Source organism: Mycolicibacterium baixiangningiae (genome assembly GCF_016313185.1).
In the GTDB taxonomy this organism is placed as follows: Bacteria; Actinomycetota; Actinomycetes; order Mycobacteriales; family Mycobacteriaceae; genus Mycobacterium; species Mycobacterium baixiangningiae.
On record NZ_CP066218.1, the window covers coordinates 1,316,597 to 2,239,342 of the forward strand.

The 922,746-nt window shown below is 67.9% G+C and carries 857 protein-coding genes, 10 tRNA genes, 3 rRNA genes and 11 pseudogenes (2 of these 881 only partly in view); 533 read left to right on the forward strand and 348 right to left on the reverse strand.

Going from position 1 to position 922,746, the window contains the following annotated elements; translation table 11 throughout:
* The 3 genes in view from I7X18_RS06200 to purH are tightly spaced (at most 10 nt apart) and all read left to right on the forward strand, a layout consistent with a single transcriptional unit that may run on beyond the window.
* On the forward strand, positions 1-996 hold the 3' portion of the coding sequence (locus tag I7X18_RS06200; RefSeq protein ID WP_193044072.1) for a cell division protein PerM. Its footprint begins 411 nt before the window's first position; only the last 996 of its 1,407 coding nucleotides appear in the window; the start codon falls outside the window, past its left edge; it ends in the stop codon at positions 994-996.
* 10 nt (positions 997-1,006) lie between these two features.
* On the forward strand, positions 1,007-1,636 hold the full coding sequence (gene purN, locus I7X18_RS06205) for a phosphoribosylglycinamide formyltransferase (protein WP_193044071.1): 630 nt from the start codon (positions 1,007-1,009) through the stop codon (positions 1,634-1,636).
* Positions 1,633-3,216, forward strand: a complete 1,584-nt coding sequence (gene purH, locus I7X18_RS06210) for a bifunctional phosphoribosylaminoimidazolecarboxamide formyltransferase/IMP cyclohydrolase (RefSeq protein ID WP_193044070.1) — start codon at positions 1,633-1,635, stop codon at positions 3,214-3,216. Before purN ends, purH begins: the two co-directional genes overlap by 4 nt.
* 4 nt (positions 3,217-3,220) lie before the next feature.
* Here purH and I7X18_RS06215 read toward each other — a convergent pair whose 3' ends face one another.
* The 4 genes from I7X18_RS06215 to I7X18_RS06230 all read right to left on the reverse strand — a co-directional run bounded on the left by I7X18_RS06215 (position 3,221) and on the right by I7X18_RS06230 (position 7,608).
* Entirely contained in the window at positions 3,221-4,339 is a 1,119-nt protein-coding gene (locus tag I7X18_RS06215; protein ID WP_193044069.1) for a GGDEF domain-containing protein, read from the reverse strand.
* Between the two features lie 100 nt (positions 4,340-4,439).
* Positions 4,440-6,188 carry an LpqN/LpqT family lipoprotein gene (locus I7X18_RS06220; protein ID WP_193044068.1) on the reverse strand — a complete coding sequence of 583 codons (1,749 nt, stop codon included), beginning with the start codon at positions 6,186-6,188 and terminating at the stop codon, positions 4,440-4,442.
* Positions 6,189-6,259: 71 nt separating this feature from the next.
* The gene (locus I7X18_RS06225; RefSeq protein WP_193044067.1) at positions 6,260-6,940 is read right to left on the reverse strand and encodes a FadR/GntR family transcriptional regulator; all 681 of its coding nucleotides are present in this window, start codon (positions 6,938-6,940) and stop codon (positions 6,260-6,262) included.
* Entirely contained in the window at positions 6,937-7,608 is a 672-nt protein-coding gene (locus I7X18_RS06230) for a FadR/GntR family transcriptional regulator (RefSeq protein WP_193044066.1), read from the reverse strand. The genes I7X18_RS06225 and I7X18_RS06230 overlap by 4 nt, the downstream gene beginning before the upstream one ends.
* A 203-nt stretch (positions 7,609-7,811) precedes the next feature.
* Between I7X18_RS06230 and I7X18_RS06235 the strand changes: the two genes are divergently transcribed.
* From I7X18_RS06235 to I7X18_RS06300, 14 genes are all read left to right on the forward strand, one after another.
* The gene (locus I7X18_RS06235) at positions 7,812-8,510 is read left to right on the forward strand and encodes a transposase domain-containing protein (RefSeq protein ID WP_193044065.1); all 699 of its coding nucleotides are present in this window, start codon (positions 7,812-7,814) and stop codon (positions 8,508-8,510) included.
* 137 nt (positions 8,511-8,647) lie between these two features.
* On the forward strand, positions 8,648-9,955 hold the full coding sequence (locus tag I7X18_RS06240) for an ABC transporter substrate-binding protein (protein WP_193044064.1): 1,308 nt from the start codon (positions 8,648-8,650) through the stop codon (positions 9,953-9,955).
* 4 nt (positions 9,956-9,959) lie between these two features.
* A complete protein-coding gene (locus I7X18_RS06245; protein ID WP_193044063.1) occupies positions 9,960-10,847 on the forward strand; it encodes a branched-chain amino acid ABC transporter permease in 888 nt (295 codons plus the stop codon).
* Positions 10,844-11,890, forward strand: a complete 1,047-nt coding sequence (locus tag I7X18_RS06250; protein ID WP_193044062.1) for a branched-chain amino acid ABC transporter permease — start codon at positions 10,844-10,846, stop codon at positions 11,888-11,890. Before I7X18_RS06245 ends, I7X18_RS06250 begins: the two co-directional genes overlap by 4 nt.
* Entirely contained in the window at positions 11,890-12,657 is a 768-nt protein-coding gene (locus I7X18_RS06255) for an ABC transporter ATP-binding protein (protein ID WP_193044061.1), read from the forward strand. Before I7X18_RS06250 ends, I7X18_RS06255 begins: the two co-directional genes overlap by 1 nt.
* On the forward strand, positions 12,644-13,456 hold the full coding sequence (locus tag I7X18_RS06260) for an ABC transporter ATP-binding protein (protein ID WP_193044060.1): 813 nt from the start codon (positions 12,644-12,646) through the stop codon (positions 13,454-13,456). Before I7X18_RS06255 ends, I7X18_RS06260 begins: the two co-directional genes overlap by 14 nt.
* Positions 13,447-14,292 (forward strand): fumarylacetoacetate hydrolase family protein, encoded by an 846-nt coding sequence (locus tag I7X18_RS06265; RefSeq protein ID WP_193044059.1) that lies wholly within the window; start codon positions 13,447-13,449, stop codon positions 14,290-14,292. Before I7X18_RS06260 ends, I7X18_RS06265 begins: the two co-directional genes overlap by 10 nt.
* Position 14,293: 1 nt before the next feature.
* Entirely contained in the window at positions 14,294-15,256 is a 963-nt protein-coding gene (locus I7X18_RS06270; RefSeq protein ID WP_193044058.1) for a DODA-type extradiol aromatic ring-opening family dioxygenase, read from the forward strand.
* 36 nt (positions 15,257-15,292) lie between these two features.
* On the forward strand, positions 15,293-15,700 hold the full coding sequence (locus I7X18_RS06275) for a RidA family protein (protein ID WP_193044057.1): 408 nt from the start codon (positions 15,293-15,295) through the stop codon (positions 15,698-15,700).
* Entirely contained in the window at positions 15,697-16,584 is an 888-nt protein-coding gene (locus I7X18_RS06280) for an alpha/beta fold hydrolase (RefSeq protein ID WP_193044056.1), read from the forward strand. The genes I7X18_RS06275 and I7X18_RS06280 overlap by 4 nt, the downstream gene beginning before the upstream one ends.
* A gap of 25 nt (positions 16,585-16,609) precedes the next feature.
* Positions 16,610-18,040 (forward strand): amidohydrolase family protein, encoded by a 1,431-nt coding sequence (locus I7X18_RS06285; RefSeq protein WP_193044055.1) that lies wholly within the window; start codon positions 16,610-16,612, stop codon positions 18,038-18,040.
* A gap of 89 nt (positions 18,041-18,129) precedes the next feature.
* Positions 18,130-19,512, forward strand: coding sequence for a sigma 54-interacting transcriptional regulator (locus I7X18_RS06290; protein ID WP_193044054.1), 1,383 nt, complete (start codon positions 18,130-18,132; stop codon positions 19,510-19,512).
* The gene (locus tag I7X18_RS06295) at positions 19,505-21,532 is read left to right on the forward strand and encodes a VWA domain-containing protein (RefSeq protein ID WP_193044053.1); all 2,028 of its coding nucleotides are present in this window, start codon (positions 19,505-19,507) and stop codon (positions 21,530-21,532) included. The genes I7X18_RS06290 and I7X18_RS06295 overlap by 8 nt, the downstream gene beginning before the upstream one ends.
* Before the next feature lie 117 nt (positions 21,533-21,649).
* Positions 21,650-22,981 (forward strand): PE-PPE domain-containing protein, encoded by a 1,332-nt coding sequence (locus I7X18_RS06300; protein ID WP_193044052.1) that lies wholly within the window; start codon positions 21,650-21,652, stop codon positions 22,979-22,981.
* Here I7X18_RS06300 and I7X18_RS06305 read toward each other — a convergent pair.
* The 7 genes from I7X18_RS06305 to I7X18_RS06335 all read right to left on the reverse strand — a co-directional run bounded on the left by I7X18_RS06305 (position 22,978) and on the right by I7X18_RS06335 (position 32,207).
* The gene (locus tag I7X18_RS06305; RefSeq protein ID WP_193044051.1) at positions 22,978-23,565 is read right to left on the reverse strand and encodes a DUF1707 SHOCT-like domain-containing protein; all 588 of its coding nucleotides are present in this window, start codon (positions 23,563-23,565) and stop codon (positions 22,978-22,980) included. The genes I7X18_RS06300 and I7X18_RS06305 overlap by 4 nt on opposite strands.
* Positions 23,566-23,820: 255 nt before the next feature.
* A complete protein-coding gene (locus tag I7X18_RS06310; RefSeq protein ID WP_193044050.1) occupies positions 23,821-24,588 on the reverse strand; it encodes an enoyl-CoA hydratase family protein in 768 nt (255 codons plus the stop codon).
* Between the two features lie 13 nt (positions 24,589-24,601).
* The gene (locus I7X18_RS06315) at positions 24,602-25,762 is read right to left on the reverse strand and encodes an acyl-CoA dehydrogenase family protein (RefSeq protein ID WP_193044049.1); all 1,161 of its coding nucleotides are present in this window, start codon (positions 25,760-25,762) and stop codon (positions 24,602-24,604) included.
* Positions 25,759-27,750, reverse strand: coding sequence for an acetyl/propionyl/methylcrotonyl-CoA carboxylase subunit alpha (locus tag I7X18_RS06320; RefSeq protein ID WP_193044048.1), 1,992 nt, complete (start codon positions 27,748-27,750; stop codon positions 25,759-25,761). Before I7X18_RS06320 ends, I7X18_RS06315 begins: the two co-directional genes overlap by 4 nt.
* Before the next feature lie 82 nt (positions 27,751-27,832).
* Positions 27,833-29,425: an acyl-CoA carboxylase subunit beta gene (locus I7X18_RS06325; protein WP_226862897.1), complete on the reverse strand. Its 1,593-nt coding sequence runs from the start codon at positions 29,423-29,425 to the stop codon at positions 27,833-27,835.
* Positions 29,422-30,570 (reverse strand): acyl-CoA dehydrogenase family protein, encoded by a 1,149-nt coding sequence (locus I7X18_RS06330; RefSeq protein WP_193044047.1) that lies wholly within the window; start codon positions 30,568-30,570, stop codon positions 29,422-29,424. The genes I7X18_RS06325 and I7X18_RS06330 overlap by 4 nt, the downstream gene beginning before the upstream one ends.
* The gene (locus tag I7X18_RS06335; RefSeq protein ID WP_232375486.1) at positions 30,567-32,207 is read right to left on the reverse strand and encodes an acyclic terpene utilization AtuA family protein; all 1,641 of its coding nucleotides are present in this window, start codon (positions 32,205-32,207) and stop codon (positions 30,567-30,569) included. Before I7X18_RS06335 ends, I7X18_RS06330 begins: the two co-directional genes overlap by 4 nt.
* Positions 32,208-32,401: 194 nt before the next feature.
* Here I7X18_RS06335 and I7X18_RS06340 point away from each other — a divergent pair, with 194 nt between their 5' ends.
* The 9 genes from I7X18_RS06340 (at position 32,402) to I7X18_RS06380 (ending at position 40,843) form a co-directional block, all read left to right on the forward strand.
* Positions 32,402-32,821, forward strand: a complete 420-nt coding sequence (locus tag I7X18_RS06340) for a hypothetical protein (RefSeq protein WP_193044045.1) — start codon at positions 32,402-32,404, stop codon at positions 32,819-32,821.
* Positions 32,822-32,937: 116 nt separating this feature from the next.
* Entirely contained in the window at positions 32,938-33,111 is a 174-nt protein-coding gene (gene rpmF / locus I7X18_RS06345) for a 50S ribosomal protein L32 (protein ID WP_193044044.1), read from the forward strand.
* A 68-nt stretch (positions 33,112-33,179) separates the two neighbouring features.
* Entirely contained in the window at positions 33,180-33,866 is a 687-nt protein-coding gene (locus I7X18_RS06350; RefSeq protein ID WP_193044043.1) for a response regulator transcription factor, read from the forward strand.
* Between the two features lie 125 nt (positions 33,867-33,991).
* Entirely contained in the window at positions 33,992-35,407 is a 1,416-nt protein-coding gene (locus tag I7X18_RS06355) for a HAMP domain-containing sensor histidine kinase (protein ID WP_226862979.1), read from the forward strand.
* Positions 35,408-35,550: 143 nt separating this feature from the next.
* Positions 35,551-36,885: a S1C family serine protease gene (locus I7X18_RS06360; RefSeq protein WP_193044041.1), complete on the forward strand. Its 1,335-nt coding sequence runs from the start codon at positions 35,551-35,553 to the stop codon at positions 36,883-36,885.
* A 20-nt stretch (positions 36,886-36,905) separates the two neighbouring features.
* A complete protein-coding gene (locus I7X18_RS06365; protein WP_193044948.1) occupies positions 36,906-37,451 on the forward strand; it encodes a MogA/MoaB family molybdenum cofactor biosynthesis protein in 546 nt (181 codons plus the stop codon).
* Positions 37,452-38,166: 715 nt separating this feature from the next.
* A complete protein-coding gene (locus I7X18_RS06370; protein ID WP_198730530.1) occupies positions 38,167-38,817 on the forward strand; it encodes a porin MspA in 651 nt (216 codons plus the stop codon).
* 297 nt (positions 38,818-39,114) lie between these two features.
* A complete protein-coding gene (locus tag I7X18_RS06375; protein ID WP_193044040.1) occupies positions 39,115-39,765 on the forward strand; it encodes a porin MspA in 651 nt (216 codons plus the stop codon).
* A 439-nt stretch (positions 39,766-40,204) separates the two neighbouring features.
* Positions 40,205-40,843: a porin MspA gene (locus tag I7X18_RS06380; protein ID WP_193047902.1), complete on the forward strand. Its 639-nt coding sequence runs from the start codon at positions 40,205-40,207 to the stop codon at positions 40,841-40,843.
* A gap of 53 nt (positions 40,844-40,896) precedes the next feature.
* On the opposite strand, the gene mscL is transcribed toward I7X18_RS06380, so the two are convergent.
* From mscL to I7X18_RS06400, 4 genes are all read right to left on the reverse strand, one after another.
* Positions 40,897-41,352, reverse strand: coding sequence for a large-conductance mechanosensitive channel protein MscL (gene mscL, locus I7X18_RS06385; RefSeq protein WP_193047901.1), 456 nt, complete (start codon positions 41,350-41,352; stop codon positions 40,897-40,899).
* Between the two features lie 61 nt (positions 41,353-41,413).
* Positions 41,414-42,064 (reverse strand): SAF domain-containing protein, encoded by a 651-nt coding sequence (locus tag I7X18_RS06390; protein WP_193047900.1) that lies wholly within the window; start codon positions 42,062-42,064, stop codon positions 41,414-41,416.
* 68 nt (positions 42,065-42,132) lie between these two features.
* Complete coding sequence (locus tag I7X18_RS06395; RefSeq protein ID WP_193047899.1) at positions 42,133-42,465, reverse strand: FmdB family zinc ribbon protein; 333 nt, start codon at positions 42,463-42,465, stop codon at positions 42,133-42,135.
* A gap of 72 nt (positions 42,466-42,537) precedes the next feature.
* Positions 42,538-43,125, reverse strand: coding sequence for a 5-formyltetrahydrofolate cyclo-ligase (locus tag I7X18_RS06400; protein ID WP_232375416.1), 588 nt, complete (start codon positions 43,123-43,125; stop codon positions 42,538-42,540).
* An 85-nt stretch (positions 43,126-43,210) separates the two neighbouring features.
* On the opposite strand from I7X18_RS06400, the gene I7X18_RS06405 reads away from it, so the two are divergent.
* From I7X18_RS06405 to I7X18_RS06455, 11 genes are all read left to right on the forward strand, one after another.
* The gene (locus I7X18_RS06405; RefSeq protein ID WP_193047897.1) at positions 43,211-44,122 is read left to right on the forward strand and encodes a UTP--glucose-1-phosphate uridylyltransferase; all 912 of its coding nucleotides are present in this window, start codon (positions 43,211-43,213) and stop codon (positions 44,120-44,122) included.
* Positions 44,123-44,161: 39 nt separating this feature from the next.
* The gene (gene glp / locus I7X18_RS06410) at positions 44,162-45,421 is read left to right on the forward strand and encodes a molybdotransferase-like divisome protein Glp (RefSeq protein ID WP_193047896.1); all 1,260 of its coding nucleotides are present in this window, start codon (positions 44,162-44,164) and stop codon (positions 45,419-45,421) included.
* A gap of 11 nt (positions 45,422-45,432) precedes the next feature.
* Entirely contained in the window at positions 45,433-46,086 is a 654-nt protein-coding gene (locus I7X18_RS06415) for a GNAT family N-acetyltransferase (RefSeq protein ID WP_193047895.1), read from the forward strand.
* Positions 46,087-46,221: 135 nt separating this feature from the next.
* A complete protein-coding gene (gene sepX, locus I7X18_RS06420) occupies positions 46,222-47,298 on the forward strand; it encodes a divisome protein SepX/GlpR (protein ID WP_193047894.1) in 1,077 nt (358 codons plus the stop codon).
* Positions 47,299-47,348: 50 nt separating this feature from the next.
* Positions 47,349-47,421: transfer RNA gene (locus I7X18_RS06425), tRNA-Ala, on the forward strand.
* Positions 47,422-47,598: 177 nt separating this feature from the next.
* Entirely contained in the window at positions 47,599-47,976 is a 378-nt protein-coding gene (locus I7X18_RS06430) for a hypothetical protein (protein ID WP_193047893.1), read from the forward strand.
* 146 nt (positions 47,977-48,122) lie between these two features.
* Positions 48,123-49,121 (forward strand): acetyltransferase Pat, encoded by a 999-nt coding sequence (locus tag I7X18_RS06435; RefSeq protein WP_193047892.1) that lies wholly within the window; start codon positions 48,123-48,125, stop codon positions 49,119-49,121.
* Positions 49,121-49,948: a shikimate 5-dehydrogenase gene (locus tag I7X18_RS06440; RefSeq protein ID WP_193047891.1), complete on the forward strand. Its 828-nt coding sequence runs from the start codon at positions 49,121-49,123 to the stop codon at positions 49,946-49,948. The genes I7X18_RS06435 and I7X18_RS06440 overlap by 1 nt, the downstream gene beginning before the upstream one ends.
* A 295-nt stretch (positions 49,949-50,243) precedes the next feature.
* Positions 50,244-51,731, forward strand: a complete 1,488-nt coding sequence (locus I7X18_RS06445) for a PE-PPE domain-containing protein (protein WP_193047890.1) — start codon at positions 50,244-50,246, stop codon at positions 51,729-51,731.
* Positions 51,732-51,766: 35 nt separating this feature from the next.
* Positions 51,767-52,420: a DUF5642 family protein gene (locus I7X18_RS06450; RefSeq protein WP_193047889.1), complete on the forward strand. Its 654-nt coding sequence runs from the start codon at positions 51,767-51,769 to the stop codon at positions 52,418-52,420.
* 64 nt (positions 52,421-52,484) lie between these two features.
* The gene (locus I7X18_RS06455; protein WP_404822847.1) at positions 52,485-53,132 is read left to right on the forward strand and encodes a DUF5642 family protein; all 648 of its coding nucleotides are present in this window, start codon (positions 52,485-52,487) and stop codon (positions 53,130-53,132) included.
* Positions 53,133-53,138: 6 nt separating this feature from the next.
* Here I7X18_RS06455 and I7X18_RS06460 read toward each other — a convergent pair whose 3' ends face one another.
* A complete protein-coding gene (locus tag I7X18_RS06460) occupies positions 53,139-53,735 on the reverse strand; it encodes an alpha-ketoglutarate-dependent dioxygenase AlkB (RefSeq protein ID WP_193047887.1) in 597 nt (198 codons plus the stop codon).
* A 33-nt stretch (positions 53,736-53,768) separates the two neighbouring features.
* Positions 53,769-54,200, reverse strand: coding sequence for a redox-sensitive transcriptional activator SoxR (gene soxR, locus I7X18_RS06465; protein WP_193047886.1), 432 nt, complete (start codon positions 54,198-54,200; stop codon positions 53,769-53,771).
* A gap of 56 nt (positions 54,201-54,256) precedes the next feature.
* Here soxR and arcA point away from each other — a divergent pair, with 56 nt between their 5' ends.
* The gene (gene arcA, locus I7X18_RS06470) at positions 54,257-55,456 is read left to right on the forward strand and encodes an arginine deiminase (RefSeq protein WP_193047885.1); all 1,200 of its coding nucleotides are present in this window, start codon (positions 54,257-54,259) and stop codon (positions 55,454-55,456) included.
* A 34-nt stretch (positions 55,457-55,490) separates the two neighbouring features.
* Here arcA and I7X18_RS06475 read toward each other — a convergent pair whose 3' ends face one another.
* Positions 55,491-56,360 (reverse strand): putative endonuclease domain-containing protein, encoded by an 870-nt coding sequence (locus tag I7X18_RS06475; RefSeq protein ID WP_193047884.1) that lies wholly within the window; start codon positions 56,358-56,360, stop codon positions 55,491-55,493.
* Positions 56,361-56,477: 117 nt separating this feature from the next.
* A complete protein-coding gene (locus I7X18_RS06480; RefSeq protein ID WP_193047883.1) occupies positions 56,478-58,019 on the reverse strand; it encodes a dolichyl-phosphate-mannose--protein mannosyltransferase in 1,542 nt (513 codons plus the stop codon).
* Between the two features lie 24 nt (positions 58,020-58,043).
* On the opposite strand from I7X18_RS06480, the gene rsmI reads away from it, so the two are divergent.
* Positions 58,044-58,880, forward strand: a complete 837-nt coding sequence (gene rsmI, locus I7X18_RS06485) for a 16S rRNA (cytidine(1402)-2'-O)-methyltransferase (protein ID WP_193047882.1) — start codon at positions 58,044-58,046, stop codon at positions 58,878-58,880.
* Here the strand turns inward: rsmI and I7X18_RS06490 are convergent.
* From I7X18_RS06490 to metG, 6 genes are all read right to left on the reverse strand, one after another.
* Entirely contained in the window at positions 58,877-59,263 is a 387-nt protein-coding gene (locus I7X18_RS06490; protein WP_193047881.1) for a DUF1330 domain-containing protein, read from the reverse strand. The genes rsmI and I7X18_RS06490 overlap by 4 nt on opposite strands.
* Positions 59,260-60,528 carry an aminodeoxychorismate synthase component I gene (locus I7X18_RS06495; RefSeq protein ID WP_193047880.1) on the reverse strand — a complete coding sequence of 423 codons (1,269 nt, stop codon included), beginning with the start codon at positions 60,526-60,528 and terminating at the stop codon, positions 59,260-59,262. Before I7X18_RS06495 ends, I7X18_RS06490 begins: the two co-directional genes overlap by 4 nt.
* Before the next feature lie 19 nt (positions 60,529-60,547).
* Positions 60,548-61,432 (reverse strand): RNA polymerase sigma-70 factor, encoded by an 885-nt coding sequence (locus I7X18_RS06500; protein ID WP_193047879.1) that lies wholly within the window; start codon positions 61,430-61,432, stop codon positions 60,548-60,550.
* Complete coding sequence (locus tag I7X18_RS06505; protein ID WP_193047878.1) at positions 61,429-62,628, reverse strand: NAD(P)/FAD-dependent oxidoreductase; 1,200 nt, start codon at positions 62,626-62,628, stop codon at positions 61,429-61,431. The genes I7X18_RS06500 and I7X18_RS06505 overlap by 4 nt, the downstream gene beginning before the upstream one ends.
* Positions 62,629-62,758: 130 nt before the next feature.
* Complete coding sequence (gene gdhA, locus I7X18_RS06510; protein WP_193047877.1) at positions 62,759-64,105, reverse strand: NADP-specific glutamate dehydrogenase; 1,347 nt, start codon at positions 64,103-64,105, stop codon at positions 62,759-62,761.
* Positions 64,102-65,691, reverse strand: coding sequence for a methionine--tRNA ligase (gene metG / locus I7X18_RS06515; RefSeq protein WP_193047876.1), 1,590 nt, complete (start codon positions 65,689-65,691; stop codon positions 64,102-64,104). Before metG ends, gdhA begins: the two co-directional genes overlap by 4 nt.
* Positions 65,692-65,704: 13 nt before the next feature.
* Here metG and I7X18_RS06520 point away from each other — a divergent pair, with 13 nt between their 5' ends.
* The 3 genes from I7X18_RS06520 (at position 65,705) to rsmA (ending at position 68,659) form a co-directional block, all read left to right on the forward strand.
* Positions 65,705-66,556, forward strand: coding sequence for a TatD family hydrolase (locus tag I7X18_RS06520; RefSeq protein WP_193047875.1), 852 nt, complete (start codon positions 65,705-65,707; stop codon positions 66,554-66,556).
* A 94-nt stretch (positions 66,557-66,650) separates the two neighbouring features.
* The gene (locus tag I7X18_RS06525; RefSeq protein WP_198730531.1) at positions 66,651-67,778 is read left to right on the forward strand and encodes a resuscitation-promoting factor; all 1,128 of its coding nucleotides are present in this window, start codon (positions 66,651-66,653) and stop codon (positions 67,776-67,778) included.
* Complete coding sequence (gene rsmA, locus I7X18_RS06530) at positions 67,775-68,659, forward strand: 16S rRNA (adenine(1518)-N(6)/adenine(1519)-N(6))-dimethyltransferase RsmA (protein WP_193047874.1); 885 nt, start codon at positions 67,775-67,777, stop codon at positions 68,657-68,659. Before I7X18_RS06525 ends, rsmA begins: the two co-directional genes overlap by 4 nt.
* 24 nt (positions 68,660-68,683) lie before the next feature.
* On the opposite strand, the gene I7X18_RS06535 is transcribed toward rsmA, so the two are convergent.
* Positions 68,684-70,174: an amino acid permease gene (locus I7X18_RS06535; RefSeq protein WP_193047873.1), complete on the reverse strand. Its 1,491-nt coding sequence runs from the start codon at positions 70,172-70,174 to the stop codon at positions 68,684-68,686.
* An 86-nt stretch (positions 70,175-70,260) separates the two neighbouring features.
* Positions 70,261-71,058: a serine/threonine-protein kinase gene (locus tag I7X18_RS06540; protein WP_193047872.1), complete on the reverse strand. Its 798-nt coding sequence runs from the start codon at positions 71,056-71,058 to the stop codon at positions 70,261-70,263.
* Between the two features lie 50 nt (positions 71,059-71,108).
* Between I7X18_RS06540 and I7X18_RS06545 the strand changes: the two genes are divergently transcribed.
* The 8 genes from I7X18_RS06545 to I7X18_RS06580 all read left to right on the forward strand — a co-directional run bounded on the left by I7X18_RS06545 (position 71,109) and on the right by I7X18_RS06580 (position 81,350).
* On the forward strand, positions 71,109-72,077 hold the full coding sequence (locus tag I7X18_RS06545) for a 4-(cytidine 5'-diphospho)-2-C-methyl-D-erythritol kinase (protein WP_193047871.1): 969 nt from the start codon (positions 71,109-71,111) through the stop codon (positions 72,075-72,077).
* Positions 72,078-72,403: 326 nt separating this feature from the next.
* Positions 72,404-74,038 (forward strand): fatty acyl-AMP ligase, encoded by a 1,635-nt coding sequence (locus I7X18_RS06550; protein ID WP_193047870.1) that lies wholly within the window; start codon positions 72,404-72,406, stop codon positions 74,036-74,038.
* Between the two features lie 134 nt (positions 74,039-74,172).
* A complete protein-coding gene (locus I7X18_RS06555; RefSeq protein ID WP_193047869.1) occupies positions 74,173-75,510 on the forward strand; it encodes a sugar ABC transporter substrate-binding protein in 1,338 nt (445 codons plus the stop codon).
* Positions 75,507-77,069 (forward strand): sugar ABC transporter ATP-binding protein, encoded by a 1,563-nt coding sequence (locus I7X18_RS06560; RefSeq protein WP_193047868.1) that lies wholly within the window; start codon positions 75,507-75,509, stop codon positions 77,067-77,069. The genes I7X18_RS06555 and I7X18_RS06560 overlap by 4 nt, the downstream gene beginning before the upstream one ends.
* A gap of 7 nt (positions 77,070-77,076) precedes the next feature.
* A complete protein-coding gene (locus I7X18_RS06565) occupies positions 77,077-78,114 on the forward strand; it encodes an ABC transporter permease (RefSeq protein ID WP_193047867.1) in 1,038 nt (345 codons plus the stop codon).
* Between the two features lie 5 nt (positions 78,115-78,119).
* Positions 78,120-79,499: an LLM class flavin-dependent oxidoreductase gene (locus tag I7X18_RS06570; protein ID WP_193047866.1), complete on the forward strand. Its 1,380-nt coding sequence runs from the start codon at positions 78,120-78,122 to the stop codon at positions 79,497-79,499.
* A gap of 52 nt (positions 79,500-79,551) precedes the next feature.
* Positions 79,552-80,505 (forward strand): efflux ABC transporter ATPase subunit, DrrA-related, encoded by a 954-nt coding sequence (locus tag I7X18_RS06575; protein ID WP_193047865.1) that lies wholly within the window; start codon positions 79,552-79,554, stop codon positions 80,503-80,505.
* Positions 80,502-81,350: an ABC transporter permease gene (locus tag I7X18_RS06580; protein ID WP_193047864.1), complete on the forward strand. Its 849-nt coding sequence runs from the start codon at positions 80,502-80,504 to the stop codon at positions 81,348-81,350. The genes I7X18_RS06575 and I7X18_RS06580 overlap by 4 nt, the downstream gene beginning before the upstream one ends.
* A gap of 44 nt (positions 81,351-81,394) precedes the next feature.
* On the opposite strand, the gene pth is transcribed toward I7X18_RS06580, so the two are convergent.
* From pth to I7X18_RS06615, 8 genes are all read right to left on the reverse strand, one after another.
* Positions 81,395-81,973, reverse strand: a complete 579-nt coding sequence (pth, locus tag I7X18_RS06585) for an aminoacyl-tRNA hydrolase (protein ID WP_193047863.1) — start codon at positions 81,971-81,973, stop codon at positions 81,395-81,397.
* Between the two features lie 6 nt (positions 81,974-81,979).
* A complete protein-coding gene (locus tag I7X18_RS06590; RefSeq protein ID WP_193047862.1) occupies positions 81,980-82,645 on the reverse strand; it encodes a 50S ribosomal protein L25/general stress protein Ctc in 666 nt (221 codons plus the stop codon).
* A 159-nt stretch (positions 82,646-82,804) separates the two neighbouring features.
* The gene (locus tag I7X18_RS29815; RefSeq protein ID WP_264296016.1) at positions 82,805-82,936 is read right to left on the reverse strand and encodes a hypothetical protein; all 132 of its coding nucleotides are present in this window, start codon (positions 82,934-82,936) and stop codon (positions 82,805-82,807) included.
* Between the two features lie 18 nt (positions 82,937-82,954).
* Positions 82,955-83,611 carry an LpqN/LpqT family lipoprotein gene (locus I7X18_RS06595; protein ID WP_193047861.1) on the reverse strand — a complete coding sequence of 219 codons (657 nt, stop codon included), beginning with the start codon at positions 83,609-83,611 and terminating at the stop codon, positions 82,955-82,957.
* Entirely contained in the window at positions 83,608-83,946 is a 339-nt protein-coding gene (gene arsC, locus I7X18_RS06600; protein WP_193047860.1) for an arsenate reductase (glutaredoxin), read from the reverse strand. The genes I7X18_RS06595 and arsC overlap by 4 nt, the downstream gene beginning before the upstream one ends.
* Positions 83,947-84,927, reverse strand: a complete 981-nt coding sequence (locus I7X18_RS06605) for a ribose-phosphate diphosphokinase (protein ID WP_193047859.1) — start codon at positions 84,925-84,927, stop codon at positions 83,947-83,949.
* Between the two features lie 100 nt (positions 84,928-85,027).
* Positions 85,028-86,494: a bifunctional UDP-N-acetylglucosamine diphosphorylase/glucosamine-1-phosphate N-acetyltransferase GlmU gene (glmU, locus tag I7X18_RS06610; RefSeq protein WP_193047858.1), complete on the reverse strand. Its 1,467-nt coding sequence runs from the start codon at positions 86,492-86,494 to the stop codon at positions 85,028-85,030.
* A gap of 4 nt (positions 86,495-86,498) precedes the next feature.
* A tRNA-Gln gene (locus tag I7X18_RS06615) sits at positions 86,499-86,570 on the reverse strand.
* 42 nt (positions 86,571-86,612) lie between these two features.
* Between I7X18_RS06615 and I7X18_RS06620 the strand changes: the two genes are divergently transcribed.
* The 3 genes from I7X18_RS06620 to I7X18_RS06630 are packed head-to-tail and all read left to right on the forward strand — an operon-like array spanning position 86,613 to position 91,882.
* Positions 86,613-87,251, forward strand: coding sequence for a TetR/AcrR family transcriptional regulator (locus I7X18_RS06620; RefSeq protein ID WP_193047857.1), 639 nt, complete (start codon positions 86,613-86,615; stop codon positions 87,249-87,251).
* Between the two features lie 54 nt (positions 87,252-87,305).
* A complete protein-coding gene (gene mfd, locus I7X18_RS06625) occupies positions 87,306-90,932 on the forward strand; it encodes a transcription-repair coupling factor (protein WP_193047856.1) in 3,627 nt (1,208 codons plus the stop codon).
* Entirely contained in the window at positions 90,932-91,882 is a 951-nt protein-coding gene (locus I7X18_RS06630) for a nucleoside triphosphate pyrophosphohydrolase (RefSeq protein ID WP_193047855.1), read from the forward strand. Before mfd ends, I7X18_RS06630 begins: the two co-directional genes overlap by 1 nt.
* Positions 91,883-91,895: 13 nt before the next feature.
* On the opposite strand, the gene efeB is transcribed toward I7X18_RS06630, so the two are convergent.
* Genes efeB through efeU form a run of 3 tightly spaced genes read right to left on the reverse strand, consistent with a single transcriptional unit; the run spans position 91,896 to position 95,279 of the window.
* A complete protein-coding gene (gene efeB, locus I7X18_RS06635) occupies positions 91,896-93,224 on the reverse strand; it encodes an iron uptake transporter deferrochelatase/peroxidase subunit (protein WP_193047854.1) in 1,329 nt (442 codons plus the stop codon).
* Positions 93,205-94,368, reverse strand: coding sequence for an iron uptake system protein EfeO (gene efeO / locus I7X18_RS06640; RefSeq protein WP_193047853.1), 1,164 nt, complete (start codon positions 94,366-94,368; stop codon positions 93,205-93,207). Before efeO ends, efeB begins: the two co-directional genes overlap by 20 nt.
* Positions 94,365-95,279, reverse strand: a complete 915-nt coding sequence (gene efeU / locus I7X18_RS06645) for an iron uptake transporter permease EfeU (protein WP_193047852.1) — start codon at positions 95,277-95,279, stop codon at positions 94,365-94,367. The genes efeO and efeU overlap by 4 nt, the downstream gene beginning before the upstream one ends.
* 175 nt (positions 95,280-95,454) lie before the next feature.
* Here efeU and I7X18_RS06650 point away from each other — a divergent pair, with 175 nt between their 5' ends.
* The 5 genes from I7X18_RS06650 (at position 95,455) to I7X18_RS06670 (ending at position 99,718) form a co-directional block, all read left to right on the forward strand.
* Positions 95,455-96,186 carry a lytic transglycosylase domain-containing protein gene (locus I7X18_RS06650; RefSeq protein WP_193047851.1) on the forward strand — a complete coding sequence of 244 codons (732 nt, stop codon included), beginning with the start codon at positions 95,455-95,457 and terminating at the stop codon, positions 96,184-96,186.
* Between the two features lie 125 nt (positions 96,187-96,311).
* Entirely contained in the window at positions 96,312-97,601 is a 1,290-nt protein-coding gene (eno, locus tag I7X18_RS06655) for a phosphopyruvate hydratase (RefSeq protein WP_193047850.1), read from the forward strand.
* A gap of 3 nt (positions 97,602-97,604) precedes the next feature.
* A complete protein-coding gene (locus tag I7X18_RS06660; RefSeq protein WP_193047849.1) occupies positions 97,605-98,282 on the forward strand; it encodes an FtsB family cell division protein in 678 nt (225 codons plus the stop codon).
* Complete coding sequence (locus I7X18_RS06665) at positions 98,275-98,775, forward strand: DUF501 domain-containing protein (RefSeq protein WP_193047848.1); 501 nt, start codon at positions 98,275-98,277, stop codon at positions 98,773-98,775. Before I7X18_RS06660 ends, I7X18_RS06665 begins: the two co-directional genes overlap by 8 nt.
* Positions 98,768-99,718 carry a Ppx/GppA phosphatase family protein gene (locus tag I7X18_RS06670; protein WP_193047847.1) on the forward strand — a complete coding sequence of 317 codons (951 nt, stop codon included), beginning with the start codon at positions 98,768-98,770 and terminating at the stop codon, positions 99,716-99,718. Before I7X18_RS06665 ends, I7X18_RS06670 begins: the two co-directional genes overlap by 8 nt.
* Positions 99,719-99,808: 90 nt before the next feature.
* On the opposite strand, the gene I7X18_RS06675 is transcribed toward I7X18_RS06670, so the two are convergent.
* The 6 genes from I7X18_RS06675 to I7X18_RS06700 form a co-directional block, all read right to left on the reverse strand.
* Positions 99,809-100,300: a DUF4383 domain-containing protein gene (locus tag I7X18_RS06675; RefSeq protein ID WP_193047846.1), complete on the reverse strand. Its 492-nt coding sequence runs from the start codon at positions 100,298-100,300 to the stop codon at positions 99,809-99,811.
* An 83-nt stretch (positions 100,301-100,383) separates the two neighbouring features.
* On the reverse strand, positions 100,384-100,875 hold the full coding sequence (locus tag I7X18_RS06680) for a DUF4383 domain-containing protein (RefSeq protein WP_404822846.1): 492 nt from the start codon (positions 100,873-100,875) through the stop codon (positions 100,384-100,386).
* A gap of 103 nt (positions 100,876-100,978) precedes the next feature.
* On the reverse strand, positions 100,979-102,322 hold the full coding sequence (locus tag I7X18_RS06685; RefSeq protein ID WP_193047845.1) for an HNH endonuclease signature motif containing protein: 1,344 nt from the start codon (positions 102,320-102,322) through the stop codon (positions 100,979-100,981).
* A gap of 48 nt (positions 102,323-102,370) precedes the next feature.
* Complete coding sequence (locus I7X18_RS06690) at positions 102,371-104,248, reverse strand: propionyl-CoA synthetase (protein WP_193047844.1); 1,878 nt, start codon at positions 104,246-104,248, stop codon at positions 102,371-102,373.
* A 93-nt stretch (positions 104,249-104,341) separates the two neighbouring features.
* Complete coding sequence (locus I7X18_RS06695; RefSeq protein ID WP_193047843.1) at positions 104,342-105,022, reverse strand: response regulator; 681 nt, start codon at positions 105,020-105,022, stop codon at positions 104,342-104,344.
* Positions 105,019-107,529 (reverse strand): DUF4118 domain-containing protein, encoded by a 2,511-nt coding sequence (locus tag I7X18_RS06700; RefSeq protein ID WP_193047935.1) that lies wholly within the window; start codon positions 107,527-107,529, stop codon positions 105,019-105,021. The genes I7X18_RS06695 and I7X18_RS06700 overlap by 4 nt, the downstream gene beginning before the upstream one ends.
* A gap of 90 nt (positions 107,530-107,619) precedes the next feature.
* Between I7X18_RS06700 and I7X18_RS06705 the strand changes: the two genes are divergently transcribed.
* A complete protein-coding gene (locus I7X18_RS06705) occupies positions 107,620-108,294 on the forward strand; it encodes a type III PLP-dependent enzyme domain-containing protein (RefSeq protein WP_193047842.1) in 675 nt (224 codons plus the stop codon).
* 267 nt (positions 108,295-108,561) lie between these two features.
* Here I7X18_RS06705 and I7X18_RS06715 read toward each other — a convergent pair whose 3' ends face one another.
* Positions 108,562-109,884: an MFS transporter gene (locus I7X18_RS06715; protein ID WP_193047841.1), complete on the reverse strand. Its 1,323-nt coding sequence runs from the start codon at positions 109,882-109,884 to the stop codon at positions 108,562-108,564.
* A gap of 294 nt (positions 109,885-110,178) precedes the next feature.
* Between I7X18_RS06715 and I7X18_RS06720 the strand changes: the two genes are divergently transcribed.
* Together I7X18_RS06720 and I7X18_RS06725 are read left to right on the forward strand one after the other, a co-directional pair.
* A complete protein-coding gene (locus tag I7X18_RS06720) occupies positions 110,179-110,730 on the forward strand; it encodes a transcriptional regulator DarR (protein ID WP_232375487.1) in 552 nt (183 codons plus the stop codon).
* Between the two features lie 176 nt (positions 110,731-110,906).
* Positions 110,907-111,854, forward strand: a complete 948-nt coding sequence (locus I7X18_RS06725) for a GlxA family transcriptional regulator (RefSeq protein ID WP_193047840.1) — start codon at positions 110,907-110,909, stop codon at positions 111,852-111,854.
* A 7-nt stretch (positions 111,855-111,861) separates the two neighbouring features.
* Here the strand turns inward: I7X18_RS06725 and I7X18_RS06730 are convergent, their stop codons facing one another.
* Positions 111,862-112,869 carry a zinc-dependent alcohol dehydrogenase family protein gene (locus I7X18_RS06730; RefSeq protein WP_193047839.1) on the reverse strand — a complete coding sequence of 336 codons (1,008 nt, stop codon included), beginning with the start codon at positions 112,867-112,869 and terminating at the stop codon, positions 111,862-111,864.
* A 768-nt stretch (positions 112,870-113,637) separates the two neighbouring features.
* Between I7X18_RS06730 and I7X18_RS06735 the strand changes: the two genes are divergently transcribed.
* From I7X18_RS06735 to I7X18_RS06750, 4 genes are all read left to right on the forward strand, one after another.
* Positions 113,638-114,285: a hydrolase gene (locus I7X18_RS06735; protein WP_193047838.1), complete on the forward strand. Its 648-nt coding sequence runs from the start codon at positions 113,638-113,640 to the stop codon at positions 114,283-114,285.
* Position 114,286: 1 nt separating this feature from the next.
* The gene (locus tag I7X18_RS06740; RefSeq protein WP_193047837.1) at positions 114,287-115,492 is read left to right on the forward strand and encodes an amino acid ABC transporter substrate-binding protein; all 1,206 of its coding nucleotides are present in this window, start codon (positions 114,287-114,289) and stop codon (positions 115,490-115,492) included.
* A gap of 7 nt (positions 115,493-115,499) precedes the next feature.
* Positions 115,500-116,432, forward strand: a complete 933-nt coding sequence (locus tag I7X18_RS06745; protein WP_193047836.1) for a DUF5996 family protein — start codon at positions 115,500-115,502, stop codon at positions 116,430-116,432.
* Positions 116,433-116,642: 210 nt separating this feature from the next.
* Positions 116,643-117,617 (forward strand): extracellular catalytic domain type 1 short-chain-length polyhydroxyalkanoate depolymerase, encoded by a 975-nt coding sequence (locus I7X18_RS06750; protein ID WP_198730532.1) that lies wholly within the window; start codon positions 116,643-116,645, stop codon positions 117,615-117,617.
* A gap of 170 nt (positions 117,618-117,787) precedes the next feature.
* Here I7X18_RS06750 and I7X18_RS06755 read toward each other — a convergent pair whose 3' ends face one another.
* Positions 117,788-118,390, reverse strand: coding sequence for a response regulator transcription factor (locus tag I7X18_RS06755; RefSeq protein ID WP_193047834.1), 603 nt, complete (start codon positions 118,388-118,390; stop codon positions 117,788-117,790).
* Positions 118,387-119,454 (reverse strand): sensor histidine kinase, encoded by a 1,068-nt coding sequence (locus I7X18_RS06760; RefSeq protein ID WP_232375417.1) that lies wholly within the window; start codon positions 119,452-119,454, stop codon positions 118,387-118,389. Before I7X18_RS06760 ends, I7X18_RS06755 begins: the two co-directional genes overlap by 4 nt.
* A gap of 305 nt (positions 119,455-119,759) precedes the next feature.
* Between I7X18_RS06760 and I7X18_RS06765 the strand changes: the two genes are divergently transcribed.
* Both I7X18_RS06765 and I7X18_RS06770 read left to right on the forward strand, forming a co-directional pair.
* Complete coding sequence (locus I7X18_RS06765; protein WP_232375418.1) at positions 119,760-120,641, forward strand: ABC transporter ATP-binding protein; 882 nt, start codon at positions 119,760-119,762, stop codon at positions 120,639-120,641.
* Between the two features lie 16 nt (positions 120,642-120,657).
* A complete protein-coding gene (locus tag I7X18_RS06770; RefSeq protein ID WP_193047832.1) occupies positions 120,658-121,377 on the forward strand; it encodes an ABC transporter permease in 720 nt (239 codons plus the stop codon).
* A 78-nt stretch (positions 121,378-121,455) separates the two neighbouring features.
* Here I7X18_RS06770 and I7X18_RS06775 read toward each other — a convergent pair whose 3' ends face one another.
* From I7X18_RS06775 to I7X18_RS06815, 9 genes and pseudogenes are all read right to left on the reverse strand, one after another.
* A complete protein-coding gene (locus I7X18_RS06775) occupies positions 121,456-122,361 on the reverse strand; it encodes an LLM class flavin-dependent oxidoreductase (RefSeq protein WP_193047831.1) in 906 nt (301 codons plus the stop codon).
* Between the two features lie 146 nt (positions 122,362-122,507).
* Positions 122,508-122,724, reverse strand: a pseudogene (locus tag I7X18_RS06780) (LLM class flavin-dependent oxidoreductase); the annotation flags it as partial.
* Positions 122,725-122,767: 43 nt separating this feature from the next.
* A complete protein-coding gene (locus I7X18_RS06785; RefSeq protein WP_193047830.1) occupies positions 122,768-123,322 on the reverse strand; it encodes a nuclear transport factor 2 family protein in 555 nt (184 codons plus the stop codon).
* A 62-nt stretch (positions 123,323-123,384) separates the two neighbouring features.
* A complete protein-coding gene (locus I7X18_RS06790) occupies positions 123,385-124,302 on the reverse strand; it encodes an NADP-dependent oxidoreductase (protein ID WP_193047829.1) in 918 nt (305 codons plus the stop codon).
* A 66-nt stretch (positions 124,303-124,368) separates the two neighbouring features.
* Positions 124,369-125,337, reverse strand: a complete 969-nt coding sequence (locus I7X18_RS06795) for a pirin family protein (protein ID WP_193047828.1) — start codon at positions 125,335-125,337, stop codon at positions 124,369-124,371.
* A gap of 95 nt (positions 125,338-125,432) precedes the next feature.
* Positions 125,433-126,143: a cutinase family protein gene (locus I7X18_RS06800; protein ID WP_232375419.1), complete on the reverse strand. Its 711-nt coding sequence runs from the start codon at positions 126,141-126,143 to the stop codon at positions 125,433-125,435.
* Between the two features lie 86 nt (positions 126,144-126,229).
* The gene (locus I7X18_RS06805; RefSeq protein WP_193047827.1) at positions 126,230-126,877 is read right to left on the reverse strand and encodes a sigma-70 family RNA polymerase sigma factor; all 648 of its coding nucleotides are present in this window, start codon (positions 126,875-126,877) and stop codon (positions 126,230-126,232) included.
* 9 nt (positions 126,878-126,886) lie between these two features.
* The gene (locus I7X18_RS06810; protein WP_193047826.1) at positions 126,887-127,264 is read right to left on the reverse strand and encodes a hypothetical protein; all 378 of its coding nucleotides are present in this window, start codon (positions 127,262-127,264) and stop codon (positions 126,887-126,889) included.
* Positions 127,265-127,460: 196 nt separating this feature from the next.
* The gene (locus I7X18_RS06815; RefSeq protein WP_193047825.1) at positions 127,461-128,021 is read right to left on the reverse strand and encodes a TetR/AcrR family transcriptional regulator; all 561 of its coding nucleotides are present in this window, start codon (positions 128,019-128,021) and stop codon (positions 127,461-127,463) included.
* A gap of 240 nt (positions 128,022-128,261) precedes the next feature.
* On the opposite strand from I7X18_RS06815, the gene I7X18_RS06820 reads away from it, so the two are divergent.
* The 3 genes and pseudogenes from I7X18_RS06820 to I7X18_RS06830 form a co-directional block, all read left to right on the forward strand.
* The gene (locus I7X18_RS06820; RefSeq protein WP_232375420.1) at positions 128,262-131,069 is read left to right on the forward strand and encodes an ATP-binding protein; all 2,808 of its coding nucleotides are present in this window, start codon (positions 128,262-128,264) and stop codon (positions 131,067-131,069) included.
* 80 nt (positions 131,070-131,149) lie between these two features.
* Positions 131,150-131,656: a GNAT family N-acetyltransferase gene (locus tag I7X18_RS06825; RefSeq protein ID WP_193047824.1), complete on the forward strand. Its 507-nt coding sequence runs from the start codon at positions 131,150-131,152 to the stop codon at positions 131,654-131,656.
* A gap of 35 nt (positions 131,657-131,691) precedes the next feature.
* Positions 131,692-132,306: pseudogene (locus tag I7X18_RS06830) on the forward strand (SDR family NAD(P)-dependent oxidoreductase); the annotation flags it as partial.
* A 143-nt stretch (positions 132,307-132,449) separates the two neighbouring features.
* Here I7X18_RS06830 and I7X18_RS06835 read toward each other — a convergent pair.
* The gene (locus I7X18_RS06835) at positions 132,450-133,280 is read right to left on the reverse strand and encodes a fumarylacetoacetate hydrolase family protein (RefSeq protein WP_193047823.1); all 831 of its coding nucleotides are present in this window, start codon (positions 133,278-133,280) and stop codon (positions 132,450-132,452) included.
* A gap of 367 nt (positions 133,281-133,647) precedes the next feature.
* On the opposite strand from I7X18_RS06835, the gene I7X18_RS06840 reads away from it, so the two are divergent.
* The 3 genes and pseudogenes from I7X18_RS06840 (at position 133,648) to I7X18_RS06845 (ending at position 136,090) form a co-directional block, all read left to right on the forward strand.
* Entirely contained in the window at positions 133,648-134,520 is an 873-nt protein-coding gene (locus I7X18_RS06840; protein WP_193047822.1) for a FadR/GntR family transcriptional regulator, read from the forward strand.
* A gap of 113 nt (positions 134,521-134,633) precedes the next feature.
* Positions 134,634-134,878 (forward strand): annotated as a pseudogene (locus I7X18_RS29510) (site-specific integrase); the annotation flags it as partial.
* 47 nt (positions 134,879-134,925) lie between these two features.
* Positions 134,926-136,090 (forward strand): annotated as a pseudogene (locus I7X18_RS06845) (IS3 family transposase).
* Here I7X18_RS06845 and I7X18_RS06850 read toward each other — a convergent pair.
* Together I7X18_RS06850 and I7X18_RS06855 are read right to left on the reverse strand one after the other, a co-directional pair.
* Complete coding sequence (locus I7X18_RS06850) at positions 136,059-136,556, reverse strand: hypothetical protein (RefSeq protein ID WP_226864235.1); 498 nt, start codon at positions 136,554-136,556, stop codon at positions 136,059-136,061. The pseudogene I7X18_RS06845 and the gene I7X18_RS06850 overlap by 32 nt on opposite strands.
* Before the next feature lie 134 nt (positions 136,557-136,690).
* Positions 136,691-136,888, reverse strand: a complete 198-nt coding sequence (locus tag I7X18_RS06855) for a helix-turn-helix transcriptional regulator (protein WP_193047821.1) — start codon at positions 136,886-136,888, stop codon at positions 136,691-136,693.
* Positions 136,889-137,169: 281 nt separating this feature from the next.
* Between I7X18_RS06855 and I7X18_RS06860 the strand changes: the two genes are divergently transcribed.
* The 5 genes from I7X18_RS06860 to I7X18_RS06880 all read left to right on the forward strand — a co-directional run bounded on the left by I7X18_RS06860 (position 137,170) and on the right by I7X18_RS06880 (position 141,073).
* Positions 137,170-137,445, forward strand: a complete 276-nt coding sequence (locus I7X18_RS06860; RefSeq protein WP_193047820.1) for a hypothetical protein — start codon at positions 137,170-137,172, stop codon at positions 137,443-137,445.
* Positions 137,442-139,418 (forward strand): hypothetical protein, encoded by a 1,977-nt coding sequence (locus I7X18_RS06865; protein WP_232375421.1) that lies wholly within the window; start codon positions 137,442-137,444, stop codon positions 139,416-139,418. The genes I7X18_RS06860 and I7X18_RS06865 overlap by 4 nt, the downstream gene beginning before the upstream one ends.
* 4 nt (positions 139,419-139,422) lie before the next feature.
* Complete coding sequence (locus tag I7X18_RS06870) at positions 139,423-139,668, forward strand: hypothetical protein (protein ID WP_193047819.1); 246 nt, start codon at positions 139,423-139,425, stop codon at positions 139,666-139,668.
* Positions 139,669-140,125: 457 nt separating this feature from the next.
* On the forward strand, positions 140,126-140,926 hold the full coding sequence (locus tag I7X18_RS06875) for a tyrosine-type recombinase/integrase (RefSeq protein WP_232375422.1): 801 nt from the start codon (positions 140,126-140,128) through the stop codon (positions 140,924-140,926).
* 73 nt (positions 140,927-140,999) lie between these two features.
* Positions 141,000-141,073 (forward strand) — tRNA-Leu (locus I7X18_RS06880).
* A gap of 368 nt (positions 141,074-141,441) precedes the next feature.
* Here the strand turns inward: I7X18_RS06880 and I7X18_RS06885 are convergent.
* Both I7X18_RS06885 and I7X18_RS06890 read right to left on the reverse strand, forming a co-directional pair.
* On the reverse strand, positions 141,442-141,729 hold the full coding sequence (locus tag I7X18_RS06885) for a site-specific integrase (protein WP_193047818.1): 288 nt from the start codon (positions 141,727-141,729) through the stop codon (positions 141,442-141,444).
* Between the two features lie 70 nt (positions 141,730-141,799).
* Complete coding sequence (locus tag I7X18_RS06890; RefSeq protein WP_193047817.1) at positions 141,800-142,426, reverse strand: TetR/AcrR family transcriptional regulator; 627 nt, start codon at positions 142,424-142,426, stop codon at positions 141,800-141,802.
* A gap of 287 nt (positions 142,427-142,713) precedes the next feature.
* Between I7X18_RS06890 and I7X18_RS06895 the strand changes: the two genes are divergently transcribed.
* The 3 genes from I7X18_RS06895 to I7X18_RS06905 are packed head-to-tail and all read left to right on the forward strand — an operon-like array spanning position 142,714 to position 146,404.
* A complete protein-coding gene (locus I7X18_RS06895) occupies positions 142,714-143,826 on the forward strand; it encodes a spirocyclase AveC family protein (RefSeq protein WP_193047816.1) in 1,113 nt (370 codons plus the stop codon).
* Entirely contained in the window at positions 143,823-145,532 is a 1,710-nt protein-coding gene (locus tag I7X18_RS06900; RefSeq protein WP_232375423.1) for a nitric oxide reductase activation protein NorD, read from the forward strand. Before I7X18_RS06895 ends, I7X18_RS06900 begins: the two co-directional genes overlap by 4 nt.
* 47 nt (positions 145,533-145,579) lie before the next feature.
* Positions 145,580-146,404, forward strand: a complete 825-nt coding sequence (locus tag I7X18_RS06905; protein ID WP_193047815.1) for a CbbQ/NirQ/NorQ/GpvN family protein — start codon at positions 145,580-145,582, stop codon at positions 146,402-146,404.
* A 101-nt stretch (positions 146,405-146,505) separates the two neighbouring features.
* Here the strand turns inward: I7X18_RS06905 and I7X18_RS06910 are convergent, their stop codons facing one another.
* The 3 genes and pseudogenes from I7X18_RS06910 to I7X18_RS30070 form a co-directional block, all read right to left on the reverse strand.
* A complete protein-coding gene (locus I7X18_RS06910) occupies positions 146,506-147,996 on the reverse strand; it encodes a mannitol dehydrogenase family protein (protein WP_193047814.1) in 1,491 nt (496 codons plus the stop codon).
* A gap of 24 nt (positions 147,997-148,020) precedes the next feature.
* Entirely contained in the window at positions 148,021-148,293 is a 273-nt protein-coding gene (locus tag I7X18_RS06915) for a putative quinol monooxygenase (RefSeq protein WP_198730533.1), read from the reverse strand.
* Positions 148,294-148,593: 300 nt separating this feature from the next.
* A pseudogene (locus tag I7X18_RS30070) lies at positions 148,594-148,674 on the reverse strand (hypothetical protein); the annotation flags it as partial.
* A 183-nt stretch (positions 148,675-148,857) separates the two neighbouring features.
* On the opposite strand from I7X18_RS30070, the gene I7X18_RS06920 reads away from it, so the two are divergent.
* On the forward strand, positions 148,858-149,649 hold the full coding sequence (locus I7X18_RS06920; protein ID WP_193047813.1) for an SDR family NAD(P)-dependent oxidoreductase: 792 nt from the start codon (positions 148,858-148,860) through the stop codon (positions 149,647-149,649).
* 4 nt (positions 149,650-149,653) lie between these two features.
* Here I7X18_RS06920 and I7X18_RS06925 read toward each other — a convergent pair whose 3' ends face one another.
* Positions 149,654-150,508 (reverse strand): oxygenase MpaB family protein, encoded by an 855-nt coding sequence (locus I7X18_RS06925; RefSeq protein ID WP_193047812.1) that lies wholly within the window; start codon positions 150,506-150,508, stop codon positions 149,654-149,656.
* A gap of 121 nt (positions 150,509-150,629) precedes the next feature.
* On the opposite strand from I7X18_RS06925, the gene I7X18_RS06930 reads away from it, so the two are divergent.
* Positions 150,630-151,880, forward strand: coding sequence for an MFS transporter (locus I7X18_RS06930; RefSeq protein ID WP_193047811.1), 1,251 nt, complete (start codon positions 150,630-150,632; stop codon positions 151,878-151,880).
* Between the two features lies 1 nt (position 151,881).
* Positions 151,882-153,093, forward strand: a complete 1,212-nt coding sequence (locus I7X18_RS06935; RefSeq protein WP_198730534.1) for a 4-hydroxybenzoate 3-monooxygenase — start codon at positions 151,882-151,884, stop codon at positions 153,091-153,093.
* Between the two features lie 67 nt (positions 153,094-153,160).
* Here I7X18_RS06935 and I7X18_RS06940 read toward each other — a convergent pair whose 3' ends face one another.
* Complete coding sequence (locus tag I7X18_RS06940; protein ID WP_193047810.1) at positions 153,161-153,589, reverse strand: hypothetical protein; 429 nt, start codon at positions 153,587-153,589, stop codon at positions 153,161-153,163.
* 316 nt (positions 153,590-153,905) lie between these two features.
* Positions 153,906-154,853 (reverse strand): amidohydrolase family protein, encoded by a 948-nt coding sequence (locus I7X18_RS06945; RefSeq protein WP_193047809.1) that lies wholly within the window; start codon positions 154,851-154,853, stop codon positions 153,906-153,908.
* Positions 154,854-154,997: 144 nt separating this feature from the next.
* On the opposite strand from I7X18_RS06945, the gene I7X18_RS06950 reads away from it, so the two are divergent.
* The 5 genes from I7X18_RS06950 to I7X18_RS06970 all read left to right on the forward strand — a co-directional run bounded on the left by I7X18_RS06950 (position 154,998) and on the right by I7X18_RS06970 (position 160,569).
* Positions 154,998-156,644 (forward strand): ABC transporter substrate-binding protein, encoded by a 1,647-nt coding sequence (locus I7X18_RS06950; protein WP_193047808.1) that lies wholly within the window; start codon positions 154,998-155,000, stop codon positions 156,642-156,644.
* On the forward strand, positions 156,644-157,624 hold the full coding sequence (locus I7X18_RS06955; protein WP_193047807.1) for an ABC transporter permease: 981 nt from the start codon (positions 156,644-156,646) through the stop codon (positions 157,622-157,624). The genes I7X18_RS06950 and I7X18_RS06955 overlap by 1 nt, the downstream gene beginning before the upstream one ends.
* On the forward strand, positions 157,621-159,300 hold the full coding sequence (locus I7X18_RS06960; protein WP_232375424.1) for a dipeptide/oligopeptide/nickel ABC transporter permease/ATP-binding protein: 1,680 nt from the start codon (positions 157,621-157,623) through the stop codon (positions 159,298-159,300). Before I7X18_RS06955 ends, I7X18_RS06960 begins: the two co-directional genes overlap by 4 nt.
* Positions 159,297-160,052 carry an ABC transporter ATP-binding protein gene (locus tag I7X18_RS06965; protein WP_193047806.1) on the forward strand — a complete coding sequence of 252 codons (756 nt, stop codon included), beginning with the start codon at positions 159,297-159,299 and terminating at the stop codon, positions 160,050-160,052. The genes I7X18_RS06960 and I7X18_RS06965 overlap by 4 nt, the downstream gene beginning before the upstream one ends.
* Positions 160,053-160,125: 73 nt before the next feature.
* Positions 160,126-160,569 (forward strand): hypothetical protein, encoded by a 444-nt coding sequence (locus I7X18_RS06970; RefSeq protein WP_198730555.1) that lies wholly within the window; start codon positions 160,126-160,128, stop codon positions 160,567-160,569.
* A 13-nt stretch (positions 160,570-160,582) separates the two neighbouring features.
* Here the strand turns inward: I7X18_RS06970 and I7X18_RS06975 are convergent, their stop codons facing one another.
* A complete protein-coding gene (locus I7X18_RS06975; RefSeq protein ID WP_193047804.1) occupies positions 160,583-161,257 on the reverse strand; it encodes a hypothetical protein in 675 nt (224 codons plus the stop codon).
* A complete protein-coding gene (locus I7X18_RS06980) occupies positions 161,254-161,874 on the reverse strand; it encodes a hypothetical protein (RefSeq protein WP_226864234.1) in 621 nt (206 codons plus the stop codon). The genes I7X18_RS06975 and I7X18_RS06980 overlap by 4 nt, the downstream gene beginning before the upstream one ends.
* Positions 161,875-162,193: 319 nt before the next feature.
* Between I7X18_RS06980 and I7X18_RS29515 the strand changes: the two genes are divergently transcribed.
* Positions 162,194-162,349 carry a hypothetical protein gene (locus I7X18_RS29515; RefSeq protein WP_226864233.1) on the forward strand — a complete coding sequence of 52 codons (156 nt, stop codon included), beginning with the start codon at positions 162,194-162,196 and terminating at the stop codon, positions 162,347-162,349.
* Between the two features lie 162 nt (positions 162,350-162,511).
* On the opposite strand, the gene I7X18_RS29940 is transcribed toward I7X18_RS29515, so the two are convergent.
* The 7 genes and pseudogenes from I7X18_RS29940 to I7X18_RS07010 all read right to left on the reverse strand — a co-directional run bounded on the left by I7X18_RS29940 (position 162,512) and on the right by I7X18_RS07010 (position 170,293).
* Positions 162,512-162,721, reverse strand: coding sequence for a hypothetical protein (locus tag I7X18_RS29940; protein ID WP_332522613.1), 210 nt, complete (start codon positions 162,719-162,721; stop codon positions 162,512-162,514).
* A gap of 55 nt (positions 162,722-162,776) precedes the next feature.
* Positions 162,777-162,944 (reverse strand): annotated as a pseudogene (locus I7X18_RS29945) (patatin-like phospholipase family protein); the annotation flags it as partial.
* 28 nt (positions 162,945-162,972) lie between these two features.
* Entirely contained in the window at positions 162,973-165,843 is a 2,871-nt protein-coding gene (locus tag I7X18_RS06990; protein WP_193047802.1) for a cation-translocating P-type ATPase, read from the reverse strand.
* Positions 165,800-166,228, reverse strand: a complete 429-nt coding sequence (locus tag I7X18_RS06995) for a hypothetical protein (RefSeq protein ID WP_193047801.1) — start codon at positions 166,226-166,228, stop codon at positions 165,800-165,802. Before I7X18_RS06995 ends, I7X18_RS06990 begins: the two co-directional genes overlap by 44 nt.
* Positions 166,229-166,524: 296 nt before the next feature.
* Positions 166,525-167,793 (reverse strand): ABC transporter substrate-binding protein, encoded by a 1,269-nt coding sequence (locus tag I7X18_RS07000; protein WP_193047800.1) that lies wholly within the window; start codon positions 167,791-167,793, stop codon positions 166,525-166,527.
* Positions 167,790-169,112, reverse strand: coding sequence for an L-fucose:H+ symporter permease (gene fucP / locus I7X18_RS07005; RefSeq protein ID WP_193047799.1), 1,323 nt, complete (start codon positions 169,110-169,112; stop codon positions 167,790-167,792). The genes I7X18_RS07000 and fucP overlap by 4 nt, the downstream gene beginning before the upstream one ends.
* Before the next feature lie 101 nt (positions 169,113-169,213).
* Positions 169,214-170,293 (reverse strand): substrate-binding domain-containing protein, encoded by a 1,080-nt coding sequence (locus I7X18_RS07010; RefSeq protein ID WP_193047798.1) that lies wholly within the window; start codon positions 170,291-170,293, stop codon positions 169,214-169,216.
* A 101-nt stretch (positions 170,294-170,394) separates the two neighbouring features.
* Between I7X18_RS07010 and I7X18_RS07015 the strand changes: the two genes are divergently transcribed.
* The 13 genes from I7X18_RS07015 (at position 170,395) to I7X18_RS07075 (ending at position 184,359) form a co-directional block, all read left to right on the forward strand.
* Entirely contained in the window at positions 170,395-170,817 is a 423-nt protein-coding gene (locus tag I7X18_RS07015; RefSeq protein ID WP_193047797.1) for a MarR family winged helix-turn-helix transcriptional regulator, read from the forward strand.
* Positions 170,818-170,915: 98 nt separating this feature from the next.
* Positions 170,916-171,200 (forward strand): FmdB family zinc ribbon protein, encoded by a 285-nt coding sequence (locus I7X18_RS07020; RefSeq protein ID WP_193047796.1) that lies wholly within the window; start codon positions 170,916-170,918, stop codon positions 171,198-171,200.
* A gap of 4 nt (positions 171,201-171,204) precedes the next feature.
* Complete coding sequence (locus I7X18_RS07025) at positions 171,205-171,843, forward strand: AmiS/UreI family transporter (RefSeq protein WP_193047795.1); 639 nt, start codon at positions 171,205-171,207, stop codon at positions 171,841-171,843.
* A gap of 18 nt (positions 171,844-171,861) precedes the next feature.
* Positions 171,862-173,109, forward strand: coding sequence for a formamidase (fmdA, locus tag I7X18_RS07030; RefSeq protein ID WP_193047794.1), 1,248 nt, complete (start codon positions 171,862-171,864; stop codon positions 173,107-173,109).
* A 345-nt stretch (positions 173,110-173,454) separates the two neighbouring features.
* The gene (locus tag I7X18_RS07035; protein WP_193047793.1) at positions 173,455-175,209 is read left to right on the forward strand and encodes an alpha/beta hydrolase; all 1,755 of its coding nucleotides are present in this window, start codon (positions 173,455-173,457) and stop codon (positions 175,207-175,209) included.
* A gap of 338 nt (positions 175,210-175,547) precedes the next feature.
* The gene (locus I7X18_RS07040; protein ID WP_193047792.1) at positions 175,548-176,801 is read left to right on the forward strand and encodes a CaiB/BaiF CoA transferase family protein; all 1,254 of its coding nucleotides are present in this window, start codon (positions 175,548-175,550) and stop codon (positions 176,799-176,801) included.
* Positions 176,798-178,147, forward strand: a complete 1,350-nt coding sequence (locus I7X18_RS07045; protein ID WP_193047791.1) for an MFS transporter — start codon at positions 176,798-176,800, stop codon at positions 178,145-178,147. The genes I7X18_RS07040 and I7X18_RS07045 overlap by 4 nt, the downstream gene beginning before the upstream one ends.
* Positions 178,144-179,274, forward strand: a complete 1,131-nt coding sequence (locus I7X18_RS07050) for a zinc-binding dehydrogenase (protein ID WP_193047790.1) — start codon at positions 178,144-178,146, stop codon at positions 179,272-179,274. The genes I7X18_RS07045 and I7X18_RS07050 overlap by 4 nt, the downstream gene beginning before the upstream one ends.
* Positions 179,271-180,806, forward strand: coding sequence for an aldehyde dehydrogenase (locus I7X18_RS07055; RefSeq protein ID WP_193047789.1), 1,536 nt, complete (start codon positions 179,271-179,273; stop codon positions 180,804-180,806). The genes I7X18_RS07050 and I7X18_RS07055 overlap by 4 nt, the downstream gene beginning before the upstream one ends.
* On the forward strand, positions 180,806-181,825 hold the full coding sequence (locus I7X18_RS07060) for a glycerate kinase family protein (protein WP_193047788.1): 1,020 nt from the start codon (positions 180,806-180,808) through the stop codon (positions 181,823-181,825). The genes I7X18_RS07055 and I7X18_RS07060 overlap by 1 nt, the downstream gene beginning before the upstream one ends.
* Complete coding sequence (locus tag I7X18_RS07065) at positions 181,822-182,706, forward strand: HpcH/HpaI aldolase/citrate lyase family protein (protein WP_193047787.1); 885 nt, start codon at positions 181,822-181,824, stop codon at positions 182,704-182,706. The genes I7X18_RS07060 and I7X18_RS07065 overlap by 4 nt, the downstream gene beginning before the upstream one ends.
* Positions 182,703-183,656, forward strand: a complete 954-nt coding sequence (locus tag I7X18_RS07070; protein ID WP_193047786.1) for a 2-hydroxyacid dehydrogenase — start codon at positions 182,703-182,705, stop codon at positions 183,654-183,656. Before I7X18_RS07065 ends, I7X18_RS07070 begins: the two co-directional genes overlap by 4 nt.
* Positions 183,657-183,684: 28 nt before the next feature.
* Positions 183,685-184,359 carry a GntR family transcriptional regulator gene (locus I7X18_RS07075; RefSeq protein WP_193047785.1) on the forward strand — a complete coding sequence of 225 codons (675 nt, stop codon included), beginning with the start codon at positions 183,685-183,687 and terminating at the stop codon, positions 184,357-184,359.
* 34 nt (positions 184,360-184,393) lie between these two features.
* Here I7X18_RS07075 and I7X18_RS07080 read toward each other — a convergent pair whose 3' ends face one another.
* Both I7X18_RS07080 and I7X18_RS07085 read right to left on the reverse strand, forming a co-directional pair.
* The gene (locus I7X18_RS07080; protein ID WP_226864232.1) at positions 184,394-185,194 is read right to left on the reverse strand and encodes a M15 family metallopeptidase; all 801 of its coding nucleotides are present in this window, start codon (positions 185,192-185,194) and stop codon (positions 184,394-184,396) included.
* 31 nt (positions 185,195-185,225) lie between these two features.
* Positions 185,226-186,758 (reverse strand): helix-turn-helix domain-containing protein, encoded by a 1,533-nt coding sequence (locus I7X18_RS07085; protein WP_193047784.1) that lies wholly within the window; start codon positions 186,756-186,758, stop codon positions 185,226-185,228.
* A 141-nt stretch (positions 186,759-186,899) separates the two neighbouring features.
* Here I7X18_RS07085 and I7X18_RS07090 point away from each other — a divergent pair, with 141 nt between their 5' ends.
* From I7X18_RS07090 to I7X18_RS07120, 7 genes are all read left to right on the forward strand, one after another.
* On the forward strand, positions 186,900-188,324 hold the full coding sequence (locus tag I7X18_RS07090; protein ID WP_193047783.1) for a cytosine permease: 1,425 nt from the start codon (positions 186,900-186,902) through the stop codon (positions 188,322-188,324).
* Positions 188,321-189,847, forward strand: coding sequence for an amidohydrolase family protein (locus I7X18_RS07095; RefSeq protein ID WP_193047782.1), 1,527 nt, complete (start codon positions 188,321-188,323; stop codon positions 189,845-189,847). The genes I7X18_RS07090 and I7X18_RS07095 overlap by 4 nt, the downstream gene beginning before the upstream one ends.
* 47 nt (positions 189,848-189,894) lie before the next feature.
* Positions 189,895-191,250 carry a hypothetical protein gene (locus I7X18_RS07100; protein WP_193047781.1) on the forward strand — a complete coding sequence of 452 codons (1,356 nt, stop codon included), beginning with the start codon at positions 189,895-189,897 and terminating at the stop codon, positions 191,248-191,250.
* 91 nt (positions 191,251-191,341) lie between these two features.
* Entirely contained in the window at positions 191,342-192,391 is a 1,050-nt protein-coding gene (locus tag I7X18_RS07105) for an esterase family protein (protein ID WP_193047780.1), read from the forward strand.
* 19 nt (positions 192,392-192,410) lie between these two features.
* On the forward strand, positions 192,411-192,866 hold the full coding sequence (locus I7X18_RS07110; protein ID WP_193047779.1) for a cupin domain-containing protein: 456 nt from the start codon (positions 192,411-192,413) through the stop codon (positions 192,864-192,866).
* Positions 192,854-193,597, forward strand: a complete 744-nt coding sequence (locus tag I7X18_RS07115; RefSeq protein WP_193047778.1) for a peptidoglycan recognition protein family protein — start codon at positions 192,854-192,856, stop codon at positions 193,595-193,597. The genes I7X18_RS07110 and I7X18_RS07115 overlap by 13 nt, the downstream gene beginning before the upstream one ends.
* Positions 193,598-194,074: 477 nt before the next feature.
* On the forward strand, positions 194,075-195,139 hold the full coding sequence (locus tag I7X18_RS07120; protein WP_193047777.1) for an MmpL3/TtfA transport complex stabilizer: 1,065 nt from the start codon (positions 194,075-194,077) through the stop codon (positions 195,137-195,139).
* Between the two features lie 3 nt (positions 195,140-195,142).
* On the opposite strand, the gene I7X18_RS07125 is transcribed toward I7X18_RS07120, so the two are convergent.
* Complete coding sequence (locus I7X18_RS07125) at positions 195,143-195,844, reverse strand: response regulator (RefSeq protein WP_193047776.1); 702 nt, start codon at positions 195,842-195,844, stop codon at positions 195,143-195,145.
* Complete coding sequence (locus I7X18_RS07130; RefSeq protein ID WP_193047775.1) at positions 195,841-197,391, reverse strand: sensor histidine kinase; 1,551 nt, start codon at positions 197,389-197,391, stop codon at positions 195,841-195,843. The genes I7X18_RS07125 and I7X18_RS07130 overlap by 4 nt, the downstream gene beginning before the upstream one ends.
* A 98-nt stretch (positions 197,392-197,489) precedes the next feature.
* Here I7X18_RS07130 and I7X18_RS07135 point away from each other — a divergent pair, with 98 nt between their 5' ends.
* Positions 197,490-198,869, forward strand: coding sequence for a cation:dicarboxylate symporter family transporter (locus I7X18_RS07135; RefSeq protein ID WP_193047774.1), 1,380 nt, complete (start codon positions 197,490-197,492; stop codon positions 198,867-198,869).
* 53 nt (positions 198,870-198,922) lie between these two features.
* On the opposite strand, the gene I7X18_RS07140 is transcribed toward I7X18_RS07135, so the two are convergent.
* Both I7X18_RS07140 and I7X18_RS07145 read right to left on the reverse strand, forming a co-directional pair.
* The gene (locus I7X18_RS07140) at positions 198,923-199,243 is read right to left on the reverse strand and encodes a hypothetical protein (protein ID WP_193047773.1); all 321 of its coding nucleotides are present in this window, start codon (positions 199,241-199,243) and stop codon (positions 198,923-198,925) included.
* A gap of 137 nt (positions 199,244-199,380) precedes the next feature.
* Positions 199,381-200,607, reverse strand: coding sequence for a lipid-transfer protein (locus I7X18_RS07145; RefSeq protein WP_193047772.1), 1,227 nt, complete (start codon positions 200,605-200,607; stop codon positions 199,381-199,383).
* A gap of 80 nt (positions 200,608-200,687) precedes the next feature.
* Between I7X18_RS07145 and I7X18_RS07150 the strand changes: the two genes are divergently transcribed.
* Entirely contained in the window at positions 200,688-201,743 is a 1,056-nt protein-coding gene (locus I7X18_RS07150) for an NAD(P)H-dependent amine dehydrogenase family protein (RefSeq protein WP_193047771.1), read from the forward strand.
* 2 nt (positions 201,744-201,745) lie between these two features.
* Here I7X18_RS07150 and I7X18_RS07155 read toward each other — a convergent pair whose 3' ends face one another.
* Positions 201,746-202,396: an MOSC domain-containing protein gene (locus tag I7X18_RS07155; protein ID WP_232375426.1), complete on the reverse strand. Its 651-nt coding sequence runs from the start codon at positions 202,394-202,396 to the stop codon at positions 201,746-201,748.
* Between the two features lie 184 nt (positions 202,397-202,580).
* Here I7X18_RS07155 and I7X18_RS07160 point away from each other — a divergent pair, with 184 nt between their 5' ends.
* From I7X18_RS07160 to I7X18_RS07175, 4 genes are all read left to right on the forward strand, one after another.
* Positions 202,581-202,733, forward strand: coding sequence for a hypothetical protein (locus I7X18_RS07160; RefSeq protein ID WP_193047770.1), 153 nt, complete (start codon positions 202,581-202,583; stop codon positions 202,731-202,733).
* Between the two features lie 174 nt (positions 202,734-202,907).
* A complete protein-coding gene (locus tag I7X18_RS07165; protein ID WP_193047923.1) occupies positions 202,908-203,993 on the forward strand; it encodes an esterase-like activity of phytase family protein in 1,086 nt (361 codons plus the stop codon).
* Positions 203,994-204,103: 110 nt separating this feature from the next.
* Positions 204,104-205,513, forward strand: a complete 1,410-nt coding sequence (locus I7X18_RS07170) for an ATP-binding protein (protein ID WP_193047769.1) — start codon at positions 204,104-204,106, stop codon at positions 205,511-205,513.
* 34 nt (positions 205,514-205,547) lie between these two features.
* On the forward strand, positions 205,548-206,423 hold the full coding sequence (locus tag I7X18_RS07175) for a patatin-like phospholipase family protein (RefSeq protein ID WP_232375428.1): 876 nt from the start codon (positions 205,548-205,550) through the stop codon (positions 206,421-206,423).
* Here I7X18_RS07175 and I7X18_RS07180 read toward each other — a convergent pair.
* Both I7X18_RS07180 and I7X18_RS07185 read right to left on the reverse strand, forming a co-directional pair.
* Positions 206,409-207,449 carry a patatin-like phospholipase family protein gene (locus I7X18_RS07180; RefSeq protein WP_193047768.1) on the reverse strand — a complete coding sequence of 347 codons (1,041 nt, stop codon included), beginning with the start codon at positions 207,447-207,449 and terminating at the stop codon, positions 206,409-206,411. The genes I7X18_RS07175 and I7X18_RS07180 overlap by 15 nt on opposite strands.
* Before the next feature lie 42 nt (positions 207,450-207,491).
* Positions 207,492-207,941 carry a lipoprotein LpqV gene (locus I7X18_RS07185; protein ID WP_193047767.1) on the reverse strand — a complete coding sequence of 150 codons (450 nt, stop codon included), beginning with the start codon at positions 207,939-207,941 and terminating at the stop codon, positions 207,492-207,494.
* A gap of 111 nt (positions 207,942-208,052) precedes the next feature.
* Here I7X18_RS07185 and I7X18_RS07190 point away from each other — a divergent pair, with 111 nt between their 5' ends.
* Positions 208,053-208,607, forward strand: a complete 555-nt coding sequence (locus I7X18_RS07190; protein WP_193047766.1) for a cysteine dioxygenase — start codon at positions 208,053-208,055, stop codon at positions 208,605-208,607.
* 58 nt (positions 208,608-208,665) lie between these two features.
* A complete protein-coding gene (locus tag I7X18_RS07195) occupies positions 208,666-208,986 on the forward strand; it encodes a rhodanese-like domain-containing protein (protein WP_193047921.1) in 321 nt (106 codons plus the stop codon).
* On the opposite strand, the gene I7X18_RS07200 is transcribed toward I7X18_RS07195, so the two are convergent.
* Genes I7X18_RS07200 through I7X18_RS07210 form a run of 3 tightly spaced genes read right to left on the reverse strand, consistent with a single transcriptional unit; the run spans position 208,983 to position 212,504 of the window.
* Positions 208,983-210,674 carry an alpha/beta hydrolase gene (locus I7X18_RS07200; RefSeq protein WP_193047765.1) on the reverse strand — a complete coding sequence of 564 codons (1,692 nt, stop codon included), beginning with the start codon at positions 210,672-210,674 and terminating at the stop codon, positions 208,983-208,985. The two genes, I7X18_RS07195 and I7X18_RS07200, sit on opposite strands and share 4 nt — an antisense overlap.
* A 9-nt stretch (positions 210,675-210,683) precedes the next feature.
* Complete coding sequence (locus I7X18_RS07205; RefSeq protein ID WP_193047764.1) at positions 210,684-211,457, reverse strand: enoyl-CoA hydratase; 774 nt, start codon at positions 211,455-211,457, stop codon at positions 210,684-210,686.
* A gap of 9 nt (positions 211,458-211,466) precedes the next feature.
* Entirely contained in the window at positions 211,467-212,504 is a 1,038-nt protein-coding gene (locus tag I7X18_RS07210; RefSeq protein ID WP_193047763.1) for an enoyl-CoA hydratase/isomerase family protein, read from the reverse strand.
* A 170-nt stretch (positions 212,505-212,674) separates the two neighbouring features.
* Between I7X18_RS07210 and I7X18_RS07215 the strand changes: the two genes are divergently transcribed.
* Both I7X18_RS07215 and I7X18_RS07220 read left to right on the forward strand, forming a co-directional pair.
* Positions 212,675-213,523: a Bax inhibitor-1/YccA family protein gene (locus tag I7X18_RS07215; RefSeq protein WP_193047762.1), complete on the forward strand. Its 849-nt coding sequence runs from the start codon at positions 212,675-212,677 to the stop codon at positions 213,521-213,523.
* 189 nt (positions 213,524-213,712) lie between these two features.
* Entirely contained in the window at positions 213,713-214,558 is an 846-nt protein-coding gene (locus I7X18_RS07220; protein WP_193047761.1) for a DUF559 domain-containing protein, read from the forward strand.
* Between the two features lie 52 nt (positions 214,559-214,610).
* Here I7X18_RS07220 and I7X18_RS07225 read toward each other — a convergent pair whose 3' ends face one another.
* Together I7X18_RS07225 and I7X18_RS07230 are read right to left on the reverse strand one after the other, a co-directional pair.
* Complete coding sequence (locus tag I7X18_RS07225; protein ID WP_193047760.1) at positions 214,611-215,828, reverse strand: acetyl-CoA C-acetyltransferase; 1,218 nt, start codon at positions 215,826-215,828, stop codon at positions 214,611-214,613.
* Positions 215,829-215,859: 31 nt separating this feature from the next.
* Complete coding sequence (locus tag I7X18_RS07230) at positions 215,860-216,810, reverse strand: SGNH/GDSL hydrolase family protein (RefSeq protein WP_193047759.1); 951 nt, start codon at positions 216,808-216,810, stop codon at positions 215,860-215,862.
* Positions 216,811-216,990: 180 nt separating this feature from the next.
* On the opposite strand from I7X18_RS07230, the gene I7X18_RS07235 reads away from it, so the two are divergent.
* The 3 genes from I7X18_RS07235 (at position 216,991) to I7X18_RS07245 (ending at position 220,332) form a co-directional block, all read left to right on the forward strand.
* Positions 216,991-218,043 carry an alpha/beta hydrolase gene (locus I7X18_RS07235; RefSeq protein WP_198730535.1) on the forward strand — a complete coding sequence of 351 codons (1,053 nt, stop codon included), beginning with the start codon at positions 216,991-216,993 and terminating at the stop codon, positions 218,041-218,043.
* Positions 218,044-218,072: 29 nt separating this feature from the next.
* A complete protein-coding gene (locus I7X18_RS07240) occupies positions 218,073-219,470 on the forward strand; it encodes a cystathionine beta-synthase (RefSeq protein WP_193047758.1) in 1,398 nt (465 codons plus the stop codon).
* A gap of 151 nt (positions 219,471-219,621) precedes the next feature.
* A complete protein-coding gene (locus I7X18_RS07245) occupies positions 219,622-220,332 on the forward strand; it encodes an Rv1078 family RDD domain-containing protein (RefSeq protein WP_226864231.1) in 711 nt (236 codons plus the stop codon).
* 7 nt (positions 220,333-220,339) lie between these two features.
* Here the strand turns inward: I7X18_RS07245 and I7X18_RS07250 are convergent, their stop codons facing one another.
* Positions 220,340-221,509 (reverse strand): acyl-CoA dehydrogenase family protein, encoded by a 1,170-nt coding sequence (locus tag I7X18_RS07250; RefSeq protein WP_193047756.1) that lies wholly within the window; start codon positions 221,507-221,509, stop codon positions 220,340-220,342.
* A gap of 42 nt (positions 221,510-221,551) precedes the next feature.
* On the opposite strand from I7X18_RS07250, the gene I7X18_RS07255 reads away from it, so the two are divergent.
* Positions 221,552-222,721: a cystathionine gamma-synthase gene (locus tag I7X18_RS07255; protein ID WP_193047755.1), complete on the forward strand. Its 1,170-nt coding sequence runs from the start codon at positions 221,552-221,554 to the stop codon at positions 222,719-222,721.
* Here the strand turns inward: I7X18_RS07255 and I7X18_RS07260 are convergent.
* From I7X18_RS07260 to I7X18_RS07270, 3 genes are all read right to left on the reverse strand, one after another.
* Complete coding sequence (locus tag I7X18_RS07260) at positions 222,710-223,363, reverse strand: GOLPH3/VPS74 family protein (RefSeq protein WP_193047754.1); 654 nt, start codon at positions 223,361-223,363, stop codon at positions 222,710-222,712. The two genes, I7X18_RS07255 and I7X18_RS07260, sit on opposite strands and share 12 nt — an antisense overlap.
* A gap of 6 nt (positions 223,364-223,369) precedes the next feature.
* Positions 223,370-223,864, reverse strand: coding sequence for a transcription elongation factor GreA (gene greA, locus I7X18_RS07265; protein ID WP_193047753.1), 495 nt, complete (start codon positions 223,862-223,864; stop codon positions 223,370-223,372).
* 241 nt (positions 223,865-224,105) lie between these two features.
* Positions 224,106-224,528: a DUF4307 domain-containing protein gene (locus tag I7X18_RS07270; protein WP_193047752.1), complete on the reverse strand. Its 423-nt coding sequence runs from the start codon at positions 224,526-224,528 to the stop codon at positions 224,106-224,108.
* A gap of 139 nt (positions 224,529-224,667) precedes the next feature.
* On the opposite strand from I7X18_RS07270, the gene mca reads away from it, so the two are divergent.
* The 4 genes from mca to I7X18_RS07290 are packed head-to-tail and all read left to right on the forward strand — an operon-like array spanning position 224,668 to position 228,211.
* On the forward strand, positions 224,668-225,540 hold the full coding sequence (mca, locus tag I7X18_RS07275) for a mycothiol conjugate amidase Mca (protein ID WP_193047751.1): 873 nt from the start codon (positions 224,668-224,670) through the stop codon (positions 225,538-225,540).
* Complete coding sequence (locus I7X18_RS07280) at positions 225,540-225,848, forward strand: hypothetical protein (protein WP_193047750.1); 309 nt, start codon at positions 225,540-225,542, stop codon at positions 225,846-225,848. Before mca ends, I7X18_RS07280 begins: the two co-directional genes overlap by 1 nt.
* Complete coding sequence (locus tag I7X18_RS07285) at positions 225,832-227,832, forward strand: thioredoxin domain-containing protein (protein ID WP_193047749.1); 2,001 nt, start codon at positions 225,832-225,834, stop codon at positions 227,830-227,832. The genes I7X18_RS07280 and I7X18_RS07285 overlap by 17 nt, the downstream gene beginning before the upstream one ends.
* A gap of 10 nt (positions 227,833-227,842) precedes the next feature.
* A complete protein-coding gene (locus tag I7X18_RS07290; RefSeq protein ID WP_193047748.1) occupies positions 227,843-228,211 on the forward strand; it encodes a nuclear transport factor 2 family protein in 369 nt (122 codons plus the stop codon).
* Positions 228,212-228,260: 49 nt separating this feature from the next.
* Here I7X18_RS07290 and trhA read toward each other — a convergent pair whose 3' ends face one another.
* Positions 228,261-229,004, reverse strand: a complete 744-nt coding sequence (gene trhA / locus I7X18_RS07295; protein ID WP_193047747.1) for a PAQR family membrane homeostasis protein TrhA — start codon at positions 229,002-229,004, stop codon at positions 228,261-228,263.
* A gap of 56 nt (positions 229,005-229,060) precedes the next feature.
* On the opposite strand from trhA, the gene I7X18_RS07300 reads away from it, so the two are divergent.
* From I7X18_RS07300 to I7X18_RS07315, 4 genes are all read left to right on the forward strand, one after another.
* Positions 229,061-229,858, forward strand: coding sequence for a (2Z,6E)-farnesyl diphosphate synthase (locus I7X18_RS07300; protein ID WP_193047746.1), 798 nt, complete (start codon positions 229,061-229,063; stop codon positions 229,856-229,858).
* Positions 229,859-229,879: 21 nt separating this feature from the next.
* Positions 229,880-231,232: a phosphatidylglycerol lysyltransferase domain-containing protein gene (locus I7X18_RS07305; RefSeq protein WP_193047745.1), complete on the forward strand. Its 1,353-nt coding sequence runs from the start codon at positions 229,880-229,882 to the stop codon at positions 231,230-231,232.
* A gap of 125 nt (positions 231,233-231,357) precedes the next feature.
* A complete protein-coding gene (locus I7X18_RS07310) occupies positions 231,358-231,765 on the forward strand; it encodes a hypothetical protein (protein ID WP_193047919.1) in 408 nt (135 codons plus the stop codon).
* A 103-nt stretch (positions 231,766-231,868) separates the two neighbouring features.
* A complete protein-coding gene (locus tag I7X18_RS07315; protein ID WP_193047744.1) occupies positions 231,869-232,264 on the forward strand; it encodes a hypothetical protein in 396 nt (131 codons plus the stop codon).
* A gap of 67 nt (positions 232,265-232,331) precedes the next feature.
* Here I7X18_RS07315 and coaA read toward each other — a convergent pair whose 3' ends face one another.
* Positions 232,332-233,270 (reverse strand): type I pantothenate kinase, encoded by a 939-nt coding sequence (coaA, locus tag I7X18_RS07320; protein WP_193047743.1) that lies wholly within the window; start codon positions 233,268-233,270, stop codon positions 232,332-232,334.
* Positions 233,271-233,335: 65 nt separating this feature from the next.
* Here coaA and I7X18_RS07325 point away from each other — a divergent pair, with 65 nt between their 5' ends.
* From I7X18_RS07325 to I7X18_RS07345, 5 genes are all read left to right on the forward strand, one after another.
* Positions 233,336-234,547, forward strand: a complete 1,212-nt coding sequence (locus I7X18_RS07325; protein ID WP_193047742.1) for a DUF885 domain-containing protein — start codon at positions 233,336-233,338, stop codon at positions 234,545-234,547.
* A gap of 120 nt (positions 234,548-234,667) precedes the next feature.
* Positions 234,668-236,143 (forward strand): glycine hydroxymethyltransferase, encoded by a 1,476-nt coding sequence (locus I7X18_RS07330; protein WP_193047741.1) that lies wholly within the window; start codon positions 234,668-234,670, stop codon positions 236,141-236,143.
* Positions 236,144-236,193: 50 nt separating this feature from the next.
* Positions 236,194-237,021 (forward strand): acyl-ACP desaturase, encoded by an 828-nt coding sequence (locus tag I7X18_RS07335; protein ID WP_193047740.1) that lies wholly within the window; start codon positions 236,194-236,196, stop codon positions 237,019-237,021.
* 200 nt (positions 237,022-237,221) lie between these two features.
* Positions 237,222-238,535, forward strand: coding sequence for an RNA 5'-3' helicase PhoH2 (locus I7X18_RS07340; protein ID WP_193047739.1), 1,314 nt, complete (start codon positions 237,222-237,224; stop codon positions 238,533-238,535).
* Between the two features lie 95 nt (positions 238,536-238,630).
* Positions 238,631-239,707, forward strand: a complete 1,077-nt coding sequence (locus I7X18_RS07345) for an NAD-dependent epimerase/dehydratase family protein (RefSeq protein ID WP_193047738.1) — start codon at positions 238,631-238,633, stop codon at positions 239,705-239,707.
* 59 nt (positions 239,708-239,766) lie between these two features.
* Here I7X18_RS07345 and I7X18_RS07350 read toward each other — a convergent pair whose 3' ends face one another.
* Both I7X18_RS07350 and glpX read right to left on the reverse strand, forming a co-directional pair.
* Positions 239,767-241,173 (reverse strand): class II fumarate hydratase, encoded by a 1,407-nt coding sequence (locus tag I7X18_RS07350; protein WP_193047737.1) that lies wholly within the window; start codon positions 241,171-241,173, stop codon positions 239,767-239,769.
* Between the two features lie 28 nt (positions 241,174-241,201).
* Positions 241,202-242,230 (reverse strand): class II fructose-bisphosphatase, encoded by a 1,029-nt coding sequence (glpX, locus tag I7X18_RS07355; protein ID WP_193047736.1) that lies wholly within the window; start codon positions 242,228-242,230, stop codon positions 241,202-241,204.
* A gap of 53 nt (positions 242,231-242,283) precedes the next feature.
* On the opposite strand from glpX, the gene I7X18_RS07360 reads away from it, so the two are divergent.
* The 5 genes from I7X18_RS07360 (at position 242,284) to I7X18_RS07380 (ending at position 245,850) form a co-directional block, all read left to right on the forward strand.
* The gene (locus I7X18_RS07360) at positions 242,284-242,943 is read left to right on the forward strand and encodes a DUF4245 domain-containing protein (RefSeq protein WP_193047735.1); all 660 of its coding nucleotides are present in this window, start codon (positions 242,284-242,286) and stop codon (positions 242,941-242,943) included.
* 21 nt (positions 242,944-242,964) lie between these two features.
* On the forward strand, positions 242,965-243,780 hold the full coding sequence (locus tag I7X18_RS07365; RefSeq protein WP_193047734.1) for a dienelactone hydrolase family protein: 816 nt from the start codon (positions 242,965-242,967) through the stop codon (positions 243,778-243,780).
* A 145-nt stretch (positions 243,781-243,925) separates the two neighbouring features.
* On the forward strand, positions 243,926-244,204 hold the full coding sequence (locus tag I7X18_RS07370; protein ID WP_193047733.1) for a hypothetical protein: 279 nt from the start codon (positions 243,926-243,928) through the stop codon (positions 244,202-244,204).
* Positions 244,205-244,219: 15 nt separating this feature from the next.
* Positions 244,220-245,083, forward strand: a complete 864-nt coding sequence (locus I7X18_RS07375) for an SDR family oxidoreductase (RefSeq protein WP_193047732.1) — start codon at positions 244,220-244,222, stop codon at positions 245,081-245,083.
* Positions 245,084-245,157: 74 nt separating this feature from the next.
* Positions 245,158-245,850 (forward strand): TetR/AcrR family transcriptional regulator, encoded by a 693-nt coding sequence (locus tag I7X18_RS07380; protein ID WP_193047731.1) that lies wholly within the window; start codon positions 245,158-245,160, stop codon positions 245,848-245,850.
* A gap of 9 nt (positions 245,851-245,859) precedes the next feature.
* On the opposite strand, the gene I7X18_RS07385 is transcribed toward I7X18_RS07380, so the two are convergent.
* The 6 genes from I7X18_RS07385 to I7X18_RS07410 are packed head-to-tail and all read right to left on the reverse strand — an operon-like array spanning position 245,860 to position 252,029.
* Positions 245,860-247,020: an AI-2E family transporter gene (locus I7X18_RS07385; protein WP_193047918.1), complete on the reverse strand. Its 1,161-nt coding sequence runs from the start codon at positions 247,018-247,020 to the stop codon at positions 245,860-245,862.
* Positions 247,021-247,060: 40 nt separating this feature from the next.
* A complete protein-coding gene (locus I7X18_RS07390) occupies positions 247,061-247,879 on the reverse strand; it encodes an SDR family NAD(P)-dependent oxidoreductase (RefSeq protein WP_193047730.1) in 819 nt (272 codons plus the stop codon).
* Between the two features lie 32 nt (positions 247,880-247,911).
* Positions 247,912-248,676 carry an SDR family NAD(P)-dependent oxidoreductase gene (locus tag I7X18_RS07395; RefSeq protein ID WP_193047729.1) on the reverse strand — a complete coding sequence of 255 codons (765 nt, stop codon included), beginning with the start codon at positions 248,674-248,676 and terminating at the stop codon, positions 247,912-247,914.
* A gap of 52 nt (positions 248,677-248,728) precedes the next feature.
* Positions 248,729-249,601, reverse strand: a complete 873-nt coding sequence (locus I7X18_RS07400; RefSeq protein WP_193047728.1) for a formylglycine-generating enzyme family protein — start codon at positions 249,599-249,601, stop codon at positions 248,729-248,731.
* Entirely contained in the window at positions 249,594-250,478 is an 885-nt protein-coding gene (locus tag I7X18_RS07405) for an HAD family hydrolase (RefSeq protein WP_193047727.1), read from the reverse strand. Before I7X18_RS07405 ends, I7X18_RS07400 begins: the two co-directional genes overlap by 8 nt.
* Complete coding sequence (locus I7X18_RS07410; RefSeq protein WP_193047726.1) at positions 250,479-252,029, reverse strand: arylsulfatase; 1,551 nt, start codon at positions 252,027-252,029, stop codon at positions 250,479-250,481.
* Positions 252,030-252,249: 220 nt separating this feature from the next.
* Between I7X18_RS07410 and I7X18_RS30075 the strand changes: the two are divergent.
* Positions 252,250-252,372: pseudogene (locus I7X18_RS30075) on the forward strand (MgtC/SapB family protein); the annotation flags it as partial.
* 419 nt (positions 252,373-252,791) lie between these two features.
* Here I7X18_RS30075 and I7X18_RS07420 read toward each other — a convergent pair.
* Positions 252,792-254,207 carry a carboxylesterase/lipase family protein gene (locus tag I7X18_RS07420; protein ID WP_193047725.1) on the reverse strand — a complete coding sequence of 472 codons (1,416 nt, stop codon included), beginning with the start codon at positions 254,205-254,207 and terminating at the stop codon, positions 252,792-252,794.
* The gene (locus I7X18_RS07425) at positions 254,200-255,108 is read right to left on the reverse strand and encodes an MBL fold metallo-hydrolase (protein ID WP_193047724.1); all 909 of its coding nucleotides are present in this window, start codon (positions 255,106-255,108) and stop codon (positions 254,200-254,202) included. Before I7X18_RS07425 ends, I7X18_RS07420 begins: the two co-directional genes overlap by 8 nt.
* Before the next feature lie 100 nt (positions 255,109-255,208).
* Here I7X18_RS07425 and I7X18_RS07430 point away from each other — a divergent pair, with 100 nt between their 5' ends.
* Together I7X18_RS07430 and I7X18_RS07435 are read left to right on the forward strand one after the other, a co-directional pair.
* Complete coding sequence (locus I7X18_RS07430) at positions 255,209-256,111, forward strand: helix-turn-helix transcriptional regulator (RefSeq protein ID WP_198730536.1); 903 nt, start codon at positions 255,209-255,211, stop codon at positions 256,109-256,111.
* A 154-nt stretch (positions 256,112-256,265) separates the two neighbouring features.
* On the forward strand, positions 256,266-256,514 hold the full coding sequence (locus tag I7X18_RS07435) for a hypothetical protein (RefSeq protein WP_193047917.1): 249 nt from the start codon (positions 256,266-256,268) through the stop codon (positions 256,512-256,514).
* Positions 256,515-256,519: 5 nt separating this feature from the next.
* On the opposite strand, the gene I7X18_RS07440 is transcribed toward I7X18_RS07435, so the two are convergent.
* The 4 genes from I7X18_RS07440 to I7X18_RS07455 all read right to left on the reverse strand — a co-directional run bounded on the left by I7X18_RS07440 (position 256,520) and on the right by I7X18_RS07455 (position 259,666).
* Positions 256,520-257,620, reverse strand: a complete 1,101-nt coding sequence (locus I7X18_RS07440; protein ID WP_226864230.1) for a 3-beta-hydroxysteroid dehydrogenase — start codon at positions 257,618-257,620, stop codon at positions 256,520-256,522.
* Between the two features lie 63 nt (positions 257,621-257,683).
* The gene (locus I7X18_RS07445; RefSeq protein ID WP_193047722.1) at positions 257,684-257,896 is read right to left on the reverse strand and encodes an exodeoxyribonuclease VII small subunit; all 213 of its coding nucleotides are present in this window, start codon (positions 257,894-257,896) and stop codon (positions 257,684-257,686) included.
* On the reverse strand, positions 257,883-259,112 hold the full coding sequence (gene xseA, locus I7X18_RS07450; protein ID WP_193047721.1) for an exodeoxyribonuclease VII large subunit: 1,230 nt from the start codon (positions 259,110-259,112) through the stop codon (positions 257,883-257,885). The genes I7X18_RS07445 and xseA overlap by 14 nt, the downstream gene beginning before the upstream one ends.
* Positions 259,109-259,666 (reverse strand): lipid droplet-associated protein, encoded by a 558-nt coding sequence (locus tag I7X18_RS07455; RefSeq protein ID WP_193047720.1) that lies wholly within the window; start codon positions 259,664-259,666, stop codon positions 259,109-259,111. The genes xseA and I7X18_RS07455 overlap by 4 nt, the downstream gene beginning before the upstream one ends.
* A gap of 53 nt (positions 259,667-259,719) precedes the next feature.
* Between I7X18_RS07455 and I7X18_RS07460 the strand changes: the two genes are divergently transcribed.
* On the forward strand, positions 259,720-260,721 hold the full coding sequence (locus I7X18_RS07460) for a 4-hydroxy-3-methylbut-2-enyl diphosphate reductase (RefSeq protein ID WP_193047719.1): 1,002 nt from the start codon (positions 259,720-259,722) through the stop codon (positions 260,719-260,721).
* Between the two features lie 33 nt (positions 260,722-260,754).
* On the forward strand, positions 260,755-260,961 hold the full coding sequence (locus I7X18_RS07465; RefSeq protein WP_193047718.1) for a zinc-ribbon domain-containing protein: 207 nt from the start codon (positions 260,755-260,757) through the stop codon (positions 260,959-260,961).
* Positions 260,962-260,964: 3 nt separating this feature from the next.
* Here I7X18_RS07465 and I7X18_RS07470 read toward each other — a convergent pair whose 3' ends face one another.
* On the reverse strand, positions 260,965-262,095 hold the full coding sequence (locus I7X18_RS07470; RefSeq protein ID WP_193047717.1) for a DUF6542 domain-containing protein: 1,131 nt from the start codon (positions 262,093-262,095) through the stop codon (positions 260,965-260,967).
* An 84-nt stretch (positions 262,096-262,179) separates the two neighbouring features.
* On the opposite strand from I7X18_RS07470, the gene ychF reads away from it, so the two are divergent.
* The 8 genes and pseudogenes from ychF (at position 262,180) to I7X18_RS07505 (ending at position 265,170) form a co-directional block, all read left to right on the forward strand.
* Positions 262,180-263,253 (forward strand): redox-regulated ATPase YchF, encoded by a 1,074-nt coding sequence (gene ychF / locus I7X18_RS07475; protein ID WP_193047716.1) that lies wholly within the window; start codon positions 262,180-262,182, stop codon positions 263,251-263,253.
* 31 nt (positions 263,254-263,284) lie between these two features.
* Positions 263,285-263,560, forward strand: coding sequence for a type II toxin-antitoxin system Phd/YefM family antitoxin (locus I7X18_RS07480; RefSeq protein WP_193047715.1), 276 nt, complete (start codon positions 263,285-263,287; stop codon positions 263,558-263,560).
* Between the two features lie 38 nt (positions 263,561-263,598).
* Positions 263,599-263,820 carry a type II toxin-antitoxin system RelE family toxin gene (locus I7X18_RS07485; protein WP_408632901.1) on the forward strand — a complete coding sequence of 74 codons (222 nt, stop codon included), beginning with the start codon at positions 263,599-263,601 and terminating at the stop codon, positions 263,818-263,820.
* 123 nt (positions 263,821-263,943) lie between these two features.
* Entirely contained in the window at positions 263,944-264,150 is a 207-nt protein-coding gene (locus I7X18_RS07490; protein ID WP_193047713.1) for a type II toxin-antitoxin system VapB family antitoxin, read from the forward strand.
* Between the two features lie 40 nt (positions 264,151-264,190).
* A pseudogene (locus I7X18_RS29950) lies at positions 264,191-264,319 on the forward strand (VapC toxin family PIN domain ribonuclease); the annotation flags it as partial.
* Positions 264,320-264,372: 53 nt separating this feature from the next.
* Positions 264,373-264,723: a DUF1801 domain-containing protein gene (locus I7X18_RS07495; protein ID WP_193047712.1), complete on the forward strand. Its 351-nt coding sequence runs from the start codon at positions 264,373-264,375 to the stop codon at positions 264,721-264,723.
* A 100-nt stretch (positions 264,724-264,823) separates the two neighbouring features.
* Positions 264,824-264,925 (forward strand): ester cyclase, encoded by a 102-nt coding sequence (locus tag I7X18_RS29520; RefSeq protein ID WP_232375429.1) that lies wholly within the window; start codon positions 264,824-264,826, stop codon positions 264,923-264,925.
* 65 nt (positions 264,926-264,990) lie between these two features.
* Positions 264,991-265,170 (forward strand): hypothetical protein, encoded by a 180-nt coding sequence (locus tag I7X18_RS07505; protein ID WP_193047710.1) that lies wholly within the window; start codon positions 264,991-264,993, stop codon positions 265,168-265,170.
* On the opposite strand, the gene I7X18_RS07510 is transcribed toward I7X18_RS07505, so the two are convergent.
* Positions 265,167-265,841 (reverse strand): guanylate cyclase, encoded by a 675-nt coding sequence (locus I7X18_RS07510; RefSeq protein ID WP_193047915.1) that lies wholly within the window; start codon positions 265,839-265,841, stop codon positions 265,167-265,169. The two genes, I7X18_RS07505 and I7X18_RS07510, sit on opposite strands and share 4 nt — an antisense overlap.
* Before the next feature lie 41 nt (positions 265,842-265,882).
* On the opposite strand from I7X18_RS07510, the gene I7X18_RS07515 reads away from it, so the two are divergent.
* The gene (locus tag I7X18_RS07515; protein WP_193047709.1) at positions 265,883-266,044 is read left to right on the forward strand and encodes a hypothetical protein; all 162 of its coding nucleotides are present in this window, start codon (positions 265,883-265,885) and stop codon (positions 266,042-266,044) included.
* Here the strand turns inward: I7X18_RS07515 and I7X18_RS07520 are convergent.
* The 3 genes from I7X18_RS07520 to I7X18_RS07530 are packed head-to-tail and all read right to left on the reverse strand — an operon-like array spanning position 266,011 to position 270,621.
* Positions 266,011-266,826: an adenylate/guanylate cyclase domain-containing protein gene (locus tag I7X18_RS07520; protein ID WP_193047708.1), complete on the reverse strand. Its 816-nt coding sequence runs from the start codon at positions 266,824-266,826 to the stop codon at positions 266,011-266,013. The genes I7X18_RS07515 and I7X18_RS07520 overlap by 34 nt on opposite strands.
* Positions 266,827-266,830: 4 nt before the next feature.
* A complete protein-coding gene (locus I7X18_RS07525; RefSeq protein WP_193047707.1) occupies positions 266,831-269,773 on the reverse strand; it encodes an aminotransferase in 2,943 nt (980 codons plus the stop codon).
* Positions 269,770-270,621, reverse strand: coding sequence for an alpha/beta fold hydrolase (locus tag I7X18_RS07530; protein ID WP_193047706.1), 852 nt, complete (start codon positions 270,619-270,621; stop codon positions 269,770-269,772). The genes I7X18_RS07525 and I7X18_RS07530 overlap by 4 nt, the downstream gene beginning before the upstream one ends.
* 98 nt (positions 270,622-270,719) lie before the next feature.
* Here I7X18_RS07530 and I7X18_RS07535 point away from each other — a divergent pair, with 98 nt between their 5' ends.
* The 7 genes from I7X18_RS07535 (at position 270,720) to I7X18_RS30080 (ending at position 275,666) form a co-directional block, all read left to right on the forward strand.
* Complete coding sequence (locus tag I7X18_RS07535) at positions 270,720-271,193, forward strand: VOC family protein (protein WP_193047705.1); 474 nt, start codon at positions 270,720-270,722, stop codon at positions 271,191-271,193.
* 99 nt (positions 271,194-271,292) lie between these two features.
* Positions 271,293-271,877: an Rv1363c family protein gene (locus I7X18_RS07540; RefSeq protein ID WP_193047704.1), complete on the forward strand. Its 585-nt coding sequence runs from the start codon at positions 271,293-271,295 to the stop codon at positions 271,875-271,877.
* Positions 271,874-272,467, forward strand: coding sequence for a hypothetical protein (locus I7X18_RS07545; RefSeq protein ID WP_193047703.1), 594 nt, complete (start codon positions 271,874-271,876; stop codon positions 272,465-272,467). The genes I7X18_RS07540 and I7X18_RS07545 overlap by 4 nt, the downstream gene beginning before the upstream one ends.
* Positions 272,467-273,369, forward strand: a complete 903-nt coding sequence (locus tag I7X18_RS07550; protein ID WP_404822844.1) for an alpha/beta fold hydrolase — start codon at positions 272,467-272,469, stop codon at positions 273,367-273,369. The genes I7X18_RS07545 and I7X18_RS07550 overlap by 1 nt, the downstream gene beginning before the upstream one ends.
* An 82-nt stretch (positions 273,370-273,451) precedes the next feature.
* A complete protein-coding gene (locus I7X18_RS07555) occupies positions 273,452-273,802 on the forward strand; it encodes a DUF2694 domain-containing protein (RefSeq protein ID WP_226864228.1) in 351 nt (116 codons plus the stop codon).
* A 773-nt stretch (positions 273,803-274,575) separates the two neighbouring features.
* A complete protein-coding gene (locus tag I7X18_RS07560; RefSeq protein ID WP_193047702.1) occupies positions 274,576-275,295 on the forward strand; it encodes a sigma-70 family RNA polymerase sigma factor in 720 nt (239 codons plus the stop codon).
* A gap of 170 nt (positions 275,296-275,465) precedes the next feature.
* Positions 275,466-275,666 (forward strand): hypothetical protein, encoded by a 201-nt coding sequence (locus I7X18_RS30080; RefSeq protein ID WP_408632903.1) that lies wholly within the window; start codon positions 275,466-275,468, stop codon positions 275,664-275,666.
* Positions 275,667-275,824: 158 nt separating this feature from the next.
* Here I7X18_RS30080 and I7X18_RS07570 read toward each other — a convergent pair whose 3' ends face one another.
* The 5 genes from I7X18_RS07570 to eccCa form a co-directional block, all read right to left on the reverse strand.
* On the reverse strand, positions 275,825-277,231 hold the full coding sequence (locus I7X18_RS07570; protein ID WP_226864227.1) for an amino acid permease: 1,407 nt from the start codon (positions 277,229-277,231) through the stop codon (positions 275,825-275,827).
* A 179-nt stretch (positions 277,232-277,410) separates the two neighbouring features.
* Positions 277,411-279,075, reverse strand: coding sequence for a MinD/ParA family ATP-binding protein (locus I7X18_RS29530; protein WP_232375431.1), 1,665 nt, complete (start codon positions 279,073-279,075; stop codon positions 277,411-277,413).
* Between the two features lie 40 nt (positions 279,076-279,115).
* Positions 279,116-280,480, reverse strand: a complete 1,365-nt coding sequence (mycP, locus tag I7X18_RS07580; protein WP_404822843.1) for a type VII secretion-associated serine protease mycosin — start codon at positions 280,478-280,480, stop codon at positions 279,116-279,118.
* Complete coding sequence (eccD, locus tag I7X18_RS07585) at positions 280,477-281,901, reverse strand: type VII secretion integral membrane protein EccD (RefSeq protein ID WP_193047700.1); 1,425 nt, start codon at positions 281,899-281,901, stop codon at positions 280,477-280,479. The genes mycP and eccD (I7X18_RS07585) overlap by 4 nt, the downstream gene beginning before the upstream one ends.
* Positions 281,898-285,923 (reverse strand): type VII secretion protein EccCa, encoded by a 4,026-nt coding sequence (eccCa, locus tag I7X18_RS07590; RefSeq protein ID WP_193047699.1) that lies wholly within the window; start codon positions 285,921-285,923, stop codon positions 281,898-281,900. Before eccCa ends, eccD (I7X18_RS07585) begins: the two co-directional genes overlap by 4 nt.
* A gap of 116 nt (positions 285,924-286,039) precedes the next feature.
* Here eccCa and eccD (I7X18_RS07595) point away from each other — a divergent pair, with 116 nt between their 5' ends.
* The gene (gene eccD / locus I7X18_RS07595) at positions 286,040-287,533 is read left to right on the forward strand and encodes a type VII secretion integral membrane protein EccD (protein WP_193047698.1); all 1,494 of its coding nucleotides are present in this window, start codon (positions 286,040-286,042) and stop codon (positions 287,531-287,533) included.
* A gap of 10 nt (positions 287,534-287,543) precedes the next feature.
* Here eccD (I7X18_RS07595) and eccB read toward each other — a convergent pair whose 3' ends face one another.
* Positions 287,544-289,052, reverse strand: coding sequence for a type VII secretion protein EccB (gene eccB / locus I7X18_RS07600; protein WP_193047697.1), 1,509 nt, complete (start codon positions 289,050-289,052; stop codon positions 287,544-287,546).
* 178 nt (positions 289,053-289,230) lie between these two features.
* On the opposite strand from eccB, the gene eccE reads away from it, so the two are divergent.
* Both eccE and I7X18_RS07610 read left to right on the forward strand, forming a co-directional pair.
* Positions 289,231-291,018, forward strand: a complete 1,788-nt coding sequence (gene eccE, locus I7X18_RS07605; protein ID WP_232375432.1) for a type VII secretion protein EccE — start codon at positions 289,231-289,233, stop codon at positions 291,016-291,018.
* Positions 291,015-291,812 carry a DUF5336 domain-containing protein gene (locus I7X18_RS07610; RefSeq protein ID WP_193047696.1) on the forward strand — a complete coding sequence of 266 codons (798 nt, stop codon included), beginning with the start codon at positions 291,015-291,017 and terminating at the stop codon, positions 291,810-291,812. Before eccE ends, I7X18_RS07610 begins: the two co-directional genes overlap by 4 nt.
* Before the next feature lie 31 nt (positions 291,813-291,843).
* Here I7X18_RS07610 and I7X18_RS07615 read toward each other — a convergent pair whose 3' ends face one another.
* Together I7X18_RS07615 and eccA are read right to left on the reverse strand one after the other, a co-directional pair.
* Positions 291,844-292,944 carry a MinD/ParA family ATP-binding protein gene (locus I7X18_RS07615; protein WP_193047695.1) on the reverse strand — a complete coding sequence of 367 codons (1,101 nt, stop codon included), beginning with the start codon at positions 292,942-292,944 and terminating at the stop codon, positions 291,844-291,846.
* 45 nt (positions 292,945-292,989) lie between these two features.
* Positions 292,990-294,801, reverse strand: coding sequence for a type VII secretion AAA-ATPase EccA (eccA, locus tag I7X18_RS07620; protein WP_193047694.1), 1,812 nt, complete (start codon positions 294,799-294,801; stop codon positions 292,990-292,992).
* A gap of 230 nt (positions 294,802-295,031) precedes the next feature.
* Between eccA and I7X18_RS07625 the strand changes: the two genes are divergently transcribed.
* From I7X18_RS07625 to I7X18_RS07685, 13 genes are all read left to right on the forward strand, one after another.
* The gene (locus tag I7X18_RS07625; RefSeq protein ID WP_193047693.1) at positions 295,032-295,310 is read left to right on the forward strand and encodes a hypothetical protein; all 279 of its coding nucleotides are present in this window, start codon (positions 295,032-295,034) and stop codon (positions 295,308-295,310) included.
* 11 nt (positions 295,311-295,321) lie between these two features.
* On the forward strand, positions 295,322-296,665 hold the full coding sequence (locus tag I7X18_RS07630; protein ID WP_193047692.1) for a hypothetical protein: 1,344 nt from the start codon (positions 295,322-295,324) through the stop codon (positions 296,663-296,665).
* Between the two features lie 12 nt (positions 296,666-296,677).
* Entirely contained in the window at positions 296,678-296,974 is a 297-nt protein-coding gene (locus I7X18_RS07635; RefSeq protein ID WP_226864226.1) for a PE domain-containing protein, read from the forward strand.
* A 75-nt stretch (positions 296,975-297,049) separates the two neighbouring features.
* On the forward strand, positions 297,050-298,156 hold the full coding sequence (locus tag I7X18_RS07640) for a PPE domain-containing protein (RefSeq protein WP_193047691.1): 1,107 nt from the start codon (positions 297,050-297,052) through the stop codon (positions 298,154-298,156).
* Complete coding sequence (locus I7X18_RS07645) at positions 298,153-298,965, forward strand: ESX secretion-associated protein EspG (RefSeq protein ID WP_193047690.1); 813 nt, start codon at positions 298,153-298,155, stop codon at positions 298,963-298,965. Before I7X18_RS07640 ends, I7X18_RS07645 begins: the two co-directional genes overlap by 4 nt.
* Before the next feature lie 69 nt (positions 298,966-299,034).
* Positions 299,035-299,304 (forward strand): WXG100 family type VII secretion target, encoded by a 270-nt coding sequence (locus tag I7X18_RS07650; protein WP_193047689.1) that lies wholly within the window; start codon positions 299,035-299,037, stop codon positions 299,302-299,304.
* An 18-nt stretch (positions 299,305-299,322) separates the two neighbouring features.
* Complete coding sequence (locus I7X18_RS07655) at positions 299,323-299,610, forward strand: hypothetical protein (RefSeq protein ID WP_193047688.1); 288 nt, start codon at positions 299,323-299,325, stop codon at positions 299,608-299,610.
* An 86-nt stretch (positions 299,611-299,696) separates the two neighbouring features.
* Positions 299,697-300,023 (forward strand): hypothetical protein, encoded by a 327-nt coding sequence (locus I7X18_RS07660; RefSeq protein WP_193047687.1) that lies wholly within the window; start codon positions 299,697-299,699, stop codon positions 300,021-300,023.
* 156 nt (positions 300,024-300,179) lie between these two features.
* Complete coding sequence (locus I7X18_RS07665; protein ID WP_193047686.1) at positions 300,180-302,546, forward strand: hypothetical protein; 2,367 nt, start codon at positions 300,180-300,182, stop codon at positions 302,544-302,546.
* A 58-nt stretch (positions 302,547-302,604) separates the two neighbouring features.
* On the forward strand, positions 302,605-303,429 hold the full coding sequence (locus I7X18_RS07670) for an ESX secretion-associated protein EspG (RefSeq protein ID WP_193047685.1): 825 nt from the start codon (positions 302,605-302,607) through the stop codon (positions 303,427-303,429).
* Between the two features lie 148 nt (positions 303,430-303,577).
* The gene (locus tag I7X18_RS07675) at positions 303,578-304,045 is read left to right on the forward strand and encodes a YbaB/EbfC family nucleoid-associated protein (RefSeq protein WP_193047684.1); all 468 of its coding nucleotides are present in this window, start codon (positions 303,578-303,580) and stop codon (positions 304,043-304,045) included.
* Positions 304,046-304,108: 63 nt separating this feature from the next.
* Entirely contained in the window at positions 304,109-304,348 is a 240-nt protein-coding gene (locus I7X18_RS07680; RefSeq protein WP_226864225.1) for a hypothetical protein, read from the forward strand.
* Positions 304,349-304,397: 49 nt separating this feature from the next.
* Positions 304,398-320,615 (forward strand): DUF3626 domain-containing protein, encoded by a 16,218-nt coding sequence (locus I7X18_RS07685; RefSeq protein ID WP_193047682.1) that lies wholly within the window; start codon positions 304,398-304,400, stop codon positions 320,613-320,615.
* 68 nt (positions 320,616-320,683) lie between these two features.
* On the opposite strand, the gene I7X18_RS07690 is transcribed toward I7X18_RS07685, so the two are convergent.
* The gene (locus I7X18_RS07690) at positions 320,684-321,487 is read right to left on the reverse strand and encodes an SDR family NAD(P)-dependent oxidoreductase (RefSeq protein WP_193047681.1); all 804 of its coding nucleotides are present in this window, start codon (positions 321,485-321,487) and stop codon (positions 320,684-320,686) included.
* A gap of 25 nt (positions 321,488-321,512) precedes the next feature.
* Here I7X18_RS07690 and I7X18_RS07695 point away from each other — a divergent pair, with 25 nt between their 5' ends.
* From I7X18_RS07695 to I7X18_RS07705, 3 genes are all read left to right on the forward strand, one after another.
* Entirely contained in the window at positions 321,513-322,775 is a 1,263-nt protein-coding gene (locus I7X18_RS07695; RefSeq protein WP_193047680.1) for a WS/DGAT/MGAT family O-acyltransferase, read from the forward strand.
* A gap of 47 nt (positions 322,776-322,822) precedes the next feature.
* Complete coding sequence (locus I7X18_RS07700) at positions 322,823-323,341, forward strand: DoxX family protein (protein WP_193047679.1); 519 nt, start codon at positions 322,823-322,825, stop codon at positions 323,339-323,341.
* A gap of 125 nt (positions 323,342-323,466) precedes the next feature.
* Complete coding sequence (locus tag I7X18_RS07705) at positions 323,467-325,245, forward strand: DUF3556 domain-containing protein (protein ID WP_193047678.1); 1,779 nt, start codon at positions 323,467-323,469, stop codon at positions 325,243-325,245.
* A gap of 31 nt (positions 325,246-325,276) precedes the next feature.
* Here the strand turns inward: I7X18_RS07705 and I7X18_RS07710 are convergent, their stop codons facing one another.
* Positions 325,277-326,062: a FadR/GntR family transcriptional regulator gene (locus I7X18_RS07710; RefSeq protein WP_193047677.1), complete on the reverse strand. Its 786-nt coding sequence runs from the start codon at positions 326,060-326,062 to the stop codon at positions 325,277-325,279.
* A 177-nt stretch (positions 326,063-326,239) separates the two neighbouring features.
* Here I7X18_RS07710 and I7X18_RS07715 point away from each other — a divergent pair, with 177 nt between their 5' ends.
* The 3 genes from I7X18_RS07715 to I7X18_RS07725 are packed head-to-tail and all read left to right on the forward strand — an operon-like array spanning position 326,240 to position 329,328.
* Positions 326,240-327,385, forward strand: coding sequence for a thiolase family protein (locus I7X18_RS07715; protein ID WP_193047676.1), 1,146 nt, complete (start codon positions 326,240-326,242; stop codon positions 327,383-327,385).
* Entirely contained in the window at positions 327,382-328,179 is a 798-nt protein-coding gene (locus I7X18_RS07720; RefSeq protein WP_193047675.1) for a crotonase/enoyl-CoA hydratase family protein, read from the forward strand. The genes I7X18_RS07715 and I7X18_RS07720 overlap by 4 nt, the downstream gene beginning before the upstream one ends.
* 6 nt (positions 328,180-328,185) lie before the next feature.
* Positions 328,186-329,328: an acyl-CoA dehydrogenase family protein gene (locus I7X18_RS07725; protein ID WP_193047674.1), complete on the forward strand. Its 1,143-nt coding sequence runs from the start codon at positions 328,186-328,188 to the stop codon at positions 329,326-329,328.
* Positions 329,329-329,425: 97 nt separating this feature from the next.
* On the opposite strand, the gene I7X18_RS07730 is transcribed toward I7X18_RS07725, so the two are convergent.
* On the reverse strand, positions 329,426-330,169 hold the full coding sequence (locus I7X18_RS07730) for a fasciclin domain-containing protein (protein WP_193047673.1): 744 nt from the start codon (positions 330,167-330,169) through the stop codon (positions 329,426-329,428).
* Positions 330,170-330,378: 209 nt separating this feature from the next.
* Here I7X18_RS07730 and I7X18_RS07735 point away from each other — a divergent pair, with 209 nt between their 5' ends.
* The 3 genes from I7X18_RS07735 (at position 330,379) to I7X18_RS07745 (ending at position 332,869) form a co-directional block, all read left to right on the forward strand.
* Positions 330,379-330,891, forward strand: a complete 513-nt coding sequence (locus I7X18_RS07735; RefSeq protein WP_193047672.1) for a gamma carbonic anhydrase family protein — start codon at positions 330,379-330,381, stop codon at positions 330,889-330,891.
* Between the two features lie 71 nt (positions 330,892-330,962).
* On the forward strand, positions 330,963-332,105 hold the full coding sequence (locus tag I7X18_RS07740) for an NAD(P)H-binding protein (RefSeq protein WP_193047671.1): 1,143 nt from the start codon (positions 330,963-330,965) through the stop codon (positions 332,103-332,105).
* Positions 332,106-332,107: 2 nt separating this feature from the next.
* Complete coding sequence (locus I7X18_RS07745) at positions 332,108-332,869, forward strand: CPBP family intramembrane glutamic endopeptidase (RefSeq protein WP_193047670.1); 762 nt, start codon at positions 332,108-332,110, stop codon at positions 332,867-332,869.
* Here the strand turns inward: I7X18_RS07745 and tet(V) are convergent.
* Both tet(V) and I7X18_RS07755 read right to left on the reverse strand, forming a co-directional pair.
* Complete coding sequence (gene tet(V) / locus I7X18_RS07750; protein WP_193047669.1) at positions 332,866-334,143, reverse strand: tetracycline efflux MFS transporter Tet(V); 1,278 nt, start codon at positions 334,141-334,143, stop codon at positions 332,866-332,868. The genes I7X18_RS07745 and tet(V) overlap by 4 nt on opposite strands.
* A 65-nt stretch (positions 334,144-334,208) precedes the next feature.
* Positions 334,209-334,994, reverse strand: coding sequence for an enoyl-CoA hydratase (locus I7X18_RS07755; RefSeq protein WP_193047668.1), 786 nt, complete (start codon positions 334,992-334,994; stop codon positions 334,209-334,211).
* Between the two features lie 98 nt (positions 334,995-335,092).
* On the opposite strand from I7X18_RS07755, the gene I7X18_RS07760 reads away from it, so the two are divergent.
* Genes I7X18_RS07760 through I7X18_RS07770 form a run of 3 tightly spaced genes read left to right on the forward strand, consistent with a single transcriptional unit; the run spans position 335,093 to position 338,020 of the window.
* Complete coding sequence (locus I7X18_RS07760) at positions 335,093-336,184, forward strand: CaiB/BaiF CoA transferase family protein (RefSeq protein WP_193047667.1); 1,092 nt, start codon at positions 335,093-335,095, stop codon at positions 336,182-336,184.
* 53 nt (positions 336,185-336,237) lie between these two features.
* Positions 336,238-336,990, forward strand: coding sequence for a 3-hydroxyacyl-CoA dehydrogenase (locus tag I7X18_RS07765; protein WP_193047666.1), 753 nt, complete (start codon positions 336,238-336,240; stop codon positions 336,988-336,990).
* 31 nt (positions 336,991-337,021) lie between these two features.
* Positions 337,022-338,020 carry an NAD(P)H-dependent flavin oxidoreductase gene (locus tag I7X18_RS07770; protein ID WP_193047665.1) on the forward strand — a complete coding sequence of 333 codons (999 nt, stop codon included), beginning with the start codon at positions 337,022-337,024 and terminating at the stop codon, positions 338,018-338,020.
* Positions 338,021-338,095: 75 nt separating this feature from the next.
* Here the strand turns inward: I7X18_RS07770 and I7X18_RS29820 are convergent, their stop codons facing one another.
* Both I7X18_RS29820 and I7X18_RS07775 read right to left on the reverse strand, forming a co-directional pair.
* A complete protein-coding gene (locus I7X18_RS29820) occupies positions 338,096-338,227 on the reverse strand; it encodes a hypothetical protein (RefSeq protein WP_264296018.1) in 132 nt (43 codons plus the stop codon).
* Between the two features lie 83 nt (positions 338,228-338,310).
* Positions 338,311-338,853 carry a DoxX family protein gene (locus I7X18_RS07775; protein ID WP_193047664.1) on the reverse strand — a complete coding sequence of 181 codons (543 nt, stop codon included), beginning with the start codon at positions 338,851-338,853 and terminating at the stop codon, positions 338,311-338,313.
* Between the two features lie 165 nt (positions 338,854-339,018).
* On the opposite strand from I7X18_RS07775, the gene I7X18_RS07780 reads away from it, so the two are divergent.
* On the forward strand, positions 339,019-341,268 hold the full coding sequence (locus tag I7X18_RS07780; protein WP_193047663.1) for an MMPL family transporter: 2,250 nt from the start codon (positions 339,019-339,021) through the stop codon (positions 341,266-341,268).
* A gap of 29 nt (positions 341,269-341,297) precedes the next feature.
* Positions 341,298-341,927, forward strand: coding sequence for a class I SAM-dependent methyltransferase (locus I7X18_RS07785; protein WP_193047662.1), 630 nt, complete (start codon positions 341,298-341,300; stop codon positions 341,925-341,927).
* Positions 341,928-341,930: 3 nt separating this feature from the next.
* On the opposite strand, the gene I7X18_RS07790 is transcribed toward I7X18_RS07785, so the two are convergent.
* Positions 341,931-342,644 carry an NAD-dependent deacylase gene (locus tag I7X18_RS07790; protein ID WP_193047661.1) on the reverse strand — a complete coding sequence of 238 codons (714 nt, stop codon included), beginning with the start codon at positions 342,642-342,644 and terminating at the stop codon, positions 341,931-341,933.
* Between the two features lie 36 nt (positions 342,645-342,680).
* Here I7X18_RS07790 and I7X18_RS07795 point away from each other — a divergent pair, with 36 nt between their 5' ends.
* Entirely contained in the window at positions 342,681-343,046 is a 366-nt protein-coding gene (locus I7X18_RS07795) for an Rv1152 family transcriptional regulator (protein WP_193047660.1), read from the forward strand.
* Positions 343,047-343,056: 10 nt separating this feature from the next.
* On the opposite strand, the gene I7X18_RS07800 is transcribed toward I7X18_RS07795, so the two are convergent.
* The 3 genes from I7X18_RS07800 to I7X18_RS07810 are packed head-to-tail and all read right to left on the reverse strand — an operon-like array spanning position 343,057 to position 345,253.
* The gene (locus tag I7X18_RS07800; RefSeq protein ID WP_193047659.1) at positions 343,057-343,896 is read right to left on the reverse strand and encodes a class I SAM-dependent methyltransferase; all 840 of its coding nucleotides are present in this window, start codon (positions 343,894-343,896) and stop codon (positions 343,057-343,059) included.
* Positions 343,893-344,432, reverse strand: coding sequence for a DUF1697 domain-containing protein (locus I7X18_RS07805; protein ID WP_193047658.1), 540 nt, complete (start codon positions 344,430-344,432; stop codon positions 343,893-343,895). The genes I7X18_RS07800 and I7X18_RS07805 overlap by 4 nt, the downstream gene beginning before the upstream one ends.
* Positions 344,429-345,253: a class I SAM-dependent methyltransferase gene (locus I7X18_RS07810; protein ID WP_193047657.1), complete on the reverse strand. Its 825-nt coding sequence runs from the start codon at positions 345,251-345,253 to the stop codon at positions 344,429-344,431. Before I7X18_RS07810 ends, I7X18_RS07805 begins: the two co-directional genes overlap by 4 nt.
* Before the next feature lie 44 nt (positions 345,254-345,297).
* Between I7X18_RS07810 and I7X18_RS07815 the strand changes: the two genes are divergently transcribed.
* Both I7X18_RS07815 and I7X18_RS07820 read left to right on the forward strand, forming a co-directional pair.
* Positions 345,298-345,741, forward strand: coding sequence for a PPOX class F420-dependent oxidoreductase (locus I7X18_RS07815; protein WP_193047656.1), 444 nt, complete (start codon positions 345,298-345,300; stop codon positions 345,739-345,741).
* Positions 345,742-345,781: 40 nt separating this feature from the next.
* Positions 345,782-345,949 carry a DUF5302 domain-containing protein gene (locus tag I7X18_RS07820; RefSeq protein WP_193047655.1) on the forward strand — a complete coding sequence of 56 codons (168 nt, stop codon included), beginning with the start codon at positions 345,782-345,784 and terminating at the stop codon, positions 345,947-345,949.
* Here I7X18_RS07820 and I7X18_RS07825 read toward each other — a convergent pair.
* The 7 genes from I7X18_RS07825 to I7X18_RS07855 form a co-directional block, all read right to left on the reverse strand.
* Positions 345,946-347,178 (reverse strand): MFS transporter, encoded by a 1,233-nt coding sequence (locus I7X18_RS07825; protein WP_193047654.1) that lies wholly within the window; start codon positions 347,176-347,178, stop codon positions 345,946-345,948. The two genes, I7X18_RS07820 and I7X18_RS07825, sit on opposite strands and share 4 nt — an antisense overlap.
* Before the next feature lie 59 nt (positions 347,179-347,237).
* On the reverse strand, positions 347,238-348,818 hold the full coding sequence (locus I7X18_RS07830) for a monocarboxylic acid transporter (RefSeq protein ID WP_193047906.1): 1,581 nt from the start codon (positions 348,816-348,818) through the stop codon (positions 347,238-347,240).
* Positions 348,819-348,859: 41 nt separating this feature from the next.
* Positions 348,860-349,213, reverse strand: coding sequence for a DUF485 domain-containing protein (locus tag I7X18_RS07835; RefSeq protein WP_404822842.1), 354 nt, complete (start codon positions 349,211-349,213; stop codon positions 348,860-348,862).
* A 161-nt stretch (positions 349,214-349,374) separates the two neighbouring features.
* Positions 349,375-351,111 (reverse strand): sodium/solute symporter, encoded by a 1,737-nt coding sequence (locus I7X18_RS07840; protein ID WP_193047653.1) that lies wholly within the window; start codon positions 351,109-351,111, stop codon positions 349,375-349,377.
* The gene (locus I7X18_RS07845) at positions 351,108-351,482 is read right to left on the reverse strand and encodes a hypothetical protein (RefSeq protein ID WP_193047652.1); all 375 of its coding nucleotides are present in this window, start codon (positions 351,480-351,482) and stop codon (positions 351,108-351,110) included. The genes I7X18_RS07840 and I7X18_RS07845 overlap by 4 nt, the downstream gene beginning before the upstream one ends.
* Positions 351,475-352,257, reverse strand: coding sequence for a LytR/AlgR family response regulator transcription factor (locus I7X18_RS07850; RefSeq protein WP_193047651.1), 783 nt, complete (start codon positions 352,255-352,257; stop codon positions 351,475-351,477). The genes I7X18_RS07845 and I7X18_RS07850 overlap by 8 nt, the downstream gene beginning before the upstream one ends.
* Positions 352,254-353,459 (reverse strand): sensor histidine kinase, encoded by a 1,206-nt coding sequence (locus tag I7X18_RS07855; protein WP_193047650.1) that lies wholly within the window; start codon positions 353,457-353,459, stop codon positions 352,254-352,256. Before I7X18_RS07855 ends, I7X18_RS07850 begins: the two co-directional genes overlap by 4 nt.
* 295 nt (positions 353,460-353,754) lie before the next feature.
* Here I7X18_RS07855 and I7X18_RS07860 point away from each other — a divergent pair, with 295 nt between their 5' ends.
* Together I7X18_RS07860 and I7X18_RS07865 are read left to right on the forward strand one after the other, a co-directional pair.
* Positions 353,755-354,345 carry an HhH-GPD-type base excision DNA repair protein gene (locus tag I7X18_RS07860; protein ID WP_193047649.1) on the forward strand — a complete coding sequence of 197 codons (591 nt, stop codon included), beginning with the start codon at positions 353,755-353,757 and terminating at the stop codon, positions 354,343-354,345.
* A gap of 48 nt (positions 354,346-354,393) precedes the next feature.
* Positions 354,394-354,540 (forward strand): DUF1059 domain-containing protein, encoded by a 147-nt coding sequence (locus I7X18_RS07865; RefSeq protein ID WP_193047648.1) that lies wholly within the window; start codon positions 354,394-354,396, stop codon positions 354,538-354,540.
* 126 nt (positions 354,541-354,666) lie between these two features.
* Here I7X18_RS07865 and I7X18_RS07870 read toward each other — a convergent pair whose 3' ends face one another.
* Together I7X18_RS07870 and I7X18_RS07875 are read right to left on the reverse strand one after the other, a co-directional pair.
* Entirely contained in the window at positions 354,667-355,665 is a 999-nt protein-coding gene (locus I7X18_RS07870) for an Rv1157c family protein (protein WP_193047647.1), read from the reverse strand.
* A 48-nt stretch (positions 355,666-355,713) separates the two neighbouring features.
* On the reverse strand, positions 355,714-356,211 hold the full coding sequence (locus I7X18_RS07875) for a hypothetical protein (protein ID WP_193047646.1): 498 nt from the start codon (positions 356,209-356,211) through the stop codon (positions 355,714-355,716).
* 99 nt (positions 356,212-356,310) lie between these two features.
* Between I7X18_RS07875 and I7X18_RS07880 the strand changes: the two genes are divergently transcribed.
* Positions 356,311-357,591 carry a mannosyltransferase gene (locus I7X18_RS07880; RefSeq protein ID WP_232375433.1) on the forward strand — a complete coding sequence of 427 codons (1,281 nt, stop codon included), beginning with the start codon at positions 356,311-356,313 and terminating at the stop codon, positions 357,589-357,591.
* On the opposite strand, the gene I7X18_RS07885 is transcribed toward I7X18_RS07880, so the two are convergent.
* The gene (locus tag I7X18_RS07885; RefSeq protein ID WP_193047645.1) at positions 357,530-357,820 is read right to left on the reverse strand and encodes a 4a-hydroxytetrahydrobiopterin dehydratase; all 291 of its coding nucleotides are present in this window, start codon (positions 357,818-357,820) and stop codon (positions 357,530-357,532) included. The genes I7X18_RS07880 and I7X18_RS07885 overlap by 62 nt on opposite strands.
* A gap of 27 nt (positions 357,821-357,847) precedes the next feature.
* Between I7X18_RS07885 and I7X18_RS07890 the strand changes: the two genes are divergently transcribed.
* The gene (locus I7X18_RS07890; RefSeq protein WP_193047644.1) at positions 357,848-358,234 is read left to right on the forward strand and encodes a (deoxy)nucleoside triphosphate pyrophosphohydrolase; all 387 of its coding nucleotides are present in this window, start codon (positions 357,848-357,850) and stop codon (positions 358,232-358,234) included.
* Positions 358,235-358,241: 7 nt separating this feature from the next.
* Here the strand turns inward: I7X18_RS07890 and I7X18_RS07895 are convergent, their stop codons facing one another.
* Entirely contained in the window at positions 358,242-358,514 is a 273-nt protein-coding gene (locus tag I7X18_RS07895) for a hypothetical protein (RefSeq protein ID WP_193047643.1), read from the reverse strand.
* Between the two features lie 90 nt (positions 358,515-358,604).
* Positions 358,605-358,772 (reverse strand): hypothetical protein, encoded by a 168-nt coding sequence (locus I7X18_RS07900; protein WP_193047642.1) that lies wholly within the window; start codon positions 358,770-358,772, stop codon positions 358,605-358,607.
* Positions 358,773-358,918: 146 nt separating this feature from the next.
* Here I7X18_RS07900 and typA point away from each other — a divergent pair, with 146 nt between their 5' ends.
* Positions 358,919-360,808, forward strand: coding sequence for a translational GTPase TypA (typA, locus tag I7X18_RS07905; RefSeq protein ID WP_193047641.1), 1,890 nt, complete (start codon positions 358,919-358,921; stop codon positions 360,806-360,808).
* 20 nt (positions 360,809-360,828) lie between these two features.
* Complete coding sequence (locus I7X18_RS07910) at positions 360,829-362,700, forward strand: ABC transporter family substrate-binding protein (RefSeq protein WP_193047640.1); 1,872 nt, start codon at positions 360,829-360,831, stop codon at positions 362,698-362,700.
* Between the two features lie 169 nt (positions 362,701-362,869).
* Here the strand turns inward: I7X18_RS07910 and I7X18_RS07915 are convergent, their stop codons facing one another.
* The 3 genes from I7X18_RS07915 to I7X18_RS07925 all read right to left on the reverse strand — a co-directional run bounded on the left by I7X18_RS07915 (position 362,870) and on the right by I7X18_RS07925 (position 369,777).
* Positions 362,870-366,856, reverse strand: coding sequence for a hypothetical protein (locus I7X18_RS07915; RefSeq protein WP_226864223.1), 3,987 nt, complete (start codon positions 366,854-366,856; stop codon positions 362,870-362,872).
* A 1,075-nt stretch (positions 366,857-367,931) separates the two neighbouring features.
* On the reverse strand, positions 367,932-369,110 hold the full coding sequence (locus I7X18_RS07920) for a hypothetical protein (RefSeq protein WP_226864222.1): 1,179 nt from the start codon (positions 369,108-369,110) through the stop codon (positions 367,932-367,934).
* A 499-nt stretch (positions 369,111-369,609) separates the two neighbouring features.
* Positions 369,610-369,777 (reverse strand): hypothetical protein, encoded by a 168-nt coding sequence (locus I7X18_RS07925; protein WP_193047639.1) that lies wholly within the window; start codon positions 369,775-369,777, stop codon positions 369,610-369,612.
* 516 nt (positions 369,778-370,293) lie between these two features.
* Between I7X18_RS07925 and mshB the strand changes: the two genes are divergently transcribed.
* The 7 genes from mshB to I7X18_RS07960 all read left to right on the forward strand — a co-directional run bounded on the left by mshB (position 370,294) and on the right by I7X18_RS07960 (position 378,583).
* On the forward strand, positions 370,294-371,151 hold the full coding sequence (mshB, locus tag I7X18_RS07930; RefSeq protein ID WP_193047638.1) for an N-acetyl-1-D-myo-inositol-2-amino-2-deoxy-alpha-D-glucopyranoside deacetylase: 858 nt from the start codon (positions 370,294-370,296) through the stop codon (positions 371,149-371,151).
* A gap of 112 nt (positions 371,152-371,263) precedes the next feature.
* On the forward strand, positions 371,264-371,674 hold the full coding sequence (locus tag I7X18_RS07935; protein WP_193047637.1) for a hypothetical protein: 411 nt from the start codon (positions 371,264-371,266) through the stop codon (positions 371,672-371,674).
* Between the two features lie 96 nt (positions 371,675-371,770).
* Positions 371,771-374,350, forward strand: coding sequence for a bifunctional FO biosynthesis protein CofGH (locus I7X18_RS07940; protein WP_193047636.1), 2,580 nt, complete (start codon positions 371,771-371,773; stop codon positions 374,348-374,350).
* A gap of 156 nt (positions 374,351-374,506) precedes the next feature.
* Positions 374,507-375,055 (forward strand): YceI family protein, encoded by a 549-nt coding sequence (locus tag I7X18_RS07945; protein WP_193047635.1) that lies wholly within the window; start codon positions 374,507-374,509, stop codon positions 375,053-375,055.
* A 306-nt stretch (positions 375,056-375,361) separates the two neighbouring features.
* Positions 375,362-375,685 carry a ferredoxin gene (gene fdxA, locus I7X18_RS07950; protein ID WP_193047634.1) on the forward strand — a complete coding sequence of 108 codons (324 nt, stop codon included), beginning with the start codon at positions 375,362-375,364 and terminating at the stop codon, positions 375,683-375,685.
* A gap of 46 nt (positions 375,686-375,731) precedes the next feature.
* Positions 375,732-376,814 carry a succinyldiaminopimelate transaminase gene (gene dapC / locus I7X18_RS07955; RefSeq protein WP_193047904.1) on the forward strand — a complete coding sequence of 361 codons (1,083 nt, stop codon included), beginning with the start codon at positions 375,732-375,734 and terminating at the stop codon, positions 376,812-376,814.
* Positions 376,811-378,583 (forward strand): acyl-CoA dehydrogenase family protein, encoded by a 1,773-nt coding sequence (locus tag I7X18_RS07960; RefSeq protein WP_193047633.1) that lies wholly within the window; start codon positions 376,811-376,813, stop codon positions 378,581-378,583. Before dapC ends, I7X18_RS07960 begins: the two co-directional genes overlap by 4 nt.
* Here I7X18_RS07960 and I7X18_RS07965 read toward each other — a convergent pair.
* Positions 378,484-380,154 (reverse strand): PucR family transcriptional regulator, encoded by a 1,671-nt coding sequence (locus tag I7X18_RS07965; protein ID WP_193047632.1) that lies wholly within the window; start codon positions 380,152-380,154, stop codon positions 378,484-378,486. The two genes, I7X18_RS07960 and I7X18_RS07965, sit on opposite strands and share 100 nt — an antisense overlap.
* Before the next feature lie 83 nt (positions 380,155-380,237).
* On the opposite strand from I7X18_RS07965, the gene pruA reads away from it, so the two are divergent.
* Positions 380,238-381,866 carry an L-glutamate gamma-semialdehyde dehydrogenase gene (gene pruA / locus I7X18_RS07970; RefSeq protein WP_193047631.1) on the forward strand — a complete coding sequence of 543 codons (1,629 nt, stop codon included), beginning with the start codon at positions 380,238-380,240 and terminating at the stop codon, positions 381,864-381,866.
* Positions 381,867-381,869: 3 nt separating this feature from the next.
* Complete coding sequence (locus I7X18_RS07975) at positions 381,870-382,826, forward strand: proline dehydrogenase family protein (RefSeq protein WP_193047630.1); 957 nt, start codon at positions 381,870-381,872, stop codon at positions 382,824-382,826.
* 102 nt (positions 382,827-382,928) lie between these two features.
* Here the strand turns inward: I7X18_RS07975 and I7X18_RS07980 are convergent, their stop codons facing one another.
* Both I7X18_RS07980 and I7X18_RS07985 read right to left on the reverse strand, forming a co-directional pair.
* Positions 382,929-383,453: an Rv2253 family sensor-like surface protein gene (locus tag I7X18_RS07980; protein WP_193047629.1), complete on the reverse strand. Its 525-nt coding sequence runs from the start codon at positions 383,451-383,453 to the stop codon at positions 382,929-382,931.
* 100 nt (positions 383,454-383,553) lie between these two features.
* Entirely contained in the window at positions 383,554-383,949 is a 396-nt protein-coding gene (locus I7X18_RS07985; RefSeq protein WP_193047628.1) for a YybH family protein, read from the reverse strand.
* A 115-nt stretch (positions 383,950-384,064) separates the two neighbouring features.
* On the opposite strand from I7X18_RS07985, the gene I7X18_RS07990 reads away from it, so the two are divergent.
* On the forward strand, positions 384,065-384,220 hold the full coding sequence (locus tag I7X18_RS07990) for a hypothetical protein (RefSeq protein WP_193047627.1): 156 nt from the start codon (positions 384,065-384,067) through the stop codon (positions 384,218-384,220).
* 18 nt (positions 384,221-384,238) lie between these two features.
* On the opposite strand, the gene I7X18_RS07995 is transcribed toward I7X18_RS07990, so the two are convergent.
* Positions 384,239-385,963 carry an HNH endonuclease signature motif containing protein gene (locus I7X18_RS07995; protein ID WP_198730537.1) on the reverse strand — a complete coding sequence of 575 codons (1,725 nt, stop codon included), beginning with the start codon at positions 385,961-385,963 and terminating at the stop codon, positions 384,239-384,241.
* 89 nt (positions 385,964-386,052) lie between these two features.
* Positions 386,053-386,598: an NUDIX domain-containing protein gene (locus tag I7X18_RS08000; RefSeq protein ID WP_193048179.1), complete on the reverse strand. Its 546-nt coding sequence runs from the start codon at positions 386,596-386,598 to the stop codon at positions 386,053-386,055.
* A 43-nt stretch (positions 386,599-386,641) separates the two neighbouring features.
* On the opposite strand from I7X18_RS08000, the gene I7X18_RS08005 reads away from it, so the two are divergent.
* Together I7X18_RS08005 and I7X18_RS08010 are read left to right on the forward strand one after the other, a co-directional pair.
* Entirely contained in the window at positions 386,642-388,045 is a 1,404-nt protein-coding gene (locus I7X18_RS08005; protein ID WP_193048311.1) for an acyl-CoA synthetase, read from the forward strand.
* On the forward strand, positions 388,036-388,383 hold the full coding sequence (locus I7X18_RS08010) for a VOC family protein (protein ID WP_193048180.1): 348 nt from the start codon (positions 388,036-388,038) through the stop codon (positions 388,381-388,383). The genes I7X18_RS08005 and I7X18_RS08010 overlap by 10 nt, the downstream gene beginning before the upstream one ends.
* Before the next feature lies 1 nt (position 388,384).
* On the opposite strand, the gene I7X18_RS08015 is transcribed toward I7X18_RS08010, so the two are convergent.
* Together I7X18_RS08015 and I7X18_RS08020 are read right to left on the reverse strand one after the other, a co-directional pair.
* Positions 388,385-388,780 (reverse strand): DUF302 domain-containing protein, encoded by a 396-nt coding sequence (locus I7X18_RS08015; RefSeq protein WP_193048181.1) that lies wholly within the window; start codon positions 388,778-388,780, stop codon positions 388,385-388,387.
* A gap of 21 nt (positions 388,781-388,801) precedes the next feature.
* On the reverse strand, positions 388,802-389,071 hold the full coding sequence (locus I7X18_RS08020; RefSeq protein WP_193048182.1) for a metal-sensitive transcriptional regulator: 270 nt from the start codon (positions 389,069-389,071) through the stop codon (positions 388,802-388,804).
* 209 nt (positions 389,072-389,280) lie between these two features.
* On the opposite strand from I7X18_RS08020, the gene I7X18_RS08025 reads away from it, so the two are divergent.
* Together I7X18_RS08025 and I7X18_RS08030 are read left to right on the forward strand one after the other, a co-directional pair.
* Positions 389,281-390,660, forward strand: coding sequence for an MBL fold metallo-hydrolase (locus I7X18_RS08025; RefSeq protein ID WP_193048183.1), 1,380 nt, complete (start codon positions 389,281-389,283; stop codon positions 390,658-390,660).
* Positions 390,657-391,438: pseudogene (locus I7X18_RS08030) on the forward strand (sulfite exporter TauE/SafE family protein). The gene I7X18_RS08025 and the pseudogene I7X18_RS08030 overlap by 4 nt, the downstream one beginning before the upstream one ends.
* On the opposite strand, the gene dapD reads toward I7X18_RS08030, so the two are convergent.
* The gene (dapD, locus tag I7X18_RS08035; protein WP_193048184.1) at positions 391,439-392,386 is read right to left on the reverse strand and encodes a 2,3,4,5-tetrahydropyridine-2,6-dicarboxylate N-succinyltransferase; all 948 of its coding nucleotides are present in this window, start codon (positions 392,384-392,386) and stop codon (positions 391,439-391,441) included. It lies immediately after the preceding pseudogene.
* A gap of 24 nt (positions 392,387-392,410) precedes the next feature.
* On the opposite strand from dapD, the gene dapE reads away from it, so the two are divergent.
* Both dapE and I7X18_RS08045 read left to right on the forward strand, forming a co-directional pair.
* Positions 392,411-393,511, forward strand: coding sequence for a succinyl-diaminopimelate desuccinylase (gene dapE / locus I7X18_RS08040; RefSeq protein ID WP_193048185.1), 1,101 nt, complete (start codon positions 392,411-392,413; stop codon positions 393,509-393,511).
* 102 nt (positions 393,512-393,613) lie between these two features.
* Complete coding sequence (locus I7X18_RS08045; RefSeq protein WP_193048186.1) at positions 393,614-395,233, forward strand: ABC-F family ATP-binding cassette domain-containing protein; 1,620 nt, start codon at positions 393,614-393,616, stop codon at positions 395,231-395,233.
* 3 nt (positions 395,234-395,236) lie between these two features.
* On the opposite strand, the gene I7X18_RS08050 is transcribed toward I7X18_RS08045, so the two are convergent.
* A complete protein-coding gene (locus tag I7X18_RS08050; RefSeq protein WP_226864378.1) occupies positions 395,237-395,962 on the reverse strand; it encodes an ESX-1 secretion-associated protein in 726 nt (241 codons plus the stop codon).
* Positions 395,963-395,971: 9 nt separating this feature from the next.
* The gene (locus tag I7X18_RS08055) at positions 395,972-398,080 is read right to left on the reverse strand and encodes an ATP-binding protein (protein WP_193048187.1); all 2,109 of its coding nucleotides are present in this window, start codon (positions 398,078-398,080) and stop codon (positions 395,972-395,974) included.
* A gap of 32 nt (positions 398,081-398,112) precedes the next feature.
* Between I7X18_RS08055 and I7X18_RS08060 the strand changes: the two genes are divergently transcribed.
* On the forward strand, positions 398,113-398,673 hold the full coding sequence (locus I7X18_RS08060) for a cytokinin riboside 5'-monophosphate phosphoribohydrolase (RefSeq protein WP_193048188.1): 561 nt from the start codon (positions 398,113-398,115) through the stop codon (positions 398,671-398,673).
* 53 nt (positions 398,674-398,726) lie between these two features.
* On the forward strand, positions 398,727-400,538 hold the full coding sequence (gene fadD6 / locus I7X18_RS08065; protein ID WP_193048189.1) for a long-chain-acyl-CoA synthetase FadD6: 1,812 nt from the start codon (positions 398,727-398,729) through the stop codon (positions 400,536-400,538).
* Here the strand turns inward: fadD6 and I7X18_RS08070 are convergent.
* Positions 400,535-401,605 carry an NAD(P)-dependent alcohol dehydrogenase gene (locus I7X18_RS08070; RefSeq protein WP_193048190.1) on the reverse strand — a complete coding sequence of 357 codons (1,071 nt, stop codon included), beginning with the start codon at positions 401,603-401,605 and terminating at the stop codon, positions 400,535-400,537. The genes fadD6 and I7X18_RS08070 overlap by 4 nt on opposite strands.
* A gap of 106 nt (positions 401,606-401,711) precedes the next feature.
* Between I7X18_RS08070 and folP the strand changes: the two genes are divergently transcribed.
* The 14 genes from folP (at position 401,712) to I7X18_RS08140 (ending at position 411,565) form a co-directional block, all read left to right on the forward strand.
* The gene (gene folP, locus I7X18_RS08075) at positions 401,712-402,587 is read left to right on the forward strand and encodes a dihydropteroate synthase (RefSeq protein WP_193048191.1); all 876 of its coding nucleotides are present in this window, start codon (positions 401,712-401,714) and stop codon (positions 402,585-402,587) included.
* The gene (locus tag I7X18_RS08080) at positions 402,584-403,549 is read left to right on the forward strand and encodes a glucosyl-3-phosphoglycerate synthase (protein ID WP_226864379.1); all 966 of its coding nucleotides are present in this window, start codon (positions 402,584-402,586) and stop codon (positions 403,547-403,549) included. The genes folP and I7X18_RS08080 overlap by 4 nt, the downstream gene beginning before the upstream one ends.
* A gap of 63 nt (positions 403,550-403,612) precedes the next feature.
* Positions 403,613-405,001, forward strand: a complete 1,389-nt coding sequence (locus tag I7X18_RS08085) for a recombinase family protein (RefSeq protein ID WP_193048192.1) — start codon at positions 403,613-403,615, stop codon at positions 404,999-405,001.
* A gap of 3 nt (positions 405,002-405,004) precedes the next feature.
* Positions 405,005-405,385, forward strand: coding sequence for a hypothetical protein (locus I7X18_RS08090; protein ID WP_193048193.1), 381 nt, complete (start codon positions 405,005-405,007; stop codon positions 405,383-405,385).
* A 106-nt stretch (positions 405,386-405,491) separates the two neighbouring features.
* Entirely contained in the window at positions 405,492-405,719 is a 228-nt protein-coding gene (locus I7X18_RS08095) for a hypothetical protein (protein WP_193048194.1), read from the forward strand.
* Positions 405,716-406,129 carry a DUF2742 domain-containing protein gene (locus tag I7X18_RS08100; RefSeq protein ID WP_193048195.1) on the forward strand — a complete coding sequence of 138 codons (414 nt, stop codon included), beginning with the start codon at positions 405,716-405,718 and terminating at the stop codon, positions 406,127-406,129. Before I7X18_RS08095 ends, I7X18_RS08100 begins: the two co-directional genes overlap by 4 nt.
* The gene (locus tag I7X18_RS08105; protein WP_193048196.1) at positions 406,126-407,343 is read left to right on the forward strand and encodes an AAA family ATPase; all 1,218 of its coding nucleotides are present in this window, start codon (positions 406,126-406,128) and stop codon (positions 407,341-407,343) included. The genes I7X18_RS08100 and I7X18_RS08105 overlap by 4 nt, the downstream gene beginning before the upstream one ends.
* 168 nt (positions 407,344-407,511) lie before the next feature.
* Positions 407,512-407,895 (forward strand): hypothetical protein, encoded by a 384-nt coding sequence (locus I7X18_RS08110; protein WP_193048197.1) that lies wholly within the window; start codon positions 407,512-407,514, stop codon positions 407,893-407,895.
* On the forward strand, positions 407,892-408,305 hold the full coding sequence (locus I7X18_RS08115; RefSeq protein WP_193048198.1) for a hypothetical protein: 414 nt from the start codon (positions 407,892-407,894) through the stop codon (positions 408,303-408,305). Before I7X18_RS08110 ends, I7X18_RS08115 begins: the two co-directional genes overlap by 4 nt.
* Positions 408,305-408,883: a hypothetical protein gene (locus I7X18_RS08120; RefSeq protein WP_193048199.1), complete on the forward strand. Its 579-nt coding sequence runs from the start codon at positions 408,305-408,307 to the stop codon at positions 408,881-408,883. Before I7X18_RS08115 ends, I7X18_RS08120 begins: the two co-directional genes overlap by 1 nt.
* 2 nt (positions 408,884-408,885) lie before the next feature.
* Positions 408,886-409,773, forward strand: coding sequence for a major capsid protein (locus I7X18_RS08125; protein WP_193048200.1), 888 nt, complete (start codon positions 408,886-408,888; stop codon positions 409,771-409,773).
* 34 nt (positions 409,774-409,807) lie between these two features.
* Positions 409,808-410,287 carry a phage protease gene (locus I7X18_RS08130; protein WP_193048201.1) on the forward strand — a complete coding sequence of 160 codons (480 nt, stop codon included), beginning with the start codon at positions 409,808-409,810 and terminating at the stop codon, positions 410,285-410,287.
* A 379-nt stretch (positions 410,288-410,666) separates the two neighbouring features.
* Entirely contained in the window at positions 410,667-410,855 is a 189-nt protein-coding gene (locus I7X18_RS08135; protein ID WP_193048202.1) for a hypothetical protein, read from the forward strand.
* An 8-nt stretch (positions 410,856-410,863) separates the two neighbouring features.
* On the forward strand, positions 410,864-411,565 hold the full coding sequence (locus I7X18_RS08140; RefSeq protein ID WP_226864380.1) for a hypothetical protein: 702 nt from the start codon (positions 410,864-410,866) through the stop codon (positions 411,563-411,565).
* A gap of 3 nt (positions 411,566-411,568) precedes the next feature.
* Here the strand turns inward: I7X18_RS08140 and I7X18_RS08145 are convergent, their stop codons facing one another.
* Positions 411,569-412,579: a tyrosine-type recombinase/integrase gene (locus I7X18_RS08145; RefSeq protein WP_232375434.1), complete on the reverse strand. Its 1,011-nt coding sequence runs from the start codon at positions 412,577-412,579 to the stop codon at positions 411,569-411,571.
* A 20-nt stretch (positions 412,580-412,599) separates the two neighbouring features.
* On the reverse strand, positions 412,600-412,908 hold the full coding sequence (locus tag I7X18_RS29535) for a hypothetical protein (protein WP_226864381.1): 309 nt from the start codon (positions 412,906-412,908) through the stop codon (positions 412,600-412,602).
* A gap of 221 nt (positions 412,909-413,129) precedes the next feature.
* Here I7X18_RS29535 and I7X18_RS08150 point away from each other — a divergent pair, with 221 nt between their 5' ends.
* The 3 genes from I7X18_RS08150 to I7X18_RS08160 all read left to right on the forward strand — a co-directional run bounded on the left by I7X18_RS08150 (position 413,130) and on the right by I7X18_RS08160 (position 414,343).
* Entirely contained in the window at positions 413,130-413,441 is a 312-nt protein-coding gene (locus I7X18_RS08150; protein WP_193048204.1) for a DivIVA domain-containing protein, read from the forward strand.
* Positions 413,438-414,061 (forward strand): DNA-3-methyladenine glycosylase I, encoded by a 624-nt coding sequence (locus tag I7X18_RS08155; protein ID WP_193048205.1) that lies wholly within the window; start codon positions 413,438-413,440, stop codon positions 414,059-414,061. Before I7X18_RS08150 ends, I7X18_RS08155 begins: the two co-directional genes overlap by 4 nt.
* A gap of 114 nt (positions 414,062-414,175) precedes the next feature.
* Positions 414,176-414,343, forward strand: coding sequence for a DUF3117 domain-containing protein (locus tag I7X18_RS08160; protein ID WP_005059648.1), 168 nt, complete (start codon positions 414,176-414,178; stop codon positions 414,341-414,343).
* Positions 414,344-414,410: 67 nt separating this feature from the next.
* Here I7X18_RS08160 and glgA read toward each other — a convergent pair whose 3' ends face one another.
* Complete coding sequence (gene glgA / locus I7X18_RS08165) at positions 414,411-415,574, reverse strand: glycogen synthase (protein WP_193048206.1); 1,164 nt, start codon at positions 415,572-415,574, stop codon at positions 414,411-414,413.
* A gap of 173 nt (positions 415,575-415,747) precedes the next feature.
* Here glgA and glgC point away from each other — a divergent pair, with 173 nt between their 5' ends.
* Positions 415,748-416,962, forward strand: a complete 1,215-nt coding sequence (glgC, locus tag I7X18_RS08170; RefSeq protein WP_193048207.1) for a glucose-1-phosphate adenylyltransferase — start codon at positions 415,748-415,750, stop codon at positions 416,960-416,962.
* Positions 416,963-416,971: 9 nt separating this feature from the next.
* On the opposite strand, the gene I7X18_RS08175 is transcribed toward glgC, so the two are convergent.
* The 4 genes from I7X18_RS08175 to I7X18_RS08190 form a co-directional block, all read right to left on the reverse strand.
* The gene (locus I7X18_RS08175) at positions 416,972-418,579 is read right to left on the reverse strand and encodes an ABC transporter permease (RefSeq protein WP_193048208.1); all 1,608 of its coding nucleotides are present in this window, start codon (positions 418,577-418,579) and stop codon (positions 416,972-416,974) included.
* On the reverse strand, positions 418,576-419,517 hold the full coding sequence (locus I7X18_RS08180; protein ID WP_193048209.1) for an ABC transporter ATP-binding protein: 942 nt from the start codon (positions 419,515-419,517) through the stop codon (positions 418,576-418,578). The genes I7X18_RS08175 and I7X18_RS08180 overlap by 4 nt, the downstream gene beginning before the upstream one ends.
* Positions 419,480-420,175 carry a TetR/AcrR family transcriptional regulator gene (locus I7X18_RS08185; RefSeq protein WP_193048210.1) on the reverse strand — a complete coding sequence of 232 codons (696 nt, stop codon included), beginning with the start codon at positions 420,173-420,175 and terminating at the stop codon, positions 419,480-419,482. The genes I7X18_RS08180 and I7X18_RS08185 overlap by 38 nt, the downstream gene beginning before the upstream one ends.
* 71 nt (positions 420,176-420,246) lie before the next feature.
* Complete coding sequence (locus I7X18_RS08190) at positions 420,247-420,936, reverse strand: O-methyltransferase (protein ID WP_226864382.1); 690 nt, start codon at positions 420,934-420,936, stop codon at positions 420,247-420,249.
* Positions 420,937-421,113: 177 nt separating this feature from the next.
* Between I7X18_RS08190 and sigE the strand changes: the two genes are divergently transcribed.
* The 4 genes from sigE (at position 421,114) to tatB (ending at position 424,262) form a co-directional block, all read left to right on the forward strand.
* Entirely contained in the window at positions 421,114-421,875 is a 762-nt protein-coding gene (sigE, locus tag I7X18_RS08195; protein WP_193048211.1) for an RNA polymerase sigma factor SigE, read from the forward strand.
* An 87-nt stretch (positions 421,876-421,962) separates the two neighbouring features.
* A complete protein-coding gene (gene rseA / locus I7X18_RS08200; RefSeq protein ID WP_193048315.1) occupies positions 421,963-422,361 on the forward strand; it encodes an anti-sigma E factor RseA in 399 nt (132 codons plus the stop codon).
* Positions 422,362-422,370: 9 nt separating this feature from the next.
* Positions 422,371-423,861 carry a serine protease HtrA gene (htrA, locus tag I7X18_RS08205; RefSeq protein WP_193048212.1) on the forward strand — a complete coding sequence of 497 codons (1,491 nt, stop codon included), beginning with the start codon at positions 422,371-422,373 and terminating at the stop codon, positions 423,859-423,861.
* Entirely contained in the window at positions 423,861-424,262 is a 402-nt protein-coding gene (tatB, locus tag I7X18_RS08210; RefSeq protein ID WP_193048213.1) for a Sec-independent protein translocase protein TatB, read from the forward strand. The genes htrA and tatB overlap by 1 nt, the downstream gene beginning before the upstream one ends.
* On the opposite strand, the gene I7X18_RS08215 is transcribed toward tatB, so the two are convergent.
* The 4 genes from I7X18_RS08215 to I7X18_RS08230 form a co-directional block, all read right to left on the reverse strand.
* Entirely contained in the window at positions 424,259-425,401 is a 1,143-nt protein-coding gene (locus I7X18_RS08215) for an Mrp/NBP35 family ATP-binding protein (protein ID WP_193048214.1), read from the reverse strand. The two genes, tatB and I7X18_RS08215, sit on opposite strands and share 4 nt — an antisense overlap.
* Before the next feature lie 58 nt (positions 425,402-425,459).
* Complete coding sequence (locus tag I7X18_RS08220; protein WP_232375435.1) at positions 425,460-426,731, reverse strand: lytic transglycosylase domain-containing protein; 1,272 nt, start codon at positions 426,729-426,731, stop codon at positions 425,460-425,462.
* 125 nt (positions 426,732-426,856) lie between these two features.
* A complete protein-coding gene (locus tag I7X18_RS08225; RefSeq protein ID WP_193048216.1) occupies positions 426,857-427,405 on the reverse strand; it encodes a DUF1003 domain-containing protein in 549 nt (182 codons plus the stop codon).
* Positions 427,402-428,697 (reverse strand): magnesium transporter MgtE N-terminal domain-containing protein, encoded by a 1,296-nt coding sequence (locus I7X18_RS08230; RefSeq protein WP_193048217.1) that lies wholly within the window; start codon positions 428,695-428,697, stop codon positions 427,402-427,404. Before I7X18_RS08230 ends, I7X18_RS08225 begins: the two co-directional genes overlap by 4 nt.
* A 112-nt stretch (positions 428,698-428,809) precedes the next feature.
* On the opposite strand from I7X18_RS08230, the gene I7X18_RS08235 reads away from it, so the two are divergent.
* Positions 428,810-429,706, forward strand: a complete 897-nt coding sequence (locus I7X18_RS08235; RefSeq protein ID WP_408632904.1) for an HpcH/HpaI aldolase/citrate lyase family protein — start codon at positions 428,810-428,812, stop codon at positions 429,704-429,706.
* A 4-nt stretch (positions 429,707-429,710) separates the two neighbouring features.
* On the opposite strand, the gene I7X18_RS08240 is transcribed toward I7X18_RS08235, so the two are convergent.
* Positions 429,711-430,310 (reverse strand): DUF4190 domain-containing protein, encoded by a 600-nt coding sequence (locus I7X18_RS08240; protein ID WP_193048219.1) that lies wholly within the window; start codon positions 430,308-430,310, stop codon positions 429,711-429,713.
* A 128-nt stretch (positions 430,311-430,438) separates the two neighbouring features.
* Here I7X18_RS08240 and I7X18_RS08245 point away from each other — a divergent pair, with 128 nt between their 5' ends.
* The 6 genes from I7X18_RS08245 (at position 430,439) to I7X18_RS08270 (ending at position 436,224) form a co-directional block, all read left to right on the forward strand.
* Positions 430,439-430,969: a YflT domain-containing protein gene (locus I7X18_RS08245; protein ID WP_193048220.1), complete on the forward strand. Its 531-nt coding sequence runs from the start codon at positions 430,439-430,441 to the stop codon at positions 430,967-430,969.
* Between the two features lie 178 nt (positions 430,970-431,147).
* The gene (locus tag I7X18_RS08250; protein WP_269751306.1) at positions 431,148-432,545 is read left to right on the forward strand and encodes an ABC transporter substrate-binding protein; all 1,398 of its coding nucleotides are present in this window, start codon (positions 431,148-431,150) and stop codon (positions 432,543-432,545) included.
* Positions 432,542-433,483 carry a carbohydrate ABC transporter permease gene (locus tag I7X18_RS08255; protein WP_193048221.1) on the forward strand — a complete coding sequence of 314 codons (942 nt, stop codon included), beginning with the start codon at positions 432,542-432,544 and terminating at the stop codon, positions 433,481-433,483. Before I7X18_RS08250 ends, I7X18_RS08255 begins: the two co-directional genes overlap by 4 nt.
* A gap of 104 nt (positions 433,484-433,587) precedes the next feature.
* The gene (locus I7X18_RS08260; protein WP_193048317.1) at positions 433,588-434,412 is read left to right on the forward strand and encodes a carbohydrate ABC transporter permease; all 825 of its coding nucleotides are present in this window, start codon (positions 433,588-433,590) and stop codon (positions 434,410-434,412) included.
* Positions 434,413-434,416: 4 nt separating this feature from the next.
* On the forward strand, positions 434,417-435,634 hold the full coding sequence (locus tag I7X18_RS08265; RefSeq protein WP_193048222.1) for an ABC transporter ATP-binding protein: 1,218 nt from the start codon (positions 434,417-434,419) through the stop codon (positions 435,632-435,634).
* Positions 435,631-436,224, forward strand: a complete 594-nt coding sequence (locus tag I7X18_RS08270; protein ID WP_193048223.1) for a suppressor of fused domain protein — start codon at positions 435,631-435,633, stop codon at positions 436,222-436,224. The genes I7X18_RS08265 and I7X18_RS08270 overlap by 4 nt, the downstream gene beginning before the upstream one ends.
* Here I7X18_RS08270 and corA read toward each other — a convergent pair.
* Positions 436,221-437,252, reverse strand: coding sequence for a magnesium/cobalt transporter CorA (corA, locus tag I7X18_RS08275; protein ID WP_193048224.1), 1,032 nt, complete (start codon positions 437,250-437,252; stop codon positions 436,221-436,223). The genes I7X18_RS08270 and corA overlap by 4 nt on opposite strands.
* 99 nt (positions 437,253-437,351) lie before the next feature.
* Between corA and I7X18_RS08280 the strand changes: the two genes are divergently transcribed.
* Both I7X18_RS08280 and I7X18_RS08285 read left to right on the forward strand, forming a co-directional pair.
* Positions 437,352-438,527: an NAD(P)-dependent malic enzyme gene (locus tag I7X18_RS08280; RefSeq protein WP_193048318.1), complete on the forward strand. Its 1,176-nt coding sequence runs from the start codon at positions 437,352-437,354 to the stop codon at positions 438,525-438,527.
* A gap of 8 nt (positions 438,528-438,535) precedes the next feature.
* Entirely contained in the window at positions 438,536-439,372 is an 837-nt protein-coding gene (locus I7X18_RS08285; RefSeq protein WP_193048225.1) for a glycine betaine ABC transporter substrate-binding protein, read from the forward strand.
* 3 nt (positions 439,373-439,375) lie between these two features.
* Here the strand turns inward: I7X18_RS08285 and I7X18_RS08290 are convergent, their stop codons facing one another.
* Positions 439,376-440,206, reverse strand: coding sequence for an SDR family NAD(P)-dependent oxidoreductase (locus I7X18_RS08290; RefSeq protein ID WP_193048226.1), 831 nt, complete (start codon positions 440,204-440,206; stop codon positions 439,376-439,378).
* Positions 440,207-440,307: 101 nt separating this feature from the next.
* Here I7X18_RS08290 and I7X18_RS08295 point away from each other — a divergent pair, with 101 nt between their 5' ends.
* Positions 440,308-440,676 carry a DUF732 domain-containing protein gene (locus tag I7X18_RS08295; protein ID WP_193048227.1) on the forward strand — a complete coding sequence of 123 codons (369 nt, stop codon included), beginning with the start codon at positions 440,308-440,310 and terminating at the stop codon, positions 440,674-440,676.
* A gap of 9 nt (positions 440,677-440,685) precedes the next feature.
* Here the strand turns inward: I7X18_RS08295 and I7X18_RS08300 are convergent, their stop codons facing one another.
* Both I7X18_RS08300 and I7X18_RS08305 read right to left on the reverse strand, forming a co-directional pair.
* The gene (locus I7X18_RS08300) at positions 440,686-444,501 is read right to left on the reverse strand and encodes a multifunctional oxoglutarate decarboxylase/oxoglutarate dehydrogenase thiamine pyrophosphate-binding subunit/dihydrolipoyllysine-residue succinyltransferase subunit (protein ID WP_193048228.1); all 3,816 of its coding nucleotides are present in this window, start codon (positions 444,499-444,501) and stop codon (positions 440,686-440,688) included.
* A gap of 164 nt (positions 444,502-444,665) precedes the next feature.
* Positions 444,666-445,424, reverse strand: a complete 759-nt coding sequence (locus I7X18_RS08305) for a hypothetical protein (protein WP_193048229.1) — start codon at positions 445,422-445,424, stop codon at positions 444,666-444,668.
* A 174-nt stretch (positions 445,425-445,598) separates the two neighbouring features.
* On the opposite strand from I7X18_RS08305, the gene I7X18_RS08310 reads away from it, so the two are divergent.
* Positions 445,599-446,900 carry a multidrug effflux MFS transporter gene (locus I7X18_RS08310; protein WP_193048230.1) on the forward strand — a complete coding sequence of 434 codons (1,302 nt, stop codon included), beginning with the start codon at positions 445,599-445,601 and terminating at the stop codon, positions 446,898-446,900.
* A gap of 85 nt (positions 446,901-446,985) precedes the next feature.
* On the forward strand, positions 446,986-448,872 hold the full coding sequence (locus tag I7X18_RS08315; RefSeq protein WP_193048231.1) for an MFS transporter: 1,887 nt from the start codon (positions 446,986-446,988) through the stop codon (positions 448,870-448,872).
* A 33-nt stretch (positions 448,873-448,905) separates the two neighbouring features.
* Here I7X18_RS08315 and I7X18_RS08320 read toward each other — a convergent pair whose 3' ends face one another.
* From I7X18_RS08320 to I7X18_RS08330, 3 genes are all read right to left on the reverse strand, one after another.
* On the reverse strand, positions 448,906-450,630 hold the full coding sequence (locus I7X18_RS08320; protein ID WP_198730538.1) for an HNH endonuclease signature motif containing protein: 1,725 nt from the start codon (positions 450,628-450,630) through the stop codon (positions 448,906-448,908).
* Between the two features lie 89 nt (positions 450,631-450,719).
* The gene (locus tag I7X18_RS08325) at positions 450,720-454,163 is read right to left on the reverse strand and encodes a TM0106 family RecB-like putative nuclease (RefSeq protein WP_193048233.1); all 3,444 of its coding nucleotides are present in this window, start codon (positions 454,161-454,163) and stop codon (positions 450,720-450,722) included.
* A gap of 30 nt (positions 454,164-454,193) precedes the next feature.
* Positions 454,194-454,748 carry an LppP/LprE family lipoprotein gene (locus I7X18_RS08330; RefSeq protein ID WP_232375436.1) on the reverse strand — a complete coding sequence of 185 codons (555 nt, stop codon included), beginning with the start codon at positions 454,746-454,748 and terminating at the stop codon, positions 454,194-454,196.
* Positions 454,749-454,836: 88 nt separating this feature from the next.
* Between I7X18_RS08330 and I7X18_RS08335 the strand changes: the two genes are divergently transcribed.
* The 3 genes from I7X18_RS08335 to I7X18_RS08345 all read left to right on the forward strand — a co-directional run bounded on the left by I7X18_RS08335 (position 454,837) and on the right by I7X18_RS08345 (position 458,531).
* The gene (locus I7X18_RS08335) at positions 454,837-456,510 is read left to right on the forward strand and encodes a DEAD/DEAH box helicase (RefSeq protein ID WP_193048234.1); all 1,674 of its coding nucleotides are present in this window, start codon (positions 454,837-454,839) and stop codon (positions 456,508-456,510) included.
* Positions 456,507-457,667 (forward strand): acyltransferase family protein, encoded by a 1,161-nt coding sequence (locus tag I7X18_RS08340; protein WP_193048235.1) that lies wholly within the window; start codon positions 456,507-456,509, stop codon positions 457,665-457,667. The genes I7X18_RS08335 and I7X18_RS08340 overlap by 4 nt, the downstream gene beginning before the upstream one ends.
* Positions 457,668-457,814: 147 nt before the next feature.
* A complete protein-coding gene (locus I7X18_RS08345; RefSeq protein ID WP_193048236.1) occupies positions 457,815-458,531 on the forward strand; it encodes a siderophore-interacting protein in 717 nt (238 codons plus the stop codon).
* Here I7X18_RS08345 and I7X18_RS08350 read toward each other — a convergent pair.
* The 6 genes from I7X18_RS08350 to I7X18_RS08375 form a co-directional block, all read right to left on the reverse strand.
* Positions 458,503-459,108, reverse strand: a complete 606-nt coding sequence (locus I7X18_RS08350) for a TetR/AcrR family transcriptional regulator (protein ID WP_193048237.1) — start codon at positions 459,106-459,108, stop codon at positions 458,503-458,505. The genes I7X18_RS08345 and I7X18_RS08350 overlap by 29 nt on opposite strands.
* Entirely contained in the window at positions 459,108-460,304 is a 1,197-nt protein-coding gene (locus I7X18_RS08355; RefSeq protein WP_193048238.1) for a cytochrome P450, read from the reverse strand. Before I7X18_RS08355 ends, I7X18_RS08350 begins: the two co-directional genes overlap by 1 nt.
* Positions 460,305-460,357: 53 nt before the next feature.
* A complete protein-coding gene (locus I7X18_RS08360; RefSeq protein WP_193048320.1) occupies positions 460,358-461,719 on the reverse strand; it encodes an FAD-binding oxidoreductase in 1,362 nt (453 codons plus the stop codon).
* Positions 461,720-461,739: 20 nt separating this feature from the next.
* Positions 461,740-463,440 carry an L-lactate permease gene (locus tag I7X18_RS08365; RefSeq protein WP_193048239.1) on the reverse strand — a complete coding sequence of 567 codons (1,701 nt, stop codon included), beginning with the start codon at positions 463,438-463,440 and terminating at the stop codon, positions 461,740-461,742.
* Positions 463,441-463,507: 67 nt separating this feature from the next.
* Positions 463,508-463,885 (reverse strand): nuclear transport factor 2 family protein, encoded by a 378-nt coding sequence (locus I7X18_RS08370; protein ID WP_193048240.1) that lies wholly within the window; start codon positions 463,883-463,885, stop codon positions 463,508-463,510.
* A complete protein-coding gene (locus I7X18_RS08375) occupies positions 463,882-464,361 on the reverse strand; it encodes a DUF3237 domain-containing protein (RefSeq protein ID WP_193048241.1) in 480 nt (159 codons plus the stop codon). Before I7X18_RS08375 ends, I7X18_RS08370 begins: the two co-directional genes overlap by 4 nt.
* Positions 464,362-464,497: 136 nt before the next feature.
* Here I7X18_RS08375 and I7X18_RS08380 point away from each other — a divergent pair, with 136 nt between their 5' ends.
* Positions 464,498-465,148, forward strand: a complete 651-nt coding sequence (locus I7X18_RS08380) for a winged helix-turn-helix transcriptional regulator (RefSeq protein ID WP_193048242.1) — start codon at positions 464,498-464,500, stop codon at positions 465,146-465,148.
* Here I7X18_RS08380 and I7X18_RS08385 read toward each other — a convergent pair.
* The gene (locus I7X18_RS08385) at positions 465,145-466,383 is read right to left on the reverse strand and encodes a multidrug efflux MFS transporter Tap (RefSeq protein ID WP_193048243.1); all 1,239 of its coding nucleotides are present in this window, start codon (positions 466,381-466,383) and stop codon (positions 465,145-465,147) included. The two genes, I7X18_RS08380 and I7X18_RS08385, sit on opposite strands and share 4 nt — an antisense overlap.
* Before the next feature lie 75 nt (positions 466,384-466,458).
* Here I7X18_RS08385 and I7X18_RS08390 point away from each other — a divergent pair, with 75 nt between their 5' ends.
* Both I7X18_RS08390 and I7X18_RS08395 read left to right on the forward strand, forming a co-directional pair.
* On the forward strand, positions 466,459-467,280 hold the full coding sequence (locus tag I7X18_RS08390; protein ID WP_193048244.1) for a uracil-DNA glycosylase: 822 nt from the start codon (positions 466,459-466,461) through the stop codon (positions 467,278-467,280).
* Positions 467,281-467,329: 49 nt separating this feature from the next.
* Positions 467,330-468,379: an LLM class flavin-dependent oxidoreductase gene (locus I7X18_RS08395; protein ID WP_193048245.1), complete on the forward strand. Its 1,050-nt coding sequence runs from the start codon at positions 467,330-467,332 to the stop codon at positions 468,377-468,379.
* Here I7X18_RS08395 and I7X18_RS08400 read toward each other — a convergent pair.
* From I7X18_RS08400 to I7X18_RS08420, 5 genes are all read right to left on the reverse strand, one after another.
* Complete coding sequence (locus I7X18_RS08400; protein ID WP_193048246.1) at positions 468,376-468,819, reverse strand: nitroreductase family deazaflavin-dependent oxidoreductase; 444 nt, start codon at positions 468,817-468,819, stop codon at positions 468,376-468,378. The two genes, I7X18_RS08395 and I7X18_RS08400, sit on opposite strands and share 4 nt — an antisense overlap.
* A 39-nt stretch (positions 468,820-468,858) precedes the next feature.
* Positions 468,859-469,290 (reverse strand): HIT family protein, encoded by a 432-nt coding sequence (locus I7X18_RS08405; RefSeq protein WP_193048247.1) that lies wholly within the window; start codon positions 469,288-469,290, stop codon positions 468,859-468,861.
* 96 nt (positions 469,291-469,386) lie between these two features.
* Positions 469,387-469,635 carry a hypothetical protein gene (locus I7X18_RS08410; protein WP_193048248.1) on the reverse strand — a complete coding sequence of 83 codons (249 nt, stop codon included), beginning with the start codon at positions 469,633-469,635 and terminating at the stop codon, positions 469,387-469,389.
* A 168-nt stretch (positions 469,636-469,803) separates the two neighbouring features.
* Positions 469,804-472,980 carry an ATP-binding protein gene (locus I7X18_RS08415; RefSeq protein WP_193048249.1) on the reverse strand — a complete coding sequence of 1,059 codons (3,177 nt, stop codon included), beginning with the start codon at positions 472,978-472,980 and terminating at the stop codon, positions 469,804-469,806.
* 100 nt (positions 472,981-473,080) lie between these two features.
* Positions 473,081-473,614: a DNA-deoxyinosine glycosylase gene (locus I7X18_RS08420; protein WP_193048250.1), complete on the reverse strand. Its 534-nt coding sequence runs from the start codon at positions 473,612-473,614 to the stop codon at positions 473,081-473,083.
* A 45-nt stretch (positions 473,615-473,659) separates the two neighbouring features.
* On the opposite strand from I7X18_RS08420, the gene I7X18_RS08425 reads away from it, so the two are divergent.
* Complete coding sequence (locus I7X18_RS08425; protein ID WP_193048251.1) at positions 473,660-474,778, forward strand: adenylate/guanylate cyclase domain-containing protein; 1,119 nt, start codon at positions 473,660-473,662, stop codon at positions 474,776-474,778.
* Positions 474,779-474,781: 3 nt separating this feature from the next.
* Here I7X18_RS08425 and I7X18_RS08430 read toward each other — a convergent pair whose 3' ends face one another.
* From I7X18_RS08430 to I7X18_RS08445, 4 genes are read right to left on the reverse strand one after another with little or no spacing between them, the layout of a single operon-like run.
* Positions 474,782-476,995 (reverse strand): heavy metal translocating P-type ATPase, encoded by a 2,214-nt coding sequence (locus I7X18_RS08430; protein WP_193048252.1) that lies wholly within the window; start codon positions 476,993-476,995, stop codon positions 474,782-474,784.
* Positions 476,992-477,195, reverse strand: coding sequence for a cation transporter (locus I7X18_RS08435; RefSeq protein ID WP_193048253.1), 204 nt, complete (start codon positions 477,193-477,195; stop codon positions 476,992-476,994). The genes I7X18_RS08430 and I7X18_RS08435 overlap by 4 nt, the downstream gene beginning before the upstream one ends.
* 46 nt (positions 477,196-477,241) lie before the next feature.
* The gene (locus tag I7X18_RS08440; RefSeq protein ID WP_193048254.1) at positions 477,242-478,810 is read right to left on the reverse strand and encodes a class I adenylate-forming enzyme family protein; all 1,569 of its coding nucleotides are present in this window, start codon (positions 478,808-478,810) and stop codon (positions 477,242-477,244) included.
* Positions 478,807-479,628, reverse strand: a complete 822-nt coding sequence (locus I7X18_RS08445; RefSeq protein WP_193048255.1) for an AIM24 family protein — start codon at positions 479,626-479,628, stop codon at positions 478,807-478,809. Before I7X18_RS08445 ends, I7X18_RS08440 begins: the two co-directional genes overlap by 4 nt.
* A 147-nt stretch (positions 479,629-479,775) precedes the next feature.
* On the opposite strand from I7X18_RS08445, the gene I7X18_RS08450 reads away from it, so the two are divergent.
* Positions 479,776-480,339, forward strand: coding sequence for an ATP-binding transcription factor AbmR (locus I7X18_RS08450; RefSeq protein WP_193048256.1), 564 nt, complete (start codon positions 479,776-479,778; stop codon positions 480,337-480,339).
* Positions 480,340-480,416: 77 nt separating this feature from the next.
* Here I7X18_RS08450 and I7X18_RS08455 read toward each other — a convergent pair whose 3' ends face one another.
* Genes I7X18_RS08455 through I7X18_RS08465 form a run of 3 tightly spaced genes read right to left on the reverse strand, consistent with a single transcriptional unit; the run spans position 480,417 to position 486,280 of the window.
* A complete protein-coding gene (locus I7X18_RS08455) occupies positions 480,417-482,585 on the reverse strand; it encodes a molybdopterin-containing oxidoreductase family protein (RefSeq protein ID WP_193048257.1) in 2,169 nt (722 codons plus the stop codon).
* Positions 482,586-482,645: 60 nt separating this feature from the next.
* Positions 482,646-484,529, reverse strand: coding sequence for an ABC transporter ATP-binding protein (locus I7X18_RS08460; RefSeq protein ID WP_193048321.1), 1,884 nt, complete (start codon positions 484,527-484,529; stop codon positions 482,646-482,648).
* 8 nt (positions 484,530-484,537) lie between these two features.
* On the reverse strand, positions 484,538-486,280 hold the full coding sequence (locus tag I7X18_RS08465; RefSeq protein WP_193048258.1) for an ABC transporter ATP-binding protein: 1,743 nt from the start codon (positions 486,278-486,280) through the stop codon (positions 484,538-484,540).
* 77 nt (positions 486,281-486,357) lie between these two features.
* On the opposite strand from I7X18_RS08465, the gene I7X18_RS08470 reads away from it, so the two are divergent.
* Both I7X18_RS08470 and I7X18_RS08475 read left to right on the forward strand, forming a co-directional pair.
* Entirely contained in the window at positions 486,358-486,936 is a 579-nt protein-coding gene (locus I7X18_RS08470) for a DUF3558 domain-containing protein (protein WP_193048259.1), read from the forward strand.
* Positions 486,933-487,484, forward strand: a complete 552-nt coding sequence (locus tag I7X18_RS08475) for a DUF3558 domain-containing protein (protein WP_193048260.1) — start codon at positions 486,933-486,935, stop codon at positions 487,482-487,484. Before I7X18_RS08470 ends, I7X18_RS08475 begins: the two co-directional genes overlap by 4 nt.
* A 58-nt stretch (positions 487,485-487,542) precedes the next feature.
* Here I7X18_RS08475 and I7X18_RS08480 read toward each other — a convergent pair whose 3' ends face one another.
* Positions 487,543-488,061: a SixA phosphatase family protein gene (locus I7X18_RS08480; RefSeq protein ID WP_232375437.1), complete on the reverse strand. Its 519-nt coding sequence runs from the start codon at positions 488,059-488,061 to the stop codon at positions 487,543-487,545.
* A gap of 123 nt (positions 488,062-488,184) precedes the next feature.
* On the opposite strand from I7X18_RS08480, the gene I7X18_RS08485 reads away from it, so the two are divergent.
* From I7X18_RS08485 to I7X18_RS08495, 3 genes are all read left to right on the forward strand, one after another.
* Positions 488,185-489,336, forward strand: coding sequence for a metallophosphoesterase family protein (locus I7X18_RS08485; protein ID WP_193048262.1), 1,152 nt, complete (start codon positions 488,185-488,187; stop codon positions 489,334-489,336).
* Complete coding sequence (locus tag I7X18_RS08490) at positions 489,333-491,966, forward strand: AAA family ATPase (protein WP_193048263.1); 2,634 nt, start codon at positions 489,333-489,335, stop codon at positions 491,964-491,966. The genes I7X18_RS08485 and I7X18_RS08490 overlap by 4 nt, the downstream gene beginning before the upstream one ends.
* Positions 491,967-492,069: 103 nt before the next feature.
* The gene (locus I7X18_RS08495; RefSeq protein ID WP_232375438.1) at positions 492,070-492,804 is read left to right on the forward strand and encodes a hypothetical protein; all 735 of its coding nucleotides are present in this window, start codon (positions 492,070-492,072) and stop codon (positions 492,802-492,804) included.
* A gap of 13 nt (positions 492,805-492,817) precedes the next feature.
* Here the strand turns inward: I7X18_RS08495 and I7X18_RS08500 are convergent, their stop codons facing one another.
* The 6 genes from I7X18_RS08500 to I7X18_RS08525 all read right to left on the reverse strand — a co-directional run bounded on the left by I7X18_RS08500 (position 492,818) and on the right by I7X18_RS08525 (position 499,776).
* Positions 492,818-494,029 carry an acyl-CoA dehydrogenase family protein gene (locus I7X18_RS08500; protein WP_193048264.1) on the reverse strand — a complete coding sequence of 404 codons (1,212 nt, stop codon included), beginning with the start codon at positions 494,027-494,029 and terminating at the stop codon, positions 492,818-492,820.
* A gap of 67 nt (positions 494,030-494,096) precedes the next feature.
* On the reverse strand, positions 494,097-495,758 hold the full coding sequence (locus I7X18_RS08505; RefSeq protein WP_193048265.1) for an oligopeptide ABC transporter substrate-binding protein OppA: 1,662 nt from the start codon (positions 495,756-495,758) through the stop codon (positions 494,097-494,099).
* Between the two features lie 11 nt (positions 495,759-495,769).
* Positions 495,770-497,605 carry an oligopeptide ABC transporter ATP-binding protein OppD gene (locus I7X18_RS08510; RefSeq protein WP_193048266.1) on the reverse strand — a complete coding sequence of 612 codons (1,836 nt, stop codon included), beginning with the start codon at positions 497,603-497,605 and terminating at the stop codon, positions 495,770-495,772.
* Positions 497,602-498,522, reverse strand: coding sequence for an oligopeptide ABC transporter permease OppC (locus tag I7X18_RS08515; RefSeq protein WP_193048267.1), 921 nt, complete (start codon positions 498,520-498,522; stop codon positions 497,602-497,604). The genes I7X18_RS08510 and I7X18_RS08515 overlap by 4 nt, the downstream gene beginning before the upstream one ends.
* A complete protein-coding gene (locus I7X18_RS08520; RefSeq protein WP_193048268.1) occupies positions 498,519-499,499 on the reverse strand; it encodes an oligopeptide ABC transporter permease OppB in 981 nt (326 codons plus the stop codon). Before I7X18_RS08520 ends, I7X18_RS08515 begins: the two co-directional genes overlap by 4 nt.
* Before the next feature lie 64 nt (positions 499,500-499,563).
* On the reverse strand, positions 499,564-499,776 hold the full coding sequence (locus I7X18_RS08525; RefSeq protein ID WP_193048269.1) for a hypothetical protein: 213 nt from the start codon (positions 499,774-499,776) through the stop codon (positions 499,564-499,566).
* Between the two features lie 159 nt (positions 499,777-499,935).
* Between I7X18_RS08525 and I7X18_RS08530 the strand changes: the two genes are divergently transcribed.
* The 11 genes from I7X18_RS08530 (at position 499,936) to I7X18_RS08580 (ending at position 513,829) form a co-directional block, all read left to right on the forward strand.
* Complete coding sequence (locus I7X18_RS08530; RefSeq protein ID WP_193048323.1) at positions 499,936-500,640, forward strand: response regulator transcription factor; 705 nt, start codon at positions 499,936-499,938, stop codon at positions 500,638-500,640.
* On the forward strand, positions 500,615-502,213 hold the full coding sequence (locus I7X18_RS08535; protein WP_193048270.1) for a sensor histidine kinase: 1,599 nt from the start codon (positions 500,615-500,617) through the stop codon (positions 502,211-502,213). The genes I7X18_RS08530 and I7X18_RS08535 overlap by 26 nt, the downstream gene beginning before the upstream one ends.
* 14 nt (positions 502,214-502,227) lie before the next feature.
* On the forward strand, positions 502,228-504,093 hold the full coding sequence (locus tag I7X18_RS08540; RefSeq protein WP_193048271.1) for a glycosyltransferase family 39 protein: 1,866 nt from the start codon (positions 502,228-502,230) through the stop codon (positions 504,091-504,093).
* Between the two features lie 54 nt (positions 504,094-504,147).
* Complete coding sequence (locus tag I7X18_RS08545) at positions 504,148-505,422, forward strand: bifunctional glycosyltransferase family 2/GtrA family protein (RefSeq protein ID WP_193048272.1); 1,275 nt, start codon at positions 504,148-504,150, stop codon at positions 505,420-505,422.
* Positions 505,423-505,449: 27 nt separating this feature from the next.
* On the forward strand, positions 505,450-507,357 hold the full coding sequence (locus I7X18_RS08550; RefSeq protein ID WP_193048273.1) for an ArnT family glycosyltransferase: 1,908 nt from the start codon (positions 505,450-505,452) through the stop codon (positions 507,355-507,357).
* Positions 507,358-507,540: 183 nt separating this feature from the next.
* Positions 507,541-508,470, forward strand: coding sequence for a sulfate adenylyltransferase subunit CysD (gene cysD, locus I7X18_RS08555; RefSeq protein WP_193048274.1), 930 nt, complete (start codon positions 507,541-507,543; stop codon positions 508,468-508,470).
* A gap of 31 nt (positions 508,471-508,501) precedes the next feature.
* On the forward strand, positions 508,502-510,358 hold the full coding sequence (cysN, locus tag I7X18_RS08560; RefSeq protein WP_404822851.1) for a sulfate adenylyltransferase subunit CysN: 1,857 nt from the start codon (positions 508,502-508,504) through the stop codon (positions 510,356-510,358).
* Positions 510,355-511,092, forward strand: a complete 738-nt coding sequence (locus I7X18_RS08565) for a 3'(2'),5'-bisphosphate nucleotidase CysQ (RefSeq protein WP_193048276.1) — start codon at positions 510,355-510,357, stop codon at positions 511,090-511,092. Before cysN ends, I7X18_RS08565 begins: the two co-directional genes overlap by 4 nt.
* A 14-nt stretch (positions 511,093-511,106) precedes the next feature.
* A complete protein-coding gene (locus tag I7X18_RS08570) occupies positions 511,107-511,706 on the forward strand; it encodes a cysteine hydrolase family protein (protein ID WP_193048277.1) in 600 nt (199 codons plus the stop codon).
* A gap of 69 nt (positions 511,707-511,775) precedes the next feature.
* A complete protein-coding gene (locus I7X18_RS08575; protein WP_193048278.1) occupies positions 511,776-512,264 on the forward strand; it encodes an Rrf2 family transcriptional regulator in 489 nt (162 codons plus the stop codon).
* A complete protein-coding gene (locus I7X18_RS08580) occupies positions 512,261-513,829 on the forward strand; it encodes a threonine/serine exporter family protein (RefSeq protein ID WP_193048279.1) in 1,569 nt (522 codons plus the stop codon). Before I7X18_RS08575 ends, I7X18_RS08580 begins: the two co-directional genes overlap by 4 nt.
* Positions 513,830-513,854: 25 nt before the next feature.
* On the opposite strand, the gene I7X18_RS29955 is transcribed toward I7X18_RS08580, so the two are convergent.
* The 7 genes from I7X18_RS29955 to I7X18_RS08615 all read right to left on the reverse strand — a co-directional run bounded on the left by I7X18_RS29955 (position 513,855) and on the right by I7X18_RS08615 (position 519,354).
* A complete protein-coding gene (locus I7X18_RS29955; RefSeq protein WP_193048280.1) occupies positions 513,855-514,067 on the reverse strand; it encodes a hypothetical protein in 213 nt (70 codons plus the stop codon).
* Positions 514,064-514,453: a VOC family protein gene (locus I7X18_RS08590; protein ID WP_193048324.1), complete on the reverse strand. Its 390-nt coding sequence runs from the start codon at positions 514,451-514,453 to the stop codon at positions 514,064-514,066. The genes I7X18_RS29955 and I7X18_RS08590 overlap by 4 nt, the downstream gene beginning before the upstream one ends.
* A 73-nt stretch (positions 514,454-514,526) precedes the next feature.
* Positions 514,527-516,017, reverse strand: a complete 1,491-nt coding sequence (locus tag I7X18_RS08595) for an HNH endonuclease signature motif containing protein (protein WP_193048281.1) — start codon at positions 516,015-516,017, stop codon at positions 514,527-514,529.
* A gap of 86 nt (positions 516,018-516,103) precedes the next feature.
* Positions 516,104-516,352: a hypothetical protein gene (locus I7X18_RS08600; protein ID WP_193048282.1), complete on the reverse strand. Its 249-nt coding sequence runs from the start codon at positions 516,350-516,352 to the stop codon at positions 516,104-516,106.
* 148 nt (positions 516,353-516,500) lie between these two features.
* Positions 516,501-517,394 (reverse strand): DUF4097 family beta strand repeat-containing protein, encoded by an 894-nt coding sequence (locus tag I7X18_RS08605; RefSeq protein ID WP_193048283.1) that lies wholly within the window; start codon positions 517,392-517,394, stop codon positions 516,501-516,503.
* Positions 517,395-517,414: 20 nt separating this feature from the next.
* On the reverse strand, positions 517,415-518,059 hold the full coding sequence (locus I7X18_RS08610; RefSeq protein WP_193048284.1) for a response regulator transcription factor: 645 nt from the start codon (positions 518,057-518,059) through the stop codon (positions 517,415-517,417).
* The gene (locus tag I7X18_RS08615; protein WP_193048285.1) at positions 518,047-519,354 is read right to left on the reverse strand and encodes a sensor histidine kinase; all 1,308 of its coding nucleotides are present in this window, start codon (positions 519,352-519,354) and stop codon (positions 518,047-518,049) included. Before I7X18_RS08615 ends, I7X18_RS08610 begins: the two co-directional genes overlap by 13 nt.
* A gap of 103 nt (positions 519,355-519,457) precedes the next feature.
* Between I7X18_RS08615 and I7X18_RS08620 the strand changes: the two genes are divergently transcribed.
* Both I7X18_RS08620 and I7X18_RS08625 read left to right on the forward strand, forming a co-directional pair.
* On the forward strand, positions 519,458-520,345 hold the full coding sequence (locus I7X18_RS08620) for an LLM class flavin-dependent oxidoreductase (RefSeq protein ID WP_193048325.1): 888 nt from the start codon (positions 519,458-519,460) through the stop codon (positions 520,343-520,345).
* Entirely contained in the window at positions 520,342-521,013 is a 672-nt protein-coding gene (locus I7X18_RS08625) for a DUF899 domain-containing protein (RefSeq protein ID WP_193048286.1), read from the forward strand. Before I7X18_RS08620 ends, I7X18_RS08625 begins: the two co-directional genes overlap by 4 nt.
* A 74-nt stretch (positions 521,014-521,087) precedes the next feature.
* Here the strand turns inward: I7X18_RS08625 and I7X18_RS08630 are convergent, their stop codons facing one another.
* Both I7X18_RS08630 and I7X18_RS08635 read right to left on the reverse strand, forming a co-directional pair.
* The gene (locus I7X18_RS08630; protein ID WP_193048287.1) at positions 521,088-521,576 is read right to left on the reverse strand and encodes a hypothetical protein; all 489 of its coding nucleotides are present in this window, start codon (positions 521,574-521,576) and stop codon (positions 521,088-521,090) included.
* Positions 521,577-521,942: 366 nt separating this feature from the next.
* A tRNA-Arg gene (locus I7X18_RS08635) sits at positions 521,943-522,015 on the reverse strand.
* A gap of 103 nt (positions 522,016-522,118) precedes the next feature.
* Here I7X18_RS08635 and argS point away from each other — a divergent pair.
* The 6 genes from argS (at position 522,119) to rho (ending at position 530,901) form a co-directional block, all read left to right on the forward strand.
* Entirely contained in the window at positions 522,119-523,771 is a 1,653-nt protein-coding gene (argS, locus tag I7X18_RS08640; RefSeq protein ID WP_193048288.1) for an arginine--tRNA ligase, read from the forward strand.
* Positions 523,768-525,195, forward strand: a complete 1,428-nt coding sequence (gene lysA / locus I7X18_RS08645; RefSeq protein ID WP_193048289.1) for a diaminopimelate decarboxylase — start codon at positions 523,768-523,770, stop codon at positions 525,193-525,195. Before argS ends, lysA begins: the two co-directional genes overlap by 4 nt.
* Positions 525,188-526,510, forward strand: a complete 1,323-nt coding sequence (locus I7X18_RS08650) for a homoserine dehydrogenase (protein WP_193048290.1) — start codon at positions 525,188-525,190, stop codon at positions 526,508-526,510. Before lysA ends, I7X18_RS08650 begins: the two co-directional genes overlap by 8 nt.
* Complete coding sequence (gene thrC, locus I7X18_RS08655) at positions 526,507-527,589, forward strand: threonine synthase (RefSeq protein ID WP_193048291.1); 1,083 nt, start codon at positions 526,507-526,509, stop codon at positions 527,587-527,589. Before I7X18_RS08650 ends, thrC begins: the two co-directional genes overlap by 4 nt.
* 13 nt (positions 527,590-527,602) lie before the next feature.
* A complete protein-coding gene (gene thrB / locus I7X18_RS08660) occupies positions 527,603-528,547 on the forward strand; it encodes a homoserine kinase (RefSeq protein WP_193048292.1) in 945 nt (314 codons plus the stop codon).
* Between the two features lie 290 nt (positions 528,548-528,837).
* Positions 528,838-530,901, forward strand: coding sequence for a transcription termination factor Rho (gene rho, locus I7X18_RS08665; RefSeq protein WP_193048293.1), 2,064 nt, complete (start codon positions 528,838-528,840; stop codon positions 530,899-530,901).
* A gap of 86 nt (positions 530,902-530,987) precedes the next feature.
* On the opposite strand, the gene I7X18_RS08670 is transcribed toward rho, so the two are convergent.
* Entirely contained in the window at positions 530,988-531,593 is a 606-nt protein-coding gene (locus I7X18_RS08670; RefSeq protein WP_193048294.1) for a TetR/AcrR family transcriptional regulator, read from the reverse strand.
* A 143-nt stretch (positions 531,594-531,736) separates the two neighbouring features.
* Here I7X18_RS08670 and fadD1 point away from each other — a divergent pair, with 143 nt between their 5' ends.
* Positions 531,737-533,332, forward strand: a complete 1,596-nt coding sequence (gene fadD1 / locus I7X18_RS08675; RefSeq protein ID WP_193048295.1) for a fatty-acid--CoA ligase FadD1 — start codon at positions 531,737-531,739, stop codon at positions 533,330-533,332.
* Here fadD1 and I7X18_RS08680 read toward each other — a convergent pair.
* Positions 533,313-533,717 (reverse strand): MarR family winged helix-turn-helix transcriptional regulator, encoded by a 405-nt coding sequence (locus I7X18_RS08680; protein ID WP_193048326.1) that lies wholly within the window; start codon positions 533,715-533,717, stop codon positions 533,313-533,315. The two genes, fadD1 and I7X18_RS08680, sit on opposite strands and share 20 nt — an antisense overlap.
* A gap of 109 nt (positions 533,718-533,826) precedes the next feature.
* Here I7X18_RS08680 and I7X18_RS08685 point away from each other — a divergent pair, with 109 nt between their 5' ends.
* The 16 genes from I7X18_RS08685 (at position 533,827) to I7X18_RS08760 (ending at position 547,289) form a co-directional block, all read left to right on the forward strand.
* Positions 533,827-534,417, forward strand: coding sequence for a maleylpyruvate isomerase family mycothiol-dependent enzyme (locus I7X18_RS08685; RefSeq protein WP_193048296.1), 591 nt, complete (start codon positions 533,827-533,829; stop codon positions 534,415-534,417).
* Between the two features lie 118 nt (positions 534,418-534,535).
* A complete protein-coding gene (gene rpmE / locus I7X18_RS08690; RefSeq protein ID WP_193048297.1) occupies positions 534,536-534,769 on the forward strand; it encodes a 50S ribosomal protein L31 in 234 nt (77 codons plus the stop codon).
* 75 nt (positions 534,770-534,844) lie between these two features.
* Positions 534,845-535,915, forward strand: a complete 1,071-nt coding sequence (prfA, locus tag I7X18_RS08695) for a peptide chain release factor 1 (protein WP_193048298.1) — start codon at positions 534,845-534,847, stop codon at positions 535,913-535,915.
* The gene (gene prmC, locus I7X18_RS08700) at positions 535,912-536,760 is read left to right on the forward strand and encodes a peptide chain release factor N(5)-glutamine methyltransferase (RefSeq protein ID WP_193048299.1); all 849 of its coding nucleotides are present in this window, start codon (positions 535,912-535,914) and stop codon (positions 536,758-536,760) included. Before prfA ends, prmC begins: the two co-directional genes overlap by 4 nt.
* The gene (locus tag I7X18_RS08705) at positions 536,757-537,413 is read left to right on the forward strand and encodes an L-threonylcarbamoyladenylate synthase (RefSeq protein ID WP_193048300.1); all 657 of its coding nucleotides are present in this window, start codon (positions 536,757-536,759) and stop codon (positions 537,411-537,413) included. The genes prmC and I7X18_RS08705 overlap by 4 nt, the downstream gene beginning before the upstream one ends.
* Positions 537,414-537,444: 31 nt before the next feature.
* Positions 537,445-538,623, forward strand: coding sequence for a glycosyltransferase family 4 protein (locus tag I7X18_RS08710; RefSeq protein WP_193048327.1), 1,179 nt, complete (start codon positions 537,445-537,447; stop codon positions 538,621-538,623).
* 237 nt (positions 538,624-538,860) lie between these two features.
* Entirely contained in the window at positions 538,861-539,307 is a 447-nt protein-coding gene (locus I7X18_RS08715) for an ATP synthase subunit I (RefSeq protein WP_193048301.1), read from the forward strand.
* Positions 539,304-540,059, forward strand: coding sequence for a F0F1 ATP synthase subunit A (gene atpB / locus I7X18_RS08720; protein ID WP_193048302.1), 756 nt, complete (start codon positions 539,304-539,306; stop codon positions 540,057-540,059). Before I7X18_RS08715 ends, atpB begins: the two co-directional genes overlap by 4 nt.
* A 74-nt stretch (positions 540,060-540,133) precedes the next feature.
* On the forward strand, positions 540,134-540,379 hold the full coding sequence (locus tag I7X18_RS08725) for a F0F1 ATP synthase subunit C (RefSeq protein WP_011561261.1): 246 nt from the start codon (positions 540,134-540,136) through the stop codon (positions 540,377-540,379).
* A 20-nt stretch (positions 540,380-540,399) separates the two neighbouring features.
* Positions 540,400-540,909 carry a F0F1 ATP synthase subunit B gene (locus I7X18_RS08730; RefSeq protein ID WP_193048303.1) on the forward strand — a complete coding sequence of 170 codons (510 nt, stop codon included), beginning with the start codon at positions 540,400-540,402 and terminating at the stop codon, positions 540,907-540,909.
* A 2-nt stretch (positions 540,910-540,911) separates the two neighbouring features.
* Positions 540,912-542,243, forward strand: a complete 1,332-nt coding sequence (locus tag I7X18_RS08735) for a F0F1 ATP synthase subunit B/delta (protein WP_193048304.1) — start codon at positions 540,912-540,914, stop codon at positions 542,241-542,243.
* Positions 542,244-542,286: 43 nt separating this feature from the next.
* Entirely contained in the window at positions 542,287-543,933 is a 1,647-nt protein-coding gene (gene atpA / locus I7X18_RS08740) for a F0F1 ATP synthase subunit alpha (RefSeq protein ID WP_193048305.1), read from the forward strand.
* Between the two features lie 14 nt (positions 543,934-543,947).
* Positions 543,948-544,877, forward strand: a complete 930-nt coding sequence (locus I7X18_RS08745; RefSeq protein WP_193048306.1) for a F0F1 ATP synthase subunit gamma — start codon at positions 543,948-543,950, stop codon at positions 544,875-544,877.
* 43 nt (positions 544,878-544,920) lie between these two features.
* Positions 544,921-546,465: a F0F1 ATP synthase subunit beta gene (atpD, locus tag I7X18_RS08750; RefSeq protein ID WP_193048307.1), complete on the forward strand. Its 1,545-nt coding sequence runs from the start codon at positions 544,921-544,923 to the stop codon at positions 546,463-546,465.
* A 2-nt stretch (positions 546,466-546,467) separates the two neighbouring features.
* Complete coding sequence (locus tag I7X18_RS08755; protein WP_134060864.1) at positions 546,468-546,833, forward strand: F0F1 ATP synthase subunit epsilon; 366 nt, start codon at positions 546,468-546,470, stop codon at positions 546,831-546,833.
* A 9-nt stretch (positions 546,834-546,842) separates the two neighbouring features.
* Positions 546,843-547,289 carry a DUF2550 domain-containing protein gene (locus tag I7X18_RS08760; protein WP_193048308.1) on the forward strand — a complete coding sequence of 149 codons (447 nt, stop codon included), beginning with the start codon at positions 546,843-546,845 and terminating at the stop codon, positions 547,287-547,289.
* 71 nt (positions 547,290-547,360) lie between these two features.
* On the opposite strand, the gene I7X18_RS08765 is transcribed toward I7X18_RS08760, so the two are convergent.
* Positions 547,361-547,927, reverse strand: a complete 567-nt coding sequence (locus tag I7X18_RS08765) for a cob(I)yrinic acid a,c-diamide adenosyltransferase (protein ID WP_193048309.1) — start codon at positions 547,925-547,927, stop codon at positions 547,361-547,363.
* Between the two features lie 83 nt (positions 547,928-548,010).
* Between I7X18_RS08765 and murA the strand changes: the two genes are divergently transcribed.
* The 4 genes from murA to rrf all read left to right on the forward strand — a co-directional run bounded on the left by murA (position 548,011) and on the right by rrf (position 554,967).
* The gene (gene murA, locus I7X18_RS08770; RefSeq protein WP_193048310.1) at positions 548,011-549,264 is read left to right on the forward strand and encodes a UDP-N-acetylglucosamine 1-carboxyvinyltransferase; all 1,254 of its coding nucleotides are present in this window, start codon (positions 548,011-548,013) and stop codon (positions 549,262-549,264) included.
* Between the two features lie 351 nt (positions 549,265-549,615).
* Positions 549,616-551,134 (forward strand): 16S ribosomal RNA (locus I7X18_RS08775).
* A gap of 465 nt (positions 551,135-551,599) precedes the next feature.
* Positions 551,600-554,721, forward strand: a 23S ribosomal RNA gene (locus tag I7X18_RS08780).
* Between the two features lie 131 nt (positions 554,722-554,852).
* Positions 554,853-554,967: ribosomal RNA gene (rrf, locus tag I7X18_RS08785) — 5S ribosomal RNA — on the forward strand.
* The 16S, 23S and 5S rRNA genes sit together here, the layout of an rRNA operon.
* A 75-nt stretch (positions 554,968-555,042) precedes the next feature.
* On the opposite strand, the gene I7X18_RS08790 is transcribed toward rrf, so the two are convergent.
* A complete protein-coding gene (locus I7X18_RS08790; protein WP_232375439.1) occupies positions 555,043-555,543 on the reverse strand; it encodes a methylated-DNA--[protein]-cysteine S-methyltransferase in 501 nt (166 codons plus the stop codon).
* Positions 555,540-557,030, reverse strand: coding sequence for a DNA-3-methyladenine glycosylase 2 family protein (locus I7X18_RS08795; protein WP_193046898.1), 1,491 nt, complete (start codon positions 557,028-557,030; stop codon positions 555,540-555,542). Before I7X18_RS08795 ends, I7X18_RS08790 begins: the two co-directional genes overlap by 4 nt.
* A gap of 141 nt (positions 557,031-557,171) precedes the next feature.
* On the opposite strand from I7X18_RS08795, the gene I7X18_RS08800 reads away from it, so the two are divergent.
* From I7X18_RS08800 to I7X18_RS08815, 4 genes are read left to right on the forward strand one after another with little or no spacing between them, the layout of a single operon-like run.
* Positions 557,172-558,308 (forward strand): cellulase family glycosylhydrolase, encoded by a 1,137-nt coding sequence (locus tag I7X18_RS08800; protein WP_198730539.1) that lies wholly within the window; start codon positions 557,172-557,174, stop codon positions 558,306-558,308.
* A gap of 41 nt (positions 558,309-558,349) precedes the next feature.
* On the forward strand, positions 558,350-558,691 hold the full coding sequence (locus I7X18_RS08805; protein ID WP_193046900.1) for an ArsR/SmtB family transcription factor: 342 nt from the start codon (positions 558,350-558,352) through the stop codon (positions 558,689-558,691).
* A 2-nt stretch (positions 558,692-558,693) separates the two neighbouring features.
* On the forward strand, positions 558,694-559,179 hold the full coding sequence (locus I7X18_RS08810) for an SRPBCC family protein (RefSeq protein WP_193046901.1): 486 nt from the start codon (positions 558,694-558,696) through the stop codon (positions 559,177-559,179).
* A 31-nt stretch (positions 559,180-559,210) separates the two neighbouring features.
* Positions 559,211-561,043 carry a fatty acyl-AMP ligase gene (locus tag I7X18_RS08815; protein ID WP_193046902.1) on the forward strand — a complete coding sequence of 611 codons (1,833 nt, stop codon included), beginning with the start codon at positions 559,211-559,213 and terminating at the stop codon, positions 561,041-561,043.
* Between the two features lie 3 nt (positions 561,044-561,046).
* On the opposite strand, the gene I7X18_RS08820 is transcribed toward I7X18_RS08815, so the two are convergent.
* On the reverse strand, positions 561,047-562,663 hold the full coding sequence (locus I7X18_RS08820; protein ID WP_193046903.1) for an adenylate/guanylate cyclase domain-containing protein: 1,617 nt from the start codon (positions 562,661-562,663) through the stop codon (positions 561,047-561,049).
* A 50-nt stretch (positions 562,664-562,713) separates the two neighbouring features.
* Here I7X18_RS08820 and nucS point away from each other — a divergent pair, with 50 nt between their 5' ends.
* Positions 562,714-563,385 carry an endonuclease NucS gene (gene nucS, locus I7X18_RS08825; RefSeq protein ID WP_193047269.1) on the forward strand — a complete coding sequence of 224 codons (672 nt, stop codon included), beginning with the start codon at positions 562,714-562,716 and terminating at the stop codon, positions 563,383-563,385.
* 15 nt (positions 563,386-563,400) lie between these two features.
* Entirely contained in the window at positions 563,401-563,697 is a 297-nt protein-coding gene (locus I7X18_RS29545) for an Rv1322 family protein (RefSeq protein ID WP_226863872.1), read from the forward strand.
* Here the strand turns inward: I7X18_RS29545 and mce are convergent.
* Positions 563,694-564,167 (reverse strand): methylmalonyl-CoA epimerase, encoded by a 474-nt coding sequence (gene mce / locus I7X18_RS08830; protein ID WP_193046904.1) that lies wholly within the window; start codon positions 564,165-564,167, stop codon positions 563,694-563,696. The two genes, I7X18_RS29545 and mce, sit on opposite strands and share 4 nt — an antisense overlap.
* A 93-nt stretch (positions 564,168-564,260) precedes the next feature.
* On the opposite strand from mce, the gene I7X18_RS08835 reads away from it, so the two are divergent.
* From I7X18_RS08835 to I7X18_RS08850, 4 genes are all read left to right on the forward strand, one after another.
* Positions 564,261-565,442 carry an acetyl-CoA C-acetyltransferase gene (locus tag I7X18_RS08835; protein WP_193046905.1) on the forward strand — a complete coding sequence of 394 codons (1,182 nt, stop codon included), beginning with the start codon at positions 564,261-564,263 and terminating at the stop codon, positions 565,440-565,442.
* Between the two features lie 49 nt (positions 565,443-565,491).
* Positions 565,492-565,875, forward strand: a complete 384-nt coding sequence (locus I7X18_RS08840; RefSeq protein WP_193046906.1) for a DUF3817 domain-containing protein — start codon at positions 565,492-565,494, stop codon at positions 565,873-565,875.
* Between the two features lie 13 nt (positions 565,876-565,888).
* Entirely contained in the window at positions 565,889-566,785 is an 897-nt protein-coding gene (locus I7X18_RS08845; protein WP_193046907.1) for a tetratricopeptide repeat protein, read from the forward strand.
* A 325-nt stretch (positions 566,786-567,110) separates the two neighbouring features.
* On the forward strand, positions 567,111-568,874 hold the full coding sequence (locus tag I7X18_RS08850) for an Ig-like domain-containing protein (RefSeq protein ID WP_193046908.1): 1,764 nt from the start codon (positions 567,111-567,113) through the stop codon (positions 568,872-568,874).
* Between the two features lie 131 nt (positions 568,875-569,005).
* On the opposite strand, the gene glgB is transcribed toward I7X18_RS08850, so the two are convergent.
* The gene (glgB, locus tag I7X18_RS08855; protein ID WP_193046909.1) at positions 569,006-571,285 is read right to left on the reverse strand and encodes a 1,4-alpha-glucan branching protein GlgB; all 2,280 of its coding nucleotides are present in this window, start codon (positions 571,283-571,285) and stop codon (positions 569,006-569,008) included.
* Positions 571,286-571,292: 7 nt separating this feature from the next.
* Positions 571,293-573,380 (reverse strand): alpha-1,4-glucan--maltose-1-phosphate maltosyltransferase, encoded by a 2,088-nt coding sequence (locus I7X18_RS08860; RefSeq protein ID WP_193046910.1) that lies wholly within the window; start codon positions 573,378-573,380, stop codon positions 571,293-571,295.
* Positions 573,381-573,569: 189 nt separating this feature from the next.
* Here I7X18_RS08860 and I7X18_RS08865 point away from each other — a divergent pair, with 189 nt between their 5' ends.
* Entirely contained in the window at positions 573,570-576,152 is a 2,583-nt protein-coding gene (locus I7X18_RS08865; RefSeq protein ID WP_193046911.1) for a glycosyltransferase family 1 protein, read from the forward strand.
* Complete coding sequence (locus tag I7X18_RS08870; RefSeq protein WP_193046912.1) at positions 576,149-576,991, forward strand: Vgb family protein; 843 nt, start codon at positions 576,149-576,151, stop codon at positions 576,989-576,991. The genes I7X18_RS08865 and I7X18_RS08870 overlap by 4 nt, the downstream gene beginning before the upstream one ends.
* A 4-nt stretch (positions 576,992-576,995) precedes the next feature.
* Here the strand turns inward: I7X18_RS08870 and I7X18_RS08875 are convergent, their stop codons facing one another.
* The 3 genes from I7X18_RS08875 to I7X18_RS08885 are packed head-to-tail and all read right to left on the reverse strand — an operon-like array spanning position 576,996 to position 581,755.
* A complete protein-coding gene (locus tag I7X18_RS08875) occupies positions 576,996-578,441 on the reverse strand; it encodes a neutral zinc metallopeptidase (RefSeq protein ID WP_193046913.1) in 1,446 nt (481 codons plus the stop codon).
* A 39-nt stretch (positions 578,442-578,480) separates the two neighbouring features.
* Complete coding sequence (locus tag I7X18_RS08880) at positions 578,481-580,478, reverse strand: ATP-dependent DNA helicase (protein WP_193046914.1); 1,998 nt, start codon at positions 580,476-580,478, stop codon at positions 578,481-578,483.
* A 2-nt stretch (positions 580,479-580,480) separates the two neighbouring features.
* Complete coding sequence (locus I7X18_RS08885) at positions 580,481-581,755, reverse strand: nicotinate phosphoribosyltransferase (protein ID WP_232375489.1); 1,275 nt, start codon at positions 581,753-581,755, stop codon at positions 580,481-580,483.
* An 87-nt stretch (positions 581,756-581,842) separates the two neighbouring features.
* Between I7X18_RS08885 and clpS the strand changes: the two genes are divergently transcribed.
* The 12 genes from clpS (at position 581,843) to I7X18_RS08945 (ending at position 591,265) form a co-directional block, all read left to right on the forward strand.
* Entirely contained in the window at positions 581,843-582,154 is a 312-nt protein-coding gene (gene clpS / locus I7X18_RS08890; protein WP_193046916.1) for an ATP-dependent Clp protease adapter ClpS, read from the forward strand.
* A 14-nt stretch (positions 582,155-582,168) separates the two neighbouring features.
* Positions 582,169-582,756 carry an oxidative stress transcriptional regulator AosR gene (aosR, locus tag I7X18_RS08895; RefSeq protein ID WP_193046917.1) on the forward strand — a complete coding sequence of 196 codons (588 nt, stop codon included), beginning with the start codon at positions 582,169-582,171 and terminating at the stop codon, positions 582,754-582,756.
* Entirely contained in the window at positions 582,753-583,793 is a 1,041-nt protein-coding gene (locus tag I7X18_RS08900) for a P1 family peptidase (RefSeq protein ID WP_193046918.1), read from the forward strand. Before aosR ends, I7X18_RS08900 begins: the two co-directional genes overlap by 4 nt.
* Before the next feature lie 10 nt (positions 583,794-583,803).
* The gene (locus I7X18_RS08905) at positions 583,804-584,217 is read left to right on the forward strand and encodes a M67 family metallopeptidase (protein ID WP_193046919.1); all 414 of its coding nucleotides are present in this window, start codon (positions 583,804-583,806) and stop codon (positions 584,215-584,217) included.
* 13 nt (positions 584,218-584,230) lie between these two features.
* On the forward strand, positions 584,231-584,512 hold the full coding sequence (locus I7X18_RS08910; protein WP_193046920.1) for a MoaD/ThiS family protein: 282 nt from the start codon (positions 584,231-584,233) through the stop codon (positions 584,510-584,512).
* A 2-nt stretch (positions 584,513-584,514) separates the two neighbouring features.
* Entirely contained in the window at positions 584,515-585,486 is a 972-nt protein-coding gene (locus I7X18_RS08915) for a PLP-dependent cysteine synthase family protein (RefSeq protein WP_193046921.1), read from the forward strand.
* Entirely contained in the window at positions 585,477-586,163 is a 687-nt protein-coding gene (locus tag I7X18_RS08920; RefSeq protein WP_193046922.1) for a rhomboid family protein, read from the forward strand. The genes I7X18_RS08915 and I7X18_RS08920 overlap by 10 nt, the downstream gene beginning before the upstream one ends.
* A gap of 8 nt (positions 586,164-586,171) precedes the next feature.
* A complete protein-coding gene (gene murI / locus I7X18_RS08925; RefSeq protein WP_193047270.1) occupies positions 586,172-587,002 on the forward strand; it encodes a glutamate racemase in 831 nt (276 codons plus the stop codon).
* A gap of 75 nt (positions 587,003-587,077) precedes the next feature.
* A complete protein-coding gene (locus I7X18_RS08930) occupies positions 587,078-587,851 on the forward strand; it encodes a cyclic nucleotide-degrading phosphodiesterase (RefSeq protein ID WP_193046923.1) in 774 nt (257 codons plus the stop codon).
* A gap of 35 nt (positions 587,852-587,886) precedes the next feature.
* Positions 587,887-588,669 (forward strand): ribonuclease PH, encoded by a 783-nt coding sequence (rph, locus tag I7X18_RS08935; RefSeq protein WP_193046924.1) that lies wholly within the window; start codon positions 587,887-587,889, stop codon positions 588,667-588,669.
* A 5-nt stretch (positions 588,670-588,674) separates the two neighbouring features.
* Positions 588,675-589,289 (forward strand): RdgB/HAM1 family non-canonical purine NTP pyrophosphatase, encoded by a 615-nt coding sequence (gene rdgB, locus I7X18_RS08940; protein WP_193046925.1) that lies wholly within the window; start codon positions 588,675-588,677, stop codon positions 589,287-589,289.
* A 35-nt stretch (positions 589,290-589,324) separates the two neighbouring features.
* Positions 589,325-591,265: an MFS transporter gene (locus I7X18_RS08945; RefSeq protein ID WP_226863874.1), complete on the forward strand. Its 1,941-nt coding sequence runs from the start codon at positions 589,325-589,327 to the stop codon at positions 591,263-591,265.
* On the opposite strand, the gene I7X18_RS08950 is transcribed toward I7X18_RS08945, so the two are convergent.
* Both I7X18_RS08950 and I7X18_RS08955 read right to left on the reverse strand, forming a co-directional pair.
* Positions 591,243-591,602 carry a DUF3817 domain-containing protein gene (locus I7X18_RS08950; protein ID WP_193046926.1) on the reverse strand — a complete coding sequence of 120 codons (360 nt, stop codon included), beginning with the start codon at positions 591,600-591,602 and terminating at the stop codon, positions 591,243-591,245. The genes I7X18_RS08945 and I7X18_RS08950 overlap by 23 nt on opposite strands.
* On the reverse strand, positions 591,599-591,991 hold the full coding sequence (locus tag I7X18_RS08955) for a hypothetical protein (protein WP_193046927.1): 393 nt from the start codon (positions 591,989-591,991) through the stop codon (positions 591,599-591,601). Before I7X18_RS08955 ends, I7X18_RS08950 begins: the two co-directional genes overlap by 4 nt.
* Positions 591,992-592,064: 73 nt before the next feature.
* Between I7X18_RS08955 and I7X18_RS08960 the strand changes: the two genes are divergently transcribed.
* From I7X18_RS08960 to I7X18_RS08990, 7 genes are all read left to right on the forward strand, one after another.
* Positions 592,065-592,147: transfer RNA gene (locus I7X18_RS08960), tRNA-Leu, on the forward strand.
* A 32-nt stretch (positions 592,148-592,179) separates the two neighbouring features.
* Positions 592,180-592,608 carry a DoxX family protein gene (locus tag I7X18_RS08965; protein WP_193046928.1) on the forward strand — a complete coding sequence of 143 codons (429 nt, stop codon included), beginning with the start codon at positions 592,180-592,182 and terminating at the stop codon, positions 592,606-592,608.
* Positions 592,595-593,065, forward strand: a complete 471-nt coding sequence (locus I7X18_RS08970; RefSeq protein WP_193046929.1) for a DUF309 domain-containing protein — start codon at positions 592,595-592,597, stop codon at positions 593,063-593,065. The genes I7X18_RS08965 and I7X18_RS08970 overlap by 14 nt, the downstream gene beginning before the upstream one ends.
* Before the next feature lie 45 nt (positions 593,066-593,110).
* Positions 593,111-594,436 carry an MFS transporter gene (locus tag I7X18_RS08975; RefSeq protein ID WP_193046930.1) on the forward strand — a complete coding sequence of 442 codons (1,326 nt, stop codon included), beginning with the start codon at positions 593,111-593,113 and terminating at the stop codon, positions 594,434-594,436.
* A gap of 4 nt (positions 594,437-594,440) precedes the next feature.
* On the forward strand, positions 594,441-595,430 hold the full coding sequence (locus tag I7X18_RS08980) for a LacI family DNA-binding transcriptional regulator (protein ID WP_193046931.1): 990 nt from the start codon (positions 594,441-594,443) through the stop codon (positions 595,428-595,430).
* An 83-nt stretch (positions 595,431-595,513) separates the two neighbouring features.
* A complete protein-coding gene (locus I7X18_RS08985) occupies positions 595,514-596,716 on the forward strand; it encodes a cytochrome P450 (RefSeq protein ID WP_193046932.1) in 1,203 nt (400 codons plus the stop codon).
* Positions 596,713-597,798 (forward strand): phosphotransferase, encoded by a 1,086-nt coding sequence (locus I7X18_RS08990; protein ID WP_193046933.1) that lies wholly within the window; start codon positions 596,713-596,715, stop codon positions 597,796-597,798. The genes I7X18_RS08985 and I7X18_RS08990 overlap by 4 nt, the downstream gene beginning before the upstream one ends.
* A 1-nt stretch (position 597,799) precedes the next feature.
* Here the strand turns inward: I7X18_RS08990 and I7X18_RS08995 are convergent, their stop codons facing one another.
* The 5 genes from I7X18_RS08995 to I7X18_RS09015 form a co-directional block, all read right to left on the reverse strand.
* Positions 597,800-599,089 (reverse strand): MFS transporter, encoded by a 1,290-nt coding sequence (locus I7X18_RS08995; protein ID WP_193046934.1) that lies wholly within the window; start codon positions 599,087-599,089, stop codon positions 597,800-597,802.
* A 52-nt stretch (positions 599,090-599,141) separates the two neighbouring features.
* Positions 599,142-600,452: an MFS transporter gene (locus tag I7X18_RS09000; protein ID WP_193046935.1), complete on the reverse strand. Its 1,311-nt coding sequence runs from the start codon at positions 600,450-600,452 to the stop codon at positions 599,142-599,144.
* An 88-nt stretch (positions 600,453-600,540) separates the two neighbouring features.
* Positions 600,541-600,843, reverse strand: a complete 303-nt coding sequence (locus I7X18_RS09005; RefSeq protein ID WP_193046936.1) for a hypothetical protein — start codon at positions 600,841-600,843, stop codon at positions 600,541-600,543.
* On the reverse strand, positions 600,840-602,354 hold the full coding sequence (locus I7X18_RS09010) for a class I adenylate-forming enzyme family protein (RefSeq protein WP_193046937.1): 1,515 nt from the start codon (positions 602,352-602,354) through the stop codon (positions 600,840-600,842). Before I7X18_RS09010 ends, I7X18_RS09005 begins: the two co-directional genes overlap by 4 nt.
* Complete coding sequence (locus I7X18_RS09015) at positions 602,351-603,238, reverse strand: SDR family oxidoreductase (protein ID WP_193046938.1); 888 nt, start codon at positions 603,236-603,238, stop codon at positions 602,351-602,353. The genes I7X18_RS09010 and I7X18_RS09015 overlap by 4 nt, the downstream gene beginning before the upstream one ends.
* Before the next feature lie 214 nt (positions 603,239-603,452).
* On the opposite strand from I7X18_RS09015, the gene I7X18_RS09020 reads away from it, so the two are divergent.
* From I7X18_RS09020 to I7X18_RS09035, 4 genes are all read left to right on the forward strand, one after another.
* Positions 603,453-605,030 (forward strand): methylmalonyl-CoA mutase family protein, encoded by a 1,578-nt coding sequence (locus I7X18_RS09020; RefSeq protein WP_193046939.1) that lies wholly within the window; start codon positions 603,453-603,455, stop codon positions 605,028-605,030.
* 16 nt (positions 605,031-605,046) lie between these two features.
* Positions 605,047-605,445: a cobalamin B12-binding domain-containing protein gene (locus I7X18_RS09025; protein ID WP_193046940.1), complete on the forward strand. Its 399-nt coding sequence runs from the start codon at positions 605,047-605,049 to the stop codon at positions 605,443-605,445.
* 84 nt (positions 605,446-605,529) lie between these two features.
* The gene (locus I7X18_RS09030) at positions 605,530-606,486 is read left to right on the forward strand and encodes an LLM class F420-dependent oxidoreductase (RefSeq protein WP_193046941.1); all 957 of its coding nucleotides are present in this window, start codon (positions 605,530-605,532) and stop codon (positions 606,484-606,486) included.
* A 73-nt stretch (positions 606,487-606,559) separates the two neighbouring features.
* The gene (locus I7X18_RS09035; protein WP_232375490.1) at positions 606,560-607,555 is read left to right on the forward strand and encodes a CaiB/BaiF CoA transferase family protein; all 996 of its coding nucleotides are present in this window, start codon (positions 606,560-606,562) and stop codon (positions 607,553-607,555) included.
* On the opposite strand, the gene I7X18_RS09040 is transcribed toward I7X18_RS09035, so the two are convergent.
* Positions 607,543-607,860: a 2Fe-2S iron-sulfur cluster-binding protein gene (locus I7X18_RS09040; RefSeq protein WP_193046943.1), complete on the reverse strand. Its 318-nt coding sequence runs from the start codon at positions 607,858-607,860 to the stop codon at positions 607,543-607,545. The genes I7X18_RS09035 and I7X18_RS09040 overlap by 13 nt on opposite strands.
* 77 nt (positions 607,861-607,937) lie before the next feature.
* Between I7X18_RS09040 and I7X18_RS09045 the strand changes: the two genes are divergently transcribed.
* Genes I7X18_RS09045 through I7X18_RS09060 form a run of 4 tightly spaced genes read left to right on the forward strand, consistent with a single transcriptional unit; the run spans position 607,938 to position 612,025 of the window.
* Entirely contained in the window at positions 607,938-609,389 is a 1,452-nt protein-coding gene (locus I7X18_RS09045; protein ID WP_193046944.1) for a class I adenylate-forming enzyme family protein, read from the forward strand.
* Entirely contained in the window at positions 609,367-610,182 is an 816-nt protein-coding gene (locus tag I7X18_RS09050; protein ID WP_193046945.1) for an acyl-CoA dehydrogenase family protein, read from the forward strand. Before I7X18_RS09045 ends, I7X18_RS09050 begins: the two co-directional genes overlap by 23 nt.
* A complete protein-coding gene (locus I7X18_RS09055; protein ID WP_193046946.1) occupies positions 610,169-611,257 on the forward strand; it encodes an acyl-CoA dehydrogenase family protein in 1,089 nt (362 codons plus the stop codon). The genes I7X18_RS09050 and I7X18_RS09055 overlap by 14 nt, the downstream gene beginning before the upstream one ends.
* Entirely contained in the window at positions 611,258-612,025 is a 768-nt protein-coding gene (locus I7X18_RS09060; protein WP_193046947.1) for an enoyl-CoA hydratase/isomerase family protein, read from the forward strand.
* A gap of 63 nt (positions 612,026-612,088) precedes the next feature.
* Here I7X18_RS09060 and I7X18_RS09065 read toward each other — a convergent pair whose 3' ends face one another.
* Positions 612,089-612,829: an SDR family NAD(P)-dependent oxidoreductase gene (locus I7X18_RS09065; protein WP_193046948.1), complete on the reverse strand. Its 741-nt coding sequence runs from the start codon at positions 612,827-612,829 to the stop codon at positions 612,089-612,091.
* Positions 612,826-613,590, reverse strand: a complete 765-nt coding sequence (locus tag I7X18_RS09070; protein ID WP_193046949.1) for an SDR family NAD(P)-dependent oxidoreductase — start codon at positions 613,588-613,590, stop codon at positions 612,826-612,828. Before I7X18_RS09070 ends, I7X18_RS09065 begins: the two co-directional genes overlap by 4 nt.
* Positions 613,591-613,668: 78 nt before the next feature.
* On the opposite strand from I7X18_RS09070, the gene I7X18_RS09075 reads away from it, so the two are divergent.
* Entirely contained in the window at positions 613,669-614,820 is a 1,152-nt protein-coding gene (locus tag I7X18_RS09075; protein ID WP_193046950.1) for a thiolase family protein, read from the forward strand.
* A 26-nt stretch (positions 614,821-614,846) separates the two neighbouring features.
* Positions 614,847-615,737 carry a methylmalonyl Co-A mutase-associated GTPase MeaB gene (meaB, locus tag I7X18_RS09080; protein WP_193046951.1) on the forward strand — a complete coding sequence of 297 codons (891 nt, stop codon included), beginning with the start codon at positions 614,847-614,849 and terminating at the stop codon, positions 615,735-615,737.
* Here meaB and I7X18_RS09085 read toward each other — a convergent pair.
* The 3 genes from I7X18_RS09085 to I7X18_RS09095 all read right to left on the reverse strand — a co-directional run bounded on the left by I7X18_RS09085 (position 615,700) and on the right by I7X18_RS09095 (position 619,794).
* Positions 615,700-617,214, reverse strand: a complete 1,515-nt coding sequence (locus tag I7X18_RS09085) for a sugar transferase (RefSeq protein ID WP_193046952.1) — start codon at positions 617,212-617,214, stop codon at positions 615,700-615,702. The genes meaB and I7X18_RS09085 overlap by 38 nt on opposite strands.
* A 132-nt stretch (positions 617,215-617,346) precedes the next feature.
* Positions 617,347-618,960, reverse strand: a complete 1,614-nt coding sequence (locus I7X18_RS09090; protein ID WP_193046953.1) for an FAD-dependent oxidoreductase — start codon at positions 618,958-618,960, stop codon at positions 617,347-617,349.
* Between the two features lie 30 nt (positions 618,961-618,990).
* The gene (locus I7X18_RS09095) at positions 618,991-619,794 is read right to left on the reverse strand and encodes an IclR family transcriptional regulator (protein ID WP_193046954.1); all 804 of its coding nucleotides are present in this window, start codon (positions 619,792-619,794) and stop codon (positions 618,991-618,993) included.
* Between the two features lie 57 nt (positions 619,795-619,851).
* Here I7X18_RS09095 and I7X18_RS09100 point away from each other — a divergent pair, with 57 nt between their 5' ends.
* Genes I7X18_RS09100 through I7X18_RS09135 form a run of 8 tightly spaced genes read left to right on the forward strand, consistent with a single transcriptional unit; the run spans position 619,852 to position 628,796 of the window.
* The gene (locus I7X18_RS09100) at positions 619,852-620,715 is read left to right on the forward strand and encodes an alpha/beta fold hydrolase (protein ID WP_193046955.1); all 864 of its coding nucleotides are present in this window, start codon (positions 619,852-619,854) and stop codon (positions 620,713-620,715) included.
* Complete coding sequence (locus I7X18_RS09105; RefSeq protein WP_193046956.1) at positions 620,715-622,430, forward strand: bifunctional 3-(3-hydroxy-phenyl)propionate/3-hydroxycinnamic acid hydroxylase; 1,716 nt, start codon at positions 620,715-620,717, stop codon at positions 622,428-622,430. The genes I7X18_RS09100 and I7X18_RS09105 overlap by 1 nt, the downstream gene beginning before the upstream one ends.
* Entirely contained in the window at positions 622,378-623,295 is a 918-nt protein-coding gene (locus I7X18_RS09110) for a 3-carboxyethylcatechol 2,3-dioxygenase (RefSeq protein WP_456299289.1), read from the forward strand. The genes I7X18_RS09105 and I7X18_RS09110 overlap by 53 nt, the downstream gene beginning before the upstream one ends.
* A gap of 50 nt (positions 623,296-623,345) precedes the next feature.
* Complete coding sequence (locus tag I7X18_RS09115; protein ID WP_232375491.1) at positions 623,346-625,052, forward strand: FAD-binding protein; 1,707 nt, start codon at positions 623,346-623,348, stop codon at positions 625,050-625,052.
* A complete protein-coding gene (locus I7X18_RS09120) occupies positions 625,049-626,368 on the forward strand; it encodes an LLM class flavin-dependent oxidoreductase (protein ID WP_193046958.1) in 1,320 nt (439 codons plus the stop codon). Before I7X18_RS09115 ends, I7X18_RS09120 begins: the two co-directional genes overlap by 4 nt.
* Before the next feature lie 10 nt (positions 626,369-626,378).
* Positions 626,379-627,197 carry a coniferyl-alcohol dehydrogenase gene (locus tag I7X18_RS09125; RefSeq protein WP_193046959.1) on the forward strand — a complete coding sequence of 273 codons (819 nt, stop codon included), beginning with the start codon at positions 626,379-626,381 and terminating at the stop codon, positions 627,195-627,197.
* A gap of 16 nt (positions 627,198-627,213) precedes the next feature.
* Complete coding sequence (locus tag I7X18_RS09130; RefSeq protein ID WP_193046960.1) at positions 627,214-628,203, forward strand: cyclase family protein; 990 nt, start codon at positions 627,214-627,216, stop codon at positions 628,201-628,203.
* A gap of 11 nt (positions 628,204-628,214) precedes the next feature.
* Entirely contained in the window at positions 628,215-628,796 is a 582-nt protein-coding gene (locus I7X18_RS09135; protein ID WP_193046961.1) for an NADPH-dependent FMN reductase, read from the forward strand.
* Between the two features lie 50 nt (positions 628,797-628,846).
* Here the strand turns inward: I7X18_RS09135 and I7X18_RS09140 are convergent, their stop codons facing one another.
* Entirely contained in the window at positions 628,847-630,127 is a 1,281-nt protein-coding gene (locus I7X18_RS09140) for an HNH endonuclease signature motif containing protein (protein WP_193046962.1), read from the reverse strand.
* Positions 630,128-630,267: 140 nt separating this feature from the next.
* Between I7X18_RS09140 and I7X18_RS09145 the strand changes: the two genes are divergently transcribed.
* From I7X18_RS09145 to I7X18_RS09195, 11 genes are read left to right on the forward strand one after another with little or no spacing between them, the layout of a single operon-like run.
* Positions 630,268-631,110: an alpha/beta fold hydrolase gene (locus I7X18_RS09145; protein WP_193046963.1), complete on the forward strand. Its 843-nt coding sequence runs from the start codon at positions 630,268-630,270 to the stop codon at positions 631,108-631,110.
* On the forward strand, positions 631,110-631,946 hold the full coding sequence (locus I7X18_RS09150) for an SDR family NAD(P)-dependent oxidoreductase (RefSeq protein ID WP_193046964.1): 837 nt from the start codon (positions 631,110-631,112) through the stop codon (positions 631,944-631,946). Before I7X18_RS09145 ends, I7X18_RS09150 begins: the two co-directional genes overlap by 1 nt.
* Complete coding sequence (locus I7X18_RS09155; protein WP_193046965.1) at positions 631,943-632,650, forward strand: TetR/AcrR family transcriptional regulator; 708 nt, start codon at positions 631,943-631,945, stop codon at positions 632,648-632,650. The genes I7X18_RS09150 and I7X18_RS09155 overlap by 4 nt, the downstream gene beginning before the upstream one ends.
* Positions 632,650-632,844: a ferredoxin gene (locus I7X18_RS09160; protein ID WP_193046966.1), complete on the forward strand. Its 195-nt coding sequence runs from the start codon at positions 632,650-632,652 to the stop codon at positions 632,842-632,844. Before I7X18_RS09155 ends, I7X18_RS09160 begins: the two co-directional genes overlap by 1 nt.
* Position 632,845: 1 nt before the next feature.
* Positions 632,846-634,084 (forward strand): cytochrome P450, encoded by a 1,239-nt coding sequence (locus I7X18_RS09165; RefSeq protein ID WP_193046967.1) that lies wholly within the window; start codon positions 632,846-632,848, stop codon positions 634,082-634,084.
* 34 nt (positions 634,085-634,118) lie between these two features.
* The gene (locus I7X18_RS09170) at positions 634,119-635,288 is read left to right on the forward strand and encodes an amidohydrolase family protein (protein ID WP_404822829.1); all 1,170 of its coding nucleotides are present in this window, start codon (positions 634,119-634,121) and stop codon (positions 635,286-635,288) included.
* A complete protein-coding gene (locus I7X18_RS09175) occupies positions 635,285-636,553 on the forward strand; it encodes a M24 family metallopeptidase (RefSeq protein ID WP_193046968.1) in 1,269 nt (422 codons plus the stop codon). The genes I7X18_RS09170 and I7X18_RS09175 overlap by 4 nt, the downstream gene beginning before the upstream one ends.
* Complete coding sequence (locus I7X18_RS09180) at positions 636,543-637,676, forward strand: M24 family metallopeptidase (RefSeq protein ID WP_193046969.1); 1,134 nt, start codon at positions 636,543-636,545, stop codon at positions 637,674-637,676. The genes I7X18_RS09175 and I7X18_RS09180 overlap by 11 nt, the downstream gene beginning before the upstream one ends.
* Entirely contained in the window at positions 637,669-638,628 is a 960-nt protein-coding gene (locus tag I7X18_RS09185; protein WP_193046970.1) for an enoyl-CoA hydratase/isomerase family protein, read from the forward strand. Before I7X18_RS09180 ends, I7X18_RS09185 begins: the two co-directional genes overlap by 8 nt.
* 2 nt (positions 638,629-638,630) lie before the next feature.
* Entirely contained in the window at positions 638,631-641,018 is a 2,388-nt protein-coding gene (locus I7X18_RS09190; RefSeq protein WP_193046971.1) for a CaiB/BaiF CoA transferase family protein, read from the forward strand.
* Positions 641,019-641,034: 16 nt separating this feature from the next.
* The gene (locus tag I7X18_RS09195; RefSeq protein WP_193047274.1) at positions 641,035-641,745 is read left to right on the forward strand and encodes an SDR family NAD(P)-dependent oxidoreductase; all 711 of its coding nucleotides are present in this window, start codon (positions 641,035-641,037) and stop codon (positions 641,743-641,745) included.
* On the opposite strand, the gene I7X18_RS09200 is transcribed toward I7X18_RS09195, so the two are convergent.
* Complete coding sequence (locus I7X18_RS09200) at positions 641,742-642,809, reverse strand: NAD-dependent epimerase/dehydratase family protein (protein ID WP_193046972.1); 1,068 nt, start codon at positions 642,807-642,809, stop codon at positions 641,742-641,744. The genes I7X18_RS09195 and I7X18_RS09200 overlap by 4 nt on opposite strands.
* A 111-nt stretch (positions 642,810-642,920) precedes the next feature.
* On the opposite strand from I7X18_RS09200, the gene I7X18_RS09205 reads away from it, so the two are divergent.
* Positions 642,921-643,751, forward strand: coding sequence for a lysophospholipid acyltransferase family protein (locus I7X18_RS09205; RefSeq protein WP_193046973.1), 831 nt, complete (start codon positions 642,921-642,923; stop codon positions 643,749-643,751).
* Positions 643,752-643,801: 50 nt separating this feature from the next.
* Complete coding sequence (fadD12, locus tag I7X18_RS09210) at positions 643,802-645,391, forward strand: acyl-CoA ligase FadD12 (RefSeq protein ID WP_226863933.1); 1,590 nt, start codon at positions 643,802-643,804, stop codon at positions 645,389-645,391.
* Here the strand turns inward: fadD12 and I7X18_RS09215 are convergent.
* From I7X18_RS09215 to I7X18_RS09225, 3 genes are all read right to left on the reverse strand, one after another.
* Entirely contained in the window at positions 645,388-646,839 is a 1,452-nt protein-coding gene (locus I7X18_RS09215) for a WS/DGAT/MGAT family O-acyltransferase (RefSeq protein WP_193046975.1), read from the reverse strand. The two genes, fadD12 and I7X18_RS09215, sit on opposite strands and share 4 nt — an antisense overlap.
* 171 nt (positions 646,840-647,010) lie before the next feature.
* Positions 647,011-647,847: a mycofactocin-coupled SDR family oxidoreductase gene (locus tag I7X18_RS09220; RefSeq protein WP_193046976.1), complete on the reverse strand. Its 837-nt coding sequence runs from the start codon at positions 647,845-647,847 to the stop codon at positions 647,011-647,013.
* Positions 647,848-648,075: 228 nt separating this feature from the next.
* The gene (locus tag I7X18_RS09225; protein WP_193046977.1) at positions 648,076-648,795 is read right to left on the reverse strand and encodes a TetR/AcrR family transcriptional regulator; all 720 of its coding nucleotides are present in this window, start codon (positions 648,793-648,795) and stop codon (positions 648,076-648,078) included.
* 121 nt (positions 648,796-648,916) lie between these two features.
* Between I7X18_RS09225 and I7X18_RS09230 the strand changes: the two genes are divergently transcribed.
* Together I7X18_RS09230 and I7X18_RS09235 are read left to right on the forward strand one after the other, a co-directional pair.
* Entirely contained in the window at positions 648,917-650,098 is a 1,182-nt protein-coding gene (locus tag I7X18_RS09230; RefSeq protein ID WP_193046978.1) for an acyl-CoA dehydrogenase family protein, read from the forward strand.
* 9 nt (positions 650,099-650,107) lie between these two features.
* Positions 650,108-650,890: an enoyl-CoA hydratase gene (locus tag I7X18_RS09235; protein ID WP_193046979.1), complete on the forward strand. Its 783-nt coding sequence runs from the start codon at positions 650,108-650,110 to the stop codon at positions 650,888-650,890.
* Positions 650,891-650,919: 29 nt separating this feature from the next.
* Here I7X18_RS09235 and I7X18_RS09240 read toward each other — a convergent pair whose 3' ends face one another.
* The 7 genes from I7X18_RS09240 to I7X18_RS09270 form a co-directional block, all read right to left on the reverse strand.
* On the reverse strand, positions 650,920-651,723 hold the full coding sequence (locus I7X18_RS09240; protein ID WP_226863878.1) for an acyl-CoA dehydrogenase family protein: 804 nt from the start codon (positions 651,721-651,723) through the stop codon (positions 650,920-650,922).
* Between the two features lie 2 nt (positions 651,724-651,725).
* Positions 651,726-652,865, reverse strand: a complete 1,140-nt coding sequence (locus tag I7X18_RS09245; protein ID WP_193046980.1) for an acyl-CoA dehydrogenase family protein — start codon at positions 652,863-652,865, stop codon at positions 651,726-651,728.
* Positions 652,862-653,308, reverse strand: coding sequence for a nuclear transport factor 2 family protein (locus I7X18_RS09250; protein WP_193046981.1), 447 nt, complete (start codon positions 653,306-653,308; stop codon positions 652,862-652,864). The genes I7X18_RS09245 and I7X18_RS09250 overlap by 4 nt, the downstream gene beginning before the upstream one ends.
* The gene (locus tag I7X18_RS09255) at positions 653,292-654,518 is read right to left on the reverse strand and encodes a metal-dependent hydrolase family protein (protein WP_193046982.1); all 1,227 of its coding nucleotides are present in this window, start codon (positions 654,516-654,518) and stop codon (positions 653,292-653,294) included. Before I7X18_RS09255 ends, I7X18_RS09250 begins: the two co-directional genes overlap by 17 nt.
* Before the next feature lie 82 nt (positions 654,519-654,600).
* Entirely contained in the window at positions 654,601-654,930 is a 330-nt protein-coding gene (locus tag I7X18_RS09260) for a hypothetical protein (protein WP_193046983.1), read from the reverse strand.
* A complete protein-coding gene (locus I7X18_RS09265) occupies positions 654,923-656,260 on the reverse strand; it encodes an aromatic ring-hydroxylating oxygenase subunit alpha (RefSeq protein WP_193046984.1) in 1,338 nt (445 codons plus the stop codon). The genes I7X18_RS09260 and I7X18_RS09265 overlap by 8 nt, the downstream gene beginning before the upstream one ends.
* 6 nt (positions 656,261-656,266) lie before the next feature.
* Positions 656,267-656,797 carry a carboxymuconolactone decarboxylase family protein gene (locus I7X18_RS09270; RefSeq protein WP_193046985.1) on the reverse strand — a complete coding sequence of 177 codons (531 nt, stop codon included), beginning with the start codon at positions 656,795-656,797 and terminating at the stop codon, positions 656,267-656,269.
* A 237-nt stretch (positions 656,798-657,034) separates the two neighbouring features.
* Between I7X18_RS09270 and I7X18_RS09275 the strand changes: the two genes are divergently transcribed.
* From I7X18_RS09275 to I7X18_RS09310, 8 genes are all read left to right on the forward strand, one after another.
* Positions 657,035-658,333: an amidohydrolase family protein gene (locus I7X18_RS09275; RefSeq protein ID WP_193046986.1), complete on the forward strand. Its 1,299-nt coding sequence runs from the start codon at positions 657,035-657,037 to the stop codon at positions 658,331-658,333.
* Positions 658,334-658,435: 102 nt separating this feature from the next.
* Complete coding sequence (locus tag I7X18_RS09280; RefSeq protein ID WP_193047276.1) at positions 658,436-659,602, forward strand: acyl-CoA dehydrogenase family protein; 1,167 nt, start codon at positions 658,436-658,438, stop codon at positions 659,600-659,602.
* A gap of 1 nt (position 659,603) precedes the next feature.
* Positions 659,604-660,371 carry an SDR family NAD(P)-dependent oxidoreductase gene (locus I7X18_RS09285; protein ID WP_193046987.1) on the forward strand — a complete coding sequence of 256 codons (768 nt, stop codon included), beginning with the start codon at positions 659,604-659,606 and terminating at the stop codon, positions 660,369-660,371.
* The gene (locus I7X18_RS09290; RefSeq protein ID WP_193046988.1) at positions 660,371-661,588 is read left to right on the forward strand and encodes a CaiB/BaiF CoA transferase family protein; all 1,218 of its coding nucleotides are present in this window, start codon (positions 660,371-660,373) and stop codon (positions 661,586-661,588) included. The genes I7X18_RS09285 and I7X18_RS09290 overlap by 1 nt, the downstream gene beginning before the upstream one ends.
* 45 nt (positions 661,589-661,633) lie before the next feature.
* A complete protein-coding gene (locus I7X18_RS09295; protein ID WP_193046989.1) occupies positions 661,634-662,782 on the forward strand; it encodes a thiolase family protein in 1,149 nt (382 codons plus the stop codon).
* A gap of 28 nt (positions 662,783-662,810) precedes the next feature.
* Positions 662,811-663,971, forward strand: a complete 1,161-nt coding sequence (locus I7X18_RS09300; RefSeq protein ID WP_193046990.1) for an acyl-CoA dehydrogenase family protein — start codon at positions 662,811-662,813, stop codon at positions 663,969-663,971.
* A 135-nt stretch (positions 663,972-664,106) separates the two neighbouring features.
* Positions 664,107-664,733, forward strand: coding sequence for a TetR/AcrR family transcriptional regulator (locus I7X18_RS09305; protein ID WP_193047277.1), 627 nt, complete (start codon positions 664,107-664,109; stop codon positions 664,731-664,733).
* Between the two features lie 14 nt (positions 664,734-664,747).
* Positions 664,748-665,260 (forward strand): hypothetical protein, encoded by a 513-nt coding sequence (locus I7X18_RS09310; protein ID WP_193047278.1) that lies wholly within the window; start codon positions 664,748-664,750, stop codon positions 665,258-665,260.
* On the opposite strand, the gene I7X18_RS09315 is transcribed toward I7X18_RS09310, so the two are convergent.
* Positions 665,257-666,105 carry a helix-turn-helix domain-containing protein gene (locus tag I7X18_RS09315; RefSeq protein ID WP_193046991.1) on the reverse strand — a complete coding sequence of 283 codons (849 nt, stop codon included), beginning with the start codon at positions 666,103-666,105 and terminating at the stop codon, positions 665,257-665,259. The genes I7X18_RS09310 and I7X18_RS09315 overlap by 4 nt on opposite strands.
* A gap of 174 nt (positions 666,106-666,279) precedes the next feature.
* Between I7X18_RS09315 and I7X18_RS09320 the strand changes: the two genes are divergently transcribed.
* Positions 666,280-667,131 carry an SDR family NAD(P)-dependent oxidoreductase gene (locus I7X18_RS09320; RefSeq protein WP_193046992.1) on the forward strand — a complete coding sequence of 284 codons (852 nt, stop codon included), beginning with the start codon at positions 666,280-666,282 and terminating at the stop codon, positions 667,129-667,131.
* A gap of 10 nt (positions 667,132-667,141) precedes the next feature.
* On the opposite strand, the gene I7X18_RS09325 is transcribed toward I7X18_RS09320, so the two are convergent.
* Genes I7X18_RS09325 through I7X18_RS09340 form a run of 4 tightly spaced genes read right to left on the reverse strand, consistent with a single transcriptional unit; the run spans position 667,142 to position 671,120 of the window.
* Positions 667,142-668,110, reverse strand: coding sequence for an NADPH:quinone oxidoreductase family protein (locus I7X18_RS09325; protein ID WP_193046993.1), 969 nt, complete (start codon positions 668,108-668,110; stop codon positions 667,142-667,144).
* Positions 668,107-669,126 carry a phosphotransferase family protein gene (locus I7X18_RS09330; protein ID WP_193046994.1) on the reverse strand — a complete coding sequence of 340 codons (1,020 nt, stop codon included), beginning with the start codon at positions 669,124-669,126 and terminating at the stop codon, positions 668,107-668,109. The genes I7X18_RS09325 and I7X18_RS09330 overlap by 4 nt, the downstream gene beginning before the upstream one ends.
* The gene (locus tag I7X18_RS09335) at positions 669,123-670,436 is read right to left on the reverse strand and encodes an acyl-CoA dehydrogenase family protein (RefSeq protein WP_193046995.1); all 1,314 of its coding nucleotides are present in this window, start codon (positions 670,434-670,436) and stop codon (positions 669,123-669,125) included. Before I7X18_RS09335 ends, I7X18_RS09330 begins: the two co-directional genes overlap by 4 nt.
* 18 nt (positions 670,437-670,454) lie before the next feature.
* Entirely contained in the window at positions 670,455-671,120 is a 666-nt protein-coding gene (locus I7X18_RS09340) for a TetR/AcrR family transcriptional regulator (RefSeq protein ID WP_193046996.1), read from the reverse strand.
* Positions 671,121-671,195: 75 nt separating this feature from the next.
* Between I7X18_RS09340 and I7X18_RS09345 the strand changes: the two genes are divergently transcribed.
* Positions 671,196-671,732, forward strand: a complete 537-nt coding sequence (locus tag I7X18_RS09345; protein ID WP_193046997.1) for a VOC family protein — start codon at positions 671,196-671,198, stop codon at positions 671,730-671,732.
* Positions 671,729-672,481 (forward strand): SDR family NAD(P)-dependent oxidoreductase, encoded by a 753-nt coding sequence (locus tag I7X18_RS09350; RefSeq protein ID WP_193046998.1) that lies wholly within the window; start codon positions 671,729-671,731, stop codon positions 672,479-672,481. Before I7X18_RS09345 ends, I7X18_RS09350 begins: the two co-directional genes overlap by 4 nt.
* Before the next feature lie 4 nt (positions 672,482-672,485).
* On the opposite strand, the gene I7X18_RS09355 is transcribed toward I7X18_RS09350, so the two are convergent.
* Both I7X18_RS09355 and I7X18_RS09360 read right to left on the reverse strand, forming a co-directional pair.
* Positions 672,486-673,229 carry a hypothetical protein gene (locus tag I7X18_RS09355; protein WP_193046999.1) on the reverse strand — a complete coding sequence of 248 codons (744 nt, stop codon included), beginning with the start codon at positions 673,227-673,229 and terminating at the stop codon, positions 672,486-672,488.
* Positions 673,230-673,239: 10 nt separating this feature from the next.
* The gene (locus I7X18_RS09360; protein ID WP_193047000.1) at positions 673,240-674,160 is read right to left on the reverse strand and encodes an NAD-dependent epimerase/dehydratase family protein; all 921 of its coding nucleotides are present in this window, start codon (positions 674,158-674,160) and stop codon (positions 673,240-673,242) included.
* A gap of 140 nt (positions 674,161-674,300) precedes the next feature.
* Between I7X18_RS09360 and I7X18_RS09365 the strand changes: the two genes are divergently transcribed.
* Positions 674,301-675,050, forward strand: a complete 750-nt coding sequence (locus I7X18_RS09365; RefSeq protein ID WP_193047001.1) for an alpha/beta fold hydrolase — start codon at positions 674,301-674,303, stop codon at positions 675,048-675,050.
* A gap of 18 nt (positions 675,051-675,068) precedes the next feature.
* On the opposite strand, the gene I7X18_RS09370 is transcribed toward I7X18_RS09365, so the two are convergent.
* The 3 genes from I7X18_RS09370 to I7X18_RS09380 form a co-directional block, all read right to left on the reverse strand.
* Positions 675,069-676,700: a nitric oxide reductase activation protein NorD gene (locus I7X18_RS09370; RefSeq protein WP_193047279.1), complete on the reverse strand. Its 1,632-nt coding sequence runs from the start codon at positions 676,698-676,700 to the stop codon at positions 675,069-675,071.
* A gap of 68 nt (positions 676,701-676,768) precedes the next feature.
* Complete coding sequence (locus tag I7X18_RS09375) at positions 676,769-677,587, reverse strand: CbbQ/NirQ/NorQ/GpvN family protein (RefSeq protein ID WP_193047002.1); 819 nt, start codon at positions 677,585-677,587, stop codon at positions 676,769-676,771.
* Positions 677,588-678,751 carry a spirocyclase AveC family protein gene (locus tag I7X18_RS09380; protein ID WP_193047003.1) on the reverse strand — a complete coding sequence of 388 codons (1,164 nt, stop codon included), beginning with the start codon at positions 678,749-678,751 and terminating at the stop codon, positions 677,588-677,590.
* Positions 678,752-678,887: 136 nt separating this feature from the next.
* Between I7X18_RS09380 and I7X18_RS09385 the strand changes: the two genes are divergently transcribed.
* Positions 678,888-679,490: a TetR/AcrR family transcriptional regulator gene (locus I7X18_RS09385; protein ID WP_193047004.1), complete on the forward strand. Its 603-nt coding sequence runs from the start codon at positions 678,888-678,890 to the stop codon at positions 679,488-679,490.
* A 4-nt stretch (positions 679,491-679,494) separates the two neighbouring features.
* Here the strand turns inward: I7X18_RS09385 and I7X18_RS09390 are convergent, their stop codons facing one another.
* Positions 679,495-680,661: a spirocyclase AveC family protein gene (locus tag I7X18_RS09390; RefSeq protein ID WP_193047005.1), complete on the reverse strand. Its 1,167-nt coding sequence runs from the start codon at positions 680,659-680,661 to the stop codon at positions 679,495-679,497.
* A 104-nt stretch (positions 680,662-680,765) separates the two neighbouring features.
* Between I7X18_RS09390 and I7X18_RS09395 the strand changes: the two genes are divergently transcribed.
* Positions 680,766-681,368 (forward strand): TetR/AcrR family transcriptional regulator, encoded by a 603-nt coding sequence (locus I7X18_RS09395; protein ID WP_193047006.1) that lies wholly within the window; start codon positions 680,766-680,768, stop codon positions 681,366-681,368.
* A 267-nt stretch (positions 681,369-681,635) separates the two neighbouring features.
* On the opposite strand, the gene I7X18_RS09400 is transcribed toward I7X18_RS09395, so the two are convergent.
* Positions 681,636-682,274 (reverse strand): TetR/AcrR family transcriptional regulator, encoded by a 639-nt coding sequence (locus I7X18_RS09400; protein ID WP_193047007.1) that lies wholly within the window; start codon positions 682,272-682,274, stop codon positions 681,636-681,638.
* 192 nt (positions 682,275-682,466) lie between these two features.
* Between I7X18_RS09400 and I7X18_RS09405 the strand changes: the two genes are divergently transcribed.
* Genes I7X18_RS09405 through I7X18_RS09415 form a run of 3 tightly spaced genes read left to right on the forward strand, consistent with a single transcriptional unit; the run spans position 682,467 to position 685,075 of the window.
* Entirely contained in the window at positions 682,467-682,991 is a 525-nt protein-coding gene (locus I7X18_RS09405; RefSeq protein WP_193047008.1) for a hypothetical protein, read from the forward strand.
* A gap of 8 nt (positions 682,992-682,999) precedes the next feature.
* Positions 683,000-684,202 (forward strand): cytochrome P450, encoded by a 1,203-nt coding sequence (locus I7X18_RS09410; RefSeq protein ID WP_193047009.1) that lies wholly within the window; start codon positions 683,000-683,002, stop codon positions 684,200-684,202.
* Positions 684,203-684,238: 36 nt separating this feature from the next.
* Positions 684,239-685,075: a mycofactocin-coupled SDR family oxidoreductase gene (locus tag I7X18_RS09415; protein ID WP_193047010.1), complete on the forward strand. Its 837-nt coding sequence runs from the start codon at positions 684,239-684,241 to the stop codon at positions 685,073-685,075.
* Positions 685,076-685,081: 6 nt separating this feature from the next.
* Here the strand turns inward: I7X18_RS09415 and I7X18_RS09420 are convergent, their stop codons facing one another.
* Positions 685,082-685,873 carry an emopamil-binding protein gene (locus I7X18_RS09420; RefSeq protein ID WP_193047011.1) on the reverse strand — a complete coding sequence of 264 codons (792 nt, stop codon included), beginning with the start codon at positions 685,871-685,873 and terminating at the stop codon, positions 685,082-685,084.
* Positions 685,874-685,879: 6 nt separating this feature from the next.
* Entirely contained in the window at positions 685,880-687,316 is a 1,437-nt protein-coding gene (locus I7X18_RS09425; RefSeq protein WP_404822833.1) for an aldehyde dehydrogenase, read from the reverse strand.
* A 223-nt stretch (positions 687,317-687,539) separates the two neighbouring features.
* Here I7X18_RS09425 and I7X18_RS09430 point away from each other — a divergent pair, with 223 nt between their 5' ends.
* The 18 genes and pseudogenes from I7X18_RS09430 to I7X18_RS09505 all read left to right on the forward strand — a co-directional run bounded on the left by I7X18_RS09430 (position 687,540) and on the right by I7X18_RS09505 (position 701,288).
* Positions 687,540-688,808, forward strand: coding sequence for an aromatic ring-hydroxylating oxygenase subunit alpha (locus tag I7X18_RS09430; RefSeq protein WP_193047013.1), 1,269 nt, complete (start codon positions 687,540-687,542; stop codon positions 688,806-688,808).
* A gap of 11 nt (positions 688,809-688,819) precedes the next feature.
* Complete coding sequence (locus tag I7X18_RS09435; protein WP_232375445.1) at positions 688,820-689,179, forward strand: hypothetical protein; 360 nt, start codon at positions 688,820-688,822, stop codon at positions 689,177-689,179.
* Positions 689,176-690,447 carry a metal-dependent hydrolase family protein gene (locus I7X18_RS09440; RefSeq protein WP_193047015.1) on the forward strand — a complete coding sequence of 424 codons (1,272 nt, stop codon included), beginning with the start codon at positions 689,176-689,178 and terminating at the stop codon, positions 690,445-690,447. Before I7X18_RS09435 ends, I7X18_RS09440 begins: the two co-directional genes overlap by 4 nt.
* A 26-nt stretch (positions 690,448-690,473) precedes the next feature.
* Entirely contained in the window at positions 690,474-690,926 is a 453-nt protein-coding gene (locus I7X18_RS09445) for a MarR family winged helix-turn-helix transcriptional regulator (protein ID WP_193047280.1), read from the forward strand.
* Positions 690,927-690,988: 62 nt separating this feature from the next.
* On the forward strand, positions 690,989-692,026 hold the full coding sequence (locus I7X18_RS09450; RefSeq protein WP_193047016.1) for a ferredoxin--NADP reductase: 1,038 nt from the start codon (positions 690,989-690,991) through the stop codon (positions 692,024-692,026).
* 27 nt (positions 692,027-692,053) lie between these two features.
* Positions 692,054-692,797: an SDR family NAD(P)-dependent oxidoreductase gene (locus I7X18_RS09455; RefSeq protein WP_193047017.1), complete on the forward strand. Its 744-nt coding sequence runs from the start codon at positions 692,054-692,056 to the stop codon at positions 692,795-692,797.
* Positions 692,798-692,836: 39 nt separating this feature from the next.
* Positions 692,837-694,108, forward strand: a complete 1,272-nt coding sequence (locus I7X18_RS09460; protein ID WP_193047018.1) for an aromatic ring-hydroxylating oxygenase subunit alpha — start codon at positions 692,837-692,839, stop codon at positions 694,106-694,108.
* Between the two features lie 2 nt (positions 694,109-694,110).
* A complete protein-coding gene (locus I7X18_RS09465; protein WP_193047019.1) occupies positions 694,111-694,446 on the forward strand; it encodes a hypothetical protein in 336 nt (111 codons plus the stop codon).
* Between the two features lie 34 nt (positions 694,447-694,480).
* Entirely contained in the window at positions 694,481-695,326 is an 846-nt protein-coding gene (locus I7X18_RS09470) for a TauD/TfdA dioxygenase family protein (RefSeq protein ID WP_193047020.1), read from the forward strand.
* The gene (locus I7X18_RS09475; RefSeq protein ID WP_193047021.1) at positions 695,323-695,853 is read left to right on the forward strand and encodes a carboxymuconolactone decarboxylase family protein; all 531 of its coding nucleotides are present in this window, start codon (positions 695,323-695,325) and stop codon (positions 695,851-695,853) included. Before I7X18_RS09470 ends, I7X18_RS09475 begins: the two co-directional genes overlap by 4 nt.
* Positions 695,854-695,948: 95 nt before the next feature.
* Positions 695,949-697,244, forward strand: coding sequence for a cytochrome P450 (locus I7X18_RS09480; RefSeq protein ID WP_193047022.1), 1,296 nt, complete (start codon positions 695,949-695,951; stop codon positions 697,242-697,244).
* Complete coding sequence (locus tag I7X18_RS09485) at positions 697,241-697,432, forward strand: ferredoxin (RefSeq protein ID WP_193047023.1); 192 nt, start codon at positions 697,241-697,243, stop codon at positions 697,430-697,432. Before I7X18_RS09480 ends, I7X18_RS09485 begins: the two co-directional genes overlap by 4 nt.
* Before the next feature lie 16 nt (positions 697,433-697,448).
* Positions 697,449-697,736: a DUF1330 domain-containing protein gene (locus I7X18_RS09490; protein ID WP_193047024.1), complete on the forward strand. Its 288-nt coding sequence runs from the start codon at positions 697,449-697,451 to the stop codon at positions 697,734-697,736.
* 331 nt (positions 697,737-698,067) lie between these two features.
* Positions 698,068-699,435, forward strand: coding sequence for an aromatic ring-hydroxylating oxygenase subunit alpha (locus I7X18_RS09495; protein WP_193047025.1), 1,368 nt, complete (start codon positions 698,068-698,070; stop codon positions 699,433-699,435).
* A gap of 31 nt (positions 699,436-699,466) precedes the next feature.
* On the forward strand, positions 699,467-699,592 hold the full coding sequence (locus tag I7X18_RS29825; protein WP_264296003.1) for a hypothetical protein: 126 nt from the start codon (positions 699,467-699,469) through the stop codon (positions 699,590-699,592).
* On the forward strand, positions 699,589-700,053 hold the full coding sequence (locus I7X18_RS09500) for a hypothetical protein (RefSeq protein ID WP_193047026.1): 465 nt from the start codon (positions 699,589-699,591) through the stop codon (positions 700,051-700,053). Before I7X18_RS29825 ends, I7X18_RS09500 begins: the two co-directional genes overlap by 4 nt.
* 149 nt (positions 700,054-700,202) lie before the next feature.
* Positions 700,203-700,374: pseudogene (locus tag I7X18_RS29550) on the forward strand (nuclear transport factor 2 family protein); the annotation flags it as partial.
* Positions 700,375-700,397: 23 nt separating this feature from the next.
* Entirely contained in the window at positions 700,398-701,288 is an 891-nt protein-coding gene (locus I7X18_RS09505) for a TIGR03619 family F420-dependent LLM class oxidoreductase (RefSeq protein ID WP_193047027.1), read from the forward strand.
* Between the two features lie 245 nt (positions 701,289-701,533).
* Here the strand turns inward: I7X18_RS09505 and I7X18_RS09510 are convergent, their stop codons facing one another.
* The 9 genes from I7X18_RS09510 to I7X18_RS09550 form a co-directional block, all read right to left on the reverse strand.
* Positions 701,534-702,739, reverse strand: a complete 1,206-nt coding sequence (locus I7X18_RS09510; RefSeq protein WP_193047028.1) for a cytochrome P450 — start codon at positions 702,737-702,739, stop codon at positions 701,534-701,536.
* A 19-nt stretch (positions 702,740-702,758) separates the two neighbouring features.
* Entirely contained in the window at positions 702,759-702,959 is a 201-nt protein-coding gene (locus I7X18_RS09515; protein WP_193047029.1) for a ferredoxin, read from the reverse strand.
* A complete protein-coding gene (locus tag I7X18_RS09520) occupies positions 702,956-704,158 on the reverse strand; it encodes a cytochrome P450 (protein ID WP_193047030.1) in 1,203 nt (400 codons plus the stop codon). Before I7X18_RS09520 ends, I7X18_RS09515 begins: the two co-directional genes overlap by 4 nt.
* A 124-nt stretch (positions 704,159-704,282) precedes the next feature.
* A complete protein-coding gene (locus tag I7X18_RS09525; RefSeq protein ID WP_193047031.1) occupies positions 704,283-705,080 on the reverse strand; it encodes an NAD(P)-dependent oxidoreductase in 798 nt (265 codons plus the stop codon).
* Entirely contained in the window at positions 705,077-705,895 is an 819-nt protein-coding gene (locus I7X18_RS09530; protein ID WP_193047032.1) for an NAD(P)-dependent oxidoreductase, read from the reverse strand. The genes I7X18_RS09525 and I7X18_RS09530 overlap by 4 nt, the downstream gene beginning before the upstream one ends.
* Positions 705,896-706,789 (reverse strand): alpha/beta hydrolase, encoded by an 894-nt coding sequence (locus tag I7X18_RS09535; RefSeq protein ID WP_193047033.1) that lies wholly within the window; start codon positions 706,787-706,789, stop codon positions 705,896-705,898.
* A complete protein-coding gene (locus I7X18_RS09540) occupies positions 706,786-708,438 on the reverse strand; it encodes a thiolase C-terminal domain-containing protein (RefSeq protein ID WP_193047034.1) in 1,653 nt (550 codons plus the stop codon). Before I7X18_RS09540 ends, I7X18_RS09535 begins: the two co-directional genes overlap by 4 nt.
* A gap of 2 nt (positions 708,439-708,440) precedes the next feature.
* A complete protein-coding gene (locus I7X18_RS09545) occupies positions 708,441-708,731 on the reverse strand; it encodes a ferredoxin (RefSeq protein ID WP_232375492.1) in 291 nt (96 codons plus the stop codon).
* 20 nt (positions 708,732-708,751) lie between these two features.
* Positions 708,752-710,053, reverse strand: a complete 1,302-nt coding sequence (locus tag I7X18_RS09550) for an NADH-ubiquinone oxidoreductase-F iron-sulfur binding region domain-containing protein (protein ID WP_193047036.1) — start codon at positions 710,051-710,053, stop codon at positions 708,752-708,754.
* A gap of 37 nt (positions 710,054-710,090) precedes the next feature.
* Here I7X18_RS09550 and I7X18_RS09555 point away from each other — a divergent pair, with 37 nt between their 5' ends.
* Positions 710,091-710,564 carry a hypothetical protein gene (locus I7X18_RS09555; RefSeq protein ID WP_193047037.1) on the forward strand — a complete coding sequence of 158 codons (474 nt, stop codon included), beginning with the start codon at positions 710,091-710,093 and terminating at the stop codon, positions 710,562-710,564.
* A gap of 5 nt (positions 710,565-710,569) precedes the next feature.
* On the opposite strand, the gene I7X18_RS09560 is transcribed toward I7X18_RS09555, so the two are convergent.
* The 4 genes from I7X18_RS09560 to I7X18_RS09575 are packed head-to-tail and all read right to left on the reverse strand — an operon-like array spanning position 710,570 to position 714,202.
* Positions 710,570-711,490 carry an alpha/beta fold hydrolase gene (locus tag I7X18_RS09560; protein WP_193047038.1) on the reverse strand — a complete coding sequence of 307 codons (921 nt, stop codon included), beginning with the start codon at positions 711,488-711,490 and terminating at the stop codon, positions 710,570-710,572.
* A complete protein-coding gene (locus I7X18_RS09565; RefSeq protein ID WP_193047039.1) occupies positions 711,487-711,894 on the reverse strand; it encodes a Rieske (2Fe-2S) protein in 408 nt (135 codons plus the stop codon). The genes I7X18_RS09560 and I7X18_RS09565 overlap by 4 nt, the downstream gene beginning before the upstream one ends.
* Before the next feature lie 5 nt (positions 711,895-711,899).
* Positions 711,900-713,057, reverse strand: coding sequence for an amidohydrolase family protein (locus I7X18_RS09570; protein WP_193047040.1), 1,158 nt, complete (start codon positions 713,055-713,057; stop codon positions 711,900-711,902).
* 32 nt (positions 713,058-713,089) lie between these two features.
* A complete protein-coding gene (locus I7X18_RS09575; RefSeq protein WP_193047041.1) occupies positions 713,090-714,202 on the reverse strand; it encodes an amidohydrolase family protein in 1,113 nt (370 codons plus the stop codon).
* 284 nt (positions 714,203-714,486) lie between these two features.
* Between I7X18_RS09575 and I7X18_RS09580 the strand changes: the two genes are divergently transcribed.
* Both I7X18_RS09580 and I7X18_RS09585 read left to right on the forward strand, forming a co-directional pair.
* Positions 714,487-715,494 (forward strand): acyl-CoA dehydrogenase family protein, encoded by a 1,008-nt coding sequence (locus tag I7X18_RS09580; RefSeq protein ID WP_193047042.1) that lies wholly within the window; start codon positions 714,487-714,489, stop codon positions 715,492-715,494.
* Entirely contained in the window at positions 715,478-716,665 is a 1,188-nt protein-coding gene (locus I7X18_RS09585; RefSeq protein WP_193047043.1) for an acyl-CoA dehydrogenase family protein, read from the forward strand. Before I7X18_RS09580 ends, I7X18_RS09585 begins: the two co-directional genes overlap by 17 nt.
* 22 nt (positions 716,666-716,687) lie before the next feature.
* Here the strand turns inward: I7X18_RS09585 and I7X18_RS09590 are convergent, their stop codons facing one another.
* The 6 genes from I7X18_RS09590 to I7X18_RS09615 all read right to left on the reverse strand — a co-directional run bounded on the left by I7X18_RS09590 (position 716,688) and on the right by I7X18_RS09615 (position 720,942).
* The gene (locus tag I7X18_RS09590; RefSeq protein WP_193047044.1) at positions 716,688-717,026 is read right to left on the reverse strand and encodes a hemophore-related protein; all 339 of its coding nucleotides are present in this window, start codon (positions 717,024-717,026) and stop codon (positions 716,688-716,690) included.
* A 145-nt stretch (positions 717,027-717,171) separates the two neighbouring features.
* Positions 717,172-717,609: a hypothetical protein gene (locus tag I7X18_RS09595; protein ID WP_193047045.1), complete on the reverse strand. Its 438-nt coding sequence runs from the start codon at positions 717,607-717,609 to the stop codon at positions 717,172-717,174.
* Between the two features lie 79 nt (positions 717,610-717,688).
* Positions 717,689-719,083 (reverse strand): cytochrome P450, encoded by a 1,395-nt coding sequence (locus tag I7X18_RS09600; RefSeq protein ID WP_193047046.1) that lies wholly within the window; start codon positions 719,081-719,083, stop codon positions 717,689-717,691.
* A 13-nt stretch (positions 719,084-719,096) separates the two neighbouring features.
* Entirely contained in the window at positions 719,097-719,291 is a 195-nt protein-coding gene (locus tag I7X18_RS09605; RefSeq protein WP_193047047.1) for a ferredoxin, read from the reverse strand.
* Positions 719,292-719,330: 39 nt separating this feature from the next.
* Complete coding sequence (locus tag I7X18_RS09610; protein ID WP_193047048.1) at positions 719,331-720,191, reverse strand: mycofactocin-coupled SDR family oxidoreductase; 861 nt, start codon at positions 720,189-720,191, stop codon at positions 719,331-719,333.
* Positions 720,192-720,240: 49 nt separating this feature from the next.
* Positions 720,241-720,942 carry an SDR family NAD(P)-dependent oxidoreductase gene (locus I7X18_RS09615; RefSeq protein ID WP_193047049.1) on the reverse strand — a complete coding sequence of 234 codons (702 nt, stop codon included), beginning with the start codon at positions 720,940-720,942 and terminating at the stop codon, positions 720,241-720,243.
* A gap of 258 nt (positions 720,943-721,200) precedes the next feature.
* Between I7X18_RS09615 and I7X18_RS09620 the strand changes: the two genes are divergently transcribed.
* From I7X18_RS09620 to I7X18_RS09675, 12 genes are read left to right on the forward strand one after another with little or no spacing between them, the layout of a single operon-like run.
* Positions 721,201-722,718, forward strand: coding sequence for an aldehyde dehydrogenase family protein (locus I7X18_RS09620; RefSeq protein WP_193047050.1), 1,518 nt, complete (start codon positions 721,201-721,203; stop codon positions 722,716-722,718).
* Positions 722,715-723,923: a CaiB/BaiF CoA transferase family protein gene (locus tag I7X18_RS09625; protein ID WP_193047051.1), complete on the forward strand. Its 1,209-nt coding sequence runs from the start codon at positions 722,715-722,717 to the stop codon at positions 723,921-723,923. Before I7X18_RS09620 ends, I7X18_RS09625 begins: the two co-directional genes overlap by 4 nt.
* A 14-nt stretch (positions 723,924-723,937) precedes the next feature.
* Positions 723,938-725,107, forward strand: coding sequence for an OB-fold domain-containing protein (locus I7X18_RS09630; protein ID WP_193047052.1), 1,170 nt, complete (start codon positions 723,938-723,940; stop codon positions 725,105-725,107).
* A 22-nt stretch (positions 725,108-725,129) separates the two neighbouring features.
* On the forward strand, positions 725,130-726,296 hold the full coding sequence (locus I7X18_RS09635; RefSeq protein ID WP_193047053.1) for a thiolase C-terminal domain-containing protein: 1,167 nt from the start codon (positions 725,130-725,132) through the stop codon (positions 726,294-726,296).
* Positions 726,289-727,086 (forward strand): MlaE family ABC transporter permease, encoded by a 798-nt coding sequence (locus I7X18_RS09640; RefSeq protein ID WP_193047054.1) that lies wholly within the window; start codon positions 726,289-726,291, stop codon positions 727,084-727,086. The genes I7X18_RS09635 and I7X18_RS09640 overlap by 8 nt, the downstream gene beginning before the upstream one ends.
* 3 nt (positions 727,087-727,089) lie before the next feature.
* On the forward strand, positions 727,090-727,947 hold the full coding sequence (locus tag I7X18_RS09645; protein ID WP_193047055.1) for an MlaE family ABC transporter permease: 858 nt from the start codon (positions 727,090-727,092) through the stop codon (positions 727,945-727,947).
* Between the two features lie 8 nt (positions 727,948-727,955).
* On the forward strand, positions 727,956-729,152 hold the full coding sequence (locus I7X18_RS09650; RefSeq protein ID WP_193047056.1) for an MCE family protein: 1,197 nt from the start codon (positions 727,956-727,958) through the stop codon (positions 729,150-729,152).
* Positions 729,149-730,174 (forward strand): MCE family protein, encoded by a 1,026-nt coding sequence (locus I7X18_RS09655; protein ID WP_193047057.1) that lies wholly within the window; start codon positions 729,149-729,151, stop codon positions 730,172-730,174. Before I7X18_RS09650 ends, I7X18_RS09655 begins: the two co-directional genes overlap by 4 nt.
* Positions 730,175-731,278, forward strand: coding sequence for an MCE family protein (locus I7X18_RS09660; RefSeq protein ID WP_193047058.1), 1,104 nt, complete (start codon positions 730,175-730,177; stop codon positions 731,276-731,278). It abuts the gene before it with no gap.
* Positions 731,262-732,764, forward strand: a complete 1,503-nt coding sequence (locus tag I7X18_RS09665) for an MCE family protein (protein WP_193047059.1) — start codon at positions 731,262-731,264, stop codon at positions 732,762-732,764. Before I7X18_RS09660 ends, I7X18_RS09665 begins: the two co-directional genes overlap by 17 nt.
* Positions 732,761-734,131: an MCE family protein gene (locus tag I7X18_RS09670; protein ID WP_193047060.1), complete on the forward strand. Its 1,371-nt coding sequence runs from the start codon at positions 732,761-732,763 to the stop codon at positions 734,129-734,131. The genes I7X18_RS09665 and I7X18_RS09670 overlap by 4 nt, the downstream gene beginning before the upstream one ends.
* Positions 734,131-735,801 (forward strand): MCE family protein, encoded by a 1,671-nt coding sequence (locus tag I7X18_RS09675; protein WP_193047061.1) that lies wholly within the window; start codon positions 734,131-734,133, stop codon positions 735,799-735,801. Before I7X18_RS09670 ends, I7X18_RS09675 begins: the two co-directional genes overlap by 1 nt.
* 21 nt (positions 735,802-735,822) lie before the next feature.
* Here the strand turns inward: I7X18_RS09675 and I7X18_RS09680 are convergent, their stop codons facing one another.
* The gene (locus I7X18_RS09680; protein WP_226863882.1) at positions 735,823-736,431 is read right to left on the reverse strand and encodes an Rv2253/PknI dimerization domain-containing protein; all 609 of its coding nucleotides are present in this window, start codon (positions 736,429-736,431) and stop codon (positions 735,823-735,825) included.
* On the opposite strand from I7X18_RS09680, the gene I7X18_RS09685 reads away from it, so the two are divergent.
* Positions 736,421-736,831 (forward strand): hypothetical protein, encoded by a 411-nt coding sequence (locus I7X18_RS09685; RefSeq protein WP_193047062.1) that lies wholly within the window; start codon positions 736,421-736,423, stop codon positions 736,829-736,831. The genes I7X18_RS09680 and I7X18_RS09685 overlap by 11 nt on opposite strands.
* An 81-nt stretch (positions 736,832-736,912) precedes the next feature.
* Here I7X18_RS09685 and I7X18_RS09690 read toward each other — a convergent pair whose 3' ends face one another.
* On the reverse strand, positions 736,913-738,193 hold the full coding sequence (locus I7X18_RS09690; protein WP_193047063.1) for a cytochrome P450: 1,281 nt from the start codon (positions 738,191-738,193) through the stop codon (positions 736,913-736,915).
* A gap of 193 nt (positions 738,194-738,386) precedes the next feature.
* Between I7X18_RS09690 and I7X18_RS09695 the strand changes: the two genes are divergently transcribed.
* Positions 738,387-739,085 carry a TetR family transcriptional regulator gene (locus I7X18_RS09695; protein ID WP_193047064.1) on the forward strand — a complete coding sequence of 233 codons (699 nt, stop codon included), beginning with the start codon at positions 738,387-738,389 and terminating at the stop codon, positions 739,083-739,085.
* Here I7X18_RS09695 and I7X18_RS09700 read toward each other — a convergent pair.
* From I7X18_RS09700 to I7X18_RS09735, 8 genes are all read right to left on the reverse strand, one after another.
* A complete protein-coding gene (locus I7X18_RS09700) occupies positions 739,001-739,375 on the reverse strand; it encodes an Rv2576c family protein (protein ID WP_193047282.1) in 375 nt (124 codons plus the stop codon). The genes I7X18_RS09695 and I7X18_RS09700 overlap by 85 nt on opposite strands.
* Positions 739,376-739,495: 120 nt before the next feature.
* The gene (locus tag I7X18_RS09705; protein WP_193047065.1) at positions 739,496-739,789 is read right to left on the reverse strand and encodes a cytochrome C oxidase subunit IV family protein; all 294 of its coding nucleotides are present in this window, start codon (positions 739,787-739,789) and stop codon (positions 739,496-739,498) included.
* Positions 739,790-739,792: 3 nt separating this feature from the next.
* Positions 739,793-740,380: a cytochrome c oxidase subunit 3 gene (locus tag I7X18_RS09710; protein ID WP_193047066.1), complete on the reverse strand. Its 588-nt coding sequence runs from the start codon at positions 740,378-740,380 to the stop codon at positions 739,793-739,795.
* A gap of 5 nt (positions 740,381-740,385) precedes the next feature.
* The gene (locus I7X18_RS09715) at positions 740,386-741,132 is read right to left on the reverse strand and encodes a hypothetical protein (RefSeq protein WP_193047067.1); all 747 of its coding nucleotides are present in this window, start codon (positions 741,130-741,132) and stop codon (positions 740,386-740,388) included.
* Positions 741,129-741,866, reverse strand: a complete 738-nt coding sequence (locus tag I7X18_RS09720) for a hypothetical protein (protein ID WP_193047068.1) — start codon at positions 741,864-741,866, stop codon at positions 741,129-741,131. Before I7X18_RS09720 ends, I7X18_RS09715 begins: the two co-directional genes overlap by 4 nt.
* 8 nt (positions 741,867-741,874) lie before the next feature.
* Positions 741,875-743,017, reverse strand: coding sequence for a thiolase family protein (locus I7X18_RS09725; protein ID WP_193047069.1), 1,143 nt, complete (start codon positions 743,015-743,017; stop codon positions 741,875-741,877).
* Positions 743,018-743,045: 28 nt separating this feature from the next.
* Positions 743,046-743,459 (reverse strand): Zn-ribbon domain-containing OB-fold protein, encoded by a 414-nt coding sequence (locus tag I7X18_RS09730; RefSeq protein WP_193047070.1) that lies wholly within the window; start codon positions 743,457-743,459, stop codon positions 743,046-743,048.
* Between the two features lie 108 nt (positions 743,460-743,567).
* Positions 743,568-744,284, reverse strand: coding sequence for an enoyl-CoA hydratase/isomerase family protein (locus I7X18_RS09735; RefSeq protein ID WP_193047071.1), 717 nt, complete (start codon positions 744,282-744,284; stop codon positions 743,568-743,570).
* A gap of 116 nt (positions 744,285-744,400) precedes the next feature.
* On the opposite strand from I7X18_RS09735, the gene I7X18_RS09740 reads away from it, so the two are divergent.
* The 7 genes from I7X18_RS09740 to I7X18_RS09770 all read left to right on the forward strand — a co-directional run bounded on the left by I7X18_RS09740 (position 744,401) and on the right by I7X18_RS09770 (position 752,091).
* Positions 744,401-745,975 (forward strand): AMP-binding protein, encoded by a 1,575-nt coding sequence (locus I7X18_RS09740; RefSeq protein ID WP_193047072.1) that lies wholly within the window; start codon positions 744,401-744,403, stop codon positions 745,973-745,975.
* A 35-nt stretch (positions 745,976-746,010) separates the two neighbouring features.
* Positions 746,011-747,201, forward strand: coding sequence for an amidohydrolase family protein (locus I7X18_RS09745; RefSeq protein ID WP_193047073.1), 1,191 nt, complete (start codon positions 746,011-746,013; stop codon positions 747,199-747,201).
* A 32-nt stretch (positions 747,202-747,233) separates the two neighbouring features.
* Entirely contained in the window at positions 747,234-748,664 is a 1,431-nt protein-coding gene (locus I7X18_RS09750; RefSeq protein ID WP_226863963.1) for a FadD3 family acyl-CoA ligase, read from the forward strand.
* A gap of 139 nt (positions 748,665-748,803) precedes the next feature.
* Positions 748,804-749,658 (forward strand): Rv1363c family protein, encoded by an 855-nt coding sequence (locus I7X18_RS09755; protein WP_193047075.1) that lies wholly within the window; start codon positions 748,804-748,806, stop codon positions 749,656-749,658.
* Entirely contained in the window at positions 749,655-750,275 is a 621-nt protein-coding gene (locus I7X18_RS09760) for a twin-arginine translocation pathway signal (RefSeq protein ID WP_193047076.1), read from the forward strand. Before I7X18_RS09755 ends, I7X18_RS09760 begins: the two co-directional genes overlap by 4 nt.
* A gap of 118 nt (positions 750,276-750,393) precedes the next feature.
* Positions 750,394-751,596, forward strand: coding sequence for a low temperature requirement protein A (locus I7X18_RS09765; RefSeq protein ID WP_193047283.1), 1,203 nt, complete (start codon positions 750,394-750,396; stop codon positions 751,594-751,596).
* Between the two features lie 75 nt (positions 751,597-751,671).
* Positions 751,672-752,091 carry a ChaB family protein gene (locus tag I7X18_RS09770; protein WP_193047077.1) on the forward strand — a complete coding sequence of 140 codons (420 nt, stop codon included), beginning with the start codon at positions 751,672-751,674 and terminating at the stop codon, positions 752,089-752,091.
* On the opposite strand, the gene I7X18_RS09775 is transcribed toward I7X18_RS09770, so the two are convergent.
* A complete protein-coding gene (locus I7X18_RS09775; protein ID WP_193047078.1) occupies positions 752,088-753,368 on the reverse strand; it encodes an MFS transporter in 1,281 nt (426 codons plus the stop codon). The genes I7X18_RS09770 and I7X18_RS09775 overlap by 4 nt on opposite strands.
* 317 nt (positions 753,369-753,685) lie before the next feature.
* Between I7X18_RS09775 and I7X18_RS09780 the strand changes: the two genes are divergently transcribed.
* From I7X18_RS09780 to erm(46), 7 genes are all read left to right on the forward strand, one after another.
* A complete protein-coding gene (locus I7X18_RS09780; RefSeq protein ID WP_232375447.1) occupies positions 753,686-754,435 on the forward strand; it encodes a MerR family transcriptional regulator in 750 nt (249 codons plus the stop codon).
* A 60-nt stretch (positions 754,436-754,495) separates the two neighbouring features.
* Complete coding sequence (locus tag I7X18_RS09785) at positions 754,496-755,221, forward strand: DUF1906 domain-containing protein (RefSeq protein WP_193047079.1); 726 nt, start codon at positions 754,496-754,498, stop codon at positions 755,219-755,221.
* A gap of 523 nt (positions 755,222-755,744) precedes the next feature.
* Positions 755,745-764,999 (forward strand): type I polyketide synthase, encoded by a 9,255-nt coding sequence (locus tag I7X18_RS09790; protein WP_193047080.1) that lies wholly within the window; start codon positions 755,745-755,747, stop codon positions 764,997-764,999.
* Positions 765,000-765,008: 9 nt separating this feature from the next.
* Complete coding sequence (gene acpS / locus I7X18_RS09795) at positions 765,009-765,401, forward strand: holo-ACP synthase AcpS (RefSeq protein WP_011561029.1); 393 nt, start codon at positions 765,009-765,011, stop codon at positions 765,399-765,401.
* A gap of 73 nt (positions 765,402-765,474) precedes the next feature.
* Positions 765,475-766,299, forward strand: coding sequence for a formate/nitrite transporter family protein (locus I7X18_RS09800; protein ID WP_193047081.1), 825 nt, complete (start codon positions 765,475-765,477; stop codon positions 766,297-766,299).
* Positions 766,300-766,399: 100 nt separating this feature from the next.
* On the forward strand, positions 766,400-767,746 hold the full coding sequence (locus tag I7X18_RS09805; protein ID WP_193047082.1) for a dipeptidase: 1,347 nt from the start codon (positions 766,400-766,402) through the stop codon (positions 767,744-767,746).
* 209 nt (positions 767,747-767,955) lie between these two features.
* Positions 767,956-768,732 (forward strand): 23S rRNA (adenine(2058)-N(6))-methyltransferase Erm(46), encoded by a 777-nt coding sequence (gene erm(46) / locus I7X18_RS09810; RefSeq protein WP_193047083.1) that lies wholly within the window; start codon positions 767,956-767,958, stop codon positions 768,730-768,732.
* On the opposite strand, the gene bcp is transcribed toward erm(46), so the two are convergent.
* On the reverse strand, positions 768,729-769,202 hold the full coding sequence (bcp, locus tag I7X18_RS09815; RefSeq protein ID WP_193047084.1) for a thioredoxin-dependent thiol peroxidase: 474 nt from the start codon (positions 769,200-769,202) through the stop codon (positions 768,729-768,731). The two genes, erm(46) and bcp, sit on opposite strands and share 4 nt — an antisense overlap.
* Positions 769,203-769,317: 115 nt before the next feature.
* Between bcp and I7X18_RS09820 the strand changes: the two genes are divergently transcribed.
* Positions 769,318-769,542: a DUF3618 domain-containing protein gene (locus I7X18_RS09820; RefSeq protein WP_193047085.1), complete on the forward strand. Its 225-nt coding sequence runs from the start codon at positions 769,318-769,320 to the stop codon at positions 769,540-769,542.
* A 1,335-nt stretch (positions 769,543-770,877) separates the two neighbouring features.
* Here I7X18_RS09820 and I7X18_RS09825 read toward each other — a convergent pair.
* On the reverse strand, positions 770,878-771,207 hold the full coding sequence (locus I7X18_RS09825; RefSeq protein ID WP_193047086.1) for a hypothetical protein: 330 nt from the start codon (positions 771,205-771,207) through the stop codon (positions 770,878-770,880).
* 328 nt (positions 771,208-771,535) lie between these two features.
* A tRNA-Lys gene (locus I7X18_RS09830) sits at positions 771,536-771,611 on the reverse strand.
* 160 nt (positions 771,612-771,771) lie between these two features.
* On the opposite strand from I7X18_RS09830, the gene I7X18_RS09835 reads away from it, so the two are divergent.
* Positions 771,772-772,992, forward strand: coding sequence for a L,D-transpeptidase (locus I7X18_RS09835; protein ID WP_193047087.1), 1,221 nt, complete (start codon positions 771,772-771,774; stop codon positions 772,990-772,992).
* Positions 772,993-773,056: 64 nt separating this feature from the next.
* Here I7X18_RS09835 and I7X18_RS09840 read toward each other — a convergent pair.
* The 3 genes from I7X18_RS09840 to cmrA all read right to left on the reverse strand — a co-directional run bounded on the left by I7X18_RS09840 (position 773,057) and on the right by cmrA (position 774,754).
* Positions 773,057-773,129: transfer RNA gene (locus tag I7X18_RS09840), tRNA-His, on the reverse strand.
* A gap of 58 nt (positions 773,130-773,187) precedes the next feature.
* A complete protein-coding gene (gene orn, locus I7X18_RS09845; RefSeq protein ID WP_193047088.1) occupies positions 773,188-773,817 on the reverse strand; it encodes an oligoribonuclease in 630 nt (209 codons plus the stop codon).
* Between the two features lie 127 nt (positions 773,818-773,944).
* Entirely contained in the window at positions 773,945-774,754 is an 810-nt protein-coding gene (cmrA, locus tag I7X18_RS09850) for a mycolate reductase (RefSeq protein WP_193047089.1), read from the reverse strand.
* A 25-nt stretch (positions 774,755-774,779) separates the two neighbouring features.
* Between cmrA and I7X18_RS09855 the strand changes: the two genes are divergently transcribed.
* Positions 774,780-776,138, forward strand: coding sequence for an MFS transporter (locus tag I7X18_RS09855; protein WP_232375448.1), 1,359 nt, complete (start codon positions 774,780-774,782; stop codon positions 776,136-776,138).
* On the opposite strand, the gene I7X18_RS09860 is transcribed toward I7X18_RS09855, so the two are convergent.
* Positions 776,106-776,876 carry an MmpS family transport accessory protein gene (locus I7X18_RS09860; protein WP_193047091.1) on the reverse strand — a complete coding sequence of 257 codons (771 nt, stop codon included), beginning with the start codon at positions 776,874-776,876 and terminating at the stop codon, positions 776,106-776,108. The two genes, I7X18_RS09855 and I7X18_RS09860, sit on opposite strands and share 33 nt — an antisense overlap.
* A gap of 123 nt (positions 776,877-776,999) precedes the next feature.
* Here I7X18_RS09860 and I7X18_RS09865 point away from each other — a divergent pair, with 123 nt between their 5' ends.
* The 3 genes from I7X18_RS09865 (at position 777,000) to I7X18_RS09875 (ending at position 779,387) form a co-directional block, all read left to right on the forward strand.
* Positions 777,000-778,892 carry an alpha/beta hydrolase family protein gene (locus I7X18_RS09865; protein ID WP_226863970.1) on the forward strand — a complete coding sequence of 631 codons (1,893 nt, stop codon included), beginning with the start codon at positions 777,000-777,002 and terminating at the stop codon, positions 778,890-778,892.
* A gap of 91 nt (positions 778,893-778,983) precedes the next feature.
* Positions 778,984-779,193: a hypothetical protein gene (locus I7X18_RS09870; protein ID WP_193047093.1), complete on the forward strand. Its 210-nt coding sequence runs from the start codon at positions 778,984-778,986 to the stop codon at positions 779,191-779,193.
* Positions 779,194-779,231: 38 nt separating this feature from the next.
* Complete coding sequence (locus I7X18_RS09875; RefSeq protein ID WP_193047094.1) at positions 779,232-779,387, forward strand: DUF6131 family protein; 156 nt, start codon at positions 779,232-779,234, stop codon at positions 779,385-779,387.
* Between the two features lie 6 nt (positions 779,388-779,393).
* Here the strand turns inward: I7X18_RS09875 and I7X18_RS09880 are convergent, their stop codons facing one another.
* Entirely contained in the window at positions 779,394-780,017 is a 624-nt protein-coding gene (locus I7X18_RS09880) for an SACE_7040 family transcriptional regulator (RefSeq protein WP_193047095.1), read from the reverse strand.
* Between the two features lie 94 nt (positions 780,018-780,111).
* Here I7X18_RS09880 and I7X18_RS09885 point away from each other — a divergent pair, with 94 nt between their 5' ends.
* The 8 genes from I7X18_RS09885 to I7X18_RS09920 all read left to right on the forward strand — a co-directional run bounded on the left by I7X18_RS09885 (position 780,112) and on the right by I7X18_RS09920 (position 789,498).
* Positions 780,112-781,662, forward strand: coding sequence for a carboxyl transferase domain-containing protein (locus I7X18_RS09885; RefSeq protein WP_193047096.1), 1,551 nt, complete (start codon positions 780,112-780,114; stop codon positions 781,660-781,662).
* 4 nt (positions 781,663-781,666) lie between these two features.
* Positions 781,667-783,664, forward strand: a complete 1,998-nt coding sequence (locus tag I7X18_RS09890) for an acetyl/propionyl/methylcrotonyl-CoA carboxylase subunit alpha (protein WP_193047097.1) — start codon at positions 781,667-781,669, stop codon at positions 783,662-783,664.
* The gene (locus tag I7X18_RS09895; protein ID WP_193047098.1) at positions 783,661-784,821 is read left to right on the forward strand and encodes an acyl-CoA dehydrogenase family protein; all 1,161 of its coding nucleotides are present in this window, start codon (positions 783,661-783,663) and stop codon (positions 784,819-784,821) included. Before I7X18_RS09890 ends, I7X18_RS09895 begins: the two co-directional genes overlap by 4 nt.
* A complete protein-coding gene (locus I7X18_RS09900; protein WP_193047099.1) occupies positions 784,818-785,309 on the forward strand; it encodes a MaoC family dehydratase in 492 nt (163 codons plus the stop codon). The genes I7X18_RS09895 and I7X18_RS09900 overlap by 4 nt, the downstream gene beginning before the upstream one ends.
* Complete coding sequence (locus I7X18_RS09905) at positions 785,309-786,124, forward strand: HpcH/HpaI aldolase/citrate lyase family protein (RefSeq protein ID WP_269751307.1); 816 nt, start codon at positions 785,309-785,311, stop codon at positions 786,122-786,124. The genes I7X18_RS09900 and I7X18_RS09905 overlap by 1 nt, the downstream gene beginning before the upstream one ends.
* A 104-nt stretch (positions 786,125-786,228) precedes the next feature.
* Positions 786,229-787,302 (forward strand): pyruvate dehydrogenase (acetyl-transferring) E1 component subunit alpha, encoded by a 1,074-nt coding sequence (gene pdhA / locus I7X18_RS09910; RefSeq protein WP_193047100.1) that lies wholly within the window; start codon positions 786,229-786,231, stop codon positions 787,300-787,302.
* Position 787,303: 1 nt separating this feature from the next.
* A complete protein-coding gene (locus tag I7X18_RS09915; protein ID WP_193047101.1) occupies positions 787,304-788,356 on the forward strand; it encodes an alpha-ketoacid dehydrogenase subunit beta in 1,053 nt (350 codons plus the stop codon).
* On the forward strand, positions 788,353-789,498 hold the full coding sequence (locus I7X18_RS09920) for a dihydrolipoamide acetyltransferase family protein (protein ID WP_193047102.1): 1,146 nt from the start codon (positions 788,353-788,355) through the stop codon (positions 789,496-789,498). Before I7X18_RS09915 ends, I7X18_RS09920 begins: the two co-directional genes overlap by 4 nt.
* A gap of 61 nt (positions 789,499-789,559) precedes the next feature.
* Here I7X18_RS09920 and I7X18_RS09925 read toward each other — a convergent pair whose 3' ends face one another.
* The 4 genes from I7X18_RS09925 to I7X18_RS09940 all read right to left on the reverse strand — a co-directional run bounded on the left by I7X18_RS09925 (position 789,560) and on the right by I7X18_RS09940 (position 792,756).
* A complete protein-coding gene (locus I7X18_RS09925) occupies positions 789,560-790,912 on the reverse strand; it encodes an HNH endonuclease signature motif containing protein (protein WP_193047103.1) in 1,353 nt (450 codons plus the stop codon).
* Between the two features lie 129 nt (positions 790,913-791,041).
* Positions 791,042-791,743 (reverse strand): pyrimidine reductase family protein, encoded by a 702-nt coding sequence (locus I7X18_RS09930; protein ID WP_319017991.1) that lies wholly within the window; start codon positions 791,741-791,743, stop codon positions 791,042-791,044.
* Positions 791,744-791,745: 2 nt separating this feature from the next.
* The gene (locus tag I7X18_RS09935) at positions 791,746-792,243 is read right to left on the reverse strand and encodes a flavin reductase family protein (protein ID WP_193047104.1); all 498 of its coding nucleotides are present in this window, start codon (positions 792,241-792,243) and stop codon (positions 791,746-791,748) included.
* Positions 792,244-792,318: 75 nt separating this feature from the next.
* Positions 792,319-792,756: a pyridoxamine 5'-phosphate oxidase family protein gene (locus tag I7X18_RS09940; RefSeq protein ID WP_193047105.1), complete on the reverse strand. Its 438-nt coding sequence runs from the start codon at positions 792,754-792,756 to the stop codon at positions 792,319-792,321.
* Positions 792,757-792,996: 240 nt separating this feature from the next.
* Between I7X18_RS09940 and I7X18_RS09945 the strand changes: the two genes are divergently transcribed.
* Positions 792,997-793,878 (forward strand): universal stress protein, encoded by an 882-nt coding sequence (locus I7X18_RS09945; RefSeq protein WP_404822830.1) that lies wholly within the window; start codon positions 792,997-792,999, stop codon positions 793,876-793,878.
* Between the two features lie 152 nt (positions 793,879-794,030).
* Here I7X18_RS09945 and I7X18_RS09950 read toward each other — a convergent pair.
* A pseudogene (locus tag I7X18_RS09950) lies at positions 794,031-794,261 on the reverse strand (integrase core domain-containing protein); the annotation flags it as partial.
* 37 nt (positions 794,262-794,298) lie between these two features.
* Positions 794,299-794,374, reverse strand: a tRNA-Arg gene (locus tag I7X18_RS09955).
* A gap of 66 nt (positions 794,375-794,440) precedes the next feature.
* Between I7X18_RS09955 and I7X18_RS09960 the strand changes: the two genes are divergently transcribed.
* The 10 genes from I7X18_RS09960 (at position 794,441) to I7X18_RS10005 (ending at position 810,931) form a co-directional block, all read left to right on the forward strand.
* Positions 794,441-794,869 carry a group I intron-associated PD-(D/E)XK endonuclease gene (locus I7X18_RS09960; RefSeq protein WP_193047107.1) on the forward strand — a complete coding sequence of 143 codons (429 nt, stop codon included), beginning with the start codon at positions 794,441-794,443 and terminating at the stop codon, positions 794,867-794,869.
* A 90-nt stretch (positions 794,870-794,959) separates the two neighbouring features.
* Entirely contained in the window at positions 794,960-796,441 is a 1,482-nt protein-coding gene (locus tag I7X18_RS09965; protein WP_193047108.1) for a wax ester/triacylglycerol synthase family O-acyltransferase, read from the forward strand.
* The gene (locus I7X18_RS09970) at positions 796,438-798,138 is read left to right on the forward strand and encodes an HAD-IB family hydrolase/lysophospholipid acyltransferase family protein (RefSeq protein WP_193047109.1); all 1,701 of its coding nucleotides are present in this window, start codon (positions 796,438-796,440) and stop codon (positions 798,136-798,138) included. Before I7X18_RS09965 ends, I7X18_RS09970 begins: the two co-directional genes overlap by 4 nt.
* Positions 798,135-800,480 (forward strand): glycerol-3-phosphate 1-O-acyltransferase, encoded by a 2,346-nt coding sequence (locus I7X18_RS09975; RefSeq protein WP_193047110.1) that lies wholly within the window; start codon positions 798,135-798,137, stop codon positions 800,478-800,480. The genes I7X18_RS09970 and I7X18_RS09975 overlap by 4 nt, the downstream gene beginning before the upstream one ends.
* A gap of 43 nt (positions 800,481-800,523) precedes the next feature.
* Positions 800,524-802,533 (forward strand): bifunctional copper resistance protein CopD/cytochrome c oxidase assembly protein, encoded by a 2,010-nt coding sequence (locus I7X18_RS09980; protein WP_193047111.1) that lies wholly within the window; start codon positions 800,524-800,526, stop codon positions 802,531-802,533.
* A 144-nt stretch (positions 802,534-802,677) separates the two neighbouring features.
* Entirely contained in the window at positions 802,678-803,163 is a 486-nt protein-coding gene (locus tag I7X18_RS09985; RefSeq protein WP_193047112.1) for a single-stranded DNA-binding protein, read from the forward strand.
* Between the two features lie 72 nt (positions 803,164-803,235).
* On the forward strand, positions 803,236-804,909 hold the full coding sequence (ettA, locus tag I7X18_RS09990) for an energy-dependent translational throttle protein EttA (protein ID WP_193047113.1): 1,674 nt from the start codon (positions 803,236-803,238) through the stop codon (positions 804,907-804,909).
* 60 nt (positions 804,910-804,969) lie between these two features.
* Positions 804,970-809,865, forward strand: a complete 4,896-nt coding sequence (locus tag I7X18_RS09995) for an NAD-glutamate dehydrogenase (RefSeq protein WP_193047114.1) — start codon at positions 804,970-804,972, stop codon at positions 809,863-809,865.
* A complete protein-coding gene (locus tag I7X18_RS10000; RefSeq protein WP_193047115.1) occupies positions 809,862-810,275 on the forward strand; it encodes an acyl-CoA thioesterase in 414 nt (137 codons plus the stop codon). Before I7X18_RS09995 ends, I7X18_RS10000 begins: the two co-directional genes overlap by 4 nt.
* A complete protein-coding gene (locus tag I7X18_RS10005; protein WP_193047116.1) occupies positions 810,272-810,931 on the forward strand; it encodes a DUF8010 domain-containing protein in 660 nt (219 codons plus the stop codon). Before I7X18_RS10000 ends, I7X18_RS10005 begins: the two co-directional genes overlap by 4 nt.
* Here I7X18_RS10005 and I7X18_RS10010 read toward each other — a convergent pair.
* Both I7X18_RS10010 and I7X18_RS10015 read right to left on the reverse strand, forming a co-directional pair.
* On the reverse strand, positions 810,928-812,505 hold the full coding sequence (locus tag I7X18_RS10010; protein ID WP_404822831.1) for a glycoside hydrolase family 13 protein: 1,578 nt from the start codon (positions 812,503-812,505) through the stop codon (positions 810,928-810,930). The genes I7X18_RS10005 and I7X18_RS10010 overlap by 4 nt on opposite strands.
* 15 nt (positions 812,506-812,520) lie before the next feature.
* Complete coding sequence (locus I7X18_RS10015; protein ID WP_193047118.1) at positions 812,521-812,916, reverse strand: globin; 396 nt, start codon at positions 812,914-812,916, stop codon at positions 812,521-812,523.
* A 142-nt stretch (positions 812,917-813,058) separates the two neighbouring features.
* Between I7X18_RS10015 and I7X18_RS10020 the strand changes: the two genes are divergently transcribed.
* The 3 genes from I7X18_RS10020 to I7X18_RS10030 are packed head-to-tail and all read left to right on the forward strand — an operon-like array spanning position 813,059 to position 814,514.
* Positions 813,059-813,727 (forward strand): HNH endonuclease, encoded by a 669-nt coding sequence (locus I7X18_RS10020; RefSeq protein ID WP_193047119.1) that lies wholly within the window; start codon positions 813,059-813,061, stop codon positions 813,725-813,727.
* A gap of 42 nt (positions 813,728-813,769) precedes the next feature.
* On the forward strand, positions 813,770-814,042 hold the full coding sequence (gene ctaJ, locus I7X18_RS10025) for an aa3-type cytochrome oxidase subunit CtaJ (protein ID WP_193047286.1): 273 nt from the start codon (positions 813,770-813,772) through the stop codon (positions 814,040-814,042).
* Complete coding sequence (locus I7X18_RS10030; protein WP_193047120.1) at positions 814,029-814,514, forward strand: DUF5130 domain-containing protein; 486 nt, start codon at positions 814,029-814,031, stop codon at positions 814,512-814,514. Before ctaJ ends, I7X18_RS10030 begins: the two co-directional genes overlap by 14 nt.
* Here I7X18_RS10030 and I7X18_RS10035 read toward each other — a convergent pair.
* From I7X18_RS10035 to I7X18_RS10045, 3 genes are read right to left on the reverse strand one after another with little or no spacing between them, the layout of a single operon-like run.
* A complete protein-coding gene (locus I7X18_RS10035; RefSeq protein ID WP_226863886.1) occupies positions 814,503-814,910 on the reverse strand; it encodes an HNH endonuclease in 408 nt (135 codons plus the stop codon). The genes I7X18_RS10030 and I7X18_RS10035 overlap by 12 nt on opposite strands.
* Positions 814,911-814,962: 52 nt before the next feature.
* A complete protein-coding gene (gene pepN, locus I7X18_RS10040; protein ID WP_193047122.1) occupies positions 814,963-817,560 on the reverse strand; it encodes an aminopeptidase N in 2,598 nt (865 codons plus the stop codon).
* Positions 817,561-817,570: 10 nt separating this feature from the next.
* Complete coding sequence (locus I7X18_RS10045; protein WP_193047123.1) at positions 817,571-817,963, reverse strand: DUF732 domain-containing protein; 393 nt, start codon at positions 817,961-817,963, stop codon at positions 817,571-817,573.
* Between the two features lie 190 nt (positions 817,964-818,153).
* On the opposite strand from I7X18_RS10045, the gene I7X18_RS10050 reads away from it, so the two are divergent.
* Positions 818,154-818,774 carry a mycothiol-dependent nitroreductase Rv2466c family protein gene (locus I7X18_RS10050; RefSeq protein WP_193047124.1) on the forward strand — a complete coding sequence of 207 codons (621 nt, stop codon included), beginning with the start codon at positions 818,154-818,156 and terminating at the stop codon, positions 818,772-818,774.
* Between the two features lie 114 nt (positions 818,775-818,888).
* On the forward strand, positions 818,889-820,700 hold the full coding sequence (locus I7X18_RS10055) for an AMP-dependent synthetase/ligase (protein WP_193047125.1): 1,812 nt from the start codon (positions 818,889-818,891) through the stop codon (positions 820,698-820,700).
* On the opposite strand, the gene I7X18_RS10060 is transcribed toward I7X18_RS10055, so the two are convergent.
* On the reverse strand, positions 820,697-821,329 hold the full coding sequence (locus I7X18_RS10060) for a flavodoxin family protein (protein ID WP_193047126.1): 633 nt from the start codon (positions 821,327-821,329) through the stop codon (positions 820,697-820,699). The genes I7X18_RS10055 and I7X18_RS10060 overlap by 4 nt on opposite strands.
* A 161-nt stretch (positions 821,330-821,490) precedes the next feature.
* On the opposite strand from I7X18_RS10060, the gene I7X18_RS10065 reads away from it, so the two are divergent.
* From I7X18_RS10065 to I7X18_RS10085, 5 genes are read left to right on the forward strand one after another with little or no spacing between them, the layout of a single operon-like run.
* Positions 821,491-821,934 (forward strand): nucleoside deaminase, encoded by a 444-nt coding sequence (locus tag I7X18_RS10065; RefSeq protein WP_193047127.1) that lies wholly within the window; start codon positions 821,491-821,493, stop codon positions 821,932-821,934.
* The gene (locus I7X18_RS10070; RefSeq protein ID WP_193047128.1) at positions 821,931-822,884 is read left to right on the forward strand and encodes an isopenicillin N synthase family dioxygenase; all 954 of its coding nucleotides are present in this window, start codon (positions 821,931-821,933) and stop codon (positions 822,882-822,884) included. Before I7X18_RS10065 ends, I7X18_RS10070 begins: the two co-directional genes overlap by 4 nt.
* A gap of 19 nt (positions 822,885-822,903) precedes the next feature.
* The gene (locus I7X18_RS10075; RefSeq protein WP_193047287.1) at positions 822,904-823,383 is read left to right on the forward strand and encodes a ribose-5-phosphate isomerase; all 480 of its coding nucleotides are present in this window, start codon (positions 822,904-822,906) and stop codon (positions 823,381-823,383) included.
* Between the two features lie 3 nt (positions 823,384-823,386).
* A complete protein-coding gene (locus I7X18_RS10080; protein ID WP_193047129.1) occupies positions 823,387-824,193 on the forward strand; it encodes an Fpg/Nei family DNA glycosylase in 807 nt (268 codons plus the stop codon).
* Between the two features lie 42 nt (positions 824,194-824,235).
* Positions 824,236-825,918, forward strand: coding sequence for a cation:proton antiporter (locus I7X18_RS10085; RefSeq protein WP_193047130.1), 1,683 nt, complete (start codon positions 824,236-824,238; stop codon positions 825,916-825,918).
* Position 825,919: 1 nt separating this feature from the next.
* Here the strand turns inward: I7X18_RS10085 and I7X18_RS10090 are convergent, their stop codons facing one another.
* Entirely contained in the window at positions 825,920-826,705 is a 786-nt protein-coding gene (locus I7X18_RS10090; RefSeq protein WP_193047131.1) for a DUF1542 domain-containing protein, read from the reverse strand.
* Positions 826,706-826,900: 195 nt separating this feature from the next.
* Between I7X18_RS10090 and I7X18_RS10095 the strand changes: the two genes are divergently transcribed.
* The 5 genes from I7X18_RS10095 (at position 826,901) to I7X18_RS10115 (ending at position 833,667) form a co-directional block, all read left to right on the forward strand.
* Positions 826,901-829,057, forward strand: coding sequence for a molybdopterin-containing oxidoreductase family protein (locus tag I7X18_RS10095; protein WP_193047132.1), 2,157 nt, complete (start codon positions 826,901-826,903; stop codon positions 829,055-829,057).
* 112 nt (positions 829,058-829,169) lie between these two features.
* On the forward strand, positions 829,170-829,880 hold the full coding sequence (locus I7X18_RS10100; RefSeq protein ID WP_226863887.1) for a GAF domain-containing protein: 711 nt from the start codon (positions 829,170-829,172) through the stop codon (positions 829,878-829,880).
* Positions 829,881-830,046: 166 nt separating this feature from the next.
* Positions 830,047-831,558 (forward strand): sugar transferase, encoded by a 1,512-nt coding sequence (locus I7X18_RS10105; RefSeq protein ID WP_193047133.1) that lies wholly within the window; start codon positions 830,047-830,049, stop codon positions 831,556-831,558.
* Between the two features lie 50 nt (positions 831,559-831,608).
* A complete protein-coding gene (locus I7X18_RS10110) occupies positions 831,609-832,274 on the forward strand; it encodes an undecaprenyl diphosphate synthase family protein (RefSeq protein WP_232375450.1) in 666 nt (221 codons plus the stop codon).
* A 4-nt stretch (positions 832,275-832,278) separates the two neighbouring features.
* Complete coding sequence (locus I7X18_RS10115; protein ID WP_193047134.1) at positions 832,279-833,667, forward strand: FAD-dependent oxidoreductase; 1,389 nt, start codon at positions 832,279-832,281, stop codon at positions 833,665-833,667.
* Here the strand turns inward: I7X18_RS10115 and I7X18_RS10120 are convergent.
* Positions 833,640-836,417, reverse strand: coding sequence for a glycosyl hydrolase family 28-related protein (locus tag I7X18_RS10120; protein ID WP_232375451.1), 2,778 nt, complete (start codon positions 836,415-836,417; stop codon positions 833,640-833,642). The two genes, I7X18_RS10115 and I7X18_RS10120, sit on opposite strands and share 28 nt — an antisense overlap.
* A gap of 71 nt (positions 836,418-836,488) precedes the next feature.
* Between I7X18_RS10120 and I7X18_RS10125 the strand changes: the two genes are divergently transcribed.
* Positions 836,489-838,663, forward strand: coding sequence for a glutamine synthetase III family protein (locus I7X18_RS10125; protein WP_193047136.1), 2,175 nt, complete (start codon positions 836,489-836,491; stop codon positions 838,661-838,663).
* Between the two features lie 228 nt (positions 838,664-838,891).
* Here I7X18_RS10125 and I7X18_RS10130 read toward each other — a convergent pair.
* A tRNA-Gly gene (locus tag I7X18_RS10130) sits at positions 838,892-838,965 on the reverse strand.
* Between the two features lie 139 nt (positions 838,966-839,104).
* Here I7X18_RS10130 and I7X18_RS10135 point away from each other — a divergent pair.
* The 5 genes from I7X18_RS10135 (at position 839,105) to clpX (ending at position 843,643) form a co-directional block, all read left to right on the forward strand.
* Positions 839,105-839,178: transfer RNA gene (locus tag I7X18_RS10135), tRNA-Pro, on the forward strand.
* Positions 839,179-839,242: 64 nt separating this feature from the next.
* Positions 839,243-840,661 carry a trigger factor gene (gene tig / locus I7X18_RS10140; protein WP_193047137.1) on the forward strand — a complete coding sequence of 473 codons (1,419 nt, stop codon included), beginning with the start codon at positions 839,243-839,245 and terminating at the stop codon, positions 840,659-840,661.
* Positions 840,662-840,815: 154 nt separating this feature from the next.
* Entirely contained in the window at positions 840,816-841,403 is a 588-nt protein-coding gene (locus I7X18_RS10145; RefSeq protein ID WP_226863997.1) for an ATP-dependent Clp protease proteolytic subunit, read from the forward strand.
* Positions 841,403-842,050, forward strand: coding sequence for an ATP-dependent Clp protease proteolytic subunit (locus I7X18_RS10150; RefSeq protein ID WP_193047139.1), 648 nt, complete (start codon positions 841,403-841,405; stop codon positions 842,048-842,050). Before I7X18_RS10145 ends, I7X18_RS10150 begins: the two co-directional genes overlap by 1 nt.
* A 312-nt stretch (positions 842,051-842,362) precedes the next feature.
* Positions 842,363-843,643 carry an ATP-dependent Clp protease ATP-binding subunit ClpX gene (gene clpX / locus I7X18_RS10155; protein WP_193047140.1) on the forward strand — a complete coding sequence of 427 codons (1,281 nt, stop codon included), beginning with the start codon at positions 842,363-842,365 and terminating at the stop codon, positions 843,641-843,643.
* A 71-nt stretch (positions 843,644-843,714) separates the two neighbouring features.
* Here clpX and I7X18_RS10160 read toward each other — a convergent pair whose 3' ends face one another.
* The 4 genes from I7X18_RS10160 to I7X18_RS10175 all read right to left on the reverse strand — a co-directional run bounded on the left by I7X18_RS10160 (position 843,715) and on the right by I7X18_RS10175 (position 847,574).
* A complete protein-coding gene (locus I7X18_RS10160) occupies positions 843,715-844,815 on the reverse strand; it encodes a fatty acid desaturase family protein (RefSeq protein WP_193047141.1) in 1,101 nt (366 codons plus the stop codon).
* Between the two features lie 142 nt (positions 844,816-844,957).
* Complete coding sequence (gene fdhD / locus I7X18_RS10165) at positions 844,958-845,782, reverse strand: formate dehydrogenase accessory sulfurtransferase FdhD (protein ID WP_193047142.1); 825 nt, start codon at positions 845,780-845,782, stop codon at positions 844,958-844,960.
* Positions 845,783-845,792: 10 nt separating this feature from the next.
* Positions 845,793-846,875: a YncE family protein gene (locus tag I7X18_RS10170; protein WP_193047143.1), complete on the reverse strand. Its 1,083-nt coding sequence runs from the start codon at positions 846,873-846,875 to the stop codon at positions 845,793-845,795.
* Between the two features lie 63 nt (positions 846,876-846,938).
* Positions 846,939-847,574, reverse strand: a complete 636-nt coding sequence (locus I7X18_RS10175; protein WP_193047290.1) for a TetR/AcrR family transcriptional regulator — start codon at positions 847,572-847,574, stop codon at positions 846,939-846,941.
* Between the two features lie 45 nt (positions 847,575-847,619).
* On the opposite strand from I7X18_RS10175, the gene I7X18_RS10180 reads away from it, so the two are divergent.
* The 8 genes from I7X18_RS10180 to I7X18_RS10215 all read left to right on the forward strand — a co-directional run bounded on the left by I7X18_RS10180 (position 847,620) and on the right by I7X18_RS10215 (position 855,903).
* Positions 847,620-848,645, forward strand: coding sequence for a Rieske 2Fe-2S domain-containing protein (locus I7X18_RS10180; RefSeq protein WP_193047144.1), 1,026 nt, complete (start codon positions 847,620-847,622; stop codon positions 848,643-848,645).
* A gap of 6 nt (positions 848,646-848,651) precedes the next feature.
* Complete coding sequence (locus I7X18_RS10185) at positions 848,652-849,740, forward strand: NAD(P)H-dependent amine dehydrogenase family protein (RefSeq protein ID WP_193047145.1); 1,089 nt, start codon at positions 848,652-848,654, stop codon at positions 849,738-849,740.
* A 92-nt stretch (positions 849,741-849,832) separates the two neighbouring features.
* Positions 849,833-849,970, forward strand: coding sequence for a hypothetical protein (locus tag I7X18_RS10190; RefSeq protein WP_193047146.1), 138 nt, complete (start codon positions 849,833-849,835; stop codon positions 849,968-849,970).
* Between the two features lie 303 nt (positions 849,971-850,273).
* Entirely contained in the window at positions 850,274-852,205 is a 1,932-nt protein-coding gene (locus I7X18_RS10195; RefSeq protein ID WP_193047147.1) for a 2-oxoacid:acceptor oxidoreductase subunit alpha, read from the forward strand.
* A 28-nt stretch (positions 852,206-852,233) separates the two neighbouring features.
* On the forward strand, positions 852,234-853,310 hold the full coding sequence (locus I7X18_RS10200) for a 2-oxoacid:ferredoxin oxidoreductase subunit beta (protein ID WP_193047148.1): 1,077 nt from the start codon (positions 852,234-852,236) through the stop codon (positions 853,308-853,310).
* A gap of 10 nt (positions 853,311-853,320) precedes the next feature.
* Positions 853,321-853,896, forward strand: coding sequence for a molybdenum cofactor guanylyltransferase (gene mobA / locus I7X18_RS10205; RefSeq protein WP_232375452.1), 576 nt, complete (start codon positions 853,321-853,323; stop codon positions 853,894-853,896).
* Positions 853,897-854,863: 967 nt separating this feature from the next.
* Positions 854,864-855,190, forward strand: a complete 327-nt coding sequence (locus tag I7X18_RS10210; protein WP_226864004.1) for a transglycosylase family protein — start codon at positions 854,864-854,866, stop codon at positions 855,188-855,190.
* Between the two features lie 209 nt (positions 855,191-855,399).
* Positions 855,400-855,903 carry a transglycosylase family protein gene (locus I7X18_RS10215; RefSeq protein WP_193047151.1) on the forward strand — a complete coding sequence of 168 codons (504 nt, stop codon included), beginning with the start codon at positions 855,400-855,402 and terminating at the stop codon, positions 855,901-855,903.
* Here the strand turns inward: I7X18_RS10215 and I7X18_RS10220 are convergent.
* Together I7X18_RS10220 and I7X18_RS10225 are read right to left on the reverse strand one after the other, a co-directional pair.
* Positions 855,869-856,507: a VOC family protein gene (locus I7X18_RS10220; RefSeq protein WP_193047152.1), complete on the reverse strand. Its 639-nt coding sequence runs from the start codon at positions 856,505-856,507 to the stop codon at positions 855,869-855,871. The two genes, I7X18_RS10215 and I7X18_RS10220, sit on opposite strands and share 35 nt — an antisense overlap.
* On the reverse strand, positions 856,504-857,658 hold the full coding sequence (locus I7X18_RS10225) for an FAD-dependent oxidoreductase (protein ID WP_193047153.1): 1,155 nt from the start codon (positions 857,656-857,658) through the stop codon (positions 856,504-856,506). The genes I7X18_RS10220 and I7X18_RS10225 overlap by 4 nt, the downstream gene beginning before the upstream one ends.
* Before the next feature lie 36 nt (positions 857,659-857,694).
* Between I7X18_RS10225 and I7X18_RS10230 the strand changes: the two genes are divergently transcribed.
* The 11 genes from I7X18_RS10230 (at position 857,695) to proB (ending at position 872,655) form a co-directional block, all read left to right on the forward strand.
* Positions 857,695-859,698 carry a prolyl oligopeptidase family serine peptidase gene (locus I7X18_RS10230; protein WP_193047154.1) on the forward strand — a complete coding sequence of 668 codons (2,004 nt, stop codon included), beginning with the start codon at positions 857,695-857,697 and terminating at the stop codon, positions 859,696-859,698.
* Positions 859,699-859,708: 10 nt separating this feature from the next.
* Complete coding sequence (locus I7X18_RS10235) at positions 859,709-860,968, forward strand: saccharopine dehydrogenase family protein (RefSeq protein WP_193047155.1); 1,260 nt, start codon at positions 859,709-859,711, stop codon at positions 860,966-860,968.
* A 54-nt stretch (positions 860,969-861,022) separates the two neighbouring features.
* Entirely contained in the window at positions 861,023-863,677 is a 2,655-nt protein-coding gene (locus tag I7X18_RS10240; RefSeq protein ID WP_193047156.1) for a valine--tRNA ligase, read from the forward strand.
* Positions 863,677-865,086 carry a bifunctional tetrahydrofolate synthase/dihydrofolate synthase gene (gene folC / locus I7X18_RS10245; RefSeq protein ID WP_193047157.1) on the forward strand — a complete coding sequence of 470 codons (1,410 nt, stop codon included), beginning with the start codon at positions 863,677-863,679 and terminating at the stop codon, positions 865,084-865,086. Before I7X18_RS10240 ends, folC begins: the two co-directional genes overlap by 1 nt.
* Before the next feature lie 89 nt (positions 865,087-865,175).
* Entirely contained in the window at positions 865,176-865,514 is a 339-nt protein-coding gene (locus I7X18_RS10250) for a DUF4233 domain-containing protein (protein ID WP_193047291.1), read from the forward strand.
* A gap of 31 nt (positions 865,515-865,545) precedes the next feature.
* Positions 865,546-865,956 carry a nucleoside-diphosphate kinase gene (gene ndk, locus I7X18_RS10255; protein WP_193047158.1) on the forward strand — a complete coding sequence of 137 codons (411 nt, stop codon included), beginning with the start codon at positions 865,546-865,548 and terminating at the stop codon, positions 865,954-865,956.
* 293 nt (positions 865,957-866,249) lie between these two features.
* A complete protein-coding gene (locus I7X18_RS10260) occupies positions 866,250-869,249 on the forward strand; it encodes a ribonuclease E (protein WP_193047159.1) in 3,000 nt (999 codons plus the stop codon).
* 162 nt (positions 869,250-869,411) lie between these two features.
* On the forward strand, positions 869,412-869,723 hold the full coding sequence (rplU, locus tag I7X18_RS10265; RefSeq protein WP_193047160.1) for a 50S ribosomal protein L21: 312 nt from the start codon (positions 869,412-869,414) through the stop codon (positions 869,721-869,723).
* Between the two features lie 13 nt (positions 869,724-869,736).
* Positions 869,737-869,997, forward strand: coding sequence for a 50S ribosomal protein L27 (rpmA, locus tag I7X18_RS10270; protein WP_193047161.1), 261 nt, complete (start codon positions 869,737-869,739; stop codon positions 869,995-869,997).
* A gap of 91 nt (positions 869,998-870,088) precedes the next feature.
* A complete protein-coding gene (gene obgE, locus I7X18_RS10275) occupies positions 870,089-871,546 on the forward strand; it encodes a GTPase ObgE (protein ID WP_193047162.1) in 1,458 nt (485 codons plus the stop codon).
* Positions 871,543-872,655 (forward strand): glutamate 5-kinase, encoded by a 1,113-nt coding sequence (gene proB / locus I7X18_RS10280; RefSeq protein WP_193047163.1) that lies wholly within the window; start codon positions 871,543-871,545, stop codon positions 872,653-872,655. The genes obgE and proB overlap by 4 nt, the downstream gene beginning before the upstream one ends.
* Here proB and I7X18_RS10285 read toward each other — a convergent pair.
* Genes I7X18_RS10285 through I7X18_RS10295 form a run of 3 tightly spaced genes read right to left on the reverse strand, consistent with a single transcriptional unit; the run spans position 872,599 to position 874,610 of the window.
* A complete protein-coding gene (locus I7X18_RS10285) occupies positions 872,599-873,189 on the reverse strand; it encodes a hypothetical protein (RefSeq protein ID WP_226863891.1) in 591 nt (196 codons plus the stop codon). The genes proB and I7X18_RS10285 overlap by 57 nt on opposite strands.
* Positions 873,190-873,198: 9 nt before the next feature.
* The gene (locus tag I7X18_RS10290) at positions 873,199-874,035 is read right to left on the reverse strand and encodes an NAD-dependent protein deacetylase (RefSeq protein WP_193047165.1); all 837 of its coding nucleotides are present in this window, start codon (positions 874,033-874,035) and stop codon (positions 873,199-873,201) included.
* A 35-nt stretch (positions 874,036-874,070) separates the two neighbouring features.
* Positions 874,071-874,610: a cysteine hydrolase family protein gene (locus I7X18_RS10295; RefSeq protein ID WP_193047166.1), complete on the reverse strand. Its 540-nt coding sequence runs from the start codon at positions 874,608-874,610 to the stop codon at positions 874,071-874,073.
* Positions 874,611-874,652: 42 nt separating this feature from the next.
* Between I7X18_RS10295 and I7X18_RS10300 the strand changes: the two genes are divergently transcribed.
* A complete protein-coding gene (locus I7X18_RS10300; RefSeq protein ID WP_193047167.1) occupies positions 874,653-876,695 on the forward strand; it encodes an NAD(+) synthase in 2,043 nt (680 codons plus the stop codon).
* Positions 876,696-876,795: 100 nt separating this feature from the next.
* On the opposite strand, the gene I7X18_RS10305 is transcribed toward I7X18_RS10300, so the two are convergent.
* Both I7X18_RS10305 and I7X18_RS10310 read right to left on the reverse strand, forming a co-directional pair.
* The gene (locus I7X18_RS10305; protein ID WP_193047168.1) at positions 876,796-877,401 is read right to left on the reverse strand and encodes a cation efflux transmembrane domain-containing protein; all 606 of its coding nucleotides are present in this window, start codon (positions 877,399-877,401) and stop codon (positions 876,796-876,798) included.
* The gene (locus tag I7X18_RS10310; RefSeq protein WP_193047169.1) at positions 877,401-877,730 is read right to left on the reverse strand and encodes an ArsR/SmtB family transcription factor; all 330 of its coding nucleotides are present in this window, start codon (positions 877,728-877,730) and stop codon (positions 877,401-877,403) included. Before I7X18_RS10310 ends, I7X18_RS10305 begins: the two co-directional genes overlap by 1 nt.
* 171 nt (positions 877,731-877,901) lie before the next feature.
* On the opposite strand from I7X18_RS10310, the gene I7X18_RS10315 reads away from it, so the two are divergent.
* Positions 877,902-878,153 (forward strand): hypothetical protein, encoded by a 252-nt coding sequence (locus tag I7X18_RS10315; RefSeq protein ID WP_193047170.1) that lies wholly within the window; start codon positions 877,902-877,904, stop codon positions 878,151-878,153.
* Positions 878,154-878,167: 14 nt separating this feature from the next.
* Here I7X18_RS10315 and I7X18_RS10320 read toward each other — a convergent pair whose 3' ends face one another.
* A complete protein-coding gene (locus tag I7X18_RS10320; protein ID WP_193047171.1) occupies positions 878,168-879,028 on the reverse strand; it encodes an enoyl-CoA hydratase/isomerase family protein in 861 nt (286 codons plus the stop codon).
* Entirely contained in the window at positions 879,025-879,897 is an 873-nt protein-coding gene (locus I7X18_RS10325) for a ribokinase (protein ID WP_193047172.1), read from the reverse strand. Before I7X18_RS10325 ends, I7X18_RS10320 begins: the two co-directional genes overlap by 4 nt.
* 71 nt (positions 879,898-879,968) lie before the next feature.
* Here I7X18_RS10325 and I7X18_RS10330 point away from each other — a divergent pair, with 71 nt between their 5' ends.
* From I7X18_RS10330 to I7X18_RS10340, 3 genes are read left to right on the forward strand one after another with little or no spacing between them, the layout of a single operon-like run.
* A complete protein-coding gene (locus tag I7X18_RS10330) occupies positions 879,969-881,216 on the forward strand; it encodes a glutamate-5-semialdehyde dehydrogenase (RefSeq protein ID WP_193047173.1) in 1,248 nt (415 codons plus the stop codon).
* 16 nt (positions 881,217-881,232) lie between these two features.
* On the forward strand, positions 881,233-882,120 hold the full coding sequence (locus tag I7X18_RS10335; protein WP_193047174.1) for an AAA family ATPase: 888 nt from the start codon (positions 881,233-881,235) through the stop codon (positions 882,118-882,120).
* The gene (locus I7X18_RS10340) at positions 882,120-883,562 is read left to right on the forward strand and encodes a vWA domain-containing protein (protein WP_193047175.1); all 1,443 of its coding nucleotides are present in this window, start codon (positions 882,120-882,122) and stop codon (positions 883,560-883,562) included. The genes I7X18_RS10335 and I7X18_RS10340 overlap by 1 nt, the downstream gene beginning before the upstream one ends.
* A 9-nt stretch (positions 883,563-883,571) precedes the next feature.
* On the opposite strand, the gene I7X18_RS10345 is transcribed toward I7X18_RS10340, so the two are convergent.
* Positions 883,572-884,141, reverse strand: coding sequence for a TetR/AcrR family transcriptional regulator (locus I7X18_RS10345; protein ID WP_193047176.1), 570 nt, complete (start codon positions 884,139-884,141; stop codon positions 883,572-883,574).
* Positions 884,142-884,295: 154 nt separating this feature from the next.
* Here I7X18_RS10345 and I7X18_RS10350 point away from each other — a divergent pair, with 154 nt between their 5' ends.
* A complete protein-coding gene (locus tag I7X18_RS10350; protein WP_193047177.1) occupies positions 884,296-885,315 on the forward strand; it encodes an NAD(P)-dependent alcohol dehydrogenase in 1,020 nt (339 codons plus the stop codon).
* 81 nt (positions 885,316-885,396) lie between these two features.
* On the opposite strand, the gene I7X18_RS10355 is transcribed toward I7X18_RS10350, so the two are convergent.
* Genes I7X18_RS10355 through I7X18_RS10370 form a run of 4 tightly spaced genes read right to left on the reverse strand, consistent with a single transcriptional unit; the run spans position 885,397 to position 890,991 of the window.
* Positions 885,397-886,638 (reverse strand): NAD(P)/FAD-dependent oxidoreductase, encoded by a 1,242-nt coding sequence (locus tag I7X18_RS10355; RefSeq protein WP_193047178.1) that lies wholly within the window; start codon positions 886,636-886,638, stop codon positions 885,397-885,399.
* Positions 886,635-888,047, reverse strand: a complete 1,413-nt coding sequence (locus I7X18_RS10360; RefSeq protein ID WP_193047179.1) for an NAD(P)/FAD-dependent oxidoreductase — start codon at positions 888,045-888,047, stop codon at positions 886,635-886,637. The genes I7X18_RS10355 and I7X18_RS10360 overlap by 4 nt, the downstream gene beginning before the upstream one ends.
* Positions 888,044-889,492 (reverse strand): FGGY family carbohydrate kinase, encoded by a 1,449-nt coding sequence (locus I7X18_RS10365; protein ID WP_193047180.1) that lies wholly within the window; start codon positions 889,490-889,492, stop codon positions 888,044-888,046. Before I7X18_RS10365 ends, I7X18_RS10360 begins: the two co-directional genes overlap by 4 nt.
* Entirely contained in the window at positions 889,492-890,991 is a 1,500-nt protein-coding gene (locus I7X18_RS10370; protein WP_193047181.1) for an amino acid permease, read from the reverse strand. The genes I7X18_RS10365 and I7X18_RS10370 overlap by 1 nt, the downstream gene beginning before the upstream one ends.
* Positions 890,992-891,130: 139 nt before the next feature.
* Here I7X18_RS10370 and I7X18_RS10375 point away from each other — a divergent pair, with 139 nt between their 5' ends.
* The 6 genes from I7X18_RS10375 to I7X18_RS10400 are packed head-to-tail and all read left to right on the forward strand — an operon-like array spanning position 891,131 to position 895,273.
* Positions 891,131-891,889 carry a GntR family transcriptional regulator gene (locus I7X18_RS10375; RefSeq protein ID WP_193047182.1) on the forward strand — a complete coding sequence of 253 codons (759 nt, stop codon included), beginning with the start codon at positions 891,131-891,133 and terminating at the stop codon, positions 891,887-891,889.
* A gap of 46 nt (positions 891,890-891,935) precedes the next feature.
* Positions 891,936-892,580: a nicotinate-nucleotide adenylyltransferase gene (nadD, locus tag I7X18_RS10380; protein ID WP_193047183.1), complete on the forward strand. Its 645-nt coding sequence runs from the start codon at positions 891,936-891,938 to the stop codon at positions 892,578-892,580.
* Between the two features lie 8 nt (positions 892,581-892,588).
* Positions 892,589-893,023 carry a ribosome silencing factor gene (gene rsfS, locus I7X18_RS10385; protein WP_193047184.1) on the forward strand — a complete coding sequence of 145 codons (435 nt, stop codon included), beginning with the start codon at positions 892,589-892,591 and terminating at the stop codon, positions 893,021-893,023.
* A complete protein-coding gene (gene gpgP, locus I7X18_RS10390; RefSeq protein WP_193047185.1) occupies positions 893,020-893,697 on the forward strand; it encodes a glucosyl-3-phosphoglycerate phosphatase in 678 nt (225 codons plus the stop codon). The genes rsfS and gpgP overlap by 4 nt, the downstream gene beginning before the upstream one ends.
* Complete coding sequence (gene octT / locus I7X18_RS10395) at positions 893,684-894,433, forward strand: diglucosylglycerate octanoyltransferase (RefSeq protein WP_193047186.1); 750 nt, start codon at positions 893,684-893,686, stop codon at positions 894,431-894,433. The genes gpgP and octT overlap by 14 nt, the downstream gene beginning before the upstream one ends.
* Before the next feature lie 3 nt (positions 894,434-894,436).
* The gene (locus I7X18_RS10400; RefSeq protein WP_193047187.1) at positions 894,437-895,273 is read left to right on the forward strand and encodes a DegV family protein; all 837 of its coding nucleotides are present in this window, start codon (positions 894,437-894,439) and stop codon (positions 895,271-895,273) included.
* 81 nt (positions 895,274-895,354) lie between these two features.
* Here I7X18_RS10400 and I7X18_RS10405 read toward each other — a convergent pair whose 3' ends face one another.
* Positions 895,355-896,404, reverse strand: a complete 1,050-nt coding sequence (locus I7X18_RS10405; RefSeq protein WP_193047188.1) for an NAD(P)H-dependent amine dehydrogenase family protein — start codon at positions 896,402-896,404, stop codon at positions 895,355-895,357.
* A gap of 50 nt (positions 896,405-896,454) precedes the next feature.
* Here I7X18_RS10405 and I7X18_RS10410 point away from each other — a divergent pair, with 50 nt between their 5' ends.
* The 4 genes from I7X18_RS10410 to holA all read left to right on the forward strand — a co-directional run bounded on the left by I7X18_RS10410 (position 896,455) and on the right by holA (position 900,278).
* Positions 896,455-896,859 carry a RidA family protein gene (locus tag I7X18_RS10410; protein WP_193047189.1) on the forward strand — a complete coding sequence of 135 codons (405 nt, stop codon included), beginning with the start codon at positions 896,455-896,457 and terminating at the stop codon, positions 896,857-896,859.
* 93 nt (positions 896,860-896,952) lie between these two features.
* Entirely contained in the window at positions 896,953-897,762 is an 810-nt protein-coding gene (locus I7X18_RS10415) for a ComEA family DNA-binding protein (RefSeq protein WP_193047190.1), read from the forward strand.
* Positions 897,759-899,303 (forward strand): ComEC/Rec2 family competence protein, encoded by a 1,545-nt coding sequence (locus I7X18_RS10420; RefSeq protein WP_193047191.1) that lies wholly within the window; start codon positions 897,759-897,761, stop codon positions 899,301-899,303. Before I7X18_RS10415 ends, I7X18_RS10420 begins: the two co-directional genes overlap by 4 nt.
* Before the next feature lie 12 nt (positions 899,304-899,315).
* Positions 899,316-900,278 carry a DNA polymerase III subunit delta gene (holA, locus tag I7X18_RS10425; protein ID WP_193047192.1) on the forward strand — a complete coding sequence of 321 codons (963 nt, stop codon included), beginning with the start codon at positions 899,316-899,318 and terminating at the stop codon, positions 900,276-900,278.
* 13 nt (positions 900,279-900,291) lie between these two features.
* Here holA and rpsT read toward each other — a convergent pair whose 3' ends face one another.
* Complete coding sequence (gene rpsT, locus I7X18_RS10430) at positions 900,292-900,552, reverse strand: 30S ribosomal protein S20 (protein WP_193047193.1); 261 nt, start codon at positions 900,550-900,552, stop codon at positions 900,292-900,294.
* Positions 900,553-900,811: 259 nt separating this feature from the next.
* On the opposite strand from rpsT, the gene I7X18_RS10435 reads away from it, so the two are divergent.
* From I7X18_RS10435 to I7X18_RS10455, 5 genes are all read left to right on the forward strand, one after another.
* On the forward strand, positions 900,812-902,365 hold the full coding sequence (locus I7X18_RS10435; RefSeq protein WP_404822834.1) for a circularly permuted type 2 ATP-grasp protein: 1,554 nt from the start codon (positions 900,812-900,814) through the stop codon (positions 902,363-902,365).
* A 15-nt stretch (positions 902,366-902,380) separates the two neighbouring features.
* Positions 902,381-903,355, forward strand: coding sequence for an alpha-E domain-containing protein (locus I7X18_RS10440; RefSeq protein ID WP_193047194.1), 975 nt, complete (start codon positions 902,381-902,383; stop codon positions 903,353-903,355).
* A gap of 34 nt (positions 903,356-903,389) precedes the next feature.
* Positions 903,390-904,229, forward strand: a complete 840-nt coding sequence (locus I7X18_RS10445) for a transglutaminase family protein (RefSeq protein ID WP_193047195.1) — start codon at positions 903,390-903,392, stop codon at positions 904,227-904,229.
* 79 nt (positions 904,230-904,308) lie between these two features.
* Positions 904,309-904,737 carry a CBS domain-containing protein gene (locus I7X18_RS10450; protein ID WP_193047293.1) on the forward strand — a complete coding sequence of 143 codons (429 nt, stop codon included), beginning with the start codon at positions 904,309-904,311 and terminating at the stop codon, positions 904,735-904,737.
* A 36-nt stretch (positions 904,738-904,773) separates the two neighbouring features.
* Positions 904,774-905,388, forward strand: coding sequence for a GNAT family N-acetyltransferase (locus tag I7X18_RS10455; protein ID WP_193047196.1), 615 nt, complete (start codon positions 904,774-904,776; stop codon positions 905,386-905,388).
* Positions 905,389-905,460: 72 nt separating this feature from the next.
* On the opposite strand, the gene I7X18_RS10460 is transcribed toward I7X18_RS10455, so the two are convergent.
* A complete protein-coding gene (locus I7X18_RS10460) occupies positions 905,461-906,078 on the reverse strand; it encodes a type II toxin-antitoxin system PemK/MazF family toxin (protein WP_226863893.1) in 618 nt (205 codons plus the stop codon).
* Positions 906,079-906,185: 107 nt separating this feature from the next.
* Between I7X18_RS10460 and lepA the strand changes: the two genes are divergently transcribed.
* Genes lepA through I7X18_RS10475 form a run of 3 tightly spaced genes read left to right on the forward strand, consistent with a single transcriptional unit; the run spans position 906,186 to position 909,518 of the window.
* Positions 906,186-908,033, forward strand: coding sequence for a translation elongation factor 4 (gene lepA, locus I7X18_RS10465; protein ID WP_193047294.1), 1,848 nt, complete (start codon positions 906,186-906,188; stop codon positions 908,031-908,033).
* 43 nt (positions 908,034-908,076) lie between these two features.
* Positions 908,077-908,808, forward strand: coding sequence for a sensor domain-containing protein (locus I7X18_RS10470; RefSeq protein WP_193047198.1), 732 nt, complete (start codon positions 908,077-908,079; stop codon positions 908,806-908,808).
* Positions 908,809-908,822: 14 nt separating this feature from the next.
* Entirely contained in the window at positions 908,823-909,518 is a 696-nt protein-coding gene (locus I7X18_RS10475; RefSeq protein ID WP_193047199.1) for a sensor domain-containing protein, read from the forward strand.
* A gap of 6 nt (positions 909,519-909,524) precedes the next feature.
* On the opposite strand, the gene I7X18_RS10480 is transcribed toward I7X18_RS10475, so the two are convergent.
* Both I7X18_RS10480 and I7X18_RS10485 read right to left on the reverse strand, forming a co-directional pair.
* Entirely contained in the window at positions 909,525-909,785 is a 261-nt protein-coding gene (locus tag I7X18_RS10480; RefSeq protein WP_193047200.1) for an ANTAR domain-containing protein, read from the reverse strand.
* A 95-nt stretch (positions 909,786-909,880) separates the two neighbouring features.
* Positions 909,881-911,902, reverse strand: coding sequence for a glycoside hydrolase family 15 protein (locus I7X18_RS10485; protein WP_226863895.1), 2,022 nt, complete (start codon positions 911,900-911,902; stop codon positions 909,881-909,883).
* A gap of 124 nt (positions 911,903-912,026) precedes the next feature.
* Here I7X18_RS10485 and I7X18_RS10490 point away from each other — a divergent pair, with 124 nt between their 5' ends.
* The 6 genes from I7X18_RS10490 (at position 912,027) to I7X18_RS10510 (ending at position 916,372) form a co-directional block, all read left to right on the forward strand.
* The gene (locus I7X18_RS10490; protein WP_193047201.1) at positions 912,027-912,221 is read left to right on the forward strand and encodes a hypothetical protein; all 195 of its coding nucleotides are present in this window, start codon (positions 912,027-912,029) and stop codon (positions 912,219-912,221) included.
* A gap of 153 nt (positions 912,222-912,374) precedes the next feature.
* A complete protein-coding gene (locus tag I7X18_RS30085) occupies positions 912,375-912,467 on the forward strand; it encodes an Ms4533A family Cys-rich leader peptide (RefSeq protein WP_353612146.1) in 93 nt (30 codons plus the stop codon).
* Between the two features lie 121 nt (positions 912,468-912,588).
* Positions 912,589-913,626, forward strand: coding sequence for a sulfate ABC transporter substrate-binding protein (locus I7X18_RS10495; RefSeq protein WP_193047202.1), 1,038 nt, complete (start codon positions 912,589-912,591; stop codon positions 913,624-913,626).
* The gene (gene cysT, locus I7X18_RS10500; RefSeq protein WP_193047203.1) at positions 913,623-914,468 is read left to right on the forward strand and encodes a sulfate ABC transporter permease subunit CysT; all 846 of its coding nucleotides are present in this window, start codon (positions 913,623-913,625) and stop codon (positions 914,466-914,468) included. Before I7X18_RS10495 ends, cysT begins: the two co-directional genes overlap by 4 nt.
* Before the next feature lie 4 nt (positions 914,469-914,472).
* The gene (cysW, locus tag I7X18_RS10505) at positions 914,473-915,285 is read left to right on the forward strand and encodes a sulfate ABC transporter permease subunit CysW (protein ID WP_193047204.1); all 813 of its coding nucleotides are present in this window, start codon (positions 914,473-914,475) and stop codon (positions 915,283-915,285) included.
* Between the two features lie 43 nt (positions 915,286-915,328).
* Positions 915,329-916,372, forward strand: coding sequence for a sulfate/molybdate ABC transporter ATP-binding protein (locus tag I7X18_RS10510; protein WP_193047205.1), 1,044 nt, complete (start codon positions 915,329-915,331; stop codon positions 916,370-916,372).
* Positions 916,373-916,462: 90 nt separating this feature from the next.
* On the opposite strand, the gene I7X18_RS10515 is transcribed toward I7X18_RS10510, so the two are convergent.
* The 6 genes from I7X18_RS10515 to I7X18_RS30090 form a co-directional block, all read right to left on the reverse strand.
* Entirely contained in the window at positions 916,463-917,461 is a 999-nt protein-coding gene (locus tag I7X18_RS10515) for a hemolysin family protein (RefSeq protein WP_193047206.1), read from the reverse strand.
* Positions 917,454-918,824: a hemolysin family protein gene (locus tag I7X18_RS10520; protein WP_193047207.1), complete on the reverse strand. Its 1,371-nt coding sequence runs from the start codon at positions 918,822-918,824 to the stop codon at positions 917,454-917,456. The genes I7X18_RS10515 and I7X18_RS10520 overlap by 8 nt, the downstream gene beginning before the upstream one ends.
* Before the next feature lie 126 nt (positions 918,825-918,950).
* Complete coding sequence (locus I7X18_RS10525) at positions 918,951-919,676, reverse strand: sirohydrochlorin chelatase (RefSeq protein ID WP_193047208.1); 726 nt, start codon at positions 919,674-919,676, stop codon at positions 918,951-918,953.
* Complete coding sequence (locus tag I7X18_RS10530) at positions 919,655-920,362, reverse strand: phosphoadenylyl-sulfate reductase (protein ID WP_193047209.1); 708 nt, start codon at positions 920,360-920,362, stop codon at positions 919,655-919,657. Before I7X18_RS10530 ends, I7X18_RS10525 begins: the two co-directional genes overlap by 22 nt.
* Before the next feature lie 7 nt (positions 920,363-920,369).
* Positions 920,370-922,055, reverse strand: a complete 1,686-nt coding sequence (locus I7X18_RS10535; RefSeq protein ID WP_193047210.1) for a nitrite/sulfite reductase — start codon at positions 922,053-922,055, stop codon at positions 920,370-920,372.
* Positions 922,056-922,178: 123 nt separating this feature from the next.
* On the reverse strand, positions 922,179-922,274 hold the full coding sequence (locus tag I7X18_RS30090) for an Ms4527A family Cys-rich leader peptide (protein ID WP_372442952.1): 96 nt from the start codon (positions 922,272-922,274) through the stop codon (positions 922,179-922,181).
* A 112-nt stretch (positions 922,275-922,386) separates the two neighbouring features.
* Between I7X18_RS30090 and hemW the strand changes: the two genes are divergently transcribed.
* On the forward strand, positions 922,387-922,746 hold the start of the coding sequence (gene hemW, locus I7X18_RS10540; protein WP_193047211.1) for a radical SAM family heme chaperone HemW. 819 nt of this gene lie beyond the right edge of the window; 360 of the gene's 1,179 nt are visible here — the first part of the coding sequence; the start codon lies at positions 922,387-922,389; its stop codon lies beyond the right edge, outside the window.

Genomic DNA, 922,746 nt, shown 5'->3' on the forward strand with positions numbered 1-922,746 from the left:
TCGGCGCTGCGCGCGTTCGGCGGGGTGCTGGCCGTCCACCTGATCGGCGCCGCGATCGGCGTGGCCTCCCGGGTGGGACGGCGCACGGTGCACACCACCCCGCTGCCGAACTGGCTGCCCGAGGCGTTCCGCGCCGCCGCCGCCGGGGTGCTCGCGCTCGCCGGGCTCTGCGGCGTGGTCACCGCCGGATCGCTGGTGGTGCACTGGTCGACGATGCACGAGCTGTTCGCGATCACCGATTCGGTCTTCGGCCAGTTCAGCCTCACCGTGCTGTCGTTGCTGTACCTGCCGAATGTCGTCGTCGGCGCCGCCGCGGTCGCGGTGGGCTCCAGCGCGCACATCGGATTGGCGACGTTCAGTTCGTTCACGGTGCTCGGCGGCGACGTGCCCGCGCTGCCCATCCTGGCGGCGGTACCCACCCCGCCGCTGGGACCGGTGTGGGTGGCGTTGCTGATCATCGCCGCCGCGTCCGCGGTCGCGGTCGGGCAGCAGGTCGCCCGCCGTCCTGCACCCATTCACGTGGCGGCGGCGAAGCTGGTGGTCGCGTCGGCGCTCGCGGCGCTGACCATGGCGCTACTCGGAGCCGTCGGCGGCGGGCGCCTCGGCAACTTCGGCCAGGTCGGGGTGGACCAGACCACCTTCGGGCCGGGCGTCTTCCTGTGGTTCACGGTGATCGGCGGCCTGACCGTGGCGATGAGCGGCGGGGTCGTCCGTCGCCCCCGGCCGGTGCGCGTGACCGGACCCGAGCCGGAGCTCGAGCCGGAGCCGGATCCTGAGGTGGACGACGCCGACACCGGACCGATCCTCGACGCGGCGCCGGAAGTGCCCGAGCCCATGGCCGACGAACCCGAGCCCATGGCCGACGCACCGGAGCCGGCGGTGCCTGAGGTGGCCCAGGACCCCGAAGAGCACTTCATCGTGGACGACGACGCGACGGGGAACGCCCCCACCGGCCGTGCCCCCACCGACAGCGAACCCCGGCGCCCAGCCGACTAAGCTGCAGCGCGTGCAGCAACCGCTTCGTGTGCCACCGAGCGCACCTGCACGGCTGGTCGTGCTCGCCTCGGGCACCGGTTCGCTGCTCGGCTCACTCCTCGAATCCGCCGTCGGCGACTATCCGGCGCGGGTGGTGGCCGTCGGCACCGACCGGGACTGCGCCGCACTCGACATCGCCGCGGCCGCCGCGGTGCCCACCTACACCGTGCGGCTGGGTGAGCACCCCGACCGCGCCGCGTGGGACGCCGCGATCACGGCCGCGACCGCCGAACACGAGCCCGATCTCGTGGTGTCCGCGGGCTTCATGAAGATCCTCGGCCCCGCATTCCTCTCCCGCTTCCTCGGCCGGGTGGTCAACACCCACCCCGCCCTGCTGCCCGCCTTCCCCGGCGCCCATGCCGTCCCCGACTCCCTTGCCTACGGCGTGCGGGTCACCGGCTGCACCGTGCATCTGGTCGACGCCGGTATGGACACCGGCCCCATCCTGGCGCAGGAGGCCGTGGCGGTGCTCGACGGCGATGACGAGGCGACCCTGCACGAGCGAATCAAGGTGGTCGAACGACGACTGCTGGTGGATGTCCTGGCCGCGATGGCACAGCGCGGCGTGACCTGGACCGGACGAAAGGCGACCATAGGATGAGCAGCGACGAAGGCCGGCCGGGGGCGAAGAAGCCGATTCGGCGCGCACTGATCAGCGTCTACGACAAGACCGGCCTGACCGACCTGGCCCGCGGCCTGCACGAGGCCGGCGTCGCCATCGTGTCCACCGGTTCGACCGCGAGGACCATCGCCGGCGCCGGTGTCCCCGTCACCCCCGTCGAGGACGTGACCGGATTCCCCGAGGTGCTCGACGGTCGCGTCAAGACCCTGCACCCGAAGGTGCACGCCGGTCTGCTGGCCGACCTCCGTAAACCGGAACATGTCGCGGCGCTGAAAGAACTCGGCGTCGAGGCGTTCGACCTCGTGGTGGTCAATCTGTACCCGTTCACCGAGACCGTGGAATCCGGCGCCTCGATCGACGAGTGTGTGGAGCAGATCGACATCGGCGGTCCGTCGATGGTGCGGGCGGCGGCCAAGAACCACCCCAGCGTGGCGGTGGTGGTCGAACCGATCGGGTACGACGGTGTGCTGGCCGCGGTCCGGTCGGGCGGCTTCACCCTCGCTGAGCGAAAGATCTTGGCGTCGTTGGCTTTCCGGCACACCGCCGAATACGACGTGGCGGTCGCGACGTGGATGGGTTCGACCCTTGCGCCCGAGGAACCCGCACAGAAGCTGCCCGCATGGGCGGGCGGCACCTGGCGACGCGCCGCCGTGCTGCGCTACGGCGAGAACCCGCACCAGCAGGCCGCGCTCTACCGCGACGCCTCCGCGTGGCCCGGCCTCGCGCAGGCCGAGCAGTTGCACGGCAAGGAGATGTCGTACAACAACTACACCGACGCCGACGCGGCGTGGCGGGCGGCGTTCGACCACGAGGAGATCTGCGTCGCGATCATCAAGCACGCCAACCCGTGCGGGATCGCGATCTCGTCGGTATCGGTCGCCGACGCGCACCGCAAGGCCCACGAGTGTGACCCGCTGTCGGCGTTCGGCGGCGTGATCGCCACCAACACCGCCGTGAGCGTCGAGATGGCCGAGACCGTCGCCGACATCTTCACCGAGGTGATCATCGCCCCGGCCTACGAGCCCGGCGCCGTGGAGGTCCTGTCGCGCAAGAAGAACATTCGCATCCTGGTCGCGGCCGAACCGCCGACCGCCGGCACCGACTTCCGGCAGATCAGCGGCGGACTGCTGCTGCAGCAGCGCGATGCGCTCGACGCCGCCGGCGACGACCCCGCCAACTGGACTCTGGCGACCGGCGAACCGGCCGATCCGGCCACACTGGCAAACCTCGTATTCGCCTGGCGCACGTGCCGTGCGGTGAAGTCCAACGCCATCGTGGTCGTCGCCGACGGCGCCACCGTGGGGGTGGGAATGGGTCAGGTCAACCGGGTCGACGCGGCCCGGCTGGCCGTGCAGCGCGCCGGGGAGCGGGTGCGCGGCGCCGTCGCGGCCTCGGATGCGTTCTTCCCGTTCCCCGACGGGCTCGAGACGCTCGCCGACGCGGGGGTGAAGGCCATCGTGCACCCGGGCGGGTCGATGCGTGACGACGTCGTCACCGACGCCGCCGCCAAGGCCGGTATCGCGCTCTACCTCACGGGCGCCCGGCACTTCGCCCACTGATCGGCTACAGCGGTGGTTCGTCGTCCTCGAGGGCCCGCAGCGGCGGGCAGATGATGTGGTGCGCCTGGTTGCCACCCGCGCGGCGGGCGACGACGACGGCCGAGCGGGCGAGCTCGAGCAACTCGTCGAGGACCTGATCCGGCGGGCGCTCCGCGAGGGCCTGCATCGGGGTGGTGACCACCCCGATGCTCGCCGACGTCCGCGGCGGAGTGGTCCGGATCGCGCTGCGCACCCGTTCGACCAGCGCTGAGCTGTCGGTCGTCGGGAAGCTGTCGGCGATCAGGAATTCGGTGTCCGGCAGGTGGGCGATCACCGCGTTCTGACGGGTGGTCTCGCGCAGCGTCTGCGCGGCGGCGACGCGGGCCCGCTCGCCGGCCTGCCTGCCCTTGGCCTGGGTCAGCAGGGCGAAGTTGTCGAGGTCCACGACGACGAGCACGAAGAACCGGTCGTCGTCGCGGTTGCGCGAACTGATGTAGGCCGCCGCGGCGCGGTCGAACGCATCGCGGTTGTACAGGCCGGTCAGCGGATCGATCTCCGCGTTGAGCACGTCGATGCCCAGCAGATGGACCAGTGCGTGACACGTCGACGGTGTCGCGATGTTGATGACGGCCAGGAAGATCAGCGTCGAGATCCCCAGTGCGGCATCGCCGTCGAGCGCGACCCGGACGGCCAGCACCGACGCCGTGGCCATCGCCAGCAGGAAGTTGAACGCCATCATCCGCGGGGTGTGGAAGAACGCGATGTACCCGGCGAGGACGGCGAACGTCGCTGCGCCGAACATGCCGTTGAACGGATCGCTCTGGAACAGGGACGACGCGCTGATGCACAGCGCGGCGGCGATCACGAAGCCCGCCGACTGCCGCTGGGTGGGCCAGCCCTCGCGCCACCAGCCGACCGCCATGGCGAACAGGAACAGCGCGATGGCGACCGCGCCGGCGCGGCCCAGCGTTCCCGACGGACCGTGCGGGCTGCCCAACGACACCAGCAGGACCAGGGCGAAGCCGACGAGCGACCCCGCGACCACCCGGCAGATGCTGTGTTGTGCGCCCCGGGCCGCCAGGAATGCGGTGAGCCAGTAGTAGTGGTCGGGCTGGCGCCACCATTCGCGCACTCCGCTGGTCATGAACCCCCTTGTCGTGACGGCCGGCCTTCACCCGTTGATGACGTCGTCAATTGCAGCTTGGTACCGCGACCGCCGTGACGCAACCGCCTTCGCGCAGCGTTCAGGGTGCGATCGCCGTCTGCTGGTCGACGATCACGCCGACATCGGTGATCAACCGGCCCTCGGCGGCCGGCGCGTCGGCGTTGACCTGCAGGACGAACAGTCCGTCGGCGGCGCCGAAGACGGTGGTCTTCTGCCAGGTCGTCCGGCGTTTCCCGTCGCGGTCGTAGGAGCCGTCGACCTGCACCGAGTCAAACCCGGCGAGTCTGCCCGGACGCGCGGCGCCGGTCTGGGCCGCGGGCAGCGTCTTCAGCTCATTCGGTGCGTACTCGAGGATCTTCGCCGGGTCGACGTTGCCGGACAGTTTCGACATCAGCGAGATCACCGTTGGCGGGTCGACGTTGGCGGGCAGGCCGTCGAACACCATCGCCGAATACGCCCACGACGGAGCGCGGGTCCCCGCATCGGACCAGCCGGGCGGGATCGGCATCGTGACGACCGGCGCATCCGGAGTCTCCCGGTGGATAGGCCGCTCGACGATGCGGTTGTCGCGGATGTAGTCGGCGATGGTGTACGGCGACCGGGCAGCCGTCGGCCGAGGAGTGGTGGAGGGCCGGGCGCGCGACGTCGTCGTGGTCGGGTTCGGGGTGGTGGCGTCGTCGTCGGAGCCGGTCACCGTTACCGCCGTGACCACGCCCGCCACGAGCAGGATCACCCCGAGCAGGGCGCCGGCGACGACGAGACCCCTGCGGCGGCGTTTCGGCGGCTGTCCGGGCGTCGGACCGTATGGCGCACCGGGATGTGCTGCGCCACTGGGCATCCACGGGGACACCAGCACCGGCGGACCCTGCCCGCCGCCGGGATGTGGTGGGCCGCTCAGCGGTGCCGAGATCGGCGGCCCCGGATACGAGACGCCGGGCGGCGGGCCGAGCGGGGACTGCGGGGTGACCGGGGACCGCGGTGCGGCCGGCGCGCGGGTCGCCTCGGCCAGCGCGGCGGCGAAGTCGTGGCAGGTGTTGAAGCGCGCGGCCGGATCCTTCGCCAGGGCCCGCGCCATCGCCGCGTCGAACGCCCGCAGCTCCGGCCGGGTGTCGGAGAGCCGCGGAGGTGGCGTGTTGAGGTGGTGGCTGATGATCACGGCCGGATTGCTGTGCGGGAACGGCGGGCTGCCGGTGAACAACCGGTAGGCCGTGGCGGCGAGTGAATACTGATCGGCCCTGCCGTCGATCGGGTGGCCCATCAGCTGTTCGGGCGCGCTGTAGCTCATCGATCCGACGGCGATGTTCGACGACGTGAGGCCCGTGTTGTCCTCGGCGTGGCGGGCGATGCCGAAGTCGGCGAGCAGAATCCGTCTGCGGGCCCGGTCGGGGCCGGTGATCAGGATGTTGGCCGGTTTGACGTCGCGGTGCAGCAGTCGGCGCTGGTGGGCGTAGTCCAGCGCGTCGGCCACGGCGGTGACGATCTCGATGACGTCGGCGGCGGGCATCCCCGACGGATAGCTGTCGACGAGCAGTCGGGCGGCGTCGTGGCCGTCGACGAAATCCATCGAAATCCAGAGCCGGCCGTCGTACTCGCCGCGGTCGTGCACGCCGACGATGTGCGGATGCCACAGCGCGGCCGCCAGATCCGCTTCCCGGCTGAACCGGTGGCGGTACTCCTCGTCGGCGGAGAACGATGCCGGCAGCACCTTGAGCGCATCCTGTCGCGGCAGCCGCGGATGCTGCGCCAGGTACACCTCGCCCATGCCCCCGGTTCCCACCAACCGCACGATCGTGTAGCCCGCGAAGACCTGACCGGTTTCCAACGGCATGGCCGCAGACTACCGGCCTGGACCGTTCGCTCACGCGGCAACGGGTTACCCCGTCGGCCGAGCGAGGCCGGTCAGGGCGGACCGGCGAGCAGCTGTCGGCGGACCGTCTGCAGATGCCGGCGCATCGCCTCTCGGCTCCGGGCTGCGTCACGGTCGAGGATCGCCTCGGCGATCTCGCGGTGGTCACGCTGGCACACCGCGAAGTTCTGCGGGGTGTACGGGTGGGTGTCCAGTGCGCTGCCGGCGAGCCGGCGCCTGCCTGACTCGACCATGTCGTTGAGCGCGGCCACCACGGAGTTGTGCGTGGCCATCGCCAGTGCGCGGTGAAAGGCGATGTCCCACTCCGCGAATTGCTCGGGAGTGTGCGCGGCCTCACCCTGGTCCAGGCACCGCTGGATTTCGTCGAAGTCCTCGGTGGTGGCGGCGACGGCCACCAGGGTCATCACATTGGGCTCCCACGCGGCCCGCGCATCGATCAGGTCCAGCGGGCTGATCTTCACCGGTGCCGCCACCGGCGCGGGGGCGACCGTGCCGTCGTGGGTCAGGAAGGTACCGCGGCCCACCTCGCGGGTGATGCGTCCTTGATTCTCCAGCACGTCGAGTTGCCTGCGCACATCGTGGCGACTGCACTGGAGTAGTTCGGCCAGCGCGCGCTCGGTCGGCACCCGGTCGCCGGGTTTCACTGCGCCGGCGAGTATCTGATCGTCCAGGTACTGAGCGACCGAGGTGATCTGCGTACCGGTTTGCGTCATTGTCCGGACACCACCGAGCGCACGAAGTGCAGATGGTCGGTCATCGCGGTGGCCGCCCGGCGCCGGTCACGTTGGATCAGGGCCTCGACGATCTCCTGGTGTTCGCGTTCGATGGTGGCGCGGTTCTGCGGCGTGTAGCCGTCGCGTTTGAGCCGACCCCACACCGGGTTGTTGCGGGTGGAGTTCAGCACATCCACCATGGCGACAATCTGCGGGTTGTGCGTGGCCATGGCGAATGCGTGGTGCAGGGTGACGTCCCACTGCTCGAACGATTCGTAGTCGGTTGCCGCAGCACCTCTTGCGAGGCAGCGGCGCAACTCGGCGAAGTCCTCCTCGGTGGCAGCGAGCGCGGCCAGCGCCACCACTTCGGGTTCGAACAACAACGAAGCGGTCATGATCGCGGCCGGTGCGAACGACCCGCCGACGCCTGAAGACGGCTTGTCGCCGTCGGAAACGAGGAAGGTTCCGCGTCCGACCTCGCGGACCACCCGCCCTTCTCGTTCGAGCTGAGCCATCACGCGGCGCACCTGGGCGCGCGAGCAACCGAGTCGGTCGGCGATGTGCCGCTCTGCCGGCAACCGCCCGCTCTGCGGCAATTCGGCGGCGCCCCACTCGTCGATGAGGCGACGGATGTCGCGATCGACGAGTGGTGTGGACCCGTCGCTCATCAGTCTCCTTTCGCACGGCCAGTGCGTTTCACTGTAACCAATGCGGCCTTATTGGGCGCATCGGGCGGTCAAACCGCACATAAGTCGACCAATGTCACCCGATTGGTTCTCGTAACACGTGCGTAAACTCTGGACGGACAGGTGGGGCATTTCAGTTGATTTAAGGCGGTATCGAGGTGGTCAGTGCGCTCGACCGATTGGCCATGTCCGCACTTGTGGCCGCGGCGCCGACCACAATGGTCGACGAGGTGCTGGGAGCTGCCGGCGTAGCGGCCGAGCGGGTGCGCAGCCTGCCGCCATGGGTCACGATCTACCACGTCCTCGGCTCGGCGATGTCCCCGCTTGCCAATTACGACGAAGTCACCGATCTGCTGTGGACGACGTTGCCGGCGGCCACCGGGCGCGGGCTCTCCCGCCAGCGTCCGACCAGAGGTGCGATCACCAGGGCAAGGTCCCGTCTCGGCACGGAACCGTTGACGCTGCTGTTGCGTCAGACGCTGCGCGCAGTGTCGGAGGTCGGCGCGAAAACGGACGTTGAACTGCATCGATTCGAGCCGCCCGGCACGCCGGGTCTGTGGTGGGTCTCCGAACCGGGCACCGGTGCCCTGCGTGGCTGTGACGTGCGCGGGGCAGGTCTCGACATCGCGGAGGCGTTGCTGCGGAGCACCGCCGTGACGCACGTGACCGTGGATCTGCCCGAGGCCGCGGTCGCGGCTCTGCAACAGCGGATGGCGCCCGACGTCCATGTCGTGGCCGGCCTGCAGTCAGCGACGACCGAGACTCCCTGGCTCGGCCTGCGCGCACGTACCCGCGCCGCGTGGGAGCAGGACGCGCTCGCCCGCGCGTGCGTATGCGTGGCGTTGGAGAGGGCGCTGGCGATCGCCCGGCAGGACCCGTTCTAGGCGCTACTAAGTCAACAAGGTCGTGCGGTGGCGCCCGGGCGATATGCGTGATTGTGTTCCCGGCACAGCGCAACTCTCTTAGTCTGATTGGGCGCGGAATGGTTGCATATTGGTTGCCAACTCACGGTGGGAGTGACATGAAGAAGTCGACGAAGGTCTGGTCGACCGCAGCGGCCGCGGCCGTGTTGTTCGCGGTGCCCGCATGCTCCGGCGGGGGCGGTGAGGCCGACTCCGCCGACCCGCTGGTGGTGGGCATGCTGATGGCTTTCAGCGGTCCCACCGCGGTGGAAGGTGCCGAGGCGGTCAACGGATGTCTGCCCGCGGCTGCGGAGATCAACGAGGCCGGCGGTGTGCTCGGCCGCGACATCGAGTGCGAGGCGTTTGACACCAAGGGCACGGCCAGCGACTCGGTGCCCGCGGCGCGGCAGATGCTCAACACCACGTCCAACCTGTTCACCGTGCTCGGTCCCAGCACCGCCGAGGCCGTCGCGGCCGCCCCGGTGCTCGAGGAAGCCGGTCAGGTGATGTTCTCCCCGGCCGGCGACGGTCGCTTCGACCGCACCGAGCTCGACCACTACTACCGTCTGATCACCTCGGATTCGGTTGGCGCGCAGGCAATGGCGCTGCACTCGCAACGGCAGAACTTCGACAAGGTCGCACTGGTGTTCGTCAGCGGCGCGTCGGCGCAGGCGAACATCCCGCCGCTCGAGGAAGCCCTCGGAGGTCTGGGTGTCGGTGTCACCGAGGCCATGACGATTCAGCCCGAGCAGCCGTCCTACCGCACCGAGGTGGCCCGGATCCTGCAGAACCGGCCGGCCGCCATCCTCTTCGAAGCCGACGCGGTCACTGCGGGGACGTTCCTGACCGAGCTCAACCAGGCCGGTGGCCGGGATATCCCGATCGTCACCAACACCCTTGCCACCACCGGTGACTGGCAGAAGACGGCACTGGGCGCATACGGCGGTGACGAGGCGCTGGCCAAGTCGTTGCAGGTCGTCGTCCGGTATGCGCAGGAAGGCGGCGGCGGCACCGAGACCTTCGTCGAGACCCTCGAGTCGCTACAGGGCCAGGACGGTATCGACATCCCGTCCTTCAAGGACAGCGCATACTCCCGAGCCGCCTACGACGGCGTCATCCTGTCGGGTCTGGCCGCCACCAAGACCGATTCGGTGAAGCCCGAGGACTACAACTCGGCCATCCCTGAAATCCTGGCCCCCGGCGAAGGTAAGACCGTGGTCACGGACTACGCCGCGGGTGTCGAGGCCCTCGGTAAGGGTGAGGACGTCCAGTACGTCGGCGCCAACGGCGAGTACCGGCTCAACGAATTCCACAATGTGATCGGTGCTTTCGCCTTTCACGAATGGGATCCGTCCGCCAAGCAGTTGCGGTTGGTGAGCCAGCTGCCCGCCGAAGAACTCGAGGCCCTCGCGAGCGGACAGCGCTGACCTCGTGAACCTCCTTGTCTCCGCGACGGTGTTTGGGGTGGTGATCGCCGCGGTGCTCGCCTTGGCCGCGGTCGGTTTCACCCTGCAATACAGCGTCTCCAACGTCTTCAACCTGGCGTTCAGCGAGACGATGGTGGTGTCGGGGTTCGCGGCGCTGGGGGCCGGTCACGCCGGACTTCCGATGGCCGGTGCGGCGGTGGTCGGCGTCGCGGCAGGTGTGGTGGTCTCGTTGCTGCTGAATCGCTTTGTGTACCAACCGTTCGCGCGGCGCGGTGTGTCGGTGTTCCAGATGCTGGTGATCAGCCTGGCGGTGAGCCTGGTGCTCGCCAACGCCCTGCTGGCCCTGGTAGGACCGACGTCGTTCGGGTACGAGGTCACCCCGACGGTGGTGTTCACCATCGCCAGTGCTGCCGTCACCGATCTGCAGCTGAGCGTGATCGCGCTGGCGCTGACGACGATGATCGGAATGCATCTGCTGCTCAGGCGTTCCCGACTGGGGCTGGCCATGCGCGCGGCGTCGGTGGACGGCGGCCTGGCCCAGTCGTGCGGTATCGCCACCCAGCGGGTGGTGGCCACCGCCTGGGCGATCTCCGGAGCGCTGTGCGGCCTGGCGGGGGTGGCGTTGTTCGTCATCAGTTCGTCGTTCTCGGCGACCTCGGGGCGCACGTTCATCGTGCTGGTCATCGCCGCCGCGGTGCTCGGCGGTATCGGTGACGCCTACGGCGCGATGCTCGGCGCACTCGTCCTCGGGCTGGCGACGGAACTGACCGCCGTGTGGCTGGACCCCAGCTTCAAGATCGCCATCGCGCTGGTGGTGCTGATCGGTGTGCTGATGGCACGGCCGCAGGGCATCCGCGCGGAGTTCTCGGCAGGCAGGGCATTGCAGGTATGAGCGCAGATCTCTCCTTCTACATCGTCACGCTGGTGGTCTACGGCGCGGTCGCCGTCATCGGCTGCTGGGGCCTGGAGCTGCAGTACTCCGACACGGGTCTGCTCAACCTGAGCTACATCGTGTCGGTGGCCGTGGGCGGCTACACCGTGGCGCTGCTCTCGCTGGGGGCACCGGAAGCCGAGGGCGGCACCCTTGTCCAGGCGTACTTCTGGGGTGCGTCGCTGCCGTTCCCGTTGCCTTTCGTCGGTGCAGTGCTGGCCGGCATGCTGATCTCGCTGCCGATCGGTCTGGTCGCGCTGCGGCGGTTGCGGTCTGACTACCAGGCCGTGGCGATGCTGTCGGTGGCGCTGATCGCCGGCGCGCTCGTCGTGGCGATGCCCGGGCTGCTCGGAGGCGGCCACGGGTTGTATCTGATCCCGGCTCCGCTCAAGGAACAGCTGGGCCTGCGGTCGGACGAACACTCCTGGCTTTACGCAGGATTCGCGGTCCTGCTCACGGTTCTGGCGGCCTGGGTGGTGCTGCGGATCTCCCGGGCGCCGCTGTGGCGGGTGCTGCGGGCGGTACGGGAGAATCCGGAAGCCGCGGACGCCCTCGGTATCAACGTCACCCCGGTGCGGTTGTCGGCGTTCGCCGTCGGCAATGGCCTGGGTGCGCTCAGCGGCGCGCTCCTGGCGTCGTTCATCGGGACCTACGCACCGGCGGACTGGGCGTACCAGGAAACGCTGATCCTGATGGGCGCGGTGATCGTCGGCGGTGCAGGCAACCGGTTCGGTGTGCTGCTCGGCGCCCTGTTGCTCCCGGTGGGCCTGACCGAGGCGACGCGATACCTCCCGCAGTTCGGTGCACCAGGCACGGTCGACGCATTGCAGTTCGTGGTGGTCGGCCTGGTGATCCTCGGATTTCTGTGGTGGCGCCCGCAAGGCGTATTCCCTGAGCGTAAGCGCACATTCGGCCTCGACGGAGCGCCGGTGCCGTTCTGGGAGACGTTGCGTCCGACCCCCGAGCGCCGGGTCCGCACCGAAGCCGAGCAGGGAGTCGCGTGATGAGTGACGATCGGATCCTGGCCGTCGAGGGGCTCACAGTCGCCTACGGCAAAAACCGTGTGCTGGAGGACGTGTCGTTGAGCGTGCCCAACGCCAGGATCACCGCTGTGGTCGGCCCCAACGGCGCGGGTAAGTCCACGCTGTTACACGCACTGGCCGGGACCGCACCGGTGGAGGCCGGCTGCGTGCTGCATCGCGGACAGGACATCGCAAAGCTGCCGCCGTACGCGCGTTCTCGTCGCGGTATCGTGCGGACCTTCCAGATGCCCGCCGATTTCGGGCGCCTCACCGTGCTGGAGAACCTGCTACTGGCGGACCGCTCGGTGGGCGGCACCGGATTCCTACAGGTGTTCACCCGGCCCAGGCGTAGCTGGCTGCCCGGTCAGCGCGACGCGGTGGTCAGAGCCCGGGCGTTGCTGGCCGAGTTCGGGCTCGACACCAAGGAGAACGACTACATGGGCGACCTCTCCGGGGGTCAGCGACGCATCCTCGAGCTGCTCAGAGCGGTCACCACCGAGCCCGAGATGCTGCTGCTCGACGAACCGTTCGCCGGTGTGCACGCGAGCATCATCGAGCGCATCTCCGAGTTCCTGATGGAGTTGCGGGACCGGGGCATCAGCATCCTGATGGTCGCCCACGAGCTCGACGCGGTGGAACGCCTGACCGACGCCGTCGTGGTCATGGCCCGCGGTCGGGTGCTGTTCGAAGGATCCATGGCGGCAGCCCGCCGCGAACAGGAAGTGGTGGACGCCTATGTCGCGGGATGACGCCCAGAACCGCTCCGGCACATCGGTTCTCGGAGTTCGCGACCTCACGGTCGGTTACCACGGCGTACCGATCGTGCACAGCGTCAGCCTGGAACTGGTCGCCGGCGCCACCGCGTGTGTGGTCGGGCCCAACGGTTGCGGCAAGAGCACCCTGCTCAAGGGGTTGACAGGCTTGGTCACGCCGATGGAGGGGACGGTCACTCTGGCCGGCTGCGGGGACATCACCGACATGTCCACCGCCGAACGGGCCGCCAACGGAATGGGATACGTCCCGCAGATCGATGACGTCTTCAAACCGCTGACGGTCGAGGAGAACATCGTCATCGGCGGATACCGGTTGTCGCGGGCCAAGGTCGCGACCAACAAGGAGCGCGTGCTCGAACTGTTCCCGCGGCTGCAATCCATGCTCAAACGGCACGCCGGCGTGCTGTCCGGCGGGGAGCGCAAGATGCTGGCGATGGCGCGGGTGCTGATGCTCGAGCCGAAGGTGTTGCTTCTCGACGAACCCACCGCAGGCCTGACCGAGGAGATGGCGTCACGCCTGCTCGACGAGCAGCTGGCAGAGCTGAAGGCCAGCGGGATCGCGGTGCTGCTGGTCGAACAGCGGGCCAATCTGGCGATGGCATCGGCAGATTGGGCCTACGTACTGGCCACGGGACGGGTACGCCGGTCGGGGTCGGCGGCCGAGCTGCGGGCCGATCCCAGCTTCTCGCACATCTTCCTGGGCGGTACCGAAGAAGCCTTCCTGGCCGGTGCTGCCGAACCCACGAAAACCGAAGGAGAAGTTCGTTGCAGTTAGTTCAATTCGTCCACCAGGGCAGCACACGGTGCGGATACATCGACGGGGACGAGATCGTCGGCCTGGACTGGTCACTGCGCGACGCCCTGGTGCTGCTGACTGCCGGACAGACCGATCGCATCACCGACGCGCGGGCCGGACGCGTGCGCCGCAGTGACGTCGCGCTGCTGCCTCCGGTGGTGCCCACCAGCCGGATCTTCTGCATCGGCATCAACTACCTGGATCATCAGGAGGAATCCAAGGACGTCTTCATGGCCAAGGTGCCGGAGGCGCCGGTGGTGTTCCTCAAGGCGCTGAGCTCGATCGCGGGTCCTGACGATGTGCTGGAACTGCCGCAGTCGCTGTCGACGGAGTTCGACTGGGAGGCCGAACTCGGTGTCGTCATCGGTGCTCCGGCGCGCAACGTGTCGGAGAAGGAAGCCTGGGATGCGGTGGCCGGCTACACCGTCGTCAACGATGTGTCGGTACGGGACCGTCAGGTGCGCCACGTGCAATGGACCCTCGGCAAGAACGCCCCCGCATCAACTCCCATCGGCCCAGGTGTCGTCGACCGCGACACCATCGGCGTCGATCCCGACATCGAGATCACGCTGCGGGTCAACGGGACGGTCAAGCAGAACGCCTGGACCCGGGATCTGATCTTCGACATCCCCCGGCTGATCTCCGAGATCTCCGAGGTCACACCACTTCTGCCGGGCGACATCATCGTCACCGGAACCGCTGCCGGCGTCGGGTTCAAGCGCACGCCCCCGGAGTTCCTGCGTGACGGTGACGTCGTCGAGGTCGAGATCGCCGGTGTGGGCACGTTGTCCAACCGGGTCAGGACCGAGGGCTGAGATGCCGGTGGTTGGGGCGCTTTCGGCGTCGCACGCGCCTGGGATCCTCGGCTGGCCCGGAGATGTCACCGCAGAGGAGCACGCGGCGGTGTTCGCCGCCTATGACGAGCTCAAGAAGACCGTCGCCCAAGCCCAGGCCGATGTAATCATCGCGTTTCTGGACGACCACTTCGAGAACCACTTCCGCAACCTGATGCCGTCGGTCAGCATCGGTGTGGCCGAACAGCACACCGGGCCTGGCGAGCACCTCCTCGAACTCCTGAAGTTCGACGAGGTGCAGACCTTCGGCGGGGAAAAGGATCTCGCCGAGCACATCCTGCGCACGTTGGTGGGCTCCGGCATCGACGCGGCCCGGATGAGCTCCGCGGAGTTCGGCAACAACCTGATGGTGCCGATGAAGCTGTTGCGGCCCGAGGGCGACATCCCGATCATCCCGGTGTACATCAACGTCTTCACCCCGCCGCTGATCACCATGAAGCGCGCTTACCAGGTGGGGGCGGCAGTGCGGGCCGCCGTCGAGAACGGCGACAAGCGAATCATGTTCTGGGGCACCGGTGGTCTGTCACACTGGCCGCCGATCTGGGAGCCGAGTCGCGAACCCGACGACTTCCTGGCCAGGATGAAGACGTTCCAGAACGAAGGGCGCGGTTACCTGGAGCGCGACCCCGACCTGTGGACCGACATCGGCCCGTACGAGATCAAGATGGCCGAGGAGATGGGCGACGCCTGCGTCAACCCCGAATGGGATCAGGAATTTCTGAAGCTGCTGTCCGCCGGTGACATGCAGACCCTGTTCTCCTGGACCTACGACGACGTCGAAAAGTGCGGCGGCCACGGAGGGCACGAGATCCTCAACTGGATGGCCGTCGCCGGAGCGATGGGTGGCGCGCCGTGCGAAGTGCTCACCTACCAGCCCACACCGGCCTGGATCTGCGGTACCGGCGCGGTCCGCTACACCGTTTAGTCATCGAACAACACAGAGAAGAAAAGAGATAGATCAGTGATCACCTATCAGGACGCGGCCCTTCCCAAGTTCGGCAACTACTCCACGCTGGGGATCGGGACGCCGGGTGAGATCGTCGTGGTGGCCGGGCAGATGGGCGCGGACGCCGACGGCAAGTTCCCCACCTCCGACGGTGCCGAGCAGGTGAAGGCCACGTACGACAATCTCGGTGTCGCGCTGGCCGCTGCCGGCCTCGGCTTCGAGAACGTCATCGGGTTCCGCACCTATGTCGTTGGGCGGGAGATGATCCCGGAGTTCATGAAGGGCCGGCTGGCGAAGTTCCCGGAGATCTACCCGTCCGGCGTCTACCCGCCGAACACCCTGCTCATCATCGGTGGCCTGGTCGAGGAGGCGGCCCGCGTCGAGATCGAGGCACTCGCGGTGCGCCCCGCTGAAGCGTCGTGACGGTGCAGGAGGTGGCGGCCGGGCCCGCCGCGGAACCTCGGCGTTACCCGTTCCACTACGGGCGCGACACCGTGATCGCCTATCCGGTGACCGGGGCCGGCGTCACCACCAGGGTCGTCGAATCCGGTTCCGGTGACAACGTCCTGGTGTGCCTGCACGGCGCCGGGTCCCGGGCGGACCGGTTCGTCCCGGTCATGCCGGGCCTGGTGGCCGCCGGCTTCCGGGTGCTCGCCATCGATTTCCCGGGCCACGGTTTCGCAGAGAAGCGTACCGACATCGATTACAGTGCAGCTGGTTTCGCCGATGTGATCGCGGGTGTGCTCGATTCTCTCGGACTGTCGAAGGTGACCCTCGCCGGCACATCGCTGGGCGGTCACGTCGCGGCGCACCTCGCTGTGAACCGCATGGACCTGGTGGCCGGCCTGGTGCTCATCGGGTCGGTCGGCGTCGGCGACTTCCCGCAGGAGTTCCACACCCCGCCGGAGGTGCTCTCCGACGGCAGCTCGGCCGGCGTTCGTCGCAAGCTGACGTTCCTGGTTTCGGACCCGGAGATGGTCACCGACGCGTGGGTGCGGGAGGAGTCGATGACGAACTCCTCGACCGGCGCCAAAGAGGCCCTGCTGCGTGTCTCGGAGTGGCTGGACACCGAGTGCAACGACGCCCGTCAGGACGCCGAGCTGGCGAAGCTGTTGCCCGAACTGCCCGTGCTGCTGGTCTGGGGCGCCGACGACAAGTGGACCCCGCCGTCGATGGGAGTCGAGGCTCAGAAGAACCTGCCCGGCGTGACGCTCGAACTGATGCCCGGGTGCGGCCACGCGCCGTACTTCGAAGATCCCGACGCGTTCGTCGAGATCGTGACCCGACACCGCGTCGGGCTCGCCTGAGATCCGAGCCCAAGGAGGAGTGAACATGGCCGACAGCTGGCTGCTGATCGAGAACGGCACCGTCGTCGACGGCGATGCCAACCCGCCCGTCCCCGATTGCGCTGTGCTGGTACACAATGCACGGATCGTAAAGCTCGGTGCGGTGGACCGCGAGACCGACGTCCCGCGGGGCGCGCGACTGGAGGTGATCGACGCCCGGGGCAAGACCGTGATGCCGGGACTGATCGACATCCACTGCCACATGACGTACGGGCTGGCGCGCACCGAGGAAGAGATCTCGATGTACACCCCTGCCGAGGTGCGGACGCTGATCGCCGCCGCCAACGTGGAGAAGGTGCTGGCCGCCGGCGTCACCTCCATCTCGCAACCGGGCGGGTCGTACTACATCGGCGTCGGATTGCGGGAAGGTATCAAGCGCGGCATCGTGCACGGCCCCCGGATGACCTCGGCCGGAAGGTATCTCACCACCAGCAACGGGCTGACGGACTGGTTCCCGGATGCCACCGGAAACCCGGAATCCAGCACCGGCAGACTTACCAACACTCCGGCCGAGATGATCGACGAGATCCGCCGCCAGAAGAAGGCCGGGGTGGACCTGATCAAGATCGCCGACAGCCCGTTTGGTGACTACCAGGCGTTCACCAACGACGAGCTGAAGATGTGTGCCGATCTCGCCCACCAGCTGGGTCTGCAGATCACCATCCACGCACGCGGCGACGGCGAGATGAACGCCGCGGTGGAGGCAGGGTTCGACCACATCATGCACGGCAACCACATGTCCGACGCCACCATCGAGAAGCTGGCCAAAAGCCAGATTCCATTGGCACCAACTCAGTTGCTGATGCATCACATCGTCGAGTTCGCCGAGACGCTGCGGCTGCGCCCGTCCATCTCGGAGGCCACGAAGCGGATGAACGACGCGACGATGGACAGCCTGCACCGGGCGTATGCGGCCGGGGTGAAGTTCGCGATGGGCACCGACAGCGGGTTCTCGCTCGTCCCGTACGGCCAGTGGCATGCTCGCGAACTGGAGATGCTGATGCTCTACACCGGCATGAGTTCGCTGGAGGCCATTCAGGCCGGCACCAAGCACGGCGCCAACGCGATGGGCCTGCCCGACGACCTCGGCGTGCTGGCCGAGGGCAAGCTGGCCGACATCATCGTCGTCAACGGTGACCCGGTGAAGGACATCCGCGTGCTGTACCAGCCGGGCAAGGTCGAGACCGTCGTCCTCAACGGTCAAGTGCAGTCCTTCCCGGACGACATCCGGACCCGGTTCATCCGCAACGACTACCTGCCACACGAGTACGGCTGGGATCTGTTGAGCTACGAGCGGGCTTTCGAGGGCGCCGAAACCCCGAAGACCCAGCTCGACTGGACCAGCGAGCAACGTCTCGACGTCATCAACGACGTCCGTAAGTACGAGAAGGTGGGCGGGCAACCCGCCGCGGAGTAGGTCCGATCGCGGCCGCAGACTACCGGCCTGGACCGTTCGCTCACGGGGGAAGCGATGCCGCACTTGCCGGGCAGTCGTAGCGTGGAGTGGTGACTCAACCTCATGACCTGCCCCGGACCGTCGGCGAACTACGCGCCTCCGGCCATCGCGAGCGGGGCGTCAAACAGGAAATCCAGGAGAACCTGCTGGCCGGACTGGCCGAAGGGCGCGACATGTGGCCCGGGATCCTGGGTTTCGAGGACACGGTGATCCCGCAGCTCGAGCGGGCGCTGATCGCCGGCCACGACGTCGTGCTGCTCGGTGAGCGCGGTCAGGGCAAGACGCGACTGCTCCGCGCGCTGACCGGTCTGCTCGACGAGTGGACGCCCGTCATCGAGGGTTCGGAGCTCGGCGAGCACCCCTTCACCCCGATCACCCCGGCGTCGATCCGGCGGGCGGCCGATTCCGGTGATGACCTCAAGGTGGAGTGGCGCCACCGCAGCGAGCGCTACACCGAGAAGCTCGCCACCCCCGACACCAGCGTGGCCGACCTCGTCGGCGACATCGACCCGATCAAGGTGGCCGAGGGCCGCAGTCTCGGCGACCCCGAGACCATCGCCTACGGGCTGATCCCACGCGCGCACCGCGGCATCGTCGCGATCAACGAGCTGCCCGACCTGGCCGAGCGCATCCAGGTGTCGATGCTCAACGTGATGGAAGAGCGCGACATCCAGGTCCGCGGCTACACGCTGCGCCTGCCGCTCGACGTGCTGGTCGTCGCCAGCGCGAACCCCGAGGACTACACCAACCGCGGCCGCATCATCACCCCGCTCAAGGACCGCTTCGGCGCCGAGATCCGCACCCACTACCCGCTGGCACTCGCCGCCGAGGTCGGCGTCATCACCCAGGAGGCGCAACTCGCCGCGGCGGTGCCCGACCACCTGCTGCAGATCCTGGCCCGCTTCGCCCGCAACCTGCGCGAATCGCAGTCGATCGACCAGCGCTCCGGTGTGTCTGCGCGGTTCGCGATCGCGGCTGCCGAGACCGTCGCCGCGGCCGCCCGGCACCGGTCGACGATCCTCGGCGAGCAGGAGCCCGTGGCCCGCGTGGTCGACCTCGGCACCGTCGTCGACGTCCTGCGCGGGAAGCTGGAATTCGAATCCGGTGAGGAGGGGCGCGAGCAGGCGGTGCTGGAACACCTGCTGCGCCGCGCCACCGCCGACACCGCGCAACGGTTGCTGGGCGGCCTGGACGTCGGGCCGCTGGTCGCGGCCGTCGAGGAGGGTTCCCCGGTGACGACCGGTGAGCGCGTATTGGCCAAGGACGTGCTTGCCGCGCTGCCCGACCTGCCGGTGATCGATGCGATTTCGACTCGGCTGGGGGCGCAGACCGACGGTGAGCGCGCCGCCGCCGTCGAGCTGGCTCTCGAGGCGCTGTACCTGGCGAAGCGGATCGACAAGGTCGCGGGCGAAGGCGAAACCGTCTATGGCTGATTCCGGCGGCCGGCGCCGGGCCCACGGCCGGTCGTCCCGATACTCCCGCTACACCGGCGGGCCCGATCCGCTGGCCCCGCCGGTGGATCTGCGCGAGGCGCTCGAGCAGATCGGCGAGGACGTGATGGAGGGCAGCTCGCCCCGGCGCGCCCTGTCCGAGATGCTCCGGCGAGGAACGAAGAACATGCGCGGCGCCGACCGGCTGGCCGCCGAGGCCAACCGGCGGCGGCGAGAGTTGTTGGCGCGCAACAACCTCGATGGCACCCTGCAGGAGATCAAGAAGCTTCTCGACGATGCGGTGCTCGCCGAGCGCAAGGAACTCGCCCGCGCCCTCGATGACGACGCCCGCTTCGCCGAGATGCAGATCGAGTCGCTCTCACCATCGCCTGCCAAGGCCGTCCAGGAGCTGAGCGACTACGAGTGGCGCAGCCCCGAGGCCCGCGAGAAGTACGACCAGATCAAGGATCTGCTCGGCCGCGAGATGCTCGACCAGCGGTTCGCCGGGATGAAGCAGGCGCTGGAGAACGCGACCGACGAGGACCGTCAGCGCGTCAACGAGATGCTCGACGACCTCAACGGCCTGCTGGACAAGCACGCCAAGGGACAAGATTCCCCAGAAGATTTTCAGGACTTCATGGCCAAGCACGGCGAGTTCTTCCCGGAGAATCCGCGCAACGTCGACGAACTGCTCGACTCGCTGGCCCAACGCGCCGCAGCGGCGCAGCGGTTCCGCAACAGCCTCTCACCCGATCAGCGTGCCGAGCTGGACGCGCTGGCGCAGCAGGCGTTCGGTTCACCGTCGCTGATGAACGCGCTCAACCGGCTCGACTCGCATCTGCAGGCCGCACGCCCGGGGGAGGACTGGACGGGTTCCTCGGAGTTCTCCGGCGACAATCCGCTGGGCATGGGGGAAGGTGCGCAGGCGCTGGCCGACATCGGTGAGCTCGAACAGCTCGCCGAGCAGCTCTCGCAGAGCTACGCGGGCGCCTCGATGGACGACGTCGACCTCGAGGCGCTGGCTAGGCAACTGGGCGACCAGGCCGCCGTCGACGCCAGGACGCTGGCCGAACTCGAACGCGCACTGATGAACCAGGGCTTCCTCGACCGCGGGTCCGACGGTAAGTGGCGGCTGTCGCCGAAAGCGATGCGCCAGCTGGGTCAGGCTGCGCTTCGTGATGTGGCACAACAACTCTCGGGCCGCCACGGCGAGCGGGACACGCGGCGTGCCGGCGCGGCGGGGGAGCTGACCGGCGCCACCCGGCCCTGGCAGTTCGGTGACACCGAACCGTGGAACGTCACCCGCACCCTGACGAATGCGGTGCTGCGGCAGGCCGGCGGGCAGGACCGGGGGATCAGCTCGGGTACGGGCACGCGCGAGATACCGCTGAGCATCAGCGTCGACGACGTCGAGATCTCCGAGACCGAGACCAGAACACAGGCCGCGGTCGCACTGCTCGTGGACACCTCGTTCTCGATGGTGATGGAGAACCGGTGGCTGCCGATGAAGCGGACCGCACTCGCGCTCAACCATCTGGTGAGCACCCGGTTCCGCTCGGACGCGCTGCAGATCGTCGCGTTCGGCCGGTACGCCAGGACGGTGAGCGCGGCCGAACTCACCGGCCTGGAGGGCGTCTACGAGCAGGGCACCAACCTGCACCACGCGCTGGCCCTGGCCACCCGGCACCTGCGCCGGCATCCGAACGCCCAGCCCGTCATCCTGGTGGTCACCGACGGGGAACCGACCGCCCATCTCGAGGACTTCGGCGGTGACGAGGGTTCCGCAGTGTTTTTTGATTACCCGCCGCATCCGCGGACCATCGCCCACACCGTCCGCGGGTTCGACGAGGTGGCCCGGCTGGGTGCGCAGGTCACGATCTTCCGGCTGGGCAGCGACCCTGGCCTGGCCCGGTTCATCGACCAGGTGGCCCGCCGGGTGGGAGGCCGGGTCGTCGTCCCCGATCTCGACGGCCTCGGCGCCGCGGTGGTCGGCGACTATTTGACGTCGCGAAGACGTCGGTGAGCCCGCACGTCGCCTCTATCGAACCCTGTCTCCCTGCGCTATTGTTTGCTGAATTCACAGCGTCCGGTCGGGTCGGGGGAGGCCCGAAGCGGACGGTGCACAGGTTGAGGGGAATCAATGGCGAATCACCGCGCCGGATCGTGTCGCCGGACCACTGACCGCATCCCCGCGGGGCGGCTTCGCCGCGCGGCGTTGCCGGCCGCGGTGAGCAGCGTCATCGTCGCCAGTGTCGCGGCCGCCGGTGGCGTCGCGGTGCTGCGCCCGGAGTCGGTGGCCTCCGCCATGTACGAGCTGTCGGCCCTGATCACCGAGGGCAGTTCGACCAATCCGACCGGCGCGGGAATCGAAGACTTCTACCAGGGCGCATTCGCCGAAGGACGTGACCTGGTCTCGGTCAGCTTCTTCACCGGACCCTTCGGCGTCCACGACGCGCTCGCCGCGAACGCGGACGACGACGACAACCTCGTGCTGTCGTCGGGCTGGGGCGCCGCCAACGTCAGCCTGCTGCTCACCTACCTCGAGGCCACCGGTGGTGACGATCCCGTCGCCACCAACGCCGTCTACGTCCTCGACAACAGCGTCGCCCGGCCCAACGGCGGCTTCGGCACCCGCTATCCGATCTTCGCCGTCATCGGGGTGAACCCCCTGCCGACACCGACCTCGCCCGGCGCGCAGGTGATCGACGTCGGCTACGAATACGACATCAACGGCAACACCCCGGCGTACGTGCTCAACCCGATCGCGATGGCGAATTCCCTGGCGACCTACTTCGACAACCGGCTGAACCAGAACGACGTCAACCTGCCGGTCGACGCCGACGGCGAACTCGACCTCAGCGGCTCGAACTGCGACGCCGCGTGCCAGACCGCCATCGGCGCCGGCGCGGAGCGAGAGGTCGTGCTTGGCTCCGGCGAGTCCGTCGTCATCAAGCAGGTCGGCCAGACCACCTACATCAGCTACCGCCGTAACGGCCTGCCGCTGCTGCAACCGCTGCGCACCTACGGCGGAGACCCGGGCAACCGGTTCGCGGACGCGATCGAAGACCCGCTGACCGACATCGTCAACTACGGCTATCCCGACAACGATCCGCTGGCCGACCCCGACGTCTACCGGCCGGCCGCCGTGGTTCCCACGCCCCGGGAGACCGCCACCTTCCTGCGCAACCTCGCCGACCCCGACAACAACCGCGTGACGGTCCCCGCGCGCCAGCCCGTCGAGACGGCGGCGGACCGCCAGTCGGCGTCGACCGTGAAGGACGAGGAGCCCGACGCCACGCAGCCCGCCGGTGCGCGGCGGCCGGGGCCGGTCGGCACCGTCATCAGGAACACCATCAAGCGGCTGACGAACCCGACGCCGAAGAAAGCCACCCCATCGGATGGTGACACGCCCACGGGCGACGAGGCCGGCGAGACATCCGCCCCTGCGGGCGACGATGCGGCGACGGACTAACCGACCTGCTTGCGCTTCTTGCGCTTGACGGCGACGCTGCCCCACAGCGCGAGACCGCCGATCCGCACGCACGGCGCCCCGGGGGAGCCGTGGCCGGGCAGGCGGTGGCCGAACGCTCCCATCACCGCGACTCCGTGCAGGTCGACGTTCACCTCCGGCGGCACCAGGATGGTCTGCCCCCCGAACACCGAGTACGACCGGATCTCGACCTCGGGAGCGGTGAAGTCCGCGTACCTCAGGTCGACGACGCCGCCACCGAAGACCGCGACCGTGGTGAGGCGGCGCGGCACGTTCCACCGGCCGCGGCGTTCGAATCCGCTCATGATCGCGAGCAGTACTGTCGACGGCGCCGGCCGGCAGGGCCCACTGCCGCGCGGAGTGGTCATCGCCCCCGGCAGGTCGGAGCTCAACACGGCGAGTTCGTCGTAGGTCTGCGCGGCGTACGCCTTCGTCAGGCGGTTCTCGTATTCCGTCATCTTGAGACGGCCCTGCGCCGCGGCCTCGGTGAGCAACTGGGCAACCTGAATCCGATCGGTGTCGGCAGCGCGCTTCGAACCGTTCCGCGGCGTCGCAGGTGTGCTCATCAGAGACGAGCCTACGACGAACACCGGCACATGCAAGGGTGTTGGCCAAACTGTGCCCTCGCCCGCCGTGGCGAACCCTCTAGACGGTCGAAGTTTCTTCGGTGTCACCTCGCCACCGTCGAAAAGTCATCGACGCACGCTGGGATTATCGCGCCGGTCGGCACCGAATGTGTAACGTGCGGCGGCACTCTCAGGCCTATGCGATTTCAAACACATTTCTTCGCCGGCGGCCCGCCGCATGTGCGCCCCGGGTGGTCAGTTCAGCCAGCTCGGCGGGCGTTTCTGCAGGAAAGCCAGCATGCCCTCGCGCGCCTCGTCGGAGACGAACAGTGCGGCCGATTGTTCGGTCAGCGACGCGGCGTCGCGATCGAAGGCCTCGAGGACGGCAGCCGTCGTCAGCGCCTTGGACGCCGCCAGCCCCTGGGGCGATCCGCGACCGATCTGTGCGGTCAGTTCCGCGACCGCGGTCTCGACGTCGTCGGCGGCGACGCTGATCAACCCGATCCGTTCGGCCTCCTGCGGCCCGAACTTCTCCCCGGTGACGAAGTAGCGCCCGGCCGCCCGCGGCGTCATCTTCGGCAGCAGTGTCAGCGAGATGATCGACGGCGCGACGCCGATCCGCGCCTCGGTCAGCGCGAAGGTGCTGCCGGCGCCGGCGACCACGATGTCGCACGCGGCGATCAGGCCGAGCCCGCCCGCGCGCACGTGCCCGTTCACTGCGGCGACCACCGGAACCGGCAGTTCGAGGATCGACCGCAGCGCACCGGTCAGTTCCCGCGCGCGTTCGACGGCGACGTCACCCGGTTCGCGTCCGGCGGCTTCGCGCAGATCGGCGCCGGCGCAGAACGTGCCGCCGGTGTGGCCGAGGACCACCGCCCGCACCGCTGTGTCCGAGGCGGCCTTGCGCAGGCCCTCGTGCAACTGCTCGACCAGTGCCGTCGACAGGGCGTTGCGGTTGTGCGGGGAGTCCAGCGTCAGCCGCGCGACGCTGCCGTCGACGGAGTACCGGACGAGCTCGCTCATCAGTACGACCTCATCAGTACGACCGGGGTAGGCCGAGCGAGGTCTGCGCCACGAAGTTGAGGATCATCTCGCGGCTGACGGGGGCGATGCGGGCCAGCCGCGACGCGGTCACCGCCGCCGCGACGCCGTACTCCTTCGTCAACCCGTTGCCACCCATCGACTGCACGGCCTGGTCGACCGCCCGCACCGACGCCTCACCGGCCGCATACTTCGCCATGTTCGCGGCCTCGGCGGCGCCGGCGTCGTCACCGCTGTCGTAGAGCGCCGCGGCCTTCTGCATCATCAGCCTGGCCAGCTCGATCTCGATGTGGTTCTGCGCCAACGGGTGCGAGAGACCCTGGTGCGCGCCGATCGGCGTCTTCCACACCTGGCGGGTCTTCACGTAGTCCACCGCGCGGCCGAGGGCGAAGCGGCCCATCCCGACCGCGCTGGCCGCGCCCATGATGCGCTCGGGGTTGAGGCCCGCGAACAGTTGCGCGATCGCGGCGTCCTCGGATCCGACCAGCGCGTCGGCCGGCAGGCGGACGTCATCGAGGAAGACCTGGAACTGGTTCTCCGGGCTGATGAGTTCCATGTCGATCTTCGTCCAGGTCAGCCCTGGGGTGTCGGTCGGAACGACGAACAGCGCGGGTTTCAGGTTGCCGGTCTTGGCTTCCTCCGTGCGTCCGACGACCAGCACCGCCTGCGCCTGGTCCACGCCGGAGATGTAGACCTTCTGGCCGCTCAGGATCCAGTCGCCGCCGTCGCGGCGCGCGGTGGTGGTGATCTTGTGGCTGTTGGACCCGGCGTCGGGTTCGGTGATCGCGAACGCCATCGTGATCGAACCGTCGGCGATGCCGGGCAGCCACCGCCGCTTCTGCTCGTCGGTGCCGAACTTGCTGATGATCGTGCCGTTGATCGCGGGGGAGACCACCATCATCAGCAGTGCCGAACCGGCCGCCGACATCTCCTCCATCACCAGCGACAGCTCGTACATACCGGCGCCGCCACCGCCGTACTCCTCGGGAAGGTTCACCCCGATGAAGCCGAGTTTGCCTGCTTCGGACCACAACTCGGTGGTGTGCTCCCCGGCGCGAGCCTTCTCCAGGTAGTAGTCCTGGCCGTAGTTCGCCGACATCGCGGCCACCGCCGCGCGCAGGGCCTGCTGTTCTTCGGTCTCCACGAAACCGGTCATGGGGTATCTCCTTGGGTCTGGACGGCGGCGAGTACTCGCGCCAATACGGTTCCGACCTCGACCTGTTGGCCGGGTGCGACATTGAGTTCGGCGAGCACACCGTCGCCGGGCGCGGTCAACGTGTGCTCCATCTTCATGGCCTCCAGCCACACCAGCGGCTGACCGGCGGTCACGGTGTCACCGACGGCCGCGCCGACGCGCACCACCGCCCCGGGCATCGGCGCCACCAGCGATCCCTGCGCGACGGCGGACTCCGGATCACCGAACCGTGGTAGCGCGACGAATTCGACAGGGCCGAGCGGTGAATCGACGAACACCGCCTCCCCGTAGCGGGCGACGTCGAACGGGAACTCGACACCGTCGGCGGAGAGAACCACCCGCTGCGGACTCGACGACACCACCGCCACCCCGTCGTGGTCGGCGATCTGCACACCGGTGCGGGTGAAGCGGTAGCGCACCTCGTGTTCGTCGCCCGCGGCGTCCCGGTAGCAGTTGCGCTGGTGGCCCGACGCCAGGTTGCGCCACCCGCTCGGGGCCGCCGCGAAGACGGTTGCGACGGCGCGGTTCCCGGCGGCGTCGGCGATTGCGGCGGCGATCATCGACAGCCCGGCGGCCCGGGCATCGCCGACCGGGGCGGCGAGTGCGGCGAGTCCGTGGGTGTCGAAGAACGCGGTGTCGGTCGCGCCGTCGAGGAACGCCGGATGCCGCAGCACGTTGACCAGCAGGTCACGGTTGGTGCGGACCCCGTGCAGCCGCGTGCGCACCAGCGCGTCGGCCAGGATGCCCGCGGCCTGTCTGCGCGTCGACGCATACGAGATGACCTTGGCGAGCATCGGATCGTAGAAGATCGACACCATCGAACCGTCGACCACGCCGGAGTCCACGCGCACCCCGGCTCCTGTCTGCGGGCCGAACGCCGTTGCGGCGCCGGACACCTCGAAGCGGTGCACGGTGCCTGCCTGCGGCTGCCAGTTGCGCGCGGGGTCCTCCGCGTAGACCCGCGCCTCGATCGAATGGCCGCGCGTCGGCGGTGGTTCGGGGTCCAGCCGATGGCCGTCGGCGACCAGGAGCTGCAGTTCGACGAGGTCGAGGCCGGTGGTGGCCTCGGTGACCGGATGCTCCACCTGCAGGCGGGTGTTCATCTCCAGGAAGTAGAAGTCGCCGGCGTCCGACGGATCTGATGAAGCCATGAACTCGACGGTGCCCGCGCCGGTGTAGCCGATCGCCTTCGCCGCGAGGCGGGCCGCCTCGAACAGTTCGGCGCGCATCCCCGGGGTGCGTTCCACCAGCGGCGACGGCGCCTCCTCGATGACCTTCTGGTGGCGGCGCTGGATCGAGCACTCGCGCTCGCCGACCGCCCACACGGTGCCGTGCACGTCCGCCATCACCTGCACCTCGATGTGATGGCCCGCCGTGAGGTACCGCTCGCAGAACACCGTCGGATCACCGAACGCGGACTGCGCCTCGCGTTGCGCGGCGGCCACCTCGTCGGCCAGGGCGCCGAGGTCGCGCACCACCCGCATGCCGCGGCCGCCACCACCGGCCGATGCCTTCACCAGAACGGGCAGTTGGCCGGCGGTGACCCCGGCCGGGTCGAGTTCGTCGAGGACCGGGACACCGGCCGCGGCCATGATCTTCTTGGCTTCGATCTTGCTGCCCATGGCCGTGACGGCCGCGACGGGCGGGCCGATCCACGTCAGCCCGGCGTCCTGTACCGCCGCCGCGAATTCCGCGTTCTCCGAGAGGAATCCGTATCCGGGGTGGACGGCGTCGGCGCCTGCGGCCTTCGCGGCGGCGGTCAGCTGGGCGATGTCGAGGTAACCGTCGGTGCCGTCCAGCCGTACCCGCGCATCGGCTTCGGCGACGTGCGGCGACCGGGCGTCGGGCTCGGTGTAGACCGCGACGGTGCCGAGGCCGAGGCGGCGGCACGTGGCGAACACCCGGCGGGCGATCTCGCCGCGGTTGGCGACGAGGACTCTGGTGATCACTGCGCCCCCTCCTCTGCGATTTCGGCGTGCTTAGTTGCGCTCACCGCGACCAGGCACGCCGAAATCGCAGTCATTGCGGCGCTCACATCCGGAAGACGCCGAAATTCGACGTCCCCTCGATCGGCCCGTTCGCGATGGCGGACAGGCACATCCCCAGCACGGTGCGGGTGTCGCGCGGGTCGATCACCCCGTCGTCGTAGAGCCGGCCCGAGAGGAACATCGGCAGCGACTCCGCCTCGATCTGCGCTTCGATCGCCGCCCGCAAAGAAGCATCAGTGGCGTCGTCCACTACTTGTCCGCGGGCCTCGGCCGCCGCGCGGCTGACGATGGAGATCACGCCTGCCAGCTGCGTGCCGCCCATCACCGCGGCCTTGGCGCTCGGCCACGCGAACAGGAAGCGGGGATCGTAGGCGCGCCCGCACATGCCGTAGTGCCCGGCGCCGTAGGACGCACCGATCAGCAGTGAAAGGTGTGGCACCGTCGAATTCGACACCGCGTTGATCATCATCGAACCGTGTTTGATCATCCCGCCCTCTTCGTACTGCTTACCGACCATGTACCCGGTCGTGTTGTGCAGGAACAGAAGGGGCGTGTTCGACCGGTTCGCCAGCTGGATGAACTGGGTGGCCTTCTGCGACTCCTCGCTGAAGAGCACCCCGCGGGCGTTGGCGAGGATGCCGATCGGAAAGCCGTGCAGCCTCGCCCAGCCCGTCACCAGCGACGACCCGTAGAGCGCCTTGAACTCGTCGAATTCCGAACCGTCGACGATGCGGGCGATGACCTCCCGCGGGTCGAACGGGATGCGCAGGTCCGACGGCACGACGCCCAGCAGGTGCTCGCCGTCGAACAGCGGCTCGGTCACCGGACCCGGTGCCGGCCCCTGCTTGCGCCAGTTGAGCCGCCCCACGATGCGCCGGCCGATCCGCAGCGCGTCGAGCTCATCGACGGCGAAGTAGTCGCCGAGACCCGAGGTACGGGAATGCATCTCGGCCCCGCCCAGCGATTCGTCGTCGGACTCCTCGCCGGTGGCCATCTTCACCAGCGGCGGCCCGGCCAGGAACACCTTCGAGCGCTCCTTGATCATCACCACGTGGTCGGACAGGCCGGGTACGTAGGCGCCACCGGCCGTGGAGTTGCCGAACACCAGCGCGATCGTGGGGATCCCGGCCGCCGACAGGCGGGTGAGGTCCCGGAACATCTGCCCGCCGGGGATGAAGACCTCTTTCTGCGTGGGCAGGTCGGCGCCGCCGGATTCGACGAGCGAGATCACAGGTAACCGGTTTTGCAGGGCGATCTGGTTGGCGCGCAATACCTTCCGCAGGGTCCACGGATTGCTGGTGCCGCCCTTGACCGTCGGGTCGTTGGCCACCAGGAGGCATTCCACCCCGCTGACCGCGCCGATGCCGGTGACCACACTGGCGCCGACGGCGAACTCGCTGCCCCATGCGGCCACTGGGCTCAGCTCCAGGAACGGCGAGTCGGGGTCGACGAGCAGTTCGATGCGCTCACGGGCGGTGAGTTTGCCTCGTGCGTGGTGGCGTTCGACGTACTTCGCACCGCCGCCGGCCAGTGCCTTGGCGTGTTCGGCGTCGAGTTCGGCGAGCTTGGCGGTCATCGCCTGCGCGGCCTCGGCGTATGCGACCGAGGACGGGTCGAGTGCGGATGTGATGGTCATGATCGGTATCCCAGCGTCTTGGCGGCCAGCGAGGTGAGGATTTCGGTGGTTCCGCCACCGATGCCGAGGATCCGCATGTCGCGGTACTGCCGCTCCACCTCGGATTCGGCCATGTAACCCATCCCGCCGAACAGCTGGACCGCCTGGTGGGCCACCCACTCGCCGGCCTCGACGGCGGTGTTCTTGGCGAAGCACACCTCGGTGATCAGATCGGCCTCCCCAAACAGCTGCCTTTCGACGACGTGGTGGGTGTACACGCGGGCAACGTCGATGCGCCGGGCCATCTCGGCCAGCGTGTTCTGCACCGACTGCCGCGAGATCAGCGGCCGCCCGAACGTCTCGCGGTCGCGGCACCACTGCACGGTCAGGTCGAGACAGCGCTGCGCACTCGAATATGCCTGTGCGGCAAGCCCTACCCGCTCCGAGACGAACGCGCCGGCGATCTGCAGGAAGCCGGTGTTCTCGGCGCCGACCAGGTTGGCCACCGGCACACGGACGTCGGTGTAGGACAGCTCGGCGGTGTCGCTGGACCGCCAACCCATCTTGTCGAGCTTGCGGGTGACGTGAAATCCAGGTGAGCCCTTGTCGACCACCAGCAGCGACACCCCGCCGGCGCCCGGGCCGCCGGTGCGTACCGCCGTGACGACGTAGTCCGCCCGCACCCCTGAGGTGATGTAGGTCTTCGCGCCGTTGACCACATAGGAGTCGCCGTCCCGGTCCGCGCGGGTGGTCAGGTGCCCGACGTCGGAGCCGCCGCCGGGTTCGGTGATCGCGAGGGCGCCGATGAGTTCCCCGCGCAGTGTCGGACGGACGTAGGCGTCGATCAGCCGCTCGTCGCCGGATGCGGCTATGTGCGGCGTCGCGATGCCGCAGGTGAACAGCGAGGCGAACACCCCGCCGGGGGTACCCGCGTAGTGCATCTCCTCGCAGATGATCACCGCGTCGGCGCCGTGACCGCCGCCACCGCCCACCGATTCGGGCATCCCGGCGCCCAGTAGTCCCGCCTCTCCTGCCGCGCGGTGCAACTCGCGGGGCAGTTCGCCGCTGCGTTCCCACTCGTCGACGTGCGGCAGCACCTCGCGTTCGGCAAAGGCCCGCACGGACTTTCGCAACTGTTCGCGCTCGGGGGTATGCCAGATGCTCACTGGGGCAACAACTCCTCGGGGATGTCCAGATGGCGGCTGCGCAGCCATTCGCCGAGCCCTTTGGCCTGCGGGTCGAACCGGGCCTGATAGGCGACGCCCTGGCCGAGGATGCCGTCGACGACGAAGTTGACGGCCCGCAGGTTGGGCAGCAGGTGCCGGGTAACGGGGAGCCCGGCGGTCTCGGGCAACAGTTCGCACAGGGTGTCGACGGTCAGCGTGTGCGCGAGCCAGCGCCACTGAGCGCCGGTGCGCACCCAGACGCCGATGTTCGCGCTGCCGCCCTTGTCGCCGCTGCGCGCACCGGCGATCAGCCCCAGCGGCGCCCGCCGCGTCGGACCGAGCGCACGCGGCGACGGCAGCGCGGGTTCGTCGACGGGCTGCAACTCGCGGGTGTCCGTCGCCGCCGCGATGTCGGTGCGGGTGCCGTCGGCGTGGACCGCGAGGTGCGGCACCTCGTCCGCGGCCACGTAACCGGCGGTGAACACGCCGTAGACCTGTCCGTCGGCCGGAGGGGCGGTGACATGGAACCCGGGGTAACTGGCGAGCGCGAGTTCGACGGCGGCGTTGGAGAACCGGCGCCCGACGACTGCCGGATCGGGATCGCGCACCACACAGCGCAGCAGCGCGCTGGCCGTCTCCTCGGTGTCGGCGTCGGGGTGGTCGGTGCGGGCCAGTGTCCACTCGAGTTCGGCGGGCGCGACGGTCAGCCCGGCGTCGAGCTGCCGGCGCACCAGCGCGGCCTTCGCCTCGATATCGAGACCAGTGAGCACGAACGTCATCGCGTTGCGGAACCCGCCGACACTGTTCAGTGACACCTTCAGGGTCGGGGGTGGTGGTTCGCCTACGACGCCGTCGATGCGCACCCGGTCGGGTCCGTCGTCGTGCAGTCGCAGCGAGTCAACCCGCAACGTGACGTCGGGGTTGGCATAGCGGGCGCCGGAGATCTCGTAGAGCAGCTGGGCGGTGACGGTGTCGACGGTGACGGCGCCGCCGCTTCCGGGGTGTTTGGTGATCACCGAGGAGCCGTCGGCGTGGATCTCGGCGAGCGGGAAGCCGGCGTGGACGAGGTCGGGCACGTCGGTGAAGAACGCGTAGTTGCCGCCGGTGGCCTGTACGCCGCATTCGAGGACGTGCCCCGCGGCGACCGCTCCGGCCAGCGCGTCGTAGTCGGTGCGCTGCCAGCCGAAGTGTGCGGCGGCAGGGCCGACGGTCACCGACGCGTCGGTGACCCGTCCCGTCACCACCACGTCGGCACCGGCGGTCAGGCAGTCGGCGATGCCCCACGCACCCAGGTAGGCGTTGGCCGCCAGCGGTGTGCCGAAGCCGAGTTCACCGGCCCGGCCGACGAGGTCGTCGCCTTCGACGTGCGCGACGGCGACGGTGAGTCCCAGCCGCTCGGCCAGGGCGCGGACCGCGGCGGCCAGCCCGGCGGGGTTGAGGCCGCCGGCGTTGGTCACGATCCGCACGCCCCGCTCGATCGCGAGGCCGAGGCATTCCTCGAGCTGGCTCAGGAAGGTCTTGGCGTAACCGCGGTCGGGGCTCGTGGCCCGGTCGCGGGCCAGGATCAGCATGGTGAGCTCGGCGAGGTAGTCCCCGGTGAGGAAGTCCAGCTCGCCGTCGGTGAGCATCTCGCGCATCGCGGCTCGGCGGTCCCCGTAGAAGCCCGAGCAGTTGCCGATGCGAACCGGGTCAGCCAACCCGTACTCCCATGCCGGCTCCAATCGTCGATCGCCAACCAACCGGTAGGTTAGCCGGTACTGCTGGTTCCACGTCAAGGATTCCGGGGCGATTGGTGCGCCGGGGCGGCGCGGGCCGGCCCGATACTTGACCGATGTCGTGGATCGCGCAGGCGCTGTTCGGCGTCGTGTGGACGGTGAGCGGTGTCGCCATCGGACTCGGTCCGCCCCTGAGCGAGACCGGGAGGGGTGCGTCGTCGCCAGCCGCGGGCTGGGTGCTGGTCGCGTTCGGCGTCTACCAGATCGTCGCCGGTTTTCGCCGGTCGGTGGATCCGCCGGAGGACGGGAGCCGCCGGGCGAAGCACGGCAGCGGCCGCGCACCCGACCGCCGGACGGCGATTCTGATGCCGGTGGTCTCCACCGGGTGCGCGCTCGCGGGATTCGGGGGCATCTGGTGGGGGATCGCCGCCGGCCACCCCACGATCATGTGGTTCGGCGTCGTGATGGCCAGCCTGGTCGCCGCCGGGTACCCGATGCTCCTCGAGACGCTGCGGAACCGGGTGCGGCGTCGCTGAGCGCAGTGTGTTTTGGAGGCGGTGCAGCTCACCGGCTATCCTGGAGCGCACTTGCCGGCGCCCCGCCCTGAATGGGGTTCGCGTGGCACCACACCTGTAAGAGGAGATTGTCGCTCATGGCTGTGCCCAAGCGCAGAATGTCGCGTTCGAACACTCGTAGCCGTCGCGCGCAGTGGAAGGCCAAGCCCGCCGAACTCGTGGGTGTGACGGTCGCAGGACAGCAGCACAAGGTGCCGCGTCGTCTGCTCAAGGCCGCTCGTCTCGGCCTGCTCAACCTCGACCGCCGCTGAGGCGACTTTCGGGGGCGTAGCGGCGCGCCTCTCAGCGCTCTCTCAGGCGTTGGGTTGAAACTGTGGCTGTGCGCATACTTGTCGTCGACGACGATCGTGCGGTGCGAGAGTCCCTGCGCCGGTCCCTGTCCTTCAACGGGTACTCCGTGGAGTTGGCCCAGGACGGTATGGAAGCCCTCGACCTGATCGCCAACGACCGGCCCGACGCCTTGGTGCTCGACGTGATGATGCCGCGGCTGGACGGCCTCGAGGTGTGCCGGCAGCTCCGCAGCACCGGCGACGACCTGCCGATTCTCGTGTTGACCGCCCGCGATTCGGTGTCCGAGCGTGTCGCCGGCCTCGACGCGGGAGCCGATGATTACCTGCCCAAACCGTTCGCGCTGGAGGAACTGCTCGCGCGGATGCGGGCACTGCTGCGCCGCACCTCACCCGACGACGGCCCGGATTCACCGGCCCTGGCCTTCCTCGATCTGACGCTTGACCCGGTCACCCGGGAAGTCACCCGGGGGACCCGGCAGATCAGTCTCACCCGCACCGAGTTCTCGTTGCTGGAGATGCTCATCGCCAATCCGCGCCGTGTGCTGACCCGCAGCCGCATCCTCGAAGAAGTGTGGGGCTTCGACTTCCCCACCTCGGGGAACGCACTCGAGGTGTACATCGGCTATCTGCGCCGTAAGACCGAAGCGTCCGGGGAGCCGCGACTGATCCACACCGTGCGCGGGGTGGGTTACGTGCTCCGCGAGACGCCGCCCTGATGACCCTGCCGCCATACTCGGGCGCCCCGCCATACTCGGGCGCCCCGCCGTACTCCGGCGCTCCGCCACCACCGCGTCCCAAACAGCCGCGCAACACCAGCTCCCTGTCACTGCGATGGCGCGTGATGCTGCTGGCGATGTCGATGGTGGCGATGGTCGTGGTGCTCATGTCGGTCGCCGTCTACGCCGTGGTGGCCCGGGCGCTCTACGACGACATCGACAACCAGCTGCACATCCGCGCGCGGCTGCTGATCGAGAGCGGGTCGCTGGCGGCCGACCCCGCCAAGGCGATCGAGGGCACCGCATACTCGGACATCAACGCGATGCTTGTCGACCCCGGCCGCGCGATCTTCGCCAACAACTCGCAGGGCAAACTGCCGATCGGCGAGCCGGAGAAGGACGTCATCTCCGGCGAGCTGCTGCTGTCGCTGCGCACCGCCGACCATCAGCGGGTGCTCGCCGTCCACCTGAACAACGGCAGCTCGTTGCTGATCTCGAAGAGCCTGGCGCCCACCGGCGAGGTGCTCGGCCGGCTCGGCACCGTGCTGCTCATCGTCGGCGGGGTCGGGGTGGTAGTCGCCGCGATCGCCGGCGGCATGGTCGCCCGAGCAGGGTTGCGCCCGGTCGGACGGTTGACCCAGGCCGCCGAACGCGTCGCCCGCACCGAGGATCTGCGGCCCATCCCGGTGTTCGGCAGCGACGAACTCGCCCGGCTCACCGAGGCCTTCAACATGATGCTGCGCGCACTGGCCGAATCGCGGGAGCGGCAAGCGCGACTGGTATCCGACGCCGGCCACGAATTGCGCACCCCGCTGACGTCGCTGCGCACCAACGTCGAACTGCTGATGGCCTCGCAGGAGCCGGGCGCACCGCGACTGCCCGAACAGGACCTGGCGGATCTGCGGGCTGACGTGATCGCACAGATCGAAGAGCTCTCCACGTTGGTGGGTGATCTGGTTGACCTGACCCGGGACGAGGCGGGCGGGGTGGTCTACGAGACCGTCGACCTGGCCGAGGTGGTCGACCGCAGCCTGGAACGAGTTCGGCGGCGCCGCAACGACATCGAGTTTGACGTCGACGTCGTCGGTTGGCAGGTCTACGGCGATGCCGCGGGGCTGGCTCGCGCGGTGCTCAACCTGCTCGACAACGCGGCGAAGTGGAGTCCACCGGGGGGCGAGGTAGGGGTCCGTCTGAGGCAGACCGATCCGGTCCACGCCGAACTGGTCGTATCCGACCGCGGCCCCGGCATTCCGGAGGCCGAACGGCGGTTGGTGTTCGAGCGTTTCTACCGCTCGACCGCCGCACGCGCGATGCCGGGATCCGGGCTGGGTCTGGCGATCGTCAAACAGGTCGTGCTCAAACACGGTGGGGCACTGCGCGTAGAGGACACAGTGCCGGGTGGCGATCCGCCGGGCACGTCGATCTATGTGATGCTGCCCGGCCGTCCGGTGGCCCCGTCCGGCGATGGAACCGACCGGATGCCGACGCCCCGTCCCGACGCGGAGATGCGTTCGGCCGGATCCCGAGCGGAGAAGAAGTGATCAGAGGCACCCCGGCGCGGGCGAAGTCACGGTCTGCATCGAAGGATCTCTAAGTGGATTCTCAGTCCACCTGGGCACTGTGAGGGCGAGTCCTTCGTTAAACGAACTGTCGGACCACCTACGAGGAAGAGCACCGAAGCGACATGACGAACCACCCGAGGTATTCGCCGCCGCCGCAACAGCAGCCGGGCCACCGCCCGGTTGGCCGGGACACCGGGTACCCGGGCGCCCAAGGTGCGGACCCGTATTCACCACAACAGCCCTATGACTGGCGGTACGCAGCGCAACCGCAGCAGCAGTTCCGCGCCCCGTACGACCCCTACCGGGGCGCCGTACAGCCGACTGCGGTCCTGCCGCAACCGCGCCCGGCCCAAAAGCGTTCGCGCGCAGGCATGTTGACCATCGGTGCGCTGGCAGTCGCGGTGGTGTCAGCGGGCATCGGGGGCGGTGTGGCGACGATGGTGCACCAGGACCGGCCGTCGATCGGCGGGTCGGTCTCCGGTGCGGCACCGAGCATGCCTGCCGCCGCCCTACCCGCTGGGTCGGTCGAGCAGGTGGCCGCCAAGGTGGTGCCGAGCGTGGTCAAGCTCGAGACGAATCTGGGCCGGGCGTCCGAGGAGGGTTCCGGCATCATCCTCACCTCGGACGGTCTGATTCTCACCAACAACCACGTCGTTGCCGCCGCGGCCGATCGTCCCGACGCCCCCGGTGGCGGCGCCGAGACCAAGGTGATTTTCTCCAACGGCCGCACCACGTCGTTCTCCGTCGTCGGCACCGACCCCAGCAGTGACATCGCGGTCGTCCGCGCGGAGAACGCGTCGGGTCTGACGCCGATCTCGCTGGGTTCGTCGGGCGATCTGCGCGTCGGACAGGACGTCGTCGCGATCGGTTCGCCGCTCGGACTCGAGGGGACGGTCACCACCGGGATCATCAGCGCGCTGAACCGGCCCGTCGCCGCGGGCGGGGACACACGCAACCAGAACACGGTGCTCGACGCGATACAGACCGACGCCGCGATCAACCCGGGTAACTCGGGCGGCGCGCTGGTGAACATGAACGGCGAGCTGGTCGGCGTGAACTCGGCGATCGCCACCATGGGCGGTGACTCGCCGCAGGCACAGAGCGGTTCGATCGGCCTGGGCTTCGCGATCCCGGTGGACCAGGCCAAGCGCATCGCCGACGAGCTGATCCAGAACGGCTCGGCCTCGCACGCCTCGCTGGGGGTGCAGGTCAGCAATGACACCGCCACCGACGGCGCGAAGATCGTGGAGGTGAACGCCGGTGGTGCGGCGGCCGCGGCCGGCCTACCCAGTGGTGTGGTGGTGACCAAGGTGGACGACCGGGTGATCAACAGCGCCGACGCGCTGGTGGCGGCCGTGCGGTCCAAGGCGCCGGGGGAGAAGGTGACGCTGACCTACCTCGATCCGGCGGGTGAGCCTCAGAACGTGCAGGTGACGTTGGGGAAGGCCCAGCAGTGACCACCACCAGACCGGGGACCGTGCGAGTGGCCGCGACGCTGTCCGTGCCCACCTATACGGTTGAGGTCATGGAACAGGCAGGGGAGTTGGTGGGCCGCGCGCTCGTCGTCGTCGTCGATGACCGCACCGCCCACGGCGACGAAGAGGATCACAGCGGTCCGCTGGTCACCGAGCTTCTCGGTGAGGCGGGTTTCGTCGTCGACGGGGTGGTCGCGGTGTCCGCCGACGAGGTGGAGATCCGCAATGCACTGAACACCGCTGTGATCGGCGGGGTGGACCTCGTGGTGTCGGTCGGTGGCACCGGGGTGACGCCGCGCGATGTGACTCCGGAGGCGACCCGCGACATCCTCGACCGTGAGCTCCTGGGCATCTCTGAGGCGTTGCGCGCCTCCGGGCTGTCGGCCGGGATCGTGGACGCCGGAGTGTCTCGCGGCCTCGCCGGGATCTCGGGCAGCACCCTGGTCGTGAACATCGCCGGATCGCGCGCTGCGGTCCGTGACGGGATGGCCACGCTCAATCCGTTGGCCGTGCAGATCATCGGACAGCTGTCGAGCCTGGAGATCTGACGACTCATCGTCCTGGCAAGTCATCGTCCTGGCAAGACGCCGCGCGACGCCCTCACGGCGTCGCGCGGCGTCTTTTCTGTTCGGCCACCGGCTCGGCTAACGTCTGCCGTGTTACCAGGCGGTGAATATTTATTCCATAAGTCGGGTGATGTTGATCACAGCGGAGGAAGCGTGTGAGTACGCAATCGAACCGTCCACGAGATTCAGTTAACAAAATCTTCGGCGAGACGCTGCCGGAGGTCTCGTCCGATGAACGTGATGAGCGCGCATCCGAGGATGAGGCGCAGCATGACCGCTGGCTCCGTGACAACCTTCCGCCGCATCACGATTGATCACAATTTTCCGTGGATTCTAGGAAGTTGCAGGTGAAAAGAGTGCCCGGGAGTTTTCACCCCGCCTGTTGACGGGTCACACCCCGCCCGGGGCGAACCGCCGGCCCTCGTCACGGAGGTGGGCCGCAGGACGCGGTCAGCAAACTCACAGCTAACGTTCACCCCCCTGTGACCTCGGGCTGGCCCCGAATTGACCTGCGTTGCCGCCCCGTCGCCCCCCCGATATGTTCCTCCTGTCAACGATGAGCTACGCGTAAGAGCAAGCTGTGGAGCCTCTAATTTTCTCCACATCTTGATCCTGCGGGGTGTGTGGTGGCGCGGTAGGCCGGCACCCAACAACAACCTCGGTGAGCCCCTCACCGTCCACAACAGCTAGGGAGAACATGAAGGCAATCAGTCGGGTGCTGATCGCGTTGGTTGCGGCCATCGCGGCTCTGTTCACGAGCACGGGCACTTCGCATGCAGGTCTGGACAATGAGCTCAGCCTGGTCGACGGGCAGGGCCGCACGCTCACGATTCAGCAATGGGACACCTTCCTCAATGGTGTGTTCCCGCTGGACCGCAACCGGCTGACGCGCGAGTGGTTCCACTCGGGCCGCGCGAAGTACATCGTCGCGGGCGAGGGCGCCGAGGACTTCGAGGGCTCACTCGAGCTGGGCTACCAGATCGGCTTCCCCTGGTCGCTGGGTGTCGGCATCAACTTCAGCTACACCACCCCCAACATCGCCTTCGACGGCCTCGAAGGTGCTGCCTTCTTGGACACCGAGCTGGGTAACGAGTTCACCGGCATCGTGACTCCGCCGCTGTTCCCGGGTGTCTCGATCAGCGCTGACCTGGGCAACGGCCCGGGCATCCAGGAAGTCGCGACCTTCGCGGTCGACGTCGCTGGTGCCGAAGGTGCGGTCGCGGTGTCCAACGCGCACGGCACGGTGACCGGTGCGGCCGGCGGTGTGCTGCTGCGTCCCTACGCCCGGCTGATCGCCGCCACCGGTGACAGCGTCACCACCTACGGCCAACCGTGGAACATGAACTGACTCTTATTGAACAGTCAAAGGGGCCCCGCGGGTTTTTGACCCGCGGGGCTTCTTCGCGTAACGGCCGAGGATGCCGTCGAGCCGACGGAGTTTTCGCAGCTCGCGAGGCAAAATTAGCCGGAGATGCGCCATCTGTTGAGGGTTGTGTGCCGCCCTGTTATGTTTTCCCCGTCAAATACGATGAGAGTCACATGAGGACCGCAGGTGAGGATTCTCATCACAGTCACATGTTGTTCTCACCCGGACGTGGCGCTACGCCACGGCCACACCACTATCCGCGCGACAGCTAGGGAGAACATGAAGGCAATCAGTCGGGTGCTGATCGCGTTGGTTGCGGCCATCGCGGCTCTGTTCACGAGCACGGGCACTTCGCATGCAGGTCTGGACAATGAGCTCAGCCTGGTCGACGGGCAGGGCCGCACGCTCACGATTCAGCAGTGGGACACCTTCCTCAATGGTGTGTTCCCGCTGGACCGCAACCGGCTGACGCGCGAGTGGTTCCACTCGGGCCGCGCGAAGTACATCGTCGCGGGCGAGGGCGCCGAGGACTTCGAGGGCTCACTCGAGCTGGGCTACCAGATCGGCTTCCCCTGGTCGCTGGGTGTGGGCATCAACTTCAGCTACACCACCCCCAACATCGCCTTCGACGGCCTCGAAGGTGCGGGCTTCGTCGACCCCGTGCTGGGTAACGAGTTCACCGGCATCGTGACTCCGCCGCTGTTCCCGGGTGTCTCGATCAGCGCTGACCTGGGCAACGGCCCGGGCATCCAGGAAGTCGCGACCTTCGCGGTCGACGTCGCTGGTGCCGAAGGTGCGGTCGCGGTGTCCAACGCGCACGGCACGGTGACCGGTGCGGCCGGCGGTGTGCTGCTGCGTCCCTACGCCCGGCTGATCGCCGCCACCGGTGACAGCGTCACCACCTACGGCCAGCCGTGGAACATGAACTAAGCCCCTTCTGATCGCACAAGGAGCCCCGCGGGTCACACGCCCGCGGGGCTTCTTGCTGTTCGGGACAAGCCTGACATCTATTTTCCATCGCAATCAAAGTCTTTTTGAAATCAAATAGAATGGTGTTCGCTCGCCGTGGTGGCATCTATTTGCGTTTGCAAGAGAATGGCCGAGGGTAGCGGCCCGCCAGGTTTTATTGCGTGCCGCACCGCTCGTGACGGCGGCGTTTGCCCAGCGTAGGCCGCAGAAAAGCCCGTGCATGTGCAATGTGTTGTCGGTTTTATGTCGCCCTGTTATGTTTTGCGCGTCACTGACGATGAGATTCTCATGAGGACAACACGTGAGGATTCTCATCCCAGTCACATGTTGTGCTCACGGGTGTGTGGTGAAGCGGTGACCAGGCGCCCATCAACCATCGGCGCTACAGCTAGGGAGAATCATGAAAGCAGTCAGTCGGGTGCTGATCGCGTTGGTTGCGGCCATCGCGGCTCTGTTCACGAGCACGGGCACTTCGCATGCAGGTCTGGACAACGAGGTCAGCCTGGTCGATGGGCAGGGCCGCACGCTCACGATTCAGCAATGGGACACCTTCCTCAATGGGGTGTTCCCGCTGGACCGCAACCGGCTGACGCGCGAGTGGTTCCACTCGGGTCGCGCCAAGTACATCGTCGCAGGCGCGGGTGCTGAGGAGTTCGAGGGTTCGCTGGAGCTGGGCTACCAGATCGGTTTCCCCTGGTCGCTGGGTGTGGGCATCAACTTCAGCTACACCACCCCCAACATCGCCTTCGACGGCCTGGAGGGATTCGGCATCTTCGGTGGCGAGCTCTCCGGCATCGTGACTCCTCCGCTGTTCCCGGGCGTCTCGATCAGCTCCGACCTGGGCAACGGCCCGGGCATCCAGGAAGTCGCGACCTTCGCAGTCGATGTCACCGGTGCCGAAGGTGCGGTCGCGGTGTCCAACGCGCACGGCACTGTGACCGGTGCGGCCGGTGGTGTGCTGCTGCGTCCGTACGCCCGGCTGATCGCCTCGAGCGGTGACAGCGTCACCACCTACGGCGCGCCCTGGAACATGAACTGAGCTCGCACGCTTGACCGATCGGCCCCCGGACACCGTCCGGGGGCCGATTGCATTCAGTGCTTGTCGGCGCTGGTGGTCTCCGCGGTGTCGGGGCTCGGGCCGGTGCCGGGACCGGCGGTCTGCCTGGGCGTTCCGCTGGTGTCGGCGAGGATATTGCGGATCTCGGTGAGCAGGCTCAACTCCGTGTCCTGGGCCTGTTCCACCTTGCCCCGCTCGCGAAGCTTCTTGTAGGGCAGCACGATCAGGAAGTACACGACCGCGGCCACGAGGATGAAGTTGATGATCGCCGACAGCAGCTCGTTGAGGTCGATGGCCTGACCGCCGCCGATGTCTATCCGCAGGATCCCGTAGTCCGCGTCACCGCCCGCCCCGATGCGGTTGATCAGCGGTTCGATGACGCTGTTGGTGAAGGCCGTGACCAGGCCGGTGAAGGCCGTGCCGATTACCACCGCGGTCGACAGGTCGACGATGTTGCCGCGGGCGAGGAAGTCCTTGAACCCTTTCAGCATGACGAGCCCTTCTTCGGTGAGTGGACAGCTGATAGTGCGTCACGTTAGGCGCGGCAGCCGCTCAGTGGAAGGTCAGCGTGACAGCCTGGGTCAACGATGCGCCCGCCACCTTGTTGGCCGCCTCCGCCGGAAGGGCGACCAGCACAGCGCGCTCACCCGCGGCCCCGGGTCCCTGCCGCTTCTGCGACACCAGCACCACCACCGCGCGGGTGGCGATCACCAGCGCGTCTGCGCCGATGTCCGACGCCGGTGCCGCGAGTACGTCCACCACATCGCCGGTCCGGACCAGGTCGACCAGAGCGCCGTCGGTCAGGTGAAGGGACACGAGTCGGGCGTCGGGCCCCGCGGCAGCTTCGGCGATCCGCGGCCCGAGTAACCGCACATCGGTGAGCACCTCGCCGCGCCGGGCCGGGCCGGCCACCGTGGCGCCGACCACCTCGGCCGGATCCGACGCCGCGCCGTCGGGAACGGCCGTCACCGGACGGCGTTCGATCCGCACATGGGTGTCGGCCAGCTCGGTACCCGGGGTGAGGTCACTTGCGGCGACGACGACGTCGACCTGTTTGCCGTCGGGATCGGAGCGCACCGCCGCAACGGCCGCGAGCACCACCAGGGCGCCCGCGGCGATCCGTCGCGCCAGTACCGTGCGGCTCCAGTCCGGCCGCAAACTGCTCAGGCGTGCCAGCGGCGTCGGTTCGAGAGATTCCCCCATACCGCCACGCTAGGCAGCAACCGACCCGGCCCGCTCGGGTTCACCGCGGGCCTGTGGATAACTTCAGATCAGCTGGAGGCAGCCGCTGCGGGCGCCGAGCTGGTCGAGGTGGAACTCGAGCTCGAATCGCTCGCCGCGCTGGAGGTCGACTTCTCCGACGAACTCGACGAGCTCGACGAATCCGAGGAACTCTTGGCCGAACCACCGCTCGAAGTCTTGGCGGGTTCGCGGCTGTCGGTGCGGTAGAAACCGCTGCCCTTGAACACCACTCCCACCTTGCCGAAGAGCTTGCGCAGCCGGCCACTGCACTGCGGGCATTCGGTCAGCGCATCGTCGCTGAACGCTTGCACGGCATCGAACCGATTGCCGCAGTCGGTGCACGCATAGGAATAGGTAGGCACGAAAACCTCCGAGGTCGTCAAACTTTTTAGCACTCTACCGGCTCAAGTGCTAGAACCGCCACGCGCCCACTGTCATTCCCCCAACGGGACCACTCCACGCCCCGGCGTCAGGGCGTGCGTCATCCGCACATCGTGCGGGTCTGCCGGCAACCGGTCGACCAATTCCTCGTCGCGCACCACCGCCACCAGCAGTGCCGCCGGGTCCGCCGACCGCAGCGATCGGTCGTAGAACCCGGCGCCCCTCCCCAGCCGCACACCGGTGCGGTCCACCGCCAAAGCCGGAACCAGCACGACCGCGGCGCCACCCACCGCGTCGGCCGGCAACCACGGCGGGGCCGGTTCCCGTAAGCCGTGGCGGGCGACGACGAGATTTCCCGGGCGGTACTCGCCCCACAGCAACGGCAGCGGAACGTCCTCATCGTCGTGTTGAGCCACAGGCAGCAGGACCCGCGCCCCGAGTGTCACGAGCTCGTCGAGCAGGGCGAGCGATCCGGGTTCGGAGCCGACCGGCACGTATGCGCACACTGTTCGCCCGGGCGCCGCGATTTCAGCAAGGTGGGCGGTGAGCGCGGTGGCCTGCCGCTCGCGCGCCTCATTCGTCACTTTGCGGCGTGCCCGCAGCAGTTCGGCGCGCAGCTCGGCTTTGGTCGGCGACGTCACCCATCCACGATGACATCCCCACTCAGACGAACCAGGTGCGGCCCATAACCGGTTCATCCAGCGCGCAGCGGTTAATCTGTGAGCGATGAGTCGGCCAGAAGTACCCATTCCGCGTACCGCTGTCGTGCCCGCCGCAGGCCTCGGCACGCGTTTCCTACCCGCCACCAAGACCGTTCCCAAAGAATTGCTGCCGGTGGTCGACACCCCCGGTATCGAATTGGTCGCCGCCGAGGCTGCCGAGGCGGGCGCCGAACGGCTGATCATCGTCACCTCCGAGGGCAAGGACGGCTTGGTCGCCCACTTCGTCGAGGATCTCGTGCTCGAGGGGACGCTCGAAGCCCGCGGCAAGAAGACGATGCTGGAGAAGGTCCGTCGCGCCCCCGCGTTGATCAAGGTGGAGTCGGTGCTGCAGGCCGAACCGCTGGGCCTCGGTCACGCTGTGAGCTGCGTCGAACCCTCGCTGTCAGACGACGAGGATGCGATCGCGGTGCTGCTGCCGGACGACCTCGTGCTGCCGACCGGGGTGCTCGAGACGATGTCGAAGGTCCGCGCCAAACGCGGTGGTTCGGTGTTGTGCGCGATCGAGGTGCCGCCCGAGAAGATCAGCGCCTACGGCGTTTTCGACGTCGAGGAGGTGCCGGACGCCGTCAACCCCAACGTCATGCGCGTCAAGGGGATGGTCGAGAAACCCAAGGCCGAGGACGCGCCGTCGCCGTACGCCGCCGCCGGCCGCTATGTTCTCGACCGGGCGATCTTCGATGCGCTGAAGCGCGTACAGCGCGGTGCGGGCAACGAGATCCAGCTGACCGACGCGATCGCGCTGCTGATCGACGAAGGCCATCCGGTGCACGTCGTCGTCCACCGCGGAACCCGACACGACCTGGGAAATCCCGGCGGCTACCTGAAGGCTGCGGTTGACTTTGCGTTGGAACGCGACGACTACGGCCCCGAGCTGCGGCAGTGGTTGGTCGAGCGATTGGGCCTGACCGAGAACTAGAACTGTGCGACAGGCCCGAAGACAGGAGAAAGGCGTGTTGTGCGTTCGGTTGAGGAGCAGCAAGCTCGGATAGCCGCCGCCGCGGTGGCTCCGCGACCGGTACGGGTTGCCATCGCCGAAGCCCAAGGCCTGATGTGCGCCGAAGAGGTCGTCACCGAGCGGCCGATGCCCGGATTCGACCAGGCCGCCATCGACGGTTACGCGGTGCGCAGCGTCGACGTGCTCAGTGTCGGCGGCGGCGCCGGGGCCGACGACAACGACGGCCACGAGATCAGTCTGCCGGTGATGGCGTCGATCGAGGCCGGGGCGCGGACGCCGGGCCGGCTTCAGCCCAGGCAGGCAGCGCGCGTCCAGACCGGTGCGCCGATGCCCACCCTCGCCGACGCGGTACTGCCCCTGCGGTGGACCGATGGCGGCGCGAACCGGGTGCGGGTGCTGCGCGGGGTGCGCTCCGGTGCGTACGTGCGACGCGCCGGTGACGACGTGCAGCCCGGTGATGTGGCGGTGCGGGCGGGGACGATCATCGGTGCGGCCCAGGTGGGGCTGCTGGCGGCGGTCGGACGTGAACGGGTGCTGGTCCATCCCAGGCCGCGGGTGTCGGTGATGAGTGTCGGCGGCGAGTTGGTCGACATCTCGCGCACACCGGGTAACGGCCAGGTCTACGACGTGAATTCGTACGCGCTCGCCGCCGCGGGCCGCGACGCCGGCGCGGAGGTTAACCGGGTCGGCATCGTCAACACCGACCCCGCCCAGCTGCGCGAGATCGTCGAAGGGCAACTCAACCGGGCCGAGATCGTCGTCATCGCCGGTGCGGTCGGCGGCGCCGCGGCGGAGTCGGTGCGGGCCGTGCTCTCCGAACTGGGGGAGATGGAGGTCTCGCGGATCGCGATGCACCCCGGGTCGGTTCAGGGCTTCGGCCAGCTCGGCCGCGACGGTGTGCCGGTGTTCCTGTTGCCCGCCAATCCGGTCAGCGCGCTGGTGGTGTTCGAGGTGATGGTGCGGCCGCTGATCCGGTTGTCGTTGGGCAAACGGTCGCCGATGCGCCGCATCGTCACTGCGCGCGCCCTGTCGCCGATCACCTCGGTGGCCGGACGCAAGGGCTACCTGCGCGGTCAGCTGATGCGGGACCAGGACACCGGCGAGTACCTCGTGCAGGCGCTCGGCGGCGCCCCGGGGGCGTCATCGCATCTGCTCGCCACGCTCGCCGAGGCAAACTGTCTGGTGATCGTGCCGACCGACGTCGACGAAGTGCGTACCGGGGAGGCCGTCGACGTCGCCTTCCTCGCGCAACGCGGCTGACCCGAGTCGAGGTGAGCCTGCTGCGGTCGAGTTCCCTGCACCCCGGATGGCCGATGCCGGTGGGCCCGTTGCGGGTCCCCGCCGGTGTGGTGAGACTGCGTCCGATCCGCCTGCGCGACGCCGCGCAGTGGAGCCGTACCCGGTTGGCCGACCGCGGGCACCTCGAACCGTGGGAACCGATGACCGGAGTGGATTGGCAACTGCGCCATGCTTTCTCGTCGTGGCCCGCGGTGTGCTCGACGCTGCGGTCGGAGGCGCGCAAAGGGCGGATGCTGCCGTACGTCATCGAACTCGACGGTCAGTTCGCCGGTCAGCTGACCATCGGCAACGTCACCCACGGTGCGTTGCGTTCAGCGTGGATCGGCTACTGGGTGTCGAGTGAACAGGTCGGCGGCGGGGTGGCGACGGCGGCGTTGGCGCTCGGCGTGGACCACTGCTTCGGACCGGTCATGCTGCACCGTGTCGAGGCCACCGTGCGTCCGGAGAACGCGCCGAGCCGACGAGTGCTGGCAAAGGTCGGCTTCCGCGAGGAGGGCCTGCTCAAGCGCTATCTCGAGGTCGACGGCGGCTGGCGCGACCACCTACTCGTCGCGATCACGGTCGAGGAACTCAGCGGGTCCGCGTCGGCGGCGCTGGTGCGTACGGGGCGCGCGGAGTGGGCCTGACCCGCTGTTACTGATGTGACACGTGTGACTCGTGGTGCTTGTCACATGCGAATTACAGGTGTGTAATTGTCTCGGCGCGTCGCCCCTAGGTGCGCTGGTCAACCGACCTAGCCTGTAGGGGAAAGGAGCAGGCGAATGCCAAGCATCCCCCAATCTCTGCTGTGGATCTCGCTTGTGGTGCTCTGGCTCTTCGTGCTGGTGCCCATGCTGATCTCTAAGCGAGATGCCGTGCGGCGCACCAGTGACGTCGCACTGTCGACCCGCGTGTTGAACTCCGGGCAGAGCGCTCGACTGCTCCGTCGTACCCGCCCGGCGGCCGGACATCACTCCGACCCGGACTGGCGCCCCTCCTCGGACGAGCACGACGAGCACGACGAGTTCGACGACGATCATGACGACGACCGGCACGACGAACACCTCGAGCAGGTTGACGAGCCGCAACGCGCGGTGGTCCTGGCCGCCACGCCGCGGCCGGACGCCGAGCCGGACTACCTCGACGTCGACATCGTCGAGGACGAGTCCGCCGCGCTGCCCGTCGGCGCCGCCGAGCACGAAACCGCGGAAGTCCGGCTCGACGACGAGAACGACGCCGAGGACGACATGGCCGAAGACGACATCGCCGAAGCGACAGCCGAATTCGACGTAGCCGAATTTGACTCAGCCGAATCCGACACAGCCGAACCGGCCGGCGACGGCACCGACGACGAATACGAGTACGTGCCGGACTCCTCGGGACTCGAGGCCGAACCGGAGAGCGAACAGCCCGTCGACTCGCTCAGCGCGGCGCGCAGGCGCCGTCACGAGTCGAAGACCGCCGCGGCCGTCAGCGCCCGCAAGTACCAGTTCCGCAAGCGCATGGTGACGTCGTTGGGGGTGGCGCTGCTGGCGTCGGCGCTCCTGGCGTACTTCGTGGCGCCGTGGGCGTGGTGGCTGTGTGGGGTGGTCGGCGTGGTCACCGTTCTCTACCTCGGATACCTCCGCAGGCAGACCCGGATCGAGGAGCAGGTACGGCGCCGGCGGGCGCAGCGGGTCCGTCGCTCGCGGCTGGGCGTGGAGAACACCGGCGACTCCGAGCTCGACGTGGTGCCCGCCCGGTTGCGGCGTCCCGGCGCGGCGGTGTTGGAGATCGACGACGAGGATCCGATCTTCGAGCATCTCGACGAGGTGGCCTTCGCGCGGCACTTCGACCTGCCGAGAGCCGCCGGCCAGTAGCTCGGTTTCGGCTGGTGCGTGACGGCTGGTAGCCTTTCGTACCGGTATCAGGGGCTATGGCGCAGTTGGTAGCGCGACTCGTTCGCATCGAGTAGGTCAGGGGTTCGATTCCCCTTAGCTCCACTTTCGACGGTTCGGCGGCCGTGCATCGGGTTCATTCCGATGCCGGAATACCGCCCCCGAAAATTCACAGGATCTGGTACTCCCGTGCGGGTGCGCGGGTTGATCCGCCCTGATAATCTGCTCGGGCGCGCTGACGTCAACAACCGGGATGCAATCCCGCAGAGAAAGGGGAGGCAGATGGCCGAACACGCCGAAGCCCTCGTCCGCAAGTCAAAGAAGCTGGGCATTACGGGTCTTGGTGCGCTCGCCGTCACGGGAGCCTTCCTGGCGTTCGGAGCCGGAACAGCCGGCGCTGACGTCTCGGACGTCGAGGGCGATCCCGCGGCACCGTCTGCATTCCCCGTCGCCGAAGACGGCATCCGCGTCGCCGATCCCGGCGTCGTGAACGCCGGTCCGTCCGAGGTTCGCGCGGCCGACATCAATGCGCCCCTCGCCCCGGCCGGCGGCGAGTCCAAGGATTCCCTGCGCGCCGTGCCGTCCATCACCGGCGGCATCGGGACCTACGTCGACTTCGGTCCGTTCGGCGGCCCCGGCGCGCCGATCTGGGACTGGTGACCCCGGCCCAGCCGGCCTGAACCACGAAGGGCGCCCGGTTTCCGTTTCGACGGAGTCCGGGCGCTTTTCGTTGTGCCTGACGGTGATGCGTGCCGGCGCTCGGCGTTCCTTGCCGCGCCCGTCGGCGACGCCGTAGCCTCGGGAGCGTGGCCGGTGTGACCGCCGCCCGTGCAGACGAACTCGCGGCGTTGGACTTTTTCGCCGGCTGCTCCACCGGGACGCTGGAGCCGTTGGCCGCGCAGTTGCGGCCACTGACCGCCGCGCCGGGGGCGATCCTCATGCGTCAGGGCGAACACGCGGTGTCGTTCCTCCTCCTCGCGTCCGGGCGCGTCCAGGTCTGCCACACCGGCGCGGAGGGTCTGCACGCCGTCGCCGACGTCAACCAGGGCATGATCGTCGGCGAGATCGCGCTGATGCGTGAAACCCCGCGCACCGCCACCGTCATCGCGCTCGACGACGTGGCCGGCTGGGTCGGCGCGCACGAAGCCTTCGCCACGATGCTCGAGATTCCGGGCATGATGAACAAGCTCGTCCGCATCGCCCGCCAGCGGCTCGCGGCGTTCATCGCACCGATCCCGATCACGGTGCGCGACGGGACAGTGCTCTACCTGCGGCCCGTACTCCCAGGCGACAACGAACGCACCATCAACGGTCCGGTCGAGTTCTCCAGCGAAACGCTCTACCGGCGATTCCAATCGGCCCGCAAACCCACGCCGCGACTGATGGCGTATCTCTTCGAAGTGGACTACGCCGATCATTTCGTATGGGTGCTGACCGACGGCGCCGACGGGCCGGTGGTCGCCGACGCCCGGTTCGTGCGCGACGAAGCCGATCCGTCGACCGCCGAAGTCGCGTTCGTTGTGGGGGACGACTACCAGGGCCGCGGCATCGGCACGCTGTTGATGGATGCGCTCGTGGTCGCGGCGAGCTACGACGGTGTGCGCCGCTTCACCGCCCGCGTGCTCACCGACAACTATGCGATGCGCAGGATCCTCGACCGGTTCGGGGCGCAGTGGCACCGCGAAGACCTCGGAGTGGTCACCACCGTCGTCGACGTGCCCGACCCCGCCACCTTGGCGTTCCCGCCCGAGCTCACCGCCCTGATCCGCGACGTCACCCGCCAGGTCATCCGGGCTGTCGGCTGATGGGCCGCCCGCCCCTGAGCAAGGACACCCGGCTGTGCATTTCCCTGGCCGGCCGCCCCAGCAACATCGGCACCCGCTTCCACAACCACCTCTACGAGGTGCTCGGGCTGGACTTCCTCTACAAGGCATTCACCACCACCGACATCGCCGCGGCCATCGGCGGGGTGCGGGCGCTGGGCATCCGCGGGTGCTCGGTGTCGATGCCGTTCAAACGCGACGTGATCGCCCTGGTCGACGAGGTCGAGCAGTCCGCGCGGGTGATCGACGCCGTCAACACGATCGTCAACGACGACGGACATCTCACCGCCGCCAACACCGATTACCTCGCCGTGCAGCGACTCGTCGACCAGTACGCGCTCGACCCCGGCCGGCCTGTGGTGATCCGAGGAAGCGGGGGGATGGCGTCCGCCGTCGGCGCCGCATTCCGCGACCGCGGGTTCACAGTCGGGACCGTGGCGGCGCGCAATGCGCGGACCGGGCGCGAGCTCGCCGGCCGGCTCGGCTACGGCTACGCCGCCGAGGTCGGATCGTGCGAGGCCGCCGTGCTCGTCAACGTCACGCCGATCGGGATGGCGGGTGGTCCCGAAGAACAGCAGCAGGCCTTCGACACGGACGCGATCGCGAAGGCGGACACCGTGTTCGACGTCGTCGCCACCCCTTCCGAGACGCCGCTGATCACCGCTGCGCGCACGGCGGGTGTCCGGGTGATCACCGGGGCGGAGGTCGTGGCGCTGCAGGCCGCCGAGCAGTTCGAGCGGTACACGGGTGTGCGGCCGACGCCGGAGCAGGTCGCCGAGGCGTCGGCGGTGTCGCGCAGTGCCGGCTAGGGCGTGATCGTCGACCCGCAGTGACGTCGCCATGTCAGGCGGGGTAATCGCCACGCGTTGCGGTAAGCGCCGGGGCAAACGATGGCGAAATGACTTTGAAACTCCTGGAGCATTGCCGACGCTGGTCGCGGCCAGTGCTGTCGTTGCCGGTGTAAAGAGTTGCTGGCCGTCGTCAACGCTTCCTGTGATTTTCCCAGGACCGAGTGCGAAACTCCATGTGGCACGCTGCGCAGCTCCCTCCCGGGGAAGTCAGCTGAAGGTCGGATGGCTTGCTGTCAATCCTTGGGGGAGTTCAATGGTTCGGACGTCCGCGCGTTCGCTGGCTGTCGTCGTGGGCGCCATATTCGGAATTCTGGCGATCGGATGGTCGGTAACGCTCACGTCGGCGGTGCAGTTGCTGGCGGTCACGGTGCTGGCGATGGGGGGCACGCAACATCCGCTCGTGGACGGCCAGGGCGGATGGGCCGACGACCCCGCCTTCGTCTCGGCCTACGTCGACGACGCGATCCGGGTGTACGTGGCGCCGAGTGGGGCCGTCCGCGGTGATCCCGCCGACGCGGAGTACGCCGGGGTCGCGGTTCATACGCCGGAGGAGTTCGGCCCGGTCTTCGGCACCAAGACGTTCGACGACTCGGTCGCGGCGGGGACGGACAACCTCGACAAGTGCGTCCACGGATCGGCCCAGTGTGTCTCGCACACCATGACCGGCGATCCCCAGCCAGGGGCACCCATCGTGGTGTACGGGTATTCGCAGAGCGCCGTCATCGCGACGATCGAGAAGCGCAAGCTGATCGAGCAGTACAACGAGACGGGCGAGGCGCCTGACGTCACGTTCGTGCTGCTCGCCAATCCGAACCGCCCCAACGGCGGAGTCCTGCAGCGTTTCGACGGCTTCCACATCCCGATGCTCGACGTCACCTTCAGCGGGTCGACGCCGACGGACAGCGAGTTCACGACGGTCGACATCGCCCGTCAGTACGACGGCTGGGCGGACTTCCCGGCGTACCCGGTGAACATGGCGGCCACCGCGAACGCCCTTCTCGGCATCTACTACCTGCACGGCGACTACTGGAGCGACGATGTCGGCGCCCCGCTCGAACAGGGCCAAGTCGGCGATACCACCTACTACCTGATCCCCACCGAGCGCTTGCCGCTGCTGATGCCGCTGCATCAACTCGGGGTACCGACCCCGCTCCTGACGGCGATGGACGCACCCCTGCGCGTCATCGTGGAGTTCGGCTACGACCGGGATCCCGACCATGTCGGCACGCGGACGCGGGCCGGCCTCATCCCGCTGATCAACCCGATCACCGGCGTCACCAGCCTGGTGCTCGCCATCCCGACCGGTCTCGACGACGGCCTCGCCGAAGCGAGTGCCGACCCGCAGTTCCGGCCACTTGGCACGTCGGCGGCCACCAGCCCCTACGGCGTGGGCGGAGTGGAACTGGGCGACCCGATGCCGTCGCCCGAGCCCATCACAACGACGGCGTCCAGCGAGTCCACCGAAGTGGCCCCGATCGAAACACCGGTCGCCGAGCGGAACTCGGGCACGCAACCCGTTCCCGTGCAGCCGGTCCTGGATCGGCCGCGGACGAACATCCTTCGCAACCTGGTACCGCCGCGTGGGGACACCTCCTCGGAGGCGCCGGCCGTGGAGCGTCGGCCGCTCAAGCGGTTGTTGACCCGTCTGACCGGTCCGCGCGAGGAGACGCAGGGGCCGGCCGCCGCCACCGGTGGGGGAGATCCGGAGCCCGCGGCCCACAGCGACCCGGACGCCGCCTGACCGATGCGGCGCGCGCGTTGTGATATCAACGCGACGTGCGCCGCTTCGCGGTCATCATGGCCGCCGCCCTGAGCGTGGCTTCCTGCGGTCAACCGTCGCCACCTCCTCCCGCTCCGTCGAGCACCAAGGCGGCCGGGCCGATCGACCCGTCTCGCATCAACCGGGCCCGCTACGAACTGCCGCCGGACTACGAGGTGGCGGACGTGCAGGGCCGCGTCGCACCGCTCGCGCAGTGGGGGTACGGCCCGGACTGGTCGGCCGATCCGCCCCAGTGTGGCGCGCTCGCCGACCCCGTGGTCGATCCGGCCACGGCGCGGGGCTGGTCGGCATCCGGCGCCGGCGGCATCGTCTTCGCGGTCGCGGCGGATGGCGCGGTGCCGCCCGACCCGGCACTGCTCGCGCAATGCGGTGCGTGGACCATGGCGGCCGGTCCGACGTCCGGCACCGTCCGGTTGGTCGACGCGCCATCGGTGCCCGGGGTCCTCACCTCCGGCGTGGTCGCCGACACCCTCACCGTCGTCGAGGGTGGTACCGAAACCCGTTCGCACGCGCAGACTTTTGTTGCCCACGAGGGCACGCGCCTGGTGTACGTCACCGTCGTCACCGACCCCGGTTCGCCGCACCCCGCGCTGGGCGGGGACTTCGGCGCGGATCTGTTGGCCAGGACAGTGGCCGCGTTGCGGAGTTGAGTGTCGGCCGCCGGGTACATTGGCGGCGATGTTTTACCCGAGAGCGATGTTTCACCCGAGAGCGATGACGGCTGTGGCCTGTGTCGGCGTGCTCGCCGGGTGCGGTTCCAGCCCCGCCGAATCAGATTCTCCCACCGCCGACATCTCCCGTGTCGCGCAGGTGAAGGCGATGTTCGGACCGCAGTTCCAATACCGCGACGTCGCGCCGACGGGCATCGACCCCAAACTGCTGCAACCGCAGAAGATGCCGCCGGGCTTGACCTTTCGGCCTCCGGAGTGCGCTGCGTTCGCCGAAGGTCAGCTGCCCGAGGCGGATCTGAAGGGCAACATGGCCGCGGCGACCGCCGAGGGTGAGGGCAACCGGTTCATCGCGCTGGCGGTCGAGACCAACGAACCGGTGCCGGTCCCCGATCCGGGCGAGGCCTGCAAGAAGGTCGAGTTCGGAGGCACCGGGCTGCGCGGGCTGGTCGAGGTGGTGGAGGCCCCGCAGATCGAGGGCGTGCAGACCGCCGCCACCCATCGCGTCCTGCAGACGGTCGTGGCGGGCGCGCCCCGCACCGGCGAGTTGTACAACTACACCGCCCGTTTCGGGCCGTACCTGGTGATCGTGACGGCCAATCCGCTCGTGATTCCCGGCAAACCGGTGGCGCCGGTGAACACCGAGCGGGCCCGCCGACTGCTCGTCGACGCGGTCAACGCGGTGCGGGGCTGACCACGCTCAGCGGACGTCGTGCGGCCGAAACTGGATGCTGATCCGGGGGCCGGTGGGCCTGGTGGTCTTCGGAATCGCGTGTTCCCAAGTGCGCTGGCATGATCCGCCCATCACCAGCAGGTCGCCGTGGTGGTGCTGGATGCGCAGCGACGGGCCTCCGCCGCGCGGCCGCAGCGCGAACACCCGGGTGGCGCCCAGGCCGACGATCGCGACCATCGTGTCCTCGGTGCTGCTGCGGCCGATGTTGTCGCCGTGCCAGGCGACGCTGTCGTTGCCGTCGCGGTAGAGGCACAGCCCCGCCGTCGTGAACGGTTCGCCGAGCTCGCCGCCGTAGGTGTCGTTGAGGCGGCGGCGCATCTGTTTGAGCCGCGGATGGGGTGCCTTGCCGTCGGCCAGATCGTGGAAGCTGAGCAGCCGCGGTACGTCGAGCACCCGGTCGTACATCTGCCTGCGCTCGGCACGCCAGGGGATGCCGTGGCGCAATTCGTCGAAGAGCGTGTCGGCGTCGGTCAGCCAGCCAGACCGCACGTCGAGCCATGCGCCGTTGCCCAGCATGCGGCGGTCTGCGTGCTCGAAAAGCGAGCCCTGTAGAGCCAGCTCCATGTCGCCGAGTGTATCGCACAGGCGTTCGACGGGTCAGAGGCGAACGGGCCCGGGTCCGCTGTCGGCGAGGACGTCGCCGGGGTTGGCCAGGGTGCACGTCTTGAGGCTGAGGCAGCCGCAGCCGATGCAGCCGGCGAGGTTGTCGCGCAGCCGTTGCAGGTGCAGGATCCGCTCCTCGATGTCGTCGCGCCAGCTGGCGGACAGCTTGGCCCAGTCCTTGCTCGTCGGCACCCGGTCGCCGGGAAGGGTCGCCAGGGCCGCGCGGATGCGGGCCAGCGGGATGCCGAGCCGCTGGGACATCCGGATGAATGCGACACGCCGCAGGGTCTCGCGCGCGTAGCGCCGTTGGTTGCCCGCGGTGCGCCGGCTGGTGATGAGCCCTTCGCGTTCGTAGAAGTGCAGCGCCGAGACCGCGACACCGCTGCGGGCGGACATCTCGCTCGGCGTCAGCTCGTGGCCGTCCATGACCTGAACCATACTTGAGGTCTCCGGCGGGAGGTGGGGGCGCTACGGTGCTACATGTGACATTGGGCTGCGATTCCGAGGTCGGCACGTTACGGGTGGCGATCCTGCACCGCCCCGGCGCGGAGCTGCAGCGGTTGACCCCGCGCAACAACGATGCGCTGTTGTTCGACGGATTGCCGTGGGTGTCGCGCGCCCAGGAGGAGCACGACGCGTTCGCCGAGCTGCTGCGGTCGCGAGGTGTCGAGGTGCTGCTGTTGGCCGACCTGCTGACCGAGGCGCTGTCCAGCGGGGCGGCGCGCATGCACGGGATCGCGGCGGCCGTCGACCCGCGCCGGTTGGGAATACCACTGGCACAGGAACTCTCCGCGTACCTGCGCACCCTGGAAGCCGCCCCGCTGGGACACGTGCTCGTCGCGGGCATGACGTTCAACGAGTTGCCGTTCGCCGCGAGCGACCTGTCGCTGGTGCGCCGCATGCACCACGGCGGAGATTTCGTGATCGATCCGCTGCCCAATCTGCTGTTCACCCGCGACTCGTCGTTCTGGATGGGGCCGCGGGTGGCGATCACCTCGCTGTCGCTGCCCGCCCGGTCCCGCGAGACGTCGCTGACCGACCTGATCTACGCCCACCATCCGCGGTTCCTCGGGGTGCGACGGGCCTACGAGTCGCGCTCGGCGCCGGTCGAAGGCGGTGACGTGCTGCTGCTGTCGCCGGGCGTTGTCGCCGTCGGGGTGGGGGAGCGCACGACGCCCGCGGGGGCGGAGGCATTGGCGCGCAGCCTGTTCGACGACGATCTGGCACACACCGTGCTCGCGGTGCCGATCGCCCAGGAGCGCGCGCAGATGCATCTGGACACGGTGTGCACCATGGTCGACGTCGACGCCGTCGTGATGTACCCGAACGTCGTCGACTCGTTGTCGGCGTTCACGATTCACCGCAACGGCGACGGCGGGGTGCGGATCGACGATGCCGCGCCGTTCGTGGCCGCCGCCGCCGAGGCGATGGGGATCGACCGGTTGCGCGTCATCGACACGGGGCTCGACCCGGTCACCGCCGAACGCGAGCAGTGGGACGACGGGAACAACACCCTAGCGCTCGCCCCGGGTGTGGTGGCTGCGTATGAGCGCAACACCGAAACTAATGCGCGGCTTGCGGATTCGGGCATCGAGGTGCTGGCGATCGCGGCATCGGAGCTGGGCACCGGCCGCGGCGGGCCGCGCTGCATGTCGTGTCCGGCCGCGCGCGACCCGCTCTAGGGGCGCCTTCGCCGCGAAACAGCATTCCCGGTCGTCAAGCCGAGCGGTTGGCAGCCCTGCGTTCTGTCTCGCGCTGGGCCCACGACTCGCGCACCCGCTGCACGATCTCGTAGGGCCGGTCCTCGGCGATCACCCGGACATGTAGCCAGCCACGTCGTCGCAACCTGGTCAGCCGTTTGTGATCCCACACATATCGCAGGCGGTCGTGTTGGTGCTGCTTGCCGTCGTACTCGACGGCGATCATGACGTCCTCCCAACCCATGTCGAGATAGGCGAAGGGGTCACCGTAGTCGTCCAACACGGGGATTTGGGTGGCCGGTCGCGGGAACCCGGCATCGATCAGCAACAACCGCAGCCAAGTCTCTTTCGGCGACTGGGCGCCGGCGTCCATCAGATCGACGGCCTCCCTGCACCGCTGGAGACCGCGTGCTCCCTTGTACCGATCCGCGAGTGGGAGGACGTGTTCGACCGACAAGCCCGTCGCCCTGGCGAGCGCATCGAGATGCGCGACGGCCGCCCCGCGGGGAAGGAATCGGCCGAGATCGAGAGCAGTTCGCTGAATCGAAGCGACCGCCATGCCGCTGATCTCGACGACCTCGTCGCAGGCGAAGCGGTCATTGCGCGCGATGATCCCCCGCGGCGGGCGGTTGTTGCGCCATATCAATTCGATCGGAGCGTTCTCGTCGACCCACTCGGCTCCGTGCAGCGCCGCTGCGGCTCTGCCGGTGACCACACCGCGACGTTTCGACCACAGCCACGCGCCAACGGTGTTGTGGTAGAGCGACGGCTCTGCGATCGCGGGTTGGTACACATCCGGGAAAATCGCCCGGTACGCCGTTCGTAAGCGTGCCCGTGACATCTCGCCACGAGCCAGCGCTTCGCTGCCCAAGAATACGGTCCTCATGCGCAGATGATGCTCAGCTCGTCCGACAGGTCGACGAGACAGCAGCGAGGGCTATCAACAGGCGCGCTTGACAGCCGGGAATGCTGTTTCGCGGCGCAAGCGCGCCAAGCGCGAAAGCTACCGCCAGCTGGGCAGCCAGATCTGCATGTTCCACGTCGACTGGCTGATCGGGATGCCGGTGAGAATCGGGAACAGCCACGCGAAGTTCGTGATCACCAGCGCCACATAGCCGGCGACGACCATCAGCCCCAGCGTGCGCCGCTCGGCGTTCTGCCGCGGCGCCCGCAGGATGTCCCCGAGGATCAGCGCGATCGCCATCACCAGGAACGGCGCCATCACGGCCGCGTAGAAGAAGTACATCTGCCGGTCGATGTCGGCGAACCACGGCAGGAAGCCCGCCGAATATCCGGTCAGCACCACCGCGTACCGCCAGTCGCGCTTGACGAACGCGCGCCAGATCGCCCACCCCAGCACCGGCACCGCGATGAACCACATGGCCGGCGTGCCGACGAGCATCACGGCCTTCACACACGACTGCGCACCGCAGCCCGGCACGTCCTGGTTGTCGATCGCATAGAGCACCGGCCGCAGCGACATCGGCCATGTCCACGGCTTCGACTCCCACGGGTGGTGGTTGCCGTCGGCGTTGGTCAGCCCGGAATGGAATCGGTACGCGGCGTAGGTGTAATGCCACAGCGAGCGCACGGCATCGGGGACCGGCCACGCGCTGTGCTCGCCGATGGACTGTCCGGCCTCATGCCGGTTGACCCCGGTCTCGGAGGCGAACCACGGCGTGTACGACGCCAGGTACACCGCGACGGGGATGAGCCCGAGCGCGTAGGCGGCCGGACCCGTATCGCGGCGCAGCGTGCCCACCCACGGCCGCGCCACCCGGTACTGCCGGCGCGCCGCGACGTCGAGGGCCAGCGTCATCACGCCGAAGAACACGACGAAGTAGAGCCCCGACCACTTCGTCGCGCACGCCAGGCCGAGAAGCACACCCGCACCGAATCGCCACCACCGCACGCCGAGCCGCGGCCCCCACGGCGTCTCCGCGATCCGCCCTTCGAGCAGGGCGACGTGCATCCGTTCCCGGACCTGGTCGCGGTCGACCATCAGGCAACCGAACGCCGCGACGACGAAGAAGGTGAGGAACCCGTCGAGCAGCGCAGTGCGCGACGCGACGAAGGTGACGCCGTCGGCGATCAGCAGCAGCCCGGCGATACCCCCGACGGCCGTCGAGCGGCTGATCCGCCGCGCGATCCGTGCGACGAGCAGGATCAACACCACCCCGCACACCGCTCCGGAGAACCGCCAGCCCAGCCCGTTGTAGCCGAACAGCGCCTCGCCGATCGCGATCAGCTGTTTGCCGACGGGCGGGTGCACCACCAGCCCGTAGCCGGGGTTGTCCTCGACGCCGTGGTTGTGCAGCACCTGCCAGGCCTGCGGGGCGTAGTGCTTCTCGTCGAAGATCGGCGTGCCGGCGTCGGTGGGTGAGCCGAGGTTGAGGAACCGGGTGATCGCGGCGAGTGCGGTGACGACGGCCGTCATGGCCCAGCCCTGCAGCCGGTCGACCGGTCCGAAGTCGGCGACCGGGACCAGAGGGGCCGGGCTGATGACCGGGACCGCGCGCGGAGCTTCGGTGGCGGGGGCGGTCACGTCTTCAGATCGTAGGCTGTGGGCATGACCGCCGGACGTCTGCTGCTCGGCGCAACCCCACTCGGCCAGCCCGGCGACGCCTCGAAACGGCTGGTGGCCGCCCTCGCGAACGCCGATATCGTCGCCGCCGAGGACACCCGGCGCGTGCGCCTGCTCGCCCAATCGCTGGAGGTGCAGCCCACGGGCCGGGTGCTGAGCCTGTTCGACGCGAACGAGGCGTCACGGGTGCCGACGCTGATCGAGGCGATCAAGTCGGGGGCGACGGTGCTGGTGGTCAGCGACGCCGGGATGCCGCTGATCAACGATCCGGGGTACCGGCTGGTGAGCGCCTGTGCGGACGCCGGGCTGATCGTCAGTTGCCTCCCGGGACCGTCGGCGGTGACGACGGCGCTGGCTGTCTCCGGGCTGCCGTCGGACCGGTTTTGCTTCGAGGGTTTCCCGCCGCGCAAACCGACCGCCCGACGGACGTGGCTGCGGTCCCTGGCGACCGAGCAGCGCACCTGCGTCTTCTTCGAATCACCCCGCCGGCTGCCGGACACCCTGCGCGACGCCGCCGACACGCTCGGCGGTGACCGCAGGGCCGTGGTGTGCCGGGAGCTGACGAAGACCCACGAGGAGGTCAAACGCGGCACGCTGGCCGAGCTCGCCGACTGGGCCGGCGACGGGGTGCTGGGGGAGATCACCGTCGTGCTCGCGGGTGCGGTGCCGTCCGCCGATCTGGACACCCTGGTTGCCGACGTCAACGAGCGCGTCGCGGCGGGCTCACGCGTGAAGGATGCGTGCGCCGAGGTGGTCGCCGCCAACCCCGGGGCGCCGTCGAAACGCGACCTCTACGACGCGGTCCTGCGCTCGCGCGATTAGGACTCGGTGACCGGCCACTGCGCGGTGGCGATCAGCTCCGCGCGTTCCAGCGCCTGCGCCCGGTGCACGTGGATGGCGTTGTACTCCTCGCTGGTGACCATCTCGAGGAAGGCCGACGGCGTCGGGTACCGGACCGCGAGGATGGCGTCCCACCACGGGCTGCCCTCGTCGCCGATGACGAATGCCGGCGAGGTGCCGCCGTACACGATCGACGCGCCGACCCGTTCGAGGAACGGCGCGACCGCGGCGCCGTAACGCTGGTAGCTCTCGAGCCCGTCGGGTTCGGCGAATTTGAGCAGGTTCACCATCACGACCGGCTGGTCGGACGCGAACTCGGTCAGCGCGGGCAGCGGCAGCGGGCCGATGCCGGTCGGTTCACTCATACCGGGTTGATTACCACAGTTCGGTCGCCGCGCGGAACCGGCGAGCGTGCGCCGACGATGGGCGCCGCTTTGTGCAGGCATTCGTCCCATTCGCGGTCCGGATCGGAGTCGGCGGTGATGCCGCCGCCGACACCGAGCACCGCGGACCCGTCGGCGCCGAACTCCACAGTCCTGATCGCGACGTTAAGTTCACAGCCCGCCACCGGAGACGCGAAACCTACTGAGCCGCAGTAGATTCCGCGCCGCCGCGGCTCCCATGTCCGCAGCAGGCTGCGCGCCCTGACCTTGGGTGTGCCGGTGACCGACGCGGGCGGGAACGTCGCGGCGAGCACGTCGCTCATCGGCAGGCCGGTGCCGACCTCGGCGGTGACCGTCGACACCAGGTGCCACACCCCGGGCGCCGGGCGCACGGCCAGCAGTTCGGGCACCGTCACCGTTCCGATGTCCGCGATGCGGCCGAGGTCGTTGCGCACCAGGTCGACGATCATGATGTTCTCGGCGACGTCCTTGACCGACGTCCGCAGTCCGGACGGATCCGCCCACGACGGCAGCGTGCCCTTGATCGGGCTCGACGTCACCGTGGTGCCGCGCCGGCGCAGGAACAACTCCGGCGACAGCGACGCCACCGCACCCCAGTCGCCGGCCAGGTAGGCGGCGCGGGCGGGGGTGGTGCGCATCGCGGTGTCGACGAAGAAGTCCAGCGGTGCGCCGCGCAGGCGGCCGGTGAACTGTGTGCACACACACGCCTGGTACACCTCGCCGGCGGTTATCGCGGCGAGGCAGTCCGTCACGCCCCGGTGGTGGACGTCGCGATCCGCTTGCGTCCAGTCCATCTCGTACGCCGACGGCGCCACCGGCGCGCGCACCGAGTCGACGACCCACGCGGCAGGCGTTGCGCCGCTAAGGCTTTCGTACCACCAGCACCCGTCGGCGTCACGGCGCAGTACACAGTCCGACCATCCGCCCGCCGCCTCGGGGATGCGAGGCCCCGTGCCGTCGGCGCCGGCGTCGGGGTACGACAGGTAGCCGAACCATCCTCCGCCGACGGCGTTCCCGGCGGCGGTTCCCGAGGCGGCCGCCACGTCGAACACCTCCGTCGCACCGACGGGCGCGATCGTCACCGACGGAGCGATCACGGCGCTCGATCCGAACCAGTCGCCGAGCAGTGCCGCGGGCGGCGCCAGCCCGAGCGCGGCGCCGGCCCGGCCGACGGCGGCCAGCACCGCGGGCGCATCGCCCAGGTCGCCGAGCCGCTCGATGCGCACCGGCCAAGCCTGACACAACTCAGCGGCTGATCTCCCGGGGGATGTCGACGCCGGCGAGCTTGTCGGGGTTGCGCATCGCATAGAAGTGGCTGATCTTGCCGTCGACGACCTCGACGGTGACGATGCCCTCGAAACTGTCACCGAGGTAGAGCTTCAGCGCGGGGGCGTTGTTGTACACGGCCGGTTCGACGCGTCCGCCTTCGCCTGCGACCCGCAGCAGGCCCAGGACCAGCTTGCTGACCCGTTCGGCACCGGTGACCGGACGGCGCGCCGCGCTGCGCTTGCCCGCACTGTCGGCGGTCCACACCACGTCGGGGGCCAGCATCTCCATCAGGCCCTCCACGTCGCCGGTCGACGCCGCGGCGAAGAATCGTGCGGTGATCTCCATCGAGGTCTGGGGGTCCACCGGGTCGAACCGTTTGCGCCGCGACTGGACGTGCTCGCGGGCACGGTGGGCCATCTGGCGCACCGAGGCCACGGATCTGCCGACGGCAGAAGCGATCTCGTCGTGGCTGAACCCGAACACCTCCCGTAGGACGAAGACGGCGCGCTCGTCGGGCGAGAGTGTCTCGAGGACCACGAGCATCGCCATGGACACCGATTCTGCAAGCACCACGTCCGCCGAGGCGTCGTTGCTCTCGACCAGCAGCGGTTCGGGCAGCCAGGGTCCGATGTAGTCCTCCCGCCGGCGGGACTGCGCCCGCAGCGCGTTGAGAGCCTGACGGGTGACGAGCTGGGCGAGGTAGGCCTTGGTGTCCTGCACTCCTGCCAGGTCCACCTCGGCCCAGCGCAGGTAACTCTCCTGCAGTACATCGTCGGATTCGGTTGCGCTGCCGAGAATCTCGTAGGCGATCGTGAACAGCAGCGGACGCAGCAGCGTGAACCGCTCGGCGTGGTCGTTCACGACACCGGCGCATCGTGGTCATCCAAGGCGAGCCGCTCGGCGCGCTTGCCGCCCTTGAGCCAGAAGTAGCTCCCCGGCTTGCGCGCCTCGCGGGACAGGAACGTGATCGTGCCCTTGCACACGGCCTCTTTGATCGTCGCCGCGGCGCGGCCACCGATGTACAGCGGCGTCACCCGGTCGTCCAGGTGCGCCACCTGGATGGTGCCCGCTTTGCGGCCCAGGCTGATGCACTGTCCGGTGAACGCCTGGTTGATCGGGGTGGGTTCGGTGCCGGCGATCCGGCTGAGCACGGTGTTGGCGGCCTGCGCGCCGAGCGGGATCGCTGCCTGGCAGCTCATCCGCAACGGTGAGTTCGACGGCGCGGCAGCGTCTCCCGCCGCCACGATGCGCGGGCTGTCGATGCTCGTCAGCGTCTCGTCGGTGAGCAGGCGTCCGAGGGCGTCGGTGGCGAGTCCGCTGCGGGCGGCCAGGTCGGGCACCCCGAATCCGGCGGTCCAGATGGTGAGCGTGCTGGACAGTTCGCGGCCGTCGGCCAGCACGACCGAGCGTTCGCGGACTTCGCCGACCTTGGCGTCGGGGCCGTCGACGACGGTCACGCCCAGTTTGCGCATCCGTCGCGCAACGGACTTGCGTGCGGGGGCGCTGAGGTACGGCCCGAGCACACCGCCGCAGACCAGGGTGACGGCGTGGCCTTCCTCGCCCAGCTCGGCGGCGGTCTCGATGCCGGTGGGCCCGGCGCCGACGACCGTGATCGGGTCTCCGCGACGGACGTCGGCCATGGCCGCGCGCAGCGGTTCGCCGTGCTCGAATTCGGCGATGGGATAGGCGAATTCGGCGGCGCCGGGCACGGTGAGCGACGCACCCGTGCTGCCGACCGCGTAGATCAGGTAGTCGTAGTCGAGCATGTCGCCGGAGGCCAGTTCGACCCGCTGGGCCGCCGCGTCGATCCGGTGCGCCGAATCGACCACCAGCCGGACGTCCGCTCCGAGCACGTCGCCGAACTCCACGACCGCGTCATCGGATCCGGTGACGAGTTGATGCAGCCGGATGCGCTCGACGAACCGCGGCCTGGGGTTGACCAGCGTGACGGCGATGTCACCGTTGACGCGCAGGTGGTTGGCGGCGATGACGCCGGCGTATCCGCCGCCGATCACCACGACGTTGGTCTTCGGTACGGCGTTGCTCTTCTCGGTCATCTCGATCTCCTCGGGTCACCCGGCTCGTCGTCGGCCGCGGAGCGGCCGACCCAGAAGTGCCGGTCTGTCCTCGAGACACCACGCACACCGGGAGTGTGACAGCCCAGCCGCGAATTGTGGTTCAGATCACTCAGATGAGGCCGAGCGCCAGCATCGCGTCGGCCACGCGGGTGAAACCGGCGATGTTCGCGCCGGCCACGTAGTTGCCGGGCTGACCGTATTCCTCCGCGGTCTGCACGCAGCGGTCGTGGATGCGGCCCATGATCCCGGCCAGCTTCTCCTCGGTCTCGGCGAAGGTCCACGATTCGCGGGAGGCGTTCTGCTGCATCTCCAGCGCGCTGGTCGCGACACCGCCGGCGTTGACGGCCTTACCGGGGGCGAAGACGGTGCCGGCCTCGGCGAAGAGTTTCACCGCCTCCGGTGTGCACGGCATGTTCGCGCCCTCGGCGACGATCCGGCAGCCGCCCTTGACCAGACGCGCGGCGTCGGCCCCGTTGATCTCGTTCTGCGTGGCGCTGGGCACTGCGATGTCGCAGTCGGTGTCCCACACATTGCCGCGGGCGAAGTGCGCGTTGCCGCCGCGGAGCTCTGCGTACTCCGAGATGCGGGCGCGCCGAACCTCTTTCACGTCTTTGAGGATCTTCAGGTCGATGCCGTCCTCGTCCACCACGTAACCGTCGGAATCCGAACACGCGATGACCGTGCCGCCGAGCTGCCGGATCTTGTCGATCGCGTAGATGGCCACGTTGCCCGAACCGGACACCACGACGCGCTTGCCCTCGAACGAGTCCCCGCGCGCCTTGAGGATGTCGGCGATGAAGTACACCGTGCCGTAACCGGTGGCCTCGGTGCGCACCAGCGAGCCGCCCCATGTCATGCCCTTGCCGGTCAGCACGCCGGATTCGTAGCGGTTGGTGATGCGCTTGTACTGGCCGAAGAGGTAGCCGATCTCGCGCATCCCCACGCCGATGTCACCGGCGGGCACGTCGGTGTATTCGCCGATGTGGCGGTACAGCTCGGTCATGAACGACTGGCAGAACCGCATGATCTCGCCGTCGGAGCGGCCCTTGGGATCGAAGTCCGAACCGCCCTTACCGCCGCCGATCGGCATACCGGTCAGCGAGTTCTTGAAGATCTGCTCGAAGCCGAGGAACTTGACGATGCCGAGATACACCGACGGGTGGAACCGCAGACCGCCCTTGAACGGGCCCAGTGCCGAGTTGAACTCGACGCGGAATCCGCGGTGCATCTGGATCGCGCTGCTGTCGTCGACCCACGGCACCCGGAAGAGAATCTGGCGCTCCGGCTCGCACAACCGGCGGATCACCGCGGCGTCGGCGTACTCGGGGTGTTTGGCCACCACCGGGCCGAGGCTCTGGAGCACCTCAAAGACAGCCTGGTGGAACTCGGTCTCGCCGGGGTTGCGCTGGGCCACCTCCTCGAAGATGTCCTGCAGGCTCTCGTGCAGTCCGTTCATTCTTCGTCCACCTGGTATCTCGGAAACACGCCGACGGGCTTCGGCAGAGCGGTGCCCGGGTTGAGGCGTTCCGAAACGGCGGTGAAGGTGCGCTCTTCGGCCGGTTGGCCGACCAGATCGAGCAGCGTGGCCATCGACTCCGGCATCACCGGCTGGGTCAGCAGCGCGGCGATGCGCACGGTCTCCAGCGTCGTGTACAGCACCGTCCGGAACCGGGCCTGGTCGTCGGGGGAGTCGGACTTGCGCAGTACCCACGGCTCCTGAGCCGAGAAGTACCGGTTGGCCGCCCCGAGCACCGACCAGATCGCCTCCAGCGCCAGGTGCATCGCCTGGTCGTCGAAATGGCCTCGGACTCGGTCCAGTAGCGCGTCGGCGGCCTCGAGCAGGGCGAGGTCCTCGGCGGTGAACTCGCCGGGTTCCGGGACGGCGCTGCCGAGGTTCTTGGCCACCATCGACAGCGACCGCTGCGCGAGGTTGCCGAATTCGTTGGCCAGGTCGGCGTTGATGCGGCCGATGATGGCGTCCTCGTTGTAACTGCCGTCCTGGCCGAACGGCACCTCGCGCAGGAAGAAATAGCGCACCTGGTCGAGTCCGAAGGTGTCGACGAGGTTCACCGGGTCGACGACGTTGCCGATCGACTTGCTCATCTTCTCGCCGCGGTTGAGCAGCCAGCCGTGCGCATAGATCCGGCGCGGCAGTTCCAGGCCGGCCGACATCAGGAACGCCGGCCAGTAGACCGTGTGGAACCGGATGATGTCCTTGCCGATCATGTGCAGATCGGCCGGCCAGTAGCGGGTGAACGCCTCCGAGGACGTGTCGGGGTAGCCGACGCCGGTGAGGTAGTTGGTCAGCGCGTCGACCCAGACGTACATGACGTGGTCGGGGTGGTCGGGCACGGGCACACCCCAGTCGAAGGTGGTGCGGGAGATCGACAGGTCGCGCAGCCCGCCGGAGACGAAGCTGACGACCTCGTTGCGCCGCGCGTCGGGGCCGATGAACTCCGGGTGGGCCTCGTAGTGGGCGAGCAGGCGGTCGGTGTAGGCCGACAGCCTGAAGAAGTACGTCTGCTCCTCGGTCCATGTCACCGGGGCCCCGGTCTCAGTGGCGATCCGCACACCGTCCTCGCGCAGCGTCGTCTCGTTCTCGGTGAAGAACCGTTCGTCGCGCACCGAGTACCAGCCGGAGTAGGCGTCCAGGTAGATGTCGCCTGCCGCGTTCATCCGCTGCCAGATGTCCCTGCACGCCTCGTAGTGGTCGGCATCGGAGGTCCGGATGAACCGGTCGAACGAGATGCCCAGCTTCTCCTGGAGCCGCTGGAACACATCGGAGTTGCGCTGCGCCAGTTCGGCGGCGGGGATGCCCTGCGTCGCAGCTGTCTCCGCCATCTTCTGCCCGTGGACGTCGGTGCCGGTCAGGTAGCGCACGTCGAATCCGTCGAGCCGCTTGAACCGGGCGATGGCGTCGGTGGCGATGTACTCGTAGGCGTGGCCGACGTGCGGGTCACCGTTGGGATAGGCGATCGCGGTGGTGATGTAGAACGGGGCCCCTGGACTGCGCGTCCCCGCGCCGGGGAGGGTGGTGCTCACGTGGACTGACTCTATGGTGTGGGGCGTGAGTCGCTCGAACCGTCCGGCACCGCCGCCTCCTGAGCCGTTGGCGCCGCTGATCGATGCGCACGCCCACCTCGACGCCTGCGGCGCCCGCGACGCCGACGGCGTGCGGGCGGCGCTGGACCGGGCCGGCGCGGTGGGCGTGCACGCCGTGGTGACCATCGCCGACGATCTGGCGGCGGCGCGCTGGGCCACACAGGCCGCCGAATGGGACGACCGGGTGTACGCGGCGGTGGCGCTGCACCCCACCCGTGCCGAATCGCTGACCGACGACGCCCGCATCGAACTCGAGCGCCTGGCCGCCCATCCGCGGGTGGTCGCGGTGGGGGAGACCGGGATGGACCTGTACTGGCCGGGCCGGCTCGAGGGCTGCGCCGAACCGGACGCGCAGCGCGAGGCGTTCGCCTGGCACATCGATGTGGCCAAGCGGACCGGCAAGCCGCTGATGATCCACAACCGCGACGCCGACGCGGCCGTCCTCGACGTCCTCGCCGCCGAGGGGGCGCCAGAGACCGTGATCTTCCACTGCTTCTCCTCGGACGCGCAGATGGCCCGCACGTGCATCGACGCGGGCTGGCTGCTGAGCCTGTCGGGAACGGTCAGCTTCCGTAACGCCCACGCGCTGCGGGAGGCGGCGCAGCTGATCCCCGGCGACCAGCTCCTGGTCGAGACCGACGCCCCGTTCCTCACCCCGCATCCGTACCGCGGCGCCCCCAACGAGCCGTACTGCCTGCCCTACACGGTGCGCGCGCTGGCCGAGGTCTGCGGCCGGCCGGCTGAGGACTTGGCCCACCAAACCACCGGCAACGCAATCCGCGCATACGGGCTGCGGAAGAGTTGATCTTAGTAGAGGTTTCCGTTACCGTTCTGTGACCGTAAGCACGTTTATCCGAGCTTTTTGAAACGTTTGTACCAATTCTTGGGAATCGATCGATTTGAATGCTCTGAACAGGCTGCACGAGGCGCACTCGCCCCTGCTGCGCTTCGTGGTGGGCGCACTGCTGCTGACCCTGGCCTTCGCCGGTGGTTACGCCGTCGTCGCCCACAAGACCGTGACCCTGTCGGTGGACGGCACGCAGACCACGGTGTCCACGATGAAGTCGCGGGTCATCGACGTCGTCCGGGAGAACGGCTTCGAGGTGGACGAGCGGGACGACCTCTTCCCCGCCGGCGACGCCCTGGTGCGTCCGTCCGACACGATCGTGCTGCGGCGCAGCCGGCCGCTGGACATCTCGCTCGACGGTCAGCACAACCGGCAGGTGTGGACCACGGCGTCGACGGTCGACGAGGCGCTCGCGCAGCTTCAGATGACCGACAGCGCCCCGGCTGCGGCGTCCCGCGGGAGTCGGGTGCCGCTCGGCGGTATGTCGCTTCCTGTCGTCACCCCGAAAACCGTCCAGATCGACGACGCGGGCGCGATCCGCACGGTCCGCGTTGCCGCGCCGAACGTGGCCGGCCTGCTCGAGGCCGCCGGCGCACCGCTGCAGCAGCGGGACACGGTCGTACCGGCCGCCTCGGCGCCGGTTGTCGACGGGATGCAGATCCAGATAACTCGCATCCGGATCGAGAAGTCGACCGAGCGGCTGCCGCTGCAACCGGCCAACACGCGCATCGAGGACGTCAACCTCAACATGAGCCGGCAGATCGTCGAAGATCCCGGGAATCCGGGCGTTCAGGACGTAACATTTGCTATTTCAAAGGTTAACGGTGTGGAAACCGGCAGGTTGCCAGTAGCCAATGTCATCGTTTCACCTGCAAGGAACGCCGTCTTGCGGGTCGGTGCTAAACCCGGCACAGAGGTGCCTCCGGTGCGCGCCGGAGCATCCTGGGATGCCCTCGCCCAGTGCGAAGCCGGAGGTAATTGGACCATCAATACCGGTAACGGATATTTCGGCGGGGTCCAATTTGATCAAAACACCTGGGAGCGCAACGGTGGCCTGAGGTATGCTCAACGGGCGGATCTGGCAACAAGAGAAGAACAGATCGCGATTGCTGAGGTCACTCGGGCAAGGCAAGGCTGGGGAGCCTGGCCCGTGTGCAGTGGAAGAGTGGGGGCGTCGTGACAATTCGGCTACTCGGGCGAACCGAGATACGCCGCTTGGCGAAAGACATCGACTTTCGCCCGCGCAAGTCGTTTGGGCAAAATTTCGTCCACGATGCCAACACCGTGCGCCGGATCGTTTCGGCCTCCGGTGTGCACCGGCATGACCACGTTCTCGAAGTGGGGCCGGGGCTCGGTTCGCTGACGCTGGCGCTGCTCGATCGCGGTGCTCATGTGACGGCAGTGGAGATCGATCCACTGCTCGCCCAACAGCTTCCGACGACGATCGCGGACCACTCGCACAGCGAGATCAACCGGCTGACGGTGCTCAACCAGGACATTCTGACGCTGATGCCGTCGGATCTGGAGAACCAGCCGACCGCGCTGGTCGCCAACCTGCCGTACAACGTCGCCGTGCCCGCGCTGCTGCATCTGCTCGCGGAGTTCCCGACGATCCGTTCGGTGATGGTGATGGTCCAGGCCGAGGTGGCCGAGCGGCTCGCCGCCGACCCCGGCGGCAAGGATTACGGCGTGCCGAGCGCGAAGGTGCGGTTCTACGGAAACGTCCGGCGGTACGGCATGGTCTCGCCGACGGTGTTCTGGCCCATCCCCCGGGTGTACTCGGGATTGGTCCGGATCGACCGGTACGAGACGTCGGCGTGGCCCACTGACGAAAGTTTCCGGGCCCAGGTTTTCGACCTGATCGACATCGCTTTCGCGCAGCGTCGCAAGACCTCGCGTAACGCGTTCGCCGAATGGGCCGGATCGGGCAACGAGTCGGCGCGCCGGCTGCTGGCGGCCAGCATCGATCCGTCGCGACGCGGTGAGACGCTTGCGATCGCGGATTTCGTCCGGTTGCTGCAGCGCTCGGGTGAATCCGAGGAGCAGGTCCGCGTCCTGTAGCTGCGCTGCAGCCCGACGCCGGGCCTACGGTGACGGCTTGTCGCGGTCGCTGTGCTCGTCCATCAGTCGGGTCTCGGCACGGATCGGGTAATCGCCGGTGTATCCGATTCGCTCCTGCGCCATGGCCAGCACCCGTCCGCGCACCGCGTACCAACCCGCCGCCAACGTCGGCACGATGATCAGCAGTGCGATGAGGTTCCAGTAGTTCTCGTAACACATGAGCGCGGTGACCCCGACCAGGAAGACCAGGGTGGCGTAGCTCGTGTAGGGCGTGCCGAACAGCCGGAAGCTCGGCCGCTCCAGGATGCCCTTCTTCGACCAGCGGTACAGCTGGATCTGGCAGATCACGATGGTGCCCCACGACGCGATGATGCCCAGCGCCGACAGGTCGAGTGCGATGTTGAACGCCTCCGACGGCACCACCATGTTCAGGAAGACCCCGACGACGGTGAAGGCCGCCGTCAGCGCGATACCTGCCCAGGGCACACCGCTGCCGGACATCTTCGCGGTGAACTTCGGGGCGCTGCCGTTCATCGACATCGACCGCAGTATCCGGCCGGTGGAGTAGAGCCCGGCGTTCAGACTGGACAGGGCCGCGGTGAGGACGACGAAGTTCATGATGTCGCCGGCGGCGGGCACGCCGATCTTGGAGAAGAACGTCACGAACGGGCTGGTGCCCTCCTCGTACGAGGTGTACGGCAGCAGCAGCGCCAGCAGGACCAGTGAGCCGACGTAGAACACCGCGATCCGCAGGATGACCGAGTTGATCGCCCGCGGCATCACCTTGGGCGGGTCCTCGGTCTCACCCGCGGCGGTCCCGACCAGTTCGACGGCGGCGTAGGCGAAGATGACGCCCGAGGTGATGATCACCAGTTGCAGCACACCGGTGGGCAGGAGTCCGCCGTTGGCGGCGATCACCGACGGACCCGTGGTCTGCCCCTCGATCGAGAAGCGGCCGGCCAGGAAGACGATGCCGACCACCAGGAAGATGACCAGCGCGACGACCTTGATGAGTGCCGCCCAGAACTCCATCTCCCCGAACCACTTGACCGAGATCATGTTGACGGCCAGGACGATCACCAGGGCGACGAGCGCGATGGACCACTGGGGAATGGCCTCGAAGGCACCCCAGTAGTGCATGTAGAGCGCGATCGCGGTGACATCGACGATCGACGTGCAGGCCCAGTTGAAGAAGTACATCCAGCCGGCCACGTATGCGGCCTTCTCGCCGAGGAACTCACGCGCATAGGAGACGAACGACCCCGACGACGGCCGGTGCAGCACAAGCTCTCCGAGCGCTCGCAGGATGAAGAAGACGAACACCCCGCAGATGGCATAGACGATGAACAACCCCGGCCCCGCCGAGTTGAGCCGGCCGCCTGCGCCCATGAACAGGCCGGTACCGATCGCCCCGCCGATCGCAATCATCTGCAGCTGACGGGGTTTGAGCCCTTTGTGATAGCCCTCCTCCTCGTGGGCGAGTGCGGAGTTGTCGTACGGCGCGGGCGCGGTCATAGCGCGTAGCTTGCCGTGGCCGGGTAAACGCAAACGCCACTGCGGTTAAAGCCCTGTAACGGCGGTGCGGCTCAGTACGGTGCGGCTCAGTACAAGGTGCGGCTGAGCAGCCGAATCATCTCCTCGCAGGACTGGTAACGGCTCTCAGGGTTCTTCGCGAGCGCCTTGGCCAGAATCGAGTCGAAGGCGCGCGGGATCCAGGAGAGCTTGCGCGACAGCTGCGGTGGCGGCCGCCGGAGGTGGGCGTCCATCAGTTCCATCGCGGTTTTCGTTCGGAACGGCGGGGCACCGCAGATCACCTCGACAGCGGTGCACGCCAGGGCATATTCGTCGACCGCCGCCGTCGGTGCCCGCCCGGTGAGCAGTTCGGGCGCCGAGTACGGCAGCGACGCCTCCACCCGGGTGGGCGGCTCGGTGACCTCGTCGGCTACCGAATATGCCGCGCCGAAATCGATGAGCACCGCACCGCCCGATCGAAAATCCTTGTGCGTGAGGATGTTTGTGGGCTTGACGTCGCAGTGCACGATTCCGCGGCGATGGATGTGGTCCAGCGCGTCGGCGATCTGGCCCAGCGCGGCGAGCCGTTCGCTCATGGTCACCACGTTCGTCAGCGGGCCACCGTCGAGGAAATCCATGGCCAGCCAGTCGGGACCCGCGTCGTACATCGTCACCACATGCGGATGGTCCACGCTGCGGCCGAGGTCGAACTCGCGGTGTAACCGCGCGAGATCGCTGTGACCCCGACGTCTCTCGTGGAGCACCTTGAGTGCGACGATGCGGTCGGGTTCGACCCACTCGTGTGCGCGGTAGACCAGCGCGCGCCCACCATGGCCCAGTAGACGGTCCACGACGTAACCCTCGAACCGGTCGCCGGGTACGAGCACGGCACGAGCCTAAGGTTTGCGCGGCGCTGGTGCGCGGATAGTGTCGAACGGTGCGCAACGGCAACACCGCTTCCGAGTGGGTGCCCACCGGGTCGGTCACCGTGCGGGTGCCCGGAAAGGTCAACCTGTTCCTCGGGGTCGGTGAACTGCGGGACGACGGCTATCACGACCTGACGACGGTCTTCCACGCCGTCTCGCTGCTCGACGAGGTCACGGTCTCGACGGCCGATGCGCTGTCGGTGGAGCTGTCCGGTGAGGGTGTGGAGTCGCTGCCCACCGATCGGCGCAACCTCGCGTGGCGAGCGGCCGAGCTGATGGCCGACCACGTCGGCAGGGCGCCCGACGTGGCGATCACGATCGAGAAGTCGATCCCGGTGGCAGGCGGCATGGCAGGCGGGAGCGCCGACGCCGCGGCCGTGCTGGTCGCGATGAATCACCTGTGGGAACTCGGTGTGCCCCGGCGCGATCTGCACACCATGGCCGCGCAACTCGGCAGTGACGTGCCGTTCGCACTGCACGGCGGCACCGCGCTCGGCACGGGCCGCGGTGAGGAGCTCGCGACGGTGCTGGCCCGCAGCACATTCCACTGGGTGCTCGCGTTCGCGCGCAAGGGTCTGTCGACGCCGAAGGTGTTCGGTGAGCTCGACCGGTTGCGCGCGACCGCCGGGACCAACCGGGCCGAACCCGCCCGGCTGGCGGATCCGGAACCGATGCTGGCCGCGCTGGCGTCCGGGGATGCCGACCAGCTGGCTCCGTTGCTCGGCAACGATCTGCAGGCGGCGGCGCTGAGCCTCTACCCGGAGCTGCGGCGCACGCTGAGGGCCGGCATGGAGGCCGGTGCGCTCGCGGGGATCGTCTCCGGTTCGGGGCCGACGTGCGCCTTCCTGTGTACGTCGTCGCCCGCGGCGATCGACGTCGGCGCCCGGCTGGCCGGTGCCGGGGTGTGCCGGACCGTGCGGGTGGCCAGCGGGCCGGTGCAGGGGGCGCGCGTCGTGCCCGCGCCGTCATCGTCGGTGTGATCGCCGGGTCGTTCGGGTGTGACCCACGCCTCAATCCGCGCTTTGGTTTGGCAGTTACTTAAGGGTCTCTTAAGATGGTCGACGGTGAAAGCTAGCGGTCGAGCACCGGACGCGTGTCCTTTCCCGCCGGCGTCGCCGGCGGGTGTCGAGGTGGACCCGCAGGGCCTGGTCCGGCCGGGCTCGCACCTTCCGACCGGGCACGACCGCCCATCACCGTTTCGATACCCAACTGCTCCTGAATCGTGTGCGCGTGCCTACTCGGCATCGCTCGTGGACAGGCGGAGCATGAGATGCCGGGCAGTGGCGCCGGTCCCCAGGAGGATGCCGTGAGCAGGTTCACCGAGAAGATGTACCGCAACGCGCGAACCGTGAGCACCGGCATGGTGACCGGAGAGCCGCACGAGCCAGTCCGCCACACCTGGGGTGAGGTTCACGAACGGGCGCGCCAGATCGCCGGAGGGCTCGCCGCCGCCGGTATCGGCCCCGGCGACGCCGTCGGTGTGCTGGCCGGTTTCCCGGTCGAGATCGCCCCGACCGCCCAGGGTGTCTGGATGCGCGGCGCGAGCCTGACGATGCTGCACCAGCCCACCCCGCGCACCGACCTCGCCATGTGGGCCGAGGACACCGTGACCGTCATCGGGATGATCGAGGCCAAGGCCGTGATCGTGTCCGAACCGTTCAACGTCGCGATCCCGGTGCTGGAGGAGAAGGGCCTGCTGGTGCTGACGGTGGCCGATCTGCTGGCCGCGGAGCCCATCGACCCGGTCGAGGTCGGCGAGGACGATCTGGCGCTCATGCAGCTGACCTCGGGATCCACCGGGTCACCGAAGGCCGTACAGATCACCCACCGCAACATCCACTCCAACGCCGAGGCGATGTTCATCGGCGCCGAGTACGACGTCACCAAGGACGTCATGGTCAGCTGGCTGCCCTGCTTCCACGACATGGGCATGGTCGGGTTCCTGACCATCCCGATGTACTTCGGCGCCGAACTGGTCAAGGTCACGCCGATGGACTTCCTGCGCGACACCCTGCTGTGGGCGCGGCTCATCGACAAGTACAAGGGCACGATGACGGCCGCGCCGAACTTCGCGTACGCGCTGCTGGCCAAGCGACTGCGCCGCCAGGCGACCCCGGGCGAGTTCGATCTGTCCACGCTGCGGTTCGCGCTCTCGGGCGCCGAACCGGTCGAACCGGCCGACGTCGAGGACCTCATCGACGCGGGCAAGCCGTTCAACTTGGCGCCCGAGGCGATCCTGCCGGCCTACGGCATGGCCGAGACCACGCTGGCGGTGTCGTTCTCCAAGTGCGGCGCGGGTCTGGTGGTCGACGAGGTCGACGCCGACCTGCTGGCCGCGCTGCGCCGCGCCGTGCCCGCCACCAAGGGCAACACCAAGCGGCTGGCCACCCTCGGCCCGCTGCTCGAGGGTCTCGAGGCCCGCATCATCGACGAGCAGGGCAACGTGATGCCCGCCCGCGGAGTCGGTGTCATCGAGCTGCGCGGTGAGCCGCTGACGCCCGGTTACATCACGATGGGCGGTTTCGTGCCGGCCCAGGACGAGCACGGCTGGTATGACACCGGCGACCTCGGTTACCTCACCGAGGAGGGCCACGTCGTGGTGTGCGGCCGCGTCAAGGACGTGATCATCATGGCCGGCCGCAACATCTACCCGACCGACATCGAACGGGCCGCGGGCCGTGTCGAGGGTGTGCGCCCCGGTTGCGCCGTCGCGGTGCGCCTGGACGCGGGGCATTCGCGCGAGACCTTCGCCGTCGCCGTGGAGTCCAACGCCTGGCAGGACCCCGACGAGGTGCACCGCCTCGAGCGTCAGGTCGCCCACGAGGTGGTGGCCGAGGTCGACGTGCGGCCGCGCAACGTCGTGGTGCTGGGTCCGGGCACGATCCCGAAGACGCCGTCGGGCAAGCTGCGCCGCGCCAACTCGGTCTCGCTCGTCACCTAATCCCCGCGACCGCGCGTGTCTGTACGCAGACACGCCGCGCCAAGCGGACAAAGGTGTGCGCTCGCGGTGACGGCATTGACGCAGCGTGATCGAAACCGTTCTGCGCGAAGGCGTCTCGCGCCACGATGGTCGGCATGCCTGTGCCGCCGCTGCGCCGTGAGCAGCTCGACGGAATACTCGACCGCCTCGACACCACCGGAATCGGCCGTCGAGACCTGCTGAAGGTGTTCGGCGCCGCCGGTGCGCTGGCCGCCGCAGGCGCGGTCGCGGGCGGAGTCGGCCGATTCGCCGGTGAGGCGAGCGCGTCGGTGGTGGCGCACGACAAGGTCGCCATCCTCACCAACTCCCGCGACTCTGAATACAGCATCACCTGGGAGGCAGGCGGTCTCGCGGCAGCGAAGCAACTCGGCCTGCGCGCCGTCGCGCTCGACGCGCACTGGAACGCCACCGAGCAGGTCAACCAGTTCAACCAGATCAGCGGGCAGGGTTATGGTTCGGCGATCCTGCTGTCCACTGACGGCGCCGCGGTCAAGAGCATCGCCAAACAGGCCGACCGCACCAGGACCTACATGTCCAGCGCATGGGACACCGCGCCGTGGAACACGCCGTGGGACAGCGCCGGCTACTACGCCCAGTACAGCCAGGCCGACGAGTTCACCGCCGAATCCCAGGTCGTCGAACAACTCCTGCGCAGCATCGGCGGCGAGGGCACCGTCATTCGAATCGCCGGCGCCGCAGGCAGTCTCGCCGAAGAGCAGCGCCGCACCGCCGCCGAGGAGGTGCTCGCGAAGTATCCGAAGGTCCGGCTGGCGGGCAGCCTCAACACCGACTGGAGCCCCCAGCAGTCGCAGCAGGCCACCGGTGCGCTGCTGAGCCGGTTTCCCGACACCGTGGGCGTCATCGCGGTCAACGACGACGTCGCGACCGGAGCGGTCGCCGCCATCCGCGGCATCGGCAAGGCGCCCGGAAAAGACGTCCTGGTCGTCGGGGCCAACGGCAGCAACGAGGGCATCAACCGCGTCGCCGACGGCGCCCAGCTCGCCACCACCGGAAACTCGCCCGCCTACTGCGGTTTCCAGCAGGTCACCCGGCTCTACGACATGCAACGCGGCTGGACACCCGATCCGGCCGAACGCATGCTGCAGTGGCGCGCCATCCTCATCACCCGCGACAACGTCGCCGGCTATCAGGCGCGGTTCGTCCACCAGCCGCCGGACCGACAGGTCAACGCGACACTGCTGTCGCGGGTGCAGAGCCCGCAGAACTGGGACACCCAGTTCCTCACCTATCCGATCGTCGATCTGGAGCGGCAGTTCGTCGGCCTGCCCAAACCCGCCGGGTGGACGGCCCCGCAGGCGTGGCTCGACGCAAAAACCGACGGTTCGTTCGAGCGCATCACCGCGCTTTACCGCGACCATTTCCGTTCCGACCCACTCAAATCCACACCAGACCACCAGGGACGCCAGATATGACCACCAGTCCGCATCTACGTATCACGGGGCTCTCCCAAAGTTTCGGTTCCCACCGGGCGCTGCGCGACGTCAGCCTCGACCTCGACCGCGGCCAGGTCCTCGGCCTGATCGGCGAGAACGGCGCGGGCAAGAGCACATTGCTCAACATCGTCTCCGGGGTGTTGGCACCCGACGCCGGGACGGTCGAACTGGCAGGTGAGCCCATCCGGCCGCGCAGCTACCAGGAAGCCAACCGACTGGGCATCTTCCGGGTGTTCCAGGACACCTCGCTGGTCGCTGACCTGACGATCGCCGAGAATCTGTTCTTCGGATGGGAAGCGCTGTTCCGCAACAGGTTCGGACTCATCGATCACCAACGCCGCCGCCGCGAGGCGGCCGAGGCGCTGGAGCAGGTCGGGCTCACCGACATCGACGTCCGGCGTCCGGTGAGCACTCTCGCTGTCGGCGCGCGTCAGGGTCTGGACATCGCGCGTGCCACGACACTGGCCCGCAAGCTCGAGATCGAAGCACCGGTCGTGCTTTTCGACGAACCCACCACCGCCCTCGACCAGTCACACGAGGAGAACTTCCTGCGCCTACTGAAGCGGCTCGAGGGCTGGGCGTCGGTGGTGTTCGTCTCCCACCGACTCCAGGAGATCCTCCGTTCGACGCACCGCATCGTGGTGCTCAAGGACGGGCAGGTGTCCGGCGGGCTGCCGACCGTCGACGCCGACGAGGACACGCTGCACCGCCTCATGGTCGGCCGGGTCCGCACCGCGAACTACTATCGCCAACCGGCACAACCGAATCCGAACCAGGTGGCCCGCCTGCGCGCCCACGGTATCAGTGTGCTGCCGCTCGTCGCCGGGGTCTCCCTCGAGGTGGCGGGGGGTGAGATCCTCGGCCTTGCCGGCGCCGAGGGGTCGGGCAAGCGGGTGATCGGCGAGGCCGTCGCGGGTGCGGTCGCCCGCGACGGCGGCACCGTCGAGGTCGACGGCGAGGCGATCACGCCGTCGTCGGTGAGCGCCGCCGTGGACCGCGGACTGGTATTCGTGCCCGCCGACCGAAAAGACAAGGGGCTCATCCTCTCCGCGTCGATCTCCGACAATCTGCAGTTGCCGATCCTCGACCGTCGCTACCGCACCCGCCTCGGACTGTGGGACCGGGCGGCGGCCCGCCGCGACGCCCAGCGGGTGATCGACCAGCTCGGGGTGGTCACCCGCACCATCGACACACCGGTATCGGCGCTGTCGGGCGGCAATCAGCAGAAGGTGCTGATCGCCAAATGGCTCGGCCCTGACCCCAAAGTGGTAGTGCTCGACAACCCCACCCAGGGCGTCGACACCGGTGCGCGCGAGGGAATCTACGAACTCATCCGCGGCATCGCCGCATCCGGCGCCGCCATCCTGCTGATCAGCGATGACCTGTCCGAACTGATCGGACTGTCCGACCGCATCGGCGTCGTCGTCGACGGCGCGGTGACCGAGTACGTCGACGCACCGGGCGACGCCAAACCCGACGAACACTCCATCGTGGCCAAGATGATCGCCACCCCCACCCCCGCCCTCACCGCATCCTAGGAGCGCCATGACCGCGACCGACGTCACCGACACCACCGCCCCCGCCCCGCTACCCGCTCCGGAACCGTTGGCGGACAGCCTCTCTGCGGCACACCGCAAGGCGGTGACGGCCCGCTTCGTCGACATCCTGCCGATCGCCACCCTTGCTGCGCTGGTGCTGTTCTTCAGCGTGCGCTCCGAGGCGTTCCTGTCGGCGGAGAACCTGACCCTGCTGTCCGGGCAGGCCGGTGTGCTGCTGCTCGTGGCACTCGGCGCCACCCTCGTGGTGCTCACCGGCAGCATCGACCTGTCCGTCGGCGCGGTGGTGCTGCTGACCTCCGCGGTGGTCGGCACCGTCCTGGCCGGCGGGGTCACCAGCGCCTGGCTGGCGATATTGGTGGCCCTCGGCGTCGGCGTGGTGACCGGCGGCCTCAACGGGCTGGTGTTCGCCTACGGGCGGGTGCCGTCGTTCATCACGACTCTCGGCTCGCTGTCGGTGTTCTCGGGCATCGCGCTGCTGCTGATCAACGGCAAGGCCGTCCCGTTCGCCGCGCCGAACGTCGAGCGGCTGTCCACCGGGCAGCTCATTCCCAACGTGCAGAACGCGGCGCTCATCGCGCTGCTGGCGCTGGCCGTGGTGTGGGTGCTGTCCAAGCGCACCAGCTTCGGGCTCTACGTCTACGCGATCGGGGGTAACGAGGAAGTCGTCCGGCTCGCGGGCATCAAGGTCGCCCGCGTCAAGGCCGCCACCCTGGTGCTCTCCGGTGTCACGGCCGCGTTGGCCGGCCTGCTGCTGGCAGGGCAGCTGAGCGCCGCGGGTCCCTCGCTCGGCTCGACGTCGCTACTCGACTCGGTCGCGGCCATCGCGATCGGCGGCACCGCACTGTCCGGCGGTCGCGGCGGGGTCGGCCGCACCCTGCTGGGTGTACTGCTGCTGGTGGTGTTGTCCAACGGGCTCAACCAGCTCGGTGTGCAGAGCTTCACGCAGACCGTCATCAAGGGTCTGGTCATCATCGTCGCCGTGGTGTTCACCACCGCGTCCACCCGCCGCCTCACGGTCAAGTAGGGGATATGACGAAGTCTCCTGAACCGCTGCACTTCTCGGCGTTCGTGATGAACACGACGTCGCACATCCTGCAGGGCCTGTGGCGGACGCCCGACGCCCGGCAGACTGATTTCAACGACCTCGAACACTGGGTGTCGCTGGCCAAGGTACTCGAACGGGGCCGGTTCGACTTCATCTTCTTCGCCGACGTCGTCGGGCTCTACGGCGACTACGGCGGGTCTTACGAGAAGTATGTGCAGAGCGGGCTGCAGATCCCGAGCAACGACCCGAGCGTCATCGCGTCGGCGATCGCTTACAACACCACCGATCTGGGCATCGCGATCACCAGTTCGGTGATCCAGGAGCACCCGTTCAACTTCGCCCGCAAGATGTCCACCCTCGACCACGCCTCCCATGGCCGGATCGCCTGGAACATCGTGACCAACGCCCTGGCCAACGGCGCACGCAACTTCGGGTTCGACGAACTCGAGGAGCATGACGAGCGGTACCGCTGGGCCGACGAGTACGTCGACGTCGCCTACAAGTTGTGGGAGGGGTCGTGGGACGACGGCGCCCTGCTGGCCGACCGCGAGCGGGGCCTGCACGGCGATTTCGCGAAGATCCACAAGATCCACCACGTCGGCGAGCGCTACCGGGTGGAGGGGCCGCATCTGGTCGCCCCGTCGCCGCAGCGCACGCCGGTGCTGTTCCAGGCCGGCTCGTCCGAGGCCGGGCGGGAGTTCGCAGCCCGCAACGCCGAAGCGCAGTTCATCATCACCCCCGGCCCGCGCCAGGCCCGTGCGCTCATCGACGACACCCGCCGCCGGGTGGTGCGGCACGGCCGCGGCGCACACGATCTGAAGTTCTTCCAGGGCCTGCACTTCGTCATCGGCAGCACGGAGGCCGAAGCCCGCCGCAAGGAGGCCGAACTCGACGAGGCCATCGACCTCGACGGGATGGTCGCGCACCTGTCGGGCGCGGTCGGCGTCGACTTCGGCGGCCATCCGCTCGACACCCCTCTGGGCGACATCGCCCACACCGACGGCACCCGCAGCATCGTGACGTGGGTGCAGGAGTCGGTGTCGGGCCGGGAGGCGACAGTCCGCGACCTCGGGCTGCTGCAGGGCCGAAACTCGCGGGTGGTGGGCACCCCGGAGAGCATCGCCGATCAGCTCGCGCAGTGGCGTGACGCCGGCGTGGACGGAATCAACGTCGTCAACGCCACCATCCCGGGCAGCTACGTCGACTTCGTCGACCACGTCATCCCGGTGCTGCAGGACCGCGGCCTGGCCCAGCGCGAGTACTCGCCGGGGACGACGCGGGCCAAGCTGTTCGGCTCCGACCTGCTGCCCGGCACGCATCCCGCCGCGCGCTACCGGGGCGCGTTCAGCCAGGTGGCCGTCTGACCGTCGGAATTTCGTTCGCCGGGTGTCGCACCGCCCGGCTACCGTCGTGGGCATGACACCGGCCATCGAAGCGATCGACCTGGTGAAGCGGTTCGGCGACCAGGTCGCGGTGGACGGGGTGAGTTTCACCGTCCCCGCCGGCACGGTGCTCGGGCTCCTCGGCCCCAACGGGGCGGGCAAGACCACCACCGTGCGGATGATGACGACGTTGAGCGTGCCGACGAGTGGCACCGCGCGGGTCGCCGGATTCGACGTGCGCCGCGAACCCGACCAGGTGCGCCGCAACATGGGGCTGACCGGTCAGGTGGCCACCGTCGACGAACTGCTCACCGGCCGCGAGAACATCCGCATGATCGGCGGGCTCTACGGCATCCGTCGCAAGGAACTGGCCCGGGTGGGCGACGAACTGCTCGAGCGGTTCTCGATCGGCTACGCCGCGGACCGGGTGGTGAAGTCCTACTCCGGGGGGATGCGGCGGCGCCTCGACCTCGCGGTCAGCCTGCTGGCCGCCCCGCCGGTGCTCTTCCTCGACGAGCCGACCACCGGGCTGGACCCGCGCAGCCGCAGTGAGCTGTGGGAGGTGCTGCGCGGCCTCGTCGAAGGCGGCACGACCCTGCTGCTGACCACGCAGTACCTGGAGGAGGCCGACCAGTTGGCGGACAACATCGTGGTGATCGACAAGGGCCGCATCATCGCTCAGGGGTCCCCGCTGGAACTGAAGCGTCAGGCCGGCAACGCCAGCCTGGTGGTGACGGTCGCCGACGGTGACGACCTCGCGGCGGCCCAGGCACTGCTGGCCAAGACGGGCGCGGAGGTGTTCGTCGACCGGGGCGCCCGCCGGCTGACCGCCGCCGCCGACGGGCTGACCGATATGGTCCGCGTCGCCGGCTGGCTGCGGGACAGCGATATCGACGTCGACGACATCGGCCTGTCGCGGCCCAGCCTCGACGACGTGTTCCTCTCACTGACCGGCCATCGCACCGAGGACGAGGAGGCCAGCGCATGACCGCCGTCGACTCGCGGCCCCAGGAGCAGTCCCGCCGCCCGTCGACCCATCGCACCAATCTCGCGCAGCAGTCCTGGATCATGGTCAAACGCAACATGATCCACACCAAACGGATGCCGGAGATGCTCAGCGACGTCACCGCGCAGCCGATCATGTTCGTGCTGCTGTTCGCATTCGTCTTCGGGGCGTCGATCACCAACACCGGCGGCGCCTCCTACCGGGAGTTCCTGCTGCCCGGCATCCAGGCCCAGACCATCGTGTTCTCCGCGTTCGTGGTGGCCGCAGGCATCACCGCCGATGTCGAGAAGGGGATCATCGACCGGTTCCGGTCGCTGCCGATCTCGCGGTCGTCGGTGCTGATCGGGCGCAGCATCGCCAGCGTGATCCACTCGTCGCTGGGTGTGGTCGTGATGGCGCTGACCGGCCTGGCGATCGGGTGGCGCATCCGCGGCAGCGTCGGTGAGGCAGCGCTGGCGTTCGCGCTGCTGCTGTTGTTCGGGTTCGGGATGATCTGGTTCGGCATCCTGATCGGCTCGCTGATGCGCACGGTCGAGGCGGTCAACGGCGTCATGTTCACCGCGCTGTTCCCGATGACGTTCCTGGCCAACACGTTCGTGCCGACCGAGCCGATGCCGCACTGGCTGCGGGTGATCGCCGAGTGGAATCCGGTGTCCTCACTGGCGCAGGCGATGCGGGAACTGTGGGGCAACGGCGGCCCGGCCGCGCCCGATGCGCAGTTGCCGCTGCACCATCCGGTGCTGGCGACGGTGCTGTGGTCGTTGGCGCTGACTGCCGTGTTCGCACCGTTCGCTTTGCGTGCCTACGCCAAGCGCACCGGCGGCTGACGTCCCTGCCTGAACGTCCCTGCTCGCGGGGAGAAGCGCCATGTTCAGGCCCAGGCGTGCACGAGATTCTGGGCCGGCTCCAACCCCTGGGCGATCAGCAGCTCGGTGGCGTCCGCGGCCTGCTCGCAGATCGTCGGCACCTCCGCCCGTTCGGGGGCGGTGAACGGTTCGAGCACGTACGTCGCCGCGTCCTTACGGCCGGGCGGCCGGCCGACGCCCACCCGGACACGCTGAAAATCCTTGGTGCCCAACGCCGCCGCCACCGATTTCAGGCCGTTGTGACCCGCGACACCGCCGCCGAACTTGAGCCGGATGCGGCCGAAGTCGATGTCGAGTTCGTCGTGGATCACGATGATGTCGGCGGGTGCCACGGAGTAGAACTTCGCGAGCGGGCCGACATTGCGGCCCGATTCGTTCATGTACGTCCGCGGTTTGGCGACCACGATGGCCCTGCCCGCCAGGCGGCCGGTCACGATGTCGGCGCCGGACTTCCGGTGCGCCTTGAATCCTGAACCGATCCGCCCGGCCAGCAGATCCGCAACCATGAAGCCGACGTTGTGGCGGGTCTTGGCGTAGTTGGGCCCGGGATTTCCCAGGCCCACCACCAGCAACGGCTCGGCCATATCGGGTTATTCGGCCGATTCCTCGGCGGCCTCGGCAGCTTCGGCCTCGGCGACCTCGACGGCCTGCTCCTCCAGCGAGGCGCCGCCGCCCTCGGATTCGAGTTCTTCCTCGGTCGGTGCCGCGACGACGTTGACCACCAGGAGCTCGGGATCCGAGACGAGCGTGACGCCGTCGGGCAGCTCGACCTGCGCGGCGGTCACCTGGGTGCCTGCCGCGACGCCCTCGACCGAGATGGTGAGCGACTCGGGGATCGACATCGCGTCGGACTCGATCTCGACGGTGTTGGCCTCCTGCGTCACCAGCGCGCCCGGCTCGGCGTCGCCCTCGACGAGGACGTTGACCTCGACGGTGACCTTCTCGCCGCGGCGCACCACGATGAGGTCGACGTGCTGGATGTTGCGGCGGATCGGGTGGATCACGAGCTGCTTGGGCAGCGCGAGCGCCTCGGTGCCCTCGATGTCGAGCGTCAGGACCGCGTTGGTGCCGAAGTTACGGAGCACCGCGGCCAGCTCACGCGCGGGGAGCTCGAGGTGCTGCGGGTCGGTGCCGTGGCCGTACAGGACCGCGGGCACCTTGCCCTCGCGGCGAGCGCGACGCGATGCGCCCTTGCCGGTCTCGGTGCGGACCTGGACGGCCAGGTTGTTCGGGGTGTGGGCCTTGGTCTTGGCCATGGTGTTGCTCCTGTGTGCCGGTTGTGGACACGGCGCGGGTGGCAACAGCCTGGAGAAAAAGCGTGTTCCCGTCGATAACGGTGGCCGGGCCACCCTCGCCGTGATGCGGCGTCGAGGTTACCGCAACCGGGTGCTCCGGCGGAAATCCGGAGCGGGGACCTAGACCGCGAACGCGGTGCCGGTGAGCAGCGCGGACAGCTCCCACAACGCCGTCGCGGTCTTGGGATCCCTGGCCCGGCGGCTGCGCCACACCGGACCGGACGGACCGCCGGCGGCGGTCCAGTCAGTCACGGCTGCCACTGTAGGCAGTCACTTCCTCGGTGCGACGGTGAAACCGGAGAGGATCGCCTCGATGTCCTTGCCGTACTTCTCCGCTTCGTTGGCGAAGCTCGTCACGGTCAGCTGGACGAGGTAGCGCTGGTTGGCCGGCGGCGCCCCGGTCGCGATGACGATGCGGTTGTAGCTCTGCATCCGCTGGCCGTTGAGGTCGTAGGTGCCCTCGACCATCGCCGACGGCAGCCCGCGCCAGTTGTCCTGTGAGGCGTTGAGTTCTGTGAAGTTCTCCGAGAGCCGGGCGTCGTCGTCGCCGTGTGTGACCGCCTCGGCGGGGTCGAACTGACCGGTCAGCTCGATCGCCACCAGCATCGCGATCGGGTAGGTGTCGCCCTTGGCGATCACCCGGGTGCCCGGTTCGAACTGCGTACCGGGATACGGCTGCCAGCCCGGTGGGGTCGGGATGCTCACGGTGAGATCGGGCAGCTTCTCCGGGGCGACGGTACGGCCGGTGACGCCGACTCCCTCGAGGTACTGGGCGATCGGCACCGGGGCCTCGGTGGGCGCCGACGACGTCGGGGGAGCGCTACTCGACGTGCTCCAGACCGATTGGTAGTCAGGGGTTTCCGCGCCGCACGCACTCGTGGCGAGAACCAGCAGCGCGACGGCCGCCGCGGCGCGGCGACCTGTCACAGGATCTCGCGCACCGCGTCGATCGGCCGCGCCAACCGGGTGCCCTTCTCGGTCACCACGAACGGGCGCTCGATGAGGATGGGGTGCTCGGCGAGGGCATCGAGAAGTTCGTCGTCGGTGGCGTCGGCCAGATTCAGCTCGGCGTAGAGCGATTCGCGTTTACGGACCGCGGCGCGCACCTCTATACCGGCGGCGGAGATCATCTCGGCGAGTTCGGCGCGCGACGGCGGTGTCTTGAGGTACTGCACGACCTGCGGCTCGATGCCGTTGTCGCGCAACAGGTCCAGAGTCTTGCGCGACGTCGAGCAGCGCGGGTTGTGGTAAATACGGGCCACTTACGCCGACCCGTCGAAAAGACTTGTCACCGAACCGTTGTCGAAGACCGCGCGGATGGTGTTGGCCAGCAGTGGGGCGATCGACAGCACGGTCAACTGCGGGAACTGCTTGTCCTCGCCGATGGGCAGCGTGTTGGTGACGATCACCTCGCGGGCCCCGGACTCCGCGAGCCGCTCGCGCGCCGGATCCGAGAGCACGCCGTGCGTCGCGGCGATGATCACATCACCGGCGCCGTCCTGCTTGAGCAGCTTGACCGCACCGGCGATGGTGCCACCGGTGTCGATCATGTCGTCGGTCAGCACGCAGGTCTTGCCCTTGACGTCACCGACCACGCGGTTGGACACCACCTGGTTGGGCACCAACGGATCGCGGGTCTTGTGAATGAACGCCAGCGGGACGCCGCCCAGCGCGTCGGCCCACTTCTCGGCGACGCGGACGCGGCCGGAGTCGGGGGAGACGACGACCATGTCGTGGCCGGTGTAGTTCTCGGCGATGTAGCCGGTCAGCAGCTTCTGCGCCCGCATGTGGTCCACCGGGCCGTCGAAGAAGCCCTGGATCTGATCGGTGTGCAGATCGACGGTGAGGATCCGGTTTGCGCCCGCGGTCTTGAGGAGGTCGGCGACCAGGCGGGCCGAGATCGGCTCGCGGCCGCGGTGCTTCTTGTCCTGCCGGGCATACGGATAGAACGGCAGGATCGCGGTGATCCGCTTCGCGCTGCCGCGCTTGAGCGCGTCGATCATCAACAGCTGTTCCATCAGGTGCTGGTTCAGCGGCGCCGGATGGGATTGCAGGACGAACGCGTCGCAGCCACGAACGGATTCGTCGAAGCGCACGAAGATCTCGCCGTTGGCGAAGTCACGCGCGGTCTGCGCGGTCACCGGGCTGTCGAGCTCCTTGGCGACCTGCTCCGCCAGTTCCGGGTGTGCGCGGCCCGAGAAGAGCATCAGATTCTTGCGGTTATCGGTCCACTCGGTGCCCACTGTGCGCCTCGCCGTTCGGGGATCGTGTCGGCCTCATCGTACGTAGCGATTCTGTGTGATCGTGCCCGGGTTGCCGGATCGCAGACAGAAGTGGTCGGGGTCACGACCCCTGGGAGTCCTCGCGGTGCCCGAGCGCCTTCTCCGCTGCGGCCGCTGCGGCGGCTGCCGCCGAGCCGGGGCGTTTGCGCGCCACCCAGCCCTCGATGTTGCGCTGCTGTCCGGCCGACACGGCCAGCGCGCCCGGCGGGACGTCGTCGCGGACCACCGTGCCCGCGCCGGTGTAGGCGCCGTCGCCGACGGTCACGGGCGCGACGAACATCGTGTCCGACCCGGTGCGCACGTGCGAGCCGATCGTGGTGCGGCTCTTGTTCTCCCCGTCGTAATTCACGAACACGCTCGACGCGCCGATATTGCTGTGCTCACCGATGTCGGCGTCCCCGACGTAGGTCAGGTGCGGCACCTTGGTGCCCGCGCCCAGCGTCGCGTTCTTGGTCTCGACGAACGCGCCGAGCTTGCCGCCGTCGCCGAGGACGGTGCCGGGCCGGAGGTAGCTGAACGGGCCGACGGTGGCGCCGTCGCCGATGACGGACGCCGAACCGTGGGTGCGCACCACCGAGGCGCCGTCGCCGACGGTGACGTCGGTCAGCGTGGTGTCCGGTCCGACGTCGCAGCGGCCGCCGATGCTGGTGCGGCCCAGCAGTTGGGTGCCGGGCCGGAGGACGGTGTCGCGGCCGATGGTCACGTCGACGTCGATCCAGGTGGAGTTCGGGTCGATGACCGTGACGCCGGACCGCTGGTGGGCGGTGACGAGGCGCCGGTTGAGCTCCGCGCCGAGCGCCGCGAGCTGGACGCGGTCGTTGACGCCTGCGACCAGGGCGCTGTCGTCGACGTGCGTGGCCCGCACGCTCAGCCCGTCCTGGCGGAGGATCGCGATGGCGTCGGTGAGGTACAGCTCGTGTTGGGCGTTGTCCGAACGCAGACGGCGCAGCGCCGAACGCAGCGCGGTGGTGTCGAATGCGTACACGCCGGCGTTGACCTCGCGGATGGCCTGCTGCGACGGGCTGGCGTCGGCCTGTTCGACGATGCCGGTGACCTCGTCGTCCTGGGTGCGCAGGATGCGCCCGTAGCCGGTCGGATCGTCGACGGTGGTGGTCAGCACCGTCGCCGCGGCCGACCCGTGGGTGGCCAGCAGCTCGGCCACGGTGTCGGCGTCGAGGAGCGGGGTGTCGCCCGTGGTGACCACGACGACGCCGGAGAAGTCTTCGGGTAGCGCGCCGAGCCCGCATTCGGCGGCGTGGCCGGTGCCGAGCTGCTCGTCCTGGATGGCGATCTCGATGGGCCGGCCGAGCTCGGCGGCCAGCGCGTCGACGGCGGGGGCGATGCGCTCACGGTCGTGGCCGAGCACGACGACCAGGTGCTCAGGTGCGACCTTCGCCACGGCGTGCAGGGTGTGCGCCAGCATGCTGCGGCCACCGAGGGTGTGCAGCACCTTGGGGATGTCCGAACGCATCCGCGTGCCTGCGCCTGCGGCCAGCACGAGAACAGCGGTGTCGGGGGTTCCGGTCATATTGCTCCGTCGCCAGGACTCGAACCTGAACTATCTGAACCAAAATCAGAGGTGCTGCCGATTACACCACGACGGATCGATCACCCGAGATCGTAGTCGAAGCCGATACGCTCGCCTTATGGCAGCGCCCGACAAGGAAGTGCGTGCACCCCGCGCCAGGATGACGGGCAGCGAACGCCGCCACCAGCTCATCGAGATCGCCAAGGCGCTGTTCGCCCAGCGGGGATACGACGGCACCTCGATCGAGGAGATCGCCCAGCGGGCCAACGTGTCCAAACCCGTGGTCTACGAACACTTCGGCGGCAAGGAGGGGCTCTACGCGGTGGTCGTCGACCGCGAGATGTCGGCGTTGCTCGACGGCATCACCTCGTCGCTGACCAACAACCGCTCGCGGGTGCGTCTGGAGCGGGTCGCGCTCGCACTGCTGACCTACGTCGAGGAGCGCACCGACGGCTTCCGCATCCTGATCCGGGATTCACCGGCGGCGATCACCTCGGGCACCTATTCGACGCTGCTCAACGACGCCGTCAACCAGGTGAGCTCGATCCTGGCCGGCGACTTCTCGCGCCGGGGGCTCGACCCCGAACTGGCCCCGCTCTACGCCCAGGCGCTGGTCGGTTCGGTGTCGATGACCGCGCAGTGGTGGCTCGACACCCGTGAACCCAAGAAAGAGGTCGTCGCCGCTCACCTGGTGAACCTGATGTGGAACGGGCTGACACACCTCGAGCCCGACCCCCAGCTGCAGGACGAGGACTAGCCGGTCCACCACGGCGGGCGGCGACCTCGCGCCGTTGCCTAGAATGGGGTCATCATGACCGTATCGGGGCTTCGCCATGTCCAGACCCCGATTGCGGGGCTCGTCGAGTTGGCACTGCGCGATCCGTGCCTGGCCGACCTCGCCCGTCGCGCCGCCGACAAACCCGACGAACTCGCGATGGTCGGACCCGCCAGCGCCCGGCTCCTCGTCACCGCCGCACTCGCACAGGCCGGTCCGCTGCTGGTGGTCGCGGCCACTGGCCGGGAGGCCGACGATCTGACGACCGAGCTGCGCGGGGTCATCGGCGACGCCGCGGCGCTGTTCCCGTCCTGGGAGACGCTGCCGCACGAGCGCTTGTCGCCCGGCGTCGACACCGTCGGCGCGCGGATGATGCTGCTGCGCCGCCTGGCGCATCCCGACGACGCCCGGCTGGGCCCGCCGCTGCAGGTGGTGGTCACCACAGCCCGCTCGCTGGTGCAGCCGATGGCGCCCGGCCTTCCCGATGTCGAACCGGTGACGTTGCGCGTCGGGACCGAGATCGAGTTCGACGCCGTGATCGCCCGGTTGGTCGACCTCGCCTACACCCGCTGCGACATGGTCTCCAAACGTGGGGAGTTCGCGGTCCGTGGCGGCATCCTCGACGTCTTCCCGCCGACCGCCGAACATCCGGTGCGCGTGGAGTTCTGGGGTGACGAGATCTCCGAGATGCGGATGTTCGCCGTCGCCGATCAGCGCTCCATCCCCGAGATCGAGGTCGACACCGTCATCGCGGTGGCGTGCCGCGAACTGCTGATGAACGAGGACGTCCGGCAGCGGGCCGCGGTGCTGGCCGCCGCGCATCCGACGCACGAGAACACCGTGCCGGGCAGCGTGCCCGACATGCTGGCCAAGCTGGCCGAGGGCATTCCCGTCGACGGGATGGAGGCGCTGCTGCCGCTGTTGCGCCCCACCGACCTGGCGATGCTGTCCGACCACCTGCCTGCCGGGGCGCCGATCCTCGTCTGCGACCCCGAGAAGGTGCGCACCCGGGCGGCCGATCTGATCAAGACCGGCCGTGAATTCCTCGAGGCGTCGTGGTCGACGGCGGCCGTCGGCGGCGATGCGCCGATCGACCTCGAGGCGATGGGCGCGTCGGGCTTCCTCGGGTTCAACGAGGTGCGCACCGGCGCGCGGGCCGGGGGCCACCCGTGGTGGACGTTGAGCCAGCTGTCCGACGAGAAGGCCATCGAACTCGACATCCGGTCGGCGCCGTCGGCGCGCGGGCAGTCGTCGCTGGAGGAGATCTTCGCGATGCTCCGCGCGCACGTGGCCACCGGCGGCCACGCTGCCGTCGTGACTCCCGGCGCGGGCACGGCGCACCGCGTCGTCGAGCAACTGGGCGAAAACGACACGCCCGCAACCATGCTCGAACCCGGCGAGGCGCCGACGGCCGGTGTGGTCGGGGTGCTCAAGGGTCCGCTGCACGACGGGGTGGTGCTGCCGGGCGCCTCGCTGGTGATCGTCACCGAGGCCGATCTGACCGGCAGCCGGGTCGCCGCCACCGAGGGCAAGCGGCTGGCCGCCAAACGGCGCAACGTCGTCGATCCGCTGGCGCTGACCGCGGGCGATCTGGTGGTCCACGATCAGCACGGCATCGGCCGGTTCGTCGAGATGACCGAACGCGTCGTGGGCGGGGCGCGCCGCGAATACCTGGTGCTGGAGTACTCGTCGAGCAAGCGCGGCGGCGGGTCCGACCGGCTGTACGTGCCGATGGACTCCCTCGACCAGCTGTCGCGCTACGTCGGCGGCGAGGCGCCGTCGCTGTCGAAGCTCGGCGGCAGCGACTGGGCGAATACGAAGACCAAGGCCCGCCGCGCCGTCCGGGAGATCGCCAGCGAGCTCGTCGCGCTCTACGCCAAGCGGCAGGCCGCGCCGGGTCACGCGTTCGCCCCGGACACCCCGTGGCAGAACGAGATGGAGGATGCGTTCGGCTTCACCGAGACCGTCGACCAGCTCACGGCCATCCAAGAGGTGAAGGCCGATATGGAGAAGCCGGTTCCGATGGACCGGGTGATCTGCGGCGACGTCGGCTACGGCAAGACCGAGATCGCGGTGCGCGCGGCGTTCAAGGCGGTCCAGGACGGTAAGCAGGTGGCGGTCCTGGTGCCGACGACGCTGCTGGCCGATCAGCATCTGCAGACGTTCACCGCCCGCATGTCCGGCTTCCCGGTGACGGTCAAGGGGCTGTCGCGATTCACCGATCCCGCCGAATCGCGGAAGGTGATCGAGGGGATGAAGGACGGTTCGGTCGACATCGTCATCGGCACCCACCGCCTGCTGCAGACCGGTGTGCTGTGGAAGGACCTCGGGCTCATCATCGTCGACGAGGAACAGCGGTTCGGCGTCGAACACAAGGAGCACATCAAATCGATGCGCACCCACGTCGACGTGCTGACGATGAGCGCGACGCCGATCCCGCGCACCCTGGAGATGAGCCTGGCCGGCATCCGCGAGATGTCGACGATCCTGACCCCGCCGGAGGAGCGCTATCCGGTGCTGACCTACGTCGGGCCGCAGGACGACAAGCAGGTCGCCGCCGCGCTCCGCCGCGAACTGCTGCGCGACGGGCAGGCGTTCTACATCCACAACCGGGTGCGCACCATCGATCAGGCGGCGACGAAGATCGCCGCGCTGGTGCCCGAGGCGCGGGTCGTCGTCGCGCACGGCCAGATGCCCGAGGAACTGCTCGAGCGCACCGTCGAGGGCTTCTGGAACCGCGACTACGACATCCTGGTGTGCACCACGATCGTGGAGACGGGCCTGGACATCTCGAACGCCAACACGCTGATCGTGGAGCGCGCCGACACGTTCGGCCTGTCGCAGCTGCACCAGCTGCGGGGCCGGGTGGGCCGCAGCCGTGAACGCGGGTACGCCTACTTCCTGTATCCGCCCGAGCAGCCGCTGACCGAGACGGCCTACGACCGGCTGGCCACGATCGCCCAGAACAACGAGCTCGGTGCGGGTATGGCCGTCGCGATGAAGGACCTCGAGATCCGCGGGGCGGGCAACGTGCTCGGCGCCGAGCAGTCCGGCCATGTGGCGGGCGTCGGTTTTGACCTCTACGTGCGGCTGGTCGGTGAGGCCGTCGAGGCCTACCGTGCCGCCGCCGACGGCAAAACCGTTGCCACACCGCAGGAAACGAAGGATGTGCGGATCGACCTGCCGGTCGATGCGAACATGCCGCCGGACTACATCGGCAGCGACCGGTTGCGGTTGGAGGCCTACCGCAGGCTGGCCGCGGCGTCCGACGACGCCGGTGTCGACGCGGTCATCGACGAGCTCGTCGACCGGTACGGGCCGCTGCCCGAACCGGCGCGGCGTCTGGTCGGCGTCGCCCGGCTGCGGTTGCTGTGTCGCGAGTACGGCATCACCGACATCAGCTCGGTATCGGCGTCGACGGTCAAGCTCTCGCCGATGGAGCTGCCGGACTCCGCGCAACTGCGGTTGAAGCGGATGTATCCGGGCGGTGGCTACCGGGCGACGACGGGGGCGGTGACGGTGCCGATCCCGCGGGCCACCGACAGCGTCGGCTCACCGCGCATCCGGGATGCGGAGCTGGTGGCGATGGTGGCCGGTCTGATCTTGGCGCTCAACGGGAAACCGCAGGCGGAGATCGACATGACGAAGTTCAGGGGCGCGTGATGACGGTCGTCCTGGTCGATCCGCGCCGTCCCTCGCTGGTCCCGGTCGAGGCGATCGGGTTGCTCGCCGGCGACGTGCAGTACACCGAGGAGATGCCGATCAAGGTGCCGTGGTCGCTGCCCGCGGCGCGGCCGTGGTTCTCCGATGCGTCCGAGGACGACGCCGCGGCAGTGCTGCTGTCGTCGGATCCGGGGCACCCCGCAGTGCGGGCCCGCCTCGCCGCGGGGGAGCGGGTGATCTGCGCACCGGATCCGCAACCGGGTGAACGCCTGGTCGACGCCGTGGTGATGATGGACAAGCTGCGGACCTCGGGGCCGTGGGAGAGCGAGCAGACCCACGATTCGCTGCGCCGCTACCTGCTCGAGGAGACCTACGAGCTGTTCGACGCGGTACGCAGCGGCGACGCCGACGAACTGCGTGGCGAACTCGGAGATGTGCTGCTGCAGGTGCTGTTCCACGCCCGTATCGCCGAGGACGCTCTGGAGCATCCGTTCTCCATCGATGACGTCGCCGATTCGCTGGTCCGCAAACTCGGCAACCGGGTGCCGGCTGTGCTTGCCGGAGAATCGATTTCGCTCGACGACCAGCTGGCGCAGTGGGAGGAGCGCAAGGCGCTGGAGAAGACGCGCGATTCGGTGATGGACGACGTGCCGACGGGCCAGCCTGCGTTGGCGCTCGCGCAGAAGGTGCTCGCACGCGTCGCCACGGCGGGTCTGCCCGCCGATCTGATCCCCGCCGAGCTCACCACCGTCACCGTCTCGGCGGACTTCGACGCCGAGAACGCCTTGCGCACAGCGGTTCTGGAGTTCATGGACACGGTGCGTAGCGTCGAGCACGCGGTCGCGGCCGCGCGCCGTGGTTCAGACGTGCCGGAGCAACTCGACAGCGCACCGCTGACCCGGATCACCGAGGAGGAGTGGCGGGCGCACTGGCCGGCAGAACAGCCCTAGCGTCTGGGGCGACTCACCGGAACAGTGTCGAACCCCAATACGCCGACGTGTCACCGTCACGCACTCCCGGCGGGCAGGCGAACAGCGCGCTGCCGGTGTGGGTGATGTATTCGTTGAGCAGGTCGCGGCGAGCCAGTTCGGCCTGCATCGGGATGAACTGCGTCCGTGGGTCGCGCATGAACGCGATGAAGAACAACCCGGCGTCGAGGTGTCCGAAGCCGTCCGAACCGTCGGTGAAGTTGTAACTGCGCCTGAGCAATTCGACGCCACCCAGGTGTTCGGCCGACGCCAGTCGCACGTGCGCGGCCGGATCGATCAGCGGTTCGTCGTCCTTGTCCTTCAGGGTCAGATCGAGCGGCGCGAACTCGTCGGTGAAGCCGATCGGCGCACCGCTGCCCTTTTCGCGGCCGATCACGCGCTCCTGCTCCTGCAGGGTGGTGCGGTCCCAGTTCTCGATGCGCATCCTGATCCGCCGGGTGACCAGGTAACTGCCTCCGGTCATCCAGTCCGGTCCGTCGCCCGGGTTCACCCACACGTCGCGGTCGACCTTCTCGGTCTCCTCCGCCTTGATGTTGCGCGTTCCGTCCTTGAAGCCGAACAGGTTTCGCGCGGTGGTCTGCCCCTGGGTGGTCGACGACGTGCGCCCGAACCCGAGTTGGGTCCAGCGGATGGCGACGGTGCCGAACCCGACGCGCGCGAGGTTGCGGATCGCGTGCACGGCGACCTGCGGGTCGTTGGCGCACGCCTGCACGCAGATGTCGCCGCCACACTTGGCGGGGTCCAGCGTCTCGTTCGGGAACTTGGGCAGGTTCTGCAACGGCTCGGGCCGCTGACCGGCGATGCCGAAGCGGTCCGTGCCGTCCTTCTCGAAGAACGACGGTCCGAACCCGATGGTGAGCGTCAGCTGCGACGGCGGAAGCCCCAGCGCCTCACCGGTATCCGACGGCGGTGCGTAAGGGTTGCCGCCGACGGCGCCGTCGGCGAACGCCTCCCCGCCGGTGGCCATCCGTTCGGCCATCGCGGTCCACTCCTTCAGCAGCGCGATGAGGTCGTCACGGTTGTCGGTGGTGACGTCGAACGCCGCGAAGTGCAGGCGGTCCTGCGATTCGGTGACGATGCCGGCCTGGTACTCGCCCCGGAACGGCACGGCCGTGGTCAGGTGGTCGGACGTCGCCGACGCGGCAGAAGCACGGCCGGCCAGCGCTCCCGCGCTGGCCGCACCGACTACCGCGGCGCCGACCCCCGCTGCACCGAACAGCGTCCGCCGGGAGATCCCGGTGGCGGGGGCGGCGTCCCGGTCATCAGGGTCGCTACTGGGGGTCTTATTGGGGAGCGATGACACCTTGCACCTGGCTGACTTCCTTGCTCAGCGCGTCGATCGCGCGGGACAACTCCTGGCGCTGCGGCTCGGTGACCTTGTCGTAGGACACGAACCCGTCGCCCTCGCGGTAGCGCTCGAGCAGTGCCTCGACGTCCTCGAAGCGCTGGTCCACCCGCTTGCCCAGCTCGGCGTCGCGCTCGTCGAGGATCGGCCGGACGGAGGCGACGGCGGTCTGCGAACCCTGCAGGTTGGCGTTGAAGTCCCACAGGTCGGTGTGGCTGAAGATGTCCTCTTCACCGGTGATCTTGCTGATCGAGATCTCGTCGAGCAGACCCTGTGCGCCACCGGCGATCTGGGTGGAGTCGATGGTGTAGTCGGGCGCCTTGACGCCGTCGTTGAGTTCCTTGACGTCGGCGACCAGCTGATCGGCGATCGCGTTGGTGTCGGGCTGCGGGCCGGTCACCCACAGATCCTTCTCGAGCCGGTGGAAGCCAGTCCACTTCTGACCGGGCTCCAGGTCCGCCTCACGCAGGTCGATCCGCGGGTCGAGGTCGTTGGGGAACGACTCGGCGACGGGCTCGATGCGCTCGAAGTACGTCCGCGTCGGCCCGAATTGCGCCTTGGCCGATGCGATGTCGCCGGCCTTGATCGCGGCGACGAACGCGTCGACGGCGGGCACCAGCGCCTCGGCCTGGCTGTTCACGTAGCGCTTGTAGTTGTCGGCGGCCTCTTTGAACTTGCCTTCGGTGTCGACCTGCTTGGCCTCACCGGTGACGGTGAAATCGCCGCGGATGCCGTCGCCGACCATGCCGGGACGGCAGGACGTCTGATAGGTACCGGGCTCGGAGAGCTGGACGATGAGTTTGCGCTGCAGCCCGGGGGAGATGTTCTCCACCTCGCCCATCACCCGGTCGCCCTCGCTGTAGACGTAGAACTCGGTGACCTTGCTGCCGTTGTTGGTCACCACGAAGGTGCTCGGACCGGTGCCGGCCTCGGTGCCCGACAGCTCGCAGCCGTCGTCGGTGGCGGCGACGGTGATCTCGCCCGGCGCCTCTGCGCCGCCCTCGCCACCCTGGTCCTTGGCCTGGCAGCTGGTCAGCGAGAGCCCGGTGAGCAGGGCGGCGGTGGTGGCGATACCGACCCTGGCGGCTGGGAAGACGTTCACGTGGTGGACCTTTCGGTGGCGGGACTCGGTGACGGGGTGCCGGGGCGCGCGGCGCGCGCACGGGACGGCCGGAGGAAGACGAACAGCACCACGACCAGGTAGGCCGACCACGCCACGAGTTGCAGCACGGTCGGGGTGGGCGTGATGTTGAAGATGCCCTGGATGACCTCGCCGTACCAGGACGACCAGTTGAACCAGGAGCTGATGTCGAAGGCGCGCGCGGTCAGGCCCGGCAGCCAGCCGACGGTCTGCAGCGCCCCGATGCCGTAGGAGAGGATCCCGGCGGCCACGACGATGAGGAACACGCCGGTGTATGTGAAGAACTTCCCGAGGTCGATGCGGATCGCACCGGCGTACATGCCGTAGGCGATCGCGACGGCGATCAGCACTCCCACGATCAGCCCGACCAGCGGCCATGCGGTCTCGGCCTCCGCGTAACCGACCATGAACAGCGCCGTCTCCACACCTTCGCGGCCGACGGCGAGGAACGCCAGGGCGGTCACGGCGAGCGCACCGGTCTCCAGGGCCTTGCTCATGTTGGTGCGCAGTTCGCCGGACAGGCCCGCGGCGGCCGACTTCATCCACAGCACCATCGTGGTGACGATCGCGACGGCCACCAGCGAGGCGATACCCGCGATCGCCTCCGCACCCAGGCCGGTGATCGTGTAGGCGCTGAACTGGATCGCCAGGAAGACCACGACGGTCATCGCGACCGCCGTGCCGACACCGATCCACACCCATTTGAGCGCGTCGCGGCGATCGGATTTGACCAGGAATGCGACGAGGATCGTGACGACGATCGCGGCTTCCAGGCCCTCCCTCAGGCCGATCAGGCCGCTTCCGAGAAGCTGGGAGGTGAGATTGGGTGACGCGGCATTGACGCTGGTCGACAGGGTCTCAACAGCGGTCATGGACGCATCCTCGCTCGATCTACCTCGCCAATTCAGCATTGGCTTGCCATAGCAAGGTGTGGCTCACCTTAACAGCACGGATACCCGGATTTGAGGGGTTCACCGCGGCGTGAGGTTGCCACCCCCGCGTCGGCGCATGGAACTATGGAGAGACCGAAGGGGTTTAGGGAGTCCGGTGTCGCCAGTTCGTTGGCTGCGGGGTATCGCGGTGGTAGGAGCCACGGCCCTGCTGATGGCCTCAAGTTGCTCGTGGCAGCTGGGCACACCCATCCCTGAAGGCGTTCCGCCGCCGGCCGGAGATCCCGTCCCCGCCGTCGACACCTACGCCGGCGGCCGGGCGGCCGATGCGCTGCACGAATGGGCCGCGGAGCGGGCGCCGCAACTGGGCATCCCGGTGACCGCGCTCGAGGCGTACGCCTACGCGGCGCGGGTCGCCGAAGTGGAGAACCCGGACTGCCACCTGACCTGGACGACGCTGGCCGGGATCGGGATGGTGGAAAGCCACCACGGCAACTACCGCGGCGCGATGGTCGCGGCCAACGGCGAGGTCACCCCGCCGATCCGCGGGATGCGGCTGGACGGTTCGAGCGGCAACCTCAAGATCGGCGACACCGATGCCGGTGAGCTCGACGGGGACGACGAGCTGGACCGCGCGATGGGGCCGATGCAATTCATCCCGGAGACGTGGCGGCTGTACGGCGTGGATGCCAACGGCGACGGCAAGGTCGACCCGGACAACATCGACGACGCCGCGCTGTCCTCGGCCGGCTATCTCTGCTACACCGGCAAGGATCTGTCCACCCCCCGCGGCTGGATGAACGGGTTGCGGGCCTACAACTACTCCGAGCAGTACGCCCGCACCGTGCGGGACTGGGCCACCGCCTACGCCGAGGGCCGCCGCCTGTGACTCCTGCGCCTGTAACTCCTGGTGGCGCCCCCGGCGGCCGCAGCATCTAGGCTGATGGGCGCACTCCGTAGACAATCGGAGACCAACGCCAGCCCACGCCGCCGAGCACCTTCAAGGAGACGCCAGTGCCCATCATCGAGCAGGTCGGAGCCCGCGAGATCCTCGACTCCCGTGGCAACCCGACGGTCGAGGTCGAGTTGGTACTGACCGACGGGACCTTCGCCCGCGCGGCGGTCCCCTCGGGCGCGTCGACCGGTGAACACGAGGCCGTCGAACTGCGCGACGGCGGCTCCCGGTACGGCGGCAAGGGCGTCGACAAGGCCGTGCAGAGCGTGCTCGACGAGATCGCGCCCGCGGTGATCGGGATGAGCGCCGACGATCAGCGGCTGATCGACCAGGCCCTGCTCGACCTCGACGGCACCCCCGACAAGTCCCGGCTGGGCGCCAACGCGATCCTCGGGGTGTCCCTGGCGGTGTCGAAGGCCGCGGCCGAATCGGCCGGCCTGCCGCTGTTCCGCTACCTCGGCGGCCCGAACGCCCACATCCTGCCGGTGCCGATGATGAACATCCTCAACGGCGGCGCGCACGCGGACACCGGCGTCGACGTCCAGGAGTTCATGGTCGCCCCGATCGGCGCCCCGTCGTTCAAGGAGGCGCTGCGCTGGGGCGCCGAGGTGTACCACTCGCTCAAGTCGGTGCTCAAGAAGCAGGGCCTGGCCACCGGTCTGGGCGACGAGGGCGGTTTCGCGCCGGACGTGGCGGGCACCAAGGCCGCATTGGACCTGATCTCGACGGCGATCGACGCCGCCGGCTTCACGCTGGGCACCGACGTGACGCTGGCCCTCGATGTCGCGGCCACCGAGTTCCACACCGAGGGCACCGGCTACAGCTTCGAGAAGGAGACCCGCACCGCCGAGCAGATGGCCGAGTTCTACGCGAGCCTGCTCGACGCGTACCCGCTGGTGTCGATCGAGGATCCGCTGTCCGAGGACGATTGGGACGGCTGGGTGGCGCTGACCAACCTGATCGGCGACCGGGTGCAGATCGTCGGCGACGACCTGTTCGTCACCAACCCGGAGCGGCTGGAGGAGGGCATCGAGCGGGGCGCGGCCAACGCGCTGCTGGTCAAGGTCAACCAGATCGGCACACTCACCGAGACGCTCGACGCGGTCGCGCTGGCCCACAACAGCGGCTACCGCACGATGATGAGCCACCGCAGCGGCGAGACCGAGGACACCACGATCGCCGACCTCGCCGTCGCCGTAGGCAGCGGCCAGATCAAGACCGGTGCGCCCGCCCGCAGTGAGCGTGTCGCGAAGTACAACCAGTTGCTGCGCATCGAGGAGACCCTCGGCGACGCTGCCCGCTACGCCGGTGACCTGGCCTTCCCGCGGTTCGCCCTGGAGACCAAATAGCTCGTGCCCGAATCGAAGCGGCCCGATCCCAAGCGTCGATCCCCGGCCTCCAGGCCGGGGAAGCCGGGTAAGCCCGGCGGCGCGGATCGGGGCCGCCCGAAGGGCACGTCCACCGCACGCCGTGAGCCGCGCGCCATCGAGGCCCGGCCGCAGTCCGAACAGCAGGACACCGAATCGGTCGGCCACGCGATCGTGCGGCGGGCCGAACAGCTCGCCGAGGAGCAGTCCGAGCAGCGGTTCGGTTCGGCGGCGCGCCGCGCGGCGATCCTGGCCGCGGTGGTGTGTGTGCTCACGCTGACGATCGCCGGGCCGGTGCGGACGTATTTCTCGCAGCGCACCGAGATGAAGCAACTCAAGGCCACCGAGGAGCAGTTGCGTGAGCAGATCACCGAACTCGAGCAGCAGAAGGTGAAGCTGGCCGACCCGGTGTTCGTCGCCGCGCAGGCGCGCGAGCGGCTGGGTTTCGTGATGCCCGGCGACATCCCGTTCCAGGTGCAGCTGCCGCCCGGGGCGGTGGTGCCCGGCGGCGGTCCGGCCGCCGAACAGCCGACCGCCCCGTCCGGACAGCCCTGGTACACCTCGCTGTGGCACACCATCGCCGACGAGCCCCACGGGGCCACGCCCGCCGTCCCGCCGGGGCCACCGCCTCCGCCCGCTCCGCCCCCGCCGCCCGGTGGTTGAGCGCACCGATCTGGACGCCGTCGCGCAGCAGTTGGGCCGTGAGCCGCGTGGTGTCCTGGAGATCGCCTACCGCTGTCCCAACGGTGAGCCCGGCGTCGTCAAGACCGCGCCGCGGCTGCCCGACGGCACCCCGTTCCCGACGCTGTACTACCTCACCCATCCGGCGCTGACCGCGGCGGCGAGCCGCCTGGAATCCGAAGGCCTGATGCGGGAGATGACCGAAAGGCTCTCGCAGGACACCGATTTGGCCGACGCGTACCGGCGGGCGCACGAGTCGTATCTGGCCGAACGCGATGCGATCGAACCGCTGGGCACGACGTTCACCGGTGGCGGTATGCCCGACCGGGTGAAGTGTCTGCACGTGATGATCGCCCACTCGCTCGCGAAGGGACCGGGGGTGAATCCGTTCGGTGACGAGGCGTTGGCGATCCTGGCCGCCGAACCGGGTATGCGGGGGATCGTGGACCCGAAGATATGGAGAACGCGTGGTTAGGGTGGCGGCGGTCGACTGTGGGACCAATTCGATCCGGTTGCTGATCGCCGACGAGGCCGACGGCCGGCTGACCGACGTGCACCGCGAGATGCGCATCGTGCGGCTGGGCCAAGGTGTGGACGCCACCGGTGAATTCGCGCCGGACGCTCTGGCCCGCACCCGCGCCGCGCTGGTCGACTACGCGGAGCTGATGCGGACCTTCGAGGTGGGCAGGGTCCGGATGGTGGCGACGTCGGCCGCCCGTGACGTCTCCAACCGTGACGAGTTCTTCCAGATGACCGCCGAGGTGTTGGGCGCGGTGGTCGATGGGGCGGTCGCGGAGGTCATCACCGGCACCGAGGAAGCCGAGTTGTCGTTCCGCGGCGCGGTCGGCGACCTCGATCCGGCGGCCGGACCGTTCGTGGTGGTCGATCTCGGAGGCGGGTCGACGGAGGTGGTGGTCGGTTCGGGTGCGCCCGGAGACGGTGTGCAGGCCAGCTTTTCGGCCGACATCGGCTGCGTGCGGTTGACCGAACGGTGCCTGCATTCAGATCCGCCGACCGTCGAGGAGGTCGACGCCGCACGGGCGGTCATCCGCACGGCGCTCGACGAGGCACTGAGTCACGTGCCGGTGCAGAGTGCGCACACGTGGGTCGGGGTGGCGGGCACGATGACGACGCTGGCAGCGCTGGCGCATCAGATGACGACCTACGACCCCGACGCAATCCACCTGTCGCACACAGGATTTCACGCATTGCTCGAGGTGTGTGACGATCTCATCGCGATGACCCGTCAGCAGCGTGCGGCGCTCGGGCCGATGCACGAGGGCCGCGTCGACGTGATCGGCGGAGGGGCGATCATCGTCGAGGAGTTGGCGCGCCTACTCGGTGAGCGGGCCGGCATCGACGAGCTGGTGGTCAGCGAGCACGACATCCTCGACGGTATCGCGCTGTCCATCACCTGAATAGGGTGCCCGACTCCCCTGCGCGAGCAGACGCAAAGCTGCCCCATTTCGACGAATTCTGGACAGCTTTACGTCTGCTCGCGCCAGGAATCAGGCGCCGGATTTTGCGCGCGATTTGGCGCGTGCCCTTGCGCTTGCGCGCGAACGGGGCTTCGTCGGATCATGTTGCGCGGCAAGGGTCAGGGCCAGTATGACCATCACGACACCGAGGGCGAGGTGCAGCCAGTTGTCCGCGGGGTTGAGCGGGAACAGTTCGGCGACACCGCGGTGCCCCGATGCCGCACGGTAGATCCACATGCCGAGCAGCGTGATCCCGCCGGCGAGCAGATACGCGCGCGATGCGGCATACGTGCGGGCGCAGAACATTCCGGCCGCCCCGAGCGCCAGGTGGACGAGGTTGTGCAAACCTGAGACGGCAAACACTCCGAACAGCAATGCGTCGGAGTCGTGGCCGGCCCACCGCAGCGAGTCGTAGTTGGTGGTGACGCCCGGTAGGAAGCCCAGGGCGCCGAGCAGGAGATAGCCGGTACCGACGAACAGCGCCGCACCCTGGACGGCCATCAATGTGGGCCTCTTCACCATCGCTTGCCTCCCTTGACCTGCACAGAATCAATACCCGGGCGGCCCATTGTTCAACCGGGGCGGCCCGGGTATCGCTGCGTCGGTCAGCGGGTCGCCGGAGGCGTGCGACCGGTGGCGTGGGCGGTGTCGCGACGGCTCAGTACGACGCCGAGTCCGATCATGGCGAGTGAGAGCACGAGGTGCAGCCAGTTGTCGGCGTTGTTGACCGGCACGAAGTTCGCGCTGCTGTTGTGGTCGATCAGCATGCCGTAGATGAAGAGCACCAGATAGATGACGCCGCCGCCGATGAGGTAGGTGCGCGCGCCATTCCAGGTGCGGGCCATCAGGACGCCGGCCACGCCGAACAGCAGGTGCACGAGGTTGTGCAGGATCGACACGTTGAAGATTCCGAGCAGGGCTGCCTCAGAATGGTGGCCGGCGAACGTCATGGTGTCGTAGTTCGTCGTGATCCCCGGGATGAAACCGAGGATGCCCACGAGCAGGAACACGACGCCCACTGCGGCCGCCGCCTTCTGTAGCGAGGTCGCGTATCTCCCCATCACTCCGCCGGACCGCGCAGAATCGTTGTATGCCATGGTCACTCCTTTTCCTGGATGGACGACAGCACACGTACCCGGGCAGGGTGGGTGCAAACGCGCGCTCATCCCACCGGCCCGGTGCATAGCTGGTCAGCGACGGTTATTCGGGCTCGCCGTCCTGGTCTTTGTGGTCGGTGAGGTAGCGCTGTGGGTGGAAGTAGTTATTGACTCGGGGTTGGCCGGTGTCGAGGTGTTTGGGTGGGATCCAGTGGGTGCGGCCGTTGCCGGGGCGTTCGGTGGTGTATCCGGTTTTCTCGACCATGAGGTTGCCGGGTTGGCAGGCCAGGGTGAGGTCGGGGATGTCGGTGCGCCCGCCTTTGGCGTGGTCGTGGGTGTGGTGGGCTTCGGTCCAGTAGAACGGCACGGTGCAGTGGGGGTGGGTGCATCCGCGATCCCGTGCGAACAGGGCCAATCTCTGAGCGGTGGTGGCGTTGCGGCGGGCGCGGCCGAGGTAGAGGATTTCTTCGGTGTGGTCGTCGAACACCGCCAGGTAGTGCCGGGAGCGTGCGGCCATCCGGATCAAATCCCGGATGGGGAGTTTGTTACCGCCGCCGGTGTCGGCCCACCCCGCCGCACGTTCGAGTTCGTTGACGGTGGTGGTGGCGACGATGGTGGCGGGCACCCCGGCGACCTGACCGAGGGTCCCGGATTCCACGGTGTCACGCAGGACCCGTTTCAGCGCGTCGTGGTGGCGTTGTTCGGGGGTGCGGTCATCGCGTCCGGTGTGGGTGTCGTCGTGGGGCAGGTTGACCCCGGGCGCGGCGTGTTTGGCGGCCGCCACATCCCATAGGGCGCGGGTTTCGGCGTCGATGTAGCCCTCGACGCGGCTCATCCCATCGGCTTGCTGGCGACCCATTTTCAGGCTGCGGCGCCGCTGCTGAGTTGCGTAGTCGGGTTCGGTGCCGTCCTGGTCGATGAAGTCCAGCAGGGCTTTGGCGGCCTTCTTGAGCTGGTCGGGTCGCAACTCCTTCGCGTGGCCGACGAGGGTGTGTTCGTAGTCGTCGCGGCGGGCGAAGGACACCCAGACGGGGAGTTTCTTGACGAAGTCCTGGATGACCTCGACATGCTCGCGGCTGATCTGCCCGCGCGCGACCGCGGCGGCGGTGTGGGCCAGGTCGGTGCGCACGCGTTGCCCGGTGAGGGTGACCCGCGGCCCCAGCTGGGTGGCGTCGGTGAGCCGTTGTGTGGCGTCTTTGGCGGTGATCCGCAGGTGGTTGGCCAGCACATCGCGCAGCGAGGTCCCACCCAGGTCATGCGGATTGGCTTCCTCGACCAGCCGCGCGGTCAACCGGTGCTCCACGCTGGGCACCGCCCACACCGCCTGCTTGATCCGATCCAACTCCCCGACGATCTGCGGATGGGTCAGGTCGTTGATGGAGGCGGCCTGCATCTCCGTGACGGCCGCCAACAGGCGATCGACCGCGGTGCTGAACTCCCCATCCATGCATCGAACACTAGTTCGAACCACCGACAAATAATGGCCGCGCCGAAGTCAGCCGCCCGAGCGCAACACCGGATGCAGCTTGTCGAGCACCGACGGGTCCTCGATGGTCGAGGGCAGCGGTTCGTCACGGCCTTCGGCGATACCGCGCATCGTCTTGCGCAGGATCTTGCCCGAGCGGGTCTTCGGGAGCGCCGGGACCACATCGACCCGTCTGAGCGCCGCGACCGCGCCGATGTTGTCGCGCACGGCCGCGACCAGTTGCGCTTCGATCCCCTCGGCGTCGGCGCCGGTCTTGAGGACCACGAAGCCACGCGGCACCTGCCCCTTGATCTCGTCGGCCACCCCGATCACCGCGCATTCGGCGACCGCGGGGTGTGCGGCGAGCACCGCCTCTATCGAGCCCGTCGACAAGCGGTGCCCGGCCACGTTGATCACGTCGTCGGTGCGGCCCATCACGAACAGATAGCCGTCCTCGTCGATGTAACCACCGTCGCCGGTCAGGTAGTACCCGTCGAACGCCCGCAGATAAGAGGCGACGTAGCGGTCGTCGTCACCCCAGAGCGTCGGTAGCGTGCCGGGCGGCAGCGGCAACTTCACGCAGATCGCGCCCTCTTCGTTCGGATTGCATTCCGAGCGGTCCGACCGCAGGATCCGGACGTCGTAACCGGGCATCGGCACCGTCGCGGAGCCTGGTTTGACGGGCATCTGTTCGACGCCCATCGGGTCGGCGGCGATCGCCCACCCGGTCTCGGTCTGCCACCAGTGATCGATGATCGGAATGCCGAGCCTGTCCGACGCCCACTGGTACGTGCCGGGGTCGAGCCGTTCACCGGCCTGGAAGAGGTATTCGAGCTTCGACAGGTCGTACCGGGCGAGTTCGCGGCCCTGCGGATCCTCCTTCTTGATCGCGCGGATCGCCGTCGGCGCGGTGAACAACGCTTTGACGCCGTACTCGGAGGCGACCCGCCAGAACGCGCCCGCATCGGGCGTGCCGACCGGTTTGCCTTCGTAGAGAACGGTTGTCGCACCGAGGAACAACGGCGCGTAGACGATGTAGGAGTGGCCGACCACCCAGCCGACATCCGAGGCGGCCCAGTAGACGTCGCCGGGTTGGGTGTCGTAGATGTGGCGCATGCTCCACAGCAGGGCGACCGCGTGACCGCCGTTGTCGCGGACGATGCCCTTCGGCTTACCGGTGGTGCCCGAGGTGTAGAGGACGTAGAGCGGGTCGGTGGCGGCCACCGGCACCGGGTCGACGGGATCGGCCCCCGCGACCAGTTCGGCCCAGTCGTGGTCGCGGCCCCCGGTGAGCTCGCAGCGGTGGTGGTCGCGCTGCAGGATCACGCACGCGGCGGGTGGGTGCTCGGCCATGTCGAGCGCGGCGTCGATCATCGGCTTGTATTCGACGGTGCGCGTGGGTTCGACGCCGCAGGACGCGGATACGACCACGGTCGGGCGGGCGTCGTCGATGCGGGCGGCGAGTTCGTGGGCGGCGAATCCGCCAAACACCACGGAGTGCACCGCGCCCAGCCGCGCGCACGCCAGCATCGCGATCAGCGCCTCGGGCACCATCGGCAGGTAGATGACGACGCGGTCGCCCTTCTCGACGCCCAGCCCACGCAGCGCGCCGGCGAACCGCGCGGTTTCGTCGAGCAACTCGCGGTAGGTGTAGGTGCGCTTGCTGCCGGTGACCGGGGAGTCGTAGATGAGCGCGGCCTGGTCGCCGCGACCGTCGTCGACATGGCGGTCCAGGGCGTTGGCGCAGGTGTTCAGCTCCCCGTCGGGGAACCAGCGGTAGAACGGCGGATTGGTGTCGTCGAGGATGCGGGTCGGCTCGCGGATCCAGGTGACCGCGGTGGCGGCGTCCGCCCAGAACTTCTGGGGATCTTCGATGCTGGCCGTGAACAGGTCGCGATAGCCGCTCATATCGGCACGGTATACCGACCCCGTGCGCGAGCAGACGCAAAGTCCCCCGAAATCTGTGCCAAAACGGTGATTTCGCGTCTGCTCGCTAGGGGGTCACTGCTGGAACCGGTACCCCATCCCGGCTTCGGTGAGCAGGTGCACGGGGCGCGATGGGTCGTCTTCGAGTTTGCGGCGCAGCTGAGCCAGATAGACGCGCAGATAGTGCGTTTCCTTCGCGTATGCCGGGCCCCATACCTCTTTGAGCAACTCGTCACGCCCGACGAGTTTGCCGCGGTGGCGCACCAGCATCTCGAGCATGCCCCACTCGGTCGGGGTGAGATGGACTTCCGCGCCGTGCTTGGTCACCCGCTTGGCCGCGAGGTCGACGGTGAACGAGGCGGTCTCGACGACGGGTTCGTCGCCGTCGGACGCCGCTGTGGCGCGGCGCACGGCAGCCCGCAGCCGGGCCAGGAGTTCGTCCATGCCAAAGGGTTTGGTGACGTAGTCGTCGGCGCCGGCGTCCAGTGCTTCGACCTTGTCGGCGGAGTCGGTGCGGGCGGACAGCACGATGACGGGTGCCGACAACCAGCCGCGCAGCCCGGCGAGCACCTCGATACCCGAGATGTCCGGAAGGCCGAGGTCCAGCACAATGACGTCGGGTCTGTGGTCGGCCGCGGAGCGCAGCGCCTCGGCGCCGGTGGCGGCGGTGGTGACGTCGTAGCCGCGGACCGACAGGTTGATCCGCAATGCCCGCAGGATCTGTGGTTCGTCGTCGACGACGAGCACCCGGGTCATGCGACGGCCTCCTGCGGTGCGGGGAGGTCGATCTCGACCGTCAGGCCCCCACCCGGGGTGTCGCCCGCGGTGACGGTACCGCCCATCGCCTCGACGAATCCGCGTGCGACCGACAGCCCGAGTCCGACGCCGATGGTGGTGTCTTGATCACCGAGGCGCTGGAAGGCGCCGAACACCTGGTCCTGCGCACCGGAAGGGATGCCGGGTCCCGTATCGGCGACGGCGATCAGCACCCGGTCGCCGACGCGTCCCGCGGTGACGCGCACTGGTCGGCCGGGCGCATAGCGCAGGGCGTTGTCGATCAGGTTGGCCAGAGCGCGTTCGAGCAGACCGCTGTCCGCGGCCACCACGCAACCGTCGACGTCGACGTCCACGCGGTCGATCTGATCGTGACCGGAACCCGTTGAGCCGCGGCTGATTCCGAGCAGTGCGCGCTGCACCGTCTCCTCGAGGTACACCGGGCGCAGTTGCGGGCGTACCACTCCGGCGGCCAGGCGCGAGGAGTCGAGCAGGTTGGCGACCAGAGCGGTCAGCTGGTCGACCGACTCTTCGACGGTGGCCAGCAGTTCGGCTCTGTCGTCGGCGGAGAAGGTGACCTCGTCGGTGCGCAGGCTGGACACCGCGGCCTTCGCCGCGGCCAAGGGGGTGCGCAGGTCGTGGCTGACCGCCGAGAGCAGTGACCGGCGCAGCTCGTCGGCGCGGGTGATGGCCTCTGCCCGCCCGGCCTCCTCGATGAGCTCGCGTTGCCGGACCAGCCCGGCGGCCTGCCCGGCGACCGCCGCGAGCACACGGCGGTCACGCGCGGCCAGCTTGCGGCCGGCCAGCAGCAACCAGAACTCGTCGTCCCCGACTTCGATGGCGGTGTCCGCGGTGGCGATGTCGACGCACGGATCCGCACCCACGCACGCAACGATTCCCGAATTCTCGCGCACCAGGCTGACCGCGCGCTGGGCGTAGGTTTCGCGAACCCGCTCCAGTAGCACCGTGAGATCGCCGCCGCGCAGGACCGATCCGGCGAACAGCGCGAGCAGTTCGGCCTCCCGCGAGGCGTGGCCGGCTTCGCGGCGTCGGTTGGCGGCACTGTCCACCAGGGCGGCGACCGCGACGGCGACGGCGAGCAGCACCACGATGGTCAGTGCGCTGTCGGGTTCGGAGATGGTGAACGTATGCCGCGGGCTGACGAGGAAATAGTTGAGCAGAAGACCGGACAGGACGGCGGACAGCGCCGCGGGTGCCACGCCGCCGAGCAGCGCGACGAGCAGCACGCCGACGAAGAACAGCGCGCTCTCGCCGGCCACCCCGAGCATCGGGTCGAGGAGCAGGACGGTCAGCGCGCAGATCGCGGCGGGGACGACCACCGCGGCCAGCCACGACGTCGCATGTCGGAAGCGGGGCTTCGCCGTTGAGCCTCGGTGCGCCTCGTCATGGGTGACCATGTGGACGTCGATCTTCTCCGACCGCTGGACCACCGCCGCGCCGATGCCCTCGTCGAAGATGCGGGCCCAGCGGGACCGACGCGACGTGCCGATCACCAGCTGGGTGGCGTTGCGTTCGCGCGCGAAATCGAGCAGGGCGGTAGGCACGTCGTCACCGGTGACGGTGTGCAGCGTCGCGCCGAGGCTGGCCGCGAGCTCGCGGACCCTGCCCATCTCCGGTGCCGAGACGCCGGTCAGGCCGTCGCCGCGCACCACGTGCACGACCATCAATTCGGCGCTCGACTTCGACGCGATGCGGGAAGCGCGTCGCACCAGCGTCTCGGATTCGGGTCCGCCGGTGACCGCGACGACGACGCGCTCACGGGCCTCCCAGGTGTCGGTGATCCGGTTGTCGGCGCGGTATTTGGCCAGTGCGGCGTCGACCTGGTCGGCCAGCCACAGCAGCGCGAGTTCGCGCAGTGCGGTGAGGTTTCCACGTCGGAAGTAGTTGGACAGCGCCGCGTCGATGCGTTCGGGGGCGTAGACGTTGCCGTGAGACAGCCTGCGGCGCAACGCCTCCGGTGTGATGTCGACCAGCTCCACCTGATCGGCGGAGCGGACGACTTCGTCGGGCACCGTCTCGAGCTGTTCGATCCCGGTGATCTGGGCGACGACGTCGTTGAGGCTTTCCAGGTGCTGCACATTGACCGTCGAGACCACCGTGATGCCTGCGGCCAGCATCTCTTCGACGTCCTGCCAGCGCTTGGCGTTGCGGCTGCCGGGGATGTTGGTGTGCGCCAGCTCGTCGACGAGGGCGACCTCCGGGCGGCGGGCGAGGACCGCGTCGACGTCGAGTTCGGGGAAGCGGCCGCCGCGGTAGGTGAGGTAGCGCGGGGGGATCACCTCGATGCCCGCGAGCAGTTCGGCGGTGTTGGCGCGGCCGTGGGTCTCGACGACGGCGGCCACCAGGTCGGTGCCGCGCGCCAGCCGTCGGTGTGCTTCGCCGAGCATCGCGTAGGTCTTGCCGACGCCGGGTGCCGCACCCAGGTAGATGCGCAGCTCCCCGCGTTTCGGGCCGTTGGCCACCGTCACTGGTTCATCATCCACCGGGTGTTCGCATTGGCCGGAGGGTCCCAGCGTTTGTCCAGGTTGGCGGGAGGTGGCGCCGACACCATCGGGGGCATGATTCATTTTCGCCGTTCGCAGTCCATGCCGCGCCACGCCGTGTGCCACCGGGCGTTACGGGGGACGCCGCTGCACGTCCCCGCCGAGTTGTTGACGACGGCTTCGGTGGCGGAGTGGGTGCGACGGCGGGGGCTGGGTGTGGACGTGTCGAGCGCGTCGGAGTTGCAGCTGACGCTCGACGCGGGCTTGCCGGCGTCTCGGGTGGCGGCGCAGTGCGGTGATGTCGAGACGGTCGAGGGGGCGGTGGCCGCGGGGGTGGGGCGGTTCGTGCTCGGCGGGTGGTCGGACGTGATGTTGCTGGCGGGTCGGGCGTCGTCGCACCGGGTGGTGGTGGACGTCACCGAGCGGACGGGTGAGCGGCTGGCGGCGTCGGTGATGTCGATGGGGAGGCTGGACGTGGTGGGGTTGCGGTGCAGCGTCTCTGGTGGCGAGGCCGAGGCGGGGGAGGCGGTGCGCAGGATGATTTCTCAGATGGCGCGGTTGCGCCGCATGCACGGGGTGATCCTGACGCGGGTGTGTCTGTCGGGGTACGGCCGGGGTGACGCGGATTCGGGGGAGCTGCGGCGAGGTGTCCTCGGGTTGCAGTTGGCGGCGGAGGAGGCGTGTGCGTCTCTGCGGTATCCGAGGCCGGCGCTGGTGTTGTCGCTTCACGCGGCGGCGTTGGTCGGCTAGTAGGGCGTTTCGGGCTGTTGGTTGGTCACATGCGCCCCACCCGTCTCTCGACGGAAGCGATGTGCCTTTTGCCCGGCTATTAGCGACAACATCGAGGCGCGCGACAATCGAGCGACGTTGTCGCGCATAGGCGGGCACTTCACATAGTGGCCAGCCGGAACCGCGGGGACAGCTGGGGTCAGTCGATGACAGCGGTGGCTTCCACTTCGATGAGCATGTCGGGTTCGGCGAGTGTGGCGACCCCGATTCCAGTCAGCCGCTCTTGCATCAGGCAGTGCCTGTGCTCGCGTCCTCGCGCTTGATGGCATGGCCGAGTACCGGTGCCAGCGCGACGCCGATGATCGAGGCGATGATGACGACGTAGAACCCAGCGGACGGGTTGTCTGTCGCGGTCTCGGCCAGTCCGAACAGGTATGGCCCGACGAACCCGCCGATGAGTCCGATGGTGTTGATGAACGCCAGGCTGGCCGCAGCCATCAAACCGGACATGCGCGCCATCGCGATCGACCAGAACAGCGGCAGAGTGCCGAACACGAAGATCATCGAGATCGCGATGAGCAGGATGCGGGCCAGCGCGCTGGAGGAAAGCATGAAGGCGATCGAGGTGGCCAGGGTGGCGGCGGCGAGGATGCCGACGGCGCTGGCCTCGCGCTGGTAGCGGGCGAACAGGCGGGGTACCACCAGCACGCCGATCGTCGCGCCGATTCCCGCACTTCCGGACAGGAGCCCGATGAGGAACGAGCCGCTGATGTCGAGGTCTTCGACGATCGCCGGGATGTTGAAAACGATGCCCACGTTGGTGATTTGGTTGAAGAAGTAGATCAACGCCACCACGATGACGAAGGGTCGACCGAAGGCCTTCTTGACGTTGCCACGGATCCTGGTCGCGGTGTCGTGGTGGGCGCCGACGGCGCGTTCGGTGAGGATGCGCGCCTCATCGGCGGACAACCAGTGTGCCTCGCTGGGTACTTGAGGAAGCTTGAACCAGACCAGGACGCCGACCAGAACGGTGACGGCACCTTCGATGAGGAACATCCACTGCCAGCCGTGCAGTCCGAGTGCGCTGTCGAGTTCCATCAGCGCTCCGCCCATGGGGCCGCCGACGACCAGCGCGATGGTGGGCGCCAGGTAGATGAAACCGACGACGGTGGCGCGGTAGCTCTGGGCGAACCAGACGGTGACCATGTACATCAGGGCGGGGTAGAGGCCGGCCTCGGCGGCGCCGAGCAAGAATCGCATGATGTAGAAGGACAGGTCGCCCTGTACGAACATCATCAGCGCAGACAGGGTGCCCCAGGTGACGGCGATGCGGGCGATCCACCGGCGTGGCCCGACGCGGTACATGATCAGGTTGCTCGGAATTTCGAGAAACGCGTAGCTGATGAAGAAGATGCCTGCGCCGAAACCGAACGCCGCGGCACTGATGCCGACGTCGGCTTCGAGGTGGGTCTTGGCCAGCGCGACGTTGGTGCGGTCGATGTAGGCCATGAAGTACACCGCGCACATGACGGGGAGCAGCCGCAGCACGGCCTTGCGGGTGGCGCGCTTGTGCAGTTCGTCTGCCGATGCGAGCGCAGAGTCGATGCTCATGAGGCCCCTTCTGGTTGTCGCGGCGTTGATCCAAGGACGCGCGTTGCAGAGCTGAATCGCCGTGTCGAGAGTGGCGCGAAACGTCTACACCAGGAATACTACTGAGTATTATCGTAACGAAGGTCACAAAAGGTGTCAATCGTGAGCGCTGCCGGCCGGCCCGTCCGCACGGTCACGGAGCATGCGCGATGCTGGAGGACGTACGTGACGGCAGTGGGAGTTGAGTTGAGCGCGAGCGCCGAACTGGAACCGGACGTCAAGGGCCGGATACTGGACGCCGCGGCGGACGCCTTCATGGCGCGCGGGTTCGCGAACACCACCATCGACGACATCGCCGACGAGGTGGGGGCGACGAAAGGCCTGATCTACTACCACTTCCGGTCGAAGTTCGACATCTTCCTGGCCGTGTACGAGGACGGCATGCGTCGTGTCCGCGAGCGGGTCGAACCGCATTCGACGGCACCGGGGACTGGACACCAGCGGCTCGAGGCGATGTCGATCGCGCACCTGGAGAACTTGATGACCGAGCTGGGGTACCACCACGTGGTGCATCAGGGGGTGCGACACCAGGATTCGACGGCGTTGAAGGTGCGCCAGCGGGACGCGTTGACGGCGCTGAACGAGCTCAGGCGTGACTATGAGCGGATGTTCCGCCGCGTCATCGCCGAGGGGATCGCGGACGGTTCGCTGCGCAGGGTCGACGAAGCGCTCGCGACCCGCACGCTGCTCAGCAATCTGAACGCCGTCGACGTCTGGTACCGCAAGATCGAGGGCCAGACCGGTGAGGAGATTCGCGAGCTGGCGAGCCAGGTGGTCGACATGCTGATCGGCGGGCTCGCCGACTGACCCGCTTTCCGGCGGGACCTATGGTCTAGCGTCTGACTGCGCACAAGCTGCCGACACGATAAGGGGAGTGCGTATGTCAGAGCTGCCTGTCGTAGATGCGCACGGATGGCGGTATTGCGCATACGTGTGAGGATGATGACGCGGTCGGCACGCGTCGACCGGATCGGAGTCGGGTGATGCAGCGACCGCATCAGGTGGTGGTTCTCGTACTCGACGGGGCGCTCCCGCTGGACGTCGGGATCCCGGCGGAGGTGTTCCATCCGGAGTCGGGGTTCCCCTACGAAGTGTCGGCCTGCGGGGTCACCGCCGGAACGGTGCCGTCCCACGGGGGCTTCGGCTACGCGGTCCCGCGGGGCCTGGACGCACTGGCCGACGCGGACACGATCGTCGTCCCGGGGTACGCGCCGGCGGGTCGGCCGATACCGGTGGAGGTGCACGAAGCGCTCCGGAGCGCCGCATCCCGCGGGACGCGCATCGCGTCGATCTGCTACGGCGCATTCGCCCTCGCGGACGCCGGCCTGCTCGACGGCCTGCGGGCGACGACGCACTGGGATGCGGCGGAGAAGTTCGCGGAGCGGCATCCGCAGATCACGGTCGAGCCGAACGTGCTCTTCGTCGACGAGGGATCCATCCTCACCTCGGCGGGGGCCGCGGCCGGTCTCGACCTGTGCCTGCACATCGTTCGGCGCGACCTCGGCGTGAGCGCGGCGAACGAGATCGCCAGAGGACTCGTCACCGCGCCCTACCGGGCCGGGGGCCAGGCCCAGTACCTGCCGAAGACCAACTCGGCAGCCCACGGCGAAACCCTCGCCGCGACGCGCGAATGGGCCATGACTCGTCTCGACCAGCAGCTCACGATCGCCGGACTCGCCGCACACGCGCGGATGTCGCCCCGAACGTTCCTGCGCCGCTTCACCGAAGAGACCGGCAGCACCCCGCTGCAGTGGATCCTGCGGGCGCGGGTCGACACCGCCCGCGAACTCCTGGAGAGCACGAGGCTGTCGGTCGACCGGATCGCGGAACAGGTCGGCCTGGGAACCGGATCGAACCTTCGACTGCATTTCCGCCGGCTCCTGGATGTGTCCCCCTCGGAGTACCGCGCCACCTTCTCCGGGCGGAGCTGACCTCCCGCTACGCGATGCGAGCGGGAAGCGAAACGGTTTCGCCCGCCACATCGATCGCGACCTTGCCGCGGAGTGCATACGACCGCCTGTTCTCCAAGAGCTCGTGAGCCTCGCCCATTCGAGCGAGCGGAAGAGTCGCGCCGATGACCGGCTTCACGAGACCGCGCTCGACCAGCGTGGTGAGCGCGTCCAGCTTTCCTCGGTTCTGTCGTGTGAAGACGAAGTGATAGGCGGCGTTTTTGCCCCACGCCTCGATGAGGTTCTGCGGCTGCGCGATGTCGACGATGCTGACGACGCGTCCGAAGTCGGCGAGTGTCAACGGGCTTCGTGTGAGCGCGTCGCCACCGATCGTGTCGAAGACGACATCGACGCCCTTGCCTCGCGTCATCTCGGCCACGGCATCGACGTAGTCCGTCGAAGTGAAGTCGATCGCCGCATCCGCTCCAAGAGAGCGCACGAACTCGTGGTCGCCGGCTTTCGCGGTGGTGATCACTCGTGCGCCGATCGCCTTCGCGATCTGGATCGCGATCGTGCCGACACCCCCCGCGCCTCCATGGATGAGGATCGTCTCCCCCACGGTGAGCTGAGCTCGCGTCACCAGGGCCTCCCAGACCGTTCCGCCGACGAGAGTCAGGCTCGCCGCCTCCAGGTGACTGAGGTTCTCCGGCTTCCGGCCGACGAGGTCGACGTCGGCGACGTGCTGCTCGGCGTAGGAGCCGGGGCCGCCGAAGATCCGGGGCGTGTAGTACACCGCATCTCCGGCGCGGAACTCGGTCACGTGCCATCCGACTTCCTCGATCACGCCGGAGATGTCGTGTCCGATGATCGCCGGGAGAGGGACGTAGTCTGCGTAATCTCCGCGACGGATCTGATAGTCGAGCGGGTTGACGGCGGTCGCATGGACGCGCACCCGTACCTGGCGGGGTTCGACTTGCGGTACGGAGACGTCGCGCAGTTCGAAAGCATCGGCCCCACCGAAACGGGCGAGCACAACGGCTTTCATCAGATCAGTCATGCTCGGTGTTCCTCATCGTGGTTCTGGGTGCGCGACGCGCCGGGACGGGCGGTTCTCTCTCAGTGTCGCTTGCACGATCCACACACTCCAGTGGCGGCAGCGCCAATATCCGTGAGGATCGTGACACGCCTGTCGCAGCGGTGCTCGGGCAGGGCGTCCCTCGTCATTGGACAATGCTCCTTCGGTGAGAGCCGTTGCACGCCAGTTCATCCGCCAGGCCCCGTAGCGGGAGGCAACTGCCTGAGTCGCAGGGGCTGCTTGTGTTGCTTGCATCTGAGGCACTGAACGATGAACCGTCTGCGGGGCGATCGTTCAGAACCATAGCGTGAACGGCCTAAACATCATGATGTATCTCGATATTTCTCCACCGTCGAGCAATTAGCCTCCGCAACCTGCCCGGATCGCAGACGCCCGCCCGTCGCGGCGTCTTGCAACGCCCCTTCACGTACCGATGGAGCGCGGCCTCTTCCAAGGCGCTGAAATACATCAGACTCCCTGAAGGGTTGAACAAGTTAGGCGGCAACACAGTTGGGAATCTCGACGTGGACCCCCAGCGCTCGCTCAACACCGCTACGCCACCACACCAGCATTGGCCGCTGGAGTGCGGACCATATGGTCGGCAGTGGTGATCGACAGGGTTGACAAACGACGTCATCACATGGGTAAGATCAAACACGATATTCATAATGGTGTTTAGAGCGCGGCGTTTGCCTGAAAGTTCCGAACCAATCCACAGCGCTTCGTGCGCTAACTGAAGGAGAATCTCCCATGCCCAAGACCGGTCTCGACGCACTGCTGCGTCCGCAGGACAGCGTTGTCGTGCTCATCGATCATCAGCCGTTTCAGTTCGCCAATCTGAACAGCCACGAACCCACCCAGATCGCCAACAATGTCGTGGGTCTGGCGAAAGGCGCGAAAGCCTTTGATGTGCCGACGATTCTGACCACGGTCCTCGAGGAACGCGGCGGCTACCTGATCAAGGCGCTGCAGGATGTGTTTCCCGATCAGAAGCCGATCGACCGGACGTTCATCAACACCTGGGAGGACGAGAACGTTGTCGACGTGGTGAAGGCGACCGGCCGCAAGCAGCTCATCCTGGCGGCCCTGTGGACCGAGGTGTGTTTGGCGATGCCGACGATCCAGGCCCTTGCTGAGGGATACGACGTCTTCATCGTCACCGACGCCTCCGGCGGGGTATCGGCCGAGGCACACGATATGGCGGTGCGCCGCATGGTCGCCGCTGGTGCGGTGCCGATCACCTGGTTGGCGGTGTTGTCTGAGTGGCAGCGTGATTGGGCGCGTGAGGAGACGGCGTCCGCGTTCACCGACGTCATCGTCGAGCACGCCGGCGGCAGCGGCATCGCGTTCGCTTGGGAGATGCAACTGCTCAACGGCCGGGTCGGCGCGGGAGTCTGACGTGGCCGCCACATCGGTACCTATACGCATCGGGTACTGCATGTCGTTGACCGGCCCGGTGGCAGGTAACAGCGGGTCGGCACGACTGGCCCACGACATCTGGTGTGAGGACATCAATAGCCGCGATGGGCTTCTGGGGCGGCCAGTGGAATTGGTGTGCTACGACGATGGTGCGGATGCGTCGCGAGTTCCCGGTCTCTACCGGCGGTTGTTGGACGAGGACAACGTAGATCTGGTGGTCGGTGGGTACGGCACCAACACGGTGCAGCCGGCGCTGCCGTTGATCGCCCAGAGGCAGCGCTTCTTCGTCGGATTGATGGCTCTGGGTGCCAACAACGAACTCGGCTACCCGAACTACTTCGCCATGATTCCCACTGGACCTGACCCCAATGCCGCGCTCACCGAGGGTTTCTTCGCGCTCGCCGCTGAGCAACAACGACCGCAGTCGACCACCGCGGCGCTGCTGTCTGCGGATGCCGAGTTCTCGCGTAACCCCGTTCTCGGGGCGAAGGCCAACGCGGCGAAGTACGGCATCGAGGTCGTGTATGAGGCCACCTATCCGTTGGACACCGAGGATTTTGAGCCCGTCGTCGATGCTGTTGCCGGCAGCGGGTGCGATGTGCTGTTTCTGTGTTCCTATCTGGACGACTCGGTCGGCCTGGTGCGTGCTATCAGCGCGCATCGGTTCCGTCCGAAGTTGGTGGGCGGCGCGATGATCGGCCCGCAGAACGCCACGGTGAAAACCACCCTCGGACCACTGCTCAATGGCTTCGTGAACTACGAATACTGGATACCCGTGCCGACAATGATGTTCCCCGGTGTCCAGCAGCTACTCACCACCTACCAGAGCCGGGCGGCTGAGGCCGGCGTCGATCCCCTGGGCCATTACACGGCGCCGCTGGCTTACGCTCAGATGCAGGTGGTTGCCCAAGCCATCGAAGCAACCGGCGGTGTCGATGACGCCAGTCTCTCCGAATACGCCCGGAGCGCGACTTTTCACACTGTGATGGGCGACGTCCAGTTCGGGGTCAACGGGGAGTGGACCCGCCCACGCGTCCTGCAAGTCCAGTTCCAGGGCATAGCTGGCCACGGTATCGAACAGTTCCGCAGCGCAAGCGGCCAAGTCGTGCTGTCACCAATGAGATTCGCCTCCGGCCAACTGGTTTATCCCTACGCCGAAGCCGAATCCACAAAAGAATCGGTATGAAACTCAGATGCCCAAACCCATTGCGGGCGGCGAATGGCCGTCATTGCGCGTTGACGATTGGGAGGCGACGCGCAGAACGTTGCACATGTGGACCCAGATCGTAGGCAAGGTGCGGTTGGCTTACGCGCCGCTGCTCAATCACTGGTGGCAGGCACCGCTCTACGTCTCGCCACGAGGGTTGACGACGTCGGCGATCCCGGTGGGCACGCGGCTGTTCGACATGGAGTTTGACTTCATCGACCATGCACTGTCAGTGCGGTTAAGCGATGGTGGCTCCGACCATTTGGACTTACGCGGCAGATCCGTGGCACAGTTTCACGACCAAACGATGGCAATGCTTGACCGTCTAGGTATCGACGCGCGAATCACCGAGCGGCCCAACGAAGTCGATCCCGCTGTCCCGTTCGCCCAGGATCAGCACGCAGGCTACGACCCGTCGGCCGCCAGTACATTCTGGCAACAACTGGTGCAAGCCGACCGGGTGATCGGGCAGTTCCGCTCCCGGTTCGCCGGCAAAGTGAGTCCGGTCCACTTCTTCTGGGGTTCATTCGATTTGGCATGTAGCCGATTCTCCGGTCGCCTCGCACCCCGGCATCCCGGAGGTACGCCGAACTGCGGCGACTGGGTAATGGTCGAGGCTTATTCACATGAATTGAGCAGTTGCGGATTCTGGCCCGGTGGCGGAGATGAAGGGGCGTTCTACTCCTACGCTTATCCTGAACCGGACGGGTACGCCGACTTCGCTGGCCGCCCTGATGGAGCTTTCTACGATACCGAGCTACGCCAGTACCTTCTTCCGTACGAAACTGCGCGCGCGGCGCGGGATCCGGATCAGTGCGTGTTGGACTTCCTTGAGTTCGCCTACGCTGCGGCAGCCGATCTGGCGGGATGGGACCGTAAGGCACTGGATATCGACCCGAACCGCTGGCAGCCAAGTTGAGGCTGCCCACCAGGTCTCTGTCGCAATCAGGTTGTCAGGCAGAGTGGTGCGTAGCGAGGTGGGGACGCCGCCAGCCATCGGTGCGAACGACAGGGCCGAACCATGTTCAGAGCTTCACGCTGCGCTCACGACCAGAAGCAGCCCCGCCCGGGAGCTTGCACTGCTCCACCAAAGAAGCGTCAGTGCTGGCGAACCACCTTGGTCATTGCGATGGCACTAGCCATGACGACGGCGGCCACCACAGCAGCAATTCAATTTGGCATGCCATGGGCGATGCACGCAGGCGATCGCAACCAGGTATTCAGCAGCAACGGTAATCACCAGCGCTACCAGGTTCATCTTCCGCCGCACTACGACGGGACTGCCGAGCTTCCGGTGATCATCGCGATCCACGGCTGCGGGATGACTGGATTCGGCTGGAACTCGATGAAGGCCACGACGCAGTTCAACAGCCTGGCTGACCGTGAGGGCTTCATCGTTGTCTATCCGACCCAACGACTGTTCCGCGACGCGGTCAATTGCTGGGACTCGACAGACCCGCGAGAACAGCACCGCGGCAGTGGAGAACCCGCCCTGCTCGCCGGTGTTGTCCGGCAGGTCATCGACGACTACGGAGCCGACCCCCGCCGGGTCCATGTCGTTGGTGCCTCATCGGGAGCGGGCACAGCCGTGATACTCGCTGTTACCTACCCCGACGTGTTCGCGACCGTAACGTCGGTCGCCGGCGGCGAATATGGTCTCAATCAAGTGCATCCTGAGGATCCCGACGCCACACCGCCGGAGTACACCGTGCGTCAGGCGTGGGCCCAGATGGGGGAGCGCGCCAGACATGTGCCGATGCTCGTCATTCAGGGTGACGATGACGAGGTGGTTCCAGCCTCGGTCGCAAATCGCCTTGTCGCGCAATGGACTGCGGTGAACGATCTGATCGACGACGGGATGCTCAATCACAGCCTGCGCATGGCCGACGAAACTCACGTGGTGCCATCAACCTCGGGTCGGCGCGCATACACACAAACCACGCGCACTGCTGCCGACGGCCTGTCGTTCATCGAGTCGTATCTCGTCGAGGGCATGGGACACGCCTGGCCGGGTCCTTCAGGGAGTGGACTGTTCGTCGATCATGTCGGACCCGACGCCACTGCTCTCACCTGGGATTTCGCGAGGCGATATTCGATTTCTTAGCGCGGTCCGTGGATTGACCGGATGGATGTTCGAGGGTGGACTACACGGGGACAGTCGTGGTGTGCGCACGGGTTAGATGCTGGTCTGCCCGGCCGCCATTGGTCACCAGAGCGGGAGAGCACGCCAGATGGGGGCAGGTAGGGAAGTCTGACGCAAAGGCGCCGGTAGGCCTACAGCCAGTCATGCTCGCGGGCGTAGCGAGCGGCTTCGTGCCGGGTACGAGTCTGGGTCTTCTGCATGGTGTTTGACAGGTAATTGCGCACCGTGCCGGGCGCCAGGTGTAGTTGCGCCGCGATTTCGGCGACCGAGTATCCGTGGCCAGTGGCCCGCAGCACGTCGATCTCTCGGTCGGTCAACGGGCAGTCGTCCACGATCGCCGCGGCGGAGACGTCTTGGTCGATCCATCTCCGGCCGTCGCGTAGCGCCGTGATGATCTCGGCGATATGGGCCGGTTCAGCGGACTTGCTGGCGAATCCTTGGATTCCTAGTTTCAGCGCGCTGCGCAGAACGCCCGGTCTGGCATGGCGAGTGAGCATGAGGATCACCTGTTCGGGAAGCACTCGACGGATCTCCACGACCGCTTCGAGGCCGTCGATGCCGGGCATTTCCAGGTCGATGACCAGGACGTCGGGTCGATGGGCGATCGTGGCTTCCACAGCCGCGGCTCCATTGGCGGCCTCCGCCAGCACCGCGATGTCACCTTCGAGGGGTAGCAGCGCGGCGAGCGCTTTCCTGAGCAGGACCTCGTCGTCGGCCAGCACGACGGTGGTCACCGGTGGGCTCCTTCTGCTGCTTCCCTGGCACTGATGGCCGGTGGCGGGGGAAAGGTTGCTGTAGTGCGGAATCGCTTGTCCTCGATGGCGACGATGAGCTCACCGCCCCCATCCGACACTCTGCGCGCCAGCGTGGCAAGTCCTCGTAACTCCGGCAGCACTTCATCTGCAACGCCGTCATTGAGGACACTGATGCTGTGTGCGGAGAGGTCGATGTGCACCAGCTTGGCTCGGGAATGTCGCAAGATGTTGGTCGTCGTCTCCCGGAGCACCTGGCCGAGCAGATCGTTGGCGCACACGCCCACCTCGGGGCTACGTTCAACACGAATACGAATGCCGGCCGCTTCGAGCAGGTTTCGCGCGTTCTCCAACTCTGCGGACAGGTTGAGCTTTCGTTGTCCGTACGCAAGCGCCTTGGTGTGGATGATCGTGTCGCCGATGAGTGCGTACACCTCAGCCAGTTCCTGCTCTACACGTCTGGTGTCGCTGCGAATCAACTTCTGCGCCAGCGCGATTTTGAGTTTCACCACGTGCAGGGTGTGGCCCTGTATGTCGTGCAGGTCGCTGGCGAAACGCATTCGCTCGCGGATGACGGCCAGTTCAGCCTCACTGTCCCGCGCCTCCTCCAGTTCCGCCATCACGTCGTAGAACCGCTTGTTCGGGAACATCAGGCCGACGAGTATCGCGGTGACCCCGGAGGGAATGATGACGTTGGCGATGAGGGCGACCGCACCCGACTGGGCGGTGACCATCAAGGACCACCCGCCGATCGCCGCCACGTAGGCGACCAGTCCGAACGCTGCCGGCCCTCGGTGACGGGGTAACTGTGGGATCGTCAGGCACCCGACGATGGCGATCGCGTAGTAGGCCGCTTGCGGTGAGCTGTCGTCGATTGTCAGCACGCCGAAGGGCCAGACTGCCGCCGCGACCCCCACGCATGGCACGGCGACCCGGCCGATATCACCTGCGGTCCATCGTTCGAAGGCGATCAACGCCGCCGCGAGGCCGAGTCCAAGCACACAGGCTTGTTGCCACGTCTGGGCTTGTCTGGCCACCAGGTACACCCCGACGGAAGCGAGCAGTGGCAGGAAAATCGTCAGGTTGAGCCGTCGGAACCGCTGCCGTGACCCCCGCTCGGCATCGCTTGACCGAGGCGCCGACTGAAACGTCCGGCGGGGCATCAGAATTTCCATAGGGGACTTCACTGGACGGGGGCGGGGTTGTGCATCAGTATCCGATCCGACCGATCTATTCGGTAGTGACGCTGTGTCACCAGGTTGGCTCCCGAATGTCATGTCGCTGAGGTGACATCGACCCACTAGGCGGGCCGGGTAATAAACGCTGTGATGGAAACATGTCTTCCAGTCCAGTGATCGACGTCGACAGGCTGAACCTGAGCTACGGCGACTTCCATGCGGTGAAAGATCTCTCGCTTCAAGTCGAGCGCGGAGAGATCTACGCACTTCTTGGTACCAACGGTGCGGGAAAGACCTCGACTCTGGAGATCATCGAGGGGCACCGAAAGGCGTCGTCGGGCACGGTACGGGTGTTTGGCGAGAGCCCGACAAAACGCCGCGCGGTTCGATCCAGGATGGGAATCATGCTCCAGGAGAGTGGGTTCGCCTCTGATCTCACCGTCTCGGAGTCCGTACGATTGATCGGACGACTCACCGAGCGCGCGGATACGGTCGATCGGGTATTGGGCATCGTCGACCTCATCCGGAAGGCCGACACCAGGGTGTCTCAGCTGTCCGGTGGTGAGAAGCGCCGACTCGACTTCGCCACCGCCATCTATGGACGCCCGGTGCTGATCTTCCTCGACGAGCCCACCGCCGGGTTGGACATCCAGTCCCGCGACGCACTTTGGGGCGCCGTGCAGCAGCTGCGCGAGGACGGCTCCACCATCGTGCTGACCACTCACTACCTCGAAGAGGCGCAACAGTACGCCGACCGCATCGGGCTGATGCATCGCGGCAGCTTCCTTCATCAAGGAACAGTGGCCGAGCTGACCCGGACCCTGCCGGCTTTGATTCACTTCTCCGTTCCCCCCAACGCCCCGCCACCGCCGTTGCGCTCTGCCCCGGTATCCGACGGGAAGTACCTCATCGAAACCTTTGAGCTGCAGGCGGATCTCAAGCGACTGCTCGACTGGGCAGATTCCCACGCGGTCGAGCTGCATGGATTGTCGGCCGCCCCGACCCGGCTCGACGACGTCTTCCGTGCCATCAATACCGTTCCGACTCCCTCCTGAACGAAAGACAATCTCAATGCTTGCTATCGCGCACAGCGAACTGATCCAGATCTTTCGGAACCGAGCCGTCTTGGTCACCAGCCTCATCATGCCGACGGCGGCCACGGCGTTCTTCATTTATCTCCGCGGCCTGTTCGAAAAGATCGGCAGCCTCGGCTACATCGCGGCCGTAATCGTTTTCACCATCGGCGCTTTCAGCCTGTACACCGCGACGGTGACCACCCTGGCCGCGCACCGCCAGAGCTTGTTTCTCAAGCGGCTGCGCTCCACCGCGGCCGGTGACGCATCGATTTTATGCGGCCTGCTACTCCCCATCAGTGTGATCGCCTTGGTCCAGGTGGGGCTGATCCTCAGTGTTTTCGCCGCTATCAGCGTCGCGCCGGCCGACATCGCACTTCTCGCGGTGGCAGTCGTCTCCACGCTCATCATGATGCTCGCACTAGGGGCGGCGACGGCCGGTGTGACGAATTCTCCCGAGCACGCCCAAGTCACCTCGCTGCCGCTGAGTCTGGGCGTCATTGCCGTGGCGAGCTGGGTAGGAGTCACCGGGACCGAGAGCCTTACCTGGGTGAAGCGACTGCTGCCGGGCGGGTCGGCTACGGAACTCGTCGTCAACGCCTGGAACGGCGGGGCGGATCTCTCCGACGCACTGCTCCTGCTGGGACCAATCGTCGGCTGGGTGGCAGTGGCGATTGCTCTGGCCTCGAGGCTGTTCCGGTGGGAGCCGCGTCGATGAATGTCGGTGCTGCGGTGACCATGGGCGATTCAAAGGTCAATGGCACCACAGTTTCGTCTCGACGCTTGAACAACGTTGTCATAGGGTGCGCTCGGATTCGACGAGGGCTCGGGCTTGTGGGGCGACTTCCTGACCGAAGCGGTTCAGGTCGACGGGTTCGTCGGAGGTGAGGATGAATCCCGAGACGCCGAACTGCAGGGCGAGGTCGGCGATCTGTTCGGCCCAGGTGGCAGAAGTTCCTTCGAATAGCCCACCTCCGTTGCCGCCGTCGGTGAATCGGCCGCTGATGTTGAGGGCGCGGATGATCGCGGTGGGTTCGCGGCCGGCGCCGGCGGCAGCCTCATCGATCTGATCGTTCATCGGGCCGAGCGATTTCGGCCCGTCAGGCAGGTAGCCCAGGGAAGGCAGCCATCCATCGGCGACCCGGCCCGTGAGCCGGAGCATCCGGGGCTTCAAGGCCCCGATGTGGATCGGTATCCGGTGAGCGGGCGCGGGCCCTCGCTTGGCGCCGGTCAGGCGGTGGAACTCGCCCTCGATCTTCAGCGGGGCGGACTCGTCGGTGTCCCACAGCCCCCGGATCACCCGGATGGCCTCTTCCAGCGCGCGCACGGACTGCGCGGGCTCGAGTCGTCGGCCGCCCATCGCAACGATGGCATCCCAGAATGCGCCGGCGCCGAGACCCAGTTCGACACGCCCGCGGCTGAGCCGGTCCAAGCTCGCGGTGGCTCGGGCCAGCACGGCAGGGGGGCGCAACGGAAGGCACATCACGTTGCCGCTGAGTCGGATTCGCTCGGTGCGTGCGGCGGCGTAGGTCATCAGAGTCCAGGTGTCCTGGAATGCCGGCTGGTAGGGATGGTCCTGAAAGCTGACAAGGTCGAGCCCGGCCCCCTCGGACGTCACCGCCAGCTCGACCGGCGCCTCGGGCGGGTGAGCGGCGGGCGTGATGAAGCTGCCGAACCACAGGTCGTGGCCATAGTCGGTCATGTGTTGTTTCCTCTGGGCTGGTCGGTGGTAGGTGCGGGGGCGAACGCCGGCGGCCCGATCAACATATTCATCACGATGTTTATGATGCCTCCACTCTGTCAAGGCTGGTCACTGCGCCGTCGGCGAACGCCGAACGCTCCCGCATGGGACGTCGTCGCCGCGATGGCAGCCAGCAGCGTCGTAGGGGAGGACGAGAAGAAACGGCGGGTTGTGATGCTCGCCGATCGCGAACACGTCCATACCGACCTCTTCGGTCTTCGCCGCGATCCGCAAAATCGCGTCGATCCGCTCCGCCTCGCTCGGCGTCACACCCGAGACCGGGTCGCGAGTGATGTCACTGACCGAGAAGACTCCGAATTGCATTAAGGCCCCTGACTATTAGCACGATCAGCGAGGCGGGGGTTGGTCACCATCGCCCGTAGTGAGGTCCGTCGGGGAACTCTTCGACGATTGCGTCGTCGGGAATGAAGTCGTTGTCGCGCGGACTCTTGTATTCGCGGGACATCTCGTAGGCGATTTCGCGGACGATCTTGCCGGCCTCCATTTCGAAGAGGTGGACAAGGCGCATGCTGATTCGGTCGCCCTTGGTGAAGCCGAGATTGGGCATTTCGTCACCGACGACGGTCAAATCCGCGATCTGGTCGTCGAAGACGAACGTCTCGGTGGCGTACCGCCGCAGCGTAGTGGTCTTGTTGTAGTGAACCGTCCGGAAGATCGCCATGTACGCCTCTTTGATCTCGGCGGGATCGCTGTACACCATTCCGCGAAAAGGGGCTTCCCAGACAATATTTGGGCCGTAGAGAGCGATGGCTTTGTCGACCGTTTCCGGTGTCTCGTTGTGAAAGTGGGCTCCGACCACCTTCAGGTTGTGCGCGATCAACTCATCGCTGGTCATCGTCGAGACGTCGACGTCGACGTCGACACCCACGTCCGCCGAGCTTCGCTCAGGCGTCTGAGTCATCGATTCTCCTTCGCTGAAGAAACACCGTAATCAATCTAGCGTTTCTATGCTTGCAATTGCTGTTACGGCAACACGACGATCTTGCCGCGGAGGTGCCCGGCAATGCTGGTGTGAAGGGCCGCTGCGGTCTCCTCCAGCGGGAAAGCGCGCCAGATGGGCACGTTGACCAATCCCTTCTCGATGAGCGGCACGATCTCGCGCAGTGCAGGACCCCGCTCATTGCCGGTTCCGCCGGCGAATACTTGAATTCCGGTGTCAGCGGCATCGAACGCGACCAGGGTCAGGACTCGCTGCGGGCCGCCGGCGAGTTCAATGGAGAGCGGGATCTCGCCGCGGCCGGACGCGTCCAGAACGGCGTCCACCCCGTGGGGCGCCATGCTGCGGACGCGTTCGAGCAGGCCGTCGCCATACCTGACTGGCTCAGCACCGATTGAATCCAGATAGTCGAAGTTGCGTTCGCTTGCCGTACCGATCACCCGTGCTCCCCGGGCTACTGCGAGCTGAACTGCGAACGTGCCCACCCCGCCGGCGGCGGCGTGGACGAGCAGGGCCTCACCCTTCCGAATCTGGAGACGGTTGAGTACCGACCATGCAGTGCCGCCGGCTCCGGCCACACTGGCGGCCACGTCCCAGCTGACCTCAGCGGGTTTCATGATCAGGTTGGCCGAATCTGCCAGTGCGTACGCGGAAATGGCCGGTGTCAGTGAACTACCCATGACCTCATCACCCACTTGAAATGCGGTGACGTCGGCTCCGATTTGCTCGACAACCCCGGCCATGTCCGACCCGAGCCCGGCGGGCAAGTCGAGTGGCATGACCGCACGCATGAAACCCTGCAGGATCTTCGAATCGATGGGGTTGACCCCGGCTGCCCGCACCGCCACCTGCACCTGCCCGGGCCCGGGGCTCGGCGCCGGGACGTCGACTACACGCAGCACATCGGGGCCGCCGTATTCGAAGAACTGGACTGTTCGTGCCATCTGCTCATCTCCAGTTTGGTTGGCATTTGAGTGGTTTGCGTGTTTCGTAGCGGTCCGCCATGGTCATCACCCGGTGTGGGGCGGGTGTTCGGCGGGGATGACCCCGAAGCGGCCGGCCTGGTAGTCCTCGTAGGCTTGGGCGACCTCCTCGCGGGTGTTCATCACAAAGGGCCCGGACTGAACCACGGGTTCTCGGATCGGGCGGCCGCCGAGTAGGAGGACCTCCAGGTTCGGCTCCGCGGCGGGCTGGCTCTGCTGGGCGGCAAGGGTTAGTGCGTCCCCGGGGCCGTATACGGCGAGTTGACCTTTTCGGATGGGTTGTGCCGCTTCACCAACGGTGCCGTTTCCGGCGAGCACGTAAGCCAGCGAGTTGAAGTCAGCCTGCCACGGCAGTTCCAGGCGTGCGCCGGGGCTTACAGTGGCGTGCACGACGGTGATCGGTGTGTAGGTCGTTCCCGGCCCGGTGTAGCCGGCGATGTCTCCGGCGATGACTCGTAGTAGTGCGCCGCCGTCGGCCGAGGACAGCAGCCGGGCTTGCTTGGCGCGGATGTCCTGATAGCGAGGTGCGACGAACTTGCTGGCGCGCGGCAGGTTCACCCACAGCTGGACACCGTGGAACATCCCGCCGGAGACGACCAATTGTTCCGGGGGCTTCTCGATGTGCAGAATTCCACCGCCCGCGGTCATCCACTGGGTATCGCCGTTGGTGATCGTTCCGCCGCCGCCATGGGAGTCACTGTGCTCGAACGTGCCATCGATGATGTAGGTGACGGTCTCGAAGCCCCGGTGCGGATGCCATGGGGTGCCCATGGGTTCGCCAGCGGCCCATTCGATCTCGCCCATCTGATCCATGTGGATGAACGGGTCCAAGTCGGTGTGCGGTACCCCGGCGAATGCGCGCCGCACGGGGAAGCCGTCTCCCTCGAATCCGGCTGGTGCAGTGGTGACCGATCGCACCGGCCGTTGCGTGGTGGTGGCTGGATTCGGAACAACGATGCGGGGCAAGGTAAGCGTGTCCGCGGTGATTGCTGGCATAGCTTGTTTTCCTGTCAGTTGGCCAAGTGGCTATCGATAAGGGGCGATGCGTTCGGTTGGGGTCCTCGCCCGTTCGGGGGGCGCGTTGTTTTCGGTTACCGGTTTCGCAGGCGGTCCACGACGAAATCGACAGCCTCCTCGGTCATTCCGTTGATCGCGTACGCGCTGTGGGCGCCACGGTCCAGGCCGCCCGATTCGCAGACCGGGTCCCGTGGGGCGCACAGATCGATGGTCCTGCCGGTGAAGGCGGGGCCGATCTCGACGGGAGGGGCGTCGTGGTGCAGCAGTCTCAGAATCCTCGGTGAGGGTTTTCCGAACAGGACGACCGCGGTTACTCGTTCGGCGACGTCGGGAGGTAGAGCGGTCAGGGCGTATCCGGGGGGAACGGTGTCGCTGGTGACGTAACCGCTTACGGCCGCGCCCTGGGAGTAGCCACCGACGATGATCTCGGTGGAGGGACAGTTGGCCGCAAGAGCGTTCAGGCGGTTGCTGACATCGCGGATGCCGTCGACGGCACGATCGAACTGTAAGGATGCCGGATAGTTCACGGCATGGACTGACATGGTGAGGTCGAGTGGTCGTTGGCGCAGCGCTGCTACAAAGGCCTCACCGACCTTGCCTACGCCCGGGCCTTCGAAGGTGCCGCGAGCAAAGACGACCTCGACATCGGCGCAGCCCGCGATTGAGACGGCCGTCGGCTCCCCGTTTGCCTGTCCCGGGGTGGCACCGATGAACAGGGCGGCGATCGCCGCGCCGACGGCCATCGCGTAGAGCGGTAGGCGCATCACGTGGTAGTTCGGCTGCACCGCAACTGATTTCGAAGCTGTAGGGCTTTCACGACGATTGTGTCCTCTTGTTTCGTGACGCCTGCTCGTTGCGCGTCGATGTGCTGTCATGCCGTTCCCTGATGCTGAGCCCAGAAGTACCCGCGGTCAGCGGCGAGGACAGCCAACAGGACGCGCAGCCGGGATCGGCCGCGGTGGATTCGTGACATGACGGTGCCCAGGGGCGAGCACATGATGTCGCTGATCTCCTTATAGGTGAGTCCCTCGACGTCTGCGTAATACACCGCCATCCGAAACGCGACGGGCAAGGCATCCAGTGCGTTCCTGATGTCGTCGTCGGGCAGCAACTCCAACACCTCCACCTCCGCAGAGCGCAGCGCCCTCGGCAAACGCTCGACGTCGGAGGCCACCTGCCGGTCGTAGATCGTGTCGGTGAGCACCTCGCTGGGCCGCCGCATCCGCTTGCGGTAACGATCGATGTGGATATTGGCCTGGATCCGAAAGAGCCACGCCCTGAGATTGGTTCCTTGCTGGAAGGTCCTGAAACCCGTGTAAGCCTGCATCATGGTCTCCTGCACCAGGTCTTCGGCGTCAGCGCGCTTCAGGGTCATCCGCATGGCCCCGCCGAAAAGCGTGTCCAGAAGCGGGATCACGTCGCGCTCGAAACGCGCCGCCAGTTCAGCGTCGGTGTCGTCGGGTACCGAGGAGAGGTGGCCTCTGATGTGTGGGGGTACAGCGGTTTCGAGCTCGATCATGACGATCTCCTAGTGCTCTTCGGTCAGGGTGAGCACCGGCATTGCGAGAGCGGGTGCGAGGCGATTCTGAAGTGCGACGATCGCTCGCAACGGCCGCAGGTGGATCACCAGTGAGGCGACCTTGCCCTCGGCGTTGATGCCGATCAGGTCCACGCCGTCGATCTCGGTGGTGCCGATCTTGATGTTCGTCATGACGGCGAAATGTCCTTCACCCGAGATGATTTCGGTGACGGTGAACTCATCGATGACTTCGAGGACCCGTGATACGACATTCGCGACCTGTGCGCGGCCGACGTATGGCTCAACGGCGATCGGGCCCTCGAGGATCACATACTCGGCGAGGTGAGCTGCTGCGTTGGCGGCATCGCGTGCCTGCGCACCCGCCAAGAATGCCGATAGTCCTGCTGGAATCTCATCCATAGTCGGTGACTTCCGTTGTCCGCTTTTTTCCGTGCCATCAGGTTCGCAGCGCCTGCGGCACCTTCGCGTCGGTGAAAGACCCTTAGACGGTCACCGACGGCTACCGTTTGGCGAAGACGTCACCGTCCGGGCGCAGCCCATCGGCGTGCCGAGGGGCCAGCCGTCAGCGCACTCCGTGGAACACGATCTCCAGAATGCCGTCGATGTATTCGGGTTCGAGTGACATCGAATGAAACAGCCGGTACTCGACGACGCCGTACAGCAGGTCACGCAGCGTCTGCCAGTCGGCGTCGACGCGCATCTCGCCGCGCTGCTGTGCCAGGGCGGCCCGGGCGCCGAAGTCCTCAATGTTGGGTTCGATGATCTGGTCGAAGAGAGCGCGCAGGAGGTCGGGGTCGGACTGGCCGGCGGCGATCAGACACCGATATGCCGGTCCGAACCCGGTGGTCGTGATCAATTCCAGGATCCCCGTCAATTGGGACCGGATGTCGGCGACGATGTCACCGGTGTCGGGGATTGCAACGACGGTGCCGAGGCTCTCCGTCGCGGCTTCGAGGATCACCGCACCTTTAGATGGCCACCAGCGGTAGATCGTCTGCTTGCTCACGCCTGCCTGCCTGGCGATCGCCTCGATCGAGATGTTGTCGTACCCAAGCTCGCCGATCATCGAGATGGCCGCGTCAAGGATGGCACGACGCGATTGCTCGCTGCGGCTGGCAGGCATACCGCAACCGTAAGCGAGTTGACGCGCCGAACCAATACGGTTCGTTCCGTATTGACGGGAAGCGGACCGTCTCGTATCGTTGCCGTTGGCTGGCGCGGCGCTCCCCGGCCAGGTTCGGATCGCTCTGACAGCGCGAATAGGCGCCGGAGAAAAGGAAGCCAACCCGTTGTCTGTCGAACTGATTGAACAGATCCTTGTCGGGACCGGCGAGCATCGACCCTCCGCGATGGTTGCCCTGCGGTGACCGTTCTGAACCAGCCGCTGGTAGAGGGGGACCACACACTCGGCCGAGCCCGGGTTGAGCAGAAAAACGCGGGCCTGCTGGGTCGCCGCGCAGAACGTGATGCGATCGGCCAACTCCTGGCCGAGGCGCCGGCGGGGCACAGTGGCGTGCTCGTGGTGCGCGGGGAAGCGGGCATCGGGAAGACTGCCCTGCTGCAGCACGCCCGCGACGTCGCGGTGTCATTGGGGATCCGGGTGGAATCCTCGGTCGGCGTGGAATCCGAGACGCAGTTCGCGTTTGCCGGCTTGCACCAGCTGTGTGCGCCACTGCTCGACCGCACAGAGACGCTGCCGGAACCGCAGCAGACCGCTCTCGGCGTGGCATTGGGCCGTCAGGGTGGTGCCGCAGCGGACCGGTTTCTGGTCGGGCTGGCCGTCCTCAACCTCCTCGCAGAGAAGGGGCCGATGCTGTGCCTCGTCGACGATGCACAGTGGCTGGACCAGGCGTCTGCGGAGGTTCTTGCGTTCGTGGCGCGGCGGGTGGTTGCCGAACGGCTGGTGTTGATGTTCTCGGTGCGTGACCCCTGCGAAAGCGGCGGAAACCCGTTGGTCGGGTTGCCCGAACTACGACTGGACGGACTGGGTGAGGCCGATGCTCAGGCGTTGCTGTCCACGGCTGTTCGCGCACCGCTCGACCGTGGGGTCCGTGACCGGATCGTCGCCGAGGCGCGCGGTAATCCTTTGGCGCTGCTGGAGCTGCCCAGCAGCGTGCAATTGGCGGGTGGGTTCGAACTCCCCGACGTCATGAGCGTCCCGCGCCGCATCGAGGACAACTTTCAACGGCGCTCGGGCAGCCTGCCGGCTGAGACTCAGCAGCTGATGTTGGTGGCTGCTTCCGAGCCGACCGGCGACGCGGCGTTGCTGTGGCGCGCAGCCAACCATCTGGGGATCGACCGCGAGGCAGCCGCGCCCGCGGAAACCGCAAGGCTGCTGGAGATCGACACCCGAGTTCGGTTCCGGCATCCGCTGGTGCGCTCGGCGGTCTACCGTGCCGCCACGGCACCGGAGCTCCGTCGTGCCCACCACGCGTTGGCTATCGCTACCGACCCGCAGGCCGATCCGGACCGCCGCGCTTGGCACCGCGCGCAGTCGGTACTGGGTACTGACGAAGAAGCCGCCGCGGACTTGGAGCGTTCGGCCGATCGTGCGCTGGCCCGTGGCGGGTTCGCTGCCGCGGCTGCGTTTCTTCGGCGCGCGACCGATCTGACGCCCGAGCCTGCAAACCGGGCCAGACGTGCACTGGATGCCGCCAACGCCAAGCACTGTGCCGGTGCGCCCGAAGAGGCCCTGGAACTGCTGGAGAGTGTGGACGCCGGGGGACTGGATGCGTTGCAACGCGCCCGTCTGGAGTTGCTCCGCGCCCAAATCACATTCCACCTCACCCAAGGCAGCGAGGTGCCGGGGATGCTGCTGGGCGCCGCTCGGATGCTGGCTCCCCTGGATCTCTCGCTCGCTCGTGAGACCTATTTGCAGGCCTTCGACGCGGCGACCGTCACCGGGGGTTCGGGTGGCGGCCCCGGCCTGCTGGAGATCGCCGAAGCTGTCAGGGCCGCACCGGCGCCGCCTGGGACGCCAGCGCCGGCGGATATGCTGCTCGGCGGATTGGTGGCCGTCCACACGGATGGATTCGAAGCCGGTGCGCCCGTCCTCAGGCGGGCCCTGGAGGCGTTCCGTGAGCAAGTGTTTCCGGTCGAGACCGTCCGAGCCGGCGACGCCGGCAACTGGCTGTGGCTGGCGACGCGAACCGCCATAGGACTGTTCGAGGACGAGCTGACCATTGTGTTGGCCGACCGGTACGTGCGAGTCGCGCGCGAAGCCGGTGCCCTCGCCACTCTGCCCGCTGCGCTTGTTGTTTCGGCGTGTGCGCGGGTCTACACCGGTGAGCTTTCCCTGGCCGCCGAGTTGGCGGACGAGGCTGCTGCGTTATCACAAGCGTCGGGCGCGATGCCTCTGAGTTTCGCGCACACGTACCTGGGTGCTTGGCGCGGCATTGATTTTGAGGCCACCGATCGATACGAGACCCGTGTAAGCGAGGCGACCGAACGCCAGCGGAGTATCGAAGCCACCGTGGCCATGGTTGCGATGGCGGTGCTCCACAACGGCCGCGGAAACTATCCGGCAGCGCAGAAAGCCGCCTCTCGAGCTTGTGAGGCGTACGAACCGTCGATCAGGTGGCAGGCGCTCCACGAGCTCGTCGAGGCAGCCGTCCGAGCTGGCGATCTGGAATCTGCTTCTAGCGCAATGGAAGAGCTCAGCACGAGAGCGCATGTCAGCGGTACCGATTGGGCGCTCGGAGTTGCTGCGCGCTCGCGAGCGCTGACCACCACCGGCTCTGGCGCAGAAGAGCACTACCGCGAAGCCATCGAGCGGCTGCGAAGCTGCCGAATGGTCGCCTTCCTCGCCCGCGCCCACCTCGTCTTCGGCGAGTGGCTGCGCCGCGAAGGCCGCCGCCACGACGCACGCGAACAACTCCGCACCGCGCACACGCTCCTGTCGGACATGGGCGCAGAGCCGTTCGCAGCCCGCGCCGCCCGCGAGCTACGTGCCACCGGCGAGCATGCACGGAAACGGACCACCCAACCCACCGACGCGCTCACCGCACAAGAGCTGACCATCGCACGACTCGTTTCGACGGGGGCGACCTCTCGTGAGGTCGGTGCGCAACTCTTCCTGAGCCCGCGCACGATCGAAGCCCACCTGCGAAACATTTTCCGGAAACTCGGCATCACCTCGCGCCGACAACTCAAGGAGTTGCCTCTGCCCTGACCGGAGAGTGGTACGGAAAACGCCCTCAGAGCACCTCTGAAAAAGGCTGTTGGTGCTTGTTGTCCACTGGAGGAGAATCGATGACTCAGACGCCTCGGCGAAGCTCGACGGACGTCGGTGTTGAGAACGACGCCGACGCCGGAATCTCGACAAGGACCCAGCAATTCAACGACAACAGCGGTGCACGTGTGACGGTGAGTCTCGATGAAGCACAACCGATCAGCGCCTACACCGTCAGCCTGACAGATGGATCACCCGTCGGCCGTGCAGAATTTGTCGACTCGCCTGAGGCGGACGGGGAGCGAATCGTCTTCCATACCGAGGTCGGCGAGGAGTTCAGGGGGCGGGGTCTGGCGGGTCTCCTCGTCCGCGAGGCGCTCACCGACAGCATCCGCAAGAACCTCACCATCGTTCCTCTGTGTCCGCTGTTCGCCGCCCACTTGAAGAAGCACGGCGGTGAATTCCTCGCCGATGGTGGAAGGTTCCGCCGGCCGACAGCCGCCGACATCGCGCTCGTCACCCGCGTAACACGCAGCGATGCAGCAGCACTCACGCACAAGGAGGGGCATGCGGTCGCCGATAACTGACTACCTGACCGAACGGTACAGAACTGGAGGATCGCATGTCGTCATTGGCGGGTAAGACTGCACTCGTCACCGGAGCAACGTCTGGAATCGGCCTTGCCGGAGCGCGTGCGCTCGCTCAAGACGGCGCATACGTTTTCCTGGTGGGACGCCGCGAAGACGCCCTCGAAGAGGCTGCCGCCGGCATCGGCGCCGGTCAGGCCAGCTTCATTCGAGCCGACGTGACCGAGCAGTCCGATCTCGACCGCGTCTCATCCACCATTGAGGCCACCGGACGCGGACTCGACATCGTCTTCGCCAATGCGGGTACCGCCGAGGTCGCGCCCCTCGGGGACATCACCTGGGGGCACTACGTCAACACGTTCAACACCAACGTCGGCGGAATCATCTTCACCGTGCAGGCTGCACTCCCGCTGCTCAATGAAGGCGCGTCGGTCATCCTGTGCGGTTCCGCCGGCGACGTGAAGGCGTCTCCCGGCACGAGCGTCTACGCCGCTTCCAAGACCGCAATCCGGTCATTGGCCCGCAGCTGGGCAGCAGAACTCGTCGACCGCAAGATCCGCGTCAACGTCGTCGCTCCAGGGCTCACGGAGACGCCCGGTTTGAAGGGCCTCTTCGTCGGGGCCGACGATGCACTGGCAGGGTTGACGGCCACAGTGCCGATGAAGCGCCGCGCCCAGCCGGAGGAGATCGGCAGTGTGATCACCTTTTTTGGCTTCCGACGGCAGCGCCTTCATGACCGGCTCGGAGATCTACGTCGACGGCGGCGCCAGCCAATTCTGATCTCCGCCAGGGCTCAGGTGCGCTTGACGATGGGGTTCTGGACAGAGCCCACGTTCTCGACGGTCACGAGAACCACGTCACCGTCGCCGAGCAGCACAGGTGGCTTACGGCCGGCTCCGATGCCGCCGGGGGTGCCGGTGGCAATGACATCCCCGGGTTGCAGCGTCAGGGTGTCGGTGATGTAGGCGATGATGCTCTCTACGCTGTGGATCAAATCCCGGGTGTTCCCGTCCTGCATCAGCTGACCGTTGACGTGAGTCGTCACTCGCAAACCGGGGTTCGAAACGACGTCGCCCAACTCGTCGCTGGTGATGACTGGAGAGATGGGGCCGCTGAAATCGGCATTCTTGCCGACGGTGAACTGTGGTGTGGCCAGTTGCTTCTTTCGTGCCGAAAGGTCGTTGAATGCTGCGTAACCCAGGACGTGCTTGAGCGCGGTTTGCTCGTCTGCTTGCCAGGTCGTCTCGCCGATCACGGCAGCGAGCTCGACCTCCCAGTCCAACCCCTCGTTGGGCGGCAGCGGGACGGGCGTCCCGTCGACCACGAGACTCTGCTGCCAGCGGCCGAAGATCATCGGCAGCGTGGGCTCCTCGATGCCGGCTAGCTCCTTTGATTCTCCGGCGTGGCTTCGGTAGTTGATGCCTACGCAGAAGATACGTGAGGTCTCCGGGACTGGCGGTGCCAGTTCGACGTCGTCCACCGCAAAGATCTCGCCACCATCGGCGGCCAGGCCGGCGTGGGTGTCTGCGAAGAACTGCTTGGCGGTGCCGAGATCACGTACCGTCTCACCCTCGAGTGCTCCGATGTGACGAGAACCATTGCGCGCGAATCCAACAAGCTTCATGTCTTTCTTCCTCTAGTTGTCGTCTCGTCGTGAGAAGGAGTTGGTTGGCACTGCCCGTAGGGGGCCCGTCGGGGAACTCTTCGAAACGCACGAAGTCGTTGCCGCGCTTCACTACTTCAGGTTGTGCGCGATCGGCTCGTCGCCTGGCCACCGCGCCTACATCTGCACCGACGTCTGCGTTAGTGATCTCCTCAGATAAACATCATATTGAATATGATGTCTGAATGTTACCCATGTCACCGTGATCCTTGTCAAACCCATGGGGTCGGCGACTAGTGCTGATCGGCGCAGGCCGCACCGTCGGCCGAGACGCGTCGTGGAGTCTGCCGGGGAAGTCTATGATGAATGTGCTGTTTAGCGCGGTCGCATGCGGAAGGCGATCCGTCAAGATTTGGATGGGCAACAAGAGCATCGCGTGGAATGCTCGCTACGGAAGCCGCACAAGGGGGTTCAGGCCTTGGCCACACAGAAGTCAGCTTCGTCGACCGGCGGTGCAAGGGCCAGCGGGCTCACCCTGAACCTCGCGCCACCTATCGGCCGCACCGTTGTTCCTGCGGCTTCGACGAGCATGGCCGACCAGGTGGCCAATCAAATCGCCGAGGTCATCGAAAAACTCAAACCGGGCGACCGCCTGGGAACCAAGCAAGAGTTGCGCGAACAGGCGCGGGTCTCCATCGGCACCATCAATGAGACGCTACGAGTCCTGCAATCGCGTGGGCTGATCGAGGTTCGCCGGGGCCCGCAGGGTGGCTTGTTCGTCGCCGAGCGCTCGCCGATGGCACAACTCGGGCACGCGGTCTTGCACCTCGACACCGACGTGTCCTCGATTACCGAAGCGATGGACATCAGGGACGCTCTGGACCCGCTGCTGATCGAGGATGCGGTGCGCTACAGCTCGGCGCAGCAGGTGAAGGTCATGCGCAGGTATCTCGCCCGCATGGCGGATGCGGTCGACAACGACGACGGCATCGGATTCCTGCGGGCCAACTGGAAACTTCACGAGGCCATCGCAGATGTCAGTCCGCGACCCATCTTGCAGGCCTTCTACGTCAGTCTGCTCAACCTCATCGAGGACCACACCATCACGGTGGCCGGCGCTGCGGACCAGCCATTGGCAGGCTTTCACCGCGATCGTTACGAAGTGCACAGCCGCCTGGTCGATGCGATCGCCGACCGGAACCTGCCTGAAGCGTTGGCCGTGCTCGCCGAGCACAACGCCGGCATCGCCCGCCCGTCCTAGCGGTGCAAACCCCGCACGAGGTCGATCCGCGGGTGACACGTGGATACCTGCTTGACATCCACGCGAACCGGGGTAACTCATCATGATCAATTTGCCGATAAGGACCGCGCCACCCGAGAAGCGCCAGGCACACCACGGCGTCGCTGGCGATCGGTGCGGGCGCTAACGTCAAGGCCGTGCAGAGATTCGTGGGGCACGCCACCGCCGCGATGGCGCTCGACCGTTGCGGCCACCTGCTCAACAACATTTGAATGGTGTGTCCGATGCGCTAGGTAAGGCCATTGATAGCACTGCGGCATTCACGACGTCAGAGAGGCTGAGACGGCCTGAAGTACGGGTCTGCTGCACGAATAGGTGACATCTGAGTTGGCTTGCCCCAGGAGGGTGGGCTGGAAGGATGTCCTTGTGCCTAGGCCCTATCCCCGCGAGTTCCGCGACGATGTCGTCCGGGTGGCTCGCAACCGCGACGATGGTGTGACGATCGAGCAGATCGCCACCGATTTCGGTGTCCACCCGATGACGCTGACCAAGTGGATGCGCCAAGCCGACATCGACGAGGGCACCAAGCCCGGCAAGAGCACCGGCGAGTCGGCGGAGCTGCGGGATGCGCGCCGTCGGATCAAGTTGCTGGAGCAGGAGAACGAGGTCCTGCGCCGGGCCACGGCCTATCTGTCGCAGGCTAATCTGCCGGGAAAAGGATCTACCCGCTCGTAAGTGAGCTCGCCGCTGACGGGATCCCCGTGGCGGTGACCTGCCGGGTACTCAAGCTCGCCCGCCAGCCTTACTACCGCTGGCGGGCCAATCCCATCACCGACGCCGAGCTTGTAGAGGCCTACCGTGCCAACGCCCTGTTTGACGCCCACAAGGACGATCCAGAGTTCGGGTACCGCTACCTGGTCGAAGAGGCCCGCGATGTCGGCGAGCCGATGGCCGAGCGCACCGCCTGGCGGATCTGCTCAGAGCATCGGTTGTGGAGCGTGTTCGGAAAGAAACGCGGCAAGAATGGCAAAGTCGGGCCACCGGTCCACGATGATCTTGTCGAGCGCGACTTCACCGCAGCGGCGCCAAATCAGTTGTGGCTCAGCGATATCACCGAGCATCGGACCGGTGAGGGCAAGCTCTATCACTGCGCGATCAAGGACGTGTTCTCCAACCGCATCGTCGGGTATTCGATTGACTCCCGGATGAAGTCGCGTTTGGCGACCACCGCCCTTCACAGCGCGGCGGCCCGTCGAGGCGAAGTTGCCGGGTGCATAGTCCACACCGACCGCGGATCTCAGTTCAGGTCAAGACGATTCGTTCACGCTTTAGGTCGCTATGAGATGGTTGGTTCGATGGGACGCGTCGGGGCGGCCGGCGACAATGCCACCATCGAGAGCTTCTTCAGCCTGCTATCAGAAGAACGTCCTCGACCGGCGCCGCTGGGACACCCGGGAAGAACTACCGATCGCGATCGTCACATGGATCGAACGGACCTACCATCGTCGCCGGCGCCAAGCCAGTCTCGGGCGGTTGACCGGCGATCGAATTCGAAGCAATTATGACCACACCGGCCAGTCAGGCCGCGTGACCGAAACTGTCACCTGATCGTGCAGCAGACCCGGCATCGCGGCGGTCAGCTTGGTGCGGAGAAACCGCACCGGGGCTGTTTCGATAACCGACCATGTGCCTGCGCGGATACGAACGACCTTCCCGTCGGTGCGTCCGGTGTCGATGTAGCTACTTCCTTGGTGGTCGGCGATACGGAGGTACAGCTTCTCGGGTGTCTGGCTGGCGGCAAGGCCTTCGAGGATCAGGGTGGCGTCGGTGAGGGCTTGGCCGCCGGCGACGGTGCCTGTCTCAGCGAAGTAGCGGGAGGCGAGTTCGGCGCGTAGGCCGGCCTTTCCGGCACGTAGCAACATCGACAGATGAGGGCGAGTTCGGTCTGCGCCGAAGGGCTCTCCGTCCTCGGAGACACCAAGGACGTACCGTTCTTGGGCCATGCCAACCAGACGAGCTGCGACTGACTTCTTGTCGGCTACTGCGTTGGTGCTCATTGCTTTTCCTGCCTGTGCTGCTTCTGCTGGCCGGTCTGGCGGGTTATTCTCATAGGGAACTCCCGTGTTGAGTGAGCGGGCGGTTCGAGCGGAAGACCTCGGCTAGGCCCCGAGGTCTTTCCCATAGGTTGAGGTCACGCGGCGTCGCCGCCACCCCTCCGGGTTGCATTCTCGCGCTGCGAGATCCATCGCAGAACCTCCTCCCGCCGGTACACGACTCGGCGGCCCAGCGTGAAGCTCGCCGGCCCAATGTTCGAATGCCGCCAATACCTCAGCGTGCCGACCGGAACGCCGGTCATGTCCGAGACTTCCTTCGCTCCTATCAGTTCCATCTGATTCCTCCTCAATCAAGGTCGGTTGGGTTGAGCCAACAGTGACGGTGGACGCGCCGATGTGTCCACCACGACAGCCACATTGGCTAGAAACCCGTACCTTCTCGGTGCGATGCGGAGGCCGTACTTGCTGCGAGGAACCGTGGGCGGCGTCAGTGCTGCATGTCCCGATAGGCACCTCCGCCGCACGGCCCACGGCCCACGGCCGACGGGGCGAGCCGTGGTTTGCCGCATCGGGGGTACCGAATGCTGCGGTAGCCTCAAATGGCTACGGGGGTGACATGGGAAAAGACTTGGATGTGGACGCCGGCGGGTTGACGTCGGCTGCAGCTGACAGCGTCGCTGTCGCCGCTGATGTGCTCGCTGATGGCTTTGACGGTCCGGTGAGTGATCGCCCGAGTGGTGCGGGAATCGCCGCATTTGAAGCGGCAAGTGCCACCGCACGTACGCGCGTTTCTGGTCGTATCGCAGGTCAGGCCGGTGATGTCGCTGCGGCAGGTGATCGCTATGACGCGACGGACGGGGGCAGTGCCGACGCTATCGCGGTGACCATGTGAGCCCTGCGGCCGCACCGATGGGTGTACCCAGCAGGTCGGACGTCGAGGCCTGGGACAGTTCAGACCTCGATGCTGCCGCTACCCGCTGGCGGACGGTGGCAGGTGCACTGGAATCCGCGTTCGAGCAGCACAGGCAGAACATCCTGACCCCCGGTGGCACCACATGGGAAGGTGACGCCAAAGATGCCGCTCTGGACCGAGTAACCGCGGATACTTCGGTCGTACGGCGTCATGGCGATATGCATCGTGAGGTTGCCGATATCGCCACGCGCGGCAGCGAGGACATCCGGGGTGCTCGCAGTCGAGTGCTCGAAGCGATCGCCGAAGCCGAACAGGACGACTTCACCGTAGGTGAGGACCTCTCGGTAACCGACAACCGTGCCTACGACGAGGAGACTGCTGCCGCCCGCATGACCGCTGCGACCGAGCACGCGGAATTCATCCGGTGGCGCGCTGAGCAGCTCGTCGCCACTGACGCCCTGATCGGCCAGCAGCTTGAAGCGACCGCTACTGAATTGGAAGGAATTCGGTTCGAGGGCGAACACGATGGCAACGAAACCGACCCGACGATCCGGCTCGTGGACAACAAGACTGAGGACAGGGGCTCTCAACGAGAGTCGTCAGAGCATAGGGACGCGGGTTCACTGCCGAAGGAATCTGCGGGCAGCTGGCAGGACATGCTCGTGCCCGAGGGGACCGCTGAATCTGAAAACCCCGATGCCGCCGACTCGCCGCTGGAAGCGATGCTCGGGGAAGGCAAGACCACAGAGGGGCAACAGCCCTCAAGCCTGGACGAGGCGCTGACGGAGGTTGCAGGGAAACCCGTCGAAGCACCACCCACGGCGGTGGAGCGCATCCTCAATCAGCATGCCGGAAATGGCAAGGGCGAAGATCGCCGATACACGCAACATCCCTTAGAGGCCCCCGTCGTTGGTGCCGATCCATCGGTGATTGGCGATCAGCAGGCCAGGGTGGACGCTGCACATGAGAGCGTGGCCTCTGCCCAAGCCGCGCTCGACGATGCGCTGGCTCAGTCCACGGTCGCTGGCGCGGGCGCCGGCACTTCCCGTGACCAGCTCGACGCCCTGGGGCAGGCCTTGTTCGATGCGCGTGGTGAGGTGACGAGCCAGACCGAAGTTCTGGAGAATCTCAACGCGGCGGCTGGTGAAGTCGGTCAGGGGCGGGTGCCGATCCCTTCACTTCCCGAGAATGCCGATGTACAGGCATTTCCGCAGGAGCCTTCGGCATTCGCCGAAGGTAGCCGCGCTCTGAGCGAAGGCAGTTTTGGCTTGATCCCCGATGTCGCCCACGACATCGACGTCTTTCAGAATTGGAGCGAAGCCTCAGTCGAGGATCGGGTTGGTGCCGTGCTCGACGTGGCTGGGGCGGCACCCATCCCCGGTGGCAAGTTCGTCACAGAGGGCCTCGAACACGGTGTTGACGCCTTCAATGCTGGCCGCCACGTCGATGACGTCCTGGATGCCGGCAGTGCCGGGGCGCATCATCTACCCGATGCGCCATCAACTCCGCATATCGACGTCGGGGCCAACCATGGAGTGGATGTGCCACTTGGGTCATCGCATTTCTCGGATGTCTTTGCTCCTGTCGAACTGGACATAGCCCATGCCGCACAAGACGTTTACTCATCGCCGGTGATGGATGACATTCGCCAAGCTGCGCAGAATGGATTGGCGGCGGAAGTCGAGATCAACGGGTACAAGGTTCTCTATGAACCAGATATTCCGGGAAGCGGATTCAGTTTGGCTTCCTTTGGGGAGCGTGGCTTCGCTATCGGCCCTGAGGCGATGGCGTCGGAGGCGGAACTTGCACGTACGGTCGCACATGAGCTGTACCGAGTAAACATGACCGAGATACCCGAACTGGGCATCGATGCGACGCGTGCTGCGAGCGAGACTGAGGCGGCATTTGATTTCGCTCAACGGTTCGGGAACGCGATTCAGGGTGGAGGCTGACAGCATGTCCGAATACGCAGGACTCGCGAAGAAATGGGTCGAGGTTACTAAGAGGGTCGCCGCAGGTACGTGGGATGGCATCGTTTGCCCCAAAAACGCTGATGCCGATGTGTTGATCGAGGTCCGTGAACAGGGAAGTGGCACCGACGATGCACGGTTTGAGTACTGGATCCACTGCCCGCGATGCGGTGCTGAGATCTACTTCCACAGCAAGGATCACTACAGCCCGGTTCCGCATTCAGCCGGTTGAAATTCGCCAAGTTCTAGCAGGCCTCCGAAGGTGCAGATAGCGCCGGGCTAATCCCCGAAAGTTCCGAAGGCAAGGCGGATGAATGCCACGGATTACTGCGGTTTGTTCGAGATGTGACCACTCGGAACGAGCGAGCGGGTATCGATGACCGCTGGCACAAGCGCGTCAAAGATCCGGACGGAACGATGCGCACCGAGAGATCCGCGGTGTACGGCAAGGTTCGCGCTGGCGCGTCAGGTGGGTTGACGCCACCGGAGCCGAGCGCACCAAGAGCTTCCAGCGCAAGCCGGATGCACGGGCCTACCTGAACGGACTCACTGCGGACGTTCAGCGCGGCGAGTATGTCGACCCCCGCAAGAGTGCCGAAACATTCGGCTCAGTCGCCGAGCAGTGGTTCACCACCAAACAGCATCGGAAGCCGAAAACCGTTGCAGGGTACCGATCATTACTCGACACAGTGGTGTTGCCCAAGTGGGAACACGTCCCGCTGAAACGGCTCGACTACGAGTCCTACTCGACCTGGCTGGGCGCTCTGTCTGTCGATGGTGGGCAACGAGGCGCTGGTCTGTCGGCAAGCCGGATCACCCAGGCGCATCAGCTGGTCGGCGCTGTACTCAAGTACGCGCAACGAACCGGCAAGGTCGCGAAGAACGTCGCTCTGGAGATAAAGCGGGATGAGGACCTTCCCGAACAAGCCGAGCGTGAGCGGCGGTATCTGAGTCATGCCGAGCTGTTGATGCTGGCCAAGGCTGCCGATCGGTTCGAGACGCTGACGCTGGTCCTAGGGTACTGCGGGCTGAGGTTCGGCGAAGCCGTTGCATTGCGGCGCCGGCATGTGGGTGACCGCGTGCTAACGGTGCGATCGTCCGCGACTGCTGTCACCGGTAAGGGCATCGTCGAGTCAACGACCAAGACGAAGCGGGATCGCCACGTGCCGGTACCCGAACCTGTGTGGAAGCGGCTTCACGCTGAATTGCCTACCGATGCGAATGCGCTGGTGTTCCCGAGCCGCAAAGGGGGGTTCTTGCCGCTCGGCGAGTACCGCTGGGCGTTCGACAACGCGTGCGACGTCGTCGGGATCGTCAAGCTGGTACCTCACGAACTGAGACACACCACGGCGTCGCTGGCGATCGGTGCGGGCACTAACGTCAAGGCCGTGCAGAGATTCGTGGGGCACGCCACCGCCGCGATGGCGCTCGACCGTTGCGGCCACCCTGCTCAACAACGATTTGAATGGTGTGTCCGATGCGCTGGGTAGGCCATCGATAGCACTGCGGCATTCAGGACGTCAGAGAGGCTGAGACGGTCTGAAGTACGCTCTGACCTGCAACGCCCCCATAGCCCAATTGGCAGAGGCAGCGGACTTAAAATCCGCACAGTGTCGGTTCGAGTCCGACTGGGGGCACCGAGAATGTGCTATTGAGAGCGTCTCCGGCGTGGGTTCAGAGGCTTGAGCCGGCCTGGGTATCACGACTTGTCACAACACGGTCAAAGCTGCTGGCCGCAGCCTGCAGCGCGTCGTCTTGCGAATGCGCGTAGACCGACATGGTGAACGCCCCGCTCGCGTGACAGCGTGGCGCAGGAGTGCCGCGCATCGTGCAGGCGCACCCGCCGGACGCTGAGATTGTCGAGGAGTTGCCCCACCGGAACGTCAGCAGATTCGGGTGGTACGCCCCGCCGGCCTCGGTGCTGGCTACGTACTCACCCGTGCGGTAGCCCTGGCCGTACTTCAACCGTCCTCGGTCTGACGCTTGCGGGCCACCTTGCGCGCGTTCACGCCGTCGTCGGGCAACGGCGTCGTGCGATTGCGCCACGCGGTTCTCCTCGACGCGCACCGACCGCGTCGGGAGCGGCGACTTGCGCTCGCCGAATCTGCTTGTCGGTGAGGTTGACGCTGGACCACTTCGACCCGCCGATCTCCCCGCGCCGCATCCCGTGCTGTGCCATCGCCCAAAGGTGCCGGTCGCGGCAGTCGTGGTCAAGGACAGCGAACACCTCGGCCATGGTCAGCGCGCGGAATCCGTTGGCCTCTACGGAGACTCGGTCAACCAGTGAGGCCACGTCGCACCTCGTTGCCGCGGGAGACGGGAGGAGCGCGTGAACATCAGCTTCTGCGAGAAGCCCGCTGCCCTCACACGCTGGCTACCGTGGCGTCTGGCCGGATGCTTCTGAGTGTGCTTGCCACGTATTTCGTCAACACACTTTTGCGTCCTGGCGTTGTGTCGCGGGTAGTGGTCAGCAGCGCGTAGAGGCCGAGCAAGAAGAAGACCGCGCTGTGAAAGGCATCCACCTCGGTGTGGATGTCCCCCTGGTTTCGGGCGCGCAGTATCTCGGCGGCCAGCAGCACGATGGTGGGGTGGTCTGTCCACTCGTCGCCCTCGGGTCGGGTTGGTGAGAAGTACAGCCCGATCACGTCTCGGAAGAGCGCGCCATTCCATCGAGCTTCAAGGTCGACCACCAGGCGGACGATCTCGTGGAAGACGGCGGGGAGATCGTGGGGAGTGTCGAGGAACTCGGCGAGTGCATGGGCGACGCTCGCCTCCTCCCGGCGAACTAGTTCGAGCAATACGTGTTCTTTGGTCGGAAAGTGGAAGTAGAACGTTCCCCGAGATACGCCAGCGGCCTTGACCACCGCGTTGATGTCGGCGGCGGCGGTGCCGTTCCGCTTGAACTCGACGATGGCGGCGTCCAACACCGTCTCGCGTGTCTTCCGCCGCTGGGCTTCGTGCTTGTTGGTCGTTACCGCCACGCCCGCCATTCTGCCCCAACACCCCAAAGTCTTGACATCTGTCAGTAATTGTCAGCACATGTCAACAATTCGATCGAGTTGATGCTCCGGCGCTGCGCCGCGCACGCTCCAGATCTGCCCGGTATGAGAGCGTGTTAAACGGCGTAATGATGTCATCGGTGAGCCCAGAACGACGCGATTCTGTTGCGGAATCATTGACAGTTGTCAGCAATTAGGTTAGAAAAATCCCGCACGCTATCACCGGTCGTCTGCCCGCGTTCACCGTCCAGATGCCGTTCGAGCAGAGAGTGACTCAGATGACCAAGCTGGAGACCGAAGAGCCGAGGACCCGCAGCAGCGGCGGCAGGGTGACCAAGGCCCTGTGGTGGCTGTTCGGAATCGGGATGCTGATCTTCATCGGACTGCGCGCCCAGGTTGGGGCCAGCGAGCCGCGTATCGCCAACCCGCAGATCAGCGACGAGGCACGCAAAGCGGTTGAGGGCCTGCCCAACTGGGCGGCGATGTGCAACATGTGGACGGCTGTGATGATGACCATCGGCATCGCGGCGTTCATCTACGGGTGGCGTAAGTACCCGAAGCACCCGTATCTGCTGCTCGTGCTCGCCGGGACCGCGCTCCCGTGGCTCGACCCGCAGGCCGACTGGGTTTCGTACTCCGCATTCAGCCCCGACCTATGGCACTTCCCGGTCGACTGGCCATGGGTGTCGGTGGCGCCGCTGGTCGAGCCGTTCGTATGCATCGCCTACGCCTCGGTGCTCATCGTGCCCGCATTCGTGGCCATCCCGCTGCTGCGCCGACTGCAGGCTCGTCGTCCCGTCGACACGTTCGTGTGGCGTCACCCGCTGATCACTCTCAGCCTCATCACCTTCGTCATCGGCTTCGCCCTGGACGCCGTGGTCGAAATCTTCTGTGTCAGTAAGAGGGTGTACGCCTACACGCAGGTGCCCGAGTTCGGGTCGATCTTCGTCGGGCAGTACAACCAGTTCCCCCTGCTGTGGGAGAGCGGCCTGGCCACGTCGATGATGATCGCGGCGTCGGTGATGATCTACCGCGACGACACGGGCCGCACGCAGGCCGAGAAGCTGGCCCAACGACTGCGCATCTTTCCCGCCAAGCCGGCCCTCGCCTCGTTCCTCGTCATGTTCGGCGCGCTGACCCTGGCCTACGTCGCCGTCTACGGCGGCGGCTTCCTCGTCCTGCGTGCCGCCAAGCTGTCAACGTCGGTGGCCTGCCCGTGGCCGTTCCCCGAATCCAAGGTGTACGACCCGCAGGGCTTCTACGAGAAGGCGGGCCACCCCGGCCCCTTCTTCGAGGGCAAGTGGAACACCTGGCTGTCCGGTCAGCCCGACGGACGTCCTGTCATCGAAGGCCCGATCCCTCCCGGCCCGTGCGGCCCCGGCCGCCAGTGACGGCACCGAAGGAGGAACGCACATCCGGTCGGGCGACCGCCGACGACGCGCAGCAGTTCGAACTGCTCGCTTCGGCACTGTCGGGCAGGACCGTTCGGGTGATCAGCGGGGCAGCAGGCGAACCGGTGTGGACCGACGGCATGTCGATTTTCATCGACCCGGCGGCGGGCGAGGCAGACCAGATCGCGTCCATCGTCGTCCAGGCGTCGCTGATCTCGGCGGGCAGCCTGACGCCGCAGATCGCAAAAAGTTTGAACCGCCGCACCAAGATCATCCGGCGGTACCTCGGTATCGAGGGACACCGCGCCCTCGGCGTGAATCAGTCGCTCCTACCGCCTTCCGTTCGTGCTCTGCTCGACCCCGCTCTCGCCGCCCGCACGGACTCACCGGAGGCGTCACTGGCCCTCGCGTTCTCGCGGGACCCACTACCGCACCCGCCCGAGGTGTTCGGCACCCTCCGACCCAAACGCCTGCTGACCGGAGACGCTGCCCGACAAGCCCAGCCACGAGTCGACCAACAACACGTGCCCCGCCGGCAGCACGACGCCCTGGACGAAATCGACGACGAGATCGACAACGACGACGCCGGTGCCGCAGTCGACATGTTGTCGGTCGGCGGCACGTCAGGTGCGCTCGGACGTCTGCTGAAACGACTCTTCAAGCCCATGCGTCGCGGGAAGGCCGGTGGCACACCCGGCACCGATACGCCGACCCACCTCGGACGCGGCAACGACAAACGCAACGGGACGGCGGTCATGTCCAGCGCGAGCACGGGAGCCGTCGACGACGGCGGACACCAGGCCGGCACTGGAATCCGGTACCCGGAATGGGACCTCAACAAGAAGCGCTACCGCCCGGACTGGTGCACCGTAGAGGAGATCGAAGCGCCACTGGACAGCACCGACGACACGCCTGTGCCCGACGCGCCCCGGCTCAGACGCAGCCTCGCCCGGCTCAGCCTCGGCCTGGATCAATGTCATCGCCGCCCATACGGCGACGACATCGACATCGACGCCGCAATCGACGCTCAAGTCCAGGTTCGGGCATCCACGACCCCTGACGAGAACGTCTACATCGACAGCCTGCGCCGTCGCCGCGACCTGTCGGTGTTGGTCCTGCTCGACATCTCCGGGTCCGCGGGCGAATCGGACGGCTTCGGTCGCACCGTGCACGAGCGCCAACGAGTAGCCGCCGCCGCGATCACCGCGACTCTGCACGACCTCGGAGACCGCGTCGCCCTCTACGGGTTCAACTCACGAGGCCGGTCGGCGGTACACCTGTACCCGCTCAAGCGGTTCGACGACCGCTTCAACTCCCACACCATGCGCCGCCTCCACAGCCTGACACCCGGTGCCTACTCGCGACTCGGCGCCGCCATCCGCCACGGCGCGTCGATTCTGGAGACCCAGGGCGGAACGTCGCGCCGACTGCTCGTCGTGCTGTCCGACGGACTCGCATACGACCACGGCTACGACAAGGACTACGGCGCAGCGGATGCACGGCGCGCACTCGCCGAAGCGCGCCGCCGGGGCACCGGCGGTCTGTGCCTGACCTTCGGCACCAACACCGACGCCGAGTCCCTACGGCGGGTGTTCGGAAGCACCGCCCACGCGACCGTCGCCAACCAGGAACAACTCGCCCACGCCATCGGCACCCTGGTCCGCTCGGCCCTCCAATCAGCCGACGTACGGCGACGCATCGCCTGATCCCGACATCGAACAACCACGACCGCACCAACTTCGAAGGGCAGAACATGGCCATCGCCGACGCGCAGAGCCGAACCGCGAACTCCACCGGCCGGCCGTACTACGTCACCTCGAGCAACGAGGAGCGGGTGTTCAAAGCCGCCCACCACCAGGGCCTGTCCATCATCCTCAAAGGACCCACCGGCTGCGGCAAGACGCGCTTCGTCGAAGCGATGGCTCACGACCTGCAACGGCCCCTCATCACCGTCGCCTGCCACGACGACCTCACCACCGCCGATCTCGTCGGACGATTCCTGCTGCGCGGCGGCGAGACCGAATGGGTCGACGGCCCACTGACCCGCGCCGTACGAGAGGGTGCCATCTGCTACCTCGACGAGGTCGTCGAAGCCCGGCAGGACACCACCGTGGTCCTGCATCCACTTGCCGACCACCGCCGTCAACTCCCCATCGACCGACTCGGGATCACCCTGAACGCCGCACCAGGCTTCGGACTGGTCGTCTCCTACAACCCCGGCTACCAGAGCGTGCTCAAAGACCTCAAGGACTCCACCCGCCAGCGTATGGTCGCCATCGAGTTCGAGTTCCCTGCACCAGAAATCGAGGTGCAGATCGTCGCCCGAGAAGCATCCATCCCGACAGACACCGCTGCGGTCATCGTCCAGTTCGCCCAGGGCATACGACGTTTGGAGACCCCCGGACTCCGGGAGGTCGCGTCCACGCGCGTCCTCATCGCCGCCGGACGACTGATCGCCGCAGGCCTCACCCCTCGCGAGGGCGCCCGGGCCGCAATCGCAGCACCACTCAGCGACGACCCCACCGTCCAGAACGGGTTGATGAAAATGATCGACGTCTACATCGCTGAGCCGTCGTGAACACCGTCGGCCATGCTGTCTCAGCAACGATGGGTTCCTGAACTGCACCAGTACCGCACAGTGTCGGTTCGAGTCCGACTGGGGGCACCGGAATGAGTTTGTCAGCCTGACGTGGCCTCCAGCACAGTGCTCAGCGTTGCTTTGGCACCCCGCTCCGCCAGTGCTCTGCGGTAAGACTCAAAGGTAGCGACGAAGTCGGCGTGCTCGGAGGCACCGCTGGCACGCAACGGTTCGATCCCCAGCGCTTCACGTGGATCGCCCGATATGAGTAGCTGTCGAGCACTGTCGTCGAGGCGCGGCTCGGTCACCTCGAAGTCCTTGCCGTCGTCATCGGTTTCCCGCAGAACTCGACTCCAGGCAGCGAGGACGAAGGCTGGAATGCGATGGTCTGTGCCGCGCGCGAGCACCTGCTGAATGGTGGTGGTCAGGAACACCGGCACCTTCGATGCGCTGTCCGAGGCGATGCGGGTCAGCTGATCATGCATCGCTTCGTTGGAGAAGCGTTCGAGCACCGTGTTCTCGTAGTCCACCAGGTCTACATCGCGCGGCGGCTCGAGCAACGGCAGCACTATCTTGTCCAAGAAGCGCCCCAGCAGTACGGGCACCTGTGGGTCGCGCATCGCCTCGGCCACCTCGCGGTAACCGAGCAGCAGGCCGGGATAGGTCAGGGTGAGGTGGCCGGCGTTGAGCACACGAACCTTGACTTGCTCCCACAATTTCACTTGGTCGCTGAATTGGACACCCACCTCCTCGAGTGCCGGGCGGCCGTCGGTGAAGCGATCTTCGATGACCCACTGGCTGAATTCTTCGGCAACAACGGGGATTTGGTCCGCCAGGCCGCTCGCTTGGGTGAGGCGCGCAGCGTCCTCTGCCGATACCGATGGCGTGATGCGGTCGACGAGCGAGTTCGGAAACATCACGTTGGCATCGATCCACGCGCCGAGGTCCTGGTCCATTGCGTTGGCGAAGCCGACGAAGGCGGCACGCGCCACTTCGCCGTTGTGGCGCAGGTTATCGCACGATACGACGGTGAACGGTTTGATCCCCGCTGAACGGCGCCGCGCCAGCGCCTCCGTCACGAAGCCGAACACCGTGCGTAGATCACCATTGCCGGTCAGGTCGTGCGCAACGTCGGGATGGTCTGTGGCGAACGCGCCTGATCCTGGATCCACGTGATACCCGCCCTCGGTGATGGTCAACGTCGCGATGCGGAGGGCTGGATCGGTCAATAGCGTCCGCACTTCGGCGGGCTGTTCGGGCGCGAGTAGGTAATCGAGCTGAGCGCCGATCACGCGCACACTCGTGTCTCCCTTGGCTGGGGCAACGGTGAGCGAATACAGACAATCCTGGGACCGGAATTGATCGGCCTTCTTCCGGCTCCGCTCGCCGCCGGACAGTCCGATACCCACTATGCCCCAGTCATTTTGATCCGGCAGAGCAAGACAGCGATCGATGTAGGAAGCCTGATGCGCACGGTGGAAATTGCCCACGCCGAAGTGGGCGATTCCGGGTCTGAGACGGGTTCGGTCATAGGGCGGCGCCGCGACATTGGAAGGCAACTCGGAGAGCGTGCCGTTATTGAGTTCAGTCATGTCACCTCTCCAAACGGTCTGGGCCTATTTCTCGAAGAGCAGTCGAAGCTCTGAGGGTTCGCGCAGGAGGTCTTCGAGAATCTCATTGCCCTGGGTGTTGTAGGGCTGGCGCATGTGCTCGTCCCATGCGGAGCGCGAGCGGAACATCTCGAGCATCACCCACGTGTCCGCATCGTCCTGGGGCTGGAGGAAGTGCATGAACACACAACCCGGTTCGGTCAGGGTGTTCTGGCGCATGGACTGGAGCTGAGCCTCGGCTTCGGCGAGGCGGTCGAGGCGCGGTTTGATGGTGACCACCAGGAATAGCGGTCGGTCAGAGTCGTGACGTTCACCGTCCGGCAATTGGCACCTCGATCGAGTTCTGCAGTCGTCATGATCAGTACCTCTGTCCGCTGTGAGCGCAGTCGCAGAGACTGTGATCTGGATCACGCTACTCACATCTCGTGGTCGGCGGGACGAATTTCGCATGCGTTTTGAATGGGTTTGGCCGCATTTTGGCCCGTTTGTCGGCGCCGCCCAAGACAGGGACGCCACGCCGCTCGATCGGGAGATGACGAAGCCTTGGCCGGACGGGGCTGAACACGTGATTCCCGTGGTCTCCGACAGGCAGCTGAACGGGCCATGCCGAGCCGTCTGACCGTAGGCCAGCGTCGGGGTGCCCTCTGGTGGATCGCCCATGCAACTGTCACCGGTGCAGGGGGTGATGAAGCTGTCGGCCTCCAGCGTCACCCGATGAGACTACGGCGATCGAACTCGGCGAGAGCCCATGCAAAACCTCCGTCGTCGAAGCACGACCACGCATACTGTGGTCGACGACCGGCGGCAGACTGTCGACGTATGCGATTCCGAAAAGAGTGACGAGTGAACAGGTTTGATGGCAAAGGCGTGCTGGTGACCGGAGCGGCGTCGGGAATCGGCCAGGCGACCGTGCAGCGACTACTGGATGAAGGGGCCTACGTGGTGGGCTTGGACCTCCCCGAGGCCGATCGCGTCGCCGATCGATACGCCTACCGCCGCGCCGACATCCTCGACGGAGAAGCGGTCGCCGAGGCGGTGGCCGCCGTGGTGGCCGCGGTGGGGCGACTCGACGGCGTGGTGCACTCCGCCGGGGTTGCCGGCGGCGGACCCATCCACCTGCTACCTGACGACGAATGGGACCGCGTGGTCGACGTCAACCTCAAGGGCACCTTCGTCGTCAGCCGCGCCGCGTTGACCCAGATGCTGCAGCAGGACCGCGTCGACGGCGAACGCGGCGCCATCGTGAACCTGTCCAGCATCGAGGGGCTGGAGGGCACTGCGGGCGGGAGCTCCTACAACGCGTCGAAGGGCGGTGTCGTGCTGCTGACCAAGAACGCGGCAATCGACTACGGGCCAAGCGGGATTCGGGTCAATGCCATCTGTCCCGGCTTCATCGAGACACCGCTGTTCGACTCCGTTGTGGGCATGCCGGGCATGGAGGGACCGCGCGAGGGGCTACTCCACGAGCACAAGCTGCGGCGGTTCGGCCGCGCTGCGGAGGTGGCCAGCGTCGCCGCCTTCCTCCTCTCGGCTGACGCGAGCTTCGTCAGCGGACAGGCGCTGGCGGTGGACGGCGGTTACCTGGCCGGCCGCGATCACCACGTCACCGAGCTACTCGGGCTGGGCAACCAGTAGCTCGTTAGGCGGTCATCACCCACCGGATCCCACCGACCAGCACCCGTCCGGATACCCGCACAGCCGTCGCCTCCAGGGGCGGAAAGTACGGCAGTCGCAACGGCTTACGTGCCCATCCCGGCAGCATCGCCACCGAGGTGGCGGCCAGCACCCCGTAGGGGGCACGGGCGGGCAACGGCAGCGGCGGCGTCAACAACAAGAATCGCGCGGCGTCGCGGGCCGCTGCGGTGCTGCGCAGTTCCGGTCGGTACGCCTCGATCCGCTCGCGCAGCTCGCCCTCGGTGCGAGGCGGATTCCGCACTCCGAGAGCGGTTGCGACGCGGGCGGTGTCGGCGACGTACCCGTCGCGGCCGGTCTGGTCCAGAGGCTGTGCGCCGTAGAGCTGGTGCGCAAGCAGGAAGCTGTCGATCTCGGCGATGTGCACCCATTCGAGAAGGTGGGGATCAGTGGCTTCGTAGGGTGTGCCGTCCGGCGCCACCCCGCGTACATGGCGGTGAATGCCGCGTACCTTGTCGACAGCGCGTTGCGCGTCGGCGGCCGGCCCGAACGTGGTCACGGCGAGGAATGTGCTGGTGCGCTGCAGACGTCCCCAGGGATCGCCGCGGTAGTCGGAGTGGCCGGCGACGCCGGCCATCGCGAGCGGATGCAGGGACTGCAGAAGCAGCGCACGCAATCCTCCGACGAACATCGATGCGTCGGCGTGGACGCGCCGGATGGGTCGATCCTCGGCGAACCACCGTGGGCCCGGTGTTCCGTGGATGCGGGCGCGGTTGTCCGGGCCGTCGGGTCCGGCGACCAAGCCGAACAGCGCGCGGCCCAGACCACTTCTGACCGCACCCAGTTCCCGCTCCAACACCATGACTCGACGGTACGTGGCCGGCGCGGGGGCGTGGGGGCGAGATCGCGCCGGTCAGCGGGTGTGAGATCGGGCCATTGCGGCAATCCGAGCTTCTACAACTCTTGGTGAGGGGTGGACAACGATGTCCAGGAATCTCCAGCACGCCGCGTCGACCGCCGGCACGTCCCAGGCGGCCGGCATTTGGCCCGTCCTGCTCTGCTGGGTGGCGGTCGCCCTCGACGGCTACGACCTCGTCGTCCTGGGCGTCGTCATCCCGACCCTCCTGGAGTCGGACGCCCTCGGCTTCACCGGGCCCACGATCACCACGGCCTCCACGCTGGGTCTGGTCGGCATGGGCATCGGCGCCGTCCTGATCGGGCCGCTCACCGACCGGTTCGGCCGGCGCCGGACCCTGATCGCCAGCGTCGCCCTCTTCTCGCTTCTCACCATCGCGACGGGCGTGGCGCAGAACGTCGGTCAGTTCACCACCTTCCGTTTCCTCGCCGGGCTCGGACTCGGCGGCTGCCTGCCGACGGCTCTCGCGTTCATGAGCGAGCACGCGCGGACCGGCCGAGCCAGCTCCGCGATGACGCGGATGATGACCGGCTACCACGTGGGTGCCGTGCTCTCGGCGGTGTTGGCGCTATGGATGGTCGAGGACTACGGCTGGCGGTCGATGTTCCTGGTCGGCGGCGCGCTGGGCCTAGTGACACTCCCGGTCATGTGGGCCAAGCTGCCCGAGTCCGCGGCCTATCTCCGTGTGGTCGAGCGCAATGACGGTTCCGGCGCGGGAACCCTCGCCCGGAGCGCCGAGGTGGTCAAGGGCCGCTACCTCCGGATCAGCATCGGCTTGTGCGTGGCGTCGTTCATGGGCCTGCTACTCGTCTACGGGCTCAACACCTGGTTGCCGACGATCATGCGCGACGCCGGTTATTCGATCCAGCAGGGCACCACCCTGATCCTGGTCCTCAACGTCGGTGCGGTGATCGGCCTGCTCGTCGCCGGCCACATCTCGGACACCCGCGGCAACAAGCCTGCGGTGATTGCGTGGTTCGGACTTGCCGCGATCTTCCTTGCCCTGTTGTCGATTAAGATGGAGAGCCGCCTACTCGTCTACGCGGCGGTCCTGCTGACGGGCATCTTCGTCTTCAGCGCCCAGGTACTGGTCTACGCGTTCGTCGGCCACCTCTACCCGCCCGAAATCCGTGGTACCGCACTGGGTATGGCGGCCGGGGTGGGACGAGTCGGAGCGATCATCGGCCCCTCCCTCGGCGGCCTGCTGTTGACTGCCGGGCTCGCCTACCCATGGGGCTTCTACGCTTTCACGCTGGCGGCCATCCTCGCGGCGCTCGCTCTGGCCACGGTGCCGGCGCACGCACACGGCGTCGACTGACATGGCCGCCGCGGACCTGCGGACCCAGGTGGCCATCATCGGAGCAGGCCCCGCCGGCATGCTGCTGTCGCACCTTCTCGCCGCGGACGGCGTCGAGTCCATCGTGCTGGAAACCCGCTCGCAGTCCTACGTCGCGTCCCGGATCCGCGCCGGCATCCTGGAGCAGTCGACGGTCGATCTGCTGCGGGAGTGCGGACTGGGGGAGCGGTTGCACCGCGAGGGCGACGAACACCGCGGCATCTACCTGCAGTGGCCCGACGAACGCCACCACCTCGACTTCGTCGACCTGATCGGCCGGTCGGTGTGGGTGTACGGCCAGACCGAGGTCCAGAAAGATCTGATCGACGCGCGGAACGCAGCCGGCCAGGAGATCCACTACGACGTCACCGACACCAGCCTGCACGACATCGAAACAAACTCTCCCGCAGTCACATTCACCGACGTGGACGGCCGCCCGCGCAGAGTCGACGCAGACATCGTGGTCGGCTGCGACGGGTCCTTCGGGCCCAGCCGCGAACGGGTGCCGCCGCACGTCCGCCGCGACTGGAACCGGGTCTACCCGTATTCGTGGTTCGGAGTCCTCGCCGATATCGCCCCGTCGACCGACGAGCTCATCTACGCCTGGCACGGCGACGGTTTCGCGCTGCACTCGATGCGGTCGGCGACGGTCTCGCGCTTCTATCTCCAGGTGCCGAACGGCACCGCACCCGACGACTGGTCCGACGATCGGATCTGGGAAGCGCTGGCGACTCGACTGGGCCACGGGCAGAACGGCTGGGAGCTCACCACGGGGCCGATCACCGACAAGAGCGTGTTGCCGATGCGGTCGTTCGTCCAGACCCCGATGCGTTACGGCCGGTTGTTCCTGGCCGGCGATGCCGCCCACATCGTCCCGCCCACCGGCGCCAAGGGTCTCAACCTCGCTGTCGCCGACGTCGCCCTGCTCGCTCCCGCGCTGGTCGACCTGGTGCGCAAGGATGACCACCGGCTCGCCAACGGCTACTCCGACACCGCTCTGCGGCGCGTCTGGCGGTGCACCCACTTCTCGTGGTGGATGACCGCGATGCTGCATCGCAGCGAGGATCCGTTCGACGAGCAACTGCAGCTCTCGCAGCTGCGCTGGGTCACGTCGAGCGCGGCGGGCGCAGCGGGCCTGGCAGAGAACTACGCGGGCCTGCCGATCGGCTTGACGCGCTCGAGTTCGGCGGGCTGAGCCGTCAATCGAGCGTCCAGACGGAGACGGTCGCCAAGGCGCAAAGCGCCACTCGTGCGCCGATCACTCAGGAATTGAGCGCGTCAGCGTTCTCCCGAGCGTAGGCAGCAAGGAGACATGCGGCCGCGGCTTCCTCAATTGCGCTCTCCGCGAACCAGATTGCATCCAACGCATAGGCCTCAGCGTCCTCCGCGTCCCGTTCGGCGGCTTTTGCGTTGTGTTCCTCCTTCTTCGCTTCGATGGTTGACCGCACCTTCGCGAGGTGAGCGTTCCACTTGCCGCGGAGTTCCTCCAACTGAGAGGACGCCTTATCGGAGGCACCGTCGACCTTCTCCTTGAACTGCTCCACGGCGGATGTGGCACGTTCGCGCGCTGCGGCGGCGTCCGCTTTCAACTGCCCCTTGTCGCGTCCTGCCGAGGGCTTCAGCTTGTCCGCTGATTCCTTTGCCCTCTCGGATAGTTTGTCGAACTTTTCGCTCAGACGGGTGTCGGCCATTCGATGCTCCTAGGCGATGAGTCGGCCGCGATCAACGGGCCGGTATAGATCCAGAGTGTCACTCGAGAGTCCGTACCGACAGCCCCTTGGGCAAACGGGAAGCAGACGGTCTCGAGTCCCGTATGCGGCCTCGCCCGCAACGATTGGATGCGATGTGGGAGATGGACCGAAACGCGCAGCTATCGCTAAGAATTGATCATCATCATCACTTCTCGCTAGACGAGTTGGGCGACACCGACTTCAGCGCGCATTGCCGCGATTTCCGCCGTCGAGAACTGGCCACGCAATCACGCCATAGCAAACAGCGTGGTGCACCCTAGAGCGTAAAGAGCCGCCGGGCGTTGCGGTGGGCGATCTTCTCGCGGTCCGCCGGGCTGATCGGCGCGTCCGCCAGGAACTTCGCATGAGCCGACGCGTCACCGAAGGGATAGTCGGCGGCGAACATGATGCGGTCGGCACCGAAGACCTGCAGCGCGCAGAACAACGGCGGCGTCGTGGTGTAGCCGCTTATCGTGATGTGCACGTGCGACCTGACCGCCTCCGCAACCGACGGCCCACCGGGGTTGAAGCCGGACAGCACGGCATCCGCACGCATCAGCGAGAACGGCAGGTTCTCACCCATGTGTCCCACGACGATCTGCAGCCCGGGATGCCGATCGAACGCCCCCGACGCCGCGAGCCGAAGCACGTGCAGTCCGGTTTCCGCGTGCCACCCCCAGGCCGCGGTGGCGAGAGCCGAACCGATCTCCGTCGGCAGACCGCCGAAGTAGACATCAGCGACCTGAGCCGGCGGATAGGTGGGGTGCAGATACACCGGAACGTCGAGTTCCTCGATGGCGCCGAGCATTTCGTCGAATTCGGCCGAGTCCAAGAACCGTCCCTGGGTGTGCCCGTTGATGACCACACCGCAGAGCCCCAACTCGGTGATCGCCCGCTTGGCCTCGATGATCGCGGCGGCAGGGTCCTGGGTGGGCAGGCTGGCCAGCGCGTTGAATCGGTCGGGATGAGCTGCGACGACCTCGGCGCACCGGTCGTTGAGGGCGCGGCTGAGGTCGGCGGCGCGCTCGACGGGGACCTGCTGCGAGCCCGGCGCGGTGACCGACAGGACCTGCAGGTCGATACCGGCGTCGTCCATTACCCGCAGCCGTTGTTCGCCGACCTCAGTGAGTCGGGGGAGTACCGCTCCACTGGCGGACCGCTTTGGCCAGACCTGGTCGACCAGTTCGGCGGGGATCAGGTGTTCCTCGAGCGCGATCAGGGTCACGGAGGTCTCCTCGCGTTGCAGCTATGACTCCACATTGGCCTCGGATCCTGACTGTGCGATGTGGGGACGCTGGTGATTTCCGGCCAGCTGCTCTATGGTCAGGCCACCTAAGTAAGGTAAGGCGACCCTTATTGCTATGGAGAGATGAGACCTCGATTGATCGGCAGCTTCCCCCGTTCCCGCGTCGTACCGGCGGTTCTCGCCACCGCCCTTCTGGCCACCGCCTGTGGCTCGTCGGACTCCGCGGCGGACGGACCGACCGCCGCCGACACCCTCACCGTTGCGGTGTCCAAGGACAGTGGACCGCTCAATATCTTTGCCGGACAGACGGATCAGATGACCGAGCTGATCTACGACAAGCTGCTCGCGCCGTCCCCGTACGTGGCCGAGCCGCAGCCATGGCTGGCCACCGACGTGCGCCAGGTCAACGCCACCACCTGGGACGTCGACCTGCGCGACGACGTGACATGGCACGACGGCGAGCCGTTCACCGCGGACGACGTCGCGTTCAGCTTCCATTTCATGCATGCCGCCCCCACCGGCCGCTTCACCCACCACGTCAACGACACCCCGTCGATCTCCACGATCGAGGCCACCGGCGCGACGTCGGTGCGCTTCGTCTGTGACTACGCCTGTCCCGAACTGGGCACCGTCACCCTCGCCGACCTGCCCATCCTTCCCGAGCACGTGTGGTCGAAGGTCGACCCCGCTCAGGCCAAGAAGGTCACCGACCTGCCGGTCGGCACCGGCCCGTTCAAGCTCGTCGACTACAGCCCGACCAGCGGCTACCGCTTCGAGGCCAACGCCGACTACTTCGCAGGCGCCCCCACGGTCGGCGAGCTCGTCATGCCGGTCATCCCCGATTCCTCGGCCGCGTTCACCGCCCTGCGTTCGGGCCAGGTCGACGCCGTCGACCGTGCGCTCAACCCCGAGCTCGTCGACCAGTTCAGCGCGTCCAACGACATCGGCGTCATCACCGTGTCACCACTGACCTACCCCGAGGCCAAACTCAACTACACCCGAGAACCTTTCGCGCAGCACGACTTCCGAGCGGCCATGACCCTGGCGGTCGACCGGAAGCAGATGCTGGACGTCGTCGCGCTCGGCCAGGGCCGTCCCGCCACCCAGGGCTACATCCACCCGGACGCACCCTTCGCCGATCCCGACGCCTCCACTCCCTACGACCCGGCGCGGGCCGCGGCGCTGTTCGACAAGGTCGGCTGGGTCGACGCAGACGGTGACGGCATGCGCGAGAACCCGGCCGGCGACAACGTCCTGTTCCAGTTGATCGTCGACGGCGGAGAGGCCCCGCACGTGCGGGCTGCCGAACTCCTGGTCGAGGACTTCGCCGAAGCGGGCATCGCGGTCGAGATCACACCGCTCGACAGCGGATCGCTGGCCGTCGCCTCGGCGAACATGGACTACGACCTCTACATTCGGGCGAACTCACCGCACGCGGTCGCCGATTCGACGCAGTTCATCATGTCGCATCGATCCGACAACCTCTGGCAGCACCCGGATCTCGCCTATCCGCAGTTCGAGGCCCTCTACGACAAGTGGAAGGCGACCGAGACCAACGACGAGCGCATCGTCGCCATGCAGGAGATGCAGAAGCTGTTCAACCGGCAGCCGACCGCCATCGCCCTGTACTACCCCGACGAGCACTGGGCCTACCGCGGCGACACGTTCACCGGCTGGATCGAAACCCCCGGCTACGGCATCGTGCACAAGTGGTCGTTCCTGCCGGCCGAGGTGGTCGAAAAGGCCAACGCCGAAGCGCCGCAGGACTGATGAGGCTGCTGCGTCGAGCCGGACAGTACGTCCTGGTGCTGTGGGCGGCGGTGACGCTGAACTTCGCGTTGCCGCACCTGGCACCCGGGGATCCGGTCGTCTACCTCTACGGAGGCGCCGACCAGTCGCTCGACGAGGCCTCGCTCGCCCAGATCCGCGCGAGCTACGGACTCGACCGGTCCATCCTCGAACAGTACGTCTCGTTCTGGTCGGGACTGCTGCACGGTGATCTCGGAATGTCGGTGCAGCACAACCGAACCGTCGTCGAGGTACTCGCCGACAAGCTGCCCTGGACGATCGCGCTGGTCGGCATCTCGACGCTGCTGGCCTTCGTCATCGGCACCCTGCTCGGCGCGTGGGCGGCGTGGCGCCGCGGCACCGCGAAGGAAACCGGAACCGTCGTCACCGTGCTGGCGCTCGACTCGATGCCGGGCTTCTGGATCGGCATGATCCTCATCGCGATCTTCTCGGTGGCCCTGGGCTGGTTCCCGTCCTACGGCGCGACGACGATCACCGCATCCGGCGGCGACTGGCTCGTCGAAGTCGCATCCCGCATGGTCCTTCCCGTCGCGACGCTCACCATCGCCGGGACCGGCGCCTTCTTCCTGATGACCCGCGCCTCCATGATCGGCGTCCTCGAAGAGCCCTACATTCGACTGGCGCGCGCCAAGGGGCTCGGTGAATACCGGGTTGCGGTCTCCCACGCCCTCCGCAACGCGGTGTTGCCGGTCTACACCACCCTGACCCTCACCGTCGGCGCGCTGCTGTCCGGTGCGGTCGTCGTCGAATCCGTCTTCGCCTACCCCGGCCTGGGGAAGCTCATCTACGACGCGGTGACGGCGCGGGACTATCCGCTGCTGCAGGGCGCCTTCCTGTTCGCGACGCTCGGGATCATGGCGACGAACCTGCTGGCCGACCTGACCTACCCGCTGCTGGATCCGCGGGTGCGGCGGGACAAACCACAGCGGGCGCCCGCGTGAGGATCCTCGTCGGCGACACCGGCTCCCGGCGCCTGGCGACCGTCGGAGCCGCAATCCTCGGCCTGCTGCTGGTGTGCGCCCTCGCCGCGCCGTGGCTGGCGCCCTATGACCCGGGCGAACGCGTCGCCCGGCCGTTCGCGCCACCGTCCGGGCTGCACTGGCTCGGGGCCGACGATGTCGGCCACGACCTGCTATCGATGCTCGTCCACGGCGCCAGGATCTCGCTATTCGTCGGTGTCACCGCCGCTGTCGTCGCGACCACCATCGGCACCCTCGTCGGGGTGATCGCCGGGTACGCCCGAGGTGCGGTCGACACCGTTCTCATGCGCGTCGTCGATGTGGTGCTGGCGCTTCCGGCACTGCCTCTCACCATCGTCATCGGCGTGTTCGCCGGGCCGGGTCTGCGCACACAGGTGATGGTGATCGCGGCGGTGTTGTGGGCGGGCTTGGCGCGCGAACTGCGTTCCCAGGTGTTGAGCCTGCGCGAACGCGACTACATCCAGGCCGAGCGGGCGATGGGCGCCGGATCGATCCACGTGCTGCGCCGCCACATCGTGCCCGCGGTGTTGCCGCTGGTGATCCCGCAGTTCGTGCTCACCGTCAAGACCGCGATCCTGCTGGAGGCCTCGCTGTCGTTCCTCGGCCTCGGCGACATCTCCTCGGCGAGCTGGGGATCGATGCTGTCGATGGCACACGCGCGCAGCGCATTCCTCACCGACGCCTGGCTGTGGTGGGTGCTGCCACCCGGCCTCGCGATCGCCGTCACGGTGCTGGCCTTCGCCCTGCTCGGCAACGCGATCGAAGAACGGTCGCGGCCCATTCTGCGCAGGCGCCGACGGGGCCGCCCGCGCGTCACGTCGGAGCCGGCACCGCCGGTCACGGCTGATCCGCTCATGTACGACGGACTCACCGTGGTCTACGGCGACGACGGCCGCGGCGCGTGCGACGTCAGCTTCACCGTCGCCGCAGGCGAACTCGTCGGTCTGGTGGGCGAATCCGGCAGCGGTAAGTCCACCGTCGCCGGCGCGGCGATGGGGCTGCTGCCCGCCGCGGCGCGCGTCACCGCCGGACGCGTGCTGGTGGCCGGACGCGATGCCGCGGCGATGTCGCCGGCGGAACTGCGGGGCATCCGCGGCAACCGCATCTCGCTCATCCCTCAGGAAGCGCTGAGCGCGCTGAACCCGGTTCGCACCATCGGATTTCAGGTCGACGAAGCGATCCGCGCCCACCGATCCTGCGGCCGGGACGTCGCCCGGGCGCGCACCCTCGAGCTGCTTCAGCAGGTGGGCCTGGCTGCCGAGCACGTCGACACCTACCCGCACCAGCTCTCCGGTGGGATGCGCCAGCGGGTCGTCATCGCCATGGCGCTGGCCAATGAGCCCGACGTGCTGATCGCCGACGAACCGACCAGCGGCCTGGACGTCCTGCGGGAGGCCGAAGTGCTCGAGCTGCTCGACGAGCTGCGCACCCGGCACTCGCTGGCGCTGCTGATCGTGACCCACAACCTGCCGGTCGTCGAACGGATCGCCGATCGCATCGCGGTGATGAAGGATTGTGTGCTCGTCGAGATCGGCACCGTCGCGCAGATCATCGGGGCGCCGGAGCATCCGTACACCCGCCGGCTGGTCGAATCCGCACCCCGCCTCACGCCGGCCCTTCGAGGCCCATCAGCGTGAATCCGCTACTGGAAATCGACTCGCTGACCGTCCAATTCGGCGGTGTGCCCGCGGTCGCCGACCTCACTCTGCGCATCGCCGCGGGGGAGACCGTGGCACTGGTCGGCGGGTCCGGCGCCGGTAAGTCCACCGTCGCTCTGGCGGTCGCCGGACTGGTCACCCCGGCATCCGGCGCCATCCGGTTCGAGGGGGAGGAGCTCGGTGCCGTCGGCCGGCGCCGCCGGCGCGAGTTGCGCCGTGGAATACACCTGGTGTTCCAGGATTCCTACGCCGCGTTACCGCCGAATATGCGAGTCGCCGACATCGCCGCCGAACCGATGGTCATCCACCGAGAGGGCGACCCGGCGAGCCGCCGCGCCGCCGCGGTCGCTGCGCTGGAGAGCGTGCGCCTGACGCCCACGGCGACGTACCTGGACCGGTTCGCCCACGAGCTGTCCGGCGGTCAGCGCCAGCGGGTCGCATTCGCGCGTGCCCTGGTCGCCCGGCCCCGGCTGCTTCTCGCCGACGAACCGGCCAGCGGGCTCGACGCGTCGCTGCGCCTCGAGATCGTCGACCTGATGACCGAGCTGGCGAACACTCAGGATCTCGCGGTCGTACACATCACTCACGATCTCGCCCTCGCCGCGCGCAGCTGCTCGACTATCGTGGTCATGCAGGACGGACGTGTGGTCGAAAGTGGGCCCACCGCAGATGTTCTCAGCGCGCCGGCGCACGCCTACACCGCCGCGTTGGTGGCGGCGGCGTCCGGCTGACCCAACCAAAGGAGGCGCAGTGCTCGAGGTCATCGACAGCGGCACGGTCATCGGCTTCACCTTCGACGACGTGATGAAGTATCACGGTCCAGGCTTTCCCGGTGGTGTGGCCCATGCCGTCAAGGTGCTCGAACGGGCGCTGCCCGTGCTGAGCCCCGACGCGCCGGCGGAACGCCGGGAGATCTCGGTGGCCACGGCACACCGCGGGCCCGGCGTGCGTGACACGTTCGAGGCCGTCACCCGCGCCGTCACCGAGGGACGGTTCACGGTGGACTCGGCGCTCGAGCGGCCGGACCGCGGCGTGACCCTGGAGCGTTATGCGTTCGAGCTGACCTACCGCGGGACGACGGTGCGCCTGGAGATCCGGGACGGCTTCGTCACCGACGAATTCATCACGCTGGCACGTAAATCGGGGCGTAGCCGAGCCGAGGAGGACCGCCTCACCGTGCTCAAAAAGGAGATGGCCGACCGTCTGCTCGCCGCGCCCGCCCACGACGTGTACGACATCGTGGGCTGAGCGCCCGGGCGGGTCAGGTGTTGTCGACCCAGCGCAGCAACGCGTAGAGGAACCGGGTGGCTCCGCTCATGAAGTTGCTGCCGTGGTGATGCATCGGGTCGAACGTGGTCACGATGATGCGCCCCCGTGTCGTCACGGTGTCCTCGTACAGCATCATTCCAGCGTCGTGTGGCTTGCCGTCGGCGTCGGGCTCTTCGGAAACCACCAGCGGCACAACGTCGGCCTCGGTGCGCAGCAGGCCGTGGTGATGCCAGATGACCGACTTCGTCGTCAGGTACCGCCAGGACTCATGGTCGTGGCTGCGGGTCCGAATCAGCGGGTCTTCACCGCTGACCCACCACCAGAAGTTGGTCGGCCGCTCCTCCCACTCGATCCCCGGTAACCAGGTGTGCACCCGGTTCTCGCCGAGCACCACCAAGGTGCCGCCGCGCTGGGCCACCGCGTGGAACTGCGCCGCGTGCCGGGCGAGGAGCTCGGGGTGCATTCGGTCGCCGACGATGACGGTGTCGTAACCGTCGAGCCCGCCCTCTTCGAAGTCGGGCAGATAGACGAACTCAGGCTGATAAGCAAGCACCGCAGGGTCTTTCGTCGCATACAGGTGGGCGTACGAGCCGCTGTGCACGATGGCGAGCCGGCGTCCGCGCTTGAGCGCGCGGTCGGTGCGGGAGAAGGGTTCGGTGGTGGTCATCGCTGAACCAGCCAATCGATCAGTTGTGGGGTCATCCTGGCTGCGGTGTTGGGGTCGTTCTTCCAGTTGGTGAGGTCGTTGCCGCCGTGCACCAGCACCTGCCCGTCACCGAGCGGGTAGACGTAATCGAGCGGCAACGCGTGCCGGCCGATGCGGGTGGTGACGATCGCGTCGGCGGGGATCTTGTCGGCATAACCGCGCGCGTAGAAGCCGGTGACACCCTTGCGGACGCTGAGGTCGATGGCCTCGACGCCCTCCCACACCGGGTGCGGATCGCCGAAGCTGATCGCCAGGTCCTTCGGCCCGGTGTAGGTGAGTTTGCGCCACACCCCAAGCCCTGGAAGGAAATCGGTGACGGCGTGCCCCATCACCGCGATGCGGCCACCGGAGCGGGCGAATTCGGTGATCAGGTCGCGGTTGCGCTCGAGGAAGATCTGGTCGGCGCCGGCGCCGATGATCAGCCCGCGAACGTCGGTCAGGTCTGTCTCGGGCAGGCGGTAGATGTCGACCTGCCCCAGTCGCGGATCGGCGTCGGGCGTGCCGGCCGGGTGGTGGGAACCCATCGTGACCTGCACGACGGGGGCGATCGCGGCGGACGGCGGATTCGTTGTGGACAAGATCTCTTCCTCGTTGCGGTTAGGTAAGCCTAACGTCCGCCTCGGCGCTGCAGTCGCGGGGGGAACAAGGTGCGCCGGTTGGCCGCCGGCCTGTGAGCCGAAGCTAGTAGCGCTGCCAACGGCACCGACAATCACGACCTTTTCAACGCACCCGCCGCCGGCGGCAACGGCGGTGCCCCGGGGGCGGGTAGTGGTGGCGACGGCGGCGCGGGCGACGGCAATCCGGTCAGGCCGGATGACCGCGGATCCACTCACAACAGTTTGGCCGCGGCCCTACCGGGTGACTCTGAAGCGTCCGTCCAACCCGCACGGAGGTCTCATGAGTCAGCGAAACGATCCGCCCGCCAAGCCCGTCGACGCCACCCAGGCGACCGACGAGCAGCGAGAGATGCAAGAGCAGCTTGATGATCAACATGGCGACCCGGACGGCCCGGGCGCCGAGCAGAGCCGCCACGGGATCGCCGACGAGACGTAGACGAGTGGGTTACCGCATCGTTGTCGGATGCCACTCGGCTTCGTGGACGAAACCCCGACTGGCTTGGGACGCACTGAAACGGCCGGGTGCGCCAAACTGTGCGCTGTGATCGTGCTGTGCTGTGCTGTGCCGGGCCAGAGTGCCCAGCGTCGGCAACGGCGGTTAGTCGGACTGCCGCGAAGCCATCGGGTGCGGCCGCGCGGTGGCGATGTCCATGGCGACGGCGGCAAACGGAAGCGCGAGGTCGGCGAAGGTCGTGGACTCGCCCAGGAAGTCGGCGATGAGACCGGTCATCTCGCTGTTGGGAAACAGATGGGTCTTGCGGCGCCGCAGCGCCCCGGCCTGGACGAGCAGGTTGCCCGGGGAAGACATCGTGGCCCGTCACCCGCGCCCAGGTGCGCGACAGCCGGTTGGCGGCCCCCTTCGGATCGGCGGCGGCGACGGCGCCGTTGAGCGACCCGACGGAGGTGCCGGCGACGAGATCGGGGCCGACGTCGTGTTCGCTGAGCGCTCGTAGCATGCCGACTTGGATCGCGCCGAGGCCGCCGCCCCCGAGCACGTAACCGATAGGCCGGGGCAAATCCGCCAACTGCATGGCTACCTCCGGGGCTGGGACATGGCGATCACCGCGGCGCCGTCTCGGCAGGGACTGATTCACGACGCTTCGTACGCAGCACCAGCTTGCGGAACTCGTCGAACCAGAGCACCGTCGAGGCCATCGCGATCGCCACGCCCCAATGCGCGAGATCCAGTGAGGCCGTTCCGAAAGCGGTTTGCAGGAAAGGTATGTGAACCACCGCGATCTGCAGTACGGCACCAAGCGCCACCGCCGCCCACAGCCATCCGTTGCTGAAGAGATGCCGAAACGCGCTGGTCGATTCCGAGCGAGAGTTGAACGCGTTGAAGAGCTGCGCGAAGACCAGCGTGGTGAACCCGGCGGTGCGCGCCACGTCCAACGAGTCCGACCCCTCGACCACACCGCCCGGCAGAAAGATGTCCATTGTCAGCAGCGTGGCGATTGCGGTCACCACGCCGATGAAAAGAATGCCCCGCCACATCTCGCCGTCGATGAGCCGATCGGTTCGCCGCCGCGGTGGCCGGGCCATCACATCGTCGATCTCCGGGTCCACGCCCATCGCCAGCGCGGGACCGGAGTCGGTCACCAGATTGATCCAGAGGATTTGGGTGGCCAGCAACGGGACCACGATGCCGTCTCCCGAGGAGCCGGTGATCCCGATGAAACCGGCGAAGAACACGCCGAAAAACACCGTGAAGACCTCACCCATGTTCGACGACAGTAGATAGCGAAGGAACTTCTTGATGTCGTCGAAGATGACCCGGCCCTGGCGTACCGCCGCGACGATGGTGGCGAAGTTGTCGTCGACGAGGATCACTTTCGCGGCTTCCTTGGTCACCTGTGTCCCGGTGACCCCCATCGCCACACCGATATCGGCCGACTTCAGTGCGGGAGCATCGTTGACCCCGTCGCCGGTCATCGCCACGACCTCGCCCTGGGCCTGTAACGCGTCGACGATCTGGAGCTTGTTTCGCGGGGCGACGCGGGCGTAGACCGATGTCATGGCGGTCACCTCGCGAAGCTGGTCCGGGGAGCACGAGTCGAGTTGGATCCCGGTCACTGCGACGGACCCGGGCCCGACGATGCCGAGGTCCTCGGCGATGCGGGCCGCGGTGGTGGGGTGATCGCCGGTGATCATCATGGTCCGCACGCCGGCCCCGCGGGCCACGGCGACGGCCTCTGCCACCTCGGGGCGCGGCGGGTCGATGATCCCGACCACGCCCACGTACACGAGGTCGCGTTCGTCGCCTTCTTCGAGTCGATCAGACGTCTCCGCCTCATGGACCCAGCGGTAGGCCACGGACAGGGTGCGGAAGGCCTGCGCGGACAGCGCTTCGACGGTGGCCAACGCGGTTGCGCGCTGGTCGTCATCGAGCGGCACGACGTGCTCGCCGACCTGCAGCGCGACGCAGCGCTGCAGCAGGACGTCGGGTGCACCCTTGGCCACCACGGCAGCGACCTCGTCGCCACCGGCGACCAGGGCGGACATCATCTTTCGATCGGACGTGAACGGCACCTCGCCGCGTCTCTCGAACTGACGCGCACGGGCGACGGTGCCCTCGAGCTTGTGAGCGGCCACCAGGAAGGCCGCCTCGGTCGGATCTCCCTGGATCTGCCACTCACCGTCGCGGAATGTCAACTGCGCGTCGTTGGCCAGGCAGCCACCGGTGATCACCATGCGCGCCTCGCGCGACAGCGCAGGATCAGCCAAGTTCCGGCCGTCGGCAAGGGCGGTGCCTTCGGGCTGATAACCGACTCCGGTCAGTTCGACCTCGCCGGAGGCGGTGCAGATGCGCTGAATCGTCATCTCGTTCTTCGTCAGCGTGCCGGTCTTGTCCGAGGCGATGACGGTGGCCGAACCGAGAGTCTCCACCGAGTGCAGTTTCTTGACGATCGCCTTGCGTCGGGCCATCTGCTGCACCCCGATGGCCAGTACGACGGACAGGATGGCGGGCAGCCCCTCCGGAACCGCCGCCACCGCGAGGGACACGCCCAAGAACAAGACGGTGACGAACTCGCTCAGCGTGGAGACGTGGTTGGTCAGCGCGGTGACGACCATGACCACCACGGCGATCACGATGACCGTGAGGCCGAGCATCTTGCTGACGCCCGCGATCTCCTTCTGCAGAGGGCTCGGTTCCTCCTTGGTGGTCTCGAGCATCTCGGCGATCGAACCCATCTCGGTGTCCATGCCCGTCGCCGTCACGACCGCACGGCCGACCCCCTGGGCCACCGCGGTGCCCCGGAACACCATGTTCCTGCGGTCGCCGAGCGGCACCTGCTCTGCCAGCGCGGTGACGTTCTTCGTCACCGATTCGCTTTCGCCGGTGAGTGAGGCCTCCGAGACCCGCAGTGCGGTCGCCGAGAGGAGTCGTGCATCGGCTCCGATTGCGTCGCCCTCGCTGAGTGCGACGATGTCGCCACGCACCAACTCCCTCGACGGCACCGTGCGCAGTTCGCCATCACGAAGCACCGTGGACGTCGCCTCGGTCATCGACTGCAGCGCCGCGACAGCCGTTTCGGCATTGCTCTCCTGGACGAAACCGAGGATGCCATTGAGCGCGACGATCGCGGCGATGACCAGCGCGTCGATGGGTGCGCCGGATGCCCCCTCGGCCAGCCATGCCGCCACCGAGATCGCGACCGCCACCAGCAACAGATAGATCAGCGGATCCTGGAATTGCGTCAGCACTCTTCGCCACAGCGCCAATGGCGGCGCGGCCCGAAGCTCGTTGGGACCGTCGCGCTGCAGGCGGCGTTCGGCCTCCACCGACGTGAGGCCCGTCGAGGGGTCTACAGCGAAAGTGCGGGCGACGTCGGATCCGTCCCGTAGCGACGGATCCGGTGACGCAGTGACGGATGTGCCCACGCGCTCAGGTATTGAGGGCGTCAGCGTTCGCTCGCGCGTAGGCAGCATCGAGGCATGCGGCCGCGGCTTCCTCAATTGCGCTCTCTGCGAACCAGATTGCATCCAGGGCGTAGGCCTCAGCGTCCTCGGCGTCGCGTTCAGCGGCCTTCGCTTCGTGCTCTTCCTTTTTTGCCTCGATGGTTGACCGCACCTTGGCGAGGTGGGCCTCCCACTTGGCGCGGAGTTCCTCCAACTGAGAGGACGCCTTATCGGAGGCGCCGTCGACCTTCTCCTTGAACTGCTCCACCGTGGATGTGGCACGTTCGCGCGCTGTGGCGGCGTCCGCTTTCAACTGTTCCTTCTCGTGTCCTGCCGAGGCCTTCAGCTTGTCCGCTGAATCCTTTGCCTTCTCGGAAAGTTCGTCGAACTTCTCACTCAGACGGTTATCGGCCATGGAATGCTCCCGATCCATAAGTCGGCCCCGATCAGCGGCGCCGGTATGGATCCAGGGTGTCACTCGCAAGGCCCTACCGACAGACCCCGCGGCAAACCGAAAAGTGACGGTGTCGAATGCAGCGCGCGGGCCCACCCCGCGCCATAAGACGCACTGGGGTCGATGAACCGGAACCCGTCGATATGGCAATCATTGATCATGTCCACTGCTCACTCACGTGTGCGACGCCAACGACTTCCGTGTGTATGCCACAGCACACCGACCCCGAGGTGCACCGGCACCGGAGAGTTGAGGCGTCACCGTCCGGAGATGGGCACCACGACCGAGTTCTGCAGCGTATCGACGAACGCGTCCTGGTTCTTGCTCTGAACGAACGTCGCGACCGCGTCGTACAGGCCCTGCTGGAAACCGGTGGGCAGCAACTCGCCGTGGGTGATCGACAGCAGGATCTTGTCTTCCCACAACGACTTCGACGCCTGCTGCTGGTAGGCGGGAAGCGATGCCACGTCGACGTCATTGAACACCGGCACCGAACCCTTGACCTTGTTGAACGCCAGTGACGTCTCCGGATCGGCGACGGTCTCGAGGAACTCCATCGCATTCACGCCGTCCGGGGCGTCGGAGGAGACGACGAACGTGTCGACGATCGCGAGGTAGGCACCCGACGTTCCGGGGTACGGCACATACCCGAAGTCCTTGCCCTCGACGGCCTTGTTCGCCTCGAGTTCGCCGTAAACCGAATCGTTCATCGACAGGAACGCGCACCCCCCGGTCGCCAACTTCTTCGCCGCCGCATCCCACGTCAGCCCACCGGCACTGGGATCGGCTTGCGAGACGATCTGCCCGTACTGGGTCAGAGCCTCTTTGAGTTGCGTTCCACGCCAATCGAATTTGTCGTCGGCCACATTGTCGAATCCGTCGGTTCCGATCACCCCGAGCAGCGTGTTCTCGAACAACTCGGTCGCGGTGAACCGGTCCTTGCCGCCTAGACACAACGGCGTCCGGCCTTTGGCGGACACCTTCGCCAGATCGCCGATGAACGCCTCTGTGGTGTAGTCGGGCCCGGGAACCGCGACACCCGTCTCCCGAAGCACGTTCATGTTGAACCACAGCACGTTTCCACGGTGCGAACCCGTGGGGACGCCCCATTGCTTGTCGTTGTAGGTCGCGGCTTCGAGCAGCGTCGGCGGCAACGTCGACCTGAGATCGTCGTCGGTGTACACATCGGATGCGTCGGCGACCTCGCCTGCGTCCACCCACGCTCGAAGTGAACTGCCCAGGAAGGTCTGCCACACGTCGGGTGGATTACCCGCCCGCAGCCGCTCGGCAAGTGCCACTTGGACGTTGCTTCCGCCGCCACCGGCGATCGACCCGTCGATCACGTCGATATCCGGGTTGTCCTCTTTGAACGTGTTCAATAGGACTTCGAAAGCCGGGTGTTCCGAGGGGGATACCCACCACGACACGACCTCGAGCCGGTCGGTCGGCTCGGAGAAGTTGGCCTGCTGACCGCCACCACAGGCCGTGAGGACCACGGCCGCCGCGACCACCCACACGTGTTTCATACTCGTTCTCCCACTGTGTTGGGTGCGGCTCTCAGGTCGAAGACGGCGAAGGCGGTGACCACCGCGAAGCACACCGCGGGGACGACGAACGAGATCGCGGGCGTGGTCGCATCGAGGATGGCGCCCTGGATCAGCGGCATGATCGCCCCGCCGACGATCGCCATGACCAGACCTGCGGCCCCGAACTTGGTGGCCGGCCCCAGCCCGGTGAGCGCGACGCCGTAGATCGTCGGGAACATCAGCGACAGGCAGAACGACAGGGCGACGACGGCCGCCACTCCGGCGACGTTCGGCGAGACCATCGCGAAGATGCAGAGCAGTACCGCCAGCACGCCGAGCACCATGAGCACCTTCGTCGCGCGGACCTTCCCGATCACCCAGGTCATGATGAACCGCGAGATCAAGAACACGATCAGGCTGACTTGCAACAGGTAGCCACCCAGCTGAAGCGACCCGTTGAGCGCCTGCTGCGAATACTGGATCAGGTAGGTCCAGGTGCATACCTGCGCTGCCACGTTGAAGAACTGGGCCACGACGCCGAACACATACCGCCGGTTCGACAGCAGGATCTTGATCGGACTCTGGTCGCCGAGATCACCCGACTCGAATTCCTCGACGATCGGTGGTGACTTCTTGATGGCGATGACCAATCCGATGGCGATCAACACGAATCCGAGCCCGAGATACGGGCCCATCACCGCGCCCAGTTGGCCGGCGCGGATCGTGTGTTCCTGGGCGGGATCGACGTTGGCCAGGTTCACGGGCTCGTCCAGCTTGGGCAGAATCAGGGTGGCCGCCAGGAACACGCCGATGTTGGTGCCGACGGGGTTGAACGCCTGCGCGAAGTTCAATCGCCGTGTCGCCGTCGCTTCCGGACCGAGCGACATCACGTAAGGGTTGGCGGACGTCTCGAGAATGGAGCAGCCGGCCGCGATGGCGAAGAGGGCGACCAGGAATGCCTCGTAGGTCATGATCTTGCTCGCCGGATAGAAGGCCATCGCGCCTACCGCCGCGAGCAGCACCCCGCTGAGAAGCCCTGCCTTGTAACCGAATTTCTGATTGATGAGGGCGGCGGGGATGGCCAACAGGAAGTAGGCCCCGAAGTACGCCAGCTGGACGAGCGAGGCCTGGAACGTGTTCATCTCGAAGATGCGCTTGAACCCCGCCACCATGGGGGTGGTGAGGTCAGCGGCCACACCCCATGCCGTGAAGCAGCAGATGAGGACACCAAAGAGAATCCACATCTTCGGATAGACCAGCGGTGGTTTGGACGAACCCGGGGTGGCGGCCGGTTGTTCGGCGTGTTCGGTCGTCGTCATGTTCGCTGCCTCTCACCATTGAGGAGGGGTCCGGCTGCGGCGTCACGGTGTGACCGGAGTCACAATTATCAACCCTACGCCGATGCAGCCTGGACATAGGGCTAATCGCAGAGGCCGACCGGCTTCAACGAATCCAGAATCTCGAAGTCATAGCCTGCGGCAGCGGCGATGTACACCTGTTGATCGAGGTGGTTGTCGCGCATGTTCATCGGCCCGCGCGGGCTGTCGAAGCCGACATTCTGAGCGGAAACCATCAGGTCGCCGATCGCCGCGGTGCGGGCCCGCTCGAAGAGCGCCTCCAGGGTGAGCAGCCCTTCGTAGCAGGATTCGGCCATCGCGTTCAGCGGCGGTGCGTCCGCGCCATAGGAGGCGACGTAGCGGCCCATCAGATCCATGGCGCCGGCGGTGGCCAGTGAATTGAAGTATGCGGCTGCGACATACAGGTTCTCGGTGGAACCGGCACCGCTGGCGAGGAGCATGTTCTCCTCCATCAGCGGGCTGAACCGGGCCATCCGATCGTGGCCGCCGCGCAGGGCGAACTCGCGGTTGAACAGCACCGCGTCGTGGCCGACCAGCAGCATCAAGACCGCCTGAGCCCCGGTGTCGATCACTTGCTGCACCGGACCCCGAAAATCGTCGGATCCGAACGGGACGTAGATCTCCTGCTTGAGGTCGAGCCGCAGCTCCCGGCAGTACGCCCGGGCCGCCGCTGCCGAACCGCGCGGCCAGACGTAGTCGTCGCCGACCAGGCACCACGACCGGATGCCGAAATGATCGCGGAGCCAAGCCAATGCGGGCGCAATCTGGATCCGCGGCGTCTCGCCGGTGCAGAACACCCCAGGGGTGTGCTCGCCGCCCTCGTACAACGACGTGTACACGTACGGAATCTCGTTTCTGACCACCGGCGACAACACGTTGCGCACCGCCGAGATATGCCATCCGGTCACCGCGTCCAAACCTCGCCCGCGCAGCCGATCGGCGACGGTTCGGGCGACCGCTGCACCGGACGCCCCGCCATCGAGCACCTCGATCGTGACCTCACGCCCATGCAGTCCACCGCGATCGTTGACATCCTTCGTCGCGAGCTCGGCGACCGCCTCGCATGAGGGCGCGAAGATGCCGGCTGGCCCTTGAAGCGGAATCACCAGCCCGACGCGGAACTCAACTTCGTGGTTCTGCACCCCAGATCACCATCGATCCCGTGTACTCTGCGCGTGGATGCTTTCTATCAGAAATACTCCATTCTGAACAGACCCAGCACTGACGCGAGGAGATCCGCACCATGGCCGCCGGACAGCAGCCCCGCACCAATCTTCTGCTGCCCCTCGCGCGCCTGACCCAGCACGCGGAGTCCGCCATCACCCGCGTGTTGGCCGACTCGACACTCAAGCTCGAGGACTGGCGTGTGCTCGACGAATTGGCCGCACGCCGTACCGTCCCCATGACCGATCTGGCGCAGGCGACCCTGATCACCGGTCCGACTCTCACCCGGACTGTGGATCGTCTTGTCTCGCAGGGTCTTATGTACCGAACAGCTGATGTCCAAGACCGGCGCCGCGTCCTGGTCGCCCTGACTGCCCGCGGGCGGACGCTGCGCAGTCGGCTGGCTGGAGCCGTCGCCGACGCCGAGCGGGCCGCCTTCGAGTCCTGGGGGCTCGACATCGACCAACTGCGCGATCTCGTCGACAAGACCGCACGCGCCTGACTCTCTGACGTCCGGTCGGCGGTGCGACGCCCCGGGCAGCGTGACCATTGACATTTACTTTCATCTGGATATATTTCAGCTAGATGAAAAGAGGTGGCATGCCGACCTACTCCTTCCACTGTTCTGACTGTGGCCCCTTCGACCTCACCTGTCCCATCACCGACGTCGTGGCGACACCGCCGTGCCCGGCCTGCAGTACCCCGGCGCGGCGGGTGTTCGCTTCGCCGCCGCTGACCACGTTCAGCGCCGGTCAGCACCGCCTCGCCGACCTGGCGTCGGCCAGCGCGGAACAACCCGCCGTCACCACGACGATTCCCGCCGCGCTGGGGCGGCCCCGTTCAACTCGCCGCGATCCGCGGCTTCCCGCGCTACCCCGGATGTAGTCCGATGGGCGGCGTCGGGCTGTTGTACGTCGGAGCCGTGCTGATCATCGACGGCCTGATGCTGCTCGGTCGCATAACCCCGCAGGGGGCGACGCCGCTGAACTTCTTCGTCGGCGGGCTGCAGGTGTTGACGCCCACCGTGTTGATCGTTCAGTCCGGCGGTGATCCGGACGTCATCTTCGGCGCCTCAGGCCTCTACCTGTTCGGGTTCACGTATCTGTGGGTGGCCGTCAACAACACCACGGGGTGGAGCGGTGAAGGCCTCGGCTGGTTCTCCCTGTTCGTCGCGCTCGCGGCCATCGGCTACGCATGGCATGCGTTCGCGGTCGAAGCCGACCCGGCTTTCGGCGCGATCTGGCTGCTGTGGGCCGTGCTGTGGTTCATGTTGTTCGTGCTCCTCGGTCTGGGCCGTGTCGCGCTGAGGCCGGCGGTCGGCGTCGTCGCCGTGGTCGACGGTGTGGTGACCGCCGCCGTCCCGGCTTTCCTGATCGTGTCCGGCCAATGGGTCACCGGCACAGTTCCCGCCGTGGTCATCGCCGTCATCGGTGTTGCCGCCGTTGTCCTCGCCGTTCCGATTGGCCGCCGGCTCGGCGCGCCGACACCCGATGCCCCGACGCCGGCCGCGCCTGCGGCCACGACCTAACCGAAAGAGAGTCATCGCATGCCCGAAGTCGTGTTCAGCGTTGATCAGTCCACATCGATGCGAGACCAGGCCGTCCCCGGCCACAACCGTTGGCACCCCGACGTCCCAGCGGCCGTGACGGTCAAGCCCGGCGCCGAATTCCGGATCGAGTGCAAGGAGTGGACTGACGGCCAGATTGGCAACAACGACTCGGCCAACGACGTGCGCGATGTCGACCTCGCGCCGTGTCACATGTTGTCGGGGCCGATCGCCGTCGAGGGCGCCCAACCCGGTGACCTTCTGGTCGTCGACATCTTGGATCTGGGGCCGGTCCCGCAGACCAACGGTCCGAACTGTGGTGAGGGCTGGGGCTATTCCGGCATCTTCGCCAAGGTGAACGGCGGCGGTTTTCTCACCGACTACTACCCCGACGCGTACAAGGCGATCTGGGACTTCCATGGCCAGCAGTGCACGTCGCGGCACGTGCCCGGTGTCCGCTACACCGGCATCACGCACCCCGGTCTGTTCGGCACTGCGCCGTCACCGGACTTGCTGGCCAAGTGGAACGAGCGCGAACGGGCGCTGATCTCCACCGATCCCGATCGGGTTCCGCCGCTGGCCCTGCCGCCGCTGACCACCGGGACCCTCGGCGGCACCGCCTCCGGCGACGTGCTGCAGGCGATCGCCGCCGACGGCGCCCGAACCGTGCCCGCCAGGGAGAACGGCGGCAACCACGACATCAAGAACTTCACCCGGGGCAGCCGAATCTTCTACCCAGTCTTTGTCGACGGCGCGATGCTCTCCGGTGGCGACCTGCACTTCTCTCAGGGCGACGGCGAGATCAACTTCTGCGGAGCGATCGAGATGGGCGGCTTCATCGACATGCACGTAGAGCTGATCAAGGGCGGGATGGAGACGTACGGCATCACCACCAACCCGGTGTTCATGCCGGGTCGGGTCGAGCCGCTCTACTCCGAATGGCTGACCTTCATCGGCGTGTCGGTGGATCATGCCGAGAACCGCAACGCCTACATGGACGCCACACTCGCCTACCGCAACGCCTGCCTGAATGCGATTGCCTACCTCGACAAGTGGGGCTACACCGGGGAGCAGGCGTACTTGATCCTGGGCACCTCACCGATCGAGGGCCGGATAGGAGGCGTGGTCGACATCCCGAACGCGTGCTGCTCGGTGTTCCTGCCGACCGAGATCTTCGACTTCGACATCCGGCCCGGCGGCAACGGACCCCAGAAGGCGGACCGCGGTCAGGTTGCCGTCACGTCCTGACCCACGCGCGGCCGTATGGCGTCGATTCGCCACTTCCGCAGTGTCGATCGGTCCACTCAGAACCGGCCGTCGTCGCTCAGTTCGCCATTGGCAACGAGTTGGCGCTCAGTGTCTTCCATGTGTCGGGCTGGGGGTTCCACCGACGCGGCACCCGGGGTGGTGGGATCCGGCGTGGTCTCCACCTCGAAGAGGTCGTCCCAACTGCCGGCGGCGTGGACGGGGCCCGCAACGGCGTTTCACTGAAACCGCGGGGTCCGATTCGCCGAATCGTCGGCCAAACCGTCCTCTGGCGCTGGGTGAATGTGCAAACATCCGTTTCGGCGCAGCGGAGGGACGGGGTTCACGATGGAACGCATTCCGATGTGGTTGGGGATCGGTGCGGTCACCGCCGGCGTCTCGGCGGCCGCGCTCGCCGGTGCCGGCGCCGCCGGCGCGGAGACCGAGGACGGCTCCGGTCCACCCGCCGCCTCCAGTTCCGAACAGTCGACCGCCGGGGCCGAGGCCCAAGCCCCGGACGTGACGGAAGAACCGGTTGACGAAGAGCCCGTCGGCGAAGAACCGGTTGACGAAGAGCCCGTCGGCGAAGAACCGGTTGACGAAGAGCCCGTCGGCGAAGAACCGGTTGACGAAGAGCCCGTCGGCGAAGAGCCGGTCGACGAAGAGCCCGTCGGCGAAGAGCCGGTCGACGAAGAGCCCGTCGACGACACCGTCGCCGACGATGCGCCGATGTCCGATGGTGACGACCTCGACGACACGACGGCGCGGGGCGACGAAGAAGAGCCCGCGCCGCCGAACGTCCCAGCCGACGACACAGTGGTGGTCGAGGAACCCGCCCCGCCCCTCGTCGAGACCGAGGACGGGCCCGGCACCACCACGGCGGTGATGAGCCGACAGTTAGACGAACCCGGCCCCGTCGCACGCGAATTCACCTTGCCGCCGGTGTCTTTCCCCGCACCTGGGACGCCCCTGCCGTCACCGTTCCCGTTCCTGGACCAGCTCCCGCCGTTGGCCAAGGCGATCGGTTCGGTCGCCTTCGACGTCATTGGCGCCTTGGTGAAGATCTTCACCGGCCCACCGCAACTTCCCCCTGGCAGCACCGTGTCCGTGCGCACGTCGACCCTCGAGATCGCCGACGGCCGCCGCGTCACCGCCGACTGGTACTTCCCCGAAAAGGACACACCCCCTGAGCGGATGATCTACCTGCAGCACGGCTTCCTCGCCATCGGCCCCATGTACAGCTACACCGCCGCCTACCTGGCCGAACACACCAACAGCGTGGTCGTCGCGCCCACGCTGACCTCGAATCCGTTTGCCGCCGAAGGTGTTTGGCTCGGCGGTGATCCCATGTACCGCACTGTCGCTCAACTCTTCACCGGTGACCGCGAGGCGCTCAATGCCAGCGCGGTGGCCAGCGGCTACACCGAGCGGTACGGCGCCACCGCAGTGCTGCCAGAGGAATTCGTGCTGGTGGGCCACTCCCTCGGCGGCGGCTTCGTCGCCGGTGTGGCCGGCCACTACGCGCGGGCCGTCACCGTCGACGGCGAAGCCAACCACCTGGTGGGCGTCATCTCGCTCGACGGTGTGCCGCCGCGCGACGACATCGTCGGCGACTCGCTGGAGGCGCTCGACGACTCCGGCACCTACGTGCCGTTCATCGAGTTGCATGCCCCGACCAGCTTCTTCAACTCGACCAGCAACATCACCGAGGCGCTGGCCGCCGGCCGCGACGGCAAATTCCACGGCGTCGAACTCAACGGCGGCGTGCACATGGACTCGATGCTGGGCGGCAACCCGATCATCCAGCTCGCCGCCTACGTCGTCGCCGGGTTCCCGCAACCCCGGAATCCGCCTGCCGCACAACAACTCATGGCCGGCTGGATCAACGACATGTTCGACGACCGGATCAACGCGGCCACCGGAGCCTGCGCCGGTGCTGCGTGCACCGGAACCTACGGTCCCGCCGGGTCCACCGTCGAGATCCCGACCGGCAAGGGCCGCGCCACGGCCACCGTCCTCGGCACCCCGCCCGCGACGTTGCGCAGCTTCGTCCCGGCGTCGCTGTGGCGGCCGACCCGAACGGTGCTGCTGCCCGTCGCCTGACGGACAGCAGCTGGGAGCGGCAGCCGTGAGGGACGCCTCAGGGCTGCCGGCGGTAGATGGGCGCCGGGCGCTGACCGCGTTGACCTGGATGCTCTGGGGGAGCCGCTCGCGGGCGAGCGTACGGGTCATCGATCGCAGCGTGGCTTTGCGGCCAGTAGGCGGCTGATCAGGGCCCCCCCATCTCGTCGACGATGGAGGCGGGTCAGCACGATTACGCCGCCGGTGTTCAGCAGGGCGTCGGTGTCGAGACCCGTCATGCACGCCGTCATGCCGCCCACATGACGCAACACAGCGGCTACGGACTTGTGCGCGGCATCACAGCGCGCTAATTTAATCAAATGTTTGATACAACCCCGTCCGGTGAGAGTCCACCCCTCCAGGGGGTGCGCGTCGTCGACGCGGCCACGATTTACGCGGGCCCGATGGTCGCAACCTTGCTCGGTGATTTCGGCGCCGACGTGATCAAGGTCGAGCATCCGCGTGGTGATGGGCTGCGGCAGTGGGAATGGCGCAAGGACGGCGAGTCGCTCTGGTGGGCGCTGGTCGGCAGGAACAAGCGCGACATCAGCCTCGCGCTGTCCGATCCGCGCGGTGCCGACGTGATGCGCAGACTGCTGGCCGATGCGGACGTGTTCGTCGAGAACTTCCGGCCGGGCACCTTGGAGAAGTGGGGCCTGGACCCCCAGGACCTGCTCGCCGCCAACCCGAAGCTGGTCGTGGTCCGCGTGTCCGGCTTCGGGCAGACGGGCCCCTACAGTTCCCGCCCGGGGTTCGGCACCATCGCCGAGGCGATGTCCGGGTTCGCCGATACCAACGGCGCCGCCGACGGCCCCCCGGTGCTCCCGCAGTGGCCGCTGGCTGACGGCGTCGCCGCACTCGCCGGAGCCTTCGCGACGATGGTGGCGTTGCGCCACGCGGAGGCCACGGGTCAGGGCCAGATCGTCGACCTGTCCATCTACGAACCGCTGTTCTGGATCCTCGGCGCACAGACGTCGGCCTACGACCAGCTCGGCACGCTTCCGACCCGTCAGGGCAGCCGAACGGGTTTCAACGTCCCCCGGGAATGCTTCCAGACCCGCGACGGCCGGTGGATCGCGCTGTCGGGTGCGACCACGTCCACCGCGCAGCGCATCATGCGGGTCGTCGAGCGGCCGGATCTTGCCGAGGCCGAATGGTTCTCCGACATATCCGGGCGGATTGCGCACCGAGACGAGATCGACGAGTCGATCGCGACATGGGTCGGAGACCGTGACAACGCCGACGTGCTGGCGGCGTTCGATGCTGTCGGGGCCACCGCCGGCCCGGTGTACAGCGCGGCCGACATCGCCGCCGATCCGCACTTCACCGAGCGCGGCAGCATCGTCACCGTCGACCACCCCACCCTCGGCGCGATGCGCATGCAGGGCTTGATCGCCCAGCTGTCGCGAACACCCGGCCGCATCAACGGTCCGGGCCCCGTGCTCGGCGAACACAACGACGACATCCTGCGCGACCAATTGGCCTACCCGCAGGCCGTTTTGGACGAACTCACCGAGGCCGGCGTCATCGGCCGCACCCGCCAACCCATCTCGACGACCCAAGGACGACCATGACCACCAATACGGCGTCGACAGCGCCCAACGAACGACTGGTCAGGCGCGTGGCGCTGGCCAGCGGCATCGGCTCGATGCTCGAGTTCTACGACTTCTACCTCTACGGCGCACTGTCCGCGACGATCTTCGGCACCCTGTTCTTCCACAGTGACGACCCGGCCGTGGGCACCCTGCTCGCGCTGGCGACCTTCGGCGTCGGATTCGTGGCCCGTCCGATCGGCGGAATCATCGCCGGCCACTTCGGGGACAAGGTCGGCCGCAAGAGCGTGCTGATCGCGACGCTCGCCCTGATGGGCGTGTCGACCGTCGGAATCGGGTTGCTTCCCACCTACGACTCGATCGGCACCGCGGCGCCCATCCTGCTGGTCACGCTGCGCGTCCTGCAGGGCCTGGCACACGGCGGCGAGTGGGGCGGCGCGTCCATCATGACCATCGAGCATGCCCCGGAGGGCCGCCGCGGCTTCTACGGCAGTTGCCCGCAGATGGGTATCTACGCTGGGCTCGTACTCGCAAGTCTGGTGCTCGGCGCCTTCATGATGCTTCCCGATGATCAGTTCAAGAGCTGGGGCTGGCGAATCCCGTTCATTCTCGGCGCCGTGTTGATGCTCGTCGGGCTCTGGCTTCGGCGAGCGATCACCGAGTCGCCCGAGTTCGCCGCGGCCATCGCTGCCCGGTCGATCGAACCGGAGCAGGAGAAGAAGCGCATCCCGCTGGTGGAGGCATTCCGCACCGGTCGGCGCGGGATCTTTGTCACCTTCGCGGCCAAGGCCGCGGAGACCTGCACCTTCTACCTGATCACCGTCTTTGCGCTGACGCTGGCCAAGAGTGGTGCCGGGGAATCGACCGCACGCAACGGCATCCTGATCGCGTCCGTCGTCGCCATCATCACCATCGGGGCGTTCGGAGTGCTCGCCGACAGGATCGGGACGCGGACCGTCTACATGGCGGGTGCCGGCTTCATGGTCCTCTTCGCGTTCCCGTTCTTCTGGCTCGCCGGCACCGACTCCGGGCCGGCGCTGTGGCTCGCGCTGATCGTCGGCCTGGCCGTCGGACACTCGCTCATGTACGCCGCGCAGGCAAGCTACTTCTCGGCGCTGTTCGACACCAAGGTCCGGTTCACCGGCGCATCGCTGGGGTACCAGCTCGGGGCCGCCATCGTCGGCGGCTTCACCCCGCTCATCGCCGCAGCGCTGCTGATCCGAAGCGATGGCGCGACGTGGCCGATCGCGACGTACATCGCCGGGGTGTGCGTGGTGAGCTGCCTCGTCATGGCGGTGTGGGGCAAAGTCCGCGCCACTGCCCCCGTGATCGTCACCCTCGACGCCCCGGTTGAGGTGCAGCGATGAAGTCGACGACACTGCCGGAATACACGCGGGCGGCCGTCGTCCGGGGATTCGGTGAACCGCTGAAGCTCGAGGAAGTCGCCGTCCCGCAGACCGTGGAGGCGGGCGGCCTGCTGGTCGAGATCGTGGCCTGCTCGCTGTGCGGTACCGACGTGCACTGCTGGGAGGGCACTTTGGCCATCCCGGTTGAGCTGCCGTTGATCCTCGGCCACGAGATGGTCGGCCGAATCATCGCGATCGGGGACGGCGCCGACGTCGACTCGGCCGGGCAACCGCTACGGATCGGTGACCGCATCCTGTGGACGCACGCCGTCTGCGGCCGCTGCGTCATGTGCGCCAGGAAGCGTCCGACGCTGTGCCGCAACAAGATCCCCTACGGTCAGGCCACCATGGACCAGTGGCCCAACCTGCTCGGCGGGCTGGCCCAGCACTCCTACGTGCTGCCGGGGTCGGGCCGACTCCGGGTGCCAGACGGCGTTCCCGACGACCTCGCCAGCATGGCGAGTTGCGCATTGCGTTCGGTGGTCAACGCGGTCGAACAAGCCGGCCGGGTAGGACCCGAACACACCGTCGTCGTTCAGGGTGCAGGGCCCCTCGGCATCCTCGCCACGGGATTGTTCGCCCAGGGGGGCGCCGGCCGGGTCATCACCGTGGGTGCCCCCGACGCACGCCTGGAGATCGCGACCGAATTCGGCGCCGACGAGGTGATCTCCCTTGCCGCACATCCGGATCCAAGCGATCGCCTGGCGATGATCAGGGACGCCACCGGCGGACTCGGCGCGGATCTGGTCGCCGAGTTCTCCGGCCATCCCGCCGCATTCGCCGAGGGCGTGGAGATGGCCGGACCGGACGGCCGCTACCTGGTCGTCGGCCAACTCGGGGCAGGCACCACCGCCATCGCTCCCGGCACCATCACGAAGAAGAACCTCAACGTCATCGGGTCCTTCTCCGGTGACCTCTCGCACTACCGCACCGCCCTCACCATTCTCGAACGGTACGCGGGTCGGCTACCGTTCGACCGCCTGATCAGCGGTCGCTATCCGCTCGCCGACATCGATTCGGTGATGACGCGGATGCAGAGCTTTCAGGAAATCAAACCCGTTCTACTGCCGCAGGAGGCCCAGTCATGACCGCCACCACGAGCCGCCCCACCGACATCAGCACGCTGGCGGACCCCGCTGCCAGCTCGGACTTCGCCGACCTCTCCATGTTCGTCGCCGGATCACCGACCGCCGCCGTCGACGGAGCGACCTTCGATTCCTACGAACCGCGCACAGGCCGGGTGTGGGCGAAGCTGCCCCGGTCAGGCACCGAAGACGTCGACCGTGCCGTGCGGGCGGCGCGCGCTGCCTTCGAGGGACCGTGGGCCGCAGTCTCAGCTGCCGACCGCGGCCGCTTCCTGATGAAGATCGCGGCCGTCGTCGACCGGCATCGCGACCAGCTCACCATCATCGAATCCCGCGACAACGGCAAGCCGGTACGCGAGGTTCGGGCCGAGATCGACGCTGTAGTGCGCTATTTCGAGTACTTCGCCGGCGTATGCCAGACCACCCTCGGTGAAACCCATCCCCAGGCGGCCACGGCCTTCAGCTACACCCGCCGCGAGCCGGTCGGCGTCGTCGGCGCGATCGTGCCCTGGAACTCACCGCTGCTCATGCTGGCCTGGAAGCTGTCGCCCGCGCTGGCGGGCGGCAACACGATCATCCTCAAGCCCGCCGAGGAGACCTCGGTGTCCGCTGTGGTGTTCGCTCAGCTCGTTGCCGAGGTCGGGCTGCCCGACGGCGTCTTCAACGTGGTCACCGGAGTCGGTGAGGAGGCCGGCGCCGCGCTGGTCGCCCACCCGGATGTCGACAAGATCGCCTTCACCGGCTCGACCGAAGTGGGCAGGCAGATCGCCGCCACCGCGGCCAACGACCTCAAGCTCGTCACCTTCGAGCTCGGCGGCAAGTCCCCCACGGTGATCTTCGCCGACGCCGACCTCGACGCCGCGGTGCATCGCACGGCCTACGGCATCTTCTCCGCTGCCGGGCAGACGTGCCAGGCGGCATCGCGAATCTTCGTGCAGGACAGCATCCATGACGAATTCTTGGATCGATTCGCGTCGTTGGCACGTAGCATCCGCGTGGGCGACCCCCTGTCCGAACGAACCCAGATGGGCGCCCAGATCTCCGCTCAGCATCGGGAGCGGATCGCCGGGTACGTTGCCAGCGGCACCCAGGAGGGCGCGCAGCTGATCTGCGGCGGAACCCGTCCCACCGAGCCGCCGCTGGCTGACGGCTACTACTACTCGCCGACCATCCTGGACGGCGTCAACCGCGACATGAAGATGATCCGCGAGGAGATCTTCGGACCGGTAACCGGAGTCATGACCTTCACCGACGAAGCCGACGCCGTCGCCAAGGCCAACGACACTGAGTACGGCCTGGCCGGATCGGTGTGGACGCGAGACGTGACCCGCGCCCACCGCGTCGCGGCCGGTATCGCCGCCGGCCTGATCTGGGTCAACACCACCCGCACGATCAACCACCTCGTTCCCTTCGGCGGCTACAAGCAGTCCGGATACGGACGCGAGGGCGGCCAAGCCGTGATGGAGCACTACACCCGGATCAAGTCCGTGTGGGTCGACCTGCAGGACGACCTGCCGAACTGGTACGCCGACTGATGGACCGACCGACCGTCATCATCTCGCCGGACAGCCTCAAGGGCTGTCTGTCGGCGGCCGACGCCGCCGCGGCCGTCGCCGCAGGCATCACCGCGACGCGCCCCGAGGTCGCCGTCAGGACCGTGCCGCTGTCCGACGGCGGCGAGGGCCTGGTCGACGTGCTCCGACATCGGCTCGGCGGCGAACTGCGCTACGTCACCGTCGCCGACCCACTAGGGCGTCCGACCTCGGCGCACTACCTCGTCCTCCCGGACGGTCGCGCCGTCACCGAAAGTGCCCAGGCCATCGGGCTCACCTTGCTCACCGCCGAGGAACTGGACCCGTTCGTGGCATCGAGCCGCGGCCTCGGCGAGCTGGTCGCACACATCGGCGCCGACCCCGACGTGCGGGAACTCGTCCTGGGCGTTGGCGGGGTGGCGACCGTGGACGGCGGCGTGGGAATGCGGCACGTGCTGGCGGGGCTGCCCATCCCCGTTCGGGTCGCCTCCGACGTTCGCAACCCGTTACTCGGGGAACATGGTGCCGCAGCGGTATTCGGCCCACAGAAGGGTGCGTCCCCCGCCGACGTGGTGGAGCTGGAGCGCCGGCTGGCCGGGCTCGGGCACCCTGCTGCGATCGCCGATCATCCCGGCGCCGGGGCAGCGGGCGGGATCGGCGCCATGCTGCTCGCGATGGGAGCCACCATCGAGTCCGGCATCGAACTCGTCCTCTCGCTGACGGATTGGCGAGAAGCCGCCGCGTCGGCGAACCTGGCTGTCACCGGCGAGGGCACCGTCGACCTGTCCTCAACTGAGGGCAAAGTCGTCTCCGGCGTGATCGCCGCCGCCCGCCCCAGTCGCCTTCCCGTGGTGGTGTTCGGCGGACGCGTCCATTCCGACGGCGCCGCGGCGCTGCGTGGACTAGGGGCTGTCGACGTGCGACCCCTCAGCGGCAGCATCGCCGATGCCGCAACCGATTTGTACGCGTTGGGCGCTTTCGTGGCATCACGCCTGAACTCGTGGAATCGAGCTGCCGTATGACGTCAGCACTACCCCTGCTTCGCACGCTGCTGTTCGTGCCGGGCGATCGCCCCGACCGGATCGCGAAGGCAGTCGCCAGCGCGGCCGACGGTGTGGCGATCGATCTCGAAGATGCGGTCGCGGTATCGCAGAAGGCCGTGGCCCGGGACGCTGTCGTCTCCGCATTGCCCACGCTGCCCGCTGAGGGCGGCCCCGTGATCTGCGTGCGGATCAATGCGATGGACAGCGGCTTCGCCGACGACGACGTGGCCGCCCTGGAACCCGCGCTACACCGCATCGATCTCGTCATCGTCCCGATGAGTGCCGAACCCGACGGGATTCGGCGCGCAGCAGAGCTGTTGGCCCGGGCGGAACAGGCTGCTGGCGCCGATATCGGCCGAATCGGCATCATCCCTCTGATCGAAACGGCGGCAGGCATTTTCGAAGCGCGCGCGATCGCTGCGGCCGATGCCAGGGTGCACACATTGGCGTTCGGTCCCGCGGACCTGTCTCGTGAACTCGGCATCACCCCCACCGCCGACGGGGAGGAATTCTTGTTCGCACGGTCCCAACTGGTGCTCGCCGCGGCCGCGGCGCACTGTCCGCCGCCGGTGGACGGACCCTATCTCGACCTCAGCGATGCCGACGGCCTTGTACGCTCGGCCCGCCGAGCCCGCATGCTCGGCTTCAGCGGCAAGCAGGTCATCCACCCGTCGCAGGTTTCCGGAGTCGCCGGCGCCTTCGCGGCGACCCCGGCTGAAATCGAATGGGCGCGGGCGGTAGACGTGGCTTTCACCGCAGCGGAAGCCGACGGTGTCTCGTCGATCAGACTCCCCGACGGGACCTTCGTCGACTACCCGATCGCCCGACGCGCCAGGGCAATTCTGGCGGGCGTCCGATGAAGATCGTCGTCACTCGAGGTTTGCCACCCGCCACGCTGGCACCGCTGGCCGAGCTCGGCGACGTGTGGGTGTCCCCGCACGACCGCCCCCTCACCGCCGACGAGCTGTGCGACGCCGTCCGCGGCGCAGCCGCAGTCGTGAGCATGCTCAACGACCGCATCGACGACTCGGTGCTGACCGCCGCAGGCACCCAACTGCGCGTCGTCGCCAACACCGCAGTGGGTTATGACAACCTCGACGTCGCCGCCATCGCGCGGCACGGTGCCACCGCGACCAACACTCCCGGTGTACTCGTCGATGCGACGGCCGACCTGACCATGGCCCTGCTGCTCGACGTCACCCGCCGAGTCTCCGAGGGAGACCGGCTGATCCGCTCAGGCCAGTCCTGGTCGTGGGACATCGGCTTCATGCTCGGCACCGGTCTGCAGCGGAAACGACTCGGGATCATCGGTATGGGTCACATCGGTCGGGCGGTGGCGGAGCGGGCGACGGCCTTCGGCATGAATGTCGTCTATCACGCACGTCGCGAACACCCTGGCGTCATCGGCCGCCGGGTCCCACTCGAGGAACTGCTCGCCACGTCCGACGTCGTGTCCCTGCACTGCCCGCTGACCGCCGACACCCGCCACCTGATCGATGCCGCGGCCCTCCACCGTATGAAGGCCAGGTCGTACCTGATCAACACCGCCCGCGGGCCCATCGTCGACGAAAGCGCGCTGGTAAACGCCCTCGCGACGGGAGTCATCGCCGGCGCCGGCCTCGATGTGTACGAACACGAACCCGATGTGCATCCGGCCCTGCGTGGTCTTGCCAACGTGCTGCTCGCACCACATCTCGGGTCGGCGACCGTCGAAACGCGGACACGGATGGCAGAATTGGCAGTCGAGAATGTGGTCCAGGTGCTCACGGGCGGAGGCCCGATCACGCCGATCGCGGTACCGTCACGTTGACATCAACGGTGCCGGTCGAGAGGAAGCGATGGCCACCCCACCCGAGCCCCTCCCGACGACCAAGGCGGAAGAGGCATTCATCGCCATCCGCCGATTGATCGAACGCGGTCAATTGCCGGGCGGGGCCAAGCTGACGTTGGCCAGCCTGTCCGAGGAACTCCAGATGAGCCTGACGCCCATCCGGGAAGCGCTGCGCATGCTGCAGGCCAACGGACTGGTCGAGTACAAGCGTCACCACGGCCACGTCGTGACGCGTTACTCCATACAGCGCGCCGAAGAGGTCTACCTGCTTCGTCAGACACTCGAGCCGCTGGCGACCAAGCTGGCAGCCGCCAGTGCAACCGCCGCCGAGCTGAAGAGCATTCGCGAGTTGCAGGAGGAGTTCCGCCTGGTCGTGGACGGCGATCCGCCGCGCTTCGCCGACGTAGTCGAACTCAACGCGCGATGGCATCGCATGGTGTACGCGTCGGCGCACTCGGCGTTGTTGGACGACTTCATCGAACGACTCTGGAATGGCGTGCCCTACCAAGCCATTTGGTTCGTACAGCGCCGACACCAGTCCGTAGCCGACCACGAAGCCGTCACCCTCGCTCTCGAGGCGAGAGAGGCCAGAGTTGCTGAAGAAGCGATGCTGGACCACATCGGTCGGGGACGCGCCGCGACGGTCGAACACCTGCACGCCATCGGGTCGCCCGAGACCTGATCTATCGCGGCGCGGTCGCGGGACTGCTCGAGACTCACTGGGCCGCAACAGGTGCGACCGGGAAGTCGAAGTAGGTGTCCGGGTACATCTCGGGCTTGTACGTGAAGTGCCACCATTCGCTCTCGTAGCTCTCCAGCCCCTGCTTCTCGAGCCCCTCCTTCAGCAGCAGCCGGTTCTTCAGCTGCTCACCCTGGATTCGCGGGTCAAGGGTGTGCGACAGCGTGTCGAAGCAGTCGTAGCCGGTGCCCATGTCGATCGAGTAGTCCACGAAGCGTTCGCTGTTCGGGGCGGTGCAGTCCACCAACGGGAACCCGGGCATGTACACGGGTTCCGGCCTGGCCGGCAGCGGTAGTGCGACAAGGGTGAGATCGACTGTGCTGCCGCGGCTGTGGCCCGACTTCTCGGCGATGTATCCGTCGGCAACCAGTTGCGTCTTGTCCACGCGCGGATAGAACTCGGCCTTCATCCGTTGGTCGGGCAGGTTGTTCGCCCACGCGGCGAAGTCGTTGACGGCGCGCTGCGGCCGGTAGCAGTCGTAGACCTTCAACGAGTAACCCTGGGCGGTGAACTCCTGCTGTGCGCGTCGCAGCGCCTCGGCCGCCGGACGGGCGAGGAGGCAGAGCGGAGCCTGGTAGCCGTCGACCGGGTCGCCGGTGAAGTTGTGCGGGGTGATGTACCGGATGTCCAGCACGATCGACGGGTCGACGTCGCTGAGCGAGACGAAGTCCGGCGGTGCGACCAGTCCGGGTTGGGCCGAGGCGACAGGTGTCCCGACAGCGGCGGCGGCCAGGAGTGCGGCGGCGGCGAGCTTCGCGAACATGCGCATGCCCCTCATTTGAACACCTCCGCGGTGATCGCGCGACGAGTCAGCGCCGTCGTCCCAGCCGGTCCCGCACCGCCGCCAACTCCACCGCCACCAACAGTGCGCCCGTCGATCCGCTGCCGTCGCCGAGCGGCCGACCCATGATCGTCTCGATCCGGCTGATGCGCTGGTACATCGTCTGCCGGTGGATGTTGAGTGCCTTGGCCGCCGCCACCCGCGATCCGGTGCGGAACAGTGCCGCCAACGTGGCGATGAGTTCGGTCGACCGCTCGGCGGTGAGCAGGGGACCAAGAACCGAGTGCAGAAAGCGGTCCACGGCCGCCGAATCCACCTCGGACAGGAAGTGATCGATCGCGACATCACGGGCCAGCCCGACGAACTCCGTCTCCGAGGACAACAGGGCGGCCGTCGCCGCGGTCGACATCGCCTCGGCGAGTTCCGGGAGGTCACGCCGCGGTTCGCCGACACCGATCCGCAGGGCCCGCGGCAACGGTGACGAATAGAGTTGGGAGACAAGGGTGTCGATCACCGTATCGGCGTCCTGGCGGCCGTCGAACCGGACGATCGACCGATGGCGCCCGTCGCGGATCTCCGAGAGCACCGGCCGGTCGTCACGACGCAGCACCGCCGAGAGCTCGGCCACCTGAATCGGTTCGTCGACGCTGATCGCGACCACGCCGACATACCAGCCGCCGGGCGCGAAGCCCAGATCGCGGGCGGCTCTGCGCAGCGCCGACTCGGTGTCGGCGCGCAGAACCGCCGGCCTGGTGGTGTCCTCGGCCAGCGCCAGCAACCGGAACACCTCCCGCAGATGCTGATCGGACCGGGTCAGCGGCCGCCAGCGCAGCAGTGCCAGCGCCAACGATTCGGGTGCGCGCCGGCACACCGCGGTGACCATCTGGAGGTCCACGCCCGGCCGGGGCAGCACCTCGAGCGTCGCGATCGTGACACCGGCGGACTCGATCGCCGCGACGTGGCCGTAGCTGCGGGGGCGGGCGCCCTCGACATCCGTGGCGGCCAGCACCGCCCCCGACACCGAGCGCACCGCGATCGAGCAGCCGCTGAGCGCACTCAGTCCCGACACCATGTCGTCCAGGTCGCCCTGGGCCGCCAGCACCCCGGCGAGCATGTGGGTGACCTCGTCGTTGAAGTGCAGCGCGCGCACCGACTCGTTGACCAGCCGGCTGTTGATGGCGCGGGTTACCTCGACGAAGCGGACCACCTCGGTCAGCTCGATCAGCGGGAAGTCGCGGACGGCTGCCTGGGCGGTCAGCGCGGCGGGGAACGTTCCGGTCCGGGGCCGCTCGACGGCCAGACCCGCGGCCCCGGCGTCGGCGAGCGAGTCGATGTAGGCGCGGAGCTGCTCGGGGCCGGAATCGCTGAGGATCACACCCGCCACGAGAAGCAGTTCGCCGCCGCTGAGCAGTTCCGCGATGTCGAGAACCTCGCTGGTGTGCACCCAGCGGATCTCGGTGTCGAGCCGCCCCCAGCCGGCCAGCACCTGCGGTCGCGCGGCCGCCATCGCCGGGTCATCGAGGATGTCCCGCAGGCTCAGTGAGGTCTGGGACGGCAGCATGCGCGCTCCATAGTGAGCAGAAACTATATGTCCTAGGTAAAACTATCGACAGAATGTCTATCACCATTCCGTGGCTTCAGCGCTCAGGATGAATGCAACGCAACGTCGCGAAGCGCCCTTCTTCGACGAACAGGAACCGCCATGTCCGCTGTCACCACCGGCGAACCAGTCCCCGACGCCACCGAGCAGGCTGAATCCGAACTCACCGTGATCCCGGAATCCGCGCGGACGACCGACGTCCGCGGCCAGTTCTGGATCTGGGCCGGTGCCAACATCGCCCCCATCAACTGGGTGCTCGGCGCACTGGGCGTCACGATGGGCCTCGGCCTGTTCGAGACCATTGCTGTGCTGGCGGTCGGCAACCTGATCGGGATGGCGCTGTTCGGCATCTTCGTGGTCATCGGTCAGCGCACCGGCGTGACCGGAATGGTGTTGGCGCGCGCGGTCTTCGGCCGCCGTGGCGCCTATGTGCCCGCCGCGGTGCAGGCGCTGCTGTGCATGGGCTGGTGCGCGGTGAACACGTGGATCGTGCTCGATCTGGTGATCGCCCTGCTCGGCCGCATCGGGCTCGTCGACCCCGACAGCGCCGCACACGGCCCCCGAATCGCGGTGGCCGCCATCATCATGGTCATCCAGGTGGTGATCGCGTGGTTCGGCTACCGCGTGATCGCGACGTTCGAACGCTGGACGGTGCCGCCGACCGTGGCGGTCCTGGTCGCGATGACCGCGGTGGCCTGGTTCGGCCTCGACGTCGAATGGGGTTACACCGGCGATCCGACGCTGACCACCGGACAGCACATCGCAGCCCTGTCCGCGGTGATGACCGCCATCGGAATCGGCTGGGGGATCACCTGGTTCGGGTACGCAGGCGACTACTCGCGGTTCGTGTCCACCACGGTGCCCGCGCGCAAACTGTTCCTCGCCAGCGCTCTGGGCCAGTTCATCCCGGTGGTCTGGCTCGGCGCACTCGGCGCGACGCTCGCGACGCTCAGCTCGTCGTCGGATCCGGGTGAGATCATCGTCGACGCCTACGGCGTGCTCGCCATCCCCGTCCTGCTGCTCGTCGTACACGGACCGCTGGCCACCAACATCCTCAACATCTACACCTGCACGGTGTCCACCCAGGCGCTCGACATCCGCATCGACCGCCGGATCCTCAACGTCGTCATCGGCGTGGTCGCCATGGCGGTGGTCGTGGTCTTCGTACTCAACGGTGACTTCGCCTCGACCATCGACGCCTGGCTCATCGGCATCGTCGGCTGGCTTTCCCCGTGGGCCGGGGTGATGCTGACGCACTGGTTCGTCATCGCACGCAAGCAGATCGACGCCGAGGCGCTCGTGGCCCCGCCCGAAGCGGGCCTGCTGCCGGCGGTACGGCCGACCGCGCTGGTGGCGCTCGGTGTCGGCATCGTCTTCACCTGGATGTTCATGTACGGCATGACGCCGCTGCTGCAGGGTCCGATCTCGAACGCCATGGGTGGCATCGACCTGTCGTGGCTCGCCGGTGGCCTCGTCTCGGCCACCACCTACCTCGCGCTGGAGAAGGTCGGGCAGCTCCGAAAATGAGTGAGACGTACCTGATCGAGAAGGCCACCGTCCTGACCATGGACGGAGCGACCGGGGCCACCCCCGTCGAACGGTCCATCCGGGTACGCGACGGTGAGATCGTCGCGGTTGCAGCGACTCTCGACCCGGAGCCCGGCGATGTGGTGCTGAGCGGCCGGGACCGCCTGGTGGTACCCGGCTATGTCAACGCGCACACCCATTCGTGGGAGGGGCTGTTCCGGGCGCGGCTGGACAACCTGCCGCTCGAGCACTGGATGCTGCTGTCGTATCCGGTGCTTGGCCTGGCGCCGCTGTCACCCGACCTCATCCGGTTGCGGTCGCAGCTCGTCGCCATCGAATCGCTGCGCAACGGCGTCACCACGCTCGTCGACGACGTGCTCGAGGTCCCGGGGCAGACCGAGGATCAACTCGCCGCGGTGTTCGAGGCGTACCGCGACATCGGGATTCGCGCCAACATCTCCGGGCACGTGATGGACCGGCCGTTCGCCGCGCACTTCCCGTTCCTGGCTGACGCGCTCGACCCCGACCTGCGCCGGGAACTCGACGCGCTGACCGTCCTGCGGGGCGACGAGTACCTCTCGTACGCAAGCGAATCCGCGCAGCGGTACGCGGACTACGCCGGCGGCCGGTTGCGCTTCATGCTGGGCCCGTCGGCGCCGCAGCGGTGCACCCCGGAACTGCTGGTCGGCATCGATGACATCGCCGCGACCTACGACCTCGAGTTCCACATCCACGTGCTCGAGACACGCACCCAGGCGGTGACGGGCGCGGAGTTCTACGGCAAGACCATGGTCGAGTACCTCGACGCGCTGGGCGTGCTGGGCGAACGCGTGACGATGGCGCACGGTATCTGGATGACCGACTCCGACGTGGCGGTGCTCGCCGACAGGCGGGCGTCGGTGTCGCACAACCCGATCTCGAACCTCAAGCTCGGCTCCGGTATCGCCCCCTGGCGCAAGTACCTCGACGCGGGGGTGAACCTCGGTATCGGAACCGACGGGATGTCGAGCAGTGACACCGCGCGGATGTCCGAAGCGGTCAAGGCGGCCGCCCTGTTGCACAAGGTCACCGGTCCCGACTACCGGCAGTGGCCGACGGCGCAGGAGGTGCTCACCGCGGGCACGCTCGGCGGCGCGCGCTCGGCGCGGCTGGGCGGCACCGTCGGCAGCATCGAAGTGGGCAAGCGCGCGGATCTGGTGTTCTACGACATGAATTCGCTGGCGTTCACGCCGCGCAACAAGCCGGAGTTGCATCTGGTGTACTCGGAGAACGGTTCATCGATCGACACCGTGATGGTCGACGGACGAATTGTGTTGCAGGAGGGGCTCCTGACGTCCATCGACGAGCGTGCCGTGCTCGACGAGCTGCAGGCCCGCGGACCCGAACTGCGGGCGTGGCAGGACCATCTGGAGACCCTCAACCGCGCGCTGCTGCCGGCCTTCGATCAGCAGTACGCCGCCGTCATGGACCGGCCGGTGTCCGTCGACCGCTTCAGCGGCCGGGGGGAGTGCTGGCTCAACTGATCGGCGGCGGCCGGGATGAGAGTGACGCCGTCATTAGAGTGACGTAGGTGGACAACACGCTCGCCTACATCGACCAGGCATCGTTTCTCGGGCTGCGGGCGCTCGGCCGGGGGCCACTCATCCAGTTCACCTGGATCTACGACCGCCCCGTCGACATCGACGGCCTGCGCCGGTTCCACCGCAACCTGGGCCACGGCCTGCTGGGGCGGCGCGTCGAACCCTCGCCCCTGCCGTTCGGGCGGCACCGCTGGGTGGCGGACACCGGGCCCGCCAACCTCGACATCGCCGCCGACGACCGTCCGCGCCACGACGTGTGGACCTGGGCCGACGAGCGGGCCGGCCTGCCCATCGACCCCGAACACGGACCGCAGTGGCATCTCGGGGTGCAGCCGCTGATCGGCGGCGGCGCGGCGGTCAGCCTGGTGGTGTCCCACACCACCGGCGACGGGCTGGCCATCTGCGGTGCGGTGACCGACGCCGCCACCGGGGTGCGGCGAGACCTCGGATATCCGCTGCCGTCGTCGCGCAGCCGTAGCCAAGCAATGGCCGAAGACGCCCGCGAGGCCGTGCGCGCCATCCCCGACATGGGGCGGGCCGTCGCCGCCACCGTCCGGGTGGCCCGATCACAACGCGACGAACTGGCGTCGTCGATGTCCTCGGCGCGCGCCCGAACGATCACAGGCGAGGCGCGGACCGTGGTGGCGCCCTGCGTGCTGGCGCTGGTCGGTATCGACGGATGGGATGCGCGCGCAAAAGAGTTGGGCGGCAACAGCAATTCGCTACTGGCCGGCTTCGCCGCACGCATCGGCTACCTGTTGGGCCGCACCGACGACGCCGGGATGGTCACGCTGTCCTATCCCGTCAGCGAACGCGTTGAGGGCGACACCCGGGGTAACGCGCTGACCGAGGCGCGGATGAAGGCCGACCCCGTGCGGGTCACCACCGACCTGACCGAACTGCGCGCCACCATGAAACGCGAATTCGCCGCGCTGCGGGAGAAGCCCAACGAACTGCTCGAACCGCTGCCGTTGACGCCGCTGACACCGCGACTGCTCGTCCGGCGGTTGGAGTCGATGATCGTCGAGCGTGGCGCCCCCATCGGGTGCTCGAATCTCGGCGATCTCGATCCCGCGGTGAACCGACCGGACGGGACGGACGCGGCCTTCATGGCGCCGCGCATCGTCGAACCCAAGATCACCACCACCATCCTCGACAAGTCGGGCGGGCTGCTGTTCCTCGGCTCGTGCCGCCTGGGCGGCCTGGTCTCTGCCACCGTGGCGGCGTGGCGACCCGGTGGCACGAATACCAAGGAGGCGCTGCGGGACGTCGTCAGCCAGGCGCTGGGCGACCTCGGCCTCACCGGCACGGTGGAGCCCGAACCTCACAGTCTCCGCAAGGCTTGATAACAAGCGGGTCAAGGCCCGCGCTGCGCCGCGGCGGACGCGCCGCACGCTGTTAGCGTCCCCGACGTCCGAAGACGAGGGTGGAGAAGCGGTGGCGCAGCAATTCAGCGGGTGGAGATGGACACGGACCGTGGGCGCGGTGGTGCTCGCGGTATTGATGGCGGCGTCACTGAGGGTCGCGCCGAGCGCGACCGGGTACTCCCGCGACGGGCTGCCCATCGAGTCGCTCGATGTGCCCTCGCCGTCGATGGGGCGCAACATCCGCGTCCAATTCCAGGGCGGTGGACCGCATTCGGTGTACCTTCTCGACGGCCTGCGGGCCCAGGAGGACGCCAACGGGTGGGACATCAACACCGCGGCGTTCGAGTGGTTCCACGAGTCCGGAGTCTCGGTCGTGATGCCGGTCGGCGGGCAGTCGAGCTTCTACGCCGACTGGTATCAGCCGGCCGCCGGCAGCGCGGGCACGGTGACCTACAAGTGGGAGACGTTCCTGACCCAGGAGCTGCCGGCCTGGCTGGCGGCCAACCGTGGACAGGATCCGCGGGGCAATGCCGTTGTGGGACTGTCGATGTCGGGTGGAGCGGCGCTGAACCTGGCGACCTGGTACCCCACGCAGTTCATCTTCGCGGGGTCGCTGTCCGGTTACCTCAACCCGTCCGCAGGCCTGTGGCCCACGCTGATCGGCTTCGCGATGAAGGATGCGGGCGGCTTCAACCCGCAGAACATGTGGGGGCCCACCAGCGACGTCGCCTGGCGCCGAAACGATCCGATGGTCAACGTCGGCCGGCTGGCCGCCAACGGCACCGCGCTGTGGGTCTACTGCGGCGGCGGGGTGGCATCCGATCTCGACACCGGCACCGACTTCGGTGGCAACTTCAGCGCCGGATACCTGGAGAACATCACGCTGTCCACCAACAAGGAGTTCCAGCAGAAGTACCTGGCTGCCGGTGGACACAACGCGATCTTCAACTTCCCGCCGAAAGGCACCCACAGTTGGGGATACTGGGGCTCACAGCTGCAGGCGATGAAGCCGGATCTGCTGCGTGTGCTCGGGGTGGGCGTCGCGCCGCCGCCGCCGCCCGCGCCTCCCGCGGTTCCGGTGCCTGCCGCGCCGCCGCCACCCGCACTGCCGGGCGGCTGACGTCCGAGGGGGAGCGAGGATGAAGGTCCGTCGAACAGGGGTGGCCGTTTCGGTCGCGCTGATCGGTGTGGGTGTGCTGCCCGCCTCCGCGGTGGCGACACCGCCCGAAGGCGACGTGGTGCGCACCGATCTGGCGAAGGGGACCACGAATTCGGCGGTGTCCATCACCACGCCGGCCGGCCAGCAGACCACGCTGCTCGTCCAGCAGCTGCAGATGCGCCCGGGCGCGAGCAGTGGTTGGCACACTCATCCCGGTCCGGAGTATTCGGTGATCACCGACGGGGCGGTCGAGTTGCAGACGGCCGCGGACTGCGCCGTCGTGCCGTACGGGGCGGGGCAGTCGGTGTTCATTCCCGCCGGGCTCGCCCATCGGGTCGCCAACGGAGCTCCCCACGACGCCGGTGTCGTCGCCACCTACACGGTGCCCGCCGGGGCACCGGTACGCGGCGATTCACCCGACGTGTGCGGCAAGTAACCCCCTGGACCGGCGATCCGATCTGGCTCGCCGACGTCCTACGCGCCGACGGCCTCGCGGTGGTCGAGCACCCGGGCTGGTCACGGCGGGGGCACGGCGATCTCCGCGACATCCGCGGGGTGATGGTCCACCACACCGGCTCGGATCACGCCACCGCGGCCTCCATCGCCGAGGGCCGTCCCGATCTGGCCGGGCCGCTGTCACAGCTGCACATCGCGCGCGACGGCACGGTGACGACAGTCGCGGTCGGGGTGGCCTGGCATGCGGGCCCGGGGAGAACCTCGTGGCTGCCGGCCGATACGGGGAACTGGCACACAATCGGCATCGAATGCGCCAACAGCGGTACCGGCCCCACCGCCGCCCACCGCACGAACTGGCCCGATGCCCAGTACTCCGCACTGGTGCGCTCGTGCGCGGCCATCACTCGCCGACTCGGTGTCAGCGCCGCCCGCACGATCGGCCACAAGGAGTACGCGGGACGGGCGCAGGGCAAATGGGATCCCGGAGCGATCGACATGAACGTTCTCCGCCGCGACATCCAGGTCGCTGCGTTGCAGCGACGGCTGAAGCACGCCTACCGCGGCTACGCCGGCCACCTTGCCATCGACGGCGTTTACGGCCCGCGGACCGAGGAGGCCGTCCGGGAATTCCAGCGCCGAACACCGGGTCTGCGGGTCGACGGCGTCGTCGGGCCCGCGACTGCAGAGGCGCTGCGGCTGGTGGCCGTATAACGGTCTGCACGCGGTGTGTGCCGGGATCCCGCGTGCCCAGCGAACGCGCGGTGACCGGTGTCGGTGACGCGGACGGCGCGCGGCGGCGGGACACTACCGCCGCCGGCGTCGGACTTGGCGATCCATGGGAATTTGCTGCCGTGTCGCGGTGTGATCTCCGGCTCACTTTTCGGGGGAAAGGTAAGAACCCGCGGCTCAGTACATTTCGAGGTTTGATCATGGCCGGTTTGCGAATAGCGTGTTAGCGCAGGCCATCACGCCGCTTACATTTGCCCTTCAAATGTCACGAATAAATAACGAAGAGTTCTCTAAGCATGGGCTGAGAGTCTGTGCAAGCCGGGTGGACACAGGGCGAAATCGCCGGAAGGGCCGTGGTTCAGCCGTCGCTAGACTCGGTTCGGACCGCGCCATCCTGGCGCGATGAATGACGGAAAACGACGGCCGGTGCGCCCCATACCGGCGGAGGTGCCGAGAACCATGGCAAATATCTTCACGCGCAAGAAATCACCCGTGGCCGCCCCGAAGGCGGTGGGCATGACCGCCCGCGACCCCGAAGTCGCCGTGCTCGACGTCACCGCGCTCCCGCGCGGACCGGTCGGCGACATCGCCATCGACGGCGCCGCGGGCGTCGTGGTGGCCACCAATCCGGGCGACCGCTCGATCTCCGTCCTCGATGCCGACCTCGGCTCTGCCAAGGTGGTGGCCGTGGGCGGTGAGCCGACGCTGGTCGCGGTGGCCGAGGACCGCGCCTACGTCGCCACGGCGTCGCTGGACCACGAGGCCGTGACGGTCGTCGACACTCATGCCGGCACCGTGATCGCGCGCTACCCGCTGGCCTTCAGCGCCACGGCGATGACCATCAGCCCCGACGGGAAGCGGCTCTACGTCGGCCGCACCGGCGACGAAGACGTCGACGTCGCGGTGATCGACATCACCGCGGAACGCATCGGCACCATCGGTATCGGCTACCGGCCGGGCGCGAGCGTGGACGCGGTGCGGTTGGACGACTCCGGGCGCCGCCTCTACGTCGCCACGACCAGTCTGGCGGGGAGCGCCCTGCTGACGGTCGACACGGACACCGTGCGGGTGGTGCGGCGGCTGCGGCTGGCGTCGCCGATCCGCGATCTCGCACTCGGGCGCGACGGTCTGGCGTACGTGCTGCGCTCCGACCGCCGCGACGGCGGCAGCATCGACGTCGTCGACCTGGCGGCCAACACCGTCACCAAGTCGGTGGCGATCGGCGGTGCGCCAACGCAATTGGTCGTGAACTCCGAGGGCACGCGGGCGTATGTCGTGGACTACGACCGGGTCGCGGTGTTCAACACGCTGACAGGCGAGATCGTCGACGAACTCACCGGTGACGGGAGCCCCGCGTGCGTGGCCGTGCGAGCCGACGGCCGCCGGCTCTACGTCGCCGACTTCGCCGGCGTCGTGACCTCGCTCGCGGTGCCGCCGTCGCCGATGCCTCTGACGTATTCGCAGTTCGTGGCGACCGATCGGATCATCCGCCCCGACGTCCGCGAACTGACGCCCGCCGTATAGCGGTCAGCGCCACTGGTAGCGCGTCCTCGGGCGGCCCGCCCTGCCGTACTCGGGGAGGCGAGTGACGGTGGCGTCGTCGGCCAGACGTTCGAGATAACGCCACGCCGTCACGCGGGACACGCCCACCTGGGTGGCCACCTGGTCGGCGGTCAGCCCGTCGTCGGAATCGCGGATGGCCCTGGCGATTTCGTCGGTGGTGGCCGGGGCCGCGCCCTTGGGCGCCGCGACGCGCTCGGCGGAACCGCGCAGTTCCGACAGCGCCCGGTCCACTTCGGCCTGGCTGGCCGCGTCGATACCGGCCGGAAGTGCCTCGCGGTAGCGGCGGTAGCGCTCGAGCCGATCCCGGAACGCGGCGAACGTGAACGGTTTCAGCAGATAGGCCAGCGCGCCGTGAGAGACCGCCGCGCGCACCATCTCCAGGTCGCGTTCTGAGGTGATTGCGATGATGTCGGGCGCCGGGCGCAGGCCCGACAGACTCGACGCCAGCGCGATCCCGCTGGCATCGGGCAGGCCGAGGTCGAGCAGCACCAGATCGATCGGGCGCTCGTCGGCGGCCGCCCCGGACGCCGCGCGCATCGCGTCGCGTGCGGTATGGACGACGGCGGTCGTGGAGAACCCGGCGAGGCGGGACAGATAGGTGTGATGAGCCTCGGCGATCAGGGGATCGTCCTCGACGATCAGCACCGTGATCGGCGGCGCGCTCATGCCGCCTCCAGTGGCACCGTCACGGTCACCACCGAACCGTAGGTGACATCCGCGGTGATCCTGCCGTGATGGCGGGCGACCACCTGGCCGACCAGCGCCAGCCCGAGGCCGTGGTGTGCCGGGCCGTCACCCGATTTGGTCGAATAGCCTCGCCGCATGGCCCGCGCGAAGGTTGCCGGATCCATGCCGGGGCCGCTGTCGGCCACCCGGATCAGCAGACGCTCGTCGTCCTGATTGACCGTCACCTCCACCCAGGGGTCGTCGCGGTCGCAGGCGTCCATCGCGTTGTCGACGAGATTGCCCAGCACGGTGACCATCTCCTGGCCGGACATCGCGTCGCTGTGCGACGGCAGGTGGGTGTCCTCGGTGACGGTCAGCGCGATGCCCCGTTCGTCGGCCTGCGCCGTCTTTCCCAGCAGCAGTGCCACCAGGGCGGGTTCCGCGACCGCGTTCGAGAGGCGGTCGACGAGGCGCTGGGACAACTCGAGTTCGTGCGTCGCGAAGCGCACGGCATCCTCCGGACGCCCCATCTCCACCATGGTGACCACGGTGTGCAGCTTGTTGGCCGCCTCGTGTGCCTGTGCCCGCAGCGAATCGGTGAGCACCTGCAGTGAGCTGAGTTCGCCCAGCGCACCCTGCAATTCGGTGCGATCGCGGATGGTCACCACCTCCGAGTCGGATCCGGTGACCCGGGAGCGGTTGACCACCAGGACGCGTTCGTCGGTGACGTGGACCTCGTCGCGCGCTCCCGGGTCGGAGGTCTGCAGGAACAGCGGTAGCGCAGCGGTGTCGATGGGGCCCGGCGGCAGCGCGAGCAGCCGGCGCGCCTCGTCGTTGACCAACGCCACCCCGTTGCGGTCGACGACGACGAGCCCCTCGGACACCGAATGCAGGATGGCGTCGTGGTGTTCGTACATCACGCGCAGCTCGGCGGGGCGCAGACCGTGGGTCTGGCGCAGCAGGCGGCGCCGGATCAGCCAGGTGCCGACCGACGACACCAGCACTGCGGCAAGGGTTACCGCGGCGATCGTCGGGATCTGCGCCCGCCAGCGCTGGACCAGCGTCTGCTGGGTGATCCCCGCGGACACCAGGCCGACGATGCGTCCGGCGCCGTCACGCACCGGCGCGACGGCGCGGATGGACGGGCCCAGCGTTCCGGTGTAGACCTCGCTGAACGTCTCACCGCGCAGCGCGGGTTCGATCGTGCCGAGGTACCGGCCGCCGATCTGCTGCGGGTCGGTGTGGGTGAACCGCAGCCCGTCTGGCGCCATGATCGTGATGAACGCGATGCCGGTCTGCGTGCGGACCGCTTCGGTGACCGGTTGCAGAAGCTCTGTGGCCCTGCCGGACTCAATGGCCTGGGCGGTCGACGGCGAATCGGCGAGCGCGGTGGCGACACCGACGACTTGTTGGCGGGCCGCGTCGTCGCCGTCGCGGCGGGCGTCGACGAGTGCGAGCGCGCTCCCGGCGAGCACGATCACCGCGATGATCGCGATCTGCAGGGCGATGGCCTGCCCGGCCAGCGAACGGGGCCACCAGCGCGCCACCCACACCTCCGCTGAACGAAATGAACTAAAGCGTGACCTGGCTCACGTCCTCGCCGAACCTACTTGCAGACCACGCCCGATGTCGACCTGGAGGATCCATGAGCGTCACCCCTGACCCACCCGAGGCACCGACGCCCCGGCGAGACCGCACGCACTGGCTCTACATCGCCGTTATCGTGGCGGTGGTGGCCGGCGTGGCCGTCGGCATCCTCGCGCCCGGTGTGGGCAAAAGCGTCGGTGTGCTGGGCACCATGTTCGTCGACCTGATCAAGATGATGATCGGTCCGGTCATCTTCTGCACGATCGTGTTGGGCATCGGCTCGGTGCGTAAGGCGGCCACCGTCGGCAAGGTCGGCGGCCTGGCCTTCTGCTACTTCCTGGTGATGTCCACCTTCGCGCTGGCGATCGGGCTGGTGGTCGGGAATGTGCTGCACCCGGGAACCGGGATGAACCTGTCGGAGAGCACCGCGGGCAAGGGCGCCGAACTCGCCGAGAAGGCCCACGAGTCCGGGGGGCTGCTCGACTTCGTGCAGGGCATCATCCCCGAGACCCTGCTGTCCGCGCTGACCGCGGGCAGCGTGCTGCAGGCGCTGTTCGTCGCGTTGCTGGTCGGCTTCGCACTGCAGGCGATGGGCCGGGCGGGCGAGCCGATCCTGCGGGGTGTCGAGCACCTGCAGAAGCTGGTCTTCAAGATCCTCGTCATGATCCTGTGGCTGGCACCCATCGGCGCGTTCGGCGCCATCGCCAACGTCGTCGGTCAAACCGGTTGGGCCGCAGTGACGCAACTGCTGGCGCTGATGCTCGGCTTCTACCTCACCTGCGCGGTGTTCGTCTTCGGTGTGCTCGGTGCGCTGATGCGTGTGGTGGCGGGAGTGTCGATCTTCAAGCTGGTCCGCTACCTGGCGCGTGAGTACCTGCTGATCGTGTCGACCTCGTCGTCGGAGTCCGCGCTGCCGCGGCTGATCGCGAAGATGGAGCACCTCGGTGTGGAGCGCACCACCGTCGGTGTCGTCGTGCCGACCGGCTACTCGTTCAACCTCGACGGCACCGCGATCTACCTGACCATGGCATCGCTGTTCATCGCCGGCGCGCTGGGCGATCCGCTGTCGCTGACCGAGCAGATCGGTCTGCTGGTGTTCATGATCGTCGCCTCCAAGGGTGCGGCTGGTGTCACCGGTGCGGGTCTGGCCACGCTGGCCGGCGGGCTGCAGAGCCACCGCCCCGACCTGCTCGACGGGGTGGGGCTGATCGTCGGCATCGACCGGTTCATGTCCGAAGCCCGTGCGGTGACGAACTTCTCGGGCAACGCGGTAGCCACCATCCTGGTGGGTTCGTGGACGAAGACCATCGACAAGGACCGGGTGGATGCGGTGCTGCGCGGTGACGACCCGTTCGACGAACTCACCATGGTCGACGACGACGACACCGCCGATGTCCAGAGCACGCGCACGCAGGACCGCGTTCCCGCGCCTGCGTAGGGCGCCCGGAGCGACCCGACCGGTGTCCCATCCCGGTCGGGTCTTCCGGCGTCTCACCCCGCGCAGTTCACCGTGACCGACACCGTCCGGCCGACCACGATCGGATTGAACGCGTTGATGTTGTAGTCGTCGTCGATGCCGATCCGGTCGATCGGCGAGAACGAGGTGACGGTCCGCGGATTGCGCACGTTGGTGACCACGCATTCGTTCAAGGTGCCTGAGCCGACGCGGTCGATGTTGACCGTGAACCCCTGCTGCTGCAGCCGATTGATGGTGTCCTGTGCAGATTCGTCTGCTGAGGCCAGGCCGGCCGGCGCCGCGAGGACCCCGCATACCGCCGCCGTCGCCGCGGCAAGCGCCCATCCTGTGCGCATGGTTGATCTCCGATCATTTCGTTGTCGATGTCCTCTAGATAGATCGCCCACGGCGCGGTAAAGCTTCCCCGATCGTTGCGATCCTCCCTGATAACGGAGTCAGGGCCCGGACGGTTCGACCCGTTCGCGAAAAACTTTCAGCGATCGGCGCGCTGATAGGCGGTGACCACGGCCGCGCCACCCAACCCGATGTTGTGTTGCAGCGCCGCGCGGACGTCGTCGACCTGCCGCTTGTCGGCGGTTCCCCGCAGCTGCCACGTCAGCTCGGCGCACTGCGCCAGACCGGTCGCGCCGAGCGGATGGCCCTTGGAGATCAGCCCGCCCGACGGGTTGACCACCCACCGCCCGCCGTAGGTGGTGTCGTCGTTGTCGATGAGCTTGGGGGCCTCACCCTCACCGCACAGGCCCAGCGCCTCGTACAGCAGCAGTTCGTTGGCCGAGAAGCAGTCGTGCAGCTCGATGACCTGGAAGTCGGCGGGGCCCAGCCCGGACTGTTCGTAGACCTGTTGAGCCGCTTTGACGTTCATGTCGTAGCCGATCAGGTTCTTGGCGGTGCCGTCGAACGTGCTGCCGAAGTCGGTGGTCATCGCCTGGCCGACGATCTCGACCGCCTGTCCGGCGAGCCCGTGCCGCTCGACGAACGCCTCGCCGGCGAGGATCGCCGCGCCCGAACCGTCCGAGGTGGGCGAGCACTGCAGTTTGGTCAGCGGGTCGGAGATCATCCGGGCGCCCAGGATGTCGTCGAGGGTGTACTCGTCCTGGAACTGGGCGTACGGGTTGTTGACCGAATGCTTGTGGTTCTTGTAGCCGATCTTTGCAAAGTGCTCCGCCGTCGAGCCGTGCTGGCGCATGTGCTCACGTCCCGCCGCGCCGAACATCCACGGCGCCACAGGGAATGCGAACTCGTCGATCTCCGCCAACGCCTTGATGTGACGGCCCAACGGCGACTCGCGGTCGTCGGCGCCGCCGGCCAGCGCGCCGGGTTGCATCTTCTCGAAGCCGAGCGCGATCGTGCAGTCGGCCAGCCCACCGCGGATGGTCTGCGCGGCCAGATACAGCGCCGTGGAGCCCGTCGAGCAGTTGTTGTTGACGTTGACCACCGGAATGCCGGTCATACCGAGTTCGTAGAGCGCGCGGTTTCCCGACGTCGAGTCGCCGCTGCAATAGCCGACGAAGCCGTGCTGCACCTCGGAGTACTCGATACCGGCGTCGGCGAGCGCCTTGGTGCCCGACTCCTTGGCCATCTGCGGGTAGTCCCAGCCCTCCCGACGGGACTCATGGTCCGCTCCGCGAGCTCCGCGTCCGCCCGGCTTCTCGAATTTCGTCATCCCGACTCCGACGACGAACACGCGGTTGCCTCTCATGGCGATCCCTTCGCTTACGGCCCGATGTGGTGTAGACCACAATAGAACGTGTTCTAGTTCGGCGGTCAAGAGGAGGATCCATGGCGTTACGGGTGGTGCAGTGGGCGACCGGCGGCGTGGGCGTCGCCGCGATCGACGGCGTACTCGAGCACCCCGAGCTCGAACTCGTCGGCTGCTGGGTGCACTCGAAAGCCAAGGCCGGCAAGGACGTCGGTGACCTCATCGGGGCAGAACCGATCGGGGTCACCGCCACCAACAGCGTCGAGGACATCCTCGCGCTCGATGCCGACGCGGTGATCTACTCACCGCTGCTCCCGGACCCGAACGAGGTCGCCGCCCTGCTGCGGTCCGGCAAGAACGTCGTCACGCCCGTCGGCTGGTTCTACCCGGGTGAGAAGGAGGCCGCGCCGCTGCGGGCCGCCGCGCTCGACGGCGACGTCACGCTGCACGGCACCGGCATCGCCCCCGGCGGGATCAGCGAGAAGTTCCCGTTGGTCCTGTCGATCATGTCGACGGCGGTGACGTTCGTTCGGGCCGAGGAGTTCTCGGATCTGCGCACCTACGACGCACCGGACGTGGTGCGTTACGTGATGGGTTTCGGGGACACCCCGGCCAACGCGCTGTCGGGGCCGATGCAGAAGCTGCTCGACGGCGGCTTCATCCAGTCGGTGAAGATGGTCGTCGACAAGATGGGTTTCCGGGCCGACCCGACGATCCGGTCGTCGCAGGAGATCGCGGTGGCCACCGCGCCGATCGACTCTCCGATCGGCGCCATCGCACCGGGGCAGGTCGCCGGGCGGCGGTTCCACTGGGAGGCGACCGTCGACGGCGAGGTCGTCGTCCGCGTCACCGTCAACTGGCTGATGGGTGAGGAGCACCTCGACCCGGCGTGGACCTTCGGCGAGGCGGGGGAGCGTTACGAGATGGAGGTCCGCGGCAATCCGGATTTCACGGTGACCGTCAAGGGTTTTCAGCCCGACAGCGTCGAGTCGGGGTTGGAGAGCAACAACGGCATCGTCGCGACCGCCGCGCACTGCGTGAACTCGATCCCGGCCGTGTGCGCTGCGGCTCCGGGCATCGCGACCTACCTCGACCTGCCCCTGATCAGCGGGCGGGCCGCACCGGGGCTTGGCTGAGGTCAGACGCGAGCGAGGCGCTTGCGGGCCAGCTTCTTGATGTCGTCGGGAAGCGCGTTGGCGTCGAGGAGCCGGGGCAGGAGGTCGGATTCGCCGCTGATGGCGCGGAACACCAGCCCGACCGTGATGTCGCTGTCGGGACGGTCGATCACCTCGACCTCGTCTCCCGCCCGGACGGTGCCGGGGTGGATCACCCGCAGATAGGCGCCGGGGACGGCCGCCTCGGTGAAGGTCTTGATCCAGCCGCGCACGCCCAGGTATGCCGCAAAGGTCCGGCACGGCGTCCGCGGTGAGGTGACTTCGAGCAGCAGCCCGTCCGTGCCCACCCGCCACCGTTCACCGACCCTGGCGCCGGTCACGTCGATCCCGGAGGTGGTGACGTTCTCACCGAAGTTGCCATTGGCCAATGGCCGTCCAATCGTGGCCTGCCAGCGATCGAGGTCCTCGCGCGCATAGGCGTACACCGCCTGGTCGTCCCCGCCGTGCAACCGCGTGTTGCCGACGAGGTCATCCGACAATCCGCTGCCGACGCGGCCGGGCGCCCGCACCGGCACCGCGTCCTCCGTCGGCACCTTGTCGATACCGGTGACCTTCGTCGACTTGGCGGGATTCGGCATCGGCCGGGCCAGGTTGACGCTGAGGACGCGAGACACCGCTACAGGGTAGGTCAATTCGAGATGGCCTGGCGGGCGCTGCGATCCTGCCAACCGGCGGTGAATTACCGCCAGAGGAATGAAATCCACGAGGGGATGGTGTTGACCAGATCACAGGGACCGGCCGATGCAGCGGGCACTACAGCCTTGGCCGCCGCCATGCACCGACAGAACGAGCCAGCGCATGACCACTGCATTCTTCAGCTCACAACGGGTACGGCGCGACGACGGCGCGGTGCGCAACCCGGGTGAGTTCGTCACGAGCACAATCATTTCCGCCATCTCGACGATCATCCTGATGACCGCTCTGATCGTCTTGTTCCTGCACGCGGTGTGACCCGGCAACGGTGTGTCACGCGCTGACATGTGCAGCCGGCGGGCATTCTCGTCTCACTGAATCGGATACGGGCGTGGCGCGTTCATGTGGATAGCCGCCGACCCCGTATCCAGAGGAAGCGCTGTGACGAGAGGACGACGAGTGCACATTTGTGTGAGGCGGGCGCTGTGCGCGATGCTGCTCGCGTCGACGATCACAGGATGCGCGACGGCCAATCCTTCCCCGCCCGGGTTGCTGTATGTCGGCCAGCAGCAGGTTCCCGGCGGCGCCGAGCTGGACGGAACGGTCATCGGCGGGTTGTCCGGCCTCAGCTACGACGCGCAACGCGATGCCTACTTCATCGTCAGCGACGACCGGTCGGCGAAGAACCCGGCGCGTTTTTACGAGGCCCGAATCCGGCTGGACGGCAACGGGATCAGCTCCCTCGATTTCATCGCCACCCATCCCTGGCTGGATGCCGGCGGGCGACCGTTCGCGCCGCTCGACCCCGCGGCACGCCCACCCGTTGTGCCGCCGGACGCGGAAGGCATCGCGGTGGACCCCGGCCGCCACCGGCTGTACTGGTCCAGCGAGGGCGAACGCATGACCGATGACCCGAACGGCCCGGTGCTTCAGGATCCGTTCGTGCGGATCGCCGATTTCGAAGGCCGGTATCTCGGCGAGTTCGCATTGCCGCCCGCGCTGCGGATGTCGGCGGGCGACAGCGGTCCGCGGCGCAACGAAGGCTTGGAGGGGCTCACCGTCACGCCCAGCGGACGGTGGGTGTGGGCGGCGATGGAGGGACCGCTGTACCAGGACGGGCCGCTGCCCTCGGACACCGAGGGCGCGCTCACCCGCATCACCCGGTTCGATCCGGACACCGGGGCCGCGACCGCGCAGTACGCGTACCCGCTGGACGCGGTGTCCGCCGGGCCGGGCGGGGACAATGGGGTGTCCGCCCTGGTCGCCCTGGAGGATGCGACCTTCGTGGTGGTCGAGCGCGGTTTCGCCGGACGTAACAGCGTGCGGCTCTACCGCGCCGAGGTGGCCGATGCGGACAACCTGCTGGATCTGCCCGCGCTCGCCGACCATCAGGTGCGCCCGATGCCGAAGACCCTGCTGGCCGATCTGACCATGACGCCAGGTCTGACCCGGCTCGACAACATCGAGGGCATCACGCTGGGGCCGACATTGCCGGACGGACGTCGCGCCGTGGTGCTGATCAGTGACGACAACTTCTCGCCGACGCAGGTCACTCAGGTGCTGGCCTTCGCGATGTGAAATACCAAACCGCGAAAGCGATGCTGAGGGGATAGAAGTTCGGGTGGCCGCGGACCCCGATCGCGGTAACCTGAGGCCTTCGGTGATCCCCAGGCCAAGGGCGGACGAGCATGGTCGACGAACCTGCGAACGCGTGCGACATCGACGAACTGCGTGGCCTGTTCCTCTTCGAAGGCCTCACCGACGAGCAACTCGAACGGCTGTGCGGCAACGGGACGGTGACGACCCTGCCCGCCGGACTGCTCTGCCGCGAAGGCGCGCCGGCGACGCACTTCTACGTCCTGCTCGACGGTGAGATCCTGCTGTCGAAGCGCACCGGCAACCGCGACATCGAGATGTGGACGACGTCGCAGCGGGGGGCGTACTGCGGCGCGTGGTCGGCGTTCCTCCCCGACGACGACGTCCGCTACGAGCTCAACGTCAACGTGACCCGGCCGTCACGGCTGCTGGTGATCGATGCCGCCACACTGGGCGCCTTCCTGCGCACCGAGTTCCCGATGGCAACCCACCTGCTGGTCGGACACTCCCACGGGCGACTGAACGCCGGCCGCATCATCGGCCCGCACGAGCGTCTTGTGCAGCTCGGGCAACTGACCGCCGGGCTCACCCACGAACTGAACAATCCGGCCGCGGCCGCCGTCCGCGCCGCCTCCGCGCTACGGTCCCGAATCGCCGAAACACGTCAGCGGCGCGCCGAAGTGGGCGCCGACACCGCGCTTCTCGAGTTGCACGACCGGGTGGCCGAGGTGGCCGCCAAGCCGACCGATCTGACCACGGTGCAAAAGTCCCACCTGGAAGAGGCGCTCGGGGGATGGCTCGACGCCCACGGGGTCACTGACGCGTGGGATCACGCCGCCACCTTCGCCGACGCCGGCATCGACATCGACTGGCTGGAGCGGATCTCGGCGTCCGGATGTGGCGAGACGCCGGCCGCGCTGGACGCAGCGGTCCGATCGCTGAGCGCCACCGCGGAGACCGAACTGCTGCTCACCGAGATCGCCGACGCGACGAAGCGCATCTCGGTGCTCGTCGACCAGGTCAAGCAGTACTCGCAACTGGACCGCGCCCCCTTCGACGTCACCGACATCCACGAATTGCTCGACAGCACGCTGGCGATGCTGTCGCACCGGCTCGGACCCGGTGTCACGGTCGTGCGCGACTTCGACCACGGTCTGCCCGGCGTGCCCTGTTACGCCGCCGAGCTCAACCAGGTGTGGACCAACCTCATCAACAACGCCCTCGACGCCATGCCGTCGGGAGTGCTCACGCTGCGCACCCGCCGCGAGCGGGACACCGTGCGCGTCGAGGTGTGCGACACCGGACCAGGCATCCCCGACGACGTGTTGCCGCGGGTGTTCGACCCCTTCTTCACCACCAAACCTTTCGGTGAGGGTGCGGGACTCGGCCTCGACATCGCGGTCCGCAGCGTCGACCGGCATGGCGGCAGACTGTGGGCCGAGTCGACCCCCGGGGACACCCGGTTCATCACGACGCTGCCGCTGACCGTCCAGCCCGGCTGAGCCTCGGTCGCGTCACCTGGCACAGTGGACTTCTGTGACGAAGCGAGCGCTGGTGCTGGCCGGTGGGGGTATCGCGGGCATCGCGTGGGAGACCGGAGTGCTGCGCGGCATCGCCGACGAAGCGCCCGACACCGCGCGGGCACTGCTGGGCGCTGAGATCCTGGTGGGCACGTCGGCCGGGTCCACGGTGGCCGCGCAGATCGGCAGCGGTCTCGGCATCGAGGCGCTCTACGACCGGCAGCTGGTGACGACGTCGGCCGAGATCGACCCCGGGGTCAGCATCGAGACGATCACCGGTGTCTTCCTCGCCGCGATGAGTGATCCGGACGCGAATGTCACCAAGAAGACGATCACCGAGAAGTTGCGACGCATCGGGGAGATCGCACTGTCGACGCCGACCGTCGCCGAGGACGTGCGCCGCGCGGTGATCGAACAACGCCTGCCCAGCCATGAATGGCCCGACCGTGACCTGCGAGTGACGGCAATCGACACGGCCAAAGGCGAACTGGTCACCTTCGACCGGTCCTCGGGGGTCAGCCTGGTCGACGCCGTCGCCGCCAGCTGTGCCGTGCCGGGAGTGTGGCCGCCGGTGACGATCGGGCCGCGGCGATTCATGGACGGCGGTGTCGGCAGCACCGTCAACATGGGGGTCGCCGCGGACTGCGACGCCGCGGTGGCCCTCGTGCCGTCCGGCCGGTCGTCGCCGTCCCCGTTCGGTAGCGGGGCCGTCGCCGAGGTGGACGGATTCGCCGCCCCGACGTTCGGCATCTTCGCCGACGACGAGGCGCTCGCCGCGTTCGGCCCGAATCCGCTCGACCCGGCGTGCCGGGTACCGTCCGCGGAGGCCGGCAGGGCGCAGGGCCGACGGGTGGCCGCCGACGTCGCCGGCTTCTTCTCAGGGCTGCAGTAGCGGGGTGAACGCCGGCTGGTCGAACTGGTCGAGCGCCTGGACGGCCAACTCCCTGCCTAACTCGATGACCTCGGCCGCGCGGTGGAAATCCAAACTGCGACAAGCGGATCGGGGTACCTCGATGAGCAGGTCGGGCGGATAGGCCGCCAGCGTGTGGCGGGCCAGCGCCGCCTGCGCAATGTCGATGGTGCGGTTCATCACCTCGAAGCTGCCCAGCCTCGGCACCGTCACCTCTTTGGCGGAGTCGACGAGTTGGTCGGCGCTGCTGTTCGATTCGATCTGGTCACCGAACTCACCGACCTCACCGTCCCCGTCGGCGGTGGTGCCGAAGCGGTTGAGCATGGACCGCACCGCCGGGGTGTCGAGCACCGTGCGCGCCGACTTCGAATCCAGCATCGCAGATGTGCTGCGCAGCAACCGGTTCATCCAGTCGGCCGTCGAGGTCGCGTCACCGTCGACGGGCTCGGTGCCGCCGGTCTCGCTGCCGCCCAGGCTCACCGCGATCGTGAGGTCGGCATTCACTGCGGCGACCGGCGCCATCGGCAACGGGTCGAGGATCCCGCCGTCGGCGAGTAACCGGCCGTCGAGCACATGCGGGGTGATGACGCCGGGGATCGCGATCGACGCGCGAATCGCCGCGTCCACCGGACCGCGCTGCAGCCACACCGACCGGCCGGCGATCAGATCCGTCGTGACGGCTGTGTACGGCACCGGCAGGTCTTCGATGCAGACCTCGCCGAGGACCTCACGCACGGCGTCGAGGATCTTCTCCGCCCGCAACACCCCGGCCGCGGCGATCGAGGGATCCAGCAGGCGCAGTACCGCGCGCTGGGTCAGCGATCTGGCCCACTCGGCGTACTCGTCGAGCTTGCCCGCCGCCTGCAGGCCCCCCACCAGCGCGCCCATCGACGAGCCCGAGATGCCGACGATCTCGTAGCCCCGCGACCGCAGTTCGTCGATGACCCCGATGTGCGCGTAGCCGCGGGCACCGCCACTGCCGAGCACCAGGGCGACGCGTTTGCTCATGGCGTTATCTTGCGCCGCGTTTTGCGCAGCGTGAACGAAACCTCATCCGCACAGTCCGTCTGCGGCCGCCTCGACGGCGACGATGACCGCCGCCTGACGCGCCGGCTGCAGCTGGGACCACGGCGTCCCGAAGGTGCCCGGGCCCGCCGCATCGGACTTCTGGATCTCCGCGAGATAGGGTTCCACCTGCGCTTTGAGGTCGCCGCCACGCTCGTTCATCCACGTCTTGGCCGCGTCGCAGGCCTGGAAGTACTCCTCTTCGGTGGACTCGGCCGGGGCGCCCACCGCCGTCGTCACCCCGCCAGGGGAGGTGCCCACCTCACCGGGCGCCGCCGTGCGGGCTGCCGTGGTCGTCGTCGACGCTGTGGCCTGCGGCGACGTCTGGGTCGACGAGGGTTGCGCACCCTCGCCACCGCCGTCGGAGCAACCGGTCAGGGCCAGGACACCGGTGACGGCGACGGCCGCGGAGAAGCGGGGAAGGCGTCTGCGCATGGGGTCAATCTATGCAACACTGGCCGCCGTGACGGAGCGGACCGTGTTTGTGGAGTGTTGTCGGGCCTGACGCCCACCCCCAGACCCGTCTGCCCTCTTGGAGTTCTCGTCATGTCTGTCCACACCCTCTCGTCGCCCGTTTCTGCCGTTCCCGCGGTCTCCGCGCCCACCCGGCTTCGTCTCCCCGACCTCCTGCACGCCACCGACCGCGGTGCCGACGCCGTACTCAGCGGACGCTTCGACCACCTACTGCCCCGCGGCGGCGTGCCCGGCGACGACCGTTGGTACACGAGGCTGCACGGCGACGACGAACTCGACATCTGGCTGATCAGCTGGGTGCCCGACCGGTCGACCGAACTGCACGACCACGGCGGGTCCCTCGGCGCGCTCACCGTCGTGTCCGGCTCGCTCGCCGAAACCCGTTGGGACGGGGACGGTTTGCGACGGCGCGAGCTCGCGGCGGGGGATCAGGCCGCGTTCCCGCTCGGCTGGGTGCACGATGTGGTGTGGGCGCCGGATGCTGCGCTTGGTTCGACGCTGACCGGACCGACCCTGAGCGTGCACGCCTACTCGCCGCCGCTGACCGCGATGTCCTACTACGAGGTCACCGAGCGGCAGACGTTGCGCCGCAGCCGCACCGAACTCACCGACACACCGGAGGGATGACCGCGTGACAAGCCGCATCGATAAGGTCCTCGACGCCGCCAGAGCCAGATTGCAGCGCATGCCCGCGGCCGCGGTGCCCGGCGCGCTCGCGCGTGGCGCGCTGCTCGTCGACATCCGCCCGCAGGCGCAGCGTGCTGCCGAAGGCGGGGTGCCTGCCGCGATGGTGATCGAACGCAACGTGCTCGAGTGGCGATGCGACCCGACCAGCGACGCCCGGCTGCCCGAGGCCGTCGACGACGACGTCGAGTGGGTGGTGCTGTGCTCGGAGGGCTACACGTCCAGCCTCGCCGCCGCGTCGCTGCTCGACCTCGGCCTGCACCGCGCCACCGACGTCGTCGGCGGCTACCGCGCGCTGAAGGCCGAAGGCGTTCTGCTCTAACCGTCGGAGTGCAGCAGCGGCCGCAGCCGCTCGGTCTTCTCCGGCGTCCACCCCGGCGGCTGCAGCACCGCCGCCCACCCGTTGGCGACGTCCTTGACGTAGACGTGGCCGTGACCGTCCGGTACGTCGATGGCCACCGCCATATCGGCCGACACCTGCAGGAACGTCACCACCGGGATCCACTTCATCCGCGCGGTCCGGTCGTAACCCGGCGGCTCGTGGAGCCAGTCCGGCCGAGCGAACAACAGGTCGGGATTCCACCAGGCGATCGGGTCGGAGGCATGCTGCAGATACACCACTCGTGGTGCACCCCAAGGATTTTCGGGACGTCCGAGGTCCTCCGGGCGGTCGACGAAGCGGACGTTCTCGCCGTCGTCGTAGATCGGCAGCCATTGCGGTGAGCCCGGATCGCGTTGGCGGGTCAAATCGTTCCAGATCGTGTTGTTGAAGGTCGGACCGGAGAACAGTGCGCCGTCGGTGCGCGCGATCAGGTTGTTGAGCGCCAGGAACGGCGCCTCCCCGCCGAACGAGCCGAGGCTCTCACCGAAGACGACGAGCCGGGGGCGCTGGGCTTCCGGCATCGCGCGCACCAGTTCGTCGACGGCCTCGAACAACGCCTGCCCGGCCTGCCTGGCGTTCTCCTGGTCGACCAGGAACGACAACCAGCTCGGCAGGAACGAATACTGCATCGACACGATCGCCGTGTTGCCGTTGAACATGTACTCCAGGCCCGAGGCCTCCGCCTCGTTGATCCATCCGGTGCCCGTGGTGGTCGCGACGGCGACGACCTCGCGGGTCAGACCGCCGGTGCGCAGCAGCTCCTGGGCGGCCACCCTGGCCGTCGCGCGGATACCGTCGGCCGAGTGCAGACCGGCGTACGCGCGGATCGGCTCGATCGCGGGCGCACCGTTGAACGCGGCGATTTCCTCGACCGTCGGCCCGGCCGCGACGAAGATCCGGCCCTGGTGGCCCAGCGACTCCCAGCTGACCAGCGACTGCGGACCGCCCGACCGCAACGCGCTGGCGGGTGGGGAGGTGTCGGGGTCGGATTCGTCGTTGACCGTCGCAAAGGTGTTGTTGATCGCGCTCATCGCGCCCCGTACCACGACACCGTTGAGAATCGCGATGGTCAGCGCCAACAGCAGCGCCACCACGACCACTGCTGAAACCCTCGGCGGCGCAACGCGATCGAGCTGCCTGACCAGGAATCCCACCAACCGCCTGACCTGCTGGCCCACCTCGACGAGCGCGAACAGCACGACGATCGACAGCACCGCGGCCAGCGGGTGGTCCCAGAACCCCATCCGCGGCACACCCATCAGGTCGCGGATCTGGTCCTGCCAGACGTGGAAGTAGATGATCATCAGCACCTGGCCGACGACGCCCACCACGACCAGTGCCAGCCAGGCCCACCGCGGCGCCGGCGGGCTGGTGTCTCTGGACAACATGTAGCGCACGAGCCACACCCCGAAGACGCCGATGCCGTAACCCACCGCGCCCGCCCCGCCGCTGACCAGGCCTTGGAACAGCGGGCCGCGCGGCAGCAGCGACGGGGTGAGCGAAAACCAGACGAACACCAGCCCGACGGCGGTGCCGAAGAACGTGTAATGGCGCAGCCACCACGCCCGTTTCGGTGGTGGCTGCTCCTGCGGCGGCGCCTGCTCGCTGACCTCCGCGGTGCGGCTCACCAGTGCACTTTAGCGATGGGTGAAGTTCGCGGGGCGCTTCTCGCTGAACGCCGCCATACCTTCCTTCTGGTCCTCGGTGGCGAACGCCGAGTGGAACAGCCGGCGCTCGTAGAGCAGGCCTTCGGTCAGCGTGGACTCGAAGGCGCGGTTGACCGCTTCCTTGGCCATCCGGGATGCGTTGCGCGACATCCCCGCAATCGCCGCGGCGACCTCGTTGGCCTCGTCGAGCAGCCGGTCGGCGGGCACCACCCGCGACACCAGACCGCTGCGATCCGCCTCTTCGGCGCCGATCGTGCGACCGGTCAGGATCAGGTCCATCGCCTTGGCCTTGCCGATCGCCCGGGTCAACCGCTGTGAACCGCCCATGCCCGGCAGCACGCCCAGCTTGATCTCGGGCTGGCCGAACTTCGCGGTGTCGGCCGCGATGAGGATGTCGCACATCATCGCCAGCTCACACCCACCGCCGAGCGCGTAGCCCGCGACCGCGGCGATGGTGGGGGTGCGGGTTGCCGCGAACGTGCCCCACAGCGCGAAGAAGTCGGAGGTGAAGACGTCGGCGAACGACAGGTTCGCCATCTCCTTGATGTCCGCGCCCGCCGCGAACGCCTTCTCGCTGCCGGTGATGACGATGGCTCCGATGCCCTCGTCGTCATCGAATTCGGCTGCCGCCGTGGTGACTTCGACCATCACCTGGGAGTTGAGCGCGTTGAGCGCCTTGGGGCGGTTCAGCGTGATCGTGCCGACCCGGCCGTCGCGGGTGACGAGGATGGTCTCGTAATCCATGGCTACTCCTTAGGGGAACGTGAGGTCGGGATCGGCTGGCGTGAAGTATCCGTCAACGTCGGCAGCGGTGACCTCGGCGACCGACTGGTGCGACCACTTGGGGTTGCGGTCCTTGTCGACGAGTTGAGCCCGGATGCCCTCGACGAAGTCGTGCGAGCGCAGCGACGCGCACGAGACGCGGTATTCGTCGCGGAGGACGTCCTCCAGTGTGTCGAGGCGGGCCGCCCGGCGGATCGACTCCAGCGCGACGGCGAGCGCGATGGGGGAGCGCGACGCGATGAGGTTCGCGGCGTCGTCGGCCGGGCCGGCATCGTGGCCGCGCAGCGCGGCGATGATGTCGGCGATGGTGTCCCCGGCGTAGCACTCGTCGATCCAGTCCCGCTGCGCGAGCAGGTGACTGGCGGGCGGTTCGACGGTGTGGGCGGTCAGCGCGGCGTCGACGCCGTCGGCGATCACGGCGGCCCGGAAGTCGGCCAGCCGGTCGTGCGGCACGAAACGGTCGGCGAAGCCCATGGCGATCGCGTCGGCGCCGGAGAACGGCGCACCGGTCAGCGCGGCGTGGTAGCCGAGCAGGCCGGGGGCGCGGGAGAGCAGATAGGTGCCGCCGACGTCGGGGATGAAGCCGATGCCGACCTCGGGCATCGCCATCTTGGTGTTGTCGGTGACCACGCGGACGTCGCCGTGTGCGCTGACACCGACGCCGCCGCCCATGACGATGCCGTCCATCAACGCGACATACGTCTTGGGGTAGTGGCCGATGTAGGCGTTGAGTTGGTACTCCTCGAACCAGAACTGCCTCGCCTCGGCACCGCCGGCCTTCGCGCTGTGGTAGAGCGCCACGACGTCGCCGCCCGCGCACAGCCCGCGCTCGCCTGCGCCGTCGAGCAGCACGGTGTGGACGCCGTCGTTGGCCTCCCAGGCGTGGAGTGCGTTGCCCAGGGCGGTCACCATGCCGTGGGTCAGCGAGTTGATGGCCTTCGGCCGGTTCAGGGTGACGAGGCCGACACCGTTTTCGACAGTTACTAGGACATCCTCGTTTCCGGCCACGTGTGCAATCTAGATCGTCGCCCGGGGGGCGTGCGAGACGGGTAAGGTTTCGCTCGACAGGCCTGGGAACTTCCTGTGTGAAGTCATGATCGATCTCGGGAACCCGCGCCGGCTGTCGTTCGTTGATCGAGTGTTCGTCAACATCGAACCACCTATGAGAGGACCCGACGGTGCGCGAGAGCAGCAACCCGGTATTCCGCTCCCTGCCGAAGTCGCAGGGCGGATACGCGTCATTCGGTACCGGAGCCGCCGGCTACGGTGCGCAGCAGGTACAGGCTGAGCCGTACACGACGCAGTACCCCGAGCAGACCGGCGTCGCCCGGCCGATGACCATCGACGACGTCGTCACCAAGACCGGCATCACGCTGGCCGTCTTGTCTGCCGTCGCCGTCGTCTCCTACTTCCTGGTCGGCCAGAGCCCGGCGCTCGCCGGCCCGCTGACCCTGATCGGCGCCCTCGGCGGCCTGGTGGTGGTGCTGATCGCCACCTTCGGCCGCAAGCAGGACAACCCGGCCGTGGTGCTGACCTACGCCGCGCTCGAGGGTCTGTTCCTCGGCGCGATCTCGTGGCTGTTCGGCAACGTCGTCGTCGCGGGCGGCAGTGCCGGCGCGCTGATCACCCAGGCGGTGCTGGCCACGCTCGGTGTGTTCTTCGGCATGCTGGTCGTCTACAAGACCGGCGCGATCCGTGTGACGCCGAAGTTCACCCGCATGATCGTCGCCGGCATGTTCGGCGTGCTGGTGCTGATGCTCGGCAACTTCGTGCTCTCGATGTTCGGTGTGGGCGGTGGCGACGGCATGGGCCTGCGCAGCGGCGGCACCATTGCCATCATCTTCTCCCTGGTCTGCATCGGCCTCGCGGCGTTCAGCTTCCTGCTCGACTTCGACGCTGCCGACCAGATGATCCGCGCCGGCGCACCGGAGAAGGCGGCCTGGGGCGTCGCGCTCGGCCTGACCGTCACGCTGGTCTGGCTGTACCTGGAGATCCTTCGGCTGCTGAGTTACTTCCAGAACGACTAGCAGCCTTTACGAGGGAAGCCCGGCACCGGCGGTGCCGGGCTTTCTGTATGCATGGGCCCGTACCTGGTTGCGCGTTGACTCTGCGCCTTTCCGCCGAAACTGCTCACAGATCGCGATTCCTCCACAAACTGCGATCTGGCAGCAGTTTCGAGGGGCTGTGGTGTCTGCGGGCGTGCCGACTCTGCCGGTATGAGAACCGAACCCTTCCTCGGCAGCGCGGCGGTCGCCTCAGGGCGTGTCCGCAAGCACGAGTTGCGCACGCGCTATCGCGTCGTCTTCCCCGACGTCTACGTCGCCAAGGACGCCGAATTGACCCTGCATCAGCGGGCGACGGCCGCGTGGTTGTGGTCGCATCGCGAGGGGGTGATCTCGGGGCGCACCGCGGCGGCGCTGCATGGAGCGAAATGGGTGGACGAGAACAAGCCCGTCGAGCTCATGTGGCGGAACACCCGTCATCCCCCAGGACTGCGCACCTCGGATTCCAGCCTGCGACGTGACGAATACGGAGATCACCAGGGCATGAGGATCACCACCGTGCCCCGCACGGCGTTCGACATCGGCCGGTGCGCCAGCCTTGACGAAGCCGTGGCGAACCTCGATGCCCTCGGCAACGCGACGAGATTTCACACACAGGATGTGCTCGACCTCGCCGCGCGACACCGCGGCGCGCGGCGGATACGCCAACTGCGCGCCGCGCTCGACTTCTACGACCCCGGGGCGGAGTCACCGAAAGAGACGTGGCTGCGTCTGCTCGTGATCCGAGCCGGGTTTCCGCGTCCACAGACCCAGATCCCTGTTCTGCGGGCCGACGGGTGGTCGAAGTATTACCTCGACATGGGGTGGGCAGAGCTCATGCTGGCGGTGGAGTACGACGGGGACCACCACCGCACGGACCCGATGCGATACGCGTACGACATCAAGCGAAGCGAGGAGCTCGCCGACCTCGGTTGGAAAGTCGTTCGCATCGTCAAAGCAGACCGCGAGGCCGACATCCTGCGGCGGCTTGAGCGGGCCTGGTCATCGAGACTGCTGTGAGATCACCAAATCGGCGAAAGCGTGATCTCACAGCAGTCTCGGCGCAAGAAAACTAGCTGAGCCGCTCGATGATCATCGCCATACCCTGGCCGCCGCCCACACACATCGTCTCCAGACCGAACTGCTTGTCCTGGGTCTGCAGATTGTTCAGCAGCGTGGCGGTGATGCGGGCGCCGGTCATGCCGAACGGATGCCCCAGCGCGATCGCGCCGCCGGACACGTTGAGCTTGTCCTCGTCCATGCCGAGCTCACGCGCGGACCCGAGCACCTGCACCGCGAACGCCTCGTTGATCTCGTAGAGGTCGATGTCGCCGATGCCCATGCCTGCATTGGCCAGCGCCTTCTTCGACGCCTCGATGGGGCCCAGGCCCATGATCTCGGGCGACAGACCGGACACCCCGGTCGCGACGATGCGCGCCAGCGGCGTCAACCCCAGCTCGCGGGCCTTCTCGTCGGACATGATCACCACGGCGGCGGCGCCGTCGTTCAGCGGGCACGCATTGCCCGCGGTGATCGTGCCGTTCGGCCGGAACACCGGCTTGAGCTGGCTGATCTTCTCGTAGGTGGTGCCGGCGCGCGGCCCGTCGTCCTTCGACACGACGGTGCCGTCGGGGAGCGTCACCGGTGAGATCTCCCGCTCGAAGAAGCCGCTGTTGATGGCCTCCTCGGCGCGGTTCTGCGACCGCACACCCCAGTGGTCCTGGTCTTCGCGGCTGATCCCCGTGAAGAGCGCGACGTTCTCGGCGGTCTGGCCCATCGCGATGTAGACATCCGGCAGGTTGCCGTCCTCACGCGGGTCGTGCCACTCGTCGGCGCCGGCGGCCCCCTGGTTCGACCGCTCCATCGCCTCACCGAACTTCGGGTTCTTGGTGTCGGGCCAGCCGTCGGAGTTGCCCTTCGCGAAGCGTGACACGGTCTCGACACCCGCCGAGATGAACGCGTGGCCCTCGCCGGCCTTGATCGCGTGGAACGCCATCCGCGAGGTCTGCAGCGACGACGAGCAGTACCGGTTGACCGTGGTGCCGGGCAGGAAGTCGTAGCCCAGCTGCACGGAGACCGCGCGCCCGATGTTGAAGCCGGACTCGCCGCCGGGCTGACCGCAACCCATGATCAGGTCGTCGATGTCGCGCGGGTCGAGCGAGGGCACCTTGTCCAGCGCGGCGCGCACCATCTGGGCGGCGAGGTCGTCGGGCCGCATGTCGACCAGCGACCCCTTGTTGGCGCGACCGATCGGCGAACGCGCGGTAGAGACGATGACGGCTTCAGGCATGAGGGCTCCTCAATCGGCTAATGGAGAAAAGCTAGCCTGCCGACGCGATGACCGGCGCGGGCACCCCGGTTGTCCGCCGCCACAGCCGGGTAATGCCGCCGACCTTGGCCAGCAGCGTGCTGACATCGGCGGCGCGGGTCCGCAACGCCTCGTCGGGCGCCCCATCCCGGCTGCACCCGCCGAGTGCGTCGCACAATGCGGGCAGCAGCTGGCTGGCGGCCAGCGCGTAGCCGGCCGCCGAGGGGTGGAACATGTCGCCGGAGAACAGCACCTCGGGCTGCTTGTAGAACTCCGGCGCCAGCAGGTCGGAGAACGGTACGGGCACCCCGCCTTCGGCGCGCACGGCCGACGCCTGGGCCCGCGCCAGGCGCAATCCGAGGGCCCGGGCCACCGTGCGCAGGGGCTGCGGGATCGCGGTGATCACTCCGAAGTCCGGACACGTGCCCACGACGACGACCGCGCCGCTGGACCGCAGCCGCGCGACGGCCTTTCCCAGTCGGCGCGCCGACTGCGTGATGCCGTTGAGTGCGGTGATGTCGTTCGCGCCGATCATGATGACCGCGGCGTCCGGCGGCGGGCCCGCCACGAACATGGCGTCGATCTGTCCGGCCAGGCCCTTCGAGGTGGCGCCGACGATCGCCTTGGTGCTCAGCCGGATGCGCTTACCGGACTGTTCGGCCAGCCCGCGCGCGATGAGCACACCGGGCACCTCGTCGGTCGTGCGGCAGCCGTATCCGGTGGCTGTGGAGTCGCCGAAGATCATCAGGTGCAGGTCGAACGGGTCACCGCGGTGCCAACGCTCGACGGGTCCGCCGCCGGGGGAGTAGACGCCGTCGGCGCGGGGCGGGACGTCCCAGGCCCTGGGGATCACCTGACGGGCCTGATGGGCCTGATCGGTCAGCAGGTTGCGCAGCCCGAGGTAGACGGAGCCAGTCGATGCGAGCGTGGCCGCCGCCGTCAGGGCACCGCGTGATGCGCGCACATCGACAGTCTAGGGATCGACGGCGTGGCACTCCCCGAGTAGCGATCACAGTGCGATATCAACTCCAGTAGCGAATTTGTGAAGGCCATTGTGATATTGGTTACGTGTGCGAAGCTGAGTTACGGAGATTGGCTGAGTAGCTGAGTGCCTGTCACTACAACGGCGTTGGAGGTGGTGTCGATGACGGCACCCAGTAAGGTTCCCAGCCCCTCACATGCTGGCGTCAGGGCAGGTGGATCGCATAAGACGCGGCGCTTCCCGGTCAGTGACGGCGCCCCCGTCGAGGTGGTCGAAGACGGGCCGAGCATCGCCGCGCGCGTCATGGCGCTCGCGGCGCTGATGACGATCAAGCCGACGCTGACGATTGGTAGCCTCGCTCCCAAGATGCCCTGGCCGTGGGGTGCCGTCGACTTTGCCTGCCGTATCATTCGGCCGGTTCCGGGCACCATCCGCGCCACCATCGCGCTGCAGAACTGCACCGCCCAGCTGGTGCGCGCACCCGGCGTCCTGCCGGCCGACGGCAAGCGCAGCGTGATCCTCTACCTGCACGGCGGTGCGTTCCTGACCTGCGGGGTCAACTCGCACAGCCGCCTGGTGACGGCCCTGTCCAAGTTCGCCGACAGCCCCGCCCTGGTGGTCAACTACCGGATGATCCCGAAGCACTCGGTCGGCCAGGCCGTCGACGATTGCTACGACGCCTACCAGTGGCTGCGCCGCAAAGGATATGAACCAGACCGGATCGTGTTGGCGGGCGACTCCGCGGGCGGCTACCTCTCGTTGGCGCTGGCCGAGCGGCTGCAGGACGAAGACGAGACGCCGGCCGCGGTGGTGACCATGTCACCGCTGTTCGAACTCGACAACGAGGCCCGGGCCAACCACCCGAACGTCCGCAGCGACGCGATGTTCCCGCAGCGCGCCTTCCACGCACTCGTCGAGCTGGTCGAGCACGCCGCCAAGAACCATCTCGTCGACGGCAGGCCCGAGCCGGTGTACGAACCGCTCGACCACATCGAATCCGGGCTACCGCGCACCCTGATCCACGTGTCCGGCTCCGAGGTGCTCATCAGCGACGCCCGCAAGGCCGCGCGCCTGCTGGCCGCCGCGGGTGTCCCGGTCGAGGTACGGGTGTGGCCCGGCCAGATGCACGTGTTCCAACTCGGGGCGCCGCTGGTGTCGGAGGCGCAGCGGTCGTTGCGGCAGATCGGTGAGTACATCCGAGAGGCCACCTGGTAGCCCATCGGCGCACCTGGGACGATGGAGTCATGCGCATCGCCCAGCACGTCAGTGAGCTCATCGGTAACACCCCCCTGGTACAGCTGAACTCGGTTGTTCCCGAGGGTGCGGGCACGGTCGCGGCCAAGATCGAATACCTCAACCCGGGCGGCAGCTCCAAGGACCGCATCGCGGTCAAGATGATCGACGCCGCCGAGGCCAGCGGTGAACTCCGGCCGGGCGGCACCATCGTCGAACCCACGTCGGGCAACACCGGTGTCGGGCTGGCGCTGGTGGCCCAGCAGCGGGGCTACAAGTGCATCTTCGTCTGCCCGGACAAGGTCGGCGAGGACAAGCGCAACGTGCTGCGCGCGTACGGCGCCGACGTCGTGGTGTGCCCGACGGCGGTGGCCCCCGACGATCCGGACAGCTACTACAGCGTCTCCGACCGCCTGGTCGCCGAGATCGAGGGCGCGTGGAAGCCCGACCAGTACTCCAACCCGATGGGTCCGGAATCGCACTACGAGACCACGGGTCCGGAGATCTGGCGCGACACCGACGGCAAGGTCACGCATTTCGTGGCCGGCGTCGGCACCGGCGGCACGATCACCGGTGCCGGGCGCTACCTCAAGGAGGTCTCGGGCGGGAAGGTCAAGGTCATCGGCGCCGACCCCGAGGGTTCGGTGTACTCGGGCGGTACCGGCCGGCCGTATCTGGTCGAGGGCGTCGGTGAGGACTTCTGGCCGTCGGCCTACGACCCCGCGATCCCCGACGAGATCATCGCGGTGTCCGACGCGGATTCGTTCGACATGACGCGCCGCCTCGCCCGCGAGGACGCGCTGCTGGTGGGTGGTTCGTGCGGGATGGCGGTGGTGGCCGCCATCGAGGTCGCCCGCAAAGCCGGTCCCGATGCGCTGGTGGTCGTGTTGCTGCCCGACGGCGGCCGCGGCTACATGTCGAAGATCTTCAACGATTCGTGGATGTCGTCCTACGGCTTCCTTCGCAACCGGCTCGACGGGTCGATCGAACAGCCGACGGTCGGAGATGTGTTGCACCGCAAGTCGGGAGCGCTCCCCGACCTCGTGCACACCCATCCCGCCGAGACCGTCCGCGACGCCATCGGCATCCTGCGCGAGTACGGCGTCTCGCAGATGCCCGTGGTCGGCGCCGAGCCGCCGGTGATGGCCGGTGAGGTGGCAGGCAGCGTCTCCGAGCGGGAACTGCTGTCGGCGGTCTTCGAGGGCCGCGCGAAGCTGGCCGACGCGGTGGCCGAGCACATGAGCCCGCCCATGCCCCTGATCGGTGCGGGCGAGTTGGTCAGCACCGCGGCCAAGAGCCTGCGCGAGTGCGATGCGCTGATGATCGTCGAGGAGGGCAAACCGGTCGGGGTGCTCACCCGCCATGATCTGCTCGGCTTCCTGTCCGAGGGCAGCAGCGCGCGGCGTTAGCCGAATTACCGAGCCCGGCAAACCATTTGCCGGTCACCGCAACGCGCGATGTGGCCACCGCGAAGTTACCCGGAGAACACCTGTCGTGCCGTGCTGCTCCGGTACTGTTAGCTCGCTCGTGCCCAGCTCACTGCACATCGGAAGGCGTCCATTGACCGATCAACCGCCCCCGCCGCCCGAAAATCACCCCCCGCCGCCGCAGTCAGGTTTTCCCCCGCCCGGCAACGCTCCGCCGCCACCACCACCTCCCGGCGGCTACCCTCCGCCTCCGCAGGGCAACATGCCGCCACCCGGCGCGTATCCGCCTGCGCCACAGGGCTATCCCGGTGGGTATCCGCAGTCCGGCCCGGCCCGGGTGCTTCCGCAGGACGCCTACACATCGTGGTTCACCCGCGTGCTGGGCGCCCTCATCGACGCCGTTCCGCCGTTGTTGCTCAGCGGTATCGCCTACGGCATCGCGTTCGCCACCGGCGAGACGGTCTGCGTCGATAACGAGTACGGGGTGGGCGGAGCGTGTTCGTCGTCGTTCTCCGGGGTCGGCGTCACCGTGCTGGTGCTGGCGTGGCTGGCCTCGCTGGCCTACTGGGTGTGGAACTGGGGCTACCGTCAGGGCACCACCGGCCAGAGCATCGGAAAGTCGGTGATGAAGTTCCGGGTGGTCAGCGAAAAGACTTGGCAACCAATCGGTTTCGGATTGTCGCTGGTCCGCCAGATCGCCCACGTGATCGACCAGATCATCTGCTACATCGGATACCTGTTCCCGCTGTGGGACGCCAAGCGTCAGACGCTGGCCGACAAGATCATGACCACGGTGTGCGTCCCGACCGATCAGACCGGGAGCGCGCAGCCCTACTCGCAGTGACCGAGGTTCATCCGCGGAAGGCGCTGACCCCGGTCAGCGCCTCCGCGATGACCATCTGGTGCACCTCCGAGGTGCCCTCGTAGGTCAGCACCGATTCGAGGTTGTTGGCGTGCCGCAGCACCGGGTACTCGAGCGTGATCCCGTTGGCGCCCAGCAGGGTGCGGCACTGGCGCGCGATCGCCAACGCCTCACGGACGTTGTTGAGCTTGCCGAAGCTGACCTGGTCGGGCCGGATCCGCCCCTCGTCCTTGAGCCGGCCGAGATGCAGCGCGAGCAATTGCGCCTTGCCGAGTTCGACGGCCATGTCGGCGATCTTCGCCTGGGTCATCTGGTAACCCGCCAGCGGTTTGTCGAACACCTCGCGGCTGCCGACGTAATCCAGCGTCGTCTCCAGACAGTCGCGGGCGGCGCCGACGCTGCCGAACACGATGCCGAACCGCGCCTCCGACAGACAGGCCAAGGGCCCGGACAGGCCGCGCGCCTCGGGGAGTTGGGCGTCAGCGGGTAGGCGGACGTCGTCGAGGTGCAGTTCGGAGGTGTTCGACGCCCGAAGCGAGAGCTTGTGCTTCATCTCCCGCCCCGAGAAGCCCTCGGTGCCTGCGGGGACGATGAAGCCCAGGATGCCCTCCTCGGCGCGCGCCCACACCACGGCGATATCGGCGAGCGAGCCGTTGGTGATCCACATTTTCGACCCGTTGAGAATCCAGTCCGAGCCGTCGCGGCGCGCGGTGGTGCGCATCCCGGCGGGATTGGAGCCGAAGTCCGGTTCGGTCAGCCCGAAACAGCCGATCACGTCGCCGGTGGCCATCGCGGGCAGCCACTGCTCGCGCTGCTCCTCGCTGCCGTGCTTGTGGATGGCGAACATCGCCAACGACCCCTGCACCGAGACCATGCTGCGCAGCCCGCTGTCGACCGCCTCGAGCTCCTGGCACACCACGCCGTAGGCGGTGGCCGTCGACCCGCCGCAGCCGTACCCCTCGAGGTGCATGCCCAGCAGGCCGAGCTTGCCGAACTCCGACGCCAGCTCACGCACCGGGACCTCGCCGGCCTCGAACCACTCCGCGACGTGGGGGCGCAGACGCTGTTCGCCGAAGCGACGCACGGTCGCGCGCAGCTCGCGTTCCTCGGGGGCGAGCATCGCATCGGTGTCGAGCAGATCGTCGATACGCACGGTCATGGGACATGTCTACACCCACGCTTCGCTAGGCTCGGGGGTGTTATGAGTGAACAGCGCAACGCCCTCGGATCGGCCACTGGACTCTCCACGAAGGCCATCCACGCCGGGTATGCCCCCGACGCCCGCACCGGTGCGGTCAACACCCCCATCTACGCCAGCTCCACCTTCGCCCAGGACGGCGTGGGCGGGCTGCGGGGTGGCTTCGAATACGCCCGCACCGGCAACCCGACCCGCCAGTCGCTCGAGCAGGCGCTGGCCGCGGTGGAGGACGCCGGCTACGGCCGCGCCTTCGCCTCCGGTATGGCCGCCACCGACTGTGCGCTGCGTGCCGTGCTGCGCCCGGGTGACCATCTGGTCATCCCCGACGACGCCTACGGCGGCACGTTCCGGCTGATCGACAAGGTGTTCTCCCAGTGGGGCATCAGCTACACCGCGGTCGCGCTGTCCGACCTCGACGCCGTTCGCGCGGCGATCACCCCGCAGACCCGGATGGTCTGGGTCGAGACGCCGACCAACCCGCTGCTGTCGATCGCCGACATCGCCGGTATCGCCGGGATCGCCTCCGGTTCGCGGGTGAAGGTGTTGGTGGACAACACTTTTGCCTCACCCGCATTACAGCAGCCGCTGCCGCTGGGCGCCGACATCGTGCTGCACTCCACCACCAAGTACATCGGCGGACACTCCGACGTGGTCGGTGGCGCGCTGCTGACCAACGACGAGGAACTCGACACCGCGTTCGCGTTCCTGCAGAACGGGTCGGGCGCCGTGCCGGGCCCGTTCGACGCCTACCTCACGCTGCGCGGCCTCAAGACACTCGTGGTGCGGATGCAGCGGCACAGCGAGAACGCCGCGCTGATCGCCCAATTTCTCGACAACCACCCGGCGATCGAGTCGGTGCTCTACCCGGGGCTCCCCAGCCACCCCGGCCACGAGGTGGCCGCCCGGCAGATGAGCGGCTTCGGCGGCATGGTGTCGGTGCGGGTGCGTGGCGGCGCGCAGGCCGCCCGCGACTTCTGCGCTCGCACAAGCATTTTCATCCTCGCCGAATCCCTCGGCGGGGTGGAGTCACTGATCGAGCACCCGGGTGCGATGACGCACGCCTCGACCGCCGGATCTCAACTCGAGGTACCAGAGGATCTGGTCCGGCTGTCGGTCGGCATCGAGGATTCCGCCGATCTGCTCGCCGATCTGGAGCAGGCGCTAGGCGGTTAACGCCGCGCGTATCGCCGACGCGGTCACGGCGAGGTTCACCTCGGCCAGCCCCGTAGGGTATTCATCGACCCAACTGCCGAGCGCGATCTCCCCGGCCCGGCCGTGCACCCACCGCCAGCCCCTGTCGTTGAGGCTGAGCAGCGCGCCCAGCCCGTCCACGGCGTGCAGCAGCGTGATGACCGCCGCCGTCGCCGGGGCCGGGGGTTGGCGGTCGAACAGCGCCGACAACACCTGGGAGCGGGCGTGCGCCGCGCGCTCACGGTTCGTCACCGGCCAGGCGGTTCTCCGGTGGGCCACCGGCGTCCGCGCGATCTGACCGGTGGCCTCGAGATGGGCGAGCAGCGTGCCCTCGGTGCGCCTGCGCAGTTTGTCCACCGCCGACCGCGGGGTCAGCGCACGGCGTTGCAACAACAGGAAGGCCGGTTCTGCCACCGGGTCGACCGGGCCGCGCGGCGTCAGCGCGACGAGCCTGCCTGCCGGTGCGGGATCACCGTCGACGGCGGGCCGGATCAGGCAGGCGTGTGCGAGGTCCAGCAGCACCGCAGCGGTCAGTACCCGCTCGCGGCGAGCCTTGTCCAGGCACGGCTGCGCGGACGCGTTGTCCAACAGCAGCAGTAGGAGGTCCTCAGCGATTCGCGCCATGGACCGTCAGGAGTGGTACGGCTCCGCGCTCACGAGGGTCACCTCGACGGTGTTGCCGCTGGGGACGGTGTAGCTGCGCGTGTCGCCCACCTTGGCGTCGATCAGCGCGGAACCCAGCGGCGACGCGGGCGAGTACACCTCGAGCTTGCCGTTGTTGACGGCCTGCTCGCGGGTGCCGATCAGGAACGTCTCGGTGTCGCTCTCGTCACCGTCGTAGTAGACCTTGACGACCGAACCGGGCAGCGCGACGCCGGACTGCTTGGGCGCTTCACCGACCTTGGCGTTGTTGAGCAGCTCCTGCAGCTGGCGGATCCGGGCCTCTTCCTGGCCCTGCTGATCACGGGCGGCGTGGTAGCCGCCGTTCTCACGGAGGTCGCCCTCTTCGCGGCGGTCGTTGATCTCGGCGGCGATGACGGGGCGATTGGCGATCAGCTGGTCCAGCTCCGCCTTCAGCCGGTCGTACGACTCCTGGGTCAACCACGTGACCTGAGTGTCAGTCATGTCCTTCGCGCTCCTGTCGTCGTTGTGTCGCGCTGTGTACGCATACGAAGTGTTGTGGGCTCGAGGGCCGGGAGCTCGTCGCGTGTATCGCTGCGCCTTGTCCGTGCGTCCAGCGGCACGAATATGCGTGCAAATGCAGCAATACACGGCCCCAGCCGGAACCGTGTACCAGTCGATCGTACCACCGACGCGATGACGGGAATTCATGTTTTCGCGGCCCGGTGTTCGTCACGGGGTCGCGCTACGGCGCCACCAGATAGGGCGGCACGTCGAGTCCACACCCGTAGACATCGCCGATCACCGGCGGTCTGCTGCTCTTGACCACCGTCGTGACCTGCACCGTCGCCCGCTCCGAGGGTGTGACGAGGATTTCGCGGCGGCCGGTTTCGCTGCCGTCGAGGGAGCGGGCCCGCACGATGCACACCGCGGGCCGCGACGGATCCTCGCGCGTGACGCTGACCGTCACCTCCACGGTCTGATCGTCGATCAACCGGTAGGCGCCGAGCTCACCTTTGACGTCCTGGCCGGCGAACCGCTGCGAGGCCACGATCGCCACGACCACCCCGGCGGCGACGACCAGGACGGCGAGCACGGCGATCACGAGTCGTCGCGTGCGGTGCGGTACCCGCTGCCGCCCGTAACGGGCGGTGGGACGTTCGATCATGCGTTTGGGGTGCCCGTCGGTCGGCCGGCTTCGTCAGGACTGAGACTATAGAGACCAACGGTTGCGACCTCGAAGACGAGCCCGGACGTCGACCGTCCCGGGGCATAGTCGCGACGATGCCGTAGTTAGATGAGATGAGATGAGTGAACTGCGTTTGATGGCGGTGCATGCGCACCCAGACGACGAGTCGAGCAAGGGTGCCGCCACCATGGCCAAATACGCCGATGCGGGCGCCCGCGTCATGGTGGTGACGTTGACGGGCGGCGAACGCGGCGACATCCTGAACCCGGCGATGGACCTGCCCGAGGTACACGGCCGGATGGCCGAGATCCGGCGCGACGAGATGGCCAAGGCCGCCGAGATCCTCGGCGTCGAGCACCATTGGCTCGGCTACGTCGACTCCGGTCTTCCGGAGGGCGATCCGCTGCCGCCGCTGCCCGAGGGGTGTTTCGCGCTCGCGCCGCTGGACCGGTCCACCGAGGCCCTGGTGCGGGTGATCCGCGAGTTCAAACCGCACGTGATGACCACCTACGACGAGACGGGCGGGTATCCGCACCCCGACCACATCCGTTGCCATGAGGTGTCGGTGGCCGCGTACGAGGCGGCGGGGGACTACCGCCTCTACCCCGAGGCCGGTGAGCCGTGGAACGTCTCGAAGCTCTACTACATCCACGGCTTCCTGCGGGAGCGTATGCAGCTGCTGCAGGACGAGTTCGCCAAGCACGGGCTCGAAGGACCGTTCGCGAAGTGGCTGGAGCACTGGGATCCCGACCGCGACGTGTTCGCCAAGCGGGTGACCACCCGCGTGGAGTGCGCGAAGTACTTCCCGCAGCGTGACGATGCGCTGCGCGCGCACGCCACCCAGATCGACCCGAACAGTTTCTTCTTCGCGGCGCCGATGGAGTGGCAGGAGCGGTTGTGGCCGACCGAGGAGTACGAGCTGGCCCGCTCACGCGTCCCGGTCACGCTGCCCGAGACTGATCTGTTCGACGGCATCGAGGTCGACGACTGATGATCGACAGCCTGCTGTTGGCCACCGAATTCCTCGCCCAGGATCAGCCCCGCGACACCGGGCCGGACTTCGGCAAGGCCAGCCCCTTCGGACTGCTCATCGTCGCCGTGCTGCTCGTCGCGGTGTTCCTGCTGGTGTGGTCGATGAACCGGCACCTCAAGCGGCTGCCGGAATCGTTCGATCCCGAGCATCCCGAACCCGATCAGGCCGTCGACGACGGCACCGTCGACCTGGGCGCCGTCGACCTCGGCACCGCCTCCGGTGCCGACTCCGAGAACGGGAACACCCCGCGTGAGTCCGGCGGCTAACGAGCTCGGCGGGGCCACCAGCCCCTACCTGCGCCAGCACGCCGACAATCCGGTGGCATGGCGGCAGTGGACGCCCGAGGCGCTGGCCGAGGCCGCCGAGCGTGACGTGCCGATTCTGCTGTCGATCGGCTACGCGGCGTGCCACTGGTGCCATGTCATGGCCCACGAATCGTTCGAGGACGACGAGGTTGCGGCCGCGGCGAACGCCGACTTCGTGTGCATCAAGGTCGACCGCGAGGAGCGGCCCGACCTGGATGCGGTGTACATGAACGCCACCGTCGCGCTGACCGGTCAGGGCGGTTGGCCGATGACGTGCTTCCTCACCCCCGACGGCCGGCCGTTCTTCTGCGGCACCTACTACCCGAAGCCCAACTTCCTGCAACTGCTTGCCGCGGTCGCCCAGACGTGGCGTGAGCGCCGCGCCGAGGTGGAGGACGCCTCCGATCGGATCGCCGGTGAGCTGCGCTCCATGGCGGGCGGCCTGCCCGGCGGCGGACCACCCGTGCAGGCAGAACTGTGCGACGCCGCCGTCGCCGCGGTGCTGCGCGACGAGGACACCGCCCGCGGCGGATTCGGGGATGCGCCCAAGTTCCCGCCCTCGGCGCTGCTGGAGGCGCTGCTGCGGCATCACGAGCGCACCGGTTCGGCCGAATCGCTCGCGGTGGCCGAGCGCACGGGGACGGCGATGGCCCGCGGCGGGATCTACGACCAGTTGGCGGGCGGCTTCGCGCGCTACAGCGTCGACGCCTCGTGGGTGGTGCCGCACTTCGAGAAGATGCTCTACGACAACGCGTTGCTGCTGCGTTTCTACGCGCACTGGGCGCGCCGCACCGGCAGCCCGCTCGCGCGCCGGGGGGCCGCCGAGACGGCCCGCTTCGTCATCGACGATCTGGGTGCGGACGCGATGTTCACCTCGTCGCTCGACGCGGACGCCGACGGCGTCGAGGGTCTCACCTACGCGTGGACGCCCGCCCAGCTTCGCGACGTGCTCGGCGATGACGACGGACGTTGGGCTGCACAGGTTTTCGCGGTCACCGACGCCGGGACGTTCGAGCACGGCGCCTCGGTGCTGCAGCTTCCCGTCTTCCCGGACGATGCGGAGCGGTTCGACCGCGTGCGTACCGCGCTGAGGGCGGCGCGGTCGATACGCCCGCAGCCCGGCCGCGACGACAAGGTCGTGACCGCGTGGAACGGGCTGGCGATCACCGCGCTCGTCGAAGCCGCCGTCGCGCTGGACCAACCCGAATTGCTGGGCGCCGCAACGGAATGCGCACGCGCTCTCGTCGAACTGCACGTCGTGGACGGCCGGTTGCGCCGCGCCAGCCTCGGCGGCCGGGTGGGGGAGAGCGCGGCGATCCTCGAGGACCACGCCGCGCTGGCCACCGGGCTGCTCACCCTGTACCAGGCGACCGGGGACGCGGCGTGGCTCGATGCGGGCCTGGACCTCGTCGACATCGCGCTCGAGCACTTCGCCGACCCGCAGCGCAACGGGCACTGGTTCGACACCGCCGACGATGCCGAGGCGCTCATGCTCCGGCCGGCCGACCCGTTCGACGGTGCCACCCCCTCGGGCGCCTCCCTGACCGCCGAGGCGTTGCAGTTGGCCGCACACCTGGCGCCGGCCGCGCGTGCGGGGCGCTACGCGTCGGCCGCGGACGCCACCCTGGCCACCGCGGCGCTGATCCTCGACAGGGCGCCCCGGTCCGGCGGGCACTGGCTTGCGGTTGCCGAGGCCGCGGTCCGAGGACCCATCCAGATCGCGGTGGCCTGCGACCCGGCACACTCCGAATTGTTGCGTGCCGCAAGGCAACTGGCGCCGGGCGGGGCGGTCGTGGTCGGCGGTCCGGTCGACTCGTCGGAACTGCTGATCGACCGCGATCGCGTCGACGGTGCCGACGCCGCCTACGTGTGCCGCGGCCGGGTGTGCGACCTGCCGGTGACAGGCGTCCGCGAACTCGCAGGCGCGCTGGGCGTCGCCGTGTAGCGTGCGGGCCATGACCGTCGACCCAAGGGCCATCGTCGAGCGCTACCTGCACACCGTCTCCACGGGCACCTCCGAAGAGGTCGCCGCGCTGTACGCCGAGGACGCCACGCTCGAGGATCCGGTCGGCGGCGGCGAGGTCCACATCGGACGGCAGGCCATCGCCGGCTTCTACAAGAACACCGACAGCGTCGAGGTCGAGACCGAGCTGCTGGAGTTCCGCTCCGGCGGACACGAGGCGGCGTTCGTCTTCGCGATCACCGTGAAGATGGGCGATGCGACGATGCGCATCGAACCGATCGAGGTGATGACGTTCACCGGTGGCGGACAGATCGCTTCGATGAAGGCCTACTGGGGTCCGGACGACGTCACGCAGCTGTGATTCGGGCGCGGTAATCCGACGCCTGACGTACGTATGCGCGCCGTAATCGCTAGCTCGCGAAGACGGCGAACCACATCGCGATGTAGTGGCAGATCGCCGCGACCGCGGTGCACGCGTGGAAGAACTCGTGATGACCGAAGGTCGTCGGCCACGGGTTGGGCCACTTCAGCCCGTAGAGCACCCCGCCGATGCTGTACAACGCGCCGCCCACGATCAGCAGCACCACCGCGGCCACGCCCGCACCGTCCATGATCGGGCCGATGAACCACGCCGCCACCCACCCGAGCAGCAGGTACAGCGGCACCCCCACCCAGGCCGGCGCCGACGGCCAGAACATCTTGAGCAGCACACCCGCGACCGCCCCGCTCCAGACGATCCAGAACAGCATCATGCCCTTGTCCTGCGGCAGCGCCAGCAGCGCGAACGGCGTGTAACTGCCCGCGATGAAAATGAAGATCATCGAATGGTCGGCGCGTTTCATCCACTTGCGCGCCAGCGGCGAGCGCCAGTTCACCCGGTGGTAGGTCCCGCTGACGGTGAACATCGCGACGATGGTGAACGTGTAGATCAGCGTCGCGATACCCGCGCGGGCGGACACCTCCGCCCACGACACCGCGACCAGCGTCGCCCCGCAGATCAGCGCGACGACCGCGGAGTAGACGTGGATCCATCCGCGGGCGCGCGGTTTGCCGATGAACTGGGCCACCCCATCGGCGACCGCCTCGGGGAAGTCCTCCGGATCGCCCGTCGGACGTGGGTTGTCGGCGTCGAGCGGCGTGGACGGGGTCGTCATCTGGAGCTCCGTCAACTCGGGTGGGGCATTCGGCCGCCACAGTAGTCTGGATACCTATGGACATCATTCCCCGCGGCCTCAAGGAGCCTGCATATCGGCTCTATGAGATGCGGTTGCGGCAGGAGCTGGCGCGGTCCAAATCACAACTACCGCGCCACATTGCCGTTCTCTGCGACGGCAACCGTCGCTGGGCCCGTGATGCCGGTCACGATGACGTCAGTTACGGCTACCGCATGGGCGCGGCAAAGATCGCCGAGATGCTGCGCTGGTGTCAGGCGGCGGGAATCGAGATGGCCACCGTCTATCTGCTGTCGACGGAGAACCTGCAACGCGACGCCGCCGAACTCGCCGAGCTGATCGACATCATCACCGGCGTCGTCGAGGAGATCTGCGCACCGATCAACAGGTGGAGTGTGCGCACCGTCGGTGACCTCGCGCTGCTCGGCGAGGAACCGGCGCGACGGCTGCGCGACGCCGTCGAATCGACACAGACGGAGACAACCGCCGGGTGCCTCCATGTCAATGTGGCCGTCGCCTATGGCGGTAGGCAGGAGATCGTCGACGCGGTGCGCGCGCTGCTCGCAAAGAAGCTCGCCGACGGCGTCTCCGGTGACCAGCTTATCGAGGCCGTCACCGCCGAGGCCATCTCCGAGAACCTCTACACCTCGGGGCAGCCCGATCCGGACCTGGTGATCCGGACCTCCGGTGAACAACGACTGTCCGGGTTCCTGCTGTGGCAGAGCGCGTATTCGGAGATGTGGTTCACCGAGGCGTATTGGCCGGCGTTCCGGCGGGTGGACTTCCTGCGGGCTCTGCGCGACTACACGCGCCGAGATCGCCGCTACGGCGCCTGAGACGCGTGCCACACTTGAGCCATGGCTGCGCTGTCCGCCGTGGTCTTCTCCCTGAGCTGGTGGCTCGGGCTGTATCTGCTCATCCGTAACCCGCGCAAACCGGTCCTGGTGCTGGCCGCGGCCGGGTTGACCAGTTTCGCCGTCGTGGTGGCGTTGGACGCCGTGCGCGTGGTCAGCGGTGCCGAGGCGCTGGGCCGGGTCGAGGTCTACCTCGTCGCATTGCCGGGTGTCGCGTGGTTCGCGGTGCTGCTCGAGTTGTCGCGACAGGCGGACACCTCGCGCGGGCGGGCCGGTGAGGTGATCGCCGTCAGCGGTGTCGCGGTGGTGGCGTCGGCCGGCGCCGCGATGGCCGGCAGTGTCGAGGGCCCGCTGCGAATCGGGCACTGGGTGATGTTCGCCGCCGTCTCCGTATCCGCACTCGGTGCGATGGTGCGCGCGGTGCGCCGTGGCGTGAAACCCGTTCCGGTGGTCGGCTTCCTGGTGATCGCGACGCTGTTCTTCGCGCTCGGCAACGCGATCCTGGTGATTCCTCTCGGCCTCGTGCCGAGCTGGCTGGCGTTGGCGTCGACCGGTTTTGACGTCGCCCTGCTCGGGGTGGCCGTCGCGATCTGGGATGCGTTCGACGAAGGACAGGCGCTGCGGGCCGACATGCGGCGGTCGTTCGTCGCGACGGCGGTGGTGGCGTTGCTGTTCGGCGGTCAGGTGCTCGTCGGCATGGCGTTCACCGGACAGCGCACCGCACTGGTGGTGCTGATGTTCACCAGCCTGGCGCTCGCGATCGGGATCAACGTGCTGGCCGATCCGCTGGCCGGCGTGCTGGACCGGCTCGCGTTCTCCCGCTCCCCGGACCTGCGGGCCGACCGGGCCACGCTGCGCCGCACCGAAGCTGCGCTGCCGCGGCGGTCGGCGAATCCGCTGCACGACGTCGACGACGAGACCTTCGCCCGGTTGACCCGCCGCGCGCTCGGACACTACGGCGACCTCGCCAAGCTGATGGCCAACCCGTTGACGGGCTTACCCGCCATCGACGACCGGCTGGCCGCCCGCGGCGCACCCGACCAGCCGCTGGAACGGGCCAACGAACTGCGCGCGCTGCTCGCCGAGCGCATCGCCCGGCTCAAACCGCGCGACGGCGGCGACTTCGGCACCACCGAGCAGTGGCGGCACTACAACTCCCTGTACTTCCCCTACGTGGCCGGCGTGCGGGCGTACGCCCAGAACGCGACGCCCGCCGGCCTTGACCCCGTCGCGCGGCGCGCCTGGCAGTGGTTCGTCACCGAGGTGCCCCAGCGGTCGCTGCACAACTGGCAGACCGCGGCCGCCAAGGTGATCGCCGCCGACCTGCGCAGCGATCTGGTCAGCGCCCGCGACTGATTCGCGGCGCTGACCTGCGGTTGGCAGCAGTCGGCAGCGTTCGGTGTCGATCTGGCAGCGCGTCCTGCGCAGCATCGGTGGTGTCCACAGAAATTCGCGGAGACCTCAACGCCGAGGAGACCGACATGACCGCCATCGTCACCCGTCCACTGTCCGATTCCACCGACTCGCTGCTGCGCTTCGCGCTGCGCTCCGATGCCACCCTGTGCGCGGCGCTCGGCCTGCTGGTCGCGATGGCCGCCGATCCGCTCTCGCGGCTCTCCGGCCTGTCGTCGACGTTCGAATGGGTCAGCGGCGCTGCGCTGGTCGGTTACGGCGCGCTGCTCTACGTGCTGGCGGCCGTGCCCGATGTGCGGCGCGTCGGGGTGGGTGTCGTGGCGGGCAACGTCGGGTTCGCGGTTGCCGTCGGCGCCGTGCTGATCGGTGGCTGGCTGCCGCTGACGCCGTCGGGTGTCGTCCTGACCATCTCGTTCACCGTCGTCACGCTGGCCTTCGCCACCGTGCAGTACCTCGGGGTGCGCCGTCTGGCGTGACCCCCTCCTGCCGGTGCGGGGCGCCGCCGTTTCGAGGTTGGGCGTGACGCCCCGCATCCGGCCCTCAGATTTTCCGAGTGATCCGACCACCGAAGGAGAAGGCATGACCACCACCGCCCCCACCACGACCCGCGACCGCCTACTGCGTCTGGCCATGCGTGCCGACGCGGTGATGACCGGGCTGGCCGGGCTGGCCGCATTGCCGCTCGCCGGCATGCTGGCCGAAATGTCCGGCACTACAACGACAATCGAGTACTCGCTGGCGGCGTTCTTCATCGTCTACGGGGTGGTGGTGTTCGGGCTCGCGGCGCTGCCGTCGGTGCGGCGCGCGGGTCTTGCGGTGATCGCCGCGAACATCCTCTACACCGTCGCCGCGGTTCTCGTGGTCGTCACCGACGTGTGGTCGATGACCACCACCGGCGTGGTGCTCACCCTGGCGACCGGCGTGTACACGGCGGTCTTCGCCGAACTGCAGTACGTGGGCTGGCGGCGGATCTAACCCGCTGAGCAGACGCAAACTCGCCCTGAAACGCCGGTTTCAGGGCGGGTTTGCGTCTGCTCGCGGGTCAGAGCTTGCGCAGACGCAACCGGTTGATGGCGTGGTCGGCGTCCTTGCGCAACACCAGCGTCGCGCGGGGGCGGGTCGGCAGGATGTTCTCGATCAGGTTCGGCCGGTTGATCGAATGCCAGATGTCGCGGGCGGCGAAGACGGCCTGTTCGTCGGTCAGCGTCGCGTAGTGGTGGAAGTGCGAGGCCGGATCGGCGAACGCCGTCGAGCGCATCGTGAGGAAGCGTGAGATGTACCAGCCCTCGATGTCCTCGAGGCGGGCGTCGACGTAGACGGAGAAGTCGAACAGGTCCGACACCATCAGCGCCGGCCCGGTCTGCAACACGTTGAGGCCCTCGAGGATGAGGATGTCGGGGTGGCGGATGACCTGCTTCTCGCCGGGCACGATGTCGTAGAGCAGGTGTGAGTAGACCGGTGCGCACGCGTGGTCGGCCCCGGACTTCACCGCGGTGACGAACCGCATCAACGCCCTGCGGTCGTAGCTCTCCGGAAACCCCTTGCGGTGCATGATGTTCCGGCGGCTCAACTCCGTGTTCGGGTACAGGAAGCCGTCGGTGGTGACCAGATCGACCTGGGCGTGGTTGCCCCAGCGCGCGAGCAGCGCCTGCAGCACGCGGGCGGTGGTGGACTTGCCGACGGCCACGCTGCCCGCGACGCCGATGATGAACGGCACCGGCCGGTCCGGGTTCTGCTGCGGTTCGCCGAGGAACTCCGACGTCGCGGCGAACAGCCGTTGCCGGGCGGCCACCTGCAGGTGAATCAGTCGGGCCAGCGGAAGGTAGACCTCCTCGACTTCGAGGAGGTCGAGTTTCTCACCGAGGCCACGGAGCTTGAGCAGCTCGTCCTCGGTGAGTTTGAGCGGCGTCGACATCCGAAGCGCACGCCACTGAGTGCGGTCGAACTCGACGTAGGGGCTCGGTTCGCTCAGCCGCGCCATGGAGCCAGTCTTACAGCACGGCGTCCGAGGTGAACGCCTGGGGCGACCCGATTAGCGTGGCAGGTATGGAGCCCGACACCCTGATTCGTGAATATCTGCTTCTCGGTCTGCGCTTCGACCGCGTCGAGGACGGCTACGTCGACTCCTTCACCGGCGACCCGGCGCTACGTCGGGCGGTGGCCGCCGAGCCCGCACCCGACCCCGTCGACCTCACCCGGCAGGCCGAGAGATTGCTGGCCGCGCTGCCCGATACGCCGCGCACCGGCGGGTTCGACGAGACCCGCGCGGATTACCTCGCCGCGCACCTGCGCGCGCTCGCGCTGGCGGGGCGCAAGTTCGCCGGGGAGGACGTCGGATTCGTCGACGAGGTGGAGGCGTATTTCGACGTCCGGATCACCAAGGGCGATCCGGAGACCTACCGTCAGGCGCACGTCGCGCTGGACGAGGCGCTCGGCGGAACCGGCCCGCTGATCGAGCGCATCCAGGCGCACCGCACCTCCGACGAGATCCCGCCCGATCGGCTCGAGGAGTGCATCCACGCCTTCTCCAGTGCGCTGCGCGACCGTGTCCGCGCCACCTTTCCGCTGCCCGACGCCGAGACCATCACCTATGAGGTCGTCACCGACAAACCGTGGTCGGGGTTCAACTACTACCTCGGTGACTACCGGTCGACGGTCGCGGTCAACGCCGACCTCAAGCAGCAGATGGCCAACCTGCCGCGGCTGGTGGCCCACGAGTCCTATCCGGGCCACCACACCGAGCACTGCCGCAAGGAGGCGGGGCTCGTGCACACGCTGGGCCACGCCGAGCAGACGATCTTCCTGGTGAACACGCCGCAGTGCCTGATGGCCGAAGGGCTCGCCGATTTGGCGCTCTACGCGGTGGTCGGACCGAACTGGGGGAGTTGGGCGGCCGAGATCTACGCCGACCTCGGGCTGCGGTTCGACGGCGCGCGGGCCGAGGCGGTGTCGGCCGCGACGGCTGCGCTGGCCGATGTGCGCCAGGACGCCGCGCTGATGCTGCACGACGAGCACCGCCCGGTCGACGACGTGGTGGCGTTCCTCAAGCGGTGGCTGCTGGTCGACGACGACCGGGCGCGGCAGATGCTGCGGTTCCTCTCGTCACCGCTGTGGCGCGCGTACACCAGCACCTACGTGGAGGGTTACCGGTTGCTGCGCGGGTGGCTGGACGCGAGGCCCGCGGGCGTCGAGCTGACCGAGCGGTTCGGCCGCCTGCTCGACGAGCCGTTGATCCCGTCGGCGCTGCGGGTGGCTTGACGCGCCGCCACTGTGCGATTTCGTGCGGGACGCGCGGGGCGGGGCGTATCAGTTCGCACAGTCGCCGCGGAAGGTGACTGACCGGGGAGGGCTCGGCCGGCGGGTATTACCCTCGACAGCATGACTGCAGACCCTGTGACCGCGTCGTCCGCCGCTCCCGGCGCCGAGTACGCCGACACCGCGAGCGCCGCCTATCAGGCCGCGCTGCAGGTCATCGAGTCGGTCGAGCCACGGATCGCGGCCGCGACCCGCAAAGAGCTTGCCGACCAAAGGGATTCGCTCAAGCTGATCGCGAGCGAGAATTACGCCTCGCCGGCGGTGCTGCTGACCATGGGCACATGGCTGAGTGACAAGTACGCCGAGGGCACCATCGGCCACCGGTTCTACGCGGGTTGCCAGAACGTCGACGTCGTCGAGAGCGTTGCCGCCGAGCACGCCCGCGAGCTGTTCGGCGCCCCCTACGCGTACGCCCAGCCGCACTCCGGCATCGACGCCAACCTGGTCGCCTTCTGGGCCATCCTGGCCACCCGCGTCGAGGCGCCCGGCCTGGCCGAACTCGGCGCCAAACACGTCAACGACCTCTCCGAGGCCGACTGGGAGAGCCTGCGCAACAAGCTCGGCAACCAGCGGCTGCTCGGCATGTCGCTCGACGCCGGCGGCCACCTCACGCACGGTTTCCGGCCCAACATCAGCGGCAAGATGTTCCACCAGCGCAGCTACGGCACCGATCCGGAGACCGGGCTGCTCGACTACGACAAGCTGGCCGCCGCCGCGCGTGAGTTCAAACCGCTGATCCTCGTCGGCGGTTACTCCGCCTACCCGCGTCGGGTGAACTTCGCCAAGCTGCGTGAGATCGCCGACGAGGTCGGCGCCACGCTGATGGTCGACATGGCGCACTTCGCCGGCCTGGTCGCCGGCAAGGTCTTCACCGGCGATGAGAACCCGGTGCCGTTCGCCCACGTCACCACCACGACCACGCACAAATCGCTGCGCGGTCCGCGTGGCGGCCTCGTGCTGGCCCAGCCGGAGTACTCCGACGCCGTCGACAAGGGCTGCCCGATGGTGTTGGGCGGACCGCTGTCCCACGTCATGGCCGCCAAGGCCGTCGCACTCGCCGAGGCGCGCCAGCCGTCGTTCCAGGCCTACGCCCAGCGCGTCGCCGACAACGCCAAATCGCTCGCGGAGGGTTTCCTCAAGCGCGGCGCCCGCCTCGTCACCGGGGGCACCGACAACCACATCGTGCTGCTCGACGTGACGAGCTTCGGGCTCACCGGCCGCCAAGCCGAGTCCGCCCTGCTGGACGCCGGCGTCGTCACCAACCGCAACTCGATCCCCGCCGACCCGAACGGCGCCTGGTACACCAGCGGCATCCGGTTCGGCACGCCCGCGCTCACGACGCGGGGCTTCGGCGCCGCGGAGTTCGACCGGGTGGCGGAGTTGGTCGTCGACGTGCTGAACAACACCCAACCGACCCAGGCCTCGTCCGGACCGTCGAAGGCCAAGTACACCCTGGCCGACGGCACCGCCGAGCGGATCCACGCCGCCTCGGCCGAGATGCTGGCGGCCAACCCGCTGTACCCCGGCCTGACGCTGTAGGCGGCGCGCCGGGTTTTACGATTTCCACAGAGTTGGGTTAATGTAACCGCATGGCACAGAAACCTGTTCCTAATGCGCTGACCCTCGAGCTGGAGCCGGTCGTCAAAGACGAACTGCGGCGCCATCTCGACTCCGAGGACCTCTGGTTCGCACACGACTACGTGCCGTTCGACCAGGGCGAGAACTTCGCGTTCCTCGGTGGGCGCGACTGGGATCCCTCGCAGGTCACCTTGCCCAAGCCCGTCACCGACGCGCTCGAGATCCTGCTCATCACCAAGGACAACCTCGCCGGGTACCACCGCGAGCTCGTCGAGCACTTCATCCTCGAGGAGAAGTGGGGCCGGTGGATCGGCCGCTGGACCGCCGAGGAACACCTGCACGCCGTCGCGCTGCGCAACTACCTCGTCGTCACCCGTGAGGTGGACCCGGCCGCCAACGAGGACGTGCGCGTCGAACACGTCATGAAGGGTTACCGCGCCGACCGCTTCAGCCAGATCGAGACGCTGGTGTTCATGGCGTTCTTCGAGGGGTCCCACGCGGTGTTCTGCCGCAACCTCGAGGCGCAGATCGACGAACCGGTGCTCAAGGCGCTGATCGGCCGCATCGCCACCGACGAGGAGCGCCACGAGGTGTTCTTTTCGAACCTGGTGGCGCACTGTCTGGACACTCACCGCGACGAGACCGTCGCGGCGATCGCACAGCGCGCCGCCGAGCTCGGCGTGGTGGGCGGCGACATCGACGCGTACCAGGACAAGATCGCGGCGATGGCCGAGCACGGCATCTTCGGCCAGGAACAGTTGCGGGCGGTCATCACCGACCGGCTCGCCGCGTGGAATGTGGCCGACGAACCCGCTCTCCGGGAGTTCACGAACGCTTAACGTGGCGCGCGCCGAACACCGGCGCGTCTGCGCGGCGCACCCCCGTCGGCGGGAGTAGCGTCGCTTTCGATGGCTAGCGAATTGCTCTGCTGTCCGGGCGGTACCCGATCGTTTCGATCACGAAGGGGCCGGCCCCGGCCCCGGTGCCGCAGTGTCCGCCGACTGGTTCGCGGGGGACCCGCGGATAGCAGGAGCGCTCCGTGACCGATTCGCCTATCCGGACCTACGTGCTCGACACCTCCGTGCTGCTGTCCGATCCCTGGGCAGCCACCCGGTTCGCCGAACACGAGGTGGTCGTCCCGCTGGTGGTCATCAGTGAATTGGAAGCCAAACGGCACCACCATGAACTTGGCTGGTTCGCCCGGCAGGCGTTGCGTCTGTTCGACGACCTCCGGCTCGAACACGGTCGCCTCGATCAGCCCATTCCCGTTGGGGCCGAAGGCGGTACCCTGCACGTCGAGCTGAACCACAGTGATCCGTCGGTGTTGCCCGCAGGGTTCCGCAACGACTCCAATGACGCCAGGATCCTCACGGTCGCAGCCAATCTCGCCGCCGAGGGGAAACGTGTCACGCTGGTCAGCAAGGACATCCCGCTGCGCGTGAAGGCCGGCGCGGTGGGTCTGGTGGCCGACGAATACCACGCGCAGGACGTCGTGGTCTCCGGTTGGACCGGTATGGGCGAGATCGACGTGACGGCCGACGAGGTGGACGCGCTGTTCGCCGACGGTGAGATCGACCTGGCGGACGCGCGAGATCTGCCCTGCCACACGGGTGTTCGTCTGCTCGGCGGCAACTCGCATGCGCTCGGCCGGGTCAACGCCGCCAAGCGGGTGCAGCTGGTCCGTGGTGACCGCGAAGTGTTCGGCCTCCGGGGAAGGTCGGCCGAACAACGGATGGCGCTGGATCTGCTGCTCGACGAATCCGTCGGAATCGTCTCGCTCGGGGGTAAGGCGGGTACCGGGAAGTCGGCGCTGGCGCTGTGCGCGGGTCTGGAGGCGGTGCTCGAACGGCGCACCCAGCGCAAAGTCGTGGTGTTCCGGCCGCTCTACGCCGTGGGCGGACAGGATCTGGGCTACCTGCCTGGCAGCGAGAGCGACAAGATGGGGCCGTGGGCACAGGCCGTCTTCGACACCCTCGAAGGGTTGGCCAGCCCGGCCGTACTCGAAGAGGTGCTCGCGCGCGGAATGCTGGAAGTGTTGCCGCTCACCCACATTCGCGGCCGCTCGCTGCACGATTCATTCGTGATCGTCGACGAGGCCCAGTCGCTGGAGCGCAACGTCCTGCTGACCGTGCTGTCCCGGCTGGGCGCGGGCTCACGGGTGGTGCTCACCCACGACGTCGCCCAGCGCGACAACCTGCGGGTCGGCCGACACGACGGTGTCGCGGCCGTCATCGAGAAGCTCAAGGGCCACCCGCTGTTCGCGCACATCACGCTGCAGCGCAGCGAACGCTCGCCGATCGCCGCGCTGGTCACCGAGATGCTCGAGGAGATCACCCCCGACGCCCTCCCGTGAGCGAGTGATTTCGGCGTGCGCGGTCGCGCTGGGCGCGACCCACCACGCCGAAATCGCGGGGGTTCAACGGGTCAGGCCCGGGTACCTGAGCCGGTATGTCCACACGCGTCGTGATCACCGGAGCCAGCGGCAACGTCGGAACGGCACTGCTGCACCGGCTCGCCGAGGCGGGCGGTTACACCGTCACCGGGGTGACGCGCCGCCAACCGCCCGCCACCGGGATCTACCGGTCCGCTCAGTGGCGTCAGCTCGACCTGGCCGACCACGACGCCACCACCCGGCTGCAGTCCGTCATGGGCGACGCGGACAGTGTCATCCACCTCGCGTGGGGCTTCCAGCCGACCCGCAATGTGCGGTATCTCGACGCCGTCGGGGTCGGTGGAACCCGTGCGGTGCTGCGCGCGGCGGATGTCGCCGGCGTGGGCCAGCTGGTGCACATGTCGTCGGTGGGCACCTACGCCGCGGGCCGCTACGGGCAGTACGTCGACGAGACCTGGTCGACCGCGGGCATCCCCACCTCGGCCTACAGCCGCGCGAAATCGGCGGCGGAGTCGTTGCTCGACGACTACGAGCACAGCCACTCCGACGGCGTCACGATCGCGCGGATGAGGCCCGGCTTCATCATGCAGCGCAGCGCCGCCGGGGGGCTGCGCCGCTACACCCTGCCGGCCTTCGTCGAGCCCAGCTGGCTGCGGTTCCTGCCGGTGCTGCCGTTGGACCGCCGCCTCGTCGTGCCGATCATCCACGCCGACGACGTCGCGGACGCCATCGCGCGGACCGTCGAGCGGCGTGCCGCCGGACCGTTCAACCTGATGGCCGAACCCCCGGTGCGCCGCGACGATCTGGCCGACGCGCTCGGCGCGCGCCCGGTGCACGTGCCGTCGAGCATGCTGCGGCCCGCGGTGGCGCTGTCGTGGCGGGCGCGACTGCAGCCGATCGACGAGGGCTGGTTGGACATGGCGTTCACCGTGCCGCTGCTGGACACCGCCCGCGCGCAGTCGGAGCTGGGCTGGGCACCGGCCCGCACGTCATCGGAAGCCATGGCCGACATGGGCGACGGGTTCAAGAACCGCGCCGATACCGAGAGCCCGGTGCTGGCCTACCGGGGGCCGTTGACCAGCGTGCTGCGCGATCTGCGCGCCGGCCCGATCACCGCCCGCAAAGTCCCGTGATTTCGGCGTGCGCAGTCGCGCCCGGCACGACTGCGCACGCCGAAATCACTCGGGTCTGACTAGTCGCCGTCCTTGACCCGTGCCATCGCCAGCACGTCGAGGCGACGGTCGAGTTCTTCCTCGGAGAGGCTGTCGCCGATCAGGCCGCGGTCGATCACGGTCTGCCGGATCGTCTTGCGCTCCTTGAGCGCTTCCTTGGCGACCTTGGCGGCCTCCTCGTAACCGATCGCCGAGTTCAGTGGCGTCACGATCGAGGGCGACGACTCGGCCTGTTCGCGCATTCGCTCCTCGTTGGCGACCAGCCCGTCGATGCAACGCTCGGCGAACAACCGCGACGAATTGGTCAGCAGCTTGAACGACTCGAGCAGATTGCGGGCCATCATCGGGATGTACACGTTGAGCTCGAAGGCCCCCGCCGCACCACCCCACGCGATCGCCGCGTCGTTGCCGACCACCTGGGCCGCCACCTGCGTGACGGCCTCCGGGAGCACCGGGTTGACTTTGCCCGGCATGATCGAACTGCCCGGCTGCAGGTCCGGCAGCTGGATCTCGGCCAGGCCCGTCAGCGGACCCGACCCCATCCAGCGGACGTCGTTGGCGATCTTGGTCAGTGACACCGCGATCGTGCGCAGCGCACCTGAGGCCTCGACCAGCGCGTCGCGGGCGGCCTGCGCCTCGAACGAGTCGACGGCCGTGCGCAATTCGGCGATACCGGTCTGGTCGACGAGCACATCGACGACCTTCGCGCCGAAGCCCTCCGGGGCATTCAGGCCGGTGCCGACCGCGGTGCCGCCGATGGCGAGTTCACCCAGGCGCGGCAGCGTCGCCCGCACCCGCTCGATACCGGCTTCGACCTGGCGGGCGTAGCCGCCGAACTCCTGGCCGAGGGTCACCGGCACCGCGTCCATCAGATGTGTGCGGCCGGACTTCACCACGGTGCGCCACTGACGGGCCTTGCCGGCCAGCGACTCGTGCAGCACCTCGAGCGCCGGAATCAGGTGGCGCACAGCGGCTTCGGTGGCCGCGATGTGGGTGGCCGTCGGGAACGTGTCGTTGGAGCTCTGCGACATGTTCACGTCGTCGTTGGGGTGCACGGTCACGCCGTTGCGTGCCGCGATGCTCGCGATCACCTCGTTGGTGTTCATATTCGAGCTCGTCCCCGAGCCGGTCTGGAACACGTCGATCGGGAACTGGTCGTCGTGGCGCCCGTCAGCGATCTCGGCGGCCGCGGCGATGATCGCGTCCGCCTTCTCCGGTGCGAGCAACCCCAGGTCTTTGTTCACCTGTGCGCAAGCGCCTTTGAGCAGACCGAGCGCCCGGATCTGGGTGCGCTCCAGGCCGCGTCCCGAGATCGGGAAGTTCTCCACGGCCCGCTGCGTCTGGGCGCGCCAGAGCGCATCCTTGGGCACCCGGACCTCGCCCATGGTGTCGTGCTCGATGCGGTACTCGACGTCGGTGTCGGCCATTGTGTGTGGTGTCCCTTTGGGTCGGCGGTTACGGCAGGGGATAGGCGGCGGTGCTGTCACCGATGAAGTCGACAGCGGAGTACTCGTTGAGCTTGGACAGGCGGTGGTAGGCCTCGATCATGCGGACGGTGCCCGACTTCGACCGCATCACGATCGACTGGGTGGTGCACCCGCCGCCGACGTAGCGCACACCCTGCAGCAGGTCGCCGTCGGTGACGCCGGTCGCGCAGAAGAACACGTTCTCCCCGGACACCAGGTCCTCGGTCGTGAGCACGCGGTCGATGTCGTGGCCGGCGTCGATCGCCTTCTGGCGTTCCGCGTCGTCCGTCGGTGCCAGCTTTGCGTGGATGGCGCCGCCCATACAGCGGATGGCGGCGGCGGTGATGATGCCCTCTGGCGTGCCGCCGATACCGGCCAGCATGTCGGTGCCCGAGTTGGGGCGGCACGCGGAGATCGCACCCGCGACGTCGCCGTCGGAGATCAGCCGGATGCGGGCGCCGGCGGCCCGCACATCGGCGATCAGCTGCTCGTGACGCGGCCGGTCGAGAATGCAGACCGTGACGTCGCGGACCGACAACCCCTTGACCTTCGCGACCGCGCGGACGTTCTCCCCGATCGGCGCGGTGATGTCGATGACGTCGACGGCGTCGGGCCCGACAGCGATCTTGTTCATGTAGAACACCGCCGACGGGTCGAACATCGCCCCGCGCTCGGCGACCGCGAGCACCGAGATGGCGTTGGGCATGCCCTTGCTCATCAGTGTGGTGCCGTCGACCGGGTCGACGGCGAAGTCGCAGTCCGGCCCGTCGCCATTGCCGACCTCTTCGCCGTTGTAGAGCATCGGCGCGTTGTCCTTCTCGCCCTCGCCGATCACCACGACGCCGCGCATGGACACCGAATTGACCAGCTCACGCATGGCGTCGACGGCCGCTCCGTCGCCGCCTTCCTTGTCGCCGCGCCCTACCCAGCGGCCCGCCGCCATGGCACCGGCCTCGGTGACGCGGACGAGCTCGAGGGCGAGGTTACGGTCGGGGGCTTCTCTGCGGCGATCCGGCATGGGGAGATTGTCCCAGAAGCTGATCACTGTCGGGGAGCTGGGATACTGGCGTCATGACCGCCGACCCCAGGCAGCCGGAGCCCTCCGCGCCGGACGCGATCGGCCCCGCGCCGCGCGAAGCCAAGCCCCGGCTGTTGAATGACGGCCGCGACATGTTCTGGTCCATCGCCCCGCTGGTGGTGGCGTGCATCGTGCTGGCGGGTCTGCTCGGGATGTGTTCGTTCCAGGGCCGCGGCCCGGGTGAGGGGCCGGCCCCGGCCTACGACGCGGCGCGCGCGCTGCAGGCCGACGCGGATGCGCTGAAGGTCCCGATCCGGCTGCCCGCGCTGCCCGAGGACTGGCAGTCCAACTCCGGCGGCCGGTCGGGCATCGAGGCGGGGGCGCACGATCCGCGCACCGGGCAGACGATGCGGGCGGTGGTGTCGCGAGTCGGCTACCTGGCGCCCAGCGGGCACTATCTGAGCCTGACCCAGAGCAACGCCGACGAGGACAAGCTCGTCGAGTCCATCACCCCCGGCCTCGTGCCGGCGGGCGCGCAGGACGTGGACGGTGTGAACTGGGTGGTCTATCAGGGCGGTGAGGGGGTCGAGCCGGTGTGGACGACCCGTCTGCCGGGGCCCGCCCAGATCGCGATCACCGGGGCCGGCAGCGCGGATGAGTTCCGCACACTGGCGGCCGCGACGCAGAAGCAGCAGCCACTCGCCGCGAGGTAGCCAGGGAGGGGACCGACGCACATGACCGAACCGCAGGCGGCTCCGGAAGCAGACCTCAGTGGCTGGACAGCGGAACCGTTCTCCGCGGCCGGCTACACCCACGACGTGTACCGCAAGGGCGACGGCCCCGGTGTGGTGCTCATCCCGGAGATGCCCGGGCTGCATCCGCATGTGCTGGCCTTGGGCAATCACCTCGTCGACAACGGGTTCACGGTCGCGGCGCCGTCGCTGTTCGGCACACCGGGCGCGCCGGGGATGCGGCCCGGAATGGCGCCCGTCCTGCTCAAAGGCTGCGTGTCGAAGGAGTTCGCCGCGTTCGCGACCAATGCCGACCGCCCGGTGGCGCACTATCTGCGGGCGCTGGCGCGCGACCTCAACGCGCGCACCCCGGGCAAAGGTGTCGGCGTGATCGGACAGTGCTTCACCGGCGGCTTCGCGCTGGCGGCCGCCGTCGACGAGAGCGTGCTGGCGCCCGTGCTCAGCCAGCCGTCGCTGCCGTTGCCGCTGACGCCGAAGCACAAACGCGATCCGGGCCTGTCCGAACGTGAACTGCAGATCATCGAGCAGCGCGCCGCCGACGACGGGTTGTGTGCGCTGGGCTTGCGCTTCAGCCAGGACTGGATGTCGCCGGGGGAGCGGTTCGGCACGCTCAAGAAGCGGTTGGGCGATGCCTTCGAGGTGATCGAGATCGACTCGGGCAAGGGCAATCCGCACGGAATCTCGCCGCTCGCTCACTCGGTGCTGACCGACCAGATCCGTGAGGTCGACGGCCACCCCGCCTACGCGGCACGCAAACGCGTCGTCGAATTCCTCACCGAGCGGTTGTCTCCGGCGTAGCGACCACCAGCAGGCCTTTCCGATCCGCGGGGGTCGATTCGTGCTGCCGCCACCCCTTCTGATTATCGACGCTAGCGGCTAAGCATTAATGGTGATAATATCGCCGCTATCACCATCCGTTATCAACGATAATCAAGGAGTTGTCATGAACCTTCCAGGTCAGATCATGCGAGGGTGTGCCGCCGCAGCAGCGTTGGCGGCATCCGGGGTCGGCTTCGCCGGGGTGGCGTCCGCGGCGCCCACTGGCGGGTCGTCAGTGGCCGACACTGTCCGAGAACTCCGGGCACAGGGCTACACGGTGCGGATCAACGGAGCCGCCAGCGGTCCGCTGTCCCGGTGCTCGGTCGAACAGGTGCGGGGCTTGGGAACCGGCATTGTGCTCGTCGACATCTCCTGCCCGGACAACTTCTCCACCGGCGACTGAGCGGCGAGGCGGAAGATGGACACCATCGAGGGGCAGCCACCGCGCCGGCTGAGCAGACGGTCAATGTTGGCCGCCACCGCCGCCGTAGGTGCCGGAGCCGCCGGCGTGGCCGGTATCGCGGCGGCCGCCGGCGGGGAGGAAGTGCGAGGGAATGGGATGTCGGCGTTGATCACCGGTTCCTCGCGCGGCATCGGGGCGGCCACCGCGCGCAGGCTGGCGGGCGACGGCTACGCGGTCACGGTCAACTGCGTCGTGAACCGGGATCTGGCCGCCGATGTCGTACGCGACATCGAACGCGCCGGCGGCCGGGCCATCTGGGTGCAGGCCGACGTAAGCGACCCCGTGGCGGTGGCGCGCCTCTTCGACGAACACGAGCGCACCTTCGGTGGCCTCGACGTCGTCGTGGCCAATGCCGGCATCATGCGGCTCGCCCCATTCGCCCAGATGACGGATGCGGACTTCGACCGGATGTTCGCGGTCAACATCAAGGGCAGTTTCAACACACTGCGCGAGGCGTCGCGGCGGATCCGCAACGGCGAGCGCATCATCACGCTGTCGTCGAGCATCACCCAGCTGCGAAGCCCGACCTACGGCCCCTACGCCGCAACGAAGTCCGCCCAGGACATGTACGCCGCGATCCTCGCCAAAGAGCTAGCCGGTAGGCAGGTCTCGATCAACGCGGTCGCTCCGGGCGTCGTGGACACCACATTGTTCACCGACGGCAAGACCCCGCAGCAGATCGAGGCGTTTGTCGAGCGCACACCCCTGCAGCGGCTGGGGCGACCCACCGACATCGCCGGCACCATCTCGACGCTATGCCGCGCAGAAGGTCACTGGATCAACGGGCAGACGGTGTTCGCCAACGGCGGGATCGTGTGACGGCCGCCGGAGAGCCGTCGGTTAGCGTGGTGCGCACCGCAGTACGCAACGTATCTCCAGACGACGGATCACCGATGGCACAGTCAGAGCTCGACCCGCGCGAACGCATCCTGCGTGCGGCGGTCGAGCTGCTGGTCGACGACGGCCGCGACGCCGTGTCCACCCGCGCGGTCAGCGCGGCCGCCGGCGTCCAGGCGCCCACCATCTATCGCCACTTCGGTGACATGCGGCATCTGGTGGACGCGGCCGCCAGTCGGGGGATGGCCGACTATCTGGACCGCAAGCGCAGCCGTCCCCACGACGACGATCCTGTCGAGGATCTGCGGGGCGGGTGGGATCTGCACGTCGAGTTCGGGCTGACGTGTCCGCACGTCTACACCGTCCTCTACGGGGACCCCCGCCCAGAGGCGGAACCCGGCGGGGTGTCGGAGGGTAATGCAATCCTGCGCAAGCTGATTCAGCGCATCGCGGCGGCGGGTCGGCTGCGTGTCGAGGTCGAGCGCGCCGCCGAGATGGTGCACGCGGCATGCCGCGGGGTGACGCTCACCCTGATCGCGACCCGGCCGGATGAGCGCGATCCGGAGCTGTCCACCGCCGTCCGGGAGGCGCTGCTGTCGGCGATCACCACCGACGTCGCCGATGAGGGCGGCGGCGGGATCGGCGCCCTGGCCGTCGCGCTCGAGGCCGCGATCGAGTCGGCACCGCCGAGCGCACTGTCGAGCGCGGAGACCACGATGATCCTCGAGTGGTTGGACCGGCTGCACTGACCACCGGTGTCATGCCGCCGTCTTCTTGCCCCGCGGCACCCGGTCACGCACCCGACGCCACCACCGCAGTGCGCGCGGCGGCCCGGACTCGTCGTCCTCAGGCGGGTCGAGCGGAACACCCTTGTAGACAGCCAGATACACGCTGATGGTGGTGACGATGATGATCATCAGCACCGGGCCAAGCACGATGCCCCAGAAGCCGAACATCGCGATTCCCGAGAACACGGCGAGCAGCATCAGCGCCGGGTCGAGGCGCGCGGCCTTCGGCACCAGGATCGGCCGCAGGAAGTTGTCGATGTTGGTGATCACGATGAGGTGGAACAGCACGACGAAGACGCCGCCGATCACGTTCCCGAACAGCGCCATCCCGATGCCGAACGGAATGGTCGCCACGCCGCTGCCGAGCGGGATCACCGACAGCGCGCTCAAGATGACGGCGAAGAAGAAGATCCCCTCGTGGAAGCCGGCGATGTAGATCGAGATCGCGCCTAAGACACCCTGAACCACCGCGATGACGAACTGACCCGAGACCGTGCCGCGCACCATCGCGCCGGTCTTCTCCAAGTACAGATCGGTGATTTCTTCGCCCAGCGGGTTGAGCTGACGGATCAGCGTGCGTATCCGCTCCCGTTTGGTGAGCAGGGACAGGAAGACGTACAGGAAGATGATCGTCGCCGCGACCGCACCGATCACACCGCCCAGCGCGCCCTGCAACACGGCGAGCAGCCACTCGCCGACGCGCTGGGAGACGGTGACCACACCGCTGCGCAGCGTGTCGGGGGTGACGTGGATGTCGAGGTAGGGCACTTTCGCGGCGAGCTTGTTGACCACCTCGAGGGCGCGGTCACCAAGGGTGCTGACGTCCGTCGTCGACATCCACTGGCTGACCGTGTTGACCATCTGGGTGATCTCGATGATCGCCAGGAACACCACGAGGCTGACGGGGACGATCACCGTGAGGATGGCCGCAAACAGCGTCAACGTCGCCGCCAGGCCGGTTCCCAGCCGCCGCCGCAGGCGTTCGTAGAGCGGGGTGAACAGGTAGGCGGCGACGGCGGCCACGACGATCAGGATGAAGAAACCGCGCAGGAAGTAGGCCCCGAACGCCACTGCCAGGAGGGTGACGACCGCGAGCGCGCGTTTCTGGGTCTGGGTCAGGCCTGCGTCGATGCCGCCGGGCACACGCTCGTCTTCCGTCGACACCGCAGCCCTATCCCGCCTCGACCGCCCGCTGCCCAGCCCGCTGTTCGGCGACGAACCGGGCGGACATGCGCTGCATCAGTCCGGGGGCCAGCCGTGCGAAAAGCCAAGCGGCGTGGGCTTGTCGGGGTTTGACCAGGATCGCCTTGTCACGCGTGACGGCGCGCAGGGTGTCGCAGGCCAGCCGGTCGGCGTCGTATGCCGTCGACATGCCCTTGGTGCCCAGGTAGTAGTTGCGGCCGACGAAGCCGCCGATGGCGCCCTTGTCGAGGATCGGGGTCTCGACGGCGCCGGGACAGACCGTGAGCACGCCCACGCCGTGCGCGACGGCTTCCGAGCGCAGCGCCAGCGACAGACCGACGACGGCATGTTTGGTCATCACGTAGCTGGTGACCAGGCCCGCCGCGGTCAGGCCCGCCATCGAGGCCGTGTTGACGATGTGGCCGTGGCCCTGGCTGATCATCTGCGGGTAGGCCGCGGCGACGCCGTGCACAACGCCCCGGATGTTGATGTCGATGATCGCGTTCCACTGGTCGAGCGTGAGCAGTTCGGTGTCACCGCCCCAGGAGATGCCGGCGTTGTTGACCATCAGGTGGAGGCAGCCGGCGCGGGCCACCACGTCGTCGACGGTCTGCTGGACGGCGGCGGCGTCGGTCACGTCGAGCTTCGCCCACCGGGCGCCGAGTCCGCGCGCGGTCGCCTCGGCGGCGTCGGCGTCGATGTCGGTGCACACCACGTCGGCACCCGCCGCGGCCAGCGCCCGGCACAGTGCGGCGCCGATGCCCGAGCCGGCGCCGGTGACGATCGCCTGTTTGCCCGCGAAATGCACTGGATCACGGTTCCTCGCGCGAGCGCTCGTCACTACGCCTCCATGAGCTTCATCACGTGGCCCAGGATGTCGGGGTACCGCTTGAGGTGGGCCCCGCCGTTGAGATCGATGACCTCACCGGTCATCCAGGAGGCGGCCGGTGAACACAGGAAGGCCACCGCGGCGGCGACGTCCTCAGGTTTTCCGGCCCGGCCGAGCGGGGTGTTCTCCAGGTACTCCTCGACCACGCCGGGAATGCTGGCCGCCGGATCGGTCAGCGGGGTGTGCACGAAACCGGGTGCGACGGCGTTGACGCGGACGCCCCGCGGCGCCATCTCCAGTGCCGCCACCTGGGTGAGCATCGACAGGCCGGCCTTCGCCGCGCAGTAGGCGCTCATCCCGGACGCGGCCTGACGGCCGTTGAGCGACGAGATCTGCACCAGCGCACCGCCTTCGCGCAGGACGCGCCCGGCGTGCTTGGCGACGACGAAGCCGCCGGTCAGGCAGACGTCGATGACCTCGCGGAACTGGTCGACCGGCATGTCCACGATCAGGCCGACGTTGCTGAACCCGGCGCAGTTCACCACCGCGTCGAGCGGGCCGGTCTGGTCGAACAGGCGTTTCACCGAATCTTCGTCGGTGACGTCGGCGGCCGCCGACGTGTGGGGTTCACCGAGGGCGGCGGCGCGCTCGCGGGCGCCGTCGCCGTTGCGGTCGGCCAGGACGACGCGGTAGCCGTCGGCCGCGAGCGCCTGGGCGCTGGCCCAGCCGATACCCGAGGCGGCGCCGACGACGACGGCGGTGCGGTTGGTGGTCATGGGTCCTAAAACTAGAACACGTGTCAGGCGCCGTCGCCGAAACGCCTGTTTCTCACCGGCGCACGCAGCGGAAGCCGATGTGGCTCATTCCGGTGTCGACGGGTTGCCCGCGCCGCGCCGCGGGCCGGTAGCGCAGGCAGTAGGAGTCGGCGCACAGAAAGGACCCGCCCTTGACGACTCGGCGCGGCATCCGGAGCTGCGGCTGGGCCGGGTCGTAGCTCTCCTCGGCGCAGCAGGCCGTGCCGCTCGCGGTGTAGAAGTCCGTCGTCCATTCCCAGACGTTGCCCGCCATGTCGTAGAGGCCGTACCCGTTGGGCGGGAAGCTGCCCACTGCGGCGGTGCGGCCGTAACCCCGATCCGGACGCCACGGGAAGTCGCCGTGCCAGTAATTGGCCAGCCGCTCTCCTTCGGATTCCGGGTCGTCGCCCCACGTGTAGGTCACCTGGTCCAAACCACCCCGTGCTGCGGTCTCCCACTCCGCCTCGGTGGGCAGAGCCAGCCCCGCCCACGCCGCGTAGGCCTCGGCATCCTCGTAGGCGACGTGCACGACGGGGTGGTCGGCGCGCTTGTCGATGGAGGAGCCGGGCCCGACGGGATGGCGCCACGATGCGCCGGGTGTCCAGGCCCACCATTGGCTGAGGCGGCGCAGGTCGACGGGCCCGTCGGTGCGGCGGAACACCATGGAGCCCGGCTGCAGGTTCACCGCCGGTGCGCCGGGGTACTTCGCGGGATCGAGCGGCCGCTCCGCGACGGTGACGTAGCCGGTGGCGGTGACGAATTCGGCGAACTGCGCGTTGGTGACGGCGTGGCTGTGCATCAGGAATTCGTCGACGCGCACCGGGCGGGCCGGGGCCTCTTCGGGGTAGTGCGCGTCGGAGCCGAGTATCGCCGTCTGGGCGGGGATGCGGACGAGGTGGTCAGTCACCGAAGACGGTCGCCCAGTCGTCGCGCATGCTGATCACGGTCCAGCCCTGCGTCGCTGCATGTTCGAGCACGCGTTCAGCGCCAGCGGTGTAGGCGAATTCGCGGTCGCCGTCGTCATGGTGCACCAGCAATCGCAGACCACCGCAATACCGCAGCATCTCGTCGTCGCCGTTGGAGTTACCCACCGCAAGGACGGGCCGCCGGCCGATGCGGTTCCAGATGCGGACCGGCTTCTCAGGACCGTCGTCGAATACGTCGAGCGTCGGCTGGATCAGCAGATCGCCTGTGTCGCTGAATTTCAGGCCCTGCGCACTGCCCACCACGCGTTCGGGCGGAATGCCGTACAAAACGCCGGTGACTGGACGCATGAAGTCACGGCCGCCGCCGGAGACGATGTAACAGGTGAACTGGTGAGCCTCCAGATACCGCAGCAGCTCGACCATCGGTGCGTAGGTGCACTCGCGGTACGGACGGCCGAGCGTCGGGTGGTCGGCTCGGGCGAAGAAGTCCGAGACGCGCGCCGCGTACTCCTCGACGGTCAGCGACATGTGCAGCGAAAGTCCGGCGGCGGCAAGCAGTTTCAGGTCGTCGTCATCACCCTGATAATGCTTGGTGATGGCGGCGCCGAACCACCGCAGGTCGCCGTCGGATGCGGCTGTGTACGGCTGTTGCGCGGCGAGTGACGGATCGCCTGCGGCTTTCTCCGCCAGCCGGCGTACGACGAAGTCGAGCTGGATGTAGGCGGGCTTCTCACACCACAGGGTGCCGTCGTTGTCGAAGACGGCGACGCGTTCCTCCGGTGGCACCTCGGCGGCGGTGTGTTCGACGAAGTCGACGATGGCCGACTTCGTGGGTCCGTCGCGCCACTGGTCGAGCATTTAGTCGGACGCCAGGAACGCCTCGAGCTTCTCCACGATCTGGTCGATGCTGAAGCTGGCCGGTGGATGGCGAGGCGGGAACCCCCGGAACGTGTCGAGGAAGGCCGACGCCATCGCGGTGGCATAAAAGGCGAAGAAGTCGCGCCGCATGAACCAGTCGTAGTAGGTGTTCGACGTGATGTCGGCGTACTCGAACGGGTCGGTGCGCAGATTGAACAGCTTGGGCACCCGAAGCTCCGTGAACGGTTCGGCCCAGATCCGCAACGTCCCCTGGCAACGTTGCTCGGCGAACACGATCTTCCAGTTCTCGAACCGCATCGCCACCAGTTGCGCGTCGTCGTTGAAGTAGAAGAAGCCTCGTCGCGGGCTCGACTCGACATCGCCCGTGAGATACGGCAGCAGGTTGAAGCCGTCGATGTGCACCTTGTATTCGGTGGTGCCGTCCGCCCCGGCCCTGTGGCCCTTCTTGAGTTTCTCGACGATGTCCGGCTCGCCTGCCGCGGCCAGGAACGTCGGCAGCCAATCGTGGTGCTGGACGATGTCGTTGGATACCGTGCTGGCCTTGATCTTTCCGGGCCAGCGGATCAGCTCGGGAACGCGGTAGGCGCCCTCCCAGTTGGTGTTCTTCTCACTGCGGAACGGTGTCGTCCCCCCGTCTGGCCACGAGTTGCGGTGCGGGCCGTTGTCCGTGGAGTAGACGACGATGGTGTCCTCGGCGATGCCGAGTTCGTCGAGCACGTTCAGCACGGTGCCGACGTTACGGTCGTGATCGATCATCGTGTCGTGGTAATCGGACTGCCACAGGCCGGCCTGCCCTCGGCTCTCGGGCTTGGTGTGGGTGTAGAGGTGCATGTGGGTGAAGTTGCACCACACGAAGAACGGGTTGCCGTCGTCGTGTTGACGCTTGATGTAGTCGACGGTGGCATCGGCGATGTCGTCGTCGATGGTTTCCATGCGCTTGGCGGTCAACGGACCGGTGTCCTCGATGGTCTGTTTCCCGACGGGCCCGAACTTTGGGTCATCGCTCTCGGTCGAGACTTCTTCGGTGGCCTTGCATTTCAGCACCCCGCGGGGCAGGGCGAAGTCGTGAAGTCGCGGGAACTGATCCTTGTGCGGATAGTCGAAGTTCTCCGGCTCCTCCTCGGCGTTGAGGTGGTACAGGTTGCCGAAGAACTCGTCGAATCCGTGCACGGTCGGCAGGTACTTGTTCCGATCGCCGAAGTGGTTCTTCCCGAATTGCCCTGTGGCATAACCGAGCGGTTTGAGCAGCTCGGCAATCGTCGGATCCTCAGCAGCCCAGCCGATGTCGACGCCCGGCACACCGACCTTGCTCATCCCGGTGCGGTACACGCTCTGACCGCTGATGAAGGCGGCGCGGCCCGCGGTGCAGCTCTGCTCACCGTAGGAATCCGTGAACCGCATGCCCTCCGCGGCGATGCGGTCGATGTTGGGGGTGCGGTACCCCATCAGGCCATCGCTGTAGCAACTGAGATTGCTGATGCCGATGTCGTCGCCCCAGATGACGAGGATGTTGGGTTTCCGGTCGGGCATAGCGGCCCCCTTGCCGTCGCGTCGATGTCGATCGTAGGAGTGCCGGATCACGCCGTCCCGGTATTCACCGAAGCGTCATCTTTTACGCGTGTCCGGGTGTCTCCTAGGTGCTGGCCGGCGCACAATCGCAGGCATGCTGGCCGTCGACCTGCTCACCCGTGTCGGCTTGGCGACCCTGCTGGGTGTGGCGATCGGCCTGGAACGGCAGTGGCGCTCCCGCATGGCCGGTCTGCAGACCATGGCGCTGGTGAGCACGGGCTCCGCCCTCTATCTGATCCTGGGCGCCTACAGCTTCCCGGGCGCCGATCCGACCCGGGTGGCAGCGCAGATCGTCTCGGGCATCGGCTTTCTCGGCGCCGGGGTCATCATGAAGCAGGGCCTGTCGGTGACTGGCCTCAATACGCGGCCACGCTGTGGTCGACCGGGGCTGTCGGTGCGCTGGCCGGCGCCTGGTTGTGGCGTGAGGCCATCGCCAGTGGGGTCATCGTCGTCGCGGTCAACCTGCTTCTGCCCCGCTGGCGGAAACGATGGACCGCCGCAGGAACTGGGCCGGCAGGGAGCATTCACCGGTGAACTACCTGCTGACGGTGGTGTGTCGCGACGACCACGACACCGACGTGCGGGAGTTGCTGATTCAGACCGTTCCCGACGAAGCCGCCGAAGGCCTCCCTCGGCCCTGAACGGGTGGCGCTGGGACCGAAGATCAACCGCTTCGAGACCGTCGAGGCGGACGACACCGAGCCGGCGCGGCGGATCCGGCCGTCACCCGCTGAATTCGCGCACCGAGTCGGGCGCCCACCCGGGGTCCCCGGTAGTGGCGTAGTCCACCCACGCCCCGTGCACGGCCGAGGCGAGAGCCCGCGGTGGCTCCTCGGGGCCGAGCAGCCCGGCCGGTCCGCGCAGCACCGGTTCGTGGAGACGGTCGAAGACGAAGGGCAGCTCGACAGCGTGGGCGGCGCCCAACCGGCCGCCCACGGCCGCCGACCGCCACGAGAAGCGGTACTCGTGCAGCGGCACGGCGGCGTGTGACGAGTGTGCGTCGATGAGACGCCCTGTGCCCGAAACGAACAACGCGTCGCCGAGCATCGCCGAGCGGATCTGGCCCCACGTGGCATGGGGGTAGCGGTCACAGTATTTGGCGACGGCGGTATCCGGATCGGCATGCGTGCGGTCGGCCAGGTCTCGTACGTCGTTTTCGGTCGTGGTCTCGAGGGTGCCCTGCGGCACCAGGTACAGGTTGCCTTCCTGCGCGTTGGTGCCGATCAGCAGCGGCACCGAGGCCCCGACGCCCGCGGCGACTGCGTCGGCGGGCTGCCGGTCCATCACCACACTGAACGGGCTGAGCCCGGCCAGCGGATCGAACCTGCGTCGGGTGCGCAGGTCCACCCCCGCGAGCCGAGAGCCCACCGCGACGAGTTCGTCGTCGGAGAAGCCGACGAACCCGTCGACGGTCGGATCCGTGCCGAGCAGCTGCGCGACACGGTGGGTGACCCGGGCGGCCTGTTCGCGATCGAAGGCTCCGGTCCCGTTGCCGCTCTGCATGATCGCGCGCCGCAGCAGGGGACGGGCGTCGGGCGTGGCGAGCAGAGCCCCGACCAGGGTGGCCCCCGCGGACTGGCCGAACAGGGTCACGTTGTCGGGGTCACCGCCGAAGCTCTCCGCGTTGGCCTTCACCCACTTCAGCGCGGCCAGCACGTCGAGCAGCCCTCGGTTGGGCGGGGCTCCCGGCAGATCCAGGAATCCGACGATGCCCAGCCGGTAGGTGACCGTCACCAGGACCACGCCGTCACGTGCGAACGCGGCACCGTCGTACAGCGGTGATCGGGTGGAGCCGGAGACGAACCCCCCGCCGTGTACGAACACCATCACCGGTCGTCCGACGGCGCCGCTGGGCGCCCACACGTTCAGTGTCAGGTACTCCGGGTCGCCGAGACGGGCGGTGCCGAAGAACGGTGACATGTCCAGCGCCCCGAAACCGCTACGGGGTGCCTGCGGCGCCGCGGGACCCGGCTCGGCGGCGTCCCGCACCTGCGTCCAGCCGGGATGCGGCGCCGGTTCGGCGAACCGCGCCGCGCCGGTCGGTGGTGTGGCGTAGGGGATTCCGAGGAAGACCGAGTATTCGTCGACGGTGCGGCCACGGACGTCGCCGGACGTGATGACGACGACGGTCTCAGACATGGGTCACCCGGGTGAACGGCGCCCACCGCTCGATCGCGAACGTGTCGCCCTGGCGGGTCACCTCCGCACCGCCGTGCCCGCCGAGGTGCGCGGGGAACACGAGCGTGTTGGTGTCGGCGGCATAGCCGAGCAGCCGCCGCCTGGTGGCCCTGGCGGCCGCGGGATCCTCGCAGAAGCAACTGTTGACGTCGGGCTCCACCAGCTGCAACGCGGTGTGCAGCAGATCGCCGACGAACAACGCTCTGTCCGTGCCGGATTCGAGCGTCACGATCGAGGAGCCGGGGGTATGGCCGGCAGCCAGGTCCAGCCGCAGGTTCGCGTCGATGTCCCACTGCCCGTCCCACAGCTGGACCAAGCCGGCGTCGGCGACCGGTGCGACGCTGTCGGCGAAAACGATGCGGCTCGCGGCGCCGAGGCGGGACGGATGGCCGTTGGCCGGATTCCAGAAGTCGAAGTCGGCCCGTGGCATCAGGTAGGTGGCGTTCGGGAATGTCGGCACCCACTCTCCGTCGCGCAACGTGGTGTTCCAGCCGACGTGGTCGTTGTGCAGATGGGTGTTGACCACGATGTCGACATCCTCGGGCCGGATCCCGGCCGCGGCGAGGTTGCCGAGGAATTCTGTTTCGAGGTGGTCCCACACCGAATCGGGCCGCACCTTGTGGTTGCCGACACCGGTGTCGACGAGGATGGTCCTGCCCTCGCTGCGCAGCACCCACGTCTGGATGGCCGAAACGCACACGTCCGCAGCGGGGTCGTAGAAGTCGGGTGCCAACCAGCTCTGGTTGGCCTTCCATGAGCTGCAACGACTTTCGGGAAAGAAGGTTTTCGGCGAGAGCTCGACCGACCCGTAGTACTCCATGACCCGGGTGATCGAGACGTCGCCCAATACGAGTGTGTTCACCCGTTCAGCGTGCGGCGGTTGCGCCACCGCAACCAGCCCCGGTGGTGCCTACCCCTGCCAGGGTCAGGCACGCACCGCGCGGCCGGCGCATAGTGGAGTCGTGACGTTTCCCACGCTCGGTGAGTTCCTGCGGGCGCGTCGCGCGCTGCTCGATCCGCATGACGCGGGCCTGCCGGTGATCGCAGGGCGGCGACGTGTGGCCGGGTTGCGGCGCGAGGAGCTCGCCCAGCTGGCCGGCGTCAGCGTCTCGTACTACACCCGTCTGGAGCAGGGCCAGTCGGTGAACGCCTCCGAGGTGGTGCTCGACGCCCTCGCCGGTGCATTGCGCCTCGACGAACACGAGCGGCGCCACCTGCACGCGCTGGCCAGTGCACGGCCGAAACGTGTCAGCCGGCCACCGGTCGAACGGCTCGACCCGTTGACCCGTGACCTGCTGCGCTCACTGGGCGACGTCCCCGCGATGGTGACCGGACGCCGCACCGACGTGCTGGCCTGGAATCCGCTGGGGCACAACTTGATCGCCGATCACGTCGACCCGGCGTCCGTCGACCGGCCTGCCGAACGCCCCAACCTCGCCAGGATGTTGTTCCTCGACGGCCATACGCGTGAGTTGTACGTCGACTGGCACCGCAAGGCGCGCGCCGTCGTCGGCAACCTCCGCCACGTCGCCGGGCGCCACCCCGACGATCCGCTGTTGGCCGGACTCATCGGCGAACTGTCGATGAAGAGCCTGGATTTCGTCGCGTTGTGGCGTGACCACCGGGTCAAACCGTGCGAGGCGGACTCCTACGAACTGCGCCACCCGATGGTCGGTTCGGTGACCGTCACCCAGCACAACCTGACGGTGGCGCGGTCCGCCGACCAGTCACTGTGCGTCATGACCACGGCCGAAGGCTCGACGTCGGCGGACACCCTCGCACTCCTGGGGGGACTGATACGCGACCAGTCCGCACCCGCCCCGGCGCCGGAGCCCGCGCCGTTCGGGCAAACGGTAACTCCCTAACCGGCAGGCGTGCATTTTCCCTGTTTGCGGAACGGCGGCGGCGCCCCGTCAGTTTCCCGGTGCCGTTTTGGGGCCAACGGGCGGAAATATTCGCACCATCCGCCTGCGGCCGTGAAACACTTCCATAGGACAATGTGCGTGTGGAGGTGTGGGAATGATGAAGAATGTCGATGCGGGCGAGAATTCCGGCATAGCGATGAATTCGCGGGTGTTGGTGTTTCCCGGAACTGATCATGAAAAGTCCGGTGTTGTAGTCGAGGATTTTGCTGACGCGGCAGGAAAGGCGGTCGAGATCGGTGGCCACACGATCGTCGAGGCGGCCCGTCGATGGGCGGTCACACTCGATGACGGGGGACTGGTGTTCGTCGACGACGACAGCCTGACCGCAGAACCGACGGACTGACCCCGTCACCCCGCCGTGACGGCGACCACCGGCGAGGTTCTCTTCTCGTCCTTCATCTTCTCGAACAACTCGACGTAATAGGGCAGGCACGCCGCCATCGCCTGCTCGGTGGTGAACAATGGCCGATACCCCAGATCCCGCTCCGCTTTCGCGATCGAGAAGTAGTTGTCGAGGTAAACCCGTTCCACGCCAAGGGGTTCCAGTGGCGGTTTGGGCAGCCCGAAGCGGAAGTGCAGCCGCTGCCAGACCGTCATCACGAAACGCACGAGCCGACCCGGCACCCGCAGCCGCGGGTAGCGCTCGCCGCACGCCTCCACGACGGGACGGGAGAACTCGAACATGTTGACCGGCTCCCCGTCGTTGATGAAATACGCCTGACCGGGTGCGGTTCCGCCGGGTACCAGGTGCTGCGCGGCGAGGATGAAACCGTGAATGAGGTTGTGCACGTACGAGTTGTCGAGTTTGACGTTCTTGCTGCCCACCAACACCTTGACATGGCCGGCCAGCACACTTTCGAAGACCTTCCGGAACATCGTCTGGTCACCACGGCCCCAGATGCCACTCGGCCGGATCGAGCAGGTCAGCATGCCGTCGACACCGTTCTCGGCGAGGACGAACTTCTCCGCCACCACCTTGGTCTCGGTGTAGAGATCGTTGAACCGCTCGGTGTAGGGCAAGGTCTCGTCGCCGGCGACGATGCGTTTGCCGCCCACCACCACACTGTTGGACGCGGTGTAGACGAACCGCTGCACCCCAGCAGCCCTCGCTGCGCGCACGAGGTTCTCGGTGCCGCCGACGTTGACGGCGAAGCTGCGGCGGCGGTACTCCTCGGTGACCGAGGCGCCGCCCATCAGGTCGATGATCGCTGCGGTGTGGATGACGGTGTCGACGCCGGCGACCGCGGCGGCCACGGTCTCCACATCGCAGATGTCACCCTCGAGCGTCTCCAGCAGCGGATGGCGCGGCAACGGGGACGGGACGCGGTCGAACGATCGCACGTGGTGGCCGCGCTCGAGCAGTTCGGTCACGAGGTTGGCGCCGACGAAACCGGATCCGCCCGTCACCAGCACCCGGCCCAATTCAGTCGTCAGCGATGCATCACCCATGCCGGCGACTATAACTGAAACGTGTTCTAGTTCTGTACCCCTCGAGCGGAACCGGTTGCCGACTCAACCGTCCTCGGCGTCTCGCTCACCCAGGGCGGACTCTATGCGCTGACGGGCTCCAGCTAAGTGCTCCTCGCAGCATCGCGCGAGTTCTTCGCCCCGTTCCCAGAGCTTCAGCGATGCATCGAGATCGAGGCCGCCCTGTTCGAGCTGTTGCACCACGGCGATCAACTCGTCGCGCGCCTCCTCGTACCCCATCTCACTAATGGGCTTCATCGGCTCCCTCACTCAGCGCGGTGATCGCACCGTCGGCCACCCGGATGCGCAGGTGTGTGCCCGCCGGGGCGTCGGCGGTCGCGCGCAGCACGTTCGTATCGGGCATCGTCTGCACGACGGCATACCCGCGGGCCAGGGTCGCGGCCGGTCCGAGTGTCGTCAGCCGCGCTGCGAGGTGGCCGACGCGCTCGGACTCCACCGCCAGCATCCGGCGGATGTCGCGGCGGGCCGCGGTCCGGGCGCGGTGCACCTCGTCGGCGCGGGCGTCGATCGCCTGCAGTGGACGGGCCAGGACCGGCCGGCTCCGCAACTGGTCGAGGTGATGCTGCTCGCGGTGCACCCAGTGGCGCAGCGCGCGGGCACTGCGACGGCGCAGGTCCACGACGAATGCCTGCTCGGCGGCGGCATCTGGAACCAGACGTTTGGCGGCGTCGGTCGGGGTGGCCGCGCGCAGGTCGGCGACCAGGTCGCACAGCGGGTTGTCGGGTTCGTGGCCGACCGCGCTGACCACCGGCGTGGTGCAGGCGGCGATCTCCCGGCACAGCGTCTCGTCGGAGAACGGCAGGAGATCTTCGACGCTGCCGCCGCCGCGGGCCAGCACGATGACGTCGACGCCGGGGTTCCGGTCGAGTTCGCGGAGCGCCGCGACGATCTGCGGTACCGCGTTGGGGCCCTGCACGATGGTGTTGCGGACGGCGAACCGGACTGCGGGCCACCGGTTGGCCGCCACCGTCATGACGTCGCGCTCGGCGTGGCTGGCGCGGCCGGTGATCAGGCCGATCGAGCCGGGGAGGAACGGGATGGGCCGTTTGAGCCGGGGGTCGAAGAGCCCCTCGGCGTCGAGCAGGCGACGCAGGCGGTCGATCCGGGCCAGCAGTTCGCCGATCCCCACCGCGCGGATCTCGCTGATCCGCAGGCTGAACGACCCGTTGCGGGTGTAGAACTGCGGCTTGCCCAGCACGATGACCTGGGTGCCCTCGGACAGCGGCACCGGAGCGTTCGCGACGAGGTCGCGCGGGCAGCTCACCGACAGCGACATGTCCGCGGCGGGATCTCGCAGGACCATCCAGGCGGTCGTCTGACGCACCTTGAGCTCAGTGAGCTGGCCCTCGATCCACACCATGCCGAGGCGGTCGATGTACTTGGCGACGCGGGTGGCGACAGCCCGGACCGGCCACGGGTTCTCGGGAGACTTGCCCTGCTCGTCGCCCGTCACTTGGCGGTGGCGCGGGTGATCCGGTTCGCCAGCAGGGTCTGGAACGGCGCGCGCGAGCGGGTCGCACCCTCGTAGGCGAGCAGCGCCTCCAGGTCGTCGACGCTCAACGACGGCAACCGTGCCCGCAGCTGCGCCAGGGTCAGCGATTCGTAGTCCAGTTCGGTGACGATCTCCGGGGTGTCGGTCGCCGCCGACGCGCGCTTCGGGGAGCTCGGAGCGCCGGCATCCGTCGTCTCGGGCTCACCGGTGGAGTACAGCGCAAAGCGGCCCTCCGTGCGGCGCTCGCCCTCAGAGGCGGGCTCGGAGTCGTCGTCCTCGTCGAACGTGGCCCATTCCGCTTGCTCGTCCTTGGGCGGGAAGAGGGTCTCCAGCGTCTCGTCGCCCCTGTTCACCAGGTCGGCGAGATTCTGCTGCAGATGGATCACGATGCTGGCAACCTGGCTGGCCACGGTCATCGGATACATCAGGATGGTCTGTGGCAGCTTGCGGGTTTCCTCGACCGCTGTGACGGTCACGCCGACCAGCAGGCGAACCCCATAGGGTGCAGTAGCCATGCGGACAGCCTACGGCTGGGCGGGGCGCGGCATCGGTCAGTACCCTGAGAGCCATGCCACCGACTATCAACATGGGGATTCCGGGCGCAGCCCGCTCGGTCAGTGGCGGTGTATCCGGCCGGCGTGTGCTGCTCGCCGAACCGCGCGGATACTGCGCCGGGGTGGACCGCGCCGTGGAGACCGTCGAGCGTGCGCTGGAGAAGCACGGTGCTCCGGTCTACGTCCGGCACGAGATCGTGCACAACCGCTATGTCGTGGACACCCTGGCCAAGGCCGGCGCGGTCTTCGTCGAACAGACCGACGAGGTGCCCGAGGGCGCCATCGTCGTGTTCTCCGCCCACGGCGTGGCGCCGACCGTGCACGTCGAGGCTGCCGCCCGCAACCTGAAGACCATCGACGCCACCTGCCCGCTGGTCACCAAGGTGCACAACGAGGCCAAGCGCTTCGCCCGCGACGACTACGACATCCTGCTCGTCGGCCACGAAGGCCACGAGGAGGTCGTCGGCACCGCCGGTGAGGCCCCCGACCACGTGCAGGTCGTCGACAACCCCGACGCGGTCGACAAGGTCACCGTGCGTGACCCGGACAAGGTGGTCTGGCTGTCCCAGACCACCCTGAGCGTCGACGAGACGATGGAGACGGTGCGCCGGCTGCGGGAGAAGTTTCCGACGCTGCAGGATCCGCCGAGCGACGACATCTGCTACGCCACCCAGAACCGGCAGGTGGCGGTCAAGGCGATGGCGCCGGAGTGCGACCTGGTGATCGTCGTCGGCTCGAAGAACTCCTCGAACTCGGTCCGCCTGGTCGAGGTGGCGCTCGGCGCCGGGTCCCAGGCGTCGCATCTGGTCGACTACGCCGACGACATCGACCCGGCATGGCTCGACGGCGTCACCACCGTGGGGGTGACCTCCGGTGCGTCGGTGCCTGAGGTGCTGGTGCGGGGCGTGCTCGAACGGCTCGCCGAGTACGGCTACGACACCGTGCAACCGGTGACAACGGCCAACGAGACACTGGTGTTCGCGCTGCCGCGGGAGATCCGCCCCCCGCGCACCTGAGGTTCCGTCCGACCCCGCCCCTAGGCTGGGGGTGTGTTCTTCTTCCTGTTCGGCCTTAGCACCAAACAGCAGTATCTCGGCGCGGGCGGGACGCACACGTGTCCGCGCTGCCGCAACACGACCCAGTGGCAGCGGATGCGTCAGTTCAAACAGTTCACGCTGTTCTTCATCCCGGTGGCCCGGTGGAAGCGCCGGCAGTTCGAGGTCTGCGGCATCTGCGGGAACTCCGTCGCTGTCTGAGCGTCAGACGTCGTACTCCCAGGCATCGGCATCCCAGCTGCGCCGGGCGCGCGGCCGGCTGCGGTACTCGGCGCGCTCGTCCTCGCCGTCCTCGCCGCGGTAACGCACCCGGGAGATCGGGTGGTGGCTGGGGCTGCCGTTGCGGGTGTGCGGTTCCAGCGGCTCGTACGGTTCGTGGTCGTCGGGCCGACGGCGGCGTTCCGGCCGGTCATAGGTCGAGCGGCGCTCACGCGGGGGCTGCTTGCGCGGGTCACGGGGTTCGCGGGGCTCACGCCCTTCGCGGGGCGTCTGGGCGCGTGAACGCCGGCGCGGTTCGGGGGTCTCGGACGCCCGCGACGCCGTGCGTGACCGCCGCGGCCGGTCGACGACCGGTTCGATGATCTCGGTCTCGGGAGGTCGGTTGTGGCGGGAGCGTGACGGCGTGCTGCTGCTGCTGCTGCGCTTGGCCGGCTTACGGGCAGCGGCGCCGCGCGCGGTGTCTCGCCCGGTGCGCGCACGGTCGGCGCTCGAGGAGGTGCGCCGCGGGCGTTCGGAGGTCCGCGCCCGCCGTGGCGGTTCATCGTCCTGCTCGTCGTCGGTTACCGCAGGCGAGGCGAACAACCCGGACACCTTGTTCCGAAGTCCCGCGACGAGGCCCCCGGCCGGAGCGGGCTGCTTGGCCCTCGCCCTGGTTTCTTCGGCCGGAGCCGTGGCCCGGCGGGACGACATTCCCAGATACCAGCGGCCCATGCCGACGAGCAGCACTGCCGCGGAGGTGAAGAACATCAGCGGAAACCGCTCGATGAGCGGATAGCCGCAGTTGATCGCCAGATCCTTGAGGCCGTGGATCTCGGAGCCGTGGAACAGGAAATAGGCGCCCGGCACGGTGACGAACAGCAGCAGTGGCGGCTGGATGACCGCGGTGAAGATCCCGGCCTGGCGGACGGCGAGTACCGCGAGCAGGCAGCCCAGCACGTAGCACGCGGAGAAGACGAAACTCAGCTCCCGGCTGCCGGATCCCGCGTCGAACGCGAAGCCGACCGCGGTGGTGGTGAACGCCAGCACCACGGCGCCCCACCACGGCAGACCTGGGAAAAGGGGGTGCACCGAGCGGTGGTCGGCCGGCACTGTCGACCGTGCGCGCTGTCCGGACACAGGTAGACCGTACCGGCTCGGCGTCGCAGTGCGCTTCCAGCGCGCGCGGGCGAGCCCGTGACGCTCTGGCAGACTGTGGTCCCTGTGGGCCTCAACCTGGGAATCGTCGGACTGCCGAACGTGGGCAAGTCGACTCTGTTCAATGCGCTGACGCGCAACAATGTGCTGGCCGCGAACTACCCGTTCGCGACGATCGAACCGAACGAAGGCGTCGTCGCGCTGCCGGATCCGCGGCTCGACAAGCTGGCCGAGATGTTCTCCTCGGAGAAGATCGTGCCCGCGCCGGTGACGTTCGTCGACATCGCCGGCATCGTGAAGGGGGCGTCGGAGGGCGCCGGGTTGGGCAACAAGTTCCTCGCCAACATCCGTGAGTGCGACGCGATCTGTCAGGTGGTGCGCGTCTTCGCCGACGACGACGTCGTCCACGTCGACGGCAAGGTGGATCCGAAGTCCGACATCGAGGTGATCGAGACCGAGCTGATCCTGGCCGACATGCAGACGCTGGAGAAGGCGGTGCCGCGGCTGGAGAAGGAAGCGCGGACACACAAGGACCGCAAGCCCGTGCTCGACGCGGCGGTCGCCGCGCAGGCGGTGCTCGACAGCGGCAAGACGCTGTTCTCGGCAGGCACGGACGTCAGCCTGCTGCGTGAGCTGAACCTGATGACCACCAAACCGTTCCTGTACGTGTTCAACGCCGATGAGTCGGTGCTGACCGACGAGGCCCGCAAGGCCGAACTCCGCGAGATGGTGGCCCCGGCCGACTGTGTGTTCCTGGATGCCAAGATCGAGGCGGAACTGCAGGAACTCGACGAGGAGTCGGCGGCGGAACTGCTCGAATCGATCGGGCAGACCGAACGCGGGCTCGACGCGCTGGCGCGCGCCGGGTTTCACACCCTCAAGCTGCAGACCTACCTCACCGCGGGCCCGAAAGAGGCGCGCGCCTGGACGATTCACCAGGGCGACACCGCGCCGAAGGCCGCCGGAGTCATCCACTCCGACTTCGAGAAGGGCTTCATCAAGGCCGAGATCGTGTCCTTCGACGACCTGGTCGAGGCGGGCTCGATGGCCGCGGCGAAGGCGGCGGGCAAGGTCCGCATCGAGGGTAAGGACTACGTGATGGCCGACGGTGACGTGGTGGAGTTCCGCTTCAACGTGTAGTCAAGCCGAGCTCCACGCTAGAATTCTGTACATGACGACGTTGCCGCTGGCCGAGGTCCGCGCGAACCTGTCGAGGCTCGTCGACGAAGCAGTGCGAACGCATCAACGTGTCGAAGTGACTCGGCAGGGGCGTCGCGCCGCGGTAATCCTGAGTGCCGAAGACTACGACTCGATCATGGAGACGCTGGCGATTCTCAGCGACGCGGACACGATGCGCGACTTTCGTGTGGCTGAGGCGGACAACGAGACCGTCACTTTGGAAGAGGTAACTGAGGAGATGCGCGCCGTCGGCCGGCTTCCACGTTGAGCTATCGAGTTGAGCTGACGAGGGCCGCGAAGAGGGCGTTGACCGAATCTCTGCCCGACACCGTTGCCGTCGCGTGCTGGGAGTTCATCCGAGGTCCGCTGGCGGAGAACCCCTACCGCGTCGGCAAACCGCTCCGCGGTGAGTTAGAGGGTCGATTTTCGGCTCGGCGCGGCGAATTCCGCGTCATCTACCAGGTTTTCGACGACCGAGTTGTCGTCAGAGTCATCCACATTGGCCACCGCCGTGACATCTATCGGTGACACTCCGAGGTGTTGAAGGATGACAACGGTGACCATCATTCGGTGGAGTTCCGCTTTCAACGTCAAGGTGAGCGCGGCCCGTGGCATCATGAATAGCATCAATGATGCGGAAGCGGGTGAGCCGTGCGGACGACAGTCACGATCGACGATGAGCTGCTGGCCAAAGCCGCCGAACTGACGGGCGTCAAGGAAGACGTCGCTCTACTCAGGCGAGGTTTGCAGACGTTGATCCGCGTCGAGAGTGCTCGTCGTCTCGCCGCGCTCGGCGGAACAGATCCACAGGCCCATGCGGCTCCCCGTCGACGTGAACCGACTGAATCGACCGAATGATCCTGGTCGACACCGCGATCTGGATCGACCATCTCCATGCGGTCGAGCCGCGATTGATGTCCATCTCATGGCAGCGGTGGCTCTGGTCGGCGGAGCGCGGTTATGGACAAGAGACAAGCGATTGAAGTCTGCTTGTACGGACACCGGCGTGCAGTTGCTCGAAGCATGACGTTGTTCGACAACGTGTGGGTGGGCGGGGCCACCGGTCGATACAGTCGGGCTGTGACCGAAGATTGGCGCATCGGTCGGATCGAGGAGATTCGGTCGTTGATCAAGCAGGCCGTACCCGACGTCGTCGAAGAGATCAAGTGGCGCAAGCCGTCGAACCCCGATGGTGTGCCGGCATTCTCGTTGGACGGTCTGATCTGCACGCTGGAGATGTACAAGGGCAAGGTCAAAGTGAACTTCGCCAAGGGTTCGTCCATCAGCGACCCGGACAACCTGTTCAACGCGAGTCTCCAGGCGCCTGTCGGGCGCTCGATCGACCTGCGCGAAGACGACGCGTTGGACCCGGACGCGTTCAACGCGCTGATCCGGGATGCGGTGCGCGTCAATCGCAAACGCGCTACCTGACGGGCGCGACGAGACTACGGAAGATGACGGAATACGCGCGAAATCCGTCAACAACCGTAGTGTCGGCGCCCGCACGCGCATCGAGTCGACCGGCGAACAGGTGTCGTTCGCCGAACACGTCTTCTACCGGTTCCGTGCGGAGCGGATCGTCGAGGTGTGGTCGCTGATCGACAAAGAGGCGATTCGCGAGCAGCTTCGATGAGACAGCCGCCGACGTGTGTCGGCCTCGTGACCTGACCGCGACGGGGACCGTGAACGCTCGTGGTCATGGCGGCGGTAGAGATGGTCTTTCTGGTGGCGGCGATTCTGTGGATCGTCGTGGTGGTGGCCGCCGTGTGCGTCGGGGTGCGGGTCGTGCTGAAGCTGCGGGCCAGGCGACGCCGCGTGAACCACCTGATCGCCCTCACGCGGGTGCCGCTCCTCCTGTTCGCGGGCCGACGCCGTTAGCGGACGACGGCGATCTCCTCGCCGAGGCGGTATCGGCCGGCCAGCGGGAGCTCGTCGCCGCTCCAGAACGATCCGGGGTCGAACCAGTTGTCGTTCTTCTCGGTGGTGAGCAGACCCATCTCCTCGTAGGTGATCGCCACCGTCTCCGCGCAGTACGCCGTCTGAAGCGCCGTGCGCTTACGGGCCTTCTCGCGCTCCGCCGACTCGCGCACCCTGGTGTGTACGTAGGGGATGCCCCGGGTGAAGTCGCTGGCGACGGGAAGCCGCCCACGCAGCCACCGCCCGGTCAGCCGCGCGGTGCTGGGGAACGGCGTGCCGTCCATCCGGGCGATCACCCGCAGCATGCGATCCTCCTGCTCGCGGGTCACGGAAGGCGTCAGCTGGCGCAGCCAGCACCGCTGGCCGTAGCTGTCCATCCACCGCTCGACGGCCTCGCGGGCGTCGTTGAGCTGCACCCCGCGGTGATGGGTGCCCGTCCACAGGTCGAGCAACTTGTCGCCGAGTTCGGCGTGCCAGATCAACGGCGGCAGGTCATCGACGGCGACCGTCATGCCGACGTGGTTGACCGGCGCGTTTGTCATCGCCTGGATGGCGCGATCGGGACCCGATGCGCCACGGAACAACCACACATCCCCGGTCCGGGTCTCCTCCAGCGCGCGCGTCAGCGGCACCGCGTTCGCATTCACCAGCGCAGCTTAGGCACACTCGTGGCATGCGCAGCATCTGGAAGTGGGTCGGGATGGCCGGTGTCGCGGGTGTCGTCGCCGGAGGTGCGCTGGTGGCGCGCGATCAGCGTCGGCGCCGGGCTTACACCCCGGACGACATCCGGGCGCGGCTGCATCAGCGGCTCGACGAGTCCGAACCGCCGCGCTGACCGCTCACCACGAAGAGGTGGTGCTTGCCGGAGAAGCCCTTCAGCGAGACCTCCCGGCTGTCACCGATCGCCACGCCGTCCGCGCCGTCCACCACATCCCGCACCGCCTCGCTGACCAGGATCTCGCCGCCGTCGGCCTCGGCGGCCACCCGCGCGGCCAGCGCGACGTTGCGGCCGAAGAGGTCCTCCCCGCGCCGCACCGACTTGCCGGTGTGGATCCCGATGCGGACCCGGATTCCGTTGGGTCGCCGGCGCAGCGAGTGCTGCAGGGCGATTGCGCACCGCACGGCGTTCTCCGGTGCGGCAAACGCCACCATGAAACCGTCACCCTGGCTCTTCACCACATGCCCGTCGTGTTCCTTCACGTGCCGCTGCACCGAGCGGGCGTGACGGCCGATCAGCCGGGCCCACGCCCGGTCGCCGATCCGGTTGTTCAGCGCCGTCGAATCCTCGATGTCGGAGAACAGGATCGCCACCCGGCCGTTGGGTGCCAAGCGCGCGAGGTCCGGGCGCTCCACCTCGAACCAGTCGGCGAGGTCTTCGATCGACGAACTGATGGCGCCGCCGAAACCCTTCTCCCGCACCAGGTTGGCCGTCTGCCACACGTGTTTGACCGCTTCGCGTCCGCCGCTGAGCAGCATGTTGCGGGTGTCGACGCGGGCCCGCAGTTCGTCGGCTTCTCGACGGGCGCGGGTGAACAGCATCCACAGCGTGATGAGGCCGACCGCCTCGGCGGCCGCGACGACGGCGAGCACCACCGCGGCGATCTCGGGTCCGGTCATCGGACTACCATCCCTCGGTGAGGACCCGGTCCAGTGCGTCGACGTAGAAGTCGGCGGATTCGATGTCGATGCACAGCGGGGGTTTGGTCTTGAGGATGTTCGAATGGTCGCCCGTCGGCTGGATGACGACGCCGAGTTCGAGCATGCGTTCGCAGATGGCCGCGGTCTCCCCGGCCGCGGGCTCGAGCGTCTCCCGGTCGCGGACCATCTCGACGCCGAGATACAGTCCCACGCCGTGCACCGTGCCGATGATCGAATGTTTGTCGGCCAGCGCCTCCAACCGTGCCTTGAGGTGTCCACCCACCCGAACGGCGTTGCCCTGCAGATCTTCTTCGCGTAGGACGTCGAGCACCGTCAGGCCGATCGCGCACGACAGCGGGCTGCCCCCGGTCGAGGAGAAGAAGTACCCCTGCGAGCGGAACGCCTCGGCGACGGCACGGCTGGTGATCACCGCGCCGAGCGGATACCCGTTACCCGTCGACTTCGCCATCGAGACGATATCGGGCACCACGTCCTGCTGCTCGAATCCCCAGAACCAGTGTCCGAGACGGCCGTAACCGACCTGCACCTCGTCGGCGATCGCCAGGCCGCCGGCGCCCCGCACTGCCGCGTAGACCTGCCGCAGATATCCGTCGGGCAGTGCCATACCGCCCGCGTTGCCGTACACCGACTCACAGATGAACCCCGCCGGGGCACGACCGTCGGCGACCAGTTGCTCGATCTGCGCGACGGCCTCTCCTGCGTAGCGGCCGACGTCGGGTCCGCGGTACTTACCGCGAAAACTGTTGGGCGACTCCACAGTGTGCACCCAGTCCGGCCGGGTGGCGAGCGCGCTGGGATTGTCGGCGGTCGAGGTGGACACCGCATCGGTGCCGTAGGTCCAGCCGTGGTAGGCCTCGCGCATCGCGACCACGTCCCGGCGCCCGGTCGCGGCGAGCGCCAGCCGGATCGCGAGATCGCTTGCCTCCGAACCGGAATTGACCAGGAAGACGGTGTCGAGCGGGTCGGGCAGTTCGGCGGCGAGGCGCTCGCTGTACTCGACCACCGCGGCGTAGTTGAACCGCGAATTCGTGTTCAGTTTGCGCAGTTGTCGTGCCGCGGTGTCGGCCACCCGGGGATGGGCGTGCCCGAGCACCGTCACGTTGTTGACCATGTCGAGATAGCAGCGGCCCGCCGTCGACATCAGATAGTGCCGCCAGCCGCGTTCGATCTGCGGCGGCTCGCGGTAATAGAACTCCTGCACAGGTGCGAAACTGCGGTCCCGCCGCGCGACCAGATCGGCGGCGGGGGAGACCGCGATGTCCGGCGGCAGTCCCAGGACGGCCCGCGGATCACGTGCCCGGGCCAGCCAGCCCGGCGCCACTTCGGGACGCACCAGGAGCGGCGCCGTCACCGCACCCGCCGGGCGCACCGCGACGTCGGCCCACTGTGCGGCGTCGGCCCCGGCGACCGGATCACCCGCCCGCACGGCCGTCGCGCCGGTGACGGGCCGGACACCGGTCAGCGTGACCTCGTATGCGTCGCCGCGGACCGTCACCGTGTCCGCCCCGCTGTCGATCACCTCACCGTCCCACGGCGCGACCAGGGTGAGCGGTTGCGCCGGCCAGAGCCGAACGCCGGTCGGCACCACCTCGGCGCTGCGCTGGCTCAGCGCCGGCGCCGGGCCCAGTCTGGGCTCACCGAAGCGGGTGAGCACCAGGGCCGCCCCGTCGGCCACCGCACGCCGGGCGAAACGGTCCTCCACATCCGGGGGCAGCCAGCCGCCGGGGGTGAACGCGAAGTCGTACAGGTCCGAGCTCGGTGAAAGATCAAGTGTGACAACAGTGTCCGACGCCACGCCGGCGATCATCGGCACCGCGCCTTCGGCCTCCGCAGGCGGTGCGGCGACGCCGAGATCCGCGCGGATCAAAGCGGTCATCACATCCATCGGCACGCCGGTCGCCTGCTCGAACATCCGCCACTCACCGTCGGATTGTTCGGTGACGTAGGCGTTGTCGGGGTCGAGCTCGGCCTGCTGGGCGCCGCTGACGATGAGCACCGCCGTCCGCAGCACCACCATCGGCCACAGCGCGTCGATCTCCGCGGCGGTCAGCGGCCGAATGGCGTTAAAGGCACGCACCGCCGGGAGGATCGACCACGGTTCGGTGCCGGTGTGGCCCAGCACCGAGGACGCCGCGATCGCCAGCTCCGACACCGCCCAGGTATCGGTGAGGTCCCCGAAGTCGATCACCCCGTCGGGGCGACGTGTGCCGTCGGCCGCCGGTGACACGACGACGTTCGCGTCGGTGATGTCCAGGTGCACGGCCTGACGGGGCAGGTCGTCGGCGATGCGGGTGATGCGCTCCCAGGCCTCGCCGGTGGCGGTCAGCAGCCGATCCCGCCGCGCCGCGTCGTCCACGTGGCCGATCAGGGCGGCGACGACGTCGGCGCCGTACCGCAGATCCCACTGGAGTACGCGGTCGAGGCCGTCGTGCGCGAAGCCCGTCAGCGCACGGCTGACGCGCGCTGCGACCTCGCCGAGTCCGGCGACCGCGGCCGGGCCGAGGTAGTCGGCGTCGATCAGCGTGCCGCCGGGCAGGTACCGCAGCAGCCGGACGAGTAGCCCGTCGACTGTCGTCAGCTTCGCACCGTCGCGGTTGGGCAATGGCACGGCGATTCGGAGCTCGGGCTCAGCCTCGGCGATCAGTTTCGCCGCCGCGTCCTGCGCCGCCAGTTCGACGGCGTTGAATGCGGGGTTGGCCACCTTGAGCACGCCCACGACATCGGATGAACCGCCGAGGTGCACCAGGAAATTCCTGTCCTGCTGGCTGCCCAGCGAGACGACGGCACCGTCGATGCCGTAATACGACGAGACGATGCGCCGAGCCTCGGCTTCGCTCACCTGGGGTGCGGGCAGCGCCGGTTGATCGAGGAAGTTGAACCCGACGGTGCGGCGACCGGCGGTCACCGGCTGACGAAACCGACGACGGCTTCGGTGAACGCGTCGTTGTCGTCGCCGGCCGCGGTGTGCCCGGCGCCGGACAGCTCGACGAACTCCGCGGCCGGCACCATGGCCAGAAACTCCTGCACCCCTTCGGAACTCACCACATCGGAAAGCTTGCCACGAATGAGCAGGATCGGGACGGTCAACTCGACCGCGGCCTGTTCGAGCTTCTCGACCCGGATGAACGGATCGTCGGCGGGTTTGGTGAGGAACGCCGGATCCCAGTGCCAGTACCACCGCCCGTCCCGCTGGCGCAGGTTCTTCTTCAGGCCCTCGGGGCTCTTCGGTTTGGTTCGGTGCGGCAGGTAGGCGGCCACCGCCTCGGCGGCATCGTCGAGCGAGTCGAAACCGTGGACGTGGCTGAACATGAAGTCACGGATGCGCGCACTGCCGTCCTTCTCGTAGCGCGGCACCACGTCGACGAGCACCAACTGGGTCACCCGCTGCGGGCCCGCCTCCCGGGCGACGAGGATGCCGGTCAACCCGCCCATGCTGGCGCCGATGAGCGCGACGGGCCTGCCGATCTGGTCGAGCACCTCAAGGGTGTCCGCGCACAGCATCTCCACCGAGTAGTTCGCCTCGGGCGAGCGGTCGCTGTCGCCGTGACCCCGGCTGTCGAGCGCCACCACGTGCAGGCCCGCGTCGGCCAGGATCTGGCCGGTGTTCTTCCACGAGAAACGGTTCTGGCCACCGCCGTGCAACATCAGCACGGTGGGTCGGCCCGCGGCCGACGCCGCGCCGCGGTTCCATTCGTCGCCGACCAGGGTGAGGCCCTCGGCGCCCCGGAACGACACGGTCTCTGCGGTACTCACGGGGCGTCACGTTACTCGCGGCCGATCGGCGCGACGGCGATGAGTTCGTGGGCCGCGGGGAGTCGTTACCGCCGTAGTCCACATACAAGGAGACCCCGATGCCGCAGATCATCCCGTCGCTCTGGTTCGACGACAACCTGGAGGAGGCCGTCGCCTTCTACACGTCGATCTTCCCCAACTCCGGGCTGGAGAGCCTCAGCCGCTTCACCGAGGCCTGTCCCGGACCCACCGGTGAGGTGGTGTCCGGGACCTTCGTCCTCGACGGCACCCGCTTCATCGGTATCAACGGCGGACCGCGGTTCCCGTTCACCGAAGCGGTGTCGTTCACGGTGGCCTGCACGGACCAGGACGAGGTCGACTACTACTGGGACCGGCTGGTCGACGGCGGCGAGGAGTCGATGTGCGGTTGGCTCAAGGATCGCTTCGGGGTGAGCTGGCAGATCGTGCCCGACCGTCTCAACGAACTCCTCGACGATCCTGATCCGGTGCGCGCGGCGTCCGCGTCCAAGGCGATGCTCGGGATGCGCAAGATCGTCATCGCAGAACTCGAGGAGGCCGTCGTCCCGACCTGAGCGGTGCGGTACGTCGCCGATTGACGCCCGCGGCCCGCCACGTAACGTTTGGCGGAAGGCCGGGATGAGGTGATCCCGGGTGCCGCAGAGGAGCAGACCTTGGCAGACGATGGCCCCGCGCTCGACGGCGAACCGACCGCGACTGTCGTCGACGAGCCCGCGGTCGACGCCACTGTCGACGGTGAGGAGACGCACGACGACCACTCGCCGGTGCGCGCGGTGCTCATCGCCGGACTGGTGCTGGTCGTGGTCCTCGCCGGGCTGACCGGCTGGTTCGGCTACCAGGCCTATGAGGCGCACCAGGCGCAGAAGCAGCGTGACCTGTTCCTGCAGGTGGGCCGCCAGGCCGCGCAGAGCCTGACGACGATCGACTGGGAGCGCGCCGACGCCGACGTGCAGCGGGTTCTCGACGTGGCCACCGGCACCTTCTACGACGACTTCCAGAAGCGGGCCGAGCCGTTCCTCGAGGTGGTCAAGGAGGCGAAGTCGAAATCGGTCGGCACGCTCGGCGAAGCGGGGCTGGAGTCGTCGACCGATGACACGGCGGAGGTGCTGGTGGCGGTGACCGTGCAGTCGTCGAACGCCGGTGCGCCGGAACAGGCTCCGCGCGCGTGGCGAATGCGGCTCACCGTACAGCGGGTCGACGGCGGCGCGAAGGTGTCGCAGGTGGAGTTCGTACAGTGACCGACACCCCGAAATTCGAGGAGACCTCCGCCGAAGAAGCGCCTGCCCTCGCGGAGACCCCCGCCGAGGAGAGCCCGGCCGACCAGATCCCGCCCGCCCGCCGCCCGATCCAGTGGCCGCGGGTGTTCGCCTACGGCGTGCTGCCTGTGCTCGCGCTGGTGCTCGCCGTCGCCGGCGGTTACCTGTTCTGGCGCGACGCCGAAGCCGACCGCGCGGATCAGGCGCGGGAGGACTCGGTGAGGGCGGCCCGCAGCATCACGATCGCGATGCTGACCTACGAGCCGCAGACCGTCGAACAGCAACTCGGGGCCGCCAAGGAACAGCTCACCGGCGCGTTCCGCGACACCTACAGCTCGATGATCGACACGGTCGTCGTCCCCGGCGCGAAGGAGCAGCAGATCTCCGCGGTCACCGAAGTCCCGGCGGCCTCCTCGGTCTCCGCCTACGCCGACCACGCCGTGGTGTTGCTGTTCGTCAACCAGACCGTCGCCGTCGGGGAGAACGCCCCGAGCAATACCGCGTCGAGCGTCCGGGTCACCCTGGACAAGGTCGGCGAGCAGTGGCTGGTCTCCGAATTCCAGCCGATCTGATGTCCCCGCGCTGGTTGGACGTGACCACACCCGCCGGGCAGCTGCGGGCGCTGGTGTGGGGTCCCGAAGACGGTCCGGTCGCACTGTGCCTGCACGGTTTTCCCGACACCGCCTACGGCTGGCGCAAGGTCGCCCCCGTGCTGGCCGACGCGGGCTGGCGGGTGGTCGCCCCCTTCATGCGGGGCTACGTGCCGTCCTCGGTCCCGTCGGACCGCAGCTATCACGTGGGGGCACTCATGGACGACGCCCTGCGCGTCCTTGAAGCGGCCGGGCCGACGGGGCGTGACGTCGTCATCGGACACGACTGGGGCGCGATGGCGGGTACCGGTCTGGCGGCGATGCCCGACAGTCCGTTCGACCGCGCCGTCATCATGTCGGTGCCACTCGCTGCCGCGTTCCGTCCGCTGGGCCGGGTGCCCCACGGTCTGCGGCTGGCCGCACAGCTGCCCAGGCAGATGCTGCGCAGCTGGTACATCCTCTACTTCCAGGTGCCCTGGCTGCCGGACCGGTCGGCGGCGTGGGTGGTGCCCCGGTTGTGGAAGCAGTGGTCGCCCGGCTATCACGCCGCCGACGACATTCGGCATGTGGACGCGGCGATCGGCGCCCGAAGGCGGTGGCGGGCCGCGCTGGGCTACTACCGCGCGACCGTGCGCAACTCGAAGCCGCCTGCCCAGTACGCCGAGCTGCACCGGCACTGGCTGTCGGCGCCCGTGCTGCCCACCCTGTATCTGCATGGTCGCGACGACGGTTGCGCCACAGCGGATTTCGCGCCCTGGGTGCAGCGGGTGCTGCCCGAGGGCAGTGACTTGGCGATCGTCGACAACGCCGGGCACTTTCTGCAGCTCGAACAGCCCGACGTCGTGGGCCGCCACATCGTCGGCTTCATCGGGTCGGCGCGCTAGGCGTTGCGCATACCGGACGACGGGACGCTCTCGCCCTCGTCGCCACGTGGGCCGGTGTGCGTCCTACTAAGCTCGATTCCACATGTACGAACGTTTGGGTGAGGACACCGCCGTGGACCGATCGTTGCGTTCCCCGAGTGGCGGCATTCAGGTCAGCACGACCGAACGCGGCCTACCCGTGGCGCTCAAGCTCGACGAACGCGAGCTGGCAAGGCCCGCAAAGGAATTGGCCGACGAAATCCTCTTACTTTGCCAACTTTCCGCTATACGCCAGCAAGTTTCTCGACGACGCGAACTGGCCGCCCGCGGTGTCAGCGCAGCCGTCATTCAGGGCCTGAATCTCTGTACCGACGACGATCTGGAACGCGCCGAGACCCGGCTCCGGGGGTTCGACGAGGACGCCGAGCCCGACGCCTGGCTGGGCCCGGCTTGACCGCCTGAGGAACGGCCAGCGCTGCCAAACGGACCCGACCATCGGACCGAGCGCGATCACGCGCTTCGGCGCACGTAACGGCGTGCCGGCGGCCCGGCCCGAGGGCCCCGCGAGCACCCTGGACGGCATGCGCGCCGGTGCGGCCGGATGCACAGGCTCTCGACTGTTAAAAAATCATGAATTCTCGACGTCCCCAAATTCCCTGCGATCGGGTGCTCGGCTGCGTCGGAGGCGTTTGCTGACGGACGTGTCCGGTGCGGGGTCACGCGGCTATTGGCGGTAGCACGCGAAGATTAGCTTGAGCATGTGCTCAGGGTAGCGCGGCGGTCCGGTGATGCCGTACGCCGCACAAACGCCCTCGAATCGGTTGGCACGGTAGATGTGTCGATGAGCGCGTGGCGTCGAATCGCCCGCTCGACACGGGCCGAACGACACACGTCGGAGCCTCTCGTAATGTCTTTGACCTCGATTTATCGACGTCTCACCACGACTCGGCCGACCCCTTGAGCATTTGCTCAGGGTCGATGAGGGGTCGACAGGTGAGCTGCGTTGCCCGACTCGGTTGGCCGAAGTGCGCGACGGCAGTGCCGTCACTGATCGGTGGCGATGCTCGGTCCGGCCGTTTGGGGGAGCGGATGTCGCGCCGCCTGTCCACCTCGTTGCTTACCTGATGTCAGCAAACATAGTGTCGCGGGTCATCCGCTCGGGAAATCCGAGCGAACCGAGCTTTGGCAGATGCGGCATCGGAAAGTTCGGCATATCGTCGTTCTTGAATGATGACCTCGGCAAACAGCGAGTTCTGCAGTGAAAAGACCTTGTATGAAAGGACTTTTGTGAAGCAATCGTTAGATGCGGATGCCCCCTCGGCGCCTCCGCAGCGACAAACCTTGATATATGTACGCCGCTTGCGCAGTCTCCCTGCAGAACAGCGCGCACGTGCGACGTCTGACATTGCGCCCGACGCGCAAACATCACGATTCGCCGACGCGGTCATTCCGCTGACTGATCATCTGCTCCAGCAGGCGTGGAACCTATGCGTACAACGGGCCGATGCCGAAGATTTAGTCCAGGAGACGATCCTCAAGGCCTTCCAGTCCTACGGCTCCTTCCGCGAGGGCTCCAACCTCAAGGCATGGCTCCGCCGGATCATGGTGAACACCTGGGTCGATTCCTATCGGAGCGCGCAGCGACGGCCATCTGAGCAGCTCAGGGGCGAGATAACCGAAGAGCAACTCGCCATCGGGGGTTCACTTCCAGCGCGCGCTCGGCAGTCGGCCGAGCTGGAGGTGTTGTCCGCGCTGCCGGAGGCTGCCGTCCTCGCTCTCAGGTGTTTGCCGAGTGACCTGCGGGAAACGGTCTTCTACGCCGACGTCGAGGGTTACCGGAACACCGAAATCGCGACGATCCTCGACATTCCGGTGGGGACGGTGGGGTCGCGCCTGCATCGAGGGCGCAAGACGCTGCGGGAGATCCTGGAGCAGAAGTGCGCTTAGCTCAGGCCGCTGATGTCCGTCGGCGCCGGTCCGATCGGCACGTGTCGAACTGACCCGACGATGATGCGGATAACGTGAACGAACGCCTCGTCGGACAGCGCGACCTCACGGTGGCGCTCAACGAACAGATCGACTCGCTTTCGGTCACTGTCAGCAATGCCGACCGGTCGGTGCGCGTGCAGGTAGATGGTTGGGGCGCGTTGACCGGATTGTGGTTGCACGAGCGCGCGTACCGGGACGGGGCCGATGCCTTGGCGGTCCAGATCGTTGAGGCCGCGCAGGCTGCGGTCAAACTCGTCGCTGACCGACAGGCGTTCTTGCTCAACGCATTCGGGGAACAGGACCGCCCAGTCCACGACGAGACGGAGTAGGCCCCAACAGGATCCGGCAAGGCAGCGAAAAGACCTGTGCGCCGCCCCAACCCGCCCGTGGTGTGGGCGCTTGATATCCAGGTCGCCTCCACCGTAGTCACTGGAACACCTTGTTCGGGGCCCGCGTGGTCATCGGCTACAGCAAGTCGGCGCGAGTCCTAGGTCCTCGAGGTCTCCGTCTCGTGGCTGCGACGTCGGTGGACGAAGACTCCGGCCCCGACGATGAACGCCGCCGAGATGAGCGACAGGAAGGTCGCCGACTGCTGATCGGGGTCGAAGGCCATCAGGATCAGTACCGCCACGATCGCGACGATCACCGCGACCGTCAGATAGGGGAATAGCCACATCTTGACGGGTGCCCGCTCTTTCGCCGCGCGCATGGTGCGGCCGAGTACGAACTGGCTGACCGCGATGGCGAGATAGACGAACAAGGCGATGGCGCCGCTCGTCGCGAGCAGGTAGCCGAAGATCTTCTCCGGCAGCAGGTAGTTGCCGATCACCGCCAAGAACCCCACCACCATCGAGGCCAGTACCGCGACCCACGGCACGCCGTTGCCGGTGAGCTTGCCGACCAGTGCCGGCGCGTCCCGACGCTGACCGAGGGAGAACAGCATCCGAGAGGCGGTGTAGAGCGAAGAGTTCAGACACGAGGCGACGGCCGTGAGGATGACCAGGTCCATGACGATCTTCGAGCCTGGGATTCCGATGGCCTCCAGGGTGGTCTGGTAGGAGCCGTTGTCGAGGCTGTCGTAGGGCATCAGCGCGACGATGACGAAGATCGACCCGATGTAGAACAGGGAGATTCGCCAGATCACCGAGTTCACAGCCTTGCTGATGCCGGTGGTCGGGTCGGGCGACTCGGCGGCGGCGATGGTGACGATCTCGGTTCCCATGAACGAGAACATGGTCACCAACATGCCCGCGATGACCGCGCCGAAGCCGTTGGGCATGAAACCGTCTGGCTCCCACAGGGAGTGGATGCCACTGACCTGAGAGTCCGGAATGAGCCCGAAGATCGCAGCCGCACCGATTCCGATGAACGCCACGATGGCGACCACCTTGATCAGGGCGAACCAGAACTCGAACTCACCGTAGTTGCCGACGCTGATGAGGTTGGTCGCGGTGAGCAGCAGCGTCACCGTCAGCGCCCAAACCCACTGGGGCCAACCCACCAGGTCGGACAGGATGGACGCCGCCGCCGTCGCCTCGACGGGGATGACCAGCACCCAGAACCACCAGTACAGCCAGCCGGTGGAGAATCCGGCCCAGCCCCCCAGCGCGCGCTCGGAGTAGACGGAGAACGAGCCCGTGTCGGGATTGGCGGTCGCCATCTCGCCCAGCATCCGCATCACCAGCACGACCAGGGTGCCGGCCAGGAAGTATGAGATGAGGACCGCGGGTCCCGCCTCCTTGATGGCGTTCGCCGAGCCCACGAACAGGCCGGCGCCGATGACGCCGGCGATCGAGATCATCGTGATATGACGGGGTTTCAGGCTGGTGCCCAGCGCGCTCTCCGGGGCGCCGTCGCGCGGGAACTTCTCTGCCTCTGGAATTCGATTGGCCATCGGAACGCCTGCCCTTCGTCCGGACCGGGGACAGCGCCCCCGGAGAAGTCCGTGTTGCCCCGAAATCTTTGATACGAAGCCGTAAGGAAGTGCGCTTCAAGACGTATAAACGGCAAGTGACCGGGATTCGTTCACGGACACCTGATCTGAAAAATCAGTGAAAAGACCTGTGCGCCGCCTCAACGCACCCGCGAAAACTTGGTGGCCACGGCACCGGCGAGTTCCAGGTACGTGCGCACCGCGTCCGGTGACAGCATGGCGAAGTCGACGTCGGCCCCTCTGGCCAGGTGCGGTTCGAACGGGACGACGTGAATGGACCCGCTTCTCGCCTCGAAGTACTGGAACACCTCGTCGAACGCGGGCGATCCTCCACCGGCTTGAGCACCGCTGAGCACCACGTGTGACTCCCGCGCCAATATCCCGTAGCCATGCTGGGTCAGCCAGTCGAGCGTCGCCGCGGCGCTGCGCGCGGCGTCCACAGCCGGTGAGCTGACGAGCACCAATGCGTGAGCCAGGTCGAGCACGCTCGCCATCGAGGAGTGCATGATCCCTGTCCCACAGTCGGTCAAGATGATGTTGTAGTGGGCTTGGAGGATCTCGATCGTGCGTCGGTAGTCGCTCTCCCCGAATATCTCTGCGACCGCGGGATCCTGCACGCTGGCCAGCACTTCGAGTCGGCTGGGTGCCAGGCGCGTGTGCTGGCGCACGTCGGCGTAGCGCGAGACGTCGGGGTCGAGCAGCAGGTCGCGCACCGTCGAGGAGGTCGACGAATCCGAGATGCGCTCGGCCAGGGTGCCGCGGTCGGGGTTCGCGTCCACCGCGATGACGCGATCGGAGCGCACCATGGCAAATGCCGAACCGAGCCCGATGGTGGTCGTCGTCTTCCCGACACCCCCCTTGATCGAGAGCACTGCGATCCGGAAGTCGCTGGCCAGCGGCTGCCTGATCTGCTCCAGCAGGGCCTGCTGCTCACGGTCCTTCTGCGAAACACCCGGGTTGACCCGGCCCTTGGTCGCCCGATACAACATTCGCCGCCAACCGAATTGCGGCGTCAACTGCTCATCGCCCAGGGAGTCATCGGTGTCGAAGGGCCGGTTCGTCCGCAGCCGCGTCACCTCCCGGGGACCGTCGCCGACGGAGCCTGCACCGTCCCGGCGGCCTTGCGCGGGCGACGGTCTCGCCGGGGGCCGAGCTTGGCGGCGGGACCCCGGTTCGCCACCCGCCGACGGGGGCGTCGTCGGAACCCCGTGTCGGCGGGGTGGCATCCACGGCGGCGGGCCAGGCCAGCCCGGAGGGGGCGGCAGACCGTTCCAGCCGGGAGGTGGCGGGGGTGGGGGTGGTGGCACTGGACGTCCACGCCCCGGCTCGTCGGCGCCAGGCGACGTGTCGAGACCGCGGTCCGCCGGTGTGGGGGGCCCCTCACCCGGCGGATCGACCGCCGGCTGCCACGGCGGCGCGGCCATCCGGCGCCCGGTGCGTTTCCTTACGTCCGACGGCGGGGGGTCGACGTCGGCCGGCGCCGGCGGCCAGTCGGGGCTCTCGACCGGACCGGGCTCCGCAGGCGCGCCCGCCGGCACTGCCGACGGCTGGTGTTCGTCGGGCCTGCCGAGTGCCGGCGGGCGGTGAGCTGGTGGGCTGACCAATTCGGATTCTGGTTCGGCCCTGGGCGGTTCAGATGGCGGCGCCGGCTCGTCGGGTTCGGCGCTTGAGACGGGTTCTGTTGGCGCGGCGTCGTGCTGCCGTTGCCGCGCGGCGAGACGTGCCATCAAGTCAGCGGCCCGGCTGTCCACGTCGTCCGACGCCGGTTGCCGGTCCTGGGCTTCGAGTTGGTTCTGATCTGTCACGGTCGCTCCCTAGTTCGTCCGGCGGAGTTTCATGGGTTGCCTACTTGCGCATCGGCATGTCCAGCACGGTGATCGCGATCGCTGCGAGCACGGCACATCCGAGCAGGACGACGAGCCCGAGGTTGCGCGCCCGGTGGTCCGCCGAGCCGACCGGCGCCGGCGCGGCCACGGCGGCCACGGCGTCGGGGGCCGATGGCCTGGCCGGCACCTCGAACGTGAGCGCGGCCACCGGATCGACGACGCCGTAGCCGACGGTGTCATCCGAACCCGACGCCGCCGTCCGGGCCGTGCGCTTGATCCGCTCCATCACCTCGCCTGCGGACATCTCGGGGAACCGCGACCGCACCAGCGCGACGATTCCGGAGACGTAGGGGGCCGCGAAGCTCGTGCCGTTCACCGGTACCGGACCGGCCGTCGGATCCAGCCACGCGTTCATCAGGCCCGGCCCGGTCGGGCTGAGCGACGTGATCTGCTCGCCGGGCGCCGCGACGTCGACCCACGGTCCGTGCAGCGAGAAATCCGCGGGCCGACCGGCCGTCGTCACGGCGCCGACGGTCAGGACGTACTCGGAGAACCACGCCGGGCTGGCGACCGTGCGCACCGATGCCCACGCGTCGGCCACCGGTAGGTTCGGATCACCCATTCCGTTCTGTGCGCTGCACATGCCTTGTGAGGCAATGTTTCCCGCGGCGGCGACCACGACGACGTTGCGCTCGAACGCGTAGCGCACCGCCTGCCCGACCGCGGCGTCGTCGATGTCCGTCCCCACCGGGGCGCACGCGGCCTCGGACAGATTGATGACGGTCGCCCCGAGGTCGACGGCCCGCACGATCGCGTAGGCCAGCGTCCGGGTGTTGCCGTAACCCGCCGACGTCGCGTTGGGATCGTCCTGGGCCGGCCCCGTTCCCTTCACCGAGTACACGCCGCTGTTCTGCCGGATGGACAGGATGGCCGCCTCGGGTGCCACGCCGCTGAACCCGTCGGCGGGGCTGGGCGCGGCGGCGATGATCCCGGCCACCAGGGTGCCGTGCGCGTCGCAGTCGGCCAGACCGTCCGACGACGAGACGTAGTCGCCACCGGGCTCCAGCGCGAGCAATCTGGGGTTGGGGGAGACGCCGGTGTCGATCACCGCCACCTTCTGGCCCGCCCCCCGGGAGAATCGCCAGGCGGCGCTGTAGTCGAGCATCATGTCACCGGCCGGTCGCCGCTGGAACTGGGTGCCGGGAAGGGTGGTGGCCTGTGCGCACACCGTCTTCTGCTCGGTGGGGTCCATCGGGGCGACGGGACCCGTGGGTGGCGGACCAGGTGCGATGATCGGCGGTCCGATGGCCGCCGCCGGCGCCGGCCAAGCCACGATGCCGCCGACGAACAGGCACACGGCCGCCATCCGAGCCCAGTGCCTCACCCGACACCCCAACTCGCATAGCCCCCGACCGCCCACAGGGCGCTGGGCACAACCAGGCCGAACGCGAGGTACGAACACAGCGAGAGAAGCGCCCGCCACCGAGGGCGCCGACGGGCGGACCCAGACCCGGCCCCGACGGCGGCAAGCACGATCGCACACGCCAGCAGCGCCGAGGCGCCCGCCACCGACGTCGGTTCGTCGCCCCGTACCGCGGCGAAGGCGACCGCGACGACCAGAGCCACCGCAGGCAGGCCCAACGCGGCCCGCGCCAAACCGGTGCGGGCACCGGGGCGCGGCAGCCCCAGCGCCGCGGCACACACCAGGCCGAACGTCAGGGCGGGCCAAGATGGGGTAGGCCCAGCCCAAGCGACTGCTGCCCCCCCGAAACAGGCGCCGACCGCCAAACCGGCGTACAGCCCGGCGCGCAGCGAACGGGCCCGGGTCACTTGCCGTCCGACGTCCTCGCCGCCGGGCGGTGGGGCGGTTCCCGTCGATTCCTGTCCGTCCGTCGGATCGGGTCGGGCGGGGCGGGAATAGTCCAACCGCGCGGTCAACCTGGGGACGGCGAGCGTCGCGACCGTGGCCCCGACTGCCAGCCACACCGCTGCCCCGAAGCCGGTGACGCCAGCCGCATGGATCACCGATGCGATTGCGCCGCAGGCGAAGAACACCCCGGCCGCGGTGAAGCCCCCCGCGCCGGCACCGACGAGGCGGTACCCCGCCACGCAGAGCAGGATCAGTGCCAGCGCCCCGCCGGCGAGGGCCAGACTGCCGTAGGGCGAAAGGCCGGCCCAGCAGCCGGCCGCGGCGATGGGAAGACAGGCCCACCCCAGGACTGCGCCGGACTGGGGTGATCCGCCGGACCGCGGAAAGATCGCGGCGACGACGAGCAGCGTCACGGCGACGAATGCGGACAGGCCGAGCAGTGCGGCCCGCCGCGGGCTCGATGCGTCGACCAGCACGAGGTAGACCCAGGCCGCGGCGGCCAGGCACACCCCGAGGTAGGCGATGCGGCCGGCCGCCGCCGGATCCCAACCGGGATGGCCCGACTGGTTGAGGTGAGCCGCGGCGTCGACCACGTCGTCGTACAGCGTGGGGATCGCAAGTGTGCGTCGGCCCCGGAGATAGAGGACGTCGTCCTGGGACACCGCGGCGCCGCGCAGGGTGTCGTCGGGTGCCAGGAGTGCCCCGGACTCGGCTCCGACGAGCCCCCAGACCACGTCCTTGGGGAGGTCTTCGGCGCCGTCGAACAGGCGGACGACCTCGGGCACGAGCAGGGCAACGGGGACGTCGAGCGGAAGGGACAGGTCGAGCTGTCGGTGCTGCCCGACAACCGCGACCCGCACCAGCTCGGGCAGCGGTGACATTGCCTCGTGCCCGGTCGAGTCGAGATCGGTTCTCGGCGCGGCGAGTTCGGTCACAGGTCGGGCATCCGTGACAGTTGGATGACGTCGGAGTTGACCGACCGTGACATCAGCATTCCCCGCCCGGGTGGCATGGGTTGGGGTCTGAAGCCGAACAGTGCGCCCTCGTCCTTGGTCCCGCTCATCACGAGGCCGTGGCACGACAGGTCCTTCAGACGCCCGATGATGGGGTCCATGATGGCCCGCCCGGCCCCACCGATGCGGCGGGCGATGATCACGCGCAGACCCACGTCGCGCGCTTGGGGCAGGTACTCGAGCAGCGGGCCCAGCGGATGGTTCATCGACCCACCGGGAATCAGGTCGTAGTCGTCGATCAGGACGTAGACGTCGGGGCCCTGCCACCACGACCTGTCCCGGAGTTGCTGCTGGGTGACGTCGCTGGGTGGCAGTCGCTCCTTGAGCGTGGCCGCGAGCTCGGTCATGGCTTCACCGCAGGACTGCGCGGCGGTCGCGTAGGCGCTCAGGTAGTCGTTCTCCACCGCACCCAGCAGCGTCCGTCTGAAGTCGACGACGACGATCTTGCACTCCTCCGGCGTCGAGCCCTCGGTGAGGCCCGCGGCGATGTTGCGCAGCAGCCCGGTCTTGCCGCACTCGGAGTCCCCGAACACGACGAGGTGCGGCTGGGTGTCGAAGTCCAGGACCACGGGCGCCAGCTCCGATTCGCTGACGCCGATGGCCACCTTGTTTCTGCCCAGTGCGCCTGCGTCGCGGGCGGCGGCGGTGACGGCAGCGCGGTCGACGTCGTGCGGAAGCATGCGAACCCGTGGCGCCTCCCGGTCGCCGTAGACCGCGCGCACCGTCGCGCAGGCCGCGGCGACTCCGGCAGGCAGATCCTCGACGTCCGACGACGAGTCCAGGCGGGGCAGGCCGATGAGGATGTGCAGCCGTTCGGGGTTCATCCCACGTCCTGGTCGCCCGACGGGCACGAGTTCGGCGAACTTGCGGCCGACGTCGCTGTCCATCGGGTCGCCCATGCGCAGCTCGACGCGGGTGCCCATCATGTCCTTGACGGCGGGCCGGATCTCCATCCACCGCGTGGCGGTGATCGCGAGGTGGACGCCGTAGGACAGGCCCTGGATCGCGATGGCCTGGAGTGCCGGTTCGAGCAGGTCGAAGTCGCTTTTGATGGTGGCCCATCCGTCGATGACGAGCACGACGTCGCCGAAGTGGTCGCTGCTCAGCGGGTCTCGGGCTGCCTCCGCCGGCGGCATGGCGGCCAGGGTCGCCTTGCGCTGCCGGAAGTCACGCATCGACTCGATTCCCAGCTCGCGGAACCGCTCCTCGCGCGCCCGCAGGATCCCGGTCACCTCGGCGACGGTGCGACGGATGCGGTCCGAATCCATCCGGCCTGCCACGCTGCCGACATGCGGGAGGCTGCTGAGGCTGCCCAGTGTGCCGCCGCCGAAGTCCAGGCAGTAGAACTGGATCTGCTCGGGGGTGTGGGTTGCGGCCGCGGCCATGATGAGACTGCGCAGCGCCGTGGACTTGCCCGACTGCGGGCCGCCGACGATGGCTACGTTCCCCTTCGCGCCGGCAAGGTCGAGGACGAGGACGTCGCGTCGCTGGTCGTAGGGCCGGTCGACGACGCCGACGGGAAGCAGCAAGCGTCCGTTGACGTTTCGGGGGTCGCTCCAGTTGGAGTCAGGCAGCAGGGCGTTCACGGCGGGGCTGGCCTCCAGCGGGGGCAGCCATACCTCGTGCGCTGGCCTGCCGTGCCCGTGCAGCCGGCCGACCACCACGTCGAGCAGCGTCGTCCGCGTCGAGGACGCGGACGTCTCGGTCTGGGGCTCGGTGACGTCGGGGTCCGGCGACGCGACGGGAGCCGAATCCCGTTCTACCGGTGTCGCGGTGAAGAGCTTGGGTGCCCGGTTGCCCAGCGTCGATGGCCTGCCACTGGTCGAGGACAGGCGAGGCTTGGAGTAAGTACCGGAGACGTAGGACGCAGTGAAGCGCATGGGCTCGTTGGCGTCGCACTTCAAGAAGCCCGAACCAGGGACGCTGGGCAGGTGGTAGGCATCCGGAACGCCCAGCACGCTACGGGATTCGCCGGCGGAGAACGTCTTCAGGCCTATCCGGTATGACAGGTGGGAGTCCAGCCCGCGCAATTTGCCTTCCTCCAGTCGCTGCGATGCCAGCAGCAGGTGAATGTGCAGACTTCGGCCGAGCCGCCCGATCATCACGAACAGCTCGGCGAAATCCGGTTTCTGAGACAGCAACTCGGAGAACTCGTCCACGACGATGAACAACGCCGGCAGTGGCTCCAGCGGTGTGCCTGCGGCCCGCGCGCGGTTGTAGTCGCCGACGTTGGCGAAGTTGCCTGCCGAACGCAGCAGTTCCTGCCTGCGGTTCATCTCACCGGCCAGCGCGTCGCGCATGCGGTCGACCATCGTCAGCTCGTCTTCGAGGTTGGTGATGATCGCGGCGATGTGGGGAAGGCCGTCCAGGCCCAGGAACGTCGCGCCGCCCTTGAAGTCCACCAGGATGAGGTTGAGCGCCTCCGGGGAGTGGGACGTGACCATCGCCAGCACCAAGGTGCGCAGGAACTCCGACTTGCCCGAACCCGTCGCACCGATGCAGAGGCCGTGCGGCCCCATGCCGCCCTCGGCGGACTCCTTGATGTCCAGTTCGAGCGGCTGCCCCGACGGGGTGATGCCGACCGGAACACGCAGCCGTTTGCGCGGCGAGGAGGGCCGCCACACCTCCTCCGGGACGATCTCGGCGGCGTCGGGAATCTTCAGTAGCGCCATCAGGCCCGGATCGGTGGCCCGGACGTTGGCTTCGAGGTTGACGATGTGCGCAGCGCCGCCCGGCCGGAACCGGCTGAACGTGCGCGCGGTCGCCTCGGCCTCGGCCAGGCTGAGTTCGTCGGCCTTGGCGAAGTGTTCGACGCCTGCCGCCGTCCGCGCCCCGACGTCGTCGCCGTCGACCACGAGCTGCAGGCCGCGCCGTGACCCGGACCCGTCCCGGGGACCGTTGAGGTCGAGGACGGTGACACTGTCCAGACCGGCGTCGGTGATCAACCGCTCGTCCCCGGTGACGTACCCGTCGTCGATCACGACGACCAGGTGCCGCTGGCCGTCGGCGAGCTGCGAATTGCGGTTGAAGCGGCCCCGTTCGGAGAGGTCGGACTCCAGCGCGCTCTCCAACAACTCCAGTGTCGGATACAGCAGCCGCATCGTCCCGCAGCCGTCACGCAGCGTCTCGTGCTGGGCCTGGGCCAGCCACTTCACCCACTTCCAGTTCGCGTTGTCGGGATTCGACGTGACGACCGCGATCTGCACGTGGTCGGGACCGTGAAAGGTGCACAGCTCGAGCACCATCGCCCGAACCAGCTGCCGGATCTGGGTGCGGTCACCGTCGAAGCTGATCGTCGGAAACGCCCGCAGCGACACCGCGGTCGGCAGGGCGTGAACCACCGAGTGCGTGGCGACGAAGCGTCGCAGCGCCACGGTGGACACTGGCTCCAGGTCCTCGGGTGGTCCGGTCTCAGGGGCCAACAGACGGGTGGCCAGGCGATGGGTGCCCACGCCGACACGGACGTGGCAGAAGTCGTTGTCGGTGGGTCGGCGCTCCCACATCCGGCGCGTGCCCGCCAGGTCGACGAGGGTCCGTGGGTCGGGATGGCTCCATTGCAGAGTCGCCCGCTGCGCCGCGCCGGTCTGCTCGGCGTCGTCCCGCAACCCGGCCAGGTAGCTGAAGAAGTCCTTGCGCTCCTCGTTGAGCTCCGAGGCAGCCTTGCCCGATTTGGCGCCACCCATGAACATGCCGGCCATCGACATGATCATCATCATCGGGAAGAGCAGGAACATGGGATTGCGGGTGACGTCTCGGCCGCCCACGGTGATCAGCAGCGCGATCATCCCGATCACGGCGACGAGCATGATGACGGGCATCAACTTCATGAGCAGGTTTCCGGGGATGACCCGCGGCACCTCCGGGGGCGATTGCAGGCTCACCTCGCCGCCCGGCATGCGCGGCGGCGACAGCCGCAATCGACGGACGAAGCCCTGCCTGGTCATCCCACCTCCGCCGATTTTGAACCGAACCCTCTGATACAGAACGAAATAACCTCCCGCCACGTTCGTTTTGTCGAGAGATGTCGTCCACACGCGAGTCGCCGGGAGGCCGCCGAACCATGACACTGCCGCCCACGCTGTCCGCACTCGACGGCGAATCGGACGAAGACCAGCAGCTGAGCCGGGTGACCGTCGTCGTCGGAACCCATCTCATCGACGTAGGCCTGCCCACCACGGTGAGCGTCTCCGTCCTCGCCGGCGAAGTCGTCGACATGGCCAACCTCGGTGACGTCGACGGCCAGGTCGACGACGATACCGCTGCGGGCGTGGGGCGATGGACCTTCGCACGCCTCAGTGGGGCCGTCATCGACCCCCGACGGACCCTGGCCGAGGCGGAGGTGTTCGACGGCGACGTCCTGCTGATCCGGCAGGTCGGCGAACCTTCCCCATCGATTCTGGCCGACGAGCTGACGGGGTCCGGCGAGGAGCCGGCCGGCGGCGACTCGTGGCTCCGGCGGCCCGCGACGGGCTGGTATGCGATGAGCACGGTTCTCTCGGTCGCCGCGGCGCTGGTGCTGCCCACGCTCGCATCCGGACCTAGGGTGTTCGGCGTCCCCGTGGCGGCGATCGTTCTCGTCCTCGTCGGTGCCGTCGGTGCGGCGATCGCGTGTGTCAGGGCCCGGCCGGCCGAGAACTCGGAGAGCGCGGCGGGCCCCGTCGTCGCGGCGCTGCCGTTGCTGTTCGGTGGTCTGCTGTACGTCCTGCCTGCCGCCCAGGGCATCGCCGCGCTGCCGGTGGCGCTGGGCGTGACGGCGCTGACGGCGTTGCTCCTGCTGCTGCTCACCGGAACCGGCCGGGCCCTGTTCAGCGGGATCATCGCGTTGGCGGCGTTCGGTATTCCGATGTCACTGGCCCAGTTGACCGTCGATCCGGCGCCCCGGACGATCGGGGCGATCCTGGCGACGGTCGCCGTCGTGGTCGTGTACCTTGCTCCGGGAATCACGATCATGGCGTCGCGACTGCCGGTCCCTCGCGTACCGACGGCAGGCGAACCGCTCGACGACATCGAAATCCAGGGTGGGACCGCGGTCGACGGGGTGGATGCGCTACGCGCGATCAGCCGGATCGTTCCCAACGAGGAGGGGATGAGCCGACGCGTCAGTCGGGCGTCGGACTACCTGACCGGAGTCGTCTCCGCGGCCGCGATCGCGGCCGTCACCGGTGCCTACCTGGCCCATGACGTCGACGACGGCTTCCATTGGCAGAGCGCGGCCTTCGGGATCGCGGTTGCGACGGTCCTGTGTCTACGGGGGAGGAGTCACCACGACCTCGTCCAGGCCGCCACCTTGATCGGGGGTGGTTTGCTCACCGCCCTGCTGGTCGTCGCCGAGGTCGCGGTCTTCCTTCCCGAGTGGCGGGTCCAGGCCGCCCTGGCACTGATCGCCATGACCATGCTCGTCGTGGCGTGCGGCCTGGTGGCGCCAAGGGTCGAGTTCTCCCCGGTGATGCGACGCTTGGCCGAGCTCGGCGAGTACCTCGCCGTCGGCCTGGTCGTGCCGCTGGCCTGCTGGATCGTCGGGGTCTATGCGTTCTTCCGGGGGCTGCGCCTGTGACGCGTGGCCCCTAGGGCCCGCTGCTGGACCCGATGGCTTGCCCCGCGGGGTCGGCGGCCATGCCGTCGTGGGCGATCATCGCCGCTTGCTGCGACAGCCGAGGTCCAGGTGGGAGCAGCGACAGGATCGGCCAGGGGGCCGGCTGGGCGTGTTCGGGGCCGTCGCGTGACTCGCGCACCCCGGCCAGACCGAGGATCGCCGCGGTCGCCGCATCCTTGACGGGAAAGCGCAGGCCCAGGTCGCTGACGTAGAACAGGTCGCCGAGCGCCGGTCCGGACCCCTGGTTCGCGGCTTGCACGTACTCACCGGTGCCCGGCTTGAGGTACACCGCGTCGACACCGGGTCCGGCGCCGTCGGCGCTGGCCACCTGCACCGGCTGGGCCTCGTGGGGCAACGGCAACCGGTTGCCGAGCAGCACCCTCGTCGACGCCGAGGCACTCCCGACGCGGCGCTCCCAGGACATGCACACCACGGGTGCGGAGTCGGCACTCACCAGATCCGGGGCGGCCGCCGGGTAGTCGTCGACGCCCAGCAGGTGGACGACCGGGAGTTGACCGAGCCGGGCCGGTGAGATCACCGATGGCTCGCGCGCCGCGGCGGACTCCGGGTTGCCGTAGCGAATGATGTCGGCGGTCGCTACCGAGACCGGTTGGAGTCCCTCGGCCAAGACGACGTAGAGCTGGTCACCCCGCGAGTCCGTGGTGCGCGCCAGTGAGCCCACCGGGAATTCCGGCGGTAGGTAGGACGTGGCGGCACCGATCCCGTCGATGCGAATCGACCGGATGGGCGCGACGAGGGGGAACGCGTTCAGCAGCCCGAGCGAGACCTCCCTGGGTGGCACGCCGTCCAGACGAAGGGCGGCGGTGAGGACCGGGTCGCTTGCGTCGATTGCGGCGCGGACCCCGTCGTACAGCAGATAGGTGGCGTTCCCCGACCGCGCCAGCAGCGCCTGCCCGCTGATCGCCGGCAGAATGTCGGGGCCGAGCACGGGGTTGTTGGCCAGGACCGTCGTCGACACGGACGTCGTGCCGACAGACGCCGTGACGGGGGGTGTCACCGTGGAATCGCAGACCGCCCATGCCGAGGTGCTCATGTCCTCCCCGGAGTGAATGGCGCTGGGGGCCCCGATGATGCCCAGCGCAGGACCGCGGGCCACGGTGTCGAGGAACTTGCGGTCCACCCGGCCCGGTGCCTCGTTCTTCCCGGCGGCCAGCCGGGCTGAGGCGAGATTGAGCGCGGGGTGCAACCGGTCGCCGATCCGGACGTACAGAGCGCCGTCGGTGTCGCTCAGCATGATCGTCGACTTGCCGAAGTTGGGGGCGGGCTTGAAGAACGCGAGGACTCCCGCGGCGCCTGCGATGAGAACGGCGACGGCCACTCCGGTGAGCAGGGCTCGCATCTGGCCCCGCATCGGGTCGTGGATCATCCGCGAGTCAGCACGGATCAGCGCATGTTGTAGCCGTCGCAGCAGGAAGCGGTAGCCGTTCACCTGAGCGCGTGTGGTGACCTGTGCCGGCATGCGTTGCCTACCTCCGCCCGTGGTCTCCCGAAGGAATGCTGCGTCGGGAGCGTCTTACTAGTAGAGAAACCGAATCCGCGACGAAACCATTCACAGCGCGGCTTACGTGGCGCCACACTTCCTGGACGGAGACCACCCGTTGAGCACGACGACCGCGCGTCGACGCCGTAGGGCCCCAGTGTCGGCGGGACCGGGCGCGGTGGCGTTCACCTCGACCGACCGGCTCCCGGTCGAGCGAATGATGCCGCTGGCGGATCTGCTGCTGGTCCAGGCAGTCGTATGCATCGGCCTCGCTCTCGCCCTGCTGCTCGACCAACCCGAATGGTGGGGTGCCGCCTGCGGATTGGTCATCGGAGTGGTCTTCGTGGTGCCAGTGGCCGGACGGTCGTTCCCGCGGTGGGCGCTCGCACGGTTCGACTTCTGGCGGGACCGTCGACGGCGCCGACGGCACGCAACGCCTCGCTGGGACCCGTTCGACCACGAGCAGACCGAAGGCACGCACATCGGGTTCGCTTGGGACGGAAGATTATTGACGTCGATGATCCGCGTCGAGGAGACCCCGCAGTCGCTCACCGTGCTGGAACCGGGGGTCACGGTCTCGGGCGAGACGGTGCCCGTGGGCGTCCTCGCTGACTGTTTGCGGCAGTTCGACATCGCGCTGGAGTCGATCGACGTGATCAGCCAGGGTTCCCGGTCGGCCGGGCACGGGCACGTCGCAGCGGTGTACGACGCCGTCCTGGGGCCACTGCCTGCCATCGCCCACCGCTCGGTCTGGGTAGCCGTTCGGCTGGATCCGGCTCGTTGCCCCGAGGCCATCCGGGCTCGAGGCGGTGGTTGGGACGCGGCGCTGCGCACCGCGGCCGTCGCGACGCGGAGGGTCACCAACAGGCTGCGCGATGCCGGACTGCGGGCCAGCACCACAACCGCCTCCGATATGACCCAGGCGGTCACCGAGTTCTCCGGCGGTGTGAATCTCGAGGCGCTGGAGGAGACCTGGACGGCCTGCCACAGCGGTCGACTTCAGTTGCGCAGCTACGGGATCGCGCCCGCGACGTGTACCTCCGAGGGACTCGGCTCGCTGTGGAACCTGCCCAGCCGCGCGACCACGGTGACGCTGTCCCTGCGGCGCGACGAGCAGCGCGACGTGGTCGAGCTCCGCGGCATCGTCCGCCTGGATTCACTCGGTCGCGGCCGACCGGGGCACGCTGGTTTGCGCCAACTAGGGGGGCGTCAGTTCGACGCGCTCGTCTGCGCCCTGCCCTTGCCGACGCCGAGACGGCCGGTCGGCCAATGGATGACGGTCCGGGGCGACGAGGGTGCACAGGCGCTGGCCGGTCTCGGGCTGCCTGCCTCCGGTTGTGGTCAGGTCGTCGGTGCCGACGAATACGGACGCGCGGTCGCCTTGTCGCTGTTCGGGCCGTCCGTGGCCAGGGTGGAGCTGCACGGCACGCTGCACCTGGCCCAGCAGGTGGTGTTGCGGTCCCTGGCGCTGGGCGCTCGCGTTCGCGTGCATACCCGGCGTACCTGGGCGTGGCGCGAGATGGTCGAGGCGGTGGGTGACGTGAACCAACTCCACGCAACCGGTACCGACCGCGGCGCCATCGAGGCCGGTTCGCGTCGGGAGTACTCGGTGGAGATGTACGACGGGGAACCCGAGCGGTCGGTACGGGTAGGGATGACCGCCATGGTGGTGAGCCCCACCCACAGCCCACCGTCGACGGCAGCCGACGTTCGCTTGCAACTGCTCGACCAGGACCGTGACGAGGTGTTGGTGACCACTCGGACGGGTTCGGCGACGGTGACGATGGTGGCGACCGACGAGGAGATGCGCTACATCGGGTCGTCGTTCGACGTGGTTGACGAAGTCGACCGGGTGGACGTGGTCGACCGGGTGGACGCGCATGGATGGACCGACGACCATGACCAGCCCGCGTGGGACTGGCCGGGCAGGCAGGAGCAGCGATGAGTCAGGGATCCGACGACGTGTACGGCCAGAACGGTTACGAAGCCGATCCGTCGGAACGCTGGGATTCGACGGGTTCAACCGGACGCACGAAACCATCTCTGCCGCAAGTGCTCTGGGCTGCGACCGGCGTCTTCGGGATGGCGGCGTGGGCGGTGGGTCTGGCCGCGGTCGTCCCGCCGGGGTTCGCGATCCCGCTCGCCGTGCTGGCGGGTGCGGTCGCCGTCACCGGTCTGTTGCCCGGGCAGACAGTGCGCGGGTGGCTCGCCGTCGCCGTGGCGGTGACCGCGTTCGGCGATGCCGTGACCACCACGGTCACGGCCGGCGGGGCGGGCCGGGTTTCGATCGTGGTCGACGTCCTGGTGGCGCTACAGGTGGTGGTGGCGGTGTCGGCCCTGCTGCTCGAACCCCGGGGATCGGCAGGGACGCAGTCCGCACCCCAGAACGACTACGACGTGTATGCCCAATACGTCCGGGATTACTGGGAATACGCCCAACAGTACGGGGCCAACTTTCCCGATCAGCACTCCGCCGCGGGCGCGGCGGATGCCGCGGGTGACGCCCGGGGCGCCGGCACGGCCCACAGCGATCAGGACGCATGGGCTGACATGAAGGCCAAGTATGCCCAGCACGTGTCGCCGTTGGCGCCGGCACTGTCGGAGCCCACGGTGCGGCGCGCCGATGGTGGGGTCACTGCTGACACGGGCATGCCCGGGGCCGACCGGACGGATCGGGCGTACGAAGGGCGGGGCCAGGCTGCGCCGGGCCCCGCCCCAACGTCACCGGGTGCGTACTGACCCGTTCAGACCGGCCTCAACCTGAATGAGATCAGACCGCACGCCCCACTCGGCGCAGAATGAAATCCCCACTGCGCCCTCCGTGTTTGAAGGCCGACGGCATGGCCGAGGCCAATGCCGTATAGGCCGACCTGGTCTTGCGATTGAGCCGATCGAGCTGGATCTCGCCGCCCTCGGCCAGGTGGTCGTCGTACGGAACGACGAAGACGTTCTTCACCCGGCCGTGGAAGTACCGGGTCAGCTGGGAGACGTTGACCGAGGTGTCCCCGGCCCACGGCGAGTTGACGACGACGCTGGTGTTGGCCGCCAGGTAACCGAAACCGTGGTGTTCGAGCCAGTCCAGGGTGGCCAGGGCGCTGCGGGCGGAGTCGATCGCCGGGGATGCGACCACCACCAGGGCACTTGCGGCATTCAGCACGCCTTGGATCGCCGAGTGAGTCAGGCCGGTTCCGCAGTCGGTCAGGACGACGTTGTAGAAGCGGTCCAGAACCTGGTGGACGTTGAGGTAGTCCGTCTCGGAGAACGCCTCGGACACCGCCGGGTCGCGGGCCGAACCCAGGAATTCCAGGCGGCTCGGGCTCTGCGAGGTGTGCCGCCGGACGTCGGAGTAACGCGCGATTCTTCTGTCTGCCAACAGGTCACGGACCGTGGACCGAACCTGGTCGGGTCCGCGCTGGGCGAGCGTCCCGAGGTCGGGATTGGCATCAACGGCGATCACCCGATCGCCCCGCATGGTCGCGATCGTCGAACCGAGTCCGACGGTTGTCGTCGTCTTTCCCACCCCACCCTTCATGGAAAGCACGGCGATGCTGCAGATCCCGTGGTGCAGACGGCCGGGTCGGACCGGCCCCGTGCCGGCGTCTGCGTCCACCCCCGGCGTAACGGTTCCCCCCGTGGCGCGGTGCAGCGCCTTGCGCCAACCATGCCGTCCGGGGGCCCGCTCCGAGCGCGTCAAACCCAGTTCGGCGGCCGAGGGGGAGTCTCGCGGTGGTGGTGTGGCCGAGCTCAGGTTTCCCGCGGTGAAGCTGGTGTTGAACCGGGACGAGATCTCCTCGGCGCCTTCCGCTTCGGGACGCCTCCGTGCCCGGTCATGGTGGCGCCCGGGTCCGTCGATGCCGTCGTGGTCGGTCACGCAGTCTCCTCTTTCGTGCTGTTGGACGGTTCGGGCTACTGGAGGCTATTGGAGGTTGAGGGTCTGCAGGATGTTGCTCAAGGCACCCTTGACGTCACTGGACTCGATTCGAACCAGCTCGGTCTCGTCGATTTCATCCAGTGCCATGCCGTAGCTCTCGGTCAGGCGGAACGCGCGTTCCTCCTCGGCTGCCTCGATCACGTTGCGGACGAACCGACCGTTGCCGGCGAGGTCTATGTTCTGGCGCATCTTGCCGTCCGCGTCTGCAGATCGGCCCGAGCACAGTTCGGCGCACACCGTCACCAACTCGTCGTACGCCCCCGAGGACAGCTCGGAATCCCGCGAACTGGCGATCAGACGCCCGATGTCACCCAGTTCGTTCGGGGTGTAGGACGGGAAGCGAATCCGCTTGGTGAAGCGGGACGACAGCCCCTCATTGGCGCCCAGGAAGCGGTCGATCTCATTGTCGTATCCGGCGATGATGACGACCAGGCGGTCGCGGTCGTTCTCCATGCGGGCCAGGAGGGTGTCCACCGCTTCCTTGCCGAAGGCGTCGCCGCCGGACAGACCGGTCTGGATCAGGGTGTACGCCTCGTCGATGAACAGCACCCCGCCCATGGCGGAGTCGATCAGTTCGGTCGTCTTGATCGCCGTGCTGCCGAGGTGCTGGCCGACGAAGTCTTGACGCTTGGCTTCGACGACCTTGAGCGTCTCCAATAGGCCCAAACCGCAATAGGTCTGGGCAACGACCCGGGCTATGGTCGTCTTGCCGGTGCCGGGAGGGCCGGTGAAGGCCAGGTGCAGACTGCTCGACGCCGTGTTGAGGCCCTTGTCCCGACGCAACTTGGCCAACGCGACACCCGACCGCAGCTTGGCCACCTGCAATTTGACGTCGGTGAGACCGATCTGGCGGTCGAGCTCCTCCTGTGCGGCCCGCAGATGCTGGTTGCTGCGTTCGGCGTGCTCCTCGGCGTCGACGTCTGCACCCGTTGGAGCACTCGCGGGATCCCACTTGTCCCGGCGGGAATCGATGGACTCCTTGGTGGTGATCACCAGCCGAAACTTGGGGTCCTGCAGGGCGGCGTAGTTGGCCGCGAAATCAGGCTCCTCGCTGTAGATCCGCTCAAAGATCTGGCGTGCGTCGGGTTCGTTGCCCATCTCGCGCAGGGTGAGCCCCTTGCAGAACTCCGCAGCGCGCCGCGCCGCGGGGATGGGGCCACCGATCGCCTGATCCAGTCGGCGGATGCCTTCGCCGAACAGCCCCATCTGGGCGCAGGCCGAACCCACCATGAGGTGGCACCCGGCCGCGATGTACTCGTCGGCGTAGGACGCCGAGTCGGCGAGCGCGGTCAGCACGTCAGGCCAGCGTTGGGTCGTGAAGTGCAGGACGCCGCGCACGTACGCCTGAATCTGGTCGGTCGACGGGTCCGCGGCCGAGCCGCCGGCGTTGGCCAGCCCGTCGAGGATCTGTTCGGCTGCTCCGTAGTCCCTGCCCTGAATGAGGCTGGCCGCGTAGGCGACACGAATCTCGGATAGGGAGCTGAGCGGGTAGTCGAGGTAGAGCCCGGTTTCGAAGCGCCCCGTCAGTGAGCGCGGGGCCAGGCCCAGCCGGCGCTGCTCGCGACCGAGGTTCGGCGCGGTGACGTTCAGGTGATGAAGCACCTCGGCGGTGCTCTCGCCGGTGGCTGCCCGGCCGAGCCAGGCATCGCACATGCCTGGGTCGTACTGCGTGGCCCGCTGGAACGCCGACGCCGCGTACTGCAGGTCCCGCTCGATCTCGAGGCCGTCGATCGGGATGCCCAGGGACAGCACCCCGGCGTCGAAAACCTGTTGCGCGTCACGGCTGTCACTGCTCATCGGGCACCACTCATCGGGGTCCACATCTCCTTCGTGCCGGTCCACCACGTCGCGGCGTCGCCGTCACGATCTGAAACGAGGGAATGGTCGCGAACGTTCATTGCGGGTGCGGTGGCGGCTCTGATCGCGGCTCCAGCATCGCGAGTGAACGGATCTGATTCATCGTCCGTTCTAACCCGTAGAGCATTCTGCCGTTGCTAGTTCGCGTGGCATTCCCGAGAGGAAGTCAGATGGCGTTTTCAGTGGTTCCCCCAGGGCTCGAGGCGTTTTCGGCCGCCAATGCCGCTGCCGCACAGGCTGTGGCCGCGGCGGGATCGGCAGACCACGCCGCGAACATGGGCTCGGCCGCGGCGGCATTGGGTCCGATCGGCGCCGAGTTCCTCGCGGCTTACGGGCCGGCTCAGGCGAACAACTATGCCGCGACACTGGCGGTTGCCCAACTGCACGCTGCGATCGGGGTGGCGACGGAGGCAGCGAAAACCTCCTTCATCGCCACCGACAACGGCTGAGCGGGGGCTCGGTGGCATCGACGACGCCGCACTACTCACCGGGGGTCAGCGCCGAGACGCTGCGCCCGGTGTCGGCGGAGCCGAACTCGGAGTCATCCGGCGCCCTCGACGCGGCACATGCAAACCTGGACGGCTACCTGAACGAGCCGGTCCGCGACATCCTGTCCCGGCTCGGGCTGGCTTCGAACGGAGCGCCGGCCAACCCGGCCAACCCGGCCAACCCGGCTAATCCCGCACCGTCGCATCAGTCGCAGCCACCCCAATCCCCCGGTGGCGATGCGCCCGGCGACGGTGGGGCTGGCGGATTCGATCCATCGCAGATGATTCAACCGGTCACCGACGCACTCGGCAGCCTTGGCTCGGGTCAAATGGGCCAACCCGACCCGACGCAGTCGTTCGACGGGATCAACCAGGCGCTGGAGACCGCGGGAAGCCAAGTGCAGGAGGCGCTCGCGGTCCTGGGAGACGATTGGCAGGGTGACGCCAGTACGGCGGCACAGACCACCACCCAAGCCGCGCTGTCGGATGGAAGCAGGGTGGCCGACCAGGCTGCGACGCTCCGTTCGAGCCTCGCTACGGCGACCGCTGCGGTGCAGGACGCACAGGCGCGTCTCATCGAGATCATCAACGTGTTTTGGGCCAAGATCGCCGCCATCGGGCCGAACATTATCTTCCCCTGGGGAATTGCCGCGGCCATCGCGGCCGCGACGGAGGCGGTCACCTCGACCGGCGAGGTCATGGCGCAGACCCAGGGCACCCTGGCAGGCGAAGCTGCCACGGTGACGACTGCCGGTGCTGCCGTGGACGTCACCGCCACCCCCGCTCTCGGAACGGGAGTGCAGGCGTTGAATCCGTTGATGCAACTGGCATCTTCGGTCGCGTCTCCGGTGGTGCAGGCGATCGGTTCTGTATCGGGCGCGAGCGCCCCGACGGGCGCGACGACGGCCCCGGCCCCGGCCCGGGCTGCGGATGCGGCAGGCAGCGGCGGTGGTGGTGGAGGCGCGTCGGGTGGTGGTGCCGGCGCTCTTGGCAGCGGACTGTCGGCCGCGGCCACTGCGCCGGCCGCACGCCCGCTTGGTGCCGCGCTTCCCGCCGCCGAGACCACCACTCCGGTTCAGGCCACGTCGGCGAGGTCCGGCGTCGCAGCTGCGGGGGCCGGCGCGCCAATGGGGGGCGGGGCCCCGATGGGCCACCAGGGCAAGGCCGGGATCGCCGGCGGCCACAGCGCGGCCGACTTCCTGCACACCTCGGACCAGGGCGGCGAGATCGTCGGTGATCTCGGCAGAGTCGCACCACCGGTAATCGGTGAGAAGGACCCACTGGACAGTCCCGATGTCGGACTGCGGATTAGATAGGAGTCGAAACTCATGGTGGACAACGAGATTCTGCGGATGCGGCCGACGGAGGTCGCCGAGGCATCGGCCCAGTTGGACGCGCTGGCCAGCCGCGTGGAGCAGTTGATGCACACCGAGACCCCCAACCTGTCGGTGCAGGCGGGCGCGCGTGACGAGGTATCGCAGCGGGTTGCGAACACCCTCAACGGCGTTCACGACGCGTTCGGCGCGTCCGTGGAACGGGGTGCCACCGAGATGCGCGAGACGGCCGCCACTCTGCGTTCTCAGGCCGACGACGTCACGAACCTCGACGAAGGCTTCGCAGTCTGACCGTCGGCGTCGATCACCCGATCGTGCACCGCAGCAATCGTCACTCACCGGCAGCTCCAGAGAGGAGGTCAGGACATGGGATTCACGAACGTCGCGTGGGAATCGCGCAGCACCGAGCAGCTCGCCCGAGACCTGACCGAGGGGCCCGGCCCCACTCCCGCCGGTCAAGCCGGAGCTGGCTGGGTGCGTGTCGCCAACGAGTTGGCTGCCGTGGCTGAGGATTACCAGAGGCTCGCCGACCAGCTGACCGGCGCGTTCGAGAGCGGTTCGGCCGAAGCGGTGGTCCGCCGGATCCAGGACTTCGGGAATTGGCTGCGGGCAATGAGTCTCAGCGCAGCAGGAAATGGGCAACGGGCCGAAGAGGCCGCCGTCGCCCACAGCGTCGCCATCCTGGCCATGCCGACGGTATCGGAAGCCGTCGAGGCGCAGACCGCCCGCGACGTGATGGCGTCGTTGGCTGCCTACAACGGAGCCATCCTCAATGGGCGGTTCGCAGAGTTCGACGAGGCGGCGGACGCCGACCAGACCAACGCAGCTGCGGTGATGCAGCAATACGAGGACTCGTGTTCCGGCTTCGCCGAGCCGTGGGACCAGCCGCCCCCACCCGACGTCAGCAACGGATCGGCGCGAGCCGCAGAGCGCGAGACGCAGGCGGCCAGCGGAGACGGAGCGGGTCACGGCGGAGGTGGCGTTGGGGCTGGCGGTGCCGCCGTCCCCCCCGCCCCGCTCGGGGCGTTCAGAGTCACCGCGGTCAAGTCCAGCGGCGAGGCGAGGCATGCGTCTGCCGGCGCAGCGGTCAGCAGTACCTCGGCCGGTGCCGGAACCGGTATGGGCGGCATGGGTGGTTACGGTCCGATGGCGGCCGGCATGGGCCGCAGCGTCGACTCGCGCGAGCACGAGTCGGCGCTCGGCACCGAAACTCTGGCAGGCGGCGGTGAACCCGAGGCAGGCCTGGCCGACGGCGGCACGAACTGGCTGCCCGCGACGGCCAAGAGCGACGCACCTCTGCTCGTGTCGAACGTGAGCTGGGGCCCGACCAGTTCAGCCTTCGACGGTTTGGTCCTCCCGTCCGAACCGGAGGCGCCCACGTACGCAGATCCGCCGGAAGCGACGCTGGAACAGGTGTCGGATCACTGGGTCACGCCCGCAGTCATCGGTCGTGGAACGGAGACGGACGCGTGACTGGAACGCTGACCCAGGAATGGTCTTTCACGGCAGACGAACTCGCGGCGCTGACGTTGCGGACGTCCGGGCCCGGGTCGCCCACGGTTCTGGGATTGCGGCCTCGTCACGCCACGGTGGACGTCCGGGATGCCGCGTTGAGCCACGCGGCGCACACCCTCACTCAACGGGGCGTCATCGTCGACGGTGTGGTCGATCCGGAGATTGTCACGACGCTTCACGCGTTGCAACGGCCCGACCGCGAACTCGTCATGCGATTGGTGACTCCGGCCGGAATTGCGCGCTCCAGCGTCGCCCGGCGGGGTCCGTTGTGCGTCATGGCCCGGCGCGTCGGCGACCAGCTCGACGTCAGGATCCTGGGTGTCAACATCGCGCTATCCGACGCTGCGGCAACGCTCCTCGGCGACATGCCGTCCGCCGATCCGGCCGCGATCGATCCGGTCGGAGCGCCTCTGCCGGACATGACCGAGGCGCTGTCTGAAAGCCATGACCCCGTCGTCCTCGCGGATCGAATCCGAGCGCTGGGAGTCCAGCAACGTGCCGCTGCGCTGTTGGGGGCGGCGCTGGGATCGAGGCAGGCGTTCGCCGAGATCGTCTACAGCGCTCTGGTCGACGGCGAAGACCTGATCGCACGAGTGCCTGCAGCCGTCGCGGTCCTGTTCACCGCACGCGGCCGCATCATCGCCGTCCCCAGTATCTCGCCATCCGGACAACTGTGGTCGACCCTCAAGCCGGGGTCTGACCAGGTCTTCGGTCAGGCCATGAGCCAGCTCGTCGAACTCTCTACCGAGAGATGGGAGGGCGGGTAGCAGGACCCACGTGAGAAACACCGCTGTACAGGCAATTTCAAGATTCACCAGGAAGGCAACAATCCGCACATGAGCGTTTCACTCACCCCGGCCGAGGCCGAGGCAAAGATCCAGCAGATTCAAGAGGCTCGCGGGCAGGCCGTGCAGAAGCTGAACCAGATCAGCGACGCGCAGGAGCAGATGCTGTCGGCGAACTGGCAGGGTGGCAGCGCCTCGACCTACCAGCAGACCTCGCAGGCGCAGCGCGAGGAGTTCGACGAGATCATCAGGTCGCTCGACGTGACCGTCGAGAAGGGCTCGGAGCACCTCCGGGCGGTCGCCAACATGGACAACGGCTAAGGAACAGGGAGAACAGACATGGCTGAGAACATTCTCTACAACTTCGGCGCGAACGCCGGGTCGCTCACCGACATCAACGGAATGTTGAACAACATTCAGGAAGTGCGCCAAGACATCAGCTCGATCTTCACGACGCTGATGAGCGTCTACGAGGGCGAGGGCGCCGCCGCACTCAGCGCCGCGCACCAGAAGATCGACGGCATGCTGGACGAAGCGGTGAACACCACCGTCAACACCCAGAAGCAGGCTCAGGATCAGCAGGACGCAATGCAGTCCCTCGACCGGGCCAACGCCGCGTCGTTCTGATCGGATCCGCGGGGTCGGGAACACGCCAACGTGTTCCCGACCCCGCGAGACCGGCCCGCTGTGCCGACTAGGAGACACGAAGATCGATGGCAGAAAACCTCGACAAGATCACCAAAATCAAGAACGCCGCAACCAACGGGCCCGCTGACCTCAAGATATCGACGGAGGTCAAGGACGCGTACATCACGGCGATCACCGACTTCCGCACCGTCCTCCAGGACCAGCTCACAAAGCTCAACGCTCTCCCCGCGTACGGCCCTACTGGCGGATTTCACTCCGCTTACGAAGCCAAGAAGAACTTGGAAAACGGGCTCGACGAGTTCAAGCAGTACATCGGCGATTACACCGCATACCTCGACAAACTCGTCGAGACGGTCAACGAGGCCGCGAAACGACTGATCGCGACCGGATAGCTACACCCAACCTCAGTTCCCATCTGCAGCGCGCGCCGCCAAGGAGTCTGGATGATTTCCGTCGAATCCAATCGTTGTACGAGTTCACGAGTCGACCGTTGCCGTGCGGCGGGGTCGGTCGACGCGGTGTCGACGGTTGTGGAGGACTGATAAAACATGTCTGCCTACGACTTCGACGATTACAAGAAGGACCACGTCGACGGCAAGATCAAGGACAATAATGGCAAGCCGCGCGAAGGCGGGGGCAATAACCGACCCGACAAGACGCTGGGTGAATTGGGTGCGAACGGAGCGCGTGTAGACGCTGCGCCAGTCAATCTGGAGAACTTCGACGGGATGGACTATGAGTACATCCACACCCAAATGCTCGATGTGTCAGAGAACATGGCACCCGGTTACCAAGACACATTGCACGCGATTCACCAGAACATTCAGACTGGCCTGACCAACATCAAAGACGCGATATCGAAGTTGGACCAGGAGGGTGGTTGGCAGGGTGATACGCATCGCGCGGCCATGGCCGACCTGAAGTTATCTTATGCCGAGCCGGACGAAGCGAGCAAGGCGGCCTTCGCCTTCGGCACGTTGAGCGAGTATCTCTCGCAGGTGATGTCGACCAACAAGCACAACATCGTCGACCAGTGGTCGACCTACCAAGATTGCCTGTCTAGTTACCCCAGTGATGAAGAAGAGGTTCGGCGATACTTCAACACGTTCGCCCAAGACGTGATGAAGAATTATTATTCGCCGGAAATCCAAGACATCGCCAAGAATCAGCCCGCAGTGGATTTCAAGTCCGATGCCACTGGCGGTAACGGCGACAACGGCGGCGACGGCAACAACAACGACGGCAACGGCGGCGGCGGCAACAACAACGGCAACAACAACGGCAACAACGACGGCAACAACGACGGCAACAACGACGGCAACAACAACGGCAACAACGACGGCAACAACAACGGCTACAACAACGGCAACAACGACGGCGACGGCAACAACAACGGCTACAACAACAACGGCTACAACAACGGCGGCGGCAACAACGGCTACAACAACGGCGGCGGCAACAACGACGGCTACAACAACGACGGCGGCAACAACAACGGCAACGGCGGCAACGGCGACGGCAACGGCGGCAACGGCGACGGCAACGGCGGCAACAACGGCGGCGGCGGCGGCAACCACGCGTCGCCTCCACCTTTCTCGCCGCCCAATTTGAGCGCCAATGATCCCAGCAGCGGCTCAACCGGGGGTGGGTCGCCAGGTGGGGGGTCCCCCGGCGATGACAGCACATCGAAGCAATCGTTCAACCCGCCGGCCACGCCGGATCTGAAGAGCCCGGCCCTGCCTTCGGACCCCGGTGACGGATCCGGGGCGGGATCCGGAAGTGGGTCCCCCTCGGGCACCGGTACGCCCAGCGGCACTCCCCCGACCATGCCGAGTCTCGGGGCGAACAGCCCACAACTGCCCGACCTCGGCGGGACCGACGATCCGTCGAAGAGTGGTGCCTCCGGCACGGGCGCCAAGTTCGACCCGTCGAAGCTGCTTACCGATCCGAAGTCCATTGAAGCTGCGAACAAGCTACTCGACGATCCGAAGACGGCAGATGCGGCAAAGAAGATCTTCGGCGACCCCAAGCTCGCCGACGCGGCGAAGACCCTCTTCGGTGACGGGGCCAAGGGTCTGCTGGGTGATCCCAAGGCCCTCGACGCCGCCAAGACGTTGTTCGGCGATCCAGAGGCGGCCGATGCGGCCAAGACACTGTTCGGTGATCCAGACACGGCCAAGGCCGCGCAGAAGCTGCTGGACGATCCGCACCTCCCCGATATCAGCAAGGCGCTCAAGGACTCTGGAGCACTTCAGGCCACCGGCATGCCCGGCTTGGACTCGACCGACGGGGCTGGGGCCAAGGACCTGAATCGGAGCCTGCTCGGGCAGTCCGCTCTCGGCAACGGGGGCGGAATCCCAGGCTTGGCCGCAGGCACGGCCGGCAGCCCGTCCGACGGCGCCAGCAGCCTGATCGGCGGAATCATGGACGGGGTCAATCAGATCGTGCAAACCGCTCAGCAGGGGGCAGCTGGACAACCGCCCGGGTTCGGCGGAGGCCCCGGATTCGACGGGGCTCCCGGTGGACCGGCAGACCATCCCGGCGGCGGCGCGGGGCACGGCGGCGGGGCAGGTGGGGGCGCTGCTGGCGGCGGAGCTGCCGGGCCCGGCAAGATGCACCTGCCCACCGCAGGGGCACCGGTAGCGGCCGCGAACTTCAACCCGGTCGCGCACGCCAACGCGCTCCACCCGGGTGTCGACGCAGCGCAGGCCGGACCCAGCGGCGGCGGCGGTTCGCCGTCGGGCGGTGGTCACGGCGGTGGCGGCAAGGGCGGCGAAGCCAAGGATCACAAGGGCAACAAGGCACTTCGTGGCAGCCACAACGGTCAGGACCTGATTGGTCAGCCCGATGCCGTGGTGTCCGTCATCGGTGATGACGGTTCGGATGCTGGGTCCAATTGGAGCGTGGATTCATGACGCGCCGCGCCGAGAGTCTTCGGCAAGCTGCCCCGGCCGGCTCTCTTAGGCGGCCATGATGGCGACGACAGGAGATCGTGCTGCGGCGAGTCTCGCGGGGAACAACGACGTCGCAGGCTCGCGAAAGGTCATCGGCGCACTCGACCTGCTGGATCTGCAGCTCATCAACGAGCGCTACGGCAGAGACCCTCTGCCCTACCCGTTCTTACTCACCAGACCTACCCGCTTTCAATACGCCGACGAGGTAGCGCGATATGCGGCCCAGTTGCCCGAACGAATTCGGACCGGCGACCTAAGTCAGTTCTCGAGGTGCCTGGACGCGTTGATCAATGCCGACATCACGGTGACTGGACACGTCCAATACATCCCGGCCGACACGCCTCCCATCAGATTGTTGGCCTGTCTCGCAGGACAAGCCGGCTATCTGCTGGAACAACGAACCGACTCGGACGCGATCGACGTGTCCGCCGTGTCTCCGTTCGATCTGGGGGCGACCGTAGCGAATGCCATGGCCTTGGTTGAACCGGGGCGTCATCCCACGGTGTTGAACGGTGAATACACACCCCCTCGACCCGCGGTCGTCGAGGAGGACACCGTCGTGGTCCGCCACGAGGTACGAACTGCGCGTGGTGTGACGGTGTCGGCAGAACAGGTATCGGCGTACGCGAAGATACAGAGCAACTGGCGCCCCGCCCCGGAGTGGGGCATCGACAAGAACAAAGATCATCTGATCTGGGTGCGCGTGATCGACGACGGCGATTATCTGGGTGCGCCCGACCGAAGCCGCGGAATCCCCATCACCACAGCTGCATTGGCCGAACGAATCGACGGGTTGATTGCCAGCGACAGAGAGGCGCTGCGGGAGTCACGCGGCGACACGTGACGGAGGAGTGCCCTTGATCGATTGTCGACCGACCCTGCCACCCGCCCATCGATGGTGCGAACGCATGCGGGCGCAGACGCGTTCATTCAATAGAGGGTCCGGCTAGCAGCTTGATGCCAACTGCGTTTGGCCAGACGGAAGGACGAGCGTGAGCAACGATTCGATACGAAACGAATTCGGTCAGGTGCTGGCCCTGGTACAGGAGCAGATGCGCGACCTGGCCACCATCGAGGAGCAGCGATCGACGATGGTGGCGCGGGCCACGGCGGCCGACGGCACCGTCGAGGTGACCGTGAACGCGCAACGCACGGTGGTCAAGACCGTCGTGGACGAGTCCTATCTGGAAGACCACGAGATCGCCGAACTGGGCGGGCATATCACCAGCGCAGCGCAGGCGGCGGTCCGCCAGGTGGACAAGCGGTCCCAGGAATTGCTCGCTCCGATGAACGAGCGGCGAAAGGCGGTGTCGGAGATCTCGGGCAACGTCATCGGTCTGCCCGGCTTCCGTGAAGCGCTCGCCGAGGTGACTGCGATGGGTGATGCGATGCAAGCCCAGCCGAAGCCGACCGAGAACGACGGCGACGTCGATTCGTCGTTCCCGACGATCAGGAGCTAGACCATGCCGGAATTCGGTGTTCAACCCAACGAGCTGCGTTCCACATCGAAGGACCTGGCTGACGTGAGTACCAGGATGAAGGGTGTGATGTCGCGGTTGTCGGCCAATCTCGCCGCCGAAGGGTCCCCGTGGGGTGACGACGACAGCGGCCGCAAGTTCCGCCACGGGGACAACGACAACGGGTACGACGCGCAGCGGGAGTGGGTGGATGGGTCAGTCGATGCCAAGGCCCAGTTGCTCGATGAGTACTCCGAAGGCCTGCGTACCGGAGCCAACACGCTTGAGCAGACGGATGACGTCTAGCTGCGCCGAGTTCTCGGCGCAGTCACGAATCAGCTGCGCCTGAGTCGTCATGTCCATCGACATTCCCCCAGCCCTGCAGTGGATCTCGTATCTCGCGGGCAGTAAGTGGCCACAGGGCGACGAGGACGGCCTGTGGCGCATCGGCGAACACTGGCATGCGTCGGCCGAGGAGATGTCGGATCTGATTCCCGACTTGAACCGGGTGCGCAACGAGACGATGTCGGTGATCACCGGGGAGACCGCCAGTACCGCGGAGCGGGAGTTCGCGAAGCTCTTCGACGGCGACTACTCGGTGGACAAGCTGGTCGAGGCTATGTCGGCGTTGGGGGAGACCGCGCGTCAGGCCGGTACCCAGGTCGAGGCGTCCAAGATCGAGATCTTGGTCGGGTTGGCGATTGCCGCCGCGGAGGTCCTCTATGCGATCGCGATGGCGCCGTGGACGTTCGGTGCGTCGATGGCGTGGATCCCGGTGATCGAGGCCCTCACCATGGTCGCAATCCGCCTGCTGTTCAACCAATTGATGCGGGCGTTGGTGCGTCGGGCGATAGAGGCGTTGACCAAGACCACGGTGGCCCGACTGCTCCGGGAAGTCGCCCAGCAAAGCGCACAGGAAGTCGCCGAGGAACTGATCGTCAACCTGTCCATCCAGCAGTACCAGGTAGACCAGGGGCACAAGGACGAGATCGACTGGGACGACGCCGCAACCGCGGCCAAGGGCGCGGCTGCCGGTGGCGCAGCGGCGGGGGTGTTCCATGGTCCGGCGTTCGGAGCGTTGGGCGGTAAGCACGGCAACGGCGGTATCGGCAACGCATTGGCAGGTGCCGGCGCCTCTTACGGGGCGGAAGTGGTCGCAGGCGTGGTTGGAGCCCTTGCCGTGGGTGGCAACCTGGACGCAGGTGAGATCTTCGCAGGTGGCGCCTTGGGCGGCCTGGCGGGCGGCATCCAGAGTTCGCACGGTGATGGCCACGACTCTCCGCACGGTTCGCCCGCCGGCCTGGATGGGGGCCGCAGTCACGCGTTCGACTCCGATGACAAGGGGCCGGACGGCAATGGACCCGACGCCACCAACGACCTTGGTGGCGAGGATTCCGGTGATGCCGGCCCCCTCGGCGCGCCGCCTCCCTATGAGGAGACAGACCCCAACGGCTCACCTCCGCCCTACCAGCAGCACGAGTCCAACGGCCCTTCCGACGTGCCAGGGAGTTCGGCGTCGGGGACCGCCAACAACTCGAATACGGCGGCCACGGGTGCGCCGCAGGCGCAGAGTCACGACGGCTCGTCGACCCCACAAGGCGGCAATGGCCAGGATAGCGAGCCGGGTTCGCAGCAGTCCTCGGGTGGTGCGGACGGCACCCAGGTCGGTTTGCAGCAGTCACCGGGTGACGGTCAGGCCAATCAGGCTGTGTCGCAGCATAATGCAGGTAACGGGCAGAACGGCGAGTCGGGTTCGCAGCAGTCTTCGGGTGGTGCGGGCGACGCCCAGGTCGGTTTGCAGCAGTCAGCGGGTGACGGTCAGGCCAATCAGGCTGTGCTGCAGCATAATGCAGGTAACGGGCAGAACGGCGAGTCGGGTTCGCAGCAGTCTTCGGGTGGTGCGGACAACGCCCAGGTCGGTTCGCAGCAGTCACCGGGTGACGGTCAGACCAATCAGGCTGTGCCGCAGGACAATACAGATAACGGGCACAACAACCAGTTGGGCACGCAGCAGTCCTCGGGCGGTGCGGACAACACCCAGGTCGGTTCGCAACAGACTCCAGGCAACGGACACGACTCGTCAGCGGATGCGCAGCAGCCTGCGCCCGATGGGAACGACCCGCAGTCGACACCGCGGCAGGGGTCAACCGAGCATGCGAGCGTCCAACCCAACCCGCAGCAGGTCTCCGGTGAGAATGGCTCGAATACTGCCGAACGCCAGACCAGCGGCGCAGAATCCGATTCTTCTCCGGCGCAGCACGACTCACAGCCAAGTCAGAGTTCCGGCCGTGGGCCGGAGCCCGCGCCGCATCAGGCGGCCACCAGCGGTCCGACCGATTCCCCACCGACGCAGGCTGATACACCGCAGTCTGTCTCGCAGTCACCCACTGGCGCATTGCCCGAGTCCCCGAACTCGGATCAGGGGTCACCGACCCAATCGACCCCGATGCCGGACCACGCACCGCCCGCGGGTCAACCGACTGGCAATGCTTCGTTGCCGCAGGATGATTCACGCCACGTAGACGGGCCGCCTAGCGGCCACCCGTCGGACGCCGGTGCGGCGCCGTCCGACACCAATGGGACTGCGAGTCAGCCGAGCCCGCCGTCGACAGCGCCCAACACGAGCACGTCCCCGTCACCGTCCAACGCGTCGGCCACATCATCGCCGTCCACGAGTCCGAGCACGGCAGCCACCCCGCCGCCGGCGGCTCCGATTGCCCAGACGACCGGGCCGACGTCCACCGCCGGAACTCAGTCCAGCGCACAGACGGGCCCGTCCGGCACGACTGCTGCACCCACCACGCCGAACACCCCGACCGCGACGTCCTCGCCAAGCTCTACGGCTGCACCGTCGTCCAACCCCGCAGGCGCCACCAATCTCGGCCCACCGGCGAAGTCGGTATCGGCAGGCCTGGGCACGTCGCCGAATTCGGCGCCGACGGCCGTGTCGAACATCGCCAGCAGCACCGCCTCGACATCGGCATCTCGCTCGACGGCGGAAGAGCAGTCCCAGGTCATCGTCGGGATGGTGCCTCCGCCGCCACCACCGCCGACGCGGGCGAGCAAGTCGGCCAAGCCCAAGGTCACCAGCGGCGGGGCTCCGCCTAAATTATCGCTGCCACCGCGAGCTTCGAACTCCAATGTGTCCAGCGACGAAACGTGGCGACACGACCCCGCCACCACTGCGGAGTGGTTCGAGCCGGTGAATCCCACACCTCGCGCGGACATCGACTCCCGCCGCGACGAGACGTTCGTGCAGACCGTAGGCACCGATGTCCCTGACACCCTCTCCACGAGCACGCCCACCTCCACCGAATCGCATACCGGGTTGATTCGGTATGACCTGCGGCGCATCGAAGTGGCGCCGAACAAGTTCGTGCAGGAGTACACGGTCAAGCTGAGCGTGTCACTAGGCGCGGACCCTGCACTCGGACCCGACACCGTGGCCGACATCCAACGCAAGGCGAAGGCCGGTGTCGACCGGATCCTCAACAACGGCAACCGCCTACCTAGCGGGGACGAATTCCGCGTCAACGTCCAGTTCACCGACACTGGCGCCCACGCCTTCGTCAAAGTGGGCAACTTCAAGGAGAACTCGCAGACGACGTGGCGTCCGGACGCCAGCGAGAACGTTCTCGCCCACGAGATCCTGCACTACCTCGGGGTGCCCGACGAGAGCCAGGACGCACGGATCGCGCTTCGTCGGCACACCCAGGACTCTGGAGTACACGACGGGAACGGCGGGATCATGGAGTCCCACGTTCTGGGACACAATCCGCAGCTGCGCCCGCGGCACCTGTGGATCGTGGAACGCACCGCCAACAGCCAGCTCTCGGTACCCACGTCGCTGCTCACCTCGGCCGACAACGCGCGAGGACCGTTGCCGCCCAAAGAGTTCGACGAAGAAAGTCAACCGGTAGAGACACGCCGCGCTGCTGGGTTCGAAGGTGAAATCCACGGTTACGCCGTCACTTTGCCGCCTGATATGGGGGCGGCGGACTACGATTACGTGGTCCGCACGCCCGCACTGAAGCTGGTACTCGACACGCATTTGCATGGTGCGGTGTTAGAGGTGGTCACCGAACCGGCCGCCGTCGTACCTGGTGACGAGGGACGGCCCACATCGCAACAGATCTTCGCCGGCGTCCGAGACGTCATGACGCGGTTACGCGAGGCCAGGCCGGGGGCCACGCTCGGAAAGATTTTCGACGGCGGGCAGTACTCGGTGGAGCCGCTGGCTGAAGACCTAAGAGTGCGCCCGATCAGGGGACCGCGCACCGAGAACCTGTACGTCCATCATTCAGTCGGCGTTCCCTTGGCCGGTTTACCGAACTTCATGAGAGATGTGCTGGACGCCACCCGCACCGATTCCGCCGCCGCCAAGGCGGCGAGAAACCACCTCCAAGACGCCCTTGTAGTCGCCCAAGATATCGGCGAAAAGTGGGGCTGGGGTTCCGATCCGACGCCGGCGGGCCGTGCGGCGGCGGAGGGCTTCGTAGCACTGGCTTACACCCAGTTCGCGGCATTGGCGCAGAAGGTGCGGTCGACGAACCACATGACCAAGAACTTCAGCGCGATGGGGTCGCGCATGTCACTGCCCGCGGTGGCCGACGGATTGGACCCAGGGGTGCGCGAGCACCTCGACCGCCACGGCGCCGCTATCGCCCAACACTTCGCCGCCTCGTTCCGCGACCACTTCGTGGACGGAAATCACGGCGGGAGTTTGCTTGAGTCGCGCATTCCGGCGCGTTGGCCTTATGACACAGACACAGCCCGGTCCAGCAGGACGATCGGAGATTACCTTCACAGCGCGTTCAGCAAGAACCCGGATCGGTTGGTCGTGGGCCAGGACGAGGCTCTCGGGATTCGTACGACGCTGCCCGAACTCGACGCGAATCGGGACGACTCGTCGTCCCCCCGCATCGACCCGCCGCTGGTGGTCGTAGAACTGCGTTATATGGGTCCGCGCAGTGCCTCACTCGACGATGTTTCGGACACCTACGCCTCTCTCGTTGAGAGCGCCAGAGAATCCTTCCGGGTGGCGCGCGGCCTGCTCGGAAGGACGGTGGACGACGTTGCGCCACAGGTTCAATCGGGGCCGGGCGGTGACCAGCGCCCGACTCATGCGCCGCCACCCGTCGAGAGTCCAATTTCAAGTATGGCCAGGTCCGTCTTCGCGCAAGGATCCAAGAAGCTCAGCGGTGCTCAGCGCGCGGAATTGGACGGTCTCGCCCGCGACTTGGTGGACCAGGCCCGTCAGCAGCTCGAAGCCGGACGCGGTGGCTTGCGCGTCCGCGCTGAAGGCGGGGGCAATGACGGTCGATTCAGCCGAGGCGCTGACAATGTCGGCCGTCAGCGCGCCAGCGCCACACTGAATTACCTTGGCACTCAGGTCCGGGCGGAACTCGCGGCCCAAGGTATGTCGCCCGACGCTGTTAACGTCAGCTCAGAACCGACCTCGCGGGGAACTGCGCTCGACGACGAACTGGATGGTCCCGACGACGAAGTGCGCCGTACCGTCAAGTTGACGGTCGAGCAACGCTCGCCCGCACCGCGGGGCGAAATCAGGGCGGCGCCGAATCCGGTTCCTGCGGCGGAGAATTCTCAAGCCGGGCCCTCTGACGCCTCGACCAATCAGCGGGATGTGGCGCCGGGAGTTGTGAGTGGTGTTGAGTCCGCTGGCGCTCTTTCGCCGCAATCTGTCGCTGCAGCTGGGGTTTCGGGCAACGGCTTTGAGAGCCGGGACATTCCCGGTGCGGGCGCGGCGGTGCGGGATTCGTTGCCGGTGTCGGGGCAGTCCCGTGCGGACGTCGAGGGCTGGATCGGGGATGTCAACAACGACGGCGACGCCTCGGTGGCTCCGGCCGGCGAGCGGTTGACCAACTGTGGGCCCACGACATGGGTGGTGTTCGACCGACTGTCCGGCATCCCGAGCTTCGGTCGCGCACACCCGGTGCAGCTGCGGGCCCAGGACGTCGGCGACGCAACCGGACTGCCGCTGCGTAGGGGCGATCCAGATGGGATCGCCGAGCAGCTGCGTGGGGCGGGGGTGGGGGCGCACACGGTGGTGGTGGCCCAGTTCGACAACGGCGTGGCGCACAGTTTCAACGCGTTGTTCGACGGCGACCAGGTATGGGCCATCGATGGGCAGCACGGCATGGTCACCGCCTGGCCCCCCCAGCTGGGCCGCCCCCACAATCCCGTGACCGCATGGTTTGCCGGCACCCCTGACCCCCACACCGGAAAACCGCTAGGCCAGACCACCGTGACCGGCCTCGACGGCAAGGAGGCCGTGAGCGGTGATCAGCCGGCCACCGACGCGGGTCCATCGAGGGTGGGCGGCGAGGGTTCCGTTGTCGACAGCGGGCCGGTGGGCAGTGTGGTGGGGACCTTTGTGCTGCGGCCGTTCGATTCAAAATCGAAGACCCTCAACGGCGCTCAGAAAACGCAACTGGACGAGCTGGCTGATCGTGTGGTGGAAGAAGCGCGTCAGCAGCGCGACGACGGTCACGACGGGTTGGATGTGCGTGCCGAAGGCGGAGGCAACGGCGGCGTGTGGAGTCGCGGCGCGGGTTCTGTGGGTCGGCAACGCGCCGCGGCCACGCTGGCCTACCTCGACTCCCGGATCCAGCAGCGACTCGAGGCGCGCGGTGTCGATCCTGATGCGGTCGTGGTCAGTGGTGACCCGACCTCGCGGGGCAAAGCTGTTCCGGCCGAGCTCACCGGTACCACGAAAGACAAACGGCGCACGGTCGTGGTGAACGTTCAGGAACGTGATGCCACCGACGAAGTGCTCAGCAGGTTGGCCGCCGGCGATGTGGTCAGCCTGCTTCACGCCGGAGAGGTCGGCCATCTTGAATCGTCGCTGACCGAGGTGGGTGACCGTCTTGCCGGTTTGCTCCCTGAGCGCGACGAGCACGTCGGATCAGACGTCGCGGACATGGTTGAGCTGCTGGCGAACTCGCGCATCACCATCAACTTCACGATCGACGAATCGCTGGAGGCGCTGCTCTCCGACTCAGGTCAGCACTTCTACCTCAACCGCTGGCAGCGAGGGGCCTACCCGGCCACCGAAGCTGATCACCGCGACGAAACCGAACAGATGACCGGCCAGTACGGCGGCCATGAGCCCGAACCCGGCGGCGAATCACCCGAGGTAGCACACGCGCGTCGACGGGTGAACAAGTACCTCTCCCGCGAATCACCGAACTTCCGGCCTGCGGCACGTCCGAGGTATGGCGCTCTGGACTACGGCCGTTCGCTCAACGGAGCTGCCCCGGGGTACGGGAATTCATTTCTGGTCCTCAAAGAACATGTCAAGCACCGGGCGACATTCACCGCCAACGACTCCATGCAGGGCAACCCCGCCGGGTCAACTTTTCTGGGCATGGCCCGACTACTCGCCCGTGCCAGCGATGAGGACTTGCTCACGATTCACCACCTGGCGACCACCGGCCAAGGATTCGAGCGCCAGAAGGAACGATCCGGAGCCGGCGCAATCACCGATACGAACTACTTGGAGGCTCAGCTCCACACCCCGATCGACTTCTTCCGTGACGTCGACGCCGTATCTGTCGACGTCGACGAGATGGCACGGTTCACCCGCGGGCGCGACCGGGCCATGCCGGAGCTGATGAACAAACTCAAGGACTACGCCCAGACCCACAACGTGCGCCTCGAATTACGCGATGCCGACGGCATCCGCGTCCGCGACCTCGTGGCCACCCTTGCTCAACACTCATCGGCGGTGGATTCCTCGGCCCCCGAGCAGGGCGACTCAGGCAAAGGCAAGGGGCCGGCGACCGACGAGCATCAGCAACTCCTCGACGAGCAAGAGGTCTACGAGGAGTTGATCGACGCCGACCGCGACTACCGCAACGCCGAACCCGACGACCGCGCCGCCGCCTCAGACCGACTCGACGCCGCCCGCGCGGCGGCCCGCGAGCTGAACATGGACCCCGATCAACTCCTCGCCGAATTCAACGACTCCGAATCCGAACCGACACCCTCCGCGGCGGGCCCGTCGACGGGACGCGGTGTGGTGTCGGGGTGGCCGCACCTCGCTGAGGATGACCAGGACGGTGACGGTTGGGTCGAAGACGCCGACGGTGTGTCACATTGGGGCCGCTATGGCGCTGCGGGATTGCTGTTGCGCGCGTACAACTCCGAGGGTGTACCCATGGTGCTGCTGCAGCGCCGGGCGCAGTGGTCTGACCAGGGCGGCACCTGGTCACTCCCCGGCGGGGCCCGCAACCGCGACGAAACCGTGCAACAGGCCGCGCTGCGCGAGACAGCCGAAGAAACGGGGCTGCAAGGCAACCGATTCCGCGTGCGCACAGACTTTGTGAGCGCTCGGGCACCAGGGATCGACTGGACTTATTCCACGGTGATCGCTGACGCCCCCTACCCGCTCAGGGCCGCCTCGAGCGACGAGGGCTCACATCGGTGGGTGCCGATCGACGCGGTGACCCACCTACCGCTACACCCCGCACTGGCGGAAAGCTGGGCAACGCTGAGCGAACAACTCGCAGCCAACCCGCCCGCCCCGCCACGACCCAGCCCCCAGATCGACCCGTCCGTCGATCCGACCGACGTGCGCGGCGGTTACGCCGTCGACAACGCCGAAGACGCCCTGTACTTCCGTGACGACCATGACCTGTTGTACCGAGAAGACACCCGCCCCCCGGAGGTGATCTTCGACGAAGGCTTCGCGATCAACCCCGCCACTCGCGGTATGAGCAAGGTGTTCAATTTCATCTCCACGACCCGCAACCCCGAGCTCAGCTACCTGCCACCCCAACCGGATGAACGAAGGTTCCGCTACACCATCGACGCGCCCGGAGGGGTCGACGTCAACAAAACGGCCGGCCGCGACCCGTCCTGGTATCAACAGGAAATCTCGTTCCCCGGTGGGATCCGGCGCGAGAACATCGTCTCAGCGGTCGAGATACTCCCCCCGGCAGAGCCCGCCAGCGTTGCCGCCGCACGATCACCGTCCTCACCACCCGGATACGGTCCCGTCGTCACCAACGAGCACTTCAACCCCGACCTGCCGAACGACGACGCCCCCAGAGTGATCCAAGGCCCCCACGGTGGCCGGCCAGCCCCCGACGACACCGACTCCCCGGCCGCATCCAGCAGTAGCGAGGCATCCGCGAATTCCCCCCGCCAGGACGAAACCGATACCTGGGATGCCTACATGGCCGCACTCGACGATGCCGAGCCGACACCCCCCGCGGCGGGCCCCTCCCGCTGGCACACCACCACCACCCACCCCGACACCGACACCACCACCGCAGCGCTGCCCGCTGAGAATCCCGCGGAGCGCACCGTCGCGGCGTCTGCCGGGTCGTTGACCTCGGAGGCTGGCCCTGAGGACGCGGGCACAGAAGCAGACCCGCCGACGCTGCGGGGTGTGGTGTCGGGGTTGCCGAGTGGCCGTGGCGGTGGTGTTGGTGGCATGGATGGTGTCGATGCCGACGAGGGGTTCTCGGCCGAATCTGGCGCGGCAGTGCGGGTTTCGTTGCCGGTCTCGGGGCAGTCTCGGGTAGATGTCGAGGGCTGGATCGGGGATATCAACAATGATGGGGATGCGTCGGTGGCTCCGGTCGGGGAGCGGTTGACCAATTGTGGGCCCACCACATGGGCGGTTTTCGACCGGCTTTCGGGGACGCCGAGTTTCGGGCGGGCGCATCCGGTGCAGTTGCGGGCTCAGGACGTGGGTGATGCAACCGGACTGCCGCTGCGTAGTAGCGATCCGGATGGGATCGCCGAGCAGCTGCGTGGGGCGGGGGTGGGGGCGCACACGGTGGTGGTGGCCCAGTTCGGCAACGGGGTGGCACACAGTTTCAACGCGTTGTTCGACGGTGATGAGGTATGGGCCATCGATGGGCAGCACGGCACGGTCACCGCCTGGCCCCCGGCGTTGGGTCGTCCCGGCAACCCTGTGACGGGTTGGTTTGCCGGCACGCCTGCGGCGCACTCGGTTGAGGGTGCCGTCCCCGATTCCCGCGGTGGGGACCGGTTGGGCGGGACAATCGTGACCGGCCTGGGTAGTGATCAGCAGCATCTGCCGCACACCAATGACTCCGGCCCGGAGATCGCCGAGATCGCCGACACCGCTGAAACTCCGTCGACCGCCGCTGATATCGCCGCCAATGCCCCACCCGTGGTCACCGTCACCCCTTCTTCTGCAGCGACGGTGACCACCGACGTGGTCAGCCGGGACGGTCTGGGCGGGCGGGGGAAGGGCAAGGGCCGGGTGACGGCCGAGCAGGAGGCGGTGCGGGAACGCCAAGAGGTGTTCGAGGAGGTGTTCGAGGCCGCCAGCGAGTATCGGCGTGCGTCGCCCGCAGAGGTGGCCGCAGCGTCGGACCGGATGGATGCCGCGCGCGCGAGTGCCCGCGAGTTGGGCATGGATCTCGATGCGCTGCTCGCTGAACTCGATGGGTCCCACGCCGAGCCGACACCCCCGGCGGCGGGCCCGTCCACCTGGCACACCACCATCGGTGACGTCGGTGCCCGTGGGTTGGGGGGTGGGGCGGGTGAGGCTCAGGCGGGGCCGTCCCGCGGGGGTGGTTTGGGGCTGCCGGTGGCGGCGTTCACCGGCGAGGTTTCTGTGCAGCACGGTGACCGGCAGTCGGCGGCCGACGCTGAGCCTGAAGTGCCGGGGGACATCGAGCTTACGGCGGTGGGACGTGAACCACTTGTGGTGTCTTCGGTGGGGTCGAGGGTCGCGGCGGTTGGGGAACGGGCGCCGGGAGGGTTGGCGTCGTTGGATGCTGATCAGGTGCCAGGGTTTCGCGAGGTCAATCCCCGTATCTCTTGGAGTGGGTTGGCTGCTCGGTTGCCCGATGATGTGCTGGGCTGCGTGGCGTACGTGCTGAGTTCGATGCGTACCAGTGAAGCTGATGTGCCGGCGTTGAGAGCGTTGACGGTTCGGCAGGCACGGGTGCTGCACGACAAGGGTATTCGTTCACGTGGGCAGTTCGTGGACTTGTTGCAGCAAGTGCAGCGGCGTGACATGGGCACGGCGGTGTTGCATGGCATGGCCTCATCCAACGGATTCAACGTCGCCGGGGCCGCTATCAATTTCGGTCTTTTCGATGTGGCGTTCAACGCTGCTTCTGCGGGTTGGCCGAGCGCAGCTGATGGTGTGCGGGGGTTGCTGACTGGGACTGCGTTGGGCGGCTTCGCGTCGTTGGTGGATGTGGCTGCTGGTGCGTCTGCGGACAAGACTTTCAGTGACGCCTATTTCACCCGTCCTGCTGAGGACCTCATTCCTGCGCCGCTGTTCGGGGCCAACGTCCCGACGACGGGTCAAGCGGCCGCCGACATGTCGATCGCTGCGGGTTTGAGTCTGGGTCTCGTTCGCAATGGTGGGTTACGGGTGCCGTTGATGTTGGGGTTGGAGTTGAGCGGGCAGCCCACCGCGCGGGCATTGGCTGACAGTGTCGCCGATCCAGTGGGCGGGTCGATACTGGGCGGGGGCGGTATGCGTGCTGTCCTCAACGACCGTGCGGTCGGCGCTGGGCGGGCGGGATCCCAGTTCTTCCTGGCCCGAGATGACTTGGGGGAGTGCATCGATTACCTCCACGCACCGCTAACCAAGCAGTGGTACGGCGGTCTGCAGCGGGCGGGAGCCTACGCGTACAACATCGGCTCCACGGTGCAGCAGGCGATCACCGACGCAGTCGCCAGCAGGGCGGGTTGGGTCTCGCACGCAACTCTGGCTCCAGGTCTTGGCGGCGTGTTCGCGATCGTGACGGGCATGCCGCCCGCTCTGGCCGCTGCGGGGTGGACGCCAACCCAAGTCAACGTGACCACCCAGCTGACGAAGTTCGCCGCGCTGCAGGGGTTGTATCACTTGTGGGGCGGCGCGATGGGCGCAGTCTCAGCGCCACGATCACCCGCGGCTACTGCCCTGGTACCCGGCGACCACACCCCCACCGCCCACCTGCCCCGGCCAACCCCACCACCACCGACACCGAACCCGACAGACGATGACCACCGGTCCGATGACGGTGTGGACGCTCAACCGGAGCTGACAAGCGCGGACACCACCACCGCAGCGCTGCCCGCTGAGAATCCCGCGGAGCGCACCGTCGCCGCGTCTACCGGGTCGTCGGACACGGCGGGCACCCCTGCTGTTCGAGCGGCCGTGGAGTTGTCCGCCGAGGAGTTCGCCGCGGTGGTGGATGCGGTGGTGCCGCCGGGGCGGGCTGTTGACGCTCAAGATTGTGGGCCGTTGGTGCGGGCGTTGGTCGATCAGCTCTACCGCGGTGGGGTGCGCCCGTTGGGGGTTTCCGATGATGTGGCCAGCGTTCGGGGCGGAGTGGGCGGCGCCCAGGACCAGGTGGTGGCCGGGGGTGGTTGGGCGCAGGTGAACGGGGCTGCCGGTGCCCGGCAGTTGGCTGAGGGTCTGCCGGTGGGCTCCACGGTGGTGGTGATGGCCTCGCCGCTGCGTGGGGAGGTTGGTCACGTGGTGGCCGCGCGGGTCACCGCCGAGGGGGTGCGGTGGGCCGATCCGCAGCGGCCGACCGAGCGCACCGGTGCACACGTGCCTCCCGAGGTGGCCTCAGCACCCGCAGTACGGGCAGTGGTCATCAACTCCCAAGGGCGGGTGATCGATCCGCAGACCTGGCCCGGTGTCCAGACGACCCCGGGCGGGCCGGTGTCCGCGCTGCTGCCCACCTCCGTGGACAGCCTCACCGACAAAGACCTCACCAGCCGCTTCGGCGCCCATCACGGACACCCCAGCACCACCGGTAGACCCGGGCCGAGCGGCCACCGAGCCGAGGAGTCGGACTCGGACGTCGAGATGGCCAACGCGCCTGACGACGTGCCATCTCGCCCCGACGATGACGGCGCGGCCGAAATCTTCGAATTACGGGTGCCCGGTGACGGATGGTGTCTGCTGTATTCGGTGGTGGCCAGCACCCCCCCGGCGCAGTGGAGTCCTGCCATGCATCAGGGGTGGGCCCCCTCCGCTAGCGACGCGCACCGGCAGGTACGCCAACAACTCATCAGCCACCAGGCATCAAACCGAGACTCGAGTGACGTCATGCCCGTCTCCGACGCATCGTCGCCGCTGTCTCAGGCCGCCGAAGGCTTGCGACAACTGGTGATGGAATGGGTGCTCAACAGAGAGCCCGCAGATCTGCCGTCAGACGCGCTTCGTCCGTTCCGCAGCAGCCCCACCCAGATGGACCGTTACGAAGATTGGCTGGCCAGTTCCAACACCGACGAACTGCGCAATCAACTGGCTCGCCTTGGGGTTCACACGGTGCACTCCCTTGACTGGATGAGTGCAGAGGACTTACGCGAGCTCACGGTCCAGGCCCGTGCCGAGGAGATTTCCGAAAACGACCCCGCCGTGTCCATCAGCGCTGCACGTCGGCAGGCGGAGTCCGAGGTATCGCTACGGAGCCGACGCGGCTCGAGCCAGGGCACACTGGCCGGCCCCGCCAGCCAGCGAGACTATCTGCGCCGGCGCGGTGTGGGCATCCCGGTAGACGCGATCGTGGATGACGAGGGCCTACGATCGGCGCTCAGAGTCCAACGGCAGGAGCAGCCGTTGACTCCAGAAGAGCACCAGCAGCTGTTGGACACCATTCAGGCGTGGCGACCCAGCACCAGCACCTGGGCCGACGATATGGGGGAAATGTTTCCCGCGCTCACAGCCCACGCTCTTGGCGTACGCCTACGGAACCGCTCTACGGCGGGCACCCATGATGTCGGACTCAGGAATGCCCCGCCCGTCAACATCTTTCACAACGGGGTGGACCATTGGAACGCCGGCATTGGCGTCGAACACCCCGGACCAACGCCCACAGTCCTCCAGGCGTCCCTACCTGCTAGGCCTGCCCCAGTCACTGGCCACTCCAAAACGACCTTCCCGGACGCGGTCAAGGCTTCCGATCCGACCGGACTCGCTGAATCCTCAATGAATCCCAACCTCCTGGGAGCCGACTCTGACGATGACTCCGAACTCAGCGATCCTGAATCCCTAGAGGAGGAGGGCGAATCGGATTTCAGCGAGTCTGAATCCTCGGACGACGGTGCCGACAGTGATGACTACCGCGACTCGGCCGCCCGGCCCTCCTCAGGCGGCCCGCGGGGCCTTCCTGTCGCCAGAAGCATGCGAGCGGCTGCACCATCGACATCCAAACGGCGTCCGAGCCCCACGGACATGGACGCCCGCGGCAAACGAGCAAGGAGGACCGGGCCCGACCTGGAGCGGGGCGGGTCGGACGCAGCGAGGATCAGCCTGCCCAGCGACACTGGCAAGCACACCGCAACGCCAGCAGCGACCAAGGGGAAGGAACCGGCGTACGTGCCGAAGCGGGCTCCGGCAGTGCGACCGGCAGCCTCGTCAACGCCGAGTGACATGACGGCCGCGACGGTGGAGGCCATGCTGCGCGATCAGATGGCACACCCCGACGTTAAAGGTATTCAGATCGCCCGGAACTATCCCGGCAGCCTCGCCAGGACCAAGCGATGGCTTGCCGGTTCCGCCTGGGGTAAGGGCACCAGGATCAATCTGCCGAAAGAGCTGAGTCAGATGCCGGATTACGAAGAGCACCGCGAGGCCATCGCGGGCCTTCTTCGCGATCTCGGCTTGTATGACGAACCGTTGCCCGAACCTCAGGCCGCGCCGAAGCCATTCAGTGCAGCAAACCTCGTCCATGCTTTGCAATCGCTCATCGAGCTGCGAAAGACACACGAGGTCGTCAAGGGCCCCCAAACCAAGGGCAAGGGCAAGCGCAGACTCCTTCTGACCCTTGCGGACCAGACGGGCTATACCGGGAACAAATTGACGGAACTGCTTACGACGGACGGCAATTGGCGGCAACCTCGCGAGACCCTGCCCAGGCTGCCCGGATACGCAGAACAGCGCGAGGAGCTCGGTCGCCTCTTCAGCCAGCTGGGTCACGACGCCCTCGCGCAGAACATGCCGCATGCCACGACGGCGGATCGTCCTGTCGCCGCTGGGGCGAGCGTGTCGGTCGCGAAGGTGGCCGCTGCGCTGGCCCGGATAGCAGCTGATCCTCACATCACGCTGCTCGCCGTCGGGACGAGCGTGGGCATGGCTCGGGCAACGGTGACGAAGTACCTGGCGCCCGACGCCGGCGGCCTGCGCATCGATCCCGAATGGTTCACGGCTCAGCCCGACTACGCGGAACATCGGGATGAGATCCATGCGTCATTGGTCCAGATGGGGCAGGCCGCACAAGCGGATAGCCTTCCGCTGGCCTTCACGGTAACGCACTTCCTCGAGGTGCTACGCCGCGACGACGAGCAGATCGTGGGCGCCATCGCCCGAATGCGGCTGGACCCTGAACTGTCGCCACGCGCCGCGGGATCCCTTGTTGGCATGACCGCAGATACGTTGGCGGCCTTCATATTGCTGGTCGACAGGGGGCCATCGATTCGTGACCAGGCGGCTGTGGAGACGCAGCTCCGAGACACGACCCCTTACCTACGTCGTGAGCTCACCGCGCGGCTTGAGGGCATGACCAACCTGATCCAAGGACGTCAGCCCGTCGATTCGCGACGCCCGGACATGATCAGGGTGACCCTACCCGGCGCCGGACACGCACCGGCTCGTATGTACATAGTCCACCGAGAAGCCCCCGCCGTCGTCAAACCCCCGAAGGCGACGCAACTAGCGCTGTTGTACGGCCGTAATGGGGACTTGGTCCGACCACCGAGGTCTTACCGAGAGGATCGGCCGAGACAGGCGCTGCGATGGTTCGCGACAGTGCTGAAGGATCAGCTGGAGAACAAGAGCGAAGTCCAGGCCTACTTCGGCGCTGACGAAGACACGCTCTACGTCTCGTCGAACGACACGGCGCTCAACGAACGACTGAAAACCCTCCTGGCTTCAGCGTCGGAGTTCGAAAGGATCCTCGAACGCCGCGTCGCGACGCTCGATCCGAGGAAGGACCGGCATTGGGACAACCTGCGGGACTTGATGCGCTCAAACGTCGGTGACCGGGAGGCTACGGTCAACAAGATCATCGCTGCGCTGAAGGATGGTCGGGTCGCCGTTCCCGCTGAGCGCTATACGCGGCAATACCGCAACGCGGACGGCATGGCGCGGACCACGGCCGTCGACCTGCACGCCGAACGGCGGATCATGAGGATGTTGAAGTCCGAGGGTCGGGCGATGAATCTCGACCTTCTTGCCGGCACCATGCGCGCCTGCGGTTTCTGCGCAGCCGATCTGCAATTCGAGGCGTCGCGGCCCCGTGGTCCGTTGTGGCTGTCGCGCAACGCCGCATTCGAGCTGGACGTCGAGGCGATCATCGACGACTACCTGCGGCAGTCGATCGGGACTCACGTCAGCCGGACACGAGGCGGCGTAATCACGGTCGACTACAACACCGACTCCGAATCCGACGCCGCAGGTGAATCGACCAACGCCGAGTCCGACGCCGTCTCCGCATCGCGCGAAGACCAACCCGGGCCCCAAGAGGACCCCACCAGGACATTCAGTGATGAGGAGACGTCGTCGTTGTCCAGCGCCGGTGAGTCTCCAGAGTCGTCTTGGTCTCCGACACGGGACTGAAACCGCCCTCCCCGCTGTCGCGGACCGCTCCGAAGCCGCCACATCGTCGGCTTCATCGGGTCTGCGTGTCAGGCGTTGCGCATCCCGGGGTGGACGCGGGCCAGCATGGGCAGCAACACCCGCCGCGGCGTCAGGTGATTGAGTGCCGCCGCAACCCGGTTGGGCACCCCGGGCACGATGACGGCCCGGCCCGACGCCAGCCCGTCGACCGCCGCTCTGGCCACCGACTCCGGCTGCTCCCACAGGAGTTTCGGCAGCATCTTCTCGGCCTCGTCGTCGGGGATGCCCGCCTGTTCGCCGAAGGCCGTGCGGACGGGCCCCGGGCACAGCGTGGCGGCCGAGACGTTGGTGCCGCGCAACTCCTCGTGCAGCGCATGGGTGTAGGACAGCACGAACGCCTTGGCCGCGCCGTAGGTCGCCTGCCCGGGCACCGGACCGAACGCGCCGACGGAGGCGACGTTGAGCACCGCGCCCCGGCCGCGCGCCACCATGTCGGGGACGAACCTGGCGCACAGGTCGACCACTGCGGCGACGTCGAGTTCGACGAGCGCCAACTCGGCTGCCGGGTCGGACGCCGCGACGGGGCCCAGGTTCGCCATACCCGCGTTGTTCACCAGGATGTCGACCTGACGGCCCAGGCCGGCGATCCGGTGGGGGAGGGCGGCGCGTTCCGCCGGGCGTGACAGGTCGGTGGGCAGGGCGTGCGCGGTGGGGCCGAGCTCGTCGGCCAGGGCGCGCAGCTGATCGGCGCGACGGGCGACGAGCGCCAGACCGTAACCGCGCCTTGCCAATTCACGGGCAATCTGCTCGCCGATCCCGGATGACGCGCCGGTGACCAGTGCGACGCCGGTGCTGCTGGTGGCCGGAAGCATGCGGCGAAGCTTAACCTCGGACGCTATGACAGCGCGGCGGCTCGCGATGGTCGACGCCCAGAACCTGTGGATGTCGGCCAAGATTCCGAGCGACGAATTCATGATCTACGGGTTCGCCGGGGTGCCGGCGGATCTTGCCGAGGCGGTCGCCGCCGTCCTCGACCGCGCACGGGCCTGCGGGGACCTGCGGCTGCGGGTGCGAGAGCGCGGCTCGTTGAGGTTTCCGGAGTGGGTCGACGGCGGCGTGGACGACCGTCAGGTGCGCATCCATGCGGTCGACGACTGGGCGGGATGCCTTCAGGCGGTGACGGCACTGACGGGTGATCAGCTCGACGCCCGGATCTCGGCGTGGCGGCTGCACGTATTCCCTTCGGTGCGCGGGATTCCCGGCGTCGAGGGGGAGGGCACCATCGCGGTGGTGCAGATCTCGCACGCGCTGGCCGACGGGGTGCGGGACGCGGCGCTGGCGGCGTGGTTGTTCGGCCGCGATGCGCCGGTCACCGCGGTTTCGGTCGCGCCGTGGGAATCCGCGACGCTACCGGTGCGGGCGGTCCGCGCGGCGCGCGCCCACCGCCGGCTGATGCACGACGTCGACGCCGGATACGTTGCGCCGCAGGCGGATACGCGCCCAGTGCTGCGCAGCAACGCCCGGCCGGAGGGCGCCCGGCGGCTTCGCGTCCTGGTTCGCCCTCGCGCTGAGTTGTCGGGTGCCACCGTCACCGTCGCGGTGCTCGCCGCCATCTCGCTCGCCCTGGCCGACCACCTGCGCACACTCGGTGACGACCCGGCCACGTTGGGCGCCGAGGTGCCGATGGCCAGCCCCGGTCCGCGGCGGGCGCACAACCACTTCGGCAACGTCGGGGTCGGGTTGCACCCCGATCTGCCGCACGACGAACGCTGCGCCCGCATCGCCGGCGAACTCGCGCAGCGCAGAGCGCGGGCAGCGCACCCCGCGATGCTGGCCGCCCGCCTGGCGTCCGCGGCGGTCCCGGCGCCGCTGGTGCGCTGGGGCGCCTCGGCGTTCGACCCGGCCGTCCGCTCACCGATGGCGATCGGGAACACCGTCGTGTCGAGCGTCCACCGCGGCGCCGCCGACCTGCGGTTCGGCGGTACCCCCGTGGCGGTGACGACCGCCTGCCCGACGTTGTCGCCGATGATGGGGCTGACACACGGCGTCCACGGCATCGGCGACACCGTCGCGGTCAGCGTGCACGGCGCAGAGTCGGCTGTCGGGGACATCGACGCCTACGCCGCCCGCCTGGCCGCCGCGCTGGACCGGCCCACGTAGCGAGGTGGGGTGGTCGGCGGCCTTACACATGGCCTAGATTCTGTTGCATGACTGCCTACGACGTCGGCGTGCTCCTACTGCGGGTCGTGCTGGGTCTGACCATGGCCGCCCACGGCTACAACAAGTTCTTCGGCGGCGGCCGGATCCCCGGCACCGCCGGCTGGTTCGACAGCATCGGCATGAAGCCCGGCATGTTCCACGCCCGGATCGCCGCCACCACGGAGATGGCCGCGGGCATCGGCCTGGCGGTCGGCCTGCTCACCCCCGTCCCGGCGGCCGGCTTCGTTGCTCTCATGTTGGTCGCCGCGTGGACCGTCCACCGCGCGAACGGGTTCTTCATCGTCAAGGAGGGCTGGGAGTACAACCTCGTGCTCGCGGCGGCGGCCGTCGCCATCCCGGCTATCGGGCCGGGCAAGCTCAGCCTGGACTACGCCCTCTTCCACGGCACCGCGGTGTGGGATGTGGTGCAGGGCTGGTGGGGTCTGGTGATCGCGCTGGCGCTGGGCCTCGGCGGCGGCATCGGCCAGTTGGCGATCTTCTACCGTCCGCCGGCCAAGACGGGCTGATCCCTTTCCGCGAGCAGACAGAGAATCGCGTTCGTGGGGCCCGTTCGACGCGATTCTGTGTCTGCTCGCGCGGGAACGGGGTAACCCATTCCGCGTAACTAGAACGCGTTCTAGTCTTAGGCGCCATGGGATTCCTCAAGCCCGACATGCCCGTCGTCGACTTCGCCGAGTGGAGCAAGGGCACCCGCTCGGAGAAGATCCGGCCGATGGCCCACCACTGGGCCGAGGTCGGATTCGGCACCCCCGTGGCGATGCACCTGTTCTACGTCGTGAAGATCCTCCTCTACATTCTCGGCGGCTATCTGTTCGCGCTGGCCACCAAAGGTGTCGACGGTTTCACCGACGTGGCGCAGTGGTGGACCGAACCGATCGTGTTCCAGAAGGTCGTGCTGTACACGATGCTGTTCGAGGTCGTCGGCCTCGGCTGCGGATTCGGCCCGCTGAACAACCGGTTCTTCCCGCCGTTGGGTTCGATCCTGTACTGGCTGCGGCCCGGCACCATCCGGCTGCCACCCTGGCCTGACCGGGTGCCGCTGACCAAGGGCGACACCCGCACCCCGTTGGACGTCGTGCTCTACGGGGCGCTGCTCGTGGTGCTGTTGGTCGCGTTGTTCTCCGACGGCACCGGACCGGTTCCCGCGCTGGGGACGACGGTCGGTGTGCTCCCACTGTGGCAGATCTGGACCATCCTCGGACTCCTGGCAGTGCTGGGACTGCGCGACAAGGTGATCTTCCTGGCGGCACGCGGTGAGGTCTACGGCTCGTTCACCGTCGCGTTCCTCTTCGTCGGCTACGGCGTGGACATGCTGCTGGCGGCGAAGCTCGTGTGCGTCGCGATCTGGGTGGGCGCGGCGACCTCGAAGCTCAACAAGCACTTCCCGTTTGTGATCTCGACGATGATGTCGAACAACCCGCTGATCCGGACCAAGTCGTTGAAGCGCAGGTTCTTCGAGAAGTTCCCCGACGACCTGCGACCGGGCCGGGTTTCGCGGGTCATCGCCCACTTCAGCACCGCGATCGAGATGTTGGTGCCGTTGGCGCTGCTGTTCAGCCACGGCGGCTGGCCGACGGCGATCGCCGCATTCGTCATGCTCGTCTTCCACTTCGGCATCCTGTCGGCGATTCCGATGGGCGTACCGCTGGAGTGGAACGTCTTCATGATGTTCTGTGTGGTGACGTTGTTCGTCGGCCATGCCGACGTCGGCCTGGCCGAGATGAGCACACCGCTACCGGTGGTGTTGTTCGCCGTGCTGGCGGTCACCGTGGCGCTCGGAAACCTCTTCCCCCGCAAGATCTCGTTCCTGCCCGGTATGCGGTACTACGCGGGGAACTGGGACACCTCGTGGTGGTGCATCAAGCCGTCGGCGAACGAGAAGATCGAGCGTGGACTCGTGGCCATCGCCAGCATGCCGACCTCCCAACTCGAGAGGGTCTACGGCAGCCCGGAGCAGGCGATGATCTACCTGTACAAGGGATATGCGTTCCGCGGCTTCAACTCTCACGGCAAGGCGTTGTTGACACTGGTGCACAACGTGCTCGCCGGACGCAACGAGGACCAGTACGTCATCACCGAGGGGGAACGGTTGTGCAGCACCGCCGTCGGCTGGAACTTCGGCGACGGCCACATGCACAACGAGCAGTTGATCGCGGCGATGCAGAAGCGCTGTGACTTCGAACCGGGCGAGGTGCGCGTCATCCTCCTCGACGCCCAACCCATCCACCGGCAGCGACAGGAGTACCGGTTGGTCGACGCGGCCACCGGAGAGTTCGAGCGCGGCTACGTCAACGTGTCGGACATGGTGACCGGACAGCCGTGGACCGACGACATTCCGGTGCATGTGACGTGGCGGAAGGACGGTGCCGATTCGCCGAAACTGCGGTCAGATCACGAATCGGCGCAGTGAGGCGATCTCACAGCAGTCTCGGCAATGCTCCTCAGCCCATCACGTCGCGGACTTTGACCGTCTCCAGGCCCTGCAGCAGCAGTGCGCGTGCGGTGTCGAGGTGTTTACGCCAGTGCGCCTCGGCCGCCGCGCCGTCACCGGACCGCACCAGCTGGAGCAGCTTGCGGTAGGACCGCATCAGCTTCTCGTAGTCGGCCTTCGACGGCGGGTTGCTCTCTTTCATCGCGAACGCGGTGTGGCGCACCGTGATCTCGTGGAGCATCCCCGCCATGATGGTCAGCGTGGCGTTGCCTGACAGTTCGACCATGCGCCGGTGGAAGTCACCGGTGGTCTCCGCGAGCCGGCCGGATTCCCAGCCTTGGGCCACGTGTTCGTCCAGGGTCTGCTCGAGTTCGTCGAACGCCGCGGTATCCCCGGATTCGGTGAGCAGGCGCACGGCCATCGGTTCGATGCCGGAGCGGGCGGTCATGACGTCGGCGATCGTCGCGCCGGACAACTCCAGCAACAGCCCCGCCGGGCGTGCGACGATCTCCGGACCGGGCACCCGCACGCGGGCGCCGGTGCGCGACCCACGTCGGACCTCCACCAGGCGCTCGGATTCGAGCACCCGCACCGCCTCACGCAGCGTCGGCCTGCTGACGCCGAAGTGCGCCATCAGTTCGGCCTCGTTGGGCAGGAAGTCGCCCTCTTTGAGTTGGCCGTCGACCACCATGCGGCGCAGGGTGCCGGCGACGAGTTCCGCCGTCTTGGGGGAGCGGACGGCGGTCGTCGAGGGGCTGGCCCCGATCATGGGGGCCAGCGGTGTCGTTCGAGCCACCTGACCTCCCGCTTACCCGACGCCGGCCGGCGGCCAGCTGTCCAACTCAGTAAACCATCTGGGTGGGCTCCTGGACCGCAAGCCAGCCCACCAACCAGTAGGTTGACCTAGTAAACCTTGTCCTCTACCGTCGTGTCCAAGCGTGTGGAGCGGTATCGACTTCGAAGGAGAAGTGTCATGGCTGAAGCCGTCATCGTCGAGGCCGTCCGGTCGCCGGTCGGTAAGCGCAACGGTGGACTGTCGGGTGTGCACCCCGCCGAACTGTCCGCCCAGGTGCTCAACGGTCTGGTGCAGCGCGCGGGTGTCGACCCGGCGCTCGTCGACGACGTCATCTGGGGCTGCGTCATGCAGGCCGGGGAGCAGGCGCTCGACATCGCGCGCACCGCGCTGCTGACCGCGAACTGGCCGGAGACCGTGCCCGGCGTGACCGTCGACCGGCAGTGCGGTTCGAGCCAGCAGTCGGTGCACTTCGCCGCGGCCGGCGTGGTCGCCGGCCACTACGACGTGGTGGTCGCGGGCGGTGTCGAGTCGATGTCGCGCACGCCGATGGGCGCCTCGCTGGCGGGCGGCGGCAACCCCTATCCGCAGGGCTTCAAGGACCGCTACCAGCAGACCCCGAATCAGGGTGTCGGCGCCGAGATGATCGCCGAGCAGTGGGGCTTCAGCCGCACCGACCTCGACCAGTTCTCGCTGAACTCACACGAGAAGGCCGCTGCCGCACAGGATTCCGGCGCGTTCGACGACCAGATCGTCGCGATCAAGGATGCTGAAGGCAACACTATCCTCAAGGACGAGGGTATCCGTCGTGGCACCACGCTGGAGAAGATGGGCCAGCTCAAGCCGGCGTTCCGGGAAGACGGCGTGATCCACGCCGGGAACTCCTCGCAGATCTCCGACGGTTCGGCGGCGCTGCTGTTCATGTCCGCCGAGAAGGCCAAGGAACTCGGCCTCAAACCGCTTGCGAAGGTGCACACCGCGGTGCTCGCCGGGGCCGACCCGGTCATCATGCTGACCGCCCCGATCCCGGCCACCCAGAAGGCGCTCAAGCGTTCCGGGCTGAGCATCGACCAGATCGGCGCGTTCGAGGTGAACGAGGCGTTCGCGCCTGTTCCGATGGCCTGGCTCAAGGACATCGGTGCCGACGAGAAAAAGCTCAACCCGAACGGCGGCGCCATCGCGCTCGGCCACCCACTCGGCGGCTCGGGTGCGCGCATCATGACCACGCTGCTCTATCACATGCGGGACAACGGTATTCAGTACGGTCTGCAGACCATGTGCGAAGGCGGCGGTCAGGCCAACGCCACCATCCTCGAGCTGCTGTGACCGAAACAGCGACCGCCCCCGCCGCTCTCACCGAGCGACGGGGCAACGTTCTCATCATCACGCTCAACCGGCCCGAGGCCCGCAACGCCGTCAACGGCGCGGTCAGCACAGCCGTGGGCGACGCACTGCAGCAGGCGCAGGACGACGCCGAAGTGCGTGCGGTGGTGCTGACCGGCGCTGGTCCGTCCTTCTGCGCCGGAGCCGATCTCAAGGCGATCTACCGGCGTGAGAATCTGTACCACCCCGACCATCCCGAATGGGGTTTCGCCGGTTACGTCCACCACTTCATCGACAAGCCGACCATCGCCGCGGTCAACGGCACAGCGCTGGGCGGCGGCTCCGAACTCGCTCTGGCCAGCGATCTGGTGGTGGCTGAGGAACGCGCGAAATTCGGTCTGCCGGAAGTGAAGCGGGGCTTGATGGCCGCCGCGGGCGGGGTGTTCCGCATCGTCGATCACCTGCCTCGCAAGGTGGCGATGGAGATGCTCTTCACCGGCGAGCCGATGACGTCGGTCGACGCGCTGAAGTGGGGTCTGGTCAACGAGGTCGTGCCCGACGGCACCGTCCTCGACGCGGCACTCGCACTGGCCCAACGGATCACCGTCAACGCACCGCTGGCGGTGTGGGCCAGCAAGCGCGTGGCCTACGGCGCCGAGGACGGCGTGATCGCCGACGAGGAACCGTCATGGGCGCGCACCGTGCGCGAGATGGGCGCGGTGCTCAAGTCAGAGGACGCCAAGGAGGGGCCGCTGGCCTTCGCCGAGAAGCGTCAACCGGTCTGGAAAGCGAAGTAGGAGAACATGAAGCGAACGATCTACGACGCCGAGCACGAGGCGTTCCGCGAGACCGTCAGGGAGTACATCGAGCGCGAACTCGTGCCGCATCAGGAGAAGTGGGAAACCGAGCGCATCGTCGACCGCTCGGCGTACACCGCGGCGGGTAAGTACGGGCTGATCGGGTTCAACATGCCCGAGGAGTACGGCGGCGGTGGCTCGGACGACTTCCGGTTCAATGCGATCATCGACGAGGAGACCGCCAAATCGGGCGTGCACGGCCCCGCGCTGAGCCTGCACAACGACGTCGTCGGGCCCTACTTCAAGGATCTGACCAACGACGAGCAGAAGAAGCGCTGGCTGCCCGGCATCGCCAGCGGCGAGACGATCATCGCGGTGGCGATGACCGAACCCGGCGCGGGCAGCGACCTCGCCGGCATCCGCACCTCCGCGGTGCGCGACGGTGACGACTGGATCGTCAACGGCTCCAAGACGTTCATCTCCTCGGGTATCAACTGCGACCTGTGCGTGGTCGTCGCCCGCACCGATCCCGAAGCCGGGCACAAGGGCTTCACGCTGCTGGTCGTGGAGCGGGACATGGAGGGCTTCAGCCGCGGCCGCAAGCTCGACAAGATGGGCCTGCACTCCCAGGACACCTCGGAACTCCATTTCGAGAACGTGCGCGTGCCCAACGCCAACGTGCTCGGCAAGGAGGGCCGGGGCTTCTACCACTTGATGACCAACCTGCCGTCGGAGCGGCTGTCGATCGCCATCTCGGCCATCGCCGGTGCCCGCGCGGTCTTCCAGGAGACGCTGCAGTACGCCAAGGACCGCAAGGCGTTCGGCCAGCCCATCGGCAGCTTCCAGCACAACCGCTTCAAGCTCGCCGAGATGGAGACCGAACTCGACGTCACCGAGCAGTACATCGACCGCTGCCTGCAGGGCGTCGTCGACGATGAGCTGACCGCCGTGGAAGCCGCCAAGGCCAAATGGTGGGCCACCGAGGTCGCCAAGAAGGTCGTCGACCAGTGCGTGCAGCTGCACGGTGGGTACGGCTACATGCTGGAGTACCGCGTCGCGCGGGCCTACGTCGACGGCCGCATCCAGACGATCTTCGGTGGCACCACCGAGATCATGAAGGAGATCATCGGCCGCGACCTGGGCGTCTAACCCGGGCTCAAGTCCGGCGAGCAGACACAAAATCGCCCCTTTTCCATGGAAAAGGGGCGATTCTGTGTCTGCTCGCGCGAGAACTCGCGCAGAGGGCTCAGCCGATCGGGGCGTCGGCAGCCGGGATGTCGGCCGGGGCGGCGGGAGCCACCTCAGCGGGCAGCGGGCCAGGCTCCGTCGTCGGAGTGGTGGGCGTGGTCGAGGTCGACGAGGTGCCCGACGGAGTGATCGCCTCCGGCGCTGCCGTCGGGTCGAGCACGGTGTCGAGCAGGTAGATCCGGGCGTTCGCGGCCGGAATGCCGCCGCAGATCACCTTCGCGGACTCGTTGACCTTGATGTCGCCGTTGGTGCCCTCGACGTTGATGTCGGCGCCCTGCTGCGTGGCGCGCTGACCCTTCACATCGCCGGGCCCGAGCAGGCCGAGGAACACGTGGTAGTAGACCAGGTCGGTCAACGCGGCGGGGTCGGCCTTCAGCGCGTCGAGCTGGGCGGGCGGCAGCTTCGCGAACGCCTCGTCGGTCGGGGCGAACACGACGTACGGGCCGTTGTCGAGCACCGAGGCGACGTTCACCGCGGGGTTGAGCCCGCCGGAGACCGCGGAGCTGAAGGTGCTGATGTCCGGGATCTGGGCGAGCACCTGGCTCACCGGCTGGTTGATGAAGGTCTTCCAGGTCGGCACGGCGGCCCGGAACGGATCGCAGTCGCCCTCGAGGTTGGGCAGCGGAGCCTCCACCGTCGACGGCTCCGCCGGCTGGGCGTATGCGGTGACCGACAGGGGAAGCGACACCGCGATCGCGGCGATGCTCAGGGCGGCGCCCATTGTCTTGGTACGGGTCTTCACGAACGGCTCCTCAGCTCGTCAGGACGCCCGCCGATGGGCGGCGTCGAACCGGCTACCTGTACGGCGCCGTCTCGGATCGTAAGGGCACAGATTGGTAACGGCCAAGTCGGGCAGTCGGGACAGAACCGGAGAAACGGCTCTGACCTGCATCTTCCCGATTGTCGCGTTGGTTGTCTCACAGCTGTGCCCGGCCGCTTACGATGACGGCCATGCCGGAACCGCTGATAGTCGCCGTGGGCGACCACACACCCGAATTCGACGACACGTCCTGGGTGGCGCCGAACGCCGCGGTGATCGGCTGGGTGAAGCTTTCAGCGAGGGCCAGTGTCTGGTACGGCGCCACCCTGCGCGCCGAGGTCGAGCCCATCGAGATCGGCGAAGGCAGCAACATCCAGGACGGCGTGACCGTTCACGTCGATCCGGGCTTCCCCGCCACCATCGGCGCCGACGTCAGCGTCGGGCACAACGCGGTGCTGCACGGCTGCACCATCGAGGACGGCTGCCTGATCGGCATGGGCGCCGTGGTCCTCAACGGGGCACGAATCGGCCGCGGCTCGCTGGTCGCCGCCGGAGCCGTGGTCGCCCAGGGCGTCGAGGTTCCGCCCGGCTCACTCGTCGCGGGGGTGCCCGGCAAGGTCCGTCGCGAACTGAGCGAGCAGGAGATCGACGGCAATCGCACCAACGCCGTGCTCTACCAGCACCTGGTCGACGCCCACCGCTAGCCGTCGTGACCCGTCATCAGCAAACGACGATCGGACGGTTCCCGTTCGCCCGACCCGGGTATCTACCTACGGTGAAAAAGCTGCGAATCCTGGTCACCGGTGCCACCGGCTATGTCGGATCACGGCTGGTCAGCGCCCTTGTCGACGTGGGCGCAGATGTGGTGGTGGCCAGCCGCAGCCCCGACCGGCTCCGTGAATTCGGGTGGTACGACGATGTGACGTCCGTCGCACTCGACGCGCAGCAACCACAGTCGGTGAAACAGGCGCTGGTCGATGCGGGGCCCGTCGACGTCATCTACTACCTGGTGCACGCGATCGGTCAGCCGGATTTCCGCGACACCGACAATCAGGCCGCGACCAACGTCGCCGAGGCCGCCCGGGAGGCCGGGGTTCAGCGCATCGTCTACCTGGGGGGTTTCGTCCCCACCGACGACACCCTCTCCGAGCATCTGGCCGGGCGTGCCGAGGTCGCCGAGGCGTTGAGCGTCCCGGGCGGTCCGGACGTGGTGTGGCTGGGGGCGGCGATCATCATCGGCGCGGGGTCGACGTCCTTCGAGATGCTGCGGTACGTCGGGGATCGGTTCCTGGTGCTGCCGATGCCGAAGTGGGCGGGCAACCCGATCGATCCCATCTCCATCCGGGATGCGCTGCACTATCTGGTCGCCGCCGCCGACACCGAGAAGGTCCCCGCAGGCGCTTACGACATCCACGGCCCGGAGACCACCACCTACGGCGAGCTGCTGCAGAAGTACGCGCGGCTGGCAGGTAGGCGGCGCGCCCCGCTGCCCGTCCGCGGTATCGACACCTCCGTGGTGTCCCACCTCAGCGGCCTGATTCTCCCGGTGCCCGGGGGGCTCGCCGGTGATCTGATCGAATCGCTGGATCACCCGATGACCGCCTCGAAGGACGGTCTGCGGGACATCGTCGCCGATCCGGCAGGCGGGCTCACCGGCATCGACGACGCGATCAGGCGGGCCGTGGCGCCACAACGGCCACGCCCGGTCAACAGGCTGGTCGACGTCCACCACCTCGCCGACACCGATCCGGACTGGGCGGGCGGGGACAACGAACGCATCACCCGCCTGGTTCGCCCCGTCATCCCGCCCATCGCCCGGCCGGCGCTGGCACTGCTCGGCCTGGTCCCCGGACCGGTCGCCGCCGCGGTTCGCACCGGCCTGGACACCCTCGTCAACCTGGTACCGAAAGGGCATTAGGCATGACCGAAACCCACGAGTCGACACCGACCCCCGCGCCGTGCGACGAACGGACCGGCATGTTCCGGGAGGCGCGCAACGTCGTCGCCAGCGTTGCCACCCCGGCCGCGGAGTGGCCCGCGGTGATCCGCCGGCGCCGGATCCTCGTCGCGATCTTCGTGGTCATCGGTTTCGGGCTGCTCGGCTACTCACTGTCGATTCCGCCGGGGGATACCGACTTCTACTGGTTCACAGCCGGATTGGCGGTCTGGTGGACCGCCGGCGCGTTCCTGTCCGGCCCACTTCATCTGGGCCGCATCTGTGTTCGCGGCCGCAACCAGCGGCCGGTGATCACCGGCACCGGGGTCGGGCTGGTTCTGGGCGCTGCGTTCCTGGTCGCCGGGCTGGTGGCCCGTGAGATTCCGCTGATGCGGGAGTACGCCGTTCGCGTACTCGAGCACGCCAACGTCGGCGCGCTGTGGTTGGTGGTCATCATCACCGTGGTCAACGGCCTGGCCGAGGAACTGTTCTTCCGGGGTGCGCTGTACAGCTCGCTGGGCAACCGCTGGAACGGTTGGTGGGCGGTGCTGTGGTCGACGGCGGTGTACGTGGTGGTGACCGGTGTGAGCACCCAGAACTTCATGCTCGCTATCGCGGCGATCGTGCTGGGCACCGTCTGTGCGCTCGAACGCCGCGCGACCGGGGGAGTGCTCGCACCCATGCTCACCCATTTCTTCTGGGGTCTGGTCATGGTGCTCGCACTTCCCCCGATCTTCGGCGTCTAACGCAGCGGGTGCGCCAGTTCGTCGCGGGGCATCCGCGCCGCCGTCACGGCGACAGCCGCCAGCAGCACCGGGGCCACCCCGGCCACCATGAAGATGGTCTCCATCGAGACCACCTTCGACAGCGGGCCCACGACCGCGAACGACACCGGCATGAAGGCCAGCGAGACGAAGAAGTCGAGGCTGGAGACCCGGCCGAGCATCTCGGTGGGCACGCGCCGTTGCAGCAGCGTCCCCCAGATGACCATCCCCGCACCGTCGGTCACGCCGACGACGAACGTTGCGGCGGCCATCGCCGGGAACGATGACGTCGTCCCGACGACGACCAGCGGTATCGACCCCGCACCCCACATCGTCATCATCACGCTCAGGTAGCGCCGCGGCATCCGCATCGACGACACGGTGAGTGCACCCAGTGCGCTGCCCACCCCGAAGAACGCCAGGATGAAGCCGTAGGTGCGCGCGCCGTCTTCGAAACGCTGCTGGGCGATGAACGGCAGCAGCACCTCGATCGGTCCCAGCACCACGAGCACGAACATGCTGGCGAACAACAACGTCGACAGCAGCCACGGGGTGCGGAGCATGAAGCGGAACCCGTCACGCAGGTCGTGCAGCACACGTGACTTCGTCGCCGGTTGCGGCGCAGCGTCCGCCGGTCGCGTCGCCACCAGCAGCAGCAGCAGTCCGAGCCCGAAGAGCACGGCGACGACGACCGCGCCGACCGAGGGCAGCGTCGCGCCGACCACCATGCCGGCCACCGCGGGCCCGACCGACCGCTGGAACACCGGCCGTATGACGCCCTCAACGCCGTTGGCGGCCAACAACTGTTCGGCGGGCAGGATGCGCGGCAGGATCGCGCTGTAGGCGGGGAAGAAGAACGCCGCGGCAACGCCGAGGGTGGCCGCCGCCAGCGCGAGATGCCAAATTTGCAGTGTGCCAAGCACTCCGAGCGCCGCCACGGTGCTGACAGCTAGGAGGTTCACCGCTTCGACGACGATGATGATCGCGCGTTGGCTGAATCGGTCCGCGGCGATTCCGCCGACGAGGACGAATGCGACCAGCCCGGCGCCGAGGCACGTCGCCACCAGGGACAGCGCGGCAGGATCGTTGTCGAGTGCGATGACCTGCAGCGCCATCACGACCGTCCACATCCCTTCGGCGAAGATCGACAGCGAGACCGCTGCCATCAACAGCCGGTACTCGCGGGAGGCGAAGGGGGCGAGCACGCGCCATCGACCGGCGCCATGCGCCGGTTGCTCGAGGCAGGACGTACTCATGCCACGATGGTGGCCGACGGACGGTGCGGCAGTCCAACGATTTTCGTGCTCAGGGCACGTTGCGCTCAGTGATCGGTGAACGATGCCGCGCGGCGCTCCTGGAACGCTCGCGTGCCCTCGCGGAAATCATGCGACCCCAACAGCGCCAACTGCCCTTCGGTCTCCCGGCCCAGTGCGCCTTCGAGTTCGGCCAGCGTCGCCGCGTTGACAGCCTGTTTGGTCTTCCGCAGCGCCACCGCCGGACCGGACTTCAACAAGCCCAACACCTTGTCCACCGAGGCCTCGAACTCCTCGGCGGGGTGCACCGCGGTGACCAGACCCCACTCGTAGGCCTCGGCCGCGGAGATCCGCTCCGCGAGCAGCGCCATCCGCATCGCGCGGATGCGCCCCACCGCGGCCGCGAACAGAGCCGAGGCGCCACCGTCGGGCATCAATCCGATTTTGGTGAACGCCAACATGAAAAACGCCTTCTCCGAAGCCAATACGACGTCAGATGCCAACGCCAGTGAGGCCCCCACACCGGCCGCCGGCCCCTGGACCACCGCCACCACCGGCATGGGCGCCGCCACGATCGCGCGCACCGCGCGATTGGCCGCGTCGAGCACGGCGTTCATGCCGATCTCCGACTTCTTGTTCTGGTCCTCTTCGCTGATGCCGGCGCCGGAACTGAACCCGCGCCCCGCACCGCTGAGTCGCACCACCTTCACCGCGGGGTCGCCCGCGGCCTGGTCGAGCGCATCGGCGATTCCGTTGAGCATCTCGGCGGTCAGCGAGTTCAGGCTGTCCGGCCGGTTGAGCGTCACCGACAGCACCCCGTCGTCGAGCGTCACGGTCAGGTCGGTGGTCGTCATGGCTACACCTTCGCATGAGGGGCCGTGGCCCGTGGCCGGTCGAGAAGGTTATACAAGTAAGCTATGTCGCGGTCAACTACTCCGAAGGGGCGGTAGAAATGGCGGGACCACTGCAGGGGCTGCGTGTCGTGGAATTGGCCGGTATCGGCCCGGGTCCGCACGCGGCGATGATCCTCGGCGATCTGGGTGCGGACGTGGTCCGCATCGAACGGCCGGGCAAAGGCCCGGGCATCCCCACCAAAGGGCGAGATCAGTTGCTGCGCAACCGGCGATCGGTCGGCGCCAACCTCAAGACCGACGAGGGCCGCGAACTCGTGCTGCGGTTGATCGCCAAGGCCGACGTGCTCATCGAGGGTTTCCGCCCGGGCGTCACTGAGCGGCTGGGCCTCGGACCCGACGACTGCGCGAAGGTCAACGAACGGCTGATCTACGGGCGCATGACCGGCTGGGGCCAGACCGGGCCGCGCAGTCAGCAGGCCGGCCACGACATCAACTACATCTCCCTCAACGGTGTGCTGCACGCCGTCGGCCGCGCCGGCGAGCGCCCCGTGCCGCCGCTGAACCTCGCGGGGGACTTCGGCGGCGGGTCCATGTTCCTGCTCGTCGGCATTCTGTCCGCCCTGTGGGAGCGCGAACGGTCCGGCAAGGGCCAGGTGGTCGACGCCGCCATGGTCGACGGTTCGAGCGTGCTCGCGCAGATGATGTGGGCCTTCCGCGCGATGGGGATGTGGTCCGACGAGCGCGGGATCAACATGCTCGACACCGGCGCTCCCTATTACGACACCTACGAGACGAAAGACGGCCGGTACGTCGCCGTCGGCGCGATCGAACCGCAGTTCTACGCCGCGATGCTCGACAAGCTGGGCCTCGACCCGGCCGCGCTGCCCGACCAGAACGACATGAGCCGCTGGCCGGAACTGCGTGCCCGGCTGACCGAGGCGTTCGCCGAACACGACCGGGATCACTGGACGGAGGTCTTCGCCGGCAGCGATGCGTGCGTGACGCCGGTGCTGTCGTTCGGTGAGGTGGAGAGCGAACCGCACAACACCGAACGCGACACCTTCTATCGCGACGGTGACTTCCTCTTCCCGGCGCCCGCACCACGGTTCTCCCGGACCGCGCCGTCGACCCCGACCCCGCCCGGGGTTCCCGGGGCGGACACCGAAGCCGTTCTCAACGACTGGGTCTGATCCCGAGGTCTGATTCGAACGGTCGACCTCAACCAATAGAAAGGTATGTGCGAGTGGAAATCAAAGATGCCGTCGCCGTCATCACCGGTGGCGCCTCCGGTCTCGGCCTGGCCACCGCGAAGCGGCTGCTCGATCGCGGCGCCTCCGTCGTGGTCATCGACCTCAAGGGTGAGGAGGCCGTCGCCGAACTCGGCGACCGGGCCAAGTTCGTGCAAGCCAACGTCACCGACCCCGAGCAGGTCAGCGCAGCGCTGGACGCGGCCGAGGAGATGGGCCCGGTGCGCATCAACGTCAACTGCGCCGGCATCGGCAACGCGATCAAGACGCTGAGCAAGAACGGCGCCTTCCCGCTCGACGAGTTCACCAAGGTCATCCAGGTCAACCTGATCGGCACCTTCAACGTGCTGCGCCTGTCGGCCGAGCGGATCGCCAAGACCGATCCGATCGGTGAAGAGCGCGGGGTCATCATCAACACCGCATCCGTCGCGGCGTTCGACGGCCAGATCGGCCAGGCCGCCTACTCGGCGTCCAAGGGCGGCGTCGTCGGGATGACCCTGCCGATCGCCCGCGACCTGTCGCGCGACCTGATCCGCGTGGTCACCATCGCCCCCGGTCTGTTCAAGACCCCGCTGCTGGGTTCGCTGCCCGAAGAGGCGCAGGCCTCGCTCGGCAAGCAGGTGCCGCATCCGGCGCGGCTCGGTGACCCCGACGAGTACGGAGCCCTGGCGACCCACATCGTCGAGAACCCGATGCTCAACGGCGAGGTGATCCGCCTCGACGGCGCGATCCGGATGGCGCCGCGATGAGCGCTTGCGCGAAGAGCCGAGAGGACAGCTGATGGCGATCACCACCAAGTTCACCGAGACGTTCGGTGTCGAGCACCCGATCGTCCAGGGCGGTATGCAGTGGGTCGGTCGCGCGGAACTGGTGGCCGCGGTCGCCAACTCGGGTGCGCTCGGGTTCATCACCGCGCTGACCCAGCCGACGCCCGCCGACCTGGCGAACGAGATCGCCCGGTGCCGGGATCTCACCGACAGACCTTTCGGCGTGAACCTGACGATCCTGCCGACGATCAACCCGCCGCCGTACGACGAGTACCGCCAGGTCATCATCGACGCCGGCATCAAGATCGTCGAGACGGCGGGTTCCAACCCGGCGCCGCACCTGCCGATGTTCCACGACAACGGCATCAAGGTGCTGCACAAGTGCACGTCGGTGCGCCATGCGGTCAAGGCGCAGAGCCTGGGCGTCGACGGCATCAGCATCGACGGCTTCGAGTGCGCCGGTCACCCCGGCGAAGACGACATCCCGGGTCTGGTGCTGATCCCCGCCGCGGCGGCCAAGATCGACATCCCGATGATTGCGTCCGGCGGATTCGCCGACGCCCGCGGGCTGGTCGCGGCGCTGGCACTCGGCGCGGACGGCATCAACATGGGATCGCGGTTCATGTGCACCGCGGAGTCGGCCATCCACCAGAACGTCAAGGAAGCGATCGTGGCGGGCACCGAACTCGACACGGAGCTCATCTTCCGGCCGCTGCGCAACACCGCCCGCGTGGCGAGCAACACCGTGTCGCGCGAAGTCGTGGAGATCCTCAACAGGGGTGGTCAGTTCGAGGACGTGAAGGATCTGGTCGCCGGCAAGCGCGGCGTCAAGGTCTACGAGATCGGCGATCTGGACGCCGGAATCTGGAGCGTGGGCACGTCGATGGGGTTGATCAACGACATCCCGACGGTCGGCGATCTGGTCAGCCGGATGGTCGAGGAGGCCGAGCAACTGATCACCGGGCGGTTGGCCGGCATGGTCAAGCCAGCTGACGAGACGGTCCCCGCCTGACACGGTTCAACCGTTGACCGCGCACGGGCCGGCAAACAGCTGACGGACACGCGCGCCCCGGAAGGGCGCGCGTGTTCATCCTGCTTGAGCGAGCGGGGTCCAATCGTCGAGCTGCTCCGAGGTGTCGCCCTCTACCAGGACATCGCCGTGGTAGAGCGCCTCGAAATCAACCTTGATGACATCGGCACTGGTGTCGTCGATCCACATGACACTGAGCGTATGGGTCTCCATTAAGGAATCTTTGAGTCACGATTCGGAAAATGGTGGCAATACTACTTCTGGGTAGGTTTCTAGCCAGTAGGTGCTGTGAAGTGGATGGGGTTCGTCCCGTTCAGCGCGATCCAGGTCACGACGGCGGCGGCGATCGCCAGCCCCAGCAGGATCGCCGCGGTCCGCGTCGTCCAGCGGATGCGGGACACCCGGGCGTCGACCGAGTACGCGCCCGCCCCTGCGAACAGCAACGCCGTCGCGCCGAACGCCACCAGGAACGGCACGTTGAACGGGTCGGACCAGAACGCCGCACCGGACACGTTGACCGCCCACGCGTCGATCATGGCGGCGATCACCGCTGCGGCCGCGAGCGGCGTCAGCGCACCGAGCAGCAGACCGATGCCGCCGAGCGTCTCCGACGCGGTGACCATGAACGCCCCCAGCGCCGGCAGTCGCCACCCGCCGGATTCCATGAAACCGACGACGGTGGTGAAGTCGAGGGCCTTGATCAGGCCGGCCTGCAGCATCGTCGCGCCCACCCCCAGGCGCAGGACGAGCAGTGCGATATCGGTGCCGGTGGGCACGGGGGTGACGACGGTGTCTCTGACATCTGTGCTGGCCATGGTCTCCGACCTCTTGGTGTGGGTTACCTGGGAGCTCTTCCCATCATCGTCTAGACCCGTCGGCGAGTCACTCCTCATCGCGGAACCAGGGGTCACGAGTTTGAAAGATTCAGCGACCTGCCCCGTGGTTACACGTAGCTGACCGGTCGGGGAGAGGACGCGTACGTGCTGACACGAATTGCCAGATCGGCGATCGCCTCGCCACAACGGATTATCGTGATCGCGGCCCTGGTGGTGGTGGCGGCCGGCCTCTTCGGCATCCCGGTGAGCCAGACGCTGTCCGCGGGCGGATTGCAGGACCCGACGTCGGAGTCGGCGAGGGCCACCCAGACCCTCGTCGACAAGTTCGACCAGGGCGATATGGATCTGATGATCACCGTGACGGCCGACGATGGCGCGCAGGGGCCGGCGGCCACCGCCGTCGGCACCGCGATCACCGCCGAACTCGAGGGCTCCCCGAATGTCGCCGGCGTGACGTCCGCGTGGACCGCGCCCCGCGAGGCGGCCCCGGCGCTGCTCAGCAAGGACCGCAGGACCGGGCTCATCATCGCGGGGATCACCGGCGGCGAGAGCGGCGCGCAGAAACACGCGAAGGCGCTCGCCGATCAACTGGTGTACGACCGCGACGGCGTGACCGTCCGCGCCGGTGGCGAGGCGATGACGTACGTCGAGATCAACAGGCAGACCGAAAAAGACCTGCTCACAATGGAGTTGATCGCGATTCCGCTCAGCTTCGCGGTGCTGGTGTGGGTCTTCGGCGGGCTGCTGGCCGCGGCGCTCCCGGTGGCGGTCGGCGCGTTCGCGATCGTCGGCACGATGGCGGTACTGCGGCTGCTCACGATGGTCACCGACGTGTCGATCTTCGCGCTGAACCTGTCCGTCGCCATGGGTCTCGCGCTGGCGATCGACTACACCCTCCTCATCGTCAGCCGGTTCCGCGACGAGTTGGCCGACGGCGCCGACCGGGACCGCGCACTGATCCGGACGATGGCGACCGCCGGCCGCACCGTGCTGTTCTCCGCGCTGACCGTCGCACTGTCGATGGCGACGATGGTGCTGTTCCCGATGTACTTCCTGAAGTCGTTCGCCTACGCCGGGATCGCGGTGGTGGGTTTCGCGGCGACGGCCGCGATCGTGGTCGCCCCGGCCGCGATCGCCCTGCTCGGCGACCGGCTTGACGCCTTCGATGTGCGCAGGCTGGCGCGCCGCGCGCTCGGCAGGCCCGAGCCCGCACCCAAGCCGGTCGAGCAGACGTTCTGGTACCGCTCGACGAAATTCGTCCAGCGCAGATCGATACCGATCGGCGTGGCGATCGTGGCACTGCTCCTCGTGCTCGGCGCGCCGTTCCTCGGCATCAAATGGGGATTCCCCGACGACCGGGTGCTGCCGCAGTCGTCCTCGGCGCGCCAGGTGGGCGATGAGCTGAGGACCAATTTCACCGTCGACACCGCCACTGACGTCACCGTCGTCATCCCCGACGCGGGTGAGCTCACCCCGGCGGACATCGACCGCTACGCCGCCGACCTCTCCCGGGTCGACGACGTCCTGAGCGTGGTCGCGCCGGGCGGCACCTACGTCACCGGTGCGCGGGTCGGCCCACCCTCGGCCGCCAGCGGGCTGAGCGCGGGCAGTGCCTACCTCACCGTCGCGACCAACGCCGACCTGTTCTCCGACGCCTCCGAGCGGCAGCTCGACGTGCTGCACGCGGTGCCGACACCCGGCGGCCAAACCGTGGAGTTCACCGGCACCGCGCAGATCAACCGCGACAGCTCGGAGTCGATCACCTCCCGGCTGCCGCTCGTCCTCGGCATCATCGCGGTGATCAGCTTCGTCCTGCTCTTCCTGTTGACCGGCAGCGTGGTGCTACCGCTGAAAGCGTTGGTACTCAACGTGTTGTCGCTGGCGGCGGCGTTCGGCGCGCTGGTGTGGATCTTCCAGGAGGGCCACCTCGGCGCGTTCGGCACGACGCCGACGGGAACGCTGGTCGCCACCATGCCGGTGCTGCTGTTCTGCATCGCGTTCGGCCTGTCGATGGACTACGAGGTCTTCCTGATGTCGCGGATCCGGGAGTTCTGGCTGCAATCCGGGCGTACCCGCGCAGACAACGATGAAAGCGTCGCGCTCGGGTTGGCGCGCACGGGCCGGGTGGTCACCGCCGCGGCACTGTTGATGACCATCTCGTTCGCCGCGCTGATCGCCGCGCAGGTGTCGTTCATGCGGATGTTCGGGGTCGGGTTCACCTTGGCGGTACTGGCCGATGCCACGCTGGTCCGCATGCTGCTGGTGCCGGCCTTCATGCATCTGATGGGCCGCTGGAACTGGTGGGCGCCGCGGCCGCTGGCGCGGTTGCACGACCGGATCGGCATCAACGAGTCGGGGGAGCAGAGCCGGCCCGAGCCAGTACCCTCGCGGTAGGCGGTTGCCCTACCGAAGGGAGGCGTCCTTTGAGTTCCGACGTCGACAATCCGTTCTTCGCGCGCGTGTGGACGGCGATGTCCGGCCACGAGACCGACGAGATGCGGACGCTGCGCAGTGAGAACCTCGCCGGGCTGCGCGGCCGGGTGCTCGAGGTGGGCGCGGGCACCGGCACGAACTTCGCGCACTATCCACCGTCGGTCACCGAGGTGGTCGCCGTCGAACCGGAACGCCGGCTGGCCGCGCACGCCCGCGACGCCGCGGCCCATGCGCCGGTCCCGGTCACCGTCACCACCGAGAGCGTCGAACAGTTCAGCCCGGATGCGCTGTTCGACGCCGTTGTCTGCTCGCTGGTGCTCTGCTCGGTCGACGACCTAGACGGTGTTCTGCGCCAACTATTCTCGATGCTGCGGCCCGGCGGGGAACTGCGCTACCTCGAGCACATCGCGGGCACCGGCGCGCGGGCGCGGCTGCAGCGGTTCGCCGATGCGACGGTGTGGCCGCGGATGCTCGGCAACTGCCACACCCACCGCCACACCGAAGCGGCCATCACCGCCGCGGGTTTCCGGGTCGAGACCGCCCGGCGCGAATGGGTGTTCCCGGCATGGGTGCCGCTGCCGGTCGCCGTACTGGCGCTGGGTCGCGCGGTGCGGCCCTAGGTCCTACGGCAGAAGGTCGGGCAGGCGCTGCAGCAGGGTGGGCAGCGCCCCGGCCGCCGTCTCGCGCAGCGACACCGTCGCCGTGTCGGACAGCGGGGTGCGCTCGGGGTTGACCTCGATCACGGTCGTCCCGCGGGAGAGCGCCATCTCGGGTAGACCCGCCGCCGGGTAGACGATCGACGACGTCCCCACCACGATCACCACGTCGGCGGTCAGCACGGCGTGGACCGAGCGCTGCCAGGCGTCGTCGGGCAGCGCCTCACCGAACCACACCACGTTCGGGCGGATCAGCCCACCGCACGGGCATTGCGGCGGATCCACCGACTCGACGGGTTCGGGCATGTCGGGCAGCGTGCCCTCGAACCGCGCACCGCAAGCGTCGCAATGGAATTCGAACAGACTGCCGTGCAGGTGGTAGACGTTCCTGCTGCCGGCCCGCTCGTGCAGGTTGTCGACGTTCTGGGTGACGACGTGCACATCGGCGTGGTCCTGCCATGCGGCGACGGCGCGATGGCCGTTGTTGGGGTGCACCGCGTCCATCATGTAGTGGCGCCACAGGTACCAGGCCCACACCTTCTCGGGGTTCGCCCGCCACCCGTCGGCGCTGGAGATCTCATACGGGTCCACCGTCGCCCACAGACCCGTCTCGACATCCCTGAACGTCGGCACCCCGCTCTCCGCGGAGATGCCGGCCCCGCTGAGCACCGTCACCTGCACATGACCAAAATAACCGGTCTGGGAGATACTGGGCACGTGGCCGGACTCGGGGAGTGGTTGTCGGTCGATACGCAGGCCTCCCGGCCACTGTTCGATCAACTGCGCACCCAGATCATCGACGCCGTCCGCGACGGCAGGCTCACACCGGGCACCCGGTTGCCGACGGTGCGCGAACTCGCGGGCCAACTGGGCCTGGCGGTCAACACGGTGGCGCGGGCGTACCGCGAACTGGAGACGGCGGGCGTCCTGGAGACGCGCGGACGCTTCGGCACGTTCGTCTCGCGGGTGGACCCGGCGGACACCGCGATGGCGGCCGCCGCGCAGAGCTTCGTCTCGACGGCCAGGGCGCTCGGTGTGGAGAGATTCGAGGCGATGCGTTACGTCGAGTCGGCGTTCGACTGACGGCCGTCCATCAGCCGAATTCGAGCAGCGTCCACACCGGCCGCACCGGGTCGAACAGCGGGAGCCGCTGAATCGTCCACAGCGCAGCGTTGAGTAGCTTGCCGCGGCCCTCCGGCAGCGGCAGATCGTGAACGGCGCGGACGCCGGGCACGGTGTCGGCCAGTTCGGCCACCTCGCTGACACTGAGGCTGAACGGCATCGGAGGAACCTTGTACCGCAACGACGTTCGCATGCCGTGGCGAGCCCACCAGGCGAACCACGACGGCGGCAGATCGAACATCATCTGCCCGCCGGGGAACCGCTGGGCGCACGCCCTGATGAGCGACATCGCGTCGGCGGGCTGCAGGTACATCAGCAGTCCCTCGGCGGTGATGAACACCCCGTCGGAGTCGTCGACCCGGTCCATCCAGCTGAAGTCCAGCGCGGACTGGGCGCACACCTTCACCCGGTCCGACGGCGGGAGCAGTTTGCCGCGCAACTCGATCATCGGCGGGAGGTCGACGGTCAGCCAGCGGAACTCATGGCCGGCGCCGGCGGCGTCGAGCCGGTAGAAGCTGGTCTGCAATCCTTCGGCGAGCGCGACGACGGTGGCCCGGGGGTGGTCACGCAGGTAGCGGCGGGTGTAGAGGTCGAACCCCTTGGCCCGCAACGCCATGTCCTGGCGGCGGCTCGGCCCGAACTTGCCGAAGTCGAAATCGATGGAGTCAACCAGCTGGACCGCCATCGGATCGTCGATGAGGGAATCCCGGCGACGCGCCTCGTTGGCCCGGACCTGCAGGGTGAGCAGTGCGGTCTCCGAGACCCCGGTCAGCGCGCTGCCGTCCACCTTGGCGCCCGGTGTGTTCGTCATCTGCCCGAATGTACCGAACGCAGCACTTTGTCCAGGGTGCGCAGGTTGCGGGTGGTGGTCGACGATTTGTAGCGCTTCTTGCCCATCGTCCTGCCGATCGTGGTGTCCAGTGTGGTCGACCTCGGCACCTGCCAGTAGATGACGCCCTCGCCGCGCTGGATCTTCTCCTCGGGTGGGGCGTCTGCGGCCAGTGCCGCGAGTTCGTCGAGGACCTGCTCGTCGGTGACGAAGGTGACGTAGGAGTGGTGGCCGTCGACCTCCCGCTCGAACGGATACGCCGCCGAGATGGCCGCCACGGTGTCCGCCTCGTATGCCAGCACCCAGGCGTCGTAGCCGAACCGCTCGCGCAGCGCCTGTTCGGCGGTACTGCGCACGGCCGCGACGTCGGCGTCGCTGTCCAGCAGGACGTTGCCGCTGGCGAGGATGGTCTTCACCGCGGTGAACCCGGCATCGGTGAACGCCGCCGCCACATCGGCCATCTTGAGGTTGACCCCGCCGACGTTGACCCCGCGCATGAACGCCACGAAGCGCGTCATGACCCGAACTCCAGCAGCGTGATGCTGGGCCGGCCGCGTCGGAATGCGGGCACCCGGTCCAGCGGCGGCCAGAACAGCGCGTTGAACAGACCGCGCCCGCGTGGCATGGGGATGTCGTGGGCGGCGGCGACGCCGGCAATCCGGTCGGCGAGCGCGAGGCCCTCGTCGGCGGTCAGCGCGAACGGCATCGGCGGCGTCACGTACCGGTCGGAGAGTTTGAGGCCCTTGATGGTGCGCCGGCTCAACCAGTGCGGGATCGAATCGAACATCAACCGACCGCCGGGGAAGCGTGCGGCGCACGCGGTGATCAGGTCGATGACCTGCTGGGGATCGAGGTACATCAGCAATCCCTCGGCGGTGATGAACACGCCGTGTGTGGCGTCGACGCGGTCCATCCACGAGCGGTCCAGCGCGGACTGCGCCAGCGCGACGACCCGGTTGTCGGCGGGCAGCAACCGGTCGCGCAACGCCATCACCGGTGGCAGATCGATGGAGTACCAAGTCAATTCGTCGGCCACACCCATACGGTCCAGCCGCCACAGGCTGGTCTGCAGCCCTTCGGCCAGCGCCACGACGGAGGCCTTCGGGTGTGCGCTGAGGTAGTCGGCGGTGGCGATGTCGAACGCGCGGGCGCGCAGCGCGTGCGACTGGTTGGGTTTACCGAACTTGAGGTAGTCGTAGTCGATTGCGTCGAGCAGCGTGACGGCCCACGGATCGCGGATCGTCCCGTCCGAGCGCTTCGCCTCGGTGGCCCGGTTGTGCAGTGTCCACAGCGTGGTCGCCGAGACGCCGTCGAGGGTACTGCCGTCGATCACCGTCACACTTTCGAGTGTAGGAACCGAGTGTAGGAACGTAGTCTCGAATCATGGTGCGCAAGGTGTTCGACGACAAGCTGTTGGCCTTGATCAGCGGTAACTCGCTGGGAGTGCTGGCCACCATCAAGCGCGACGGCCGACCGCAGTTGTCGAACGTGTCCTACCACTTCGACCCCCGTGCGGTCGCGCTCGAGGTGTCGATCACCGAACCACGGGCCAAGACCCGCAACCTGCGCCGTGACCCGCGGGCGTCGATCCACGTCAGCTCCGACGACGGGTGGGCATACGCCGTCGCCGAGGGTGACGCGATCCTCACCCCGCCCGCCGGGTCGCCGCACGACGACACCGTCGAGGCGCTGATCGCCTTGTACCGCAACATCGCCGGCGAACATCCCGACTGGGACGACTACCGTCGCGCGATGGTCGACGACCGGAGGGTGCTGCTCACCCTGCCGATCGCGCATCTCTACGGGATGCCGCCGGGCCGGAGGTAATGGGGGCGACGGCCGACGGTGGCACGCGTAGGCTGCCGGCATGGCTGACGAACCGGAAGACGACACCAAGCGCAAGTTCCGGGAGGCCCTCGAACGTAAGAAGGCCAACTCGGCCGGTTCCGCCGGCCAGCGTGAGGGTGGGCCGAAGAAACCGAAGGCGCACGGCCCGGTGGAGAACCGCCGCGAGTTCCGGCGCAAGAGCGGCTAGACCGCGCTCGACTTCTCCCGCACCAGGATCGCGATCAGGCAGACCGTGGCCAGCACCGCCACGGCGATGGCGAAGCCCACACCCGCCGTCTGCAACCCGACAGCCTGGGCGGCCAGGCCCTCACCGATCACCGGCAGCGAGATCGCCACGTAGGCGACGACGAAGTACGTGGAGCTCACCTCGGCGCGACGTTCGGGTGGGGTGCGTTCGGCGACCGCCGCCAGACCGCGGCTGAAACTCATGCCCTGACCCACGCCGGAGATCAGCGCGGCCGCGATCAGCCCGGGCAGCGACGAGAAGTACAGCGCCACAGCGAGTACGGACATGCCGACCACCAGGATGGCGCAACCGACGGCCACCGCCCGCGGCGGCGGGATTCGGTTGGCGAACACCTGGGTGATCGCCGAACTGGCGAAGATGGAGCAGGCGACCGCACCGGCGACCGCGTGGTTGTGGATGCCGACCACGTCGGCAAGGAACGACGGCGCCACCGAGGTGAACAAACCGGTGACCGCGAAGCCGGCAAAGGCGGCGAGCGCCGCGATCACGAACACCGACCGCGCCTCGGCCGGCACCGAAAGCCGCTGCGGCCCGATGCGGCCACTGCGCGGCGAAGTCTCCGGGACGACGAGCACGGCGATACCGGCCAGCACGGCCATCGAGATGTGGACGGCGAACACCAGATGCAGGGGCTGCGGCGCGTACTGGACCAGGAGGCCGGCGAGCAGCGGCCCGGCGCCCAGCCCGCCGATGTTGGCGACCGTGGCCACCGCGGCCGCCCGGGAGCGCCAGCGTTCCGGTGCGGCCTCGATGACCGCCGCCGTCCCCGTCCCGGTGAAGAGCCCGGCAGACAGACCGGACAGCACCCGGGCGACCAGCAGCACGGCCACCGAGTCGGCGACGAGGAACACCACCGCGCTCGCGATCGCGAACCCCACCCCGGCCAGCAGCATCGGCCGGCGGCCGACGGCGTCGGACCAGCGCCCGAAGGCCAGCAGTGCCACCAGCACACCGCCGGCGTACGCCGCGTAGATCACCGTGGTGGTGAACACCGCGAAGTCCATCCGATCGGCGTAGAGCGCGTAGAGCGGAGTGGGCACCGTCGTGCCGAGCATGGTCACCGCGAAGGCATAGGCCAGCAGTGCGAAGGCGTATCGGCTCAGAGGACGCGGCACGGCATCCGACGGTAGGGGACGGTCGACAACGGCTTCGCGCCGAGTGTGAGACATGCGGGGTATAACGCCGATCGACGGCCCCGCTATTCACACCCGGCGCGAATTGTGACCGCTCAGTGCGAGACGGCCTTCTCCGCGCCCACCCCGGTCAGCGAACGAACCTCCATCTCGGCGGCGATCGTCGGATCCTCGTCGTCCGGTGACGTGAGTGTGCCGACGACGCCGAGGAGGAACGCCAGCGGGATGGACACGATGCCGGGGTTGGCGAGCGGGAACCACGCGAAGTCGACACCCTTGATCATCGAGGTGGCCGTGCCGGAGACCGCGGGGGAGAACACGATCAGCACGATCGTCGAGATCAACCCGCCGTACATGCTCCACAGCGCACCGCGGGTGTTGAAGCGCCGCCAGTACAGCGAGTAGAGGATGGTCGGCAGGTTCGCCGCGGCCGCGACCGCGAACGCGAGCGCCACCAGGAACGCGACGTTCTGCTCGCGGGCCAGGATGCCCAGCCCGATCGCCAGCGTGCCCAGCACCACCGCGGTTATCCGCGAGATCTTGACCTGCTGCGCCTCGGAGACGTTGTCGTTCTTCAGGACGCTGGCGTAGATGTCGTGCGCGAACGACGCCGACGCGGTGATCGTCAGCCCGGCCACCACCGCGAGGATCGTCGCGAAGGCCACGGCGGAGATGATGCCGAGCAGGATCACCCCGCCGAGCTCGAAGGCGAGCAGGGGAGCCGCGGAGTTCACGCCACCGGGCGCGTCCAGGATGCGGTCCGGGCCGACCAGGGCGGCCGCGCCGTAGCCCAAGACCAGCGTGAACAGGTAGAAGGCGCCGATGAGCGCGATCGCCCAGACCACGCTGCGCCGTGCCTCCTTGGCCGTCGGCACCGTGTAGAAGCGCATCAGCACGTGCGGCAGACCGGCGGTGCCGAGCACCAGCGCCAGCGCCAGCGAGATGAAGTTGATCTGCGTGGTCAGAGAGGCGCCGTACTGGGCGCCGGGGGCCAGGACGTCGCGGGTGGCGACCTTGGTGTCCTCGCTGTCGCTGACCATCGATTGTGCGGCGCCGAGGATCTCGGAGAAGTTGAAGCCGAACTTCGCCAGCACCATCACGGTCATGATGCCCGCGCCGCCGATCAGCAGCACTGCTTTGATGATCTGCACCCACGTGGTGCCCTTCATCCCGCCGACGAGGACGTAGACGATCATCAGCACGCCGACGACCGCGATCACGATCGACTGCCCGACACCGCTTTCGATGTTGAGTAGCAGCGCGACCAGCACACCTGCGCCCGCCATCTGGGCCAGCAGGTAGAACAGCGACACGGCCAGGGTGTTGGTGGCCGCGGCCATGCGCACCGGACGCTGCCGCAGGCGGAAGCTCAGCACGTCGGCCATGGTGAACTTGCCGGTGTTGCGCAGCAATTCGGCGACGAGCAGCAGCGCGACCAGCCACGCCACGAGGAAGCCGATCGAGTACAGGAACCCGTCGTAGCCGTACACGGCGATGGCGCCGGCGATGCCCAGGAAGCTCGCGGCCGACAGATAGTCACCGCTGATCGCGATGCCGTTCTGCGGTCCGGTGAACGCGCGTCCGGCGGTGAAGAACTCGGTGGCGGTGGCGTTCTTCTTGCTGGCCTTGATCACGATGAACAACGTCACCAGGACGAACACCGCGAAGATCGACATGTTGGCGACGGGGTTGCCGATGGTTTCGGCGGCGAGCACGGTCACGGTGCGTGTCCTTCGAGTTCGGCGCGGATGGCCGCTGCGCGCGGATCGATCACCTTGTTGGCGTAGCGCACGTAGATGCCGGTGATGAGGAAGGTGGTGACGAACTGGCCGATGCCGATGAGCAGGCCGACGTTGACGTTGCCGAACACCCGGATCGCCATGAAGTCGTGCGCGAACGCGCCGAGCAGCACGTAGGTGGTGTACCAGATGAGGAACGCCGCGCTCATCGGGAACACGAAGCGGCGCAACCTGTTCCGCAAATCCTGGAACTCGGGGCTGGCCTGCATGGCCAGATACTGATCACCGTTGGGCATCGCTGCCTCCCGCGGTGGAAGATCCGTTTCGGGCACCGTGACTCCTGACCTCGTCGTGTGAACCGGTTCGGGGATGAACCTAGATGAGATGCAGGTCACATACCCCAGCCTTGGCGTGGCCACACGGTGAAGACCGGAAGCGCTGCGGTGAGCGGTCGGTCGCCGGCGACGAACGGCGGCGCGGCGGGGGCGGGGGTTCAGCCCCTGGGCACGCGCTCGATCCCCATCCCCAGCCGCTCCGGCACATGCATCCGCGCAAAGATCCGCGCCACATCCGGCGGTGCGCTGCGCCGGGTGAACCGGCTGACGACGATCATCGTCAGGAAGGCCAGCGGCACGGTCACCGCGGCGGGATAGCCGACGATCACCGCCGCCCACCCGCCGAGTGCACGCTCGTCGACCGCGCCCGCGATCGCGAGCGTCACCGCCGTTCCTGAGGCCAGCCCGCCGACCACCAGCCCGCAGGATGCACCGATCGCGGTGAGACCCCGCCACCAGATACCCAGCACGAGAAGCGGGCACAGCGTCGATGCGGCCACCGCGAACGCCAGCCCAACGCTGCGCGAGAGTTCCAGGCCGGAGGTGATGAGCGACAACGGGATCGGGATCAGCCCGCCGACGAGTGCGGCCATCCGGAAATCCCGCACCCGGCCGCGCAGCACGTCAGTGGCCAGGGCCCCGGCGATGCTCACCAGCAGGCCCGACGAGGTTGCGAGGAACGCCGCGATCGCTCCCGCGGCGACCAGCGCGGCGAGCAGCTGCCCGAACACCCCGCCGATCGCCGCGCCGGGTGCGAGCAGGACGGCGGCGTCGGCGGTGCCGGTGATCAGCAACTGTGGCACGTAGAGCCGCGAGAACACCCCGAGCAGCGTGGGAAACAGGTAGAACAGCGCCAGCAGCGCGATCACCGCGAGCGCGGTCCGCCGGGCGACCCGGCCGTCGGGGTTGGTGTAGAAGCGCACCAGCACATGGGGCAGCCCCATCGTGCCGAGGAACGTCGCCACGATGATCGACACCACCTGGTAGAGCGGATGTCCGCCGCCGAGGCCGCCGCCCGAGGCCAGCCAATCGCTGCCCGCCGCGGGCGTCCCGGCCAGGACCGGCGTGGCCGCGCCGTCGGCCAGCGTCATGGTGGTGTTCGCCGCCAACTCGTGCTCACCGGATGCCCCGATGGGCGCCGCGGTGACGGGCCTGCCGTCGAGCGTGCCGGTCACCGTGATGCCGGCCGGTTCGGTGACCTGTACGACGACGTCGGTCTCGATGGCCACGGTCGTGTCGTGGGTGACCGTCGGTGGCAGCGGTCCGCCCAGTTCGCCCCGGTCGGCGAAGAACAACCCGAGCAGCGCGAGTGCCGGCACGGCGATGGCCGTCAGCTTCAGCCAGTACTGGAAGGCCTGCACGAACGTGATCGAGCGCATGCCGCCGGCGACCACGTTCGTGATGACGATGCCGCCGACCACCACCGGGCCGATCCACACCGGCATGCCCAGCAGCGTCTTCAGCGCGAGGCCCGCACCCTGGTACTGCGGCACCAGGTACACCACGCAGATCACGATGACCACGATCATCGCGACCTTGCGCAGCCGCCGGGAACCGAGCCGGAACTCCGCGAAGTCCGGCACCGTGTAGGCCCCCGAACGGCGCAGCGGCGCCGCGACGAACAGCAGCAGGCCCAGATAGCCGGCGGTGAACCCGACGGGATACCACAGCGCGTCGGCGCCGTACTTCGCGATCAGGCCGGCGACGCCGAGAAACGATGCGGCAGAGAGGTATTCACCGGAGATCGCGGCGGCGTTCCACTGCGGCCCGACGGTGCGGGAGGCGACCAGGAAGTCGGAGGTGGTGCGGGAGAACCGAACGCCGTAGGCGCCGATCGCGATGGTGGCCACCGCGGCGGCGAGCAGCGCCGCGGCCGTCAACGGGGATCCGGTCATGGCTCGCTGTCGATGACCCGGACGAAGTCGCGCTCGGCCTGTTCGGCCAGCCGGACGTACAGCCGGCCCACCCCGTAGAGCAGCGGATACACCAGCACGGCCAGCACGAGCCAGTTGAGTCGGATGCCGGCGACGGTGAGCGCAGCCCAATCGGGAAAGGCCGCCGACAGCAACGGAATCGCGGCCACCACGCACACCACCACGGTGGCCAGCCGCAACGCCAGGCCCAGCTGCGCGCGCACCAGGCCTCGCACCAGCGCATCACCCACCTGCGTCTGCTCCTGCACCTCCACCCGGGTGCGCACCATGCGGGCACCGCGGCGGTGGGCGAGGACGACCCGCTCGCGGTGCGGGCGGGCCGGCTCAGTCATCGCCGCCGGCGGGCCGCAGCTGGCGCATCGGGTCGCGCACCAAGCGGTCCCGCAGCTCGCGGGCCTGGCGGCGGCTCACCGGCAACTCGACCGCCGGCGACGACCCGTTGGCGCGCAACCGCACCAGCACCGCGCCGTCGCTGGTGCGCAGACCTGTGACCAGCCGCAGTGCCACCAGGTAGGAGCGGTGGATCCGCTGGAAACCCCGTTCCCGCCAACGGGTTTCGAGCGTGCTCAACGGAATGCGCACCAGATGCGAGCCCGACGCGGAATGCAGCCGGGCGTAATCGCCCTCGGCCTCCACCCAGCCGATGGAATCGCGGGGAACCAGGTGGGTGATCCCGCCCAGCTCCGCGGGCACGACGTCGGTGTCCGGTTCGTCCTCGGGCGGGGGCGGTTCGGCGCTGCGGGCGACACCGACTCGCCGGACCGCCTCGTCGAGGCGATCCTGCCGGATGGGTTTGAGCAGGTAGTCGATCGCCCCGACGTCGAAGGCGGCCACCGCCTTGTCATCGTGGGCGGTGACGAAGACGATGGCCGGCCGATGGGCGAAGTTGGCCAGCACGCCGGCCAATTCGATACCGGACAGGCCGGGCATGTTGATGTCGAGGAAGATCGCGTCGATGGTGCGCTGGTTGAGTTCGCGCAGTGCGGACGTGGCGTCGTTGACGCCAACCACCTCGCCGATGTCGGGATGGCAGCCGAGCAGGTAGGCCAACTCGTCGAGCGCGGGCGCCTCGTCGTCCACGGCCAGGACGCTGAACGCCGACCTCACGGCGTGTTCACCCGTACGCCGGACCGGAACTTCGGTACCCGCATGATGACCTTCGTACCCGCCCCGATCGCCGTCTCGACCACCAGACCGTAGTCGTTCCCGAACGCCGCTCGCAGCCGATGGTCCACATTCGTCAGCCCTACGTGCGCGGTGTGCCCCGGAGCGGGCGATCCGTTGCCGCCCAGCGCATCGCCGGGCCCGGTGCGCAGCGCGGCGGGGTCCATGCCCACCCCGTCGTCCTCGACGGTGATGACGCAGCCGGACCCCTCGTCGCGGGCGATGATCTCGATCGACCCGCCGCCGCGTTCGCCGAGCCCGTGCCGCACCGCGTTCTCGACGAGCGGTTGCAGCGCCAGGAACGGCACCACGACGCCGAGCACTTCGGGGGCGACCTGGAGACGGACCTCCAGTGACGCGCCGAACCGGGCTCGCTCCAGCGTCAGGTAGCGGTCGATGTTGCGCAGCTCCTCGGCCAGCGTCGTGTACTGGCCTGCGGCGCGGAACGAATAGCGGGTGAAATCGGCGAAGTCCAGGATCAATTCGCGGGCCCGGTCGGGGTCGGTGCGCACGAACGAGGCGATGGTGTTCAGCGCGTTGTAGATGAAGTGCGGGCTGATCTGCGCGCGCAGGGCGAGCACTTCGGCTCGGTCCAGGCGGGCGCGCGAGGCGTCGAGTTCGGCGAGTTCGAGTTGCCCGGCCGCGTAGCGCGCGACCTCTCCGACGGCGCCGAGCATGCCGGGTCCGGGATCGCGTGCGGTGACGACGGCGAGCACACCCAACAGGTCCCCCGCGTCGGTCAGCAGGGGCTGGCCGATGACGGTCGAGGCGCGGACGGCTGTGAGCACCCGGCGCTCACCGGCGATCGACTCGCGCACCAGGCGCGCCGCGTCGTCGGCGACCTCGGAGGACCAGATCATGTCGTCCTCCGGATCGCGGGCGAGGAGCTGGCCGTCGCCGTCGAACAGCGCGATCCCGTCGGTGCCCGTCAGCTCACGCAGGAACGGCGCGGCGGACTGCGCGGAGGTGGTGTCGAGGCCCCGGCGCAGCGCCCGCGCGGCGAGGGAAGCGGTGTGCAGTGCGGCGTGGACGGCGCGTTCGGTCGGGGTGGCCACGACCCGGCGGGTGCGCACGACGACGACCGCGGCGGCCACCGCGGCCGCGATCAGCACCGCCGCCAGGACTATCGCGAGCTCGCCCGACATCTCACCTCGTGGGGTTTTCGGCCACCTTAAACCGGCGGCGTGGCGAAACCGCAGCTTGTGTGGTGGCGGAATCGTAGACCCGGATCACACGGGTCCCAAAAGCATCACGAGCCTCTGGCCGGGACGCATATGTGGTTGCCCGGCTATCAGCGACAGAGTCGCTAGAACGGAAACCACTACGGCTGCAGCGACATCCCCGCGACACTGTCGCTCCTAGCCGGGCAATTCACACACGTACTTGCCGAGAGACGTCGGTGATCGGACCCGTGATACCCCGCCTCACTAGACTGGCCGGATGCCCACCTTGCAGCTGGTCCAGGACCCGGAAGCCGACGCGCTCCTGGAATCAAACCCGTTCGCGCTGCTGGTCGGGATGCTGCTCGATCAGCAGTATCCGATGGAGGCGGCGTTCGCCGGGCCGAAGAAGATCGCCGACCGGATAGGCGGTGTCGACGCGCGCGAGATCGCCGAGCAAGACCCGGAGCAGTTCGCCGCCATGTGCGCGACGACGCCTGCGGTGCACCGGTTTCCCGGGTCGATGGCCAAACGCATCCAGGCGCTGGCGCAGTTGATCGTCGAGCGCTACGACGGTGATGCCGCCGCGCTGTGGACGTCGGGTGACCCCGACGGCGCCGAGGTGCTGCGCCGGCTCAAGGCGCTGCCCGGGTTCGGCGAGCAGAAGGCGAAGATCTTCCTCGCGCTGCTGGGCAAGCAGTACGGCGTGACGCCGCAGGGCTGGCGCGAGGCCGCCGGTGACTACGGCAAGGAGGGGACGTACATGTCGATCGCCGACGTGACCGATCCCGGTGCGCTGGAGAAGGTGCGCGCGTACAAGAAGCAGGCGAAGGCCCAGGCGAAAGATCGGGCCAAGTCCGCGGAGAGTTAGCGCGCGGTCTCGTGACTCATATGCCGATCTGCGAATAGGCTGAGGCGCATGAAGACACACCTGAACTGCCCGTGCGGTGAAGCGATCACCGGCAAGGACGAAGAAGATCTGGTCGAGAAGGCGCAAGCTCATCTGTCGGAGGCGCATCCCGGCCGCGACTACGACCGCGACGCCATCCTGTTCATGGCCTACTGACCCCGGCTGCTCCGCCGAGTTCTACGCCAGGGCTGTGCCGCTGGGCGATCAACGACCCTGATGTAGAACTCGACAAAGAGAATCCCCGGCCGCATGGCGACCGGGGATTCGTTCTGCCGTAAGAGCTCAGGGCACGACCGTCGATCCGATGGTCGGCATGAACTGGCACTGCTTCTCGGTGGTGGTGACCTGGCCGAAGATCGTCGACATGATGCTGCCCGATCCGGTGTCGACGATCGCGGTCAGCGTCGTCGGGCCCTCCGGGTTGATGTCCGAACGCGGTTTGAGGGTCGCGCTGCCGGACTTGCCGGTGGTCAGGTTCACCCACGTCACGTTCAGGGGTAGCTTCTGCTCGGCCGCCGGCCCCGGTGTGCCCACTGCGGTGAACACGTAGGCCGTCTGACTTGGTCCCGGTCCGGGGGCCGGGATCTTCGCCGGCCCGGCCACCGAGATCGCGGTGGCCAGGACGTTGCCGCCGTCCTTCAGACAGCCGTTGCTGATCGACGGGTACATGAAGTCCTGCGTCGGCGGGGCATCCGGACCGAATCCCGGCGGGCCCGGCGCGGGCGCCGGTTCCGGACCTGGCCCGGGCACCGGATTGGCCGCCTGGGCGACCGGGGCGGCTTCGGGAGCCGCGACCGGCGCCGCCACTTCGGGTGCCGGTAGGGCCGCGGGCGCTGCGACAGGCACGGCGGCCGGGTCCGGGCCGGGTGCGGGTGGCGTGGCGCCCGCGGGGAGCGGGCCGACGGCATGGGCGGGGTTGACTCCCGCCGGCAGATGCGCCTGCGTGCCCGGTACGGCGCCCGGAGCCGGAACATGCGCGGCCGGCTCGGCCACGAACTGGTTGACCGCCGACGCCACGTCGCGGGACGGGGCGGGGGCCGCCACATCCCCGGCGAATACGGCGGCTGCGGCCATCAGCATCGATGCGGCGTTGTTCGGATCGGCCGCCGCCTGCTGGATGACCGGACCGAGGCTTTCCATCGCGGGCAGACCGGGCGCCTGCAGCGCGTCGATCGGAAGCCCGGGTGCGGGATCGGCGGCGGCCGTCGCGCTGCTGAGTAGCAGTGCGACGGACGCGCCGACCCCGGCCGCGGTCGTCAACAGAGTTCGAGTCGGTGACATGTCACTCCTCGCGAGTTTCGGTCAGGGCACAGTCGTTCGGGGCAGTGATCAGGGCAGGGCCGAGACTGGGAAAATCGGCGGGACCGGCGCGGTGGCCGGTGCGCCGGCGGCGGGTGCGACGGGTGCGGCCACCGCCGGGGCGGCCGGGGTCGCGGCGGGCAGCAGGCTCGTCAGTGGCGAGCCCGCCGGCATCAGCGACGCCAACCCGCTCGGCATGTTCACGCCGGGCAGCGGCGACGTGGCCGCCGGTGTGCCCGGAACCGCAGGCGTCTGCGGCAGCGTGATCGACGCCGTCGCTCCGGGCGTGGTCGCCGGGACGGCCGGCGCGGCGGGGGTCGCGGCGGGCATTCCGGTGCCGGCCAGGGCCGAGGCGAAGGTCTGCAGCAGCTGCGGCGCGTTGCCCAGCTGGTCCAGGAACGGAATTCCCGGCGCAGGTGCGGGCGCCGCCGGCTGGGCGGCAGCGGTCGCACTGAGGCACAGGGCGAGCGGCACCGCACCGGCGGCAGCAATCACACTGGTCACGAGGGTTTTTCTGGTGAGTTTCATGGATCTCCCAATCCGTTGACAGCACGTCTGCGCCCGACGCTACGCAGTTACTGGTGTTACTCAAGTGACACGTGTGGCATTTATTCAACCGTTACTGAGGTGACGGGAATCGGTTACCGGATCAGTAGAGTCGGGCGGATCGACACCTCCACCGCCGCCGCGGCGACCCGCACCCGACTGCCGAGCCGATTGGCTGCGGCGGCGCCCGTGCTGCTGGTGCTCAGCATCGCGGCGCGACTGGCGTGGACCTACCTCGCTGCCAACGGGGCCAACTTCGTCGACCTGCACGTGTACGTGGGGGGCGCGGGTGCGCTCGACGAGCCCGGCACGCTCTACGACTTCGTCTACGCCGATCAGACGCCGGACTTTCCGCTGCCCTTCACCTACCCGCCGTTCGCCGCGGTCCTGTTCTATCCGCTGCACCTGCTGCCGTTCGGTGTCGTGGCGTTCGCGTGGCAGGTCGGCATCATCGCCGCGCTGTACGGCGTGGTCCGGCTCAGTCAGCGGTTACTCGCCGACGGTGGCGACCGCCGGACCGCGATGTTGTGGACGGCCCTCGGGATCTGGCTGGAACCGCTGCGCAGCACCTTCGACTACGGACAGGTCAACGTCCTGTTGGTGCTGGCGGTGCTGGCGGCCGTGCACAGTTCCCGGTGGTGGCTGTCGGGCCTGCTGGTCGGCCTCGCCGCGGGGATCAAGCTCACGCCCGCGGTGTCAGGGCTGTACTTCGTCGGTGCGCGACGCTGGAACGCAGCGATCTTCTCGGCGGTGGTGTTCGCCGCCACCGTCGCGGTGTCCGTGGCTGTGGTGGGGGAGCAGGCGCGCTATTACTTCACCGATCTGCTGGGTGACGCCGACCGCGTCGGTCCGATCGGCACGTCGTTCAACCAGTCCTGGCGCGGCGGCATCTCGCGCATCCTCGGGTACGACGCCGGCTACGGTCCGCTGGTCGTGACGGCGATCCTCATCACCGCGGTTCTCGCGGTGCTGGCGTGGCGGGCGATCGGCGGAAGCGCGGACCGGTTGGGCGCCATCGTCATCGTCCAGTTGTTCGGTCTTCTGCTGTCGCCGATCTCCTGGACCCACCACTGGGTGTGGATCCTGCCGCTGATGATCTGGCTGTGGCACGGGCCGCTGCGTCAGCACCTCGGAGCGCGCGTCCTGCGGTGGGCCTGGCTCGCGCTGACGGTGATCGGCGTGCCGTGGCTGCTCAGCTTCGCCCAGCCGACGATCTGGGAGATCGGCCGGCCCTGGTACCTGGCGTGGGCCGGTCTGATCTACATCGTCGCCACGCTGACAACGCTGGCGTGGGTGGCCGCTACCGGTCGTCGTCGACGATGGCGTCGATCTCCCGGGCCATCTGCAGATCCTTCTGCGTGATACCGCCCTCGGAATGTGTCACCAGCACGAAAGTGACTGTCTGCCAACGGATGTCGATGTCGGGATGGTGGTCGTGCTCCTCTGCGCGCTCGGCTACCCGCCGCACGGCCTCGATTCCGTCGAGGAATGCCGGGAACTCGACCGAGCGGCGCAGCGCCCCCTCGGTGCGCTCCCAGCCGTCGAGGTCCTGCAGGGCGACGTCCACCTCGTCGTCGGTCAACACAGCCATGCCGTCGACGGTATACCGTCACCGCTGATGGCAGAGCAGATCGTCGTGGCCGGTGCGCTGATCGCAGGGTCGGCACTGTTGGTCGCGCAGCGGGAGCGGCCACCGGAACTGGCCGGACTCTGGGAGCTGCCGGGCGGAAAGGTCGCACCGGGGGAGACCGATGCCGACGCACTGGCGCGGGAGTTGTTGGAGGAGCTGGGCATCGAGGTCACCGTCGGCGTACGGATCGGTGACGACATCGCGCTGAACAGCTCGACGGTGCTGCGCGCCTACCGCGTCACCCACACCGGCGGGCAGTTGCGGCCCATCGACCACCGCGCACTGCGCTGGGTGCGCGTCCAGGAACTCGACGAGCTGCCGTGGGTTCCGGCTGATCGGGCCTGGCTCAGCGCGCTCGGTCAGGCGCTTCGCTGAAGGCCTGTCAGAACCGCAGGCGGTCGTTGATCACCCGTGCCTCGTGCGCACTGCGCGGGTGATGCGCCGCATAGAGCGGATGCAGCAGCATCGGATGTCTGCAGTGCGGGCAGGATTGCTGGGGCTGTCTGGCGGCGGCCACCGTCAGGTGATGACAGGTACTGCACCGCACGACGTGGGCGGCGCCGATCCAGTTCATCAACCCGAGGTAGAGCGCGGCGATCGTGGCCACGGCCAACAGGATGATCAGGGCGACGGTCAGCGCCTCGTAAACCGCCATGATCGCACCTCCAAGCATGTACGACAGACCCCGACGGGTGCCTCAACGGTACTCGCCGGCGGCTGAGAAGTCAGCAGGTCAGCGAGGTCGTCAGGCCTTACGGGCGCGCTTGTAGACCTTCTCCAGATCCTTGCCCCGGATTCCCATGTGTTCGGCCTTGAGCACCTTGTGCACCACCAGCGGACAACGTTTGCAGCGCGGTTTGCTCCGGCAACACTTCTTCTTCGGTTTGAGCTCGGCGAATTTGGCGGGTTTCACGGACGGGCGGGATCCTGACGACGGGTGATCGGGAGGAGAAGTCGGTTCTCATACATTGCCATGAGGCCTCGCAACCGTGGTGACCTCCCTCGCACCCGCGGCTCTGCATTTCGCGATCGAGTCACCACACTGCGACAATCAGCGACGTGGATTTTCGGAATGTCGCCATCGTCGCCCACGTCGACCACGGCAAGACGACCCTGGTTGATGCGATGCTGCGGCAGTCCGGTGCGCTGAGTCACCGCGGTGACGACGCTGTCGAGCGGTTGATGGACTCCGGTGACCTGGAGAAGGAAAAGGGCATCACCATCCTGGCCAAGAACACGGCCGTGCACCGGTACAACCCCGACGGCAGCATGACCGTCATCAACGTGATCGACACCCCGGGACACGCCGACTTCGGCGGCGAGGTCGAGCGCGGCCTGTCGATGGTCGACGGCGTCCTGCTGCTGGTCGACGCCTCCGAGGGGCCGTTGCCGCAGACCCGCTTCGTGTTGCGCAAGGCGCTGGCCGCGCACCTGCCCGTCATCCTGGTGGTGAACAAGACCGATCGCCCCGATGCCCGCATCGCCGAGGTGGTCTCCGAGAGCCATGACCTGTTGCTCGACGTCGCCTCCGACCTCGACGACGAGGCGCAGAAGGCCGCCGAGAAGGCGCTCGGTCTGCCGGTTCTGTACGCATCGGGCCGCGCCGGCATCGCGAGCACGACCGAACCCGCCAACGGCGAGAACCCCGACGGCGAGAACCTTGACCCGCTCTTCAACGTCCTGCTCGAGCACATCCCGCCACCGCAAGGCGACCCGGAGGCGCCGCTGCAGGCGCTGGTGACCAACCTCGACGCCTCGGCCTTCCTCGGCCGGCTCGCGCTGATCCGCATCTACAAGGGCCGTATCCGCAAGGGGCAGCAGGTCGCGTGGATGCGTGAGGTCGACGGACATCCCGTCGTCACCAACGCCAAGATCACCGAACTGCTGGTCACCGTGGGCGTCGAGCGCACGGCCACGGACGAGGCCATCGCCGGTGACATCGTCGCCGTCGCCGGCATCCCGGAGATCATGATCGGCGACACGCTGGCCGATCCGGACCACGCGCACGCGCTGCCGCGCATCACCGTCGACGAACCCGCCATCTCGGTCACCATCGGCACGAACACCTCGCCGTTGGCCGGCAAGGTGTCCGGACACAAGCTGACCGCACGGATGGTGAAGTCGCGGCTGGACTCCGAACTCGTCGGCAACGTGTCGCTCAAGATCGTCGACATCGGCAGGCCCGACGCCTGGGAGGTGCAGGGCCGAGGTGAGCTGGCGCTGGCCGTACTCGTCGAGCAGATGCGCCGCGAAGGCTTCGAGCTCACCGTGGGCAAGCCGCAGGTGGTCACCCAGACCATCGACGGCAAGCTGCACGAGCCGTTCGAGCAGTTGACCATCGACTGCCCGGAGGAGTTCGTGGGCGCCGTCACGCAGCTGATGGCCGCCCGCAAGGGTCGCATGGAGGACATGGCGAACCACGCCGCCGGCTGGGTCCGGATGGACTTCATCGTCCCCAGCCGCGGGCTGATCGGGTTCCGCACCGACTTCCTCACCCTGACCCGCGGCACCGGCATCGCCAACGCGGTGTTCGACGGCTACCGGCCGTGGGCGGGGGAGATCCGCGCCCGCCACACCGGCTCGCTCGTGTCGGACCGTAGCGGCTCGGTGACCCCGTTCGCGATGATCCAGCTCTCCGATCGCGGCCAGTTCTTCGTCGAGCCGGGTGACGACACGTACGAGGGTCAGGTCGTCGGCATCAACCCGCGGGCCGAGGACCTCGACGTCAACGTCACCCGGGAGAAGAAGCTGACCAACATGCGCAGCTCCACCGCCGACGTGATGGAGACCCTGGCCCGTCCACTGGAACTCGGCCTCGAACAGGCGATGGAGTTCTGCGCCGAGGACGAATGCGTCGAGGTGACCCCGGAGATCGTCCGCGTGCGCAAGGTCGAACTGGACGCCACGTTGCGGGGCCGTGCCCGCTCGCGGGCGAAGGCACGGGGATAGCGGCCGATACCCTGAGGAGCGTGCCGACCCGTCCCCGCCGCTACCGCGTGACGCTGGGGGCGCTGCTCTTTGCCACCGCGTTGCTGCTGGGTGGGTGTACCGTGAGCCCGCCGCCGGCGCCGCAGAGCACCGAGACGACGGAGAGCACCCCGCCGCCGGCCCCCAAGGCGACGCAGATCATCGTCGCGATCGATTCGATCGGTCCCGGGTTCAACCCGCACCTGCTGTCCGACCAGTCGCCGGTCAACGCGGCCATCGCCGCACTGGTGCTGCCGAGTTCGTTCCGGCCGATCGCGGATCCGAACACGCCGACCGGATCCCGGTGGGAGCTCGACCCCACCCTGCTCGAATCGGCCGAGGTGACGAACCAGAACCCGTTCACCGTCACCTACAAGATCCGGCCCGAGGCCCAGTGGACCGACAACGCGCCCATCGGCGCCGACGACTACTGGTACCTGTGGCGTCAGATGGTCAGCCAGCCCGGCGTCGTCGACCCCGCCGGCTACGACCGCATCACCGGCGTGCAGTCCGTCGGGGGGGCCAAGCAGGTCGTCGTCACGTTCGCCCAGCCCTATCCGGCCTGGCGCGAGCTGTTCAACAACATCCTGCCCGCGCACATCGTCAAGGACGTGCCCGGCGGCTTCGGCGCCGGCCTGGCACAGGCGATGCCGGTGACCGGCGGACAGTTCCGCGTGGAGAGCATCGACCCGCAGCGCGACGAGATCCTGCTGGCGCGTAATGACCGGTACTGGAGCGCACCCGCCAAACCCGACCTCGTGCTGTTCCGGCGTGGCGGGGCGCCGGCGGCACTGGCGGACTCGATCCGCAACGGTGACACCCAGGTGGCCCAAGTGCACGGTGGCGCAGCGACTTTCGCCCAGCTCAGCGCCATCCCCGACGTGCGGACGGCGCGCATCGTGACACCACGGGTCATGCAGGTGACGCTGCGTGGTCAGCTGCCGAAACTCGCCGACCCCTCGGTCCGCCGCGCGATCTTCGGGCTGCTCGACGTTGACCTGCTGGCCTCGGTCGGCGCCGGTGACGACAACACCGTCACCCTGGCCCAGGCGCAGGTGCGTTCGCCGTCAGACCCCGGATACGTGCCGACGGCGCCGCCCGCGCTCGGCACCGAGGCGGCCCTGGATCTGCTGGCCGACGCCGGATACCAGATGGCTCCGGTAGACCCCCTGCCGCCGGCGCCCGGCGCCCCCGAGCCCGATCACACCCGCGGCCGCATCGCGAAAGACGGCGTGCCGCTGACCCTCGTGCTCGGAGTCGCCGCGAACGATCCGACCTCGGTGGCCGTGGCTAACACCGCCGCCGATCAGCTCCGCAACGTCGGGATCGACGCGTCGGTGCGGGCGCTGGATCCGGTGACGCTCTACAGCGAGGCGCTGGCCGAGAACCAGGTCGACGCCGTCGTGGGCTGGCACCAGGCCGGGGGAGACCTGGCGACGGCGCTGGCCTCGCGGTACGGCTGTCCTGCGCTGGAGGCGACGCCGGTCCCGACCGCCCCGGGCAGTCGGCCGCCTTCGCCCACACCGTCGCCGGCCCCCAGCGGTGAGTCACCAGAGCCGTCCGCCACCCCGACCACCACACCCAGTCCCGCGCCGGAGTCGGGTCAGCTGGTGCAGGCGCCCAGCAACATCACCGGAGTGTGTGACCGCAGCATCCAGCCGAAGATCGACGCGGCGCTCGACGGCAGGGAGGCGATCGGCGAGGTGATCGACGCCGTCGAGCCTCGACTGTGGAACATGTCGACAGTGCTGCCGATCCTGCAGGACACCACGATCGTCGCGGCGGGCCCGAGCGTGCGCAACGTGAGCCTCTCGGGTGCGGTGCCGGTCGGCATCGTCGGTGACGCCGGCAGCTGGGTGAAATCGCCGCAGTGACAGCAAGGCCGCAGTGACAACAAGGCCCCCACCCCGAAGGGTGAGGGCCCGCTGGGTCTCGCGGTTACGCGTCGGCACAGGTGCGCCCAAGACGTCGGCAAAGAACTCACTCACCACGGAAAGCGGCCCCGAACCGTGAGGTCCGGGGCCGCCTGCGTGGTACTGCGAGTTACTCCGAAGCCGAGCTGCTGCTCGCCTTGTCGCTGCTCGCCTTGTCGCTGCTCGCCTTGCTGTCGCTGCTCGAGGAGCTGGACTCCTTCTTCGTCGCCGGCTTCTTGTTGGCACCGGTGGCGTTCTCGATCGACTTCCGGACCCCGTTCGCCGCACCCTCGAGGTTCTTGCGGGTTTGGTTCGCCGCACCCTCGAGGTTCTTGCGGGTCTGGTTCGCCGCACCCTCGAGGTTCTTGCGGGTCTGGTTGAGCCCGTCGTTGATCTGCTTACCGGCCGTGTCAACCGCCTCCCGCAGCTCGACCTGCGCCTGTGTGACCTGCTTCTGCAGTTCCACAGCCGGGTTGGCCGGGGCGGGGAGAGTGATTTGCGTCGGCAGCTTCGCCACCGGCTCATCCGCCGTCTCCGACGCGGGCACCTTGGCGACCGGTGCGCTGGAGGCTGCGGTGTCACCGACGCTCAGGTTGACCGATCGGCTGGAATCCGCAACGAGTGTGCTGCCGACGTCCTCGTTGGTCGTCCGGGCTCCGAGGTCGATGCCGCCACCGATGCTGCCGCCGAGGCCCCCGAGCCCTGCCCGGATGGCTCCGCCGATCGCGGCGCTGATCGCACCGCCGATGTTGACGTCGCTGGCGGCTTCGGCGAAGGCCGAGACCGCCGCGAAGATGCCGGCCCCGATGGCCTGGGCCGCGTCGTTGCCGTTCTCCAGCGCGGAGATCGCGGTGGCGCGGAACGCCTCGACCACAGCGTTGGTGGCTGCGGCGATGTTGTTCACCGCGTCCACGCCGATCTCGGTGATCGCGTCGGCCGCCGCACCGAACTGTGCACCGGCTTCCGCGAAGGAGCCGATGAACTCGGCGGGGGTCGGCAGCCCTTCCAGGCTGGCGCCGATCGCCGCGGAGATCTCGCCACCGAGCTCGGCGAAGCCCTGCAGCGCTGCGGCGCCCAGGTCGAGGCCGGCCTCGAGACCCAACTGCAGCGATGCGCCGAGGTCGGCCAGCACCGGTCCGAGCGAGGCGGAGGCCTCGATCAGAGCGTCGATGAACACCGCCGGGCTGGGCAGGTTCTCGAGCGCGGCCTCGAACGCGGCGGCGAGCGTTCCGCCGCCTTCGACCAGTGCCTCCAGGAAGGCACCGAACTCGGCGCTGCCGATGTCGATGCCCGTCTCGATGGCGGCGGTCAGCGCGGCCGACAGGTTGCCGAGGGCTTCGGCGGTCGCATCCGCGATCGCGTTGAAGCCGGGCGCGAATGCTCCGATGGCGCCCTCGATCGCGGCGACGAACTCGGCCGGGGTCGGGAAGCCCTCAAGTGCTGCGTCGAAGGCCGCGGCCAACTCCGCTCCGGCGTTCACCAGCGCATCGGCGATGGCCCCTGCGTCCAGGTCGATCCCGAGCTCAAGAGCGAGCTCCAGCGCCGCCTCGAGGGAGGCGCCCAGGTCGACGCTGATCGAGCCCAGTGCCCCGACCAGTGCGTCGATGAACGCGTCCGGCGTCGGGAAGGCCCCCAGCGCGGCTTCGAACGCCGCGGCCAACTGGCCGCCCGCGTCCTGCAGCCCTGCGATGACCGCTTCGAAGGCGGTCTCGCCGACGGCCAGACCGGCTTCGATCGCCGCGGACAGCGCGCTCGAGAAGTTGGCGATCGCGATCCCGGTGGCATCCGCCAGCGCGGTGAGTCCGGGGATCACACCTTCCAGAGCCGCCTCGAGGGCGGCGACGAACTCGGCGGGCGACGGGAACCCTTCGAGTGCACCGTCGAAGATCGCGCCCAGTTCGGCCCCTGCTTCCAGGAGTGCCTCGCCGATCGCGGTCGCGTCCAGGTTCAGACCCAGGTCGACGATGACCGAGAGCGCGGCGTCGATGGCCGCGGACAGGTCGACGTCGATGGCGCCGAAGGCCGACACCAGGGCGTCGATGAACGCCTCGGGGGTCGGGAACGCCTCGATGGCGGCGTTGAACGCGGCGGCGAGATCACTACCGGCGTCCAGCAGACCCGCGACGATGGCGTCGAACGCTTCCACCCCTGCGGCGAAACCGGTCTCGAGCACTGCCGTCAGCGCGCCCGACAGGTCGGCGATCACCTCGGCGGTGGCGGCGGCGAGCGCATTGAAGCCCGGGATGACGCCCTCGAGGGCGGCATTGAAGGCCGCGATGAACTCCGCCGGAGTCGGGAACCCTTCCAGCACACCGTTGAACAGTGCGGCCAGATCGGCGCCGGCTTCGATGAGCGCATCGGCGATGACGCCGGCGTCCAGGTCGATGCCGAGTTCGATGAGGGCCTCGAGCGCCACGTCCAGCGCAGCGCCGAGGTCGACGTCGATGGAGCCGAAGGCGCTGACCAGTGCGTCGATGAACGCCTCGGGCGTCGGGAAGGCGGCGATCGCCGCGGCGAAGGCGGCCGAGAGCTCGCCGCCCGCGTCCTGAAGTGCGGCCACCACAGCCCCGAAGGCGTCCAGACCCGCGGCGAAACCGTCCTCCAGGGCAGCTGTCAGCGCACCCGACAGGTCGGTGAACGCCTCTGCAGCGGCTTCCGCCAGCACGTTGAAGCCCGGGATCAGCCCGGCGATGGCTGCGTTGAACGCGACGAAGAACTCGGCCGGGGTCGGGAAGCCGTCGAGCACGCCCGCGAAGGCAGCGGCGAGGTCGGCGCCGGCCTCGATCAGAGCCTCGGCGATGGCGGTGGCGTCGATCTCGATGCCGAGGTCGACGATCACCTCGAGCGCTGCGTCCAGGGCTGCGCCCAGGTCGATGTCGATGGAGCCGAACGCGCTGACCAGCGCGTCGATGAAGGCCTCGGGCGTCGGGAAGGCCTCGATTGCCGCGGCGAATGCGGCGGCGAGCTCGCTACCCGCATCCAGCAGACCCGAGACGATGGCGTCGAAGGCCTCGATGCCGGCTGCTGCGCCCGCGGTGATGGCTGCGGCCAGCGCACCCGACACATCGGTGAGTGCCTCGGCGGCGGCCTCGGCGAAGGCGTTCAGGCCGGGCAGGACGCCGGCGATCGCGGCATTGAACGCCGCGAAGAACTCGGCCGGGGTCGGGAAGCCTGCGAAGACATCGCCGAATGCCGCAGCGAGATCGGCGCCGGCGTCGATGAGCGCCTCGGCGATGGCGGTGGCGTCGATGTCGATGCCGATGTCGACGAGGACGTCCAGCGCGGCTTCGAGCGAGGCGGCCAGGTCGATGTCGATGGCGCCGAAGGCCGAGACCAGGGCGTCGACGAAGGCCTCAGGGGTGGGGAAGGCAGCCAGCGCGGCGTTGAACGCGGCGGCGAGGTCACCACCGGCGTCGAGGAGTCCGTCGACGAATGCCGCGAAGGCGGTGGTGCCTGCGGCAAGACCGGCTTCGATGGTGGCGGCGAGCTGACCGGAGAGCTCGGTGAGTGCCTCGGCCGCAGCGGTCGCCACGGCATTGAAGCCCGGGACCACATCACCGAGGGCCGCCTCGAAGGCAGCGACGAACTCTTCGGGTGTCGGGAAGCTGGCGAGAGCGGCGTTGAACACGGCGGCCAGATCGGCGCCGGCTTCAAGGAACGCGTCGGCGATCGCGCCGGCGTTCAGATCGATGTCGAGTTCGAGCGCGGCTTCGAGCGCGAGCTCGATGGCACCGGCGAGATCGAGGTTGATCGAGGCGAAGGCCGAGACCATTGCATCGACAAAGGCCTCCGGGGACGGGAAGTTCGCGATGGCGTTGTCGATCGCAGTGGCGAGCACGCTACCGCCGTCGAGCAGACCGTCGACCACAGCCTGGAACGCGTTGTTGCCCTCGCCGACGGCGCTGACGAGCGCCGCCTCGAGCGCACCGCTCAGTCCGATGATCGCGGCCTGGGCAGCCTGAGAGGCGCTGTCGACGGCACCGCCCACCGGCGCCCACGCGGCCTGCGCGGCGGCGATCAGATCAGCCAGTGACGACAGCGAAACGTCTTCGAGTACCGCGACCATGCGGTCGCCCCGAATCTGGAAGTCCGGGGGCAGAACCTCAACCGGAGCCAACGCAATCGATGTAGCGCCTACGACAGCTACACCGGCGGTCAAGTATGACCGAACAGCAACTTCCATGACATCCCCTCAGAGTCTCAAAAAGCCCGACGGAGCAAAACATACCTGAGAACTACCTAAGTAACAAAGGGATCTCCTGCTTTTTCTCTAACCCTTTTCTGACGCCCCGAATAGCGTTTGCTTGGGCATTCCTCAGAGGAATTAGCCTCCGGCCAGAGGGTGTGCGAACTATCGCGCCAACGGCAAACAAGGTCGCGTCATGTGGCACGGGAGTGGGTCGACTTCAGTCAACCCGTTACCTAAGGTACGCAAATAGCTGAGTTGGTTGACTGGGGAAGTTTGACCAGTAGGCATGGCCACTGTGGCGCCGGTCACTATTTGCCTCTGGAGCGTCGGCGAAGCGTCTGATCAACGTATGGCGTCTATGCCCTTCCGGCGCGCGCAGGGAATCGTTGTTCTAGCAAGTACCGTTCGTGGTTCCCCTCATTGCCGCAGGTCTTCGCTGATCTGGGAGCTCCTCGGACGTGGGCGACGAAGGCCGGTGAGGGGGGTCCGCCAGCTCGACCCGCCACGCAACCGGCGAGTCGGGGGCGCCCTCCCTGGCGTGTCTCGTCCGCTTGCTGTGGACTCCAGCCGCGATACCACTGCTGGGCCGCAGGTTTTGACGCTGAAGAAAGGGGGTGCCTGGCCAGGACTTCGCAGGCGTGATGCCCAGTCGGCGCGGGGGGTTTATTCTGATGGTCCCGGTGATTGTCCGGCCTCGTCGAGGCGACGATCGGCATGCGATCAGTGTGCATTGGACCTGTCGGCCAAGAGGTAGCTGAAGGCCTCATTCCTACCCGCAATTCGGGTTAGCCACCTTGGCAAAGACCTGATCAAGCTGAGAGCAACCTGAGGCGTCTGGCTAACGTCGTTCAGCCTCCTCCAGCGAACAGTCCGGCGCTCGGCACGAGCGCGCTGACGGGGCCTGCGGGCCGTAGGCCACGGGCTGTGTGGAGAGCGCGGACGTCGAACAGACGAGAACCGACCCATCCGGTGACGGAATCGTCACCGTGACGATGGGCGGGTGCTATTCCTTGGCGTCGTCGTCGCGCGCGGCCGGGGCGTCGTCCCCGGCGGGCGACTGCGTGTCCGGCGCGGGACCTGTGGAGGGCTTGTCGACGGTGTCGTTGTCGTTCCCGCCGGTCGGCCCGCCGGACGTGTCGTTGTCAGCAGCAGGGGCGTTCTTGCGCCCGCCCGTGGTGAATCGCTTGATCGTCGACTGGAAGTTGTCGAGCCCCTGCTGTACGCGGACACCGAAGTCCCGGGCCAGTTCGCCGGGCCTGGGCAGCTTGGGGGTACCGGGCCGTGCGGGTTGGGCCGGATCGGCGGAATCGTCGGGTGGGAGGTCGATCTCCGGCTGCAACACCGGGTCGGTGCCGGTCGTCAGCTCCGTGGAGCCCGCGACTGGGCCCGGGCCCACTGCCGGGGGAAGCCCGTCGCGGATGTCGACCAGGACGTCGTCGACAGTCTTGTCGGCCTGGTCGATGAGACCGCCGGTCTGCCCGATGGGTTTCGGCAGGTTCCGCATCAGGGCGCGGATGAGGGGCTTGAGCGCACTCTCGTGGAACGCCCGGTCGATCTCGTCGATGCCGGTGAGGCGGGGGTGCCCGATCAACAGCGCGCTGAGCGGTTCGACGAACAGCCGGCGAAGCGCCTCGTCCGGGCCGATCTGCCCGGTGATCAGCTGCTGCACGACCTGCTGGGTCAACACGAACGCGACGGCCGGGGCCATGCTGACCTGGCGGACGAAGGTGATGCCCGCTTCACCGAAGCCAGTTCCGATGTCGGTGAGCGCTCCGACGATGCCCTCGATAGCTTCGTGCGGAGCAAGGGTCGGCAGCGGTGCACGAGGATCCAGGGTGCGCTGATGCGGCGTGGTGAACCCTTCGAGCGGTAGCGCGACGGCGGGTTCGGTGGCACCGACACCGACACCGAAGGCGTTGACGACGGACTCGCGGCCGGTGCCCGACACGTCGTTGAACAGGCGCTGCAGTTCTTGGACCGAGCTCAGCCAGTCCTGACGGATGGCGCCGATCGACTGCAGGAATTCGGGATCGAGGACATCGAGCCGCTGGCCGTCTGCAGTGAAATCAGACGCCGACACCCGGATGTCGGACGGGAGCGGAACGACTGGGTTCGCCACGACCACGGCCGCGCCGGAGAGGACAACTCCGGTAGCCAGAAAAGGGGCGATGGCCCGCCGCATGGCGCCCTCCCCACGTGCGCAGCGTTCAATCGATAAAGCGTAGCTGAGACTGACCTGAGAATACAGCAGCCCGAAATTGTTTCTTCCTGAGAATTTCGACGTCCGGGTTTAAACACACCCGCCCGCTGCGCGGAGAACAGCCCCAAGGCGGCCAGGCCTCGGGGCTGTCTCACTCGGCGGCGGTCAGTCGGCCTGCGAGGCGTTCTGCTCCTGGTCCTTCTTCGCGTCCTGCTTCTCGGGCGTCTTGGTATCCGCCGGCTCGCGGGTGGTCCGCCCGTCAGCGTGTTACGGATGCGCTCACCCGCATCGTTGAAGCGCTCGGTGCCGTCCTCCACAGCGCCGCGCATGTTGTCGCCGGCCTCGCGGAGACCGCCGATCAACGACGAATGTCGGGTGCCCGGCTTGTGCACCGTGGGCTCCTTCTCGCCGCCGGGTTCCAATCCCTCCTGCAATTCCTCGATCTCCTCGCCCGGTTTGTCGGCGGTGTTGACATCGACGGTCAATTGCGTTGCGTCCTTTGCGAGCACGCTGCCAGGTCGAGGATCTCGGTCGGAGAAAGATCCGCGAGTGCGGCACCGGGGAGCTCGACCCCGTCGGTACCCGGAATCGATCCGAGGCCCGGCAGTGTCAACGCACCGGCCGCCGGCGCGGTCAATCCCATCGTCATGGCCGTCGCCGTGGCGGTCACCCCGCCCGCAATGGCGGCCCTTTTGATGCGATTTCGAAGCGGCTTACGCCGGTGCTTCGACATTTATTACCTCCCGTTAAGCCAAATCTCAGGTTTGCCGAGCGAAAAGTAGCACCGGGATTTGTAATGTCGGCAGGAATTGCTGACAGTGCACAGACCGGTGCTTGCGAACGAAAGTAAGTTTGCTTACAACCGCGACGGTGTGACGTCCACCACTGGCTCCGAAGTGAAGGCTCGTTCTCGTGCGGTCCCGGGTCGGGTGGTCGACACGGAGTCGCGAAATGCCTCGTCAAGCGCGGTTCAAGCGGAGATGTCAGCCGTCGAGGTTGTCACCGGCGACCGCGTACTCGACGATCGGCCGACCGCGCCGGCGATCGGAATGAGCGAGCGTAATCCGGCTTACTTTGATCTTGATCTGCCGCCACGGTGTTTGCCATCTTTGCGGGGTGACGGCGCGAACCCGACCCGGCCGCCGCTGGCGTACATTCACCGCTGATGCCAGCACTCGCGCCCCGTCTGCTCTTCGTCCACGCGCATCCGGATGACGAGACGCTCACCACCGGCGGCACCATCGCCCACTACGTCCGCCGCGGTGCGGAGGTTCGGGTGGTCACCTGCACGCTCGGCGAGGAGGGTGAGGTGATCGGTGAACGGTATGCCCAACTCGCCGTCGACCATGCCGATCAGCTGGGCGGATACCGGATCGGCGAGCTGACGGCCGCACTCGCGGCCCTCGGTGTGGACGAGCCCCGGTTCCTCGGCGGGCCGGGCCACTGGCGCGACTCCGGGATGGCGGGCACGCCGACGCGCCATCAGCCCCGGTTCGTCGACGCCGACATGACCGAAGCCGCCGGCCTGCTGGCCGCGATCCTCGACGACTTCCGCCCCCACGTCGTGGTCACCTACGACCCCGCCGGTGGATACGGCCACCCCGATCACATCCAGACCCATCGCGTCACGACCGCGGCCGTCGAACGCGCTCAGTGGCGGGTCCCGAAGTTCTACTGGACCGTCATGTCCCTCACGGCCATGGGCGACGGCCTCGCCGCCGCCCGGGACGTCCCCGAGGCCTGGATCCGGATCGACGCCGAGGACGTGCCGTTCCTGTATCCCGACAATCAGATCGACGCGGTCGTCGATGCCGGTGACAGCCTCGAGGCCAAGGTCGCAGCCTTGCGCGCGCATGCCACCCAGGTCTCGGTGGCCCCCAACGGGCAGTCCTGCGCACTGTCCAACCACATCGCCATGCCGATCCCCGCCGACGAGCACTACGTCCTCGCGTCCGGCGACGCCGGACCGCGCGACGAACGGGGCTGGGAAACAGATCTACTCGCCGGGCTGAACCTGGCATAGCGAATCCGGCCCGCGGTAAGCTCCCCCAATCCGGCGACATCGAAGGGGCATCCATGGATCCCGACCTTGACCCCAACCTGCAGCACTGGCAGGACCGCCTCGACAACTTCCAGTGGGTGGTCGGTTCCCTGGTGGGTCTGCTCGACAGCATCCCGACCTGACGCCGCTCACCCGCGGCGTCGTCCTGGCACTGCTCACCCTCGATGGCGTCATCACCGCCGTCGTCGGTGCCCTGTTTCTCCCGTTGCGCATCGGAGCTGTGCCGTTCCCGCTGAGCGCCTTCGTCGTCGGCGTGGTCAACGCCGCGCTGGTCTGGGCCGCCTCCCAGTGGACCGATTCCGGCCGCCTCGCCGCGCTACCGCTCTGGTCGTGGCTGGCAACGCTCGTCGTGCTGACCCTGGGCGGGCCGGGCGGTGATGTGGTCTTCGGCGGGCGGGACGTGATGGCCTACAGCGTGTTGTTCTTCCTCGCCGTCGGGGTGGGGCCGGCCGCGTGGCTGCTGTGGCGTGCCCGTGTCGACTGACACTCGGCGGGACTACTGTGGCCGATATGCAGGACCCAGCGCTTCCAGGATGTGGGACACGCGGATGAAAGTTGCCATCGCCGGGGTTACAGGGGAGTGGCTCTGAACCCCCAGCACGGCGCTGATCTGCCCAGCCCGGTGGTCCCACCCAAGTCCGCAGTGCCCGGCTCGGCCGCGCTGCGGCGCGTACTGCGCCGGGCTCGTGACGGCGTCGCCCTCAACGTGGACGAAGCCGCGATCGCGATGACGGCGCGCGGCGACGATCTCGTCGACCTCTGCGCCAGCGCCGCGCGGGTACGTGACGCCGGGTTGGAATCCGCCGGCCGCCGCGGGCCCAACGGGCGGCTCCCGGTGACGTACTCCCGCAAAGTCTTCATCCCCGTCACGCATCTGTGCCGGGACACCTGCCACTACTGCACGTTCGTCACCGTGCCCGGCCGGCTCCGCGCCCAGGGCCTCGGCATGTACATGGAGCCCGACGAGATTCTCGACGTCGCGCGTCAGGGGGCCGAGCTGGGTTGCAAGGAAGCTCTTTTCACCCTCGGTGACCGCCCGGAAGAGCGGTGGGACGAGGCGCGGCAGTGGTTGGACGAGCGCGGTTACGATTCGACGCTCGACTACGTGCGCGCCATGGCGATCCGGGTGCTCGAGGAGACGGGGCTGCTCCCGCACCTCAACCCGGGAGTGATGAGCTGGTCGGAGCTCTCGCGGCTCAAACCCGTTGCGCCGTCGATGGGGATGATGCTCGAGACGACGTCGCGGCGCCTCTTCGAGACGAAGGGGCTGGCGCACTACGGCAGCCCGGACAAGGATCCGGTCGTCCGGTTGCGCACCCTCGACGATGCCGGTCGGCTGTCCGTCCCGTTCACCACGGGTCTGCTCGTCGGAATCGGTGAGAACCTCACCGAGCGTGCGGAGACCATGCATGCGATCCGCAAGTCGCACAAGGAGTTCGGTCACGTCCAGGAAGTGATCGTGCAGAATTTCCGGGCGAAAGACCACACCGCGATGGCGTCCTCACCCGACGCCGGTATGGACGACTTCCTCGCCACGGTAGCCACCACGCGCCTCGTCCTGGGCCCGAAGATGCGCATCCAGGCGCCCCCCAACCTGGTGTCGCGCGACGAGTGCCTCGCCCTGATCGCCGCCGGAGTCGACGACTGGGGCGGCGTATCGCCGCTGACTCCGGACCACGTCAACCCCGAACGGCCGTGGCCCGCGCTCGACGATTTGGCCGACGTGACCGCCGGGGCGGGATACGACCTGATGCAGCGGCTCACCGCGCAGCCGCAGTACGTCCAGGCCGGCGCGGCGTGGATCGATCCGCGCGTGCGTGGCCACGTCGACGCGCTCGCCGACCCCGAGACCGGCCTCGCGCTGGACGTCACCCCGCAGGGCCGTCCGTGGCAGGAGCCCGACGAGGCGTTGCAGTCGCTGGGGCGCATCGATCTGCACGAGGCCATCGACAGCGAGGGCCGGCTCACCGAGACCCGCAGCGATCTCGGCAGCGCATTCGGCGACTGGGAGTCGATTCGCGAGAAGGTCCACGAGTTGGCCGCACGGGCACCCGAGCGCGTCGACACCGATGTGCTGGCGGCGCTGCGTGCCGCGGAGCGCGACCCGGCCGGGCTGTCCGACGACGCCTATCTGGCGTTGGCCAACGCTGACGGACCTGCGCTGGAAGCCGTTGCCGCGCTTGCTGATTCGCTTCGGCGCGACGCCGTCGGCGAGGACGTGACGTTCGTGGTCAACCGCAACATCAACTTCACCAACATCTGCTACACCGGGTGCCGGTTCTGCGCGTTCGCGCAACGCAAGGGCGACGCCGACGCGTACTCGCTGTCCACCGACGAGGTCGCCGACCGCGCGTGGGAGGCGCACGTCGCCGGGGCGACCGAGGTGTGCATGCAGGGCGGGATCGACCCCGAGTTGCCGGTGACCGGCTACGCCGACCTGGTGCGTGCGGTCAAGGCGCGGGTGCCCGAGATGCATGTGCACGCGTTCTCTCCGATGGAGATCGCCAACGGCGTCACGAAGAGTGGTCTGTCGGTGCGCGAGTGGCTGATCGCACTGCGGGAGGCGGGGCTCGGCTCCATCCCCGGCACCGCCGCGGAGATCCTCGACGACGAGGTGCGCTGGGTGCTGACCAAGGGCAAGTTGCCCACGTCGATGTGGATCGACGTGGTGACCACCGCCCACGAGGTGGGGCTGCGGTCGAGTTCGACGATGATGTACGGCCACGTCGACCAGCCTCGGCACTGGGTCGGTCATCTGCGCGTGTTGCGGGAGATCCAGGACCGCACCGGCGGGTTCACCGAGTTCGTCCCGCTGCCGTTCGTCCACCAGTCCTCGCCGCTGTACCTCGCCGGTGGGTCGCGCCCCGGGCCGACGCACCGCGACAACAGGGCGGTCCACGCCTTGGCGCGGATCATGTTGCACGGCAGGATCTCTCACATCCAGACCAGCTGGGTCAAACTCGGCGTCGAGCGCACGCGGGTGATGCTGCAGGGCGGCGCGAACGACCTCGGCGGGACGTTGATGGAGGAGACGATCTCGCGGATGGCCGGCTCGGAGAACGGTTCGGCCAAGTCGGTCGAGGAACTCGTCGCGATCGCAGAGGGAATCGGTAGGCCGGCGCGGCAGCGCACCACGACCTACGCGCCCATGGCGGCATAGCTTTCGTCGAATGTGAAGTCACTGCGAATTCCGGCGGGGATTTTCGCAGTAGCTTCACACTCGCTCGGACCGTCCTGCGGAATACAACCGGACCATGGTCCGTTTGATTGGGTGGAGCGCCGGAACCGGCCCGGCGCACGAGCCAAGGAGACGCATATGACTGCTGCAACCGACACCGCGCTGACCGCAGGCACCTGGGCCATCGACCCGGTGCACTCGACCATCGGCTTTTCCATACGACACCTCATGGTGAGCAAGGTGCGCGGCACCTTCGACGACTTCAGCGGAACCATCACGGTGAGCGACGACGGCACCGCGTCGGTGGCCGCCGAGATCGCCGTGGGCTCGGTCAACACCCGCAACGAGCAGCGCGACGCCCACCTGCGGGCGGCCGACTTCTTCGACACCGAGAAGTTCCCGGTCGCGACGTTCACCTCGACCGGCGTGCGGACCGAAGGCAACCGCTACGCCCTCGACGGCGAGTTCACCCTCAAGGGGCGGACGCAACCGATCACCCTCGACCTGGAGTTCATCGGGACCAACCCGGGAATGGGCCACGGCGAGGTCGCCGGTTTCGAGGCGTCGGTGGTGCTCAACCGCAAGGACTTCGGCATCGACTTCGAGGCGCCGCTGGAGACCGGCGGGACCGTCGTGGGGGACAAGGTGACCATCACTCTCGAGATCGAAGCTCTCAAACAAGCCTGATCCAGACTTTTCGAGACGCCACGGTGGCCGCACGGGGTGCGGCCACCGTGGCGTATCCGTTCTCGCAGACCACAGTCACTTACGCGCATCAGGTGTGGCGGCTAGCCGTTTTGTATGTGCGACGTTTAGTATCAGGTACCACACGCAATCTCTCGGATTCGCGCGTGGAAGTTAGGGCACACTGAGACAACCGTCCAGGTATCGGCTGGGGATACTTCCAGGCGGACTGGCGGTGCCGCCTCTGCGTACCCGACCCGATCCGGCAGCCCACTGGACAGTTAGACCGAGGACCACTTAGGAGAACCGGTGACGTACACCATTGCCGAACCCTGTGTCGACGTGAAAGACAAGGCCTGCATCGAGGAGTGCCCAGTCGACTGCATCTACGAGGGCGCACGCATGCTGTACATCCACCCCGACGAATGCGTCGACTGTGGAGCGTGCGAACCGGTGTGCCCCGTGGAGGCGATCTACTACGAGGACGACGTCCCGGATCAGTGGAGCGGCTACACCCAGCACAACGCCGACTTCTTCGCCGAGCTCGGTTCTCCCGGCGGCGCGTCCAAGGTCGGCCAGACCGACAACGATCCGCAGGCCGTCAAGGACCTGCCGCCGCAGGGCGAGGACTGACACGTCCACCTCCCCTGAGGTAGCGCGCCGGGCAGTCTCCGCGAGGCTGCCCGAGTTTCCCTGGGACACGCTGGCCGCTGCCGGCGCGCTCGCCCGCTCACATCCGGACGGCATCGTCGACCTGTCGGTCGGCACCCCGGTCGATCCCGTCGCGCCCGTCATCCGGGATGCGCTCGCGGCGGCCAGTGGCGCTCCCGGCTATCCGACGACCGCCGGGACACCCCAGCTGCGCGCGTCGGCGAAGGCCGCGCTCGACCGCCGCTACGGCATCACCGGTGTGGCCGACGACGCGGTGCTGCCCGTCATCGGCACGAAGGAACTCATCGCGTGGCTGCCCACGCTGCTCGGGCTGGGCCGCGAGGACGTGGTGGTGGTGCCGGAATTGGCCTATCCCACCTACGACGTGGGTGCCCGGCTCGCCGGTGCCCAGGTGCTGCGGGCCGATTCGCTCACCCAATTGGGCCCGCAGACCCCCGCGCTGATCTTCCTGAACTCCCCGAGCAACCCGACGGGCAGGGTGCTGGGCGGCGACCACCTCCGCAAGGTGGTCGGCTGGGCGCGTGAGCGTGGTGTCCTCGTCGCATCCGACGAGTGCTACCTCGGCCTGGGTTGGGACGCCGAACCGGTCTCCGTGCTGCACCCCTCGGTCTGCGACGGTGACCACACCGGTCTGCTGGCCGTGCACTCACTGTCGAAGACGTCGTCGCTGGCCGGCTACCGCGCCGGCTTCGTCGCCGGTGACCCGGCCGTGGTCGCCGAACTGCTCGCGGTGCGCAAGCACGCCGGGATGATGGTGCCCACACCCGTGCAGGCGGCGATGGTCGCGGCGCTCGACGACGACGCCCACGAACACGAACAGCGAGAGCGCTACGCGCGTCGGCGCCAGGTGCTGCTGCCCGCGATGAAGGCGGCCGGCTTCACCGTCGACCATTCCGAGGCCGGGCTGTACCTGTGGGCCACGCGCGGCGAGGCGTGCCGGGCGACCGTCGACCGGCTGGCGCACCTCGGAATCCTGGCCGCGCCGGGCGAGTTCTACGGCCCCCGCGGCGCCCAGCACGTGCGGCTCGCCCTGACCGCCACCGACGAGCGGATCGACGCCGCCGCTGACCGGCTGACGCGAAACCGATGAGCGACTACGACGTCGAAGCCGTGGACCGGTTGCCCTTCAGCACCGGCGACAAAGCCGACCGGTACCGCACCGAACGCTTCGGCGGCGCGGTCGGCCTCAACTGGTACACCACCGACCCGACGTTGCAGTTCACGCTGGCCTACTACCTGCCACCGGATCAATTACCGCTCGCGGAAACACATCTGACGCGGATGGGCGAGCTGATGGGCGGCGCGGTCGCCCGGTGGGCCGAGGAGACCGATCGCAACCCGCCGCGGCTCGAACGCTACGACCGGTGGGGTCACGACATCAGCCGCGTCGTCATGCCGCCGTCGTTCACCGACGCGAAACGGGCGGTGCTCGACGCCCAGCAGGCCCTGCGCGACGATGTGCGCGCCGCGGGCGGCCGCTCCTCGATACCGATGTTCGCCGCCAACTACCTGCTCAACCAGGCCGACATCGGTATGGGGTGCGCGCTGGGCACCGGGGGCGGCATGGTTCAGGCTCTGGTGGCCGCCTACGCCCCCGCCGATGTGCGCGACCACGTCCTGGCGAAGTTCGAATCCGGTGAGTGGGCGGGGGAGACGGCGCAGATGCTCACCGAACGCACCGGCGGTTCGGACCTCGGCGCGCTCGAGACGACGGCCACCCGCCACGGCGACGCCTGGCTGCTCAACGGTTTCAAGTGGTTCGCGTCCAACTGCGACGGCGAGGCGTTCGTGGTGATGGCCAAACCCGAGGGGGCGCCCGATTCGGGCCGCGGCGTCGCCTCGTTCCTCGTGTTGCGCACCCGCCGCGACGGCTCCCGCAACGGCATCCGGATCCGGCGGCTGAAGAACAAGCTCGGCACGCGCTCGGTGGCCTCCGGCGAGGTCGAGTTCGTCGACGCCGAAGCCTTTCTGCTCTCCGGTGAGCCCAGCACCGAGGCCGGTCCGTCCGACGGCAAGGGGCTGGGCCGGATGATGGAGCTGACCAACGCCGCGCGCCTCGGCATCGCGCTGTTCGGGCTCGGCAACGCGCGGCGGGCGCTGGTCGAATCGCTGACCTACGCGCGGCACCGGCAGGCGTTCGGCTCCGCGCTGATCGACAAACCGCTGATCCGGCGCAAGCTCGCCGAGATGATCGTCGACGTCGAAGCCGCCCAGGCACTGGTGTTCGACGGCACCGGGCTCGCCAATCACCGTCAACCGCGGCGCGTCCGGCAGCGCATCGCGGTGCCCGTCACCAAACTCAAGGTGTGTCGGCTCGGCATCACGACCGCATCGGACGCCATCGAGATCCACGGGGGCAACGGGTACATCGAGGACTGGCCGGTCGCGCGTCTGCTGCGCGATGCCCAGGTCAACACCATCTGGGAGGGGCCCGACAACATCCTGTGCCTCGACGTGGCGCGCGGTATCCGGCGGGCGCAGGCCCACGAACCGCTGCTGGGCCGGTTGCACGACGCGGTATCGGTGTCCGACGACGATCCGTCCACGCAGCTGGTGTCGCAGCGCGTCGACGATCTCGACGCGGCGATCACCGCGTGGACGAAGCTCGACGGCGCGGTCGCGGAGGCGCGCCTGTTCCCGCTGGCGCAGTTCATGGCCGACGTGTACGCAGGTGCGTTGTTGACCGAGCAGGCGGCGTGGGAGCGCGCCGAACGCGGCGGCGAACGAAAAGCGTTGGTGGCCGGGCTGTATGCGCGTCGCTACCTCGCCGACCCAGGTCCGCTGCGCGGGATCGACGACGACGGTGACGAGGCGCTGGAGCGGTTCGACGAGCTGGTCGACGGCGCGTTCACCGGCTGAGTTCCCTCGGTGGCGCGCAACCCCAGCGCGAGGACCAGCCGGTCGTCGGGGTCGGCCAGCGCGGTGCCGAGCAGTGTCTCGATGCGCCGGATGCGGTAGCGAATCGTGTTGGGGTGGACGTGCAATCGGGCGGCCACCGTGGAGATGTCGCCGAACCCGTCGAGGTAGGCGTGCAGCGTCTCGGCGAGTAGTGGTTCGCGTTCCCGCAGGGTCCGCACCCGCGGGTCGATGAGCCCCGGCTGACCGGCGATGTGCGCGACGATCTCGTCGAGCAGCACCGTCGTGCGGGCGTCGGCCAGCGAGGTGATCTGGTCGATGGCGCCGGGATGGCGTGCGGCGCTGTCGAAGACGCGATCGATCTCGACGCGCGCCGCGGCGGCTGCGGCCAGCCCCGGTAGTGGAGCGGCGATCACCGCGTGCAGTGTCAGCCCGGCCTCGCGGCTCAGCACGCCGACCACGCCCCGGACCCACGACGTCACCGCCGCCGGCGCGCCGATTCCGGGCAGCAGCACGTACACCCGGTCGCCGGTGGAGGCCACCTGGGCGTCGGTGCGAAAGGCTGTGGCGCTCAACGCGATCACATCGGCGGGTGGGGCGGGGGCCGCCGTCGCGAAGCCGATGACCGCCGCGCGGCCGTCGGCGTCGACGCCGAGCTCCCGCGCGATCGCCCCGATGTCGCTGTCGGCGTTGTCGGACAATCCCAGCAGTTCCCGGATCCGCACGGTGTGCGTGGACGGGGCGGCCGCCATTCTGTCGAGCACGCGCGCGGCGAGCACCGCCCCGCCGCGCAGCACCTCGTCTGCGTCGTCGGCGAACGGTGCCGAACCCTGCTGCAGCCAGATGGTGCCGGCGAAGGTCGGTGTGCGCCGGGCGCGCGAGGGCAGGTGGATGCCGACGGCCATGCGCGGGCGCAGCCCGAGTTCGGGCCGCTCCTTGACGCGCACCACGTCGCCACTGGACCGCAGCGCATCGAAGATCCCCCACTGCCCGATCCACGCCAGGTGCTCGGGCGGCCCGGCACGGCCGAGGATCGACAGCCGGCGCAGCTCGTCGGCCTCTTCACTCGACGCCGAGTAGGCCAGGACATGCGACTGGGCGTCCTCGATGCTGACCATCCCGCGGGCACGGTCGGCGATCGACTGGGCCAGACCGAACAGATCGGTGCCGCCGGGTAGCGGCGGGTCGTCACGGTCGCCGCGGTGGTCGAAGAACTGGTTCACCAGCCGGTACAACCGTTCCCAGCGGGCATGCGGGTCGACCGCCACGACGGCCGACCCGCGCGCCATCGCATGCCGGACCAGTTCGGGAGCGGGCTCCTTGACGAACACCGCCACCGGCGGGCGGGGCTGCGCGGCCAGCCACCCCACCGCCGCGTCCGCCGGGACACCGAGCAGGAAGAAGAGATCGGCGTTGCCGGCCGCGGGGGCGATCCCGAGCCGGACGTCGTCGGCGTCGACGAGCGCGACCGAGGCCACCGGCAGGTCGAGGCCCCGCGGCGCCTGCTGCAGCGTGACCATGGTGCGGTCCAGCGCGAGGAGCAACTCGCCGAGCCGGACCCGGGCGGCGCGCATATTGTCCGATAGTAATATGCAGCCGAGCATTCTTTGGCCGATCGGCTAAGTGACGCAGGTCTCGTCTCGGGGATTCTTGACCCATGGACGCGATCACCGATGTACCGCTGCCGGCCAACGAGCCGGTGCACGACTACGCCCCCGGCTCCGGGGAGCGCAGCAGGCTCGCCGACGCGCTCAAGGAATTGACCGCGGCGCCGCTTGAGCTACCCCACGTCATCGGCGGGCGGCACCGGATGGGAGGCGGCGAACGCATCGACGTCGTGCAACCCCACCGGCACTCCGCGCGGCTGGGCACGCTGGGCAACGCCGACCACGACGACGCCCGCGCCGCCGTCGACGCCGCACTCGCCGCGAAGCCGGCGTGGGAGGCGACGCCGTTCGACGAGCGCGCCGCGGTCTTCCTACGTGCTGCCGATCTGCTCGCCGGGCCGTGGCGGGAGAAGTTGGTTGCGGCCACGATGCTCGGACAGTCCAAGTCGGCTTATCAGGCCGAGATCGACGCCTCGTGCGAGCTGATCGACTTCTGGCGTTTCAACGTCGCGTTCGCCCGCCAGATCCTGACGCAGCAGCCGGTGAGCAGCCGAGGGGTGTGGAACCGCACCGACTACCGGCCGCTGGAGGGTTTCGTCTACGCCATCACCCCGTTCAACTTCACCGCGATCGCGGGGAACCTGCCCACCGCACCGGCGCTGATGGGTAACACCGTCGTCTGGAAGCCTTCGCCGACGCAGACGTTCGCGGCCTATCTGACGATGCAACTGCTCGAGGCGGCGGGCCTGCCACCCGGTGTGGTGAACATGGTGACCGGCGACGGCAAGGCGGTGTCCGATGTGGCGCTGAGTGATCCGCGGCTGGCGGGTATCCACTTCACCGGCTCGACGGCCACGTTCCAGCATCTGTGGCGCGAGGTCGGCGCCAACATCGAGCGTTACGAAGGGTATCCGCGCCTGGTCGGCGAGACCGGCGGCAAGGACTTCGTCGTCGCCCACCCGAGCGCACAACCCGATGTGTTGCGCACCGCGCTGATTCGGGGCGCGTTCGACTACCAGGGCCAGAAGTGCTCCGCGGCATCGCGAGCGTTCATCCCCCGCTCGCTATGGCAGGGGATGGGTGACGAGTTCCTCGGGGCCACCGAGGCGTTGCGCTACGGCGATGTCACCGACCTGTCGAACTTCGGTGGGGCGCTGATCGACTCGCGCTCGTTCGCCAAGAACGTGGCGGCGATCGAACGGGCGAAGAGCGCATCATCGGTGACGGTCGCGGCGGGCGGCGAATACGACGACAGCGAAGGGTATTTCGTGCGGCCCACCGTACTGGTGTCCGACGATCCGTCCGACGAGTCTTTCAGCACCGAGTATTTCGGGCCGATCATGTCGGTGCACGTCTATCCCGACGACGACTACGAGCGCATCCTCGGCGTCGTCGACACCGGGGCGAAGTACGCGCTGACCGGTGCGGTGATCGCCGACGACCGCAGTGCGGTGCTGACTGCCCAGCAGCGGCTGCGGCACGCCGCGGGGAACTTCTACGTCAACGACAAACCGACCGGAGCCGTCGTCGGTCAGCAGCCGTTCGGGGGATCGCGCGCGTCGGGCACCAACGACAAGGCGGGGTCACCGCAGAACCTGCTCCGCTGGACCTCAGCGCGGTCGATCAAAGAGAACTTCGTCCCGCCGACCACGCACGACTACCCGCACATGGGGGTGTGAGCGATGGGTGCCTTCCAGCGCATCGCGCGCCCGGTGATCCTGGCCGCCGCCCGCTCGGACCCACTGCGCCGCACGGCCGAACGGTTGCCCGTGACGCGCGGGGTGGTGCACCGGTTCGTTCCCGGCGACAGCATCGAAGAGGCTGCGTATTCCGTTGGTGCGCTGCGTAATTCCGGGCGCATGGTCAGTGTGGATTACCTCGGGGAGGATGTCACCGACGCCGATGCCGCTCACGCAACTGTCGAAGCTTACGTGAAGCTGCTCGATGCGCTGGGCCGCCGCGACGAGGCGGCCGGCGGGGTGCGGCCGCTGGAGGTGTCGATGAAACTCTCGGCGCTGGGGCAGGCGCTGCCGCGCGACGGAGAGAAGATCGCGCTGGAGAACGCGCACACGGTGTGCGCGCACGCCGAGCGGGTCGGCGTGTGGGTGACCGTCGACGCCGAGGACCACACGACCACCGATTCCACGCTTTCGATCGTGCGCGAACTGCGGTCGGAGTTCGACTGGCTGGGCACGGTGCTGCAGGCCTATCTGCGCCGCACGCCGGCTGACTGTGAGGAGTTCGCCGCCTCGGGTGCGCGAGTTCGGTTGTGCAAAGGGGCCTATGACGAACCCGCGTCGGTGGCGTTCCGCGACGCCGACGCGGTGACCGACTCCTACCTGCGCTGCCTGGAGACGCTGATGGCGGGGCGCGGCTATCCGATGGTGGCGTCACACGACCCTGTGGTGATCGATGCGGTGCCCGCGTTGGCGTCGGCGCACGGGCGGGGCGCCGGCGATTACGAATATCAGATGCTCTACGGCATCCGTGATCCCGAACAGCAACGGCTCGCCGACGCGGGAAACCGTGTCCGGGTGTATGTTCCGTTCGGCACCCAGTGGTACGGCTACTTCGTGCGGAGGCTGGCCGAACGACCGGCCAACATGGCGTTCTTCCTGCGGGCGCTGGCGAGTCGGTGAGGCGTCTGCGATGATCATGATCGGCGCCCTGTCTGGCCGTACCCGCCAAGGGTTCGGGGGAACGCGGCGGAGCCGGTCAGACCACGGGCGCCGCTAGCAGTGTCACCACACCGGGAATGCGGCGACGGCCATGGTGACGTTGCCGCTGCAGGGGCCGTCGAGGATGTCGGTGCGCCAACTGCCTTCGAGTGAACCGTCCCGCTGCGGGACGTAGTAGACGAAGCTGCGCGCCGGGGCCCACACCTTGGGGGCGCCGTCGCCCATGAAGCAGTCCCACTGCCAGTCGTAGGACTGGGTCCAGCGGGCGCCGTCCCAGGTGTAGCGCAACGGTTGTGGAACGGTCGGATTCGTCGACCGCGGCCCGCTGACCACGGCGGCGATGCAGATCCCGCTCGCGCAGTCGGTCTTGAAGACGTATTGGCCGGTGAAGTCGGCTTCGGGTTGTTGGGCCGCCGGGCTGGTGCCTGCCTTCTGCGAGGCGTAGCTCACGACGGAGAATCGGCCCGTCCAGATCTGGCCGACGGGTGCGGCGGATGCGGTGCCCAACGGGCGCAGGAGCGTACCGGCCATGGCCACCAACACGACCGTGGCGGTCAACAGCGCCACAAACGCTCGACGGGTAGCCATCGTTCCTCGCACTCTTCATGACACTTTTCGTGCCGGAAAGCGCCAGCGTAACAGCAGAATTGGGGCTGACCTGCGCCGTTACCCGAAATTGTCGATCTTGTTACTCCGTCATGCAGAACGAGTGGTGTTCATGGGTGACGTACCAGTCGCCCTCGCGGTGGCGCAGCCCGACGGTCAACCGCAACCGAGCGTCCGGATCCGAGGTCAGGCTTTCCTGGGTGGCGCACCGCAGCAGACCGTAGGCGAAGGCGACGTCTGCGCCGGCCGTGACGTCGAGTTCGAGGAGTTCGAATATGGCGCCACTGCGGAGGAAGTCGAAGAACGGGGGCCACGTGTCGCGATACGCGTCGAGTCCGCGCACGCCGGAATGGGGCGGCGGTACGTCGAAGAGCACGATGTCGGGGTCGTGATGGGCCAGCACACCGGAGATGTCGCATGCCAGCATGGCGTCGAGCCATCGGGTGATCAGCTGCCGGATTTCCATCTCGTCGCTCATACCGATGCAGACCCGGCCGCCGGGTGTAATTCATCGCGGCTGCCGACGAGTCTCTCCACACGCGGGGTTCAGCGAGAGGTGTTGCCCAGATGTCAGACGTAGTTGCCCGACGGCGGTGTGGGGTCCCGTCGTCCGTACACATATCGTCGGCGATCCCGGCATCGGCGCGGTCACCTACGAGGGCCGACTGCGGATGATCTCATCCGGATTCGACACCGATCCAGAGTTCCTCGACGCGGTGGCGTCCATGCTGACCGGAATGTCTGCATGACTATCGGTTCTGCACCCGTCAGAAGGGTGGCGGTTTGGTGCGTTCGGCGACGAAGGCGTCGTTGAGGCGGCGTTCGAGTTCGATGCGGTAGGCGCGGTCTTTGGCGCGGGTGCGGCGGCGTTTGGGCATCTTGAGGCCGCTGTGGGGTGTCGGCGCCTTGGTGATTTTCGGGATCGGCGCGGTGGGGGTGGACAGGGTGGGGAAGAGCAGTGCGCTGCCGGGTTGGGTGATGTGGGTTTGGCCGCTCGGTGCGGTCCAGATGACGGTGCCGTCGGGGAGTTGTTCGTCGCGCCAACCGGTTTTGCCGGTCCAGAAAGTCTTGAGTAAGTGGTGTTTTCGGCATAAACATTTGAGATTGGACGCGCATGTCGGGCCGGCGGGATAGGGCACGGTGTGGTCGATGTCGGTCAGGTAGGCGGGTTTGTCGCAGCCGGGGAAGCGGCAGGTCAGATCGCGGCAGCGCACGAAGTCCTGGAGCGCTGTGGAGGGTTCGTAGCGGGGTTCGGGGGGTGCGTCGCCGGGATGGGTGAGTTGGCGGATCCTGGCGCGGTCGAGGAACGCGGGCAGGATCACCGGGCTGAGTACACCGCCGCCGATGACGAACGCCGGTGCGGGAGTGGGCGACGGCTTTGGTGTGGGCGCAGGCTCGAGGTCGACCGGCTTGCACTCGGCCGAGAAGTCCTGTTGCGGCTCATTGCCGGTCAGCTCGTCTTCGCGCACACCGTTCCCCGGCTCCACAGGGTCCGACTCTGGGGAGGTTTCCGATGCGGACTCCAGGGGCCCGTGATCAGTGCGCTCTTGCTCCCGCGCAGCGTTATCCGGCTCGACAGGTGCGGGTTCTGTCTCAGTGCCACCCGACACGGCGGCGGGCTGGTCGCCATTGTCTTCTTGTGCAGCGTTGTGGTGCTTGGCGGCGGCGAGGGCTTCTTCGGTGGTGATGAGGTGGATGACGACGGTGGGGGTGGGGCGGTCGGGGGTGGTGGCGGGGCAGTCGGGGTTGTCGCATTCGCAGCGCAGCGGCTGTCCGGTGGACAGGGCGGCGAAGGCGTCGTTGCGGCGTTCCTTCATGGTGCGGGGGTCATCGGGGCACACGCTGCGGGCCAGGTCTTCGACGTGTTGTTCGAGGGCGACACCGTCGGGGCTGTACACGCGGGCGTAGACGGTCATCATCCCGGCAGCATCGGTGATGGTGCCGAACTGCAGGTCGCGGGTGTGGGTGGCGGGTTCGCGGCGGCGCAGGGCGGCGGGGTCGTGGATTTCGACCAGGGCGTCGATGGCTTCTTCGGTCTTGGCCTGGGATTTGGGTCCCCAGCAGGTGACTTGCTCGGCCAGGGCGGCGTCCACGGCGGCCATGGCGTCGGGGTCGGTGATCAGGTAGGTGCGGTAGACGATGGCGCGGATCAACAGGTCGCTGATCAGGCCGGCTTCAAAGAGTGCGGCGACGTGGGGGAATCGGTTGGCGAGCAGGACTCCGCGGTGGGTTTGGGCCGAGGCGAGTCGGTCGGTGATGTGGTGGGCGGCGGCCAGTTCACTCAGGACCGAGGTTTCGGGGTCGATGAACCAGTCCTCGCGGTCGGCGGCGTCGTCGATGCCGGTGCGGCGGCGGAACACTTCGGCCATGGCGGCGAGTTTGCGGGCGGCGGCGGCGGATTCGACGCGTCCCCACCCGGCAGAGGCGGCGACGATTTCCGCGTCACTCAACGCGGAGAAGGCCCCGATCTCGGGCAACGAACCATCGAACATACTGGCGATGCTAGCGAGGGTGTCTGACACGCCTCGAGGCCAAAACCCAGAGCCTGTGGATGAATTCGCCGCTGAGGAAAGCCCCGCGCTCAGCCGGTCGTGCGCTCCCGGAGAAGCAGCATCCCGTATGCCGCGATGCTCTGGGCGTCGGTGATCGTCCCCTCGGTGATCATCTGCTCGAACTCGTCGCGCGTGAACCAGGCACTGCGCATGTCCTGCTCCTCGTGCTCACGCTCGTGCGCGCCTTCGGTCAGTTCGGTGGCGAGGAAAACCCATCCCCGTTGGCTGCTCATCCCCGGCGCGACGTCGAGCAGTCCGAGCCTGGTGATCGAGTCGGCGCGCAGGCCGGTCTCCTCGCGGAGTTCGCGGGCGGCGAGCTCCGCCGGTTCCATGTCCGCACGCCCGGGAGCAGTGCCCTGCGGGAACTCCCACCGGCGCAACCCGAGCGGGTAGCGGTACTGCTCCACCAACATCAGTCGGTCGCCGTCACAGGCGATCACCAGGGCGTAGTTCGGCTTGTCGACGACGGCGTAGATCCCGTCGCTGCCGTCCGGCCGTTGTATGTCGTCCTCTCGCAACGTCAGCCAGTCGTTCCGGTACACCTCGCGCGACGCCACACGTCGGATCGATTCCACGCGCCCAGTATCACCGAGTGTGATGACGAGTAGCCTCGTCGGCGTGTTGCTGACCTCGCTCAACCCTGCCGCGGTCGCCAGTGGCGCCGACGTCTCCGACGCTGTCACCATCGGGGGCGTCGTGCTCAGCCGGAGCGATCTCGTCGGTGCCGCCACGTCGGTGGCCGAGCGCGTGGGTCGTGCGCAACGAGTCGCGGTGCTCGCCACGCCCACGCCCGCGACGGTGTTGGCCATCACCGGCTGCCTGATCGCCGGCGTTCCCGTCGTCCCCGTGCCCGCCGATGTGGGTGTCGCCGAACGCCGGCACATCCTCACCGACTCGGGCGCCCAGGCGTGGCTCGGCGAGAAGCCGGAGGACACCGACCTGCCGCACATCCCGGTCCGGATGCATGCGCGGTCCTGGCACCGCTACGCCGAACCGCATCCGGATTCGGCCGCGCTGATCATCTACACCTCCGGCACCACCGGGTCACCGAAGGGTGTGGTGATCAGCCGCCGGGCGATCGCCGCGGACCTCGACGCCCTCGCCGAAGCGTGGCAGTGGACACCGGACGACACCCTCGTCCACGGCCTGCCGCTCTACCACGTGCACGGGCTGGTGCTGGGACTACTCGGGTCGCTGCGTATCGGCAACCGGTTCATCCACACCGGCCGGCCGACGCCCGAGGCGTACGCGCAGGCCCACGGAACGCTGTACTTCGGGGTGCCGACCGTGTGGTCACGTATCGCGGCCGACGAGAACGCCGCGCGCACACTGACTTCGGCGCGGCTGCTGGTGTCCGGTAGCGCACCGCTGCCGGTTCCGGTATTCGACCGGGTGGCCGCACTGACCGGCCACCAGGTGGTGGAGCGCTACGGCAGCACCGAATCGTTGATCACGTTGAGTACCCGCGCCGACGGGGAACGCCGGCCCGGCTGGGTGGGCCTCCCGCTGACCGGTGTGCAGACGCGTCTCGTCGGCGACGACGGTGCGCCGGCGCCCCATGACGGTGAAACCATTGCGCGCCTGGAGGTTCGGGGACCGATGCTGTTCGACGGCTACCTGAACCGGCCCGACGCGACCGCCGATGTGCTCGATGCGGACGGGTGGTACCGCACCGGAGATGTGGCGGTCGTCGACGCTGACGGTATGCACCGCATCGTCGGGCGCGAGTCGGTCGACCTCATCAAGACCGGCGGATTCCGGGTGGGCGCTGGGGAGATCGAGACGGTCCTGCTCGGCCACGACGGCGTCGACGAGGCCGCGGTGGTGGGAGTTCCCGACGAGGATCTCGGTCAGCGCATCGTCGCCTTCGTGGTCGGAGACGCCGCACCGGATGCACTCATCGAGTATGTCGCCGAACAACTCTCGGTACACAAGCGGCCGCGCGAGGTGCGCATCGTCGACAGTCTGCCCCGCAACGCAATGGGTAAGGTCCTCAAAAAGGAGCTGGTGCAATGGGTGTGAGGTTCACCGATCTGTGTATCGACGCTGCAGACGTCCACGCGCTCGGCGGGTGGTGGGCCGAAGTGCTCGGATATGCGCAGGAAGTGACCGACGACGGCGACGTGGTCCTGCGCCCTCCGACGGGCGCCGGCCCTAATCTGCTGTTCCTGCCCGTGCCGGAGGGGAAGGTCGTCAAGAACCGTTTGCACATCGACCTCACACCCGACGATCAGCAGGCCGAGGTCGAGCGGCTGATCGCGATGGGCGCCCGCACAGTCGACATCGGCCAGGGCGAGCAGAGCTGGGTGGTGCTCGCCGACCCGGAGGGCAACGAGTTCTGCGTTCTCTCGGCCGAATGAATCAGGTCAGCGCGTCGATCGCGGCCTGCAGCCGCGCAGTGACCTCTTCGGCGATCGGTTGCAGCTGCGGTTCGCCGGTCACGTCCACCAGCAGTTGCGGGTTCATCGCCTCGACCAGGGTCGTCTGAGGATCGGACGGGTCGCTGCGGACCACCACGTTGCACGGCAGCAGAAGGCCGATCTGCCGGTCCACGCCAATCGCGCGGTGCGCCAGCGGCGGGTTACAGGCGCCGAGGATCAGGTAGTTCTCCATGTCCTCGTCGAGCTTGTTCTTCAGCGTCGATTTGACGTCGATCTCGGTCAGCACGCCGAAACCGTGCTCAGACAACGCTTCCCGGGTGCGTGCCACGGCGTCGTCGAAGGACGTGCGCAGGCTGGTGGATAGTGCGATGCTCATCATGACTCCTTTGTCTCGATGTCAGGCCAACGCGAGGAACAGTTTCTCCAGTTCGGCGACTGTCATCGGGTCACGCGCATCGGTGCCCTCACCAGCGACGCATTCCCGCAACCCGGTGGCGACGATCTTGAACCCGGCACGGTCGAGCGCCCGGGACACGGCAGCCAACTGCGTGACGACGTCTTTGCAGTCGCGGCCCTGTTCAATCATCGAGATGACGCCGGCGAGCTGGCCCTGGGCCCGGCGGAGCCGGTTGAGGACCGCGTCGATGGCTTCCTGATCGCCGACCATGTGCTTCCTTTCGTGTGCCTGCTGTCAGGGTACCCGCGGGGGTATATCCAGGGCAGGCAACACCCGCGGCGTTGAGGATGGTGAGGGGGTCATGGCGGGTTCCCTTCGGCGGATGGAGACTTTATACCCCCTGGGGTATCCTGGTAACATTCATTACATACCCCGGGGGGTATATGCGCGATCCGGCTTGGAACCAGAGGAACGAACCCATGATCCTGGAGCAGTACTACATCGAGTGTCTGTCGCATGCGTCATACCTGATCGGCGACGAGACGACCGGACGCGCGGTCGTGGTGGACCCACGTCGGGACATCACCGACTACCTCGCCGACGCTGAGAAGTACGGGTTGACGATCGAGGGCGTCATCAACACCCACTTCCACGCCGACTTCGTCTCCGGCCACCTCGAGCTGGTCGACGCGACCGGCGCCTGGATCGGATTCGGCGAAGCCGCGGAAACCGCATATCCGATCCGCCGGCTCAGCCACGGTGAGCATCTGTCGCTCGGCGAGGTCGACCTCGAGATCATCGACACACCTGGCCACACCTGGGAGTCGATCAGCATCCTCGTGCGCGAACGCCCCGATGCCGGGCCCACCGCCGTCCTGACCGGTGACTCCTTGTTCATCGGAGACGTCGGCCGGCCAGATCTGGCCAACCTCGGCGACGGTTCCACCGCGGACCTGGCACGGGCGATGTACCGCACCGTCCACAACCGGCTGCTGACACTGCCCGACTCGGTCATCGTCATGCCCGCACACGGCGCCGGCTCGTCGTGCGGCAAGAACCTGTCCACCGAGCTCACCTCCACGATCGGCGAGCAGCGTGCGACGAACCCGTCCGTGCAGCCGATGGGCGAAGACGCCTTCGTGGAGATGCTCACCGACGGTCAGCCGGCTGCACCGGCCTACTTCGCCTCCGACGCCGCGATGAACAAGCGGGTGCACCCGCTGCTACGGCATGACCGCGCGGTGCCCGAGATGACACCACAGCACATGCTGGCCGCGCTCGACGCGGGCGTGCGCGTGATCGACGCCCGTGGTGTGGAGGATTTCGCCACCGGGCACCTGCGCGGATCGGTCAACGTGGGTTTCGACGGGCGCTTCGCCGAGACGGGTGGCATGGTCGCCGACATCGGTGACGAGCTCGCCTTGATCACCTACCCGGGCGAAGAGCAGGACGCTGCGCTGCGATTGGCCCGGATCGGATTGGACAACGCCGTCGGCTACCTCAACATCGGCCCGGACGGCCGGTTCCCAGCCGAGCTGGCCGACCTGGTCCAGGCCGCACCGCGGATCACGGTGGCCGAACTCGACCGGCTGCAGGCCGAGGACGAGGTGACACTGATCGACATCCGCAACCCGGGTGAGCGTGAAGCGGGCGCCATACCCGGTTCGCTGCACATCCCGCTTGCGCAGTTGCGGGCGCGCGCACATGAGATCCCCACCGACAAACCCGTCGTCCTGCACTGCGCGGGCGGATGGCGGTCGAGCGTGGCGGCATCCTTGTTGCGGGCCAACGGTATTGATCAGGTCGCCGACCTGGTCGGCGGTTACAACGCGTGGGTCGAGGCCCACGCCACGGTGTGACAGCGGCGATTGGGCTTGGTTTCGGTGCGCTGATCGGCGTGCTGCTGGGCCTGCTGGGCCTGCTGGGTGGCGGGGGATCCATCCTCGCCGTTCCCGTACTGGTCTACGGGATGGGCTGGACATGGAACAGGCCATCCCGGTGTCGCTGATCGTCGTCGGGGCCGCCTCTGCCGTCGGTGTGCTGCCGAAAGTCCTTGCCGGACAGGTTCAATGGCGAATGGCTGCAATGTTCGCGGCCGCGGGCATCCCCGCGACGATCGTCGGCAGCGCCATCAGCAGGCACCTGCCCGAGCCGGCGCTGCTGATCGGGTTCGCGGCGCTGATGGTCGTCGCCGGGGCGCGCCTGCTGCTCGACGACGGCCGCACCGGCACGGCGTGCGCGGTCAAGACCGGAAAGGTCAACTGGCGTCGCTGCGTACCGCGGTCCATCGGCGCCGGCCTGCTCGTCGGCGTGCTGACCGGGCTGTTCGGCGTCGGCGGCGGATTCCTCATCATCCCGGCGCTCGTCGTGGTGCTGGGCGTCGAGATGTCGACGGCGATCGGCACGTCGCTGCTGATCATCGTTGCCAACTCGCTCGCCGGCGTGTCTTCGCATCTCCACGGGATCAGCATCGACTGGTCGGCCACCGCCGCATTCGTCGCGGCCGCCATGGTGACGTCGCTGATCGCTGGCCACTTCGGCACCAAGGTCGACACCGCGCGGTTGCAGCGCTGGTTCGCCTACCTGGTGTTCGTCGTCGCCGCCTACGTGCTCATCGACACCGTGTTCCTGGGCTGATCAGTTCGCGTGCAGCGCGTCGTTGAGCGTGATCCCGGTGCCGTCACGTTTGACCACCTCGACCGCGCCGGAAAGCGAATTGCGCCGGAACAGCAGGTTGTTCGCGCCGGAGAGTTCACGCGCCTTCACCGTCTGTCCGTCGCTCGTCTGCACCTTGGTGCCCGCGGTGACGTAGAGCCCGGCCTCCACCACACAGTCGTCGCCCAGTGAGATACCCACCCCGGCGTTGGCCCCCAGCAGGCAGCGCTTGCCGACGGAGATGACCTCTTTGCCGCCGCCGGACAGCGTGCCCATGATCGACGCGCCCCCGCCGACGTCGGACCCGTCGTCGACCACTACACCGGCCGAGATCCGGCCTTCCACCATCGACGAACCGAGCGTGCCCGCGTTGTAGTTGACGAAGCCCTCGTGCATCACCGTCGTGCCCGCGGCCAGATGCGCGCCCAACCGCACCCGGTCGGCGTCGGCGATGCGCACCCCGGTGGGCGCCACGTAGTCGACCATGCGCGGGAACTTGTCGATCCCGTAGACGGTGACGGAGCCGCGGCGGCGCAGGTGGGCGCGCACGGTCTCGAAGCCGTCGACCGCGCACGGTCCGTAGTTGGTCCACACCACATTGGCCAGGACGCCGAAGATGCCGTCCATGTTCGCGCCGCGCGGCTGGATCAGCCGGTGGGAGAGTAGGTGCAACCGCAGGTACGCGTCGTAACCGTCAGCGGGCTTGTCGTCGAGCGACGCGATCACGGTACGGACGACGACGATGTCGACGTCACGGTCCTCGTCGCGGCCGGTGAGCTCGCCGAGTTCGGCGGGCACCTCGTCGACCGACATCCGCACCGTGCCGGACGCGCCGAGATCGGCCCCCAGTTCGGGCGCCGGATACCACGTGTCGAGGACGGTTCCGTCGGCGGCGATGGTGGCCAGGCCGATTCCTGCAGCAGAAGTCACGGTGCTAGAGATTACCGTTGAGCCATGGTCTCCCCACAGGCTCTTCGCGCAAGCGGCTCATCGCTCGATCTCAGGGGTGACCCGGTCGACCTGACCGCGGCACTGGTCGACATCCCCAGCGAATCGCGACACGAACAGCGCATCGCCGACGAGATCGAGGCCGCGCTGCGTGAGCAGACCGACAGCTTCGAGATCATCCGCAACGGTGACGCCGTGCTGGCCCGCACCAACCGCGGCCTGCCCTCCCGCGTGTTGTTGGCCGGGCACATCGATACCGTGCCCGCCGCCGACAACGTCCCCAGCCGCCGAGACGGTGACGACCTGTACGGCTGTGGCACCTCCGACATGAAGTCCGGCGACGCGGTGTTCCTGCACCTCGCCGCCACCGTCGAGCAGCCCGCACACGACCTCACGCTGGTGATGTACGACTGCGAGGAGATCGAGGCCTCCGCCAACGGCCTGGGCCGCATCGAACGCGAACTGCCCGACTGGCTGCGGGCCGATGTGGCGATCCTCGGCGAACCGTCCGGCGGCTTCATCGAGGCCGGCTGTCAGGGCACGCTGCGCGTCGTGGTGAGCACGGCCGGGACGCGTGCGCATTCGGCACGATCGTGGTTGGGCGACAACGCGATTCACAAGGTCGGCGCGGTACTCGACCGGTTGGCGACCTACGACGCCCGCAGTGTCGACATCGACGGGTGTGTCTACCGCGAAGGGCTCTCCGCGGTGCGTATCGACGGCGGCATCGCGGGCAACGTGATCCCCGACGCCGCGTCGGTCACCGTCAACTTCCGCTTCGCGCCGGACCGCACCGTCGCGCAGGCGCTGGCTCACGTGCACGAGGTTCTGGACGGGCTCGACGTCGCCATCGAACAGACCGACGCCGCCGCCGGAGCGCTTCCGGGGCTGACCAAACCGGCCGCCGCGGCCCTCGTCGACGCCGCGGGCGGAGAGGTACGGGCCAAATACGGCTGGACCGACGTGGCGCGGTTCGCGGCACTGGGCATCCCGGCCGTCAACTACGGCCCCGGCGACCCGAACCTCGCGCACCGCGCGGACGAACGGGTCGAAGTCGGACAGATCACCGCGACGACCGAGGTGCTTCGGCGGTACTTATCCGCTTGACCGTCGCCGTACCGTGAAAGGCATGCTGAGAATCGACGCCTGAGTCGTCCTGTTTCCGTTCTGCGGTGCCGCCGTGCCCGCAGCTCACGAGAGATCTCTCGCATGTCTCAATCCTCGATCGTCTGTTCCTCCCTCTCGTTCGCCTGGCCCGACGAGACCGTCGTCTTCGCCGACCTGACCGCCTCATTCGGCGCCGGCCGAACCGGCCTCGTCGCGCCGAACGGCGCAGGCAAATCCACACTCCTGCGGCTGATCGCGGGACAGTTGCAGCCCTCGTCGGGCAGCGTCACCGTCGCCGGGACGCTCGGCTACCTGCCGCAGACCCTGCCGTTGGCCGCACACCTCACCGTCGCCGACGTGCTCGGCGTGGCCCCGGTGATCGAGGCGCTGAACGCGCTGGCCGCCGGGGACGTCGGCGACGCGGTGTTCACCGCGATCGGGGACGACTGGGACATCGAGGACCGCGCCCGCGCCGAACTGGACCGGTTGGGACTCGGGCACGTCGGCCTCGACCGTCGCCTCGAGACGCTGTCCGGGGGTGAGGTCGTCTCGCTGGGCCTGGCGGCGCAACTCCTGACGAGGCCGGACGTATTGCTACTCGACGAGCCGACGAACAACCTCGATGCCGACGCCAGGCATGCGCTCTACGCGGCGCTCGACGAGTACCCCGGCACGCTGCTGCTGGTCAGCCACGACCGGGCGTTACTCGACCGGACGGACCGGATCGCCGAGCTGTATCGCGGCGACATCGTCTTCTACGGCGGCAATTTCACGGCCTACCGGGACATGGTGGACCAGGCGCAGCACGCCGCCGAGAGCGAGATGCGCAACGCCGAACAACAGTTCAAGCGTGAGAAGCGTCAGATGCAGGAGGCCAGGGAACGCGCGGCGCGGCGCTCGAACACCGCGGCGCGCAACCTCTCCGACGCCGGACTGCCGAAGATCATCGCCGGTGCGAGGAAGCGCAGGGCTCAGGAGTCGGCGGGTAAGGCCGACGACGTCCACGCCAAACGGGTGGATGAGGCGCGTGCCCGCGTCGACGGCGCCGAACGCTCGCTGCGCGACGACGACGCCATCGTGCTGGAGCTACCGGAGACCGGCGTCCCGGCCGGCCGGACCCTGTTCGCGGGGAAAGGGCTACGCCTGCGCCGCGGTGGCCGGGAACTGTTCGCGGACAACGGGATCGACCTCGTGATCCGCGGGCCGGAACGCATCGCGCTGACGGGACCGAACGGTGCGGGCAAATCCACGCTGCTGCGGGTCATCGCGGGAACCATCGCCCCCGAGGCGGGCTCGGCGCAGCGGGCCGACGGACGGATCGCCTACATCTCGCAGCGCCTCGACCTGCTCGATGACGACCTCTCGGTGGCGGATAACCTGGCCCGCTTCGCCCCCGAGATGACCGTGACGCGAAGCCGTCATCTGTTGGCGCAGTTCCTGTTCCGCGGTGACCGCATTCACCTTCCGGTGGCTGCGCTCTCCGGTGGTGAGCGGCTGCGGGCGACGTTGGCGTGTGTGCTCTACGGTGAGCCCGCGCCCCAGTTGCTTCTGCTCGACGAACCGACGAACAACCTCGACCTGGTCAGCGTCGGTCAGCTCGAGTCGGCGCTCAACGCATATCAGGGTGCCTTCGTGGTGGTGAGCCACGACGAGCGGTTCCTCACCCAGATCGACGTGCACCGCCGGCTGCGGTTGGCCGACGGTGTGCTGGTCGAGGGGTGACGGTCAGACCTGCTGCGGGCGCGTCAGGGCAGCCGGCGGAACGATGCCCGGCCCGGCGTTGGGTTCGGGTTCGGGGGTGGGCGCACCGTCGTCCGGCAGTCGATCGTCGGGAACGATGCCCGGCCCGGCGTTGGGTTCCCCCGGAGCCGAACCTTCGGGGCCGGGACCTTCGGGGCCTCCGGCGCCCGTGGCCGCTTCCACGATCTGCTGGACGCCCTGCATCACCTGTTGCGGGATCTGCTGCAACCCCTGGGTGAGGCCCTGCATCGCACCGCTGCCCTGCTGACCCATCTGCCCGAGTTGCCCCAGCTGGCCGAGCACCTGGCCGATCGCGCCCGTCGCCCCGGAAGCCCCGGAAGCCCCGGAAGCCGGGCTCGCGCCACCGCCTCCGCCCCCACCACCGGACGGGTCGCCCGCGCCCTCCATCGTCGCCTTGAGCTTGCCCGCCGACCGCTCGTCGCCCTTGTCGTAGGCGGCGGCGGCCTTCCCGAGAAGCTCCGCGATCTTGTCACCACTTTTCGCGGTAGTCTGCAGCGTGCCCTGACGCGCACCGAGCAGATCGCTCAGCGCGTTCTGCACCGCGAACGCGATCTGACCGTGCGAGGTCTCGACACCCGCGACGGTCGGGGCACCGCCCAGTAACTGCGACACCCCCGCGGCGATCTCGGTATGCGTCTGGGAGAACTGGCGCAGACCATCGGTCTGCACGAACAACGGCCCACCGTTCATCGGGCCAGTTTAAGGGCCGGTCGAAGGTCCCCGGGGCGGCAAATTCCGGTGACGCACCGCATCGGCCTGGCGCATGGCGTCGGCCGCCGCGCTCTGCAAGCCCATCCCCGCGTACGCCGCCGCCGCCTCGTCCAGCCCGACGACGGCTGACGCGGTGAACGCCCTGGCGTGCACCAACGCAATCCGCCCGAACTCACAGTCGACGCCGAGGCGGGCCATGTGGTCGGCCGCGCGGGCATCCCCCAGGCGCACCGCGGTGTGCAACGCCCGCAATGCCACCGCCAGCTGGCCGCCGCGCTCGGCGGTGCGTGCGGCCTCGCGGGCGGCCGCGACCGCGCCGTGCGGGTCGCGCCGTGCCGACATCGTCCACGCCCGGCCGAGCGCGAGCTCGGGGGCGAACAGCATCGACTTGAGTCCGTGCCGAGATTCCGCGCGCGCCAACGCCTTTCCGGCCTCGACGGCGGCGCCCTGCTCACCGAGGGCCTGCGCCAACAGCATCCACGCCAGTGGACTCCAGGAATAGCCCGTCGGGGCCAGCGCCATCGCTGCGTCGCGCAGCAGCGTCACGGCACTGTCGAGTTCCCCGCGCGCGATGAGCACGTCGGCGATCAGCACCTCGCCGATCGCCCGGCCCGGCTGCTGCAGCTCGGCGAATTCGGTGAGCCGGCGCGCCAATTCGTGCGCGTGGTCCAGACGGCCGGACATCATCAGCGCCGTCGTCTGCCCGAATCCACTGGTGAACCGCAGTAGGCCCGGATGGTGGGCCGCCGCCGCCCGCTCCGCCAACCCGTCGACCTCGATGAACCGGCCCATGCGGGCACAGCTGAGCGCCGCGGCGGCCGCCGCCCACCCGATCGCTGCATCGTCGGCCTGCTCGGAGGCCAGCACCTCTGCGGCGATCTCCATCGCCCGGGCCGGGGTGCCCGAGTTCATTGCGAACGTCGACGACAGCGCGTCGATCGTCGTCCTGGCCGCCGGGTCGACAACACGGTTGCGGACCGTGCGCAGGAACGCGGTCGCCCGTTCGGGTTCCGAGAGCATCCAGAACCGGTTCGCCGCGCACGGCAGCGCCCAGGCCATCAACTCCGCTTCGCTCAACGCGGACTCGTCGACACCCGCGAGCACCTCGTCGGCTTCGCGGCCCCGGCCCTGCCAGCCGAGCGCATATCCCAGCGCCAGCCGGGCCCGAAGATCGCCCGCCTCCTGCAGTGCCGCCCGCGCCAGCCGTTCGCTCAGCGTGAGGTCTCCCAGCCGCAGTGCCTCCTCGGCGGCGGCCGTCAACTCCGCGGCGGGTATGTCGCGATCGCTGTCGAGGGCCAGCACCGCCACCTGCAGCCGGTCGAGAACACCGGTAGGCCGCGCTGCAGCCAGGCGCCCGGCCACGTCGGTACGGAGCCTGCGCAGGTCCGGTCCGCCCATCCGGTTTCGTACGGCGTCGACGAACAACGGATGCCCCGCGTGCGCCAGTTCACCCTCGACGGTGACCGCCCCGGCTTCCCTCGCCGCGGTGACGGCCTCGTCACCGGCCAGCGCGCTCAGATCCGTGACCCGGATCGGATCGCAGACCGCGAGGTACTCCAGGGCGGCCCGCGCCGGCGCCGGGAGATCCCCGATGAACGACTCGACCTGCGCCGCGACCCTCGTGTCGTCGTGACCGGGGGGCTGGAGGTCGACGCGGGCCAGGAGGTCGTCCACCCACAGCGTCACCACCTGGGCGGGTGTCGGTGCCCCGGCGGTCACCGACACCACCAGCCCGGCCGTGCCGGTGAGGGCCAGTTGATAGAGCAGGGTCGCCGAGAGCGGGTCGAGGAGATGCGCATCGTCGACGAACAGCATCTGATCGCGCAGGCGCTCGCGCGCCGCCCGCACGATCGCCGCCGTCTTACCGGCCTGCGGGATGTCGATCAGATGCCGGAACGCGCCGAACGGGATGACGGCGTTCGATGCGGTCCCGGTCACCCACGGACCCGGGCCCAGGCGTTGGGCGGCGATCCGCAACAGCGTCGTCTTCCCCACGCCGGCCGGACCGATCAGCACCGCGCCCGACTGCTGGCGGACACCCGCATCGACGGAATCCAGCGCCGGTTCGGCCGGCGCCACCACCCAGTCCACAGGCACCGCCGGATTCTAGGACCGACTAGGTTGTGCGTGTGTCCGATCAGCCCGACCGACCGTGGGCAGTCTGTGTGTACTGCGCCTCCAGCCCGACCGACGAGAGATTGCTGAACCTGGCCACCCGCGTCGGGGAGGCGATCGCCGACCGCGGCTGGACGCTCGTCTCCGGTGGCGGCAACGTCTCGGCGATGGGTGCGGTCGCGCAGGCGACCAGGGCGCGCGGCGGCCGGACCATCGGGGTGATCCCGAAGGCGCTGGTGCACCGCGAGGTGGCCGATGTCGATGCCGACGAACTCGTGGTCACCGACACGATGCGGGAGCGCAAGCAGGTGATGGAGGACCGCGCCGACGCGTTCCTGTCGCTGCCAGGGGGTATCGGCACGCTCGAGGAATTCTTCGAAGCCTGGACCGCGGCCTACCTGGGTATGCACGACAAGCCGGTGGTGATGCTCGATCCGATCGGTCACTACGACGGTTTGCTGGCCTGGTTGCACGGTCTGGTGGACAGCGGTTACGTCGCCCGCAGTGCACTTGACAGGTTGATCGTCGTCGAGGACGTCGACGAGGCGATGGCAGCATGCGCCCCTCGCCGCTGATCGGGCGCGGCTAGGGTGTTGCCAACGGACGACGATCGGAGGGTTTGCACCGCATGAGCGACGAGAAATCGGGGGTCCGGAGCAGCGTCGGGTTGCTCGACATCGCGGAGAGGCTGCCGGCGTTTCTCATGGACGTGCCGACCATCCTGGGCGGCGTCGTGACCGGCTTCGGGGCGAGGCCGTCGGCGAAGACCTCGATCGGCAAGGTCTTCCAGGAGCGGGCCGCGAAGTACGCCGACAACACCTTCCTGAGGTTCGAGGACCAGGAGATCACCTACCGGCAGGCCAACGAGACGGTCAACCGCTACGCCGCGGTGCTGGCCGCCCGCGGAGTGGGCCACGGTGACGTCGTCGCGATCATGCTGCGCAACTCGCCCGAACCGGTGCTGCTCATGCTGGCGGCGGTCAAATGCGGCGCGATCTCCGGCATGCTCAACTACCACCAGCGCGGTGACGTGCTCGAGCACAGCCTCGGCCTGCTGTCGGCGAAGGTGGTGATCGCCGACCCCGATTTCGTCGATCCCATCAAGGAGTCCGGCGCGGACACTGACGGCCTGGTGACGATCGAGGAGTTCGAGAAGCTCGCCGAGACCGCCCCGACCGGCAACCCGGCGTCGGCCTCCGCCGTCCTCGCGAAGGACAAGGCGTTCTACATCTTCACCTCGGGCACCACCGGGATGCCCAAAGCCAGCGTGATGACGCACTACCGCTGGCTACGGGCACTGGCCGGGTTCGGTGGTCTCGGTGTGCGCCTGAGCAGCAACGACACCCTGTATTGCTGCCTGCCGCTCTACCACAACAATGCGCTAACGGTGGCGCTGTCGTCGGTGCTGAATTCCGGTGCGACGCTGGCGCTGGGCAAGTCGTTCTCGGCATCGAAGTTCTGGGACGACGTCATCCGCTATGACGCGACCGCGTTCGTCTACATCGGTGAGATCTGCACCTACCTGCTCAACCAGCCCGAGAAGGATACCGACCGCAAGCACAAGGTGCGGGTGATCTGCGGGAACGGTCTGCGCCCGGCGATCTGGGACGAGTTCACCACCCGGTTCGGCATCAAGCGGGTCTGCGAGTTCTACAGCGCCAGCGAGGGCAACACCGCCTTCGTCAACGCGCTCAACGTCGACAAGACCACCGGCATCTGCCCGAGTCCGGTCGCCTACGTCGAGTACGACGGCGAGTCGGGCGATCCGGTCCGCGACGACAAGGGGCGGGTGAAGAAGGTCCGCAACGGTGAGCCCGGTCTGCTGCTGAGCAAGGTCAGCAGCTTCCAGCCCTTCGACGGTTACACCGACGAGAAGGAATCCGAGAAGAAGCTGGTCCGCGACGCCTTCAAGGACGGCGACGTGTGGTTCAACACCGGCGATCTGATGCGCTACCAGGGCTTCGGGCACGCCGCGTTCGTCGACCGGCTCGGCGACACCTTCCGGTGGAAGGGCGAGAACGTCGCCACCACCGAGGTCGAGGCCGCACTGTCGATGGACCCGACGGTCGACGAGTGCACGGTCTACGGCGTCGAGGTCGAAGGCACCGGCGGCCGTGCGGGCATGGCGGCGATCAAACTCAACGACGGTAGCGACTTCGACGGTAAGAGCCTCGCGGAGACCCTGTATGAGCGGTTGCCCCCCTACGCGGTGCCGCTGTTCGTCCGGGTGGTCGAGGAACTCGCACAAACGTCGACCTTCAAGAGCCAGAAGGTCGACCTGCGCAAGGAGGGCTTCGGCGGCAGCAGCGGCGAGGGCGACGACGACGACGTCCAGATCGACGACGCGATCTACGTCCTGTCCGGCAGGGCCGAGGGTTACGTACCGTTCTACGGGGAGTACCCCGCAGAGGTGAAGGACGGCAAGAAGCCGAAGGGCTAGTCGTAGACGATGACCGCGCGGCCCAGGACGTCACCGCGGGCAATGGCGTCCAGGGTCTCGTTGACCTCATCGAACCGCACCCGGGTCACGGTGTGTTTGATCCGGCCGGCTTCGGCGAGGGCCAGCACCTCGGTGAGGTCGTTGTAGTTCCCCCAGAACGACCCGAAGTACGTGTACTCCCGCGCCACCAGGGGGAACAGCGGGATGTCGACCCGGTTGCCGATCAGCCCGACGGACGCCACGGCGCCTTCGGTGGCCAGCAGTGAGAACGCCAGCCGGATCGAGTCCTCGGAGCCCGCACACTCGATGACCGCGTCGAGTTCCCCACGGCCCGTGAGGTTCTCGAGTTCCTCGCGGACGGCGTCGGTGTCTTTGTCGCGGACGTTGATCGCGTGGTCGGCGCCGTTGTCGAGGGCGATCTTGAGCTTGTCCTCGCTGCGGGCGAACGCCACCACGTCGGCGCCGCCGCCGAGCAGCTTCGCGTACTGCGCGCCGTAGCTGCCCAGCCCGCCGATCCCGCTGACCGCCAGCGTGCGGCCGGCACCGAGGTGGCCCCCGGCACGCAACTTCTTGAGCCCGCGGTACGGCGTCAGGCCGGCGTCGGTGAGCGGAGCCAGATTCTCCGGCGTCAGGTCGCCGCGCCCGGGCATCTTGATCAGATATCGGTAGTTGACCGGCAGGTACTCCTGATAGCCGCCGTGCCGGCTGAAGCCCGCCCATACGCCGTGGGCGCAGAGCTGTTCATTGCCTACATGGCACTGCCGGCAGGCGCCGTCGCCCCAGCTGCCGAACACCACCACCTGGTCGCCCTCGGACAGTCCGGCCGACTTCGGCACGTCGGCGCCGAGACCCTCGACCCACCCGGCGACCTCGTGTCCGGGGGTGATGGGGAAGTCCATCTCCAGACCGCTGTCGAAGTAGCCGTCGATCAACTGGAAATCCGTGCGGCACATGCCGGCCCCGCCGACTTTGACCAGCACCTCGTCGGGAGCGACGGGCGGCACGGCGATCTCCTCGAGTCGCAGGGGTTGCTTGTACCCGTACATACGGGCGGCGCGCATCTTCATCTCTCCGGTCCTCTCCGGCTGTCCAGAAAACGAAATGACGTGACGATCATCACCCATCCGTGCCGACATCGCAGGCCTATCCGCGGACGGTCTCTAGCCTGGGAGTGTGGAGTCGACCTTCTGCGGACGCCGGGTGGCCGGTGACCGTGCGTTGATCATGGCGATCGTGAACCGGACGCCGGACTCGTTCTACGACCGCGGCGCGACGTTCACCGACGAGGACGCCAAGGCCGCCGCGCACCGCGTCGTCCAGGACGGCGCCGACGTCGTCGACGTGGGTGGGGTGAAGGCGGGGCCCGGGCAGACTGTGGACGCCGACGAGGAGATCGCCCGCGTCGTGCCCTTCATCGAATGGCTGCGGCACACCTTCCCCGATGTCGTGATCAGCGTCGACACCTGGCGTGCGGCGGTGGCGAAACAGGCGTGTGCGGCCGGCGCCGACCTGATCAACGACACCTGGGGCGGCGTCGACCCGGAACTGCCCGCAGTCGCCGCCGAGTTCGACGCCGGCCTGGTGTGCTCGCACACCGGGGGAGCGGTGCCGCGCACCCGCCCGTTCCGCGTCCACTACGGCATCACCGAACACGGCGTGGTCGACGACGTCATTGCCGAGGTCACTTCCGCCGCGCGGCGGGCGGTGGCCGCCGGGGTCTCACCCGACCGCATCCTGATCGATCCGACGCACGATTTCGGGAAGAACACTTACCACGGTCTTACTTTGTTGCGTCACGTGGAAGAGCTTGTAAAAACTGGATGGCCGGTCCTGATGGCACTGAGCAACAAAGATTTCGTCGGGGAGACTCTGGGGGTGGGTTTGACTGAACGCCTCGAGGGCACGCTGGCAGCCACCGCTCTGGCCGCTGCGGCCGGTGCGGCGATGTTCAGGGTGCACGAGGTCGGACCCACTCGGCGTGTACTCGAAATGGTCGCGTCGATCCAGGGCGTGCGTCCGCCGACGCGCACAGTGAGGGGATTGGCATGACACTGACTCCGGAGCTGGAAACACCCGAACTGCACTCCGCCGACGCAATCGCGCGGCACCGCTGGTTCGACACCCACAGCTGGAACCGCCCGACGTGGACGATCGCCGAACTGGAGGCCGCCAAGGCCGGGCGCACAGTGTCCGTTGTGCTGCCCGCGTTGAACGAGGAGCAGACCGTCGCCGGGGTGATCGAGACCATCACCCCCCTGCTCGGTGGTCTCGTCGACGAGTTGATCGTGCTGGACTCGGGCTCCACCGACGACACCGCGATCCGGGCCCTGGCCGCCGGTGCGCGGGTGGTGAGCCGCGAGACGGCCCTGCCGGAGGTCGCACCGCAACCGGGTAAGGGTGAGGTCCTGTGGCGTTCGCTGGCCGCGACCACCGGCGACGTGATCGCGTTCGTCGACTCCGACCTGCTCGACCCCGACCCGATGTTCGTGCCCAAGCTCCTCGGTCCGCTGTTGCTCACCCCGGGTGTCCACCTGGTCAAGGGCTTCTACCGGCGCCCGCTGAAGGTCAGCGGACGTGAGGACGCCAACGGTGGCGGCCGCGTCACCGAACTGGTGGCCCGCCCGCTGCTCGCGTCGCTGCGCCCCGAGCTGACCTGCCTGCTTCAGCCGCTGGGCGGCGAGTACGCCGGCACCCGCGAACTGCTGACATCGGTGCCGTTCGCGCCGGGATACGGCGTGGAGATCGGCCTGCTGGTCGACACCTACGACCGGTTGGGCCTCGACGGCATCGCCCAGGTGAACCTCGGCGTGCGCACCCATCGCAACCGTCCGCTGACCGAACTCGCCTCGATGAGCCGTCAGGTCATCGCGACGCTGATGTCGCGCTGCGGGATCGGCGACTCCGGCGTCGGGCTCACCCAGTTCTTCGCCGACGGTGAGGGCTTCACCCCGCGCGCATCGGGCGTCTCGCTGGACGACCGGCCGCCGATGGTCACCCTGCGGCCGCGCTAGGCCTGTCAGACCGGTCAGGCAGTATCGGTGTCGTAGCGCACACCACGCGATAACGTAACTCGCGTGAGAGTCGCTCTGTATCTGCGCCAGAGTCAGGACCGGTCGGGTGAACAGCTCGGCATCGACCGCCAACGTGAGGACTGCCTGCGGTTGATTGCGGCTCGCGGTTGGACGATCGCGGCCGAGTTCGTCGACAACGACGTCTCAGCGCTGTCGCGGAAACCCCGACCCCAGTTCATCGCGATGATGGCGCGGGTCGACGCTGGCGAGTTCGATGTGATCGTTGCGCGACATATGGACCGACTTCTCCGCCGCCTCGCCGAGCTGGAGAGCGTGCTCGAGCGCTGCCAGTCGACGAGCACAACGATCGTCACCGCGGCCGATGGCATCGACACCGGCACAGACGGTGGACGCACGGTGGCGCGCATCATGGCGTCCATCGCGCAAGGGGAGGTCGAGCGCAAAGCTGCCCGTCACCGCTCAGCATCCGTCCAGGCCGCCCAGCAAGGCCGCTGGGTCGGCGGAGGCCGGCCGTTCGGGTACGACGCGGACGGGATGACGATCCGGCCCAACGAAGCGGCACTGATCCGGCAGGGCTTCGCAGACTTCCTCGCGGGGGAGTCGTTCGGTGAGATCGCTCGTCGGTGGGTAGCGGCCGGCTACAGGACGCCTCAGGGCAACGAATGGTCGCGCTATGCGGTACGTGACGTGCTGACGAACCCCCGGTACTGCGGGCTGCGACGACACGTACCTAACGACCAGCTCGGCGCGATGCGTAAGAATCCCGAACTGGGGATCGTCGGGCCGGCGCAATGGGCCGCGATCGTGGACGAACCGACGTGGCGCGCCGTGGCGCGGACAATGGCGAGTGACGACCGCCGGCGGGCTCCGGTCGCCGCCAAAGGCCTACTGACGGGGGTTGGGCTCTGCGGTGTCTGTGGGCAAACGGTGCAGCGCAGCGGCGCTAGTGTCGCTGCGCCGCAGTACCGATGCCGATCGCGTCAGCACGTCACGCGGCGCGCTGAACCAGTCGACCAGTATGTGTCTGCCGTGGCGGTGGCAAGACTGGCTGCTCCCGACGCCGGCAGTCTGTGGACGACCGACACTCCCGACGCTGCCGAGCTGATGGCGGAAGCGGATGCATTACGTCGGCGCCGCGACGACCTGGCCGAGCTCGTCGCTGACGGAGCGATGACCCCGGCGCAATTCAGGTCGGCGAATGAACGGGTGCTGACGAAGCTCGGTGACGTCGAGACCAGGATTGCAGCGTTTGGACGGTCATCGCCGCTTGCGATCGTCGCTGAGACCGACGTCGAAGCGGCGTGGGCCGGGCTATCTGTCGCGCAGCGGCGCAGCGTCATCGACGCGCTGATGGTGCCCGTGCTGCACCTGCCTGGCCGCGGAACGCGCACGTTCAATCCTGAAACCGTTGAAATCCGTTGGAAGGGTTGAGAAGTGGCGAATGTGTCGAAGTACCAGCGCGACGTAGTGATCCGCTGTAACCACGGCGTCGCGGACCTCGAGCCGGAGTATGTTTCGCGGTACCGCTTCATGGCGGAGCAGGAACTCTGGGCGCCGGTCGACCGGGGTAGCACCGAGTCGACGGACGTTGGTGGCGATGGCGGTGACGGCTGGTTCCCGGCCAAACCGGCGCCTGGCCCACGCCATAACCAGCAGAAAATTCGTTGCCGGTGCGGCAAGGAGCTGTCTATCACGACCGAGCGTCTTCAGTCGCTGCTCGCGATGGTTGCGCCTGCGGGGCAACCGGTCACGGTCACTGGGCTGCAACGCATCTTGGACCGCGGGTCTGCGTTGATGCCCAAGCGTCGGAAGTAGCTGCTAGAGTTTTTGCATTGCCGCGGCATTGCGCCGCGAGCCGAGGTCGATTGCCTCAGGTCCAACCGGATCGCTCCGGGCTAGTTCGTCATGCCCAGAGGATCCGATGTCTTCCCAGCTCGATCAGCCGTCCAAGCTCAGTCAGCGCGGCCGCGTCGCCGCGCTCACCCGGTCTCGTCCCGCTGACGACCCGGAGCTCGTCGAAGCGAAACGCAACCTGAAGGCGCTCAGCCTCGAGGAATACGTCCGCCGCGTCGTCTCTGAAGCGCCACCGCTCACCGACGAGCAGCGCGACCGAATCGCTGCACTTCTCCGCGCGGGCGGTGTCGCATGACGCTGGAACGAAGAAACCCGGGCACTTCGGCCCGGGCCACCTCGACGACGCCAATCGCTACAGCCGAGCATAACGCCAACGACACTGTGTTTCGCTTGGTCTCGCAGCAGGTGTGCTGGTGGGTCGTGCATGAGTTCGTGGCCCCGTATCTCGAGCGGGCCGGCGACTGGCCCATGGTCGGCACGCCGTCGTGGTGCCAGCTCGACGATTCCGACCCCGCGAAATGGGCCGCGGTCCTCGACGCCGCGCGGCATTGGGCGCTGCGCGTCGACACCTGCCAACACGCGCTGGCCGACGCCGGCGAGGCGATTTCAGCCGCCGAGGACTGGACGAAGGTCGCACGGATAATCAAGGGCCGCAGTGATTATCACGCGACACGGCCGTGGGCGAAGCGGATCGGTGGCCGGTGAACGATCCCCGTCTCGTCGCTCGAGGCAAAGCTGTCTCAGAGCGGCTCGCTCACTTCGATGCCGGCGGCTTCCCTGTCCTCGAGACGGACTGGTCCGCCGACATTCCGTTGCCGCCAGAGCCGCCACCCGACGACGCGCGGGCGGCTCCGTCTCGTCGAGCGCTCGAATCCGACGACGATTCGGTCATCGACGGTGCGCGGTTCATCCTCGATCAGCCGTCCGGGATCCCGGCACTGTGGGGCCGCGACGCGCAGGTGTTGTGGGCCGAGGGTGAAGCACTCATGATCGCGGGGCCGCAGGGCGTCGGAAAGACCACGCTCGCCGGCCAGCTCGTGCGCGCACTGCTCGTCGGCGGTGAAGTGCTCGGCTTGCCGGTCCAGCAGAGCGGAGGCCGGATTCTGTACCTCGCCATGGACCGGCCACGCCAGATCAGCCGATCACTGAGCCGCCAGTTCACCGAAGCCGACCGCGACGTCCTCGCCGAGCGTTTGGTGATCCGGCCCGGCCCGCCCTCGGCGAACATGGCAGCGCAACCGACGCTGCTCGTCGGGATGGCCGAGCACTACGGCGCCGACGTGGTAATCGTCGACAGTCTCAAGGACGCGGCGATCGGCCTGTCCGAGGACGAAGTCGGAGCCGGTTACAACCGCGCCCGCCAGCTCGTCCTGGCCGCCGGCGTGCAACTCGCCGAGTTGCACCACGTCGTGAAGCGCAGCACCGGCAACGACCGACCATCGTCACCGGTTGACGCGATCTACGGGTCCACGTGGCTGACGTCGGGGGCCGGGTCGATCGTGCTGCTGTCCGGCGAACCGGGTGACCCAATCGTCGGCTTCCGACACGTCAAGCAACCCGGCGACGAAGTGGGGCCGTGGCGGCTGCTGCACGACGCCGCGGCCGGTGTGCTGAGCGTCGAGCACAGCGTCGATCTCGTCGCTCTTGTGAAGGCCGGCGGACCCGATGGGCTCACGGCTAAGGGCGCCGCGCAGGCGATCACCGAGAAGCCCAATCCGACACGCGCCGACGTCGAGAAGGCGCGCCGCAAACTCGAAAGGCTGGCCGCGGACGGTGTTCTCGTGGCGGTGTCCGGCGACGATCGGCGGCAGACGACCGCATGGTTCCTCGCCGCGTCAGGCACGTCACGCCACGTCACGGATGACAGCGAAACCGCAGGTCAGGGACGTCACGGCCTGGTTGGGGATCACGAATCATGAGGCACGTCACGGATTCGCTATTTGCGCTGGTCAGCACGTCACGCACCACGTCACGCACGTCACGAAACGGCACGTCACGCCACCCACCCCTACGGGGTGAGTGGGTGGCGTGAGCACGGCACCGTGACGACCCCTGAGACAGACCCCCGAGACCACTGAGGAGAACCGATGATCCCCGAGTACGAAGACGTCCCAGGCGCGGCCGCCGCGGCACGCGCGACAGTCGCCCGCGAGTACGCGCTGCGCCGCATCGCTGCCCAGCTCGACGACACCCGGCCAACGTTCTGCCGCCCGACGACCGACGCCGAGGACGCGGAGATCCGGGCGCAAGCAGTGCGCACCGTCGAGCGCGGCGCCCAGTACGCCGGCCTGACGCTCGCCGAGGTCGACGCGGCCGAACTCGAGGTCCGGCGGGTGTACCTCGACGCCTCGGGCCGCGAGTACCTGCTGTCGGTCGCCCGTCACGAGATCACGCTGCTGTCGATGTCGGAACCGGACGGCCCTGGCCCCGATGCCGAGGGTTACCGCTTCGACGGCGGGGCGGCGCTGTGATCGCCGCCGTCACCGGTGTGGTGCTCTCGCCTGAGGACGCCGAGTTCATCGTCGGAGCGCTCGACGAGTTCACGCGCGTGCTGGCTGAGCGGCGTTCGAGTCCGTCGTCGCGGCTGGCCGGCAGCATCGAGCAGCTACGCCGCGCGACACGAAAGTGTGGTGCCCTCAGCGCGAACGCCACACCCGGCCGGAGTTCGTCAGCAGACGAAACCGAGACAGGTCACGATGCCAGCTATGCGACCTGCTCGACCGTCGAAGCTGCGCGGATTCTTGGTGTCGGCGCGAGCGCTGTCCGCAACAGCGCTCAGCGCAATCCGCGCAAGCTCGGCAGTCGCCGCGTCGGCAACCGGTGGACGCACGACCTTGCCCGCGTCGAATACCACGCTGCGCGCCGGAAGGGTCGCCGCTGATGCCTGAAGTCACCGTCGTTTCGATACCGAACGTGGATCTCGTCCGAGTCGGCGTCCACGAAATCTCAACCGGCACATGGCGAGTTGACGCTGCTGACCTCGCAGACGCCGTAGCCGCCCACCGGGCCGGTGTCGTGCGCGCCCCGGTCGTCAAGCTCGGGCACACGGGGATGGGTGACGCCGCGCCGGCTCTCGGACGCGTCACGAACCTACGGCTCGCCGAAGGCGGCGCCGTCCTGGCCGCCGACTTTGAAGGCGTCCCGAAAGCCGTCGCCGCGGTCATCCGCAGCGCGTACCCGCAACGCAGCGTCGAGGGATGGACGAACTTCACCGACCCCGCCAGCGGCCGGACCTACCGGTTCGTCCTCACCGCGGTCGCGCTGCTCGGCGCGGAGATGCCCGGAGTCGACGGCCTGACCGACCTTGGTGACGTCGCAGCGCTCTACGGTGTCGCCGCCAAACGCGTCGCGATCGCGGGGTCGACGACCCCAGCCACCTACGACGACACGGGGCGCTCACGCGCCGTCCAAGTCGCCGCCGCACGACGGCGACGCAACCAACGAACGATCGGAGTCTGAACATGCCGAACGCCCTGCTGCCGAAGCTCAACGGCCGCGAGCTGACAGTCGACGTCGCGCTGAGGACGCCGAGCGTCATCGCCGCTCGGATCGCGAAGCTCGCCGACGATCAGCTGCTGCTGCCGCAGTTCACGCACCAGCTCGGCGCGGCCGTGCAGGGCGGCGGAATGCTCTACAGCACGGTCACTGCCGCGAATTACTACACCCGCGACGACGTCGAGCAGCGCGCCCCCGGATCCCAGTACCGCGAGACCGCCGGCGTGGACCCCACCCCGCAGCTCGCGGCCGTCGAGGACTGGGGCGCGAAGGTTCAGGTTCCGGACGAGTACATCATCCGCAACAACGTCTCCTACATGGATCAGCAGACGACCCAGCTCGCCAACACGATCGCCCGCAAGCTCGATGAGCGGTTGCTCGCCAAGCTCAGCGAAGCGTTCAACGATGGCTCGAACACCGTTCCGGGCAACAGCTGGTTGGACCTCGTGACGGTCGGCGATCCCGCGACGCTCACCCCGTCCGCCGCACTGCCATCGGCCGACCTCGCCGCTGCCCAGCTCGCGGCCGACATGCAGGAACTCGGCGTGAAACACGACCTCCTCGTGGTGCATCCGCAGGAAGCGTTCGCGCTGAAAGTGGCGTACGCCGACAAGCTCGACGACATGCTGAAGTCGGCCGGCGTCAGTTTATTCACCAACCCGCGTCTGACAGCCGGCACAGCGTTCGCGCTCCAGAAGGGCACAGTCGGGACGGTCGGCTTCGAGATCGGACTGACCGTCGACGTCATCGACGACCGGCACACCCGCTCCAAGTGGGTGCAGGCCTACGTCGTCCCGGCGATCGCCATCGACCGAATCCAGGCCGCCAAGAAGCTGACCGGTCTCGCCTCGTAAGCGCCGCCCACCCACCCCGGAAGGAACCGTCAACATGGCAATCACGCTGGACGACACGCAGACCGCCGAGCTACTCACCGCGCTCGGACTGCCCGCCGACACCACCGACCCGGACCTCGTCGTCGAGACCGTCAAGGATCTCGCCGCGCAGGTGGCCGACCTCGACCCCGAGAAGCCGTCCACCGTCGCAGCCGCCGCCAAACGCGCCGGCATGGAGCTGCTCGACAAGGAAACCGCCGAAGCGCTGCGCCGCGACGCCTCTGAAGGCCGCAAGATGGTCGCGGCCGCCACACAACAGCGCATCGAAGCATCCGTCGAAGACGCCATCCGCAAGGGCAAGATCACCCCGGCGCGCCGTAAGCACTGGGTCAACCTCATCGGCGCCGACCCCGGCATGGCCGACATCCTCGCCAGCGTGCCCAACGAGACCGCCGCCCCTATGTCCGAACTCGGCCACGGCCAGAACCCCGAACCCGGCGCCGAACTCACCGAGCCCGCCGCCTGGTTCCACTGACCCACACAGGCCCGCGGCCCTGCAACGCCGCGCGGGTCGGCGCGCACCGCTGCCACGGGCAGGCGGCTCTCAGAGCGGCGGTGCGCCACCCCCCGGAAATTATCGGACCCACCCCCCTCCCGACTCCCGAGCGGTGAGTTGCGAGTTTTTATTTTTCCGAGCGCCGCGATTTTTGGGCGGTGCTGATGGCGGGGCGCGGGCCCGGCGCGGAACGGACGAAACCACCCCCAATAGCGCAGGTCAGCGACCTTTATCGGGCGACTTGTCGGTCGGCTCCGCACAATGTGGGTATGACAGGCGCACGGGATGTGCGACGCACCGGACTCGGCGGATGTCACACTGATGGCGTCGAGTCCTGGCTGAGGGGTGGAGAGGTCAGATGACGAGAACTGAGACGTTGACGGACGACGAACTGCGAGCTCGCCGCAGGGCGATCCTCGACAAGCTCGGCATGTCGTTCGAGGAGCTTCGTGACCGCGCTAACAGCTATGCTCTCGCCGGGGAGGAGCACGAGGCGTGGGAACAGCTTGAGTCGATCGCGTTCCTGCTGGGAGAAACCCGCGCCTGACGAGGGCGATGACACTGACGCATGATGAGTTCAACGACGAAGTAGACGATTTTGTCGGCGACGTCATGAACGCCGTCAATTGCCTCGAACCGGGCGAGGGATGGTTGATTGATGTGGCGATGGCGTCGGCCGACCGGCTGAGATCGGTCGTCGATGCGACGCTTCCGCTGCGGGGGCCGGGAGACGGCTCGGACGGCGGTCTCGCAGAGCTGAGCGCGACCTACAGGCTGTGCGTGGATTCGTACGGAACCCACATCGCCGTCGAACACTCGTCGTTCGTCCTGAAGGCGACGATCGAGCGAGCCCCGATCATCCGTTGGGATTACGACCGCAGACCGAACAACAAGCCGCGGTCTCACGTCCAGGTGACCGCCCAGCGCGGCGCGTTGTCGCACATCTTGTCTCGCCTGGGACACAAGACGCCGCACAACATCGAGTCGCTGCACATCCCAATGGGCGGCGAGCGATTCCGACCCTGCCTCGAAGACGTGATCGAGTTCCTCATCCGTGACTGCGGCTTCAAGGGCAGCGCGGGCTGGAAGCAGGCGATCCAAGATGGCCGCGCACGGTGGCGACGCATACAGACCCGCGCGGTCGTGCGTGACTCACCGGAATGTGCTGTCGCCGAGCTGGAATCGCTCGGTTACAAGGTGATCCCACCGGAGGCGGGCGCGCGTGACGAGAGGCTCGACCGGCTCACCGCGTGGTGAACATCAGTCGGCCGTCGCTGCCATCGCTGCTGCCCGGACTTCGTCGTCATCGACAGCTGTGTATCGCTCGGTCGTCGCGATCGAAGCGTGACCGAGCAGCTGCTGCACTGCTCGCAGGTTCCGGCTACCGCGGTACGCGCGGGTGGCGAACCGATGCCGCAGTTTGTGCATCGACCAGCCGTCCGGGAGTGCCGCGGCGACGAGCTTGCCGACCTGGTGCTCGCCGATGTGGCCGCCGACGCCGGTGGGGAATAGCCAGCCCGATGCCGGCATTCCCGCGGTATGGCCGGCCGCCCCGCGTCGCAGCACTTCGGCCAGCGCGTCGCTGATCGGCACGACGCGCGTCTTGCCGCCCTTGCCATGCACGACGAGCTGCGCGCCGCCGATGCCCTCGACGACGTCGCGGGTGTGCACTCGGGCCACCTCGGCGCGGCGCATCCCGACTTCGGCGGCGAGCCGCATCATCAGCGTGACCCGCGGATCGGCCTTGGCGAGCGCCGTCCGCCACGCATCGTCGGGAACCGGCCGCGGCACGGCGGCCGGAATCCGAACGGACGGAAGCGCATCGGGGAGATACTCCGGCACCCGGCCCGTGCGGTACGCCCACGCGAAGAACCCACGCGCCGCGCTGCGGTAGAACTTCCGTGTCTCTGGCTTCCAGTCCTGCCGACCGAACCAGTCGACGAGCCGCTCAGCCGTCACGTCGCCCGGTGGGCATCGCAGCGCGCGAGCGATGCGTGTGAGGGACTTGCGCCGCGCGTCGATCGTTCGCGCGGTGTGGCCCGCGGCCGCGAGGTGCAGGAGGTAGGCGCTCGTCATCTCCCGCCACGACGCGGGCATCTGGGACCGGTCCGGCCCCGGTTGCCGCGCCTGGTGCGCCTCGCGGAGATACGTTTCGAGCGCGGTGAGCCCGCCGGCGAACACCCGGCCGGTTGCGTCGCGTAGCTCGAGCTCCGCGCCACGCTGCACCGTCCGTAAACCGAGCGCGGTCGCCTGCCGACGCGCGATCCGCACTCGGCTCTCCGTGCTGGCGGTCACCGCAGGCCTTCGAGGGCGTCGGCGGCGTCGAGCAGGGCCGCGGCGAGCTGGCGTGACGTCGAGGCGGTCAGCTCGAGGCTCGCGCCGCCGGGGTAGACGACGATCTGCGGCTCGGCGACACGGCCATCTGCATATTGCACACCCTCGACGGCCACCACCGCCCCAGCTGCGTCGTGACGCGACCACGTCAAGAATCGCATGAGGTCCTCCGGGTGGGTTCCCGGTCCGGGCCAGTCGCCGGCCACAGCGCCGACAGGTACGGGTATGCGTCGAATATTGCTGATGGCGTCTTCTGACGGAGGCATGCGCAGAACCTAGATTGGTAGATTGCCGCAGGTCAAGTGGCATGCGCTCCGCGGGTAAGTTACCCGTCACACGCCTAGTCGTTGCGCTCAGCGGTTAGCTGACAGCCAGTTGCGGCGCCACACCGGTCGGCCGGCGCGCAGGCACCGCCGGCGTGTCGGTGGGGTCGTGAATGATGTGAGACGAGACCAATCCGTTCCTGTGTGATTGTGTGGTGCTTGTCGTGACGCTGATACTGCTCTACCTGGTGGTGCTCGTCCTGGTGGCCGTCGTGCTGTTCGGGGTGGGCAGTGTGTTGTTCGGCCGTGGCGAGGCGTTGCCTCCGCTACCTCACGGCACCACCGCGACGGTGCTGCCGGCCTCGGGGGTCACCGGCGCCGACGTCGACGCCCTGAAGTTCACGCAGACGCTGCGCGGCTACAAGGCCAGCGAGGTCGACTGGGTGCTCGACCGGCTCGGACAAGAGATCGACGCGCTGCGCGGTGAACTGGCGGCGGTACACGCGGCCGCCCGACCGGCCGAGGAGTCCCCGTGACCGACGCGGTCGGGGGAGGGGTCGTCGACGACGGCCGGGTCCGGTGTGGCTGGCTTGACGGAATCCGGCTGGCCCCAGCGGATTTCGTGCTCTACCGGGACTACCACGATCACGAGTGGGGCCGGCCCGTTCGGGATACGCCCGCGCTGTTCGAGCGGATCAGCCTGGAGGCCTTCCAGAGTGGTCTGTCGTGGCTCATCATCTTGCGCAAGCGGGAGAACTTCCGGCGGGCGTTCGACGGGTTCGACATCGAACGCGTCGCCGGCTACACCGAACGCGATGTAGACAGGCTGATGGCGGACACCGGAATCGTGCGCAACCGCGCGAAGATCGAGGCGACCATCGCCAACGCGCGTGCGGCCGAAGCTCTCGACGTCGACCTCGCGGAGTTGCTGTGGTCGTACGCACCGCCGGAGCGCAAACGGCCGGCGGATCTGTCGCAGGTGCCCGCGGTCACCCCCGAATCGACCGCGCTGGCCAAGGATCTCAAGCGTCGCGGCTTCCGGTTCGTCGGTCCGACGACGGCGTACGCGCTGATGCAGGCGACCGGAATGGTCGACGACCACATCGCGGCATGCTGGGTGCCACCGATGGCTGCGGTGCCTCGACACAGCGGTTAAAACGGGTCTTCGCACACGTTGTGCAGTCGATAGGGAACAATAGAGAAGTTGAGTGTCGGTTTCGCCGAAGGTGGGCGAGGCCGGGCGGTTGGTTCATTGTGGAGGGAGCTCTCGATGGCGGCGATGAAGCCCCGGACCGGTGACGGTCCCCTGGAAGCAACCAAGGAGGGGCGCGGCATCGTGATGCGGGTACCACTGGAAGGTGGCGGCCGACTCGTCGTCGAACTGACCCCCGACGAGGCGGCGGCGCTGGGCGACGAATTGAAGAACGTCACCAGCTAGCCAGGGTTGTGGGCATGACCCGGCGCGGTGGCTTTCGAGCCCCGCGCCGGTTCGCCGAACTCCTGTTCTACTGCGACACCGTGCGGTAGACCTCCATCGTCTGCTCGGCGATGTGCGCCCATGAGAACTCCGCGATGCACCGCTCGCGTCCGGCGGCCCCGTATTCGCGGGCTCGCTGCGGTTCGGCAACCAGTGAATTGACGGCGTCGGCAAGCCGTGTCTCGAAGAAGTCGGTATCACCCGCGTCGTAGTGCACCAGCAGCCCGGTCTGATGGTCGGCGACGACCTCCGGGATACCCCCGACGTCGGACGCCACGACCGCCGTCGAGCACGCCATGGCCTCGAGGTTCACGATGCCCAGCGGCTCGTACACCGACGGGCACACGAAAACCGTTGCCGCGGAGAGTATTTCCCGAATCTTGCCGATGGGCAGCATCTCGCGGACCCAGAACACACCGGTGCGGGTGCGGGCCAGCTGCTGCACCGCTGCCGTCACCTCGGCGGCGATCTCGGGGGTGTCGGGCGCCCCTGCGCACAGCACCAGCTGCACCTCGGGGTCGAAGTGGTGGGCGGCGGCGACGAGATGCGCCACCCCCTTCTGCCGGGTGATCCGGCCGACGAACGCCACGATCGGCCGCGTGGGGTCCACGCCCAGTTCCGCCAGCACAGACTCCCCGGGCTGCGGCTGCGTCGGATACCAGACGTCGGTGTCGATGCCGTTGCGCACCACATGCACCCGGCTCGGGTCCAGCGCGGGATAGGTCTTGAGCACGTCGTCGCGCATCCCGGAACTCACGGCGATCACCGCGTCGGCGGCCTCCACCGCGGTCTTCTCCACCCATGACGACACCCGGTAGCCGCCGCCGAGTTGTTCGGCCTTCCACGGCCGCATCGGCTCCAGCGAGTGGGCGGTCAGCACGTGGGGGATGCCGTACAGCAGCCCCGTCAGGTGCCCGGCCAGCCCGGAGTACCAGGTGTGGGAGTGCACGACGGTGGCGTCGCCCGCGGCGTTGACCATGTTCAGATCCGCCGACAGCGTGGAGAGCGCAGGGTTGGCGCCCTTCAGTGCCGGATCCGGCGCGGCGACGAAGGCGTCCGGCCGGGGTGCGCCCATGCAGTGCACGTCGACCTCGCAGAGACGGCGCAACTGCGCCACGAGTTCGGTGACGTGCACGCCCGCTCCGCCGTAGACCTCGGGTGGATATTCCCGAGTCATCATCGCCACCCGCATGGTGATGACGGTAGTGGACCGCACCCGGCTGACGCAGTCCTGTTCGCGAACACGATTGCGACGAATCCCGGTGGGTATGTCAGACCCCGAAATCGTTGTTCTAGCACCCGTGAACGCGTAATCATTGGTGTCAATGGCTGGCCCCAGTCACCACCGCCGGATAGGTTTGAGACATGAGGGAATTGCCACACGTGCTGGGCATCGTCCTGGCCGGCGGGGAGGGCAAGCGGCTGTATCCGCTGACTGCGGACCGGGCCAAGCCGGCGGTTCCCTTCGGTGGGGCCTACCGCCTCATCGACTTCGTGCTGTCGAATCTCGTCAATGCGCGCTACCTGCGGATCTGCGTACTCACCCAGTACAAGTCGCACTCGCTGGACCGGCACATCTCGCAGAACTGGCGGCTGAGCGGCCTGGCGGGTGAGTACATCACCCCCGTCCCCGCGCAGCAGCGGCTCGGCCCGCGGTGGTACACCGGCTCGGCCGATGCCATCTACCAGTCGATGAACCTGATCTACGACGAGGATCCGGACTACATCGTGGTGTTCGGCGCCGACCACGTGTACCGGATGGATCCCGAGCAGATGCTCCAGTTCCACATCGAGAGTGGCGCAGGGGCGACGGTCGCCGGAATCCGGGTGCCGCGCGCCGAGGCCACCGCGTTCGGGTGCATCGACTCCGACGAGACGGGCCGCATCCGCAGCTTCATCGAGAAGCCCGCCGACCCGCCCGGCACCCCCGACGATCCCGAGCAGACGTTCGTCTCGATGGGCAACTACATCTTCACCACCAAGGTGCTCATCGACGCCATCCGCGCCGACGCCGACGACGACGACTCCGATCACGACATGGGCGGCGACATCATCCCGCGCCTGGTGTCCGACGGCATGGCGGCGGTCTACGACTTCAGTAACAACGAGGTCCCCGGTGCCACCGAACGCGACCACGGCTACTGGCGCGATGTCGGGACGCTCGACGCGTTCTACGACGCCCACATGGATCTGGTGTCGGTGCACCCGATCTTCAACCTGTACAACAAGCGCTGGCCCATCCGCGGCGAGTCGGACAACCTCGCGCCGGCCAAGTTCGTCAACGGCGGTTCCGCCCAGGAATCGGTGGTGGGTGCGGGCAGCATCATCTCGGCGGCCTCGGTCCGAAATTCGGTGCTGTCGTCCAACGTCTACATCGACGACGGCGCGATCGTGGAGGGCAGCGTCATCATGCCGGGCACCCGGATCGGGCGCGGCGCCGTGGTGCGGCACGCGATCCTGGACAAGAACGTCGTCGTCGGGCCGGGGGAGATGGTCGGGGTCGACTTGGAAAAGGACCGCGAACGGTTCTCGGTCAGCTCGGGCGGTGTCGTGGCGGTCGGCAAGGGCATCTGGATTTAGCTATATCTCTCACACGGCGTCGCGGTGGCGGTACACCCATCCGGCCAGGCCGGTGAACGCCACGGCGACAACGCACATCGCCGCCATCGCAGACAACGGATAGTCCGTGGGCGCCGTCGTCTGCAAGACGGGCGAGGCGTCCAGCAGCCACTGCGGCAGGCGAAGCAGCGCGCCGAGGTACAGCGAGACGACGATGAACGCCACCGCCAGCCAGGCGACCCAGGGACGGCGCACGGCAACCGCCAGCGCCGCGACACCGGCGACCACCGCCAGCGCCGGAACGAATGCCAACCCGGCGACGGTGAGGTCGACGACGGTCGCCGGCTCGCCGAGCGTCAGGCCTGCCCCGAGCCCGTTGCCGAACCCCGCGCCGGCCATCAACAGCGTGGCTCCCAGCATCGCGGCGGCCATGGCGCTCAGCAGCCAGCGCCACCGCGACACGGCACCGGCCAGCACTGCCTCGCCTGCGCCGGACTGCTCGTCGGCGTGCACCCGCAGCACCGCGCTCACCACGTACGCCGTCGCCGCAGCCGCGAGGAACTGCGTCATCGTGGTGTACACGCCGTCGGTGCCCTGCACGTCGAGCACCCGGGCCAGCAGTTCGTTGGTTTCAGCGGCGTCGATGAGCGACTTCGTCATCGATCCGAAGGCGAGCCCGCCGAGGAACAGCCCGATGCCCCAGCCGATGGTCAGCCCGCGCTGCAGGGTCAGGTGCAGACCCAGGACGCCGCGGATCGGTGGGGCGCCGGGCCGGTCGCCTCGGGTGGGAAGCGTCCCGGCGTCGTACTGTCTGCGGTTCTCCAGGACCGCGGCCAGCGCGATGAGCGCGACCGTGAGGGCGAGGAGCAGGGCGAGCGGCCACCACCGCAGCTCGACGAACGCCCGCATCTGCTGCGCCCAGGCGATCGGAGACAGCCAGCTCAGCGCGCTGCCGGAATTGTCGATGACGTCACCGATTCCACGGATCAGCGCCGCCGCCGCCAGCACCGCCATCGCCGCGCCGGTCGCCGTGCGGGCCTGTCGCCACAGCTGCGCGGTGACGGCGGCGACGGCACCGAAGACCATCGATACGGCGGTGACGCCGACGCACATCGCCAGGGTGTCGATGAACCGGAATCCCGCCGCCGACATGGCCACGGTCATCGTGACGGTCAGCACGGCGTTGACGGCGCCGACCAGGAACAGCGCCGCGGTGGTGCGCGCGTACCGGCCGACCACTGAGGAGAGCACCAATTCCGCTGCGCCGCTTTCCTCTTCGGCCCGGGTGTGGCGGATGACGGTGAGAATGGACAGGATCGAGGCGGCCACGATGAGCGTCAGCATCAGCTCGTTGGCCATCATCGCGCCCAGATCGGTCTCGCGAACCCCGAACATGGGGCCGCCCATGATGATTCCCGCGGGTGTCTTCATCAGGTTCACCCGGGCCAGCCGCTGCGGCTCGTCGGGATAGGCCAGCTTCACCGCGTTGGGGGCGTAGACCATCATCAGCGTCAGCATCGCGATCCACACACTCAACCGGAGGCGGTCACGGCGCAGCGCCAACCGGATCAGGTCGCCCACACCGGTGTATGGGGACGCCGTGCGCGCATGTGCGCGGGCCGGCGCCGCGGTGCTCATCGGTGCGCTCCGGAGTACTCGCGCAGGAACATGTCCTCGAGCGATGCGGGCGTCACGGTGAGTTCGGCGATCCCGAGTTCGGTCAACCGCGCCATCGCCGCGTCGAGGGCGTCGCGGTCCACGGAGAACCGGGCGCGGCCGTCGACCGTCGTGAAATCGTGGACGAACGGGGCGCTCTGCAGCGCCGCGGCATCGTCGCGGGTGCGGGCGGTCACCGTCGTGCGCATCAGGTGGCGCAGTTCGTCGAGCGGGCCGGAGCGCACCGTGCGGCCCGCCCGGATGATCGTCACGGTGTCGCAGAGCTTCTCGACCTCGGCGAGGATGTGGCTGGACAGCAGGACCGCCGCTCCGTCGCGGGCGACCTCGCCGACGCACCGCTGAAAAGCCTTCTCCATCAACGGGTCCAGGCCGGATGTCGGTTCGTCGAGGATGTAGAGGTCGGCGCCGGTGCTGAAGGCGGCGACGAGCGCGACCTTCTGCCGGTTGCCCTTCGAATAGGTGCGCGCCTTCTTGTGTGGATCGAGTTCGAAGCGCTCGATCAATTCGTCGCGCCTGCCCGTGTCGAGCGCACCGGGTCCGCGCAGCCGGCCCAGGAAATCGATGGCCTGCAGCCCGGTCAGGTTCGGCCACAGCGTGACGTCACCCGGGACGTAGGCGATGCGGCGGTGCAGGTCGACCGCATCGCGCCAGGGATCGCCGCCGAGCAGGCGAACCGTGCCCGTCTCGGCGCGCAACAGCCCGAGCAGGACGCGGATCGTGGTGGATTTGCCCGACCCGTTGGGGCCGAGGAACCCGGCGATCTCACCGGGGGAGACGCTCAGGTCGAGACCGTCGAGCGCGCGGGTGCGCCCGAATGTCTTGACCAGCCCGCGGATGTCGACCGCGAGCGGTGCGGTGTCCTCAGGCCGTCGCCGGGACGTGGGTGTCTGAACCGTCATCACCGTCTCCTTGGTGTTCGAGAAAGGCGTCTTGGAGAAAGGCGTCTTGGAGAAAGGCGTCGTACATCGTCGAATCGGCCATCAGCCCGTTGGTGTAGAGCTCGAGCGCGGGCAGGACCATGTCTTGGGAGTAATCGCGCAGGACCCGGCGCAGGTCGGAGGGATCGTCGTGCATCTGCAGGTACAGCAGGAAGCCGCCGCCGCCGACCGTCGCCAGGAAGCGGGCGCGGCCCTGCGGGTCGCGGCTGGGTTTGACGGTGCCCGCCCGGACCCCTTCAGCCAGGTACTGCTCGGTGTTGTCGATCATCCGCCGCCACAACGACTTCGCCAGATCGCCACCCGACTGCATGCTGCGCACCAGGTACGCCATCAGCGGCGCGTAGGACTCGATCTCGGACATCTCGGCAAGCCAGGTCGCCGGATCATTGCTCTGGATCGACGACGACTTCCCGGTGCGGATCTCCTCGGCGACGTAGTCGTCGCACGCTTTGCGCAGACCGTCCTTGGAGCCGAAGTGGTGGATCACCAGCGCGGCGCTCACCCCCGCGGCCTCGGCGATCGCACGTACGCCGACTCCGAAGCCGTGGTGGCCGAACTGCTCGATCGCCGCATCCCGGATGCGGGCGAGGGCAGTGCGGTCTTCGTCGGCTGAACGCATGTTCAATAGACTAAACGTGCGTTCAGCCGCCGGTCAATACCTCACAGAGAGACAGAGACGCGCAGAGAAGGTCAGTCGCGTGCGGCGGCGAGCAGTCCGTCGCCCAGCGGGATGAGCACCGGGGTCAACCGTTCGTCTTCGGCGATCAGGCGGGCCGCCTCGCGTACCGCGCCGACCTCCGCGTCGTGGGCGCCGGCGTCACCGGCACGTCCGCCGAGTGCCGCGCGGTGCACCACGATCGCCCCGCCGGAGCGCAGCAGCCGCACCCCCTCGACCACGAACTGCGGCTGGTCGACCGGGTCGGCGTCGATGAAGACCAGGTCGTAGGAGTCGTCGGCCAGCCGGGTGAGCACATCCTGGGCGCGCCCGCTGATCAACCGCGTGCGGCCCGGTCCGATACCGGCCTCGGAGAACGCCTGCTTGGCGATCCGCTGATGTTCCGGTTCGACGTCGATGGTCGTCAGCACGCCGTCCTCGCGCATGCCCGACAGCAGCCACAGGCCGCTCACCCCGGCGCCCGTGCCGACCTCGACGACGGCCTTCCCCCCGGTCAGGCGCGCGAGCACGGACAGCAGCGCGCCGACCGCCGGCGTGACCGCCCCGGCGCCGATGTCCACGGCACGTTCACGGGCCGCCGCGACGATCGCATCCTCGGAGATGGACTGCTCGGCGTGTGCGACGATCGCTTCGGCGCGGCTCGGCCGCTGCTGACCTGGGGGTTCGTGTCGCGGCTGACCTGCTGGGTCGTCGGTGCTGGCCATGCCCGCACTGTATTGCGCGCCCGCGAGCCGCGGGTCCGCGACACGCCCGCGCGGCACCGTGTGATGTACGTCCAATTGGGCCTGTTTTCGCAGGTGAACAAATGGGTATTGAGCATTCTCAGGGAACGTTCATATTGCTCATACCGCTACCACACCCCGGTCGGGAACGGTGGCGGCATGGAACACGGGAGGCGTCTTCGCTTCGGGAATAGGGATCTCGCCCATCGTGTTGCCCTCGATGACCAGCCGACGAATCCTGTCGGCCATGACCTGGAGGATCCGACGACCACCACGACTGCGGCAGCACAGGCTGCCCCCGTTTCGATGGCGCACCTCGAGCAGTTCAGCGATTCGGACTGGATCGAGTCGACCGACGAGCTCACCGGAACGGCCGTGTTCGACGCCACCGGCGACAAGAAGTCCATGCCGTCCTGGGACGAACTCGTGCGTCAGCACGCCGACCGGGTGTACCGGTTGGCCTACCGACTCTCGGGCAACCAGCACGATGCCGAGGACCTGACCCAGGAGACGTTCATCCGCGTCTTCCGCTCGGTGCAGAACTACCAGCCGGGCACGTTCGAGGGCTGGCTGCACCGCATCACCACCAACCTGTTCCTCGACATGGTCCGGCGCCGTGGCCGCATTCGTATGGAGGCGTTGCCCGAGGACTACGACCGGGTGCCCGCCGACGATCCGAACCCCGAGCAGATCTACCACGACTCCCGGCTCGGGCCGGATTTGCAGGCCGCGCTCGATTCGCTGCCCCCGGAGTTCCGCGCCGCGGTCGTGCTGTGCGACATCGAAGGCCTGTCCTACGAGGAGATCGGTGCCACGCTCGGAGTGAAGCTGGGCACGGTGCGTAGCCGGATCCACCGCGGCCGCCAAGCGTTGCGCGACTACGTGGCCCACCACGTACCGGATGCGGCTGCATCGGCCTGACGATCGCGTGTCTGGCGGACCGTGCCGCGCTAACCTCGTGTGGGCGGCGTCTTACGGGCCGATGAGCGAGCCGAGAGGAGCTGGATGATGGTCGATCCGGGGCATGTGTTCCGTCGGGCGTTCTCCTGGTTGCCCGCTCAGTTCGCGTCCCAGAACGACGCTCCCGTGGGCGCGCCGCGGCAGTTCGGCTCCACCGAACACCTGTCCATCGAGGCCGTCGCGGCCTTCGTCGACGGTGAGTTGCGCATGACCGCACACCTGCGCGCGGCGAATCATCTGTCGCTCTGCCCCCAGTGCGCCGCCGAGGTCGACGCGCAGAGTCAAGCCCGGTCGGCATTGCGGGACTCCCAGCCGATCGCGATACCGAACACCCTGCTCGGAATGTTGTCGCAGATCCCGGATCACATGCCGCGGTCACCGGTCGACGGCGCAGACCAGTCGAAGTTTGCTGGCGACACTACGCGGGACCGGCGTAAGCGCCGGTAGGCTGAATCCGTGACCAATCAGGACCAGGCTGGCCGCCGCATGGCCCCTCGCCCCGTCGAGCGGCCCCCGGTGGACCCGGCGGCACAGCGCGCCTTCGGCCGGCCCAGTGGTGTCCGCGGCTCGTTTCTCGGCGCCGACAACCGTCGCGACCAGGGGGAGTACACCCCGACGAATCAGACGCCCGACCCGGTGCTGGCCGAGGCCTTCGGCCGCCCGCCGTACGCCGGGGATTCGCTGCAGCGCCATCCGGCCGACTCAGGCGCGCTCGACGCCGAACGGGCTGGTGACACCGGCGACACCCAGCCCGATCCGTGGCGTGATCCGAGCGCACCGGCCGCGCTGGGCACCCCGGCGATGCCCGCGTCGGCGCCTGTCCACGCGCCCGCGCAGGCGGGCAAGCTCAGCGTGCGCGATGTGCTGTTCGGCGGGAGGGTCTCCTACGTCGCGCTCGCCATTCTGCTGCTCACCGCGTTGATGGTGGGCGCACTCGGCGGCTGGGTCGGCAACAAGACCGCCGAGACTGTGCAGGCGTTCACCACCTCGAAGGTCACGCTGGAGACCAGCGACACCGGCGATCCGCCGGAGGGGCGTATCACCAAAGTCGCCGACGCGGTCGCGGATTCGGTGGTGACCATCGAGGCCAAGAGCGATCAGGAGGGGTCCCAGGGATCCGGTGTGGTCATCGACGATCGCGGCTACATCGTCACCAACAACCACGTCATCTCCGAGGCGGCCACCAACCCGGCCAAGTTCAAGATCTACGTCGTGTTCAACGACGGTAAAGAGGTGCCCGCCAACCTCGTCGGTCGCGACCCCAAGACCGACCTCGCTGTACTCAAGGTCGACAACGTCGACAACCTGACAGTGGCCAAGATGGGTGACTCGGACACGCTGCGCGTCGGCGAAGAAGTGATCGCCGCCGGCGCCCCGCTGGGTCTGCGCAGCACGGTCACCGCGGGCATCATCAGCGCGCTGCACCGCCCGGTTCCGCTGTCCGGTGACGGATCCGACACCGACACCGTCATCGACGGCGTGCAGACCGACGCCTCGATCAACCACGGCAACTCCGGTGGCCCGCTGATCAACATGAACTCAGAGGTCATCGGTATCAACACCGCCGGGAAGTCGCTGTCCGACAGCGCAAGTGGCCTCGGCTTCGCCATTCCCGTCAACGAGGTCAAGACCGTCGTCGAGGCGTTGATCCAGGACGGCAGGATCTCGCATCCGACGCTGGGCCTGACCGCCAAATCCGTCAGCAACGACGTGGCCTCCGGCGCGCAGGTCGCCAACGTGAAGGCGGGCAGCGCTGCCGAGCGGGCCGGCATCCTGGAGAACGACGTCGTGGTGAAGGTGGGTGACCGCGACGTCGCGGACGCCGACGAGTTCGTGGTGGCGGTGCGTCAGCTCACAATCGGTGAGCCCGCCCCGATCGAGGTGGTTCGTGACGGGCGTCCCGTGACACTCACGGTCACGCCGACACCGGACGCCAGCACCGACTGATGTTCGCCAACATCGGCTGGGGGGAGATGCTGATCCTGGTGATCGCCGGGCTGGTGATCCTGGGACCGGAACGGCTGCCCGGTGCGATCCGCTGGACGTCCAGCGCGCTGCGTCAGGCCCGCGATTACGTCAGCGGCGCGACGACCCAGCTGCGTCAGGACTTCGGCCCCGAGTTCGAGGACCTCCGCGAACCCATCACCGAACTGCAGAAGCTGCGCGGGATGACGCCGCGCGCGGCGCTGACCAAACACCTGCTCGACGGTGACGACTCGTTCTTCACCGGCAAGTTCGACCAGCAGGCGAACGGTAAACCGGAAGCCGGTCAGGAAAAGCCGGTCACCCAGGTGAACCCGCCGCCGAGCGCTCCGACGGCCACACCGTTCGACAGCGACGCGACCTAGCGTCCGGCGGGATCCAGTCCCAGCGACATCCCGGCCAGCCCGCGTTTGCGGGCCGACAGTGCGTCGGCGACGCCGCGGAGTTCCTTACCCGCAGGCGAGTCGGGCGCCGACAGCACCAGCGGGACGCCCGAATCGCCGGCAGCGACCAGCGCAGGGTCCAGCGGCACCTGGCCGAGCAGCGGGACGTCGGCGCCGACCGCGCGGGTCAGCCGCTCGGCGACCTGGCGTCCACCGCCTTCACCGAACAGATTCATGACGGTGCCATCCGGCATCAGCAGGCCGGACATGTTCTCGACCACACCCACGATGCGCTGGCGGGTCTGCAGGGCGATCGCCCCGGCCCGCTCGGCCACCTCGGCGGCCGCCAGCTGCGGGGTGGTGACGACCAGGATCTCGGCGCCGGGGATCAGCTGGGCGACCGAGATCGCCACGTCGCCGGTACCGGGCGGCAGGTCGAGCAGCAGGACGTCGAGATCGCCCCAGAACACGTCGGCGAGGAACTGCTGCAGCGCCCGGTGCAGCATCGGCCCGCGCCACACCACGGGGGTGTTGCCCTGGGTGAACATCGCGATCGAGATGACCTTCACGTCGTGCGCGATGGGCGGCAGGATCATCGAATCGACCTGGGTGGGCCGATCGGCGGTGCCCATCATGCGGGGCACGGAGTGGCCGTAGATGTCGGCGTCGAGCACGCCGACGGTGAGCCCGCGCGCCGCCATCGCCGCCGCGACGTTGACCGTGACGCTCGACTTTCCGACGCCGCCCTTCCCGGAGGCGACGGCGTAGACCCGGGTCAGCGAGCCGGGCTGGGCGAACGGGATCACCGGCTCGCGGGAGTCGCCGCGCAGCTGCTTGCGCAGCTCGGTGCGCTGCTCGTCGTTCATCACATCGAGGCTCACGCGGACCGCGCCGGTGCCGGGCACATCGGCGACCGCCTTCTGGACCTGCTCGGTGATCTCGGTGCGCTTCGGGCACGCGGCGGTGGTCAGGTACACCTCGACGTGCACGCTGTCGTCCGGCGCGATCGTGACGTTCTTGACCATGCCGAGCTCGGTGATCGGTCGTCGCAGCTCGGGGTCGATCACCTTGGCCAGCGCGGCACGGATCGCCGTCTGGCGCTCATCGGGAGTTTGGGACATCGCCTGCGAGTCTAGGCCGACCCGGCAGGCGGTTCCCACACGCGGGCGATGCCGCCGCTCAGGCCACCGGGCCGGGCGCGGGACCGGTGGGCGCCGGGCCCGGAAGAGGAACCGCAGGGGCCACCGGGCCGGGCGGCGGCGCAACAGGTCCCGGTGCGGGAGCCGGCCCGGCGGCGGGGGGTGGGACGTTTTCGAGGCAGAACACCACGCAGCTGGGCGGCGGGGGCGGCGGCGGAGCCATCCACGGCGGCACCCAGGGAGCGGGTGCGGCCGGTGCCGGGGCGGTGGTCGCGGGGGCGGCCGGAGCCGGGCCGGGCAGCGGACCCAGCCGTTGTCCTGGCGCGAAGCCGGGCACGTTGGTGCCGGGCATGCGGCTGGCGTCGTTGCGGCTCAGCAGCGGCACCAGGGCCAGCGGGTCGTCCGCGGGCAGGCCGGTCGCGTTGACCGGGGTGCCGGGCCCGAGCCCTTCGTTCCTGTCGAGATGGGAGTCGCCGATCGCGGGCACCGGTCCGGTGATCGGCGGCAGGTCCACCGGGACGACGCCGGTCGCGTAACCGCCCGCCCAGCTCAGCACGTTGCGCGCATAGGCGACCGAGTTGTTGTACCGAAGGATGGCCGACATCACCTGCGACGGGTCGCGCAGGTTCAGTCCGCCACTGCACAGGTACCGGCCCGCGGCCAGCGTCGAGTCGTAGAGGTTCTGCACGTCTGATTTGCCGTCGCCGTCGCCGTCGGACGCGTAGCGCGCCCAGGTGCCGGGCAGGAACTGCATCGGTCCCATCGCGCGGGCGTAGGTGACCCGGTCGGCGGTGCGGCCCATCTCGATGACCTCGTTGCCGGGCAGTGTGCCGTCGAGCGCGGGGCCGTAGATCGGCCGGACCGGTGTGCCGCGCGAGTCCGTCGCACCGCCGTTGGCGTGCATGGACTCGATGCGGCCGATACCGGCGAGCAGGTTCCAGCTCAGCCCGCAGTTGGGGACCGCGGCGGCCATCATTCGTTCGGCGTTGCGGTACGCGCTCAACGCCATCGCGGGGATCTTGAGGCTGCCGGGGGAGTTGACCACCACGGCCGGGGGCGGGGAGGACACCGTGGAGGCGGCGATGCGGAAGGACCCCGGCGCCCGTTTGACCGCCACCACCGACGGACCCGCGGGGTTGCGCGGCGCCGTCTCGACAGCGGCCAGCGGTGTGACCGCGGCGTTGCTCACGGAGTGGGGCAGCGTCGGCGCGGACGCTCCGACGGCGCCCGCCAGCACCAGCGGGGCGATGATGATGATTCCGGCGGCAGGTTTGCGCAGTCCCCGGGCCACGCGGCGTCGGGCCGCCGTCACCGCGGCCGCTCCCCCTATGTGCACTGCAACCGTCCTAAGCGTGTGCTCTGGCCCGACCCAGGTGTGTGAACCAAGTCACCATACATAACTGGTGTCACGTCCGTTGCAGCAATGCGCAACCCGGGTCAGCCGGACCGCTTCGACCGCCGTTCGCCACCATCGAGCTTTGCGCCCGATTCGCGGCCGTCGGCGTCGGTGGCCGCGAGCAGGGTCGCGATCATCTCGCGCAGTTCCTCGAGTTCGCGGCGCAGGTAGTCACGGGTCGCCACTTCGCCGACGGACAGCCGCAGCGCGGCCAGCTCGCGGGCGAGGTACTCGGTGTCGGCCTTCGTCTGGGCGGCGCGCCTGCGGTCTTCGTCCAGTGACACCTTGTCGCGGTTCTCCTGCCGGTTCTGCGCCAGCAGGATCAACGGTGCGGCGTAGGCGGCCTGCGTGGAGAACGCGAGGTTGAGCAGGATGAACGGATACGGATCCCACTGCAGCGAGATCGCGAACATGTTGAGCGCGATCCAGACGATCACGATCATCGTCTGCACCGCCAGGTACCGGCCGGTGCCCAGGAACCGCGCAACCCGCTCGCCGACCTGGCCGACCGCCTCCCGGTCGACGTTGAACGTGATCCGGCGCGGGGTACGCGGGGTGTCCAGCCGCCCGCGCGCCGACAAGTCGCTCATGACGTCCCTTCGGTACCGGACAGCTCGGGTTCCTCGACCCGGTCGCGCCAGTCGTCGGGAAGCAGGTGGTCCAGGACGTCGTCGACGGACACCGCACCCAGCAGGTGGTTCTCCTCGTCGACGACCGGACCGCAGACGAGATTGTAGGCCGCGAAGTACCGGGTCACCGCGCCGAGCGAATCCTCCGGGCTCAGGTTCGGCAGGTCGGTGTCGAGGATTCCGCTGACCAGCGTGGCTGGCGGTTCGCGCAGGAGTCGCTGCAGGTGCACGCAACCGAGGTAGTGCCCGGTGGGCGTGGCGGTGGGCGGCCGCGCGACGAACGCCAGCGACGCCAGCGCCGGGGTCAGGTCGGGGTCACGCACCCGGGCCAGGGCCTCGGCCACCGTGACGTCGGGGGCCAGCACCACCGGCTCGGACGTCATCAGCCCGCCCGCGGTGTCGGGGGAGTGGCTCAGCAACCGGCGCACGTCCTCGGAGTCCTCGGGATCCATCCGCCGCAGCAGCGTCTCGGCGTCGGCGGGCGTCATGGAGCCGAGCAGGTCGGCGGCGTCGTCGGGGTCCATCGCCTCGAGCACGTCGGCGGCGCGCTCGGTCTTCATCTGGCGCAGCACGTCGGCCTGATCGTCCATCGGCAGTTCCTGGAGCACGTCGGCGAGCCGTTCGTCGTCGAGCGCGTTGACCACCTCGTACCGGCGCTTCGGTGGCAGTTCGCGGATCGCCTCGGCGACCTCGACCGCCCGCTGACCCTCGAACTGCTCGAGCAGCGAGGCCACCCCCTGGTCGGGCATTGCCAGACCGGACGGCGTGAGGCCCTGCACGTGGTGCCATTCGACGACGTGGATGTTGGAGCGCCGCCCGAGCCGCCGCTGGGTGCGCACCGCGACGCGGGTCACCAGCCAGTCGCGCGTGCGGCTCTGCTCGATACCGAGATCGACCACCACGACGTCGATTCCGGCGAGCTGGGTGAGGTCGGGATCGTCGACGCGCACCCGGGTTTCCAGGACCTGGCCAACCACCAGGACCTCCCCGGGGCGTTGCAGGAATTTACGCAGTGACACATTGGCCGTCGTCAGCGTGACCGCACTGGGCTCGATGGCGGTGACTCGCAGGATCGGGACGAAAATCCTACGGCGGCTGAGCAATTCGACGACGAGGCCGAGGACACGGGGCTGCTGGCGGACGATGCTGATGCTGATCACCACATCGCGCACACGGCCGATCGACTCCCCGTCCGGGCCGAGGACCACCATTCCCGCGAGCCGCGCTGCGTAGACCCTGTTCACCGCCGACATGACTCAAAGGGTAGAGAGTAGAGCCGTGACGCACGCGATTCGACCCCGCGAACTCGACGATTCCGCCCGGCCGCGTCGGACCTGTCTCTCGGTCCCCGGCAGCAGCACCAAGATGATCGAGAAAGCCAAGGGTTTGCCGGCCGACGAGGTGTTCCTCGATCTGGAGGATGCGGTGGCGCCGGACGCCAAGGCCGAAGCGCGCACCCGGGTGGCGGTGGCGCTGGCCGAACCCGGTTGGGCCGCACAGGTACGCGGCGTTCGGGTCAACGACTGGACCACGCCGTGGACCTACGCCGACGTCATCGAAGTCGTGTCGACCGCCGGCGCCCACCTCGACATCATCGTGTTGCCGAAGGTCACCGACATCTCACACATCCACGCACTCGATCTGCTGCTGACCCAACTCGAGACGACGCATGGACTGCCCGTCGGCCGGATCGGCATCGAGGCGCAGATCGAGAACGCCGCCGGGCTGACCCATATCGACGCGATCGCCGCGGCGCCGCGCGTCCAGGCGCTGGTGCTCGGCCCGGCCGACATGATGGCCAGCCTCAACATGCGCACCCTGGTCGTCGGCGAACAGCCCGAGGGGTACGACGTGGGCGACGCCTACCACCACATCCTGATGCGCATCCTCATCGCCGCCCGCACCCACGGTGTGCTGGCGATCGACGGGCCGTTCCTCAAGGTGCGCGACGTCGAGGCGTTCCGCCGGGTGGCGGGGCGCTCGGCGGCGCTGGGCTTCGACGGCAAGTGGGTGCTGCATCCGGATCAGATCGCCGCGGGCAACGAGATCTTCAGCCCGCGCCAACGGGATTACGACCACGCGGAGCTGATCCTCGAGGCCTACGAGTGGCACACGTCGCGCGCCGGCGGGGCCCGCGGTGCGGTGATGCTGGGCGACGAGATGATCGACGAGGCCAGCCGCAAGATGGCGCTGGTGATCGCCGCCCGTGGGCGGGCCGCGGGTATGACCCGTCAGGCTGAGCCGTTCTGTCCACCCAGCTGACGCGTCAGGAGTTCGCGACGAGGACGGCCATGGCGAGCCCGGCGATAAGCGACACCGCGCCGACGGCGATACCCGCAATCGCCAGCCCCTGGCCCTCTTCCTGCTTCTGCTTGATCTGGTTCAGCGACATCACACCGAGGACGATGCCGGCCACCGAGCCGAGGCAGCACACGAAGCCGATCAGCGACGCCACCAGCGACCAGATGGCCAGCGGGTTGGTCCTGGGCGCCGCACCGTAAGGCGCCGCACCGTAGGGCGCCGCACCGTAGGGCGCCGCACCGTAGGGCGCCGCACCGTAGGGCGCCGCACCGTAGGGCGGATAGCCGGGCGGCGGCGGGGGGTAGCCGCCGGAGGTGTCGTAGGGCGCGCCGAACGAGCCGTAGGGCTGGTAGCCGGGCGGCGGCGGATAGCCCGGCTGCTGGTAACCGGGTTGCGGATAGCCGGGGTCCTGATAACCGGGCTGTTCATAACCGGGAGGAGGCGGCGGGTAGGCGGGCGGCTGACCGTAGGCCGGGGTGTCGTAACCGTCGACGGGTGGCTCGGAGGCGCCCGAACCGGACTCCGCTGCCGACGATTGCTCGGGGTCGCGGTCCGGATTCGTCATGACCTCAACCTAGCGCACGCCGGGTCCGCGGGGCAGTGGCCCGATCCGGGCACGAATCGGGCGGTCGGGACGTTGAAGTGACCAGAACCCGCTGCCGACAACGGCGTCCTAGAGGAGAATGACGAGCGATGACGAGTCCTTTCCAATCCGGGCCCACACCGGGCACCCCGCCGAGCTCACCGCCGGCCGCGGCGCGCGGGGTGCCCGCCCCGCTGCCCACCCCGCCCAAGGGTTGGCCGATCGGTTCCTACTCGACCTACGCCGAGGCCCAACGCGCGGTGGACCACCTGTCGGATCAGCAGTTCCCAGTGCAGCAGGTGACCATCGTCGGGGTGGACCTGATGCAGGTGGAGCGGGTGACCGGCCGGCTCACGTGGCCGAAGGTCCTCGGCGGCGGTGTGCTGACCGGTGCCTGGCTCGGTCTGTTCATCGGCCTGATCCTGGGGTTCTTCAGCCCGAATCCGTGGAGCGCACTGCTCACCGGCGTCATCGCCGGTGTGTTCTTCGGCCTCATCACGTCGGCGATCCCATACGCCATGGCCCGTGGCACAAGGGATTTCAGCTCGACCATGCAACTGGTCGCCGGACGCTACGACGTGCTGTGTGACCCGCAGAACGCCGAACAGGGCCGGGATCTGCTGGCGCGCTTGACGATCTGAGCCGGCACCGCATCCGCGCGTTGCGGATGACACGCTGAGGTCACGATCAGGCGCGATTCCACCGCCGGGCCCGACGAAGTGTTGCAAATCACGCTCGTCTCCCTCTACGGTTTGCGCGCGGGAGGTTCCCCGCCGGAGCCGCTTTTGCGGCGACCTTGGAACGGACGGGAGGCTGGTCGTGCGCGCTCAGCGGCTATGTGCTGCAGCAGTCGCCGCGCTGGCGACGGCGTCGATGGTCTCGGCGTGTGGATCCGGCGGCGGCGGAAACGTCATCAACCTGTACACCTCGGCCAACGAGCTGGCCACCTTCACGGCGCTCGCCGAGCGGTGTACCGAACAGCTCGACAACGGTTTCACCGTTCGCCAGATCAGCCTGCCCAAGAGCGCCGACGAACAGCGGCTGCAGCTCGCCCGGCGGTTGACCGGCAACGACAAGACTCTCGACATGATGGCCATGGACGTCGTGTGGACCGCGGAGTTCGCCGAGGCGGGCTGGATCCTGCCGCTGTCCGACGATCCGTCCGGCATGGCCGAGCGTGACGCGACGACCGATACGCTGCCCGGCCCGCTGGAGACCGCGACCTGGCAGGACAAGCTGTACGCATCGCCGATCACCACGAACACCCAGGTGCTCTGGTACCGCGCCGATCTGATGGCCGAGCCGCCGAGCAACTGGGACGCCATGGTGGCCGAGGCCACCCGGCTGCACGAGGCGGGGCAGCCCAGCTGGATCGCGGTGCAGGCCAAGCAGTACGAGGGTCTGGTCGTGTGGTTCAACACGCTGCTGGAAAGCGCGGGCGGCCGGGTCCTCTCCGACGACGGCAGCAAGGTCACGCTGACCGACACGCCCGAGCACCGGGCCGCGACCGTCAAGGCGCTGCAGGTCATCAAGTCGGTGGCCACGGCGCCGGGCGCCGATCCGTCGATCACCCAGACCGACGAGAGCACCGCGCGTCTGGCGCTCGAGGCCGGCAAGGCCGCACTCGAGGTGAACTGGCCGTTCGTGCTGCCGTCGATGCTGGAGAACGCCGTCAAGGGCGGTGTCGGCTTCCTTCCGCTCAACAAGCGGCCCGATCTGACCGCCGCCATCAACGACGCGGGCACCTTCTCGCCGAGCGACGAACAGTTCCGGACCGCTTACGACGCCAGCCGCGAGGTGTTCGGTTTCGCGCCCTTCCCGGAGGTGAACCCCGGCACGCCCGCGAAGGTGACGCTCGGCGGGCTGAACCTCGCCGTCGCCAAGACCTCCCAGCACAAGGCGGAGGCGTTCGAGGTGATGCGGTGTCTGCGCAGCCCGGAGAACCAGCGGCTCACCTCGGTCGAAGGCGGTCTGCCCGCCGTGCGGGCGTCGCTCTACGACGATCCCGCCTTCCAGGCCCGCTACCCCCAGTACGACGTCATCCGCCGACAGTTGATCGACGCCGCGGTGCGTCCGGCCAGCCCGCAGTACCAGGCGGTGTCCACGCGGATCTCGGTGACGCTCGCGCCGATCACGAACATCGATCCCGAGCGCACCGCGGACGAGCTGACCGAACAGGTCCAGAAGGCGATCGACGGCAAGGGGCTCATCCCGTGACAGCCACTGTTGACACCGCACCCGACACGGCTCCGCCCACCGCGACCAGTGGCGGCAGCGACGATGCGAAATCCGAGCGGCGGCTGGCGTTCCTGCTGATCACCCCGGCGGTCATCCTGATGCTGGCCGTCACGGCCTATCCGATCGTCTACTCGGTGTGGCTGAGCCTGCAGCGCTACAACCTCGCCACGCCCGACGACACCGAGTTCGTCGGGTTGCAGAACTACGTCACCGTGCTCACCGACGGCTACTGGTGGACCGCGCTGGCGGTGACACTGGGCATCACGGTGGTGTCGGTGGCCATCGAATTCGTCCTCGGTATGGCGTTGGCGCTGGTGATGCACCGGACGATCTTCGGTAAAGGTGTGGTGCGCACGGCGATCCTGGTCCCGTACGGCATCGTCACCGTCGCGGCGTCCTACAGCTGGTACTACGCATGGACACCGGGCACCGGCTACCTGGCCAACCTCCTTCCCGAGGGCAGCGCCCCGCTGACCGAACAGCTTCCGTCGCTGGCGATCGTCGTCCTCGCCGAGGTGTGGAAGACGACGCCGTTCATGGCGCTGCTGCTGCTCGCCGGTCTCGCGCTGGTGCCCCAGGATCTGCTCAACGCCGCACAGATGGACGGCGCGGGCCCGTGGAAGCGGCTGGTGAAAATCATTCTGCCGCTGATCAAACCGGCCATCCTGGTGGCGCTGCTGTTCCGCACGCTCGACGCGTTCCGGGTGTTCGACAACATCTACGTGCTGACCCAGGGCGCCAACAACACCGGATCGGTGTCGATTCTCGGCTACGACAACCTCTTCAAGGCGTTCAACCTCGGGCTCGGCTCGGCGATCAGCGTGCTGATCTTCCTGTGCGTGGCGATCATCGCGTTCATCTACATCAAGCTGTTCGGAGCGTCGGCCCCCGGGTCGGACGAGGAAGGGCAGCGATGAGCGCTTGCGCGAAGAGCAGAGGGCAGCGATGAGCGCTTGCGCGAAGAGCAGAGGGCAGCGATGAGCGCTTGCGCGAAGAGCAGAGGGCAGCGATGAACGAGCGGGTGGGTGCCGGGCGCGCGACCGGATGGACTGTCGTCAACATCCTCGTGGTGCTCTACGCGCTGTTTCCGGTGCTGTGGATCCTGAGCCTTTCGCTCAAGCCGACGTCGAGTGTCAAGGACGGCAAGCTGATTCCGTCGGAGATCACCTTCGCCAACTACAAGGGCATCTTCTCGGGGAGCGCGTTCAGTTCGGCACTGGTCAACTCGATCGGTATCGGCCTCATCACCACGGTCATCGCCGTGACGGTCGGTGGCATGGCCGCGTACGCGGTGGCGCGCCTGGCGTTCCCGGGTAAGAAGCTGCTGGTCGGCGTCGCGCTGCTGATCGCGATGTTCCCCCAGATCTCGCTGGTGACACCGCTGTTCAACATCGAGCGTTCGCTGGGACTGTTCGACACCTGGCCCGGCCTCATCATTCCGTACATCACCTTCGCGCTGCCGCTGGCCATCTACACGCTGTCGGCGTTCTTCCGGGAGATCCCGTGGGATCTGGAGAAGGCCGCGAAGATGGACGGTGCGACTCCGGCGCAGGCGTTCCGCAAGGTCATCGCGCCGCTCGCGGCGCCCGGCATCGTCACCGCCGCGATCCTGGTGTTCATCTTCGCGTGGAACGACCTGCTGCTGGCGCTGTCGCTGACGGCGACGGAGCGGGCGATCACGGCGCCGGTGGCGATCGCGAACTTCACGGGCAGTTCGCAGTTCGAGGAACCGACCGGGTCGATCGCGGCGGGCGCGATGGTGATCACCATCCCGATCATTGTCTTCGTTCTGATCTTCCAACGACGGATTGTCGCCGGGTTGACGTCCGGTGCGGTGAAGGGGTAGCTCGATGGCCGAAATCGTCTTGGACAAGGTGAGCAAGAGTTACCCGAACGGTGCGACGGCCGTGAAGGATCTGTCGATCACCATCGCCGACGGCGAGTTCATCATCCTGGTCGGTCCGTCGGGCTGCGGGAAGTCGACGACGCTCAACATGATCGCCGGGCTGGAGGACATCTCCTCGGGTGATCTGCGCATCGGCGGTGAGCGGGTCAACGACAAAGCGCCCAAGGACCGCGACATCGCGATGGTGTTCCAGTCCTATGCGCTGTATCCGCATATGAGTGTGCGGCAGAACATCGGCTTCCCCCTCACGCTGGCGAAGGTCAAGAAAGAGGAGATCAACGCCAAGGTCGAGGAGACCGCGAAGATTCTCGACCTCACCGAACTGTTGGACCGCAAACCCGGTCAGCTCTCCGGTGGTCAGCGCCAGCGAGTGGCGATGGGACGCGCGATCGTGCGCAATCCCAAGGCATTCCTGATGGACGAGCCGCTGTCGAACCTCGATGCGAAGCTGCGCGTGCAGATGCGCTCGGAGATCTCGCGGTTGCAGAGCCGGCTGGGCACCACCACCGTCTACGTCACGCACGACCAGACCGAGGCGATGACGCTCGGCGACCGCGTCGTGGTCATGCTCGCCGGGGTGGCCCAGCAGATCGGTTCTCCCGAAGAGCTCTACAACCGGCCGGCGAACCTGTTCGTCGCCGGGTTCATCGGATCGCCCTCGATGAACTTCTTCCCGGCGTCGCTGACCGACGTCGGGGTGCGGCTGCCTTTCGGCGAGGTGACGCTCACGCAGGAGGCGCACGATCTGATCAACCGGCGCGGTAAGCCGAAGAACATCATCGTCGGGGTGCGGCCCGAACACCTCGAGGACGCCTCGGTGCTCGACGGTTACGCGCGCATCCGCGCGCTGTCATTCGAGGTCGAGGCCGACATGGTGGAGTCGCTCGGCGCCGAGAAGTACGTGCACTTCCGCATCGAGGGCGCCGGCGCCCGGTCCGATCAGCTCGCCCAGCTCGCCGTCGAATCCGGACAAGGTGACAACGAGTTCGTGGCACGGGTTTCCACTGAATCCCCGGTCCGCCAGGGGGACACCATCACCCTCGCGCTCGACACGTCGAAGCTGGTGATCTTCGATGCCGATTCGGGGGAGAACCTGACGATCCCCGACGAGCAGTCGTCCGCCGCGCCGACAATCGTGGAACCGGCCGAACCCGCCGAGTGACCGACGTCCTGACCGCGGTACGCACCCATCTGGGTGAGCATTTCCGGCGCGCCGGAATCACCGCCGAGCCCGCCGCCGCCAGCGTCACGTTCCTGGGCACCGAACGCATCGAGGTGCTGCGGTTCGGCCCGGACTCCGATGGTGTCGCGCACTATGTGTCCGTGGGCTGTTCGCGGCACCCGATGTTCGACCCCGCCGAGTTGGTGACCGACGCGATCCACGGACCGCGAGCCGAAGTGGTTGTCACGCTGCGTGGTTCGACGCCGAAGGGTCTTGCCCGTTCGGTTGCGGTGCTCGCCGCCGCGCCCGCGGTGGAGGGCCTCGTCCTGGAGGAGGACGCGTTGATCGATCTCGAGACGCCGCTGTGGGAATCTTCGCCGTTCACCGCTTTCCTGTTGGGGCACAGCGATATCGAGGAGGTTCCGCTGCCCGGCCCGCTGCCCGCGGTGACGATCTTCTCGGCGACTCCGATCACCGCGACCGAGGCGGCGTGGGTGCGGCTCAAGGGCGCCGACGCGATGCGCGAGGCGTGGGTGACCGACGGTGTCGACGTGCTCGACCCCCGGCGACGGGCCGCCAGCCCGAGTTAGAGCCAGTGGTTGCGGCGGAAGGTGCGGTAGAGCAGCGTGCACACCGTCACCATCACCAGCAGCACCGCGGGATAGCCCCACACCTGGTGCAGTTCCGGCATGTAGTCGAAGTTCATCCCGTAGATGCCGGCCATCGCTGTCGGCACCGCGGCGATCGCGACCCACGCCGAGATCTTGCGCATGTCGACGTTCTGCTGCATCGCGACCTTGCCGAGCGCGGCCTGTACCAGCGAGCTGAGCAGGTCGTCGTAGCTGCCGATCCGGTCGGAGGCACGGATGTTGTGGTCGAGGACGTCACGAATGTAGCGACGCACCTCGATGGAGATCAGATCGTCGAAGTCGCTGATCCGCTGCAGCGCCGGTGTCAGCGGTGCGACGGCGCGGCGCAGTTCCACCACTTCACGTTTGAGCAGGTAGATGTTCTCGATGTTGGTCCGCGATCGGGGCGAGAAGATGTCCTCCTCCATGGCGTCGATATCGGTCTCCACCATCTGGGTGACGTCGAGGTAACTGTCCACCACCTGATCGGCGATCGCGTGCATCACGGCATACGGGCCGAGAGCCAGGGCCGCGGGCGAATCCTCGAGGCGCTTTCGCACGCCGGTCAGCCCGCTGTGTTCGCCGTGCCGGACGGTGACGACGAAATCAACTCCGACGAAGATCATGATCTCGCCGGTCTCGACGATCTCACGGACCTTGGCCATGGATTCGTGCTCGATGTACTTGACCGTCTTGAGCACCAGGAACAGCGTGTCGTCGTAGCGTTCGACCTTCGGCCGCTGATGGGCGTGCACCGCGTCTTCGACGGCGAGTTCGTGCAGGCCGAACACATCGGCGACCGTCTGCATCTGGTGCTCGTCGGGTTCGTGTAGTCCGATCCAGACGAACGCCGACCGTCCCTGGCCCTCCAATTCGTGGGCCTTCTGCAGCGCGGACGCGTGGGTGTACCTGCCGGGCAGGCGGTCCCCGTCGCAATACACTCCACAATCCACAGTCGCCCTGGCCACCGGCACGTGGAAAGACGGCATCACGCGATGGTACGCGCCCGGCCCGACCGCCGAAGCTCACCACTGGGTGATACCGGCCGGTGAGATCGTGGGGTCCGATACTGTGACGTCGTGGCTGAGATGGTGCGTACCCCGCAAGTCGTCATCGATGACGCAGAGATCTTCGCCGCCCACGAGGGCGGCAAATTGTCGGTGGAACTCAAGGCGCCGCTGGACACTCAGCGGGCCCTGTCGATCGCCTACACGCCGGGTGTCGCGCAGGTCAGCCGCGCCATCGCGAAGGACCCCTCGTTGGCCGCGAAATACACGTGGGCCAACCGGCTGGTGGCGGTGGTCAGCGATGGCAGCGCCGTCCTCGGCCTCGGTGACATCGGTGCGGCCGCCTCGCTGCCGGTGATGGAAGGCAAGAGCGCACTGTTCAAGACGTTCGGCGGCCTCGACTCCATCCCGATCGTGCTCGACACCAACGATCCCGACGAGATCGTCGAGACGCTGGTGCGGTTGCGGCCGACGTTCGGCGCGGTGAACCTCGAGGACATCTCGGCCCCGCGCTGCTTCGAGATCGAACGCCGCGTCATCGAAGCGCTCGACTGTCCGGTCATGCACGACGACCAGCACGGCACCGCGATCGTCGTGCTCGCCGCCCTGATGGGTGCGGCCAAGGTCCTCGACCGGGATATGGCCGCGTTGCGGGTGGTGATCTCCGGGGCCGGTGCCGCCGGCGTCGCATGCGCCAACATCCTGCTCGCGGCCGGCATCCCCGACGTCACCGTGCTGGACAGCAAGGGCATCGTGCACACCGGACGCGACGACCTCAACCCGTTCAAAGCCGAACTCGCCGAGCGCACCAACCCGGCGGGACGCACCGGCGGGGTCGCCGAGGCGCTCGACGGCGCCGACATGTTCCTCGGCCTGTCGGCCGGTGTCGTCCCCGAGGCGGCGGTCGCGACGATGGCGCCGGGCGGCATCGTGTTCGCGCTGTCCAATCCCGACCCCGAGATCCACCCGGACGCCGCGCGCAAGTACGCCACCGTCGTGGCGACCGGCCGCAGCGACTTCCCGAACCAGATCAACAACGTGCTGGCGTTTCCCGGCGTGTTCCGCGGCGCACTGGACGCCGGGGCGCGGCGGATCACCGAGCGGATGAAGGTGGCCGCGGCCGAGGCGATCTTCTCGGTGGTCGGCGACGATCTTGCCGTCGACCACATCGTGCCCAGTGCGCTCGATCCGCGGGTGGCTCCAGCGGTGGCCGCGGCGGTCGGCACCGCCTCGCAAGCCGCCCCCGAACTCGGCTGAGCCGCCGGATGGTCGTGCGCCGTCTTCTGGCCGCACTGTGCGCGGTGTTGGTGACCGCGTGCGGGGGACCGCAGGGCGGGCCGTCGCTGACGATCGGGTCCGCCGAGGACGACGTGTCGCTGATCACCGCGCATCTCTACGCCGCCGCGCTGCGCTACTACGGCACCGCCACCCGGGTCGAGTCGGCCGCCGACCCGCTGACCGCGCTCGACGCCGGTGACGTCGCGGTGGTGCCGGGCCTGACCGGACGGCTGCTGGCGCGCTTCCAGCCCGATGCGACCGCCCGCGCCGACGAACAGGTCTACCGGGATATGGTCTCGGCGCTACCCGAGGGGATCGCCGCCGGTGACTACACCACTGCGGCCGAGGACAAACCGGCCCTCGCGGTGACCGAGTCGACCGTCGCCGATATGGGCGGGCAGGACCTCTCGGCGCTGGTACGGCGGTGCGGCGACATCAGGCCGGGCAGGGTCCGTGCCCTGCGCACACCGGCGGTGATCGGTACCTGCCGGCTGCGAGCCCCGCGCGAATCCCCGGACACCGCAACCCTGTTCGCCGCGGTGCAGGCCGGCGCGGTGAACGCCGCGTGGACCACGACCGCGGCGCCGGGCATCCCGCCGGAACTGGTGGTGCTCGCCGACCGCACGTCACTGGTGCGAGCGGAGAACGTGGTGCCGCTGTACCGGCGCAACACCCTCGAGGAATCGCAGATCCTCGCGCTCAACGAGGTCGCCGGGGTACTCGACACCGCCGCGCTGGCGCAGATGCGCGCCCGGGTCGCCGACGGTGCGGACCCGGCCGCGGTGGCCGGCGAATGGCTGGCCAACCATCCGCTGCGCGACTGACGGTCAGTGCGGCCTGGGCAGCATCTTCGACGTCACCCTGGGGAACAGCCGCTGGTAGTGCGGCCCGACCACCCGGATGATCGCGTCGAGCACCTTGGCGTCGTTACCGATCAGCACGCGGGCTTTGTTCTTGCGGACCCCGTCGAGGATCACCTGCGCCGCCGTCTCAGGGGAGGTGTTGGCGAGCTTCTTGTCGAAGAGCTTGGCCAGTTGCTCCGGGTCGAGGCCCTCGACGGCGGTGGCGTTGCGCGCGATCGCGGTTTTGATGCCGCCGGGGTGCACGGTGGTCACCTTGACCGGGTGACCTGCCGCCGTCATCTCCTGATTCAGCGCCTCGGTGAACCCGCGCACCGCGAACTTGGCGGCGTTGTAGGCGCCCTGGCCGGGCACCGAGAACAGACCGAAGACGCTGGAGACGTTGACGACGTGCCCGTCGCCGGAGGCGATCAGATGGGGCAGGAATGCCTTCGTCCCGTTCACCACACCCCAGAAGTCGACGTCCATCACCCGCTCGATGTCCTTGAACTGGCTGACCTCGATGTCACCGGTGAACGCGATGCCGGCGTTGTTGTAGATCTGGTTGACCTTGCCGAAGTGGTCCTTGACCTCGTCGGCGTAGAGCAGGAACGCCTCGCGCTCGGTGACGTCGAGGCGGTCGGACTTCACCGCCCCGCCGATCGCCTTGATGCGCTCCTCGGTCTCGGCCAGCCCTTCGGTGTTGACGTCGCTGATCGCCACGCCGGCCCCGGAGCGGGCCAACTCGATAGCCAGTGCCTGCCCGATACCCGATCCGGCGCCGGTCACCACGGCGACCTTTCCGGCGAAGCCCTGCATACCCACTCCTCGTGTCAGTTGACTCGCGTCGAGGCTAGTCGGTACTCGCGGTACCGGTGCAGCGGGGTAACGGTGGGCGGCCGCGCCGCGATGGTCCTGTCATGAAGCTCTTTCACCGCGCGGCCGTCGCGTCGCTCGCCGTGTCCGGGATGATCGGGACCGCCATGTCGCTGGGCGCGGGGTCGGCCGGAGCCGATACGGCCACCGACATGTTCCTGTCCGCGCTGGCCGGTTCGGGCGTCGCCGGCGTCGATCAGGCCACCGCGGTCCGTGTCGGCCAGTCGGTGTGCCCGATGCTGGCCGAGCCCGGCCAGAACGTCGCGAACGTGGCGTCCGACGTCTCCGGCATGATCGGCCGCCCGTTGGGCCCGGCCACCATGTTCACCGGCCTGGCGATCCAGATCTTCTGCCCGGGCGCGGTCGCGGCGCTCGCCTACGGCAAGTCGCCGCTCCCGCTCCCGGGTCTGTAGATCTGAGGGTTACGGGGCGAACGCCTCGTCGAGGATCTCCTGCTGCTCGACGGCGTGCACCTTCGACGAACCCGATGACGGCGCCGACATCGCCCGCCGCGAGATCCGCGTGATGCCCTTGAAGTAGTCCGGGAGCATTTCGGGCAGCGTCAGCCCGAACGTCGGCCACGCACCCTGGTTCGCCGGCTCCTCCTGCACCCAGAACTTCTCCTCGACGTTCGGATACCTGTCCAGCGTCTCGGCCAGCCGCCGCTTCGGCAGCGGCGCGAGCTGCTCGATCCGCACGATCGCCACGTCGTCGCGGCCCTCCTTGTTCTTGCGGGCCACCAGCTCGTAATAGATCTTGCCGCTGGTCAGCAGGACCCGCTTGACCTTGTCGCGGTCACCGTCACCGTCGGTGTAGGTCGGCTCCTCGAGCACCGAGCGGAACTTGTGCTCGGTGAAGTCGCGGATGTCGCTGACCGCCGCCTTGTTGCGCAGCATCGACTTCGGTGTGAAGACGATCAGCGGCCGCTGGATCCCGTCGAGGCTGTGCCGGCGCAGCAGGTGGAAGTAGTTCGCCGGTGTCGACGGCATCGAGATCGTCATCGACCCCTCGGCCCACAGCTGCAGGAATCGCTCGATGCGGCCTGACGTGTGGTCGGGACCCTGGCCCTCGTGGCCGTGCGGCAGCAGCAGCACGACATCGGAGAGCTGACCCCACTTCGCCTCACCGGAGCTGATGAACTCGTCGATGATCGGCTGGGCACCGTTGATGAAGTCGCCGAACTGTGCCTCCCACAGCACCATCGCGTCGGGGTTGCCGACCGAGTAGCCGTATTCGAAGCCCACCGCGGCGAACTCCGACAGCGGCGAGTCGTACACCAGGAATTTGCCGCCGGTCGGGTTCCCGTCGGAGTCGGTCGCCAGCATCTGCAGCGGCGTGAACTCCTGACCGGTCTTGCGGTCGATCACCACCGAATGCCGCTGGGTGAACGTGCCGCGGCGGGTGTCCTGGCCGGAGAGCCGGACCAGCTTGCCCTCGGCGACCATCGTGCCCAGGGCCAGGAGTTCGGCGAACGCCCAGTCGACCTTGCCCTCGTAAGCCATCTCGCGGCGCTTCTCGAGCACCGGCTTGACCCGGGGGTGCACGGTGAAACCGTCCGGCACATTGAGGAACGCGTCACCGATGCGGGCCAGCAGCGATTTGTCCACCGCGGTGGCGAGTTTGGCCGGGATCTGCTGGTCGGACTCCACCGACTCGCTGGGTGCGATGTCGTGCTTTTCGAGGTCGCGGACCTCGTTGAACACCCGCTCCAGCTGGCCCTGGTAGTCGCGCAGCGCGTCCTCGGCCTCTTTCATGGAGATGTCGCCGCGGCCGATCAGCGCCTCGGTGTAGCTCTTGCGGACCCCGCGCTTGGTGTCGATCACGTCGTACATCGACGGCTGGGTCATCGACGGGTCGTCGCCCTCGTTGTGCCCGCGGCGGCGGTAGCACAGCATGTCGATGACGACGTCCTTCTTGAACTTCTGCCGGAAGTCGACGGCCAGCTTGGCCACCCACACCGCGGCCTCGGGATCGTCGCCGTTGACGTGGAAGATCGGCGCGCCGATCATCTTCGCCACGTCGGTGCAGTACTCCGACGACTTGGCCGCCGACGGCGAGGTGGTGAAACCGATCTGGTTGTTGACGATGAGGTGGATCGTCCCGCCGGTGCGGTAGCCCCGCAGCAGCGCCATGTTCAGCACCTCGGCCACCACACCCTGCCCGGCGAATGCGGCGTCGCCGTGCAGCATCAACGGCACGACGGAGTACCCGTCCTCGGTGTCGCCCTTGTCGAGCAGGTCCTGCTTGGCGCGCACCAGGCCTTCCATCACCGGGTCGACGGCCTCGAGGTGGCTCGGGTTGGCGGTCAGCGACACCGTGATGTCGTTGTCGCCGAACATCTGCAGGTACGTGCCGCTGGAACCGAGGTGGTACTTCACGTCGCCGGAGCCGTGGGCTTGGCTCGGGTTGAGGTTGCCCTCGAACTCGCTGAAGATCTGGCTGTAGGGCTTGCCGACGATGTTGGCCAGCACGTTGAGCCGGCCGCGGTGCGGCATACCGACGACGACCTCGTCGAGCGCATGCTCGGCGCACTGGTCGATCACGGCGTCCATCATCGGAATGACGGTCTCCGCGCCTTCCAGTGAGAACCGTTTCTGCCCAACGTATTTGGTCTGCAGGAAGGTTTCGAAGGCTTCAGCGGCGTTGAGCCGGCTCAGGATGTACTTCTGCTGCGCGACGGTGGGCTTCTCGTGTCTGGCCTCGATGCGCTCCTGGAGCCACTGCTGCTGCTCGGGCTCGAGGATGTGGGTGTACTCCACCCCGATGTGGCGGCAGTAGGCATCCCGCAGCACGGCGAGCACGTCGCGCAGCTTCTTGCGCTCCGCACCGGCGAACCCGTTGACCTTGAACTCGCGGTCGAGGTCCCACAGCGTCAGCCCATGGGTGAGCACGTCGAGGTCGGGGTGGCTGCGGAACCGATTGCTGTCCAGGCGCAGTGGGTCGATGTCGGCCATCAGGTGCCCGCGGTTGCGGTACGCCGCGATCAGCTCGATGACGCGGGCGTTCTTGTCCTCGATCGGGTCGGGGTTGTCGGTGCGCCAGCGCACCGGCTCGTAGGGGATGCCCAGTTCGCGGAAGATCTCGTCGAAGAAGTCGTCCGACAGCAGCAGCTGGTGCACGGTCCGCAGGAAGTCGCCGGACTCCGCGCCCTGGATGATGCGGTGGTCGTAGGTGGACGTCAGCGTGATCAGCTTGCCGATGCCGAGGTCGGAGATGCGCTCCTCGCTGGCGCCCTGGAATTCGGCCGGGTACTCCATCGCGCCGACACCGATGATCGCGCCCTGGCCGCGCATCAACCGCGGCACCGAGTGCACTGTTCCGATGGTGCCGGGGTTGGTCAGCGAGATCGTCACGCCGGCGAAGTCCTCGGCGGTGAGCTTGCCGTCGCGGGCGCGCCGCACGATGTCCTCGTAGGCTGCGATGAACTGCCCGAACTGCAGGGTGTCGCACTTCTTGATGGCCGCCACCACGAGCTGGCGGTTGCCGTCCTTGCCGGCCAGGTCGATGGCCAGGCCGAGATTGGTGTGGGCCGGGGTCACCGCGTTCGGCTTACCGTCCACCTCGGCGAAGTGGCGGTTCATGTTCGGGAACTTCTTGACCGCCGAGACGATCGCGTACCCGATCAGGTGGGTGAAGCTGATCTTGCCGCCGCGGGTGCGCTTGAGGTGGTTGTTGATGACGATGCGGTTGTCGATCATCAGCTTGGCGGGGATTGCCCGCACGCTGGTGGCGGTCGGCACGTCGAGGGAGGCCGACATGTTCTTCGCGACCGCGGCGGCCGCGCCGCGCAGCACCTGATTCTGGTCACTGTCGTCGGAGGACTGGGCCGCAGCGGGCTTGGACTCCTTGGGGGCCGGCTTCGACTCCTTGGCGGGAGCGTTCGCGGTGCCGTTACTCGACGACTTGTCCGACTTCGTCTCGGCCGGCATCTTCGGAGCAGGCTCCTTGGCGGGGGCCTCCTTGGCGGCAGGTTCCTTGGCCGCAGGCTTGGTGTCCTGCGCCTTGGGTGCCGGGGCGGGTGCGGGTTCCGGCGGTGCCTTGGGCGCGGCGGTGGCGGTACTGCCGCGCGCCTGCCGCCCATTTCCGCTCGTGCCGGAGTCGGCGGTGGGTTCCGGGTTGTAGTCGACGAGGAACTCGTGCCAACTGGGGTCTACCGACGAGGGATCCTCGCGAAACTTGCGATACATCTCCTCGACCAACCACTCGTTCTGGCCGAATGGTGAAGGTGAACTGCTCACGGCAGCTACTCGCCTCGTTTCCGTCGCCTCAGGCGAGCATGGCAAGGTGCTCGCCGCTCATGTTCTGTTCTGCGGTTACCCGCTTTCGCGCCGCCTAAAGGCTAGCGCTCCGGCCATCACCCGACCACGGCAATGCCGCCTTGTGCGGGTTCTGGTCGTAGTGGTCACGGATTCGGGTGCGCCGACGGCAGCACATGCAGTGTCGCCGGCCACCGTGAGGGCGCCGGACCGAACGCCGAATGGGCGTTCTCGATGATGCGCTTGCCCATCATCCGGTTACCGAATCCGCCGACGACGGCACCGATGCCGACCGGCAGCACTTTGCCGAATGCCAGCGCCCCGCGCTTGAGCGTATAGCGCTTGACGAAGTACTTCAGCAGCCGCGAGTTGAGCTGCGACACCGCGGGCAACGGCAGCGTCGCCGCCCCCTCGGTGACCCACGCCCCGCTGGTGCGGCCCGGGCCGATCAGGTCGGCGACCGCCCGCTTACCGTCCTCCCCGACGAGCACCGAGAGCACCAGCGCCCGGCGCCGCTCCCGCTCGCGGGCCGGGATGCCGTACACCTCGGCCACGGCGAGCACGAACAGCGACGTCGCCTCCAGGAACACCACCGTCTCGCCGGCCACCGCCGACATCGCGGTCAGCGTGCCGATACCGGGCAGCGCGGCCGCGGAGCCCACCGCCGCGCCGCTGGCCGTGACCGCGGCCATGTACTGCTTCTCCAGCTTGGTGACGATCTGCGCCGGTGAGGCATTGCGGTCACCGGCACGCACGCGGTCCACATGGGCCTTCACCGCCGGCGCCTGCACACGGGAACTGCGTTCGATGATCTGCGACAGCACCTTGGCCGCCGCACTCGGTTTCTCGTCGCCGGTGTTGCCGGCAAGAGCCAGCTGTTTCTTGCGGTCCGATCGAGCGCTCATTTGCGAGGCCTCCCTTACCCGTGGCGCCTGACTTCCCAGGCTAACGCGACGTCAACGAACGGCGGCGGGTGCGGGTGCCCGGCTGTGACGGAGTCACCGATCCGCAGCCGTGACAGCGGTCACTGTCGGGACGCGGATGGAAGAAAACATCGATGCGACTCGCTGATCATTTCCATGGCAACATCCCCGCACGTGGACGACAGGCCTGCGCTCAGCCCAATCGTGACGGCGGCTCCGAGTCGACTGCGGATGATCGTGGTGCTCGGCGCACTCGTGGCACTCGGCCCGCTGACGATCGACATGTATCTGCCTGCGCTTCCGGGTATCGCCGACGAACTCGGGGTCTCTTCGTCGATCGCGCAGCTCACGCTCACCGGCACCCTGGCCGGGCTGGCGCTCGGTCAGCTGGTGGTGGGGCCGCTGTCGGATTCCCTGGGACGGCGCCGACCGCTGATGGCCGGGATCGTGCTGCACATGCTGGCGTCGATTCTGTGCATGTTCGCACCCGACATCGCGCTGCTGGGGCTGGCCCGCACCCTGCAGGGCATGGGCGCCGCTGCCGCCATGGTGGTGGCGATCGCCGTCGTGGGTGATCTGTTCTCCGGTACGGCCGCGGCGACAGTGATGTCGCGGTTGATGCTCATGCTGGGTGTCGCGCCGGTGCTGGCGCCGTCGCTGGGTGCGGTGGTCTTGCTGCACGCGTCGTGGCACTGGGTGTTCGCGGTGCTCGTGATCCTCGCCGGCGGGTTGCTCCTGATGGCGGCACTGGTGCTGCCCGAGACGCTGCCGGTCGCGCACCGCCGTCCGCTGCGGGTGCGTGGGATCGCGGCCACGTATGTGTCGCTGTTCCGCGATGTGCGGTTCGTGGTGCTCGTGGTCGTCGCGGCGCTGGGAATGTCCGGGCTGTTCGCCTATATCTCCGGTGCGGCGTTCGTGCTGCAGGGCGGCTACGGGCTGGATCAGCAGACCTTCGCCCTGGTGTTCGGCGCCGGCGCCGTGGCGCTGATCGCCACCACGCAGTTCAACGTCGTGCTGCTGCGTCGGTTCTCGCCACAACGGATCATGGTGTGGGCGCTGGCCGTGGCCTCGCTGGCCGGTGTCGTATTCGTCGGCCTGGCCGTCGCCGAGGTCGGTGGCCTGGTCGGGTTCCTGGTGCTGGTCTGGGTGATCCTGGCCGCGATGGGTCTGGTCCTGCCGAATGCGCCCGCGGTCGCGCTGTCGCGGCACAACGAGGCCGCCGGCACCGCGGCCGCGTTGCTCGGCGCGGCGCAATTCGGAATCGGCGCGGCGGTCGCGCCGCTGGTCGGCGTGCTCGGCAATGACGAGTTCGCGCTCGCGCTGGTCATGACCGCCGCCACCGTGGTGGCACTGGTCGCGCTGTTGGTGGCCCGGGTGCCGGAGGACCGCGCAGACGACGAGCTCGGGGACGAGGACATCGTCGAGGACACCGCGGGATCCGTAGCCGAACCCGCCTGAGATCTCAGCTACCTGTGGACTTGTTTCGCACGGGGCCGGGTACGTAGCGTCGGCTGGATCCTTTGGATAGGCGAGTCGACTCGATATGTTTCCCACGTCTGAATCACGACCGGTGACCGCTAACCCATGGCATGCGCTGTGGGCCATGATGGTCGGCTTCTTCATGATCCTGGTCGACGCGACCATCGTGGCCGTCGCCAACCCGGTCATCATGGAGAAACTGGGCGCCGACTACGACGCGGTGATCTGGGTGACCAGCGCCTACCTGCTGGCGTATGCGGTGCCGCTGCTCGTGGCGGGCCGACTGGGCGACCGCTTCGGCCCCAAGAACATGTATCTGCTCGGGCTGGCGGTCTTCACGGCGGCGTCGCTGTGGTGCGGGCTGGCCGGATCCATCGACACCCTGATCGCCGCGAGGGTGGTCCAGGGCGTCGGTGCAGCGCTGCTGACACCGCAGACCCTGTCGACGATCACGCGGATCTTCCCACCGGAACGCCGGGGCGTGGCCATGAGCATCTGGGGCGCGACGGCGGGGGTTGCCACGCTGGTGGGTCCGTTGGCCGGCGGTGTGCTGGTCGACCACCTCGGCTGGCAGTGGATCTTCTTCGTCAACGTGCCGGTCGGATTGGTGGGTCTCGTGCTGGCGTTCTGGCGGGTGCCGGCGTTGCCCACGGCGGCGCACCGGTTCGACCTGCTGGGGGTGCTGCTGTCGGGTGTCGGCATGTTCGCCGTGGTCTTCGGACTGCAGGAGGGGCACTCGCACAGCTGGCAGCCGTGGATCTGGGCGGTGATCGTGTCCGGTATCGCGCTGATGGTCGGCTTCGTGTACTGGCAGTCGGTCAATCCGCACGAGCCGCTGATTCCGCTGCGGATCTTCGAGGACCGGGACTTCTGGCTGTCGAGCTTCGGCGTTGCGGTCATCGGTTTCGTGGTGACGGGGATGATCGTGCCCGCGATGTTCTACGCGCAGGCGGTGTGCGGGCTGACCCCGACCGAGTCTGCGCTGCTGACGGCGCCGATGGCCATCGCGTCCGGGGTGCTGGCGCCGGTGGTCGGGCGCATCGTGGACCGCGCCCACCCGCGGCCGATCATCGGGTTCGGGTTCTCGGCGCTGGCGATCGCCCTGACTTGGTTGTCGATCGAGATGGCGCCGGATACGCCGATCTGGCGGCTTGTGCTGCCGTTCCTGGTGATGGGCATCGGCATGGCGTTCATCTGGTCGCCGCTGGCGGCGACGGCCACGCGCAACCTGGCGTCGGATCTCGCCGGCGCGGGTTCGGGTGTGTACAACGCGACGCGCCAGGTCGGCTCGGTGGTGGGCAGCGCGAGCATGGCGGCGTTCATGACGTCGCGGATCAGCGCGGAGCTGCCGTCGGGACCGGGGTCGGCGCCGGAGGGGGAGGGCGCGGTCTCGGGATTGCCCGGGTTCCTGCATGAGCCCTTTGCCGCGGCGATGTCGCAGTCGCTGTTGCTGCCGGCGTTCGTGGCGCTGATCGGGGTGGTGGCGGCCATCTTCCTTCGCGGTTTCGGGGAGCCTGTTGCGGCCCCGGCCGCCCCGGTGGTGCGGGCCGTGCCGGAGGACGACGGCTATGACGACGACGAGTACCTCGAGTACGCGGTCAGCTGGGACGACCTCGAGTTCGCCGAATCCGCTCCGTCGCATGCGGACGTCAGAGGCGACGAGAGCGTCACCCAGCCGCTGATCTCCCATGTCCGACGGCAGGACGCGCGCCGGGAGCCGGCTCCCGGCGAGGACCCGTGGCGTCGCATCCTCGAGGAACTGCTGCCCGAGGTGCCGGACCGGCCAACCGTCGAGCGGATCGGGTTCGCACACAACGGTTTTCACGTTGAAGCGGTGGAGCCGTCCACGAACGGGAGGCGTCGCCGCTACCGCGAGGACGGCGACGATGTGCCGGACTGGCTCCTCCGTGAGGGCGGCCCACCCTCCGGCCGTCATTCCCGAGGGGATTGACTCGCCCGTTTCGGCGCTGACTGACCGGTCGTTTCAGAACGGTGGGGGTTTGGTGCGTTCGGCGACGAAGGCGTCGTTGAGGCGGCGTTCGAGTTCGATGCGGTAGGCGCGGTCTTTGGCGCGGCTGCGGCGGCGTTTGGGCATCTTGACGCCGCTGTTGGGTGTCGGCGCCTTGGTGATCTTCGGGATCGGCGCGGTCGGGGCGCACAGGGTGGGGAACAGCAGTGCGCTACCGGGTTGGGTGATGTGTGTCTGCCCGTTGGGTGATGTCCAGATGACGGTGCCGTCGGGGAGTTGTTCGTCGTGCCAACCACCGATGCCGGCCCAGAAAGTCTTGAGCAAGTGGTGTTTTCGGCATAGGCATTTGAGATTGGATGCGCATGTCGGACCTGCCGGGTAGGGCACGGTGTGGTCGATGTCGGTGAGGTAGGCGGGTTTGTCGCAGCCGGGAAATCGGCAGGTCAGATCGCGGCAGCGCACGAAATCTTGCAGCGCTGTGGAGGGGACGTAGCGGGGTTCGGGGGGAGCGTCGCCGGGATGGGTGAGTTGGCGGAGCTTCGCGCGGTCGAGGAACGCGGGCAGGATCACCGGGCTGAGCACGCCGCCGCCGATGACGAACGCCGGTGCGGGAGTGGGCGACGGCTTTGGTGTGGGCGCAGGCTCGAGGTCGACCGGCTTGCACTCGGCCGAGAAGTCCTGTTGCGGCTCATTGCCGGTCGGCTCGTCTTCGCGCACACCGTTCCCCGGCTCCACAGGGTCCGACTCTGGGGAGGTTTCCGATGCGGACTCCAGGGGCCCGTGATCAGTGCGCTCTTGCTCCCGCGCAGCGTTATCCGGCTCGACAGGTGCGGGTTCTGTCTCAGTGCCATCCGACACGGCGGCGGGCTGGTCGCCATTGTCTTCTTGTGCAGCGTTGTGGTGCTTGGCGGCGGCGAGGGCTTCTTCGGTGGTGATGAGGTGGATGACGACGGTGGGGGTGGGGCGGTCGGGGGTGGTGGCGGGGCAGTCGGGGTTGTCGCATTCGCAGCGCAGCGGCTGTCCGGTGGACAGGGCGGCGAAGGCGTCGTTGCGGCGTTCTTTGAGGGTGCGGGGGTCATCGGGGCATACGGTGCGGGCCAGGTCTTCGACGTGTTGTTCAAGGGCGACACCGTCGGGGCTGTACACGCGGGCGTAGACGGTCATCATCCCGGCAGCATCGGTGATGGTGCCGAACTGCAGGTCGCGGGTGTGGGTGGCGGGTTCGCGGCGGCGCAGGGCGGCGGGGTCGTGGATTTCGACCAGGGCGTCGATGGCTTCTTCGGTCTTGGCCTGCGATTTGGGTCCCCAGCAGAGGACTTGCTCGGCCAGGGCGGCATCCACGGCGGCCATCGCGTCGGGGTCGGTGATCAGGTAGGTGCGGTAGACGATCGTGCGGATCACCAGGTCGCTGATCAGGCCGGCTTCAAAGAGTGCGGCGACGTTGGGGAAGCGGTTGGCGAGCAGGACCCCGCGGTGGGTTTGGGCCGAGGCGAGCCGGTCGGTGATGTGGTGGGCGGCGGCCAGTTCACTCAAGACGGAGGTTTCGGGGTCGATGAACCAGTTCTCCCGCTCTTCGGCGTCCTCGATGCCGGTGCGGCGGCGGAACACTTCGGCCATCGCGGCGAGTTTGCGTGCGGCGGCGGCGGATTCGACGCGTCCCCACCCGGCAGAGGCCGCCACCAACTCCGCGTCACTCAACGCGGAGAAGGCCCCGATCTCGGGTAACGAACCATCGAACATACTGGCGATTCTAGCGACGGGGTCTGACACGCCTCGAGGCGAAAACCCAAAGCCTGTGGACGAATTCGCCGCTGTGGAGAATCCCGCCCCTACGTCGTCAATGACAGGAACGCACCGAGTTCGACGAGGCCCTTAGGCGTCGACGGCAGGTATTCGGTGAGCGCGTCGGACCGTACGATCACGGCCGCATACTTGGCCCGGCTGATCGCCACGTTGAGCCGATTTCGGTTGAGCAGGAACGAGATTCCGCGCGGCACGTCGTCGATGGACGAGGCGACCATCGAGATGAACACCACCGGCGCCTGCTGCCCCTGGAACTTGTCGACGGTACCGACCCGCACACCACTGAGCCCCGCGCTGTCGAGCCGTTGACGCAAAAGCACCACCTGCGCGTTGTACGGCGTCACCACCATCACGTCCTCTTCGGCGAGCGGTCGTGTGCCGTCTTCGTCGGTCCATGCCGAACCGAGCAACCGGAGGGTCCCGGCGACGATCGCGTCGGCCTCCTCGGGGCTCTCCGTGGCGTTGCCGTCGTGCGGGACCGTCACCTCGTGCACACCGGGGGAGCAGCCCTCGAGCGTGCGCGCCGCGGTCACGGCGTCGAACGATTGCAGCCGACCGTCATACGACAACCGCGACACCGCCGCGCACACCGCCGGGTGCATCCGGTAGGACACGTCGAGGAAGTAGCCCCGCTCGGCGGGCAGCGTGTGTGCACCGTCGACCAGCCAGCCGAGCGCGGACGTGTCGACCGGTTCGGGATGGGTCCCCTGGCTGACCTGCGGCAGCTGTTGGGGGTCGCCGAGCAGCAGGAGGTTCGCGGCGGCCGGCGCGACGGCGATCGTGTTGGCCAGGCAGAACTGGCCGGCCTCCTCGATCACGAGCAGGTCGAGGCAGCCGCGCGGAACCCTGTTGCCGTTCGCGAAATCCCATGCGGTGCCGCCGATCACGCAACCGTCGTTCTCCGTGACGAAACCCGGGAACTGCGCCTCGTCGAGCACCGTCCAGCACGCGTCGCCGGCGTGCCCGCGCTTCTTGGCCACCCGCGCCGCGTCCACCCCCGCGGCGATGACCCCGCGAAACAGGTTCTCCACCACCGCGTGTGACTGAGCGACCACCCCGATACGCCAGCGGTGCGTGTTGACCAGCGTGGCGATGATCGCCGCCGCGGTGAAGGTCTTGCCCGTCCCCGGCGGGCCGTGCACCGCCAGATACGACGCGTCGAGGTCGAGCAGGGCGGCGGTGATCACCTCCGGCGTGTCCGGCCCGGCGGGCAGCGGTGCGCCGCTGCGCGTGCGCGGCGGACGGCGCAACAGGATGTCGGTGACCGCCGTGGCGGGCAGCCGCGGCAGCGTGTCGACGAGCTCGGTGGCGGTCGACTCGATGGAATCCCGCAGGGCCGTCGTGCGGATCGGTGGACCCGGTGTCAGCGCGAAGGGGAGCTGGTGAAACTCCTCCCCGTCGCGGGGCGTCCGCTCGACGATGACCACCTCGCTGGGCGCGTCGGCATCGTCGCACTCGACGACGGTGGCGGAACCCGCCGCCCGGCGGTCCGGATCGTCGCTGAGTCCGGCCGGGGCCGGCGGCTCGTAGAGGGCGTACATCTCCCGGCCGAGCCCGCCCGCGGCCATCGCACCGGTCAACCGGACGCGGCGCTGCGGTTTACGGGCCCGCGGCGGCGTATGCCAATCCGTGTCGACCTGCGCGCCGTCCGCGTCGACGAGGAAGACCTCGGTGCTGTCGCCCCATTCGTCGACCGGATTGTTGAGCCGGTCGAAGTGTGACCACCAGAACGGCTTGTCCTCACGACGGTGGTAGCCGCGCGCGGCGGCGATCATCGCGACGGCGGACTGCTCGGGCGTGCGGCCGTCGAGTTCGTCGCCGGCGTAACGGCACAGCGCGCGGTCCAGCGCGTCCACCGGTTCGGCCGCGGCGCCGTCCCGGACGACCGGCTGCGGCCCCCGGGGCGGGACCTCGCAGTCGATGGCCCGGCAGACCAGCCAGTCGCGCAGTTTGCGCGTGGACGTGCAGTCGTAGCGGTTGTAGTCCTCGATGAACTTGAGGACGACGGCAGCTTCGTCATCACGGCCGGCGGCGCGCAGATCGCAGTACTCCGCGTACTGCGTGATGGACGCGGCGGCGGTGGTGACGTCGCCGGTGCGGAGTTGGCCACCCATGTAGAGCGGTTCGAGCGATTTGAGGCTGTAGTTCTCGGTGCCGATACGAAAACTCTTGCGCACCAACGGATAAAGATCGACCAGCACACCGCTGCGCAGCAGGTCGTCGACGGCCTCCTCGCCCACGCCGTAGCGCCCGGCCAGCCGCAGCAGCGCGGTCTTCTCGTAGGCGGCGTAGTGGTAGATGTGCATGTTGGGATGGCGTTTGCGCCGCTTGCGCACCATCGCCAGAAAGTCTTCGAGCGCCTGGCGTTCCTGCGGCCGGTCGTGCGCCCACAGCGGGTGGAAGCCGTCGGCGGTGTCGAGCACGCCGAACATGTACTCCAGACCCCACTCCTGGCCGTCGTCGGTCCACAGCGGGTCGCCCTCGAAATCGAAGAAGAGGTCACCCTTGTCGGGTTCGGGCAGCAGCATCAGCGGTTGCGGATCGGCGACCTCGTAGGGCGGTTTGCCGTCGACGCGCAGTGCGATCTGGAGCCGGGCCTGGGCGCTCAGTCCGTCGACCGTGCGTGCCGGCAATTCCGGGACAGGTCCGCGGTGCTCGGCGAGTTCGGCGACGGTGGTGATCCCGGCGTCGTGCATCCGGGCCCGCTGACTCACCCGCATCCCCGCCACGAGCAGCAGATCGTCCTGCGCGCGCACCTCGATGCTGCACTCCGGGCAGCGGAAACACGCGCGAACATCCGCGTCCTCCCACCGCACGGGCGCGCCGCCGGCGAGGTGGCCGTCGAGCAGCCGCTGCAGCGCCTCGCGCCGCGGCCGATACACCATAAGCAGTTCGTCGAGCGGGTAGCGGGCGGTCGCACCGTCGCCGAGCACGAGTTCGACCTCGTCGGCGACGGGGACCCCCGCCACGGTCAGCGCCTCGGCGTAGGCGGCTAGCTGCAGCAGCGCTTCGACCTTCACCGAGCGCGCGAGCTTGGTGTCGCGCAGGAGGTAGCGGTCGCCGGTCAGGATCAGGAAGTCGGCGAATCCGGCGAACCGGCCGTCGAACATCGCGGCCTGGTAGATGACCGGGGCGCGGCGGGCGACGGCGCGGGTGGTGGCCTCGGCGGCGGCGGTCAACCCGGCCACGGTGTAGGGCGGCCTGCCGATGACGGTCACGTTGTGGTCGCCCTCGGCCCTCAGCTCGTCGAGATGGCGCCGCTCGTGGTCGTCTCCGAGCACGGCGGTGCGGGCCAGCAGGTCGTCCTCGGCGGCCACCGGCGGACCCCACCCCAGCCGGGCGTCGAAGGAGCGCAGCAGCGCGTACTCGCAGCGGGCGGCCGCGGCGAGATCGGATGCGCTGTAGATGACCCTGCTGGATCCGGCGCTGGATGTGACGTCGTCGTGCGCCCCAATGGATTCGACGAACACGACAGCCACTGTAGGGCAGCGGTCCGACAGCTAGCCGGTGTTGCCGATCAGCTCGACGCCGTTGCCGTTCCAGCGGAACCGCACGATGCTGGCCAGCCCTTCGACCTCACCGGAGTAGCGCAGGGCGACGGTGTCGCCGGTGGTGCCTGCCGGGTCGAGGCCGTTGAAGCCGTAGGTGTCGGGCACCCCGGTGGGGATGAACTTGCCGAGATGAAACATGACCGCGCGGGTGTTGGGGTTGTCGGCGTTGGTGTTGGCGCGCACGATCACCGCCGACAGTTGCGCGCACTCGTTGTAGTTGCCCGCCACCGGTTCGGGGCTCCACGCCTGGTTGCTGCGCGGATCGCGCGGCAATTCGGAGACGGCCTTGGCGATCTCGGGGGCGCCGAGGTTGACCGCGCAGGGATCCGTCGGCCCGGAGGCGGGCGGTGGCGGCCCGACGGTCGGGGCGATGCTCGGCGTGGTGACCGCAGGCGGAGGCGCCGACGCCTCAGGGGTCTTGGACACCGTCGAGTCCCCGGAACCACAGGCGACGAGGGTCGACAATGCGGCCGCACCGACCGCGATCACGACCACCCGCTTCACAACAGCGCACCGTACCGGGATCGGATGTGAGGTTCGAACAGGCGCGCTGGGCGGAAGTCGCCCGATAGCGCATTAGACTGGGGCCGTTATGACGTCGCCTGAACCGGACTCCACCCGCGCCGAACCCACCTTCGCTGACCTGCAAATACACCCGGACGTGCTCCGGGCCGTGTCCGATGTCGGGTACGAGACCCCGTCGGCGATCCAGGCCGCCACCATCCCGGCGATGCTGGCCGGGTCCGATGTCGTGGGCCTCGCCCAGACCGGTACCGGTAAGACGGCGGCCTTCGCGATCCCGATCCTGTCGAAGATCGACACCAGCAGCCGGAAGACGCAGGCCCTGGTGCTGGCGCCCACCCGCGAACTGGCGCTGCAGGTGGCCGAGGCGTTCGGCCGCTACGGCGCCCACCTCAACGTGAACGTCCTGCCGGTCTACGGCGGCTCCTCCTACGGACCGCAGATGGCCGGCCTCAAACGCGGCGCGCAGGTCGTGGTCGGCACACCGGGCCGGGTGATCGACCATCTGGAGAAGGGCACCCTCGACCTGTCGCACCTCGATTACATGGTGCTCGACGAGGCCGACGAGATGCTGCAGATGGGTTTCGCCGAGGACGTCGAACGCATCCTGTCGGATACGCCGGAGTACAAGCAGGTCGCCCTGTTCTCCGCGACCATGCCGCCGGGAATCAAGAAGATCACCGCGAAGTACCTGCACGATCCGGTCGAGGTCACGGTCAAGTCGAAGACGCAGACCGCCGAGAACATCACGCAGCGCTACATCCAGGTGTCGTACCCGCGCAAGATGGACGCACTGACTCGGTTGCTCGAGGTCGAGCAGGGCGACGGGATGATCGTGTTCGTCCGCACCAAGCAGGCCACCGAGGAGGTCGCCGAGAAGCTGCGGGCCCGCGGATTCGCGGCCGCCGCCATCAACGGCGACATCCCGCAGGCGGTGCGTGAACGCACCATCGCGCAGCTCAAGGACGGCTCGATCGACATCCTGGTCGCCACCGACGTCGCCGCGCGCGGCCTGGACGTCGAGCGAATTTCGCACGTGGTGAACTTCGACATCCCGCACGATCCGGAGTCCTACGTGCACCGCATCGGGCGCACCGGCCGGGCCGGCCGCTCGGGCACCGCGCTGCTGTTCGTCACCCCGCGCGAACGGCACCTGCTCAACGCGATCGAACGGGTCACCCGGCAGAAGCTCGTCGAAAGTCAGCTGCCGTCGGTCGACGACGTCAACGCCCAGCGGGTGGAGAAGTTCCGCGACTCGATCGGCGAGGCGCTCAACGGGCCCGGCACGGACCTGTTCCGCCGCCTCATCGAGGACTACGAACGCGACCACAACGTACCGATCGCCGACATCGCCGCGGCGCTGGCAGTGCAGTCGCGCAACGGCGAGGCGTTCCTGATGACCGAACCGCCGCCGGAGAAGCGGCGGGAGCGGCCCGTGCGCGAGGACACCGGCCCGCGCAAGCCGCGCGACCGCACCCGGACGGACCTCGCCACCTACCGCATCGCGGTGGGCAAGCGGCACAAGGTGATGCCCGGTGCGATCGTGGGTGCGATCGCGAACGAGGGCGGCCTGAACCGCAGCGACTTCGGCCACATCTCGATCAAGCCGGAGTACTCGCTGGTCGAGCTGCCGGCCAACCTGCCGGATGACACCCTCAAGAAGCTCGAACGCACCCGTATTCAGGGCATGTTGATCAATCTGGAACCCGAACGCGGGCCCAAGGCGCGCTACAAGGGCAAGTGACCGCACCCCGGGGCGTGCAGCACTCCGTCTCGGACGGCTCAGCCCAGGGCGGGCTGGAGTCCGTCTCGACCGCGGAGCGCGTGGCATCGCTGACCGGGGTGCGCGCGGTCGCGGCGCTGCTGGTCGTGCTGACCCACGCCGCGTACACGACCGGGAAGTACGGCCAGGGGTTCGCCGGACTGGTGTACTCGCGCATGGAGATCGGGGTGCCGATCTTCTTCGTGCTGTCGGGTTTCCTGCTGTTCGGGCCGTGGGTGCGGGCGGCGGCCCGCGGTGGTCCGCCGCCGTCGGTGCGCCGCTATGCGTGGCATCGGGTGCGACGCATCATGCCGGCCTACATCGTGACCGTGCTGGCCGCCTATCTCGTCTACCACTTCCGCACCGCGGGCCCGAATCCCGGGCACACCTGGGAGGGGTTGTTCCGCAACCTCACGCTGACCCAGATCTACACCGACAGCTATCTGTACTCGTTCCTGCATCAGGGGTTGACGCAGATGTGGAGCCTCGCGGTGGAGGCGGCCTTCTACGTCGTGTTGCCGCTGATGGCCTACGTGCTGTTGGTGCTGCTGTGCCGGCGGGCGTGGCGGCCGGGTGTGCTGCTGGCCGGTCTGGCGGCGTTCGTCGCCGTGTCGCCGCTGTCGTTGTGGCTGGTGCACAGTGTCGACTGGCTGCCCGACGGCGCCCGACTCTGGCTGCCGACGTATCTGGCGTGGTTCGTCGGCGGCATGCTGCTGGCGGTGCTGCAGGCGATTGGGGTGCGCGTCTACGCGCTGGTGGCCATCCCGCTGGCGGTCGTCTGCTATCTGATCGCCTCCACACCGATCGCGGGAGAACCCACGACCTCGCCCGCCGCGTTGCGCGAGGCGCTGGTGAAAACCGGGTTCTACGCGGTGATCGCGACGCTGACGGTGGCGCCGCTGGCGCTGGGCGACCGGGGGTTCTACTCGCGGGTCATGGCGAGCAGGCCGATGGTCTTCCTCGGCGAGATCTCCTTCGAGATCTTCCTGATCCACCTGGTAACCATGGAATTGGTGATGGTGGAGATCCTCCGGTATCCCATCTACACGGGGTCCATGGTCGGGCTGTTCGTCGGCACGATGGTGGTGACGATCCCGCTGGCCTGGTTGCTGCACCGGTTCACCAGGGTGCGGAGCTGAACCCCTGCGCCGAAACTGCTGGGAGATCACGCATCCGCCGCAGAAGTTGCACTCCCCGCAGTCTCGGCGAACTGAATGGACCGGACCGCTCGTTCCCTCTCCGCCTTAGGTTAAGCTGCCCTAAGTTGTCAGACGAAGGGTGGACGCATGTCCGACAAGAAACCGTCGCGCGGATTCAGCGGCGCAGTGCTCAAGCTGATGCGCGCCGGCGACTTCACGTTCACGGTCACCGGTAAGCGCGAGGTCGGACCGTACTACCTGCGGCTCAGTTTCGCCGCTGGCGGCATGCTCGCCGAGAACCCTCCGCACCCGACGCAGTGGGTCCGGGTCTGGTTCGCCGACGGCGACAAACAACACCAGCGCGGCTACACCCTGGTCAACCCCGACCCGGCGAGTGACACCGTGGACATCGAGTTCGCGCTGCACGACGGCGTGGCATCCCGGTGGGCGCGCGACGCACAACCCGGCGACACCATCGACATCACCGTGCTGGGCAGCAATTTCGCGCTCCCGCAACCACTTCCGGCCGGTTACGTGATCGTCGGCGACACCGCGTCACTTCCCGCGATCAACTCCCTGCTGACCGCCATCGACGACGCCCCCGCGCGGGTGTTCCTGGAGGCGGGCCACGAGGAGGACAAGCAACTGCCGGTGGTCCGCAGTTCCGACGTCACCTGGGTGGACCGCAAGAACGCCGGTGAGGCACTCATCGAGACGGTCGCCGCGGCGGCATTCGACGCGGCCGACCACTTCGGCTGGGTGGCCTGCGACAACCGCACCACCCGGGCGGTGGCCAAGGTCTTCCGCGAGGACTACAAGATCCCGAAGAAGTCCATCAAGGCTCAGGCCTACTGGCAGGTGTGACGGTCTGCCCGCTCAGCACCACCGGCACCACGAACTCCGCGAGCATGGCGCGTTCGTCGTCGTCGTCGCGGCCGGGGAACAGCAGCAGCGACGTCAGCACCCGTACCAGCCAGCGGGCGCGACGCTCCACGTCGTCAGGGTCGGGGTCGGCGTCGCCCAGTGACCCCACGAACGTCTCCACCATCGCCTTGACGACCTCGGAGCGCTCGGCCCACTCACCGCCGATCGGCCGCGCCGTTGGCGCGAACCACGATGACAGCGCCGGGTTTTCGCGCACGCTGCGCAACGCGATGAGCATGCCCTCGACCAGCCGCGCGGCTGGGTCGGCCACCTCGCCGACTCGCTCGGTGAGCGTGCGGTACAGCCGTTGCGCCTCGCGGTGTACGTAGGCGGTGTGCAGGGTGTCTCGGCTGTCGAAGTACCGGTAGAGCGTCGCGCGAGAACAGCCGGCGGCCTTGGCGATGTCGTTCATGCCGACGCTCGCGGCGTCGCGTTCGGTGAACAGCCGCTCCGCCGCGTCGAGGATGCGGTCGGCGGCGACCTCGGTGCGCCGGTCGGCGAGCCAGTCGGCGGGCATCAGATCGCGAACGGTACGGACAGCGGACGCCGCACGTAACTGCCGCCGGCCCACACGATTCCGGCCTCGTCCACGGTGAACTCGGGACAGCGGGCGAGCAGTTCGGTCAGCGCGACGCGCGACTGCATCCGGGCCGCCGCCGCGCCCAGGCAGAAGTGCGCGCCGTGGCTGAAGGTCAGGATGTTGCGCGGCTTGCGGGTGACGTCGAGCTCGCCTGCATCCGGGCCGAATTCGCGCTCATCGCGGTTGGCCGAACCGTAGAGCAGCAGTGCTTTGCGTCCGGCGGGAATCGTGGCGTCGCCGATCGTGACGTCACGGGTCGCGGTGCGCGCCAGCCCCTGCACCGGTGAGGTCAGCCGTAGGAATTCGTCGACGGCGTCGGCGATGAGGTCCGGATTCTGGGTGAGCATCCGGCGTTGGTCGGGCCGCTGGTGCAGCAGTTGCACTGTGCCACCGAGCATCCCGGTGGTGGTGTCGTTGCCCCCGGTGACCATCGTGAACGTGAACGCCAGCACCGGAAGCACGTCGACGTCGGCGGCCACCAGGTGGCTGATGGTGTCGTCACCGGGTTCGCGGCGGCGCCGCTCGACCAGCTCGGCGAAGTAGGCTGCCATCGCGCCGATCGCGTCACCGGCCGCGGCCACGCCGCCCGACTCGGCGTTGGCCGCAACGATCGCCTCGGTCCACCCGTCGAACTGTGCCCGGTCGGCCTCCGGAACACCGAGGTAGTGCGCGACGACCATCGACGGCAGCGGTTTGAACAGCTCTCGCACGATGTCGCCACCGCCGTTGGCGCGCAGCGCTTCGATGCGCTCGACGACGAACGCGCGCACCGCCGGTTCGACGTCCTCCACCTGCCGGGGGGTGAACCCGCGCGAGACCAGCTTGCGGAACTCGGTGTGCACCGGCGGGTCCTGCATGACGAAGGGCGGGTTGTCCGCCAGCCCGATCAGGTTCAGCTCGTCGTAGTTGACGGTCAGCCCCTGAGCGGACGAGAAGGTCTCGTGGTCCCGGGCGGCCCGCCAGACGTCGGCGTGGCGGCTCAGGACGTAGTAGTTGAGATCGGGCGCCGCGGGCGGGACGACGTGGTGGACGGGGTCGTGGTCACGCAGCGCGGCGTACATCGGCCACAGGTCGGACCAGGTCGCCGCCGTCGCCAACTCGAACCGCGCTTCGTGAGACACACCCGCCGTCATGTCTCATGGGTACGACAAGACGCAGCTGTGTGTCAACCCCTCAACCGGCAGGGTCAGAACGCGGCGCCCGGGTTGAGGATCGCGGCAGGGTCGAGCGCCGCCTTGATCCGGCGGTTCAGTTCCATCGCCTCCGGCCCGATCTGACCGGCCAGCCACGGCCGCTTCAACCGCCCGACGCCGTGCTCGCCGGTGATGGTGCCGCCCAGGCTGACGGCGAGGTCCATGATCTCCCCGAACGCCTGCTCGGCGCGTTCGGCCATCGCCGCGTCGGCCGGGTCGAACACGATCAGCGGGTGAGTGTTGCCGTCACCGGCGTGGGCGATCACCGAGATCAGCACGTCGCGGTCGGCGGCGATCTTCTCGATACCCGTGCACAGGTCGGCGAGTTTGGGCACCGGCACGCCGACGTCTTCGAGCAGCAGCGAACCCTTGGCCTCGACGGCAGGGATCGCGAATCGCCGCGCCGCCACGAAAGCTTCACCCTCCTCGGGGTCTGACGTCGAGTACACCTCCGTCGCACCGGCTTCGGTGAACATCTGCGCCATGAACGCGGCGTCTTCCGCGCCGGCGGCACCGCGGTCGTCGGAGGCGGCGACCATCATCGCGGCGGCGTTGCGGTCCAGACCCATACGCAGCTTGTCCTCGACCGCGTTGATGGCGACTTGGTCCATGAACTCCAGCATCGACGGCCGGATGCGGCCGGTGATGGTGACGACGGCACCCGTGGCCGCCTCGACCGTGTCGAACGTCGCGACCACCGTGCACGGGGACGGCTGCGGGGGCAGCAGCTTCAGGGTCACCTCGGTGATCACGCCCAGCGTGCCCTCGCTGCCGACGAACAACTTGGTGAGCGACAGCCCCGCGACGTCCTTGAGCCGCGGCCCGCCCAGGCGCACCGGGGTGCCGTCGGCCAGCACCACCTGCAGGCCGAGCACGTAGTCGGTGGTCACGCCGTATTTCACACAGCACAGGCCACCGGCGTTGGTGGCGATGTTGCCGCCGATGCTGCAGATCTCGTACGACGACGGGTCGGGCGGGTACCACAGCCCGTATTCGGCGACGGCCTTCTTGACCTCGGCGTTGAGCAGACCGGGCTGCGCGACCGCGGTGCGGGTGACCGGGTCGACGGTGATGTCGCGCATCTTCTCCGTCGAGAGCACGATCGCGCCGTCGAGCGCCGTCGCTCCGCCGGACAGCCCGGTGCCCATCCCGCGCGGGACCACCGCGACCTGGTGCGCGGATGCCCAGCGCAGCACCGCCTGCACCTCCTCGGTGCGGCTGGGGCGCACGACGGCCAGCGCGGTGCCCGCATTCGGATCGGCCGCCCGGTCCTGCCGGTAGGACGCCACGATGTCGGGATCGGTGACGACGACACCGTCGGGCAGTTCGGCGGTCAAATCGGCGAGCGCATCCATGGCCCCGATGCTACGAGTGCTCATGACGGCACCATCCACGACAGCACCGGCGAGGACTGCAGCGCCGACAACGCGCACAGCAGGACGAGGAACCCGAGGCTCCACAAGATCACCCGACGGAAGATGTCGCCCTCCTTTCCGTCGAGTCCGACCGCCGCCGCGGCGATCGCGAGGTTCTGCGGCGAGATCATCTTGCCCAGGACGCCGCCGGAGCTGTTGGACGCGGCCATCAGCACATCGGACAGTCCGGCCTGGTTCGCGGCGGTCACCTGGAGCGCGCCGAATAATGAGTTCGCCGAGGTGTCGGAACCGGTGACCGCGACGCCGAGCCAGCCCAGGATGGGTGACAGCAGCGCGAAGGCCCCACCCGCGGCGGCCATGAATGTGCCGAGCGTGATCGTCTGACCGGACAGGTTCATCACGAACGCCAGTGCGAGCACGGTCATGACGGTGACGATCGCCCAACGCAGTTGGTGCAGCGTCACTCCGTACGCCTTGACCGCCCGCGGCACCGACAGGCGCAGCGCGATCATCGTGAGCACGCCGGCGAACAGCATCTGCGTGCCGGGGGTGGTCAGCAGGTTGAGCGTGAACTTCGTCAGCGTCGACGGGTCGCCGTCGGCGTCGACCACGTTGAGGCCCGGCCAGTTCCCGGCGAACGTCGCCTTTTCCAGCAGCGTCTTGACCGCCGGAATCTGGCAGATGACGAAGACGCCGATGATGATCGCGTAGGGCGCATACGCCTTGACGACGTCGGCGCGGGAGTCCTCGACGCCGTGGTCCCGCCGGGTGGTCGGTTCGTCGGCCGTGCGTAACGCACCTCCGGTCGCCCCGTTCCCGCCGGCCGGCACCGGACCCCCGCCGTCCCCGGCGACCTCAGCGGGCTCGGCGAGTTCGGTGTAGGAGTTGGCGGGATGCCACACCCGCACCAGCGCGACGACCGCGGCCGCCGACAGCAGTGCAGCGACGACGTCGGCCAGCGGTACCGACAGGAAGTTCGACGTGGCGTACTGCGCGACGGCGAACACGAAGCCGCAGACCAAGGCTGCCGGCCACGTCGCGCGCATGCCACGGCGACCGTCGACGATCGCCACCAGCGCCAGCGGCACCAACAGCGCGAGGATCGGTGTCTGCCGGCCGACCATCGCGCCGAGTGTGTCGACGTCCAACTCCGTGACCTTGCTGAGCGTGATGATGGGAGTGGCCATCGCGCCGAAGGCGACGGGCGCGGTGTTGGCGACCAGGGCCAGCACGGCTGCCTTCAGGGGGCGGAAGCCCAGTGCCATCAGCATCACCGAGGTGACCGCCACCGGTGTCCCGAACCCGGCAAGCGCCTCGATCAGGGCGCCGAAGGAAAAGGCGATGATGATGGCCTGGATGCGCTGGTCGTCGCTGACCGAGCTGAAGGATCGCCGCAGCACGTCGAAATGGCCTGTCTCGACGGTCATCTGATACACCCAGATGGCGTTGATGACGATCCACAGGATCGGGAAGAAGCCGAAGGCGGCTCCTTCGGTGCCTGCCAGCAGAGTCTGTCCGACCGGCATCCCGTACACGAGGACGGCGATCGCGACGCTGACGGCCAGCGAGATGAGCGATGCCTTCCATGCGGTCATCTTCAACGCACCGAGAAGCACGAACAGGAGAAGGAGCGGGACGGCCGCCACCGCTGCGCTCCAGGCGAGCGAGTTGGCGACGGGATCGAGAACTTGCTGGTACACGGCTCACCTCGCTGTGGCACGGATCACAACTCGGGTCGGTTACCCATAGAGTGTGTGGAGGTAAACGTCAGCCGCCGAGTGCGCGAAGGAACTGCGCGCCGTCGACGAAAGTGTCCTTGCGTGCCACCCGCCAGTCATCGCTGACCGTCACCAGATCCATGCAGTCGAAGCACACGGGCCGGCCGTCGGAGCCGGTCGAGGTCGCCGTCCAGTCCAGCACCCAGTGCCGCGGCCCGAACTCGGTGCGGTGCACGACGAACCCGAGGTCGGGCAGTGCCTCGAACATCGCGGCGAACGCATCGCGCACCGCCGGGCGACCCTCGATTGCGGGCCTGCCGTCGTGCAGCCAGAACGTCGTCTGGTCGGCGTGGAGGGCGACGATCGCGTCGGGGTCGCGACCGGCCCATGCCGCCGCGTACCGGTCGTAGAGCTCGCGCAGGCTCATCGGACCGCGAACACCCGGTAGTGCACCTCCGTCAGCGACACCTGATTGATCGCCACCGTGTGCACGGCATTGATCCACCGGTAGCGCTCGTCGTCGGTGTCGAACAGCGGACTCGACCGCGCCACCATCTCGTCGTGCCGGATGAGTTCTCCCGCGGCGAACCGGGCGGCGGCATCAGGCGGCATGTGCACCCGTCCGGTGTTGGTGATGTGGATCAGTGCGCCGTCGTCGGTGCGCAACGTGGCGCGCACGTCGAGGCGAGCAACGCGGTCGGTGCCGAAGAGGATCCAGTCGCCGCCGCCGGGCAGGATGTCGCCCGCGACGCGTGGCCCCTCGCAGCGGCCGTGTCTGACCACGTAGGTGAAGCGCGTGCCGACGGGCGTGTCGAAGATCTGTACCGGGGCGAACCCGATGTTGATGTCGAGCAGGTGCTCGAGTGCGGGGATGGCGTCGATGTCGACCAAAGTGGTTGCCATGGTGTGCCTTTCAGGCCGAGGGGACGAGCCGTCCGCGGCGGGGCCGGTCAGTGAGGGCCTATCGGGACTGTAAGCACAATACTTGGAAAAAACAAGTATGAACTTGGACATCTCAAGTCGGCCGTAGGCTGCGGACGTGCCCAACCGCTCTTACGGCCAGCACTGCGCCGTGGCGAAAAGCCTCGACATCGTCGGCGACCGTTGGACGCTGCTCATCGTGCGCGAACTGCTCGACCGCCCGCAGCGCTATGGCGATCTGCTCGCGGGCCTCGCGCCGATCGCCACCGACATGCTGGCGAGCAGGCTGCGCGACCTCGAGCGGCACGGTCTGGCGCGCAGACGGGAGTTGGCGAAACCGGCATCGGGCAATGTGTACGAGCTCACCGCCGACGGTCGCGCGCTCGAAGAGGTCATCAATGCGTTCGCGAGGTGGGGCAGGCACCTGCTCACCACCCGCGCACCGACCGATGTGGTGCGCCCGGAGTGGTTGGCCCGCGCGGTGCGCGCCTATGTGCGTCCGGACCGCACCGGTGAGGACCTCGTGGTGCGGTTGGCGACACCGCAGGGCGGGACGACGGTGCGGATCACCGCCGACGAGGTCCTCGACGAGTCCGACGACGTCGCCGCAGACGTGATCCTGACCGGCGACGTCGACGTGCTGGCCGCGGCACTGGATCCCAGCCGGGTGCCTGACCTGGTCTCGGCGGGTCGACTGCACATCGCGGGGGAGCCGAGCGCGGTGCGCCGGCTGACCAAAATGTTTGCGTTGCCGCGGGTTCGGGTCTAGGCGGGGTCGGCGGCCGGCACCTGGTCGAGCTGGCGCAGCGCGGGCAGGAATACCGCTGCCGCGCCGAGGACCAGCATCGGCAGCGCGAGCGCGAAGAACGTCACGGACAGACCGGCTCCGTCGGCCAGCGGGCCTGCCACCACCAGACCGAGCGGGCCTGCGGCGTAGGCCAGCGAACCCATCACCCCGACCACCCGGCCGCGCAGATGCGCCGGCGCACGCGTCTGCATGACGTAGTTGTAGATCGGCGCGATCGGCCCGTACACCAGCCCGACAATCGCCGACAGCGCGAGAATCACCGGCAGCGGCGGCAGGAATGCGATCACCGTCATCGCGACGCCGAGGGTCAGCAGGGCGGTCAGCATCACGGTGCGGCGGTTGGCGTAGCGCGACAGCACCGCGTAGCTCAGCGCACCCACCAGCCCGCCGAGCGACAGTGCCATCAGCACCCAACCGAGCTGCGCCGGTTCGTCGCGGTCGGTGAAGTACTTCGGGAACAGCACGCTCTCCATCGGCATGTACAGACCGGTGGCGATCAGGTCGACGACCGCCAGCGTGCGTAATACCGGTGTGCGCCATACGAATCCGAGTCCTTCGACGATGCCGGTCCACACCCGCTCGGGCAATTGGTCGCGCTCCGGGCGGCCGGCGCCCTCGAGCCGCAGCCCGGCGATCGCGACGATCGACAGCACGAACGCCCCCGCCGTCACCCACATGGTGTTCACACCGCCCATCGTCGCGATCAGCAGACCGCCGATCCCCGGTCCGACGATGTAGGCCAGGTTGAACACCGCCTCGTACACGCTGTTGGCGTGGTCGAGTGTCCACCCGGCCCGCTGGGCGGCCTCGGGCAGCATCGTCTCGCGTGCGGTCATGCCGGCGGGGTCGAAGAAGGCGCCGAGCGCGGCGAGCGCCGCCAGCACCGCCACGTTGACCATGTGCACACCGAAGGTCAGCGCGAGGACGGGCACGGCGGCCACCGACAGTGCGGACAGGGCGTCGGAGATCATCGACACCCGCCGCCGGCCCAGGTAGTCGACCGCGGCACCGGCGATCAACGTGGCCACCAGCAGCGGCAGCGTGCCTGCCATCGCGACGATCGAGGCGTCGACGGCAGAGCCGTTGCGCTGCAACACCAACCACGGGAAGGCGACCAGTGAGATGCCGTTCCCCGCTCCCGCGGTCAGCGCCGAGAAGTAGATGAGGAACAGCGGGCCGCGCTTGCTGGTGGTCATGGGTATCGCGGCCGAATCTAGCAGCGCCGATGCCGTTCGGCGACGGATTTTCCCCGTGCCCGGCACAGTGGAGCCGTGCAATTGCCCCACCCGCGCACCGGCTTGCCGTTCCCCACACCCGTGCCGCCGGGGACGGGGTGGCCGGGCGATCCGGCCACACCCGCGACCGCGGTGGCCACGTCGGCGGCGGCAGTGGAGTCGCTGGCGGGCGCAGTCGCGTCACTCGACGAGCTCGACGCGCTGGTCTCGGTGTGCCGCGCCTGCCCGCGTCTGGTCGAGTGGCGGGAGGAGGCGGCCGCGGTCAAACGCAAGGCGTTCGCCGATCAGCCGTACTGGGGCAGGCCCGCACCCGGGTGGGGTGACGCGCACCCGCGCATCTTGGTCGTCGGGTTGGCCCCGGCCGCCCACGGCGCCAACCGCACCGGCCGGGTGTTCACCGGGGACCGCTCGGGTGACTTCCTGTTCGCCGCACTGCACCGCGGCGGGCTGGCCAACCAGGCGCTGTGCGTCGACGCCGCGGACGGGTTGAACCTCAACGATGTTCGCGTCGCCGCGGCGGTCCGGTGCGCACCGCCGGCGAATGCACCCACCCCTGCCGAGCGGGCGACGTGCGCACCGTGGCTGGACGCGGAGTGGCGTCTGGTCCGTGGCGACGTGCGGGTGGTGGTCGCGCTGGGCGGCTTCGCGTGGAAAGTGGCGCTGCAGATGCTGCGCCGCGGCGGCGAGGAGGTGGCGGTGCCCGCACCGCAGTTCGGGCATCTCGCCGAGGCGACGGTCGGCGGCCTGACCCTGCTCGGCTGCTACCACCCCAGCCAGCAGAACACCTTCACCGGCAAGCTGACCCCGGCGATGATGGACGGCGTGTTCTCGCGGGCCCGGGACCTGGCCGGGTTGTAGCGCAGCCCACGTCGGGAACGCGCGGGCGCCGAAATGCGTTGTGGCTTCCATGCGCCTTTCTGTCCTGGACCTCATACCCGTGCGCAGCGACCAGACCACCTCGGATGCGCTGGCGGCGACCACCCACCTCGCGCAGACCGCTGACCGGCTGGGATACACCCGCTACTGGATCGCCGAGCACCACAACATGCCCGCCGTCGCCGCGACCAGTCCGCCGGTCGTGATCGCGCACCTCGCTGCGCAGACGTCGCAGGTGCGGTTCGGTTCGGGCGGAGTGATGCTGCCCAACCACGCCCCGCTGGCGGTGGCCGAACAGTTCGCCCTGCTCGAAGCCGCCCACCCGGGCCGCATCGACCTCGGGCTCGGCCGGGCGCCGGGGTCGGACCCGGTGACGTCGATGGCGCTGCGCGGCGCCGCCGGGCGTGACGACACCGACATCGAGCGCTTTCCCGAGTACCTCGACGACGTCGCGGCGCTGATGAGCAGGCACGGCGTGCGGGTCTCGTTGCCGCGCAACCTGATGCGCGAGAACTACATCCTCAAGGCCACCCCCGCAGCGGCCACCGAACCGCGGTTGTGGCTGCTCGGCTCCTCGATGTACTCCGCGCACCTGGCCGCCGCCAAGGGTCTGCCGTACGTGTTCGCCCACCACTTCTCCGGACAGGGCACCGCCGAGGCGCTGGCCACCTACCGTGCCGAGTTCCGGCCCAGCGACGTCGCCGCCGAACCGGTGACGTTCCTGACGGTGAACGCCGTCGTCGCCGAGACCCACGACGAGGCGATGGCGCTGATGCTGCCGAACCTGCACATGATGGCCCAGCTGCGCACCGGTCAGCCGTTGACCGCGCTCGACCTGGTCGAGGACGCCGAGTCCAAGCAGCTCAGTGCCCAGGCCCAGGCTGTCGTCCAGCACGGACTGACGCGTGCCGTGGTCGGCTCACCGACCGAGGCGGCAGAACAGGTCCGGGCCCTGGCCGACGAGTTCGACGTCGACGAAGTGATGGTCAACCCCGTCGCCTCTGCGCGCCGCGGCACCGATCCGGCGACGTCGCCCGCCCGCGACACCACGCTGGAACTGCTGGCCAAAGAGCTGTTCTAGGGCGTCAGCTTGACGATCGGGATGGGCCGCGTCGTGCGCTTCTGGTAGGCGTCGTAGCGGTTGGAGTTGTTGTCGTTCACGATCCGCCACAGCCGCGCGTAGTCCGGGTCGTCGGGTAGCACGGGATGTGCCGTCACGGCGAAGCGCTTTGTGCCGACGTTGATCTCGACGTTCGGGTGGGCTTTGAGGTTGTGGTACCAGCCCGGTGACTTCGGCGCCCCGCCCATCGAGGCGACGATCAGATAGCTCTCGCCGTCGCGGGCGTAGGTGAGCGTGTTGCTGCGGGGCTTGCCCGTCTTGGCGCCGACGGTGTGCAGCAACAGGCTGGGAGGGGCGCCCGGGATGTGATGCCCGAAGCGGCCGTTCGTCTTCTTGTACAGCAGGTCGTGCAGCTTGAGCAGCCGGAGGCCGACCTGTTCGACGGGGGAGAGGTGGCTCATCACATCAGTGTGTCAGGCCGCGCGGTGACGGCCATTCGCCTACGGGGTCTTGTCGAGTTCGGCGAGCGCCTCGCGCAGCAGGCGGCCGGACTCCTCACGGTCCGGGTCGCGTCGCAGCACCATGTTCTTGGCGAACGCGAGCTTGTCACCGCTGCGGCGGGGGAGCACGTGCAGGTGGATGTGGAACACCGTCTGGAAGGCCGCTTTTCCGTCGTTGATCGCGATGTTGTTGCCGTCGGCATGCAGCCCTGAGTGCCGCGCCGCCCTGGCGATGCGCTGTCCGATGCGGGCCAGACCGGCGACCGTATCGGGTGGCGTGTCGGTGAGGTCCACGGTGTGTGCCTTCGGAATCACCAGCGTGTGGCCCTTGGCGAACGGCCGGATGTCGAGGAACGCCAGATACTCCGCGTCCTCGTAGATGCGGATGGCCGGTGCTTCACCGGCGACGATGTCGCAGAACACGCAAGACATCCCGCCACGGTAGCCGGGTCTCGATACGCCGAAACTGCGGGGAGATCACCGTTTCGTGCGTTTCGGTGATCTCCCCGCAGTCTCGGGGCGAGTGGGTCAGCGGGTGGTGACGTAGACGACGCGGCGGTCGTTGTCGTAGCGCACCGAGACGATGCTGGACTCATCGAGCGGCTTGTTCATGCCCTGCTGGGTGACGCGGACCTGGTAGCCGCGGTCATCGAGCGAGCTGATGGTGTCCTGGGCGTTGCCGGGGCCGGCGGGGGCGGCCTGGGCGGGGGCGGCGAAACCGAGGAATCCGGTTGCCAGTCCGCCGGCGATGATGGTGGCGAATCCGAACTTGTTCATTTTCGTACCTCTTCGTGTCCGTTCGGTCTGGAGGGTTTTCCTGGCCGGTCTGCCTGCAATAACCTGCAGGTCAGCGGGTTCCATCCCGTTGGCAGTGATTGACCGACCGCTGGCAGGAAGTGTGCGACGGCCACGCTGGAGCACGCCGAAACTGTGGAAAAGGGACCGTCACGCCATCGCGTTCGCCAGTGCGATGTCTGCCTCGTAGCCCAGTTCGGCCGACATCTCCCGGTAGCAGTCGCGGTAGTGGCGGTAGGCGCCGTCGTCACCCCGGGCGCGCGCCACGAGGGCACGCAGACGCAGCACGGTGACGTCTCGCGTGCGCCACCCGTCCAACGCCGTCTCGGCGGCGAGTCGGTCGACGACGTCCTCAGCCTCCGCGATGTCCCCCGTGCGGTCCTCGGCGTCGCCCCCGTCGAGCAGGGTCTCGGCGAACAGGCGCGCGGTGGGCGGCGCGTGCCCGGGCTGCCCTTCGTCGTACAGCGCGTTCCACGCCTCGCGCAGAACGGATATCGCGCCGTTGCGATCCCCGAGCATGTTCATCCCCCACCCGATCCACGAATCGACGATCGGCAGGTGCGCCTGATAGAACCGCCCGTCCACACACATCTGGCGAGCCTGGGTCAGGAGGTCCATCGCGGTACCGACATCCGAGGGGTCGCCGTGCAGCAGCGCCACACCCAGGGCCATCCTCGCGAAGCCCAACCCCAGATCGTCCGCCGACCTCTCCGCCAAGTGCAGGACATCTTGGAGCTGACGGCGCACGCGCGCGTCGGACCGCAAGATCCCATTGGCGACGGGCATCGCGTACGCGTACACGATGACGATGCCCAGCGACATCGAGTCCGTCTCGTTGACCATGGCGACCGCGCGGTCCGCATCATCCCGCCAACCGCGCTGTCCGGACACCGCCCGCCCCAACCCGCGAGATGCGTACGCACTCGCCAGCGGCGCGCCGATGATGAGTCCCTCGGTGCCGGGTTCGTTGTCGTCGGCGAGGTCGATGACCATCTGCGCCCAGCGGATGGCCTCGGCGAGGTCACCGATGGTCATCTTGACGGCGATCGGCCCCACCGACAACTGCATGATGAGCCCGGGGTCGCCGGACGACTCGACCAGCGCGGACAGCTCCGGTGTCATCTCGGCCGCTTCGCGCACCCTGCCCTTCATGTAGTGCTCGCCGAGCACCCCGGACATCGCCACGGCAAGTGACGCCTTGTCGCCGGCTCGGCCGCACAGCTCCCGCAATTCGTCGAATCGCTCACCGGCGACAGCCAGTCCGGTGCGGAAACCGTTGCCACACAACATCGTCTGGGGCGCAATCCGCTTGCTCAGCCAATCGGGGGTGTCGTCGGGCAGCTCGTCGGCGATGCGACGCGCACGCTCCCAGCTGACCTCCGCCGCCGAGATGTCGCGGTTGGTCAGCCAACCTCCGGCCCGCATGTGCCAGTCGTAGGCGTCCGCGAATTCGCCTGCGCGCTCCAGATGTTCGGCGATCAGTGCTGCGTTGCCGTCGGCGGCGTCGGGTTCGAGTGTGCGAATCAACTCGGCCAGCCGCCGATGCAGGACCGCGCGATCCGACTTCAGCTGTGACTCGTAAGCCACCGCCCGAATGAGCGGCTGGTGGAAGGCGTACTGGGCGCGCGGCGTGAAGCGGATCTGGTCCACCAACTCCGCCGCCACCAATTCGTCGATCTGGGGCTTGATGCAGAGGCCGTGCAGCGTGCGTTCGTCGAACACCGAACCCACGACCGCCGCGGCACACAGCGTGCGTTTGGCGCCGGGCTGCAGGCGGTCGATACGGGCGGCGATGGTGGCCTGGAGCGTGGGCGGCACCGTCAGCTCGTGACGGTCGCCGACGACGGTGTAGGCGCCGCGTTCACCACGCAGCGCACCGCGCTCCTGGAGGTCACGGACCATCTCCAGCATGAAGAACGGATTGCCGCCGGCCTGCCCGACGATTGCGGTGCACAGCTGACGGTCCGTGGCGGCCGGGCCGAGGAGGCCGCAGACGAGGGCGGACGATTCGGCGCCAGAGAGCGGCATGAGCGCGAACGTCTGCGCCGCGGGGATCGTGTCGAGGACCCCGCGATATTCCGGCCTGGAGGTGATCAGCACCATGCTGGGAACGCGTGGCACCACGCTGAGGAAGTCGGCCAGCAGCGATTCGCTGATCTGGTCGATCCAATGCACATCCTCGATGACGTAGAGCGCGGGTGTGGTGCGGCTGAGCGAGACGGCGTTGATCAGCGCGGTCAGCCGGCGGCGCCGCGCGTCGGGATCGATCTGCGGGATGTCGGCGCCGGGTTCGGCGACGCCGAGCAACTCCTGCAGGATGAGCCGGTCCTGCGGATCGGCATCCGGGGTCAGCCCGTCGAGGATGGCCCTGGCGGTGTCCGGTTCGACGCCGGCCACTCCGGTGCCGGTGCGCAAGAGCTGCCGGATGACGTGGAACGAGATGTCGCTGGCGTGCGATTCGCAGTACACGGCATGGATTTCCATTCCGAGCCGCACCGCGTCCTGGAGCACCGCCCGCACGAGGCGGCTCTTCCCGATACCCGGCGGGCCGACGACGTGGACCACGCTGCCCTGCCCGCCGACCACCCGGTGCAGAAGCGCCTCCACCGCGGCGAGTTCCCAGCGGCGGCCGACCATATCGGTTTCGTCGAGCGCTTGGGCGGTGCGGGCGCCGACCGCCACGAGGCGACGCGCGGGCACGCGGATCCCGGACCCTTTCAGCACGACCGTCTCGGGGTCGCCCAACTCGGCGCAGTCGCGCACCAGCCCGGCGGTCGCCGCGCTCAGCATCACCCCACCGGGCGGCGCCGCGGACTCCATGCGCTGTGCCAAGCCGACGTGCTCCCCGATCGCGGTGTAGGTCGGCGAATCCGAGCCGAGGCCACCGGTGATCACCTGGCCGGAGTCCAGTCCTACGCGCAGCCGCAGGTCCACACCGTCGCGCGCACCGATCGCATCACGCAGGCCGCCGGCCTCCTTCTGGATGTCGATGGCGGCCAGGCAGGCACGAAATGCATGGTCCTCCAGTGCAATCGGCGCACCGAAGATCGTCATCACGCCGTCGCCGGTGAACTTGTCGAGGGTGCCGCCGTAGTGCCGTACGACCCGCGAACACCGGTCGAACACCTCGCCCATGATCTCGCGCAGCCTCTCGGCTCCCACACTGGCGGCCAGATCCATCGACCGGACGACATCGGCGAACAGCACGGTGACCTGTTTGTACTCCGCCTCCTGGGGTGCGGCGACCGGTGTGCCGCAGGCGTCGCAGAACCGGGCGCCCGCCCGCGGGTGTGCGCCGCACACCGAGCATTTCGCCGCTGCCGTCATCAGCTGCCCCTGATTGCACGTTTCCCCATCGAGCATATTGCGCGGTACCGGCCATGGCAGCTTTCCCCAGATGTTGTATTCGGGCCGGTTGCGCTCGCAATCAATCGATTTCGCTGCGTGGCGACGGTTGCCGCAGAGGCTGCAGCGCCGCCCGCCACGCCGCCAGCTTCAGTTCGTAGCGCATCGTCTGCGCGGGGCTGGTCGACGGCAGCCGGAGGAACTCGACATCGAAGTCCCCGCTCACCAGCCGCCGGAAGTTCTTCTCCGCGGCGGCGCCGTTGAACAGCACCCGCCGGATCGTCGGATAGCGGCGAAAAAACGGGCCGAAGTCGTTGGCCACCATGCTCGCCGGTTCCACCGCGGAGTCGAGGCTGCCGGCGCGCCGGCACTCGCGCAGCACATCCCACACCGCCACGCCGTGGGCGATCAGCGCGGCGGTGCGCTCCGGGTACGGGTCGTCGGCGTCGAAGTCGTAGAGCGCACCGGTGATGCGCCAGAACGCATTGCGCGGGTTGCCGTAGTACTGGTGCTTGGCCAGCGCCAGCACGCTTGGCGCATTGCCGAGCACGAGGACTTGGGGTGCGCCGCCGACGATGGGCGGGAACCCGTGCAACAGCGGCGGACGGACGGTCATCACCGACCATGATGCCCAACACGCCGCCGGGTATACGTTTGCCGCGTGACAGAAGCGCAGGAGATCGACGAGGCCGGGCTCCTCGACGGGCTGACGGGGGCGGCGCGCGCCGAACGCGCCGAGTTGATCGAGTGGCTGCTGTCCCGGGGGTTCACGGTGCCCGAGGTGCGCGAGGCGGTCGCGCCGATGCTTCTGGCGTCGCGACGGCACGTCGGTGATGACGGCGTCTACGTCTCCGCGCGGGAGACCAGTGAGAAGTTCGGCATCGACCTCGACCTGCTGCAGCGGGTGCAGCACGCGATGGGCCTGTCGCGGGAGGACGATCCCGATGCCGCGGTACACCTACGCGCGGATGCCGAGGCCGCCGCCCATGCCCAGCGGTTCATCGAGTTCGGTCTCGATCCCGATCAGGTCGTGCAGGTGGTGCGCGTGCTGTCGGAGGGGCTTGCGAAGGCCGCGGAGGTGATGCGGTACACCGCGTTCGCGGCGGTGCTGACACCCGGGGCGACGGAACTGGAGATCGCGGGGAAATCCGAGTCGCTCGTGCGGGAGCTCGCCCCGCTGCTCGGCCCGATGATCCAGGACATGCTGCTGCTGCAGTTGCGCCACGCTATGGAGACCGAGGCGGTCTCCGCGACGGAGCGGGCTGAGGGGCTTCCGCTGCCCGGTGCCCGTGAGGTTTCGATCATGTTCGCCGATCTGGTCGGGTTCACCCGGCTCGGCGAGGCGCTGCCGCCGGAGAAGCTGGAGCTGCTCGCGCGCCGGATCGGCGACCTGGCCCGTGAGCTCGCGGTGGCGCCGGTGCGGTTCGTCAAAACGATCGGCGACGCGGTGATGCTGGTCAGCACCGATGCGGCAGCGCTGCTCGAGGCGGCGCTGGCGCTGCTCGACACCGCCCACAGCGACGGGGAGTTCCCGCGGCTGCGGGTGGGGCTTGCCGCCGGGGAGGCGGTCAGTCGCGCAGGAGACTGGTTCGGCAGCCCGGTCAACCTCGCCAGTCGGGTCACCGGTGCCGCCCGCCCCGGGACCGTGCTGGTCTCCGAATCGTTCCGCGACGCCGTCGGGGACGACGAGCGGTTCTCGTGGTCGTTCGCCGGTGCCCGTCACCTCAAGGGCATCAAGGGCGAGGTGAAACTCTTCCGCGCCCGCCGCCCCGGCGAATGAGCCTCAGCGCGACGGGGTGAACCGCCGCAGCCGCAGGCTGTTGGTGACCACGAACACCGAACTGAACGCCATCGCCGCACCGGCGATCAGCGGGTTGAGCAGACCGGACGCCGCCAGGGGCAGCGCCGCGACGTTGTAGGCGAACGCCCAGAACAGGTTTCCCTTGATCGTGCGCAGCGTGGCGCGCGACAGCCGGATCGCGTCGGGAACCGCGCGCAGGTCACCGGTCACCAGGGTGAGGTCCGACGCCTCGATCGCCGCGTCGGTCCCGGTGCCCATGGCCAGGCCCAGATCGGCCTGTGCGAGCGCCGCGGCGTCGTTCACGCCGTCGCCGACCATCGCCACGACCTTGCCGTCGGCCTGCAGCCGCCGGACCACGTCGACCTTCTCGGCGGGCAGCACCTCGGCGACCACGGTGTGCGATCCGATGTCGATACCGACCTGCCGGGCCACCGCCTCGGCCGCGCGGCGGTTGTCACCGGTCAGCAGCACCGGGGTCAGCCCGAGCGCGCGCAGGTCGGCGATCGCGTCGGCGGCGCGGTCCTTGACGGTGTCGGATACGACGGCGACAGCGCAGATCTGCCCGTCGGCGGCGAACCACACCGGTGTCCGCCCCTCAGCCTCCGCGGCCTCGGCGGCGTCCCGCAGATCGTCGGGCACCGGCACCGGCACCGGCACCGACGCGGTCTCGGTCAGCCAGGTCAGGCGTCCGGCCGCAACGCGGTGGCCGTCGACGACTCCGCTGACCCCGTTGCCGCCGTGGTTCTCGAATTCCTCGACCTCGGGCAGGTCACCGCATTCGGCGGCGCGCGCCGCGATCGCGCGGGCGATGGGGTGCTCCGACGCGCTCTCCAGTGCGCCGAACAGCCGCATCGTCTGCGCGTCGCCGTGTACGCCCACCACGGACATCTGCCCGGTCGTCACGGTCCCGGTCTTGTCCAGCACGACGGTGTCGACGCGACGGGTCGACTCCAGCACCTGCGGACCCTTGATCAGGATCCCCAGCTGCGCACCCCGGCCGGTGCCGACCAGCAGTGCGGTCGGGGTGGCCAGGCCGAGCGCGCACGGGCAGGCGATGATCAGCACGGCGACCGCGGCGGTGAACGCCGCGTTGACCGGTCCGCCGGCGAGCAGCCATCCCGCCAGGGTCAGCAGCGCCAGCCCGATCACCACCGGCACGAACACCGCCGACACTCGGTCGGCGAGTCGCTGCACCTCGGCCTTACCGCTCTGTGCCTCGTTGACCAGCCGCGCCATCTGCGCCAACTGGGTGTCGGCGCCCACCCGGGTGGCCCGCACCGTGAGCCGGCCGCCGACGTTGACGGTCGCACCGACGACGTCGTCACCCGGGCCCTTCTCGATGGGCACCGATTCGCCGGTCAGCATCGACACGTCGACGGCCGAGGAGCCGGACACCACGACGCCGTCGGTGGCGATCTTCTCGCCGGGCCGCACCACGAACTCGTCACCGACGGACAGCTGTGCGACGGGAATCCTGACCTCGCGCGAATTGCGCATGACGGCAACGTCTTTGGCGCCCATGTCGAGAAGCGCGCGCAGTGCCGCACCGGATCGGCGCTTGGCTCTCGCCTCGAAGTAGCGGCCCGCGGTGAGGAACGTCGTCACCGCGGCGGCGACCTCGAGGTAGAGGTGTGGTTCACCTGCGCCCGACGCGAACAGGTCGAACGACATCGTCATCCCCGGCATGCCGGCGTGGGTGAAGAACAACGCCCACAGTGACCACAGGTAGGCGGCGGTCACCCCGACCGAGATCAGCGTGTCCATGGTCGCCGCGCCGTGGCGCAGATTGGTCCATGCGGCCCGGTGGAACGGCCAGGCCCCCCACACCACGACCGGCGAGGCGAGCGTCAGTGCCAGCCACTGCCAGTTGTCGAACTGCAGGGCGGGGATCATCGACAGCAGCACCACCGGGATGCTCAGCGCCGCCGAGATCGTCAACCGCTGCCGCCACGCCGCGGCCTCGTCGGCCTCGGGTTCATCGGATTCGGTGGTGGGCAGCGTCGCGGTGTAACCGGTCGCCTCGACGGCGGCAACCAGATCTTCCGGCCGCACGGTGTCGGGGTAGGTGACGGTGGCCTGTTCGGTCGCGTAGTTCACCGCGGCGGTGACGCCGTCGATCCGGTTGAGCTTCTTCTCGACGCGCGCGGCGCAGGACGCGCAGGTCATCCCGCCGACGGTGAGGACGACCGACGTCATGCCGCGCGGCGTACGTCGTACCCGCAGTCTTCGATCGCGGCGACGACGGCGGCCTCGTCGGGTGCGCCGGACACCGTGACGGTGCCCTTGTCGAGGTCGACGGTGACGCCGGCGACCCCGGGCAGCGGTTCGACGGCGGCCGTGATGGCCGAGACACAGTGGCCGCAGCTCATTCCGTCGACGTTCAAGTCCATGCTCATCACCCCATCATATACCCATAGGGGGTATGGGTTGACGCCACACGGACTACCCGAAGCCGGCCGCCAGCGTCCGTTTGTCGATCTTCTCGCCTGCCAGCGTGGGCAGCGGTTCGGTCCTGATCTGCCAGCGGGTCGGCACGGCGAACGAGGACACGAGGTCGGCGAGATGGTGCCGCAACTCGTCCTCGGTCGGCGGGTGCGTCCCGATCTGGTGAACCACCACCGCGGCGAGTTCCTCCCCGAGATCGGGATGAGCCAGGCCCAGGGCCGCGGCCTCCACGACGGCGGGGTGGCCGGCGAGTGCGGCTTCGACGTGCGGGCACGCGATGTTCTCCCCGCCGCGGATCACGATGTCCTTGCTGCGGCCGTCGATGTAAAGGTAGCCGTCGTCGTCGAGGTGGCCCAGATCGCCTGTGTGCAACCAGCCGTCGGTGTCGACGGTGTCGTCCGCCCCGCCTCCCACGTAGCGCAGCATCACGGTGGGGGAGCGGACCAGCACCTCGCCCACACCGTCGTCGTCGGGGCGGTCGATCTGCACCTCGACCACGGGGTAGGGCCGGCCGACGGTGCCCGGCCTGGCGCGCAGGTCCCGGCTGTCGGCGACCGTGAGGAAGCCGCCGGCCTCGGTCATGCCCCACGTGTTGGAGAGTCCGCGCTCACGCAGGTTGGGAAGCTTCGTACGGATGCGGTCGAGCAGCTCGGGGCTGACCGGGGCGCCGCCCAGCGGCCACGACCGCAGGCTGGTCAGATCGCGGGTGCCGAACTCGGGGTGTTCGAGGACGCGGACGGCCATGGTGGGCACCGCACCCCAGATCTGCACGCGTTCGCGTTCGATCAGCGACATGACCTGTCCGGCATCGAATCGGCCCTCCGCCAGCACGATTCGGCCGCCCGTGAGGAAGTGGGTGAGCAGGCTCGACAGACCACCGATGTGGAACATCGGCGTGCTGGCCAGGCTGACCGCCTGCGGCGAGTCGGCGCCCAGCAGATCGGGCAGTCTGCCGTTGCGCGTCAGGATGTTCTGCTGGTTGGCGATGAGGGAACGCCGTGAGAGCTCAACGGCTTTCGGTAGACCGGAGGTGCCGGAGGTGAACAGCACCAGCGCGACGTCATCGATATCGGTGTCGGTGCCCGGTGTTTCGGCGCCCGGCGAGTCGAACGCCCCGGCGAGGTCCGCGAGCGGGCTGGTCGGACGTCCGGTCTCGAGCGGGGTGTCGGTGAGGATGTGGCGCAGGTCGAGCAGGTCGGCGGCATGGGCCACTTCGGTGGGGCTCCACCAGCGGTTGCCCAGCACCGGGACCGCACCGCGCAGCCACAGTGAGAACACCGCCACGATCCATTCCGGGCTGTTGTATCCGAACACCATCACCCGGTCGTGTGGCGCGACACCGAGGTCGGCCAGACGCGTGCAGACCTGGCCGAGCGCACCGCGGAACCGGGCGTAGGAGACCCTGCGCGAACCGTGGACCAGGAACTCCCGGTCGGTCCAGCACCGCGTGCCCGCGATCAGGTCGTCGAACGTGGCGGGGCTGCGGCGGTAGAGGCGCCCGGCGTGGCCCGCGTAGACCCCGTTGAACGCCTCGGTGTCCCACAGGGATTGGCGAGCGGTGCTCACTGCGTTGGAACCGCGATGCCCTCGGACGGCTGCACGATCACGAAGCCCTGCCCGTGGAAGGCGACCTGCAGTGCCTCACCGGAGCCGCGGCCGATCAGCGCACCGGCCTTGAAGCTGGCCCGCAGCTGGGTCTGGAGATCGGCCGACCACGCGACGACGGCGTTGGTGTCGGCGAACGTGGGTGCCTCGGCGGCGTTGAGCACCACGGGTGGACCGTCGGTGGTCAGGGCGACCCACCCGGTTCCGCGCAGCGTGGTGTTGAACAGGCCGCCGGTGGCGATGCTGCCGCCGCGCACCCGTTCGATGTTCCAGTCCAGCCCGGCCGAGAAGGCCAGCACGTTCTTCCCGCTGATCGACAGCCCGCTGTTGGTGAGCTTCAGCAGGTGCACGTCGTAGCCGCGCTCGGCGAGGAACACATCACCCTGGCCCTGGCAGCGCATCAGCGGCAGACCTTCACCGGTGAGCGCCTTCTTCAAGAACTTCGATGCGCCTCCGCCCTCGAAGGAGAAGTCGACGTTGCCCTGGTAGGCGACCATCGCGCCCTGGCGCGCCATGAACGGTTCACCGAGGCGCACCCGCAACATCTTGGTGTTCTGGTTGGCGATCGGGGTGGCTTCCTTCTCGCTGAAGCGGCCGTCGACGAGGTCACCGGAGATGCCGGCGAACCCGTCACCCGCCTGCGTGGGCGCGGCGGGCCCGCCGCCGAGGGGTGCCTGCATCACCTGGCCCCGGTTGGAGACCTGGTCGGTCCAGCTCTGCCCGTCCCACCAGCGGTACTCGTGGCGGCCGTCGGGATCGGGCAGCCATTGACCGGTCATCGCCTGACTCCTCTCGCTCGGGGTTGCGCCGAGACTACGGTTCGTGACGCTTTTCGCGCCGAATCCGTCATCAACCGTAGTGTCGCGGCCCGTTCGCCGGCGGTGAACACCGCTCTAGCAGCTCTGTAACGGTGTAATCATGTAAGCATGAAAACACATCATCACCGCCGACCCGGACGGCCGGGCGGCTGGCAACAGGCCGAACAGCCCGACGCCAGCGACGCCGCGGACTGGTTCGCCGGGCGCATCCCCGACGGCTGGTTCGCCGGGGACCCCACCGTGGTCGTCGACCGCGAGGAGATCACCGTCATCGGCCGACTGGCCGACGCGGGCGAACAGGAGAGCGAAGCCCACGCCTCGGGGCGCGCCGCCCGCTTCCGGGAGCAGACCCGTCCGGAGCGCATGCAGATCGCCGACGAGGCCGAGGCCCGCTACGGCCGCAAGGTCTCCTGGGGTGTCAAGGTCGGGTCGGATGAGCACGCGGAGCGAATCCTGTTCACCCACATCGCCGTTCCGGTCATGACGCGGCTGCGTCAACCCGAACGCCAGGTGCTCGACACCCTGGTCGACGCCGGGGTGGCGCGGTCCCGCTCGGACGCCCTCGCGTGGTCGGTCCGGCTGGTGGGTCAGCACGCCGACGAGTGGCTGGCCCAGTTGCGCGAGGCCATGACGAAGGTCGACGATCTGCGGGCCAAGGGTCCGGAGCTCTAAACCCGCTTACCGCGCCGAAACTACGGTTGTTGACGGATTTGGCGCCGGATCCGTCAACAACCGTAGTTTCGGCGAAGTCAGTGGACCTTCTCGATGCCGACATAGGCCTCGCTGAGCGTGGAGGTCTGCGACAGCGGATCGAGCCCGGAGCCGTCGACCAGCAGGTTGCGGTTCACGCCGAAGGACTGTGCCGGCGAACCGCCGCGCGGGTCGAAAACCCTTGACCCCCAGCCGTGATCAAGCACCACCATGCCGCGGCGCGGTTGGTCGCTGACGGCGGCCTGCACCTCCACGGCGCCGACGGGGGAGAACACCCGCACCCGGTCGCCGTCGGCCACACCCAGCGCGAGGGCGTCGTCGGGGTGGATGACGACCGTGTTGTCCTTGCCGGCCGGATGCAGGCCCGGCAGGTCGTTGAGCCACGAGTTCATCGAGTGCCGGTGGCGCCGGCTGCCCAGCTGAAACGGGTAGCCCGCCGGCGCGCTCGGGTGTGGTCCGGCGAGCAGTTCGCGGGCCCGCGCGACGAACTCCGGCGGCGCAGCGTGCACCTTCTCGTCGGGGGTGCGCAGCGCGTCGCGGAAGTGCCCGAACTCGCGGGGGCCCAGCACCAGCCCGTGTGGACTGCCCACCACGTCGCGCCATCGGAGCTTGCGGCCGTTGACTTTTCGTGCCGTCGCCACCACGATGCGGTTGATCCACTGCGGGCCGAACGCCAGCTGAGGGCGTTTCGCGAGCGCGGCGGCGCGCCGGCTGGCGCGCACGAACGCGTTCATACCCCGCACCCCGAACAGGGGCCGCCCCATCGCCAGCGTCAGGTCGGTGAAGATCCGCCATTCCTCGCGCGCCTCGGGCGGCGGGTCGACGGCCCGGCGCCCGTACTGCACGAAGGGTTCGTCGTGCATGCTGCTGGTGAACGCCAGCAGATCGTCGCGTTCCAGCCAGTGCGCGGCGGGCAGCAGCCAGTGCGCGTGGCGGTGGCTCTCCCGCTGCACCAGGTCGATCACCACCAGCAGGTCGAGCGTTTCCAGGGCGTGGTCGAGTTTGGCGCCGTCCGGCCCGGACACCACGGGGTTGCCGCAGTTGATGAGCATCGCCCTGATCTGACCGGGGCCGGGGGTGGTGATCTCATCGGGGAGTTCGGCCAAAGCGTGTGCGCCGGAGACCATCTCGCGCCCGGCGACCCGGCTGGTGTGGGGTTTGCCCTTCGCCAGATCCGCCAACCGCAGCGCGTCGACGTACCCGGGCTCGAACCGCCGCCCGCCCGGCCGATCCATCCGCCCGGTGATCACGTTGAGTACGTGTCCGAGCCATTCGGCCACCGTGCCCGCCGCGTGCAGCGACACCCCGGTGCGGGTGACCACCATCGCGCCGGGCGCCGCGGCGAAGTCGCGCGCCACCCGTTCGATCGTCGCGCGGTCCACGCTGCAGCGCGCCGCCAGGTCGTCGAGGTCGGCGTCGGCGGCCAGCCTGCGCAGTTCAGGCACGCCGACCGCCAGATCCGTGCAGTCACCGTGGTGTTCCAAACCTTCGTCCAGCACGACTTTCACCATCGCGAGCAGCAGCGCCCAGTCCTGGCCGGGCCGCACCGCGAGGTGCAGGTCGGCCTTCGCGGCGCTCTCGGTGCGGATCGGGTCGACGACGACCAGTGTCGCACCCCGCTTCTGGCGCTCCAGCGCACGCCGCCACCCACCCGGCACGGTCTCCAGCCAATTCCATGCGCTCACTGCGGGATTGGTGCCGACGAGCAGGAAGTAGTCACAGTTGTCGATGTCGGACACCGGTGCCATCAGCATCGACCCGTACATCGCCTCGGCGACGACGTGCATCGCGTTCTGGTCGACCGAGCCGACGAAATAGCGGTTGCGGGTCCCGACGGCGTCGAGCCAGGCGTTCATGAAGATGACGTTGGACCCCGAGAAGCCGCTCGGGTTGCCGTAGTAGGCGCCGATCGCGTCGGGCCCGTCGGCCTCGATCGCGGCGTTCATCCGCGCCGCGATGTCGGTGATCGCCTCGTCCCAGGTCGCCTCGACGTAGCGGTCGCCGACCCGGCGCATCGGGGCCACGATCCGTCGCGGGTGGTCGACGAGTTGGTCGGCGGTGCGGCCCTTCGCGCAGAAGTCGTGCCAGCTGTGCGGGTTGAGCCGGTCGGGGGCGATCTTGCGGACGCGATTGTCCTCGACGGTGACCTCCACCCCGCACGACGCCAGACAGTAACGGCAGAAGGTGTGCACGGTGGTGCTCGGCATACCGCGCATCCTGCCGCACCGCGGCGGTGGTCGGACGCGGAATGGTGGGCAGCGGACTGCTTAAACCCGTGTCATGGACCAGTATTCGCCGCGACGGGCCACCAGCTCCTCGTGGCTGCCGCGTTCGACGATGCGGCCCGCCTCCATGACCAGGATCAGGTCGGCGTCGCGGATCGTCGACAGACGGTGGGCGATGATGAAACTCGTCCGGTCCCGGCGTAGCTCGTGCATGGCGTGCTGGATCAGCACTTCGGTGCGGGTGTCCACGGAGCTGGTCGCCTCGTCGAGGACCAGCAGCTGGGGGCGGGCGAGGACGGCGCGCGCGATCGTGATCAGCTGTTTCTCGCCCGCACTGATCGAGCCGCCGTCGTCGCTGACGTGGGTGTCGTAGCCGTCGGGCAGGCTGTGCACGAAGCGGTCGACGTAGGCCGCCTTGGCGGCCTCGATCACCTCGTCTTCGCCGGCGTCAGGTCTGCCGTAGGCGATGTTGTCGTAGATCGTGCCGGCGAACAGCCAGGTGTCCTGGAGCACCATGCCGATCCGCGACCGCAGGGAGTGGCGGCTGACCGTCGAGATGTCCACGCCGTCGAGCAGGATCCGGCCCGAGTCGACGTCGTAGAACCGCATCAAGAGGTTCACCAGCGTGGTCTTGCCCGCGCCGGTCGGCCCGACGATCGCCACGGTGCTGCCCGGTTCGGCCACCAGCGAGAGATCCTCGATCACCGGCGTGCCGGGCTGATAGCTGAAGTTCACGTGCTCGAACTCCACTCGGCCGCGCGCGGCGGGCAGGTGTGCGGCGGGGTCGGCGGGCTGCTCGTCGGCGTCGAGCAGTTCGAACACCCGCTCGGCGCTCGCGATACCGGACTGCAGCGTGTTGTACATGCCGGCGACCTGCGTCAGCGGCTGGTTGAATTGGCGGACGTACTGGATGAAGGCCTGGATGTTGCCGAGGGTGATCTGCCCCGCGGCCACCTGCAGGCCGCCGATCACCGCGACCGCCACGTAGCTGAGGTTCCCGATGAACCCCGTCGCGGGTGACACCAGACCGGAGAAGAACTGGGCGCCGAAGCCGGACTCGTACACGTCGTCGTTGAGGTCGCGGAACTTGTCCTGCGCGGCGGTGCGGTGCCCGAAGGTCTTGACGATCGTGAAGCCGCTGTAGGTCTCCTCGATGTGGGCGTTGAGGCGGCCGGTGTTTCGCCACTGCGCGACGAACAGCCGCTGCGAACGCTGCGTGATCCAGCGGATCGCCAACAGCGACAGCGGCACGGTCAGCACGGTGATCAGGGCCAGCAGCGGCGAGATCGTCAGCATCATCACCAGTACCGCGACGATCGTCAGCAGCGACGTCAGCAGCTGGCTGATCGTGATCGTCAGCGAGGTCTGGATGTTGTCGACGTCGTTGGTGAGGCGGCTGAGCACCTCCCCGCGCTGGCGGGTGTCGAAGTAGGACAGCGGCAGGCGGTGCACCTTGTCCTCGACGTCGGAGCGCAACGTGACCATGGTGCGCTGCACGGTGACGTTCAGCAGCCGGGCCTGGATCCACACCATCAGTGCGGCAACGAGATACAGCCCGAGTGCCAGCGCCAGCGTGCGGGCGACGGCGCCGAAGTCCACGCCCTGTCCGGGCACCACCGCCATCCCCGACAGCAGGTCGGCGAACGCCGAATCCCCGCGGGCCCGGGCCGCCTCGATCGCCTGCTCCTTGGTCAGGCCCGCGGGCAGCTGACGCCCGATCACCCCGTTGAACAACAGATCCGTCGCGTGCCCGAGGATCAGCGGGCCGAGCACGCCGAGCGCGATTCCCACGACGCCGAGGCCGATCACCGCCGCGGTCAGCGTGCGCTGCGGCGTGAGACGGCGGACCAGGCGAACGGCGGAACCCTTGAAATCGCGGGTGCGTTCGGCCGGCGCCTGCGGCAGACCGCGCATCGGCCGTCCCATCGGCCCGGTCACGGGTGGCCGCCCACATCGGCGCCGACCGACTGCGATTCGGCGAACTCGGCGTAGGTGGGGCATTCGAGGAGCAGCGAATCGTGCGTACCGACGCCCACGACGCGGCCGTCGTCGACGACGATCACCTGATCGGCCTGCGTGACGGTGGACAGCCGCTGCGAGACGACGATCACGGTGGCTTCGGCCGACACCTCACGCAGCGCGGCGCGCACCCGGGCGTCGGTGTGCACGTCGAGCGCGGAGAAGGCGTCGTCGAACAGGTACACCGGGGGCCGGCGGATGACGGCGCGGGCGATCGCCAGGCGCTGGCGCTGCCCGCCGGAGAAGTTCATCCCGCCCTGCGCGACCCGCATCTGCAGGCCGTCGGCGTGCGCGCGCACGAAGCCGTCGGCGTCGGCCACCCGCAGCGCCGTCCACATCTCGTCCTCATCTGCGTCGGACTTGCCGTATCGGAGGTTGTCGGCGACGGTGCCCGAGAACAGGTATCCGCGCTGCGGCACCAGCCCGATCGCCGACCACAGTTGCTCGATGTCGTAGTCGCGCACGTCGATTCCGTCGAGGCAGACACGTCCGCCGGTCACGTCGTAGAGGCGGCACATCAGCGAGATCAGGGTCGACTTCCCGGACCCGGTGGACCCCACGATCGCCGTGGTCGTCCCGGGCCGCGCGGTCAGGGAGACGTCGGCCACCACCGGGCGGTCCGCGCCGGGGTAGCAGAAGGTGGCCGCCTCGAGGCGGACCTCACCGCGCACGGACTCCGGCCGGACGGCGTCGGGCGGGGTGGCGATGCCGGGCTGCGTCCCGAGCACCTCGCCGATCCGTTCGGCGCACACCGCGGCCCGCGGAATGATGATCAGCATGAACGTGGCCATCAGCACGGCCATCAGGATCTGCATGAAGTAGGACAGGAACGCGATCAGTGAGCCGACCTGCATCTGGCCGGCGTCGATGCGCAGCCCGCCGAACCAGATGAGTGCGACGCTGGAGATGTTGATGACCAGCGTGGTGACCGGCAGCATCAGCGCCTGCCAGCGGCCGGCGTCGAGCGCGGTGTCCGACAGTGTCTGGTTGGCCTCGCCGAAGCGGGCGCGTTCGAGTGGCTCACGGGCGAAGGCGCGGATCACCCGGATGCCGGTGAGTTGATCGCGCATCACCCGGTTGATGTTGTCGATGAGCTGCTGCATCCGGCGGAAGATCGGCAGCAGGTGCGACACGATCCAGTAGTTGGCCACCGCGAGCACCGGAATGCTCACCAGCAGCAGCCACGACAGTCCGGCGTCCTGGTGCACGGCCATGAAGATCCCGCCCACCGACATGATCGGTGCGGTGATCAGCATCGTGCACGTCAGCTGGACGAGCAGCTGGATCTGGCCGACGTCGTTGGTGGTGCGGGTGAGCAAGGAAGGGGCCCCGAATCGGGCGGCGTCCTCGGCGGAGAACCGCGTCACCCGGTCGAAGATCGCCGAACGCAGGTCGCGGCCGAAGCCCATGCCCGCGCGCGAGCCGAAGTACACCGCGCCGACCGCGCACACCACCTGAAGCGCGGTCACGCCGAGCATCACCATTCCGAGTTCGACGATGGTCGCGGTGTCGCCCCGGGCGACGCCGTCGTCGATGATCGCGGCGTTGACGGTGGGCAGGTACAGCGAGGCGAGCGTGCTGACGACCTGGAGTCCGGCGACCACCGAGAGCAGCCCGCGGTACGGCTGCGCGTACTGCCGCAGCAGGCCCCAAAGCATCCCGCTACTGTCGCACACCGAACGAAATTGCAGGTCAACCGGCATGTCGGTGGTTCACGATCAGCGCTGGCGCTACAGTGCATGGCGTGACCCCCAGCACGCGCACCCGCAACGCGAAAGCGCTGGCCGCGCTGGCGGCGGCCGTGATCCTGGTGTTGGCTGCCTGTTCCGGTTCAGACGAGCCCGCAGCGCCCGGCGAGGTGCCGCAGAGCACGCAGGCCCAGCAGGACAACATCAAGCACGGCCCGTTCTTCCCGCAGTGCGGCGGTATCACCGACCAGACCATGACCCAGCTCACCGAGGTGCCCGGGCTGGTGAACACCGCGACTACGTCGGTGGGCTGCCAGTGGCTGGCCGGCGGCAGCATCATGGGCCCGCACTTCTCGTTCACCTGGTTCCGCGGTAGCCCCATCGGGCGTGAGCGCAAGACCGAGGAGCTGTCGCGCACCAGCGTCGAGGACATCAACATCGAGGGCCACGACGGGTTCATCGCCACGGGTGACGATCTGACACTGGGCACCAACCTGTGCGAGATCGGCATCCAGTTCGACAACGACTTCATCGAGTGGTCGGTGAGCTTCGCCGAGAAACCGTTCCCCGACCCGTGCGAGGTCGCCAAGGAACTCACCCGTCAATCGATTGTGAACTCCCAATGAGCCGCTCCGCACGGTCGCTGGCCGCCGTGCTCGCCCTGCTCGCCGCGCTGACGATGCTGCTGGGCTGCACCCGCACCGTCGAGGGCACCGCGGCGCGCGCCGGTTCCGGCGGCGGCCCGAGCAACAACGAATCCGAGCGGCAGTATCCGAACCTGCTCAAAGAGTGTGACGTGTTGACCGAGGACATCCTCGCCGAAACCGTCGGCGCTGATCCGCTGGACATCCAGAGCACGTTCGTGGGTGCGGTCTGCCGCTGGCAGGCCGGCAACCCCGCCGGTCTCATCGACATCACCCGCTTCTGGTTCGAGGAAGGCAGCCTCGACAACGAGCGCGAGACGGCCGAGAAGCTCAAGTACCAGATCGAGAACAGGTCGGTGGCCGGCGTGCCGTCGATCGTGATGCGGCCAGGGGATCCGAACGGCTCCTGCGGCGTGGCCAGCGATGCCGGCGGCGTGGTCGGCTGGTGGGTCAACCCGCAGGCTCCCGGTATCGACGCCTGCGGGATGGCGATCAAGCTGATGGAGCTGACGCTCGCCACCAACTCCTAGGTGCGATTTCGGCGTGCTGGGTCGCGCTGGGCGCGACCGCACACGCCGAAATCGCCCGTCAGCGCGGTACGTGGAAGGTGACCAGCGCGGCGCCGCCGAGCGCCAGCTGGTCCCACGGCTGTTGTGTGCGCAGCACCGCCATCGCCGAGGTGGGGAACTTCGCGGCGATGTCCTGGGCCGCCGCGGAGTCGCTGTCCTCGACCGCGGCCAGCCCGAGCGCGACGCTCGACATCGCCGGTTCGTGGCCGATCACCAGCAGCGTGGACACCGGGGTGTCGAAATGTTCGGCCACCTTGGTGATCTCGTCGATCACGGTGCCCGGCGTGGCGTCGTAGAGCCGGTCGTCGTAGTACACGGGGGCGTCGACGCGGGTCCGCTCCAGAGTCTGGCGCGTCCGCGTGGCGGTCGAGCAGAGCACCGCGTCAAGGGGCGGCAGGTGGGCGCGCAGCCAGTCGCCGGCCAGCGCTGCCTCGCGGATTCCCCGCGGGGCCAACGGCCGTTCGTGGTCGCCGACGCCGGTGGGGTAGTCGGATTTGGCGTGCCGGAGCAGTACCAGGGTGCGGATGTCGGTGCTCACCCCGTCCACGTTAGGTCGCGCGGAAACCTGCCGGTCGACGTCCGCTGAGTTGTCGGTGCCCGGCCATACACTCGCCATGCACAGCACGACGAACACGCCACGAGGGGAAAGGGACGGGCCCACATGCGATTTCTGCATACCGCCGACTGGCAGCTCGGGATGACCCGCCACTTCCTCAACGGTGAGGCGCAGCCCCGCTATTCGGCGGCCCGGCGGGACGCGGTCGTGGCTGTCGGTGCGGCCGCGGCCGCCGCCGGAGCGGAGTTCGTGGTGGTCGCCGGTGACGTGTTCGAGCACAACCAGCTGTCCCCGCGCGAGGTCAGCCAGTCACTCGAGGCCATGCGCACCATCGGTGTCCCGCTCTACCTGCTGCCCGGCAACCACGATCCGTTGGACGCCTCGTCGGTGTACACCAGCGCGCTGTTCACCGCGGAGCGCCCGGCCAACGTCACGGTGCTCGACCGCGCCGGCGTCCACCAGGTCCGCCCGGGCCTCGAACTCGTCGCCGCCCCGTGGCGGTCGAAAGCCCCGACGAGTGACCTGGTCGGTGACGTGCTCGAGGGGCTGCCCGCCGACGGGACGACGCGCATCGTGGTGGGCCACGGCGCGGTCGACGCCATCGATCCGGGCAAGGACAAAGTGTCGCTGATCCGGCTGACCGCGGTCGAGGCGGCGTTGGCCCGCGGCGCGGTGCACTATGTCGCGTTGGGGGACAAGCACTCCCGGATGAACGTAGGGGGCACGGGCCGGGTCTGGTACTCGGGTTCGCCGGAGGTCACCAACTATGACGACATCGAGACCGACTCCGGCCACGTGCTGGTCGTCGAGATCGACGAGCACGAGGACCGCCGCCCCGTGCACGTGCGCCCCGAGCGGTTGGGCCGCTGGCGGTTCGTCACGCTGTCGCGTTCGGTGGACAACAGCCGCGACATCGCCGACCTCGACCTCAACCTGGACCTGATGCCGGACAAGGAGCGCACCGTGGTGCGCGTCGGGCTGACCGGGTCGCTGACCGTCACGGACAAGGCCGCTCTCGATGCGTGTCTGGACCGGTACTCCCTGCTGTTCGCGGCGCTGACGGTGTGGGAGCGCGGCACCGACATCGCGGTCCTGCCCGCCGACGGTGAATTCGACGATCTGGGTATCGGCGGGTTCGCCGCCGCAGCGGTCGACGAGTTGGTCGAGGCCGCGCGCGCCGACGGGGACACCGCGGAAGACGCCCGCGCCGCACTGGCGCTGCTGTTGCGCCTGGTCGAGCGGAGCGAGGTCGCATGAAGCTGCACCGTCTGGTCTTGACCAACTACCGCGGTATCAGCCGCCGCGAGATCGAGTTCCCCGACCGCGGTGTCGTGGTGATCAGCGGCGCCAACGAGATCGGCAAATCCTCGATGATCGAGGCGCTGGATCTGCTCTTCGCCGCCAAGGACCGCTCGTCCAAGAAGGAAGTCAAGCTGGTCAAACCCACCCACGCCGACGTGGGCGCCGAGATCAGCGCCGAAATATCCACGGGACCTTATCGTTTCGTCTACCGCAAGCGGTTCCACAAGCGCGCCGAGACGGAGTTGACCGTGCTCGCCCCGCAGCGCGAACAGCTCACCGGTGACGAGGCGCACGAACGGGCGCTCGCCCTGCTCGAGCAGACCGTCGACATGGATCTCTGGCAGGCCCAACGGGTCTGGCAGTCCGCGTCGACCGCCGCGGTCGACCTGTCGGGTTCCGACGCGCTGGCCCGCGCGCTCGACGTGGCCGCGGGCGAGGCGGCCACCATGTCGGGAGCCGAACCCCTCCTCATCGACCGTATCGACGAGGAGTACGGCCGGTACTTCACGGCCACGGGTCGGCCGACGGGGGAGTGGGCCGCGGCGACCAAGCGGTTGCAGGCGGCCGAGGCCGAGGTGGCCGAATGCGCGGCCGCCGTCGGTGAAGTCGACGACGCGGTGCGCCGGCACGCCGCGCTGACCGAACAACTGGCGGAGCTGACGGCGGAGCGCACCGCGCTCGCCGGAGAGTCGACGGCAGCGCGCAAAGCCGCCGAGGCGGTCGCGGTGCTGCGCCGGCAGGTGGATGAGGCCGGCGTCATCGCGAAGGCGGCGGAGGACACCCGCACGGCATCGCTCGCCGCGGTCACCGAGCGCCGCCGGCTGCGTGCCGACATCGACGAACGCCGCACCGCGATCGTCGAACTCGAGGCCACCGTCGCCGCCGCCGTCGGGGAGGAAGCCGGCGCCCGCGAGGTCGACGAGGCGGCCGAGCAGGCTGCCGACAAGGCGCGGGCCGCGGTCGAGGAGCATCACGCCCGTGTCGACGCCGCGCGCGCTGTGGCGCAACGCCTTTCCGACCGCGACGAGGCCGACCGGCTGGCGGGGCGGCTGGCGAAGATCGACGCCGCGCTGCGCGAGCTGACGGCCGTCGAGACCGAACTGGCCGGGATCACGGTGACCGACAGTTCGATGCGTGTCGTCGACACCGCGGCTCTTGCCGTCGAGCGGGCGGCGGGGCAGGCCGAACTCGCCTCGGCGCGAATAGAACTCGAGGCCTTCACGGAGGTCGAGGTGCGGGTGGGGGACGAGCCGGTGCGGCTGACCGCCGGGCAGGCCTGGTCGGCCAACGCGACCTCTCCGACCGAGATCACCGTGCCGGGTCTCTTGACGGCGCGGGTGGTTCCCGGCACTCCGGCGGTGCAGACCCAGGCGCGGCTCGACGCGGCCAACGCCGAGCTGTCGGCTGCGCTGCAGGCAGCCGGCGCCCCCGACGTCGCGACCGCGCGCACCCTGCATGACCGGCGCCGAGAGTTGGCGCAGACCCGCGCCACGCTGCGCGCGACGGTCGAGGCGCTGACCGGTGACGACACCGCGGAGCATCTGCGTGCGCGGCTCGCCGAACTGCGCGACGGACAACCGGATGCCGAGGGACTGTTCGATCTCGAGGGCCCCGCCGACGCCGCCTCGGCCCGCGCCGCGCTCGCCGCTGCTGTCGCCGCGCACCAGCGGGCCATCGGTGAATGCGAGACCCACCGCAAGGTCGCTGTCGCGGCGTCGGCGAAGTTGGGGCAGAAGGCCACTCGTCTCGGTGTCGTGCGGGAGAAGCTCGCCGCCGCGCAGGCGGAGCTGAACATCGCGACCGAACGGTTGGCCGCGGCGCGTGCCGTCATCGCCGACGATGCCCTGTCGGTGTCGGCCGAAGCCGACGGTGAGGTGGCCGCGCGTGCCGCCGCGCGTGCCGCCCAACTTCGCGAGGAACTCGCGCGGTGCGCCCCGGACGCAGTCGAAGCCACCCTCGACGATGTGACCCGACGTGAGCGGGCGCTGCAGGCCCGCCACGAGGACACCGCCGAGACGCTGCGTGAAGTCACCGCGGCGCTCAAGGTCTACGGCACCGAAGGCCGTCAGGGTCAATTGGACAGCGCCCATGCCGAACGTGAGCACGCCGAATCCGACTATCTGCGGGTGCATCGCAGGGCGCGTGCGGTCGAACTACTGCGCTCGGTGATGAGCAGGCACCGCGCGGCGACGCGGGAACGCTACGTCGATCCGTTCCGCCGTGAAGTCGAACGGCTGGGGCGGCTGGTGTTCGGCGACAGCTTCGAGGTCGAGATCGACAGCGATCTGCGAATCTGCAATCGCACGCTGGCCGGCCGTACGGTGCCGTACGAGTCGCTGTCCGGTGGCGCGAAGGAGCAATTGGGCATCGTGGCCCGGCTCGCCGGGGCGGCATTGGTGGCCAAAGAGGATTCGGTGCCGGTCATCATCGACGATGCTCTGGGCTTCACCGATCCGGACCGGTTGACCAAGATGGGCGCCGTCTTCGACGTGATCGGCGGCGCCGGGCAGGTGATCGTGCTCACGTGCAGCCCGCAGCGCTATGCGGCGGTACCCGACGCCCACCACATCGAGTTGACCGTCTGAGGGGTGATTTCAGCGTCTCTGACGCATCACCGTGGCGCGTGACACGTGAGGTCTCGGCGAAAACGGGTATGGGGCCTAGAACTCATACCTGAAACGGGAGGCCATGGTGTCATCAGAAGACAACGGCGCGCCGCTGCAACAGCGCGTCACCGATCTGCTCACGTCCGTGGGAGCGGCGCTGAGAGAGCTGGCGCAGCGGACGCGCGACGCGGTCGAGGGGGCCGCCGAGCGCGTCGGCATCGGCTCGTCGTCCGACGGTGACGACAAGGGCGACGGTGGTCCCGCCGCGTTGCCGGCCGGCAGTGGGAAGGACGCCGAATCCGCCGAGAAGGCGCCCGCGAAGAAGGCACCCGCCAAGAAGGCGCCGGCGAAGAAGGCTGCGGTGAAGGCGACTTCGGCGAAGACAGAAGCCGCGAACATGACGCCTCCCGCGAAGAAGGCGCCCGCCAAGACTGTGCCCGTCAAGACAGCACCCGCCAAGAAGGCACCGGCCAAAAAGGCTGCGGTGAAGGCGACCCCGGCGAAGACCGAAGCCGCCAACACCCCGGCGGCCAAGACCGCGCCGACGAAGAAGGCCCCTCCGGCGAAGGCCACCCCCGTCAAGGCCACCCCGGCCAAGACCCCGCCCGCCAAGGCTCCGCTGGCCAAGAAGGCGCCCGCCAAGAAGGCGCCCGCCAAGAAAGCGCCAGCCAAGAAGACGGCCGAGCCCGCCGCGCCGCCGCCCGCGGCGAAGAAAGCCGAGCCCGCCAAGAAGGCACCGGCCAAGAAGGCACCGGCCAAGAAAGCGCCAGCCACAAAGGCTCCCGCCAAGAAGGCCGTCAAGCGCCCCAACAGCTGACCCGACAAACTGCTCAGAAGTAGGCGTTCGCCGGAAGAGGCGTGCCGTGCAACAGGTTCTCGCCGATCGCCCGCGCCTTGTACGCCACGGGGTTGTGCAGGGTGATCGTGCGGATGTTGCGCCAATGCCGGTCGAGATTGCGCGTGCGGCTCGCCGCGCTCGCGCCGCCGAGCTCCAGCAGTCGGCTGGCGGCCTCCGGAGCGACCGTGTCCAGATGCACCTTCACTTTCGCGACGGCGAGCTGCGCCTGCTGCGCGAGGCGAGCATCCGGGACACCGTCGACCGCCGAGTCGGTGGCCGCACCGATGATCGCCGCGGCATCCAGCACGGCCGCCCTGGCGATGTAGGCAGTGCTGGCCAGCTCGCCGAGCTGACGCTGCAACAGGGGATCGTCGGCCGGTCGCTCGGCCACCGCATGGCTGAAATTGCGCTCACGCGACTCCAGCAGCGCGATGCCGTCCTCGACCACGTTCTCCAGGATGCCCGCGACCACCGCGTGGATGAACAGCTGCAGAAAAGCGAACTGCACGGTCGGCTCGGCCTCGGCGTCGTACGGTGCATCGGTGAGCACTTCGTCGGCGGACACCGCGACATCGGTGAACGTGGTGGTGCCGGTGCCCGTACGCCGCTGACCGAAGCCGTCCCAGTCGTCCACCACGCCGACGCCCTCGCGGTTGGTGGGCACCACGACCGTCGCCACCGAATCGTGGTCGGTGGTCGCGGTCACCGTCAGATGGTCCGAGAACAGGGTGCCGGTGCTGTAGTACTTCTCGCCGCCCAGCCGGTATCCGCCCTGCCCGTCGGGCAGCAGGCGGGTGTTGAACACCAGGCTCCCGACGGCCGACCCGCCTTTCTCGCTGAACGCATTGCCGAAGGTCCTGCCGTCCACCGCCTCCTTCAGCCAGCGCCGCGACGCCGGGTCGTCGACGGTGCGCAGCCGCTCCTCGACGAACCAGAAGTGGGCGCGGAAGATGTGCGCGACGATCGGGTCGGCTGCGGCCAGGTCAATGATCGTCGAAAACAATTGCGGCACGGTGAATCCCGCGCCGCCGAGGTGTTCAGGGATTCGCACGGTGCCGAACCCGGCGCGCTTTAGGGTGCCCACCTGTTCGAAGGGGTTCTCGTCCTGTAGATCCCTGTCGCGTGCGCCCGCCGCGATCTGGGCCAGCAGGACAGCGAACTCGGGCGAGCCGGGCAGGGCGCGGGTGTTCTCCACAGTCGTCATGGCTTCGGTTCTATCGACCGGCCACGGCCCCTGGCACTGCTTTGAATCACCCGGAACCGAAGCCGGGCTACTTCATGAAGCCGATCTTGGTGTAATCCAAGTCGCCGATGCCGGCCGGACCGTAGTTGGCGATATTGCTGCGCACGGCGACATTGCCGGCCGATTGGTACAGCGGCAGGCTGTGCACTTCGGCCCACAGCATCTTGTCGAGTTCGTTGGCCTGCTCGCGGGCTTTGGCCGGGTCGAGTTCGGACAGGGTCTTCTCGATCTGGGCGTCGATCTGCGGGCTGCCGATCTTGCCGACGTTGCCCTCACCGTTGGACGCGTACATCTGCGTCAAGCTTGCCAGCGCGAACGCCTCACCGACGTAGGCGAATTGGGCGATGTCGAAGTTCCCCGGCGTGACGTACTGGGTGAACAGGGCACCACCCGGCGCCGAGATCAGGTCGAGTTTCACGCCGATCTGACCGAGCAGGTTCTGCGCCACCTGGGCGATCTGCCGGGTGCTCTGCGCGTCGTAGAAGACGTCGCGGATCACCAGTTGCCTGCCGTCCTTCTCTCGGAACTGTCCGTTCAGGCGCCATCCGAGCGCGTCGAGTTCGCGTTTGGCGGCCTCCGGATCGAACGGGATGCCGTTGCTCTGGTAACCCTCCTGGCCCGCCAGGTAGATGTGGTTGTCCAGCTTGGTCGGGGTGTTCACCAGGCCGCGTTGGCTGACATCGGCGATGACCTGGCGGTCGATGCCCTTGGCGATGGCCGTGCGCAGCGCCGGATCGCTGAGGATGGACCCCGGTGCGCCGTTCAGCGTCAGGTGGTACCAACTGGGCGCCGGGGCGCGGCGGATGGACACCCCGTTGGTCTTGCGGGCGATCGTGAGGTCGTCCAGCGAGGCCAGGCCCACCGCGTCGAGCGCATTGTTCTGCAGCGCAGGGATCTTCGCCGCATCGTCGAGCACCGTGTAGGTGATCGTGTCGAGTCTCGGTGCCGCGCCCCACCACTTCGGGTTGCGGCTCAACGTGATCCGCTGGGCGGCCTTGTCGACGTTGCTGACGAGGAACGGGCCTGCCGACGGCGCCGGACCGTTGAGCTGGCCGGTGTTGAACGCCTCGGCCGTCGCGGTCATGCTCTTCGGGTACAGCATGGTGTTCCCCGCGAAGATGCCTTTCCAGTCGGCGTAGTGCTTGGCGAACGTGACGACCGCCTGGCGGTCGTCGACGCCGCGCGTCACCGAGGCGACCCGCTCGGTGCCGTTGGGGGCGGCGATCAGGAACGCCTTGTCCCTACCGCTCTGGGCGTTGATGTGGCTGGCGATGTCCTCCCAGGTGATCGGGGTGCCGTCGCTCCATACCGCCTTGGGATTGATCGTGTAGGTCACCGTCTGCGGATCGGTTCCCGTCAGCGCCACATCGGTGAAGTAGTCCTTGTTGACGGTGGTCTCCCCGGACGGCGAGATGAAAAACGCGCGCGGCATCGTGGGCCGCAGCAGCCCGCCCAGTTCGCCCAGGTTGCCGTCGATGTGCAGCGTGTTGAAGTTGGGCGGGAAGCCGCTGAGCGACAGGCGCAGGTTGCCGCCGTCGCGCAACGTGGCCGGGTCCTGGGGGTTGATGTCGTTGGTGGTGCCGACCGCGGCGTCACCGCCGGGCGCCGGGGCGCTCTCCTGGTTCCCGCCCGAACAGCCGGCCAGGAGCAGGGTGGCCACGAGGGCGGCGGAGAGCAGGCGTCGCGTCATGCGCACAAACTCTAACGTTGCGAGACGCTCGGTTGCGGCACCGCCGCGAGGAGACGCCGGGTGTAGTCGTGCCGGGGGGCGGTGAAGATCTGGTCGCCGTCGCCCTGTTCGACGATCGAACCTTTGTGCATGACCGCCACCCGGTGGGCGAGGTGTCTGACCACCGACAGGTCGTGGGAGACGAACAGATAGGACAACCCGAACTGCTCCTGCAGGTCCAGGAGCAGGTTGATGATGCCGGCCTGGATCGACACGTCCAGTGCGGAAACGGGTTCGTCCAGGGCGAGGATCTTCGGCTGGGTGGCCAATGCCCGCGCGATACCGATGCGTTGCTTCTGCCCGCCGGAGAACTCGGCCGGGTACCGGCTCGCGTCCTCGCGGCGCAGGCCGACGATCCCAAGCAGCTCGGCCACCCGGTCGTCGACGGCGGCTTTGTCGAAGTTGTTGGCCTGCAACGGTTCTGCCAGAACCTCGAATACCGGTAGCCGCGGGTCGAGTGAGGCGACCGGATCCTGGAACACGACCTGCAGGTCACCGCGCAACGCACGCCGCTCCCGCGACCCGAGCGACGACACGTCGGCGCCGAGCACCTCGATGGAGCCGGCCTGCGGCGGCGCGAGTTCGAGGATCTGGTGCAGCGTGGTCGATTTGCCCGAGCCGGATTCCCCGACGATTCCGAGTGTGCGGCCCTGCTGTAGTTCGAAGCTGACGCCGTCGACGGCGCGGACCTCGCCGATCTGGCGCCGGAACACCGCGCCCTTGGTCAGGGTGTAGGTCTTCACCAGATCACGCACCCGCAGCACCACCGGGCTGCCGGTCGGTGCGGGCGACGAATGCGGCGTGGTGGACACGCCGTACACCTCGGCGGCGCCGCGACCCGCGACGTGTTCGGTGCGGATGCACGCCGCCCGGTGACCCGGCGCCACCTCGATGAGCTCCGGTTCGGCGGCCCGGCATTCGTCGATCGCCAGCGGACAGCGCGGCGCGAACGGGCAGCCGGGAGGCAGGGCCGCCAAGGACGGCGGCGCCCCGGGGATGGGCACCAGCCGCGCACCCTGCGATGCGTCCAGGCGCGGCACCGAGCCCAGCAGTCCGACGGTGTAGGGCATCTGGCGTGCGGTGTAGAGCTCGGACACCGTGGCCATCTCGACCGCGCGGCCGGCGTACATCACCAGCGCCCGGTCGGCGAACTCCGCGACCACCCCGAGGTCATGGGTGATGATCAGGACGCCGGCTCCGGTGACGTCGCGCGCGGTCCGCAGCACGTCGAGAATCTGCGCCTGCACGGTCACGTCGAGTGCGGTCGTGGGCTCGTCGCAGATGAGCAGATCGGGATCGTTGGCGATCGCCATCGCGATGACGACCCGTTGTCGCTCACCGCCGGACAGTTCATGCGGGAACGCCCGGGCGCGGCGGTCCGGCTGGGCGATGCCGACCAGTTCGAGCAGTTCGACCGACCGGGCGCGGGCCGCGCGTTTGTCGAGGCCGCGGTTGTGCACGCGCACTGCTTCGGCGATCTGGTCACCGACGGTGTAGACCGGCGTCAGCGCCGACATCGGATCCTGGAAGACCGTGCCGATCCGGCGCCCCCGGATGCGTGACATCTCCGCATCGGACAGGCCGAGCAGTTCCTCGCCGTGCAACCGCACCGAACCTGCCACCTCGGCGTGTTCGGGCAGCAGACCGGCCACCGCCATCGCGCCGGCCGACTTACCGGCACCGCTCTCGCCGACCAGCGCGACCACCTCGCCGGCGTCGACGTGATAGTCCAGCCCCCGCACCGCCGCCACCTGCTCGGTGTCGGTCGCGAAAGTCACGGTCAGCCCGGACACCTCCAGCAGGCTCACTTTTTCCGGCCTTTCCGGGACGGCCGCGCACCGGGGTCGATCGCGTCGCGAAGGCCGTCGCCGACGAGGTTGGCGCACAACACGATCAGGATCAGCACCCCGGCCGGGAACAGGAACACCCAGGGGAAGGTCGTCACCGAGGCCGTCCCGTCCGCGATCAACGTGCCCAGCGACACGTCGGGCCGCTGCACGCCGAAACCCAGGAAGCTGAGCCCGGTTTCGGCCAGGATCGCCAACCCGACGTTGAGCGCGGTGTCGATGATGAGGATCGACGCGACATTGGGGACGATGTGGCGCACGATGATCCGCCAGTGCGGCACGCCCATGTAGCGCGCGGCGACGACGAATTCGCGGTCGCGCAGACTCATCGTCAGGCCGCGAACGATGCGCGAGCTGATCATCCACGAGAACGCCGCCAGCAGCAGGATCAGCCACAGGATCGTGCCGGAGTCCCGCGTTCGCGGCGTGACGATCGCGATCAGGATGAAGCTCGGCACCACGAGCAGCAGGTCGACCAGCCACATCAGTGCGCGGTCCCGCCACCCGCCGAAATAGCCGGCGATCGCGCCGACGGTGGCGGCGATGATCGTGGAGATGAACGCGACGGCGACGCCGATGAGCATCGACTTCTGCATGCCGCGCAACGTCTGCGCCAGCAGGTCCTGGCCCAGCGCATTGGTGCCGAACCAGTGCTCTCCCGACGGCGGCTGTTGCAGCGCGTAGTAGTCGAGTTCGGTGTAGCTGTACGGAAGCAGCGGCGGCAACAGGTAGCAGCCGGCGAACATCAGCACCAGCAAGATCAGGGCGCCGACGGCGGGCCGGTTGCGCAGGAACCGGCGCCGCACGAGCGTGCGTCGCGAGGCGAACCGCTCGGTGTGCAGGCCGGAGCGGGCGCTGGTGGACGTCGAATCCGTCATCTGGCCACACGCACCCTCGGGTCCAGCGCCGCATAGATCACATCGGACAGCAACCCGGCCAACAGGATCGTCGCGCCGGAGAACACCGTGATCGCCGCGATGATGTTCGTGTCCTGGGTGGCGATGCCCTGCACCACCCATTCGCCCATCCCGTGCCAGCCGAAGATCTTCTCGACGAACACCGCGCCGGTGACCAGTCCGCTCACCCCGTAGGCGAACAGCGTCGCCATCGGGATCAGCGCGGTGCGCAGACCGTGTTTGAACAGCGCCTGGCGCCGGGTGAGGCCCTTGGCGCGGGCGGTGCGGATGAAGTCCTGGCCCAGCACGTCGAGCATCGCGTTGCGCTGATAGCGGCTGAACCCCGCGATGGCGGCGAGTGCGAGCGTGACCGTCGGCAGCATCAGGTGCTGGAGGCGGTCGACGAACTGGTCGAACGGCCCGCCGACGGCATCGGGCGACGTTTCGCCGGTGTACTCGAACAGCTGCGCGCCCAGCCACGAATTGACGTTGAGCGCACCGAGGATCAGCAGGTTGGCGATGACGAACGTCGGCGTCGACAACACCAGCAGCGACACCAGCGTGATCACCCGGTCGGACAATCGGTACTGCCGGACCGCGCCCCACGCGCCGACGACCACGCCGATCACCGTGCCCAGCACCGATCCGATGACCAGCAACCGCAGGCTGACGCCGATGCGCCGCCACAGCTCCTCGGACACCGGCTGACCGGTGACGGTGGTGCCGAAGTCGCCGCGCACCGCGTCGCCGACCCATTGCGCATATCGCAGCGGGATGGGCTTGTCGAGGCCGAGTTCAGCGGCCTTCGCGTCGATCGCGGCCTGCGGCGGACGTGGGCTGCGCTCGAGCAGGCTGTCCAGCGGCGAGAAAGTCAGCGAGGTGAGCGTGAACGTCAGGAACGACGCCAGCGCCAGCAGCACCGCATAGTTGAGCAGCCTGCGCGCGAGGAAGCGCGTCATCGGCGACTGCCGGTGCGAGGCTGCATGGGCTAGAGGGTAGAGAGAGGCGTCCGCCCCCGCTGGCTCAGGGCTGCGGCGGTGGCGGTGCGCCCTGGCCGCCGAAGCCGCCGGGCGGCGGACCGAACTGGTGCGAGCCGGGGCCCGCGGTCCCCTCGTCGGTGGCCGCGTAGATCACGCCGCCGCCCAGCGCGGCGATGACGGCGGCCACCGCGACGGCCGCCGCGGTCTCCCGGACGCTCCAACGCCCCTCAGCGGGCGAACCCCACACGTCAGTCATCCCACGAGTCTGCGGGCCCAGTATGGGTGCACGCTGTGCGCCGAGTGTGAATTCGGCGCCGTCTCACAGCGCGCGCATAGACAACGCACAGGGCCGGCCCATCGCGACGCGAATAATGGAGCCATGAGCCCCAACCAGACCGACACCGAGCGGTCGGTCATGCGCCGCGCCGACGGCAACCCGGTGCGGGTGCTCGTCGTGGACGACGAACCGGTGCTCGCCGAACTCGTCTCGATGGCGCTGCGCTACGAGGGCTGGGACATCGCGACCGCGGGAGACGGCGCGTCCGCGATCGCGCTGGCCCGCGAGAATCCGCCCGACGTGGTGGTGCTCGACGTCATGCTGCCCGATATGAGCGGGCTCGACGTGCTGGCCCGGCTGCGGGAGCAGATCCCCGGCCTACCGCTGCTGCTGCTCACCGCCAAGGATTCGGTCGAGGACCGTATCGCCGGGCTGACCGCGGGCGGCGACGACTACGTCACCAAACCCTTCTCGCTCGAAGAGGTGGTGCTGCGGCTGCGCGCCCTGCTGCGCCGCACCGGGGTCGCCGAGACCGGCGGCGCGAAGATCGTCGTCGGCGACCTGGTGCTCGACGAGGACAGCCACGAGGTCACCCGCGGCGGTGAGCTGATCACGTTGACCGCAACGGAGTTCGAGCTTCTGCGGTTCATGATGCGCAACTCCAAGCGGGTGCTGAGCAAGGCGCAGATCCTCGACCGGGTCTGGAGCTACGACTTCGGCGGCCGCTCCAACATCGTCGAGCTGTACGTGTCGTACCTGCGCAAGAAGATCGACAGCGGCCGTGACCCGATGATCCACACGCTGCGCGGCGCAGGGTATGTCCTCAAACCCGCCGCTCGCTGAGCCGGCCGGCCGCACGCGGCTGCTGGCCCCGCGCACGTGGTCACTGCGCGGCCGCCTGCTGGCGACGCAGATCGTGCTGCTCGCGCTGGTGTGTGCCGCGGTCGGGGTCGGCACTGAGATCGCCCTTCAGCGGTTTCTGGTAAATCAGCTCGACACCCAGCTCGCCGAGACCGCGCGTCGCTCGGCCGGCCTGTTCGTGTTCGGTCCGCCGCCGCCGATGATGATGCCGGGCACGCGGTACCCGCCGCCGCCGGAGTTTCCGCACCGGCGGATCATCCGCGACGACACCGGACCCGGGCCCGCCTTCCTCAACGCGCCGGGCCAGGCGGTCCGCACGGTCGGTGCGGTGGTCTCTCACGGCGCCCCGGTCGACGCCGGCGTGATCACCGCCGACGGCGCGCGCGTGGAAATCAGTGATGTGGCCGCCCGTCAGCTCGCCGGGGTGCCGGTCGACGAGACGCCGCACAGCGTCACCCTCGACGGGCTTGGCCGGTACCGGGTCCTTGCGCTGCCCGCCCGGGGACCGGCGGAGGTCATCGTCACCGGTCTGCCGACCTCCGATGTCGACGACACACTGCTCACTGTGCTGGTCATCTTCTGCGTGGTGGCGGCGATCGCGCTGATCGTCGCCACCGCGGCGGGGGTGTGGATCATCCGCAGGCAGTTGGCGCCGCTGTCGCGGGTGTCGGAGGCCGCGCGGGAAGTGGCCGACCTCGAACTCGACCGCGGCGAGGTGCGGCTGCCCACACCGATCGTCGACGTCGACCCGGCGAGCGCGCACACCGAGATCGGCCGGCTCGGGACCTCGCTGAACCGGATGCTCGACCGCATCGCCGGGGCGCTGTCGTCGCGGCAGGCCAGCGAGACCCGGGTGCGCCGGTTCGTTGCCGACGCCAGCCACGAACTGCGCACCCCGCTGGCCGCCATCCGCGGGTACACCGAACTGGCGCAACGTCATTCGGACGCGCTGCCCGACGACGTCGCGCACGCGATGAACCGGGTGGAATCCGAGACGGCGCGGATGACGCGGCTGGTCGAGGACATGCTGCTGCTGGCCCGCCTCGACGAGGGCCGGCCCCTGGACTGCGAACCGGTCGACCTGTCCCGGATGGTCGTCGACGCGGTCAGCGACGCGCACGCCGCCGGCCCCGAACACCTCTGGTCGCTGGACCTGCCCGAGGAGCCGGTGGTGGTCGACGGCGACGAGGCCCGTCTGCACCAGGTGCTGGCCAACCTGCTGGCCAATGCGCGGGTGCACACCCCGCCCGGCACCTCGGTGACGACGTCGCTCGCGGTCGCCGACGGCGGTGGCGCCGTGCTGACCGTGACCGACAACGGCCCCGGCATCCCGCCGTCACTGCGGCCGGAGATCTTCGAGCGGTTCGCCCGCGGTGATTCCTCCCGCTCACGCCGCGGCGGCAGCACCGGGCTGGGTCTGGCCATCGTCGCGGCGGTCGTCAAGGCACACGGAGGCCGCATCGACGTGGACAGCGCGCCGGGTCACACCGAATTCGCGGTGACACTGCCTGGCGGCGCACAGCCAACGCACAGGTCGGACCAATCGGGCGCCTAGCCGGGGCCGCCACCATGGGTTTGGTGACCCTGGCCCTTCCTGCCGAGCAGACGCAAAACTGCCCGAAAAACCCGCAAAAAGGGCACTTTCGCGTCTGCTCGCCGAGGGCGGCGCTCGGGGTGTTACTCGCCGCGACCGCGGTGCTCTACCTGTGGAACCTGTCGGCCAGCGGGTGGGCCAACGCGTTCTACTCCGCCGCCGCGCAGGCCGGGGCGCAGAACTGGACGGCCATGCTCTTCGGCTCCAGCGACGCCTCGAATGCGATCACCGTCGACAAGACCCCGGCCGCCCTGTGGGTGATGGACCTCTCGGTGCGGCTGTTCGGGCTGAACTCCTGGAGCATCCTGGCGCCGCAGGCCCTGATGGGGGTGGCTGCCGTCGCGGTGCTGTACGCCGCGGTGCGGCGCGTGACCGGGCCGGGCGCCGCGCTGCTGGCCGGGGCCGTCCTCGCGCTGACGCCGGTGGCGGCGCTGATGTTCCGGTTCAACAACCCCGATGCGCTGCTGGTGTTGCTGCTGGTGGTCGGCGGCTACTGCGTCACACGGGCCTGTGAACGCGACGCCGGCCGCTGGTGGCTGGTCGCAGCCGGGGTGGCCGTCGGGTTCGGGTTCCTGGCCAAGATGTTGCAGGCATTCCTGGTGCTGCCCGGATTCGCCCTCGCGTATCTGGTCGCCGGGAGCCGTCCGGTCGGCCGCCGCGTTCTCGCTCTGGTCGGCGCAGCGGCGGCGATGGTGGCGGCAGGCGGCTGGTATCTGCTGCTGGCCGAGGTGTGGCCGGCCGGCAACCGCCCCTACATCGGCGGCTCGCAGAACAACAGCGTCATCGAACTCGCCCTGGGGTACAACGGATTCGGCCGGCTCACCGGCAACGAGCCGGGCGGACTGGGCAACCTCAACCACGATGTCGGGGCGGGCCGCCTGTTCGGCTTCGGGATGGGCCTCGACATCGCCTGGCTGTTGCCCGCTGCGCTGATCTGCCTCGGCGCCGGGTTGCTGCTCACCCGTCGGGCGCCGCGCACCGACGCCACCCGCGCCGCCCTGCTCAACTGGGGTGGCTGGCTGGTCGTAACGGCCGTGGTGTTCAGCTTCGCCAACGGCATCGTGCACTCGTACTACACGGTGGCGCTGGCGCCGGCGATCGCCGCGGTGATCGGCATCGGTGCACACCTGCTGTGGGAGAACCGCTTTCGCCCACCGTGCGCCGTAGCCCTGGCCGGTGTGGTCCTGATCACCGTGGTGCTCGCCGCGGTGCTGCTGTCGCGCAACGTCGACTGGCTGCCGTGGCTGCGGGCCGCCGTCGCGGTCGGGGGAGTGGGGGCGGCCGCCTTGCTGGTCGTGGTGGGCCGGCTGCCCGACGGCGTCGCCCGTGCGGTGGCCGCGGTGGCCGTCGCCGCGTGCCTTGCCGCGCCCGCGGCCTATTCCGTCGCCACTGCGGCGGCCCCGCACACCGGCGCCATCCCGTCGGTCGGCCCGGACCGCGGGGGTTTCGGGGGGCCTCCCGGATTGTTGACCTCGCCGGAGCCTGGCCCGGAGCTCACCGCTACGCTGGCCCGCGATGCCGATCAGTACCGCTGGACCGCCTCGGTGGTCGGGTCGAACAATGCGGCGGGATACCAATTGGCAAGCAACGCACCAGTGTTGGCGCTGGGCGGGTTCAACGGCACCGACCCGTCGCCCACCTTGGAGCAGTTCCAGCGCTACGTCGCCGACGGTGACGTGCACTACTTCATCGGCGGCCGGTCGACCCTCGGTTTCGGCGACCGCACCCCCCAGAGCGGCAGCCGGGCGGCCGCGGACATCGCGGAGTGGGTGCAGGCGCATTACGAACGCCTGCTGGTCGACGGTGTCGTCGTCTACGACCTCAGCGAGGCCGCGGCGTGACTCACAGCCAGCACATAGCTTCACCCCATCGAGGGCACACCCGGTGCCGAGACCATGGTGGACATGACAGACATCGCCGTGGAACTCGACGCTGACCGTGCGGGCCGGGGCTCCTTCGCGTCCCGTCCCGACGTCGTGGAGGCGGCCCGCGCCGCGGGCGTGCCGGTGCTCGACGTCGTCGTCCCCGTCTACAACGAGCAGGCCGTACTCGCTGATTCGGTGCGCCGCCTGCACCGCCACCTGCGCGACCACTTCCCGTTCCCGGCGCGCATCACCATCGCCGACAACGCCAGCGCGGACGCCACCCCGCAGATCGCCGCGCAACTCGCCGCCGAACTGCCCGATGTGCGGTTCGTGCGGCTGGAGGAGAAGGGCCGCGGCCGCGCCCTGCATGCGGTGTGGTCCGAATCCGATGCTCCGGTGCTGGCGTACATGGACGTCGACCTGTCCACCGATCTGGCCGCCCTCGCACCGCTGGTCGCCTCGCTGATCTCGGGACACTCCGACCTCGCGATCGGCACCCGGCTGAGCCGCGGCGCCCGGGTCGTGCGGGGCGCCAAGCGTGAGTTCATCTCGCGGTGCTACAACCTGATCCTGAAATCGACGCTGTCCGCACGGTTCTCCGACGCGCAGTGCGGGTTCAAGGCCATCCGCGCCGACGTGGCCCGTCAGCTGCTGCCGTATGTCTCCGACACCGGGTGGTTCTTCGACACCGAACTGCTGGTGCTCGCCGAGCGCAGCGGGCTGCGCATCCACGAAGTGCCCGTGGACTGGGTGGACGACTCCGACAGCCGCGTCGACATCGTCTCGACGGCCACCGCCGACCTCCGGGGAATCGGCCGGCTGCTGCGTGGTTTCGCCAACGGGTCGATCCCGGTGCAGCTGCTGGCCGCGCAGTTCGCCCCGCCGCGCCCACCGGCCGCCTCGCGATCCCTGCTGCGGCACGCGGTGCGGTTCGGGGCGGTGGGTGTGGTTTCCACGCTGGCCTACCTGGTGCTCTTCGTGCTGACCCGCGACTGGCTGGGAGCCCAGGCCGCGAACCTGATCGCACTGGGTGTGACGGCGATCGGCAACACGGCGGCCAACCGGCGCTTCACCTTCGGTGTGACCGGACGTCAAGGGGTCGGGCGCCATCACCTCGAAGGCCTCATCGTGTTCGCCATCGCGCTGGGCATCACCAGCGGATCGCTGGCCCTGTTGCACTCCATCGCCGCAGAACCGCACCGGTTCGTCGAGCTGGGCGTCCTGGTGGCCGCCAACCTCGCCGCGACCGTCATGCGATTCGTGCTGCTGCGCGGATGGGTGTTCCACCCGCGGCGCACCCGCTGATTTCCCTCTGACTGCATAGGATTCGACATGACCGTGGCCGCCGACGCGCCCCACTCCGCGGCGCCCGCCGCGGCCGAGTCCCGTGCGCGCTGGGAACGTCCCGCGCTGCTGGCTCTGCTCGCCGCCACCGCCGTGCTCTACCTGTGGGGGCTGGGTGCCTCGGGCTGGGCCAACGAGTACTACGCCGCCGCCGTGCAGGCAGGAACGCAGAACTGGACGGCGTGGCTGTTCGGTTCGCTGGACCCCGGAAACTCCATCACCGTCGACAAACCACCGGCGTCGCTGTGGCTGATGGTGTTGTCGGCCAGGCTGTTCGGGTTCAGCGCGTTCACGATGCTGCTGCCGCAGGCGCTGATGGGCGTCGCCGCGGTCGGGGTGTTGTTCGCCGCGGTGCGACGGGTCAGCGGTCCGGCGGCAGGTCTGATCGCCGGCGCGGTGCTGGCCGCGACCCCGGTGGCCGCGCTGATGTTCCGCTTCAACAACCCCGACGCGCTGCTGGTCCTGCTGCTCATCGTCGCTGCCTACGCCATGGTGCGGGCGATCGAGACCGCGGGCACCCGATGGATGGTCCTCGTGGGTTGCGCACTGGGCTTCGCGTTCCTCACCAAGATGCTGCAGGCGTTCCTGGTGATGCCCGGTCTGGCGGTGGCGTTCCTGATCGCCGCGCCGGTGGGGCTGTGGCAGCGGGTCGGCAAACTGGCCGTCGGCGCGGCCACGGTGGTGGTCTCCGCCGGGTGGTACCTGGTGCTGGTCGAAGTGTGGCCCGCGTCGTCACGTCCGTACATCGGTGGGTCGACGGACAACAGCCTGCTGCAACTCGCGCTGGGCTACAACGGGATCCAGCGCATCGCCGGCGGTGGTGGGCCGGGCGGGGGACCGGGTGGTGGTCCTCCCGGCGGTGGTCCTCCCGGCGGTGGCCCCGGTGGCGGCCCGGGAGGTGGCGCGCACCTGTTCTTCGGCGGTGAGCCCGGTATCGGTCGGCTCTTCGGGGACTCGATGGGCGTCGAGGCGTCCTGGTTGCTTCCCGCCGCGCTCATCGGCCTGGCCGCCGGCATCTGGTTCACCCGGCGGGCCGCACGCACCGACTCCGTGCGCGCGAGCCTGTTGCTGTGGGGCGGCTGGCTGGTGGTGACCGGCGCCGTCTTCAGCTTCATGGACGGCATCATCCACCCCTATTACACCGTGGCGCTGGCCCCGGCCGTGGCGGCGCTGGTCGGTATCGCGGCCGCGGAATCGTGGCGTGGCAGAAGGTTTGTGGTGCCCCGGGTCACGCTGGCCGCGATGATGGCGGCGACCGGCGTGTGGGCGTTCGTCCTGCTCGTTCGCACTCCCGAGTGGCTGCCGTGGTTGCGCTGGGTGGTGCTGGTGCTCGCCGTGGCGGTCGCAGCGGTGATGGCCGTCGGTGCGCACCGCCTGGGACGGGCGGCGGTCGCTGCCGTGATCGCCGCCGCGCTGGCCGGCCTCGCGGCGCCCACGGCCTTCGCGGTCTACAACGTGGTGCACCCGGCCAGCGGTCCCGGCACCATGTCGGGTCCGGCCCGTGGCGACGGCTTCGGTGGGATGCCGCCCGGCGGACCGGGTCTCGGTATGGACGACGCCGCGTTGCAGGAGCTCGTCCGCGGTGCCGACACCCGTTGGGCCGCAGCCAGTGTCGGTTCGATGGGTGCGTCGGGTCTGCAACTGCAGAGCGGGGCGTCGATCATGGCGATCGGGGGCTTCAGCGGATCGGACGACTCACCGACACTCGCGCAGTTCCAGCAGTACGTCGCCGACCACGACGTGCGGTACTTCATCGGCAGGGACCGGGGCGGCCCCGGCGGACCCCCCGGGTTCGAGCGCGACGGCACCGCAGCCGAGATCACCGCATGGGTCAAGGCGAACTTCGCGCCGATGCAGGTGGGCGGGACGACCGTCTACGACCTGCAATCCGGCTGACCCATGTCGTGACGGCGTCGACTGTGACGTCAGGGCGGTGATCCGGCCGCGACGCCGCCCTGAGTACACACTCGGCGCCGTCAGCACACACTCGACAGTTCCTTGACACCGGCCTCGCCCAGCCGGTAATTTCCGGTCATCTGCGTAAATCTGGCAAGTTCAACCAACTTAACGAGGAATGCGATGACAGCCGCTCAGGTAACCGCACCCGAGCCGGGCCAGTACGAGCTGAGCCATCTGCGCCTGCTCGAGGCCGAGGCGATCCACATCATCCGCGAGGTCGCCGCCGAGTTCGAGCGGCCGGTGCTGCTGTTCTCCGGCGGCAAGGACTCGATCGTCATGCTGCACCTGGCGATCAAGGCCTTCGCGCCGGCACGCCTGCCGTTCCCGGTGATGCACGTCGACACCGGCCACAACTTCGACGAGGTCACCGAGACCCGCGACCGCCTGGTCGGCGAGAACGGTGTGCGCCTGGTCGTCGCCTCGGTGCAGGAGGACATCGACGCCGGCCGGGTCGTCGACAACGGGCCGTCGCGCAACCCCCTGCAGACCGTCACACTGCTGCGCGCGATCCGCGAGAACAAGTTCGACGCGGCCTTCGGCGGCGCGCGCCGCGACGAGGAGAAGGCCCGCGCCAAGGAGCGGGTGTTCAGCTTCCGCGATGAGTTCGGCCAGTGGGATCCGAAGGCGCAGCGCCCCGAGCTGTGGAACATCTACAACGGCCGCCACCGCAAGGGTGAGCACATTCGGGTGTTCCCGCTGTCGAACTGGACCGAATACGACATCTGGGCCTACATCGGCGCCGAGGGCATCACATTGCCCGCGATCTACTACGCGCACACCCGCCCGGTGTTCAAGCGTGACGGGATGCTGCTCGCCGTCCATCCGTACATGGCGCCCCGCGACGACGAACCCGTCTTCGAGACCAGCGTGCGATTCCGCACGGTCGGCGACGTCACGTGCACCGGCTGCGTCGAATCGACCGCGTCCTCGGTGGAGGACATCATCGCCGAGACCGCGTTGTCCCGGCTGACCGAACGCGGCGCCACCCGCGCCGACGACCGCATCTCCGAGGCCGGGATGGAAGACCGCAAGCGAGAAGGCTACTTCTGATGGGGCGAGCGAAGCGACGGGGGATTGGACGATGAGCACGATGACGCTCCTGAGGATCGCCACCGCGGGATCCGTGGACGACGGCAAGTCGACGCTGATCGGCCGCCTGCTCTACGACTCCAAGGCCGTCATGGAGGACCAGCTCGAGGCCGTCGAACGCACCTCCAAGGAACGCGGCAACGACTACACCGACCTCGCCCTGGTCACCGACGGTCTGCGTTCGGAGCGTGAGCAGGGCATCACGATCGACGTCGCCTACCGCTATTTCGCCACGGCCAAGCGGAAATTCATCATCGCCGACACGCCGGGTCACATCCAGTACACCCGCAACATGGTCACCGGCACGTCGACCGCGCAGCTGGCGATCGTGCTCGTCGACGCGCGCCACGGGCTGCTCGAACAATCCCGCCGGCATGCGTTCCTGGCCTCGCTGCTCGGCGTGCAGCACATCGTGCTCGCCGTCAACAAGATGGACCTGATCGACTGGGATCAGGAGAAGTTCAACGACATCCGCGACGAGTTCCACGCGTTCGCCGCACGCCTCGACATCCACGACGTCACCACGATCCCGATGTCGGCGCTGCTGGGCGACAACGTCGTGACGAAGTCGGACAAGGCCCCGTGGTACGAGGGACCCGCGCTGCTGAGCCACCTCGAAGAGGTCTACATCGCGGGCGACCGCAATCTGACCGACGTCCGTTTCCCCGTGCAGTACGTGATCCGCCCGCAGACCCGCGACCACGCCGACCACCGCAGCTATGCCGGCACCGTGGCCAGCGGTGTGATGCGCGTGGGCGACGAGATCGTCGTGCTGCCCAGCGGAAAGTCCAGCAGCATCACCGCGATCGACTCGCCGACCGGCCCGGTCGTCGAGGCGTTCCCGCCGATGGCGGTGTCAGTCAGCCTCGCCGACGACATCGACGTCTCCCGCGGCGACGTGATCGCCCGCGTCAACAACCAGCCGCACGTGTCGAACGAGTTCGACGCCACGATCTGCTGGATGGCCGACACTGAAGCGCTCGAACCCGGCCGCGAATACCTGATCAAGAACACCACGCGGGTCACCCGCGCGCGCGTCGCGGCACTGGACTACCGCCTCGACGTCAATACGCTGCACCGCGACAAGTCGGCCACCGCGCTCAAGCTCAACGAACTCGGCCGCGTCACGCTGCGCACCCAGCAGCCACTGCTGCTCGACGAGTACTCCCGCAACGCCGCGACGGGGTCCTTCATCCTGATCGACCCCGACACCAACGGCACCGTCGCCGCGGGCATGGTCCGCGACACCACGCCGGTGGCCTCGCGCTCGGCCACCCCGAACACCGTCCGGCACCAGTCGCTGGTCAGTGCGGAGGACCGGCTCTCGAAGGGCCGCACCGTGTGGTTCACCGGCCTTTCGGGTTCGGGGAAGTCCTCGGTGGCGATGCAGGTGGAGCAGAAGCTACTCGAACGCGGTTGTCCGGCGTACGTTCTCGACGGCGACAACCTGCGCCACGGCCTCAACGCCGACCTCGGCTTCTCGATGGCCGACCGGGCCGAGAACCTGCGGCGGCTCGCCCACATCGCGACGCTGATGGCCGATTCGGGCCTGACGGTGCTGGTTCCGGCGATCAGCCCGCTGATCGAGCACCGGGAGCTGGCCCGCGCGGTCCACGTCGACCAGGGTTACGACTTCTTCGAGGTGTTCTGCGATACGCCGCTGTCCGACTGTGAGAGGCGCGATCCGAAGGGGCTGTACGCGAAGGCGCGCGCCGGGGAGATCACCCACTTCACCGGCATCGACAGCCCCTATCAGCGGCCGAAGAACCCGGACCTGCGGTTGACCCCGGACCGCGGCGTCGACGAACTGGCCCAACAGGTCGTCGACATGCTGGACGCCGGCCGGTGAACGACCACGAACTGGCTGCGCGGCTGGCCACCCGGGCGGGTGACCTGCTGCTCGACGTGCGCGCGGAATTCGCCGACGCCTCGGTCCACGAACGGAAAGCCGCCGGGGACAAGCGGTCTCACGATTTCCTGATGGCCGAGCTCGCCGAGCAGCGACCCGGTGACGCGGTCCTCTCGGAGGAAGGTCCTGAAGAAGAAGCCGATCCGGTGCGGCTGCGTTCGCAGCGCGTGTGGATCGTCGACCCGCTCGACGGCACCCGGGAGTTCTCCGAACTCGGCCGTGACGACTGGGCTGTCCACGTGGCTCTCTGGGAATCCGGCGAGCTGGTGGCCGGTGCCGTCGCGCTGCCCGCGCAGAACACCACGCTGGCCACACCCGATGTCGCCACCCCGAGGGCGTTCGACGGGCCCCCGCGCATCGTGGTGTCGCGTACCCGGCCGCCGGCCATCGCGCTGGCGGTCCGCGACGCCCTCGGTGGAACGCTGGTCGAAATGGGTTCGGCCGGAGCGAAAGTCGCGTCGATCATGCAGGGTCTGTCGGATGTCTACGTGCACGCCGGTGGACAGTACGAGTGGGATTCGGCCGCGCCGGTCGCCGTCGCCCGCGCCGCCGGACTGCACACCTCGCGGATCGACGGCTCACCGCTGATCTACAACAGAGAAGACCCCAAGCTGCCCGACCTGGTGGTGTGCCGGCCGGAACTGGCGGAGGCGGTGCTGGCCGTCACGCGCTGAGTAGGCTCGGTGTCGTGGTGAATCCAACCCTGCGCGTGCTGGCCGACCTGCCTCAGCAGCCCGTCAACCTGTCCCAGTCGACCCTGGTGCTCATCGACTGCCAGAACACCTACACCCGCGGTGTGATGGAACTCGAAGGTGTCGAGGCCGCGCTGGAGGACGCCGCGGCGCTGCTCGACCGGGCGCGCACGGCCGGCATCCCGGTCATCCACATCCAGCACTCGGACGGGCCGGATTCGCTCTACGACATCGAGGGCGAGAGCGGGGCGATCGTGCCGATCGTCGCACCGCGGGAGGGTGAGCCCGTCATCGTCAAGCAGTTCCCGAACTCGTTCGTGCAGACCGAGCTCGACGAACGCCTCAAAGCGGTCGGCGCGTCGAATCTGGTGCTGGTCGGCTTCATGACACACATGTGCGTGAACTCCACGGCGCGGGGTGCGTTCAACCTCGGCTATGCGCCGACGGTCGTCGCATCGGCGACCGCAACCCGCGCGCTGCCGGGCCTCGGTAGCGATGACACGGTGCCCGCCGCGGCCATGCAGGCGGCCAGCCTCGCCGGAATGGCGGACCTGTTCGCGGTGGTGGTGCCCAGCTCGCAGGACATCCCCGACTAGATCTGATTGCCGGACCTCATCGCGGCTCCTCCGTCGCCGCGTGATCGTCGCCCGACTAGCCTGGCCACCATGCGGATGTCGGCCAAGGCGGAGTATGCCGTCCGGGCCATGGTGCAACTGGCCACGGCCGACGACGGTGTGCTGGTCAAAACCGACGACCTGGCGAAAGCGCAGGGCATCCCGGCGCAGTTCCTCGTCGACATCCTCTCCGAATTGCGCACCGACCGGCTGGTGCGCAGCCAGCGCGGCCGCGACGGCGGATACGAGCTCGCCCGGCCCGCCGCCGACATCAGCATCGCCGACGTGTTGCGCTGTATCGACGGGCCGCTGGCCAGCGTGCGCGACATCGGACTGGGCGACCTGCCCTACTCAGGGCCGACCGCCGCGCTGACCGACGTGTGGCGGGCGTTGCGCGCCAGCATGCGCTCGGTGCTCGAGCAGACCAGCCTGGCCGACGTGGCGGCCGGCGCGCTGCCCGAACATGTGGCGTCCATGGCCGATGACTACCTCGACCAGGAGCACAAGCGCGGGCACCGCAACCGCGTGGAGTCGAATTGAAATCCGAGCGGCCAGACGGAACGGCTCGCCGCCGACGCGCCTTGAACCTCGCCGTGCCGGGGCGGCGCGACCCGGCGTCGGGCGCCGGGCAGCGCAGGCCGGTGTCGGGTCAGATGAGCGACCGGCACACCCGCAAGGTCCTCGACCTCACCGCCCGCCTGGCCGAGGTGATGCTGTCGTCCGGGTCGGGCACCGCGGACGTCGTCGCGACCGCCCAGGACGTGGCGCAGGCATACCAGCTCACCGATTGCGTCGTCGACGTCTTCGTCACCACCATCTTCGTGTCGGCGCTCCCGGCCGCCGACAGCCCACCGGTCACGATCGTGCGGGCCGTGCATGCGCGCTCGACCGACTACTCGCGCCTCGCCGAACTCGATCTGCTGGTGCGGCGGATCACCTCCGGCGGTGTCTCGGTCGACGAAGCCCACGAAGCGATGGATGTGTTGACCGAGCAGCCCCATCCTTACCCCCGCTGGGTCGCGACGGCGGGGTGGGCCGGCTTCGCCTTCGGTATCGCGATGCTGCTCGGCGGAAGCTGGCAGACCTGGATCCTGGCCGCCGTGTCGTCGGCGTTGATCGATCGCGTCGGCCGGGTGCTCAACCGGATCGGCACCCCGTTCTTCTTCCAGCAGGCGGCGGGTGCCTTCATCGCGACGATGATCGCCGTCGGGGCCTACCTGTTCGCCGGCCAGGAGCCGACGGCGCTGGTCGCGACCGGGATCGTGATGCTGCTGGCGGGGCTGACGTTCGTCGGATCTGTGCAGGATGCGCTGACCGGCTACATGGTCACCGCGGTGGCGCGACTCGGCGATGTCCTGTTCCTCACCGCGGGCATCGTCGTCGGCATCCTCGCCGCGCTGCAGGTCGCGGCCTTGGCGGGCGTCCACATCGCACTGCACGTCGACGCCACGGAGTCGTTCGTGATGCCGACGCAACCGGTGTCGGCCCTGCTTGCGGTGTCGGGCGCCGCACTGGCCGGGGCATGTCTGACGATCGCCAGCTACGCGCGTCTGCGCTCGGTGGTCACCGCGGGTGGCGCGGCGGCGCTTGCCGAACTGGTGCTGATCGGCCTGGGCTCGGCGGGGTTCGGTGGGGTGGTCGCCACCGGTAGCGCGGCGGTCGGTGTCGGTCTGGTCGCCACCCTCATCTCGATTCGCCGGCAGGCGCCGGCGCTGGTGACCGCGACCGCAGGGATCACACCGATGCTGCCGGGGCTGGCCGTCTTCCGCGCGGTGTTCTACTTCGCCGTCGACGGTGACATCGCGGCCGGATTGGCCCAAGCGCTGGCCGCGGCGGCCACCGCGCTCGCGATCGGCGCCGGCGTGGTGATGGGTGAACTACTCGGCTCCCCGCTGCGCTACCGCGCCGGGCGCATCGGCGATTTCCTGCGTGTCGAAGGCCCGCCCGGACTGCGCCGGGCGATCGGCAACGTGGTGGCGCTGCGGCCGTCCGGCAAACAGCAACAGCCGCACACCCCGCACCGGCGGTCGTGGAGTGTTGCGCTCGAACCGGAGTCCCGCGATTCGGCCGACGGTGACGGCGGCGAACCGCAGGGCCCCAGCTAGTTCCCGAAGCCGACGGCGCTGCGGATCAGCGGCAGGGTGGCCATGGTGGCGAACCCGGTTCGGCCGCGATCTCCTGATCCTGTTGTGCGGGAATGGCTTCCACATCCGTGTGGTTCTTCGTCTCGGAGTAGACCTTGACGCCGACGAGCTCCAGGTCGGGGCGGTGGTCGAGGATCGTCGCGAGGATCTCAGTCCCGACGGCGCCGGTGCCCCACTGGACAACGCGCAGCCGCGTCAAGCGCCCGCACCGTACGGGCGGGTGATGATCTCGAGCCGGTGTCCGGACGGGTCCGGGAAGTAGACGCCACGGCCGCCGTCGTGGTGGTTGATCTCGCCGTCTTGGTGGCCGTGCGGATCCGCCCAGTGGCTCAGGCCGCGCTCGCGAATACGGGCGTAGATGGCGTCGAACTCGTCCTCGGACACCAGGAATGCGTAGTGCTGGGCCTGGACCGTCACGTCCGGCCCCGACTGCATGAAGTCCAGGCTGACGCCGTGGTTGAGTTCCACGGCGAGGAACGGGCCGAATTGGCGGGCGGCGGGCAGACCGAACAGCTCGGTGAAGAAATCGGCCGACTGTTGTCGGTCGCTCGCGGCGACGATCGTGTGGTTGAACGTGATGGCCATGGCCACCTCAGTCAAGCAGGCCGCCTTCGACGGCGGCAAGGATCAACCATGCCGCCGACATCAGAGTTCCGGATCAGAACGGCGGCGGTTCTTCGTTGGCGTCGGGAGTCGGGGCGGGCTGGAAGTACGGATGGACCCGTCGGCGGCGGGCTTCGCGCGCGTCGCGGTTGTGCGCGCGTTCGGCGGCGATGGCGGCGGCCCGGTTCTGGTCGCGGGTCCGCCGGCGCTGAGGAACGCGGGCCAGCCGGTTGCCTTGGGATGCGTTCATGCCCGCGCGGCGCACCGCAGGCGCGGTGGGCGCGCACAGCACGGGAAACAGCAGCGCCGAACCCGGGCTGGTGACGTAGGTCGGCCCGGCCGGGCTGGTCCAGATTACGGTGCCGTCGGGTAGCTGTTGGTCGCGCCAGCCACCAAAAGTCTTGAGCAAGTGATGAAGACGGCACAGGGACTTCAGGTTGGACGCCTGCGTCGGCCCTCCGGCGGCGAACGGAATCGTATGGTCGAGGTCGGTGCGGTCCGCGGGGCGATCGCAGCCGGGAAACCGGCACGTCAGGTCCCGGCAGCGGACGAACTCGGCCAGCGCGGTGCTGGGCGTGTAGCCCCGCTCAGGTCCGGAATCGCCCGGATGGACGACCGGCCGGTGCTTGGCCGATGGCGCCAACTCCGCGATCAGCTCGGGCGGCAACCACCCGTCGGCTCCGATCAGCGAGCCGTCGCCCGGGTCGCGGGTGTCGGTGACGAGATGAATGACGACCGGGGCGGCGGTCAGCCCGCCGGCCGGGCAGTCGGGCGTACCGCACCGGCACGCCATCCGGTCGTCGCCGGCGGTAAGGGCGTCGATCGCGTCGGCGCGCCGCTGTTTCGCCGTGCGTGGGTCCGCATTGCAGACGGTCGCGGCCAGCGCATTGAGGCGTTGGTCGAGGGCGCGCGCGGTGGTGGTGAACACGGTGCCGCCGATGTCGGTCATCCCGTCGAGGCGATCGGTCATCCAGACTTCGCGCTTCTCGGCCGAGTTCTTGCGGCGGCGCACCGCATCGGGATCGAGTCTGGCGATGACCCGGTCGACATAGGCGGCCGTTTTGCCCCGCGTCATCGTCTTCAACCGCGATGCCGCGGCGGCCAACTGCCCGTCGATGCGCATCAGGATGTCCGGGTCGGTGATCAGCCCGGTCCGATAGACCAAGGTCTCGACCAGATCTTTATTGATGTCTCCGGCGGCGAATACGGCGGCCACCTGCGACAGCCGCTCGCGCAGCGCGCGGGCCAGCCGGACCTGATCGCAGGCGTACTCGTGGCTGATGTTCAACGCCGCGGCCACCTCGGCAGCTACCGCATCGGTGGTGTCGGCGGCCCAGCCCTCGGTTTCACTGCACTGCGACCGCCGCAGCGCGAACAGCGCGCCGACCAACTCCAGCCGGGCCGCGGCGTCGCGGTTCTCCCGCCGTGCCGCCGCCGCGATGCGCTCCACCAGGCCCGCGGATTCAGCCGTCTGGAGTGGGTTACGCCGCGCGAACGCATCCGCCAAACCGAGGTCTAGCTGCGGGGACGCTTCGTACTCGAACATGCTTTCGATCATAGCGAGGGGGTGTGACACGCCAGAAGCGAAAAAGGGGCCACCCGGATTCCGGGTGGCCCCACGTGGGTCGGGCGTCAGCGGACCGTGACGTAGACGACGCGGTCGTCGTTGTCGTAGCGCACCGCGACGATGCTGGACTGGTCGAGCGGCTTGACCATGCCCTGATGGTTCACCCGCACGGCGTAGCCGCGGTCGTCGAGCTGCTCGACGGTGTTCTGGGCGTTGCCCGGCCCGGCCGGTGCGGCCTGGGCGGGGGCGGCCAAGCCGAGGATGGCGGTGGCGGCGGCGCCGGCGAACAGGGTGGTGGCTGCGAACTTCGTCATTTCTCTCACTTCTCTCTGGTGGGTGTTCGAGCCGTGGCGGTCGTCGCGGTTCGGACGCTTCCTGTGTTTCCTGACTGCTCAAACCCGCACGTCAGGCCGATCATTTCCGCTGGCAGCGATTGACCCGCGGATGGCAGCATCGATGCGTTCAGCGACCCCAGCCGTCGTCGCTCTCCTCGATCACGACGCTTCCGGTGTCGGTGCGCGCGGTGATCTCACTTGTCGCCTCGGCGGGGTCGGAGGTCTCCGCCACCCGGACCTGCGTCGCGTCGCCGGACTGCGCGCGCACGAGATAGGGACCACGGTCGGGGAGTCCGAGGACGATGTCGCCCGTGCGGCTGATCGCCTCGACGGTGCGCGGGGCCGCGTCGCGGAAGTCGACGATGATCTCACCCTCGGATGTGGTGGCCGCGAAACGTTCACGCACCGAGATCGGATCACGCGCGGTCACCTCGCCGTCGACGGTCTGCACCTCCACGCGGCGGGCCGACCCGCTGAGCACGATCGCCCCGTGGGTGGTGCGGGCGGTCAGTTGGTCGAGGTCGGCTTGGGCGTGCACCACGCCGGTCTCCTGCTGGGTGCGCACGCTGAGACGGCGCGCCTGTTCGGGCGGGAGTGTCACGGTGATCTCCCCGCCGCGCGCCCATCCGAACGTCGGCGACGGCCGGCCCTCGAGGACGATGCGGGTCTCCGGCCCGGCAGTGGTGACCGCGAGCCGGTGATCGCCACTACTCGCGGTGTTCACCAGGCGCAGGTTCGCGCGGCCCTCGCTCGCGTCTGGATCACTGGTGATCCGCACCGCCACCGGGATGTCGGCGGTGTCGATCACCAACGACCGCATGGCCGTCGGCAGCGCGTGGCTGTCGCTGAGCACGCGCACGGTGCTCAACCCCCACGCCGTGACGGCCAGCGCAGCAACGCTACCGACGACGAGGACGGCTGCGGCGGCGATGAGGGCGCTCCGCAGTGCGGTCCGCCTGCCGGGGGACAGCTCGGGCGGGGGGCCAATCGGAGCTGGGGGTGGGGGGACGATGGTCGTCATCGGTAAATCCTTCCGCGCGTTCATGATTCGAGGAACCGCAGGACGGCCAGTACGCGGCGGTTCTCGGTCTCGTCGGGGGCCAGGTTGAGTTTCGTGAATATCGAGGCGATGTGTTTCTCGGCTGATCCGACCGAGATGTGCATTCCCCGCGCGATCGCCGAGTTCGTCTTGCCCTCCGCCATCAGTTGCAGCACTTCGTGTTCACGGGGGGTCAACTGTTCGAGCGCCGCCCGCCGGTGTGAACGCACCAGGATCTGGGAGACCACCTCGGGGTCGAGGACCGTACCGCCGGTGCCGACGACCTCGACGGCGTCGAGAAAGGCGGGGACGTCGGCCACCCGGTCTTTCAGGAGGTAACCGAATCCTCTTGTGTCCGAGGCGATCAACTCGGCGGCGTAGCGCTGCTCGACGTAGTGCGACAGCACGAGCACCGGCGACTCCGGGTTCTGGCTGCGCAGCAGCGCGGCGGCGCGGATGCCCTCGTCGGTGAAGGTCGGCGGCATCCGCACGTCGAGGATCGCCAGATCCGGTCGGGTCTCATTGACGAGCCGTAGCAGGTTGGTGGCGTCGGGAACTCCGGCAACCACCTGGTGGCCGGCGTCGGCGAGGATGCGTTCGATTCCGGCGCGCAGCAGCGCGGAATCCTCGGCGATCACGATGCGCATGGCAGCACCGCCGTGACGATGGTGGGTCCGGTCGCCGGGCTGGACACCGAGAACGTGCCGCGTGCCGCGCGCACCCGTTCCTCGAGGCCACGGAGCCCGGTGGCGTTGTCGTCGTCGGTGATCGCCGCACCACCGCGACCATCGTCGAAGACGGACACGTACAGGGAGTTCGACGGTTCGTCGAACCGGACGGTGACCACGGCCTGACTGGCGCCGGCGTGCTTTGCGACGTTGGTCAGGGCCTCGGCGACGACGAAGTAGGCGACGGATTCGACCTCGTCGGGCAGTCGACGGGGCAGGTGCAGGTTCAATGTCGTGGGCACCCCGGAGTTCTCGGCCCGCTGCACGACCGCCGATAACGCCGCGTCGAGCCCGCGGTCGGCGAGGATCGTCGGCGCGATACCCCGCACCACGTTGCGCAAATCGACCAGGGCGTTCTTCGCCTCGTCGTGCGCCTCGCCGATCAACTGCTTGGCGGCGGGCAGATCGGTGTCGAGTTTCGTCTGCGCCAGGCCGATGGCCATGGCCAGCGATACCAGCCGCGGTTGGACGCTGTCGTGCAGATCCCGCTCGATGCGGTGCCGTTCGGTCTGCGCCGACGACACCGCACCGGCTCGAGCGTCGCTCAGCGCACTCACCTGATACTTCAGTGCCGCGGTGGGCGACGGGGTGAGCAGCCAGCGGTCGATGGTCGCGTCGAGGGCCGGGGCGAAGATCAGGATGGCGACCGAGGCCACCACGGCGACGACGGCCAGCGGCCAGGCCAGGGCCGGCGGGAGGAACGCCAGACCGGCGGCGCCGCCGCTGCGGTCGATCGCCAGCGCGGCGGCGGGCGCCAGGAATCCGAACGCCAGCAGCGCGAACGCCAGCGCGGTGGCCAGGATGTCGTAGACCATGCGCAGGTAGTGGTGGGCGAGAACTTTCCAGAACCGGGCGCTGCTGACATCGAGCCACAGCTGGTGCAGCCACCCCTGGAACCCGGGGTACTCGGATAGGCGCCGGAACGGCCGACCGATGCGCATCCCGAAGACCGCTTCGCTGCGTACCCGCTCGACCCGGTCGATCCCGCGGACGAGATACGCGAAAACTACTGCCGCCAACGCGAATCCGATGACCGACGGGATCGAGGACAATCCTAGTACGAGGAGGCCCAACGGAATCCAGAACCACACCACGCCGATGGCGGCGCCGGTGAGCATGGATGCGGTTGAGACGACGCCGATGGCGCGGGGTCGTGACGTGGTGTCACTGACCGCGACGGACGCGGGCGGGGGGCTGGCGGTGACTGCGACCATGTGTCCAACCTATGGAGTGCGCGTCCGTTGCGACACGGCGTTTTCCGGAGAGCTGGGCGGGGGATAACCCCCCGGGTGCCAGAATCGCGGTGTGCGAATCGGAATGACCCTGCCGGTGATGGAACCCGATCTCGACTCGGGGATGTTGCGGACGTGGGTCCGGGTGATCGACGACGGGCCGTTCTCCGCGCTGTGCTGGGGTGAGCGGATCGCCTTCGACAACCCCGACAGCCTGACGTTGCTCGGTGCGGTGGCCGCGTGGACCGAGCGCGTCCGGTTGGTGACGACAGTGATCGTCCCGCAGTTGCACGACCCGGTGATGCTCGCCAAGGCCCTCGCGACCGGCGACCTCATCAGCGACGGACGGTTGACGGTGGGTATCGGCGTCGGCGGTCGGCACGAGGATTACGCGGCTGTCGGCGCCGACCCGGCCACGCAGACCATGCGGGAAATGGCCCGGAGGGTCGCGCTGATGAAGCGGGTGTGGGCGGGGGAGAAGCTGACCGACTCGGTGCTTCCGGTGGGGCCGGCGCCGGTTCAGCCCGGTGGCCCACCGTTGCTCGTCGGCACCATCGGACCCAAGACCGTGCGCAGCGCGGCGTCCTGGGCCCACGGTATGGCCGGCACGACTCTCGACCTCGACACCGCCAAGCAGAACGAGTTGTTCGACATCGCCAGGACTGCGTGGGCAGAGGCCGGTAAACCCGCGCCGCACCTGGCCACGTCATTCTGGTTCGCCATCGGCGAGCGTGACGCGGCGCGCGCCCAGGTGCACAGCCACCTGCGCCGCTACATGAACTGGATTCCCGGCGAGTACGTCGACGCGATGGCGCCGGCCACAGGGTTCGCGGGCACCGAGGACGATCTGCTCGCACGTCTCGAGGAGTTCGAGGGAATCGGCACCGACGAGGTGCACCTCATCCCGACCAGTTCCGACCTCGGACAGCTGACCCGAGTCGCCGATGCCGTGAAGGAGTTGGTGCGACCATGACAGCCGACAACCTCCCTCAGGTCGTCTCGCGCCGGGAGTGGGAAGACGCCCGTGCGCAATTGTTGGTCCGCGAGAAGGAGCTGATGCGGCTGAAGGACTCGGTCAGCGCGGCGCGTCGCCGGCTGCCCATGGTCGAGGTGACCGAGCCCTACGTGTTCGACACGGAGAGCGGTCCGGTGAGCCTGGCAGAGCTGTTCGACGGGCGGCGCCAGCTGATCGTCCAGCACTTCATGTTCGGCAGCGACTGGCAGCAGGGGTGTGAGGGCTGTTCGATGATGGCCGACCATCTCGGCCCGCTGTCGCACCTGCACGCCAAGGACACGTCGTTGGTGCTCGTGTCCCGCGCACCGGTCGGGACGCTGCTCGCCTTCCGCGACCGGATGGGCTGGGATCTGCCGTGGGTGTCTTCCGGTGCGTCGACGTTCAACGAGGACTTCCACGTCACCGTCGACGGCGAGGAGCGCCACGGCATCAGCGTCTTCCTGCGCGACGGCGAGCGCGTGTTCCACACCTGGTCGACGTACCAGCGCGGAGAGGAACCGTTCATGCTCGTCTTCGACCTGCTCGATCTCACCCCGTACGGCCGCCAGGAGACCTGGGAGGACTCGCCGGCCGGCTGGCCACAGCGACCGCCCTATGAGTGGATGCGCCTGCACGACGCGTACTGAGCGGCCTGGTGTGCAGAACGAGAGTGGCCGCCTCGCTGATGCGAGGCGGCCACTGTCATCTGGTCAGATGCCGATCAGAAACCGATCTTCGGCAGCTTGAACGGGTTGTTCGGCGGGCCGAGGTTCAGCGGGTTGTTCGGCGGGCCGAGCTGCGGTGCCGGAAGGTTCACGCTCGGCAGACCGACGGCGGGCAGTCCGATTCCCGGAACGTTCACCGCCGGCGGGTTGATATGGAACGGCACGCTGAGACCGATGTCCGGGACCACGTCGGGCAGACCGACCGAGACCGGGACGCTGCCGTTCGCCTCGACCGGCGACGGCAGGTTGGCGACGTTCTTGGCGACCTCGCGAGACCACGACTCGGGAATCTGGATCGGCGCCTTGTTCGCGGTGTTCTTCTTCTCCGCAGGCTGCTCTTCCGGTGCCCGCTCACACGTGGCCGGATCGGCGCATTCTGGTCCGGCGACAGGCTCTGCGGCAGCGACTCCCGCGCCCATGAACCACGCCGGAAGGCCGACGACACCGATGATCGATGCCCCTGCCAGTACTCGTTTGATATCCACAATCAACCCCTCGGATAGGAAATCCCTTAGAGCGTATCGCTTCCGAGCAAATCGCGCGAAGGCTTACCTGCCTTTGCAGACGCATACTCCACGATGTCGTTAGATCTGCGAAGCAACTTCCGCAGCTGCGCAGATGCCGAACGCGACGAGGCTGGTCGCGTTGGCAAATTCCCTCAGAGGGTGAAACGGGATGGTGAACCGCAAAACGCTCGTACAGCGAGTCGGACAGCGAACCCGGGGGGTTGCGTGGGCCACCACACGGCCACGGCCGGCGAATGCGCGGCGGGAGGTGTGACGAAATTTTTCGAGATATGTCTGGCCGCCTGAGCCGGCAATCCAGCGGGATGGCCCTGATCTGAGGAGGAGTGCCCCCGGCAGGATTCGAACCTGCGGCCTTCTGCTCCGGAGGCAGACGCTCTATCCCCTGAGCTACGGGGGCGCGTTCTTCACGAACGGCGCCATTGGGCGTGGACAGCGTAACGCATGTGGCGGGGCGTAATGGATTCGGGCACTGACCACCCCAGACCATAGGATGGACCCCCGTGACACCCGCCGACCTCGCCGACTTGCTCAGGACCACCGCTGCTGCTGTGTTGACCGAGCATGACCTCGACACCGCTGCGTTGCCTGCGACTGTCACGGTGGAGCGGCCCCGCAATCCCGAACACGGTGACTATGCCACCAACCTGGCGCTTCAGCTCGGTAAGAAGGTCGGCGCGAACCCCCGCGAGCTGGCCGGATGGCTCGCCGAGGCGCTGACGGGCACCGCGGACATCGCCGCCGCCGAGGTCGCCGGACCCGGCTTCGTCAACCTGCGCATCGAGGCGTCGGCGCAGAACGTCATCGTCGGCACCATCATCTCCAGCGGTGAGCGCTACGGGCACTCCGCCGGGCTGGCCGACCGCAACATCAACCTCGAGTTCGTCTCCGCCAACCCGACCGGGCCCATCCACATCGGTGGCACCCGGTGGGCGGCCGTCGGTGACGCGCTGGGCCGGCTGCTGGCCACTCAGGGCGCCGCGGTGGTGCGCGAGTACTACTTCAACGACCACGGCTCGCAGATCGACCGGTTCGTCAACTCGCTGATCGCGGCGGCGAAGGGGCAGCCCGCCCCCGAGGACGGCTACGCCGGCAGCTACATCGGCGACATCGCCGCGCAGGTGCTCGCCAAGGATCCCGGCGCGCTCGAGCTGCCCGACGACCAGATGCGCGAGGCGTTCCGGGCGATCGGCGTCGACCTGATGTTCGCCCACATCAAGACCTCCCTGCACGAGTTCGGCACCGACTTCGACGTCTTCACCCACGAGGATTCGATGCACACCAGCGGACGGGTAGAGGAGGCGATCGCCCGCCTGCGGGAGAACGGCGCGATCTACGAGAAGGACGGCGCCACCTGGCTGCGCACCACCGACTTCGGTGACGACAAGGACCGCGTCGTCATCAAGAGCGACGGCAACCCGGCCTATATCGCCGGGGACCTGGCCTACTTCCTCGACAAACGCCAGCGCGGCTTCAACCTGTGCATCTACATGCTCGGCGCGGACCACCACGGCTACATCGCGCGCCTGAAGGCCGCCGCCGCCGCACTGGGTGACGATCCGGACACCGTCGAGGTGCTGATCGGTCAGATGGTCAACCTGGTGCGCGACGGCCAACCGGTGCGGATGAGCAAGCGCGCCGGCACCGTCATCACCCTCGACGACCTCGTCGAGGCGATCGGCGTCGATGCGTCGCGCTACTCGCTGATCCGCTCGTCGGTGGACACCCCGATCGACATCGACCTGGCGCTGTGGTCCTCGGCGTCGGCCGAGAACCCCGTCTACTACGTGCAGTACGCCCACGCGCGACTCTCGGCGCTGGCCCGCAATGCGGCCGACCTCGGCCTGACCGCCGACACCGCCCACCTCGACCTGCTCACCCACGACAAAGAGGGCACGCTGATCCGCAACCTCGGTGAGTTCTCGCGGGTGCTGGAATCGGCTGCGGCCCTGCGTGAGCCGCACCGGGTGTGCCGCTACCTCGAGGACCTCGCCGGTGACTACCACCGGTTCTACGACTCCTGCCGGGTGCTGCCCCAAGGCGATGAAACGCCTGGGAGCCTTCATCAGGCCCGGCTGGCACTGTGTCAGGCCACCCGCCAGGTGATCGCCAATGGTCTGGCGATCCTCGGCGTGAGCGCACCGGATCGGATGTGAACGCCCACCCCGCCGGGCCCCGGCACGCCGAAGAGGCTCACCACGGCAGCGCTCCGCCGCGTCCGGACTCCGCCGACGAGGTGCTGCAGATCGCAGCGAACGTGTGGCCGCGCAACGCCGTTCGCGGCGCCGACGGCGTGGTGTCGATCGCCGGGGTCCCGGTCACCGACATCGCCGCCGAATTCGGCACCCCGGTCTTCGTCATCGACGAGGACGACTTCCGCCACCGCTGCCGCGAGATCTCCGCGGCGTTCGGCGGCGGCGAGTACGTGCGGTACGCAGCGAAGGCCTTCCTGTGCACCGAGATCGCGCGTTGGATCGACGAAGAGGGGTTGGCCCTCGACGTCGCCAGCGGCGGAGAGCTCGCCGTCGCCCTGCACGCCGGATTCCCCGCCGAGCGGATCGCCCTGCACGGCAACAACAAATCGCTCGACGAACTGACGTTGGCGGTGAAATCCGGCGTGGGTCACGTGGTGGTCGACTCGATGATCGAGATCGAGCGCCTCGACGAGATCGCCGCGGCGGCCGGCGTGGTCCAGGACGTGCTGGTGCGGGTGACCGTGGGCGTGGAAGCTCATACACACGAGTTCATCTCCACCGCCCACGAGGATCAGAAGTTCGGGCTCTCGCTGGCCAGCGGCGCCGCGATGACGGCCGTACGGCGGGTCTTCGAGACCGATCACCTGCGCCTGGTGGGTCTGCACAGCCACATCGGCTCGCAGATCTTCGACGTGGCCGGGTTCGAATTGGCCGCCCACCGCGTGATCGGCCTGCTGCGCGACGTCGTCGCCGAGTTCGGGGTGGACAAGACCGCGCAGATGTCCACCGTCGACCTGGGCGGTGGCCTGGGCATCTCCTATCTGCCGCAGGATGATCCGCCGCCGATCGCCGACCTCGCGGCCAAGCTGACCAACATCGTCCGTGAGGAATCCGCCGCCGTCGGCCTGCCCACCCCGAAACTCGTGGTCGAGCCGGGCCGGGCGATCGCCGGACCCGGGACGATCACTCTCTACGAGGTCGGCACGGTCAAGGACGTGGCCGTTGCCTCCGACAGGCACCGCCGCTACGTCAGCATCGACGGCGGCATGAGCGACAACATCCGCACCTCGCTCTACGGCGCCGAGTACGACGTCCGGCTGATCTCCCGGGTCAGCGACGCCGCCCCGGTCATGGGCCGCGTCGTCGGGAAGCACTGCGAGAGCGGCGACATCGTCGTGCGCGACACCTGGATCTCCGACGACGTCGCGCCGGGCGACCTCCTCGGGGTGGCCGCGACCGGTGCCTACTGCTATTCGATGTCGAGCCGTTACAACCTGATCGGCCGTCCGGCGGTGGTGGCGGTGCGCGACGGGCACGCGCGCCTGATCCTTCGCCGCGAAACGGTCGACGATCTGTTGAGTCTGGAAGTGAGTGTCAATGAGTAACGAAAAGCCCGTAGGTGTCGCCGTTCTGGGCCTCGGCAACGTGGGCAGCGAAGTGGTCCGCATCATCGAACAGAGTGCCGCCGACCTCGCCGCACGCGTCGGCGCCCCGCTGGTGCTGCGCGGAGTGGGCGTGCGCCGGGTGGCCGACGACCGCGGGGTGCCCGCCGATCTGCTCACCGACAACATCGAAGAGCTGGTGTCGCGCGAGGACGTCGACATCGTCGTCGAGGTGATGGGCCCGGTCGAACCGGCTCGCAAGGCGATCCTGTCCGCGCTCGAGCAGGGCAAGTCCGTGGTGACCGCGAACAAGGCGCTGATGGCGCAGTCGACCGGTGAACTGGCCCAGGCCGCCGAGGCCGCGCACGTGGACCTGTACTTCGAGGCCGCGGTGGCCGGCGCCATTCCGGTGATCCGCCCGCTGACCCAGTCGCTGGCCGGCGACAGTGTGCTGCGGGTGGCCGGAATCGTCAACGGCACAACGAACTACATCCTGTCGGCGATGGACGACACCGGCGCCGACTACGACAGTGCCCTGGCCGATGCCAGCGCGCTCGGATACGCCGAGGCGGATCCGACCGCCGACGTGGAGGGATACGACGCCGCGGCCAAGGCTGCCATCCTGGCGTCCATCGCGTTCCACACCCGGGTGACCGCCGACGACGTCTACCGCGAGGGCATCACCGGGGTGAGCGCCGCGGACTTCGAATCCGCCCGCGCGCTGGGATGCACCATCAAACTGCTGGCGATCTGTGAGCGCCTGACCGGCGACGACGGCCAGGAGCGGGTGTCGGCGCGGGTCTACCCGGCGCTGGTTCCGCTGACCCACCCCCTGGCGGCGGTCAACGGTGCGTTCAACGCCGTGGTGGTCGAGGCGGAGGCGGCCGGCCGGTTGATGTTCTACGGCCAGGGTGCCGGCGGTGCGCCGACCGCGTCGGCGGTGATGGGGGATCTGGTGATGGCCGCTCGGAACCGGGTGCAGGGCGGTCGGGGTCCGCGGGAGTCGAAGTACGCCAAGCTGCCGGTCTCGCCGATCGGGTTCATCCCCACGCGGTACTACGTCAACATGAACGTCACCGACCGTCCTGGTGTGTTGTCCTCGGTCGCAGCCGAATTCGCCAAGCGTGAGGTCAGCATCGCCGAGGTGCGTCAGGAGGGCGTCTCCGACGAGGTCGGGAAGCCCTGCGGTGCGCGCATCGTCGTCGTCACCCACCGCGCGACCGATGCCGCACTCTCCAAAACGGTGTCGGCGCTGGCCGATCTCGACGTCGTGCAGAGCGTCAACAGCGTGCTGCGCATGGAAGGAACAAGCGAATGAGCACGCCAGTCAATGCGGTGCACCGGCCGTGGCCGGGACTGATCGAGGCCTACCGCGATCGGTTGCCCGTCGGCGACAACTGGACGCCGGTCACGCTGCTCGAAGGCGGCACACCCCTGGTGTACGCGAAGCGGTTGAGCGAATTCACCGGCTGCACAGTGCATCTCAAGGTCGAGGGGCTCAACCCGACCGGTTCGTTCAAGGACCGCGGTATGACGGTGGCGGTCACCGAGTCCGCTGCCAGCGGTAAACAGGCGGTGCTGTGCGCGTCCACCGGCAACACCTCGGCCTCGGCTGCGGCGTACGCGGCGCGGGCCGGCCTCACCTGTGCGGTGCTCATCCCGCAGGGCAAGATCGCGATGGGCAAGCTCGCCCAGGCCGTCATGCACGGCGCCAAGATCATCCAGATCGACGGCAACTTCGACGACTGTCTGGAACTCGCCCGCAAGTTGACCGCCGACTTCCCGACCGTCGCGCTGGTGAACTCGGTCAACCCGTACCGCATCGAGGGACAGAAGACCGCCGCGTTCGAGATCGTCGACGCCCTCGGCACCGCTCCGGACGTGCACGCCCTGCCGGTCGGTAACGCCGGCAACATCACCGCGTACTGGAAGGGCTACACCGAGTACCACCGCGACGGCCTGTCCGACCGGTTGCCCCGCATGTTGGGCACGCAGGCGGCGGGCGCCGCACCGCTGGTCACCGGTGAACCCGTGAAGAATCCGGAGACGATCGCCACCGCGATCCGCATCGGCGCCCCTGCGTCGTGGACGTCGGCGGTGGAGGCCCAGCAGCAGTCCGGCGGCCGCTTCCTGGCTGCCACCGACGAGGAAATCCTGGCGGCGTACCACCTGGTGGCGCGCACCGAAGGGGTCTTCGTCGAACCGGCGTCGGCGGCCAGCATCGCCGGCCTGCTCAAGTCCGTCGAGGACGGCTGGGTGGCCAAGGGGTCGACCGTGGTGTGCACGGTGACCGGCAACGGACTCAAGGATCCGGACACCGCGCTGAAGGGAATGCCCACCGTCACGCCGCTGACCGTGGACCCGGTGGCGGTCGCGGCCGAACTCGGTCTGGTCTGAACGGGACGTATAGGTGACGCAGACTCTTCCCGCCGGCCTGACGGCGACGTCGGTCGTCGCGGCCTCGAGCGCGAACCTAGGCCCCGGCTTCGACAGCCTCGGCCTGGCGCTCAGCCTGTACGACGAAATATTCGTCGAGACAGTCGATTCCGGGCTGACCGTCACCGTCGAGGGAGAGGGTGCCGGGCAGGTTCCGCTGGACTCCTCGCATCTGGTGGTGCGGGCGATCGAGGCAGGTCTGCGCGCGACGGGCTGCACCGCGCCGGGCCTTGTGGTCCGGTGCCGCAACGACATTCCGCACTCCCGCGGCCTCGGATCCTCAGCCGCTGCCGTGGTCGGAGGGCTCGCTGTGGCGAATGGGCTTGCGGCACAGATTGATTCGTCGACGCTCACCGTCGAGCAGCTGATTCAGCTGTCGTCGACGTTCGAAGGCCATCCGGACAACGCCGCCGCGGCTGTGCTGGGCGGTGCGGTGGTCACCTGGACCGACGGTGTCGGCGAGCAGGCACGCTACGCCGCGGCGCCGCTGCGGCTGCATCCCGACATCCACCTGTTCCCGGCCGTGCCGCAGCAGCGGTCCTCGACCGCGGAGACCCGGGTGCTGCTTCCGGAACAGGTGAGCCACACCGACGCCCGCTTCAACCTCAGCAGGGCGGCGCTGTTGGTGGTCGCGCTCACCGAGCGCCCCGACCTGCTGATGGCCGCCACCGAAGACGTACTGCACCAACCGCAGCGAGCGGCCGCGATGCCGGCGTCGGCGGAATTTCTGCGGGTACTTCGTGGTTGTGGTGTAGCAGCGGTGTTGTCGGGGGCTGGACCCGCGGTCATCGCACTCGGGTCCCAACCCGAGCTGCCCGCCGAGGCAGTCGAGTTCGGCGCCGCGCACGGGTTCACCATTTCGGAGATGGCCGTGGGCGACGGTGTGCGCTGGTCAACCGGCGTCGCCGCGCGCAGCTAGGGCTTGACACGCGTCACGCGAGTTGCGGGGTTTCTTGCTTCCAGCACGTAAGCGGGTTATTCTCGGTTTCGTCCAGCAATTGCAGCGTCTCTGCTTGCGCGACATTAGGACGACCCTCATCTTTCCCGTGTTTCACTCGTGGACCGACGGTTCGCCCTGTAATGGCGAATCTCGGCGATCACCGTCGCACAGGCGACGGTGGGACCTTCGCGTTCGGCGGATCGACTGAACGCCGAGGACATTTTGAGCCCTCGCTCAACGCAATCAGCGAGGGATAAGAAAGGAAATCCGTGACTGATACGGACCTCTTCACGGCCGACAGCGCTGAGCACACAGAGTTGCCGAGCATCGTGACCACTGCTAGTTCTCCGGCGTCGGACGGCGCGGCCGCCCCGACCGCCGACGTGGCGTCGGGCAATCGTGCCGCCTCGCTGACCTCGATGGTTCTGCCCGAACTGCGCGCTCTGGCCAGGCAGATCGGCGTCGAAGGCGCCTCCGGCATGCGCAAGAGCGAGCTGATCGCCGCGATCCGCGAACGTCGCGGTGACGGGAACAGCGCGAAGGCCGAGAGCGGCGCGAAGGCCGAGAGCGGCGCCGACACTGCGGCCGCGCCGCAGACGCCGCCGCGTCGCGAGCGTCGTGGTGCATCCCGCCAGGCAGGCGCCGCCGACGCCAAGGCTGCCGAGAAGCCCGTCGAGAAGGCTGTCGTCGAGACCGCTGCCGCGCCGGCCGAGCAGCCAGTTGCCGAGCCGAAGGCTGACCGCCCCAAGGCGGATCGCGCCAAGGCCGACAAGTCCACGGAGCAGCCGAAGGCCGAGGAGCCCAAGGCTGACCAGGCAAAAGCCGAGGAGCCCAAGTCCGACCAGCCGAAGTCCGAGCAGCGCCGGGCGGACCGGCCCAGGGCCGATCAGTCGGGCGAGAAGTCGGACGGCGATCAGCGGCAGTCCAACCGCAACGCCAACGACCGCAACAACGAGCGCAACGCCAACGACCGCAACAACGAGCGCAACGCCAACGACCGCAACAACGAGCGCAACGCCAACGAGCGCAACGCCAACGACCGCAACAACAACAACGACGATGACGAGGACGGCGACGGCCGCGGGGGCCGGCGGGGACGCCGGTTCCGTGATCGCCGACGTCGTGGTGAGCGCGGCAGCGAGACCGGCGGCGGTGCCGGTGGCGACACCGAGCTCCGCGAGGACGACGTCGTGCAGCCCGTGGCGGGCATCCTCGACGTCCTCGACAACTACGCGTTCGTGCGCACCTCGGGCTACCTGCCCGGGCCGAACGACGTGTACGTGTCGATGAACATGGTCCGCAAGAACGGGCTGCGCCGTGGCGATGCCCTCACCGGCGCGGTCAAGGTGTCCAAGGACGGCGACCAGCCCAACCAGCGTCAGAAGTTCAACCCGCTGGTGCGGCTCGACAGCGTCAACGGTGGGCCCGTCGAGGACGCCAGGAAGCGGCCCGAATTCGGCAAGCTGACCCCGCTGTACCCGAACCAGCGGCTGCGCCTCGAAACCGGCCCGGACAAGCTGACCACCCGTGTGATCGACCTGATCATGCCGATCGGCAAGGGCCAGCGTGCGCTGATCGTCTCGCCGCCGAAGGCCGGTAAGACCACGATCATGCAGGACATCGCCAACGCGATCACCCGCAACAACCCGGAATGCCACCTGATGGTGGTGCTCGTCGACGAGCGTCCGGAAGAGGTCACCGACATGACGCGCTCGGTCAAGGGTGAGGTCATCGCCTCGACCTTCGACCGCCCGCCGTCAGACCACACCACGGTGGCCGAGCTCGCCATCGAGCGCGCCAAGCGCCTCGTCGAGCAGGGTAAAGACGTCGTGGTGCTGCTCGACTCGATCACCCGTCTGGGTCGTGCGTACAACAACGCCTCACCGGCGTCGGGCCGCATCCTGTCAGGTGGTGTGGACTCGACCGCGCTGTACCCGCCGAAGCGCTTCCTGGGTGCCGCGCGCAACATCGAAGAGGGTGGCTCGCTGACCATCGTCGCGACCGCGATGGTGGAGACCGGGTCGACCGGTGACACGGTCATCTTCGAGGAGTTCAAGGGCACCGGCAACGCCGAGCTCAAGCTGGACCGCAAGATCGCCGAACGCCGGGTGTTCCCCGCCGTCGACGTGAACCCGTCCGGTACCCGCAAGGATGAACTGCTGCTCTCGCCCGACGAGTTCGCGATCGTGCACAAGCTGCGTCGCGTCCTGTCGGGGCTCGACAGTCATCAGGCCATCGACCTGCTGATGAGCCAGCTGCGCAAGACCAAGACCAATTACGAGTTCCTGGTCCAGGTCTCCAAGAACGCGCCCGGCCAGCCGGACAACGACTAAACCGGACGCGGACCAAGCCCTACACCGAAAAGCCCCCGCCGCGGCGGGGGCTTTTTCGTGCCGTGAACGCACGGTCGCGCGCCGACTCACACCGCGGGGTCCGCCTTCAGTCCCGGGATCACATACCTGCGGACATGGGTGAGCAGCGCGACCGGGTCACGCGGATCGAGCGTGTTACCGGGCACGGTCGCCAGCGAGATCAGCGAACGCGCCACCCATTCCGACGCCTCGGCGATGTCGGTCGCGGGGTGGATCTCACCGCGTTCCCGGGCGGCCACGAGGTAGCGGCTCCAGAAGTCGGCGAGGTCGGGTACCAAACCCTGCACGCCGGCGCCTGCGCACGCCGCGAATTCCTCGGGCTCCTCGAGGCGCAGTTTCATCAGCAGGGCGCCGGGATCCTCATAGGCCAGCCGGCCGTGACGAATGCCTGCCGAGATCTGCTCGGCCAGGCCGTCGATGCGCTCGAGCAGCGCGTGTGCCTCCGACCAGTACGCCTCATTGAGGCGCACGATGGCGGCGCCGAGCAGAGACACCTTGTCCGGGAAGTGCCGGTAGAGCCAGCCGCGGGAGACCCCGGCCACCTCGGCGACCTCGGACACCGTCGTCGCACGGATTCCCTTGGCGCGCAAGCACGATTCGGCCGCATCGATCAAACGATCGCGCACGGACTGCGTGGGGGTGGTGGCCGTCACGAAGCTGGGATCCTCCTTCGAGCATTTTGCCGCGCGGATGACCGCGACGAGTGCATTCTGCTACAGGCGTTCGGACCCAGTGCGCCGGACGAACGTGGTAGACAGATCCGAAATTCTGTTCACTCAGCGAACGAGGTGCATCTGTGCCGAACACTCTGCAGGGGTTGCTGCGTGAACGCGCCGATTCCGACGCCGTCGCCGTCCGCCACGGCGACCGCACCTGGACGTGGCGCGAACACATCGCCGACGCGTCCCGGCAGGCCGCGGCCGTCATCGCCGAGGCCGACCCGGCCCGGCCGCTGCACGTCGGCGTTCTGTTGGGCAACACCCCGGACATGCTCACCGCACTGGCCGCCGCCGCACTCGGTGGCTACGTGCTGTGCGGGGTGAACACGACCCGGCGCGGCGAAGCGCTGGCCAGGGACATCGCCCGGGTGGACTGTCAGATCCTGCTGGTCAACGCCGAACACCGAGCTCTGATCGACGGTCTTGACCTGCCGGGCGTCACCGTATTCGACACCTCGACCGGCGACTGGGCGCAGCGGTTGACCGACGCTCCCGGGCTCACCCCGCACCGGGAGGTCGGCGCTGAGGACACCTTCATGATGATCTTCACCTCCGGCACCAGCGGTGAACCCAAGGCGGTGCAGGTACCGCACGCGATGGTGCTGTTCGCAGGTAGCGCGCTGGTGGAGCGTTACGGGCTCACCGGGGCTGACGTCTGCTATCTCGCCATGCCGCTGTTCCACTCGAACGCCGTCTACGCGGGCTGGAGTGTGGCCGTGGGTGCCGGTGCGGCGATGGCGCCCGCGACGTTCTCCGCGTCGCGGTTCCTGTCCGACATCCGCCACTACGGCGCCACCTACATGAACTACGTCGGCAAACCACTGGCCTACATCCTCGCGACCACCGAGAGACCCGACGATCACGACAACCCGCTGCGCATCGCCTTCGGCAACGAGGCCGCCGACCGTGACATCGAGGCCTTCGGCCGACGCTTCGGTTGCACGGTGTGGGACGGCTTCGGGTCGACGGAGACCGCCGTCATCATCACCCGGCCCGACGACTGCCCGCACGGCTCGATCGGCAGGGGTTTTCCCGGTGTCGCGATCTACGACCCCGCCACCGTGCGCGAATGCGAGGTGGCGCAGTTCGACGCGAACGGGGCGCTGCTCAACGCCGACACCGCGGTGGGGGAGTTGGTGAACACCGCGGGCGGCGGGCTGTTCCGTGGCTACTACAACGATCCGGGCGCCACCGACGAGCGGATGCGCAACGGCATGTACTGGTCGGGCGACCTCGCCTACCGCGACGCCGACGGGTGGATTTACCTGGCCGGACGCACCGGCGACTGGATGCGGGTGGACGGTGAGAACCTCACCGCGGCGCCGATCGAACGGATCCTGCTGCGGCTTCCCGCGATCAACAGGGTGGCGGTGTATCCGGTGCCCGACGACCACGTCGGGGACCAGGTGATGGCGGCCATCGTGCTGCAGGACGACGCGAAGCTCACCCCCGAGGAGTTCGAGGGATTCCTCGCCGCACAACGAGACCTGTCCCCGAAGGCCTGGCCGCGGTACGTGTGGATCGCCGACGACCTGCCGAGCACCGCGACCAACAAGATCCTCAAACGCGAACTGGTGGCCATGGGCACCGAGCCACGCGGCCGCCGCATCTGGAAGCGGGACCGGACCGCGTTCGAGGTGCTGGAGGCGTCGCTCAGCGATACGGATCGGTGATCTCGCGCAGCGCGAGCAGCCCGCCGCGCATCTGCGTGAACGCCGCGTCGCCCAGGTGCGCGCGCCACTCGCCCTCCACCTTCGCGAGCTCGGCCGCCGCGGCCGCGCACAGCCGCTCGCCGCGCCGGCTCAGCATGACCAGCCGGGCGCGCGCGTCTGCGGGATCCGGTCTGCGCACGACGTAGCCCGCGCGCTCGAGTTCGTCGACCAGGGCGCCAGCGGTCTGTTTGGTGACGCGGGCTTGTTCGGCGAGATCGGTGAGCCGGATGCCGGCCGGGTTCAGACGCTGACCGATCCGGCACTGCGCCAGGGTGAGGTCGTCGAAGCCGGCCGCGCGGAGCGCATCGAACACCCGGGACTCCGCGGCGCGATGAGCGATGAACATCAGGGCCGTGGTGCTGGGGGCATCGTCCACGACGTTCTCGTCCACACCGTTGACTTTAGTCTGGTGTCCTGACTATTTTAGTCAGGGAACCTGACCAGTGGGAGGCGCGATGCAATCCGACGACATCTGGGCGCACATCGACGCCGAACGGGCCGACCTCGCCGACTTCCTCGACACGCTGACCCCCGAGCAATGGGCCACCCCGTCGCTGTGCGCCGACTGGACTGTTCGGGACGTCGCGGTTCACCTGACCCAGTCGACGACCAGTTGGCCCCGGCTGGGATGGCAGGCCGTGCGGTCGGGGTTCCGCTTCGACGCGATGGTCTCGCGGGCCGCCAGGGAGGATCCACGGACACCGGACGAGATCGTCGCGGCGCTGCGCGCGATGGTCGGAGTACGGCGCCGACCCCCCGGAACGGCGGTGGCGGACCCCCTCGCCGACGCACTCGTGCACGGTCAGGACATCGCCGTTCCCCTGGGGATCGACCGGCCGATGCCGGTGGGTCCGGCGGTGATCGCCGCGAAGCGGTTGTGGACGATGGGGTTCCCGTTCCACGCGCGCAAGAGGTTCGCCGGTATCGAACTGCGGGGCGCCGACGCCGACTTCGCGGTGGGCAGCGGCCGGCCCGTCGTCGCTCCCATCCGCGACATCGTGCTGGCCCTGTCCGGGAGGAATAGCGCGGTCTCACCGCGCGTTTAGGCTGTCAGCGGTTGACCTGGCATAATTGACCGCTAGTCACACCCTCGGTTCCGGTTCACGCCCCACTCAGCGCAGGTCATGAGCGGCGACCCGGCGGCCACGATCGAAGAGGACACCAATGAAGACGGGTATTCACCCTGACTACGTCGAGACCACGGTCCAGTGCGGCTGCGGTAACACGTTCACCACACGCAGCACCAAGAAGACCGGCAACATCGTCGTCGAGGTCTGCTCGCAGTGCCACCCGTTCTACACCGGCAAGCAGAAGATCCTCGACAGCGGCGGCCGCGTCGCGCGCTTCGAGAAGCGCTATGGCAAGCGGACCACGAACAAGGACGCTGCCGACAAGTAGCTACCCACCCGACGCCCGTTCTGTCGCCACGCGCGCAGGCCGGGCGTCGGTTTGCGTTCCGGGAAGGAGGTCGCGATGAGTGCTCACTCCGCGATGAACACGCTGCTCGCTGAGCATGCCGACCTGGAGCGCCAGCTCGCCGACCCCGCGCTGCACGCCGACGCGGGCAAGGCGCGCAAGGCTGGTCGCCGGTTCGCGCAGCTCGCGCCGGTCGTCAACACCTATCGCAAGCTCGAAGCCGCAAGGGGCGACCTCGAGGCGGCCCGCGAGCTGGGCGCCGACGACGAGTCCTTCGCCGCCGAGGTGCCCGAACTCGAAGCCGCCGTCGATCAGCTGGAAACCCAGCTCTCGGACCTGCTGGCGCCGCGGGACCCGCACGATCCCGACGACGTCGTCCTCGAGGTGAAGTCGGGGGAGGGCGGCGAGGAGTCCGCGCTGTTCGCCGCCGACCTGGCGCGCATGTACATCCGGTACGCCGAGCGACACGGGTGGACGGTGACGGTGCTCGACGAGACCCATTCCGATCTCGGCGGTTACAAGGACGCCACGCTGTCCATCAGGAGCAAGGGCGACACCGCCGACGGGGTGTGGTCGCGGCTGAAGTTCGAGGGCGGCGTGCACCGTGTGCAGCGTGTCCCGGTCACCGAATCGCAGGGCCGGGTGCACACGTCGGCGGCCGGCGTGCTGGTCTACCCGGAGCCCGAAGAGGTCGAGCAGGTCCAGATCGACGAATCCGATCTGCGCATCGACGTCTACCGGTCGTCCGGCAAGGGCGGGCAGGGCGTGAACACCACCGACTCCGCGGTGCGCATCACCCATCTGCCCACCGGGATCGTCGTCACCTGCCAGAACGAGCGCTCCCAGCTGCAGAACAAGGCGCGCGCCATGCAGGTGCTCGCAGCGCGGCTGCAGTCTCTCGCCGAGGAGCAGGCATCCGCCGACGCCTCGGCGGACCGCGCCAGCCAGATCCGCACCGTCGACCGCAGCGAGCGGATCCGGACGTACAACTTCCCGGAGAACCGGATCGCCGACCACCGCATCAACTTCAAGGCCCACAACCTCGACCAGGTGCTCGACGGTGAACTCGACGCCCTCTTCGACGCGTTGGCGGCGGCCGAGAAACAGGCGAGACTCCAGCGAGCATGAGTCTGCGCCGGGTCATCGACGACGCCGCAACCGTGTTGGCCGCGGCCGGGGTCGGATCGCCCAGGGTCGATGCGGAGCTGCTGGCAGCGCACGCGGCGGGGACCGAGCGCGGGCGGCTTCTCGTCGCTGACCTGCCGTCCGATTTCCAAGCCCGATTCGACGACCTCGTCGCGGCCCGGGCCAAGCGGATACCGCTGCAGCACCTCACCGGGACCGCGGCGTTCGGGGCGGTGCAGGTGCACGTGGGCCCCGGCGTGTTCGTCCCGCGGCCCGAGACCGAAGCGTTGCTGGAATGGGCGCTGTCCCAACGACTTCCGGAAACGCCGGTGATCATGGACCTGTGCGCCGGCTCCGGCGCGCTGGCGCTCGCGATCGCCACCGCCCGTCCGAGGGCGCGGGTGATCGCCGTCGAGAACTCCGCCGCGGCACTCGACTACACCCGCCGCAATCTCGACGGCACCGGCGTTGAGGTCCTCGACGCAGACGTCACCGCCGCCGGCCTGCGCCCGGATCTCGAAGGGGCCGTCGACCTCATCGTCGCCAACCCGCCCTACATCCCTGACGGGGCCGCGCTGGATCCCGAGGTCGCCGACCACGATCCGGCCACCGCCCTGTTCGGGGGAGTCGACGGCATGGTGGTCATCGACGCGATCGTCGCCCAGGCGCAGCGGTGGCTGCGCCCCGGCGGCCGGTGCGCTGTCGAGCACGACGACACCACCTCGGCGCAGACAGAAGCGGCCTTCCGCCGCAGCGGTGTATTCGATGACGTGACCGCCCGTACAGACCTGACCGGCCGGCCGCGCTTCGTCACCGCCCGGCGTCGACCGACTACGGAGGGGCGATGACCGAACTGTTCGACTGCACCGACCCCGATACGCGCGCGGCCGGTATCGCCGCCGCGGTCGGTGCGCTCAAAGAGGGCGGGCTCGTGGTGCTGCCCACCGACACCGTCTACGGCATCGGTGCCGACGCCTTCGACAACGCGGCGGTCGCGGCGCTACTGGCCGCCAAGGGACGGGGGCGTGACATGCCGGTGCCCGTGCTGGTCGGTTCGTGGCACACCATCGAGGGGCTCGTCTACACGGTCCCCAACACCGCGCGGGAACTGATCCGGGCGTTCTGGCCAGGTGCGCTCAGCCTGGTGGTCCGCCAGGCCCCGTCGCTGCCGTGGGATCTCGGCGACGCGAACGGCACGGTGATGCTCCGGATGCCGCTGCATCCGGTCGCGATCGAACTGCTGCGCGCGGTGGGCCCGATGGCGGTGTCCAGCGCGAACATCTCCGGCCGCCCGGCGGCGGTGTCGGCCGCCGACGCCCGCGAGCAACTCGGTGACATGGTCGACGTCTACCTCGACGCCGGACCGTCCGAGCAGCAGGCGGCGTCGACGATCGTCGACCTCAGCGGCGCGCACCCCCGCATCCTGCGCACCGGGCCGGTCACGGCCGAAGCCGTCGCCGACGTACTCGGCGTCAACACCGAAAGCCTGCTCACGGAGTGAGCACAGCTGCGTGCCGTACGGTTTCGCGGTGATGGTCGAGTACCTGGCGCTCTCCGACCGCGGCGCGGGCGTCCCGCTGCGCGAACTCGTGCTCGTCGGGCTGACGGCGGCGATCATCACTTACCTCGCCACCGGATGGGTCCGCGTACTCGCGACGCGCCTCGGTGCGGTGGCCTATCCACGCGAGCGCGACGTGCACGTGCAGCCGACCCCGCGGATGGGCGGTCTGGCGATGTACGTCGGTGTCGCCGCAGCCGTGCTGCTCGCCTCGCAGCTGCCCGCGCTGACCCGCGGCTTCGTCTACTCCAACGGGATGCCCGCGGTCGTGGTCGCCGGTGGGCTCATCATGGTGATCGGGCTGATCGACGACCGGTGGGGACTCGACGCGCTGACCAAATTCGCCGGCCAGCTCACCGCGGCCAGCGTGATGGTCACGATGGGTGTGGCGTGGAGCGTGCTCTACATCCCGATCGGCGGGGTCGGCACCATCGTGCTCGACCAGGTCGCCTCGATCCTGCTGACGCTGGCGCTCACGGTGGCGATCGTCAACGCGATGAACTTCGTCGACGGACTCGACGGGCTGGCCGCCGGTCTGGGGCTGATCACCGCATTGGCGATCTGCATCTTCTCGGTGGGGCTGCTGCGCGACCACGGCGGCGACGTGCTCTTCTATCCGCCCGCGGTCATCTCGGTGGTGCTCGCCGGGGCCTGTCTGGGCTTCCTGCCGCACAACTTCCACAAGGCCAGGATCTTCATGGGGGACTCGGGGTCGATGCTGATCGGCCTGATGCTGGCCGCCGCGTCGACAACCGCGGCCGGGCCGATCTCGCAGACGGCCTACGGCGCACGCGACGTGTTCGCACTCCTGTCGCCATTCCTGCTCGTCGTCGCCGTCATGTTCGTGCCCGCACTGGACATGCTGCTCGCGATCATCCGGCGCACCCGTGCCGGACTCAGCCCGTTCAGCCCGGACAAGATGCATCTGCACCACCGTTTGCTGGAGATCGGCCACTCCCACCGCCGCGTGGTTCTGCTGATCTACCTATGGGTCGGCATCGTCGCCCTCGGCGCGGCGAGCACGATTTTCTTCGATCCCCGGCACACCGGCGCGGTCATGCTCGGCGCGACTCTGGTGGCCGTCGTGGTGACTCTCGTTCCGTTGATCAGACGGCGCGAAGTAGCAGGGGAGAGCGTGTACGACGAAAAGTAGTAGGCCCCGTTTAGGGCCGCCTACCATGTGGTAACGTGCTGCTAGAACCCGAAGAAACCTCGCGGGTTGCCGGCCACCGGCCCGTCGGTTCGCCACCGATTGGGAGCCGTTTCCGACCGACAAAAGGGAGTACCCCTTGGGTGATTCCAGCGAGCCTGTAGCCCTCCGATACGCTCGGCAGGTTACTCACAGGAATCGGGATAGCTCCTCCTACCAACCGCGGATTGAGGTGAAGCAGTGACGACGCCAGCGCAGGACGCGCCGTTGGTGTTGCCGGCAGTCGCCTTCCGGCCTGTCCGCCTACTCGTCATCTGCGTGGTATTGGCCGCAGCCGCGGCGGTCGCCGCAGCGCTGCTCGGCTACCCGATGGTGGGCCTGTTCTTCGCGATCGGCCTCGGGCTCGGTCTGACCAACGCCGTCATGATCCAGCGCTCGGTCGAATCGATCACCGCCAAGGACCATCCGCTCAAACGCAACATGGCCATGAACTCGGCCACCCGACTGCTGATCATGACCGTGATCGGACTGACCATCGCCTACGTCTTCAGGCCCCAGGGTCTCGGCGTGGTGTTCGGCATGGCGCTGTTCCAGGTGATCCTGGTGGCGTCGACGGCGCTGCCGGTGGTCAAGAAACTCAAAGCCCAGGCCGCTGAAGGACTCGAAGGAGAGACTCCACAGCAATGACGCAGACGTTCCTCGCCGCGGAAAGCGGCATCCAGGTCGGCCACCACACGGAGGCCCATTGGTTCGGGCTGACGGTCAACACCGACACGATCCTGTCGACCGCGATCGCCGCCGCGATCGTGCTCGGGCTGGCGTTCTTCCTGCGCGCCAAGGTGACCTCCACCGGGGTGCCCAACGGTGTGCAGCTGTTCTGGGAAGCGCTGACGGTGCAGATGCGCAACCAGATCGAGGGCGCGATCGGGATGAAGGTCGGCGGCTTCGTGCTTCCGCTGGCCGTCACGCTGTTCGCGTTCATCCTGATCGCGAACTGGCTGTCGGTGCTTCCGGTGCAGTACTCCGACGAGACCGGCATCCACGAACTGCTCAAGCCGGCGGCCTCCGACATCAACTTCGTGCTGGCGCTGGCCCTGTTCGTGTTCATCGCCTACCACGCCGCCGGGTTCTGGCGCCGCGGCCTGCTCGGACACCCCAAGAAGCTGCTCAAGGGCCACGTCGCCGTGCTGGCGCCGATCAACCTGGTCGAAGAGCTCGCCAAGCCGATCTCCCTGTCCCTGCGACTCTTCGGCAACATCTTCGCCGGCGGCATCCTCGTCGCCCTGATCGCGCTGTTCCCGCCGTGGATCATGTGGGCGCCCAACGCAATCTGGAAGATGTTCGACCTGTTCGTCGGTGCGATCCAGGCGTTCATCTTCGCGCTGCTGACGATCCTGTACTTCAGCCAGTCGATGGAGCTCGACGAACACCACGACTGATCTGCACGACCGCTCGAATCAACGCTCGACCCACGTCCTGGTAGTCAACTACCAGTTATCAAGGAGGATAAGGAATGGATCCCACAATCGCTGCCGGCGCGCTCATCGGCGGTGGGCTCATCATGGCCGGCGGCGCGATCGGTGCCGGTATCGGTGACGGTATCGCCGGTAACGCGCTGATCGCCGGTATCGCCCGCCAGCCCGAGGCCCAGGGTCGCCTGTTCACGCCGTTCTTCATCACGGTCGGTCTGGTGGAGGCCGCGTACTTCATCAACCTGGCGTTCATGGCGCTGTTCGTCTTCGCAACCCCGGTTGCTTAGTCAGTTTGGAATCCTCAGTCATGGGTGACCTGAGCACGACCATCTTGGCCGCGGAGGAAGGCGGGGGCGGAAACTTCCTCGTCCCCAACGGCACCTTCTTCTTCGTGCTGCTCATCTTCCTGATCGTCTTGGGTGTCATCGCCAAATGGGTGGTGCCCCCGATCAGCAAGGTGTTGAACGACCGCGAAGCAATGGTCACCAAGACGGTCGAGGACAACCGCCGATCGGCCGAACTGTTCGCCGCCGCACAGGCCGACTCCCGGCAGGTGATGACCAAGGCACGTCGTGACGCCGCGGCCATCCGGGACGAGGCCCGCGGCGAGGGACGCACGATCCTCGAGGACATGCGGTCGCGTGCCAGCGCGGAATCGGCGTCCACCCTGCAGAAGACCAATGAAGAGCTGTCCCGGCAGGGTCAGCAGACCGCGGCCGAATTGCAGTCGTCGATCGAGACGTTGTCGGCCACACTGGCCAGCCGCGTTCTCGGTGTCGACATCGCCAGCGCTGCCGCGACGAGCCAGGGACGGTAGCGATGTCGACATTCATCGGTCAGCTCATCGGGTTCGCGGTCATCGTGTTCCTGATCGTGCGTTTCGTCGTGCCGCCCGTGCGGCGCATGATGACCGCGCAGCAGGAGACGGTGCGCCGTCAGCTCGAGGAGAGCGCCACCGCGGCGAACAAGGTGGCGCAGGCGGATCAGCAGCACGCCAAGGCTGTCCAAGAGGCCGAGGTGGACGCCAAACGGGTGGTCGAAGAGGCCCGGGCCGACGCCGAGAAGATCGCGGAGCAGATGCGCGTGCAGGCCGACGCCGAGGTGGAGCGCATCAAGGTCCAGGGGGCGGCGCAGGTGCAACTGCTGCGCCAGCAGCTGATCCGTGAGCTCCGTGCGCACCTCGGCACCGAGTCGGTGGTCCGGGCACGCGAACTGGTCCGCGATCACGTATCCGACGACGACAACCGTTCGGCGACCGTCGACCGGTTCCTCGACGAGCTCGACGCCATGGCGCCCTCGGATGCTGTGCTCGACGACGCCGCGGGTACCCGGTTGCGCTCGACGAGCCGGGACGCACTCAAGGCACTGGTATCGCGGTTCGACGAACTGACCGCCGGTGTCGACGCGGACGGGCTCACGGCCCTCGGCGACGACCTGGCCGAGGTCGCGAAGCTGCTCAAGACCGAGCCGGTGCTGAGCAAGCACTTCGGTGAACCCACCGCGGACGGCGAGGCCAAGGCGAACCTGGCGGAAGCCGTGCTGTCGGGCAAGATTTCCGACACCGCGCTCGACGTTGTGAAAACCGCTGTGACGCAACGGTGGTCGGGTCAATCGGACCTGGACTACGCCGTCCGGCACATGGCGCGGTTGGCACTGCTGGTGCGCGCCGAGCGCAACAACGAGACCGGTGAGGTCGAAGACCAGCTGTTCCGGTTCAGCCGGATCCTGGACTCCGAGTCGCGGCTGAGTGGGTTGCTCAGCGACTACACCACCCCCCTCGACGGCCGGCTCGGACTGCTGGACCGGCTGCTCGAGAACCAGGCAGGCGCGACCACCAGGGCGCTGCTGGCGCAGACGGTCGAGCTACTGCGCGGCGAACGCGCCGACGAGGCGGTGCGCGAACTGGCCGAGCTCGCGGTGGCGCGGCGCGGCGAGGTCGTGGCGCACGTCAACGCCGCGGCGGAACTCAGCAACGCACAGCGCACCCGGCTCGCCGAGGTGCTCGGCCGCATCTACGGTCGTCCGGCATCCCTGCAGCTGCACATCGATCCCGACATGCTCGGCGGCCTCACCATCGCCGTCGGCGACGAGGTGATCGACGGGTCATTGGCATCGCGGCTGACTTCGGCCGAAACCCAGCTGCCCGACTAACTCCGAACTCCACCAGACTCAACACAAAGGCAGGAACGAACCCATGGCAGAGTTGACTATCTCGGCTGCTGACATCCAAGGGGCGATCGAGGACTACGTCGCCAACTTCGCCACCGACACCGAGCGGGAAGAGATCGGCACCGTCATCGACGCCGGTGACGGTATCGCGCACGTCGAGGGCCTGCCCTCGGTGATGACGCAGGAACTCCTCGAGTTCCCCGGCGGTGTCCTGGGTGTCGCACTGAACCTCGACGAACACAGCATCGGCGCGGTCATCCTCGGTGACTTCCAGAAGATCGAAGAGGGCCAGCAGGTCAAGCGCACCGGCGAGGTGCTGTCCGTGCCCGTGGGTGACGGCTTCCTGGGCCGCGTGGTGAACCCGCTCGGCCAGCCCATCGACGGCCGCGGAGAGATCGAGACCACGGAGCGTCGCGCACTGGAGCTGCAGGCGCCCTCGGTGGTGCAGCGCCAGGGCGTGGGGGAACCGCTGCAGACCGGCATCAAGGCGATCGACTCGCAGACGCCGATCGGCCGCGGCCAGCGCCAGCTGATCATCGGTGATCGCAAGACCGGTAAGACCGCGGTTTGCGTCGACACGATCCTCAACCAGCGCCAGAACTGGGAGACCGGCGACCCGGACCAGCAGGTGCGCTGCGTCTACGTCGCGATCGGTCAGAAGGGCACCACGATCGCCAGCGTGCGCCGCACCCTCGAAGAGGGTGGCGCAATGGACTACACCACCATCGTCGCGGCGCCTGCCTCGGATTCGGCCGGCTTCAAATGGCTTGCGCCGTACACCGGTTCGGCGATCGCCCAGCACTGGATGTACGACGGCAAGCACGTTCTGATTGTGTTCGACGATCTGACCAAGCACGCCGAGGCTTACCGCGCGATCTCGCTGCTGCTGCGCCGCCCCCCGGGCCGCGAGGCCTTCCCCGGCGACGTGTTCTACCTGCACTCGCGGCTGCTGGAGCGCTGCGCGAAGTTGTCCGACGAGCTCGGCGGCGGCTCGATGACCGGACTGCCGCTGATCGAGACCAAGGCCAACGACATCTCGGCCTACATCCCGACCAACGTCATCTCGATCACCGACGGCCAGTGCTTCCTGGAGACCGACCTGTTCAACCAGGGTGTGCGGCCGGCCATCAACGTCGGCGTCTCGGTGTCCCGTGTGGGTGGCGCCGCGCAGATCAAGGCGATGAAAGAGGTCGCCGGCTCACTGCGACTGGATCTGTCGCAGTATCGCGAGCTGGAGTCGTTCGCAGCGTTCGCCTCTGACCTGGATGCGACCTCGAAGGCGCAGCTGGACCGCGGCGCCCGACTGGTTGAACTGCTCAAGCAGCCGCAGAACAGCCCGATGCCCGTCGAGGAGCAGGTCGTCGCGATCTTCCTCGGCACGAGAGGTCACCTCGACACGGTGCCGGTCGAGGACGTGCAGCGCTTCGAGCAGGAACTGCTCGAGCACGTGCGTTCGTCGAAGGAGGAGATCTTCACCGAGATCCGCGAGAGCAAGAAGCTCTCCGAGGACCTCGAGAGCAAGTTGACCGACGTGGTGAACGAGTTCAAGAAGGGCTTCGAGACCACCTCCGGTGAATCCGTGGTTGTCGACGAAAACGTCGACGCCATGTCTGAGGATGACCTCGAGAAGGAATCGGTGAAGGTCCGCAAGCCCGCCCCGAAGAAGAAGTAAGGCGCTCATAACCCATGGCTGCCACACTGCGCGAACTGCGCGGACGCATCCGCTCCGCCGGGTCGATCAAGAAGATCACCAAGGCCCAGGAGATGATCGCGACGTCGCGCATCGCCAAGGCGCAGGCCCGAGTCGATGCGGCTCGGCCCTACGACCGCGAGATCACCAACATGCTGACCGAACTCGCCAGCGCCAGCGCCTTGGACCATCCGCTGCTCGTCCAGCGCGAGAATCCGCGGAGGGCCGGGGTGCTGGTCGTGTCCTCCGACCGTGGGTTGGCCGGTGCGTACAACGCCAACGTGTTCCGCCGGTCCGAAGAACTGTTCTCGCTCCTGCGCGAAGAGGGCAAGGAACCGGTCCTGTACACGGTCGGCCGAAAGGCACTGTCCTACTACAGCTTCCGCAATTGGGACGTGACCGAATCGTGGACCGGCTTCTCCGAGCGGCCCGAGTACGAGCACGCACAGGAAATCGGCAAGACCCTGGTCGAGGCGTTCATGGCCGGCGCCGACGACGAGGGCGATGACGCAGGCGCGGACGGTGTCCTCGGACTCGACGAACTGCACATCGTCTTCACCGAGTTCCGGTCGATGCTGTCGCAGTCCGCGATCGCCCGTCGGATCGCGCCCATGGTGGTGGAGTACAGCGAGGAAGACGAGAAGGAACCGCACACGCTGTTCTCGTTCGAACCGGGTGCCGAGACGCTGTTCGACGCCCTGCTGCCGCGGTACGTGGCGACGCGCATCTTCGCCGCGATGCTCGAGGCGGCGGCGTCGGAGTCGGCCTCCCGCCGACGCGCGATGAAGTCGGCGTCGGACAACGCCGACGACCTGATCAAGGATCTGACGCTGATGGCCAACCGTGAACGGCAGTCCCAGATCACCCAAGAAATCAGCGAAATCGTCGGTGGCGCGAACGCGCTCGCGGACGCCGCCACGAAGTAACCGGCCTGAAGCCCAGCGATAGAGCCAGGAAGCGAAAAAGAGAATGACTGCTGCCACCGAACAAAAAGAGAAGACCAGCACCGACAACGTCGGTCGCGTCGTGCGGGTCACCGGCCCCGTCGTCGACGTCGAGTTCCCGCGCGGGTCCGTGCCGGAACTGTTCAACGCCCTGCACGCGGAGATTTCCTACAAGGACCTCGCCAAGACATTGACGCTCGAGGTCGCCCAGCACCTGGGTGACAGCCTGGTGCGCTGCGTCTCGATGCAGCCGACCGACGGCCTGGTCCGTGGCGTCGACGTCACGGACACCGGTGCCTCGATCTCGGTGCCCGTCGGCGAGGGCGTCAAGGGCCACGTGTTCAACGCCCTCGGTGCCTGCCTCGATGAGCCGGGCTACGGCGAGGACTTCGAGAAGTGGTCCATCCACCGCAAGCCGCCGCCCTTCGACGAGCTCGAGCCCCGCACGGAGATGCTCGAGACCGGCCTGAAGGTCGTCGACCTGCTCACCCCGTACGTCCGCGGCGGCAAGATCGCCCTGTTCGGTGGCGCCGGCGTGGGCAAGACCGTGCTCATCCAGGAGATGATCAACCGCATCGCCCGCAACTTCGGTGGCACCTCGGTGTTCGCCGGCGTGGGAGAGCGCACCCGCGAGGGCAACGATCTGTGGGTCGAGCTCGCCGACGCGAACGTGCTCAAGGACACCGCCCTGGTGTTCGGCCAGATGGACGAGCCGCCCGGCACGCGTATGCGCGTCGCCCTGTCGGCCCTGACGATGGCGGAGTACTTCCGCGACGAAAAGCAGCAGGACGTGCTGCTGTTCATCGACAACATCTTCCGGTTCACCCAGGCGGGTTCGGAGGTCTCCACGCTGCTCGGCCGTATGCCGTCGGCCGTGGGGTACCAGCCGACGCTGGCCGACGAGATGGGTGAGCTCCAGGAGCGCATCACCTCGACCCGTGGTCGCTCCATCACCTCGATGCAGGCCGTGTACGTGCCCGCCGACGACTACACCGACCCGGCCCCGGCCACGACGTTCGCGCACCTCGACGCCACCACGGAGCTCAGCCGAAACGTGTTCTCCAAGGGCATCTTCCCCGCGGTGGACCCCCTGGCCTCGAGCTCGACGATCCTCGACCCGTCGGTCGTCGGCGAGGAGCACTACCGCGTGGCCCAGGAAGTCATCCGCATCCTGCAGCGCTACAAGGACCTCCAGGACATCATCGCGATCCTCGGCATCGACGAGCTCGCGGAGGAGGACAAGCAGCTGGTGCAACGCGCGCGCCGCATCGAGCGCTTCTTGAGTCAGAACATGATGGCGGCCGAGCAGTTCACCGGCCAGCCGGGTTCGACGGTTCCGCTCAAGGAGACCATCGAGGCGTTCGACAAGCTGAGCAAGGGCGATTTCGACCACCTGCCCGAGCAGGCGTTCTTCCTGATCGGCGGCCTGGAGGATCTGCAGCGCAAGGCCGAGAGCCTGGGCGCGAAGATGGACGACGGCGGCAGCGACGGTGCGCCGGCTCCCAGCGACAGCAAGAAGAGCGACTCTGAGGGCGACAGCAAGGGCGACGACGCCGACAAGGGCGAATGACGATGGCCGACCTGGACGTTGACATCGTCGCCGTCGAGCGGGAGATCTGGTCGGGGAAGGCGACGTTCGTCTTCACCCGGACCACCTCCGGCGAGATCGGCATCCTCCCGCGGCACATCCCGCTGGTGGCTCAGCTCGTCGACGACGCCATGGTGCGGGTGGAGCGTGAGGGCGAAGAGGATCTGCGGGTGGCGGTCGGCGGCGGCTTCATGTCGGTGACCGAATCCGGTGTGATCATCCTCGCCGAGTCCGCTGAGCTGGAGTCGGAGATCAACGCCGACGAGGCGCGCAGGGACTCCGAGTCCGACGATCCGGCGACGGCCGCCCGGGGCCGCGCGCGGCTTCGCGCGCTGGGCCAGATCGACTAACGGCACCGGATGAGCGCGTCCATGTGGAGCATGGTCGCGCTCGTCGGTGTGCTTCTGCTGGTCGTCGCCACACTGGGTTACCGCCTGTGGAAATTGCGGCAGGTCGGCGGTACCGCGGCGATCCTGCGTGATGTCCCCGCGGTCGGCGGCCACGGCTGGCGGCACGGGGTCGTGCGGTATCGCGGTGGCGAAGCCGGTTTCTACCGCTTGTCCAGCCTGCGCTGGTGGCCCGATCGCCGGTTGAGCCGGCGCGGTCTGGAGATCGTGTCGCGGCGCAGTCCGCGTGGTGACGAATTCGACATCATGACCGACGAGATCGTCGTGCTCGAATTGCGCGACACCAGCCCCGAGCGCCGGCGCGGTTACGAAATCGCCCTGGACCGGGGCGCGTTGACCGCGTTCCAGTCTTGGCTCGAGTCCCGTCCGTCGCCGCGCGCCCGTCGCCGCAGCGTCTAGTCCGCCCGCTCCCGCGTCCGATGGTCTTCGCGCAAGCGCTCATCCGCGTCCGATGGTCTTCGCGCAAGCGCTCATCCGCCGGGTTTCCACAGCACGTCGCCGTCGGGATTGGCGACCCGCGACAGGATGAACAGCAGGTCCGACAGCCGGTTGAGGTACTTGGCCGGAAGCACGCTGATGGTGTCGCCGTGGGCGGCCATCGCCTCCCACGCCGACCGCTCCGCCCGTCGGGCAACCGTGCGCGCGACGTGCAGTAGCGCCGACAGCGATGTCCCGCCCGGCAGCACGAACGAATTCAGCGCGGGCAACGGCTCGTTGAACTCGTCGCACCAGGCTTCGAGTCGGTCGATGTAAGCCTGCGCGATCCGTAGCGGGGGATAAGCGGGATTTTCGACGACCGGCGTGGACAGGTCCGCGCCCGCGTCGAACAGGTCGTTCTGGATTTTGCGCAGCACCGTGAGGATGCGTTCCGGAGGACTGCCGAGCGCGATCGCGACGCCGATTGCGGCGTTGGTCTCGTCACAGTCGGCGTAGGCGACCAGGCGCGGGTCGTTCTTGCTGACCCGGCTGAAGTCGCTGAGCCCTGTCGTCCCGTCGTCACCGGTTCGGGTGTAGATGCGGGTCAGGTGCACGGCCATGGGTCAAACCGTACTAGGCGCCGGAGCTGCGCAGAGCTCCCGGAAACTGACACTGCCCGGAGCCGCTGTTTACACTGACCGGCGTGAGCGAGCGATTCGTGGTGACCGGCGGAAACCGGTTATCCGGCGAAGTCGCGGTGGGTGGAGCGAAGAACAGCGTCCTGAAATTGATGGCAGCCTCCCTGCTGGCCGAGGGCACGAGCACGATCACCAATTGCCCTGACATCCTCGACGTTCCCCTGATGGCGGAGGTGCTCCGCGGCCTCGGTGCGACGGTGGAGCTCGACGGCGACACCGTCCGCATCACCTCGCCCGATGAACTGAAGTACGACGCCGACTTCGCCGCGGTGCGCCAGTTCCGGGCCTCGGTGTGTGTGCTCGGTCCGCTGGTCGGACGGTGCAAGCGGGCCCGGGTGGCGTTACCCGGTGGCGACGCGATCGGATCCCGACCGCTGGACATGCACCAAGCGGGGCTGCGTCTGTTGGGTGCGCGATGCAACATCGAGCACGGATGCGTCGTGGCCGAGGCCGACGAACTCCACGGCGCGGAGATCCAGCTGGAGTTCCCCTCAGTCGGAGCGACGGAGAACATCCTGATGGCGGCGGTGCTCGCCAAGGGTGTGACGACCATCCACAACGCCGCCAGGGAACCCGACGTCGTCGACCTCTGCGCGATGCTCAACCAGATGGGGGCGCAGATCTCGGGTGCCGGATCGTCGACCATGACGATCACCGGTGTCGACCGGCTGTATCCCACCGAGCACCGGGTGATCGGGGACCGGATCGTCGCCGCGACGTGGGGAATCGCCGCAGCGATGACCCGCGGGGACATCTCGGTGACCGGTGTCGACCCGCAGCACCTCCAGTTGGTCTTGCACAAGTTGCACGACGCTGGTGCGACGGTCACCCAACACGACAACGGCTTCCGGGTGGTCCAGTACGAACGACCCAAGGCGGTAAACGTCGCGACGCTCCCGTTCCCCGGATTCCCGACGGACCTGCAACCGATGGCGATCGGGCTCGCGGCCATCGCCGACGGCACATCGATGATCACCGAGAACGTCTTCGAGGCCCGATTCCGGTTCGTCGAGGAGATGATCCGGCTCGGCGCCGACGCGCGCACCGACGGCCACCATGCCGTGGTGCGCGGTATCCCGCAGTTGTCGAGTGCGCCGGTGTGGTCGTCGGACATCCGCGCCGGCGCCGGCCTGGTGCTCGCCGGACTGGTCGCCGACGGCGAGACGGAGGTGCACGACGTGTTCCACATCGACCGCGGCTACCCACTTTTCGTGGAGAACCTCAAGAGCCTCGGCGCAGAGATCGAACGCGTCGTGTAGGTCCGGTCGGTGCCGCCGAAGGAGCCGAAAATCGTTGAAACACCGGTTGTTAGGCCTCTGGCCAGGCGATTTTGGACTAGACGGAACCTGTGCGTAAGCTAGGGACATACCGAAGGCCCCCGGCCGAAAGGCCCGGCGGACCAGGTTGACTACCCCGGTAAGATGCAGTACAGTACTGGGGTTGCTTGCAGCGCAGGCGTGTTGTTTGAGAACTCAATAGTGTGTTTGGTGGTTTTTGTTTGTTGTTTTTGTTTTGCCGCACTTCTTTTTTCCCGTTTAGGGGTGTGGTTGTTTTTTGACCAGTTTTGTTTCTGGTTGTGATCGGATTTTCCTGATTGCCTTTTTAGGTTTTGTTTGGAGAGTTTGATTCTGGCTCAGGACGAACGCTGGCGGCGTGCTTAACACATGCAAGTCGAACGGAAAGGCCCTTCGGGGTACTCGAGTGGCGAACGGGTGAGTAACACGTGGGTGATCTGCCCTGCACTTTGGGATAAGCCTGGGAAACTGGGTCTAATACCGAATACACCTCTCTGGCTGCATGGTTGGGGGGGGAAAGCTTTTGCGGTGTGGGATGGGCCCGCGGCCTATCAGCTTGTTGGTGAGGTTACGGCTCACCAAGGCGACGACGGGTAGCCGGCCTGAGAGGGTGTCCGGCCACACTGGGACTGAGATACGGCCCAGACTCCTACGGGAGGCAGCAGTGGGGAATATTGCACAATGGGCGCAAGCCTGATGCAGCGACGCCGCGTGGGGGATGACGGCCTTCGGGTTGTAAACCTCTTTCAGTAGGGACGAAGCGCAAGTGACGGTACCTACAGAAGAAGCACCGGCCAACTACGTGCCAGCAGCCGCGGTAATACGTAGGGTGCGAGCGTTGTCCGGAATTACTGGGCGTAAAGAGCTCGTAGGTGGTTTGTCGCGTTGTTCGTGAAAACCTAAGGCTTAACCTTGGGCGTGCGGGCGATACGGGCAGACTAGAGTACTGCAGGGGAGACTGGAATTCCTGGTGTAGCGGTGGAATGCGCAGATATCAGGAGGAACACCGGTGGCGAAGGCGGGTCTCTGGGCAGTAACTGACGCTGAGGAGCGAAAGCGTGGGAGCGAACAGGATTAGATACCCTGGTAGTCCACGCCGTAAACGGTGGGTACTAGGTGTGGGTTTCCTTCCTTGGGATCCGTGCCGTAGCTAACGCATTAAGTACCCCCCTGGGGAGTACGGCCGCAAGGCTAAAACTCAAAGAAATTGACGGGGGCCCGCACAAGCGGCGGAGCATGTGGATTAATTCGATGCAACGCGAAGAACCTTACCTGGGTTTGACATGCACAGGACGTGCCTAGAGATAGGTATTCCCTTGTGGCCTGTGTGCAGGTGGTGCATGGCTGTCGTCAGCTCGTGTCGTGAGATGTTGGGTTAAGTCCCGCAACGAGCGCAACCCCTATCTTATGTTGCCAGCGCGTTATGGCGGGGACTCGTAAGAGACTGCCGGGGTCAACTCGGAGGAAGGTGGGGATGACGTCAAGTCATCATGCCCCTTATGTCCAGGGCTTCACACATGCTACAATGGCCGGTACAAAGGGCTGCGAATCCGTGAGGTGGAGCGAATCCCTTGAAAGCCGGTCTCAGTTCGGATCGGGGTCTGCAACTCGACCCCGTGAAGTCGGAGTCGCTAGTAATCGCAGATCAGCAACGCTGCGGTGAATACGTTCCCGGGCCTTGTACACACCGCCCGTCACGTCATGAAAGTCGGTAACACCCGAAGCCGGTGGCCTAACCCCTTGTGGGAGGGAGCCGTCGAAGGTGGGATCGGCGATTGGGACGAAGTCGTAACAAGGTAGCCGTACCGGAAGGTGCGGCTGGATCACCTCCTTTCTAAGGAGCACCACGAGACTGCGGCCCGCCCACATTGTGTGGGGGTTCGGTGTTCGCAGCGATTCGTGAGATGGGCTCTCGCCTGTAGTGGGTGGGGTTCGGGTGCACAACAAACATGTTCGGTCCGACGGGAAATCGGTCGGCGATGAGATTGCCAGACACACTGTTGGGTCCTGAGGCAACAGGCCCGCGGGTCTCTCCCGGAATGGGGAGGGGTGCCGGCTCTCGGAGTTTTCTTCGGGGGTTCTGGTTGCTGCCCTGCTTTGGTGGTGGGGTGTGGTGTTTGATTTGTGGATAGTGGTTGCGAGCATCTGAATGACGGCTTGCGCGGACGTGTCTCGCCTTCCTTTTGTGGGGGGTGGGGGTGTTGGTGTGGGTTGTTGTTTGGTTGTAATGCAAATTTTTCTGATACTTGCGTGCCCTCTTTGTGGGGTGTGTGAGTTGAACTCATTTTTTGGTTTTGTGTTGTAAGTGTTTAAGGGCGCATGGTGGATGCCTTGGCACTGGGAGCCGATGAAGGACGTGGGAGGCTGCGTTATGCCTCGGGGAGCTGCCAACCGAGCGTTGATCCGAGGATGTCCGAATGGGGAAACCCGGCACGAGTGATGTCGTGTCACCCGGCACTGAATACATAGGTGTCGGGGGGGAACGCGGGGAAGTGAAACATCTCAGTACCCGTAGGAAGAGAAAACAAAAGTGATTCCGTGAGTAGTGGCGAGCGAAAGCGGAGGATGGCTAAACCATGGACATGTGATACCCGGCAGGGGTTGTGTGTGTGGTGTTGTGGGGTTCGTCGTTTCCAGGTCTGCCGGTCTGGACTGCAGTGAGAAAAGCTCGTGTTAATCGAACTGGTTTGGGATGGCCGACCGTAGAGGGTGAGAGTCCCGTAGGTGAAAACATGTGCTCTGTAGTGGCGTGTCCCCGAGTAGCAGCGGGCCCGTGGAATCTGCTGTGAATCTGCCGGGACCACCCGGTAAGCCTGAATACTTCCCAGTGACCGATAGCGGATTAGTACCGTGAGGGAATGGTGAAAAGTACCCCGGGAGGGAGTGAAATAGTACCTGAAACCGTGTGCCTACAATCCGTCAGAGCCTTCGTTTTTGACGTGGGGTGATGGCGTGCCTTTTGAAGAATGAGCCTGCGAGTCAGGGACATGTCGCGAGGTTAACCCGTGTGGGGTAGCCGTAGCGAAAGCGAGTCTGAATAGGGCGTATCCACACAAGAGTGTGTGGTGTAGTGGTGTGTTCTGGACCCGAAGCGGAGTGATCTACCCATGGCCAGGGTGAAGCGACGGTAAGACGTCGTGGAGGCCCGAACCCACTTAGGTTGAAGACTGAGGGGATGAGCTGTGGGTAGGGGTGAAAGGCCAATCAAACTCCGTGATAGCTGGTTCTCCCCGAAATGCATTTAGGTGCAGCGTTGCGTGTTTCTTGCCGGAGGTAGAGCTACTGGATGGCCGATGGGCCTCACAAGGTTACTGACGTCAGCCAAACTCCGAATGCCGGTAAGTGTAAGCGTGGCAGTGAGACGGCGGGGGATAAGCTCCGTGCGTCGAGAGGGAAACAGCCCAGATCGCCGGCTAAGGCCCCTAAGCGTGTGCTAAGTGGAAAAGGATGTGCAGTCGCGAAGACAACCAGGAGGTTGGCTTAGAAGCAGCCACCCTTGAAAGAGTGCGTAATAGCTCACTGGTCAAGTGATTGTGCGCCGATAATGTAGCGGGGCTCAAGCACACCGCCGAAGCCGCGGCAATCAGATGTATGTCTGGTTGGGTAGGGGAGCGTCCTGCATCCGGTGAAGCAGCCTAGTGATGGAGCTGTGGAGGGTGTGGGAGTGAGAATGCAGGCATGAGTAGCGATAAGGCAAGTGAGAACCTTGCCCGCCGAAAGACCAAGGGTTCCTGGGCCAGGCCAGTCCGCCCAGGGTGAGTCGGGACCTAAGGCGAGGCCGACAGGCGTAGTCGATGGACAACGGGTTGATATTCCCGTACCCGTGTGTGAGCGTCCCTGATGAATCAGCGGTACTAACCGCCCAAACCATGGATCACCGATCCCTTCGGGTGAGGGGTTCATGCGCTGCGCGGGACCTTCGTTGGTAGTAGTCAAGCGATGGGGTGACGCAGGAAGGTAGCCGTACCAGTCAGTGGTTGTACTGGGGTAAGCCTGTAGGGAGAAACCTAGGCAAATCCGGGTTTCACATATCCTGAGAGGTGATGCATAGCCGATTGAGGCGAATTCGGTGATCCTATGCTGCCAAGAAAAGCCTCTAGCGAGTGCACACACGGCCCGTACCCCAAACCGACACAGGTGGTCAGGTAGAGAATACCAAGGCGTACGAGTGAACTATGGTTAAGGAACTCGGCAAAATGCCCCCGTAACTTCGGGAGAAGGGGGACCCACATGATGTGTAAGCCTTTACGGCCCAAGCATGAGTGGGTGGCACAAACCAGTGAGAAGCGACTGTTTACTAAAAACACAGGTCCGTGCGAAGTCGCAAGACGATGTATACGGACTGACGCCTGCCCGGTGCTGGAAGGTTAAGAGGACCGGTTAACCCTTCGGGGTGAAGCTGAGAATTTAAGCCCCAGTAAACGGCGGTGGTAACTATAACCATCCTAAGGTAGCGAAATTCCTTGTCGGGTAAGTTCCGACCTGCACGAATGGCGTAACGACTTCTCAACTGTCTCAACCATAGACTCGGCGAAATTGCATTACGAGTAAAGATGCTCGTTACGCGCGGCAGGACGAAAAGACCCCGGGACCTTCACTACAACTTGGTATTGGAGTTCGGTTCGGTTTGTGTAGGATAGGTGGGAGACTGTGAAGCGGCCACGCCAGTGGTTGTGGAGTCGTTGTTGAAATACCACTCTGATCGTATTGGGCTTCTAACTTCGAACCGTATATCCGGTTCAGGGACAGTGCCTGGCGGGTAGTTTAACTGGGGCGGTTGCCTCCTAAAATGTAACGGAGGCGCCCAAAGGTTCCCTCAACCTGGACGGCAATCAGGTGTTGAGTGTAAGTGCACAAGGGAGCTTGACTGCGAGACGTACATGTCGAGCAGGGACGAAAGTCGGGACTAGTGATCCGGCACCTCTGAGTGGAAGGGGTGTCGCTCAACGGATAAAAGGTACCCCGGGGATAACAGGCTGATCTTCCCCAAGAGTCCATATCGACGGGATGGTTTGGCACCTCGATGTCGGCTCGTCGCATCCTGGGGCTGGAGCAGGTCCCAAGGGTTGGGCTGTTCGCCCATTAAAGCGGCACGCGAGCTGGGTTTAGAACGTCGTGAGACAGTTCGGTCTCTATCCGCCGCGCGCGTCAGAAGCTTGAGGAAATCTGTCCCTAGTACGAGAGGACCGGGACGGACGAACCTCTGGTACACCAGTTGTCCCACCAGGGGCACCGCTGGATAGCCACGTTCGGACAGGATAACCGCTGAAAGCATCTAAGCGGGAAACCCCCTCCAAGACCAGGCTTCTCACCCATTAAGTGGGATAAGGCCCCCCGCAGACCACGGGATCGATAGACCAGACCTAGAAGCACAGCAATGTGTGAAGGGAACTGGCACTAACCGGCCGAAAACTTACACACACAAAAAATGTGTGCAAAACATGCCTCGCAACCACACCAACCAAGAATCAACCACTGATTCACACCCCACCACCAAAAAACACTTCCCCCAACCCAGTTGGGGGCACTCAGAAACGAGTGAATAATAAAGTTACGGCGGTCCATAGCGGCAGGGAAACGCCCGGTCCCATCCCGAACCCGGAAGCTAAGCCTGCCAGCGCCGATGATACTACCCAACCCGGGTGGAAAAGTAGGACACCGCCGAACACCCTTTCAAGCCCTCGGCCCTCCGACCACAATCGGAGGGCCGAGGCATTTCCCATTTCAGGGCCTTTTAGGGCGTCAGTCGAACAATGTGGGAATTGCTGGGTGGAATTGTCTTTCCATTCCGAGCAGCATTCGTTTTCTCTCGATGCCGCCGCCGTATCCGGTGAGGCTTCCATTGGATCCGATCACGCGATGACATGGCACGATGATCCCAATGGGATTGTGTCCGTTGGCCAATCCGACGGCCCTAGACGCCCCCGGTGCATCGACCTGGCGGGCAATGTCGCCGTAGGATTTCGTCTCGCCATAGGGAATGGTCAGCAGCGCCTCCCATACGCGCCGTTGGAATGCGGTCCCGACCAATTCGAGGTCGAGGTCGAACGCCGTGCGTTCGCCGGAGAAATAGGCGGCGAGTTGGTCGACGGCTTCAGGGAACGCCGTCGTGTCAGGCTCCCAGCCGTGTCGACTCGGTTCGTAAGTCTGATCGACCATCCGGAGGTGCATGAGCCGGTCGTCTCGGCCGGCGAGGGTCAACAACCCCACTGGACTCTCGACTGTGCGGAATCGGATCGTCACTGCCGGACCTCCTTCGGTGGCCAGTCGTTGACGGGATGGTCGAGCGCCGTCCACAGATGCTGCGTCGCGTAAGCCCGCCATGGTCGCCATCGCCCGCTGTGTGCGGTCAGGGCTCGCGGATCGTCCGGCAGACCCAGGTGGCGGGCGGCGGTCAGTACGCCCAGATCCGTGACGGGGAAAGCGTCGGGATCGCCGAGGCCGCGCATCGCGATCACCTCCGCGGTCCAGGGCCCGATACCCGGCAGTGCGCTGAGCCGCTCCCGTGCCTCGAGCCAATCAGATCCAGGATCGAGCCGCACGTCACCGGATGCCATCGACGCCACAAGCGCCATCGCCGTGCGTTGCCGGCTGGCTGGGACCGCGAGATGTTCGGGGTCGATGTCGGCGAGTTCCTCGACGGTGGGGAACACGTGCGTCAGGCCACCGTGTGGGTCGGTGATGGGCCGGCCGTAGTGAACCGCGAGCCGTGCGGCGTGGGTCCGGGCGGCCTTCAGCGACACCTGTTGGCCGAGGACGACGCGCACGGCGAGTTCGGCCTCGTCGACGGTGCGCGGAATGCGTTGTCCGGGTGCCTTGGTCACCAGCGGGGCGAGTTCCGGGTCGGCGCTGAGCACGTCGACGACGGCCTCTGGGTCGGCGTCGAGGTCCAGCAGCCGCCGGCATCGGGCGATCGCGCTGGAGAGGTCCCGCAGATCGTCGAGGTGGAGCAGGCAGGCGACGTGGTCGTCGTGCGGCGTGAGGCTCACGATGCCGTGGCCGCGCGAGAGCCGGAGTGTCCGGCGGAAGGCGCCGTCGCGGAATTCCTCGACACCCGGAACCGCGCTGGCCGCCAGGTGGCCGAACACGCCATCATGCGCGAACGGCTGGCGCAGCGGAAGGCGCAGCGCCAGCGTGCCGGCGCCCGCTTCGGCCGCGCCGAATCGGCGTCGGGCCCGCTCGCGCAGCGCCGTTGGTGCTAGATCGAAGGTGGCGCGCACCGTCTCGTTGAACTGCCGGATGCTCGCAAACCCCGCCGCGAATGCGACGTCGGAGAACGGCAGGTCGGTGGTCTCGATGAGCACCCGCGCGGTCTGTGCGCGCTGCGCGCGGGCCAGTGCCAGCGGGTTGGCGCCGACCTCGGCCTGCAGGATGCGTTGCACCTGTCGGGTCGTGTACCCCAGGCGCTCGGCCAGGCCGGTGACACCGTCGCGGTCCACCGTGCCGTCGGCGATGAGACGCATCGCTCGCGCGGCGACATCGCCGCGCACGTTCCATTCGGGGGAGCCCGGCGAGGCGTCGGGCCGGCACCGTTTGCAGGCGCGGAAGCCGGCCGACTGCGCGGCCGCGGCCGTGGGGTAGAAGCGCACGTTGCGCGCGAACGGTGGCCGCACGGGGCAGCTGGGGCGGCAATAGATCCCGGTGGTGAGCACGGCGGTGACGAACCAACCGTCGAACCGGGCGTCCTTGGACTGCACGGCCCGGTAGCAGCGGTCGAAATCGTCGTACATGCCTAGAGACTTACACGGCGACACCGACATCACCGGCGGAAATCGGACATGGTCGTGCATTGGGTAACGATTCGAAACCTGTTGCATTGCGGGTTGACCCGCCGTCCGGTTCGGCCTGGCAACCGCAACTATGGTCACGTCGTGCACCGGCGAGACATCCTCAAGATTCCGCTGTACTTCGCAGCAGCCGCGGCACTGACCAAGTCGCCCCTCGTCTCTGCGCAGACAGCTCGGTGGTCTGCTGACCGCGCCAACGCCTGGTATTCGCAACAGGGCTGGCTGCTCGGCGCCAACTACGTCACGTCGAACGCCGTGAACCAGCTCGAGATGTTTCAGGCGGAGACATTTGATCCGCGTCGCATCGACGGTGAGCTCAGCGTGGCCAAGCGAATCGGGATGAACACGATGCGAGTGTTTCTCCACGATCAATTGTGGGCCGCCGACCGGGCGGGTTTCAGCCGCCGGCTTTCGCAGTTCGTCGCCATCGCGGCGAGCCACAACATCAAGCCGCTGTTCGTCCTCTTCGACTCCTGCTGGGACCCCTTGCCTCGAGCCGGCCGTCAGCGAGCACCTATACCGGGCGTACACAACTCCGGATGGGTGCAGAGCCCGGGAGCCCATCGTCTGCAGGATCCGGCCTACACCCGCGTGCTGCAGAGCTACGTCACTGGGGTGGTGGGCCTCTTCCGCAACGATCCGCGCGTCCTCGGGTGGGACGTGTGGAACGAGCCGGACAATCCCGCGAAGGACTACCGCAAGGTCGAACACGAGGACAAGCAGAAACTGGTCGCCGCGTTCCTGCCGCACGTGTTCCAGTGGGTGCGCGCCGTCGGTCCCATTCAGCCGTTGACCAGTGGCGTGTGGCAGGGGCACTGGCGGAATCCCGGGAGCCGCAGCACGGTGTGCAGCCTGCAGCTCGAACACTCCGACGTCATCAGCTTTCACAGCTACGGTGATCCCGACGAGTTCGAGGCCCGCATCGACGAACTCACGCCGCTGGGTCGGCCGATCCTCTGCACCGAGTACCTGGCGCGCAACCTCGGCAGCACCGTGCAGGGCATCCTGCCGGTCGCCAAGAGGCGCAACGTCGCGGCCTACAACTGGGGCTTCGTCGCCGGGCGGACACAGACGTACCTGCCGTGGGATTCGTGGAAGCAGCCTCACGAAACGCTTCCCGAGACGTGGTTCAGCGATCTGATCCACCCCGACGGGCGGGCCCACGACGACGATGAGATCAGCTTCATCCGACAGCTCGCAGGAACACCTCGCGGAACCTGAACACTTGACAACCTACAACCAGTTGGTTGTAAGTTGAGGTGGTGACCGTGATCGACGAGGACCGGGCGGACGCCCTGTTCCACGCACTCGCCGACTCCACCCGGCGCGACATCATGCGCCGGGTGCTCGCCGGGGAGCACTCGGTCTCCGCCCTCGCGCTCAAATACGAGGTGAGCTTCGCCGCGGTGCAGAAGCATGTCGCCGTACTCGAGAAAGCCGGGTTACTCACCAAGCGGCGCCGCGGTCGTGAGCAGTTGGCCAGCGGTGACGTGGCGGCGGTGCGGTCGGTGGCGGCCATGCTCACTGAGCTGGAACAGATCTGGCGTGGCCGCATCGCCCGCATCGACGAACTTCTCGCAACCGATCCGCCCAAGGAGGACTGACCATGCCCGTGACCGACGTCCAACAGGACCTCGACAATCTGACCCTGACCATCACCGCCGACTTCGCCGCGCCGGTCGAGCGGATCTGGCAGATCTACGCCGACCCTCGTCAGTTGGAGAAGATCTGGGGGCCGCCGACCTATCCGGCCACCGTGGTCGATCACGACCTCACGGTCGGCGGGCGCGTCACCTACTTCATGACCGGCCCGGACGGTGACAAGCACGCCGGCTACTGGCGCATCACTGCCGTCGACGAGCCGAGGAGTCTCTCGTTCGACGACGGTTTCGCCGACGAGGACTTCGTCCCGAATTCGAAGTTGCCGGTATTCAAGAACGTCTACACCTTCACCGAGCACAACGGCGGCACCCGTGCGGTCTACGTGAGCACCTTCGAGTCAGCCGAGGCCCTGCAGCAGGTGCTGGACATGGGCGTGGTCGAAGGTACGACGTCGGCGATCAACCAGATCGACGACCTGCTCGCCTCCTAGCCGCATCGGGTGCATCCCTAGACTCGTCGGCATGAGTGGCGGTCCGGGACAGGTGGTTCAGGAAGGTCTGCTGAAGATCGAGGACTGCCTGGACGCCGAGGGCAACATCGTGCTGCCGCCGGGTGTCACGCTCATCTCGTTGATCGACCGGAACATCGCCAGTGTCGGTGACGCGGTGGCGTATCGCTACCTCGACCACACCGGCACGGACGATGTGCGCACCGTCGAACTCACCTGGACCGAACTCGGTGTGCGGCTACGGGCGATCGGTGCGCGGTTGCAGCAGCTCACCTGCCGCGGGGACCGCGTGGCGATCCTCGCACCCCAGGGCCTCGACTACGTCACCGGCTTCTTCGCGGCGATCAAGGCGGGCACGATCGCGGTGCCGCTGTTCGCTCCCGAACTGCAGGGCCACGCCGAACGCCTCCACACCGCACTCGGCGACGCCCGCCCCGCCGTCGTGCTCACGACCACCACCGCGGCCGGCGCCGTCGAGAGCTTCCTCGACGACCTGACGGATATGCCGAGGCCGGAGGTCGTTCTCGTCGACGAGATCCCGGATTCCGCCGGAGAGACGTTCGAGGACAAGCCGATCGACGTCGACGACGTCTCGCATCTGCAGTACACCTCCGGTGCCACCCGGCCCCCGGTCGGCGTGGAGATCACCCACCGTGCGGTCGGCACCAATCTGTTGCAGATGATCCTGTCGATCGACCTGCTGGACCGAAACACCCACGGCGTCAGCTGGTTACCGCTCTTCCACGATATGGGCCTTTCGATGATCGGCTTCCCGGCCGTCTACGGCGGGCACTCCACGCTGATGTCGCCGACGGCGTTCCTGCGCCGCCCGCAGCGGTGGATCCGCGCGCTGGCCGACGGATCCCGCCACGGGCGCGTCGTCACCGCCGCCCCCAACTTCGCCTACGAGTGGGCCGCGCAGCGCGGACTGCCCGAGCCGGGGGAGGACATCGACCTGAGCAACGTGGTCCTGATCATCGGCTCCGAACCGGTGAGCATCGAGGCCATCGACACCTTCGACGCGGCGTTCGCTCCGCACGGTCTGCCGGCGACGGCGTTCAAACCGTCCTACGGCATCGCCGAGGCGACGCTGTTCGTGTCGACCATCGCCCCCGCCGCGCGGGCATCGGTCGTCCACCTCGACCGCGAACAGCTGACGTCCGGGCGGGCGGTGCGTGTTCCCGCCGACGCGGAAAGCGCTGTGGCACAGGTGTCCTGCGGTCAGGTCGCACGCAGTCAGTGGGCAGTGATCGTCGACCCCGACACCGGTGACGAACTGCCCGACGGGCACGTCGGGGAGATCTGGCTGCACGGCGAGAACATCGGCCGCGGTTACTGGGGACGGCCCGACGACACGCGCGCGACCTTCTGTGCCGAACTGAGATCCCGGCTCGGCGCCGCAGGCCATGCCGACGGGGTGGCAGTCGATGCGCGCTGGCTGAAAACGTGTGACTTGGGGACCTACCTCGACGGCGAGCTGTACGTCACCGGACGCCTTGCGGATCTGGTGGTGATCGACGGCCGTCAGCACTACCCGCAGGACATCGAGGCGACGACGGCGAAGGCCTCACCGCTGGTCCGCGCCGGCCACGCCACCGCGTTCACCGTGCCCGCCGACGACGGCGAGCACCTGGTGATCATCGCCGAGCGGGCGTCGGGGTCCCGCCGCACCGACCCGGCCCCCGCGATCGACGCGATCCGCGCCGCGGTCCGGCAGCGCCACGGGCTGGAGGTCGCCGAGATGCGCTTCGTCCCCGCCGGCGCGATCCCGCGGACCACGAGCGGCAAGCTGGCCCGCGGGGCATGCCGCGGCGAGTATCTGGACGGAACGCTGCGCGGCGTCTGAGTGTCAGGCCGGCAGGGCCAACCGGGTGGGCTCGTCGTGGCCGCGCAGGGTCACCGAGTCGCCCACCCTCCAGTGGGGCCGCTCGGCGTCGGTGGCGTTGTCGACGGTGTCAGACGACGCGACCAGCCGGTCCGGCGTGGTCTTCGCCAGCTCACAGAGCCTGGCGGCTGCGTGGACGGGCTCGCCGATGACCGTGTACTCGAAGCGTTCCTTGGCGCCGACGTTGCCCGCGACCACCGTGCCGGCGGCGACACCGATGCCTGCCTGGCATTCGGGTACCTCATCGGCCAGTCTCGTGGCGATGGCCCGCGCCGCGGACAGCGCCTCGTCCTCGGCGTTCTCGAGAGCGACCGGAGCGCCGAATACCGCCAGCACGGCGTCACCTTCGAACTTGTTCACCAGGCCGTGATGGCGATCCACCTCGTCGACGATCACCGCGAAGAAGCGATTGAGCAGTTCGACGATCTCCGCGGCCGGCCGACTTGTGACCATCCGCGTCGATCCGATGATGTCGACGAAAACCACTGCGGCATGGCGTTCCTCGCCGCCCAGCTCGATCTGCTCCTTCTCGGCCGCCAGGGCGACCTCCCGGCCGACATGGCGGCCGAACAGGTCGCGCACCCTTTCGCGTTCGCGCAGGCCCTCGACCATCTTGTTGAAACCTCGTTGCAGCTCGCCGAGCTCGGTGCCGTCGAAAACGACCAGCTGACAGTCGAAGTCGCCCCGTTCGACGTTCTTGAGCGCGGCGCGCACCACTCGCACCGGCGTCGCGATGAGCCAGGACAACAGCCACATGAGGATCAGCCCGAACAGCAGCGCCACCAGCGCGATGATCGCCACGGCGACACCGAACTGAGTGGTGCTCAGATTCTGCATCGAGAGCGAGAACACGGCGAGCAGAAGGATGCCGAGCACGGGCACACCGGAGCTGAGCAGCCACACGGTCATGGTGCGGCCCATGACCCCGTGCGCGAACCGGCGTGGGGGGCGGCCGGCTTCGAGCGCCTGGGCGGCAAACGGGCGCAGCGAGAATTCGGTGATGAGGTAGCAGGCAGTGGCCACCACGATGCCGGGGAAACCCACGGCGAACAGGAACCGCGGGATGAACGCCGAATTCTGCAGGCCGTACAGCACCGTCAGAAGCGCGGTACCGACGCCCCAGAAGAGAAGCAGCATCTTCGCGACCCGCCACGGCGCTCGGAACACGTTGCGCTGGTCGGTCCGGGTGGGAGGGCGCTCTTCGATGGCCCACCGCAACGAGCGGACCGTATGTGAGGTGATCCACGCCGTGCCGAATGCCAGCGCAACCACCATGTACGCGGGGACCACGCCCCAGGTCAACCACGCCGGCGCGTCGGAGAAGACGCTCGGCACAGGGATGGCAACGGCGTTGAGCAGCAGAGAGACTCCGATGCCCAGGATGTTGGTGAACAGGATGAAGAACGTGAGGATGACCTGGATGCGAATGCGTCGGCGATACTGGCTTTCTTCGGGCTTTCCCAACAGCCAGGAGCCGTAATCGGGCGTGTCCGGCAGCCGCCCGCTCTGCCTGGTCACCTTCTCCAGGAGCAGGCCCAGACGCTGTGGAACGCTTTTCCTGGCGGTTGTCGTCGCGTTCATTGTGCCGCCAGCCTAATTTGCGCGCGTGCACAGACCCTAATGTTGTGCGGGTGCGTCTCGTCATCGCCCAGTGCACGGTCGATTACATCGGTCGACTGACCGCCCATCTGCCCTCTGCCCGCCGACTGCTGTTGTTCAAGGCCGACGGTTCGGTCTCGGTGCACGCTGACGACCGGGCCTACAAACCACTGAACTGGATGAGCCCGCCGTGCCGCCTCATCGAGGAGGCGGGCGACGCCCACCCGGTGTGGGTCGTGGAGAACAAGGCCGGCGAACAGCTCCGGATCACCGTCGAGGAGATCGAGCACGACTCCAGCCACGAACTCGGGGTGGACCCCGGGCTGGTCAAGGACGGCGTCGAGGCGCACCTGCAGAAGCTGCTGGCCGAGCACGTCGAGTTGCTCGGCGCCGGCTACACGCTGGTGCGCCGCGAGTACATGACCGCGATCGGACCGGTGGACCTGCTGTGCCGCGACGAAGCCGGACGCTCGGTGGCCGTGGAGATCAAACGGCGCGGGGAGATCGACGGGGTCGAACAACTCACCCGCTATCTGGAGCTGCTCAACCGCGACTCCCTGCTGGCGCCGGTCGCCGGTGTGTTCGCCGCCCAGCAGATCAAACCGCAGGCGCGCACGTTGGCGACCGACCGTGGGATTCGTTGCCTGATACTCGATTACGACCGGATGCGCGGTATGGACAGCGACGAGTTCCGGCTGTTCTGACCCTAGACTGCCTTCATGCCCAGGCGTCGGCCCCCGCCGAGGCGGCCGCGTCCGCTGCCTCCCGTGTTCGACGACAGGCGTGTCGAGACGGGTCCCGACGGATTGTCCTACGAGGTCCGGCCGGTGGCGGGCTCCCGGGCGACGAAGACCTACCGGTGCCCGGGGTGCGACCACGAAATCCGGCCGGGCACAGCACATGTCGTGGTCTGGCCAGCGGAAGCGGGGGAGGCGTCGGTCGACGACCGCCGGCACTGGCACACGCCGTGCTGGGCGCACCGGGCGACGCGGGGCCCGACGCGCAGATGGTCCTAGTGCTGCTCGGCCGCGGGCTCGACGAGCTCGATCAACACGCCGCCGCCATCCTTGGGATGGATGAAGTTGATGCGCGAGTCCGAGGTACCGCGGCGGGGCTCGTCGTAGATCAGCCGGACGCCCTGCTCGCGCAGCCGCTCACAGAGCGCGTCGAGGTCGCTGACGCGGTAGGCGAACTGCTGCAGGCCGGGACCGCGCTTGTCGAGGAACTTGGCGATCGTGGAGGAGTCGTCGATCGGTGACATCAACTGGATCTGGGTGCTGCCCAAGGGGGCGCCCCGCACCGACAGCATGGCTTCGCGGATACCCTGCTCCTCGTTGACCTCTTCGTGCAGCACGATCATGCCGAGGTGGTCGTGGTACCACCTGATCGCTTCGTCCAGATCCGGCACCGCGATACCGACGTGATCGATCGCGGTCACCAGGGCGGTGGCCAGCACTGGACGGGCGTCAGTTTGCTCGGCAGTCATATCGCAAAGGTAACCTAACGGCATCGGTTCCGAACACTTCTCGCCCGCTGTATAGCCCCGTCGGAGCCGCCCGAAACTCGCTTGGAGGTAGTCATGACGACGTCTGTGATCGTTGCTGGAGCCCGTACGCCGGTCGGCAAGCTGATGGGTTCGCTGAAGGACTTCTCGGGCAGCGATCTCGGCGCCATCGCCATCAAGGCCGCGCTGGAGAAGGCGGGCGTGGCCGCATCAGCGGTCGAGTACGTGATCATGGGCCAGGTGCTCACCGCAGGCGCCGGGCAGATGCCTGCCCGCCAGTCCGCGGTGGGCGCGGGCATCCCGTGGGACGTGCCCGCGCTGACCATCAACAAGATGTGCCTCTCCGGTATCGACGCGATCGCGCTGGCCGACCAATTGATCCGCGCCGGTGAGTTCGACGTGGTGGTGGCCGGCGGCCAGGAGTCGATGAGCCAGGCGCCGCACCTGCTGATGAACAGCCGCTCGGGATACAAGTACGGCGACGTCACCGCGGTCGACCACCTGGCCTACGACGGCCTGCACGACGTCTTCACCGATCAGCCGATGGGTGCGCTCACCGAACAGCGCAACGACGTCGACCAGTTCACCCGCACGCAGCAGGACGAGTACGCGGCGCAGTCCCATCAGCGGGCCGCCGCGGCGTGGAAGGACGGGGTGTTCGCCGACGAGGTGGTGCCGGTGTCGATCCCGCAGCGCAAGGGCGATCCGCTCGAGTTCGGCGAGGACGAGGGGATCCGGGCCAACACCACGGCCGATTCGCTGGGCGGGCTGAAGCCGGCGTTCCGCAAGGACGGCACCATCACCGCCGGTTCGGCGTCGCAGATCTCCGACGGTGCCGCCGCGGTGGTCGTGATGAACAAGGCCAAGGCCGAGGAGCTGGGACTGGACTGGCTGTGCGAGATCGGGGCGCACGGTGTGGTCGCCGGGCCCGATTCGACCCTGCAGTCCCAGCCGTCGAACGCCGTCAAGAAGGCGATCGCCAAGGAGGGCATCGGCGTCGACCAGCTCGACGTCATCGAGTTGAACGAGGCCTTCGCCGCCGTCGCTCTGGCCTCCACCCAGGAGCTCGGTGTGGATCCGGACAAGGTCAATGTCAACGGCGGCGCCATCGCGATCGGGCACCCGATCGGCATGTCGGGCGCCCGCATCACGCTGCACGCGGCGCTCGAGCTGGCGCGCAAGGGTTCGGGCTACGCCGTGGCGGCGCTGTGCGGAGCGGGCGGTCAGGGCGACGCGCTGATCCTGCGGCGCCCCTGAGCCCCACCTCTACGACGCCTTGTAGTAATCGCAGCGCCGTTAGGGCACAATGGCGGCCATGTCTGGCGCTTTCGATCTGCGAACCCCCGTCGGCTGGCTCCGGCTCGTCGGCCTCCTCGAGGCGGTCAGCTGGGTCGGGCTGTTGCTGGGGATGTACTTCAAGTACCTCGGCAGCCCGCGCACCGAGGTGGGTGTGAAGGTCTTCGGTCCGGTCCACGGCGGCGTGTTCGTCGCGTTCCTCGTGGCGGCCGTCGTCGCGGGCCTCGCCCTCAGGTGGGGGATCGGCACATGGTTGCTGGCGCTGCTGGCCAGCATCGTGCCGCTGGGTACTGTGATCTTCCTCATATGGGCCGAGCGCTCCGACCGGATGAGTGGCGTCGTCACCGTCTCGGCCACGGGTCGGCCGGGCCGCCCCGCAACCGAAACGACGTGACAGACTTGTCCGTGTGACACGTCCACGACCTCCCATCGGGCCGGCATTGGCCGGTGCGGTTGATCTGTCCGCGCTCAAGCAACGCCCCGCCCCCGATGCGGCCGCATCCGGCGCGGGCGGTCCCGGCGGGGTGGAGATCACCGAGGCCAATCTCGAAGCCGAGGTGCTCGTCCGCTCCAGCCAGATGCCCGTCGTGGTGCTGCTGTGGTCCCCCCGCAGCGACTCCAGCGTGGCGCTCGGCCAGACGCTTGCCGAGTTGGCGAATACCGACGCCGGCACGTGGTCGCTCGCGACGGTCAACGTCGACACCACCCCGCGGGTGGCGCAGATGTTCGGCGTGCAGGCGGTGCCGACGGTCGTCGCCCTCGCAGGCGGACAGCCGGTCTCGAGTTTCCAGGGCCCCCAGCCGGCCGATCAGCTGCGGCGCTGGATCGACTCACTGCTCGACGCGACCGTGGGCAAGCTCGCCGGCTCCGGCGATCCCGATCAGCCCGAACAGGTGGACCCCGAGGTCGCGCAGGCGCGCGCCTACCTCGACGAAGGTGACTTCGACGCCGCGTTGAACGCCTATCAGGCGATCCTCGACGCCCAGCCCGACCACACCGAGGCCAAGGGTGCGGTGCGGCAGATCGTGTTCCTGCAGCGTGCGACGACGCAGCGACCGGACGCCGTGGACCTGGCCGACGCCGCACCGGACGACGTCGACGCCGCCTTCGCCGCGGCGGACGTCGAAATCCTGCAGCAGCACGTCGAACCCGCCTTCGATCGGCTCATCGCGCTGGTCAAGCGGACCGCCGGCGACGACCGCACGCGGGTGCGCACCCGGCTCATCGAACTGTTCGACCTCTTCGACCCGGCCGACCCCGAGGTGATCGCGGGCCGTCGCAAGCTCGCCAACGCCCTGTACTGACGCCGAGACTGCGGGGAGATCGCCGTCCGAGCGTTATCGGCGATTCCCCCGCAGTCTCGCAGCGCGTTTACGACAGCGGCGGGTCGGTCTTCCGCACCGCCACCACCGGGGCCGCGCGATGCGGTTGCCGCCAGCGTGGATATCGCTGGACAGTTGGTGACGGAGAACGTGCGTTCGAGCGGTGAGGCCGACATGCTCGCAAGCGGCAGGCGATCAACGGGTAGACGGCGAATTCGGCATGCGGTTGCGAAATCAACGAATTTGCCGCAAGGTCACTCGCCAGCGGTGTAGCTTCCCGCAGGTAAATAACGAGGGGGTCAAAATCATGGGGGTTCGTCGGGGTGGGCGCCGTTCGGAGGGCTTCGCGGTCCGGCGCTGGTTGCAGCTGGGGGCGGCGTCGGCCGGCGTCGGTGCGGGGTTGCTGTGCTTCTCGCTGCTGGGTCCGCAGGTGGGTACAGCCGCCGCAGACACCGCGGGGGAGTCCTCGACGACGTCGAGCGCGTCCGGGTCGGATGGCGACACCCCATCTGCGTCGACGGATGCGGCCGACGGCACCGAACAGGACGCGAAGGACACCGACCAAGACGCTGACGACCAGGACGCTGACGACCAGGACGCTGACGACCAGGACGCTGACGACCAAGACGCTGACGACGAGGGCATCGACACAGACATCGATGGCGAAGACACCGAGGGCGAGGTGGCGGCCGACGAGCAGGTCGACGACTCCGACAATCCCGGACCCGACGACGCTTCCGCAGCTGACGACGCCGCATCGGCCGTGTCCAATTCCTCGGAAGCCGTTGCGCCGGAGGCGAAGTCACAACCACAGGCACGGTCGGTGGCGCCTAGGGCGTCGGTGGGCAGCTGGAGTGAGGTCACCGGGCGGGCGATCGACAACTGGACTTCCTCGTCTCAGGGCTGGATCAACTCCCTGCCGGTCGACAACCAGGCCAAGTACCACGTCGAGGGGGCTCTCTGGACGGCCCGACGCACCTTCCTGAACCAGGCTCCGAGTGTTGCGCCGGTCCAAATCAGCGGCAAGGTCGACGGACCGGTCGTCGGCAACGTCGGTGCGATCGACCCGGACGGCGACCGGCTGATCTACGTCGTCACCAGGGGACCGCGATCAGGATCGGTGCACCTCAACGCCGACGGCACCTACACCTACACGCCGGGAGCGGACTTCAACGGGGTCGACACCTTCCGCGTCCTCGCCGTCGACGTCGGACCGCACATCAATCTCGTCGACCCTTTCCGCGCGGTCGGCGCTCACGCCACGAACCTGGTCAACCAGCGCGCCATCAGGTTCGAGTTCTCATTCGTCAGGGGACAGGAGCACTGGACCCCCGAACGCGTACAGGCGTTGCAAACCTCGGCGGACGATCTGGTCGAGTACTTCCTCGTGACTTCCCCGGTCGTCCTCGCCTACGACGTCACAGGTATGGAGGACGAGAAATCCTCTGTCTTGGCATCGGCCTACAGCGATTTGATCAGCGAGGAGCCCGGCTTCTGGCCGACGGTTGTCCAGCACAAAATGCTCACCGGCGCTGACGCGAACGGTGCGGCCGCCGACGGCGAGATCGAGTGGAATTTCGGGAGCGCATGGGCGCTGGGTGACACCGTTGGCCCCGGTGAATTCGACTTCATCTCAACGGCCATGCACGAGGTGGTGCACTCGTTCGGATTCAGCTCGAGAATCCGCCAGCCCGGTCACAACGTCGGCGACAACTGGTCGGTTTTCGCCGGCTTCGTCGTGACGCGCGATCGTGCCAGGCCGTTCGACAGTGACTTCAGATGGAACACCGACTTCGATCCGGCTCTCACAGGCGGCGACGGCGGCTTGTTCTTCGGCGGAGTCAACGCTGTCTCTGCGTACGGCGGATTCGTGCCGCTCTTCACGCCGGACCCGTGGGAGTCTGGCAGCTCGATGGGGCACCTCGATGACCGCACCTTCACGGGCACGGGTCAGAAGTTGATGAATGCCGTGGCGGAACCGGGGCTCGGTATCAGGGTGCTGAGCCCTTTCGAGATCGGCATCCTGCGTGATCTCGGATACCGGGTGAGCGCGCCACTCGTTCGGCTCTGACCGGACTGGCGAGTCCTGGTACCGGTGAGGACAAGCAGCGACCGTCGGACCTGATCAGGTACTGACGCCGAGACTGCGGGGAGATCGCCGTCCGAGCGTTATCGGCGATCTCCCCGCAGTCTCGAGGCGCGTTACGACAGCGGCGGGTCGGTCGCAGGCTCCTGCTCCACGGGGGCCTCGGCGGGCACCGGTTCGAACCACAGCGCGGACAGCGGCGGCAGCACCATCACCGCCGAGGCGGACCTGCCGTGCCACGGCTCGTCAGTCGCCTGGACCGCGCCGTAGTTGCCGATCCCCGCACCGTTGTAGTCGGCGGCGTCGGTGTTGAGCACCTCACGCCACGTCCCGGCGTGCGGAAGTCCCAGCCGGTATTGGCTGTGCTCGGCGCCGGAGAAGTTGAACACACACGCCAGCACCGACCCGTCGTCGCCGTAGCGCAGGAAGCTCAGCACGTTGTTGGTCGAATCGTTGGCGTCGATCCACGAGTAACCCTCGGGGCTGGAGTCGTACGACCACAGCGCCCGGCGCCCGGTGTAGACCCGGTTCATGTCCGAGATCATCCGCAGGATGCCGCCGGAGTAGCTGTTCTCGTCGAGCTGGTACCAGTCGACGCCGCGCTCCTCGGACCACTCCGCGCGCTGGCCGAACTCCTGACCCTGGAACAGCAACTGCTTACCGGGATGCGCCCACTGGTAGGCGAGCAGCTGGCGGACGCCCGCGGCCTTGCGGTGATCGTCACCGGGCATCCGTGCCCACAGCGTGCCCTTGCCGTGCACCACCTCGTCGTGGCTGATCGGCAGCACGTAGTTCTCGCTGAATGCGTAGAGCATCGAGAACGTCATCTCGTGGTGGTGGAAGCTGCGGTGGATCGGGTCGCGGCTGATGAACGCCAGCGTGTCGTTCATCCAGCCCATGTTCCACTTCATCGAGAAGCCCAGCCCGCCCAGATTGGTCGGACGGGTCACGCCGGGCCACGACGTCGACTCCTCGGCGATCGTCACGATGCCCGGGCTGGCCTTGTGCACGGTGGCGTTCATCTCCTGCAGGAACTGCACGGCCTCGAGGTTCTCCCGGCCGCCGTAGATGTTCGGCGTCCAGCCGCCCTCGGGCCGCGAGTAGTCCAGGTAGAGCATCGAGGCGACGGCGTCGACCCGCAGTCCGTCGACGTGGAACTCCTGCAGCCAGTACAGCGCGTTGGCGACCAGGAAGTTCCGCACCTCGGACCGGCCGAAGTCGAAAACGTATGTGCCCCAGTCGAGTTGTTCACCGCGGCGGGGGTCGGCGTGTTCGTAGAGTGCGGTGCCGTCAAACCGGCCCAGCGCCCAGGCGTCCTTGGGGAAGTGCGCGGGAACCCAGTCGACGATGACCCCGATGCCGGCCTGGTGCAGCCGGTCGACCAGGTATCGGAACTCGTCCGGCGTGCCCAGCCGTGACGTCGGCGCGTAGTACGACGTGACCTGGTAACCCCACGATCCGCCGAACGGGTGCTCGGCCACGGGCAGCATCTCGACGTGGGTGAACCCGTGTTCGACGACGTACTCGGTCAGCTGGTCGGCGAGCTCCACGTAGGACAGGCCGGGCCGCCACGACATGAGGTGGACCTCGAGGGTGCTCATCGGCTCGAACACCGGGTTCTGGGCGGCGCGCTGCGTCATCCACGCGTCGTCGTTCCACGTGTAGGTGCTCGTGGTGACCCGCGACGCCCGCTGCGGGGGCACCTCGGTGGCGAAGGCCATCGGGTCGGCACGCTCGCTCACCACGCCGTCGGCGCCGTGGATGCGGAACTTGTAGAGGCCGTCGATCGGGAAGTCCGGCCAGAAGAGCTCCCACACCCCCGTCGAGCCGAGGACGCGCAGTTGCGCCTCGTTGCCCTCCCAGTGGTTGAAGTCGCCGATGAGCTGAACGCCCTTGGCGTTGGGTGCCCACACCGCGAAGGACACGCCGTCGACGACGCCGTCGGGGGTGTCGAAGCTGCGGGGGTGGGCGCCGAGCACCTCCCACAGCCGTTCGTGGCGACCCTCGGAGAACAGGTGCAGGTCCATCTCGCCCAGCGTGGGCAGGAACCGGTACGCGTCGGCGGTGTGGTGCACGTGCGGCTGGTCCCCGCCGTGGTCGTAGCTCACCTCGAGGCGGTAGTCGATCAGCCCGTTGAACGGCAGCGTCACCGCGAACAGGCCCGCCTCCAGATGGGTGAAGACGTGGCGCTCACCGCCGACGACGGCGGCGACCTCCGTCGCGTGCGGACGGTAGGCGCGGATCACGGTGTGGTCGTCGTACTCGTGCGCCCCGAGGATCGAATGCGGGTCGTGGTGTTCACCGGCCAGCAGCCGGTTCAGATCGGCGGTGTGCGGCCGCAGATGCGGGCTCACCGTGTTCTTGGTGTCCTCGGTCACTCGCTTTGTCTTGGCCATGCGTGTGTCACTCCCTACGCAGCAGGTTGAGTCGTTGATCGGCGGGCACCTGGGGCATGTTGAGCACGTGCGCCACCGCCCGGGCGGGATCGATGCGCACGTAGTTCGACTGTCCCCACTGGTATTCCTCTCCGGTGATCTCGTCGCGCACCCAGAACCTGTCGTAAGGCTCCATTCCCAATGCGGCCATGTCCAACCACACCGTGGCCTCCTCGGGCCCGAATGGGTTGAGTGTCACCACGACGAGAACCTGGTCACCGGTGGCCGGGTCGAACTTGCTGTAGGCCAGGACCGCGTCGTTGTCCGGAAAGTGGAACTTGATGGTGCGCAGTTCGTGCAGTGCGGGGTGCACCCGGCGAATCTCGTTGAGGCGCGCGATGAATGGTTCGAGCGACTCACCGTCGGCCAGCGCGGCGTCGAAATCACGTGGGCGCAGCTCGTACTTCTCGGAGTTCAGATACTCCTCGCTGCCCTCCCGCACGGCCCGGTGTTCGAACAGTTCGTAACCGGAGTACACACCCCACACCGAACTCATCGTCGACGCCAGCACCGCGCGGATCGCGAACATGCCCGGACCGCCGTGCTGCAGGCTCTCGTGCAGGATGTCGGGGGTGTTGACGAACAAGTTGGGCCGCGCGTAGTCGGCGTGTTCGGCGATCTGCTCGCCGAACTCGGTCAACTCGGCCTTCGACGTGCGCCACGTGAAGTACGTATACGACTGCGTGTAGCCGAGTTTCGCCAACCCGTACAGCCGGGCCGGCCGGGTGAACGCCTCCGCCAGGAACAGCACGTCGGGGTCTTCGTTCTTGATCTCCCCGATCAGCCACGCCCAGAAGTTGGGCGGTTTGGTGTGGGGGTTGTCGACACGAAATACCTTGACCCCGTGCGAGATCCAGAAACGGACCACCCGCAGCACTTCCATGTAGAGCCCGGCGGGGTCGTTGTCGAAGTTGAGCGGATAGATGTCCTGGTACTTCTTGGGTGGATTCTCCGCGTAGGCGATGGTCCCGTCGGGCAGCACGGTGAACCACTCCGGATGGTCGCGTGCCCAGGGGTGGTCCGGTGCGCACTGCAGCGCCAGGTCCAGTGCCACCTCGAGGCCTTCGGCCTGCGCTGCGGCGACGAACTCGTCGAAATCGTCGATGGTGCCCAGCTCAGGGTGGACGGCGTCGTGCCCGCCCTCGTCGCTGCCGATCGCCCATGGCGAGCCGACGTCGTGGGGCCCGGCGGTGACGCTGTTGTTGGGGCCCTTGCGGTGCACCTTGCCGATCGGGTGGATCGGGGGAAGGTAGACGACATCGAAACCCATGCGGGCGACGCGGGGCAGCGCCTTGGTCGCGGTGGCGAAGGTGCCGTGCACCGGGTTGCCCTGGCTGTCCCACCCGCCGGTGGACCGGGGGAAGAACTCGTACCACGAGCCGAAACGGGCCAGCGGACGATCTACCCACACCCCGTATTGCTCTCCGCGCGTGACCAATTCGCGCAGCGGATACTGATCGAGCAACGCCGTGACGTCGGGCGCCAGCGCGGCGCCCGCCCGGGTGAACGGGTCACCGGGTGTGCGCAACTGCTCCACGGCCTCGGCCAGGGGGTAGCGGTCCTGGCGCGGCACGCCGGTGGCGGCGCGCTCCAGCAGGCGGGCGCCCACCAGCAGGTCGTTGTCCAACTCCGACTCGCTCTGCCCGGCGTCGAGTTTGACGGTCACGTTGTGCCGCCACGTCGCGATCGGATCGCCCCAGCCGTCGACGCGGTAGGTCCACAGCCCGACGGTGTCCGGGACGAACTGCCCGTGGAACACATCCGGCATACGACCCTCGCTCATCGGCAGCGCCTGCGGTTTGATGCGCGGCGACGGCAGAACGACGTCCTCGATCGGGACGGCCTCTGCGGTACCCAGCCGGCCCACGGGGGCGTCGGCGAGGTCGGGATAGGTCGTGCCGTGATAGCGCACCACCAGCGTCGCGGACACGGCGTCATGACCCTCACGCCAGACCGTGGCGCTCACCGGCACTACTTCTCCCACCACCGCTTTGGCCGGATACCTCCCGCCGGATACCACGGGCGCGACGTCATCGATTCCGATACGGCCGGCCACATCACTCCTCTGAAATCGGCGCGGCCACCAGCATCGTCGGTGTGGCCACACTTGTCGGTTAGGTGTCGACAGGTCCCTGTTGACCTTTCCCGCGCCCTATACCCACCGTAGTGCGCGGCCCAACCCGAAGCAGGTCAACGAATCGGTGAGACGCTGCGGGTCGCGGATAAGCCAGTAAGGTAAAGCCACGTGAAAGCGCTGCGCAGGTTCACCGTCCGAGCCCACCTTCCCGACCGTCTCACCGCGCTCGAGCGGTTGTCGATCAACCTGCGCTGGTCGTGGGACAAACCCACCCAGGATCTGTTCGCCGACATCGACCCGAAGCTGTGGCAGCAGATCGGCTGCGATCCGGTGGCGTTGCTCGGCGGCGTGAAACCGAGCCGGCTCGACGAACTCGCCCGCGACGACGCGTTCGTCCGCCGTCTCGACGAATTGGCCGCCGATCTCGACGACTACCTGAGCCGCCCGCTGTGGTACCAGCAGCAGGTCGAGCACGGCGAGGCGCTGCCCAACGGCATCGCGTACTTCTCGATGGAGTTCGGCGTTGCCGAGGTGCTGCCGAACTACTCGGGCGGCCTCGGCATCCTCGCCGGTGACCACCTCAAGTCGGCATCCGATCTCGGTCTGCCGCTGATCGCGGTCGGCCTGTATTACCGCTCCGGATATTTCCGTCAGTCGCTGACCGCCGACGGTTGGCAGCACGAGAACTATCCGTCGCTGGATCCGCAGGGGCTGCCCTTGCGGCTGTTGACCGACGCCGACGACAACCAGGTGCTCGTCGAACTGGCCATGCCCGACGACGCCTCGCTGCGCGCGCGGGTCTGGGTGGCCCAGGTCGGGCGGATCCCGTTGCTGCTGCTCGACTCCGACATCCCCGAGAACGACCACGATCTGCGCGGGGTCACCGACCGCCTGTACGGCGGCGACCAGGAACACCGGATCAAACAGGAGATCCTCGCCGGTATCGGCGGTGTCCGGGCGATCCGGGCGTTCACCAAGGTGGAGGGTTTGCCGTCACCGGAGGTCTTCCACATGAACGAGGGCCACGCCGGCTTCCTCGGCGTGGAGCGCATCCGCGAATTGATCGACGCGGGACTCGATTTCGACACCTCGCTCACGGTGGTTCGGTCCTCGACGGTGTTCACCACGCACACCCCGGTGCCCGCCGGAATCGACCGGTTCCCGGTCGAGATGATCAAGCGGTATTTCGGCGCCGACCAGCTCCTGCCCGGGGTGCCGCTGGACCGGATCATCGGGTTCGGCGCCGAGGAAGACCTGTCGAAGTTCAACATGGCCCACATGGGGCTGCGGCTGGCGCAGCGGGCCAACGGTGTCTCGCTACTGCACGGCCGGGTCAGCCGGGAGATGTTCAACGAGCTGTGGCCGGGCTTCGATCCGAACGAGGTGCCCATCGGCTCGATCACCAATGGGGTGCACGCCCCCACGTGGGCGGCGCCGCAGTGGCTGGAACTCGGCCGTGAACTGCTCGGCAGCCAGGACCTGGGTCCCCTGCGGGAGACCGACACGTGGGAGCGCCTCAAGGAGGTCGATCCGGGTCACCTGTGGTGGATCCGCTCGCAACTGCGCCGCTCGCTGGTCGAGGACGTCCGGGCGCGGTTGCGCCGGTCCTGGCTGGAACGGGGTGCGGCCGAAGCTGAGCTGGGTTGGATCGCAACGGCTTTCGATCCCGATGTGCTGACCATCGGCTTCGCCCGCCGGGTGCCCACCTACAAGCGGCTGACGCTGATGCTGCGCGATCCGGCCCGGCTGGAGAAGCTGCTGCTGGACAAGGAGCGGCCGGTGCAGCTGATCGTGGCAGGCAAATCGCACCCCGCCGACGACGGCGGCAAAGCGCTGATCCAGCAGGTGGTGCGGTTCGCCGACCGCCACGAGGTGCGCCACCGCATCGCGTTCCTGCCGGACTACGACATGTCGATGGCGCGGCAGCTGTACTACGGCTGCGACGTCTGGCTGAACAACCCGCTGCGGCCGCTGGAGGCGTGCGGTACCTCCGGCATGAAGAGCGCGCTCAACGGCGGGCTGAACCTGTCGATCCGCGACGGTTGGTGGGACGAGTGGTTCGACGGCGAGAACGGCTGGGAGATCCCGACCGCCGACGGCCTGGCCGACGAGACGCGTCGCGACGACCTCGAGGCCGCCGCCCTCTACGACCTCGTCGAACAGTCGGTGGCCCCGAGGTTCTACGAGCGCGACGAACAGGGCATACCGCTGCGTTGGGTCGAGATGGTGCGCCACACCCTGCGGGTGCTGGGCCCGAAGGTGCTGGCGTCGCGGATGGTGCGTGACTACACCCAGAAGTACTACGCGCCTGCCGCACAGTCGCTGCGGCAGACCGTGGAGGCCGCCGACGGGGTGACATTCGGTGCCGCAAGCGCACTGGCCGACTACCGGCGCCGGGTGCAGCTGGCGTGGCCGAAGGTCACGATCAGCGACGTCGACAGCTCCGGACTTCCCGACACCCCGCTGATCAACTCGGAGCTGACGCTGACCGCGACGGTGGCGCTGGCGGGTCTGCAACCCGACGAGGTGTCCGTGCAGGCGGTGATCGGCCGGGTCGATGCGAGCGATACGTTGCTCGATCCCGTGGCGGTGCCGATGGAGCACACCGGCACCGCCGACGGCGGCCGCGAGATCTTCGAGACCACGACGCCGCTGCCGGTGGCCGGGCCGGTGGGCTACACCGTCCGCGTGCTCCCGCATCACCGCCTGCTGGCCGCCGACAACGAACTCGGCCTGGTCGCACTGGCGTGAGCGCGGTCCGCGAGCTCGGGGGAGGCCCCTACGCGCTGGCGGCCGGAGCGGACGGGGCGATGTGGGTGACGCTCGTGCACGATGGGGCGATCGCGCGGGTCGGGCCCGACGGTGCCGTCGACCGCTTCCCCGTGGGTGCCGGCGCGCGCCCGTCGCTCATCACGTCCGGACCAGACGGGGCGCTGTGGTTCACCCGCAACGGCGACGACCGGATCGGTCGCATCACCACCGCCGGTGAGCTCACCGAGTTCGCGCTCGCCGTAGGCAGCGCGCCGTTCGGCATCTGCGTCGGTGCCGACGGCGCCCTGTGGTTCACCGAGATGGGTTCGGGCGGTATCGGCCGCATCACCGTCGACGGCGAGGTCAGCGGGTGTGCAACGGTTCGCGGCACCCCGTCGATGATCACCCGCGGGCCCGACGATGCGCTGTGGTTCACGCTCAACCAGGGCAACGCCATCGGTCGGCTGGACCCGGCCGGCGGGGTGACGCTGCGCGCGCTGCCGACACCGGGGTCGGGGCCGGTGGGCATCACCGCCACCCACGACGACTCGATCTGGTTCACCGAGATCCTCGGCGACCGGCTGGGCCGGATCCCGCTCGACGGGGCGCTGCAGGAGATCGAGCTGCCCGGTAAACCGCACGCGGTCGTCGCCGACCCCGCCGACGGGGTGTGGGTGAGCCTGTGGGGCGCCGACCAGTTGGCCCGGGTCAGCGGCGACGGTGACGTGGTGACCATGGATCTGCCCGAGGGAAGCGAACCGCACGGTCTGGCGATCGGTCCCGACGGCGTGCTGTGGGTGGCGCTGGAAGCCGGGTTCGTCGTGCGCATGCCCGGCTGAGGTGTCAGGGAAAGCGGGCCAGGCACCGCTGTTCGTCACCGAGGACACCGACGCGGAACGCGTCGATACGGGCGAAACCGGACGGCACCGACTCGCCGTTGACGTCGCTCGCGGCGAGCCCGTTGGTGAGGATTCCCGACACCGCCTCGTCGAGATCGCCCGCGGTCAGGGCGATGGTGTTGCCGTCGGGGGTGGTGACGTTGCGGGTCAGCTCGGTGGTGGCGGCCCCCGTGAGGCACGCCGTCCGCAGCGCCGCCTCCGCGGTGTCGAGCACCAGACCGCGCTCGTGCTGGACCGCCTGCAGGTAGCGCGACATCAACACCGAGTAGGCGGTGTTGTCGCCCGTCGCCAGGCCGCTGGTCCCGACGTCTTCCTGCTGGGCGCCCATCACCTCCAGTCCCGGCAGGTCGACGACGAGGGTGTTGGTGGCCGGGCAGTAGGACACCGGCGGGCTGGGGCGCGCATCCGGGCAGGTGTCGGCGGCCTCGGCGGTGAAGTCGAGCTTCGGGGGCCGGGCCGGCTGGAAGGCGATGTTCATCGCGTCGACGATCGAGCGCACGGAGTCCGCGGTCACCGGCAGTTCGCCGGTCTGGTCCTCCGGCAGCAGCACCGGCAGATCGCCGCGGCGCTGGCCGATCTCGCGCAGGTCGATCGCCGCGCACGAGCCGGGACCGTCGGTGAAGCCGAACTGGAATGCCGACACGCGTTCGAACGCCGAGCCGTGCTCGTCGATGCCGGCGAGCTCGTCGCTCTCGCTGAACAACGGGTCGCGGAACGCGATGACGGCTGACAGCACTTCGTTCAGACCGTCACTCGTGCTCAAGGTGAAGCGCGGAGACGACCCTTCGGCCACCCAGCGCATGTAGGCCCCGGCGAAGCAGTCGGCCTGCTGTTCGGACACCAGGATCGGGGTGTCGCGCCGGTTCAGCCGGGCCTGGTGCTCGACGGCGTGGCCGTACTCGTGGGCGAGCACCATCGCCACCCCCATATCGCCGTTCGCGGCCCGCAGCGCGGGGAGTAGTTCGCCGCGGTCCCAGCCGATCGTGTTGTCCACCAGGCAGAACCCGGCGTTGACCAGACCGATGGTGTCGGCGCCGCAGAACATGCCGTCGTAATCAGCCGAATCCCAGGACACCAGCGCGTCGACGGGGGTGAACTCGGCACCGTCGAACGTCTCCGGATAGGCCTGCGCCCAGAACTCCTCGATATCGCTGATCGCCGCGGCGGCCAGCGCATCGGTATCCCCGCCGTCGGAGTCGGTGACCTCGCGGCGGGGCTCCTCGGCGTCGGGACGCAGACCCGTCGGGCCGTCGGTGGCCACCATCCCGGCCACGCGGAACGGGTCGTCGAACACCGACACGGGACGGCCCTGCAGCGTCGTCGAGCAGCCTGCGGCCACCATCGCCGCCACCGCGAGGACCCCGGCGCCGAACATCTGCCGTCGGCTCATGTGGGCGCCTCCCGGGTCGAGTCCCCTGAACAATAGATGTCAGGCGCCGGCACGGAGCCGTTCGAGGGCGGCGCGCACCCGGGTCGGGTCGGTGGTGGCCCAGAACGGAGGCAGGGACGCGCGCAGGTATCCGCTGTATCGGGCGGTGGCCATCCGCGAGTCCAGTACGGCGACGACACCGCGGTCGTCGGTGCGGCGCAGCAACCGGCCCGCGCCCTGGGCGAGCAACAGCGCGGCGTGCGAGGCCGCCACCGCCATGAACCCGTTGCCGCCGTGGGCGGTGACCGCCCGCTGCCGGGCGGTCAGCAACGGATCGTCGGGCCGCGGGAACGGAATCCGGTCGATGAGCACCAGCGACAGGGACGGACCCGGCACGTCGACGCCCTGCCACAGCGACAGCGTGCCGAACAGGGACGTCTGCGGATCGGCGGCGAACCGCTCCACCAGCGCCGACGTGGTGTCCTCGCCCTGACACAACACCGGGGTGTCGAGGCGCTCCCGCATCACCTCCGCGGCGGCCTTCGCCGCGCGCATCGAGGAGAACAGCCCGAGCGTGCGCCCGCCCGCGGCGGTGATCAGCGCTTCGATCTCCTTGAGCTGCTCGGCCGAACCCGTGCCGTCGCGGCCGGGCGGCGGCAGGTGCGCGGCGACGTAGAGGATGCCGGCCTTGGCGTGATCGAACGGCGAGCCGACGTCGACTCCGTGCCACTTCGTCTCGGCCAGGCCCCATCCCCGGGCCATGGCGTCGAAGTTGCCGCCCACGGTGAGGGTCGCCGAGGTCAGCACTGTCGTCGCATGGTCGAACAGGCGGGTGCGCAGCAGGCCGGCCACCGACAGCGGGGCCACCCGCAGGATCGCGCTGACCGATCCGGAGCCACCGCCCTCGTGGTCGAGCCACACCACGTCGAGCCGGTCGGGAATGGCGGGGACGAAGGAGTCCAGGATCCGGGAGGCGGTGTCGCGGACATCGGTCAGTGCGGTCACCGCCTCGCTGCGCGCCGCGGCGGCCTTCGGATCACTGGGTGCGGTGTCGATGGCCGTCCGCGCCCGGTCGGCCGCATCGCGCAGCGCCGTCAGATAGGTGGCGAGCTCTTCGTCGAGCCGGTCGATGCGCCCGGGCGTCCCGTCGTGGATGGCCGACGACACGGTGGCGACCGCCGCCTCCAGCCGATCCGCCAGCTCGCCGTCCACCAACCGCGCCACCCTGCGGTGCGCGATGCCCATCGAGGTCGCCGACAGTTCACCGGTCGCCACCGACGTCACCCGGTCGGCCAGCTCGTGGGCCTCGTCGACCACCACCGCGCTGTGTTCGGGCAGCACCGCGGCGTCCGACATCGCGTCGATCGCCAGCAGCGCGTGGTTGGTCACCACCACGTCGACGTCGGCGGCTTTTCCGCGGGCCTTCTCGGCGAAGCAGTCGGTGCCGTAGGGGCAGCGGGTGACGCCGATGCACTCGCGGGCCGACACGCTGACCTGACGCCACGACCGGTCGGGGACGCCGGGTCGCAGTTCGTCGCGGTCACCGGTTTCGGTGTCCGACGCCCACTTGGTCAGCCGCTGCACGTCCCGGCCCAGCGCGGTCGCCGCGACCGCATCGAAGAGCTCCTCCTGCGGGCGGTCGTCCGGGGCGTCCGTGGTCCCCGTGGTCCCGTTGTGGATCTTGTTCAGGCACAGGTAATTTCCGCGCCCCTTCAGCAGGGCGAACGCCGGCCGTCGGGGCAGCGCACCGGTCAGCGCGTCCGCGAGCCGGGGCAGATCGCGGTCGACGAGTTGGCGCTGCAGGGCGATCGTGGCGGTCGACACCACCACGGGCTGCCTCGCCGACACCGCGTGGGCGATCGCGGGCACCAGGTAGGCCAGTGACTTGCCGGTGCCGGTGCCGGCCTGCACGGCCAGGTGTTGACCGGTGTCGAAGGCGCGCGCCACGAGCCGGGCCATCTCGACCTGGCCGGAGCGTTCGGCGCCCCCGACCGCAGCCACGGCCGCGGCGAGCAGTTCGGTGACGCGGGTACTGGGGTCGTCGTTGCCCGTGGCCACTCCTAGGGTCGTCCGCCGCGGCGGGCGGGCGCGATCATCCGGGTGGAGATCGCCGGCTCGCCGCGGGAGAGCTTCAGTCCGTCCCACGGCAGGCTGTGCAGTCCGGCGGCGACCCGTTCGCGGGCCGCGCCGAGGCCCAGTTCGCCGACCGGTTCACCGGCGCGGACCAGCGGCACCGTCAACGGACGGAACTCGTAGTCCCCGGATTCGGGCGGCGGCGCGCCGAACGGGTGCACCACCTCCTCGACGATGGTGCCGGACGGTTTGACCAGCCGGCCCGCCTGTTTGCGTCCGCCGTGGGATTCCTTGTGGCTGCTGCGTTTCTCGACCGGCAGGCCGTCGACCTCGACGAGCTTGAAGACCATGCCCGCCGTCGGCTCGCCGGATCCGGTGACCACCGACGTGCCGACGCCGTAGATGTCGACCGGTTCGGCGCGCAGCGCGGCGATCGCGAACTCGTCGAGATCGCCGGACACGACGATGCGGGTGCCGGTCGCGCCGAGGCCGTCGAGTTGGGCGCGCACCTGCCGGGCCAGCACCCCGAGGTCGCCGGAGTCGATACGGACCGCACCCAGCTGCGGACCGGCCACCTCGACGGCGTTGGCGACGCCCGCGGTGATGTCGTAGGTGTCGACGAGCAGGGTGGTGTCCGCGCCGAGCGCGTCGACCTGGGCGCGGAACGCGGCGACCTCGTCCGGGCCGTCGTCTGTGGTGTGCAGCAGTGTGAAGGCGTGTGCGCTGGTCCCCATCGCGGGGACTCCGTAGCGGCGTTGCGCCTCCAGGTTGGAGCTTCCGGTGAATCCGGCCAGATAGGCGGCCCGGGCGGCGGCGACGGCCGCCTGTTCGTGGGTGCGCCGCGACCCCATCTCGATCAGCGGACGGCCCGCGGCCGCCCAGGCCATGCGGGCGGCGGCCGCGGCGATCGCGCTGTCGTGGTTGAAGATCGACAGGGCCAGCGTTTCGAGCACCACGCAGTCGGCGAATGTGCCGTGTATCGACAGCACCGGGGAGCCGGGAAAGTACAGCTCCCCCTCGGGATAGCCGTCGATGTCGCCGCGGAAGCGGTAGCCGGAGAGGTGCCGCAGGGTGTCGTCGTCGAGGAAGTCGGCGACCACGGCCAGCGCCGCATCATCGAAGGTGAACTCGCGCAACGCCTCGACGAAGCGTGCCGTCCCCGCGACCACGCCGTAGCGGCGGCCGTCGGGCAACCGGCGAGCGAAGATCTCGAACGTCGCGCGCCGGTGGGCGGTCCCGTCACGCAGCGCGGCCGCCAGCATCGTCAACTCGTATTTGTCGGTCAGCAGCGCGGCTGTCACAGCTGCCACCGTAACGGGTGGTGGGGGTGGCCCCGGTATCCTGACGCCATGGTTACACCGGCGAAAGCCCCGGGGACCCGGGAGCAACGCGATGTGGCCACGGTGCCGCATCAGGACGAGGCCACTGACACCCCATGGGTGACCATTGTCTGGGACGATCCGGTGAACCTCATGACGTACGTGACCTATGTCCTGCAGAAGCTGTTCGGGTACAGCGAACCGCATGCCACCAAGCTGATGCTGCAGGTCCACAACGAGGGCAAGGCGGTCGTATCGGCGGGCAGCCGGGAGTCCATGGAGGTCGACGTGTCGAAACTGCACGCAGCCGGGCTGTGGGCAACCATGCAGCAGGATCGCTGACCGGGGACGCTGGAGTGCGCAAATGGAAGCGGGTGCAGACCGCTGACGGTGCCAGGTTCCGTTCTGCCCTGGAGTCGCATGAGGCCGCGCTGCTGCAGAGTCTGGTCACGTCGGTGAAGGGCATGCTCGACGAACGCGAAACATCTGCTCCCGCAGACGAACTCGAAGAGATCACCGGGATGAGGACGGGGCATTCCGCGCCACCGCCAGACGCCACGATGAAGCGTCTGCTGCCGGACTTCTTCCGTTCGGCCACCGATCACCCGGCCGGTTCGGGTACGGCGGAGAGTCTCAACAGTGCGCTGCGCAGCCTGCATGAACCGGAGATCCTGGCCGCCAAACGCGATGCGGCACAACGACTGCTGGACACCGTGCCTGCCGGCGGCGGCCGCTTCGAGCTCACCGAGGACGATGCGCACGCCTGGGCCGCCGCGGTGAACGACGTCCGGCTGGCGCTGGGCGCCATGCTCGACATCGGATCCGCCGGGCCCGACGGGCTGCCGCCGGATCATCCGATGGCCGGACACGTCGACGTCTACCAGTGGCTGACCGTGTTGCAGGAGTATCTGGTGCTCAGCCTGGTCGGGAAGCCGATCCGATGACCGCCGGATCCATCACCGACGTGGGCGGGATCCGCGTCGGCCACCACGCCCGCCTGGACGGCGACGCCGGACTCGGCAGCGGGTGGGCCACCGGCACCACCGTCGTGCTCACCCCGCCCGGCACCGTCGGGGCGGTCGACGGCCGCGGCGGCGCCCCCGGCACCCGCGAGACCGATCTGCTCGATCCGAGCAATTCGGTGCGTCACGTCGACGCCGTCGTGCTCACCGGCGGCAGCGCCTACGGGCTGGCCGCCGCCGACGGGGTGATGACGTGGCTCGAACAGCAGGGCCGCGGCGTCGCCATGGACGGCGGTGTGGTGCCGATCGTGCCCGCCGCCGTGATCTTCGACCTGCCGGTCGGCGGCTGGGCGTGCCGGCCGGACGCGGAGTTCGGCCGCGCCGCCGCCGCGAGCGCCGGTGTCGACGTCGCTGTCGGGACGGTCGGTGCCGGGGTCGGCGCGCGGGCCGGTGTCCTCAAGGGCGGGGTCGGGACGGCCTCGATCACGCTGGACTCCGGGGTGACGGTCGGTGCGCTCGTCGTCGTCAACTCCGCGGGCGAGGCGTTCGACGCCACGACCGGCCTGCCGTGGATGTCCGAGTACGAGCGTGAGTTCGGTCTCACCGCGCCGCCTGCCGACCAGATCGCCGCCTACGCGGGCCGCCACCAGGAGCTCAGCCCGCTGAACACCACGATCGCCGTGGTCGCGACCGATGCGGCGATCAGCCCGGCCGGTTGCCGCCGGGTGGCCGTCGCCGCGCACGACGGACTGGCCCGCACCCTGCGGCCGTGCCACACCCCTCTCGATGGCGATACGGTGTTCACGCTGGCCACCGGTGCCGTCGAGGTGCCGCCGGACCCCACCACACCGGCGTCGATGTCGCCCGAGGTGCCGCTGCTGACCGCGATCGGAGCGGCCGCGGCGGACTGTCTGGCCCGCGCCGTGATGGTCGGGGTGCTGGCCGCGCAACCGGCCGCCGGAATACCGACGTATCGGGACCTGTTGCCCGGAGCGTTCGGACGAGAGGAAGCGCTGTGAGGAGGGTCGTGTGTTGACGATTCGCGCCGACCTGGTCGACGCCATGGTCGCCCATGCCCGCGCCGACCACCCGGACGAGGCATGCGGCATCATCGCCGGCCCGGAGGGGGCGGACCGGCCCGAGCGGCACATCGCGATGCTCAACGCCGAACGGTCTCCGACCTTCTACCGGTTCGACTCGATGGAGCAGCTGCGGGTCCACCGGGCGATGTCGAAAGCCGGCGAAGTGCCCGTCGTCATCTACCACTCGCACACCGCCACCGAGGCGTATCCGAGCCGCACCGACGTCTCGATCGCACAAGAGCCCGACGCGCACTATGTCCTTGTCTCCACTCGAGATCCGGACCAACACGAACTGCGCAGCTACCGCATCGTCGACGGTGTGGTCACCGAAGAGCCCGTCACGATCGTCGAACAGTACTGAGAGAAGGAACCCAATGTCTGTCACCGTCGAGATCCCGACCATCATGCGCACCCACACCGGGGGCGAGAAGCGCGTCAGCGCGTCCGGCGCGACGCTCGCCGACATCATCAGCGACCTCGAGGCGAATTACTCCGGCATCAGGGAGCGGCTCGTCGACAAGGACAACCCGGGCAAGCTGCAGCGCTTCGTCAACGTCTACGTCAACGACGAGGACGTCCGCTTCTCCGGCGGGATGGACACCGCGGTCTCCGACGGCGATTCGGTGACGATCCTGCCCGCCGTGGCGGGTGGCTGACCTTGCCCCGCTACGACTCCATCCTGCAGGCCCTCGGCAACACGCCGCTGGTGGGCTGCCCTCGGCTGTCACCGCGCTGGGATGACGACGAGCACGGACCGCATGTGCGGCTGTGGGCCAAGCTCGAGGACCGCAACCCCACCGGCTCGATCAAGGACCGGCCCGCGCTGCGGATGATCGAACAGGCCGAGCGCGACGGGCTGCTGCAGCCCGGCGCCACGATCCTGGAACCCACGAGCGGCAACACCGGCATCTCGCTGGCGATGGCCGCGCTGCTCAAGGGCTACCGGATGATCTGCGTGATGCCGGAGAACACGTCGATCGAGCGCAGGCAACTGCTCGAACTCTACGGCGCCCGCATCATCTTCTCGCCGGCCGAAGGCGGGTCAAACACCGCGGTCGCGCACGCCAAGGAGCTGGCGGCGGCCAACCCCGAGTGGGTCATGCTCTACCAGTACGGCAACCCCGCGAACGCCGACGCGCACTACTACGGCACCGGCCCCGAACTGCTCGCCGACCTGCCCGAGATCACCCACTTCGTGGCGGGTCTCGGCACCACCGGAACCCTGATGGGCGCCGGGCGGTTCCTGCGCGAAAAGGTGCCGGGGGTGCAGATCGTGGCCGCCGAACCGCGCTACGGCGAGGGCGTGTACGCCCTGCGCAACATCGACGAGGGCTTCATCCCCGAGCTGTACGACCCCGAGGTGCTGACCACCCGGTTCTCCGTGGGTTCGTTCGACGCGGTCAAGCGGACCCGCGAACTGGTCACCCGCGAGGGCATCTTCGCGGGGGTCTCGACCGGGGCGATCCTGCATGCCGCGCTGGGCATGGCGGCCAAGGCCGTCAAGGCGGGAGAGCGCGCGGACATCGCGTTCACCGTGTGCGATGCCGGCTGGAAATATCTGTCGACCGGTGCGTACGCCGGTAGCCTGGACGACGCCGAAGACGCGTTGGAAGGGCAGCTATGGGCATGACGGGCCCGACGGGATTTCCCGCCAATTCCCCGGCCCCGCAGAAGCGGCCGGCCTGGGTGGTCGGCGGCGCCACGATCCTCGGCTTCGTCGTCCTGCTCTATCTGATCGAACTGTTCGACTCGCTGACCGGCCACCAGCTCGACGACAACGGCATTCGGCCGCTGGAGACGGACGGTCTGTGGGGTGTGGTGTTCGCGCCGCTGCTGCATGCCAACTGGCAGCACCTCGTCGCCAACACCGGCCCGGCGCTGGTTCTCGGGTTTCTCATGACGCTGGCCGGGCTGTCCCGGTTCATCTATGCAACCGCGATCGTGTGGATACTGGGCGGGCTCGGCACCTGGCTGATCGGTAACCTCGGCGCGCCCCGCTACAACGGCGTGGTCGTGGAGACCAACCACATCGGGGCCTCGGGCCTCATCTTCGGCTGGCTGACGTTCCTGCTCGTCTTCGGCTTCTTCACCCGCAAGGTGTGGGAGATCGTCGTCGGGGTCATCGTGCTGTTCGTCTACGGCGGCATCCTGCTCGGCGTCCTGCCCGGCACACTCGGTGTGTCCTGGCAGGGGCACCTGTGCGGCGCCGTCGCCGGTGTCATCGCCGCCTACGTCCTGTCCAGTCCGGAACGCAAGGCGCGCGAACTGCGTCGGTCGCGGACCGCGCCGCCGTACCTGACGTCGTGACCGACGCGGTGAGCGCCCGGCTGGGGCCGGTCGGGATCTTCGATTCCGGTGTCGGCGGCCTCACCGTCGCGCGGGCCATCATCGACCAGCTGCCCGACGAGGACATCCTCTACGTCGGCGACACCGGCAACGGGCCGTACGGTCCGCTCACCATCCCGCAGGTCCGCGCCCACGCACTCGCGATCGGTGACGATCTGGTCGGCCGTGGGGTCAAGGCGTTGGTGATCGCCTGCAACACCGCGTCCGCGGCGTGTCTGCGCGACGCCCGGGAACGCTATGCCCCGGTGCCCGTGGTGGAGGTCATCCTGCCCGCGGTGCGCCGTGCCGCCGCGACCACTCGCAACGGCCGTATCGGGGTCATCGGGACCGCGGCGACCATCGCCTCGGGCGCGTACCAGGATGCGTTCGCCGCCGCCCGCGACACCGAGATCGTCGGCGTCGCCTGCCCACGGTTCGTCGACTTCGTCGAACGCGGCGTCACCAGCGGCCGCCAGGTCCTCGGACTCGCCGAGGGGTACCTCGAACCACTGCAGCGCGCCGACGTCGACACCCTGGTGCTCGGGTGCACGCACTACCCGATGTTGTCGGGTCTGATCCAGCTCGCGATGGGCGACCACGTCACCCTGGTGTCCAGTGCGGAGGAGACCGCCAAGGACCTGCTGCGCGTGCTCACCGAACTGGATCTACTGGCGCCGCACCCCGCCGATCCGGGTGCGACACCGGCCACCCGGGTCTTCGAATCCACCGGCGACCCAGCGGCTTTCACCGCCCTGGCGGCGCGCTTCCTCGGACCCAGTCTGGACGGGGTCCGCCCCGTCGCGCGCCGCGTCGACGCCTAGCGGGCGCGTCACCGGAGACGGCCCGCGGCAAACCGGCCATGTGTTCGTCAGCGGGGGAGCGGGCATGGCAAGCTAGTGGGCGTGCGAATCACCGTACTCGGTTGCTCCGGCAGTGTCGTCGGGCCTGATTCGCCGGCGTCCGGGTATCTCGTGACCGCACCCGACACCCCGCCGCTGGTGCTCGATTTCGGCGGTGGCGTGCTGGGTGCGCTGCAGCGCCACGCCGACCCGAACTCGGTGCACGTGCTGCTGAGCCACCTGCACGCCGACCATTGTCTGGACCTGCCCGGGCTGTTCGTGTGGCGGCGCTACCACCCGTCGCCCGCCACGGACCGCGGCGTGCTCTACGGGCCGGCCAACACCTGGGCCCGGCTGGGCGCCGCGTCGTCACCCGAGGGCGGGGAGATCGACGACATCTCCGACATCTTCGAGGTCCGGCACTGGTCGGACAACCAGGAAGTGCAGATCGGCGCGCTGTCGGTGCTGCCCCGGCTGGTGTGTCACCCGACCGAGTCCTACGGGATGCGCGTGACGGATCCGTCCGGCGCCACGTTCGTCTACAGCGGCGACACCGGTTTCTGTGATTCGCTCATCGACCTCGCCCGTGGTGCCGATGTGTTCCTTTGCGAGGCGTCGTGGACGCATTCGCCGGACCGTCCGCCCAAACTGCATCTGTCGGGGACCGAGGCAGGCCAGGCGGCGGCGCTCGCCGGCGTCGGGGAACTGTTACTCACCCACATCCCGCCGTGGACCTCGCGGGAGGACGTGATCAGCGAGGCGAAGGCGGAGTTCGACGGTCCGGTGCACGCGGTGGTGTGCAACGAGTCGTTCGACGTTACCCGGCGCTGAGACATCCCGTCGGGGCCAGCGGTTAGGGTTGGCTCGTGTCCAGACGAGAAGACGGTCGGCTTGACGACGAGTTGCGTCCGGTGCGCATCACCCGCGGATTCACCTCGCACCCGGCCGGTTCGGTACTGGTCGAGTTCGGGCAGACCCGGGTGATGTGCACGGCCAGCGTCACCGAAGGGGTGCCGCGCTGGCGTAAGGGGACGGGTCAGGGTTGGCTCACCGCCGAGTACGCCATGCTGCCCGCCGCGACGCACGACCGCTCCGACCGCGAATCGGTCAAGGGTCGCGTCGGCGGCCGCACCCAGGAGATCAGCCGGCTGATCGGCCGGTCGCTGCGCGCGTGTATCGACCTGAATGCGTTGGGGGAGAACACGATCGCCATCGACTGCGATGTGCTGCAGGCCGACGGCGGCACCCGCACCGCGGCCATCACCGGCGCATACGTCGCGCTGGCCGATGCGGTCACCTACCTCGCCGCGGGCGCCAAGCTGTCCGATCCGCGGCCGCTGTCCTGTGCGATCGCCGCGGTCAGCGTGGGTGTGGTCGACGGTCGCGTGCGAGTGGACCTGCCATATACCGAGGACTCGCGCGCCGAGGTCGACATGAACGTCGTCGCCACCGACACCGGCACGCTGGTCGAGATCCAGGGCACCGGCGAGGGCGCGACGTTCCCGCGCTCGACGCTCGACAAGCTGCTCGACCTGGCGATGGCGTCGTGCGAGCAGTTGTTCGTCGTCCAGCGCGAAGCCCTCGACGCGCCGTACCCCGGCGTGCTGCCGGAGCCTTCGTCGCCACCGAAGAAGGCGTTCGGAAGCTGACGGCCTTGGTTGACGTCCTGGTTGCCAGCCGCAACCGCAAGAAGTTGGCCGAACTGCACCGGGTGCTCGACACCGCGGGGGTGTCGGGGTTGACCCTGCGTTCGCTCGACGACGTCGCGCCGTTCGACGAGGCGCCGGAGACCGGGGCCACCTTCGAGGAGAACGCGTTGGCCAAGGCCCGCGACGCCTTCCGTGCGACCGGCGTCGCAGCCGTGGCGGACGACTCAGGACTCGAGGTCGACGCGCTCAACGGGATGCCCGGGGTGCTCTCGGCCCGCTGGGGCGGGACCCATGGCGACGATGCCGCGAACACCGCACTGCTGCTCGCTCAACTGCGCGACGTGCCCGACGAGCGGCGGGGCGCGGCGTTCGTGTCCGCGTGCGCGCTCGTGTTCGGCACCGTGGACGCACCTCAAGAAGTCGTGGTGCGCGGCGTGTGGCGGGGCGCCATCACCCGGGCGCCGCGCGGCGGGGGCGGGTTCGGCTACGATCCGGTGTTCCTCCCCGAAGACTCCGACCGCACGGCCGCCGAGTTGACGCCGGCCGAGAAGGACGCCGCCTCGCACCGCGGACGGGCACTCGCACAGCTGGTTCCGGCGCTGCGCGCGCTCGCCGGCTGACGTCACATCCCGGCAAGTTTTAGATAGAAAACCTAATGGGTAGCATCCCCGTCGTGGTGCGGCACGGTGTGGAGACGACGGAGGCGGCGGTAGCTGTGCGGGTTCGCCCGAACGTGCTCATCGCCGTGCTCGCCGCGGCCGGTATCAGCGTGTCGCTGATGCAGACGTTGATCATCCCGTTGATCCCCGAACTACCGACGCTGCTGCGGACCGGTCCGTCCAACGCGTCCTGGGCCATCACCGCGACGCTGCTCACCGCGGCCGTCGCGACGCCGCTGTTCGGTCGCCTCGGTGACATCTACGGCCCCAAACCGATTCTGATCACGTGCGCCGCGCTGCTGACCGCGGGATCGGTGATCGCGGCGGTCACCACCTCGCTGATCCCGGTGATCGTCGGCCGCGGCCTGCAGGGGTTCGGGATGCCGATCATCCCGCTGGGCATCAGCGTGCTGCGCGCGGCGGTGCCCGCCGACCGCGTCGGTTCGGCGATGGGCATCATGAGCGCCTCGCTCGGGGTGGGCGGTGCGCTCGGCCTTCCGCTGTCGGCGGTGATCGCGGAGAACTTCAACTGGCACGTGCTGTTCTGGTTCGCCGCCGGACTCGGGGCGGCGGCCCTGATCTGCTTCGCCGTCTTGGTCCCTCCCGTCGGCTCGCGATCCTCGGAACGGGTAGATCTGCTGGGCGCGGTGGGATTGGCGGGTGGGCTGACCACGCTGCTGCTGGCGATCTCGAAAGGCCAGACGTGGGGTTGGACCAGCGCGACGACGTTGAGCCTGTTCGCCGCCTCGCCGGTGATCTTCGCGGTGTTCGCCTGGTGGCAGCTGCGGGCATCCTCGCCGATTGTCGACCTGCGCACCACGATCCGGCGGCCGGTGCTGACTACGAACCTGGCGTCGGTCGGCGTCGGCTTCGGTCTATTCGCACTCTCGCTCGTCGCGCCGCAGGTACTCGAACTGCCGGCGCAGACCGGCTACGGGCTCGGCCAGTCCATGCTGCACGCGGGTCTGTGGATGGCGCCCGGCGGGCTCGCGATGATGGTGTCCGCTCCGATCGCCGCCCGGATCGCCGCCGCCACCGGACCGCGGTTCACCCTCGTCATCGGCTGCGCGATCATCTCGGTGTCGTACCTGATCGGCCTGCGGCTGTTGGACAGCCCCGTCGAGGTTCTGGTGCTCAACGTCCTGGTCAGCGTCGGCGTCGGGTTCGCCTTCGCCTCGCTGCCCGCGTTGATCAACGCGGCGGTGCCGGTGTCGGAGACCGCGGCCGCCAACGGCATCAACGCGTTGGCCCGGTCCCTGGGGACCTCGGTGTCCAGCGCCGTGATGGGCGCGGTGCTGGCCGGTATGACCACCTCGTTCGCCGGCCGGGCCATCCCGTCGCCGGAGGGCTTCCACACCGCGCTGATCATCGCCGCCTGCGCCGCTGGGGCGGCCGCGTTGATCGCACTGGCCATCCCGAAACCGACTGCGGCGGTGGCAGGTGCGCCCGCCGCGCCGGGGGATCCGGTGGACGACCTCGAGGCGGTGCTCACGCGACTGGGCCGGCACTCCGCGCTGGGCACCTACGCCGACGGTATGCCGACGCAGTTCCTCTCCCGGCGGACGTATGTGTTGCTGGCCCACCTTGACGTTGCCGGGTCCGCGTCGATCGAGGAGATCGCCGGGGCGCTGGGTGTCGACGCGGCGACCGTCAGCAGTGAGGCGTTCGTCATGTTGCGCGACGGCCTCGTCGAACCGGTGACCGAAGACAGCGCGCCCGCGTGGTCCGGGCGCACGCCGCGGTTCGCGCTCACCGGCAGCGGCCGGGAACGGCTGTGGCGGCAGCGGTCACACAAGGTCGACGGGCTGCGCCGCGCGGTCGACGGTTGGGACACCGCCGACGTCAAGGCACTGGTCGGTTACATGACGCGGCTGACCGACGACATCGACGATGTGCGCGCGGGCGCGCCGACGGTCACAGGCCGAAGCGGGCCTTGAGGTTCTTCGACTGGTAGTGCTCGACGATGATGCCGAGCAGCGGGATCGTGCCGGCGAGCAGCACCCCGATGGTCTTGCCGATCGGCCAGCGCACCTTGACGGCGAGGTTGGCGGTGAACAGAAGGTACGCGAAGTACACCCAGCCGTGGATGGGTGCGACCACCCACAGGAAAGGCCAGTCCACCTTCACGATGTACTTGAGCACCATCTCCGCACACAGCACGATGAGCCAGATGCCGGTGGCCCACGCCAGGATTCGGTAGTTGCGGACCGCCTTGGCAATGGTCTCGGTCGACACTCCGGCGGGCGCGGTGTCGGGCGTCTCCGGTGCGGTCATGGTGTGGTCCTGCCTTCGTTGTCGGCTTCGGCGGGGTCGGCTTTGGCGAGGTCAGCGAGATAGGCGTTGTACTCACGCAGCGCGGGATCGTCGTCGTCGTGGGTCTGCGCGTGGTACGTGCGTTCGGGCAGCAGGTGGGTGGGGATCTCGGTGACGGCGTCGCGCGGGTGCGGCGACGGCGGGGCCTCTTCGTAGCGGACGAACTTGTAGTACGCGTAGAAGCAGAAGCCCGCGAACATCGGCCACTGCAGGGCGTATCCGAGATTCTGGAACGAGCCCGACGTCGACTCCCAGCGGGTCCACTGCCACCACGCCAGCGCGAGGCAGCCGGCGGCGGCCGCGACGACCAGCAGGATCAGCGCCGGTCTCCTACGCCGTGTAGTGGACACGGCTCCACGGTACCGCCTGGTGTTTGAGGCGACGAACCGCTCACGGAGGCTCGAACGGTACGATGGCCACGCTGCGGGCGTGGCGAAATGGTATACGCGCCGGCTTTAGGTGCCGGTGCTCGAAAGAGCGTGTGGGTTCGAGTCCCTCCGCCCGCACTCCGTGTCACCGGGCCAGGCACCATGGCCTGGTGACACTCCTGCGCCTGATCGCCCGTGTGCTCCTCGGGGCAGCGCTCGTCTACGCGGGGATCGGCCACCTGACGTTCGCCCGCACCGACTTCTACGCGCAGGTGCCGCCGTGGCTTCCGATTGACGTCGACTTCGTCGTCATCGCGTCGGGTGTCGTGGAGATCGCCCTCGGCGCGGCCCTGCTCGTGCTGCACCGCTGGCGAGTGCCGCTCGGCTGGATCGCCGCAGCGTTCTTCGTCCTCGTGTTCCCCGGCAACATCTCCCAATTCCTCACCCACACAGACGCATTCGGTCTCGATTCGGACCGCGACCGCGCCGTCCGGCTGTTGTTCCAGCCCGTCCTCATGGTCTGGGCGCTGTGGTCGACCGGCGCATGGGCGGCATGGCGCCGTCGCCGTACGGAAGGCGAGTCGCATGGACGAGCGTGACCGCGACGAGGCGGGCCGGCCCCGCAACAGCCGCCCGCGTGATGCCCTCGGCCGGCCACTTCCGCCGGGCAGCGAGGGCGTCGCCCGGATCCCCGACGATCTGCACCTGCCGCCCGACGAATCGCTGGCCTACGCCCAGCAACTCCTCGACGCCGGCCGCGCGTTCCACGCGCACGAAGTGCTCGAGGCGGCCTGGAAAGACGGCCCGGACGACGAGCGCCCACTGTGGCAGGGCCTCGCCCAGCTCATGGTCGGCGTCACCCACGTCCAGCGCGGCAACGTCGGCGGCGCCCGGGCGCTCCTGCGCCGCGCGAGGGCAGGGCTGACGGTCGCGCCGGTGCGGTACGGCGTCGACGTGCCCGGCCTGATCGATTACGCCGACGCGTTGGAGGGGGAACTGGACACCGGTCGCGAGATCCCCGCCGACCGGTTGCGGCCGACACTCGTCGTGCCCTGAAACCACCCATCGCTTACGCGGATAAGCGGTAGTCTCCCTCTCGCCATGGAAAGTCAGGTTTCCGCGCACGCCGCAGCGCCGACGGCGGCGATCCGCAAGGCGATCGCCGGCGCATCGATCGGCAACGCGGTCGAGTGGTTCGACTTCGCCATTTACGGATTCCTCGCCACGTTCATCGCCGCCAAGTTCTTCCCGGCGGGCGACGACACCGCCGCGCTGCTGAACACCTTCGCGATTTTCGCCGCGGCGTTCTTCATGCGGCCCCTCGGTGGTTTCGTCTTCGGTCCGCTCGGCGACCGCATCGGTCGCCAACGGGTCCTGGCCGTGGTGATTCTGCTGATGTCGGCGGCCACGCTCGGCATCGGCCTGCTGCCCACCTACGCGAGCATCGGCGTCGCCGCGCCTCTGCTGCTGCTGTTCCTGCGATGCCTGCAGGGGTTCTCCGCCGGCGGCGAATACGGCGGCGGCGCTGTGTATCTCGCCGAGTACGCGCGCGATCGCCACCGCGGGCTGACGGTCACGTTCATCGCGTGGTCCGGCGTCGTCGGCTTCCTGCTCGGTTCGGTGACCGTCACTGTCCTACAGGCGCTGCTGCCGGCGGCGGCGATGGACAGCTATGGCTGGCGCATCCCGTTCCTGATCGCCGCACCGCTGGGCCTCGTCGGCCTCTACATCCGGTTGCGCCTGGACGACACACCGCAGTTCGCCGCGCTCACCGAGACCGACCGGGTGGCGGCGTCGCCGCTGCGCGAGGCGGCCACCACCGCGTGGCGGCCGATCCTGCAGGTGATCGGTCTGTTCATCGTGTTCAACGTCGGCTACTACGTGGTGTTCACTTTCCTGCCGACCTACTTCATCAAGACCCTCGAATTCAGCAAGACGGCGTCGTTCGTCTCCATGTCGCTGGCCAGCCTGGTCGCGCTCGTCCTGATCCTGCCGCTGGCCGCGCTGTCCGACCACATCGGCAGACGGCCGCTGCTCATCGGTGGTGCGGTGGCCTTCGTGGTGCTGGCCTATCCGCTGTTCCTGCTGCTGAATTCGGGCTCGCTCGCCGCCGCGATCACCGCGCACTGCGTACTGGCGGCCATCGAGTCGGTGTACGTGTCCACTGCTGTCACCGCAGGCGTCGAGTTGTTCGCCACCCGCGTGCGCTACAGCGGGTTCTCGATCGGCTACAACGTGTCGGTGGCCGCGTTCGGGGGGACCACGCCGTACGTGGTCACCTGGCTGACCGCGACGACGGAGAACAACCTCGCGCCGGCGCTGTACCTCATCGTCGCCGCCGTCGTATCGCTCGTCACGCTGTTGACGTTGCGGGAGTCGGCCGGTCGGCCACTGGCCGGGATCGCGGCCGCTGACGTGCGACGATGACCAGGTGAGCGGTAGGGGAGCAGCAAGGCCGACCAAGGCCGACGTGGCCCGGTTGGCCAATGTGTCCACGGCTACCGTCAGCTACGTCCTCAACAACGTCGAGAGCCAACGCATCTCGCCCCGCACCCGTGACGCGGTGCGCAAGGCCGCCGAAACCCTTGGCTACCGGCCGAATCTGGCGGCGCGCAACCTCGCCGTCGGTGGCAGCGGGGTCGTGCTCTACATCGTGCCCCGCATGGCGCTGGGCGAACTGCCGATGGAAGTCGGCAGCAGGCTCACGACCGCGCTCGCGCGCCACGGCATCGTGTTGTCGCTGCAGTTCGAGACCGACGACGACCGCAACGTCGTCGACGCGATCAACGATCTGAACCCGGTCGCCGTCACCAGTGTGTTCCCGCTGACCGGTGCGGCGCTGGCGGCCGCCGACGCGGCGGGTATCCCGCAGATCCACGTCGGCAGCGCGCAGTTGCACGCGCTCGGTGAACTGCATCTGTCGATCGGTGACCTGCGGATCACTCATCTGGTGGACCGGGGCCACCGCCGGCTCGCGTTCGCCTACTCCGACGCCGACAAGCTGCGGCCGCTGGGGGACTACTGGCTCGACGGGTTGCGGGTGGCCGCCCGTGGGCACGCGCTGCCGGAGCTCGTGGTCGGCACCGTCGCGACCGACGGCAGCGACGCCGCGGCGGTCGTGACCGGGTGGGTGCAGCTGGGGGTGACCGCGGTGTGCGCACAGAGCGACGAGACGGCGTTCGTGGTGCTGCATGGTATCCGGGAAGCAGGTCTGCGGTGCCCGGCCGACCTGGCCGTCATGGGCGTCGACGCACGTCCGCTGGGTGCGGTGAGCGGACCGCCGCTGACCTCGGTGGGGTTCGATGCGAAGGAGATCGTCGACGTCGCGGTGGCGGCGATGATGACGGAACTGGGCTATCCGGTCGAGCCCGAGCCGAATGCCCGCAAGGTCGCGCGGCTGGTGCAGCGCGCGTCGACCTGAGCGTTACATCCAAACGAGAATTTGTTGCTTGCACCCTCGCTTACGCGTGTAAGCTCCTACCGCGTACAGAGAGGCGGATTTCCGTGACCGTGAGTGCCAGCCCCGACGTCTACTTCGATCCCTACGACGTCGGAATCAATGCCGATCCCTACCCGGTGTTCAGACGCCTCCGCGACGAGGCGCCGCTCTACTACAACGAGCAGTACGACTTCTACGCGGTGAGCCGCTACGAGGACGTGTGCAAGACGCTCGTCGACCACGAGACCTTCAGCTCCGCGCGCGGCGCGATCGTCGAACTCATCAAGGCCAACATCGACATCCCGCCGGGCACGGTGATCTTCGAGGACCCGCCGATCCACGACGTGCACCGCAAACTGCTCGCCCGCATGTTCACACCGCGCAAGATCAATGCGCTCGAGCCCAAGATCCGCGAGTTCTGCGCTCAGAGCCTGGACCCGCTGGTGGACGCCGGCCGTTTCGATTTCATCACCGATTTCGGCGCCCAGATGCCGATGAAGGTGATCAGTTCGCTGCTCGGCATCCCCGAGGACGATCAGGAGATGATCCGCGACTACGGCAACGCCCAGTTGCGCACCGAGGCCGGTAAACCGATGTCCGCCGCCGAGCAGGGCATGGTCACCGGCGAGGTGTTCGAGGCCTACATCGACTGGCGTCAGGACAACCCGTCCGACGACATCATGACCGAACTGCTCAATGTCGAGTTCACCGACGAGACCGGCACCGTGCGGCGATTGCGGCGCGAGGAGCTGCTGGTCTACCTCAACGTGGTGGCCGGTGCGGGTAACGAGACCACGACACGGCTGATCGGCTGGGCGGCCAAAGTGCTCGCCGAGCACCCCGATCAGCGGCGGGAGCTGGTCGAGAACCCGGCCCTGATCCCGTTGGCCGTCGAGGAGTTGCTGCGCTTCGAACCGCCCGCCCCCCATGTCGCCAGGTATGTGACCCGCGACATCGAGATCCACGGCCAGACGGTCCCCGAGGGTGCCGTGATGATGATGCTCATCGGTGCCGCCGTGCGTGACCATCGCCAATTCCCGCCCGACGGCGACGTTTTCGACATCCATCGGGAACCGCGTCAGCACCTGGCCTTCAGCGTCGGAACGCATTACTGTCTCGGCTCGGCGTTGGCGCGACTGGAGGGACGAGTAGCGCTGGAGGAGATCCTCAAGCGCTTCCCGGAGTGGGACGTCGATATGGCCAACGCCGCGCTCTCACCGACATCGACTGTGCGGGGCTGGGATTCGATGCCGGCGATCGTGCGATGACATCCCCGACGACCGGGACGGCGCTGGGGGTCCCGAAAGATTGGGACGACATCACACCCGAATGGATGACTTCCGCGCTCTCGGGCCGGCATCCGGATGCGGTCGTCGAATCGGTCAGCGTCGACCTGCGTGACGACGGCACCAATCGACGCGCGCGCCTGCGCCTGGCCTATTCCTCCGGATCAGGCCCGGAGACGGTGTTCGTCAAGGCGGTGGACCCCGCCCACCGCGACCTGGTCCGGCTCACCAGCGGCCTGTTCCACGAACCGCGGCTGTTCAACTCCGGTGTCGACCTGCCACTGGAGCACCCCACCGTGTTCGCCGCGCTGATCGACGAAGTGGGTGAGGACTTCATCCTGGTGATGGAGGATCTCACCGCGCGCGACGCCGACCCGCGGGATGCGACCCGTCCGCTGAGCATCGAGCAGGCGACGACGGGTGTGCGCGGCCTGGCACGAATGCACGGCCGATACTGGGGCGCAAGGGTTCTCGAGGAGTCCGCGCTCGACTGGCTGGAGCCGTTCGTACCCTGGGAGGGGATGGGCGCCGCACCGCTGTCCGAGGCCCAGGAACGGCTCGGCGACGGCGCGCCGGATGTCGTGATGGCGTTGACCATCGGCGAGCTCATCGAGGACATCTGGAAGCCGTACATCCGCAGCCTCACCAAGGCGCCGCAGACATTGCTGCACGGTGACCCGCACATCGGCAACACCTACCTGCTGCCCACCGGTGAGGTCGGATTCCTGGACTGGCAGGTCGCCCGCCGTGGCAACTGGTCGCTGGACCTGGGCTATTTCCTGCAGGGAGCGTTGACGATCGAGGACCGGCGTCGCGGCGAGCGCCACCTCCTCGAGGAGTACCGCGGCGCGCTCGGCCTGCCCGCCGACGAATTGCCGTCCCTCGGGGAGATCTGGTTGCGCTACCGCGCCTCGGTGGCGCACGGGCTCACGCTGTGGCTGTGCACGGCAAGCGCGGGGGAGCTCTGGCAACGCCCCGATATCGCGATCGCACTGGCGCAACGGTATTCGGCGGCCTATGCCGACCTGCAGACCGCCGAGGCGCTCGGGGACATCGACACCTGAGTCAGCGTCGCCGCCACGGGCCGGGCAGCAGGCTCACCGACACGGCGGAGATCACCGATACCGCGATGAGGTAGGCGGCGATCGCGTCGCTGGACTTCGTCGCTGCGTAGAGGGCGGTGGCGATGGTCGGCGCGAACGCCGATCCGACCACCGCCGACAGGGTGTAGCCCAGGGACACACCGCTGTAGCGCACGTCGGCGTCGAACGCCAGGCTGAACAGCGAACCTGTCACCCCGGCGGCCGGTGCCATCGCCAACCCGAACACCAGCACCAGGGCGACCAGGAAGAGCCGGGGGTCGCCGGTGTTGATCAAGGCGAAGACCGGTAGGACCGACGCGCCCATCGCGACGACCCCGGCGAGGAAGACCGGCTTGCGGCCGACGGCGTCGGACACCCTGCCGAACACCGGGTACATCACGACCGCCACCACGGCTGCCACGCAGACACCGAGAAGTGCCTGCGCGCGGTCGATTCCGGCCACCGTGGTCGCGTAGGACACCAGGTATGCCACACAGATGTAGGCGAACACCCCCTGGGACAGATAGGCCCCGGCGACGAGCAGGATCTGGCGCCAGTGCCTGTTCACGGCCACGGCGACCGGCAGCCGCACGAGCGCGGCCCGGGCCCGCACGGCGGCGAAGTCGGGGCTCTCGGCCAGAGAGAGCCGGATGACCAACCCGATGACGATCAGCACGGCGCTGGCGAGGAACGGGATCCGCCAGCCCCACGACAGGAACTGTTCGTCGGGCAAGAGGGATACCGCGTAGAACGCCAGCGTGGCGATCGCGGTGCCGGCCGGGGCGCCCATCTGCGGGAAAGCCCCGTACAGGCCTTTACGGTCCGGTGCGGCGTGTTCGACCGCCATCAGGGTGGCGCCGCCCCATTCCCCGCCGACGGCGAAACCCTGCGCCAACCGCAACAGCGTCAACAGGATCGGCGCCGCCACACCGATCTGCCCGTAGGTGGGCAGCGCTCCCATCAGCACGGTGGCGACACCCATGATCAGCAGCGAGTAGACCAGCATCCGCTTGCGGCCGATCCGATCGCCGAAGTGGCCGAACATGATTCCGCCCACCGGGCGCGCGACGAATCCGACGCCGAATGTCGCGAACGACAACAGCAATCCGGTGGCCGCCGACGCTGAAGGGAAGAACAGCTGTGGGAACACCAGCGCCGCCGCGGTGCCGTAGATCAGGAAGTCGTAGTACTCGACGGTCGTCCCGATGAAGCTCGCCGACGCGACCCGCAGAGGCGACGTGCCGACACCTGCGGTGGCACTGGTCGCTGCCATGGATGGACACTATCGGCCGATCGACGGCCCGGCAAGGGTTTTCGCGCCGGTCTCAGACCCGCATGCGCAGCGGCTGATTGGCGGTCTCGCGCATGGTCATGATGGTGGCCAGCGAGATGACGGCCGCGATGATCACGTAGTAGGCGGGGGCGAGCGGGTTCCCGGTGCGGTCGGCGAGCCAGGTCGCGACATACGGTGCGGTACCGCCGAACAGCGCCACCGACGTGTTGTATCCGATCGAGTAGCCGCTGGAACGCACCTTGGTGGCGAAGAGCTCCGCGCCCGCGGCCAGCGACCCCGCGACGAACACCGCTTCGAGCGCGGACAACCCCGCGTGCCCGGCGATCGCGCCCAGCAGTGATCCGGTGTTGAACAGTGCGAACAGCGGATAGGCCAGCACGGCGAAACCCACGGCGCCGGCGATCAACAACGGTTTGCGGCCGACGCGGTCCGAGAGCGCACCGAGGGGCAGGATGAGCACCAGTCCGACGGCGCTGGCCACGGTGATCGAGACGAACGCATCGGTTTTGGTGAACTCGAGCGTCTCGGTCATATAGCTCGGCAGGTAGGTGAACACGATGTAGAAGCCAACGTTGTGGATGATGACGAGGCCGGCGATCTGCAGGATCGGCCGCCAGGAGGTCGTGACCGCATCCTTGAGCGGCGACGTGGACACCTCACCGGATTCCTTGAGCTCTTCGAAATCCGGTGTGTCGCCGAGCTTCAGCCGGATGTAGAGGCCGACGCCGCCCAGCACACCGGCGATGAGGAACGGGATCCGCCACCCGTATGCGTTCATCGCTGATTCGCTGAGCAGCGCCTCGAGCACCGTTACCGTCACCGACCCGAGCAGGAACCCGACGACCACCGACCAGACCAGGAAACTGACCACGAATCCGCGGTGGCGGTCGGGGGCGAACTCGGCGAGATAGCAGGCACCGCTGCCGTATTCACCTCCGGCGGAAAAGCCCTGCACACAGCGCAGGACGAGCAGAAGCAGTGGCGCGGCGACGCCGATGGCGTCGTAACTCGGCAGCAGGCCGATCGCGAAGGTGGACGCCGACATCAGCAGGATGACCAGCGCCAGCACACGCTGGCGGCCGATCCGGTCGCCCAACGGCCCGAAGAAGAACCCGCCCAGGGGGCGCATGAAGAACGCGGCCGCGAAGATGGCGAAGGTGTTCAGCAGCGCGGCGGTGTCGTCGGCGGTCGGGAAGAACGTCTTGGCGATGTAGGTGGCCAGAAAGCCGTAGATCGCGAAGTCGAACCATTCGACGGTGTTGCCGATGGCGGCGCCCCGCACCGCCCGCCGCACCGCGTGTGGTTCGGCCTCGCGCGGGCGGTGTCCGTCGATGGTGGCCATGGTTGCTCCTCGATCGCGCACGCCGACCCCGGCACTGTTGGGTTCGAGCATTCCCGATCTTGTGCGGAGCTAATCCCGCGGCGGCGGGTCAGTCGCTGGCGGGAAGCGGCTTGGCTTCTTTGAGGTTGAGCGGGGTGGCGCCGATGGACAGGGTGCCCGCACCGGCCTTGGTGACGAGCACCTCGGCCCCGCTGTCGTCGACGTAGCGTTTGCCCATCACGTTGCCGCCCGACAACGACGGGTCCAGGGTCGCGTCGGACGCCTTCGCGGCATCCAGTGGCACCATCGGCGTACCGCCGGCGCGCAGGTCGTCGAGGCTCTCGGCGCTGCGCACCACGATCACCTGGGTGTCGCACACCTGGCTCTGCAGGCGGGTGCCGTTCTTGATCATGCGGGCTCCTTCTCGGGCTCGTCGGCTGCGGCATGGAGTTCTTCGATCAGCTCGCGGCGCAGCACCTTACCGGTGGCGTTGGTGGGTAGCTCGGCGCGGAACACCACCCGGTCCGGGGTCCGCGAGCCGCGCAGATGCCGGCGCACGTGGGCGCGCAGGTCGTCGGGATCGGGGTCGGCACCGGTGGCAGGCACCACGACGGCGACGATGATCTGTCCCCACTGCGGGTCCTCGGGACCGACGACGGCGACGTCGCGGACGTCGGGATGTTCGACGAGCACATCCTCGATCTCGGCGGGTGCGATGTTCTCACCGCCGCGGATGATCGTGTCATCGGAGCGGCCGCCGATGAACAGGTATCCGTCCTCGTCAAGGGAGGCAACATCTTTGGTCGGGAACCAGCCGTCCGCGTCGAGTACGGAGCCGATGTCGGTGTAGCGGCCGGAGACCTGATCGCCCCGGACGAACAGCTCGCCGGTCTCCCCGGGGCCGAGCACGCTGCCGTCGTCGGCGCGGATCTGCACCTCGATACCCGGCACGATCTGGCCCACCGAGCCGAGTCGGCGTATCACCGCGTCGTCTTCGGAGGCGCGTGCGGCGCGGTGGTCGTCGGGCCCGAGCACCGCGATGGTGGAACTGGTCTCGGTGAGGCCGTAGGCGTTGACGAAGCCGACGTCGGGCAGCAGTTCGAGCGCCCGCCGGACCAGCGGCAGCGCCACCTTCGAACCACCGTAGGCGAGGTTGCGCAAAGTGGGCAGGGCCACCGGCTCCTCGGACAGCGCGGACACGATGCGGTCCAGCATGGTGGGGACGACGGTGGCGGTGGTGACGCCTTCGGTGCGGACCAGCCGGATCCACTCGCGGGCGTCGAAGTGGCGCAGGTACACCATCTTCCGGCCGGCATACAGATTCGACATGGCGGCCCCGACACCGGCGATGTGGTAGGGCGGAACGCAGATCAGCGCAGCGTCCTCGGGCGAGGCAGAGGCGAACTCCACGGTGCCGGTCACGTAACTGGTCAGGTTGTTGTGGGTCAGCTCAACGGCTTTGGGCCGCGACGTGGTGCCCGAGGTGAACAGCACGACCGCCACCGCGTCGGGGTCGGCGAACTCGGCGGCGGGTTCGGCCGTTCGGGCGGCGGCGAGGAACTCCTGTGCGTCCAGCACCCGCTTACCCGTCCCGGCGACGACGTCGCGGTACTCCGCGTCGACGATCACCAGCGCGTCGGGGAGTCGCCCGATCAGTTCATGTAGCCCGTCGCGGCTGAGCCGGTAGTTGAGCGGGGTGAACGGAATGGCCGCCCTGGCGGAGGCGAACAGCAGCAGTGGCAGCAGCGCGCCACCAGTGCCGACGTAGGCGACGTGTGCCGCACCCGAATTCGCGATGAGGCCGGCGCCACCGTCGGCGAGCGCGGAGAGTTCGTCGACGGACAGCCGCAGGCCCTCCGAGACGACAGCGGTCCGGTCGGGGTCGGCCGAGACAGACATCTCCAGCAGCAGGGAGATGCTCATGTCTTGTCCACTGTCTCGTCCACTGCCTTGTCGACGAAGATGTCGAGGGTGGGGTGCTCGCCGCCACCGTAGCGGGACAGGTCGTCCACACCGGCCGACGTCAGCACCTCGGAATCGATGAAGCACTGACCTGTGGTCTCGCGGGCCGGCCGGGTCAGCACTTCGACCGCCGCATCGGCCATGATCTGTGGATCGCGCGACGCCTGGAGCGCCTTGTCGCCGTCCGCCATGTTGGCCACCGCGGAGGTGGCGATATAGGTCTCGGGCCACAGGCAGTTGAACGCGATGCCGGGGCCGCCCTGCTCTGCGCGGAACTCTTCAGCCCAGCCGAGCGAGAGCAGCGTCATCCCGTACTTCGACAGCGTGTAGGCGGGGTGGGCGCCCAGCCAGTAGGGGTTCATGTTCAGCGGCGGCGCCAGCGTGAGCACGTGCGGGTTGGGCGACTCCCGCAGATGCGGCAGGCAGGCCTTGGTCAGCAGGAAGGTGCCCCTGATGTTGATGTCCATCATCAGGTCGAACTTCTTGGCCGACAGCTGCTCGGTCGGGTCGGTGGCGATGGCGCTGGCGTTGTTGATGCAGATGTCGACACCGCCGAACTGTTCGACGGCGGTGCTGACGGCGCGCGCCACGTCGTCCTCCTTGCGCACGTCGCCGACGACCGCGACGGCTTTGCCTCCGGCGGCCTCGACCTCGGCGACGGCGGTGTGCACGGTGCCCGGCAGCTTGGGATGCGGCTCGCCGGTCTTGGCGAGCAATACGACGTTGGCGCCGTGGCGGGCCGCGCCGATGGCGATGGCCAGACCGATTCCACGGCTTCCGCCTGACACCACCAGGGTTCGATCGGTCAGCGCTCGCTGGCTGGGCACCCCTTGTTCGCTGGGCATGGGCCTCCTCGACTCAACTCGATGGTATTGCCATTCTCATTTTCTGCAAGTGTCGTATCCGGCGATTGTGTCGCAGGTACCCGTGCAGGTCGCCGCGGGGGTCCGCAGGCCGGCGCCGGCCCGTGGTGGCACGGGTCGAGGACGCGGGTGAACACGTTCACCTTCCCGAAGGCGGTATTGGCATTCTCATTCTTTGCAAGTACGTTATCCACTGATGAGCGACCTCGTGCAGACCTCCTCGGGCCTCCCGCTCGAGCCCGTCTACGGGCCGGGCGATCGGAACGGCGAACCCCCCGCGCCGGGCACCTACCCCTTCACGCGCGGGAACTTCGCGTCGGGATACCGCGGCAAGTTGTGGACCTTCCGGCAGTATTCCGGTTTCGGCACCGCGGAGGAGTCGAATCGCCGCTACCGGTACCTGCTCCACCAGGGCGGCACCGGTCTGTCTGTGGCGCTCGACCTGCCGACCCAGTGCGGGTACGACTCCGACGATCCGGAGTACGGCGAAGAGGTCGGTCGGGTCGGGGTCGCGGTCGACACCCTCGCCGATGCCGAGATCCTGTTCGACGGCATCCCGCTGGACAAGATCAGCACGAGTTTCACGATCAACGGCACCGCCGCGATCCTGCTGGCGTTCTACGTCGCTGCCGCGGAGAAGGCCGGGGTGCCCCGCGAGAAGCTCACCGGCACCATCCAGAACGACATCCTCAAGGAGTACGCCTCGCGCGGCACCTGGATCTGGCCGCCGGAGCCGTCGCTGCGCCTGATCGCCGACACCATCGAGTTCTGTGCGGCCGAGGTGCCACGCTTCAACGCGATCTCGGTGGCGGGTGCGCACTTCCGCGACGCCGGCGCCAACGCGGTGCAGGAGATGGCGTTCACGCTCGCCGACGGCGTCACCTACTGCGACACCGTGGTCGAGCGCGGCCGGATGTCCATCGACAAGTTCGCCCCGCAGATCTCCTTCTTCTTCTACACCCACGGCGACTTCTTCGAAGAGATCGCCAAATACCGTGCCGGACGGCGCCGTTGGGCCACGATCGTGCGGGAGCGTTACGGGTCGACCAGCGAGAAAGCGTCGATGTTCCGGTTCGGCTGTGTGTCCGGCGGAGCGTCGCTGTACGCGCCGCAGGCGCAGAACAACGTCGTGCGGATCGCATACGAGGCGATGGCGTCGGTGCTCGGCGGCGTGCAGTCGATGTTCACCGCCGCATGGGATGAACCGTTCGCGCTGCCCAGTGAGGATTCCGCGACCCTGGCGCTGCGGACCCAACAGATCCTGGCCTACGAGACGGGCGTGACCCGGGTGGCCGATCCACTGGGCGGCTCCTACTTCGTCGAGGCGCTGACCGACGCCACCGAGGCCAAGATCATCGAGATCATGGCCGACCTCGAGCAGCACGGCGGCATGGTCCGCGCGATCGAGGACGGCTACCTGCAGGGGCTCATCGCCGACGAGGCGTACAAGATCCACCAGGAGGTCGAGTCAGGGGAGCGGCCCGTCGTCGGGGTGAACAAATTTGTCACCGACGAACCGCCGCCGGACATCGACACCTACGAACTCGACGCCGAGGGACGCGATCTGCAGCTCAAGCGGCTGGCGAAGGTCAAGGCCGACCGAGATGCCGATACGGTGGCGGCCGCGTTGTCGGCGCTGGCCCGTGCCGCCGAAGGTGACGACAACCTGATGCACAAGCTGATCGACTGCGCAAACGCGTACTGCACTGTCGGGGAGATGGTCTCGGCGCTCAAAGCGGTGTGGGGCGAGTTCCGGCAGCCTGTCGTCTTCTAGAAGGGGAGTGTTCTAGATGCCCACTCGTGTCCTTGTCGCCAAACCGGGCCTCGACGGCCATGACCGCGGCGCCAAGATCGTCGCGCGCACGCTGCGCGACGCCGGTTTCGAGGTCATCTACACCGGGATCCGCCAGCGGATCGAGGACATCGTGTCGATCGCGCTGCAGGAAGACGTGGCGGTGGTGGGGCTGTCGATCCTGTCGGGGGCGCATCTGGCGTTGACCCGGCGCACCGTGGAAGCGTTGCGGGCGGCCGACGCCGGTGACATCGCCGTCGTGGTCGGCGGCACCATTCCGCAGGCCGATGTGCCGAAGCTGCTGGAAGCCGGTGCGGCGGCGGTGTTCCCCACGGGTACGCCGCTGGAGACGCTGGTCACCGAGGTGCGGAAGCTGACCAGCGAGGCCGCTCAGTGACGGTGTGTCCGCCGAACGTGCGCGTACTGCGACTTTTCGGCCGATTTCTCGCACTGACCGCACGTTCGGCGAAGGAGGGCTGACATGAGGCTGGGCGTGATGATCGGTGCCGAACGCGGAGACATGGAGCGCAAGGTCACCAAGCTGGTGTCCGACATCGAGTGGGCCGAGTCGGCGGGTATGGACACCGCGTGGATGCCCCAGGTGCCCAACGACTTCGACTGTCTGACGATGGTGGCGCTGATGGCCGCCCACACCTCGCGCATCGAACTGGGCACCGCGGTGGTTCCGTTGCAGGCGCAGCATCCGATCGCGCTTGCGCGCCAGGCGCTTTCCGTGCACGCCGTGGCGGGCGGCCGGCTCGCACTCGGCGTGGGCCCCTCACACCACTGGATCGTGCGGGACATGCTCGGCCTGCCGTATGAGAAGCCCGCTGCCTATACGCGGGACTACCTCGAGGTGCTCAACGCCGCACTGGCCGGCCCTGGCGACGTCGACGTGGAGAACAATTCCTTCACCGTGCATAGTCCGACCGTGCTGGCGCCCACCACCCCGATGCCGGTGCTGGTGGCCGCGCTCGGTCCGGTGATGTTGCAGCTCGCCGGTGAACTCGCCGACGGTACCGTGCTGTGGATGGCCGACGAGCGCGCGATCGGTGACCACATCGCGCCCAAGATCACCAAGGCGGCGGCGGACACTGGCCGCCCGGCCCCGCGCATCGTCGCGGGAATCCCGGTGTGTCTGTGCGCGAACTCCGAGATCGACGCGGCCAAGGAACGGGCCAATCGCATCCTGGCCGAGGCGGAGACCTCGCCCAACTATCAGAAGCTGCTCGACCGCGGCGACGCCCGCAACGTGGGTGATCTATGTGCGGCGGGCGACATGGAAACGATCCTGCGTCGATTCCGAGACTTCGCCGATGCCGGTGTCACCGATCTCTCGGTGCGGCTGTTGCCGATCGGCGACAACCGCGACGAGTTGATCGCGTCGAAGTACCGCACCCGTGAGGTGATCGCCGAGCTGGCCAAGCAGGTGCGATGAGCGCCTGCGCGAAGAGCCGAGGGCCGCGGTGACCGGCCCGCTGGCCGGGATCCGGATCCTGGAGGTCGGCGTGATGCTGGCCGGCCCGTACGCGACGATGATGCTCGCCGACCTGGGCGCGGAGGTGACCAAGGTCGAGCCGCCCGGCGGGGAGATCTCCCGGCAGGTCAGCGAGAGCTACTTCGCCAGCCTCAATCGCAACAAGCGCAGCGTCTGTCTGGATCTGCAGTCCGAACATGGCCAGCGGAGGCTGGGTGAACTGGTCGCGGAATCCCATGCGCTGCTGGTGAACATGAAGCCGTCGGTCATCCGCCGGCTCGGCCTCACCTACGAGGCGCTGCGGCGCCACAACGAGAAGATCGTCTGCGTGGCGATGACGGGTTTCGGGTTGGACGGCGGAGACGACCCAGCGTTCGACTATGTGATCCAGGCGGCCACCGGCGTCGCGGCGATGACCGGCGATCCCGACGGTCCACCGACGCTCCCCGGATACTCGTCGGCCGACAACTCGACGGGGCTGACCGCCGCACTCGGTCTGCTGGCGATGATCGTCGCGGGCCGGGGCGGGCAGGTCGACGTCTCGCTGCGCGATGTGATGCTCTCTCAGCTGAACTACCGGGCGGCGGCGTACCTGAACGACGGGGTGGCGCCGCGTCGCTATCCCAACGGCGCGCACTCGTTCTACGTTCCCGCGCAACTGTTTCCGACTGCCGACGGCTACCTGGCGCTGTTCGTCACCCATGACGGTTTCTGGCGGCTGTTCGCCGATGAGGCAGGCATCGAGGGCTTTTCGACGATGGCCGAGCGGGCCGCACGGCGCGAGGAGGTCCTCGCGGTCGTCACCGCGGCGCTCGCCCGGGACTCCGCGAAGGGGTGGGAGGCGCGGCTGCGGACGCTCGGCATCCCGGCAGCCGCGGTGCGGGAGCTGCCTCAGGCACTGGAGGAGACACCCGAGGCGCTCGTTACCGCGGGCGGCTTCCGGTTGGTCGGCAACCCGATCCGCATTGCCGGCTACGAGCCGGAGTACCGTCCGCCCCCGGCGCTGCCGGCCGTCGATCAGTCGTCGTAGGTGACCACCACGCGGGCGGTATCGGGAACTGCCTGGCAGGTCAGCACGTATCCGTCCGCCACTTCGTCGTCGTCGAGCGCATCGTTGATCCGCATGGAGGCGGTGCCCTCGGTGAGTTTGGCCATGCAGGTCCCGCAATTGCCGGCCTCGCAGGAGAACGGCGGCGACATACCGGCCCTGCGGGCGCTCTCCAGGAGCGTCTCGCCGGCGACCTGCGATACCGACAGGGTCTTGCGGTCGAGCACGATGGTGACCTCGGCGCCGGCCCCGCCGTCGGGCGCCGCGGACATCGGTTCGGCCGTCATATGACTCCTTCGGGCATCGGCATTCTGATTAACGGAGAACTCTATTCTCGCGAAATGATAGGCTCTTCTCAAGTGCAATGTACGGCGTCCAGGAGGGTCCGGCGGCGGTGAACGATGGCCGACACGTGACGGAGTCCGCTGCACTCGCATTCGGGGATCGCGAGTACTCCCTGGCGCAATTGGACGCGCTGGCCAGCGGTATGGCGACGGCGCTCGAGCAGCGGGGCGTCCGCGCCGGCGACCGGGTGGCGATGATGTCGTCGAACCGGCCCGAGTTCGTGGCGGCGCTGCGCGGCATCTGGCATCTGGGCGCCGCGGCGGTCCTGATCAGCCCCGCATGGAAGCAGACCGAGGTCGCGCACGCTCTGGAGTTGACCCGCCCCAGCCACGCCGTCGGCGATCATCCCGTACTCGCCGGGTTGATGCCGATGCTGCCTCTCGACGAACCCGTCGCCCCGGGGCGGCGCGAGTTCGACGCCGTCGATCCCGACACCGATGCGTTGTTCGTGTTCAGTTCGGGGACGACCGGTATGCCGAAAGCGGTCCGGCACACGCATCGGGCGTTCGCCGTGGCGGTCCGGCACTGGCGGGCTGCGCTGGAGTTGTCGTCGGCCGACCGGATGCAGATCATGACGCCGCCGTCGCACATCCTCGGCCTGCTCAACATCGTCATGGCGCTCGAGACGGGGACCTGGATCCGGTTGCACCCGCGGTTCGACATCGACACCATGCTGCACCACATCGAGTCCGACCGGATCACCATCGAGATGGCGGTGGCGCCGATCGCGCTGGCACTGGCCGCGCACCCGAAACTGGACAGCTACGACCTGTCGTCACTGCGCTATGTCATGTGGTGCGCCACCCCGGTCACCGCGAGCGTCGCAGACGGCGTCACCCGTCGCACCGGGGTGGAGTGGGTTGCCGCCTACGGGACCACCGAATTGCCCGTCATCGCAGCCAATCCCGTTCACGGTGCGCGGTTGGACACCGTCGGTCGGCCGGTGCCGGGGGTGCAGGTGCGGATCGTGTCCCTGGAGGACGGGACGCCACTGGGCGCCGACGAGGTCGGGGAGATCCAGGTGCGGTCGGAGTCGGTGATGGCGGGTTACCTTCCGCGGGAGGCGACGTCGACGGCGTTCGCCGACGGTTGGTACCGCACCGGCGACGTCGGACGTCTCGACGCCGACGGGTGGCTGCGCATCACCGACCGCTCCAAGGAAATGATCAAGGTCCGCGGGTTCCAGGTGGCGCCGGCCGAGGTCGAGGCCGTCCTGCACGGACATCCCGCGGTCGAGGACTGTGCGGTGTTCGGTGAACCCCATCCCGGTGACGGTGAGGCAGTGGTCGCCGCCGTCACCACCAACAGCGCCGTCTCCGCCGAGGAGTTGATCGACCTCGTCGCCGAGAGGCTGGCGTCCTACAAGCGGCCGAACCGGGTGATATTCGTCCCGGAGATCCCGCGCTTACCTTCCGGGAAGGTATTGCGCCGAGTGCTCAAGGAGCGGCATGGACGTACGTCTGACAGCTGAGCAGCAGCAACTGCGTGACGCCGCGGCCAAACTGGCCGACGATCTCGGACCGGGTTCGGTCGCCGATCTGGCCGACTCCGTCCGGCTCGCCCGCCTGGAGAAGACGGTCAAGTCGACAGGCTGGCGATCACTGCGCTCCGACGGGGCCTCCGGGGTCGAAGTAGCCGTGGTGGCAGAGGAATTCGGCCGCGGCCTGGTCGACGTGCCGTTCCTCGGGCCCGCCCTGTCCGACGATCTCGGCCGGCTGCTAGGCCGTGCGCCGTCCGCGGTGGCCGACGAGCCAGGAGATGTCGACCTGACGCGCAGCGGGGCCGGGGTGGTGGAGACACCCGCCGAACTCTCGGAGTTGTCACCCGAGGATGCCCAGCGGTGGCATGCGCTGGCGCTCGCCACGACGTCGGCCGACATCCTCGGCGCCGCCCGCGGAGCCCACGCCCTGGCGTGCGACTACGCGAAAGTCCGTGAGCAGTACGGTAAGTCGATCGGGTCGTACCAGGCCGTCGCGCACCTGCTCGCCGAGGGGCTCGCGCTGATCGAAGGGTCGGTGTCGATACAGCGCCATGCCGCATGGGCGGTCGACGAGCTGCCGGCCGCCGAGGCGGTGCGGGCCGGCCGGTACGCCAAGCTGTACTGCGCGCGCGCCGCGCGCACGGTCTGCGAGACCGCGATCCAGGTGCACGGCGGTATCGGCAACACCTGGGAATGCCTGGCGCACGTGTACTTGCGGCGCGTTCTGACCTCGACCGAATTGTGGCCGGTACGTCTGGAGGACATCGATCTTGGATTTTCGTGATTCACCCGAAGAAGCCGCCTTCCGGGACCGGCTGAGGAACTGGCTGGCCGACAATGCGGGGCAGTTCGCGGTCTCCGGCGACGACTACTGGACGCGTCAGGGGGAGTGGCATCAGGCGCTGTACTCCGCCGGGTTCTTCGGGACCTCGTGGCCGCGTGAGTTCGGCGGACAGGAACAGTCGCCGGTCTTCGACGTCATCGTCGACGAAGAACTCGCGCGTGCCGGCGCTCCGCCGCGACCGAGCCTCGGCTATCTCGTCGTCGGCCTGGGGCACCACGGCAGCAAGGAACTGCAACAACGGTTCCTGCCCGGCATGATCAACGGCACCGAGCGCTGGTGTCAGGGATTCAGCGAACCGGGTGCCGGCTCCGATCTGGCGTCGCTGACCACCACCGCCACCCGCGACGGGGACAACTACCTCATCCACGGCCACAAGATCTGGACCAGCTACTCCGATATCGCCGACTGGTGTCTGGTGCTCGCTCGCACGGACAAGAATGTCAAGCGACACAAGGGCATTTCGGCGTTCATCGTGGACATGCACCAGCCGGGGATCGAGCAGCGGCCGCTGAAGATGATCAACGGCGTGACCACGGAGTTCGGGCAGGTCGCCTTCGACGGCGCCGTGGTGCCCGCGGACCAGATGGTCGGCGCACCGGGGGAGGGCTGGGCGCTGGCGATGACGGTCGTCAGCCACGAGCGTGAACCGTCGACGCTGGGTTACTCGGCACGGTACGGAAAGCTGGTGCGACAGATGGCTGCTCGCGTCGACGGCAGGCCGCCGGAGGATTTGGTGTGGGCGACGGTGAAGGCCGAGATGCTGCGCCTGCACGTGCGTCGCCGGCTGTCCGAACAGCTCGACGGCATCACCCACGGGCCGCAGGGTTCGATCGACAAGCTGCTGATGACGTGGACCGAGCAGTCCGTGGGCCACGCCGCACTGGCAGTCAGCGGCACCAAGGACCCGGACCTGCTCAGCGCGTACCTCTACAGTCGCGCGCAGAGTGTGATGGGCGGGACGTCGCAGATCCAGAAGAACATCATCGCTTCACGAATTCTCGGATTGGGAGTCTAGATGTATGGCATGCCGGAGGAGATCACGGTCACCGCGGACGGTCCGCTGCGGATCATCACGCTCAACCGACCCGATGCGCTCAACGCCGTCAACGATTCCCTTCACGTCGGCCTGGCGGAGCTGTGGCCGCGACTCAACGAGGATTTCGACGCGCGTGCCGCGGTGATCACCGGTGCGGGACGGGCGTTTTCGGCCGGTGGCGACTTCGCCTACCTCGATGAACTGAGCAGGGATCCGAAGCTGCGGGCGAAGACGATCCTGCACGGCCGCGAGATCGTCCTCGGCATGACCCGCACCCGGATCCCGGTGGTGGCGGCGGTGAACGGGCCCGCTGTCGGGTTGGGCTGCAGTCTGGTGGCGTTGAGCGACATCGTCTACATGGCGCCGACGGCGTACTTCGCTGATCCGCACGTGCAGGTGGGTCTGGTGGCGGCCGACGGCGGCCCGCTGACGTGGCCGCTGCACATCAGCCTGCTGCTGGCCAAGGAATTCGCCATGACGGGCACCCGCATCCCCGCGCAGCGCGCAGCCGAGTTGGGGTTGGCCAACCACATCGTCGAGGATCCGCTCGCCGAGGCCATCGCCTGCGCCCAGAAGATGATGCAGATGCCGCGCCAAGCGCTCGAGGCGACGAAGCGGCTGCTCAACATCCACCTCGAGCGGGCCGTGCTGGCGAGCCTCGACTACGCCAACACCGCCGAGGAGCAGTCGTTCCAGACCGAGGACTTCCGCAACATCGTCGCGAAGCTCAACGCCAAGAACAACTGACGTCGACTCTGCGCTCACGGCGCCCGCTACTCGGACTTCTCCACCCTGGCCGCGGAGTCAACGCTAGAAGGCGAGCTCTTCGGAGCGCTGAATCGTTCCGGTGATGCCGCCGGCATCCTGCCCCGCCAGCAGTACGGCGGCGCGTGCCATGGCCTCCGGCGGCTCCACCATCTCCGGCGGGACCTCCATACCCGCCCCGCCGGCCTGCCAGCCTTCGGTGAGCACGACACGTGACGGGCTGAGGCAGTTCACCGCGATGTTGTCCTCGCGCAGGTCGGCGGCCAAGCCCAGATACAAGCGCTCGGCGGCGGCCTTGGACACCCAGTACGCGTTCGACCCCTGATCGGTCATCGCCACGCCGGTGGTGGTCACGGCGATCAGCGAGCCGCCGCCGCGGGCACGCACGTGGGGGATCACCGCCTTCGTCACCAGGAAGACACCGGTGAGGTTCACGTTCAGGCAGAGCTGCCACCGCTTCAGCGGCGTCGATTCGATCGGGCCGAGCCACAGCACACCGGCGTTGGCAACCAGTATGTCGATGCCACCGAACTCCGAAACCGTCGCCGCCACAGCGGCTTCCACGGACTCTTCGTCGGTGACGTCGCACGTCACCGGCAGTGCGCGGCCGCCCGTCGCCGTGATGGCTTCGGCCACCGACCCGATGGTCCCCGGCAGCTTCCCCGGTTGTTCCGAGCGTGCCGCCACCGCGACCGATGCGCCTTCTGCGGCAAGCGCTTTGGCCACAGTCGCGCCGATCCCGCGGCTGGCACCGGCGACGAACGCGACCTTGCCGGGGAGGGTCACTTGGGCGGGAACCGCAACGCTCCGTCGAGGCGGATGATCTCACCGTTGAGGTAGTCGTTCTCCACGATGCTCTGCGCGAGCTGTGCGTACTCCGTCGAGCGGCCCATGCGCTTGGGGAACGGCACCTGCGGAGCCCAGTACTGCTCGAGCTGGTCGGCGGCCTTGCCGTAGGCGGGGGTGTTGATCGTGCCGGGGGCGATGGTGACGACGCGGATACCGAGCGGCGAGAGGTCTCGCGCGGCCACCAGCGTGATGCCGAGCACGCCACCCTTGGCCGCCGCATAGGGGAGCTGGCCGATCTGGCCCTCGTATCCCGCGATGGATGCGGTGTTGATGATGACCCCGCGGGCTCCCTCGTCGAGCGGTTCCGACTTCGCGATCGCCGCGGCCGTCAGCCGCATCACGTTGAAGACCGCGGTCAGGTAGAACTCGATGGTCTTCTTGAACCCGTCCAGGTCGAGCGGTGTCCCGTCCTTGCCGATCAGGCGTCCGCCACTGGCCGGGCCGCCGTGGGTGTCCACCGAGATGCGCAGCGGGCCCAGTGATTCGGCCTCGGCGATCGCGGCGTTGACCGACTCCTCGGAGGTCGCGTCGGTGCGGACGTAGCGCACGCCGAGTTCCGCTTCGAGCGCCGCGCCCTTCTCGTCGGCGAGGTCGGCGACGACCACCTTGGCGCCGGCGCCCTGCAGGCGGCGCACCGTCGCCTCGCCGAGCCCTCCTGCGCCTCCGACGACGATCGCTGAACTCCCGGCGATTTGCATGCGCTTCCCCTTCTTGCAACTAGCACTCTCGTGCTGAGAGAATAACATTCTCATACGTCGCAGAAACGGAGTCAATCAATGCCCGAAGCCGTCATCGTCTCGGCGCTGCGCACGCCCATCGGGACCGCCGGGAAGGGGACGCTGCGCGACACCGACGCGCACCGGTTGGCCGAGCACGTCGTCGGTTCCGCGTCGGAAGACCTGCCCGCCCGTCAGATCGACGACGTCATCCTCGGAGAGGGCCTCTACGGCGGTGGCGTCATCGCGCGGCACGCGGCGATCACCGCCGGCCTCACCTCTGTACCCGGCCTGTCCAACAACCGCCACTGCGCGGCAGGCCAGGCTGCGGTGCAGAGCGCCGCGGCGAGTATCCGCGCGGGCATGGATCAGCTCGTGATCGCCGGCGGAGTCAACTCGGCTTCCACCACCCCGCGCTTCACGCGCCGGGCCAGCAGCGCCAAAGACGCCGCGATGCTCGACTGGTTCCCGCCCACTCACCCCGACCGCGCGGATGCCCCGAACATGGACATGTCGATCACCGTCGGCTGGAACGCCGCCGTCCGCGCCGGCGTCAGCCGCGAGGAGATGGACCAGTGGGCGCTCGATTCCCACCGCAAGGCGGTCAGGGCCATCGACGAAGGCCGCTTCAAGGAGGAGATCGTCCCCATCGAGACGCCCTTCGGGGTGTTCGACACCGACGAGCATCCGCGCCGCGACACCAGCATGGAACGGCTTTCCGCGCTCAAACCGCTGCACCCCGAGATCGACGGCTTCTCGATCACCGCGGGCAACGCCTGCGGCGCCAACGACGGCGCCGCGGTGCTGACACTGGCCAGCGATCGCCTCGGGATGCCCGCACTCGGCGTCGTCAAGTCCTGGGCCTCGGTCGGCGTCGACCCGGCCTTCACCGGTCTCGCCCCGGTCGAGGCGATCCCGAAAGCGCTGAAGCGGGCCGGCATCTCGATCGCCGACGTCGACCTGTTCGAGATCAACGAGGCGTTCGCGGCGATGTGCGTGGCGACTGTCAAGATGCTCGACATCGACCCGGACAAGGTCAACGTCAGCGGCAGCGGGTGCTCGCTGGGTCACCCCGTGGCCGCGACCGGCGCCCGGATGCTGGTGACGCTCGTGCACGAATTGCGCCGTCGCGGAGGGGGTATCGGCGTCGCGGCCATGTGTGCCGGTGGCGGTATGGGTTCGGCGACGGTGATCGAGGTGCCCGGGATTTAGGGCGGGACGCCTAGGGTGGGATGCCCATGGATGTAGACGAGCTGATCGCCGCGGCGCGCAACGGATCGACCCGCGCCGCAGGCAGGCTGTTGAGCCTGGTCGAAGGCACCCGTCGCGACGAGGTGCTCGCGGCGCTGCTTCCACACCAGGCGCGCGTCGTCGGGCTCACCGGGCCGCCGGGAGCGGGTAAGTCGACGACGGTCGCCGCGCTGGTGACCGCCTACCGCAAGCGCGGACTGCGGGTGGCGGTGCTCGCCGTCGACCCGTCCTCGCCCTACAGCGGCGGCGCGCTGCTGGGCGACCGCATCCGGATGGCCGCCCACATCAACGATCCCGGCGTGCTGATCCGGTCGGTGGCCACCCGCGGGCATCTCGGCGGGCTGGCGGCCGCCGTCCCCGCCGCCATCCGGCTGCTCGCCGCGCTGTCGTATGACCTGATCGTCGTGGAGACGGTCGGCGTCGGCCAGTCCGAGATCGAGATCGCCGCGATCGCCGACCCCACCGTCGTGGTGCTCAACCCCGGCGCCGGTGACGCCGTGCAGGCCGCCAAGGCGGGTCTGCTCGAGGTCGCCGACATCGTGGTGGTCAACAAGGCCGACCGTGAGGGCGCCGACCAGACCGTGCGCGACCTTCGGGGTGAGGTCGACGTGCCGATCCTCAAACTCGTTGCCGCACAGGGTGAGGGAGTGCCCGAGTTGATCGACGCCATCGACACACACCATCGCTCCGACACCCCCGAGCGGCGCGCCGCGAGAGCCCGGACCCAGATCCTGTCCCTGGCGCACGCCCTGTTGCGCACCCATCCCGAACTCGACCGCCTCGCCGGCTTCGTCGCCGAGGGCACCCACGACCCCTACACTGCGGCAGAAACGCTGTTCTCTAGTCCTCGCTGCGGCGAAGCACGGCCAAAACGGTGAGGGCCATGATCTTCACATCCAGCCACAAGGTCCAGTTCTCGATGTAGTAGTTGTCCCACTCGGCACGGCTGGCGATCGACGTCTGTCCGCGCAGACCGTGCACCTGCGCCCATCCGGTCACGCCCGCCTTCACCCGGTGGCGTTCGCCGTAGCGGCGGATCTGCATCTCGAACAACTCGACGAAGTCCGGCCGTTCCGGGCGGGGCCCGACCAAGCTCATCTCGCCTCGCAGCACGTTGACGAGCTGGGGCAATTCGTCGAGGGACGTCTGTCGCATCAACTTGCCGATCCACGTGCGGCGGTCGACGCCCTCGACACCGCCGGGAGCCGAGCCGGTCTGAAGCTCGAACTGCTCATCCGACGGCCGGGGCGGCCGCATCGAGCGGAATTTGAGGCAGTCGAACGGTTTCCCGTCGCGCCCGACGCGCTCCTGGCGGAAGAAGATCGGCCCGGGCGAACTCAACCGCACCAGCAGCGCCAGCGTGAAGAACAACGGTGAGATCAGCAGCAGACCCGCCGCGGCGACCGTGTGGTCCATGGCGTGTTTGATCGCGAACTGCCAGCCGCGCGGGTTGACGTCGGGCAGCGCCATCAGCGGCAGACCGCCCACGTGCTCGACCCGGGCGCGGGCGCCGACCGCATCGAACAACCGCGGGACCACCCACACCCGCATGCCCAGCCGGTGTGCGACGCGCACGACCGCGAGCAGTTCGGAATCGGGGAGCGGGCAGAACGAGACGACCAGGTTGGTGGCACCCGTGGCCCGGACGACGTCGGCGAGGTCGGCCGGGGTGCCGAGCCGCGGGACGTCGACGCGGAGCAGTTCGGGTAGGTGGTCGCCACTGCCCGCCGCCGGATCGTCGAGCAAGCCGACCGGGCGCATGCCGTACTCCGGCAGCTGCTGCAGATGATCCATCAGCTGGTGGGAGATCGGGCCGTCGCCGATGACCAGGGTGGGCGCCCCGGACCGGAAGCGGCGCCGCAGGTACCGCTGGACGACGGCCCTGACCAGGCGGACCGCGGGCACCAGCACCGCGGCGCAGAGCCAGCATCTCAGCACGAACTCACCGACCACATAGTTCTCGGTGAACACCAGCAACGGCATCAGCAGGCCACAGGCCGCCAACGCCACCGAAGCCTCGACCGGATGGAGTTCGTCGAGAAAATTACGCAGGAGGTGCGGGCGGTACATCCCCCGGCCGGCGAGCAGGGCGATCAGTATCGGCACGAACAACCACGGCAGCCACCCGGCGACGGATTGCGGGCCTCCGGTCGTCGACGTCTCCCAGAATCTGGCGAGCGCGACGGACGCCGAGGCGGAGATGACGTCGAGCAGCACGGTGACGGTGACGTGGACCCAGGGGACGATCAGCAACTCGGGTATCGACCGGCGTTTCCGTTCGGCGCGCGCGGTCGGTCCAGCCGGCCCGGTTCGACCCGGAGGCGGGGCTTCCAACCGCGTTTGACCAGTGGCCATCTGACGGCTCACACGTGATCTAGGTCGTTGTTTCCGGCACGGGCATACGGTACCCAACTGCATCCCCGAGCAAACTGGCGGTGCCATCGAACGATGGCGCAGTCGGGCGCCGGCTGCCCGGGTGTGCCCCGGTCAGTGCGGCAGCGACCGGCCCGTCGCCGCGGCATGACCGGCCCGGACCCCGAAAACCATTGCGGGACCCAGGGTTCCGCCTGCACCCCCGTACGCCTTACCGGTCGCACCTGCCATGGCGTTGCCCGCCGCGTACAGCCCGGGGATGGGCTCACCGCTGACATGCAGGACCCGCCCGTCGCGGTCGGTGCGGGGACCGCCCTTGGTGCCCATCGCTCCGATCCCCACCGGGACCGCATAGTACGGCGGGGTGTCGACCGGTCCCAGGGTCTGCAACGCGGGGGTGGGCGCATGGGGGTCGCCCCAGTAGCCGTCGTACACGCTTGCACCCCTGCCGAATTCGGGATCGCGTTCCTCGGCGACGTGGTGGTTCCAGTCATCCAGCGTGCGCGAGAGGCCGTCCGCGTCGATCCCGGTCTTCTCGCCGAGTTCGGCCACATCGGCCGACTTCGAATACCAGTCCGGGGCGGGGCCGTCGGGTTCCACCGCGAGGAAGCCGTACTTCTTGAGGTGCAGTGAGTCGAACACGATCCAGGCCGGGTCGTTGACGTAACCGTGTCTGGGGTCGAGGTACTGGAACGCCCCGGCCATCGAGTTGTACTCGCCGGCCTCGTTGACGAACCGCTTGCCGGACCGGTTGACGATGATGCTGCGGGGCCGGGTGCGCTCCAACCGGACGCTGCGGCTTCGGGGGTGGCCGTCGATGGTGTCGCCCGGGATCTGCACGATCGGCACCCACCAGGCCTCGCCCATGTTGGCCAGATCCGCGCCGTGCGCCATGGCCATCCGCAGACCGTCGCCGGTGTTGTTCGGCGGGGAGACCGCACCGCGCATCGGACCGCGCAGGAACGCCTCGGTGAGCGCGGTGTCCCATTCGAACCCGCCGGTGCCCAGGACCACGCCACGTCGGGCGTGCACCCGGATCTCGTTGTCGCCCTTATGGATCCGCACGCCGGTGATCCGCCCGCCGTCGGAGATCAGCTCGACGGCGCGGTATCCGGTGTGCGGGGTGACGCCGGCGTCGAGCAGCCCCCTGAGCAGGCCGGCGATCAGTGCCGTGCCGGCCACGCACGGATCTTCCAGCGTCTCGTCCACCGAGGCGTGGATGCGGGCGCGGGTCTCGGCGTCGATCCCCACGTTGCTGAAATCCGCGGGGAACGAGGTGATCCGCTCACGCCACGGCCCCAGCCTCGCGAGGTCGAACGGCGCAGCGGACAGCGAACGGCCGCCGCCCGGGCGGCCGCCCGGCAGTTCGGGTTTGTAGTCCGGGAAACCCTCGGCGACGGCGAAACGCAGTTCACTGTGGGCCTCGATGAAGTCGAGCATCCGAGGTCCGGTGTGCACGAAGGTCTCGACCAGGTCGTCGTCCATGACGCCGAGTGACTGCGCGCGCAGGTAGGCCAGGGCGTCGTCGACGGTCAACTCGTCAGCGGCCCTGTCGTGTGCGGGGATCCAGACGATGCCTCCGGACACCGCCGTGGTCCCGCCGACGGTCGGGGCCTTCTCGTACACCTCCACCGCGGCGCCGTGCACGGCGGCGGTCAGTGCAGCGGCCAGACCCGCGCCCCCGCTGCCCAGTACGACGACGTCGGTCTCGTGGTCCCAAACGCTCACTGCATCCTCCTGTCCGGGTGCCGTTCCTCGCTAGAGGACGGCGGCGAGTTCCTTGGCGGCGGTGATCACGGCGTCCTTCCCTCCCAGCACGACGTCCTCGCGGTGCGAGATGAGGTTGATGCACGTCGGCGGCGAGGGCGGCCGCCGGCGCACCGGCACCGCGAGGCCGTAGGTGTTGGGCTCGACCTCGCCGTGGGTGATCACCCAGCCGCGCTCGCGGGCATGGGGCACCAGCTCACGTTCGCCGGGACGCGGCGGCATGCTCGCCAGCAGCGCGATCCCCGCGGCGCCGCGATCGAGCGGATACCGGCTGCCCTCGTGGAAGGACAAGTGGTAGTAGACGTTCGTCGGGACGATGACCGCCACCGCCACCTGCTGATCGCCCTCGGCCACGAGCAGCGAGACCGTGGTGCCCAGCTCGTCGGCGAGCCCGCGCAGCACCGGCACGCTCAACGCGCGCACGTTGTTGTCGAACGACGAGCCGAGCAGCGCCAGGCCGGCCGCCGGGCGGTACCGGCCGTCCTCACCCTTGGCGACGTAGCGGAACTGGGTCAGCGTGCCGAGTAGTCGATAAGCGATCGTGCGGTGCACGCCAACGTATTCGGCAACCTGCTGCACCGTGAGGCCGGCGGGCGCGGTGGCCACCGCCTGCAGCGCCGACAACCCCCTCGCGAGGGTCTGGGATCCAGCCGCGAGTTTGTCGGGCACGTTTCCTTTGGTATCAGGGCCTTTGGTCTCAGCGCCTTTCGCTTCCATGCCGCCCGTTCCCTTGACAGACGTCATCGCGAGAGTGATGCTCTTAACATAGTGCACATTAGTGAGCGATATTAGCACTCGTCACTACCGGATAGCGAGAATGCGATTTCCGCAGCGAGGGGAGAGCGAGGCTCCGTGGCTGAGCACGAAAGTGTGTGGAGCGACCTGCAGGGTGTGGCCTTCTCGCAGGGGTATCTCGACGCCGGCGCGGTGCGCACGCGGTACCTGCACGCCGGAGAAACCGACAAACCGACGCTGGTCTTCCTGCACGGTTCCGGCGGGCACGCCGAGGCCTACGTGCGCAACCTCGAGGCGCACGCCGAACACTTCTCCACCTGGTCGATCGACATGCTGGGACACGGCTACACCGACAAACCCGGCCATCCCCTCGAGATCCGCCACTACGTCGAGCACCTGCTGGCCTTCCTCGATGCCATCGGGGCCGAGCAGGCCCACATCAGCGGTGAATCGCTGGGCGGCTGGGTCGCGGCCCGGTTGGCCGCCGACCACGGTGACCGTGTGGAGCGGTTGGTGCTCAACACCGCGGGCGGGTCCCAGGCGGATCCAGAGGTCATGAAGCGCATCGTCACGCTGTCCATGGCCGCTGCCGAGGACCCCAGCTGGGAGACCGTGCAGGCCCGCATCACATGGTTGATGGCGGACAAGAGCAAGGGTTACGACGACATCGTCGCCAGCCGCCAACGGGTATACCGCCAACCGGGATTCGTCACCGCGATGCGCGACATCATGGCGCTGCAGGATCCTGAGATCCGCGCCCGTAACCTCCTCGGCCCCACGGAGTACGGCGCCATCGCCGCGCCGACGCTCGTGGTGTGGACCAGTGACGACCCGACCGCCGACGTCGAGGAGGGCCGGCGCATCGCGTCGATGATCCCCGGCGCCCGGTTCGAGGTCATGCCCGGCTGCGGACACTGGCCCCAGTACGAGGATCCCAAGACCTTCAACCGCTTACATCTCGACTTCCTGCTGGGGCGCTGATGGCCGACCTCGCTGGACAAGACGGTGCCGGGCCGGACGGTACGGATGCCGACGTCGTCATCGTCGGCGCCGGGCCGGTGGGCCTGACGCTGGCGAACATCCTCGGACTGCAGGGCGTGCGCACCGTGATCGTCGAGGAACGGTCGACGCTCATCGACTATCCGCGCGGGGTCGGACTCGACGACGAGGCGCTGCGGACCTTCCAGGGCATCGGCCTGGTCGACAAGGTCCTGCCGCACACCGTGCCCAACCAGATCCTGCGGTTCTTCGACGGCAACCGCCGGCTGCTCGCGGAGATGGCCCCGCCCGACGCGCGATTCGGGTGGCCCAAGCGCAACGGCTTCGTCCAACCGATGGTGGACGCCGAACTCCTCGGCGGATTGTCCCGGTTCCACCACGTCGAGGTGCGATGGGGGCAGAGGATGGCGGGATGCCGCGAGACGCCGGACGGCGTGACGGTGGAGTTGCCCGGCGAGACCGTGCGCGCCCGCTATGTCGTCGGTTGCGACGGCGGGCGCAGTGCGACGCGCCGGCTGATGGGGGTGTCGTTCGACGGCACCACCTCGCCGACGCGCTGGCTGGTCGTCGACATCGCCAACGATCCGCTCGGCCACCCCAACAGCGAGGTCGGCGCGGACCCGGCCCGGCCGTACGCCTCGATCTCCATCGCGCACGGAATCCGGCGGTTCGAGTTCATGATCCACGCCGACGAAACCGACGAGCAGGCCGAGGATCCGGCGTTCATCAGTTCGATGCTGAGCCGCCTCGTGCCGCACCCCGAGCGCGTCGACATCATCCGGCACCGGCTCTACACCCACCACTCCCGCATCGCAGGCACGTTCCGCGAGGGCCGGATGTTCCTCGCCGGCGACGCCGCGCATCTCATGCCGGTCTGGCAGGGCCAGGGTTACAACAGCGGCATCCGCGACGCGACCAACCTCGGCTGGAAGCTTGCCGCGGTGGTCAACGGTCAGGCCGGTGACGCCCTGCTCGACACCTATGACGTCGAACGCCGCAAGCATGCCCGCGCCATGATCGACCTGTCGACGCTGGTCGGCCGCGTCATCTCGCCGACCAACCGCCACGTTGCGGGCCTGCGGGACAGGTTGATTCGCGGCGCATCGGTGGTGCCCACTCTCAAGCGTTACGTGCTGGAGATGCGGTTCAAGCCGATGCCCCGCTACGAGCAGGGCGCGGTCTTCCATCCTGAGCCGCCGTCGGCCACCTCACCGACGGGGACGCTGTTCGTCCAACCGCGAGTCGACACCCGCGATCAGCAGAATGTGCTGCTCGACGAGGTGCTGGGCACCGGCTTCGCGGTGTTGTGCTGGAACAACAATCCGCGTGCGCTGCTGGGTGCCGACATCTTCGACCGGTGGAAAGCGTTGGGCGCGCGCTTCATCACCGCGCGTCCGTCGACGCAACTGCACTGGACCGGTCACGACGACCCCGACGTCCGCGTGATCGGTGACCGCACCGGCGCGTTGAAGGGCTGGTTCGACGCGCACACCGAATCGGTGCTGTTTCTGCGCCCCGACCGCTGTATCGCGGGCGCCTGCATCGCCCAACGGGCGCCCGACGTGAGCACCGCACTGTTCGACGTGCTCCATCTCACCCAGGGAGGAGGCAATGGTCACCATGGCGCAGATCGCCCTGTGCTGCATGTCGCACAGTCCGCTACTGAACCTTCCGGGACCGTCGCGGGAACTTCTTGACGACATCGACGCGGCGCTCACCGGCGCCCGTGATTTCGTCGCCGAGTTCGATCCGGAGTTGGTGGTCACCTTCTCCCCGGACCACTACAACGGGTTCTTCTACAAGGTCATGCCGCCGTTCTGTGTCGGCACGTCGGCCCAGGGCGTCGGTGACTACGGCACCCACGCCGGTCCGCTCGACGTGCCGAAGAACCTCGCCGACGAGTTGGCCGCGGCGGTGCTCGAAGCCGATGTCGACATCGCGATCTCGGCGAGCATGGATGTCGACCACGGCACCGTGCAGCCGCTGCAGAACCTGTTCGGCGACCCGACCACCCGGCCCGTCATCCCCGTGTTCATCAACTCCGTCGCCACGCCGTTGGGCCCGCTGCGCCGATCGCGGTTGCTGGGCGCGGCGATCGGCGGCTACCTCGCGACGCTCGACAAGCGCGTCCTGGTGGTCGGTTCGGGCGGGCTGTCCCACGACCCTCCGGTGCCCACGCTGGCCACCGCCCCACCCGCTGCGCTCGAACGGATCGTGCACGGCGCCCCGATGAGCACTGAGGCGCGGATGGCCCGGCAGTCCGCGGTCATCGACGCCGCGCGCGCGTTCGCACACGGTGAGAGCACTCTGCAACCGCTGAACCCGGTGTGGGACCGCACGTTCCTGGAGATCCTCGACCAGGGCTGGCTGTCCGATCTCGACGGGTGGTCGAATCCCTTCATCGCCCGCGAGGGCGGTAACTCCGCCCACGAGATCCGCACCTGGGTGGCCGCGTTCGCGGCGCTGGCGGCCAGCGGCGAATACCGCACCGCGCAGCGGTTCTACCGGGACGCACCGGAACTGATCGCCGGTTTCGGCATCCGGACGGCGGTGCTTGCGTGAACTTCGACAGACAGGTCGACGTGCTGGTGGTGGGCTCCGGGGGCGGCGGTATGACGGCCGCGCTGACCGCGCAGTCCTGTGGGCTGGACACCTTGGTGGTCGAGAAGGCCGCGCATTTCGGCGGATCCACCGCGCTCTCGGGCGGCGGCATCTGGGTGCCGGGCGCCCCGTCGCAGCGCAAAGCCGGTTACACACCGGACCCCGAGAGCGTCTTCGGCTACCTCAAACAGATCACCGGCGGTCTGGTCAGCGATGCGCGTCTGCGCACGTACGTCGACGCCGCCCCGCAGATGATGGAATTCCTCGAGGACCTCAGCCCGTGGTTCGAATTCGTGTGGAAACCCGGCTACGCCGACTACTACCCGGAGCTGCCCGGCGGATCAGAACTCGGCAGCACGATCAACGTGCCGGCCATCGATCTGCGTGAACTCGGCGAGGAGGAGCAGCACCTGCTGCAGCCGCTCGCGTTGGCGCCCAAGGGAATCTGGTTCGCGCCCAAAGACCTTCGCCTCTTCTACCAGGTACGCCAGAACTGGCGGGGTAAGGCCGTCCTGGTCAAGCTGATCTGGCGGATGGTCAGGGCGCGGGTGTTCGGCGACCGGATGGCCGCCATCGGCCAGTCGCTGGCCGCGCGGATGCGCCTGGCCATGAAACAACAGGACATCCCGCTGTGGCTGGACACCCCGATGACCGAACTCATCACCGGTCCCGACGGTGAGGTGGTCGGTGCGGTCATCGAGAAGGACGGGCGTGCGGTCCATATCGGCGCGCGCCGCGGAGTGATCCTGGCCGCCGGCGGATTCGACCACGACATGGCGTGGCGCAAGCAGCACCTGCCCCTCCTGGAGAAGGACTGGAGCTTCGGGAACCCGGCCAACGTGGGCGACGGTATCCGTGCCGGCGAGAGGGTCGGCGCTGCAAGCGAACTGCTCGACGAGGCCTGGTGGTTCCCGGCGATGTGCTGGCCCGACGGCCGGTTGCAGTTCATGCTCAACGAACGCATGATGCCCGCCCAGTTCGTCGTCAACGGCGACGGCAGGCGCTTCATCAACGAGGCGGCGCCCTACATGGACTTCGCGCACGCGATGATCGACGGGCAGCGCTCCGGTGTCACGCACATCCCGTGCTGGCTGATCACCGACATCGCATCGTTCCACCGCTACGTCGTCGGCGGCCATCTACCCATCCCGAAGATCCCGTTCGCGCCCGTGCCCACCGGCTGGAAAGTGCCCAAGGCGTGGCTGGAGTCCGGGGTGGTCCACGAGGCGCGCACATGGGAGGAGATGGCGGGCAAGATCGGGGTGCCGCCGGAGCACCTGCGCCGGACCGCCGAGCGGTTCAACGAACTGGCGCACAAGGGCCACGACGACGACTTCAATCGCGGCGACAGCGCCTACGACAACTACTACGGCGACCCCACACTGCCCAACCCCAACCTGCACCCGCTGGGCAAACCGCCGTACTACGCGTTCCAGATCATCCTCGGCGACCTCGGCACCTCCGGCGGGCTGCGCACCGACGAACACGCCAGGGTGCTGCGCGCCGACGATTCGGTCGTGCCCGGCTTGTACGCGGTGGGCAACAACTCCGCGGCGGTGATGGGCCGCAGTTACGCCGGGGCGGGCGCGACGATCGGCCCCGCGATGACCTTCGGCTACGTCGCCGCCAAACACATTGCCGCACAACCCGTTGCCAGTGCGCCACCACACCAAGCTCAACCCAGTCCAGGGCCGTCACCCATCGGAGGAAGCACATGAAGATCTCGCTGTTCTACGAATTCCCGCTGCCGCGGCCGTGGTCGGAGGACGACGAGCATCAGCTGTTCCAGCACGGCCTGGACGAGGTCGAGGCTGCCGACAAGGCCGGTTTCTCGACGGTCTGGCTCACCGAGCACCACTTCCTCGAGGAGTACTGTCACTCGACCGCGCCGGAGATGTTCCTGGCTGCGGCGAGCCAGCGCACCAAGGACATCCGGCTGGGCTTCGGGGTCATGCACCTGCCGCCGTCGATCAACCATCCGGCGCGCATCGCCGAGCGGGTGTCGACGCTGGACCACCTCTCGAACGGCCGCGTCGAATTCGGCACCGGTGAAGGCTCGTCGGTCGCCGAACTCGGCGGCTTCAACATCGACCCCGCCGACAAGCGCGCCCAGTGGGAGGAGGCGCTCGAGGTGACTATCCGCTCGATGGTCGAGGCGCCCTTCACCGGGTTCAAGGGTGAGCACATCGAAATGCCGGCTCGCAACGTCATCCCCAAGCCGTTGCAGAAGCCGCACCCGCCGGTCTGGGTGGCGTGCACCCGCCCCTCGTCGGTCCAGATGGCGGCCCAGAAGGCCATCGGCGCACTGAGTTTCGCCTACACCGGTCCTGAGGCGCTCAAGGAGCGCGTGGACGGCTACTACAAGGAATTCGAGGCCAACGGCACGCCGGTCACCCCGGCCATCAACCCGAACCTGCTGGCCATCGGCGGTGACCTGTCGATGATGGTGGCCAAGACCGACGACGAGGCGCTCAAACGCCTCGGCATCGGCGGCGGGTTCTTCTCGTTCGGGATCATGCACTACTACCTGACCGGTATGCACACCCCCGGACGCACCGGGGTGTGGGAGCTCTACGAGCAGGCGGTCAAAGAGGATCCGACGCTCGCCTACGGCCCCGGGCGCGGTGCGATCGGCTCACCGGACACGGTGCGCGAGTTTCTGCGCGGCTACGAAGCCAGCGGCGTCGACGAGATCATCCTGCTGCTCAACCCCCGCAGCCATGAGGGCACCATGGAGTCCATCGAGATCATGGGCAAGGAGATCCTGCCCGAGTTCATCGAACGCGACGAGAAGGCGGTCAGGGACAAGGCGACGCGGCTCGCGCCGGTCGTCGAGAAGGTCGAGGGGCGCCGTCAGCACTCCGATGCGCCGCTCTTCGACGAGACGTACTCGTTCGGTGGCCTGCCCACCGGGCGCGGCGGCAAGTTCACCGCGGGTGAGATTCCCGAGGCGATGGCCGAGATCAACGAGGGCCGGGTCAAAGCTGCGGAACAAGAGAAGCAGGCCAGGGCAGTCAAGGAAGCGTCGGGCTAGGCCGACTCGCGTGGGCGACATCGATCAGCTGTGGCGCTACGACGGTAAGCGGGTCGTCGTCACCGGGTGCGCATCGGGTATCGGCGCGCACCTCGTACGGCAGCTGAGCGGTCTCGGCGCGAAGGTGGTGGGGCTCGACATGCGTCGTCCCGCCGTCGATCTCGATGAGTTCGTCGAGATCGACCTGTCCGAACAGGCGTCGGTCGAACACGCCGCGGCGACGGTCGGCGGCCAGGTCGACGCGTTGTTCAACGTCGCGGGGGTGTCGTCGGGCATCGGCGATCCGTTACGGGTGGTGACCATCAACTTCCTGGGCACCCGGTTGTTCACCGAGGCGCTGGTGTCGTCGATGCCACCGGGGTCGGCGATCGCCAACGTGTCTTCGCTCGCCGCATCGTCCTACCGGGAGAACGCCGCGGTCACGGCCGGGCTGCTCGACACCGCCACCGTCGACGAGGGCATCGAGTGGTGCCGGGGCAATCCTGAGGCACTCGCCGACGGGGGCGGGTACCGGCTGTCCAAGGAGGCGATCATCCTCTACGGCATGGCCCACGTCGCAGCGTTGGGCGCCAAGGGAATCCGGATCAACTGCACCGCACCCGGGGTCACCGACACCCCGATTCTCGACCAGTTGCGCACGGCCTACGGGCAGGAGTTCCTCGACTCCTTCCGAACACCCCTCGGCCGCGTCGCCGGTCCCGACGAGCAGGCCAGCGTGCTGGTCTTCTTGAACAGTCCGGCCGCCAGTTACCTCACCGGACAGGTGATCTGGGTGGACGGCGGCACCATGGGCGAGACGGACCTCGCGGATGCGGTGCCCCGACGATGAGACGGAGAAACCACACATGGCCACACTCGACGAGTTCCGCCGCGCGGGCGACGCCGTGCGCAACTGGGGGCGCTGGGGTGACGCCGACGAACTCGGCACGCTGAACTTCATCACCGCCGACAAGGTGGCCGAAGGCGCGGGCCTGGTCCGCCACGGCAAGGTGTTTGCGCTCGGCGTCGACTTCGGTTCGGCGGGCCCCCAGGGCGCATTCCAGTACCGGCCGAACCCGATGCACGTGATGACCGTCGACGGCGGCGACGCCCACACCCTGGTGCAGTACGGCCCGCAGTGGCTGAAGAACACTGTCGCCCAGCAGCTTGCCGGTTACTTCGTCGACAACCCGTTCCGGTTCAACGATGACATGATCATCATGCCGCTGCAGGCCGCCACCCAGTGGGATGCGTTGTCGCACGTCTACTACGACGACAAGCTGTACAACGGATTCCCGGCCGATTCGGTGACCAGCCAGGGCGCCTTCCACTGCGGCATCGACAAAGTCGACAGCAAGGGCATCACCTCCCGTGCCGTCCTGCTCGACCTCGTGCGCCATCGCGGGGCGGATGTGTACCTCGAACACGGTGAGCCGATCACCCCCGACGAACTCGACGAGGTGGCGCGCGCCCAAGGGGTATCGGTGGGCAGCGGGGACATCGTGCTGATCCGGACCGGTTGGTGGGACCGGTTCCTCGAGGCCGGTGACGGCACCGAACCGTACGCCGGGCTGGACTGGCGCTGCGCATCGTGGCTGCACGAGCGTGAGGTGGCGGCGATCGCCGCCGACAATCTCATGGTCGAGGATCCGGTGTCCGGCGTCGAGGGCACGATCCTGCCGATGCACATGCTGTGCCTGCGGGATATGGGCCTGATGCTCGGCGAGTACTGGGATCTCGGTGCCCTGGCCGCCGACTGTGCCGCCGACGGCGTCTACGAATTCCAGCTCATCGCACCGCCTTTGCGCGTGACCGGTGCGGTGGGCGCACCGCTGAACCCGATCGCGATCAAGTGACGGGGGAGGACATGACCGCACCGGATGATGCGCCATTGGTCGTCGGGCTGGGTGGCACGCTGCGGGCGAGCTCCTCGACCGAGCGGGCGGTGCGGTACTGCCTGGAGGCCGTCGAACGTCAGGGCGGCCGGACCCGGATGTTCGCGGGTCCGGACCTCGATATGCCGATGTACGCGCCGCATCAACTCGAGCGCACTCCGGGGGCACTGGAACTCGTTGCGGCGCTTCGGGATGCCGACGCGGTGGTGGTCGGCTCGCCGGGATACCACGGTGCGATCTCCGGACTGGTCAAGAACGCGCTCGACTACATCGAGGATCTGCGGGAGGACCCGCGGGTGTACCTCGACAACACCCCGTGGGGCTGTATCAGCTGCGCGTACGGGTGGCAGGCCGCGGTCAACACGCTCGGGCAGCTGCGTTCGATCGGGCATGCGCTGCGGGCCTGGCCGACCCCGCTCGGCGTCGCGATCAACTCCGCCGAGCCCATCTGGGATGACGGCGGTCAGCTGGTCGACGAATCGGTGCGCAACCAGCTCGACCTGCTCGCGAACCAGGTGCTGACGTTTGCCGCGGCGCACCGGACGGCGAAGTAAACTTGACTGGTCGCCTGTGCGCCAACGTATAGCGCTGTGCGCCAAGGTGCCTAGTTGTTGGTTGCGGGTGGTGGTTGGAAGGGTGTGTACCACCACCAGTCGGCGCGTTCGCCGCTGGTTCCGGGGTAGGGCGCGACCGCCGGTGGAGGTTGGGTGGGTGGACGCGCCAGCGATCCGTTGTGGAGTTGTTGGCCATGGCTGTCGGTGACGATGAGGTGGCCGGCGGGTCCGGTGATGGTGATGATGCCTTTGTGGTGTGCCCGGTGGTGGTACGGGCAGAGCAGCACGAGGTTGTCGAGGTTGGTGGGGCCGCCGTGTTCCCAGTGCCGGATGTGGTGGGCGTGGAGTCCGCGGGTGGCATCACACCCGGGGACTGCGCAGGTGCGGTCGCGGTGCTCCAGGGCGCGGCGTAGGCGGCGGTTGATCAGCCGGGTGGTGCGTCCGGCGCCGATGACATGGCCGTCGCGTTCGAACCACACCTCGCACGTGGCATCACAGGTGAGGTACTGCCGGTCGCCCTCAGGCAGCAGCGGGCCGAGATGCAGGGCGGCGATGCGGTCTTTGACGTCGACGTGCACGACGACGGTGGTGTGCTGGCTGTGCGGGCGGCGGACGGCGTCGGTGTCCCAGGCGGTGTCGATGATGTCGAGGAACGCATCGACGGTGGTGGGCATCGGGGGCCGATTCCCGGAGGGGGTGTCGCCGTGGTCGCGTTCCCATTGGGCGACCATGCCCTCGCGGCGGCTCGTCAGGGCGGCGTCGACTTTCGCTGACTCGGCGTGGGGGAGTGTGATGTGCCAGGTGGTGTGCTGGTCATCGGAGGTCGTGGTGATCGAGGACTCCGCCTCCGGCGGCGGATGCGGATCGTCTTCGTCTTGTTGGGGTTCGGGAGCGGGAGGAGGTTCGGGGCGGGGTGCGAGTTTGAGCGCGGTGCGTAGCTGGTTGACGCTGGCGTGTTTGGCCAATTCAGCGTAGTGCTCGTCGGATCCGGGGGCAGCCTTCTCGGCGATCAGCCCGACCTGATCCAGGGACAGTCGGCCCTCGCGCAGCTCTTGGACGCAGCGCGGGAATTCCTCGATCCGCTCGGCCACGGCGGTGATCGTCTTGGCGTTGGCCGTCGAGCATCCGGTCTTCCACGCCACCAGCGCGGAAATCGATCGCGCGCCGGTGATGCCCCCTAACCCCTCGCGGTCGATCTCGGCGGCGATCTCCACCATGCGGCCGTCGATCGCGTTGCGTTGGCCCGCCAGCTCCGCCACCTCCTCGAACAACACCTCGAGCCGCGCAGCGCGAGGCGCGCTGGGGACGAAAGACGGTGCGCTCGAGGGCATGACCCCATTCTGGCAGCGGGGTATGACAAATCTCGGGCCGCGCAAAGTCCGGCCGACAAGCGCACATTAAGCACTTCGGTCATTCCGGGCGTTAGAGAATCAGGTTCTCCTGGAGCGGGAACAACAGTATCGTGTGAGCCGTGACGTTTCAGCGCAAATCGGTCGCGGTCGACGGACTGACCACCGGCTATCTCGAAGCCGGACAAGGCGATCCGATGGTGCTCCTGCACGGTGGTGAGTTCGGGGCGAGCGCCGAACTCGGCTGGGAACGGACGATCGACGTGCTGGCGCAGCGCTACCACGTCCTCGCCCCCGACATGCTCGGATTCGGCCGGTCGGCGAAGGTCGTGGACTTCACCGACGGCCGCGGGATGCGGATCCGCCACATCGCGCGTTTCTGCGAAGTCCTCGGCGTACGGACCGCACACTTCGTCGGCAACTCGATGGGAGCGATCAACCTGCTCGTCGACGCCACCTCCGGGGCTCCCGCGCTGCCCGTCCGCAGCCTCGTCGCACTCTGCGGCGGCGGGACCATCCAGCGCAACGAACACGCGAACGCCCTCTACGACTACGACGCCACGCTCGACGGGATGCGCCGTATCGTCACCGCGCTGTTCGCCGACCCGTCGTATCCGTCCGATGACGGATACGTCCGCAGGCGCTACGAGTCGTCCATCGCCCCCGGGGCTTGGGAGTCGTTGGCAGCAGCCCGTTTTCGCCGTCCCGGCTTGGAACCGCCGCCCCCACCGTCGGCCACCCGACCTTATGAGCGCATCACGGTGCCCGCGCTCATCGTCGAGGGGGAGCGGGACAAGCTGCTCCCTCCGGGGTGGGCCGCCGAGATCGCCGGTCAGATCTCCGGTGCGCGTTCGGCCGTCATCCCGGCCGCCGGCCACTGCCCGCAGATCGAGCAGCCCGCCGCCGTCGCCGATCTGCTTCTCGACTTCTTCGCCGATGTGCCCCAACGAAAGGTGTCTGCCTGATGGCCAATGAACTGGACGGGCGAGTCGCCGTCGTCACCGGCGGGGCGTCGGGAATCGGGCGCGGCATCGTCGAACGGTTCGCCGCCGAGGGAGCCAAGGTCGTCATCGCCGACGTCCAGGACGAGCTCGGCGAGGCGCTGGCGTCGCAGGCCGGCCCCGATGCGCTGTTCCACCACACCGATGTGGGCGACCAGGAGCAGATCGGCGAGCTGGTTGCCACCGCGGTGGAGCGGTTCGGCGCCCTCGACGTGATGGTGAACAACGCCGGGATCTCCAGCCCGCTGCGGCGCGGCCTGTTCACCGAAGACCTGACGGAGTTCGACCGGGTGATGCGGGTGAACCTGCTCAGCGTCATGGCGGGCACCCGGGACGCGGGCCGGTACATGGCCGAACACGGCGGCGGGTCGATCATCAACCTGTCGTCGATCGGCGGTATCCAGGCCGGTGGCGGGGTTCCGGTGTACCGGGCGTCGAAGGCGGCCATCCTGCACTTCACCAAATGCGCGGCGATCGAGTTGGCGCACTACGACATCCGCGTGAACTGCATTGCGCCGGGCAACATCCCGACGCCGATCCTGCAGTCCTCGGCCACGGGAGAGGACCGCGAACGGCTCGAACGTTTCGAGGCCAGGATCCGGGCCCAGATGCGCGACGACCGGCCACTCAAACGCGACGGCACCCCCGAGGACGTCGCAGAGGCGGCGCTGTACCTGGCCACCGAACGGTCCCGGTACGTCACCGGCATCGTGCTGCCGGTCGAGGGCGGCACCATCGCCGGCAAGGTCATGGCGCGAAAGGCCGGTTCGGAGATCCCGGCCAACGGCGCACCGTCGTGAGTTTAAATCAGTCACTTGACTTAAGACCTGGGGCCGAGTTGACTGTGAGCGTGACCACAGCGAGGACCGCGCGGGCCGAGCGTGCCAACAGCACCCAGGAGGCGATCCTGCGGGCCGCCGAACGTCTCTACGCCGAACACGGCGTGTTCGCGGTCTCCAACCGCCAGGTCAGCGAGGCGGCGGGGCAGGGCAACAACGCCGCGGTCGGCTACCACTTCGGCACCAAGACCGACCTGGTCCGGGCCATCGAGTTCAAGCACCGCGGCCCCATCGAACGGCTCCGCGAGAAGCTGGTGGCCGATCTGGGGCCCGCACCCGATATGCGCGACTGGGTGGGGTGCCTGGTCCGGCCGCTCACCGAGCACCTGGCCGAACTCGGCAACCCCAGCTGGTACGCGCGATTCGCCGCGCAGGTGATGACCGATCCCGCCTACCACAGCATGATCGTGCGCGACGCACTGTCGTCGCCGTCGCTCGTCGAGGTCATCAACGGAATCGGCGCCTGCCTGCCCGACCTGCCGCCGGACGTCCGCGCGGAGCGCAACGTCATGGGCCGGAACCTGTTGATGCACAGCTGCGCCGAACGGGAACGCGGTCTCGCCGAGGGCATCGCGGTGCCGCGCGCCTCGTGGGCCGCCGCGGCGTCCGGGCTCATCGACGCGATCGTCGGTCTGTGGCAGGCCCCCGTCACCGAGGTGCCCTGATGAGGATCACCGTGGACCAGGACAAATGCGTGTCGTCGGGCCAGTGCGTGCTCAACGCCGCCGACATCTTCGACCAGCGTGACGACGACGGGGTCGTCGAAGTGCTCATCGACAGCCCAGCCCCAGAACAGAAGTCGGACGCCCACCGGGCGGCAGCCGCCTGCCCAGCCCTTGCCATCCACCTCGAGGAGTGATGTGTCGGACACGTTGACCGGAACCGCCGAAGTCTCCGCTGACATCCCCGACTATCCGATGGAGCGCTCCGCGGCCTGCCCGTTCGCGCCCCCGCAGCAGATGCTCGAGATGGGCGCCACCAAACCCCTATCGCGGGTGCGTATCTGGGACGGCAGCACCCCGTGGCTCATCACCGGCCACGCGGTGGCGCGTGAGCTGTTCGCCGACTCGCGCGTCAGCGTCGACGATCGCCTGTCCGGGTTCCCGCACTGGAACGAGCACATGCTCTCGACGGTCAACAAGCGCCCCCGGTCGGTGTTCACCTCCGACGCCGAGGAGCACACCCGGTTCCGCCGGATGCTGTCCAAGCCATTCACGTTCAAGCGCGTCGAGGGTCTGCGCCCAGTCATCCAGCAGGTCACCGACGAATGCATCGACGCGGTCCTCGCCGGTCCCCAGCCCGCCGACATGGTCGCGAAACTGGCTCTGCCGGTGCCCACCCGGGTGATCAGCGACATGCTCGGCGTGCCGTACGAAGACCACGAGTTCTTCCAGCACCACGCCAACGTCGGGCTGGCGCGCTACGCGTCCGCCGCGGACGGTCAGAAGGGTGCGATGAGCCTGCACCAGTACCTGATCGACCTCGTCGAGAAGAAGAGGGAGCACCCGGCCGAGGATGCGGTCTCCGACCTCGCCGAGCGGGTCAACGCCGGCGAGATCAGCGTCAAGGAGGCCGCGCAGTTGGGCACCGGACTGCTCATCGCCGGACACGAGACCACCGCCAACATGATCGGCATCGGCATCCTGGCGCTGCTCGAGAACCCCGCACAGGCCGAATTCCTACGCGACACCGACGATCCGAAGGCCATCGCCAACGCCGCCGAGGAGTTGATGCGCTACCTGTCGATCATCCAGAACGGCCAGCGACGCGTCGCCACCGACGACATCGAGATCGCCGGTGAGACCATCCGCGCCGGTGAGGGCATCATCATCGACCTGGCCCCGGCGAACTGGGATGCGGCCGCCTATCCCGCACCCGACAAGCTCGACCTGCGCCGTGATGCCGGCCAGCAGCTGGGTTTCGGCTACGGCCGTCACCAGTGCGTCGGCCAGCAACTCGCCCGCGCCGAACTCCAGATCGTCTTCCACACACTGCTGCGGCGTATCCCCACGATGCGCCTGGCCATCCCGTTCGACGAGGTGCCGTTCAAACACGACCGCCTTGCCTACGGCGTCTACGAACTTCCCGTGACCTGGTAACAGGTTCTCTCACAGCCCGATTGGAGTGCGAACAGTGTCAGCCCCCAGCACCACCCTCTATCCCCCCGAAGGCTTCGGTGCCCCGAAGCACCGGCACGGCCACTCCACCGGGGCGGTGACCGGTCTGCCCGCCGACATCGAGATCTTCTCGGCCGACAACCACATCTCGGTGGCCGACGACATCTTCTACGAACGCTTCCCCGAAGAGCTCAAGGGAGCCGCCCCGCGTATCTGGTACGAGGACGGCGCATACATGGTCGGTATGAAGGGCAAGGCTTGGACCGGAGGTGATTTCGGGCGCGTCCTCATGCAGTACGACGATCTGGCCGGCGCCGCGTCGAACAACATCGAGGCCCGCATCCGGGAACTCAAAGAGGACGGCATCGACAAGGAGCTTGCTTTCCCGAACGCTGTGCTCGCACTGTTCCACTACCCCGACAAGAGCCTGCGCGAGCGCGTGTTCCGGATCTACAACGAGCACATCGCCGACCTGCAGGAGCGCTCCGGCGGCCACTTCCATGGCGTCGGGCTGATCAACTGGTGGGACCCGAAAGGCACGCGCAGCACCCTCGAAGAGCTGAGGTCCCTGGGTCTCAAGACGTTTCTGTTGCCGCTGAATCCCGGCAAGGACGACGAGGGCAACATCTACGACTACGGCAGCACCTCGATGGACGCCGTCTGGGACGAGATCGAAGCCGCCGGGATCCCGGTGAGTCACCACATCGGCGAGACGCCGCCGAAGACGCCGTGCCAGAACAACAGCGTCGTCGTCGGCATGATGGTCAACGTCGACTCGTTCCGCGAACAGTTCGCCAAGTACGTGTTCTCCGGCATCCTGGACCGGCACCCGTCACTGAAGATCGGCTGGTTCGAAGGCGGGATCGCCTGGGTGCCAACCGCACTGCAGGACGCCGAGCACATGCTGGCCTCCTACCGGCACATGTTCAACCACGAACTCGCACACGATGTTCGGCACTATTGGAGCAACCACATGAGTGCGTCGTTCATGGTCGACCCGCTCGGCCTGGCGCTGATCGACCGCATCGGCGTCGACAACGTGATGTGGTCCAGCGACTACCCGCACAACGAGTCCACCTTCGGATACTCGGAGAAGTCGCTGGCCACCGTCGTGGAGGCGGTCGGTCCCGAGAACGCCGTCAAGATCGTGTCCACGAATGTGCAGAAATTCCTGGGACTGCAATGACGACGTCTACTCAATCCGGCGTCACCCAGATCGCCCGGACCGGGTACACGTGGCTGGACATCCCCGCGGAGCCGGATTTCGCCCGGATGCGCAGGGAGGTCGCTGCGCGTCTGCACGCCGCGATGACCGAACAGGGTGTGAATGCGCTGGTGCTGCTGGGCAACAGCAACGTCATGTACGCCACCGGTATCAGCTGGCCGCTGGCCGACGCCGGCCTGTCACATGTCGAGCGGCCGGTGGCGGTCGTGCTGGCCGACGACGAGCACCCGCATCTTTTCCTGCCCTTCCGCGAGGGTGCCGCCATGGAGTCGGACCTGCCCGATGACCACCTGCACGGCCCGGTCTATCTCGAATTCGACGAAGGTGTCGCCCAATTCGCGACGATCCTGGCCGACCTGATCCCGGCCGGCGCGACAATCGCGACCGACGAGCTGACCGGGGCGATGCGGCGGGCAGGCACTGCGCTGTTCCCCAGCGCACCGGCAGATGCGGCCCCGGTGGTTGGGGCGGCGAAGCTGGTCAAGACGATCGATCAGATCGCGTGTGTCCGGCGCGCCTGCCAGATCACCGAAGAAGCGGTCGCCGAGGTCCAGAAGTCGCTCACCCCGGGTGCGCGTCAGATCGACCTGTCCGCCGAATTCGTGCGCCGCACGTTCGAACTCGGAGCCACCACGAACATGTTCGACTCGATCTGGCAGGTCATGCCGACGTCGAAGGCCGAGGGCACCTGGACTACGACCGGTGATCTGGCTCTGCCTCTGCTGACCACCGAGCGTGAGCTGGCACAGGGCGACGTCCTGTGGACCGACGTGTCGATCGCCTACCAGGGCTACTGCTCCGACCATGGCCGCACCTGGATCGTCGGTCAGGATCCGACGCCGGCACAGCAGACCCAGTTCGACAGATGGGCCCGGATCGTGGACGCGGTGCTCTCGGTGACCAAGGCCGGTGCCACCTGCGGTGACCTCGGGCGCGCGGCGACCGCGGCCGCCGGCGGGAAGAAGCCGTGGCTGCCGCATTTCTACCTGGGCCACGGCATCGGAACGAGCGCTGCCGAAATGCCGATGATCGGAACGGATCTCGGCCAGGAATGGGATGACAAGTTCGTCTTCCCGGCCGGCATGCTGCTGGTGTTCGAGCCGGTGGTCTGGGAGGACGGTACCGGTGGCTATCGCGGCGAGGAGATCGTGGTGGTGACCGAGGGCGGCTGGATGCCGCTGACTGCGTATCCGTACAACCCGTATGAGGTGTCCAGTGGGAATTGAGATCGAGGCCGACGGCCGGGCTCTGCGTTACAGCCGTCGGGAGCGTGCCCTCGCGCAGATGGAGATCCACGACCTCGACATGCTGGTGCTCGGCCGTCAGGCCAACGTCCGCTACATCTCCGGCGCCCCGCAGCTGTGGGTGGTGGGCACCCGCCCGTTCGGGCCGATCTGCGAGTTCGTGCGTGCCACCGGTGAGATCCACCTCAACAACACGTGGGACGAGGGCATCCCCGAGGAGATCCCGCACGAGAATCTGTACGGGTTCGCGTGGAACCCGATGACATTGGTCGGCATCCTGCAGAACATCAAGGGCGCCGACAGCTTCCGTCGAGTCGGAACCGATGCTCTGACACCGACGTTCGCCAAGCTGCTGCCGATGGCCTTCCCGAACGCGGAGCTGATCGACGCCGAGCAGGCCATGCAGGCTGCCCGCCGGATCAAGACCCCCGAGGAAGTGCAGGCGTTGCGTCGCGCGCTGGCGGTTGCCGAGGAGGGCCTGGCCGCGGGTGTTGCCGCCCTCGGTCCGGGCACCACGGAGAAGGCGCTCGCCGGTGCCGTGCTCGAGGCCGAGGCCGCCGGTGGGGTGAGTACCCCGGCGACCCAGGATGCCGCCTGGGTGACGTCGAAGGAGCATCCGTGGCGCCGCGCCGACGGTGACGGTCTGGTGCGGGACGGTGACCTGGTGGCGTTGTCGGCCGGGGTACTGGCGGACGGCTATGTCGCCGAGGTCGCCCGCACGCTCTATGTCGGTGAGCCGACCGACGCCGTGCGCGCGCTCTACCGGCGCCGAGACGACCTGTGGGACCGGTTGCTCGAGGCCTGCCGGCCCGGCATGACCGCAAGCGCGTTGCTCGATGCCTACCAGCAGGCCGGTGAGCGTCTGCCGGCGATGCCGGTGGCGCACGGTCTCGGACTGGGTTTCGACCCACCGGTGGTATCACCGACTCTGCGGGCGACCGCGGAGGCCGACATTCTCGAGGAGGGCATGGTGCTTGCGGTCACCGCATACGTGTGGGAACAGGGTGTCGGTGCGGTGTTCACCCGTGACGCGGTCTTGATCACCGCCGACGGTGCCGAAATCCTCTCGGCCGTTCCGGCTTACGGTGAGGCCGTTCATGGCTGACCGGCCGTCGCCCGAGGAGATCATCCTCTACGAGAAGGACCCGAAGACCAAGATCGCGACGATCACGTTCAACCGTCCGGAGTTCCTCAACGCGCCGACCTCATTGGCAAGGCTGCGGTACGCCGACGTGTTGCGGGCGGCCAACGCCGACAACGACGTGAAGGTGGTGATCATCCGCGGCGTCGGGGACAACCTGGGCAGCGGAGCGGATCTGCCGGAGTTCATGGAGGGCAACGACAATCCTACGGTGCGGCTCGCGGAACTGAGGCTGGAGGACGACGGGGTCGGCGAGGTGACGTACCCCCCGAAGGGGACGTTCCGCAACGGGGCCACCATCAGCGCCTGGTACGCCAACTCTCAGGCCGGCAACCGCGCGCTGCAGGATTTCAAGAAGATCAGCATCGTCGAAGCCAAGGGGTACTGCTACGGCTGGCACTTCTACCAATGTGCCGACGCCGATCTGGTGATCTCGTCCGATGACGCGCTGTTCGGTCACCCGTCTTTCCGCTACCACGGCTGGGGTCCGCGGATGTGGACGTGGGTACAGATGATGGGGTTGCGCAAGTTCCAGGAGATGGTTTTCACCGGCCGCCCGTTCACCGCCGCCGAGATGTATGACTGCAACTTCCTCAACAAGGTGGTGGCGCGCGACGAGCTGGAGGCCGAGACCCAGAAATACGCGCTGGCGTGCGCAAGGAACCGCCCGGTGGACACCGTCTTTCAGCAGAAGATGTTCTTCGAGATCTTCAAGCAGCAGCAGGGCGAATACATGGGCAGCCTGCTCAGCGCCTTCTTCGAGTCGATGGGCAACGGTGTCGCCAACGACAGCGATGACGACCTGGACATGTTCGAGTCGATCGATTCCGGGCTGTCCGCCGCGGTCAACGACAACGACAGCAAGTTCCCGCCCGAATTCCGGTTGAGCAAGCGCAACCGGGCCAAGCCGGACTAGTGATGACCACACCGCCACTCGACGGATTTCGCGTCGTCGACCTGTCGACCGGGATCGCGGGTGCCTACTGCACGAAGTTGCTCGCCGACGGCGGTGCCGAGGTGGTCAAAGTCGAACCACCCGAGGGCGATCCGCTGCGCGGGTGGTCGGCGTCGGGTGCCGGTACCGGCGGTGACGGGGCACTGTTCTCGTATCTGGCCTGTTCGAAACACAGCGTGGTGGCCGGTCCGTCGGACACTTCGTTCGCCGACGACCTGCTCGCGTCCGCCGACGCGGTGGTGTGGTCTCGAGGATCGTCGATCGCCGAGCACCCCGACCTCGCGCCGCAGACGATCCACCGGCGGCATCCGGGCCTGATCGTCACGGCGATCACGCCGTTCGGGCTGGACGGCCCGTGGACCGATTGTCCGGCAACCGAATTCACCCTGCAGGCGTGGTCGGGCGGGATCGTCGGGCTGGGCCGGGGCGCCCCGGACCGGGCACCGGTGTACGTGGGCGGACAGATCGGTGACTACCTCGCCGGTGCGTACGCCAGCGTGGCCACGCTCGCCAGCCGGGTCCGCGGCGTCGGCGAGCTGATCGACCTGTCGATGCTCGAGACCCAGATCGCCGGGCTGACCTACTACCCGGTGACCTACCACCGGATGCTGGACCGGCCGTGGCGCGACGCCCGCAAGCTCACCGTGCCCGGTATCGCCCGCGCCAAGGACGGCCTGGTCGACATCGGCTGCGGCACCGCTCAGCAGTGGTTCGACCTGTGCGCGATGACCGGACACGACGAGTGGATCGACGAGGACTCACCGCTGTCGATCACCGTGCAGGCCAACGAGAAGGCCGAGGAGCTCTACGCCTGGGTGGCCGAGCAGACCGTCGAGGAGGTCCGCGATCTCGCGTCGGCGTTCCGCATACCCAACGCGCCGGTGGCCAACGGCGAGAACATCACCGCGCTCGACCATTACGTGGAGCGGGGGTCGTTCACGACCAATCCCCGCGACGGGTTCACCCAGCCCGGCCACCCCTACCGGCTGAGCCCCGCGGTGCTGCGCGCGCCGCAGCCCGCACCCCGGCTGGGGGAGCACACCGAGGCCTACCGCCGAAACGGCATTCCCGGTCGTCGCGGCGACGCCTCAACGGCCGGGAACGCGGTTTCGCGAGCGCTGCCCTTCGAGGGGTTGCGGGTGCTGGACATGACGACGTTCTGGGCGGGCCCGTCGTGCACTCACATCCTCGCGCTGCTGGGCGCCGAGGTCATCCACGTCGAGTCGACGCGTCGTCCCGACGGCACCCGCCTGATCGCCGGCATCCCCGCCACCGAGGACCAGTGGTGGGAGCGGTCGCCGATCTTCTCCGGCCTGAACACCAACAAGAAGGGCCTGACGCTAGACCTGCACACCTCGCGCGGGCGGGAACTGCTGAACCGCCTGATCGCGACGGCCGACGTGGTGGTGGAGAACTTCACCCCCCGGGTGCTCGACCATCTCGGCCTCGACTTCGCCGCCGTGCAGGCGCTGCGGCCCGACGCGATCATGCTGCGGATGCCGGGCTTCGGCCTCGACGGGCCGTGGCGGGACAACCCGGCGTTCGCCTACGTGATCGAGGCGGCGGCCGGAATCAGCTGGCTCACCGGCTATCCCGACCGCAACCCCAACGAGCCCTATTCCGTGGGCGACCCCAATGCGGGTATCCATGCGCTCAACGGGCTGCTGCTGGCGCTCGAGCACCGCCGCCGCACCGGAAAGGGAGTGCTGGTGGAGGCCGCGATGGTGGACGCCGCACTCAACGTCGCCGCCGAACAGGTCATCGAATACACCGCCTACGGCGCGCTGCTGGGCCGATCGGGTAACCGCGGCCCCGTCTCCGCGCCCCAGAACCTGTACCGCAGCAACAACATCGACGAGTTCGGCCGTTCCGACAGCTGGGTCGCGATCGCGGTGAGCACCGATGCGCAGTGGGCCGCCCTGTGCACGGCCGTCGGTGCCGCGGACTGGGCGGCCGACCCGGCGCTGGATTGCGCCGACGGCCGTCGCGCCGCACACGACCACATCGACGAACGTCTCTCACAGTGGTGCGTGGAGCGCAGCGCCGATGACATCGTCGGCTGCCTGTGGGACGCCGGCGTCCCGGTGGCCAAGGTCATGCAGCCGCACCGGCAAATCGAACTGCCGCAGCTCGCCCACCGCGGCTTCTTCGAAGAGGTCGGGCACCCGGTGAACCGTCCCACGCCGCACAGCTCGTTACCCTTCCGGATGTCGGCCGGGCCGCAACGCTTCCACCGCCATCCGGCGCCGCTGCTCGGACAGCACACCGAAGAGCTACTCGCCGAACTCGGGCTCAGCGCGGACGAGATCGCCCAACTCGCCGCCGACAACGTGATCGGCCACACCGTCTGACTGGTTGACTGACGCCATGGCCATCGACCCCTCCGGCATCCTGCTCACCGGCCGCGTCGCCGTGGTCACCGGCGGCGGCGCCGGTATCGGCCTCGGCATCGCCTCGGGTCTGGCCGCGTTCGGTGCAGCGGTGGCGGCGGCCCTCGACCGGACCGCCGCCGAACTCGGCACCGTGACCGTCCTGGTCAACAACGCGGGCGGCACGTTCTCCTCGCCGCTGCAGGACACCTCCGAAAACGCCTGGGACGCACTGTACAAGGCGAACCTGCGGCACGTCCTGCTGTGCACCCAGCGGGTGGCCGGGCAAATGGTCGACACCGGCGTCGGCGGCAGCGTGATCTCCGTGACGTCCATAGAAGGCGTGCGGGCCGCACCCGGTTACGCGGCGTACGCGGCGGCCAAAGCCGGCGTCATCAACTACACCAGAACCGCGGCGTTCGAGCTGGCGCCGCACGGAATCCGGGTGAACGCACTGGCCCCTGACGTCATCGTCACCGAGGGGCTGATGGCCTTGTCGCCGGCCGGCCCACCCGCGGGCATCGGCGATGCGATACCGATGGGCCGCCCCGGCAGCGACGACGAGATGGCGGGCGCGGCAGTGTTTCTCGCATCAGATCTGGCCAGTTACATCACGGGGCAGACGCTGCACGTCGACGGCGGGACGCACGCGGCGGGCGGCTGGTACCGGCACCCGCGGACGGGTGCGGCCACCCTGGGCCCTGGTTAATGCGGCCGGTCGAGTCCGGGTTCACCGAGCCGGGAGCGGATCGCGGTCCACGGATCGGCGTACTTACCGGGAGCGTTCCGGTAGGCGGACTGGCGCGCGACGAACAGCCGCGCAAGCGGGGCGAGCAACCGCATCGGGTAGCGCATCACACCGGCCTGGCTGCTCATCTCGGCGAGCATGTCTGGCCACGAATGGTGTTGGAACGACAGGGCTTCCTGCGCTCGGGTGGCGTCCATCCAGTCGGTGATGAACCACGCGTCGTCGCGGTCGGGGTCACCGGGGCGCCCAGGCGGCAGCACGCCGGCCATTCCCCGCGCCCCGGCGAGCGCAGGCCCGACCTCACCCTGGCGCAGCTTGTGGGTGTCGTCGCCGGCGATCAGCAGGATCTCCCCGACGACGTCGGCGGTGGTGGCGGCCGCGAATGCCCACGCGACGTCGCGCACGTCGACGCTGTGGAGTCTGCCGTCGGTGGGCAGCGCGCTCTCGAAGAACAAAGCATCGGTGGTGAACGGCATCGCTTTCGGATCGACGCTCAACACACCGCCCAGGCGCAGGACCACCCATTCGAGGCTCGACGCGCGCACGAGTTCCTCGGCTTCGAGTTTGTGTCCGCCGTACAGGTCGGTCGGGTTCGGCGGGGTGTCGGTGGTGACCGGTGCGGGGAGCCGGTGCGGGTTGCGCGCGCCGTACACCGCATTGCTCGAGGCCTGGACGAACCGCGGGGGCGCGGGTAGCGCCTCGGCGGCGTGCACGAGCGTGGCGGTGGCGTCCACGTTGACCTTGCGGGCCAGCGCGGCGTTGCGGTAGATCGGCGGCGGAATCACCGCGGCGAGGTGGATGATCTCCGCCGGAGCCACCTCGGTGAGCAGGTGCTGGACCTGGGTGGCGTCGGTCAGATCCGCCCAACGCGCCTGGACCCCGTCCGGTAGCGCCGTCGCGGCCTTGCGGTTGGCGTCGGTCTGCAGATCGGTGGCCACCACGTGCCGACCGAGTTCGGCCAGGCGCCGCACCGTCTGTGAACCGACCAGCCCAAAACCGCCGGTTACGAGCACCGCGTCTGACATTGTTCTCCTAGGAGGTCGGTGCGCGAGGACATCGCGATTACGGAGTTCTCCTTTAGCGAGAGTAACTTATTCACCGTTCTGCGACGTAGCAGCAGCCACCAAGGGGAGCCGATGACGGACGAGGACAAGCACGGCGACGAGCGGGTGCCGCCCGACCGGCCGGAGGTCGCGAAGTGGGATCCGGAGTTCACCGCCCTGATCGCGAAGACGGCCGGGGCTGCCATCAGGCGGTACTTTCGCTCGGAGGTGCGCGGTCTGGAGAGCGTTCCCTCCGTAGGAGGCGCACTCGTCGTGGCGAACCACTCCGGCGGCATGCTCACGCCGGACGTCCTCATCTTCGCACCGGCGTTCTATCAGGAATTCGGATACGACCGGCCGCTGTACACCCTCGCCCACTACGGCGTGTTCGTGCCGCCGCTGGGCAGCCTGCTGCGCCGGGCCGGAGTGATCGAGGCCAGCCGCGAGAACGCAGGCAAGGCGCTGCGCTCCGGCGCGGTGGTGCTGGTGTTCCCGGGCGGCGACTACGACTCCTATCGACCCACGTTCTCGGAGAACAAGATCGACTTCGCGGGCCGGACCGGCTATGTCCGCACCGCCATCGAAGCCGGGGTGCCGATCGTGCCGATGGTGTCGACCGGGGGCCAGGAGACTCAGCTGTTCCTCGCCCGCGGCGACTCGCTGGCCAGGCGCCTCGGGCTCAAGCGGGCCCGGGTGGAGATCCTGCCGGTCAGCATCGGCTTCCCGTTCGGTCTCTCGCTGTTCTTCCCGCCGAACCTGCCACTGCCGTCGAAGGTCGTGACCCGGGTGCTCGAACCGATCGACATCGCCGCACAGTTCGGTGAGGATCCCGATGTGGACGAAGTCGATGCGCACGTGCGCGCGGTGATGCAGAAGGCGCTCGACGAGCTCGCGCGCGAACGCCGCTTCCCGGTGCTGGGGTGATCGCGGTGCTCAGTGAATCCGCCGCGAAGGTGGGCGCGAGCGCCGGGTTGATGCAGACCCTGTGGCGCGCCCGGCTCATCGCCCCGATGCGTCCGGACCGCTATCTGCGGATGGGCACCGCCGTGCGCAGAGTGGGGATGACCGCGACAGTCGGCTTCGCCATCGCGGCACAGCGCTGCCCCGACCGGCCCGGGTTGATCGACGAGCGCGGCACGTTGACGTTTCGGGAACTCGACGACGACTCGGATGCGCTCGCCACGGCGCTGCAACAACTTCCGGGTGGAACACCCGGCACGGTGGCGATCATGTGCCGCAACCATCGCGGGTTCGTCGAGGCGCTGCTGGCGGCCAACCGCATCGGCGCCGACGCGCTGCTGCTGAACACCTCGTTCGCCGGACCCGCACTGGCCGAGGTCGCCGAGCGGGAGGGCGCCGACGTCGTGATCTACGACGAGGAGTTCAGCGAGACCGTCGACCGGGCGCTGACCGGACTGCCCGACGCAGTGCGCATCGTCGCCTGGACCGACGCGTCCGCAGGCACCCGGACCACAGTGGATGCGCTGGTCGACGCGCACCGGGGGCAACGGCCCCGCCCCGCCGAGCGCAGCAGCGAGATCATCCTGCTCACCTCCGGTACCACCGGAACCCCCAAGGGTGCCAAGCGTTCCGCGGGCAGCGGCGGCGCCGGTGACCTCAAGGCCGTTCTGGACCGCACGCCGTGGCGCGCCGAGGAGACCACCGTCATCGTCGCGCCGATGTTCCACGCGTGGGGCTTCTCCCAGCTGTTGTTCGCCGGGCTGCTGGCATGCACGATCGTCACCCGGCGCCGCTTCGATCCCGAGGCCACCCTGGCCCTGGTCGACGAGCACCGGGCCACCGGCCTGGTGGTCGTCCCGGTGATGTTCGACCGGATCATGGATCTGCCCGACGAGGTCCGCTCCCGCTACAGCGGGAGGTCGCTGCGCTTCGCCACCGCCTCGGGATCGCGGATGCGGCCCGACGTCGTCACCGCGTTCATGGACCAGTTCGGCGACGTCATCTACAACAACTACAACGCCACCGAGGCCGGCATGATCGCCACCGCGACGCCGACCGACCTGCGCGCCGCACCCGACACCGCCGGAAAAGCCGCCGACGGCACCGAGATCCGCATCTTCGATCCCGACTTCCGTGAGCTACCCGCCGGTGAGACCGGAAGCATCTTCGTGCGCAGCGGAACATTGTTCGACGGGTACACCTCGGGGGCGACCAAGGACTTCCACGACGGCTTCATGGCCTCCGGGGATGTGGGCTATCTCGACGAGGCCGGCCGGCTGTTCGTGGTCGGGCGCGACGACGAGATGATCGTCTCGGGCGGTGAGAACGTCTACCCGATCGAGATCGAGAAGACGCTCGCCGCGCATCCGGGGGTGGCCGAGGCCACGGTGCTCGGTGTGGACGATGAACAGTACGGTCAGCGCCTGGCGGCGTTCGTGGTGCCCGCTGACGGGGCGTCGGTCACCGCCGAGGAACTCAAGGAGCACGTTCGCGGCAACCTCGCGAATTACAAAGTGCCACGAGAGATCCGGGTACTCGACGAGCTCCCGCGGGGCGGTACCGGCAAGGTGCTGCGCAACGAACTGCTCGCGCAGCTCGACTAAAGGGTCGCAGCGGTGGCGGGAGCCATCGCGCTCTCGACCGCACGGAGTTCGGCGGGCAGCCCCGCCGACTCGCGGATCTCGGCCAGCCCGTGCAGCATCGCGTCGGTGGCCTCGTGGATGTCGCCGAACGTGCAGTCGTCGGAGAGCACGGAGATGTCGACCTGGTCGACGTAACTCCACACCGTCATGTTGAACGCGCTGGCCGCCGAGAGCACCCCGACGGAGTAGATCTCCGTGACGTCGGCGCCGCCGATGTGCCCACGCTCGCGCGGTCCGGGCACGCTGGACACCGCGACGTTCATGATCCGGTTGTGCGCGGCGTGCTGCGATTGCCAGCGGAACGCGGTGGGCGCGACCTGCGGCGGCAGGTACTCCATCATCCGGCCCTGCAGGCGCGGGCCCATCAGATCCGAAACTTCCTTGGCGCGCTTGGTGGCCAGCGCGGTCAGCCGGACCCGGCGCAGCGGATCGTCGATGTGGACGGGCAGCGACACCGCGAGCCCGCTGATCTGGTTACCGGTCACCCGGTCGGGGGAGCGGTCGGTGGACACGGGTACCGACGCCAGCAGGGGTCGGTCGGCGCGACCGTCGTAGCGCAGCAACAGCTCCCGCAACCCGCCCGCGGCGACCGACAGCACCACGTCGTTGAACGTGACACCGAGGTGTTTGGCGGTCTCCTTCAGATCCGTCAGCGACACCGAGGCGGTGGCGAAGGTGCGCCCCGGCGACACCACGTGGTTGAGGAACGTCGGCGGCGTGTGGAACATCTTCGCCATCTCGTCGGCGCCGCGCCGATCCCGCGTGCGCCGCCGGACCCGGGCCGCCCCGCGCACCGCCTGGCCGACCAGGCCCGGGATTTCGACGGCCTTCTGCAGGTGGTCGCGGCTGGCTTCGGCCAGCAATTGCGGTTTCGTCGGCGGCGCACACGTGGTGTAGTCGTCTTTTTCGTCGGCGTCCGAGCCGGCCAGATCCATCAGGCGGGCCAACAGGTTCGCCGAGGCGACGCCGTCGGCCAGGGTGTGGTGCACCTTGCCGATCATCGCGAACCGGTTGTCAGCCATCCCTTCTGCGAAGTAGAACTCCCACAGCGGCTTGCTGCGGTCCAGCGGGGTGCTGGCGATGCGCCCGATGACCTCGTCGAGTTCCCGGCGGCCACCGGGGGAGGGCACCGATACGGTGCGCACGTGGTAGTCGAGGTCGATGTCGCAGTTCTCCAGCCACATCGGATGGTGGAACCGCAGCGGGATGTCGATCAGCCGGTAGCGCAACGGCTCGAGCAGGTGCATCCGGCGGGCAATGGTGCGGCGGAAAACCTCGAAGGCGTACGGAGTGTCGTGCGTGGCGTCATAGGAGGTGGCGTCGATGACCGCCACCTTGAGGGTGTGGGTGTGCAGGTTGGGCGTCTCGCTGTACAGCAGCATGGCGTCCATGCCGTTGAGTCGCTTCACGCCCACCTCGATCCTCGTCGCCCGTAGAGGAGCCATCCCCGCGAGTGCGTGACTTCATGCAACCACCCGGGCACCGGGGCGGCGGTCGGTTTCGCTGGAATGGGCGCTCGGCGTACGACGCGAACCGGGGACCCACCCGTGGTGAGGTCCCCGGTCGGCGGAGAGCGCGGGCTACTTCAGGCAGCTGCCGCCGTCGACAGGCAGTGTGACACCGGTGATGTAGCGGGCCTCGTCAGAGGCCAGGAACAGCACCGCGTTGGCGATGTCCTCCGGCTCGACCCAGCCGATCGGCAGGGTGTGCATCATTTCTCCGACGACCTTCATATCGTCGGGGCCCGGGTTCTCCAGATCGGGACGGAAGAGCCTCATGGTGCCGTCGTTCATGAACAACGGCGTGTTCACGTTGGTCGGATGCACGGAGTTCACGCGGATGTTCTGGGCGCCCAACTCGACGGCGAACGTCCGCATGAGACCCACCACACCATGTTTTGCTGCCACGTAGTGACCGGTGTGCGGGTAGGCCTTGAGTCCGCCGACCGAGCTGGTGAGGATGATCGAGCCGCCACGCCCGCCCGCCAGAAGGTGCGGCACACCGGCCTTGACGGTCTTCCACACGCCGCCCAGGTTGACGTCGATCATGTCTTCCCAGTCGCCTTCGCTGGTCTTGTCCAGCGTCTCGCCGCCGTTGCCGATTCCGGCGTTGGCCACGATGATGTCGAGCCGGCCGAACTGCTCGACGCCGGCGTCGACCGCGGCCTTGAGCCCCTCGAAGTCGCGGGTGTCGACCTCGGCGGTATAGATGCGGCGATCGAGGTTCTTGACCATGTCCGCGGTCTCGGCCAGATCCTCCGGCGTCGCGAGCGGGATCCGGACGCTGTCGATCTGCTTGCAGATGTCGACGGCGATGATGTCGGCACCCTCTTGTGCCAGCCGCACCGCGTGTGCCCGGCCCTGTCCGCGGGCCGCGCCCGTGATGAATGCGACCTTGCCTTCTACGCGTCCTGCCATCGGTTCCTCGATTCTCGTTCGTCACGTCTGGATCGGTCGCGCTGCGTGTCCGACCGGTCCGCTGGGCACCTGCTCAGCACTTTCTCACCGGCATACCATTGTGTCAATGTCACACTCGGATCGGGCAATTTGTACTATCCGCTTAGAAGAACGGCATTTCCGGGGAGAATGCACAAAGCACCGCGACGCCGATGAGGAAGGGTGGCGCGCGGGCGGTGGCGAGGCTTGTTAGATCCGGGCGAAACCGTGGGCGACGAAGTCCCAGACCTCGTCGGCGCTGATCGGATGGACGGATACGTCGTCGGCGCCGCCACTGGACTGGGCGACGAACATGACCGTCTGCATCGTCATCGCGGCCATCCGCTTCGGGTTGATGCCGTCGCGGAGCTCACCGGCGGCGCTGGCGTCCTCCATCAACTCGGCCAGCAGTACGAGGAGCGGGGCGTGGGCCACCTTCACCTCGGTGGGATGCGAGACCAGCAGGCGCGGGGCGAAGTCTGTGAACAGCGGCCGCTTGGCGGCGGGATCGGGGCGCGAGGTCTCGAAAAGCAGCTGGACGGCCACTTTGAGCCGCTCGATCGGATCGGTGTGGCTGGCGGTGGCCGCGCGGATCTGGTCGGCCGAGCGGCTCAGCGCATCCTCGAACAGCGCCAGAAGCAGTTCGTGCTTACCGTCGAACTGCAGGTAGAAACTGCGAAGCGACTGACGTGACCGGTCGACGACCTCCTGCACGGTGAAATCCGTGCTGCCCTTTTCGATGATGATCGCCTGGGCGGCATCGAGGAAACGCTGAACACGTTGCGCCGCGCGCAGTTTGGCGGTCTTGATCGACCGCTCGACAGCCCGCTGCTTCCAGGCCGGCTCTTCGCTGGGGGTGCTCACCGGCAGCTCGTGACCTGGCCGGGTAGGGAGAACATGAATGAACTGTACCGGAGAACGCCTTGGCATTGCGGTCCTAGCCCCCCTCGCGACCAACGTGCCTGAGATTGTGCCTTCCTCATGGCGAGAATAGTATTCTCGCATTGGGCATTAGAGAAGCGTTTCCCCAGAGAGTAAACCCGGGAGTGCCGTGCAGCTGACTTTCGACGCCGACGTCGAAGCGTTCCGGGCCGAGTTCGTCGCATTCCTGGACGCCCATCAGCCTGACGAGACCGAGGCGGCGCAGCGCCCGCGGTCCTCCGCCGACGTCCCGGACTGGGCCCGCGGCTGGCAGCGCCTGCTGTTCGACAACGGCTGGCTGCTGCCCGGCCACCCGCCCGAATTCGGCGGCAGGAACGCCACCGTCCTGCAGCAGTACGTCCACCAACTCGAACTGTCGCGGCGGCGCATCTACCACAGCTTCAACCCCCAGGGCGTGGGGATCATCGCGGCGTCGCTGATCTCCTTCGGCACGCCCGAACAACAGCAGAAGTGGGCGGTGCCGATCCTGCGCGCGGAGATCACCGCCGCCCTGGGGATGAGCGAACCGGGCGCCGGATCCGACCTCGCGTCGCTGCGCACCCGGGCCGTGCGCGCCCCTGGCTCCGGGCACTTCATGGTCGACGGTCAGAAGGTCTGGACGTCGGGGGCGAACGAGGCGGACGTGATCCTGACGTTCGTGCGCACCGATCCGGACGCGGCCAAACACCGCGGCATCAGCGTGCTGATGATCCCCACCGATTCCCCCGGTGTCGTCCGCCGTCCGTTCGCGTCGATCTGTGACGCGGAGGAACTCGATTTCAACGAGGTGTTCTTCACCGACGTCGAGGTGCCGGCGGAGAACCTGATCGGTCCGGAGAACGACGGCTGGCGGGTGGCGAACGGATCACTCGGGCACGAACGCACGATGCTGTGGCTGAGCTACGCCGATCGCCTGCAGGATCTGCTCGACGACTTCCCGGTCCGCACCCCGCTGGACCGTGACCACTACGCCACCATGGTCATGGACTCGATGGCGTTGCGGCTGCTCGGTTCGGTCGCGCTCGCCCGGGCCGCCAGGGGCGCCGAGGACGCGGCGGCACTGTCGGTACTCAAGCTGCTCGGGTCCGAAACCGGGCAGACGGCCACCGAACACGCACTGGCCGCGGCCGGGACGGACGGCCTGCCCCACCCCACCACCGTCGGGCCGTGGACCCCGCTCAACCTCGACGCCTACTCGTGCGGTTGGTTCGAGCGCTACACCCGCAGCTTCGCCGGCACCATCGCCGGCGGCACGTCAGAAATCCAGCGCAACATCATCGCCCAGCGACTGCTCGGGTTACCCAGGAGCTAGAGGAGACACGTGTACATCGACTACGAGGTCGCCGACCGGATCGCGACCATCTCGCTGAACCGGCCCGAGGTCGCCAACGCCCAGAACACCGAACTGCTCGACGAACTCGACGCGGCGTGGACCCGCGCCGCCGAGGACCCTGACGTGGTGGTGATCGTCTTGCGCGCCAACGGGAAACACTTCTCGGCGGGTCACGATCTGCGGGGTGGCGGCCCGGTGCCGGACAAGATCACGCTCGAATTCATCATCGCCCACGAGTCGAAGCGGTACCTCGAGTACACGCTGCGGTGGCGCAACGTGCCGAAGCCGTCGATCGCCGCGGTGCAGGGCCGCTGCATCTCCGGTGGGCTGATGCTGTGCTGGCCGTGCGACCTGATACTGGCCGCCGACGACGCCCTGTTCTCCGATCCGGTCGCGCTGATGGGCATCGGCGGCGTCGAATACCACGGGCACACTTGGGAATTAGGGGCGCGCAAGGCCAAGGAGATCCTGTTCACCGGGCGGCCGCTGACCGCCGAGGAGGCCGAACGCACCGGCATGGTCAACCGCGTGGTGCCCCGCGACGACCTCGACGCCGAGACCCGCGCGCTGGCCGAGCAGATCGCCGCGATGCCGCCGTTCGCGCTGCGGCAGGCCAAACGCGCGGTCAACCAGACCCTCGACGTGCAGGGTTTCTACGCCGCGATCCAGTCGGTGTTCGACATCCACCAGACCGGGCACGGCAACGCGCTGAGCGTGGGCGGATGGCCGGTGCTGGTCAACCTCGAGCAGATGAAGAGCACCGTCAAGTAGCGGGTCACCTCGCCGAGCGGCGACTACTTCTAGAGGTTCGCCAACCGGGGCGTCGAGCCTCGCGCCCGCAGCCCCGCTCCGGCCCTACGGGAGAGTTCCCTCGAGCTGCCCAGCAATCCGTCGAGCACCAGGGCTCGCTTCACATGCACATGGAGTTCGTGCTCGGCGGTGAATCCGATTCCGGCGAGCACCTGCTGGCAGTTCTTCGCCGCCGTCAGTGCCGCTTTCCCCGCGGCGGCCTTCGCCAGCAGCGCGGTCAGGTCGGGGTTCTCCGAGCCGGGCAGCTCCAGGGTCGCCTCGGCACCCTCGATCGCCACCAACGTCTCGGCCAGCCGGTGCCGCACCGCCTGGAACTGTGCGATCGGCCGGCCGAACTGCACCCGGTCCTGTGCGTGCCGGCAGGCCAGCGTCAGCATGGCCCGGGCGGATCCGACCAGCCACCACCCCACGGCGCGACGGGCATCGGGGAGGCGAGGATGCCCACCCTCCTCGACCCGGCGCAGCGGCAGCCCGCCGAGCGCCGTGCTGTCGTCCGCCGCGGCGTAATCCCATACGACCCATCCGCCTCCCGCGTACGGTAGCGCCGGGGTGCCGCCGGGCTCGCCGCTTGCGGTCAACATCACCACGTCGTTGAGAATCGATGCGTGCGAGCCGGTCTCGCCCAGTAGCCGGAAGACCAGCGGTATCGACTGCTCGGACATGTCCGACAGCATGTCCGCCCAGCCCATGTCGGCCAGCGCCGCGTCCAGCTCGGCGCCCGAGAGTGACAGCATGGTCTTGCGCAGGCCGTCCTCGAGCAATCCGATCGAGTCCGAATCCATTCCGGGGGCCATCGTCATTCCTTCCCGAGGTTCAGCAGGCGCCGGGCGATGATGTTCCGCTGCACTTCCGCGGTACCGCCGTAGATGGTCGCCGCCCGCGAGTACAGGTACTCGGTGCGCCAATCGGTGTCGTCCAGTTCGACGGTGCCGGGCATCAGATCACGTGCGACGTCGTAGAGCCGCTGTTCGGCTCCGGCGAGCAGCACCTTGTCGATGGAGGTCTCCGGCCCCAGCTTGTGCCCCTCGGCCAGCCGGAGCTGAGTGGCCCGGGAACGGCAGCGCAACGTGTGCAATGCCAGATACGCCTCGCCCACATCCGAATCCGCGGCCTGGCCGATTCCCTTGACATCCTGGACCAGCGCGTCGAGCCGCGAGTACAAATAGGCGATGCGCTGCCAGAAGCACGTCGAGCGTTCGTAGGGCAGCAGATCCATGGCCAGCCGCCAGCCGTCGCCGGGCCTGCCGAGCATGCGGTTCGCATCGACCGCCACGTCGTCGAAGTACACCTCGCAGAACTCGTCGACGCCGTGCATGGTGTGCAACGGGCGCACCGTGATTCCCGGCGTGTCGAGATCGACGAAGAACGCCGTGATCGCCTCGTGGTCTGGGGTGTCCGCATCGCCGGTGCGGGCGAGCAGGATGCAGCGGTGCGAGTACTGGGCGAAGCTGGTCCACACCTTCTGCCCATTGATGATGTAGCGCTCACCCTCCGCATCCTGTACTGCCCGGGTGCTCAGCGATGCCAGGTCGCTGCCGGCGCCCGGCTCTGAAAAGCCCTGACACCACTGCTCTTCGCCGCTGAGCAGTTTCGGCACCATCTCGGCGGCCAGTTCGTCTGACGCGTAGTCGATCATCGTCGGCGCCAGGACCTCGAGCATCGAATACGGGCCCGGCTCGGCCAGGCGGCGGCCAACCACCTCCTCGCCGACGATGGCGCGCAGAATCTCCGGCCCGCCGAGTCCGCCGGCCCGCTCGGGCCAGCCGTAGCGCATCCAGCCGGCGTCGTAGAGCGCCCGCTGCACCCGGGCGAACTGGCGCATGTGGCCGTGCAGCGAGTGGTCGGCGGGAGGGGAGGGCTCGACCATGTCCGAGTTCTCCTCGAGCCAGGTCCGAAGTGCCGTGCGGAATGCGGCCGGCTCCAACAGGTCTGTCATCCCGCCTCGGGCCTTCCTATTGCGTGGGGGCGGCCGGAGTCGTGGTCGCCGTTGCGCCGGATGAACGTCATCGCGCGGGTCCGCAGCCGCCAGCCGTCCTCGGTCCGGAGATAGGTGTCGTTGTAATAGCCGATGCGCATATCGTGTTGGGAGTGCTCGATGAAGCACAACGGTTGGGTGCCGGTCGCCTTGTCGGGGTCGTCGGTGTCGAGGTGTACCAGCGACGTCCCGGTCATGAACAGCCCCTTGGGCGCGGCGTCGACGAGTTCGGGGAAGCGGGCCAGCGTGTAGGTGGAGCCGAACGCGCTGTAGGTGCCGTCGGGGGTGAACACCGATACCAGGCCGTCGACGTCGCCCTGGGTGATGGTGACGGCGTACTTCGCCAGCACCTGCTGGATCTCGACGAGGTCTGCGATGCGTGACTCGCTAGTGTGCACTGTCATTCTTGAAGACCTTCCCGCCTTTCATGACGAAGTTGACGTTCTGCGTGACGGTGATGTCCGACAACGGATCTCCCGGTACGGCGATGATGTCGGCGAGCAGGCCCTCCGCCAGCCGGCCGCGGTCGGTTACGTTGATCAGGTCGGCGGCCACGACCGTCGCAGCCCGCAGCACCGCCGCGGGCGTCATACCCCACTCCACGAGGGTGACGAGTTCGTCGGCGTTGCGGCCGTGGGGGATCGCGGGCGCATCGGTGCCGACGGCGATCTTCACCCCGGCCTCATAGGCGGCCTTGATCGACGTCTTCGCCTTCGGGAACATCTCGGCGGCCTTGTCCTGCAGCACCTTCGGAGCCTTCGAGACGTCCATCGCCTGGGCCAGGCGGCGGGTGGTCACCAGGAAGCGGTCGTTGTCGACGAGCATCTGGATGGCCTCGTCATCCATCAGGAAGCCGTGTTCGATGCAGTCGATGCCGCACGCGACCGCATGCTTGACGGCTTCGGCGCCGTGGGTGTGGGCGGCGACGCGGAGCCCGCGCCGGTGCGCCTCGTCGACGATGGCCCGTAGTTCCTCGTCCGAATAGTGTTGAGCGCCTGCTTCTCCGGTCAACGACATCACCCCGCCGGATACGCAGACCTTGATCAGCTGCGCGCCGTGTTTGATCTGGTAACGCACCGCCTTGCGGACCTCGTCGACGCCGTTGGCGATGCCCTCCTCGACCGTCAACTCGAGTGCCCCGGGCATGAACGCGGCGAACATCGTCGGGTCGAGGTGTCCGCCGGTGGGGGTGATGGCGTGGCCGGCCGGAACCACCCGGGGCCCGTCGATCCAGCCGGCGTCGATGGCCTTGCCCAGCGCGACGTCGAGCAGGTATCCGCCGGTCTTGACGAACAACCCGAGGTTGCGCACGGTGGTGAATCCGGCGCGCAGGGTGCGCCGGGCATTGCCGACCGCCCGCAGCACCCGGGTCGGCGGATCGTCCTGCACCTGCGACAGACCCGGATTCTCCCCGCGTCCGCCCATCAGGAGGTTGACCTCCATGTCCATCAGGCCGGGCAGCAGAACCGAGTCGCCGAGGTCGATGACCTCGGCGCCGTCGGGCACATCGCCGCCCACGGACACGATCCGGTCGCCGTCGACGGTGACGACACCGGGCCGCACGATCTCGCCGGCGTCGACGTCGACGTATCCGGCTGCCTTGAGCGTCAGCATGTTCGCGCCGAGACTACGGTTGTTGACGCATTCCGGTCGATTTTCCTCAGAAACCGTAGTCTCGGCGATGCGGTGCGCACCTCTAGACCACCGGCTCCTTGATCAGCTTGATGTACGAGGCGCCGCTGTCGAGTACGCGCGGCTGCTTCCACACCTCGACGGGGAAGCTGACCATGACGATCGACTGGCCCAGATGCACCAGCGCCTTCGCGTCCTCCGGCATCCCCTTGAGCGGGAATCGCGCGTCGACGTAGACCATGATGTCCTCGAGACGCGCCATGCCTGCGTCGTACAGCTCCTGCATCTCGTCCATCGTCGAGGCCAGGCGCTTGGCGTACCGCTCCTCCTCGGTCGGCAGACACCAGTCGGCGAAGCGCTCCAGATCGGCGAACTCTTCGGGCAACTTAGACATGCGCTTCGTCCTTCGCTTCGGTCGCGGCGTGCTGTCCGTTCGTGACACTGCCGTTGGCCAGCGACGCCTTGTAGCGATCCACGTACTGGTGAGCCGTCATGTGCAGGTGACGCAGCAGGATCTCCTGGTCGCACAGCGGGAAGTCCATGACCACCCTGGTGCCGATCTGCGTCTGCGTGGCCTCGAGGGTGTTGGCGTCCTGGAACGCGTACTCCTTGAACGTCACCGCGGCGAGTTCCTGGGACAGCCGCTCACGGAGGTTCTTCGGCGGCACGAAGTAGAGGTCGGCCTCGAAGATGTGCTTGTCCACCGCGGTCGGCCAGTAGTTGTAGGTGAGGTACCAGCCCGGCGCCCAGAACAGCAGCGTGAAGTTGGGGAAGAACTCGAACGAGTCTGTGCCCCAGGTCTTGTGGCGGCCCGGATTGATCGCCGGCGGCAACTCTTCTGGCAGGATGCCCTTGATGTCGGGGCGGTCCCACGGACCGAACAGACCGCTGTGCAGGATCCGCTCGATGGGCTTGACCATGTTCAGATCCTTGGGTGGGCTCATCCCGCCCCACGACGAGACCATCGAATGGTCGCCCTTGATGTCGTAGGCCAGTGCCTCGAAGCCCCACTCCGCGAGCTTCTCGGCTTCCTCCTTCGCCGCCTGCTTCATGTGCAGGATCGGCGCGTGGTAGAACTCGGTGAACGCGTCGATGAACAGCTTCCAGTTCGCGTTGATCTCCGAGCGGTAGCTGTAATGCTCGGTCATCTCGTGGAACGGGTAGCCCTCGAGGCCCTCGGCGAAATCGCCCAGGTGCTCACGCAACGGCGCCGCGTCTTTGTCGAAGTTGATGAAGATGAAGCCTTCCCACACCTCGCAGCGGACAGGGACCAGACCGTACTGCGACTTGTCGAGGTCGAAGAACTCCCCTTCCTGCTGGACGAACGTCAGGTCACCTTTGAGGTCGTAGCGCCACGCGTGGTACTTGCACACGAACTGACGGCATGAGCCGGCCACCTCCTCGCCCGGGAAGTCCGACCACACCAGCTTGTTGCCGCGGTGCCGGCAGAAGTTGTAGAACGCCCGCACCTCGTTGTCGGTGCCCTTGACGATGACCACCGAGGTGCCAGGCCCGGCGCACGGCATTTCGCGGGTGAAGTAGCTGCCCTTCTTGGGGAGTTGCTCAACGCGGCCCACCTTGAGCCAGGTTTTCTTGAAGATCGCCTGCTGCTCGAGCTTGAAGTGCTCCGGGTCGACGGAGTCCTCGTAGTTCACCGGCGCGGTGCCGAGTTCCGGCCAATTCTCTGTCCAGCTACCGGCGGCCGGCTTCGGAAAATGTGCCACGGTTCGTTACCTCTCCTGGTCGGGTTCTACGCCGAATGTGTTGATCGCCATGGCGAGCGCGCCATAGCAGCCGATGGTGAAGACGAGATCCATGCGCTGGCGCTCGTCGAGATGGGCACTGAGTTCGGCCCACGTCTGATCGGAGATGTTCGCCTTCTGCTGCAGTTGGTCCACCGCGTCGAGAACCGCCTGGTCGAGTTCGTCGGCGCCGTGGCCGCCGGCGGCACCGGCGATGGCGGTGTCGGTCAGCCCGACCTCCTTGCCCATCGCGACGTGGTGTGCCCACTCGTACTCGGACCCGAGGAGGTGGGCGACGCGCAGGATCGCCAGTTCACGTAGGCGGGGCGGAAGCGTCGAACGGAACAGCAGGTGGACGTTGAAGCGCAGGAACGCACGGGTCAGGCTGGGGTGACGGGCGAGCGTCGACAACAGGTTCCCCGCGCCCGCCGGGTTGAGCCGCTCCTCGGGAAGCATCACCGACAGCGCGCGCCGCACGTCGTCATCCCACTGATCCGCCGGCAACGGGGCCAGGCGCACGGGCGTCTCCTCTCCCAGGTGAGAATCGGGTTCTCATTTCTGCCTAACAGGTTTTCACATCGGGCGTAGGATGGTCAATAGACCGGCTCTCGCCTGCCGTGGGTAGACGGTCGCGCCATCCGCCGCGGACTGCGGCAATTGTCCACCGACATTGATTCTCCTGCAGTGAGAAGATAGTTTTCTGAGCAGGAGAACGCTCGAGCACCGGGGTCGCCGCCCCAACGGAAGGACACCGCCGTGAAGCACGACGACATGATTCTCATCAGCGTTGACGATCACATCATCGAACCGCCGGGCATGTTCAAGAATCACCTGCCCGAGAAGTACGTCAACGACGCGCCGCGGCTGGTGCACAACCCCGACGGCTCCGACACCTGGCAGTTCCGCGACACCGTGATCCCCAACGTCGCGCTGAACGCGGTGGCCGGCCGGCCGAAGGAGGAGTACGGCCTCGAACCCCAGGGCCTCGACGAGATCCGCAAGGGCTGCTACGACCCGAACGAACGGGTCAAGGACATGAACGCCGGTGGCGTGCTGGCGACGATGAACTTCCCGTCGTTCCCCGGATTCGCCGCGCGGTTGTTCGCCACCGAAGACCCCGAATTCTCGTTGGCTCTGGTGCAGGCCTACAACGACTGGCACATCGACGAGTGGTGCGGCAGCAATCCCGGCCGGTTCATCCCGATGGCGATCCCGGCGATCTGGGATCCCGAACTGTGCGCCAAGGAAGTGCGGCGGGTTTCGGAGAAAGGGGTGCACTCGCTGACGTTCACCGAGAACCCCTCGACGCTGGGCTACCCGAGCTTCCACGATCTGGAGCACTGGAAGCCGTTGTGGGACGCGCTGGTCGACACCGACACCGTGATGAACGTCCACATCGGGTCATCGGGCAAGCTCGCGATCACCGCACCGGACGCACCGATGGACGTGATGATCACCCTGCAGCCGATGAACATCGTGCAGGCCGCGGCGGATCTGCTGTGGTCCGCGCCGATCAAGGCCTATCCGGATCTGAAGATCGCGTTGAGTGAGGGTGGCACGGGGTGGATTCCGTACTTCCTCGACCGGGTGGACCGCACCTACGAGATGCACTCGACGTGGACGCATCAGAACTTCGGCGACAAGAAGCCCTCCGAGGTGTTCCGCGACCACTTCCTGACGTGCTTCATCTCCGATCCGGTCGGAGTGAAGAACCGCCACATGATCGGTATCGACAACATCTGCTGGGAGATGGACTACCCGCACAGCGATTCGATGTGGCCCGGTGCGCCGGAGGAATTGATGGCCGTCTTCGACACCTACGAGGTCCCCGACGACGAGATCAACAAGATCACCCACGAGAACGCGATGCGGTGGTACCACTTCGAGCCTCACCAGCACGTCCCCAAGGAGCAGGCCACCGTCGGCGCCCTGCGTAAGGCCGCGGAAGGTCACGACGTCGCCGTCCGGGCACTGAGTCACCACCGTGATGGCGAGAAGACCAGCTTCGCCGACTTCCAGGCCAACGCCAAGGCGGTCAGCGGCGCCCGCGACTGACTCGCGGGTGCGTTCACCGGTGCGACCAGAACTGGCCGTGCCGGTGAATCGCTGTGCAGCAGTGCTCATCTGACGACAGAGGAGAATCACGTGTCGGGCGGTATGAATTTCGAACTGACCGAGGACCAGCAACTGATCTACAAATCGGTCAGCGAGCTCGCCGCGAGGTTCGACGACCAGTACTGGATGGAGAAGGACTCCAACCACGAGTTCCCCACCGAGTTCTACGACGCTGTCGCCGGTGGCGGCTGGCTCGGCATGACGATTCCCGAGGAGTGCGGCGGGCACGGCCTCGGCATCACCGAGGCCACACTGCTCGCCGAAGCGGTCGCGCGCTCCGGCGGCGGGATGAACGCGGCCAGCTCCATCCACATGTCGATCTTCGGCATGCACCCGGTGGTCAAACACGGTTCCGACGAGCTCAAGGCCCGCACCCTGCCCCGCATCGTCGCCGGCGATCTGCACGTGTGCTTCGGCGTCACCGAACCCGGTGCCGGACTGGACACTTCGAGGATCACCACCTTCGCGAAGCGCGACGGCGATCATTACATCGTCAACGGCCGCAAGGTGTGGATCTCCAAGGCGCTCGAGTCCGAGAAGATCCTGCTGCTCACCCGCACGACGCCGTACGACGAGGTCACCAAGAAGACCGACGGTATGACGCTGTTCATGACCGACCTCGACCGCGCGCACGTCGACATCCGGCCCATCGCGAAGATGGGCCGCAACGCGGTCAGCTCGAACGAACTGTTCATCGACGATCTGCGGATTCCGGTCGAGGACCGCGTCGGCGAAGAGGGCAAGGGGTTCTTCTACATTCTCGACGGGCTCAACCCAGAACGCATGCTGATCGCCGCCGAGGCCCTCGGTATCGGCCGGGTGGCACTCGACAGGGCCGTGCGTTACGCGAACGACCGGCACGTCTTCGACCGGCCGATCGGGATGAACCAGGGCATCCAGTTCCCGCTGGCCGACTCGCTGGCCCGGCTGGATGCCGCGGAGTTGATGCTGCGCAAGGCCACCTGGCTCTACGACAACGGCAAATCCTGCGGGCGCGAGGCCAATACGGCCAAATACCTGTGCGCGGACGCGGGGTTCACCGCGGCGGACCGCGCGCTGCAAACCCACGGCGGTATGGGTTACGCCGAGGAGTATCACGTCGCGCGCTTCTTCCGCGAGGCCCGGCTGATGAAGATCGCGCCGGTCAGCCAGGAGATGATCCTGAACTTCCTCGGTTCCCACGTCCTCGGCCTACCCAGGAGCTACTGACATGAGCAGCGGTTACTTCGACCTGACCGGACGCGCGGCGTTGGTCACCGGTGCGGGCGCGAGTGGCGGTATCGGCGCCGCCGTCGCCGCCGCCCTCGCGCAGGCCGGGGCGGCGGTCCTGGTCACCGACATCGCTGAGGACGCCGCCGCGGCGGTCGCCGAGCGCATCCGTGCCGAGGGTGGCAAGGCGGACTCGTGTGCACTCGACGTCGGCGACCGTGCCGCCGCGGACGCGGCCGCCGCACAGGCCGCGGGCCTCGGCGGCGGGGCGCTGCACATCCTGGTCAACAACGCCGGCGTCACCGCGCCGGCGATGTTCCCGAAGCTGACCGACGAGACCTTCCGCCTCACCTTCGACGTGCACGTGATGGGCACGTTCCACTGCACGCAGGCGGCGCTGCCGCACATCCCCACCGACGGCACGGGTCGCATCATCAACGTGACCTCGGCGGCGGGCCTCACCGGAACCCTCGGCCAGGTCAACTATTCGGCGGCCAAGGCCGGGCTCATCGGCTTCACGAAATCGCTGGCCCGCGAGCTGGCGCCGAAGAACATCATGGTGAACGCGCTGGCGCCGCTCGCCGCCACACCGATGACGGAGACCATCCGGACCAACGAGAAGTTCGCGGCCAACATGATGAACCGCATCCCGCTCAAACGCTGGGCCGGCCCCGAAGAGGTCGCCGGTGCGTTCGTTTTCATGGCGTCCGACGCCGCGTCCTACATCACCGGTCAGGTGCTTCCGGTCGATGGTGGCATGGTGATGTGATGGCTCAAGAGGCGCCGCTGCGCGGCATCACCGTCGTGGCGCTCGAACAGGCGGTGTCCGCACCGATGTGCACGCGCGTGCTCGCGGACTTCGGTGCGCGGGTGATCAAGGTGGAGAACCCGACCGGTGGTGACTTCGCCCGCCACTACGACGACGTGGTCAAGGGGCAGGCCGCCCATTTCGTCTGGGCCAACCGCGGCAAGGAATCGCTGACGCTCGACCTCAAATCCCCTGCGGGTATGGCCGTCCTGCACCGGTTGCTCGACGGCGCCGACGTGTTGGTGTCCAACCTCGCGCCGGGCGCGACGGCGCGCATGGGCATCGGTGCCACGGACCTCAAACACCGCCATCCGCACGTCATTCCGGTCGAGATCGACGGCTACGGCGCGGGCGGACCACTCTCGCACAAACGCGCCTACGATCTGCTGATCCAGGCCGAGGCGGGAGCCTGTGCGGTCACCGGATACCCCGACATGCCGGCCAAACCGGGTCCGCCCGTGGCGGACATCTCCACCGGGCTGTACTCGGCGCTGTCGATCCTGGCGGTGCTCTACGCGCGCAAGGGTGCGGCTGAACCGGGCGCCGGGCCCGCCCCTGCCGTCGCGGTGAGCCTGTTCGACACCATGACCGACATCATGGGCTACCAACTGGCCTACACCCAGCACTCCGGAATCGACCAGCAACCGCTGGGCATGAGCTCACCGGCCGTCGCGCCGTACGGGGCCTATCCCACCCGTGACGAGCAGACGGTGGTGCTCGGCACCACCAACGACCGGGAGTGGCAGCGGCTGGCCCGCGAGATCATCGAACGCCCGGACCTGGCCGGCGACCCCGCGTTCGCGACCAACGCCGAGCGGGTCGCGCACCGAGACATCCTCAACGATGCGATCGGATCCTGGTGTGCCCGGCACGATCTCGCGCACATCCAGAAGAAGGCCGACGATGCGGGCATCGGCAATTCCCGCTACAACCGGCCCAGTGAAGTCGTCGCCCATCCGCATCTGAGCGCGCGGGACCGTTGGCGTGCGGTCGAGACTCCGAACGGCGAGATCTCCGCACTGCTGCCGCCCCCGGTGATCGAGGGTTTCGAACAGTCCATGGGTGCGGTGCCCGGTCTGGGGCAGCACACGGACGCGATACTGGGCGGGCTGGGATTGTCCGTCGACGACATCTCCGCGCTGCGCGAGCAGGGCGCCATCGGCCCGGCGTATTCATAGTCGCCCCGCGTGAACGAATAACGCACGACGAACCAGGAGCACCCCATGCGCGAGACCGTGATCGTCGAAGCCGTCCGCACGCCCGTCGGCAAGCGCAACGGCGGCCTGTCCGATATGCACGCCGCCGACCTGTCCGCCGTCGTGCTCAACGAACTGCTCCTGCGGGCCGGTGTCGACCCCGATGTCGTCGACGACGTGATCTGGGGGTGTGTGTCCCAGGTCGGCGACCAGTCCAGCAACATCGGTCGGTTCGCGGTCCTGGCCGCGGGCTGGCCCGAGCACATCCCTGGTACCACGGTGAACCGGGCCTGCGGTTCCAGTCAGCAGGCGCTGGACTTCGCCGTGCACGCGGTCATGTCGGGACAGCAGGACATCGTGGTCGCCGGCGGGGTCGAGGTGATGAGCCGGGTGCCGCTGGGTTCCGCCCGCGCCACCGGCATGCCCTACGGGCCCAAGGTGCTCGAGCGGTACCGGGATTTCAGCTTCAACCAAGGTATTTCGGCCGAGTTGATCGCCGAGAAGTGGGGGTTCTCGCGGACCCGCCTCGACGAATACTCCGCACGGTCGCACGCCCTTGCCGCGGCGGCCCAGGACGACAAGGCCTTCAGCGCCCAGATCGTGCCGGTCTTCCCCGGCGACGGTGCGCCGGTGACCGCCGACGAAGGAGTACGCCGCGGGACGTCGGTGGAGAAGCTGGCCGGCCTCAAGCCGGCGTTCCGCGACGACGGCGTGATCCACGCGGGCAACTCGTCCCAGATCTCCGACGGTGCGGCGGCGCTGTTGGTGATGACCGCGGAGAACGCCGTGCAGTTGGGGTTGACGCCGATCGTGCGCTACCGCGCGGGAGCGGTGGCCGGCGCCGACCCGGTGCTCATGCTCACCGGGCCCATCCCGGCGACGGAGAAGGTACTGCACAAGGCGGGCGTCGGCGTCGACGAGATCGGTGCGTTCGAAGTGAACGAGGCGTTCGCGCCGGTGCCGCTGGCATGGCTCGCGGAGACCGGTGCGGCCGAGGAGCGGCTCAACCCGCTGGGCGGGGCGATCGCGCTCGGCCACCCGCTCGGCGCCTCGGGTGCGGTGCTGATGACCCGGATGGTGCATCACATGCGGGACAACAGCATTCGGTACGGACTGCAGACCATGTGCGAGGGCGGCGGCACAGCCAACGCGACCCTCGTCGAGCTCATCGCCTGAACATTTCCGACGACCAGGAGGACACCGCGTGCGCCGAGATCTGTTCACCGACGACCACGACGCCTTCCGGCAACTGGCCCGCGACTTCGTCGAGAAGGAGGTGGTCCCGCAGTACCCGCAGTGGGAGAAGGCCGGCCGCATGCCGCGCGACGTCTTCAAGCAGATGGGCGCACTGGGCATGCTCGGCATGGCGATCCCCGAGGAGTACGGGGGCGCCGGGATCGACGACTACCGCTACAACGTGGTGCTGCAGGAGGAGGCTGCCCGCGCGCTGGTGACACTATCGACGGTGCGCACCCAGCTCGAGGTGATCCTGCCGTACTTCCTGCACTACGCGAACGACGAGCAGCGGCGGCGGTGGTTTCCGGGGCTGGCCGACGGCACGCTGTTGACCGCGATCGCGATGACCGAGCCGGGCACCGGGTCGGACCTCGCCGGGGTGCGCACCACCGCGGTGCGGGACGGCTCCGGACAAGACGCGGACTACATCGTCAACGGCGCCAAGACCTTCATCACCGGCGGCATCCAGGCCGACCTCGTCGTCGTGGTGGCGCGCACCTCGACCGATCCCGAGAACCGGCGCAAGGGCCTGTCGCTGATCGTCGTCGAGGACGGGATGCCCGGCTTCGCCCGCGGCCGGGAGCTCGAGAAGATGGGGTGCAAGGTCCAGGACACCGCGGAGCTGTCGTTCACCGATGTGCGGGTCCCCGCGGCCAACCTGCTGGGGGCCGACGGCGAGGCCTTCAGCTACCTCGGCCACAACCTGGCTCAGGAGCGGCTGACGGTCGCAGTGGGCTCGGTGGCCCAGGCCCGCTCGGCACTGCACGCCACGATCGACTACGTCAAGAACCGCAAGGCGTTCGGCACACCGGTGGCCTCGTTCCAGAACACCAAGTTCGAACTGGCCGCGGTGTCCACCGAGATCGAGGCCGCGCAGACGATGCTCGACCGCGCCGTACTCGACCACGTCGACGGGGTGCTGTCGCGGGAGGACGCCGCCCGCGTGAAGCTGTTCTGCACCGAGATGCAGGCCCGCGCCGTCGACCGCTGCCTGCAGTTGTTCGGCGGCTACGGCTACATGATGGAGTATCCGATCGCCCGCCTCTACAACGACGCCCGGGTGGCGCGTATCTACGCGGGCACCAGTGAGGTCATGAAGGTCATCATCGCCAAGTCGCTCGGACTTTAAGCACTCTGCTGAGCGCCTGACCAGCAGTGTGACGCCGGTCTAAACCCAGTTGTAGTGAGACCCTTGTCACACTGGGAAAACCTACCTACTGTGTGTTCACTAGGTTGGTTTGAACGAAGGAGTTCGGTGTCCGCCCTGGAGTCTGCGAGGCCCTACGCCACACTGCTGGCAAAGGGCGAGGACCGCCGGCAGCGGATACTCGCGGTCGCCGAACGGTTGCTGGCCCGCAACGGATGGCGCAACACCTCGCTCGCCCAGATCGCCAGGGAGGCGGGCGTCACCCCGGCCGGGCTCCTGCACCACTTCGAGTCCAAGGAGCAACTGCTCAACGCGGTGCTCGACGCCCGCGACATGGACGACGCCACCCACGCCGACTACCGCACCGGTGACCTCTCCGAGCAGATCACCAGGGTCGCCCAGCGGTTCCAGCGCGCACCCGAACTCGTCGGGACGTTCACCGTGCTGCTGATCGAGAACATCGCGCCGGACGCCCCGCTGCACGACCGTCTGCTCGAACGCCAGAGGGCCGCCGCAGCCATCGTCGCCGACATCATCCGGCGCGGCCAGCGTGCCGGCTGCTACCGCCAAGACCTGAACCCGGTCACCAAGGCCGTGGAGATTCTCGCCTTCGTCAGCGGAATGGAGACCTCATGGTTACTCGACCCTTCGATACCGCTGGCCGAGGTGTTCCAGGAATACGCCGAGATGTTGGCCCGCGACTTCAGCCCCGAACCGACGCCGCACGAGGAGATCACCAGATGACCGAACAGCCCGATATGCGCTACCGCCTCGACATCGTCTCTCCCAACGTGCGGGATGCCGTGCGGTTCGCGGGCGGATGGCTTTACGACCGGTCGATGGCGGGGTGGGATGTCACCGTGCTGCTCGACAGCGAGGGGGAGGACGAGCGGCCGTTGGAGATCCTCGGGGCTACCGTGCTGCCGCTGCAACCGGTGCTCGAGTCGTGGGCCGACCGTCCGCATCCCCAGACCGTCGCGGTGGCGGCCGACCTCATCGAGGGCGACGAGCGGGTCCGTGCGCACGTGCGCATCGCGCTCGATCACGGCATGACCGAGGTGACGCTGTGGGGTGAGCGCTGTCCGGCCGACCTCGACAACGACGTGGACGCCGTCTGTCATGAACTGAGCGCGGCCGCAAGGGCATTCAAGGCCCAGGCGCTCGCCGCGGTCAACGACAACGAGGCCCACTTCGTCGGCCGCACCGAGACCTTCCGCTGCGGCATGATGACCTGCCCGTCGGTGGCGGCAGACCTCATTCCCGCCAGTTAGACCTGCGCTGACGCGAGCGACCAGCTGATCAACAGGTTCATCGCCTCGCGGGACGCCGTTCCCGCCCCTGTGGTGAACAGGAACAACGTCTGGTCGGCGTCGCCGGGCATCATGAACGTCTCGTAATCGACGGTGAATTCGCCGACGACGGGGTGGGACAGCCGTTTGGATCCGTTGGTGCGCTGGTACACCCTGTGCTCACCCCACCAGCTCCGGAACTCCTCACTCGCCGCGCTGAGCTCGTCGACGAGCGCGCGGGTGGTCGCATCGCCGGGGGAGTTCCCCATCTCGAGCCGCAGGTTCTCCACCGCCGCGCGGGCCTGAACATCCCAGTCCACGAACAGGTTTCGCGCTTCTGCGGTCAGGAACATCCAGCGGGCGTAGTTGCGGTCACGCGGTCGCATCCGGTCGAAGTCGGCGATCAGCGCCCGCCCGAGTCTGTTGGTGGCCAGCACATCGGTGTAGCGGCCGAGGATCATCGCCGGCGTCCCGTCCAGCGAGTCCAGCAGCTGGTAGAGGCCGGGCCGGACGCGCTGCACGGTCGGGGCGACACGACGGCTCAGCGGTGCGCCGACGAGGTGTCCCAGATGCGCGCGGCCCGTGGAGTCGAGATCCAGGGCGCGGGCGATCGCGTCGAGCACACCGGGCGAGGGTGTGATGCGCCGACCTTGTTCGAGTCGCGTGTAGTAGTCGGTGGACACACCCGCGAGCAGCGCGACCTCCTCGCGCCGCAGGCCCGCGACGCGCCGGATCCTGCCGTCGGCGGGGAGGCCGGCCCGCGCAGGGTCGACGGCGCCGCGCGCGTGTTTGAGAAAGTCCGCGAGTTCGCGATTGCGGGTGGACACGGTGTGATCTTCCCAGAATCTGTGGTGATTGCGCGTGGTCCTGTCAGTCCTACGTTCCCGCGACCGGGGACCCGCAGGGCAGGTCGTGGGCCGTTTCCGGCCTTCTGAGCGAGCGAGACTGGGTTCAGTCGGTGGGTTCACGCCGACTCGCCCACCCACTCACGAGGAGAGATCATGCCGTACCCCACTGCCACACCGGCCACCTGGTTCGTCACCGGAGCTTCCCGCGGCCTCGGCCTCGAACTGGTCCGTCAGCTGCTCGAGCGCGGCGAGAACGTCGCTGCCACAAGCCGTTCGACCGAACGACTCTTGGCCGGTCTCACCGACGTGAGCACCGAGAATCTGGAGCCGCTGGAACTGGACCTGGTGGACGGCGCCGCTGTCGATTCCGCGGTCGCCCGCACGCTGGAACGGTTCGGCAGTCTCGACGTGGTGGTCAACAACGCCGGATACGGCTACCTGGCGTCGGTCGAGGAGACGTCCGACGACGACGTGCGTCAGATGCTCGACGTCCAGGTCGTCGGTGCGTGGAACGTGCTTCGCGCGGCGATCCCGCACCTGCGCACCGCCCGCAGCGGGCACATCATCAATGTCTCGTCGATCCTCGGTCTGACCACCCTGCCCGGATGGGGTCTCTACAGCGCGGGCAAGTTCGCCCTCAACGGGATGAGCGAAGCGCTTGCCGGTGAGATGGCCGAGTTCGGTGTACACGTGAGCATCGTGGAGCCCGGATACTTCCGAACCAGCTTCCTGAATGCGGATTCACTCGTCCTGCCCGCGGCGACGGTCGACGCCTATCCGGCGATCCGGGAGATGACACGCAACCACCTCGACCTGCAGGGCCATCAGCTCGGCGACCCGGTCAAGGGCGCGGACGCGATCATCGGGATCGCTCTCGCGGGCAAGGGCCCGCTCAATCAGCTGCTCGGCTCGGATTCCTACCAGTACGCGCAGGCGCGGATCGCCGCGCTGACCGCTGATGTGGAAGACGGCCGCGCACTGGCGATGACCACCGACCACACGTGACGGGTGCTGCTCAGCGCGAGACGTCGACCACCACCTTGCCGACGGCGCGGCCGTCCGCCACTTGCCGCAGGGCGGCGGCCACGTCGTCGAGAGGGTAGACCCCGCCGATGTGCGGCCGTATCTCGTTGGTGGCCAAGAGATCGCGTAACTCGCGCTCGTTGCGGTCGAATTCGCCTGCCGAAATGTCGCCGAACTGGAAGCCCTGCACGGTCACACCCTTGATCAGCACCAGGTTCAACGGGATCCGCGGGATGACATCGGAGGCGAAGCCGACGGTGACGAAACGCCCGCCCCGGCGCAGCGAACGCAGCGCCGGTTCGCTCAACTCGCCGCCCACCGGGTCGATCACCGCCGCCGCTCCGTCGGGCACCGCGTCACGCAACGCGTCGCGCAGCGGCCGCAGCCGGTGGTTGATCACGTGGTGAGCACCGTTTTCCGTAGCGGCATCGAGCTTTTCGGACGAGGACGCCACCGCGATGACACGGGCGCCGAGGTGCGCCGCGAGCTGGACCGCGGCCAGGCCCACGCCGCCGCCGGCACCGAGAACGACGACGTCGTCACCGGGTTCGACCCGCACCACCGAGCGCAGCGTGTGGTGGGCCGTGCGGTGGGCCACTCCGAATGCCGCGGCCGTGCGATCGTCGATACCCTCGGGCACCCGCGTCAACCCGGCGGCGGGGACCGCCACCTCCTCGGCGAACGCGCCGTACATCCCGGTGCCGGCCACTCGGTCACCGACGGTGAATCCCGCTGTGTGTGGACCGATTCCGATGACCGTGCCGGCGAATTCGCTGCCCGGGACGAACGGGGTGGGCACGCTCACCTGGTAGCGGCCCGCGATCAGGAGGACGTCGGGGAAGTTCACCGCCGCCGCCCCGACCCGCACGGCGACCTCACCGGGCCCGGGCTCCGGTGACGGTAGTTCGCCGATCCGCACCGTCTCCGGCGGACCGTGGGCGGCGCAGACCGCGGCCCTCACCGATAGTCGCTGGACTCGGCGAGTTCGGCGGCAGAGGCCATCAGGCCGGTCACCACCGGCCCGAAGGCCAGCAGCTTCTCGTCGTCACCGGCGCGCTGGAAGCCCTGCTCCAACACGATCGCAAGCTTCCATTTGGCCAGCACCAGGTAGTAGTCCAAATCGTCGACCTGTCGTCCCGACACCTCGGCGTAGTGCGCCACCACGTCGTCGCGCGACGGCATCCCGCGCATATCGACGTAACTCATCTCGGATTCGGTGGCGTCACCGGTCGGCCAGCTCTGCACCATCCACGCCAGATCCAGCTTCGGGTCGCCGACAGTGCCCATCTCCCAGTCGACGATCGCGGCCATCGCCGCGGGCGCGCCGTGGTGGTACATGACGTTGGCGAACTGGTAGTCGCCGTGCATCAGACCGGGGATGAAGTCGAGGGGTTCGTGCGCGCGCAGCCACGCCGTCGCGGTGTCGAGCCCGGGCAGGTCACGCCGCTTGATCCGCGCGAGGAATCCGGTCCACCGGTCCACCTGCCGCTCGTGGAAGCCGTCGGGGCGGCCCAGATCCGCCAATCCTCGTGCGCGCCAGTCCACCTTGGACAGCAGCGCAATGCCCTCTGCCAACTGATAGCTCAGACCGGGGCGGGCGGACAGATCGCTGTCGAACGGTTCGGGCCATCGGCCGTGGGTGTCCATCGGCGACCAGCCGTCGACGAACCCCATGAGGTAGAACGGCCGCCCGAGCACGTCCGGGTCGGCGCACACCCCCACCGCGGCGGTGTGCGGGACGTCGGTGCCGTCGAGTGCCTCGATGATCCGCCATTCGCGCAGGATTCCCTTGTCCCGGTCCGGTGGCGCGCCGGGCGGCGGCATGCGCAGGACGCACCGGTGTTCGCCGCGGCGGATCTCGTAGATGACGTTCTGCGTACCGCCCGACAGGAACCGGGTCTGCAGCGGTTCCCCCTTGCCCGGCAACGCCGCCTCGTCCATCCACGCGGCGAGCCGGGCGGTGTCGATCGCACTCATAGATTGCCCACCTGGGCTTCGAGGTATTGCGCGTACTTCTGTTGTGCCGCCTCGCGTTTGCGGGGTATCCACTCGGTGGGCCAGGTGTCGGTGGTCGGCTGGTGGTCACGCAGCACCTGTTTGGCCACGGTGGTCTTGTGTACCTCGGTGGGCCCGTCGGCGAGTCCCATCACCGCCGCGCCGGTGACCATGCCGAGGAACGGCATCTCATTGGTCACGCCGAGCGCTCCGTGCACCTGCATCGCCCGCCACGCGATGTCGTGCAGCACCGTCGGCATCACCACCTTCACCGCGGCGATGTCCTTGCGCACTTTCTTGTAGTCGTTGTACTTGTCGATCTCCCATGCGGTGTAGAGCACCATCAGCCGGAACTGCAGCAGCTGCGCGTAGGAGTCGGCGATGTACCCCTGGACAAACTGCTTGTCCGACAGCCGGCTGCCCTGTGTCTGGCGGCTGAGCGCGCGTTCGCACATCATGTCCAGGGCCTTGCGGGCCAGCCCGATCGTGCGCATGGCGTGGTGGATGCGCCCTCCGCCCAACCGGGTCTGGGCGATCGCGAACGCCTGACCTTCGCCGCCGAGCAGGGCGTCGGCCGGCACGCGGACATCGTCGTAGTGGATCAGCGCGTGGCTGCCTTCGCCGTCGCGCTCACCGTAGAGGCCGACATTGCGCACGATGTTCACCCCCGGGGTGTCGGTGGGCACCAGGAACATCGACATGCCCTGATACGGGCTGACATCGGGGTTGGTCACCACCATGACGATCAGGAAGGCGGCCGTTGCGGCGTTGGAGGAGAAAAATTTCTGGCCGTTGATCACCCAGTCCGCCCCTTCCCCTGTACCGTCGCGCACCGCGCGGGTGGTGAACAACGTGGGGTCGGCACCCGCGTGCGGTTCGGTCATCGAATAGCAGGAGAACAGCTCACCGGACAGCAGCGGCTGCAGATACCGCTGCTTCTGTTCCTCGGTGCCGTAGTGGGCGATGATCTCGGCGTTGCCGGTGTCGGGGGCCTGACAGCCGAAGATGATCGGCGCCCACTGGGAGCGGCCGAGGATCTCGTTGAGCAGCGCCAGCTTGAGCTGGCCGTAGCCCTGGCCACCCAGTTCGGGTCCCAGGTGGGTGGCCCACAGACCGCGGCGCCGCACCTGTTCCTTGAGCGGATCGATGGCCCGGCGGCGTTCGCCGTCGAGCGGCACGAACTGTTGATGGGGCCACACCAGGTCGAGCGGTTCGACCTCCGTCCTGACGAATTCGTCGGCCCAGTCGAGGATCTCCTGGTACTCGGGGTTGGTGTCGAAATCCCACGCCATCGGGGGTTCTCCTTTGTTTCAGGTTCTCTCGCGGCTGACGCCGGCGAGCAGTGTTTCGATGTCGGCGCCCACCACCTCGGCGAACGATCGGTCGCCGAAGGCGCCGGCGGCCCAGTGCCGTGCCCCCTCGCTGACCAACGTGTGCGCCAGGTATGCCAGGTGGGTTACGTCGACGTGGGCGGGCAGCTTGCCGTCCCGCTTCGCCCGGTCGAACAGCGCGGTGAACATCCCGCCCTCGGCGGCTTCGCCGTCCTCGAGAGGTTCGTTGCCGGCGAGGATGCGGTGTTCGTAGCGGTAGCCCTCCAGGATCGTCGCGATGATCAACTCGGGCGGGTTTCGCGCCATCGACCGCTCCAGGTCGGCCAGCGCCGCGGCGATCACCGGCATGACCTGATATTGCCTGGCAAGCAGGACGTCGGCGGTGCGCCGGGCCGACCGGGTGGACAGCACGCCGACCTCGAAGAGGACATCCTCTTTCCGCGGGAAATAGAAGTAGAACAACGCTTTCGACACCCCGGCGGCGGTGCAGATGTCGGCGACGGTGGTGCTCGAGTAGCCGTTGGTGCGCCACAGCGCCATCGCCGCCTGCACGAGCATCCGCTTCGTCGCCCGTGATCGCTCCTGTTGCAGCGACGTCCTGCGCTGACTGCGGTCAGCGCGGTCCGGGCTGGTCGCACGGGGCATGATCCGGACGCTACATGGCTATACGCGGTAACGGAATAGTTGACTCGTGACTAACTTCGGGCCTACGGTCGGGCGATGGACGCTTCACGGGCGTCGGCGCCCTTTCCCGGACCGGTCCGCCAGTTCGGTTACGTCGTCGACGATTTCGACCGCGCGCTGCAGGGATGGCTCGCCGCCGGGGTGGGCCCCTGGTTCGTGCTGCGCGATTTGGCCCAGCACGGGTCCTACCGCGGCGCACCCTGCGACGTCACGTTGTCGATCGGCATGACCAATATCGGTGACATGCAGGTCGAGGTGATCGCCCAGGACGACGACGTGCCGTCGGTGTACACCGAGTTCCTGGCGGGCGGGGCCGGTGGATTTCACCAACTCGCTTGGTGGGTGGACGATTTCGAGGCGGCGCTGCATAGCGCCGAGGCGGCGGGATGGCCGGTGGTGTGGTCGGGCGGTGACGACGGGGGAGTGCGCTTCGCCTACGTCGAGCCCACGGCGGGCCCCGCGACGATCTACGAGATCACCGAGAGAACGGAAGTGCTCGACGGCATGGACGCGATGATCCGCGGCGCGGCGGCCGCCTGGGACGGCGCCGACCCGATCCGGGTGCTCGGGTGAGCGGCCCGCTGCAGGGTCGCCGCGTCCTGGTGACCGGCGGGGCGAGCGGCATCGGTGCGGCCGCGGTGGCAGCCCTGACCGGAGCAGGGGCAACCGTCGTCGCGACCCATCACCGGACGCCGCCGCCTGCCGGTTCCGATGTCACGTGGTTGCCGTGCGATGTGCGGGATGCCGCCGCCGTCGACGCGATGGTCGACGCCGCCGCCGCCACGATGGGCGGACTCGACGTCCTGGTCAACGCGGCCGGCCTGTGGCAGCCCGGGATTCCCGGCGCCATCACCGCCGAGGACATCGACTTCCTCGTCGACACCAACCTCAAGGCGACGATCTTCACCAACCAGGCTGCCTACCGGGTGATGCGCACCGAGGGCGGCCGCATCATCAACTTCGGCTCGGGTGAGGCGGTGATGGGCAGTCCCATCGCCGCGGTCTACGCCGCCACGAAGGGTGCGGTGACCGCATGGACCCGGTCGATCGCGCGGGCGTGGGCGGCGGAGAAGGTCTCAGCGATCGCGCTGGCCCCCGCGGTGCAGACGCCAGGCGCTGACCGGCTGCGGGACTTCGTCGGTCCCGAGGGTGTCAAGGTGCTCGACGAACAGATCGCGACCTCGATCCCGCTCGGCGGAGCGCTGGGTGACCCGGCAGACGACCTGGGCCCGGTGTTGGTGTTCCTCGCCGGTGAGGGTTCGCGCTTCATGACCGGCCAGCTGATCGCGGTCGACGGCGGCATGGTGATGCTCGGCGCGTGAAGGCTCACGGCACATAGCGGTCCCATTCGTGGGGCACGACGGGATGGAACGGCGCAGCGAACAGCGGGGTGACACCTGCGTCGCTCCAGCGCTTCTCGAGCGCAGGCCGGAGCCGGCCGGCGGTGCCGACCGGATCGTCGTCGAGAAAGCAGTACGAAATCCTCTGCCCCGCAGGGGCGCTGGCCAGTCGCTCTCCGACCGGCAGTGACGTGGCGGTCCACACCCCCGCGACGCCGTCGACATCGAGCAGGTCCGTCGGCGCCGAGGCGCCCGACTCCAGGAGCAGGTACACACCGCGCACCGGCCACCACGGCAGGACATCGGCGCCGACCTTGACCCGCGGGGCTGCCACCTTCTCGTCGACGTCGTACACGCCCCGCTCCACCGGTGGCAGTAGCGGGAGTTTTCGGTCCGCATCGCCGAGCGCCGTGGACAGCGCCAGAAACGATTCCATTCCGCCGGGGTCGGTGAAGAAGTACGTCATCACGTGGTCGATGGCGTCATAGGGGCCGGCGCTCGACGCGCGTGCGGACCGGCACGCCGGCGTCGACACCAGCCGCAACGAGGCCCGCACGGCCGACAACCGGTGCTGTTCGGGTCGGTGGTCGAGGGTGTGCCAGCGCAGGTAGTCGGCGTCCGCGCCGTCGGGATGCCGTGTCGCCATCGACACGAACAGCGTGCCGATGTCTCCGCGGCCCTGGGTGAGGACGTCGGCCACGTCGTCGGACGGTGTGCCGGGTAGCTGCATGGGGCGCCCTTCAGGCTGTCGTCGGATCGTGCTCGGGCAGCGGGAGTTCGGGATGCCGTGCTGCGATCATGCGCCGCATGCCGTCCCGCCACGGCACCGTCGTACGGCCGAGCACCTCGTGCATGTGGGTGATGTCCGGCCACAGCGGCGTATGCGCCGCGGGCGTGTACTCGAGGATCGGCTCGACGCCGACCAGTTCGCCCAGGTAGGCGCAGTAATCCTCCACGCTGACCGTCTCGCTGCCGGCCCAGTTGACCACGACCGGCGGCGTGTCGGCCACCTCCATGGCTCGGATTCCCAGCGCGACGTAGTCGTCCTCGTAGATCGGGTTGTAATTGTTCGGCTTGTCGGGATGGAGGCGGATCGGCCTGCGCGCCAGGATTATCTCCAGCCGATCGGCCGGCGCGCCGCCCTCCGGACCGTAGGTCGAACAGATCCGGATGATCGTCAGCGGTATTCCGTTCTGCTTGGCGACCCATGTGCAGACCGCCTCCGCGGCGATCTTCGAGAAGCTGTAATTCGCGCGAAGCGGTACGCCGGGAGGGTCGCTCTCTCGCAGCGGTCGCCGGCCCTGGTAGCCATAGACCGAACCGGTGGAGCAGAAGACGAAGCCTCTGGCGGTGCGGCAGTGGTACAGCAGCTCGCCGGATTTCTGCGCGTTGGTGTCGACGCATCGGGACCAGTCGCCGGCACCGCTGTCGACGGCCGCGTGGAACACGTAGGTGAAATCGTCCGGCAGTTCCGAGAAGTCGCCGGTGCTCATGTCGAGCGCCATCGGTGTGACGCCCGCGGCTTGGAGTCTGTCCCGGTCGCCCGGAGCCCGCAGGCGGGCGGCGCCCCACACCTCGTTGCGTTCGGCGAGCGCACGCGCGATCGGGAAGGCGATCTTGCCGGTCGCCCCGGTGATCAGGACCTTCTCGCCAGTCAGCATCCCCTCAGTTGTAGCGTACAGCGACCCAGATGTTGAGTGCTTGACACTTTTGGCCGACGGATGCCCGGCTACGGGCGAGCGGGACGTCTCCGCCGCCGATTTCGCCTCGACCACTGGGCCGTCATGCGAGGATGAGAACCGTGACTGTGGTTCTGGTGCATGGCAATCCGGAGACCGACGCGGTGTGGGGTCCCCTCGTCGATGCCCTCAGGCGCACGGACGTGGTGCGGCTGTCGCCGCCCGGATTCGGTTCCCCGTTGCCCAGTGGCTTCTCGGCCACCTTTCTCGCTTACCGCGATTGGCTTGTCGACGAGCTGCAGCGTATCGATGGACCTGTCGACCTCGTCGGACACGACTGGGGCGGAGGTCACGTGGTGAACGCGGTGATGCACCGACCCGACCTCGTGCGCAGCTGGGCCAGCGACGTCGTCGGCCTGTTCGACCGCGACTACGTATGGCACGACATGGCGCAGGGGTTCCAGACCCCGGAGACCGGCGAGCAGCTGGTCGCGATGATGCAGGACGGTTCGGTAGAGGACCGGGCACAACAGCTGGTCACGTACGGCATCCCCGCAGACGTGGCGACGTCGTTCGCCGCAGCGCAGGGTCCGGAGATGGGTCAGGCGATCCTGGCGCTGTACCGCTCCGCACGCCAACCGGCGCTGGCCGATGCCGGACGGGCACTCGAGAACGCCGCGGCCCGGCCGGGACTGTCGCTGTCGGCCACCGAGGATCCCTTCGTCGGCACCCAGGAGATGCGGCGTCGGGCGGCCGAGCGAGCCGGCGCTCGCACCGAGGTGCTCGACGGGCTGGGGCATTGGTGGATGGTCGAGAACCCGGCCGCCGGCGCCGCGGCCCTCACCCGGTTCTGGGAATCGCTCGAGCGCTGAGGGTGCGTCCGTCGAGCCTCAGACCCTCGTCGGTTTCGGCGCCGCGAGCTCGGCGAGCGCTGACATGAACAGCTCGTCCATCTGCGGGCTCAGATCGCTCAAGACCGGGGCGCTGGCGAAGCTGGCTGCTCCGAAGACTCGTTCGAGCACATCGGTTTTCGTGGACGCGCCGATGGCAAGGCACAGGCACGCAACGCCTTCCGATCGGAGCTCTTCGAGGGCCTTGCTGGCGTCGGCTTCCGCGTAACGACCCTCGTAGCCGTCGTCGTAGGGGAAGCCGTCCGAGAGCACGATCAGCATCCGGTTGGGGGTACCGGCCTGGTCCTTGAGAACCTCACCGGCGCCCCGAATTCCGGCGCCGAGACGCGTGTAGCTGCCTGGCTCAAGCTGGTTCAGTCGGGCCCGTCCAACGGCGCTGAAACTCTGGTCGAAGGTCTTGATCGCCGGCAGATGGACGGCGTGGCGACCTTGCGACCGGAAGGCATAGACGGCGACGCGGTCACCGAGTTCTTCGAGCGTGACGGCCAGGGTGGCGGCCGCCCCACGCTGGTGGTCGTGCACCGCCAGGCCGTCGGCATCGGCGTCGACGGCAGACCCGGAGGCGTCGATGAGGATGAGTACGCCGAGATTGCGGGAAAGTTTGCGACGTTCCAGGTAGACGTGCTCCGGTGCGGAGAAACCGGATTGCAGATCGACGAACAGATCGATCAACGCCTCGATATCGAGGTCGTCCCCGTCAGCACGGGCGCGCAGCACCTTCGGGCCGAGCCCGACGCGAGCCAGCCGGCGCCGTAGCACGTCGTCGCGGGCGACACCGGCATCGGAGACGTCGGCATTGGCGGTCAGTGGGAAATCGATGACACGGCACCAGTCAGGTTTGTACCGGTCGTTGAAGACGTCCCACTCCGGATACAGTGCGCCGCCTACGCCGAGCGCAGCACCGGGTTTGCCGTCATCGGTGAATTGGATCCGAGTGGGCAGGGGACGGGCGTCGGGCCCGATTTCCCGTACCTTCCGGGTGGAGCGAACTGTCATCTCCGCGCCCGCGGCACCCTCGCCAGGCGAACGTGAACCGCCGAACATCTTTCGCATGTAGTCGGACATCGACTGGTTGTTGAAGATCGGGCTCTCGAACAGCTTGAGTATCTTGCTATCCCCGGACTTTCCGCCGTCCTCGTCCTCGTCTTCGTCGTCCTCTTCCGACTCCGGCATGTCGATGGGATCGAACTGCAACTTGAGGTCTTTGTTGGTGGCCTTCCCTCCCGGGCCCGCCGGCGCCGCCAGCAACCGGGAGACTTTGATGGCACCGAACCACTCCGGCGGATCGGCAACCGTCGCGCGGCTCCTGGCCACCTCGAGTGACTCGTCGGCGGTCGCAGTGCTGGGCGCTGCGTCACCGAGGAGTCCCGCATCGAGCGGGATCTGCGCGGCGAGTTCGGCGAGAACTCGCTGACCTTCGAGCGCCAGGTAGCGGCGGGCCAGTGTGGCCCGCGCCCGCAACCCCTTGACCAATCGCGGTTCGAGACTTCCCGCGCCGAGAAGTGCGGCCTGAACCAGCATTTCACGGCGCTGCTCTTCGACGGCACCGCCGGACGAAACGAAGATGAATTGGCCGTTCGTGTGCGCAGGCTGGCCGGCCGGTGCCTCCATGACTTCGACGGACCTGCCGGCGATGTAGGTGGCGAGGAACCGGAACCGGTCCGGGTTCGAATTCCCGGTCACGTCTTTGGCAGTACCGTGTCGACGAGTTCATCAAGGGCGCGGATCACATCGTGATCGTCGGAGAGGACCTGGACGACAGCAGCATGAACGGCGCTGCGCAGGTTGAGCCCCTCAGCAGCGAGGCCGCCCGCGAGAATCAACATGCGAGTGGAGGACACTTCGCGCAACGGCGACCCAGCGAGATTTCGAATGGCGTATGCCAGTCTGACCAGAGCGCTCGCGGTCTCGACATCGATCCCGGCTTCGTAGGCGACCACCTCGGTCTCGATCTCCGCGGACGGATAGCCCAACTCGATGGCGACAAAGCGCTGACGGGTCGACTCCTTGAGATTCTTGAGCACGCTTTGGTAGCCCGGGTTGTAGGAGATCACGAGCTGGAATCCAGGCGCTGCCTGAAGTGTCGTGCCCAGGCGGTCGACGGGCAGTTCACGGCGGTGATCGGCGAGCGGATGGATGACAACGGTGGTGTCTTGGCGGGCCTCCACGACCTCGTCCAGATAGAAGATGGCGCCCTCGCGCACCGCGCGGGTCAGCGGCCCATCTACCCAGACCGTCTCGCCGCCCTTGAGCAGGAACCGACCCACCAGATCGGCCGACGTCATGTCCTCGTGGCCGGCAACGGTGATCAGGTCACTGTTCAGCTGGTGGGCCATCGCCTCCACGAATCGCGTTTTCCCGCAACCTGTAGGGCCCTTCAGCAGCACCGGCAGCCCTCGGCGGGCCGCCGCGCGGAAGACCTCCACCTCGTCGCCAACCGCACGGTAGAACGGCGCGCTCGAAACGGGGGTCACCACCGCAGAATTGCTGTTCGACATTTACTCTCCTCGCTCGAGCGGAACCTTGTTGGGAAGCTCGACACCCTCGGGAAAGACGAGCTCGCCGTCGTGGTTGATGTAGCCGGAATTCGTCAGGGGCATCGGCAGCGCAGGGTTTGGGCACGGCCGATCGGTGTCTTCACCGCAGATGCCCATCAGGAAGTACGAACGCTTCAGGATGTCCTCCGGCCACGGGTCCTGATGCATGGCGAAGAACTGCGCCGGAATGTTGTAGAAGACGAAGAAGAAGGTGCTGCAGGCGGCGAAGATCGCCAGGAAGCGGGTGATCTGCTGTTTGACGGCACCGCCTCGGACCTGGTCGAGCCCCCGCTCGACGAACGTCCGACCACGGTCGTCGGTGAAGTACCGCATGCAGCAGAGGCCGGCCTGGACGCCGCCCCACATGAGCCCCTCATACAGTGGCCACTGGTAGTAGGTGCCGGCATTGACCGACAGGGCCTGGATGGCGCCCGGGTAGGTGAACAGCCCCATCGGCATGAGGAACAGGCCCTCGATGACGAAGTCGAAGAAGAACGTCCAGGCGATCACGACGCCGATCAGGCCGAAGGTGTTGATGTTGGGGAACCGCTTCTTGGCCAGGCGCATGACCCAGCAGCCCAGCATCGTGCACAGCAGGACGAAGAAGTAACCGGGGGCGTTCATCAGGACGGGCTCTGCCATCATGGCGCCCGGTTCCCCGTATGACACCCAACCCGGAATGTCCTGGACCCACGAGCCCATGTTCCACATCCAGGTGTTGTAGGTGCTCCAGGTGCTGAAGTAGTTCAGCAGCGGGTCCTGGAACCACAGCAGCCCGCAGCTCACGAAGAGCATGCCGTCGAGGGTGATTCGCCTTTCCCGACGCCACGGCCGGATGAGGAACCACCAGATGGCGACTGGCAGGCCCACCACGATCACGGCTGTCCAGGTGAACAGGATCGCCTTCATGAACGTCGGTGGGTCGGTGGGGCCTGCGGGTACCCGCTCGAAGTGGGGTCCGGTGACCCATTTGCCCCAGACGAACAGCTGGAACGCGAGGATTACACCGCCGACGGCGGCCCACACGCGTACCGGCGTGATCTTCTTCTGCGGCTGCGCACCGAGTGTCGCGTCGCTGAGCGACTCGGTGAGAACCGGCTTCTTCCTGCTCGACAGATCACTCACGACACCGTCTCCTCCGCACTTGTCGATCCCCATAGACCTCAGAGCTCCCCTTCAAGGGTGGCCGATGCGTCGAAAATATACCAGTGAGTATCTGGATGACCAAGGGTTCGAAAAGAATCTGTGGCAAAATTGCCGCATGGTCGAGCCGATGACGCGCGAGCGACGCCTCGAGCGCACGCGCACGCTGCTGCTGGATGCCGCAGAACAGGTATTCGCCGAAAAAGGTTTCATGCCAGCGACTCTCGACGACATCGCCAAGGCGGCCGGCTACTCGAAGGGCGCGATCTACAAGTATTTCGCCACCAAGGAAGAACTGTTCCTGGCTGCCAGCGACCGGTATTGGCGGCGGTACTTCGACAAGTTCGCCGAGGTGATGTCGTCGTCCGACCACATCGGGGCGCGCGAGCTAGAGGACATCGGTGAGCGGTGGCGTCAGCTGAGTCGCGACCGCGGTGCCGAACATTCGGCACTGGGTCTCGAGTTCAACCTCTACCTGTTGCGCAACCCGGAGGCGCGGGAACGCGTGGCCGCCAAGCGATCAGAGGTCGTCGATCAGCTCGCCCGCTACATCGTCGAGGGCGTCGAGAGCCTGGGCGCAACCCTGCTGATCCCGGCGGTGACGTTGGCTCACATCATCATCGCCACGACTGACGCCGTCGAGCTGGGCAGCCACCTCGACGACGTCGACCTCTACCAACCGGTCGTCGAGATGTACGTGTCGGCCGTCAAGATGCCCTGATCCGTCACCTACCCACCTGGATCGGAACAATCGGTGGCACCTCGACGCCTTCGTGGAGTACCAGTTCGCCGTCGTGGTTGATGTAGCCAGAGTGCTTCGTCGGCAGCGGCAGATCAGGGTTCGGGCACGGCCGGTCGGTCCCCTCGCCGCAGATGCCGGGGTTGAAGTACGAGCGCTTCTGCACGTCTTCCGGCCAGGGGTCACCGTGCATGCCGAGCCAGGTCGCCGGGACGTTGTAGAAGAGGAAGAAGCATGCGCTGACACCGCCGAAGATCGCCAGGAAGCGAACGAACTGTTGCTTGACGGCGCCGCCTCGGATGCTGTCCAAACCACGTTCCACCAACGTGCGTCCTCGGTCATCGGTGAAGAAGCGCAAGCAGCACAGCGCCGCCTGGACGCCACCCCACATCAAGCCCTCGTAGATCGGCCATTGGTAGTACGTACCGGCGTTGAACGACAGAGATTGGATGGCACCGGGGTAGGAATAGAAGCCGATCGGCAGCATGACCAAGGCCTCCATGACGAAGTCGAAGACGAAGGCGATCGCATAGGTGACCAGCACCAGCCTCAGATTGCTGATCTCCGGCCAACGGTTCTTGATCCTGCGCATGACCCAACATCCGACGATCGTGATCAGCAGCACGCCGTACATGTAGCCGGGGATGTTGGTCAGCAGCGGTTCGGGCACGGTATGGCCCGGTTCCTCGTGCGCCACCCAGCCCGGGATGTGCGGCGCCCAGGATCCTCGGTTCCACAGCCAGGCGTTGTACGTGCACCACGTGCTGTAGTAGTTGAGCATCGGATCCTGGAACATCATCAGCCCCATCGAGACGAGCAACATGCCGTCGAGCGTGATGCGCTTCTCTCGCACCCAGGGCCGGATGATGAAGAACCACAACGCGAATGGCAGGCCGATCCACAGCACGACGGCGTTGGCGATCAAGGGGATCTTCATGTACAGCGGGGGATCGCTCGGGCCGCCCGCCACCGGTTCGAAGAAGGGTCCGCTGACCCACCGGATGAACACATAGGCGGTGTACGCCAGGAACACGGTGCCGACGGTCGCCCAGATCTTGATGGCGTTCGACGATCGCGGGGTTCCCGCACCTAGGCCGGCGACACCACTCACTGTTTCGGTGACTGCAGGTTTCTTGTTCGACAGCTCGCTCAACACGCCCTCCTGGACCTCCGCGTCCGCACGCGGCTCATAGCGAAGATACCAGCGAGTATCTGAATATCTATAGGGTTTCTCAGATTCTGTGGCACACTTTTGGCATGGTCGAGCGGTGGACGAGGGAGCGACGTCTCGAACACACGCGCTCGCTGCTGCTCGACGCGGCGGAGGATGTGTTTGCCGAAAAGGGTTTCTCCCCAGCTACTCTCGATGACATCGCGCATGCGGCGGGCTACACGAAGGGTGCCATCTACAAGCACTTCGCCACCAAGGAGGACCTCTTCCTGGCGGTGAGTGATCGGTACTGGCGCCGCTACTTCGACAACTTCGCCGAAGTGATGTCGTCGGCCGCGCAGGTCGGATCGCGCGAGCTCGATGAGATCGCGGCGCGGTGGCGACAACTGAGCCAGGACCGAGGCGCCGAGCACGCCGCGCTGGGTCACGAGTTCGCGCTCTACCTGCTTCGTAACCCGGAGGCGCGCGAGCGCGTGGCCGAGAAGCGGTCAGAGGTCGTCGAGGCGCTCGCCGCGTTCATCGTCGAGGGCATCGAGAGGCTCGGGGGCACCCTGCTCATTCCGCCGTCGACTCTCGCCCAGGTGCTCGTCGCCACCAGCGACTCGGTGGTGTTGGGCAGCGAACTCGACGACGTCGACCTATACCGGCCGATCGTCGAGATGTACACCTCGGCGATCAAACTCCCCTGACGCGAGGGCGAAAACCTCTGCTCTCGATCGGCGTGCGCTGAGGTGACGACACGGGCCGGCGCCGCCAGTATTCATATACGTACTTGTATATGAAATGCGAGTCCGTATACTAGTGATCGTCATCACCATCGGATCGCCGGAACCTCGGGGGATCTGACCCAGTCACTTCGCGGTGCAGCAGTCGCGCGTTGCGGGATGGATCTGGCGCGGGCAGGCGAACGTGAGGAGCGATCCGTCATCACAACGACACAGCCGGCGCGAGGAGGCTCAGTGCGCTCGACGGCTGCGGGGGCGTTTCGGCGCGGCAGGTTTGGGCGCGACGTTGGCCATGACCATCTGCAGGAACGGGCCGTAGAGGTCCTCACCGTCGATGTGCCCGAGGATGGTGACGCCCTCGTGGCTGGCAATCAGCAGCCGCGCAAGGGTTTCGGCGGGCATCTGGAGTTCGCCACCCAGTCGGTCGATGTGGCCGGTGACGTAGTTCGCGAGCGAGTTGACCGCCTCCTCACGCTGGGCCGTCACGCGATCGCGCGCATCCGGATTCCGCAGCAGGAACAGCGAGAACTCGTAACCCAGCGCGGCGCTGTTCGGACCGGCGATGGTCAGGTCACGCCATTTCTGGGCCAGCTTTTCGATGTCGAGTGTGTCCAGTCCCTCGAAGGATTCGATCACGTCGGCGAAGCTGTCCAGGAAGCGATTGATGTGGCGTTCGATGACGGCGAGGAAGAGTTCCTCCTTGGTGCCGAAATGCGAGTAGATCGCCCCGCGCGTGTAACCGGCGACCTCGGCGATGTCGTCGAGCGCGGAACCTCCGAACCCTTGCTTGGCGAACACTTCCTCGGCCGCATCGAGCAGCAGGCCGCGGGTGTGCTCCATGCGCCGCTGTCGCGTCCATCGTTCTGCCACGGCTTCATCTTCCCAGGTTGCGATCCGAATGGCGCAATGACATCACCCCGCGTATACGAATGTGCATATGATAAACGATCCTGTATGTGAAGGAGACGGGGCGCGGTGTCTCCGTGCGCCGGCCCCGCTGCACCAGCTCTGGATCCGCCGAATTCGCAAGCATCCCAACGGATTAAAAGGAGAACTCCTGCAATGAAGCTGGAAGCGCGCATCGCAAAGCACCGCCGGATGGCGGAGAGCTACCGCGACAAGTACGTGTTGCAGAAGGTCCAGGAAGGCGAATCCTACGACGAGTGGGTGTTCACCGACGATGCCGTGTACACCTCGCCGTACTTCGTCGCCGGCCAGGAATTGGTACTCAAGGACGTGGCGACCCACTGGGACACCGCTGCCACGGTGGAAGCGAAGGCCTATGGCATCACCTTCCCCGATTGGAAGCCCGTGGACTACAAGTGCTGGCCGGCCGAGAACGGGTTCGTCATGCGCTATCGCTGGGAGGGTACGAACGTCAACGACGGAAAAGTCATGGGTTTCTACTCGATCAGCTTCGTAGACACCAACGAGGACGCCGAGATCGTGCACTGGTCGACGTATGTGAACGACGAAGAATACGGCCCGTTTCTGGAGGCGGCCATCGGCGCGCGAGGTCCGTTCCACGGCGACGGGTACATGCAAGCTCTCGCAAAGCACTTCGAAGCCCACGGCCTGAGTTTCTGAGAGACGTTGTGACGATCACCGCGAACGGCCTATTGAACTACGACCCATGGGATGCCGAGCTCAATGCAGACCCGTATCCCATGTTCAAGCGTTTACGCGACGAAGCACCGCTGTACTTCAACGAGGTTCATGACTTCTACGCGGTGAGCCGGTTCGATGACGCCAGCCGCATCCTGGTAGACCACCAGTCATTCAGCTCGGCTCGCGGTGCGGTTCTCGAGATCATCAAGTCGGGCATCGAAATCCCGTCGGGGCTGTTGGTTTTCGAGGACCCGCCGGTCCACGACTTCCATCGGAATCTGCTGTCGCGGGCCTTTACGCCACGCAAGATCAACAGTCTGGAACCGAAGGTCCGCGAGTTCACCGCGCGGTGCCTGAATCCGTTGGTAGGTGGCGACCACTTCGACTTCGTCAAACATCTCGGTGCGGTCATGCCACTGCGGGTGGTCGGAATGCTGTTCGGAATACCCGAGGACTACCAGCACCTAGTGCAGGAAGACGGCGACAAGTTCGTGCGCACCGAGCGCGGTGGTCAGATGACCGACAACCCCGACGGCGTGATTACAGATGGCGAAGTTTTCGCAGACTTCATCGACTGGCGGATTGATCATCCGGCCGACGACCTGACGACCGAGCTGCTGAATGCGGAGTTCGCGGACGAGACGGGCAGCATCAGAAAACTGCGACGCGACGAACTGCTGATGTTCATGAACCTCGTTGCGGTGGCAGGCGCGGAGACCACCACCCGATTGATCGGCTGGGCAGGCAAGCTGCTGTCCGAACATCCCGCGCAACGCAGGCGGTTGGTCGCCGATCGCACACTGCTGCCAGGCGCGATCGAGGAGATCTTGAGATTCGAACCACCCGCCCTCCAGGCCGCCCGATACGTCACCCACGACATCGAGCTCTACGGCACGAACGTGCCCGAGGGCAGCAGCATTCTGACGTTGATCGGCGCGGCCAACCGCGACGAACGACGTTTCGGAGAGAACGCGGACACTTTCGATGTCACGCGCTCACCCCGTCAGCATCTGTCGTTCGGAATAGGTGCCCACTACTGCCTCGGCAACGCTTTGGCGCGCATCGAGGGCCGGATCGCGTTGGACGAGATCATGAACCGCTTTCCGGACTGGGAAGTCGATCTCGACAGTGCGGTGTTCTCCTCGTCCTCCACAGTGCGCGGCTGGGACAGCATGCCGGCACAGGTATGACCACGAAGCACACCATGGATCGAGAGGGAGCATGACATGCCCGGACGGGTAGAGGGAAAGGTCGCATTCGTCACAGGTGCCGCCCGCGGACAAGGACGAAGCCACGCGCTGAAACTCGCTGAAGAGGGCGCCGACATCATCGCCATCGACATCTGCAAGAACGTCGACCATTGTCAGCTCGAATTGGCCTCACCCGGGGATCTCCTGGAGACCAAGGAGAGGGTCGAGGCGCTCGGACGCCGGATCATCGCCGAAGAAGCCGACGTCCGCGACTTCGACGCCATGAAGGCTGTCGTGGACCGCGGCGTTGCCGAATTCGGCAGGCTAGACATCATTTTGGCCAACGCAGGCATCGGCAACGGCGGACAGACCATCGAGACTCTGGAAGAGCCCGTGTGGCAGGCGATGATGGACATCAACCTCACGGGCGTATGGAAAACCGTGAAGGCCGGGATCCCGCACATGATCGCCGGAGGGCGGGGCGGATCGATCGTGTTGACCAGCTCGGTGGCAGGGCTGAAGGCCTATCCGCAGATGGGTCAATATGTTTCGGCCAAGCACGGTGTCGTCGGCCTGATGCGCTCCTGCGCGGTCGAGCTGGGCCAGCACATGATCAGGGTGAACAGCGTGCATCCCACGCACGTCAACACCCCGCTGGTGATGAACCAGCAGACCTTCGATCTCTTCCGGCCGGATCTGGAGAGCCCCGGCCCCGACGACATCGCACCCATCTGCCAGATGTTCCACACCATGCCCAGACCATGGGTCGAGGCCGAAGACATCACCAACGCCGTGATGTTCTTCGCCTCGGACGACTCGCGCTTCGTTACCGGCGTCGCCATGCCGATCGACCTGGGCAGCTGCCTGAAGTAGGACGCGCTACCTCGGCGTCGCCGCTCGCCGGGTCAGAAAGTCGATCTGCAGATAGATCGAATAGAGCACCAGGGCCGGCAGGATGATGAACGGGACGTTCTCGGCGATGAATTTGAACCAGAGCCCGAAGGCGCCCTGTCCGATATCGCCGAAGCCGGACCGGACCTCGGAAAGGAAGTACACGCCGGTGCTGCTCGCCAGCATCGCGACGCCTGCGAACGCCAGCCACAGGTTCTTGATGCGGGACTCGGTGGGCAGGTCGGGCCGGATCAGGCGGGTCCAGACCAGGAACACCGTCACGCCGACGGCGACACCCACCAACTCCAGGCCGAAGATCCAGTTGTTGCCGCTGGTGTAGCGGGTATCGGCCAGACCGTACTGCCACCACAACCACTTCCAGCCGGGATCGTCGGTCGGGGTCCACAGGTTCAGGGGATGGCCGATCAGAAAGATCAGCTCGTAACCGATCTGGCTCCCTGCCGTGTAGGGGAGGTAGAACAGCGTGAGTTCGGCGGCCTTGTCGACGCGAGTTCGGTTCTCTCCGGGTGCATTCCAGAGGAGAACGAAGGGGAGCAGGATCACGGGGATACCGAACAGCAGGTTGGCGACGACGTCGACGGTGAACGTCGGGGGCAGAATTCCGACACCGACGCCGACCACCACGAGAACGAAGGCCGCACCGGTGAATGCCGCCGCGGCCAGGTAGATCCGCCGCCGGTGCGGCGCCCAAGGCCTGGCGAAGTTCGGCTCACCCCCACCCGGCCGGGGGGAGATCTGTGTCGATATCTGCTCTGGCATGCCGGTTTACGTTCCTTTGCTTCCTGCCGCGATCGAGATCGACTTGGTGTCGGTGTAGCCGTCGAGGCCCTCGCGGCCGAGCTCACGTCCGTAGCCGCTGCCTTTCACACCGCCGAAAGGCGCGAACGGGTCCATGGTGTAGCCCTGGTTGACGCCGAAGGTCCCGGTCCGGATACGGGCGGCGACGCCGAGTCCGCGCTCGGTGTCCTCGGTGAACACCGACCCCGCGAGGCCGTAGTCGGAGTCGTTGGCGATCGCCACCGCCTCGTCCTCGTCGGAGAACGGGATGACGGTCAGCACCGGACCGAAGATCTCCTCGCGGGCGATGCGCATGTCGTTGGTGGCGTCGGTGAACAGGGTCGGACGGACGAACCACCCCTTTTCGACGCCGTCGGGCATCTCGGCCCCGCCGGTGACCAGGCGTGCACCTTCTTCCCGGCCCGTGTCGATGTAGCCGCGAACCCGCTGCTGCTGGCGTTGCGCGACCAGCGGGCCGACCTGGGTGGCACTGTCCGTCGGGTCACCGATCACCAGCGACGCCATCTCGGCCGCGAGTGCGTCGGTGAACTCGCCGGCGCGGGCTGCGGGCACCAGGATCCGGGTGAGCGCGTTGCAGATCTGACCGCTGTTGCTCAGGCTGGCCGACCGCACGCCTGCCGCAACGGCGGCGGGGTCGGCATCGTCGAGCACGATTGCGGCGGACTTGCCGCCGAGTTCGAGGCTGACGCGTTTCAGACCGGCCGCGCACGCCGCGGCGACACTCTTACCCGCAGCCGTCGAGCCCGTGAACGAAACCTTGTCCACCCCCGGGTGCTTCACCAGATACTCGCCGAGCGACCCGTCGCCCGGCAGCACACTCACCACGCCTGCCGGCAGATCCGACTCCGCGATCATCTCGGCCAGCAGTAGCGCGTCGAGCGGTGACTCCGGCGCCGGCTTGAGGATGACGGCGCAGCCGGCGAGCAGGGCGGGGATCAGCTTGGTGACGATGAGGAACTGCGGCATGTTCCACGGCACGATCGCGGCGACCACACCCACCGGCTCACGGCGGATGTGGATGTCGGCGCCGTACCTCCCCGGGCGCGTTTCGCGGAACGGGTAGTCCTCGGCCAGATCGCAGAAGGCGGTCATCATCGTCCACGGCAACGCGACCTGCGCGCGCTGCGCGAAGCTGATGGGTGCACCGATCTCGGAGGTGATGGTCTCGGCCATCTGGGAGCGTCGTTCGCCGTAGAGGGCGGCCAGGCGCCGCACGGCCGCGATGCGTTCGGCGGGATCCATCCGCGGCCACGGGCCGGATTCGAACGCCGTCCGCGCGGCGGCGACCGCCGCCTCCACGTCGCCGGGGCCCGCCGCCGCGACATGCGCGATCGGTTCCTCGGTATGCGGGGCGATGACTTCGATCCATTGCCCGGCGGTCGGGTCACACCACCTGCCACCGATGAAGAGCTCATCCGGACGCACCTGTTCGACTTCCTTCCGCCGAGGCGACGACCCGGCAATATCAACTACTTGCGATTGATCGGACGAGCATATACCGTCGGCCATGCGGGCTCTGCGAAATGACGAAAAGGCGTCTGCGCCTGATTGTTTGCCTGAGCCACTCGAATCGGCACGTCGCCGAGGCGGGTAGCGCGGCACGAACACCGGTCAACAGGAGACGACAATGGCCCGATTTCCCAAGCCACCCGAAGGCAGCTGGACCGAACACTACCCGCAACTGGGGACGGGACCGGTGTCCTACGAGGACTCCATCGACCCGCAGTTCTACGAGATCGAGCGCAAGGCGGTGTTCAAGCGTGCCTGGCTCAACGTCGGTCGGGTGGAACAGATCCCCCGTAAGGGCAGCTACTTCACCAAAGAGCTGAAGGTCGCCAACACCTCCATCATCGTCGTGCGCACGACCGCCGGTGAGGTGAAGGCCTACCACAACATCTGCCGGCACCGGGGCAACAAGTTGGTGTGGAACGACATGCCGCTCGAGGAGACCAGCGGTGTGTGCCGGCAGTTCACCTGCAAGTACCACGCGTGGCGCTACGACCTCGACGGAAACCTGACCTTCGTGCAGCAGGAGGGTGAGTTCTTCGATCTGGACAAGAGTCGCTACGGCCTGGTGCCCGTCCACTGCGACGTCTGGGAGGGGTTCATCTTCGTCAACTTCGCCCAAGAGCCCGAGCGGACGCTGCGAGATTTCCTCGGTCCGATGATCACCGACCTGGAGGGCTATCCCTTCGGCAGGATGACGTCGCGGTTCCACTACCGGTCGGACGTGAAGGCGAACTGGAAGCTGTACATGGATGCGTTCCAGGAGTTCTACCACGCACCGGTACTGCATGCGAACCAGTCACCGACGGCGTATTCGAAGGCCGCCGCGGAGGCCGGATTCGAAGCGCCGCACTATCGGATCGAAGGGCCGCACCGACTGGTGAGCACGTCAGGCATACGGGCCTGGGAGATGGCCGACGAGATGCGCAAGCCCATCGAGGACATCTGCCAGAGCGGGCTTTTCGGCCCCTGGGACAAACCGGATCTGGGGGAGATGCCGGCCGGCCTCAACCCCGCGAAGTGCGAGCCGTGGGGCCTGGACTCGTTCCAGCTGTTCCCGAATTTCGTGATCCTCTTCTGGGGGCAGGGCTGGTACCTGACCTACCACTACTGGCCGACGTCGCACAACACGCATGTCTTCGAGGGCACCGTGTACTTCCCGCAGCCGCGTACGCCGCGGGAGCGCATCGCCCAGGAACTGGCCGCCGTGTCGTTCAAGGAGTACGGACTCCAGGACGCCAACACGCTGGAGGCGACGCAGACGATGGTCGAATCGCGCGTTCTCGAGAACTTCGTGCTCTGCGATCAGGAAGTGCTGATCCGGCACCTGCACAAGGAGACGGCCGCCTGGGTCGAGGAATACCAGCGCACAACGGCGGCGGGGGTGTGAGCATGGCGGGTGTGAGCACCGCGCAGACCACGACGGCGGAGACCGCGGCGAAACTGCCTCCTGAGTTCGCCGACCTCGAGGAGTTCTCCGATTGGTGTCTCGGCTCCGAGGCTGAGCGCTACGCCAAGCGGCTGGCCTCGTCGATGCGTGAGATGCAGGCGTTCTACGACGCCGTCACGGCGCGGGCGGAGGAGGCGATCTCCTACTGCGACAAGTTCCCCCTCGACGACTTGCCCGAGGACGTGCTGAACCTGATGCATCTGCTGTATTCGATGATCCAGGTGTCGTTCCCGGTCGAATGCTGGAAGCAACCGAAGGTGCCCGACACGGGCGCGACGAGCCTGGACTGCGACTCCGAGCCCAGGCCGTGACGCAGCCGGGTCCCGGCACGAAGACGGTGTTGCGCGCGGCCCGCTGGGCCGATGTTGAGGCCCAGCAGGTGCGGTCCCCGGCGGTGATCGTCATCGACGGCAACAGGATCGAGTCGATCAATCCCGCCGAGCCGCCCGCTGATCCGGACCTGGACATCGACCTCGGCGACGTCACGCTGCTGCCGGGGCTGATGGATATGGAGCTCAATCTCCTCATCGGCGGTCCGGGCGGTCCGGAGGGCCTGCCCAGTCCGATGCACGGAGTGCAGGACGACCCGGCGTACCGCACACTGCGGGGCGCGGTGAACGCGCGGTCCACGCTCGATGCCGGATTCACCACCGTGCGCAACCTCGGCCTGATGGTCAAGACCGGCGGCTACCTGCTCGACGTGGCCCTGCAGCGTGCGATCGACCAGGGTTGGCACCCCGGGCCGCGGATCTATCCGGCGGGTCACGCCGTGACCCCGTACGGCGGGCACCTCGACCCGACGGTCTTCCAGCGTCTCGCACCGGGGATCATGCCGCTGTCCGTCGCGGAGGGCATCGCCAACGGCGTCGACGAGGTCCGCGCCTGCGTGCGCTACCAGATCCGGCACGGCGCCAAGCTCATCAAGGTCTCGGCATCCGGGGGCGTGATGTCGCACAGTACCGCCCCTGGTGCGCAACAGTATTCGGACGACGAATTCGCCGCCATCGCCGACGAGGCGCACCGTGCCGGGGTGCGGGTAGCCGCCCATGCGGTGGGCGACAGCGCCATCCGGGCCTGTATCCGGGCGGGCATCGACTGCATCGAGCACGGCTTCCTCGCCACCGACGACACCATCCAGATGATGGTCGACCACGGCACCTTCCTGGTGTCGACGACGTACCTGACCGAGGCGATGGCGATCGACCGCATCGCACCCGAACTGCGCAAGAAGGCCGAGGAGGTCTTCCCGCGCGCCCAGGCGATGCTGCCCAAGGCGATCGCCGCGGGCGTCCGCATCGCCTGCGGCACCGATGCTCCCGCGATTCCGCACGGGCAGAACGCCAAAGAGCTGCGCGCCCTGGTGGCACGCGGCATGACGCCGATGCAGGCCATCCGGGCGGCGACGGTCACCAGCGCCGAACTGATCGAGGCCGACGATGAGCTGGGCCGGCTGGCGCCCGGGTACCTCGCCGACATCATCGCCGTGCCGGGTGACCCGTCCCGGGATATCGAGACCACCCTCGATGTGCGCTTCGTGATGAAGGACGGCGTCGTCCAGGCCACGACGGCTAACGTTTAGGCATGGAGGCGCGTGACGTGGCAGGTATGGAGCTCACGGACAACATCCTGTGGCTGCTCAAGCAGGCGTTCTACTTCTCGCTGACGACGGTGAACGAGGCGGTGAGCGAACACGGCGTGAGCACCGCGCAGATCGGCGTGCTGCGTCAGCTGTCAAACGAGCCTGGCTTGTCGGGCGCCGAACTCGCCCGCCGGTTGCTGATCAGCCCGCAGGGCGTCCAGCTCGCGCTGACGGCGCTGGAGCGGCGCAATCTCGTTGAGCGCAAGCAGGACCCGCAACACGGGCGGATTCTGCAGGCCTTCCTGACCGACCAGGGCCGCAAGGTCGCGGGCACGGTGGTCAACGACGCGATCGCCGCGCACGAGAAGGTGTTCGGCGTGCTGAGCAAAGCCGAGCAGAAGACGTTACGCGAACTGCTCGCGCGGGTGGTCGAACAAGGCACGGGCCACGAACTGCACGCCGACCACGTCGAAGGCTGACCACGTCGAAGGGTGTGACAAGTACTTGATATTAATGACAAGTACTTGATATCGTTGCCGTGATGGTGGACGACGGTAGCTCTGACGGATTCGCGCCGCTGCGTATCAAGCGGGTGGTACGCGAGACGTCGGACGCTGTGTCGCTGGTGCTCGACGTGCCCGAACACTGTTCGCACCGGTATCGCTATCAGGCCGGGCAGTTCCTGACCCTGCGCGTGTGCGTCGGCGGACAGCATCTGCGCCGTTGCTACTCGATGTCGTCGGCTCCGGTCGAGGACGAGCTTCGAATCACCGTCAAGCGGGATCCGGGCGGCGTGGTCTCCAATTGGCTCAACGACAGCGCCACCGAGGGCGACGAGTTGCTCGCGATGCCCCCTGAGGGGAGATTTGTTCTCCGGCAGGAGGTTTCCGCATCGGCGGAGCTGATCGCCTTCGCCGGTGGCAGCGGGATCACCCCCATCATGTCGCTCGTCCGGGCAGCGCTGGACGGCACGTCGCGTCCCGTCAGGCTGTTCTACGCCAACCGCGCGCGCGGATCGGTCATCTTCTCCGAATCGCTGGCCGGCCTTGCCCAGGCACACCGCGACCGACTGGTCGTCGAGCACCACTACGACGAGGACGGCGGGGTCGTCACCGCCGCGGACGTCGAGACTTTCATCGCCGGCGCCGACGACGCCGACCACTACATCTGCGGGCCCGCGCCGTTCATGGCGACGGTCGAGACCGCGCTAAAGGCGGCCGGTGTGGCGAAGGAACGGCTGCACCTCGAGCGGTTCACGACGGTCGAGGCCCCGGCGCCTGCTGTCGGCACCACCGCCACCGAGGCCACCGAAGAGGTCGTGATCGAGCTGGACCGCCGGAAGACCACGCAGCCCTACCGCGACGGCGACACGCTGCTGCAGACGGCACGCATGGCGGGCCTACGGGCCCCGTCCTCGTGTGAAACAGGTTCCTGCGGAACGTGTATGGCGCGGGTCGTCTCCGGAAGCGCGCACATGCTCAACAACGACGCCCTCGAGGACGACGAGGTCGAGGAGGGCTGGGTCCTGACCTGTCAGGCAATGCCCACCAGCCGCACGGTGCGCGTGGTCTACGAGTAGGAGCGAGGTAGTGATGGGGCATATCCGATGAACCGGGTCGCGGTGGTGACCGGGGGCGCGTCCGGGATGGGCGAGGCGACCTGCCACGAGTTGGCCAGGCGCGGACACAAGGTCGCCGTGCTCGACCTCAAGGGTGAAGCGGCGCAACGGGTCGCCGAGAACCTGCGGGCCGAGGGCGCGTCGGCGCTCGGTGTCGCCGCGGACGTCAGCAACCGCGCTGCCGTCGAGGAGGCTTTCGCGAAAATCCGCACCGAACTCGGACCGGTGCACATCCTGGTCACCAGCGCCGGCCTGGTGGATTTCGCGCCGTTCACCGAGATCACGCCGCAGGCCTGGCAGCGTCTCGTCGACGTGAACCTGACCGGCACCTTCCACTGCTGTCAGGTCGCGGTGCCCGACATGCTCGAGGCGGGTTGGGGCCGCATCGTGATGATCTCCTCGTCGAGCGCCCAGCGCGGGTCACCGGGGATGGCGCACTACGCCGCATCCAAGGGTGCGCTGCTGTCGCTGACCAAATCGCTGGCGCGTGAATACGGGACGTCGGGGATCACGGTGAACAACGTCCCGCCGTCGGGTATCGAGACCCCCATGCAACACCAGTCGCAAGCCGCGGGAATGCTGCCGTCCAACGAGCAGATGGCGGCCAGCATTCCGGTCGGTCACCTCGGCACCGGTGAGGACATCGCGGCCGCGGTCGGCTTCCTGTGCTCGGACGAGGCGGGTTTCATCACGGGTCAGACCCTGGGTGTCAACGGCGGATCGGTGATGTGATGACAAGGACGAAAAACACGACAGCACAGGGAGGTTCGCATGGCGAGGTGGCCTAAGCCCGCAGAGGGCAGCTGGACGGAGCACTATCCGGATCTCGGTACCGGACCGATCTCGTTCCGCGATTCCATTTCGCCGGAGTTCTACGAACTCGAGCGCGAGGCGGTGTTCAAGAAGGCGTGGCTCAACGTCGGCCGGGTGGAGGAGGTGCCGCGGGTCGGCAGCTACTTCACCAAGGAGATCGAGGTGGCAGGAGTCTCGGTGATCGTGGTGAAGGGCCGCGACGAGACGATCCGTGCCTTCTACAACGTCTGCCGCCACCGCGGTAACAAGCTGGTGTGGAACGACTACCCGGCAGAGGAGGTCAAGGGCACCTGCCGGCAGTTCACCTGCAAGTACCACGGGTGGCGCTACGGCCTCGACGGTGAGCTGAAGTTCGTCCAGCAGTCCGGTGAGTTCTTCGACCTGGACACCGAGAACCTCGGGCTCGCACCGGTGCAGTGCGACGTCTGGAACGGGTTCATCTTCATCAACCTGGACCCCGAACCGCGGTGGGGTCTGCGAGAGTTCCTCGGCCCCATGATCACAGCACTGGACGACTATCCGTTCGGGCTCATGACCGAGCGGTACGAATTCGAGGCGCACAACAACAGCAACTGGAAGATCTTCGCCGACGCGTTCCAGGAGTACTACCACGTACCGTCGCTGCACAGCCAGCAGGTGCCCAGCGAGGTGCGCCAACCGAATGCGACCTTCGAGTGTGGGCATTTCCAGATCGACGGACCGCACCGACTGGTGTCCACCGCGGGGACCCGCCGGTGGTTGCTCGCGCCGGAGTACATGTATCCGGTCGAACGGGCCACGCGCAGCGGGCTCGTCGGACCGTGGCGGACCCCCGAGACCCACTTCAGCGCCGGCCTGAACCCGGGAAACATCGAGCCGTGGGGCATCACGAACTTCCAGATCTTCCCGAACCTGGAGATCCTCATCTACCACGGCTGGTACCTGCTCTACCGGTACTGGCCGACGTCGCACAACACCCACAGGTTCGAGGCCTACAACGCGTTCCATCCGGCGCGCACGGTACGTGAGCGCATCGAACACGAGGTCGCCTCCGTGGTGCTCAAGGAGTTCGCGCTCCAGGACGCCGGCATGCTCGGCGGCACGCAGGCGGCGCTGGAGTACGGCCTGGGCGAGCCGGTAGTCGACGACTACCCGCTCAGCGACCAGGAAATCCTCGTCCGCCACCTGCACAAGGTGTCCGTCGACTGGGTCGAACGCTACAAGGCCGAACGCGCACCGGTGGGGGTGTGACCATGACGGAATCGCGCCTACCCAGCGCCTTCGCCGAGTTCGAGCCGTTCGCCGAGGCATGGTGTCTGGCAACTGAAGCCGAGCGGTGGGCGACACGGCTGGCCACGCCGATGCCGAAGATTCGGGAGTTCTACGACGCATTCTCGCCCCGCTTCGAGGAGGCGATCGACTACTGCGACAAGTTCCCGCTCGACGACGTGCCCGACGACGCGCTGAACCTGCTGCACCTCATCTACTCGATGGTGATGGTCTCGATGGCCGTCGAGATCTTCGGTACGCAGAAACCCGCCGACTCGGCCGACGCTGTGATGCACCGCGTCAGCGCGCCGGTGCCGTGACCAACAGGGTGCAGTGACCAACAGGATGGAAACCATGAGTCTGCTGACGATCAACAAGCTCACCGCATCGGTCGGTGCGGAGGTGACCGGACTCGATCCAGAGGCGCTGGCCGCCGACGACGCGCTCGCCACCGCGGTGCTCGATGCGCTGGAAGACAATGGGGTGCTGGTCTTTCCGGGCCTTCACCTCCAACCGCAGGCGCAGGTGGAATTCTGCCGGCGCCTCGGCGGCATCGACCATTCGTCCGACGGGCACCACCCGGTCGCCGGGATCTACCCCGTCACCCTCGACAAGTCGAAGAACTCCTCGGCCGGCTATCTGCGGGCGACGTTCGACTGGCACATCGACGGATGCACGCCCACCGGCGACGAGTACCCGCAGATGGCGACGGTGCTCTCCGCCCTGCAGGTGGCCGAACAGGGCGGGGAGACGGAGTTCGCCAGCTCCTACGCCGCCTACGATCACCTCGGCGCGGACGAGAAGCAACGGCTGGCGTCGCTGCGGGTGGTGCACTCGCTGGAGGCCTCGCAACGCCGTGTCACCCCCGATCCGTCACCGGAGCTGTTGGCGCGGTGGCGGTCCCGGCCGACGCACGAACATCCCCTGGTGTGGACCCACCGCAGCGGCCGCAGGTCGTTGGTGCTCGGCGCCTCGGCGGACTACGTCGTCGGTATGGAGGTCGAGGAGGGCCGGGGACTGCTGGCCGACCTGCTCGACCGCGTCACCCAGCCCGAGCTGGTCTACAGCCACACGTGGTCGGTCGGTGACACGGTCATCTGGGACAACCGCGGCGTGCTGCACCGTGCGGCACCGTATCCGGAGAATTCGCCGCGGGAGATGCTGCGCACCACTGTGCTCGGCGACGAACCGATCCAGTGACGCGCCTGGCGCCGCTGCCGCCCGACGACTGGGACGACGACGTCCGCGAGGCGCTGAGCCCGTTGCTGCCCGCCGAGCGCGCCAATCCGCGCGACGCGGGCAACGTCCTGGCGACGCTCGTCCGGCACCGGCCGCTCACACGCGCCTACCTGGAGTTCAACGCCTACCTCCTGCGAGATTCGACGCTGAGCGCGCGTATCCGCGAGGTGGCGCTGATGCGTGCGGTCCTCTGGCGTCGATGCGACTACCTGTGGGACCACCACGTCGAGCTCGCACAACGGGCCGGCCTGACCGCGGCGGAAATCGACGGCATCGAGCGTGGCGCCCTGGGGGAGGGACTCGACGGGCTGGTGATCCGGGTGGTCGACGAACTCGAGCGTGACAGCACGATCTCCGACGACACGTGGGCGTCGCTGGGTCGGCACCTCGACGACCGCCAGCGGATGGATCTGGTGTTCACGATCGGCGGGTACAACCTGCTCGCCGTCGCGGTGAACGCTTTCGGCATCGAGCCCGAAGACAAGTGAGCTCGCCCCTCGTTGACGGGGCACTGCCGGTATGAAAACCTGATACGCAAAGATGAGAATCACGTTCTCGCTTCTGGGACCGAATGGAGCAGCGCATGGCGGAGGACCTCACCGCGGTTGACTTCTTCCGAGACGGCCGTCTGACCGAAGATCCCTATCGGTTCTATGCGGCGCTTCGCGACAAGTGCCCGGTCGCCCGCGAGGACCACTACGGCGTCACCATGGTGACGGGGTGGCAGGAGGCGGTCGACGTCTACAACGACGCCGAGGGTTTCTCCTCGTGCATCTCGGTGACGGGACCGTTTCCCGGTTTCCCGATATCCCTGGAAGGTAGGGAAGGGGAAGACCTCACTGATCTGATCCAGAAGCACCGCGACGAGATCCCCTTCAGCGACCAGTTGCCGACGCTGGACCCCCCGACGCACACCAACCACCGTGCCCTGCTGATGCGGCTGATCACGCCCAAGCGCCTCAAGGAGAACGAGGATGCGATGTGGCAGTTGGCCGACGACATCCTCGACGACTTCCTCGCACCGGGCGAGGGTGAGTTCATCAAGGGCTTCGCGGCGCCGTTCACGCTGCGGGTGATCGCCGATCTGCTCGGGGTGCCCGAAGAGGACCGGCCCGAACTCCTCGAGCGCCTCGCGCGCGGCACCCACGGCGGTGCGCTGGGCAGCGCCGAGAAGTCGTTGACCAAGACGCCGCTGGAGTACCTCTACGAGATCTTCGCCGAGTACATCGAGGACCGGCGGGCACAACCGCGCGAGGACGTGCTGAGCGGGCTCGCGACGGCGACGTTCCCGGACGGCACCATGCCGGAGGTCGTCGACGTGGTGCGGGTCGCGACCAACGTGTTCTCGGCCGGCCAGGAGACCACCGTGCGCCTGCTGTCGACGGCGCTGAAGGTGATGGGGGACCATCCCGACATCCAGCGCGCGCTGCGCGAGGACCGCAGTCTGCTGGCGAACTTCATCGAGGAGTGCCTGCGCATCGAGAGCCCCGTCAAGGGGGACTTCCGGTTGTCGCGGGTGCCGACCACCGTCGGCGACGAGTCGCTGGCCGCCGGGACGACGGTGATGGTGATCAACGGTGCGGCCAACCGGGATCCGCGCCGCTTCGAGGATCCGGACACCTTCGACCCTCAGCGCAAGAACGCCCGTCAGCACCTGGCCTTCGGCCGCGGTATCCACAGCTGCCCGGGTGCGCCGCTGGCCCGCGCCGAGACGCGCGTCGGCCTCGAGCGGCTGCTCGACCGCACGACGGACATCCGCATCAGCGAGGCGCACCACGGCCCCGCCGGCGACCGTCGCTACGGCTACATCCCGACCTACATCCTGCGCGGCCTCACCGAACTGCACCTGGAGTTCGATGTGGTGGGGGAGCAGGCGTGAAGGTCACGGTCGACGAAGACCGCTGTCGCGGCCACGGTATGTGCCTGACGCTGTGCCCGGAGGTGTTCCAGATGACCGACGACGGTTACGCCATCGCGGACCCGGCCGAGGTGCCCGGCGGGCTCGAAGAGTCGGCCAAGGACGCCATCGCGAACTGCCCTGAACAAGCCATTCTCGAAATCAGCTGAACGACAAGGAGACACAGTGCCCAAGGGTTACATCCTCATCACCGAGGACGTCAAGGATCCGGCCGGTATGGCCGAGTACGGCAAGCTGGCCGCACAGACGATGGCCAACTCGACCCTGCTCTCGTTCGACTCGAAACCCGAAGTGCTCGAAGGCGAATGGCACGGCACACAGACGGTGTTGGTCGAGTTCGAGTCCGTCGAAGCCGCCCGCGAGTGGTACAACTCCGACGCCTATCAGGAGGCGATCAAGCTGCGCCAGGCCGCCGCCGACTGCCACGGCGTCATCCTGCACGGCCTCGGCTAGCCCGCCGAGCAGACGCAAAACTGCCCATTCTCCGCGGAAAATGGGCAGTTTTGCGTCTGCTCGCGGGGCTACCGCCATGTGCTCACGGGTCTGGATGCTGGACATGACCAGCCACGGCCGGCTCCTCTGCGCGAATTTCACATCGATGTGGTCTCCAGCGCTTCATACATCCTTGTATCGATGATACGGGTGTGTATAAAGTGAGTCTCGTCACATGTAGTGGGCGCAGGTTCCGCTCCATCACAGCAGGCGTGGGGTTCCCCAGGCAGGCCCTTGTCCGGACGAAGGCCCCGGCACCGTGAGCGCCCCTCGACACAGGAGGACTACCTTGATGCCGGCAACTCGCCCCGGAGAATGGCTCGATCCCGCTTCCGGTCTCGGCTTGGGTCTCGACGACGTTGCGCCCGGGACGTTCAACATGACCATCCCCACCGACCGTTACACCTGTCCCGATTACGCCGCGCGCGAGCGGGAAGTGATCTGGATGCGGGCCTGGCAGATCGCGGGCCGCGTCGAGGACCTGCCGAAGCCCGGCGACTGGAAGAAGTACCAGATCCTCGATCAGTCCTTCATCATCGTCCGCGGGAAAGACAGCGCGCTCAGGGGTTTCGTCAACGCCTGCAGGCACCGCGGCAACGCGCTGTGCGTCACCGAGACCGGCAATGCCAAGCGCGGATTCCTCTGCCAGTACCACCTCTGGTCCTACGACCTGGAGGGCAGATTGAAGGGACTGTTGCGCGAGAACCTCGCCGGCCCGATCGACAAGACCGAGAATTCGCTACTCCAGGTGTCGGTCGACACCTTCGCCGGCTTCATCTTCCTCAACCCGGACCCCGACGCAGAGCCACTGCGTGAGTACCTCGGCGAGGATGTGGTCGCTCTGCTGGAGCCCTACAACATCGAGCAGTTCACCACCGTCATGGACGTCACCGAGGCCATCGAGTGCAACTGGAAAGTCGTCATGGATGCCTTCGAAGAGGGCTATCACATCAACGGCATCCATCCCCAGTTGCTGCAGGTGCTGCACATCAATCCGAGGACCGCGCGGTACCGGTTCTTCGAAAACCACAGCGTCGCGATGGCTCCGTTCGAGGTGGTGGGCGCCGGTGTGCAGGATCAGGTCGCGGGGATCCTGGCGCTGCCCGAGACCTTCCCCGGGACAGTCGCGGTGATCCCGCGGTTCCAGGAACTGATCGCTCCCTACCAGGACGCGGAGGGGAACGTGGCGTTCCCGGACGGCGTCACCGCCCGTGTCCTGTTGCAGCAGGCCACCCGCGAAGTGCTGACCGGGATGGGTCTCGACGTCAGTGGTCTGACCGATGGTCAAATGGTCGACAACCAAGGGTGGGTGCTGTTCCCCAATTACTTCATGACAGTGCGTGCAGGCGAATGCCACGTCATCATGTCGGCGCCGCATCCGGACGGTGATCCGAACCGGTGCATCTGGCATGTGGCCAGCTACATGTATCTGCCGGAGGAGTTCCGTGACGCCGTCCGGGCCGAGGCGATCGTGGTCGACACGCCGGGAAGTCACAAGTACTTCGAGGCGCTCCAGCAGGACTACGAGCAGATGCCCCGCCAGCAGAAGGGCCTGCGTAACGACCGGCTCGACCACATGTCGCTGGTCAAAGAAGAGGTCGTCATCGCTCACTACCACTCGGTAGTGGACCGCTACATGGCCGGCGCCGCAAAGCGCTGATCTGGACCATCGCAACCGAAAGAAGGACACGTTGAACCTGCAGCAACGTATCGCCCATCAGGTTCGGATGGGCGAGGCCTATCGCGACGCGTGGAAGTTCGCCGAGGACGGGGTGTACGTCTCGGCGTACTTCGCCGCCGCGGGGGTGGCGGCGTGACCACGATCGAGGATGTCATCGGCGAGAGCACCGGACGGTCACGGGCGGTTCTGGAGTACAGCCAGACGATGAGCGCTCTGGTGAAAAGTGCGAAGGAGCCTGGCTTCTCGGTCGGGAGCTGGGCCCCGCTGGCCGAGTTGGTCGCGGTCGACGAATTCGTCCGCATCGGCCCGTTCAAAGAGGTGATGAACTGGGACGAGTACGCCGAGTTCCTCACCAACTGGGCGAAGTCCTCGGACTGGGACTGCTCGTTCAAGCGCCTCACCGAAGCAGCGGACGTGGCGTTCCTCGAACTCGAGGAGCGCAGTCGGATCGGTGACTTCAGCAGCGTGGTCAACACCGCCTCGGTCTTCGAGTTCAACGCAGACAACAAGATTCGGTACATCGCCGTCTACCTGCAGATGCAGCTCCCCGACCCGGCCACGCTGCCCGACTTCCAGGGCGCCGGGGGCGCTGAGTGACGGACCAGCCGACCTCGACCGACATCGACGCGGCCGACTTCTTCACCGACGACACGGTGCGGCACGACCCGTATGAGTGCCTGGCGGCTGTACGCGACGCTGTCTACAACGGCAACTTGCCCTTCTCGTCGTGCACCGCTGACGTGAGCGGAGAGTCGGCGACGGTGCGGCCCATATTCTACAACCCCATGCAACTGCCCCGGCATGCCCGACTTCAGCTCTTGCGGCGGCTACTACCACCACGAACTGGTGCGCACCCCCCACGGCCGGCGCAGCAGACAGCTGCGCGAAGAGAACATCTGGTTCACCGATCCGTTGACGACACGGCCGACTGAGGACTCCACATGCAGATCTGGACCGGCACCGCGTTCATGCACACCACCGAGGCTGTCCCCGTCGCGCGCATGCTCGACGAGGCGGGCTTCGACGGAATCGTGGTCTCCGACCACATGATCTATCCCCGTAACCTGGCCTCACCGTATCCATCACCCACGGGTAAGCCGATGTGGACACCGGAGACCGCCTGGCCGGACTCCTGGGTGCTCATCGGCGCGATGGCCGCGGTGACCCAGCGGATCCGGTTCACCAACGCCGTCTACATCGCCCCGGCCCGCCCCTTGCTCGAGGTCGCCAAACAAGTGGCCACCGCCGCGGTCATCTCCGAAGATCGTGTGGCGCTGACGGTCGGCGCCGGGTGGATGCGCGAAGAGTTCGAGTTGATGGGTCAGGACTTCACCAACCGCGGCCGACGACTCGACGAGATGATCCAGGCGCTGCCCGCCCTGTGGCAGGGCGGCTGGGTGTCGTGGATTGGAAAGTACTACCAGGTACCCGAATTGATGTTGGAGCCGCACCCGCAGAAGCCTGTCCCGGTCATGTGCGGCGGAGAATCTGAAGCGGCGCTTCGCCGGGCCGCGCGGTTGTGCGACGGCTGGGTCGGTAACGCCTATACGTGGGAAGACGCGGCACAGAAAATCACCACACTCAACGCGATGCGGCGCGAATACGGACGCGACAACGACCCCTTCGAGATCATGCTCGCCATCCGCGATCTGCCCTCGGTGGAGATGTTCAGACGCGCCGAGGACATCGGCGTCACCGCGGTGATGTGCAGCCCGTGGGCCATGGCCGACGACGTCGCCGCCGGCGCCCACGACGGTTTCAAGTTGACCGCGGACCGCTACCGGGAACCCATCGAACGGTTCGCCGAGAACATCCTGGCCAAGATCTCCTGACACCGAGAATCGAGATGACGAACGTCGCTGCGGCGCAAACCGTCCCGCGGCCACCCGAACGGGGACTGGCTGGACACAGCGTACCTGCGGTTCACCCCTGAGGGTCCGTTCGCCCCTGGTGGCGACATGGGTGAAGCGCTCTGGTGCCCGACGACACAGCAGACAACGCAGCGACCTTGCTCGGCGGCATTGCTGCGGTTCATGCGACGTGAAAACCACCGTGCACCAGCACGAATCGCATCGGGCTAGGTCAGCACGCGCACCGGGACATGCGACCAGCCCGCAACGTTCTGCATGGCCACCCGGCGACACTCGTCCCACCGCACCTCGTAGCGGGGCATGAAGTCGAGCAGACGCTCCAGCGCGATCGCGCTCTCCATCCGGGCGAGTGCGGCGCCCAGGCAGCTGTGCACGCCGTATCCGAACCCGAGGTTCTGCGCCTCGGTGCGGTCACGGTCGATGTCGAACGCATCGGCGTCGGTGAACGCCTCCGGATCCCGGTTGGCCGACCCGCCCAGCAGGAAGACCGGCTTACCCTCTGGGATCGTGACCCCGTGCAGGGTGACCTCTTTCATCGAGCGGCGAACGTTGTACTGCACGGGCCCGTCGTAGCGCAGCAGTTCCTCCACCGCCGCGGGGATCTTGCTGCGATCGTCGAGTAGCTTCTGCCACTGGTCGGGATTGCGGGCGAACGTCACCGCGGCGTTGCCGATCAGCTTGGTGACGGTCTCGGCGCCGGCGCCCCCCAGAAGCGTGGCGAAGCCGGCGATCTCGAAATCGTCGAGGCGTTCCATCTGCCCGTCTTCGCGTTCGATCTCGGCCTGCACGAGGCGGCTGAACATATCGTCCTGCGGTTGCGCCCGCCGCTGCTGAATCAGCTCGAAGTACAGCCCCATCGCCTCCGCGATGGCCTGCAAACCCTCCTGGGACATCTCGACCTGTCCGGGCTCCCGGTGTAGTGAGGTGTCCACCCACTGGCGCACCTGCTGCCGGCGATCCTCGGGGACCCCGAGCATCCGGGTGATCACCTCTACCGGAAAGAACGCGGAGAACTCCTGGACCACGTCGAAGTTCTCGGGATCGGCGGCGCGAAAGCACTGATCGATCGTCTCGACGACCATTTCCTTCAGGTTCGCGATCGCGCGCGGCGTGAACACCTTGTTGACCAGGCTGCGCATCTGCCGATGCTCGGGCGGGTCCATGAGGATGATCATCTTCATGGGTAGCGGTTCGCCGGACTTCACCATCGCCAGGTCGAGTCCGTAGGCCGACGAGTACGTCTCGTAGTCCTTGAACGCGGCCGCCACATCCGTGTGTCGAGAGAGCGCGTAGAAGTCCTGTTCCTCGTTGTAGTACACCGGCGCCTCTTCGCGCATGCGCCGGTAGAGCTCCCACGGTCCGTTGAAGAACTCCTCGGAAAAGGGGTCGAACACGAGCTTCGATGTGGTCACTGAATCTCTCTCTGCGTGGTCATTCGTCGCGGATGGCGATGGCCTGTCGCGGGCACTGGCGGACGGCTTCTCTGACTTGCTGTTCGTTGTCGGGTGTGACGTCTTCCTGCAGTACGTGCAGGTAATCGTCGTCGTCGAGGTCGAAGACCTCCGGGATGATGCCCATGCACACCCCGTTGCTTTCGCAGAGCCCGAAGTCGACTTCGATCTTCTCGGTCACGTCAACACCTTCACGGGGACGTGGTGATAACCGGCGACGTTCTGCATGTTGGTTCGCTGCAGACCGTCGACATCGACCTCGTAGCGCGGCATGAAGTCCAGCAGGTGATCGAGTGCGATCGCGCACTCCATGCGGGCCAACGCGGCGCCGAGGCAGCTGTGGATGCCGTAACCGAGTCCCAGATTCTGGGCCTGACTGCGGTCACGGGTGATGTCGAACGTCTCGGCGTCATCGAATGCGCGCGGATCCCGGTTGGCAGCGGCGCCCATCAGAAAAACCGGTTTCCCGGCCGGCACCGTGCCATTGGGCAGTTCGACGTCCTTGATGCTGAACCGGACGTTGTACTGCACCGGCCCGACGTAGCGCAGCAGTTCTTCGACCGCGGCCGGAATCAGGCTGCGGTCGTCGAGCAGCATCTGCCACTGCTCGGGGTGCTCGGCGAAGACGACCGTGGCACTGCCGAGCAGTTTGGTCACGGTCTCGGCGCCCGCACCGCCCAATAGCGCTGTGAAGCCGGTGATCTCGATGTCATCGAGCATGCGCGTGCTGCCGTCGGGGCCGGAGATCTCTGCCGCGATCAGCCGGCTGATCATGTCGTCCTGCGGGTTCTTCCGGCGCTCCTGCACCAGACCGTAGTAGTAGACGCCCGATTCGACGTTGGCCTCCATTGCCTGGTCGCTGAGTTCGTTGAGTCCCGGCTTGCACTCCAGGCCCTTGTCGATCCAGTGCCGGACCTGCTGGCGGAACTCCTCGGGGACCCCGGCCATTCGGGTGATCACCTCGACGGGAAAGGGGCCCGAGAAGTCCTGCACCACGTCGAAATTGTCGGGATCGACCCTGCTCAGGTAGTGCTCGACGAGATGGACCACGGTCTCGCGCTGCGACTGGATGGCCCGCGGGGTGAAGGCCTTGTTGAGAAGGCTGCGCATGTGCCGATGGTCCGGCGGGTCCATGAAGATGATCATCTTCTGCGGTTCCTCGCCGGAGCGGATCTGCGCCAGATGGCACCCCCGGGCGGACGAGAACGAGTCATGATCCTTGAACGCCGCCGCCACGTCGGCGTGCCGGGTCAGCGCGTAGAAGTCCAGTTCGTCGTCGTAGTAGATCGGGGCTTCGTCACGCATCCGCCGATAGATCTCGTACGGGTTCTCGAAGTAGTCCTCTGCCACGGGGCTGAACACCAGTTTGGGCTTAGTCACTGCGTCCTCCTCGGCGCCGCTCTCAGAGCCGGAAACGTTACGGAAAGGTGTTTCCCTGTAACGGATCCAGTATGCGACACATGGTCTCGAAAGTCAGCTGATTCGGCAATGCGGAGGCGGCGCGTCACGTTCCCGCGCCCGCCACGAGGGATTCGAGCTCGCCGAGGTCGCCGCCGAGTTCGGCAACGGTCTGGCGCACCACCGCGACGTCCTTGCCGATGAACTCGCCCACCGCGGACTTGAACCGGTCGGCTGAGCCCGCCGACGCGATCATGGACAACACCCGGCTCTGCGCGCTGCCGTGGTTGAGCGCGTTCAGCAGTGCACCTTCCTCGATGCCGAGCCGCCCACCGAGCCGCACGCCCTCGGCGACCAGCCCGATCTGTGCCGCGAACAACGCGTTGTTGACGAGCTTGACCACCTGACCGGAGCCCGTGGGACCGGCGTGCAGGACCGGGTCGGCGTAGCTCGCCAGCACCGGCCGCACACGGGTCACGGCATCGTCGGCACCGCCCACAAAGACCGTGAGTGCGCCGGCGGCGATGTCGTGTGGGCCGCCGCTGACCGGTGCGTCGACGATCTCCACCCCGTACTCCTGCGCGCGTGCGGCGATGTCCCTGGCGGTGACCGGACTGCCGGTGGTGTGGATCACCAGCGTGGCGCGCGGCGACATGGCCTTGAGGAGGCCATCGTCGAGGCACAGGGTGCGCACCTGGTCGTCGGTGAACACGCAGACGATCACGACGTCGGCCGCGGTGGCGACGTCGGACGGTTCGGACACCGCGCCGGCGCCCAGTTCGGTTGCTGCCGTGCGCTTCTCCTGGGTCCGGCCCAGCACGGTGACGGTGTGCCCGGCGTCGACGAGCCTGCGCACCATCGGGGCCCCCATCCGCCCCGCCCCGACGAAACCGACCTTGCTCACCGCGGGTGGTCCATCGACGCCAGTGCGGTGTCGGCCGCGGTGAACACCGACCCCTCCGGTGCTGAGGCGGTTGCCGCGATGCTCGCGGCGTGTCGGACGTCCTTCCGTAGCAGCGCACCCGCGATCGGTGCGAGGCCCTCGACGGTTCCGCCGAACATGCTGATGCTGCCGAGCGCCTTGCTGGTGGCCGATCCGCCGTTGAGTACCTCGGCCAGGCGGACCCGGGGGATGCCCAGTGATTCGCCGAGTTCCAGTGTGCTCAAGGCGCTGCCGAGGTTGGCGGTGAACAGCAGGTTGTTCAGGATCTTGGTCACCTGACCGCTGCCCAGGGGGCCCAGGTGCACGATCGGGTCGGCGTAGGAGGCGAACACGGGGCGCGCCTTCTCGACGTCCTCCTCCTCGCCACCGGCCATGACCAGCAGCGTGCCCTGTTCGGCCGCGGGTGCGCCGCCGCTGACGGGGGCGTCGATCACCGAAACGTTCTGTGCGGCGGCCTTCTCCGCGATCTCCCTACACGTGTCCGGGTGCACGGTGCTGTGGATCGCGATCATCGCCCCGGGTGTCAGACCCGCCAGCACGCCGGTGTCGCCGTAGACGACGTCGCGGACGTCGTCGTCACCGACCACGCACAGGCACACCAGATCGCTGGCCGCCGCGAGCTCGGCGGGACTCCCCGCGACCTTCGCGCCGGTGTCGGCGAACGGTTCGACCGAGGCGGGTCGGCGCGCCCACAGCGTCAGCTCGTGACCGCCCTCGGCGATCCGCCGCGCCATCGGCGCACCCTGGCTGCCCAGGCCTATGAACCCGACGCGCATCTAGCCCACCTCCACATCGACTCGGCCCGCGCGCTCCCGCGCGGTCACACATTCTTCGGCGAACGACAGCACCTTCAGGTGGTAAGCCGCGGCCGTCACACCCAGGCTCAGGTTGTGCCCGGCGTCGGCCTGCTCAGCGATCACGAAACGCGGTGCCGCGGCGAAGATCCCGGCGATCTGATCCAGCGCCTCGGCGTCGGAACACCAGACCCGCTCGTGTTCGGCGTGGCTGAACCGCACCGGTGTCCGCACCCGGCCGGCCAGCGCCGGGAAGTCGCGCTGCGGCCAGTCCCTCACCATCGCCGCCTCGTACGGCGCACCCGTCGAGGAATTGGTGATCCCCGTCAGCACCTCGGCGGGATACAGGTCGGCGGGCTCCCAGAGCAGCTGCCGCAGCCCGGGAGGCCGTCGCGTCGGGCCTGCATCGCGGAGGATGTCCAGCGCCGCGTCCTGATAACGCAGCCCGGTGCCGGCCAGCTCCAACCCGAGGAGTCCGGCGCCGCGGTCCTCGGCGGCCATCCGCAGTGCGAGCTCACACCCGTTGGAGTGTGCGACGACGAATACACCTGCACCCCGCGGCCTTTCGCTGAGCATCGCGTCGACCGCACCGTAGGCCAGCGCCACCCGTTGCTCGGGATGTTCGAGCGCGTCGGGATACGGCGCGGAACTGCCGTAGCCCGGCCGGTCGAGGGCGATCATCGTGAAACCCAGCTGGGCGCCCAGCCGCAGCAGTGACAGCCGCGGATGGCCTGGGCAATCGAAATACGCTGCGGTGCTGGCACCGCCGTGCAGGGCGACGACCACCGCGCGCGGCTCGTCGGCGGCCTCGGCCATCAGGCCCGACATCGGCACGCCGTCGACCATGACCACCCGGGGGCGCGGTGCGGCGGTCATGCGTCGGTCCGCAGCAGGAGGACACCACTGGGTGTGAGGCCGCCGCTGCTGACGACGGCGACGTGCGCGTCGGCCACCTGCCGCTCACCGGCCTCGCCGCGCAGCTGACTGACGGCTTCGTGCATCAGGCCCATCCCGTGGGTGCGGCCGTGCGAGAGCTGGCCGCCGTGGGTGTTGAGTGGCAGCACGCCGTCGCGGGCGATGTTGCGACCGCCGTCGAGGAACTCCTTCGCCTCGCCGATTCCGCAGAATCCCAGCGCCTCGATCCAGGACAGGCAGTTGAACGTGAAGCCGTCGTAGAGTTCGGCAACGTCGACGTCGCTGGGCCGCAACGAGGTTCGGGTCCACAGGTGGGCGGACTGGCCGAGCACCTGCGGTTCGTGGGTCAGTGTGGTCTGGTCCCAGTCGGTGCGTTCGAGTATCTGGGTGCCGACGGCCTCGACGAAAACAGGCGGCTTCGGCATGTCCCGGGCAACGTCGACAGCGGAGACCACGACCGCGACGGCGCCGTCGCAGGGCACATCGCAGTCGTAGAGGCCGAACGGCGTGGTGATCGGCCGCGCCGACAGGTAGTCCTCCATCGTCATCGGATCCCGGTAGATCGCCGTCGGGTTCAGCGCGGCGTTGGCCCGCTGGTTGAGCGCGATCCAGCCCAGCGTCTCGCGCGTGGTGCCGTAACGGTGAAAGTGCCGCTGCGCGTTCAGCGCCAGGGTGTGCGCCGCCGAGGTGGCGCCGAACGGCATCTGCCAGCTGGTGGTCCGCCCGCCGCCGGGGGGCGCCATCTTGCCCTCTTTGAGCAACTGGCCGAAGGTCGCCTCCCAGAGCGTGCGGAAGCAGAGCACGTGGCGCGCCATCCCGGTGGCGACGGCCATCATCGCCGCGATCACCGAGCCGCCGGGCCCGAACGTGTCCATCCCGCCGTTGATCCACGTCGGCCGCAGACCCAGCGCGCCTTCGAGTGCGGTGACCCCGCCCTCGCCCATACCCGCGACATCGAGACCGGGATAGGTCGACAGCCCGTCGATGTCGTCGAATGTCAAACCCGCATCGGCGACGGCGGCCTCACACGCCTCGATGGTCAAGGACAGCGGCGGCACCATCAACCGCCGACCGAGCCGCGACGCGCCGATGCCGGTGATCGCCGAATGCTCTTCGAACTTCTCCCGGCGCAGCATCGGCCGGACGTGGTCGCCGAACCGTTCCGGTGCGATCTCGTCTGCCGGCAGTTCCCCGGGCTCGTCGGCCACGGGGGTGAACAGCGGCAGCCAGACGTCGTCGGCCTGCAGGAAACTCACCTGCACCGGCTGGCCGAGCGCGAGCGTCTCGGGATCGCAGTCGACGATGTTGGTGGTCAGCCGGACCCGCGGATCCTCGGTGATCGCCACCTGCGCCACCACGTACGGCGGTGGCAGGTCGGGAAAGCCGAAGCGGTGGTTGACGGTGAAACCCGCCAGGATGCCGCGACCCGACACGGCGCGCACGCCGAGCTTCTGGCTACGGCAGTACCGGCAGATCGGTTGCGGCGGGTGGATCAGCGACTCGCAGTCCTGACATTGCTGGATGCGCAGTTGGCCGTCCGCGCCTGCGGTCCAGAAGAATTCGTTCTGCGCGGTCAGCCGCGGCAGGGGCCGGCCCGGGATGTCCGCCACCCCTACAGCCCCGGCAGCATGTGCTCTTCGCGCACGGCACCGGAGTGGTCGCCGTTCGCCCCGTCGTCAGCGGCTATCGCGCGTGCAGACGGCTGGGAGGGCTGGTCGCGCACCGGTTCTCCTTCATGCATCTCAATGATGGCGTGCACCGGGCAGTCCATCAGCGCCCGCAGCACCGCGGGCTGATCCGCCTCGGGTACGGTGCCGTTGCCGATCAGCGAGGCGTACCCCCAGTCGTCGAGGGAGAAGTACTCCGGCGCGTGCTTGGCGCACATGCCGAAGCCGTCACACATGGTGCGATCGAGACGGATCCTCACGCGCTCACCACCGCCTCCACCTCGTAGGGTCGTCGGACGTCGAACACGTCGACGGCACAGCTGTCACAGCTGCCCTGCAGATGGCGTGCCACCACCTGCGGGAAGGCGGTGAGCAGGCTGGCCGCGACGTTGGCGGCGGCGTCGAGGGTCGCGCAGGCACCACGGCCCCGCAGCACCACCGACCAGCGCTCCAGCCGGGCCAGATCCTCGTCGGTGGCCACGCCCTCGCGCAGCGCCGTGGCGACCGCGGACATGGCCGCGGTGCCGTTGAAGCACGACCCGCACTGTCCGGCGTTCTCCCGGTCGAAGTAGGCCAGCACCGACGCGGCGACCGCGACCGGGCATTCGTCGGTCAGCACCCCCACCGCGCCGCAGCCCAAGCCGCTGCCGAGGCGGCGCAGCGCCTCGTGGTCGAGCGTCGCGTCGAGCACGTCCCGGTTGAGCAGCCCCGTGAAGTAACCGCCCATCAGCACACCACTCACCCGATCCGTCGGAATGCCGTGCCACGTCAGCAGATCCGCCAGCGCGACGCCGTGCGGCAACTCGTAGAGTGCCGGTGGCAGGCCGCCGCCGGTGACGGTGGCGAGAAACGTGCCGGGGGAGGACGGCGTGCCCGCCGCCCGATAGGCCCGCGCGCCGTGCCGGTGCAGGTACGGCAGGTTGGCCAGCGTCTCGACATTGCTGACCAGCGTGGGCAACCCGCCCACCCCCTCCTCGAACGGGCGTGGCGGTTTGTCCGTCGGTTTGGCCGGGCCGCCGTTGACGGCGCGCACGGCAGCGGTCTCCTCACCGGCGACATAGCCGGCGTCGACGCACATCACGCTCACCGACACCCCGTCCAGTACGGTCGAATCAATCTGTGTCAGAGCGGTTTCCACGCTGTGCGCGGACTCCGGATCGGAGACGTAGACCACGGCACGGTCGGCGCCGACGATGCGGGCCGCCAATCGCAGGCCGTCGAGCACGAGATGCGGACGATGCCGCAACAACCAGCGGTCCTTGATCGACGCGGGCTCGCCCTCCTCACCGTTGGCGATCGCGACGGTACCGCCGCGCGTCCGGCCGTGGTCGCGCACCGAGCGCAGTTTGACCGCCATCGGGAACGCGGCCCCGCCGCGACCGAGCAGACCGGACAGCTCCACGTCTTCGAGAAGCTGATCCGGTTCGGGCAGCGCACCATATCCGCCCGACTGGGCGTAATCGGCGTAGTCCTCGCGGCCGCTCGGCACCTGGAGCAGCCGCGGGGTGCTGCCGGGCCATGCGGCGGTGTTGAGATCGGTTGCGGCGGTGGGGTTCATCAGCTTCTACTTCGTCTTGAGCGGATAGGCTGCCGACATGAGGACTGCGGTGGTGCGGGTGGGTGTGGACCCGACGGGCGAACTGACGCCCGCCCGGCTAGCCGACGGCATGACGCGCCTGCGCGAACTCTGCGGCGCGGCGGGCGCCGAGGTGGTGGACAACAACCTTCCGGTGATGCCGGCCAGTCGGCGCGAAGCCGAGCTGCTGATCGTCGGGGACGACCCGGACGCCCTCACACGTCTGGCGGTCGGCCTGTGTGCGGAGGCGTTCGGCACCGAACCGGTCGCCGGGGTGCTCACCTACATCAGCCGCGGCACCGACGACGACGCCTACGGCGTGCTGGCCGGCTTCGGGCTCACCGGCGACATCACCAGGACCGCCGACGACGACGGCTGGGACGTCGTCCACGTCACGCTGCGCAAGGCGGACCTCGAACGGATCCCGGAGAGCCGCATCCACACCGCTCTGGAGGCCTCGCTGAACTGCGAGGTGCACATCCGCATCGTCTGACACGCTCACCGTCTCAAGAAGTCGAGGATGGCCGGCGCCGCCTGCACCCAGGTGTCGAACATGTTGAACCGCTTGACCTTGCCGGACGCGCGCTTCTCGCCGGCGCGTTCCCAGGCGTCCTCCGGCCACGGCGGGTCGATCACCGTCGAACCCTTGATGAGGCAGCTGACCTCCAGCGACGTCCGCTTGGGGTGGTCGAGGTCGTTCTCGCCGCCGCGGACGATCAGCGTCGGCACCCTGATGTTGTCGAACATCTCGTCCTCCACACCCGGGATCGTCTGTCCGGGTTTGGGAACGAACGCGTTGAGCCAGCGCAACATCAGCTTGAGGAAGTCATCGGGGTCCAGGCGCAGGATCCGGTCGCGGTTGGCCGGGTTCTCGGCGATCCGCTCCTGCCACTCGGAGACACCGACGACGCCTTTCATACCGGCCCCGCGGACCGCGAGGATGCTCGGCACGATGTAGTACGAGCCCAGCACGAACGAGCCGTACACGCCGCCGACGATGTTCCACACGACCAGCTTGGTGACGATCTCGGGATAGAGCATCGTCGTGAGCATCGAGTCCCGCGCACCGCCGGACCCGCCGGCCAGGATGCACGGCCCGATGTCGAGGGTGGTGATCAACTGGTACAGCGTCTCGGCCCGCATGTGGGATTCGCTCTGACCGTAGAACTGCACATCGGACTTGCCGCAGTTCGGCCGGTCCCAGAGCAGCACGCGGTAACCGCCCTTGACCAATGCCTGTGCCAGCGGCCGCAGTCCCGGAATGTCCTTGCTGAAGCGCCCGCCCGGAGTGAGCGCGATGAAATCGCCGCTTTTACCGAGGATTTCGTAGACGACCTGCCCGCCGTTGATCTCGATGGTCTTCTCGCCGCGTTTGAGCTGCGGACCCTGCTGCGTGTCGGCGTCCTCGGTGGTGGTCACGCCATCACCAGCACATCGTCGCCGACCACGCGGACCGGATAGGTGCGGATGCTCCACTCGGGTTTGACCGCCGTGGTTCCGGTCGCCAGCTCGAAACCCCATTGGTGCCAAGGGCAGAAGATGTACTCCTTGTCCCGCACCATCACCGCATCGCCGGGCACGCTCTCGTCGACGATATTGCGGCCGCGGGCGCGTCCGGAGCACAGAGGACCGCCTTCGTGCGGACAGTAGTTGGCGATGGCGTAGAAGGTGCCGTTGACGTTGTAGACACCGACGCCGTGGCGTCCGATGGGGACGACTTTGTGTGAACCGGGCGGGATCTCGTCGACGGTGGCGACGATGTGTTCACGCCCCTGTGCCAATCTCTTAGGGCCGGCCGGGGGCGGTTTCGGGTGTTCTGTCATTGCCGTCAGAACACCCGCACCTGTCCCTCGAGAGCCGGAACGGTCTCGGGGAGGTGGTAGGTCTCGATCCCGTTGCGGAACATGATCGCCTCGCGCGCATGCTCGGGAAGGTGCTTGACCAGCCAGCGGGGGTCGTCGAACGTCCAGTGCGGGTAGTCGCTGCTGAACAGCAGGATCTTCTCGCACTCCATCCACTCGAACGCCCGGGTCAACTCCGTTTTGTCCTCCGGGTAGTCCAGCGGTTGGGTGGTGAACTTGATGTGGTCCTTGACGTACTCGCTCGGTTTGCGCTTGATGTCCAGCCACGACTTGCGCGCCTCGTAGATGGCGTCCATCCGCCACATCAGCGGCAGAATCCAGCTGAACGCGTGCTCGACGAAAACGATGCGCAGCGTGGGGTGCCGGTCGAACGTGCCGTCGAAGATCAGGCTCATCACCTGGTTGGCGGCGAGCAGCGAGTACGTCACCATGAAGTCGTGGTTGTAGCTGGGCAACCCGACCGGTGGCATCGGCAGTTCGTCATAGTGGCTGCGGGACAGGTGGCAACTCACCGTGATGTCGTGTTTGGCCGCCGCCGCCCAGATCGGATCGTATTTGGGGTTACCCCATGACGGCCGCGGTTCGGCCTTGATCAGGATCTGCGCCATGTAGGGGTGTCCGGCCCAGCGCTCGATCTCTGCGACAGACTGCTCCGGCTCCTCGATCGCCAGGCAGATCGACCCGCGCCAGCGTTCGTGCCAGTTGTTGTGGCTGTCCAGCCAGTGGTTGGCCTGCCAGTCGTTGAGCGCGCAGTTCATCGCGTGGTTCGCTTCAGGAATCCGCGCCGGGTAGGCGGCGGGCTCGAGGATCGCGATGTCGGCGCCCGCCTCCATGATCAGCTGTCGAAACGCCAGATCGGGATCGCTGCAGGCGAACTCGCCGTCGGGCGGGAAGGCGTCGACGCGCATCGCGTAGGTGTGGGCGTAGTCGGGCGCGTCGTAGTAGATCTGGTCGCCGACCTTGTGATTCCCGAAATACCTGCTGCGCCATGGCTCGGGGATGTACTGGCCGAGTTCGCCGGTGCGGGGCGCCGGATGGACGTCGCTGTCGACGCACCTCACCGGGATGCGCTCGGCCGCGGGCTTGCGCTCCGTGGTGGTCGTCGTCGTCACTTCGGTAGTCATCTCGGACATCCCTTCATCGAAAGCTCCCGCTCCTAGAGTGCGCCGACACCGGCACCGACGTCTATGCCGTACAGCTGCGCGGCGTTTCGCCAGCACAGCTTGTCGCGCTGCTCGGCCGAATAGGCGCTCGGTACCCGGAGCTCGTTGAGTTGCCAGTGCGGATAGCTCGAGCCGAACATCACCATGTCGTCTTTACCGGTGAAGCCGGCCCATTCACCGGCGAATTCGACATCGCCGGGGCCGTCGAGGGCACCCTGCACGAAGTACACGTGATCCGGTAGGTAGTCGCTGGGCATCTTCGGCGCCCACGGGGTCTGCTCGAGGTGCGGCCTGCCGAAGCAGTCCATCCGCCACATGAACGGGGTCAGGAGATCGGCGGCCCCGTCGGCCCAGACGAACTTGAGCGCGGGCATCCTCTCGAAGACGCCTTCGGCGATCATGTTCATCAGGTGGTAGAGGAAGTTCAGCGCCGTGAACCCGACGTACTGCTCGTAGGTGCGGGTCAGTCCGTTCGGGGTCGGCGGCAGGGCGACACCGGAGCCGACCTCGAAGTGCACGGCCACCGGAAGGTTCGCCTCGACGGCCGCCTCCCACAGCGGCCAGTACTGCGGTTTCCCATACAGCTCGCGGGACTGCAGCGGAATACCGATCTGCACCACGCGGGGATGGCTCTTGTACTTATCGATCTCACGCAGGGCGCCGGAGACATCGTCGGGGTTGACCCGGATGGTGCCGCGGAACCGCTCACCGAACTCGGCGTGATCGAGCCAGCGGGACACCATCATGTCGTTGTGGGCCGAGGCGATGGCGGTGCCGAGGTGGCGGTCGGGCATGACGCCGCGGGTCATGGGGTGCAGGATCGCGATGTCCACGCCCCGCTTCTCGAACAGGTGCTGTGCCGCGACGTCCGGATCCGAGCCGGGGTACTGCCCGTCGGGACCCTCGGTGCCCTTCGCGTACTCGCCGCCCGGTGCGCCGTACCAGTCCATCTCGTAGTCCGGGAAGCCGCGACTGCGGAACGGCTCGCGCATGAACGTCTGCCGCAGGTCCTTGTTGGACTTGCAGAAGATGTGCACGCTGGCATCTACGACGGGGGTGACAACGGGGGTGACGACGGGGGTGCTCGACCCGTCCGGATGCTGCATGACCAAGGCTGTCCTCCGCTGTCGTCCGGCGTGGCTGCGCGCGCAGACGTCTCCCGAGCGTGCGCGGCGGTGCCGTACACAACCACAGTGTAGATCGAAGTTCTTCGATCGCAAGAACCGAGTTCTCCGGCCGTCTTGTCAGCATCGGTGCAGGTGAGCCTATGTGCTGGTCGGTCGCGCAGCACGGTGCTTACGAAACCCGGTACTTGCTCTCGGAGAGCGCGTGGCTTTTTTGTGAGAATGCTATTCTCGCATCGTCGTGACCCCGCACCAGGAGGCGCCGGATGCTACTCGAGTTCGATGCCGACCAGCGGCTGTGGCAGGAGACCGTGCGCGATGCGGTCACCAAGCAGTGCCCGGCCTCACTGGTCCGCGAGATCGCCGAAAACGGGGTCGATCCAACGCCGCTGTGGAAGAGCTACGTCGACGCGGGATGGACCGAACTCACCGATCCGGAGAACGCCGTCGAGTTGGCGATCGTGCTCGAGGAGATGGGGCGCGTCACCGACCCGACGCCGTTCCTGGCCACGATGACCCAATATGCGCCGCTGGCCGGAGACCGGTTCGACCCGCAGCACGCGGGCGCGGCGATCTACGACGGGATCACCGCCGTCCGCGAGGCCGACGGCTGGGTGCTCGACGGTTCGGCGCGCTTCGTCCTCGACGGCGACCGCGCGGACCGCCTCGCGGTGGTCACCGATGCCGGCGTCTTCGTCGTCGACGCCGCCGTCGCGGTCAGCCGCCGCAGCCCGGTGTTCGATCCGGTGCTGCACATCGCCGACGTGTCGTTCGACGCGGTCCGCGTCGCCGACACCGACCGGGTGCGCACCGACTCCGAGCGGGCACGCCACTTCGCGCTGACCGGGATCGCGATCACCACCGTCGGCGCCTGCCAGCGGATCCTCGACCTCGCGCTCGACCACGTCAGACAACGCCACCAGTTCGGGGTGCCGATCGGTTCGTTCCAGGCCGTCCAGCACAAGGCAGTCGACATGCACGTGGCCACCGAACGCGCCCGTGCACTTGCCTACTTCGCCGCGCTCACCATCGCCGCCGACGATCCGCGGCGCCGGCTGGCCGCGTCGATGGCGAAGGCGGCCGCGGGGGAGTGCCAGTCACTGGTATTCCGGCACGGCCTTCAGCTCTTCGGCGCGATGGGCTTCACCTGGGAGAACGATCTGCAGTTCGCACTGAAGCGGGCGAAGGCCGGCGAGTTGCTGCTGGGTGGTGCCGCCGAACACCGGGCGATGATCGCGGAGGAATACAGGGGGACCAGTGCAGCTCACTTTTGATTCCGACGTCGAGCAGTTCCGCGACGAGTTCGCCGCGTTCCTCGACGAACACCTGCCGCCGGAGACCGACACCCTGGAACGCCCGCGGTCGGTGTCACACATGCCGCAGTGGGCGCGCGACTGGCAGCGCCTGCTGTTCGACAACGGGTGGCTGCTGCCCGCCCAGCCGCCGGAGTTCGGCGGCCGCAACGCCACCGTGCTGCAGCAGTTCGTCCACCTCGACGAACTGTGCCGGCGCCGGATCTATCACAGCTTCAATCCGCAGGGCGTCAACATCGTCGCGGCGTCGCTGATCACATTCGGCAGCGACGAGCAGAAGCACCGCTGGGCCGTGCCGGTGCTGCGCGGCGAACTCACCGCGTCACTGGGTATGAGCGAGCCGAGCGCCGGATCCGACCTCGCGTCGCTGCGCACCAGGGCCGTGCTCGTTCCGGACGGCGACGAGCCCCATTTCGTGGTCAATGGTCAGAAGGTGTGGACCTCCGGCGCGCACGACGCCGACTACCTGCTGACATTCGTGCGCACGGATCCGGATGCGACCAAACACCGGGGCATCAGCGTGCTGATCATCCCGACCGATACGCCCGGGGTGGTGTGCCGGCCGTTCGCCGATCTGTGCGGCGAGGAGAACAAGGACTTCAACGAGGTCTTCTTCACCGATGCGCGGGTGCCCGCCGAGAACCTCGTCGGCCCGCTGAACCAGGGCTGGAAGGTGGCCAACGGCTCGCTCGGCCACGAGCGAACCATGATGTGGCTGGGTTTCGCCGACCGGATCGACAACGTGATCGCCGACTTTCATCCCAGCACGGAGATCGAGCGGGATCAGTACGCGTCGATGATCATGGACTACCAGGCGCTGCGCGCGATGGGGTCGGCGGCGTTGGCACGCGCCGCGCGCGGTGAGATGGACACCGCTTCGGTGTCAGTGCTCAAACTGTTCGGCTCTGAGGCCGAGATGCGCGCCGCCGATGCGGCTCTCACGGCATCCGGGCCCGCCGGGTTGGTGCACCCCTCGACGACGGGGCGGTACGCGCACATGAACCTCGACCACTACTTTGCCAGCTGGTTCGAACGCTACGCCCGCAGTTTCTCCGGCACCATCGCCGGCGGAACCTCGGAAATCCAGCGCAACATCATCGCCACGCAGGTGCTGGGGTTGCCGCGCGGCTGACAGTCAGCCGCGCGGCCAGCGCTCAGTAGTTCTTGCAGGTGCTCGCGACGTTCGAGATCGGTCCGAAGTACGCCTGTGCGGTCGGGTTGCCCTGGAGGAACGCAACCGTCGCCTGCCGCTGCTGGGGGGACGAGGCGAGGAAGCTGCGAACCGCCTGCTGACCGCTGCGCTGCTGGGCGAACTGTGCGGCCAGGTCGGGATGCTGGTCGTTGAGTGCGGCGATCACCTGGTCGTAGCTGCAGGTGGTGTTGATGATCGGCCCCAGGTTGGGCTGCGCCGACGCGACACCTGCGGAGAGCGGTATCGCCACGGCGAGGCCGCCGAGCGTGACAGCCAGTTTCGTGCGCGACAGCTTCAGCATGGGTACACCCTCTTCTCGGAAATCCAATTGTCCAAACGAGCTTTGCCGGGCTCAAGATCACCCGACAGCAGATACATCGACAGTAACAGCGAAACTGTTACCTTTTCATCCCGTAAGCAAACATCTCCGCCGTCAGTGCGGACGGCTACAGCCTCTGCAGCTTGAATGTCCAGAACTGGGTTCCGGGTGGGCCGTTGAAGCAGCCCACGTTGTAGGCCGACGTGATGGTGCCCAGGAGTGAGACCTCATCCCACTCGTAGGTCTCTCGGGCCGGCATGACATGTCCCGGGCAGCGCAGGCCGTCGGGCACGTCGACGTTGAGGGTGTAGCGGCCATTGACGAGGTGGGCGAATCCGTCGTAGTACGCGCCGCGCTTCGGCCGCGGGATTGCGCTGACGTCCACGCAGTCCGGCTTCTTGTCCGGGTAGCACGGCGTGACGAACCACACCCACGATGCGTCGGTGTAGCGGTTGGTCCACACCTCGTAGTTCCCGTGCGTCATCATGGCGTTCGCAGGCGGGGTGATCGTCGCCGCGGCCGCGATGAGCACGGCGGCCGCAGTACCGGCCTTGATGAACTTCATGGTGGTCCCTCCTGTTCGCCCGACTGTTCACTCCGGCAGGGGCCTCATCAAAACACCTGGCGGCGGTTATTGTTGGGCATCAATCGATTACCGCCGGATCCTTGCGTTCGGTGATGGGCCGCGCGAGTTCCTGTTCGTCACAGATGCGCTGCAACTTCACCAGTGTTTCGTCCAGGCCGGGGCCACGTGGTTCGGCGGGAGTGAACGTGGCAGGCAGGTTGCGCATGCCCTGGATGACGCCGATGGTGTCGTAGTGCACGGTGCCCTCCGGGTCGCACACGTAGTCCGGCATTCGGTCGAGTACCGCGGTCAGCATGGACTTGAACACCGTGCGGGCCACGTTGGAGCCCACGCAGCGGTGCACACCGATACCGAAGCTGAAGTGGCGGTTGCCCTTCCGATCCAGGACCACCTCGTTGGGCTGGTCGAACACCGACGCGTCGCGGTTGGCCATGGCCCAGGAGAGCCAGAGCCGTTCGTACCTCTTGAACTGCTGACCCTCCAGCTCGACGTCGTCGGCGAAGGTGCGGCCGTCACCGGGTGCCGGGGTGAAGAACCGCAGGAACTCCTCGGTGGCGGGATGCAGCAGCGTGTCGCGCTCACGGCTGAGACGCTCACGCTGGTCGGGATGTTCGCCGAGCCATTCCAGCGCGTGCGCGGTGAGCGCGGTGGTCGTATCGAAGCCCCCACCGATGATCAGGCCGAGGTTGCCGAGGATCTCCATGTCCGGCGCGGGCTCACCGTCGATACGCAACTGCACCAGCGCATTGACCAGACCCGGGCGCGAATTCTGCCGGATCTCCATCATATTGGTGATGAGGTCGATGCCCATCTCACGATGCTGCTCGTTGATCTTCTCGCGTTCGGGCGAGTGTTCGGGGGTGTACACCGAAGCGTGTGTCGGCTCGCTGTAGACGTTCCACTTCTCGAGGTCGATGCCCATCATCGCCAGGGTGAACACCGCGGGCACCACGTTCGCCAGGTGCTCGACGAAGTCGATGCGACCCGACTCGATGTGTTCGTCGAGTGCGGCGCGCGTGATCTCGTCGACGAACGGCTCCCAGCGCTTGATCGCCGCGGGGGACAGGTAGGGGTTCAGCGCGCCGCGGTACGCGCTGTGTTCCGGTTCGTCCATCTCCAGGATGCCGCCGCGCACGACGGTGGCGCGGCTGGCCTTCGGGACGGTGATCCCCTGGAAGGGCGTCTCGCCGCTGATGTCGTGGTGACTGGACACCACCGGGCAGCGGGCCAACTCGAACACGTGCTTGCTGTCGGCCGCGACCCAGTGGCCGCCATAGGTTTCGGTCCACGCCATCGGGCACTTGGCGTGCATCTCCTCGGTGATCCTGTCGAACTGCTCCCGGTATTCCGTTGTGTGTCTGTCGAAGTGGTAGCGGTTCTTCTTGCGATCACTGTCGGCCTGGTCGCCGCGGAGATCGTCGACGGGTCTCACGTCGTTGGCTCCCTGAGTCATTGGCTTGTGGAGGTCAGTCGTCGATGGAGATGGCTTGCTCGGGACACGACGACACCGCCTCGCGGACCGCGTCCTGCTGATCGTCGGGGACGATGTCGCTGACCGGCGACGCGGTGCCGTCGATATCGCTCAGCTCGAAGGAATCGGGCGCGATCATCGCGCACAGCGTGTGCCCCTGGCAACGGCCCGAATCAACCCTTACCTTCACTGCTCTCCTCAAAATATCTCGGGGTCAACGGCTTTCGGGCTAGACGTGGTAGTCGTACCACTTGAGGTAGCCGCCGGCGTCCACGCGTAACTGCATGCCGGTGACGAAGCGTGACTCGTCGGAGGCCAGCCACAGCACCGCGTTGCTGATGTCTTCGGGCTCGATGAACGGCACGGGCATGGCTTGCTGGACGCCGAAGGCGAGTTCGGCGTCGGCGCGCGTCGGCTTCTCGAGATCGGGCCGGAACGAGCGGTACATCGGCTCGCTCTGCAACATGTCGGTGTTGCAGTTGGTGGGGTGGATGACGTTGGCGCGGATGTTGCGCACGGCCAACTCGGTCGCGAGGTCGTGCACGTACTGGGAGATGAGGCGTTTGGAGGTCATGTAGCCCATCCCGCCGGGGTCGGCGCCAGGGCGGTCCTTCTTCGAGGCGTCCATCAGCGCCGCGGCGGAGGCAGTGGCGATGATGGAGGCACCCTCCTTGAGGTGGGGCAGGGCCACCTGGATGGCGTTGATGGTCCCGACGAAGTTCGTGTTGATGCCGTCGGTCCACGCCTGCATCGGCGGGGCGCCCTTCATCGCCGCGATGCCGGCCTGGGCGACAACGATGTCGAGGTGTCCGAGTTCGGCGACGCCGTTGTCCAACGCCGCCTTGAGCTGGGCGGCGTCCCGGACGTCGGCCTGGGCGATGACGGCTTTGCGGCCGGCCTTCTCCACGTATTGGGCCGTCTCCTCGAGATCTTCGGGCGTGGCCAGCGGGTAACCCACGGTCTCGATGTCAGCGCAGATGTCCACGGCGATGATGTCGGCGCCTTCCTCGGCCAGCCGAATGGCGTGGCTGCGGCCCTGCCCGCGCGCCGCGCCGGTGATGAAAGCGACCTTTCCTTCTACGCGCCCCACAGCTTGTCCTCTCGTCGATCCGGTTGATTCCATCGGTGATGCATGACCGTCAGGTGTTGCGGCCGCCGTTGACGCCGAGGATCTGACCGGTGATGTAGCCGGCCTCCTCGCTGATCAGGAACGCGCACGCGGCGGCGATGTCCTCGGGTCTGCCGATGCGCCGCACCGGCGTTGCCGCGATCGTCGCGTCGATGTCGCCGAGATAGCCGCGCTCGGCCGCGGCCCGCAGCATCGGTGTGTCGATGAAACCCGGCGGGACGGCGTTGACCGTGATGCCGCTCGGGCCGTATTCGAGCGCAAGCGATTTCGTCAGGCCGTTGACCGCGGACTTGGCCGCCACGTACGGCGACATGTACGGGGCACCCGAGTGCGTGCTGGACGACGAGATGTTGACGATTCGCCCCCACCCCGCGTCGATCATGTCGGGCAGTACCGCCTGGATGGTGTGGAAGACGCCGTTGAGGTTGACGTCGATGACCTTCTGCCAACGGTCGAAGGACACGTCGGTGAAGCGTTTGAAGCAGTCCAGCCCCGCGGCGTTGACGAGCACGGTGACCGGGCCCAGTTGGTTCCGGATTGCGGTGAACGCGGCCTCGACGGCACCCCGGTCGGTCACATCGGCGGTATGGGCGAAGTCGCCGTCGCCGGGCTTGAGGTCGATCGTGGCGACGTCGATCCCGTCCGCCCGCAACCGCCGCACGATGGCCAGCCCGATCCCCGACCCACCGCCGGTGACGACGGCGGTTTTCACAGGGTCTCCACCAGTACGGCGGCCAGGTCCAGGACGGTCGTATCAGGCATCAAGAATCATCCTTCCGATTATGAGAACCGTACTCTCGACGTTGATCATTCTGCAAGAAATCGCACACACGCGCTCAGCTTCGCCCTATGCTCCGCTCCGGCTCGTCAAGGCCATGACTAGCCACTCTAGGTTTCCTTGAGTTCTCCGAGGGCGAATGTATGATTCGCCTGAGATGAGAATGGAATTTCCATCGCACTGAGGAGGATGATGGCCCAGACGCCCACGGTGACCGATGATCGTCGGTCTACCGCCGACCCGCAGGCCAATGGTGCCCCGGCGGATCGGCGGCTGTTGATCGACGGACGACTGGTCGACACCGGACGGGTGTTTCCCTCTCTCAATCCCGCCACCGGCGAGGTGCTCGGACACGCGCCGGACGCGACCGTCGAGGACGCCGCCGCCGCCGTCGCCGCAGCCCGGCGCGCATTCGACACCACCGACTGGTCGACCGATGTCGAGCTGCGGGTGCGCTGTCTCGGCCAGTTGCACACCGCGCTCGTCGAACACCGCGACGAACTGGCCGCGCTGACGATCGCGGAGGTGGGTGCCACCGAGGCGCTGTGCCAGGGCGCGCAGCTGGATCAGCCCATCGAGATCGTGCGCTACTACGCCGAGCTGCTCGCCGGCTACCCGATGACCGAAGACCTCGGCAACATCGAGAGCCGGGGGATGCAGCACCACCGCTGGGTCGAGAAGGAAGCCGCCGGAGTCGTCGCGGCGATCATCGCCTACAACTATCCCAACCAGCTCGCGCTGGCCAAGCTCGCGCCCGCGTTGGCCGCCGGCTGCACCGTCGTCCTCAAGTCGGCACCGGATACTCCGCTGATCACCCTGGCCCTCGGCGAGCTGATCGCCGAGCACACCGACATTCCGGCCGGCGTGGTCAACGTGCTCTCCGGTGCCGACCCCGAAGTGGGGGTGGTGCTGACCACCAGCAACGACGTCGACATGGTCACCTTCACCGGGTCGACGCCGACAGGCCGGCGCATCATGGCCGCGGCCAGTGAGACGCTCAAGAAGGTGTTCCTCGAACTCGGCGGGAAGTCCGCCGCGATCGTCCTCGACGACGCCGACTTCAACACCGCGGCCTTGTTCTCGGCGTTCTCGATGGTCACCCACGCCGGCCAGGGCTGCGCGCTCACCTCGCGGCTGCTGGTGCCCGCCCGGCACAAGGACGAGATCGTCGAGCTGATCAAGAACAACTTCGGGCACGTGCGCCTCGGAAATCCAGTCGATCCGTCCGTTTACATGGGTCCGCTCATCAGCGAGAAGCAGCGCGACAAGGTCCACGACATGGTCGAAAGGGCCGTCGCCGCAGGGGCATCGTTGGTCACCGGCGGCGAAAAAGTCGACCCCGGCTACTTCTACACACCCACGCTGCTCGCCGACGTCGATCCCGACAGCGAGATCGCGCAGGAAGAGGTCTTCGGACCGGTTCTGGCGGTGATCGCGTACGAGGACGACGACGACGCGGTGCGCATCGCCAACAACTCCATCTACGGACTGTCGGGAGCCGTATTCGGCAGCGAGGACCGCGCGCTGGCGGTCGCCCGCCGGATCCGCACCGGAACCTTCTCGATCAACGGCGGCAACTACTTCAGCCCCGACAGCCCGTTCGGCGGATACAAGCAGTCCGGCATCGGCCGGGAGATGGGGACCGCCGGGCTCGAGGAGTTCCTGGAGTCCAAGACGTTCGCCCGGGTGCTGACAGGAGAGCAGGCATGAGTCGACCGCTCGAAGGCGTCCGCATTCTCGAGGTGGCGATGTACGGGTTCGTCCCGTCCTGCGGTGCGGTACTGGGTGAGTGGGGCGCCGACGTCATCAAGGTCGAGCATGCCGTGACCGGTGACCCGCAGCGCGGGCTGCGCCAGACCGGTCCGCTGCGTGTCGAGGGCGACCCGAACCCGAACATCGAACACGCCAATCGCGGCAAGCGCAGCATCGGGCTCGACATGTCGGTACCCGAAGGCCGGGAGGTGCTGCTCGACCTCGCGCGCCGCGCCGATGTGTTCCTCACCAGCTTCCTGCCCGGCCACCGGACGAAGTTCGGCATCGACGTCGACGACATCCGCGCGGTCAACCCCGACATCATCTACGCGCGCGGCAGTGCGCTGGGACCGCGTGGCGAGGAGTCGGTCAAGGGCGGCTACGACATGACCGCGTTCTGGTGTCGCGCCGGTACGGCCGCCACCATCACCCCGCCGGGAATCGACGGCATGATCGCCCCGCCGGGACCCGCCTACGGCGACACCATCTCCGGAACCAACCTGGCCGGCGGCATCGCGGCCGCGCTGTTCAAGCGCGAACGCACCGGTGAGCCGTCGGTCGTGGACGTGTCGCTGCTGGGCAGTGGCCTGTGGTCGATGGGGCACACCGTCGCGCTGACCACCCACCTCAACCAGTTGATGGTGACTCCGCCTCCGGGGGTGCACGGTTCGCCGATCAACCCGCTGGTGGGCGTCTATCCGACGGCCGACGACCGCTACATCTCGTTCGTGATGATGCAGCCGACGAAGTTCTGGGCGGACGTGTGCACGCACATGGATCTCGACGACTACGCCGACGATCCGCGCTTCGCCACCGCCGAATCCTTCGCCGAGAACACCCCGGCCGCCGTCGAGATCCTCACCGAGGCGATGCGCAAACGCCCGCTGCCCGAGTGGAGTGAGCGGTTCGCGACGCTCGCCGGTCCATGGGCCCCGGTCCAGGACACCCTGCAGGCCGCGCAGGACGCGCAGGTGCGGGCCAACGAGTACATCGTGCGGGCCGGTGAGCTGGAGTTGGTGGCCAACCCGGTGCAGTTCGACGTCGCCGCCCCGCAGACCGGTGCCGCACCGGGTTTCGCCGAGCAGACCGACGACATCCTGGTCGAACTGGGCCTGGACTGGGACCGCATTATCGAGCTCAAGACGGCCGGCGCCGTCACGTGACAGTGGGGATCTGAATGCCGTTCATCGCTTCGATCGGGACGTACCTCCCGTGTTGGGGCACACCGCATCACCGCATCGCCGGTGACGACGAGGACGCCATCACGCTCGCCGTCGAGGCCGGATGCGCCGCGCTCAGCGCGGGTGGGACGGTGGAACGCGTCGTCCTGGTCAGCCGCGATCTGCCGCTGACCGAGAGCAGTAACGCCGCGGTGCTGCTGGCCGGCCTGGGCCTGGACCCCGAACTCGAGGTCGACGAACGGCTCGGCGGTGCGCCGGCGACGCTGGATGCGGTCAGCTCCGCCCGGCCGCGGTCACTGGTCATCGGCGTCGATCTGGAACCGGCGGGCGCGGCGGCGATCTTGACGTCTGACCGCGGTAAGCAGGTCCGCACCGCCGCCCGTGTCGCGCGCAGCCTGCCGGTGCGCACGCGCAACGCCGTCGGCGTCGTCCACGACTACGGCGACCCGCGTCTGCTGCACGAACGCGGACTGCTGGCCTCGCTCTCGGCGGCGTGGCTGGACACGCCGGTGGTCGTCGCGGGTGTCGAACACGACAAGGTGATGTCGCTGTGCATCGGCGAACCGCCCCGCCTGCCGACATCCGGAGCAAGTTCTGGTCTGTTTGCCCTCGCAAGCCTCACCGAGTCCCATACGATGGGCCCCTTGGTTGCGGTGGAGCAGGCTAGCCTGTCCGGCATCACCGTCACAGGCGGTGAGGCACAAGTGATTCGACGTGAACCGGCGGCACGGCTGCTACCCGAGGGGACGGTCACCCCGGGTGCCGACCTGGCGATTTCGCTGGCCGCCTACGAGCGCGCATTCGAGGCGAAGGTGCGCTGGGAGGCCGGCAAGCACACCGACAGCGACGTTCTGGATTTCCCGCCGCGCTACCGGGTCGGTGCTGACTGTGCACTGGACACCGACTACGAGTTGGTGCCGTTACCGCGGACCGGCACCGTCTACACCGAGGCGACCGTGCGGATTCCGGTGCCGGGGATGCGCTCGCCCTACTCGCTGGTGATCGTGGAACTCGACGGGACCGACGTGCGCGCACTGGTCAAGGTGACCGGCGCCGAACCGGGGTCGGTCGACATCGGCGCCAGGGGACAGATGGTCCTTCGTCGTGTCGCGGTGCGCTCCGGCGTGCCCGACTACGGTTACGCGTTCGAACCGGACGCGGCATGACCGCGCCGGAGTCGGAGGCGCCATGCGCAAGGTAGCAATCGTCGGTGCGGGCATGACGCCGTTCGCCGAGCACTATGCCCTCGGTATCAAGGACCTGCTGCCGATGGCGTTCGCTGAGTGCGCCGCCAGCGTCGACAAGGGCATGATCAAAGATGACATCGATGCGGCATGGTTCGGCGCCATGGGCACGACGGACGGCTTCCCCGCAGGTGTGCTGGCTGACACCCTCGGACTGCAGGATCTGCCGGTCACCCACATCGAGAACTCCTGTGCCACCGGCAATGACGCAGTGCGCAACGCGCTCTACGGGATCGCCTGTGGCGCGGCGGACGTCGCTCTGGTGATGGGTGCGGACAAGCTGCGCGAGGTCGCCACCAAGGACATGATGTGGGGCTGGGAGGCCACCACCCGCGATATGGCCTGGGACTACCCGCTGGGGCTCGTCGCACCTGCCGGCTTCGCACTGCATGTGCGCCGGTACCTGCACGAGTCACCGGCCACCCGTGAGCATCTGGCGATGATCGCGGTCAAGAACCACCGCAACGCCGTCGACAACCCGAAGGCCAGGCTGCGGTTCGAGATCACCGTCGAGCAGGCGCTGGCCGCACCGATCGTCGCCGACCCGTTCGGGATCTACGACTGCGCACCACAAAGCGACGGCGCCGCCGCGCTGATCCTGGCCGCCGAGGACGTCGTCGACCGTTTCACCGATCGGCCGGTGTGGATCCGCGGCGTCGGGCTGGGACTCGATTCGGTGATGTACCCGCACAAACCCGATATGACGACGTTTCCGGCGACGGTCCGCGCGGCCAAGCGCGCCTTCGGTATGGCCGGTGTGACACCGGCCGAGGTCGACGTCGCCGAGGTGCACGACTATTTCACCGGAATCGAGCTGATCAGCTATGAGGATCTCGGCTTCGCCGACCGTTTCGGTGCGTACAAGCTGGTCGAGGCCGAGGTGACCAGCATGGGCGGCGCGCTGCCGGTCAACCCCAGCGGCGGACTCAAGGCGAAGGGCCACCCGCCGGGCGCGACCGGTGTCGCGCAGTGCGTCGAGTTGTTCGAACAACTGCGCGGCGAGGCCGTCAATCAGGTCGATGGGGCGCGAATCGGTCTGGCGCACAACATCGGTGGTCCGACAGCGGTAGCGGCGGTCACCATCCTGGAAGGAGCCCGAGCCCATGGCTGAGCGGTGGACACCCGGGATTTCGCTGGGTAAGGGCATCTCGACACCGATGCAGGCGGTGGGCGGGCTGTTCTCGATGTCTGCCGACGCCTTCCGCTTCATCTTCCGCCGGCCGTTTCAGTGGCGGGAATTCCTCGAACAGTCCTGGTTCGTCGCCAAGGTCTCACTGGCACCCACTCTGCTGGTAGCGATTCCGTTCACGACGTTGGTGTCCTTCACGCTGAACATCCTTCTCCGCGAACTCGGCGCGGCTGACCTCTCGGGCGCCGGAGCGGCGTTCGGGGCGGTCACCCAGCTGGGTCCGATGGTGACCGTGCTGATCGTCGCAGGCGCGGGAGCGACAGCGATGTGCGCTGACCTCGGATCCCGCACCATCCGCGAGGAGATCGAGGCGATGGAGGTGCTCGGCATCAACCCCGTGCAGCGGTTGGTGACCCCTCGCATGCTGGCGTCGGGTCTGGTTGCCCTGCTACTCAACAGTCTCGTGGTGATCATCGGCATCCTCGGTGGCTACGTGTTCTCGGTGTTCGTGCAGGACGTCAACCCGGGCGCTTTCGCGGCCGGTATCACGCTGCTTACCGGGCTTCCCGAGATGATCATCTCGTGCGTGAAGGCCGCGTTGTTCGGGCTGATCGCCGGGATGGTGGCGTGCTATCGCGGCCTCACCATCACCGGCGGCGGAGCCAAGGCCGTGGGCAACGCGGTCAACGAGACGGTGGTCTACGCGTTCATGGCGCTGTTCGTCATCAACGTGCTGGTGACCGCCATCGGCATCCAACTGACGACGGGCTGACGCATGGGAACCCTGACCGTACTGCGATCGACCTATCCACGCGTCGCCAGGCAGTTCAGCCGCCCGGTGTCGTTGCTGAGCCGCATCGGTGACCACACGATGTTCTACGGGCGGGCCCTTGCCGGGATTCCGCACGCCACAATGCACTTCCGCAAGGAAGTCATCCGGCTCATCGCCGAGATATCCATGGGCGCGGGCACATTGGCGATGATCGGCGGCACCGTGGTAATCGTCGGATTCCTGACACTGGCCACCGGCGGGGTCCTGGCGATCCAGGGGTACAGCTCGCTGGGGAACATCGGCATCGAGGCGCTCACCGGCTTCCTGTCCGCCTTCATCAACGTCCGCATTGCAGCGCCGGTGGTGGCCGGCATCGGGCTGGCGGCCACGTTCGGCGCCGGAGTGACCGCCCAGCTGGGCGCCATGCGGATCAACGAGGAGATCGACGCACTGGAGAGCATGGGTATCCGCCCGGTGGAATACCTGGTGAGCACACGGATCGTGGCCGGGATGATCGCGATCACGCCGCTGTATTCGATTGCCGTCATCCTGTCGTTCGTCGCCAGCCAATTCACCACGGTGATGCTGCTGGGCCAGTCCAGCGGCCTGTACAAGCACTACTTCGACACGTTCCTCAACCCGATCGACCTGCTGTGGTCATTCCTGCAGGCCATCCTGATGGCGCTCACCATCCTGCTGATCCACACCTACTTCGGCTACTTCGCCTCGGGTGGCCCGTCGGGAGTCGGTGCCGCGGTGGGTAACGCGGTGCGCGCCTCCCTCATCCTCGTCGTGTCGGTGACACTGCTGGTGTCCCTGTCCGTCTACGGCTCCAACGGCAACTTCAATCTTTCGGGATAGGGGCTGAGTTGACGAGTAACCGTGCGAAGGCACTGGCCGGCCTGGCCAGTGTGGTGGTGTTCGGTCTGATCATCGCGCTGGCGATCGGCCTGTTCCGCGGCAGCTTCACCAAAACCATTCCGGTGACAGTGCTCTCGGACCGGGCCGGGTTGGTGATGAACCCCGACGCCAAGGTCAGGATGCGCGGTGTCGAGGTCGGCAAGGTGTCGTCCATCGAGGAACGTCCCGACGGCCAGGCCGCACTGCACCTCGCCATGGATCCGTCTCAGCTGCGCCTGATTCCATCGAATGTGGGCGTCGACATCGCCTCGTCGACGGTGTTCGGCGCCAAATTCGTGGAGCTCAACGCACCGGCTGACCCGTCGCCGGAGACGTTGCGCGCCGGGCAGGTGCTGCAGGGCGAGCACGTCACGGTCGAGATCAACACCGTGTTCCAGCAGTTGGTCACGGTGCTGGACAAGATCGACCCGGCGAAACTGAACGAGACGCTCGGTGCGATCGCCACCGCGTTCAACGGCCGCGGTGAGCAGTTCGGTCAGACGATGTCCGACTTCAACGCGCTGCTGGCCAAGCTCGAGCCGAGCCTGCCCAACCTGAGCCACGACATCGAGGCGGCGGTACCGACGTTCAACGCCTACGCCGACGCGGCACCCGATCTGATGAGGACCTTCGACAACGCCACACAGGTCAGCCGCTCGATAGTCGAGGAGCAGCAGAACCTCGACGAATTCCTGGTCAGCTCAATCGGTTTGGCAGACCTCGGCAACGAGGTCATCGGCGGTAACCGAAAGGCTCTCACCGACCTGGTGCACGTGCTGGTGCCCACCACCGACCTGCTCGCCCGCTACCACGACTCGGTGCGGTGCGGCATCGGTGGCCTCGTGCCGTTCTCGAAGTCCCCGCCGCAATACAACGGGATCATCGTCTCGGCCGGCCTCACGCTCGGCGTCGAGCGGTACCGATATCCGACGGATCTGCCGAAGGTCGCGGCCAAGAGCGGCGGCTACAACTACTGTGAGGCACTCGGCCTGCCCGAGCTGCCACCGGACTTCGTGCCGCCGTTGATCGTCGGCGACGTCGGCTCCAACCCCGCGCAGTACGGGAACTCGGGCATCTTGCTCAACTCGGACGGACTCAAACAGTGGCTCTATGGGCCGCTCGCCGGGCCACCACGCAACAGCGCACAAACGGGACAGCCAGGATGACGAAACTCACGGGCACGCTCATCAAGCTCATCACCTTCGCGGTGGTGATGGTAGTGCTGACAGCCTTTCTGTTCCTCGTCTTCAGTGACGGGCGAACCGGTGCGACAAACGGTTACTCGGCCGTCTTCGCAGACGCGTCGCGGCTCAAGTCGGGGGACGGCGTGCGGGTTGCCGGCGTCCGGGTCGGCACTGTCCAGAAGGTGTCCCTGCAGGGCGACAGGCGGGTCTTGATCGATTTCGACACCGACCGCGGCATCGTGCTGACCACTGCGACCAAGGCGGCGATCCGTTACCTCAACCTGGTCGGCGATCGCTATCTGGAACTCGTCGACACACCGGGTTCGACGAAGATCCTCCCGACCGGGGCGCAGATACCGCTCGATCGGACGGCGCCGGCGCTGGACCTCGACCTGCTGCTCGGTGGTCTCAAACCTGTGATCCAGGGACTCAATCCGCAAGACGTCAACGCGCTGACCTCGTCCCTGATCCAGGTCCTGCAGGGCCAGGGCGGAACGCTGGAATCGCTGATGTCGAGGACCTCGTCGTTCACCAACTCGCTGGCGGACAACGGCCAGGTCATCGAAGCCTTGATCGACGATCTGCGAACGGTGCTGGCGACGCTGGCCGAAGACGGTGACGAGTTCTCCGGCGCGGTCGACCGACTCGAGAAACTCGTCAATGGGCTGTCGGCCGATCGCGACCCGATCGGCACTGCCATCGAGTCGTTGGACAACGGCACGGCGTCACTGGCAGATCTGCTCGGTAGGGCCCGACAGCCGCTGGCCGGCACGGTCGACCAGTTGAACGAGCTCGCCCCGATCCTCGACAACGACAAGCCCCGGATCGACGCCACGCTTCAGAAGTTGCCCGAGATCTATCGCAAACTCGCACGGGTGGGCTCCTATGGCGCCTTCTTCCCTTATTACATCTGCGCTGTCACGTTCCGCGCCAGCGATCTTCAGGGACGCACGGTGGTCTTCCCGTGGATCCGGCAGGAAGCGGGAAGGTGCGAGGAGAACTAGATGCTGAAGTACCGCGGATCGCAGCTGATCAAGTCCGGCGTCATCGGCCTCGTCGTGATGATCCTCATCGTCGCCGTGGGCCTGGCACCGGAGCGCCTGATCTCCATGGCCACCGCACTGCGATACCAGGCGCTGTTCACCGAGGCGGGTGGCATTGCCACCGGTAACGATGTGACGGTCTCCGGCATCAAGGTCGGCTCGGTCACCTCGGTCGGTCTCGACAATGGCGACGCGCTGGTCGATTTCACCGTCGACAGCAGGTACGCGCTGGGCTCCGACAGCACGGCCGATATCCGCACCGGAACCCTGCTCGGCGAGCGGGTGCTGGTGCTGAAGCCGGCGGGCAGTGGCAACCTGTCGCGCACTGCGCCCATCCCGACGTCCCGAACGTCCTCGCCGTACTCGTTGTCGGATGCGCTCGGCGAGCTCACCACCAACACCGCCGGCACGAACACCGACACGCTCAACCAGTCGCTGGACACGCTGGCCGCGACGCTCGATCAGATCAGTCCTCAGCTGGGTCCGGCGTTCGACGGGCTGTCGCGGCTGTCGAAGTCGCTCAACAACCGAAACGAGAGTCTGTCGGAGCTGCTGAAGACGGCCGGCGACGTCACCGGGATCTTCGCCGAACGCAGCAAGCAGGTCAACGCGCTGATCCTGAACGCCAACGACCTGCTCGCCGTGCTCAATGAGCGCCGGCAGGCGATCGTGAGCCTGCTCGCCAACATCTCGGCGGTCTCACGTGAACTCAGCGGCGTGGTCGCCGACAACGAGCAGGAACTGGCGCCGACTCTGGAGCGGTTGAACTCGGTCACCGCGGTGCTGGAGAAGAACCGGGACAACCTGGCCAAGATGCTCCCCGGGGCGGCCAAGTACTACCTGACACAGGGCGAGATCGTCGCGAACGGCGCGTACTACAACGCCCTGGTCCCCAACCTCGCATTCGGACAGCTGCTGCAGCCGTTCCTGGACTACGCGTTCGGGTTCAGGCGAGGCGTCAATGCCGGTCAGCCGCCGGACAACGCCGGGCCGCGGGCCGAGCTGGAATTCCCCGTCAACGGCATCCCGCAGCCAGGAGATCTCCCTGATGATGGAAACCCGTAAGCGATTGGCGGCCGGCACGGCGTTGCTGCTGGTCGTCCTGCTGTTCGTCGGTGCCGCGTTCGTCGTGCGCCAGGTCTTTTTCGGGCCCACCACGGTCAGCGCGTACTTCCCGACGGCGACGGCGATCTACCCCGGTGACGAGGTGCGGGTGGCGGGCATCAAGGTCGGCACCATCGACGCCATCGAGCCCGAGGGCACGGAGACCAAGCTGGTGATGAAGATCGACCATGGCGTTTCGGTCCCGGCCGAGGCCAAGGCGATCATCGTCGCTCCGAACCTGATCGCCGCCCGCTACGTTCAGCTCACGCCGGCGTACCGGACGGGAGCAGGGCCGACGCTGGGTGACGGCGCGGTGATTCCGAGGGACAGGACCGCCGTACCGGTCGAGTGGGACGAGGTCAAGGACCAGTTGATGCGGCTGGCAACAGAATTGGGACCCGGTACCGGTCAGGATTCCAAGGTGTCCGGCACTTCGGTGTCGCGCTTCATCGACAGTGCCGCGAACGCGTTGGAGGGCAACGGCGACAAGCTCCGGCAAACGCTGGCTCAATTATCCGGCGCAGCACGGATTTTCGCCGAAGGCAGCGGCAACATCGTCGACATCGTCAAGAACCTGCAGATCTTCGTCAGTGCGCTTCGGGACAGTAAAGAACAGATCGTCCTGTTCCAGAATCGACTGGCCAGTCTGAGCAGCGTGTTGAACGACAACAGGGACGAGTTCGACGGCGCGCTGTCCGACCTGTCGGTCGCCATCGGCGAAGTGCAGCGGTTCGTCGCGGGGACCCGCAACCAGACCGCAGAGCAGATCCAGCGGCTGGGCAACGTCACTCAGGTCCTGGTCGACAATCGTCTCGCCCTCGAGAACGTTCTTCACATCACCCCGAACGCCATCGCCAACTTCAACAACATCTACTACCCGAACGGCGGGTCGGTCACGGGCGCCTTCTCGATCGTGAACTTCTCGAATCCGGTGTGGTTCATCTGCGGCATGATCGGCGCCGTCGCCAACGTCACCGCACCCGAGACGGCGAAACTCTGCGAGCAATACCTGGGTCCGGCGTTGCGGCTGGCCAACTTCAACAACCTTCCGCTTCCCGTCAACCCCTACCTGCGGCCTGCGGTGAATCCGGACCGGATGATCATCACCGATCCGAAGCTGGCCCCAGGCGGAGCCGGGCCGGGTGACCCACCCGAACCACCGCCGACCGTGTCGGCCTACACCGGCGCCGGAGACGTGCCACCGCCCCCTGGTTGGAGGGCTCCGCCCGGGCAGCCGGGACTGTACGCACCTGACAGGGATGCCCCGGCCATTCCGTCGCCGGCCCTGTTCCCGGGCGCGCCGCTTCCCGGACCGCCCAACGTGATGTCGAACGTGCCTCCGGGCCCGTCGACCGTCGAGGGGATGTTGCTTCCGGCGACCCCGCCGCCGCCGCCGCCGCCTCCGGATGCACCGCTGTTGCCGGCAGAAGGGATGCCGCCCTCATGATTCAGGCGACGAAGAGGTTTGCCGTCGTCGGCTCGTGCGTTGCCCTCACGCTGACGGGTTGTTCGTATCAGGGCTTGAACTCGCTGCCGCTGCCGGGGGCACCCGGGCGGGGATCCGACGCGGTCAGCTACCACGTGGAGGTCGCGAATGTGGCGACCCTGGAGTCGAACGCACCGGTGCTGATCGACGATGTGGTCGTCGGCAGTGTGGGCAAGATGACGGTGCAGAACTGGCACGCCGACGTGGAGATCTCGGTCAAGCCGGACGTGGTGGTGCCTGCCAACGCCGTGGCCACCGTCGGTCAGACCAGCCTGTTGGGATCCATGCACCTGGCACTCAATCCACCGGTCGGTGAAGGGCCGAGTGGTCGATTGCAGCCCGGCGCCACCGTCGCGCTGAACGATTCGTCGACCTACCCGTCCACCGAACGGACGCTCTCGTCACTGTCCGTCGTCGTCAACGGCGGCGGACTCGGCCAGGTGGGCGACATCATCCACAATGCCAACATCGCGTTGTCCGGGCGCGCGCCGGAGTTCCGCGAACTGCTCGGCCGGCTCGACAGATTCGTCGGTGTGCTCGATGGACAGCGGGACAACATCATCAGTGCCATCGAAGAACTGAGGCGCGTCTCCGGTACGTTCGCCGGCCAGCGCGACGTGATCGACCGTGCACTCAAGGACATCCCACCGGCACTCGACGTGCTGATCAAGGAACGCCCCCGGCTGACCACCGCGCTGGAGAAGCTCGGGCGGTTCAGCGACACGGCCACCGGTCTGGTCAACGACGCGGGTGATGATCTCGTGACCAACCTGCGGAACCTGGAGCCGGCCCTCAAGTCGCTGGCCGATATCGGACCGGATCTGTCTTCTGCGCTGATCTGGGCGACGGCCTTTCCCTACGGCCCGGCGTTCGCCGACAAGATCACCAAGGGTGACTTCATCAATCTGTATGCGATCTTCGACCTCACCTATCCGCGACTGAAGAAGACGATGTTCCTCGGTACTCGGTGGGGTGACGAGAACGCCAAGCTCATTCCCGCGCCGGGGGACCCGTATTACCTGAACTACTCCTACGATCCGATGCTGAGCGCCGCCACGCCGCCGCCACCGCAGTCGCCCTCGGACGCGGCGGCCGAACAGCTGCTGGCGCCCGGTCAGGATTCGCCGCCCGCCGGCGCGATGCCACCGGTGACCGAGCCGCTCGTGCCGGTGGTTCCGCCGCCCGCCGCGCTGCCCGGGATGGGGGTGCCGGCAGTCACCACGTCGTCGCAGATCTTCGCCGGACCGTACGGTCCGGGAGCCTCTGCTCCACCTGCCCCTGCGCCGCCGCCGAACGACGCCCAATCGACACCTGGAGGCGGTGGCTGATGCTGACACGCTTCGTCCGAACCCAACTCGTCATCTTCACGATCGCGTCGATCGTCGGTGTGGGTGTGATGGTCTTCGCGTACATGAAGGTGCCGACCCTGCTCGGTATCGGCAAGGTGAACGTGACGCTGGAGCTGCCGACCGGCGGCGGCCTCTACCAGTTCAGCAATGTGACCTACCGCGGTGTGCAGGTCGGCGAGGTGACGGCAGTAGAGCTGACCGAGAAGGGTGCGAAAGCCACGCTGCTGCTGGACATGTCGCCGGAGATCCCCGCCGATCTGGAAGCCGCCGTCCGCAGTGTGTCCGCGGTGGGGGAGCAGTACGTCGATCTGCGTCCGCGCACGGATTCCGGCCCGTACCTCGAGGACGGATCGGTCATCACCCAGGAGAACGCGACGGTCCCTCAGGCGGTGGGGCCGATGCTCGATCAGGTCAGCAAACTGGTCGACAGCATCCCGGAGGGCCGGATCAGCGACGTGCTCGACGAGACGTTCAAGGCGTTCAACGGTGCGGGCCCGGATTTCGCGTCACTGCTGGACTCCGCGAGCAAGGTGACCAAGGACGCCAACGGTGTCTCCGACCAGATGCGGGCGTTGATCGACGACAGCGGACCACTTCTGGACTCACAGGCGGAGACCACCGACGCCATCCGGGCCTGGGCGCGCAGCCTGTCCGGGGTCAGCGAGCAGCTTGTGCAGAACGACCCCGAAGTGCGCGCGATCCTGCAGCGCGGACCCGGCTTCGCGCAGGAGGTTTCGCAGCTCCTGAATCAGGTGAAGCCGACGCTACCGGTGCTGCTGGCGAATCTGACCACCGTCGGCCAGACCCTCGTCACCTACAATCCCTCCCTCGAGCAACTCCTCGTCATCTTCCCGGGAATCATTGCGGCACAGCAGTCATTCGGGCTTCCGCAGAACAATCCGACGGGGCTGCCCTCGGGTGATTTCGCGATCACCATCGGCGATCCCCAGCCGTGCACTGTCGGCTTCCTCCCGCCGTCGCAATGGCGTTCACCGGAGGATACGACGACGCTCGACACACCGGATGGGCTGTACTGCAAGCTGCCGCAGGACTCGCCGATTGCGGTCCGTGGTGCCCGCAACTACCCCTGCATGGGACACCCGGGAAAGCGCGCGCCCACGGTCGAACTCTGCAATGACCCCAGGGGATTTCAGCCGCTGGCGATGCGCGAACACTCACTTGGGCCGTACCCATTCGACCCGAATCTGGTCTCCCAGGGCATCCCGCCGGACGATCGCGTGGACTTCAGCGATCGGATCCATGCGCCGACAGGGGGCACACCACTGCCCCCGGGCGCGGCGCCCGGCACGGCGCCGCAGCCCCCCTCACCGGTGCGGAGCACGCCGGCGCCGATCGCGCCGCCGAGCGCTCCGGCGCGGCCGGTGCCCCCACCGCCGCCGGCCGGCAACTCCATCAACGGCACGCCCCTCCCGGCGGCGCCGCCGGTGTCGCCGCCTGCCGGCAACGGTGCCGTACCCGCCACGCCGAGTGCCTTCAACGGCAACGACTCTGGTGGTCCCTCCGTCGCCGTCGCGCACTATGACCCCGGAACGGGTGAATACATCTCGCCCGACGGTCAGCTCCAGCAGCTGACGAATGTGCGCGCCGGGGCCGAACCGAAGTCGTGGAAGGACCTGCTTCCGATCTGAGGCCCGCGCGGGCCCGCCAGGTCAGGTCAGCTTCTCCACCCGGACGGGAAGCTCCTTGACGACTTGCTCGTTCCTGCCGCAGGCACCCTTCGCACCTTTGGTGATGTTGCGTCCCGCCAGGAGGGTGGTGATCTTCACGTCACGGTGGTTCGCGACGGGGTTGATCCCCCAGATGAGGAACTTCTGTTCGCCGGAGGCGAAGGTGCCGTCGGGGCACGGCACCCAGTTCGGAATCTCGTGCTCTGCAGTCCAATAGGAGCCCTCGAAGGTCATCGGGGCGGTCCAACCGACGTTGCTTCTGATCTCACCGGTGCACTCGATCGGGCTGACGCAGCTCGATGTGATCGTCCAGATCTCCTCCGTGGACTGTTCGTCGAAATAGACCTGGTTACGCTGCGCCCATTCGCCGTTCGAGATCGCCCGATACGTGCCGTTGAGTTCTACTCCGAAGTTCGAGGCGTGCGCGGACGGTGCTGCGCCCAACGCTCCGATGAGGGTGATTGCCGCCGCCGCTACGCCTGTCAGACCCACTTCTCGCATGTGTGCCAGCCTAACGGCGCTCGAAGCGATGTTCTCCAAATGCGAGAAGATCGTTGCCGGAACATGTGACAATATGTCGGTGCGAGCCATGGTGGCAGTGTTTGCTGCATTTTTGATGAGTGTTGCGATGGCGCCCGCCGCGCCACGCGCTGCAGCCCAGCCCCCGGAGTGTCACGACCCCTCCTGTACACCGGGCATCGCCCCGAACATCGTTCTGGGTTCCTACTGCAGCACCACCACCCACTACGTTTTCGGCGTGACCTCGTGGGGACGCCTGGTCTTCTGCGGTTCCCCGCGGCGATATGAACCCCGGTGGTTCCGCTCGCCGGAGATGCACGGGATCAAGAACGAGAACGACGGGTGCTCCACGCTCGAAGGCGGAGTCGCCCAGGCGCCGGACGGCCTGTTCCTGAGCTGTGTGGTGGCAGGCGACCCGGGCCGCGCCTATTGGACACGCGGCGATACCCCGCCTCGGTCGGGCGATACGTAAGACGTCACCGGCGCACCGGGACGCCGTCGGCCCACGGCGGCTCGGCACGCGCGGGACGGGGCCCTTCCGGGCCCCCGGCACTCACCCGACCGGTGTGTACTTGATGTGGAGGTCGGTGAGGCCGCGCAGGATGAACGTCGGCTCGTAGTTGTAGACGCGCTCGCCGGCGGGCCCGTGGTACTCCTCGTCGATCGTGATGTCGGCCATCCGGTCCAGGAGCCGCTCGATCGACACCCGGCCCTCGACGCGGGCCAGCGGCCCGCCCGGGCAGGAGTGCACGCCGCGTCCGAACGCGATGTGTTCCCGGACGTTCTTGCGGTCGAGGTGGAACTCGTGGGGGTCCTCGAAGCGGCCGGGATCGCGATTCACCGCACCCGGGCACACCATCACGATCGTGCCGGTCTTCACGTCGACGTCGCCAATCGTGGCGGGCCGCTTGGCCAACCGGAACTGGCTCTTCACCGGCGCGTCCATGCGCAGCGACTCCTCGACGAACGTGGGGATGCGGCTGCGGTCGTTGCGCAGGGCCTCCTGGATCTCGGGGTGGTCGCCCAGGACGCGCATCGACGCCGACAGCAGCTTGGTGGTGGTCTCCTGGCCCGCGGCGAACAGGAACGTCGCCGAGCGGGCGACCTCGATGAGCTCCGGAGTCGACTCGTCCGGGTACTTCGCGGTCGCCAGGGCGGTCAAGACGTCGTTACGGGGGTTCTGCCGGCGATCGGCGAGATAGCCGATGAACTTGTCGTCGAGCCATTCCAGGGGGTTGGTTCCGACGTTCGAGCCGTCGAGGCGGCCGACCTGTGCCTCGGGCCGGGGGGCGCCCAGCACGTTGCGGAACTCCTCGTGATCCTCCTCGGGCACCCCGAGCAGATCGGCGATCACCAACAGCGAGAAGGGCTTGGCGTACGCGGAGAGGAAGTCACACTTTCCTGCGGAGACGAAGTCGTCGAGGACTTCGTCGGCGAGGCGCCACATGAAGTCCTCGTTCTCCTTGAGACGCTTGGGCGTCAGGAGCCGGTTCAACAGGGAGCGCGCGTAGGTGTGTTCGGGCGGGTCCATGGTGACCATGTGCTCGAACATCGGCAGGTGCGAGCGGTGCGCGGCGATCTGCTCGGTGAGGTCCTCACCTTCGGGCGTGAACGGCAGCGGCGGGAACGGCCCGCCGAGGGCGATACACGACGAGAAGGTGTCAGCGTCTTTGAGGACCGAGTTGGCCTCCTCGTAACCCGTGACCGCCAGCACGCCGTAGTGCGGCTCCGGTTGCACCGGGCACTTACTGCGCAGGTGGTCGTAGTACGGGTGCGGGTCGGGGACCAGCGACGGGTCTGTGAAGTAGTCGATGGAGTCGTAGTCAGTCGCCATGGGTGTCGCTTCCTCCCGAAATCGGTGTCCGCCGAATTGGATTGGCGGCGGGCTTGGGCCGCCTGGACCCGAGAAGTGAATATGCTGAGCATCTGCTTAGCATGGGGGTTGAGTCGTGGTCAACCTCACACGGCGGGTCGGCGTCTACGATCTGCGGGTTGGGATGCGCGCAGGCGGACAGGAGAGGGTTTCGATGGCTTCGGGGCGACGGATCGGCGCACCGGACGCGAAGAACCGCGTCGTGCTGCTCGACGCCGCCCAACAGTTGATGCTGGACGAGGGGTACGCCGCGGTCACGTCGCGCCGCGTGGCCGAGCGAGCCGATCTGAAGCCCCAACTCGTGCATTACTACTTCCGCACCATGGACGAGCTGTTGCTCGCGCTGTTCCGCCGCCTGGCCGATCAGGGTCTGGCGGCACAGGCGGCGGCCCTCGAGACGGCCCAACCTCTGTGGACGCTGTGGCGGCTGATGACCGACCCGTCCTCGGCCCGGCTGACGCTGGAGTTCATGGGGCTGGCCAACCACCGTAAGGCGCTGCACGCCGAGATCGCGCTCTACGCGCAGCGCGCGCGGGAGCAGCAGACCAAGGCCATCGCCGCCGTCCTGCAGCGCTACGGCGTCGACATGGCCGACGTGCCGCCGGTGGTGTGGACGTTCTTCGCCACCGGTGCCTCCCAGGTGCTCGTGATGGAACGCGGCCTGGGCATGACCGAGGGGCACGACGAGATCGTGAAGTTCGTGCACGCCTGGCTGGGCCGACTGGAGGGCGAGCCCCTCTCGGCGGACGGCGTGGCTTCGCCGAACGATCACCAACTGCGAATGGAGCAGAGCGCACCTTTCGGGCCGGCGTCGGTGGCAACCACAACCCCGTCCACCGCGAGAACGCAATGAATGTTGGGCGCCTGCGTTGACGGTCCGCTTGTCGCCGTCACCATCGCCCACTGCTCGGGGTCGGCAAGGGTGACGTCGAGGATCCATTGCGCGTCGGGACCGACGTCGGCTTTGGCCTTGGGGCTGAAGACATACGGGTTGTGGCTGTACTCGGCCCAGTTGGGCGGGTCGATCTCTCGGTAGTAGATCGTCACCGGGAACGGCCGTTCGGCCCACACCGTGTACTTGACGTTCAACGGACGCGGGGGCTGGGCGCCCGCGGTCGGCGCCGACGAGAGCACGCTCGCCATCACGACCAGCACCGCGGTACCGACGGTCAACGACGGGGGGCGGGCCGGGAATCGCATTTTCATATTCTAGAACGACGTTTTTCCCAGTGGCGAAGATTGGTCAACTCCGGATGCGGTGCCTCAATACAGGTAGATGCCGAGCACCGCCGCCCACAACACGATGAGCCAGGCATCGGTGGACACCTGCAGCCAGCGCGGTGCGTGCCGCACCTCCATGAAGTAACGAATGATCAAGCGTCCCTTGACCACGGCGAGCGCCGCCACCGCAAGCGTGATCGGGACGCTGGTGGTCGCCGGCCCGCCGGAGTGTCCGGGCGCCAGCCACCAGGACACGACCGTGATGGCGGCGAGTGCGAGCCAGACCACGGTGACTGCGCGCTGCGCGGCGGCGGGGTGCGCGGGTGTGGTGGCCATCGGTCACCTCATCACGTAGAGCAGGGCGAAGATGACGACCCACAGCAGGTCCACCATGTGCCAGTAGGTCGCGCCGGACTCCACCATCGACATGCGCCGTCTGGTCCGCAATTCCCGCGCCGCGATCCCCAGGATGAGCAGGCCCAGCGCGAGGTGGAAGAGGTGGACGCCGGTGAGCATGTAGTAGAAACCGAAGAACTCGCCGCTGCCCAGCGAATACCCCTGACCGATCTTCGCCGACCATTCGTAGACCTTGATGCCGATGAACAGCACGCCGCAGAGGCCGCCCGCGTAGGTGAGGCGCAGTGCGGTGGTGTGGTCACCGGCGCGTGCGGCCAGCACGCCGCGCGCGACAAACCACGAACTCGTCAGCAGGACAAGGGTGTTGAGAACACCCGCGGTAAGGCTGAGGTGTTGTTGTGCGGCGAGGAAGGCCTCCGGTGCCATGGCGCGGTGGACCATGTAGATCACGAAGTAGGCGCCGAAGATGATCAGGTCGCCGAGCACCATCACCCACATCGCGCCGTCGCCGGGGAGGTGAGTCTCGGGGCGGGCGGGCGACGCGGAGGGCGCCTGTCGGGTCTCGGTCATCGGCGTCAGTCCAGCGGTGTCTCGGCGGGGGACTGTTGTTCGTTTGCCCTCTTCAGGAAGTAGATCACGCACGACAGCCAGAATCCGAAGACGACCGTCCCCGTCCAGAACGACATGGAGCCGTTCCACGCGAACGGGCCTGCGGTGGTGACGAAGATGGGAATAGCCATGATCTCGGTGACGATCTGCCACACCGTCACGTACGCCAGCCATTTCGGGAAGATCCCGTTGCGGTCGAGCAGGATGGCCACCGCGAAGCCGACATACGCCGCGGTGAAGCACCCGAGCGATCCCACGTAGGACAGACAGCCGAGGTCGTAGAGCAGCGACAGCAGTTCGGGGTCGCGGTCGGGGCGGTACACGGCGGCCAGGAAGCAGAAGGCGACCAGCAGGCAGCCCGGCAGCGCGCCCACCGCCATCCCGCCGAGATAGATGTAGGCGCAGACGGATCCGGTCGTCATCCGTTTCATGTGGTAGACCACGATGCCGTTAGCCACCCCGGCGCCGCCGACGATGAGGATCAGCAGTCCGAAGCCGATCTGGATGGTCGGTCCGTGGGCGGCGAAGAAGTCCACCTTGCCCGCCGTCGTGACGTCCGGTCGCGGCGGCGGCATCACCCGCGCGAGCGCGAAGAAGATCGCCCCGAACGCGGCGTAGAAGGCGGGCACGATCCAGAAGACGATCCAGATGTCGCGCGTTCCTGCGGGCCGGGTGCCCGATGCCGTCGTCTGGTCGGATACCAGCGCGCTCACGGCGCGGCGCCTTCCTCGGCCGCCTGGCGCCGCAGCGCGGTACGCAGCGCGAAGAACATCACGACGACGAAACACAGGAACGCGCCGTTGCGCAGCCAGAACGACACGGCGCCGTCCCATGCCAGCGGACCGCTCGAGACTGCCGCCGCGCACGCCGCGGGCGCCATGGCCAGCGCGGTGACCAGGGCCACGAGCCCCACCCACCGCGGGAAGACCGGGCGGGGGCCGTTGTCGAGATGAATCGCCAACGCCAGCAACAGATTCTGGGCCACCAACATGCCGACCGGGGCGACGAAGATGATCCACGCCATGTCGTTGAGCAACTGGACCAGTTCGGGACTGCGGTCCGGGCGGAATGCCGCGACGAGGAAGAAGATGTCGGCGAGTGCGAAGATCGTCGCCCCGCTCACCGCTGCGGTGAGATAGCAGTACGCCAGCACATGGCTCTGGGTGGCCATCCGCTTCATCTGCACGACGATGACCATGAAGAACGGCAGCACCATGATGCCGCAGATATTCCAGGTGATCATGGTGGCGCGCACCAGCGCGGCGTTCTCCCGGTAGAAAGCGGCGACCTCGTCGGCCGGCATGGCCGGTGACATCGGCGGGAAGAAGCCGGGGTAGATCAAGAACCCGATGAGGACCACGACGCCGGCGCACAATCCCGTCCACAGGCCGATGGTCTGTGTCCTGACGTCAGCCGACGCTGTCGTCTCGGCGCGGGCGGTCGTCATCGCGTCGGTTACACGGACAGGATCGTCGCCGAGGCGGTGCCCGGGGCGCCGTATACCTGCGCCAGACCGACTTTCGGCTCGCCTGGCACCTGCCGTTCGCCGGCCTCGCCGCGCAGTTGCCGCACGATCTCGTGCACCTGGCGCAAGCCGGACGCACCGATGGGCTCGCCGTTGGCGATCAGCCCGCCGTCGGTGTTGACCGGTATTGAACCACCGATTTCGGTGGCGCCGTCGGCGAGCAGCTTCTCCTGCTCACCGTCGGCGCAGAGCCCGGTCTCGGCCATGTGGATGACCTCCGCGCCGGCGTCGGTGTCCTGTAGCTGGGCGACGTCGACGTCCTCGGGCCCGATTCCGGCGATCTCGTAGGCTGCCCGCGCCGCGTAGACGGTGGGGGAGGGGTCCTCGTCGAGCGGCGCGGAGGTGGCGTGCACCTCGTAGGCGCCGAAGGTGCGGGTACGGATCTCGCTGGCGCGCAGGAACACCGGCTTGTCGGTGTAGCGGTGCGCGATGTCACCGCGGCACATGATGACCGCGGCCGCGCCCTCATCCGGTGCGCAGAACATGTACTGGGTAAGCGGGTAGTTCAGCACCGTCGAGTTGAGGATCTCGTCCTCGGCGATCGGCTTGCGGCGGAACGCGTTCGGGTTGATGGCACCGTTGCGGAAGTTCTTGGCCGCCACCTTGGCCAGCGTGGCCTGCGAGATACCGTGCTTGTGCAGGTAGTGGTTGGCCTTCATCCCGAAGAACTTGGTGGTGACGAACTGGCCGTTCTCCGCATACCACTGCGGCAGCGCCAGTTTGGCGGGATCGTCGGTGAACGCACCGCGCGGATGCTTGTCCAGGCCGATGGCGATACCGATGTCGTACTTGCCCAGGCGGATGGTGTCGGCGGTCTGCTGGATGGCGCTTGCCGCCGTCGCGCAGGCGTTGAATACGTTGGTGAACGTGATGCCGGTCAGGCCGACCAGGCGGGTGACCGCATCGGGATTGGACACCTCGTAACTGCCGCCGAAGCCGAACTGGATGTCCTTCCACTCCAGTTTGGCGTCGGTGAGCGCGAATTGAATCGCCTCGGCGCCCATCTGCATCGCGGTCTTGTCGAACCTGCCGAAGGGGTGCAGCCCTACGCCGATGATCGCTACGTCGTTCATGATTCGACTGTTCCTCTCGTCGGCCGGCTCAGATCGGCTGGAAGGCGAAGGTGATGATCTCCTCGCCGTCGTCGTCCTTGGCGAACGGCACCATGGTCAACTCGACCGCCATGCCGAATTCGAGTTTGGCGGGGTCGTTCTCGGTGAGCCGGCCCTCGACGCGGATGACGTCATCTAGTTGGACCAGACCGACCCCGAAGGGGACGAAGTCCTTACCGGTCGGCCCCTTGTAGGGCGCTCCGGGCGGGAAGCCCTGGGTGGTCCAGGCGATCAGCGTGCCGCGGCGGGGAAGCAGCACGTCGGACATCTCCCCGGCGCTGCACTTCGGGCAACGGTCCTGCACCGGGAAGGTGGTGGCCGCGCAGCGCCCGCAGCTGCTGCCGATCAGCTGAGGTTGGTCCTCGGGCCAGGTCGAAATCTCGGGCGCAAGCGCCTTCGCCATGCGTCGTCCTCCGTGTCCGGGCAGGCCGCAACCAGGCGGGCCTGCACAACGGTGACCCTAGTGGGAAATGGCATTCTCGTCTAGAGAGAATCGAAGCGGCAATGCCCGTCACTTGGGTCGCTTCATGACCCTGTCCGCGGCCGCCCAGTGTTCGTCGGCGACCCACAGGCGTGCGAACGCCGACACGGCCTCGGTGGTCGGCACCCCGTCGATGACGCGTTTGATCTCGCCGGCGGGCCGGCCGGCAAGCGAGCGGGCGATCGTGCGCCAGCCCTCGTCGAAGCCCTCCCTGGGCAGGACCAGGTCCACCAGGTTCAGCTCGAACGCCTCGGCGGCGGTCAGGATGCGGCCGGTGCCTGCCAGTAGCAACGCCCTGCTGTTGCCGACCAGCGCGGCCAGGCGTTCTGCGCCGCCCCATGCCGGCATGATCTCCAGCGATACCTGGTTGAAGCCGATCCGGATGTCGTCCGCGGCGAGCCGGATGTCTGCGGCCACCGCCACCTCTGCACCGCCGCCCAGCGCGTGGCCGTTCAGGGCCGCGACCACCGGACCGGGGAATTCCGCGATCCGGTCGCAGATCGTGCGCATCCGCAACGCCATGGCCGATGCCTCGGCCTCGGTGCGCAGCGCGCTGAGTTCCTTGAGGTCGCCGCCGGAGACGAACGCCTTGTCGCCGGCGCCGGTCACGACCAGCGCCCTCGCTCCACCGACGCCGTCGAGCGCCTTCTCCAACTGCCCCATGGTCTCCAGGGAAATGGCGTTGCGGGCATGTGGACGATCGATCGTGATGACAGCCAATCTGTCCTGGATCTCGAGGTCGACCATCAGACGTTCTCCCGTTACGGTATTGGCATTCTCGGTTGCGGAGAATAGCATCACCGACGAGGGCGCCGGTGCGGTGAGCGCGCGGTGCACCTCTTGCCGCCAAGAGTTTGGGGACCATGCGCGAGATTCCGGTTGAGCTGATCAAACGGTACGAGCACGAGGGGTGGTGGACACCCGAAACGCTCGGCGAACTCCTGGCGCGTCACCTGGAGCGGGGGCCGGACACCGGCTTCTACGTGCACTCCGACGTGCGTCCGTACCGCGGCACCTTCGCCGACGTCGAACTGCAGGCCCGCCGGCTGGCCGCCGGCCTGAGGCGGCGCGGCGTGGGTCCGGGCGACGTGGTCGCGCTGCAGTTGCCGAACTGGGCGGAGGCCGCGATGACGTTCTGGGCCTCGGCGTTCCTCGGCGCGGTGGTGGTGCCCATCGTGCATTTCTACGGCCGCAAGGAACTCGGCCACATCATGGCGACGGCGCGGCCCAAGGTGTTCATCACCACCGCGGAGTTCGGCCGGATGGCGTTCCAGCCGGATCTGTGCGCGGACGTGCCGATCGTCGGCCTGGTCGGCGACACCAGCTTCGACGACCTGCTCGACGGCGAACCGATGACCGATAACGTCCATACCGATCCGGCCAGCCCTGCTCTGATCGCGTTCACATCGGGCACCACCCGAGATCCGAAGGGCGTCGTCCACAGTCACCAGACACTGGGATTCGAGACCCGTCAGCTGCTCGAGAACTACCCACCTGACCGCGGCCGCCAGTTGACCGCCACGCCGGTCGGACACTTCATCGGCATGGTCGGCGCCTTCCTCATCCCGGTGCTCGAGAACGCGCCGGTCGACCTGTGCGACGTGTGGGACCCCGGCAAGGTGCTCGCGCTGATGGAGACCGAGGAGTTGTCGATCGGTGGCGGCCCCCCGTACTTCGTCACCAGCCTGCTCGACCATCCCGACTGCACACCCGCCCACATCCAGCGCTTCTCCACGGTCGGCCTCGGCGGCTCGACGGTCCCGGCGACGGTGACGCGGCGGCTGGCCGACCTCGGACTGTTCGTGTTCCGCTCCTACGGCAGCACCGAACATCCGTCGATCACCGGATCGCGGCCCGGCGCGGCGGAGGACAAGCGCCTCTACACCGACGGCGATCCGCGTCCCGGTGTGGAGATCAAGCTCACCGACGACGGCGAGATCCTCTCGCGAGGACCCGATCTCTGCCTCGGCTACATCGATGAGGCGTTGACCGCCAAGGCATTCGACGAGGACGGCTGGTACCACACCGGTGACGTCGGCGTCCTCGACGAAGACGGGTACCTGACCATCACCGATCGCAAGGCCGACGTGATCATCCGCGGTGGCGAGAACATCAGCGCGCTCGAGGTCGAAGAGGTGTTGCTGGGTATGCCGGCCGTCGCCGAGGCGGTGGTGGTCTCGGCGCCGGACGCCCGTCTCGGCGAGCACGTGGCCGCGGTGCTGCGTATCAGGAACGGCCATCCGATGCCCACGCTCGACGACGTCCGCGCGCATTTCGCGCGTGCCGGCGTCGCGCGTCAGAAGTGGCCCGAGGAACTGCAGCGGATCCCTGAAGGGCAGGACTATCCCCGCACCGCCAGCGGAAAGGTGCAGAAAGTGCTGATGAGGGAGCAGGTTCGCCGCAGCGCGAAGCAGGGCGTTGCAGCCGTGACAAATTGAGAATACGATTCTCGCAATAAGAAAAGGAGTGTTTCATGGGGCAACTGTCGCATCGGGTCGACATACCGTTTCCGCTGTTCGACGCGGACAACCATCTCTACGAGCCGCCGGAGGCGATGACCAAGTACCTCCCGAAGGAGTACAAGGACGTCGTCCAGTACGTCGAGATCAACGGGCGCACCAAGATCGCCCTGCGGGGCCAGATCAGCAACTACATCCCGAACCCCACCTTCTCCGTGGTGGCCCAGCCGGGCGCCTGGGAGGAGTACTTCAAGTTCGGCAACCCCGACGGCAAGAGCAAGCGTGAACTCTTCGGCGAGCCGATGCGGGCCATCCCGGCGTTCTTCGAGCCCGCTCCGCGCCTGGAGAAGATGAACGAGCTGGGTCTCGACCGCACACTGATGTTCCCGACGCTGGCCAGCCTGATCGAGGAACGGCTGTCCGACGACCCAGTCGCCATCCACGTGATCGTGCACGCGCTCAACGAGTGGCTGCACGAGGTATGGGGCTTCAACTACCAGAACCGCATCTTCACCACCCCGGTGATCACGCTGCCGATCGTGGAGAAGGCCATCGAGGAGCTGGAGTGGGCGGTCAAGCGCGGCGCCCGCGCCATCCTGATTCGTCCGGCTCCGGTGCCCGGCTTCCGCGGTCCCCGGTCGTTCGCCCTGCCCGAATTCGATCCGTTCTGGCAGAAGTGTGTGGAGTACGACATCTTCGTCGGGATGCACTCGTCTGACAGTGGCTACTCGCGGTATACCTCCGAGTGGGACGGCGGCGCGCAGGAGATGCTGCCGTTCCAGACCAACGCGATGTCGATCCTCAACGAGTGGCGGCCGATCCAGGATGCGGTGGCCTCGTGGGTGATTCACGGCGCGCTGTTCCGGTTCCCCACGCTCAAAGTCGGAATCGTCGAGGCCGGGTCGAAGTGGATGTTCCCCCTGCTCGATTCCATGGCCGAGGTGTACAAAAAGGCGCCGGAAGCCTTCGCGGGCAACCCGATGGAGGAGATCAAGAACCGCATCTACGTCAGCCCGTTCTACGAGGAGGGCATCGACGACCTGATCAACCTGATCGGGGTGGACCAGGTGCTCTACGGTTCGGACTGGCCGCATCCCGAGGGTCTGGCCGAGCCGACGCACTACGTGACCGCGCTCGAGCACCTCGCCGTCGAGGACCAGGCGAAGATCATGGGCGGAAACCTCGGGCGTCTCGTCACGACGTGACCTACCAGCCCCGCTGGGACACCATCCCCGAGATGGTGTGCAGCGCAGCGGACCGGTTCGGCGACGCGGAAGCGGTCGTCGACGGTCCGCTGCGCTTGTCCTTTTCGGAGGTTGCCGACCGAATCCATTGTGCGGCAGGCGCGTTCGCCGAGTTCGGAATCGGAAAGGGCGACCGCGCCGCGATCTGGGCGCCGAACTCCGCCGAATGGATCATCGCGGCGTTCGGCCTGTTGACCGCCGGCGGCGTCCTCGTACCCGTCAACACCCGGTTCAAGTCAGAGGAGGCGGCCGACGTCATCGGCCGCAGCGGTGCGAAGGCGGTGCTGGTTCAGCAGGGTTTCCTGGACCAGGACTACGCATTGCCTTCCTCGATGCCCGGCCGGGTGCCGCCGGTGATCGACGTCAAATCCGACTTCCTTTCCAGCGGAGGCCCTTTCGAGCAGCGGGTCGAGGGCTCCGATATCTCCGACATCATCTTCACCTCCGGTACGACCGGCAGGCCCAAAGGTGTGATGATGAACCACCGGCAGAACCTGCGGCTGTACGAGGAGTGGTGCGACCTCGCCGATCTGCGGCCGGGCGACCGCTATCTGATGGTGAATCCCTACTTCCACACCTTCGGGTACAAGGCCGGGCTGATCGCGTCGTTCATCCGTGGCGCGACGATGGTGCCGGTTCCGGTGTTCGACGTGGACCGCGTCGTCGACCTGATCGCGGCCGAACGCATCACCATGCTGCCCGGTCCGCCGACGCTCTATCACTCCCTGCTGGCGGTCGAGGACAAGACGAAGCTGGCCACGTTGCGTGCCGGTGTGACGGGGGCGGCCGACATCCCGGTCGAACTGGTGCGTCGGGTCCTCGAAGAGCTGCCGTTCCAGACGCTGGCGACCGGATACGGGCTCACCGAGGCGGGTACGGCCACGTTGTCGCGGCCCGGCGACTCGTTCACCGACATCGCCACCACGGTCGGTACCGCGTGCGACGGGGTCGAGGTCCGCATCGCCGATGACGGTGAAGTGCTGGTGCGCGGTTACAGCGTCATGCAGGGCTACCTCGACGATCCGGCGGCGACCGCGGAGTCGATCGATGCGGACGGCTGGTTGCACACGGGGGATCTCGGCACGCTCGACGACGCCGGCCGCCTGCGCATCGTCGGCCGCAAGAAGGACATGTTCATCGTGGGCGGATTCAACGCCTACCCCGCCGAGATCGAGGGTTTCCTGCTCGAGCATCCGGCTGTCGCCCAGGTCGCCGTCATCGGTGTGCCCGATGAACGGATGGGTCAGGTCGGCAAGGCGTTCGTGGTGCCACAGCGCGGTGCGCCGGCGCCGATCACCGCGGACGAGCTCGTCGCCTGGAGTCGGGAACGCATGGCAGGATTCAAGGTCCCGCGGTATGTAGAGTTCCTCGAGGGGCTGCCGCTCAATGCCACCGGTAAGGTCATGAAGAGCGAATTGCGCTGAGCGCACGCACAGCGCGTAAACCGCATTTCCGCAGGAAGCGCTGCGTCTGAACCCCATTACCGATGCGCTATCGTCGGTATCATTACCGAAAACTGAAAATGCCGTTCTCGCGAAGAAGTACTCCCAGACAGGAGGTCGCATGCCGTTCCGCAAGCGCGCCTCGCCCCTCCTCGGCGGCGATCAGGTAGACGACGAGCGTGTCGATGGGGCCGAGGTGGTCGACGACGACGCGACGGCGCTGGCCGAGGAAGCCGAGGCCGAGGCCGCCGAAGCGGAGGCGATGGCCGCCGCCGCCCGTGCCCGCGCGAGGGCGATCCGGTTGCGCCGCGCCGCCTCGGCGCCCGCGCCTGTCGAGGCCGAGGCGAAAGACCCCGAACCCACACCCGTTGTGGCCGCCGAACCGGACGCAACGACCGACGCTGATACGACCGACGCTGATACGACCGACGTCGAACCGGTTGACGAAGCCCCGGCCGATGAGCAGCTGCAGCGTCGGGCGCGACCCCCGGTGTGGAAGGTCGTCGCTGCGACGGTGGCGGTGCTGTGCACCCTGGCGCTGCTCACCGTCAGCGGACTGATGATCTGGCAACACACCGAGACCGAGAAGCACAACCGGACCGCGGCCGAATTCGAGGCGGCGGGGCGTCAAGGCGCGGTGACACTGATGTCGTTGAACTTCAATTCCGCCAAGGACGACATCCAGCGCATCATCGACAACACCACCGGACAATTCAAGAAGGACTTCGAACAGCAGGCGGAGGATTTCAACCAGGTGGCACAGGAGTCGAAGGTGGTCACCGAGGTGACCGTCAAGGGCGCCGCCGTGGAATCCATTGCCGACGACGCCAACTCGGGCGTGGTCCTGGTGGCCGCCGAGACCAAGGTGACCAACGCCGCCGGCGCCAAGCAAGAGCCCCGCGCGTGGCGACTCAGCGTGAATCTGGCCCGAGAAGGTGACCAGCTCAAGATGTCGAAAGTGGAGTTCGTGCCGTGAGCGCAGACGACAAGCCCGACACCGACACCGCCGCCGAGGCCGGATCGCCGGCCGTCGAGACCGACGCCGTCGAGACCGACACCCACGCCGACACCGCGGAGCCGGCGCCCCCGACCCGCACCCGACGCACCACGCGAGTCAGCATCACCGCGATCGTGCTGGCGGTCGCGTTGGTGGCTTCCGCGGCGTTGACGGGCTGGCTGTACTTCACCCAGTACCGCCCCGACCAGCAGATCAGCCAGGCAGTCAGTGATTCGGTGCTCACCACGGCCAAGGACGGCACCGTCGCGCTGCTGTCGTATTCGCCGGACAGCCTCGAACAGGATTTCACGGCGGCCAAGTCGCGGTTGACCGGTGACTTCCTTTCGTACTACACGCAATTCACCCAGGACATCGTCACTCCGGCGGCCAAGCAGAAGTCGGTGAAGACGACAGCGGCGGTGGTGCGTGCCGCGGTGTCGCAGCTGACGCCGGGGTCGGCCGAAGTGCTGGTGTTCATCAACCAGAACACCACGAGCGCGGAGAACCCTGAGGGCGCCTTCGCGATGAGTGCGGTCCGGGTCGGCTTGACCAGGATCAACGGCGCTTGGCTCATATCCTCGTTCGACCCGGTCTAGAAAACGGGTCACCCCCCCGCGCGGTGAGAATGTAGCCGCACGCCAGGGAGAAGAGGGACACGTGAGCAACGTCGAGTCAACCGTCGGCAGCCCGACACCCGCGCACCGGCTGCGCCGCATGGTGGGCCGCGATCCGCACGAACCGCACCGGACGGCCACACCGCTTGAACTTCTGTTCGACCTCACCTTCGTCGTCGCGTTCGGCATCGCCGCGTCGCAGTTCGCGCACCTGCTCGCCGAAGACCACCTCGGCGCGGGCCTGACCGGATTCGCCTTCGCCACGTTCTCGATCTGCTGGGCGTGGATCAACTTCAGCTGGTTCGCGTCGGCCTACGACACCGACGACTGGGTCTACCGGCTGTTGACGATGCTGCAGATGGTGGGCGTGATCGTCCTCGCGCTCGGTCTGCCGCAGATGTTCGCCTCGCTCGAACACGGCGGACAGGTCGACAACGCGGTCCTGGTGGCCGGTTACGTCGTCATGCGGATCGCGCTCGTCGCACAGTGGCTGCGGGCAGCCGCCCAGGATCCCGCGCGGAGATCGGCCTGCCTGACCTACGCCGCTGCAGTGACAGTCGCGCAGATCGGCTGGGCCGCACAGATCTTCATACCGACCTCGGCTGGCGTGTTCTTCCTGTGCGTCGTGGTTCTGGTCGCTGTGGAGTTGTCCGGGCCGGTGGTCGCGGAGCGCCGGATGAGCGGAACGCCGTGGCACGCGCATCACATCGTCGAGAGGTACGGGCTGCTGGCGATCATCGCCCTGGGCGAGGGCGTGGTCGGCACGGTCGCCTCGATCTCGGCCGCCGTAGGGGCGCAGGGGTGGTCGACGGACGCCGTGCTCGTTGCGGTTGCGGGCACCGGTCTGACGTTCGGGATGTGGTGGGTGTACTTCCTGGTGCCGCACGCCGATCTTCTGCATGCCGACCGCGCCGCCTCGTTCTGGTTCGGCTACCTGCACATCCCGGTGTTCGGCGCGATCGTGGCGACCGGGGCAGGCCTGCACGCCGCCGCGTATTTCATCGAGCATCACTCGAAGCTGAGTTCGGTACTGACCGTCGCGACGGTCGCCGTGCCGGTCGGGGTCTACCACATCGGCCTCTACATCCTCTACGCGTTGCTGGCGCGGTCGGTCAACGCCTTCCACGGATCTCTCGTCGTCGGGACGGTCGCGGTGCTCGTCGGGGCGGTGTGGCTGGCCGCCGGCGGGTTGCCGATGGCGGTGTGTCTGGTGATCGTGACGCTGGCACCGGTGGTCACAGTGCTCGGATACGAGGCGACCGGTCGTCGTCACCTCAACGCTCGCGCGGGCGAGGGTGCCTAGCGCCCTGCTCAGCCGGGTTTAGCCGATGTGCCCGTGGGCAAGTCCCTCGGTAGCCGACGGACATGGGAGGCCGCGATGCCGAAGACCACCAAGGGCGGTCAGGCCAAGAAGAGTGAACTGCCCAGCACCCTGAAGAAGTCGGACGCCAAGGCTCAGCGGACGTTCGCCAAGGCCCACGATTCCGCCGCCGACGAGTACGGCGATGCCGAACGGGCGCACCGGGTGGCGTACAGCGCGCTGAAGCACAGCTACGAGAAGGTCGGCGACCACTGGGAGCCCAAGGACGAGAAGGGCCCGTCGGACACGCGGGCGGAGAGTGGCGGACCGAACGCCAAGGGTGAAACCGCCGAAGGCGTCAACGCCAACGCGTCGAAGAAACATCTCGTCGAGGTGGCCCGGCGCCTCGACATCTCCGGCCGCTCGACGATGACCAAGGACGAACTGGTCGCCGCGATCAAGAAGGCCAACCGGCGCGAGTCCGCCCGCAAGCGTTAGCGATCCGCGCGCGGCGCGAGATTGGCGTCGAAGCCCTCGAGCAGTATGCGCTCCTGTTCGAGCTTCATCACCCGGCGCGTTTTACGGCGGGTGATCAGGATCCCGGCCGTGGCCAGCGTCCACACCGCGTACTGCGCCGTCCAGGCCCACCGGAACGTATCGAACGAGTAACCACCTGCGGCGTCCAGGATCTGGCCCATCGCCTGCATCAACAGCAGCGAGGCGAGGAAGCCGCCCATGTTCACCATTCCCTGGGCGGTGCCCAGGGTGGCGCTCGGGTTGAAGGTGCGCGCGAAGTCGAAGCCGACCATCGATCCCGGTCCGCCGACCGAGATGACGACGACGAGCGTCACCAGCAGCCACAGCGGGGCGGGGCCGGGCAGGGCGAGCACGATGGCCCAGATGAGCGCATTGGAGCCGATGATGCCCAGCACCAGCCACGATCTGCGGTGCGGGTGCCTGCCGGTGAAGATGCCGATCGCGACGCCGGCCACGATGGCCGCCAGCACGGAGACCGACAGCAGGGAACCGGCCGCCGACCTCGACAGGCCCTGCGCGGCCGTCAGGTAGGGAACTCCCCACATCAGGGCGAACACCGTGACCGAAAACTGCGTACCCATGTGGGTGAAGAAGCCCAGCCGGGTCCCCGGCCGCAGCCACACCGTCTTGACGCTGCGCAGAGTGTCGCCGATGGAGTTCGTCGATTCCGGGACATGCCGCCCGGACGGGGTGTCCTTGACCAGCGCGAGCGTCAGCACCATGGCCACCAGGCCGAATGCCGCCGCCGAGGTGTAGGCCGTGGTCCATCCGGCGACGCCGAGGATCGCCAGGAACGGCACCGCGGAGAGCACCTGGCCGAGCTGTCCGCAGAAGCCGGTCAGCTGCGTGACGAGTGGAACCTGTTTCGGCGAGAACCAGTGCGGAACCAACCGGAGCACCGAGATGAACGTCAGCGCGTCGCCGAGACCCAGGACCGCCCTGGCTGCGATCGCGGCAGGCAGTGACTCACTGACCGCCAGGGTTAGCTGACCGGACGCCATCAGCGCCGCTCCGAGGACGATCAGCACCTTGGATCCGAAGCGGTCCAGAAGGAGGCCCGCGGGTACCTGCGCACCGGCATACACCACGACTTGCAGGACGACGAAGGTGGCCAGGACGCTCGGAGTGGCGGAGAACCGCTCGCCGGCGTCGAGGCCGGAGACCCCCAGGGTGGTGCGGTCCATCACCGCGACGATGTAGGCCAGCAATCCGGTGGCCCACACGATCCAGGGGCGCACTCGGAAACCCTCCGTCGATTGGCTGATGTCTGCGTTCCATCGTGTCCCAGGCGCTGGGCCGTTGACGACTCCGTGGACTGTGACATTCGCTGCGGCCGGCCGACGGAGGCCTGGGCCGTTGACCTCGGAGTTGGCTGAAAATGCACTTTTATGTTCAGTGGTGCGCATGAGGTTTGATGTTGTTCCTGCTCATCGGCTGTAGTGAGCCTGACGACGGAATTACGGCACAAGATCGGCTGAGTTCGCTCGTTTCGCCGCACCGCGGGTACAGTGACTTGTGCCGCGGTTCGATGCACGACGCGCGCGAAAGGAGGAGCGTGGACGTGATCGAGTACCGGCTGAACGAGTTGGCTCGGATCTCAGGGGTCAGTACGCGCAATATCCGCGCATACCGGGAGCGCGGGTTGCTCGACCCGCCGCGCCGTCAGGGCCGCTCGGCCTTCTACAACGCCTATCACCTGGCTCAGCTCGACACGATCAACCAGCTCCTGCGCCGGGGATTCAGTTCCGCCCACATCGCGGAGTTCTTCGCGAGCATGCGCGCCGGTGCCGACCTGGCCGACATCCTGGGCTTGCAGCGCTCGCTGTTCGCCGCCGAGGGTGGGCACGACGAGCAGCCGCCGACGGCTCGCGCCCTCGACGTCGACGCCACCTGCGAGGAGGCGGACCAACTGGTGGCTTACGGCCTCGCCGAGATCGTCGAGGGCAGCCTCGTGTTCCTGGATCCGTCGATCGCCGAGATCGTCAGCCGCGCACCCGATCCGATGCTCTACATTCGGGCCATCGTGCGCATCGTGGCATCCACCCGGCGCGACGTTGACACCCTGGCCGGGGTCGTGGCCGAGGCGCTGCAGGAGTGCATCGAGGCCCGCTTTGGACCTGATCAAACACCGGAGCCGCTGGAGATGCACCGGATGGTGCAGGACTACCGGGAGCTGGCCAACAGGCTGGTCGCCCGTCACCTCGACGAGGCGCTGCACGCCCAGATGTCATGGCCGTGCGGCGACGAGCGCATCGCAGGCAGTGCGCGGCCGGCACCTCCGCAGGCGGTCCGCGAAGGAAACTGATACGAGAGTGGCCAGTGGCGTTGATGTGAAACGTGAGGTCGCCGTCGTAGTCTGTTTCGCGTGTCGATCTCGCGGCGTGAGGTGTTGAAAGCGGCCGCTCCCGCCGTCCTCGGCATGAGTGCCGGCCTGCACGCCGTCGCCTCGGCGCTGGCACCCCCGGCCGCGGCGGCCCCGCTCGGGGTGCTTCTCGACTATGCCGCCGGCGTGATCCGCGCGGCCGACATCCGCGCCTCCGGGGCCATCGGAGCTATCCGCTACGTCTCAGACCGCCGACCGGGCGGGGCATGGATGCTGGGTAAGCCGATCCAACTGCCCGAGGCCCGCGATCTGTACCAGAACGGCCTCAAGATCGTGTCGTGCTACCAGTTCGGGAAGGCCGACTCCGCCGATTGGCTGGCCGGGCAGAGCGCGGGGGTGGCGCACGCCAAACGAGGCTGGGAACTGCACGTGGCTGCCGGCGGTTCCTATGGATCGCCGATCTACGCATCGATCGACGACGACCCCACCTTCGAGCAGTACAAACAGCAGGTGGCGCCGTATCTGAAGGGGTGGGAGGCGGTGCTGGGCCGTCAGCGGGTGGGCGTCTACGCCAACTCGAAGACCATCGAGTGGGCCCTGCAGGACGGCATCGGCACCTACTTCTGGCAACACAACTGGGGTTCGCCGGGACGCGTCGCACACCCTGCCGCGCACCTGCATCAGGTGGAGATCGACAAACGTCAGGTCGGCGGTGTCGGCGTCGACATCAACCACATCCTGCGGCCGCAATTCGGTCAGTGGGATTAGAGACCCTACCGATCAGTAAGTAGAAGCAGCAAACATTCGCACCCCCGGGGCGGCTCCGACTGGACAGATCGGGCGCTCCTGTCGACCCGTCACAGGGTCTGACCACGCACTTCGGAAGAATGGAAAGTTAGATAACGATTTGGTAACGATACTGCCGTGATCAGGGCAGTTGGAGCTACTCGACCGTAACCACCTGCCAGCAGGACGTTTGTCCCGGCAGCCGGTCGCGCCCTCCGAACGGCGTGTTACCCAAGCGCGGGTTACCCGAGCGTAGAACTCGCCAGTAACCAATTCGGTCACCCGGGGGCCGCCTCCTCTTATGCCACTCTTAGTGGGGCTGGGTTGTCTCCCCGCGGATGGAACCACGGGTCCGCTCGCGACGCGACCGGCCGGATTCGACGCCGAATCGCCGTCGGCTCGCCGCAGTGCAGCGCGGGCCGCCGCCGGAGACGACCACCCGACACACCGACGTTCGCCAGCAATACGTGCGAGCGCCAGAGCATCACCGAGGAGATAACGACACGTGACGATCTACGAGCATGACAGGGTGTCCACCGGCTGGGGCGACGAGTCCGGAGCCAAGTCCACCCATGCACTGGTGGATCGGCTGACCGCGGGCGAGCCGTTCGCGGTGGCCTTCGGTGGGCAGGGCAGCGCGTGGCTGGAGACGCTCGAGGAGCTGGTGTCCTCGACGGGCATCGAATCGGAGTTGGCCACGCTCGCAGGCGAGGCGGAACTGCTGCTGGAGCCCGTCGCCAAGGAGCTCGTGGTCGTCCGCCCGATCGGCTTCGAACCGCTGCGCTGGGTGCGCGCGCTCGCCGCCGAGGAGCCCGTTCCGACCGCCAAGCAGCTGACCTCCGCTGCGGTGTCCGTGCCGGGCGTGCTGCTGACCCAGGTCGCCGCGGTGCGCGCGCTCGCCCGCCAGGGCATGGACCTGTTCGACACGCCGCCCGTCGCGGTGGCCGGCCACTCCCAGGGTGTCCTGGCCGTCGAGGCGCTGGCCGCCAAGGGCGCCAAGGACGTCGAGCTGCTCGCGCTGGCCCAGCTGATCGGCGCGGCGGGCACACTCGTCGCCCGTCGTCGCGGCATCACGGTCCTCGGCGATCGCCCCCCGATGGTCTCCGTCACCAACGCCGACCCCGAGCGCATCTACGAACTGCTCGAGGAGTTCTCCTCCGACGTGCGTACCGTGCTGCCCCCGGTGCTGTCGATCCGCAACGGCCGCCGCTCCGTTGTCATCACCGGCACCCCCGAGCAACTGTCGCGCTTCGAGCTGTACTGCAACCAGATCGCGGAGAAGGAAGAGGCCGAGCGCAAGAGCAAGCTGCGCGGCGGTGCGGTCTTCGCGCCGGCATTCGACCCGGTGCAGGTCGAGGTCGGCTTCCACACCCCGCGCCTGGCCGACGGCATCGACATCGTCGGCCGGTGGGCCGAAGCCGTCGGTATCGACGTCGAGCTGGCGCGCCAGATGACCGAGGCCATCCTCGTCAGCCAGGTCGACTGGGTCGACGAGGTCACCGAGCTGCACGACGCAGGCGCGCGGTGGATCCTCGACCTCGGTCCCGGCGACATCCTCACCCGGTTGACCGCCCCGGTGATCCGCGGGCTCGGTGTGGGCATCGTGCCCGCCGCCACCCGCGGCGGCCAGCGCAACCTGTTCACCGTCGGCGCCGTCCCCGAGGTGGCCCGCCCGTGGTCGAGCTACACCCCGACCGCCGTGCAGCTGCCCGACGGCTCGGTGAAGCTGTCCACCAAGTTCACCCGCCTGACCGGCCGCTCGCCGATCCTGCTGGCCGGGATGACCCCCACCACCGTCGACGCCAAGATCGTCGCGGCGGCGGCCAACGCCGGCCACTGGGCCGAACTCGCCGGTGGCGGCCAGGTCACCGAAGAGATCTTCGACGACCGCATCGCAGAGCTCACCACGCTGCTCGAACCCGGCCGTGCCATCCAGTTCAACTCGCTGTTCCTCGACCCGTACCTGTGGAAGCTGCAGCTGGGCGGAAAGCGGCTGGTGCAGAAGGCCCGCCAGTCCGGCGCCCCCATCGACGGCGTCGTGGTCACCGCGGGGATTCCCGACCTCGAAGAGGCCGTCGACCTGATCGACGAGCTCAACGGCATCGGCATCAGCCACGTGGTGTTCAAGCCCGGCACCGTCGAGCAGATCCGGTCGGTCATCCGGATCGCCGCCGAGGCGCCCACCAAACCGGTCATCGTCCACATCGAGGGCGGCCGAGCCGGTGGCCACCACTCGTGGGAGGACCTCGACGACCTGCTGCTGACCACCTACTCAGAGCTTCGGTCGCGCTCCAACATCACCATCTGCGTCGGCGGCGGGATCGGCACGCCAGAACGTGCCGCGGAGTACCTCAGCGGCCGGTGGTCGCAGGTCTACGGCTTCCCCGTGATGCCGGTCGACGGCATCCTCGTCGGCACCGCGGCGATGGCCGCGCTCGAGGCCACCACCTCACCGGCCGTCAAGCAGCTGCTGGTAGACACCCAGGGCACCGATCAGTGGGTCGGGGCGGGCAAGGCCCAGGGCGGCATGGCCTCCGGGCGCAGCCAGCTCGGCGCCGACATCCACGAGATCGACAACGCCGCGTCGCGCTGCGGCCGGCTGCTCGACGACGTCGCCGGTGACGCCGACGCCGTGGCGGCGCGCCGCGACGAGATCATCGCCGCGATGGCCGCGACGGCCAAGCCGTACTTCGGTGACGTCGAAGACATGACGTACCTGCAGTGGCTGCGCCGTTACGTCGAGCTGTCCATCGGCGACGGGGACAGCACGGCCGACACCAGCACGGGCGACTCGCCGTGGCTGGACGTCACCTGGCGTAACCGGTTCGAGCAGATGCTGCAGCGCGCTGAAGCCCGCCTGCACCCGCGGGACCACGGCCCGATCGACACGCTGTTCGCCTCCGAGGAGCTGCTGGAGGACCCGGAGGCGGCGCTCTCCGAGTTGTCGAACCGCTATCCCGACGCCGAGACCGTGAAGCTGCACCCGGCCGACGTGCCGTTCTTCGTCCAGCTGTGCAAGACGCTGGGCAAGCCGGTCAACTTCGTGCCGGTCATCGACAAGGACGTGCGCCGCTGGTGGCGCAGCGATTCGCTGTGGCAGGCCCACGACGCCCGCTACACCGCCGACCAGGTGTGCATCATTCCCGGCACCTCCGCCGTCGCGGGAATCACCCGCGTCGACGAGCCCGTCGGTGACCTCCTCGACCGGTTCGAGCAGGCCGCGGTCGACGAGGTGCTCGCGCGCAACGGCGACCCGCAGCCGGTGAGTAGCCGCCGCAAGGGCCGCGCCGACGTGGACGGACCCCTCGCGGTCCTGCTCGACGCGCCCGACGTGCTGTGGGCCGGTCGCACGGCGGTCAACCCCGTGCACCGCATCGCCGCCCCCAAGGCCTGGCAGGTGCGCGACGAGGGCCGCACCGCCACCCACGCGTCCACCGGTGCCCGGCTGGAGGTGGCCGACGAGCAGGTCCGGCGGGCAGGAGCGGAGCGACCCGGGGATCAGCATGTGGTGCTGAGCGTCCCGCTGTCGGGCACGTGGATCGAGATCCGCTTCACCCTCACCGACGTCATCCGCACCGGCGGCGCGCCGCTGGTCACCACCGAAGACGCGGCCACCGCGATGCGTGCGGTGCTGGCGATCGCGGCCGGTGTCGACGGCCCCGACGCGCTCCCGCCGGTTCAGGACGGGACGGCAACCGTCACCGTCACCTGGGACCCCGAGCTGGTCGCCGACCACACCGGTGTCACGGCGACGTTCGGCGCACCCCTGGCCCCGACGCTGACGGTGGTGCCGGACGCGCTGGTCGGCCGGTGCTGGCCCGCGGTGTTCTCCGCCATCGGATCGGCTGTCACCGACAGCGGCTTCCCCGTCGTCGAGGGGTTGCTGAGCCTGGTGCACCTCGACCACGGCGCCCATCTCGTCGCGGCTCTGCCCCAGGAACGTGCCGAGCTGACCGTCACCGCGACGGCGGGTACGGCCACCGACACCGAGGTGGGCCGCGTCGTGCCCGTGTCGGTGTCCGTCACCGGTCCGGACGGCACCGTGCTGGCCACCCTCGAGGAGCGCTTCGCGATCCGCGGCCGTACCGGCCCGGCGGAGCTGAGCGACCCCGAGCGTGCGGGCGGCGCGATCTCCGACAACGCCACCGACACCCCGCGCCGTCGCCGGCGTGACGTCACGGTCGGCGCGCCGGTCGACATGCGGCCGTTCGCCGTGGTCTCCGGCGACCACAACCCGATCCACATCGACCGCGCCGCCGCGCTGCTGGCCGGGCTCGAATCGCCGATCGTGCACGGCATGTGGCTCTCGGCCGCCGCCCAGCACGTCGTGACCGCCACCGACGGTAAAGCCGTTCCGCCGGCCCGCCTCGTCGGCTGGACTGCCCGATTCCTGGGCATGGTGCTGCCCGGCGACGAGATCGACTTCCGCGTCGACCGCGTCGGAATCGACGTCGGCGCCGAGGTGCTCGAGGTCACCGCGAAGGTCGGCACGGATCTGGTGATGTCGGCGACCGCCCGGTTGGCGGCGCCGAAAACCGTCTACGCCTTCCCCGGTCAGGGCATCCAGCACAAGGGCATGGGCATGGAGGTCCGCGCCCGCAGCAAGGCCGCCCGCAAGGTGTGGGATTCGGCCGACAAGTTCACCCGCGAGACGCTGGGTTTCTCCGTCCTGCATGTGGTGCGTGACAACCCCACCAGCCTGATCGCCTCCGGGGTGCACTATCAGCACCCCGAAGGCGTGCTGTATCTGACGCAGTTCACCCAGGTCGCGATGGCCACCGTCGCTGCGGCACAGGTCGCCGAGATGCGGGAGCAGGGTGCGTTCGTCGAGGGTGCGATCGCCTGCGGTCACTCGGTCGGCGAGTACACCGCGCTGGCCTGTGTGTCGGGCGTCTACGAACTCGAGGCGCTGCTCGAGGTGGTGTTCCACCGCGGCAGCAAGATGCACGACATCGTCCCGCGCGACGAGCACGGCCGGTCCAACTACCGGCTGGCCGCGATCCGGCCGAGCCAGATCGACCTCGCCGACGACGACGTCACCGCCTGGGTCGCCGAGATCGCCGAGCGCACAGGTGAATTCCTGCAGATCGTGAACTACAACCTGCGGGGCTCGCAGTATGCGATCGCCGGCACCGTGCGCGGTCTCGAGGCCCTCGAGGAGGAGGTCGAACGCCGTCGCGAGATCAGCGGCGGTAAGCGCTCGTTCATCCTCGTGCCCGGTATCGACGTGCCGTTCCACTCCTCGGTGCTGCGGGTCGGTGTGGCCGACTTCCGCCGCTCACTGGAGCGGGTCATGCCGCGCGACGCCGATCCCGAACTGCTCATCGGCAAGTACATCCCGAACCTGGTGCCGCGGCCGTTCACGCTGGACCGCGACTTCATCGAGGAGATCCGGGATCTGGTGCCGGCCGAACCGCTCGACGAGATCCTCGCCGACTACGACACCTGGCGCAACGAGAAGCCGCGCGAGCTCTGCCGAAAGGTCGTCATCGAGCTGTTGGCCTGGCAGTTCGCCAGCCCGGTGCGGTGGATCGAGACGCAGGACCTGCTGTTCATCGAGGAGGCCGCAGGCGGACTCGGTGTCGAGCGGTTCGTGGAGATCGGCGTGAAGTCGGCGCCGACGGTTGCCGGCCTGGCCACCAACACCCTCAAGCTGCCCGAGTACTCGCACAGCAAGGTGGAGGTGCTCAACACCGAGCGCGACGCCGCGATGCTGTTCGCGACCGACACCGATCCGGAACCGGAGGCCGAGGAGTCGGAGCCGGTCACCGAGTCGGCTCCCACGACGACGGCTGCCGCGGCCACGGCTGCGCCTGCCGCTCCCGCCGCCCCGTCCGGCGGCCCGCGTCCCGACGACATCACGTTCGACGCCGCCGATGCCACCGTCGCGCTCATTGCGCTGTCGGCCAAGATGCGGCTGGACCAGATCGAGGGACTCGACTCCATCGAGACCATCACCGACGGGGCGTCGTCGCGACGCAACCAGATGCTGGTCGACCTGGGGTCGGAGCTCAACCTCGGCGCGATCGACGGTGCGGCGGAAGCCGACCTCGGTGCGCTCAAGGGTCAGGTCACCAAGCTGGCCCGCACGTACAAACCGTTCGGTCCGGTGCTCTCCGACGCGATCAACGACCAGTTGCGCACGGTGCTCGGCCCGTCCGGTAAGCGTCCGGCCTACATCGCCGAACGTGTCGGTAAGGCATGGGAACTCGGTACCGGCTGGGCCAAGCACGTGACCGTCGAGGTGGCGCTGGGTACCCGTGAGGGCAGCAGTGTCCGCGGCGGCAGCCTCGGTGGCCTGCACGACGGTGCGCTGGCCGATGCCGCGACCGTGGACAGGGTCATCGACGCCGCGGTGGCCGCGGTCGCCGCCCGCAAGGGCATCGCGGTCTCGCTGCCCTCGGCGGGCGGTGGCGGTGGCGGCGTCGTCGATTCGGCCGCGCTGAGCGAGTTCGCCGAACAGGTCACCGGCCCCGACGGCGTGCTGGCCTCGGCGGCCCGCCTGGTGCTGGGTCAGCTCGGTCTCGACGCGCCGGTGGCGGCGCCGGAGACGGCGACCGACGCCGAACTGATCGACCTGGTCACTGCCGAATTGGGTTCGGACTGGCCGCGCCTGGTGTCGCCGGCGTTCGACGGGCGCAAGGCCGTCGTGTTCGACGACCGGTGGGCCAGCGCGCGTGAGGATCTGGTCAAGATCTGGCTGGCTGACGAGGACGACGTCGAAGCCGACTGGCCGCGACTGTCCGAACGCTTCGAAGGCGCCGGCCATGTCGTTGCCACGCAGGCCAACTGGTGGCAGGGCAAGGCGCTCGCCGTGGGCCGCAACGTCCACGCGTCGCTGTTCGGCCGCATCGCGGCGGGTGCGGAGAACCCGGGCCGTGGTCGCTACAGCGACGAGGTGGCGGTGGTGACCGGTGCCTCGAAGGGTTCGATCGCCGCAGCCGTGGTGGGCCAGCTGCTCGACGGCGGCGCCACGGTCGTCGCGACCACCTCTCGCCTCGACGACGCCCGGTTGGCGTTCTACAAGGCGCTCTACCGCGACAACGCCCGCTTCGGCGCGAAGCTGTGGGTGGTGCCCGCGAACATGGCGTCGTACTCCGACATCGACGCGCTCGTGTCGTGGGTCGGCACCGAGCAGGTGGAAAGCCTTGGGCCGAAATCGATTCACCTCAAGGACGCACAGACCCCGACGCTGCTGTTCCCGTTCGCCGCACCGCGCGTGGCCGGCGACATGTCCGAGGTCGGCTCGCGCTCCGAGATGGAGATGAAGGTGCTGCTGTGGGCCGTGCAACGGCTCATCGGCGGGCTGTCGTCCATCGGCGCGGAGCGCGACATCGCCTCGCGGCTACACGTCGTGCTGCCCGGTTCCCCGAACCGCGGCATGTTCGGCGGTGACGGCGCCTACGGCGAGGCGAAGTCGGCACTCGACGCTCTGGTGACCCGGTGGAGCGCGGAATCATCGTGGGCGCAGCGGGTTTCGCTGGCGCACGCGTTGATCGGCTGGACCAAGGGCACCGGGCTGATGGGGCACAACGACGCCATCGCCGGTGCGGTCGAGGAAGCGGGTGTGACGACGTACACCACCGCGGAGATGGCCTCCATGCTGCTGTCGCTGTGCGATATCGAGTCCAAGGTCGCCGCGGCCCGTGAGCCGATCAAGGCCGACCTGACCGGCGGCCTCGGTGACATCGAACTCGACATGGCCGCACTCGCAGCCAAGGCCCGCGAGGATATGGCCGCCAACGCCGCCGACGAGGACGCCGACGCACCCGTGCCGGGCACCATCGCCGCGCTGCCGTCGCCGCCCCGGGGCTTCTCGCCCGCGCCGGCGCCGGAGTGGGCCCCCCTCGACGTCGACCCCGCCGACCTGGTGGTGATCGTCGGCGGCGCCGAACTCGGCCCGTACGGCTCGTCGCGCACCCGCTTCGAGATGGAGGTCGACCACGAACTGTCGGCCGCCGGTGTCCTCGAATTGGCTTGGACCACAGGCATGATCAAGTGGGAGGATGATCCGAAGCCCGGGTGGTACGACGCCGCAAGCGGTGATCTGGTGCCCGAGGAGGAGCTCGTCGAGCGCTACCACGACGCAGTCGTGGAGCGGTGCGGCATCCGCGAATTCGTCGACGACGGTGCGATCGACCCCGATCATTCGTCGCCGCTGCTGGTGAGCGTGTTCCTCGATAAGGACTTCAGCTTCGTGGTGTCCTCCGAGGAGGAGGCGCGCGCGTTCGTCGACTTCGATCCCGAGCACACCGTGGTGCGACCGGTCCCGGAGTCGTCGGACTGGCAGGTGATCCGCAAGGCGGGCACCGAGATCCGCGTCCCGCGTAAGACGAAGCTGTCCCGCACGGTCGGCGCGCAGATCCCCACCGGCTTCGATCCGACGGTGTGGGGCATCACGCCCGACATGGCCAACTCGATCGACCGGGTGGCGCTGTGGAACATCGTCGCGACCGTCGACGCGTTCCTGTCCGCAGGCTTCACGCCGACCGAGTTGATGCGCTGGGTGCACCCCAGCCTGGTCGCCAGCACGCAGGGCACCGGCATGGGCGGCATGACCTCGATGCAGACGATGTATCACGGCAACCTGCTCGGCCGCAGCAAGCCCAACGACATCCTGCAGGAGGTGCTGCCGAACGTCGTTGCCGCACACGTGGTCCAGTCCTACATCGGCTCCTATGGCGCGATGATCCACCCGGTCGGCGCATGCGCCACCGCGGCGGTGTCGGTCGAGGAGGGGATGGACAAGATCCGGCTCGGCAAGGCCGAGTTCGTGGTCGCCGGCGGCTTCGACGACATGACGCTGGAAGCCGTCATCGGCTTCGGTGACATGGCGGCCACCGCCGACACCGCGATGATGCGGGCCAAGGGCATCAGCGACGGAAAGTTCTCCCGCGCCAACGACCGTCGGCGTCTCGGCTTCGTCGAGGCGCAGGGCGGCGGCACCATCCTGCTGGCCCGCGGTGACCTCGCGGTCAAGATGGGTCTGCCGGTGCTCGCCGTCGTCGGATATGCGCAGAGCTTCGCCGACGGTGTGCACACCTCGATCCCGGCTCCCGGGCTCGGTGCGCTGGGCGCCGGCCGTGGCGGCAAGGATTCGGTGCTGGCCCGTTCCCTGGCCAAGCTGGGGGTGGGTGCCGACGACATCTCGGTGATCTACAAGCACGACACGTCGACACTGGCCAACGACCCCAACGAGACCGAACTGCACGAGCGGCTCGCCGATTCGATGGGCCGGTCCGAGGGTGCGCCGATGTTCATCGTCAGCCAGAAGACCCTGACCGGCCACTCCAAGGGCGGCGCCGCGGTCTTCCAGATGATGGGCCTGTGCCAGGTGCTGCGCGACGGGGTCATCCCGCCCAACCGCAGCCTCGACTGTGTCGACGACGAGATGGCCACTTCCGGGCACTTCGTCTGGCCGCGGGAGACCCTGCGGATGGGCGAGAAGTTCCCGCTCAAGGCCGGTCTGGTGACCAGCCTCGGGTTCGGTCACGTCTCCGGGCTGATCGCACTGGTGCATCCGGCGGCGTTCCTCGCGACGCTCGACGCCGAGCAGCGCGACGATTACCAACGCCGGGCCGAGCAGCGCACGCTGGCCGGTCAACGGCGGCTGGCGTCGGCGATCGCCGGTGGGCGGCCTATGTACGAGCGGCCCGACGGCCGCCGGTTCAGCCCCGACGCGCCGGAGAAGCGCCAGGAGGCGGCGATGCTGCTCGACGCGTCGTCGAGGCTTGGCGACGGTGACGTGTACGTCCGTTAGGGTCACTGCGTGGCGATAGTCGGCGTGGGCATCGATCTGGTATCCATTCCGGATTTCGCGGAGCAGGTGGACCGTCCGGGGACGGTGTTCGCCGAGACGTTCACCCCCGGGGAGCGCCGCGACGCCGCCGACAAGAGTTCGTCGGCGGCGCGGCACCTCGCGGCGCGCTGGGCGGCGAAGGAAGCGGTCATCAAGGCGTGGTCGGGGTCGCGGTTCGCCAAGCGGCCCGCGCTTCCGGAAGGTATCCACCGCGACATCGAGGTGGTCACCGACATGTGGGGCCGGCCGAAGGTGCGGCTCACCGGTGACATCGCCGAGCACCTCAGGGAGGCGACCATCCATGTGTCGCTGACGCACGAGGGGGATACGGCGGCGGCTGTGGCGGTCATCGAGGAGCCCTGAGCCGCGCGGCCGCTTGACCATTCGCGCATCGGGTACCCCTGCGGATCGTGACACCGAACCGTGAGGATCCATCGTGAGCGAGACCAGCCAGCGCGAGCTGGGTGATTCGGACAGTCCCATCGAGGACGCGCTCGAACACGCCTTCCAGCGCATGGTCGACGAAGGCACCCAACGGTTGCACCGCAACTGGCGGGAAGTGTTGATCACCGGATTCTTCGGCGGCACCGAGATCGCCGTCGGCGTCCTCGCCTACCTGTCGGTTCTGCACGCCACGCACAATCCGCTGCTGGCCGGGCTGGCGTTCTCGGTCGGTTTCCTCGCACTGCTGCTGGGTCGCAGCGAACTGTTCACCGAGGGCTTCCTGGTGCCCGTCACCACCGTGGCGGCCAAACGCGCCGGCGTCGGGCAGCTGCTCAAACTGTGGAGCGGCACGCTGGTCGCGAACCTCGTCGGCGGCTGGGTGCTGATGTGGCTGATCATGACGGCGTTCCCGAAGTTGCACGCGCAGACCATCGAGTCGGCCTCCCACTACGCGACCGCACCGCTGTCGGCGGAGACGTTCGCCCTCGCGCTGCTCGGCGGCATGGTGATCACGCTGATGACGCGGATGCAGCACGGCACCGATTCGGTGGTCGGGAAGATCGCCGCGGCCGTCGCGGGCGCCTTCCTGCTGGCCGGGTTGCAGATGTTCCACTCGATCCTGGACTCGCTGTTGATCTTCGGGGCGATGATCGCCGGCGATGCGCCGTTCGGTTACCTCGACTGGCTTCAGTGGTTCGGTTACACCGTGGCCGGCAACATCCTCGGCGGGCTGGGCCTGGTGACGCTGTTGCGGCTGCTGCGCAGCAAGGACCGGCTGCAGCAGGAGCGCAGTGAGGCGGACGCCGAGTCGGACTGAGAATTCCCCCGCGAGCAGACACAGAATCGCCCTTTTCGACGCCGCGGAGGGCGATTTTGCGTCTGCTCGCGGGGGAGGGCGACCTACTACGCTCGTGTCCATGAGCGACGTGGTGGCACGGGTGCAGGAGGTTCTACCGTCGGTCCGATCCGATCTGGAGGATCTGGTCCGCATCGAGTCGGTGTGGGCCGATCCGGAGCGGAGGGACGAGGTGCAGCGCAGCGCGCAGGCGGTGGCCGACCTGCTCGGCGCGGCCGGTTTCGACGACGTCCGCATCGTCGCCGAGGGTGGAGCGCCCGCGGTGATCGCCCGTCATCCCGCGCCTCCTGGTGCGCCGACGGTGCTGCTGTACGCCCACCACGACGTGCAGCCGGAAGGCGATGCGGGCCAATGGTCGTCGCCGCCGTTCGAACCCACCGAGCGGGACGGGCGGCTGTACGGCCGCGGGACGGCCGACGACAAGGCCGGTATCGCCACGCATCTGGCGGCGTTTCGCGCTTTCGGTGGTCAGCCGCCGGTCGGGGTGACGGTGTTCGTCGAGGGCGAGGAGGAGTCCGGCTCACCGTCGTTGGCGAATCTGCTTGCCGCGCACAAGGATCTACTGGCCGCCGACGTGATCGTCATCGCCGACTCCGACAACTGGAGCACCGACCGGCCGGCGCTCACCGTCTCGCTGCGCGGCCTGGCCGACTGCGTGGTCGAGGTGGCCACCCTCGACCACGGCCTGCATTCGGGGCTGTGGGGTGGCGTGGTGCCCGACGCGCTGAGCGTGCTGGTCCGGCTGCTGGCCAGCCTGCACGACGACGACGGGAATGTGGCGGTCGCCGGTCTGCACGAGGATGCGGGGCCAGCCGACTCCGGAATCAACGCAGACCGCGGCGGGGCCTGGGTGCGCGAGGAGTCCGGCCTGCTGCCCGGGGTCGGCGAAATAGGTTCGGGCTCAGTGGTGCAACGGCTGTGGGCCAAGCCGGCGATCACGGTGATCGGTATCGACACCACTCCGATCGGGAAATCGTCGAACACGCTGATCCCGCGGGCGCGGGCGAAGATCAGCATGCGGGTCGCGCCGGGCGGTGACGCGCGGGCACACCTCGAGGCACTGACCCGCCACCTCGAAGCGCGCGTGCCGTGGGGTGCGCAACTGACGGTGACACCGGGCGACATCGGCCAGCCGTACGCGATCGACGCGTCCGGACCGGTGTACGACGCGGCCCGCGCCGCGTTCACCCAGGCGTGGGGCGCCGACCCGGTGGACATGGGGATGGGCGGGTCGATCCCGTTCATCGCCGAGTTCGCCGCCGCGTTCCCGGACGCGACGATCCTGGTCACCGGTGTTGAGGATCCGGGGACGCAGGCGCACAGCGTGAACGAGAGCCTGCATCTCGGTGTCCTCGAGCGTGCGGCCACCGCGGAGGCGCTGCTGCTGGAGAAGCTCGGAAAGGGCTGAGCAACCCGGGAAATAATCGCGTGCCGATGACGCCGCGTTTTTGTATGGTGCAGCCGTGGGGAACACGAACATGGCAGTGACCAGGATCCGCCGCTTCTAGCGGCGGAGAGCAATTTTCACCAGGCTCCGCCGCATTCAGCACCTTCAGTTGCTGGGCGGCGTACTCATGCTGCCCGGGCCATCCCACCATCGCCCGGAGTTCCCATCCCATGCCTACCTACCGTCCCGGACGTCACGAGCTCGGCCAAAACTTCCTCACCGACCCCGAAGCGGTCGACACGATCGTCAGCCTCATCTCGCAGACAGCCGGGCCGATCGTCGAAATCGGCTCCGGGGGAGGGGCTTTGACGCTACCGATGCAGGCTCTGCGGCGACCGATCACAGCGATCGAGATCGATCCGCGGCTTGCGCGAACGCTTGCGCGCCGAGTCGATCCGCCCACGACGATCGTGCCCGGCGACTTCATGCACTACCGGCTGCCGCGCACGCCACACGTCATCGTGGGAAACCTGCCGTTCCACCAAACCACCGCGATACTGCGGCACCTCCTCCACGCCGACCACTGGACGGCAGCGGTCCTGCTGCTCCAGTGGGAGGTCGCGCGCCGCCGCGCCGCTGTCGGCGGGGCGACGATGATGACCGCGCAGTGGTGGCCGTGGTACGTCTTCGACCTGGCCGGCCGTGTGCCCGCGGCGGCGTTCACGCCGAGACCCGGCGTCGACGCAGGCCTGCTGAAGATCACCCGGCGCAGCGATCCACTCGTCGATGCCGCGCGGCGTCGCCGCTACAAGGCCTTCGTTCACAGCGTGTTCACGAGCAAGGGCCGTGGGCTGCACGAGATCCTGCCGAGAGTCGCCGGCTCCTCGGCCAAGGCTGCGGTCCGGAAGTGGCTGGCCGGCCAACGCTTCCGGGGCACACCGCTGCCGCGCGATCTATCCGCCCCACAGTGGGCCGAGGTGTTCGCGATCGTCGATCGATATGGCTAGACCTTGATGTCGCGGCGCAGTTTGGCGACGTGGCCGGTGGCGCGCACGTTGTACTGCGCCTCGGCGATCTTGCCGTCCTCGTCGACGAGGAACGTCGACCGGATGACGCCCTGGACGGTCTTGCCGTACATCGTCTTCTCCCCGAATGCGCCCCAGGCGGTGAGGACTTCTTTGTCGGGGTCGGACAGCAGTGGGAAGGTCAGCTTTTCGGTGTCGCGGAACTTAGCCAGTTTGGCCGGCTTGTCGGGGGAGATGCCGACGACGTCGACCCCCGCGCCGTTGAGTTCGGTCAGGCTGTCCCGGAAATCGCACGCCTGCTTGGTGCAGCCGGGCGTGGACGCAGCGGGGTAGAAGTAGACGATCACCTTGCGGCCCTTGTAATCCGCCAAGGAGACGGTGTTGCCGTCGGCGTCGGGCAGGCTGAAGCCGGGTGCGGTGTCGCCCACCGACAGGCGAGGGGTCTGGGGCATGCCTTGAAATCCCTTCTGGTCGACCGGTGCCGTCCGGGTCGCACCGGCTGATCTAGGGTAGTTCGGCAAGACGGGAACCAGACTGGGGACCCAGCACGGACTTGGAGGACATGACGTGGCGGACCGGGATCCCGATGCCATCAAGAAGGACATCGACGTGGCGCGCGACCAGTTGGCGCTGACCGTCGACTCCCTGGCGGAGCGGGCCAACCCGCGCCGGCTGGCTGACGACGTCAAGACCAAGGTGATCGGGTTCGTGTCCCAGCCGCCGGTGGCGGCCTCCCTGGCAGGCGTCGCGCTGCTCATCGTGGTGGTGGCGTTGCGGCGGTCCCGCCGCTAGGGCTCCTCAGCGCCGACGAGACGGCAGGAGCCAGTCGGCGAGCGAGAGGCGCGGGGGGTTGGCGCGCCGGCCCAGCCGACTGCAACTCACCACTGAAAGCGGTCCGTGTGCAGCAACGTCGCCGCCCGGCGTCGAGTCGGGGGTGCGCGGAACGCGTGCTGTGGACATCAGCTAAGACCCCATTCCGTCGGTGCGTGTTGTGCCGCAAACTTGCCAGCTAACGACTGACGGTACCAGTCATCTCCGCAATGTGCCAGCTTGTGATGCGAAAATGTGGGCCACGCCATGCTACAAGCAACCTCGCCAGCGCCGAGTGGCACACCCAGAGTGGCTTCGTAGTGTGAAAGCAGCACATCGGTCGTCGCTGGGCGGAGGAGCGGGGCCGGCCACGGTGCTGCCGGTTGCACGCCGCGCGTGCACGCCGGGCGCGGAAACGAAACTACGTTGGCAGGTATCGAGCTCTGTGGTGCTCCATGTCAGCTCCGGTCACGATGAAACTGCGCGGCTTGCTCTGGCCGCGCTCGCGCCCCGGCCAACTGTTATTCGCGCGTGACAGAGCGCCGACGGGGATCGAATTCGTGACCGTCAAATCCGGGCACGCGCCGAGGTTCGAGGGCGATGACCATCGGCGTATAAACGCCTGGGCATGCGGCGGTCTGCCAGCGACCATCACGGTGTGTCTCCCCGCTTCGCGTACACACGGAACGAGTAACGATCACTGGCACCAACGGGTCACCAGCAGGAGCCGCGACGGGACGGGACGGGACGGCGGAGTCTGTCCCCGAGAGCAGCCGGCAGGGACCATTCAGGCCAAAGGAAGCGGCTGGCCGATCCGACGGGGGTGCCGCGGCCCTTGAGCTGCGGTGCGACACGCTTGAGGGGCCGGTTCACCGACTACGGTCGCTCCTCGCTGTGCCGCACCGGGCGGGTAAGCGGCCGTGGGCCTGGGCCATTAGTCATCGTAGCGCTGTGCTACGCGTAGCGTACCGACGCCTTCAATCTCGACGTGCTTCGCCTCGGACACAGCGCGGAATTCTGTGACGGGAGTATCGGTCAACACTGAGGAAGCGACCCCGCCGGGGGCGTCTTCGACGATGCGCACACGGAGGGTGTCAGCATCGCTTCCCGACTCCTCCAAGTGCGCCGCGTATCCCGTCGTGGGGCAAACTCCCTCGCCTCTGACAACCACGTACGGACCCATTCCGTCAAGGACAATGTGCGAATATGCTTCAAACTTATCGAGTGACCATTGACATTTCAAATTGTTCATTTTACCTCTAATGTCGGTCTTGCCGTTCGATCGGATTGTCACGAACCAGATTCATGCGGACGCATTCAGTGCACGCACTTGACATCGATTGTCTTGCCCTCGACGGCGTCCCCTTCCGGACTGCCGAGGACGGTGAATGCCACCTGCTCATACTCGAAATCCGTTTCCTCGGTCCACGTCACATCGATCGTGGTCAGAGCCTCGGGCGACCCACCGTCGTGGGTTGCTTCCAACTCAAGTAAAAGCATCTTCGGGTTGATCCCTTGAGGCTCACTCCTGCGCACTGCAACCGACCAGCCTTCCGTCCGAAATTGCGCTTGTCCGCTGGCTGTCAGTGTCTTGGGCTTCCCTGGCATGTGGTCGTGGAAGGCAGTCCATTCCCCGATTAGCTCCATCTTCGTTGCTTCCTCCCCGCAGAGTTTTATGACCAGTCGATACTGACACCGACGGCGCATGTCTGTAGGCAAATTGACGAGTCTACATATGAAAGTTCCCGTGGGGCATTTTGTTAGCGCACGGCTGCGAGTGGAGACGGATAAAATTGGTGACCGCCCGCCGTTTGTCGCCGTCCGCCTTGAACCCAAGCCCCTCGCTCAAAGCGCGGAGGGTGACACGGAAAGTGAACGGCTGGTCAACGGCGCCGTCGGGTGATCGTGTGCCCTGTGTGACGGCGCGAAAGGTGTCTCGAAACAACGAAACCCCGCCGAAGCAGGGCTTTCGTTGTGGTGCGCCGTCAGGGTTTCGAACCCCGGACCCGCTGATTAAGAGTCAGCTGCTCTACCAACTGAGCTAACGGCGCGCGGGAGAGACATTAACAGGCCACCGGCCGGGACGTGAAATCGCGGCCTCAGAAGGGTCCCGAGCGAATCTCGGCGGCGCGCCCCATGTCGGACCTGCCAGTAGACTGTGGCCGACGAATCCGCGCGAAGTAGAACTCTGGGTGTGAGGTGGGGAAGACAATGTGGCAGGTCGGTTCGGTGACCCGTCCGCGTCGGCAACGAGCCTGGTGGGCGGGCATGCTGGTGGTTCCCGCCGTCGTGCTGGGGCTCACCTCCTGCTCGAGTGGCTCCGAACCGGAGACCCCGCAGGTGATCTCCGACAAGGGCACCCCGTTCGGTGACCTGCTGGTGCCGAAGCTCACTTCTTCGGTGACCGACGGCGCAGTGGGTGTCGCGGTCGACAGCCCGGTCACCATCGGCGCCGAGGGCGGCGTGCTCGGCTCGGTCACGATGGTCAACGAGGACGGCGACGCGGTCGCGGGCAAGCTGAGCCCGGACGGTCTCACCTGGGCCACCACCGAACCGCTCGGCTACAACAAGAGCTACACGCTGACGGCGAAGTCGATGGGCCTCGGCGGGGTCGCCAGCCGGCAGATGACGTTCGAGACGCATTCGCCGGAGAACCTGACGATGCCCTACGTACTTCCCAACGAGGGTGAGGTTGTCGGGGTGGGCCAGCCGCTGGCCGTCCGGTTCGATGAGAACATCTCCAACCGGTTGGCCGCGCAGCGCGCGATCACGGTGAAGACCGAACCGCCTGTCGAGGGCGCCTTCTACTGGCTGAGCAACCGGGAAGTCCGCTGGCGTCCCGCCGAGTACTGGCAGCCGGGCACGAAGGTGTCGGTGGCGGTCAACACCTACGGCGTCGACCTCGGTGACGGTCTGTTCGGCCAGGACAACGTCAAGACCGAGTTCACGATCGGGGACCAGGTCATCGCAACCGCCGACGATTCCACGAAGACGCTGACGGTCCGGCGCAACGGCGAGGTCATCAAGACCATGCCGATCTCGATGGGCAAGAACAGCACCCCGACCGACAACGGCACTTACATCATCGGGGACCGGTATTCGCACCTGGTGATGGACTCGTCCACCTACGGGGTTGCTGTGAACTCGCCCAACGGCTACCGCACCGAAGTGGACTGGGCCACTCAGATGTCCTACAGCGGCATCTATGTCCACGCCGCGCCGTGGTCGGTCGGCAGCCAGGGTCACAGCAATGTCAGCCACGGCTGCCTCAATGTGAGCCCGGCGAACGGGAAGTGGTTCTACGACAACACCAAACGCGGCGACATCGTCGAGGTCGTGAACACCGTCGGTTCGGTGTTGCCCGGCACGGACGGTCTCGGCGACTGGAACATCCCGTGGGAGCAGTGGAAGGCCGGCAACGCCGGAGTCTGAGCCGCCCCGCCGCATACGAAGAAGCGCCTCACCCTTGCGGGGTGAGGCGCTTCTTCGTACTGCGGGTGGCTGACGGGACTCGAACCCGCGACAGCCAGGATCACAACCTGGTGCTCTACCAACTGAACTACAGCCACCATCGCTGCTGACCCATCGGGCCGTGCAGCGACGTCGATCTTAACCGGTCGGGTGCCCTCAGGCCGAATCGGTTTCCGTCGCGTCGCTCCCGGGCGGGCCGAGCTCGGCCGCGATCGCGGCGATGTCGCTGGTCGACGGGCCCGGGGGAGCGACGAACGCGGTCTGCCGGTAGTACTTCAGTTCGCGGATCGACTCGTGGATGTCGGCCAGCGCCCGGTGCGAAAGCCCCTTCGCCGGCTGACCGAAGTAGATCCGCGGATACCACCGGCGGCACAGCTCCTTGATGGAGCTGACGTCGATCATCCGGTAGTGCAGGTACTCGTCGAGTTTCGCCATGTCGCGCGCGATGAACCCGCGGTCGGTGGCGATCGAATTGCCGGCCAGCGGCGCCGTCTTGGCCTGCTTGACGTGTCCGCGGATGAAGTCGAGCACCATCTCCTCGGCCGTCGCGAGGTCGACCGTCGACGCGCGCACTTCCTGGATCAGACCCGACCGGGTGTGCATATCGGTCACCACCGGGATCATGGCGTCCAGCGCCTCGTCGGGCGCGTGGATGACCACGTCAAGTCCCTCGCCCAGGATGTTCAGGTCGGCATCGGTGACCAGCACCGCGATCTCGATGAGCCGATCTTTACTCAGATCCAGCCCGGTCATCTCGCAGTCGATCCACACCAATTCGTCACGCACAGGGCCTCAGGGTATTCGCCCCCGCTGAATCCGCACGCGGACACCCGCCGCTAGTCGCCGCGAAACAGCGTCCAGGGTCATCAAGACGCGTGCTTGGTGACCGGGAATGCTGTTTCGCGCGCGGCGCTCAGTTGTCGCCGCCGAGCTTCTTGTAGACCGCTCCGACGATGGGCGTGACGATCGCGCGCGGGGCGTAACCGCTGGCGACCGACATGGCTTTCGACGTCACCCCCGGCACCACCCGCATCTTGTTGCGTTCCAGGCTGTCGAGCGAGAGCTTCGCCGTGTATTCGGTGGAGATCCACAGGAAGTCGGGAATGATCTTCTCCACCAGCGACTGCTCGTGTTCGTCGGGCAGCGTCTCGCGCACCGGGCCGGGCGCCAGCACCGTCACGTGGACACCGGCGCCCTTGAGTTCGCCGCGCAGCGATTCGCTGAACGTGTTGACGAACGCCTTGCTCGCCGCGTAGGTCGCGTTGTTGGGGATCGGGGAGTTCCCGGCCGCCGACCCGGAGATCAGGATGCCGCCGGCCCCACGCGCCACCATCCCCGGCACCACGGCGAGCACCAGGTCGTGCACGCCCAGCACGTTCAGCTGCACCTGAGCCTTCTCGCCCGCGGGATCGAGCTTGGCGACGGGGCCGAACGTGGCGGTGCCCGCGTTGGCGCACAGGATGGAGATCTCCCGGCCGGCCAGCTCGTCGCACAGTTCGGCGCGCGCCGTCGGGTCGGCCAGGTCGACCGGTCGCACCTCGACGGTGACGCCGTAGCGCTCGGTCAGCCGTTGCGCCAGCGCGGTGAGTACGTCCTCGCGGCGGGCGGTGATGATCAGGTGGTGTCCGCGGGCGGCCAATTCGGTGGCCAGCGCTTCGCCGATGTTCTGAGAGGCGCCGGTCACGACCGCGCGGGCATCGGGGCGGGGGGCGGGTACTGGCATGCGCCGGACTATATCGTGGGCGAGCGTGACCCAACCTGCACCGGCCAGCCCACCATCGGCGCCGGTCGCCAGCCGATCCCGGGTGCTGGCGTGGGCGCTGTGGGACTGCGGCAACACCGGTATGAACGCGATCGTCGCCACGTTCGTGTTCGCGGTGTATCTCACCGGTGCGGTGGGATCGGATCTACCGGGGGACACCTCGGCCACCAGTTGGCTCGGCCGCGCGATGACCGTGGCGGGTCTGGTGGTGGCCGTTCTGGCGCCGGTGACCGGGGTGTGGGTGCAGGCCCCGCGGCGACGACGCGCTGTGCTGACGGTGCTGACCGGCGCCGCGGTGCTGCTGACCGCGTCGATGAGCCTCATCCGCGACGACCACCGCTACCTGTGGGCGGGGCTGGTGCTGCTGGCCTGCACCGCCGCGTGCGGCGATCTGGCCAGCGTGCCCTACAACACAATGCTCCGGCAGTTGGCCGGCCCGCAGACTTCGGGCCGGATCTCCGGATTGGGCTGGGCGGCGGGCTATCTGGGTAGCGTCGTCCTGCTCTTGCTGGTCTACCTGGGCTTCGTCGCCGGCGACGGTGACACCCGCGGTCTGCTCGGGCTGCCGGTCTCTGACGGCCAGAACATCCGCGCGGCCATGCTGCTGGCCGCCGCCTGGTTCCTGCTGTTCGCCCTGCCGCTGCTGCTCACCGTGCCGCCGCACGTGCCCGGGCCCGACGATGACGAAGCGCCCCCCACCGGGGTGTTCTCCGCGTACCGCAAGCTGTGGACCGAGGTCGTCGGCGAATGGCGGCGCGACCGCAACGTCATCTACTACCTGCTCGCCAGCGCGGTGTTCCGCGACGGCCTTGCCGGGGTGTTCGCGTTCGGTGCGGTGCTCGGCGTGAGCGTCTACGGCATCTCCGAGGCCGACGTCCTGCTGTTCGGGGTGAGCGCGTGCGTGGTCGCCGCGGTCGGTGCGGCGATCGGCGGTCTGCTCGACGACCGGGTCGGCTCCAAACCGGTCATCGTGGTGTCGCTGATCGCGATGATCGTGGCCGGTCTGACGCTGCTGAGCCTGTCCGGTGCGTCGGCGTTCTGGGTGTGCGGGCTGCTGCTGTGCTTGTTCATCGGGCCCACGCAGTCCTCCGCGCGCACGCTGATGCTGCGCATGTCGGCCGCGGGCAAGGAGGGCGTCGCGTTCGGGCTGTACACCACCACCGGCCGCGCGGTGGCGTTCCTCGCGCCGTGGCTGTTCTTCATGTTCATCGACTTCTTCGGCAGCGACCGCGCGGGCATGGGCGGATTGTGTGTGGTGCTGGCCGTCGGACTGCTGGCCATGCTGGCGGTGCGGGTCCCGCGTCGCGAAACGTCAGCGCATGCCGACGCAGAAGGTCAGCCCTGACCCGGTGTTCTGCTGAATCTGCGCGCCGTTGATCGCCACCGAGCACGTGACGTCGCGTCCGACGTTGATGATGCTGATGCGCGCCGAGCTGCGGGCCGGTGACGGCAACTCCACCTGCTTGCTCCACGGCAACGCCACGTTGAACTCCGTCTGCGGCACCCCGCCGGTGTCGGTGTAGGTGATGTTGATGACGCGCCCCTCCCCGATGACGTCGTAGGTCACGGTCTCGGTCGTCCCCGACGGCGCCGAGGTGGGCGGGGCGGATGACGGTGGCGTGGTCGGCAGGGGCACCACCGGGGTGGGCGTGCGTGTCGGGGTGGTGGGGCGCGGGGAGGTCGTCGCAGTGGGCTCCGGCATCGACGGTGCGGGTGCCACGACCGTCTGCTGGCGTGAGCTGTTGGCGATGACGAGCGCGATCACCAGCGCGACGACGAGCAGAACCACCGCGCCCGCGAGGACCCACAACCACATCGGGGATTTGGGGCCTTCGGGAGGCGGTTGCTGCGGCGCGCCGGGGGGATACCCGGGCCCGTACTGCCCGGTCGCGTACGGGTCGTATCCGTACTGGCCGTACTGGTAATACGGCGACAGCCGCTCGGTGGGATTCGGCGCGGCGGGAGGCTGGTACGGCGGACCGTACGGGGGCTGGTTGGCATACGCCGGGTCCGGCGGACCCTGGTAGTTGTTCCCCCGCTGTTGGGTCGGCTCGGCGCCGTCACGACGTGGTGACTCGGTCATACCCACCTCATGGTCGCAGGGTACCTGCGGATCCAGTCGCGCCGTCGCGGTGTTGGGTGTGCCGGTGCTTGCAGACGCCGATACCGTCGGGTGGGTGGCCGTCCGGTCACCGTGGCAGAGACGATGGAGAATCAACGGGTGAGACGTCAGGTGCGGGCGAACTACGGTGCCTCGCTATCGCCGGATGCGACGGCGTTCGCCCACCTCGTCGACGACGGCGGCTTCCCGCGGGCGGTGCAGCGGTTCCTGCTCGGCTGGAGGGCGAGTTCCTCGCGAGACGTCGAACTCCCGGTCGAGGGCCCGGTCGTGCGGGTTCTGCACTCGGCCGATGGGCACTGGCTGGCCTGCCAGGTCGCCCCCGCCGGTAGTGACCGATTCCAGATCTGGGTCGTCACAACCGATCCCGACGATCGCGATGCACGCCGGATCGACTCCTGGCCCGAGGGGCACCCGGAGGGCAGTGCCGAACTCATCGGCTGGGACGGCACACAGGTCGCGGCCATCCTCACCGGTGAGGACGGTGTCGGCAGCTCCTGCCTGATCAACCCGGCCGACGGCTACGCCACCGTCTTGGACCGCCGCTCGGGAGGCCGGTTGGTCGACGCCTGGGCCGGTGCAGCACTGGTGCGGGTCGGGCCACGCGGCTACCGGGATCTCATCATGCTGCGCGGGCAGACCGAGATGGCGCTGCTGCCCTACGATCCCGGGTCGACCACCGACATGGGTTTCATCCTCGACGACCACAGCCCACGGCGTCTGCGATCGGGTCCGGCCGGTGAGACGTTCGAGCTGTACCACCCGGCCAAGGACTACGGACTCAACAGTTCCGAGGGCTACGTGCGGGCGTTGATCCGCAGCGACAACGGCGGTTCGCACACCCGCCTGATCGAGGTCACCGCCACCGAGGGGGGCGTGTCCTATCACGTCGTCGCCGAGAAGCCGGGCTACGACCTCGACGAATTCGTGGTCAGCGACGATCTGTCGACCGTCGCGATGCTGTGGAATCTCAACGGCTGCAGCGAACTCCAGATTCTCGAGTACCTGGACAACACGCTGTCGGGTCCGATCCCGCTGCCCGGGCTCGTCGCGACCGAACTGACCATCAGCGCAGGCGGTTCCATGGTGGCGATGACGGTCGAGAGCCCGTCGCTGCCGCCGACCGTCGAGCTGGTCGACCCGCGCTCGCGGGAATGGCAGCGGGTCGACCGCGAACCCAGTGAGGGCCCGTTGACGGCGGATCCCACGCTGGAGGTCGTCGTCGCGCGCGACGGGATGGAGCTGACGGGCTGGCTGTACCGCCCGCCCGCACCGGTCGAGCCCGTCGGCGCGATGATCTTCCTGCACGGTGGCCCGGAGGGGCAGTCCCGCCCCGGCTACAGCGAGTACTACCCGGCGCTGCTGGCGGCCGGGATCACCGTGTTCACACCGAACGTGCGGGGCTCAGGTGGATTCGGCCGTGCCTTCATGCATGCCGACGACAAGGAGTTGCGGTTCGCGGCCATCGACGACGTCGCGGACTGTGTGCACTATCTGATCGAACGTGAAGCGGTACCCGCCGACCGGATCGCATGCACCGGCTGGTCCTACGGCGGCTATCTGACGCAGGCGGCGTTGACCTTTCACCCCGAGTTGTTCGCCGCCGGCATCAGCATCTGCGGGATGAGCGATCTGAACACGTGGTATCGCAACACCGAGCCGTGGATCGCCGCGGCCGCCTATCCCAAATACGGGCATCCGGTCGGTGACCGCGACCTTCTCGAGCGGCTCTCACCGCTGTTGCGTGCCCCCGCGCTGACCGCACCGCTACTGCTGGTGCACGGCGGTAACGACACCAACGTGCCGCCGAGCGAATCGCAGCAGATGTTCGAAGCATTGCGCGCTTTGGACCGCACCGTGGAACTGCTGGTGTTCGACGACGACGGTCACGACATCGTCAAGCGGGAGAACCGCGCCGCGTTGGTCAATGCGATGACGGCATGGCTACTCAAGGCGTTCGCGCCGACCGCTGTGCACTGACTCAGGCGCTGCAGCCGCGGGTTTGGAGGATTTGCCCTCGGGGTAACCTCTGCTGCGCGTCACAGCGGCGCGGACAGGATGGAGGCACGGCATGAGAGGCATACTCGGCGTCATTGTGCTCGTCTGGTTGCTGATCGGCGTGGTGGCCGCCTTTCAGCGCGATTATTTCAAATCAGGGGACGCGAATTGTGCGACGGCAGCGAACGTGGCACTGACCGTCGTTGCGGGCCCGCTCAACTATGCGGGCGTCAACCCCAAGGTGAACTGCGCCGAGGTGCAGATTCCGCAACCCAGCCAGTAATGACTGGTGCCAACAAGTAAGTGGAGAGGGAGTAGACAGTGATTGTTCTCGGAATCATCTTGGTGGTGCTGGGATTCGTCTTGGGCATGAACATCCTGACGACCATCGGTGCGGTGCTCATCGTAGTCGGAGCGGTCTTCTGGATCCTCGGAGCGACCGGACGCGCCGTCGGAGGCCGAAAGGTCTGGTACTAACGCTTTTCAGCCATCACGGCGACCGGCCGGGGCCAGCGCCGCTACTGTCATCGCTCGCAGGACAGTGCGGAAGCTGGCCTCGGCCGCTTTGTTGGCACCGGGCTTGACGCTGTGCGGTGTCGAGTTGAGCAGACCGAACGCGGCGTGGGCCATCAGCCGCGCCTCGGCTTCCTCCAGCGTGGTGTCCAACCCGCGTAGCACCTCCACCCAGATCTCGACGTACTGCCGCTGCGCCCTGCGCACCTGACGCTTGGCCGGGTCTGGCAAGTGGCTCAGATCGCGGTCCTGGATCCGGATCAGGTCGGACTCCCCGAGCGCGAAGTCGAGGTGGAAGTCGATCAGCCCGTCGAGGGCTTCCGCGGCGTCGGCGGAACGGGCGAGCACGTCACGCGCGCCGGCGAGCAACCGGGTGCTGATCCCCACCAGCAGTTCGACGAGCAGCGCCTCCTTGTTGGGGAAGTGCCGGTAGATCGCGGGCCCGCTCACCCCCACCGCCGCGCCGATGTCCTCGAGGCGCACCGCGAGGTAACCCTTCTCGGCGACAAGGCGTTCCGCGGCGCCGATCAGCTGGCTTCGGCGGTCCGACTTCGCCTGGCTGCGGCGGGTGCTCGCGACGGAGGTCGACGCCATGGAAAGCCTCTACGGTCGGGGGTGGACATTTTGGGTTAATCGCGATTAACATACCATGAGTTAGTCGTCATTAACTCAAATGAACGGGTCATCGATGGCACCGCGGGCATCACATCGTGGCGAGCACACAGCACTCGTCGAGGAGTTGCGCACGAAGCTCGCGGTGGCGGCGCTCGGAGGGCCGGCCACATCGCGCGAACGCCACGTCGGCCGCGGCAAACTGCTGCCGCGCGACCGGGTCGACGGGCTACTGGACCCGGGTAGCCCCTTCCTCGAGATCGCCCCGCTGGCCGCCGACGGCATGTACGACGGCGAATGCCCCGGCGCAGGCATGATCGCCGGCATCGGGCGGATCTCCGGACGCGAGTGCGTCATCGTGGCCAACGACGCGACGGTCAAGGGCGGCACCTACTACCCGGTGACCGTCAAGAAGCACCTGCGCGCCCAGGAGATCGCAGGGCAGAACCGGTTGCCGTGCGTGTACCTGGTCGACTCCGGCGGTGCGTTCCTCCCGCGTCAGGACGAGGTGTTCCCGGACCGCGACCACTTCGGCCGGATCTTCTACAACCAGGCCACGCTGAGCGCCCAGGGCGTCGCGCAGATCGCCGCCGTGCTCGGATCCTGCACCGCCGGTGGGGCTTACGTGCCGGCGATGAGCGACGAAGCAGTGATCGTGCGCAATCAGGGCACGATCTTCCTCGGCGGGCCACCGCTGGTGAAGGCCGCCACCGGGGAAGTCGTCACGGCCGAAGAACTCGGCGGCGGGGATCTGCACTCCAAGACCTCCGGTGTGACCGACCACCTCGCCCACGACGACCGCGACGCGCTGCGCATCGTGCGGCGCATCGTCGGGACGCTCGGACAGGCACAGAAGCCGCCGTGGGATGTGGCCCCGACCGTGGACGCGGTGGCCGATCAGTCCGAGCTCTACGACGTCGTGCCGGTGGACTCGAAGGTTTCCTACGACGTGCACGAGGTCATCACCCGCATCGTCGACGGCGGCGAGTTCGCGGAGTTCAAGGCCGAATACGGCACCACCCTGGTCACCGGCTTCGCGCGCATCCACGGCCATCCGGTCGGCATCGTGGCCAACAACGGCGTGCTGTTCGGCGAGTCCGCGCAGAAGGGTGCGCATTTCATCGAACTGTGCGACAAACGCGTGGTGCCGTTGCTGTTCCTGCAGAACATCTCCGGATTCATGGTCGGCCGCGACTACGAGGCCTCGGGCATCGCCAAACACGGCGCGAAGATGGTCACCGCGGTGGCGTGCGCGCGGGTGCCGAAGCTCACGGTCGTCATCGGCGGCTCCTACGGGGCGGGCAACTACTCGATGTGCGGCCGCGCGTATTCGCCGCGCTTCCTGTGGATGTGGCCGAACGCGCGGATCTCGGTGATGGGCGGGGAACAGGCCGCCTCGGTGCTGGCCACCGTGCGCGGTGAGATGACGCCCGAACAGGAGCAGGAATTCAAGGCGCCGATCCGCGAGCAGTACGAGCGTCAGGGCAACCCCTACTATTCGACGGCGCGGTTGTGGGATGACGGCGTCATCGACCCCGCGGATACCAGAACCGTTGTGGGGTTGGCTCTTTCCATCGTCGGACAGGCACCTCTCGAGCCTGTCTCCTACGGCGTCTTCCGGATGTGATCGCATGACCTCGAATATCTTCGATACCGTTCTCGTTGCCAACCGCGGCGAGATCGCCGTCCGCGTCATCCGCACCCTGCGTGCCATGGGTATCCGATCGGTGGCGGTGTTCAGCGACGCCGACGCCGGGGCGCGCCACGTCACGGAAGCCGACGTCGCGGTCCGCATCGGACCTGCCGCGGCCCGGCAGAGCTATCTCGACATCGACGCGGTGGTGGCCGCCGCGCGCCGCACCGGTGCGCAGGCCGTCCACCCTGGGTACGGATTCCTTTCGGAGAACGCCGAATTCGCCGCTGCTCTGCAGGCGGCGGGCATCGTGTTCATCGGTCCACCGGTCCCGGCGATCCAGACCATGGGTGACAAGATCGCGGCCAAGGCCGCCGTGTCCGCGTTCGGAGTCCCCGTCGTGCCCGGCATCTCGCGGCCGGGCCTCACCGACGACGACCTCATCGCCGGCGCCCCGGATGTCGGCTTCCCGGTGCTGGTGAAACCGTCGGCAGGCGGCGGCGGCAAGGGGATGCGCGTGGTTCACAACGCCGCTGACCTCCCCGCCGCGCTGGTCTCGGCCCGCCGCGAGGCGGCCGCCGCGTTCGGTGACGAGACGCTGTTCCTGGAACGGTTCGTCCTCAACCCCCGCCACATCGAGGTCCAGGTTCTCGCCGACGGCAACGGCGACGTCGTGCATCTCGGCGAACGCGAGTGCAGCCTGCAGCGCCGCCACCAGAAGGTGATCGAGGAGGCGCCGTCTCCGCTGCTCGACGTGGCCACCCGCGCCAGGATCGGCACCGCGGCGTGCGACACCGCGCGTAGCGTGGATTACACCGGGGCAGGCACGGTCGAGTTCATCGTCTCCGCTGACCGCCCCGACGAGTTCTTCTTCATGGAGATGAACACCCGCCTGCAGGTCGAGCACCCGGTGACCGAGATGGTCACCGGCGTCGACCTCGTCGAGCAACAGGTTCGCATCGCGGCGGGGGAGAAGTTGCCGATCGCCCAGAGCGACGTCGTCATGCGTGGGCATGCCGTCGAGGCCCGCGTCTACGCCGAGGATCCGGGCCGCGGCTTCCTGCCGACCGGTGGCACCGTCCACGGGCTGTCCGAACCCACCGGGACCGGTGTCCGGGTCGATTCGGGACTGCGCCGCGGCGCGGTGGTCGGCAGCGACTACGACCCGATGCTGGCCAAGGTGATCGCCCACGGGGCCGACCGGCCCGCGGCGCTGCGCGCCCTCGACCGCGCGCTCGCACAGACCGTGGTCCTGGGCGTCGACACGAACATCGAGTTCTTGCGGTTCCTGCTCACCGACCCCGACGTCCTCGCCGGCCGGCTCGACACCGGTCTGCTCGACCGCCGCGCGCCCGACTACGCCTCCGCGCCGGTGAGCGACGAGGATCTGATCGCCGCGGCCGCGTACCTGTGGCTGCGGGCGTGGCCGTCGCCGGGCGGTGACCTGTGGGCGGTGCCGTCGGGGTGGCGTATCGGCGACCACGCGCCCACGACGCATCGTCTGCAGTCCGGTGAGCGCACGGAACACGTCCACCTGACCGGTACGCCGCAGGCGGCCACGGCGAGGATCGAGGACGGCGAGAATCGTTCTTTGACAGTCGCTCTCGTCGAGGACCGGCTCGTCGTCACCCTCGACGGCCTGCGTGCGGAGTACCTCGTCGCTGCCGATGGCGAGCAAATGTGGCTGGCCGGTGCCGGCCGGACGGTGGCGGTCGCCGAGGTGCGCGAGGCCCCGGTGCGCGAGGACGACGCCCACAGCGGTGACGCGGAACTGACCAGCCCGATGCCCGGATCGGTCGTGGCGGTCGGCATCGAAGCTGGGGCGACGGTGACGTCCGGCACCGTCGTGGTCACCGTGGAGGCGATGAAGATGGAACACGCCATGACCGCACCCGTCGACGGCGTGGTCGAACTGCTCGTCGCGGTCGGTGACCAGGTCAAGGTGGGCCAGCCGCTGGCACGGATTCTCGCTACCGACAAAGGAGACCAGTCATGACCGACTTCCTGTCGTCCGGCACGTTGCCGGACCACTATGAACAACTCGCCAAGACCGTCCGCGACTTCGCCCGCAGCGTCGTCGCCCCGGTGGCCGCCAAACACGATGCGGAACACTCGTTCCCGTACGAGGTGGTGCGCGGTATGGCCGATATGGGGTTGTTCGGCCTGCCGTTCCCCGAGGAGTACGGCGGTATGGGCGGCGACTACTTCGCGCTGTGCCTGGCGCTCGAGGAACTCGGCAAGGTCGACCAGAGCGTGGCGATCACGCTCGAGGCGGGGGTGTCCCTGGGCGCAATGCCGGTGTACCGGTTCGGCAACGACGCCCAGAAGCGGGAGTGGTTGCCGCAGTTGACCAGTGGGCAGGCGCTGGCGGCGTTCGGGTTGACCGAACCCGGCGGCGGCAGCGACGCCGGCGCCACCAAGACCACCGCCCGCCTCGACGACGGGCACTGGGTCATCAACGGCAGCAAGCAGTTCATCACGAACTCCGGCACCGACATCACCACACTGGTGACCGTCACCGCCGTGACGGGTGAATCCGAGGGTCGCAAGGAGATCTCGTCGATCCTCGTTCCGGTGCCGACCGAGGGATTCACCGCGGAACCGGCGTACAACAAGGTGGGCTGGAATGCCTCCGACACCCATCCGCTGTCCTTCGACGACGTCCGGGTGCCGCAGGAGAACATGCTCGGTGAACGGGGCCGCGGGTACGCCAACTTCCTGCGCATCCTCGACGAGGGCCGGATCGCCATCGCCGCGCTGTCGGTCGGCGCCGCGCAGGGGTGTGTGGACGAGAGCATCCAGTACGCCAAGGAGCGCGAAGCGTTCGGCCGCCCCATCGGCGCCAACCAGGCCATCGCGTTCAAGATCGCGCGCATGGAGGCGCGGGCCCACACGGCGCGCACCGCGTACTACGACGCCGCGGCGCTGATGCTGAGCGGTAAGGCGTTCAAGAAGGAGGCCGCCATCGCGAAACTGGTGGCCAGCGAGGCCGCGATGGACAACGCCCGCGATGCCACGCAGATCTTCGGCGGCTACGGGTTCATGAACGAGTTCACCGTCGCACGGCACTACCGCGACAGTAAGATCCTCGAAATCGGTGAGGGGACAACCGAAGTGCAGCTGATGCTGATCGCGCGGCAGGCCGGGCTGTGAGCGCTCCGAAACGTGTCGTCGTCCAGCGCGGGCTGTGGTTCGAGGAGTTCGAGACCGGCGTGCTCTACCAGCACCGGCCCGGACGCACCATCACCGAGGCCGACAACGTGCTGTTCACCACGCTGACCATGAACACCCAGGCGTTGCATCTGGATGCCGCGTTCTCCGACGCGCTGCCGCCGTTCAACCAGCGGCTGGTCAACTCGATGTTCACGCTGTCCACGCTGGTGGGTCTGTCGGTCGCCCAGCTCACCCAGGGCACGATCGTCGGCAACCTCGGGTTCGGCGAGGTCGCGTTCCCCAAACCGCTGTTCCACGGGGACACCCTGTACGCCGAGACCGAGGTGCTCGAGAAGCGGGAGTCGAAGAGCCGTCCGGGTGAGGGCATCGTGACGTTCTCCCACGTGGGCCGCAACCAGCACGGTGACGTCGTCGCCACCGCATCGCGAAAGACCATGGTCCGCAAGCAACCCGCCGAGGAGGCCTGATGCTGGCCAACGCCGGACCCGGGTGGCTGTTCTGCCCGGCAGACCGCCCCGAGCGCTTCGAAAAGGCCGCCGCCGCAGCCGATGTGGTGATCCTCGATCTCGAAGACGGGGTGGCCGCCAAGGACCGGGAGGCGGCCCGCAAGGCATTGATCGACACGCCGCTGGATCCGGCGCGGACGGTGGTGCGGGTCAACCCGGCCACCACTGCCGACCATCAACTCGACCTGCAGGCGCTCGCGCGGACGGACTACACCACCGTGATGCTGGCCAAGACCGAGGCCGCCGAGCAGGTGCGCGGACTTGCCCCGCTCGACGTCGTGTCGCTGATCGAGACGCCGCTGGGGGCGCTCACCGTGGTCGAGTCGAGCCGCGTGCAGAACTGCGTCGCGGTGATGTGGGGCGCCGAGGATCTGCTGGCGGTGCTCGGCGGGACGGCGAGCCGGTGGCCCGACGGCTCCTACCGCGACTTCGCCGTGCACGTGCGGTCCCAGGCGCTGCTGGGCGCCAAGGCCTACGGACGGATGGCGCTGGACTCGGTCTACCTCGACATCAAGGACCTCGACGGCCTGCGCGCCGAGTCCGACGACGCGGTCGCGGTCGGGTTCGACGCCAAGGTCGCGATCCACCCCACCCAGGTGGCCGTGATCCGCGACAGCTACCGCCCCACCGATGAACAGGTCGACTGGGCCCGCCGCGTGCTGGACACGGCGCGCGATCAACGGGGCGTCTTCCAGTTCGAGGGCATAATGGTGGATGCCCCAGTGCTGAGACGGGCAGAGCGCATCGTCGCACTAGCGCCACACCCCGGCAGCTAGCCGACAACCCCTACACCAGGGGACCTGCTCCGACCGCCACACACTGAGCACCTCACGTCGTCGGACGGCCAAACATGCCGTCGATGCGACCAACAGGAGGCGGTATGGCAGGCGTTGATCTAGACCTCGTGCAGCTGGTGGGTGCCGACGGCACGCCGACCGCACAGTTCCGTGACAGCCGCGACCTGCCTCCTCCGGAAACCCTCAGCTGGCTCTACGAGACGATGCTCGTCACCCGCGACCTCGACACGGAGTTCGTGCATCTGCAGCGCCAGGGTGAACTCGCCCTCTACGCCTCGTGCCACGGCCAGGAGGCCGCCCAGGTCGGCGCCACCGCATGCCTGCGCAAGACCGACTGGCTGTTTCCGCAGTATCGGGAGATCGGCGCGTTCCTGCTGCGCGGGATTGCCCCGGCGCAGATGGCCGCGGTGTGGCGGGGTAAGTGGCACGGCGGCCTGGAATTCACCGCGAAGTGCTGCGCACCGATCTCCATCCCGATCGGCACCCAGGGGCTGCACGCGGTCGGCGCCGCGATGGCCGCCCAACGCCTCGGCGAGGACTCGGTGACCGTGGTGTTCCTCGGGGACGGGGCCACCAGCGAAGGCGACGTGCACGAGGCGATGAACCTCGCCGCGGTCTACCAGGTGCCGTGCGTGTTCTTCGTGCAGAACAACCAGTGGGCCATCTCGGTGCCGGTCGAGCGTCAGGTGGCAGGACCGTCGATCGCTCATCGAGCCGACGGCTACGGCATGCCGGGTGTGCGTGTCGACGGCAACGACGTGCTGGCCTGTTTCGCCGTGATGTCCGAGGCGGCCGCGCGGGCGCGGGGTGGCGGTGGGCCGACGCTCATCGAGGCGGTGACCTACCGGCTCGGGCCGCACACCACCTCCGACGACCCCAGCCGGTACCGCGACCAGGACGAGGTGGACCGGTGGCGCGCGCTGGACCCGCTCCCGCGATATCGCGCCTACCTGCAGGGCATCGGGGTATGGAGCGAACGCCTGGAGGAGCGGGTGGTCGCCAGGTCGAAACGGCTTCGCACAGAGCTGCGGGACGCGGTGGTGGGTGCGCCGGACTTCGATGTCGCCGACGTGTTCGACATGGTCTACCACGACATCACCCCGGATCTGGCCGAGCAGCGCGACCGGTTGCTCGCCGAACTGGCGAGGGAGGCGTGAGATGACGCAGCTGATCGAGCGGCCCGCCGGCGCCGGCGGCGATGACCAGCCGTTCTTTGCCGCCGTCCCCGCCGTCACCGAGCTGACGATGGTGCAGGCCATCAACCGCGCGCTCCACGACGCAATGGCCGCCGACGAGCGGGTGCTGGTGTTCGGTGAGGACGTCGCGACCCTGGGCGGGGTGTTCCGGGTGACCGAGGGGTTGGCCGGGACTTTCGGTGAGCAGCGGTGTTTCGACACGCCGCTCGCGGAGTCGGCGATCGTCGGCATCGCGATCGGGATGGCGATCCGCGGTTTCGTCCCGGTCCCGGAGATCCAATTCGACGGGTTCGCGGCGCCGGCGTTCGACCAGGTGGTCAGCCATCTCGCGAAGTACCGCATGCGGACCCGAGGCGACCTGGACATGGCGGTGACCGTGCGCATCCCGTCGTTCGGCGGAATCGGTGCGGTGGAACACCATTCGGAGTCGACGGAGTCCTATTGGCTGCACACTGCCGGTCTCAAGGTCGTGACGCCGTCGAGTCCGTCGGACGCGTACTGGTTGCTGCGGCATGCGATCGCGAGCCGTGACCCGGTGATCTACCTGGAACCCAAGCGCCGGTACTGGGCGCGCGAACCGGTGGACACCGCGCGGCCGGGTCTGCCGATCGGCCGGGCGGCGGTACGCCGGGAGGGCGCCGACGCCACGGTGCTCACCTACGGGCCGCTGGTGGCGACGGCGCTGGCGGCCGCCGAACATGCTGCCGCAGAGTCGGGCTGGTCGCTGGAGGTCGTCGACCTGCGCTCGCTCAACCCGCTCGACTTCGAGACGGTGGCCACCTCGGTGCGCAAGACGGGGCGTGCGGTGGTGATGCACGAGGGTCCACGGACGTTGGGTTTCGGGGCCGAACTGGCCGCGCGGATCTCCGAGGAGTTGTTCTACGACCTGGAGGCACCGGTGCTGCGCGCCACCGGATTCGACACCCCGTATCCGCCGGCGCGGCTGGAGAAGCTCTGGCTGCCGGGTGTGGACCGATTGCTGGACTGCGTGCAGCGGACGTTGGAGATGCCATGAGCGTGCAGGATTTCCTGGTACCGGACCTGGGTGAGGGTCTGCAGGACGCGACGATCACCTCATGGGCGGTCGATGTCGGCGACGAGGTTGAACTGAACCAGACGCTGTGCACGGTCGAGACGAACAAGGCGGAGGTGGAAATCCCGAGCCCGTATGCGGGCCGGATCGTCGAGCGTGGGGGAGAAGAGGGGCAGACGCTCGATGTGGGCTCTCTCCTGGTACGGATCTCCAGCTCCCAAGCTGTTGGCACGCAGCGTAAACCGGTGCTGGTCGGGTACGGCGCCGATGATGCGATGGATTCGAGTCGGCGATCTGCAGGGCGGCCGCGAGCCAAGCCGCCGGTGCGCAAAATGGCGGCTGAGTTGAACGTCGATCTGGCCGCGGTGAGCGGTTCGGGTCCGGACGGGGTGATCACCCGCGAGGACGTGCAGCGGGTGGCGGGCCCAGCGAACGTGGACACCACGGCGGTACGCGGGGTCCAGGCCGAGATGGCACGACGAATGGCGTTGTCGCGCCGCGAGATTCCGGATGCGCATGCGAGTGTCACGGTAGACGGCAGCGCGCTTCTGCGGCTGCGGGACCGGCTGCGCGACACGGATGTTCCGATCACGCCGTTCGTGCTGGCACTACGGCTTCTGACGGTGGTGTTGAGGCACCATCCCGCGCTCAACGCGACATGGATCGAGACGGCGGATGGGCCGCAAGTGCACCGGCACAGTGCAATTCATCTGGGCGTCGGGGTGGCTGCCCCGCGTGGGCTGTTGGTACCGGTGATCGCCAACGCGCAGGACAAGACGACCCGCGAGCTGGCGGCCGCGGTGGCGCGACTGGTGGAAGAGGCGCGTGCGGGACGGGTGCGGCCCGCCGAGCTGTCGGGGTCGACGTTCACCGTGTCGAACTTCGGTGCTCTCGGGTTGGACGAAGGCGTGCCGGTGATCAACTATCCAGAGGCCGCGATTCTCGGGATGGGGTCGCTGAAGCCCAGGGCGGTAGTGGTCGACGGGGAGGTGGTCGCCCGCCCGACGATGACGCTGACCTGCGCCTTCGATCACCGGATCGCTGACGGGGCCACCGTGGCGGCGTTCCTGGGTGAGCTTCGGGAACTCGTCGAGACGCCTGAAGTAGCGCTGCTCGACCTGTGACGGCACGGGCGAGCGCAGGGCGACGAAATCGTCGACCTGTATCCGCACGGCGCCAGACCAGCTATTCGGGCTCGTCATTCTCGCCGTCCGGGTCTTTGTGGTCGGTGAGGTAGCGGTGGGGGTGGAAGTAGTTGTTGACTCGGGGTTGGCCGGTGTCGAGGTGTTTGGGGGGGATCCAGTGGGTGCGGCCGTTGCCGGGGCGCACGGTGGTGTATCCGGTTTTCTCGACCATGAGGTTGCCGGGTTGGCAGGCCAGGGTGAGGTCGGGGATGTCGGTGCGCCCGCCTTTGGCGTGGTCGTGGGTGTGGTGGGCTTCGGTCCAGTAGAACGGCACGGTGCAGTGGGGGTGGGTGCAGCCGCGATCCCGTGCGAACAGGGCCAATCTCTGGGCGGTGGTGGCGTTGCGGCGGGCGCGGCCGAGGTAGAGGATTTCTTCGGTGTGGTCGTCGAACACCGCCAGGTAGTGCCGTGATGTCGCGGCCATCCGGATCAGATCCCGGATGGGGAGTTTGTTGCCGCTGCCGGTGTCGGCCCACCCCGCGGCACGTTCGAGTTCGTTGACGGTGGTGGTGGCGACGATGGTGGCGGGTACCCCGGCGATCTGTCCGAGGGTCCCGGATTCCACGGTGTCACGCAGGACCCGTTTCAGCGCGTCGTGGTGGCGTTGTTCGGGGGTGCGGTCATCGCGTCCGGTGTGGGTGTCGTCGTGGGGCAGGTTGACCCCGGGGGCGGCGTGTTTGGCGGCGGCCACATCCCATAGGGCGCGGGTTTCGGCGTCGATGTAGCCCTCGACGCGGCTCATCCCATCGGATTGTTGGGGTCCGACTTTGAATTCGCGGCGACGTCGTTGAGTTGCGTAGTCGGGTTCGGTGCCGTCCTGGTCGATGAAGTCCAGCAGGGCTTTGGCGGCCTTCTTGAGCTGGTCGGGTCGCAACTCCTTCGCGTGGCCGACCAGGGTGTGTTCGTAGTCGTCGCGGCGGGCGAAGGACACCCAGACGGGGAGTTTCTTGACGAACTCCTGGATGACGCGCACATGGGCGTGCCCGATCTCCCCGCGGGCCACCGCAGCGGCCGTGCACGCGAGTTCGGTGCCCACGCGTTCCCCGGTCAGGGTGTAGCGCGGTCCGAGTTGGCGGGCGTCGGTGAGGCGTTCACCGGCGTCTTTCTCCGAGATCCGTAACCGGTCGGCGAGCAGTTTCTTCATCGACGTCGCACCCAGGTCGTGGGGGTTGGCTTCCTCGACCAGCCGCGCGGTCAACCGGTGTTCCACGCTGGGCACCGCCCACACGGCCTGCTTGATCCGATCCAACTCCGCCACCATCTGGGGGCAGGTCAGGTCAGCGATGGAGGCGACCTGCAGATCGCCGACGGCCGCCATGAGGCGATCGACCGTGGTGCTGAACTCCCCATCCATACATCGAACACTAGTTCGAACATCCGACAACAATAGCTGAGTTGTGACCACTGTGACCAAAGAGGCACAGGTTGTTCAACAGCCTGCCGGGAGGATGCGCAAAACTGCTGCGTCAGTGGACCGGCATCGTCATCGACGACGCGAGTATTTGAGATACAGGTAGTCGGCGTGGGTGAGCGCGTGGTCGAGGCGCATCGTCCGCGGTGATGTCAGCGCACCGCTTCCGCGGCCGATGTCCTGGACACCGGCGAGCGTCGGCGACAGCGTCACGCAGATCTCGTCCACCACATCAGCGGCGACGAGTTCGTCCAGCAGCGTCGGGCCGCCTTCGCACAGGACACGTGGACACCCGCGCTCCCGGAACTGAGCCACCACATCGGACACGTCGACGGTGTGCTCGCCGGCGATGAGGACGTCGCGCCGCTCATCGGCCGTCAGCCGGTGTTCGTCGGCCGCGCGCTGCGTGGTCACCAAGATCGGCCGCTGCGTGGGATCGGCGAACAGCGAATCGGGCAGGACGCCGGACAGGCTGACGACGGCGATCGGCGGGATCGGTCGGCCGGACGACCAGCTGCGCGACTTCGCGTTCGCCCGCACGGGACCGTAGTGCTCGGCGCGCACGGTTCCGGCCCCGACCAACACCACGTCGGCGAAGCCCCGGAGTTCGCGGAGTAACGCCTGATCGAGCGGATCGGACAATGGGCCGGCCCGTCCGGCGAAAGCGGCGGCGCCGTCAGCGCTGAAGATCATGTTGGCCCGCACGCCAGCGGGAGATGTGCGGTAGTACTCGAGCAACTCGTCGAGGTCGGCGACGGCTGCGAGGTGCACCACGGCTATGCCTCGTGTCCAGGGGTGAGGTCGCGGACGTCGGCGAAGGTGGTCCAGTCCGTGAAATCGTCGGGTGCCTGACCCGCGATCGGCTCGAGGAGGTGACCGACGTGATCGCCGACTTCGAAGCGGCGGTCGATTCGCCCGACGAACCAGGCCCCGGCGTCGTCGAGAATGGGCATGCCTTCGGGCCCGCTGTGCCACTTGCAGCGGTCGAATTTGTTGATCTCGTCGCCGGTTTCACTGCCGAAGAGGCGTGCCAGGTCGATGTGCTCACGCGAGACGACGTGGACGGCCAGGTGCGTCGCGTCCCGGGCCACCCGAAAGGTGAGGTTGCGCTTGGACAGCCCGATCAGGAAGCGCGGCGGGTTGATGCTCGTCTGGCTGGCGAAGCCGACCAGACATCCCGACATGGCGTCGCCGGCGCGGGTGGTGACCACGAACATGGGGTAATCCAGCAGCCCCACGAGCGCCTCGAACGATTCCGCTCCCGATTCCGGCATTGTCACAGTGTCCCTGGCGCGAGGTCGTGACGCAGACCCACCCAGGCCGAAACCGGCAGAACGCCGCAGTGTGCGCTATTCGTCCACGCCTTGGTAGTGCGGAAGTCCCGCCTCACGGAAGCGGCGCCCGGTCATCTTCTGCGCCTCGATGCGGATGAAGTGGTCGCGCCGACCGTCCACCCACGGCTGCAGGAAGGTTCCGGACACCTCGACCAGTTCGTCGACGTCGGTGATGGGATGTGCCGTTCCGACGATGGTCACACTCCACCCCGTGCGCAGATCCGCGTCGAGCTCGTCGGCCTCGAACGCTACGACGGAATTCTCGTTGGCGGCCGCGAGCTTTGCGCCACCGGCCACCCGGATGATGACGTCGTCGCGCTTCATCCGGAAGTTGACCGGCTGTACGGCGGGCAGACCCTCCTCGGTGAACACCAGGCGGCCCACCCGTACTCCCTGCAGAAGGTCAAGACACTGCCTGCGATTGAGGACGTCGAGTTCGTGTCCCTTGGGCATGGTGATCGATCTCCCTGTGCGAGTGGAGCGGCATTCGGTTGGCGTGACTGCGTGCGCCAGTGTCCGCCCCGCGGTGCCGTCGCGGAAGGGGCAGTGGTGTCTTCGTCGCCGGATTCCACAGAATTTCCAGGAGTCCAAAGTCCCTACGCCGTTCCTGGTCGCCAGCCCATACTAAAGACATCCAAGGCGTCAACGGTGACGACTCGAAGGGTGCTCCGAGGAGGCCCGGAAAGGACAATGATGTCCACTGCGCTCTCACCCGGCATCGTCGTGGCGGTCGACGGGTCCCCGGATTCTTCTGCCGCCCTGCGCTGGTCGGCGCACGAGGCGGCATTGCACCGGCTCCCCCTTCTCCTCGTGCATGTGCTGTCCGCGGACGTGACGGTTGCCTGGGCGACCGCTGTTCCGGCTGTACCGCTGCCGACCGAGTACTTCGAGGGCCAGGAAGAACAGGCGCGCGCCGTGCTCGCCGACGCCGAAGCGCTCGCGAAGGATGCCGGCGCCACGGAGGTCACGACGAAGGTGATCCAGGCCGCGCCGGTTCCCGCTCTCGTCGACGCCTCCCGGGAGGCAGACATGGTCGTGGTCGGAAGTCGTGGACACAGTGCGGTGAAGCGGCTGCTGCTCGGATCGGTGAGCACCGGGCTGCTGCACCATGCACGATGCCCCATCGCCGTGGTGAGCGCGGACGCGGACCTGGACCGGCCCGACGCTCCCGTCGTGGTGGGCGTGGACGGTTCGAGGGCTTCGGAACCGGCGGTGGGGATCGCCTTCGAAGAGGCGTCGATGAGGGGCGTCGAACTGGTCGCACTGCACAGTTGGAGTGACCGCAGTGAAACGCTGCATCCCTACGTCGAGTGGGAGGGCGTACGGGCCCAGGCCGAAGAGACGCTCGCGATCAGCCTGGCCGGGTTCGGTGAGCGCTATCCGGATGTGACGGTGCATCGGGAGGTGGTGTTCGACCGCCCGGCCGAACATCTGCTCGAGCGCTCGGAGTCGGCCCAACTTCTCGTCGTCGGCAGCCACGGCCGCGGCGGATTCGCCGGCATGCTCCTTGGATCGGTGAGCACGGCCGTGGTTCAGGCCGCGCGCACGCCGGTGATCGTGGCGCGGCGCCGGTGACCCTTCGCGCGACTCCACAAGATCCAGATCGAGGTGGCGCCCCTGTTGAGCTTCGGCTGATCTTGACGGGTTGACTTCGGTTGATCCTTGACACTCGGTGTTGGTGGTTATGGCGGGTGCGCAGGGCCCGTTTGTTTCTTACCTCGCCGGTGCTGGTCCGGGGCGGCGGTGTTGACCAGAACATCGCTGTAGAACAGCACCCACTCGTCGAAAGCCTGCTGGGCCACCTCGATACTGCTGAAAGAACGGCAATCGCACAGGAACCCAGTGCACACACTGCGGTGGAAGCGCTCGATCTTCCCGGTCGTGGTCGGTGATCGGGGCTGGGTCAGGATGTGGTCGATGCCGTGCTGGCGGCAGATGGCATCAAAGAGCACCTCGACGAAATGTCAGCCATCAGCCGACGTAATACAACCCAGGTGGCGCCCCCGGCAGGGATCGAACCTGCGACCAACCGCTTAGAAGGCGGCTGCTCTATCCGCTGAGCTACGGGGGCAGCGGAGCCACCTTAGCTCAACAGCTGCTGACCGAGTGATGGGCCGTCCCTTAGTCTGGGTAAGTCATGACGCACCATACGAAGGACAAGGGCGATCTGGGTGTCGCCAAGGTTCATGCCGACTTGGTGAGTAAAGGGTTCACGGTGTTGTTTCCAGCGACGGAACACGCTCCCTTCGATCTTGTGGCGTATGCCGGGGGCGAGTTCCACCGGCTGCAAGTCAAATACCGGTCCGCCAGGGCGGGTGCCATCAAAATCCAGTTCCGATCGATGTGGGCCGACCGCAACGGGACGCATTCGACGCCGACGGACAAGGCGGCGATCGACACGGTCTGCATCTACTGTCCGGAGACGGACGAGTGCTACTACGTCCGTCCGGCTGCACATGGCACGTCGGTCACGCTGCGTATCACTCCCAGCAGGAACGGTCAGCAATCGGGAGTGCTGGATGCCGCCGCATTCCGCGAGATGCCGCCTGCAGTGGTCAGTGGCTGACACCCCACCCGACCGATTCAAACGCCGTCCCCGTGGGGCAGCCGCGGACTAGCGTGGTGTCAGCAGTCACAGTCGACGGGAGGGGACCGCGTGGCAACGAGCGACGTGCCGGAACTGGATGCCGCGGGGTTGCCGGAGGAGCTCAGCCCGTTCGACCAGATCCTGCACCGCGGGGAGGCCAATCCGCGCACGCGTTCGGGGATCCTGACTCTGGAGATCCTCGACACCACGCCGGACTGGGACATGTTCCGCACCCGCTTCGAACACGCCTCCCGCAAGGTGCTGCGGCTCCGGCAGAAGGTCGTGACACCAACCCTGCCGACGGCGGCGCCCCGGTGGGTCGTCGACCCCGACTTCAATCTCGACTTCCACGTCCGCCGGGTCCGCATCCCGGAACCCGGCACCATGCGGCAGTTGATCGACCAGGCCGAAATCGCCCTGCAGTCACCGTTGGACATCTCGCGCCCGCTCTGGACGGCCACCCTCGTCGAAGGTCTGCAGGGCCGTCGCGCCGCGACGATGCTGCACTTCAGCCACGCGGTGACCGACGGCGTCGGCGGTGTGGAGATGTTCGCCAGCGTCTACGACCTGGAACGCGACCCACCGCCGGGCGAGGTGCCGCCAGTGCCGATCCCGCAGGACCTCTCGCCGAATGACCTGATGCGACAAGGGCTCAACCGGCTGCCCTTCTCCATCTTCGGCGGCGTCCGTGGCGCGCTGGGCGGCGCGGCCAACGCGGTGGGCAAGGTGGTCCGCGACCCCATCTCGTCGGTTGGCGGGGTGGTCGACTACGCCCGTTCCGGTGTGCGCGTGGTGGGCTCGGCCGCCGAACCGTCACCGTTGTTGCGCCGGCGCAGCCTGTCCACCCGCAGCGAAGCGATCGACATGTCGCTCGGCGACCTGCACAAAGCCGCCAAGGCAGCCGGCGGATCCATCAACGACGCCTATCTGGCGGCTGTGTGCGGGGCGCTGCGGTTCTATCACGACGCGTTCGGCGTCCCCGTCGCGACGCTGCCGATGGCCGTACCCGTCAGCCTGCGCTCGGAGGCCGACCCTGCGGGCGGTAACCGGTTTGTCGGGGTGAACCTGGCCGCCCCGATCGGTGTCGCCGACCCGCGTGAACGCATCATCAAGGTGCGCGAGCAGATGACGCGGAAGCGGGAGGAGCGCGCGCTAGACATGGTCGGCGCCGTTGCCCCCGTCGCGAGCCTGCTGCCCGACACGGTGCTGGAGGCCATGGCCGGCTCCGTGGTCAACTCCGACGTCCAGGCCAGCAACGTGCCGGTGTACGCGGGCGATACCTACCTCGCCGGTGCGAAGATCCTGCGGCAGTACGGAATCGGACCGCTGCCCGGCGTCGCCATGATGGTGGTCCTGGTGTCCCGCTCCGGCTGCTGCACAGTCACCGCCCGCTACGACCGCGCGTCGATCAGGGACCAGGAGCTGTTCGCCGGATGCCTGCTCGCGGGATTCGACGAGGTGCTCGCCGTCGGCGGTCCCGGCCGGGCGAACCCGGCGTCGGTCACCGAGCAGTCCGAAGCGTCGTCACCGAACCGGATTGCGCCACAATGAGTTCGGACGACGGTCAGCGGGGCGGGGTTCGTGCCATGCGCCTCCCGGGGTCGGTCGCGGAGATCCTCGCCTCACCGGAGGGACCCCAGGTCGGCGCGTTCTTCGACCTCGACGGCACGCTGGTGGCCGGCTTCACCGGGGTCATCATGACGCGGGACCGGTTGCGCCGCAGGCAGATGAGCGTGGGCGAGTTCATCGGCATGGTCCAGGCCGGGCTCAACCACCAACTGGGGCGGTCGGAGTTCGAGGACCTTATCGGCAAGGGTGCGCGCATGCTGCGCGGCAGCTCGCTCAGCGACGTCGACGAACTCGCCGAGCGTCTGTTCCTGCAGCACATTCGCGATCGCATCTATCCGGAGATGCGCGAACTGGTGCACGCCCACATGGCCCGGGGCCACACCGTCGTGCTCAGTTCGTCGGCGTTGACGGTGCAGGTCGAGCCCGTCGCGCGCTTCCTCGGCATCCAGAACATGCTGAGCAACAAGTTCGAGACCGACGACGACGGGTGCATCAGCGGTGAGGTGGTCCGGCCCATCCTGTGGGGACCGGGCAAAGCCCGCGCGGTACAGGCATTCGCGACCCGCAACGGCGTCGACCTGTCTGAGAGTTACTTCTACGCCGACGGCGACGAGGACGTGGCGTTGATGTACCTCGTCGGCAATCCGCGTCCGACCAATCCGGCGGGCAAGCTCGCCGCCGTCGCCGCCAAACGTGGCTGGCCCGTTCTGAGGTTCACCAGCCGCAGTGGGAGTAGCCCGTTCTCGCAGCTGCGGACGGTGGCCGCCATCGGGTCGGTGCTCCCGGTCGCCGCCAGCGCCGTCGGCGTGGGCCTGCTCACGCAGAACCGGCGCGCCGGGGTGAACTTCTTCACCTCGAACTGGACCAGGCTGCTGCTGGCCACTGCCGGCATCAGCCTCAACGTGCTCGGACGCGAGAACCTCACCGCGCAGCGGCCTGCGGTGTTCGTCTTCAACCACCGCAATCAGGTCGACCCGTTGATCGTCGGCCGGCTGATAGAGAAGGATTTCACCTCCGTCGGCAAGAAGGAACTCGAGAATGATCCGCTGATCGGCACCATCGGCAAGGTGATGGACGCCGCGTTCATCGACCGAGACGATCCCGAGGCCGCGGTCGAAGGTCTGCGCAAGGTCGAAGAGCTTGCGCGCAAGGGTATTTCGATTCTGATCGCACCGGAGGGCACCCGGCTGGACACCAACGAGGTCGGAGAGTTCAAGAAGGGGCCGTTCCGCATCGCCATGTCGGTGGGGATCCCGGTCGTGCCCATCGTGATCCGCAACGCGGAGGTCGTCGCCGCGCGGGATTCGAGCACCTTCAACCCGGGCACCGTCGACATCGCCGTCTATCCGCCCATCCCCACCGACGACTGGACGCTGGAAGACCTACCGGACCGCATCGCCGAGGTCCGCCAGATCTACCTCGACACCCTCAAGGCGTGGCCGCAGGACAAACTGCCCATCCCGGCGCTGTACAAGCGGTCACCGGGTGAGACGGTCGAGCCCCGCAAGGTAGCGGAGACGGCGCCCGCCAAGACCGCGAAGAAAGTGCCCGCCAAGAAAGCGGCCAAGAAAGCGGCCAAGAAGGTCGCGAAAAAGGCTGAGCCACAACAGAAGGCTGAACCGAAACAGAAGGCCGCGCCCAACGGTAGGTCGCGGCCCGGGGTGAAGGGCCGGCAGTGAAGCCCCCCGACGATTACTACGCCAGCTTCACCACCACCGACGATGCGCTGGTGCTCGCCGCCGCGTCCTCACCGGCCGAGGTCGAACGCCTCGACGAGTGGCTGGCCGCCCAGCGCCGCGACAGCCCCGACGTCAACGTCGAGGTCCTGCAACTACCCGTCGACGGTGAGCCGTCGCCGAGCGTGCTCGCTCGACTGGTCGAGGAACTCCAGGCCGACGAGGACCGCACCGTCGTACCCGTGCGCGTGTTCTGGGTGCCCGCCGGTCTGCCCACCAGGTCGAAGGTCGTGGCGCTCATCTCGGGCCGGGACACCTACCGTCCGCCGCAGGTGCTCCAGCGCCGCATCCTCAAGAGCGACCGGACCCGTGCCCGCGTCATCGCCGGTGAACCCGCGAAGGTCTCCGAGTTGCGGCAGCAGTGGCACGATCACACCGTGGCGGAAAACCCCCGCGACTTCGCCCATTTCGTCATCCGCCGTGCCGTACTGGCGATCGAGCGGGTCGAGTACCGGCTGCTGGGCCCGGAGTACAAGTCGCCCCGGCTGGTGAAGCCGGAGATATTGTCCTCGAACAGGTTTCGCGCCGGGTTGGAGATGATCCCCGGTGCGACGGTCGACGAGGCCGGCAAGATGCTCGACGAGCTCGCGACCGGGTGGAGCCGGGTGTCGGTCGACCTCATCCCCAACCTCAGCCGGTTGATCACCGGGCGGGGATTCGACCCCCACTTCGACTACGACCAGTCCGAGATCGCGAGGCTGCGAGACGATCTCGAGAATCACCCGGCGGTGCTGCTGTTCTCGCACCGGTCCTACCTCGACGGCGCGGTGGTCCCGGCGGCGATGCAGGAGAACCGCTTGCCACCGGTGCACATGTTCGCCGGTATCAACCTGTCGTTCGGGTTCATGGGCCCGCTGCTGCGGCGGTCGGGCGTCATCTTCATCCGCCGCAACGTAGCCGGGGACCCGCTCTACAAGTACGTGCTGAAGGAGTACGTCGGCTACGTCGTCGAGAAGCGGTTCAACCTCAGCTGGTCCATCGAGGGCACCCGCTCGCGCACCGGCAAGATGCTGCCGCCCAAACTCGGTCTGCTGGCCTACGTCGCGGACGCTTATCTCGCCGGACGCAGCGACGACATCCTGCTGCAACCGGTGTCGATCAGCTTCGACCAGTTGCACGAGATCGCCGAATACGCCGACTATGCCCGCGGCGGCGAGAAGACGCCCGAGGGGCTGAGCTGGCTCTACAACTACATCAAGGCCCAGGGCGAACGCAGCTACGGCAAGATCTACGTCCGCTTCCCCGAGGCCGTCTCCATGCGGCAGTACCTCGGCGAACCCGGCGGGCCCTGCGCCACCGACGAGGCCGCCAAACGGTTGGCGATGCAGAAGATGGCCTTCGAGGTGGCCTGGCGCATCCTGCAGGTGACGCCGATCAACGCGACCGCGCTGGTGTCCGGCCTGCTGCTGACCACCCGCGGCGTGGCGCTCACCCTCGACCAACTGCACCACACCCTGCAGGACGGGCTCGACTACCTGGTGCGCAGACAGATGCCGCTCACCAACAGCGCGCTGCGGCTGCGCACCCCCGACGGCGTCCAGTCCGCGGTCGACGCGTTGTCCAATGGTCACCCCGTGACGAAAGTGGACAGTGGACGTGAGCCGGTCTGGTACATCGCCGCCGAGGACGAACACGACGCCGCGTTCTACCGGAACACGCTCATCCACGCGTTCTTGGAGACGTCGATCGTGGAGCTGGCGCTGGCGTATGCCGCGCGAGCGGACGGCGACCCGCTGGAGGCATTCTGGGCGCAGGCGGCTCGGCTGCGGGACCTGCTGAAGTTCGACTTCTATTTCGCCGACTCGGCGGCTTTCCGCGAGCACGTCGCCGAGGAGATGTCCTGGCACGAGGATTGGGAGTCGCACGTCGCGGCCGGCGGCCAGCAGATCGACGCGCTGCTGCGCGCGAAACGGCCCCTGATGGCAAGCGCGATGTTGCGGCCGTTCTTCGAGGCCTACGAGATCCTGGCCAGCGCTCTGCGTGACGCACCCGCGGAGATCGACGAGAAGGAGCTGACGAAGCGGGCCATGGGGCTGGGCCGCCAGTACGTGGCGCAGGACCGGGTGCGCAGCAACGAAGCGGTGTCGGCGCTGCTGTTCGTCACCGCTCGACAGGTCGCCGCGGATCAGCAGCTCCTCGAGCCGGGCGCCGACCTCGAGGCGCGGCGCAGGGCGTTCTGCGGGGAGATGTGTGGCGTCGTGGCCGACATGGACAAGGTCGACCAGTACGCGCGTGAGCAGTTCGTGGCGCGCGAAGCCGAACGCCGGAGCGCGAAGGCCGGGTGAACCGCCCGCCGGGGTGACGCCGCACACGCCATACCCTGGGAACATGAGCACGGTCGCGGTGAAGGCTCGCAGCAGCCGCCGAACCAGCCCGGCATGGCCGGTGCTGGTGGGTGTCGCGGTACTGGCCGGCGTCACCGCCGCCGGCATCGGAGCCCTGTCGCTCGCCGACGCGCTGACGGTGACCGGCCTGCCCGACCCGGGCCCCGTCACCACCTTCGGGCTGCCGTTCATGCGCGCCGCGGGCGAGATCGCCGCGGTCACCGCCGTGGGAGCCTTCCTGTTCGCCGCATTCCTGGTGCCACCCCAGTCCAACGGCGTGCTCGACGTTGCCGGATACCGGGCGCTGCGGGTGGGGACGGCGGCTTCGGCGGTGTGGACGGTGTGCGCGGTGTTGCTGGTGCCGCTGACCGTGTCGGACGTGTCCGGGCAGCCGTTGCTTGACCATCTCAACCCGCTCGAGATCTGGTCGGTGGCCGGCCTCGTCGACGTGGCGGGCGCGTGGCGGTGGACGGCGCTGCTGGCTGCCGTGGTGACACTCGCCAGCTTGCCGGTGCTGCGGTGGGCGTGGACGCCGCTGCTGTTCGCCGGGTCGCTGCTCACGCTGATGCCACTGGTGCTGACCGGACACTCCTCGTCCGGAGGCGCACACGACCTGGCCACCAACAGCCTGCTCATCCACCTGGTCGCGGGCGCGCTGTGGGCCGGCGGTCTGCTGATGCTGCTGGTGCATGCGCTGCGCGGCGGTGAGCACGGCGACGTCGCCGCACGCCGGTTCTCCGCGCTGGCGCTGTGGTGTTTCGTCGCGATGGCGTTCAGTGGCGTGATCAACGCCCTGGTGCGGCTGTCGCCCGCCGATCTGTTCCGCACCGAGTATGGCGCCCTGGTGCTCGCCAAGGCGGTGGCGCTGACGCTGCTCGGGGTGCTCGGGTACCTGCAGCGGCGCAAGGGTGTCGCCGGTCTGCAGGCCGAACCCACAGCACGCGGTCCGCTCGTGCGGTTGGCGCTGACCGAAGCCGTCCTGTTCGGGTTGACCTTCGGTATCGCGGTCGGCCTGGGCCGCACACCACCGCCTCCGCCGGGCAGCGAGCCCACCCCGGTCGAGGTCGAAATCGGATACGACCTCGCCGGACCGCCGACCGTCACGCGAATCCTGTTCGACTGGCGGTTCGACCTCATCCTGGGCAGCGCGGCGATCGTGCTCGCGCTGGTCTACCTCGCCGGGTGGTGGCGGCTGCGGCGCCGCGGTGACGCGTGGCCCGCCGGCCGGACGGTGGCGTGGCTGCTCGGCTGCGCGACGCTGCTGATCACCACGTCCTCGGGTCTCGGCCGCTACATGCCGGCGATGTTCAGCGTGCACATGGTCGCGCACATGCTGTTGTCGATGCTGGTGCCGATCCTGCTGGTGCTCGGGGCGCCGGTGACGATGGCGCTGCGCGCGGTGCCCGCGGCGGGCAAGGGGCAGCCGCCCGGCCCGCGGGAATGGCTGCTGGCCGCCCTGCACTCCCGGGTGTCGCGCTTCCTCACCCACCCGATCGTCGCGCTCATCCTGTTCGTCGCGGGGTTCTACGGGTTGTACTTCGGCGGTCTGTTCGAGGCGGGGGTCGACGATCACGCCGCGCACATCCTGATGAATGTCCACTTCCTGCTCAGCGGTTACCTCTTCTACTGGGTGGTGATCGGTGTCGATCCGACACCGCGGCGCATCCCGCAGCTCGCGAAGCTAGCGATCGTGTTCGCCTCGCTGCCGCTGCACGCGTTCTTCGGCGTGGTGCTGATGGGGATGCAGACGGTGCTCGCCGAGGGGTTCTACCGGTCGTTGCAGCTGAGCTGGCACAACGATCTGCTCGGTGACCAGAAACTGGGCGGGAGCATCGCCTGGGCGGCGGGGGAGATCCCGCTGGTGCTGGTGCTGCTCGCACTGCTCATCCAGTGGCGCCGCAGTGATCAGCGCGACGCCAAACGCCTCGACCGGGCCGCCGAGCGCGATCACGACGCCGATCTGACCGCCTACAACGCGATGCTGGCCGAGATGTCGCGCCGCGACGGCCGCTGACCGGTTCATCCCCAGCGCCCGTTTGATCCACAACCCGCCGCGCGCCGAGCAGCGGACGGCTCCCCGCGTCGGTGCCTGCGCGGTGAATGGCCCTACCGGCGGGATCACGCCGGCCAGTGGATCAGACACGAATCGAGGCACACCATGTTCGAGACCCCCATCACCGTCGTCGGCAACATCGTCAACAACCCGTTCCGGCAGCGCGTCGGCGACCAGGAGGTGATCCGGTTCCGGATGGCCAGCAACTCGCGACGCCGCACCCCGGAGGGCGAGTGGGAGGCGGGTAACTCGCTGTTCGTGAGTGTGAGCTGCTGGGGCAGACTGGTGACCGGGGTAGGCGCCTCGCTCGTGAAGGGGGATTCGGTGATCGTCGTCGGGCAGGTCTACACCAGCGAATACGACGACCGTGAGGGGGTTCGCCGCTCGTCGGTGGAGGTGCGGGCCACCGCGGTCGGCCCTGACCTCAGCCGCTGCGTGGCGCGGATCGAGACCCTGCGGCGGTCCGACACCGCGAGCACCGTCGACGCACCGGAGGAGGCGGAATCGGGTGACCACGGCGACGACGTCGGGGCCGACCCCGCCGACCTGGGCGACGCCGCCGGCACGGAGGCGCTGCCACTGACCGCCTAGCCGCATCCGGCCACGCCTAGGATGGGGCCCGCGGCAACACCAGCACGCTTTCAGAAAGGCAACACCACGGCAATGGCCGAATTCATCTACACGATGCGCAAGGTCCGCAAGGCGCACGGCGACAAGGTCATCCTTGACGACGTCAATCTGAACTTCCTTCCGGGCGCGAAGATCGGTGTCGTCGGTCCGAACGGGGCCGGTAAGTCGAGCGTCTTGCGGATCATGGCCGGCCTGGACACCCCGAACAACGGTGACGCCTTCCTGGCGCCCGGGGCCAGCGTCGGCATCCTCATGCAGGAGCCGCAGCTGGACGAAGACAAGACCGTCCGCGAAAACGTCGAAGCCGGCGTGGCCATCAAAGGCAAGCTCAACCGGTACAACGAGGTCGCCGAACTGATGGCCACCGACTACACCGACGAGCTGATGGAGGAGATGGGCCGGCTGCAGGAAGAGCTCGACGCCGCCGACGCGTGGGACATCGACAGCCAACTCGAGCAGGCGATGGACGCGCTGCGGTGTCCGCCGCCCGACGAGCCCGTCACCCACCTCTCCGGTGGTGAGCGCCGCCGCGTCGCGCTGTGCCGGCTGCTGTTGAGCAAGCCGGACCTGCTGCTGCTCGACGAGCCGACCAACCACCTCGACGCCGAGAGCGTGCTGTGGCTCGAGCAGCACCTCGCCGCCTACAAGGGCGCCATCCTGGCCGTCACGCACGACCGGTACTTCCTCGACAACGTCGCCGAGTGGATCCTCGAACTCGACCGTGGCCGGGCGTACCCGTACGAGGGCAACTACTCCACCTATCTGGAGAAGAAGGCGGACCGCCTCGCGGTGCAGGGCCGCAAGGACGCCAAGCTGCACAAGCGTCTGCAGGAGGAACTCGCCTGGGTGCGCTCCGGCGCCAAGGCCCGCCAGGCCAAGAACAAGGCCCGGCTGGGACGGTACGAGGAGATGGCCACCGAGGCCGAGAAGACGCGCAAGCTCGACTTCGAGGAGATCCAGATCCCGACGCCGCCGCGCCTCGGCAACGTCGTGGTCGAGGTCGAACACCTCGACAAGGGCTTCGAGGGCAGGACGCTGATCAAGGACCTGTCGTTCTCGCTGCCGCGCAACGGCATCGTGGGCGTGATCGGACCCAACGGCGTCGGTAAGACCACCCTGTTCAAGACCATCGTCGGCCTCGAACAGCCCGACAGCGGCACGGTCAAGGTCGGGGACACGGTCAAGCTGAGCTACGTCGACCAGAACCGGGCCGGGATCGACCCGAAGAAGAACGTGTGGGAGGTCGTCTCCGACGGTCTGGACTACATCGAGGTCGGGCAGAACGAGATCCCTTCGCGCGCCTACGTTTCGGCGTTCGGATTCAAGGGGCCCGATCAGCAGAAGCCCGCGGGCGTGCTGTCCGGCGGTGAGCGCAACCGGCTCAACCTCGCGCTCACGCTCAAAGAGGGCGGAAACCTGATTCTGCTCGACGAGCCCACCAACGACCTGGACGTGGAAACCCTGTCCTCGCTGGAGAACGCGTTGGAGAAGTTCCCCGGCTGCGCCGTGGTGATCTCCCACGATCGCTGGTTCCTGGATCGCACCTGCACGCACATCCTGGCGTGGGAGGGTGACGACGACAACGAAGCCAAGTGGTTCTGGTTCGAGGGCAACTTCGGGGCCTACGAGGAGAACAAGGTGCAACGTATGGGCGCCGATGCGGCCCGTCCGCACCGGGTGACCCACCGCCGCCTGACGCGGGACTAAGGTCGCTCCTGCACGGTCCAACGGCGGGCGGTGCGCGGGTGTGAGTCAGGAGTGATCCGCATGACGGGAACCGGCGCGGACGGTGAGCGCGACCCTTCGACGGAGACGCTCGACGAATTGGCGAAGGCCTACGTCGAGACGTATCGCGGTCCGCAGCATGGTGAGTCGGAAGCGGACACCGCGACCACGGGTCCGGCGGATCCCACCGACATGCTGTCGTCCAGCGACCTGGTGGGCGCCCATCACCGGCTCGCCCAGCGCAGGCAGCAGGGGGAGACCCTCGTCGCCGTGTACGACGAGAACGAGCCCGACGGCGTGGGTCCGGCACTGCAGGTGGTGACCGACCAGGCGCCGATGCTCATCGACTCGGTGACCGTGCTGCTGCACCGGCTGGGCGTGGCATACCGGGCGATCATGAATCCGGTGCTGCGGGTGCGCCGGGGGTCCGACGGAGAATTGCTCGACGCGCATCCCGCCTCCGAGGGGACCGGCGAGGACGGCGTTGATGAGGACGGCGTTGATGAGGACGGCACCGACGAGGCGTGGATCCACATCGAGCTGTCCGAATCCGCCGACCGTTCGGCGGTGGAGGCCGCGAAGCGGATGTTGCCGCGCGTCCTCGACGACGCCCGCCAGGTGGCCGTGGACAGCAGCGCCATGGTCGCTCGGCTGCAGTCGCTGGCCAACGACGTCGAAGCCGACGCCGACGGCCACTTCACCGCCCCGGAGCGCAAGGACGTCGCGGCGCTGGCGCGGTGGCTCGCCGACGGGCACTTCGTCCTGATCGGCTGTCAGCGGTGTCCGGTCACCGACGGCTCGTCGTCGGTCGAACCCGGCAGCCGGCTCGGTGTGCTGCGGCTGCGTGAGGACGTTCTGGCGCCGCTGACCCGCGAGGGCGACCTGCTGTCGCTGGCGCAGGCCACGATCCCCAGCTACGTGCGCTACGGCGCCAACCCGTACATCGTCGTCATCCGTGAAGAAGTCATCCGTGAAGAGGTCAGCCGCGAACAGGGTGCCGGAGGTGACGAATACGACGCCGTCGAACACCGCTTCGTCGGCCTGTTCACCGTCGCCGCGATGAACGCCAACGTGCTGGCGATCCCGTTGATCTCGCGACGTGTCAACGAGGCCCTGGCAATCGCGCAGCGCGATCCGAGCCATCCGGCGCAGCTGCTGCTCGACATCATCCAGACCATCCCGCGGCCGGAACTGTTCGCGCTGCGCGCCGACGAACTGCTCGACATGGCGATGGCGGTCATCGATCTCGGGTCCCGACGGCGCACGCTGCTGTTCCTGCGCGCCGACAGCCTCGCGCACTTCGTTTCCTGTCTGGTGTATCTTCCGCGCGACCGGTACACCACCGCGGTCCGGCTCACGATGCAGGACATCCTGGTCCGCGAACTCGGCGGCGTGGACATCGACTACTCCGCCCGCGTCAGCGAATCACCCTGGGCAGTAGTTCATTTCACCGTCCGGCTGCCCGAGGGTTCCCGTCCCGGCGACATCGACATCTCACCGGAGAACGAGGAGCGCATCCAGGGCAGGCTCACCGAGGCCGCCCGCACCTGGGCTGACCGGCTGCGGGGCGCGGTCCCGTCCGGTGACCTCGAGCAGGAGGTGGCGGAGCACTACGCCGGCGCGTTCCCCGAGGACTACAAGCAGGCCGTCGCGCCGGCCGAGGCGATCGCCGACATCGCGATCATCGAGGCGCTGGAAGACAATTCGGTCAAGCTGCTGTTCGCCGAGGGTGGCGAGGACCGCATCGGCAAACTCACCTGGTACCTCGGCGGCCGGTCGGCGTCGCTGAGCCAGCTGCTGCCGATGCTGCAGTCCATGGGTGTCGTCGTGCTCGAGGAACGGCCCTTCACCGTGACCCGCGCCGACGGCCTGGCCGTCTGGATCTACCAGTTCAAGATCCGGCCGCACCGCACCATGCCGGCGACCAGCGGTGACAAATCCGAGCGCGATGCGACCGCCGCGCGGTTCGCCGAGGCGGTGACCGCGATCTGGAACGGCCGCATGGAGATCGACCGGTTCAACGAACTGGTGCTGCGCGCCGGGCTGACGTGGCCGCAGGTGATGGTGCTGCGTGCGTACGCGAAGTACCTGCGGCAGGCCGGTTTTCCGTACAGCCAGTCCCACATCGAATCGGTGGTCAACGACAACCCGCACACCACCCGGTCGTTGGTGGACCTGTTCGAGGCATTGTTCGACCCGACTGACGGCGCGGGGGAGCGCGACGCCCAGGCCGCGGCCGCCGCCGTCGCCGCCGACATCGACGCACTGACGAGCCTCGACACCGACCGGGTGCTGCGCGCATTCGCCTCGATGATCCAGGCCACGCTGCGCACCAACCACTTCGTGACCCGCGCGGAGTCGGCGCGTGCGCGTGACGTGCTCTCGATCAAACTCGACCCCGGTCTGATCGACGAACTCCCGTTGCCCAGGCCCAAATTCGAGATCTTCGTGTACTCGCCCCGGGTGGAGGGCGTGCACCTGCGGTTCGGCTACGTCGCCCGCGGTGGCCTGCGCTGGTCGGATCGGCGGGAGGACTTCCGCACCGAGGTCCTCGGACTGGTCAAGGCGCAGGCGGTGAAGAACGCGGTGATCGTGCCCGTCGGCGCCAAGGGTGGGTTCGTCGTCAAGCAGCCGCCGGTACCGACCGGCGACGCGGCAGCCGACCGTGACGCCCAGCGCAGCGAAGGGGTGGACTGCTACAAGCTGTTCATCAGCGGGCTGCTGGACATCACCGACAACGTCGACAAGGTCAGCGGCGACGTCATCACACCACCCGAGGTCGTCCGCCGCGACGGGGACGACGCCTACCTCGTGGTGGCCGCCGACAAGGGCACCGCGACGTTCTCCGACATCGCCAATGAGGTCGCCGTCTCCTACGGATTCTGGCTGGGGGATGCCTTCGCGTCGGGTGGGTCGGTCGGTTACGACCACAAGGCGATGGGCATCACGGCCAAGGGCGCCTGGGAGTCGGTCAAACGCCACTTCCGTGAGATGGGCGTGGACACCCAGTCCGAGGACTTCACCGTCGTCGGCGTCGGCGATATGAGCGGTGACGTCTTCGGCAACGGAATGCTGCTGTCCGAGCACATCCGGCTCATCGCCGCATTCGACCACCGGCACGTCTTCCTCGATCCCGACCCCGATGCGGCGACCTCGTTCCGGGAACGCCGGCGGCTGTTCGACCTGCCCCGGTCGTCGTGGGAGGACTACGACCGCGAGCTCATCAGCGAGGGCGGCGGTGTGTACAGCCGCCAGCACAAGTCCATCCCGGTCAGCCGCCAGGTGCGCGATGTGCTCGGCCTCGACGACAGCGCCGAAGAGATGACGCCACCCGCGCTGATCCGGGCGATCCTCAAGGCGCCGGTCGACCTGCTGTGGAACGGCGGCATCGGCACCTACGTCAAGGCCGAGGCCGAATCCGACGTCGACGTCGGCGACCGCGCCAACGATCCGGTCCGGGTGAACGCAAACCAGGTGCGCGCCAAGGTGATCGGGGAGGGCGGCAACCTCGGCGTCACCTCCCGCGGGCGCATCGAGTTCGATCTGTCCGGCGGCCGGATCAACACCGACGCCCTCGACAACTCCGCGGGCGTCGACTGCTCCGACCACGAGGTCAACATCAAGATCCTCATCGACTCGCTGGTCACGGCGGGCAAGGTGAGCGCCGACGAACGCACCGACCTGCTGCTGTCGATGACCGACGAGGTCGGCGACCTGGTGCTGTCGGACAACCGCGACCAGAACGATCTGATGGGCACCAGCCGCGCCAACGCGGCGAGTCTGCTGCCCGTGCACGCCCGCATGATCAGCCACTTCGTCGCAGAGCGGGGGATGAACCGCGAGCTCGAGGCGCTGCCCTCGACGAAAGAGATCCGGCGCCGGCTGGAAGCCGGAATCGGGCTCACCTCACCGGAATTGGCGACGCTGATGGCCCACGTCAAGCTGGCGCTCAAAGCCGACCTGCTCGACAGCGAGCTACCCGACCAGGAGGCGTTCGCCAACCGGCTGCCGCGGTACTTCCCGTCCACGCTGCGCGACCAGTTCGCCGCCGACACCCGCTCGCACCAACTGCGCCGCGAGATCGTCACCACGATGCTGATCAACGATGTCGTCGACACCAGCGGGATCTCGTATGCCTACCGGATCACCGAAGACGCCGGGGTGGGGCCGGTGGACGCGGTTCGGAGCTTCGTCGCGGTCAACTCGATCTTCCGGATCGGGGACGTGTGGCGGCAGATCCGCGCCACCGACCTGCCGGTGTCGGTCAGCGACCGGATGACACTCGACCTGCGCCGGCTCGTCGACCGGGGTGCGCGCTGGCTGCTCAACCACCGGCCGCAGCCGCTCGCCGTCGGCGCCGAGATCAACCGATTCGCCGACAAGGTGGCGGCGCTGACCCCCCGGATGGAGGAGTGGCTGCGCGGCGACGACGAAGCGATCGTCGCCAAGGAGGCCGGCGAGTTCTGCTCGCACGGGGCGTCGAAGGAACTGGCGTACACGGTGGCGACCGGGCTCTACCAGTTCAGCCTGCTCGACATCATCGACATCGCCGACATCGACGACCGGGACCCCGCTGAGGTCGCCGACACCTACTTCGCGCTCATGGACCACCTCAACACCGACGGCCTGCTGACCGCGGTGTCCCAGCTGCCGCGGGGTGACCGCTGGCATTCGCTGGCGCGCTTGGCGATTCGCGACGACATCTACGGCTCTCTGCGGTCGCTGTGCTTCGACGTGCTGGCGGTCGGCGAACCGAACGAGAGCGGCGAGGAGAAGATCGCCGAATGGGAGATGACCAACGGGTCACGGGTCGCACGCGCGCGCCGCACACTCACCGAGATCTACGAGGACGACGAACGTGACCTGGCGACACTGTCGGTCGCGGCGCGCCAAATTCGCAGCATGACACGAACGAGTGGAACGGGGTCTTCCGGGTGACAGTAGGTTTTGTGGCGCCGGTGCATGTGCGGTGGTCCGACATCGACATGTACCAGCACATCAATCACGCCACGATGGTCACCATTCTCGAAGAGGCCCGTATCCCGTTCCTGCGTGAGCCGTTCGAGGCGCGGATCACCGACATCGGTCTGCTGATCGCCGACGTGCACATCACGTACAAGGGACAGCTGCGCCTCATCGACTCGCCGTTGCAGGTCACGATGTGGTCCAAACGCGTGCGCGCGGTGGATTTCACGATCGGTTACGAGGTCCGCTCCGTGGGTGCAAAGGCGGACTCCAAACCGTCGGTCATCGCCGAAACCCAGTTGGCTGCCGTGCACATCGAAGAGCAACGGCTGGAACGGCTTTCGCCGGAGCAGCGCGATTACCTGCAACGCTACCTGCGATGACCGGCCCGGAGCGCGGGCTGTGGCTGGCCGATTCCGGCCACCGTGACGACCTCGCGACGTTCGCCGAACGGGCCGTGCGGCTCGACGATGCCGCGGTGGTGCGGCTGCGGGAGCGCGCTGGCGGCGACGTGGTGGCCTACGTCGCAACGGGTTTCGACGTGCTGGCCTGCCGGGTGGTGCGGGGACGGCTGCGCCCCAAGGACCTCTGCGCCGGCGCGGACGCCCTCGCGGCGGGTCTGGCGGATATGGACGGGTCGGGATTCGTCGACACCGGCTTTCCGATGGACTCGGCCTGGCGGGGTGCGGTGCCGCCGGACACGGGGTTCACCCATCTCGACGACGTACCGGCCCGGGTGATGCTCGACCTGGTGTCGCGTGGCGGCGCACTGGCGCGTCAGCACAGCGGCTCCCACGGCCCGCCGTCGTCACTGCTGGACCAGGAGGTCATCGCGGTGAGCGGGCCCGACGACAGCGTCGGGGTGCCGATGCGGTGCGTATTCGCGCTCACCGCAATGGGTTTCCTGCCGCAGACGAGCGAAGCGCTCGGCGCCGACGACATCGTGCGGATCCGGGTGTCGGCGACATGGCTGCGGATCGACGCCCGGTTCGGCTCGGTGCTGCGTCGCCGCGGCGACCCGGCGCTGGTGTTGCGCTAGAGCACCCACGCGGCCGCGTCGGCCGGGAGCCTGCTGTCCTGCAGGGCGGCGCTGGCGATCAGCACCTCACCGGCAGGCAGATCCACCGGGTGCGCGCCCGCGTTGAGCACACACCTCAGCCCGCCCTCGGTCTGCACCGTCAGCACCCCGTCCTCGGACGAGAGCCCGATCAGCCCCGCACCCACGACGCCGGAGCGGTCCCGGCGCAGCCGTAGCGCCCGGCGGAAGAAGTGCAGTGTGGACTCGGGATCGGCCAGCTGGCGTTCGACGGTCGACGACGCCCAGTCCGCGGGCATCGGCAGCCAGGTGTCCGCGGTCGTCGAGAACCCGAACGGGGGAGCGTCGCCGCTCCACGGCAGGGGCACGCGGCAGCCGTCACGACCGCGCTCGGTCCGATCGGAACGCTCCCAGACGGGGTCCTGCAGCACCTCGTCGGGCAGGTCGACGTTGGGCAGGCCGAGCTCCTCACCGTTGTAGACGAACATCACGCCGGGCAGCGCCAGCATCACCAGGGCCATCGCGCGGGCCCGCGCCAGTCCGAGCAGCCCTCCGCCGTACCGGGTGACCTCCCGCTCGACGTCGTGGTTGGACAGCGTCCAGGTCGGCGTCGCGTCCTGCAATGCGACGGCGGCCAGCGAGTTCTCGATCGCATCGCGGATCTCGTCGGCGCCGAATTCCGCGCGCACCAGCCGGAAGTTGAACCCCAGGTGCAGTTCGTCGGGTCGCAGGTACGCGGCGAACGCGGCGTTGTCGTACACCCACACCTCGCCGACGGCGACCGCGTCGGGGTAGTCGTTGAGCACCGCGCGGATGTTGCGGTGGATGTCGTGGACGCCCTCGTGGTTGAACCGGGGGTCGCTGTCCATGTCGGCGAGAAGTTTGTTCTCGGCGAGTTGCATGTCGGGCAGGTCCGGGGGTTTGGCCATACCGTGCGCGACGTCGATGCGAAATCCGTCGACCCCCCGGTCCAGCCAGAACCGCAGTGTCTTCTCGAGATCCTCGAACACCTCGGGGTTGTCCCAGTTCAGATCGGGCTGCTCGGGATCGAACAGGTGCAGGTACCACTGACCGGGCGCGCCGTCGGGTTCGACGACCCGCGTCCACGCCGGCCCGCCGAAGATCGAGATCCAGTTGTTCGGCGGATTCACACCACCAGGGCCGGTGCCGTCCCGGAAGAGGTAGCGCGCCCGCTGCGCGCTGCCGGGACCCGCGGCCAGCGCCGCGGCGAACCAGGGGTGCGCGGAGCTGGTGTGGTTGGGCACCAGGTCCATCGTGATGCGGATGCCGCGCTCGTGGGCGGCGGCGACCAGCCGGTCCAGCGCCTCGATCCCGCCGAACAACGGGTCGATGTCGCGCGGGTCGGAGACGTCGTAGCCGTGGTCGGCCATGGGGGAGACGGTGACCGGGTTGAGCCACAGGGCGTCGACGCCGAGGTCAGCCAGGTAGTCGAGACCGGCGGTGACACCGTCGAGGTCGCCGACACCGTCGCCGTTGCTGTCGCGGAACGAGCGGGGATAGACCTGGTAGAACACCGCGCGTGACCACCAGGGGCTCGGATCGGTCATTGCGCCCATTGTGGTCGCCGGCGCTCAGAACGGCGAATTGACCATCGACTGCGCCGCCATCTCGAGATAGCCCAGCAGCTCCCTGCGATGCTCGTCGTCGAGGGTGGCCGAGTCGATCTCCGCGACGGCGGTGTGCATACAGCGCAGCCACGCGTCGCGCTCGATGTAGCCGATGCGGAAGGGGGCGTGACGCATCCGCAGCCGCGGATGTCCCCGCTGGTCGGAGTAGGTGCGCGGACCGCCCCAGTACTGCTCGAGGAACATGCGTAGCCGCACCTCCGCGGCCTCGAGTTCGTCGTCGGGATACAGCGGGCGCAGGATCTCGTCCTCGCGCACCAGCTCGTAGAACCGCCCCACGATCACGCGGAACGTCTCGTGGCCACCGACTTCGTCGTAGAACGACCGTGCGGGTTGCGTCACCGTTCCATTGTGGCCTGTCGCCCGCCGCCGCCCGGCACCCACAGCGACGTCACCGGATGTTCACGGGACTGACCTGCGTACACGTGCCGAATTGCCGTGCGGTGGCCGCCGATCCATGGTGGACTATCTCCTCGGAGGACGTATGGCGCAACGCAAGAAAAGCCCGTCGAGACCGGCTGGCCACAAGCGTGCGGCCGCGGCCGGCCCCCAGGGCCCCGCGGCGAGCGCCCGCGTCCTGCACAGTGTCGAAATTCACGGCGGAGAACCCGCCGCTGCGGTTCACGACGGTTCGCTGTGGGGCCGCCGCCGGGTTCTGTTGCTCAACTCCACGTACGAACCGCTGACCGCGCTGCCGTTGCGGCGGGCGGTGGTGATGTTGATGTGCGGTAAGGCCGACGTCGTGCACGACGACCCGGCCGGTCCGGTGATCCATTCGGCCAGCCGCAGCATCACCGTGCCGACGGTCATCCGGTTGCGGAATTTCGTCCGGGTGCCGTACCGGGCCCGGGTCCCGATGACCCGCGCGGCGCTCATGCACCGCGACCGGTTCCGCTGCGCCTACTGCGGCGCCAAGGCCGACACCGTCGACCACGTGGTGCCCCGCAGCCGCGGCGGCGACCACTCGTGGGAGAACTGCGTGGCCGCGTGCGCGCCGTGCAATCACCGCAAGGCTGACCATCTGCTCAGCGAACTGGGCTGGACGCTGCGGTCGGTGCCGTTGCCGCCCAAGGGGCAGCACTGGCGGCTGCTGTCGACGGTCAAGGAACTCGACCCCGCCTGGATGAGATATCTGGGTGAGGGAGCGGCCTGATCCCCGCGTGGGATACGGTTTCACACCGTGAGCACCCCCGTGATGCACTCTCTCTTCGTCCTCGTGCCGTTGGGACTGACCGCGGTCCTCGCCCTCATGATCTGGCGGGGCAAGGGTCCGCACCCGGCGAGCTACAAAGTCTCCGAGCCGTGGAAGCATTCGCCGATCCTGTGGGCGGCCGACGAACCGGCGGCCCACCACACGGCCACGACCGGGCGCAGCGTTCAGGCCGACTCCGCCGCAGACGGTGGCAATGTCGGTGAACATCACGAGAACACCGTGACGATTGGAGGCGGCGCAAGTGGCAAGTGGTGAAGTCCAGGTCACCGGTCACCGCGCGGCGGTCGAACGCCAGGGACTGCCCCGCGGCTGGGCGATGACCTCGAGCGGACGGCTGTCCGGGGTGACGGAGCCCGGCACCCTGTCGGTGGACTACCCGTTCGCCACCAAGGACCTCGTCGTGCTCGACGACGCGATGAAGTACGGGTCGCGGGCGGCCAAGGCCCGGTTCGCGGTGTACATCGGCGACCTCGGAGCGGACACTGCCGCCACGGCGCGCGAGATCCTGTCTCAGGTGCCGACGCCCAACAACGCGGTGCTGCTGGCGGTCTCGCCGGAGCAGCATGCGATCGAGGTGGTGTACGGCGTCGACGTGAAGGGCCGCGGTATCGAGACCGCCGCTCCGCTGGGCGTCTCGGCGGCCGCCGCGTCGTTCCAGGAGGGCAACCTCATCGACGGACTGATCAGCGGCATCCGCGTGCTCTCGGCGGGCGTCTCACCGCGCTGATGTCTCGGCGGGCGCATCGTCACGCGCCTGCAGCAGCGCTCCGCGGATCTCGATGTAGCGCGTCAGGAATGCCCGCTCGTCGAGGCGCTTGCGGCGCATCCACCCCGTGACCTCGTCATTGCACTTGCTGGTGTTGCAGGACGCGCAGGCGGGCACGACGTTGTCGAGCGTGTACCGCCCGCCCCTGGAGATCGCCATCACGCAGTCGCGCTGCATGGCGCCGTCCGTCGCGCCGCAGTAGGCGCATCCGTTCCACGCGTCCTTGAGCGCCGCCCATTCGGCGGCGGTGAGATCGTTGACCACCCGATCCATCCGGAGTTTGCGCTTGCGCGCGGCGCGTGCCCTGCGAGTTCGTTTGACCGCCACCGCATGAGGATGCCGCGCGAGCGTGCGCAAACCGCCGCACGACGCTCGGTGTGTCGTGTGTGGACGCGCACGCTCGCGGGACTCAGCTGATGTCGTACCGCCGCGCTCGCAAGGAGCGCTCCACACCCGCGCGGCCTTCGAGCACCAGCCGGCGCAGGGCCGGCGGCACGTCTCCGTCGAGGAAGCGATCCGCGGCTGCCAGCGCGTCGTCGCTGATGTCCCACGACGGGTACAGGCCGACCACGACCGTCTGCGCGACCTCACTCGACCGGCGCTCCCACACCCCGGCGATGGCCGCGAAGTACTTCTCCGTATACGGCGCCAGCACGGCCTGCTGACCCGGCTGCACGATTCCGCCGACGATCGACCGGGTGGTGATGTTGGCGAGCGTGTCGTCCTCGAGAACCTGTTGCCACGCAGCCTCTTTCACCGCGGGCTGGGGCCGCGCCGCCGACGCCGCCGCCGCGTGGCGCCGGCCGGCCGCGGTCCGGTCGCGCTGCGCCTCGGCGTCGATGAAAGGCGTCTCGGGGCCGTCGGCGTCGATGTCGCCGCTGGCGGCCAGCGCCGTGACGATGCGCCAGCGCAGGTCGGTGTCGAGGACCAGCCCCGGCAGGTTGACCTCGGCGGGCTCGTTGTCGAGCAGTGTCGCCAGCACGGCGACCTGGTTGCGCGACAGCACCGAATTACACAGCGCGTTGACGAAGGCCAGCTGGTGGTCCGAACCTGGGGCCGACTCGCGCGCCAGGTCCAGCAGCCGGTCGGTGAACGCCGGCCACCCGTTCTCCTTCGCCCACTCCGGATCGGCGTAGGAGTTCAGCGCGGTCTGCGCCTGCAGCAGCAACCGCTGCGCCACACCCACCTCGGTCTCGGCGTGCACACCGCTCATCACTAGGGCCACGAAGTCGCGCGCCTTGAGCTCGGCTTCGCGGGTCATCTCCCAGGCCGCCGACCAGGCCAGCGTGCGCGGCAACGGTTCGGCGATGTCGGCGATCCGGGTCAGCACCGTCTGCAGCGAATCCGGATCCAGCCGCAATGCGCAGTACGTCAGGTCGTCGTCGTTGACCAGTACCAGCTTGCCGCGCGGAACCCCTTGCAGCGCAGGAACGTCGGTGCTCTCGCCCTCGACGTCGAGTTCCTCGCGGTGCACCCGCACCAGCTTGCCGGTCGTGGCGTCGTCGTCATACACGCCGACCGCGAGCCGGTGCACACGGGTCTCCCCGGCGCCCGGTGCGGCGCCGCTCTGCGCGATCGCGAAGCGCGTGAAGCGGCCCTCGCCGTCCACGTCGAATTCGGCGCGCAGCGTATTGAGCCCGGTCGTCTTGAGCCACTGACGGCCCCACCCGGACAGGTCGCGGCCCGACGACTTCTCGAGGGCACCGAGCAGGTCGCCGAATGTCGCATTGGCGAACGCGTGGTCGCGGAAGTAGTCCCGCAGACCGGCGAGGAACGACTCCTTCCCGACGTAGGCGACGAGCTGTTTGAGGACGCTGGCGCCCTTGGCGTAGGTGATGCCGTCGAAGTTCACCTCGACCGCATGCAGGTCGGGGATGTCGGCGGCGACGGGATGCGTCGAGGGCAACTGGTCCTGGCGGTAGGCCCACGACTTCTCCGCGTTGGCGAAGGTGGTCCAGGCCTGGTCGTATTCGGTCGACTCCGCCTGGCACAGCACCGAGGCGAACGTGGCGAACGACTCGTTGAGCCACAGGTCGTCCCACCAGGTCATGGTGACCAGGTCGCCGAACCACATGTGCGCCATCTCGTGCAGCACCGTCTCGGCGCGGCGCTCGTAGGAGGCGCGGGTGACCTTGCTGCGGAAGACGTAGTCCTCCAGGAAGGTCACCGCGCCGGCGTTCTCCATCGCGCCCGCGTTGAACTCCGGGACGAACAGCTGGTCGTATTTGCCGAAGGCGTACGGCACGCCGAAGTTGTTGTGGTAGAAGCCGAATCCCTGCTTCGTCTCGGTGAACAGCCGCTCGTCGTCCATGTACTCGGCCAGCGATTTGCGGCAGAACAGGCCGAGCGGGATCTCCCCGTGCTCGTCGCGGTACAGGTCGTCCCAGCGGGCGTAGGGGCCGGCGATCAGCGCGACGAGGTAGGTGCTCATCCGCGGGGTCTGCACGAAGACGTGCGTCTTGCTGGCGCCCGACGAAGCTGCATCAGTGCGGCTTCCTTCCAATGCGCCGTTGGACACCACCTCCCAGTGCGCGGGCGCGGTGACCGTCACATCGAACGTCGCCTTGAGGTCGGGCTGGTCGAAACAGGCGAACATGCGCTTGGCGTCGGCGGTCTCGAACTGCGAGTACAGGTACACCTCGTCGTCGACCGGGTCGACGAAGCGGTGCAGCCCCTCACCTGTGTTCGAGTACCGGCAGTCGGCGTCGACGACGACTTCGTTGCGCCCGGCCAGGCCGGTCAGCGGGATGCCGGTCGATTCGTCGTAGCCGGACACGTCGATGTCGTGGCCGTTGAGGGTGGCCGCGCGGATGGTGTCGGCCGCGATGTCGATGTAGCTGTCGGCGCCGGCCGTCGCGTCGAACGTGACGGTGGTCTTCGAGCGGAACGTCTTCTCACCGGGTGCGCCGGCACCGTCGGTGAGGTCCAGTTCGATGCGGTAGTTGTCGACGGTGATCAGCGCCGCGCGCTCGACGGCCGCCTCGCGGGTCAGGTTGGGAAGTGCCACGCCTCCCAACCTATCGGGCTCCGGGGAACCTCGTCGTCTGCAGCCAGTTCAGGAACGTGCCGTTGCCCACCGAGGACATCATCTGCGGGCAGTACATCTGGATGGCGATGCCGGCGAAGAACGCCGCGAGGTCGGGTGGGACGCCGTCGTTGCGGACCGTCGAAACGACCTTGACGAAGTCCTTGCCGGGCTCGACGAGCATCGGGCAGACCCGCTTGCCGAGTGCGACGGTGTCGACCGGATTGTCGTATCGGAGCCCGGCCCTGTTGAGCGCGTTGAGGAAGGCTTTGTCGTTCGGGTTGAGCGGGTCGGCGCCTGCGGGCGTCGCGGTGATCATGGCGCCGGTCATGAAGGTCGCGGCGGCCGCCGCGGCCATCCACCGGGTTCGAGCTGTTGCGGACATGGTGCTCCTCGTCTGTCCACTGTCACACTGGTTTACTCAGGTCACAGGAACAACACGGTTGGGTCAAGGTTGACCCACGGGCGTGTGCCGCGCAGGCCGGCGTGGGGGATGGCGTGTTGGGGAACACGGGGGACGAAACTGAAGTTGTGCCGCATAGATCTGTGTCCTCGTCACCGAAAGGATCCCGCTGATGGCTGAGAAGTCGAAGGCCGATTTCTGGTTCGACCCGCTGTGCCCGTGGTGCTGGATCACCTCCCGCTGGATCCTCGAGGTGGAGAAGGTCCGCGACATCGAGGTGACCTTCCATGTGATGAGCCTCGGCGTGCTCAACGAGGGGCGCGATCTGCCCGAGCAGTACCAGGAGGCGATGAAGCGGGCATGGGGTCCGGTGCGGGTCGCGATCGCCGCCGAACAGGCCAAGGGCCCGGAGGTGCTGGCGCCGCTCTACACCGCGATGGGCACGCGCATCCACAACCAGGGCTACGGGGAATCCGATCCCGAGTTCACCGCGGTCATCTCCGAATCGCTGGCCGAGGTGGGCCTGCCCGCGGAACTGGCACAGGCAGCGACGTCCGACGAGTACGACGACGCGCTGCGCAAGAGCCACCATGCGGGCATGGACCCCGTCGGCGACGACGTCGGCACCCCGACCATCCACGTCAACGGGGTGGCGTTCTTCGGTCCCGTGCTGTCGAAGATCCCTCGTGGCGAAGAGGCCGGGAAGCTGTGGGACGCCTCGGTGATCTTCGCGTCCTATCCGCACTTCTGGGAGCTCAAGCGCACCCGCACCGAGAAGCCGTCCTTCGACTGATCTTCGGCGTGGGCCGCGTATCGAAACGGCGCGGACCGGGTATGAGTGTGCAACCATCGATGACGCCCAGCCAGGGGCGGAGTCGAATCCCGCCCTCGAATCCCGGAGACGACGATGTCCATCGATAGCCAAGAGCGGTCCGGCACGACCTCTGCGAACGTCGCCACGATGTTCTTCGACCGTGTCGAGAAGTCGGCCCAACGCGAGGCGTTCCGCCGGCTCGAAGACGGCAAGTGGGAGTCGCTGACATGGGAGCAGGCCGCCGATCAGGTCGAGGCGCTGGCTGCCGGTCTGCTCGCGTTGGGCATCGAATCCGAACAGCGGGTGGGCATCGCGTCGAGTACCCGGTACGAGTGGATCCTGGCGGATCTGGCGATCATGTGCGCCGCGGCCGCCACCACCACCGTGTATCCGACGACCAACGCCACCGATACGGCCTACATCCTCAGCGACTCGGACTCGCGGTTCGTGTTCGCCGAGGACGAGGCGCAGCTGGAGAAGCTGCGGGAGAAGCGTGACGAACTGCCGGACCTCGAGAAGGTGGTGCTGTTCGACGGTGACGGTGACGGTGACTGGGTGCTGGGCCTGGCCGATGTCATCGAGCTGGGCAGAAAGCACCTCGAACAGCAGCCGTCGGCGGTGCGTGAGCGTTCCGCGTCGATCGCCCCTGACCAACTGGCGACGCTGATCTACACCTCGGGCACCACCGGAAAACCCAAGGGCGTCAGGCTCGCTCACCGTGCCTGGGTGTACGAGGGCGACACGATCGCCGGCTTCGGGATCCTCGACGAGAGCGATCTGCAGCTGCTGTGGCTGCCGCTGGCGCACGCGTTCGGCAAGGTGCTGATCTCGGCTCAGCTGGCCTGCGGATTCGCCAGTGCCATCGACGGCCGGGTCGACAAGATCGTCGAGAACATGGGGACGCTGAAGCCGACCTTCATGGGCGCGGCGCCGCGGATCTTCGAGAAGGCGCACGCCAAGGTGGTCAGGTCGCAGAGCGGCGTCAAGGAGAAGCTGTTTAACGCCGCGTTCGCGGTCGGCCGCGAGGTGAGCCGGCGCCGGCGGGCCGGCAAGTCGGTACCGCCGCCACTTGCCCTGGCGCACAGCGTGTTCGACCGCCTGGTCTTCAGCAAGGTGCGCGACGTGTTCGGCGGCCGCATCCGGTTCATGATCTCCGGCTCGGCGCCGTTGAACCGCGACATCGCGGAGTGGTTCCACGCCGCCGGCCTGCTGATCCTCGAGGGCTACGGCCTGACCGAGACCGCGGCAGGCGCGTTCATCAACCGGCTGGAGAACTACCGCCTCGGCACCGTCGGCCAGGTTTTCGACGGCAGCGAGGTTCGGCTCAGCGACGACGGCGAAGTGCAGATCAAGGGCCCCTGCGTGATGGACGGGTATCACAACCTGCCCGACAAGACCGCCGAGACGCTGACCGAGGACGGCTGGTTGCGCACCGGTGACCGGGGCCAGCTCGACGACGACGGTTTCCTCACCATCACCGGCCGGCTCAAGGAGTTGTTCAAGACCTCCGGTGGCAAATACGTTGCGCCGCCTGCCATCGAGGGCAGGTTCATGGCGCTGTGCCCGTATGCCGGCCACATGCTGGTGTTCGGCGAATCCCGCAACTTCTGCGTAGCGCTGGTGACACTGGACCCCGATGCCATCTCGGGGTGGGCCGACGAGAACGGCATGGGGGACAAGTCCTACGCCGACCTGGCGAAGTCCGATGCGGTGCGCGAGTTGATCGGTGAGTACATCGAGCGGCTCAACTCCGAGCTGAACCGGTGGGAGACCATCAAGAAGTGGGCGATCCTCGACCACGACCTCTCCATCGAGAACAACGAGCTGACACCGTCGTTGAAGGTCAAACGGTCGGTCGTGCAGGAGAAGCAGCAGGATCTTCTCGACTCGTTCTACTCCGGCTAGCTCCAGACGCGGTTCGACCGTGCGGTGTCGATCCGGTAGTCGGTGACGCGGATGTCGAACAACCGGCCGCCGAGGTCGCGGGCGCGTGCCAACGGGTCGCTCGGATCGTGGACGATCTCGCCGCGGCTGTTGGCGTTGCCGACGACGATGCCGACGAGGTTCTGGTTCAGGTACCGGGTCAGTTCCTGAAACTGGGCGGCCACGCCGTGCGTGGCGCCGACGTAGCTCTCCTCGCAGGAGATCAGCACGCCGACCGTCTTGCCCGCGATCCCGTTGACCACGGTCTCCTGCTCCGGCGCGCTGTTGGCGGTGTAGCAGAACAGCCGGTCGAACACGGTCTTGAGCCGGCCTGGCATGCCGTAGAAGTACAGCGGCATCGCGAACACGATCCCGTCGGCAGGCAGGATCTTGTCCAGCAGCAGCTCGGAGTACCGGTCGTCGAGTGAGCACCGGCCGTCCTGAGGGCTTCGGCACAGCCGGCAGTTGCCGAGCAGTCGATCGACGTAGTCGTCGAGGAACAAGTGCTCCACGTCGTTGCCCGCGGCGCGCGCACCGTCGATCGCCGCGTCGGCCAGCGCATGGGAGTTGCCGTCGTGGCGGGGACCGGCACTGATCACGAGAACCTTCACGACACCTTCAATGCCGCTGGGCGCCGGTTTGTTTCCGGATGTTTGCTCCGGTTGCGGTCGCGCTCGGTCGATACGAGGGTATGACGGTGACGATCGCCGAACCGTCCCCGGTGTTACCTTTGGCTGTGCCATCTTCAGCTCCCCTGACCAGCGTTGCCACCATGCTCGACGTCGCCTATGCCGAAGCCCGAAAAGGACTGTCGCAAGGTGGTATTCCTATCGGTGCCGCGCTCTTCAGCGCCGACGGCGTGTTGCTCGGCAGTGGCCACAACCGCCGGGTCCAGGACGACGATCCGTCGGTGCACGCCGAGACCGATGCCTTCCGCAACGCCGGCCGCCAGCGTGACTACCGGTCCACCGTGATGGTGACGACCCTGTCGCCGTGCTGGTACTGCAGCGGACTGGTGCGACAGTTCAACATCGGCGCCGTGATCGTGGGGGAGAGCCGCACCTTCACCGGCGGCCACGAGTGGTTGGCCGAACACGGTGTGAAGGTCACCGTCGTCGACGACGAGCGCTGCGTGTCGATGATGAGTGAGTTCATCAGCGCCCAGCCGCAACTGTGGAACGAGGACATCGGAATCGCCGAGGGCGTGGCCGAGTGATCGCCACCGTCGATCTGTCCCGCTGGTACGCCGGGGGAGCCGAGGCCGATGCGGTCGCCGCCGAGGTCGACCAGGGGCTGCAGCAGGCCGGGTTCATCCTCGTCACCGGGCACGGGGTGGACCCGCTGCTCGCCGCCGACGTCCGCGCCGCGGCGCGCGCCTTCTTCGCCCAACCCGGCGACGTCAAGGCGCGCTACTCGGTGCCGGTCGGCGGACACGGCTGGATCGGCCCTGGAGCCGAGGCCAACGGCTATGCCGAGGGCACCGAGACACCGCCCGACCTCAAGGAGAGTTTCAGCCTGGGGGCCGACACCGCGACCGGCGACCCGGACGTCGACCGGATCTGGTTCGCCCCCAACGTGTGGCCCGACGAGGTGCCCGCACTGCAACGGCTGGTCACCGCGTACACCGCGGAGATGCGCCGGGTCGCCGACGACCTGCTCGCGCTCTTCTCCCACGCGCTGCGATTGGCGGCCAACCCGTTCGAGCGGCTCGCGAGCAGGCCCACCTGGACCATGAACATCAACCACTATCCGCCGGTCAGCGTCGTCGGCGAGCCCGAGCCCGGACAGTTCCGCATCGGCCCGCACACCGACTTCGGCACCGTGACCATCCTCGATCGTGAGCCGGGAGCCGGTGGGCTGCAGGTGTTCTCCGACGCCGACGGGTGGACCGACGCGCCGTACCGGCCGGACGCGCTGACGGTGAACATCGGTGACCTGCTGGAGTATTGGAGCGGACGGCGCTGGCTGTCGGGCCGGCATCGGGTGCTGCCGCCCCAGCCCGCCGCCCCCGAGGAGGACCTCGTCTCGCTGATCTACTTCTACGAGGCCGACCACGACGCGGTCATCACGCCGCTCGGCCCGCCGATCGGCAGGGTGTCCGGTCTGGGACCGGTCACCTCGTCGGCCTTCATCAAGGAGCGCCTCGACGCCATCACCGTCGGCTGAACCTGTCACAATGGCCGCCATGCGCGTCTACCTGGGAGCCGACCATGCAGGCTACGAGCTGAAGCAGGTGATCATCGATCATCTCCGCAGCACCGGGCACGAACCGGTGGACTGCGGCGCGTTCGGCTACGACGCCGAGGACGACTACCCGGCGTTCTGCATCGCCGCCGCCGAGCGGACCGTCGCCGACCCCGGCAGCCTCGGCATCGTCCTGGGCGGTTCGGGCAACGGTGAGCAGATCGCGGCGAACAAGGTGCCCGGCGCCCGCTGCGCCCTGGCCTGGAGCGTCGAGACCGCCACGCTCGCGCGCGAGCACAACAACGCGCAGCTCATCGGGATCGGTGGCCGGATGCACTCAGAGGCCGACGCGCTCGCGATGGTCGACGCCTTCCTCGCCACGCCGTGGTCGAAAGCCGAACGCCACCAACGCCGTATCGATATCCTTGCCGACTACGAGCGCACCCACGAGGCGCCGCCGGTTCCCGGCGCACCTTCATAGCGGATGCCCGAAGGCCACACGCTGCACCGGCTCGCCCGGCTGCACCAGAAGCGGTACAAGGGCCATCGGGTGCGGGTGAGCAGCCCGCAGGGCCGGTTCGCCGAGGGCGCCGCGATGGTGGACGGCCGCACCTTCACCGGTGCCAGCGCGTGGGGTAAGCACCTGTTCCACCACTACCGCGGTGGCCGCATCATTCACGTCCACCTCGGCCTGTACGGGCGGTTCGACGAATTCGCCACCTCGCCCGACGAGCCGGCGCCCGATCCGGTCGGGCAGGTGCGCATGCGCATCGCCGGCCCGGACTACGGCACCGACCTGCGTGGCCCCACCGCCTGCGAGGTCGTCGACGAGGCGCAGGTGTCGGACATCCTCGCCCGCCTCGGGCCCGACCCGCTGCGTCGGGACGCGGACCCGGCGCCCGCGTGGACCCGGCTGAACCGCTCGCGACGGCCCGTCGGCGCGCTGCTGATGGATCAGACGGTGATCGCCGGAATCGGCAACGTCTACCGCAACGAACTGCTGTACCGCCACCGCATCGACCCCTACCGGTTGGGCACCAACGTCGAACCCGGCGAGTTCGACGCAATGTGGACCGACCTCGTCGAGTTGATGAAAGTCGGTGTGCGGCGCGGTCAGATCGTCACCGTACGGCGCGAGGACGACCATGGCGCCCCGTCGTACCGCACTGGCCGCCCCCGCACCTACGTCTACCGCCGGCCCGGTGAGCCGTGCCGGATCTGCGGCACCCCGATCAGCACCGCGGTGCTCGAGGGTCGCAACCTGTTCTGGTGCCCGACCTGCCAGAGCTGAGGTAACGCGGCGCCGGTCGGCGTTTGAGGCGACAATCTCCCGGTGGAACTGATCCTCGTCGTCGTCGGCGCCATCGTGGTCACCGCCATCGCCCACCGCCGCGGTCTCGAGCCGGCCCTGGTTCTCGTCGTCGTCGGGTTCGTGGTGTCCTTCGCCCCCGATTTCAACGGCGTCGAACTGGAATCCGAGGTGCTGCTGTCGGTGGTGCTGCCACCGCTGCTGTACTCGGCGGCGCTGAGCTTCTCGTTCCCCACGTTCCTGCGCAACATCAAACCGATCCTCGGCCTCGGCGTCGGACTCGTGGTGATCACCACCTTCGCCGTCGCCGGGCTGGCGTCGTGGCTGGTGCCGTCGCTGACCTTCGGCACCGCCCTGATCCTCGGTGCGGTGGTGGCGCCACCCGATGCGGTGACCGCGGTCGCGGTGGGCCGCAGGCTGGGGCTGCCGAAGAAGGTGATGGCGATCCTGACCGGTGAGAGCCTGGTCAACGACGCGGCCGCATTGTCGCTGTTCTCGATCGCGGTGGCGCAGGTGGCGGGCAGCCGGGCGTTCATCGAGAACCCGATGCTGCTGTTCGGCTACAGCGCGCTGCTCGGCCCGCTCGTCGGCGCCGCGCTGGGCTTCGTCACGCTGTGGATCCGGCGCAGGCTGGCCAACCCGGGGCTGGAGACGATCCAGGGCCTGGTGGTGCCGTTCGCCGCGTTCATCTGCGCCGAGCACCTGCACGCCTCCGGGGTGCTCGCGGTGGTGGTCGCCGGTTTCGTGGTCGGTCACGGTTCGCTGGACGCCGGCTATCAGACCCGACTGCAGGAACGCTACGTGTGGAACTCCGTCGACGTGATGCTCGAGGCGTTCGTATTCGCCTACATCGGGTTACAGCTGCGGTTCGTCATCGAGGATCTCAACGAGGCGCACGAGTCGCTTGCCGAGGTGGCGGTGGCGTCCGGCGTCGTGCTGCTCGTGGTGCTCCTGATCCGGCCGGTGTGTGTGTTCGTGATGTTCGGCCGCGGGGTGCTCTCACGCAAAGTCGAGTCGAAGTTCAGCGTGCCGGTACCGGAGGAGGGCGGTCGCGGCGCGCTGGGCGTGCGCCGACGTGGGAGTCCGGGCCGGCTCGCGGCGCTCGCCGACCGGAGGGCGCTGACCTGGCAGGAGAACGTTGTCGTGTCCTGGACCGGCATGCGGGGCGTGGTGACGTTGGCGGCTGCGTCGGGCATCCCGCTGATGACGGTCGACGGCGAGGCGTTCCCCGAACGCGCCACCATCCAGGCGATCGCCTTCATCGTCAGCGTCGGCACCTTGCTGGTGCAGGGCTGGACGTTGCCACTGCTGATCCGCTGGCTGCAACCGTCGTTCGAGGCCGACCGGCAGTCCGACGAGACCGAGACACGCAAGGCCGAAGAGGTGGTGCACACAGCGGCCGACGACGTCCTCACCCGCTTCGCCGACTCACCGCCGCCCGGGCTCGACGCCGCGACGCTGGCCAACATCCGGCAGACGATCGCCCGACACGCCCAGGATGCCGACGAGATGCCCGATCCGGAGTCCCACACGCCGCGCGCCGAGGTGTTCTCCAAGCTGTACCGCGATGTGCTGTGCGCGCAACGAAATGCCCTGATCGCCGAACGTGACGCCGGGCGCATCGAGGACGAGGCGGTGCGCGCCATGCTGGAGCGGCTGGATCTGCAGGAGGCCGGGGTCTCGGCGCGGCTCGAGAGCCGGATCTGACCTAGAACCCGCCGAAGTCGCCCCCGCCGAAGTCACCGCCACCGAAGTCGCCCCAGCCGCCGGCGGAGTCGCCGCCGTCGAAACCGCCGCTGTCGCCGCCGGCGTCGCCCCCGCCGTCGGATCCGGGGTCCTGGCCCTCGTCAAAGCCCTGCGCGAAGCCCTGTTCGTATCCGGTGCCGTGCATGCCGGAGAACATCGCGTCGAACAACAGCACCGAGCCGAGACCCCACGCGCCGGCCACCAGCGCGGGCTTCCACCACGGCTCGGAGTACCAGCCCGCGGGCACGGGACGGCCCGCCACCCGGCCGCCGGGGTAGTAGTTGGGGGTGCGCTGCGAGGGGGCCGGCGAGGCCTCGATCTCCCGGCCCTCGAACTGCACACGCCGGTCCTCGCTGACCGCGCCGGCCGCGCGCTGGCCGGCCAGCGTCTCCAGTTCCGGGCCCGGGTCCATGCCCATCGCGATGCGGGCGGCCCGCACGTAGTAGAGCCCCTCGAGCGCGCTCTCCTTGGCCAGCAATGCCTGCTTGTCGGTGGTGGCCTGGTCGATCTGCGACGACGCGGCGGTGTAGCGCTCCGATGCGTCCGCCATCGCCTGCTTCGACGCCTCGTCGCTGCCGCTCAGGTTGAGCACCTGGCCGCCGAGTCGCTCGATCACCCGCCGGGCGTCAGCCTTGGCGTCGGCCAGTGACGCCGCAGTGCGCTTGCCTGACGCCTTCGACGAGCTGTAGACCGCCAGCGCGAGCGCAGCGACGACCACGATGATCAGAATTAGCAAGAGGCCGTTCATGCGTCCAGCCTACCGACGTGATCGACCCTTTTCGCGGGGCGCGAAATCAGCGGACGCCCACACCCGGTGTGCGGCGGCGGGGCAGGATCCAGAGATCGCGGCTGCCGTCGAGTCACAGCAGCTTAATGTCCGTGCAATTACCGGGCCACAATCCTCGTCCTAACTGGTAGCACCACCTCAGCCCAGGAGGACCCCGTGAAGGAACTCACCATCGTGCGTGGCGCATGCCCGCACGACTGCCCTGACACCTGCGCCATGCTCTACCACGTCGAGGACGGCAAACTCGTTGACGTCCAAGGTGATCCGAACCACCCGATGACCAGGGGCAACCTGTGTGTCAAGGTCAAGAACTTTCACGAACACCACTATCAGTCCGATCGGCTGCTCTACCCGATGCGGCGGGTGGGGGCGAAGGGTTCCGGTGCGTTCGAGCGGATCTCGTGGGACGAGGCGCTCGCGGAGATCAAACAGCGGTGGACGGCGATCATCGACGAGTACGGCAGCCAGGCGATCATGCCGCACGCCTACCTCGGACACCAGGGTGTGCTCAACGGGTTGACCGCAGGCGACGCGTTCTTCAACCGGCTGGGGTCGACGGTGGCGGAGAAGACGTATTGCGAATCCGGCTCGTCGACCGCGTGGCACATGACCGTCGGCGGGTCGGGCGGTCTCGACGTCGAGTCGATGGCGCATTCGAAGTACATCATCGTGTGGGGCATGAACATGACCAGCACGAACCTGCACGGCTGGCCGTTCCTGCTCGAGGCGCGCAAGAAAAACGGCGCGAAGATCGTCGTCATCGACCCGGTGAACAACAGGACTGCGCGCCAGGCTGATTGGCACATCCGGATCCGCCCCGGCACCGACGGGGCGCTCGCGCTGGGGATGATCCACGAGATCATCGCCCAGGGGCTGACCGATACCGATTACGTCGAGAAGTACACGGTGGGCTTCGCCGAACTCGCCGCCCGTGCCGCGGAATACCCGCCCGAACGGGTCGAGGAGATCACCGGTGTGCCCGCCGAGGACGTCCGCACGTTGGCGCGCGAGTATGCGACGAGCCAGCCCGCGGCGATCCGTCAGGGCGTGGCGCTGGAGCGTAGCCGCGGTGGGGGACAGGCGATTCGGGCCATCACGTGTCTGCCCGCACTGGTCGGCGCGTGGCGCCACGTCGGTGGCGGCACGATGGAGATGCCGATCTGGGAGTTCCCCACCCGGTTCGACAAGATCTGCATGCCGGAGTGGATTCCGGAGGGCACCCGCGTGGTCAACGAGCTCGACCTCGGGATGGCACTGACCGGTGAACTCGAACTCGACCCGCCCATCAAATCGCTGTTCGTCTACAACTCCAACCCGGTGTCCCAAGGCCCCGCTCAGGAGAAGACGATGCGCGGGCTGATGCGCGACGACCTCTTCACCGTCGTCAGCGAGCACTTCATCACCGACACCGCCAAGTACGCCGATCTGGTGCTGCCGGCCACCATGCAGGCCGAACAGCTCGACATCATGGTGACGTGGGGTCATCTCTACATCTCGCTCAATCAGCCGGCGATCGCACCGCCGGGTGAGTGCATACCCAACGTCGAACTGTTCCGGCGGCTGGCCCGGACCATGGGCTTCGACGAGGAGTCGATGGTGTACTGGAACCGCACCGACCGGGAAATGCTCATCGACTTCCACGACTGGGATGCCCCTGCACTGGAGGGCATCACCTACGAAATGCTCGAAGAGCTCGGCTGGATGCGCTTGAACGTCGGCACCCCGGATGTGCGGGCGCCGCACGCCGAGGGCAACTTCCCGACGCCGTCGGGTAAGTGCGAGTTCAAGTCCAGCCTCGCCGAGGGCGGCAACTTCGTGGTGCCGGTGTGGCGGTCCATGTATGAGGGGATGCAACCCGGCGAGTACGTGGACCCGGTACCCGACTATGTGCCCCCGTTCGAATCACCTCAGTCCAATCCAGAACTCGCGCAGTGCTATCCGTTGAGCATCATCTCGCCGAAACCGCACGCCTTCCTCAACAGTCAATACGGCAACGCGCCGGACAAACAACGCGTCCAGGGCGGCCAGCGGGTGTTCATCCATCCCGAGGACGCCACCGCACGCGGGATCGCCGAAGGGGAGATGGTGCGGGTGTTCAACGACCGCGGATCCTTCGTCGGCCCGGCCACCTACGAGCCGGACCTGATGCCGGGCCTGGTGATGGCCAACGTGGGGCACTGGCAGGGCGCCGGGTCCGGGACGACGGTCAACGCGATCACTGCGGACCGGCACTGCGGGCTGGGCAACGCCGGTGTGTACGGCGACAACCTCGTCGAGGTCCAGAAGGTCGCGAGCGAGGCCGTCGCCAGTTAGGCGAGCTGGTCGCGGCGAATGAGTCAGCGGGCGGACGCATTTGGGAGTTCGTTCCGACGTTTCTCCCGCGCCATCTGTGTTGATGTTGACTGGTTCGGATACCGTTTGTCGGATGACCGGCTCTCTGACAGGGTTCGACGAGTTTCTCAACCGGCTGCTCGAAGAATGCGCGCGCGACGCGGGCGAAAACGTCGTCTCCTATGTGGCCCGCGCTGTGGGCTCGCAGATGGTGGCTGATCTGAGGCGTACCGGGGGTGGCTCGGTCGAGGAGCTGATGGCGCACCTCAACGAGTGCATGGTGTTTGCCGAGACGGAGATGCCGAGTGTCGAGGCCGAGATAACCGACCCGGATCGTCTGCACGCGTTGTATGCCACCGGGCTGCTCGACTCGCCGCCGGAAGAGGACTACGACCGCATCACCCGTGCGGCCGCCGCCGCGCTGGACGCCCCGTCGGCCGCCATCTCCCTCATCGACGTCGACCGGCAGTTCTTCAAGAGTTCGGTGGGGATGGGCACATCCGGAGAGGACCGCCAGACGCCACTCGACCGGTCCGTGTGCCAATATGCGGTGGCAAACGGTGCGGCATTACTTCTCGAGGACGCCCGGACGGACCCGGTATTCCGGAACCACCCGGCGGTAATCGACGGTTCCGTGGTCGCCTATCTCGGCATACCGTTGATCGACGATCACGACAACGCCGTCGGAACGCTGTGCGTATTTGATGACAAGCCGCGGTTGTGGGGTACCGGCCATGTTCAGATCCTCAGTGACCTCGCCCATTTGGCCGCCGAGCGAATGTTCCGGTCCGGCGGTTCCCGATAAGTGCTGATCGACCCGCCGCCTGACGGCTGACACACCCGCCGGCAAATTTCCTCGGGACGCGTCGCTGATCTCCTTCCGTCCTACCCCTGGCTAATTTATGGTTGAATGCGCAAGGGAGTGTCGGGGGGGAAGTGGCACATGCATTCAGACGTGCGGCCGGTGAACGATGACCTCTAGCGGTCAGATGGTGGTTCCGCGTCAGCGGGCCGCTGTGACGTCGGTACGCAGCCGCGTTTCCGCCCCGCCGCGCTGGCTTCTCCGCATGCGCGACGAGTCCGGGTACATCGCGCTCACCGTGTTGCTCGACGTCTGGGCCGGTGTCTGGACGGTGGTGCTGGCGCATCTGTGGATCGGCAATCAGTCGGACAACCGCAATATCCTCCTGATCTCGTGGCTGTTCGTGCCGATCCTGGTGATCGTCCTGGCCACTCGGGCGATGTACAAGCGGAAGCTGAATCGCAGCTTCCTCGACGAGCTCGAACCGGTGGAGACGGCGGTGGCGGTCTCGGCGCTCGCGACGTTGGCGATCATCACGGTGCTCGTACCACCGTGGCAGCCGGGCGAGACGGTGACGGACCACGTCCGCCCCAGCGACGTGATGATTCGGGTGTGGCTGTGCGGTGCCGCCGTCGTGCCGGCGGTGCGGCTACTGAGGTCCGTCGCCCAGCGTTATCTGCGGCGCAAGTACCGATTCGGCACGCCGGCGCTGATCGTCGGCTCCGGCCCGATCACCCATCAGCTGATCACCCGGATGGCTCAGGTGCCCGACTACGGTCTGCGTCCGGTCGGTGTGCTCGACGACGTGCGGCCCAGCGACGCGGATCTGGTCGACGTGCCCTACCTGGGGACCATCGAGAACTTCGAGGTGGCCGCCCGCGCAACGGGCGCCGAGGACCTCATCGTCGCACCGTCAGCCGTCCCCGGTGAGCAATTGTCACGCTGCGCCCAGGAGGCGCAGAAGCTCGGGATGCGGGTGCGCGTCGTACCGCGGATGATGGAGGTCGTCAACGGCAACGCGCGGATCGAGCACCTGGGCGGAGTCCCTCTGATGGTGCTCTCGCCGGTCGATCCCAAGGGATGGCAGTTCGCGCTCAAACACAGCTTGGGCCGAGCCATCGCCGCCCTGGTGATTCTGCTGATCTCACCGGTCCTTCTCGGCCTCGCGCTCCTGGTAAAGCTCAGCTCACCGGGGCCGGTCTTCTTCCGTCAGCCACGCGTCGGACGCGACGGCAACGTGTTCGACTGTCTGAAGTTCCGCAGCATGCGGCCCGCCGCCCCGGCCGACGCCGCCTTCGAACTCCAGGAGGGGGCAGCCCCGGGCGGTGTGGAGGGCGACGACCGGCGCACGCGAATCGGCAAGATCATGCGCAAGACGTCGCTGGACGAATTGCCCCAGCTGCTCAACGTGCTCAAGGGCGATATGACCTTGGTCGGGCCGCGTCCGGAGCGTCCGGAATTCGTCGAATTGTTCGAGGTGCACGTGCGGCGCTACGGCGAGCGGCACCGGGTGAAGGCGGGGATCACGGGATGGTCCCAGGTGCACGGACTGCGCGGACAGACCTCGATCGCCGACCGTGCGGAGTTCGACAACTACTACATCGAGAACTGGTCGCTGCTCCTGGACTTCAAGATTTTGATCTTGACCGTTCTGGCCGTCCTGCGACCGACGGAAGAATAATCGCCGACGTATCCGGCTGATTGGCTGAGCAATTCGGGTACTCTCTATAAGTGGGGTTATTGCCGAGGGTCGAGCCGGCACACGTGGGGTTGATTCCGGACGGGCTGCGGCGCTGGGCGGACGCCAATGGCACCACTTTGACCGACGCCTATCGACGGGGGGCGGAGAAGGTCGTCGAAATTCTTCTCGCGCTGAAACGACACGATGTGCGGACAGTGTCGGTGTACAACTTGAGCCGGGCGAATTTGGCGCGACGCGGCGACGAATTGGCGGCGGTTTATGCGGCCTCCATTCATTTCTTCAGCACGCTGATTCCCGCTAATTTCGACCCCGCCGTCTGCAGTGTGAAACTGCACGGCGACCGGACGCTGCTGCCGGCCGATTACCTCGCGGCCGCGGTCGACCTCGAGAAGGCGATGCGCGGCGACGCCTTCCGGATCAACATCCTCGCCGCGTACGACGCGGGCGACGAACTGCGTGACGCCTGCCGGCGGGCGCAGCGTGAGAGGTGTGACATCACCGCCGCATTCGAGATCGGGGACGTCGACCTGGTCATCCGCACTACTCCGGAGCCGTTGCTCAGCGGCTTTCTGCCGCTGCAGTCGCAATACGCCCAACTCGTCTTCCTCACCACACCGCTCAACGACCTAGAACCCCGACAGGTCGACGACCTCCTCGCCGAATACTGTCGCTTCCCCCAACGCCGCGGAAGGTGACGCGGTGTCCACCAGGAGTCCGCTGATCATCGGCGCCGGGCCCGCCGGGCTGACCGCGGCACTCGAACTGGTCAACAGGGGAGTGACGCCGCGACTCTACGAGGCGTCGGGAAATGTCGGCGGGTTGGCCCGCACGCCCTGCGTTGACGGTTGGCGCGTCGACCCCGGGGGACACCGCTTCTTCACGAGAAACCAAGCCGTCCTGGATATCTGGCGATCTCTGCTTCCCGCCGACCAGTGGGTCGAGGTGCCTCGGCGCTCCGCCATGCTGGTCGACGGGCGCCATGTGCGGTATCCGCTCGTGGGCCGGGATCTGATGACCCAGCTGGGTTTCGGAAGCGGACTCCGCGGTGTGGCCTCGCTGGCATTGGCGAGAGTACGTCGCGGGATACGACGCGACCCCGATTCTGAAAGCTTCCGGAACTGGGGCACAGGGGAATTCGGTCGGCACTGGTACGAGCTGTTCTTCGACGGCTACGTTCGCAAGACCTGGCTGGCGGAACCGGCCGACCTGACCAGTGACTGGGCGAACCAGCGGATCCGGCCGATCCGCTGGCGCAAGGCGGAGGAATTCGCCGCGCGCGACGTCTTCCTGTACCCCCGCCGAGGACCCGGTCAACTGTGGGAGGCCGCCGCCGCGGCATTGGCCCACAACGGGGTGGTCGCGTCGCTGAACTCACCGGTCGTGGCCGTGCGGTCCGACCGTGCCGGGTGGACGGTCGAACTGGAGAACGGGGACACCGCATCCGGGGATGCGGTGTTCTCCAGCATGCCGCTGCGGGTGCTGGTGAATGCACTGCAACCCACACCGCCCGAACACATCCGGACCGCGGCTGCCGCCCTCAAACACCGCGCACTGATCACCGTCGGGATTGCGTTCCGCGAACACCTCGAGCTGCCCTACAACTGGGTGTACACCCCGAGCGTGGAGATGCGGGTGGGCCGCATCCAGAACTACACCAGGTGGTCGGCCGAACTCTCACCCGCGCACTGGCGCGGCACCCACCTTGGCTTGGAGTACTTCACCAATTCCGACGGTGACCTGTGGACGGCCGGCGACGAAGCCATGGCCCGGATCGTGCAACAGGATCTTCGCACGCTGGGGGTCGGTGACGTCGCCGTCGAGACGATGTCGTTCGTCCGTTCGCAGTTCGCCTATCCCGTCTACGATCCGGCCCGGGAGGCGAGCGTCGCCCTGATTCGGGACTATCTGCGCATCCACCACCCGTCGATTCGGCCCATGGGGCGCAACGGTATGCACCACTACGACAACCAGGATCACGCGATGTTGAGCGCGATGGGCAGCGTCGCCCGGTACTTCGGTGACGACATCGATCCGTGGCAGGTCAACAAGGACCTGCGGTATCAGGAGTTCGGGCTGCTGAGGATGTGAGCGGCCGGTGTGGTGTCGCCCAGCAGAGCCGAACGCCACTGCGGTGACGCCTCGCCCTGGTGCAGCCAGGTGACGTTGATGTACCAGTTCACTGGACCGTACGGCCCACCCTGGACGAAGATGTCCGAACCGGTGGCGTCACGTTCGGTGGTGTAGGTCAGGTTCTCGATCCGCACACCGTCGCCGGCGATGTTCTCGGTCGGGTTGCCGCCGCTGAGTTCCACTGCCAAGAACGATGATCCGATGTGGTCGTCGATCGTCACCACGATGTTCGCCACGTCGATGTCGTAGACCTGCAGGAACCGCACCCCGTAGCCTCCGCCGGAGCCGCGGCCGGGCAGATTCGCCGTGATGGTGTCGAACGAGGCGTTCTTCACGCGGAAGAGTTGCACGGCATCGCTGTTGGCCCCGTGCGATTCCACGTTGCCGAACTGCACACCGGCGATGTCCTGGATGAGGATCCGGCCGGGGCCCTCGAGGATCAGATCATCGATCGTCAGATTCGACGACGGCAGGTCGGCGACGCTGTAGTGATCGCGGATCCGCGACGCGCCGAGGATGTTGATGTTGCTGTCGTGGACCGAGACCAGCCGCACATTGTCGATCACCGAATCCCGCAGTGAGCCGAGCAGTATCCCGCCGTTGCCACCGCCGAGCGGGCCGACGTTCCCGTCCACCTCGGCGTAGATGTTGCGCAGGGTGAGGCCGGCGAACTTGCTGGTGGTCGTCCACGGTGTTTCGACGGCGATCGACCAGTTGCTGGAGTTGTGGATCGTGACGTCGGTGATGGTCAGGCCCGAGAAGTCCCACCACATGGAGTCTTCTGTGCCGTCGATGTTGTTGGTGCCGAGCACGATTCCGGTCTGGGCGCCGGTGATGGTGACATCGGAGATGGTGATGTTTCGCGATGCCAAACTCGTCCAGTCACCGGGACCGGTGGCCTTCGCGGAGTTGACGTGGAAACCGAAATCCTTGCCCGTCACCGTGACATCGGTGATGGTGATGTCGTAACCGCCCTGAACGCGGAAGCCGTTGGCCCGGCCGCCGGTCACCGTGATGTTCGAGGCGACCGAGCCGCCGTTGTTCCACTCACCCAGGCCGGGCTGATTGAACGGCCCGTCGGTCGGACCGTACGTCCACGGCAGTGTGGGGTCGTAGTAGGTGACGAACGCCAGGCCGTCGTCCCCGTTGTTCTGTGCGACGAGCCCGTTCACGGTGACCCGGCGGTTCGAGTTGAAATGCAATCCGTCGGCCAGTGTGCCGATCGCGGTGAAGTTCGTGACGGTCACATCGGAGGCGCCCATGAAGACCGCTCCGGCCTGCGGTGCGTTCACCACGCGGGCGTTGATGAGCGAGACGTTCGACACCGTTCCCGTCGATCCCGTCCAGGTGGGCGGGGGCGGGGTGTTCGACGCCCAGCCGAGCACCGAGATCCCGTCGCCGAAGCTGCGCGCCGACGGCCTGGTCTTCCACTCGATCCTCGCGTTGAGGAGCGTCACGTTCGACGCGGCGCCCTCGACGCGGATGCCGTGGCTCGTGCCGTGGCCGTTGGCGCCGAGGTTGTCCATCAGCAACCGGGCGCCGGGCGCGAACTCCACGGTCACGTCGGACAGGCCCTTGAGCAGGACGGCAGCGTTGCCGGCGGGGTTCTGCTGCGCGAACCGGTAACTGCCCTCGGGGAAGTAGAGGCGCTGGCCGGAGGTCAACGCGGCTTCGGCGGCTTTGATCGCCGCCGAATCATCGGTGATGCCGTCGCCGACCGCGCCGTAGTCCTTGACGTTGATGGTCGTGATCGGCGTGGTCGACGACGATGACGACGGTGTGGTCTGCCGGACAGGCGCGGTGGTGACCGCCGTGCCGAGGAACTGGCGACGCGCCCACGCCAACACGGCCCACATCGCGGGGTTGTCGACCGGGGCGGGCGTCCCGCCGACGCCGAAGGCGGTCGCCAGTTTCGCGACGACGCCCTGCGGTTGGGCGGGCTTGTCGGCGGCCGCCGGTGCTTCGGGTGTGGCCGGTGCTTCGGCCTCGGGCAGCGGCGCCGCCGCGGGCAGGTCGTCGGCGGGGGCCTCGACGACGGGATCCTCGTCCTCGACAACATTCACCGGGAGGTCGATCACGACCTCGTCGTCTGCAGCCGGGACCTCTTCAGCCGGTTCGTCGGATGGTTGTGGGGTGGATACGGGATCGGTGTCATCCGAGCCGTGGTCGACGGTGTCTGCGTCGGCTTCGTCGTCGGCTTCGTCGTCGGCTTCGTCGTCGGCCGGTTCTGCCGGCGCCTCGACGTCGTCTTCGAGCGCCTCGTCGCCCTCGACCTCGTCCTCGAGCGTCTCGCCGGCGTCAGCATCGTCGGTCTCGGTGTCGGCGTCCGCGTCCGCGTCGGTCTGATCGGCCGGTCGCGTGTCGGTCGATGCGTCGGCGCCGGCGGATACGCCCGCTCCCGGGGTGTCGGCCGCGGGCTCCGCTCCCGCGATGCCCGGCGAAAGAAACAGCCCGACGCCGACTGCCAACGCTGCGCCGCTCACGCGGCATGCCTGATTACCCACGGTTATGTCCCCCCGAATTTTCACTCGCGTCAACGAGTGCCGTGGACAGGATATATGCAGAAACGCATATTTGAAATAGCAACTTTCTGCGGCGGCAGGAGGTAGACCGGTGGTCGGTCTCTCGCAACCGGGGGTCGCGATCACGGAGGGGGTGACGATCACTGCCGTGTTCTGGCGTTGACCGCGACGTAACAGGCCCGCCATGAGGTGTTCCTAGGGTTGGCCGGTCCCGTCCGCGAAATCGATTGCGGACGCAAGCGGGAGAAGGAAGTCCATTGAGCGGAAACTCGGTCCGACTGCAGGCGATCCACAAGGTCGAGGCGTACGTGCCTCCGGCGATCAGCTTCGACCCCTCCGAGGCGCCCGGTGAGGTGTTCGGTTCCAACGTCTTCACCAAATCCGTCATGCAGCAGCGGTTGCCGAAGTCGGTCTTCAAGTCGGTGACGGCCACGATCGAGAAGGGGGCCATGCTCGACCCCGCGGTCGCAGATTCCGTGGCGTCGGCGATGAAGGATTGGGCGCTGGAGAAGGGTGCTACCCACTACGCGCACGTCTTCTACCCTCTGACGGGATTGACCGCGGAAAAGCACGACAGCTTCCTGGAGCCGGTGTCCGACGGCGCGACGTTGGCCGAGTTCGCGGGTAAGACGCTGATCCAGGGTGAGCCGGACGCGTCGAGCTTCCCCAGCGGCGGTCTGCGCAACACCTTCGAGGCGCGCGGTTACACCGGCTGGGATGTCACCAGCCCCGCCTACATCCTCGAGAACCCCAACGGCAACACGCTGTGCATCCCCACCGTGTTCGTGTCGATGACCGGTGAGGCTCTCGACCACAAGACGCCGCTGCTGCGCAGCCAGCAAGCCATGGGTGGGCACGCCGAGCGCATTCTGAAGCTGTTCGGGCACAGCAACTTCGACCACATCGTGTCGTTCTGCGGTCCCGAGCAGGAGTACTTCCTGGTGGACCGGCACTTCTTCCTGGCCCGCCCGGACCTGCTCAACGCCGGCCGCACCCTGTTCGGCGCCAAGCCGCCCAAGGGCCAGGAGTTCGACGACCACTACTTCGGCGCGGTGCCCGAGCGGGTGCTCGGCTTCATGATGGACACCGAGCGTGAGCTGTTCAAACTCGGCATCCCGGCGAAGACCCGGCACAACGAGGTCGCGCCCGGCCAGTTCGAGATCGCCCCGATGTTCGAACGGGCCAACATCGCCTCAGACCACCAGCAGCTGCTGATGACGACGTTCAAGACCATCGCCAAGAAGCACGGCATGGAGTGCCTGTTCCACGAGAAGCCCTTCGACGGTGTCAACGGGTCGGGCAAGCACGTGAACTTCTCCCTGGGCAACGCGCAGTTCGGCAGCCTGCTGGTGCCCGGTGACACCCCGCACGAGAACGCCCAGTTCCTGGTGTTCTGCGCGGCGGTCATCCGCGCCGTGCACAAATACGCCGGCCTGCTGCGCGTTTCGGTGGCCTCGGCGACCAACGACCACCGACTCGGCGCCAACGAGGCGCCGCCGGCCATCATCTCGATCTTCCTCGGCGACCAGCTCGCCGACGTGTTCGATCAGATCGCCAAGGGTGCCGCGACGTCGTCGAAAGGCAAGGGCACCATGATGATCGGTGTCGACACCTTGCCTCATCTGCCGACCGACCCGGGCGATCGCAACCGCACCAGCCCGTTCGCGTTCACAGGCAACCGATTCGAGTTCCGCGCCCCCGGTTCTGGTCAGACGATCGCCGTGCCGATGGTCATGTTGAACACGATCATGGCGGAGTCACTGGACTACATCGCGACGTCGCTGGAGAAATCCGTCGAGGGCGGCGAGGACTTCGACATGGCCGTGCAGCAGTTGCTCACCGAGATCATCACCGAGCACGGGGCGGTGGTGTTCAACGGCGACGGTTACTCCGACACCTGGCCGATCGAGGCGGAGTCGCGCGGTCTGGCGAACCTGAAGACGACACTGGACGCCCTGCCCGAGCTGATCAAGCCGGAGTCGCTGGAGCTGTTCGCGAAGTACAAGGTGTTCAACGACCGCGAGATGCACAGCCGTTACGAGGTCGGGCTCGAGCAGTACGCCCTGACCATTCAGGTGGAGGCGAAACTGTGTCTCGAGCTCGGCTCGACGGTGATCCTGCCGGCTGCGCTGCGCTACCAGACCGAGGTCGCCCAGAACGTCGCCACGCTCAAGGCGGCCGGGCTCGAGCCGAGCACCTCACTGCTGGAGGATGTTTCGGCTCCGATCGCAGAACTCGTCAGCGCGCTCGCCGACCTGAAGAAGGGACTGGAGGACCACGCGGGGTCCAGTGCCCTCGACGAGGCGTCGCATGCACAGAGCCTGCTGCCGGCGATGGCCGCGGTGCGCTCCGCTGCCGACACATTGGAGGGCGTCGTGGCCGACGACCTGTGGCCGCTGCCGACCTACCAGGAGATGCTCTACATCCTGTGAGAGACGTCGCCGAGTGTGGGGGGACCCGTCCCCTGAGGCGGGCACTGGTAACCGCACCCCCACACTCGGCGATCTCGCAACGCCGTGCGGATGTCGGCGCTGCCACTCGAGCGTTGCGCACACCAACCGCACGCACGGACGCGGCGCACTCGCGGGCGCGCAGCGGAGGTACGACCAGCCGCCCGATCTGCCGGGCGACCTGCAAAACGCTCTCATCAGGGCTAATCGTGGAGCGGGCGACGGGAATCGAACCCGCGTAGCTAGTTTGGAAGACTAGGGCTCTACCATTGAGCTACGCCCGCACGGTGCGCAGTGGATCGTACCGGCGCGCACCGGGTCAATGCCAATTGGCTGCCTCGCGCGCGGCCGCCCTGTGCGGAAGACGTAGTATCTCCCGTGGTCAGCGCCACGCGTCAGCGCGCGGCGAGGACCGCGATGGCGCGGGGTGTAGCGCAGCTTGGTAGCGCATCCGCTTTGGGAGCGGAAGGCCGCAGGTTCAAATCCTGTCACCCCGACAACCAGCACCGATACAACCCGCAACGATATGAATCAGTACCCAGACATGAGGAGAGAACCGCAGTGAAGAGCACCGTCGAGAAGTTGAGCCCCACCCGGGTGCGCATCAACGTGGAGGTGCCCTTCACAGAACTCGAACCGGACTTCGACCGGGCGTTCAGCGAGCTCGCCAAGCAGATTCGACTGCCCGGATTCCGGCCCGGTAAGGCGCCGCGCAAGTTGCTCGAGGCCCGCGTCGGCCGCGAGGCCATGCTCGACCAGGTGGTCGGGGAGGCCGTTCCGGGTCGCTACACCGAGGCGGTCACGACCCAGGCCGTGCAGCCGCTGGGCCAGCCCGAGATCGAGATCACCAAGAAGGAGTACGGCGAGGACCTCGTGTTCACCGCCGAGGTCGACGTCCGTCCCGAGATCACGCTGCCGGACCTCGCCGCGTTGACCATCACCGTCGACCCGATCGAGGTCGCCGACGACGAGGTCGACGCCGAACTGGAATCGCTGCGCGCCCGCTTCGGGACACTGACCGGTGTCGACCGCCCCGCGAAGGACGGCGACTTCGTCTCGATCGACCTGTCGGCCACCGTCGACGGGCAGGACGTCCCTGAGGCCAAGACCGAAGGCCTGTCCCACGAGGTCGGCTCCGGCCAGTTGATCGAGGGTCTCGACGACGCGATCATCGGCCTGTCCGAAGGTGAGAGCAAGGAGTTCACCACCACGCTGGCCGCCGGTGAGCACGCCGGCAAAGAAGCACAGGTCACCGTCACGGTGAAGTCCATCAAGGAACGCGAACTGCCCGAGCCGGACGACGAATTCGCCCAGCTCGCCAGTGAATTCGACACCATCGACGAGCTCAGGGAGAGCCTGGTCGAGCAGGTCCGTCGGGTGAAGCGCGTGCAGCAGGCCGAGCAGATCCGCGACAAGGCGCTGGAGCTGCTGCTCGAGCAGACCGAGGTGCCGCTGCCGGAGAAGATCGTCCAGGCTCAGATCGACGACACGGTGCACAACGCGATCCACGGCCTCGATCACGATGAGGACCGCTTCGCCGAGCAGCTGGCCGAGCAGGGCAGCAGCCGTGAGGAGTTCGACGCCGACACGCGCACCGAAGCGGAGAAGGCCGTCAAGACCCAGCTCCTGATGGACGCGCTCGCCGATCAGCTCGAGGTCCAGGTCGGCCAGGGCGATCTCACCGAGCGACTGGTCCTGATGTCGCGGCAGTACGGCATCGAGCCGCAGCAGCTGCTGCAGGTCCTGCAGCAGAACAACCAGCTGCCCGCGATGTTCGCCGATGTGCGGCGCGGCCTGACCATCGCGGCCGTCGTACACGGCGCCAACGTCAAGGACACCGACGGCAACGAGGTCGACACCACCGAGTTCTTCGGCCCCTCGGGCGGCGCCCCGGCCGAGGGCGAAGAGGCCACGGAGTCCGACGAGAGCGACTCCGACGAGACTGACTCCGACGAGACCGAAACCGACGAGGCCAAGTGACGCTGTGAGCGAAAGCGCGCCCGTCAGGGAGTGCACGCTCACGCAGGTTGGTTAGTGTCGGTACGAAGACCACATCGACGAACACACCGACGAACACACCGCGAACTGGCGGACCCAAGACGTAGAAGAAAGCAGGTATCCAGTCGTGACTGTTATGCGTGGCGGGGCGGCGGGCCTCACGCTCCAGGATTCTGTCTACGAGCGGTTGCTCGCTGAGCGCATCATTTTCCTCGGCTCACAGGTGGACGACGACATCGCCAACCGCCTCTGCGCCCAGATCTTGCTGCTCTCGGCGGAGGACGCGACGAAGGACATCCACCTCTACATCAACTCGCCCGGCGGCTCGATCAGCGCCGGCATGGCGATCTACGACACGATGGTGCTGGCACCGTGCGACGTCGCCACCTACGCGATGGGGATGGCCGCCTCGATGGGTGAATTCCTGCTCGCCGCGGGCACGAAGGGCAAGCGTTATGCCCTGCCCCACGCCCGCATCCTGATGCATCAGCCGCTCGGCGGCATCACCGGTGGCGCGGCGGACATCGCGATCCAGGCCGAGCAGTTCGCGTCGATCAAGAAAGAGATGTTCCGCCTCAACGCCGAGTTCACCGGGCAGACCATCGAGCGCATCGAGGCCGACTCGGACCGCGACCGCTGGTTCACCGCCAAGGAAGCTCTCGAATACGGATTCGTCGACCACATCATCACCAGCGCCAGCATCAACGACGGAGTGGCCCCCTAATGAGCAACCAGACCGACCCCCGCCTCCAACCTCAGGCGCGCTACATCCTGCCGTCGTTCATCGAGCATTCGAGCTTCGGCGTCAAGGAGTCCAACCCGTACAACAAGCTGTTCGAGGAACGCATCATCTTCCTCGGCGTGCAGGTGGACGACGCGTCGGCGAACGACATCATGGCCCAATTGCTGGTGCTGGAGTCGCTCGATCCCGACCGTGACATCACGATGTACATCAACTCCCCGGGTGGGTCGTTCACCTCGCTGATGGCGATCTACGACACCATGCAGTACGTGCGTGCCGACATCCAGACGGTGTGCCTGGGCCAGGCCGCGTCTGCCGCCGCCGTGCTGCTGGCCGCAGGCACGCCGGGTAAGCGCCTCGCGCTGCCCAACGCGCGCATCCTCATCCACCAGCCCGCGCTCGGTGGCGTCATCCAGGGCCAGTTCTCCGATCTGGAGATCCAGGCCAAGGAGATCGAGCGCATGCGCACGCTGATGGAGGACACCCTGGCCCGCCACACGGGTAAGGAGAGCGCGGTCATCCGCAAGGACACCGACCGCGACAAGATCCTGACGGCCGCAGAGGCCAAGGACTACGGGATCATCGACACGGTGCTGGAGTACCGGAAGCTGTCCGCGCAGAAATCCTGACCGTCAGCGCCTGATTCGGCCCGGGGCCGGCAACGCCGTGTGCGGTGTTGCCGGCCTCGGTCGTTCGCTCCGGTAACGGTGACGACACGCCAAGGACATGGCGACGCGTGGCACGCGGCAACCGGACGAATCAGGCGCTATGTTGCACCGACAGCTGAATACCACCAGCGCGATTCGGCACTAACGGTCGCACCGCGCGGGAGATAACGGGTAGCGTCGGGAACAAGGCCCCATCAGGGTCCGATCAAAACCCCGAAGCGACCCACTGATCCGAGTGGCCGACGTCGAACAGGAAAGTAGGACCCCAGAACCATGGCACGCATTGGAGACGGCGGTGACCTGCTGAAGTGCTCGTTCTGCGGGAAGAGTCAAAAGCAGGTCAAGAAGCTGATCGCCGGCCCCGGCGTGTACATCTGTGACGAGTGCATCGACCTCTGCAACGAGATCATCGAAGAGGAGTTGGCCGACGCCGACGAGGTGAAACTCGACGAGCTGCCGAAACCCGCTGAGATCCGCGAGTTCCTCGAGAACTACGTCATCGGACAGGACACCGCCAAGCGCACCCTGGCCGTCGCTGTCTACAACCACTACAAGCGCATCCAGGCCGGCGAGAAGAGCCGTGATTCGCGCTCGGAGCCCGTCGAGCTGACGAAGTCCAACATCCTGATGCTGGGTCCGACCGGGTGCGGTAAGACCTACCTCGCGCAGACGCTGGCCAAGATGCTCAACGTGCCGTTCGCGATCGCCGACGCCACCGCGCTGACCGAAGCCGGCTACGTCGGTGAGGATGTCGAGAACATCCTCCTCAAGCTGATCCAGGCCGCCGACTACGACGTCAAGCGCGCCGAGACCGGCATCATCTACATCGACGAGGTCGACAAGATCGCCCGCAAGAGCGAGAACCCGTCGATCACCCGCGACGTCTCCGGTGAGGGTGTGCAGCAGGCGCTGCTGAAGATCCTCGAGGGCACGCAGGCATCGGTGCCGCCGCAGGGCGGCCGCAAGCACCCGCACCAGGAGTTCATCCAGATCGACACCACCAACGTGCTGTTCATCGTCGCGGGTGCGTTCGCCGGGCTGGAGAGAATCGTCTCCGATCGCGTCGGCAAGCGCGGCCTGGGCTTCGGCGCCGAGGTGCGGTCCAAGGCCGAGATCGACACCCAGGACCACTTCGCCGAGGTCATGCCCGAAGACCTGATCAAGTTCGGGCTGATCCCCGAGTTCATCGGCCGTCTGCCCGTGGTGGCGTCGGTGACGAACCTCGACAAGGAATCGTTGGTCAAGATCCTGTCGGAGCCGAAGAACGCTCTGGTCAAGCAGTACACCCGCCTGTTCGAGATGGACAACGTGGAGCTGGAGTTCACCGAGGACGCCCTCGACGCGATCGCCGAGCAGGCCATCCATCGGGGCACCGGCGCCCGTGGCCTGCGCGCCATCATGGAAGAAGTTCTGCTGCCGGTGATGTACGACATCCCCAGCCGCGACGACGTCGCGAAGGTGGTCGTCACCAAGGAGACCGTGGAGGACAACGTGCTCCCGACGATCGTCCCGCGCAAGCCCGCCCGCCCGGAGCGGCGCGACAAGAGCGCCTGACCCTCAGCTCGAATGCACTCAGGGTCGTGATCCTCGCGGATCACGACCCTGAGTGCTTTCTCGGCCGCACGTCAGTGCGTGAGCATGGCGTCCGATGCCGGCTTCAGGAATCGGTCCGGCAACGCGTATTTGTGGATCGTCCGGAACGTCTGCAGATACTGAACGGGCAGCGGACCCGTCGTGTACGGCAGGTCGTACTTGTCGCACAGTGCGCGCACCCGCTGCGAGATCTGGGCCAGCCGATTGCTCGGCAGATCAGGGAACAGGTGATGTTCGATCTGGTAGCAGAGGTTGCCGCTCATGAATGCCATTGCGGGGCCGGCATTGAAGTTCGCACTGCCCAGCATCTGCCGCAGGTACCACTCACCTCGCGTCTCCTCGTCGAGGACCGCGGCGTCGAATTTCTCGGCGCCGTCGGGAAAATGCCCACAGAAGATGACCACGTACGCCCACATGTTGCGCAGCACATTGGCCGCGGCATTGGCCGCGAGTGTCCGCCGGAACCGGCGCCCACTGAGGGCGGGCACGAGGACGTAATCCTTGGTGAGCTGCTTGCCGATCTTGCCGAAGAGTTCCCGGCCGCCCTTCGATCCGCCGGTCACGAGTGCGCGGTCCCGGGCTGCGTGCAGACCGTGCAGGGCGATACCCCACTCGAAGATCAAGGCCAGCAGGACATTTCGTAGGGGCGCAGCGAGGTAGTCCGGCTTCCATTCCTGGTCGGGGGACACTCGCAGCACGCCGAATCCGAGGTCGTCGTCGACACCGATCACGTTGTTGTACACGTGATGGGTGTAGTTGTGCGAGTAGCGCCACTGCGACGACAACCCCGCCATATCCCACTCCCACGTCGTGGAGTGGATCTCGGGATCGTTCATCCAGTCCCATTGACCGTGCCCGACGTTGTGGCCGATCTCCATGTTCTCGATGCTCTTGGCGACGGCCAGCGCGGCGGTGCCGAACAGCCACCCCGCCTTTCCGCGGGAACGGTGAATCACGATGCGCGCGGCCACGTCGAGCAGGCGCTGAGCGCGGATCGTGCGTCGGATGTAGGCGGCGTCGCGGGCGCCCAGCGACGCCTCGACGTCGGCGCGGATCGCGTCAAGTTCACGCGCGAGCGCCTCGACGTCCGCTTCACTCAGATGCGCGAAGGCAGCGACCTGTCTGATTGCCACATGAGTCCTCGGGTCGACGGGGGAGTGCGCACCTCGGATGCGCGCTGAGCCCCTTTGCTCAGGACCGGCTCCTGCAGGCTGAGTCTACGGGTCCGGCGTCCGCGCCTCGTCACTCGCAGAGATCGCGCTCAGGCAGGAGTGCTCAGCGGACGACGCGGTCTGGGCGGGTGTAGACGTTCATCGACTGGCCCCGCAGGAATGCCACCAGGGTGAGCCCGGACTGGCCGGCGAGGTCGACGGCCAGCGACGACGGCGCCGATACGGCGGCGAGCAGCGGTATCCCCGCCATCACCGCTTTCTGTGTCAACTCGAATGAGGCGCGGCCGCTGACGAGCAGCACCGTCCCGGTCAACGGGATGCGGCCGGCCTCCACCGCCCAGCCGATCACCTTGTCGACCGCGTTGTGCCTGCCGACGTCTTCCCGGACGACGAGCATCTCGCCGTCGGCGGTGAACAGCGCGGCGCCGTGCAGCCCGCCGGTGGTGGCGAACACCTTCTGCGCGGCCCGCAGACGGTCGGGCAGCGCCGACAGGGTGCGGGCACCGACCCGCACCGGGTCGTCGCCGGGCCCGTGCCTGCTGATGAGCTGGACGGCCTCCAGCGACGCCTTTCCGCACACCCCGCACGACGAGGTGGAGTAGAAATTGCGCCGCAGGTCCGGGCTCGGTGCGGGCACGTGCGGCGCCAACGCCACGTCGAGCACGTTGTAGGTGTTGACGCCGTCGTCGTCCGCGCCCCGGCAGTACCGCACCGTCAGCACGTCGTCGCGGTGGCCGATCACGCCCTCGGTGAGCAGAAACCCTTGTGCCAGTTCGACATCCGAACCCGGCGTGCGCATCGTGACGGTGAGCGGTTCGCCGCCGACACGAATCTCGAGTGGCTCTTCGACCACCAGCGTGTCGGGCCGCGCGACGCTCGCGTCGGCGGTGACGTGGTGGACGCGCCGTCGCGCAGTGACACGACCCATGCCTCACAGCCTAGGAGGTGACGTCGATGATCTGTACGACGCCTCCGGTCAGCCCGGCGACGAACAGCCTGCCGGTGGGCGGATCGACGGCGACGGTGTAGGGATTCTGGACGGTGGGGAACCGCGCCACCTCACGTGGCGTCGGCTCGGCCATGTCGTACCCGACGACCTCGTTGGTGCCCGAAGACGTCACCCATACCCGGTCGCGGGTCGGGTCGTAGGTGATGCCGTAGGGCCCTCCGGGCTGGGCCACCACCCCTACCTCGCGTGGTTCAGGCAGCGGGGTGAACACGCGCACCGCATCACCGCGGGTGTCGGTCACGATCAGCCGTCCGTGCCTGTCGGCGACCTGATGGGTGGGCCCCTCGCCGGCGGGCGTCGCGCCGACGATCGTCAGTGCGCCGGTGTCGTAGACGGTGAGGTCGTTCTTGCGGACGTCGAGCAGGCCCATCGCGTTGCCGACCGGGGCCAGTCCGGCGGGTTGGACACTGTCGGTGAACGCCTTGACGATCTCGTCGCCACGCAGCACGGTCACCGTGCCGCCTAGTTCGTTGGCCACGAAGACCGTCCCGTTGGCGGCCTCCGACGCGTCGTGCGGGAAAGTGCCGGTGACGATCCGCGACTGCGCCTCACCGTCGGGCAGTGCGACGCGCACGAGCGCGTCGGAACTCTCCACGGGAACCAGCACCGGTCCGCCGGGGCGCGCCAGTTGCAGGTGACGCCCGAACCCGGGCAGCGTGGTGCGACCGGTGACCTCTCCGGTGTCGGCGTCGAGCAGCACCAGTTCGTTCGGCTGACGTTTCAGGACGGCGACGGTGCGGGTCCGTGCGTCGGCGACGATGCCCTCCGGCTGGGCTCCGACCGGAATCGTGCGCCCGGGCAGCGGTGCCGTCGGGGCCGGCGCCCGCTGTGGTTCGGCCGGCGGCGGCAGACCCGCGGTCGGTGGGCGACTGCCCTCGGTCGGCACCCCGGGCGGGAGCAGTCCAGTGGTCGTCGGGGCGGGCGCGGACGTCGGGGGCGCGTCGGGTTCAGCGGTGCAGCCGCCGATCAGCACGACGCCGAGGACGGCCGCCGCGGCGGTGAGCGATCGCATGAGTCCGGGTACCCCGCGCGCCGTTGTGCCGCCGGCCGATCCGGTGACAGCACGGTGACGTGCCTAGGTCCGGGCCGGCTGCAGGTAGGTGACGATCGCGTTGGTCAGCCCGCGGCGGGCGAGGTCCAGGTCGTAGTACGACCCGAGTTGGCGCTCGGAGACGAGGCCGCGCATCGCGCCGGGGATGAACGAGGCGACTTCGCGGACGCGCTCCGGATCGACGTTGACGTCGGCGAATGCGGTCTGGCAGGCCTCGATCCAATTCCGGCCCCAGGACTGCAGTTCGGCCGCTGTCTTCGGGTAGAGCCGTTCGAGGTCGGCGGCGTCACGCGGGAGCGCCGCGCGCAGCGTTTCGATGGCCCGGGAGTCGGGGGAGGACAGGCCCTCGAAGAGCACGTCGATGATGGCGGCGACGCGGTCGCGCAGGGGTGCCTCGGGCGCGGTCCTGGCGATCAGTGCCCGCGCGAACAGCGACGGCGCCAGTTGACCGCGGCGCTCGGCGGTGCGTGTGAGCACGGCCGCCCACAGTCCGTCGATGGCTCCGAACTGGTACTTCACCGCACCCCAGGTGGCGCCGGCGTCCTTGGCGATGCGGTTGGCCGACGCGGCGGTGGCGTCACCGGTGGCCAGTGTCCGCAGCGCGGCGTCGAGCATGCCCTCGCGGGTCGCTTGTCCGCGCCGGTTCGTGCGCCGCGTCACCTCCACCACTTGACGAATCGTAGAGCCCTCTGTGATTCTCGTCCAATGGCGAAGCCGCCGTTGTCGATGAAGCCGACAGGCTGGTTCTGCGTGGCGTGGTCGGACGAGGTCGGCGTCGGCGACGTGCGCGCCATGCGGTACTTCGGCGAAGAGATGGTGGCCTGGCGGGGGCGCTCGGGCGCGATCACCGTGATGAACGCCTACTGCGAACACCTCGGAGCGCACCTCGGTCACGGCGGCCACGTCGTCGACGACGTCATCCAGTGCCCGTTCCACGGGTGGCAGTGGAGCGCCGAGGGCCGCAACGTCTGCATCCCGTATCAGGACCGGCCGAACCGCGGCAGACGGATGACCACCTACCCCGTGCTGGAGCGCAACGGCGCGATATACATCTGGCACGACGCCGAGGGCCGCGAACCCTTCTTCGACGCCCCCGACGTCTTCGCCTCCTTCGCCGACGGCAGCGGCGCCGCCGACTACTACCCGCAGCAGCGCCTGCTCCGTCAATCGCTGGAGATGCATCCGCAATACGTGCTCGAAAACGGCGTCGACTTCGCGCATTTCAAGTACGTGCACCAGACTCCGATCGTCCCGGTGTTCACCCGCCACGACTTCGCCGCACCCGTCTCCTACGTCGACTTCACCATCACCTTCGAGGGGGACGAGGGGCAGTCGATCGACGACGTGCGCAGCGGCGTCGAGGCGATCAACGGCGGACTCGGTATCGCGGTGACCAAGAGCTGGGGCATGGTCGACAACCGCACCATCTCGGCGGTCACCCCGGTGGACGAGCGCACCTCCGACATCCGGTTCATGGTGTACATCGGGCGGACGCCGGGCAGGGACGACCAGCGCGCCGCGGACAAGGCGCGAAGTTTCGGTGAGGAGGTCATCCGTCAGTTCGCCCAGGACATCCACATCTGGAGCCACCAGCGTTATTCCGACCCGCCGGCACTCGCCACCGCCGAGTACGAGGGGTTCACCGCCATCCGCACGTGGGCCATGCAGTTCTATCCCGACGGCCGCGGCGGCAGCGCGGCGGGCCTCGCGTCAACCAACGAGAAGGGCTGAATCATCATGTCCGACGGGCATTCCCCGATCCGGGTGTTCCAGGTCGCCACCGGCAACGTCGGCACCGAGATGATCAAGCGGATCAGCAGCCACCCCGACCTCGAGCTCATCGGATTGCACTGTTACACACCGGAAAAGGTCGGGCGCGACGCCGGGGAGATCGCCGGCCTGGCGCCCATCGGCGTCACCGCGACCGGTTCGGTCGAGGAGATCATCGCCGCCCGTCCCGACGTGCTGACCTTCCACGGCGTGTTCCCCGACGAAGACCTCTACGTGAAGGTGCTCGAAGCGGGCATCGACATCGTCACGACCGCCGACTGGATCACCGGCTGGCACCGCGACCGCAACCACCCACACCCGTCCGGAAAGCCGGTCAGCCAACTGCTCGCCGACGCCTGCGAGAAGGGCGGGGCCACCTTCTACGGCACCGGCATGAACCCCGGCGTCAACCAGATCCTCGGCATTGCATGCTCGGCGGACGTCGCCGAGATCGAGAACGTCACCACCATCGAATCCGTCGACGTGTCGTGCCACCACTCCGCCGACACGTGGAAAGAGGTGGGTTACGGCCGGCCGGTCGACGATCCCGAGGTTCCGGCCATGCTCGAAAAGTACACGCGGGTGTTCGCCGACAGCGTGCTGCTCATGGCCGACTGTTTCGACCTGGAACTCGACGACGTCACGTTCTCCTACGAACTGGGCGCCTGCACGAAGGACGTCGACCTCGGCTGGTACCAGCTGCCCAAGGGCTCGCTCGGCGGCAGCTACATCAAGTACCAGGGGACGGTCGGCGGCGTGCCGAAGATCGAGACCCACCTCGAATGGCAGATGACCCCACACACGGATCCGAGTTGGGACATCAAGGGCTGCTACATCACGCAGATCGCGGGCGACCCGTACATCTACAACAAACACATGATCTTCCCGAAGCCCGGCGTCGACCTGTCCGATCCCGCCTCGTTCGCGTCGATCGGCATGACCGTGACAGGGCTGCCCGCGCTCAACGCGATCGCCTCGGTGGTCGCCGCCCCGCCCGGGCTGCTGACGAGCGCCGACCTGCCGCTGCGCGGCTTCGCCGGCCGGTTCAAGAAGTGAGGACGGCGCCGCTATCGACTGTTCACCGATTCGATGCCGATATCACATCCGCGCTGGCGTACCGGCCGGCGGCGGATCTGCACAATGAACGCATGGACGTCGATCCACGCACGCCGGCCTGGCGTGACCCCCTGTCGGTCGGGTGGCGTGCACACCGCCAGATCCTGATGCTGCGCTTCCGGTGGCACGAACGCCGCGACTCGACGGCTCGCCACGGCAGGCGGGGCTAACGGTGCTAGCACAGAGCTACCGGGCGGTAACCAATTCTTAGGAGAATCGCGTTCTCCAAACGTGACGAAGACCACACATCGTCGGTGCGGAGGTCGGGTTCACCCCGCTGAGCAGCGCATACTGTGAACCCAGTCCGGCGCGATAACACAAGGTGTGGTACCGCGTTACCTAAGAACAGTGCAATAATCGGTACTAAGAGTGACATCTAACTTTGATCGGGACGTATGTGGGTCGTCCACCCGCGGCGCGCCGTCGCGGCCGCGAACTGGTGGACCCGCTGCTGACAGTGGGAAAGGCAGGGGATGGGGCTGAACGGCAACGGGGCCGCACCGCGGCAGAAGCTCGAGAAGGTCGTCATCCGATTCGCCGGTGACTCCGGTGACGGTATGCAGCTCACCGGTGATCGCTTCACCTCCGAGGCGGCCCTGTTCGGCAACGACCTGGCGACTCAGCCGAACTACCCGGCGGAGATCCGCGCCCCTCAGGGCACCCTGCCCGGCGTCTCGTCGTTCCAGATCCAGATCGCCGACTACGACATCCTCACCGCGGGCGACCGGCCCGACGTGCTGGTGGCGATGAACCCGGCGGCGCTCAAGGCCAATGTGTCCGACCTGCCCCGCGGCGGTCTGATCATCGCCAACTCCGACGAATTCACCAAGCGCAACCTGGCCAAGGTCGGCTACGACGCCAACCCGCTGGAGACCGACGAACTGTCCGACTACGTCGTGCAAGCCGTGCCGATGACCACGCTGACCCTCGGGGCCGTCGAGGAGATCGGGGCGTCGAAGAAGGACGGCCAGCGCGCGAAGAACATGTTCGCGCTCGGCCTGCTGTCGTGGATGTACGGCCGCGAACTGCACCAGAGCGAAGCCTTCATCAAGGAGAAGTTCGCCCGCAAACCCGATGTCGCCGCCGCGAACGTGCTGGCACTGAAGGCCGGGTGGAACTTCGGCGAGACCACCGAGGCGTTCGCCACCACCTACGAGGTGTCCCCGGCGAAACTCAAATCCGGCGAATACCGGCAGATCTCCGGTAACACCGCGCTGGCCTACGGGCTCGTGGCCGCCGGCGTGCTGGCCGATACGCAGGTGATGCTCGGCACCTACCCGATCACCCCGGCGTCGGACATCCTGCACGAGCTGTCCAAGCACAAGAACTTCAACGTGCTGACCTTCCAGGCCGAGGACGAGATCGCCGGAATCGGCGCCGCCATCGGCGCGTCCTACGGCGGTGCGCTCGGCGTCACCAGCACGTCGGGACCCGGCGTCGCCCTCAAGTCCGAGGCCATCGGCCTGGCGGTCATCACCGAGCTGCCGCTGGTCGTCGTCGACGTGCAGCGCGGCGGCCCCTCGACGGGGCTTCCCACCAAGACTGAACAGGCCGACCTGCTGCAGGCGCTCTACGGCCGCAACGGCGAGTCGCCGGTGGCGGTGCTCGCCCCGCGCTCGCCGTCGGACTGCTTCGACATCGCGGTCGACGCCGCCCGGATCGCGCTGACCTACCGCACGCCGGTGATCATCCTGTCCGACGGGGCGATCGCCAACGGCTCGGAGCCGTGGCGGATCCCGGACATCGCCGGATACCAGCGCATCGACCACACCTTCGCCCAGCCCGGCGAGGACTTCGCGCCGTACGCGCGCGACCCGGAGACGCTGGCCCGCCAGTTCGCGGTGCCCGGAACCCCGGGCCTCGAACACCGCATCGGCGGTCTGGAGAAGGCCAACGGGTCGGGCAACATCAGCTACGAGCCGAAGAACCACGACCTCATGGTCCGGTTGCGCCAGGCCAAGGTCGACGGCATCGAGGTGCCCGACCTGGAGGTCGACGATCCCACCGGCGACGCCGACCTGCTGCTGATCGGCTGGGGCAGCTCGTACGGTCCGATCGGCGAGGCCTGCCGCCGGGCCCGGCGCAAGGGCATCCGGGTCGCCCATGCGCACCTGCGGCATCTCAACCCCTTCCCGGCCAACCTCGGTGAGGTGCTGGCGCGGTATCCGAAGGTCGTCGCGCCGGAGATGAACATGGGTCAGTTGGCGCTGTTGCTCCGGGCCAAGTACCTGGTGGACGTGCAGCCGGTCACCAAGGTCGAAGGCATGGCATTCCTGGCGGACGAGGTCGAGGGCATCATCGATGCGGCGATCGACGGCACGCTGGGAGACAAGGAAAACGAGAAGGCCACGTTCGCGCGACTGGCTGCGGCCACCGTGGGAACTGGCGTGGGAGCGAGCGCATGACACGAGCGAGAAGCGGAGCGGATCGCGCATGACTGAGCTGATCGGTACCGATCTGAGCCTGACCCCCCTGTCCAAGACGGCGGGGGTGCCCACCACCGACCAGCCGCAGAAGGGCAAGGACTTCACCAGCGACCAGGAGGTGCGCTGGTGCCCCGGTTGCGGTGACTACGTCATTCTCAACACCATCCGCAACTTCCTGCCCGAGCTGGGGCTGCGCCGCGAGAACATCGCGTTCGTCAGCGGTATCGGCTGCTCGAGCCGGTTCCCGTACTACCTGGAGACCTACGGGTTCCACTCCATCCACGGCCGCGCGCCGACCATCGCCACCGGTCTGGCGCTGGCGCGTCCCGACCTGTCGGTGTGGGTGGTCACCGGCGACGGCGACTCGCTGTCGATCGGCGGCAACCACCTGATCCACGCGTTGCGCCGCAACGTCAACATCACGATCCTGCTGTTCAACAACCGGATCTACGGGCTGACCAAGGGTCAGTACTCGCCGACCTCCGAGGTCGGCAAGGTCACCAAGTCCACGCCCATGGGTTCGCTGGACTACCCGTTCAACCCTGTGTCCCTGGCGCTGGGCTCCGAGGCTACCTTCGTGGGCCGCGCGATGGACTCCGACCGCAAGGGGCTCTCGGAGGTGCTGAGGGGCGCGGCTGCGCACCGCGGCGCCGCGTTGGTCGAGATCCTGCAAGACTGCCCGATCTTCAACGACGGTTCCTTCGATGCGCTGCGCAAAGAGGGTGCCGACGAGCGGCTGATCAACGTCCGTCACGGTGAGCCGATCACCTTCGGCGCCGACGGCGAGTACTGCGTCGTGAAGTCCGGCTACGGCCTGGAGGTCGCCAAGACCGCCGACGTGTCGACCGACGAAATCGTGGTGCACAACGCCGAGATCGACGACCCGGCGTACGCCTTCGCGCTGTCGCGTCTGTCCGAGCAGAACCTCGAGCACATGGTGATGGGCATCTTCCGGCAGGTCAGCAGGCCTACTTATGACGATGCCGCCCGCGAGCAGGTCCGCTCGGCGCGGGATGCCAAACCGCACGACACCGCTGCACTGCAATCGCTGCTTCGCGGCAAGGACACCTGGACCATCGACTAACGTCACCCAGGTGACGTCACCCGTACCGTTGGCCGCGGTCGTGCTGGCGGGCGGGGCGTCCCGCCGCATGGGACGCGACAAGGCGACGGTGGTCGTCGACGGCTCCACGCTGGTCGAGCGCGTGGTCGCCACGGTGAGTGAACGCAGCTCGCCGGTGTTCGTGATCGCCGCCCCGGGTCAGCCCCTTCCGGAGTTGTCCGCGCAGGTTCTACGCGACGAGGTGCGCGGCGTCGGGCCGCTGTTGGCCACCGGGCGTGGCCTGCGCGCCGCCGCGCAGGCCGGCCACCGATGGGCGTTCGTGTGCGCCGTCGACCTGCCGCATCTGACGATGGATTTCGTCGACGATCTCGCGGTGCCTGCCGCACGGCTCGGCGTCGACGTCGTGCTGCCCTGGGACGGCCGCGACCACTACCTGGCGGCCATCTACCGCACGTCGCTCGCGGATCACATCTCGACCCTGGTGGCCGCCGGAGAGCGCAGTATGCGGGCTCTGGTGGACACCGTCGACACCCAGCGGATCGTTATGCCCGAACAACGGGCGCTCACGAACGCGAACACCCCGGACGACCTACCCGTCGCGCCCTGACGTGTTCAGCAAATTGTGGTCATAGACTAATTAGTTAGTCTATATTGTAATGCGTCGGTATTGGTCGCGGAATCCGCCATTTATCTGCTCGTGATCTTGAGCGTCGAATTATGCGTCGAGCCACATCAATTGCGACCATTGTCGGGATAAATGGGATCGGATCCGTTCGCGCCGTGCGGATCTCGGTGTCGGAATCCACCGGCACGCCCGTCTCCGTATTCAGTGGAAGCCGGCCCGATCGGGAAAATGGGCCGGTACGGGCCTTTTCGCGCGCGTCAAACTCAACTGGGGTTCGCAGGACGACCGGAGGCTCGGTGGTCCGATCCTGCCGTGGCAGAAGATAATTGGCCCATCTAGCGCATCTGGCCGCGACGCACGTGGACGGCGCGAGAACACGAATCACTTTGCACCGCAGTTCATTTCGCTTTAGTTCGGCAGTCGCCGGCGTTCGTACTCGCAGCGAACCGCTTCCCGATGAGATCTTGATGACCCGCCCCGGCGGCCTGCACTAACCAGCTTTCTGCAGGTCAAACCTATTGAAGGCGTGGTCCACCTCACAAAAAGACCGTGATTTGACTCACGAAATGGCGTCACCACGCGCACTGGCGACGCGCGCGTAGATAACTAGCTGACCTGCGTAATCGCACTGATGTAGGCGTCGTGATCAAGCTGTTATCTGCGGTGACCCCGGCGTTTGGCGGATATGACTTCTGCGCGGGCGCTTTGTACGGTCCTCATCAGTTCCTCACCCGGAGCAAATAAATTCACAATCAAGACCAGCACGTGAGTGGGGCCGCGGACGGCGTGATCGCCCAGCGGCCGTCGGGCCGATGCGCCCGGCGGAGCAGTCGAGCTCCCCCTGTCGCACCTGACCGAGACGGTGCGACCCAGCCCTCCCTGCCTGTGACCCAGGCGGTGCGCCCGCATGCCGGGCGTCAACGGCGCGTGCTTGGCGAAAGGACAGAAGTTGAAGAACATCCGCAAGACGTTTGGGCTGGCCACCTTCGCCGGGGCTCTCGCTTTGGCTCCGATGGCGCTGGGCACCGGCGCCGCCAATGCGGACAGCGGCGTCAACTGGGACGCCGTCGCCGCCTGCGAGTCCGGAGGCAACTGGTCGATCAACACCGGCAACGGCTACTACGGTGGCCTGCAGTTCGCCATGAGCACCTGGAAGTCCCACGGCGGCTCGGGCTCGCCGCACAACGCGTCCCGCGAAGAGCAGATCCGCGTGGCCGAGAACGTCATGAACACTCAGGGCATCGGAGCGTGGCCCGTCTGCGGCGCGCGTGGCTGATCTGGTCAAAGCCATTTGAGGGGGCGGCGCCGGTCCGGCGCCGCCCCTTCGGCTTTCTCAGAGACCCATTACGCCAGATAAGTAACGATTAAAACTTCCGCAACCCTGGTAACACGTGATCTTCCTCACCCGACACACTGATCAACCGCATCGGGAGAGCGTTCTTCCACCGCGGGCCTTGTGTCACACGGTCGGGGAAGGACCGCACCATGATGAACATCCGCAACACTCTCATCCGAGGAATCTGGCTCACCGCACTCGGCGCGGCCTTCGCGCTGGTCCCGATGTTCCTGTCATCGGCCACCGCGACCGCGGACTCGGTCAACTGGGACGCGATCGCCGAATGCGAATCCAACGGCAACTGGTCGACGAACACCGGTAACGGGCATTTCGGCGGGCTGCAGTTCAAACCGGCCACCTGGTCGTCCAACGGTGGACGGGGTAACCCGGCCGCCGCATCGCGCGGTGAGCAGATCCGCGTCGCCGAGCGGGTGCTGGCCACCCAGGGGCTCAAGGCGTGGCCGAAGTGCGGTCCGCGCGGCGTCGCCGCCAGCGCCGCAGTGTGGAACACCACGCAGGCTCCGCGGACCGCGCCGCGTCCGACCACCGGTTGTGCCGCGGTCCGACCGGGCAGCCTGCTCGGCATCGTCGACCTCAGGCAGCTGTGCTCGATGGTGCTCAGCCCCCTGGGCGCATCGGCGCAGCCGCGCTGAACTCGTTGCCCTGCGGATCGACCAGGGCGCCGTCGGACAGGCGCGTCGCACCGGCGGCCAGCAGGTCGTCGGCTGGCGCCGTCAGTGACCAGCGCCAGCGGTTCGGCCCGGCGCGCGGGTCCTCGACGCGGACGAATTTCCAGACGATGTCTCCCCAGCCGGCGCAGTCGTAGAGCCAGCGGGGTGTCTGATCCGGACCCGGGCCGATCCGGGCCCCCACCCGCGCCGCCCACCATGAGGCCAACTCCTCCGGCCGGTCGCTGTCGGTGCACACCGCGAAGACCCGCGCGGGAGCCCGGCCCCCCGCCGGCTTGCCGGGGAACGCGCAGAACTCGTTTCCCTCGACGTCGGCAAGTGTCACCCAGTCGGGAAGGTGCTCGGCGAGTACCCGGGCGCCGAGGGCGAGCAGCCGATCGATGGCCTGATCGTCCGGGCCGACCGCCACGTCGAGGTGTACCCGGTTCTTCACGGTCTTCGGGCCGCGCTGCGGCACGAACCGCAGCAGGCGCCGCTGTTCGTTCGAGCCCAGGACGGCCGACCAGAACGCCCCGACGGCGGCGGGGTCGGCGGCGTCGACCACCAGCGGGCCCAGCGTGGCAGTCATTCGGGGAGGGCGAACGCCGAGCGGGCGGCGATCGACGCGAGGTGCCGGCCCACGACGGCTTCGGGAACCAGCACCGTCGCCCGGCTCGCCAGCGCGCTCAGGACGGCGGGGCGGAGGTTGACGACGCGTCCGATCAGCTGGGACTCCCTGACGAGTGCCTGCACCCGGGGGCGGCGGAAGCGCGCGAACCGGGCGAACGCGGTCGGGAGGTCGTCGTCGACCTGCGCCACGAACCGAGCCAGGACCGCGGCGTCTTCGAGGCCCTGACATCCGCCCTGGCCCAGGTGTGGCCGCATCGGATGCGCCGCGTCACCGACCAGCGTGACCGGGCCCCGCGACCACACCCGCACCTGGTCGCGGTCGTAGAGGTCGTTGCGCAGCACGTCGCCGGCACCGGTGGCGGCCAGCAGGGACGGAATCGGCTCGGCCCAGTCGCGGTACTTCCCTCGTAGGTAGGCCAGCTCGCCCTGAGGCATCGCGCCGCCCTCGGCGGTGCGTTCGGTGGCGAACCAATAGGTGTGGTCGGGTCCCAGGGGGACATGGCCCACCTCGGTGCCCACGCCGAGCGTTTGGCCGGCCAGCTCGGGTGCGAGGCGGTGGGCCGCGATGCCCCGCCATGCTGTGTAGCCCGCGTACCGGTGCCGCAGCGGGCCGTTGAGATGGCGGGCCACCGTCGAGCCGACGCCGTCGGCCCCGATCAGCCCGGCCGCTTCGTGCACCGAGCCGTCCGACAGCGTGACCCGCACTTCGCCTGCCGTCGTCGTGGTGATGTCGCGGGCCGCGACTCCGCTCCGGACGGTCTCGGGTGCCAGCGCGCCGGCCAGGATCCGGGTGAGGTCGGCGCGCCGGGTCACCACCAGCGGTTCCCCCAGCGCGCGCACCATCCGGTCGGCCGACGGCCGGCGCAGCCACGCGCCGTCGTGCCACCGCACTGCGCCTGCGGTCACCCGGCCGCCGGAGGCGCGCACCGCATCACCCAGGCCGAACGCGTCCAGGGCCGCGAGCGCGTTGGGCCAGATGCTGATGCCCGCGCCGGCAGTGGTGTCCGCCTTCTCCTCGACGACCGTGACGGTGTGACCGAGCTGCTGCAATGCCACCGCGGTGGCAAGGCCGGCGATGCCCGCACCCACGACGAGGATCTGCTGCGACATCGGTCGAACCTAACGCGGTTGTGCTAATCACATGTCATGGCGGCTTCCCCCTCCTCACCGTTCGCGGATCTAGACACCTATCTCGCGCTGCCGCGGGTGTCCGGGCTGGCGGTCTCTCCCGACGGGTCGCGGGTGGTGACGACGATCAGCGAACTCGACGACACGCGTACGGCATTCGTCACCGCCGTCTGGGAACTGGACCCCGCCGGGGGACGCCCCGCCCGCCGCCTCACTCGCGGCGCGAAAGGGGAGCGGACGCCTGTGTTCACCGCGGGCGGCGATCTGCTGTTCCTCGCGTCGCGGCCGACCAAGGACTCCACCGTGGACGGGGATTCGCCGCCCGCGGCACTGTGGCGACTGCCCGCGGCCGGGGGTGAAGCGGTCGAGGAGTTCGCCCTGCCCGGTGGCGTCGGCGCGGTGCGCTGCGCGCGCTCCGCGGCCGTCACCGTCGTCGGCGCGCCGCTGCTCGCCTCGGCCACCGACCTCGACGACGACAAACGACTGCGTGCGCTGCGCAAGGACAACAAGGTCTCCGCGGTCCTGCACAGCGGATATCCCGTGCGCTACTGGGACCACGACCTCGGCCCCGATCGACCGCATCTGCTCGACGCCGCAGATGGCCGTGTCCTCACGCCCTCACCCGGCGACAGCCTGCGCGAAGCCGAGTCCGACCTCAGCGACGACGGCCGTTTCCTCGTCACCTCCTGGCACGACCCGGCTCCCGGCGCGGCGATCCGCGGGACGCTGGTGCGCGTCGAGGTGGGCACCGGGGAGCGCACCACGGTGGCCGACGACCCCACGGCCGACCTGGGGAGTCCGGTGATCTCCCCGGACGGCAGTGCCGTGGCGTTCACCCGTGAGACCATCTCCACGCCCCTGCAGGCTCCGCGAATCACGCTGTGCTGCTTGAGGTTCGGCGCAGACATCCGGGAGTTGACGGCGGGCTGGGACCGCTGGCCGGCGTCGGTCACCTGGACGCGCGACGGGTCGGCGCTGGTGGTCACCGCCGACGACAACGGCCGCAGGCCGATCTTCCTCGTCGACCCGGACACCGGCGCGGTCACCAGGCTGACCGACGACGACTTCACCTACACCGACGTCACCACCGCGCCCGGCGGCGTCATCTACGCGCTGCGCGGCAACTACGCCGCACCACAGCATCCGGTGCGCATCGACCCCGACGGCACCGTCACCGCCCTGCCGACCGTGGACGCCCCGCCGCTGCCGGGAACGCTGAGCGAGGTGACCGCGACCGCCGCCGACGGCGTCGCGGTGCGGTCGTGGCTCGCGGTCCCCGAGGGCGCCGACGAGACGAACCCGGCGCCGCTGCTGCTGTGGGTGCACGGTGGGCCGTTGGGCAGCTGGAATGCCTGGCACTGGCGGTGGAATCCGTGGCTCATGGTGGCGCAGGGGTATGCGGTGCTGCTGCCCGACCCGGCACTGTCCACCGGCTACGGCCAGGACTTCATCCAGCGGGGCTGGGGTGCCTGGGGCGCTGCGCCCTTCACCGACCTGATGGCGGCGACCGATGCGGCGATCGCCGACCCGCGCGTCGACGGGACACGCACGGCGGTGATGGGTGGGTCGTTCGGCGGTTACATGGCGAACTGGATCGCCGGGCACACCGACCGGTTCGACGCGATCGTCACCCACGCGAGTCTGTGGGCACTCGACCAGTTCGGCGCCACCACCGACGGCGCCTACTGGTGGGCGCGCGAGATGACTCCGGAGATGGCCGAACGCAATTCGCCGCACCTCTTCGTGGAGAACATCGCCACGCCGATGCTGGTGATCCACGGCGACAAGGACTACCGGGTGCCGATCGGCGAGGCGTTGCGGCTCTGGTACGAGTTGCTCACCAGGTCGCGGCTGCCTGCCGCGGACGACGGGGCAGGGCCGCACCGTTTCCTCTATTTCCCGTCGGAGAATCACTGGGTGCTCGCCCCGCAGCACGCCAAGCTCTGGTACCAGGTCGTCTTCGCCTTCCTGGCTCGCCACGTGCTCGGGCAGGACGCCGAGTGGCCCGAACTGCTCGGGTAGTGTCGAAATCATGAGCCCGGCAGCGCAGCGTGAATTCGACATCATCGTCTACGGCGCCACTGGTTTCGTCGGAAAGCTGACCGCCGACTACCTGGCCCGCGCCGGTGGCGGCGCCCGGATCGCGCTGGCCGGCCGATCGCAGGACAAGTTGCTCAAGGTGCGTGACTCGCTGGGGGAGAGGGCCAAGGACTGGGAGCTGATCGCCGCCGACGCCTCGCAACCCTCGACGCTCAATGCGCTGGCCGCCCGCACCCGGGTGGTCATCACCACCGTCGGCCCGTACACCAAGTACGGTTTGCCGCTGGTCGCCGCATGCGCGGCCGCGGGGACCGACTACGCCGACCTGACCGGTGAGACCCCGTTCATTCGCGACAGCATCGACGGATACCACAAGCAGGCACTCGACACCGGTGCGCGAATCGTGCACTCGTGCGGATTCGATTCCATCCCTTCGGATCTCACCGTCTACGCGCTGCACCGCCGCATCGCCGACGACGGCGCGGGGGAGCTGGGTGACACGAGCCTGGTGGTGCGCACTTTCTCCGGCGGCGTCTCCGGCGGCACGCTCGCCTCGATGCTCGAGGTCATGAATACTGCGTCGACCGACGCCGAGGTCCGCAGGCAGATGAACGACCCCTACACCCTCACCCCGGACCGCGGCGCCGAACCCGATCTGGGCGCCCAGCCCGACATCCGTTGGCGGCGCGGGTCGGAGATCGCCCCGGAACTCGCCGGCTACTGGACCTCGGCGTTCTTCATGGCCGGGGTGAACACGCGAATCGTGAGGCGCAGTAACGCCCTCTTCGGCTACGCGTACGGCCGGCGGTTCGAGTACTCGGAGGTGATGAGCGTCGGCCGGTCACCGGTGGCGCCCGCCGTCGCCGCCCTGGCCACCGCCGGCAACGCCGCCGTGATGGGGCTGGGTTCGCGGTACTTCCGCCGCCTGCCGCGCAAGCTCGTCGACCGGGTGATGCCCGCTCCGGGCACCGGGCCCAGCGAGCAGGCGCGGGAGAAGGGGCACTACACGGTCGAGACCTACACCACCACGACCACCGGTGCCCGCTACCTGGCACGGATGAGCCAGCAGGGTGACCCCGGTTACAAGGCCACGTCGGTGCTGCTGGGTGAGTGCGGTCTCGCGCTGGCGCTCGACCGCGACAAGCTGTCCGACCTGCACGGGGTCCTCACCCCGGCCGCGGCGATGGGCGACGCGCTGCTCGCGCGGTTCCCCGGTGCGGGTGTGTCCCTGGAGACCTCGCGGCTGGCGTGAGCAGGGGTTGGGACCCGGGCGGTACGCAGCCTCGCCGCTCCCTAGAATTGACCGGTGACCGCCACCCCTGACGCCCACGCCGAATCCCTGCCCAAGTCGTGGGATCCCGGCGCCGTAGAGGCGGATATCTACCAGGGCTGGGTGGAGGCCGGGTACTTCACCGCCGATCCCGCCAGCACCAAGCCGGCGTACTCCATCGTGCTGCCGCCGCCCAACGTCACGGGCAGCCTGCACATGGGCCACGCGCTCGACCACACGCTGATGGACGCGCTGACCCGGCGCAAGCGCATGCAGGGTTTCGAGGTGCTGTGGCTGCCCGGGATGGACCACGCAGGGATCGCCACGCAGACGCTGGTGGAAAAGCAACTCGCGGCCGACGGCAAGACCAAAGAGGACTTCGGCCGCGAGCTGTTCATCGACAAGGTGTGGGACTGGAAGCGGGAATCCGGCGGCACCATCGGCGCCCAGATGCGCAGGCTCGGTGACGGCGTCGACTGGAGCCGCGACCGGTTCACCATGGACGACGGACTGTCCCGCGCCGTGCGGACGATCTTCAAGAAGCTCTACGACGCCGGGCTGATCTACCAGGCCGAACGGCTGGTCAACTGGTCGCCGGTGCTCGAGACCGCGATCAGCGACCTCGAGGTCAAGTACGAGGACGTCGAGGGTGAGCTGGTCTCGTTCCGCTACGGCTCCCTCTCCGACGACGAACCGCACATCATCGTGGCCACCACCCGGGTGGAGACCATGCTCGGCGACACCGCGATCGCCGTGCACCCCGACGACGAGCGCTACCGCCACCTGGTCGGCACCACGCTGGCCCACCCGTTCTTGGATCGTCGCATCATCATTGTGGCCGACACCCACGTGGACCCCGAATTCGGAACGGGCGCAGTCAAAGTCACCCCCGCGCACGATCCCAACGACTTCGAGATCGGGGTGCGGCACTCGCTGCCGATGCCTTCGATCATGGACACCAAGGGCCGGATCGCGGACACCGGCACGCAGTTCGACGGTATGGACCGCTTCGAGGCGCGTGTCAAGGTGCGCGAGGCGCTCGCCGAGCAGGGCCGCATCGTCGCCGAGAAGCGCCCCTACCTGCACAGCGTCGGGCACTCCGAACGCAGCGGGGAGCCGATCGAGCCGCGGCTGTCGCTGCAGTGGTGGGTCAAGGTCGACGCCCTGGCCAAGGCCGCCGGTGACGCGGTGCGCAACGGCCACACCGTGATTCACCCGCCCAGCCTGGAACCGCGCTGGTTCGCCTGGGTGGACAACATGCACGACTGGTGCATCTCGCGGCAGCTCTGGTGGGGCCACCGGATCCCGATCTGGCACGGACCCGACGGCGAAACCGTCTGTGTCGGGCCCGACGAAACCCCACCGCCCGGCTGGGAGCAGGACCCTGACGTGCTCGACACGTGGTTCTCCTCGGCGCTGTGGCCGTTCTCGACGATGGGCTGGCCCGACCGCACCCCCGAACTGGAGAAGTTCTATCCGACCACCGTGCTGGTCACCGGCTACGACATCCTGTTCTTCTGGGTGGCCCGGATGATGATGTTCGGCACCTTCGTCGCCGACGACCCTGCGATCACCCTCGACGGGCAGCGCAGCGCGAAGGTGCCGTTCGAGAACGTGTTCCTGCACGGGCTGATACGCGACGAACACGGCCGCAAGATGAGCAAATCGCGTGGCAACGGTATCGACCCGCTCGACTGGGTGGAGGCATTCGGAGCCGATGCGCTGCGCTTCACGCTGGCTCGGGGTGCCAGCCCCGGCGGCGACCTCGCGATCGGCGAGGACCACGCCCGGGCGTCGCGCAATTTCGCCACGAAGTTGTTCAACGCCACGCGATTCGCGTTGATGAACGGCGCCAGCCCGGCGCCGCTGCCGGACACCGCGGCGCTCACCGACGCCGATCGCTGGATCCTCGGCCGGCTCGAAGAGGTGCGCGCGGAGGTCGATTCCGCCCTCGACGCCTACGAGTTCAGCCGGGCATGCGAAGCGCTCTACCACTTCGCCTGGGACGAGTTCTGTGACTGGTACGTCGAGCTAGCGAAAGTGCAACTCGGAGAAGGAGTTTCGCACACCACGGCGGTACTCGCCGCGGTACTCGACGCCCTGCTCAAGCTGCTGCACCCGGTCATGCCGTTCGTCACAGAGGTGCTCTGGAAGACGCTGACCGGCGGTGAGTCACTGGTCGTCGCCGACTGGCCGGAGCCGTCCGGGTTTCCGCTCGATATCGCTGCGGCACAACGCATCTCGGACGCCCAGAAGTTGATCACCGAGGTGCGTCGGTTCCGCAGCGACCAGGGCCTCGCCGACCGGCAGCGGGTGCCGGCCAGGTTGTCCGACATCGGCGCCGCCGGATTGGACGAGCACGTTCCCGCGGTACGCGCGCTGGCCTGGCTGACCGATCCGGGCGAGGGTTTCACCCCGTCGGCGTCGGTGGAGGTGCGGCTGTCGGGCGGGACCGTCGTGGTGGAGGTCGACACGTCGGGCACCGTGGACGTCGCCGCCGAACGCCGCCGGCTGGAGAAGGACCTCGCCGCCGCGCAGAAGGAGCTGTCGGGTACCGCCGCGAAGCTGGGTAACGACGCGTTCCTCGCCAAGGCCCCCGCGGAGGTGGTCGACAAGATCCGCGCCCGCCAGCAGGTGGCGCGCGAAGAGGTCGACCGGATCAACGCCCGCCTCGCCGGACTGCCGTACTGATGAGTCGACCCGAGCCCACCCCCGACGAGATCGCCGCCCTGCTGCAGGTCGAGCACCTGCTCGATCAGCGATGGCCGGAGACCAAACTCGAACCGAGCACCGCGCGGATCAGCGCGCTGCTCGAGATGCTCGGTTCACCCCAACGCGGGTACCCGTCGATCCACGTCGCCGGGACCAACGGCAAGACCTCGGTGGCCCGGATGATCGACTCACTGCTGAGGGCACTGAGCCGCCGCACCGGCCGCACCACCAGCCCGCACCTGCAGTCGGCGGTCGAGCGCATCGCGATCGACGGCGAGGCGATATCGCCCGCCCGATACGTCGAGGTCTACCGCGAGATTGAACCGTTCGTCCTGATGGTCGACCAGCAGTCCGAAGCGGCGGGCGGACCGAGGCTGAGCAAGTTCGAGGTGCTCACGGCCATGGCCTTCGCCGCGTTCGCCGACGCACCCGTCGACGTCGCGATCGTCGAAGTCGGCATGGGCGGACGGTGGGACGCCACCAACGTCGTCGACGCCCCGGTTGCCGTGATCACCCCGATCGGCATCGACCACGCCGACTACCTCGGCGACACCCTCGCCGAGATCGCAGGGGAGAAGGCGGGTATCATCACCCGCCAGCCCGACGACCTCGTCCCGACCGACACCGTGGCGGTGATCGGCCGCCAGGCGCCCGAGGCCATGGAGGTGCTACTGGCGCAGGCGCTCCGTGTCGATGCCGCGGTGGCCCGGGAGGACTCCGAGTTCACCGTGCTGTCCCGTCAGGTCGCCGTCGGCGGGCAGGTACTCGAACTACAGGGTCTCGGCGGTGTGTATCCGGAGATCTTCCTGCCGCTGCACGGCGAACATCAGGCGCACAACGCGGTGCTCGCACTGGCGGCGGTCGAGGCGTTCTTCGGCGCCGGTGCGCAGCGGCAACTCGACATCGACGCGGTGCGTGCCGGTTTCGCCGCCGCGTCCAGCCCCGGCCGGCTCGAGCGGCTCCGCAGCGCGCCGACGGTGTTCATCGACGCCGCGCACAACCCCGCCGGCGCGGCCGCCCTGGCCGACGCGCTGCAGTCCGAATTCGACTTCCGCTTCCTCATCGGGGTGGTGTCGGTGATGGGTGACAAGGACGTCGACGGCATCCTCGCGGCGCTGGAGCCGGCGTTCGACCAGATCGTCGTCACCCACAACGGGTCTCCGCGGGCACTCGAGGTCGAGGCGCTGGCCGTGCGGGCGGAGGAACGGTTCGGCCCCGAGCGGGTCATCCGGGCGGCCACGCTGCCCGACGCGATCGAGACCGCGACCGCTGTGGTCGAAGATTCCAGCAGCGGTGGCGAGGGACTTTCCGGAGCGGGGATCGTCATCACCGGTTCGGTCGTCACCGCCGGGGCCGCACGCACCCTGTTCGGACGGGACCCGCAGTGATCGATCAGCCACCGAGCGATCAGCCACCGGGCGATCAACCGCCGGGCGACCCCCAGCGGCCCGACCCGTGGCGCAGCTTCCGCGGCGTGATGGCCGGGACGTTGATCCTGGAGGCCATCGTGGTGCTGCTGGCGCTGCCGGTGGTGTCCCTCTCCGACGGCGGCTTCAAGGCGACGAGCGGCGGCTTCCTGATCTGCTTCGCCGTCGTGCTGGTGCTGCTCTGCGGTGTCCAGGGGCGGCCCTGGGCGCTGTGGGTGAACTTCGGGCTGCAGGCGGTGCTGATCGCGGGTTTCCTGGTCGACGCGGCGATCGGCTTCATCGGGGTGGTGTTCGCCGCCGTCTGGGGGCTGATCGTCTACCTGCGCGCCGAGGTCAGACGGCGTGAGCAGCGCGGGCTGCTGCCTGGCCAGCAGAGCGCCCAGGACTGACCGGCCCGCGTGCTGCAGTACGCTGTGCGCCGTGACTGAGCGGACCCTGGTTCTGATCAAGCCCGACGGCGTGCAACGGCACCTCGTCGGGGAAATCCTCGGACGGATCGAGCGGAAGGGCCTGACCATCGCGGCTCTCGAGCTGAAGACGGTCAGCGACGATCTGGCGCGGAGCCATTACGCCGAGCACGAGGGCAAGCCGTTCTTCGGTTCGCTGTTGGAATTCATCACCTCCGGGCCCGTGGTCGCCGCGATCGTGGAGGGCCCGCGCGCCGTGGCCGCGTTCCGTCAGATCGCCGGCGCCACCGATCCCGTAGAGAAGGCCACACCCGGCACCATCCGCGGTGACCTGGCCCTGGTGACCCAGGACAACCTGGTGCACGGCTCCGACTCGCCGGACTCCGCGGTCCGCGAGATCGAACTCTGGTTCCCCGGCCGCTGACGTTGTGGCGGCGCCTGGTCGGCCGGCGCCGCGTCGTATGGGATACTGGTCGCGGGTAGCCGGACTTCAACCAGAGTTCGTCGCCCGAATGAAGACTTAGACGTGCGCGACCACCGCTACCGCGGTGCGGCGCCGACCGTCCAGCCGTCATTCAGCCAGGCACTGAGTGGGTTCTGACCTGGGGCCCCTTGGAGCGAGACCACACAAGCCCGGGGAAGTCCTACCGGGTACAACAGCGGAAGCCCTCGCGTGGCCGCGTCGATACGACGCGCCCGGGGGCTTGAGGAGAATACGTGGCCGACAGTGAAAATACTCAAGCCCAAGACTCAACGGACTCTTCACAAGAGGCTCAGCCTCGAGAAAGACTTCCCGAACGCCTGAGGGTGCATTCGCTGGCCCGCGTGCTGGGCACCACCAGCAGGCGTGTCCTCGACGCGCTGACCGAACTCGACGGACGCGCACGTAGCGCGCACTCGACGATCGACAAGACCGAGGCCGAGAAGGTGCGCGAAGTGCTCGCGGCCAACGGGGACACCCCGGCCGAAGCCGTCGCCGTAGAAGCCCCGGCTGCTGAAGCCCCGGCCGTCGAGGCAGCGGCCACCGCCGAGGCCCCCGCGGTCCCGGAGATCTCCGAAGTGGCGGTCGAGACCGTCGAGGTGTCGGTCGAGGTCGCCGCCGACGACCAGCCCGAACCCGAAACCCCCGACGCCGACGGTCTGGACGCCGACGAGGAGCCGGAGTCTCGGCTGATCCTCGAGACGGCCACCGTCGAGCGGGCGGACTACCTGCCGCTCTTCGTCGCGCCCCAACCGGTGCGGTTCGAACCCGTCGACGAAGACGACGACGACGAGGATGAGGACGACGACACGGGCGCGTCGGCCGACTCCGACGACGACGACGAATCCGAGCGGCCTGCCGCACGGAGGCGTCGGCGCGGACGCCGCGGCCGCGGGCGTGGCCGTGGTGAGCAGAGCGACGAAAACGGCGATCTCGACGCCGCCGACGGCGCTGAGCCGAAGACCGACGGTCAGGCCGAGTCCGACGAGGACACCTCCGACGACTCCGACGACTGCGACGACGAAGGATCCGACGAGGACGCCGCGGGCGGTGACGGCAGCTCGCGCAGGCGGCGCCGTCGGCGGCGGCGCAAGTCCGGCGCGTCGGACGACTCCGACAACGCCTCACCTGACGATCCGCCCAACACCGTCGTGCACGAGCGTCCGCCGCGCGAGCGCGGCAGCAAGTCGACCGACAGTGGCGACAACGAGATCCAGGGCATCAGCGGTTCGACGCGGTTGGAGGCCAAGCGGCAGCGCCGTCGTGACGGTCGCGACGCGGGACGGCGGCGCCCGCCGATCTTGTCCGAGGCCGAATTCCTCGCCCGCCGCGAAGCCGTCCAACGCGTCATGGTGGTGCGCGACAAGGTCCGCACCGAACCGCCGCACGAAGGTGCGCGCTATACCCAGATCGCGGTCCTCGAGGACGGCGTCGTCGTCGAGCACTTCGTGACGTCGCCGGCGTCGGCGTCGCTGGTCGGCAACATCTACCTCGGCATCGTGCAGAACGTGCTGCCCTCGATGGAGGCGGCGTTCGTCGACATCGGCCGCGGCCGCAACGGCGTGCTCTACGCCGGTGAGGTGAACTGGGAGGCCGCCGGCCTCGGGGGCCAGAACCGCAAGATCGAACAGGCGCTCAAACCCGGCGACTATGTCGTCGTCCAGGTCAGCAAGGATCCCGTCGGACACAAGGGCGCCCGCCTGACGACGCAGGTGTCGCTGGCCGGCCGCTACCTCGTCTACGTGCCGGGCGCATCGTCCACCGGGATCAGCCGCAAACTGCCCGACACCGAGCGGCAACGGCTCAAGGAAATCCTGCGCGAGGTGGTGCCCACCGACGCAGGCGTCATCATCCGCACCGCGTCCGAGGGTGTCAAGGAAGACGACATCCGCTCCGACGTGAACCGGCTGCAGGAGCGGTGGACGCAGATCGAGGCCAAAGCCACCGAGATCACCGGTAAGAAGGCCGGCGCGGCCGTCGCGCTGTACGAAGAGCCCGACGTGCTGGTCAAGGTGATCCGCGACCTGTTCAATGAGGACTTCTCCGGGCTGATCGTGTCCGGTGACGAAGCCTGGAGCACCATCAATTCCTACGTCGAGTCCGTCGCCCCCGACCTGATGCCGCGGCTGACCAAGTACGAACCGGCCGGCGGGAATGACGGACCGGACGTGTTCGCCGTGCACCGCATCGACGAGCAGCTCGCCAAGGCCATGGACCGCAGGGTGTGGCTGCCGTCGGGCGGCACCCTGGTCATCGACCGCACCGAGGCGATGACGGTCGTCGACGTCAACACCGGCAAGTTCACCGGGTCGGGCGGCAACCTCGAGCAGACCGTCACCCGCAACAACCTCGAGGCCGCCGAGGAGATCGTCCGCCAGCTCCGGCTGCGCGACATCGGCGGCATCATCGTCATCGACTTCATCGACATGGTGCTCGAGTCGAACCGTGATCTGGTGCTGCGGCGGCTGACCGAGGCGCTGGGCCGTGACCGCACGCGCCACCAGGTGTCCGAGGTGACGTCGCTGGGCCTGGTCCAGTTGACCCGTAAACGCCTGGGCACCGGACTGATCGAGGCGTTCTCCACCCCGTGTCCGCACTGCGGGGGCCGCGGGATCGTGCTGCACGGCGATCCGATCGACAATGCTTCGGCGGGCAACGGTCGCAAGTCCGAACCGGGCACCGGCCGGCGCAGTAAGCGCGGCAAGAAGGCTGCCAAGCCCGAGGAGGTGCCGGTGGTCAAGGTCCCGCCGCACCCCGCAGGTGAGCACCCGATGTTCAAGGCGATGGCCGCCGCCACCGGCGGACATCCCGAGGACGACGAGGACTCCGACGACGACTCGGCCGACGAGACGCCCCGCATTCTCGAGGCCGACGCGGAGAAGGTGCACGACGCCGTCGCCGAAGAACTCGACGACGAGGACTTCGAGGATTCGGACGAGGATTCGGACGAGGATTCGGACGACGACTCCGATGAGTCCGAGGACGACGAGATCGAACTCGACGACGACGACGATGAAGACGACGAAGACGACGACATCGAGGTCATCGACGACGACGAGGACTCCGAGGACGATGACGAGGACTCCGAGGACTCCGAGGACGACGCGCCTGATGAGTCTGATGACGAGCCCGAGGAAGACGACGAACTGGAGGAACCCGAGGTGATCGCGGCGCCCGTGCGGCGTCCGCGGCGGCGTGCTGCGGCACGTCCGGCGGGTCCGCCCAGCGGCGAGTAGGCGGTTTGACCCTTTACCTGCTGGTCACGTACCCTTGACCAGTTGCCGCCAGGCTCACTGCCGGCGGCGGTGGGATCGAATCGACACCCGCACCCAGACCCGCGCACGCAACCTCCGGGTAAGGCAGTGCGCGTAACGGCTACGGAAGAGGACTAGGACACGATGGCGAGCTACGCAATCGTCAAGACCGGCGGCAAGCAGTACAAGGTCGCCGTTGGTGACGTGGTCAAGGTCGAGAAGCTCGACACCGAGCCGGGCGCGTCGGTGTCGCTGCCGGTCGCTCTGGTCGTCGACGGGGCCAACGTCACCACCAAGGCCGATGACCTGGCCAAGGTCGCGGTCACCGGTGAGGTGCTCGAGCACACCAAGGGCCCCAAGATCCGGATCCACAAGTTCAAGAACAAGACCGGCTATCACAAGCGTCAGGGCCACCGTCAGCAGCTGACGGTCCTGAAGGTCACCGGCATCAAGTAGCGGAGGCGTAGACATGGCACACAAGAAGGGCGCGTCCAGTTCGCGCAACGGTCGTGACTCCAATGCCCAGCGCCTCGGCGTCAAGCGTTTCGGCGGCCAGGTCGTCAAGGCCGGCGAGATCCTCGTGCGGCAGCGCGGCACCCACTTCCATCCGGGAGTGAACGTCGGCCGCGGCGGCGACGACACGCTGTTCGCCACCGCTCCGGGCTCTGTCGAGTTCGGCAGCCGGCGCGGCCGCAAGACGATCAACATCGTTCCGGTCGTTCGGGACTGACACCACCCGGGACTTACGCCAATGTGAAGCTGCTGCGAATTTCCCCCGGGATACTCGCAGCAGCTTCACGTTCGGTGAGAGGTAAGTCCTGATGCCCCGGTTCGTCGACCGCGTCGTCATCCACGCGAAGGCGGGCAACGGTGGCAACGGCTGCGCCTCTGTGCACCGCGAGAAGTTCAAACCGCTCGGGGGTCCCGACGGCGGTACCGGTGGACGCGGCGGCAGCATCGTGCTGGTCGTCGACCCGCAGGTGCACACCCTGCTCGACTTCCACTTCCATCCGCATGTCGTGGCCCCGTCCGGTAAACAGGGCGCGGGCAGCAACCGCGACGGCGCGGCCGGCTCGGATCTCGAGGTCAAGGTGCCCGACGGCACCGTCGTACTCGACGAAGAGGGCCGCGTGCTGGCCGATCTCGTCGGCGCGGGCACCCGGTTCGAAGCCGCGGCCGGCGGTCGCGGCGGCCTCGGCAACGCGGCGCTGGCCTCCCGGTCCCGCAGGGCTCCCGGGTTCGCGCTGCTGGGCGAGAAGGGTCAGATCCGCGAACTCACCCTCGAGCTGAAGACGGTCGCCGACATCGGCCTGATCGGTTTCCCCTCGGCGGGTAAATCTTCACTGGTCTCGACGATCTCGGCGGCCAAGCCGAAGATCGCCGACTACCCGTTCACCACGCTGGTGCCCAACCTCGGCGTGGTCTCGGCAGGGGAGCACACCTTCACCGTGGCCGACGTGCCCGGCCTGATCCCCGGCGCCTCCGAAGGACGTGGGCTCGGCCTGGAATTCCTGCGCCACATCGAACGCTGCGCGGTGCTGGTGCACGTCATCGACTGCGCGACCATGGAACCCGGCCGTGACCCGGTCTCCGACATCGAGGCGCTCGAAGCCGAACTGGCTGCCTACCGCCCCACATTGCAGGGCGACTCGACGCTGGGCGACCTCGCCGATCGCCCACGTGCGGTGGTGCTGAACAAGATCGACGTGCCCGACGCCCGGGAACTGGCCGACTTCCTCCGCGACGAGATCTCAGAGCGGTTCGGCTGGCCGGTGTTCGCGGTCTCCACCGTGACGCGAGAAGGTCTGCGGCCGTTGATCTTCGCGCTGTGGGACATGGTCAGCGCCTACCGCGAGGCGCAGCCGCCGGTCGTGCCGCGCCGCCCGATCATCCGGCCCATCGCCGTCGACGAGACCGGATTCTCCGTTCAGCCCGACGGGGAGGGTGGGTTCGTGGTGCGCGGCGCCCGCCCCGAACGGTGGATCAACCAAACCGATTTCGACAATGCCGAGGCCGTCGGCTACCTGGGCGACCGGTTGGCCCGCCTCGGTGTCGAAGACGAGCTGCTGCGGCTCGGCGCCAAGCCGGGATGCGCGGTGACGATCGGCGACGTGACATTCGACTGGGAACCGCAGACACCGGCCGGCGTGGATGTGCAGATGTCCGGGCGCGGCACCGACCTCCGGCTCGAGCAGACCGACCGCATTTCGGCCGCCGAACGCAAGATCGCCCGGCGGGAGCGCCGCCAGTCCGGCGACGAGCCCGGCGGTGAGGAGTGACCGACGCGCCTTCCCGGCACCGCGAGGCCGTCCGCACCGCGCGTAGCGTCGTCGTCAAGATCGGCACCACCGCGCTGACCACCCCCAGCGGGGTGTTCGACGCCAACCGGCTGGCCACCCTGGTCGAGGCGATCGAGAAGCGGATGCGGGCCGGTTCCGATGTGGTGATCGTGTCATCCGGCGCCATCGCCGCGGGTATCGAACCGTTGCGGCTGTCGAAGCGGCCGACGGATCTGGCGACCAAACAGGCCGCCGCCAGCGTGGGGCAGGTCGCGCTGATCAACTCGTGGAGCACCGCCTTCGCCCACTACGAACGCACCGTCGGGCAGGTGTTGCTGACCGCACACGACATCTCGATGCGCGCACAGCACACCAATGCTCAACGCACGCTGGACCGGCTGCGGGCCCTGCACGCGGTCGCGATCGTCAACGAGAACGACACCGTGGCGACCAACGAGATCCGGTTCGGCGACAACGACCGGCTTTCGGCGCTGGTGGCCCACCTCGTCGGTGCGGACGCGTTGGTGCTGCTCTCCGACATCGACGGCCTCTACGACTCCGACCCTCGAAAGTCCAACGCGCGCTTCATCTCCGAGGTGGCCGACCCGGGTGACCTCGATGGGGTGGTGGCCGGGCGCGGCAGCACTCTGGGAACCGGTGGCATGGCCTCGAAGCTGTCGTCGGCACTGCTGGCCGCCGACGCGGGCGTCCCGGTGCTGCTCGCCGCTGCCGCCGACGCCGCCACCGCACTGTCCGACGCGTCCGTGGGCACCGTGTTCGCCCCACGCGCCGAACGGATGTCGTCGCGGCGGTTCTGGGTGCGGTATGCCGCCGAATCCGCCGGTGCGCTCACCCTCGACCAGGGGGCGGTCAACGCCGTTGTGGGACAGCGGCGTTCACTGCTTCCTGCGGGCATCACCTCGGTGTCGGGGCGGTTCTACGCCGGCGACGTCGTCGAGTTGCGGGCGCCCGATGCGACGATGGTGGCCCGCGGGGTGGTCGCCTACGACGCGACCGAACTCGCCACCATGCTGGGCCGTTCGACCTCCGCGCTACCCGCCGACATGCGCAGACCGGCTGTCCACGCCGACGACCTCGTCGCGGTCTGACCGGACCTCGACGCCGTGTGACTCGGCGGTCGCGATGAGGGCGTTGCGCACCGCGGGATCGGCGAGCAGAACCGTGGCGAGCATGCCCGGTGCCAGCGTCCGTTCACGCAACAGCCCGCGGTAGTGCACCTCGGCGGGGATGGCCACGTCGAACGCGTCGCGGAACACACCGTCGACCGTCGCGACGATCAGCGTCAGCACGGCCTGTGATGCGACGCCGAGTGCGACACCGCGGAACGGGAACCAGGGCAGCGGGAGCTTGCCGATCTGCTTGTCGAGGGCGCCGGAGAGCAGATAGCCGGCGAGCTTGTGCGTCTCGATCTCCTTGACGTCCGACCACTGCGCGGCGTCGCCGTCGAACTCCATCTCCTCCCCGCTGATGGCCACCCCGCCGAAGTGGTTCAGCAGCCGAAGCAGGTCGCGGAGCGGTTCGGGTCCCGGTGTCAGCCGGGCCAGCGCGTCGCCGATGCCGGCCGCCCATCGTCCGTCGATTGCGCCGGGGCCTGGTCTGAGTTGCTCGAGAAGTGCGGGCACCCCGCCCATCTAAGCCGAACGCGCCAGCGCGGGCAGTTCGTCGGCCAGCAGCGCCAGCATCGGTGAGCAGCCGTTGTCGAGTTTCACGGTGGCGAGGTCGTCCCCGCGGGTGGGGCCGCGGTTGACGATCGCGATCGGCATCTGGCGGGCCGCGGCGTGCCGGACGAACCGGTAGCCGGAGAACACCGTCAGCGACGAGCCCGCCACCAGCAGCACGTCCGCGTCCTCGACCATCGCGAAGGCCTGCTCCACCCGCGGTTTGGGCACGCTCTCCCCGAAGTAGACGATGTCGGGTTTGAGCATGCCGCCGCAGGCCGGGCAGTCGACGATGCGGAAGCTGCCCGTATCGCCGATCACGGCGTCGGCGTCCGGCGCGACCGCGATCCCGCCCACCGCTTCTGCGCGCTCGAGGAAGCCGGGGTTGGCCGCCTCGAGCAGTTCGGCGAGAGCCGCGCGCGCCATGGTGTGGCTGCAGTCCAGGCAGATCACCCGCGCGTACGTGCCGTGCAGGTCGACGACGTTCCGACTGCCGGCCTTCGTGTGCAGCAGATCCACGTTCTGGGTGATCAGCCCGCTGACCACCCCGGAGCGCTCCAAGGCGGCCAGCGCACGGTGGCCGGCGTTGGGCAGGGTGGCCGCCATGTGCCGCCAGCCGACGTGATTGCGTGCCCAGTACCGCTGGCGGAACGCCGGGTCGGATGTGAACTGCTGGATGGTCATCGGATTGCTGGGCGGGGAGTCGGGTCCGCGGTAATCCGGGATACCGGAGTCGGTCGACATTCCCGCGCCCGTGAGTACCGCGACGCGGCGGCCGGCGAGCAGCGCGACCAGTTCCGGTGATTCCACCCTGTCCAGACTACGGCCGGCCTTTCGGCGGGGCGTCAGTTCAGACAGTCCGCGGCCGGGATCAGCTCGGCGCTCATGTTCTGCTCCATCATCTTCAGCGCGGCCTCGCCCAGGCCGTCGTCGATGTGGGCGACCGCGTCTGGGGGGACGACCACCTGGAAGTGCCGGACATACGCGTCGAGCGCGGTGTAGAGGATGCACTGCTCGGTGACCTCACCGGTCAGGACGACACGCTCCGGCTGGAGCTGCCTCAGCAGATAGGCCAGGGGGGTGGCGTAGAACGCGCTGTGCCGGACCTTCGTCATCAGGCGGCTGCCCGGCTGCGGGACGATCGGCTTCACCAGATCGGGCCGTGCTCCACCGAGGGCCGAGTCGACGATGTCGGTGAACTCCGCGCTGAAGTCGCCGTAGTTGTCGTTGACGTAGATGAGGTCGACGTCGTCCCGGTGGTGCGCCTCGTCGACCAGCCTGGCGATCGGATCGACGATCTCGGCAGCGTTCGGGATCAGCTTGTCGGCGTCGGGATGGTCATAGGTGTTCATCATGTCGATGATCAATACGGAGGTCCTACTCATGGCGCCCGCATACCCCGAACTGATGGCGGGCAACAATGTGGCATGAACTTTTTCTCGGCTTACCGGCACGGCTTCGTGCGCGTCGCCGCGTGCACCCACACGACCGCTCTGGCCGACCCGGCGGGCAACGCCAAGTCGGTGCTGGCATTGGCACACGCGTGCCATGACGACGGTGTCGCTCTGGCGGTGTTCCCCGAGCTGACGCTGACCGGCTACTCCGTCGAGGACATCGTGCTGCAGGACGCGCTGCTCGAAGCGGTCGAGTCGGCGCTGCTCGACATCGTCGGCCGGTCGGCGGACCTGCTGCCGGTGCTGGTGGTCGGCGCGCCGCTGCGCCACCGCAACCGGGTGTTCAACACGGCGGTGGTGATCCACCGCGGCCGGATCCTGGGCGTGGTGCCGAAGTCCTACATCCCCAACTACCGCGAGTTCTACGAGAAGCGCCAGATCGCCGCGGGCGACGAGGAACGAGGCGAGATCCGGCTTGGTGGTGACGAGGTGCCGTTCGGGCCGGACCTCCTGTTCGCGGCCGCTGATCTGCCCGCGTTCGTCCTCCACGTCGAGATCTGCGAGGACATGTGGGTTCCGGTACCGCCGAGTGCCGAGGCGGCGCTGGCCGGGGCGACGGTGCTGGCCAACCTGTCCGGCAGTCCGATCACGATCGGGCGGGCGGAGGATCGCAACCTCTACGCGCGCTCGGCGTCGTCGCGGTGCCTGGCGGCATACGTGTATGCCGCGGCGGGGGAGGGCGAGTCGACGACGGACCTGGCCTGGGACGGGCAGACGATGATCTGGGAGAACGGCGTGTGTCTGGCCCAGTCCGAACGGTTCCCGAAGGGGGTGCGGCGTTCGGTGGCCGATGTCGATGTCGAACTGCTGCGCAACGAACGCGTCCGGATGGGCACGTTCGACGACAACCGGCGCCACCACCTGATCGACGAGGACTCGTTCCGGCGGATCGAGTTCACGCTCGACCCACCGGCCGACGACATCGGGTTGTGCCGCGAGGTGGAGCGGTTCCCGTTCGTGCCGGCCGACCCCGCGCGGCTGGAACAGGACTGCTACGAGGCCTACAACATCCAGGTAGCCGGACTCGAACAGCGTCTGCGCGCGCTGGATTTCCCGAAGATCGTGCTGGGACTCTCGGGCGGGCTGGACTCCACCCATGCGCTGATCGTGGCGGCGCACGCGATGGACCGCGAGGAACGGCCGCGCAGCGACATCCTCGCATTCACGTTGCCGGGGTTCGCGACCGGTGAGCGCACGAGGAACAACGCGACGCGGTTGGCTGCGGCGCTCGGTGTGACGTTCGAGACCATCGACATCAGGTCGACTGCCGAACTGATGCTCAAGGAGATGGACCATCCGTTCTCGCGCGGCGAGAAGGTCTACGACGTCACGTTCGAGAACGTCCAGGCCGGCCTGCGCACGGATTACCTTTTCCGCCTTGCCAATCAGCGAGGCGGCATCGTGCTGGGCACCGGTGACCTGTCCGAGCTGGCGCTGGGCTGGTCGACCTACGGTGTGGGTGACCAGATGTCGCATTACAACGTCAACGGCGGCGTACCGAAGACGTTGATCCAGCACCTGATCCGCTGGGTGATCTCGTCGAAGCAGTTCGACGACACGGTCAACGACGTACTGCAGTCGGTACTCGACACCGAGATCAGCCCGGAGTTGGTGCCTGCCGGTGAGGACGAGGAGATCCAGAGCAGCGAGGGTAAGGTCGGACCCTATGTCCTGCAGGACTTCTCGCTGTTCCAGGTCTTGCGGTACGGTTTCCGGCCGTCGAAGGTGGCGTTCCTCGCCTGGCACGCGTGGAGCGACGCCGAGCACGGGGACTGGCCGACGGGGTACCCGGAGAGTAAGCGGCCGACCTACTCGCTCGGTGAGATCAGGCACTGGCTGCAGGTGTTCGCCCAGCGGTTCTACTCGTTCAGCCAGTTCAAGCGGTCGGCTCTGCCCAATGGCCCCAAGGTATCCGCCGGCGGCTCACTGTCCCCGCGCGGCGACTGGCGCGCGCCGTCGGACATGTCGGCACGGGTGTGGCTCGACGAGATCGAGAACTCGATCCCGGAGAGCTGATGGCGTTGACGCTGCGCTGAGGGCGCAAGAGTGCGAGTGGTGTGCGCCCTGCGCGCAGAGTCAACGGCCGTCGCGCAGGCCCCGATCACCGGTGCGGCCATCAGCAGCACGCGTCCCCGCGCCAGGCGTTCACGCCCTCGCGCACCGCGATCGCCGCGATGCCCAGAGCGGCCACCGGGTCGGCCCACTGCCAGCCGAGCGTGCTGTTGAGTACCAGGCCGATGAGCAGCACCGCGGACAGGTATGTGCACAGCAGAGTCTGTTTGGAATCCGCGACGGCAGACAGTGATCCGAGTTCCCGACCGGCGCGACGTTGTGTCAGCGACAGCACCGGCATGATGAGCAGGCTCGCGGCGGCCAGGACGATCCCGATCAGTGACGGGCGCGGCTCGCGCATGCCGAGCAGTGACAGCACCGCGTCGACGGTGACGTAGGCGGCGAGGGCGAAGAACGAGAAGGCGATGAAGCGCAGCGCGGCCTTCTCACGCGTCTCGGGGTCACGTGCGGCGAACTGCCACGCGACAGCGGCCGCGGACGACACCTCGATCACCGAGTCGAGGCCGAACCCGACCAACGCCGACGACGACACCCGCACGCCCTCGGTCAGCGCGACGAGCGCCTCGACGACGTTGTAGGCGATTGTGGCGGCGACCAGCAGACGCACACGCCGCGTCAACGTGGCACGACGAGCCGTCGAGGTGGCCATCAGCAGCACGCCTCGTCGTCGGCGGTCGGACAGCACGCGGGGTCGACGGTCAGCACCAGGCCGAGTAGATCGTCGAGCGCGTGGGCGATGCGCGGGTCGGACAGTTCGTAGCGGCTTCGACGGCCCTCGGGTGACACGGTGACCAGCCCGCATCCGCGCAGGCACGCGAGGTGGTTGGAAAGGATCTGACGGGACACCCCGATGCGATCGGCGAGTTCCGACGGGTAGCCCGGGCCGTCCCGCAGAATCAGCAGGATCTCCGCGCGCGTGGCGTCCGACAGCGCACAACCGAATCTGGACAACGCATCGCTGCGGATGACCGTCTGCATGCCCCCGGATAATACATCGGAACATGAATTCAGGTAATGCTGAACTTCACGAACTCGGGGCGACTGCCTGCTACCGGGTAGCGGCGAATGGAGGGCAGCGTCGATGACATGCCTCAGTGCGGCAGCGACTCTGGAGTCAGAGAAGAAGACAGCGTTTCGACAGGAGTGACCATGCGTAACAGGAAAGTGATGCGGACGGCGGTGCTGACGATCGGCATCGCCATGTCGGTCTTCGCGGCGCCGTTGGCGAACGCGGCGCCGAGCGGACCGACGTGCTCGGCAACAGCGCTCTCCACGCTGTGTCAGTCACCGGGCAACGCTCAGGTCGTCGCCAGGCCGCCGGTGGTCGACTACCAAGCGCAGCTGCCGTATTACGGCGGATACGGGTTCTACCCCTTCGGAATCGGCAGAATGCACAGGTGAGCGACGGCGGACGCCTACAAGCGCCCGTCCACTCGCAACGCCGGATGCACCCACTCGGGTGAGCGCCGCTCCTTGAAGGCCATGAACCCTTCGATCGACTCCGGTGCGCCCAGGCTCGACTGCATACCGATGCGGTCGTAGAGGCCGATGTAATTGTCGATGCTGGACTTGATCACCGCCCTGGCCTTGGGGGCCGTGCGGCAACACTGCGTCAGCACCTCACGTGCGGCGTCGTGGAGGTCGTCGTGCGGGACCACCCGCGCCACCATGCCCCAGTCCAGCGCCTCGGCGGCCGACAGCGTGCGGCCGGTGAACATGAGGTCGCGGGTGCGCACCGGCCCGATCAGCCGCGCCAGCATGTGGCTGTAATAGGTGTCGGCGATGCCGCGGTAGAGCTCCGGCACCCGGAACGTCGCACGATCGCTGACCACCGCCATGTCGGCGCACAGCGCGATCTGCAGCCCGCCACCCTGACAGAGCCCGTTCACTGCTGCCACAACGGGTTTCGCGGACTGGCGCAGGGTGTCGAACGGCAACGCATCCATACCCAGCGCCGTGCCGAAGGTCAGCCAGTTGTCCGCGCCGCCGCCGCCCATGTCGCCGCCCGGCGCGAATACGTCGCCCGTCCCGGTGATCAGCAGACCCGCAAGGTCGGGATCCGTCCCGACATGGTTCACGGCGTACTTGATCCCGAAGTACATCGCGGGTGTCATCGCGTTCCGCGCCTCGGGCCGATCGAGCGTGCACAACCCGAAGGCGCCCTCCCGGGTGAAGCGCAGAAACTGCGTGCCCAGCCAGTCGCCGTCCGGCGGGCGGGGTGTGCCGTGCTCCGACCCCTTCGTCTCTGACCCCTCTTTTTCTGACGTCGTCGTCATCGCTTCTCCTGTCGTCTCATTGCATCGTCGATCGCATCAGCGGTGGGGGCGCAGTCACCGGCGCCGGGTACCAGGGTGGCCAGCGCTCCCGCGGTGCACGCGCGGCGGAGCGCATCTTCAGGGCCGGAGCGCCAGTGCGCGGCCAGCACTCCTGCGAACACGTCACCGGCGCCGGTGCTGTCGACGGCCTCGACCGTCGGTGCCGGGATGTCGAACCGCTCACCGTCGCCGATGTAGCTGGCGCCACGGGCGCCGCGGGTGATCACCAGATGCGGTACATGCCAATGCCATTCGCCGGCCTCAGCCTGGTTGACCACCACGACGTCGGTCGCTTCGGCAAGCCTCAGCAGTTCGTGGGGCGGCGCGCCCGCGGGCGAGGCGTTCACGATGACCAACGCTCCCGCGGCACGCGCCACCCGGGCCGCGTCGTTCGCGGTGGCCAGGGGGATCTCGAGCTGCAGCAGAACGACATCGGACTCCGAGATCACCGCGCGCACCGCGGGGGAGTTCAGGGTCAGGTGTGCGTTGGCGCCGGGTGCGACGACGATCGTGTTCTCGGCCGCGGAGTCGACGGTCACGACGGCCGATCCGCTGGGGCCGGGCATCGTCGCGACACCGTCGAGGCCGACACCGTTGTCGCGCAGGTGACTGCGCAACTGCCCGGCGGCCGCGTCGTCACCCAGCGCGCCCACCAGTCGCACGTCGGCGCCCGCGCGTGCTGCGGCGATCGCCTGATTGCCACCCTTGCCGCCGGGAGAGGAGGACATCGAGGAGGCGAGCACGGTCTGGCCGGGCCTGGGCAGTGACGGCACCGTGAAACGCAGGTCGGCGTTGATGCTGCCCACCACGCAGACTCGCGCCGCCACCATGGGCCCACGCTAGACCAGCCGTCGGCCTGACATGCGTCGAGTGGCCGCGTCACCTTCGATACGCTGGACTGATGAGTGTGCACGCCCCCGCAGTGCCCGATCTGCGCACCGAGGTCCACGACGCCGCCCGCCGGGCCCGGGTCGCCTCGCGAGCGCTGGCGACGCTGTCCACCGAGACGAAGAACCAGGCACTGCGCGCGGCAGCCGACCGGGTGCTCATGGACGCGCACCTGATCATCGCGGCCAACAAGCGGGACCTCGAGAAAGCCGAGGCTGCGGGTACGCCGGCCGCGATGCTCGACCGACTGGCGCTGGACCCCCAGCGCATCGACGGGGTGGCGGCCGGGCTGCGCCAGGTCGCGAGCCTGCCGGACCCGGTGGGTGAGGTGCTGCGCGGCAGCACGTTGGTCAACGGCCTGCAGCTACGTCAGCAGCGGGTACCGCTCGGCGTGGTCGGCATCGTCTACGAGGGTCGCCCCAATGTCACCGTCGACGCATTCGGGCTCACGCTGAAATCGGGCAACGCGGTGCTGTTGCGCGGCAGTTCGTCGGCGGCGCACTCCAACGCCGCGCTCGTCGACTCGCTGCGCGCCGCCCTGATCGCCGAGGCCCTCGACGCCGATGCGGTGCAGCTGCTGCCGAGCCACGACCGCGCCAGCGTCACCCACCTCATCCAGGCCCGCGGCCTGGTCGACGTGGTGATCCCACGCGGCGGCGCCGGCCTGATCGACGCCGTCGTCCGCGACGCGCAGGTGCCCACGATCGAGACCGGGGTGGGCAACTGTCACGTCTACGTGCACTCCGCGGCCGACCTCGACATGGCCGAATCCATCCTGCTCAACGCCAAGACCCGACGGCCCAGCGTCTGCAACGCCGCCGAGTCGCTGCTCGTCGACGCCGCCATCGCCGAGCACGCCGTACCCCGGCTGACCAAAGCGCTGCAGGACGCGGGGGTGACCGTCCACGCCGACCCGACCGACGAAGAACTGCGCACCGAATTCCTGTCGATGGACATCGCGCTGGCCGTGGTCGACGGCGTCGACGCCGCGATCGCGCACATCAACAAATACGGCTCCGGGCACACCGAGGCCATTGTCACGACGGATCTCGCTGCCGCGCAACGGTTCTCCGAACGCGTGGATGCAGCCGCGGTGATGGTCAACGCGTCGACGGCGTTCACCGACGGTGAGCAGTTCGGTTTCGGCGCCGAGATCGGGATCTCCACCCAGAAGTTGCACGCCCGCGGGCCGATGGGTCTGCCAGAATTGACGTCAACCAAGTGGATTGTGTGGGGAGACGGCCACACCCGCCCTGCCTAGATCGGAGCATTTCTTCGTGAGTGTCCCCGCACGTCCGGCCCCGCTGTTCGCCGACATCGACGATGTCGCGCGCCGGCTGGCCGAGACCGGATACCTACCCGACACCGCGACGGCCACCGCGGTGTTCCTGGCCGACCGGCTGGGCAAACCGCTGCTCGTCGAGGGGCCCGCGGGTGTCGGCAAGACCGAACTCGCCCGTGCCGTCGCGCAGACGACCGGCTCCGAGCTGGTCCGGCTGCAGTGCTACGAGGGTGTCGACGAGTCCCGGGCGCTCTACGAGTGGAACCACGCCAAGCAGATCCTGCGGATCCAGGCCGGTAACGCCGCCGACGTGGGCGATTGGGACCGCACCAAGCTCGACGTGTTCTCCGAGGAGTTCCTGTTGTCGCGGCCGCTGCTGACCGCGATCCGCCGCACCGACCCGACCGTGCTGCTGATCGACGAGACCGACAAGGCCGACATCGAGATCGAGGGTCTGCTGCTCGAGGTGCTCTCGGACTTCGCGGTGACCGTGCCGGAACTGGGCACCATCAAGGCCGAACGCACCCCGTTCGTGGTGTTGACGTCGAACGCCACCCGGGAGCTCTCCGAGGCGCTCAAGCGGCGGTGCCTCTTCCTGCACATCGACTTTCCAAATGCCGACCTCGAGCGGCGCATCCTGCTCTCGCGGGTGCCCGAACTGCCCGAGCACATCGCCTCCGAACTCGTCCGCATCATCGGCGTGCTGCGCGGGATGCAGCTCAAGAAGCTGCCGTCGGTGGCCGAGACCATCGACTGGGGCCGCACGGTACTGGCGCTCGGTATGGACACCATCGACGACGCGATGATCGCCGCCACCCTCGGCGTGGTGCTCAAACACCAGTCCGACCAGCAGCGCGCCGCCGGAGAGTTAAGGCTGAACTGATGCCGCCGCGCCGCGTCCGACCGCCACAGCCGCTCGCCCCGCACGGGATCCCCGGCCATCTGGTCGAGTTCGTCGAGGCGCTGCGCAAACAAGGCATCTCGGTCGGTCCGTCCGAGACGGTCGACGCCGGCCGGGTGATGGGCGTGCTCGGTCTCGGTGACCGGGAGGTGCTGCGCGAAGGCCTCGCGTGTGCGGTGCTGCGGCGGCCGGATCATCGCGACACCTACGACGCGATGTTCGACCTGTTCTTCCCGGCCGCGATGGGCGGTAAGACCGTGCTCGCCGACGAGGACGCCGACCCCGACGGGCAGAGCCTGCCGCCCGAGGACGTCGAGGCGATGCGCGAGGCGCTGGTGAAGCTGTTGACCGACAACCCCGAACTCGCCGAACTCGACGAACGGCTGACGGCGATGATCGCCCAGATCGTCGAGTCCTACGGCCGCTACAACTCCAGCCGGGGTCCGTCGTATTCGTCGTATCAGGCGCTCAAGGCGATGAGCCTCGACGACCTCGAGGGCCGCCTACTCGCCGGGTTGCTGGCGCCATACGGCGACGAACCCACACCCACTCAGGAACAGATCGCCAAGGCCATGGCCGCGAGACGGATATCGCAGCTCCGGAACATGGTCGAGGGGGAGACCAAACGGCGGACTGCCGAGCAGCTCGGGCGCGACCATGTGCAGATGTACGGGGTGCCCCAGCTCGCCGAGAACGTCGAGTTCCTGCGGGCGTCCGGTGAGCAGCTGCGCCAGATGCGCCGGGTGGTCGCCCCGTTGGCACGGACACTGGCCACGCGGCTCGCCGCGCGCCGCCGCCGTTCCCGGGCGGGAGAGATCGATATGCGCAAGACACTGCGCAAGTCGATGTCGACCGGGGGAGTGCCCATCGACGTCGTCCTCAAGAAGCCGCATCCGGCGCGGCCGGAACTGATCGTGCTGTGCGACGTGTCGGGGTCGGTCGCCGGGTTCAGCAACTTCACGCTGATGCTCGTTCACGCGCTGCGCCAACAGTTCAGTCGGGTTCGCGTCTTTGCCTTTATCGACACCACCGACGAGGTGACCCAGTTGTTCGGGCCCGACGCCGATCTCGCGGTCGCGGTGCAGCGCATCACCCGTGAGGCCGGCGTGTACACCCGCGACGGGCACTCCGACTACGGCAACGCCTTCGTGTCGTTCCTGCACAAGTATCCGGCGGCGCTCTCCCCGCGCAGCTCGCTGCTGGTGCTCGGCGACGGACGCAACAACTACCGCAATCCGGAAACGGAGTTGCTGGCGCGGATGGTCAACGCCAGCCGCCACGCGCACTGGCTGAACCCGGAACCGAAACACCTGTGGGGAAGCGGTGATTCGGCCACACCGCGGTACGAGGACATCATCACCATGCACGAGTGCCGGTCGGCCAAACAGCTGGCCGCGGTGATCGATCAGCTACTGCCCGTCTGACCGACTTCGTCAGGCGGACACCGCGTTACCCACCATCTCGATGAGTGCGCGTCTCCGTCGGGCAGTGTCTTCGGCGGGATCGCTACGGGTTGCCGTGTAGGACAGGCTCGCGGGCGACCACGCCAACGCCATGGCCATGATCATCGTCAACACGTCGTGAGGGTCCAACCGCGGGTTGACGAGGTTGTTGGCTTGAGCCTCCGCGATCGAACGCACTTTCTTCTCGGTATCCGCTCGCAGTTCCACGGCGAACTCGCCGGCCTGCACCCGTTCCAGCCGCGCCCATGTCGAAAGGCGCACGATGTCGGGACTGTCGAGACAGGTATCGAAAAGGCTTGCAGCATAACCGGGTAGGTCCTCAGGGGTGAACGGCACCGCATTCATGATCGTCTGGGCGAGCTCACCGAATACCTGATCGAAGAGCCCGTCCTTGTTGCCGAAGTAGGCGTAGAGCCGGGCTTTGTTCGCCTTCGCGTTCGCCGAAATGCGGTCGACGCGGGCACCGGCGATCCCGTAGGCCGCGAATTCGGCCGCCGCCGCGTCGAGTATGCGGCGTCGCGTGTCCGGACCGTCCCTCATGCGATCACTGTAACTAACTGGTTTGTTTGACACATCACCTGTGCGGGGGTTAACGTCAGGGTGTAGAAAAACTAACTAGTTAGTTTGGCGTTCATGTTGGCGCCGAGGTCGGTCCGATCCACATGCCGGCCACTCACCTTCTGGAAGGAAACCCATGCGTGTCAATGCTTTTGCGGCAACCAGTGCCGGCGCCGAACTCGCCCCGTACCAGTACGAGGCCGGCGAGCTCGGCCCACTCGAAGTCGATGTCGACGTCACCCACTGCGGGATCTGTCACAGCGATCTGGTGATGATCGACAACGACTGGGGCTACGCGAACTTCCCGTTGGTCGCCGGCCACGAGGCCGCGGGCGTGGTGTCGGCCGTCGGGACGATGGTCGACCCCGAACGGCTCGCGGTCGGCCAACGTGTAGTGGTCGGCGCCATCGCGGGTTCGTGCATGAGCTGCGAGTTCTGCCTCACCGGTCGTCAGCAGCTTTGTCTCAGTAGGGACGACACGGTGCTGCGCGGCGACCGCGGTGGCTTTGCCTCCTCGGTGCGAGCCAGCGACTGGCGCTTCGCCTACCCGCTCCCCGAGGCCATCGAACTGCAGGACGCCGGCCCGCTGCTCTGCGCAGGCGTCACGGTGTTCGCGCCGTTCCTCAGGCACGGCGTCAAGCCCACCGATCACGTCGGCATCGTCGGCATCGGGGGACTCGGTCACCTGGCGATCCAGTTCGCCAGGGCCTGGGGTTGCGAGGTCACCGCGATCTCCTCCTCATCCGGCAAGCGGGACCAGGCCGTGGGACTGGGTGCCGACCACTTCATCGGAACCCGTGGCACCGACGAATTAGACCGGGCAGCAGGCACATTCGACTTCATCCTGAGCACCGTTTCCGGCGACATCCCCTGGGATGACTATCTGGCCGCCTTGAAGCCGCAGGGGACACTGTGCGTGGTCGGCATGCCGGAGAGCGCGATCCAGATCGGTCCGCTGTCGCTTCTGGTCTCGGAGAAGACGATCTCCGGAGGGGTCCCGGCGTCGCGTCAGGAGACCATGCAGATGCTCGAGTTCGCCGCTCGCACGGGCGTGCGGCCGTTGGTCGAGACCTTCCCCATGGGCGACATCAACCGGGCGATCGAGCGGGTGCGATCAGGTGACGTGCGTTTCCGGGCCGTCGTGGCAGCACAGTAACTTTCTTCTCGCGAGCAGACACAGAATCGCGTGATTCGTTGCCGGAAAGGGCGATTCTATGTCTGCTCGCGCGGGGAGAGATCAGGCGAACGACACCGTCACGTCGCCGCCGTTCGGATCCGCCCGCGCCACCAGGGACCACGGTGCGCGGAAGACCCGTCCCGGCGCCGCCGGCCACGGCGTGCGTGCCGTCGCCAGCATGCGCCCGTCCTGCACCGCCCGCAGCTTCGGCAGTCGGCGGTACTCCTCGACCCAGAACAGTAGATCGCCACGCGACGCGGTGCCGCCGTTGGGGGTGATGAGCTGCGGGGCGACCCACGTGAACGGCCCGTCGGTGCGGATGCGCACACCGGTCTCCGGGGCCTGGTGGCGTTGCAGCCAGCCCCGCACCGCGGCAGCGACGTGCCGGCCGTCGAGTGCGGCGCCGTCGGCGGTGTCGACGGGGTGGAGCAGGTTTCCCACCGCGAATACCCCTGGCGCACTGGTGCGTAACGCGGCGTCGACGACGGGCCCACGGGTACCGGCGTCCATCGTCAGACCTGCGGTGCGCGCCAGTTCGTGGTCGGGAATCCAGTCGCCGGTGAACACGACGGTGTCGCACTCGACGGTGGTGCGCTCACCGGTGCCGAGGTGCTCCACCACCGCGCTTCGGACCCGGTCCTTGCCGTGGATGCTCACCAGTCGGCTGCGTGTGAGCACCGGCCCCTCTGTCAATGTGCGGCCCGGAATGCGGAACGCCGCATACGATTCCGAACGCGGGTGGCTCGTGATCATCGCGACCGTGGCGCAGCCCGCCTCGCGCAGCGTGAGCACCGCCGACCAGCTGACCAGTTCGGCGCCGACGATCAGGGCGCGCGCGCCGACCTGCGCACGGTGCAGGTGCACCAGGTTCTGCAGTTGCCCGGTGGTGTACACCCCGTCGGGTCGGTCACCCGGAATCAGCCGGGCCGGCCGGGGGCGTTCGCGTGCACCGGTGGCGAGTACCACCGCGTCGGCCGACACCGTCCGAACGCCGCGCGGTGAGGTCACCTGCAGCAGGCGCTCACCACCCCACCCCGTCACCATCGCCTCGGTCTCGAGCATGGCGCCGGCGTCGAGCGCTTTCACGGTCAGTCGCCGCGCGTAGGCGGGCCCGGACATGAACCGGTGGAGGTCGCGCATCCCGTAGCCGGGATGGTCACTGTGCCGGGGGATTCCGCCGAGCTCCGCTTCCCGTTCGAGGACCAGGACGTCGACGTCGGGGGCGAGGGCCGCCGCAGCGGTGAGCCCAGACGGGCCGCCGCCGATGATCGCCACCGCGACCTTCTGAGTCGGCACCGTCATTGCACTGCGCCCACGTCGTAGGTGTCCTCGACGCCGTGCGACTCCAGCAGTGCGCGAGTGTGCGCACCGCAGTAGAACCCCTGGCAGCGCCCGTTCATCACCCGCGTCCGCCGTCGCAGCCCGTCGAGATCGGCGGGCGGAATCGTCGAGGAGAACGCGTCACGGATCTCACCGGCGGTGACGCGCTCGCAGAAGCACACGATGCGCCCGTAGGCGGCGTCCGCGGCGATGCGGCCGGCATCCTCGAAGGGACGTACCCCGACCTCGCCGATGTTGGGCATCAGCGGCGGGTCGGGTAGGTCGGCGCGGGCGGTGACGTCGAGATCGGTGTCGGCGAGCAGGCCCATCACGTGCTCGGCGATCGCCATGCCCGACGTCAGACCGGTCGAGCGGATACCACCGACCAGCACATAGCGCGCAGCGTCGTCGACGTCGATCAGGTAGTCCTCGGAGTCGATGGCCGCGCGCAGACCCGCATAGCTGGCGGTGACCTCCTCCTCGAACAGCGTGGGCATCAACGCGCGCCCCTTGGACAGCAGGAAGTCGAACCCCTCCTCGCTGGTGTCGGTGGCGGTGCGGTCGGTCAGGTTCTCCGATGTCGGTCCGACCATCACGTTGCCGTAGATGGTGGGGCTGACGAGCACGCCCTTACCTCGCGACGACGGCACCGCGAGCACGATGAGCGGCACCATCGGCCGGGTCAGCTTGTCGAACACGAGGAGTTCCCCGCGGCGCGGTGTGACCGTGAAGCGGTGATGGCCGAACGCGGCATCGAGGTGATCGGCGCCCAGGCCCGCGGCGTTGATGATCCAGCGGCCGCGGATGTCACCGGCGGTCGTGCGAAGCGTGGTGTGGCCGTCGCCCGATTCCGCCTGCAGGACACGCGCATTCCGGACCAGCCGCGCGCCCCGCTGCACGGCGTCGGTGGCCAGCGCGAGGTTGGTGGTCCAGGTGCAGATGAGTGCCTCGCCGGGCACGGACAACCCCGCCAGCGCTCCCGGTCCGAGGTCGGGCACCAGCCGATACACGGTTGCGGCGTCGACGATCTCGCATGCGGTGTAGCCGTTGCGCACGGCCTTGTCCTGAAGACCCGGTAACGCGTCGCGCTCTTCGTCGGTCCACGCGACCAGCAACGCACCGGTGCGCTCGACGGGAATGCCCACCTGCTCGGCGTAGGCGCCGAGCAGGTCGTATCCGCGGGCCACCAGCCTCGACTCCAAGGTGCCGGGTTTGGCGTCGAAGCCGGTGTGCAGCAACGCCGTATTCGCCTTGCTGGTGCCGTCGCCGACATCGCCGCGTGCTTCCAGCAGCGTCACCGACGACGTGGTGCCGGCCAGGGCGCGCGCGATCGCGCTGCCCACGATGCCCGCACCGACCACGACGACGTCGCTGACGTCGGGGGTACTCATGACGTTTCTCCTCGGTTCCGAAGGGTCGATTCCGCCGTGCGCCGCCAGCGGCTCATATGGTCGGTAGCTCGCTCGGCGGGCCATTGGGGGTGGTAGGTGTGGACGGGGGTCCACGGGCCGACGGCTTCGGCGGGCGTGAGCGCGGGGTCCATCGCCATGCGCGCACACGCGGCGGCGCCCAGTGCGGTGGCGTGCAGGGACGGATACACGTCGACCGGGATCTGCGCGAGATCGGCCTGGGCCTGCATCAGCACCGTCGAGCGGGTGAGTCCGCCGTCGACCCGCAACCGGGTCAGTGGCCGGCCGAGATCGGTGGCGACCAGGTCGGCCAGCGCGGTGACCTGGGCGGCGATGCCGTCGAGCAGTGCCCGCACCAGATGTCCGCGCCCGCTGGACAGCGTCATCCCGGTGAACGACGCCGTCGCACCCGAATCCCACCACGGCGCAGCCAGACCCGCCAGCGCGGGGACGCACAGCACGCCGTTGCTCGAGTCGGCGGCCACGGTGTCGAGTTGGTCGGCGGCGGGCACCAGTCCGAGATCGACTGCCCACCGCACGGCCGACGCCGCGGTGTACACCTGACCGTCGGCGCAGTACGACGTCTGCCCGCGCAACCGCCATGCCACCGACGTCGTCAGGCCCGATGACGACAGCGCCGGGGTGGCGCCGAGTTGAGCAAGCAGGAACGCCCCGGTGCCGTAGGTGCATTTGGCGGCGCCCGGTTCGAGGCAGCTCTCGGCGAGCAGTGCGGCCTGCTGGTCGACGATCAGCCCGGCGACCGGGATTGTCGGTCCGAAAACATCTGTCTCGCCGACGATTTCGTCGCAGTCGACGATCGTGGGCAGCGTCTCGCCGGCGAGCCCGAACAGCTCGAGCAGCTCACCGTCCCACGACGGCGAGTCCAGCGCGGTCAGCAGTGAGCGGCTGGCGGTGGACGCGTCGGTGACGAAGGCGCCGCACAATCGGTGCACCAGCCACGTGTCGGTGGTGGTGACCACGCCGGCACCCGTCAGATTCTTCCGCAGCCACGCCATCTTGGGCGCCGAGAAGTACGGGTCGAGCACCAGACCCGTGCGCTGGGCGACGCGCTCGGCCGAGTCGGCCAGCGGTGCGCACACCGACTCGGCCCGACGGTCCTGCCACACGATCGCCGGGGTGAGCGGTCGGCCGGTGTGGCGGTCCCAGGCCAGGACCGTCTCCCCCTGATTGGCGAGTGCAACCCCGTCGACACTGACTCCCGCCTGCGCCAACGCTTCTCGGCCCGCCTCGACCACAGAATCCCACAGGGCCTCCGGGTCTTGCTCGACGGCGCCGCCCGCGAGGTACTGCGGTCGCAACGCGACCTCGGCGACCGAGCGGACATGACCGGACCCGTCGGCGCCGTAATCGACGACGATGGCTTTCGTCCCCGACGTGCCCTGATCGATGGCGAGCAGATGTGTCATCAGTCGTTCGCGGCCTCACGGTCGAGTTCGGCGTCGATCGAGTGCATATCGGGCATCGACAAACCGTGGCGGCCGCGGGTCGCCAGCAGATAGCCGAGGTAGAGAGCACCGATCACGACCATGACGATGACGTACGACCACGCCTCGGAGAAACTGGAATCGCGGAACAGCGCCAGTTCGAAGACCAGCCACACCACCGACACCACGACGATCGGGATCTCCCAGGCGCCGAGGTCGAACTTGCCGTTGGCAGGCAGTGACTTCCGCTTGACCAGGTACAGCACAACGGTTGAGGCGTACATCACCGCGGGCAGCAGCGTCGCGGCGCCGAAGAGGGTGAACAGCGCGGTCTCGGAGCGGGAGAACACCGCCAGGATGAGTTGGGCGACGACGAAATAGAGCACCGCGGCCTTGAAGGGGGTGTGGAACCGAGACGAGATCTGGTCCCACTGCTGCCAGCCGGGGAAGCGCTTGTCGCGCGACATCGCCCAGGTGACCCGCACGCCGGTGATCATGATGACCAGACCGCACGCGAAGATCGCCAGCACCACCATCAGCAGCAGCAGCGTCGCGACAACCGAACCCAACGTGGACTCGATGACGTCGGCGATAGGGGTGCCGGATTCGGCGAGGGCCACCGGATCGCCCGCCGCCAGCGTCACCGCGACGAGGAACAGGAAGCCCAGCACACCGGAGGCGAGGACGGCCTGGCACATCGCGCGGGGCACGACCCGCTCGGGGTCGTGGGTCTCCTCGGCCAGGTTGGCGGCCGATTCGAAGCCCACGATCGTGAAGGCGCCGAGCAGGAATCCGAGCATCCAGGGCCCGGCCGACGTCCAGTCGCCGAAGCTCCAGAAGCCCTCGGGCGGGACAGCGCCGCGGCTGAACAGGTTGCCGAAGTCCATGTCTCCGCGGATCGCGGCGACCACGAGCAGCAGCACGGTCAGCGCGACCATCCCGATCAGTTCCAGGGTGACGAAGCTGTTGTTGACCCGCTCCGCCCAGGGTGTGGAGAACGCCACCAGCAGGAACTGCGCCAACAGCACGAGCGCGGTCACCAGCCAGGCGATCGTCGACGTCCCCTCGTAGTTCAGCAGCACGGGCAGGATCGTCGAGGCGATCGTGTAGTCGACGGCGACGACCACGATGGCCAGGAACGTGAACGAGATCCAGCCGATGATCCAGCCCAGCACGGGGTTCGCCAGCCGTGACATCCACTGGTAGTGGTATCCGGTCACCGGGATGCGCGAGGCCAGCGCGCCCAGCACGAACGCGACCGCCAATTGTCCGACGACCGCGATGGGCCACGTCCAGATGCCGATCGGCCCCGATGAGTTCAGCACCGCGCCGTAGGTGGTGAAGATGCCGGTCGCGATGGAGACGAACGCGAACGCCACCGCGAACGACGCGAACTTCCCGGTGCGCCGCTCCAGGGATTGCGAATATCCGAACTGCGCGAGGTCGGCGGCGTCCCGGCCGGCGGGAACAGGACCGGGCATAGTTCCTCCAGTGGTATAGACCATGTGGTTGAACCGTAGTATGAATCTGAGCCGCATCATCGTCAACCCGGTTACCGAGGCGTTCACCCCGGAGCATGGCCTAGACCACGTGGTTATCGCTTCGGACTACGCTGCACACATGCCGGCCGCCGCGAGGAAGAGATCGCCGCCGGGCGGGGGCGACCCGCCGCGCTACCTGGCGATCGCGGCGGTGGTACGGGACAGAATCGTCACTGACCAGCTCGGACCGCACACGCTGCTGCCGTCGGAACGCGAACTCGCCGACCAGCACGGCGTCAGCCGGATGACCGCCCGTCAGGCGTTGTCGCTGCTGGAGAGCGAAGGAGTGGTCTACCGCAGACCACCCCGCGGCACATTCGTCGCCGAACCGCGGGTGCGGTTCCACATCGGCAGCTTCTCCGAGGAGGTGTCGCGGCTCGGACGCCGGCCCGCCGCCCGCCTGCTTTGGGCCGAGAAGCAGCAGCCGACACCGGCCGTGCGACTGGCGCTCGGGCTCGCCGACGGGGCAGCGGTGCACGTGTTCCACCGGTTGCGCAGCGTCGACGACGCGCCCGTCGCACTCGAAACCACTTTCCTGCCGGCCGACCTGACGCCGGGCATCCTCGACGCACCCGAAGAGGGTTCGCTGTGGGCGGTGCTGCGCGACCGGTACGGAGTGCGGCTGGCCCGGTCGACCGCGGTGCTCGAGTCGATCGTGCTCGACGACGCATCCAGCTCCGCGCTTGCCGTACGCGCCGGATCGGCAGGCACCCTGCTGACCCGCCGCACCGAGGACGAGGCCGGGCGCTGCGTGGAGTTCGCGCGCGACGTCTACCGCGCCGACCGCGCGGCGTTCGAGGTCTCCGAGGTGCTCACGGCCGACCGCGCACCGGTCTGAGGGCAGCTCGGCTGCCGTAAGCTCGCTGTTCGTGCAGTCTGGTCCGATGAGCCGCTCGCGCGAAGAGCGGCGCCCGCGGAGGCTGGGCGTGATGGGCGGGACGTTCGACCCCATTCACAACGGACACCTGGTCGCCGCCAGCGAGGTGGCCGACCTGTTCGAACTCGACGAGGTCGTGTTCGTGCCGACCGGACAGCCCTGGCAGAAGGACGACCGCCAGGTCACCGCCCCGGAGGACCGGTACCTGATGACGGTCATCGCCACGGCCTCCAACCCCCGGTTCTCCGTGAGCCGGGTGGACATCGACCGGGGCGGCCCGACCTACACCAAGGACACGCTGCGCGATCTGCACGAGCAGAACCCCGACGCCGACCTGTACTTCATCACCGGAGCCGATGCTCTCGGGTCGATCCTGTCGTGGCAGAACTGGCAGGAGATGTTCTCCATCGCGCGGTTCGTCGGGGTCAGCCGACCCGGCTACGCGCTGGACGGCAGTCACATCTCGGCCGCCCTTCGGGAACTTCCCGTCGACGCGCTCTCGTTGGTCGAGGTGCCCGCGTTGGCGATCTCGTCGAGCGACTGCCGTAAGCGTGCCGGTGAGGCACGCCCCATCTGGTACCTGGTGCCCGACGGAGTGGTGCAGTACGTCACCAAGCGCAGGCTCTATCTCCCCGAACCGCTCGAAAGCTGAGGACCCACATGACCGCCACCGATGAAGCCATCCAGATGGCGACCATCGCCGCCCGCGCGGCGTCGTCGAAACTCGCCGACGACGTCGTCGTCATAGACGTCTCCGGCCAACTCGTGATCACCGACTGCTTCGTCATCGCCTCGGCGAGCAACGAACGCCAGGTGAACGCGATCGTCGACGAGGTCGAGGAGAAACTGCGGCTGGCCGGTTACAAGCCGGCGCGCCGGGAGGGCACCCGCGAGGGACGGTGGACGCTGCTCGACTACGTCGACATCGTCGTCCACATCCAGCACCAGGACGAGCGCAACTTCTACGCACTCGACCGGCTGTGGCGGGACTGCCCGCTGGTTCCGGTCGATCTGGAGGCCGATGAGCCGCTCGCGCGAAGAGAATCAGACAGCGATGAGCCGCTTGCGCGAGGTGAGGCGGGCGACGAATCGTGAGGGTGCGCCGGCTGGTGCTGTTGCGGCACGGCCAGACCGACTTCAACGCCGGCCGGCGGATGCAGGGCCAACTCGACACCGAACTGTCCGAACTCGGGCGCGAACAGGCGGTCGTCGCTGCCGAGGCGCTCGCCAAGCGCCAGCCCCTGCTGATCGTGTCCTCGGATCTGCGCCGCGCCCTGGACACCGCCCTCGCGCTCGGCGAGCGCGCCGGGTTGCCGGTGTCGGTGGACCCGCGGCTGCGGGAAACCCATCTGGGCGACTGGCAGGGGATGACCCACCTGGAGGTCGACGCCGCCGCGCCGGGTGCGCGGCTGGCCTGGCGGGACGACGCCCGGTGGGCGCCGCACGGCGGGGAGAGCCGCGTCGACGTGGCGGCCCGCAGTCGGCCACTGGTCGCCGAATTGGTTGCTGGACAACCGGAGTGGGGATCAGATACCGACGGAAACGCCGACCGTCCCGTGGTGCTCGTCGCACACGGCGGGCTCATCGCGGCGCTGACCGCGGACCTGCTGGGGCTGCCGGTGGACAACTGGCCGGTGTTGGGCGGGATGGGCAACGCCAGTTGGGTACAGCTGTCGGGGCATTCGCCGCACGACGCCGGCCTCGACGACATTCGTTGGCGGCTGGATGTGTGGAACGCCTCGGCGCAGGTAGGCCATGACGTCCTCTGAGCCTGTCCCCGGCCGCCGAACGCTGCTGGTCTTCGCCGATTCGCTGGCCTACTATGGCCCGGGCGGCGGACTGCCGTCGGACGATCCGCGGATCTGGCCCAATCTCGTTGCCGACCAGCTGGGTTGGGATCTCGACCTCATCGGCCGCATCGGCTGGACATGCCGCGACGTGTGGTGGGCGGCGACGCAGGATCCGCGGGCGTGGGCGGCGCTGCCCCGCGCCGGTGCAGTCGTCTTCGCCACCGGCGGCATGGACTCGCTTCCCTCGCCGCTGCCCACCGCACTGCGCGAGTCGATCCGCTACGTGCGGCCGCCGTGGTTGCGCAGGTGGGTGCGCGAGGGCTACGGCTGGGTCCAACCGCGGCTGTCACCCGTCGCGCGGCCCGCGCTGCCGCCGCACCTGAGCGCCGAGTACCTCGAGATGACTCGCGGCGCCATCGACTTCAATCGCCCCGGCATCCCGATCGTGGCGTCACTGCCGTCGGTGCACGTGGCCGAGAGCTACGGGAAGGCCCATCGCGGCCGGGCCGGTACGGTGCGGGCGATCACCGAATGGGCAGGCCGACACGATGTTCCGCTGGTGGACCTCAAAGCCGCCGTGGCCGAGGAGGTCCTGAGCGGGCGGGGCAACCCCGACGGGATCCACTGGAATTTCGAGGCGCATCAGGCGGTTGCCGGGCTGATGCTCAAGGCGCTTGCCGAAGCCGGTGTCGCACAGAGCATTTCGGGTAGCTGATCCATGCCGGTGGTGGTGGTGACCGATGCCTCGTCGCGGTTGTCCGCAGATGAGCTGACCCGCTGGAACATCCGACAGGTTCCGCTGCATGTGCTGGTCGACGAGCACGATCTGCGCGACGGGGTGGACGTCGTGCCCAACGACATCCACGAGCGGGCCCACGTGACGACGTCGGGGGCGACGCCGGGTGAGCTCGGCAAGGCCTACCGGCGGGCACTGGACGACAGCGGGGGTGACGGCGTGGTCGCGGTGCATCTCTCAGCGGCGTTGTCGAGCACTTTCAGCTCGGCGGTGATTGCGGCCCGCGAGTTCGGACCGCTTGTGCGCGTGGTCAACTCGCGTTCGGCGGCGATGGGGGTCGGCTTCGTCGCACTGGCGGCGGCGCGGTGTGCGGCCGACGGCGGTGACCTCGACACCGTCGAGGCCGCGGCGCGGTCGGCGGTACCGCGCGGGTCGGCGTTCATCGTGGTGCACCGGCTCGACAACCTGCGGCGCAGCGGACGGATCGGCGCGACCGCCTCGTGGCTGGGGACCGCGCTGTCGCTGAAACCGCTGCTGCGCGTGGACGTCGACGGCAGGCTGGTGCTCGCCCAGCGCATCCGCACCGCGTCCAAGGCGCACGCCGCGCTCGTCGACCAGGTGGCGGAGTTCGTCGGGGATCGCCGCGCCACCGTCGTCGTTCACCACGTCGACAACCACGACGCGGCGGACGCGGTCGGCGCGGCGCTGACCGAACGGCTGCCGCAGATCGAGACGCTCACGGTCACCGACATGGGCGCCGTGCTGGCGATACACGTCGGCGCACAGGCCGTGGGAGTGTGTGTGAGCCTGTCGAACTGACGTGTGCCCCGCCGACGCTACGGTTGTTGACGGATTTCACGCGATACGCGTCAACAACCGTAGGGCGAGGGCGAGGGCGAGCTAGCCGATGCGACCGGTGACCGGTGGCAGATCCTTGAGTGTCACGATGCCCGCAGGCGCGGCGACCACGGCCGGGACCGCGTTGGTCACCGGCATGGCGGTGTAGATCATCCCGAGGCCCATGAAACCCGGTTCGGTCCAGTCCCGCGGCGGAAGACAGTGCAGCACCGTTCGCATATTGGGGATCCCGAACACCTGGATGACGTGACCGTGCTCGAGCGGTTTCGGCGGGGTGACGTGATCGCCCATGGTCCAGTTGAACCCGACGCTGACGACATTGCGCTCTCCGACCCAGCCGCGGTGGTAGCCGTAGACCCCCGCGACGGTGCCCGCCGGGATCTGCATGAACCCCAGGTCGGTATGGCCAGTGGCGGTGGTGAATTCGACGTCGAAGGTCATGCGGTCGAGCGTGGCGCCGATCGCATCGGCCATCATCGCCGCGGATTCGGCGAACACCTCGCTCTCCCGGCGGACACTTTCGGCCAACCCCGGCGTCCCGGGGTCCTGCGAGAATCCCATCGCAGTCTGCGTACCTGCCGATTCGTAGGTCGAGCAGTCCACCGACTCGGTGATGCGGATCTCGTCGACGCGCTCGCAGGCGCCGGACAGGACCATGCCCACCATATTCGTCATACCGGGATGTGCACCGCTGCCGAAGATCGTGGAATTGCCTTTCTCGCAAGCTTTCCGGATGCGGTCGAGATCCTCGGTGGACTGCTTGCCCCCGGTGATCCACGCCGCGCTGGAGCACACGTTGATCCCGGCCTCGAGCAGTCGGGTCAATTCGTCGATGTCGGGCCACAGCGGGTTGTAACAGCAGGCGTCGGGCCGCAGCGCCACCAGGGCCTCTATGTCGTCGGTGGCGGTGACACCGGTCGGCTCCGGCAACCCCGCGAGCTCGGCGGCGTCCACCCCGACCTTGGCGGCGCCGTGGGCGTAGACGCCCACCAGCTCCATGTCGTCGCGGCCGATGATGGCGTGCAGTGACCGCTTGCCGATGTTGCCGGTGGTCCACTGGATCACGCGCAGGGGCGTGGTCGCTGTCGTCATGGGCGAGCCTCCTCGTCGAGCCTGCGGTTCGCTCCTAGACACTAGGGGTGATGACGATCCGATCTTTCACTTTCACACCGGCCGACGGCGTACCTCCCGCGGTGGCCCCCTTCGCCCACGCCACGGCCGCAGCGCAGACGCTGTACGTCACCGGCCAGATGCCGACCGACCACAGCGGCAATGTCGTCGGCACGGCCATCGAGGAGCAGACCGATCAGGTGATGCGGAATCTGCTGCAGGTCACCGAACTGTGCGGTGGCGGCCTGGACGACGTGGTCTCGGTCCGGGCGTACCTGCTCGACTGGGCGGAGTACGCGGCATTCAACGCCGCCTACGCCGCGTGGTTCCCCGACCGCCTGCCGTCGCGCACGTGTGTCGGGGTCACCGGTCTCGCGGTCGGCGCCCGGGTCGAGATCGACTGGACGTGCTGGCGCGCCGACGGCTGGGGGAACTGAAGGTTCTCCACAGCGCGGCGCCTGTCCACAACCACACCCGCTGCGGCGCGGATCCCGGCTGACCCGACGGACGGCGTCCCTACCGTCGGGCGCATGCGGACCGAAGAGCCGGCCGAGCGGCTGCAGCGTCGACTCGGCGCCGAGGAGGAGCCCGACCACGACGAGGCGCGGCCCGACACCGCCCTGTCCCGGTGGCTGCCCGATACGGCGACACAGGAGAGGCCCGGCTGGGTGGCGGCGGTGCGCGCCGACCCCGGACGCGCCGGCGTCGTCGGGCTGGCCGTCGTGGGCGTCGTCGCCGTGCTGGTCACCGTGTTCACCCTGTGGCGCGACGATCCGCCACCGGTGGTGGCAGCGAAACTGCCTGCGGTCGAGATGGTGTCGTCGGCGTCGCCCAAGCCGGGTCCACCCGCGGCAGACCAGCCGGTGGTGGTCAGCGTCGTCGGGCTGGTGCACCGGCCAGGCCTGGTGACGCTGCCCCCGGGCGCCCGGATCGCCGACGCGCTGGAGGCCGCCGGGGGAGCGGTCGACGGCGCCGACCTCATCGGGCTGAACATGGCGCGCCGGCTGACCGACGGTGAACAGATCATCGTCGGCATCGCCGCCGCCCCCGGCCAGCCGACCACCATGGGCAGTTCGACGACCGGCGCCCAAGACGGTGGCGCCGCACCACCCGGCACCGCGCCCGACAGCCCAGGCGGCGGACCGGGGGAGCCGGTGAACCTCAACACCGCGACCGTCGAACAGCTCGACACGCTGCCGGGCGTCGGTCCCGTCACCGCGGCGGCGATCGTCGCCTGGCGGGATGCCAACGGTGCGTTCGGCAGCGTCGACCAACTCGGCGAGGTCGACGGCATCGGCCCGGCACGGCTGGCCAAACTGCGTGAGCTGGTTCATGTGTGAGCGACGAGGCGGCGCCGCTCGACCTGAGGCTGGTGCCTGCGGCCTCGACCGGTTGGGCGGTGACCGCGGCAGGCATCCACTGGCACACCGCCGCCGCGATTCTGGTGCTGCTCGGAGGGGTCGCAGTGACGGCGGCGGCAGCGGTGTGCGGTGGTGGCGGCAGGACGGTCACCGCGGCGGTGCGCTCGGCGGCCGCGGGCATCACGGCCGTCGCCGTCCTGGGCGGGGCGTTCGCCCTCGCAGTGAGTGTGCGGGTCGACCAGGTTCAGAACCACCCGATCGTCGCGCGTTACGGCACCACGGCGGTCGTGACGGTCACTCCCGGCGACAGCCCGCGACCACTGGGCGGCGCCCGGCTGATGTTCCGGGCCGTCGTGCACGACGTGGACGGCCGGCCCATGTCGGGGCGCGTCGTCGTCTTCGCGTCCATGAAGGGCTTCTCGGAGGTGAGCGCGGGCCGCCCGGCTGCGTTTCGCGCGCGGATCAGCAGGCCGACGCGGCGTGACCTCAGCGTGGCCGTGCTGTCGGCGACGGGCGACGCCACCGTGGGGGAGGCCGCACCCGTGCATCGGGTGGCCCAGCACATCCGCACCGAATTCGCCGGCGCCGCACGCGGTGTGCTGCCGTCAGAGCAGGCCGCGATGCTGCCCGCACTGGTGCTCGGCGACACCGCGGCGGTGCCCGCCGACACCATCGCGGACTTTCGCGCAGCTGGACTGACCCACTTGACCGCGGTGTCGGGCGCGAACGTGACCATCGTGTGCGGCGCGGTGCTGCTCAGTGCGGCGGTGCTCGGCCCGCGGGCAGCGGTGGCGCTGGCCGCTGCGGCGCTGATCGCTTTCGTCGTGGTCGTGCAACCGTCCGCCAGCGTGCTGCGTGCCGCGGTGATGGGCGGTATCACCCTGGTCGCGATGGTCACCCACCGCCGCAGGCAGGCCATCCCCGCGCTGGCGGCCAGCGTGCTGCTGCTCCTGATCGCCGCGCCCGAACTGGCCGTCGACGCCGGCTTCGCGCTCTCGGTGGCGGCGACGGCGGGTCTCGTGGTGATCGCGCCCGTGTGGTCGCGACGGCTGAGCGCGCGGGGCTGGCCCAAGCTGCTCGCCGACACCGTGAGTATCGCGATGGCGGCGCAACTGGTGACCGCGCCCCTGGTGGCGGGTATCTCCGGCAGCGTCAGCCTCGTGTCCGTACTCGCCAATGTGATTGTCGCCCCGGTCATTCCGCCCATCACGGTGATCGGCACCGCGGCCGCGGCGCTGTGCCCGCTGTGGCCGGCAGGTGCGGGGCTGCTGATCCGCTTCACCGGACCGCAGCTGTGGTGGCTGCTCCGCGTGGCCGAATGGGCGGCGGCCGTGCCCGGCGCCTCCGTGCCGGTGCCGTCCGGCTGGGCCGGGGTGGGGACGGTCGCGGTGTGCGCCGTCGCAGTCGTGGTGTCCTGGCGATGGCGATGGGTGCGGGTCGCCGCAGGCGGTGGGATGCTCTGTCTTTTGGCGTGGGCGTTGTCCGGCCACGCCGCGCTCGGCGGTGTCGGGGGCGCGTGACACCATCGTCGGGTGAGCGGACAGGTCGCAGCCCTACATCTGGTTCTGGGGGACGAGGAACTGCTCGTCGAGCGCGCGGTGGCGACTGTGCTGAAAAGCGCGCGCAAGCTCGCCGGCACCGACGACGTCCCGGTCAACCGGCTGCGCGCCGGTGAGGTGAGCACCAGCGAACTGGCCGAACTGCTCAGCCCGTCGCTGTTCTCCGACGAGCGGGTGGTGGTGCTCGAAGCGGCCGCCGAGGCGGGTAAAGACGCGGTCTCGCTGATCGCCACCGCGGCCGCCGACCTGCCGCCGGGCACGATGCTCGTCGTGGTGCACTCGGGCGGGGGCCGCGCCAAGGCGCTGGCCGATCAGCTCAAGAAGCTCCACGCCGAAGTGCACCCCTGCGCCAAGATCGTCAAGGCCGCCGACCGGGCGGATTTCGTGCGCAAGGAATTCCGCGCGCACAAGGTGAAGGTCACCGACGACACCGTCACGGCGGTACTCGACGCGGTCGGCTCCGACATCCGCGAACTGGCCGCAGCGTGCTCGCAGCTGGTCGCCGACACCGCGGGAGAGGTCAGCGCGGCGGCCGTGCGCCGGTATCACTCCGGCAAGGCTGAGGTGAAGGGGTTCGACATCGCCGACAAGGCGGTGACCGGCGATGTCGCCGGGGCCGCCGAAGCGCTGCGCTGGGCGATGCTGAGCGGTGAGCCGCAGGTGGTGCTGGCCGACGCGCTGGCCGAAGCGGTGCACACCATCGCACGGGTGGGGCCGCTGTCGGGTGATCCCTACCGGTTGGCCGGCGAGCTGGGAATGCCGCCGTGGCGGGTGCAGAAGGCACAGAAACAGGCGCGGCGGTGGTCGCGGGCGTCGGTCGCCGAGGCGATGCGGCTGGTCGCGGCACTCAATGCCGACGTCAAGGGCGCAGCCGCCGATGGCGACTACGCCCTGGAGTCAGCGGTCCGCAAAGTCGCCGAACTGGTCGCCGACTAGCGAAGGGACGTGCTCAGAGCTTGTTGAGCGCGACCGTGAGCGCCGACTTCTTGTTGGCGGCCTGGTTCTTGTGGATGACGCCCGCGCTGGCTGCCTTGTCCAGCTTGCGGGTGGTCACAGCGAGCAGCTCGGCGGCCTTGTCCTTGTCGCCGGAATCCAGCGCCTCACGGAACCCGCGCACGGCGGTGCGCAGCGCGGACTTCACCGACTGGTTGCGCAGACGGCGACGCTCGTTGGTACGGATGCGCTTTTCCTGCGACTTGATGTTGGCCACGTTTAGAGCTGTCCTTCGTCAATCTCGGTGGATGATGCGGAGTCTTCGGCCGCGCCGAACCGGCGGGCAGCGACTGTTCAGGTTACCAGCGCGCCACCGGATCGACCAAAGTGAGCCCCGCTAACCTGCCGGAAGGACACGCGTGGGGCAAAGTGTACGCGTGAGCCTGCGCACCCTGCCGCCCGAATCCGCCCGATCCTCCCGCGCCAACGGTGCGCGCAGCAAACGACACGAGGGGATCTTCGCCGGTTACAACAAGATGGGCGGCTACGACCGGGCCTTCGACGAGATGTTCGACAGCCAGGGCAACGTGCGCGGCCCGTATAAGGGCATCCACAACGCAATGGCCCCTTCGGACGCCTCCGATCTGCACGCCCGCACCGACGCGCTCGATCGCGCGCTCATCAACCAGGGCATCACGTTCTCGCTGTCCGGCCAGGAGCGGCCGCTGCCGCTCGACCTGGTACCCCGGGTCATCTCTGCCGCCGAGTGGACGCGGCTGGAGCGGGGCATCTCCCAGCGCGTGCGGGCGATGGAGGCCTACCTCGACGACATCTACGGTGAGCAGCACATCCTTCGTGACGGCGTCATCCCGCGCCGGCTGGTCACGTCCTGCGAGCACTTCCATCGCGAGGCCGTCGGGATCAGGCCGCCCAACGGCGTGCGCATCCACGTAGCCGGCATCGACCTGATCCGCGACGACCAGGGCAACTTCCGTGTCCTCGAGGACAACCTGCGGTCCCCGTCCGGGGTGTCGTACGTGATGGAGAATCGCCGCACGATGGCGCGGGTGTTCCCCAACCTGTTCGCCACCCACCGGGTGCGGGCGGTCGGCGACTATGCGTCGCACCTGTTGCGGGCGCTGCGCAACGCGGCCGCGTCCAACGAGGCCGATCCGACGGTGGTGGTCCTGACGCCGGGGGTCTACAACTCGGCCTACTTCGAGCATTCGCTGCTGGCGCGGCAGATGGGCGTGGAACTGGTCGAAGGCCGTGACCTGTTCTGCCGCGACAACACCGTGTACATGCGCACCACCGGCGGTGAGCGGCAGGTCGACGTCATCTACCGCCGCATCGACGACGCGTACCTCGACCCCATGCAGTTCCGCCCCGATTCGGTGCTCGGGGTGGCCGGACTGCTCAACGCCGCCAGGGCAGGCAACGTCGTGATCTCCAGCGCGGTCGGCAACGGCGTCGGCGACGACAAGCTCGTCTACACCTACGTGCCGACGATCATCGAGTACTACCTCGGCGAGAAACCGCTGCTCGCGAACGTCGACACCTTCCGCTGCTGGCTCGACGAGGAGCGCGAAGAGGTGCTCGACCGCGTCACTGAGCTGGTCATCAAACCCGTCGAAGGCTCCGGCGGCTACGGCATCGTCTTCGGACCCGACGCCTCGGAGAAGGAACTCAACACCATCTGCAAGAAGATCCGCAACGATCCCCGCGGCTGGGTCGCCCAGCCGGTGGTCCAGCTGTCGACCGTGCCGACGCAGATCGGCGACAAGTTGGCGCCCCGCCACGTCGACCTGCGGCCGTTCGCGGTCAACGACGGCGACGACGTGTGGGTGCTGCCCGGCGGGCTCACCCGCGTCGCGCTGCCGGAGGGTTCGCTGGTCGTCAACTCCAGCCAGGGCGGAGGGTCGAAGGACACCTGGGTGCTCGCATCGCGCACATCGGTCGCCGATCGGGAGCTCGCCGCCGCCGAGGTGGTGCGATCGCTACCCAAGCAGCCCAAGGCCACCAAGACGGAGAAGAATGCGGACACCCAGACAGCCGAACAGCTGCAGCAACAACAGCAGCAGCAACAGTGAGGCGGTGAGTCAGTGATGCTGGCACGCAACGCCGAATCCCTGTACTGGATCGGCCGCTACGTCGAGCGGGCCGATGACACCGCCCGCATCCTCGATGTCACGGTGCACCAACTGCTCGAGGACTCGAGCGTCGACCCCGACCAGGCGTCGCGGACGCTGCTGCGGGTACTCGGCATGGAGGCGCCCGACCATGCGCTCGACGTGTGGTCGCTCACCGACATCGTCGCGTTCACCCGCGACAGTGCGGGCGGCACCTCGATCATCGACGCGATTTCAGCGGCGCGTGAAAATGCCCGTGGCGCACGTGAAGTCACCTCGACCGAGATCTGGGAGTGCCTCAACACGACCTACAACGCGCTTCCCGAACGCGAACGCGCCGCAAAACGTCTGGGGCCGCATCAGTTCCTGTCGTACGTCGAGGGTCGCGCTGCGATGTTCGCCGGGCTGGCCGATACCACGCTCAGCCGCGACGACGGCTACCGATTCATGGTGCTGGGCCGCGCGATCGAACGCGTCGACATGACGGTGCGCCTGCTGCTCTCGCGGGTGGGGGACAGTGCGTCGTCGCCCGCGTGGGTCACGCTGCTGCGCTCGGCCGGCGCGCACGACACGTATCTGCGCACCTATCGCGGTGCGCTCGACGCCGGCCGCGTCGTCGAGTTCATGTTGCTCGACCGCCTGTTCCCGCGGTCGATCTTCTACTCGCTGCGGCTGGCCGAGCACAATCTCGACGAACTGCTCCACCGTCCGCACGACCGCCTGGGCGCCACCGCCGAAGCGCAGCGCCTGCTGGGCCGGGCGCGCAGCGAGTTGGAGTTCATGCATCCCGGTGTCCTGCTCGACACGCTCGAGCAGCGGCTGGCCGCGTTGCAGCAGATGTGCAGTGACCTCGGAGAAGCGTTGGCGCTGCAGTACTTCCACGCCGCACCATGGGTGGCGTGGACCGACGCCGGCCGCAATACGCTGGTCATCGAAGAAGGCGAGATCTAGCGCCGATGAGCGCTCGCGCGAAGAGGAGACACTGATGTGGCGGATGCGGGTGGTGCACGCGACGGGCTATGCCTACAAGTCGCCGGTCACCGCGTCGTTCAACGAGGCAAGGTTGACGCCCCGTTCGGACAATCGACAGAACGTGATCCTCAACCGGATCGAGACGGCACCGGCCACCCGGCAGTACCGCTATGTCGACTACTGGGGTACGGCCGTGACGGCGTTCGACCTGCATGCACCCCACCTGGAACTCGAGGTGACCGCTTCCTCGGTCGTCGAAACCGATGTCGGTGAGCACCCCGCGGAGACGGTGACGTGGGAGGATCTGCGGTCCGAGGCGGTCATCGACCGGTTCGACGAGGTACTCACCCCGACGGAGTACACGCCGCAGAGCAGGCGGATCGCGCGGGTGGGGGAGCGCATCGCCAAGTACCACGACCCGTACGAGGCAGTCACCGCGGCGGCCAACTGGGTGCACAGCGAACTCGACTACGTCACCGGGAAGACCGGGGTGTACTCGTCGGGGCTCGACGCGCTTCGTTCGGGTAAGGGCGTGTGCCAGGACTTCACACACCTGTCGCTGATCCTGTTGCGCAGCATGGGAATCCCCGCGCGTTACGTGTCGGGGTATCTGCACCCCAAGAGTAAGGCCAAGGTCGGCGACACCGTCGAAGGCGAGAGTCACGCGTGGATCCAGGCGTGGACGGGCGGCTGGTGGAACTACGACCCCACCAACGACGTCGACATCAACGAGCAGTACATCAGCGTCGGCGTGGGGCGCGACTACGCCGACATCTCACCGCTCAAGGGCATCTACTCCGGTGAGGGGTCCACCGACCTCGACGTGGTCGTGGAGATCACCCGCCTGGCCTAGTTTCCGGCGCATACCTATTCCGTCCACAGCGAATCCGTCCTAGCCTGGTGTGAGCCCGATCACAGAGGCGGAGGCGGCGATGCGGATAGCGGACGTGCTGCGCAGCAAGGGGTCGGCGGTGGCCACCATCACGGACACGACGACGGTCATCGGCCTGTTGGCCGAACTGGCCACCCACAACATCGGGGCCATGGTCGTCGTCGGCGCAGACGGCATGGTCGGCATGGTCTCCGAGCGCGATGTGGTGCGCGAACTCCATGTGCGCGGCGCCGATCTGCTGCGCCTGCCGGTGGCGGAGATCATGACCGCCGTGGTGGTGACGTGCACGCCCGACGACCCCGTCGACGACCTGTCAGCGCTGATGACGAACAACCGCGTGCGCCACGTGCCAGTACTCGACAACGGTCGGCTGGTCGGGATCGTGAGCATCGGCGACGTGGTCAAGACGCGGATGGAGCAGTTGCAGTCGGAACAGGAACACCTGCAGGCCTACATCACCGGCGGCTGACTCACCGGAGACAGGTGACTGTGCGATCGTGTCCGAATGGTTGCCGCAGCCGTGCGTCCCGGGCGTAGACCGGATGTCGGGCCCTTGGCCGAAGTGCTCGGCCGGGCCTTCCACGACGATCCGGTGATGACGTGGGTGCTGCCCGACGATGCGGCGCGCACCCGCGGTCTCCAGCGCATGTTCGCCACCATGGCCCGCCACCACTTCCTGCGCGGCGGCGGCGTGGAGGTGGCCGAGGCCGGCGACGGCGTCGGCGCGGCGGCCCTGTGGGATCCACCCGGTCGGTGGAAGCAGACGCGCCTCGAGGAGTGGCTGATGATGCCGGGTTTCGTCCGCGCCTTCGGCAGCCGCGTGGCGCACGGCCAGCAGGTGGCCGAGCTCATGAAGGAACACCACCCGGAAGAGCCGCACTGGTATCTGGCGATCATCGGCAGCGATCCGGCTGTGCGTGGAACCGGTTTCGGGCAGGCGCTCATGCGCTCGCGGCTCGACCGCTGTGACGCCGAGTACGCGCCGGCCTACCTCGAGTCCAGCAATCCCGACAACATTGCGTACTACGAGCGGTTCGGTTTCGAGGTCACCCGGGAATTGACGCTGCCCGACGGCGGCCCCACGCTGTGGCCCATGTGGCGGCAGCCGCGATCGTCATAGACCGCGAGCAGACGCAAAACTGCCCGAAATCGGCGGAAAATGAGCAGTTTTGCGTCTGCTCGCGAGAGGAAGTCAGCTCCAGGAGTATTCGGCCCGCAACCGGGCGGCGACGGCTTCGAACCGCTCGCGGTCGAGGATCGCGCCCTCACGGCGGATGCCTTCCTCGGGTACGTCGAGCACCCGGTCCAGCCGCACCCAGCTGACCCGGCCGTCGTAATCCCAGTTGCCCGCACCGATCGCGACCCAGTTCGGATCGTCGTGGTGATGATCCTGGCTGGACAGCATCAGACCGAGCAGCGTGCGGCGGTCCCGGCCGACGACGAGCACCGGGCGGTCCTTGCCGCGGGTCGGGTCGTCCTCGTAGACCACCCAGGTCCACACGATCTCCCCGGGGTCGGCCCGCCCGTCGAGATCGGGCGCGTAGACGATCTTGCGGGCCCGGTGCGCGGTGGGCACGCTGTTGTCCGTGACCGGGCGGCCCGTGGTGAGGGCGGGCGACGCCGTGCTGGCGGCGGCACCGGCCAGCGCCGACAGGCCCACACCAATCCCGATCTTCAACCCCTGCTGAAGGCCCTGCTGCACGGTGCGCGGCCGGTTCTCCGACTGCTGTAGCTGGCGGATCACCTTCGGTGCTTCCTGGAACACCAGCTTCTCCGCCAACCGCTGAAACGTCTTCCACTGCGACGCCATGTTTCCGAGCATAGGGGAGGACGGCCGGGCGCGATTGTGCCGCTCGGCACCACGCTCGATACCCTTGAGGTGCGCACCACGCGCCCCGTTGCGACGCTTACCAGGAGATTCCCATCAGCAGTTTCGCCGACAAGACCTTCACTGCGCCGGCGCAGATTCGGAACTTCTGCATCATCGCCCACATCGACCACGGCAAGTCGACGCTGGCCGACCGGATGCTGGGGATCACCGGTGTGGTCGCCGACCGCGACATGCGCGCGCAGTATCTCGACCGGATGGACATCGAGCGCGAACGCGGCATCACCATCAAGGCGCAGAACGTGCGGCTGCCCTGGACGGTCGGAGACGAGCAGTTCGTCCTGCACCTGATCGACACCCCCGGCCACGTCGACTTCACCTACGAGGTGTCCCGCGCGCTGGAAGCCTGCGAGGGCGCCGTGCTGCTGGTCGACGCCGCCCAGGGCATCGAGGCACAGACGCTGGCGAACCTGTACCTGGCGCTCGACCGTGGGCTGACCATCATCCCGGTGCTCAACAAGATCGATCTGCCCGCCGCCGACCCCGACCGCTACGCCGGCGAGATCGCCCACATCATCGGCTGTGAGCCCGACGACGTGCTGCGGGTCTCCGGCAAGACCGGCGTCGGCGTCCGCGAACTGCTCGACGAGGTGGTCCGTCTGGTCCCCGCCCCGGTGGGTGACGCCGACGCGCCCGCCAGGGCCATGATCTTCGACTCGGTCTACGACATCTACCGCGGCGTGGTCACCTACGTCCGCGTGGTGGACGGCACGCTCACCCCGCGCGAGAAGATCAAGATGATGTCCACCGGCACGACCCACGAGTTGCTGGAAGTCGGCATCGTCTCACCCGAACCGAAGGCCACGCAGGGGCTCGGCGTCGGCGAGGTGGGCTACCTGATCACCGGGGTGAAGGACGTCCGCCAGTCCAAGGTCGGCGACACCGTGACCTCCGCCCGCAACGGCGCCACCGAGGCGCTGACCGGGTACCGCGAACCCAAGCCGATGGTGTACTCCGGCCTGTATCCGGTCGACGGCTCCGACTACCCGAATCTGCGTGACGCCCTGGAACGGCTGCAGCTCAACGATGCGGCGCTCACCTGGGAGCCGGAGACGTCGGTGGCGCTGGGGTTCGGGTTTCGCTGCGGGTTCCTCGGGCTGCTGCACATGGAGATCACCCGCGAGCGCCTGGAACGCGAGTTCGACCTCGACCTCATCTCGACCGCGCCGAACGTGGTGTACCGGGTGGTCAAGGACGACGGCACCGAACTGGTCGTGACGAACCCCTCGGACTGGCAGGAGGGCAAGGTTCGGGCCGTGTTCGAGCCGATCGTCAAGGTGACCGTCATCGCGCCCAGTGAGTTCATCGGCACCATCATGGAGTTGTGCCAGCAGCGCCGCGGCGAACTGGGCGGCATGGACTACCTGTCACCCGAACGCGTCGAACTGCGGTACACGATGCCGCTCGGCGAGATCATCTTCGACTTCTTCGACTCGCTCAAGTCGCGCACCCGCGGATACGCCAGCCTCGATTACGAGGAGGCAGGCGAGCAGGAGGCCGATCTGGTCAAGGTGGACATCCTGCTGCAGGGCGAGGCCGTGGACGCGTTCAGTGCGATCGTGCACAAGGACTCGGCCGCCGCCTACGGCAACAAGATGACCACCAAGCTCAAGGAACTCATCCCGCGCCAGCAGTTCGAGGTACCCATCCAGGCGGCGATCGGCTCGAGGATCATCGCCCGCGAGAACATCCGGGCCATCCGCAAGGACGTGCTGTCGAAGTGCTACGGCGGTGACATCACCCGCAAGCGCAAACTCCTGGAGAAGCAGAAGGAGGGCAAGAAGCGGATGAAGACCATCGGACGGGTCGAGGTGCCGCAGGAGGCCTTCGTCGCCGCACTCTCCTCCGACGCGGCCAGCGACAAACCGAAGAAGTAGGCCGAACGGTCGCAGGCGCGGCGTCCGCGTGCTAGAGAAAAGCATGCGCGCACCACGCCTGGCGTCGATCCTGGCCGGCGGGTGTCTGCTCGCGGCAGGATGCACGGGCACGGTCGACGGTGTGGCGGTCGACCAGTCGCCGGCCGCCGTACCGGCGCCGGCGCGGGCGCTCGACACGGTGCTGCCGACGAACCAGGAGCTCTCCGCCGCCCTGGGCATCGCCCCGACCGGTCTGATGGGTCAGCTCGTCGAGGGCGGCGCCGACACCCTGCTGCGCGGCGTCGACCGGGCGCACGCGACGCCGGTGGAATGTGTCAGCACCACCTACCGGCTCCAACAGGTCGTCTACGGCGCCAGCTCGGTGCGGTCGGTGGCCAGCCGATCGTGGGCGGCAGGAAGTGTCGACGGTCCCGCGCTGAGCGGGTTCTTCGGCGTGGTGCAACTGGCCTCGGCCGATGATGCGGAGGCGTTCTTCTCCGCCGCGGCAGGAAACTGGCAGCAGTGTGACGGCCGCACGATGGTGCTGCGGCGTGGCGGGGCGGGCGCCAACGAACAGAGCCGCATCGCCGACGTGCGCGTCGGTGAGCACGTGGTGTCGGCGGTGGTCGTCCACGAGGCGGGGCAGGGCACCAGGATGCCGATTCAGCGGGCGCTGGGCGTGGCGGGTGACTCGATCGTCGACGTGGAGATCACCGACATCGCCGACGCGAGATCGGGGGGCGCCGGCGGTGCGGTCGACGTCGCGCAGATCATGCTCGACAAACTGACCGGCTGACGGCGGGCGGCGACATGCGGACGGGCCGGGTCGCGGCGGTCGCCTTGGCGGTGCTGGTGGCCGGATGCGCGAACACCGTGTCCGGCACGGCCGTTCGGCCGGCCACCATCGCTCCGGTCGACGTGCCGCTGCTGGACGAGTCGCACGTGGCCGAGGTACTGCTGCCCATCAGTGAGCTCAACGGCATCGTCGGCACCACGCGGTTGGCCGTCACCAGCGATCTCGAGGAGATGACCGACCACTCCGGCGACGTCTCCGACCCGGCGTGCCTCGGGGCGATCTACGGCGCCGAGGAACCCGTGTACGCCGACAGCGGGTGGACGATGGTGCGCGACCAGGTGGCGCGTGACCCCGGCGAGGACAACCAGCACTGGGTCGAGCAGACCGCGGTGCTCTATCCGTCGGAGACCGAGGCCCAGCGCTTCTTCGACACGTCCCGCACGATGTGGGAGGGCTGCGCGAGAGTTGACCTGACCGTCGACGACGGCGTCGTGCACTCGGTGTGGGACATGGCGTCGGTGATCGAAGACGGCCCCCTGCTGACGCAGATGTCGGTGCAGCGGGACGCCGACGGATGGGGCTGCCAGCACGCGCTGTCGGTGGTGTCGAACCTGACCGTCGAGGCGTGGGCGTGCGCGTTCACCCTCACCGACGAGGCGGCCACGATCGCGACCGAGATGGCGGCCAACGCCGCCGAGGCCGCGCGTTAGGCACAGTTAGGGCGCCGGCGTCAACCGGGCCCGCGCCACCAATTCGCCCCAGGCGTTGAACGCCTCGGCGTGGTCGGGCCCCGCCGAACCCTCCGCGAGCGCCACCAGACCGGTGGCGACACTGCCGATGCCGAGCCCGGTCCGGTTCACGATCTCGACCAGTTCCGAGAACGCCTCGCGCTGCGAGCACCCCCGCAACCCCACCAGGATGCCGACGGCGGTGTCGATGACCCGTCGGGACAGGTCTGTGTTGGTGCGGTACTCCATCTTGTCTCCCTCCCTGGAACACCAGGGTGTGTCAGGCGTTCTCGTTGGACAAGACATCGATACACCGTGAATCTGACGGCGAGCTGAACGCTTTCCTACGTCGGCGCGTTCGCGGGGACGAAGACTCCCGAGCTGTCGGCCTCCTCCTCGGCACGGATGACGTGCACCACCGCGTTGATCAGCGCCAGGTGGGTGAACGCCTGCGGGAAGTTGCCCAGGTGGCGGCCGGTGCGGGGCTCGATTTCCTCGGCGTAGAGATGCAGCGAACTCGCGAACGACAGCAACCGTTCACACAGCCGCTTGGCGCGGCTGACCTCACCGATCTCCACCAGCGCCGACACCAGCCAAAACGAGCAGATGGTGAATGTGCCTTCCTCGCCCGCCAATCCGTCGTCGGTCTCCTCGACGCGGTAGCGCAGCACCAGGCCGTCCTCGGTGAGTTCGTCGGCGATCGCCAGCACGGTGTTGCGCACCCGCTCGTCGTCGGCCGGCAGGAACCGGACCAGCGGCACCAGCAGCAGCGAGGCGTCCAGCGCGTCGTCGCCGTAGCGCTGGGTGAACACGCCGCGGGAGTCCACGCCGTGGGCCAGGATGTCGGCCTTGATCTCGTCGGCGATCTCCCGCCACTGCTGGGCGTAGCTCTTCTCACCCTCGAGTTCGGCGAGCTTCGCGCCGCGATCGAGCGCCACCCAGCACATCACCTTCGATGAGGTGAAGTGCTGAGGTTCGCCGCGGACCTCCCAGATGCCGCGGTCGGGTTCCTTCCAATGTTTGATGGCCTCTTCGACCTGGTTCTTCAGCACCGGCCACAACGCCTCGGGGATCTGCTCGCGCGATTTGGTGTGCAGGTACACCGAATCGAGCATGGTGCCCCAGATGTCGTGCTGCATCTGGTCATAGGCGCCGTTACCGATGCGCACCGGGCGCGCGCCGTCGTAACCCGACAGGTGGTGCAGTTCCTCCTCGACCAGACTGCGCTCACCACCGACGCCGTACATCACCTGCAGCGGGTGGCGTTCACCGTTGTTGGCGCCCGACACGTCGGCGATGAACGCGAAGAAGTCGTCGGCCTCACGATCCAGGCCGAGTGTGTACAGCCCCCAGAGGGCGAACGTCGAATCCCGCACCCACGCATAGCGGTAGTCCCAATTGCGTTCGCCCTGAGGCGTTTCCGGCAACGACGTGGTGCTCGCCGCCAACAGCGCGCCGGTCGGGGAGTAGGTGAGGCCTTTCAGCGTCAGCGCACTGCGCTGCAGGTACGACCGCCAGGGGTGGTCCGGGAAGTCGCCGACGTTGATCCACTGCCGCCACGCCTCACTGGTCTGCCACATCTTGTCGGCGGCCTCGTCGTAGTTCTGTGGTGCCGGGTGCTTCGACCACGACAGCGCCACGAACACGTTGTCGCCCTCTTTGAGCCGGGTCCGCGCCCTGGCCTCGCGGCCCTCCAGTCCGATCCGGAGGTTGGTGGTCAGCCGCAGCGTCGGATGCGAGTCGGGGTTGCGGTTCGCCCGCGCGATCGCCTCACCGTAGGCAGGCCCCGAGTACTCCCACTCGGCGCTCACCCGGTGGTAGTCGAACGACGGTTCGCAGTTCATCACCAGCTCGACGGTTCCGCTGACGCACCGCACGGTGCGCAGCAGGATGTGTTCGGCATCCCAGTCCATCGGGGTGCGGCGGTGGGTCCGTGACCGCGCGTCGAGGTCGTGCCAGGGTCCCATCACCAGCGCGTCACGCACGATCAGCCAACCGGTGTGGGTCTGCCAGGTGGTCTCGAGGATCAGGCTGCCAGGCAGGTAACGCCGCGCCGCGGGGACCGTCACGCCGTACGGGCCCAGCCGGAAGTGACCGGCACCCCGGTCCAGGATCGCGCCGAACACGCTCGGCGAATCCGGTCGCGGCACGCACAGCCACTCCACGGACCCCGCCGAGGAGACCAGACACGTGTTCTCGCAATCGGACAGGAAGCCGTAATCGGCGATCGGCGGGAACGGGTTCCGCAGGCCCCCGGCCGGCGCGAAGGGCACCGGCGCCGTCACCGTCAACGGGGTGTCGGGCAGAAAGGAGGGCTGACCGATCGGCGCGGCCTCGCCGGTGGGCTCGGTGTGTTGCAGAACCATCCCGACATCATCGGCTGCCGACCTGCTCGGCGTCTACTCAAAGGAGCATGTCGGGCGTTGCTGGGCCGGGGGTGCGCCCACGGCGGGGCATCAGGGGTTCGGGGTGATCGCATAGTCTGGCGCGGTGGACGCATTCCTGAGTTGGTGGGACGGCGTCGAACTGTGGCTGACCGGGCTGGGATTCGTCGCGCAGACCGCGGTGGTGATGCCGGTGGCGTTGCTGCTCGCCTACGGCGTCGCGGTGGTCCTCGACGGTGCGCTGGCGGCGGGTGTGCGGGTGCTGCGGCGCGTGCGCCACGAGGGGCAGGAGCCGTCATGACCGGCCTGCCGCGTTCACGGGTGACCCTGATCCTGGTCGTGCTGGTCCTGCTGGTCATCGTCGCCTGGTTATTTACTCGCTGACCACTCGGTGTTATTTACTCGCTGACCACTCGGGCTGAGCCAGGGGCCCGGCTCTGTTATTCTTCGCGCCATGCATCCGGCGTCCGGCAATAGCGAGTGCCACATCTTGGCGCTCATTGCCGTGGGTTCCTGCGCGGTTGCTGACGTTCACTGTTGTTGCTGAACCCACCCGTTACACGGTTGGGGGCTCGGCGACGGCATTTTTCATGCTGCCCTTTCGTTGCCACCAGCGTCTGCGTGTGACGGGACACGTCCCGAAATCCACAGAAATCGAAAGGCCATCGATGCTCAGCTCAGTCAGGTCCCTCACACGCTGGCGGGTCGCCGCGGCGCTCGCCACCACGGCCTCGCTCCTGGCGGCCTGCGGGGGCGGCGCCAGCGACGTCGCCGGTGAAGACGGCGGCTCGACCGCAGAGACGACGCTGACGCTGGTCGCCTACGCCGTGCCGGAGCCGGGCTGGGCGAAGGTGATCCCCGCCTTCGCGGCCACCGAAGAAGGCAAGGGCGTCGGCGTGACCGCGTCCTACGGTGCGTCAGGGGATCAGTCCCGCGGCGTCGACTCGGGTAAGCCCGCTGACGTGGTGAACTTCTCGGTCGAACCCGACATCACCCGCCTGGTGAAGTCCGGCAAGGTCAGCGAGGACTGGAACACCAACGCCACCAAGGGAATTCCGTTCGGCTCGGTGGTGAGCCTGATGGTCCGCGAGGGCAACCCCAAGGGCATCCGTGACTGGGACGATCTGCTCAAGCCCGGAGTCGAGGTCATCACGCCCAGCCCGCTGAGCTCGGGTTCGGCGAAGTGGAACCTGCTGGCCCCGTACGCGGTGAAGAGCGACGGCGGCAAAAACCCGCAGGCCGGCCTCGACTACATCAACAAGCTCGTGAGCGAGCACATCAAGCTGCGCCCCGGTTCCGGGCGCGAGGCCACCGACGTCTTCCTGCAGGGCAGCGGTGACGTGCTGCTGGCCTACGAGAACGAGGCGATCAACTCCCGCCGCCTCGGCCACAAGTTCGACTACTTCAACCCGGCCCAGACGTTCAAGATCGAGAATCCGGTCGCGGTGGTCAACTCCAGCCGGCATCTCGGACAGGCGACGGCGTTCGTGAACTTCCAGTACACCCCCGAAGCGCAGAAGCTGTGGGCCGAGGCCGGTTTCCGTCCGGTCGACCCGACGGTGGCCGCGGAGTTCGCCGACGAGTTCCCCGCGCCGCAGAAGCTGTGGACGATCGCGGACCTGGGCGGCTGGCAGAAGGTCGACAGCGAGCTGTTCAACAAAGACACCGGCTCGATCACCAAGATCTACACCCAGGCGACTGGATGATCACTGCCGTCGACGGCGACAACGGCCGGGCGCCGGGCGGTCTCGTCCGGCGTCACGGCACGGCGTCCCTTCGGGTCGGGGTCGCGACCATCTGGCTCAGCGTCATCGTGCTGCTGCCGCTGGCCGCAATCCTCTGGCAGTCCGTCGGCGGCGGCTGGGAGGCGTTCTACCGCGCGGTCACCGGCAACGCGGCGCTCGAGTCGTTCCGGGTGACGCTGACCATCTCGGTCGGGGTGACCCTGGTCAACGCGGTGTTCGGGCTGCTGGTGGCGTGGGTTCTGACGCGTGACGACTTCCCGGGCAAGCGGTTGGTGGATGCGGTCATCGACCTGCCCTTCGCCCTGCCGACGATCGTCGCCAGCCTGGTCATGCTCGCGCTCTACGGGCCGGCCAGCCCCGTCGACCTGCATTTGCAACACACCAAATGGGGTGTCGGGATCGCGCTGCTGTTCGTCACGCTGCCGTTCGTGGTCCGCTCGGTGCAGCCGGTGTTGCTGGAACTGGACCAGGAAGTCGAGGAGGCGGCCGCCTCGCTGGGGGCCAACAACTGGACCATCCTGACCAAGATCATCCTGCCCGCGCTGCTGCCGTCGCTGCTCTCGGGTGCCGGGCTGGCGTTCTCACGCGCCATCGGCGAATTCGGTTCCGTGGTTCTCATCGGTGGTGCGGTGCCGGGGGAGACCGAGGTGTCCTCGCAGTGGATCCGCACCCTGATCGAGAACGACGACCGTACGGGGGCCGCCGCCATCTCGATCGTGCTGTTGCTCATCTCGTTCGTCGTCCTGCTGATCCTGCGCGCACTCGGCGCGCGGGCGGCCAAGCGGGAAGAGACGGCGAGGTGATCCGATGACGCTGTCACCGGTGGTGCGCCACCTGCTGCGCTACGTCGCCCTGGCCTACATCCTGGTGCTGGTCGTGGTGCCGGTGGGCCTGATCCTCTGGCGGACCTTCTCGCCGGGTGTCGGTGCGTTCGTCGCCTCGATCGGCACACCGGCGGCCATCAGCGCGCTGCAGTTGTCGCTGCTCGTGGTGGCGATCGTGGTGCCGCTCAACGTGCTGTTCGGGGTACCGACCGCACTGGTTCTGGCCCGCAACAGGTTTCGCGGAAAGAGCGTGTTGCAGGCCGTCATCGACCTGCCGTTCGCGGTGTCGCCGGTGGTCGTCGGCGTCGCGCTGATCCTGCTGTGGGGTTCGGCGGGGGTCTTCGGATTCGTGGAGAACGACCTCGGCTTCAAGATCATCTTCGGGCTGCCGGGCATCGTGCTGGCGAGCATCTTCGTCACCGTCCCGTTCGTCATCCGCGAGGTCGAACCCGTGCTGCACGAAATCGGCACCGACCAGGAAGAAGCCGCCTCGACGCTGGGCTCGCAGTGGTGGCAGACCTTCTGGCGGATCACGCTGCCGTCGATCCGCTGGGGCCTCACCTATGGCGTGGTACTCACCATCGCCCGCACACTGGGTGAGTACGGCGCGGTCATCATGGTGTCGTCGAACCTGCCGGGCACCTCGCAGACCCTGACACTTTTGGTGTCCGACCGCTACAACCGGGGCGCCGAATACGGTGCCTACGCCGTATCGACACTGCTCATGGGGGTCGCGGTGATCGTCCTGGTGTTCCAGGTGATCCTCGACGCCCGTCGGGCCAGACAGCACAACTAAAAAAGCCCGGACAGCCCCGGGGCGACCAAGGAAGCGAACAGTCATGACAGACGCGATCATCGTGCGCGGCGCCAACAAGCACTACGGCGACTTCGCGGCGCTGGACAACATCGACTTCGAGGTTCCCGCCGGTTCGCTGACCGCGCTGCTCGGCCCCAGCGGTTCGGGGAAGTCGACGCTGCTGCGGGCGATCGCCGGTCTGGATCACCCGGACACCGGCACGATCACCATCGACGGCCGCGACGTGACCAACGTGCCGCCGCAGCGCCGCGGAATCGGCTTCGTCTTCCAGCACTACGCGGCGTTCAAGCACCTGTCCGTGCGGGACAACGTCGCGTTCGGGTTGAAGATCCGCAAGCGGCCCAAGGCGGAGATCAAGGAGAAGGTCGACAACCTGCTCGAGGTGGTCGGGCTGGCCGGCTTTCAGAACCGCTACCCCAACCAGCTCTCCGGTGGCCAGCGGCAGCGGATGGCGCTGGCCCGCGCGCTGGCGGTGGACCCGCAGGTGCTGCTGCTCGACGAGCCGTTCGGTGCGCTCGATGCGAAAGTGCGTGAGGATCTGCGGGCCTGGCTACGCCGCCTGCACGACGAAGTGCACGTCACCACGGTGCTGGTCACCCACGATCAGGCCGAGGCGCTTGACGTCGCCGACCGCATCGCCGTGCTCAACAAGGGCCGTATCGAACAGGTCGGCTCGCCGACCGAGGTGTACGACACCCCGGCCAACGCGTTCGTGATGTCGTTCCTGGGTGCGGTGTCGTCGTTGAACGGCACGCTGGTGCGGCCGCACGACATCCGCGTCGGCCGCAACCCCGAGCTGCCGATCTTCGAGAACGAGTCGGTGCAGTCCACAGGCGTGGTCAAGGCCACCATCGACCGCGTCGTGGTGCTGGGCTTCGAGGTCCGCCTCGAGCTGACCAATGCGGCGACCCACTCGCCGTTCACCGCGCAGATCACCCGCGGGGACGCCGAGGCGCTCGGGCTGCGCGAAGGCGAGACCGTCTACGTGCGGGCCACTCGGGTGCCTGAGATCCCCGGCGCCGAGCTGCCGAAGGCCGACGAGGACCAGTCGCTGACCAACGCGTGAGTTTGCCGAGTGTGTGGTGTCATCCGCGACGCGCCGCACCCGCCGTACGAGAGTGCACAGTGGGCGCCCGGTGTGCTCAGTCGGCGAACGTCAGGCCGCTGCAGTCGGGAGCAGCCGGTGCAGCAGATCGGTCAGCGTCAGCAGACCCCGGCCGGTGGGGCCGTCGACGACGACCAGATGGCTTCGCGTCTCCCGCATGGTGCGCAGCGCTTCGTACACCGGCGTGTTCTCGGACAGCGTGAGGACCGGACGCATCAGCGTGCGCGCGGTGCCGGACCCCGGCAGGCTGTCGCGAACATGGACAACTCCGACGGTGGCCGTGCCGTCACGCACCAGAAGCCGCAGATGTCCCGTCGCGTGCGCGGTCTGCTGAATCTCCGCGGGCGTGGCCTCGGGTCGGACGTGGCTGTAAGCAGCCGCGCGGCGGGCCACCTGCCCGACCGTCAGCGCCTCGAGTTTCAGCGCGCTGGTGAGGTTAGCGTGGTAGCGCTCGTCGAGTGTGCCGACCGTCGCCGAGTGCTCGACGAGCTGACGCAGGGCATTCGGGTCCTGGGTGTCGGCCAGTTCGTCGACCGGGGTGACGCCGACACGTCGCAGACACCAGTTGGCGACCTGGTTGAGGCCCCGTAGCAGCGGACGGGTGACGAACATGAATCCGCGCATCGGCAGGGCGAGCAGTGTCGCGGAGCGTTCGGGGTGCGCGATGGCCCACGACTTCGGCGCCATCTCGCCGACCACGAGGTGGAGGAATGTGACGATCGCCAACGCGAGGACGAAGCCGCCGCCGTCGGCAGCCCACGACGGCGCGCCGAGGCTGGTCAGCAGCGGTGTGATCGCATGGTGCACAGCGGGTTTGGTCACCGCGCCGAGCATCAGTGTGCACACCGTGATGCCCAGCTGGGCGCCGGCGAGGAGCACCGAGAGTTCGCCGGCGCTGCGCAGCGCGGCCCTGGACCCGGCACTGGTGGCAGCCGCATCCTCGAGTCGATTGCGTCGTGCGGCGATCAGCGCGAACTCCACGGCGACGAAGAACGCGCTCAGACCGATGAGCGCGACGGTGATCGTCGCGACCACCCACGGGCTACTCATCGTCGGCCTCCCGATCCGGTGCGCTGACGGTGACGAACACGCTGGCCGGCACGCGCCGTTCGACCGCCCGCACCTGCGCGACGATCTGTCGCTTGGGTGGGGGGCCGTCGCTCATCAGATCCGCGTTGTCAGTGGGCAACTCGATCGTGACAGCGTCACCGACGTCGGGCAGGCCCGCGGCCTGCGCGATGACCATGCCCGCGACCGTCTCGTAGTCGCCCGCGGGGAGCGTGAGCCCGAGGGTGCGTTCGGCTTCGTCGAGTGGAAGGTCGCCGGCCAGCATCCAGCCGCCGTCACCGGCAACGGCGTCCGCTGCGGATTCGGTGTCGTGCTCGTCGTCGATCTCGCCTACCAGTTCCTCCGCTAGGTCCTCGACGGTGACGATGCCGGCGAACCCGCCGTATTCGTCGATGACGATCGCCATCTCGTTACCCGCCTGCGCCAGCTCGCGCACCACGTTGGGCAGCGGGAGGGTCTCTGGTACGACCACCGCGGGACGACAGTGCGCGCGGGCGGTGCCGGTTCGGGCTGCCGGGCCGAGCAGGTCGTGTAGATCGATCACGCCGATGACGTCGTCGGGACCCGACCCGATGACGGGGTAGCGGGTGTGGCCGGTGGCCATTCGCTCCAGCACACCGGCCACCGGTTCGTCGGCTGCGACGTGGTCGACACGGGAGCGCGGGATCATCGCGTGTTCCGCAGTGCTGGTGGGGAAGTCGAGGATCCGGTCGAGCAGCGCCGACAGATCCTGCGGGATCTCGCCGGCCTGCCGGGACGCGGCGACGATGTGCTCGAGGTCCCGCGGTGTCGCGGAATGCTCGACGTCATGCACCGGTTCGATGCGAAGCAGCCGCAGCAGCGCGTTCGAGGACTGGTCGAACAACCAGATCAGCCAGCCGAACAGCTTGAGGTAGATCGTCGTCGACAACGCCAGCCAGCGTGCCAGCGGTTCGGGTTTCGCGATCGCCAGGTTCTTCGGGAACAGTTCCCCGAACACCATCTGCACCACGGTCGACACCGCGATCGCCACTACTCCGCCGACGCCGACCGCCACCACGGTGGGTGTTCCGGCGCCGTTGAGCAGCACCTCCAGACCGTGACCGATCAGCGGTTCGGCGGCGTAGCCGACGAGCAGGCCGGTGACGGTGATGCCCAATTGGGCACCCGACAGCATGAACGAGGTGCGGCGGGTGACGGCCAGCGCACGTGCCGAGGCCTGGTCACCTGCTTCGGCGCGGGCCTTGAGCCGGGACCGGTCCACCGCCATGTAGGCGAATTCCTGCGCGACGAAGTAACCGGTCAATGCGGTGATCGCCAGCACGACGAGGAAGCCGATGAGAATTCCGAGCGCGGCGGTCAGCATGCGACCGCCCTGGGTATGTGAGGTTGCATCAGTCCTTGCTCGGTGGAGGTGCGGAAGTATCCGTCGGTGTCCAGAGTACCGACGCTGTGCGAGTGCTGTGTGCCGTCAGCGCGCACTCGACGAACGTCAGGCCGCTGCGCGCGCCCCGGCCACCTCGTCGAAGCGGTCGAGCACCGTGGCCGCCACCAGATTGTGCGACCCCAGTGGCTCGGCCATCGAAATATCCTCGCGCGCAGCGAAATCCGCGACGCGGTCGGTGATGCGGCCGTGGGCGAGGAACCACGGCACGATGACCAGCCGGCGGGCCCCCGACCGTCGCAACTCGACCGCGGTCTCGGCCAGGTTGGCGTGCGGACCGGTGGCGAACGCCACCTGCGCGCCGGCCCACCGGGTGCCGTCGGACAGCGCCGTGGCGACCGTCGACGTCTTCGCGTTGGCCGCCGCACGCGACGACCCGACCGCGACGACGATCACCCCGAGACGGTCGTCGTGGGGCGACACCCCCGCCTCGGCCAGCCGTAGCCGCGCCACCGCCAGCAGCGCAGGATCCTCGCCGAGCACATCGGCGGTCCGCACGCGCCGGCCCAGCCCGTCGATCACCGCGGGGATGTCGACACGTGCGTGGTAGGCGTCGGCCAGCAGGAACGGGACGACGGTGGCGTCGTGGGTCTGCGCGAGCACCTCGTAGAGCGCCGGTTCGGTCTTCTCGAGGAACGCGGCGCGCACATCGAGCCACGGCCGCAGCCGCCGGATCCGTCCGGCCACCGCGTGGGTGACCGCCGCAGACCGCGGATCGACGCTGCCGTGCGCCGTCAGGACCAGAGTGCTGCTCAAGACTGGTGCAGCCCGCATTCGATCTTGCCGGTGCCCGCCCAGCGCCCGCTGCGCGGATCGGCCCCCTCGATCGGCTTGGCCGTGCAGGGTGCACAACCGATCGACGGGTAGCCCTCGTCGACCAACGGGTTGACCAGCACACCGTTGGCGTCGATGTAGGCCTGCATGTCGTCGTCGGACCACGCCGCGATGGGGTTGATCTTCACCAGCCCGAACGCCTTGTCCCAGCTGATCAACGGTGCGTTGGCGCGGGTGGGGGCCTCGACCCGGCGGATGCCGGTGACCCACGCCGAATAGCCGCTCAACGCCTTGGTCAGGGGTTCGACCTTGCGCATCCGGCAGCACTCGTTGGGCTGGCGGGCGAACAGATCCTTGCCCAGCAGCGCGTCCTGCTCGGCGACGGTCCGGTCCGGCGCGACGTTGACGACGTGGACGTCGTAGACCGCCTCCACCGCGTCCCGGGTGCCGATCGTCTCGGCGAAGTGGTAGCCGGTGTCGAGGAACAGGATGTCGACGCCTGGACGCACGGTGGCCGCCATGTCGACGAGCACCGCGTCCTGCATGTTCGAAGCGACGACGTAGTTACCCCTGAAATGCTCGTCGGTCCAGCGCAGCAGGTCCCACGCGCCGGCGTCGGGGCCGAGTTCGCCCGCACCGCGCTCGGCCAGCTGCTGCAGGTCCGTCTCTGTCATCAGATCAGTCATCGTGCAATCACCTCAGGTCTGCGTCGTCCGCGCGTAGCGCCCACGTAGCGAAACGCTCACCGTGCTCGCGTTGTTTCACGAAGTTGCGCACCACCCGCTCGATGTAATCACCGAGCTCGGTGGCCGGCACCTTGTGCTGGCGCAGTTTGCGGCCGAAGCCGCTGTCGAGGCCGAGGCTGCCGCCGAGGTGGACCTGGAAGCCCTCCTCCGGACCGTTGCCTTCGTCGACCATCTGGCCCTTGAAGCCGATGTCGGCGATCTGGATGCGGGCGCAGGAGTTCGGGCAGCCGTTGATGTTGATCGTGACGGGAACGTCGAGCTGGGCGTTGATGTCCTCCAGCCGCTTCTCGAGTTCGGGCACCAGCACCTGAGAACGGCTTCTGGTCTCCGCGAAACTCAGCTTGCAGAACTCGATCCCGGTGCAAGCCATCAGGTTTCGCCGCCAGTGCGACGGCGAGGACGGCAGGCCCAGCGCATCCAGCCCCGCGCGCAGGTCGTCGAGCTTGTCGTCGGGCACGTCGAGCACGATCAGCTTCTGATACGGCGTGAACCGGATCCGGTCACTGCCCGCCGCCTCGGCCAGATCGGCGACCTTGGTCAGGATCGTGCCGGAGACGCGGCCGGCGATCGGGGCCACGCCGACGGCGTTGAGGCCGTTCTTGAGCTTCTGCACACCCACGTGATCGATGGGGCGCGTCACCGGATCGGGGGCGGGCCCGTCGACCAGCGGGCGCTTCAAATACTCGGTCTCGAGGACTTCGCGGAACTTCTCGACGCCCCAGTCCTTGATCAGGAACTTCAGCCGCGCCTTGGCCCGCAACCGGCGGTAGCCGTAGTCGCGGAACACGCTGACGACGCCTTCCCACACGTCGGGCACCTCGTCGAGCGGCACCCACGCGCCCACCCGCTGGCCCAGCATCGGGTTGGTGGACAGCCCGCCGCCGACCCAGAGATCGAACCCCGGGCCGTGTTCGGGGTGTTCGACGCCGATGAACGCGACGTCGTTGACCTCGTGCACCACGTCTTGCAGGCCCGAGATCGCCGTCTTGAACTTGCGGGGCAGGTTCGAGTACTCCGGCTTGCCGATGTAGCGGCGGACGATCTCCTGCACGGCGGGGGTGCCGTCGATGACCTCGTCGAGCGACTCACCGGCCAGGGGGGAGCCGAGGACGACGCGGGGGCAGTCGCCGCACGCCTCGGTGGTCTGCAGCCCGACCTCGTCGAGCCGTCGCCAGATCTCCGGCATTTTCTTGACGTCGATCCAGTGGTACTGGACGTTCTGCCGGTCGGAGATGTCGGCGGTGTCCCTGGCGAAGTCGGTCGAGATGCCGCCGAGCGTGCGCAACGCCGCGGCGGTCAGCGCGCCGCCGTCGCTGCGGACCCGCAGCATGAAGTACTCGTCCTCGAGCATGTCGGTGTTCTCGTCACCGGTCCATGTGCCGTCATAGCCGGGCTTGCGCTGCGTGTAGAGGCCCCACCAGCGAAAACGGCCGCGCAGATCACCTTTGTCGATGCTGTCGAAGCCGCCGGGGGCGTAGATGTTCTCGATGCGCTCCCGCACGTTGAGCGGGTTGTCGTCCTTCTTGGACTGTTCATTGGCGTTGAGCGGCTCGCGGTAACCCAACGCCCACTGGCCCTCGCCGCGGGGGCGCTTGGCGGGACGAGGCGTGGCTTGGGCCGGAGTCTCGGTCATAGAGGTTGGCTCCTTCTCGGAGCCGGCGTTGGGACCGCGCTGGATCACCGGTGGGCTGTCCGGCGGCGCAGATCCGGCGGCCAGCTGAAGACAATGGGTGGGCTGGGTCCTAGATCAGACGCGTCAAGGCAGACAACGACAGGTACACACACGTTTGAAGTCGACATGCCGACGAGCCACCAACGCGATACGAGTGCGAAGGGCAGGGACGGCGGTCACGCCGCCATTCTGCCACGGACGGCCGCATATGCCCTAGCCGGCCGATATTTGCGCTCGCGGCGAGCAAAAGTCCGCGCAGGCCCACCCTGGCGCGTCTGGGACCATGGCGAGAGTGAGTATCCGAACCGCCCCCGCGCATGCGCCGGATCTGGCCGCGACTCCCGGGCGGCCGTTCGGCCTCTACATCCACGTGCCGTTCTGCGCGACGCGGTGCGGCTACTGCGACTTCAACACCTACACCCCGGCCGAGGCGGGCGGTGCGAACCCCGACGGCTGGCTGGCCGCGATGCGCCGGGAGCTGGCGCTGGCGGCCCGCACACTGGGGTCGCCGCCGCCGGTGCAGACCGTCTTCGTCGGCGGTGGGACGCCGTCGCTGCTGGGGGGTGACGGTCTCGGCGCTGTGCTGGATGCCGTGCGCGAACACTTCGAGCTGGCGCCCGGCGCGGAGATCACCACCGAGGCCAACCCCGAG

Bases quoted from the DNA above. Each gene is read 5' to 3' on its own strand.
- I7X18_RS09870 (WP_193047093.1), top strand. From the start codon at position 778,984: ATGAGAGGCATACTCGGCGTCATTGTGCTCGTCTGGTTGCTGATCGGC.
- I7X18_RS06870 (WP_193047819.1), top strand. From the start codon at position 139,423: ATGTCCGAATACGCAGGACTCGCGAAGAAATGGGTCGAGGTTACTAAG.
- fucP (WP_193047799.1), bottom strand. From the start codon at position 169,112: ATGACGACGACCGAACACGCCGAACAACCGGCCGCCACCCCGGGTTCG.
- atpD (WP_193048307.1), top strand. From the start codon at position 544,921: ATGACTGCTGCCACCGAACAAAAAGAGAAGACCAGCACCGACAACGTC.
- I7X18_RS08305 (WP_193048229.1), bottom strand. From the start codon at position 445,424: ATGAGCGCTCGATCGGACCGCAAGAAACAGCTGGCTCTTGCCGGCAAC.
- I7X18_RS10405 (WP_193047188.1), bottom strand. From the start codon at position 896,404: ATGACGACAGCGACCACGCCCCTGCGCGTGATCCAGTGGACCACCGGC.
- I7X18_RS09495 (WP_193047025.1), top strand. From the start codon at position 698,068: ATGCCGGCAACTCGCCCCGGAGAATGGCTCGATCCCGCTTCCGGTCTC.
- I7X18_RS09130 (WP_193046960.1), top strand. From the start codon at position 627,214: ATGGCCACACTCGACGAGTTCCGCCGCGCGGGCGACGCCGTGCGCAAC.
- I7X18_RS07075 (WP_193047785.1), top strand. From the start codon at position 183,685: ATGGCCACCCCACCCGAGCCCCTCCCGACGACCAAGGCGGAAGAGGCA.
- I7X18_RS08535 (WP_193048270.1), top strand. From the start codon at position 500,615: ATGTCCTCAAACCCGCCGCTCGCTGAGCCGGCCGGCCGCACGCGGCTG.
- I7X18_RS08095 (WP_193048194.1), top strand. From the start codon at position 405,492: ATGTCTTCCCAGCTCGATCAGCCGTCCAAGCTCAGTCAGCGCGGCCGC.
- I7X18_RS09985 (WP_193047112.1), top strand. From the start codon at position 802,678: ATGTTCGAGACCCCCATCACCGTCGTCGGCAACATCGTCAACAACCCG.
- octT (WP_193047186.1), top strand. From the start codon at position 893,684: ATGACGTCCTCTGAGCCTGTCCCCGGCCGCCGAACGCTGCTGGTCTTC.
- I7X18_RS06460 (WP_193047887.1), bottom strand. From the start codon at position 53,735: ATGGAGCTGGCTCTACAGGGCTCGCTTTTCGAGCACGCAGACCGCCGC.
- I7X18_RS06565 (WP_193047867.1), top strand. From the start codon at position 77,077: ATGACCGCGACCGACGTCACCGACACCACCGCCCCCGCCCCGCTACCC.
- I7X18_RS07685 (WP_193047682.1), top strand. From the start codon at position 304,398: ATGTCCATCGACATTCCCCCAGCCCTGCAGTGGATCTCGTATCTCGCG.
- I7X18_RS09160 (WP_193046966.1), top strand. From the start codon at position 632,650: ATGAGGATCACCGTGGACCAGGACAAATGCGTGTCGTCGGGCCAGTGC.
- I7X18_RS07135 (WP_193047774.1), top strand. From the start codon at position 197,490: ATGAGCGTCACCCCTGACCCACCCGAGGCACCGACGCCCCGGCGAGAC.
- I7X18_RS10440 (WP_193047194.1), top strand. From the start codon at position 902,381: ATGCTGGCACGCAACGCCGAATCCCTGTACTGGATCGGCCGCTACGTC.
- I7X18_RS07000 (WP_193047800.1), bottom strand. From the start codon at position 167,793: ATGAAACACGTGTGGGTGGTCGCGGCGGCCGTGGTCCTCACGGCCTGT.
- I7X18_RS10235 (WP_193047155.1), top strand. From the start codon at position 859,709: ATGAGCCCGGCAGCGCAGCGTGAATTCGACATCATCGTCTACGGCGCC.
- I7X18_RS08135 (WP_193048202.1), top strand. From the start codon at position 410,667: ATGACGAGAACTGAGACGTTGACGGACGACGAACTGCGAGCTCGCCGC.
- I7X18_RS08625 (WP_193048286.1), top strand. From the start codon at position 520,342: ATGACAGCCGACAACCTCCCTCAGGTCGTCTCGCGCCGGGAGTGGGAA.
- I7X18_RS09120 (WP_193046958.1), top strand. From the start codon at position 625,049: ATGAAGATCTCGCTGTTCTACGAATTCCCGCTGCCGCGGCCGTGGTCG.
- I7X18_RS08610 (WP_193048284.1), bottom strand. From the start codon at position 518,059: ATGCGCATCGTGATCGCCGAGGATTCCGCGCTGCTGCGCGCCGGAATC.
- I7X18_RS06995 (WP_193047801.1), bottom strand. From the start codon at position 166,228: ATGGCCGATAACCGTCTGAGTGAGAAGTTCGACGAACTTTCCGAGAAG.
- I7X18_RS09115 (WP_232375491.1), top strand. From the start codon at position 623,346: ATGACGGCCGCGCTGACCGCGCAGTCCTGTGGGCTGGACACCTTGGTG.
- I7X18_RS09710 (WP_193047066.1), bottom strand. From the start codon at position 740,380: ATGACCGAGACCCGACAGGCGCCCTCCGCGTCGCCCGCCCGCCCCGAG.
- glpX (WP_193047736.1), bottom strand. From the start codon at position 242,230: ATGCCGGATCGCCGCAGAGAAGCCCCCGACCGTAACCTCGCCCTCGAG.
- I7X18_RS08595 (WP_193048281.1), bottom strand. From the start codon at position 516,017: ATGTTCGAGTACGAAGCGTCCCCGCAGCTAGACCTCGGTTTGGCGGAT.
- I7X18_RS09640 (WP_193047054.1), top strand. From the start codon at position 726,289: ATGGCTGAGCGGTGGACACCCGGGATTTCGCTGGGTAAGGGCATCTCG.
- I7X18_RS10310 (WP_193047169.1), bottom strand. From the start codon at position 877,730: ATGCAGACGGTCATCCGCAGCGATGCGTTGTCCAGATTCGGTTGTGCG.
- I7X18_RS08900 (WP_193046918.1), top strand. From the start codon at position 582,753: ATGACCGCCGGATCCATCACCGACGTGGGCGGGATCCGCGTCGGCCAC.
- efeU (WP_193047852.1), bottom strand. From the start codon at position 95,279: ATGACCGCTGTTGAGACCCTGTCGACCAGCGTCAATGCCGCGTCACCC.
- I7X18_RS08840 (WP_193046906.1), top strand. From the start codon at position 565,492: ATGGCGGCCATGTCTGGCGCTTTCGATCTGCGAACCCCCGTCGGCTGG.
- I7X18_RS09865 (WP_226863970.1), top strand. From the start codon at position 777,000: ATGGAGAATCAACGGGTGAGACGTCAGGTGCGGGCGAACTACGGTGCC.
- sepX (WP_193047894.1), top strand. From the start codon at position 46,222: ATGCCAAGCATCCCCCAATCTCTGCTGTGGATCTCGCTTGTGGTGCTC.
- I7X18_RS10220 (WP_193047152.1), bottom strand. From the start codon at position 856,507: ATGACTGCCACGCTGGGCCCGCTGGTGGTCGACGCCGCCGACCCCGCC.
- I7X18_RS07760 (WP_193047667.1), top strand. From the start codon at position 335,093: ATGGCGGGACCACTGCAGGGGCTGCGTGTCGTGGAATTGGCCGGTATC.
- I7X18_RS09430 (WP_193047013.1), top strand. From the start codon at position 687,540: ATGGCCCGATTTCCCAAGCCACCCGAAGGCAGCTGGACCGAACACTAC.
- I7X18_RS06255 (WP_193044061.1), top strand. From the start codon at position 11,890: ATGAGTGACGATCGGATCCTGGCCGTCGAGGGGCTCACAGTCGCCTAC.
- I7X18_RS08240 (WP_193048219.1), bottom strand. From the start codon at position 430,310: ATGACGAATCCGGACCGCGACCCCGAGCAATCGTCGGCAGCGGAGTCC.
- ettA (WP_193047113.1), top strand. From the start codon at position 803,236: ATGGCCGAATTCATCTACACGATGCGCAAGGTCCGCAAGGCGCACGGC.
- I7X18_RS09140 (WP_193046962.1), bottom strand. From the start codon at position 630,127: ATGCCCTCGAGCGCACCGTCTTTCGTCCCCAGCGCGCCTCGCGCTGCG.
- I7X18_RS07725 (WP_193047674.1), top strand. From the start codon at position 328,186: ATGAAGCGAACGATCTACGACGCCGAGCACGAGGCGTTCCGCGAGACC.
- I7X18_RS07190 (WP_193047766.1), top strand. From the start codon at position 208,053: ATGTCTGTCCACACCCTCTCGTCGCCCGTTTCTGCCGTTCCCGCGGTC.
- I7X18_RS06690 (WP_193047844.1), bottom strand. From the start codon at position 104,248: ATGAGCGGCTATCGCGACCTGTTCACGGCCAGCATCGAAGATCCCCAG.
- I7X18_RS09025 (WP_193046940.1), top strand. From the start codon at position 605,047: ATGCCCACTCGTGTCCTTGTCGCCAAACCGGGCCTCGACGGCCATGAC.
- I7X18_RS08910 (WP_193046920.1), top strand. From the start codon at position 584,231: ATGTCTGTCACCGTCGAGATCCCGACCATCATGCGCACCCACACCGGG.
- I7X18_RS09735 (WP_193047071.1), bottom strand. From the start codon at position 744,284: ATGGTCGACCTCGAGATCCAGGACAGATTGGCTGTCATCACGATCGAT.
- I7X18_RS10470 (WP_193047198.1), top strand. From the start codon at position 908,077: ATGCGCGCACCACGCCTGGCGTCGATCCTGGCCGGCGGGTGTCTGCTC.
- I7X18_RS10120 (WP_232375451.1), bottom strand. From the start codon at position 836,417: ATGGCGGGCCTGTTACGTCGCGGTCAACGCCAGAACACGGCAGTGATC.
- I7X18_RS10225 (WP_193047153.1), bottom strand. From the start codon at position 857,658: ATGTCGCAGCAGATCCTCGTCGTGGGTGCGGGCATCGCCGGCCTTGCC.
- cmrA (WP_193047089.1), bottom strand. From the start codon at position 774,754: ATGCCAGTACCCGCCCCCCGCCCCGATGCCCGCGCGGTCGTGACCGGC.
- I7X18_RS10250 (WP_193047291.1), top strand. From the start codon at position 865,176: ATGGCCGGGACGTTGATCCTGGAGGCCATCGTGGTGCTGCTGGCGCTG.
- I7X18_RS09370 (WP_193047279.1), bottom strand. From the start codon at position 676,700: ATGGAGGCACCGGCCGGCCAGCCTGCGCACACGAACGGCCAATTCATC.
- I7X18_RS07860 (WP_193047649.1), top strand. From the start codon at position 353,755: ATGCCCACCTTGCAGCTGGTCCAGGACCCGGAAGCCGACGCGCTCCTG.
- I7X18_RS07315 (WP_193047744.1), top strand. From the start codon at position 231,869: ATGACCACCACCGCCCCCACCACGACCCGCGACCGCCTACTGCGTCTG.
- I7X18_RS09335 (WP_193046995.1), bottom strand. From the start codon at position 670,436: ATGGCGTGGGATTTCGACACCAACCCCGAGTACCAGGAGATCCTCGAC.
- I7X18_RS09825 (WP_193047086.1), bottom strand. From the start codon at position 771,207: ATGGAGCTAATCGGGGAATGGACTGCCTTCCACGACCACATGCCAGGG.
- I7X18_RS08375 (WP_193048241.1), bottom strand. From the start codon at position 464,361: ATGGCAACCACTTTGGTCGACATCGACGCCATCCCCGCACTCGAGCAC.
- I7X18_RS06340 (WP_193044045.1), top strand. From the start codon at position 32,402: ATGTCGTGGATCGCGCAGGCGCTGTTCGGCGTCGTGTGGACGGTGAGC.
- I7X18_RS08415 (WP_193048249.1), bottom strand. From the start codon at position 472,980: ATGACGGCAGCGGCGAAATGCTCGGTGTGCGGCGCACACCCGCGGGCG.
- I7X18_RS09330 (WP_193046994.1), bottom strand. From the start codon at position 669,126: ATGAGTGCGATCGACACCGCCCGGCTCGCCGCGTGGATGGACGAGGCG.
- I7X18_RS09660 (WP_193047058.1), top strand. From the start codon at position 730,175: ATGCTGAAGTACCGCGGATCGCAGCTGATCAAGTCCGGCGTCATCGGC.
- I7X18_RS07870 (WP_193047647.1), bottom strand. From the start codon at position 355,665: ATGTCACCGACTCGAACTCTGTTGACGACCGCGGCCGGGGTCGGCGCG.
- prmC (WP_193048299.1), top strand. From the start codon at position 535,912: ATGAGTCTGCGCCGGGTCATCGACGACGCCGCAACCGTGTTGGCCGCG.
- I7X18_RS07040 (WP_193047792.1), top strand. From the start codon at position 175,548: ATGTTTGATACAACCCCGTCCGGTGAGAGTCCACCCCTCCAGGGGGTG.
- I7X18_RS06785 (WP_193047830.1), bottom strand. From the start codon at position 123,322: ATGACTCAGACGCCTGAGCGAAGCTCGGCGGACGTGGGTGTCGACGTC.
- I7X18_RS08435 (WP_193048253.1), bottom strand. From the start codon at position 477,195: ATGAGCATGGACTTGAACGTCGACGGAATGAGCTGCGGCCACTGTGTC.
- I7X18_RS07805 (WP_193047658.1), bottom strand. From the start codon at position 344,432: ATGACGCGCTTCGTGGCGTTCATGCGCGGGGTCAACGTCGGCGGGGTC.
- I7X18_RS07420 (WP_193047725.1), bottom strand. From the start codon at position 254,207: ATGTCTGAGACCGTCGTCGTCATCACGTCCGGCGACGTCCGTGGCCGC.
- I7X18_RS07920 (WP_226864222.1), bottom strand. From the start codon at position 369,110: ATGCGGCGGGCCATCGCCCCTTTTCTGGCTACCGGAGTTGTCCTCTCC.
- rpmF (WP_193044044.1), top strand. From the start codon at position 32,938: ATGGCTGTGCCCAAGCGCAGAATGTCGCGTTCGAACACTCGTAGCCGT.
- I7X18_RS06360 (WP_193044041.1), top strand. From the start codon at position 35,551: ATGACGAACCACCCGAGGTATTCGCCGCCGCCGCAACAGCAGCCGGGC.
- I7X18_RS08815 (WP_193046902.1), top strand. From the start codon at position 559,211: ATGAGTGGCGGTCCGGGACAGGTGGTTCAGGAAGGTCTGCTGAAGATC.
- I7X18_RS08350 (WP_193048237.1), bottom strand. From the start codon at position 459,108: ATGCCCGCCGACTGGCTCGCCGACCGGCGCACCGAGGTCGCCGCCGAC.
- I7X18_RS06215 (WP_193044069.1), bottom strand. From the start codon at position 4,339: ATGACCAGCGGAGTGCGCGAATGGTGGCGCCAGCCCGACCACTACTAC.
- I7X18_RS10515 (WP_193047206.1), bottom strand. From the start codon at position 917,461: ATGAGTAGCCCGTGGGTGGTCGCGACGATCACCGTCGCGCTCATCGGT.
- I7X18_RS29535 (WP_226864381.1), bottom strand. From the start codon at position 412,908: ATGCCTCCGTCAGAAGACGCCATCAGCAATATTCGACGCATACCCGTA.
- I7X18_RS09135 (WP_193046961.1), top strand. From the start codon at position 628,215: ATGACCGCACCGGATGATGCGCCATTGGTCGTCGGGCTGGGTGGCACG.
- I7X18_RS09015 (WP_193046938.1), bottom strand. From the start codon at position 603,238: ATGCCCAGCGAACAAGGGGTGCCCAGCCAGCGAGCGCTGACCGATCGA.
- I7X18_RS08835 (WP_193046905.1), top strand. From the start codon at position 564,261: ATGACGACGTCTGTGATCGTTGCTGGAGCCCGTACGCCGGTCGGCAAG.
- I7X18_RS09290 (WP_193046988.1), top strand. From the start codon at position 660,371: ATGGCTCAAGAGGCGCCGCTGCGCGGCATCACCGTCGTGGCGCTCGAA.
- I7X18_RS08615 (WP_193048285.1), bottom strand. From the start codon at position 519,354: ATGGTCGCAGTCACCGCCAGCCCCCCGCCCGCGTCCGTCGCGGTCAGT.
- I7X18_RS09070 (WP_193046949.1), bottom strand. From the start codon at position 613,590: ATGCAAATCGCCGGGAGTTCAGCGATCGTCGTCGGAGGCGCAGGAGGG.
- I7X18_RS06315 (WP_193044049.1), bottom strand. From the start codon at position 25,762: ATGACCGGTTTCGTGGAGACCGAAGAACAGCAGGCCCTGCGCGCGGCG.
- I7X18_RS09045 (WP_193046944.1), top strand. From the start codon at position 607,938: ATGTACGGCGTCCAGGAGGGTCCGGCGGCGGTGAACGATGGCCGACAC.
- I7X18_RS10445 (WP_193047195.1), top strand. From the start codon at position 903,390: ATGTGGCGGATGCGGGTGGTGCACGCGACGGGCTATGCCTACAAGTCG.
- I7X18_RS08080 (WP_226864379.1), top strand. From the start codon at position 402,584: ATGACACTGACTCCGGAGCTGGAAACACCCGAACTGCACTCCGCCGAC.
- I7X18_RS08420 (WP_193048250.1), bottom strand. From the start codon at position 473,614: ATGACCGTCCGTCCGCCGCTGTTGCACGGGTTCCCGCCCATCGTCGGC.
- I7X18_RS06430 (WP_193047893.1), top strand. From the start codon at position 47,599: ATGGCCGAACACGCCGAAGCCCTCGTCCGCAAGTCAAAGAAGCTGGGC.
- I7X18_RS06575 (WP_193047865.1), top strand. From the start codon at position 79,552: ATGACACCGGCCATCGAAGCGATCGACCTGGTGAAGCGGTTCGGCGAC.
- I7X18_RS09895 (WP_193047098.1), top strand. From the start codon at position 783,661: ATGACCGACTTCCTGTCGTCCGGCACGTTGCCGGACCACTATGAACAA.
- I7X18_RS06895 (WP_193047816.1), top strand. From the start codon at position 142,714: ATGACCAAGCTGGAGACCGAAGAGCCGAGGACCCGCAGCAGCGGCGGC.
- cysT (WP_193047203.1), top strand. From the start codon at position 913,623: ATGATCACTGCCGTCGACGGCGACAACGGCCGGGCGCCGGGCGGTCTC.
- I7X18_RS06335 (WP_232375486.1), bottom strand. From the start codon at position 32,207: ATGCGCGAGATGCTCACCGACGGCGAGCTGGACTTCCTCACCGGGGAC.
- I7X18_RS09245 (WP_193046980.1), bottom strand. From the start codon at position 652,865: ATGACAGACCTGTTGGAGCCGGCCGCATTCCGCACGGCACTTCGGACC.
- I7X18_RS10300 (WP_193047167.1), top strand. From the start codon at position 874,653: ATGAACTTTTTCTCGGCTTACCGGCACGGCTTCGTGCGCGTCGCCGCG.
- I7X18_RS08545 (WP_193048272.1), top strand. From the start codon at position 504,148: ATGGTGGACATGACAGACATCGCCGTGGAACTCGACGCTGACCGTGCG.
- rplU (WP_193047160.1), top strand. From the start codon at position 869,412: ATGGCGAGCTACGCAATCGTCAAGACCGGCGGCAAGCAGTACAAGGTC.
- mca (WP_193047751.1), top strand. From the start codon at position 224,668: ATGAGTGAACTGCGTTTGATGGCGGTGCATGCGCACCCAGACGACGAG.
- I7X18_RS08335 (WP_193048234.1), top strand. From the start codon at position 454,837: ATGACGTCGCCTGAACCGGACTCCACCCGCGCCGAACCCACCTTCGCT.
- I7X18_RS07185 (WP_193047767.1), bottom strand. From the start codon at position 207,941: ATGCGCAGACGCCTTCCCCGCTTCTCCGCGGCCGTCGCCGTCACCGGT.
- I7X18_RS10180 (WP_193047144.1), top strand. From the start codon at position 847,620: ATGGCGAAGCCGCCGTTGTCGATGAAGCCGACAGGCTGGTTCTGCGTG.
- I7X18_RS06850 (WP_226864235.1), bottom strand. From the start codon at position 136,556: ATGAGCACCAACGCAGTAGCCGACAAGAAGTCAGTCGCAGCTCGTCTG.
- I7X18_RS10010 (WP_404822831.1), bottom strand. From the start codon at position 812,505: ATGGGCGCAATGACCGATCCGAGCCCCTGGTGGTCACGCGCGGTGTTC.
- I7X18_RS10355 (WP_193047178.1), bottom strand. From the start codon at position 886,638: ATGACGGTGCCGACTCAGAAGGTCGCGGTGGCGATCATCGGCGGCGGC.
- I7X18_RS06580 (WP_193047864.1), top strand. From the start codon at position 80,502: ATGACCGCCGTCGACTCGCGGCCCCAGGAGCAGTCCCGCCGCCCGTCG.
- I7X18_RS08600 (WP_193048282.1), bottom strand. From the start codon at position 516,352: ATGACGAAGTTCGCAGCCACCACCCTGTTCGCCGGCGCCGCCGCCACC.
- I7X18_RS07755 (WP_193047668.1), bottom strand. From the start codon at position 334,994: ATGACGACCACCGACCTGACCGTGACGCTCGACGACGGGGTGCTGTCG.
- I7X18_RS09530 (WP_193047032.1), bottom strand. From the start codon at position 705,895: ATGCGCGTCGGGTTCATAGGCCTGGGCAGCCAGGGTGCGCCGATGGCG.
- I7X18_RS09580 (WP_193047042.1), top strand. From the start codon at position 714,487: ATGCTACTCGAGTTCGATGCCGACCAGCGGCTGTGGCAGGAGACCGTG.
- I7X18_RS07455 (WP_193047720.1), bottom strand. From the start codon at position 259,666: ATGGCTACTGCACCCTATGGGGTTCGCCTGCTGGTCGGCGTGACCGTC.
- I7X18_RS07085 (WP_193047784.1), bottom strand. From the start codon at position 186,758: ATGCTGCCGTCCCAGACCTCACTGAGCCTGCGGGACATCCTCGATGAC.
- I7X18_RS07845 (WP_193047652.1), bottom strand. From the start codon at position 351,482: ATGACTGAGCCGGCCCGCCCGCACCGCGAGCGGGTCGTCCTCGCCCAC.
- I7X18_RS07995 (WP_198730537.1), bottom strand. From the start codon at position 385,963: ATGTTCGATGGTTCGTTGCCCGAGATCGGGGCCTTCTCCGCGTTGAGT.
- I7X18_RS10100 (WP_226863887.1), top strand. From the start codon at position 829,170: ATGACCGGCTCTCTGACAGGGTTCGACGAGTTTCTCAACCGGCTGCTC.
- I7X18_RS10090 (WP_193047131.1), bottom strand. From the start codon at position 826,705: ATGAACGGCCTCTTGCTAATTCTGATCATCGTGGTCGTCGCTGCGCTC.
- folC (WP_193047157.1), top strand. From the start codon at position 863,677: ATGAGTCGACCCGAGCCCACCCCCGACGAGATCGCCGCCCTGCTGCAG.
- I7X18_RS08725 (WP_011561261.1), top strand. From the start codon at position 540,134: ATGGATCCCACAATCGCTGCCGGCGCGCTCATCGGCGGTGGGCTCATC.
- I7X18_RS09260 (WP_193046983.1), bottom strand. From the start codon at position 654,930: ATGTCTAAGTTGCCCGAAGAGTTCGCCGATCTGGAGCGCTTCGCCGAC.
- I7X18_RS09720 (WP_193047068.1), bottom strand. From the start codon at position 741,866: ATGACGACCGCCCGCGCCGAGACGACAGCGTCGGCTGACGTCAGGACA.
- I7X18_RS10315 (WP_193047170.1), top strand. From the start codon at position 877,902: ATGCGTAACAGGAAAGTGATGCGGACGGCGGTGCTGACGATCGGCATC.
- I7X18_RS09250 (WP_193046981.1), bottom strand. From the start codon at position 653,308: ATGACAGTGCACACTAGCGAGTCACGCATCGCAGACCTCGTCGAGATC.
- I7X18_RS07515 (WP_193047709.1), top strand. From the start codon at position 265,883: ATGCGCAGCATCTGGAAGTGGGTCGGGATGGCCGGTGTCGCGGGTGTC.
- I7X18_RS07250 (WP_193047756.1), bottom strand. From the start codon at position 221,509: ATGACCGTGCGTATCGACGATCTGCTCGACACCGATGCGATGCTCGCC.
- I7X18_RS09945 (WP_404822830.1), top strand. From the start codon at position 792,997: ATGTCCACTGCGCTCTCACCCGGCATCGTCGTGGCGGTCGACGGGTCC.
- fmdA (WP_193047794.1), top strand. From the start codon at position 171,862: ATGCCCGAAGTCGTGTTCAGCGTTGATCAGTCCACATCGATGCGAGAC.
- I7X18_RS10485 (WP_226863895.1), bottom strand. From the start codon at position 911,902: ATGGTTCTGCAACACACCGAGCCCACCGGCGAGGCCGCGCCGATCGGT.
- I7X18_RS09415 (WP_193047010.1), top strand. From the start codon at position 684,239: ATGCCCGGACGGGTAGAGGGAAAGGTCGCATTCGTCACAGGTGCCGCC.
- soxR (WP_193047886.1), bottom strand. From the start codon at position 54,200: ATGGACGGCCACGAGCTGACGCCGAGCGAGATGTCCGCCCGCAGCGGT.
- tatB (WP_193048213.1), top strand. From the start codon at position 423,861: ATGTTCGCCAACATCGGCTGGGGGGAGATGCTGATCCTGGTGATCGCC.
- obgE (WP_193047162.1), top strand. From the start codon at position 870,089: ATGCCCCGGTTCGTCGACCGCGTCGTCATCCACGCGAAGGCGGGCAAC.
- I7X18_RS09010 (WP_193046937.1), bottom strand. From the start codon at position 602,354: ATGAGCATCTCCCTGCTGCTGGAGATGTCTGTCTCGGCCGACCCCGAC.
- I7X18_RS06905 (WP_193047815.1), top strand. From the start codon at position 145,580: ATGGCCATCGCCGACGCGCAGAGCCGAACCGCGAACTCCACCGGCCGG.
- I7X18_RS08225 (WP_193048216.1), bottom strand. From the start codon at position 427,405: ATGAGCGACTTGTCGGCGCGCGGGCGGCTGGACACCCCGCGTACCCCG.
- I7X18_RS08025 (WP_193048183.1), top strand. From the start codon at position 389,281: ATGATCCTGGAGCAGTACTACATCGAGTGTCTGTCGCATGCGTCATAC.
- I7X18_RS08525 (WP_193048269.1), bottom strand. From the start codon at position 499,776: ATGACTGACGTGTGGGGTTCGCCCGCTGAGGGGCGTTGGAGCGTCCGG.
- I7X18_RS07925 (WP_193047639.1), bottom strand. From the start codon at position 369,777: ATGACGATGGGATTGACCGCGCCGGCGGCCGGTGCGTTGACACTGCCG.
- I7X18_RS08990 (WP_193046933.1), top strand. From the start codon at position 596,713: ATGACATCCCCGACGACCGGGACGGCGCTGGGGGTCCCGAAAGATTGG.
- I7X18_RS09980 (WP_193047111.1), top strand. From the start codon at position 800,524: ATGAGCACGGTCGCGGTGAAGGCTCGCAGCAGCCGCCGAACCAGCCCG.
- I7X18_RS29820 (WP_264296018.1), bottom strand. From the start codon at position 338,227: ATGTGGATCGACGACACCAGTGCCGATGTCATCAAGGTTGATTTCGAG.
- I7X18_RS09920 (WP_193047102.1), top strand. From the start codon at position 788,353: ATGAGCGTGCAGGATTTCCTGGTACCGGACCTGGGTGAGGGTCTGCAG.
- I7X18_RS06955 (WP_193047807.1), top strand. From the start codon at position 156,644: ATGAGGCTGCTGCGTCGAGCCGGACAGTACGTCCTGGTGCTGTGGGCG.
- I7X18_RS07690 (WP_193047681.1), bottom strand. From the start codon at position 321,487: ATGCTTCCGGCCACCAGCAGCACCGGCGTCGCACTGGTCACCGGCGCG.
- I7X18_RS09405 (WP_193047008.1), top strand. From the start codon at position 682,467: ATGAAGCTGGAAGCGCGCATCGCAAAGCACCGCCGGATGGCGGAGAGC.
- I7X18_RS07800 (WP_193047659.1), bottom strand. From the start codon at position 343,896: ATGACGAACACACCGGGCGCCAAGGTGGACGGCAGCGCGCTGACCGGG.
- I7X18_RS10345 (WP_193047176.1), bottom strand. From the start codon at position 884,141: ATGAGGGACGGTCCGGACACGCGACGCCGCATACTCGACGCGGCGGCG.
- I7X18_RS09085 (WP_193046952.1), bottom strand. From the start codon at position 617,214: ATGGCCACTGGTCAAACGCGGTTGGAAGCCCCGCCTCCGGGTCGAACC.
- coaA (WP_193047743.1), bottom strand. From the start codon at position 233,270: ATGGCGCGGCTGAGCGAACCGAGCCCCTACGTCGAGTTCGACCGCACT.
- I7X18_RS07270 (WP_193047752.1), bottom strand. From the start codon at position 224,528: ATGATCGAACGTCCCACCGCCCGTTACGGGCGGCAGCGGGTACCGCAC.
- mfd (WP_193047856.1), top strand. From the start codon at position 87,306: ATGACCGTATCGGGGCTTCGCCATGTCCAGACCCCGATTGCGGGGCTC.
- I7X18_RS06805 (WP_193047827.1), bottom strand. From the start codon at position 126,877: ATGATCGAGCTCGAAACCGCTGTACCCCCACACATCAGAGGCCACCTC.
- I7X18_RS10330 (WP_193047173.1), top strand. From the start codon at position 879,969: ATGAGTGTGCACGCCCCCGCAGTGCCCGATCTGCGCACCGAGGTCCAC.
- I7X18_RS09665 (WP_193047059.1), top strand. From the start codon at position 731,262: ATGATGGAAACCCGTAAGCGATTGGCGGCCGGCACGGCGTTGCTGCTG.
- I7X18_RS09600 (WP_193047046.1), bottom strand. From the start codon at position 719,083: ATGACTCAGGGAGCCAACGACGTGAGACCCGTCGACGATCTCCGCGGC.
- I7X18_RS09750 (WP_226863963.1), top strand. From the start codon at position 747,234: ATGGTGTGCAGCGCAGCGGACCGGTTCGGCGACGCGGAAGCGGTCGTC.
- corA (WP_193048224.1), bottom strand. From the start codon at position 437,252: ATGCCGTCTTTCCACGTGCCGGTGGCCAGGGCGACTGTGGATTGTGGA.
- I7X18_RS29515 (WP_226864233.1), top strand. From the start codon at position 162,194: ATGAGTCAGCGAAACGATCCGCCCGCCAAGCCCGTCGACGCCACCCAG.
- I7X18_RS07445 (WP_193047722.1), bottom strand. From the start codon at position 257,896: ATGAAGCCCATTAGTGAGATGGGGTACGAGGAGGCGCGCGACGAGTTG.
- I7X18_RS07205 (WP_193047764.1), bottom strand. From the start codon at position 211,457: ATGGATTACGAGACCATCCTCGTCACCCGCGACGGCCGGGTCGGCACG.
- I7X18_RS06835 (WP_193047823.1), bottom strand. From the start codon at position 133,280: ATGAAGCTTGTTGGATTCGCGCGCAATGGTTCTCGTCACATCGGAGCA.
- clpS (WP_193046916.1), top strand. From the start codon at position 581,843: ATGGTTACACCGGCGAAAGCCCCGGGGACCCGGGAGCAACGCGATGTG.
- I7X18_RS06590 (WP_193047862.1), bottom strand. From the start codon at position 82,645: ATGGCCAAGACCAAGGCCCACACCCCGAACAACCTGGCCGTCCAGGTC.
- I7X18_RS08705 (WP_193048300.1), top strand. From the start codon at position 536,757: ATGACCGAACTGTTCGACTGCACCGACCCCGATACGCGCGCGGCCGGT.
- I7X18_RS08745 (WP_193048306.1), top strand. From the start codon at position 543,948: ATGGCTGCCACACTGCGCGAACTGCGCGGACGCATCCGCTCCGCCGGG.
- I7X18_RS10045 (WP_193047123.1), bottom strand. From the start codon at position 817,963: ATGTCCGCAACAGCTCGAACCCGGTGGATGGCCGCGGCGGCCGCCGCG.
- I7X18_RS09150 (WP_193046964.1), top strand. From the start codon at position 631,110: ATGGCCAATGAACTGGACGGGCGAGTCGCCGTCGTCACCGGCGGGGCG.
- I7X18_RS09675 (WP_193047061.1), top strand. From the start codon at position 734,131: ATGCTGACACGCTTCGTCCGAACCCAACTCGTCATCTTCACGATCGCG.
- bcp (WP_193047084.1), bottom strand. From the start codon at position 769,202: ATGCCCCAGACCCCTCGCCTGTCGGTGGGCGACACCGCACCCGGCTTC.
- I7X18_RS10350 (WP_193047177.1), top strand. From the start codon at position 884,296: ATGCGTGTCAATGCTTTTGCGGCAACCAGTGCCGGCGCCGAACTCGCC.
- I7X18_RS07170 (WP_193047769.1), top strand. From the start codon at position 204,104: ATGGTCGACGAACCTGCGAACGCGTGCGACATCGACGAACTGCGTGGC.
- I7X18_RS07770 (WP_193047665.1), top strand. From the start codon at position 337,022: ATGGCGATCACCACCAAGTTCACCGAGACGTTCGGTGTCGAGCACCCG.
- I7X18_RS06910 (WP_193047814.1), bottom strand. From the start codon at position 147,996: ATGACTGAACTCAATAACGGCACGCTCTCCGAGTTGCCTTCCAATGTC.
- I7X18_RS08430 (WP_193048252.1), bottom strand. From the start codon at position 476,995: ATGACGTCGGTCGTCCTCACCGTCGGCGGGATGACCTGCGCGTCCTGC.
- I7X18_RS08120 (WP_193048199.1), top strand. From the start codon at position 408,305: ATGCCTGAAGTCACCGTCGTTTCGATACCGAACGTGGATCTCGTCCGA.
- I7X18_RS10195 (WP_193047147.1), top strand. From the start codon at position 850,274: ATGGGGCTGAACGGCAACGGGGCCGCACCGCGGCAGAAGCTCGAGAAG.
- I7X18_RS07635 (WP_226864226.1), top strand. From the start codon at position 296,678: ATGGTGGACAACGAGATTCTGCGGATGCGGCCGACGGAGGTCGCCGAG.
- I7X18_RS09295 (WP_193046989.1), top strand. From the start codon at position 661,634: ATGCGCGAGACCGTGATCGTCGAAGCCGTCCGCACGCCCGTCGGCAAG.
- gdhA (WP_193047877.1), bottom strand. From the start codon at position 64,105: ATGAACGGACTGCACGAGAGCCTGCAGGACATCTTCGAGGAGGTGGCC.
- I7X18_RS08590 (WP_193048324.1), bottom strand. From the start codon at position 514,453: ATGGCCATCACGTTCAACCACACGATCGTCGCCGCGAGCGACCGACAA.
- I7X18_RS09680 (WP_226863882.1), bottom strand. From the start codon at position 736,431: ATGGCTCGCACCGACATATTGTCACATGTTCCGGCAACGATCTTCTCG.
- I7X18_RS08685 (WP_193048296.1), top strand. From the start codon at position 533,827: ATGCAATCCGACGACATCTGGGCGCACATCGACGCCGAACGGGCCGAC.
- I7X18_RS09385 (WP_193047004.1), top strand. From the start codon at position 678,888: ATGGTCGAGCCGATGACGCGCGAGCGACGCCTCGAGCGCACGCGCACG.
- I7X18_RS06725 (WP_193047840.1), top strand. From the start codon at position 110,907: ATGCAGCGACCGCATCAGGTGGTGGTTCTCGTACTCGACGGGGCGCTC.
- I7X18_RS06390 (WP_193047900.1), bottom strand. From the start codon at position 42,064: ATGGGGGAATCTCTCGAACCGACGCCGCTGGCACGCCTGAGCAGTTTG.
- I7X18_RS09035 (WP_232375490.1), top strand. From the start codon at position 606,560: ATGCTGGCCGGCCCGTACGCGACGATGATGCTCGCCGACCTGGGCGCG.
- I7X18_RS09770 (WP_193047077.1), top strand. From the start codon at position 751,672: ATGCCGAAGACCACCAAGGGCGGTCAGGCCAAGAAGAGTGAACTGCCC.
- I7X18_RS07325 (WP_193047742.1), top strand. From the start codon at position 233,336: ATGGAGCCCGACACCCTGATTCGTGAATATCTGCTTCTCGGTCTGCGC.
- I7X18_RS08235 (WP_408632904.1), top strand. From the start codon at position 428,810: ATGATCGAGAAAGCCAAGGGTTTGCCGGCCGACGAGGTGTTCCTCGAT.
- I7X18_RS08995 (WP_193046934.1), bottom strand. From the start codon at position 599,089: ATGGCAGCGACCAGTGCCACCGCAGGTGTCGGCACGTCGCCTCTGCGG.
- I7X18_RS06520 (WP_193047875.1), top strand. From the start codon at position 65,705: ATGGTGTGGGGCGTGAGTCGCTCGAACCGTCCGGCACCGCCGCCTCCT.
- cysW (WP_193047204.1), top strand. From the start codon at position 914,473: ATGACGCTGTCACCGGTGGTGCGCCACCTGCTGCGCTACGTCGCCCTG.
- I7X18_RS09355 (WP_193046999.1), bottom strand. From the start codon at position 673,229: ATGCAGCTACCCGGCACACCGTCCGACGACGTGGCCGACGTCCTCACC.
- I7X18_RS07255 (WP_193047755.1), top strand. From the start codon at position 221,552: ATGAGTGAACAGCGCAACGCCCTCGGATCGGCCACTGGACTCTCCACG.
- I7X18_RS09225 (WP_193046977.1), bottom strand. From the start codon at position 648,795: ATGCCAAGGCGTTCTCCGGTACAGTTCATTCATGTTCTCCCTACCCGG.
- I7X18_RS07610 (WP_193047696.1), top strand. From the start codon at position 291,015: ATGAGTCAGGGATCCGACGACGTGTACGGCCAGAACGGTTACGAAGCC.
- I7X18_RS08810 (WP_193046901.1), top strand. From the start codon at position 558,694: ATGCCCGTGACCGACGTCCAACAGGACCTCGACAATCTGACCCTGACC.
- I7X18_RS09725 (WP_193047069.1), bottom strand. From the start codon at position 743,017: ATGAACGACGTAGCGATCATCGGCGTAGGGCTGCACCCCTTCGGCAGG.
- I7X18_RS10495 (WP_193047202.1), top strand. From the start codon at position 912,589: ATGCTCAGCTCAGTCAGGTCCCTCACACGCTGGCGGGTCGCCGCGGCG.
- I7X18_RS06490 (WP_193047881.1), bottom strand. From the start codon at position 59,263: ATGAGTGAACCGACCGGCATCGGCCCGCTGCCGCTGCCCGCGCTGACC.
- I7X18_RS07505 (WP_193047710.1), top strand. From the start codon at position 264,991: ATGGCGGCGGTAGAGATGGTCTTTCTGGTGGCGGCGATTCTGTGGATC.
- fadD12 (WP_226863933.1), top strand. From the start codon at position 643,802: ATGCAGACCCTGTGGCGCGCCCGGCTCATCGCCCCGATGCGTCCGGAC.
- I7X18_RS09465 (WP_193047019.1), top strand. From the start codon at position 694,111: ATGACGGAATCGCGCCTACCCAGCGCCTTCGCCGAGTTCGAGCCGTTC.
- I7X18_RS08015 (WP_193048181.1), bottom strand. From the start codon at position 388,780: ATGAGCATCGCACTATCCACCAGCCTGCGCACGTCCTTCGACGACGCC.
- I7X18_RS07435 (WP_193047917.1), top strand. From the start codon at position 256,266: ATGATGAAGAATGTCGATGCGGGCGAGAATTCCGGCATAGCGATGAAT.
- I7X18_RS07460 (WP_193047719.1), top strand. From the start codon at position 259,720: ATGCCACCGACTATCAACATGGGGATTCCGGGCGCAGCCCGCTCGGTC.
- I7X18_RS09645 (WP_193047055.1), top strand. From the start codon at position 727,090: ATGGGAACCCTGACCGTACTGCGATCGACCTATCCACGCGTCGCCAGG.
- I7X18_RS08575 (WP_193048278.1), top strand. From the start codon at position 511,776: ATGCGGATGTCGGCCAAGGCGGAGTATGCCGTCCGGGCCATGGTGCAA.
- I7X18_RS09200 (WP_193046972.1), bottom strand. From the start codon at position 642,809: ATGTCAGACGCGGTGCTCGTAACCGGCGGTTTTGGGCTGGTCGGTTCA.
- I7X18_RS09765 (WP_193047283.1), top strand. From the start codon at position 750,394: ATGGTGGGCCGCGATCCGCACGAACCGCACCGGACGGCCACACCGCTT.
- I7X18_RS06555 (WP_193047869.1), top strand. From the start codon at position 74,173: ATGCCTGTGCCGCCGCTGCGCCGTGAGCAGCTCGACGGAATACTCGAC.
- I7X18_RS09835 (WP_193047087.1), top strand. From the start codon at position 771,772: ATGTGGCAGGTCGGTTCGGTGACCCGTCCGCGTCGGCAACGAGCCTGG.
- I7X18_RS09075 (WP_193046950.1), top strand. From the start codon at position 613,669: ATGCCCGAAGCCGTCATCGTCTCGGCGCTGCGCACGCCCATCGGGACC.
- I7X18_RS10370 (WP_193047181.1), bottom strand. From the start codon at position 890,991: ATGCCCGGTCCTGTTCCCGCCGGCCGGGACGCCGCCGACCTCGCGCAG.
- I7X18_RS09925 (WP_193047103.1), bottom strand. From the start codon at position 790,912: ATGGATGGGGAGTTCAGCACCACGGTCGATCGCCTCATGGCGGCCGTC.
- I7X18_RS06630 (WP_193047855.1), top strand. From the start codon at position 90,932: ATGACGGTCGTCCTGGTCGATCCGCGCCGTCCCTCGCTGGTCCCGGTC.
- I7X18_RS09000 (WP_193046935.1), bottom strand. From the start codon at position 600,452: ATGGCCACCATCGACGGACACCGCCCGCGCGAGGCCGAACCACACGCG.
- I7X18_RS10150 (WP_193047139.1), top strand. From the start codon at position 841,403: ATGAGCAACCAGACCGACCCCCGCCTCCAACCTCAGGCGCGCTACATC.
- I7X18_RS09395 (WP_193047006.1), top strand. From the start codon at position 680,766: ATGGTCGAGCGGTGGACGAGGGAGCGACGTCTCGAACACACGCGCTCG.
- I7X18_RS10200 (WP_193047148.1), top strand. From the start codon at position 852,234: ATGACTGAGCTGATCGGTACCGATCTGAGCCTGACCCCCCTGTCCAAG.
- I7X18_RS09805 (WP_193047082.1), top strand. From the start codon at position 766,400: ATGAGCGACGTGGTGGCACGGGTGCAGGAGGTTCTACCGTCGGTCCGA.
- I7X18_RS08280 (WP_193048318.1), top strand. From the start codon at position 437,352: ATGGTGCGTACCCCGCAAGTCGTCATCGATGACGCAGAGATCTTCGCC.
- I7X18_RS29545 (WP_226863872.1), top strand. From the start codon at position 563,401: ATGCCCAGGCGTCGGCCCCCGCCGAGGCGGCCGCGTCCGCTGCCTCCC.
- I7X18_RS07745 (WP_193047670.1), top strand. From the start codon at position 332,108: ATGACCGAAACCCACGAGTCGACACCGACCCCCGCGCCGTGCGACGAA.
- I7X18_RS07640 (WP_193047691.1), top strand. From the start codon at position 297,050: ATGGGATTCACGAACGTCGCGTGGGAATCGCGCAGCACCGAGCAGCTC.
- I7X18_RS07365 (WP_193047734.1), top strand. From the start codon at position 242,965: ATGACCGAACCGCAGGCGGCTCCGGAAGCAGACCTCAGTGGCTGGACA.
- I7X18_RS08485 (WP_193048262.1), top strand. From the start codon at position 488,185: ATGCGATTTCTGCATACCGCCGACTGGCAGCTCGGGATGACCCGCCAC.
- I7X18_RS07375 (WP_193047732.1), top strand. From the start codon at position 244,220: ATGGACACCATCGAGGGGCAGCCACCGCGCCGGCTGAGCAGACGGTCA.
- I7X18_RS10475 (WP_193047199.1), top strand. From the start codon at position 908,823: ATGCGGACGGGCCGGGTCGCGGCGGTCGCCTTGGCGGTGCTGGTGGCC.
- nadD (WP_193047183.1), top strand. From the start codon at position 891,936: ATGAGCCGCTCGCGCGAAGAGCGGCGCCCGCGGAGGCTGGGCGTGATG.
- glmU (WP_193047858.1), bottom strand. From the start codon at position 86,494: ATGACCGGAACCCCCGACACCGCTGTTCTCGTGCTGGCCGCAGGCGCA.
- I7X18_RS09040 (WP_193046943.1), bottom strand. From the start codon at position 607,860: ATGACGGCCGAACCGATGTCCGCGGCGCCCGACGGCGGGGCCGGCGCC.
- eccD (WP_193047698.1), top strand. From the start codon at position 286,040: ATGACACTGCCGCCCACGCTGTCCGCACTCGACGGCGAATCGGACGAA.
- I7X18_RS07335 (WP_193047740.1), top strand. From the start codon at position 236,194: ATGGCACAGAAACCTGTTCCTAATGCGCTGACCCTCGAGCTGGAGCCG.
- I7X18_RS10080 (WP_193047129.1), top strand. From the start codon at position 823,387: ATGCCCGAAGGCCACACGCTGCACCGGCTCGCCCGGCTGCACCAGAAG.
- I7X18_RS06705 (WP_193047842.1), top strand. From the start codon at position 107,620: ATGATTCATTTTCGCCGTTCGCAGTCCATGCCGCGCCACGCCGTGTGC.
- prfA (WP_193048298.1), top strand. From the start codon at position 534,845: ATGAGTGCTCACTCCGCGATGAACACGCTGCTCGCTGAGCATGCCGAC.
- I7X18_RS06935 (WP_198730534.1), top strand. From the start codon at position 151,882: ATGGCCGCCGCGGACCTGCGGACCCAGGTGGCCATCATCGGAGCAGGC.
- I7X18_RS09110 (WP_456299289.1), top strand. From the start codon at position 622,378: ATGTCGCACAGTCCGCTACTGAACCTTCCGGGACCGTCGCGGGAACTT.
- I7X18_RS09470 (WP_193047020.1), top strand. From the start codon at position 694,481: ATGAGTCTGCTGACGATCAACAAGCTCACCGCATCGGTCGGTGCGGAG.
- I7X18_RS08355 (WP_193048238.1), bottom strand. From the start codon at position 460,304: ATGACGGCGGGTGTGTCTCACGAAGCGCGGTTCGAGTTGGCGACGGCG.
- I7X18_RS06230 (WP_193044066.1), bottom strand. From the start codon at position 7,608: ATGAGCGACGGGTCCACACCACTCGTCGATCGCGACATCCGTCGCCTC.
- I7X18_RS08050 (WP_226864378.1), bottom strand. From the start codon at position 395,962: ATGAACGGTGGGCCGTTGTTCGTGCAGACCGATGGTCTGCGCCAGTTC.
- I7X18_RS09455 (WP_193047017.1), top strand. From the start codon at position 692,054: ATGAACCGGGTCGCGGTGGTGACCGGGGGCGCGTCCGGGATGGGCGAG.
- I7X18_RS10075 (WP_193047287.1), top strand. From the start codon at position 822,904: ATGCGCGTCTACCTGGGAGCCGACCATGCAGGCTACGAGCTGAAGCAG.
- I7X18_RS07195 (WP_193047921.1), top strand. From the start codon at position 208,666: ATGCCCGCGGCCGCGGTGCCCGGCGCGCTCGCGCGTGGCGCGCTGCTC.
- I7X18_RS06745 (WP_193047836.1), top strand. From the start codon at position 115,500: ATGCCCAAACCCATTGCGGGCGGCGAATGGCCGTCATTGCGCGTTGAC.
- I7X18_RS06325 (WP_226862897.1), bottom strand. From the start codon at position 29,425: ATGACCATCACATCCGCACTCGACCCGTCCTCGGTCGCATACGCCGAG.
- I7X18_RS07165 (WP_193047923.1), top strand. From the start codon at position 202,908: ATGCTGCTCGCGTCGACGATCACAGGATGCGCGACGGCCAATCCTTCC.
- I7X18_RS07985 (WP_193047628.1), bottom strand. From the start codon at position 383,949: ATGAGCGACGAGATGGAAATCCGGCAGCTGATCACCCGATGGCTCGAC.
- I7X18_RS07090 (WP_193047783.1), top strand. From the start codon at position 186,900: ATGTCCGCTGTCACCACCGGCGAACCAGTCCCCGACGCCACCGAGCAG.
- I7X18_RS08490 (WP_193048263.1), top strand. From the start codon at position 489,333: ATGAAGCTGCACCGTCTGGTCTTGACCAACTACCGCGGTATCAGCCGC.
- I7X18_RS08175 (WP_193048208.1), bottom strand. From the start codon at position 418,579: ATGAGCACCGCGGCGCCGGCCCGCGCACATGCGCGCACGGCGTCCCCA.
- I7X18_RS06685 (WP_193047845.1), bottom strand. From the start codon at position 102,322: ATGGATGGGGAGTTCAGCACCGCGGTCGATCGCCTGTTGGCGGCCGTC.
- I7X18_RS10460 (WP_226863893.1), bottom strand. From the start codon at position 906,078: ATGGCGTCGCAGTGGAAGACGTTTCAGCGGTTGGCGGAGAAGCTGGTG.
- I7X18_RS08605 (WP_193048283.1), bottom strand. From the start codon at position 517,394: ATGACGACCATCGTCCCCCCACCCCCAGCTCCGATTGGCCCCCCGCCC.
- I7X18_RS06225 (WP_193044067.1), bottom strand. From the start codon at position 6,940: ATGACGCAAACCGGTACGCAGATCACCTCGGTCGCTCAGTACCTGGAC.
- I7X18_RS10055 (WP_193047125.1), top strand. From the start codon at position 818,889: ATGTCCATCGATAGCCAAGAGCGGTCCGGCACGACCTCTGCGAACGTC.
- I7X18_RS08100 (WP_193048195.1), top strand. From the start codon at position 405,716: ATGACGCTGGAACGAAGAAACCCGGGCACTTCGGCCCGGGCCACCTCG.
- I7X18_RS10305 (WP_193047168.1), bottom strand. From the start codon at position 877,401: ATGGCCACCTCGACGGCTCGTCGTGCCACGTTGACGCGGCGTGTGCGT.
- I7X18_RS09545 (WP_232375492.1), bottom strand. From the start codon at position 708,731: ATGTGTGACGGCTTCGGCATGTGCGCCAAGCACGCGCCGGAGTACTTC.
- glgB (WP_193046909.1), bottom strand. From the start codon at position 571,285: ATGGCCAAGACAAAGCGAGTGACCGAGGACACCAAGAACACGGTGAGC.
- I7X18_RS08755 (WP_134060864.1), top strand. From the start codon at position 546,468: ATGGCCGACCTGGACGTTGACATCGTCGCCGTCGAGCGGGAGATCTGG.
- I7X18_RS08180 (WP_193048209.1), bottom strand. From the start codon at position 419,517: ATGACGGTTCAGACACCCACGTCCCGGCGACGGCCTGAGGACACCGCA.
- I7X18_RS09345 (WP_193046997.1), top strand. From the start codon at position 671,196: ATGGACGCTTCACGGGCGTCGGCGCCCTTTCCCGGACCGGTCCGCCAG.
- I7X18_RS07895 (WP_193047643.1), bottom strand. From the start codon at position 358,514: ATGGCGGTTTACGAGGCGCTGACCGTCGCCCTGATCATCCTGTTGGCC.
- I7X18_RS10340 (WP_193047175.1), top strand. From the start codon at position 882,120: ATGCCGCCGCGCCGCGTCCGACCGCCACAGCCGCTCGCCCCGCACGGG.
- I7X18_RS07290 (WP_193047748.1), top strand. From the start codon at position 227,843: ATGACCGTCGACCCAAGGGCCATCGTCGAGCGCTACCTGCACACCGTC.
- I7X18_RS09935 (WP_193047104.1), bottom strand. From the start codon at position 792,243: ATGCCGGAATCGGGAGCGGAATCGTTCGAGGCGCTCGTGGGGCTGCTG.
- I7X18_RS07560 (WP_193047702.1), top strand. From the start codon at position 274,576: ATGATGACCTCGGCAAACAGCGAGTTCTGCAGTGAAAAGACCTTGTAT.
- I7X18_RS06220 (WP_193044068.1), bottom strand. From the start codon at position 6,188: ATGCCGTTGGAAACCGGTCAGGTCTTCGCGGGCTACACGATCGTGCGG.
- I7X18_RS07150 (WP_193047771.1), top strand. From the start codon at position 200,688: ATGGCGTTACGGGTGGTGCAGTGGGCGACCGGCGGCGTGGGCGTCGCC.
- I7X18_RS06975 (WP_193047804.1), bottom strand. From the start codon at position 161,257: ATGACCACCACCGAACCCTTCTCCCGCACCGACCGCGCGCTCAAGCGC.
- I7X18_RS09320 (WP_193046992.1), top strand. From the start codon at position 666,280: ATGCCGTACCCCACTGCCACACCGGCCACCTGGTTCGTCACCGGAGCT.
- I7X18_RS30085 (WP_353612146.1), top strand. From the start codon at position 912,375: ATGCATCCGGCGTCCGGCAATAGCGAGTGCCACATCTTGGCGCTCATT.
- I7X18_RS07670 (WP_193047685.1), top strand. From the start codon at position 302,605: ATGGCGACGACAGGAGATCGTGCTGCGGCGAGTCTCGCGGGGAACAAC.
- I7X18_RS09190 (WP_193046971.1), top strand. From the start codon at position 638,631: ATGACCACACCGCCACTCGACGGATTTCGCGTCGTCGACCTGTCGACC.
- I7X18_RS06440 (WP_193047891.1), top strand. From the start codon at position 49,121: ATGGGCCGCCCGCCCCTGAGCAAGGACACCCGGCTGTGCATTTCCCTG.
- I7X18_RS08530 (WP_193048323.1), top strand. From the start codon at position 499,936: ATGCGCCGCGCCGACGGCAACCCGGTGCGGGTGCTCGTCGTGGACGAC.
- pth (WP_193047863.1), bottom strand. From the start codon at position 81,973: ATGGCCGAGCCGTTGCTGGTGGTGGGCCTGGGAAATCCCGGGCCCAAC.
- I7X18_RS08125 (WP_193048200.1), top strand. From the start codon at position 408,886: ATGCCGAACGCCCTGCTGCCGAAGCTCAACGGCCGCGAGCTGACAGTC.
- I7X18_RS08460 (WP_193048321.1), bottom strand. From the start codon at position 484,529: ATGGGACGGCCGATGCGCGGTCTGCCGCAGGCGCCGGCCGAACGCACC.
- I7X18_RS08620 (WP_193048325.1), top strand. From the start codon at position 519,458: ATGACCCTGCCGGTGATGGAACCCGATCTCGACTCGGGGATGTTGCGG.
- I7X18_RS09890 (WP_193047097.1), top strand. From the start codon at position 781,667: ATGACCTCGAATATCTTCGATACCGTTCTCGTTGCCAACCGCGGCGAG.
- glgC (WP_193048207.1), top strand. From the start codon at position 415,748: ATGAGGGAATTGCCACACGTGCTGGGCATCGTCCTGGCCGGCGGGGAG.
- I7X18_RS07555 (WP_226864228.1), top strand. From the start codon at position 273,452: ATGTACGAACGTTTGGGTGAGGACACCGCCGTGGACCGATCGTTGCGT.
- I7X18_RS10065 (WP_193047127.1), top strand. From the start codon at position 821,491: ATGCTCGACGTCGCCTATGCCGAAGCCCGAAAAGGACTGTCGCAAGGT.
- I7X18_RS06295 (WP_193044053.1), top strand. From the start codon at position 19,505: ATGGCTGATTCCGGCGGCCGGCGCCGGGCCCACGGCCGGTCGTCCCGA.
- I7X18_RS08885 (WP_232375489.1), bottom strand. From the start codon at position 581,755: ATGCTGGCGGCCGCGCTGCGTGACGGGACCGCCCACCGGCGCGCGACG.
- I7X18_RS09970 (WP_193047109.1), top strand. From the start codon at position 796,438: ATGAGTTCGGACGACGGTCAGCGGGGCGGGGTTCGTGCCATGCGCCTC.
- greA (WP_193047753.1), bottom strand. From the start codon at position 223,864: ATGACTGACACTCAGGTCACGTGGTTGACCCAGGAGTCGTACGACCGG.
- eccA (WP_193047694.1), bottom strand. From the start codon at position 294,801: ATGAGCAGTGACAGCCGTGACGCGCAACAGGTTTTCGACGCCGGGGTG.
- I7X18_RS10455 (WP_193047196.1), top strand. From the start codon at position 904,774: ATGGTTGCCGCAGCCGTGCGTCCCGGGCGTAGACCGGATGTCGGGCCC.
- rsmI (WP_193047882.1), top strand. From the start codon at position 58,044: ATGACCGCCGGACGTCTGCTGCTCGGCGCAACCCCACTCGGCCAGCCC.
- I7X18_RS09695 (WP_193047064.1), top strand. From the start codon at position 738,387: ATGGCTTCGGGGCGACGGATCGGCGCACCGGACGCGAAGAACCGCGTC.
- I7X18_RS06715 (WP_193047841.1), bottom strand. From the start codon at position 109,884: ATGAGCATCGACTCTGCGCTCGCATCGGCAGACGAACTGCACAAGCGC.
- I7X18_RS09915 (WP_193047101.1), top strand. From the start codon at position 787,304: ATGACGCAGCTGATCGAGCGGCCCGCCGGCGCCGGCGGCGATGACCAG.
- I7X18_RS08765 (WP_193048309.1), bottom strand. From the start codon at position 547,927: ATGGCCGTGCACCTGACCCGCATCTACACCCGAACCGGTGACGACGGG.
- I7X18_RS10400 (WP_193047187.1), top strand. From the start codon at position 894,437: ATGCCGGTGGTGGTGGTGACCGATGCCTCGTCGCGGTTGTCCGCAGAT.
- I7X18_RS07095 (WP_193047782.1), top strand. From the start codon at position 188,321: ATGAGTGAGACGTACCTGATCGAGAAGGCCACCGTCCTGACCATGGAC.
- I7X18_RS06375 (WP_193044040.1), top strand. From the start codon at position 39,115: ATGAAGGCAATCAGTCGGGTGCTGATCGCGTTGGTTGCGGCCATCGCG.
- I7X18_RS08970 (WP_193046929.1), top strand. From the start codon at position 592,595: ATGGACGAGCGTGACCGCGACGAGGCGGGCCGGCCCCGCAACAGCCGC.
- I7X18_RS09905 (WP_269751307.1), top strand. From the start codon at position 785,309: ATGCTGGCCAACGCCGGACCCGGGTGGCTGTTCTGCCCGGCAGACCGC.
- I7X18_RS07625 (WP_193047693.1), top strand. From the start codon at position 295,032: ATGGCGTTTTCAGTGGTTCCCCCAGGGCTCGAGGCGTTTTCGGCCGCC.
- I7X18_RS07405 (WP_193047727.1), bottom strand. From the start codon at position 250,478: ATGCTCGACCAGTGGCGCGACGGACCCACGAAGTCGGCCATCGTCGAC.
- I7X18_RS08465 (WP_193048258.1), bottom strand. From the start codon at position 486,280: ATGCTTTGGGGCCTGCTGCGGCAGTACGCGCAGCCGTACCGCGGGCTG.
- I7X18_RS09575 (WP_193047041.1), bottom strand. From the start codon at position 714,202: ATGCAGCATCCGGACGGGTCGAGCACCCCCGTCGTCACCCCCGTTGTC.
- cysD (WP_193048274.1), top strand. From the start codon at position 507,541: ATGACAGCCGCTCAGGTAACCGCACCCGAGCCGGGCCAGTACGAGCTG.
- atpA (WP_193048305.1), top strand. From the start codon at position 542,287: ATGGCAGAGTTGACTATCTCGGCTGCTGACATCCAAGGGGCGATCGAG.
- I7X18_RS07240 (WP_193047758.1), top strand. From the start codon at position 218,073: ATGCGCATCGCCCAGCACGTCAGTGAGCTCATCGGTAACACCCCCCTG.
- I7X18_RS09655 (WP_193047057.1), top strand. From the start codon at position 729,149: ATGACGAAACTCACGGGCACGCTCATCAAGCTCATCACCTTCGCGGTG.
- I7X18_RS08185 (WP_193048210.1), bottom strand. From the start codon at position 420,175: ATGCGTTCAGCCGACGAAGACCGCACTGCCCTCGCCCGCATCCGGGAT.
- I7X18_RS07305 (WP_193047745.1), top strand. From the start codon at position 229,880: ATGGCTGCGCTGTCCGCCGTGGTCTTCTCCCTGAGCTGGTGGCTCGGG.
- I7X18_RS08850 (WP_193046908.1), top strand. From the start codon at position 567,111: ATGGGGGTTCGTCGGGGTGGGCGCCGTTCGGAGGGCTTCGCGGTCCGG.
- I7X18_RS09030 (WP_193046941.1), top strand. From the start codon at position 605,530: ATGAGGCTGGGCGTGATGATCGGTGCCGAACGCGGAGACATGGAGCGC.
- I7X18_RS09550 (WP_193047036.1), bottom strand. From the start codon at position 710,053: ATGAACCCCACCGCCGCAACCGATCTCAACACCGCCGCATGGCCCGGC.
- I7X18_RS07145 (WP_193047772.1), bottom strand. From the start codon at position 200,607: ATGAGAGGCAACCGCGTGTTCGTCGTCGGAGTCGGGATGACGAAATTC.
- I7X18_RS08385 (WP_193048243.1), bottom strand. From the start codon at position 466,383: ATGACCACCAGCAAGCGCGGCCCGCTGTTCCTCATCTACTTCTCGGCG.
- I7X18_RS06445 (WP_193047890.1), top strand. From the start codon at position 50,244: ATGGTTCGGACGTCCGCGCGTTCGCTGGCTGTCGTCGTGGGCGCCATA.
- I7X18_RS08360 (WP_193048320.1), bottom strand. From the start codon at position 461,719: ATGGATGCGCTCGCCGATTTGACCGCCGAACTGCCCGACGGTGTCGTC.
- I7X18_RS10415 (WP_193047190.1), top strand. From the start codon at position 896,953: ATGCGGACCGAAGAGCCGGCCGAGCGGCTGCAGCGTCGACTCGGCGCC.
- I7X18_RS08395 (WP_193048245.1), top strand. From the start codon at position 467,330: ATGCGCCTTTCTGTCCTGGACCTCATACCCGTGCGCAGCGACCAGACC.
- rseA (WP_193048315.1), top strand. From the start codon at position 421,963: ATGGTCGATCCGGGGCATGTGTTCCGTCGGGCGTTCTCCTGGTTGCCC.
- I7X18_RS07820 (WP_193047655.1), top strand. From the start codon at position 345,782: ATGGCTGACGAACCGGAAGACGACACCAAGCGCAAGTTCCGGGAGGCC.
- I7X18_RS10145 (WP_226863997.1), top strand. From the start codon at position 840,816: ATGCGTGGCGGGGCGGCGGGCCTCACGCTCCAGGATTCTGTCTACGAG.
- I7X18_RS09450 (WP_193047016.1), top strand. From the start codon at position 690,989: ATGGTGGACGACGGTAGCTCTGACGGATTCGCGCCGCTGCGTATCAAG.
- I7X18_RS06380 (WP_193047902.1), top strand. From the start codon at position 40,205: ATGAAAGCAGTCAGTCGGGTGCTGATCGCGTTGGTTGCGGCCATCGCG.
- I7X18_RS09740 (WP_193047072.1), top strand. From the start codon at position 744,401: ATGCGCGAGATTCCGGTTGAGCTGATCAAACGGTACGAGCACGAGGGG.
- I7X18_RS07735 (WP_193047672.1), top strand. From the start codon at position 330,379: ATGCCGGAACCGCTGATAGTCGCCGTGGGCGACCACACACCCGAATTC.
- I7X18_RS10005 (WP_193047116.1), top strand. From the start codon at position 810,272: ATGACCGGCCCGGAGCGCGGGCTGTGGCTGGCCGATTCCGGCCACCGT.
- I7X18_RS09050 (WP_193046945.1), top strand. From the start codon at position 609,367: ATGGACGTACGTCTGACAGCTGAGCAGCAGCAACTGCGTGACGCCGCG.
- I7X18_RS09220 (WP_193046976.1), bottom strand. From the start codon at position 647,847: ATGGCAGGACGCGTAGAAGGCAAGGTCGCATTCATCACGGGCGCGGCC.
- I7X18_RS07360 (WP_193047735.1), top strand. From the start codon at position 242,284: ATGACCGCCGACCCCAGGCAGCCGGAGCCCTCCGCGCCGGACGCGATC.
- I7X18_RS06675 (WP_193047846.1), bottom strand. From the start codon at position 100,300: ATGGTGAAGAGGCCCACATTGATGGCCGTCCAGGGTGCGGCGCTGTTC.
- I7X18_RS07065 (WP_193047787.1), top strand. From the start codon at position 181,822: ATGACGTCAGCACTACCCCTGCTTCGCACGCTGCTGTTCGTGCCGGGC.
- I7X18_RS08735 (WP_193048304.1), top strand. From the start codon at position 540,912: ATGTCGACATTCATCGGTCAGCTCATCGGGTTCGCGGTCATCGTGTTC.
- I7X18_RS08975 (WP_193046930.1), top strand. From the start codon at position 593,111: ATGGAAAGTCAGGTTTCCGCGCACGCCGCAGCGCCGACGGCGGCGATC.
- I7X18_RS07875 (WP_193047646.1), bottom strand. From the start codon at position 356,211: ATGAAACTCACCAGAAAAACCCTCGTGACCAGTGTGATTGCTGCCGCC.
- I7X18_RS08760 (WP_193048308.1), top strand. From the start codon at position 546,843: ATGAGCGCGTCCATGTGGAGCATGGTCGCGCTCGTCGGTGTGCTTCTG.
- I7X18_RS07830 (WP_193047906.1), bottom strand. From the start codon at position 348,818: ATGTCGATCTTCGCGGTGTTCGTCCTGGTGACGTTGTTCATCGTGATC.
- I7X18_RS09005 (WP_193046936.1), bottom strand. From the start codon at position 600,843: ATGATCAAGAACGGCACCCGCCTGCAGAGCCAGGTGTGCGACACCCAG.
- purH (WP_193044070.1), top strand. From the start codon at position 1,633: ATGAGCAGCGACGAAGGCCGGCCGGGGGCGAAGAAGCCGATTCGGCGC.
- I7X18_RS07550 (WP_404822844.1), top strand. From the start codon at position 272,467: ATGTCCCCGCGCTGGTTGGACGTGACCACACCCGCCGGGCAGCTGCGG.
- I7X18_RS06770 (WP_193047832.1), top strand. From the start codon at position 120,658: ATGCTTGCTATCGCGCACAGCGAACTGATCCAGATCTTTCGGAACCGA.
- I7X18_RS09620 (WP_193047050.1), top strand. From the start codon at position 721,201: ATGGCCCAGACGCCCACGGTGACCGATGATCGTCGGTCTACCGCCGAC.
- cysN (WP_404822851.1), top strand. From the start codon at position 508,502: ATGAGCACGATGACGCTCCTGAGGATCGCCACCGCGGGATCCGTGGAC.
- I7X18_RS08010 (WP_193048180.1), top strand. From the start codon at position 388,036: ATGGGTGTGAGGTTCACCGATCTGTGTATCGACGCTGCAGACGTCCAC.
- I7X18_RS06795 (WP_193047828.1), bottom strand. From the start codon at position 125,337: ATGCCAGCAATCACCGCGGACACGCTTACCTTGCCCCGCATCGTTGTT.
- I7X18_RS07960 (WP_193047633.1), top strand. From the start codon at position 376,811: ATGAGCGACTACGACGTCGAAGCCGTGGACCGGTTGCCCTTCAGCACC.
- I7X18_RS09690 (WP_193047063.1), bottom strand. From the start codon at position 738,193: ATGGCGACTGACTACGACTCCATCGACTACTTCACAGACCCGTCGCTG.
- I7X18_RS09570 (WP_193047040.1), bottom strand. From the start codon at position 713,057: ATGACTACCGAAGTGACGACGACGACCACCACGGAGCGCAAGCCCGCG.
- I7X18_RS09590 (WP_193047044.1), bottom strand. From the start codon at position 717,026: ATGCTGAAGCTGTCGCGCACGAAACTGGCTGTCACGCTCGGCGGCCTC.
- I7X18_RS09995 (WP_193047114.1), top strand. From the start codon at position 804,970: ATGACGGGAACCGGCGCGGACGGTGAGCGCGACCCTTCGACGGAGACG.
- rsfS (WP_193047184.1), top strand. From the start codon at position 892,589: ATGACCGCCACCGATGAAGCCATCCAGATGGCGACCATCGCCGCCCGC.
- I7X18_RS06270 (WP_193044058.1), top strand. From the start codon at position 14,294: ATGCCGGTGGTTGGGGCGCTTTCGGCGTCGCACGCGCCTGGGATCCTC.
- I7X18_RS10185 (WP_193047145.1), top strand. From the start codon at position 848,652: ATGTCCGACGGGCATTCCCCGATCCGGGTGTTCCAGGTCGCCACCGGC.
- I7X18_RS06570 (WP_193047866.1), top strand. From the start codon at position 78,120: ATGACGAAGTCTCCTGAACCGCTGCACTTCTCGGCGTTCGTGATGAAC.
- I7X18_RS06475 (WP_193047884.1), bottom strand. From the start codon at position 56,360: ATGAGGACCGTATTCTTGGGCAGCGAAGCGCTGGCTCGTGGCGAGATG.
- I7X18_RS09195 (WP_193047274.1), top strand. From the start codon at position 641,035: ATGGCCATCGACCCCTCCGGCATCCTGCTCACCGGCCGCGTCGCCGTG.
- eccB (WP_193047697.1), bottom strand. From the start codon at position 289,052: ATGCCGGCACAGGTCACCACACGCGCTCAGGTGAACGGCTACCGCTTC.
- I7X18_RS08550 (WP_193048273.1), top strand. From the start codon at position 505,450: ATGACCGTGGCCGCCGACGCGCCCCACTCCGCGGCGCCCGCCGCGGCC.
- I7X18_RS08070 (WP_193048190.1), bottom strand. From the start codon at position 401,605: ATGAAGATGCGCGCCGCCCGTATGTACGGGTACAAGCAACCCCTGCGA.
- I7X18_RS06310 (WP_193044050.1), bottom strand. From the start codon at position 24,588: ATGAGCGAGCTCGTCCGGTACTCCGTCGACGGCAGCGTCGCGCGGCTG.
- I7X18_RS09280 (WP_193047276.1), top strand. From the start codon at position 658,436: ATGAATTTCGAACTGACCGAGGACCAGCAACTGATCTACAAATCGGTC.
- I7X18_RS06855 (WP_193047821.1), bottom strand. From the start codon at position 136,888: ATGGAACTGATAGGAGCGAAGGAAGTCTCGGACATGACCGGCGTTCCG.
- I7X18_RS10325 (WP_193047172.1), bottom strand. From the start codon at position 879,897: ATGGTGGCGGCGCGAGTCTGCGTGGTGGGCAGCATCAACGCCGACCTG.
- I7X18_RS10375 (WP_193047182.1), top strand. From the start codon at position 891,131: ATGCCGGCCGCCGCGAGGAAGAGATCGCCGCCGGGCGGGGGCGACCCG.
- I7X18_RS07110 (WP_193047779.1), top strand. From the start codon at position 192,411: ATGAAGGTCCGTCGAACAGGGGTGGCCGTTTCGGTCGCGCTGATCGGT.
- I7X18_RS06405 (WP_193047897.1), top strand. From the start codon at position 43,211: ATGAGTCGGCCAGAAGTACCCATTCCGCGTACCGCTGTCGTGCCCGCC.
- I7X18_RS07535 (WP_193047705.1), top strand. From the start codon at position 270,720: ATGCCGCAGATCATCCCGTCGCTCTGGTTCGACGACAACCTGGAGGAG.
- I7X18_RS10295 (WP_193047166.1), bottom strand. From the start codon at position 874,610: ATGAGTAGGACCTCCGTATTGATCATCGACATGATGAACACCTATGAC.
- I7X18_RS08315 (WP_193048231.1), top strand. From the start codon at position 446,986: ATGTTTCCCACGTCTGAATCACGACCGGTGACCGCTAACCCATGGCAT.
- I7X18_RS06620 (WP_193047857.1), top strand. From the start codon at position 86,613: ATGGCAGCGCCCGACAAGGAAGTGCGTGCACCCCGCGCCAGGATGACG.
- I7X18_RS06970 (WP_198730555.1), top strand. From the start codon at position 160,126: ATGAAGTATCACGGTCCAGGCTTTCCCGGTGGTGTGGCCCATGCCGTC.
- I7X18_RS08650 (WP_193048290.1), top strand. From the start codon at position 525,188: ATGAGTAACGAAAAGCCCGTAGGTGTCGCCGTTCTGGGCCTCGGCAAC.
- I7X18_RS08820 (WP_193046903.1), bottom strand. From the start codon at position 562,663: ATGAACGCGACGACAACCGCCAGGAAAAGCGTTCCACAGCGTCTGGGC.
- I7X18_RS10510 (WP_193047205.1), top strand. From the start codon at position 915,329: ATGACAGACGCGATCATCGTGCGCGGCGCCAACAAGCACTACGGCGAC.
- I7X18_RS09205 (WP_193046973.1), top strand. From the start codon at position 642,921: ATGACGGACGAGGACAAGCACGGCGACGAGCGGGTGCCGCCCGACCGG.
- I7X18_RS06815 (WP_193047825.1), bottom strand. From the start codon at position 128,021: ATGCCTGCCAGCCGCAGCGAGCAATCGCGTCGTGCCATCCTTGACGCG.
- I7X18_RS06720 (WP_232375487.1), top strand. From the start codon at position 110,179: ATGGCGCGCGGGTTCGCGAACACCACCATCGACGACATCGCCGACGAG.
- I7X18_RS06560 (WP_193047868.1), top strand. From the start codon at position 75,507: ATGACCACCAGTCCGCATCTACGTATCACGGGGCTCTCCCAAAGTTTC.
- I7X18_RS08710 (WP_193048327.1), top strand. From the start codon at position 537,445: ATGGTCGAGTACCTGGCGCTCTCCGACCGCGGCGCGGGCGTCCCGCTG.
- I7X18_RS09020 (WP_193046939.1), top strand. From the start codon at position 603,453: ATGAGCGACCTCGTGCAGACCTCCTCGGGCCTCCCGCTCGAGCCCGTC.
- I7X18_RS08160 (WP_005059648.1), top strand. From the start codon at position 414,176: ATGGCGGCGATGAAGCCCCGGACCGGTGACGGTCCCCTGGAAGCAACC.
- I7X18_RS07070 (WP_193047786.1), top strand. From the start codon at position 182,703: ATGAAGATCGTCGTCACTCGAGGTTTGCCACCCGCCACGCTGGCACCG.
- I7X18_RS07160 (WP_193047770.1), top strand. From the start codon at position 202,581: ATGACCACTGCATTCTTCAGCTCACAACGGGTACGGCGCGACGACGGC.
- I7X18_RS07700 (WP_193047679.1), top strand. From the start codon at position 322,823: ATGACTGCCTACGACGTCGGCGTGCTCCTACTGCGGGTCGTGCTGGGT.
- I7X18_RS06890 (WP_193047817.1), bottom strand. From the start codon at position 142,426: ATGGCGGGCGTGGCGGTAACGACCAACAAGCACGAAGCCCAGCGGCGG.
- I7X18_RS07855 (WP_193047650.1), bottom strand. From the start codon at position 353,459: ATGTCGGGCGAGCTCGCGATAGTCCTGGCGGCGGTGCTGATCGCGGCC.
- I7X18_RS08730 (WP_193048303.1), top strand. From the start codon at position 540,400: ATGGGTGACCTGAGCACGACCATCTTGGCCGCGGAGGAAGGCGGGGGC.
- I7X18_RS06775 (WP_193047831.1), bottom strand. From the start codon at position 122,361: ATGACCGACTATGGCCACGACCTGTGGTTCGGCAGCTTCATCACGCCC.
- I7X18_RS08450 (WP_193048256.1), top strand. From the start codon at position 479,776: ATGAAAACACATCATCACCGCCGACCCGGACGGCCGGGCGGCTGGCAA.
- mshB (WP_193047638.1), top strand. From the start codon at position 370,294: ATGCCAGCACTCGCGCCCCGTCTGCTCTTCGTCCACGCGCATCCGGAT.
- I7X18_RS07120 (WP_193047777.1), top strand. From the start codon at position 194,075: ATGGCAAATATCTTCACGCGCAAGAAATCACCCGTGGCCGCCCCGAAG.
- I7X18_RS09960 (WP_193047107.1), top strand. From the start codon at position 794,441: ATGACGCACCATACGAAGGACAAGGGCGATCTGGGTGTCGCCAAGGTT.
- I7X18_RS07695 (WP_193047680.1), top strand. From the start codon at position 321,513: ATGACAGCGCGGCGGCTCGCGATGGTCGACGCCCAGAACCTGTGGATG.
- atpB (WP_193048302.1), top strand. From the start codon at position 539,304: ATGACGCAGACGTTCCTCGCCGCGGAAAGCGGCATCCAGGTCGGCCAC.
- I7X18_RS07235 (WP_198730535.1), top strand. From the start codon at position 216,991: ATGACGGCACCCAGTAAGGTTCCCAGCCCCTCACATGCTGGCGTCAGG.
- I7X18_RS07650 (WP_193047689.1), top strand. From the start codon at position 299,035: ATGAGCGTTTCACTCACCCCGGCCGAGGCCGAGGCAAAGATCCAGCAG.
- I7X18_RS09105 (WP_193046956.1), top strand. From the start codon at position 620,715: ATGGCCGACCTCGCTGGACAAGACGGTGCCGGGCCGGACGGTACGGAT.
- clpX (WP_193047140.1), top strand. From the start codon at position 842,363: ATGGCACGCATTGGAGACGGCGGTGACCTGCTGAAGTGCTCGTTCTGC.
- I7X18_RS06300 (WP_193044052.1), top strand. From the start codon at position 21,650: ATGGCGAATCACCGCGCCGGATCGTGTCGCCGGACCACTGACCGCATC.
- I7X18_RS09730 (WP_193047070.1), bottom strand. From the start codon at position 743,459: ATGGCGAAGGCGCTTGCGCCCGAGATTTCGACCTGGCCCGAGGACCAA.
- I7X18_RS09940 (WP_193047105.1), bottom strand. From the start codon at position 792,756: ATGCCCAAGGGACACGAACTCGACGTCCTCAATCGCAGGCAGTGTCTT.
- I7X18_RS08475 (WP_193048260.1), top strand. From the start codon at position 486,933: ATGAGCCGCTCCGCACGGTCGCTGGCCGCCGTGCTCGCCCTGCTCGCC.
- I7X18_RS07655 (WP_193047688.1), top strand. From the start codon at position 299,323: ATGGCTGAGAACATTCTCTACAACTTCGGCGCGAACGCCGGGTCGCTC.
- I7X18_RS07410 (WP_193047726.1), bottom strand. From the start codon at position 252,029: ATGCCCGACCGGAAACCCAACATCCTCGTCATCTGGGGCGACGACATC.
- I7X18_RS10190 (WP_193047146.1), top strand. From the start codon at position 849,833: ATGGACGTCGATCCACGCACGCCGGCCTGGCGTGACCCCCTGTCGGTC.
- I7X18_RS07050 (WP_193047790.1), top strand. From the start codon at position 178,144: ATGAAGTCGACGACACTGCCGGAATACACGCGGGCGGCCGTCGTCCGG.
- I7X18_RS08020 (WP_193048182.1), bottom strand. From the start codon at position 389,071: ATGGTCGGCGATCAGGAAGCCATCGACGCGGTCCTCAACCGGCTCCGC.
- I7X18_RS09625 (WP_193047051.1), top strand. From the start codon at position 722,715: ATGAGTCGACCGCTCGAAGGCGTCCGCATTCTCGAGGTGGCGATGTAC.
- I7X18_RS07035 (WP_193047793.1), top strand. From the start codon at position 173,455: ATGGAACGCATTCCGATGTGGTTGGGGATCGGTGCGGTCACCGCCGGC.
- fadD6 (WP_193048189.1), top strand. From the start codon at position 398,727: ATGAGCGACGAGAAATCGGGGGTCCGGAGCAGCGTCGGGTTGCTCGAC.
- I7X18_RS08945 (WP_226863874.1), top strand. From the start codon at position 589,325: ATGGGTAGCATCCCCGTCGTGGTGCGGCACGGTGTGGAGACGACGGAG.
- I7X18_RS06305 (WP_193044051.1), bottom strand. From the start codon at position 23,565: ATGAGCACACCTGCGACGCCGCGGAACGGTTCGAAGCGCGCTGCCGAC.
- I7X18_RS07945 (WP_193047635.1), top strand. From the start codon at position 374,507: ATGACTGCTGCAACCGACACCGCGCTGACCGCAGGCACCTGGGCCATC.
- I7X18_RS09595 (WP_193047045.1), bottom strand. From the start codon at position 717,609: ATGAAGTTCATCAAGGCCGGTACTGCGGCCGCCGTGCTCATCGCGGCC.
- I7X18_RS08130 (WP_193048201.1), top strand. From the start codon at position 409,808: ATGGCAATCACGCTGGACGACACGCAGACCGCCGAGCTACTCACCGCG.
- I7X18_RS07225 (WP_193047760.1), bottom strand. From the start codon at position 215,828: ATGCCTGAAGCCGTCATCGTCTCTACCGCGCGTTCGCCGATCGGTCGC.
- I7X18_RS08295 (WP_193048227.1), top strand. From the start codon at position 440,308: ATGAAGCTCTTTCACCGCGCGGCCGTCGCGTCGCTCGCCGTGTCCGGG.
- I7X18_RS07180 (WP_193047768.1), bottom strand. From the start codon at position 207,449: ATGAGCAAACGCGTCGCCCTGGTGCTCGGCAGTGGCGGTGCCCGCGGC.
- I7X18_RS07060 (WP_193047788.1), top strand. From the start codon at position 180,806: ATGGACCGACCGACCGTCATCATCTCGCCGGACAGCCTCAAGGGCTGT.
- I7X18_RS07480 (WP_193047715.1), top strand. From the start codon at position 263,285: ATGACGACGTTGCCGCTGGCCGAGGTCCGCGCGAACCTGTCGAGGCTC.
- I7X18_RS07260 (WP_193047754.1), bottom strand. From the start codon at position 223,363: ATGGCGCGAATCGCTGAGGACCTCCTACTGCTGCTGTTGGACAACGCG.
- I7X18_RS09460 (WP_193047018.1), top strand. From the start codon at position 692,837: ATGGCGAGGTGGCCTAAGCCCGCAGAGGGCAGCTGGACGGAGCACTAT.
- I7X18_RS10360 (WP_193047179.1), bottom strand. From the start codon at position 888,047: ATGAGTACCCCCGACGTCAGCGACGTCGTCGTGGTCGGTGCGGGCATC.
- I7X18_RS09060 (WP_193046947.1), top strand. From the start codon at position 611,258: ATGTATGGCATGCCGGAGGAGATCACGGTCACCGCGGACGGTCCGCTG.
- I7X18_RS09745 (WP_193047073.1), top strand. From the start codon at position 746,011: ATGGGGCAACTGTCGCATCGGGTCGACATACCGTTTCCGCTGTTCGAC.
- I7X18_RS07775 (WP_193047664.1), bottom strand. From the start codon at position 338,853: ATGGCCAGCACAGATGTCAGAGACACCGTCGTCACCCCCGTGCCCACC.
- I7X18_RS06250 (WP_193044062.1), top strand. From the start codon at position 10,844: ATGAGCGCAGATCTCTCCTTCTACATCGTCACGCTGGTGGTCTACGGC.
- I7X18_RS08875 (WP_193046913.1), bottom strand. From the start codon at position 578,441: ATGAGCCGACGGCAGATGTTCGGCGCCGGGGTCCTCGCGGTGGCGGCG.
- I7X18_RS10230 (WP_193047154.1), top strand. From the start codon at position 857,695: ATGGCGGCTTCCCCCTCCTCACCGTTCGCGGATCTAGACACCTATCTC.
- I7X18_RS08230 (WP_193048217.1), bottom strand. From the start codon at position 428,697: ATGTCGGCGGTGAACAGGGTCTACGCAGCGCGGCTCGCGGGAATGGTG.
- I7X18_RS06235 (WP_193044065.1), top strand. From the start codon at position 7,812: ATGTCCGCACTTGTGGCCGCGGCGCCGACCACAATGGTCGACGAGGTG.
- I7X18_RS10105 (WP_193047133.1), top strand. From the start codon at position 830,047: ATGACCTCTAGCGGTCAGATGGTGGTTCCGCGTCAGCGGGCCGCTGTG.
- I7X18_RS06260 (WP_193044060.1), top strand. From the start codon at position 12,644: ATGTCGCGGGATGACGCCCAGAACCGCTCCGGCACATCGGTTCTCGGA.
- I7X18_RS06370 (WP_198730530.1), top strand. From the start codon at position 38,167: ATGAAGGCAATCAGTCGGGTGCTGATCGCGTTGGTTGCGGCCATCGCG.
- I7X18_RS08310 (WP_193048230.1), top strand. From the start codon at position 445,599: ATGGCAACATCCCCGCACGTGGACGACAGGCCTGCGCTCAGCCCAATC.
- I7X18_RS07815 (WP_193047656.1), top strand. From the start codon at position 345,298: ATGGTGCGCAAGGTGTTCGACGACAAGCTGTTGGCCTTGATCAGCGGT.
- rpmA (WP_193047161.1), top strand. From the start codon at position 869,737: ATGGCACACAAGAAGGGCGCGTCCAGTTCGCGCAACGGTCGTGACTCC.
- I7X18_RS07370 (WP_193047733.1), top strand. From the start codon at position 243,926: ATGAACCTTCCAGGTCAGATCATGCGAGGGTGTGCCGCCGCAGCAGCG.
- I7X18_RS09185 (WP_193046970.1), top strand. From the start codon at position 637,669: ATGGCTGACCGGCCGTCGCCCGAGGAGATCATCCTCTACGAGAAGGAC.
- I7X18_RS06860 (WP_193047820.1), top strand. From the start codon at position 137,170: ATGGGAAAAGACTTGGATGTGGACGCCGGCGGGTTGACGTCGGCTGCA.
- I7X18_RS06930 (WP_193047811.1), top strand. From the start codon at position 150,630: ATGTCCAGGAATCTCCAGCACGCCGCGTCGACCGCCGGCACGTCCCAG.
- I7X18_RS07715 (WP_193047676.1), top strand. From the start codon at position 326,240: ATGGCTGAAGCCGTCATCGTCGAGGCCGTCCGGTCGCCGGTCGGTAAG.
- dapE (WP_193048185.1), top strand. From the start codon at position 392,411: ATGGTCTCCCCACAGGCTCTTCGCGCAAGCGGCTCATCGCTCGATCTC.
- I7X18_RS09480 (WP_193047022.1), top strand. From the start codon at position 695,949: ATGGCGGAGGACCTCACCGCGGTTGACTTCTTCCGAGACGGCCGTCTG.
- pruA (WP_193047631.1), top strand. From the start codon at position 380,238: ATGGACGCGATCACCGATGTACCGCTGCCGGCCAACGAGCCGGTGCAC.
- I7X18_RS08410 (WP_193048248.1), bottom strand. From the start codon at position 469,635: ATGAACAAGTTCGGATTCGCCACCATCATCGCCGGCGGACTGGCAACC.
- I7X18_RS07395 (WP_193047729.1), bottom strand. From the start codon at position 248,676: ATGACCACCAACCGCACCGCCGTCGTCGTCGGCGCCGCCTCGGGTATC.
- I7X18_RS08245 (WP_193048220.1), top strand. From the start codon at position 430,439: ATGACGAGTCCTTTCCAATCCGGGCCCACACCGGGCACCCCGCCGAGC.
- I7X18_RS06505 (WP_193047878.1), bottom strand. From the start codon at position 62,628: ATGACCGAGAAGAGCAACGCCGTACCGAAGACCAACGTCGTGGTGATC.
- I7X18_RS07865 (WP_193047648.1), top strand. From the start codon at position 354,394: ATGAAGACACACCTGAACTGCCCGTGCGGTGAAGCGATCACCGGCAAG.
- I7X18_RS10320 (WP_193047171.1), bottom strand. From the start codon at position 879,028: ATGACGACGACGTCAGAAAAAGAGGGGTCAGAGACGAAGGGGTCGGAG.
- I7X18_RS08045 (WP_193048186.1), top strand. From the start codon at position 393,614: ATGTCTCAATCCTCGATCGTCTGTTCCTCCCTCTCGTTCGCCTGGCCC.
- rpmE (WP_193048297.1), top strand. From the start codon at position 534,536: ATGAAGACGGGTATTCACCCTGACTACGTCGAGACCACGGTCCAGTGC.
- I7X18_RS07015 (WP_193047797.1), top strand. From the start codon at position 170,395: ATGGCCGCCGGACAGCAGCCCCGCACCAATCTTCTGCTGCCCCTCGCG.
- I7X18_RS09175 (WP_193046968.1), top strand. From the start codon at position 635,285: ATGACGACGTCTACTCAATCCGGCGTCACCCAGATCGCCCGGACCGGG.
- I7X18_RS09240 (WP_226863878.1), bottom strand. From the start codon at position 651,723: ATGGCCCCCGGAATGGATTCGGACTCGATCGGATTGCTCGAGGACGGC.
- I7X18_RS08285 (WP_193048225.1), top strand. From the start codon at position 438,536: ATGGTCGTGCGCCGTCTTCTGGCCGCACTGTGCGCGGTGTTGGTGACC.
- I7X18_RS06680 (WP_404822846.1), bottom strand. From the start codon at position 100,875: ATGGCATACAACGATTCTGCGCGGTCCGGCGGAGTGATGGGGAGATAC.
- I7X18_RS09635 (WP_193047053.1), top strand. From the start codon at position 725,130: ATGCGCAAGGTAGCAATCGTCGGTGCGGGCATGACGCCGTTCGCCGAG.
- fdhD (WP_193047142.1), bottom strand. From the start codon at position 845,782: ATGGGTCGTGTCACTGCGCGACGGCGCGTCCACCACGTCACCGCCGAC.
- I7X18_RS08290 (WP_193048226.1), bottom strand. From the start codon at position 440,206: ATGCAGGGCTTCGCCGGAAAGGTCGCCGTGGTGACCGGCGCCGGATCG.
- I7X18_RS07660 (WP_193047687.1), top strand. From the start codon at position 299,697: ATGGCAGAAAACCTCGACAAGATCACCAAAATCAAGAACGCCGCAACC.
- trhA (WP_193047747.1), bottom strand. From the start codon at position 229,004: ATGACGACCCCGTCCACGCCGCTCGACGCCGACAACCCACGTCCGACG.
- I7X18_RS07885 (WP_193047645.1), bottom strand. From the start codon at position 357,820: ATGGCTGTGTTGACCGACGACGAGGTGGACGTCGCCCTGCAGGACCTC.
- I7X18_RS08515 (WP_193048267.1), bottom strand. From the start codon at position 498,522: ATGACGGATTCGACGTCCACCAGCGCCCGCTCCGGCCTGCACACCGAG.
- I7X18_RS08500 (WP_193048264.1), bottom strand. From the start codon at position 494,029: ATGACGACTGTGGAGAACACCCGCGCCCTGCCCGGCTCGCCCGAGTTC.
- I7X18_RS09555 (WP_193047037.1), top strand. From the start codon at position 710,091: ATGAGGACTGCGGTGGTGCGGGTGGGTGTGGACCCGACGGGCGAACTG.
- I7X18_RS07280 (WP_193047750.1), top strand. From the start codon at position 225,540: ATGATCGACAGCCTGCTGTTGGCCACCGAATTCCTCGCCCAGGATCAG.
- I7X18_RS10530 (WP_193047209.1), bottom strand. From the start codon at position 920,362: ATGACTGATCTGATGACAGAGACGGACCTGCAGCAGCTGGCCGAGCGC.
- mce (WP_193046904.1), bottom strand. From the start codon at position 564,167: ATGACTGCCGAGCAAACTGACGCCCGTCCAGTGCTGGCCACCGCCCTG.
- eccCa (WP_193047699.1), bottom strand. From the start codon at position 285,923: ATGACCAGGCAGGGCTTCGTCCGTCGATTGCGGCTGTCGCCGCCGCGC.
- I7X18_RS07825 (WP_193047654.1), bottom strand. From the start codon at position 347,178: ATGTCTCACACTCGGCGCGAAGCCGTTGTCGACCGTCCCCTACCGTCG.
- I7X18_RS09860 (WP_193047091.1), bottom strand. From the start codon at position 776,876: ATGACCGAGTCACCACGTCGTGACGGCGCCGAGCCGACCCAACAGCGG.
- I7X18_RS06695 (WP_193047843.1), bottom strand. From the start codon at position 105,022: ATGACCCGGGTGCTCGTCGTCGACGACGAACCACAGATCCTGCGGGCA.
- I7X18_RS06730 (WP_193047839.1), bottom strand. From the start codon at position 112,869: ATGACTGATCTGATGAAAGCCGTTGTGCTCGCCCGTTTCGGTGGGGCC.
- I7X18_RS08445 (WP_193048255.1), bottom strand. From the start codon at position 479,628: ATGACCGGTCAATGGCTGCCCGATCCCGACGGCCGCCACGAGTACCGC.
- I7X18_RS07665 (WP_193047686.1), top strand. From the start codon at position 300,180: ATGTCTGCCTACGACTTCGACGATTACAAGAAGGACCACGTCGACGGC.
- I7X18_RS06455 (WP_404822847.1), top strand. From the start codon at position 52,485: ATGACGGCTGTGGCCTGTGTCGGCGTGCTCGCCGGGTGCGGTTCCAGC.
- I7X18_RS08110 (WP_193048197.1), top strand. From the start codon at position 407,512: ATGATCCCCGAGTACGAAGACGTCCCAGGCGCGGCCGCCGCGGCACGC.
- I7X18_RS07025 (WP_193047795.1), top strand. From the start codon at position 171,205: ATGGGCGGCGTCGGGCTGTTGTACGTCGGAGCCGTGCTGATCATCGAC.
- I7X18_RS07380 (WP_193047731.1), top strand. From the start codon at position 245,158: ATGGCACAGTCAGAGCTCGACCCGCGCGAACGCATCCTGCGTGCGGCG.
- I7X18_RS08190 (WP_226864382.1), bottom strand. From the start codon at position 420,936: ATGGCCAGCACCGACGACCCAGCAGGTCAGCCGCGACACGAACCCCCA.
- I7X18_RS06790 (WP_193047829.1), bottom strand. From the start codon at position 124,302: ATGGCACGAACAGTCCAGTTCTTCGAATACGGCGGCCCCGATGTGCTG.
- I7X18_RS08680 (WP_193048326.1), bottom strand. From the start codon at position 533,717: ATGTTCATCGCTCATCGCGCCGCGGAGTCCCGGGTGTTCGATGCGCTC.
- I7X18_RS07045 (WP_193047791.1), top strand. From the start codon at position 176,798: ATGACCACCAATACGGCGTCGACAGCGCCCAACGAACGACTGGTCAGG.
- meaB (WP_193046951.1), top strand. From the start codon at position 614,847: ATGGATGTAGACGAGCTGATCGCCGCGGCGCGCAACGGATCGACCCGC.
- I7X18_RS08345 (WP_193048236.1), top strand. From the start codon at position 457,815: ATGTCCGACAAGAAACCGTCGCGCGGATTCAGCGGCGCAGTGCTCAAG.
- I7X18_RS08495 (WP_232375438.1), top strand. From the start codon at position 492,070: ATGGTGTCATCAGAAGACAACGGCGCGCCGCTGCAACAGCGCGTCACC.
- I7X18_RS10410 (WP_193047189.1), top strand. From the start codon at position 896,455: ATGACGATCCGATCTTTCACTTTCACACCGGCCGACGGCGTACCTCCC.
- I7X18_RS08405 (WP_193048247.1), bottom strand. From the start codon at position 469,290: ATGTCTTGCGTGTTCTGCGACATCGTCGCCGGTGAAGCACCGGCCATC.
- ctaJ (WP_193047286.1), top strand. From the start codon at position 813,770: ATGCACTCTCTCTTCGTCCTCGTGCCGTTGGGACTGACCGCGGTCCTC.
- I7X18_RS10170 (WP_193047143.1), bottom strand. From the start codon at position 846,875: ATGCGATCGCTCACCGCCGCGGCGGCCGTCCTCGGCGTCGTGCTGATC.
- I7X18_RS09565 (WP_193047039.1), bottom strand. From the start codon at position 711,894: ATGACAGAACACCCGAAACCGCCCCCGGCCGGCCCTAAGAGATTGGCA.
- I7X18_RS08795 (WP_193046898.1), bottom strand. From the start codon at position 557,030: ATGTACGACGATTTCGACCGCTGCTACCGGGCCGTGCAGTCCAAGGAC.
- I7X18_RS07125 (WP_193047776.1), bottom strand. From the start codon at position 195,844: ATGAGCGCGCCGCCGATCACGGTGCTGATCGTCGAGGACGATCCCCTG.
- I7X18_RS08215 (WP_193048214.1), bottom strand. From the start codon at position 425,401: ATGTCCCAAACTCCCGATGAGCGCCAGACGGCGATCCGTGCCGCGCTG.
- I7X18_RS08520 (WP_193048268.1), bottom strand. From the start codon at position 499,499: ATGACGCGCTTCCTCGCGCGCAGGCTGCTCAACTATGCGGTGCTGCTG.
- I7X18_RS07345 (WP_193047738.1), top strand. From the start codon at position 238,631: ATGTCCACACGCGTCGTGATCACCGGAGCCAGCGGCAACGTCGGAACG.
- I7X18_RS07300 (WP_193047746.1), top strand. From the start codon at position 229,061: ATGGACATCATTCCCCGCGGCCTCAAGGAGCCTGCATATCGGCTCTAT.
- I7X18_RS09360 (WP_193047000.1), bottom strand. From the start codon at position 674,160: ATGCTGACTGGCGAGAAGGTCCTGATCACCGGGGCGACCGGCAAGATC.
- I7X18_RS08540 (WP_193048271.1), top strand. From the start codon at position 502,228: ATGGGTTTGGTGACCCTGGCCCTTCCTGCCGAGCAGACGCAAAACTGC.
- I7X18_RS07330 (WP_193047741.1), top strand. From the start codon at position 234,668: ATGACTGCAGACCCTGTGACCGCGTCGTCCGCCGCTCCCGGCGCCGAG.
- thrC (WP_193048291.1), top strand. From the start codon at position 526,507: ATGAGCACGCCAGTCAATGCGGTGCACCGGCCGTGGCCGGGACTGATC.
- I7X18_RS09880 (WP_193047095.1), bottom strand. From the start codon at position 780,017: ATGGCGTCGACCTCCGTCGCGAGCACCCGCCGCAGCCAGGCGAAGTCG.
- I7X18_RS09285 (WP_193046987.1), top strand. From the start codon at position 659,604: ATGAGCAGCGGTTACTTCGACCTGACCGGACGCGCGGCGTTGGTCACC.
- I7X18_RS10435 (WP_404822834.1), top strand. From the start codon at position 900,812: ATGGGCGGCTACGACCGGGCCTTCGACGAGATGTTCGACAGCCAGGGC.
- I7X18_RS09375 (WP_193047002.1), bottom strand. From the start codon at position 677,587: ATGTCGAACAGCAATTCTGCGGTGGTGACCCCCGTTTCGAGCGCGCCG.
- I7X18_RS10450 (WP_193047293.1), top strand. From the start codon at position 904,309: ATGCGGATAGCGGACGTGCTGCGCAGCAAGGGGTCGGCGGTGGCCACC.
- I7X18_RS06925 (WP_193047812.1), bottom strand. From the start codon at position 150,508: ATGGTGTTGGAGCGGGAACTGGGTGCGGTCAGAAGTGGTCTGGGCCGC.
- I7X18_RS06750 (WP_198730532.1), top strand. From the start codon at position 116,643: ATGGCACTAGCCATGACGACGGCGGCCACCACAGCAGCAATTCAATTT.
- I7X18_RS09445 (WP_193047280.1), top strand. From the start codon at position 690,474: ATGGAGCTCACGGACAACATCCTGTGGCTGCTCAAGCAGGCGTTCTAC.
- I7X18_RS07520 (WP_193047708.1), bottom strand. From the start codon at position 266,826: ATGACCGGACCCGAGATCGCCGCGGTGGTGCTCGCCGTCGTCGCGGCC.
- I7X18_RS09755 (WP_193047075.1), top strand. From the start codon at position 748,804: ATGCCGTTCCGCAAGCGCGCCTCGCCCCTCCTCGGCGGCGATCAGGTA.
- I7X18_RS29940 (WP_332522613.1), bottom strand. From the start codon at position 162,721: ATGTCTTCCCCGGGCAACCTGCTCGTCCAGGCCGGGGCGCTGCGGCGC.
- I7X18_RS09700 (WP_193047282.1), bottom strand. From the start codon at position 739,375: ATGGCGAGCGTGCTCTCGTCGGCGCCGACCGCGGGCGCCCAGCCCCCG.
- I7X18_RS09535 (WP_193047033.1), bottom strand. From the start codon at position 706,789: ATGACCGCCGCACCGCGCCCCCGGGTGGTCATGGTCGACGGCGTGCCG.
- I7X18_RS08920 (WP_193046922.1), top strand. From the start codon at position 585,477: ATGGGCATGACGGGCCCGACGGGATTTCCCGCCAATTCCCCGGCCCCG.
- I7X18_RS09255 (WP_193046982.1), bottom strand. From the start codon at position 654,518: ATGCTGACGCTCAAGGCAGCCGGATACGTCGACGTCGACGCCGGCGAG.
- I7X18_RS07570 (WP_226864227.1), bottom strand. From the start codon at position 277,231: ATGGCCAATCGAATTCCAGAGGCAGAGAAGTTCCCGCGCGACGGCGCC.
- I7X18_RS06840 (WP_193047822.1), top strand. From the start codon at position 133,648: ATGCGGAAGGCGATCCGTCAAGATTTGGATGGGCAACAAGAGCATCGC.
- I7X18_RS07220 (WP_193047761.1), top strand. From the start codon at position 213,713: ATGAGAACCGAACCCTTCCTCGGCAGCGCGGCGGTCGCCTCAGGGCGT.
- I7X18_RS06940 (WP_193047810.1), bottom strand. From the start codon at position 153,589: ATGGCCGACACCCGTCTGAGCGAAAAGTTCGACAAACTATCCGAGAGG.
- pdhA (WP_193047100.1), top strand. From the start codon at position 786,229: ATGGCAGGCGTTGATCTAGACCTCGTGCAGCTGGTGGGTGCCGACGGC.
- I7X18_RS08455 (WP_193048257.1), bottom strand. From the start codon at position 482,585: ATGCCGAGCACCACCGTGCACACCTTCTGCCGTTACTGTCTGGCGTCG.
- I7X18_RS10020 (WP_193047119.1), top strand. From the start codon at position 813,059: ATGGCGCAACGCAAGAAAAGCCCGTCGAGACCGGCTGGCCACAAGCGT.
- I7X18_RS07310 (WP_193047919.1), top strand. From the start codon at position 231,358: ATGACCGCCATCGTCACCCGTCCACTGTCCGATTCCACCGACTCGCTG.
- I7X18_RS06285 (WP_193044055.1), top strand. From the start codon at position 16,610: ATGGCCGACAGCTGGCTGCTGATCGAGAACGGCACCGTCGTCGACGGC.
- I7X18_RS09705 (WP_193047065.1), bottom strand. From the start codon at position 739,789: ATGGCCACCACACCCGCGCACCCCGCCGCCGCGCAGCGCGCAGTCACC.
- I7X18_RS10520 (WP_193047207.1), bottom strand. From the start codon at position 918,824: ATGCTGACCGCCGCGCTCGGAATTCTCATCGGCTTCCTCGTCGTGCTG.
- I7X18_RS08950 (WP_193046926.1), bottom strand. From the start codon at position 591,602: ATGACCGCACCGGAGACGCCCGACACCGCGCCCGCCGGAGTGTCGACC.
- I7X18_RS10365 (WP_193047180.1), bottom strand. From the start codon at position 889,492: ATGACACATCTGCTCGCCATCGATCAGGGCACGTCGGGGACGAAAGCC.
- I7X18_RS07140 (WP_193047773.1), bottom strand. From the start codon at position 199,243: ATGCGCACAGGATGGGCGCTTGCCGCGGCGACGGCGGCGGTATGCGGG.
- I7X18_RS08505 (WP_193048265.1), bottom strand. From the start codon at position 495,758: ATGACGCGACGCCTGCTCTCCGCCGCCCTCGTGGCCACCCTGCTCCTG.
- I7X18_RS07020 (WP_193047796.1), top strand. From the start codon at position 170,916: ATGCCGACCTACTCCTTCCACTGTTCTGACTGTGGCCCCTTCGACCTC.
- I7X18_RS07705 (WP_193047678.1), top strand. From the start codon at position 323,467: ATGGGATTCCTCAAGCCCGACATGCCCGTCGTCGACTTCGCCGAGTGG.
- I7X18_RS07890 (WP_193047644.1), top strand. From the start codon at position 357,848: ATGGCAGAGCAGATCGTCGTGGCCGGTGCGCTGATCGCAGGGTCGGCA.
- I7X18_RS09630 (WP_193047052.1), top strand. From the start codon at position 723,938: ATGCCGTTCATCGCTTCGATCGGGACGTACCTCCCGTGTTGGGGCACA.
- I7X18_RS09310 (WP_193047278.1), top strand. From the start codon at position 664,748: ATGCGCTACCGCCTCGACATCGTCTCTCCCAACGTGCGGGATGCCGTG.
- I7X18_RS06535 (WP_193047873.1), bottom strand. From the start codon at position 70,174: ATGACCGCGCCCGCGCCGTACGACAACTCCGCACTCGCCCACGAGGAG.
- I7X18_RS08320 (WP_198730538.1), bottom strand. From the start codon at position 450,630: ATGTTCGATGGTTCGTTACCCGAGATCGGGGCCTTCTCCGCGTTGAGT.
- I7X18_RS10525 (WP_193047208.1), bottom strand. From the start codon at position 919,676: ATGCGGGCTGCACCAGTCTTGAGCAGCACTCTGGTCCTGACGGCGCAC.
- I7X18_RS10050 (WP_193047124.1), top strand. From the start codon at position 818,154: ATGGCTGAGAAGTCGAAGGCCGATTTCTGGTTCGACCCGCTGTGCCCG.
- I7X18_RS07080 (WP_226864232.1), bottom strand. From the start codon at position 185,194: ATGAGGGGCATGCGCATGTTCGCGAAGCTCGCCGCCGCCGCACTCCTG.
- I7X18_RS07965 (WP_193047632.1), bottom strand. From the start codon at position 380,154: ATGCGCGCCGCCCGGGTCCGGCTCGGCGAGTTGCTCCTCGCGCTGGAC.
- I7X18_RS09505 (WP_193047027.1), top strand. From the start codon at position 700,398: ATGCAGATCTGGACCGGCACCGCGTTCATGCACACCACCGAGGCTGTC.
- I7X18_RS07350 (WP_193047737.1), bottom strand. From the start codon at position 241,173: ATGGCCGACACCGACGTCGAGTACCGCATCGAGCACGACACCATGGGC.
- I7X18_RS08370 (WP_193048240.1), bottom strand. From the start codon at position 463,885: ATGAGCCTGCGCGAGCTCTACGACCGGTACGCGGCGGCATGGGCCGGT.
- I7X18_RS10535 (WP_193047210.1), bottom strand. From the start codon at position 922,055: ATGACCGAGACTCCGGCCCAAGCCACGCCTCGTCCCGCCAAGCGCCCC.
- I7X18_RS09340 (WP_193046996.1), bottom strand. From the start codon at position 671,120: ATGCCCCGTGCGACCAGCCCGGACCGCGCTGACCGCAGTCAGCGCAGG.
- I7X18_RS06950 (WP_193047808.1), top strand. From the start codon at position 154,998: ATGAGACCTCGATTGATCGGCAGCTTCCCCCGTTCCCGCGTCGTACCG.
- I7X18_RS07980 (WP_193047629.1), bottom strand. From the start codon at position 383,453: ATGGCTACCCGTCGAGCGTTTGTGGCGCTGTTGACCGCCACGGTCGTG.
- I7X18_RS06240 (WP_193044064.1), top strand. From the start codon at position 8,648: ATGAAGAAGTCGACGAAGGTCTGGTCGACCGCAGCGGCCGCGGCCGTG.
- I7X18_RS06735 (WP_193047838.1), top strand. From the start codon at position 113,638: ATGCCCAAGACCGGTCTCGACGCACTGCTGCGTCCGCAGGACAGCGTT.
- I7X18_RS06355 (WP_226862979.1), top strand. From the start codon at position 33,992: ATGCTGCTGGCGATGTCGATGGTGGCGATGGTCGTGGTGCTCATGTCG.
- I7X18_RS07840 (WP_193047653.1), bottom strand. From the start codon at position 351,111: ATGACCGGATCCCCGTTGACGGCCGCGGCGCTGCTCGCCGCCGCGGTG.
- I7X18_RS07055 (WP_193047789.1), top strand. From the start codon at position 179,271: ATGACCGCCACCACGAGCCGCCCCACCGACATCAGCACGCTGGCGGAC.
- glgA (WP_193048206.1), bottom strand. From the start codon at position 415,574: ATGCGGGTGGCGATGATGACTCGGGAATATCCACCCGAGGTCTACGGC.
- sigE (WP_193048211.1), top strand. From the start codon at position 421,114: ATGGAACACGGGAGGCGTCTTCGCTTCGGGAATAGGGATCTCGCCCAT.
- I7X18_RS07440 (WP_226864230.1), bottom strand. From the start codon at position 257,620: ATGGGTGATGCATCGCTGACGACTGAATTGGGCCGGGTGCTGGTGACG.
- I7X18_RS10215 (WP_193047151.1), top strand. From the start codon at position 855,400: ATGATGAACATCCGCAACACTCTCATCCGAGGAATCTGGCTCACCGCA.
- I7X18_RS08140 (WP_226864380.1), top strand. From the start codon at position 410,864: ATGACACTGACGCATGATGAGTTCAACGACGAAGTAGACGATTTTGTC.
- I7X18_RS09885 (WP_193047096.1), top strand. From the start codon at position 780,112: ATGGCACCGCGGGCATCACATCGTGGCGAGCACACAGCACTCGTCGAG.
- I7X18_RS10480 (WP_193047200.1), bottom strand. From the start codon at position 909,785: ATGGAGTACCGCACCAACACAGACCTGTCCCGACGGGTCATCGACACC.
- I7X18_RS08400 (WP_193048246.1), bottom strand. From the start codon at position 468,819: ATGAGCCACCTCTCCCCCGTCGAACAGGTCGGCCTCCGGCTGCTCAAG.
- I7X18_RS08265 (WP_193048222.1), top strand. From the start codon at position 434,417: ATGGCCGAAATCGTCTTGGACAAGGTGAGCAAGAGTTACCCGAACGGT.
- I7X18_RS06825 (WP_193047824.1), top strand. From the start codon at position 131,150: ATGACTCAGACGCCTCGGCGAAGCTCGACGGACGTCGGTGTTGAGAAC.
- I7X18_RS07975 (WP_193047630.1), top strand. From the start codon at position 381,870: ATGGGTGCCTTCCAGCGCATCGCGCGCCCGGTGATCCTGGCCGCCGCC.
- I7X18_RS06990 (WP_193047802.1), bottom strand. From the start codon at position 165,843: ATGCTGCCTACGCGCGAGCGAACGCTGACGCCCTCAATACCTGAGCGC.
- mscL (WP_193047901.1), bottom strand. From the start codon at position 41,352: ATGCTGAAAGGGTTCAAGGACTTCCTCGCCCGCGGCAACATCGTCGAC.
- I7X18_RS09420 (WP_193047011.1), bottom strand. From the start codon at position 685,873: ATGCCAGAGCAGATATCGACACAGATCTCCCCCCGGCCGGGTGGGGGT.
- I7X18_RS09670 (WP_193047060.1), top strand. From the start codon at position 732,761: ATGATTCAGGCGACGAAGAGGTTTGCCGTCGTCGGCTCGTGCGTTGCC.